This window comes from Klebsiella sp. R445 (assembly GCF_051131755.1).
GTDB classification, from domain to species: domain Bacteria; phylum Pseudomonadota; class Gammaproteobacteria; order Enterobacterales; family Enterobacteriaceae; genus Klebsiella; species Klebsiella lignicola.
The window spans coordinates 1,718,331-2,641,076 of the sequence record NZ_CP180446.1; the positions used below are offsets into that span (position 1 = coordinate 1,718,331).

A 922,746-nucleotide genomic window follows, 5' to 3' on the forward strand; every position below is an offset into this window, starting at 1 on the left:
GTCAAAGCCCTGGCCCGACGCCTGGGCCTGCCAGTGGTGGCCATCCCGACCATCGCCGCCACCTGCGCCGCCTGGACCCCGCTGTCGGTGTGGTACAACGATGCCGGCCAGGCGCTGCAGTTTGAAATCTTCGACGATGCCAACTTCCTGGTACTGGTGGAACCGGAGATTATCCTCAATGCCCCAGCGGAATATCTGCTGGCAGGCATCGGCGATACCCTGGCGAAATGGTACGAAGCGGTGGTCCTCGCACCGAAACCAGACACCCTTCCGCTGACCGTACGCCTTGGGATTAACGCTGCGCTGGCGATCCGCGACGTGCTGCTGGAAAACAGCGAAACCGCCCTGGCGGACCAGCAGCGCGGCGAACTGTCGCAGGCGTTTCGCGATGTGACCGATGCCATCATTGCCGGAGGCGGAATGGTCGGCGGTTTAGGCGAGCGTTATACCCGCGTTGCCGCCGCGCACGCGGTGCATAACGGCCTGACGGTACTGCCGCAGACCGAGAAGTTCCTCCATGGCACCAAAGTCGCCTACGGCATTCTGGTGCAGAGCGCCCTGCTGGATCAGGACGAGGTTCTGGCTCAGTTGGTGAATGCTTACCGTCGCTTCAACCTGCCCACCACCCTGGCGGAGCTGGACGTGGATATCCACAACCGGGATGAGCTGGACAAGGTGATTGCGCATACCCTGCGCCCGGTGGAGTCGATTCACTTCCTGCCGGTAGCGCTCACCGCACAGCGGCTGGCAGCGGCCTTTGAGAAAGTAGAAAACTTCCGCAGACAGGTACATTGACGCCGCGCGAACTCGCTCTATACCTAATGATGGTTCTCCCACTCATTGTACGAGGTCATCATGCAGATCGATTTAACGGGTAAAAAGGCGTTGGTCACCGGAGCCAGTCGCGGCATCGGTCGTGCGATTGCGTTATCACTGGCACAGGCGGGTGCCGATGTGGTGATTACTTATGAGAAATCTGCCGGGAAAGCACAGGAAGTCGCCGACGAGATCGTCGCCCTTGGCCGCCAGGGCGCGGCGATTCAGGCCGACAGCGCCAACGCCCAGGCGATTCAGCAGGCCGTCGCCCAGACGGTTGCCACCCTTGGCGGGCTGGATATTCTGGTGAACAACGCCGGGATCGCCCGCGGTGGCCCGCTGGAGTCGCTGTCTCTGGAAGATATCGATGCGCTGATCAACGTCAATATCCGTGGCGTCGTCGTCGCGACTCAGGCGGCACTGCCGCATCTGCCCGACGGTGGTCGGATTATTAACATTGGCAGCTGCCTCGCTAACCGCGTGGCCTCACCGGGAATTGCCGTCTACGCCATGACCAAGTCCGCCCTTAATTCGCTGACCCGCGGCCTCGCCCGTGACCTCGGCCCGCGTGGCATTACCGTTAACCTCGTACACCCTGGCCCAACCGACAGCGATATGAACCCCGCCCACGGTGAACAGGCTGAGTCACAGCGTCAGATGATTGCGTTAGGGAAGTATGGACAGGCGGACGATGTCGCCGCCGCGGTGACATTTCTGGCCAGCCCGGCCGCCGGGCAAATTTCCGGCACCGGTCTGGATGTCGATGGGGGGCTTAATGCCTGACGCCTGAGAAGACGGCGAAAAGCCTAATGGAATAGGCTCTTAGCAACACTTCGCCCCCCCTTTGCCACCGTATCGGGCATCCTGGCGCTCGCGGAAAAACTCTTCATAGGTCATCGGCGTCTGCTCAGGATGGGTCTGGCGAATATGCTCGACATAATTATCGTAATCGGGCACGCCAATCATCATTTTCGCCGCCTGACCCAGGTACTTCCCGGCTTTTGAAAGCGTATCAAACATAGTGGTCTCTCTTAACGGCCCCTTTCCGCGAACGGAAAGGGGCAACATCTTAATGTGCGCTCTTGGTCTGAGTGGCCAGCGTTTGCGCATCGGCAGGCAATGGCTCGTACGGCGTCTCTTTCGCCGTCGGTTTGTTCTCTTTCAACGCCGCCAGCGCGGTTTTGATCGAGAACAGCGCCAGCACCACCACGACCACCATAAAGAAGATGGTGAGGCCGGCGTCCAGACGGTTGTTAAACACCAGCTGTGCCAGCTGCGATTCGGTGTACTGCGGCGGAATATTGCCGCTGTCGATCATCGCCTGGAACTTATTGGCAATCGCCAGGAAGCCCACTTTGGTATCGGTGCTAAACGACTTCTGCCAGCCGGCGGTCAGGGTACAAATCAACAGCCAGCTCGTCGGCAGCAGCGCCACCCACGCATAGCGCTCGCGCTTCATCTTAAACAGTACCACTGCGCACAGCATCAACGCCATCCCCGCCAGCATCTGGTTGGCGATACCAAACAGCGGCCACAGGGTGTTAATGCCGCCCAACGGGTCAACCACCCCTTGATGCAGGAAGTAGCCCCAGGCCAGCACACACAGCCCGGTCGCCAGCAGGTTCGCCGGCAGCGAGTTGGTTTTCTTCAGCCCCGGGCTTATGACCCCCAGCAAGTCCTGCAGCATAAAGCGCGCCGCACGCGTCCCGGCATCGACCGCGGTCAGGATAAACAGCGCTTCGAACAGAATCGCGAAGTGATACCAGAAGGCGACATCCATCAACCCGCCCAGCGAGCCGTGCAGGATGTAGGCCATCCCCACCGCCAGCGTCGGTGCACCACCGGCACGCGATATAATCGACTGCTCACCCACCTCGCTGGCTATCTGGCGCAGCGTATCCGGGGTAATGCTAAAGCCCCAGCTGCTGACAACCTGTGCAGCAGACGCCACCACATCGGTGGTCCCCGCTGGTGCCAGCACCGCCATCGGACTGTTCATGGCGAAGTAAACGCCCGGGTCGATAATACAAGCCGCCACCAGCGCCATGATGGCGACGAAGGATTCCATCAGCATACCGCCGTAGCCGATAAAGCAGGCCTGGCCTTCGTTGGCCAGCATTTTCGGCGTGGTGCCGGAGGAGATAAGGGCGTGGAAGCCGGATACCGCGCCGCAGGCGATGGTGATAAACAAGAACGGGAACATGCTGCCGGACCACACCGGACCGGTGCCATCAATAAATTTGGTGAGGGCAGGCATGGTCAGGGTCGGGCGCATGATCAGAATCCCGATCGCCAGCCCGACAATGGTGCCGATTTTCAGGAAGGTAGAGAGGTAATCGCGCGGAGCCAGCAGCAGCCATACCGGAAGCACGGCAGCAATAAAGCCGTAGCCCACCAGAATCCAGGTCAGCTGGACGCCGGTGTAATCAAACCACGGAGCCCAGGTCGGGCTTTCCGCAACCCATCCGCCGGAGACAATCGCGAACACCAGCATCACCAGGCCAATCACCGACACTTCGCCAATGCGTCCTGGACGCAGGTAGCGAATGTAGACTCCCATAAAAATCGCCAGCGGAATGGTGAAGGCGACGGTATAGGTGCCCCACGGACTGTGGGTCAGCGCTTTAACGACGATCATCGCCAGTACCGCGAGGATAATCACCATGATCATGAAGCAGGCCACCAGCGCCAGTACCCCGGCGGTCGGTCCCATCTCTTCTTTCACCAGTTCCCCAAGGGAACGGCCGTCACGTCGGGTGGAGACAAACAGTACCATAAAGTCCTGTACCGCACCGGCCAGCACTACCCCGGCGAGGATCCAGATCATCCCCGGCAGGTAGCCCATCTGCGCCGCCAGCACCGGCCCCACCAGCGGCCCGGCCCCGGCAATCGCCGCAAAATGGTGACCGAACAGCACTTTCTTATCGGTCGGGACATAGTCGAGACCGTCGTTATGCCGCACCGCAGGCGTCATGCGCGTGGGGTCAACCACCAGCACGTTTTTGGCGATGTAGAGGCCATAGAAGCGATAGGCAATCAGATAAATGCAGACAGCTGCGACGACAATCCATAGCGCATTGATCTGTTCGCCTCGGTTTAAGGCTATGTAGCCAAGAGCAAAGGCTCCAACAACGGAGAGCAATGCCCAGAAGAAATATTTCCCTGAATTATTCATCGTAGCGTTCCACCGGTAGAGTAATCAGAATGTTACATTTTGTTTCTAGAACACAACCCGGAGTTTAACAACGTTGAAGCCATACAGTTGTCGTGCAGAGACAAGGATTTATCTCACATTGCTAGCGAGATCACTTCTGGCAGGAAAATGAATGTAAACGGGAGAGGATAATCTGCAACTGCATCATGGTTGATTCCCAGAGGCGGCGCTCAACGCGCCTTGTCCGGGGAATCAACCCAGTACGGCGGTGCCCAATCGGCAGGTACAGCAGCGGCGGCCGCGTTCGTCGAACACCGCAATTTCCCAGCTCTGGCTCTGCCGCCCGAGATGCAGCGGACGGCACTCGCCGCGCACGCGACCGCTGGATACCGCCCGATGGTGAGTGGCATTCAGCTCGGTGCCGACCACGCACTGACCCTCTTCGGTCATCAGCCAGCCGGCCATTGACCCGAGCGTCTCCGCCAGCGCGGCGGACGCTCCGCCGTGCAGCAGACCAAACGGCTGATGGGTGCGGGCATCCACCGGCATCTCCGCCTCAATCAACCCCTCTTCCAGGCGGGTATAGATAATCCCCAGATGCGCCACCATCGTATTTTCACTGGTCGCATTCAGCGCCTCCAGCGTCAGCTGACGTTTCCAGGCCATTTATGCCCCCAACGTCGAGCCGCCATCGACCACGATATCCTGCAACGTGATATGGCTGGCGTGAGCGGAAGCAAGGAACAGGATGGTGCTGGCAATCTCCTGCGGACGGGCAATTTTGCCCAGCGGGATCCCGAGCTTAAACTGCTCACCAAACCCGCGAATACGGCTCTGCTCGGCATCATCGCTGACCCACAGCGTGCGCTGCATATCGGTGTCGGTGGAGCCCGGAGAGACCAGATTACAGCGGACGCCGGATCCCGCCAGCTCCAGGCCGACGGTCAGCGCCAGGCTTTTCAACGCCGCCTTTGAGGCGCCATAGGCGCTCATCCCGATGCGCGGCGTATGCGCCGCATCGGAAGCTACGGTAACAATCGCCCCGCCCTGCTGACGACGGAACTGCGCCATCGTCTGCTGGAACAGGTTAAAGGCGCCGCCGACGTTGACCGCAAAGGTCTGCTGCCACGCTTCCTGGCTCAGCTCGTCGGTAGCCCCCATGCGTAAAATGCCCGCCGCATTGACCAGCACATCGAGCCGGGCGATCCCCGCCAGCAGCCGTCCGCACACCTCAGCCACCTGTTGCGCATTCGCGACATCCAGCGTCTGGGTGGCAAACGGATAGTCCTGCCCCTCAAAAGCAAGGTCAAAGCCGGTGACGTTAGCCCCTGCCTCGGTGAACGCCAGCGCCGTGGCGTAACCGATGCCTTTACCGGCGCCGGTCACCCATACGGTCTGTCCCTGAAAATCCAGCGCGGCCATTATTTCACCTCACGGCTGAGCAGCGCCCACCAGGCATCAAGGGTCGGTTTTTTCGCCAGCATCACGAAGTCGATGTCGCCGTGCACTTTACGCCAGCGCGCCGCCAGCGCCATCATGCGTACCGAATCCAGCCCGTAGTCGATCAGGTTTTCATCGTCCATCGGTTCATCGGACTCATCCAGCAACGGCAGAATCAGCGCTCGCAGCGCCGCTTTCGACGTCGGCAGCGGCAGCAGCTCTTCGGTCATCAGCACCCGACCGCAGCGACCGGCCACATATTTCAGCGACATCAGGTGTTCTTCACGGCTAAAGTCAGCCAGCGCATCGGCAACGAAGAACGGCTTGATATCCCGCATAAAGGCGTCGGTGGCGGTAGTCATACAGCCGATATGGGCATAGACGCCGGTAATGATCAGTTGATCGCGGCCGCTCTCTTTTAAGATTGCCTCCAGCGGAGAACGATGAAACGCACTGTAGCGCCACTTCACCAGCACGGTGTCGTCTTCATCCGGCGCCAGCGCCGCAATCACCTGCTGCTGCTCCGGTGAACGGGTCAGGCCCGGTCCCCACATATCATTGAGCAACGCGCGATCTTCATCGCTCTGGTCTTTCGGCTGGGCGGTGTAGAAAACCGGAATATCGTTCTGTTTGCAGAAGTCACGCAAGGCGGCAATATTGGCGACCACTTTCGCCATCATGGCGCTGTCTTCGCCCCAGAAGTTGAGGAAATACTCCTGCATATCGTGGATCAGCAGCGCAGCTCGGGACGGCTCAAAGCGCCAGTCCACTTTGTTTGCCGGGATATCGTTCGCTTCCGGCAATGCGTAAGCCTGTAATTTAGGGATGGCCATTCTGTCTTCTCCTTCAGCCCGGCTTGCGTTCGGCCAGCTGCTGACGTAATTGTTTTTTATCGACTTTGCCCACCGGCGTCAGCGGCAGCGCATCTACGCACTCTACGCGATCCGGAAGTTTAAATTCTGCGACCCCCTGCTCACGCAGGAAGCGGCGCACCGCCACCGCACGCAACGGGGATTTGACCACCAGCCAGGCGCAGCTCTTCTCGCCCAGCAGGTTATCTTTCATGCTGACCAGCGCGGCATGGATCACCTCCGGGTGGCGCAGCAGCAGGTTTTCCACCTCTTCTGCCGCGATCTTTTCGCCGCCGCGGTTGATCTGATCTTTTTCACGTCCCTGCACGGTGATGTACCCGTCCTCGTCGATCGAGATCAGATCCCCGGAGCAGTAAAAACCGTCCGCATCAAAGGCATCGGCATTGTGCTGCGGGCTTTTGTAATACCCGCGGAAGGTGTACGGACCGCGGGTCATCAGACGGCCCACTTCACCGCGCGGCAGCGGGTTACCCTCGGCATCCGCCACCCAGACTTCATCGTCCGGGCACATCGGGCAGCCCTGGGTATTGATGATGCGCTCCTGGCTGTCGTTGAGACGGGTGTAGTTCACCAGCCCTTCCGCCATGCCGAAAACCTGCTGCAGCAGGCAACCAATCTCTGTCTGGATCCGCGCCGCCAGCGTCGCCGACAGGCGCGCGCCACCAACCTGCAGCAGCTCCAGCGAACGCAGTTGTTGGTTGCCGGCCCCTTCGCGGATCGCCTGTAACCACAGGCTAACCGCCGGTGGCACCAGCGATGCCACGTTGATCTGGTGCTGTTCAATCAGCGGGAAACACAGCGTGGCGCTGGGATCGTTGGCCAGGATCACCTGACCACCGGCGAGAAACACCCCGAGGGAACCCGGCGAGCTCATCGCGTAGTTATGGGCGGCGGGCAGCGCATTCAGGTAGCGCGTCCCGGCGCTGATGCCGCAAATTTCGTTGCTGCGGCGGATGCTGTAGTCGTAGTCGTTATGGGTGCGCGGGATAAGCTTGGGCGTGCCGGTGCTGCCGCCGGAGAGCTGGAAAAAGGCCACTTCATCGGCAGGCGTGGGGTTGGCAATAAAGTTATCCGCCGGCTGGGCGATCGCCGCCGCCAGATCGTATTCGCCGCGATCGTTACGCAGCAGTACCACCCGCACCGATGCATGTTGATCCACAAAACCGTTCAGAAACTGGTCGTCGGCAAACAGCGCATGTTCACGATCGGCAATCAGCAGCGCCGGCTCGATCTGGCTGGCGTAGGCATTGAGTTCGCTGCGTTGATGGCTGAACAGCGCATTCACCGGGGCTACCCCGATGCGCAGCAGCGCAAACAACGTAATGTAGAACTCGGCGACGTTGCCGAGCTGTACCAGCGCGGTTTCCCCACGTTTCAGCCCCATGCGCTGGAGCGATGAGGCCAGGTTATCCACCTGTTGATTAAACTGGCGATAGCTGTGGCGGACGTCACCGTCGATAATCGCGATAGCGTCGTTATTGGCGTGGCGGGTAATCAAATTGGTGAGCGGCAGGTCCTGCCAGTAACCTTTTTCGCGATAGCGGGCGGCAAAGCTCTCCGGCCAGCGGGTAAATTCAATCATCATCGCCTCTTAATTCAAGCCGAACACGTTCAGCATGGTCGTCAGTTTGACGCCGGTTTCGCGCCACTCACCCAGCGGGGAAGAGGCCGGGACAATCCCTGCGCCAGCGAACAGACGCAGCGTGCGCTGGTGCAGACGGGCGCAGCGAATCGTCACCACCCACTCGCCGTTACCTTCGTCATCACACCAGCCGACGATGCCGCCAAACAGCTGACGGTCAAACGGTTCCAGTTCACCAATCAGGCGTTTCGCCACCAGGTGCGGGAAACCGCTGAGGGCCGGGGTCGGGTGTAACAGACAGGCCAGCGACATCGCGTTTTCCTGGGTCAGCGCCGTGCCTTCAATCGGCGTCGCCAGATGCCACAGGGTCGGCGTATTAACCAGCTGTGGCGAGTCAGGCAGCGACAGCTCGCGACAGCGCGGTGCCAGCACCGATTTCATCGCCTGGGTCACCAGCTCGTGCTCATGGCGATCTTTTCCTGACGCCAGCAGTTTGTTGCCGGCTTCGCGATCCAGCACATCATCCGGCTGACGACGGGCCGAACCGGCCAGCGGCAGGGAGCTGAAATGCTCGCCTTCTTTACGCAACAGCAGCTCCGGGCTGGCACCCAGCAGCACACCGCCATCCGATAATGGCACGTGGAAGTTAAAACTGGCAGGGTTTTGCGCGATCAGGCGCTCAAGCAGCGCGCTGCTGTCAACGCGATCGCGGGTGGTGATATCAATCAGGCGCGAGAGGACGACCTTGTCGACTTCCGGCGTGGCGGTCAGCGCGGCAGCGCGTTCGACCATCGCCATAAAGGTATCCTGCTGCGGAATTTCCCGGCGTTCTACCACATCCATCGGAGCCTGAACCGACGCGTAGCGTGCAGACTGCTGCTTTGCGGTACGCGAGAAGTTTTCCCAACGCTCGGGGATAAACAGCTCAGACGGTTGATGGGTATCAAACGGAATGGCGCCGACCATCACCGGTTTACGGATCCCGGCGGCCTTCGCCTCCCTGAACGCAGTCGCCATCTTCTGCTGGAAAGTGCCGTCGAGCGACGCGCCATCCGCAGCAGAATGGTTAAAACGGCTAAAACATCCCGCAGTACTAAAACTGCGGTACGGCGACATAAAGAAGAAGCTTTCCGCTGACAGGGTCATTTTTTGTTCCCGCACATCCTCAGCCAGTGACGTTTCCATATCATCCTCCAAAAACGATAAAGATATTACGAATAATTATCATTTATATTTTGGTTGGCTAACCTAAAAGGTATTGCCTGGCATGTCAACCATACAAACAGCATGTTGTGCTACTTAGACTTGCATCCGCACGGTACAAAGTTGAAAATGAGACGCATTTATTTCAACCTAATCAGGATGCGAATTCGTGAATTTGTCCACTTTTTGCCGCCGTACCTTGCTGGCCTGCGGGCTGACCATTTTAGGAATGTCCTCAGTGCTGGCTGCCGACTGGCCACGCCAGATAACCGATAGCCACGGCGTGCATACGCTGGAAAGTAAACCTCTGCGGATCGTCTCCACCAGCGTGACCCTCACCGGCTCCCTGCTGGCCATCGATGCGCCGGTTGTCGCCAGCGGCGCCACCACGCCAAACAACCGCGTAGCTGACGACCAGGGCTTCCTGCGCCAGTGGAGCAGCGTCGCCAAAGCGCGCAAGCTGACGCGTCTGTATATCGGCGAGCCCAGTGCCGAAGCGGTGGCGTCACAGATGCCGGACCTGATCCTGATTAGCGCCACCGGCGGTGATTCTGCGCTGGCGCTGTATGACCAGCTGTCGACCATCGCCCCGACGCTTATCATTAACTACGACGATAAAAGCTGGCAGGCGCTGCTGACCGACCTCGGACACATCACCGGCCAGGAGAAGCAGGCCGCCGAGCGTATTGCTGAATTTGATAAGCAACTCGCCGCCCTGAAGCAACAGATGAAACTGCCGCCGCAGCCGGTAAGCGCGTTGGTTTATACCGCCGCGGCCCATACTGCCAACCTGTGGACACCGGCATCCGCCCAGGGCCAGATGCTTGAACAACTGGGCTTCACCCTCGCCACCCTGCCTGAGGGGCTGCATGCCAGTCAGAGCCAGGGGAAACGCCACGACATCGTACAGTTAGGCGGTGAGAATTTAGCGGCGGGCCTCAACGGCCAGAGCCTGTTCCTGTTTGCCGGTGACGAGAAAGATGCCGGGGCGATTTACAGCAACCCGCTGCTGGCGCACCTGCCGGCGGTAGAGAACAAGCGCGTTTATCCGCTCGGTATCGAAACCTTCCGTCTCGATTACTACAGCGCCATGCTGGTGCTGCAGCGTCTCTCTTCTCTGTTCGGCTAACGTCCCTTCCCGGCTGACGCAACGCGTAGCCGGGATATTTCCATCGACTTAACTTTCGCTGACCGCTTCCGGGCGCTGGAACCGACGCAGTTCGTTCAGCAGTCCCATCAATATCACGCCGACAATCACTAACGCCCAACCGCTGGCGCTCGCCGAGGCCATCGGAGTCATCATCACCCCCAGCCCACCCAGCAAGGCTGCGCCAATGGCGTCGCCGGTGACGTTCTGCGCGGTCCACAGGCCGTTAATGCGCCCGAGCATCGCTTCCGGCGTCTGGGTCTGAATCAGGGTGTACTGCAGCAGCGAACTGATGGCGCTCAGCCAACCGAACAGCGCCAGACACAACGCCCCCAGCGCCCAGACCGGCATCACGCTGAACAGCGCAATCGCAACGAATGAGCCGACCGTGGTCATCAGCATCAGCGCGCCCGGCCGGGCGGTTTGTGCCAGTTGGCCGCTGGTCAGCGCCCCAAGCGCAGCCCCCAGCGGGATCGCCGCATACAGAAAACCAATCTGCGAGGCTGACATCTGCCAGCCGTCGGCCAGCGCCGGATACAGCACCCGCACCGCGCTGGCCATTGTCAGCAGGCCACCGAGCAGTGCAATCCCGCCGATCAGCGGACTATTGAAGAGGAATTTCAGCCCCGCCAGCAGCGACTTCAGCGGATGCTCTCGCGGCTGCGGCGGCGGTGGCAGCAGCGGCAGGCGCAGCAGGGTCAAGGTGGTAATAAAGGTGCCTGCCGCCGCGAGGCCATAGTTCCAGGCCACGCCGCCGGTAGCCAGCAGCAGACCGCCGATCATCGGCGAAATAACCGAGCCCAGGCGTACCGTCAGCATGGTGATCGCCCCGGCCTGCATCAGGTTTTCACGCCCGACCAGAGCCGGTGTGGCCGCCAGCAGCGCCGTGACCCCGAGCGAAGCAAAGAAACCGTCCCAGATGCCCAGCAGATAAATCGTAATCAACGATGGTTCCGGCAACAGCGCGTTGAGACACAGCCCGACAAACCCGATGCCGCAGGTACCACGCGCCAGCAGAATCAACCGCTTACGCTCGTAGCGATCCGCCAGTACTCCGCCCACCATCAGACCGACAAACATCGAGCAGCCGGTCAACGTGACCGACAGCCCTACCTGCCATGTCGAGTGGGTCATCATCTGGATTTGTACCGGGATCGCCACACCCAGAAGGCCCAGCGATAAGATTGAGATAAAACGGGCAATAAAGACGGCGCGAAACGCCGGGTGGGTCTTCAGCAGGCTGAGGTTCAGCAGCCGGGATTGTCGGTTCATTACAGCGCCTTGTTATTATTTTCCATCTACGCGCGATCCTTCAGGCTGCGTCTTTGTGGCTGCACTTTTTTAACCCGGTCATACGGTTAGCGTTACTTCCAGGCAGGTGTGCGTGTAGCGCCGCGATGCATTCTGATTGATTTTGCGTAAACCCAAAATTATTCGAGTTGCTTGTAGGCGGCAAGGCCGTAAATCCCCAGGAGCTTACTCAAGTAAGTGACTGGGGTGAACGGGTGCAGCCAACACCTAAGCAACTTGAAGTATGCCGGGTATATACCATTCTTGTGGGCGATCATGCTAACATAACTGAATAGAATCGATAACGATAATTACTATCATTATCATATCAGGGATGTGAATTATGTCGTTTCCTGTGACCAGGGTGCGCGCCGTTGCCGTGCCTGGTCTGTTACTCGTCTTAGCCGTGGCTATCGCCCTCAGTCTGCTCGTCGGGGCCAAACCGCTTCCATTGCACGTCGTTGTGGATGCCCTTTCGGGTACCTGCCGCACCGCCGACTGCACCATCGTACTCGATGCCCGACTGCCACGAACCCTGGCGGGGCTGCTGGCAGGCGCCGCGCTGGGCCTGGCGGGTTCGCTGATGCAAACCCTGACCCGTAACCCGTTGGCCGACCCCGGCATACTCGGCGTCAACTCGGGCGCCAGCTTTGCCATCGTGCTGGGGGCGGCGCTGTTTGGTATCCACTCTCCGCAGGAACAGCTGCTGATGTCGTTTTGCGGCGCGTTTGGTGCATCGCTGCTGGTGGCTTTTACCGGCAGTCAGGGAGGCGGCCAGCTCAGCCCGGTGCGCCTGACGCTGGCCGGTGTGGCGCTGGCGGCCGTGCTGGAAGGACTCTCCAACGGCATTGCCTTACTCAACCCTGAAGTTTATGACCAGCTGCGCTTCTGGCAGGCCGGCTCGCTGGATATCCGCACCCTGCAAACGCTGAAAATCGTCCTGCTCCCGGTGCTGATCGCCGCCGCCGTCACCCTGCTGTTAAGCCGGGCACTGAACAGCCTGAGCCTTGGCAACGATACCGCCACCGCGCTCGGCAGCCGGGTCGCTCGCACCCAGTTTATCGGCCTGCTGGCCATTACCGTGCTATGCGGCAGCGCCACCGCGGTGGTTGGCCCCATCGCCTTTATCGGCCTGATGATGCCGCACATGTCACGCTGGCTGGTGGGCGCGGACCATCGCTGGTCGCTGCCGGTAACCTTACTGGCCACCCCTGCCCTGCTGCTGTTTGCCGATGTCCTCGGCCGTCTGCTGGTCCCCGGTGAACTCCGGGTATCGGTGGTCAGCGCCTTTATCGGTGCGCCGGTGCTGATCTGGCTGGTACGCCGTCAGTCGCGTGGAGGTGCAATGTGAAAACGCCTTCCCGCCGTCTGCTGCTCAGCTGCCTGATTCTGCTGGCCGCCAGCCTGATAGTCTCGCTTTTGGGACTCGGTAGCGGTCTGGTGCCGCTCAGCGTCAATCAGGTGGTTTCTGCCTTACTGGGCGACGCACCGCGCAATATCACCATGGTAGTGACCGAATGGCGCCTGCCGCGGGTGCTGATGGCGCTGCTTATCGGCGCGGCCCTTGGCGTCAGCGGCGCTATTTTTCAGTCACTGATGCGCAACCCCCTTGGCAGCCCGGATGTGATGGGATTCAATACCGGCGCCTGGAGCGGCGTGCTGGTGGCGATGGTGATGTTCGGCCAGAACCTGACGGCTATCGCGCTGGCGGCGATGGTTGGCGGCGTTCTGACGGCGCTGGTGGTCTGGCTGCTGGCGTGGCGCAACGGCATTGAAACATTTCGTCTGATTATTATCGGTATCGGCGTGCGCGCGATGCTGGTTGCCTTCAACACCTGGCTGCTGCTGCGCGCCTCGCTGGAAACCGCCCTCTCCGCCGGGCTGTGGAATGCCGGTTCCCTCAATGGCCTGACCTGGGGCAAAACCTGGCCTTCCGCGCCGCTGATTGTGCTGATGCTGGTATGTGCCGCGCTGCTCGTCCGCCGCATACGCCTGCTGGAGATGGGCGATGATACCGCCTGCGCGCTCGGCGTAAGGGTTGAACGTTCCCGTCTGCTGATGATGTTGGTAGGGGTGGTGCTCACCGCCGCCGCCACCGCGCTGGCCGGGCCAATTTCGTTTATCGCTCTGGTGGCGCCGCATATCGCCCGCCGTCTGAGCGGCACCGCACGTTGGGGATTAACCCAATCAGCGCTCTGCGGTGCGCTACTGCTGGCGCTGGCGGATTACAGCGCCCAGCGTCTGTTTATGCCCTATCAATTACCGGTGGGCGTCGTGACCGTCAGTCTCGGCGGCATTTATCTCATCGCGCTGTTAATTCAGGAGTCCCGCAAAAAATGACCGCTGAAACGACCCGTTTGCGTGGCGACCAGCTCACCCTGGCGTACGGCAAAAAAATCATCGCCGAATCGCTGAACGTTACCATTCCTGACGGCCATTTCACCGCGATTATTGGCCCCAACGGTTGCGGTAAATCCACGCTGCTGCGGACCCTGAGCCGCCTGATGACCCCGGTCAGCGGCCACGTTTATCTCGATGGCGAGCAGATCCAGCGCTACGCCAGTAAAGAGGTGGCGAAACGCATCGGCCTGCTGGCGCAGAACGCCACTACGCCTGGCGATATTTCGGTGCAGGAACTGGTCGCCCGCGGTCGCTATCCTCATCAGCCGATGTTTACCCGCTGGCGTAAAGAGGATGATGACGCGGTCAACAACGCGATGAAGGCCACCGGCATCACCGACCTGGCGCAACAGAGCGTCGATACCTTGTCCGGGGGGCAGCGGCAGCGGGCATGGATTGCGATGGTGCTGGCGCAGGAAACCGCCATTATGCTGCTTGATGAGCCCACCACCTGGCTGGACATCAGCCATCAGATCGATCTGCTGGAGCTGTTGAGCGAGCTGAATCGCGAGAAGGGATATACCCTGGCGGCAGTGCTGCACGACCTCAACCAGGCCTGCCGTTACGCGACCCATTTAATTGCGCTACGCGACGGCAAAATCGTCGCCGAGGGCGCACCGAAAGAGATTGTCACCGCCGAGCTGATCGAACAGATTTACGGCCTGCGCTGCACGATCATCGACGACCCGGTCGCCCACACCCCGCTGGTCGTACCGCTGGGACGCCGTTAAGCAAACGTCCCCGGTTGCGCTGCGCTTACCGGGGCTACGGTTCAGTGATGGCATGTGGATACGGTAGCCCGGATAAGGCGCTGGCGCCGCTATCCGGGAACCAGGTCAGGATTACCCCAGAATCTCCCGCACTACCGGGCCAATCGATTCGAAGGCCTGCGGCGAGATAATCTCCACGTGGGCGCAGTTCTGGCTAAAGACCTCCAGCTCTCCCACCCAGGGACCCCACACCACCTGTGGATCCATCCCTTCCTGACGGGTTTTCTCCGCCACAAACAGCGTGGCCTTGCCGTCGAATTTCGCGCTGTGCGCGGTGGTCAGCAGACGTACCGCATCGGCATAGTTGCCCTCGATCACGCTGAACAGCTCACCGGAGGCCTGCCCTTGCTGAGCAGCAAGGAAGGCCTCGCGCTCGCGATCGATCTCCGCCAGCACTTCCGGGTCCAGACCGTTGGCCTCTTTCTCCGCCCAGTTCTGCGTCTCCGGCGGCCAGGTATCCAGCAGACCAAGGAAGGCCACCGCTTCGCCACGCTGGCGTAAACGGGCGGCGATGCCCTGCGCCAGCGTTCCCCCAAGGGAATAGCCGAAGAGGTAATATGGCCCGCGCGGCTGCTGCGCCAGCAACGTTTGCAAATGCTGCTCGCACACCTCATCCAGGCAGGCGGCGCGCATCATTGGCCCTTCCGGTCGCGGCGACTGAATGCCGGTAATCGACCAACGCGGACTGAGATAGCGGGCCAGCACGCTGAACTGCCAGGCAAAGCCCGACGCCGGATGGAAACAGAACAATGTTGGCCCGTCGCTCACCCGCAGCGGCAGAATCGCATCAAAGCCCAGGCGCTGGGCCTGTTCATCGCTGAGATCGGAGGCCAGCAGCGCGCTCAGTTTTCCTACCGTCGACGCCACCATCACCTGCCCCGGAGTGACCTGACGATCCAGTTCACGGCCGAGCTGCGCCGCCAGGCGCATTGCCAGCAGCGAATGGCCACCAAGAGCAAAGAAGTCGGCGTCAATATCGTTGACCTCGCAGCCCAGCAATTGGCTGAACGCCTGGGCAACCGTGGTTTCAACTCCCGGCTCCGGCGGACGACCTCGCTGTTCGTTGCCGAGCGTCGGCAGCGGCAGCGCTTTGCGATCCAGCTTGCCGTTGGCGCTCAGCGGCAGTTCCGCCAGCTGAATCAACACCACCGGCACCATATGCGGCGGCAGTTGCTCGGCCAGACGCGCTTTCAGCCCCGCGGTATCCAACGGCAGCCCGGACTCGGATACCAGGTATCCCACCAGTTGACGGGCATCGCCCCCGGTTGCTGCCGCCTGGTTGAGGACGCAGGCATTCGCCACCGCCTGGGCAACATCCGGTAGCGCAGACATCACCCGATCGATTTCACCCAGCTCAATACGCTGACCGCGAATTTTCAGCTGATCGTCGCTGCGCCCGAGATACTCCACCGCGCCGTTCTCCAGCCAGCGCGCCACGTCGCCGGTCCGGTACATCCGCTCACCGGCGGCATACGGGTCAGCAATAAAGCGCGAGGCGGTGAGATCCGGACGGCCCAGATATCCCTGCGCCAGCTGAATGCCGGTCAGGTATAAATCTGCTGCCACGCCCGGCGGAACCGGACGCATGCTGGCATCAAGAATGCGCAGCCCGGTGTTCCACACCGGCCAGCCAATAGGAACGCTGTTGCCGGTCACCGCCGCCAGCTCCGCGCCACAGGCCGGATACCAGCTCACATCCACCGCCGCTTCCGTCGGGCCATACAGATTGTGTAACGGAGCACCGGTCAACGCTTCCCACTCGCGGCACAGCCCGGTCGGCAGCGCTTCGCCGCTGCAGAAGACGCGCTTGAGCGTACGGCAGGTCGCGACGTTTTCGCCATCCAGAGAGGCCACAAACGCGGCCAGCATCGACGGTACGAAGTGGGTCGTGGTCACGCCGTAGCGAGCAAAGAACTGCTGCATCGCCAGCGGATCGCGGTGCGCTTCCGGCTCCGCCATCACCAGCCGCGCACCGGTAATAAACGGCCACCAGAACTCCCAGACCGACACATCGAAGCTGCATGGCGTCTTTTGTGCCACCACATCGTCGGCGCTAAGCGGGTAGTGATTCTGCATCCACAGCAAGCGGTTGACGATCGCGGTTTGCCCCACCATCACCCCTTTCGGGCGCCCGGTGGAACCGGAGGTAAAGATGATATACGCGGTGTGATCGGCCTGTGACAGTCCCAGCGGCGCGGCATCGCCCACCGGCAGCGGCTGCTGATAGCACAGACTTTCAAGGCCCGGAATATCGCTAAAGCGCGCCAGCTGATCCTCAGAGGTAATCAGCAGGGTCGGACGCGCGTCCTCCAGCATCATACGCAGACGGTCGTCCGGATAGCCGGTATCCAGCGGTAGCCAGGCCGCACCGGCTTCAACGATACCGTGCAGCGCGAGGGTCAGGAACACCGATCGCGGCAGCGCTACCGCCACGCTATCGCCCGGTTTCACACCGCGTTCACGCAGCAATTGAGCCAGCGCCACCACCTGCTGGCGCATTTCGCGGTAGCTGAACTGCCAGCGGGCATCCGCCAGCGCCGGGGCATCCGGGGTTTTCTCCGCCTGTGCCGCGACCAGCGCGCTCAGCGTGGTCACCGGAAGCGCGACGCCGGTATTATTGACCTGCGCCAACTGTTCCGTTTCGTCGTGTGACAGCATATTGGATTCGCCGCAGCGCAGCGTCGGATCGGCGGCAAACTGGGCCAGCAGCGCAGACAGGCGCGCCACGTGGTTGCGCAGCGTCGTTTCGTCATAGCGAGCTTTATTGGCCAGCACTTCCAGCGACAAGCCACCGGACTCATCCGGGAACAGCGCCAGTTCGAGATCGTTGACCGGGCCGGTCGCCAAGGTGTGGGTCACTGCCTCAACACCATCAATATCCAGAATGTAATCAAAGACTTTAACGTTCAGCACCGGGCCAAACAGCGGTTCATCACCGGCGGCTTTGCCGCTATCACGGACTATCTGTTCAGCGTCGTAGCGCTGGTGACGACGCATTTTTTTCAACTGTGCGGAGAGGCGCAGCGCCAGATCGGCGAGAGTTTCCTGAGCGTCGATATGCACCGCCAGCGGCAGCACATTAAGCACCGGGCCGCTGGCGGTCAGCGCCGCGGATCCCATACGCCGCATAAAGATAAACCCGGCGGCATAATCCATCCGGCTGCATAAGCGACCGAGCCACAGGGTCGTCAGCGCCAGCGCCAGATCGGCACGCTGGCACTGCGGCAGGCTGGTCGCCAGGCGGCTGAACAGACCGGCGTCAACATCCAGTTTTAAGCGCCAGATGTCGGTGCTGGTCGCGCGTCCAGCCAACGGTGCAGCCGAGAGCGAGGCCGGGGACGGCAGCGCTTTTCGCTGCGCCATCCAGAACTGTTTATCCCGCTGCCAGGCATCGCTGCCGTAGTATTGCTGGTACTCTTCCACCACCTCGGCGAAAGGCGTAAAGGGAGATGAAGGAGTCTCTTCTCCACGCTGCCAGGCACGGTAAATCGCGGCGATCTGGCGGGTAATAGCTGGGAAACTGAAGCCATCCACCAGTAAATGGTGATAACGCTGATACCAGTACCAGCAATCATCCGCCACCCGCATCAGCTGGTGACAAACCAGGGGATTGCCGCCATCGACCCGCAGATTCTGTCCAAGGTCGGCCTGCATTAGCGCCAGCGCGGCGGCATGGGGATCGTGCGCATCGCGCAGATCGTGAGAGTCAGGTTCAGCAAAAGTGCGGCGCTCATCGACCCATTGCCAGGCTTCGCCGTTATCTTCGCAAAACCGCATGCTGAGGGTATCGGCCTGCGCCAGACCGCTGACGATAGCGCGTCCCAGCAGCGCCGGGTCAAGGTTGCCGCGCAGTTCAACATAGTGGGCCACGCTCCATGCGCCGGGCAGCGTAGAGAGCCGCTCCGCCATCCAGATCCCGGACTGTGCCGCCACCAGCGGTAAACGAGTGGTCATCTTCGACTCCTTAGCGTGCATGGTGTGCGGGGGTGAGGGTTGTCCAGTTCTCGGCAAGCCAGGTGTGGCATGCCTCTGAGGGCTGCGGTGGGCACACCACCGTCCAGCCTTGCGGCAGGGCGCAGTGGTGCGGCCACAGGCTGTACTGCTGCTGTTCGTTGCGCAGAATATAAAACTGCCCTTGCGGATTATCGAAGGGGTTGCTGAATTGCATACCAAACTCCTGTCTCTACTCGCCATCCTTCACGGTACTTTGGCGCAGGCTGCCGCCATCGCGTCATCGCAATGATGTTGAGTCTGAAGCGCGCTTTGTCAGTGGTCGCGGCTCAACGGCTGCCATAGCTGGATTAATCCCGCCGTCAGCCCGCCACGCCAGCAAAGCGCATCGTGCCCGCCGTCAACCTGACGCCAGAAAATCGTCTGCTGTGTGTGTTGTAATTGCGATAAAAGCGCCTGGTTGGCGCGAAAAATCAGCGGCTCACGCTCACCGGCTTCCAGCCAGATCCGCAGCCCCTGCGGGTGAAGTTGCCCCTGGCTCAGGCGCTCAATCAGCAGGCCCGTTCCGGCGCCGCCGCGATGTGGCCACCAGTAGGATCCCGACTGGCTCAGAACGCAGCCAAATCGTTCCGGCCAGTACAGCGCGGCAAACATCGCCGCCAGGCCGCCAAAGCTCTGCCCGGCGACCACGGTACGATCGGCGCGATCGCTGAAGGGGGCGATGTGACGCACCTGGGGTAATAACTCTTCCTGTAGCGCCAGCCAGAAATCCGCATTACAGGGCAGTTCCCGGCCACGATGTTCGTTATCAATAACATCAATCAGCAGGTAGACCGCCGGTGGCAGTTTTGCTTCGTGTGTCAGCCCTGCCAGCGCCGGCCAGACCGGCATACTTTCGGCCCAGAACTGGCCATCCAGCAGCACCGCCAGCGGTCGTTCTTCGGGCGCGTCATCGCCGGTGGTGTAAATCCATATCCGCCGGGTGTTGCCCAGCCTGGCGCTGCACCATTCAATGCAAACCGGCGCAGACGCAGGAGTGTTGCGCGGCGACCAGCCGGGTTGTTCCGGCGCCTGCGGTAGCTCCAGCGCCGACACCGCGTGGCCGCGCCCGCCCTTCCAGCTTTGGGGGTTTAACGGGTCGGCAATCGCCCGCGGCAGCAGTTTGCGCCAGCCTTCGCGCAGCAGCATACGGTCCGGGCTGCCGGCGTTGAAAATCTCAGGGGCGAAGTCGTCTTCACGGTCGGAGGGAATAAAGCAGTAGCTGCCGCGCCAGGTCGGCGACAGGGTCGTTTGCCAGCGCCAGGCATCGGTGCCAGGCACACGCGTTAGGGTTTGCGGTACGGCATTCTGGTGATGGTCGGTCACGCCGGTGATGTAAATCCACACTCGCCGGGTCGAGGAAGTCTCTTCGCCACCCGCCGGATCCCGCCACCAGAATGTCACTAAACAGCGGTCATCACAGGCCTCGGACTGCGGTCCGGAGAGCGTCTGCCACCATTCATCACTTCCTGTTATTAACATCCCGTTATTAACCCTATGTTTATCGTGATTTTTCTCAACAAACGTAATTTTTATTGATAATATTATTGATAACTATTTGCATTTGCAATAGCGTATTACCGCCCTTTGGGAGAGTCACTTCTAATTACACAGGTCAGCGAAGGTCATTTGGTTAGCGACGGAATGCCTGGGCCCTCAACTGACGACATTTTTTGCTGCCTCCCCTCCCGGTGGGATGGGACTTCAGGGGAAGGCGGTAACGAAAAGCAGGACGTAAAATGAATAACAAAATCAAATCATTGACCTTACTGGTCAACCTGGGAATTTACGGTGCGGCCTTCCCGCTGTGCGCAGAAGAGACCCTCGATAGCCAAAAAACGGCCTCCGAAGAAACCATGGTGGTGACTGCCGCCGAACAAAACCTGCAGGCGCCTGGCGTCTCGACCATCACCGCCGACGAAATTCGTAAACGTCCACCGGCCCGCGATGTTTCAGAAATCATTCGTACCATGCCGGGCGTCAACCTGACCGGTAACTCCACCAGCGGCCAACGCGGTAATAACCGTCAGATTGATATTCGCGGCATGGGCCCGGAAAACACCCTGATTCTGATTGATGGCAAACCGGTCACCAGCCGTAACTCCGTGCGCCTGGGCTGGCGCGGCGAGCGCGACACCCGCGGCGACACCAGTTGGGTTCCGCCAGAAATGATCGAGCGCATCGAGGTCATTCGTGGCCCGGCCGCCGCCCGCTACGGTAACGGTGCGGCAGGTGGCGTGGTCAACATCATCACCAAAAAAGGCGGCGATGAGTGGCACGGTTCATGGAACACCTACATGAACGCCCCGGAGCATAAAGACGAAGGCTCCACCAAGCGTACCAACTTCAGCCTCAGCGGCCCGCTGGGCGGCGATTTCAGCTTCCGCCTGTTAGGCAACCTGGACAAAACTCAGGCTGATGCCTGGGACATCAACCAGGGCCATCAGTCCGAGCGTACCGGCATATACTCCGATACTCTGCCCGCCGGGCGCGAAGGGGTTAAAAACAAGAATATCGATGGTGTCGTGCGCTGGGATTTCGCGCCGATGCAATCCCTGGAGTTCGAAGCGGGCTACAGCCGCCAGGGCAACCTCTACTCCGGTGATACGCAGAACACCAACTCCAACGACCTGGTGAAAGAGAACTACGGTAAAGAGACCAACCGTATCTACCGTAACACCTACTCGGTGACCTGGAACGGTGCCTGGGATAACGGTATTACCACCAGCAACTGGGCGCAGTACGAACATACCCGCAACTCACGTAAAGGTGAAGGTCTGGCCGGGGGAACCGAGGGGATCTTCAGCAGCAATCAGTTCTCTAATATCGACCTGTCCGACGTGATGCTGCACAGCGAAATCAGCATTCCGTTCGATCTGTGGGTCAATCAGAACCTGACGCTGGGTACCGAATGGAACCAGCAGCGCATGAAGGATAAGGCGTCAAACACCCAAACCTTTATGGGCGGGACAATCCCAGGCTACGACAGCACCGGTCGTAGCCCGTACTCGAAAGCCGAGATCTTCTCCCTGTTTGCTGAAGACAACATCGAGTTGACCGACACCACCATATTGACGCCAGCGCTGCGTTTCGATCATCACAGCATTGTCGGCAATAACTGGAGTCCTTCTCTGAACCTGTCCCAGGGGCTTTGGGATGATTTCACGCTGAAAATGGGCATCGCCCGCGCCTACAAAGCGCCGAGCCTGTATCAGACCAACCCGAACTACATTCTCTACAGCCGCGGTCAGGGTTGCTACGCGAGCCAGGCCGGTTGCTACCTGCAGGGTAATGAAGACCTGAAAGCAGAAACCAGCATCAACAAAGAAGTTGGCCTCGAGTTTAAACGCGATGGCTGGCTGGCGGGCGTCACCTGGTTCCGCAACGACTACCGTGACAAGATTGAAGCGGGCTATTCGCCGGTTTACACCAACGGTAGCGGCACCGATCTCTACAAATGGGAAAACGTCCCGAAAGCGGTTGTTGAAGGTCTGGAAGGTACGTTGAACGTACCGGTCACGGAAGCGGTGAACTGGACCAACAACATCACCTATATGCTGCAGAGTAAGAACAAAACCACCGGCGATCGTCTGTCGATTATTCCGGAATATACGCTGAACTCCACCCTGAGCTGGCAGATTCAGGAAGACGTTTCCGTGCAGTCGACCTTCACCTGGTACGGCAAGCAGCAGCCGAAGAAATATAACTACAAAGGTCAGCCGGTCACCGGCAGCGAGAAAAACGAGGTTAGCCCGTATAGCATCCTCGGTCTGAGCGCGACCTGGGACGTCACCAAATACGTCAGCCTGACCGGCGGCGTGGATAACGTCTTCGACAAGCGTCACTGGCGTGCCGGTAATGCCCAGACCACCGGCGGCGCGACTGGCTATATGTATGGCGCAGGGGCTGAGACCTTCAACGAACCGGGTCGTACCTGGTACATGAGCGTTAATACCCACTTCTGATTGTCCGCCTGATCTCCCCCGCCCTCTTCTCATAGAGGGCGGAGGGAGGAATCTGTTAACATCCCTCGATGCAAATCCAACACGCGATCATTCAGCTTGCCGGCCACTCGCTTATGCGGGTTGATTTCGATCCGGCGACGTTTCAGGCCACCGATCTCCTGTGGCTCCCTCACCATGGCCAGCTCGCTAACGGCGCGCGTAAACGGCAAACCGAGCATCTTGCCGGCCGTATCGCCGCGGCTTACGCCCTGCGGGAAGTGGGCGTAAAAGCGATCCCCGGCATTGGCGAGCAGCGCCAGCCGCTGTGGCCCGCGCCGTGGTACGGCAGCATCAGCCACTGCGAACATAGCGCCCTGGCGGTGGTCTCTGACCGTCCGGTCGGCGTAGATATCGAGCGGCTGTTCTCGCTGTCTCTGGCGTCGGAACTGGAAAGCAGCATTATCAACCCGGCGGAGCGCGCGGTGCTAAACGCGAGCGGACTGCCCTTTGAACTGGCCCTGACGCTGGCGTTTTCGGCAAAGGAGAGCGGGTTTAAGGCGTGGTCATCCCATAGCCAGAAGTTTGCCGACTTTCAGGCCGCGCAGGTTATCTCCCTGGATGCCACGACGCTACGTTTACAGCTACAGGCGAGTATTTTCCCGTCTCTTGGGAATATCATTATTTCCGTCAGCTGGTTGCAAATTGATCAACGCCTCATAACCTGCACCTTCTCCCCCGACGAAGCGTGATCCTTTTCTCCTTTTAAAAAATTACCTGCGCAAAGCATAGACAGCTTCTCGAGTCAGACTTATCGTTATCTCGAATAATAAATCATTATTGAATAAATATTCAATGTGGAGAAAAAGATGAAATCTACCTTTGTTAAGTCTGTCCTGTTCGCATCGACCTTAGCGGCTTGCAGCTCACTGTATGCTGCCGATAATGGCCTGATCGCGATCATCACCCCTTCGCACGATAATCCGTTCTTTAAAGCGGAAGCCGACGGCGCCGCGGCAAAGGCCAAAGAGCTTGGCTACAGCACGCTCATTGCCTCCCACGATGATGACGTCAACAAACAGAACCAGTTGATAGAGACCGCTATCGCCCGTAAGGCCAAGGCGATAATCCTTGATAACGCCGGTGCGGATGCCACGGTTGGCCCGCTTGAGAAAGCCAAAGCCGCTGGAGTACCGGCGTTCTTAATCGATCGTGAAATCAACAAAACCGGCATCGCCGTGGCGCAGATCGTGTCGAATAACTACCAGGGAGCACAGCTCGGCGCGGAGAAATTCGCAAAACTGTTGGGGGGCAAAGGGAAATATGTTGAGCTGCTTGGCCGCCAGTCAGACACCAACGCCAGCGTTCGCTCTCAGGGTTACCACGATGTGCTGGACGACTACAGCGATATGAAAATGGTCGCCCAGCAGACTGCTAACTGGAGCCAGACCGAAGCCTTCACCCGAATGGAAGCCATTCTCCAGACGAACCCGGACATCGTGGGCGTGATTTCGGGCAACGATACCATGGCGCTCGGTGCAGAAGCCGCACTGAAAGCTGCCGGGAAAAAAGATGTCATCGTGGTCGGCTTCGACGGCAGTGACTACACCCGCGACTCCATCATCAATAAAGGCAACATCAAAGCCACCGTACTGCAACCCGGCTGGAAGCAAGCGCAAATGGCCGTTGAGCAGGCGGACTTTTTCCTGAAAAACGGCAAAGCCCAAAAAGAGGAAAAACAGCTGATGGATTGCATCCTGATTGATGATTCCAATGCCAACAAGCTCAGCATGTTTAACCTCAGCAATTAAGTCGGAGACGTTATGTTCTTAAAACAATGGGGGGGCGTACTAACCGGGTGCGCCGCCCTGTTGCTAACGGCCTGCACGGTGGTAGATCTGGATGAAAACGGCAAGCCAATATTGCCTGCCGACCCCAATGCGAAGCACAGCTTCGATAATCAGACGCCACAGCAGATCGCGCAACAAACCTGGCAAACCCGAGTGATTGATCCAGCCTCCCGACACGCGCTTAATGCGGCGACGCTGGGAAACCATTTAACATCATCAGCAAATTCTCAGGAGAGCGTTTTTGTCCATCTCGTGACGCCGATTGTGAAGCTCGACGACAGTAACCCGCGTGAACAAAACATCACCGTCAGTATTAATGGTCAGCCCCTCACCATTCAGACCGGTCCGGTGATGAAAGGTAACGCTATCCGCGATGCCAGCGGCTTTAAGTTTGAAGATTTCACCAATCAAGTGCAATTTGCGCAACTTTCGCGCGCCTATAACCGGGAAGCGGCGAAGCAGTTACCGAAAATCGACGCCAGTTGGGTGGGCAAACCGGTCAGCGTACGTTTTGCCGTCACGTTGAATCACGGTACTCCTCAGGATGCCGCCGCGCTGGAACTGAAACAGGAGGCACAGCCATGAGCACCCCTGCCACTGATGACATTATTCTGCGCGCCCGCGGGATATCAATGTTGTTCCCGGGCACCGTGGCGCTGGACAGCGTCGACTACAACGTCTGGCGAGGTAAGGTCAACGTCATTATTGGGGAGAATGGCGCAGGCAAGTCGACGTTAATGAAAATCCTGGCCGGCGTTCAGCAACCGAGTCTGGGAGAGATGCAGCTTAACGGCCAGCCGGTACGTTTCGCCAGCACCCGTGAGGCCGCGGCTCACGGTATCGGGATGGTTCATCAAGAATTGAACCTGTTTGAAAACCTCAGCGTCGCCGAGAATATTTTTCTCGGCCGTGAGCTGCAAAATGGCCTTGCGCCAATTAACGAAGCTGAACAGGAGAAGCGAGCGGAAGCGTTATTACAACGTCTGGACCAGCCGATCTCTGCGCGCGAACTGGTCGGCAATCTCAAGGTAGGCCAGCAGCAGTTAATCGAAATCGCCAAGGCGCTGGCGGAAGATGCGGATATTTTGATCCTCGATGAACCCACATCGGCCCTCAGCAAAACCGAAGTAGAAATTCTGTTTCGCGTCATACGTGAACTCACCCGCCAGGGAGTTTCGATCATTTACATCTCGCACCGTCTGGAAGAGCTGATGGCAATTGGTGACGTCATCACCATCCTGCGTGACGGCAAGTTCCAGTCGGAAGCCAAAGTGGCGGATATCGACGTGCCATGGATCGTTCGGGAAATGCTGGGCAGCGACCCTGTCAGTAACTTCCTGGCACCCGATCGCACTTTCGGAGCGCCGTTATTAGAGGCGGAGAACATTACCTGCGTCAATGCCGCCGGGAACACGGTGGTCAACGATGTCAGCTTTAAAGTTCACGCCGGAGAAATCGTCGGAATTTACGGTTTGATGGGTGCCGGACGTACCGAACTGTTTGAATGCATGCTGGGCACCGAGCGCAACTATTTCGGCAAACTCTGGCTCGACAGTAAGCCCGTGCCGCAGCGCTTAACCCCTGCGGACCGGATCCGGATGGGCATGAGCCTGGTGCCTGAAGATCGTAAACGCACCGGCATCTTTCCCATCTCCTCCGTTGCCAATAACCTGACCATCGCCAGTTTGTGGCGACGCCTGCGGCGCGGTCTCACTATCGCAGACAAAGAAGAGGAAGCCGTTGTTGCCAGCACCATTGGCAATTTGTCGATTAAAGTCTCCTCCCCAGCAGTGGAGATCCAGGCTCTGAGCGGAGGGAACCAACAGAAAGTGGTGATTGGCCGTTCGCTGTTAACCAATCCAAAGGTGCTGTTCCTCGATGAACCGACTCGCGGTATTGATATTGGCGCTAAAGCGGACGTTTTTCGCATGATGGTGCAGCTATCTGAACAAGGTATCGCGGTGGTTTTCTCAACATCGGATCTCAAAGAAATTATGGCGGTCTCCGACCGTATCCTGGTGATGTCCGGCGGCAAACTGACCGCCGACATTACCCGCGATCGGGCCGAAGAATCCGCGCTGGTCTCAGCAAGTGCTCAGGGGTTTTAATATGAAAACAACACAATCGGTGGCCCTGTCGCCGCGTGGTGGGACATCACTTTCTCGCGAAAACATCCTGCTACTGTTATTGAAATTACGTACTTTTATTGCCTTGTTTTTAATTGTGGGCTTTTTCACGATGACGGTTCCGGGCTTTTTATCGGCCGGCAGCATGGTGATCATGATTAAGCATATTGCTATCAATGCCTTTCTGGCGCTTGGTATTACCTTTGTCATTATTACCGCCGGGATCGATCTGTCGATTGGCGCCACCCTCGGTCTGTGCGGCATGATCGCCGGCTGGCTTATCACGAAAGGGATTGTGCTGCCGATGTTTGGCATCGCCATCTTCCCCAGCGTCTGGGTCATCGTGCCCATTGTTTTGCTTATTGGTGCGCTTATCGGTTCCGTTAATGGCTGGATAATTACCCGCTATAATGTGGCGCCCTTTATTTGCACGCTGGGCACGATGTACGTATTGCGCGGCACGGCAATGCTTACCTCGGACGGGCAAACCTTCCCTGGACTTGCCGGGAATCCACAGCTTGGCAATACCGGTTTTGATGAAATTGGCGCTGGAACGCTATTTGGTATTCCATGGGCCATCTGGATGATGATCGTGCTGGCGCTGATTATTGCCTATATCGCCCGTCGCTTGCCCTTTGGCCGACACGTTTACGCGATAGGCGATAATGAACGCGCGGCTGAACTCTCCGGCGTGAAGGTCAAACAGGTTAAAATCCTGGTCTATACCCTTTCCGGTCTGTGCGCCGCAATTGCCGGCATTGTCGTCTCTGCCCAATTATTAGCCAGCCACCCGGCTAACGGTACCGCGTTTGAAATGAACGCGATTGCCGCGGTTGTCCTTGGCGGGACCTCCCTCGCCGGTGGACGCGGAACGATTCTGGGCACGCTTATTGGCGCCTTTGTTATCGGCTTTCTCGCCGACGGGCTGGTAATGATGGGGGTCAGTGAATTCTGGCAGATGGTCATTAAAGGCATCGTGATTATTGTGGCGGTGATTATCGATCAGATGCAAAACCGGATGCAGCAAAAGGCAGCGGTGGTCGCGCAAAAAACGGCAATAGAAGGAAAATAGAAGGAAAGTGACCCCGACGGGGCTATTGTTCGACAGATTCAGGTCAGTTTTTCTCTGGCCTGAATCTGCGAAAGGGTCGTAATGGCACAGCTACGATGATTTAATCAAGCGGCGAGCGGTCGAGAAATCGGTAATCAGCACATCGATATAGTTCCCTTTCAGTGCGCCGTGAATCGCATTACTCTTTTCCGCCCCGCCAGCCAGGGCAATCACATGCTGACAGGCGCGAATTTGCTCCAGCTCCATTCCTATCACCGGATCTTCTTCATGACTTAATACTGGTTGACCGGCGGCATCATAATAATGAAGGCATATATCCCCTACTGCCCCGCGCTTTGCCAGCAGCTTCAACATCTCTTCGTTATAGTAGTTACCCGAGTTTTTCAGCAGCTGTGATGGTTCAAGTTCACCGATCCCCACGATAGCCACATCAACCTGGGCAAATTTATCCACCACCACGGCCACGTCAGGACTGTTTACCAGCCGGGCGCGTTCTTCCACCGAGTGTTCAATACTTTGCGAGGGCAACAACCACGCCGGGCAGCCAAGATGGGCCGCCAACTGTTGCGTCAAAATGGTCGCCTGAACGTTGCCGTTTGGCCCGACACCACCTAACAGCTGTATAACGCCCGCCGCTCGAATGCTTTGCGGATGCATCTCATCCACCATGCAACGAATAGTGCTGCTCCAGGAAGAGATCCCCACCAGGTCTTCCGGACGCAGGCGGGTTTCAACATAGTGCGCCGCCGCGCTACCAATCGCATGTTTGATTTGCGCGTTACTCGCCCCTTCCCCCACATCCACAACTATCGCCTGACGAATGCCAAATCGTTGTTCTATCTCTTTTTCCAGCTCAACGAAAATATTGGTCGGCTGGACAACGGTGATTTTCACCAGTCCTTCTTTCTGACAACGCGTCAATGCTCTTGAGACGAAAGATTGCGACAGATGCAGCAACGACGCTATCTCTGACTGCTTTTTGTTTTCGCTATAGTAAAGCGTGGCAATCTTCACCAGTAAGCGTTGTTCATCCTGCTTCGACATGGCATTCCCCTTAATTTCATCCTCGTATTTTTATGCATCATTGAATAGATAACAAGCCTGCCGCTGTTTTGCGTCGCCGCCAAATGTGATCGTTTTCTCTTTTCTTAGAAAATTGCCGGGATAAGCCATAGACAAACCTTTTGACAGGGCATATCTTACATTCATGAATATTAAATCAGTCTTGAATATATATTCATTGCGCTAAAAGTACAGCGAATTTCATCGGCCACCAGGTTCAATCTAAGCCATCGCACGCTTTTTACGCCCTGACTGAATATTTATTCACAATGGAATCAACATTCACGAGGTGTTCTATGAATCCGTTTTCACTCTCCATCGAGGGTTTAGAAAAGAAAGCACGGTCGATTCGTCGCCGTATCATTGTATTGAATGCTGAGAGCCCCGCAGGCGGGCACACGGGCGCAGACCTGTCACAGGTTGAACTGCTAACCGCCCTCTACTTCCGCATCCTTAATTGCTCTGCGGAACAGAAAAACAGCGACGAGAGAGATATCTATATTCAGTCCAAAGGACACGCTGTGGGCGGGTATTACTGTGTGCTGGCTGAAGCCGGGTATATTCCCACGGACTGGCTTGCTACCTATCAACATGCCGACTCACATCTGCCTGGTCACCCCGTACGCCACAAAACACCGGGCGTTGAATTAAACACCGGTGCGCTGGGACATGGACTCCCCGTTGCCGTTGGCATTGCGCTGGCGGCAAAACGAGATAATAGCCAGCGCCGGGTCTTCGTCGTCACCGGGGATGGTGAGCTAGCCGAGGGCAGTAACTGGGAGGCGGCGCTGGTTGCGGCGCACTACCAGTTAGATAACCTTTTTATTATCAATGATAAAAACAACCTGCAGCTGGCCGGTCCCACCAAAGACATTCTGAATACCGATCCGCTGGATGAAAAATGGCGCGCCTTTGGTATGGAAGTCACCCAATGCAATGGCAACGATATGACCGACGTTGTCGCCACCCTGGAAGCCTTACAGCCTAACGGTAAACCCCACGTCATCATTGCTAATACCACGAAAGGGGCTGGCGTCTCTTTTATTCAGGGACGCCCTGAATGGCACCATCGGGTACCGAAAGGTGAAGAAATCGAACTGGCGCTGGAGGAGTTGAAAGATGAGTAATAGCGAACATCTCGCCACTGTGATGGTGAATGCCTTTATTGATGCTGTTGAACGCGGCATAGACCTGGTGCCGGTGGTTGCCGATTCAACCTCGACCGCCAAAATATCACCCTTTATCAATAAATACCCGGGCCGCCTGGTGAACGTCGGCATCGCCGAACAAACGCTGGTAGGCACTGCCGCAGGCCTGGCACTCGGCGGAAAAATTGCCGTAACCTGCAATGCCGCACCGTTTTTGATCTCACGCGCGAATGAGCAAATCAAAGTCGACGTTTGCTATAACAATACCAATGTTAAATTGTTTGGCCTCAATGCCGGCGCCAGTTACGGCCCGCTGGCCAGTACCCACCATAGTATCGATGATATCTCAGTGCTCCGCGGCTTTGGCAATATCGAAATTTATGCCCCTTCCTGCCCGATTGAGTGCCGGCAGATTATCGACTATGCCCTGGCCCATGTAGGCCCGGTCTACATCCGCCTTGACGGCAAGGCACTGCCTGAACTTCATGATCAGAATTATCGATTTGTGCCAGGTAAGATTGATGTGCTGCGTCATGGCCGCGACGTGGCGTTGGTCGCGATGGGATCCACCGTGCATGAAATTGTCACCGCGGCCACACAACTGGCAGAAAACGGTATTGATGCCACGGTTATCAATGTACCGTCTATTCGCCCTTGTGATATCGGCCTGCTGCTGGAGATCCTCAAACCGCATCGCGCCGTGGTCAGCGTCGAAGAACATAATATTAACGGCGGCGTCGGCAGCCTGGTCGCCGAAGTCCTTGCGGAAGCGGGATGTGCTATTCCTTTACATCGACTGGGGATCCCAGATGGCGAATATGCGATCGCCGCAGATCGCGCAGCCACACGTGCACACCATGAAATTGATGCCGCGGGCATTGTAAAACATGCCACCGCCCTGCTTCAGGCGCAGCTAAAAAAATAACAAGACCGAACATCTTACTGGAGAACACGCAATGTCCCGAATCCCACAAAAACTGACCATGGGCATTATTATTGGTAACCGTGGTTTTTTCCCGAGTTATCTGGTTGCAGAGGCTCGCGCTCAGGCGATAGCGCTGTTTGAGCGTCTCGGTATTAACACCATTCTGCTCAATGACACACAAACGGAGTTAGGCGGTGTTGAAACGCGTCAGGATGCTAAAATCTGCGCAGAACTGTTCCGTACGCACCGCGAGAACATTCACGGAGTAGTGGTACTTCTGCCCAACTTTGGTGATGAAAAAGCGATCGCAGAAACACTGCGCCTTTCTGGGCTGAACGTTCCGGTACTGGTGCAGGCCGAAGAGGATAATCTTGATAAAATGGGGCTGGCGACGCGTCGCGACAGTTTCTGCGGCAAAATATCCCTGTGCAACAACCTGCGGCAATACGGCATCCCCTTTACGCTGACAACTCAGCACGTCTGCGCCTTAAGCGGCGAAGTATTTGAAAAAGACCTGAAACGTTTCGAACAAATATGCCGGGTTGTCAGCAGCATGCGCGGCGTTCGCGTCGGCGCTATCGGCGCACGTCCCGCAGGGTTCAATACGGTTCGCTACAGCGAAAAGCTGCTCGAGCGTCTGGGGATTGCCGTTGAAACGCTGGATCTTTCAGAAGTATTTACCCGTATTAAACAGCTGCGCGATGACGATATTCGGGTTGATGAAAAGCGCCGGCTGTTGCTCGACAATGCCGATGCCAGCGGTATTCCCGCAGATAAACTGGTTACCATGGCGAAACTGTTCGTGGTGATCAGCGAATGGGTTCTCGCTAACGATATCGATACCACCGCGATTCAGTGCTGGACCTCCTTGCAGGAAAATCTAGGCATCAACGTCTGCTCAATCATGAGCGTCATGTCCGGGCAGTTGATGCCCAGCGCCTGCGAGGTTGACGTGATGGGCGCACTGTCGATGTATGCGCTGGCCAGCACTAACCTGAATCCCGCGTCTATCGCCGACTGGAATAACAACTTCGGCGACGATCGCGATAAGTGCGTCCTGTTTCACTGCGGTAACTTCGCCGCCTCCAGCCTGGAATCCCCACACATGGGCACGGCCGATATCATCGGCACTACCGTCGGCAAAGAAAATACCTGCGGCGCTGTACACGGCCGCCTGAAGAGCGGTCCGCTGACCTACTTCCGCCTGAGCACCGATGACCTGACCGGTGAAATTAAAGCCTATGTTGGAGAAGGTCGCTCTGTGGATGACCCGCTGGATACCGTGGGTTGCCGGGCAGTAATTGAGGTCCCGCAATTAGAAAACCTGCTGGCGTGGATCTGTCGTCAGGGTTTTGAACACCATGTTGCGATGAACCACTCCGCCAGCGCCGGCATTTTGCATGAAGCCTTTACGCGCTACCTCGGCGTTAACACCTATCTTCATCAGTGAGGCAACCGTGGCCAGGAAAGAGATTATTATTGCCCTCGATGAGGGCACCACGAATGCAAAAGCGGTGGCGATCGACAGCCAAGGGAAAGTGCTGGCTTCTTTTTCCAGAACCCTGACCATCGCCACGCCTCAGGAGGGCTGGGTGGAGCAATCTGCGGAACTGCTGATTGAGGCATCCATTGACGTTGTATCGCAGGCGATCGCCGCAGTAGGTGCTGAGCATGTCGCGGCATTAGCCATCAGTAACCAACGTGAAACCGTCGTAGGATGGTATCGGGAGAGCGGACAAGCGCTGCACGCGGCGCTCAGCTGGCAGTGTTCACGGACAGCTGCCTTCTGCCAGTCCTTACGACAGCAAGGAAAAGAGGCGCAGATAAAAGCGATAACTGGTCTGCCCATCGCCCCTCTTTTTTCCGCCTCGAAAATGCGCTGGCTGCTCGAGTCGGTTCCGGACGGCGTTGCCCAGGCACAACGGGGCGAAATTTGTCTGGGGACGGTCGACAGCTGGCTGCTATGGCATTTAACCGGCGGTGAGGCTTTCTGTTGTGATTATTCCAATGCCTCACGCACGCAGCTCTTTAATCTGCACACCGCAGAGTGGGATGACGAGATGATGTCGATTTTCGCCATCCCGCGCCAGGCTCTGCCTGCTATTCGCCCTTCCAGCGGGCTCTTCGGTTATACCCGAGGGTGTAATGGCATTCCCGATGGTATTCCGCTGCTCGCCATGATCGGCGACTCGCACGCCGCGCTGTTTGCTCACGGCCTGGGAGCAGCAGGCGGAGTGAAAGCAACCTATGGTACCGGAACGTCGGTGATGGCCCCGGTGAATTCAGCCCAGGGCAGCGTCAGCACACTGGCTACCACCGTTGCCTGGCATGATGGTGAACAGCTCGTTTATGGTCTGGAAGGCAATATCCCCCACACCGGCGATGCCGTGGCCTGGATGGTAGAAAGCACCGGTTTGGATCTGTTAGAACCGCAGGAATTAACCCGGCAATTAACACAGCTCCCGGCTTCCGTTGATTCGACCCTGGGTGTCTATTTTGTGCCAGCTCTCACCGGGCTGGGAGCCCCCTGGTGGGATGAAAATGCGCGAGGGATGATTCGCGGCCTCAGTCGGGGCGTCAAGCGAGCCCACCTGGTGCGTGCCGCGCTGGAGTCGATTGCCTATCAGATCGCCGATGTGACCACGGCAATGCATCAGCATCATGACTTTGCCTTAACGGCGTTGATGGTTGATGGCGGCCCCACTAAAAATGACTGGCTAATGCAGTATCAGGCCGATCTGTTGGGTTGCCCCGTGATGCGCAGTGATGTGGCGGAACTCTCCGCGATGGGGGCTGCGCTGCTGGCTCGTAAAGCGTTGCTGCAGGTCCCCACGCAAGTGCTGCGCGCTTACTTACCGGAACACCTGAGCTTTCAACCCGATATGATTCGCCACAAGCGGTTGCTCATACGCTGGACAGAGTGGCAATCGGCGGTAGCGTTGACCCGTCCACAACTCGTTTCATAAAAAAGGTGCCAGAAGGTTCCATATCCAGCCTGCGGATAGGCGGGGATTACTCCCCGCATACCGGCAACTTCTTCGTTTCGTAAGCGAGAACGGCCTTAAACTCCATATGACGCTCTTTGATACTTAACTCGCACAGCGAGTCGCGTACCATTAACGTCAATCTCCGTGCTGTCAGACATAACACCATGATTGCCACCAGGGCACCCGCCGCCATCATACGCTTCCCTGCGCATACCACTGTCTATTTAACCAGCGAAAATCATTTTTAAGAAAACGTTCAGACGGTCTACATTCCCGGGAAGGTCACGCTGTTGCCCGGCGCTTCGCGATGCAGGTGGATAAAGTTCAGATGGCGCTCGTACTGATCGAGAATATCGGTGATCACCTGCTCCTTGCTGTAGTCCATCAGGTCATTGCCCTGGCTCCCTTCCAGCAGGAAGGTCTCCAGACGATAGTAGGTCGACTTGCCGCTACGCGCCCGATAGGTAAAGCCGGGAATGGAATACTGCTGCGGCCAGATCTGATAAACAAAGTTCTGCTCATCGCCCATATGAACCAGCAGATCGAGGTGGCCCAGGAGGTCCCCCTCTTTCGGCGGCAGGCTTTTCAGTTCGACGTAAGCGCCGCGCAACTTAAGTTCCTGCGCCACCTCTTCCATCGCCGGGAAACAGACCGTCTCCATCATCTGGCGGGTATAGCGCGTACCGGGGTAGTTCATCAGACGCGACAGGCGCTTCTTCCAGCTCAGACGATCCTGCACGCCCAGCGGACGTGGGGCAGTATCACGATTGGCACTCTCGCGGCGATAATCTTCCACCTTCAGTGACTTATACAACCCCGCCATCACGAAAAAGATCACGAAACTAAACGGCAGTCCCATAATCACCGTGGCGTTCTGCAGGGCGGAAATACCGTTGGTCATCAGCATCCCGAGGGTCAGTAAACCAATCACCACTGACCAGAAAATCCGTAACCAGTTAGGCGCATCGCTGTTGATATCCTTCAGCTTCGAGGTGAAATTGCCCAGTACCAACGCCCCGGAATCGGCGGAGGTGACATAAAACAACAGGCCGGTGATCGTCGCGACCGAAGCGCTAAAAGTAAACGCCGGATACTGTGCCAGCAGGTTATAGAAGCCGCGCTCCGGATGCGCGACTGCCTCCGCGGCAAAGGCCGCATTGCCGTGGATGATTTCATACAGCGCGCTGTTGCCGAACACCGACAGCCACAGCAGCGTAAAGGTGAACGGAATAATCAGCGTCCCCAACACGAACTGACGGATGGTGCGCCCGCGCGAAATACGCGCCAGGAACAGCCCGACAAACGGCGACCACGCCACCCACCACGCCCAGAAGAACAGGGTCCAGTTGTTCATCCACTCTACCGGGCGGTCGAAGGCGAAACTGTTAAGCGTCATGCCCATAAAGCGATTCACATAGTCGCCGACGTTAAGCACCAGCGCATTGAGCAGAAACTCGGTATCACCCATAAACAGGATGAACAGAATCAGCCCTAGCGCCAGCATCACATTCAGCTCGGAAAGAATACGAATGCCTTTATCGACCCCGGAGGTTACAGAAATGGTGGCGATAATCACCGACAGCACAATAAGCGCCGCTTTCGCCCCCAGCGAATCCGGAATATCGAACAGCACGTTGAGGCCGTAGTTGAGCTGCACAACGCCAATCCCAAGAGTGGTGGCGATACCAAAAATCGTCCCGATCACCGCGGCGATATCCACGCTGTGACCAATAGGACCATTAATCTTGTTGCCGAAGATCGGATAGAGCGCAGAGCGGATGGTGAGCGGCAAATTATAACGATAGCTAAAGTATCCCAGCGCCATCCCCATCAGGGCATACATCGACCAGCCGGTCAGCCCGTAGTGAAACAGCGTCCACACCATCGCCTGGCGCGCCGCCTCCATGGTCTGCCCCGCCCCTTCCGGCGGCTGCATATACTGGGTCACCGGCTCGGCGACAGAGAAGAACATCAGGTCGATGCCGATCCCGGCGGCAAACAGCATTGCCGCCCAGCTCAGCACGCTAAACTCCGGTTTCGAGTGCTCCGGTCCGAGCTTCACCGACCCGAAGCGCGAGCAGGCAATGCACACCACAAACACGATATACAGCGTCGCGGCCAGTAGATAATACCAGCCAAAAGTCTTTGAAACCCAGTTCAGGGTACGGCCAATCCAGGCCGCGGAAAAATCGCTGAAGAAGAGAGTCATCAGGGAAAACAACAAAATCAGTCCCGCGGAAGTATAAAAAACCACCGGATTGACTTTGTCCTTTTCTCTGCTCGGCGAAAGGTCTGTCATCCATTCTCCTTACTGTTTTTGCAACTATTAAAATCAAAATCCGCAACAATTAAGACACACTTTATATTGAACGTCCAATCAAAAACCGCTTTAATATATAAACAAAGCTGATGAATAGAGTCTGAAATATGCCCAAACTGGGGATGCAACCGATACGGCAGCGGCAGCTGATTGACGCCACGCTGGCCGCCATTAATGAAGTGGGAATGCACGATGCCACCATCGCGCAGATTGCCCGACGGGCTGGGGTATCCACCGGCATCATCAGCCACTATTTCAAGGATAAGAACGGGCTGCTGGAAGCGACGATGCGTGATATCACCGGCCAGCTGCGCGAGGCAGTACTGAGCCGCCTGCACGCCCTGCCCGCAGCCTCCCCGCAGGAGCGGTTGCGCGCCATCGTGGCGGGCAACTTCGATGACAGCCAGATAAGCAACGCGGCGATGAAAGCCTGGCTCGCCTTTTGGGCCAGCAGCATGCATCAACCGATGCTCTATCGCCTGCAGCAGGTCTGCAGCCGGCGCCTGCTGTCGAACATTGTCTACGAGTTCCAGCGCGCCCTGCCGCGCGAAGCGGCGCAGGAGGCCGGTTACGGTCTTGCCGCGCTGATCGACGGGCTGTGGCTACGCGCGGCGCTAAGCGGTAATCCGCTGGATAAAGCCCGCGCTGAAACGCTCGCCGAACACTTCATCAGCCAGTATTTGCCACCGACTTCTCACTAACGGAGGACCCATGTCCCGAATGGCCGAACAACAGCTTTATATCCACGGTGGTTATGTTTCCGCCACCAGCGGTAAAACCTTCGAGACCATCAACCCCGCCAGCGGGGAAGTTCTGGCGATCGTCCAGGCCGCCGGTCGCGAAGACGTCGACCGGGCGGTAAAAAGCGCCCAGAAAGGGCAAAAAATATGGGCGGCAATGAGCGCCATGGAACGCTCGCGCATTCTGCGCAACGCAGTCGATATTCTGCGCCAGCGCAATGACGAACTGGCGCGTCTGGAGACCCTCGACACCGGCAAACCGCTGAGCGAAACCGCCGCCGTTGATATCGCCACCGGCGCTGACGTGCTGGAGTACTACGCGGGCCTGATCCCGGCGCTGGAAGGCAGCCAGATCCCGCTGCGCGAGAGTTCCTTCGTCTATACCCGCCGGGAACCGCTGGGCGTGGTCGCCGGGATCGGCGCCTGGAACTACCCGATCCAGATAGCCTTATGGAAATCGGCTCCGGCGCTGGCCGCCGGTAACGCGATGATCTTTAAACCGAGCGAAGTCACCCCGCTCAGCGCCCTGAAGCTGGCGGAAATCTACCGTGAAGCGGGCCTGCCGGAAGGCGTGTTTAACGTACTGCCGGGGATCGGCGCCGAAACCGGGCAGTATCTCACCGAGCACCCGGATATCGCCAAAATCTCCTTTACCGGCGGCATCGCCAGCGGCAAAAAAGTGATGGCCAACTCCGCCGCCTCCTCTCTGAAGGAAGTGACCATGGAGCTGGGCGGCAAATCGCCGCTGATCGTCTGCGAAGACGCCAGCCTCGACCTCGCCGCCGACATCGCAATGATGGCCAACTTCTACAGCTCAGGCCAGGTCTGCACCAACGGCACCCGCGTGTTTATTCCGACGCGCTTTAAAGCGGCATTTGAAGAGAAAATCCTCGCCCGCGTGGCGCGTATTCGCCCCGGCGATCTGTTTGAGGAAAGCACCAACTTCGGGCCGCTGGTGAGTTTCCCGCACCGCGAAAACGTGCTGCGCTACATCAAGAGCGGCAAACAGCAAGGCGCCCGTCTGCTATGCGGCGGCGATGTCCTGAAAGGGGCCGCGTTCGACCACGGCGCGTGGGTCGCCCCGACGGTATTTACCGACTGTCACGATCGGATGACCATCGTGCGCGAAGAGATCTTCGGCCCGGTGATGTCGATTCTGACCTACGACGACGAAGCCGAAGTGATTCTCCGCGCCAACGCCACCGAATACGGCCTCGCCGCCGGTGTCGTCACCCCGGATCTCAACCGCGCCCACCGCATCATCCACCAGCTGGAAGCGGGTATTTGCTGGATCAACAGCTGGGGCGAATCCCCGGCGGAGATGCCGGTCGGCGGCTACAAGCACTCCGGCATTGGCCGCGAAAACGGCGTGCAGACCCTGCAGAACTACACCCAGGTAAAATCCATCCAGGTTGAGATGGGTCAGTTTCAATCCATATTTTAACCAGGAGGTCATTTTTGCAATTTGACTACATCATTATTGGTGCCGGTTCCGCCGGCAACGTACTGGCGACACGACTGACGGAAGATCCTGACACCACCGTCCTGCTGCTGGAAGCAGGCGGCCCGGATTATCGTTTCGACTTCCGCACCCAGATGCCCGCCGCGCTGGCCTTTCCGTTACAGGGCCGGCGTTATAACTGGGCCTACGAGACCGAACCTGAACCGCATATGAACAACCGCCGCATGGAGTGCGGACGCGGAAAAGGCCTCGGCGGATCCTCGTTGATTAACGGCATGTGCTATATCCGTGGCAACGCCATGGACCTCGACAACTGGGCCACCGCGCCGGGGCTGGCCCAGTGGAGCTACCTCGACTGCCTGCCCTACTACCGCAAAGCGGAAACCCGCGATATCGGCGCCAACGAATATCACGGCGGCGATGGCCCGGTGAGCGTCGCCACACCAAAGCAAGACAACAATCCGCTGTTCCATGCAATGGTGGAAGCCGGCGTGCAGGCCGGTTATCCGCGAACCGAGGACCTTAACGGCTATCAGCAGGAGGGCTTTGGCCCGATGGATCGCACCGTGACGCCGCAGGGGCGTCGCGCCAGCACCGCTCGCGGCTATCTCGACCAGGCCCGCGAACGTCCCAATCTGACCATCCGCACCCACGCGCTGACCGATCATATTATTTTCGCCGGCAAGCGCGCCGTTGGCGTCGAGTGGCTGGAGGGCGACAGCACCGCGCCATCAAAAGCCACCGCCAATAAAGAAGTGCTGCTCTGCGCGGGCGCCATCGCCTCACCGCAGATCCTGCAACGCTCCGGTGTCGGTAACCCGGAACTGCTGCGTCAGTTCGATATTCCGCTGGTTCACGCCCTGCCCGGCGTCGGTGAAAACCTGCAAGATCATCTGGAGATGTATCTCCAGTACGAATGCAAAGAGCCGGTGTCGCTCTACCCGGCGCTACAGTGGTGGAATCAGCCGAAAATCGGCGCCGAGTGGCTGTTCGCTGGCACCGGTGTCGGCGCCAGTAACCAGTTTGAAGCAGGCGGGTTTATTCGCAGCCGGGAGGAATTTGCCTGGCCGAACATTCAGTACCACTTCCTGCCGGTAGCGATTAACTACAACGGCTCCAACGCGGTGAAGGAGCATGGCTTCCAGTGCCACGTGGGGTCCATGCGCTCCCCAAGCCGCGGCCACGTTCGGCTCAAATCGCGCGACCCGCATGCTCATCCGGCCATTCTGTTTAACTATATGTCCAGCGAACAGGACTGGCAGGAGTTCCGCGACGCGATTCGCATTACCCGCGACATCATGAATCAGCCGGCGCTGGATAAATATCGCGGTAGGGAGATAAGCCCGGGCCTGGACTGTCAGAGCGATGCTGAACTGGATGAGTTCGTGCGCAACCACGCGGAGACCGCCTTCCACCCCTGCGGCACCTGTAAAATGGGCTACGACGAGATGGCGGTGGTCGATGGTGAAGGCCGGGTGCACGGGCTGGAAGGCCTGCGGGTGGTCGACGCCTCGATCATGCCGCAGATTATTACCGGCAATCTTAACGCCACCACCATCATGATTGGCGAAAAAATGGCCGACGCCATTCGCGGCCGTCAGCCGCTGCCGAAAAGCACGGCGGCCTATTATGTCGCTAATGGCGCGCCGGTTCGACGCTGAGCATGGCGACGGTGTCGACGTCACGTTGAACGCTGCTAAACCGTGCTGATATGCATGCCGGGCGCCTTGCCCGGCAATGCCAGAAAATAACGCGCAGTCGCCACACGCTTCCAACCGTTTTAGCTGTCGCCCACTGACCGTACTGATTCATTTCCGGCATGACCTTACCCCATTGATTGGTAACCAAATAGTTATATCAAGTTGCAATGTGCCCGGAAACCACGCCGCCGTTTTTTTCGTTTATAACTCAAGCGTATTGGTTATTCTTTTTCCGCATAAGCTTATCGGTATTTTGACTTTACGACGACAGTGAAGCGGCCTAACGTAGCGAAGCATAAATAATCAAAACAACATTTTTCAGGGATTGCTCATGACCAAAAAACTGCTGCCTTTACTGGTGCTGACCGCGCTCTCCGCTGGCGTCCATGCCGCTACACCGCCAACTACCCTGGTCGTTGCCCAGGGACTCGACGATATTGTCAGCCTCGACCCGGCGGAAGCCAATGAGCTGTCCAGTATTCAGACGGTGCCGAGCCTGTATCAGCGCCTGGTTCAACCGGACCGCGACAACCCTGAAAAAATCACCCCGATTCTGGCGGAAAGCTGGCAGGCAGATCCGGCCGCCAAAACGCTGACCATCAAGCTCAAGCCCGACGCTAAATTTGCCTCCGGCAACCCGCTACGCCCGGAAGATATTATTTTCTCTTACACTCGTGCGGTCACACTGAATAAGTCCCCGGCCTTTATCCTCAACGTGCTCGGCTGGCAGCCGGACAACATCGCCAGCCAGCTGAAAAAGGTGGATGACCACACGCTGGAGCTGCACTGGACCGCCGACGTCAGCCCGGCGGTTGCGCTGAATATCCTCTCCACACCGATCGCCTCCATCGTCGATGAAAAGCTGGTGGCCCCGAACGTCAAAGATAACGACTTCGGCAACAGCTGGCTGAAAATGCACTCCGCGGGCAGCGGCGCGTTCAAAATGCGCGTCTATCAACCGCATCAGGCTATCGTGCTGGAAGCCAACGACAGCTCGCCGACCGGTGCACCGAAGCTGAAAAACGTGATTATTAAGAACGTCCCTGACCCGGCGTCTCGCCGCCTGCTGATTCAACAGGGCGATGCCGACGTTGCCCGCGATCTCGGGGCCGATCAGATAGCGGCTCTGCAGGGCAAACCGGGCGTCACGGTGCTGAGCATTCCGTCCGCCGAGCAGAACTACCTGGCGTTCAACACCGGCAACAGCGCCAACCCGCTGCTGAAAAACCCGGCCTTGTGGGAAGCGGCACGCTGGCTGGTGGATTACGACGGCATCACCAAAGATCTGCTCAAGGGCCAGTATTTCGTCCATCAGAGCTTCCTGCCGGTCGGTCTGCCGGGCGCGCTGGACAACAATCCGTTTAAATTTGACCCTGAGAAAGCCAAAGCGATCCTCGCCAAAGCCGGGATCAAAGATGCCCACTTCACCCTTGATGTTGAAAACAAACCACCGTTCATCACCATCGCCCAGTCGATGCAGGCCAGCTTTGCCCAGGGCGGCGTGAAGATCGATCTGCTGCCGGCCGCCGGTAGCCAGGTGTATGCCCGGGTACGAGCGAAGCAGCACCAGGCGGCGATTCGTCTGTGGATCCCTGACTACTTCGACGCCCACTCCAACGCCAGCGCCTTCGCATGGAATGACGGTAAATCCAGCACCGTCGCCGGCCTGAACGGCTGGCAGATCCCCCAGCTGAACAAAGAGACCCAGGCCGCGGTCGCCGAAGCGGATCCGGCAAAACGACTCGATCTGTATAAAAAAATGCAGGAAGAGCTGCAGCGCAGTTCGCCTTACGTCTTCGTTGATCAAGGGAAAACCCAGATCGTGGTCCGCGATAACGTCAAAGGTTATCAGCAAGGTCTGAACGCCGACATGGTCTGGTATGACCGGGTAACCAAGTAACCCAGGCAGCCCGGACAGGCGCGACGCTGACCGGGCTACAACAGATCGCACCAGCTGATAACACTGCATTTTTTACCGACGGAATAACCATGTCTGCTGTTTTACCTACCAGAGCAGAGCGGCGCAGCGCGCGCCCTCTGCTCGCGCTGTTTCAGGGGCTGTTCACCCTGGCGCTGACCCTGCTCGGTCTGCTGCTGGTGACCTTTGCGCTCTCGGCGCTGTCGCCGGTTGACCGGGTGCTGCAAATCGTTGGCGATCATGCCAGCCAGTCCACCTACGATCAGGTTCGCCACCAGCTCGGACTCGACCGCGCCCTGCCGGTGCAGTTCTGGCATTACCTGGTCAACCTGGCCCACGGCGATCTGGGCATTGCCAGCTCCACCGGCCAGCCGGTGCTGCAGGATCTGCTCGCCACCTTTCCCGCCACCCTCGAACTGGCCACGCTGGCGCTAATCGTCGGCGCGCTGCTTGGAGTTATCTCCGGCGTGCTGTGCGCGCGCTACGTGGGGTCGCCGTGGGATCTGGCGGTTCGCACCTTTACCCTGATCGGCAACTCGGTGCCCATTTTCTGGCTCGGCCTGCTGATGCTGGCGCTGTTCTACGCCAGGCTGCAATGGACGCCAGGCCCCGGACGACTGGACGATATTTATCAATATACCGTCGAGCCCCGGACCGGCTTCGTGCTGATCGACACCTGGCTCTCCGGCGATAAAGCCGCGTTCAAAAACGCCATCGGCCACCTGCTGCTGCCGGTGCTGCTGCTGGGATACTATTCGCTGGCCAGCATTACCCGCCTGACCCGTTCCGCCTGCCTTAGCGAGATGAACAAAGAGTACATCCTGCTGGCCCGCGCCAAAGGGGCCAGCGAGATGACGATTCTGCTGCGCCACGTGCTGCCCAACATCCGTGGCACCCTGCTGACGGTGATCGCGCTGGCCTGGACCTCGATGCTTGAAGGGGCGGTCCTGACCGAAACCGTCTTCTCCTGGCCGGGAATTGGCCGCTACCTGACCACCGCGCTGTTTGCCGGCGATACCACCGCCATCATGGGCGGCACCTTGCTGATTGGCGCCAGTTTTGTCTTCATTAATAACCTCACCGACCTGCTGGTCCGGTTGACCGACCCGAGGGTGCGCTGATGCCGGCCTATCTGTTTTTGCGTCGCCTGCGTCGCTCCCCCGCTGCCTTTTGCGGGCTGGCGATTATCACGTTGCTGCTGCTGGTGGCGCTATTCGCCCCCTGGCTGGCGCCGCTCGACCCCAACTGGCAGGATGCTGCCGCGCGGTTACAGGGGCCAGGTGCGCAGCACTGGCTAGGCACCGACAGCTATGGCCGCGACCTGCTGTCACGTCTGATTTACGGCGCGCGCCCGGCGTTGGGGCTGGTGGCGCTGGTCACCCTTATCACCCTGCCCGTCGGTCTGCTGGTGGGGATTTTATCCGGCTATTACGGCGGCTGGCTGGAGCGGATTCTGATGCGCTTCACCGACGTGGTGATGTCAATGCCGCGTCTGATCCTCGCCTTTGCCTTTGTCGCCATGCTCGGGCCGGGACTGGTTAACGGCGCGCTAGCGCTGGCCCTCACCACATGGCCGGCCTATGCCCGTCAGGCACGCAGCGAAATTCAACGCCTGCGCCACAGTGATTATCTGGCCGCCGCCGAAATGATGGGGATCCGCGGCTGGCGTTTGCTGGTCGGCCATATTCTGCCGCTGTGCCTGCCTTCGGCTATCGTGCGGCTGGCGCTGGACCTGGCGGGGATTATTCTTGCTGCCGCCGGGCTGGGCTTCCTTGGCCTCGGCGCGCGTCCGCCGATGGCGGAATGGGGGGCGATGATTGCCGACGGCATGCAGGTCATTTTCGATCAGTGGTGGATTGCCGCCGCCCCTGGCGCGGTGATCCTGATTGCCAGCCTCGCATTTAACCTGCTGGGCGATGGCCTGCGCGATGTTCTGGAGCCACAACATGACTGATACCCGACTCTCCGTTCGCGGGCTGTGCATCGACTACCCTGCCGCCCGGGTGGTGAATAACGTCAATTTTAGCCTCGGCAACGAGCGGCTGGCGCTGGTAGGGGAGTCCGGCTCGGGAAAATCCATGACCGCCCGCGCCCTGATGGGGCTGGTACGCAAGCCGGGGGTAGTCAGCGCCGAGACGCTGAACGTGCTGGGACACGACCTTCTGACCCTCAATGACCGCGGCTGGCGGGCGCTGCGCGGCAACGATATCGCCATGATTTTGCAGGACCCACGCTATGCGCTGAACCCGGTGCAAAGCATTCAGGCGCAACTGGAAGAAGCGTTAACGCTGCATCAGCGCCTGAGCCGCCGCGCCCGGCTGGAGGCGGTAAAAGCCGCCGTAAATGCCGTTGGCCTCGATCTCCCGGTGCTTAGCCGCTATCCCGGCGAACTCTCCGGTGGGATGGGCCAGCGGGTGATGATCGCCATCGCGCTGCTTAACAACCCGAAAGTGCTGATTGCCGACGAACCCACCTCGGCGCTCGACTCCCGACTGCGTAATCAGATACTCGAACTTCTGGTGGAACAGTGCGAACAGCGGCAAATGGCAATGCTGTTAATAAGCCACGACCTGCCGCTGGTGGCGGAACATTGCCAGCGGGTGCTGGTGATGTATCAGGGCATGCAGGTGGATGAGATGCCGGCGCGGGAACTGCCTCAGGCGACCCATCCTTATACCCGCACGCTCTGGACCTGCCGCCCCGATGCCGGCACCTATGGCCAGATGTTGCCGACGCTCGACAGAACCCTGAATTTTACGGAGGCGGCACATGGCAGTCGTTAATCTCGATGCATTGCAGGTCAATTTTGCCGATAAAACGGCAGTTTCCGCCGCCAGCTTCAGCGTTGAGGCGGGGGAAACCTTCAGCCTGATCGGCGCCTCCGGCTGCGGGAAATCGACCATTTTACGGGTGCTCGCCGGTCTTCAGCGCGAGTGGCATGGCCGGGTCGAGCTCTTCGATAAGGCCATCACCCCCGGCGTGCGTTTTCAGGGGGCATTGCGGCGCAACGTGCAGATGGTATTTCAGGATCCCTACGCGTCGTTGCATCCCAATCATACGCTGTGGCGCACCCTGGCAGAGCCGCTGAAAATTCATGGTATCGACGAGATTACGCAACGGGTGACCACCGCACTGGAACAGGTAGGGCTGCCGGCGGATGCCGTCCAACGCTATCCGCATCAGCTCTCCGGCGGCCAGCGTCAGCGCGTGGCGATTGCCCGCGCCCTGCTGCTGCGCCCGCAGATCCTGCTGCTGGATGAGCCAACCTCGGCGCTGGATATGTCGGTGCAGGCGGAAATCCTGAATCTGCTGAACCGCTTGAAACAGGAGCACGGAATGACCTATCTGCTGGTCAGCCACGATGCCGATGTGATTGCCCATATGTCAGACCGGGCAGCCTTTATGGCGCAAGGGGTGATTCAGCGCTTCTTCGATCGTGAAGCGCTGGCGAACGGTGAACATCGGATGGGGTAAGGTTTTCCCGGGTAAGGCGTTGACGCCGCTACCCGGGAATCGTACTGCGCGGAAGTTACTTCGCCAGGCTGGCAAAGCGGGTGAAGACGCTGTCGAAAATCGCCAGCCCTTTCGCCACCTGTTCGGCGCTGATGGTGCATGGCGGCACCACATGGATACGGTTTTCCACCACAAACGCCAGCAGACCGGCCTCGGTTAACGCGCCTTTAATCGCCGCCATATCTGCGGCGGTTAACGCCGTTTTCTGCTCACGATTGCTGACCAGTTCCAGCGCCTGGAACAGGCCACGGCCGCGCACGTTACCGATAATCGCGTGTTTCTCCGCCAGCGCTTCCAGCCCCGGACGCAGCACCTCATTGCCGATGGTCGCCGCGTTCTCCACCACTTTCTCTTCTTTCATCGCGTCAATGGTGGCGACAATCGCCGCCATCGCCAGCGGATGGCCGGAATAGGTCAGCCCCCCGGCAAAGAAATGGTCGTCAAAGTAGCGGGCGATAGGCTCGCTGATCAACACCCCGCCCGCCGGTACATACCCGGCGTTCACCCCTTTAGCGAAGGTCACCAGATCCGGCACGATGCCGTCCTGTTCGAAGGCAAACCAGCTACCGGTACGCCCAAACCCGGCCATCACCTCATCAAGGATCAGCACGATGCCAAACTCATCGGCCAGTGCCCGCACGCCTTGCATATAACCGTCAGGCGGCACCAGGATCCCGGCGGTTCCCGGAATCGACTCCAGCAGAATAGCAGCAATGGCGGTCGGGCCTTCACACTCGATCATTCTGCGCAGATGGGCCAGCGCGCGCTGACACTCTTCCTCTTCCGTCAGCGCGTTAAATTCGCTGCGATAGAGGTACGGGTTAAAGAAGTGCACGTGTCCGCGTGAATATTCGTTCGGTACGCGACGCCAGTCGCCGGTGGCGGCAATCGCGCTACCGGTATTGCCGTGGTAGGAGCGGTAGGCCGACAGCACTTTATCGCGCCCGGTGTACAGCCGCGCCATCCGGATGGCGTTCTCGTTTGCGTCCGCCCCGGCGTTGGTGAAAAACACCTTACTGAAGCCTTCCGGCGCCAGCTCGACGATGCGTTTGGCCGCTTCGCCACGCGCCAGGTTGGCGGTGGCCGGCGCAATGGTCACCAGTTCATCCATCTGCGCTTTCATGGCCGCCAGCACACGAGGATGCTGATAGCCGATGTTGACGTTGACCAGTTGGCTGCTGAAATCAAGGTAGATATTGCCTTCGTAGTCCCACAGTTCACAGCCTTTAGCCCCGGCAATCACCAGCGGATTGACATTGCCCTGTATCGACCACGAATGAAAGACATAAGCGCGATCCAGTTGGCGTACTTCATCGTTGCTTACCGTAACATCGTTCTGTAATGCCAGCTTCATACCCTGCCCTCTCTCATGTCGTTGTTGTTGGATTCATCATTGGCTGCACAGCGGGAAAACGGATAGAGCCAGTGCGAGGAAAATGATGTGACACCGTGTCACATCGCCATAGCGCGACTGGCTCTGTGCCCGTCAGAAAGGCTTTTTTATAGTGGGACGACAACCTGCACAGGAGCATGAAATGACAACGAGCAAAGTGGTGTTTATTACCGGGGCAACCTCGGGATTTGGGGAAGCGGCAGCACAGATCTTTGCCGAGGCGGGCTGGTCATTGGTTCTCAGCGGGCGTCGTTTCGAGCGGCTGAAGACATTACAGGATAAACTCGCCGCGCAAGTCCCGGTGCATATTATCGAACTCGACGTCCGCGACAGCGACGCGGTGGCGGCAGCGGTGGCGGCTCTTCCCGCTGAATTTGCCGATGTGACCACGCTGATCAATAACGCCGGGCTGGCGCTGTCGCCGCTGCCGGCGCAGAAGGTCGATCTGGAAGACTGGAAAACGATGATCGATACCAATGTCACCGGGTTGGTGAACGTCACTCACGCGCTGCTGCCAACGCTGATTAACCACGGCGCCGGTGCCAGCATCATTAATATCGGCTCTATCGCTGGCCAGTGGCCCTATCCGGGCAGCCACGTATATGGTGCCAGCAAAGCCTTTGTGAAGCAGTTTAGCTATAACCTGCGCTGCGACCTGCTCGGGACCGGCGTGCGCGTCACCGACCTGGCTCCGGGCATTGCCGAGACAGAATTTACCCTGGTGCGCACCAAAGGCGACCAGGCGGCGTCGGATAATCTGTATCGCGGCACCACCCCGCTGAGCGCGATGGATATTGCCGAACAGATGTTTTACATCGCCACCCTGCCGGACCATATGAATATCAACCGTGTTGAAGTGATGCCGGTACGTCAGGCCTGGCAGCCGTTCGCCATTGACCGCGATTAATACCGGTTCTACACATAAAAACGCCGCCTCCAGGGCGGCATTCTTATTACCGGCTGCTTTGCAAAAACTGTCTGACGCGTTCGGACTCCGGGTTGGTGAAAAACTTCTCCGGGGGCGCTTTCTCAATCAACAATCCTTTTTCAAGAAACACCACTTCATCTGAAACCTGACGAGCAAAATCCATTTCGTGAGTCACCACCACCATGGTGTATCCCTCTGCCGCCAGCGCCTTCATCACCCCCAGCACCTCATTGACCAACTCGGGGTCCAGCGCCGACGTCGGCTCATCAAACAGGATCACCTCCGGCGACATCGCCAGCGAACGGGCAATCGCCACCCGCTGTTTCTGTCCGCCGGACAGGGTAATCGGCCAGGCATCGGCTTTGTGCGCCATCCCCACCTTTTCCAGCTGCTGCAGGGCGATGGCATTGGCCTCATCGCGCTTCATGCCTTTGACACGAAGCAGCGCTTCGCTGACATTCTGCTGCACGCTCAGGTGCGGCCACAGGTTAAAGCTCTGAAACACCATCCCCACCCGCTCGCGAATCTTTGACAGCTGGCGGTGGGACATGGCCTTACCATTTTGTTCGTCAATCCCCAGACGCTGGCCGCCGATGTGGATCTCGCCGCGATCCGGCTGCTCCAGCCAGTTCATACAGCGCAGAAGCGTCGATTTACCGGAGCCAGACGAGCCTAAAATACTCACCACCGACCCTTTTTCAACCGTCAGGTTGATATCGCGCAGCACCTCAATATTATCAAACTGCTTGGAGACGTTTTTAATACTCACAGCCGTTGTATCAGGCATGACTCATTCCTCTTTTGGCTCCCAGAGCGCTCAGTCGTTTTATCAACAGCTCCAGCACAATGCTGACGGCCCAGTACAACGCAATGGCGACAATAAACGCGTTAAACGGGATGAAATAGGTCGCCTGGACGCTGTTGGCCGCGGCGGTAATCTCCTGAACGGTGATAATGCTCAAAAAAGCAGTATCCTTCAGGCAAATAATCAGCTGGTTCCCCAGTAGCGGTAATGCCGATGAGACGATATTCGGCAAAATAATTCGCCGGAAAATTTGATAACGCGAAAAACCCTGGGCGACGGCGGCTTCGATATAGCCCCCGGAAAAGACCCGGCGCTGGCTGCGCAATATTTCAAAGAAATAGGCGCCGTGGTAAATAATTAACGCAATCAGTCCGGCGGTCCATGCTTCCATACTGATCCCGACTTCCGGCAATCCGTAATAGAGCAAATAGGCCAGAATCAGAAAAGGAATAGCCCGCATTAAGCTGACAAAGCCAACAATTAACCGGTTCAGGGTCTTTTTCTGATATTCGGTTAAATAGCACAAGACGATTCCGGCGATAAATCCAACGACGGCCGCCGTAATAAAAAGCTCAAGGGTGGCGAGTAATCCCGCAATAAAGCTGTCGCGCACTGACCAGATAACGGCCCACTGATTCATAGATCCTCCTGTAATTATCGCGCCAGGCGTTTAGCTTTGCGTTCCGCGATGCTTTGCAATTTCAGCAGCGTACCGATAAGCACGACGTACAGCAGACCCGCCGCAAGGATCGGCGACAAGGGTTCGTAAGTGACGGATGAAATTCGGTTGGTCACGCGGGTCAAATCGACCACGCCGATCACCGCGATCGCCGGGCTGCCTTTGATCAGGAACGACATTTCGTTGACCAGTGCCGGCAGGCTCTCGATCCACATCTGTGGCAGCATGATGTAGCGGAAATAGGTCCAGCGCCCCATCCCCACGGACTCTGCCGCTTCGCGCTGTTCACGAGGGAAAGTGCGGAAAGCGTTACGCCAGATTTCCGCGTTAAATGCCGATGTGTTGAGGGTCAGCGCGACGATAGCCGCCATGTTTTTGTCGAGGTTGATCCCCACGGTAGGCAGCGAGAGAAACAGAAACAGTACCAGCGTCACCAGCGGCGTGGCGCGGGCCAGGCTGATATACACTACCAGCAGTTGATCGATAACCGGCAGGCGTAACATCCGCACCAGCGCAATCAGCAAGCCAATCACCACCCCAAAAGTAATCGCAATAGCCGAGATCCAGAGGGTCGTCCATGCGCCTTCAATCAGTAACTGCCAGGAAATTGCATCCATAGAGCCCTCCTTCGCATTAACACGCGGCGGTTGCCCGCCGCCATTTGTCAGAAACCAGCCAGCTTATGGAACTGTTCCGGGTTGGTAATCGGCTCTGTCGGGAGGTCATCGTAGGTTTCGCCAAACCATTTTTTCTGCAGCTCGGCGAGCTTGCCGGTCTCACGCATATGGTTCATAAATTTGGTCATATAGGCCAACAGCTGCGGTGAGTTTTTCGGAATCGGCCACGCCATATAGCCAGGACCAGACACCGGTAGCCCCTTGGCGAAGACCTTCGGTTTGGCTTTTGCGAGGTCGTTAACCGAAATGACCACGTTAATCACGTAATCGAGGCGCTTATTAGCCAGGTCGGCGTAGGCTTCCGGGTAGGAAGGGTATTCCACCACAGGGCCCAGCTTGCCGCCGCCTTTCTCGAGCATCGCTTTCAGCTCCGGCAAACGCGCCAGCAGCGCACTGCCCGCCTGAACCCCCACTTTTTTACCGCTGAGGTCGGCAATGGTATTCAGTGAATTATCACCGGCACGTTTAACAAAATAGTGCTGAGCGGACGCCCACGGCGGGGTGAAATCAAACACTTTCAGACGGTCGTCGGTAATCACCGCCCCGGTTAACGCCATATCGTACTGGCCGGTTGATACCGCCGCTAATAATCCGGTCCACGGTAAAATACTTTGCTCAACATGGAATTTTGCATATTTGCGCAATTCATCTAGCATATCTTTGTTGAAGCCATCGGCCTGGCCGTTATTCATAAAGTTAAAAGGCGCGTAATCATCTTCCGTCGCGACTTTCAGGGTGCCGGACTTTTCAATTTCCGGAAGATCTGCGGCGACTGCGTGATAAGAAAAGGCCATTGCCATTACGGCGCCAAGACACATTGAACCTAATGATTTTTTCATCAATCCACCCCTAAATTAATTCGCCAGACGTGTTCATTCCCGAACATGAAAAGGTTTTGCAAAATATGTGCCGATGGACGTTCCGGTCCGCGGCTGATGAATACATTTTTAATGTAGAGACGGTTTTAAATTTCTCGATAGAGCCAGATTCATTACGGGGATGTGTCAGTCAATTTCAGGGTGGTATGGAATTTGCTCCAGTTCCTGTAGCACGCGTTTGCGTAAGGAGCTGAGCATGATCCGACACCTGTTACACGTTGATTTCGACCCGCACCGCGGTTTGCAGGAGCAGGTGCGCGAGACGCTGATTAACGCCATTCTGGGCGGGATTTTTTCCGCCGATACCCCGCTCCCTTCCTGCCGCCAGTTGGCCAGCCAGCTGCGGGTCTCGCGCAATACCACCGCGCTGGTGTTTGAAAGTCTGGTGAACGAGGGCTATCTGATCAGCCGCCCGCGCAGCGGGTATTATCTGCATCCGGATTACCAGCATTCCCCTGCCGCGACCATGGATACTGCACCGCCACGCGAGAGTTCTGCACCACGATGGGGCACACGACTGCAGATCACCCCCAGCCAGCAGGAGTCGATTCTCAAACCGGCGGGCTGGATGAACTACCGCTATCCGTTTATCTACGGGCAGCCGGACACCCGCCAGTTCCCGTTGGCTACCTGGCGTTCGGCGGCCAACTGGCTGCACGGCGGCGTGCGCGACCCGGCATGGGTGGTGGACCATATCGACCAGGATGTGCCGATGCTGATTGAGCAGATCCGCACCCGGGTGTTGCCGAAGCGCGGGATTGTGGCGGCGCCGGATGAGATCCTGATTACCCTCGGTTCGCAAAATGCGCTGTACCTGCTGACCCGCCTGCTAATGTCAGCGAAGACCCGCGTGGGCGTGGAGAATCCCTGTTTTCGCGAGGCCATCAACACCTTCCTGCTCGCCGATACCGATATTGTGCCGCACCCGGTGGATGAACAAGGCATTGTTCTTAACGATGCCCCTTGCGATTACTACTACGTTACCCCCGGCCACCAGGTGCCGACCGGAGTAGCGATGAGCAAGGCGCGACGCAGCCAGCTGCTGGAGCATGCCGCCCGCCACGACGCGGTGATTATTGAGGATGATTACGACTCGGAAAGTAACTTTATGCTCAACCCGCTGCCGGCGCTGAAGGCCAGCGACCGCAGCGGCAGAGTGGTATACGTCAGCAGCCTGTCAAAAGCGCTGTCGCCGGGCCTGCGGCTGGGCTTTATGGTCGCCGACCCGGACCTGATTGACGAAGCCCGGGCGTTACGCCGGCTGGTGTATCGTCATCCGCCGACCAATATTCAGTATCAGATGGCCCATTTCCTCGCCCAGGGCCACTACGAAACCCATCTGCGACGCTACCATTACGACTCCGCCCAGCGCTGGGATCGCCTGCATAATGCCCTGCAACACTACATGCCGGAGTGCCGGATTATTGCCGGCAGCGAACATGCCAATGCCTTCTGGCTGGCGACCCCGGAGCAGATCAACACCCAGCAGTTGACCTGGCGCGCCGCCCACGCAGGCGTGCTGATTGAGCCCGGCGCGCGGCATTTTCTTAGCGATGCGCCACCGGGTAACTTCTTCCGCATGGGATTCCACGCCATTAACCCCGATGCCATCGAGCAAGGGGTCGACGTGCTGCGCGGGCAGCTGGCGCAGATGGGTTAGCGCAGCGCCACCGGGGTGTGGTGTCAGGCGTCGCTTATACCGCTTTCGCGTACTGCAGCATCACCTGCAGCAGCACGTTCGCCCCGGCGGTAACATGCTCCGGTGAGGCATACTCGATTTCGTTGTGGCTGATACCGTCCTTACAGGGGATAAAAATCATCCCGGTGGGCGCCAGATAGCTCATATACACCGCATCATGCCCGGCCCCGGAGACAATTTCCCGTGCCGGATACCCCAGACGCTGCGCGGCCCCGGCAATCGCCGCCTGACACTCAGGGTGGAACGGTGCCGCCGGATAATGGCTCACCTCTTTCAGCGCTACCGTCAGCCCGCTCTCCTGCTCGACGTGGTCGATAAACGCCCGCAGCTGGCAATCCATCTCATCTACCAGCGCATCGCTGAGATTGCGCATATCAATAGAAAATGTCACCTCACCCGGCACCACGTTGCGGCTATTCGGATGAACCTGCACCATCCCCACCGTGCCGCGCCCCTCGGTGCTACGCCCGGCAATCGCCACCACTTCCTGCATAATGCGGGTTGCCACCTGCAACGCATCCTGGCGCAGACGCATCGGCGTTGGCCCGGCGTGGGAGGCCTGGCCGGTCACCACGCAGTCGTACCAGCGGATCCCCAGCACGCCCTGCACGATGCCGATAGTTTTCTCTTCATCTTCCAGAATCGGCCCCTGTTCGATATGCGCTTCGAAGTAGGCACCAATCGGATGATCCCCCGGCGTCTCGCTGCCGATATAGCCGATCCGCGCCAGCTCCTCGCCGACGGTTTTACCTTCTGCATCCTTCGCGGCGTAGATCGTCTCCAGCGGGAAGACACCAGCAAACACTCCGGAGCCCATCATCACCGGCACAAAGCGTGAGCCCTCTTCGTTGGTCCAGAACACCACTTCAATCGGCACTTCGGTTTCCATCTGCAGATCGTTCAGGGTGCGTACCACCTCCAGCGCCGCCAGCACGCCGTAGTTGCCATCAAATTTACCGCCGGTCGGCTGGGTATCAATGTGGCTGCCGGACACCACCGGCGGCAGCTCTGGGTTACGCCCTTCCCGGCGCATAAACACGTTACCGATTTTATCCACGGTAACGCTCATCCCGGCCGCTTGCGCCCAGCCAATCACCAGATCCCGCCCCTGACGATCGAGGTCGGTCAGGGTCAGGCGACAGCAGCCGCCCTTCGGCGTGGCGCCGATTTCCGCCAGCGTCATCAGGGAATCCCACAGACGTTCGCCATTAATACGGCAGGCGGCGGTCTCGGTTACGGGAGTAAAAAGGACATCACTGCTCATATTGGTCTCCTTGCATCAATGCGCTGGCCAGCGCGACCAGCAGACGATCGCTGCCGCGCGGCCCTAAAAGTGAGATACCCAGCGGCAGACCGCCCACCTGGGCGACCGGCAACGTCACCTGCGGCCGTCGGGTCATCACCGAAATTAACAGCAGATCGTGAGAAAGGCGGCGTACCGCTTCGATCTCTTCCGCCTGCGCCGTCAGCAGCGGCGCCCCATCGGGAACGGTCGGCATCACCAGCACCGCATCACCGAGCTGTTGATCCCACCAGGCGCTAAAACGCTCGCGCTGCTGGCAGGCAGCTTCAAACTGGGCGGGGGTCACCGCTTTGCCCCAGAAGAAGCGTTCGCGCACGTCCGGCCCCAGCTGCAGGCCATAACGCTCAATGGTCTCGCCCTGCGACTGCCACGCCTCGTAGCCCTGAATCTGGCGAAAGGCGAGATAGATCTCGTCCACGTCCGGCAGCGGCGCGCTCAGCGCGGTGACCGGCCCGAACTCACGGCTGATTCGTTGGCGCACCGGCTGCAGCGCCTGCAGGCTGCGCAGCGGCAAACGGGAAAACAGGCCATCGTGGCTTGCCAGTTGCACGTTCTCGATATCCGCAGACGCCTCGCCCAGCAGACAATCCGCCACGGCGGAGAAAACCGTGGCTGAACGGGCAAAGAAACCGCAGGTATCCATGGTGGCGCACAGCGGCTGGCAGCCGTCGAGGGAGAGACGACCGTGGGTAGGGCGCAGGCCGTACAATCCGCAGTAGCTAGCCGGCGTGCGCACCGAGCCGCCGGTATCGGTGCCGAGAGCAAAATCGCAGGCGTCATTCGACACCGCCGACGCCGACCCCGACGACGAGCCGCCGGGAATATGGTTCGGCGCGGCACCGTTGCGCGGCGTGCCGTAATGCACGTTGTGCCCGCTCATGGAGTACGCCAGCTCGCTGGTGTGGGTTTTACCGATAAAGCGCGCGCCGTTGTCCAGCAACGTCTGCACCACCGGCGCGGTGCGGTTTTTCATTCCCGACAGCGCCAGCAGATGCGGATTGCCGCCGCCGGTCGGGTAGCCCGCCACATCGAACAAATCTTTGACCGCAAAGGTCATCCCGCTCAGCGGCCCGCTTAACGCATGGGCCACCGGATGCGCCGGATAGGGCATAAAGGCGCGAAGATCATCCTGCATAGTGGTTTCCTCTGTGCTTCAGGCGTACAGCGCCCGGTGTTCAACGGACGGACTGAGCGCCCGCCAGCGATGGCAGCTCACCACGTGGCGCGGCCCGACTTGATCGGTGGCGGGCTGGCTCTGGGTACAGGCCGGCTGCGCGTACGGGCAGCGTTCAGCAAAGGCGCAACCGGGCGGCAGGTGTGAGAGATCCGGCGGCGCGCCGGGAATACAATGCAGCTTATCGCCCTTCTTCAGCCCCTCTTTCGGCCGGCTGCCCAGCAGCACCTGGGTATAGGGGTGGCGAGGACGATATAAAATGTCCTCTATCGACGCCTCCTCGACGATGCGCCCGGCATACATCACCGCCACCCGGTCGGCGATCTCCACCGCCGCGCCGATATCGTGAGTCACAAAAATAATCGACAGATCGCGCTGCTTTTGCTGCTCGCGCAGCAGGATCAGGATCTGGATTTGCACCGTGGCATCCAGCGCGGTGGTCGGCTCATCCGCCAGCAGCAGTTGCGGATTACAGGAGAGCGCGAGGGCAATCATCGCCCGCTGGCGCATCCCGCCGGACATCTCGTGCGGATAGGCATCCAGCCGCCGCTCCGGGCTGGGGATGCGCACCTGACGCAACGCCTCCAGCGCCCGCTCCCGCGCCGCCTGACGCGACAGCCCTTCGTGACGGCGAAGGCCTTCAACAATCTGCTGCCCGACGGTGTAGACCGGGTCGAACGCCAGCAGCGGCTCCTGGAAAATCATCGCACAGCGCGCGCCACGGTAGCGTCGCAGCTGCGAGGCACTCATGGTCAGCACCTCCTCCTCCCCGACTTTCAGGGTGCCGGAAAGGACGCTGCTTTTCGGCGGATGCAGGCGCATCAGGGCGCGTAGGGTGACGCTTTTCCCGGACCCGGATTCGCCAATCAGCGCCATCACTTCACCTTTTTGCACATCGAAAGAGACGCCGTTGACCGCGTTGACCGTCTGACCGTCGCGGCGAAACTCGACCCGCAGATCGCGGATGTGGACATAAGCATCATGCGACATGGTTCACCTCCTGGATGGCGATGTTCTGGTGCCAGGGCGAGGCGGGTTGCGCCATCAGGCAGGCGCTTTGATGCCCCTCGCTAATGTTTTCAAGCTTCGGCTTCATCTGCGAGCACACCGCTCTGGCATGCGGACAGCGGGTATGGAAGCGACAGCCGGAGGGTGGGGAAATCGGGCTCGGCGGATCGCCGTTCAATGGCGAGTTCAGAGTGCGCTGCTGCGGGTCCATCGACGGCATCGAGCTTAATAAAGCGCGGGTATAGGGGTGGGCCGAGGCGGTGAACAGCTGTTCCGCGGGGCCAATCTCCACCACTTCACCGAGATACATCACCAGGATGCGGTCCGACAGCCAGCGCACCACGTGCAGGTCGTGGCTGATAAACACATAGGTCAGCTCAAGGGTGCGCTTCAGCTCCTGCAGCAGTTGCAGCACCTGGGCTTCCACCGATTTATCCAGCGCCGAGACCGCTTCATCGAGGATCACCAGTCGGGGTTTCATCGCCAGCGCGCGGGCGATATTCACGCGCTGACGCTGGCCGCCGGAGAGCGCATGGGGATAACGGTGAGCAAAGCGCCCCGGTTCAAGACCGACATGCGCCAGCAGATAGCGGGCATATTCGCTGGCCTCTTTGGCGCTGATGCCATGCACCCTCTGGCCGAAGGCAATGCTCTCTTCCATAGTCATGCGCGGATTCAGCGAGGCGTAGCTATCCTGGAACACCATCTGCACCTGACGGCGATACGCTTTCATCGGCAGGCGCGATGAGCCGACCTCCAGACCATCAAAGATCAGCTCGCCGCTGTCCTGTTTCAGGAGCTGCATCAGCAGGCGCGCGGTGGTCGATTTACCGCAGCCCGACTCCCCTACCACGCCGAGGGTTTCGCCTTTGAGCACCGTAAAACTGACGTCGTCCACCGCCTGCACCACGTCGCGGCCTTTGCCGCCGCCGGCGGGAAAGTGCTTGAGCAGATTATTGACCTTCAGCAGCGGCTGGGCCGGCCCGCCGAGGTCGGTATTGATAAAGGGTTGCATCGCTTACTCCTTAATCGCCATTGCCGCACGCAGGCGGTCCGCGAGGATATTGAACGAAATGGAGGTAATAAAGATCATCAGGCCAGGCAGCGCCGCCACCCACGGTTGGGTGTAGATAGCCGTGCGCAGGGTGTTCAGCATCAATCCCCACTCCGGCTCCGGCGGGCGCACCCCGAGGCCGAGAAACGACAGCCCGGAGGCGAGGATCATGCACACCGAAATCAGCCCGGTGGAGAAGACAAAAATCGGCCCCAGTACGTTGCCCAGCACCTGAACGCGAATGATGGTGAAGGCGCTGGCGCCGGTGGCCCGGGCGGCCTCGATATAGTCCATATGCCGCACCTGAGCGGTGACGCTCTCGGCGATGCGCGCCACCTGCGGGACAAACACCAGCGTCAGCGACAGCAGCGCGTTACCGATGCCCGCCCCCAGCGCGCCGGAGAGCGCTATCGCCAGCAGCACCGAAGGGAAAGCGTAGAAGACGTCGACGGTACGCATAATCAGAGTGTTGGTTTTGCCGCCCGCATAGCCGGCGATAATGCCGATTGCCCCACCGATAAAGAAGGCGAAGACCACCGGCACAATGCCCATAAACAGCGACAGACGGGTGCCAAGGATCAGCCGCGACAGCATATCGCGCCCGAGTTCGTCAGACCCCAGCGGGAAACCGTCGGTGCCTATCGGCTTGAGGCGTAAAAACATCGATGTCTGATACGGATCTTTTACGATCAGCCACGGGCCAAACAGCGCCAGCGCCAACAGGATAAGGATAATGGCCCCGACGAAGACGCCGCCGGGGTCGCGCAGTAAACGGCGCATCACGCCGCGCCAGTAGCCTTGTCTGGCGGGGGCAACGGGCGTCACGGCCATGCTTTTTGGGGTCACAGTATCCACCATCGTCAGCTCCTCTTAATACGCGGGTCGAGGCTGGTTTGCAGCATATCCACCAACAGGTTGAGCACCACGAAGAACAGCGCCAGCACCCAGATGGTGCCCTGCAACAGCGGCAGGTCGCGCTGGAAAATGGCGGTATTGAGCAGCAGGCCGGTGCCGGGCCAGGAGAAGACCGTTTCCACCAGAATCGAGCCGCCCATCAGATAGCCCACCTGCAACCCCATTACCGCCAACGCGGTTGGTGCGGCATTTTTCACCACGTGCAGGAAGATCCGCGACTCGTTAAGCCCGCGGGCGCGCAGGCCGACGATAAACTCCTGGCTGAGAATGTCCGCCACCTGCGAACGCACGGTGCGGGCAATAATCCCGGTGGGGATCACCGACAGCGTGATCGCCGGCAGCAACATAAACTGCAGGTGCTCCCAGTTCCACTGCCAGCCCACTTCGCCAATCGGCCCGCCGCCGGTCGCCGGAAGCAGCGCGAACTTAACGCTAAAGACGATGACCAGCAGCATCCCCAGCCAGTAGTGCGGCACGCTGACGCCAAACACCGACAGCACCGAAGCCAGACGGTCAATAATGCTGTTCCGGAAGTAACCGGCGACAAAGCCAAACAAGCTGCCCAGCACAAAGCCGATCACTGTCGCCAGCAGCGCCAGGCGCAGCGAGTAGCCGACGGCGGTCATCACTTCGCCGATCACCGGCCTTCCGGTCGCCACCGACATCCCCAGGTCGCCGTGCAGCGCCCGCCACAGCCAGTGGACAAACTGCAGCGGCAGCGGTTTATCAAAGCCGTAGGCCTGCATTAAGGTCTGACGCAGGGCTTCGGACGCATCCGGCGGCATCACCGAGACCAGCGGATCCCCCGGCGCTATCTGCACCAGCATAAAACAGATCACCGCCACCCCAAGCATGGTGGGAATGGCCAGCAGGATGCGATATAGCAGCGTATTGATCATCGGTAGCTCCCGTTACGATTACTCTTTCTTGCTCACCAGACTGAGGTCGATAAACCAGCTTTGCGGCTGGACTACGCCGGTGACCGCCGGAGATATCGCCCGCGGCCCAACGTCGTGGGCGACGAACAGGAACGGCACCTGATCGACCAGCGCGGCGTGCAGTTCACCGGCGGCTTTGTCCATCTCCGCCGGGGTAAAGGCGTGCTTCACTGCGGTGGCCAGTTTTTCGGTTTCCGGAGTGGAGAAATAGCCCCAGTTGGTGGCGACCGGCGGGAAGGCTTTGGCGGTGGAGAAGCGGATCAGGCCAAAGTAGGGATCGTTGACCGCGGCGCTGACGTTGATCGCATCGATCCCTTTCGCCGAGGGATCTTTCGCCCCGAGACGCCAGTTGGTGAACAAGGTGTTCCACTCGTTTACTTTGATATCGACGTTAAAGAAGCAGCTTTTCAGGCTCTGCTGGATGTATTCGTTCATCGGTAGCGGCTGCATCTGCCCGGAGCCGGAGGCCGAGGTCGCCACCGTAACATGCAGCGGTTTGCTGGCGTTGAATCCGGCTTCGGTCATCAGTTTGCGGGCGGTTTCCGGGTCATATTTGATCTGGAAGGTCGGCTTGCCATGCCACGGGCTGTCGGCTTCATAAACGCCGGTGGCTTCGGTCATGTAACCGCCAAGGTAGCTTTTCAGCTCGGCGCGATTCAGGCACAGGTTGGCGGCCTTGCGCACCCGAATATCTTTCCACGGGGAGCCCTCTTCGAAGGAGAACTGCCACGGCCACAGGTGCGGCTGGGTATTGGCGTAGATTTTAAAGCCCTGGGCTTTAATCTGGTCCACCGCATCCGGGGCCGGGGCTTCGATCCAGTCAACCTGTTTAGAGAGCAGCGCCGCGGTGCGGGCGTTGGCCTCCGGCAGCGGGATCAGCACCACTTTATCCACTCTTGGGATACGATCTTTATTCCAGTAGTCGGGGTTTTTATCGAGGATCAGCTGCTGGCGGGGAACCAGTTTTTCCATTTTGAACGGACCGCTGCCTACCGCATGGGCGGCAAATTCGGTCCAGGCCAGCTTGCTGCGCGCGGCGGTATCGCCGGTGCTGGCCGGTACCGCGTCATACTGTTTCTGCCAGGCGGTGGGCGAGACGATAAACAGGTTGGTGATGTTGTACGGCAGCAGCGCATCCGGTTCCGAGGTAGTCAGCGCGACGGTGTGGTCATCAATTTTTTCCGCGCCGGTGAGGGTCGGCATGCGCGACAGCGTATTACCAATCTGGCCCGGGGCATATTGCGGTGCGGCTTTGTTCAGCACTTTATCAACGTTCCAGACGATAGCATCGGGGTTGACCTCAGTGCCATCATGAAACTTGACGCCCGGGCGCAGGGTAAAGATCCAGCGGCTCTGATTTTGCGGGTCAACGTGCCACTCCGTCGCCAGGCCGGGTACCAGGCCACTTGGCTTCTCACCTTGTGACAGATCCCACTCCACGAGAGCATCGTACAGCGGAATTCCGGTAAAGCGGTTCCCTTCAAAACCCTGATCGGGCTGACCGAGGGTCAGGGGAATATCGGCCGCGGTCATGGCGATCCGCAGCGTCGAGGCGTGGGCAGGTAACGCGGCAAGCAGCGCCAGCGCCCCGCTGACCGCGACGGCGAGACGGCATTTGCGTAAGCATAATTTTTTCATCAGCATCACATTGTCCCTGTTAAATAAATATTCGTTATTTAACAGGCAAGATGCATACCAGTTCTGATTTGCCGTGAAATAAGTGGAAAACAAGGGATAAAATAAGGATGACTTATATTATCCCAATGATTTTATTTGAAAAATAAACCTGACTTATCTTTTTGCACCGCCAGCGGGAATTCTGTTGCAGAATTGCACCAGCCGATTTTCCGACACCCGATATCATCACGGTGCGTGACTTTATATAAAATAAATTCATAATTTTTATCCTGTTATTAATTCAGGACTGGATATACTGCCGGCTATTGCCGATCTTAAGGACCCGATGACCGTGCGCTTCTCTGCCCTTCTGCCGTTACTGCTAGTCTCTCTGCCCGCCGTTGCCAGCGGGAAATGCACCCTCACCGACCCCGCGCTGACGCTACAAAGCTATACCGTTAATCCGCAACGCGAGCGCATCGTGATGTACTGGAAAAAAGCGGATGGCGAGGCCTTTGGCTCACTGCGCGCGTTGCTGGCGGATAGCCCTCAGGCCGATCGTATCCAGATGGCGATGAACGGCGGTATTTACGATAAGGCCTACGCGCCGCTGGGGCTGTATATCGAAAAAGGGGTGCAGAAGGTTCCGCTGAACCGCGCCTCCGGCGGCGGTAACTTTTTTATCCGTCCCGGCGGGGTGTTTTATCTTCAGGGGCAAAAAGCGGGGATCGCCAGCCTCGATAAATTTAACCCCTCTCCTGCCATTAGCTACGCCGTGCAGTCCGGCCCGATGTTAATAGAAAACGGCAAGATCAACTGGCGGCTGAAGCCTTCCGCCAGTTCCCGCAAGCTGCGCAACGGCGTCGGAATTAACCGCAAGGGCGAAGTGGTGTTTATGCTGAGCGAGCGCGAAACCAATTTCTATGATTTCGCCTGCTATGCGCAGTCAACCCTCAACGTGCGCCAGATGCTCTATCTCGACGGCACCATCTCAAAGATGTACCAGAAAGGCGGCAGCATCCCGTGGCAGTACCACCCGTTCGTCACCCTGATCGCGGTAGAACGCAAATAACCGAAACGCCCTATCGCCAGACCGTAGTCCGGCCCAACGCAGTGCAGTTAACGGTCAGCAAAACTGGCGCATAAAAAAGCGGGCCCATGCGCCCGCCTCTGATTTCTGACGAACCCCACGTTTTTCATGGGGTTCTGCTTTTGTCGCGACCGGACACTCTCGTGACGCGGACTACATCCGCCGATGGCCCCACTCGCGCAGGCGCTGGAACAGCACGAACAGCGACGGGATAAACACGATGCCAATCACCGTTGCCACCAGCATGCCGCTGAAAACGGTGGTGCCGATAATGCGTCGGCTCTGGGCCCCGGCGCCGGAGGCGAGCATCATCGGGACAATCCCGATGATAAACGAAACCGCCGTCATCAACACCGCGCGAAAACGCCGGGTGGCCCCTTCGCGGGCGGCGTCGACCACCGACATCCCCTCCTCTCGCCTGGCCCGCGCAAACTCAACGATCAGAATCGCATTTTTGGCGGCAAGGGCGATGAGCAATATCAGCCCTATCTGCACGTATACATCGTTGGCGTACCCTGCCAGCCACAACCACAGCAGCGCCCCGCCGATGGCAAACAGCACCGACAGCATTACGCTGGCCGGCAGCGTCCAGCTCTCATACTGCGCAACGAGGAACAGCCACGCCATCGCCACCGCCGCCAGCACGATCCACACCGCCTGGTTCCCGGTTTGCTGCTCCTGCCACGAGATCCCGCTCCACGCGTAGTCATACCCCTGAGGCAGATGGGCCTGTAAAATCTGCTCCATCGCGTTCATCGCCGTGCGGCTGCTGACGCCCTCGCTCGCCGAACCGCTGACGGATACCGACGGGAACTGGTTATATTGCTGGATAAACGGCGCGCCCACGGTCGGCGTGATCGTCACCAGATTGCTCAGTCGAATACGCTCGCCGCTGTTGCTGCGCACAAACAGCTCGCCGATCTGCGACGCGCGCTCGCGCCACTGCATCTCGTTTTGTATCACCACATGGTACACCCGGTTGTTAATACTGAAATCGCCGACGCGGGTACCGCCAAACGCCGTTTGCAGGCTGTTGAAGACCCGCGATACCGGCACATCCAGCCGCGCCGCCTGGTCGCGGTCGACGTTGAGCATCAACTGCGGCACGTTGCTGCTCCAGGTGGTGAACACCCGGTTCAGCTGCGGGTGCTGGTTCGCTTTCTGCAGCACCTGACGGGTCACCTGCTCCAGCTCCGCCGGAGACTGCCCGTCCTGGGCCAGAATACGTAAATTAAAGCCGGATGCGGTCCCCAGCCCCGGCAGCGTCGGCGGCGCAAAGGTCATGATCGTCGCTTCCGGCAGCCCCAGCAGCTGGCCCTGCAGCTTGTCCATCACCGTCTCCAGCGGCGGCCGCCGATCCCACGCTTTCAGCATCACCGAAATAAACCCGCCATTAGACGCGCTGGTGCCGTTAAGGATATTAAAGCCCGAAACCTGAATCACATCCTCGACCGCCGGGTTCGCCAGCAACAGCTCGCGCGCCTGGGTCATCACCGCTTCCGTGCGCTCCAGCGACGCGGCTTCCGGCAACTGCACGCTGGCGAAGAAGTAACCCTGATCCTCTTGCGGCAAAAATCCCTTCGGCATATGCATAAAGCTGAACACCACCACCGCGGCAGCTGATGCCGTCGCCATCAGCGCCAGCCACGGACGACGATTCATTCGCCCGATCAGCGCGCCATAACCATCGCGAACCTTATCAAGACCACGATTAAACCCGCGCCAGAACGCCGCCGGCTGAGCGGGTCGCGGGCGCAACAGCAGCGCACACAGCGCCGGCGTCAGGGTCAACGCCACCACGCTCGATACCGTTACCGCCGTCGACAGGGTGACGGCAAATTGCCGGTACAGTTCGCCGACAATGCCCGGCAGCAGCGCCACCGGCACAAACACCGCCAGCAGAACCAGGGTGGTGGCAATCACCGGCCCGGCGATCTGCCGCAGCGCCTGCGCCGTCGCTTCCTGACGGCCAAGCCCTTCCGCCATCTTCGTCTCTACGCTTTCGACCACCACAATGGCGTCATCCACCACCATGGTCAGAGCCAGAATAATGGCGAATAAGCTCAGAGTATTAGCGCTGTAGCCCAGCAGATAAAGCACGGCAAAACTGCCAATCAGCGACACCGGGATCGCCAGGGTGACGATCAGTGTGGCCCGCCAGCTCTGCAGGAACAGCGAGACCACCACCACGACCGCCATCAGGGTCAGGACCAGCGAGACGCCGATCTCTTTGATCGTCGCCGCCACAAAGCGGGTGGTATCGAACTTCACCTCCCAGGTCATATCGGCCGGGAAACGGCTGTGCAGGCGGGTCAGCTCGGCGCGGACCGCCGCCGCCACCTGCAGGGCGTTCGCCGTCGGCGTCGGGTAGATGCCAAGATAGGCAGAGTCTTTGCCGTTCAGCTGCGCCCCGGAGCTGTAGCTGCGCGCCCCCAGTTCGATGGTCGCCACGTCGCTAAGGCGCACCAGCTGTCCCAGTTCACCGCTGCGGATAATAATCTGGCTAAAGCTTTGCGCATCGTTCAGTCGCCCGATGCCGTTGATGGTCAGCGTTTGTTGCTGACCGTTGAACACCGGCGGCGTCCCGACCTGGCCGGCGGCCCCCTGCACGTTCTGCTCACGCAGCACCTGGGCGATATCATCGGTAGTCACGTTGAGGGCGTTCATGCGGTCCGGCCGCAGCCAGATCCGCATGCTGTAGTCGCGGGCGCCGAACATCTGCACTTCGCCGACGCCGGGCAGACGGGCCAGCGCTTCCCGCACCTGAGTGCTGGCATAGTTGCTGACGAACAGCGGCGATAGCGTTTCCAGCGGTGAATAGAGACTGACGCCCATCAGCAGGTTACTCGCCCGCTTACGCACCTGCACCCCGTTCTGCTGCGCTTCGGCAGGCAGCTGTGCCAGCGCCTGGGAGACGCGGTTTTGCACGTCAATGGCCGCCAGATCGGCATCGGTACCGGCCGCAAAGGTCAGGCTCAGGCTGTAGTTACCCTCATCGGAACTGGTGGATTCCATATACAGCATATGGTCCACGCCGTTGAGCTGGGTTTCCAGCGGCGTGGCGATAGCCTCCGCCACATCCGCCGCGCTGGCGCCAGGCCAGCTGGCGCTAACATTCACCACCGGCGGCGTAATTTGCGGATATTGCTCAACCGGAATCACCTTCAGCGCCACCGCACCAACAAACGTCATCAGCAGCGCGATCACCATCGCAAAACGAGGACGGCGGATAAAAAACGTTAGCATCCTTTCACCTTCCCTAATTCAATAGCTTAACGTTGGCGCCGTCACGCAGGCGCTGAGCGCCTTCCGTCACCACCCGCTCGCCGGCATTCAACCCGTTAGTAACGACAAACTGCTGTCCCTGCTGTCCGTCGAGCGTTAACCGACGCTGGGCGACTGTGCCGTTATCCACCACCACCCAGCTAAAGAACCCCTGAGCATCCTGCTGGACGGCCGCCACCGGCACCATCAAACTCTCCTGCGGCTGACGCGGGCTGAAAATCACCGACACGCTGCCGCCCGGCAGCAGGCGATGTTGCGGATTTGCGAATTCCGCCCGCAGCACCACGCTGGCGGTACGGCTGTCGATCCGGTTATCAACGGAGGTCAGCACTCCCTCCTCACGCGTCCCCTCGGGAGCGATCTGCGCGACCCACGCCTGCTTCATCGCGCTGATATCGGCGTGCTGCCCGGCCTTGCTGTAAAACGCAGCCTCATCCAGGGCGAAAGAGACGCGAACCGGGTCAAGCTGCACGATATCGACCAGCGTGCCGCTGCCCGGTCCCACCAGGCTGCCAACGTGAAAGCGGCTGTGGCCGATGCGCCCGCTCACCGGGGAGTCGATTCGGGTGTAATCGAGGGTGATTTGCTGCGTCGTCACGCGGGCTTTGGCCTGCTCAACGGCGGCAGCGGCAACATCGCGCTGCATCCGGGCGTTATCGACATCGTTACGGCTAATGGAGTGGTTATTTTTCAGTTGCTGATAGCGGCCTAGCAGCTGCTGGGCCTGACGTAATGACGCCTGGGCGCTTTTCAGCTCGGCGTTGGCCAGCGCCAGCGCGGCGCGCGGCTGGGCGTCATCAAGGGTAAACAACCGGTCGCCCTGTTTGACATACTGCCCGTCCTGGAAGTGGCGCTGCACAATACAGCCTTCGGTACGCGCGCGAATGTCCACGTCATGAATGGCTTCGATACGGCCGGGGATCTGGTGCTCAGCCGCATATGACTGGCGTTCGACAGCGGTCACGCGGACCGGGGTTGCGGGGGCTGCGGCCGCCGTTAAGGCGTAACCGGCCAGGCCAACGGTCACCAGGACCAGGCGCATGATGTTTCTCATTGCGATTCCTTGCGGATGGTGCAGCGCCCTCCCCGGATGGCGAGGGCGCTGGCATGTCAGACGGTTTTACGTAACGGGCGGGTCAGGCGCTTCTCAACTTCCACCACCAGGAACATCCCCAGGCCAATGACCAGGGTGATCAGCCAGTAGCGCAGCGGCAGCGACTCGGTGCCAAACATCGTCTGCATAAACGGCAGGTAGATAATCGCCAGCTGCAGGAGCAGCAGCACGCCGCTGACCATCCAGATCCCTTTGTTGCGCAGGAGGCCAACATTCAGCGAGAAGCTGTCGCTGCTGCGGCAGTTAATCATGTACAGCCACTGGGCGGTGACCAGCATCTGCAGCAGCACGGTACGGATAAACTCCGGGCTATGGCCGCGCGGCGCAATCCAGGCCTCAAGAATAAAGGCGGCAACGGCAATCATGGTGCCGACGAAGGCCACGCGCCAGACGGCGAAGGCATCCATCACGTGCTGACCGGTTTTACGCGGCGGGCGACGCATCACGTTGCGCTCCGCGGCTTCAAAGGCCAGGCCGAAGGAGAGCGTGGCGGAGGTCGCCATGTTCATCCACAAAATCAATACCGGCGTCAGCGGAATGATGTTCCCCGCCAGCAGGGCAATGATAATCAGCAGCCCCTGCGCCAGGTTGGTGGGCATGATAAACAGGATCGTTTTCTTCAGGTTGTCGTAGACCCGACGCCCCTCTTTGACCGAACTGGCGATGGTGGCGAAGTTATCGTCCGTCAACACCATGTCGGCGGCCTCTTTGGTCACTTCGGTCCCTTTGATGCCCATCGCGATACCGACGTCGGCCTGGCGCAGCGCCGGGGCATCGTTGACGCCATCACCGGTCATCCCGACCACTTCGCCGCTCTCCTGCAGCGCTTTCACCAACCGCAGTTTATGCTCCGGGCTGGTGCGGGCAAAAATGTCGTACGCCACCGCCGCTTTTGCCAGCTCGCTGTCATCCATATGCTCCAGCTGATAGCCGGTCATCGCCTGGCTGCTGTTGGTGATCCCCAGCATCTGGCCAATGCTCATCGCCGTCTGCGGGTGATCGCCGGTGATCATTTTCACGCGGATCCCGGCGGTCTGGCAGGCGTGGATAGCATCAATGGCCTCCGGGCGCGGCGGATCCATCATCCCGGCAATACCGAGGAATACCAGCCCCTCGCGCAGGTCGTCATGGGTAAGCGTGGTGCTGCCAGCGACTGCCGGTTTGCACGCGGCAGCAACCATGCGCAGCCCCTGGCTGGCGAAACGAGAAATCTCATTCTCCCAGTACTGCAGCTCGAACGGGGCGACACCCTGCCTGGTCATCTGCTGGCGGCACATCGCAAAGATAACGTCCGGCGCGCCGGTGATTAACACCCGCTCTTCCTGGTCGATTTTCTGGTGCGTCGCCATGTACTTGTACTGTGAGTCGAACGGAATTTTCGCCACCAGCTGCGTCGCCACCGCCGGCAGTTTTGCCTTCGCCGCCAGTACTTTTAATGCCCCTTCGGTAGGCCCACCGGTGATCCCCCACATGCCGCGCGCATCCTGCATCAGCTGGCTGTCGTTGCACAGGTCGATGGTGCGCAGATAGGTATCCAGTACGCTACCCGCTTTAATCTGCACCGGCTCGTCGCTGCCCTCGAGATAGATATTGCCCTGCGGCTCGTAGCTGTTCCCTTCCACGCGATAGCAGCAGTCGGCGGTGATAATCGCTTTCACCGTCATTTCGTTCATCGTCAGGGTGCCGGTTTTATCCGAGCAGACCACGGTCATCGCCCCCAGGGTTTCGACCGTCGGCAGCTTACGGATAATGGCGTGTTTACGCGCCATCGCCTGAACGCCCAGCGAGAGGATAATGGAGATAATGGCCGGCAGCCCTTCCGGTACGGCGGCCACCGCGAGGCTAATCAGCGACAGCAGCAGCTCGCCCATCGGGATATCGCGCAGCGCCAGGCTGAAGACAAACAGGGCGGCCATCATCGCGAGAATAATGACGAAAATCGCTTTACCCAGCTTATCCATCTGCACCAGCAGCGGCGTGCGGTGCTTCTCGATCCCCGCCATCATCTGGTTGATGTGCCCAAGCTCGGTATCTGACCCGGTCTCGGTCACGACCCCCACGCCACCGCCGGCGCTGATGGTAGTGCCAGAAAAGAGCATGTTGGTACGGTCGCCGAGCGGCAGCTCCCCTTGCAGCGCGGCGGTGATTTTATCCACCACCGTCGATTCGCCGGTGAGGATCGCTTCTTCCACCCGCAGGTTATGGGTTTCGATAAGACGCATATCCGCCGGCACGCGGTCGCCCGCCCGCAGAATGACGATATCGCCCGGCACCAGCTCGCGAGTCGGCAGGGTTTCGTGCTTGCCGTTACGCTGCACCCGCGCGTTGCTCGACAGCATGTTGCGAATGCCCTGCAGCGATTTTTCGGCGTTGCTCTCCTGAACGTGGCCAATCAGCGCATTGATCACCGTGACCCCGAGGATCACCAGGGTATCTACCCAGTGCCCCATCGCGGCCGTGAGCACGGCGGCGGCCAGCAGGACAAAGATCAGGACGTCGTTAAAGTGGGCGAGGAAACGCAGCCAGGCCGGCTTGCTTTTCTTTTCAGGTAAGGCGTTAGGGCCAAAAGATTTCAGGCGCTCAGCCGCGTCGGCGCCAGACAGGCCCTCAGCGCGGCTTTTTGTCTGGATCAGCACCTCGTCAACGCTCTGCTGGTACGCCTGCCGAGGCGTACCATCACCGGCGGGTGTTGTATTATTAGAGTCCATCATTTTGGTCAAAATAAGTTTTCCTTTTAAATTCCGTCATTCGGAAAGCCTGAAATCATTTCTGGCCAATGAATAAATACATCGGAAGCGGACACGAACAAACGTGATTTAGTGCAATATTTAAACTCACGCAAAATTAAAAAACTATGATAAGTTAATTCTTCATAGCAAATATCGCAGAGTAATACTAAACCCTAGTCAAACGAGGTTAATATGTTTGGAATCTACCGCGGACGCCGCCTGGTACTGTACATCCTGCTAGCCATCATTATTGCTACCCTGGTGGGATATAGTACCTATACTTTTGTAAAACTGATGACCGGATAATGACGTTAACTGACATTTCAATGCTATTAATTTAATTACAAATAACACTCAAGTTATTAACGAAGGGGTGAGAATAAATAATATAAGAGCTACAACGAATGACGTTAAATAATAACGAGGGAAAGTATATTGCGTTAACCGTTTTTTTCCCGGACAATATGTTTTTTAACTGATGATTAACAAAACAATGAAGCATCCGCTCGAAACGCTACTGTCTGCCGCCGGTATTTTATTGCTGGCCCTGCTCTCATGTTTACTGCTGCCAGCCCCCTCACTCGGGCTGACGCTGGCGCAAAAGCTGGTCGATACCTTCCATCTGATGGATCTCAACCAGTTTTATACCCTGCTTTTTTGCCTGTGGTTCCTGGTGCTGGGTACGATCGAGTATGTGGTGTTACGTTGGATCTGGCGTCGCTGGTTTTCTCTGGATCGCTAGGCCGGTAAAATCACGCATCCCGGCCACCAGCGCTTCGCACCAGGCCGCATAGTCATGGCCACTGGATGACGGATGGAAGCTGACCCGATAGCCTTTTTCACGCAGTGCCTGCTCAAACGCGAGGGTATGACTGAAGACCCCGCCGTCAGGCCCTGAGGTCTCAAACCGCCCTGCCTGCAGCCAGAAGCGCACCGGGTAGCGCGGCGACTGCTGATACTGCCGGGTTAACCAGCAGGCCTCTTCATCTTTTGGTGCCCACCAGTAAGACCCCGACAGGCTCAGGACATTGGCAAACTGGCGCGGATAGCGCAGCGCCACCCACGACGCCGCCAGCCCGCCGTAGCTGGAGCCAGCCACCACGGTTTTTTGCCGCATCAGGTTCAGCCCCTGCTGACGTAGCCAGGGCAGCAGTTCATGGGCCATAAAGTCGGCAAAGAAGGGATTCGGCTGCAGCTCCTTCATCCGTCGCGCCTGATCGAGGCTATCGATAAACACCACGTTCACCGGCGGCAGCATATGGTGGGCAATCAGATTGTCCAGCACGTTGGCAAAGCGGTATTCATCCTGATAGGTTTTGCCGTCTAGTAGCAGCAGCGTCCAGCGGGCGGGCTGCGGTAGACGTGGCCGATAGATCCGCACTTCCCGGGTGTTTTGCAGAAAATCACTGCGCAGGTGGTGGCGAGTCAGGGTGCCGTAGCGCAGCGGTTGCGCCATCCGCCGTGGAGTACAGTAGCGTGTAGGATCCAGCGCCAGCAAAGAATGGCGGCCCCAGCGATCGCTGGCATGGTTGACGGTGTGTGGATTGAGCGGATCGGCCTGAGCGCTGATCACAATCGCTCGCCGTAGTTCATCCCCTTCCCCGTCAACCCGCGGCACATCCGGCGCCAGCTGATACTGCATCAGCGTATCGGCCGGGACAACATAGCTGCGAAACCAGACGTCAGAACCGCCAAGCCGGAATAACGGGTCGTGCTCCCCCGCCGGCGATCCCAGCAGGAAGACATTGTTCTGCGCCCCGCGCCACAGGAAAGTGACCCGCTTGTGTCCCGCATCTACCGGCTCCACCATCGGCGTGCCTTCAAGCTCACGCTCCTGCCAGAAAGCCGCCGTTGCACCGCCCGCCGCCAGGGTCTGCTTCAGCGCCTGCAAACGCGGGCTGATGGGATCCTGGGTCTGGCTTTTGCTCAGCGCGGTGGTCTCTTTCATCCGCCAGCAAAAACGCCAGCTGGCCCCTTCCTGACCGTGGAAAACCAACGCCGAAGGGCGATTCACCGGCAGAGAAAACAGCAGCTGCTGTTCGCCGTCCGGCGGCCCGTCGGTCAGCAGCGTACGCAGACGTCGGTTATTTTCATCCAGCAACCGGGCGTCGGTCACACCGTAAATCGTCGCCGTCACGTAATTCTCACCCAACATCGGCAGGTCAAAACAGACCTCACCGCTGGCATCGAATTTTCCCTGTAACTCCCCCTGCAGAGAGGGGGACTCGCCGTCGATTGCCGCCGCAGGCTGTGCACTCCCTCCTACCTGCAGACCACTCCATGCCATCTTCATCGCCCGGTTTACTCTTGTCAGAATTTACCAGCAACGCTAATGCAAATGGTAATGATTTGCAATAACACATCAAGTGATGGCGAGTCCGTTGGCGCTCCACCGGTTACCCGGCGGCGGTCAGTTAGTGGGCGCTGTTGTGGTTATCTTTGCGGTAGGCACCCGGCGGCTGATGAAACGTGCGGGTGAAAATGCGGGTGAATGTCTGCTGCGAGTCAAAGCCGTATTTCAGGCAGATATCATAAACCCGCTGATCGGTGTCACGCAGGTCACGCGCCGCCATCCGCAGTTTACGTTCGCGGATATAGCGCCCCAGACTCTCCCCTTTGTACTGTAAAAAGAGACGTTGCAGATGCCATTTCGAATAACCGGAGTGGCGAGCAATATCGTCAATACGCAGCGGTTGATGCAGATTGTCATCGATCCAGCCGACAATAGTTTCAATGACTTGAGCTGAAATAGTCATCAGTTCTCTCCCCCGTTGAAGCACACTGGCAATTACTGCCACCAGCGATGAAATGATTGTGTGTTATCGGCAACCCAAACCGGCTCGCCCTGCATCGGCGTTAACAGCCGCCATGGTCGGTCTTTGCTCGCCGCAGCCAGCTTGATGTACGGGTCGTCCCAGCTGTGTTTTGCCAGCACGAAGCGCCCGGCATGCCCCGGTAATACCGCGCGGGCGCGCAGATCGTCGGCGGCCTGCGCCGTTTCGTCAGGCATCATATGAATGTATTTCCAGTCCAGGTCGTACTGACCGTTCTCCAGAATCGCCAGATCCACGGCGCCAAACTGTTCACCGATGGCTTTAAAGTGCGGGCCGTAGCCGCTGTCGCCGCTGTAGTAAATCTTCTGCTGCGGGGTGACGAACATAAAGCTGGCCCACAGGGTCTGATTGCGTTTCAGCCCGCGCCCGGAGAAATGACGCGCTGGCAGCACATGGACCGTCAGTTCATCACTGACCGGCACCGCTTCGTTCCAGTCAGCCTCGCTGATTTTCGCACCGTCCATGCCCCAGTAACGCAGATGCGAGCCGACGCCAAGCGGCGTCACCACGCGGTTGATTTTCGGCATCAGCGCTTTGATGGTGGCGTAGTCGAGATGATCATAGTGATCGTGGGAGATAATCAGCAGGTCGATCTCCGGCATGTTCTCTGCCTGCCAGGGATAGTCCCCGGAGAAGGCTTTATTGAGAAAGGAGAACGGCGCGGCGTAGCTGCTAAAGACCGGGTCGATCAGGATCCGTTTTCCGGCCAGTTGCAGATACCATGAAGAGTGGCCGAGCCACACCATCACATCCTGCCCTACCGGCAGGCTGGCAAGATCGGTCTTCACCAGCGGCAGCGGCTGTGCCGGGCGCGCATTTTCACGTTTAACGACCAGAAATTCCCACCACGCGGCCAGCATATTTTTCTGTCCGGTAAAGCCTGGCGTGGGCAGCTGATTATGGAACTGGTTGTCACGATAGTTCGGCGACTGTTCCACCAGGCTGAGCTGAGCCCCCTGCGGCGCACGACCAAACCCGGCATTTAACACAAACGGCAAAGCGGTTGCTGAGGCTAATAACATGATGGCGACCACGCTTAGAGTGACACGGTTCATAACCTGACCAGATGAAACCCTCTATCCTGAGGGTTGTGTGATAACACTTGATTATGAGTGAGTAAGCACTCATTATTAAGAAAGCAGCGAAAGTCGTCAAGACGATTTTCAAATTTTGACATACACCGTTGCAGTGCCATGTCCAGGCATGCTTAGATCGGGGTTTCATCACATGTGAGGTAAATTGTAGTGGCTCGTCCTAAGAGTGAAGATAAAAAGCAAGCGTTACTGGAGGCCGCAACCGCCGCCTTTGCCCAGTCGGGCATCGCCGCCTCAACCTCCGCCATTGCCCGCAGCGCCGGGGTGGCCGAGGGAACGCTGTTCCGCTACTTTGCCACCAAGGATGAGTTGCTCAACGAACTGTACCTCACCATCAAGAGCGGCTTAGTCCAGTCGATGATTGGCAAGCTGACGCCAAACGAAAAGCGGCCGAAAGAGAACGCCCGCAACATCTGGAACAGCTATATCGACTGGAGTATCCGTCATCCGATGGAGCACAAAGCGATCCGCCGGATGTCGCTGAGCGAGCGCATCACCGACGAAACCCGGACCCAGGTCAAAGAGATGTTTCCTGAACTCAACGAGATGTGCCAGACCTCCATCAAACCGGTTTTTCAGAGCGAAACCTTCAGCGCCTTTGGCGATGCGTTGTTCCTTTCGCTGGCGGAAACCACCATCGAATTTGTCAGCCATGACGTGAAACGGGCGCCTGAAATTATCGCCCTCGGGTTTGAAACCATGTGGCTGGCCCTCCACGTGAAAGAACAGTAATGGATAATACTTCGCTGCACGCCTGCGCCCATCGTCTGGCCCTGGCCTACCCGTTTACCGAGCACTGCTGGCCGTTTGGCCCGGAGTACGACGTCTTTAAAGTTGGCGGGCGCATTTTTATGATCACCGTGACCCTGCGCGGTCGTGCGCTGGTCAATCTGAAAGCCGAGCCGCAAAAATCCCTGCTCAATCAACAGATTTACCGCAGCATTGAGCCGGGTTACCACATGAATAAAAAGCACTGGATCACGGTCGTGCCCGGCGAGGATATCAGCGAGGATCTGCTGGCTGAACTGGTTGATGATTCCTGGCATCAGGTGGTGAACAAGCTGGCAAAACGAGATCAGAAACGGCTGCGCCCGGAGCGATTTTCAGGCTAACACGATAAGTGTTATCGCATTTTTGTCTCTTATCATTCCCTCGCCTTCGCTGTACTCTTCTGTCACTAACCGCTCCGTCAGGGACGGGTTAACTTGAGCATGAAATAGTGAGGAAGAGTTATGGATATCATCTCCGTTGCCTTAAAGCGCCACTCCACAAAAGCCTTTGATGCCTCGAAAAAACTGACTGAGGCGGAAGCCAGCAGCCTGAAAACCCTGCTGCAATTCAGCCCGTCGAGCACCAACTCTCAGCCGTGGCACTTTATTGTCGCCAGCACCGACGAAGGGAAAGCGCGGGTCGCGAAAGCCGCCAGCGGCACCTACGTCTTCAACGAACGCAAAATCCTCGATGCCTCTCACGTGGTGGTGTTCTGTGCGAAGACCGCAATGGACGACGCCTGGCTGACCCGCGTGGTTGACCAGGAAGAGGCCGACGGCCGTTTCGCCAGCCCGGAAGCCAAAGCCGCGAACCATAAAGGCCGCGTGTTCTTTGCCGATATGCACCGCAAAGAGCTGCAGGACGACAATCACTGGATGGCGAAACAGGTTTACCTTAACGTCGGTAACTTCCTGCTCGGCGTGGCGGCCCTGGGGCTGGACGCGGTGCCGGTAGAGGGCTTCGATGCCGCAATCCTCGATGCCGAATTTGGCTTAACCGAACAAGGTTTCACCAGCGTGGTCATCGTCCCGGTGGGCCACCACAGCGTCGAAGATTTCAACGCCGCGCTGCCGAAATCGCGCCTGCCGCAGGCGACGACCATCACCGAGATTTAACCCTCTCGCGCACGCCGCTCGCCGGCGTGCCAGATTTTTTCTGCATACCGACCCAGCATCGCCAGCGACACCGCCAGGATCAGGAAGAACACCACTTTGTGCATGCTCTCCCAGAAATACTCGAAAAAGCGGGTGTAGAGATTAATGCCGAGGAACGTCAGGCCAAATCCGCGCAGCATCGCGTCCTCGGTTTTCAGACTGATGTAGATACAGATCCCCGCCGCCATGCCAAATAACAGCGCCCACGGCAGCCGCTGCGCCTGAGAAATGCTGTACCAGCGGTCGGGGTCGTGATAGCCGAAAATCGACAGGATCCACAGGGCGATAAACAGCCAGGTCAGCCCCATCGCTTTACTGACAGTCAGCAGCCGACGCTGCTGCAGCCAATGGCGTAACAGCCAGCACAGCGCCAGCATCACGCCGGAAAACAGCACAAAGCGCAGCGGGTAGCTCATGCCTAACCAGTAAGCGCCCCACCCCGACACGTAGCCGGTTTCCGCGCCAAACCAGTTACCCAGCGCCAGCAGAAAAAACAGCCACACCAGCCCGGAGCGGGCCGCGATACCAATGGCGCCATAAATGGCGCAGCCCACCAGAAACAGCGGCGCGATGTGGCCGCTGCCGTTATCCAGCCGCTCGCCGAGTTGCCAAATCGCCACCGCGGTAAAGACCACGCCGACAAACAGAATCGCCTCGGTGCTGTAGTGCCAGTGCTGCTCCTGCCGCTGGCGACGAAAGCCCCACAGGTAGCAGCCGAGCGCAATTACCGCCGGCAGCACGATGCGCGCCAGCGCCGAGTCGCGGAACATCACGGCCAGCCACGCCAGCAGTTCGTTGTCGGCAAACAGACTGCCCAGCGCAATCAACAGGCAGGCCAGCGCCGTCCAGAAGGCATAGCGGCTCAGGCGCTGCCAGTCAAAAGGCGTCACCTGCAACGAGCCCGCCAGCCGCTGGTGTTCTGCCTCGCTCAACGTCCCCGCGGCCTGCCACTCATCCAGCGCCCGGGCAATCACCCGATGTTGTTTTCTGGTTACGTTCATCTGCGTTCCCTGTGGTTTTCAGTAGAGAGCATCCTGCTTATCCAGCCATGCCAGCGCCTGTTCGCCCGACTCGTCCATCGGCAGATAAACCAGCAACCGTGCGCCATTACGCGGGGCGGAATACCAGTACATCTGCTGCAGACTGAAACGCCCAAGCTGCGGATGGTTGAAGTGTTTGACCTGATTCTCCACGCCGCGGACCTCATAACGTTGGTGCCACAGCGCTTCGAACTCGGCGGAGGCGGCGAAGAAGCGCGCCAGTTTATTTTCCCACAGCGGATCGCCCCGATGTTCGGCCATCGCTGCGCGGAAATAGGAGACAAAAGTCGGCAGCACATCGCGGTTTTCGATGCGGCGGCGCCAGGTGTCGTTGGTCAGATAGAGATAAATACAGTTGCGGTCTTCTTCGGCAAGCTGAGCGAAATCAATCCCCATCAGGCGGCAAAAGCTGTCGTTCCACGCGACGATATCGAAGTTGGGTTTCTGGATGCTCGCCGGCTGCGGCATCAGGCTGTCAATCAGCCGGCGGGTCCCCGGGCCGATGGCATCGCAGACCACGGCCGACGGCGCCTCCGGTGGCGTCAGTCCGGCCAGCACGAACAGGTGGCGGGTTTCCAGCGGGCTGCACTGCAGGGCGTTCGCCACCCCCACCAGCACCGCTTCCGACGGGTTCACCTCGCGCCCCTGCTCCAGCCAGGTGTACCAGGTGACGCCGACATCCGCCAGCATCGCCACTTCCTCACGACGCAGGCCCGGCGTGCGCCGCCGTCCGACCCGCGGCAGGCCAAGCCGCTGCGGATCCAGACTCTCGCGGCGGGCGCGCAGAAATGCCCCCAGCTGCTTACGGCTGTCATCGGGGGCGATCGACAGTGCTTCCCGTTGCGGCATTCCCGTCATATTTCCTCCAGCATGGTAGTACCAATACCAGTATAGACAGGAACTGGTACCCGTTTAATTTATCGGTAATGCTACGACCATCCGCTGAATGACGCAATGGAGCGATCCGATGAATTCGTCTGCTGTTTCACCCGGCCGTGCCGGTTTACTACTGCTGTTAACCGGTCAGATGCTGCCGCTGATCGATACCTCAATTACTAACGTGGCGCTGGATTCGATTACCCACTCCCTCGATGCCAGCGCCACCCAACTGGAACTGATTGTGGCGCTGTATGGCGTCTCGTTTGCGGTGTGCCTGGCGATGGGCAGCAAGTTGGGGGATAACTACGGCCGCCGCCGGTTGTTTATATGGGGCGTGGTGCTGTTTGGCCTCGCCTCCCTGCTGTGCGGCATGGCGGGCTCCATCGGCGAACTGCTGGCGGCCCGCACGCTGCAGGGCGCAGGGGCGGCGCTGATCGTGCCGCAGATTCTCGCCACCCTGCACGTTACCCTGAAAGGGACCGCCCATGCCCGCGCCATCAGCCTGTACGGCGGGATCGGCGGGATTGCCTTTATCGTCGGGCAGATGGGCGGCGGCTGGCTGGTATCGGCGGATATCGCCGGGCTGGGCTGGCGTAACGCCTTCTTTATTAATGTCCCAATCTGCCTGCTGGTGCTGGCATTTAGTCAGCGCTATGTGCCGGAAACCCGGCGCGAGGCCCACTCCGCCATTGACTGGCAGGGGACGTTCAGCCTGGCGCTGATCCTGTGCTGCCTGCTGTTTCCGATGGCGCTGGGCCCGGAGCTGCACTGGCCCTGGACGTTACAGCTGATGCTGCTGGCGGTGCTGCCGCTGCTGGCCTGGATGCGGATGAGCGCGCTGCGTAAACAGCAACGCGGCGAGCAGGCACTGCTGCCTCCGCGCCTGCTGAAGCTCACCAGCATCCGCTTCGGGATGGCGATAGCTCTGCTGTTCTTCAGCGCCTGGTCCGGCTTTATGTTCTGCATGGCGCTGACCATGCAGTCCGGGCTGGGGATGTCCCCGTGGCAGTCGGGCAACAGCTTTATCGCCCTTGGGGTCGCCTATTTTGTCTCGGCGCTGTACGCGCCGAAGCTGATTGCGCGCTACAGCATGGGGCGCATTCTGCTGACCGGGCTGGGGATACAGATAGCCGGCCTGTTGCTGCTGATCGCCACCGTTCAACACTTCGGCCTGCACACCGCCGCGCTGGCAATGGTGCCGTCGACCGCGCTTATCGGCTACGGCCAGGCGCTGATCGTTAATAGCTTCTATCGTATCGGGATGCGTGACATCAGCGCCTGCGATGCCGGTGCTGGCAGCGCCATTCTGAGCACCCTCCAGCAGGCTACGCTGGGGTTAGGCCCGGCGATCCTCGGCTCGCTGTTTTTAACCCTCGCCCAGCGCAGCGGCGGTAACTATCCCCAGGCGCTGATCGACTTCCTGGCCGTCGAGGTAGTGATGATGCTGATATTAGGCGCCATTGCCCTGCGATTACGCCATCATCTGAGCGTTCACCCGGTGACGGCGGCCTCGTAAACCCGGCGCATCACGTCTGATTTGCATAATATACATCCAGCGGTCATCATACCCGCTGGATGTACAGGAGACGTTATGCAGGAATTAATATCGCAAATTGCCGCATTAGGCATCAAAATCACCGCAACTACTTCACTCGTCATTATCTTCGGCATTATTTTACTGACGGCGATCGTCGTTCATTTAATTCTGCACAAAGTGGTGCTGCGCGCCTTCGAAAAACGCGCACAGGCCAGTAGCCATTTGTGGCTGCAAATCATCACTCAGAACAAACTGTTTCACCGCCTCGCCTTTACCCTGCAAGGGATTATCGTCAACGTTCAGGCAGTACTGTGGCTACAAAAAGGCAGTGAAGCTGCCGATATCGTCACCACCGCCGCCCAGCTGTGGGTGATGATCTATGCCCTGCTCTCTTTCTTTTCGCTGCTCGATGTGGTGTTCAATTTATCGCAGAAGTTCGCCACCGCTTCGCAGCTTCCGCTCAAAGGGATCTTCCAGGGGATTAAGCTGGTCAGCGCCATCATCATCGGCATTCTGGTGATTTCGCTGCTGATTGGCCAGTCGCCGGCGATTCTGATCAGTGGCCTGGGCGCCATGGCCGCGGTACTGATGCTGGTCTTTAAAGACCCGATCCTCGGCCTGGTAGCCGGGATTCAGCTCTCCGCCAACGACATGCTAAAACTCGGCGACTGGCTGGAAATGCCGAAATACGGTGCCGATGGCGCGGTAATTGATATTGGCCTGACCACCGTGAAGGTGCGTAACTGGGATAACACCATTACCACCATCCCTACCTGGTCGATGGTTTCAGACTCCTTTAAAAACTGGAGCGGTATGTCCGCCTCGGGCGGTCGACGCATTAAGCGCAGCCTGAATATCGATACCACCAGTATCCATTTCCTTGATGAACAGGAGCAGCAGCGCTTAATTCAGGCAAAACTGCTTAAGCCCTACATGGATTCGCGCCATCAGGAAATCAGCGAGTGGAATCAGCAGCACGCCGCCGACAATTCGGTGCTGAATCTACGTAAGATGACCAATATCGGTACTTTTCGCGCCTATTTGCAGGAATATCTCCGCAATCACCCGCGGCTGCGCAAAGATATGACGATGATGGTCCGCCAGCTGGCGCCGGACGCCGATGGCCTGCCAATTGAAATTTACTGCTTCACCAGTACGGTAGTGTGGGCTGAGTATGAAGAAATTCAGGCCGATATTTTCGACCACATCTTCGCCGTGGTTGACGAGTTTGGCCTGCGGATCCACCAGTCGCCGACCGGCAACGATATCCGCTCGTTAGTGGCGGTAGGCAGGGGCTAACGATCAGGTACTGGCGCGGTTAATGACGCGCCAGTCCATCATCACCCGCTCGGCAGCGGCATCAGGATTATCGATTTTCTTCAGCAGCAGCGTCACCGCCTCGCGGCCAATCTCGCGGGACGGCTGTTCAACGGTGGTCAGCTGCGGCGAGACCATCTCCGCCAGTTCAGTGCCATCAAACCCCATCACGGCAATATCTTCCGGCACCCGCAGACCGGCCTGGGCAATCGCGCGTAACGCCCCCGCCGCCAGCGAATCCGCCACCGCAAACACCGCATCCGGCAACTCTTTCGCGGCCAGCAGCGTCTCCATGGCGGCTTTACCCGCGGCGGCGCTGAGATCGCTGGCATAGGCCACCTGTTGATAGCCCATCCCCCGGACATGCAGGACGTTTTTGTACCCACGCTCGCGCAGACGGGCATAGCGGTAGCTCAGGTCGTGGTTTATCAGGGCAATGCGCTGACGCCCGCTCTCCGCCAGGCGTGAGACCGCCCCTTGCGCGGCGTCAATGTCGTTGATACCGACGCAGGAAATCGTGCCGCTATCGGCGTATTCGGCGCACTGCACCCACGGCGCCTCGCCGATCATCATCGTCAGCTCCGGCAGGCTGGCAAGGGCGTTCATGGTAATAATACCGTCAACCACTTTGCCCGACAGCAGCCTCAGCCCCGAAGTGGAACGCGCCAGATCGGAACCCGAATTACACAGCAGGATGCGGTAGCCGTGCTTTTCCGCTTCTTCTTCAATCCCCTTCACCACTTCCGCGCAGAAAGGGTTGGCGATATTCGACACCATCACCAGAATCATGTAGCTACGCGCCGTGCGCAGCTGGCGCGCCAGCAGGTTCGGCTGATAGTTGCTCTCTTTTATCGCCTGCAACACGCGTTCACGGTTCTTCGGTTTAACGGTATCACTGTTATTCAGCACCCGCGAGACGGTGGCCACCGACACCCCCGCCAGGCGAGCAATCTTCTGAATTGACATAACGGCTGCATTTCCTGCGATAAAAGTTATTGTGCGAAGGCTATCATAAATACGCCGTCGATGGAGGCGTGGCGGGAGAAATCACGATGTTCACCGCGACCTGTCACCAGCCGTTACGGGGAAAACAACAAATAATCGGGGCTATTTTCCGGGCGCGGTCAGCGCGATGATAGCGTCGTAAACCTGAGCGCCGGGGATGGTGCTGTTTTGCCGCCTGGCCTGACATAATAAATACGTTAAGGATGATGCCACCATGAAGATTAAAATCACGCTTCTCGCTATCGGCTGTTCACTCATTGCGCTCACCGGCTGTACCTCGTCTAAATCCTCACCGGAGCGTCACGCCTACTATTTCATTGCCCACCGTTCCGATTTTGTCGGCGGCAATTACGCCGTGAACCGCCAGGAGAACTATCGCCTGAATCTCCCGACCTTCACCGAAGCGTATCAGCGCGGTCAGAAGGATCGGAGCAGCGGCGTCAGCGAAAGCGCGGCCCGCAGCAACGCCGAGGCGATCAAACAGCAAATCGCCAAGGGGAGCCAGACGCAGCACGCCTTTAACGGCAACAGCAGCGATAAATGGGAACATCAGATGGAAAATAAAGACGCCGTGCTGTTCGGCAACGAACTGTCCGGCGCCTATCTGGATGGTTATCTCGGGGTGAAATAACGCCCGCTGCGCCACCCTGGTGGCGCAGCGTTTGCCTGCTATCGTGCGACGCGAACCCAGCGCTGCTGCTGGTGACTTTGCAGAATGGCATCAATGATGTACATCACATCCGCCCCCTCATAGAACGAGGCGAAGCGTCGCTGCTCTGCCTCCGGCATCTTGCCGGCACGCACCGCCTGATAAAAGCTCAGCATCATATTTTTAAAGGCATCCGGCCAGCCCTCGATATGCCCGCCGGGAAAATGGGCGCTGGCGGCGACATCGCGCTGCATCAGTCCGGGATCGTCGCTGAGCAGCTGGTTTGGCTGCGCGCGCCGCCCAATCCACAAGCGCTGCGGGACCTCCTGATCCCACGCCAGCGAGCACTGGCTGCCGTTTAATTCCACCGCCAGGCGGTTCTTGCGTCCCGCGCTGACCTGCGACACGGTAAAGCAGCCTTTACTGCCGTCCTCAAAGCGAAACAGCACCGACCCCATATCTTCGGTATCCACCTGCCGCGCTTCATACTGCTGATCTTCCCCCGGCTGGCTGAAGGTTGCCTCGCCCGAAACCGCCGCCTGGCGCGTCGGCCAGACGATGGAGAGATCCGCCATCACCTCGGTGATGCGTTTCCCGGTCATGAACTGTACCGTGTCGCACCAGTGGGAGCCGATATCCGCCACCGCCCGCGAGGCGCCGCCCAGCGCCGATTCCACCCGCCAGTTGTAGTCGGTTTGCCACAGCATCCAGTCCTGCAAATAGCTGCCGTGCGCTGAAAACAGCCGCCCGACCTGCCCGTCGCGCACCATGCTGGCGGCCTGCTGGACCATGGCAAACTGGCGGTAGACAAAGCTCACGCCGTGCACCACGCCGGCGCTTTCCGCCAGCGACACCAGCTCACGCGCCTCCTCCGGCAGCATACACAGCGGCTTTTCCGAGAACAGATGCAGCCCGGCGCGCAGCACCTGACGGTTAATCTCCGCGTGCAGATGGTTCGGCGTACAGTTATGCACCACCTGCAATCCCGGATGCGCCAGCAGCGCCTCAACCTGCCCGTAAGCGTGAGCGACATTGAGCTGCCGCGCTTTGTGCTGCGCCTGAGCCAGGTCGCTGTCACACAGCGCCACGACCTCGATATCCCCCACCCGGCGCAGCGCCTCGATATGTGCCGGGCCGATAAACCCGGTGCCAATAATGCCGACCTGAATCATCCTTGCGCCTCCTTGCCGTTGGCAAAATCATCAAACGCCCGCCCGGAGACCGGAATGATGTGGCGGCGGATAAACTCGCTGCCCTCACGCGCCCCGGCTTCAGCGTCCTTCAGACAGCATTCCCACTCCAGTACCGCCCAGCCGTCGAAGTCGTACTCGGTGAGCTTGCTGAAAATACCTTTGAAATCAATCTGCCCGTCGCCCGGCGAGCGGAAGCGCCCGGCCCGCTGCAGCCAGTTCTGGTAGCCGCCGTAAACCCCACTGCGCCCGTCGCGGCGGAACTCGGCATCTTTGACGTGAAAAGCTTTGATCCGCTCATGATAGATGTCGATGTAGGCCAGGTAGTCCATCTGCTGCAGATGTAAATGGCTGGGATCGTAGAGCATATTGCAGCGCGGATGATTATCCACCCGCTGCAGGAAGCGCTCAAAGGTCACCCCGTCGTGCAGGTCCTCACCAGGATGGATCTCGTAGCACAGATCGACCCCCTGCTCATCGAAGCTATCGAGCAGCGGCCGCCAGCGGCACGCCAGTTCATCAAAGGCCTCATCAATCAGCGTCGGGTTGTGCGGCGGCCAGGGATAAAACTGCGGCCACGCCAGCGCGCCGGAGAATGTGGCGTGGGCCTGCAAGCCTAAGCGCCCCGAGGCGATAGCCGCCTGGCGCACCTTCTCCACCGCCCACTGCTGGCGCGCCTGGGGCTGACCGCGCAGCGCCGCCGGTGCGAATGCGTCAAACGCCGCGTAATAGGCCGGATGGACCGCCACCAGTTGCCCTTCCAGATGCGTGGACAGCTCGCTGATGGTCAGGCCATGCTCCGCCAGCCGCCCGCGAATATCATCGCAGTAGGTCTGGCTCGCCGCCGCCTGCTCGACATCAAAAATCGCCGGATGATTACACGGGATCTGCAGCGCCTGATAACCCAACCCGGCGGCCCAGGCCGCGATCCCGTCCAGGGTGTTAAACGGCGCCTGCGGCCCGATAAACTGTGCCAGGAAAATCCCCGGTCCCTTGATCGTTTTCATACCACCTCCTTAAAATCAGTGCTGCTCTTTCTCGTTGTACTGGAAAGAGAAAAGGAAAATCAGTGCAATAACCGCAGCCGCCACCGCCGGGATCCACCAGAAGGTGACCCACGCCTGCGGCACGGTCTGCCCGGCCACCAGCTGGTTATACAGTGCGCCGGAAATTTGTGAGCCCAGCAGCATGCCGATGCCGTAGGTAAACATGACGATCATGCTTTGCGCCTGGCCCTTGACCTTGTCCCCCGCCACGCGGTCGGTATAGATAAAGCCGACGACAAAGAAGAAGTCATAGCACACGCCGTGCAGCAGGATGCCGAGATAGAGCAGGAAGCGCCCCTCTTCACTCACGCCGAGAGCAAAGAAAGCGTAACGGACAAACCACGCCACCATCCCGACCAGCAGCATGTACTTCACTCCCAGACGGCGGAACAACAGCGGGATCACCAGCATAAAGGCGATTTCCGACATCTGACCAAACGACATCGCGGTGCTGACATCCGCCACGCCCGCATCCGCCAGATAAGAAGCGGTATAGGCGTAGTAGGTCCCCAGCGGAATAGAGATCAGCGTGGCGCAGAGCGAAAAGATAAAGAAGTGGCGCGTCTTCAGCAGCGCGAAAGCATCGGCGCACAACAGATCGCGAAATTTCACCGGGATACCTTTGGCCGGTGCTGGCGTATGCGGCAGCGTCAGGCTATAGACCGCTAGCACCACCGAACACAGCGCCGCCAGATTAAAGATAGCGGTGGTGTCAGAAATCCCGGTGACCCCGATACAGATCCCGGCAATGATCCAGCCGATGGTGCCGAAGACGCGCACCACCGGGAAGGTCTTATCGACGTTGCTCAGGCTGTGGAAGGCGATATTATTGGTCAGCGCCAGCGTTGGCATATAGCACAGCGTATAGCCAAACAGCAGGCCGATCAGCAGCGCGCCATTTTGTGCCACCAGCGCCTGTGGGACGAACCACAGGATCACCGCGCCCGCCAGGTGCATCACCGCCATCACCTTCTGCGAAGCAAAAAAGCGGTCGACCAGCATCCCCAGCACAAACGGCGACAGGATCGAGGCAATCGGCCCGGCAGAAAACGCATCGCCAATCAGCAACGCCATATCGTAGCGGGTCATCACCAGCCCCATAGTCACCGACCAGCTTCCCCAGATAAAGAACTGCATAAACATCATTAGCGACAGACGCGGCACCAGAAACCGGTGCTGCACGCAGGCACTTTCACGACCTTCACTTGTGGATACCATGTTCACACCCTCAAAAAGTAATCGATTACAAAACATCTCGAGATAGAAAGTAATCGATTACAAAAAGAAGATCCTTAGCGATATACGTTAAGCGCGAAGACGATCACAATAATAAGCAGAGTGCCCCGACGGATGCCGGGGCAAGAGATATTACGCCGGACGGCGCAGCAGCTTGAAGACCACAAACAGGAACAGGATCCAGACCGGCAGCAGAATAGCCGACAGGCGCATGCCGTCGAGGGTGCACATCAGCACCAGGATCAATGCCAGGAAAGCAATGCACAGATAGTTGCCACCCGGCGCCAGCAGCGCTTTGAACTTCGACTCGCGGCCTTTACGTCGCTGCGCGGCGCGGAATTTCAGGTGCGCCATGCAGATCATGATCCAGTTCAGCAGCAGCGTCGCCACCACCAGTGCCATCAGCAGACCCAGCGCTTTTTGCGGCAGCAGGTAGTTCAGCAGCACCACCAGCGAGGTGATCACCCCGGAAAGGATCAGCGAATTGACCGGCACGCCGCGCTTGCTGACGCGAGCGAGAAGCTTCGGCGCGTTGCCCTGCACCGACAGGCCGAACAGCATCCGGCTGTTGGAGTAAACGCCGCTGTTATAGACCGACAGCGATGCCACCAGGATGACAAAGTTCAGCGCAGAAGCCACCACGTTGCTGTCAAGATTGTGGAAAATCATTACAAACGGGCTGCTGTCGGATTTGATCTCGACCCACGGGTAGAGCGCCAGCAGGACCACCAGCGAACCGATATAAAACAGCAGAATACGGTACACCACCTGGTTGACCGCCTTCGGAATGCTCTTTTCCGGATTCTGCGCTTCCGCCGCGGTAATACCGATCAGCTCCAGGCCGCCGAAGGAGAACATAATCACCGCCAGCGACATCACCAGGCCATGCCAGCCGGTGGCAAAGAAACCGCCGTGACGCCACAGGTTATCAAAGCCGGCTTTACTGCCGCCGTGGCCGCCAAACAGCATCCACAGGCCAAAACCGATCATGCCGATAATCGCCAGCACTTTGATCAACGCAAACCAAAACTCCGCCTCGCCATACAGGCGGACGTTCACGAGGTTAACGGCGTTGATAATCACGAAGAAGGCCGCGGCCCAGACCCAGGTGGGGACATCGGGAAGCCAGTACTGCATATAGATGCCGGCGGCGGTCAGCTCCGCCATGCCCACCAGCACGAACATCACCCAGTAGTTCCAGCCGGAGAGGAAACCAGCAAACGGGCCCCAGTATTTATAGGCAAAGTGGGCGAAGGATCCGGATACCGGCTCTTCCACCACCATTTCGCCAAGCTGGCGCATGATCAAAAATGCCACGATCCCGGCGACCGCATAGCCAATTAACACCGCTGGACCGGCCATCTGAATCGCCGGACCAATCCCAAGGAACAAACCGGTACCGATGGCACCGCCCAGAGCAATTAACTGAATATGTCGGTTCTGTAAACCGCGATGAAGCGCCGGGCCGCTATCTGCTGCGGTATCTGGCTGCGTTGACGCGTCTTTCACGTCGATCACCTGTTAGTTTCTATGAAGGGGCACCTTTTTACACTTCTGCTGGCCCTACTTCAAGTTACAGATGCGCTGGCTTCGTTCGTTGATGACTCGATAGCGAGGAGCGGGCAGACCTGTCCGCTCCTGCATGGTGACTTAGAAATCGTAGCCTACCGACACTTTGAACGTCCGTGGTTCGCCGCGGAACAGATAGGTTCCGCTGTCATCCGCACCGGACCAGTAGTTCTCATCTGTCACGTTATCCACGCCCGCCCGCACCGTCATCTGGTTCTGATTCTCGTTCAGCGCCAGGCGATAGCGCACGCCGAGATCGAGGGTGGTGAAACTATCGATCTTCTTGGTGTTCGCCTGATCGGCGTACTGCGATCCGGAATGGTTGAGGCGGGCTGTTGCGGTCAGGCCATCGATAGGCTTGATGTCGTACTCTGCGCCCAGCACCGCATAGAATCCCGGTACGCCAATCGCGGTTTTACCATCGTTGATGCCATCTTTGGTTTTCGACAGCTCGGCTGCCAGCCAGGTGGCGCTGGCATTCAGGCGCAGGCCATACATCGGTTCGCCGAAGACGTTAAATTCAACGCCGCGGTTACGCTGCTCGCCGTTAAGGCCATAGTGTTTCTGGCTATCAAGAAATGCTGAGGGCATTTTAATCTCAAACAGCGCCAGCGAGCCGCCAATTCGGCCAAAATCAGCCTTCACGCCGACTTCATTTTGTTTGGAGTGAATGATGCCGATGCTTTCACCATAGTTGGTCGCGGAGGTCGGGGCATTACTTCCCGGCTGCAACGCTTCGGTGTGGTTAGCGTATAAAGAGATAACCTCCCACGGCTTGTAGACCACCCCATAGGTTGGCATCCAGCGGCTATCGTCATACGCATCGCTTTGCAAACCGGTGGTTTTGTCGTAGTTACGCACCACCACTTTTTGATGACGTGCGCCAACGGTAAACAGGAGCGTATCGTCCAGTACGCCCAGCGTATCGCTCAGTAACCAGCCCTGCGTACGGGTACGACCGCTGGTGAGCGGATCGTAATAGTCACCACCGAAAGATGAGTTCGCGGGAGGGGCAACCTGCTGGGTATCGTAGATATTTACCTGCGGGTTATCCGCGGCTTTCGACATGCGCCACGCCGTTTTATCGTTCTGGGTTTTCGCCGAATAGCCGACATTCACTTTGTGCGAGACAAAACCGGTAGCAAACTCACCGCGTATTCCGGCCATACCGCTGGCGGTATCAATGTAGCGGTTGGTATCCAGGCGTCCCGCGGTGGCGTTACCCTCGCGATCGATCAACTTAGACGCGCTGTATAAACCAATCTCATGGGCATGCTGAGCGCCCAGCGACGCATAGGCCGTCCATTTATCGACAATGTCGTACTCCATTCTCAGCATACCAAACTCATTTTCGATATCGCTGTAGGCCCAGTCTTGCGTGTAGTTGTGGGTATTACCCGGGAGGCGCGGGATAAAATCGACAGCAGAAATGTTGATTCCCATCGGACCGCCATGGAACGTTTTCTTCTGATAACCAAAATCAAAAGAGCTACGTAAACGTTCGCCGCGATAATCGAGACCAATGGAGGCCAGGGTGGTTCTGCGCTTGTCATTCTCGACCGCCGCCTCACCTTCGCGATGCACCAGGTTTACCCGTGCGCCAAACTGGTTATCGTCGCCAAAGCGGCGCCCTAAATCCAGCGAACCACCAACCTGAGAATCAGAGGTGTAATCCACACCTACGTGAGCCGTCGGGGTATCTTCCGCCCGCTTAGGCTCGAGGTTAATCATCCCCCCAACGCCTGAACTGGCGGCGCCGTTAAGCAGAGAGTTCGCCCCCTTAAAAATTTCTACCCGCTCAAGCATGGCGGTATCCACCACCTGACGCGGTACCACGCCAGCCAGCCCGCTGAGGGTCATATCATCGCCATCGAATTTGAGGCCGCGAATACGGTAGGTTTCAGCGTAGTTACCATAGCCCTGTACCGGCTGGACCCCGGCATCGTTACTCACCACGTCGGTAATGGTGTGCGCCTGCTGGTCCTGAATCAGCTTAGAGGTATAGCCGATGATGCTAAACGGCACGTCCATCGCGTTTTGTTCACCCAGCATCCCAAGACGACCGCCGTTCGCTACCTGTCCATCGAGATAAGCCGGCACCACCAGATCGCCGCCAGATTTAAAATCACTGTCGGGTACCGCCTGGACGACCATCGTTTCTTCTGTTTTCTTGCGCTCGGCGTCGTTTTCCGCCGCCGTGGCAGAATGGGCGATCGCGCCAATGGTTAACGCCAGCAGCGTTTTCCGTAGCGGGAAAGCCGGGTAGTGAGAGGTATGCATAATTTGTCCCATCGGTGAGGAAAGTAAAACAAAGGGCCCGCCGCCGGGCCCGAATTTCTTATTTCGCGTTCAGGTCGATACGGACAACGCTGTCCGGACCTTTGGTCGAATGATCTTTGTTAAACGGCTGTTTGACGGTGACAAACAATGTCTGGCCGTCGGCGGAGAGCAGCAGGCTGTTCGGGTTCGCCGGGATCGCCCAGCTGTGCTTCAGCGCATAGCTGGTGCCATCGAGGCTGATAACCTTGCCGGATTCGCGCTGGGAGATATAAATCTCATTGCGTATTGGGTTGAACTGCACCGCCAGCGAGTCGCCCACGTCCAGTTGCTTAATCACTTTGCCGCTATGAATGTCCAGCACCAGAGTGGTTTTGGCTTTTGAGTTGTCGGTGACGAACAAGCGGCCGGTCTTACTGTCTTCGGCAAGGTTCAGCAACAACGCTGGCTTATCGCCGAGCGGTTTCCAGCGCTGCTCAACGCGGTTATTGCGTGGATTGATCACCAGAATTTCACCGCTGCCGTTGGCGGCATACAGACGTCCGGTTTGCGCAGAATAGTGCAGGCCCGTCATCCATTTTCCGGTGTTTTTAATCCGCGTTTTCAGCTTCAGCGTGGTGGCATCCACCACCCAGATTTGCGCCGGATCGGCAACGGCGCCGACATACAGGGTGTTATCCAGCAGCAGGATCTGGCGCGCGCCGTACGGCAGGTCTTTGTCATTGCGCTCGCTGAACAGCAGGCGTTTTTTCACTTTGCCGGTGGCGGTGTCGATGGCGCTGATGCCGCCATCCAGCGAGTTCGTGACGAACAGCGTGCTACCGTCTGGCGTTATCTGTACCGCAAAGTTTTTCAGGTCGGTGTAGCTCAGGCCGATCGTCTTCAGGGTTTTCGGGTCGAGCTTATACACCGCCCCGCCCTGCACATCTTTAAACCCTTCTGCGCTGGCAACGTACAGGGCATCGCCCTTCGGGCTGAGCGCCATTTCGTACAGCCCCTCCGCCAGCTCGCGTTTCAACGGCTGTGCGACGGTGGTGGTGGTTTTCTCTACCGCAGGCGGGGTGACAGGGGCGGAGCGGTTGGCAACGCAGCCGCTTAAGACAGCAGAAATCGCCAGAGCTAATACCGGTATGGTGTATTTCATTGTGGAGATCCTTAACAAAATCAATGAGCCAGTGGTAGCTCCGCGCCGATATTATGATTTTCCGGCCTGACGAGAGTGAGCCCCACCCTGTGCCTTCGCTGTTTCCCTGTGAGCAAGTCACTGGCGCAGGTCAGTCCATGCTTAGCCTGCAAACAAAAAGAAGAATGAGAACTATACGCATTATCTTTTTGTGCGCAAGCCGAATTATGTCGCCAGAACGGCGGAGGAGAAAAGCAACAGGCCGCGCAATTTAGATTGCGCGGCCTGAAGATCATCGGGGTAATGCCAGCAGATAGCTTAGTAGCGCACCATCACCGATTTCAGTTCGGTGTAATCATCGATAAACGCGCTACCGAATTCACGCCCTGTTCCCGACCCTTTCATGCCGCCGAACGGCACCGCCGGGTCGAGAAAGGTGTGCATGTTCACCCAGACGATCCCGGCGTTAATCGCCTCAGAGTAGCGCAGCGCTTTGCGGATATTATCCGACCAGACGCTGGCGGCGAGGCCAAACGGCGAGGCGTTGATGCGGGACAGCGCATCCGCTTCGCTCTGGTAACCGATAAAACTACACACCGGGCCGAACGTCTCTTCCTGCATCAGGGTGCTGTTTTCGCTACGCACCTTCACCGCCGTCGGCAGGACGAAATAGCCCTCGCCGGGCAGCGCTTCGCCGCCGCAGACGATGGTGTCACCCTCTTGCCGCGCCGTCTCAATCAGCTGCAGGACTTTCTCAAACTGCTGCCGGTTGGCCAGCGGCCCCATTGGCGTTTGCTCGTCCAGCGGCGAGCCGGGACGCAGTGCTGCAAGCCGCTGTTTCAGCAGCTCAAGAACCGCATCCAGCTTGCCTTCCGGCAGATAAAACCGCTCGGCGGCGGCGCAGATTTGCCCCTGGTTGAGATAGCCCGCTTCGATAATGCCGTCGGCCATCGCCTCGGGGGTGAGATCGTCGAGGAACAAGGCGGCATTTTTGCCCCCCAGCTCCAGAGTGACACGTTTCCCGGCCCCGGCCGCCGACTGCTGGACCTTACCGCCGGTGACCACCGAACCGGTAAAACTGACCTTCGCACAGGTCGGGTGGGTAATCAGCCGCTGGGCGATATCCCCCCCGGCGCCGTTAACCACGTTGATCACACCGTCGGGGATCCCCGCCGCTTTGGCCAACTCCGCCACCCGTAGCAGGGTCAGCGGCGTATATTCGCTCGGTTTCAGCACGATGGTGCAGCCGCACACCAGCGCCGCCGCCAGCTTCCAGATAGCGATCATGATCGAAAAATTCCACGGCACGATCCCCACCACCACGCCCAGCGGCTGGCGACGGGTAAACGCCGTGTACTTCTCACCGGCCATCGACGGAAGCGACACATCCAGGGTTTCCCCCGTGACTTTCCCGGCCCAGCCGGCAAAGTAGCGCAGGAACGCCACCGATTGATCCAGTTCGAGCATCCGCGCCAGGGAGATGGTTTTCCCGGAGCACAGGCTCTCCAGCTGCGCCAGCTCCTCGCGATGCGCTGCCAGCTGGTCCGCCAGTTTCAGCAGCAGCGTGCCGCGCTGTAGCGCCGGCGTCTCACGCCAGGTGGCAAACGCCTGACTGGCGCTCGCCATCGCCTGCGCCGCCTGATCCGCATTCGCGGATGTCACGTTCGCTATCGCTTTACCGGTGGCGGGATTGACGACGGCCAGCGTCGGTCCGTTACCCGGCAAGGCTTCCCCGGCAATAAACTGGCCGTGGGGTTGGCGTAAAAACGCGGTTACTTCAGCAAGCAAGGTTACGTCGCTCATCGGTGGCACCCGTGGTTTCAGAAAATGTCCCCCATCCCACCACGTCCGGTTCGCGCAGCCTATCGTTCTAAAGAACGTCATTCTTTCGAACGATATTCAGCCCCCCGCCGCCATGCTGTGATGGGTGCCTTAGCCAGGCGAGACAGGGTAACGCTATGAATATCAAAATCGATGCGCTGAACTACTATGGCGCCACCAAAAAATACCAGCTGCATTTTCCGGCGCTGCAGGACGATATCGAAGCCGACGTGGTGATCATTGGCGGCGGCTTTTCCGGGATCAACACCGCGCTGGAGCTGGCGGAACAGGGCATCACCAACGTGGTGGTGCTGGAGGCCCGCCATTTAGGCTACGGCGGTACCGGGCGCAACGGTGGCCAGGTGATGGCCGGTATTGGTCACGACATTGAAGCAGTGAAAAAACACGTGGGGAAAGAGGGGCTGGAGACGCTGTTTAAAATCTCTAACCTTGGTGCGGGGATCATTCGCGAGCGCATTCAAAAATACAATATCGACGCCGACTTCGTCCCCGGCTACGGCTATCTGGCCTACAACCAGCGTCAGTTGAAGACGCTGCGCCAGTGGGAGAAAGAGTTCAAGGCCGCCACCCCGGATGAAGATATCGCCCTCTATACCGGCAGCGACGTGCAGCAGGTGGTCGGCTCCGATGTGTACTGCGGTGCGCTCAAGCACATGGGCGGCGGGCAGATCCACTCGCTGAATATGCTGCTGGGATCGGCGCAGGCGGCGCACTCGCTGGGGGTGAAAATTTTCGAATCCTCGCCGGTGGTTGAAGTGGATTACGGTAAAACGGTCCGCGTCCGCACGGCGATGGGCAGCGTCAAGGCCGCCAAACTGCTGTGGGCCTGCGACAGCTTCCTCAACAATATGGAACCGGAGATCTACAACAAGACCCTGGTGACCTACTCCTATCAGGTGTCGACCGAGCCGCTGTCCGATGCGCTGATTGAACGCATCAGCCCGCTGCGCGGCGCCTTCAGCGATATTCGCCCAGTGATCAACTACTACCGCATTACCCGGGAAAACCGCCTGCTGTTTGGCAGCGCCACCCGTTATCTTGAGTATACCCCCAACGATTTTGCCGCCTGGAACCGCACCCTGCTGGCGGAGGTCTTCCCGTATCTGAAGGATGTCAAAATCGACTTCGCCTGGGGCGGCCCGATGGCCTGCAGCGCCAACCTGTTCCCGCAGATAGGCACCCTGCGCGAGCACAATAACGTCTTCTACGTTCAGGGTTACTCCGGCTTCGGCGTCACCCCCTCGCACATCGTGTGCAAAATTCTCGCCGAGGGCATCAATGGCGGCTCCGATCGCTACCGCCTGATGAGCAGCATTCCCCACGCGACAATCCACGGTCGTGACAGCCTGCGCACGCTGCTGGTCACCGCCGGAAAACTTATGCATCAAACCGCCGGTTATTGGAAAGGCCGGAGTTAACCAGGAGAACATCATGCACGCATTTAAACTCGATCAACCTGTTCCCGAACTGCAGCCTATCGGCAGCGTCAGCCTGCTGGGCGCGACGCCGACCGCTGGCGATCCGCAGGTAGCGGGCGCTATGATTTACGGTGAACCGCAGGACCCCTTTACCTGCGGTCTGTTTTCCTCCACCCAGGGGAGCTTTACCATGACCTATCCGTTTACCGAACACGCTACCGTCCTCGAAGGCGAAGTTGAGCTGACCGTCGCTGGCGGCCAGCCGCAGCGCTTCGTGGCGGGCGACAGCTGGTTTGTCAAACAGGGCACCGAAGTGGAGTGGAAGATCCTGACGCCGCGTTTCGTTAAGCACTACCTGGCCAACGTCGAAAGCCGCTAACGCCCCCCGCCACTCCCCGGCGCACGGCGGCGGGGAGTGGCGCCTGCTCTACATCACAGAATCAAGCGCCGTTCTCCACCTTCAGGACGATATTCATTGAGCCGGATGCCAACCTAAATTATGACTATCCGGAATGGCGCTTCGCTTTGCGCCGCTCCCTGCCCTTCCCTATTTTGTGCAGAGGTTGACTATGTTCAGTAAAAGACTCGCCAGCCATCTCGAACGCGGCGTCGTCGGCTTTCCCACTACCCTCGCCAGCTCCGTCGGGCTGATTATGGCCAGCCCGGTGATCCTCACCGTAACCAGCGGTTTTGGCATGGGTGGCGACACCTTCGCCCTGGCGGTGCTGCTGGCGTTTATCATGATGCAGGCACAGGTCACCACCTTTGCCGAGGCGGCCACGCTGATCCCCACTACCGGTTCGGTCTATGACTATATCGCCTGTGGGATGGGACGTTTTTTTGCGATCACCGGCGCACTGTGCGCCTATCTGATCGTCCATATTTTTGCCGGAACCGCAGAAACCATTCTCGCCGGGGTGATGGCGCTGGTGAACTTCGAATCCATCAGCAGCCAGATGGCGGTGCACCAGAACACCTGGATGGTGGGCGTCGGGATGGTGGTGGTGTTCGGCCTGCTGAACGCCATTGGCGTGGAGATCTTCGGCAAGGTGGAAGTGGTGCTGACCTTCGGGATGTGGAGCACCCTGACCATCTTCGGCCTGTGCGGTATTTTTATGGCGCCGGTGACCCACCTTTCCGGCTGGTTCGGGACGCCGCTGAACGTCAGCGACCTCTCCGGCCTGTTCGGCTATATCGGCATGGCGATGTTTATGTTCGTCGGCTGCGAGCTGGTCACACCGATGGCCCCGGAAATTAAACAGGCCCACCGCACCATTCCGCGCGCCATGGCGCTCGGTCTGTTCGGCGTCGCCAGCTGCATGTTTATCTACGGCGCGGCCATTAACCGTCAGGTCGAAAACGTGGTGCTGGATGCGGCGACCAACGTCCATCTGCTGGATACGCCGATGGCGATCCCGGCCTTTGCCGAGCGGGTGATGGGCCATGCGGGCCAGTACTGGCTCGGCGTCGGGCTGCTGCTGGCGGGCTGCGCCACCATCAATACCCTGATGGCCGCCGTGCCGCGCATTATCTACGGGATGGCGCTGGACGGCGCCCTGCCCCGCTTCCTCACCTGGCTGCACCCGCGCTTTAAGACGCCGGTCATCGCCATTGCCATCGGCGTGGCGATCCCTTGCCTGCACGCCTGGTATCTGAACGGCGATATTGACCGGATCGTTCCGCTGATCCTCGCCGCCGTTTGCGCCTGGGGCGTGGCTTATCTGCTGGTGACCCTGTCGGTGGTGCTGCTGCGTATCCGCCGCCCGGACCTGCCGCGGGCCTATCGCTCACCGTGGTTTCCGCTGCCGCAGATTATCTCCAGCGTCGGGATTATTATCGCCATCATCAACATCACCCCGCCGGGCATGGACAGCCGCGACGTGCTGGTGCCGTTCGGCATCATGCTCGGGCTGACCGCCGCCTACGCGTTGTTCTGGACGGTGTGCGTTCAGCGGGTCAATCCGTTCCGTCCGGTACCCGTCGAAGAGGTGGTGGAGCGCGCCATCGGCAACTACGAGAAACAAAACCATGGGGAGATGACACCCGATGTCCTCCGTCCCCTCGTTTAGCACGCCGTTAATGAATGCAGTCCAGCGCGATCTCGCCGGCTGGCCCGGCGAAAAGCTCAGCGAGCGCAGCGCGGTACTGCACCTTAACGCCAGCACCGATGTCACCGTCAGCGTTCGCCAAAAACGGCTGTTTATGGCGAGCATTCACAGTTGCGAATTTGTCGTTGAGGGGCCGCTCTCCCGGCCCGCTCAGGGGAAGATCCGCGCCCATCAATCCGGCTGGCTGAAACGCCAGCCGGTCACCTTTCGCGGCAGCAAAACCGCCGCTGAACTCGCCCGCTATCTCAACGGTTTTCCCCGCTTGCAGCAGACGCTCAGCGAACTGGACTATCGCCGCTTCACCTTTACCCTCGACGACCAGCGCTGGCGCTGCTGCATTGAGCCGTGGGCCGCCAGTGAAGTGGTCTGCAAAATGCCGCCCCTGCGCCGCTATCTGCGTCTCGAAAAACAGCAGCGCATGCTGCTGTTGAGCGTCATGAGCATGATGAATCAGGCGGTCAATCAGTGGATGCAGCAGACGGTAACAACAGAAGGGCATTCGCAGGAGAACGCTTCTCCGCGTTGATTGCGGAGAAGCGTGGGGCCGTTAGTTCAGGCCAAACTGACGCGCCAGGGTATCAAGCGCCTGGCGCTGGAAAGCGCTAAATGCTTCACGCGGTTGTTGCTGTTGAATAAATTCCAGCAACGGATCCTCCACCGCGGTTCTCACGCCGCTCAACGCTTCCATCACCGCCAGCCCGCAGAACGGTACGTAGGATTCGGCGTAGCCCCCTTCATGCACCATCACCAGCTTACCGCCGCACAGCCGATCTGCCGCAGCCTGCACCTGTTCGGTCATCGCGCGGAAGCTATCACTGTGCAACTGCATCCGCGCCAGCGGGTCCATGGCGTTCGCATCGTAACCGCAGGCCACGATAATCAGCTCCGGTTCAAAGCGGGTCAGCGCCGGGATCACGATGGTCTCCAGCGCATAGCGCCAGCTGTCGTCTCCCGCGCCGGCCATCAGCGGAATATTGATGTTATAGCCTTCGCCCGCGCCGGTGCCGCGGTCGTCTTCCCCGGCATAGCCCGGCGGGAAGCAACCGTCCTGGTGCAGCGAAATAGTCAGAACATCGTCACGTTGCAGATAGATATGCTGCGTCCCGTTGCCGTGGTGGACATCCCAGTCGAGGATCGCCACTTTGCCCAGGCCGTGCAACGCCTTCGCCCGCTCGACGGCAATGGGAATATTGGCGAGGAAACAGAAGCCCATCGACTGGTCAGGCAGGCAGTGGTGTCCCGGCGGCCGCGACAGCGCGTAGGCGTTATCCAGTTCACCGCGCAATACCGCCTCGACCGCAGCGCTGGCCAGCCCGGCAGACAGCGAGGCTATCTCGTAGCTGCCCGGCCCCAGCGGCGCCTCTTTCCCCAGCATGCCACCGCCGTTATCGCTGATCGCCTTAAAACGCTCAAGATAATGGACCGGATGAATGCGCTGCAGATCCTCCTCGCTCGCAGCCGCCGCGCTGTAAAGCTGCAGCTGGGCGGTCAGACCCGACACATCCATCAGGTTTTTCATTCGCCGTTTAGTCTCCGGCGACTCGGCATGGCCGCCCCCTGCTGGCGGCTGTACCCAGCCCCCGACCGGTAAGGTCACCGCATGCAGGCCGGTGCTGTGCCAGAAACAACGCTCATCAAAGAAGAAACCGGTTTTTCTTTTCACTCTATCCTCCTGTTAGATCACGCTTTCCGGCGGGCGATGCCGCCAGAATCAATCCTGCCGAGAGCAAGGCGCAGCCGCCTGCTGCGGCCAGCAGCGCGTCGGCGCTGGAAAAATGTTGCAGCAGCGTCCCGGCCAGCGCCGGACCGGCGGCCATACCGCCGCCAATCACCAGATTGATGCTGTTCATCAAGCGGCCGCTGTTATCCAGCCCGGCGACGCGGGCGAGAATAAACGGCAGGACAAAGGTCCAGGTGAATTTGAACAGCACCGCCGCCAGCGCGAAGCGCAGCAGCAGCGGGTGGCTGATAAGCAGAACAATGCTGAGGATCAGCAGTCCGTAGCCCAGCCAGACCGCCATGCGGTCCGGGCGCTGCGTGCCACGTAAGGCCGCACCACCGGCGCCAAGAATGCCGAACACCGTCGCCACCGCCAGGACCAGGCCAATCTGCGACGCCGTCAGCCCTGCCGCGCTCCCGATGGTGCCGATAAAGGTCCATACCGCGCTGAGGCTGATATAAAAGGTCAGGACCGCCAGCACCGCGAGAAGCTTACGCAGCGGCGCGACGGCGGGCTGCCGACGGGAAGTCGACATCGGCTGAAAGCGCGGTGGAAATGCCGATACCAGCGGCAGACAGCAGAGCATGATGGTGGCGAGGATCAGATACACCACCTTCAGGCCGAAACTGGCAAACAGACCGGGGAGGATCAACAGTCCCACAATTCCCAGCAGCAGCTGGCCCAGCACCCAGAAGGCATACACCCGCGAAGGATTGGCGGTGCCCGCCGCACAGCTGATGCACAGGATCATCAGCGTGCCGCCGGCCAGCGAAGCGATAAAACGGGCCAGCAGCAGCGTTTCATAGTGGCTCACCGCCGCCGAGGCCAGGTTCGCCAGCAGAAACACCACCCCGGCCGCCAGCGCCACGCGGCGCCAGTTGAGGCGGCTCATCCACCACCATGCCGGCAGGGTCGCCAGGCTCATCGCCCCCAGCTCAGCCGAGAACAGATAGCCGATGTGCCCGGGGGACAGTCGCCACTCGCTGGCTAACTGAGCGGCCACCGCCGGAGCGGTCATCAGGATCCCCGGCGCAATCGCGGCAAAAATCACGATGGCGCACAGCAGGCGAACGGTAAACACCAGGCCGGTGGGCCGGGATAAGCTGTTTTCAGTAACAGGTGTACTCGACATCGTGATGCGTGCTCCAGTCAAAAAAACCGCCCCCCGGACAATAGCCCAGGGAGTGATACCGTCTGGCATCAGGAAAATGCCGCCATTGACGGCGGCGCGCGGGATGCGATGAGTCAGATTACAGATGCAGCGTGCGCTGAGCGGATGGCATCCAGGTTCGGGAAACGAGCTCGGTACGATTGACCACGTCGGTCTTGGCGAAAATATTGCGTAAGTGGGTTTTCACGGTGGAGAGCGAAATATCCATCTGGCGGGCGATCAGCTTATTGCTGGCCCCTTCGCGCACCATGCCGACCACTTCACGCTCTTTGGCTGTCAGCATCGCCGGCAGGTCATCTTCCTGCTCGAGACAGTCGTGAATAGCCAGCTCCACCAGCGGCAGTACCGCCTGGGCGCGCAGGCGCTCTTCGCTGGAGAACGGCGCGTCGCGCATTAAGGAGATGCCGGCAATAATGCGTCGGTCGCGGCGGATAAAGACTTCCGTCATGTCGCGGACGTTATTCGGCAGCATAAACTCGTGGTAATAGTGACGGTGGCGGTCGCACACCCCCGGCGTCATCGCCGCCATGGTAATCGCCTGGTGGCTAAAGCGGGACGGCAGCAGTGGGTCCAGCGGCTGAAAACATTCCAGATATTGTTGATGCGTATTGGCCGAAATATTATGCAAAATATAGTCTTCGGGTTTTAAACGCTGATTAACCCGATAAAAAACCGCCGATGACAGTGGAATTAACTGTGAAATAGTCTGTAAACAACGGGCAATTATCGCATCATTACGACTGGCTTTTAATAAAGCAGACATGATTCCCCTCCCGTCGAGGTGAAAGTGCGTTAAACGCGGATGAATACCAGATAGATGAAGCATACATTTCACATTTAAGTAACACAATCATTAACATGTTAACAGTGTGATATGGGTTACAAAAAATTATTCAACACCTTGTTAATTAAAGAGTTAATAATCCACATGCCGTGTTGTTATCGACATTACATTAAAACATAAACAAAAGTTATTAACTTAATGGCCGCTCGCCGCGTCAGGATTTTGCTCCTGCCATTTTTTTATCAGTAACTCGTCCTTTAGAACGAGTGATTTTTTTAAGCGCTACTCTATACCTAATAAATATTTTTCTTATCCGCTGCTTAACCATTCCCGGAAGCGCAGCTTTGTGCTGCCCAAATAATAGCGTTCGCCGGAAAAATAAATACGGAGCCATCGATGCTGAATATCGCCGCGCTACGCCAGCAGCAAATTCCGCTGGTCATTGAACCCCGGGCAACGGTGCCCTTTCATATTCTGATCAAACCGATTGGCCCGGCCTGCAATCTCGCCTGTCGCTACTGTTACTACCCGCAGGGCGACACCCCGGTGCAAAAAATGGACGATGCAATGCTGGCGTCGTTTATTCGCCGCTATATTGCCGCCCAGCCCCCCGGCGCGCGGGAGATCAATTTTGTCTGGCAAGGCGGCGAGCCGCTGCTGGCCGGGCTGAGCTTTTATAAAAAAGCGCTGGCGCTACAGCAGCAGTATGCCCCGCCGGGAGTGACGATCAGCAACAGCCTGCAAACCAACGCGACGCTAATCAACGATGCGTGGTGCCGCCTGTTTCATGAGCATCGTTTTACGATTGGCGTCAGCCTCGAAGGTAGCGAAGCGCTGCAAAACCAGCACCGCCCGGATAAGCGCGGCCAGGCCAGCTATCCGGCGGCGCTGCGCGGCATCGCCCTGCTGCATCAGCATCAGGTGGAATTCAATTTACTGGTGGTGGTGCATGACGCGATGACCCGCCATGCGGCCGCTATTTACGACCACGTTGTCAGCCTGGGCGCCCGCTATCTGCAATTTCAGCCGCTGATGAGCGAAGGCGACGCCCTGCAGCAGGGCTATCAGCTAAGCGCCGACAACTGGGGACGCTTTATGGTGGCGGTCTGGCATCAGTGGCGCAAACGTTGCGATATGGGGCGGGTGTTCGTGATGAATATCGAGCAAGCGTGGGGGCAATATTTCACCCATACCAGCGCCACCTGCGTCCACGCGGCCCGCTGCGGCAGCAATCTGGTGATGGAGCCAGACGGTCAGCTGTACGCCTGCGACCATCTGATTAACGACCGTCATCACCTTGGCGCGCTCAGCGAACAGACGCTGGCCCAGGCGGTCGATAGCGCCACGCACCTGCCCTTCGGACGCGAAAAAAGCCGCCGCCGGGAGTGTCAGAGCTGCCCGGTGAATATGGTCTGCCAGGGCGGCTGCCCCGCCCACCTCAACGACGCCGGTTACAACCGGCTGTGCGCCGGCTACTTCCGCTTTTTTAACGAAATCCTCGCCCCGTTGCGCCCGTATTCCCGGGACATGAACGGCCTGCGGGCCTGGCGAACCGCCTTTGTCGACAGCCAGCAGTCGGCTGGCTAACCGATACCCCTCCCGTGTCGCGCCGTCTGCTTAGCGGGTGCGCCACCTTCCGAGCCAGTACAGGAGAATACGCAGTGAATAAAACAGCAGTGGCCGCCACCCTGGGCATGATCCTCTCCGGAGCAGCGCACAGTGCGCAAACCGAACGCCCCAACGTGATCGTCATTATCGCCGACGACATGGGCTATTCCGATATCAGCCCCTTTGGTGGCGAAATCCCGACGCCCAACCTGCAGGCGATGGCCGAACAGGGCGTGCGCATGAGCCAGTATTACACCTCGCCGATGTCCGCCCCGGCGCGTTCGATGTTGTTAACCGGCAATACCAATCAGCAGGCGGGTATGGGCGGCATGTGGTGGTACGACAGCACCATCGGTAAAGAGGGCTACGAGCTGCGCCTCACCGACCGCGTCACCACCATGGCAGAACGCTTTAAAGATGCCGGCTATAACACCCTGATGGCCGGGAAATGGCACCTCGGTTTCGTGCCCGGCGCCACGCCGAAAGATCGCGGGTTTAGCCACTCGTTCGCCTTTATGGGCGGCGGCACCAGCCATTTTAACGACGCGGTACCGCTGGGTACGGTCGAGGCGTTCCACACCTACTACACCCGCGACGGCCAGCGCGTTTCGCTCCCCGACAACTTTTACTCCAGCGAAGCCTACGCCAGCCAGATGAATGCGTGGATCAAACAGACGCCGTCGGAACAGCCGGTGTTCGCCTGGCTGGCCTTTACCGCGCCCCATGACCCGCTGCAGGCACCGGACGAGTGGATCGCACGTTTTAAAGGCCAGTATGAGCAGGGCTACGCCGAGGTCTATCGCCAGCGCATTGCCCGCCTGAAGGCGCTGGGGATCCTCCATAACGACACCCCGCTTCCTGGCCTCGATCTCGATAAAGAGTGGGAGGCGCTGACCCCGGATCAGCAAAAATACACCGCCAAAGTGATGCAGGTATACGCGGCGATGATCGCTAATATGGACGCGCAGATAGGCTCGGTAATGGCGACGCTAAAGCAGACCGGGCGTGATAAAAACACCGTGCTGCTCTTTTTAACCGATAACGGCGCCAACCCGGCGGAAGGCTTTTACTACGAATCAGAACCGTCGTTCTGGAAGCAGTTCGACAACAGCTACCAGAATATCGGGCGCAAAGGCTCGTTCGTCTCCTACGGCCCGCACTGGGCCAACGTCAGCAACGCCCCTTACGCCCGCTACCACAAAACCACCAGCGGCCAGGGAGGGATCAACACCGACTTTATGATCTCCGCTCCCGGAATTGTGCGTAACGGAAAGATCGACACCTCCACCATGGCGGTGTACGACGTCGCCCCGACCTTATATGAGTTCGCCGGTATCGATGCCACTAAACCGCTGGCGAAGAAGCCGGTGCTGCCGATGGTCGGCGTCAGCTTTAAGCGCTATCTGACCGGAGAAACCCAGCAGCCGCCACGCTCCTCTTACGGCGTCGAACTGCATAACCAGGCTGCCTGGGTTGACGGCGACTGGAAGCTGAGGCGGCTGGTGAAAACCTTCCCGCAGGCCGGCGATGCACCATGGGGGCTGTTCAATCTTAAGCTCGACCCGCTGGAGACCCACGATGTCGCGGCGCAATATCCGCAGCGGGTGCAGGCGATGAGCGATGCCTATGCGGCGTTTGCCAAACGCACCATGGTGGTCCACGCCGACGGCAAGCTGATTGACTACGCCGGTATTGACAGCAAAACCGGCCGCTACCTCGCCGTCGATCCCCAGACCATGGAGTCTGTTCCAGCCCCGCAGGCAATTCCTGTGAGCCAGGGCAACTGATCGACCCCGGCTCTCGTTCTTCCGGACGATAGCCGGGATCTGGCCCCCTTTTTAAGGTAGGAAAAACGCAGGTAACGGGAGAAACAGAATGGCTAAAGTGGTGGTGATCACCGGCGGTGGAACCGGCATCGGCGCCGCCTGTGCGCGGCAGATGGCGGCGGCGGGCGATACGGTCATTATTATCGGACGTCGCCTCGCCCCTCTGCAGGCGCTGGCGCAGGAGACCGGCGCGCTGGCGCTGACCGGCGATGCCGCCAGCGGTAGCGACTGGCAGCACCATCTGCTGCCGGCCATCCTCGCGCAAGCGGGCGGTATCGACATCTTGCTGTGCTGCGCCGGCGGAATGGGCAACAGCGCGGCGGCGCAAACCAGCGACCAGCAGTGGCGTCAGGCGCTGGAGAGCAATCTCGACAGCGCTTTCGCCAGCGTCCGCGCCTGCCTGCCGTCGCTGATAGCTCGTCGTGGCAACGTGCTATTTGTCGCCTCAATCGCCTCTCTCGCCGCCGGTCCCGAGGCCTGCGGCTACGTTACCGCCAAACACGCGCTGATCGGTCTGATGCGTTCAGTCGCCCGGGATTATGGCCCGCAGGGCGTACGTGCCAACGCCATCTGCCCCGGCTGGGTTACTACGCCGATGGCCGACGAGGAGATGCAGCCGCTGATGGCCGCCCAGAGCATCAGCCTTGAGCAGGCCTATCGCCAGGTGTGCCGCGATGTGCCGCTGCGCCGTCCCGCCAGCGCCCAGGAGATCGCCCTCGCCTGTCAGTTTCTGTGCTCCCCGCAGGCATCGATCATCAGCGGCGCCACCCTGGTTGCCGACGGCGGCGCCAGCGCGGTGGATGTCCCGACCCTGGCGTTCTCTTCCCCTTAGTCAATAAGCAAAAAGGAACTCACATGACCGCAGAAGCCGTATTTATTCAGGTCGGCGCCCTGGCCGATGGTTTTGCCCCGCACGGCAACCTGTTGCCCGTCGCCACGTTAGCCAGCGGGGAATCCCTGACCTTTTATCTGCCGGACGGAACCCGCCATCAGCTGCAGATTGCCGATGCACACAACCTTATCTGGAACGGGCATCCGGTTGCCGGGCGCATCACCGCCCTACGCCCCGACGTACTGTTTATCGACTTTCTCGATCCCGTTCGGCAGAACGCCAGCATCAGCGCGGTGTGCAATCTTACGCAGCACAACGCCACCCTGGTTTACGGCGCGCTGCCCACCGAGCAGGCTGCTCGCCTGGATGCCTTCAGCCGCGTCGAGCAGGGTCTACCGCTGACGGCGGTTGAGGTGAGCTTCCATTTTGCCCGCCTGAACCACGAGCCGGGGCCGCTGCCGGCGTTCACCGGGGCGCTGGTGGGGATGCGCAATCAGTACACCTACAGCCCGACCGAGCGCTATGAACATATTTATCTCAATGATAATTTCTATGCCTGGCAGTGTCTGGATGGGGTGGAAAAGGGGCTGGCGGATGTCGACCGCTGTCATTATGTGCAGGTGGCAGACGATCTGACGCTGTTCGTCTGGCGGGAAAAAATCATCCCGACGTTAGGGGTGATCCTGATCGATCTTCAGCAAATGCGCACCGACGGCAAGATCCTCGGCTATCAGGGCAGCGATTTTTCCGCGCTGAGTAATTTCCCGGTCGGGGCCAGCGCGGAGATCCTCAATGTCACGACTCATCGGCCATAACCGGCGATAACGGGATTCAGGTTGAAAGTCCGGAGCCGGCTGGCTCCGGTGTCGTAGGTCAGGCGCTGGCAATTTCCAGACGCGCCAGCTGCGCGGCGTTGAGCGTCAGCTGTGCCGCACGGGCAAAGCTTTCCACCTGAGCCACGCTGGTCGCGCTGGCGATCGGCGCACTCACCCCTTCACGATGCATCAGCCATGCCAGCGCCACTTCGGCGGGTTTCGCCTTGTGCTGAGCGGCCACCTCGTCCAGCGTATCGAGAATGCGCATACCGCGCGGGTTGAGATATTTGCCGATGCTGCCGCCGCGCTGACTTTGCGTCAGATCGGACTGCTGGCGGTATTTACCGGTTAAGAAGCCGGAGGCCAGGCTGTAATAGGTGACGACGCCAATATCGCGCGTGGTGCACAGGTCACACAGGGCCCCTTCAAACGCCGAACGGTGATAAAGGTTGTACTCCGGTTGCAGCACCTGCCAGGCCGGCAGCCCCTCTTTGCGTGCCACTTCCAGCGCGGCGGAAAGCTGCAGCGCATCGAGATTGGACGCGCCGGTAGCGCGGATTTTCCCGCTCTGCTGCAGGGACTGGAACGCCTCTAACGTCTCCGCAAGCGGGGTTTCCGGGTCCGGCCAGTGAGCAAAATAGAGGTCGATATAATCGGTATTCAGACGACGCAGCGATGCTTCCACAGCCTGTTGGATCCAGGCTTTCTTCAACCCTTTTTGCCCCGGAAGCCCTAAATCAGCCCCCACTTTGCTGAAGATTTTCACCTTATCGCGCATGCCGGGACGCGCCTGCAGCCAGCGGCCGATAATGGTTTCTGATTCGCCGCCCTGATTGCCATCCACCCAGCGGGAGTAGACATCGGCGGTATCAATGGCGTCAAAGCCGTGATCAACGAAAGCATCAAGAATGGCAAAACTGGTTTTCTCATCGCAGGTCCAACCAAAAACGTTGCCGCCAAAGACCAGCGGGGCAATGGAAAATCCGGTTTTGCCCAAGGGACGTGTATTCATGCCGTTCACTCCTTATCGCTTATATTCTGCATCCTTCGGTACACCGCAAGGGCTGGAAAGGACAATCATGGGATAGTAAGAAAAGGAATCTTGAGGCGGGCTAATCCGTGCCCGCCAGACGCATAACCACATTATGTTCCGGAATAGACGTCAAAGCTAAAATATTTACCCGACAGTTTTTTGTAGGTCCCGTCGGCCAGAATGGTGGCAATAGCGCCGTTAATTTCCTGACGCAGGGCGTCGTCTTCTTTGCGCAGGCCAATCGCCGCGCCGGCGCCGAACAGCGTATTATCCTGCAAGCTTCCGCCGACGAAGGCGAAATCTTTGCCCTGAGGCTGCTGCAGGAAGCTATAGTCCGCCATCATCCCGGACAGCACCGCGCCGTCGATACGCCCGGATTCCAGATCCCGCACCACACTGTCAGCCCCCTGATAGGCCACGATATTGATGCCCGCCGGGCGCCAGTGCTGGTTGACGTAGGTTTCCTGCGCCGACCCTTGCTCCACGCCGATGGTTTTGCCTTTCAGCTGCTCTGGCGTGTTGCCCGTCAGGGTGTTTTTACGCGCCACGAGGAATACCGGGCCGTTATACAACTTGTCGGTAAAGCCAATCTGTTCTTTACGCTTTTCGGTCATATACATCCCGGAGAGAATGGCGTCGAATTTGCGCGCCTTCAGGGCCGGGATAATGCCGTCGAAATTGCTTTCGACCCACACGCATTTCGCCTTGAGCTGCGCGCAGATAGCGTTGCCTAAATCAATATCGAACCCCGCCAGCTTGCCCTGCGGGTCTTTCCATTCAAAGGGCGCGAAAGTGGGATCGACGCCAAAGCGAATTTCCTTTTGCCCTGCGGCCAGCACCGATGTTGAGGCCATCAGCGCAACCCACAGCAGAAGAGATTTTTTCATTTTTTATCAGCTCCAGAGATCAACGGCAGTGTGTTTCAACTAACCGGGCGAAGAATGACGCGCCGGTGGTAATAATGTCATCGTTAAAGTCATAGCCAGGGTTATGCACCATGCAGCTCCCTTTGCCGCCCTTCTCACCGTTGCCCAGCAGGAAGTAGCAGCCGGGACGCGCCTGCAGCATAAAGGCAAAATCCTCGCTGGCGTTCATCGGCGCCACCGAAGGCAGCACCTGCCCGGGGCCAAAGACCTCCAGCGCCAGCGATTTGGCGAACGCCGTCTCCGCGTCGCTATTGGTCAGCACCGGATAAGAGTCGTAGACCGCAACCTCGCTGGTTGCGCCATAGCTTTTGGCGGTAAATTCGGCTATCTCATGGATGCGTTTAATCAGCAGATCGCGCACTTCCGGCTTCATCGCGCGCACGGTCAGCTCCATCACTGCGCTTTCCGGGATGACGTTGGAGGCAATACCGGCCTGGAAGGTCCCGACGGTGACGACCGCAGTTTCCCCCGGCGGCACATTGCGAGCAACAATGCTTTGCAGCGACATCACCAGCGCCGAGCCGGCTACAATCGGGTCGATGGCACGTTCCGGATGAGCGCCGTGACCGCCGTAGCCGTGAATGGTTATCTTCACCGTATCCGCCGAGGCCATAAAGTTACCGGCGTAGAAGCCCAGCTTGCCGACCGGCAGCCCCGGCATATTGTGCAGCGCGAAAACGCTATCGCAGGGGAAGCGTTCAAACAGACCGTCTTTAATCATCAGGTCTGCCCCACCGATGGCCTCTTCCGCCGGCTGGAAAATCAGGTGCACGGTGCCGTTAAACTGGCAGGCTGGTGACGCAATATACTTCGCTGCCGCCAGCAGGATAGTGGTATGACCGTCATGGCCGCAGGCGTGCATTTTTCCAGGGACGGTACTGGCCCACGGCAGATCGGTGGTTTCAAAGATCGGCAGCGCGTCCATGTCGGCGCGCAGACCAATCGTGCGCCCCGGCTGGCCTTTTGTTAATGAGCCCACCACTCCGGTTTTACCCAATTCACGAGTAACCGCGTAGCCCCATTCCGCCAGTTTTTCCGCCACCAGCTCGCTGGTATTAAACTCCTCCAGACTTAATTCCGGATGGGCGTGTAAATAATGACGGATCGCAATCATTTCATCTTCAGCGGCTTTAATTTCTGGAATCACAAAATCGGTCATGCCGGTCTCCGGGAAAAAGGAATACATATCCTGAATAAATCAGGCTTAAGCGAGAAAGTCGGAAGCAGTAGCGTCAACGAACAGGTTCAGACAATTAACTTATCTGGATAACTATTTAATGCAAGTAGGATTTCTGATTTCTGCAGCCGACCTCATCGCATTTACTCATGATTATTCAGCATCTTATCTTTCAACCCTGCCAAAAAATGAAGTCGCCAGGACACCGCCAATCAACGTGGAATATCCACGACGCAAATCACGCAATATTCAGTTAAACAGACCAGAATTAAGGTCAAATTTAAATATAAACTTTTAATACTTGGATTATTAACGCGTTTTTACTCTACGATCCACGGTCTTAAATCAGCGTGTCATTAGCAGGGATGAGCTCAGGCAGCGTCATGGTTGCAGGACGCACAGACGCACTCGCCACCTGGCGTTATGCAGGCCCCGTGAGCGAGTGAGAGATAATGACAGCGCTTTATGAATGACCTGCCGAATACAGTAGAACTTAACAATGAAATATCAGGCTCTTATCATTGCGTCAGCGCTGGCGATGGCCGGCTGTAGCGCACAGGGCGACACTGCCAGTCAGCAGCGCGCCAGTATCCAGAAAATACGTAGTGAAACGCTGAGTAAACTCTATACGCTGCACCCGGAAGCGCGCAGCGATATTCAGCACTCCGACGGCTATGCGGTATTTTCCAGCAACAGCAGCAAAATTTTAGTCTTCGGATTTGGTAGCGGCTATGGCGTGGTGAATAATACCCACACCGGCAAAGATACCTATATGAAAATGGCGCAGGGCGGCGCGGGTCTGGGCGTAGGCGTGAAGCAGCAGCGGACCGTGCTGGTATTCCATGATAAAGAGGCGTTGAATCACTTTATCACCCAGGGTTACGTAGTTGGTGCCGATGCTAACGCGGCCGCCAAATATGACGATAAAGGCGTAGCCCCGGTTGCCGCATCGGCCAACGGCATCGCGAAAGACACCGCTTCGCTGCCGTCGAAGGTGAATGTGTACGAAATCACCGAGAAAGGCTTAGCCGCCCAGGCGATGCTCAATGGCTATAAATACTGGCCAGATGACGAACTAAATAAGTAATCATCGGTATGGTCAGCGCAAGAGGTTGTCACGCAGCCTCTTGCGCCGCCCTGGGGGATGGGGTGAAATACCGGCTTGCTGAGCGCTTAGTGCGACAATAACCCGTTCACCAGAATCGAGGTGATGATGCCGCTTGCCGCCGCAATCAGCACATAGTTACCGTCGATATAGGACCAATGCTGGCCCTGCGGGGGTGCTGGCAGACCGCGATCGTTCCAGTCATTCACCCGATAATCATTGCCGCGGTAATGTTCCGGAGCCGGCTGTCCTTTACGGAAATCATGGCCATTCCACGCAAAGTGGTCTTGCTCATGGCGATCCTGGTGCGACTTACTTTGTCCACGATTATCGGCGTGCTGGTCGCGATCCGGTCCACGATTGTCGCTGCCGCGATCGCGGTTGTCGCCATGCCCCTGCGGACCATTGCTACTTTGGCCCTGCGGGCGATTAGCATCCGGGCCACCACGATTGTCGCCCTTCTGCCACTCTTGCTGTTGGCCAGGTTTGTAGTTGTCATTCGGGCCATCGGCATAGGCCAGCGAACTGAATGCACAAGCTAACATGACGGCCAGAGAAATCATCTTTTTCATAGTACACCTCCTGATATGGCTTTATTTTTACCGCCAGAATGTGGAGGAATAGTGAGTATCAGAATATCCAGGAGGATTCCTGGAAGATCTGAATCACCTGAATATAGCCGCCGCGGCGTGCCGGAAAAACTATCATCAATAACAAAGGCCGCTTTCGCGGCCTTGATCGGGGATATTGTCAGTGCTGGTTAGTGACGTTGATTATTCAGTGACTTTATTTTTTAAGTCTTCAGCGCCCTTTTTGGTATTGTCCCAGCCTTTTTCGGTGGCGGCTTTGGTTTTATTCCAGCCTTTTTCCGTGCCTTCTTTGGTTTTATCCCAGCCCTTTTCCGTCCCTTCCTTGGTCTTATTCCAGGTTTTTTGAGCGCCTTCGCTCACCTGGCTGCCGACGCTATCGCTTTTGCCTTGCGCCGCATGTTCGGATTTCAGCTTCAGCTCATCGCCCTCGTTCTGGGCCTGATGCAGTTTTTCCTTGGCAGTGTTCGCCTGCTCATGAGCCGCCGCGACGGTATCATCAGTTGCGTGTGTTGTCGCAGCAAAAACCGGGGCTGCTACCAGAATCGCAGATAACGCAATCATTGCTTTTTTCATCATATCCTCTCTAACGTTCTTAATGTTATGAGTCACCTACAGAATGGCATAACATTCCGGTCATGACTTTAGGGATAGTTCTTAAAACTATTTCTGGCCGCATTCACCCGTTTTCAGGCTAAATACTTTGATATTCCGGTACGGGCGTATACCTTCCAGTAAGTTTGTAACATTCCATTAAAATCCATTGTCATATACCTGCCGTTTATTTTCATACGCGAATAATTATCAAAATCATTCTATTATAAATTCGCAACGGTACTCATTTATGGCAATGAAATCAGTAAGATCGCTCATATTATTCACCGCACTCATCGGCACCCCCTTGTTGAGCTATGCCAGCCAGTATCCGCTTACGGTCACCGACCTCGACGGCAGAACTATTACCCTCCAGCATGAACCGCAGCGCATTATTTTGCAGGACGGACGGGATCTGATGGCGCTGGCGCTGCTGGACCGCGATAACCCGTTTAAACGGGTGGTGGCGTGGAATAATCTCGCTAAAAAACAGGATATTGCCACCTGGGAGATGCTCAAGCAGAAGTGGCCGCAGTCGGCCGCCATTCTGGATATGGGGTTCAGCGACAAAGGCAATGTCGACCTGGAAAGCGTGCTCTCCCGCCAGCCGGACCTGATGATTGCCCAGCTGCGCGCGAAGCCGGCGCTGACGGAAAGCGGCATCATCAGCAAGCTGGCGGCGCTGAATATACCGGTGCTGTTTGTCGATTATGAGATCAACCCGGCCAGGGACACCGCGCCCAGTATTGACCTGTTAGGACAGGTCCTCAACCGCGAAAGCAACGCCAAAGCCTATACCGACTACTACCGCCAGCATCTGCAGGCCATTGTGCAGAAAACGGCGGCTATCACCCCGAAAGCGACGGTGTTTGTCGAAGCGCTAGCCGGCAATAGCGATGCCTGCTGCTTCACCCACGGGCATAGCGGCTGGGGCGGTCTGGTCGAGGCGGTGGGCGCCAACAATATTGGCTCGCAGGTGCTGCCCGGCGCCTCCGGCTTTGTGTCGCTGGAAAAAATTATCAGCATGAAGCCTGACGCTTACATCATGACCGGCTCAAAACGCGGCAACAGCCAGGTACTGCCACTGGGTTATCAGGTCAGCCCGCAGGCGGTCAATGCCCAGGCTCAGACCCTGCTGTCACGTACCGGCGTCAGCAATATCCCGGCGGTAAAAGCCCAGCACGCTTACGGGGTTTACCATCATTTCTACAACCACCCGTGGAATATCGTCGGGATGGAGTATCTGGCAAAAGATATCTATCCGCAGCCCTTTAGTACTCTCGATCCGAATACGACCTACCACTACATCGTGCGCCATTTCACCACGCTGCCCGATCTGCCGTTCGTCTTTTCCTGGAAACAAGGTGAGTAACCCCGCATGAGTTCAACCACCGAACCCGGCATCCGCACGGCGACCACCGATGCGGATGACGTCATGACGCACTATCGCCGTATCCTGCGCCGCCGCTTCGGCCTGATGCTGGTGCTGCTGCTGTTGATTGTCGCTTCCCTGTTGCTCGATTTCGTCCTCGGGCCGTCCGGCATATCGCTGCATACCCTGTGGCAAACCCTGACCGCTCCCGGCAGCACCGGCGCCGGAACCCAGGTGATTGTCTGGGATATCCGCCTGCCATACGCGCTGATGGCGGTGGTGGTTGGCCTCGCGCTGGGGCTGGCGGGGGCCGAGATGCAGACCATCCTCAATAATCCCCTCGCCAGCCCTTTCACCCTCGGGGTCTCCTCGGCGGCGGCATTTGGCGCGGCGCTGGCTATCGTGCTGGGGATCGGCATTCCCGGCATCCCCGCCCAGTGGTTTGTTTCGGCCAACGCCTTTATCTTTGCCCTGCTGGCGGCGCTGCTGCTGGATGGCATCACCCGCTGGACCCAGGTCGCTACCTCGGGTGTGATTCTGTTTGGTATCGCGCTGGTCTTTACCTTCAATGCGCTGGTATCGATGCTGCAGTTTGTCGCCAATGAAGATACCCTCCAGGGCCTGGTGTTCTGGACCATGGGCAGCATCGATCGCGCCTCGTGGCAAAAGGTCGGGATTTTGCTGGCGGTGCTGGCGGTGGTGATGCCCCTGTCGATGCTCAACGCCTGGAAACTGACCGCGCTGCGCCTCGGTGAAGACCGGGCCATCAGCTTTGGTATTCACGTCCGTCGCCTGCGGCTGACCACGCTGCTGCGCATCAGTATTCTGTCGGCGCTGTCGGTGGCCTTCGTCGGGCCGATTGGCTTTATCGGGCTGGTGGCCCCGCATATCGCGCGTCTGATGTTTGGCGAGGACCATCGGTTTTATCTCCCCGCCAGCGCCTGCATCGGGGCGCTGGTGCTCTCGTTGGCGTCGGTGGCCTCAAAAAATCTGCTCCCCGGCGCTATTATTCCGGTCGGCATCGTAACCTCGCTGGTCGGCGTCCCCTTCTTCCTGAGCATTATTTTGCGCCATCGGGGGAACGTATGAGCCAGCACGCTCCAGAACCAACCGGACTAACTATCGGCCATTTCAACGCCGGTTATCCAAAACGCCAGGTGATACGTGACCTCACGGTTCCCCACCTGCCGCGCGGCAAAATCACTGCCCTGCTCGGCCCTAACGGTAGCGGTAAATCGACCCTGATGCGGGCCATTGCGGGTCTAGGCCCCTCCACGGGAGACCTGTCGCTGGCGGGGGAAAACCTGCTGACGCTGCCGTTCACCCGGCGAGCGGAAAAAGTGGTCTATCTGCCGCAAACCCTGCCGGCCGGGGTACATCTGCATGTACTGGAGTCGATTATCGTCGCCCAGCGTGCGGCCGGCGGCCTTCGACAAGCGGATAACCCGGCAGAAGTGATGTCCCTGCTGCACCTGCTGGGCATTGAGCACCTGGCGCTCAGCTATCTCGATCAGCTTTCCGGCGGGCAAAAACAGCTCGTCGGCCTGGCGCAGTCGCTGATCCGCCAGCCGGCGTTACTGCTGCTCGATGAGCCCCTGAGCGCATTGGATTTAAATTACCAGTTTCATGTGATGGACCTGGTACGCAAGGAGACCCGCCGTCGGCATATCACCACCCTGGTGGTGGTGCACGATATTAATATTGCCCTGCGGCATGCCGATCATGTGGTAATGTTAAAAGAGGGTCGACTGCTGGCCGACGGCCCACCGTCGCAGGTGATTACGCCGGAGATTTTAGCGGCGGTGTACGGCGTTCGCGGCCGCGTGGAACCCTGTTCGCAGGGGATCATGCAGGTGATTATTGACGGTCTGGCAACCCCGGCGGGATAAGCAAACGGTCCGGGTTTTGCCGCCCGGGCCGTTCGTCATCTACCGATTAATGGTCGAGATAGAGATAGTTTTCCCAGCTCTTCATACGGATCAGGATCTTTCTGATCAGCAGCAGTTCTTTCATATGGTCAGAGTAGACCGCCGCTTCAACCGTCGCCCCTTGCGGTAGCTTGTAGTTTTTGAAGCGATCGTCGGTGACTTTCATCACCACCAACGCACGCCCCTGAGTGTTTAGCGCCGCGCTCGTCAGCAGTTTCCCCTGCCCCTGGAACTGGCTTTCACCGATTGCCGGCAGCACAGCATCCACTTCGCCCTGGAAGACTGTCCCTGGGATCGCCGGGAACATTAACTCAGCCGTTTCGCCTTTTTCCAGACGCTGCAGCGAGTTCTGACGGAAGGCGGCAACGTACAGCCGGTCTGCAGGTGCCACCATCGGTACAAACGTCATCACCGGCGCCAACCCCAGCGCGGTCGACATGGTGCCAGGACGCAGGCCAACGGTGCTGACATAGCCGTCAGAAGGTGCGCGCACCACGGTGTTGTCGAGTTTAAACTGGGCCTTGCGCAACTGCGCCAGCAGCGAGGCAACGGTAGTATTTTCGCCCTTCACTACCGAGTTCAAATCGTTCTTCGCCCGCACCACTTCAGCCTGTGCGGCTTTAACGCTGGCTTCATCGGCTTTCCAGGTCTGAAGACGGGTATCCACCATCTGATCGGAAAAGGCGCCTTTGTTGTGCCCTTGCTGATAACGCGCATATTCGCGCTGCGCCTGGTCCCGTTCGGCCACCGCTTTATTCAGGTTGGCCTGCGCGCTGTTCAGTGCAGAATTCAGCGACAGGGCGTTCTGGCTGGCCTGTTTAACCTGCGCTTCAAGATCATCGACCTTCGACTGATACGGCGTCGGGTCGATGGTAAACAGGATGTCATCTTTATGCAGCATCTGATTAGGCTTCACCGGCACCGTTAATACGCGACCGCGCACCTGCGAAACAATCGGGACGGTACGAAAAACCTGATTCCCCACTTCGGTAAACGGCGCGTTATAGTTCATGCCAAAAATTACGCCGCCAATCAGTATCACGCCGCCCAATACCGCGGTCGGCACCGTCCATTTATTTAACGGAATGTGGAATATTTTAAATATCGCAATACACAGCGCGGCATAGGTCAGGAGCATTAACGTTTCCATTATTTTGCCTCCTTCTCTTTCAGCAGCGTTAATTCCTGCTGTACCCCGTCAAGACGGGCCAGTACCGTTTCTAAACGCTGATGCAGATCGTCCTGGTTATCTGCGATTCTTTTCATGCCCCAGCCCCGGTCATCGCGCCACAGTGTGGCCCAAATCCACAGCAGCGGCCACAGCACGTGCAAAGTGAATAAGCTCACCCACCCGGCGTAATGGATCGCATCTTGATGCGGATGGTTTCTTTTTTTCGCAATTTCATAAGGGATATCGTGAATAACAATTACCCCGTAAAACAGGATCAGGACTACCGCAACCAGGATAGCCAATGCTACATAATCCAGGGTCATAGAATAACTCCAGAGAAAATTCAAACATAAATGGAAAACTGAATTAAGGCGTAGTGATACCAGGAAATAATTAATTGTTATTTCCGACTCAGTTATTAATCAGAATTTGTCAGGAATTTTTCGGTCAATGGAAATAAGCTGCCCTTTTTTCACCGTAATATATCCCCCGGTTTTCAACGCCGCTAGCACCTGATAGACATAGCTACGTGAAAGGTTCGTTCGTTTAATAATAAACGCGGACAAGCTTTCGCGCTTTCCGGTATCAATTTCGCTGCGGTACAAATAGCGTGACAACATCGATTTGATGGTCTGAAACCCAGACAGATTGCCTCTTTCATTGCTGGCATCCAGCGCGAAGACGCCCATATAAACCAGAATTGAGACCAGCTCTTTCATATACTGCGGCGACGAGTGGAAAAAAATACGTTCAAAGTCGCTGACCGTCACTTGAGTAAAACGACATTTTTCCAGGCACTGATAGACTAATGTGACCGCAGGGCAATAGCACTCCAGCAACCCCAGCGGCATATTTTCGAAAACAATCCCCAGCAGGTTTTGCTCATCGTCAACGGCGAGGGTCACTTGCCCTTCCAGCACAAAGTAGATAAACCCCTCAGCAGGCTGGAAACGCTCACCAGCGGCCAGCTCCACATATTCACCACAGGCGATAACCTCAGGCAAGTGGGTCGTGAGTTCCAGCGTCTGGTAAAAAGAGTGGATATTGCCAAAACGACTCGTCATCTTTTCGTGCGCTCTCCTTTACCACTTTACCAACCGGCAGCGGGCAAATCATTGCTGTAGAAAATATACAGAAGAACCTCAGGCAGTAAAAGTCCACAGCTGGAGTTCTGCCGCTATCGTCTTGTTTTATCGCCTCCAGAGGCTCGTTTCTTGTCCTGCCTCGCACTTTATCAGCCCCGGCATTCCGATCGCTGGCGGGCTATGCTTTAATTAGCTAAACCGTTTTAATTAAGTTTAGCAGGAAGGTGGAATAAACATGAAAACGAACGTATGGGTACTGGGCGACGCCGTGGTGGATCTGCTGCCGGAATCGGAAGGTCGCCTGCTGCAATGTCCCGGCGGCGCACCGGCTAACGTGGCGGTCGGGATCGCCCGACTCGGTGGTCACAGCGGGTTTATCGGTCGCGTTGGCAACGACCCTTTTGGCCGCTTTATGCGTCAGACTCTGCAACAGGAGCAGGTCAACGTCAGCCATATGCGGCTCGACGAGCACCACCGTACCTCCACCGTGGTGGTCGAGCTTGACCCCCGCGGCGAGCGAAGCTTCACCTTTATGGTCCGCCCCAGCGCCGACCTGTTCCTGCAGCCCGACGACCTGCCGACCTTTGCCGCCAACGAGTGGCTGCACGTCTGCTCTATCGCCCTCAGCGCCGAACCCAGCCGCAGCACCACCTTCGCGGCGATGGCGCAGATCAAACAGGCCGGCGGACGGGTCAGTTTTGACCCCAATATCCGCCCGGACCTGTGGCAGGACCCGGCACAGCTGCACACCTGTCTCGACCGCGCCCTAAGCCTGGCGAATGTGGTGAAGCTTTCCGAAGAGGAGCTGGAATTGATCAGCGGCAGCCCTGATTTAGCCCAGGGCGTCGAGATTCTGAGCCAGCGCTATCAGCCCGATTTGCTACTGGTCACCCAGGGAAAAGCCGGCGTGCTGGCGGTGTTCCAGCAGAAGCTGGTGCACTTCAGCGCTAAGCCGGTGGTCAGCGTCGATACCACCGGAGCAGGAGATGCGTTTGTCGCCGGGCTGCTCGCCAGCCTTGCCGCCCATGGGATGCCACAGACGCTTGAGGCGCTGGAACCCACCATCGCCCTCGCGCAGACCTGCGGGGCGCTCGCCACCACCGCCAAAGGGGCGATGACCGCCCTGCCTTATCAGCACGATCTTCAGCGCCAGTTTTGATCCCTCCGGGCCGCCCATCGCGGCCCACTTTGTTGCATCCATCACAATTATTAAACCGGTTTAGCAAATTATGTTCACAGCGCGCAATTATCGCGTTTAACATAGCGCCTAAACCGGTTTAGCAAAAACATACAATCTTCATTTTCACTTTTGGGATGCGACCAGAATGTTCAGAAAAAGCACACTCGCAGTTCTTATCGCTTTGCTAACCGGCGCCGGCTCAGCCCATGCGCAGACCGATCTCAGCAGCATCGAAGCGCGTTTAATCGCGCTGGAAAAACGGTTGCAGGATGCAGAAAACCGCGCTCAAACGGCGGAAAACCGCGCCGAGTCGGCAGAGAAAAAAGTCCAGCAGTTAACCACGCAACAACAACAAACCCAGGACACCACCCAGGAGGTCGCGCAGCGCACCGCGAAGCTGGAGAAAAAATCTGCCGAGACCAGCGGCTTTGAGTTCCATGGCTATGCCCGTTCCGGGGTGATCATGAACGACTCCGGCGCCAGCACCCAGTCCGGGGCCTACATGACGCCAGCTGGGGAAACCGGCGGGGCCATCGGCCGTCTGGGCAACCAGGCCGACACCTACGTTGAAATGAATCTCGAGCATAAACAGACTCTGGAGAGCGGCGCGACGACCCGCTTCAAAGTGATGGTGGCCGACGGACAAACTACCTACAACGACTGGACCGCCAGCACCAGCGATCTCAACGTTCGTCAAGCGTTTGTCGAACTCGGCAACCTGCCCACCTTCGAAGGCCCGTTCAAAGGATCCACCCTGTGGGCCGGGAAACGCTTCGACCGCGACAACTTCGATATTCACTGGATCGATTCCGACGTGGTCTTCCTCGCCGGGACCGGCGGCGGGATTTATGACGTGAAGTGGAACGACATCCTGCGCAGCAACCTCTCTCTGTACGGGCGCAATTTCGGCGATATCGATGAGGCCAGTAACAGCGTCCAGAACTACATCGTCACCATGAACAACTTTGCCGGGCCGGTGCAGATGATGGTCAGCGGCTTGCGGGCGAAAGACAATGACGATCGTAAAGATACCAACGGCAATCTGGTGAAAGGGGACGCAGCAAATACCGGGGTGCATGCGGTGCTCGGTTTGCACAACGACAGTTTCTACGGCCTGCGTGACGGGACCAGCAAAACCGCCCTGCTCTACGGGCATGGGCTGGGGGCTGAGGTCAAAAGCATCGGTTCCGACGGTGCCCTGCGTCCGGGAGCCAATACCTGGCGCTTCGCCAGCTACGGCACCACGCCGCTCAGCAAAAACTGGGCTATCGCTCCGGCAATCCTCGCCCAGAGCAGTAAGGACCGCTACGTCGACGGCGATAGCTACCAGTGGGCCACCGTCAACATGCGCCTGATTCAGGAGATCAACCCGAACTTCGCCCTCGCTTACGAAGGCACCTATCAGTACATGGATCTCAAACCAGAAGGCTATAACGATCGCAATGCGGTGAACGGCAGCTTCTATAAACTCACCTTCGCCCCGACCTTCAAGGTCGGTAACATCGGTGACTTCTTCACCCGCCCGGAGATCCGTTTCTACACCTCGTGGATGGACTGGAGCAAAAAACTGGATAATTACGCCAGCGACGACTCGCTGGGCAGCAGCGGCTTTAAATCCGGCGGCGAATGGTCGTTCGGTATGCAGATGGAAACCTGGTTCTGATAAACCACGCCTGACACCAGAGCAACCCGGGGCAGCGAGCACCATGCGCCGCCCCGGAACAATAATGACGCAGACACTGCGCCCCCGTGAATACGGAAACAATAGCTAATACATTCAGAGGGTACTATGGATTTTGAACACATTTCCCGCTCGCTGCTTCCCCTGTTGGGAGGTAAGGAAAACATCGCCAGCGCCGCGCACTGCGCCACGCGCCTGCGTCTGGTGCTGGTCGATGACTCGCTCGCCGATCAGCAGGCCATCGGTAAAATCGAAGGGGTAAAAGGCTGTTTTCGTAACGCCGGACAGATGCAGATTATTTTCGGCACCGGGGTGGTGAATAAAGTCTACGCCGCCTTTATCCAGGTGGCAGGGGTTGGCGAATCCAGCAAATCGGAAGCCGCCGACATGGCAGCGAAAAAACTGAATCCGTTCCAGCGCATCGCCCGCCTGCTGTCGAATATCTTCGTGCCGATCATTCCGGCGATCGTCGCCTCCGGCCTGCTGATGGGCCTGCTGGGGATGGTCAAAACCTACGGCTGGGTCGACCCGAGCAACGCAATCTACATTATTCTCGATATGTGCAGCTCGGCGGCGTTTATTATTCTGCCGATATTGATTGGCTTTACCGCCGCCCGGGAGTTTGGCGGTAACCCCTATCTGGGGGCGACGCTCGGCGGCATTCTGACCCACCCGGCGCTGACCAACGCCTGGGGCGTCGCGGCGGGTTTCCACAGCATGAACTTTTTTGGTCTGGAAGTGGCGATGATCGGCTACCAAGGGACGGTATTCCCGGTGCTGCTGGCGGTGTGGTTTATGAGCATCGTCGAGAAGCAACTGCGCCGGGTGATCCCTGACGCGCTGGATCTCATCCTCACGCCGTTCCTGACGGTGATCATTTCAGGCTTTATCGCCCTGCTGATTATCGGCCCGGCCGGACGCGCGCTGGGTGACGGCATTTCATTTATTCTCAGCACGCTGATTACCCATGCCGGCTGGCTGGCTGGGCTGCTGTTTGGCGGCCTCTATTCGGTTATCGTGATTACCGGGATCCACCACAGCTTCCACGCCATCGAGGCCGGGCTGCTGGGCAATCCCGCCATCGGCGTGAACTTCCTGCTGCCGATTTGGGCCATGGCTAACGTCGCTCAGGGTGGCGCCTGCCTGGCGGTGTGGTTTAAAACCAAAGATGCCAAAATCAAAGCCATTACCCTGCCGTCGGCATTTTCGGCGATGCTGGGGATCACCGAGGCGGCGATTTTCGGGATTAACCTGCGCTTTGTGAAGCCGTTTATCGCCGCGTTAATCGGCGGCGCGGCGGGCGGTGCCTGGGTGGTATCCATGCATGTCTATATGACGGCGGTGGGCCTGACGGCGATCCCCGGCATGGCGATCGTGCAGGCCAGTTCGCTGCTGAACTACATTATTGGGATGGTTATCGCCTTCGGCGTTGCCTTTACCGTCTCTCTGCTGCTGAAATACAAAACGGACGCTGAATAATGTCACTTCCCTCACGGCTGCCTGCGATTTTGCAGGCCGTTATGCAAGGCCAGCCGCGTGCGCTGGCCGACGAGCACTATCCTCGCTGGCACCATGCGCCGGTGACCGGGCTGATGAACGATCCCAACGGTTTTGTGACCTTCAACGGTCGCTACCACCTGTTTTATCAGTGGAACCCGCTCGCCTGCGATCACACCTTTAAGTGTTGGGCGCACTGGAGCTCCACCGACCTGCTGCAGTGGCAACATGAACCTATCGCCCTGATGCCCGACGAAGAGTATGACCGTAACGGCTGCTACTCCGGCAGCGCGGTGGATAACAACGGGACGCTGACCCTGTGCTACACCGGCAACGTTAAATTCAGCGACGGCAGCCGGACCGCCTGGCAGTGCCTGGCGACGGAAAATGCCGACGGCACCTTCAGCAAACTTGGCCCGGTGCTGCCGCTGCCGGAGGGCTACACCGGGCACGTGCGCGACCCGAAAGTGTGGCAGCACGAGGGCCGCTGGTACATGGTGCTGGGCGCTCAGGATCGGCAAAAGCACGGCAAAGTGCTGCTGTTCAGCTCCCCCGACCTGCACCAGTGGACTCACGAAGGCGAAATCGCGGGCTACGGGATCAACCATCTCACCGACGCGGGCTATATGTGGGAATGCCCGGACCTGTTTCCCCTCGGCGACCAGCAGATCCTGATTTGCTGCCCGCAGGGCGTCACCCGCGAGGCGGAGCGTTTTCTCAATAGCTACCCGGCGGTGTGGATGGCCGGCGATTTCGATTATGCCAGCGCCCGCTTCAGCCACGGTAAACTGCACGAGCTGGATGCCGGATTCGAATTTTATGCCCCGCAAACCATGCAGACCCCCGATGGCCGTCGGGTACTGGTCGGCTGGATGGGGGTACCGGATGGCGAAGAGATGCACCAGCCAACGCTGACCAACGGCTGGATCCATCAGATGACCTGCCTGCGCGAGCTGGAGTGGCACAACAGCACGCTGTATCAACGCCCGCTGCGCGAACTGACCGCCCTACGCGGTGAGGCCCACGGCTGGCAGCCGCAGCCTCTGCCGCTGGGACCGATGGAAATCGAACTGGCAACCGCCGGCGACGCGGCGTTCAGCATCGATTTCGGCGGCGCGTTAACGCTGGAACGCGATGCCCACGGCATTAGTCTCGCGCGACGCAGCCTCGTCAGCGACGAGATGCTCTATCGCTACTGGCGCGGCGATATTCAGACGCTGCGCATTTTCATCGACCGTTCAAGCGTGGAAATCTTTATTAATGACGGTGCGGGGGTGATGAGCAGTCGCTTCTTCCCACGCTATCCAGGGGAAGTGGTGTTCAGCGGTGCGACGCCGGCGACATTCTGCTACTGGTCGCTGAGGTCATGCATGGTAGTATAAGCGTTTTACTTTCAGGCGCATGCTGTCGTGATGAAAACCAAACGCGTTACTATTAAAGATATCGCCGAGCTGGCGGGTGTCTCAAAGGCGACCGCCAGCCTGGTGCTGAACGGTCGCGGTAAAGAGCTCCGCGTGGCGCAGGAAACCCGCGACCGCGTGCTGGCGATCGCCCGCGAACAACATTACCAGCCCAGTATTCACGCCCGCTCGCTGCGGGATAACCGTAGCCATACCATCGGCCTGGTGGTCCCTGAAATCACCAACTACGGGTTTGCCGTCTTCTCCCACGAACTGGAAATGCTGTGCCGCGAGGCCGGCGTTCAGCTGCTAATCTCTTGCACCGATGAAAATCCGGCTCAGGAGAGCATGGTGGTCAACAACATGATTGCCCGCCAGGTTGACGGACTGATTGTCGCCTCGTGCATGCACAACGATGCCGATTACCTCAAGCTCAGCGAGCAGCTGCCGGTGGTGCTGTTCGACCGCTGCCCCAGCGAGAGCACGCTGCCGCTGGTGATGACCGACTCCGTCAGCCCGACGGCGGAACTGATTTCCCGCATTGCGCCGCAGCATCACGACGAGTTCTGGTTCCTCGGCGGACAGCCGCGGCTGTCGCCATCGCGCGATCGTCTGGCCGGTTTTACCCAAGGGCTGGCGAACGCCGGGGTAGAGCTACGCCCCGAGTGGGTGATTAACGGCAACTATCATCCGAGCTCCGGCTACGAGATGTTTGCCGCGCTCTGCGCGCGTCTTGGACGACCGCCAAAGGCGCTGTTCACTGCGGCCTGCGGCCTGCTGGAAGGGGTGCTGCGCTATATGAGTCAGCACCATTTACTGGATTCCGGGATCCATCTGGCGAGCTTCGACGACCACTATCTGTACGATTCGCTGTCGCTGCGTATCGATACCGTGCAGCAGGATAACCGCCAGTTGGCCTGGCACTGCTACGATCTGATAAGCCAGCTGATTGAGGGCAATACGCCCGAGCCGCTACAGCGCTACCTGCCGGCGACGCTGCAAATTCGTCATCGTTGATTTACCCGCGCGATGTGAGTGATGGCATTGAAAAAACGTCAGATGACTCTTTAGCAGATAATTGACTTTGCCGCGTTAAACTGACGCGGCATCGATATAGGCGTCCGTCGAAGAAGAGATATAGAACAAATTCATGCATCAAGGCCGGTGATCCGCACCAGGTGGACGGTGAGCCACAGCAGCTCGTTCCCGCCGAGGGTCATATCGAGCTGGGCCTTGACGTAATCGCGGATCAGCAGCGCGCAGCGGTAGGCTTCCGGGTACTCTTTAATCACCTGCACCAGCAGGAAACTGTCCCGCGCGCCGTCCAGTTCCCCCTCCTGTAAACGCTGCAGGAAGAACTGCATATGGACCAGAAAGCGCGAGTAGTTAATCGATTCGGTGTCTATCTCCTGCTTAAAGTGGTACTGCACGAGATTAAAAATATCCTTCAGCATTTTCACCGACTGCATGGTCTGCGCCACGTCATCGCCCTCGCTCTGCCCGTTGACCAGATGAAAAGCGATATTGCCAGCTTCTTCTTCCGGCAGTTCAATGGCGTACTGCTGGCGAATAATCGTCACCGCTTCGCTGGCGACGCGGAACTGCTGCGGGTAAAAGCGCCGGACTTCCGGCAGCAGGCGGTTTTGAATGGCTATCCCTTTGCGGCTGCGCTCGATGGCAAACGTCAGATGGTCGGCGAGAGTAAAGAAAATCTGCTCGCGGACCTTGTTGGCCAGCTGCATATTGGCGCGGGAGAGAATCATCGCCGCCATTTCGATCACCTCATCCGGGATCGCCGACAGCGCCTCCAGATAACCGCTGCGCGTGCCCAGCGTCTGGGTCACGAACAGCTTCTCGATCTTCTCGGCCGCTATCTCATCTCCCGGTCGGCTGTTAAAGCCAATGCCTTTCCCCATGACGATAACCTCCCGGTTATCGTCGTCGGCAGAGAGCACAAGGCTGTTATTGAGCACCTTCTGAACAATCATGGTTGAGACTCGTGGTGGTTGCCGTTTTGCCTGATGACATCCTTATACCACCAGAAGCTGCGCTTGCGGATCCTTTGCAGGCTCTTCAGCGACTCCTCGCCGCGGTCGACATAAATAAACCCGTAGCGCTTGGCATAGCCCTGGTGCGTACTGACCACGTCAATCGCCGCCCACGGGCAGTAGCCCATCAGCTCGACGCCGTCAGCAATCGCCAGACGCATTTGCTCGATATGCGCCGCAAGGAAAGCGATACGGTAATCATCATTCACCGTCCCGTCGTGCTCCAGCTTATCCGGCGCCCCCATACCGTTTTCGCTGATCAGAATCGGCAGGCCGTAGCGCTCACAGACTTTGCGCAGCGTCAGGCGCAGGCCGACCGGGTCCACCACCCAGCCGTATGGCGTTTTATCGACCCACGGATTTTCCGCCGGACGATACACCCCGGTTTCCCCCAGCATAATTTGCTGATCGCCAGCGCGGGGCGCAACATCATTGCCGTCTCCCCGGCTGGCCACGATAGTAGCCGTCGAGTAGTAGTTGATGGCGATAAAATCAGGGCGCCCCTGCTGTAAAATCAAAGCATCTTCCGGCAACATTTCCGGCGCGAGGCCGCGATCCTCGAGATAGGCCCACGCCAGGGCGTTGTAGCGCCCGTGCACCGCAACATCGAGAAAGCTCCAGCAGCGCAGCGTTTCCCAGTTATGCGCGGCGATGGCATCTTCCGGTTTACAGCTACCGGCGTACATCGAGGTGGTATTGATCGCCGGACCGATGCGCAGCCCAGGAAACTCACGGTGGCACAGGGCAAAGATCTGCGCCTGGGCCAGCATCATATGGTGGTTATGCTGATACAGCGCCTTTTTGTCCGGCAGCGCCCGATCGGCTGGCACGCCAATCGCCCCAGGGTGGAGGATCATGGTGTTCTGTTCGTTGATCGTCAGCCACAGCGGTACTTTATCGGCAAACTCGTTGAACAGCAGCCGGGCATAGCGGACAAATGCTTCGCCGGTCTCGCGGCGCATCCAGCCTCCTTTAAGCTCCAGCGCCCACGGCAGATCAAAGTGGTACAACGTGACGATCGGCGTGATCTGGTGGCGGACCAGCGCATCGATCAGACGGTGGTAAAACGCCAGCCCAGCGGGATTAACCGGGCCGTCGCCGTCGGGGATCACCCGCGACCAGGCCACCGAAAAGCGGTAGGCCTTCAGCCCCATCTGCGCCATCAGAGCAACATCCTCCTCCACGCGATGGTAGTGGTCGCTGGCGATACGAAAGTCCGCCGTGCCCGGCGGGTGGCTGAGCATATCGACAACTGACGGTCCCTTACCGTCTTCGTTCCACGCCCCCTCGACCTGATAGGCCGATGTCGAAGCTCCCCACAAAAAACCGTCCGGGAATCGGGCCTGCTGTTGATAGATCATGCCTGAGCCTCCTTCGCGGATTGCACCATCAGCGACTCGCCATAATTCACCTGTGCGGCGGCAGTGATGCTGAGCTGGCAATGTTCGTCGCCATTGACCACCACCACCGGGGTAATCACATCGTATCCGGCACGCTCGATGGCGGCGATATCAAAGCGGATCAGCTCCTGCCCGGCTTCCACCACATCCCCAACTTTCAGCGAGGAGCTGAAGTGTTGACCATTGAGGTTAACGGTATCAATCCCGATATGCACCAGTAGTTCAAGTCCACTTTCGCTTTGTAAACCAACCGCATGGCATGACGGCAGGAACATCATCACCTTAGCGTTAAACGGCGCTTTCAGGCATCCCTCCTGCGGGCGAATCGCGACCCCTTGCCCCAGCAAACCGCTGGCAAAAACGTCATCATTCACCTCGCTTAACGGCACGACCTGACCACGCAGCGGGCTGAGCACCTCGCTGTCGCCATCGCTTTTGGGGCTGACGACAGTCGGCGGCGTTGGCTCAGCCGCATCTTGCTCCTCAGGCGCATCTTTAAAGGCGATAAACCAGGTCAGGGTAAAGGTCACCACAATGGAGATCGCGCAGGTTACCAGCGCATGGACGATGTTCATCGGGTTTTCACCGATAAACGCCGGCAGCGCCGCCAGGCCAGGCGAGACAAAGGCGTAGCGCACCAGCCCGCTAAAGCCCGCGTACATCCCGGCGCAGCCACCGCCAATCATCGCGGCAATCATCACGCGGCGGAACTTGAGCAGCACCCCGTACAGCGCCGGTTCGGTGATCCCCAGCAGCGCGGTAAAGCCTGATGACGAGGCCAGCTGGCGCAGGTTGCTATTTTTGGTTTTCAGCGCCACACACAGCGTCGCGGCGCCCATTGCCACGTTCGACGCCAGCATCCCCGGGCCGTTAATCATTTCGAAGCCATTTTTGCTGAGCTGCCCGGTGGCAATCGGCGTCATCGCCCAGGCGGTGCCGGTAATAATCAGGAAGGGTTGCAGGGTGCCCATCAGCATCGGGATTAACCAGCTGGCGTGGCGGTCGATAGCGCCTGCTCCGGCGGCCACCAGATCGTTAAGCAAAATGCCCGCCGGCCCCACCACCACCAGCGCCAGCGGCGCGGTGATCAACAGGATCAGCATCGGCTTAATGAAAAACTTGATAATCGAAGGCGACACTTTTTCGGCAAAACGCTCCACCCACGACATCAGCCACACCGTCAGGATGATCGGCAGCACCGACCCGGCGTAATCGGAAAGCAGTACGTTGATGCCGACAAAATCGACCGCTTTACCGGCCGCCAGCATCTGGCCGATGCCCGGATGCAGCAGCACGCCGGCGAGGGTCATCGCCAGAATCGGGTTGCATTCAAACTTCAGCGACGCCCCATAGGCCAGCAGCACCGGCAGGAAGAAGAAGGCGGCGTCGGCAATAATATTCAGCAGCTGATAGGTCGAGCTGGCTTCGCTGATCGCTCCCGTCAGTTTGAGGATCGCCAGCAGCGCTTTGATCATCCCCGCGCCGGTAATCGCCGGGATAACCGGGGTAAAGGTGGTGGAAATGACGCTGATAATGCGTGCGACGATACCGGCCGGTTTGGCATTTTTATCGCCGCCTGCTGGGTTTTTCTTCTCCGGCAGCGCTTTATTGAGCAGGCGGTACACCTGCTGCACTTCATTGCCGATGACAATCTGGAACTGGCCGCCCTTCTCCACCACGCTGATAACGCCGGGAATTGTACCAATCTGCGCATCGTTGACCTGCGCGCGGTCGTTGAACTCCATGCGCAGCCGGGTTGCGCAGTGGGTGAGCATACGGATATTTTCCGCACCGCCCACCGCGTGGAGGATTTTTTCTGCTGTTTCGTTATAGTTCATAGTGTTCCCTGGTGTTGGGGCAAAAAAAAAGACCAAAACAGAGACGCTCCCCAATGGACGGGAGAGCATTCCTATTTTGGTCTTGCCTGCTTTCGCAGTAGCACGCCATCATAAAAATGGGTTATTTCGGCGGATTATCTAAGCGGCCTTTGCCGATTTCAATGGCGACCGAACAAAAGTGTGAACTGGATTAAGTAAATTCTTAAGTCAATATCAACCCAGAGCCTGGTGGCGTAACCAGCTCTGCAAGAGTTTCGCGTTCGCCGTCATATCGCTGTCCTGGCGTACGCAAAGGTAGTAATCCCGGCCATCCTCGATGGTGGCGTCGATGATTTTCACCAGCTCGCCGCTGTTCAGGTAGGGCGCGATCAGCGGTTCGCGCATCAGGGCGCAGCCGAGGCCCGCCTGAACGCCTGCCAGGGTCAGCAGGCCATCTTCAAACAGCGGCCCCGTCGAGCGCGGCGGGCGTTTTACCCCCTGCTGAACAAACCACTGGTTCCACGTCGTGCGCTCCTCGTCATGGAGCAACGGCATCTGCAGCAGCTGTTCCGGCGTATCGATATGCCCGTGCAGGCGGATAAACGCCCGGCTGCATACCGGCACCATTCTGCCAGATATCAACTTTTCGCTCTGATATCCGGTCCACTGCCCGTCGCCAAAACGAATCGACATGTCCGATGCGTCGCTCAGATAGTTACGATGGTTGGCATACACCACGTTGATTTCGGTATGGGGGTTGGCGTGGACAAAAGACGGCAGGCGAGGAATAAACCAGCCCATCCCGAACAGTGGGATCAGGCTGATCGTAACCTGCTGAGTTTGCACCTGATCCACCAGATGCTCGGTGGCCTGGCGCAGCACATTAAACGCCGCGCGGATCGAGCGGTAATACTCCCGCCCCTGCTGGCTCAGGGTCAGTCGCCGGCCCTGCCTTTCGGTCAGCGAAATTTGCAGGTACTCCTCCAGCACTTTCAGCTGATGGCTCACCGCCGAGGGTGAAATAGCCAGCTCCCGAGCGGCCTGCGTCACGCTGCCCAAACGGGCGATAGCCTCAAACGCGCGCACCGCCCGCAGCGGCGGATCGTTGGTCAACGTGCTTTCGGTGGTGAGTTCCGGCCCCGCCAATGATTCTGTTTTTTTCATATGTTGATTTTCTTAGTGCAGTCCACGTTTTTGCCATTCATTTAATATGATTAAAAATCATAAAGATATAAATAATCACAAACTTCATAAGAAAGAATATATCCGTATTTTACAATTTAATTCATTTATTAGATGGTAGCCGTAATTTGAGCACATTGTCGGGTTATCCAGTTGGACACTCTCATACAACAACTTATAAACGGGGTCATGCTCGGCAGCATCTACGCCCTGATCGCCCTCGGCTATACCATGGTGTATGGCATTCTGCGCATTATTAACTTCGCCCATGGCGATATCCTGATGGTCGGCGCGTTAACCACACTTTCCGGGATGAATGCGTTGAATGCCCATTTCCCCGGTCTGTCGCCGCTGGCGCAACTGCTGCTGGCGTTGATGCTGGCAATGATCGTCTGCGGCCTGCTGGCAATGGCGGTGGAGCGCTTTGCCTACCGTCGCCTGCGCAACGCTCCGCGCCTGGCGCCGCTGATCTCCGGGATCGGCGTTTCGGTACTGCTGCAAACCGTGGCAATGATCGTCTGGTCCCGTAACCCGCTAATGTTCCCGCAGATCCTGCCGATGGACCCGATCGCCGTGACCCACGGCAGCGCCGGGCATCCGCCGGCGATCGTCACCGTGACCGGCATCGTCACCGTCGCGCTGGCGTTGGCGGTGATGCTCGGCCTGTGGCTGCTGGTGGAATTTACTCGCCTGGGCCGCGGCATGCGCGCGGTGGCGGAAAACCCGCGTATTGCCACGCTGATGGGCGTTAACCCCAACGCCATTATTGCCCTGACCTTTGCCATTGGCGGCGCGTTTGCGGCCCTGGCCGGAGTCATGATGGCCAGCAACTACGGCAACGCCAGCTTCTCGATGGGCTTTCTGCCCGGTATTAAAGCGTTTACCGCCGCGGTACTCGGCGGCATCGGCAACATTCGCGGAGCCATGGTCGGCGGCCTGCTGCTGGGCCTGATCGAATCCCTGGGCGCCGGTTATCTCGGCGACCTGACCAACGGCGTCTTCGGCAGCAACTATCAGGATATCTTCGCCTTTATGGTTCTGATTCTGGTGCTGGTCTTCCGCCCGGCCGGTTTACTCGGCGAACGCGTCGCGCATCGGGCTTAGGAGAGAACAATGACAACAGCACAACTCGATACCCCTATCGTCTCCCGCCGCTTCTGGTCCGGCATGACCCTGTTCATCTGCGCGCTGCTGGTCGCCCCCATCGTCGCCAGTCAGCTCGGCGGAAATTACTGGGTGCGGGTCATCGACTTCGCCCTGCTGTACATCATGCTGGCGCTGGGGCTGAACATCGTGGTCGGCTACACCGGCCTGCTGGATATGGGCTTTATCGCCTTTTACGCCGTCGGCGCCTATCTGGCAGCGCTGCTGGCGTCGCCGCATCTGCTGGAAGTGTTCCCAGTCTTAAATCAGTGGTTCCCGGACGGCCTGCACACCTCGTGGCTGGTGATTATTCCGCTCGCCGCGCTGGTGGCGGCGGGCTGCGGTATCGTGCTCGGCGCGCCAACGCTGAAGCTGCGCGGCGACTACCTGGCGATCGTCACCCTCGGGTTCGGCGAAATTATCCGCATCCTGATGCGCAACCTCGATCGCCCGGTCAACATAACCAACGGCGCCAAAGGTATTTCCGGTGTCGATACGCTGAATCTGTTTGGCCTGAAGTTTAGCGGCGTCTATCACTGGTTCGGTGTTAAAGTCCCGGCGCTGTGGCTGTGGTACTACCTGCTGATGCTGGTCATCGTAGCGATTATTTTTGTCTGTCTGCGCCTGCAGCACTCGCGTATCGGCCGCGCCTGGCACGCCATTCGGGAAGACGAAGACGTCGCCCGCGCGATGGGCATTAATCTGCGCAACTACAAGCTGCTGGCCTTCGCCATCGGTGCCTCTTTCGGTGGCGTCGCCGGGGCGTTGTTCGGCGCATTTCAGGGCTTTGTTTCGCCGGAATCCTTCACCCTGCAAGAATCAATTGCGGTGCTGGCGATGGTGGTGCTGGGCGGGATGGGCCACATTCCTGGGGTGATCCTCGGCGCAGTGCTGCTCACTGCGCTACCGGAGCTGCTGCGTAGCCAGGCCGCCCCGCTACAGCAGGCGCTGTTTGGCGAGGTGCTGATCGACCCGGAAATTCTGCGCCAGCTATTTTATGGCCTGGCGCTGGTGCTGGTGATGTTGTTACGCCCGCAGGGCATCTGGCCCGCGCGCCATCAAGGAGCCAAAGCATGAGCTTGTTAAGCGTGCGCCATATGTCCAAGCGCTTCGGCGGCCTGACGGCGGTCGATAACGTGTCGCTGACGATCGATGACGGCGAAATCTACGGCCTGATTGGCCCTAACGGCGCGGGCAAAACCACCTGCTTTAACCTGATTACCGGGCTGTACCCGGCGGACAGCGGCGAGTTTGCCATCGCCGGAGAGCCCTATTCGCCGAAAAATATCGAGAAGGTCACCGCAGCCGGTATCGCCCGTACCTTTCAGAATGTGCGACTGTTCAACGAGATGTCGGTGCTGGAAAACGTGATGGTGGGCCGCCACGTGCGTACCCGCAATGGTCTATGGGCCGCCCTCTCTCGCCATAAACGCGCCCGTGCCGAAGAGGCGCAGACCCGCGAGCTGGCGTGGCACTGGCTGGAGTATACCGGCATCGCACAGTTCGCCCACTACCGCGCCTGCGACCTTGCCTATGGCCACCAGCGGCGGCTGGAAATTGCCCGTGCGCTGGCTACCGAACCGCGTCTGCTGGCGCTGGATGAACCCGCCGCCGGCATGAACGCCGCCGAGAAGATGGCGCTTGGCGAACTGCTGCTACGGATTCGCAACGACGGCAAAACGCTGCTGATGATTGAGCATGACGTCAAGCTGGTAATGGGGATCTGCGATCGCCTGATGGTGCTGGATTACGGCAAAACCTTAACCAGTGGCACGCCGGATACCGTCCGCCGCGATCCGGCAGTTATCGCCGCCTGGCTGGGAGGCAATGCTCATGTCTGATTTATTAACCGTTAACCAACTTGCCGTCCATTACGGCGGTATTCAGGCGGTACGCGATGTCTCCTTTAGCGTTAAAGAAGGTGAGCAAACCACGCTTATCGGCGCCAACGGCGCGGGCAAAAGCTCAACCGTTCGCGCCATTACCGGGCTGGAACCCTTTAGCGGCGACATCCTGTTTAACGGCAAGCCGATACGCCAGCGCCGGGCCGACGCCCTGCTGCGCGAAGGGCTGGTGATGGTGCCGGAAGGTCGCGGCATCTTCGCCCGCATGACGGTGCTGGAAAACCTGCAAATGGGCGCCTGGCTACGTCGCGATAGCGCGGCGGTCCGCCAGGAAATGAGTGATATTTTCGCCGCTTTTCCGCGCCTTGCCGAACGTCAGCATCAGCTGGCCGGGCTGCTTTCCGGCGGTGAACAACAGCTGCTGGCGCTCAACCGCGCCCTGCTCAGCCAGCCGCGTCTGCTGATCCTCGATGAACCGTCGATGGGTCTGGCGCCGTTGATGGTAGAGAACATTTTCCGGGTGATTGCCACCCTGCGCCAGCGTGGCGTAGCCCTGCTGCTGATTGAGCAGAACGCCCGTCTGGCGCTGGAGGCAACCGACAGCGCCTGGGTCATGGACAGCGGCAGCATCGTCGAGCGCGGTCCGTCGCAGACGCTGCTGGCCGACGACCGGATCGCACAGATTTATTTGGGCGAAATGCCCGCTTAACACACCAACCAGCCTCAGGGAAAAACAATGAAAACAGCAACAATCAGTGCGCTCAGCGCCGCTATTCTGCTCAGTGGTTTTGCCTCATCCGCCGCGTGGGCGCAGGCACAAGAAACCGTGATTATCGGCCTGGCAGGCCCGCTGACCGGCCCTTCCGCGCGTATTGGCAAGGACCTGGAAAACGGCGCGCAGCTCGCCATTGACGATATCAACAAGCAGCACCCGACCATCGGCGGCAAGGCGGTGACCTTCAAGCTGCAATCGGAAGACGATCAGTCCGACCCGCGTACCGCCGTTGCCGTCGCCCAGCGCCTGGTCGACAGCGGCGTCGCCGGCGTGGTCGGCCACTGGAACACCGGCACCAGCATTCCCGCCGCGCGCGTCTATCATGATGCCGGGATTGCCCAGGTGGCGCCGGTTGCGACCGGGCACGCCTATACCAAACAGGGCTTTGACACCAGCTTCCGCGTGATGGGCCACGACGATGACGGCGGTCAGTTTGCCGGACAGTACGCGGTACAAACCCTGAAGGCCAAACGCATTGCGGTTATCGACGACCGTACCGCCTTCGGTCAGGGGCTGGCGGATGAGTTTATTAAGTCGCTGGAAGCGCAGGGGATCAACATCGTTGACCGTCAGTATGTCGATGATAAAACCATCGACTTCAGCGCCGTCCTGACTGCGATCCGCAGCAAAAACGCCGACCTGATTTTCTTCGGCGGCGTCGATAGCCAGGCCGCTCCGCTGGCGCGCCGCATCAAACAGCTGGGCATGAACGCCACCCTGATGGGCGCAGGGGGTTTCGTCAGCCAGACCTTCCTCCAGTTGGCGCAGAAAGAAGGCGACGGCGTGGTCGCGCTGGAGCCGGGACTGCCGGTCGATCAGATGCCAGGCGGCAAAGCCTTTGAGCAGGCTTACCAGTCGCGCTATCACACCCATATCGAACTGCACGCGCCGTTCGCCTACGACGCCACCCGCGTGCTGGTCGCAGCCATGGAAAAAGCCGACTCCGTCGACCCGGCCGACTACCTGCCCGCGCTGCGCGCCATTAGCTATTCCGGCGTCACCGGACAAATCGCCTTTGATAAAGAGGGCAACCTGAAAGCGCCAAGTTTTACCGTTTACAAAGTCGTCGACGGTAAATGGCAGCCGCAAACCGTACTCGGTGGCGCAAAAACGCAGTAACGCAGTGAGGCAATGTGATGAGTGATAATAATGAGCTGGGCATTCTCGCCCGCCGCAAAATTGAAGCAGAAATAATCAAGCCGATTTACGACATTCTGGTGCGCGAGATAGGTAAAGCGCGCGCCCAGGCGGTCATCGGTGAAGCCATTGAAAACGCCGCCATTGAGGCGGGAAAAACCTTTGCCAGCCAGGAGCCTGACGGCGCGGATATCCAGAGCTTTGTCGCCCTGCAATATCTATGGGAGAAAGACAACGCCCTGGAAGTCAAAGTGCTGGACGCCGACGACCAGCAGTATAACTACAACGTCAACCGCTGCCGTTACGCCGAAATGTATCACGAGATGGGGCTGGGAGAGATTGGTCACCTGCTCTCCTGCGCCCGCGATGACAAATTTATCGTCGGCTACGCGCCGGAGGTGGAGCTGACCCGCACCACCACCATTATGCAGGGCGGAAAATGCTGCGACTTCCGCTATCGCGTGAAAAAGGACAAACCATGATAACCGTCAACGGCGAGCGTCTGTGGTCAACGCTTAACGAGATGGCGAGGATCGGCGCCACCCCGGCCGGCGGCGTGACCCGGCTGACCCTCAGCGACGAAGATCGCCGGGCGCGCGACCTGCTGCGTGATTGGGCCCGGGAGGCCGGTTTTCCCTGCGAAGTCGATAGCATGGGCAATATGTTTATGCGCCGCGCCGGTAAAAATCCGCAGTTGGCCCCGGTGTTGACCGGTTCGCACGTCGATTCCCAACCGCTCGGCGGCCGCTATGATGGCATTTACGGCGTGCTGGCCGGGCTGGAGGCGCTGCGCACGCTCAACGAGCACGGCGTTGAAACCGAACGCGATATCCTGCTGGTCAACTGGACCAACGAGGAAGGGGCGCGCTTTGCACCGGCGATGCTCGCCTCCGGGGTCTGGGCCGGGCAGTTCAGCGAAGCTTACGCGCTGGCCCGCGAAGACCGCGACGGCATCAGCGTCGGTGCGGCGCTGGAGGCTATCGGCTATCGCGGTGAACGCCCGACCGCCGCCTTCCCGCTGCACGCCTGCTATGAAGTGCATATCGAACAGGGACCGATCCTGGAACAGGAAGGCATTGATATCGGCCTCGTCCACGCGGCGATGGGTCAACGCTGGTTCAACGTCTCGCTGAAAGGCTTTTCCGCCCACGCCGGAACCACGCCGATGGGCAGCCGCCGCGATGCCCTGACCGCCTTCGCCGAACTGGCGCTGGCGGTTGAGCAAATCGGCATCGCCCACAACCCCGACGGGCGGGCGACTATCGGCATGGCGCAGGTGATACCGGGATCGCGCAACGTGGTGCCGGGGCGCGTGGAATGCAGCGTCGAGTTTCGCCATCCGCAAACCCCGGCGCTGGAAGCCATGGAGCGCGAGCTGCATCGTGCCGCTGAAGCGCTGGCAGCGCGAGGCGTGGCGGCAAACGTTGAGCGGATTTTCGATTATGCCCCCATTGCCTTTGATGCCGGGTGCCTCGCCCGGAGCGAACAGGCGGTCGCGGCGCTCGGCTACAGCGCCAGACCGATGGTCTCCGGCGCCGGTCACGATACCTGCTATATCAGCAAGGTCGCGCCCGCCAGCATGATTTTTATCCCCTGTGAGAAGGGAGTGAGCCATAACGAAGCGGAGAACATTCAGCCCGCCTGGGCAGAAAAAGGGGCCAACGTGCTGCTGCACAGCCTGGTGTTCGCCGCGTCATAAAAGTCACCATCCAGTCTCTTTATCGTCATGGCGCCACGCGGTGCCATGACGCCACTCCGTTACACCACGACGCTCGGCCCTGAGCTCAGGGAGCGGCCACCTCAAGCATAACCAAATCAAAACAATAAGTTATATTGTTTAACCCGATGGTCTAAAACACATTTATTTCTGTATTTTCTGCTAAGATCAGGCAATAGATAACATATAGTAGAGTCACTGAGCGCCCATAGCGCCACCGCTCGCCGTGGTGATTTCGTGTAACCGCGCTCAATTTGTTCTTTTTTACTGCTGACGCTTCGGGTATGTGTGAAAACAAAAAAGAAATCCACAACGTCGTCCAATATCCTGCGCTATATCTGGGGCTCCGCGCTGGCGACCATTTTTTTAACCACCATAACGTCCTTCTGGCTACTTTCCGGCTCATGGTCGATGTGGAAAAGCGCCCATAACAACGTCATTCAGTTTGATGTTTTTTACCGCGTGCTGCAGGTCTCCAACGACCTCGCCGCCGAGCGTGCCTTTGTCAACGAGCTGGTGCTTAGCCCGGCGGCAGAAAAAGAACAACGCTGGCAGGCGCTTATCGAACACCGAAAAATCACCGACCGCGACCTGCAGACGATCCCAAAAGACCTGCTGTCACCGGCCCTGATGGCCGATATGGTGCAGCAGCTGGAACATTCCCGTCGCCTTGCCAGCACTTTCCGTACCCAGGTACTGAGCGATCCGGATACCGCCAACCACACCATTCTCGACATGGTGGTGGCCACCGATTTCTACCATAGAGCGTTGTTTGAGCGGACCTCTGAATTTCTGCTGCTGGAACCCAGCGCCCTCGGCCCAATCCTGCGCGCCCAGGCGCTAGGGGAATTGCGTGACGCTACCGGCCGACTCGGTTCACAGGTGCTGATCCCACTCGCCACGGACACCCCAATCCCTCAGACCAACCGGGAAGCGCTGATCCGTGGTATCGAGAGAATCAATACCGCCTGGTGGATCCTGCAAACCCAGGGCGATGAATCCACCTATCTGCCGCATTTCCAGAGTAAGCTGGATAGCACGCGCCGCGCCTTCGAAAACGAGGGTATTGCCTTAATTAATCAGCTAAAAACTGAGAGTGATAATGGTATGCCCTACAGCGTGGATGCCGAAGGTTTTGCCACCCGCTACCACGCCAGCCTCAGCGCCTTCGATAACTTGCTCGATACCTATATGACCGGCGTGAAGGATCACTACACCGCCACCGAGCACCAGGCATTGCGGAGTTTCCTGCTGCGACTGGTGGTGCTTGGGCTGATCTATGCCCTGACCATCGCGATGATTTTCTACATTCGCTCCCGGGTATTACGACCGATTCTGCGCTTAAACGATATCGCCGCGGCGCTGATTGCTGGTAAACAGCTGCATGTACAGATCGATGACGACACCGCCGAAGAGGTGCAGGAACTGTTTTCCTCGCTGGGCACTTTAGGGGAGAAACTGCATGAAGATGCCCTGCTCAGCCGGAAGTATCAGCGCGAGTCGGAAGAAGACCCGCTGACCCACCTGTATAATCGCCGGGCCTTTACCACCCAGGCCAATGCCCGCATCAGCCAGTCCAGCAAGGCGCTTCCGGCGTGGTTAATCATGCTGGACGTCGACCGCTTTAAGTCGATTAACGACAACTGGGGACACCCGATGGGTGATGAAGTGCTGGTGGCTCTCGCCAATACCTTGCAGAAGTGCAGCCGCCCGGAGGACGTGGTGGGCCGCCTGGGGGGAGAAGAGTTTGCGGTGCTGCTGCTAGCCAAAACCGCGGATGAGGTTGCCCGCTACGCCAGCACCATTCAGCAGGAGATCCGCAAGCTGACGTTCCATACCACCGGGAATCACACCTTTAAAGTCACCGCCAGTTTCGGGGTCTCCCGGGGCTGGCAGTGCCCGCTGACCGAGCTGCTGTCGCAGGCCGACAACGAGTTGTATAAAGCCAAAAACAGCGGCCGCGACCGGATTTGTGGCCTCCCCTGAGTACCGCCTGAACCACAGAACCCGGCATCACGCCAGGTTCTGTGGCCCGCTCGATCAATGCTTCTTGCGGTTACGGCGCATATCGATCGTCACCGCGGCGACGATAATAATCCCTTTGATAATATCCTGAACGTAAGCATCCACGCCGACAAAGGTGAAGCCGCTTTTGATTAAGCCGAGGATCATCGCGCCAATCAGGGTGCCGGTAATCCGCCCGACTCCGCCCATCAGGCTACTGCCGCCGATCACCGCTGCGGCAATGGCGTCCAGTTCATAGGACATCCCCATGCTCGACTGGCCGCTGCTGACGCGCGCCGCCAGCACCACCCCGGCAAGACCAGACAGCGCCCCGGCGATGGTATAGACGATCACCAGATACTTATTCACGTTGATGCCGGATACTTTTGCCGAGGTCATGTTGCCGCCGATGGCGTACACATATTTACCGTAGCGGGTGTGCTTCAGCGCGATGTGAAACAGGGCGGCAATCACGAAGAAGATAATCACCGGCATCGCGCCCTGACCAATCGAGGTAAAGCTGTCGGACAGGAAGCTAATCGGGTTTCCCTGGGTGTAGTACTGCGCCAGACCACGTGCAGAAACCATCATCCCGAGGGTGGCAATAAACGGCGGAATACCGGTGCGGGTGACCAGAAAACCGTTGGTTAGCCCGCACAGCAGCCCGACGCCAATCCCGGCGCAAATCGGGATCACCGCCGGCAGATTCACCAGCGCGGGAAACATCGGCGACAGGCTATCCGAAGTCTGCGCCAGGCTGGCCGCCACCACGGCCGCAAGGGCAATCACCGACCCGGAAGAAAGGTCTATCCCGGTGGTAATGATGACCTGAGTCACCCCGACGGCGATAATCCCGATAATCGCCACCTGCAGAACAATCAGAATCAGTCGGTTAGTGTTCATCAGGAAAGACTGGTCCCGGACAAACCAGCCGGCGATTTCAAAGGTCAGGGCAATCGCCACCATGACGATAAATATTCCGGTATCTTTCGGCAGTTTATGGCGCAAATTCCCCAGAAAAGAGGGACGCTCAGTTGCCGGTGCTGCGGTCAATTTCATATTGCTCATTCTCTACGCCTCAATGGGATGCCAACGACAAAATGGTTTCCTGATCGGCCTCGTCTTTATTGAGGATGCCGGTGATCCGCCCTTCGTGCATGACCATCACGCGGTCACTCATGCCAAGAATTTCCGGGAGTTCTGAAGAGACCATAATGACGGCGACACCGCGGTTCGCCAGCTCGCTAATCAAATGATAAATTTCAGCTTTTGCCCCCACGTCAATGCCGCGGGTCGGTTCATCGAGTATTAATATTTTCGGCTGTGCTAACAGCCAGCGGGCAATTAAGACCTTCTGTTGGTTGCCGCCGCTGAGGTTATTAATGATCTGATCCATGGTCGGGGTTTTAATATTCAGGCGACGGACCTGTTCCATGCAGTCTTCCGCCATCTTCATATGTTTGACGAACCCGCTCTTGCCAACATATTCCGGCATATTGACGATGCTCATGTTCTCCATCACCGAGAGCACCAGGAACAGCCCGGATTTTTTGCGGTCTTCGGTCAGCAGCGCCATCCCTTTTTCGATCGCCACGGAAGGCGAGCTAATCGTGACCGGCAGGCCATCAATCAGCACGTCGCCGCTGTCAAAGTGGGTCATACCAAACAGGCTTTCCATCACCTCGCTGCGCCCGGCACCGACCAGCCCCGCCACGCCGAGGATCTCCCCCCGCCGGACGCTGAAGTTAATGTCATCGAAATACCCTTTGCGCGACAGATGCCGAACCGTCAGGACATCCTCGCCAATGGTGTTGTTGAATTTCGGGAACAGCTGGGTTAATTCGCGGCCCACCATCTGGGTAATCAACGACTGGCGGGTAAATTCCGCCGTCTGTTTGCTGCTGACCCAGGCGCCGTCGCGAAAGACGCTAATTTCATCGGTGATGGTGAAAATCTCGTCCATCTTATGGCTGATGTAGATAATGGCTTTGCCCTGCTCGCGTAAATCACGAATGATCGTGAACAGGTGGGCCACTTCCCCTTCGGTAAGCGCCGATGTCGGTTCATCCATAATCACGATATCGGCATTCCACGACACCGCTTTGGCAATCTCCACCATCTGCTGGGCGGCAATGCTCAGGTCGCCCACCAGCGCGTCGGCGGAGAGGCGGATATTCAGTTTATTGAGCAGCGCCTGGGTCTGGCGGGTCAGCTGGCGGTGGTCGACAAAGCCGTATTTCATCGGCTCCCGGCCCAGCCAGATATTTTCCGCCACCGTCATATGCGGCACCAGATTCAGCTCCTGGTGGATCATCGAGATCCCCGAGCGCAGCGCATCCATCGTATCCTGAAACTGCACCGGCTCGCCTTTCACCCGAATCGCGCCTTTATCGGGACGGTAGATCCCAATCAGGCACTTCATCAACGTGGATTTTCCAGCACCATTCTCCCCCATCAGCGCGTGCACCGTTCCCGGGCGCACGCGTAATGAGACATTGTCGAGCGCCTTCACGCCGGGAAAGAACTTGCTGATACCTTCGGCTTCAAGTGCAAAAGCGTTCATACTTCACCCTCCGTACCGCCGTTCCCGGCCTGATTATTTTTGGTTACGGCTGACGAAGTCAGACATATTCTCTTTGGTAATCAGCTGGTAAGGCACATCGATGATTTTTTCGACTTTCTCGCCGTTGGCCAGTTTCACCGCCGCATCCACCGCGCCTTCGCCCTGCCCTTTCGCGTCCTGGAAAATGGTGGCGATCATCTTGCCGTTTTTGAGCATCTGTAACGCGTCTGGGGTGCCGTCGACGCCAGCAATCAGGATGTGGTTCGGGTTACTGCCCAGCGCCTGCAGGGCACCGATCGCCATCTCATCATTGTTGGAAGCGATGGCCTGAATATCTTCCCCGCTGGTCATCCAGTTACTCACCACGTCTACGGCATCGTTGCGCATAAATTTGGCGGTCTGTTTCTGGACGATTTTAATATCCGGGTATTTCGCGACCACCTCTTCCACCCCTTTGGTGCGGTCGCGGGTAGATTCGTTAGCCAGATCTCCCAGCAGAATCGCCACGTTGCCTTTACCGTTCATCGCTTTCGCCAGCGCTTCCATTTGCAGACGACCGGCCAGCACTGAATCGGAGCCGACGTAGGCCATTTTGTCGGTCAGCGGCACCTGTGGACGACGGTTAACGAACACCAGCGGAATACCGGCTTTAGTGGCCTGGTCGATTATCGGTTTCACCGCGTTGGTATCGACCGGGTTGACGATGATCGCGTCAACGCCCTGGCCAATGAAGTTCTGCACCTGCTGAAGCTGCTGCGCGACATCGCCCTTGGCATCTTCAACCTGCGATTTCACGCCCTCTTTTTGCATCTCTTTCTGCATCGCGGTACGCAGAATAGTCAGGAAGTTATCATCGAAAAGCGCCATCGAGACGCCTACGGAAAGATCTTTGGCCATCACGGCGGCGGGCAACATACAGATTAACAAAGAGGCAACAATCGTTTTCTTGATGTTCATAGTTGATCCTTGGGGTTCGGTGATATGCCGGTGCATTGAGATAAAATGAAAAATTCATTTCGTCATGTTGCTTTCTGATGCCGATCGACGCCAGGAACAGAGGGACAAACTCTGAGAGCCCTGTTTTTGTTCATGTTTACGATTACTGCTAAATTCAGTTGATTTTTAATGAATTATTAAAACAGCAGTTCATTAACCATGCGATTTGTCGACAGCCTCAATTCAGTTGTTTTGTTTCATTAACACCAAATATGAAACTTTTATAATTAAATAACTGAAATGAAAATTTTAAAACCGTCTGATAACAGAACTTTGACAGGTATCTAACATTGCTGCATAAACGAGCAAAAAATGAGAGGCAGGTTACAGATTGCGCATAAGTCAGCGCCCGGAAGGTGGCATTTAAGCAAACAAGATTTCTCATATGAACTACATGGTGAATTGAAACGTCAGGCACTATTTTCATCCCACCGTGAGGGTGAGATTCCAAAGCCGGCGCAGAGGCAGTCCCGCTGGGACCAGGGAGTGGCCTACGGCGGTTAACTTTGCGCAGGATGGTAGGATTATGCGTGGGGGATATTCAGAAACGCCCCTCGCCATGCGTGCGCAAGGGGCGCGATCTTTCAGAGCAGTTTATTTCTGCGGACGCATCGCCGGGAACAGGATCACGTCGCGGATGGTGTGGCTGTTGGTGAACAGCATCACCATCCGGTCGATACCAATCCCCAGACCAGCGGTCGGCGGCAGACCATACTCCAGCGCCGTCACGTAGTCTTCGTCGTAGAACATCGCTTCGTCGTCACCAGCCGCTTTCGCGTTGACCTGCTCCTGGAAACGCTGCGCCTGGTCTTCTGCATCGTTCAGCTCGCTAAAGCCGTTACCGATCTCACGTCCGCCGATGAAGAACTCAAAGCGGTCGGTGATTTCCGGATTAACGTCATTGCGACGCGCCAGCGGAGAAACTTCCGCCGGATATTCGGTAATAAAGGTCGGTTGAATCAGGTGCGCTTCCGCCACTTCGTCAAAGATTTCGGTGACGATACGGCCCAGGCCCCAGCTCTTCTCAACGTTAATACCGATGGATTCGGCGATGGCTTTCGCCGCGTCGAAGTTATCCAGATCCGCCATTTCGGTTTCCGGGCGGTATTTCTTGATAGCTTCACGCATGGTCAGTTTTTCAAACGGCTTGCCGAAATCGAAGGTCTGATCGCCATAAGGCACCTGCGTTTTACCCAACACGGTTTGTGCCAGAGTACGGAACAGCGATTCGGTCAGCTCAATCAGATCTTTATAGTCCGCATACGCCATATAGAGTTCCATCATGGTGAACTCTGGATTGTGGCGAACGGAGATCCCTTCGTTACGGAAGTTACGGTTGATTTCGAACACCCGCTCAAAGCCACCAACCACCAGGCGTTTCAGGTACAGTTCCGGCGCGATACGCAGGTACATGTCCATATCCAGGGCGTTGTGATGAGTGATGAACGGACGGGCAGAAGCACCGCCGGGGATCACCTGCATCATCGGGGTTTCGACTTCCATAAAGCCGCGGGCGACCATGAACTGGCGCATCGTCGCAAGAATTTGCGAACGGACTTTAAAGGTATGACGCGATTCGTCGTTGGCGATCAGATCCAGGTAGCGCTGACGGTAGCGAACTTCCTGATCCTGGAGGCCGTGGAATTTGTCCGGCAGCGGGCGCAGGGCTTTGGTCAGCAGACGCAGTTCGGTGCAGTGAATCGAGAGTTCGCCGGTCTGGGTTTTAAACAGCTTACCGCGGGCGGCGATGATGTCGCCAAGGTCCCACTTTTTAAACTGGTCGTTGTAGATACCTTCCGACAGATCGTCGCGCGCCACGTACAGCTGGATGCGGCCACCGACGTCCTGCAAGGTAACAAAGGAGGCTTTCCCCATGATACGGCGCGTCATCATACGACCGGCTACCGAGACTTCAATATCCAACGAGGTGAGCGCGTCGTTATCCTTGCCATCGAATTCAGCGTGCAGTTGGTCAGACGTATGGTCACGACGAAAATCGTTCGGGAACGGGATACCCTGCTCACGCAGCGCAGCCAGCTTTTCACGGCGGGTTTTCAGTTCATTATTAAGGTCAATTGCCTCATCGGCACTTTGTGCTTGTTGTTCAGACATGTTGGTTCCTCATAACCCTGCTTTCAATCTTTCTTCGATAAATTGAACCAGACCACTATCCGGCGCAGCCTGGTGCGTGCGGGTCTCTGCACCAGTACGCCGCCGATCTCTGACGTCACCGCCAAAGAGCGAACGATAGAATATTTACGATCCTGGCTTTACTTAAGGCTGATATCACTCAGCAATTACAGAATTAAAGCTTTTTCATTCACTGGCTCGCCATATATCCAGAATATCCTCCCCCTAACAGATGAATGATGCAAGACGCAGATCGGCCTGCGCCTCGCAGCGACATGACCGGGCTACAGGCTTGCGCCATCGGTAACCCGGCGTTTACCCACGCTGCACACCGCGCCGAAGGCCAGAATGACAATCACCGCCACACACCCCAGCGTCCACTCCCCGATTTGCGAGAAGAAATGCTGCCAGGCGGTAATCGCCGTCTCGCTGAGCTGGGATTCGGTGGTCTGTTGCGCCACGATCCCCGCCAGCCAGTTGGCCACCGCTCCGGTCGCCAGCATATAAATCCCGGTCAGCACGCCGGTCACCCCCGGCATATTCAGGCGGGTGATCTGCGCCATCGCCACCGGGTCGATAAACAGCTCGGCAAAGCCCATCAGCGCCAGCCCGGTGACCATCAGCCCCATTGAAGCCTGACCATCGGCGGCACCGTGGCGGGCGTTGAGGGCCAGCACCATAAATCCACAGCCCATCAGCACCAGACCAAAAGCAAACTTCAGCCAGACGCGAAACGCCGAGCGGGTGCTACCTTCCGGGCGCATCAGCCAAGCCAGCACCACCCCTGCGGCCATCACCGCCACCGCATTCACCGACTGGAACAGCGCCGTCGGCACTTCAATATTCAACAGATGACGATCGACAAAACGATCGATAAACAGGCTGATCGAACTCCCCCCCTGCTGCGCCAGAACCCAGAACAGGGTGCCGGTCAGCATCAGCAGAACGATTTGCCACAGCGCGCGGCGGTGTTCCGGGGAGGAGATCATAATCCGCGCCACCATCTGGGCGGCAAACACGCAGACGATCGCCAGCAGATAGCCAGACCAGTTGTTTTCCAGCAGCAACGTGAAGAAAACCGGCGCGACGCACAGCATCACCACCAGCCAGCCCCAGGTCGGCAGCACAAATTTCACCGCGCACAGCGCCTGTTTATCGACGCCGCGGGTGTGGCTGAAATGCCGATGGCCGCTCAGGAAAATCAGCAGCCCGATAAACATGCCGATCCCCGCCAGCGCAAAGCCGATGTGCCAGCCGTACCATTGCGCCGTCAGGCCGCAGGCAATCGGCGCCGCGATGGAGCCGACATTCCCCGCCGCGTACAACAGTGAAAAACCACCGTCGCGTCGACGATCGTCGGTGGCGTACATCTCGCCAAGCAGGCAACTGATGTTGGATTTGAACAGACCATAGCCGCAGATAATGATCGCCAGCGCGAGGTACAGGCTCCAGGTGGCATCGGATTCGACGCCCAGCACCACATGGCCGAGCGTCATCAAGAGCGCACCGGCAATGACTGCCGTGCGATTGCCGAGCAGGCGGTCGGCAAGCCAGCCGCCGAGAATGGGGGTCACGTAAACCAGAGAAGCGTAAGCACTGAACAGACTGATGGCGTGGCTGTCATCAAAGCCAAGTTGATGGGTGAGATAGAGGATGAGTAAGGCACGCATGCCGTAAAAGCTGAAGTATTCCCAGATTTGGATCGCTACGATGTAATAGATCGCGCGCGGTTGTGAGGGTGTTTTCATGAGGTCTCCTGCAGCGTGAAAAAAGGGAAGTGGCAAGCCACTTCCCCTGGAGCTTCAATTACTTATTGTTTTCTTCTTGCAGCACTTTAACGGTGTAACGACCATCCGCCTGACGATAGGCACCGTGGATGTCGGTTTCGAAACCCGGGTAGTGGGCGCCGATTTCGCACAGCATCTGCAGGAATTCCAGTACCGGACGGCTCTCTTCGGTGATCATTTCACCTGGCATCACCAGCGGAACTCCCGGAGGATACGGCAGGATCATGTTGGCATTGACACGGCCAACCATCTCTTCGAGATACACTTCTTCAGTTTTACCGTGCAGCTCTTTCTGGAACGCAGCGTACGGTGTTACCACCATGGCCGGCAGCACTTCGAATGCGCGGAACATCAGGTCCGGCAGGTTGTGGTGCGCGATCAGTTTGTGAATGTTCTGCGCCAGTTCCTGAACACGCATGTTTTCATAGAACTCTGGATCTTCACGATACAGTGACGGCAGCATGTTTTTCACACGCAGGTTCAGGTCGAACGCACGTTTGAAGTCGGTCAGAGCACGCAGCAGGCTCAGTGCTTTGGTTTTGTCGATACCGATGCTGAACAGGAACAGCAGGTTGTACGGACCGGTTTTCTCAACCACGATGCCGTGTTCGTCGAGGTATTTCGCCACAATGCTGGCCGGAATACCGAACTCGCCCATGGTGCCGTCTTTCATCATCCCCGGAGTCAGCAAAGTGACTTTGATCGGGTCGAGGTACATGTGTTCGTTATCGATGTTTTTGAAACCATGCCATGCGCTATCGGAGCGCAGCGGCCAGCATTCCGGGCCATCGATATGTTCCGGCTGCCAGACATCGAAGAACCAGCCTTCAGACTCGCCTTTCAGACGTTTGATCTCTTTACGGAACTTGATAGAACGTTCGATAGAGCCATCAATCAGACGTTTACCGGCGTTGCCTTTCATCATTGCGGCTGCGGTTTCTGTTGACGCCACCACACCGTAATGCGGAGAAGTGGTGGTGTGCATCATATAGGCTTCGTTGAAGGTCTCTTCGTTGACATCACCTTTTACGTGAATCATCGAAGCTTGAGAGAATGCCGCCAGCAGTTTGTGCGTGGACTGGGTTTCGTAAATCACTTTCCCTTCAACACGGCCACCGCTCATCCCGCATTTCCCGGCATAGATTGGCGAGAAGTTGGTGTAAGGCACCCAGGCGGAGTCAAAGTGGATGGATTTCACATCCAGCGTTTTCTTGATGAAGTCAGTGTTGTACAGCAGACCATCATAGGTGGAGTTAGTGATAACGGCGTGTACCGGCCAGGTAGCGTTCGGCGTCTCTTTCACGCGTTTGGCGATAGTCGCGTGCTGGAATTCGCTCTGCGGAATACCGCCGAGGATGCCGTAAGCGTTACGGGTCGGACGGAAGTAAATCGGCGTAATATCGCTCATCATCATCAGATGAGTCAGCGATTTGTGGCAGTTACGGTCAATCAGCACGGTGCTGCCGGCCGGTGCGGAGTACATACCGACGATTTTGTTCGCGGTTGAGGTACCGTTGGTCACCATGTAGCTGCGTTCTGCGTTGAAGACACGCGCAATATACTCTTCCGCTTCTTTGTGCGGGCCGCTGTGATCCAGCAGTGAACCCAGTTCAGAGACTGAAATCGAGATATCGGACTTCATGGTGTTAGAACCAAAGAAGTCATAGAAGATGCTGCCTACCGGGCTTTTCTGGAAGGCGGTACCGCCCATATGGCCAGGGGTACAGAAGGTATATTTGCCTTCACGTACATATTTGAACAGCGCTTTGGTCAGCGGCGGCAGAATAGTGTCGATGTACTCATCGGTATTCTGTTTGATTTTATCAGCGATATCATCGGCGGCGCCCAGTGCATATTCGAAGAAGCGCACCTGCATACGCAGATCGTTAAGGCTGACGTCCAGGGTAGAGTAGGTATTGGCGAAAGCATACAGCGGCATATATTCATTCAGTTTGCTGATTTCTTCGCACAGTTCGAGATTGTACTTATCCCAGTCGAAGATCACGCCGCACAGGCGGGCGTTATTTTCGATCAGCTTCAGTAAATCTTCGCGGTCGTTCGGATAGACAATACGGAAGTCCAGGCGTTCAAGGGCGCGATGCAGTTCACGGATAGGCTCTTCTTTAAAGTAGACGCCCATGTGATTCATGATTGCGATAACGTTCATAGTCGAATCTCCAGATATGGAGAGCCCCTCCCGTCACGAGATGACAGGTGCAGGAAGGAGCTCCAGGAAAAGGGGTTACTGATTAATGTGCGCTGGCGGCAGAGCTGTCAGTGTTGTCATTTTCGTGCTGACGCTGGTGCATTTTGCGACCGTAGAACATCAGGATGATCAGGCTGACGATAAAGGTACCGGCCAGTTCGAAGGAGCTTGCACCCATCAGGGCGATGAAGCAGAACGCACAGCCCAGTACGGAACAGATCAGGCTGACAAGGTTGCGAATGTTGATGCCTTCGAAGCGAATCAGGTCAACGCAGGAGTAGAAGTAAGGCAGCATGGTCAGCAGTACGGCGATACCGGTCAGCTCACCGAACAGGTCAGAGGCTTTACCACCGCTGGAGTTCATCAGGGTGATCAGCACCATCAGCGCAGTCATTTTCACCGCGGCCAGCAGCAGGCCTTTTTTCGGGATACCGTTGTTATCAACTTCGCCATACACTTTCGGGAAGTTACCGTCGTTAGCGGCACGTACACCGGCCTGGCCCACCAGCATCATCCAGGAACCAAGAGAAGTCAGACAAGCAAAGGCGGTGAAAGCGGAAACCACCGGAGCAGCCCAGCCACCGAGAATAGTCGAAGCACTGATAGCGAACGGCGCACCGGAAGCTGCCATTTGAGCTGCAGGGTACATACCGGCGATAACCTGAGTTGCTGCGATATAAACCACACCAGCCATCGCGGTGCCGAGCATGGTTGCCAGCGGAACGGTACGTTTCGGGTTTTTCACCATACCGGTACTAACGGCCGCGGATTCAACACCCACGAAGGCCCACAGGCAGAGCAGAATACTTTTGATAACCGCGTGGCTGTCTGGGGTGCTGGATGTGTTCCAGTTCGCCTGATAGGTAACCGCATCAAACCAGTGCCAGCCGATAACCGCAGTCATCACCACCGGAATTAATACCAGCACCAGACCGATAGTGGTCAGACGGCTGACCCAGGTACCGCCGAGCATATTCACGAAGGTAAATATCCAGACGATCGCAATACACGCGATACCGGCTGGAATCGGGTTATTCAGAATCGGGAAGAAGGTCGAAAGATAAGAGACGGCGGTAATACCGATTGCCAGGTTACCAATCCAGTTAGCATGATAATAAAGGACACCGGTCTGGAAACCGAACGCGGGAGATATTTCCCCGGCATATGCAATTGGGCCACCCTGCTGTGGGTTTTTGGTTGCCAGTCGGGCATATACATAAGCCAGCGACATTGCTCCAATAATAGAAATAACCCAACCCCAGATAGCAATACCACCGATGCTGGCAAGGTTCGCAGGTAATAGTGCAATACCGCTCCCCATCATATTACCAGCGACCACGCCGGTACAGGCAAATAGCCCTATCTTCTTGGCAGAACTCATGTTTGCTTTTCTCCTAAGTTTATTTTGGAGGTACAGATCATGATATAGAACCTTTAATTGACCCGACCAACTGCCAACCAGATTAAGGATTCATAGGTAAAAAGTCCTAAAGATAAAGTGAAATAACTACAAACATCAGACAAATGATATTTTGACATTTTTATGGCAACATATCAGGATGACATGCTGATATCATAAAAATATAAACATTGATTAAAAACAATGAGTTAGATGGAAATCTCGATGTTGAAATTGTGTTATTGGCGGGGGTTTTATTGCTCAATGGATATAACAACTCAAGCTCTCATAAGAAACATAAATTTAACCTCATCATACTCATAATATTGAACATGATGAGGCTTTACTTAGAATTTATCCCATTAGACTATTTTATTTGCCATTTTGGTCCTGGGCAGTGTTCACAATCCTCACATATTTCGTGTACGCTTCGGTTGTTCCGCGCTGTCCGTGTTCAAACTGGCTGCAACAATATACGCCTTCTGGGATATGTTCCTATTCTGCAGAGAGGAAGTTATCGAGATACGGCACGACGCGGGTCACTGAGGTCTGGAATACCGCATTTTCAATCCAGTACAGTGTGTTTTCACCAGGACGTAAATTAAACGCGGTCAGATAGGCATCAGCTGCTTCCCGGTTCTCTCCTTTCATTTCGTAGACTTTGCCTAACAGCACGTAATTCACCCACGACATTTCCAGATCGATCCCGGTATTAATGGCTTCATACGCCTCGTCGACTTTACCCTGACCTAAGAGATCCACCGTTTTAATTTGATAAAATACCGCCATGTTTTTTATCCCTGGCATCTCGCCGACCCGCGAGATTTCAGCATACAGCGCGTTGAGCTGTTCTTTATTCAACGGTTGCTGTGAATGGCGTAAAACATCAACCAGCGTTTTTTCGGCATAGGCATAACAAAACTCCGGTGAGTCTTTGGTCACACCATCAAGCAGCGCGCTGGCCTTACCTAATGAATCGACATCGCCGTTCATTAATAGCTGATGTGACTCGTAGAACTGAGTCAGCGCCGTACTGTGCGATGGCTGATATTGCTTCAGCATCGCCTGCATGCGATCCGACCAGGGCTGCTTAAGCGCTTCCGACAGGCTGCTCAACAGATCGTTTTGAATCGCCAGCTGGTTATCGCTGGTGATGAAATAACGCTTGTCCATCATCATCGAGCCGTCGGCGTTATCGACCATCTGCACGGACATAAAACACTGCTGCGCGCGATAGTGGCGCTGGTTCACGAACTCAATGGTCAACGATTTACCCGAACTGCTGGGTTCGTTGATGTTGTAGTCGGTTTTGTCATGCACCATAAACGTCGAGAAGGTGTTGAGCGAGGTCGCCACCAGGCTGCCTAACCCCACCGCATAGGCGTGCTGCGACGCCCAGTTAGTACAGGAGCCACCTTTCAGCAGATGAATATCGATATCACGCGGGTTCAGCAGCAGGCGGGCTTTGTTCACCGGCGGTCGCGACTCCATCGTCGACAGCGCGACCAATGCCACGCAGGTCCCGAGAGCCAGCAGGAACAGGATCCAGACGCCAAAGGTGGTGATGCGTCGGCGTTTTTCTGACTTAACCGGCATCGGCTGACTGTGCAGCCCCTCGTCAGAGAGTACTGGCGTAGCAGGCTCGCCCGCCACCGTCGCCGTGGCGGCGGCTGTGGCCGTCGGTGGAGCAGGCATCGCCGGAGAGATAACCGGCGCGGGGGCTTCCCCTTCTTCCGTACACCAGATCACCGGTACCGTGAGCTTATAGCCGCGCTTGGGTACCGTCGCAATATATTCGGGGCTACTGTCATCCCCATCTTTCAGCGACTTACGGAGCTCAGAAATGCTTTGTGTCACGACGTGGCTGGTAACTACGTTACGTGTCCAGACATTATCAATGAGCTCGTCCCTGCTGAGAACTTCATCAGGATGGCGAGCAAAAAAGACCAAAAGATCGATTAAACGCGGTTCAAGAGTAAGCTGACGCCCCTTCCGGCTAATTTGGTTATCGGAGGGGGTAACCAGCCATTCTCCCACGCGAACAACAGGTTGTTGCATAAAAAAGCGCCCAAAACGAAGAGGGAAAGCCGCGATGATAGCACATTTCCCCTACCTAATAATGATAGGGGTCATTACCTTGAACGCGTTATATCAATCTACAATTATTTAACTTATCCAGTTTTTATACCCAGACATCGCAATCAATAACCGATTAACTCCTGTTTCCATTATCAAGAAACCATTCAGAATTACCGATCGATACCGCCGTGGAAGTGCCGTTATGGCACCAGAAGGCGCGGTTATCGATATTGTTCCACCACGCGCTCCAGCGCGCCAATGTCCGGGCTGGATAACAGCGGTTGAAGCTGCAGTAACGTCTCTTCGGGTAATTCATAGAGCCGGAGCTTCAACAGTCGCGCGATATCCGCTTCAGGAAAACGCCGCTTAATCTCGCAGGCCGGGTTGCCCCCCACCACCGTGTAAGGCGGGACATCTTTGGTCACCACCGCTCCCGCGGCCACCACCGCCCCTTCGCCAATCGTGATGCCCGGCATAATCATCGCCCGCATGCCAATCCAGCAGCCATCTTTCAGCACGGTATCGCCGCGAGGCTGATAGGCCTCTTTGACGGTAGCCGTAAACGGATAGAAGCTGATCCAGTCGAGCCGGTGGGTACTGTTGCCGCCCATCAGAATAACCGCTTCCGCGGCGATGCAGACAAAATTGCCGATAATGAGCTTATCGATGTGGCCTAGCGGCCCCCACTCCTCGCTGGCACTACCGTCATGCAGATGACGCACGACGCAACGCTCAAAGCCCCGATCCCAGAAATCGCTGTAGTAACTATGGGTGCCGTGAATAATTATATTCGGGTTCTTGACCGTCTTGTGCAGGCGTTCGGTTATCGCCCAGTGTTTGTCCGCCATCGTGGCATTCCTTCTTGCTTTTTATATGATGACTGCGTGCAGGTGAATCATCATAAGCTAAAAGATTCGACGCCGGAACAACCACTTAATAGCGTGAAGGGACACCATCAGGGCAGGTTTTAAAACGCCTATGGCGCCATATATATTGCTCTGGCGCCATCAGGATGCACTGTTCAATAATTTTATTCATCCAGCTGGCCGTGCTTTCTGCGCTCTCAAGCAGCGGGGTTGATTCCGGCGTCAACGAGATCAATTCATAACCACCACCATTAGGTTTGCGGCGCGGAACAAAAGGGACGATCGCCACTTTCGACATTTTAGCCAGAATCCAGGTCCCGGTCGTGGTAGCCGCCTGCTCGACGCAAAAAATGGCGCAAACACGCTGCTTTCCGGGCCATAGTCATGGTCCGGCGAGTACCACAGGATCGCCCCCTCACGGAGGCGAACGGCGAATTTACTGCACCCGATCGGCATCGGGCGTCGGCAGGCTCGTCAGGACCGTCCGCGAACGGTGGCTATAGAGATAGATCCCGATCAGCAGCACGGTAAACGGAATGCCGAACCACAGCGTCATGCGGAAGAAATCAGTGAACGCCGTGGAGATCAGCAGCGCCAGCATCAGACAGGCTCCCAGCAGCGGAGTCCAGGGATAGCCCCACAGCCGAAACTTCAACGCCGTTTGCCGGTGCTGACGACGGAAGAACAGATGGGTGATAAAGATCATCAGCCAGGTGAAACAGGCGCCATAGACTGAAATGGACATCATGGCGGCGAACGCCTGCTGCGGATAGAGCACGCTCAGCACGATGGAGATCATGATCCCGACGCACGAAATAGCCAGCGCGTTCACCGGGATCCCACGCGCGCTGATCCGCCCAAAACCTGCCGGTGCCTGGCGGGCCCGCGACAATGAGAACATCATGCGGGTGGTGATATACAGCTGACTGTTCATCGCCGAGAGCGCCGCAATCAGGACAATAAAGTTAAAAATACCGCCGGCATACGGCAGATGAATCACGTTCATCGCCACCAGGAAGGGGCTTTCGCTAGTGCCGGACTGACGCCACGGCACAATCGCCAGCATCAGCGCGATCGACAGCATATAGAAGATAAACAGGCGCAGGATGGTCCCTTTAAACGCCGACTTCACCGCCACTACCGGGTTTTTAGCCTCACCAGCCGCCACGGCGATCATTTCGATACTGAGATAGCTGAAGATAGCGACGATGGTCGCAAACCACATGCCGCTTACCCCGAACGGCATAAATCCACCGCTGGCGGTAAAATTGTGCAGGCCGTAGGTCGGGTTAGCCGAGAAAGCGAGGATCCCAAGGCCAATCAGGATAAACGCCACGATCGCCAGCACCTTGACCGTCGAGAGCGCATACTCCACCTGACCGAACCATTTCACACCGATGACATTAATCACAATAACCACGGTGGAGAACAGCAGCACCCACGGCCAGACTGGCGTATCCGGGAACCAGAACTGCATATACATCCCGATCGCGGTCACTTCGGTCCCCACCGCCAGCACCACGCAGGACCAGTAGGAGTAACGCACCAGAAATCCGCACAGCGGGCTCAGGTAAAACTCGGCATAGTCACCGAAGGAGCCTGGGGTCGGATGTTCTGAGGTCATTTCCGCCAGACAGCCCATCAGCAGCAGCGCAATCACGCCGCCAATCAGGTAGCTCAACAGCACTGACGGCCCGGCCATCTGAATCGCATAGGCGCTGCCGAGAAACAGCCCGGTGCCAATCGCGCCGCCAATCGCCAGCATCGACATCTGCCCGGCGGTCAGCTGCTTCTGCAGCCCGTCCTGGCGCTGCGCAATCTCATCAAAACGCTTACGATCTTTCATCGGTTCCTGCCTTAGCGACGGGCGGTGGTGACATCGAGGATCGCGGCGGTGACGTAATCAATATTGTCACCATTAAGGCCGGGCAGACACATCCGCCCCGGGGCCACCAGATAAATGGAATAGCGCTCGCGCAGTTCGCTGACCTGGCGTTCGTTGAGGCCGGTATAGCTGAACATGCCTCGCTGATCGCGGATGCGCCGGTAGTCCAGCGCAGAGACCCCCTGCTCCAGCCCGGCGGACAGACGCTGGCGCATCTGCTGGATCCGCTCGCGCATGGTGGTGAGCTCCGCCTGCCACTGCTGGCACAGTTGCGTATCGGCTAATATCGTTTCAACAATGCGGCTACCGTGGGTCGGTGGGCAGGAGTAGCTTCGGCGGATCAGGGTTTTGAGCGCCCCCTGCACATTTGCAGCTTCGCTGGCGCTGGCGCAGCGAACCGTCAGTCCCCCGACTCGCTGGCCGTACAGAGCAATGTTTTTCGAAAACGAGTTGGCAACGATAAAATCAAGATCGCTCTCCAGCGCCAGCCTCAGCGCATAGCAGTCCTCCTCCAGCCCGGCGCCAAAACCCTGATAGGCGATATCGAAGAATGGCAACAGCCGCTGCGTCTGCATCATAGTCAGCAGGGTCTGCCACTGGCCTGGGCTCAGGTCGGTACCGGTCGGGTTATGGCAGCACGGATGTAACAGCACCGCCGTCCCGGCGGGCAGCGTCTGCAAGACCGCCATCATCTCGGCAAAGCGCAATTCACCGCTCTGGTTGTCGAAATAGGGGTAATGGTTAACCTGAAGCCCCGCGCCGGAAAAAATGGCCTGATGGTTGGCCCAGGTCGGGTCGGAAACCCAAATCTCTTTCCGCTGTAAAAAATGCACGAGCAGGTCTGCCGCCAGCTTCAATGCCCCCGAACCGCCTACGGTTTGTACCGTCGCCAACGCGTGCTGCGCTGCGGTTGGCCCCAACAACAACGTCTGGATCTGGCTGGCAAAACGCGCACTGCCTTCAATCGGCGGGTAACCGTGTGGCTGCTGCAAAGCAAGCAGTCGCTGCTCTGCCTGCTGAACGGCCCCCATCAGCGGAATCGCCCCGCGCTCGTCGTAATATAAGCCAATGCCTAAATTCACTTTTCGCGGATGGCGGTCCTGCAAATACGCTTCCATCAGCGACATAATAGGATCGGGAGTCGATGGTTTAATTTCTGAGAACATAGTTATCCTTAGCCATAATAAATTATGGCCAGCAGGTGAATATTTATTGTTGTTTTCAGGCCGTCGCGCTGACGGTGATCTCTATTTTCATGCCGGGCACCACTAATTTATCCACAATAACCGTAGAACGGTTCGGATAAGGTGCATTGAAATAATGCCGGTAAATATCATCCAGTATTGCCACATCATTTACATCGGTAAGATAAATAATGACCTGTAATACATTATCGCTATGACTCCCGGCCGCCTGAAGCGTGCGGGCGAGATTATCAAAGGTCAATGTGATCTGTTTTTCCGCCGCGCCGGTTTCGATGGTGCCATCGGTGCGGACCGGGCCGTGTGCAGTAAAAAGCATCCCGCCACCGCGCGTCGCCCAGGAAAAGGGTTGGCCGATATCCGGCAGATCGGTCTGAATTACGTCTCGCATAAAGGCTTCCTTTGTTCGCAAAGTACGCTTAAAAGTGCGCCATCAGTGGCAAACAGCGTATCAAGGATGGAGTAGTGATTGGCATTCTCTATCACCATTTTCCCGATCGACCTCCCCTGTTGGCACAGTTGTTGGGCATAGTATTCACTCTGTGCTATCAGCTCTGGTCGCTCACGACTCCCGTAAAACAACGTCAACGGCGCGGCCTGTGCCGGCACATGGCGCAGAGGGCTAAGCTCGCGCACTTCCTGCGCCGTCAGCTGTAATTGGTGATTCACCGCGGTGGTCAGCAGCGGCTCGAGTTCAAAAATTCCGCTGATCGCCAGCACCGCCTCCACGCCCGGATGTGCCTGCCAGCAGGCCGCCAGATGCCCACCGGCAGAGTGACCGCTGAGATACACCGGTCCAGCTACGCCCGGCTGGCGAACAATGACATCCAGTGCCGCGCCAATCTGATAGTGGATCGTCGTCAACGTGGCCTGCGGCGCTAACGAATATTCCACCAGCATCACATCGAAACCCAGCGCCAGCGGGCCGGCGGTAATAAAGGCAAAATCTTCTTTATTACAGGATTGCCAGTAGCCGCCGTGAATAAATACAATGGTTCCCGCTTTCTTTTCCGGGGAAATAAACCAGTCAATACGCTCCCGAGCCTTTTCACCATAAGAAAAAGTCATGATATTTTCGCAACGTTGATAAGCCAACTGACTCCGCCGCTGAAAGTCAGCCAGTATTTCTGCTTCATTATCTACGGTGGTGCTGTTGTCATAACTTCCGACGCTGAGTTTCATATATTAAACTTTGTTTATTATTTAAGATGTGGCTTAACTATTAGCAATGAGAAAATTTATTGTCAAGCGTGGTTAAAGTAGAATGCGTGAAGGTTAATAGAATTTAATTTTTCGCCTGAATAAGTTTTACCAGTGAAACTTTTCCCGGGTGATTAGGCCATTGAGAGGGGCTGATGAGAAGTCACCATTCACTTTTCGCCACCGACGTCTTGCTGTTGACCTCCTCACGCCATCGTACTGTGACCGAGTCAACGTCCTGAGACACCGCTGAGGGTGTCCCGATTGTACAAACACCGGGAAACGTCCATACTCAACAGCTTAAATGAGCCATTATTTTGATATTAATTTGGCCGTAGTAATGTCGGGTCTTAAAATATATAGAATGGGATGCAGACCAATGAAATATAAATTAGTTAAGCAACTTGTCCATGATGATGTCTTAAGAAACAGTTTTATTAACTTAGCCATCAAGACCTTTGAGCTCTCTTTTAAGTCATGGTACAAGCAAGGCTACTGGACTGAATCCTATATTCCTTATGCTTTCGTCGATAATAATAATAAAGTCATTGCCAATGCCTCCGCCAATATCATTGACCTGCAGTGGCAAGGCCAGCCCAAGCGCTATATTCAGATTGGCACCGTCATGACCGCCATCGACCATCGGGAAAAAGGATTAGCCAGCCAGTTAATTAAACAGATTCTGGCGGACTGGCAGGATCGCGTCGACGGGATTTTTCTGTTTGCCAACTCCACCACCGTTGATTTTTATCCAAGATTTGGGTTTGAGCGCACGGATGAATACCAGTACACCCTGCCGGTTATGCCGACCGCCGGGGATTTTCGCAAGCTCGATATGGATAACGTGGGCGATGTTGAACTTCTTAAATCTTACTACCAGAAATCCAATCCGTTTTCTCAACTCACCGCACACAATAACTTCGGGTTGTTGATGTTTTATTGTTCAGCGTTTATGAAACACTGCATCTATTACTCGGAAAAAAATAAAGCCGTGGCGATAGCGATGCAGAGCGAACATGCGCTGCTGTGCTTTGATATTTTCTGTGACAGTTCGAGTTCGATGTCCACCATCGTGAATGAGCTGGCCTCGGATCAGACCCGGCAGGTTATTTTAGGTTTTACCCCGAAGGAGGACCGGGCGGGTGAATATGACAAGATAGAGATCGATGATTTTCTGTTCATCTATTCAGCAAAAGAGAATATTTTCAAAGACCGTAAACTGATGTTCCCCACCCTCGCGCACGCCTGAGCGCCATTCATGCTGCCCGGGCGGCGTGAACGACCGGGAGTCAATCCGTCAGGGCGTGACCACGAATAATGCTTTACAACGTGGGCACATCAGGGCGGCACCGTTTTTAACCTTGCTGAGCGGATGCCGTGATTTATGTCGGCATTCCGGACATCTTACCGTCGTCCCTGCAGAGGAACGAAAACGCTTCACTGCGTTATCAAAGAATGACATAGACCTTACCCGCTGATTGAGTGTGGTTTATCATAGCACTAGCTGATTAAAAAACACACAACACATACTGTCGATGGCGCAGCGAATCAGGGAGAAAAAATCAGGAGATGGTGAGGATGGCGGAAATAAGACGCGCACCATCTCCGATCGAAAGGCGTTTTTGCGGGGTCATACCATACGCCAGTCGCACAACGGCGACCGTTATATTTTCAATATCAATGCATTATATCAGTGCCGATACAAGGTGCCGTCACTGTGTCCAGATCCAATCCGGCCTGCTTCAATTAAAATTTCATCGATAACGTCTTCAAGGCATGCTGAGCCATGGTTCTCACAAATCCGATGAACCTGGGTCAATATTTCCTCCTGGGACATCTCTCCGCGCAGCGCCGACATCAGCATCACCGATGCCCAGCGCCGAACTTCCGGGTGCGTAATCATGCGATTTACCTCCGACCGACCACCTACCACTATAAATTATAGGCGCTATGATGCCGTTCATCACCGCGATGCACGATATTTCCCTTGCAGCCCTGGCGCCGGTGACGACCTGCCTCACCGGCGCCAGCCCAGTGGCAAATGCGTATCGACGCTACTTTTGCGCGCGGCGCGAGACGTAGTCCCGGGGCGCTTCCCCGGTGTAAATCTGCCGCGGACGGTAGATATTCAGCGGCGCTTCGTACATTTCGTTCCAGTGCGCGACCCAGCCCAGAGTACGCCCGACGGCGGTAATGACTACAAACATCGAAGAAGGCAGCCCCATCGCTTTGAGGATCACCGCGGTGTAGAAATCGACGCTCGGCGACAGGCCGTTCTCAATAAAGTACGGATCGTTCAGCGCCACCTCTTCAAGGGCCATCGCCACCTGCAGCAACTGATCGGACATTCCCAGCTCTGCCAGCACCCGATGGCAGGTTTCACGCAGGATCGCGGCCCGCGGATCGAGATGTTTGTAGCGTGAATTACCAAAGCCCAGCCGACGGAAGGCCTGTGGGTCCCGTTTCGCTTTGCTCATGAACGCCGGCACCTGGTCCACGCTCTCGATAGCGTCCAGCATCTGCATGCTCGCCTCGTTGGCACCACCGTGCATCGGCCCCCACATGGAGGCCAGACCGGCTGCCACACAGGCAAACAGGTTAGCCCCGGAGGAGCCCGCCGCCCGCACCGTGGTGGTGGAAGCACACTGCCCGTGATCGGCATGGAGGACCAGAATCTGGTTCATCGCCTGCTCAATCACCGGATTCACAACGTATTTTTCCGCCGGGATCGCAAACAGCATATGCAGGAAATTCCCGGCGTACGCCAGGTCGTTCCTCGGGTAGACCGCAGGCTGTTCGATGGAAAACTTATAGCTCATTGCCGCGATGGTCGGCATTTTGGACAGCAAGCGGGTGGCAGCCAGCCCGCGATGGTCCGGATTTTCGACGTCCAGCACGTCATGGTAGAACGCCGCCAGCGCCCCCACCATGGCGCACATCAGCGCCATCGGATGGGCATCGCGGCGAAATCCGCTGCACATTTTCGACATCTGTTCGTGGACCAGCGTATGACGGGTGATTTTCTCCCGGAAGGCTTGATAGATCGCCTCATCCGGCGCCTCCCCTTGCAGCATAATACAGGCGACCTCAAGGAAGTCGCACTGCCGGGCCAGCTGATCGACCGGGTAACCCCGGTGCAGCAGGACGCTGTTTTCGGTATCAATATAGGAAATAGCCGACTCACACCCGGCGGTATTGCTAAAGCCGGGGTCGAAGCTGCACATTCCTGACGATGCGAGCGCCCGGGCATCGAGACCGATCTGACCCAGCGTTCCGGACACCGTATTCAGGGGGATGGACTGCTGCCCATCCAAAGAAAGTGTTACTGGCGTAGTCCCCATCTTTTCAATTCCCCCTCTGCAGCATATCGTGAGCACCCTGAAGCCATTCTTCAGGCCGAATTTCCAACATAGCCAGAGTGCTGCGGCTATTCTTTGATATAAACGGTTAAAAGCGTGATAAAAAGCGGGTTTTAGCCAATCAACATGATCATCACTGAGTAAGGATCGCCGTGTTAGCCGATACGCTTATTTTTATCGTCGCCGCCATTCATATCTACATCCTGATTCTGGAGATGTTTTTATGGCAGAGCAAAACGGGCCGCAAGGCCTTTAACCTCAGCGCCGACTTTGCCCGCGATACCCGGGTGATGGCCGCCAACCAGGGGCTGTACAACGGTTTTTTAGCCGCCGGATTGCTGTGGGGATTGTGGGGCGCAGAGCAGGGTCTGGAGTTTAAGGTTTTCTTTCTGATCTGCGTGATTGTCGCCGGGATCTTCGGTGCCGCGACCGCCAGTCGGAAAATACTGTATGTGCAGGCGCTGCCTGCGGTGGCAGCGCTGATTGCTCTGTACGTTCGCTAGCTGGTGCATAATCGGCGTACTAAAGAATGCCTAATTCAATCAATGCCGCGAGAGCAAGCAGGATGAACAGAATAACGGAAATGGGTGTGTTCATATATTGCCTCCCTGGCACGACCATTCTTATTTTTATCATGAGCACGACTTTTCCGTAATTCATTGAGATATCTCACAAGAATCAAGATTTAAGCTTATCGTTTTACGGAAAACAGCGGTCAGGTGGGCAACAGCTAACACAAGGAGAGTAAACAGTACGATTTATGGATGATAACTGCCGCGAACAGCCAGAGAAAAACCGCCCGCAGGCGGTTTAATAACCAGAAGGTGAGCCTATTTTGCGTAGCCTAAAAACTGCCCCTCTTTCATCACCGCCACTTTTCCGGTCGTATAGGCAATGATGGTGTACAGCCCCTGGGAATAGGTCGTCGCTTTTGCATTCACCTCATCCGGCGCGGCAGGCTTGCCATCCACCGTCAGGATGCCCGTCGCGTCACGCTTAATCGTCATTCCGTCATAGTGCTTTGTAAATGCGACAGATTTTTTGGCTGCCTGCGCTTTCTGTGGATACATGGCCTGAGCATTTTCTAAGGCCTGTTTTTCCGCCGCGCTCATGATGGCAGCCTGGCGATTCTGTTCTGCGATATAGCACGCATCCCGGCTGACCCCCTTCGCCTCACAATTTGCCATCCGGGAGGCTTCACTTGAGCAGCCGGCCAGCGCCGACACCATTGATGCAATAACGATTAACTTTTTCATGCAACCCTCATTAACGTGTTTTCAGTTGTGGACGTCGGCTCTGATGGCCTGTTAATCCGCGAGCGAATATCCGCGATCTGAATAAGGCAGACGTTGATGTACGTCATGCCACAGAGGGGGTTTCATTAAGATTTTTCTGCAACATCGATGGTCGTTATCAGGTTGGTTGTTGAGGGATGGAGGGGCAGGTCAGCAGACACTGTATATTTAAATTAATCATTGCTGAGGTATAGCACTTGAGTACGTCTCAGGTGTTACAGTCTTTGTCTCTTACGTACAATCTGACTTTCTGCGGAACATAAGAGAATAATCCTGTTAATTAACCCAACGGGATGCAATCCCTTCTGTGAAAAAAACTTATGCGCAAAAATCTGGATATGTCAGTGTATATCATTATGTTTTTTGTCTGTGCTGTATGGGGAACTCAGCAGGTCGCGATAAAGATAGCCGGGCAATATGTCTCTCCGGTGCTTCAGCTTTCAATCAGATCGGGTCTGTCTGCATTAATAATCTTCCTGCTTTTTAACCGCCGTAACGGAATTTCTAAAAAACTCATGTCTCCAGGTGTAGCCGCTGCGGGGATTTGCGTCGGACTTCTGTTTGCCCTGGAGTTTTTACTGGTTGCACTGAGCATATCCAGAACGACTACCGGGCATATCACCCTTTTCCTTTACACGGCACCGTTATTTACTGCCGTCGGGCTGCATTTCCTCCTCCGGGAAGAAAGGATGACGCGCCTGCAGTGGCTGGGGATAATGGTTGCCTTTACCGGCATTTCCGTTGCCGTGAAGTTTACCTTTTCCGCAGATGCTGCAATTATCGGTGATGTATGTGCCCTGGCGGCAGGTTTGGCATGGGGTATATCCAGCATCGTTATTCGCCTCTCTACACTGTCAACGCTGCCATCTTCCTGCACGCTGTTTTATCAGTTGGCGACGACAAGCGTGATACTCGCACTTGTCGCGTATTGCCGGGACGAGACGCTTTTTATTCTGAACAAGACATCGCTGCTCAGTCTGTTATTTCAGACACTTGTCGTTGCGGTTATCAGCTACCTGACCTGGTTCACCTTATTACGCTTCTATAAGGTTTCCTCACTGGGTACACTCATCCTGATGACCCCCTTAATGGGGATTGCTGCGGGTGCGGTATTTCTCGGTGAAAAGCTGCAACCGAATTTCATCTTCGGTTCGGCTCTTATTCTGGCCGGCCTGTTATTAACCCGTCTGGGACAAAACACGTCCCGTTTACGGAAGGCGAGTTTCGATAAGAAGGAAAGCCATTGTGAGTCATAAGCCTGCGAAACCCGAACCTGAGGCTCCTTCCTTCGGGGTTCATCATCAGACAGAGTCATACGACTTTATTGATGCCATTGATCGTCTGCCTGTCGGCGTTAACACGGCCCGACCTGAGCTCAGTATTGGCATTCTGCTCTGGCCGGAATTTCCGTTACTGGCGCTGGCTGGACTGATTGATTCGCTGCGTCATGCTGCTGATTTTGGCGATAACAGCCAGAAAACCCGCTGCTCCTGGTTCATCATGAGTCCTGAACCGACAAAGCCGGTCCTGTCGAGTTCAGGTACATCGATACAACCGGATGGTGGCTTTCGTCGACCCGAGGATTTTACCTTTATTGCAGTAATAGGTGGGCTGTTGCGCAGTTTGGGGACGGGGCATCCGGCTTTCCGGGATTATCTCCACCGTGCCGCAAACGCCAGCGTGCCGGTAATCGGTATCTGTACGGGCAGCTTTATTCTTGCTGAAGAGGGATTACTGGATTATCGAAAAGCAGCCATTCATCCATACCATATTCAGGATTTTCGAAAACGGCATCCTGCAGTTTATGCTGAAACGGGCCATGACTTTATTGACGAAGGTGCGGTGCTGACCTGCTCGGGAGGCATCTCGACGATCAGTCTGGCGACAGAACTGATCCGCCGCCATTGTGGCCCGGACCGGGCAACAAAAGCCATTCATCAGATGTCCGTTCCAAATAAAATTGATGATACGGCTATTTCTGTGGCCAGAGCGATTGGTTTTACCAAAGTCAGCGATCCGCGTTTGCGCAGCGCTGTTTTCCTGATAGAACAGTCGCTGCTAAAACAAATATCGACAGTATGGCTTGCCACTCAGGTGCATCTTAGCGCACGGCAACTTACCCGCCTGTTCCATGATGAATTTGGTAAATCCCCGCAGGAATTTATTCGCGCCACTCGCCTGAAATACAGCAGCTGGTTATTAAAAAACTCGACGGAAAGTATCACCGAAATCGCGTTAAGAACCGGTTTCAGCGACTGCGCTCATTTTATTCGTAATTTTCAGAAGGAATATGGTTGTACACCAGGTCACTGGCGCTCCCGATGATTTTAAAATAACCATGACGTTGGTTATGAAATTTTAAATATGGAATACTGGCACCCACTCGTTTTTCAGACTTCTGAAGAAGCGTTCCATCGGGCTGTTGTCCCAACAGTTTCTACATCGGCCCATACTCTGCCTGATTCGGCAACGCCAAATTAACTGCCGGAACTGCCTGCTGGTATAGTGGCTACCCTGGTCACTGCGGAACATCACTCCAGCTGGTTTACAGCACCAGAGAAATTGAAAATCACTTTATTATTCATAGCAATAGAATATAGGGATGCTCACAAAACTGATTATATGTGATTTTTTATTTACCCGGTGAACATTGAACATCAAAACAGCCCCTTCGTTGATAAAGAAAGAAGGAAAATGTTTTTGCAGAACGTCATCAGGTGTATTGTCTGCTGGTATTTTGCTTATTTCTCGACTCACTGCTTTGTATCGGCCATTTGCGGCAGTGTAATCAAAGTGAATATTTCTACTTACAATAAAATGAGTGTTCCCATCTGTTATTTTCCCGTTAAACATAATTGTGCCGTTAGATTTATCAAATAAAAAATGATAAAAGGCACTTACAACAAAATCATTATGATAAAGAGTGTGCTTTGCACGGCAGTTAATATTTTCTTCGGCTTTTGCAGTACACGAAAGCATCATCGACATAATTAAAAAAAATGAAATCCTTCTCATTCCGGAACTCCTACAAATGTTATAGAATCACACTCTTTACTATATTTTACTGGGCAAAAAAATATATTTATTCTCGGCGCCGCGGAGAGATAAGATATATAGTAATAGCCACTACCATTGCATGCGTATCCTTTTCCCTTCATAAACGAGGTCGCTTTTTCATTATTTCTATTTTCTTTGTTGAAAAAGAAACACTCGGGATACCCATCTATCGTGTGATAGTCATCTGGCATTATATTTGTGTCAGAAGACATATAAAAAAAACCTATAAAAAAAATGATCAAGCATAAAGAAAAAGCGTAGATCCACCAACCTCTGAAAGGACTGAATGTCGTTACATCGAGAGTTTCAGGCCTTTTAATATTTTCTTCTGCAATAACCTGTGGCAACAACGTCAGCTCCTGGCTGTCATCTGAAATGACAATACCGACGGAAGCATTAATTCTCATGCCACATTGGCGAATCGTTACAATTAAATTTTTACCATAACCTATATCTTTAAGGCTTTTTCTTAAGTTGACAAAACACTGATAATATGTTGCCTGGGAGACTATTTTCGCCGATTCTTCACCACTCCATCCCATTTCGATTAACTCTTTCGTAGAAACAACTCTTTCTTGATTTTCTATTAAAAATAAAAAACATCTTGAGGAAGGTCCATGCAATGTAGCAGAACGACCATTCTTGAGGGAGTGTATTGTCTTCTGGTCCGGAAAAAAAACAATCTCTTTATCTATTGTGTACTTTTTCATAATTAATATCTTCATTAAAAATTACAGAGGTATATAGATAACCTGCAAAGATAATTTTCTGTATTCGACTTTATATATTTATTATCGATCATGAAAATGCACTAAAAAAGCTTACAACTCTAATGTTGTATAGATAATAATCAGTTAATAAAGTGCATTCAGGATACACCTTAAAGGTACAACAGATAATCAACAGAAATCAACGCCACGCAATCTATAAAAATCAATGATAGAAATCGTAACGATCAACTGATTAAAATTTTATAAATCTCATGAACATTTACTAACAAATGAAATGCAACCTCGCATGATTAATAACAATGCAGTTAAAAACACAATAACTTTATGAATGAAAATTCAATAAAATGGTAAATCGCATAACATTGGTGATTTTTTGCACAACACCTTGAGATAGAAATTTATGTTCTGTAAGTTTGCTACTCGTTCTTATGTCATTTCATACAACTTGTTACTTATGAAATGTTTGAATTAATTACAACTAATTTTAATAAAGTTCGACAAAACAATCGATTAATAACAACAAAAGCACATCAAAACACTCTATAAAACAGTGAGATACGAGCAAATTCAAAAGTGTTTTTTAATAAATGAGAGTTGTTGATAGCAATTTCTATTTCGCGAGATTGGTGATGGGCGGATGAATTATGTCGTTGCGTTACATGTGAATTGATGTCCAAACTGTGTCCGATGGTTATAACTGAGCTGTGGCGATACGGCCTGATTGATATTTTCCTGCACCTACTCCCGCGTCAACGATTAATCAGGGCCGTTTTTTCCTGCACGCCACCGGCGTCATCAAGATAACGAAATTTAATCTGGCCTGTCGTGTTGCCCTGTGGCCCGGCGCTGAGGCGATAGCGACGTGAACTGAACGGGCTAATCATCATATCGGGTTGCTTTTCCACTGCGAACTGACTGCCGCCCACGACCAGGGTCGCTGATGTCAACGACACATGGAGCGGCCCGGGGTTCTGACACTCGATATATGTACCGTCTGACTCTGCCCGTAGCCGAAAAACCAGCTTATCTGCCACTTTGCTGAGCGAAGTGGTGATACCCGCAGGCCGGAAGAAGAGCTTTAACTGCGTGTTCATCGCCAGCGTAACCCTCGTATGGTCATTTTGCTGGTGAGAGGTCGGCGGAATTTCATACAAATTTAGCCAGAACAGCGTTTCTCGATCGGCGGGGAGAGGATCTTTGTTATAAACAATTTTTATCCCCTGAGTTCTTCCTGACGGCAGACGAAAAACAGCGGGCAGCACCACAAAAGGGGCACCTGCGGTCTCAGGATCGCCGTCGCCCTTATCTACCCAGCTCTGGACAATAACCGGGTATGTGTTGGTGTTGACCAGCATCAGCGTCTTTTCACGCTGCGGTGCCTCATAAATTACCCGAGTGGAGGCTGGCATAATCCCGGCGGCGGCGGGAAGAGCGCTTAAGAGTGTCAGCAGGGTGATAAAAAAGAGCCTCATTGCATTTTCACCAGCACGTAGGCGGTGGCATGGACTTTACCCGGCGTGGCTGACTGTCCGTCCAGTTTCTTCAGCGTGGCGATAAAAGAATAGGTGTAATAAGTGTAGCCATTGACGGAGGTTCCTTCGGATGAGGCGCCCTTCATCACCGGATACCATCCCGCGGCGTTCCCGGCGGGAGTGAGCGACACCATTCCGGGCTGGCCTATCAGGGTCATTGGGGTGCCTGGATCATCGCTGTAGGACAGGAATATCCCCACCCCTTTGGCCATATCCGGCGCAGAATAGTTATCCGACAGCAGGGCGGTGACACCACCGTTCGCATTGACCAGCCCCAGGGACTGTGCGGCGCTGTAGGCGCCTTCCGATACCTGGAATCCCAGTGCTGTCTGGGTATCGGCCGTGCCGGAGGTAGCTAAATCGCTGCACTCCACCCTGACGGTAAAGCTGGCGCTGCTGCCCCTTCCAGCGTCCAGTTCCGCAATGGAGGCGGTAGGAAGCATCACCACCGGGGTGGCATGGCGGGCGACGCAGGTTGGGTTACCATAGAGCCGGTTTGCTGTACGCATTCCATATCCGAAGCCGTTATCAGACCCCCAGAACAGAAAGCGTGTTGCACTGTCTTCGCCTGGTTTATCACGCCCGAAAGCGAAGCTCACGGAATCCTCGCCGGATAGCTGAATATAGGAATTAGGTTGAATACAGCTGTAAAGACTCCCTGTCGTACTAGGATAAACAAGGCCTCCTCCATCAATGTTGTTATTGCCACAATAATAAGAATTACCAGTGGTCCCTGGTAATGAACTAATCCGGTAAAGTGATGCCTCCAGAGGGGGAATATCCTGGAGGCGGATCTGTACTTTACCGTTCTCAGTGGTTGCATAGCTGGTCACAGGAACTTTCTGCCAGTAGCGGGTTAATGTCACGCCAGCCATCGCCTGCTTCAGACCAACATAAGCAAAATAGGTGGCATAGACGTCGGTTAATCCGTCAGGCCCGCCGATATCATAATAACCGCCAACTCTGTCGTCTCCGTTGGTCGCCACCAGGAAATAAATACCGGGTAAGTCCGTGGCATCGCACTCCCACAACACAGAACTTCCGGTTGCACCACCGGTTGTATAGTTTGTCGGCGGAACCACGACGGTAGCGATATGCGAACCCGGAGGTAAAAAATAGGCATCCGTCAGGTTAATTTTACCAAATGGAATAAGAGCGGTATAACCATCTTCAGTCTGTGAGACTCCTGTCCTTGTGCAACTGGCAAAAACGGACAGTGATAATCCAGATAAGGTCAGGATAAGACCTGCTCTGAAAAACAGTGAAAGATATAATTTAAGACGCGTCATGTTTCTTTATCTCATGCAGGCTGAGGTCAGCCGGATTAAATGCTGGTCAGCGGGAAGATGGGAAATATCAAAGGGCAGCAGACAGCGGTCATCCGGGCCTTCTCCCCATTGCACGATGAACCTCCCGCTGCTGTGTTCGCTGCGGACATAAATCTGCCCGCCCTGCCCGACCATGCCGACAATTCCGCCATTTTCCTCACGCACGTCGGCCCCTGCCGGCAGCGGCTGCCCGTTCTGCAACGTGGATTTTATCAGCAGCGCTTTCCCGGCACGGGTGCGGAACGTCACCTTCACGCCCGCACCGGCTACCGGCGCCACGCTGTGTTCGCTGTCGATAAGCTCGGTGTCTTCAGTCATACCGGCGGGATCCAGCGTGATGCGGTTAAAGCGATACGGCGTCATGGACGGTAGCAGAGCATAGCCCTGGCTGTTGATGGTGATTTGCTGTGAGCTGAACAGTCCGGCGCCTTCGGCTCCCTTAGCTTCGATCAGCGCGAAGGTATCGCTCAGGTATGGACCGGCGGTGATCCCGCCCGAATGGACGGCCAGTCCTCCCTGAATATTGGCGGAGGCCTGCCAGTAAGCATCCCCTTTTGAGGCATTCAGTCCCAGGGTGGTGACCGACATGCGTTTTTGCAGGTTTCCACCGATGACCGTCTGATGGCTCTTCTGATCATAGCTGGCGTTCAGGCTGTAGCTGGCGGTCTGTTTTTCATCCACCATACCGGACACCGAGCTCTGGTACTGGCTGCCTTCGCCGGAAGAGTGGGTCAGGGATGACATCAGCACGGGGCTGCGAGGGCTCTGACTGCCCAGCGGGATGGAGAACGACAGCGAGGTCATCGTCTGCATGGTGCCAGCCGCATCACGATAGCCCCCGAGGTTTTGCCGTGCGAGGGAGAGATTCATGCTGATCCCCGCGCTGAAACTGTTGCTGTAGCCGAGCTGCAGTTGGGTGTCCCGGCTGCGGCCGTTGCGGTAATCCTGTGAAGAGCCGGACAGATAAAGGCTTCCGTATTGTTCCATGCTCTGGTTGAGCGAGAGATCAAAACGCGACTGTTGCTGATAGCTGCCGGACTGCCAGGTATATCCGTGGCTGGCGGCATCGCGGACGCCGAGCACATCGCTGAGATCCCGATAGCCTGCAGTCGAGTAGCGGTATGCCGCCAGAGAAAGGGTAGTGCCGGTCATCTGAAAGGTTTTACTCCACGACAGATGCGTCATCCAGCCCTGGGTATTATCACCATCCGGAAGGCTTGCCTGTGACCAGGTCAAATCAATCCCTAGTGCGCCGGGAAACCCGCCATACACGCCACCCAACATCGCGGCCTGATAGCCGTCCGCCAGGCGTATCCCGGCGTTGGCAGTAATGGAATTACTCATTCCCTGCTGCCAGACCAGATCGGCAAACGGGGAGTCTTCTCCGCTGTCGCGGGTTTTCCCCACGGCAAAATTATACCGGTAGCTTCCGGCGCGCATGGATTCCGGAACGGCGGCAAAGGGCACGCTGAAGCGGGTCACTTCCCCGTTCGCTTCCGTGACTGTTACATCAAGATCGCCGCTGTAGCTGGTCGGGTACAGATCGCTGATTTCAAATGCGCCGGGGGAGACGGTTGTCTGATATATTTCCCGACCGTTTTGGCTGACGGAGACTCTGGCGTTGGTGGTGGCGATACCGCGGACCACCGGCGCATAGCCGCGCAGGGAGTCTGGTTTCATCCGGTCGTCGGTGGCAAGGCTGATGCCATTAAAAGGGAGCCCGGAGAAAAACTGGCCGCTGGTAATGAGTTCCCCGAGCTGCAGCTGGCTACCGAACGCGGGAAGGGGGCGCTGGATATAGCTGCGGATGATGTTCCAGTCGCCGCCGGAATGGGTATCCTGATGGTAGTTTGACAACTGGCGGAACTGCCATTTTCCAAGATTAACGCCGCCGTTCAAAGAGGCCCAGATGGAATCCCGGTCGCTGATATCATTTCCGGAATAGGACACATGATAATAGTTACCGATATAGTTCAGGAAACCCAAAGAGTTGCCCGGCTCCAGCGCATCGGGTGGCACATAGCCTCGGGGGAGCGTCAGGAGCTGGTCCTGCGGGACCGACAGCTCAAGACGCAGCCGGGCTACGTCCATTTCGCTGCTGCCGCCGCTGACGAGCGATGTGAACAGCAGGCATCCTTCCGTTTGTTTCAGCGCAGCCTGCTGCGTTTCACTGACCTTTATTTTTGTGGCCAGCACCAGGGCCGCGGACAGGCAGGGCTGAACGCCGCCTTCCGGGGTCTCCTTGAAAAGAATATCGTGGCGCTCAACGGAGTGGCCGTTCAGGTAGACATCCGCCTGATAGCGACCGGGGAGAATGGCGCCAGCCCGGGACAACCGCGCGATAGCGGACTGACTGAAGCGGCTGCCACGAAAGAGCGCCGGGTCAAAACCGTATTCACCCGCGGCGGCCGGTGGGGCAGACGCGGCGGCGCTGTCCGTTGCCCACGCAACAGGGGTGGTGGTGATTGTAAGAATGAACGCTACCAGCTTTTTCATGACCAGAGTCCTGACGTGAACCACGTATTTTTTGTTATTTTTCGGGCTTATAACGGACGCTCTGTCCTGATATCCACCCCGTAGTCATTGACCAGAGACAGGATTAATGCGTGGCCCTGGATGCGGGCGATAGAGGCCGGAAGCGGCCATTTTGCGCTGGCTCCCGGGGAGAGCATCACCGAATCAGCCAGGGGAAGCGTCCTGCTGTTGAGTGATAATGAAGCCGAGCGGATCACGGCATAATAGCCGGTCGGGTTACTGACCATAAGATGTTTGCCCTGCTGGCTGAACGTGAGCCGTGCGGCAACCTCGGCCGGTGTGCCGGACAGCGCCTGCGGTCGATAGAATATTTTCACTTTACTGGTAACAGCGAGGATCAGCTGGTTCGCGCCACTTTTATCGGTATTGACCGCCGGGAGTTGGCTGAAACTTAGCAGGGACATCTGCTCTTTATCATCCGACGCGTTGCTGCCGGTATAAATCAAGCGCACGGACTGTGCCTTACCCGGTTCGATGCGGAATATATTCGGAAGGGCAATAAACGCATCGCTGTTTTTATTATCTGGCGTATTGTCCTCAACATTAAGCTGCACAAGATAAGGGTGCTGCCCCTGGTTACTAAAATGAAGGGTCTTTTCTTTTAAAGGTGCCGGATAGATTATCCGGGTGCCGGTCAGCACGACGCTTGCTTGCGTTAGCTGGCTAATAAAAAATAAAGCAGTGAAAAGAGAAAATAAAAATATGCGCATCGGTAAACCTCAGACTCAGTCCGGTACTTCCCCGCTATTCACGGGAATATTCTGGCTGCTGGAGGCAGCCAGAAAGAAGATCACGCAGGAAATAACAATTAGAAATAAGACAGCGTGTATTCAGCTACTGCGGTAATCTTACCCGGCGCGGCACCTGCGGCATCGGTGACATAATAACGCGCGCCGAAGTCATGGCTGGCAGAGGTGTCCCCGGCTGCCACGGACAGGCCAGGAACAGATGTCGGACCATTCAGCATCACCGGGGCTCCGCCGGTTCCTGCGTCCATGAGCTGGATACCAAAACCGACGGCTGCGTTCGCGGTAGCGCGGTTCCCCAGTACGCCGGTTGAAGTATCCACATCGTAGCCGAGGAATTTAACGCTGATTGGCAGCGCGTTATCCGCGTCAACCTTACAGCCGCTAACGGAGACGGTGAAAGGGGTCTGGCCCGCAGACTGCCCGGTCGCCAGCGTGGCGCCGAATTCCGTCATTGCTACGGTTGGCAGCATGACCACAGAATTCGTCTGGCCGTTGATGCTGACAATACAGGTCTGGTCCGTGACTTCACCTTCAAACGTGACGGTCGGTGTAGCGAATGCCGCGAAAGGTAAAGAGGAAACCACCAGAGCGGCCAGAATTTTTTTTGATGTAAACATAGTTACTACCCTTTTATTGTATTCCATGTCTGAATATCTTTTCAGTACGCGGAATGATTTATTGTCCAAAGTTATTGTTTAACGGTATGCCAGCAGTAATTTTCCTGTAAAACCTCCATCCTGTTTTTAGCGAATGTAATTTTTAATAAAATATCTTTATCAGCGAGAAATAATAAAAAACTCTTATTGTAGAGCTGAGTGATGGTTTGTGATGTTTTATAAATCCATTTTTATGTGTGGAATTATCCTCGACTGTTAACTGGTCAATTCAATAATATCCTGACAAAGAATTGTCGCTAAGGCGTTGCTTTTTGTCAGTCCATATTTCTCACACATATTTTTCTTAAATGAATAAATAGTTTTCTCGGCTATATTGTATTCTTTCGCGATGCAATTTGGTGCTACTCCTCTGCTTAGTTTCCCGAATAATTCCCGGCATCTGTCCGTCTGGGGGGCATGATTTATTTCGGTTTGTAACGCTTTCCTGATTACGGTGATGAATTCGTCCGGTTTAATACGTTTGGCCAGAAGCAGCGGGAAACTATCGCGCGGGGAAATCTTGATGCAGGAATCGAGAATGATAACCATACGGGATACACAGCTATGGGTCTTTCTCATTAATCTCATTAGCTGGCGACGCAGAGAGTGAGAGCTGACAATAAGCACCACAACATCGTTTATGGATGGACTAAAACAACGTATTTCATCAGCATTGTTTGCTGAGATAAAATTCATTCCAGGGGTTACGCCCCCTATGAAGTCAGGTAAACCAGAAAGATAAAACATATCATCTGATATAAAATAATAATTAACCATTGCTGCGTTTCCTTTTTAACTGACTGCTATGGCAACTATGACAAAAATCACAAACGACTGCTTTAGCGATAATTAGTTAGTGTACGCAGCAGATGTATCCTAGGTTATGGTAAATTTTATTGGTGAAAAATATTTTTTTATCAAAGTGAATTAAAAGAAAACAAAAGTTCCTGATAAACAGTACGTTGAGGTACCGATCAAATGGTGGGAGGATGAGGTTTATGGTGTGAATCGCGGATTTATGTTAATTAAATGTTTGTGCATTGTTTTGCTTATGTAAGCATGACTAATGATAATTAGAAGGTGGTTTGAAATATGACTTCGGGAATTACATAAGTATCCCGTCAAAATGGATTATTCGCTTTTAGACGTCTTCCGATATAGTGATGATATCTTCTGATGAGATCGCCAGGTGAACAACATGATTCACCGAATGCTGGAGTCTCACCGTCATCACTGAAGGGACGGACTCGGACGTGATCTTAATAGCAGGCCAGTTACTTCAATCCAGAGGCCTTTGAACAGACCTCATCTTGAAGACAGAAAATACCTACGGTTGTAGAGTCAATACAAAATGTACTCTGAAGCATCTGTTAAACCCGTGGAAGTTCATTTATCAACCCATTAAACCTGTAAATAATACAATCATCGAAATATGAACCTAAACATTATCAAAAACTTGTACCTGCTTTATATTATCTGTGGCAGCTCAATGCATGTAAATCGGGAAACCTAAAGCTTCATACCTCGAGCAAACAACTCACGGATAAGTTAAGGTAAACGACATCATTCCGTTAGCCTTCCCTGCAGTTACGTGATCACCGGTCTGGTAATAACGTGCTTTCAATGGAACTGAAAATGCACCATCGGTAGAAATTGAACCTAAATCGATATCTGAACCTAATGGCATCGGCTGATCATTTCGCAACAGTTGGATACCTACTCCAGTAGCCGCATCAGCGCCGCCTGCAACGTTCACCACACCTTTATCTGCATCGAATATATCTCCCTCCATTTTTATTTTTACTTTTACACCAGCATCACAATTCATTGGTAGGTTAAAGCTTTTTGTACTGCTTTCTCCCGGGGTTGAGTGCTTGCCATTAAATTTATTTTTTGGTACTTCCTTCATATCGACAGGAATGTAAGTGGTATTCAACGAGCAGGCCGCAGTGGTGATATTAAATGCATTAATGCTGACGACAGCTTCCGGCTCCGTCAAAATAACTAAGTTATTGAGCTGAACGAAAGCACCAACCGGACCTGCAGCCACTGTGCCCGAACCCGTTACGGTGGAAATTTTAAAATAAGCAATTAGCATGTTCCCCACCAACTGTTTTGCGACCATGCCCGTAGTACTCTCACAAAGTTTTAGTGTATCCACTTGACCACGTATAGTATTACTGCCGGAAATGGAACCTGTCCCTCCCGCGCACTGTGACGTTATTCCACTGATGGAATAACCCACCCCAGGCACGTTGGTTTTATAAATCCTACGACCATTAAGCATGGAATCGAAAGTGCCATATGCCTTGATGCCAAAAGTTTGATTTGCAATTATACCGTCTTCATGATCAACACAGCTGTATGCGGTGACCGGCGAGGTGACAATTTGGGTACCAATGAGCGAACCGACGGGAAGGTCACGTCCAATTGTTACGTTCTGCGGTGACACTATGGTTGAAGGTTGCACCGTAGTGCATTCCCATGCCTTTGCGCCGCCTGCAATCATCCACAGCGACAGCAATATTAATAGCTTGTACATTATTTACTCCTTATTAACTGGACGAGGCAGTTAATACTTATGAATTTTCAAAATCTATTCCGCCCATAAAGGCGTAGTTCAGATACATAATGTTAACCCCTCGCTTTTCTAAGCTCTTAGTAAAATTGCGCTCAGAAGATTGCGCCGCAGGCATTTTTATATATAAAAATTATTGTTGATAGTCTACTTTAGCGCATACAGTTAAACTGGTAGCTTTAATGACATAGCAATACAAAAAATAAAATCTCTATTCCCACACCAGCCCTGTAAAATAGAGTTACGTCCACTTATAGGCAGCCACCATCAAATACATTAATCACACAACAAATAATTACCACATTAATAGCCTTTACAACCAAAACAAGAATACATAGAGCTATTTTTCAAGAAATCTATTATCACCTTATTCAAATAAAAATAACACCAGAGTGTCCTTATATTTTTGTCAGAGCGTGCCTTCATCTGTAGGACCTGACCATATCATGACAATAGCATTCTTACGATTTTATAGAATAATTCATATAGTAGTGCGACAGGAAATAATAATAAAAAATCAATGGTTATGTGTTACATGCCCCTCGCCAACAAATTCTGCGGGTACAGGTTCTGATGGGTATCATGATCATACGTTGATTCTGAAGTCTACTAACAGAGCATGCGCGGCAAATTGACTCAATTTTTGATGAAGATGTCCCAAATATGTCCCACAAGGAAAAATCATCAGCTGGAGGAAGTGTGTAAGCGGTTGTTTTTTAATGGTACGCCCTACAGGGCTCGAACCTGTGACCTACGGCTTAGAAGGCCGTTGCTCTATCCAACTGAGCTAAGGGCGCATTAAAATGCGGGGGTTTCGTGGAGTGAAACCGCCTGGAATTATACGGTCAACGCTCGGTGAGTCAATGCCTTTTGCCATCATACTGCCGTGATAACGCTAACTTGCCTGGATATACTGCAAAATTTGGTCAAAGTTCAGCCAACGCCGATTTTCAGCACTTCTTCACCATTTTCGACAATAAACCGCCAAAACAGCCATTTATCGGCCAAATACCCCTGATAAAAAGAGTGTCTTTAGCCTTCTGTTCTGTCAAAGAGGGATAAAATCTTAAACGAGGACTGACAGCGGGGCTGGCTTCTGACAAAATATCCGCATCCCCCTTTCGTTACGATACAGATGGAATCCTCTCTCTGATGGCAGCAAAAATTATTGACGGTAAAACGATTGCGCAGCAGGTACGCTCTGAGGTTGCGGAAAAAGTGAAGGCTCGCACTGCGGCCGGAAAACGTGCCCCAGGGTTAGCCGTCGTGCTGGTCGGCAGCAACCCGGCATCGCAGATTTATGTCGGTAGCAAGCGCAAAGCGTGTGAAGAAGTGGGTTTTATCTCCCGCTCATACGATCTCCCGGAAACCACCAGCGAGGCGGAATTACTGGAGCTTATTGATACCCTGAATGCCGACAACACCATCGACGGTATTCTGGTCCAGCTGCCGCTGCCTGCGGGCATCGACAACGTCAAAGTGCTGGAGCGCATTGCCCCGGACAAAGACGTCGACGGTTTCCACCCCTACAACGTCGGTCGTCTGTGCCAGCGCGCCCCGCGCCTGCGCCCGTGCACACCACGTGGCATCGTCACCCTGCTTGAGCGTTACAACATCGACACCTACGGCCTGAACGCCGTGGTTATCGGGGCGTCAAACATCGTGGGCCGTCCGATGAGCATGGAGCTGCTGCTGGCGGGCTGCACCACCACCGTCACCCACCGTTTTACCAAAAACCTGCGCCAGCACGTCGAAAATGCCGACCTGCTGATCGTCGCCGTTGGTAAGCCAGGCTTTATTCCGGGTGAGTGGATCAAAGAAGGCGCTATCGTTGTTGACGTCGGTATCAACCGTCTGGAAAGCGGCAAAGTGGTCGGGGACGTGGTCTTCGAAGACGCCGCAGAGCGCGCCTCTTACATTACGCCAGTACCTGGCGGCGTCGGCCCGATGACCGTTGCAACACTCATCCAGAACACGCTGCAGGCGTGCGAAGAATATCACGACATACAGGAGGCCTGAGATGGCAAACTTTTCTCTGGGCAAACACCCACACGTTGAACTGTGCGATTTACTGAAGCTGGAAGGCTGGAGTGAAAGCGGCGCGCAGGCAAAAATTTCCATTGCCGAGGGTCTGGTGAAAGTAGATGGTGCGGTAGAAACCCGTAAACGCTGCAAAATCGTCGCCGGCCAGACGGTGAGTTTTGCAGGCCAGAGCGTGACCGTAACCGCCTGAGCCTGAAAAATAAAAATGCCCGGCTTGCCGGGCATTTTTTTAGCGCTTACTTACGGCGCCAGGTAGTACCCTGTGGGCCATCTTCCAGCACGATCCCCATCTCGTTCAGACGGTCACGCGCCGCATCCGCCGCCGCCCAGTCTTTCGCTTTACGCGCATCCAGACGCTGCTGGATCAGCCGTTCGATTTCCGCCACTTCACCGTCGTCAGCCTGCGCGCCGCTTTGCAGGAACAGATCCGGCTCCTGCTCCAGCAGGCCCAGTACGCCGGAGAGCTTGCGCATATGTGCGGCCAGGGCATTCGCCGCCGCAGTATCTTCCGTCTTCAGACGGTTCACTTCACGCGCCATATCAAACAGCACTGAGTAGGCTTCCGGGGTGTTGAAATCGTCGTCCATCGCCTCGATAAAGCGCGCTTCAAAGGCTTCGCCGCCGCTGGCTGCGACCGACGGGTCGGTTCCACGTAGCGCGGTGTACAGACGCTCCAGCGCCGAACGTGCCTGCTTGAGGTTCTCTTCGCTGTAGTTCAGTTGGCTACGATAGTGGCCGGACATCAGGAAGTAGCGAATGGTCTCAGCGTCGTAATACTTCAGCACATCACGCACGGTGAAGAAGTTACCCAGCGATTTCGACATCTTCTCGCGGTCAACCATCACCATCCCGGAGTGCATCCAGTAGTTAACGTACTCGCCGTCATGCGCGCAGGTCGACTGGGCGATTTCGTTCTCGTGGTGCGGGAACATCAGATCCGAACCGCCACCGTGGATATCAAAATGGTTGCCCAGCTGCTTGCAGTTCATCGCTGAACATTCGATGTGCCAGCCCGGACGACCGTTGCCCCACGGGGAAGGCCAGCTCGGCTCGCCCTCTTTCGACATTTTCCACAGGACAAAGTCCATCGGGTTGCGCTTCACATCAACCACATCAACGCGGGCACCGGCCTGCAGCTGGTCGAGGTCCTGGCGTGACAGCTGGCCGTAGTTCGGATCGGTCGGGACCGAGAACATCACGTCGCCGTTGTCCGCCACGTAGGCATGATCACGGGCAATCAACTGCTCGGTGATCTCAATGATCTCGGGAATATGATGAGTGGCGCGCGGTTCAAGATCCGGGCGCAGAATATTGAGCGCATCGAAATCCTTGTGCATTTCAGCAATCATGCGATCGACCAGCGCCACAAAGCTTTCGCCATTCTCATTAGCGCGCTTAATGATTTTGTCGTCGATATCGGTAATGTTACGCACGTACTTCAGCTGATAGCCAAGAAAACGCAAATAACGCGCCACGACGTCAAAAGAGACGAAAGTACGGCCATGACCAATATGACAGAGATCGTAAACGGTAATTCCACACACGTACATGCCCACTTCCCCGGCATGGATAGGTTTAAACTCTTCTTTTTGGCGCGTCAGTGTATTAAAAATTTTTAACATCGAAGATTCCGTGTAGACGTGTGTGGATATAAGTCGCGTATTCTAACCTTAATTCAACCCTGAAGCAGCACACAATGCAAGGTGATCGAACCCTGCGGTTATGCTATAACAGCCCCCTATGTCATGCCCAATTACGGGCTTAAGCACCACAATCACCGGAACAGGATGCAAAAATGGTTACTTTCCACACTAATCATGGCGATATCGTAATCAAGACCTTTGACGACAAAGCGCCGGAAACAGTTAAAAACTTCCTGGACTACTGCCGCGAAGGTTTCTACAACAACACCATTTTCCACCGTGTTATCAACGGTTTCATGATTCAGGGCGGCGGCTTTGAGCCGGGCATGGAGCAGAAAAACACCAAGTCCCCGATCCAGAACGAAGCTAACAACGGTCTGAAAAACACCCGTGGTACTCTGGCAATGGCCCGTACTCAGGCGCCGCACTCCGCTACCGCACAGTTCTTTATCAACGTGGCTGATAACGACTTCCTGAACTTCTCTGGTGAAAACCTGCAGGGTTGGGGCTACTGCGTATTTGCCGAAGTAGTTGAAGGCATGGACGTAGTCGACAAAATCAAAGCGGTTGCGACCGGTCGCAGCGGCATGCATCAGGATGTGCCGAAAGAAGATGTTGTGATCAAAAGCGTCACCGTTAGCGAGTAATTCGTGGCGACACTTTTTATTGCGGATTTGCATCTGCAAACAGAAGAACCGGCGATCACCGCCGGTTTTCTACGCTTTTTAGCCGGTGAAGCCCGCAAGGCGGATGCGCTGTATATTCTTGGCGATCTGTTTGAAGCCTGGATCGGCGATGACGACCCCAACCCGCTGCATCAGGAGATCGCTGAAGCGATCAATGCTTTAACCCAGTCCGGGGTGCCCTGCTACTTTATTCACGGCAATCGCGATTTTCTCGTCGGCCAGCGCTTCGCTCGCGCCTGCGGCATGACGCTGCTGGATGAAGAAGAGGTGCTTGACCTCTACGGTCGTCAGGTCCTGATTATGCATGGCGACACCTTGTGCACTGACGATGCCGGCTACCTGGAGTTTCGTGCCAAAGTGCATACGCCGTGGATCCAGCGCCTGTTTCTGGCCCTGCCGCTGTTTATCCGCCGCCGTATCGCTGCCAGAATGCGCGCCGACAGCAAAGCCGCCAACAGCAGCAAATCGCTGGAGATAATGGACGTTAACCCGCAGGCCGTGGTCGATACCCTGCAGCGCCATCGGGTACAGTGGTTGATTCACGGGCATACTCACCGCCCGGCGATCCATACGTTAGATGCCAACGGCCAGCCGGCGTTTCGCGTTGTCCTCGGCGCCTGGCACAGCGAAGGCTCGATGGTCAAAGTCACCAAAGACGACGTCGAACTGATCCCGTTCCCGTTTTAATTCCCGCCGCATTTTCACCACTTCTCAGGTGACGCAACCGTTTTCCTTACCGAAAGATCATGTTATTCTCTGTGGCCTCTAAAGCAGTGTGAAGCACACCCACAGGAGTTTTAAGACGCATGTCTTCCCGCAATAATTCGGCGCGTATCGCCATCGTGATGGGGTCCAAAAGCGACTGGGCTACCATGCAGTTTACCGCAGAAATCCTTGATGCCCTGAACGTTCCGTACCATGTTGAAGTGGTCTCCGCACACCGGACGCCCGATAAACTGTTCAGCTTCGCCGAAGGCGCGGAAAGCAACGGCTATCAGGTGATTATTGCCGGAGCGGGCGGCGCGGCGCATCTGCCGGGCATGATTGCGGCGAAAACCCTGGTGCCGGTATTAGGCGTCCCGGTACAGAGCGCGGCGTTAAGCGGCGTCGACAGCCTCTACTCTATTGTTCAGATGCCGCGCGGGATCCCGGTCGGTACCCTTGCTATCGGCAAAGCCGGTGCTGCTAATGCCGCCCTGCTGGCCGCGCAGATTCTGGCACAGCACGACGCGGAGCTGCATCAGCGCCTGAGCGCCTGGCGCCGGGCCCAGACCGATGAAGTCCTCGAAAACCCGGACCCGCGGGGTGCGGCATGAAGCAGGTTTGCATCCTCGGCAACGGTCAGTTAGGGCGCATGCTGCGCCAGGCCGGTGAGCCGCTGGGTATCGCCGTCTGGCCGGTCGGCCTCGAAGCCGACCCTGAAGCGGTGCCGTTTCAGCAGAGCGTGATCACCGCTGAAATCGAACGCTGGCCGGAAACGGCGCTGACCCGCGAGCTGGCACGCCATCCGGCGTTTGTTAACCGTGACGTCTTCCCGATCATCGCCGACCGTCTGACGCAAAAACAGCTGTTTGATAAGCTGGGGCTCGCCACCGCGCCGTGGCAGCTGCTGGCGGATAAAAATGAATGGCCGGCGGTATTTGCGCGTCTTGGCGAACTGGCGATTGTAAAACGTCGCGTCGGCGGTTACGACGGACGTGGGCAATGGCGCCTGCGTGCAGACGACATCGCGCAGCTGCCGGACGAAAACTACGGTGAATGCATCGTTGAACAGGGCATCAACTTTTCTGGCGAAGTGTCGCTGGTGGGCGCCCGCGCTCACGATGGCAGCACGGTGTTCTACCCGCTGACCCGCAACCTGCATCAGGATGGCATTTTGCGCACCAGCGTGGCCTTCCCGCAGGCGAATGCCCGCCAGCAGGACCAGGCGGAAAGCATGCTCACCGCCATCATGAACGAACTGAACTACGTGGGCGTGATGGCGATGGAGTGCTTTGTCACCGCCGAAGGCCTGCTGATTAACGAGCTGGCGCCGCGCGTGCACAACAGCGGCCACTGGACGCAGAACGGCGCGTCTATCAGCCAGTTCGAGCTGCATCTGCGGGCCATTACCGACCTGCCGCTGCCGCCGCCGGTAGTGAACAGTCCTTCAGTGATGATCAACCTGATCGGGACCGATCTGAACTACGACTGGCTGAAGCTGCCGCTGGTACATCTGCACTGGTACGACAAAGAGGTGCGTCCGGGCCGCAAAGTCGGGCACCTGAACCTGACCGACAGCGACACCGATCGCCTGAGCGCCACCCTGGAAGCCCTGAAACCGATCCTGCCACCGGAGTATGCGAGCGGTATCTTCTGGGCACAGTCTCAGCTCACCTCGCTTTCCTGAGCCGTTCGGGCGGCTAATGCAGGCTACGCCTCTGCCGCCCGGATGATAACGGCTATTTGCCGGGGAATTGATCTTCACCCTTCCCCGGCATGCCGTCTGGCGCGTAGAATCCCCTCCTTGCTTTAAAAATGCTTTCAGTTTTGACTTCAAAAGGATGACCCATGAAAAATGGGACGGATTACCGCGCCATTCTCACGGCGGATACGCCACTCATTGACGTCCGCGCTCCGGTAGAATTCCAGCAAAGCGCGCTGCCTGCGGCGCTTAACCTGCCGCTGATGAACGACGAAGAACGCGCCGCCGTCGGCACCTGCTATAAACGTCAGGGGGCGGATGCTGCGCTGGCGCTGGGCCATCAGTTGGTTCACGGCGAGATTAGGAAAAGCCGCCTCGCCGCCTGGCGTGAAGCCTGCTTGCGTTATCCGCAAGGCTATCTGTGCTGCGCCCGCGGCGGCCAGCGCTCGCACATCGTGCAGCAGTGGTTACGCGAAGCCGGGATTGACTACCCGCTGATTGTCGGCGGCTACAAAGCGCTGCGCCAGGCTGCGATCCAGTCCACTGAAGAGCTGGTCCAGCGCCCGATCGTGTTGATCGGCGGCTGCACCGGCAACGGCAAGACCCAGTTGGTTTGCTCCCGGCCCGACGGCATCGACCTCGAAGGCCTGGCCCATCATCGCGGTTCATCCTTCGGCCGCACCCTGCGCGAGCAGTACGCTCAGGCCACCTTTGAAAATCACCTGGCCGTCGAGATGCTGAAAAAGGCCGAACAGCATCGTCGGTGGGTGCTGGAAGACGAAGGCCATATGATTGGTGCCAACCATCTGCCGGAGTGTATGCGTAACCGGATGGCACAATCGCCGCTGGCGGTGGTGGAAGACCCGTTTGATATCCGCCTGGAGCGCCTGCGGGAAGAGTATTTTGACCGTATGCACCGTGACTTTATGGCGGCATATGGTGAGGAGCAAGGCTGGCAGGAATACTGTGAATATCTGCATCACGGTCTGTTTGCCATTCGCCGCCGCCTGGGGCTGCAGCGTTTTGCCCAGCTTACCGCCCTGCTCGACGGGGCGCTGGCGGAGCAGTTACGCAGCGCCAGCACCGACGCCCATTTTGCCTGGCTGGTTCCGCTGCTGAACGAGTATTACGATCCGATGTATCGCTATCAGCTGAGTAAAAAAGCGAGCAACATTATCTTCCGCGGCAGCTGGCACGAGGTCGCCGCCTGGCTGGATAATTAGTATGAACCTGCATCCCGGCTGAGCGCAGCGCCAGCCGGGATAGAGGGCGACTTAGAAGTCGTAGCGCAGACGCACCAGGTTCATATCCCCCAGGTTGTCGGTGCTGGACGTAAAGACGTGTTCGTAATCGACGCGGAAGCCATAATCCAGCTGGACGCTGATCCCCAGACCGTTATCAATGCGCTGATAGTTGCGGCCGTTGACGTATTCCAGGCGGTCACCCATAAAGTACGGCTGAATGGTTTTCACCGCGTACTGACCAATCGGGATGGTATAACCGGCGAAATACTCAATCCCCCAGGCATCCCCGGCGAAATAATCATAAACGTCAGTTTTCTTGGTAGTCATAAAGTTCTGATACCAGCCGCCGCCGAAGGAGAAGGTCCAGTTATCCGGTTTCCAGCTCAGCGCGGTACCAAGGATATTCTGGTCATAGGTTTGGTTGTCCGAGGTTGACGGGTCACGCATCTCGGCGCGAGTGTAGTTCCACGCGGTACCCCAGGTCAGATCCTTGGTGATGTGATAATCCACGCCCACCGAACCGCCGCCTTTACGTTTATAGCGCAGGCCATTTCCCGGCAGATACTCATTATCTTCAAACAGATAAGAGGCGTAGAGATCGACATCGCCCGCGCTTTTCTTGTACTTCAGCATATTGCGCGAACGGTAGGAGCCATCGTAATCGCCGTTGATCCCGTTACCCGGTGCCTGGGCCACCATGTCGTAATCCCAGATATCGGTTTTCGCCCCGACCACATCGTAATAAATACTGTTTTGCTGGCCGTAGGTTAAGGTCCCCCAGGTATCGCTTTTCAGCCCGGTATAGAGCATACGGCGTGAGGTGTCATTGGCGCCTTCCGCGTAGTGGTTATCCCAGTCAAACAGCGCCGGAATATTCACCCCCAACTCGTAATAGCTGATCCAGCTAATATCATCAAACAGATAGTAGTCAGCAGCGAAGCGAAAACGTGTCCCGCCATCAAAGCCGTTTCGCTTATAGGATCCCTTGTCACCGTCGCCAGACATCATGTTGAACTGCGGGCGAATACTGCCGCCGACGGTAAAGTTCAGGCGGCTCAGCGGATCGCCGGCCTGCGGGTCCTGCTTCAGCAGCGTAATTTCGGCCTGGGATGCAAAAGAAGTTAACGCCAGTGTTGCGCCGATCGTTATCGCCAGCGTTTTTATTTTATGTGCCATGCTTTTTCCTTGAGTAATAAGCAACCTTATAGTTTCAAGCTGAATATTAACCGCGAATTGGCATGACGTGTTGTCGGGTTTTTAATGTTTAGTGCTGTTAAAAATCAGTGAGTTATCATTTTGTGCCCTTAAAAAAAATGCGCCAGCATTTCTGCCGGCGCATCATCAAACTGTCACGAAATTAGTGGCTGAACTGGCGGAACAACGCCTTGCCTTTTAACAGGCGCAAGCCCAGCCAGCCGCCGCACAGCGAGAGCAGGAGGGCCCCGCACAGAGGGAGCATTACCCACAGCCGCCAGTCAGGCGTCCACGGGAAATCAAACACCTTCGTTTGCAGCATCGCCAGAGCTACCTCTGCGCCGATGGCGGCGACAATTCCGGAGACCACCCCCAGCAACGCGAACTCCGCCCATAAGGTGGTTCGCAGCAGTTTTTTTCCGGCCCCCAACGTTCGCCAGACCACCAGCTCCTGATAGCGCTGGCGCAGGCCCACCTGTACCTGTGCCAGCAGCAACAGAATGCCGCAGGCGGTAACCAGCACCACCATCACCTCCAGCGCCCGGCTGACCTGAGTCAGTACCTGGCCTACCTGACGCAGAATAGCGCCAATATCCAGCAGGCTGACTGTCGGAAATTCGCGGTTAAGCTGGGTCAACAGCGTCGTGCCGTTATCCCAACGGAAGCTGGTCAGCCAGCTCTGCGGCTGACCGTCAAGCGCCGCGGGCGGGAAAATGAAGAAGAAGTTTGGCCGCAGGCTCTCCCAGTCCACCTTCCGCACGCTGGTTACCCTGGCGCTGAAATCCTGGGTATCGCCGGTGAAGGTCACGCTGTCGCCAAGCTTCACGCCCAGCCGCTGCGCCAGCCCCTCTTCAATCGACACTTCCCCGGCTTTTGGCGGCCAGGTGCCGGCCACCAGCGGGTTATGGTCCGGCCGCTCGCTGCGCCAGGTGAGATTCAGCTCGCGGTTCAGCGCTTCGTCTTTATTGCCCTCTGCCGACTGACCGTTAATCTGCGTCAGGCGGGCGCGTACAATCGGATAAAACTCGGTGGCCGTCACATGATGCCCGGCAAGGAACGTTTTCACCGGGTCGACCTGCTCCGGTGCGATATTAATCAGGAAGTAGTTAGGGCTTTCCGGCGGCAGCTGCTGCTGCCAGCGATCCAGCAGATCGCCGCGCAGCACCAGCAGCAGCGCTAATAACATAAACGACAGCGAGAACGCCGCCAGCTGGCTCAGGGTCGACCACGGCTGGCGCAGCAGACGGTTCACCGCCAGGCGTAACGGCAGCGCCTTCAGCGTCACCCGCTTCAGCAGCCACAGCAGCCCCCAGCCCAGCAGGCCGCACAGCAGCGCCAGTACCACCGCCCCCGCCAGAACCGCCCACAGCAGCGGACTGCCGCCCATTAACCACGCCAGCAGGATCACCACAATCACGCAGACCAACGGAATATAGCGCTTCAGCGGCCAGACGTTGGCGACCACATCCTGGCGCAATACCCGCAGTGGCAGGGTGGCCAGCAGCAGCCGATACGGGCGCAGTCCCACCAGCAGCGAAATCACCACCATCGCGCCGATGGCCCACAGCCACGGCCAGCCGCTGGCTGGCGGCAGTGCGGCCGGCAGTACCGGTTTTAGCATCACCAGCAATATTTGCTCCAGCCCTACCCCCAACGCACCGCCGGTAATCACCGCCAGCGCCAGCAGCATCAGCCACTGGCCGACGATCAGCTTACGCAGCTGCGCTCGCCCGGCGCCAAGGGTTTTGAGGATCGCCACCAGGTCGTAACGGCTGCGACAGTAGTGGCTCATGGCCACCGCCACCGCCGCAATCGCCAGCAGCAACGTCAGCAGTGCCGATAGCAGTAAAAACTGCTGCGAGCGCTCCAGCGATTTGCCTAAGGCGCTGTCATCCTGTTCGAGGCCAATCCAGCGATGCTCCGGCCCCAGTTTTGGCAGCAGCCACTGTTCGTAAGCCGCCAGCTGCGGCGCGGTCCCGGCAAACTTATAGCGCCACGAGACGCGGCTGCCGGGCTGCACGGCCCCGGTTTTCGCCACGTCGGCGGTATTCATCATCAGCCGGGGCGCCATCTGGAAGGGATTAAACCCGGCATCCGGCTCCTGAATGACCTCGCCGACAATCTGCAGCGTAGCGTCACCCACATCGATGGTATCGCCGGTTTTGAGATTCAGCAGCGCCATCAGACGCGGCGCCAGCAGCACGCTGCCAGCCTGCGGTTTCAGGCCCGCCGGCTGGGTATCCAGTTTGCCGTAAAGCGGATAGGTATCGTCCACCGCCTTCACATCTGCCAGTTGCGGCGTGTTGCCGGCAAAGGTCATGGTGGCGAAATTGAGCTGCTCGCCGACGGTCAGGCCGAGCCGACGCGCCTCATCAATCCATGCGGCGGGCACTTCACGTGAACTGCGTAGCGTGCGGTCCCCGGCCATAAATTCCCTGCTTTGCTGGCTGAGCCCCTTTTCCATCCGATCGCTGATCGACCCCAGCGCCAACACGCAGGCCACCGCCAGGCTTAACGCCAGCCAGACGATCAGCAGCGAGGGCGAGCGCCATTCGCGCCAGAACCAGCGGGCAATCATGCTTCCTCCTGTAACTGGCCATCCACCAGTCGCAAGCGTCGATCGCAGCGGGCCGCCAGCAGCGGATCGTGGGTCACCAGGATAAGCGTGGTGCCGTGTTCGCGATTGAGGGAAAACAGCAGATCGGCAATTTTGTCGCCGGTGTGTCGGTCAAGGTTCCCGGTCGGTTCATCGGCAAACAGCAGGGCCGGACGACCGTTAAAGGCACGGGCCAGGGCGACCCGCTGCTGCTCGCCGCCGGAGAGCTGCGCCGGAAGATGGTGAAGGCGTTTGCCCAGTCCCAACTGCTCCAGCAACGCCTGGGCACTGCCCCGGCTCTGGTTATCGGTCTCACCGCGCAGCAGTGCCGGCAGTTCGACGTTTTCGAGGGCGTTAAGGGTTGGGATCAGCATAAACGATTGGAAGACAAAGCCGACATGCTTCGCGCGCAGGCGCGCCCTCGCCTCTTCATCCATAGTATGCAGCGGCTGCCCCAGCAAGGAGACTTCGCCACTGCTGCCGTCGTCCAGCCCGGCAAGAATGGCCAGCAGCGTCGATTTACCGGAACCCGACTCGCCGATCAGAGCGATGGTCTGCGCCGGTTTGACAACCAGCTCAACTCCGGTAAGGATGGAAAGCTGATGCTCTCCCTGACCGACGGACTTCTTAAGATGATGAACTTCAAGTATGTTTTCCGCTGGCATTTGCCTTTCCTGTTTTTGATTTTTTTTGTCTGCCGCGCCACGGCGGCAGAGAAGCTATTAGTGCTTGGCGATAGTCTTAGCGCAGGCTATCGGATGGCGGCCACGGCCGCATGGCCTGCGTTACTCAATGACAAGTGGCAGGACAAAACGCCGGTGATCAACGCCAGCATCAGCGGCGACACGTCGCAGCAAGGGCTGGCAAGACTGCCCGCGCTGCTCAAACAGCATCAACCACGCTGGGTGCTGGTCGAACTGGGCGGCAACGACGGATTGCGCGGTTTCCCGCCGCAGCAAACCGAGCAAACTTTGCGTACCGTTATCCAGGATATCAAAGCCGCCAACGCCCGGCCGCTTCTGATGCAAATTCGCCTGCCCGCGAACTATGGCCGTCGGTATAATGAAGCCTTTGGCGCTATCTATCCGGCCCTGGCCAAAGAGTTTGATATTCCTCTGCTGCCCTTTTTTATGGAGGAGGTCTATCTGAAACCACAATGGATGCAGGATGACGGGATCCACCCTAATCGTGATGCCCAGCCTTTTATTGCCGACTGGATGGCAACCCGGTTGGCTCCCTTAGTTAATCATGACTCCTGATCCTCAGGCGTCGCTTGCAGGTAAAGTTATGCAAAAATCGGTTTTAGTTACCGGCTGTTCCAGCGGTATTGGTCTTGAAAGTGCGCTCGATTTAAAACGTCAGGGCTTTAACGTGCTGGCCGCCTGCCGCAAAGCGGAGGACGTGGCGCGCATGCAGACCCTCGGGCTGACCGGTGTGCTGCTGGACCTCGACGATCCCCAGAGCGTGGAGCGCGCCGCCGGAGAGGTCATCACCCTGACCAACAACCGCCTGTACGGCCTGTTTAACAACGCCGGATACGGGGTGTATGGCCCGCTCGCCACCATCAGCCGTCAGCAGATGGAAGCGCAGTTTTCCGCCAACTTTTTTGGCGCCCATCAGCTGACGATGCTGCTGCTGCCGACCATGGAACCACACGGCGAGGGGCGCATTGTCATGACCTCCTCGGTGATGGGGATCATCTCCAGCCCCGGTCGCGGCGCCTACGCGGCCAGCAAATATGCGCTGGAAGCCTGGTCCGATGCGCTGCGCATGGAGCTGCGCTACAGCGGCATTAAGGTCAGCCTGATAGAGCCTGGTCCCATCAGCACCCGTTTTACCACTAACGTTAACCAGACCCAACGCGACAAGCCGGTGGAAAATCCGGGTATCGCCGCACGCTTTACCCTCGGCCCGGAAGCGGTAGTGGAAAAAGTGCGCCATGCTTTCACCAGCGAGAGACCAAAATTGCGCTACCCGGTCACCATGGTGACCCACGCGGTGACGCTGCTTAAGCGTCTGCTGCCCACGCGGATGATGGACAAAATTATTCAGGGCTGAGTTGAAGCTCCGGCTGCCGCCCCCATGTATACCCAAAATCGACTAAAGAGATGCGCTCATGTCAGTACAGAATGTTATCAATATTACCGAAGCTAACCTGCACCAGACGCTGGAACAATCCACGACTGCGCCAGTACTGTTTTATTTCTGGTCAGCACGCAGCCAGCACTGCGAGCAGCTGACGCCGGTTCTGGAAGGACTGGCCGCGCAATATAACGGTCAGTTTACCCTGGCGAAGGTGGACTGCGACGCCGAGCAGATGCTCGCCTCACAGTTTGGCCTGCGCTCCATCCCGACGGTTTACCTGTTCCAGAACGGCCAGCCGGTTGACGGCTTCGAAGGCCCGCAGCCGGAATCGGCCATTCGCGCGCTGCTGGATAAAGTCCTGCCGCGTGAAGAAGAACTCAAAGCCCAGCAGGCGCTGGCGCTGATGCAGGAAGAGAAATATCTGGAAGCGCTGCCGCTGTTGAAAGACGCGTGGCAGCTGTCAAATCAGGATAGCCAGATTGGCCTGCTGCTGGCGGAAACGCTGATCGAGCTACAGCGTTCTGACGAAGCCGAAGCGGTACTGAAAACCGTGCCGATGCAGGATCAGGACACCCGTTTCCAGGGGCTGGTCGCACAGATTGAACTGCTGAAACAGGCCGCAGACACCCCGGAAATTCAGCAGCTGCAACAGCTGGTTGAACAGAATCCCGATGATGCGTCCCTGGCGGCCCAGCTGGCACTGCAGCTGCATCAGGTCGGTCGTAACGACGAAGCGCTGGCGCTGCTGTTCAGCCATCTGCAGAAAGATTTGGACGCCGGTGACGGCCAGGTTCGTAAAATGCTGCAGGAGATCCTTGCCGCGCTGGGTACCGGCGATGCGTTAGCTGCGAAGTACCGCCGTCAGCTCTATTCCCTGCTGTACTAACCGTCACGCCCCGCACTTCTCTCCGGCGGCGCTGCGCACCTGACCGGGCTACGGATCTTACCCTGTAGCCCGGACAGGTGCGCAGCACCGCCTCCGGGGCAGCAACTTATGCGCTTTTTTTCAACTGCGTCACCATCAGCTGATGGCGAGCGTTGAAGAACTTCCGGTAGGTCAGATACCCGGCGATAATCGTCGACAGACTGGCGGTCGACAGCAGCATAAACGTCACCATAATCTGATATTTAATCGCCTTCACCGGGTCGATCCCGGCAAAAATCAACCCTGACATCATGCCGGGCAAACTCACCAGCCCAACCGTTTTGGCCGAATCTATCGTCGGTATCAACGAGGCGCGAATGCTGTCGCGAATTAGCCCTGCCGCCGCCATTTTCGGCGTGGCACCAAGACTGAGCTTCTCCTGAATTTGCTGCTGCTCGCTGCTAAAGCGCTGGCCCATATTGTTGTAACACAGCCCAACCGCCACCATCGCGTTGCCGGCCACCATGCCGGCGATGGGGATCACCTGCATCGGCACAAACGTAATCGACCCCGAAAAGACCAGCACCGCCAGCGTCAGCCCGGCGCCGGTGGTAATCGCAATAAATGACGATATAAAGGCCTTATCAATATATTTGCTGCGCTTTTGCGCATTCCACGCCGCGTTAAAGCAAATAAACAGCACCATTAACAACGTCAGCAGTACGTGGTTAACATTAAAAATATATTTCAGAACGTAGCCGACAATAATCAGCTGGACCACCGCCCGGCACACGCTCCAGATAATATCTTTTTCCAGCGCCAGCTTTTCCCGATAGCTCACGATAATAGCGATCAGCACCAGAACCATCGAAAGCGCCAGCGACTCATTGGTAATATTATGCCCGTTCATGGCTCACCTCCTGAACATTACCCGCCGCCGGCTGCAAGGTTATCACTTCATCAGCATGGGCAATTTCATTGCTATCGTGGGTGACCCACAGCACCGCCATATTTTTTTCCTTCACATAACCATGAATAATATCGTTGACGTTGCTTTTATTGTTTTCATCCAGCGCGCTGGTCACCTCATCCAGCAGTAAAATCTGCGGTAGAAACTGCAGATTACGGATTAACGACACGCGCTGTTTTTCACCGCCGGAAAGCTCGTGGATCGATTTCTCCAGCGTATTCGCCGCCAGATCGAAGCGCTGTAAATCAGCGATCAGCGCTGCAGGGTCTGGCTGTTGCTGACGGATCTGCCAGGGGAATATCAGATTGTCATACACCGAGTCGCCAAACAGCGCCGGGGTCTGAGCGCAATAAGAGACCTGCTGGCGGTAAGTTTCCGGGGAGAGCGTCGTAATATCCCGGTCCTTAAAAAAAAGGTGTCCCGACGTTGGGCTAAGTAACGACGCGATAATTTTTAGCAACGTACTTTTTCCACAGCCGGAAGGTCCGGTGATCAGCGTAAATTCACCCGCCCGAAGCTGGAGATTGATATTATTCAGGATGATCGTCTCATCGCTGCGAAAACCCACGTTTTCAAGACGCAAAATAGCGTTATTGTCCGTCATGATTGATCCACTTAAGTTTGCAAAACTCAGGTAGTTTACTCCACTTTTCTTTCACCAGGATGAGGAGAAAGATATACTCAGTTTAAACATGCGCTTTTTTCCCGGCGCATCATCAGGCTATAAAACAGGAGGTTTTTGATGCTGATTTTTATCCCAGTCCTCATTTTTGTCGCACTGGTTATTGTGAGCGCCGGTGTAAAAATTGTCCCGCAGGGCTACCAGTGGACCGTCGAGCGTTTCGGCCGCTATACCATGACGCTACAGCCAGGCTTGAGTCTGGTGGTGCCGTTTATGGACCGCATCGGCCGTAAAATTAATATGATGGAACAGGTGCTGGATATTCCCTCGCAGGAGGTCATTTCCCGCGATAACGCTAACGTCACTATCGATGCCGTCTGTTTTATTCAGGTTATTGACGCGCCAAAAGCGGCCTATGAGGTCAGTAATTTGCAGCTCGCCATCATCAACCTGGCGATGACCAACATTCGTACGGTCCTCGGTTCGATGGAGCTCGACGAAATGCTCTCCCAGCGCGACAGCATCAACACCCGCCTGCTGCATATTGTCGATGAAGCCACCAACCCGTGGGGCGTGAAGATTACCCGCGTCGAAATTCGCGACGTGCGCCCACCGGCGGAGCTTATCTCCTCGATGAACGCCCAGATGAAGGCCGAGCGAACTAAACGTGCCTACATTCTTGAAGCCGAAGGGATACGCCAGGCAGAAATCCTCAAAGCCGAAGGGGAAAAGCAGTCGCAGATCCTCAAGGCGGAAGGTGAACGCCAGTCGGCCTTCTTGCAGGCCGAGGCCCGCGAACGTTCCGCCGAAGCGGAAGCCCGCGCGACGCAGATGGTCTCATCAGCGATTGCCTCCGGGGATATTCAGGCCATTAACTACTTCGTTGCCCAGAAATATACCGATGCGCTGCAGAAAATTGGTTCCGCCAATAACAGCAAAGTGGTGATGATGCCGCTTGATGCCAGCAGCCTGATGGGTTCAATTGCCGGGATCAGTGAACTGATCAAAGAAGGGTCCGGCGAACGGAAAAAATCATGATTGCGCTCATTATTGCCCACCCGCATCTGTTCTGGCTGAGCCTCGGCGGGCTGCTGCTGGCGGCGGAAATGCTGGGTGGCAACGGCTATCTGCTGTGGAGCGGCGTCGCTGGCGTGATCACCGGTTTGTTGACCTGGATGTTACCTTTCGGCTGGGAGTGGCAAGGGACGCTGTTTGCCACCCTGACGATGCTGGCAGCCTGGCTGTGGTCGCACTGGCTGCGCAGGCAGGTGGCGCGACAGAAACCTGCCGACGCGCAGCTCAATCAGCGAGGAAATCAGCTGATTGGCCGCACCTTTATGCTGGAGAATGCTTTGGTGAACGGTCGCGGTCATGTTCGCATCGGCGACAGCTCATGGCCAGTGATCGCCGATGAAGACCTTGTCGCCGGCAGCCGCATTGAGGTGCTGGCCGTCGAAGGGATTACGCTGCGGATCCGCGCCGTGACGCCTCGCGGCTAAGCCTGAGCCTTGCGATGGCAGCAGCCGGAAAGATTGTCAATAATCGGGCAATCCGCGCTGTCATCGCCGGGGCAGGATTCCGCCAGCGCCAGCAGGTGGCTGCGCATACTTTGCAATTCGCTGATGTGCCGCTCGATATCGGCTACTTTCTCCAGCGTCCGTCGTTTGACGTCGGCACTATGCCGCGACGGATCGTTAAACAGAAAGATCAGTTCACGACACTCCTCAAGATTAAACCCAACCTGCCGTGCCTGGCGCAGTAAGGTCAGTTCATCCAGATGCCGCTGGTTGTAGCTACGATAGCCGTTATCGCTGCGCAGCGGCGGCGTGACCAGCCCCTTCTCTTCATAAAAGCGGATCGCTTTACTGGTTAAGCCGGTTTTTTTTGCCACATCGCTGATATTCACATGTCCTCCACCAGTTGGCAGCCTACAGAGCATCATTATACCCCACTTCCCTTTATCGCCCACCACGCAACGTCTCAGAAAACCGCCTCCTTTCTGAGTAGCGCATCCGGAGCATCATTTTTTGTAACAATCGCTTGTTATAAGTGATCGTTTTCGCAATTCTGACTCTTTTATCTTTTAATTCTACGCGGGTAGAATTATTAATTTATGAGAAAAATACAATATCTACGCGAGTAGAATGCAAAAAGTTAAACCTGTGACTTTTGTCGACAGCTTACTTCAAGGAGTTCTTATGAACACACATTCATCCTCTGTTCCCCTGACTGACAGCCAGCAGGCTGCCCAAGAGCGTCTGGAAACACCCGAAGGGCGCCAGGAATTCTGGCGAGCGACATTTTCCTGCTGGTTAGGCACGACAATGGAATATGCCGATTTTGCCCTCTACGGACTTGCCGCTGGCATTATCTTTGGCGATGTATTTTTCCCACAGGCCACCCCTGTCATGGCGCTTCTCTCCAGCTTTGCCGCTTATTCCGTTGGTTTTATTGCTCGTCCTATCGGCGCGCTTCTGTTTGGCTGGATAGGCGACCGGCACGGTCGTAAAATTGTCATGGTGATCACCATCGGCTTGATGGGATTATCAACTATGTTAATCGGCTTAATTCCCAGTTATGCGCAAATTGGCGTATGGGCACCAGCATGCCTGGTTATTCTGCGATTCTCTCAAGGGTTAGGGGCCGGAGCAGAACTTTCTGGCGGCACCGTGATGCTTGGTGAATACGCCCCCGTGAAGCGCCGCGGGCTGGTCTCTTCCATTATTGCTCTCGGTTCCAACAGCGGCACCTTACTGGCTTCTCTGGTCTGGCTCATCGTATTACAGATGGACAAAGATGCTTTGCTCAGTTGGGGATGGCGCATTCCTTTCCTCTGTAGCATTCTCATCGCCGCGACGGCGCTGTTCATTCGCCGCCATATGCGTGAAACGCCGGTCTTTGAACGCCAAAAAGAGCTTCTCAGAGCTGAACGTGAAAAATCGCTGCTCCTCGGCCAGGAAATGAAACAGCACGACACTCGTAGCTTCTGGCGGCGTACCCGTGCGTTCTGGACGATGGTCGGCTTACGCATCGGCGAAAATGGCCCTTCCTACCTCGCTCAGGGCTTTATCATTGGCTATGTCGCAAAGGTTCTGATGGTTGATAAATCGGTCCCAACGGTGGCGGTATTTATCGCGTCTATTCTGGGGTTCGCCATTATTCCGTTGGCGGGTTGGCTTTCCGATCGCTTCGGCAGACGCATCATCTATCGTTGGTTTTGTTTATTACTGATCCTTTACGCATTTCCGGCCTTTATGCTCCTCGACTCCCGTGAGCCGTGGATTGTTATCCCCACCATAATTACCGGTATGGGACTCGCTTCGTTGGGTATTTTCGGTGTCCAGGCGGCCTGGGGCGTTGAGCTTTTTGGCGTAACTAACCGCTATACCAAAATGGCCTTCGCCAAAGAGTTGGGCTCGATTATGTCGGGCGGTACCGCGCCGCTGGTGGCCTCGGCGCTACTCTCGTTCTACGGGCACTGGTGGCCTATTGCAGTCTACTTCTCATTGATGGCCACCATTGGTCTGGTGACCACCTTTTTCGCCCCAGAGACGCGCGGACGGGATCTCAATTTACCCGAGGACGCAATTTGAGCGCAGAGAACGGTGGGTGTGCGCTCTTTACCGAAGATTTTTGGGTTACAACACCTTATGCTGTGCGGAAAAGAGAATGCTCTGAACTCAACCAGGTAGGTGCCTCGTGACCCAATCACATTCACAACGCGTAACACGTTCCGATGTCGCAAAAGAGGCGGGAACATCTGTCGCTGTCGTGAGTTACGTTATTAATAACGGCCCACGTCCCGTCGCTGAAGCAACCCGACAGCGCGTATTGCAGGCGATTAAGAAAACCGGTTACCGACCCAATGGTATCGCCCGCGCTCTGGCTTCGGGGAGCACGCAAACCTATGGGCTTGTGGCTCCGGACATCTCAAACCCATTTATTGCCTCCATGGCGCACGCCCTGCAGCGCGAAGCGTTTGCTGACGGAAAAGTTCTCCTGCTGGGGGATGCTGGCGACAACAGTGGGCGTGAGCGTGAACTGATCAACAATATGCTCAATCGCCAGGTCGACGGTCTGATTTATACCAGCGTTGACCGGCATCCGTATATTGAGTTGATTGAGCAAAGCGGCACACCCTGCGTAATGTTAGATCGCGTCGATGCTGGATTAAACGTCAGCGTTATTCAGGTGGATGAACAGCTGGCGGCCTGGCAGGTGACGAAACATCTTATCGATCACGGCTACCGCGATATCGGCATTATCTGCGGCCCGCGTGAAATGCTCAACACCCAGGATCGTATTCGGGGATGGCAGTTAGCGCTGGAAGAATCGTCGCTCGCAGTCACTCCGGCCTGGATTTTTTCGACCAACTATACGCGGGCTGGAGGCTATGAAGCGACAAAGCGTATGTTGCAGGGTAATCCTCCGCGTGCATTGTTCGCCACTAATGAGCAGCAGGCACTCGGCTGCTTACGCGCGCTGGCAGAGCATGGGCTGCGTGTTCCCCAAGATGTAGCGCTGGTCTGTTTTAATGCAACACAAGAATCGGCTTACAACGTCCCTTCTTTAACAGCCGTCCGCCAGCCCGTCGACAAAATGGCTCGGGCGGCGGTCAACATGCTGAAAAATTGGGATGGCAAGGTTCGCCGAGTTGAATTTGAGTTTTATTTACAAGTGGGAGAGTCGTGTGGCTGCCAGGGAAATGAAGTACAACCTGAGACAAGTTGAAAATGAATCCATGCGCGTGATTATCGACTGCGACCCGGGAAACGGTGTTCCGGGCGCCAATATCGATGACGGTCTGGCACTGGCGCTGGCGATTGCCGCACCGCAAATTACTCTGGAAATGATCACCATTGTGGCAGGTAATACACCGGTAGAAACCGGCTACGCCGTCGCCAGAGACCTCGTCAAACAGTTAGATATCTCCGTTTCGGTCTACCGCGGCGCCGCCCGAGCCCTTAGAGAAGACCCGCACCCCTGGCGCGAAAAACTCGACCATGGTGTGGATCGCTCTGGCTTACGCCAGCTATGGTCAGACGTCCCCGCGCCACCAACGTGCCAAGCCGTGCGGCCTCTGGCGCCTCAAGCCATTGGCGAGCTAATCTACAATTATCCCGGTGAGATAACACTGATTGCCACCGGGCCACTCACTAATGTGGCAATGGCGCTGCAACTCTATCCCGAAATCGTTCATAAGGTTAAAAACATCGTGATCATGGGAGGGGTGTTCAACGTTACGGGCTATATAAAGGACACAAATTTTGGTTTGGATCCTGAGGCGGCACACTGCGTCCTCACCAGCGGTGCACCTGTCACACTGGTGCCGATGGATGTCACCACGAAAACACAAATGCTTCATAGCGATCTGGACCGTCTGACAGCGGTAAAAAACGTACTTAGCCGCTACCTGGCCCAGACCATTCGCCCGTGGATCACCTACTCAATGCAAACCCGGAACCTGCCCGGTTGTTGGATCCATGATGTTTTAACCGTTGCCTGGTTACTTGATCCGACAATGGCGACGACGACAGAAGATTACCTCGATGTCTCTCTGGAAGGCATCACTCGCGGTATGACCTGCCGCTATGGGCGTGATGGTCTGCGCCTGGATGTAGGTATCCCCGAGCCGCAAGGCACGACAATACGCATTCTCGAAAGTATCGATAACAACCATCTTCTGGCGCTGCTCGAACACTATATTCACCGTTACAACACCTAGCATTCCGGCACTGGCCAGAGGAATGTCATGCGCTTCGCGGACAGGTTTTTGTGGAGGAAAATTGAATACGTTAGCGGTCATCTTATCCGGTGGGGGAGAATCTATTTTCATTACGCTATGCAAAATTGGTGTGGCTTTTATTCTCGGTGGAATCATCGGCCAGGAGAGAGAATCAAAAGGTAAACCGGTTGGCTTTAAAACCTGCGTGATTATTTCCGTAGCCAGTTGCGTTCTGACGATCGTCTCGATCCAATCAGCAGAGTATTACGCTGAGATCTCTGTCAATATCCGGAGCGATCCTATGCGACTAGCGGCACAGATCATCAGCGGCGTCGGATTTCTCGGCGCGGGCGTGATCCTCCACCGACATGATGATGCGATATCCGGGCTGACGACAGCGGCAATAGTATGGGCTTCCGCAGGAGTAGGCATTACCAGCGGCGCGGGTTTTTATCTTCATGCCCTTCTCGCCACGGGATTATTCCTGTTGGCAATCAAGCTCAGTTATTTCGTCATCTTTTTACAAACTAAAAACCAGTCACCCGGTAAAGTAAAAATCCGTATTATTCTTGATGAAAAATCCGGCTTAAAAACGCTAATAGAGAGTATTACGCAGCAAAAAAATATTATCGAAGCCATCACGATTCGTGATTTAAAAAAAGGAAAAATAGAGGTCAACCTCAAAGTAATAATTAGAAGAAAAATGACCTTACCCGAACTGTACAGCAACCTTTCCTCTCTAGACCATGTCTGCGCGATTGCGCTGGAACACTAAAAACGTCCCCCCAAATAAACACCTTGACCTTCCCCTTGCTGGAAGGTTTAACCTTCATAATACTCGATGAAAGGGTTGGTTCGGTCAGTCATTGACCGGGTAATTATACAGGAGATTTAGTATGTCTAACACTATCGACCTGACGCTCGACGGCCTCAGCTGCGGTCATTGCGTCAAACGCGTTAAAGAGAGCCTGGAGCAACGTCCTGACGTTGAACAGGCAGAGGTGACCATCACCGAAGCGCACATTACCGGCAGCGCCAGCGCAGAGGCGTTAATCGACACCATTCAGAAAGCCGGATACGGCGCGGAGCTCAGCCACCCAAAGGCTAAACCGCTGGCGGAATCGATAACCCCGTCGGAAGCACTGACAGCGGCCTCTTCTGAGCTTCCGGTAGCCCATGATGAAGATGACAGTCAACAGTTGCTGATCAACGGCATGAGCTGCGCCAGCTGCGTCTCCCGGGTACAAAACGCGCTTGCCGCGGTGCCGGGCGTGGTACAGGCACGGGTAAACCTCGCGGAACGCACTGCGCTGATTATGGGCAGCGCGTCCGCTACCGAATTAGTCAAGGCGGTGGAGAAGGCCGGCTACGGCGCAGAAGCGATCGAAGATGACCTGGAACGCCGCGAACGGCAGCATGAAACCGCCATCGCCACCATGAAGCGCTTCCGCTGGCAGGCGATAGTCGCCCTGCTGGTCGGTGTCCCGGTGATGGTCTGGGGGATGATCGGCGACAACATGATGGTCTCCGACGATAACCGTTCCCTGTGGCTGGTTATCGGCCTGGTCACCCTGGCGGTGATGGTCTTTGCCGGCGGGCACTTCTATCGCAGCGCGTGGAAAAGCCTGAGAAACGGCACCGCCACCATGGATACGCTGGTGGCGCTGGGGACCGGCGTCGCCTGGCTCTACTCGATGAGCGTCAACCTGTGGCCGCAGTGGTTCCCGATGGAAGCGCGCCATCTCTATTATGAAGCCAGCGCGATGATCATCGGTTTGATTAACCTTGGCCATATGCTGGAGGCCCGCGCCCGACAGCGCTCCTCCAAAGCGCTGGAAAAACTGCTCGACCTGACGCCACCTTCGGCACGGGTTATCACCGAAGAAGGCGAAAAAAGCGTACCGCTGGCTGACGTGCAGCCGGGGATGACCCTGCGCCTGACCACCGGCGACCGGGTCCCGGTGGATGGCGTGATAAGTCAGGGCGAAGCCTGGCTTGACGAAGCAATGCTGACCGGCGAGCCGATCCCCCAGCAGAAAGCCGACGGCGATACGCTGCATGCCGGTACGGTTGTTCAGGACGGGAGCGTGCTCTTTACCGCCAGCGCCGTCGGTAGCCAGACCACCCTCGCCCGTATTATTCGCATGGTGCGTCAGGCTCAAAGCAGCAAGCCGGAAATCGGCCAGTTGGCGGATAAAATCTCTGCCGTGTTTGTGCCGGCAGTGGTGGCGATAGCACTGTTCAGCGCGGCCATCTGGTACTTCTTCGGACCGGCGCCGCAAATTGTCTACACCCTGGTAATTGCTACCACGGTACTGATTATCGCCTGTCCTTGTGCGCTGGGCCTGGCGACACCGATGTCGATTATCTCCGGGGTCGGTCGCGCCGCTGAGTATGGCGTACTGGTCCGCGACGCCGATGCCCTCCAGCGCGCCAGTCAGCTGGATACTATCGTGTTTGATAAAACCGGTACCCTCACCGAAGGTAAACCGCAGGTGGTGGCGGTGAAAACCTTTGCCGACATTGATGAGACCACCGCACTGCGCCTGGCGGCGGCGTTGGAGCAAGGTTCCAGCCACCCGCTGGCACGGGCGATTCTGGATAAAGCGGCCGACAGCCAGCTGCCGATCGTCAATAACTTCCGGACCCTGCGCGGGCTGGGGGTCAGCGGCGAGGCGGAAGATCGCACGCTGCTCCTCGGTAACCAGGCGCTGCTCAATGAACAGAACATTGCCACCGCCGAGGTGGAGCACGAGATAACCACTCAGGCCTCGCAAGGGACCACGCCGGTACTGCTGGCGGTTGATGGCCAGGTTGCTGCGCTGTTCGCCATTCGTGACCCGCTGCGTAGCGATAGCGTCGCCGCGCTGGCTCGCCTGCATCGCCAGGGCTACCGTCTGGTAATGCTGACCGGGGACAACCCGACAACCGCCAACGCCATCGCCAAAGAGGCCGGCATTGACGAGGTCATTGCCGGCGTGCTGCCGGATGGTAAAGCCGATGCGATCAAGCGTCTGCAAAGTCAGGGACACCAGGTGGCGATGGTGGGCGACGGTATCAACGATGCCCCGGCACTGGCCCAGGCTGACGTCGGAATTGCGATGGGTGGCGGGAGCGATGTGGCCATTGAGACCGCGGCGATTACCCTGATGCGTCATAGTCTGAACGGCGTCGCCGATGCGCTGGCCATTTCGAAAGCCACGCTGCGCAACATGAAGCAGAACCTGCTGGGGGCATTCGTCTATAACTCGCTGGGCATTCCGATTGCCGCCGGGATTTTATGGCCGCTGACCGGCACCCTGCTCAACCCGGTAGTGGCGGGCGCAGCCATGGCGCTGTCGTCCATTACCGTGGTCAGCAACGCCAACCGCCTGCTGCGCTTTAAACCGAAAGACTAGATGTTATAACCCATACGCGCTAGCATGAAGGCTTCACACTACGGAGCGCGTATGGGCCTGTTAAACCGAATAAAAATGCTGTGGCGAGCCGCCGTCGGCTCGTCTTATTCCTGGCCTGCTTTGGATATCACCCTTCCCGGAAAGCGTTATCTGCATCTGGTTGGCAGTATCCATATGGGCACCCGCGACATGTCCCCTCCCCCTGCCAGACTGCTGAAAAAAATTCGCCAGGCCGACGCGCTCATCGTCGAGGCGGATATTTCCGGCAACGAAACGCCCTTCAGCGACCTTCCCGTCTGTCCTCCCCTTGCGGAGCGTTTAACTGCGGAACAGATCGTTGAGCTGGAGGCCCGTGCGGCGGAAATGGGGCTTTCGACGGCGCTGTTTGACAGCCAGCCGTTATGGCAGGTCGCCATGGTCCTGCAGGCAACGCAGGCTCAGAAGCTGGGACTGCGCCCGGATTACGGTATTGATTACCAGTTGCTGATGGCGGCGCGCGAGCATCGTGTGCGAGTGATGGAGCTTGAAGGCACCGACAGCCAGATTGCGCTGTTGCGCGACCTGTCGGATGGCGGGCTGGCTCTGCTGGACGACACCCTGACCCATTGGCACACTAACGCCCGTCTTCTGCAGGTGATGATCGGCTGGTGGCTGGAACAACCGCCGGCCAAAGGCGCAACCGTTTTGCCGACCACCTTCAGCCAGTCGCTGTACGATGTGCTGATGCACCAGCGCAACCTGGCGTGGCGCGAGACGCTGCTGGCGCTGCCGCCGGGGCGCTATGTCGTCGCCGTTGGCGCGCTGCATTTATACGGGGAAGGAAATCTGCCTGAGATGCTGACGTAAAAAAATGGCCAATATTTCTATTGGCCCGTCAAAGAGGAATTTCATCATTATTATTATCCCGGAATTTACATTCCGGATCGTTCGATTGTCGCTCAAAGTAACCATCACTGCCAATACTATTGCGCAAGATAGTACTATTTTTTACACATTCGACAGGCGTATCCTGAGCGCACCTGAGATCGGTTGGTAAGAAGGACAGATATGACTCCCGCCGTTAAGTTACTCGAAAAAAACAAGATTGCGTTTAAGATTCATAGCTACGATCACGACCCCAATGAAACCAACTTTGGTGACGAGGTGGTGCGCAAACTGGGGCTGAATGCGGACCAGGTGTATAAGACGCTGCTGGTCGCGGTGAACGGGGATATGAAGCATCTGGCCGTGGCGGTGACGCCGGTGGCCGGGCAGCTGGATTTAAAAAAGGTGGCCAAAGCCCTGGGCGCGAAGAAAGTGGATATGGCAGACCCGATGGTCGCCCAGCGCGTCACCGGTTACCTGGTGGGCGGTATCAGCCCGCTTGGGCAGAAAAAGCGCCTGCCAACGGTGATCGATGCGCCCGCCCAGGAGTTTGCCACCATTTATATTTCCGGCGGCAAACGCGGGCTGGATATTGAGCTGGCGGCCAGCGATCTGGCGAAGACCCTTGAGGCCACCTTCGCCGATATCGCCCGTCGCGATTAATCTTGCACCCGCGCAGAATCCCGGAGGCAGCGTAGCGCCACCGGGGAGTGCCTCGGGCGTTACTGCCAGCTCACCTCACCTTGCGGCTCATAAGCTGCCGCGTCCAGCGGTGAGTTCTTCTGAATATACTCTTTCAGAACTTCGGCATCGATAAACCCGGTATTGACGTAGCCGGGTTTGGTATCAATGTGCGGATAGCCATCACCGCCGGTCCCGTTGAAGCTCAACGTCGCCATGCGGTAGGTCTTCGCCGGATCGACCGGTTCACCTTTGATTTTCAAATCATTGAGTTTGCCGTCTTTCGCCACGAAGCTGACGTTAGCGAACTGCGGATAAGCACCGGAATCCGGCTTCATCTGCGCCACCGCCGTCAGATACTGCGTCACTTCCTGGCCGTTCATATCGACATACACCAGCACGTTGCCAAACGGCTGCACCTTCATCACATCTTTATAGGTGATGTCGCCGGCCTCGATGGAATCACGGATACCGCCGCCGCTCATTACGGCGAAATCGGCATTGCTGCGCGCCATTTGTGCCGCCAGCAGCAGATGTCCCATATTGGTCTGCACAAAACGAACCTTGCTGCGATCGCCCTCAAGATGCCCGTTGACGCTGCCGATTTTCACCTGAAGCTGCGCTTTTCCCTTATTCTGGAACGGCGTCAGCAGTGACAGCATCTGCGGGTTCTCGACAATTTGCGGCGTATAGAGCACGCGTTCGCTCTGGCCGTTATCGTAGGTGACCTTCTTCTTCAGGTTGACCGGGATCAGCTGATAGTGCACCAGCTTCATTTCGCCGTTGCGGAACTCAAAATCCGCGCGGCCTACGTATTTGCCCCACTCATGGGCCTGAACGATCCAGATACCGTTCTGCTTGTCCGGCGCGCACGGCGTTCCAGGTACATAATCGACCTGCTTTTTATTCTCCGACGCCATACAGACCGGATCCTGCGAATGGCCGCCGACGATCATCGCCAGCGATCCCGCCGGCAGGCTACGGGCCATTTCGACATCGCCCGGGGCGTTCGAACCGTGATTCCCGTTGTCATAATGGCCCATATGGGTGGTTGCCAGGATCACATCCGGTTTTTCAGTCTGCTGCAGTTCCTGGATAACCAGTTTGGCCTCATCCGCCGGCTTGCGGAATTCGATATCGGTGAAATACTCCGGGTTACCGATTTTCGCCGTATCATCGGTAGTCAGGCCAATGACCGCAATTTTCAGCCCGCCGCGCTTAAACAGCGCCCAGGGCTTGAACAGCCGCTCGCCGGTGCTTTTCTGGTAGATGTTGGCAGAAAGGAACGGGAATTTAGACCACTTTTCCTGCTGGCGCAGCACGCTGAGCGGATTATCGAACTCATGGTTCCCCACCGCCATCGCGTCATAGCCAATCAGGTTCATGCCGCGAAAATCCGGCTCGGCGTCCTGCAGATCCGACTCTGGTACGCCGGTATTAATATCACCGCCGGATAACAACAGAACGCTGCCACCCTCAGCCGCAACCTCTTTGCGAATACCGTCCACCAGCGTTTTTTGCGCGGCCAGACCATATTCCCCGTAGTCACTACGCCAGAAGTGGCCATGGTGATCGTTGGTATGCAGGATGGTGATGTTATAGGTTTTATCCTGCTCGTAAGCCTGTGCAGACATGCTCCCCAGCGACAGCGCGGCGAGTAACCCCAGCGCCATGCTCCGTTTTAAAAAATGCATCTCTCTCTCCCTGACTCAATATACAAGTGCTGAAAGTATAGCGAGTTACATCACCTGACAAATATGTTTTCCGAATTGAGACTTCCTTCAAACCTTAGGGGCAGGTATGTTAGTCAGATAATAATTACACCTGCATCCACAATAACACTCTCTAAGTGAACCTATGGCGACGAATCAAACAATCCAACCCTTATCCGGCCCCGCTGCTGCGCCGCAAAAAGCACGCACGTCATTTGGCATCCTGGGGGCTATCAGCCTTTCCCATCTGCTTAACGATATGATCCAGTCGCTGATTCTGGCGCTTTACCCGCTGCTACAGTCGGAGTTTTCCCTGACCTTCGTGCAGATCGGCATGATCACCCTGACCTTCCAGCTGGCCTCTTCGCTGCTGCAGCCTGTGGTCGGCTACTGGACCGATAAACACTCGATGCCGTGGTCGCTGCCCATCGGTATGTGCTTCACGCTCTGCGGCCTGGTGCTTCTGGCGCTGGCGGGAAGTTTCGGGATGGTGCTGCTCGCTGCCGCGCTGGTGGGTATCGGCTCGTCGGTGTTCCACCCGGAGTCGTCGCGCGTGGCACGCATGGCCTCCGGTGGCCGTCACGGTCTGGCCCAGTCGCTGTTCCAGGTGGGCGGTAACTTCGGGAGTTCTCTGGGTCCGTTGCTGGCAGCGGTGATTATCGCCCCTTACGGCAAAGGCAACGTCGCCTGGTTTGTTCTGGCCGCGCTGCTGGCTATCGTGGTGCTGCTGCAAGTCAGCCGCTGGTATGCCGCGCAGCACCGAATGAATAAAGGAAAACCTAAGACCATCGTCGCCAGCCCGCTGCCAAGGAATAAGGTGATTCTGGCGGTCGGGATCCTGCTGATGCTGATTTTCTCGAAATATTTCTATATGGCGAGCATTAGCAGCTATTACACCTTTTATCTGATGCATAAATTCGGATTATCGATCCAGAACGCCCAGATTCACCTGTTTATTTTCCTGTTTGCCGTCGCGGCAGGCACGGTGATTGGCGGGCCTGTTGGCGATAAAATTGGGCGTAAATATGTTATTTGGGGCTCTATCCTCGGCGTCGCGCCCTTTACCCTTATTTTGCCGTATGCCACGCTGGAATGGACCGGGATTTTAACCATGATTATTGGTTTTGTCCTCGCGTCGGCGTTTTCCGCCATTTTAGTGTACGCCCAGGAGCTGATGCCGGGGCGTATCGGCATGGTTTCTGGTCTGTTTTTCGGTTTTGCCTTTGGGATGGGTGGCCTTGGCGCCGCGGTACTGGGGCTGTTAGCGGACCATACCAGTATTGAACTGGTCTATAAAATCTGCGCTTTCTTGCCACTTATCGGCATATTGACGATATTCCTCCCTGACAACCGCCATAAATCTTAAATATCCGGCGGCTAAAGTGAAACTTTGGCCGCCAACATCCCTGATACCATCAGCACTTCTACGTATTATCTGCCGTCGTTTTCCCGTCTGTGCTTTTTTTCGTTCTAATTCCCTTTTTCTGCATAATTCAATAATTATTCATAAACAAAACAGTCAAAACTGTCATAAACTATTACTCGGTTTTTTAGGTTTATACGCAAAATCATTCGGGTTAGTTCAAAGCGAACGCAGAGGCGCCTGATGGATGCAGTGCCTGAAAATGGACTGGCTCACCACATACAAGGAGACGGAATGCACCACGCAACACCGCTTATCACCACCATTGTCGGCGGGCTGGTCCTCGCTTTTATATTCGGCATGATTGCCAATAAGTTACGTATTTCTCCACTGGTGGGATATCTGTTAGCAGGTGTGTTATCCGGTCCCTTTACTCCTGGCTTCGTTGCCGATACCAAGCTAGCGCCGGAACTGGCCGAGCTGGGCGTCATCTTGTTGATGTTTGGCGTCGGGCTGCACTTCTCCTTAAAGGATTTGATGGCGGTAAAGTCCATCGCCATTCCCGGCGCTATTGCCCAGATAGCCGTGGCAACGCTGTTGGGTATGGCGCTATCAGCCGTGCTGGGCTGGTCGTTGATGACCGGCATCGTGTTTGGCCTGTGTCTTTCTACCGCCAGTACCGTGGTGCTGCTGCGCGCGTTGGAAGAACGGCAACTGATTGACAGTCAACGAGGGCAAATCGCCATCGGCTGGCTGATCGTCGAAGATTTAGTGATGGTGCTGACCCTCGTTCTGCTGCCCGCCGTCGCCGGGATGGCAGAAAAAGGTGACGTCGGCCTGGCCTCGCTGGCCGTCGATATGAGTATCACCATCGGGAAAGTGATCGCCTTTATCGCCATTATGATGCTGGTGGGCCGTCGTCTGGTGCCGTGGATTATGTCCCGCAGCGCCGCCACCGGCTCCCGCGAGCTATTTACTCTGTCCGTGCTGGCCCTGGCGCTCGGCATCGCCTTCGGAGCGGTTGAGTTGTTCGACGTCTCCTTCGCGCTCGGTGCCTTCTTCGCCGGCATGGTGCTGAATGAATCCGAACTCAGCCACCGCGCCGCGCACGATACGCTGCCGCTGCGTGATGCCTTTGCGGTCCTGTTCTTTGTCTCCGTTGGCATGTTGTTCGACCCGATGATCCTGCTGGAACAGCCGCTGGCGGTACTGGCAACGCTGGCGATCATTATCTTCGGTAAGTCTGTCGCTGCCTTTTTCCTCGTGCGGATGTTCGGCCACTCGCCGCGCACCGCGCTGACTATCGCCGCCAGCCTTGCGCAAATCGGTGAGTTCGCCTTTATTCTGGCCGGGCTTGGTATGGCGCTGGATCTGCTGCCGCAGGCCGGGCAAAATCTGGTGCTGGCCGGGGCGATTATCTCGATCATGCTCAACCCGGTGCTGTTCACCCTGCTGGAAAAATACCTCGATAAAACCGAAACCCTCGACGAGCAAACCCTCGAAGAAGTCCTCGAAGAAGAGAAACAAATTCCGGTCGATATATGCAACCACGCGCTGCTGGTCGGCTTCGGGCGCGTCGGGAGTCTGCTGGGTGAAAAACTGATGGCGCAGGGGATCCCGCTGGTGGTGATCGAAACCTCCCGCACCCGGGTGGACGAACTGCGCGCACGAGGCATCCGTGCCGTACTGGGCAATGCCGCCAATGAAGAAATCATGAATCTGGCGCATCTGGATTGCGCCCGCTGGCTGCTGCTGACCATTCCTAACGGCTATGAGGCCGGAGAGATCGTCGCCTCAGCGCGAGAGAAATGCCCGAACATCGAAATTATTGCCCGCGCCCATTACGATGATGAAGTGGACTATATTACCGAACGTGGGGCGAATAAGGTGGTCATGGGCGAGCGAGAAATCGCCCGCGCGATGCTGCTGCTGCTGGAAACGCCACCGGCAGGTGAAGTGGTCACCGGATAACGGTTCTTTACGGCGTCTTAACAGGCCTCTCCAGAACGGAGAGGCGCTTGCGGAAAGGATGTCGGTTCCTGTGGCTCCCCTCCAGCCCGGCGAGGGGACAACGCACTTAACGTTCCCAGTATGCCTCTTCCAGACTATCTTCCCGTTCCGGCAGGCCACGGCTTAAGCGCGGCGAATGCTGGTTTAAGACCTGATAGCTCACCCGGTTAGCATATTTGCACACCTGCGCCAGCGACGAGTAGGTCAGCCATTTGCACTTGTGCTTGCTGGAGTTCGGGACGTTGTTACGGTGATAGTTGTTAGCCGTAATGTCATGCAGCAGCGCCGCCAGCGCGCCGTCACCCGCGCCGTTGGTATTCATGATTTTCTCAGGGCCGCCCATGTAGGGCGCAATATGTGAGTAGATCCGCAGCGGGTTCTCACAATCCTGATGGCGCATGGCGCGACTGAATTCAAACTGGTTAAATTCGGCAATCGCCCCTGGCAGCAGCGGATGTTGGGTTTTACGCCGGGCGTCCTCTTCGGTGAAACCAGCCATATACAGGCCCGCAGGTCCCGCGGTGCACAGCACCAGATCCACCCACTCCAGCGCCTTATCGGAGGCCAGCAGCGGATCGGACAGGCCGGTTAACGCTTGCGCCTCTTCTTCATTCATCGCCAAAATCGAGACGTGCTCCGTCAGGAACTGTTGCCACCATTCCGGGTTGTCAGCAATCACATACTTGGTGCCCAGCGTCAACACCACCGGGACGTCATGCTTTTTGGCATATTCGATGGCTTTCATCGTGGCATCCGGCATCGGCTCACCCGGCTTGCAGCGCACCAGATAAGAGGTCAGCACCAGCGCTGAGGCGCCAGCAATCACCGCTTCCGGGACACTTTCCGGACGCAGCTTATTCATGTGGCCCGGGCTGATCGCAAAGGTGCGTTCGCCGGCATCGCTAATCAGGGTAAAACAGCGGCCAATCGCCCCGTCCACTCCTTGCAGGTAGTTCAGATCGGTACGGCTGGAGGTGTTGCACAGATAGCGGTAGGCGTAGCCGCCGATTTCGATATTGCTGCACATGACGCCCAGCAGCACCGAGCGATCATCCGCCAGCACGGAATAGTTGTGCATGGTATTGCCGATCGTCCCACCGGCAAACTGATGGGTAATCAGGTTATCGCGGAGCAGTTCCTGATACAGCGCTTCGGCGACGTCATCTTCAATCACCAGAGAGTGGCCGGCACTCAGGCCATAGCGCTGGATAAACGCCTCATCGACTTTCGCTTCGATATCGACCAGCGTTTGGTCGATACCCACCACCCAGGCGATGTTAGATTCATTTTCCGGCTGAATTTGTTGTAACAGCGGATCGCGCGCATTAACGGGAAAATAGTGTTTGGATTTGCGTTTACCGGGAAATTTCATAGTGGTGATTTAGTGGCTGTGGACAAGCGGGGAATAATAGCATATTCCCCGCGCCACGCACGATCAGCGATACGCCGCCGTCAGGTCCACCATCATTTCGATATGCGCGTCATTATCATTGAGCGCCGGAATGTATTCATATTTCTGTCCGCCAGCTTCCAGGAAAATCTCCTGATTCTGTACCGCAATCTCCTCCAGCGTTTCGAGGCAGTCGGCAGAAAAGCCCGGACAGATAACCTGAATGTGTTTGACCCCCTTCTCGCCCAACATTTTTAAAGTCTCGTCGGTGTAAGGCGTCAGCCACGGTTCTCGGCCAAAGCGCGACTGGAAGGTCATCATTGCGCGGTCCGGTGAAAGACCCAGCGCCGACACCAGTTCACGCGTGGTATCGCGACAGCGCTGCGGGTAGTCATCCCCTTCATGGGCAAAGCGCTGGGGGATCCCGTGATAGGAGAGCAGCAGCACATCGGGCTCGCCATGCACCGCGAACGAGGCACGAACGCTTTCCGCCAGCGCCTTGATGTAGCTGGTGTCATCGGCGTAATCACGAATAAACGACACGCCCGGAATCGCACGCTTTTTGGCCAGAATGCGCGCCAGTTCATCCCACACCGCCGCCACGGTGGAACAGGAGTATTGCGGATACATCGGCAGCACCACGATATGGTTCACGCCCTGTGCCAGCAGTTCATCTACCGCGCTTTCCAGCGCAGGAGAGCCGTAGCTCATACCTAAAGCCACCGGCGTGTCGGGTAAACGTGCGGCCAGCGCCTGCTGCTGCCGGCGGCTGTAGACCAGCAGCGGAGAGCCTTCTTCCATCCATACCGATTGATAAAGTTTTGCGACCCGCAGTCCACGTAGCGGCAGGATCACGCCACGCAGTAACGGCCACCACAGCAGACGGGGCGTATCCACCACGCGCGTGTCGCTGAGAAACTGTCGCAGGTAGCGCTTCACCGCATCGGGCGTGGGCGCATCGGGAGTGCCTAAGTTGGCTAACAAGATACCTGTTTTCGTCTGCTGCATTACCGCCTCTTAACCATTTGAATCGCTGACAATTGTAGCTGAAATGGCGCTAAACGGAACCAATCATAGAAAAAGGTAGAATGAGAGGTGTTCTCATCCCGACGTGGCAGGATGAGAACCAACGGGATTAACCGAGGATTTTTTCCAGTTCTACGCGTACTTCAGCAACCGCTTTGGTGCCGTCTACTTTCGCGTATTGGGTGTTGCCCGCTTCAGCTTCTTTCTGATAATAACCGATCAGCGGAGCCGTCATCTGATGGTATTCCACCAGGCGCTTACGTACGGTCTCTTCCTGGTCATCTTTACGCGTGCTCAGGTCTTCACCGGTCACGTCGTCTTTGCCTTCCACCTTCGGCGGATTGAATTTGATGTGGTAAACGCGGCCAGAAGCTGCGTGTACGCGACGACCGATGATACGATCGACGATCAGCTCGTCCGGTACGTCAAACTCCAGTACGAAATCAACCGCGATACCCGCTTCTTTCATGGCGTCAGCCTGCGGAATAGTGCGCGGGAAACCGTCCAGCAGGAAGCCGTTACGGCAATCTTCCTGAGTGATGCGCTCTTTCACCAACGCGATAACCAGTTCGTCGGTCACCAGCTTGCCTGCGTCCATGATGTCTTTCGCCTGTTTACCCAGCTCAGAGCCAGATTTCACAGCGGCGCGCAGCATGTCACCGGTAGAGATTTGCGGAATACCGTATTTCTCCATGATGAACTGAGCCTGAGTTCCTTTACCCGCGCCCGGAGCGCCAAGCAGAATAATACGCATTACGAAAATCCCCTCAAAAGTCGATTCAATTTTTCAAAAACGATAAACCATACCACCAGAACGCAGATGGCTCAAGGAAGGCAGAGCGGCTGAAACGGTTAATGGAGGGTTTATTTTGCCTGAAAGGCAGATTTTAGACGATCAGAGAAGAGGCCCTCAGCGGCCCGCGTCTCTGATGAGTCGGGGCCGCTGAGGGCAAACAGCAGGGAGATTACGATGCCAGCAGCTGATTCATCCGGCGAATAAACTGGTTCGGATCTTCCAGCGTACCGCGCTCCGCCAGCAGGGCCTGATCGAGCAGCAGCTCAACCCACTCGCTGAACCGGGCATCTTCCTGAGTATCCGCCGCGCGTTTCACTAGCGGGTGCGCCGGGTTCAGTTCGAAGATGTACTTCACTTCCGGCGCGGACTGGCCCGCAGCGGCGAACAGCTTCGCCATCTGGGTGCTCATTTCGTCCGCGTCAGTGGTGACGATAGCCGGGGTATCGGTCAGACGGTGCGTCAAACGGACCTCTTTCACACGCTCGCCCAGCAGGGTTTTCACACGGTCAACAAACGGCTCCAGCGCCTTTTCTGCCTCTTTGGTGCTTTCATCCACCTCATCGGCCAGTTTTTCCAGCGACTCGTCGGTTTTCGCCACTGACTGGAAGGCTTTGCCATCGAACTCGGTCAGATAGCTCATCATCCACTCGTCGATGCGCTCAGACAGCAGTAGGACCTCGATCCCTTTCTTACGCAGCAGTTCCAGGTGCGGGCTGCTCTTCGCTGCCGCATAGCTGTCGGCAGTGATGTAGTAAATCTTCTCCTGCCCTTCTTTCATGCGGGAGACATACTCTTCCAGCGACACGGTCTGGGCGGAGGAGTCGGTATGGGTAGAGGCAAAACGCAGCAGCTTCGCGATAGTCTGCTGGTTTGCATTGTCTTCCGCCGGGCCTTCTTTCAATGCCAGACCAAACTGCTGCCAGAAGGTCTGATATTTTTCGGCGTCGTCTTTCGCCAGTTTCTCCAGCATCTGCAGCACACGCTTGGTCAGTGCGGTACGCAGGTTGCGGGTGACGCTGCTGTCCTGCAGGATTTCACGCGAGACGTTGAGCGGCAGATCGTTGGAGTCCACAAGGCCACGGACAAAGCGCAGGTAGTTCGGCATAAACTGCTCGGCTTCATCCATGATGAAGACGCGCTGCACGTACAGCTTCAGACCGTGTTTATGATCGCGGTTCCACATATCCCACGGTGCCTGGGAAGGGATATACAGCAGGCTGGTGTACTCCTGCTTGCCTTCCACACGGTTGTGGCTCCAGGTCAGCGGGTCGCTGTAGTCATGGGCAATGTGCTTATAGAATTCGTTGTATTCGTCGTCTTTAATTTCAGACTTATTACGGGTCCACAGCGCCTGGGCTTTGTTGATTTTCTCCCAGGAGATCACGGTTTCGCCGTCAACCTCTTCACGCTTTTCGATCTCTACCGGCAGCGCAATATGGTCGGAGTATTTGCTGATAATCGAACGTACGCGCCAGTCGTTAAGGAAATCATCTTCGCCTTCACGCAGGTGCAGGGTGATTTCGGTACCGCGATCGGCTTTGGTGATATCGGCCACGGTGTAGTCACCTTCACCGGCTGACTCCCAGAACACGCCGTTTTCTGCGCTATCGCCCGCCGCACGGGTGCGCACGGTGACTTTATCCGCCACGATAAACGCCGAGTAGAAGCCGACGCCAAACTGACCAATCAGCTGGCTGTCTTTGGCCTGGTCGGAGCCCATTGATTCGAGGAACGATTTGGTCCCGGATTTGGCAATGGTCCCGAGGTGGTCGATAACCTCTTCACGGTTCATCCCGATACCGTTGTCGGCGATGGTCAGGGTGCGGTTGTCTTTATCAAACGAAACGCGCACGCGCAGTTCACCGTCACCTTCGTACAGGTCGGGCTGGGACAGCGCGCGGAAGCGCAGCTTGTCTGCCGCATCGGAGGCGTTGGAAATCAGTTCACGCAGGAAAATTTCTTTATTGGAATAAAGAGAATGGATCATCAGGTGCAGAAGCTGTTTTACCTCTGACTGAAAACCACGAGTTTCTTGTCCTTTCATCTAAATCAACCTCAACAATGCCATTGTTAATGGTAAAAAAACCGATGAAGGGGAGATGGGGACGGGAGGGGAAATTTTCAAGCGGAGGCCCCGAAAAGCGCCTCCGTTTGGTTAAAAACGAATCTTATGCCGCCCGGCCAGGGAGTGGGACAGCGTGGTGCCGTCGACCATTTCCAGCTCGCCGCCGACGGGAACGCCATGGGCAATGCGGCTGGCTTCTACGCCATACTGCGCGCAGAGTTCGGCGATATAATTGGCGGTCGCTTCACCTTCCACCGTGGGATTGGTGGCGAGGATCACTTCCTGCATCGATTCGTCACGCAGGCGCTGCTCCAGGCGATCGAGCCCAATGTCATCCGGTCCAATCCCGTCAAGTGGTGACAGGTGGCCCATCAGGACAAAATAGCGGCCCGAAAACTGCCCGGTCTGCTCAATCGCGTAGATATCCGCGGGGCTTTCTACCACGCAGATCTGCCCGTTTTCACGGCGGCGCGGGTTGCTGCAAATATTGCACACTTCCTGCTCGGTGAAAGTACGGCAATCGGCACAGTGGCCGATTTCCGACATTGCACGCGTTAACGACTGCGCCAGACGCATCCCGCCGCTACGATCGCGCTGAAGCAGCGTGAACGCCATGCGCTGCGCTGACTTCGGGCCAACGCCCGGCAGACAGCGCAATGCTTCCATAAGCTGAGTTAACAGCGGGCTGGTTTGCATCAGAATGGCATCTTAAAGCCAGGCGGCAGCTGCATACCGGAGGAGACGGAGGCCATCTTCTCTTTCTGGGTCTCTTCAATGCGGCGTGCCGCATCGTTGAACGCCGCAGCCACGAGGTCTTCCAGCATGTCTTTGTCGTCTTCCAGCAGGCTCGGGTCGATTTCCACGCGACGGCAGTTGTGTGCGCCGTTGATGGTCACTTTAACCAGACCGGCACCGGATTCACCGGTGACTTCCAGTTGCGCGATCTCTTCCTGCATTTTCTGCATTTTGTCTTGCATCTGCTGGGCCTGTTTCATCAGGTTACCCAGGCCGCCTTTTCCACCAAACATAGGCTTCTCTCTCAGTAAGTCATCGTTAAGGATGCTGACCGCAAGTTAAACTTGCAATCAAATGGGGCGAATACTCTCTTCATCCAGGTCCGCATCGAAGAACCGACGCAGCGTCTGAATGTTGTTATCCGCAATAATGGCTTCGCGCGCTTGCGCGAGCTTCTCTTCATAAATTGCCTGCCGCCACTCCAGCGGCGTGCGCATCGCAGGATTATCGTCTTCTACGATAGTCAGTTCAACCGGTGAACCGTACAATATGCCAAGCGCTTCGGCCAGCTTTTGCTGCGCACCAGCGGAATTCAGATGCCGCTGGCTCGGACGCAGATGCAGGCAGATTCGCGGCCCCTCCTGCTCTTTCCAGGAATTTAGCGCTACCTGCTCCACCAGCTTCGGTACGGCAAGCTGATGGACCTCTGCCGCCCAGCTATCGCGCTCGACGGCTTCCAGCGCCAACCTGGCCGCCAGCTCCGGCGTTTTTTCATGCTCCAGCGCTTTCTTCAGCGCTTTCGGCGTCGCCACCTCTTCTTTCACGGTTTCGACGACGGTGGTCGATTTCCAGCGATAGGCTTCTTTCTTAGCCGGTGCTTTTTCCTGGGCCGCCGCGACGGCAGGACGCGCCTGTACGCGCTCGGTAATCGAACTTAAGCGCTCCAGCGCAGCGTTATTCACCGGCCGCGCGCGGGATGCGGCTGCCGGTTCACTCTTTTTTGGTGTGGGTGCTCCCTGACCACGCTGCAGCTGGCTACGGGCCGCCAGCACCTGGCTGGTGGTTTGCGGCAAATTCTGCGGCGGTTGCGACTGCCCGACGGGGGCTGACGGCGCTGCTGCCTGAACCGGTGCAGCCGGTATCGCTGGCGCGGGTTTTACCTCGGGTTCTGGCAGCGGCGTGCGCGGATGAAACGCCAGCGCACGCAGTAACGTCATTTCAACACCCATGCGTCGGTCTGGCGCATAGGGCAGCTCTTTACGGCCAATTAACAGCGTCTGATAGTATAGCTGGACATCAGCAGGCGGCACGGTGCGCGCGAGTTCGCGCATGCGCAGTTCAATGGCGGCCATGTCCGCACCCAGCGCCGAAGGCGACAGCTGAACCATCGCAATGCGGTGCAGCAGGCTCTGCATTTCAACCAGTAAGGCTTCCCACTCAACACCGCGGGAAGCGGCATCGTTGACGCCCGCCATCACGCGTTCGCCATCGGCAGCCACCAGCGCTTCAATCAGCGACAGCGCCTGATCGTCGTCGAGCGTACCCAGCATGGTACTGACCGACTCCGCCGTCAGGCGGCCATCACCGCTGGCAATCGCCTGGTCGGTGAGACTTAACGCGTCGCGCAGGCTGCCATCCGCCGCACGCGACAGCAGCTGCAGCGCGCGGGATTCAAAGGCAATCTGTTCTTCACCGAGAATATGTTCAAGCTGATGGCGGATCTGTTCGACATCCAGCGCCTTCAGATGGAACTGCAGGCAGCGCGACAGGATCGTCACCGGCAGCTTCTGCGGATCGGTGGTCGCTAGCAGGAATTTGACGTGCGCCGGCGGCTCTTCCAGCGTTTTTAACAACGCGTTGAAGCTATGGCGCGACAGCATATGGACTTCGTCGATCAGATAGACCTTAAAGCGGCCACGGGCCGGCGCGTACTGGACGTTATCCAGCAGGTCGCGGGTATCTTCGACTTTGGTTCGAGAGGCGGCATCGATCTCAATCAGATCGACAAAGCGCCCCTGCTCTATTTCCCGGCAGTTATCGCAAACGCCGCACGGCGTGGCGGTAATACCGGTTTCGCAGTTTAGTCCTTTCGCAAGCAGGCGGGCGATCGAGGTTTTCCCTACGCCACGGGTGCCGGAAAAGAGATAAGCGTGATGAATGCGCCCTAACGATAAGCCATTCGCCAGTGCGGTCAGCACATGTTCCTGGCCGACGACGTCAGCAAAGGTTTGTGGGCGCCATTTACGGGCTAAGACCTGATAACTCATGGGCTGGCTCTGAAACGCTGGAAGGTGAAATCACGAGGGGGTCATGCTATCACAGCCCCGCCCGATCGGCGAGGCTATGTATCTGGAAATGCTTAGTGGCCCGGGAAAGGAACCAGGCTATAGCAATTGATGCCCAGCTTTTCCAGACGCTGCTCACCGCCCAGATCGAACAGATTGATAATGAAGGCTGCATCATGCACTTCGCCACCCAGACGACGGATCAGCTTCACCGTCGCGTCAATGGTGCCGCCGGTTGCCAACAGATCGTCGACCACCAGCACTTTATCACCGGCTTTGATCGCATCAACATGGATTTCCAGCTGATCGGTGCCGTATTCCAGCTCGTAGCTTTCGGCAATGGTTTCACGTGGCAGCTTACGGGGTTTACGTACCGGCACAAAGCCCACACCCAACGCCAGCGCAACCGGGGCGCCAAACAGGAAACCACGCGCTTCGGTCCCAACCACCTTGGTAATTCCCGCGTCTTTATAACGCTCGGCCAGAAGTTCAATGCTGAGCGCATAGGCTTTCGGGTCTTCCAGTAAGCTGGTGACATCACGGAAAAGGATGCCAGGCTTCGGGTAGTCCTGGATGCTTTGGATGCTGTTCTTCAGATATTCAAGCTGCTGTGCAGTTGCGGTCATAAGTTTATGCCTGATTAAAACAGTGTTACTCACGGGCGTGCAAAATGGGCCAAAGAAACATTTGTTCAACCTTTGACCAGGCATGCCCGCGCTCGAAAACGCCAGAATTTACTGTCTGTCAGCGACAATTGCAACCTTCATTATTGTGCATCAGTGCTTTTGTTGCTTTGCATCAACCACCGGAATGCGCCACATAAATATCAGCAGGCAGGTCAGTATTACCAGCAGCAAGATGCGCACCCATGTAAGCTTAACCAGCCACAGCGAAAGGGCAAAGGTCAGCAGGATCATGACTATCGCCCGCGGCTTGGCGCCAGGCGGCATCGCGCGGTACTGCTGCCAGTGGCGAAGATAGCCGCCAAACCAGGAACGATACAGCAGCCAGTGGTGAAAACGCGGTGATGAACGGGCAAAACACCAGGCCGCCAGCAGAATAAACGGCGTGGTTGGCAACAAAGGCAAAAAGATGCCCAGCGTCCCCAGGGCTACCGCCAGCCAGCCAATGATGATTAAAATAATACGTGGCATAATGCGAATCGTTATCAAGCAGAGATGGCTACTGTAGCACAGTTGTTTATCGCGGTAGGGAGGAGTTCATTGAAAACAACCCGGCTTTTACAAACGCTGGAAAATCAGCTGGCCCAGCTGGCGGTACAGCTTGCACCGCTGGCGCAGCATGCGACGCTCAGCGCCCGCTTCGACCGGCAGTTGTTTCGCACCCGCAGTACATTGATGCAGTCTTGTCTTGAAGAAGCGCAGCAACATTTTGCTGAGCTGCGCCAGGCGGTGGAAAACCAGCAATTGCCGCAGGTGAGCTGGCTGGCGGAACGGCTGGTCGCGCAAATCGCCGCCCTGAACCGGGAGGCGGCCACCTGGTCTCTGCGTCAATGGGATAGCGCTTCCCCCGGACTGCAGCGCTGGCAGCGGCGGCGGTTGCAGCATCAGGAGTATGAACGTCGGCTGCTGGCGATGAGAAACGATCGCCAGCGTCAACTGGCACAAGCGACAACGCTTGAGGATCAGCAACGGCTGGCCAAAGAGGTGGACGCCTATGCCGGACGCCTGGCGCGCTGTCGCGATGCACTTGAAAAAATAGAAGCCGTACTGGCACGTATAACGCGCTAACAGAAGGAAACGCAATGTCCCTGGAAACCGCTCCGGATGAGGTCAAACTGGCCGTTGATTTGATTATGCTGCTCGAAGAGAACCAGGTCCCGGCACGGACGGTGCTGGGTGCGCTGGAGATAATCAAACGTGATTATGAGAAAAAACTAAACCAGCCAGACACCCAGCCCAGCGAATGAAGCGACGCTAACTCACACCGTTAATCAACAGGGGCGGTACCCTGGCCGCCCCTGTTGATCGTCAATCTACCGCACTTTAACCGATAGCCGGTGACGGATCGTCGCCTTTGACTTCCCGCTTCAGCTCGGTCACTTCATCACCTTTTTCATTACGCAGATGCACTTCCAGCTGGTTGAAGGCGATATTAATGTCGTTCTCACGGCACAGGCGGTCAATCGCCCGGTTCAGCTCATCCACCGTGTAGCTACGGTCGCGCAGTTCACGCACGTATAAACGCAGCTCATGATCCAGCGTGCTCGCGCCAAACGTGGTGAAGAATACCGATGGCGCCGGCTCCTGCATCACTTTCGGGTGTTCGTGCGCCGCCTGCAACAAGACCTCTTTCACCTTATCGAGATCGGAGCCATACGCCACTCCAAGGCGGATCACCACACGCGTCACGGTGTCGGACAGCGACCAGTTGATCAGGCGCTCGGTCACAAACGCTTTGTTCGGGATGATCACCTCTTTACGATCGAAGTCGGTAATGGTGGTGGCGCGAATACGGATCTTGCTGACGGTACCGGAGAAAGTACCGATCGTCACCGTATCGCCGATGCGCACCGGGCGTTCGAAGAGGATGATCAGGCCGGAAACGAAGTTCCCGAAGATCTCCTGCAGGCCGAAGCCCAAACCAACGGAGAGTGCCGCCGCCAGCCATTGCAATTTATCCCAGGAAACCCCCAGCGCGCCGAACACCGTCATCGCACTGATGGCGATGATCGCGTAGTTCATAATCGAGGTGATCGCATAGGAGGTCCCCTGGCGCATATTCAGCCGCGAGAGGATCAGGACTTCCAGCAGACCAGGCAAGTTGCGGATCAGCGCCCAGGCCACCATCGACGCGACAATAGCAAACAGCAGACTGCCCATCGTCACGCTACGCACCACGCTGGCGCCCGCTTCGGTGCCGCTGTAGTGCCACAGCGTAATGCTATCGAGATAGGCAAACACGGTAATCAGATCGGACCAAATCGCCCAGAACACCACGCCAAACAAGGCGACCATGACCAGCATGGTAATACGCAGCGTTTGTTGGTTGACCTGCTCCAGGGCAATCGTTGGCTCTTCCTGCGGCTCAGCCCCTTCGGCCCCCTCTTTCACCAGGTGCTGACGACGGGCCAGCGCACGACGCCAGGCGATACGTCGCGCGGCAACGCTCAGGCCACGCAGCACGGTCTGGTACAGCAGGTTCCACAGCATCACCAGATAGACGGTTTCGATCCAGCGGCCCGCAAGACGCAAGGTGGTATAGAAGTAGCCCGTTGCCGTCAGCACCATCAATGCAATTGGCACAATAGAGAGCACGGTGACGGTGAGCAGACGCAGGCTGTGTGATTCTTTATCGCGCCAGCTATCACGGCACATTGGCCACACCAGCACCGCAATCAGCAGCAGGTTCATCAGGATAACGAACTGTCCCAGAACGTCATCCATCAGGTTCAGCGGCGACAGCTCAGACATCACCGACCAGAAATTCAGCGGCAATAGCGCCAGGCTCACACGGACAATCTGACGACGCCAGTGGCTGGTCAACTGGGCAGGCATATTGAAGTGGCTGACCGCCACGCCATCTTTTTCCAGTACTTTCCAGCACAGGCCGAACACCAGCCAGAACAGGGCCAGCTTTTTACTGTAGGCCCACAGCAGTTCGCTGATATTCAGCTGCATGGTCAGCAAAATCAGACCCACAGCCAGAATCAGCAGCACCACCGGCAAGGCACGAATCAGATCGATCAGAATCGCTTTCGGCGTATGGAGCTGCGTATCGTTACGCAGCTGTCCGACCTGCGACGCCAGCTTAGCCTGGTAGTTACGCAGCCACTGCAGGCGCCAGCGAATCACCCCGGCAATCAGCAACAATGGCAGACCGGCGAGGAAAGCAACAAACACCGCAGGCCAGGCTTTCTCCCAGTTTACGGTGATTTTCATCGCCTTAAACTGCCCTTTCAGCGCCTCCGGGAAGGATTTAATCCAGTCCCAGTCCATCGGTTTATTGCTGTTCACCCAGAAAATCTGCTGGGTGAGGATCGCTTTGAGGTTGCTCGAGACGCTCATTAGCTGCTGCTGGTTGATCTGCAGGTTAATCGCCATCATCAGCTGGTTACCGAGCTGCTTATTAAACTGATCGAGCAGCTCACGACGCATATCCACGACATCCAGCAGCGCATCGTGCACCTCTGGCGTCACATCAGCGCTATGCCCCTCTTCCAGTTTGGCCACGAAGTTGTCGCTCTGGAACAACGCATCACGCTGTTGGTTGACCTCGAATTGCTCCAGACGCAGGTCGGCAATCCGGTTGGTCATATCGCTCAGCTCTTCTGCCGACGGCAGCGTCTGCTGCTGCTGGTAGAGAATACGGGACAGCAGCAGGCTCCCCTTAAGGACGGAAATCTGCTCTTTGATATCGCGTTCAGATTGCAGCGCCCGGTCGAGCCAGTTTTTGACCTGAATGTTGCGCTGCACAAGCTGGTTGCCGTTTTCCGTCGCCGAGATCAGCTTCTGGCTGAGCTGGTGGTTGATCTCCAGCTCCTGCTTGACCAGCGGGTTGGCCTGAATACGTGCGGTCTCATCGGGAGTTACCGCTTCCTGAGCCGTTTTTTCGGTTAGCGTCAGGCGTTTGCTGTTGACCGCCTCCTGCAACAGCTGCAGCTGATGCTCCAGACGGTTGCTGTTGGCGCTGACGTAGTCACGTTGTTTTTGCAGGGTATCCTGCAGGACCGTGTTCCCTTCGAGGCTCTTGCGCTGCTGATCGATCTGCGCATTCAGCAACGCCTGCTGCGCCAGGAGTAATCCCTGCTGGCTCGGGCGCAACGCCTCTTCGCCAACGGTGGTGCCATTCAGCCGGTTACGTATTTGCTGGAGCTGCTGGGACGCCGAATACATGGCGTTTTGCACACGTTCCGGCTGCGTTTGCAGGGAGACCAGCTGGCTGTTGTAGGTTGCCAGGTCGTTCTGTGCGGTCTGGAGATCGTCCAGAGACTGGGTGACCCGCGATTCAAGCTGACGCAAAGAGAGCGTGCTGAGCGTTTTGCGCGTGGCCTCATCGTCAGGCACATCGCTGAGGGCGTTGAGGTTATCAACCGCCTGACGCATCTTCGCCGGCGCCTGTTCTACCTGCTGGCGCAGTTGGGTGGTTTCGGCCTTTATCCGCTCGATTTTATCGAGTGCTTCAAGCGTTTGAACCAGGTCTTGCTGAATTAACTTATCCTGTGGAGTCAGTTCTTTTTGTTTATTCAGGGTATTAAGTTGATTCTGAACATCAGATCGGTCGGGAACATCAGCTGCCTGGGCCTGATTAATGCTAAGGCAGCTAACAAATAACAACAGTAGAATGACAAACGCGGAAGTGGCATTACGCCTACGAATAGTATGCAGCATAGTGTTAGCACGAGTGGTTGCAAAAGCCGGAGAATACCGGGGATCGTTACAGCGCGCAGAATAGCACTTCTGCCAGCGCGCGAATAGCAGTCAGCAGCAGCAAAAAACCACCTTTTTTGTCCTGTCAGCTCAGTTAATTCTTAATTTCCGCTGGCTCCCGGAGAGAAGGACAGAGCTGATACATTTCTAGAAGAATAGAAACATAGTTACGGGCTTCTTTTTTGAGATCGAAAGAATCTGGCGCAAAAAGCCAGTTTTCCATCAGTCCGGAGAGATAGCTGCGCATTAAAACGGCGGCCTGACGGGTGAGCAGGTTGGCGGGCAGCAGTTTGGCGGCAATACATTCACGGAGTGTATGTTCTATGCGATCGTAGCTTTCGAGACATAAGCTGCGTTGTGCGTTTTGCACTACCGCCATCTCACCGACGAATTCGCACTTATGGAATATAATTTCCATCATCAGTCGTCTACGCTCTTCTGTCACCGTAGCTTCAAGGATATAAACTAAGATCTCACGGACAACTGAGAGTGGATCGCTGGGGAATTTTGCCCGATACTCAACTTCAAGATCGCTAATACTTGCGTCCGACAGCACCCAGATTTCGTTAAATAAATCTGATTTATTCTTAAAATGCCAGTAGATAGCCCCCCTCGTCACCCCGGCAGCTTTTGCAATTGCTGCTAACGAGGTAGATGATACGCCTTGCTGCGAAAACAAACGCAAAGCCACATCCAGTATGTGTTGCCGGGTTTCAAGTGCCTGTTGTTTGGTTTTTCGTGCCATAGGTTAATGAGTTTACAGAGGTTACGTTTACATACATTTGTGAATGTATGTACCATAGCATGACCATAATAGAAACACAGTAGTGGGTTTGTGGTCGTTTGAGCCACTGAACAATTTGAAATTGGACACTCGAGGTTTACATATGAACAAAAACAGAGGGTTAACGCCTCTGGCGGTCGTTCTGATGCTCTCAGGCAGCTTAGCGCTAACAGGATGTGACGACAAACCGGCTCAGCAAGGGGCTCAGCATATGCCGGAAGTCGGTGTAGTGACGCTCAAATCCGCACCTCTGCAAATCACCACTGAGCTACCGGGCCGTACCAGCGCCTACCGTATTGCAGAAGTCCGCCCTCAGGTAAGTGGCATTATTCTGAAACGTAACTTTACGGAAGGTGGCGACATCAAGGCCGGCGAGTCTCTCTATCAGATCGACCCCGCGACCTATCAGGCCAGCTATGAAAGTGCGAAAGGCGATTTAGCCAAAGCACAAGCGGCGGCCAATATCGCTCAGTTGACGGTTAAACGTTATCAGAAACTGCTTGGTACCAAGTACATCAGTCAACAAGACTATGATACTGCGGTCGCCGATGCTCAGCAGAACAATGCTGCCGTTGTCGCCGCGAAAGCTGCGGTAGAAACTGCACGTATTAACCTGGCTTATACCAAAGTCACGTCGCCGATCAGCGGCCGCATTGGCAAATCTGCGGTCACCGAAGGTGCGCTGGTGCAGAACGGTCAAACCACCGCCCTGTCCACCGTTCAGCAGCTGGATCCGATCTACGTTGACGTAACCCAGTCGAGCAACGATTTCCTGCGTCTGCGACAAGAGCTGGCAAATGGCACGCTGAAACAAGAAAACGGCAAAGCCAAAGTCGAGTTGGTGACCAGCGACGGGATTGAGTACCCGCAAGCCGGTACGCTTGAGTTCTCCGATGTCACCGTTGACCAGACAACCGGTTCAATCACTTTACGTGCTGTCTTCCCGAACCCGGACCACACGCTGTTACCAGGTATGTTCGTGCGCGCTCGTCTGCAGGAAGGCACCAACCCGGATGCGCTGCTGGTTCCGCAGCAGGGTGTCACCCGTACACCACGTGGCGATGCCAGCGTGATGGTGGTGGGTGAAGGCGATAAAGTGGAAACCCGCCAGGTCAATGCCACGCAGGCAATCGGCGATAAATGGCTGGTGACCAGCGGCGTGAAATCCGGCGATCGCGTGATCGTCACCGGGCTGCAAAAAGTAAAACCAGGCGTGCAGGTAAAAGCGCAGGAAGTGACCTCTGACGATAAACAGCAAGTTGCCAGTAACGCGCAGTCAGAACAAACCAAGTCTTAACTTAAACAGGAGACGTTAAGACATGCCTAATTTCTTTATCGATCGCCCCATATTCGCATGGGTGATCGCCATTATCATCATGCTAGCGGGTGGTCTTGCGATCATGAAGCTGCCAGTTGCGCAATATCCAACGATTGCGCCACCGGCCGTTTCGATCAGCGCAACCTACCCTGGCGCTGATGCGAAAACGGTGCAGGACACCGTGACACAGGTTATCGAACAGAACATGAACGGTATCGATAACCTGATGTACATGTCCTCCAACAGTGACTCAACCGGTACGGTACAGATTACCCTGACCTTCCAGTCAGGTACTGATGCAGATATCGCGCAGGTACAGGTGCAGAACAAACTGCAGCTCGCCATGCCGCTGCTGCCGCAGGAAGTACAGCAACAGGGCGTGAGCGTGGAGAAATCCTCCAGTAGCTTCCTGATGGTTGTCGGCGTTATCAACACCAACGGCACCATGACGCAGGAGGATATTTCCGACTACGTGGGCGCCAACATGAAAGATGCGATCAGCCGTACGTCTGGTGTGGGTGACGTTCAGCTGTTTGGTTCCCAGTACGCGATGCGTATCTGGATGGATCCGAACAAACTGAACAACTTCCAGCTGACGCCGGTCGATGTGATCAGCGCAATTAAAGCGCAGAACGCCCAGGTTGCAGCCGGTCAGTTAGGCGGTACGCCGCCGGTGAAAGGCCAGCAGCTGAACGCCTCGATCATCGCGCAGACCCGTCTGAAATCCGCTGACGAATTCAGCAATATTCTGCTGAAAGTGAACCAGGATGGTTCTCAGGTTCGTCTTCGTGATGTCGCCAAGGTTGAACTGGGTGGTGAGAACTACGATATCGTCGCGAAGTTTAACAACCAGCCGGCTTCCGGTCTGGGTATTAAACTGGCGACCGGCGCGAACGCGCTGGATACGGCGAATGCCATTCGTGCCGAACTGGCGAAAATGGAACCGTACTTCCCTTCAGGCCTGAAAATTGTATACCCGTATGACACCACGCCGTTCGTGAAAATCTCTATTCACGAAGTGGTGAAAACGCTGGTGGAAGCGATCATCCTGGTATTCCTGGTGATGTATCTGTTCCTGCAGAACTTCCGCGCGACGTTGATTCCAACCATCGCAGTACCGGTAGTATTGCTGGGGACGTTCGCCATCCTCGCCATCTTCGGCTTCTCGATAAACACCCTGACCATGTTTGGTATGGTGCTGGCGATCGGTCTGCTCGTCGATGACGCCATCGTGGTGGTCGAAAACGTCGAGCGTGTCATGGCGGAAGAAGGCCTGCCGCCGAAGGAAGCAACCCGTAAATCTATGGGCCAGATCCAGGGCGCACTGGTGGGTATCGCCATGGTGCTGTCGGCGGTATTTATCCCGATGGCCTTCTTCGGTGGTTCAACGGGGGCGATTTACCGTCAGTTCTCCATCACTATCGTATCAGCGATGGCGCTGTCGGTACTGGTCGCATTGATCCTGACCCCGGCGCTGTGCGCCACGATGTTAAAACCTATCGCCAAAGGCGGTCACGGCGAGCACAAAGGCTTCTTTGGCTGGTTTAACCGCATGTTCGATAAGAGCACGCACCACTACACCGATAGCGTAGGTAACATTCTGCGCAGTACCGGTCGTTACCTGGTGCTGTATCTGATCATCGTCGTCGGAATGGCGTGGCTGTTCGTTCGTCTGCCAAGCTCGTTCTTACCAGATGAAGATCAGGGCGTATTCCTGAGCATGGCGCAGCTTCCGGCTGGCGCAACGCAGGAACGTACGCAGAAAGTGCTCGACGAGATGACGGACTACTATCTCACCAAAGAGAAAGACAACGTTGAGTCGGTGTTTGCCGTTAACGGCTTCGGCTTCGCCGGTCGTGGTCAGAACACCGGTATTGCGTTCGTCTCGCTGAAAGACTGGAGCGAACGTCCTGGTGAAGAGAACAAGGTTGAAGCGATTACCGGTCGTGCAATGGCCCGTTTCTCGCAGATTAAAGATGCGATGGTCTTCGCCTTTAACCTGCCGGCTATCGTGGAACTGGGTACCGCAACCGGCTTCGACTTCCAGCTGATCGACCAGGGTGGTTTGGGCCATGAAAAACTGACCCAGGCACGTAACCAGTTGTTTGGTGAAGTAGCGAAGCACCCTGACCTGCTGGTCGGCGTGCGTCCAAACGGTCTGGAAGATACACCGCAGTTCAAGGTGGATATCGACCAGGAGAAAGCGCAGGCGCTGGGCGTATCTATCAGTGACATCAATACCACGCTGGGCGCAGCCTGGGGCGGTAGCTATGTCAACGACTTTATCGACCGCGGTCGCGTGAAGAAAGTGTACGTCATGTCTGAAGCGAAATACCGTATGCTGCCGGAAGATATTGGCAACTGGTACGTCCGCGGTAGCGACGGGCAGATGGTGCCGTTCTCGGCCTTCTCGACGTCACACTGGGAGTACGGTTCTCCGCGTCTGGAACGCTATAACGGTCTGCCATCGATGGAAATCCTTGGTCAGGCGGCACCGGGCAGAAGTACCGGTGAAGCGATGACCATGATGGAAGAGCTGGCCAGCAAACTGCCTTCGGGTATTGGCTATGACTGGACCGGTATGTCCTACCAGGAACGTCTGTCCGGTAACCAGGCACCAGCGCTGTATGCCATTTCACTTATCGTGGTATTCCTCTGTCTGGCAGCGCTGTATGAAAGCTGGTCGATACCGTTCTCGGTCATGCTGGTTGTGCCACTGGGGGTCATCGGCGCCCTGCTGGCGGCAACGTTCCGTGGCCTGACAAACGACGTTTACTTCCAGGTGGGCCTGCTGACAACCATTGGCTTGTCGGCGAAGAACGCGATACTTATCGTCGAATTCGCCAAAGATCTGATGGATAAAGAAGGCAAAGGTCTGATTGAGGCGACGCTGGAAGCGGTACGTATGCGTCTGCGTCCTATCCTGATGACTTCACTGGCATTTATCCTCGGGGTTATGCCGCTGGTTATCAGTTCTGGTGCAGGCTCCGGTGCACAGAACGCCGTAGGTACTGGCGTAATGGGCGGGATGGTGACCGCGACGGTACTGGCAATCTTCTTTGTTCCAGTGTTCTTCGTGGTGGTTCGCCGCCGCTTCAGTAAGAAAACGGAAGACATTGAGCACAGCCATCCGGTTGAGCATCATTAATCTCCCATGACTAAGGGCCGCATATGCGGCCCTTTTTTTATGTACTTCAGACCACTTCCCAACGCCTTGAGTCAGCGAGATCGTCGTCTTATATTAAAGGGCACACATTGCCACGGTTTATTTTACATTCTGATATACAATTTCTTGTGATAAGCTCTGCTTTATTCCACTCGGATTATTCTTTTACTGGCTTATCAGTGATAAGAATATTCTTAACTCTGAATTCGTTGCAGAGCGTTTTGTAACCGCAGGAAATCATTAGTTAAATCAATGACCCATAAGCCTTGTTACCCGCAACTGACCCCTGGCCGGATGCTGTAATAATAAATTCGGATATTTTTAAGATAAATTAACCGCGATAATTGTAATTTTTCGTAATAGCACGGTGAAATCTTTTTAAGAGTGGATTATAGTTAAAACAACAGGATTACAATGTATGTGTCAGGTCTGTTAGTCGTGTTCATCCCACAACGGTGCTTGCTGGTCGTCGTTTAAACCACTCATAAGGGGATGCGTTATGGACGAATACTCGCCAAAAAGACATGATATCGCGCAACTTCGATTTCTTTGCGAAACCCTGTATCATGACTGCCTTGCAAACCTGGAAGAGATCAACCACGGCTGGGTGAATGACCCGACGTCGGCTGTCAATCTTCAGCTTAATGAATTGATCGAACACATCGCCACGTTCGCGCTTAATTATAAAATTAAGTACGCTGAGGATAATAAACTGATTGCTCAGCTGGACGAATACCTGGACGACACGTTTATGTTGTTCAGTAGTTATGGCATTAACACGGGCGATCTCCAGAAATGGCGTAAATCGGGGAATCGGTTATTCCGTTGTTTCGTGAGTGCCAGCCGGGAGAACCCGGCAAGTCTTTCTTGTTAGTATTATTACAATCTAAAGGTGATTTTATGTCTGGTGAACCATTAACCAAAACAGACTATTTGATGCGCTTACGTCGCTGTCAGACAATTGATACGCTGGAACGCGTAATTGAAAAAAACAAATATGAACTTTCCGATAACGAACTGGCTGTATTTTACTCAGCGGCCGATCATCGTCTTGCGGAATTGACCATGAATAAACTTTACGACAAAATCCCAACATCTGTGTGGAAATTCATTCGTTAATTCATTTTACGTATCAATACGCAGGTTAATTGAGTTGCTCCTCTTACGCAGGACCTAATTGTGATATCTCTCGCATAAGTCATTAACAATGCTTATGAAACCGGTCTCTTTTTTTATATTATGGTGCCCATTTCATTAAGGAAAGCACCATGAGTGAAGAAAAACGTAAAATGATCGCTGGCGAGCTGTATCAGCCAGGAGACGCAACGTTACGAGCCGATCGCCTGCACGCCAGGCAATTACTGCATCGCTACAACCATTCGGCACCCGATGAACGTGAATGGCGGGCAACATGCCTTACCGAGCTATTTGGCAGGGATCATGACGCCTATATTGAACCCAGTTTCCGCTGTGATTATGGTTACAATATATTCCTCGGCACCAATTTTTACGCCAACTTTGACTGCGTGATGCTCGACGTTTGCCCGATTCATATCGGTAATAATTGCATGTTGGCACCCGGCGTCCATATCTATACCGCCACGCATCCACTGGATCCGGTCGAACGCAACAGCGGTAAAGAGTACGGCAAACCCGTGACGATTGGCCATAATGTCTGGGTTGGCGGTCGGGCGGTGATTAATCCCGGCGTGACGATTGGCGACAACGCGGTTATCGCTTCCGGTGCCGTAGTGGTGAAAGATGTTCCGGCTTACGCCGTCGTCGGCGGCAACCCGGCGCAAATCATTAAGATGCTGACACCGCAAAAATCGTAACTGTTATGCTTTTCTGCAACTGATCTGTTACTTTCCCGAGAGATTGCTGCAACATAAAATAGCCTTCAGGCTAGCGCGTTATGAAGCAGAACCGGGGAGCAAAATGACAGAAATACAGCAACTGCTGACAAACACCATTGATGAACTCAATGCGCAAGAGAAGCGTGACAACCGTCCACGCTTTAGTATCAGTTTTATCCGCAACCATCCGTGGCTGTTCGTCGCGATGTACGCCGCTTTCCTCGCAACCTTCGTGGTCATGTGGCGTTCAGAAACGCTCGTAGATTCCGTCTGGTTGCTGGTTGTGCTGTTTGTCCTGCTCAACGGTTTCTTCTTTTTCGACGTCTACCCGCGCTATCGCTACGAAGATATCGATGTCCTGGATTTTCGCGTTTGCTACAACGGCGAGTGGTACAACACGCGTTACGTTCCGCAGCAGCTGATTGAGCGTATTCTGCAATCGCCTCGCGTGGCCGGCGAGCAGAAAAGCCAGCTCGAGAAAATGGTCGCCACCAAAGGGGAGCTGTCGTTTTACGATGTCTTCAGCCTGACCCGCGTCGGGACTGCACAATAAGACGATTTAACGTCCGTATCGCCGGGCCAAAGTGCGAAGCGGAGGTATTACCGTACCCCAGCACCAACCCGCTTCGCGCCTGCGCGGCATTAAGGTAAAACCGGCTTAACGCCGCCGGAGCCTGCTGATACTGCCGCGCCCTCTCGACTATCGCGCCATCGTCGATCCCGTCGATGGCCACCGTCAAATGCAGACCGCCCTCCCCGCCCAGAATCTCACAAGGTTGAGTAAGCTCCGTCTCAAGAGCCTCCCGCAACTGCAGCTGTCGCCCACGATACAACCGACGCATCGCCGCCAGATGACGGGCGTAATGTCCCTCTTCGATAAATAGCGCCAGCGCACGCTGTTCGGCGCGGTGGCCGCCGCGCAGCAGCGACCCTACAATCCCCTGCGCCGCTTCCGCCAGCGCAGGAGGCATCACCACAAAACCAATACGTAGCGCCGGGAACAACGTTTTGCTGAAGGTACCGAGATAGACCACCGGCGCCTGCTTTAGCATGCCTGACATCGCCTGAATCGGCTCACCGCTGTAGCGAAACTCACTATCGTAATCATCTTCAATGATCCAGGCATCGTGCTGCCGGGCATAGTCCAGCAGCGCCAGACGCCGTCGCGCGCTCATCACCGCCCCACAGGGATACTGGTGTGAGGGTGAGGTGAAAATCAGGCGCGGGGTCGTACTGTCGTTAACATCCGGGCACATCCCTTCGCTATCGACCGGCATCCCTTTGATATGCAGCCCGGCCTTCAGAAAGACGCTCTTCGCCCCTGGATAACCCGGTTCTTCGACCCACGCGGTATCGCCCGCGACGCTCAGCAGATGCGTACAAATGTTCACTCCTTCCAGAGCGCCTTCGGTGATTACCACCTGCCGGACATCGCAGCGGATCCCTCGTGACAGCGCCAGATGGCGCACAATCGCCTCCCGCAATGCAGGATCGCCCGCTGCATCGCCATACCCCAGCAGCGCATAGCCCTCTTCCCGCAGCACCCGGTCGAGCAGCCGTCGCCAGACCGGCAAGGGGAAATAGTTTATCGCCGGCGTACCGGGGGTAAACGCCAGCACGGGTGAATCCCGGCGGGTCCCCGCAGGCAACGCCAGCAGCCTCTCCGGCAACGCAATGGCAGAGGGTGGACCTTCGCTCTCACCCGCAGTGAGCTGTCTCGCCACCCAGGTGCCCTGGCGACTTCGTGACAGATACCCCTCCATTGCCAGCTGATCCAGCGCTGCGTTGATGGTATTACGCGACAGAGTGAGCCGTTCGGCAATAGTCCGCGAGCCGGGTAGACGACTTCCCCCCACCAGTACGCCCTGCAGGATAGCTTCGCGCAACGTGCGATACAGCGTGCGCTGGAGGGTTTCGTGGCTCCGGTGGTTTAAGGAATGTTCCAGCAGGGTGAAAAAGGCATCGTCAGGGATATTCATAGCGGCTCCTCGTGGCACCATCAAAACATACTCTGATGGCTCTTTTTATGGAACCAGTAAAACCGTAGTCTCACCCTACTCATCCAGACAAGGAAACCCCATGAATCAGCAAAACGCGTTCGGTCAACCCGTTGGCGAAGCCCTGCCCGACTGGCAACCGCGCCCTCACCCGGAGCGCCTCGTTCTGCAAGGCCGCACCTGCCGCCTTGAACCGCTGACTACCGCGCACGCCGGCGCACTCTTTGCCGCACACCAACTGGCTCCGGATACCCGCAGCTGGACCTGGCTGCTGCGCGAGCCGGACAACAGCGTGGAGGAATATAGCGCCTGGGTTGCCAGCGTGGAGCATCTCAGCGATCCCATGCATTTCGCGGTGATCGATCGGCAGACCAACCAGCCGGTTGGCTCACTGGCGCTGATGCGTATCGATGCGAATCATGGCGTGGTTGAAGTTGGACACGTGCATTTCTCACCGCTGCTCAGCCGGACGGTCATGGCAACGGAAGCCCACTGGCTCCTGATGCGCTACGCGTTCGATACGCTCGGCTATCGTCGCTATGAGTGGAAATGCAATAGTCTGAACGCCCCGTCATGCCGGGCGGCACAGCGGTTAGGTTTTCATTTTGAGGGGCGTTTTCGTCAGGCACTGGTGATAAAGGGCCACAACCGCGATACCGACTGGTTCTCGATTATCGACGGCGAGTGGCCGCAGGTGGATAAGGCGATGCAACGGTGGCTGGCCAGCGAGAACTTTAGCGCCGATGGCCAGCAGCGTCATACGCTGGAGAGTTTCCGCGCGCCGGCAGATTAACGTCGCTTCTTGCGCCCCTGTACGGCTTTAAAGCGCGGGTTGCTCTTACAAATCACGTACAACCGCCCTTTGCGCTTCACAATCTGGCAGTCCGGGTGGCGCTGTTTGGCGCTACGCAGCGAGTTGAGTACCTGCATCGTTAGTTCCTTTTCGCATCAATAAAACCGCCGAAACGCTGGCGGAAACGCGCCGTACTGCCTTCGTTGTTGAAGGCTTTCTGTTTACCGGTGTAATACGGGTGCGATTTTGACGACACGTCCAGGGTGACATAGGGATAGGTCACCCCCTCCAGTTCAATCACACGCTCGGTCTTAATCGTCGATCCCACTTTAAAATATTCATTCACGCTGGTGTCGTGGAACACCACGGTCCGGTAATGCGGGTGGATATTAGCTTTCATGTTAACCCCAATAGATATGTTATAACATAACAATAAGGTTACGCCGCACCAACGCAAAGATCAACCCTGATAAAGCTATGGGATATCCAGACAAATACAGAAAGGCAGAACCAGAGAACAGAAAAACAGGCGGCGTGAGCCGCCCGTAATGGATTACGGATTGAGCTGATGGGCAAGCGCGCGCAGCTGTTCGGCGATCGCCTGCAGGTTTTTCCCCTGATCGGTTTTCGGCCCGGTGGAGTGACGCACCACCAGTCTGGCTGGCAAAATCGACGAGGTATGCGATGTATCACTATCCCCGCTATCGAGAAGGCGGCGCACCGCCTCTTTGCCTTGCAAATCGAGGTCCAGGGACACCGTCGTCAGCGCCGGGTAGAAGAAGGAGCTTTCGTAGGTGTCATCGTAGCCAATCACCGATTTTTCACCGGGGATCGGCACCTGATGCTGATGGAACGCGCTCAGCACGCCCAGCGCCATCTGGTCATTTCCCACCAGTACCGCGGTGAATTTTGGCGTCTCACGCAGCATCTGCAACGCCCCGGCATAACCGCTCTGGGCATCCCAGTTACCGCGAATCACCGTGACCGGCTGCAAACCATATCCTTCCAGGGTCTCCATCCAGCTTTTCAGGCGCAGCGTTGCCGATACGGAGCTCTCCGGGCCTGCCAACAACGCAATATCCCGATGCCCCATCTCAAACAGATATTTGACGCTCGCACGGGTGCCATCAGCCGGGTTAAACGAAACGTTGAACACCGAACTGTAGGGATCGACATCCAGGAAAAGACAGACGATATCATCGTTGTCAGCCGCGATTTTCTGGGCCTCTTCGGTCTCCAGAGGCACGTTGATAATGACCTTATCAACCAGTTGAGACTTCAGCTCATTGATGGATTCCTGGATACTTTGATTGACGCTCTCATCAATCATTGAAATCAGAACCTGGTAACCTTCAACATTCGCATAGCGTTTTACCGCTGCGGCAACCTGTGAAGGGGCGTGCAGGGAGAGTGAAATCGTCACCAGCCCCACCGTTCGACTCTGTTTTCCCACCAGCTGTTGTGCGAGGCGGTTCGGGACATACCTTAGCAACTCAATGGATTTCTCCACCTTGTGGCGCGTGGCTTCAGATACATTGGCAGATTTATTGAGCACCCTGGACACGGTCTGATAAGAGACGCCCGCATGACGAGCAACGTCTTCTAAGGTTGCGCTTTTAGACTTCATGGTCCGGTTCCTTATGTTGTTATCCCTGGATTGTAACAGGGGCCATTTGAAAAAACGCTCTCCTCAACATTCCATTGCGATAATTCGACGCAAAAAGTATTACGCTCACAATACAATAAATTGTGAATACTCTCACCAACCGTAACAATTTGCGCCATTTTATTTGCAGTTTATCACACAATCGCGATCGTTCATTTGCCTTGATTTACATTTAGGCATTTCATGACAGCATTAATGTGAACGTAATACAAAACAATAAGAGGATTGACATGAACACTACGCTGCGCGCCCTTTCTGTTGCGTTAGCTGCTGCACTGGTTTCTCCCTCGGTGCTGGCCGCTTCCGCCTCTGTTCCTGGCATTGATTTTCATGGTTATCTGCGAGCCGGAGTTGGGGTCTCCGGTGACGGTAGCCAGGCCGAATGGCAAAAGAATAAAATTGGCCGTCTGGGTAACGAATCCGATACCTATGGCGAGCTGGAGTTGGGTTCAGAGGTGTATAAAAAGGATGATGTCAGCTTCTATCTCGACAGCATGGTCAGCATGGTCTCTGACGGGTCTAACGATAACGAATCGACCCTCAACGACGATGCGGAATTTGGCCTGCGCCAGCTAAACCTGCAGATCAAAGGCCTGATCCCAGGGGATCCTAATGCGGTCATCTGGGGCGGTAAACGCTACTACCAACGTCACGATCTGCACATCATTGATACCAAATACTGGAACATCTCCGGCTCCGGCGCCGGTATCGAAAACTACACCGTAGGCCCGGGCGCCGTTTCTCTGGCCTGGATCCGCGGTGACGCCAACGATGTCGATTATCGCGTCGACGGCGACAACGACGTCAATATTAACTATATCGACCTGCGCTATGCAGGCTGGAAACCGTGGTCCGGCTCATGGACGGAGTTCGGTATCGACTACGCTATGCCGAACACCACCAAGAAACAGGATAGCTACGGCGGGCTGTATGACGCTGATAACGGCGTGATGCTGACCGGTGAAATCAGCCAGGATATGCTGGGTGGCTACAACAAACTGGTGCTGCAGTACGCTAACAAAGGGTTGGCGCAGAATATGGTCTCCCAGGGCGGCGGTTGGTATGACATGTGGAACGAGGTCAACGATGCCACCGGCTATCGCGTCATCAACACCGGCCTGATCCCTATCACCGAAAAATTCTCGATTAACCATGTGCTGACCTGGGGCTCTGCCGACGATATCACCGACTACACCGATAAAACGCGCTTATTCTCGCTCGTGGCGCGCGGCCAGTATCAGTTCACAGACTATGTGCGCCTGATTGGCGAAGTGGGCGGTTTCTACCAGAAAGACAGCTACAAGAACAATACCTCCTACAAACAAGCCGGCGAGAAATACACGATTGCGCTGGGCCTGGCCGATGGTCCGGACTTTATGTCACGCCCGGAATTACGTATTTTCGCGTCGTATCTTAATGATTCCGAGAACGGTAAACCGTTTGAAGATCAAACTGCCAGCAATACATGGAACTTCGGGGTCCAGGTCGAAGCCTGGTGGTAATCGTTATATTATTTTCTGTACCAGTATTATCTCCACTGTAAGGTCGTAATTACCCTCCGGTAATGATTATTGCCATTGCTATTGCCCGGAATAATGTAATTTGTAGTATGACGGGAATATTGCTTTTCTTTTTGGGATAACTCAGCGTTTGAGTTATCCCTTTTTATTTATTTGCGGCTGGTAAAATGCTCATCCAGTAATTGACGCAGAGCATCAGATTGCTTGCCAAAAATAGCATGAACCTGTTGCCCGAGAATAATCACCCCTAAGGCGCCCTGCTGCTGTAAAGCCTGAGAATCCACGGTTGCCAGGTTATTCACCGTGACCCGCAAACGGGTAATACAGGCATCGACATTCACGATATTCGCTTCTCCGCCGAAGGCCTGAATTAACCCCTGTATTTGCTGTTTCTCGGCGTCATTCAACGGCACCGGTTGACGAGGCGGGGAGAAGTAGTGCAGAAAAGATTTTAAGCTCACCATAGTTCACTCCTGATTAAGTACAGGTAAAAAAAAACCTGCTCCTGGGAGCAGGTTCGGAGAAAGCGTCATTACGCTTTACGACTGAGGACACGGCAATCCCAGGGGGTTAAGGTCAGCGGCGCAGTGATATCGGCGCCGGTCAGACTGTCCTGGTAACCCTGAGGCAGAGTAACGTTGTGCTGCTGCGCGCTATAGTTTTGCAGGAACACGTAGGTCGTTTCGCCATCGGTACGCGCCGTCGCCACTACCGCCGGCGGAAGCTCGCTGTCGACGGCCCGCGGTAGCGCCAGCTCTTTACTGATGGTGGCAAAGAAATCACGCTGGAAGGCCAGATCGTTACGCGATGCCACATGCCAGGCTTTGCCTTTACCGAAGTGGTTCACGGTGACCGCCGGGCGTCCCGCGTAGAAATCATCCCGGTAGGTCGCCAGCGGCTGTGCGCTTTCAGCATGAATCAGTTCGCACAGATGCCGTACCTGATATGGCCCTTGCAGGCCCCCTTCGTTACCGGCCAGACCCTGCACCAGGTTACGCTCGCCATCGTTCAGGCAGTCAATCTCTTCCGCCCAAATGCCCAGCAGGTTGCGCAGAGGCCCCGGGAAACCGCCAAGATGGCAAAGGTCAGATTCATTCACCACTCCCGTCCAGTAGGTGGTCACCAGATGCCCGCCGTTAGCGACAAACGCCTCGGCCCGTTCAGCAAAGCCATCGCGAACCATATACAGCATCGGCGCAATCACCAGCTGATAGGCGCTGAGATCGCCATCCGCATCAATGACATCGACCGCGATCCCCTGTTCCCAGAAAGGCCGGTAGTGTTCATTGACGGTATTTTCATACTCCATCCCGAGATTGCGCGGCCCCTGAGCATCATCCAGCGCCCAGCGGTTTTGCTGGTCGAAAACGATCGCCACTTTCGCTTCGGTACGGCAGCCCACCACACCGGGTAAGCGGCTGAGCATCTCGCCCAGCTTGCTGACCTCGCGGCCGATGCGGGTGTCCAGGTGACCAACGTGGTCAATGACCGCACCGTGGAATTTCTCCACCGAACCGCGGCTCTTGCGCCACTGGAAGTACTGCACCGAATCGGCCCCGTGCGCCACCGCCTGCATGGAGGAGAGGATATGCATCCCCGGTTTTTTCAGCTTGCTGGTCGGCTGCCAGTTGGTGGCACCGGGCGTTGACTCCATCAGGACGAACGGCTTGCCGCCTTTCAGGCTGCGCATCATGTCGTGATACATCGCGGTATAGCAGGCCAGCGCGGTTTCATCTTTATCGCGATGCCACATCGGGTAGCTATCCCAGGAGATGAAGTCCAGCGCCTGCGCCAGCTGCCAGTAGTCGTAATCGTAGAAATACTCCATGAAGTTGGTGGTCACCGGCAGCCCGGCGTTCGCCGCCTTCAGCGGGGCAATTTCATGGCGGCAGAAATCGGTGACCTGCGCCGTGTTAAAGCGACGCCAGTCGAGATTCAGCCCGTGAATAGAGACTTCCCCCTGCGGCGCCGGAGATTCAATCTGCGACCAGTCGCTGTAGGTGTGGCTCCAGAAGGTGCTCCACCACGCATGGTTAAGGTTATCGAGCGTCTGATAACGTTCTTTCAGCCAGTCGCGAAAGCGCGCCTGACAGCGGTCACAATGACATTCGCCACCATATTCATTGGAGATATGCCATCCGAGAACGGCCGGATGCTGTGAATAGCGCTCTGCCAGCAGGCTATTGATTTTAAAAATCTTATCCCGATATACCGGCGAGGTCATGCAGTGGTTATGCCGTCCCCCATGCAGCGCCGGTACGCGGTCGCGTCCCACCCGCAGCACCTGCGGATAGGCTTGCGACATCCACGCCGGACGGGCGCCGCTCGGCGTCGCCAGAAACACGTGGATCCCGGCGGCATACAGCTTATCCAGAATGCTGTCCAGCCAGCCAAATTCAAATACGCCTTCCTGAGGCTCAAGTTTGGCCCAGCTGAAAATCCCCACCGACATGACATTACAATTAGCCTGCTGCATCATGGCAATATCTTGCTCGATAATATCGGGATAATTCTCCCACTGCTCTGGGTTATAGTCAGCACCATGTAATAGCGCATTGACCTTTGGGCTCAAAGGCGAAAACTTATTCATAATAAATATCCTGAAATGTCAAACTTTACGATTAATTAAAGACTTTCGCCGATGGCAAAACTTTTCCCTGGCAATCAAACAGCGCCTGGTTTTCCCGGGCATTTCCCTGTTTCCATTCATCATGGATATATTTCATGCCCGCCGGCGTGGCCCAGGTATTTCCCGGAACGGCAATCCAGGTTGGCTCCCAATAAAAAATACCTTTCCCGCGTTGTTCAGGAACATCGATAACGGCCTGCATCAGGTCGTGAATATAATTATATTGTCCCTGAATAGTCGCCGGATAACCGCCATCTTTTTCTTCTTTCGCCTGGAAACTATTTTCTGCGTTATCGCAATTATCCAGGGTATAGGCGTAGGCCGCTTCCACGACAATCACATCTTTGTTATAGCGCTTGCTGATGTCATCCATATTCGCTTTCAGCGCGCTAATCGGACCGTTCCAGTAGGTGTACATCGACAGGCCAATAATGTCGTAAGGCACATTGCGCTTGCTGATTTCATCGAACCACCAGCGGAAGGTATCGTTCTTGGTGCCTTCCGCCAGATGCAGCATGATTTTCACCTGCTCACCCTGCTTGAGGTTCTCTTTCAGCCCGTCGATTGCCGCATTCAGCAACCCTGCCAGGCGGTCAAATTCGCCACCGCCCTGGCCCCAGCTTTTGCCTTCTGGCCACAGCATGCCGCCGTTGATCTCATTTCCGATTTGCACCATATCCGGCAGGACGCCTTCCTGCTTAAAGCGGGCGATGGTGTCGCGGGTATAGTCGTGGATTGCCGTTTTCAGCTGCGGGTAATCCATTTTCTCCCAGGCTTTGGGTTTGTACTGTTTACCCGGATCGGTCCAGAAATCGCTGTAGTGGAAGTCCAACAGCAGCTTCATGCCCTGCGCTTTAGCCCGTTTTGCCAGCGCCAGGGTTGCCGCCAGATCGTTATCACCACCGCCGTAGCCCTGGCCCTGAGCATCTTTGGGATCGACCCACAGGCGCAGGCGCACATAGTTCACGCCATCGGCTTTCAGGATGGCGATGGGATCCTGCAGCTGGTTGTTGTGGTTATAAAATTTTGCCCCGTGCTTTTCGGCATCCAGCAGCGTGGAGATATCCGCGCCTTTGATAAAGTCGGCGGGCATCTTATTAAATGCGCGCGTTTGCAGCGCTTCCGCAGCCAGCACAGCGGGGGAAAAACTGCATGCCAGACAAACAGCAAGCACAGCGGGTGTTAATCTTTTCATGGGGTTATCCTTTTGTACTGCCAGCGGTCAGGCCGGAAACAAAGTATTTTTGTAATGCCAGATAGAGAATCGCCACCGGAACGGCAATCAACACCGCCCCTGCGGCATAGGTGGTGTAACTGGCGCCCATTTTCTGCGCGACCAGGTTATAAAGACCGATCGGCAACGTGTATTTGTCCGGGGTACGCAAGATGGTGCTCGACAAAATAAAGTCGCCCAGCGGACCGGTGAAGGAGAACAGCGCCACCACCGCGAGGATCGGTTTTGACAGCGGCATGATGATCTCAAAGAAGATACGGAAGCTGCTGGCACCGTCCATGCGCGCCGACTCATCCAGATCTTTCGGGATCGCATCGAGGTAGCCCTTCATCAGCCAGGTATTCATCGGGATCATGCCGCCCACGTAGATCAGCACCAGCGCCAGATGGCTGTTAATCAGCCCCAGCAGCTGCGAGAGCACAAAGATTGCAATCAGCGCAGAGAACTGCGGGATCATCTGCAGCAACAGAAACAACATCAGCCCGTTCTGCCGCCCTTTAAAGCGAAAGCGCGAGAAAGCGTAGGCGGTAAAACTGACGCTGATTAAGGTGAGCACCATGGTCATGAAGCTGATTTTCATCGAGTTCCAGTACCAGGTCAGGTAGTTCACATTACCGTTGAACAGGTCGGCATAGTGCTGGAATGACAGATTCTCGGGAATAATCGAGGTGCTGAGCAGGCTGTTGCCGGCATTCAGCGACGCCCCGACCGTCCAGATAAGCGGATAAATAATCACCACCGAGACCAGAATAACAATCAGCCAGGTGAGTGACAGGCGGATCCACTTTTCGCGTTTAATACTGGGTGATTTAGCCATGTGACTTCCCTTACGCCATGTCGTCGTTTTTGAAGGATTTGGTGGCGCGGAACTGCCACAACGCCAGGCCGACGACAAAAATCGACAGCAGAATAGTAATGGTTGCCGCAATGGCATATTGCGAAGAGGACATCGTCAGCTTGTAGATCCACGACACCAGAATATCCGTCCCGCCGGCGTTCGAACCCGCCACCGCTGGCCCACCGTTGTTGAACAAATAGATAATGTTGAAGTTGTTAAAGTTGAAGGTGTACTGGGTGATGATGATCGGCGCAATCGAGTACAGCACCAGCGGCAAAGTAATAGTCCGCAGACGCGTCCAGGCGCTGGCGCCGTCCATGGTTGCGGCTTCATACAGATCGTCAGGGATCGCCTGCAACACGCCGGTGGTCATGGCGAACACGAACGGGAAACCTAACCAGGTTTGCATCATGATCAGCGCCGTTTTGGTCCAGAACGGATCGGTAAGCCACGCCTTCGGCCCGATGCCAAAGAACGACAGAATCGCGTTGTTAATCACCCCAAACGAGTCGTTGAACATCCCTGCGAACACCAGAATGGTGACAAAGCCCGGGACTGCCCACGGCAGGATAAAAATGGTACGAATCATCGGCTTAAAACGCAGGTCTTTCTGGTTCACGAGGATCGCCAGCAGCACGCCGACGGTACACTGCAGGGTCGTCGCCAGCAGCGTCCACACCACCGTCCACTGCAGGACGTCAAAGAAGGTCGAGCGCCAGATAGAGAGCGTGAAAATATTCACGAAGTTCTTAAAGCCAACCCAGTCCACCAGCTTCGCCGGCGGCGTGTGGTACAGGTTGTAGTTCGTAAAGGCGATAGCAAAACCAAACAGAATCGGGAAAATGACGACGAACACCAGCAGAATAAAGCCGGGGCTAATCATCAGATAAGGGAAGCCGGCGTTTAACAGCATCTGGTACTGTTTGCGGACGCTGTTCAGGGCCACGCCTTCATCGCGCTTTTTGCCGTTCACCCAGGCATCGCGCAGCGAAAGGTAATAAACCAGCAGACCGAAAGCGACGATCAGCACGCTGATGATCCCTTCCGCCAGCAGGAAAATAGAGTTATCCCTCGGCACTTCTTCGCCTAAGGTATACAGCCCCCACAGACCTTCCTGCAGGAAGTCATAAAAAATTCCCATGAAACTGCTCAGCAGCACCAGGAAGACAAGCCCCTTCAGCCACTGGCGGTGATAAAACTGGCCAAAACCCGGTACGATAGCCAGCAGCAGACTGCACCACGCATGGCGCCCTGCACCGCGTGCTTCGGCAATATTTTCGCTGGGATTGATAATCACACACCACTCCTTCTGAAAACGGGAGGAGCGCCCCCCGTTTCTTTACCTCTAAGCCCTGATGTTCCGGAAAACAGGCTCGCGCCTGTCACCGGTAAATGACCAACATCGCGATTACTGGTTGCTGGCCTGCATCGCCTCGATCTGCATCTTGATCTGTTTTTCGGCGTTATCGAGCGCCGCTTTCGGATCCTGTTTTCCGGTCAGGCTCAGCTCCAGCGCCGCATTTGCCGGCCCCCACACTTCGCCCATTTCCGGAATGCCCGGCATCGCCGTGGCGCGCGCGGACTGCACCGCGACCGCACTGGCTTTCTCGTCATTCTTGATCAGCGGATCGTCAATCATCGCTTTCAGGGCCGGGATCTCGCCGGTCGCCACATAGCGCGCCTTCACGTACTGAGGCTGGTTGATAAATTCGATAAACTGCTGCGCCAGCGCTTTGTCTTTGCTCCAGGTCGATACCACATAACCTTTCACACCGAGGAACGAGCTCATCGGTTTGCCATCGGGCAGCATCGGCAGCGGCGCGACGCCGTAGTTAATCCCGGCTGCTTCATACGGCTGGAAGGCCCACGGTCCGTTGATGACCGCCGCGGCTTTCTTCTCGGTGAATAAGGAATCGATGGCGTTCAGCCCGTTATCGCCGAGGATCCCGGCCGGGAAGACTTTTTCGCTATAGAATTTTTTCAGGAAGGTGACGGCTTCAACCGCGCCTGGTTTATTCAGGCCGACGTCCTGCGGATTAAACCCGCCCTTGTCGTTTTTACCGAAGATATAGCCACCCATCGGGCCAATGGCGCCCCAGCTGTAATAGATCTGATCGAACTTCGCCAGCAGGCCATATTTGTTCTGCGCCCGCTGGGTTTTCGAATAGTCGAACCACGCCTGCAGGCTGTCCAACGGCTTGTCGATCAGGTCTTTGTTGTAAATCAGCACCAGGGTTTCCACCGCTTTCGGCACGCCATACAACACGTTATCCATCCGGAAGGCGTTAATCGAAGCCGGGGTAAAGACCTCCTGTTTATCTGCCGCCAGAGTCAGCGGCGACAACAGCCCCTGCACCACCGCGCCGCCCAACTGGTCGTTAGGGATAACCAGGACGTCAGGACCAATACCGGCAGGGCCATCAAGGCGCAGCTTTTCCAGCTGCTGCGCATAAGGCATCTCCTGCAGATTGACCTTAACGTCGAACTGTTTTTCAAAATCGCTTACCGCGGCTTTAATGCCGTCGGATTTTTTAATGTCTTCCCAGACGTTGAGTTGTCCGGCGGCGTGAGCCTGCAGGCTGATGAGCTGTCCGGCGGCCAGCGTAGTGAGGATAAGCGCAGCAAGAGTGTTCTTTTTCATTATCAACCTCATGTGAAGGTATAACAATTTATTGGTTTTTATTCGAAATTGCCACTTATCAACATTCCTGAATCTGTTCACAAATGGCGGTTTACAGCGACATAATCAGATTTTCATGATTTGTTATACGCTACGCTTTGAGTGCGAACAAAACCACCTAAAGCTACCAGTTGTGTGATCATGATTGCAGAAATGAAACATCGGTGTAGGGCACGAAAATACTGGAAGTTATAGTCATCACATGATTTCAGCGCTGTTGAGCATAGTTCAGTCAGATTGTTACACGTACTACAATCATTACTGCAACCCTACTCCCAACGGCACATAACGACTACTAACCCCGGGGAATGTTGATGTCCAATATACGACTGAGGAATGTCACCAAACGGTTTGGTGAAACCGTGACGCTGCACCAGGTCAATCTTGATATCGAAGACGGTGAATTTGCTGTCTTTGTCGGGCCGTCAGGCTGCGGAAAATCGACCCTGCTGCGCATGATCGCCGGGCTGGAAGATGTCAGCGATGGTGAAGTGTTGATTGGCGATGAAGTCATGAACGACGTGGTGCCTGCCCACCGCGGTGTGGCCATGGTCTTCCAGTCCTATGCTCTCTACCCGCACATGACCGTGGCTGAAAACATGGGCTATGGCCTGAAGGTCAATAAAGTCCCTAAAGATGAGATCCGTCGTCAGGTCGAAATGGTCGCCAAAACGCTGCAGTTAACCCACCTGCTGGATCGCAAACCCAAACAGCTCTCAGGCGGCCAGCGCCAGCGCGTGGCGATCGGCCGCGCCATCGTGCGCAACCCGCGGGTCTTCATGTTTGATGAACCGCTCTCTAACCTCGATGCCGAACTGCGCGTCGAAATGCGCCTGCACATTGCCAAACTGCACCATGAACTGAAAACCACGATGGTGTATGTCACTCACGATCAGGTTGAAGCTATGACCCTGGCCGATAAAATCGTGGTGATGAACTACGGGAAAGTCGAGCAGATGGGCTCGCCGATGTCGCTGTACTACAACCCGGTCAATAAGTTTGTCGCGGGATTTATCGGCTCGCCCAAGATGAACTTCTTGCCCGCCACCGTAACCGCGTGGCAGCCGGGACAACTCACCGTACAAATGGCACAGCAGCACAGCCTGACGCTGAATATCACCACTTCACCGTTACAAGCAGGCGATGCGGTGACGCTGGGGATCCGCCCGGAACACCTGTCAACCGACGTGCACAGCGGCACGGTGGTGGAGTTTCAATGCGAAGTGGTGGAACGTCTGGGGAATAACACCTATCTGTTCGGCCAGTGTTACGGCCATGACAACGTCAAAATTCTGCTGCCCGGCGACGTCCATTTCCGCCCATGGCAGAAAATCGACGTTGCGTTCGACGACCGCTTCTGTATGGTCTTTGATGAAAGCAATCAGCGCATCAGTGCTGATATCACGGCCCCGGATGCGCATTAACAACATCTGGTTGTCATGAACCGCTTTTACACTGATGTCGGGTGCTGGTAGCCATTGCTGCCAGCATGCCAGCCACAGCCCTCGTTATACTCCGTGTCGCTCATTGCCTCGAACGCTGCGGATCATCCACTGTTTGCCCGATATCATCGTCATAAATGATTCGGGCATTTTTTAAATGTAATATTAATTACCTCTCGCCTGCTAGCTTTGCCAAGTATCGGATATACTCAACAAACCCCCAATAATATAAGGATATGCCCATGACGACCCGGAATCTGGTGAGTCTGGTTACCGGGGTGTTGATCGTCGCCATTATTTTGCCTATCGCCTTAAGTATCTGGCTGGCAACCAATCAGGCAAAAACGCTGTTTTATTCCGAGCTGGATAACTACTCTTCACGGGTGCTGACCCGCATCCAGCAGGTCGCTAATCAGGCCAGAGAAGCGTTACAGGAAGCCAACGACTACAGCGGACCCCGCTGCAGCCCGCAACATCTGCTCACCATGCGCCGGATTGCCTATACCCACCGCTATGTGCGGGAAATTCTGTGGCTTAAAGACTCAATTCCACAATGCTCTTCCCTTGAAGATTACAGCCTGCCCGCTATTTTCCCGGCGCCCGACCACGTGACCGCCGATGGCTATCACGCCTGGCTCACCTCGGTGAGCGATCTTGGCCTGAAACATAAGATGACGGCACTCGGCAGCAAAAATCATATCGTGATGATCGACCCGGCGTCGTTTATCGATATCATTCCCCTGGGCCAGGATAATATTAATGCAGTGCTGTTTGGCCTGGTGAATAAGCAGGTGGTGACCAGCAGCAACACGCCTTCACCGGCAGCCTGGGAGAAAATCCAGCGGCTGGAGAGCAAAACGCTCACCATCGACAATACCGTCTATCGCCTGCACCCCATTCCTGAACTGGGACTGGCTATCGCCACCTGGTCATCGACGCTGCCGCTGCAGGAAAAATTTCGCCATCAGCTGATGCTGTGGTTGCCTATCGGCCTGTTTATCAGCCTGATCGCCGCCTATTTGCTGCTGCGCCTGCTGCGGACCCTGCGCTCGCCGCGCTATGGCATGCTGGATGCGCTTCACTCCAATGCTATTCTGGTCCATTACCAGCCGATCGTCGCACTGAAAGATGGCAAAATCATCGGAGCCGAAGCGCTGGCCCGCTGGCAGCAGCCCGACGGCAGCTTTTTGTCGCCGGACATTTTTATCCCCCTTGCCGAACAGACCGGGCTGATCACCCACTTAACAGAAGATATCGTCCGCAAGATTTTTACCGACCTGGGGCCATGGCTGCATAATCAGCCGGACCTGCACATCTCAATCAACCTCTCGGTGGATGATTTGCGCTCCCCAAGGTTGCCCAAACTGATGCAGCAGCAGCTTGAACAATGGAAAATTGCCCCAGCGCAAATTACCCTTGAGCTGACGGAACGCGGTTTCATCGATCCCGCCACCACCCTGCCGGTGATCGCCCGCTATCGCCAACTGGGGCACAGCGTGTCGATCGATGATTTTGGCACCGGGTATTCCAGCCTGAGCTACCTGCAAAAACTGGATGTCGATACGCTGAAAATTGATAAATCCTTCGTCGACGCCCTCGAGTACAAACCGCTCACGCCGCATATTATCAAGATGGCGAAGGCCCTGAATCTGGTGACCATTGCCGAAGGCGTAGAGACCCAAAGCCAGCGAGACTGGCTATGCGAGCACGATGTTCTCTATGCTCAGGGCTGGTTGTACAGCCCGGCCTTACCGAAGGATGAGTTTATCCAGTGGGCGGAAAATAACCTCAAAATGTATCGAACCCCCTGAGGTCATTACCTTTCCCGACAGTGGCCTCGTATCAAGAGGCCACTTCGCCACGACTGACCGCTGGTTCTGGCCGTACTGGCTGACGGAACCACGGCAGACACAGCTGGATCAGCGGGCCGATCGTTAAGGCATACAGCACGGTTCCGACCCCGAAAGTCCCGCCCAGCGCCCAGCCAATCACCAGCACCGACACTTCAATCGCCGTGCGGATCCCACGTAAAGACCAGCCGGTACGGGCATGTAAACCGGTCATCAGTCCGTCGCGAGGTCCGGGACCAAAACCGGCACCAATATACATCCCGGTCGCCAGGGCATTCATGACGATAGCGCCCACCAGCATCAGGCTGCGCATCACCAGCGAATCCAGCGGCGGCAGAACGGCGAGCGTTGCGTTGGCCGCCAGGCCCAGCACGATGACATTGCTGATGGTCCCCAGCCCCGGCATCTGGCGCAACGGGATCCATAGCAGCAGCACCGCGGCGCCGGTCAGAATCATCACCGTGCCAAAATCGAGACCAAACTGCTTGCCGACGCCAAGGTGAAACACATCCCACGGATCAGCACCGAGATTGGCATGAACAAACAACGCGGTCGACACGCCGTACAGGACCAGACCAACATAAAGCTGCACTAATCGACGTAACATTTTTTACCTCTGGATGATTGCGGACGGTTCCATCATCGATAAAAATGGATTGATAATTAATGGCCAGTTTTAGAAAAGTGGATCGCTATGGTTTCTCGTCGCTTTGGTACGCAATCTCTGGTTCGTCTGCTGGGCCACTGGCAGGCGCCTGCGGGTCGAACGCCGCTCTGGCGCCAGTTGGCGGAGGCCCTGCGCCTGCTGATCCTCGATGGTCGCTTGACCCTCGAAACTCGCCTGCCCGGTGAACGCGAGCTGGCCAGCGCCCTGAACGTCAGCCGCACCACCGTTGCCAGCGCGCTCGGCCAGCTGCGTGAAGAGGGCTATCTTTACAGCCGCCAGGGCAGCGGTTCACGCATCGCGCTGCCGGAACGTGCTGGCGCTGCGGAAGATGTCGCCTTCCGCCCGTCATCGATAAATCTGGCAACCGCCGCCCTGAGTGCCGGGCCGGAGATCCACCAGGCTTACCAGCAGGCGTTAACCGTGATGCCGCAGCACCTCGGGAATACCGGTTACGATCAGCATGGATTACAGGTCTTACGTGAGGCCATCGCCCACCGCTACGGCGAACGAGGGCTGCCCACCCGCAGCGATGAGGTGATGATCGTCAACGGCGCGCTGAGCGCTTTTGCGCTGGTTTTACGGCTGCTGACCGGGCCAGGCGACCGGGTTGTGGTCGACGCACCGACCTATCCCATGGCCATCAGCGCCATTCAGGGCGCCTCCTGCCGACCGGTTGGCGTCGCTCTGCCGCAGCAGGGCTGGGACTGCGACGGCCTGGCGGCGACCATCGCCCAAACCGCCCCGCGCCTGGCCTGGCTAATGCCTGATTTTCACAATCCCACCGGCCGCTGCATGGACAGCGCCACCCGTCAGCGGGTCGCCGATATCGCGGCGCAAACGCGCACCACGTTGGTGGTCGACGAGACGATGGTCGATTTGTGGTACAACGCCCCGCCGCCGCCTCCGCTGGCGACCTTCAACCCCGATGCGCCAGTGATTACCATTGGTTCTGCAGGAAAAAGTTTCTGGGGGGGATTACGTATTGGCTGGATCCGCGCCTCTTCGCGAACCATCGCCTCGTTAATGCAGGCCCGTGATTCGCTCGATCTCGGTACGCCGCTGCTTGAACAACTGGCCTGTCGCTGGTTACTGGACCATGAGAAGGCGTTGCTGCCCGCGCGCCGGGAGATGCTCGCCGCACGCCGCGATATGTGCAGCGCGCTGATGACAGAGTTCTTCCCGCACTGGCGCTTTTCATCACCGGAAGGCGGGCTTTCGTTTTGGGTAGAATTACCGGGGATGCTGGCGACGCAGTTCTCGGCCAGGGCAGAAAGTCATGGGATCCATATTGGTACCGGCACGCGTTTCGGTCTGGCGGGCGCCTTCGATCGCTATTTGCGTTTGCCCTTCACCCTGGCGGATGAGGAGTTGCGCAGTGCTTTTACGACGCTACAGCCATTGTGGGCGGGAATTTCACAACAGAATGAAAATATAAGAACGCGGAAAATAATATAATAAAATATCGACGGGCTGGCATCAGCCCGTCAAAAAGTCATCATCCATGACGCATTTGAGATGTTTTTTATACCCAAAATAATTCGCGTTGCTTGTAGGCGGCAAAACTGTAAATCCCCATGGAGCTTACTCAGGTAAGTGACTGGGGTAAACGGGTGCAGCCAACACCCAGGCAACTTGAAGGATGAAGGGTTTTATAAATTGCACTTCATCATGTCAGGACTATATGTCAGCCCGATGACACCGATGAATGAATGTCATTAATGCTGGCGTGGAATAGGAAAACTTTTTAACGAGATAATAAACCCATCTTCATCTTTCTTAATTTTTGCTCCGGTGTCACACCAGTCGGAGGCAATGCGAAAAAACTCATCACTACCGATATTCCAGTTGAGGCGAACATGCTTAACATACCCGGAACGTAACATGTCACAGGCTTCGCTGTAGTTGCTGGCTGTAGAGAGTTGTTGTTTCATTTTTTCTTCTTCAGAATTTTTCTTAACGCTTTGATTTCTTTAGGGGTTAATGGAGAAGTTTCTTCTTCGGTATGCTGACTATCAATATCTTCTTCCGAAACCCCCGCCTCGTCTGCCGAATCTGCTGTTTGGAAAGCCAGCAGCAGCAGTTTCTCCGTTGCAGTACCCAGGTTCTCGTTATTTACTTCCGCGTAATGACGCAGCTTTTCTTTTAACTCTGCATCAATTTTTACGTTTAATACAACTGTGGTCATCGCCATGCTTCCCGTGCAAAAAAATTTACAATAATTAATACACGAAGTTAACAAACCGATCCAGAGATATATTTCAGACTTGTTACCTGGTAGTAATTAGCGTAATTAATTTGCCCGTTATTTGTGACATGAAAATGACATTAATATTTCAATAATATTGCATTAATATGACATATATCTTTAAAGAATAAAAATCAGTGGCGTTTAGAAGTAATAGTGAGCGGTAATGGCACAACGGCCGCGGGGACATCAGGAGGACAAAAGCGTTGCAGGCCTCTGCACGCCAGCATCTTGCGACAAAAAAGGGGCGCAGGCCGGGCGTAGTTGTGGCGTTCGGGTATCATTGAATGAAAATGAAAAAAAATAGCGGGGATCCCCAGAATTGGGTGGGGGCCCTGTCAGCTACATCCCGGCACACACGTCGTCTGCTCTGGCTGCTTCCTTCCGGATCTGACCTGGTAAACAGAGTAGCGTTGCGGGAGAACCAACAGGGCCCCCATTGAGAGCGTTGTTATCCAACGCGCTGGCGCATTATCCCTACTGAACCGGTGAATTGCAAGCTAACGCCGACCGGATGCTGGTTTATTGTGCAATGCCCGTCCCTGTACAGCCACTCTGCCAGCGATTATCCTGACCCTTTCCCGGTAACAGGACCAACAATGGATTCTCACGATACATTTCCCCGACGGGTCTGGCAGATTGTGGCCTCCATTCCGGAAGGCTACGTCGCCACCTACGGCGATATTGCCCGACTGGCAGGCTCACCACGCGCCGCGCGTCAGGTGGGCGGCGTGCTCAAACGGCTGCCCGAAGGCTCAGCGCTTCCCTGGCACCGGGTCGTCAATCGCCACGGCGATATTTCGCTTACCGGCCCGGATTTGCAGCGCCAGCGCCAGGCGCTGCTGGCGGAAGGCGTGCAGGTATCCGGCAGCGGCCATATTGACCTGCAACACTATCGCTGGGTTTACTGAAGACAAAAAAATGCCCCTGAACAGGGGCGTGTGTAGAGGTTACTGTGCGGTCGTTGAACTGGTGTCGTTGGCAACCGGAACGGCGGTATGTTGCACCGGAACCAGCAGCAGGTCGGCGCGATTCCCCCCCTGAGTCACCACCGTCTGTACGGTATCGGTGATAAACATCAGTTGACCATTCACCGTAATTGCCGAACTCAACAAAATACGCGCATTCGGCTTAATATCCGCCTGGTTATACGGCAGGACAAAATTATACGGCGGCTGTTTACCTTCGGTACGTACCGCTTTCTGCGCCAGGACCTGTGCCGGGGCATCGGCCAGAGAAGCATCAGCCAGCGTGACCGTCAGTACCGCATCCGGCGGTAGTGCCACTTTTTGCCGGATAGAGATGGTGCCTGAAACATTAGGCTGCTGCTGAGAAGCGTTCAGCGAGGCAATGCCATAAGGATCGGGGGCAGCAGCTGCATTGGTCGTCGAGGCGCTGTGATTATTCGCGCAGGCGGTCAGTGTAGCGGCAACAGCTAAAGCACTAAACATATAGGCAAATTTCATTATGTTCTCCTTTTCATCCCTTTATCTACAGGAGTATGTCCGGCCGACTGGCGAGCAGGAACATTTGTATCATGGATAAGTGTGGCACAGATCTCAGTTATCTTCCTGCAAATGACCCTTTATTCAGATTATTGAACCCATCGGACTACTTGCGATTCCAGGTTATACTTGCCCTCAATACGCGCTGCGCGATGCAGTTATCACTGATTGAGGATAAATATGAGTCAGGCATTAACCAATCTGCTGGCATTGTTGAATCTGGAAAAAATTGAAGAAGGGTTGTTCCGCGGGCAGAGTGAAGATCTGGGGTTACGTCAGGTGTTTGGCGGCCAGGTCGTCGGTCAGGCGCTGTACGCCGCCAAAGAAACCGTGCCTGCCGAGCGCTTGATCCACTCGTTTCATAGCTATTTTCTGCGCCCTGGCGATAGCCAGAAACCGATTATTTATGACGTCGAAGTCCTGCGCGACGGCAACAGCTTCAGCGCCCGCCGGGTGGCGGCAATTCAGAACGGTAAGCCGATTTTCTATATGACCGCCTCTTTCCAGGCGCCAGAGCCGGGCTACGAACACCAGAAATCCATGCCGGCCGCCCCGTCGCCGGAGGGACTGCCGTCCGAAACGGATATCGCCCGCAAGCTGGCCCACCTGCTGCCGCCACAGGCCAAAGATAAGTTCCTCAGCGATAAACCGCTGGAGATCCGCCCGGTAGAGTTTCATAACCCGCTGAAGGGCCACGTGGCAGAGCCAACCCGCCAGGTATGGTTCCGTGCCAACGGCGCGGTGCCGGAGGACATCCGTATCCACCAGTATCTGCTGGGCTACGCTTCAGACTTTAATTTCCTGCCGGTGGCCCTGCAGCCGCACGGTGTCGGCTTCCTTGAGCCGGGCATGCAGGTCGCTACGATCGACCACTCCATGTGGTTCCATCGCCCGTTCAATATCAACGAATGGCTGCTATACAGCGTAGAGAGCACCTCAGCCTCCAGCGCCCGCGGCTTTGTGCGCGGCGAGTTTTATACCCAGGATGGCACCCTGGTGGCGTCAACGGTGCAGGAAGGGGTCATGCGCAATCGTAATGCGTGATCATAAAAAAAGCCTCCCATCGGGAGGCTTTGCTACTACAGGAGACAACTCAAATTATCAGGCGTTGTACGCGTTCTCGCCATGGCTGTTGACGTCCAGCCCTTCACGTTCCTGCTCTTCCGGTACACGCAGACCCACGGTCATGTCAGCCACTTTGTAGCCGATGTAGGCCACAATACCGGACCACACGATGGTGATAGCGATACTTTCCAGCTGAACCAGCAGCTGATGGCCCATGGTGACGCCTTCTGCGTAACCCACGCCGCCCAAAGAGGTGGCAGCAAAGATACCGGTCAGAATACAGCCCACGATGCCGCACACGCCATGCACGCCAAAGACGTCGCAAGGGTCATCGACACGTAACCAGCGTTTCAGCACGGTAACGCCCCACAGACCTGCAAGACCAGAAGCGATACCCACAATCAGTGCGCCGCCGACGCCGATGTAACCACATGCCGGCGTGACACCAACCAGACCCGCGATAGCACCGGAACACGCGCCCAGCAGGGACGGTTTACCACGCGTAACCCATTCGCCGAAGGTCCAGGCCAGAATCGCGCCAGCGGTCGCAACCACGGTGTTGACGAAGGCCAGGGCGGCAATTTCGTTTGCCGAGCTTGCAGAACCGGCGTTAAAGCCAAACCAGCCGACGTAGAGGATTGCCGTACCGGTGAAGACCATTGGCAGGTTATGTGGTTTAAACGCTTCTTTGCCGAAGCCAACGCGTTTGCCCATCATATAAGCACCGACCAGCCCAGCAACCGCGGCGTTGATATGCACGACGGTACCGCCGGCGAAATCCAGTGCACCATGCGTTGCCAACAGACCACCACCCCAGACCATATGCGCAATCGGCACATAGGAGAGGGTCATCCACACCACCACGAAAATCAGCACCGCGGAGAAGCGAATACGCTCAGCCAGCGCGCCGACAATCAGGCCAACGGTGATACAGGCAAAGGAGCCCTGGAACGCCACGTGAATGTACTGATAGAAAGAGCCCATCAGCGCTTTCAGTTCGATATTTTTCAGCATCACCCAGTCAAAGCTGCCGAAGAAGCTGCCGCCGGTCCCAAAGGCCAGCGTATAGCCATAAACCACCCATAACACGCACACCAGCGCAAAGGTAACGATCACCTGCGTCAGCATTGAGAGCACGTTCTTGCCGCGAATCAGGCCGCCGTAAAACAGCGCGATGCCCGGAATTGTCATAAACAGCACCAGCGCGGTGCAAATCATCATGAAGGCGTTGTCGGCTTTATCTGCCACTGCCGGTGCGGCCATCGCCAGCCCCGGAAGAAGTGCCAGCGCACCCAGACCCGTTTTCATTGTCGCTATTTTCATTTTCTCGATCCCCATCACTGTGTGGTCTGGTCGTTACAGTGCCGCTTCGTCGGCTTCGCCGGTGCGGATGCGAATAACGCGTTGCAGTTCAGCGACAAAAATTTTGCCATCGCCAATTTTTCCGGTGTAGGCCGCTTTACTAATGACATCAACGACCTCATCAAGCTGATCGTCGGCAATCGCGACGTCAATCTTCACTTTTGGCAGAAAATTGACGCTATATTCGGCACCACGGTACAGCTCGGCATGACCCTTTTGACGGCCAAACCCTTTTACCTCAGTGACCGTAAGGCCCTGAATGCCGATGGAAGATAACGCTTCACGCACATCTTCCAGTTTGAATGGTTTGATTACCACGGTAACCAGCTTCATAAGTCCCCTCCGCTCAGAATTCGTAATGGCAGCAGCTAACACACAGGGAATAAAGCAAGGGCTATGCCAGAAATGAAAAAGGACCGCATAGCGGCCCTTTTCACAACGAAAAGACGAGAATGGAGGAAGAATGCCTCAGAAAAGCATCCGTTTCGGCCAAAAATGCACCACAACAGTGCATGGTAAGTTGCATTTTTGCACCACATTTATTCGCCACAAAACCACTGCCTGTTTATGGTGCATCAGGCGGTCAGCGACTCTTCCTGGGCGCTGGCGGCCAGCTCTTCACCGGCCAGCTGCAGCTGATACATCTGCCAGTAGCGCCCTTTTGCCGCCAACAGTTGCTGATGATTGCCACGCTCAACGGCCTGTCCGCGATGGAGCACCAGAATGGTATCGGCCTCCACGATCGTTGACAGGCGATGCGCGATCACCACCAGGGTGGTGTGCTGGCGAACTTTTGCCAGCGCCTGCTGAATCGCCTGCTCGGTACCGGAATCGATATTTGCCGTCGCCTCATCGAGAATCAGTATCTGCGGCGTATCCACCAGCACTCGCGCCAGCGCCAGCAGCTGCTTTTGCCCCACGGAGAGATTATTCCCCTGCTCGCCCAGCTGGGTGTAGATCCCGCCGTCCATGCTACGCGCCAGCTCCGCCAGCTGCACCGACTCCAGCGCCTCCCAGACCTGCGCCTCGCTGATATCGCGCCCCAGGGTGACGTTGGCATAAAAGGTATCGGCCAGCACCACCGGATCCTGCTGCACCATCGCCACGCCCTGGCGCAAGGCGCTGTGGCTTAACGACGCGAGCGGACGTCCGTCGATGCGGATTTCCCCTCGGGTCAGCGGGTAGTAGCCCATCATCAGGCTGGCCAGGGTGCTTTTTCCACTGCCGGTATGGCCCACCAGCGCCACAAAACCGCGGGAAGGGATCTCAAGATTAATCTCTTTCAGCACCAGCCGATCGCCACGGTAGGCAAACGACAGATCCTCGATTGATACCCTGCCGCTGCGCAGCGGGGCATTATCCTGCCCCCACGCCTGGCGCGGGCGATCCATCAGTTCGAACACTCGTTCACCGGCCACAACCGCCTGCTGGAGCATCGACTGCTGCGTCGTCAGCTCGATCAGCGGCTCATTCAGGCGCCCAAGGTAGCTGATAAAGGCATACAGCACCCCGACTTCAATCGTGCCGACGGAACTGAAGCCAAACAGCATCAGCAGCCCGCAGAGCACCAGGGTTGAGAACAGGCTCAACAGCGGGCGCAGGAGGAAACCGTCAAGGCGCAGCGTCTGCATCCGCGCCAGATAGTGAGCGTGGCTGGCTTCACGCATCCGTTCGCCGAACCGCGCCTGCTGGCGGAACTGCTGGATGACGCCCATACCGTTAATCACTTCATTAAAGCCATCGTTGATATCCGCCAGCCATGCGCGAACCCGGCGCACGATAGGCGTGCTGTAGCGTTGATAAATCAGCATGACAATCAACACCGCCGGGAAGATAGCCAGCGCCACCAGCGCCATGCGCCAGTCAAGGCTAAACATCGCCACCAGCATCGCGCCAATCAGCGCGGCGCTGCGCAGCACGGTTGCCACCACGGTCACATAGAGGTCGCGAATCACTTCGGTGTCATTGGTCACTCGGGAGATCAGTTGCCCCACCGGCTGGGTATCAAATTCGCTGAGCGGTTGGCGCAGCGCAGCATCCATCACATCGCTTCGTAGCTGCTGCACCACGCCGACGGCGGCACGGTTAAACAGCAGCGACTGGTTATAATGCAGGGTGGCCGCGAGGATCTGTAATCCAAGGTAGGCCACCGCCAGACCGCAAACCAGCTTCAGCGGCAGCGCGTTCTTCGCCACCATATTATCGATAAAGTAGCTGATCAGCAGCGGACCGCTGACCTCGGCCGCGGCGGCAATCCACATCATCACCACCGCAATAATCAGCGGTTTACGCCACGGAGAACCGTAGGCCAGCAGGCGTTTTAAGGTGGGCCAGAGTTCGGCAAAACTACGCATCGGTGGCCTCCTCATGTTCCTGTGGCGCATCGTCCAGCGCCGCTTCCAGCTGCTGATAACGATACATATCGCGGTACCAGCCGGGTTGAGCCGCCAGTCCGTCATGGCGACCGCGCTGGACGATATGTCCGTGCTGCATCACCAGGATTTCGCTGGCTTCCGTTAAGGCTGACAGGCGATGGGCGCTGATGATCACCGTGCGCCCTTCCCCCCACTGTCGTAGGTTATGCAGGATCTGGTGTTCCGTCCGGCCGTCCACCGCCGACAGCGCATCATCCAGAATGAGGATCTCCGCCTCCAGCAGCAGCGCGCGGGCAATTGAAATACGCTGTTTCTGCCCACCGGAGAGCATCACGCCGCGTTCGCCCACTTCCGTTTCATATCCCTGAGGCAGACGCAAAATATCGTCGTGTACGCTGGCTAACCGCGCCGCACGTTCTATTTGCTCCGGCGTCGCATCAGGCCTGCCGAGCGCGATGTTATTAGCGACGGTATCGGAAAACAGAAACGGCGTCTGGTTAACGACCGCCAGCCGGGCGCGCCAGCTATCGAGCTGCAGCCGGGTCAGGGGAATATCATGAAAACGAATATCCCCCTGGGTGACATCAAAGTGACGTTGGATCAGCGCCAGGATGGTGCTTTTTCCCGAGCCGGTTGGCCCGCAGATGCCCAGCATCTGCCCTGGCTGGAGCACAAAGTTCACCTTTTCCAGTGAAGCTTTATGCGCCTGCGGATAGATAAACTCGCGCACCGCAACATTCAATACGCCGCGGCCTTCAGGCACCTGTTCGCTGCCATCGTTGACGGTCGGCGCCTCTTCGAGCATCGTGCGGATCCGGCTATAGGCCGCGCTACCGCGCTCGACGATGTTAAACATCCACGCCAGCGCCAGCATCGGCCAGATCATCAGCCCGAGATACATCACAAAGCTGGTTAACTGACCGAGCGTCATGCTGCCCTGCATCACCATCCAGCTCCCTCCGCCGATCGCCAGCAGATTCGCGGTGCCAATGGCGATGTAAATCGTCGGGTCGAAACGCGCATCAATGCGCGCCACGCGCATATTTTTCTTTCCGGTATCCGCGGCGTCGGCAGAGAACTGCGCCGACTGGCGGTCTTCAAGACCAAAGGCTTTGATCATGCGGATACTGGTCAGGCTTTCCTGGGTTCGGTCGTTCAGACTGGAGAACGCCGCCTGGGCAACGCGGAAACGTTCATGCAGCGCATCGCCGTTGCGCTTAATCACCAGCGCCATCACCGGCATCGGCAGCAGCGCCAGCAGCGTGAGCTGCCAGCTGATCTGCGTCGACATCACGATGAACACCGCGCAGCCCATCACCAGCGAGTCGACCAGGGTCAACACCCCCTCACCCGCGGCAAAGACCACCCGGTCAACGTCGTTGGTCGCTCGCGCGATCAGATCCCCGGTACGGTGGCGCAGGTAAAAGGCGGGATGCTGGCGGCTGAGCTGGCGATAAAAATCTTCCCGCAGCTCCACCGCCAGTTGATAGGACGCACCGAACAGCAGTACGCGCCAGACGTAGCGCAGCAGATAGACCATCACCGCGATCAGCACTAACGAGCCGATCCACAGCCAGATCGTCCCGGCGCTAAAATGTTGTCTGGTGACGCCATCGACTACGATCCCCACCACTTTCGGCGGGATCAGTTGTAAAATGGCGATAATGATCAGCAAGGCAATGGCACCGAGATAGCGGCGCCACTCCCGGCGGAAGTACCAGCTGAGTTGGGCAAATAATCGCAAGCAGTAGAATCCTGAGTGTGTCAATCGTCGCGGCAAACGCCGCTAATCAATAGGTAAGGCCGTAGTGTATTTTATCTGTTCCATCGCGAAACTCGAAGTGACATCAGACAACCCCGGCACGCTGTTCACCAGCCGTTTATAAAAATCATCGTAGCGTTTCATGTCCGCCACCTGCACTCGCAGCAGGTAATCGTACTCTCCCGCCATGCGCCAGAAACCCAGGACTTCCGCCATCTGGGTGACTTCACTGACGAAGCGACAGTACCAGTCGCTGCTGTGGTGCTGAGTTTTAATCAACACAAATGCCGTCAGACCAAGGCCAAGTTTTTCAGCATCCAGCAGCGCGACACGCCCCCGCAGGATACCCTCATCTTCCAGGCGCTTCAGCCGTTTCCAGCAGGGAGTGGTGGTCAGATTAACGGCATCGGCCAGCGCCTGCAAAGAGAGGGTGCAGTCTGTTTGCAGCAGAGAAAGCAGCTTACGGTCAATTTTATCTAACATTTGGCGTCCCAGGAGAAAACTTTACTCCTTATAGTGTAATCGAAAGGCTAAATAGCAACAATTTTTCCTCACACTTCCGCTAAGCTGGGCACAATATGACAAACTGGAAATAACGATGAATAGCGCCTGGGTAAAACACGCCATTAGTGAAATTAACGCCGATTATCAGCGTTCCGCCGACACGCACCTTATTCGCCTGGCGCTGCCCGGGTTCCCAGGTATCCAGATCTATCTGAAGGATGAGAGCACCCATCCTACCGGCAGCCTGAAGCACCGCCTGGCCCGCTCACTGTTCCTGTACGGCCTGTGCAATGGCTGGATTAAGGAAGGAACCACGATCATTGAAGCCTCTTCCGGCTCAACCGCCGTGTCGGAAGCCTATTTTGCCCGTCTGCTGGGCCTGCCGTTTATCGCCGTGATGCCGTCCTGCACGGCGAAACGCAAAATCGAACAGATTGAGTTTTACGGCGGCCGCTGCCATTTCGTCGAGAGCGCGTGTGAAATCTATGCCGCCTCCGAGATGCTGGCCCGCGAACTGAACGGCCATTATATGGATCAGTTTACCTTCGCCGAGCGCGCGACGGACTGGCGCGGCAACAACAATATCGCTGACAGTATTTTCCGTCAGATGACCCATGAGCCACATCCGCAGCCCTCTTACATCGTGATGAGCGCTGGTACCGGGGGAACCTCCGCCACCATTGGCCGCTATATCCGCAGTCAGGGATATGGCACGCAGTTACTGGTCGTTGACCCACAAAATTCGGTATTCCTCGATTACTGGCAGAGCCGTGATAGCGCGCTGCGCAGCACCGTCGGGAGTAAAATTGAGGGGATTGGTCGCCCACGGGTCGAGCCGTCATTTATTCCGGATGTGGTCGATGACATGCTGCGGGTGCCGGACGCGGCCAGCGTCGCCACCGCTTTGTGGCTGGAAACGCTGCTGGGCCGGAAAGTCGGCGCCTCTACCGGGACCAATATGTGGGGCGTGCTCGAGCTTGCCGTGCAGATGCGTGCTGAAGGACGCAGTGGCTCCATTGTCACCCTGCTGTGCGACAGCGGCGAGCGCTATCTCGAAAGCTATTACAACCCGCAGTGGGTGGCGAGCCATATTGGTGACATCGCGCCGTGGCAGGCAAAAATTGCGGCGATGGTGAACGGACAATAAAAAAAGCCAGACACCGAGGTGTCTGGCTGCTGGAAGGGTCTATTTATTCGGGGGAATAAGGAAGATCAGGATTATCCAGCCAATGCGTTAAAAAATGAGAGACCGCCTCGTGGCGACAGTCCCCGATTACCGGTAGATGCGGCAGCTCGGCTTTGAGCTGCGGCATCGCGTTGCCCATAATCACACCGCGCCCGACGCTTCCCAGCATCTCGCGGTCGTTCATGGCATCGCCGAACGCCATACAATCCTGCATCGACACGCCAAGATGCTGGCCAAGCACCGCCAGCGCAGCGCCTTTATTGCAGCCATTCGGCAGCACTTCCAGACAATCGAACGCCGAGAAACAGATATGCGCGCGTTCGCCGAGCGCTTCAGCCAGCTGAAGCTGGAGGCGCTGGAGATCGTCGTGATCGCCGCAGAAGCACACCTTGGTGACAGTATTGCCCGGCATCCGCTTCGGGTCAGCAATCTGATAGCGGAAACCGCTAAAAATATGTGCTTTCAGCAGCTCGGGCATCTCCTGCCCGGTAAACCAGCCCTGGTCATTAAAGACGTGCATGCTGGCTGCGGTGTCCCAGTGACGGTGGAGCACCGCCTCCGCGACATCCGGGGTCAGATCGCTCCGGTGCAGCTCTTCGCCGTTCAGGGTATGGATCCGCGTACCGTTGCCGGTAATTAAATAAGCATCCAGCGCAAACTCACCGATAACATGGCGCATTTCCAGCGCATGGCGTCCCGTGGCAAAGGTCAGGGTGATATCACGCTCACGCAGGCGTCTGAGCGTCGCGAGCGTGGTCGTTCCCAGACGATGGTCCGGCATCAACAGCGTGCCGTCCATATCAAATGCAGCGAGTCTTGCCATGTTCTGCTCCCCAGAGCGTGATGAGTTTTGCTTGAGTTCCAGTATTGCCTGAGATATACGGAAGTAATAGTGAATAGATAGATTATATTGTTCCGGATTTATCACTGACCGCAGCGGCCGCTTAAAGGATAAAGTGTGATGAGATTATTAAATCGTCTGAACCAGTACCAGCGCCTCTGGCAGCCCTCGTCCGGCGCGCCACAGCAGGTGACCGTCGGCGAACTATCCGCCCGTTGCTTTTGCAGCGAGCGCCATATTCGGACGCTGCTTCGTCAGGCCCAGCAGGCTGGCTGGCTGAGCTGGCAGTCGAGCGCCGGGCGCGGGAAGCGCGGCACCCTGACATTCCATCGTTCACCGGAAACCTTACGTAACGAGATGATGGAGCTGGCCCTGAACAACGGGCAGCAGAAAAACGCGCTGGAGCTGGCTCAGCTGGCGACGGGCGAGCTTAAGGCACTGCTCTCACCGTTTCTTGGCGGCCAGTGGCAGAACAATACGCCGACCCTGCGTATTCCCTACTATCGCCCGCTCGATCCGCTCCAGCCGGGGTTTTTACCCGGTCGCGCGGAGCAGCATCTGGCCGGCCAGATTTTCTCTGGCCTGACGCGCTTTGATGCACAAAGCCGTTCCCCGGTCGGGGATTTGGCCCATCACTGGCAGATTTCGGCTGACGGCCTGCGCTGGCAGTTCTTTATTCGCTCAACGCTGTTCTGGCATAACGGTGATTCGCTGGAGACCGCGCAGATCCAGCAGCGTTTACTGATGTTGCTCAACTTGCCGGCCCTGCGCACGCTGTTTGCCAGCATTAAGCAGATTGATGTGACCCATACGCAGTGCCTGACGATCACCTTGTTTCGCCCGGATTTTTGGCTGCCGTTTCGCCTCGCCAGCTATTGTAGCGTACTGGCCCACCCCGACGATCCGACGGTCGGTAGCGGTCCGTTCCGCCTGACACTGTTTAGCCCTGAGCTGGTTCGGCTGGAAAATCATCCGCGTTATCATCTGAACCATCCGCTGATCCAGACGGTGGAGTACTGGATCACGCCCCAGCTGTTTGAACAAAATCTGGGCACCAGCTGTCGCCACCCGGTGCAAATTACGATTGGCGATCCGGATGAGCTTACGAATCTGCGCCAGGTCAGCAACAGCATCAGCCTCGGTTTTTGTTATCTGGCGCTGCATCAGAGCCCCCGGCTCAGCAACGCCCAGGCACAGCGTCTGGTGTCGTTGATCCATCGTTCTTCACTGCTGGAAACCCTTCCTCTCGACGAAGATCTGATCACCCCCAGCAACGAGGTACTTCCCGGCTGGACGATCCCTCAGGGACCGGAGAATCATGATATCCAGCTCCCCAAGCGGCTGACGCTGCTGTACCACCTGCCCGTCGAACTGCATACAATGGCAGAACAGCTTCGCCTACGGCTTGCCGCGCTTGGCTGCGAACTGACTCTCATTTTTCACGACGCGAAAAACTGGCAGGGTTGCCAGGATCTGCCGCAGGCGGATCTCATTATGGGCGATCGCCTGATCGGCGAATCACCGGAATACACCCTGGAACAGTGGCTCCGCTGTGATGCAATGTGGCCCAATGTGTTGACCGGGGCGCAATATGCCCATTTACAGGCGACCCTCGACGCCGTTCAGGCCCAGCCAGAAGAGCGCAGCCGTAACGACGCATTACGCAACGTCTTCAACGGGCTGATGGACGACGCCATTATGACGCCATTGTTCAATTACAATTACCGTATCAGCGCCCCGCCGGGGGTGAACGGCCTGGAGCTTAATGCCCGCGGCTGGTTCGATTTCACCAGCGCCTGGCTACCGGCATCTGCGCCGTGATGGAGCTGGTCGCCGCGCCCCTCAAGCGCTACCATATCGCTTTCACTTTGATTGTCAGGAATTGCTATGAAACGCGCCGTAGTTGTCTTCAGTGGAGGACAAGACTCAACGACCTGCCTGGTGCAGGCTCTGAAACAGTATGATGAAGTGCACTGCGTCACTTTTGATTATGGCCAACGCCACCGCGCGGAAATCGACGTAGCTCGTGAGCTGGCACTGAAACTGGGCGCCGTGGCTCATAAGGTGCTGGACGTCACGCTGCTCAACGAGCTAGCCGTCAGCAGCCTGACCCGCGATAGCATCCCGGTACCGGACTATGAGCCGAATGCCGACGGTATCCCGAATACCTTCGTGCCTGGTCGCAATATCCTGTTTTTAACGCTGACGGCAATTTACGCCTATCAGGTTAAGGCTGAAGCGATCATCACCGGCGTCTGTGAGACCGATTTTTCCGGCTACCCGGACTGCCGCGACGATTTCGTCAAGGCGCTCCATCATGCGGTCAGCCTTGGCATGGCAAAAGATATCCGCTTCGAAACGCCGCTGATGTGGCTGAATAAGGCTGAAACCTGGGCCCTGGCTGATTACTGGGGTCAACTGGAACTGGTGCGCAACGAAACCCTGACCTGCTACAACGGGATTAAAGGCGATGGCTGCGGGCAATGTGCCGCCTGTAACCTGCGCGCCAACGGTCTGAAGCAGTACCAGGACGATAAAACCGCGGTAATGGCACTGATGAAGCAGAAAACCGGGCTACAGTAATCGGTTATTTCCCGGGGGTAGCGCGATGCGCCTGCCCGGGCTACCGGCTCGCAGGCAGCTGAGGGCGCGGAGCCCGGACAGGTGCGCAGCACCACCTCCGGGACATACTAGTCAGCAAGACTCAAGCTGCTCCAACTTCTCGCGCAACTCGCCGTCCAGCGGCAGGGCCTTTTGTGTTTTTAAATCAATGCAGACAAAGGTGATCACCGCGTCGGCCACCACTTCGCCCTCAGGATTCAGGGTAACCACCTGATTTAAGGTGCCGCTTTTACCATTAAGCTGTTGCAGATGGCTGGTCACGGTTAATACATCCCCCAGCACCGCCGGGCGACGATAGTTAATATTGATATTCACCACCACAAAGGCGATGTTGCGGGCGGTCATCCAGTGGAACGCGGCGCTGTTTTCCAGGCCATCCCAACGCGCCTCTTCCAGAAACTCAAGGTAGCGAGCGTTATTGACGTGCTGATAAACATCCAGGTGATATCCACGAACTTTGATTTGTGTCTGCATAGCGCAAATGCCTTAGTCTTATTGTCATATTGAGGTCAGAGGTCACACCACTTTCGTGACCTCTTTAGTCTGGCAAAGATTTGCGGCTGTGCAAGCCCGGAACGGAAAATTACAGCATCAGATGCGCCAGATTTCGCTCTACCAGAGAGTGCCCCATTCCGGGCACCTGCTTGAGATCGTCCACCGTTTTAAATGGCCCGAACTCTTCGCGATAGCTGACAATCGCCTGGGCTTTCTTCAGACCGACGCCGTTCATCGCCTGCATTAGCTCTTCCGCGCTGGCGCTGTTGATGCTGACCCGGGCCTCCCCCGCCGCAGCTTTTAACACCGCCGGTGCTTTTGTCTGTGGCGACGGCACGCTCTCGTGCTTGACCGCTGCCGACGCTTTATCGCTGGTCGATGCCGCCAGCACCATCTGGCTTCCCGCCGCCCAAAGTAACACGGTTGCGGCCATCATCGTTTTAACACCTTGTTTCATGCTGTGATCTCCTTGTGTGTAGACAGCACGGACACCATAGCGAGGGAGAAAAAAGCGTGCAAAAGCCGATCGACAGAAATGGAAAAGGCCGCGAAAGCGGCCTTTGAGGATTACATCACGTTACTGATTTTTGCGAAGCGTCACGAGATTACTGCTGCTGGTCGATGGTATCGCCGAGCTTAATTTTCGCTGTCTTACGCAAGTTGCTCATCAGCGCTTCGAAAGCAATCTGAGCGTTGTTCTGGGTGATACCCTGAACCATCGCGGCTTTCTGCGCTTCCGGCATATCGCCCGGTTTAACCTCGTCCAGCGCCAGCAGGACCACGTTACCTTTCATATCGCTACCAATACCGTAGCTCGGTTTACCCGGCTGCGGCAGCGGCAGTGCAAACGCCGCCTGGCTTAATGGATCCTGACCGGTACGTGCCAGCGTCTGTGCGGAACCGAAGCTTAAACCAGCGGCTTTCAACGCCTCGTCACCTTTGCCGTCTTTCAGCGCGGTCAGCAGTTTGTCTGCATCCAGTTTCGCCTGCTGTTCAGCTTTGGTGTGTTTCACGATGTCGGTAACCTGCGCTTTCACTTCCGCCAGCGGTTTGACCGCTTCCGCTTTATGCTCGCTGATGCGCAGAACAAATGCGCGATCGCCGTCCACGGTGATGATATCGGAGTTGCTGCCCGGTGAACCGTTCTCGCCCACCAGACCACCGTTGAAGATAGCATCGGAGACCGGTTTAAAGTTCAGCTCTTCCGGCAGATTGTCACGACCAAACCAGCCGGTTTCGCTTACTTTGACGCCCGCAGCCTGCGCCGCGCCTGCCAGAGATTCGTTATCGTTGCTGGCCGCGTCGCTCACTTTCTGCTGCAGCGCGTAGTAGGCATCCAGCGCTTTTTCCTGTTTCACTTTCGCCGCGATATCATCACGAACGTCAGCCAGTGGTTTGACTTTTGCTGGCTGCATATCGTCAAGACGCACAACCAGGAAACCAACAGAAGATTTGATCACGCCGGACAGCTGGCCTTTCTCTTTCAGGCCGGCATTTTTCAGCTCAGGAACCGTCGCAGCATCTTCCATCCAACCCATGTCACCGCCGTTACGGGCAGAGATAATATCGGTGGATTTTTCTTTCGCCAGCGTGGCGAAATCAGCCCCTTTCTTCAGCTCGTCAACCACGGCCTGTGCATCGGCTTCAGTTTTGGTCTGAATCACGCTGTAGCGGTTACGCTGCGGCTGCGTGAACTGGTCCTGATGCTGGTCATACCAGGATTGAATATCCTGGTCAGAAACGTTTTCCTGCATGCTAGCGGCATCCATTTTGATGTAGCTAACACGGAACTGCTCTGGCGCCATGAAACGCGCCTGATTCTGCTGGTAGTATGCATCAACTTCCGCATCGGTCACGGTCTGTTTCGCCGCCAGCGCGTTCACATCAATGGTAGCTTCACGCACCACACGCTGCTGCGAAACCAACGCCGCCAGCTCATCGGACTCACCGGTCAACATAAAGTCGGTGCCGGCAATGGCGTTAACCAGCTGCTGCGTGGTCAGCTGGTTACGCAGCGCCTGTGCATACTGGTCGGTAGTCATCCCCATCTGGCCCACGATGCTGCCAAAGCGTTCGTTACTAAATTTACCGTCCGTCTGGAAAGCCTGGGTCTGGAAGATCGCCTGTTTGACCTGGGCGTCGCTGACGCTCAGATTCAGTTCGCGGGCATACTGATCCAGCAGGGACTCATCAATCAGACGGTTCAGCACCTGCTGACGCATGGTTTTCATGTAGTTTTCATTGGCCGCCAGTTCAGAAAACTGATCGCCAAGCTGCTGCTGCATACGATTACGCTCGCTGGCAACGGCATTCTCAAACTGTGAACGACCAATCTCCTGGTCATTAACTTTCGCGGCATAGTTGCTGCTGCCGCCAATCAGGTAACCACTTACCCCGGTCAATATGAACGAGACAATGATGATACCGAAAATAATCTTGAGCACGACGCTGTTCGCGGCCGTGCGTAGGTTGTCCATCATGGTGTAACAACGCTCCGCTGTAGATGACTTTAGCTCGCGCAGCATAGCACGTGATGGCTGCCGCGCGTGAGGACCTATTTTGACAAGAAAATGGGGTGATTGTCAGCCCACAAGTGCGCATAAACACACATAAAGTCGAGTTCTGGACAAAGAAAAAAGGCACATCTCACGATGCGCCCTTGTATTTCGTCACCTTCCCTGACGGGAACTTGATCAGTTTACTGCGTCTTTCAGCGCTTTACCGGCACGGAAGCCCGGTACTTTAGCTGCGGCGATAGTAATTTCTTTACCGGTTTGCGGGTTGCGGCCAGTACGGGCAGCACGCTCTTTGACCGCGAAAGTACCAAATCCAACCAGCGCAACATCATCCCCAGCTTGCAGAGATTCAGTAACAGAAGCAATTAAAGCATCTAACGCACGTCCGGCTGCAGCTTTAGAAATGTCCGCACCCGCAGCAATTTTGTCAATCAGTTGAGATTTATTCACTGTTCTCTTCCTCTCTTTATAATTTATATCGCACCAGAATCCTTCGTGGTGCGACCGCGCAGCAGTTATATCAGGACTGTCATGCCCTTACAACAGAGTTGTAGATGACCCCCTGCCAGCGATCTAAGTTAGCTACACAAAAAAAGGCTGGCAAGTACGATTTTACTCACCAGCCCCACTTTTCTTAACGCTCTTTGCGCGATATCACTATTTTGCCGTGACAACCTGCATGCCAAACGGCTCATTCTGCAACGCAAGTGTCAGAACTTCTTCGATTCGTTTCACCGGGTGAATGTCTAAATCGGCAATAATGTTGTCAGGAATTTCTTCCAGATCGCGTTTATTTTCATCAGGAATCAGAACAGTCTTAATGCCACCGCGATGCGCTGCCAGCAGTTTTTCCTTCAGACCACCGATCGGCAGCACCTGGCCACGCAGGGTAATTTCCCCGGTCATCGCAACATCGGCACGTACCGGATTCCCGGTCAGGCAGGAAACCAACGCGGTGCACATAGCAATACCAGCACTCGGACCATCCTTCGGCGTCGCCCCTTCAGGAACGTGGACGTGAATGTCGCGTTTTTCGTAGAAATCCGAGTTAATACCCAGTTTATCCGCACGAGAACGCACTACCGTCAACGCCGCCTGAATGGACTCCTGCATCACTTCACCCAACGAACCGGTGTAGGTCAGCTTGCCTTTACCCGGTACGCAGGCGGTTTCAATGGTCAGCAGATCGCCGCCCACTTCCGTCCACGCCAGACCGGTGACCTGGCCAACACGATTTTCGCTATCCGCACGACCGTAGTCGTAGCGCTGCACGCCGAGGAAATCATGCAGGTTATCGCCATTAATCGTGATGTGCTTCAGGGTCTTATCCAGCAGCAGCTGTTTAACCGCCTTACGGCACAGTTTGGAGATTTCACGCTCCAGCCCACGCACGCCAGCTTCACGGGTGTAGTAACGAATAATCCCGACGATCGCGCTGTCCTCAACGGTCAGCTCGCCTTTTTTCAGCGCGTTACGCTCAATCTGTTTTGACAACAGGTGGCGTTTGGCAATGTTCAGTTTTTCATCTTCGGTGTAACCAGACAGACGAATCACTTCCATACGATCCAGCAGCGGTGCTGGAATGTTCATGGAGTTAGAGGTCGCCACAAACATCACATCGCTGAGGTCGTAGTCCACTTCCAGATAATGGTCGTTAAAGGCCACGTTTTGTTCTGGATCCAACACCTCCAGCAGCGCCGAAGCCGGATCGCCACGCATGTCGGAAGACATTTTATCGATCTCATCAAGCAGGAACAGCGGGTTTTTAACGCCCACTTTCGCCATTTTCTGGATCAATTTACCCGGCATGGAGCCAATGTAGGTACGACGATGGCCGCGGATTTCCGCTTCATCGCGCACGCCACCCAGCGCCATACGCACGTACTTACGTCCGGTGGCCTTGGCGATGGATTGGCCCAGCGAGGTTTTACCCACCCCCGGCGGCCCTACCAGGCACAGAATCGGCCCTTTGAGCTTGTTCACACGGCTCTGCACTGCAAGATACTCAAGGATACGATCCTTCACGCGCTCAAGGCCGTAATGGTCGGTATCGAGGACTTCCTGAGCCTGGCGCAGATCTTTTTTGACTTTGCTGCGCGCATTCCACGGCACCTGCACCATCCAGTCGATATAGCCACGCACGACGGTCGCTTCCGCCGACATCGGTGACATCATCTTCAGCTTTTGCAGTTCCGCTTCGGTTTTTTCTTTTGCCTCTTTCGGCATTTTCGCCGCGTCGATCTTGCGCTTCAGCGCTTCGTTCTCGTCCGGGGCATCGTCCATCTCACCGAGCTCTTTCTGGATGGCCTTCATCTGCTCATTCAGATAATACTCACGCTGAGATTTCTCCATCTGCTTTTTCACACGGTTGCGAATACGCTTCTCAACCTGCAGCAGATCGATTTCCGATTCCATCATCGCCATCAGATATTCCAGACGTTCGTTGATGTCGGACATCTCGAGGACGGACTGCTTATCGGCCAGCTTCAGCGGCATGTGGGCAGCGATGGTGTCGGCCAGACGTGCGGGATCGTCGATGCTATTGAGCGACGTCAGCACTTCTGGCGGGATTTTTTTGTTCAGCTTGATGTAGCCTTCAAACTGACCGATCGCGGTGCGCACCAGCACTTCCTGCTCGCGCTCTTCGATCGCTGGCGATTCGAGGTACTCCGCTTTCGCTGAGAAATGCTCGCCGTCGTCAGATAACGCAGAAATACGCGCGCGCTGCAGGCCTTCAACCAGCACTTTGACGGTGCCATCAGGCAGCTTCAACATCTGTAAAATTGACGCCACGGTCCCGACGGTGAAAAGATCATTTACACCCGGCTCATCCGTCGAAGCTTCTTTCTGCGCAACCAGCATGATTTTTTTATCATGGTCCATAGCCGCTTCAAGACAACGGATAGATTTTTCCCGCCCTACAAACAGGGGTATGACCATGTGCGGATAAACCACCACATCGCGCAACGGCAATACGGGGATTTCAATGCGTTCAGAACGCTCAGGATTCATAGAGCTCTCTCTTAGTTTAAAGTCCGCCAGGTAGTCAGCGGCACGACCTTCCATCGCGACGCTGTTAATATGTAAACCAGTATATGGGGATGTAATCCATACATTCAACGGCAGGAATGCAGGAAAAATAAAAGGGGAGATAAAATCCCCCCTTTTTGGTTAACTGCTTGAGCAATTTGGCGAATTATTCACCAGATGCTTGCTGTGCTTCCGGTTTACCGTAGATCAGCATCGGCTTGCTTTGGCCATCAATCACCGACGCGTCAATCACCACTTTTTCGACGTCGTCCATCGACGGCAGATCGTACATAGTATCCAGCAGTGCGGCTTCAACGATTGAACGCAAACCACGGGCGCCGGTTTTACGCGCCATCGCTTTTTTAGCGATCGCATCCAGCGCTTCATCACGGAACTCCAGCTCCGCACCTTCCAGATTGAACAACGCCTGATACTGTTTGGTCAGAGCATTTTTCGGCTCTTTCAGGATCTGGATCAGCGCGTCTTCGCTCAGCTCGTTCAGGGTAGCCACCACCGGCAGACGACCGATGAACTCCGGAATCAGACCAAATTTGATCAGATCTTCCGGCTCAACCTGGGACAGCAGCTCGCCTTCGCTGGCCTTGTCGGATTTTGCCTTCACCGTCGCGCCGAAACCAATACCAGAGCCGGTTTCAACACGGTGGGAGATGACTTTATCCAGACCGGCAAACGCCCCGCCGCAGATAAACAGAATCTTGGAGGTATCAACCTGCAAGAATTCCTGCTGCGGATGCTTACGGCCACCCTGCGGCGGCACAGCGGCCACGGTACCTTCGATCAGCTTCAGCAGCGCCTGCTGCACGCCTTCCCCTGATACATCACGGGTGATCGACGGGTTATCGGATTTACGAGAAATCTTGTCGATTTCATCGATATACACGATGCCGCGCTGTGCTTTCTGCACGTCGTAGTCGCATTTCTGCAACAGTTTCTGAATGATGTTTTCAACGTCTTCACCCACGTAACCGGCTTCGGTCAGGGTGGTGGCGTCCGCCATGGTAAACGGCACATCCAGCAGGCGCGCCAGCGTTTCGGCCAGCAGCGTTTTACCGGAACCGGTCGGCCCGATCAGCAGGATGTTACTTTTACCCAGCTCAACGCCGTTGCTGGTGTCACCATTGCGCAGACGTTTGTAGTGGTTATAGACCGCGACGGCCAGCACCTTTTTCGCCGGTTCCTGACCGATAACATAATCGTCCAGATGGTGGCGAATTTCGTGCGGCGTCGGCAGCGCACTGCGCTCGCGATGCGGCGCAACTTCTTTAATCTCTTCGCGAATGATGTCGTTACATAAATCAACGCATTCGTCGCAGATATACACGGATGGCCCGGCGATCAGCTTACGCACTTCATGCTGGCTTTTGCCGCAAAAAGAGCAATACAACAGTTTGCCCGAACCATCTTTGCGTTTATCTGTCATGAGTCCAAACCTCTTATTAAGTTCTTTGTGCCGCACACGACGACGCAAATGCCATTCTCAGGCGCAAGCCGCTGATCAGCGTTGTGCCGCCTTACTCCAGACAAGTATAGCGGCACCCTCACGCCAGGGGCATCAATTACGATGGGTCAAAATGGAATCGACCAGGCCGTATTCCACCGCTTCAGAGGCGGAAAGGAAACGATCACGCTCGGTGTCGGTCTCAATCTGCTCCAGGGATTTACCCGTATGGTGCGCCATCAGTTCATTCATCCGACCCTTCACTTTCAGGATCTCGCGGGCGTGAATTTCGATATCCGTCGCCTGACCCTGATAGCCGCCCAGCGGCTGGTGGATCATCACGCGAGAGTTCGGCAGGCAGAAACGCTTGCCTTTTGCCCCTGCGGTTAACAGGAACGCGCCCATTGAACAGGCCTGGCCCATACAAATGGTGCTCACGTCAGGCTTGATGAACTGCATAGTGTCGTAAATCGACATCCCGGCAGTGATCACCCCGCCCGGAGAGTTAATGTATAAATAAATGTCTTTTTCCGGGTTTTCTGCTTCCAGAAAAAGCATCTGCGCCACGATCAGGTTCGCCATGTGGTCTTCCACCTGGCCGGTCAGAAAGATGACGCGTTCCTTGAGCAGACGGGAATAGATATCAAAAGAACGTTCACCGCGCGAGGTCTGTTCAATGACCATCGGCACCAGGGCCATATGGGGTGCAAAGTTATCTCGTTCGCCACTGTATGACATTTCCGTCTCCTGGATTAAATTTGAATAAACCTGCCGCACTGATTGTAACCTTATGGACGGATTATCAGCCAGAGCCTTCTACCCGTCATCGCTCAAATTAGCTGGATATTAGACGAATGCCGGCAACCTGAACAAATCTGAGAAATCACGTGTCGTCATTATGCATGATTTCACGTAGGCAGTTCCGTCTCCTCGAAATGGGGACGATGCAATCATAATTCAAGCATAACAAGCTTTTGTCGTAACGCTATCATTGATATCGCGTTTTCGCACTCATACTGAGGCTATCGTTGCGATAAAAAAAACCCGCCGCCTCTCGGCAACGGGTTTTACCTGAACCTTAAACCTGGTAGGCGGAATTACGCCTGCTGGTTCATCAGTTCGTTGAAAGTGGTGGCTTTTTCAGACACTTTCGCTTTTGCCAGAACGGCTTCAACAGCCTGCTCTTCCAGCGCAACGTTATGCATGTTGTCCATCAGTTCGTTGTTTTTGCTGTAGAACTCAACAACTTCTTTCGGATCTTCATAAGCGGAAGCCATCTCTTCGATCAGACCTTTAACGCGATCTTCGTCAGCTTTCAGCTCGTTGGTACGAATCACTTCGCCCAGCAGCAGGCCAACAACAACGCGGCGTTTAGCCTGCTCTTCGAACAGTTCGCGCGGCAGTTCCAGCGCCTGGTTCTCGTTGCCACCGAAACGCTGAGCAGCCTGACGACGCAGAACGTCGATTTCGCTGTCGATCAGTGCGGCCGGGACATCGATGTCGTTAGCCTTGACCAGACCTTCGATAGCCTGAGACTTAACGCGGTTACGCACGGCGCCTTTCAGCTCGCGATCCATGTTTTTACGCACTTCAGCGCGCAGACCTTCTACGGAACCATCTTCAACGCCGAAACGTTTGATGAATTCAGCAGTCAGTTCCGGCAGTTCACGTTCTTCAACTTTTTTCAGGTTGATGACGAATTTAGCTGCTTTACCTTTCAGGTTTTCTGCGTGGTATTCTTCCGGGAAGGTCACGTCGATAGTGAACTCTTCGCCAGCTTTGTGACCTTTGATACCGTCTTCAAAGCCCGGGATCATACGACCCTGGCCCATTGCCAGTACGAAGTCAGTCGCTTTGCCGCCTTCGAACTCTTCGCCGTCAACAGAACCGGTGAAGTCAACGGTGACGCGATCTTCTGCATCAACAGCACCGTCTTTGTCTTTCCAGTTAGCCTGCTGCTTACGCAGAGTATCCAGCATGGTGTCAACGTCAGCTTCGGTTACTTCAACAACCGGTTTTTCAACTTCGATTGCTTCCAGACCCTGCAGCTCAACTTCCGGGTAAACTTCGAATTCTACCGCGTAGGTGAAGTCTTCACCCAGCTTGTATTCGCCTGGAACGTAGTTCGGCGCACCGGCCGGATTGATTTTCTCTTTGATGATAGCGTCAACGAAATGACGGCTCATCAGGTCACCCAGCACGTCCTGGCGAACGGATGCGCCATAACGCTGAGCAACAACATTCATCGGCACTTTCCCTTTACGGAAGCCGTCAATGCGAACTTTTTTCGCCACGTTGACCAGCTCGCTTTTGACAGCATTCTCGATGCTGTCAGCGGCGATAGTAATCGTTACACGGCGCCCAAGGCCCTGAGTGGTTTCAACTGAAACTTGCATCTTGTTACCTCAAAAAAATCACAGTGCTCGGTCAACTCTGGAAGCGCGTGTCAGTGGCTTCGCAGAACCGGGATGCCCTCTTCAAATCAGAAACACATTCCCTGTCGTCAGAATCATCCCGAAGACATTCATAATATAAGACGCGGCATTATAGCGGCATCACTTTTGTGAGTCGAGAACGGTTGTCGCCCACTGCTGCGGCATTTTTCACATTTCCCGCGCAAATTTGCCTGAAAAAGTACCCACTGAGCACATTTTCAGGCAAAACAAAACGGCCCGTAGGCCGTTTTTGGATAAATCTTCACGCAACATACTGGAAAAGCTCCGGCAGTTGCAAATGCGATTTCTAGGCGATGCTTCCTGCTCCGCGACAAGGAGGAGACGCAAAGATAGTGTCCTGAAGCCCTTCCCACTCTTTAATCGTATAGGTGTGCAACGCCAGCGCGTGCACGGTGCTTGACAGTTCCTCGGTCAACGTACCGTAAATCATCCGGTGACGATTAAGGAAACGCTCGCCGGTAAAACGATCGCTAACCAACACCACTTTAAAATGACTTTCAGAACCCGCAGGCACATTGTGGCGATAGCTTTCATCCACGACTTCGAGATACACCGGGTCGAACGCTGCTCTAAGTTTTGCTTCGATCTGCTCACGTATCATCATGAATTTTCTCCTCCGACAACGCTGAGATGCCGCCATTCCTTTTAAATGTTAGCCGCTTTTACCGCTTCCATTAGGGGAAAACAACAAAAAATTAGCATTCTTCTTATATTTTCATTCAAAAGTATTTAGTTTACTCACTGTTGACGCCAGAACGCCCGCCAGGATCGCGATAAAAATGGCTAAAGGTCATAAAACAGGCAACACGATGAAATTACATGCGTTGCCACTTCCCCTCGCCGTTGGCAATGTTATGATGGCGGGAATCTTTCTCAATTACCCGACATAACTTGAGCTACAGCAACAGCCGCTAACGCCCCTGTAGAATCAAATATGACGAGTAAAACCACCCCCTGCGTTGAGACCCTGAACATGTTTAAGAAAATTCTTTTTCCTTTGGTCGCGCTGTTTATGCTGGCAGGATGCGCTACGCCACCGACCACCATCGATGTATCGCCGAAAATGAGCCTGCCGCAGCAGGATCCGAGCCTGATGGGCGTAACCGTCAGCATTAACGGCGCTGACCAGCGTCCGGACCAGGCGCTGGCAAAAGTCACGCGCAATAACCAGCAGGTCACTCTGACCGCCTCCCGCGATCTGCGTTTCCTGCTGCAGGAAGTGCTTGAAAAACAAATGACCGCTCGCGGTTATATGATTGGGCCAAACGGTGCCGTCGACCTGCAGATCATCGTCAACAAACTGTATGCCGATGTCTCCCAGGGTAACGTGCGTTACAACATCGCCACCAAGGCCGATATTGCGATTATCGCCACCGCCGCTAACGGCACTAAGATGACCAAAAATTATCGTGCCAGCTATTCTGTTGAAGGCGCCTTCCAGGCCTCTAACCAGAACATTGCGAATGCTGTCAACAGCGTCCTGACCGATACCATCGCCGATATGGCGCAGGACACCAGCATTCACGATTTCATCAAGCAAAACGCACGTTAATCTGTTGGTAAACCCGGCCTCGCGCCGGGTTTACGCTATAAGCCATGTCTAATCATTATTTACGCATTTTTCAGCAGCCGAAATCAGCTATCCTGCTGATTCTTGGTTTTGCTTCTGGTTTACCGCTTGCTTTGACCTCAGGCACGCTTCAGGCGTGGATGACGGTTGAAAATATCGATCTGAAAACCATCGGTTTCTTCTCTCTTGTCGGCCAGGCTTACGTCTTTAAGTTTCTCTGGTCGCCCTTAATGGACCGCTACACGCCGCCGTTTCTTGGCCGGCGCCGCGGCTGGCTCCTGACCACACAATGCCTGCTGTTGATTGCCATTGCGGCGATGGGATTCCTTGAGCCCGCCACTCAGTTGCGCTGGATGGCGGCCCTGGCAGTGGTTATCGCCTTCTGTTCTGCGTCCCAGGATATTGTCTTCGACGCCTGGAAAACCGATGTCCTTCCGGCAGAAGAGCGTGGTACCGGCGCCGCGATTAGCGTACTGGGCTATCGCTTAGGGATGCTGGTTTCTGGCGGACTGGCGCTGTGGCTGGCCGATCGCTGGCTGGGCTGGCAGGGCATGTACTGGCTGATGGCCGCGCTGCTGATCCCCTGCATTATTGCCACGTTGCTGGCACCGGAGCCGAGCGACGTCATTCCGGTCCCAAGGAGCCTCGAGCAGGCCGTCGCGGAACCGTTGCGTGATTTCTTCGGGCGCAACAACGCCTGGCTGATTCTGCTGCTGATCGTCCTTTATAAGCTCGGCGACGCTTTCGCCATGAGTCTGACCACGACCTTCCTGATCCGCGGCGTCGGTTTCGATGCCGGCGAAGTCGGGATGGTAAATAAAACGCTGGGGCTGTTCGCCACAATCGTCGGCGCGCTGTACGGCGGCGTATTGATGCAACGCCTCACCCTGTTTCGCGCCCTGCTCATTTTCGGGATCCTACAGGGCGTGTCGAATGCCGGTTACTGGCTGCTGTCGATAACGGATAAGCATCTGTATTCGATGGCGACGGCGGTCTTTTTCGAAAACCTGTGTGGCGGTATGGGAACGGCGGCGTTTGTCGCGCTATTAATGACGCTGTGCAATAAGTCATTTTCTGCCACCCAGTTTGCCCTCTTGTCGGCGCTGTCAGCGGTCGGGCGCGTCTATGTTGGCCCGATTGCCGGCTGGTTTGTCGAAGCCCACGGCTGGCCAACGTTTTATCTGTTCTCAGTATTTGCTGCGGTGCCCGGTATCCTGCTGCTGCTACTGTGTCGCAGCACCCTGGAACATACCCAACGCACCGGAACCTTCCTGCCACGCACGGAATACGCGCAGACCTACAGGCTGGCGCTGCTGATCCTCGCTCTGGGAACGCTGATGCTGGGGATATGGCTGCTGCTACTAGTGCTGAATGCGCTGGATTTCACCGCATTTTCCTTCCTGCCAGGCATGCTGGAAGTGGCGGCGCTGACTGCCGTCGGCGGCATCCTGCTCGGCAGCCTTCTCGATTATCTGGCATTGCGCAAGACCGCGCTGGTTTAATGTACAGGTCAGCCTAATAAACCGTTGTAGTTACTCAACGTAATTATAACGGTTTATTAACGATCTTATATTTTCCATTTTTCATTTGTTGTTTTGTGCGCTTAACATTTTCGGAAATTATTGACAAATTTTATTCGAAACATTAAATAATTTAACCGATTCAGCAAAAGTGGTTTAATATTTACGTTGCACAATGTCTTTTATTTGATAATTAATTGTTAAGCATTTGTTCTATTTTGCTGGTAGTTATACTCATTCACCTATAAACCCCTCCATTTTTATCGCTTTCTTCATAGATCCTCCGTATATCGGGCTTTGCAAGCGATGTCGTCATACTCAGTTACATATGTGACAAAGCAAGCAGAACCCACTAACACGGAACTGACACTGCTCCAATCATGTTTACAGTAATGCAACCTTCCCGTAAAATGCCCGTACACTTTAAGCGCCACCAGATTCCGTGGAATTGAGGTCGTTCAATGAGACTTAGGAAATACAATAAAAGTTTGGGATGGATGTCATTAATCGCAGGTACTGTATTACTCAGTGGTTGTGATTCTGCGCTCCTTGACCCAAAAGGACAGATTGGACTGGAGCAACGTTCTTTGATACTGACGGCCTTTGGCCTGATGATGATTGTCGTTATTCCCGCCGTCTTAATGGCAGTAGGATTTGCCTGGAAGTATCGTGCGAGCAATAAAGATGCGAAGTATAGCCCGAACTGGTCACACTCCAACAAAGTTGAAGCGGTGGTCTGGACGGTTCCTATTCTGATTATCCTGTTCCTGGCCGTTCTGACCTGGAAAACCACGCACGCACTTGAGCCAAGCAAACCGCTTGCTCACGAAGAGAAACCGATCGTCATCGAAGTCGTTTCGATGGACTGGAAATGGTTCTTTATTTATCCGGAACAGGGTATTGCTACCGTCAACGAAATCGCCTTCCCGGCGAACGTACCGGTACACTTTAAAGTGACCTCCAACTCCGTGATGAACTCGTTCTTTATCCCACGTTTAGGCAGCCAGATTTACGCAATGGCCGGGATGCAGACTCAGCTGCACCTGATCGCGAACGAAGCTGGTACTTATGACGGTATCTCCGCAAGCTATAGCGGCCCGGGCTTCTCAGGTATGAAGTTCAAAGCTATCGCCACGCCGGATCGTGCAACCTTCGATCAGTGGGTAGCGAAAGCAAAACAGTCATCGAACGCAATGGATTCCATGGCGACCTTCGACAAACTGGCTGCGCCTAGCGAATACAACAAAGTGGAATACTTCTCTGACGTGAAACCTGATTTGTTCAAAGATGTTGTTAACAAATTTATGTCTCACGGTAAGAGCATGGAGATGTCCCACCCGGAAGGCGAGCACGCTGCGCACGAAGGAATGGAAGGCATGGACATGAGCCACGCGGAAACCGCTCACTAAGGGGCCGAGGAAGAAAACGATGTTCGGAAAACTTACACTGGATGCAGTGCCCTACCATGAACCCATTATTGTGGTTACGGTGGCTGCGATTATCATCGGGGGACTGGCGCTTCTGGCGGCAATCACTTACTTCGGTAAGTGGTCCTACCTTTGGAATGAGTGGCTGACTTCGGTTGACCACAAACGACTTGGTATCATGTATGTCATCGTAGCAATCGTAATGTTGCTGCGTGGCTTTGCTGACGCCGTTATGATGCGTAGCCAGCAGGTGCTGGCCTCGGCCGGGGAAGCAGGATTCCTGCCGCCTCACCACTACGACCAGATCTTTACCGCCCACGGCGTTATCATGATCTTCTTCGTAGCGATGCCGTTTGTTATCGGTCTGATGAACCTCGTGGTTCCGCTGCAGATCGGTGCGCGCGACGTAGCCTTCCCGTTCCTCAACAACCTGAGCTTCTGGTTCACCGTTGTCGGTGTGATTCTGGTTAACCTGTCTCTGGGCGTCGGTGAGTTCGCGCAGACCGGTTGGCTGGCCTATCCGCCGCTGTCGGGAATTGAGTACAGCCCGGGTGTCGGGGTCGATTACTGGATTTGGGCGCTTCAGCTCTCCGGTATTGGTACTACGCTGACCGGTATTAACTTCTTCGTGACGATCATCAAGATGCGTGCCCCTGGCATGACCATGTTCAAGATGCCGGTATTTACCTGGGCATCTCTGTGCGCCAACATCCTGATTATCGCCTCCTTCCCAATTCTGACCGTCACCATCGCGCTGCTGACCCTGGATCGCTATCTGGGCACCCATTTCTTTACCAACGATATGGGTGGCAACATGATGATGTACATCAACCTGATTTGGGCCTGGGGCCATCCGGAAGTGTATATCCTGGTTCTGCCGGTATTCGGTGTCTTCTCCGAAATCGCTGCAACCTTCTCGCGTAAACGCCTGTTTGGCTACACCTCGCTGGTGTGGGCAACCGTGTGTATTACCGTACTGTCGTTCATCGTCTGGCTGCACCACTTCTTCACCATGGGTGCTGGCGCAAACGTAAACGCCTTCTTCGGTATTACCACGATGATTATCGCCATCCCGACCGGGGTGAAGATCTTCAACTGGCTGTTCACCATGTATCAGGGTCGTATCGTCTTCAACTCCGCAATGCTGTGGACGATTGGCTTTATCGTGACCTTCTCTGTAGGTGGTATGACCGGCGTACTGCTGGCGGTACCGGGCGCGGACTTCGTTCTGCACAACAGCCTGTTCCTGATTGCCCACTTCCATAACGTTATTATCGGTGGTGTGGTATTTGGTTGCTTCGCTGGCCTGACCTACTGGTGGCCAAAAGCCTTCGGCTATACCCTGAACGAAACCTGGGGTAAACGCGCGTTCTGGCTGTGGATCATCGGCTTCTTCGTCGCATTTATGCCGCTGTACGTGCTGGGCTTCATGGGTATGACCCGTCGCCTGAGCCAGCAGATTGACCCGCAGTTCCACCCGATGCTGGTTGTTGCAGCGTGCGGTGCAGCGCTGATTGCCTGCGGTATCCTGTGCCAGCTGATTCAGTTCTACGTTTCTATCCGCGACCGCGATCAGAACCGTGACCTGACCGGTGACCCATGGGGCGGCCGTACGCTGGAGTGGGCAACCTCTTCTCCTCCGCCGTTCTACAACTTCGCCATTGTTCCGCAGATTCACGAGCGCGATGCGTTCTGGGAAATGAAAGAAAAAGGCGAAGCGTATAAGAAACCAGCAGGCTATGAAGAAATTCACATGCCGAAAAACAGTGGCGCGGGCATCGTTATTGCCGCCTTCGCAACGGTGTTTGGTTTCGCAATGATCTGGCACATCTGGTGGATGGCGATTGCAAGCTTCGTCGGTATCCTGGTGACCTGGATTATTAAGAGCTTTGACGAGGACGTGGATTACTACGTGCCGGTTGCAGTAGTCGAGAAACTGGAAAATCAGCATTTCGACGAGATTAACAAAGCAGGGCTGAAAAATGGCAACTGATACTCTTGCGCATAACGCCCACGCGCACGAACACGGGCACCATGATACAGGACCGATGAAAGTCTTCGGTTTCTGGATCTACCTGATGAGCGACTGCATTATCTTCGCCACGCTGTTTGCTACCTATGCCGTTCTGGTGAACGGCACGGCGGGCGGACCGACCGGCAAAGATATTTTCGAACTGCCGTTCGTTCTGGTTGAAACCGCGCTGCTGCTGTTCAGCTCCATCACCTACGGCATGGCGGCTATCGCCATGTACAAAAACAACAAGAGCCAGGTTGTTTCCTGGCTGGCGCTGACCTTCCTCTTCGGGGCAGGGTTCATCGCGATGGAAATCTATGAATTCCATCACCTGATTGTTGAAGGTATGGGCCCGGATCGTAGCGGCTTCCTGTCAGCGTTCTTCGCGCTGGTCGGTACCCACGGTCTGCACGTGACTTCCGGTCTGATCTGGATGGCAGTTCTGATGGTACAGGTCTCTCGTCGTGGCCTGACCAGCACTAACCGCACCCGTATCATGTGCCTGAGTCTGTTCTGGCACTTCCTGGACGTAGTGTGGATCTGCGTGTTCTCGGTTGTTTATCTGATGGGGGCAATGTAATGAGTCATTCTAGCGATCATAACGGCGCTTCTCACGGCAGCGTAAAGAGCTACATGACAGGCTTCGTCCTGTCGATCATTCTGACGGTGATCCCGTTTGCGATGGTTATGAGTGGCTCCGCATCGCATGCGGCTATTCTGGGGACCATCCTGGTCACTGCTGTTGTGCAGATTGTCGTACACCTGGTGTACTTCCTGCACATGAACAGCAAGTCTGACGAGGGTTGGAACCTGACCGCATTTATCTTCACCGTAATCATCATTGCAATCGTAGTGGTAGGCTCCATCTGGATTATGTGGAACCTGAACTACAACATGATGATGCACTAAGAGCGGCGAGTATGTTTAAGCAATACCTGCAAGTCACGAAACCTGGCATCATTTTTGGCAACCTGATCTCCGTGATCGGCGGTTTCCTTTTGGCCTCCAAAGGCCACATCGACTATCCGCTGTTTGCATGGACACTCCTTGGAGTGTCCCTGGTGGTCGCCTCGGGTTGTGTATTCAACAACTACATCGACCGTGACATCGATCGTAAGATGGAACGGACGAAAAACCGGGTGCTGGTCAAAGGGTTGATCTCGCCACCAGTTTCGCTGGTATACGCCACCTTGCTGGGTATTGCTGGCTTTATGCTCCTGTGGTTCGGCGCTAACCCACTGGCCTGCTGGCTGGGGGTGATGGGGTTCGTGGTTTATGTCGGCGTCTACAGCCTGTACATGAAACGCCACTCCGTTTACGGCACGCTGATTGGCTCACTCTCCGGCGCAGCGCCGCCGGTGATTGGCTACTGTGCGGTCACCGGTAATTTTGACAGTGGAGCGGCGATTCTGCTGGCGATCTTCAGCCTGTGGCAGATGCCTCACTCTTACGCCATCGCGATTTTCCGCTTCAAGGATTATCAGGCGGCGAATATTCCGGTCCTGCCGGTAGTGAAAGGCATCTCCGTGGCGAAAAACCACATCACGCTGTACATCGTGGCTTTTGCTGTCGCCACGCTGATGCTCTCTCTGGGCGGTTACGCCGGGTATAAATACCTGGTCGTGGCAGCCGCGGTGAGCGTCTGGTGGCTGGGCATGGCCCTGCGCGGTTACAAGGTAGCGGATGATAAAGTCTGGGCGCGTAAGCTGTTCGTCTTTTCCATCGTCGCCATTACCGCCCTGTCGGTCATGATGTCCGTGGACTTTATGGTGCCGGATTCACACAGTCTGCTGGCCTACGTCAGATAAGATTGCAGCTCTCTGATAAACCCCGCTCCGGCGGGGTTTTTTATTGCCGTCGGTTTAGCCCACCAGCATCGCCTGCGCGCTGTAAAGCAAATCGAGATGGTCACGACACAGCGCCTCAAGAGAAGTCCGTGACTGATGCGAAGTCAGACTCAGCGCTCCCCAGTAGGTCCCTTCCCTGTCGGATAACGGCACCGCCAGCACCAGCATGCCAATCTCAAACTCCTGCTCGATGGTCGCATAGCCCTGACGCCGCACCGCCGCAATTCGCTCCATCAGCATCGGCACATCCGTCACCGTATAGGGCGTGCGCTGTTCGCGTTTGATGCGCTGCAGAATCGCTTCGCACTCCCCTTCCGGCAGCGAAGCCAGCCACAGTCGTCCCCCAGCGGTACAGAATATCGGCACCCGCTCCCCTAACCGCACCGAGGTCGAGTTAAACGGGGTATGTTTGCTGCGCGCAATATACACCAGCTCATCTTCGTCAATCACCCCCACCGAGGCGTGCTCCTCCGTCCGGCTGGCGATGTACTCCACGATCGGTCGCACCATCCGCGGAAACTGGGCCGAATCTACATAGGCCTGGCCCAGACGCAGCGCTTTCGGCGTCAGCCAGTAGTAACGGCCATCGGTCTGCAGATAGCGCTCGTGGAGCAAGGTCAGCAAAAAACGCCGGGCGGCGCTCTGGGTCAGACCGCTCATTTTCGCCGCCTGAGGCACGCTCAACCGGGGGAAATCTTTCGAAAAAAGCTGGATCAGCGCCAGTCCTTTTTGCAGGCCGACGATCAAATCGCGTGGATGTATGGTGTTTTGCATATTGGCTCACATTTCTGCAACATTAACATCGATTCACTGCGATTATCGCAGTGGTGGTGCGATTAACAACCAATACGTCCGAATTCTGCGTTGTCGCTCTCAGGTTCCACTGAAATACTTTCACAACATTCATTTAACAAATGAGGTTTGAAATGGTCAGTGGATTCACGCAGGTCGTCGCCGTTATCGGCCATCCGATTACCCAGGTAAAATCGCCGGAAAACTTCAACCGCTATTTCGCTGACCAGAAAATGGACAGCGTGATGATCCCGGTGGATATCGCTCCCGAAGCGGTGGCTGACTATTTGCAGGCGCTGCGCGGCTGGCAAAACATGAGCGGCGTGCTGGTCACCGTGCCGCACAAACAGCGCGCCGCCGTGCTGGTTGATGAGCTCACGCCCCGCGCCCGCCACCTCAACGCGGTCAATGTGATCCGCAAGCTGGCGGATGGCCGTCTGCAGGGCGATATGCTGGACGGCGTTGGCTTCGCCCTTGCCGCTGACGCCCACGGTTTTCAGGCCGCGGGCAAAAGCGCGCTGCTTTCCGGCTGCGGCGGCGTTGGAAGCGCCATCGCATGGGGGCTGTGCGAATCCGGCATCCGCCAGCTGGCGCTGCACGACCAGAACCCGGCCACCTTGCAGCTGCTGCATAACCGCCTCGCCACCCACTTCCCCGGGGTCCTCCTCACTCCCCTGCCCGACACCCTGAGCGGCATTGATTTGCTGGTGAACGGTTCTCCGGCGGGAATGGCCAATTTCGATCCGCTGCCGCTACCACAGCCCCTGCTGGAGACGCTCGACGCAACAACCCACGTCGCCGACGTCGTCACCGCCCCGGTGATGACGCCCCTGTTAACCTTTGCCGAGGCCCGCGGCTGCGTAGTTCAGACCGGGCCAGAAATGGCGCTGGCGCAGATGCAGTTGATGGGGCAGTTCATCGGCGCGATCCCGCAGGCGCAAGGAGCCGCGGCATGAACAACTGGGACGTGATCGTCATCGGCAGTGGTGCCGGCGGGTTTGCTGCCGCCGTCACCGCCTGCTGCCAGGGGCTGTCGGTACTGATGCTGGAAAAAGCGCCGCAGTTTGGTGGCACCTCGGCAATATCCGGCGGCGCGGTGTGGATCAACGATACCGACCAGGCGCGGGTGCAGGGGAAAAGCGGCAGCGGCGAGGAGATCAAAACCTATCTGAAGACTATTATCGGGGAACAGCACTACCGCCCGGAGATCGTCGAGGCGTTTGTCGCTTCCGGCCGCGAGGCGCTGGCCTATCTCGAACAACAGGGCGCCGTAAAGTACAGCCTGCGCCCGCTCTCGCCGGACTATTACCCTGACGAACCCGGCGCGGTCGATACCGGACGCGCGCTGGAGGTCGTCGAGTATGATGGTCGCCTGCTCGGCGAGCGTTTTCGCGATCTGCGCGCGCCGCCGCCGGGCATGCTGCTGTTTGGCGGCATGATGGTGAACCGTGTTGATATTCAGCATTTCCTCGATATGCGCCGTTCGCTGCGCTCGTTATCGCACTGCACGAAACTGCTGCTGCGCTACGGTCGCGACCGCCTCAAGCACCATCGCGGCACCCGCCTGGCAATGGGCAACGCGCTGATTGCCCGCATGGCAACCGTGGCGTTGCGCAAAGGCATGACGCTGCGCCTGAACGTCAACGTGCTGTCGCTGGTGGAGCAAAACGGTGCCGTCACCGGCGTCACCGTTGAGCACAACGGGCTGCAGGAGACGCTGCTGGCTCGTCGTGGCGTGGTGCTGGCCGCCGGTGGCTTTGCCGCCGGGCAGCTGGCGGCGCAATACCGCCCGCATACCCGCGAGCACTACTCCATGTCTCCCGCTGCCAACGACGGGGCCGCATTGCGTCTCGCCAGCACGGTCAACGCGCGGGAAGGCGCCGACCTCCCCTCGAACTTTTTCTGGGCGCCGGTCTCGGTGCTGCGTCACGCCGACGGTCGCGAAGAACGCTTCCCGCACCTGGTCACCGACCGGGCCAAGCCAGGCGTCATCGCCGTTAACCAGCGCGGGGAACGCTTCGTCAATGAATCGAACTCTTATCACCACTTTGCCAGCGCCATGCAAAGCCATCCCGACAACGCCCCGTGCTTCCTGATTGGCGATGCGCAGGCGATGAAACGTTATGGGCTGGGCCTGGCGCGCCCGGCACCGGTCAACAACGACGCGCTGATCAAAGCCGGTTACCTGCATAAAGCGGACTCGCTTGGCCTGCTGGCGCAGCAGTTGGGGGTCGACGCACAAGCCCTGGTTGATACGGTGGCCCGTTACAACCGCGACGCCGCCCAGGGCCAGGACCCGCAATTTGCCAAAGGCGGCAACAGCTATAACCGGGCGATGGGCGATCCGGGGCATCAACCCAACGCCTGTAACGCGCCGCTGGTAAGCGCCCCGTTCTATGCCATCACCCTGTACACCGGCGATCTGGGCACCTCACGCGGCCTGGTCACCACCGAAAATGCCCAGGTCGTCAATCATCACAACCAGCCGATCCCCGGCCTCTATGCCGTCGGCAACGATATGGATTCCATGATGGCGGGAACCTATCCCGGCCCCGGTATCACCCTCGGCCCGGCCCTGACCTTCGGCTACCTTTCAGCCAGCCATATGGCACACCACACCGCATCATCAACAGGAGAACATCATGATCTATGAAAAACGCACCTACACCATCAACCCGTTAAAAATGGCCGACTGGCTGGCGCTGTACAAAAGCGATGCCTACGCCGTACAAACCGAGCACCTGGGCACGCTGATCGGCTTTTTCTTCACCGAAATTGGTGTGGTCAATCAGGTGGTACACATCTGGGCTTACGAGAGCCTCGACGATCGTCTGGTTCGCCGCGGGCGCATGGCGCAGGACGAGCGCTGGCTGACCTTCTCGCGCAAAAACCGTGAACTGGCGGCCGTTGAGCGGCTGGAGTCGGTGCTGCTGCGCCCCGTTGATTTTTCACCACTGCAATAAGGGGCCGGAGATGAGCGGGCATAAAAAGGTGGATGTGCTGGTGGTCGGCTCCGGTGCCGCGGGGCTTGCAGCCGCGGTAACCGCCGCCCTCAACGGCGCCAGCGTGCTGCTGGCAGAAAAGGAGTCGGTGATTGGCGGCACCAGCGCCTGGTCTGGCGGCTGGCTGTGGATCCCGCAGAATCCGCTGGCCCGCGAAGAGGGCATTCACGAGGATGACGACGTGCCGTTGACCTATTTGCAGCATGAAATGGGCGGACAACCCGCCGATGCCCGCCTGCTCAACTTCCTGCGGTATGGCCCGGAGATGATTGATTTCTTCCGCCGCCATACCGCGGTGCAGTTTCTCTCGGGCAGCAAAATGCCCGACTTTCACACCTCGCCGGGCTACGCCCAGGGCGGACGCTCGGTGACCGCGCAACCCTACGACGGGCGCCTGCTGGGCGACTGGCTGCATCGTCTGCGCCCGCCACTGGAAACCATCAGTCTCGCCGGCATGGGCATCGCCGGCGGCGCCGATATGGCGCACTTTTTTAACGCCACCCGCTCACCGCGATCGGCGTTGTATGCCGCCCGGCGTCTGCTGCGCCACGGCTGGCAACGGCTGCGCACCGGACGCGGGCAGCATCTTGTTAACGGCAACGCGCTGATGGCGCGTCTGCTACGCTCGGCCCTCGATGCCGGGATCACCATGATGTTGAATGCCCCGGTGGTGCGGCTGCTGACCAGCGCCGACGGTGTCAACGGCGCGGTGCTTCGTACTGATGACGGTGAGATGACGGTTCACGCCAGCAAGGTGATCCTTGCCTGCGGCGGGTTCCCTCACGATCGCCAGCGTCTGGCGCAACATGTGCCGCACGCCGCGGACGGCTATGGCCACTTCTCCGCCGCCCCACCGGGCAATCAGGGCGAGGGGATTCGCCTCGGGGAGTCGGTCGGCGGTCAGTTCGACACCACGCTGCAGCACGCAATGGCCTGGGCACCGGTCTCCCGGGTAACCCTTGCCAGCGGCCTGCAGCTGGTCTTCCCGCATCTGGTCGAACGGGCGAAGCCGGGGTTTATCGCCGTCCTGCCCGACGGCACGCGCTTCACCAACGAAGCCGACTCTTATCATGACTTTATCGCCGCGCTGCTGGCCGCCACCCCAGCGGGTGAACAGCCAAACGCGTGGCTTATCGCCGACAGCCGGGCCCTGCGCCGTTACGGTCTGGGCCATGCGCGGCCGTTTCCCTTTTCACCGGAGGCATGGCTGCGCACGGGCTATCTCCGCACGGCGGATACGCTGGCCGGGCTGGCGGAACAATGCGCCATCGATGCCGGGCAGCTGGCCGCCACGGTGGCCCGCTTTAATACTTTCGCCGCCCAAGGCGAAGATCCGGAGTTTCAACGCGGCGCCTCGGCCTACAACCAGGCGCAGGGCGATGCCAGCCATCCACATCATCCTACGCTCGGGCCGCTGACCCAGGCCCCGTATTATGCCGTGCGTATTCTGCCCGGTTCACTGGGCTCGTTTAGCGGGCTGAAAACCGATGAACAGGCACGGGTTCTCGATGCGCAGCAGCAACCGATTTCAGGCCTGTATGCCATTGGCAACGATATGTCGAGCGTGATGCAGGGTTACTACCCCAGCGGCGGTATCACCCTCGGCCCGGCGATGACCTTTGGCTATCTGGTCGGTAAAAACTGGCAGCAAACACAATAAAAACAACGCAATAAATAACATCTTACCAGGGACGGCAGTACACATAACAACAATCACCTGTAACTGTACCGGAGCCTTTTATGAACATGCGTACCCTGTCACTCGCCGCCCTCACCGTGCTCGACGTTCCGCCCCCGGAACAGGTGCGGATCGCGGCAAAAACCGGTTTTACCCACGTCGGCCTGCGCCTGCTTCCCGCCACGCCGACCGATCCTGACTACGATATGCTCGGCGACACCGCCACCGTGCGCAACACCCTGGCGGCGTTAATGGAGACCGGTATCCAGGTGTCGGACGTTGAAATCCTGCGTCTGACTCACGACTTTGCGATCGACGCGCGGTTGAACTGTTTTCTCGAAACCGCCGCGCGGCTGGGAGCCCGCCAGGTACTGGTGGCCGGCAACGACGATAACCTGACACGCAGTGCGCAGAACCTTGCCGCGCTCGCAGAAGCGGGCCAGGCCTACGGGTTAACCATGAATCTGGAACCGATGCCGTGGACCCGCTTGCGCACCCTCGCCGACGCCCAACGGCTGATTGCCGCCAGCGGGCGTTCGGACATCGGCATTCTGGTTGATGCTATCCATTTCTGGCGCGCCGGAGAGTCGCTTTCCAGCCTCGCCACCCTGCCGCCGTCATGCCTCAACTACATGCAACTGTGCGATGCCCCGGCGCAGATCCCCGATAACGAACAGGAGCTGATCCGCCAGGCGCGATCCGCGCGCAACGTTCCCGGAGAAGGTGGGCTGGATCTGCACGGCCTGATGTCCGCGCTACCGACCACGCTGCCGGTATCGCTGGAAGTTCCGTTAAGCGGTGACCAGGGCGCCCTGCCGGCCCTCACCCGCGCACAGTTACTGTTCAACGCCGCGCAGGCTTACCTGCGTCCCTGCGCATAAGGAAAAGCAGATGACTCAGACTCAACGCCTGGATGTCAGAGAGTTAATCAACCGCAATCCGCTCAGCCGCTTTCAGAAACTGGTGGTTTTCTTAGGCTTCTGCGTGATTGCCCTCGATGGTTTTGATATTGCAATCATGGGGTTTATCGCTCCGACGCTGAAGCATGAATGGGGCGTTAGCAACTATGAACTCGGGTTTGTCATTAGCGCCGCGCTGATTGGCCTGGCGTTGGGGGCCATACTGTCCGGGCCGCTCGCCGACTGGCTGGGGCGCAAAAAAATCATCATCAACAGCGTCTTTTTCTTCGGCTTCTGGACCATTGCTACCGCCTTTTCTCACAACATCGAACAGATGATTTTCTTCCGGTTTATGACCGGGCTGGGGCTGGGCGCGGCGATGCCCAATATCGGCACCCTGGTGTCGGAATATGCCCCCGAGCGCCAGCGATCCTTTCTGATTACGGTGATTTTTTGCGGGTTTACCTTCGGCGCTGCCGCAGGCGGGTTTTCCGCCTCGTGGCTGATCCCGCAATTTGGTTGGCATTCGCTGATGGCGCTCGGCGGGATCCTGCCGCTGCTGTTTGCGCCGGTGCTGATCTGGCTGCTGCCGGAGTCGGTGCGTTTTCTGGTGGTCAAAGGTGCGCCCGCGGCGCGTATCCGCAAGATCCTGCAGCAGCTCTATCCGGGGCAGATCGCCGATGATGCCGAATTCACCCTCCCGACCCAGCCCGTTCATGGCAACGCCATGCGTCTTGTCCTCTCCCGCCAGTATCGCCTCGGTTCCATGATGCTGTGGCTGGTCTATTTTATGGGGCTGTTTCTGGTCTATATCCTCGGCAGCTGGCTGCCGACGCTGGTAAAAGAGGTTGGGCTCACCGTCAGCCAGGCGGCCATCATGACCGCCATTTATCAGGCCGGCGGCACCGTCGGTTCCCTGTTTGCCGGATGGCTGATGGATCGCATTAACCCGCATCGGGCGCTGGGGCTGATTTATGCCATCGGTGGCCTGTTTACCATGGCGATGGGCTATGCCGCAGCCAGCTTTACGCTGCTGTGCCTGCTGGCCTTCGTCAGCGGGGCCTGCCTCAACGGCGCCAATACCGGCATGAATGCGCTCTCCGCCCGCTACTATCCGACCCAGGCCCGCGCCACCGGCTCCAGTTGGATGCACGGCGTTGGCCGGATCGGCGCGATCCTCAGCGCCTTTGCCGGCGCGGAAATGATGGCGCTAAATCTCAGCTTCGAAAGTGTGTTCTTGATTCTCGGGATCCCGGCGACGTTAACCGTGATTGGGCTACTCATCAAAGGGCTGTTTGCCACCGATGCCGATGCGCAACCCGCCTCCCCTTCTTCTCCCTCAATAAGGAGCTTGTCGTGAGCAAAATGGGTCTTGCCGTTATCGGCGTGGGCGCCATCGGACGCAAACATATCGCGGTGATCCGCAACAATCCGCAGGTGGAGCTTGTGGCCCTCGCCGACCCTTCGCCGCAGGCACAGGCGCTGGCGCAGTCTCTGGACGTGCCGTGGTATGACAGCGTGGAAACTATGCTGGAGACCGCGCGCCCTCAGGGGGTTATTAATGCCACTCCCAACAAGCTGCATGTCCCCTGCGCCCTCGCCTGTATTGAACGTGGGATCCCGGTGCTGGTTGAAAAGCCGGTCGCCGACTCTCCGGAAGGCGCCAGAGCGCTGGTCGATGCCGCCGCGCGCCATCAGGTTCCGACACTGGTAGGCCATCACCGGCGGCATAATGCGCTTATCGCCGCCGCCAAGGCTCTGATTGACAGCGGTCAGTTGGGCCGCATCGTCAGCGTCTCTGCGCACTGGATTTTGCAAAAGCCGGACGACTATTTTGATGTCGCCTGGCGACGCGAACCCGGCGCCGGGCCGCTGCTGGTCAACCTGGTGCACGATATTGACCTGATGCGCTATCTGTTTGGCGAAATCGAGCAGGTGCAGGCCTTTACGTCCCACGCCGTGCGGCAGTTCGCCAATGAAGACAGCGCGGTGGTTAACCTGCGTTTCAGCAGCGGGGCGCTGGGTAGCGCGGTACTCACCGACTGCGGCGTCGGCCCCTGGAGCTGGGAGATGAACTCCGGGGAAAATGCTATCTACGCCCACACCCCGGAAAACTGCTATCTGATCTCCGGCACCCTCGGCGCGCTGGCGATCCCGCAGATGCAGTGGTGGCGCTACGGCGAAGCGCGCGGCTGGCTGCATCCGCTGCAGAGCGACCGGCTCAGCGTCGAGCCTATCGATCCGTTCGAACTGCAGTTGCGCCACTTTATCCGGGTAATCGCCGGCGAGGAGCAACCGCTGATCGATGCCGCCGACGCGCTCAGGTCGCTGGAGGTAATTGCCGCCATCCAGCAAGCAGCAGGCAAAACGGCCTGATCCGATGCAGGTACAGCCGCCCGCTGTACCTGCTTTTTTCATTTGCTGATAACAGGGAAAAAAAGAAAATAAATTTCAATATTATTTAAAATGAAAATATCATGCCTTATCGATTCACCTCACAGTTTCCCCACTCTTCTGCTGTACTCTTGCCGGCCTCATTAATAACACCATGGTTAATACGCTAATTTTCTGCGCCATTAATGGCGTTCAACCGCTTTCCTGTAAATATTAAACGTTATTTATGATCTTTATCATTTTTAGATCCTCATCTCACAAATAAAAATTTAATTTCATATAATAGACAAATGAAATAAATATTTTCATTTATTGCTAACCATTCTTCAGGATGAGGTTGTGTCGGTGGCGCCGGCGCAGAGGTCCTTACGTGTTCCCCGACTAAGGAATAGACTATGAGTGAACAACAGCTCCTTCTCTCTCCCACAGCAACGCGTGGCGATAAACTGACCTGGACCACCCGAATCGCCTATGGCGGTGGCGATACCGCCTGCAACGTCGTGTTTGGCATGATCGGCACGGTGTTAACGCTGTTCTATACCGATTACGTCGGGATCAGCATCGCGACGGTCGGCCTGGTGATGCTGATATCACGTCTGTTTGATGGCGTCTCGGATGTGATCATGGGCCTGGTGGTGGAGCGCACTAATTCAAAATGGGGCAAATCCCGCCCCTGGCTGCTGTGGATGAGCGTTCCCTACGCCCTGTCGGCGATCCTGCTGTTCACCGTGCCACAGACTACCGCGACGCTGCAGTTCATCTATCTGCTGGTGGCCTATAACTTCTGCACCACCATTTGCTACACCGCGATCAACCTCCCTTACGGCAGCCTCTCGGCCATGATGACCCGTACTTCATGGGAGAGGGATTTACTTAGTATCACCCGCATGTCGATGTCCCCCTTCGGGCGCATCCTCGCCGTGGCCTGTACGTTGCCGCTGGTGAAATATTTCGGCGATGACCAGGCCGCATGGATCAAAACCATGGCGATTTGGGCGTTTCTGGCGCTGTTGCTGCTGCTGTTTTGTTTCTATCAGTGTGAAGAGAAAGTGGTGATTAAGGCACGGGAAAAACAGGGGAAAGTGCCGGTCAAAACCCAGCTCAGCGCCCTGTTCCGTAACCAGTACTTCTGGGCCAGCGCGATTCTGTGGACCGCCCAGAGCGTCTACTACACCGTGGTGGGGATCGCCATGCCCTACTACTGCCGCTATGTGCTCGGGGACGACACCTTCTACAGTTCCATTTTCGTGGCCGAAACCGCCTGTATCATTGTTTTCACCTTTCTCAGCTCTATCCCCATCCGCAAATACGGTAAACGCAACGTGGCCCTGTGCGGGATTGTGCTGGCGACGCTGGGTCAGGTGATGTTTATGTATAGCTCCGGCGACTACCACGCCACCCTGGCAAACGCCATTATTCGAGGCATCGGCTTCGCGCCGCTGAACGCCGTACTCTTTGGCTTCTGTGGCGACGCCGTCGAATTCGGCCAGTGGAAGACCCGGGTCAGACAAGAGGGGATGATTTTCTCCGCCGGCTCGGTTGGGACCAAGCTTGGCGCCGGGATCGCGGCGGCGGTGATCTCCGGCCTGCTCAGCATGGCGGGCTACGTCAGCTCCAGCAGCGGTGCAGGCGTTCAGCCGCAAACGGCGATCGATATGATCAACCATGTTTACGTCTACGGCTCATTCTTCCTGTGGATCATCGTCATTATTACCCTGCTGTTTTACCGCCTGGACCGACAGTATCCGCAGATCATGGACGAGCTAAAACGGCGCGAGGCGCGCGGCGAGATGTAACCCGGTAGTGAGCACCAACCATCGCGCGACTCACGGCCAAAACCGGTCCGTGGGTCGCCTTTATCTGTTATCGGCTGTTTGTAGTTTTTATATGTCGTTTCTATACAGGAGATCACCATGTTAAACGGCACCAAACCCCTGTCTCGCTCCCTGCGTTGGGGCATGGTCGGCGGCGGATCCACCAGCCAGATTGGCTACAGCCACCGCTCTGCCGCGCTGCGCGATAATGTCTTCACTCTGCTGGCCGGCGCATTTGATATTGATGCTGAACGCGGGCGCCAGTTTGGCGAGCAGCTCGGGGTGATGCCGGAACGCTGCTACGCCGATTACCAGACGCTGTTTCGCGAAGAAGCTCTGCGCCCTGACGGGATTGAGGTCGTCTCGGTGACCACGCCGAACAATACCCATTTCGCCATCACCAAAGCTGCTCTGGAGGCAGGGCTGCACGTGGTGTGTGAAAAACCGCTGTGCTTTACCGCCGCCGAAGCTCAGGAGCTGCTGGCCTTAAGCAAAAAGCACAATAAAATCGTCGGCGTCACCTACGGCTACGCCGGTTATCAGATGATTCAGCAGGCGCGGCAGATGATTGCGGACGGCCTGCTCGGGCAGATCCGCATTATCACAATGCAGTTTGCCCACGGATTCCATAATGAAGCCGTCGAACTGCAGGCAGAGTCGACCCGCTGGCGCGTGACCCCGAAGTATGCCGGCCCGAGCTATGTGCTGGGCGACCTCGCCACCCATCCGCTGTTTGTCGCCGAAACCATGGTGCCTCATCTCAACATTCGCCGTCTGATGTGTTCCCGCCAGAGCTTCGTGAAATCCCGGGCGCCGCTGGAAGATAACGCCTTCGTGCTGATGGAATATGACAACGGCGCCGTCGGATCCATGTGGACCAGCGCGGTTAACAGCGGAGCGATGCACTCGCAAAAGGTGCGGGTTGTCGGTGAAAAAGCCAGTATCGAATGGTGGGACGAACGCCCTAACCAGCTGAGCTATGAAGTACAGGGCGAACCGGCGCGGGTTCTTGAGCGCGGCATGAATTATCTCAGTCCCGCAGCGCTGGCAGAGGACCGCATTGGCGGTGGCCATCCCGAGGGGCTGTTTGAGGCCTGGGCAAACCTCTATCGCCGCTATGCGCTGGCCATTGATGCCATGGACCGCAACGATCGCGCCTTCCTGGAAAACTTCTGGTATCCGGACGTTGAGTCGGGCCTGCACGGAGTGTACTGGGTTGAACAGTGCGTCAAATCCGCCGACGCGGGCAGCCAGTGGGTTGACTTTAATTTACAATAAGTGCTACCGGCCAGTGGGGCTTCCCCACTGGTTTCGTTATTTTCCCCACGCTTACCTCACCCTGCAACAGAGTCGTAATATCTGTTAAACAAACATTTATTTACGCTTCTGGCCGCCACCACTACACTAGTCGCAGTTTTTAGATTGAGGTGGTAATGAACGATAACAAAATGACGCCAGGTGAACTGCGCGCAACCTGGGGTCTGGGAACCGTATTCTCGCTGCGTATGCTCGGCATGTTTATGGTTCTGCCGGTTCTGACCACCTACGGTATGGCTTTACAAGGCGCCAGCGAGGCGTTAATTGGCCTGGCCATTGGCATCTATGGTCTGGCACAGGCGGTGTTTCAAATCCCGTTCGGCCTGCTTTCCGACCGTATTGGCCGTAAACCACTGATTGTCGGTGGGCTGCTTATCTTCGTGATCGGCAGCATTATCGCGGCCCTCAGCGACTCTATCTGGGGCATTATCCTCGGGCGCGCGTTGCAAGGGTCCGGCGCGATTGCCGCCGCGGTGATGGCGCTCCTCTCCGATTTAACCCGCGAACAGAATCGTACCAAGGCGATGGCCTTTATCGGCGTCAGCTTCGGCGTCACCTTTGCGCTAGCCATGGTGCTGGGACCGATTATCACCCACCAGCTGGGTCTGCACGCCCTGTTCTGGATGATCGCCATCCTCGCCAGCATCGGTATTCTGCTGACGCTATGGGTCGTCCCCAACAGCCATAATCATGTCCTGAACCGTGAGTCCGGGATGGTGAAAGGCTGCTTCAGTAAAGTGCTTGCCGAACCCAAACTCCTGAAGCTTAACTTCGGCATCATGTGTCTGCACATCATGCTGATGTCGACGTTTGTCGCCCTACCGGGACAGCTGGAGGCCGCCGGTTTCCCTGCCGCCGAGCACTGGAAAATTTACCTGGTCACCATGCTGGTGTCGTTTGTCTCAGTGGTGCCGTTTATCATCTATGCCGAAGTGAAGCGCAAGATGAAGCATGTCTTCGTGTTCTGCGTCGCGATTCTGCTGGTGGCGGAAATCGTGCTGTGGGGCGCCGGGGGTTATTTCTGGGAGCTGGTGGCCGGCGTTCAGCTGTTCTTCCTGGCCTTTAACCTGCTGGAAGCGTTGCTCCCATCGCTTATCAGCAAAGAGTCTCCGGCGGGCTACAAAGGGACCGCTATGGGGATCTATTCGACCAGCCAGTTCCTCGGGGTGGCAATTGGCGGCTCGCTGGGCGGCTGGGTCGATGGCTATTTTGATTCACAAACCGTGTTCCTGCTCGGCGCGCTGCTGGCGATGCTGTGGCTGTTGGTAGCCGGGACGATGAGCGAACCGCCGTATGTCAGCAGTCTGCGGGTCGAAATCCCTGATGATGTGGCGGCCGATGCAACGCTGCAGGAGCGGCTGCTGGCGAAAGATGGCGTGAAGCAGGCGCTGGTTATCGCCGATGAACGCTCGGTGTATATCAAGATCGACAGCAAGGTGACCAACCGCTTCGAGATTGAGCAAGCCATCAAAGGGGCGTAAAAAAAGCGGGGAATTCCCCGCTTTTTTACTGGCTGGCGTTCGGCGAAAAGCACTCGCGCCAGCGTGGCAAAAATCCCGACTTAGTCGCGGAAGTTTTTGAACTGGAACGGCTGACCCAGATCGCCACCGCGCACCAGCGCCATCACGGCCTGCAGGTCGTCACGCGCCTTACCGGTCACGCGAATCTCTTCACCCTGAATCTGCGCCTGCACCTTCAGCTTGCTGTCTTTGATGAGCTTAACGATTTTTTTCTGCATCGCGCTCTCAATACCCTGCTTCAGTTTGGCATCAACAAACCAGGTTTTACCGCTGTGCACGAACTCGTCAGGCACTTCGATAGAGCTGCCTTCAATACCACGTTTTAACAGCTTCGCGCGCAGAATATCCAACAGCTGGTTAATCTGGAAATCAGATTCACTGAGGACCTTGATGGTCTCGTTTTTTTCGTTCAGCTCAAAGCTCGCTTCAACGTTACGAAAATCAAAACGCGACTCAACTTCACGGGTCGCATTCTCTACGGCGTTTCGAACTTCCTGAAGATCGACTTCAGAGACAATATCGAAAGATGGCATCTTTTCCTCTCCTTCTGTTGCTTTTGCGTTGCATAATACCCGCAACGCGGCATAACTCAACTGCTTATCCCGCAAGCATAGCCGATGATGTCATACTAAACCTGTGCCAGGCTGCAGCCGGAAGGGCAACGAGTATATACTTTAGCTATGAATGCCTGAGGACGTCGCAGGTGAGGAGGAATAATGAAAGTAACCGTACTTGGATGCGGTGCACTGGGGCAACTGTGGCTTACCGCGTTGTACAAACACGCAAACGAAGTCCAGGGCTGGTTACGCGTCCCACAACCCTTCTGTAGCGTCAACCTGATCGAGACTGACGGCTCCATCTTTAATGAATCGCTCACCGCTAACGATCCCGACTTTCTCGCCAGTAGCGACCTGCTGGTGGTCACATTAAAGGCCTGGCAGGTCTCCACTGCGGTAAAAAACCTGGCCTCTATCCTGCCCGTTTCGTCGCCAATTCTGCTTATCCATAACGGCATGGGCACGATCGATGAGCTAAAAGGCGTGCAGCAGCCGCTGCTGCTGGCCTCTACCACCCAGGCCGCACGCCGCGATGGTAACGTGATTGTTCACGTCGCCAACGGCACCACCCATATTGGCCCGGCAAAGCCCTACCCGGAGGATTACAGCTATCTTGCCGACGTCCTGCAAAACGTTCTGCCGGATGTCGCATGGCACAATAATATTCTGCCGGCGACGTGGAGCAAGCTGGCGGTCAACTGTGTCATTAACCCGCTGACTGCCTTAAAAGAATGCCGGAACGGCGATTTACGCCACTATCCCGGGGAAGTCGAGGTGATTTGTCGCGAGGTGGCGGCGGTCATGGAACGCGAAGGTATTCATACTTCACCGGAAAACCTGTTATTTTATGTCCATCAGGTCATTGAAAGTACGGCAGAAAATATCTCTTCGATGCTGCAGGATATTCGCGTGCAGCGTCATACGGAAATCGACTATATCACCGGTTTTTTGCTAAAGCGCGCTCGCGCCCACGGGCTTGCCGTACCGGAAAATGCCCGCTTGTTTGAACTGGTAAAGCGTAAGGAGAATGAATATGAGCGCGTCGGCACTGATTTGCCTCGCCCCTGGTAGCGAAGAGACAGAAGCGGTCACCACCATCGATTTACTGGTCCGTGGCGGCGTGCAGGTAACCACCGCCAGCGTCGCCAGCGATGGCAGCCTGACCGTGGTCTGCTCGCGTGGCGTGAAACTGCTGGCCGATGCCCCACTGGTGGAAGTAGCGGATGGCGATTACGACATTATCGTCCTGCCGGGCGGCATTAAAGGCGCGGAATATTTCCGCGACAGCCCACTGCTGGTGGAGACGGTCAGGCAGTTTCATCTCTCCGGGCGCATCGTTGCTGCCATCTGCGCCGCTGCCGCCACCGTGCTGGTGCCGCATAACCTTTTCCCGATCGGCAATATGACGGGCTTTCCGGCGTTAAAGGATCGCATTCCGTCGGATCAGTGGCAGGATAAGCGTGTCGTCTGGGACCCACGGGTCAACCTGCTCACCAGCCAGGGGCCGGGAACCTCGATTGATTTTGCGCTCAAAATGATCGATTTGCTGGTCGGGCGTGAAACGGCCTATGAGGTCGCATCACAGCTGGTGATGGCGGCGGGGATTTATAACTTCTACGAAGCCTGACAGGCCTGGGATTTCCCCGCTGGCGTTGCGCTTCGCGGGGTTACTGCCACCAACACGGCTTGAGTCGCCCGGATAAGGCAGACAATGCCGCTATCCGGGATGACCGTCGCTCGTCGTGGTTACGGGCGATACACCTTCACATTCTCAAAGCCCTGCTCGCGCAGATACAGCGCCTGCAGACGGCTCATCACACCGCGTTCGCACCACAGCAGGTAGGTTTTGCTCTGATCCAGATCGCCGAATTTAGTGCTCAGCTTGTAGAACGGTAATGACACCACGTCTACGCCGTCGAGCTTCAGCGGTTTGTCATCCTGCTCGTCAATAGAGCGGATATCCAGAATCGCGTCGTTCGGGCCAAAGCCGGTCACGGTTTCGACTTCCACCACTTCCTGCTGGGTCTGCTGGGCGATATCACGGATATCGACGTTATTCGCTTCCTCAACCACTTTATCGAGGATGCTGAAGTCGAAGTTTTCTTCTTCCGCTTCAATCTTCGCCTTCACCGCCTTCACGGTCGGGCTCTTCGAAATCACGCCGCAGTATTCCGGCATAGTGCGGGCAAAATCTTCAGTACCGATTTCCCGCGCCAGGTTGATGATGTGCTCTTTATCGTGCGAGATCAGCGGACGCAGAATCAGCGTGTCGGAGACGTTGTCGATCAACCGCAGGTTGGTCAGGGTCTGGCTGGAAACCTGGCCCAGCGCTTCACCGGTCACCAGAGCCTGTACGCCGTAACGTTCAGCCACTTTCGATGCCGCGCGAACCATCATGCGCTTGAGCACCACGCCCATCTGGCCATCGTCAACTTTTTCGAGGATCTCACCGACCACCGGTTCAAAGTTAATCGCCACGAAGCGGACGCGGTGAGAGCTGCCGAAGCGGTTCCACAGATAGTGGGCCACCTGGCGAACACCGATTTCATGGGCTGCACCGCCCAGATTAAAGAAGCAGTAGTGCACGCGACAGCCGCGACGCATCAGCATATAGCTGGAAACGCCGGAATCGAAACCGCCGGAAATCAGCGACAGCACATCTTCCTGAGTCCCGATAGGGAAACCGCCGATGCCTTCGTAACGCCCTTTCACCAGCAGCAGACGATCGTTTTCAATTTCCAGATTGACCGTGATATCCGGGTTAGTCAGCTTCACGCGCGCGGTTTCGATGTGCTGATTCAGGCCACCGCCGACGTAGCGTTCCACTTCGATAGAGGTAAACTCATGCTTACCGCGACGTTTTACGCGCACGCAGAAGGTTTTACCTTCCAGCGCTTCGCGCCACAGCGGCAGCGTTTGCTCGAAAATATCGTGCAGCGACGTGAACGGCACGTCTTCGACTTCCAGAATATGATGGATACCGGGGATTCGGGTCAGCGCATCGCGGATGATCGGCCGCTGATTTTCGTCTTTCGCGCGAACTTCGATATGATCCCAATGACGGACAACGGCCAGCGTCTCATCATAGTTTTTGAGAACGTTACGAATGTTCCCGGTTAAGATTTTAATGAAGCGCAATCTCACGGATTGGCTTTTGATGGTGATTTCCGGGAACAATTTAATGATAAACTTCATAGCGACAATAGTTCGTTGGCAAGCCCGACGGGCTTTAAGCAAAAGATGTACTGCAGCGCACCGTAGTGCCTGCATCCAGGGAGCGCAGTATATCACTATTGCGGGTTTTACAGAAAATCATTCGGGGCAGGCTGTCGCTACAGGCACGCGACGAGCCTGCCGGCAGCGGTTGCGCACGCTTTCGGGAACAAATCCGCGAAAGGACGACGTCTGTATTTGCTTAACCACGTGACTTCGTTACCATATTGGTGTCGCGACATAACAAGAGTCTACATTCACTATGCCAAAGAAAAATGAGGCCCCGGCCAGCTTTGAAACCGCCCTGGGCGAGCTGGAACAGATTGTTAATCGTCTGGAAAGCGGCGCGCTCCCGTTAGAAGAAGCGCTCAGCGAGTTTGAGCGTGGCGTACAGCTGGCGCGCCAGGGCCAGGCCCGGCTGCAGCAGGCCGAGCAGCGTGTACAGATTCTGCTGGCCGACAGCGAAGAGAGCCCACTCACGCCTTTTACGCCGGACGCCGAATAAATGGACTTTTCGCAACAGCTCCAGGCCTGCGTTGAGCAGGCTAACGACGCGCTGCGTCGTTTCCTTGCGCCACTGCCTTTTCAGAACACTCCACTGGTTGAAGCCATGCAGTATGGCGCATTATTAGGCGGTAAACGCCTGCGCCCGTTCCTCGTCTATGCCACCGGTGATATGTTCGGCGTCAGCCGCACAACGCTGGATGCCCCGGCCGCCGCCGTTGAATGCATCCACGCTTATTCTCTGATGCATGACGATCTCCCGGCGATGGACGATGACGATCTGCGCCGCGGTTTGCCGACCTGTCACGTTAAATTTGGCGAAGCGAACGCAATTCTTGCCGGTGATGCGCTACAAACGCTGGCATTTTCTATACTGAGTGATGCGCCGATGCCTGAAGTACCGGACCGCGATCGTCTGGCAATGGTGTCAGCGCTGGCCCACGCCAGCGGTGTTGCGGGCATGTGCGGCGGACAGGCGCTGGATCTCGAAGCCGAAGGTCATCAGGTTGATCTGCAGGCGCTGGAGCGTATTCATCGCCACAAAACCGGAGCCCTTATTTGCGCCGCGGTGCGGATGGGAGCGCTGAGCGCGGGCGAACGTGGTCGTGCGGCCCTGCCGGCCCTTGAACGCTTTGCGCAAAATATCGGTCTCGCCTTCCAGGTCCAGGATGACATTCTTGACGTGGTAGGGGATACTGCGACGCTTGGCAAACGCCAGGGTGCCGACCAGCAGTTAGGTAAAAGCACTTATCCCGCGCTTCTGGGGCTCGAGCAAGCTCGCACCAAAGCGCATGACCTGATTGAAGATGCCCGTCAGTCGCTCAATGAACTGGCCGCACAATCTCTGGATACGACGGCACTGGAAGCGCTCGCGAATTACATAATTCAGCGTGATAAATAAACAATAAGAGTCTCTGATGAGTTTTGATATTGCCAAATACCCGACCCTGGCGCTGGTGGATTCCACCCAGGAGTTGCGTTTGTTGCCGAAAGATAGCCTGCCGAAACTGTGCGACGAACTGCGGCGTTACCTGCTGGACAGCGTCAGCCGTTCCAGCGGGCATTTTGCCTCCGGCCTCGGCACGGTCGAACTGACCGTGGCGCTTCACTACGTCTATAACACGCCGTTTGACCGCCTGATCTGGGACGTTGGTCACCAGGCTTACCCGCATAAAATCCTGACCGGTCGCCGCGATAAAATCGGCACCATTCGTCAGAAAGGGGGTCTGCATCCGTTCCCGTGGCGTGGCGAAAGCGAATATGACGTGCTGAGCGTCGGTCACTCATCAACCTCTATTTCTGCCGGCATCGGGGTGGCGATTGCCGCCGCGAAAGAAGACAAACAGCGACGCGCGGTCTGCGTCATCGGCGACGGCGCCATTACCGCGGGCATGGCGTTTGAGGCCATGAACCACGCGGGCGATATCAAACCCGATCTGCTGGTCGTACTCAACGATAACGAAATGTCGATCTCCGAGAATGTCGGCGCGCTGAATAATCACCTGGCGCAGCTGCTGTCGGGGAAACTGTACTCATCGCTGCGCGAAGGCGGGAAGAAAGTCTTCTCCGGCGTGCCGCCGATTAAAGAGCTGCTCAAGCGCACCGAAGAACATCTCAAAGGGATGGTGGTGCCCGGGACGCTGTTTGAAGAGCTGGGCTTTAACTACATCGGCCCGGTTGACGGTCACGATGTGCTGGGGCTGGTCACCACGCTGAAAAATATGCGCGACCTGAAAGGGCCGCAGTTCCTGCATATTATGACCAAAAAAGGTCGCGGCTATGAGCCGGCGGAAAAAGACCCGATTACCTTCCACGCGGTGCCTAAATTCGACCACACCAGCGGCGTCCTGCCGAAAAGCAGCGGCGGCCTGCCCTCTTATTCGAAAATTTTCGGCGACTGGCTGTGCGAAACGGCGGCGAAAGACGCCAGGCTGATGGCCGTCACCCCGGCGATGCGCGAAGGCTCGGGAATGGTCGAGTTTTCCAAAAAATTCCCTGACCAGTATTTCGATGTGGCGATTGCCGAACAGCACGCGGTCACCTTCGCCGCGGGTCTGGCGATCGGCGACTATAAGCCGGTAGTGGCCATCTACTCCACCTTCCTGCAGCGAGCTTACGATCAGCTGATTCACGACGTCGCTATCCAGAAGCTGCCGGTACTGTTTGCCATCGACCGTGCGGGTATCGTCGGTGCCGATGGACAAACGCATCAGGGCGCGTTCGATCTCTCCTTCCTGCGCTGTATCCCGGAGATGGTGATCATGACGCCTAGCGACGAGAACGAGTGCCGCCAGATGCTCTACACCGGCTATCACTACAACGCTGGCCCGAGCGCAGTCCGCTACCCACGCGGTACCGGCACCGGGGCGACGCTGGAACCGCTGGCCTCGCTGCCAATCGGCAAAGGCGTGGAGAAACGCCGCGGTGAAAAAATCGCGATCCTCAACTTCGGCACCCTGCTACCGGAAGCCACTCAGGCGGCGGAGACGCTCAACGCGACGCTGGTCGATATGCGCTTTGTGAAGCCCCTTGATGATGCGCTGGTTTTGCAGCTGGCCACGGAGCACGACGTGCTGGTGACCCTCGAAGAGAACGCCATTATGGGCGGCGCAGGCAGCGGTGTGAATGAGCTGCTGATGGCGCATCGTCGCGCGGTTCCGGTGTTAAATATCGGCCTGCCGGACTTCTTCATCCCGCAGGGAACGCAGGAAGAAGTGCGTGCCGACCTCGGTCTTGATGCTGCCGGTATCACCGCGAAAATCACGGACTGGCTGGCCTGATCCCTCCCCCACTAACGGCGCCTGCTATGCTTAAAGGATATCTTTTTGCTGATAGCAGGAGCCGTTCATGCAATACATCACGCCAGTAGCAACCCAACTCAAGGTATCCCGACTGTGCCTCGGCTGTATGACCTTTGGTGAACCGGATCGCGGCAATCACGCCTGGACCTTACCCGAAGAGAGCAGCCGCCCGCTGATTCAGCATGCGCTGGAGAACGGCATTAACTTTTTCGATACCGCCAACAGCTACTCTGACGGCAGCAGCGAAGAGATCGTCGGCCGCGCGCTGCGTGATTTTGCCCGTCGCGATGAGGTTGTGGTCGCCACTAAAGTCTATTACCCGGTGGGCGACCTGCCGGAAGGCCTCTCCCGCGGACAGATCTTGCGCTCAATTGACGACAGCCTGAAACGTCTGGGGATGGAGTATGTCGACCTGCTGCAAATCCATCGCTGGGACTACACCACGCCGATTGAAGAGACGCTGGAGGCGCTGAATGACGTGGTCAAAGCAGGGAAAGCCCGTTACATCGGCGCCTCGTCGATGCACGCCCGCCAGTTTGCCCAGGCGCTGCAGTTACAGGAGCAACATGGCTGGACGCGCTTCGTCACCATGCAGGACCACTACAACCTGATCTATCGCGAAGAAGAAAACGAAATGCTGCCGCTGTGTCAGCGCGCTGGCGTGTCGGTGATTCCCTGGAGCCCGCTGGCACGCGGTCGCCTGACGCGTCCGTGGGGAGAGACCACCGCGCGTCTGGTTTCTGATGAGGTGGGTAAATCGCTCTACAGCGCCGCGGATGACAACGATGCGTTGATTGCGCAGAATCTTGCTGAGGTGGCGGAGGATCTTGGTGTGAATCGCGCACAGGTCGCGCTGGCGTGGCTATTGAGCAAGCCCGGCGTTGCCGCCCCGATCATTGGGGCATCGCGGCAAGAGCAGCTCGATGAACTGCTTAGCGCAGTGGATATCACGCTCACGCCCGAGCAGGTCGACAAGCTGGAAGAACCCTATCAACCACACCCGATTGTCGGCTTTAAATAAGCCAGTGCCCCGGCGCGCAGCACGCCGCCGGGGAGATAGCCTTACAGGATACCGATCGGCCAGTGGTGTCCCACCAGATACAGCACCCCAGCGGAGATCACGCCGGCGACGATATCATCGACCATGATCCCCATTCCGCCGTGGATATTGCGATCGAACCAGCGGATTGGCCACGGTTTCCACATATCGAAGATACGGAAGATCACGAACCCGGCGGCCACCCATTGCCAGTCGAGGGTCGGCAGCGCCATCAGGGTGATCCACATCCCGACAAACTCGTCCCAGACGATGCTGCCGTGGTCGTGGGTCCCCATGTCTTTCGCCGTGCGATGGCAGATATAGACCCCGATACAGATGCTCATCATCACCACCAGCGAATAGAGCTGCCAGGGAAGAAATGTCATCAGATACCAGAACGGGATCGCCGCCAGCGAGCCCATGGTGCCCGGCACGATGGGGCTTAATCCACTGCCGAAGCCGGTGGCCAGCAAATGCCAGGGATTGCCCATATTGAGGCGGCTTTTTGCGACATCTTTGCTACGCGCCAAAGTGATCGTACCCCTTTAAATCCAGCTGCACCGGTTTGCCAGCTTGCAGCAGCTGCAGGCCGTCCGCTTCCGCGCAAATCTGCCCAATGCAGGTAAAACGCGCCCCCAGCTGGCCGATGGCGACGTCCAGCGCGCCGCGGTTCAGTTCAGGTACGGTAAAGCACAGCTCGTAATCTTCCCCGCCAGCCAGCGCCCAGCGCAAGGCCTGCTCTGGTGCCACCTGACGCAGCATCGCATCGGAGAGCGGCATCGCATCGAGATCGATCCGCGCCCCGCAGCCGCTGGCTTTCAGGATATGACCAAGATCGGAGATCAGCCCGTCGGAAAGATCGATTGCCGAACTGGCGAGATCGCGTAGCGCCTGACCCTGCAATATACGCGGCATCGGACGTAAATGGCGCGCCAGCAGGTAGTCGGCATCGGCCGCAGACTCGACGTTCAGTCGCTCCTGCAATATCGCCAGCCCGGCTGCACTGTCCCCGGGAGTGCCGGTGACGTAAATCCAGTCTCCGGGTTTTGCCCCGGCGCGTTTCAGAGCGCGTCCCGGCGGGACAAAGCCGTGAATACCCAGGGTCATCGACAGCGGACCACGGGTGGTGTCCCCGCCAATCAGCTGCATATCGTAATAGTTGAGCTGCATGAACAGGCTGTCGCTGAACGATTCCAGCCACGCTTCATCCACGTCGGGTAAGGTCAGCGCCAGCGTCAGCCATGCGGGTTCAGCACCCATGGCCGCGAGGTCGCTCAGATTGACCGCCAGCGCCTTGTAGGCAAGGTCGGCAGGGTCGATATCAGGTAAGAAATGGTTTCCCGCCACCAGCGTGTCGGTGCTGATTGCCAGCGTTTTTTTCTCGGGGATATTCAGGAGAGCGCAGTCATCGCCGATGCCGGTCTCCACATCGAGACGCCTGCTTTTTACGCGATCAAAATAACGGGCAATCAGGGAGAATTCGCCGCATGCCATACGTTATGCCTCAGCAAAAGAAAAGAATAAGAACCTGTTCCAGCCGACGAGTTTAGTTGCCGGCTGAAGCAGGTTCTGTGGACGGTTTCTCGGGGAGAATCCCCGATCACACCGGCCTGGGGTTTACTTTTTGTTGGGACGAATTGCCGGGGCTGCTTTGTCCAGCACGCCGTTAACAAACTTATGGCTGTCTTCAGCGCCAAAAGTTTTCGCCAGTTCGATAGCTTCGTTAATCGCCACTTTGTACGGGACATCGTCACGTTTTGACAGCTCGAACAGGGCGATACGCAGTACCGCTTTTTCCACCTGGCCCAGCTCTTCAAGCAGGCGGGACAGGTACGGCTTCATCAGGCCGTCGAGGTATGCGCTGTTAGTCGCCACTCCGGACAGCAGTTCACGGAAATACAGAACGTCGACACCTTTGACATCCTGTTCCGCCAGGAACTGGTATTCGACATCAGCGATGTCGTTCTGGGACAACTGCCAGGAGTAAAGCGCCTGGACAGCACACTCACGGGCGCGGCGACGAGCAGCAGGTTTCACGGAATTCCCCTTACAAAAAAATCAGGCCTTGATGGCTTTCAATACGTTAATCATTTCCAGCGCGGTCAGCGCAGCTTCTGCGCCTTTGTTACCTGCTTTGGTACCAGCGCGTTCGATGGCTTGTTCAATACTTTCAGTGGTCAGAACACCAAATGCTACCGGGATTTCGCTCTCCTGCGCGACATGCGCGAGGCCGTTGCTTGCTCCGCCAGCCACATATTCAAAGTGCGCGGTACCACCACGAATCACCGTACCCAGAGCAATCACTGCGTCATATTTACCGGTTTTCGCCAGTGCGCCAGCCGCCAGTGGCAGCTCATACGCGCCTGGAACCCAAACAACGGTAATGTTTTCATCTTTTACCTGACCGATGCGCTTCAGGGCGTCAATTGCACCTTCCAGCAGGCTGTCATTGATAAAGTTGTTGAAACGCGCAATGGTGATGGCGACGCGAGCGTCCGGGGTAGCAACGTTAGCTTCAATAATGTTCATACTCTTCCTTCGGGTTCATATGGCCCCGCAAGGGGGGCGGATTCTATCATAATAATTTATACACTTCATCCTTCAAACTGCCTCGCGGTCGCTGGCAGAGGAATGAAGTTGCGTCGCAACACGCCTGCCCTGAATCAGGCATTCACTAAATGCAGGCACACATCCGGGCCGACATGACGTATCTCATTGAATTTGAAATGGGGGGCATCCTGTAGTTTCTCAAGCCCCGGTAGCGCACATAATCCACGCGCCGCATTGCCTAACAGTTTAGGCGCAATATAAACGATAAGCTCGTCCACCACACCTGCCTGTAATAGCGCCCCGGCGAGGGTCGGGCCGGCTTCCACCCAGATACTGTTCACCTGCTGCTTGCCCAACTGCATCATCAACAGCACCAGATCGAGATGGCCGTTGTACTCCGGCACCTGCAGCGTGCGCACGTTTTCCGGCCACGCGCGATCGTCGGCCTGAGTGCGGGCAAACAGCGTTTCGCCCGGCTGCTGCACGATGCGGTGCTGCGGGGTCACGCGGTTATGGCTGTCGATAACGATACGCAGCGGCTGACGCAGATTGTCCTGCGGGTACAGCGCCTGAGTGTCGGAGTCCAGCGATTCCCAACGCACGGTCATTGCCGGGTCGTCTGCCAGCACGGTGGCGCTGCTGGTCAGAATGGCGTGGCTCTGCGCGCGCAGACGCTGTACATCGCGGCGCGCCTGCGGCGAGGTGATCCACTGGCTTTCACCGCTGGCCATGGCGGTTCGGCCATCCAGCGAAGCGCCCAGTTTGAGCTGCACATACGGGAAACCGGTGCGCATGCGCTTCAGGAAGCCTTTATTCAGCGCTTCGGCCTCGTTCATCATCAGGCCATGGCTGACGTCGATACCTTCCTGCTGCAAACGGTACAGGCCACGCCCCGCTACCTGCGGGTTTGGATCCTGCATGGCGGCCACGACGCGGGTCACGCCAGCGGCGATCAGCGCCTCACAGCACGGCGGCGTGCGGCCATGATGGCTGCACGGTTCCAGCGTCACGTAGGCGGTAGCGCCTCGGGCTTGTTCACCGGCCATTCGCAGCGCATGTACTTCCGCATGTGGCTCACCAGCCCGGTAGTGAAAACCTTCGCCGACGATTTCGCCGTTTTTAACGATCACACAGCCGACGTTAGGATTGGGATGGGTGGTAAAACGCCCGCGCTGCGCCAGCTTCAGTGCGCGCGCCATGTACATTTCGTCATGCATGACTTAATCCTGTAAGCGGGCGATCTCTTCGCCAAATTCTTTGATGTCTTCAAAGCTACGATAGACCGAAGCAAAGCGGATGTAGGCGACTTTATCGAGCTTTTTCAGCTGTTCCATCACCAGGTTGCCGATCATCTTGCTGGGCACTTCGCGTTCACCGGTGCCGCGCAGGTGCGTTTTGATGTGGTTAAGCGCCATTTCTACGTCGTCGGCGCTGACCGGGCGTTTTTCCAACGCTTTCAGCATTCCGCTGCGCAGCTTATCCTCATTGAAAGGTTCCCGCACCTCGTCGCTCTTGACCACCCGCGGCATCACCAGCTCTGCCACTTCAAACGTCGTAAAACGTTCGTTACAAACCAGGCACTGCCGACGACGACGCACAGAGGAGCCCTCTCCCACGAGGCGGGAGTCGATCACTTTGGTATCTACGGCGAAACAGAATGGGCAATGCATGGCGCGTCCTGATATGAAGTTAAACTGATGGATAGTTTACCGCGAAGTGACCCGACTACAAAGAAAGAGCTTTTGAGACAAAGGATCTATGGTTGGTTATCAGAGACGATCTACCATGAGTTATCCCCTTTTGACGGAATCCCCTACTATGACAAGACGTTATTTAAAGCTGGCGATACTGACGACGTTGTTCACACTCAGCGCCTGCGCGCAGCAAAGTGAAGTCCGGCAGATGAATCAAAGCGTGAGCACGCTGAGCAAAGAGATGACTCAGCTGAATCAGCAAACGGTGAAAATTACCCAGCAAAATTCCCTGAATGCGAAATCCAGCAGCGGCGTCTATCTTCTGCCTGGCGCCAAAACCCCGGCGCGTCTGGAGAGCCAGATCGGCACGTTACGCATGTCGCTGCGGGATATTGCTGCCGATGGTGACGGCACCCGTCTGACCTTGCGCATTCAGGGTGAATCTAACGATCCGCTTCCGGCATTTAGCGCCACCGTCGCTTCCGGGCAGATCACCGGCACCACCCAGAGCTATCAGGAAGTCAACGTCCAGGAGCAACTGATCAGCGCCCCAGCCAGCATTCTGGCCCCCAGCGATGTGGATATTCCGCTGCGCCTGAACGGTATTCCCCCGGAACAGCTCGGTTTCCTGCGTATTCACGACATTCAGCCCGCCACTCCGCAATAACCTCTGCCAAAACCTCTGCCAACGGGTGTCTTCGACACCCGATTTCACCGCCATAAATCCATTTACAAATTTTGCGAACAGTTCAGTGAAAATTGACGCCATTGATGAATTTCAGTGGCATTTTGTCAGGAAATGCATAGAATCGTGAACGCAATCGATTACGTGTGTTTACTTTATGTGAAACAACACATATTTTTGTGAGCAATGATTTCTATAATAGACGCCACAGAAATACGAAATATTTAGAAACGCTTCGGCAACGTTCTTAACGCCTTTTGGCTTAATTTAAACAGTGGCATCATTATGAAAAAAACATTACTGGCAGCAAGCGCGGTCCTGGCGCTCTCCGCATCTTTCACTGCTGGCGCGGCAGAAAACGACAAACCTCAGTACCTGTCTGATTGGTGGCACCAGAGTGTGAACGTGGTGGGCAGCTATCACACCCGTTTTGGACCGCAGATCCGTAACGATACCTACCTGGAATACGAAGCGTTCGCCAAAAAAGACTGGTTTGATTTCTACGGTTATATCGATGCACCGGTATTCTTTGGTGGTAACAGCACCGCAAAAGGTATCTGGAACAACGGTTCCCCGCTGTTTATGGAAATCGAACCGCGTTTCTCTATCGACAAGCTGACCAACACCGACCTCAGCTTCGGCCCGTTCAAAGAGTGGTATTTCGCCAACAACTACATCTACGATATGGGTCGTAACGATTCCCAGGAGCAGAGCACCTGGTATATGGGTCTGGGTACCGATATCGATACCGGCCTGCCGATGAGCCTGTCCCTGAACGTTTATGCGAAATATCAGTGGCAGAACTACGGTGCTTCCAACGAAAACGAGTGGGATGGCTACCGTTTCAAAGTGAAATACTTTGTTCCGCTGACCGACCTGTGGGGCGGTTCCCTGAGCTACATCGGCTTCACCAACTTTGACTGGGGTTCCGATCTGGGCGATGACAACTTCTACGACATGAACGGCAAGCACGCGCGCACCAGCAACTCCATCGCGTCCAGCCACATCCTGGCGCTGAACTATGCGCACTGGCACTACTCGGTAGTTGCTCGTTACTGGCACAACGGTGGTCAGTGGGCGGATGACGCGAAGCTGAACTTCGGCGACGGCGACTTCAATGTTCGCTCTACCGGCTGGGGTGGTTACTTCGTTGTCGGTTACAACTTCTAATCGCTGCTGATTTTCCCCGGCGGCAACGCCGGGGATTGCATAGCCTTAGCGCTCCTCGCACTTCACCTTACGCAAGAAATCACTCAATGAGCGGTCAGCCCGTTCGCTAAAATGGCGCCCGGTCGCCACAATATTCAGGCATCGGTCGAGGCGAAAGCAGCGATAATCGGCGCGCAATTCGCACCAGCTCACCAGCAGCCAGCGTTCCCCCCAGAAAAACAGCCCCAGCGGCAGCACTTCACGCTGTGATACCGTTCCGGCTTCATCCCGATAGTGCAGATCAAGCACCTGCTGACCCGAGACCGCCCGATGCACCAGATCAAACTGCTCTTTGGTGTAGCCCTGCGAACCAAAGTCCGGGGCGAACAGGCGCGATTGCTCTGCCTGGCGTCGGCTCTCCGCCGGCAGTATGGCCAGCACTTTTTCCTGCGCCGATTCCAGCGCCTGGGACATCGAGACGCCGCCCCAGGTTTGCAGCAGCCGAATCGCCGCGACCAACGCCTCCGACTCCTGGGTCGTCAGCATCAGCGGCGGCAGATCGTAGCCTGCCAGCAGTCGATAGCCGCTGCCGGCCTCTCCCTCAACCGGGACGCCTGAGAGCGACAGGTCGCGAATATCGCGGTAAATCGTGCGTTCCGATACGCCGAGCCGCTCGGCCAGAAGCCCGGCGGTGGTTAATCTTCTCCCCCGCAGGATCTGGACGATTTGAAAAAGACGGTCGGCGCGTCGGCTCATAAGCGTTATCTCATTTATGCTGGTTGATGCAGGCCAATCCGGTTGCCTTCACTGTCGATAAACAGGGCAATCGTCCCGATGTCGTCCGCCAGCTGCAGCGGACCAAAAACGCAGCGCCCTCCCGCAGAGCTCACCCGGTCGAGCGTCGCCGTCAGATTGTCTGTATGCAGATAGATAATGCAGCCCTGATCGGCGGGTTTAACACCGTCAAACTTTGCCAGCGCGCCGCCGGGAGCCGGATCCTGATAAGGGAATACGGCCAGTTGAGCGCAATCCATATTTTCCCGCTTCAGCGTTACCTGCATCACCGGTTCGTAAAACGCCACGGCACGATCCATGTCGGCGACCGGAATTTCAAACCAGTTAATTACGTTGTTCATACATCCTCCTGTCCATTGTGTAGGTTCAAGAGGAGTGTATGCCAGGCCTCCTGACAGCATACTGTCAGGAGTGTTTAACGACTTTCTACACCACCAACGTTCTACAGCGGCGAGGCGGTACACACCAGCGCGCGGGTGTGATCCAGCAGCCACGGGCGCAAATAGCCGACGGTATTGGAAAATGGCAGCACTTCTTCCGGCAGGTCTATCCCTAACTGCTGGCGGATCCAGGCGCGCCGGGTGACAATTCGCTGCCACAGCTGCGGCCAATCCTGCGCCAGTGCGTCGCGCAGCGCCTTATCGGCCACCGCCACGGTGTCTTCGATGCTGGCGCCGGCATAGCCCGCCCGTGAGGGAATAATATCGATTTGCAGCAGCATACCGCTGCGGATGCAGGCGTTGGAATCAGGCCCGATAGGTGAGCACAGCCACTCTTCGTCCGCCACCAGATGCCCAGGGTTCAGATGCCAGTGATATTCCGCCTTTGGCAGTACACTCTCGATCAGCGCGTACATCTCGCCGCCGCGCATCCCGATACGTAAATTCTCCAGCCAGCAGACCACCGCCTTGAAATAGGGCTTCGCCACCACCTCAAGATAGTCCTCCACCTCCGGCGCCAGCTCGGCGGCATCGCTCACCACGTAGGCGGCGCGGCTGCTTAACCCACCTTTGTAACTGGTGGTCAGCGAGAATTTATCGCCACACTGGATAGTCTTATCGCCTGGATAGAGGTTGGCATGGGCGAAGCGATCGCCGGTGGCGGTAATCATCACCACGGTGTTGGGCTGCCCTTGCGCCGCCAGCAGCGCGCCGATCTGCTTTTCGGTTTTACCGGGGGCAATGGCATTAAGCGCGGTCAGAACCGCCGTCGATGCGAGGTTCGCGCCATATTCATAATGGGCCAGTTCATTGGCGTTATTGACCGTTCTTACCCCGCTGTCCGGGGCGATAAAAATACCCGTGGCATTGCGCAGGAGCGCCTGCGGCCCTGCGGCCTGGCGAATGGCGTCGACGATAAACGCAGGCAGGTCGAACATCTGCGCCCGGTCGTCGGCATCGCCGGTAAACAGCTTCCAGCCCGCCAGCCCCAGCGTTTTCCCCGCCACGATCCCCGCATCCTGCAGCAGTTGCGGCAGGCTTTTTTCCGTGGTCATCGGCTGGTTCGGCAATGAGAACCACGGAGCGTGGATCACCCGGTTCTCCAGCCGGGCAAAAGCCGCCAGCTTGAGGTTTTCGTTACCCAGCACCAGCACCGCCTCCCCCTCGCGATGTAGCACCAGCAGCGCCTCTTCAAACCGCGGGATAAACCCGGTGAGATACTCAAAGTTGCCGCCGTGCTCTTTATCGGCATAGATGACCAGGGTGTCATACCCGTCGCGGGCCATCTGCGCAAGCACGTTGGCTTTGCGCTGACGCAAGGTGTCATCGCTGAGAGTGACGGAAGGCAGGTCGTGCCAGAGGGTTGGCGGGGCGACAGTGGAAAGGGCTATCGTGGCCATGGGCGTATCTCCATCTCATTAAACACAATGCAAGGAGAGTAGCGAAATTCGGAGACCCTGTAATAAAAAAATCCCAGCCTTGCGACCGGGATTGCGTTCTCAGAACCGTTCTGACTTACGGCAGAATGGACGGCTGATCCGCACCTTCTTTCTCGACTTTCTGCTGCAGCATATGCTCGCGCTTCATGCCCAGCTTCAGCGCCAGTGCCGACGCCACGTAGATAGAAGAAGCTGTACCGATGGAGACACCGATCAGCATGGTCAGCGAGAAGCCTTCCAGTACCGGGCCGCCAAAGAGGAACAGCATCAGGATAACCATCAAGGTGGTCCCTGAGGTGATCAAGGTACGATGCAGCGTCTGCGTCAACGACACGTTAAAGATCTCATACGGCGTACCGCGGCGGATCTTACGGAAGTTTTCACGGATACGGTCCGATACCACGATGCTGTCGTTCAGCGAGTAGCCGATAACCGACATCAGTGACGCGACGATGGTCAGATCGATCTCGATATGGAACAGCGACAGGATGCCCATCGTAATGACCACATCGTGCGCCAGGGCGATAACAACCCCGGCAGCAAGACGCCACTCAAAGCGGAAACCAACATAGACCAGGATACAGATCAAGGCGGCCAGCAGCGCCATTGCGCCGCTTTGTGCCAGGTCTGCCCCGACGCTCGGCCCCACGAATTCAATTCGTTTGACGGTTGCGTTCTGACTGGTCGATTCGTTAATCACATTAACGACCTTGCTGCCCAGCTCCTGGCTGACGTTGGTATCATGTACCGGCGGCATACGTACCATGATGTCACGGCTGCTACCGAAGTTCTGCAGCTGCGGCTCTTCGAAGCCCGCCTTCTGCAGCGCCAGACGCATCTGGTCCATATCGGCAGGTTTTTCGAGGGTAATTTCAATCACCGTACCACCGGTGAAATCCAGACCCCAGTTAAACCCGCGCACGCCCATCACGACAATGGCGGCAATCAGCAGAAAACCGGAGATGCCGAAAGCCCAGTAGTCCCAGCGCATAAAGTCATAGACTTTACGGCCGTGGTTCAATTGTTCAACAGTATATTCCTGTGCCACAACGCACTCCTCAGATAGACAGCTTTTTAACGCGCTTGCCGCCGTACAGCAGGTTCACGATGGCACGGGTGCCGACGATAGCGGTAAACATCGAGGTTGCAACACCGATACCGGTCGTAATCGCAAACCCTTTAATTGCACCGGTACCGACCGCGTACAGGATGATAACTTTGATCAAGGTCGTAATGTTCGCATCGAAGATAGAGCTGAATGCGCCCTTATAACCTTCGTCAATCGCCTGCTGAACAGAACGTCCGTTGCTCAACTCTTCTTTAATACGCTCGTTAATCAGTACGTTAGCATCGACCGCTACCGCAAGGGTTAGTACGATACCCGCAATCCCCGGCATACTCAGCGTTGCCCCTGGGAGCAGGGACATGATACCGACGATCAGCACCAGGTTAGCCACCAGTGCGGAGGTCGCGATCAGACCGAATTTCTTGTAGAAGAAAATCATGAACAGGATAGAGACCACCAGACCGGCCAGACATGCTTCCAGACCCTGTTTGATGTTCTGCATACCCAGTGTTGGGCCGATGGTACGTTCTTCAACGATCTGAATCGGCGCAATCAACGCACCGGCACGCAGCAGCAGAGACAGCTGACGCGCTTCGTTCGGGTTGCTGATACCGGTAATACGGAAGCTGTTGCCCAGGCGGGACTGGATGTTGGCGATGTTAATCACCTCTTCCTGCTTCACCAGAACCGCACGACCGTTAGCATCTTTCTTACCGCTGTCTTTGTACTCCACAAACAGGGTCGCCATCGGCTTACCGATGTTGTCCTTGGTGAAGTTAGACATGATGTTGCCACCAGCGCTATCCAGCGAGATGTTAACCTGCGGCTGATTGTACTCATCCATGCTGGAAGTGGAGTCGGTGATATGGTCACCGGTCAGAATCACACGCTTGTACAGCACAACCGGCCGACCTTCACGGGTGTCTTTCACTTCGGAGTCACCAGGGACGCGGCCTGAAGCGGCAGCAGCACTGTCGACGTTGCTGTTAACCAGACGGAATTCCAGGGTCGCGGTCGCGCCAAGAATTTCTTTCGCACGCGCGGTATCCTGAATACCCGGCAGTTCAACCACGATACGGTCGGCGCCCTGACGCTGTACCAGCGGCTCGGCAACACCCAGTTGGTTTACACGGTTACGCAGAATGTTGATGTTCTGCTGCACGGCATATTCGCGAGCTTCTTTCAGGCGTTCATCGGTCATCACGGCTTTCAGGCCGGTAGTGCCCTGAGTGGAGATAACCAGATCGCGGTGACGCGGGCTCAACCAGGAGATAGCCTGGTCGCGTGCTGCGCTATCGCGAAACGCAATGCTCAGACCAAAATTGTCTTCCTTACGCACGGTGGAGTAAGGGATGCCTTTTTCACGCAGTTCGCTGCGCAGGCTGTCGATATTTTGTTCCTGCAGTTTACCCAGCGCGGTGTCCATATCCACTTCCATCAGGAAGTGCACGCCGCCACGCAGGTCAAGACCCAGCTTCATTGGCTCGGCATGAATAGCCGCCAGCCAGCGAGGGGTCGCCGGTGCAAGGTTCAGTGCCACGACGTATTTATCACCCAATACGCCCATCAGCACTTCACGTGCACGTAACTGGACGTCGGTGGTGTCGAAGCGCGCAAGAATAGTGCCCTCTTCCAGCGCCACAGACTTAGCGGTAATTTTTTCTTCTTGTAACGATTTCTGGACCTGGATCAGCGTTTGCTCACTGGCGGCGACACCGCGCACGCCAGTGATTTGAACGGCCGGATCCTCACCATACAGGTTGGGGAGTGCATACATCAGGCCGACGATAATAACGACGACCAGCATGATGTACTTCCACAAAGGATAACGGTTTAACACGGCAGTTCCCTTAGGGAAAAGTGGATTACAGTGCTTTCATAGTGCCTTTCGGCAGAACGGCAGCTACGAAGTCACGTTTGATAACCACTTCGGTGGTATCGTTCAGCGCGATAGCAATGTATCCGCTTTCCGCAACTTTAGTGACGCGACCGACCAGACCACCATTCGTCAGCACTTCATCGCCTTTCGCGATGGAGCTCATCAGGTTTTTATGTTCCTTGGTACGCTTCTGCTGTGGGCGCAGGATCATGAAGTAGAAAATCAGACCAAACACCACCAGCATCAGGATCAGAGACATCGGGCTACCCTGCGCCGCGCCACCGGTTGCTGCTACCGCATCAGAAATAAAAAAGCTCATTCAAATTCCCTCATTATTAAAATTAATCAACGTTCACAGGAGGAACAGGTCGTCCCTGACGTTGGTAAAAATCGGTCACGAAGCTCTCTAATTTACCCTCTTCAATAGCCTTACGTAAACCAGCCATTAAGCGCTGATAGTAGCGAAGGTTATGAATGGTATTGAGGCGCGCGCCCAATATTTCGTTGCAACGATCAAGATGATGCAAGTAAGCGCGTGAATAATTGCGACATGTATAGCAATCACACTCCGCATCCAGCGGCGCAGTGTCGCTTTTGTGCTTCGCATTACGAATCTTCACCACGCCGTCGGTAACAAACAGATGGCCGTTACGCGCGTTACGCGTCGGCATCACGCAGTCGAACATATCGATACCGCGGCGTACCCCTTCAACCAGATCTTCGGGCTTCCCGACGCCCATCAGATAGCGTGGTTTGTCGGTCGGAATCTGCGGGCAAACGTGCTCCAGAATACGGTGCATGTCTGCTTTCGGCTCGCCGACAGCCAGGCCGCCGACAGCGTAGCCATCAAAGCCGATGTCTACCAGACCTTTAATGGATATATCGCGTAAATCTTCGTAAACGCTTCCCTGAATAATGCCGAACAGCGCATTTTTGTTGCCCAGGCTATCGAAACGGTCACGGCTACGCTGCGCCCAGCGCAGAGACATTTCCATCGAACGTTTAGCATAGTCCCAGTCCGCCGGGTACGGCGTACATTCGTCGAAGATCATCACGATATCGGAGCCGAGATCGTATTGAATCTCCATCGATTTTTCCGGGTCGAGGAAAATCGGATCGCCGTTAATCGGGTTACGGAAGTGGACGCCCTGCTCGGTGATCTTACGAATATCGCCGAGGCTGAAGACCTGGAAACCGCCGGAATCGGTCAGGATTGGCCCTTTCCACTGCATGAAATCATGCAGATCGCCGTGCAGCTTCATGATTTCCTGGCCCGGACGCAGCCACAGGTGGAACGTGTTGCCGAGGATAATTTGTGCGCCGGTGGCTTCAACTTCTTCCGGCGTCATCCCTTTGACGGTGCCGTAAGTCCCAACGGGCATAAAGGCTGGCGTTTCAACTACGCCACGATCAAATACCAGGCGGCCGCGGCGAGCGCGTCCGTCGGTCGTATCCAGTTCAAATTTCATTTTCACTCCTGCGTCAGAAAAACAGTCTGACGTTAAACACTCATGTCGCGGAGGTTATTCCCCGACACGCTCAAAAATAGCCTGCGGATTGTACGTGATAAACATCGCGTCACCGTAGCTAAAAAAGCGATATTTTTGTTCTACCGCAGCCTTGTAGGCATTCATAGTATGCTGGTAACCGGCAAAGGCCGAAACCAACATAATCAGAGTCGATTCAGGGAGATGGAAGTTGGTCACCAGCGCATCAACCGCTTTATATTGATATCCCTGATAGATAAAGATCTGCGTATCACCGAAGAAAGGTTCAATCAGGTCGTTTTTCGCCGCCTGTGCCGCGCTCTCCAGCGAGCGCACGGAGGTCGTGCCCACCGCGATAACGCGATTACCGCGTGCTTTCGCTGCCAGCACCGCGTCGACCACCTCTTGCGGCACTTCGGCATACTCGGAGTGCATAATATGGTCTTCGATGGTATCCACGCGCACCGGCTGGAAGGTTCCGGCGCCGACGTGCAGCGTCACAAACGCCATTTCGATACCTTTGGCACGCAGCTTATCCAACATCGCATCGTCAAAGTGCAGGCCAGCGGTCGGTGCGGCCACTGCCCCTGGTTTGGTGCTATAGACGGTTTGATACAGCTCGCGGTCGGCGTCTTCGTCCGGGCGGTCGATATACGGCGGCAGCGGCATATGGCCGATGCTGTTCAGGATATCCAGTACCGGGCGCTCGTCGTTAAACTCGACTTCAAACAGCGCATCGTGACGCGCCACCATGGTGGCATGAATGCTTTCATCGTCGCCCAGCAGCAGCTCCGCTCCCGGCTTCGGCGCTTTAGAGGCGCGAATATGGGCCAGAATGCGTTTGTCGTCGAGCATCCGCTCAACCAGGACTTCAATCTTGCCGCCGCTGACTTTACGGCCAAACAGGCGCGCCGGGATCACCCGGGTATTGTTGAACACCAGCAGATCGCCTGGGTTCAGCTTGTCGAGGAGATCGGTGAAGATGCCATGCGTCAGCGCGCCCGTCGGTCCGTCTAACGACAGCAGGCGACAGCTACTGCGCTCCGGCTGTGGGTAGTGGGCAATCAGGGATTCGGGTAGTTCAAAGGAAAAATCAGTAACGCGCATGACGGTGGCTCGGCCTAAATAAAGAGGCGGGTAGTCTAGTGCCGGGGCGTGTTCCCTGCAACCTTTACCCCTCAGGAGAGATGTAATACTCTACGTCATTGATGAGGCGAGTCACGTTGAAGCCAACGCACCTGCAACCTGAAGAATAACGAGTATTATGAATTTTCTCGCACACCTGCATTTAGCTCATCTCGCCAACAGTTCACTTCCCGGCAACCTTCTGGCTGATTTCGTTCGCGGCAACCCGCAGGCGGACTACCCGGCCGATATCGTCGACGGCATCTTTATGCATCGCCGCATCGATGTCATGACCGACAATCTGGCAGAGGTCAAAGCGGCGCGAGAGTGGTTCCGTCCCGAAACGCGCCGTGTCGCGCCGATTACGCTGGACGTCATGTGGGACCATTTTCTGTCGCACCACTGGGCGCAAATTTCGCCCGACTTTCCGCTCAGTGAATTTGTGCGCTATGCCGAGGAGCAGGTAACGCCGGTGTTGCCCGATTCTCCGCCGCGCTTCGTCAATCTCAATGACTATTTATGGTCGGAACGCTGGCTGGAACGCTATAAAGACATGGACTTTATTCAGCGCGTCCTCAACGGTATGGCCAGCCGTCGGCCCCGTCTTGATGCCCTGCGCGACTCCTGGCAGGACCTGGATACCCACTACGAAAAGCTGGAGCAGCAGTTTTGGCAGTTTTATCCGCGCATGATGGCCCAGGCGACCCGCCGGGAACTGTAACGAGCACGATAAAAGATTGCGCTTTCTCACAGAAAAGCTATTCTGAACCTCGTTTTCTGATACATATTGATAGGCTGAACCTATCTCATTGATTGTCAGCGTCACGTTGAGTTCGCACAAGCCAGTCCCTATACTTGCCCCCGTTGCGTACCAATTAACCTTACTATTAACAGGAGAATCATATGGTTCTGGTCACTCGTCAGGCTCCGGATTTTACCGCAGCAGCAGTTTTAGGTAACGGCGAAATCGTTGAGAAATTCAACTTCAAACAGCACACCAACGGTAAAGCGACCGTACTGTTCTTCTGGCCGATGGACTTCACCTTCGTATGCCCGTCAGAGCTGATCGCTTTTGACAAACGTTACGAAGAGTTCCAGAAACGCGGCGTTGAAGTCGTTGGCGTCTCCTTCGACTCCGAATTCGTTCACAACGCATGGCGTAACACCCCGGTTGACCAGGGCGGTATTGGCCCGGTTAAATACGCGATGGTTGCTGACATCAAACGTGAAATCCAGAAAGCTTACGGTATCGAGCATCCGGACGAAGGCGTTGCACTGCGTGGTTCCTTCCTGATCGACGCAAACGGCGTTGTTCGTCACCAGGTGGTTAACGACCTGCCGCTGGGCCGTAACATCGACGAAATGCTGCGCATGGTTGACGCGCTGCAGTTCCACGAAGAGCACGGTGAAGTTTGCCCGGCACAGTGGGAAAAAGGAAAAGAAGGTATGGCTGCATCTCCGGAAGGCGTTGCAAAATACCTGACCGAGAACGTCTCCAGCCTGTAATCGGCTCGCGTTTAAAAAAAGGCTCGCATCTGCGAGCCTTTTTTGATCCCGCGGCCTGGGACACCCGCCGCGGGTTATCCGCAAATCAAAACGCGAAGCAGGAACAGCCCAGCACGCCCCAGAATGCCCGATCGTCGGAGACCGGGATCGACGACTTGCGGGCGATATCATGCTGGTGACCATGCACGCCACAGCTGCCGCAGCACTGGTGCATCTGCACGATTGCTCCGATTTTCGCCGCCGCAGGCGGTGCGGAACGATAGTGGCCCGGTACCTTAACCACTGGCGACCAGTCCGGCACCACCGGAATCGGCGGCGGCGCTAGCGGCGAGAAGTGTCCGGCAGCGTAAACCACTTTGCCGTCGACAACCGTCAGCACCGACTCGATGCCTTTGATTTCCTCTTCCGGCACGCTGAAATAGTCTTTTGACAGCACCACCAGGTCCGCCAGTTGGCCGTTCTCAATGCGCCCTTTTTTACCCTGCTCGCTGGAGAACCAGGCGCTGCCCGCCGTCCACAATTCCAGCGCCACGTCGCGCGGCAGACGGTTACTCTCGTCATACATCGTCATGCCGCCCACGGTGCGCCCGGAGACCAGCCAGTAGAGCGCAGTCCACGGGTTGTAACTCGCCACCCGCGTCGCATCTGTTCCCAGCCCAACCGGCACCTCCAGTTCCAGCATTTTCGCCACCGGCGGGGTATGTTTCACCGCATCTTTACCATAGCGGTCGACAAAATATTCCCCCTGGAATGCCATCCTGTGTTGTACCGCGATCCCGCCGCCCAGCGCCTTCACGCGTTCAATATTCCGCTCGGTGATGGTTTCGGCATGGTCGAAGAACCAGTGCAGACCGTTAAACGGAATATCGCGGTTTACCTTCTCGAAAACGTTGAGCATCCGGCTGATCGACTCATCGTAGGTGGCATGCAGGCGGAACGGCCAGCGATGCTCCACCAGATGACGTACCACACGTTCCAGTTCGTCTTCCATCCCTTCAGGCAGATCCGGACGCGGCTGCAGGAAATCTTCAAAGTCCGCCGCCGAGAACACCAGCATTTCGCCGGCGCCGTTAGCGCGGAAGAAGTCGGTCCCCTGTCCCGGTTTCAGCATATCGGTCCAGCGCTCGAAATCGCCCAGCTCTTGTTTAGGGCGCTGGGTAAACAGGTTATAGGCAATGCGCACGGTCATCTGATCTTGCGCATGCAGCTGTTCAATAATTTGATAGTCTTCCGGGTAGTTCTGGAAACCGCCCCCGGCGTCAATGGCGCTGGTCAGGCCAAGCCGGTTCAGCTCGCGCATAAACTGGCGCGTCGAGTTAACCTGCATCTCCAGCGGCAGCTTCGGTCCTTTGGCTAGCGTGGCGTACAGGATCATGGCGTTCGGTTTGGCGATCAGCATCCCGGTGGGGTTGCCACGGCTGTCGCGCACGATTTCCCCCCCGGCCGGATCCGGCGTCTCTTTGGTATAGCCCACCGCCTTCAGAGCAGCGCGGTTCAGCAGCGCGCGATCGTAGAGGTGCAGCACAAAGACCGGGGTATCCGGCGCCGCCTCGTTTAACTCTTCGAGGGTCGGCATCCGCCGTTCGGCAAACTGGAACTCGCTCCAGCCGCCGACCACGCGAACCCACTGCGGTGACGGCGTGCGATCGGCCTGATCTTTGAGCATCCGCAGTGCATCCGCCAGTGACGGAACGCCTTCCCAACGCAGCTCAAGGTTATAGTTCAGCCCGCCGCGGATCAGATGCAGGTGGGAATCGTTGAGACCCGGGATCACCGTATGGCCCTGCAGATCGACGATCTGCGTCCCTTCAGCAGCAAAGCTCATGATCCGATCTCGGCTGCCGGTGGCCAGGATCTTGCCGTCGGCGATGGCGATTGCCTCGGTCAACGGGTTGTTTTGATCGAGAGTATGGATGCGACCATTTGTCAGGATCAGTGTGGCAGTTTGCGACATAACGCTCTCCTCCAGGCGTCTGGCTCAGTTTTTCTTTAACCAGCCAGCAAACAGACGGGTCACGATGGGCATCCAGAACCAGACCACCAGCGCGACCACACAGGCATCATTTATTAAATGCAGCAACAAGCTCCCCCGCATCGAGGGAAGCAACATCCCGGTCAGCCAGGGCACCAGATTAGTACTGGGGAAAATCACCAGCAGCGTGATCAGGAACTGCTTCCAGCGCAGCGGCTGGCGCACGTTGGTGACGGGTGGGGTAAACCAGAACGCCGGTTCGGTACGGATTTCCGTGCGATCGCCTTCATTGAGCAGCGGCGCGATTTCCGCCACCAGCTCGTGACGTGTTGATGACTGCGTCCAGGCGTAGAGATGTTCGATGGTGTCAAAACGAATAATGACGCTCCAGAGATTCTGCCCGGGAGTCGGACGAATCACGTTAGCGCCAAGATGGCCTGGAAACTCCGCCGCGATGGGCATAATTTTACCGAGCCACTGTTCATAGCGTTCCCCATGCTCGGGGTCGAGCATATGGCTTATCACCAGGGTCACCGATTTCTGCTGCGTCATTACCGGGCTCCTTGCTGCAGGCGAATCGCGGATGGCCCCGCCATTCGCCGTGAATGACAATACACAAAATCATTCATGCTGCGTCGAAGCGGGCAAACGAAGCCAACCAGCGGGCAGCATGAAGGAGGACGCGTATTTAGGCTTTACGTTCCGGTGCGCCGTGCACCATGGTATAGGCATAATCCACGCCCATGCCGTAAGCACCGCTGTGTTCGCGAACCAGATCCATCACCGCATCGTAGGTCTCTTTGCGTGACCAGTCGCGCTGGTACTCAAGCAGAACCTGCTGCCAGGTCACCGGTACTGCGCCAGCCTGCACCATCCGATCGATAGAGCGCTCATGGGCATCCACGGAGGTCCCGCCGGAGGTGTCGGTGACCACGTAAACTTCGAAGCCTTCTTCCAGCGCCATCAGCGCCGGGAAGGTCAGGCACACTTCGGTCCACAGCGCGGAGATAATCAATTTCTTGCGACCCGTCGCTTTCACTGCTTTAACAAAAGCGGCATCTTCCCAGGAGTTCATCGATGTACGTTCAATCGGTTTAACCTGCGGATGGACTGCCAGTAATTCCGGCCAGATATAGCCACTGAAACTTTTGGTTTCCACGGAGGTATAAATCACCGGGACATTAAAAATCTTGCCGGCTTTGGCCAGGGCAACGGTATTATTTTTAAGTGTCTGACGGTCAATATTGGCAACACCAAAAGACATCTGCGGTTGATGGTCAATAAAGATAAGGGCGGAGTTGGTTGGGTCGATCAGTTCCCGAATAGACATGAATACCTTCTTAATCAATTAGTTGAAGAGATATTGCAAACACTGTTGTGGGTCGGATCGTGACGGATAAAGCATGCTGAGTATAGTCAGTAATTTCTAACGAGTTATTAAAGAAATTCACTGTACCATTTCGAAAATAAGAAAGTATGAAACAACAATGTTAATGAATGACAATCGCGATATTTATCAAAAAATTACGCGAAAGGATTCTAAATTATTCACTGGCATTGAATGTCGGGTTCGGTAAAACTGAGTCACCTTATTTTTTCCGGTAACTCACTGATGCGCTTAAACCTTGATGTGCTGCTCATTCTCGATGCTTTAGAAACCCATGGCTCGTTCGCCACCGCCGCAGAATCACTCCATAAAACCCCAGCGGCCCTGAGCTATATGATCCAAAAGCTGGAAAGCGATCTGGATATCACCCTGCTGGATCGCAGCGGTCACCGGGCAAAATTTACCGATACCGGAAGAATGGTGCTGGAGAAGGGACGGCTGTTGATCAATGCCGCGAAAGATCTGGAAAAACAGGCCAAACAGCTGAGTGCCGGCTGGGAACGGGATCTGGCGATCGCCCTCGATGCCTCTTTCCCCTTTGAACGCCTGCTGCCGTTGATCGACGCCTTTTACGCGCAAAATCAGCAGACACGGCTCAACTTTACCCACCATACGCTAGCCGGATCCTGGGAAGAGCTGACGCGCAACGGCGCCGATATAATCCTCGGCGCCATTAACGAACCGCCGACTTCAGCCGAATGGTCATGGAAAATGGCCGGTACGCTGGACAACGTCTTTGTCGTTGCCGCCAACCATCCGCTGGCCTCCACCACGCAGCCGCTCAGCAACAAACAACTCAGCCTGCATCGGGCGGTGGTGATTAGCGACAGCGCCCGCTATTGCCAGCCGCTGAACAGCAACCTGCTCACCGAGCAGCTTCAGATTCGCGTCGACGATTTCGCCAGTAAAGTGGCGCTGCTGCGGGCCGGCGTGGGCTGCGGCTTTCTGCCCCGCCATATCGCTCAGCCGTGGCTGGAGAGTGGCGAGCTGCTTGAGAAATCCGTCATCTCCTGCCGCGAAAAAGACCTGGCCTATATTGCCTGGCGCAGCGATAACGACGGACTGGCCCAACGCTGGTGGCGCGAGGCCCTTCTCCACGAATCGTTCCTGAGTCAGCTTTACGCCTGACGGCTGAACCACACGCTGGCAGAGATCGCAGGTAGTGCCAGCACCCCGTCGTGCAGCGCACCATCACCCTCTTTCAGCAGCCACTCCTCGACGTTCAGAAGCGGCGAATCCTCGACCACCACCTCGCAGGCCTCGCCCCGGTTGATGGCAATCAGCACCCGCTGCTGCTTGTAGACGCGGGCAAACACCACCACGTTCTCCTCGGCATAAACCACCTGGCAGCCGCCGTAGCGCAACGCCTGGCTGGCTTTACGCAGCTTCGCTACCCGCTTATACAGCCCCAGCAGCGCGGTATCCTGCAGCGCCGGGTCCCACGGGAAGGGTTTGCGGCAGAACGGATCGTTATTGCCGTCGACGCCCACTTCGTCGCCGTAGTAAATGCACGGTACCCCCGGCCAGCAGAACAGCCACACGACCGCCAGCGGCAGGCGAGCAACATCTTTCCCCAGCAGTGACTTAAATCGCGCGGTATCGTGGCTATCCAACTGGTTAAACATCCGCAGCTGCTGCTGATGCGACAGCCCGGCGCGATAGTTCTCCATCCAGGCAATGCAGGTTTGCGCATCGATTTTTTGCGGATCGTACGAGATATCGGTATTGGCAAGGAAGCCCCACAGCGGGAAGGTAAACCCGCGATAGTTCATCGCCGCATCTTCGGCATCGGCCTGCAACCACTGGCGAGCATCACCAAAATGTTCACCAAAAACAAAAGCCTCTGGCTGCTCCTGCTTTGCCGCCTGGGTAATGCCGGCGATATGTTTCAGGTTATTCCGCGCGCCGCCGCCTTCTCCCAGCATATGCACCACGTCCAGCCGCCAGCCGTCCATGCTCCACGGCGCTTTCAGCCAGTGGCGCACAATGCTGTCTTCCCCGGCATAGATTTCATTCACCAGGCTCTCGGAGCGGTAGTCCAGCTTAGGCAGGCTGGCGTAGCCCAGCCAGTTATGCGCTTCGCCTTCCTCAGAGATCGTAAACCAGTCACGCCACGGCGAATCCGCATGATGGCAGGCGCCGCCGCTCCCGCGCTGATGGCGGTCGAACCAGCCGTGGGAATCCCCGGAATGGTTAAACACGCCGTCGAGGATCAGGCGCATCCCTTCCCGTTGCGTATTGTGGCGCAGACGCAGTAGCGCGGCATCGCCGCCAAACTGCGGGTCGACGCGACGATAATCTTCGGTATCGTATTTATGCACGCTCGGCGCAACAAACACCGGGTTCAGATACAGCGCGGTAACGCCAAGCTGCTTGAGATACGGCAGCTTCTCACTGATGCCATCAAGATCGCCGCCATAAAACGTTGACCCACCCGCCTCACCGGTGAGCGGTTCATCCCACGCTTTCTGCACGATATCGTGCCCGGCGGCGTGGTGGTGATAGACCTGATCCTGCTCCGCTTCCCGCGGCTCGCTGCGGGCAAAACGGTCCGGGAAGATTTGATAAAACACCTGATCGGCGACCCACTGCGGGCCGCTGTCCGGCAGGTCAACGGCAAACTGCTCCAGCCGCGCCGGCGGGAAAGACTGCAATCCCTGCGGGGTGAACCAGCGCTGACGATCCGCCCACAACAGTTTAAAGCTATAGCGTCGACGCGGCTGCCCGCTGGCAAGATTGATCTCGCCTCGCCACGCGACTACGCCCGGATGCGGTTCTTGCCGCAGCCGGTGCATAGGCAGCGACAGCTCCTCATTATCTTCTTCTGCGCGCAGCGTGACCCGCTGCGGCAGGTCATCGCCGCTCAACCATAAAGTGATAAAGAGTCGTTCCTGTTGCTCTTTGATAAAGGGAGCTACAGGCAGGTGCCATGCCTTCAACATCGTCGTTCCTCTTTGTTCAGAATAGGCACACCTTGCCATAGCGCACAGGCGTATGACTCATCATCGCAGGAATTATTAGGGGAGGATAATGGGGGCGGAGAGTGTGCCTGCCGGACAGCATCTGGCTATCCGGCAGGCGAAGGACGAGCTTATTGTGCCTGTGCCAGGCGGCGGTCGCGGCGGGTTTTGAACGTCCAGCCCACCAGCAGCAGCGCAATCCACGCAAAACCAACGTACAGCGAGATGCGGGTTTCCGGGTGATAGCCAATCAGCGCAATGATAAACACCAGGAACACCAGCCCTACGGCCGTGGTGGTGACGCCGCCAGGGACTTTAAACTTCAGCGCTTTCGCCTCTTCAGGCGGCAGGCGACGGCGGAAGGCAATCTGCGACAGCAGGATCATAATCCACACCCAGACGGTCGCGAAGGTCGCCAGCGACGCAATCACCAGGAAGACGTTTTCCGGCATGATGTAGTTCAGATAAACCGCAAACAGCAGCGCCACGGTCATCACCAGCACCGTCACCCACGGGATACCGCGGCGTGAGGTTTTCGCGAAAAACTTCGGCGCGCTGCCCTGCTCCGCCATCCCGTGCAGCATCCGGCCAACGCCGAAGACATCGCTGTTAATCGCCGACAGCGAGGCGGTCAGAACCACGAAGTTGAGGATGCTGGCAGCAAAGGCAATGCCCATATGCTGGAAGGTCAGCACGAACGGGCTGCCGTTGGTCCCGACCTGGTTCCACGGGTAAATGGACATGATCACAAACAGCGTGCCCACATAGAACACCAGAATACGCATCGGCACGGAGTTAATCGCCCGCGGGATGGATTTCTCCGGGTCTTTGGCTTCACCGGCAGTAATACCGATGATCTCAATCCCGCCGTAGGCGAACATCACCATCTGCAGCGACATCACCATTCCCAGCCAGCCGTTGCTGAAGAAGCCGCCGTTGCTCCACAGATTATGGATGCCGGTGGGCTGTCCCCCGTTACCAATACCCCAGATAATGATGCCGAAACCGGCAATAATCATGATGATGATGGTGGCAACTTTAAAGAACGAGAACCAGAACTCCAGCTCGCCGAACACCTTGACGCTCATCAGGTTAACCGCGCAGATGATCAGCACCACGCTCAGCACCCAAATCCAGTGCGGCACCGTCGGGAACCACACTCCCATATAGATGCCGAAAGCCGTCACGTCGGCAATCGCCACGATCAGGATTTCAAAACAATAGGTCCAGCCGGTGATATAGCCCGCCAGCGGGCCAAGATAGTCCTGCGCATAGCGTGAAAATGAGCTGGCGGCCGGGTTATGCACCGACATCTCACCGAGGGCGCGCATGATGATATACGCCGCTACGCCACCGATAATATAGGCCAGCAGCACGCTCGGGCCGGCCATTTTAATGGCATCCGCCGAACCGTAGAACAGGCCGGTACCAATGGCCGAACCCAGTGCCATAAAGCGAATATGCCGGGTACTTAGCCCGCGCTTAAGTTTGTTGTTACTTTCCATCGTATTCCATGCCGTTTTTCTCTTCGGGCCTTCGCGGGGGCAAAAACCAAAAGGGGATGACTTAAAAAACAAAAAACCACGGGACCCGAAGTCCCGTGGCTTAACACTGCTTAAAAACGCCGGTTAGTGTGCGCTGGAAGTCACCTGACGCCCAACCGTACGGTCCCAGATAACTGCCAGAACCACCATCACCGCGGTTGGCATTAACCAGGCCAGGCCCTGTTCCGCCATCGGCAGACGTGCGGTCCAGGCCGGCAGCATATCCGCAATCGCCGACGATTTAATGCCGTCAATGATACCAAACATCAGGCTGATAAACATGGCCGGCGCAATAACGCGGGTCGAATTATGCCACCAGTTGCGGGTAAAGCTTAATACCACAAGTGCGATACACGGCGGATAGATGGCCGTCAGCACCGGAATCGAAATCTGAATCAGATGGCTCAGACCGAGGTTGGAGATCGCCATCGAGAACAGGCCGAGGATAAACACCAGCGTGCGATAGGATAATGGCAGATACTGCGCGAAAAACTCGGCACAGGCGCAGGTCAGGCCAACCGCAGTGACCAGACAGGCGATAAAAATCAGCGCCGCCAGCATGAAGCTGCCCGCCCCACCAAAGGTGTGCTGGACGTAAGCATGGAGGATCGCCGCGCCGTTAGCGGACTGATCCACCAGGGTCGCGCTATCGGAACCGAGACGGAACAGCGCCAGATACAGCAGCGTCAGGCCAACACCGGCCATTAATCCGGCCCACACGGTGTAACGGGTCAGCAGGCGCGCTTCGCTGACGCCACGAGAACGCGCGGCGTTAACAATCACGATACCGAAGACCATCGCGCCAAGGGTATCCATCGTCAGATAGCCGTTGACGAAACCGTTGGAGAATGAGGCGGTACGATACGCTTCCATCGCGTCGCTGATCGGGCCTGCCGGCCAGACAATCGCCGCCACGGAAAGAATAATCAGGGCAACGATTTTCAGCGGGGCCAGGAAGTTGCCCACCGTATCGAGCAGCTTGCCCGGATACAGCGAAACCAGAATCACCAGCGCAAAATAGATCACGCTATAAATCAGCAGCGGCAGCGGGCCGTCGCCGGTCAGTGGCGCAATGCCGACTTCAAAGGAGACCGTGGCGGTACGCGGCGTCGCGAACAGTGGGCCAACGGCCAGATAGCACACGACCGCCAGCAGAATACCGGCGACTTTGCCGATCGGCGTGCTCAGGCTTTCAACACCACCGCCGACTTTTGCCAGCGCCACGACCGTAAGCACCGGAAGACCCACCGCCGTAATCAGGAAGCCAATTGCTGCGGTCCAGACGTGTTCGCCAGCCTGTAAACCGACCATCGGAGGGAAGATAATGTTGCCGGCGCCAACAAACAACGCGAAGGTCATAAAGCCCAACGCAATGATGTCGCGTGATTTTAACTGATGGGTCATAAATTCATTACTGCCTGTGGATGTGGTGTTATTAACAAACGGAAATACCGTGCTTTTCCCTGGGGGATGATACAGCGGCGATTGCCGGCAAACTCAGCGAGATATGCTCCCGAAGCGGCGTGGGAAAGAATTGTTTTTTGAATTACCACGCAAAAACAGTCTGTCTGCGACTGTATGGGGGGCAATTTAAACGCTTATAACGTTTTAATGCAAGGAGGGATCGTGAAAGCAGATGATTATGCTAACTCTATATTCTCAACCAAAACTATTCACCATATTGAGAGAAAACCCATGGCTAATCATGCGAACAAAAAAGCAGCAGGCGTTCATTAATTACGCGGCGAAAAAGTGACTGCAAATGAAAATGACCAGCCGGAGCTGGTCATTGGCAAGTAATGCTGACAGACAGGCGGTCAGGCGCTTTTTTTGGCAATTAAACGTTCCGGGAGCAGGAAGCTAAACCGCGTCCCCTTGCCCAGGGTACTCTCAATTTCCAGTCGGCTGTCGTGATGATTAACCGCATGTTTGACGATAGCCAGCCCCAGGCCACTGCCGCCGGTCTGGCGCGAACGGGCTTTATCAACGCGATAAAACCGCTCGGTCAGGCGCGGAATATGCTCCGGCGCAATACCGGGGCCGTTATCCTCGACGCTAAACAGCGCGCCATGCGGTGCCCGCAGCCAACTGACGGAGATCTCCGTCCCGGCAGGGGTATGGTTAATGGCGTTATACACCAGGTTGGATATCGCGCTGCGCAGCTGCTCTTCATTGCCGAGCACCTGCAGGCTGTCATCCACCGTGAAATGCAGGGTGTGCTTCTGCTGGCTAAGGGTCTGCGCTTCGCGCTCCACCACCCGCAGCATCATCGGCACGTCAATTTTGTCATTCATCGCCAGGGTTGGTGCGGCTTCAATGCGCGACAGGGTTAACAGCTGTTTGACCAGTCCTTCCATGCGCTGAGTTTGCTCGCGCATGGTATGCAGCGCTTTCTCGCGCGTCATCCCTTCCAGCACCTGCTCCTGCATCATCTCCAGATAGCCCTGCAGCACCGTCAACGGCGTGCGCAGCTCATGGCTGACGTTAGCAAAAAAGTTGCGCCGCGCACCTTCGAGCTGGTGCATCTGCGTGACGTCGCGTGCCACCATCAGCCACTGTTTGTCGCTGTAGGGCATCACGCGGATCTCCAGATGGCGAGCCGTATTGAGCACCAGATTGAGAGGTTTGGAGAAGTCCCTGTTTTTGAGGTAGTTAGCAAATTCAGGGTAACGCAGAAGGTTGAGAATGTTTTGTCCGCTGTCGTCCGGCCAGCGCAGATTCAGGATCTGCTGCGCCAGACCATTACACCAGAAGATGGCGCCCTCCTCCGTCGTCAGCACCACCGCATCGGGCAATGACTCCGCCCCGCTACGAAAGCGTTTGATCAGACTGCCCAGCTCGCGTCGGCGCTTTTTATTACGCATCTGCATCTGGTGGAGGCCATACAGCAGCGGCTCCCAGCTGCCGCTACCCGGCGGCGGCGTCATGCTGCGGTCAACCCACAGCCACCATGACAGGCGCATAAGGTTCCAGAAATGCCATATCAGCAGGCCGGTCACCGCCGCCAGCAAAAACCACGGCAGATGACCAAAAATCGCCCCAAGGATCAGGGCCGGTATACAACATAAGAAAAGCTCAAGCGCCAGCCTTTTCCATGACAGCCGTTCCAGCACGGTTCACACTCCTGTCGATATTCAGAAACGAGCGGAGAAACGATACCCCGTGCCGCGAACCGTTTGTACCATCCGGTCATGGCCGCTAAGTTCCAGCGCTTTACGTAGACGACGAATGTGCACATCCACCGTTCGGTCTTCTACATACACGTTCGTACCCCAGACGTGATTCAGCAGCTGTTCGCGGCTGTACACGCGTTCCGGGTGGGTCATAAAGAAATGTAATAATTTAAATTCCGTTGGCCCCATGTCCAGCGGACTTTCACCGGTCATCACGCGATGCGAGGAAGGATCCAGGCTAAGGCCTTGCATTTCAATTACTTCTTCTACCGCCATCGGCGAAATTCGACGCATCACCGCTTTGATACGCGCCACCAGCTCTTTCGGTGAGAAAGGCTTGGTAATGTAATCGTCGGCCCCGGTTTCCAGGCCACGAACGCGGTCTTCTTCTTCGCCGCGTGCGGTCAGCATCACCACCGGAATATCCCGGGTCATCGCTTCGCGCTTCAGCTGTTTAATAAACTGCAGACCCGACCCGCCCGGTAGCATCCAGTCAAGGAGAATCAAATCAGGCCAGGGTTCATTGAGTTGATTCACCGCACTGTCATAATCTTCCGCCTCGACGGGCTGAAAGCCGTTTTGCTCCAGAACAAAGCAGACCATTTCGCGGATCGGTGCTTCATCTTCAACGACCAGAATTCTTCTCGCCATTATTTACCCTGTGTTTTTTAGCCATCAGTATAGAGTGCGGCGTCATTATGCGTCAGTTTTGTGACAGATTTATGAAAAAAATGACCGTCTGATGATCGGAGATTTCGAATGATGACAAGGAGTAACCGACAATCCGATTGCTGCTCGGGGAGGCAAGCTGAAGGATGAAGGGTATAATGCGCTCATGCTTTTTCGTCAGGAAAAAATCATTATGCGCATCATTCATACCTCTGACTGGCACCTGGGTCAGAATTTTTACAGTAAAAGCCGTGCCGTCGAACATTCGGCCTTTCTCGACTGGCTGCTGTCCAACGCCCAACAGCACGAGGTCGATGCCATCATTGTCGCCGGTGATATTTTTGATACCGGATCGCCCCCCAGCTACGCCCGCGAACTGTATAACCATTTTGTGGTGCAGCTTCAGCAGGCCGGCTGTCAGTTGGTAGTGCTGGCCGGCAACCATGACTCGGTCGCGACCCTGAATGAATCCCGCGACATCCTGGCCTTTTTGAAAACCACGGTGGTGGCCAATGCAGGCCATGCTCCCTTTATCCTGCCCCTGCGTGACGGCACCCCCGGGGCTGTTTTTTGCCCGGTGCCGTTCCTGCGCCCGCGCGAGCTGGTCACCAGCCAGGCGGGACACTCCAGCGGCGAGAAGCAACAACAGCTGTTAAGCGCTATCAGCGACTATTATCAACAGCAGTATCAGCAGGCCTGCGACCTGCGCGGCGACCGCCCGCTGCCGATTATTGCCAGCGGTCACCTGACCACCGTCGGCGCCAGTAAAAGTGATGCGGTACGCGATATCTATATCGGGACCCTGGAGGCGTTTCCTGCCAGCCATTTCCCGCCGGTTGATTATATTGCGCTCGGCCATATTCACCGGGCGCAGCTGGTCGGCGGCAACGAGCATATTCGCTACAGTGGCTCACCGATCTCCCTCAGCTTCGACGAAACGGGGAAAAGTAAAAGCGTCAATCTGGTGACCTTTACCGACGGCCATCTGACAGACGTGAGCCCGCTGACGGTACCGGTGACCCAGCCGCTGGCGGTCCTGAAAGGCGATTTCGCCAGCATCAGCGAACAGCTCACCCAGTGGCGGGACGCCCCAGCGGACCCCGTCACATGGCTGGATATTGAAATCACCAGCGACGAATATCTACATGATATTCAACGTAAAATTCAGGCCCAGACCGACGACCTGCCGGTGGAAGTGCTGCTGGTTCGCCGCAGCCGCGCCCAGCGCGAACGGATCCTCGCCGGAGAACGCCGCGAAACGCTCAGTGAATTACGCGTGGAAGAAGTGTTTGAACGCCGTCTGGCGCAGGAAACGCTGGAAGAGACGCAGCAGCAGCGCCTGAAGCAGCTGTTTAACGAAACGCTGTATAGCCTGCACGGTGAGGAGCACCTGTGAAAATTCTGAGCTTGCGCCTGAAGAATATCAACTCGCTGAAAGGCGAATGGAAAATCGACTTTACCGCTGAACCGTTCGCCAGCAACGGGTTGTTCGCTATCACCGGGCCGACCGGCGCCGGGAAAACCACCCTGCTGGACGCTATCTGCCTCGCGCTGTATCACGAAACCCCGCGCCTGAGCAGCGTCTCGCAATCGCAAAACGATCTGATGACCCGCGACACCGCCGAGTGCCTGGCGGAGGTGGAATTCGAGGTCAAAGGGACGGCCTACCGCGCTTTCTGGAGCCAGAACCGCGCCCGTAACCAGCCGGAAGGCAATCTGCAGGCCCCGCGCGTCGAGCTGGCCCGCTGCGACGATGGCCAGATCCTCGCCGACAAAGTCAAAGATAAGCTCGAGCTCACTGCCTCGCTCACCGGGCTGGATTATGGCCGTTTTACCCGCTCAATGCTGCTTTCTCAGGGGCAGTTCGCTGCCTTCCTCAACGCCAAACCTAAAGAGCGCGCGGAACTCCTGGAGGAACTGACCGGTACCGAAATCTACGGTCAGATCTCGGCCCAGGTGTTCGACAAGCATAAGCTTGCCCGCAGCGAGCTGGATAAACTGCAGGCGCAGGCCTCCGGCGTGCTGCTTCTGAGCACCGAACAGCAGCAGGCGCTGCAACAAAGTTTGCAAGCACTTACTGATGATGAAAATCAACAACTTAGCGAACAAACCCGCCTGCAAACTACCTTGCAGTGGCTGCTTCGCCAGCAGGAGCTGAGCGCGGAAGCCACCCAGGCCCAGCGTCAGCTACAGGAAGCGCAGCAGGCGCTGGAGCAGGCCCAGCCGCAGCTTTCCGCCTTGCTCAAATCCCAGCCGGCAGAACAGCTGCGCCCGCTGTGGAACCGCGAACAAGAGCAGACCAACGCGCTGGCGCACACCCGCCGTCAGGTGGAAGAAGTAAATACTCGCTTACATGGCCAGCTGCGGCTACGGGCGGGGATTCGCCTTGCCGCGAGTCAACAGCTGAGTCAGTTGCAGACCGCCCAGCACGCCCTCACGACCTGGCTGCAGGAACACGACCGCTACCGCCAGTGGGGAAATGCGCTGGCAGGCTGGCGGGAGGCGTTCGCACAGCAGGCCCGCGATGAACAGCAGCACGCTCAACTGCAGCAACGGCTGGCCGAAACCGATCGCACCCTGGCCGGGCTGCCCCCGACCACCCTGACGCTGGATTCCGGAGCGGTCAGCGCCAGTCTGGCACAGCACGCCGCCGCCCGCCCGCTACGCCAGCAGCTCTCTACGCTGCATAGCCGCCTGCTGCCGCTGCGCCAGCGCCAGCAGCAGTTGCAAACCGCCGGGCAGGCCCGCCAGCAGGAACAGGAAAAGCTGGAAACGGCGCTGGCCCAGCGCCGTCTGGCCTACAAAGAGAAAAACCAGCAGTTCAGCGATGTGAAGGCCATCTGCGAACTGGAAGCCCGTATTGCTGGCCTGGAAGAAGAACGCGCGCGCCTGCAGCCCGGCGCACCGTGCCCGCTCTGCGGATCCAGCGAGCATCCTGCCGTCGCGGAATACCGGGCGCTGGAGCCAGGCGTTAACCAGGCCCGCCGGGACAGCCTCGAGCGCGAGGTAAAACAGCTGGCTGAAGAAGGCGCCCAGCTGCGCGGTCAGCTGGAGGCATTGCTAAAACAACAGGTTAACGAGAAAGATGAGCTGGAATCCCTTCTCCAGCAGGAGCAAGCACTTACATCACAGTGGCAGAGCACCGTCAGCGCATTGCACTGTGAACTGCAGCCACAGGACGATATTCCCGGCTGGTTGGCGGCGCAGGAGGAGCATGAACAGCAGTTGTATCAGCATCAGCAGCGGCTGGCCTGCCAGGCGCAACAGCAGGCCTTCCAGCAGCAGTTGCAGCAGAGCCAACAGAGTCAGGAACAGCGCCGGGCGCAGCTGACAGCGGAACTGGCGCCTTTCGCACTCGATCTTCCTCAGGCCGATCGGGCGACGGGCTGGCTGGCGCAGCGGGAACAAGAGACCCGCGGCTGGCAGGAAAAACAGAACCAATCCGTCGCCCTTCAGGAGCAGCTTCAGCAGCTGACCCCCCTACTGGAAACCCTACCGGAGTCCGGCGAGGCCGCAGAACCGGCAGCGCTCACCGGCTGGCGCCAGGTCCATGACGATTGCCTGGCCCTGCAAAGCCAGTGGCAAACCCTGTGCCAGCAGGAGAGCCAGCAGCAGCAGGCGCTACTGGAGACGCTGAACCAGTTGGCCGCCGCATTAGCCAGCAGCCCGTTTGCCGACCGTCAGGCCTTCCTTGACGCCCTGCTCGACGCCGACACGCGCCAGCATCTGGAGCAGCGTAAGCAGGCGCTGGAAAGCGCCTTACAGCAGGCCAGCGCGCTGGCCCTGCGCGCCCGCGACGCACTGAATCAGCATCAACAACAACCGCCGGCAGAGGTCGACATCACCCAACCGCTGGAGCCGGTACAGGCTCGCCTGCAACAGCTGGCGCCGCTGCTGCGGGAGAATAGCGCGCGTCAGGGAGAAATTCGCCAGCAGCTGAAACAGAACACCGAGAATCAACAGCGCCAGCAGGCACTGCATCAGGAGATCGCGCTCGCCACCCAGCAGCTGGAAGACTGGGGATGGCTGAATACGCTGATCGGTTCAAAAGAGGGCGATAAATTCCGTAAATTCGCCCAGGGCTTAACCCTGGATAACCTGGTGTGGCTGGCGAACCACCAGCTTAATCGTCTGCACGGGCGCTATCAGTTACAGCGTAAGGCCAGCGAAGCGCTGGAGCTGGAGGTTGTGGATACCTGGCAGGCGGACGCCGTTCGCGACACCCGCACCCTTTCCGGCGGCGAAAGCTTCCTGGTCAGCCTCGCGCTGGCGCTGGCGCTCTCCGACCTGGTCAGCCACAAAACGCGGATTGACTCGCTGTTCCTCGATGAAGGGTTCGGCACCCTCGACAGCGAAACCCTCGATACCGCACTGGATGCGCTGGATGCCCTCAACGCCAGCGGAAAAATCATTGGCGTGATAAGCCACGTCGAAGCCATGAAGGAGCGGATCCCGGTGCAGATCAAGGTGAAGAAAATCAATGGACTGGGCTACAGCCGACTGGAAAAGGCCTTTGCCGTAGAGTAACGGCCTGGCGCCCTTCCCCGGCCCTGCAGTTGGCCGGGGAAGTCGCCTGTCATTCGCGGGCTACAGCGGCCACAGCCACGCCGCACCGCGCACACCGCTGGAATCCCCGTGCAGCGCTTTGCGAATTGGCGTTTCGCATTCGCCGCCGAACACCCACGGTTTCACTAACTCAGGCACCGTCTGATAGAGGCGCTCGACGTTGCTCATTCCGCCGCCCAGCACGATCACATCCGGGTCGATAATATTGACGATATGGGCCAGCGACTTCGCCAGCCGCGTCTCGTAGCGCGTCAGCGCCAGCCCGGCCAGCGGATCCTGCTCACTCACCCGCTGCATTATCGCACTGCCCGCCAGCGTCTGACCGCTCAGACGCTGATAATCGGTGGCAAAACCGGTGCCGGAGATAAAGGTTTCAATGCACCCTTGTTTACCACAGTAGCACGGCACCTCGGCGCGATAACGCAGTTCATCTTCGTCCATCCACGGCAGCGGGTTATGGCCCCACTCCCCTGCGGTACCGTTGCCGCCGATGTGGGAACGGCCATTGATCGCCACTCCCGCGCCGCAGCCGGTCCCGATAATCACCGCAAACACGGTCTGCGCCCCGGCGGCGGCACCGTCCACCGCTTCCGAGACCGCCAGGCAGTTGGCATCATTGGCCAGCCGCACTTCGCGGTTCAGCCGCTGGCTCAGATCGCGGTCAAACGGCTGACCGTTGAGCCACGTCGAGTTGGCGTTTTTCACCACTCCGGTATAGGGCGAAATCGATCCGGGGATCCCGATGCCGACGCTACCGCGCTCCCCGGTAGCCTGCTCCGCCATCTCCACCAGCGCGGCGATATTCTCAATGGTCTGACGATAATCCTCCCGCGGCGTGGGCAGGCGGTGGCGAAATAGCTGCTCTCCCCGGTCACTCAGGGCAATGACTTCTGTTTTTGTACCACCCAGATCAATACCAATACGCACTGTAGGCTCCTCTCCCCGATTAACAATGCAAGCATAGCGACAATTCGCTATCATGCCCGCTGGATTTAACGACAACGCCGTGGAAATTATCATGCTGTGGTTCAAAAATTTAATGGTTTACCGTCTCAGCCGCGACATTTCATTGCAGGCCGAAGAGATGGAAAAACAGCTGGCCGAGCTGACATTTACCCCTTGTGGTAGCCAGGATATGGCGAAAACCGGCTGGGTATCGCCGATGGGATCGCACAGCGACGCGCTGACACATACGAACAACGGACAGATCCTGATCTGCGCGCGCAAAGAAGAGAAGATCCTGCCATCGCCGGTGATCAAACAGGCGCTGGAAGCCAAGATCCTCAAGCTGGAAGCCGATCAGGGCCGTAAGCTGAAAAAAACGGAAAAAGATTCGCTGAAAGACGAAGTGCTGCATTCTCTGCTGCCCCGCGCTTTTAGCCGCTTCAGCCAGACCATGATGTGGATCGATACCGTCAACGGGCTGATCATGGTGGATTGTGCCAGCGCGAAGAAAGCAGAAGATACGCTGGCGCTGCTGCGTAAAACGTTAGGATCGCTGCCGGTGGTTCCGCTGACGCTGGAAAACCCGATCGAGCTGACGCTGACGGAATGGGTCCGTTCCGGTACCGTTGCACAAGGTTTCCAGCTGCTGGACGAAGCCGAACTGAAAGCGATGCTGGAAGATGGCGGCGTGATCCGCGCCAAGAAGCAGGATCTGGTCAGCGACGAGATCGCGGTGCACATTGAAGCCGGGAAAGTGGTGACCAAACTGGCGCTCGACTGGCAGCAGCGGATCCAGTTCCTGATGTGTGACGATGCGTCGATCAAGCGTCTGAAATTCTGCGACGAGCTGCGCGATCAGAATGAAGATATCGACCGGGAAGATTTTGCCCAGCGCTTCGATGCTGACTTTATTCTGATGACCGGCGAGCTGGCGGCCTTGATTCAAAATCTGGTGGAAGGTCTGGGTGGCGAAGCGCAGCGCTAATCAGCCCTGAGCGAACCCAAAAGATCGGCTAAAACACCTTCCTGCTGCGGCAGGAAGGTGAGTCATTACAGATAGCGGCACAGATAAGAGGTTGCTTCAGCCACCTGCAGATGGAACTCGCTGTTGCCCGGAACATTGAATACTTCACCCGCAGAATAGACTTTCCACTCGGTTTCCCCTGGAAGCAGCACATTCAGCGCACCGCTCACCACCGTCATCTCTTCCGGCTGTGCGGTTCCAAAGGTATATTCCCCTTCCGCCATCACCCCGACGCTGGCGCGACCGACGCTGCTGCTGGTGAAGCCAATTGATTTCACTTTTCCGTCGAAGTATTCATTACTTTGAAGCATAAACAAGCCCTTATGATCTTTTGTTGAAGCCTCAATATAGGGGGCGCTCCTTGCCCCTGTCACGCAAAATTACGTGCGCGCAGCATGTTAAATTAATAGTTCTGCCGCCAGTCGCGAAACCAGCACATTTGACAGCAAAACCGGGACATTCAGCGCTTTTTGCAATACGTCCCGATGATGCTGATGATAGCCCAGACAGTCCAGCACCAGTACATCGGCCCCCTGCTCCAGCAATTCCCGTCCGGCCATCAGCAAATCGCTATCGCTGCCGCCGATCGGGTTGGCTAGGGCGTAGTAAGGTGCGTTCTCCAGCGCCAGCCACTTTTGCTGCTGCATGGGCAACACGTCCTCGACGGGCACAATCACCCCGACCTGATGGCCCTCAACGATCGATGCCACCAGCGGCGGAATAATCCGCTGCGGTTCCAGTAAAATGGCGTTGCGTGCCGTCAGGCCACTGAGCATTTCTGAACTCAAAAACAAAATAACGTCATATTCTTGCCGGTCGAGCATGGCGATCACATGCTTTAAATCCCGCTCGACCTTCTGACGCGAAACCTCCGCCAGCTGGTTATCATTCAACAGCGTCAGCAGACACTCGTCGCCGGAATCCACGGCGTAATCTTCCATCACGTCTTCACGTGTCATTTTGCCTAACAGGCTAATATGTGTGATCTGATCTTCCCTGATATGTTCGGTTAATAGCGGCAGAACTTCTCCTACCGGAACCACGCCAACGCTTAAAATTGCCATCGTTGTACTCATATCACGTACCTTTTCACCACCACTGCTTCAGCACAGGCTTACCGCAAACCACATCCGCCCCCTTGTTGGCTAAAAATCAACCGTTCAGAAGCGTAGCAGCTTACTGCCCATGCGGAGTGTAAAGATTGGGACGCCTTCAGCGCGTTGCTGAAAAATCCGCGTCTTAGGTATTCATTAACCCTGCTGATGAATGAAAAATGTGACAGATGCCCGGTATTCCTACTGTCAGAAAGGATGCCGGGTCTGGAGATAACCAAACAGAGGGAAGCGCTGTCGCCACAGCGGCGGTCTGTGGCTCGAAATGGCTTATTGCTCGCGTGCCGCCTCGGCGCACGGAGTCTGCGGGAGAGCAGAGAGCGGGTGCAGCGTCGCCAGAATTTGCCTGACGACCTCATCCGGCGCCGCGGTGGCATCGATAATATGGTGCGCGGTTGCGCAGTACAGCGCTTCTCGTTGCGCCAGTACTTCGCCGACTTCATCACGCACCGGCTTGCCGGTCAGCGTAGGCCGCTGTTCCACTTTGGGGTACGCTTCCAGCCTGTCGATCAGCGCCGATACCGAGGCCTGGAGATAAATCACCACGCCGTTTTCGCGCATAAACTGCCGGTTAACTTCAGCCAGAACAATACCGCCACCGGTCGCCACCACCGTTTGTGGCCGGGTGACCGCTTTCAGCGCCTCGGACTCCAGCTCACGAAAACGCGCCCAGCCTTCTTGTTCAACGATAGCCGCGACCGTACGCTGTTCACGCTCCTGCAGCGCATGATCGGTATCGGTAAACGGGTAATTACACGCCCGCGCCAGCGCATGGCCGACCGTCGTTTTACCGCAGCCACGTGGCCCGATGAGAAAGATTGGCAGTGTCATTACCGAAGACCCCCTGGTTCCGCGTTTTGGCGGGAAAATGAATGCGAAAAGTCAGCCATGATACCTGCAAAATCGCCCAACCATAACCGTAAAATAAACGTTACGTTAAAATAACACACTCCCCTCAGCGCTTATGGCGAAAGGATTTGACGTGTAAACCTATCATTGCATTATGTGTTATTCCATATTTACTTGCTGTTGCGGATTATTTTTCCACCGTTAGCTGGCGTAAACGGTAACACATTTATGCACAGCTTTACGCAACAACATATTTACAGCATGGGTCATTCGGACGCACTCTGACGCTAAACGACCAGTATGACAGAGGAAAGTACCATGCAATCTGAAGAGCAACGCCTTATCGATGGACTGTTTTCCCGCCTCAAAGAGGCCGGGGCACAGAGCGCAGCGCGCGATGCCAGCGCCGAGGAGCGGATTGCGCAACACCTGAAAGAGCAGCCTGCCGCCCCCTATTACATGGCGCAAACCATCCTGATTCAGGAAGCAGCGATTAAGCAGCTCAATGACCGTATCCAGGCGCTGGAAAGCCAGGTGAACCAGCTACAGGCGGCCAAACCGAGCAGCGGCGGCTTCCTCGCCGGCCTGTTTGGCGGTAGCCAGAGCCGCGTGGCGGACCCGATTCCCGGAGCGGAACAGTACGGTCGCCCGCAGGCGCAATATGCCCCGCAGACGCCACAGCAAAACGTCGCCGCGCAGGCGGCACGTAGCGGCGGTGGTGGCTTTATGGCCGGGGCGCTACAAACGGCAGCGGGTGTGGCCGGCGGCGTAGTGTTGGGTAACATGCTGACCAATATGTTCAGCGGCTCCCATCCGCAGGAGATCGTCAATATTATCGAAGAGAACTCGCAGCCCGATCTCAGCCAGACCCAGGACGCGGCCGATCCGTTCCGCCAGGAGGATAATCAGTTCCTCGCGGATAACAACACCTACGACGATGATTTCGACGCCGGTTTCGGCAACGACAACGATTTCAGCGGCGATGACGACAGCTGGGTTTAACCCTGATCGCGTTTCGTCTCTAACAACCACTTCTCCAGCGCGGCGGCAAATTGCTGCCGATCGCGCTGCGATAAACTATCCGGGCCGCCGGTTTGCACGCCGCTGGCCCGCATGGTTTCCATAAAATCACGCATCGTCAGACGCTCACGAATCGTCGCTTCACTGTAGCGCTCACCGCGCGGATTCAGCGCCGCGCCCCCTTTGGCCAGCACTTCAGCCGCTAGCGGAATATCCGCAGTAATCACCAGGTCACCCGGTTCACACAGCCGAACGATTTCGTTATCGGCCACATCAAATCCCTGCGGCACGCGCATCGTGCGGATCACCCGAGATGGCGGCACCCGTAGCGTCTGGTTAGCGACCAGCGTCATCGGGGTTTGTGTACGCTCCGCCGCGCGGAACAATATTTCTTTAATGACGTTCGGACACGCGTCCGCATCAACCCAAATAGCCATGTCGGCTCCTGTCGATGAAAAGTGAGTGATCATTGTCACCTGCTTTTGTCTCCCAGAAAAGCGCCAGAGTGATAAGCTAGATAGCTAACGATGAACTAAGCAAAGAGGAACGGTGATGGAGAAGAAAATTGGCTTTATCGGCTGCGGGAATATGGGTAAAGCCATTCTGGGCGGTTTGATCGCAAGCGGGCAGGTACAGCCGGGGCAAATTTGGGTCTATACCCCATCGCCGGACAAAGTGGCCGCCCTGCACGATCAGTACGGCATCAATGCCGCTCAGAGTGCCCAGGAAGTGGCCCAGGTAGCAGATATTGTCTTCGGTGCGGTCAAACCGGGGATCATGATTAAAGTGCTGAGCGAGGTTGCCTCAAGCCTCAATAAAGACTCGCTGATTATCTCTATTGCCGCCGGTGTGACGCTCGATCAGCTGGCACGAGCGCTGGGTCACGACCGCAAAATCGTCCGCGCCATGCCTAACACGCCGTCGCTGGTCAACGCCGGGATGACCTCCGTCACCCCTAATGCGCTGGTCACCAGCGAAGAGATCGCCGAAGCGCTGACGATTTTCCGCTGCTTTGGTCAGGCAGAAATTATTGCCGAACCGATGATCCACCCGGTGGTAGGGGTCAGCGGCTCTGCGCCAGCCTACGTCTTTATGTTTATCGAAGCGATGGCGGATGCCGCTGTCCTCGGCGGTATGCCGCGCGCCCAGGCGTACAAATTCGCCGCTCAGGCGGTGATGGGCTCGGCCAAAATGGTGCTCGAAAGCGGAGAACATCCGGGGACGCTGAAAGATATGGTCTGCTCGCCTGGCGGTACCACCATCGAAGCGGTGCGGGTACTGGAAGAGAAAGGATTCCGTTCTGCGGTGATCGAAGCGATGGTCAAATGCATGGAAAAATCAGAAAAACTGAGCCGTTCCTGATCCCTGTCGCAATATCGGGTGAGGCCTGGCCTCACCCGTTTGCGTACGATTATTGCTGTCTCAGCCGCATCAGACCTGTTTTTTCAGGCAGGCGCTCATAAACTTATTACGATCGTCCCCTTTCAGAGACTGCTGGGTTGCCTGCGAGTTGCACTCGCCCATTTTTTGCTGCTGAGGCGTCAACGCTTTACCGTCCTTCGCCGGCGCGTCTTTCTTAAGACACTGGCTCATAAACGTTTTACGCTCATCACCCTTCAACGCTTTCGATGAGGCCTCTTTGTTACAGACCGTCATTTTTTGCTGCTGGGGCGTTTGCGTTTTTTCCGCGGCACTCACCGCTGTTACAAAGATCAAACCAAAAAGTAGGGTTACAAGAAATGTTATTTTCATTACACCATCCTTCTGTCAGTCAATCTCTGTAAGTCTGGTCGCTGATGGCAAAAATACCAGCCGATAACGACAATTCGCTACCGGCATGGGGTTATTTCAGGCCCAGCGCGTCCTTCATGGTGTAGAACAGATCGGTCTGATCGGTTAAACCCACCACGTTTGCCGCATGAGGACCATAGGCGGCGATGCGCAGCTGCGTGCCGGTATGTTCCATCGAGGCTTCTTCAGAGTTGCCGTAGCTCATGACCATTACCGCACCGTCTTTGGTGGTTAAGGCCTGGGTCAGGCCCGGTGCTTTGGTATCTGCCGGGATAATCTGGCTGGCGTGGGCATGGTCAGCGGTGACGATGACCAACGTATTGCCCTCTTTTTTGGCAAACTCCAGCGCTTTTTGTACCGCTTCGTCCAGGTCAACGGTTTCGCCGATCTGGCCGCACGGATTCGCCGCATGGTCCTGTTTGTCGATAGAGGCGCCTTCCACCTGCAGGAAGAATCCTTTCTCGTTAGTGCTCAGCAGATCGATTGCTTTTTCAGTCATCTGCGCCAGCGTCGGGACGGAGGCATCGCGTTTGTCGTTCGGAGTACAGGTCACCGCAGGCTTATCGATATTACCGTGGAAGGAGGCTTTCGGCCCTTCCCAACGTACCGGCATGTTGCCATCCGAGAACAGCCCTAGCAGCGGTTTGTCCTGGTTTGCTTCACGCACGGCGGCCAGAGAACTGGCGTCGGTGACCATCTGATAGCCGCGGGCGACGGCCTGGTCGTGCAACGTTTTGCCCTGCCATTCGCCGGCGGTTGCCGTTTCTGCGAAGGTTTTGGCCCCGCCGCCTAAGGTGACATCAGCGCGGGCGTTGAGCAGCTGTTCAGTGATTGAGCCTTTCCCGCCTTTCTCCAGCGCGTTGCTGGCGCATTTTTCACTGGTCACGCTCGGGCCGTAGCATTTCCGCGAGGTGACATGGGCGACCAGCGCGGCTGGCGTGGCGTCCTGCAATTCTGCGGTGGAGACGTTACCGGTCGCCAGGCCAGCGGCTTTGGCCATTTCGAGGATCGTCGGGTGATCTTTTTCATGGATATCAACCCCCAGCGCGCCATTGTAGCTTTTCACGCCGGTGGTCCAGGCGGTAGCGGATGCCGCAGAGTCAGTCACGTAATCCGGTTTGCCGGTTTTCTTGTCCAGCGAATAGTGGGTGTACTGGCCGGTTAACGGCAGGGCATCAATCCCTTTAAAGAAGCCGCCCGCACCTTCGGCATAGTTGCGCGCGGCGGTAATTTCTGAATCGCCCATACCGTCGCCAATCAGCAGAATAATATTTTTCGCCGGCCGGTTGATTAACGAGGCCTGCAGTGCGGCGGTCTGATCGCCGCTTAAACGACGTGCGCCGCCGGGCGTGGTGATATCACCCTGAGCGGCACGATTTTCCAGAACCGGGGCTGCAGTTGTTTCTGCATGAATAGCCGTGGAGCCTAGCAGAGGTAACAGGGCAATAAATATCACACTTAATTTCACGTTGGTCTTCTCCATGTAAAAATACTCAAAAATCAAAACGAAGAAGACTTTATAAAAGTGATGTGACAGTAAAATGACGGCATCCGTGTCCGCTCAAAAGAACTAGCTACGCGGATGCCGCAACAGCTTTTTTAGATATTGCTGCAACCGCTGAGCATCGCGATCGTCCACCAGCGGGCCGGGGCTGGCCTGGGCGATAGCGTCCTCAATATCATTAATTAATGCCTGCTGCTGGTCCTGTGCCATATGGCGCAGTAACGCCGTCACGACAACTTCAAGCGCCTCAACCTGCACCGTCAGTTCCTTTGCCTCTTCTTCCTTTTGAGCCAGATTCACCAGTAGTTCGGCAATGAGATTCTTCACAGCACGGTATCCTTATGCGAGTTCCATTATTCGCTAGTTATGTCATACATCCGCTGTTGGATACCAGTATTATTTTTTAAAAATGATTCCTCATCCCGTACAATAATAAGCGAAACGTTTTGCTCTTTCAGTGAAGCACCAGGAATAAACGCAATTCCCGAGAAATACGTTTCATAAAAAAATTTCAATAGATAATAATAAAAAAATATATTGCGATTTCGTTGGTAATTATAACGTATCGCCATAATAAATCTGATAAGCCATATTCACGCTAGCTGCCGCGTCTTTACCGGCAAGCCGGGCAATGAGTATTTCACTCGCCGTTTTACCAATGTCATAACGCGGAGTAATGACGCTGGCAATTTTTTGCAGGCGCGCGCGACCAATTTCCAGCCCGTGAAAACCGGCAATCGCTATCTTCTCAGGGACGGCAATGCCCTGCGCCTGGCACTCCAGCAGCACGCCGACCGCCAGATCGTCATTGGTACAAAAAATAGCGTCAATATCCGGGTGCGAGCGCTGCATTTGCAGGAACATCTGGCGACCCAGCGCCACCGACGAGATGCTGCGCGGCGTGATGTGAAATGCCTTCAGACCATAGGCCGCCACGGCGCGTTCGGTGCCGCGAAAACGGCTCACATCGCGAGGGTCGTCCATCGAACCAAAAAAGGCGATTTGTCGTTTACCGCTGTCGAGGAACGCGTTGGTCATATCCCAGCCGGCCTTCTCGTTATCGAACCCGACCTGAATATCGAGGGGCTGCCCGCCGATATCCATCAGCTCCGCCACCGGGATCCCGCTGGCGCGGACATACTGAACCATGCGATCGCTGTGCTGCGTCCCGGTCAGAATCAGCCCGTCAATGTTGTAAGAGAGCAAATTGAGCACTTCGCGTTCTTCGCGCTGTGGGTCATAACCGTAGTTGGCAATCAGGGTCTGATACTGGTGGGCGGACGTGATGGATTCAATCCCGGCGAGGACATCGGCGAAAATCTGATTACGGAAGGAAGGGATCAGCACGCCTATCGTTTTACTGCGCGCATTGAGCAAAATTTCCGGCGCCCGGTTAGGGATATAGTTGTGCTCTTCCATGATCTTCGCAATCAGCTCGCGGCTGCGCTGCGACACCTGGCCCGGGTCACGTAAATAACGGCTGACCGTCATTTTATTCAGTCCGGCCAGGTTGGCGATATCCTGCAATGTCATCCGGTTGTTTTTCATCGGGTTCTCTGCGACAAACGACTCATATGCTCGCAGAGAACCTTACCACAGGCGCTTCGTTTCTGTTAACCCGCAAGCTTATTTGTGGTCATTAACGCCAGCGTGCGATCGTCATTGGCCCGCACGTTGTACATCAGCACCACCGAGGCCAGCAGCGCGATAGCCATAAAAGTATATGACGCGCCGGGCCCGCCCATCACGCCATTCAGGTAGCCCACCAGCCAGGCCCCCAGGAAAGCGCCCAGCGCGCCGAAGCTGTTGATAAGCCCCATAGATACCCCGGAGACGTTGCGTGGCAGCAACTCGGGGATAAGCGCGAAGAACGGTCCGTATGGGGCATACATGCAGGCGGCAGCTATCACCAACAAGGCGTAGGAGAACCAGAATGCGTGGTCGCCGATAAGCCAGGAGCCGAAGAAGGCCAACGCGGCAATCAACAACAGCGGCCAGATGAACAGTTTACGGTTCTGGAATTTATCTGATAGCCAGGAAACCGTCAGCATCAGGCAAATAGCCGCCAGGTACGGCACCGCGGCCAGCCAGCCTACCGCGACGATATCCATCTGCGCCGCATTTTTCAGAATTGACGGCATCCACATCATGAAGCCGTACACCCCGATGCTCCACAGGGCATGGACGGCACACAGCATGATCACATTACGTGAACGCAGTGCCTCGCCATAGTTACGTACCGGCTTGATCGCGCTCTGCTCGCGGTCCATCGCTTCCTGCAGCACCTGCTTCTCCTCGGCATTCAGCCAGGAGACTTCCTCGGGCTTATCCCTGACCAGAATCCACCAGCACACGGCCCACAGCACCGCCGGAATGCCCTCAATAATAAACATTTCACGCCAGCCCCAGGCCTGAATCAGGTAGCCGGAGACGATGGACATCCACAGTACCGTCACCGGATTGCCGAGAATCAGGAAGGTATTGGCCCGTGAGCGCTCGGTTTTGGTAAACCAGTTGCTGATATAAATCAGCATCGCCGGCATAACCGCCGCTTCCACCACTCCGAGAATAAAGCGAATAGCCATTAACATAGGAATATTGCTGACGAAACCGGTGGCCGTGGCGCAGCAGCCCCATAATATCAGACTGACAAATATCATTTTCCGCACGCTGCGTTTTACGGCATATATCGCACCGGGCACCTGAAAAAAGAAATAGCCCAGGAAAAATAATGCACCAATCAGCGATGCAGTCCCTTTGGTAATACCTAAATCATTTTCGATGCCTGCCGCGGCGGCAAAACCATAATTCGCGCGGTCGAGATAGGCCAGACTATAGGTAATAAATATAATCGGCATTAAATACCACCAGCGGCGCGCTGGTAATTTGGCGAGCATTTGCATATGCCATCCTCAGATTAACGATGTAATCAAACGGGTTTAATTATTTTATGTTTTACCGTATATCGGGCAGCCAGGACCGGACAGCCCGATATACGACAACGCGGTTACACGGCGGCGAGCATCCCGCCATCAACAAACAGCAGATGGCCATTAACAAAATTTGCCGCCGGGGAGGCCAGATACACCGCAGCGCCAATTAACTCTTCCGGTTTCCCCCAGCGGGCCGCCGGGGTTCGTTGATATAACCAGGCAGAAAATTCCGGGTCATTCACTAATGCGCTGGTCATTTCCGTCGCAAAATAGCCAGGGGCGATGCCATTAACCTGAATATTATATTCCGCCAGCTCCACGCACATGCCCCGGGTGAGCATTTTGACCGCCCCTTTCGATGCGGCATACGGCGTAATGGTCTTACGCCCTAATTCACTCTGCATGGAGCAAATATTAATAATTTTACCGGACCAGCGCGCCATCATATATTTTGCCACCTGCTGCGAGACCAGAAATACGCCTTTCTGGTTGACCTCAATCACCTGATCCCACTCCTCTTCCGGAAATTCGCTAAACGGATGGCGGCGTTGGATCCCGGCGTTATTGATCAAAATATCAATCGGCCCGATCTCTGCTTCGATGTGAGTGATGGCTCGTTCGACTTCGGCGCGGCGGGTGACATCAAAGGCCACTCCCGTTGCACGGTATCCGAAAGCGGCCAGCGCCTCAGCCGCGCAATCCGCTTTCTCCTGAGTACGGTCATTGATAATTACCTCCGCCCCGTACTCGGCCAACCCTCTGGCCAGCAGGTTACCAATGCCCCTGGCAGAGCCGGTGATCAGGGCGCGCTTGCCGGATAAATCGAATAGATTTTTCATAGAAATGTCTTTTTCTGTAACTGTTATGCGTAACTGTATACGCGTAACAGTAGAAAATTAAAGCATGGTGGAAGGGAAAATGATCAATTTGTGATCAGCGCAGCATTTGCGGGAGGGAAGGGTCTCGCCACGGCATTTACGCTCCTGCGCAAACGCCGTGGGAAACAGTATTACGCGGCGGAACGGCGGCTGCGGCGCAGCATCACGGCCAGTTGCCAGAGGTTAATCAGCACGATAATGGCGGTAGCAATAAACACCCAGCGGAAACCGGCCATCGCCGAGACCGAGGCGCCAATCAGCGGGCCGACGACGTTGCCGAGGTACATAAACGACTGGTTATAGCCGAAGATGCGCCCGGTGACGTTATCGCTGCAGTATTTCAGCAGTAGGGTCTGTACCGCAGGCAGCATCGCGCCATCGGCAAAGCCCAGTAAAAAGCGCAAAACGCCTAACTGCAGCGGTGTGGTGACAAACGACATGGCGAAGAACATCACTACCGCGCAGGCCAGCGTCGCCAGTAAAATTCGGGATGTACCGATTCGATCGCCAAGTTTGCCCAGACGCGGCGCGGATATCAGCGCGGATACCCCCGGCACTGCGGCAATCATCCCGGCAAGAAAGGCGATATTGTTGCTGTCCGGCGCCATCGATTTAATAAACAGCGCCAGAATAGGCCCGATGGAGCCATTGCAGAGCTGGATCACCAGGGTGGTGAAGAACAGACTAATGACCAGCCCAGGGTACGGCAGCGAGGCAAACACTTCCCGGCCGCTTAAGCGGTCAGCCTTGCTGGTTTGCGGACGAACCCCTTCTTTAATCAGGAATAAGGTGACGAGGAAGCTCACCGTCAGCAGGATCGCGGTGATGAAAAATACCGCCCGCAGGCCAACGTGGTCGGCCAGAAAACCGCCGAGCAACGGCCCGCCGATCACGCCGCTGATTTGCGCGGTAGAGAGCGTACTGAGCGCCCAGCCGCTACGCTCGCGCGGCACCTGGGAAGCCACCAGCGCCATGGCATTTGGGATATAGCCAGAGGTCAGCCCCATTATCGCGCGCAGAATAAACAGCTGCCAGACGTTGGTCGCAAAGGCCTGGAGCAGAATCGCAATCGCCATGCCGAGGGAGGCGCGCAGCAGCATCAGCTTGCGCCCTTTTCGATCCGCCAGGCTGCCCCACATAGGGGAGACAATCGCCGACACGAGGAAGGTGACGCTGAACGTCAACCCCGACCACATCGACAGCGCCTCGTGCGAAGTCACGCCGAGCTGAGAAACATAGAGCGGCAAAAAGGGGAGAATTTGACTGATCGCCAGACCGGTAAAGAAACAACCGAACCAGACGGAGATGAGATTGACCTTCCAGGATTCCATAACTACACGTATTCATTAATTTTTTGCGAATTATTATCTAGCTTAGCAATTTCCTTGCAATGAAGTATTACCAGAGATGCGCTCACGATGAGTTTAGTGCTTTATCGTTCAATACATTATTTCGTCGGGAAAAATCAGCACCAACCGGCCAACCCTCAGCGTGTTGTGCTGATGCTGACTCGCCAACCGGGCCGGGAGCAGATTCAGCGCGCAGCTTTTAACCCCCTGCTTTCAGAGAAGAAGATTCTGGCAGCCATGCCGTCATTTCACATGCTATGTTATGTGCTTTGATGTTATCTGGATGGAAGTTGAAATGGCTAAGATGAGGGTTGGGATCGTTTTTGGCGGTAAGTCGGCAGAGCATGAAGTGTCGCTGCAGTCAGCGAAGAATATCGTGGAAGCGATTGATAAAACGCGCTTTGACGTGGTTCTGCTCGGCATTGATAAGCAGGGACTCTGGCATATCAATGACGCCGGTAACTACCTGTTAAACCCGCAGGATCCTGCCCGTATCGCGCTACGTCCTTCAGACGTCACGCTGGCGCAAATCCCTGGCCGTGAGGCGCAGCAACTGATCAATGCCGACAGCGGGCAGCCGCTGGCCGCCATCGACGTCATTTTCCCTATCGTTCACGGCACCCTCGGAGAAGACGGCTCGCTGCAGGGCATGCTGCGCATGGCCAATCTGCCGTTCGTCGGTTCCGATGTGCTCGGCTCCGCGGCCTGTATGGATAAAGACGTGACCAAGCGTCTGCTGCGCGACGCCGGGCTGTCGATTGCCCCGTTCATCACCTTAACCCGCGCCAACCGCCAGCAGTTCAGCTTCGCGCAAGTGCAGGAAAAACTGGGCCTGCCGCTGTTTGTCAAACCGGCGAACCAGGGTTCATCGGTTGGTGTCAGCAAGGTGAACACCGAAGCGCAATATCAGCAGGCGGTAGATTTAGCCTTTGAATTCGACCACAAAGTGGTGGTTGAACAAGGAATTAAAGGGCGTGAAATTGAGTGTGCGGTACTGGGCAACGACTATCCGCAGGCCAGTACCTGCGGCGAAATCGTCCTCAACAGCGAGTTCTACGCCTACGACACCAAGTACATTGACGATCAGGGGGCCAAAGTGGTGGTTCCTGCGGCGATCTCCAGCGAGATCAACGATAAGATCCGTGAAATTGCCGTACGTGCCTATCAGACGTTGGGCTGCAGCGGCATGGCGCGCGTCGACGTCTTCCTGACCCCGGACGATGAAGTCATCATCAACGAAATCAACACCCTGCCAGGGTTTACCAATATCAGCATGTATCCGAAGCTGTGGCAGGCCAGCGGGCTGGACTACACCAGCCTGATCAGCCGCCTGATTGAACTGGCGCTGGAGCGCCATGCGGCAGACCGCGCGCTGAAAACATCGATGAACTAATGTGCTTCCCGGGTAGCGGCGCGTGACGCCCTACCCGGCCTGTCCGGCCCCTGGGTCAGGCCTCTTCGGTCTGGCGACGACGAATAATCTTCCCCGCGATCCAGAAGCTAATCACCCAGGTCACCAGCCCGACGGCATAGGATTGCCAGCCTTGCGTCTCAAACCCCACCAGCCCTACCACGCCGTTCAGAATAAAAATTAGCCCCAGCGCGAACGCATAGTAATGCCAGTCACGGCGGATTTTTTCAGTGAGTTTCATAACCACTCCGACAACAAAAAACGCATCTTCGCACAGCCGGAATCCGCGGTCTGTAGCGGCGCAGAGAATTATCAAACATTGGGATACCGCTCTACTTTTCGCTGCCTGGTCTACGGCAGGCGGCGGGTAAAAAAACAGGATTATTCCTGGCCGGAAATTAGCAGCAATCTGATACTGCCTCTGCGCGCCTGCTGCCAGAATCATCGACATGCCGTTATGTAAAGCCAGCAGGTCAGTGAGGTTCGGAGGGTTAAATGGCTGAATTCGCCTTTTCAAAATCTATTTTTAGCGGCAAAAAAAGAGGTGTCATCACCAGCAGCAATATCGCCTACACCCTGTTTGTCCTGCTCTGCTTCTGGGCTGGCGCGCAAATGCTAAGCATGCTGGTGCACGCCCCGGGTGTTTTTGAGCACCTGATGCAAATCCAGGATAACAACGCACCGCGCATCCAGATGGGCCTGGCGGTGGGGACATTGTTTGGTCTGATCCCGTTCCTGCTCGGCTGTATGCTGATTGGGGTTTTGGGGCTTATCCTGCGCTGGAGCAACAACCGCTAGCGGCGCGCCATACAGTTGGCGCGTCGTTCATCTACCCGTTTGGCAAACCAGGCCGTCGTCAGATTGCGCGTAATTTTCGGGCTCTCAAGCTGGATCCCCGGCAGTATCTCGCGCGGCAGCGCCTTGCCGGCTTTCTTATCCGCCAGACGGAAAACCTGCTGATAGAGATCGGTTTTTTCAAACGCCAGGCTGTCGCCCTTTTTCAACTGACGGTGGATATCGTCATCGCTCATCTTCAGCGACCCGGCTAAGCGGCGTACCGCCAGCTCCGTCGTCCCTGCCTGATCACTATCATAACGAATGAGATCGCCGTCCAGAGCCAGCTTCACGCCGGTCGCCTTACTGACCGCATTCTGGAACGCGGCATTCCGACTGGCGTACCAGCCGGCGTTGAAATCGGCAAAGCGGTATAGCGGTACGCTGTAGTTCGCCGGGTAGTTGAGCAGATGATAGGTTCCGAACCACAGGCCACCGCGCAAGCTGAACACCTCCTGACGCACGGTGCCGTCGATTTTCCACGGATAACCATCGGCATGCTCCTGGGCGAAGGCAATGCTCACCTGCATCGGGCCGCCGGTGTGTACCGGGTTGAGTGAGCCAAACAGTTTCTGCCCCATCGGCACCATGCCGATAAAATCATCAAATACGGCGCTCAACTGCTTTTCCGTTTTTACGCTGTCCAGCCGCTCGCTGTAGCTCTTGCCGTTGGGCGAAGGAATTTTCAGGGCGGTATGCACGAGGAACACGGGGATGTGCAGTTTCTCAGCCCGGCGGTCGATCTCCTGCCAGGCAATTTTATTGAGTCCTGGCACTACCGGATCCGATTGATAGTTGGATTCCTGCTGGGCGACAGCCAGCACCGAGCAGACGTTCTCCTCCGTCGGTGCCAGCTTCTGGCTCTCAAAGGCTTTGGCTATCGCCTGAGCCCACTGCTCCCTGTCTTTGACGCTGGCGGGCATTTTTTGCCGCACCACCGTCGCCACATCAACGGGCTTTTCGCCCTCTTTGAGCACCGGCGCCTGCTGGCTGGTACAGGCGCTGAGGATCCCCCCGGCTAACAGCGTCAGCGCGCATGAAACACGACGTGGTACCACGGTGGCCCTGCACTTTCCTTGTCTACGCATCATCCTTCAGTCTGCCTCTGTCATGGGGGTTTCGGGGTTAACTCAACGTCTGGGTCACTGGTTGCAGATCTTTGCCGTCGAGTTCGCGTTCAAAGCTGCGCAGACGTTTGTAGATGGACATCAGTTCCACCAGCGTGGTCCACGAGCTAATCAGATACTGGAACGAACCACGAACCTGACCGAAAACGTTGGTGATCTGCGTCATCAGACCCAGCGTAATGGTACCGGCAACAATCGACGGAAACAGCAAGAACAAACCGAAAACGTTATCCACCTGCAGATACAGAATCCGCGCTATGTTGAAGTACATGTAGTGGAAATAGAGGCGGAAATAGTTGCGACGCACGGCGCTAAACAGCTCCCGCACCGTCGGCGGCGTGGCACGCGCGGCATCATCTTCCCCGTACACCAGCTCTTTACGGTACGCCGCTTCGACGCGCTGGTTTTTAAATTCCAGCCCCGGCAGCTTGATCCCGACCACCGCCAGCAAGCCGGTCCCCATCAGGGACCAGACGATCGCCGCAATCACCAGGCCATAGGGCAGATGGCCGACAATTGGCAGATCCGGCACGTGTTCGGACAGGGTTACCAGCACCGGCAGGAAGGCAATCAGGGTCATGACGGCGTTGATAAAGCTGACGCCCATATCTTCAAGAGTGGAGGCAAAGCGCATGGTATCTTCCTGCACACGCTGGGCGGCACCTTCGATATGACGCAGATGGTGCCAGTGCGCCATATAGTGTTCGTTCATCGCCGTACGCCAGCGGAAGACATAGTGGCTGACGAAGAAGTTGTTCATCACCCCAATAATCACCGCAATAATGGCGATCCCGAGGAACACGCCAATTTCCTGATAAAACTGGTTAATACTGACCTTATGCGGCGTTGCCAGCGCGGTCTGGATAAGATCGTAGAACGGCGCATACCAGGCGTTAATCGCCACCCCGACTTCCACCAGGAACCAGGTAACAAAAATAATCAGCGAGGTCCCGAGAATCGACCAGTATTGCCAGCGATGCGGGCTATAAATAAACCAGAACAGGGCAAAAATACCCACGCAGAGAGCATAGTAAGCGTAGAAGACCAGATAGTTCAGCGACCAGAAACGCGCGGCACTGATGGCAACGTTCTGCGAGGCTCCGGTTATACGCAGCAGCCAGTCACCTCCTCCAGCCTGCCAGAAGATCACGGCAATCAGCGACCAGACAAGAACTGAGAGAAAAAACGGCCCCGGTTTGGGGAAAAAAGATTTAAACATCATGTACTCCTGCTAACTGCTTTATCATTCTGGCTATGCTGTGTACCACGAGTATGCCTGCTGCATAGCGGCGGCAGCCGTGGAAAGTGGTTGGGTGATGAGACCGAAAATCAGCGGCTTAGTTCGTCCGCCATTCTGTCAGAATTGTTTCTACGGGTTTCACATGTAAAGGATTGCCGGGTACGGTTAAGGTACGCCAGACATCGTTGTAGTGGTCGATGAGTATTTTAGCCGGCGCAGCGGAACGATTGGCGGTGGTGTGCGCATCTTCGGCAACGGTGATGGCATAGCCGCGACTGGCACCGTTTTTGATGGTGGTATCGACGCAATAATCGGTCGCGCAGCCGCAAATCACAAACTGCTGGATCCCCTGCTCGCGCAAGACCTGTTCAAGCTGGGTGTTATAGAAGGCATCGCAGGCTGTTTTGGTGACATGAATGGCGTCTGCCGGGTGTTCCAACTCCGCCAGCAGCGCAAACCCGTCACTGCCCTCCTCCAGACCGCCGTCCTCAGCATGCTGAATGAAAATAACGCGATCTGCGGCGCGTATCAGATGATTAATCTGGGTGACGCAACGTTCACGCTCAATGCGCGGCGTCGCAAAAACACCATTTTGCATATCGACTACCATTACCACCCGTTGAGCCGCCATTTTCTCTCTCATGATCTGATAAATCAAAGACTCATCATACGCGTCCGCCGGGCAATGCGAATATCCGAAATCATAAAAAAATCCTTTTTACCCACGGTTACGTTTTTCCGCGAAATATTGTCGTTATTGCACATCGCTCCGCCTCACTTCGTAGTATAAATACGTTCTATATTTCTACTCATCATTATGGATACCACTGTTGAAACGTAGTCTGCTTGTTTTTGCTGCACTTTGCGCGGCGTCGTGGACCTCGGTCCAGGCAGCTCAACCGATCGTTGACCCTGAATTTGCTGCCGATGTTGTCGATCGTTACGCCAACCATATCTATTACGGCAGCGGTGCCACCGGTATGGCGCTGGTGGTTATCGACGGTAATCAGCGTGTTTTCCGCAGTTTTGGCGAAACGCGCCCGGGCAACAATGAGCACCCGCAGCTGGACTCGGTGATCCGTATTGCGTCGCTAAGTAAACTGATGACCAGCGAAATGCTGGTGAAAATGCTCGATCAGGGCGTCGTAAAGCTTAACGACCCGCTCAGCAAATATGCGCCGCCGGGCGCCCGGGTTCCGACCTACCAGGGAACCCCGATTACGCTGGTGAACCTGGCAACCCATACCAGCGCCCTACCGCGTGAACAGCCGGGCGGCGCGGCACATCGTCCGGTCTTCGTCTGGCCAACCCGCGATCAGCGCTGGTCATGGCTGTCAACGGCATCGCTGAAAGCGGCACCTGGCACCCAGGCGGCTTACTCGAATCTGGCGTTTGATCTGCTGGCCGACGCCCTCGCCACCGCGTCTGGTAAACCCTATCCGCAGCTGTTTGAAGAGCAGATCACCCGTCCGTTGGGCATGAAAGACACCACCTTTACGCCGTCACCGGACCAGTGCGGCCGCCTGATGGTTGCCGAGAAAGGCGCCAGCCCGTGTAACAATACCCTGGCGGCGATCGGCAGCGGCGGCGTGTACTCGACACCAGGCGACATGATGCGCTGGATGCAGCAGTTCTTGTCTTCTGATTTTTATACCCGCGGGCGCCAGGCCGATCGTATGCAAACGCTGATTTATCAACGCAGTCAGCTCACCCGCGTTATCGGGATGGACGTGCCGGGCAAAGCCGATGCGCTGGGTCTCGGTTGGGTTTATATGAAACCTAAGAATGGTCAGCCCGGCATTATTCAGAAAACCGGCGGCGGTGGCGGGTTTATTACCTATATGGCGATGAATCCCCAGGCAAACATCGGTGCGTTTGTGGTGGTTACCCGTTCATCGTTGACCCGCTTTAGCAATATGAGCAACGGCATCAACGACCTGGTCAGCGAGTTAAGCGGCGGACAGCCGGCTCCGGTGCCGGAATCCTGATCAGTACTCCGAAGGCAAATGGTTAATGCTAACCAGCTTGCCTTTCTTCATTTCGATGTAGCCGCCCTTACGTAGGGCGGCTAGCACTTCCGCCACCACCGAGCGCGAGATACAGGTTTTTTGTTGGATATAATTCATAACACCAATCCGAGAGCGTAATTGCTCGTCCCAGTCGTTCATCGACAGCAGCATGGCGCGAATTTGTTCGTAGGAATTATTACCGATGAGTTGCAGGTCACGACGTTCCATAATGCGGCTATGCCATACCAGCCAGCAAAATGCGTCACGCCACAAATTATTCTGTTCAATGAGTGTCATTGCCTGTGAGGACGGCAGGCTGTATCCGGTACATCCCCCCTCAGTCACTAATGTATATTTCACCTCATTTTTCATTACCCCTTCCGCCAGACCAATAATAAAAGGGGCCTGAGCGATGCCAACGAGTATGCTTTCGTCTCTGCGCAGGGAAACCGCGCCAGATAAAATCACTATCGTATTGTCGCAATGTATATCATTCGAGAATATAACCTGCTTTTCACCATAAAGTTCGAAATGGGTGCCAGAGGTTGAAAAACACCGATTCAACCGGTCAAATTCATTGAGTGGTTTATTCAACGATAACATTACGCACTCCTGACAATAATACGCCCGTCAAATAATTGACGGGCGTATTTTAGATTAACTTACTTTCGATAGTTATATCATTGCAAACCAGCTTACCAGGTGTATTTAACCCCGACATTGGCTGCCCAGTCTTGATCAACATCGCCGCCGCCGAGGTAATTCACATCCGTGTAGGCGCTGAAATTACGGGTAAAGCTGAACTGAGTACCCAGCCCAACACGTACCGCAGAACCTTCGGTGCCGTTATTGATGGAATCGCCGTTGACTTTGGTGTGGTTATCCGCGTCGTCATACACGTAGGCCAGTCTGAAGTAAGGCGTCAGCGCCTGGTCATCGCTGTAAGCGAAGGTATAACCGGCATCAATACCCAGTTCGTAACGCAGGCTATCGTAAGACTGATCGCCAACTTTCATGCCATTGCTCAGACGATAATCGTCACCAGACTGGAACAGGCCCGAGATGCTGCCGTACGGGGTCACATAACCTGCATCACCCAGTTTCGCATCGTAACCCAGTTTCAGACCGAAGCCCCAGGCATCAGAAGAGGTGCTGCCATCAACATACTGGCCGTTGCTCATATTGGCAGACAGGTCATTGTTGAAGTGAGAGTAGTTCAAAGAACCGTCAACAAAAACGTTGTTGGCAAAGCGCGCAGACGAGTAGAGGTAAGCCGTCTGGCTGTCCTGCTCAACCTTACCGGTACGATCGTTCAGGTCGCCTTTGGCAAAGCCTGCTGCCGCCCCGACAATCCACTGGGCATAGTTACCATCAATTTTGCTATCCAGACCCAGCATGACGCCGCTGACATCCTGATCGTAGTTGATGGTGCCGTTGCTGCCGTCAAAGTTACCGCCGAAGTAGCTACCCCAGGCGCCGCCGTTATCCGCCAGACCGTGACGAGAATGAGTCAGACGTGTCGCTACGGTATCCTGCTGCAGGTTCCAGATATTGGTGTTAGCAGACGGGATGCTCAGCGCCATGTTCGCGTAATCGGTCAGTGACCGCTGCGCCATCACGACGGTGTTGCCCACCTGCTTAGCCTCATAGGTATAGGCGCCGAGATCGACTTTGTTCGCCGCAGAGAAGGTAGCGGTGCTGTTTTTGTCGTTAACATAGACCAGTTCTTTGCCTTTGTAATCGGCGACAGAACCGGTACCCGTTGCGTTATCAATACGAACTTTATAGTTGCCGCTCGCCGCCGCCACTTTATCGCCCGCGTTATCCACTTCAGACTGATCGGAAGTGGTGTCGGCATCACCATTGCCGTTAATGGTCAGGTGACCATCAGAGTTCATGGCGATGATACCGTAACCGTAGTTGGACTTAGTGGTATCACGAGTACGATCGTTCGTGAGGTCGGTATTCAGTACGAAACGGTTGCTGTTGACATTGAACACGCCAGCATGGACTTTGCCTTTTGCATCCGTCGAGCTGGTCAGGTTCAGCGTATCGGCCTGCAGCGCGTACGCGGTGCTCTTGCCCACATCCAGAATACCATCGTTAGTGATATTGACGGTGTTGGCATACAACGCGGCATCACCCACGCCCCAGCCAGAAGCAACATCGTCGGCAATCATTACGGTACTGTTGTTGATAGTCAATTCGTTGGTCGCGACATGACCATCTTCCTTGATCGTCAGCGCAGAACCACCGGTCAGAGAGATGGTGTCAGAAATCAGGGCGGAATCGGCGACGTTCACCAGAGAACCGCTGTTGATATTCAACGTATCAATCAGAGAGGTTTTGGTGGTATCCCAGCGTGAGCCGTTGTTCAGCGTCACATTGAACAGGCCGCTCTGGTAGACTTCGTTGCCAACAACGTGGTCGCCTTCGTTATAGGCCGAGTTGCTGTTGTCGATACCATAGGTTGACCATGGCCACAGGCTATTCGCTGTGATATCAAGCAGCGTTGCCGTTGCTTCGGTGCCGATGTCAAAGCTGTCGTAAACGCCATCGCCATCAGAATCGACCTGATGCGCAGAGATCGCAGCCCCTACCCACTTACTGCCGTTATTCAGCGTGACATCCATGCGATCGGTACCATCCCAACCGTTAGTGTCTACCGCAGAATCAGTATCACGATAGCTGTCAGCGCCATTCGGGAAGAAATTCTCATCAAAGTTGCTGGAGAATAAAACATCCCCCATTAAGGTGGAGTTGCTGAGGTTAACGGTCGTCTGCATTGCGTTATCAGCATACGGATTGGCAATGGCAGAGATCGCGACATCATCGGCATTAAAGACGCCATTTCCGGTAGAACCGCTGTAATCGCTGGCGTTAGTGGTGTTACCAAACCAGCCAGAGGTCCCTTCGTCTGACCATGAGCCAGAAGTCACGGTGGAGTTTGCAACATTGATCGTGTTGTTAAACACTTCGCTGCTGTTGACGCCCGTGCTGACGGTGTTGTCGTGAATATCTTCCCACTCATAACCCTGAGTCAGCGAGATCCCTGCTACGTGGGAGTTATTTTTAATGACCAGGTCAACTTCCTGATCCAGAGTAATTGCGGTCCCCAGATCGTAAATGTCGACAACATGAGTATCTACAGAACCATCAGCATGTGTACCGTTATAGGTATAATGCTCATAGTTATCATCAATGGTTGAGTTATCAACGGTCAGCGCCAGACGGTCATAAACATAACCCGTAGCATCACGATTGGTACAGTTGGTCGTCATGCACTCAGAGGTTATCATCCCGTGAATGGTACTGTCTTTAATGGTCAGGCTATTGCTGTTCGGGTTGGTAGAAAGGCCGTCATCCAGATAATAGGTAGAAATCACGCCATTAATGACAGATTTATTAATTACTGGATAAATATCACCATTATAAATGCTATTCGTCGCATAGTTATTCCAGCCGACGTAGCCTTTATAGTAAACGTCATCCGTATAGGTGGCGTCGTTATGGTGGCTAAAGGTTGTGTAGTTGGTTCCAGATAGATTAGTAAAAGCACTCGCCTGAGAGGTGATTGCCAATGTGCAGGCAAATGCTAATTGTGAAACTGCAAATTTATTTTTCCAAAGGTGCATTTGTCATCCCTCCTCAGGGACGTAATATAGTTGATCCATCAATTATCAATGCATAGAAGAATATTACTCTTCGCGAGAGCGATTATGCTGCGTCCTCAACGAAAGGTTCAATTATTCTTTAGACAAAGTCCGAATCCGGACAATAAATTCACAAACACACGCTCAGAGGATACAAATTAAAACCATTAATTTCAATTAATTAACCAGAGAACAATATACACATTCAATAAACAGATACATTCAATAGAAAGTAAAACAACAGCAAATAAATAATCAGTTATATATAAAAACGTCAAAATCAATAAACTATTAAAATACAAACCGGATAAACACATAGGCTGTAAATATAATAATCGTGATATGAATTACAGTCTGACGTGCGCTATTCGGCTCATCGTTCGCCCCTGACAGAGCCGGGTTTAAGCCACTTTCGTAAAACGTTGGCGCCCTGATTCAGGTATACTAGGGCCTTTCATTTCACAAAATCAGGCAAACCATGACAGATTTAATCACTCGCCCCCGCCGTTTGCGTCAATCTGCTTCGCTGCGCGCTATGTTTGAAGAGACAACACTGAGTTTGAACGACCTGGTGTTGCCGATCTTTGTTGAAGAAGAAATCGACGATTACAAAGCCATCGAAGCGATGCCCGGCGTGATGCGTATTCCAGAAAAGTACCTGGCCCGCGAAATTGAACGCATCGCTAACGCCGGTATCCGCTCGGTCATGACCTTCGGTATTTCCCACCATACCGATGCAACCGGCAGCGATGCCTGGAATGAGAACGGCCTGGTAGCGCGTATGTCCCGCATCAGTAAGGACGCGGTACCAGAGATGATCGTGATGTCCGATACCTGCTTCTGCGAATACACCTCACACGGTCACTGCGGCGTATTGTGCGACCACGGCGTTGACAACGATGCCACCCTGGAGAACCTGGGTAAACAGGCGGTAGTTGCCGCAGCCGCTGGCGCCGATTTTATTGCGCCATCCGCCGCCATGGACGGTCAGGTGCAGGCCATTCGCCACGCGCTGGACGTCGCCGGTTTCACCAATACCGCCATCATGTCCTACTCCACCAAGTTTGCGTCATCGTTCTACGGCCCGTTCCGTGAAGCAGCCGGTACCGCGCTGAAAGGCGATCGTAAAACCTATCAGATGAGCCCGATGAACCGCCGCGAAGCGATTCGTGAATCCCTGCTGGACGAAGCCCAGGGCGCAGATTGTCTGATGGTCAAACCGGCGGGCGCGTACCTGGATATCCTGCGTGATATTCGTGAACGCAGTGACCTGCCGATCGGCGCGTACCAGGTCAGCGGCGAATACGCGATGATCAAGTTTGCCGCGCAGGCCGGCGCTATCGATGAAGAAAAAGTGGTGCTGGAAAGCCTTGGTGCGATTAAACGTGCCGGTGCAGATCTGATCTTCAGCTATTTCGCCCTCGATCTGGCCGAAAAGAAAATCCTGCGTTAATTTCCTGTCATTCCCCCCGGTGGCGCAACGTGCCGCCTCCGGGGCAACCTCCTTACACCAGCATCGTTGTGGAAAATCATTCGCATTTTTCACATGCAGCCATCGCGCGGCAGTGGCCTGGCGAGCAGAAACCACGCAATGAGGCCCAATCCAAATCTTCACTCAACTGTAATCTGAGCGACACTTGCACCTTCTACTGTCTGGGCAGGACGGAGGAGGAAGCGCTATGTTTAGTCTCGACAATGTACTCGACGACCTGTGGCCTCAGGCGAGGCCTGCCCCCTGGCAAAAAAAACTACTCAAAAAATTACTGCATGAAGACGAGTTTCAACAATTTGCCGCTCGCCATCGCCACCTGAAAGGACTTGATACGGTCGAACAGGTGCTCGAACATCTCAATATCCGCTGCGCCATCCCGGCACACGATCTGGAACAAATCCCCGAACACGGCCCGCTGGTGATCGTCTCAAACCACCCCACTGGCACGCTTGATGGCCTCGCACTACTCTATGCCGTCTCCCGCGTGCGCCGCGATGTCAAAGTCGTCACCAACCGCCTGTTAAGCCATCTTGAGCCGCTCAGCTCGCTGTTTATTCCCGTCGACAACATCAACGGGCGAACCGCCAAAGCCGCCTTGCAGCAGATGGATCACCAGCTCCAGAACGGCGGCGTGCTGATCTTTTTCCCGGCGGGCGAAGTTTCACGCCTGACGCGTCGGGGCATTCGCGATAAAAAATGGCACCCCGGCTTTATCAAGCTGGCCACCAAATATCGCGTCCCGCTGCTTCCGGTCTCGATCCGCGCCCATAACAGCGCGCTGTTTTACGCCAGCACGCTGCTCTCCGACAACCTGCCGATGTTGCTGCTGATGCAGCAGATGTTCCGTCGCCGCAACAGCAGCCTGCCGATCGCCATCGGCCAACAAATTGCCTGGTCTTCCTGGTATCAGCCGCAGGCCTCACCCCGCGAACTGGCAGATCGCTGCTATCGCCACGTTGAACGGCTGGGCAAAGGCCTGCCAGGCGTGTTTAAAACCGAAAGCGCAATTGCCCGACCAGAAGACCGCGCGTTGCTCAAGCGCGAGCTCAGCCAGGCCGAATGCCTGGGGCGCACGGCAGACGGCAAAATGATCTATCTGTGGCAGCGTCAGGAGCAAGAGGATGCGCCACTGCTACGCGAGCTGGGCCGCCTGCGAGAAATTGCCTTTCGTGCGGTCGGTGAAGGCAGCGGCAAACGACGCGACGTCGACGGGTATGACGATGATTATCTGCATCTGATTTTGTGGGATGAAGAAGACCTGGAGATCGTCGGTGCCTACCGGTTTATGCCTACCGACCAGCAGCGGGAAAAGCGCGGGCTGGAAGGGATCTACAGCTACAGCCTGTTTCATTACGATGCGAGGATGGAGGACATCCTCACTCATGGTATCGAGCTGGGGCGCAGCTTTATCCAGCCGCGTTATTGGGGACGCCGCGGGCTTGATTACCTGTGGTCTGGGATCGGGGCCTATCTGGCGCGCTACCCGCACTACCGGTATCTGTTTGGCCCGGTCTCTATTTCCGGCGGTCTGCCGCCTGCGGCACGCGATCTGCTGGTGGCCTTCTATCGCCTGTGGTTCCCGGCCATGCATCCGTTGGCGGAGTCACGTCGCCCTTATCCCGCCTCGCTGCCCGACGTGCTGGCGCAGTTTGGCGGCGAAGATTATAACGAGGATCTGACGAGGCTGAAGTCGCTGTTAGGCAATCTCGGCTGCGCCATTCCGCCGCTGTATAAACAGTATTCCGAGGTCTGCGAACCGGGCGGCGTGCAGTTTATCGATTTCGGCAGCGACCCGGATTTCAACAACTGCGTCGATGGTCTGGTGCTGGTGGATTTGAGCTATCTGAAAGCGAATCGCTATCAGCGCTATATTGGCGCGCATCTGGACTCGCAAAAGTCGGCGTAACGGCACAATTCCCGGTCAGCGCAGCGCCACCGGGAATTGTGCCAGACGCCTGTCCGGGCAACAGGATCATGCTGAACTCGTAGCCCGGTAATAGGGTTTGTCACCAAGGATGGTCGCCCGGTGCATGATGCGCCGCTGCGGCAGATAGTCGGCATTGGCGTAGTGTTGCGTTACCCGGTTATCCCAGATGGCCACATCGTCAGGCTGCCAGCGCCAGCGCACCTGAAATTCCGGCTTCGTAATGTGGGCAAACAGGAAGCTTAACAGCGCCTCGCTCTCTTTTTCCGTCACGTCGACAATGCGGGTGGTGAACCCTTCGTTCACGAACAGCGCCTGCTTGCTGGTCACCGGATGGGTGCGCACCACCGGGTGCAGCAGCGGCGGGTTCTTGCTCACCGCCTCCAGCCAGCGCTGATGCTCCGCCTCGGTGTTGCGGTATTTATACTCCTGGAACGATTTACGGAAATCATGCTCCGCCCGCAGCCCGCTGAGCAGCTGACGAAAAGGCGCCGAAAGCGCCTCATAGGCCGCCACACCACTGGTCCACAGCGTATCGCCCCCGGTCACCGGCAGCTCCTTCGCCGCCAGAATCGCCCCGGCAGGCGGCGTCTCAATAAACGTCACATCGGTGTGCCAGTTATCGTTATCCGGCGGATTATCGTCATGGGTATCGAGCACAATGATCTCATCGACTCCTGGCGCATGCGGATACACCGGATGAATATGCAGATCGCCAAAGCGCAACGCCAGGTCGCGCTGCTGCTGCGGGGTGATGTGCTGCCCGCGCAGGAACACCACCTGGTGACGCAGTACCGCATGATACAGCTGCTCAAACTGGTTATCGTTCAGCGGGCGAGTCAGATCGGCACCGGTAATTTGCGCACCAATGTACGGCCCCAGCGGGGTAATGCTCAGACGTTCACTCATTGTATTTCTCCATGCCAGGGCGTCAGTCGGCGCTGCAATGCGCGCAGTCCCAGTTCTAACAGAAACGCGATAATCGCAATCACCGCAATGCCGGCCAGCACCACATCGGTCGCGAGGAATTCACCGGCGGATTGCACCATAAAACCTAAACCGCGGGTGGCGGCAATCAGCTCCGCGGCCACCAGCGTTGACCAGCCCACCCCCAGCCCGATACGCAACCCGGTCAGGATTTCCGGCAACGCGCCGGGCAGGATCACCAGCCACAGCACCTGCGCCCGGCTGGCGCCTAAGGATTGCGCCGCGCGAATGCGAACCGGCTGGGCGCTTTTCACGCCCGCCAGCGTCGCCATCACCACCGGGGCGAAAATCGCGAGATAGATCAGTAATATTTTTGGCGTTTCGCCGATCCCAAACCAGATGATCACCAGCGGCAGCCACGCCAGCGGCGGCACCGGACGATACAGTTCAATTAAAGGATCGAGGATCCCGCGCACCGTCGGATTCAGCCCCATCGCGATCCCCACCGGAACGCCAACGATCGTCGCCGCCGCGAGGGCGATCACGATCCGCGTCAGGCTTGCCGCCAGATGCTGCCACAGCGTGGCATCCATAAAGCCTTGCGGCCCGGCAATCACCAGCAGCTTACGAAATACTTGCTCCGGCGGCGGAAGAAACAGCGGGCTAATCAGCCCAATGGCGGTCACGGCCCACCAGGCCGCCAGCAGCACCGCTAGAGTCGAGAAGCTCAACGTCAGCTGACGGGAGAGCGGACAGCGCCACTTCAACGTCCGCGGACGCGGTTTGTCATTGATCACGACGCTCATGAGAAGGCCTCCCGTTGTTCAAATACCCGGCTCAGGACGTATTCACGCTGTTCGATAAACAGCGGGTCGGATTTGATGCTGCGGCAGGACTCCCCGGCAACAAAACGGCGACCAAAATTGAGCGGCAAACGCTCCAGCACCCGCCCCGGCCCCGGCGACAGCAGCACCAGTTCGGTAGCCATAAATACCGCTTCTTCGATATCGTGGGTGATCAGCAGCACCTGTTTTCCGGTCTCATGCCACAGGCTGAGCAGCAAGGTTTGCATCTGCTCACGGGTGAAAGCGTCCAGCGCGCCAAACGGCTCATCAAGCAGCAGCAACTGCGGGTTTGCCGCCAGCGCTCTGGCAATGCCGACCCGCTGACGCTGGCCGCCGGAGAGTTGCCAGATAAAACGTTTCCCCGCCCCTTCCAGTCCGACTTTTTTCAGCATCCGCGCTGCCGTTTCCCGGCGCACGGCTTTGTCGACGCCCGCCAGCTGCAGCCCGAGGGCGACGTTATCCTGCACGTTACGCCATGGCAGCAGCCCTTCATGTTGAAACACCACGCCGCGTTCGGCGCCCGGTCCGTCAACCCGTTTTCCTTCGAGGGTGATGCTGCCGTGCTGATAAGGCACAAATCCGGCAATCAGGTTCAGCAGCGTGGTTTTGCCACAGCCGGATGGCCCGAGGACCACCAGCAGTTCGCCGCTGTCCAGCGTCAGGTTGATATCTGCCAGCGCCGGTTTACCCGCGTAGTCGGCAGAGAGGTGCGAGATTTGCAGCATCAAAGCCTCCTGTTACTTCACAAAACGGTCGGTGACAAACTGGCGGTAGTCGCTGCCGGCCGCCGGCACCTTGCCCTGCTCTTTGAGGAACTTCGCCGTATCGACAATCGCCTCGTTCACCGGACCATTCAGCGCCTGCGCCTGTTGGGCGGCGGTCAGGTAGGTATTGCCTTTCACCAGCCCCGGGACATCGGCATCCGGCACGCCGCTCAGGCGCGACAGTTTGCTGATGTTATCCGGCTGCTTCAGCCACTGCTCTGGATTGGCGATGTACGCTTGCTGGGCCTCGATCGCGCTCTTCGCAAAGGCTTTCACGATGTCCGGGTGCTGCTCGGCAAAATCTTTGCGTACCACCCAGACGTCCAGCGTTGGCGCGCCCCACTCGCCCACCTGCGACGAATCGGTCAACACGGTGCCCTCTTTTTCCAGCTCGTTCACCGCCGGCGCCCAGACGTAGGCACCGTCAATATCGCCACGCTGCCAGGCGGCAATAATCGCCGGCGGCTGCAGGTTGATAATCTGCACCTGGCCCGGCTTAATGCCCCAGTGTTTCAGCGCCGACAGCAGGCTGTAGTGGGTGGTAGAGATAAACGGCACCGCGATACGTTTGCCGATCAGATCTTCGGGTTTGGTGATGCTCTTTTTCACCACCAGCGCTTCGGAGTTGCCGAGCTTCGACGCCAGCAGGAACACTTCAATCGGCACCTGCTGGCTGGCGGCTACCGCCAGCGGACTGGAACCGAGGTTACCGATTTGCACATCGCCGGAGGCCAGCGCGCGGACGATGCTCGACCCGCTATCGAATTTGCGCCAGTCGACGGTTGCGCCACTGGTTTTCGCAAAGGTGTTATCCGCCTGCGCGACTTTCGCCGGTTCAGCAGAGGTCTGATAGGCCACGGTGACGTTGACCGCCTGGGCCTGGAATGCCGCGAGAGCCAGGGCGGTAATAAGTGTGATGCGCGATGTTAGTGCCATAGTGTCTGCTGTCCTCATCTCCCGTCATACTTCGAGCCGCATGTGCGTTGGCTGCACCCGTCCATCCCTGTCACATAGTTATCTATGCTCCAGGTATGCCCAGGTTTGCCGCCTTCCTGCGACTCGAAATATTTAGGGACGTGTATGTTATGGGTGCAGTATTTCCGGCCTGATGTGTTTGATGAAGTAATTAAAAATTCTTGTTAAGAACAAAGCGTTTTTAGAAAAAAAGCGGCAATGCTTATATCGCCAATGGATTTCAAGATGCCGACAGGCGGCAAACAGTCAGCCTGAAGGATGACGTGTATGACGATTTTGTTACATTCATTGCATAACTGCGCCTGGATGATTGCCAGCGCAGCGGCGGCAGGCATCATAGGCGCCATGATCTGCTAAGAGAGAAAAAACATGATTCGAGTGGTGCTGGTTGACGATCATGTGGTGGTGCGCTCCGGCTTTGCGCAATTGCTCAGCCTCGAAGAGGGCCTTGATGTTGCGGGCCAGTACAGCTGTGCGGCGCAGGCATGGCCAGCCCTGCTGCGCGATGATATCAACGTGGCGGTGATCGATATCGCCATGCCGGACGAAAACGGCTTGAGCCTGCTGAAACGCCTGCGCGCCCAGAAACCCGACTTCCGCGCCATCATCCTGAGTATCTACGACACCCCGACCTTTGTGCAGAGCGCGTTGGATGCCGGCGCCAGCGGCTATTTAACCAAGCGCTGCGGGCCGGAAGAGCTGGTGCAAGCGGTGCGCTCCGTCGGGCTGGGCGGCCACTATCTGTGCGCCGATGCGCTGCGGGCGTTGCGCGGCGGACAACAGCCGTCGCCGGTGCTGGACATCCTCACGCCACGTGAACGCGAAGTGTTTGATCTGCTGGTGAAAGGCGATAGCGTCAAGGAGATAGCCTACCGCCTCGAGCTTAGCCATAAAACCGTGCACGTGCATCGCGCGAACGTACTGGGCAAGCTGCAGTGCCAAAGCACGATAGATCTGGTCCATTTCGCTCTCGATCACCAGCTGCTGACCGGCCATTAATGTCGCGCAATCTCCGCTATTGGGTGATCTCGCTGTTCATCGTGCTGGCCTGGGGAAGCGGCTGGCTGATGCTGTGGACGCTGGGATTCTATTTGACCCACAACGGCCAACAGGCGGCGCTGTTCCTGCCGCACGGGGTCTATCTGGCGCTGCTGATCCTCCTCTCCCGCCGCTACTGGCCGGCCCTGATGCTGCCGCCCGTGGCGATGCTGTTGTGGCTGCACAGCGAACAGTTGCTGAGCGGCTATGCCATGCTGGCCAGCCCGTTGATGAATCTGCTACCCGCTCGCCTCGCCCAGACCTTCTGGCACCGTTTTCCCCTGTACTGGCAGCGGCTGACGCTGCTGCTGGCCACGGTGACCGCCGCGGCGTTACTCAACACTGCCCTGCTGTCGCCGCTGGTGGAAAGCCCGGCGATGCTGCTCGGGCTGGCCGCGTTTACCGGCGGCGTGCTGCTGACGCCGTTCGTCTACCTGATCTTTGAATTTTTACGCCAGCAGCACCGCTACCACCTGCTGGGGCTGGATACCAGCAATCCACCGCTCCGCACCTCGCTGATTATCTGGTGCAGCCTGTTCTTTATCATCGGCATCGGCACCCAGATGGTGTTGTCGCCGGAAATTGAGCGACTGTTGCTGATCGTGGTGTTTCTCCCCAATGTGGTGATGGCCTGGAAGTTTGGCTGGCAGGGCGGCGTGCTCTCCGGCCTGCTGGGCAGCATGATGATCACCATCGCCCGCCAGGTTGGCGTCGGGTTCAGCAATCTGGTTGAACTGGAGATTTTTCTGGCAACCCAGGCGCTGCTCGGTATCGGGCTGGGCATCGCCATCAGCCGCCAGCAGCACCTGGCGCAGAATCTGCACCACTACCGCCAGCGGCTGGAAGACGAACTGGCCGCACGGCGGGCGCTGACCGAAAAGCTGATCCACACCGAAGAGGACACCCGCAAAAGCCTGGCGCGTGAGTTGCACGATGAGATCGGGCAGAACATTACCGCCATTCAGATTCAGTCCCAGCTGGTTAAGCGCTCGCAGGATCCGGCCCAGGCCCAGGCGGCTGCCAGCCAGATAAACGATCTCGCCCGGCGGATCCATCACTCCACGCGCCAGCTGCTGCGTCAGTTGCGCCCGCCGGCCCTTGACGAGCTGTCGTTCAGGGAGGCGCTGCTGCACCTGCTCAACGACTGCGCGTTTGCCGAACGTGGCATCCGCTGTCAGTTTGACTACCGACTGACCGCCACGCCGGACAGCGAAACGCTGCGCTTTACCCTCTACCGGCTGCTGCAGGAACTGCTGAATAACATCTGCAAACATGCCGCCGCCAGCGAGGTGACGATTAGCCTGCTTCAGCAGGGCGGGACGTTACGCCTGGAAGTGAAGGATAACGGCGTCGGTATCAGCCCTGACAAAATAGCCGGGTTTGGCATTCAGGGGATGCGCGAACGCGTCAGCGCCCTCGGCGGAGCGCTGACCCTGGAATCGCAGCACGGCACGCGGGTAATTGTTAACCTGCCCACAAATTTGCAACAAAGCGGCGCCTGACCAGGAAAAAGTCTTAGCGACTCCGGACTTTATCTCATCCCCTTTCGTCGTCCCTTTCTTATAGTCAGCCCAACGGAGGCGGCCATGCACTCAGGCACAACACGCGAGATCAACCAACGCTATCGGGCGCTACGCCCACGGCTGCTGATGTGCATGGTCATCGGGTATGCGGCGTTTTATCTGACGCGCAAAAGCGTCAACTACGTGCTTCCGGCGTTACAAACGGATCTCGGTCTGGATAAAGGCGATATCGGCCTGCTGGGGTCGCTGTTTTATCTGACCTACGGGCTGTCGAAATTTACCGCCGGACTGTGGCACGACAGCCACGGGCAGCGCTGGTTTATGGGCATTGGGCTGTTCGCCACCGGCCTGATGAACGTGGTGTTTGCCTTCGGCGAATCGCTGACGCTGCTGCTGGCGGTCTGGACGCTGAACGGTTTTTTCCAGGGCTGGGGCTGGCCGCCCTGCGCCCGGCTGCTGACCCACTGGTATTCGCGCAATGAACGCGGCTTCTGGTGGGGGTGCTGGAATATGTCGATCAACATCGGCGGGGCGATTATCCCGCTGATTAGCGCCTTCGCCGCCCACTGGTGGGGCTGGCAGGCGGCGATGCTGGCCCCCGGTACCATCGGCATGGCCGCTGGCCTGTGGCTGATGCTCCAGTTCAAAGGCACACCGCAGGAAGAGGGATTGCCGTCGGTCGGCAACTGGCGTAACGACCCGTTAGAACTGCGTCAGGAGCAGCAAAGTCCGCCAATGGGGCTGTGGGAAATGTGGCGCACCACGATGCTCAACAACCCGATGCTCTGGCTGCTGGGCGTCTCGTATGTGCTGGTCTATTTGATCCGCATCGCGCTCAACGACTGGGGCAACATCTGGCTGACGGAGAGCCACGGCGTCAACCTGCTCAGCGCCAATGCCACGGTGATGCTGTTCGAAGCCGGCGGTTTGCTCGGCGCGCTGTTTGCCGGATGGGGTTCGGATCTGTTGTTCAGCGGCCAGCGGGCACCGATGATTTTACTGTTTACGCTAGGGCTGATGGTGTCCGTCGCCGCCCTGTGGCTCGCCCCGGTGCATCACTACGCCCTGCTGGCGATCTGTTTCTTCACCGTGGGCTTCTTCGTTTTTGGCCCGCAAATGCTGATTGGCCTCGCGGCGGTGGAAGCCGGACACAAAGCGGCGGCGGGTTCGATCAGCGGTTTTCTCGGCCTGTTCGCCTATCTGGGCGCGGCGCTGGCAGGTTGGCCGCTGTCACTGGTTATTGAACGCTACGGCTGGCCCGGGATGTTCAGTTCGCTCTCGGTCGCGGCGGTACTTATGGGGCTATTGCTGATGCCGCTGCTGATGGCGGGCATGACCCCCGCTTCTGGTCAAAGGATAAAACAATGAAAAAAACTCTGGTCACTACCCTGATAGCTTCCGGCATTGCGCTGGCCACCCTGAGCGGCGCGGCACATGCCAAAGGCCGCCTGGTGGTCTACTGCAGCGCCACCAACGAAATGTGTGAAGCTGAAACCAAAGCCTTCGGTGAAAAATATGACGTGAAAACGTCATTCATCCGCAACGGCTCCGGCAGTACCCTGGCGAAGGTCGATGCCGAGAAGAAAAACCCGCAGGCGGACGTCTGGTACGGCGGCACCCTTGACCCGCAGTCTCAGGCCGGTGAAATGGGTCTGCTGCAACCCTATAAATCGCCTAATCTCGCGCAGGTAATGGAACAGTTTCGCGATCCGGCGAAGCTGAAAGGCAACTACTCCTCGGCGGTGTACGTCGGTATTCTCGGCTTCGGCGTCAACACCGAGCGCCTGAAAGAGAAAAACCTGCCGGTACCGAAATGCTGGAAGGATCTGACCAAGCCGGAATACAAAGGCGAGATTCAGATTGCCGATCCGCAAAGCTCCGGCACCGCCTACACCGCGCTGGCGACCTTCGCCCAGCTGTGGGGGGAAGATCAGGCCTTTGATTACCTGAAGCAGCTCAACGCCAACGTCTCTCAGTACACCAAATCCGGTATTGCCCCGGCGCGCAACGCCGCCCGCGGCGAAACGGCTATCGGCATCGGCTTCCTGCACGACTACTCGCTGGAAAAAGAACAGGGCGCCCCGCTGGAGCTGATTGCCCCGTGCGAAGGCACCGGCTATGAAATTGGCGGCATCAGCATTCTGAAAGGCGCGCGCAACCTCGACAACGCCAAACTGTTTGTTGACTGGGTGCTGTCGAAAGAGGCCCAGGAGCTGGCATGGAAGAAAGGCAAGTCCTATCAGATCCTGACCAACACCAGCGCCGAAACCTCGCCAAACTCACTGAAGCTCGATGACCTGAAGCTTATCAACTACGACATGGATAAATACGGTTCTACCGATGTTCGTAAAGCGTTGATCAATAAGTGGGTTAGCGAAGTGAAGATGGGTAAATAAACCCGCATTGCGTTCATTTGCCGGGTGATGCATCAGCGCCTTACCCGGCCAACCTTACCGGAACCGCTATGTCACACACACTTGCACTCCATCCCGTGAAAAAACGGGATGCGATATTCCTTTGGGTTTTGCTGGGCTGGCTGGCGTTTGCCCTGCTGCCGAGCTGGAGCCTGGATTACGGTCTGCTGGAATCCACGAGCGATGAAATTCTCGCGGCCTACGGCTGGTCACAGTTCACGGTCAGCTGGCTGTGGTATCTGCTGCCGAGCCTGCTGCTGATCCGTCCGTTCCATGAGGCCAGGCGCGAGCAGCGCAGCCGTCACTACCTCGATGCCGGCTGGGCGCTGTTGTGCATGGCGTTTATCGTCATCAGCGCCACCGTTGCCGGGCGTGGCCTGGGTTATGCCACCATCGTCCTGTTTGTCGCGCTGGGCGCCATTATGACCACGGCCCTGACGCGCCTCGAATGGCTGGGCGGCGATCGCTTCGTGATTGGCTCTCTGGTCACCATCGTGGCGTTAATTGGCGTGTTTATCGTCTGGCCAAGCATCGCTATTTTCATCCCGATGTTCACCAACGAGGCGGGCGAGTTTGCCCCGCTGGCGTTTATGGCCGTGCTGTCGCAGGCGCACATTGTCCAGGTGATCCTCAACTCCATCGCCCTGTCGATGGCGGTCGGCGTCGGCTGCACCTTCTTTGGCCTGGTGCTGGCTATTTACACCACCCGCATCGCCCAGCGGAGCGCCATTATTGGCCGCATCTTCTCGATTCTGCCGATCGTCACCCCGCCGTTCGTCGTCGGCCTTGGCGTTACGCTGATGATGGGCCGCTCCGGCTACGTCACCGAGTTTATGGTCGAGTGGTTCGGCCTGACCAACACCAACTGGCTGTACGGCTTTACTGGCATCTGGCTGGCACAGGTGCTGGCCTTCACCCCCATGGCCTTTATGATCCTCGACGGGGCGATCAAAACCATTCATCCCTCGCTGGAAGAAGCGTCGTACACCCTGCGCGCCAGCCGCTGGCAAACCTTTAACGGTGTGTTTGTCCCGCTGCTAAAACCGGCGCTGGCGAATGCCTTCCTGATCGTGATTGTCCAGTCGCTAGCCGACTTCAGTAACCCGCTGGTGCTCGGCGGTAACTTCGACGTGCTGGCCACCCAGATCTACTTCTACATCACCGGCTCGCAGCTCGATTATCAGGCCGCCAGCACCCTGGGCGCCTTCCTGCTGCTGTTCTCGCTGCTGGTGTTCTGCATCCAGTATATGTGGATTGGTAAGCGCTCATACGTCACGGTATCGGGTAAGTCCTACCGGGGCGACGTTCAGCCTCTGCCGGTCACCCTGGTATGGAGCGTGATCGCTATTCTGGCGGTGTGGATCGCCTTTAACGCCCTGCTCTACGGCAGCATTTTCTACGGCAGCTTTACCGTCAACTGGGGAGTGGATTACACCCTGACGCTGGATAACTTTATCAAGCTGTTCGGCCAGGGAATGAGCGACGGAGCATGGCCTTCCCTGCTCGACACCCTGCTGTATGCCGGGATCGCCGCACCGATCACCGCCGCCTTCGGCCTGCTGATCGCCTGGATCGTGGTGCGCCAGCAGTTCAAAGGCAAAAAGACCATCGAATTCACCACCATGCTGTGTTTCGCGGTACCGGGCACCGTGGCGGGCGTCTCCTACATTCTCGCCTTTAACAGCGCCCCGGTGTACCTCACCGGCACCGCGGCCATCGTGATTATCTCGATGGTGATGCGTAACGTGCCGGTCGGGATCCGCGCCGGGATCGCCGGATTAGGCCAGATCGATAAATCGCTGGATGAAGCCTCCCTCAGCCTGCGCGCCGGGAGCTTACGCACCATCACCCACATTCTGCTGCCGCTGTTGCGCCCGGCAATCCTCTCGGCGCTGATCTACAGCTTTGTGCGCGCCATTACTACCGTCAGCGCCATCGTGTTCCTCGTCACGCCGGATACCCGCGTGGCAACGGCCTACATCCTCAACCGGGTGGAAGACGGCGAATACGGGGTGGCGATCGCCTACGGTTCGATTCTGATCGTGGTCATGCTGACCATTATTTTCATCTTTGACTGGCTGATCGGGGAAGCACGCATCTCCCGCTCAAAAGCCAAAAACCAGGCGTAATGGAGCGCACTATGAGCCAGAAAAATTTCGTTGAACTGCGCAACGTCACCAAGCGATTCGGCAGCAACATGGTCATCGACAATATCAATCTGACGATCCCCCAGGGGCAAATGGTGACCCTGCTCGGCCCTTCCGGCTGCGGGAAAACCACCATATTGCGTCTGGTGGCCGGGCTGGAAAAACCCAGTGAAGGGCAGATTTTCATTGATGGCGAAGACGTGACCCATCGCTCGATTCAGCAGCGCGATATCTGTATGGTCTTTCAGTCCTACGCCCTGTTCCCGCATATGTCGCTGGGGGAGAACGTCGGCTATGGCCTGAAAATGCTGGGCGTATCGCGCAGCGAAGTAAAAACCCGCGTCAAAGAGGCGCTGGCGATGGTGGATCTGGAGGGATTCGAAGACCGCTATGTCGATCAGATCTCCGGCGGTCAGCAGCAGCGTGTGGCGCTGGCGCGAGCGCTGATCCTCAAGCCGAAAGTGCTGCTATTTGATGAGCCGCTGAGCAACCTCGACGCCAACCTGCGCCGCAGCATGCGCGACAAGATCCGCGAGCTGCAAAAGCAGTTTGATATCACCTCGCTGTACGTGACCCACGATCAGAGCGAAGCCTTTGCGGTCTCCGATACCGTGCTGGTGATGAACAAGGGGCATATCATGCAGATGGGTTCGCCGCAGGATCTCTACCGCCAGCCGGCATCGCGCTTTATGGCGAGCTTTATGGGGGACGCCAACCTGTTCCCGGCCACCTTCCAGCAGGACGCGGTCGATATCTACGGCTACCGTCTGCCGCGACCGGGGCATTTTGCCACCCAGGGTGCGGGTACCGTCGGCGTGCGTCCGGAAGCCATTACGTTGAGCGATCGCGGTGAGGAGAGCCAGCGCTGCGTGATCCGCCACGTGGCGTATATGGGGCCGCAGTATGAAGTGACGGTGGAGTGGCACGGGCAGGAGATCTTATTGCAGGTCAACGCCACCCGTCTGCAACCGGACGTCGGCGAACACTATTACCTTGAAATCCACCCCTACGGGATGTTTGTCTTAGCCGATGCGGCGTGATGCATCCCGGCTGACGCCTTACCCGGCCTACAACGCGTAGCAGCAGCAGGCCGGGTAAGTCGACGCAACCTCAGCGCCGTGCGTGGAGCTCAGCAATATCCTTCGGCGTGGTCCGGCAGCAGCCGCCAATCAGCTTCGCCCCCGCCGCCAGCCATTGCGGCAGATGATCGTGCAGCGTGGCGCAGCTTTCGCCATGATGATGCCAGGTTTTACTCTGCGCGTCGTAATGCTCGCCGGAGTTCGGGTACACCACCAGCGGCAGCGGAGTCAGACTCTGCAGATGCGCCAGAGCTGCGGTGGTGTTTTCCAGCGCGATGCAGTTAATCCCCACCGCCACCACCTGCGGGTAGCCCTGCAGCAGAGTTATCACCTCGCGCAGCGGCGTTCCGTCACTCAGATGTTCGCTGTCACGCAGGGTAAACGAGAACCAGGCCCGCGCGCTTGGGTAGCCGCTCAGCAACTCCGCCAGCGCCGCGATCTCAGCAAAGGATGGCAGGGTTTCGCAGGCCAGCAGATCGGCCCCGGCATCCAGCAGCGCCTCAATGCGTGGGCGATGGAAATCCTGAAACACTTCGCGGCTGCGCACATAGTCGCCGCGATACTCAGAGCCGTCCGCCAGGAACGCGCCGTATGGCCCGACGGAACCGGCCACCAGCAGCGTGCCTGCCTGCGGATTCTCCGCCAGATAAGCCTCCCGCGCCTTGCGCGCCAGCTCAACGCTGCGGCTAATCAACGCTTTCGACTGCGCCTCATCCAGCCCGCGGGCGGCAAACCCGACCGGCGTCGCCTGATAGCTGGCGGTAATTGCCACCTGCGCCCCGGCGCGGAAGTAATCGAGATGCACATCGCGGATCAGCTGCGGGTTTTCCAGCAGCACTTTTGCCGACCACAGGCTGTCGGCCAGATTGCAGCCGCGTGCTTCCAGCTCCGTTGCCATCGCGCCATCTAGCAGGACAAAGGGCTGGCTGGCAAGAATGGTGGTTAACGGATTATTCTGCGACATGTTGAGGCTCCTGGGTCAATTTCCGTGAACGGGTCAGATAGTAGGCACCATAGCACAGCGCCACGAACGGGATCCCGCACCACAGCGCAATTCTCTGGCTGGGGTCAAACGCCAGGCCAACGCAGGCCACCAGGCACAAAATAAAGCCCAGCACCGGCACCAGCGGATACCACGGCGCACGATAGTGCAGGTCGCTCAGCGCTTTTCCCTGCTGCAGATGACGACGGCGGAACATAAAGTGCGAGGCGCAAATGCTCAGCCATACCGCCACCACCGCGAAGCCGGAAATCGCCGACAGCGCCACAAACACCGTATCCGGCGCCACGACGCTGGAAAACAGCGCCAGCACGCCGCCCAGCATGCTGACCGACAATGCAGTCAACGGGACTCCGTTTTTATTCACTTTGGCAAAGCACGCCGGCAGCGTTTTCTCATTCGACAGCGACCACAGCATCCGCCCGGAGGCATACAGCCCGGAGTTCGCTGCCGAAAGAATTGCCGTCAGGATCACGAAGTTAAAAATATCCGCAGCATACGGAATCCCGACTTTTTCAAACACCAGCACGAACGGGCTTTTTTCCACCCCGGCCTGCTGCATCGGGATCAGCGCCGCCAGCACAAAGACGGTGCCGATAAAAAAGATAATCAGCCGGGCGATGGTGGTGCGAATCGCCACCGGGATCACTTTATGCGGGTTTTCCGTCTCTCCCGCCGCGATGCCAATCAGCTCGGTACCGGAGAACGCAAAATTCACCGCCACCATGGTCATCAGGATCGGTAGTCCGCCGTGCGGGAACCAGCCTTCGGCAGTAATGTTATGCAGACCGGGAGCCGGTGAGCCATCCTGCATCGGAATAATGCCGAAGATCGCGGCGCCGCCGAGAATAATGAACGCGATAATCGTGATCACTTTCACCAGCGAGAACCAGAACTCTCCTTCGGCAAAAAAGCGGGTAGAAATCACGTTGAGGCCAAAGATAATCACGCAGAACAGCACGCACCAGATCCACACCGGGATCTGCGGGAACCAGTACTGCATACAAAATCCGGCGGCGGTAAAGCTGGAACCGAGCGCCACCGTCCAGGTAAGCCAGTACAGCCACGCCACGGTATACCCGGTGGCCGGGCCAAGATAGCGTGAGGCGTAGACGTGAAACGCGCCGGTCTCCGGCATCGCCACCGACAGTTCGCCCAGACACTGCATCACCAGCCATACCACCAGCGCACCAATCAGATAGGCCAGCAGCGTACCTGCCGCGCCGGTGGTGGAGATGATATAGCCGGTATTGAAAAATAACCCTGTGCCAATAACGCCCCCCAATGACAGCATGATCAGGTGGCGGGTCTTCATGGTGCGCTTTAATTGCCCACCTTGTTGTTGTGTTGTTTGCATATTACCTTCTAAACGTATGGACATCTAAACATCCAAAGAGGATTTGTTATACCCTGCCCCACGCCAAATTGCAAAACCCCCCGCACATTCTCGCCGCCAGCGCGGTTTTTTGATGGGCATACGCCAGAAAAAAACGCCCAACATTCGGGCAAATTAACGACAAAGCGTAAATCGTGATCGCCGCACGGCCAATAATAAAATGCGAGTGCTAATTTTATAAAACACAAAACCAAAAAAAGGACGTATTCATGAAACGCCGTACTCTTCCTCTGTTGGCTGCCGTGACCGCGGTGGGCATCCTGCCGGTTGTCCCCACGCAGGCGGCAAGCCAGGTGACCTTTCCCGATAAAGTCTGCGATATCACCCGCTACGGCGCGGAGGGCCACCGTCTGCAGATTGCGCTCAATACCGAGGCCATCCAAAAAGCGATTGATGACTGCGCCGCCGCAGGCGGAGGAACCGTGCTGGTCCCCAAGGGCAACTATCTGACTAACCCTTTGTTTCTGAAAAGTCATATTCAGCTCAAGCTGGAAAAAGACGCTACTCTGGTAGCGTCGACGGAGGTCGCGGCCTATCGCGGCGATGACAAAACGAAATATGCCGAAGCGGAAAATGGCTGGCTGCCGTTTATCAGCATCGCCGATGCGCAAAACGTCGCGATCGTCGGCGAAGGTACCATCGACGGTCAGGGCGCAGTGTGGTGGGAACGCTGGCGGGAAAATATCCGCGCCACCGGCAAGAAAGGCGGTACCGACCGACCGCGGCTGATTTACATCACCCGCGCGAACAATGTGCTGATCGACGGCGTGACCCTGACTCATTCGCCGAGCTTCCACGTGGTGACCCGCTACGCCCACGATGTCGACATCAACGGCACGCGCATTCTCTCGCCCTGGCATGCGCCGAATACCGATGCCATCGACCCGATTGATAGCCAGAACATCCGCATTACCAATAACTACATCGACTGCAACGACGACCATATCGCCATCAAAGCGGAAAAAGCCGACCCGCGCTTCCCTGATGGCGTGGTGAGTAATATCTACATCGCCAACAACACCCTGAAACAGGGGCGCGGGATCTCCATCGGCAGCGAAAGCTCTGGCGGGGTCAATAACGTCGTGGTGGAAAATAATACCTTTGACGGCTCGATGTATGGCATCCGCATTAAGAGCCCGCGCGGCAAAGGCGGCGAGGTGAAGAACATCGTTTACCGCAATACCAAAATGCATAACGTCGAGGTCCCGCTGGTGTTCTCCGCGTACTACAAAGCGGCGCCAATTGTGCAGGCGGAAGTCGACAAACAGCTACAGGCGGGCGGTTTTACCCTCGGCGAACAGATCTATCCGCCGGACAGCGATCCAAAACAGCCGTTCGACCAGTATAAAACGCCGCACTTTAGCAATATCACCGTCGAAAATTTAACCTCGACCGGCACCAGCAAAGCCGCGGCCTATATCATCGGGACGCCGGAAGCCCCGCTCAGCGGCTTCCATTTTACCAACGTCAATATTGAAGCGGAGAACGGCATCCGGGTGCGTAACGCCGAACTGGAGACCAAAGGCCTTACCCTGAAGGTGAAAACCGGCCCGGCAATCCGCAAAGATGCTGGCGCGATCGTCAGCGAATAACCCCAGGTACCCACCGCCTTAAGCGCATCAGGCGGTCTGCACCATAACGGTTGTCAATCGTCGTGCAGGCCGCCTCTTTTTTGCGCATCGCCTCACGCCAGAGCGCGAAAGTCCATGCCGGAAAGATGGCATTCTCTTTGCAACGCCATACCCTAAATAATTCGAGTTGCAGGACAAGAGGCGAAGCCGAATTGAACAGCGCTTGCGCTGGCCCCGAAGGGGTGAGGCCCAGGGATGGGCCGAGTATTGCCAACGCTCATGCAACTTGAAGTATGACGGGTATAAGACTCTCTTCATCTGGCGAGGCAGTGAATATGACAGGGCAAACGACAACATTAAAAAGAACGCTCGGCAGTTTCCGTTTATGGGGGATAGCGGTCGGGCTGGTGATCTCCGGCGAATATTTTGGCTGGAGCTACGGCTGGTCCCAGGCCGGGACAATGGGCTTTATGATTGTGGCGCTGGCGATTGCCGCCATGTACTGCGCCTTTATCTTTAGTTTTACCGAACTGACCACCGCCATTCCGCACGCCGGGGGGCCGTTTGCCTACGCCTACCGCGCCTTTGGCCCCACCGGCGGCTTTATCGCCGGGTTTGCCACCCTGATTGAATTCGTCTTTGCGCCCCCGGCCATCGCCATGGCGATCGGCGCCTATCTTAACGTCCAGTTTCCGGCGTTGGATCCCAAATGGGTGGCCTGCGGCGCTTACGTGGTCTTTATGACGCTGAATATCCTGGGCGTCGGGATTGCGGCCACCTTCGAGCTGATTGTTACCCTGCTGGCGATTTTCGAGCTGCTGGTGTTTATGGGAGTGGTCGCACCGGGCTTCTCATGGAGCAACTTTACTGCCAACGGCTGGGCGGGAGCGGAAAGCTTCAGCGGCCTGGCGCTGCCGGGAATGTTTGCCGCGATTCCGTTTGCCATCTGGTTCTTTCTGGCCATTGAGGGCGCATCGATGGCGGCCGAAGAAGCCAAAGACCCACAGCGCACCATTCCACGCGCCCTCGGCGGCGGCATTCTGACCCTGACCGTCCTGGCTATCGGGGTGATGGTGTTTGCCGGCGGCGTCGGCGACTGGCGTACCCTCGCCAATATCAACGACCCGCTGCCTCAGGCGATGAAAATGGTGGTCGGCAGCAGCAGCGGCTGGCTGCATATGCTGGTGTGGCTGGGACTGTTTGGCCTGGTGGCGTCGTTCCACGGCATCATTATGGGCTACTCGCGCCAGATCTACTCCCTGGCGCGGGCCGGCTACCTGCCCGCCCGTCTCGCCACCCTCAACCGCCGTACCCGCACCCCGTATCTGGCGATCCTTGCCGGGGGCGTGGTCGGTATCGCGGCGATTTTCTCCGACTCGCTGATCACCATTAGCGGCATGCCGCTGACCGCCTGCATCGTCACGATGTCGGTATTTGGCGCTATTGTTATGTATATCACCTCGATGGCGGCGCTGTTTAAGCTGCGCCGCAGCGAGCCGAACCTGATTCGTCCGTTCCGCGCGCCGCTCTACCCGTGGGCCCCGGCCTTCGCTCTGGCGATGGCGGTGCTCTGCCTGGTCGCGATGGTCTGGTACAACCCGCTGCTGGCGCTGATTTTCGCGGCCATGATGCTGGGGGGCTATCTGTGGTTTCGCAAAACCGCCTCAGCCCGTGAACGCGCCCCGTTGGATCCGCAGCTGCGCATCGTTTCGTAAGGAGTCGGCATGTATAAAACCACGCTATCGGGCCAGGTATGGCGCTTTGATAGTCTGAAAACGCTGATGGCTAAGGCCTCGCCAGCCCGTTCCGGCGACGCCCTCGCGGGCGTGATCGCCGATAGCGCCGAAGAACGGATGGCGGCGAAAATTGCGCTGGCGGACGTCCCGCTGACGGAGATTCTGGCTAATCCCCTCATTCCGTATGAGCAGGACGAGGTGACCCGGCTGATTATCGACACCCACGACAGCGCGGCGTTTGCCGCCATTAGCCACCTGACTGTGGGGGATTTTCGCGACTGGCTGCTGGATGACGCCACCGATACCGCCACTCTGCAACAGGTGGCCCGGGCGATCACCCCGGAAATGGCGGCGGCGGTCAGCAAACTGATGCGCAATCAGGACCTGATCCTCGCGGCCAGCAAGTGTCGGGTCATCACCCACTTTCGCAATACCATCGGCCTGCCGGGGCACCTTAGCGTGCGCCTGCAGCCCAATCATCCAACGGATGACATGAAAGGGATCGCCGCCAGCATGCTTGACGGCCTGCTGTACGGCGCGGGGGATGCGGTTATCGGCATCAACCCTGCCAGCGACAGCCTGCCGGTTCTGGCGCAGCTCAACCATATGCTCGACGATATTATCCAGCGCTTCGCCATCCCGACCCAGTCCTGCATTCTGACCCACGTCACCAACACCCTGCAGCTGATTGAGCGCGGGGCGCCGGTGGACCTGGTGTTTCAGTCGGTGGCGGGCACCGAGGCGGCCAACAGCGGTTTTGGTATCAACCTGGCACTGCTGCAGGAGGCGCGCGAGGCCGCCCTGAGCCTCAATCGAGGTACGCTGGGCAACCACGTGATGTATTTCGAAACCGGACAGGGCAGCGCGCTGTCCGCCAACGCACATCATGGCGTCGATCAGCAGACCTGCGAAGCCCGCGCCTACGCCGTGGCCCGCCATTTCGAGCCGCTGCTGGTCAATACGGTGGTGGGATTTATTGGCCCGGAGTATCTCTACGACGGTAAGCAGATTATCCGCGCCGGTCTGGAAGACCATTTCTGCGGGAAGCTAATGGGGCTGCCGATCGGCTGCGATGTCTGCTACACCAACCATGCGGAAGCGGATCAGGACGATATGGACACCCTGCTGACCCTGCTGTGCAACGCCGGGCTGACCTTTCTCATCGGCGTGCCGGGCGCCGACGATATCATGCTCAACTACCAGAGCACCTCGTTTCACGATGCGCTGTACGCCCGCCGACTGCTGGGGTTAAAGCACGCCCCTGAATTTGCCGCCTGGCTGGCGAAAATGCAGATTATCGACCCGGACGGTACGCTGCGCCTGACCGATGCCCGCCATCCGCTGCTCTCCGTCATGCCGCAAGGAGCACCAGTATGAACAGACCCGATGCCTGGAACCCGCTGCGCGAATTTACCGATGCACGGATTGCCCTGGGGCGCAGCGGCGCCAGCCTGCCCACCCGTGAAGTGCTCAACTTCGGCCTTGCCCATGCCAGAGCCCGCGATGCGATTCACCGGCCATTTGAAAGCGAGCAGCTGGAACCATCGCTGGCGGAGATGGGGCTGTCATCGTTGACGGTGCACAGCGCCGCCAGCGATCGCCATATTTACCTTAATCGCCCCGACCTCGGACGGCGGTTGAGTGACGCCAGCCGCGCCGATCTGGCCGCTAGCGGCACCCGTCCGGCAGACCTGCTGCTGGTGATTGGCGACGGGCTGTCGTCGTATGCCGTGCACCGTCAGGCGTTGCCGCTGATTCGCGCCCTGCTGCCCTATCTGCAGACGCTGGGCATCAGCCTGGCACCGGTGGTGCTGGCCCATCAGTCGCGGGTGGCGCTGGGCGATGATATCGGTGAAACATTGCGGGCCAGAGCGGTGGCGATATTGATTGGCGAGCGCCCGGGACTCTCGTCTCCGGATAGCCTCGGGGTCTATCTGACCTGGCAACCGCATCGTCAGCGGCTGGAGTCAGAGCGCAACTGTATTTCGAATATTCGCCCGGACGGGCTGAGGTATGAAGCCGCCGCCTTTAAGCTGGCGTGGCTGCTGGAGCAGGCGTTTTTACGTCGTCTGACCGGCGTGCATCTCAAAGATGAGAGCGACAATCCGGCGCTGCATGGCAAGGTCAAACCGTTGGGGATTAGCAAAAATTAAAGCTGCTGGCGGCTGCGGATACTGTCCCGTTTACCGCAACCGCCAGTAGCCTCGCGCTACACAAAGCACACCTCATTCCAGTAGGCTTCACGCGTCCTGCGTCGCTCAGTATGTTTTATCATGACGGAACCACCTTGTTTCAACATTCGCGATATCCACGCCGTACAGGCTGGCGACCGGTAATATTGCCTCCATCATGCGTTGGGTATCCTGCTGCCCGGCTTCACCGTTAGATAAAAACGCCAGCCAGCCCGTGATCCGTTGCCATAGTGCCACTTTCATTTTTCCTCCGTCGGGACGCAATGTGTCTGACGTTATTTCAACCACAGATGACGCCGGGCGGGAAATATCAATTCCGGGTTACCAATCCCAAAAGATGCAAATTACCCGCGTTCCCGTCGCCCGGAAGCTGGTACAGAGCTGGCGCAGAGATACCCATAACTTCCTTATGTGTATTTCGATATAAATAAGCATTTTTTCTTCTTTGCCCGGCCCGGTGAATCTGTGGGAGCGTAATAGCCACAACATAAAAACAGGGATTCAGGGGAATAAATTATGCGCATGGCAAAAACAACACTCGCGTTAGCACTGGGGATTCTGGGGTTAACGACGCAGGCCCAGGCGGACCAGCTGGCCGATATCAAGGCCGCAGGCGTGGTCAAAGTCGCCACTTTTGATGCTAACCCACCGTTCGGCTCGGTTGATCCAAAAACCCACCAGTTGGTGGGCTATGACGTCGATTTTGCCAAGGCGCTGGCAACATCGCTGGGGGTAAAACTGGAGCTGGTCGCCACTAACCCGGCCAACCGTATTCCGCTGCTGCAGTCCGGCAAGGCTGACCTGATCGTCGCCGATATCACCATCACCCCGGAGCGCGCTCAGGTGATTGATTTCTCGACACCTTACTTTGTTACCGGCCAGCAGTTCCTCGTGCCGGTCAAAGCGGCAGACCAGCTCGACAGCTACAGCAAAGCGCGGATTGGCGCGGTAAAAGGCACCACCGGCGAACAGGCTCTGCACCAACGCTTCCCGCAGTCGCGGGTGCTTTCCTATGACGATATTCCGCTGGCGCTGACCGCGCTGCGCAACGGCAACGTCCAGGCCATTACCCAGGACAGCACCATTCTGGCCGGTTTGCTGGCAGAGGCGCCGGACAAAGCCAGCTTTAAAATCATCCCCGACCTGCTGAGCAAAGAGGAGATTGGTGTGGGGGTTAAAAAAGGCGAACCTGCGCTGTTGAAGGCGGTCAACGACGAGCTGGTGAAGCTGGAGCAATCCGGCCAGGCGGCAAAAATCTATGATGTCTGGTTTGGTCCTGCCACTAAAACCCCACAGCCGCGCGCGTTTACCATAGAAGCGAAATAATATGTTATCGGGTCTGTTTTCACGCTCCGCGGCTTCGTCCGCGGATTTTTCGCATTTGCAGCGCGCCAGTATCGAATTTCGCCAGGCGGCCAAACGCTACGGCGACCATCAGGTTCTCAACGGGATCGACCTGCAGATTGAACCGGGGGAAGTGGTGGCAATCCTTGGCCCGTCGGGATCGGGGAAATCAACGCTGATCCGCCTGATCAACCAGCTCGAATCCCTCAGCGACGGTGAGATCCTGATCGACGGGAAACCCACCCGCCAGCTGACGAACAGCGCCCTGCGCCAGCTACGCAGCCGCGTGGGCTTTGTGTTTCAGCAGTTCAATCTCTATGCCCATCTGACGGCGCAGGACAATATCACCCTCGCGCTGGAGCGCGTCCACGGCTGGCAAAAAAACGCCGCCCGCGGGCGGGCGCTGGAGCTGCTGCAACAGGTCGGGCTGGAAGATAAGGCGCAGCACATGCCCTCTCAGCTCTCCGGCGGCCAGCAGCAGCGGGTGGCCATCGCCCGGGCGCTCGCCTCCTCGCCGCAAATCATCTTCTTCGATGAACCAACCTCGGCGCTCGATCCGGAAATGATTGGCGAAGTGTTGCTGGTCATGAAGCAGCTGGCCCATAGCGGCATCACCATGGTGGTGGTGACCCACGAGATGCAATTCGCCCGCGATATTGCCGACCGGGTGGTGTTTATCGACGGCGGCGATATTCTCGAAGTGGCCCCCCCGGCGGACTTTTTCGCCCGGCCCCAGCACGCCCGCACCCGGCGCTTTCTGCAAAAGGTACTGGATCCGCTGCACCAGGAGAGCCTCGAATGACCCCGCTACTCGACTGGCACGGCGTGCTGAGCGGGCAGCCGCTACAGTGGATTATTTCCGGCTTTCTCACCACCCTGTGGGTCAGCGTCGCCGGTATCCTGCTGGCGACCGCGCTGGCGATTGTGCTGCTGGCCCTGCGCTTAGGCGGCGGGCGAACCGGGCGCGGTCTGGTAGCCTGCTGGGTTTCGCTGTTTCGCAACACCCCGCTGCTGGTGCAGCTGCTGTTCTGGTATTTCGCCGCCTGGAACCTGTTGCCGCTGGCGGTGCGGGATTTTATTAATGCCGACCACGCCTGGTCCATACTGCCGGGCAACGTCTGGTGGCTGACGCCGGAGTTTCTCTGCTCTATGTGGGGACTGGGGGTGTTTACCTCGGCGTTTCTGGTGGAAGAGATCGCCTCCGGACTGCGTGCCGTCAGCCACGGCCAGCGCGAAGCGGCCCTCGCGCAGGGCTTTACGCCGTGGGGCGAGCTGCGTCATATCCTGCTACCGCAGGGGCTGACCAACGCCTGGCAGCCGATCGTCGGCCAGTATCTGAACCTGATGAAGCTCTCATCGCTTGCCAGCGGCATCGGCTTTGCCGAGCTGACCTACCAGGTGCGGCAAATTGAGAGCTATAACGCTCACGCGCTGGAGGCCTTCGCCGTCGGCACGGCGCTGTATCTGGCGCTCGGGGTGCTCATGGGGATGGTGCTGACGCGTCTCGGTCCGGGCAAAACGCCGCTCAGGAGCCTGTCGCATGAACGCTAATCTGGCGGTGATCGCCGATAACCTCGATTACCTGCTGTGGGGACGACTGGCGGAAGGCATTCCCGGTGGCGTCGCCCTGACGCTGATGATGGCGATTGGCGCGGCGGCGCTGGCGTTGCCCCTCGGCATTGTGCTGGCCGGGGCCGCCTGGCGTTACGGCGGCGTGGTGCGTCGGGTGCTGTTTCTGTGGGCCGAGCTGATCCGCGGTATTCCGCTTATTTTCGTCATTTTCTGGCTGTGGTATCTGCTGCCGATGCTCACCGGGAGCGACCTGCCCGGCGCGGTGACGGTGACCCTGGCGCTGGCATGGTTTACTGCCGCATCGGTGATGCATTCGGTGCTGGCAGGCCTGCAGTCGTTACCCGCCGGGCAACCTGAAGCCGCCCGCAGTCAGGGGTTTTCTGCCGGGCAAACGCTACGCTTTGTCCTGCTGCCCCAGGCGCTACGCAATGTGCAGCCGTCGCTGGTGGGTATTTTTATTAACCTGCTGAAAGACACTTCGCTGGCGTTTATCGTTAACGTCCCGGAGCTGACCACCGTCGCCGGTCAGGTCAACAACCGGGTGCAGATTTACCCGCTGGCGATTTTTGTCTTCACCGGTGTGGTCTACTACCTGCTGTGCTGCGGCCTGAGCCTGCTGGCCAACCACCGCTTGAGCCGGCGTCACCCCCGCGGCCAGGCCGCCTGACAAGGCCGTCTGACGGGCCCCGGCATCCTGCGCCAGGGCCCGTTTTTTCCTGCCGGTTTCGCCGTCCGCGCTCACGCAATAACCGCGCCGTTCACCATTCTTTCGTCTTACCGTCATATAACGATCACATAAAACACCATTAATAGTGCCCAGTTTAATGACGAACCTGGACACTGTGATGAATAGTTCTCTAGCCATGGTCACCGACACCGATTATCCGCCAGCGGGTCAACCCGACAGCGCCCGGCAGCGGAAAGTCTTAAGCGTGCGCAACCTGAATAAGTCATACAGCGCACAGCAAACCGTGCTGGCTGACATCAGTTTCGATCTCCATGCCGGTGAACTGGTAGGCGTGATCGGCCGCTCGGGCGCCGGGAAATCCACCCTGCTGCATGTGCTGAACGGCACCCACAGCGCCACCGGCGGCGAGATCCTCAGCTACCCGGAAGTGGGCATTCCCCACGATGTGGCGAAGCTGACGGGCCGGGCGTTAAACGCCTGGCGCAGCAAATGCGGCATGATTTTCCAGGACTTTTGTCTGGTGCCGCGCCTCGACGTGCTGACCAACGTGCTGCTGGGCCGCCTGAGCCAGACCTCAACGCTGAAATCCCTGTTTAAGATCTTCCCTGACGCCGACCGGGCGCGCGCCATTTCGCTGCTGGAGTGGATGAACATGCTACCCCACGCGCTACAGCGTGCAGAAAATCTCTCCGGCGGCCAGATGCAACGCGTCGCCATCTGCCGCGCGCTGATGCAGAACCCTGGCATTTTACTGGCCGACGAGCCGGTTGCCTCTCTCGATCCTAAAAATACGCAGCGCATCATGAATGTCCTGCGCGAAATCAGCGAACAGGGCATCAGCGTGATGGTGAACCTGCATTCGGTGGAGCTGGTGAAAGAGTATTGCACGCGCGTTATTGGCGTCGCGAAGGGCAACATTATTTTTGACGACCATCCTTCACGGCTGACGCAGGACATTCTGCATCAGCTGTACGGGGATGAAATTAGCCAATTGCATTAATTGCCACTCACACGGACAACATAATGAAACAACACATCACTGGTGCATTTCGTTTATCCGCAGCGGTTGCGGGAATAATGATGGCGTGGCAGGCAGGTGCTGCGGAACAGCCAAAAGAATTAAATCTGGGGATCCTCGGGGGCCAGAACGCCACCCAGCAAATTGGTGATAACCAGTGCGTCAAACAGTTCCTCGATAAAGAGCTGAACGTCGATACCAAATTACGTAACTCTTCCGACTATTCCGGCGTTATCCAGGGTCTGCTGGGCGGTAAAGTGGACGTGGTGCTGAGCATGTCACCTTCGTCCTACGCTTCGGTGTATATCAATAACCCGAAAGCGGTCGATATTGTCGGGATCGCCGTGGATGATAAAGATCAGTCCCGCGGCTACCACTCGGTGGTGATCGTTAAAGCCGACAGCCCGTACAAAACGCTAGACGATCTGAAAGGCAAGGCGTTTGGTTTCGCCGACCCGGACTCCACTTCCGGCTTTTTGATCCCCAACCACGCCTTTAAACAGAAATTCGGCGGCACGTCGGATGATAAATACAAAAACTTCTTCTCCAGCGTCACCTTCTCCGGCGGCCACGAGCAGGACATTCTCGGGGTTCTGAACGGCCAGTTCGCGGGCGCGGTCACCTGGACCTCAATGGTCGGCGACTACAACAGCGGCTACAGCGTTGGTGCCTTTAACCGACTGATTCGTATGGATCATCCCGATCTGATGAAGCAGATCCGCATCATCTGGCAATCGCCGCTGATCCCTAACGGCCCGATCCTGGTGAGCAATGCGCTACCGGCTGATTTCAAAGCCAAAGTCATTACCGCGATCAAAAAACTGGATACCGAAGACCACGCCTGCTTTATCAAAGCCATGGGCGGTACCCAGCATATCGGCCCGGGTAGCATGGCTGATTTCCAGCAGATTATCGATATGAAACGCGAGCTGGTAAGCGCGCGTTAATCCCGCCCCAACGCCGCCTCCGCGATCACCCGCGTGAGGCGGCGGCATGCTGAAGACCCATCGACGTATGAATATATCGAACACCGAATTTGAACGCTATTACCAGCAGGTACGGACGCGGCAAAAGCGCGACACCTTCGGCTGGTCCCTGCTGTTACTGGTGCTCTATTTCGCCGCCGGCAGCGCCGCTGAATTTAATCTCTTCACCATCTGGCATTCGCTGCCGAATTTTCTCGATTACATGTATGAGACGCTGCCGACGCTCCATTTCAGCACGCTGTTTGCCGACTCCCACACCAAAGGCTCGCTGGCCTACTGGGGCTACCGGCTGCCAATTCAGCTGCCGCTGATCTGGGAGACCTTACAGCTGTCGCTGGCCTCGACGCTGGTCGCAGTAGCCATCGCCACTCTGCTGGCGTTTCTCGCCGCCAACAACGCCTGGTCACCGCCGCCGGTGCGCTTTGCCATCCGCGTGGTGGTGGCCTTTTTACGCACCATGCCGGAGCTGGCGTGGGCGGTGATTTTCGTGATGGCCTTCGGCATTGGCGCGATCCCCGGCTTTCTGGCGCTGATGCTGCACACCGTCGGCAGCCTGACCAAGTTGTTTTACGAAGCGGTGGAAAGCGCCCAGGACAAACCGGTGCGCGGCCTGCTGGCGTGCGGCGCCTCGCCGATACAGCGGATCCGTTTTGCATTGTGGCCACAGGTCAAACCGATCTTTCTCTCTTACGGTTTTATGCGCCTGGAGATTAACTTCCGCTCGTCCACCATTCTTGGGCTAGTGGGCGCCGGCGGGATCGGCCAGGAGCTGATGACCAATATCAAACTGGATCGTTACGATCAGGTCAGCATCACGTTGCTGCTGATTATCATCGTGGTGTCGCTGCTGGATATGCTGTCCGGCCGCCTGCGACAGTGGGTTCTTGAGGGCAAAAAATGAGTCAATGGCAAAACCAACCGGATGTGGCCGCCAGTCGTCGGCAGCATCGGCAGTTATATCGGGCCCAGGGGCGCTATTTGCGTTTCGTCGGGTTGTTGACGCTGGCGAGCGTGTTCTATTACGTCTGGTTCTTTATGCAGTTCGGCATCAGCAGCGAGCAGCTAACCACCGGGCTGCAGCAAATCAGCCGCTATCTGCTGCGGATGTTTGTCTGGCATGACTTCTGGAACTGGCCCTTCCGCTACTACTTCACGCAGATCGGCATCACGCTGGCGATTGTCTTCGTCGGCACTCTGACCGCTACGGTGATTGCGCTGCTGCTCTCTTTCCTCGCGGCGCGCAACATTATGCGCGGGCTTATCCCTGGGTTTATCGCCCTGCTGATGCGTCGTCTGTTTGACGTTCTGCGCGGTATTGATATGGCCATCTGGGGGCTGATTTTCGTGCGCGCCGTAGGGCTTGGGCCGCTGGCCGGGGTGCTGGCGATTATCATGCAGGATACCGGTCTGCTTGGACGGCTGTACGCCGAAGGGCATGAAGCGGTCGACCGTTCGCCCGGGCGCGGGCTGACCGCCGTGGGCGCCAACGGCTTGCAGAAACATCGCTTCGGCATTTTTACCCAGTCGTTCCCAACGTTTCTGGCGCTGAGCCTGTATCAGATTGAGTCGAATACCCGCTCCGCCGCGGTGTTAGGTTTCGTCGGCGCCGGCGGCATCGGCCTGATCTATGCGGAAAATATGCGCCTGTGGAACTGGGACGTGGTGATGTTTATCACCCTGTTGTTGGTCGCGGTGGTGATGGCGATGGATACCCTCTCCGCGTGGCTGCGCCGCCGGTATATTGGCGGCAGCGTGGTGCCATTATTTAAAGCTGATTAGCTTTTCCCGGAGGCGGCGCAATGCGCCGCCTCCAGGATAAATCACAGCCGCCACGCCAACACCGGCCAGCGGTGTGTTGCATTCGCCGCCGTGAGCTGGGGGCAGGGATTGACCAGCCGGACATGGTCGGCATGCAGGCACAGCGGCAGGTCGTTAATCGAATCGGTGTAGAAAGTCACCTCACCCGAATATTCTGGATGGGCCTGTTGCCACGCCGCCAGTCGCACCACCTTCCCCTGCTGATAGCTCGGCGTGCCGGCAATCACGCCGCTGTAGCCGCCGTCGGCCATCTCCACATCGATACCCAGCGCCTGCTCAATCCCCAATGCCTTCGCCACCGCGTTAACCAGCAGGCTGACCGAAGCCGAAATCACCAGCATCTGTTCGCCCTGCGCGCGCAGGGTTTGCAGAAGATCCCACGCCTGCGGATAGACCCGCGGCACAATCTCTTCATGCACGCAGCGGGCCACCAGCGCGTCGACCTCCGCCTGCGGCACGCCGCTCAGCGGCGCCTGCAGCAACGCGACATAGTCGGCGATATTCATCTCGCCGCGATCGTAGTCGTCCATCAGCAAGGTTTCCCGCGCCAGATACGCCGGATCGCTCACCCAACCCTCCCGTACCAGGAAGCGGCTCCAGACCGTGCTGCTGTCGCCCTTAATCAAGGTATTATCCAAGTCGAAAATCGTCAGATTGTTGGACATGTTGCTCTTTCCCTACTCAGCAAAAATTGGCTCGCCAGAGCATGCTTAACGAAGATGACAGGAGAATGACTCGCCTGCGTGTAGGGCAAAGGGTAGCAAACAAGCGGCAAAACGGTCAGATTTGCCAGGCGCAGACAGACTTACAGCACCGCGCTTTGTAACCAGTTCACCAGACTGTCCACGGATGGGTCCGCCGGGGCCCGCGCCGTCGGCTTGCCGGATTTCAGCACCAGCAGCGCAGGTAACCCGCGAACCCCGAGCTGCTGCGCCAGCGCCTGGTGGCGATCGGCATCGAGATAACGTGTCTCCAGCGGCGCAATCTGGTCGGCGAGCGTCTCATGGCTCAGCCGTTGCCACAGCTTACGGCAGTGGACGCAGCGCTCGGCCCCGACAAACAATAGAATCGGACGCTCGCCAGCCAGTTCGCTTTGCGTGCTCACCGGCACAAAGCGGCTTTCGGCGACGCGGAACAGTTTCGGGCTGCGATGCAGGGTATCGTTGTCGGTTGCCACGCACAGCGCATCGGCGCTTTTGCTGTAAGGCTGCACGCCAGCAACGCGCACCACGCTCTGGGCAGGACCCGCCGCCGCCGCACCGGGCTGCCGCAGGGTGCGCACATCCACCGCCGCGATCGCCGTTTCTGCCGGCGATGCCAGCTGCGGGATCCAGTGATACGGGATCCGGTAGGCGCGGTAAACCATATTGTTATTTAACGTTTTTCCCCAGAACGGCGAGATATATTCCCAGACGATCTCATGGTCACGGGTGACTTCAAAAACGCGTCCGTTGGACCCTTCGTTGATCAAGGTATTGCCATTTTCGAGGCGCTGCATGTTGCTGATATAAGGGCTATAGAAGCGGTACGAATCGGTCGGCTGCGGTAGATCCGCCTCATACGGCGAATAACGCCATTCAATATCGAGCGTCACCGGGTTGATCTCAAGGATCCGCGAATAGTCGCGCCACGCATTTTTCACGCCGTCCGCCGAGGCCGGATTGGGGGCACCGTATCCGGCCCAACCGCCGTTATCGAAGATCAAAATATTGCCAGCGCCCGGTAAGCCTTGAGGGATCATATGCGCATGGTGCTGCCCGATAATCCAGCCCAGATGTTTCAGCTCCGGCTTGCTGTAGTCCGGCCCCAGCTGCCAGACAATCCGCCCGCTCTGTTTGTCGATGATGGCAATGATATTGGATTCCCGCGCATCCCAGATGATGTTGTCGGGATGGAAACGCGCATCGCCGTCGTCATACCATTTGTTGGGCCCCAGCGCCGACATCGAGTTAATGTGCATCCAGTCGCCCATACCGCCGCCGCTGGCGCGCATATTGGGGTTATTGCGTAGCGCCGTCCGCGCCGCCTCGTCAAAGCCCAGCTCGTGAAAATGATCGCTGCATCGCCATTCCCACACCACGTTGCCCTGCCAGTCGACTTCGATGATGGTGTCATCCAGCAGCAGCTTGTCGGAAATCTCCTCGTTGACCAGGTTAGTATGGGCAAGAATTAAGGTATTGCCGTCCTCCACCTGTGGCTCCAGCCCCGGTGCGTAATAGCCCACCGGGTTCCCCGCCCGTTGATAATCATGGTGCGCGCGCGCCATCCAGCGCGGCGGATGCCCAGGGTCGTTGACCTGCTCATAGCGCTCGAATCGCCAGGTGATATTGCCTTCCCAGTCCACCTGAATCAGATCGAGCATATCCTGCATGCCGTAGCGGGGATCGCGCTCGCCGCTGTGGCCAAGGATCGCGCCGCCGGGCAGGATTTTATTCGGAAAACCATGTAGCTCGGGCCATTCACGGACCACGTTGCCGTTCATATCCACCAGCACCGCGCCATGTTCGGTCGCCTGGAAAACGGTATAGCCGCTCCACGCCCGCTGCGGATCGTAAAGCGTGGCCCCGGTCGGGTAGACAGAAGGATGTCCCATGTTGTCACTCCTTAAATAGTTAAATCAGGCAGTAGTAATCAATGTACGAATCTGGCGGCAGGCGGCGGCGAATCCCGCCTCATCGCGCTGACGAGGATGCGGTAGCGCCAGCGTCACCACTTCACGAATCCGCCCCGGGCGCGGCGAGAGCACCACCACCCGGTCGGCCAGCACCACGGCCTCTTCCACATCGTGAGTCACCAGCAACGTGGTGGTCCCCGCCTGCCGGTGAATGCGCAGCAGCTCCTGCTGCAGGGTGTGGCGCGTCAGGGCATCCAGCGCGCCGAAGGGTTCATCAAGCATCAGAATTTGCGGACGTGCGATCAGCCCGCGGGCAATCGCGACCCGTTGAGCCATCCCACCGGAAAGCTGTGCCGGTAGCGCATCGGCGAACTCAGTCAGTTGAACGCGCGCCAGCATCTCCAGCGCGCGCTGGCGCTTCTCCGCCCGGCTCAGCGGTTCATCCGCCAGGCCAAGCATCACGTTGTCGATAACCTTCAGCCAGGGAAACAACCGCGGCTCCTGAAACACGATGCCGCGATCTTTTCCTGGCCCGACAACCGGCTGGCCGTTCACGCAGATCTCCCCCTGCGTGACCGGCTCAAGGCCAATCAGCATCCGCAGCAGCGTCGACTTGCCGCAGCCGCTGCTGCCGACCAGAGCCACCAGCTCGCCGGCGGCAATATCGAGGCTAAAATTGTGTAGCGCCGTGACCTGTTGCCAGGATTTACGCACGTGGTGAAAAGAGACCAAAGTCGATGCGATCATCATTGCTCCTGTTGGCGCCAGCGGGTGGCGCGAAATTCCAGTAAACGTCCGGCTTTATCCAGCGCCGCCCCGGTAAGGCCAATCAGCACCATCCCGCAGAGAATGGTCGGCATATCAAGCAGCTGCTGCGCATTGATCATCAGGCTGCCGATGCCGGTCCCGGAGGACATGAAATATTCCGCACCGATATTGCCAAGCCAGGCGTAGATCAAGGCCAGGCGCAGGCCGGCAAAGATCCCTGGCGCGGCTCCCGGCAGAATCAGCTGCCGCAAGCGGGTCAGCGTGCCAAAACGCAGTACCCTGGCCACATCGTCGAGCTGCGGATCGCGCTGGCCGACGGCCTGTAACGTACTGAAGAACATTGGAAAGAAAGCCGCCAGCGCGATGAACACGATTTTGCCGCCGTTGTCGTTGCCGACCCATGCCGTCAGCAGCGGCAGCCAGGCAAACAGCGCGATATGACGCAGGACGTTCAGCGTCGGGGTGAATATCTGCCCGGCGCGCGGACGCAGGGCCAGCAGCAATCCGCACAGCAGCCCGGCAACAATACCCAGCGCACCGCCGGAACATGCCCGCCCCAGGCTCGCCATCATCGCCGCGGTCAGTTCACCGCTGAGCGTGCCTTCAAGCGCGCGCTGCGCCACCGACAGCGGCGATGAGAATAAGGTGGTGTCGATCCAGCCCCACTGGCTGGCCAGTTGCCACAATGCCAGCAGCATTAACGGCAGTTGAAACGCCTGCCAGCTGGCCTGCGGTTTCCAGGCCAGACGCCCGGTCGCAGGCTGCGGCCAGAACACCAGCCGGGTGTAGAGACGGTTGGTCGCCCACTCCATCAGCAAGCCGCTGAGGCCCACCACCGCAATGGTGACGAAGACAATATCCAGCTGAAACAGCTGACGGCCCCAGACCATCAGGTAGCCGATGCCCTCGGAAGAGGCCAGCAGTTCAACCACAATCAACGAAACCCAGGCCTGGGAAAGCGCCAGCCGCAGGCCGGTGAACCAGCCCGGCAGGCTCGCGGGGATCACCAGCCAACGCAGGCGCTGCCAGCGGGAGAAGTTCATCACCTGCGCCGCTTCCCCCAACGTTAACGGCACGCTGGTTACCGCCTGCTGGGTGTTGATGGTCATCGGCACGATGGTGGTTTTGACGATAACCGCCAGCTTCAGGCCGTTATCGATGCCAAACAGCACCATAAACAGCGGGATCCAACCGAGAGTCGGGATCTGCGCCAGCGCATAAAACAACGGCTCAATACGCCGGGCGGCGGCCGGTACCAGGCCAAACAGCGCCCCCAGCAGGGTGCCCGCCATCACCCCCAGCAGCAGCCCACTCGCCAGGTGCTGAAGGCTGACGCCCCATTGGCCAATCAGATCGCTCCCCAGCAGCGACAGCGCGGTATCAGCCACCACTGCCGGGGCCGGCAGTATTTGTTCCGGCATCCAGTGCCCGGCGGCGGCGAGGTACCACAGCCCCAACACCAGCGCGGGCAGCAGCCAGGGCCAACCGTTCAGCCTGAAGGTGGGCCAGAAAAATCTGCGTCTTTTCATGAGAATCAGCGACATAACGGTCCACGTGTTGTGAAATCATGTGGCTATAAAAACGTGCTTTACTGCCCATCGCCATTGCGTTTGTTGAATAATCCCGATGCAGAAAATGCATCTCGGCCTGGCGACCACGCGGGCCGTGATTTAGCTTTTTTTTACCTTTGCTCTGCCAATAAAAGCATTTAACAGCAGGCGGTTAGCCTCTTTAGGGTGAGAAAAAAACTCGGGAGTCACCCTTTATGATGAAAGCATTTTTTATCCGTATCGCCGTCGCGTTGGCCGCCGTCATCGCCCTCGTCGCCAGCGTGCAGGCCGACAGCCTGCGCACCATTCGTATCGGCGTGCCGGACCAGAGCGCCGGCAGCAAACCGTTTATTGAAGGCCCGGTTGGCATGGCGTATATCCGCCATCAGCTGGAAGCGGTGTTTAAACCGCAGGGCATAGAGGTGCAGTGGCAGTTTTTTAAAGGGGCAGGTCCGGCGGTGAATGAAGCGCTGGCAAACCGCCAGCTCGATTTTGTCTATCTCGGCGACCTGGCGGCGATTATCGGCAAGGCTAATGGCCTCCCGACGCGCCTGCTGCTGGGCAGCCGGGGGTCTGATTCTTACCTCGCGGCGACCGCGGCATCGGGAATTAAGCAGCTGGCGGATCTGCAAGGTAAGCGCGTGGCGGTCTATCGCGGGACGGCGGACCAGCTGGCCTTCGACCGGGCGCTGCAAACCGTCGGGCTGAGCGAACGCAGTATGCAGGTCATCAACCTTGACTGGAGCGCCGGAAAAGCCGCGCTAGCGGCTGGCCGTGTTGATGCGGTATGGGGCGGCGTTTCCCTGCTGGCACTGCGTGGCGATAAGATTAAGGTGGTGGTGAAAAGCGGTGATTCAGGCCGCCAGAACACGACCCAGGCGGGTTTCCTTGGCACCCAGGCGTTTATCCAGGCCTGGCCGCAGGCCACCCAGCAAATTATTGACGTGCTGGTGAAAAATGCCGCCGAAATCAGCAACCCGGCCAATCGCGAGGCCTGGTCGGCGGAGATGGCGCAGCAGAGCCAGATCCCACAGGCGTTGTTCCTTGAAGATCTGCGCCCCGAGGATCTCAACTTCACCACCTCGCCGCGGATCGATCCTTTCCTCACCGACAGCTTCAGCAGCAGCGTCGAGCAGGCCAAATCGGGCCGATTGATCCGCAACAGCGTTGAGGTCAGCCAGTGGGTAGACGGCCAGTTTGTCGAACAGGCCCTGAAGGTACAGCAGTTGGAAAATCACTGGCCGCAGTACGATGCGAAAGGCCAGGCGGCACACGCCGGCTAAGCCCCCTCTTCCTGCGCCAGCAGCGCGATCTGATGCTGGCGGTCGGTGTGCAGGATAATATCGATCAGCGCATCGACCAGCGGTAAGCGGGCGGCGTGCACCGGAGAGATAATGGCAAACCGGGTCTGCATCAGCCGCCACTCTTCCGGAAGGTCGCTGAGCTCCAGCCTCACCAGGCGATGGCTGTGCTGGCACAGGGCAAAGCCATCTTCACTGGCAAAGCTGATAGCCTGAGTCGCCGCCAGCGTCGACAGCAGCGCATAGATGTGATCGCACTGGATCGTCGGTGTGAAATCCTGCTGCTGGCTGAGGGTCGCCAGCACTTTCCTGACGCCCGGCGGCAGGTACGGCGCGGCAAAGGGGTAGCGCAGCATCTCCTGAATGGAGACCGCCCCCCGGCGGGCCAGCGGATGATCGGCATGGCAGACGAAGAAACAACGTTGCGGGCTAAGCGGTTGAACCCGCAGTTGCGGATCCAGCTCGGCGTGCCAGCTATCGGCCACCACGAAAGGATACTGCTGGGTGGTCAGCGCGTGATGCAGGGCAAACCAGTTGTCGACCTGAAACCGCACTCTCGCCTGTGGCAGCCGACGATGAAACGCGCCGATGGCCGCCGGGATCAGGCGCGCCGCGGGGGCCGGCCCGCAGCCGAACGCCACTTCGCCATTCTGGTCGTCATCGGCTTCACACAGCAGGCTGCTGAGCTCAACGTTCAGCTCCTGGAAACGCCGAGCGTAAGGCAGTAGCTTTTGTCCGTGCAGCGTCAACGTTGGCAGTTTACTTTGCCGATCGAATAACGGATGGCCGACGCTCTGCTCCAGCGCCTGAATGCTGCGACTGAATGCTGATTGCGACAGGCATACCGCCTCTGCGGCACGGTGAAAGCTGCCATATTCAACCAACGCCACAAAGTTGCGCAGTTGGCGAAAATCCAGATGCATAAGTTGGCCTCAAAAGTTCCCTGAACGAACAAAGTACTGGACGCCAGCCCCGCCGCGCAATGGCGGGATGATGAGGATCTTTCACCTGCCTCACCGCCGGGAGATAAAGTTAAATAAGATGAGTCTTATTATTTTTCACTAAATATGATTTCAGCGTGAAATTGTTTATTAATAAACAACGCCACGGATCGCTCCCGGATATTTAATCAGCATGTTAAAAAACAGGAATGCGGTGGTTTTCCATACGTAATGTTTCGTAAATTTTTCACTAACCCTTTCTGGCGATATGGAGAATACGTTATAAAAGACGACGGTCGATCCCCTGACATGAAAATAATGATATGAAGCCTAAACTGTCCCTTGTTTTATTATTTATTCCTTTTTTGATTTTGGCAGGATGTTCATCGTCATCTAAAAAACCACCTAAAACCGCAGCCCACCATCACTATGAGCCGATCGATAGCGGATCGGACGATCTGATCCCGGTCGTCGCGGCCCTGCACGATCAAATGCACACCTGGGACGGCACACCGTATGAATGGGGCGGCACGGCCAAAAGCGGCGTCGACTGTTCGGGCTTCGTCTGGCGCACGCTCAAAGATCGTTTCAATTTGCCGATGGAGCGCGTGACCACCGGCGATCTGCTGCATATGGGCGTTCGCGTAAGCCGCCAGCAGCTGCGTCCTGGGGACCTGGTGTTCTTCCGGATCCACGGCGGGATGCACGTCGGGTTCTACGATACGGAACACAATTTCCTGCACGCCTCAAGCAGCCAGGGGGTAATGCGTTCCTCATTAGATAACCCGTACTGGAACTCGGTATTCTATCAGGCGCGCCGCCTGCCGAAGGAGTATAACGCGCAGATCACCATGAATAGCGATCCGCAGCATCTGGCAAAAAATCATTAATTTCCCGCCATAAAAAGAACCGCAGCCATCAGGCTGCGGTTTGTATTTCTGCCTCACTCATCCCTGCGGGAGAGCGTCTCATCAGAACTGGTAAGTCATCCCCAGCGCCACGATGTCGTCATCGTTGATGCCGAGCTTATTATCGCTGTTCAGCTGGTTGATTTTATAATCAACAAAGGCGTTCATGTTTTTGTTGAAGTAATAGGTCAGGCCGACATCGATATAGTTGACCAGGTCTTCGTTGCCGATACCTTCGATATCTTTGCCTTTCGACAGGACATAACCCAGGGACGGACGCAGACCGAAGTCGAACTGATACTGAGCCACTACTTCAAAGTTCTGCGCTTTGTTAGCGAAGCCGCCGGTAATTGGCGTCATCTTGCGGGTTTCAGAATACATGGTCGCCAGGTAGATATTGTTGGCGTCATATTTCAGGCCGGTAGCCCAGGCTTCGGCTTTGGAGCCTACGCCACGTGCCAGCAGGTTCTGGTCGTTGGTACGGTCAGAGCTGGTGTAGGCCGCGCTGACGGCGAAATCACTGCCACCAAAGTCATAGCTTAATGAGGTGCCGAAACCGTCACCGTTCTGTTTCTTGGCATCACGATCTTCGTTTTTACCCTGATATTGCAGAGTCAGATCCAGACCGTCGATCACCCCGAAGAAGTCGGTATTGCGGTACGTTGCCAGGCCGCTGGAACGTTTGGTCATAAAGTTATCGGTCTGTGCGGAAGAGTCGCCGCCGAATTCCGGGAACATATCGGTCCAGGCTTCAACATCGTACAGGGCACCGAGGTTACGACCGTAATCGAAAGAGCCGTAGTTTTTCAGTTTCACACCGGCAAACGCCAGGCGGGTTTTCTGAGTGGAGTCGCTTTCTGTTTTGTTGCCGGAGAATTCAGATTCCCAGCGACCGTAGCCAGTCAGCTGATCGTTGATCTGGGTTTCACCTTTAATACCGAAACGCACATAGGTCTGGTCGCCGTCTTTGCTGTCATAGTCGCTGAGATAGTGCATCGCTTTGACCTTGCCGTAGACGTCCAGTTTGTTGCCGTCTTTATTATAAACTTCTGCTGCTTGTGTAGCGGAAGAGGCGACAAGACCCATCATCATTAATGCCAGTGTGCTCTTTTTCATTATTCAATCCTGGTGATTTATTTATACGCGCTAATCAATTCCGGGCGAAGGCCCCCGTGAAAACAGGAGGTTTTTTAACGCTCAGATATTAAAAATTTATGACAATGTGGAACTTTTTATAAAAAAGAGTATTTAGATGTTTCTGTCATAAATTCGTCACGCGGCATCGCCACAATGCCCGATCTCGCGCAATAAAGTGGTTCGCCCGACACGGCAAGTGTTGGCAAGCGGCGTGAGTCCTGTTAAAACATCAGCTCGATATCGATATTCCTTTTGAACGGCAGAGAATCATGAGTGATAGCCAGACGCTGGTGGTAAAACTGGGCACCAGTGTTTTAACAGGCGGATCCCGTCGCCTGAACCGCGCCCATATCGTCGAATTAGTGCGCCAGTGCGCGCAGCTGCACGCAATGGGCCACCGTATTGTCATCGTGACCTCCGGGGCCATTGCCGCCGGACGTGAGCATCTCGGCTACCCGGAACTGCCTGCGACCATTGCGTCAAAACAGCTTCTGGCGGCGGTAGGACAAAGCCGTCTGATCCAGCTGTGGGAACAGCTGTTTTCTATTTACGGTATTCACGTCGGCCAGATGCTGCTGACCCGCGCCGATATGGAAGACCGCGAGCGCTTTCTCAACGCCCGCGATACCTTGCGCGCGCTGCTGGATAACAACATTGTGCCGGTCATTAATGAGAATGACGCCGTGGCCACCGCTGAAATTAAAGTCGGCGACAATGACAATCTTTCCGCACTGGCGGCGATTCTGGCCGGTGCCGACAAACTGCTGCTGCTGACTGACCAGCCGGGACTGTTCACCGCAGACCCGCGCAACAACCCGCAGGCAGAACTTATCAAAGACGTTTACGGCATTGATGACGCGCTGCGCGCCATTGCTGGCGATAGCGTTTCCGGTCTGGGAACCGGCGGAATGGGCACCAAACTGCAGGCCGCCGATGTCGCCTGCCGCGCGGGTATCGACACCATTATTGCTGCCGGCAACCGCCCTGGCGTGATTGCCGATGTCATGGAAAGCCTGTCAGTCGGGACCCGTTTCCATGCGCAGGAATCACCGTTGGAGAACCGCAAACGCTGGATCTTTGGCGCCCCGCCGGCGGGTGAAATTACCGTCGATGCTGGTGCGACGTTGGCCATTCTGGAAAGAGGCAGTTCCCTGCTGCCGAAAGGGATCAAAATCGTGACCGGCAACTTCTCCCGTGGCGAGGTTATCCGCATTCGTAATAGCGAAGGTCGTGATATCGCCCACGGCGTCAGCCGTTACAACAGCGATGCGCTGCGCATGATTGCCGGGCAACACTCGCAGCAGATTGATGCCATTCTGGGCTATGAATACGGTCCGGTGGCGGTCCATCGTGACGATATGATCATCCGTTAAGGAGCTTCAAATGCTGGAACAAATGGGCATTGCTGCCAAAGCGGCCTCATACAAACTCGCGCAGCTTTCCAGTCGCGAAAAGAATCAGGTTCTGGAAAAAATTGCCGATTATCTTGAGGCGCAGACCGACGAGATCCTGCGCGCGAACGCGCAAGATCTGGCGGAAGCTCGCGCTAATGGTTTGAGCGACGCCCTGCTCGACCGTCTGGCGCTCAACCCGGTACGGTTAAGCGGAATTGCCAGCGATGTACGCCAGGTCTGCAATCTGGCGGATCCGGTTGGCCAGGTCATCGACGGCGGTCTGCTGGATAGCGGGCTGCGGATCGAACGTCGTCGCGTCCCGTTGGGGGTGGTTGGTGTCATTTATGAAGCGCGTCCAAACGTCACCGTTGATGTCGCCTCCCTGTGCCTGAAAACCGGTAACGCGGCGATTCTGCGCGGTGGAAAAGAGACGTGGCGAACCAATGCCGCAACGGTGAAAGTGATTCAGCAGGCCCTGCAGGAGTGCGGATTACCGGCGGCGACCATCCAGGCCATTGAGAGCCCGGATCGGGCGCTGGTGGGTGAGATGCTGAAGATGGATAAGTATATCGACATGCTGATCCCGCGCGGCGGCGCTGGCCTGCACAAACTGTGCCGCGAGCAGTCGACGATTCCGGTGATCACCGGCGGCATCGGCGTGTGTCATATCTATATTGATGATTCTTCCGACATCACCGAGGCGCTGAAAATTATCGTCAACGCCAAAGTTCAACGCCCGAGCGCCTGTAACTCTGCCGAAACGCTGCTGGTGCATCAGGATATCGCCGGGCGCTTCCTGCCGGCCCTCAGCCAACAGATGGCGGAGAACGGTGTGACGCTGCATGCCGACGCCCTGTCGCTGCCGGTGCTGCAGGCTGGTCCGGCAAGCGTCGAGCCGGTGAAAGCGGCGCAGTACGACGACGAGTATCTGTCGCTGGATCTGAACGTGAAAGTGGTTGCCGGCCTGGATGAAGCCATCGAGCACATCCGCGCGCATGGCACCCAGCATTCGGATGCCATCCTGACCCGTACCCTGAGCAACGCCAACCGTTTTATCAACGAAGTGGACTCCTCAGCGGTATATATCAACGCCTCTACCCGCTTCACCGACGGCGGCCAGTTTGGTCTCGGCGCGGAAGTGGCGGTCAGCACGCAGAAGCTGCACGCCCGTGGCCCGATGGGCCTGGAAGCGTTAACGACCTATAAATGGATCGGTTTCGGCGACGATACGATTCGTGCTTAATGCTAAGCGGGTGATGCAAAAGTAGCCGTTTGATTCATAAGGCCATTGACGCGTCACCCACTTAGTTTTAACCTTTTACCCCGTGATTCGCCTGGCGATCACGTCCCTCTCAGGGCCGATATAGCTCAGTTGGTAGAGCAGCGCATTCGTAATGCGAAGGTCGTAGGTTCGACTCCTATTATCGGCACCATCACTTCAAAATCCTATTAATCCGAGTAAATCCAGTGATAAATACTGCTTTCTACTGCCTAATATAGGATCTTTTTCTCAGTGATTCTTTCAGTAGCAGTTGCCGCTGTGGTTAATAGTGGCAATTGGGATGTTAACTCATAGCGGCGTGTCGTTTCCAGGCTCAAACACGTACAAAGTGTGAACAGTCGCATCGTTCAGCCAACAACTTGAAGCCGATGACGTTGCCAGCGTCTCTAATCCTCTCCCAGAACCCTTGTCAATGTGGCTCGCGCTTCGTGCGGCGCTCCATGATGCAACACGTCGAGATGACGTTGCAGCGAATAAACAGGCGTAATGTTGGGAAGACTAACCGGATCGGGAAAGAATCCGGCTCTGCCACGGTTTCAGCCACCGGATCACAACGGCTACCTGATAAGAAGCCATGACAAGGCATCATTATTCCCGCGAGGGGATCACATATGGCTCGTTCTTCCCTGTGAAGGGAAAAGAGCTAACTGCGGATGTCGCTACGCTCCGCCTTTCCTTATGTGCCCAACACGGCACGTAATGGTCACCTATTGGGTGTCGAACCCGTTTTCAGTGACATTTTGCAGGTTTACTTATCAGTGCGCTTTTTTATAGCCTGCCTTTGTGGCCCAACTGCGGGCCGAACTGGAGGCAATCATGGCGAAGAATTCAGCAGCAACCAAACGCAACAACCGTAAAATCCACGCTCGTAAGTTCCTGGCGACCCCAGAGGGGCAAGCCTGGCTTGAACGGAAGAAGGCCGAAGAGGCGGAATTGAAAATGGTCGCAGAGGCCAGAAAATTTATCTGATAGCAGCCAACCACAAAGGGCCGACTCGCCCTGCCCATGCGTTAACTTCTTCCGCAAAAACCGGCGCTGCTATGCTGGCCCAATACTGCGCTAAATGATTGCTATTATCTGAAATTGCCAGTAGAGATATTAATACGGCTTATAGCTGTCTACTTGAAAAACTTCTTTCTTTTCGGTTTTAGGATCGACTTCAATGATTGCTCTCGAATTCGAATCAACTAAGAGTTTAATTACGACAAACAGGTCTTTTGTGCAGCTAAAACCGTCAACCTTGTAAGCATCTCCCCAGTTGTCTATACCTTTGTGAGATTTATCAAACTTGCATTTAATTTTTTTACCGAGCTGTGAGTATGTCGCTTGACCTGCATAGTAGGTCAAAGACCTGGCACCTTCTTTCGTTACAACTTTATAGCCGTCAGCAAAAGCGAGACCGGGGAGAAGGCATAGGACAAATAACGTTATTTTTTTCATTATCAGACACCCGTCATTTCTTCTCACAGTTCCGCATCTTGTAGAAAAATCCCGTATTTGCATCTTCCACAATGAACCTGTCGCCGAACGTTGGGCGGCGAATAAAGGTTATCCCGCCTTTTTCAGCTTTCTGTTTCAACCCGTCATCTATGCTTTCCAGATCTGGGGAATATAACTGATCACCGTTAGGCATTTGAACGATGAAGTCGTTTCCGTTATCCAGAACTGTTGCGGCTTTCGAGAGAATTTTGGTGGCTGTGTCCAGGCTGGAGATACGAATGTCACAAATGTATTTTCCAGGCCCTTGATCTTCTTCTGCAAGTGCAGGCAATGAGCATAATGAAAGCGCAATAAGGATGAGTATTTTTTTCATGAATGGCCCAGAAGTGTTAACGAAAGTAACATTTTACAGTGGCGACGTGTAAGAGCAAAGAACGTTTTATCAATGAGTGATGGTCAGGCTTCTGATTTACTTTGGTTCTACGAATGTATCGAATATCTTTAAGCACGGATTGTCTTGTCTTCACCAGAGACACCCGGCACCGCAATCTCAATGATGACCCCAAGAGCATCTGAACATTTTTGGACTATGCTGTCGCATTTTTTTCGGATATAACTTATTGACATAAAATTACAATAACTACATCCACAATGGGGTTTCTATCATGACAGCGATTCTTTTTATCGTAGCTTTAGTTTTGGCATGGCCTACAGCAGGCTTGTCTATTGTTGCATACATTGCATATCTGGTTTTCCGTGGATACGTTCAGGCAAGATCAAGGATGCATGGTGCAAATCAGCTTCGATCAGCACGGGATATTAGTGAGGGGAAAGGGCGTTTGCCATCATGGATGGGAAATCGAGATAAAATTTCTGAGTTCATCTATGGTGTTGAGCAATTAGCTTTGCGAGATGGCGTGCCGATAGTCCTTTCTTCGCAAATTATGTTACACGACGATGTACAGAAAAATCTGATGCATTATGCAGGAGCTATGGAGGCACGGGGGGCGACATTTACGGAACAGCAAATGGCTGTAGCCGAAAAGGTAGTTGATATCTACAACAGAGCAGGTTAACCGTTATAGCGAGCCTTGAGCACCTCCCGCGCTGTCTCCGTCAATTCCTATTCTACGGCTTCCTTGGTCTTGTCCTGGGTGATGCGTAATATCGAGGTACGTCATGTTGACCGCCGGGCTGCTGTGGTTCAGCATCCGGGATATTATCCCAAACCAACCCCCGCCCGATGAGAAAGATCACCAATAAAGTTAGCGCCGTGGGCTGGAATGGCGGGAAATATCTACGGCACACCCGGAGGTCTGCTTGACGCATGAGCATGCCCCCGGCGGAGGGAATCTAAAGTAGCCTGTCCTTTATGGTGTCTCGTCGGAAAATATCTCTGGCCCAAGCTATCTCTGGCTCTACGTATCAACTGAGCTGTCTGGCAAGGGGTTACCCCCCCTCGGACTTGTCAGCCATCTTTGGGAAATATCGTACTGGCCTGACCCTCGAGTTCCTCCCCGGTTCGCTGGCACTGCAACACCCTACATCTTCCTGCTCGATCCCTGCCAGAAGAAAGCATGGAACAGGGAGACAGCAGCCCGGTTCCTGATCGTGTAATGCTGATTTCTCGGCTATCGTTTGAGTACACTCTATCGATAGTGCCTTGTGATAGGGTTCATCGTTCATTTATCAATCAATCCTACCCTTTGTTGGCTATCATTTAGGTGTTGACCAACCTATATGATAGATCTATCATTTAGGTCACTTAAAGATGGTAGAGGAGATGATAATGGCTACTTTTGGTTACGTGCGTGTCAGTACCCAGGATCAAAACATAGCTCGCCAGATGTCGGCGCTTGACGGGTTGGTTGAACCAGACAACATCCTGATTGAAAAAATATCTGGCAAGGACACCAACCGCCCACAATTACAACGGCTGTTGAACGATAAACTCCGCTCTGGGGATACGCTTGTCATCAAAAGCATTGACCGCCTCGCCCGTAACACGAAAGACCTTCTGGAGATTGTGGACACTCTGATTAACAAGGGCGTTACTGTCCGGTTTATTGATAACGCGATGACGTTTGATAATACCCCGGCGAGTCGCCTGATCCTCACCATGATGGGGGCTGTTGCTGAGTTCGAACGTGGTGTTATTCGCCAGCGTCAGGCAGAAGGGATCGAGATTGCAAAAGGGGCTGGCAAGTTCAGAGGTCGCCAGGCCAAACAGTCATTGCACGACAAGGTACGCACTCTGATCGAGACTGGCGAGCACACAAACGAGAAGATTGCAGACCTAGCCGGATGCGGCGTTGCAACCGTCTATCGCATCAAGAAAAGCATGACCGACTGAATTTAGCACCGCTCCTTATCGTCCCACTGACCTCGCCATGTGCGGGGTTTTTTGTTGTCTGAAACCGACCATACCACATCGGCATCACTACATCGGCAGCAACCGCTGCGACCGCACTGACCAACAAGAAGGACATCGACCATGAGGGCGGTCATGGATCTGCATCCCACAACATGACGCCATCGGTTGACCATATGGCCCAGCTCCCGGCCCTGGTCTTGACCTCATTCCACAACGTGTACGGCATGTTGCTATCTTGCCCTCGTATGCCGTCATATACAGCCCCAGCAGAGCTGCTACGGCCCTTTCCCACTACGAGTGAATCACGATGGCCGTGATTGCTGCGCCTCTCATACTGGCTCCCATGTGCCTGAAAATCGGGCTGAAAGTGAAGAGATTCTCACCTTCACGGCGTAGTGATTTTTTTTATTGGTGAAATGGAGCGTCGTGAGTGAATCCGGTTTAGCACCGCCTTGAAGGGGCGAGCCTGTACCACGCATCGTCATTTTTAACGAACCCGCACCAGCCGTGGCGCTCAGGCCTGATCATTATGTCTTCCACACCATCGCGGAGGTCGTGACTTGACCACATCCGCGCGAGGGAAGTAGCCCAGACTGGGCGAAATAGAGCGTATTTATCGGCTATTTAATGGCATTTATTTTGAGAAATGATCGCCGGGTGACGGCAGGCGTAACCCAGGTGATTTTCACTGTGGTTGGTAGGTGATTTTCATCGTGGGTGCCCAAGTGATTTTCACTGTGGTTGGTAGGTGATTTTCACCCACTATAATAATAAAACAAGAATACCTACATAAGAATACGGATAAAAGACCTTAAAGATCTTTATAGGGGATCTGGCTTGCGCCTTTTGTTTGTTGTCTCTGTTCAGTCGCTCCGCTCCACGCTTCGCGATATGAATTGCCCATGCGGTGACTTGTTATCCTGTTCTGACCGAACAGGCCAGCCACCTTTTGGGCAGCAAGGGCGACAGCCCGCGCAGTAATTTGGACACATTGTCACGAGGAGTGTAACCCGCAGAGTCAATGGGGGCGGCGAGAGTATGGGCCGGGGCATAATAAGCAAACATCATTAAGCAAATACCATGCCAATCCGCCACAGGCTTCACAGGAAGCCCGTAGAGCGATTTAAATGCTGTTGGTAATTCCGATGTACTACATCAACGCTATAACGCGATACAGGACGTTTCAGTGCGCTTGCGTCTGATGACTGGTTTCCGAGTTATCACGCAATTTACAAATCTATTATTGACTTCTTTAAAAATACAAAAGTACAAGATTGCAATTTATAACTTATGATGATAAAATCTATAATAATGAGGCGGCGTGAACAGAATCAACCGCCCTGAAAATGAACCCTACGGAGGAATAAATTGAAGAAAGCAAAAATCGACTTCGGTGTGGAAACAGCCGAAACCATTTTCAACGCGATCATTCACGGTGAGACCACGCAAACGGCCCTCTACGGATTTATGAACCGTGTCGGAACCAACAAGCGGAACACGACGAAAGCGCTTGAGATGCTCAGAGAGCACAAATTACGCCTGAAACGGAATGCCCGTGCCGCCAGGACTATCCGCAGCACCTTGAAACCATACAGCGCTGAACTGGCAAAAGGGCGTGACGTGATCGAAATCATCCAGCCCGTGCTCACCGCGTGGCGACTGTTCTACGCGAAGCAGGGCATCGGCCTGATGAATGATCAGGTGCTGCTGTTGAAAATGGTTGAGGCGGCGGGCGAGTTGGAGAAGCTGACGGGCGAACCAGTCCCGGATATGGCAACGACGGGGTGAGACATGAAAATTCACCTCGATGATGAGACATTAGAAATCCTCCGCCAATACGTCGCTGAGCGTAACGTTCCCATCGCGGGCCTAATCTCGACGATGTGCCGGAATATGGCGAAACAGCTCCAGGAGCGCGAAGAGGAACGAGAGATGAGGGGAGATAAACCGATATGGCATTGAGCATCAAACTACCTGAACACGTTTACGCCGGGCTGTTAGCCGAGGCTAAACGCAGAGGAACAACGGTTCCCGCGCTAACGCGTGAGGTGTTGGCGGCGGCTGCGAACCTGTTCGACAACGGCGGCACAATTCATCAATTAGTATGGAATCAACTGACTATACCCGACACGGGGAAACATGGAGAAAACAACAATGAGAGCAAAAACTGATTACGTAAAACTGGAGTATCAGATCCTCGATCTGGTTGAGTACAACGGGCTAAAAATTTCTGGGAATATGAAGATCCTGCTCTCCCTTATCTACAGCTATGAAAAGAAGAGCCGGACTTATTACGAATCAATAACCACACTGGGTAAGCGGGTAGGTTTAGAGCCGCAGGCGGCCCGTAGTCTTGTATCTAAACTCTGCGATGCTGGAATGATTTCCTATGAAGAGCGCAAGGGGAGTTCCCATATTTTCCACTCAAAACCGCTCAACCAGGAATTGATGACTCTCATCGGTGATGAAAAGCCGAAGAAGAGCAGCAAGGCGACAAATAAAAAATCCGAGGAGAAGCAGGAAAATGGTAATGGTCATGAACAAGCCGAAACACCGCAGGCAGAACAGGCAGCAGCCACTGCTACACCATCCGCAGACGAACCCGCTGATCAGAATCCTGACCTGGCCGTTATCAGTGCCCCGTCTATTGCTGGACAGCGCGATAGCGTGGCATCTAACGATGACAATGACAACAGCAGTGATGATCGCACCGCTGGTAATAATGCGGTGAAGCAGCAGGAGCAGCAGGAATACGACGATGATCCGCCGTTTCCACCAAAGAAACCAGCGTCAAATGATGCCCCGGAAGGATTCGCACCGCCCGGTGAACTTGCGGACGGTGATCAGGTTGAGGGCGAACCACTGGGACATGATGAGATCTGCGAAAAAGCCGGGGCTGGCTGACAGCACCATGATGTGAGATACCGACTGATTGATCTGACGAGGAATAATGACGAATGATGATCGCAACGGCGTAAGCGCCGAACCAGAAAAGATTGACCCAGAAGAACAAGCAAGTAACGACCTTCCCGATTTACCCGCACAAGAATTACCTGACCCAGAGTTGCCGGATTTGACTCGGCTGTATAAGCGGCGTTGCAGGGATGGCGACGTTATGCAGAAGTGCAAGCACATGTTGATCGCGGGATACTCTCCAGGACGAGTGGCATTACTGCTGCGTCTGCCGCTGGAAAAGGTTAAAGAACTCCACCAGGCGAGTTACAACCCGCGATGTAGGCGCTTTGCGAACCCGAACAACGGGAAATTAATAATAACGATGTGGCACGAGGGCTCAACGCTCGTGGAGGTCTGCCAAACGCTGGGATTGCCGTTGTTCACTGTGGTGATGTCACTTCGTCAGAATGGCGTTACCAATGCCTCAATGGCTCCACGGATGCCAGAGTACGATGATCCGCTGTATGTTGAATATCGGCAGGTTGTTGCCCGAAAAGCTGCGAGCAAATCGCGGCCTATTCAGATAAACCCTGTTCGCCGCGTTAGTCCAGCGTCACGAGGTGACGTTAGCGAAGCTAACTCGCAAAGGGGCTGCATAAGAAAAGCCAACAGACCACAACAGTGAGCCAGACCGCGACGGCCTGACCTTGAACCTCATAGACATTTTACCCCACCTGCCCATCATCTGGCTGGCGTTTCGCTGCGTCCGGGATGGGCTGGTTATCCTATTAAGGAATAAAAACAAAAATGAAAAAATTACTCAAAACAGTTCGCGATTCCATAGCCGCAGCCATGAACGGGCGCACCATCGAACAGATGGAAACCGAACAGCGGCAGGACGCTGTAAAAGCCGCCGTTGATGAATATCTGGCTCGCCATCCCGATTGGAAGCTGTCAACGAAGCCAGCGCCAAAAGCTGCGCCAGTGACCAATTTCAAGCAGAAAACCGCAAGGATCAAAAAAGCCCTCGGTGCTGGAGCTGGCAAATTCATACCTCACGTTGTGGATGAGGCGGCTCTCGAACGTGCTCGCATCAAATGCCGGGAGATAGTCGCCGCCAATCCGGCAGCATACTCATACATTATCGAATCCACACCGATTAAAAGGGTGAATGATTGAAGGCAGAATTGCCGTTACTGAATGGGTTACAGACTGATTTTACGTGAAATTTGTTGATAATGATTATCATTCGTGGTAAAATACTAACATAGGGTGATTAATGGATTCGAAAGAGTCTACTGCGAACTACAGCCAATTGAACGTAATTTAATCTCCTCTCAGGCGCTGGCTCCTTGATACCTCGCACGGGCCATCCTTGCTTCCCAGCGCCGCTTATTCATTCAGCCGGGTTTTACTCTGCTGAAAAACGGAATAATTCTGAGCGTGATTAGCCTTGCGTTCGGGGTTTGCCAGCGGTGTAACAACCGTACTACGTCCCTCTCCTCAGGGGGCCATCTTGTCATGATGCAAACTGGCATTGAGCGCGTCACGTTTGGGACTCCTTGCCCTTCAATGGACGTGCCGCCGCTCACCCTTTCCCAGATCAGAAAAACAAAAGATGTACATTCTCCTTGTCCTCCGGGGCGGTTGATACCGCCTTACTTTTTTCTGATGCAGCGGCATGAACTACCGTTAACCAAAGGTTAACCCGGCATTACCGGGCTGAACTGACCCAGTAAAGAGATGCCGTCCAATGGGACGGCATTTTTTCACCTGCACACCGTCAATAATGACGATATGGCCCAGAAGCCAACAACCGAACACCAACTTTATGGAGTGATCTTTATGAAAATGGGCGAATCCCAACGCACCTTTAATGATGTCGTGACCTACCAGGCCGACGCTAATTTTGCAGTGAAAACAATCAACATCCCAAACCTGGCCGTCGAAGTGCAGCCCGGTTCGGTCATTAAGGCCGATGGCACCGCATTTACCTCCGGCAACGATGCATTACTGGTTCTGAGCCATCATCGCGCTGGTACAGATGCAAACATCATCGTTGCTGACCGTGGCGTCTACATCCGCCCGGAAACCGTCATCGCCGTTATGGGCGCGACTGTAGGCGCTGCTGCAATTGCTGCTCTTACTACATCCGGCAACATCCGCGTAGCTCAGGCTGACGCTCAATAATTTTACCGATAAGGACATCACAACATGGCTCTTACAAAAGATTTTTCATACGTCGATTACAGTTCGACATTTGCTAACGTTCCGGCTCGCAACCGTATCTTAACCAACCTGAACATTTTCCAGCGTGACGTTACTGACCAGTTTAAAACCAGTCTGGACATCCTGAATGCTCAGGCTGACACCATCGCCCCAGCAGCGAACCGCTTTTCCAGCGAATGGGGAAGCACACCGAAGCCAAAAGCAGCTAACCATCTGATCGAGCTTCCTCTGTTCCCTACGCAGGATGTGATCACTGCTGCTGATGTGCAGCCATTCCGTAAAATCGGATCGCCGCTACAGGCCAGCGTGCTGGATGCTGTAACTGCTAAAAGCCTGGCTCACTATGAACGCTTCGCTGCGACTCGTGAACGCATGTTTGCTGAAAGCCTGTTCCGTCATCGTGTCACCGATATGCAGTACACCGCCGACGGACCAACCTTGGATTGGTCCGAAGAGTTCGGGTATGACCAGAGCACCGGGACCATCTACACGGGGGTTGCTGCTGATCCGTTAGAATCCCTGTCCGAAGAGGTCAGTGCCATGAAACGCCGCATGGGTGGTCTTACTTCCCTGCTGAAAGGCATCTACCTGTTCGCGGGTTCCAACCTGTTCAAGAAGCTGCGTTTTAATCCATCGGTTCGCCAGCTTGTGCAGTACGGTGTCCTTGATCCTGATGGTCTGGTATTCAATAAAGAGATCAACCCGGCATTCAGCTATTACGTCTTGGATAACGTGACCGTGGTCGAGATGTCCGATACCGATTTCTACGGCATCGGGGCAGATCAAGGTTTCATGGTTCCGGTCTTCGAGAAGCCGTTAAGTGCTGATCAGGCATCACCATTTACCAATTTGGTAGGCCCGACAAGCCGCAACCTGGAACTCGCCTTTGCTGACGTGGTGGACTTCCGCATCTATAGCAGCACCGATGCGTATAAGAACATTACGCTATCAAGTGAGTTCAGCCTGTTGCCGATTTGCTACCGCCCGGATCTGGTAACTGCCATCACTAACGATGCTTCGTAATCAGGCAAGGTAACAGCCCAACGGGATAAAACCCCAGGGGCTAACGGTTTTGGGGCGGTGATTGCCGCCCTCCGCTATTATGGAGAGGTAAAAATATGCAATTGAAGATTCTGGGCGTTGGAAACTCGCCGCTGCTGTCGATCAAGGTTAAGACGCTGGACGATGCCAACTTGCTGAACGTGTCAGCGCTCGCCAGAAAGTTGGGTGTACACCGCAGCACCTTTTTATCACGCGTGGCGACACATGGTCTTGAAGCCGCGATCTTGTACTACACCACTGAACAGAAATTGAAAAATGTGAGCTAATGCCGGACGGGAAACCGCCCGGTTTTTTTTTATTTCGTATGGCAACCGAACTGTTTAACCAGAACCTGTTTCACTATCTCGTAGGCATCCTGTGTGAGCAACTCTTGCCGCGTATGCTGTTTCATATATTCATCTACTGAAAATAAAAAAAGTGGGAGCTGATCTTCGTTTGCTGGGCAGATCGAACCAGCGCGAATTAACCCATCAGCAACACCGCCGATGAATCCAACATAAAACCCGTTATTCATAGCATCATTAGGTGTTATATGCTTTTGTACTTCTTTAGGATCTCTGTTGTACTTTTCATTTTGAGTTACCACCTCGGCTCTGGATTCACTCCACAAAGAAAGTTGGAAACCTGAAAACGTTTTTGCCAATGACGGTTGTGAAATACATAGCAACGCTGAAAAACATATAGTCCGAAAAAACATAAGCCATCCTTAATTTAATACTATGATAATGTTTGACTTATTCTGCGGTTACTTGATATTTCCCGCCGTTGTCGTTTATTTTATATTCATAAACGTCATCACAAAATACGGTTATTGAACCACCGAATGCTGCTGCGTGAGTGCTATTTACTTTATCGCAACTAAAGCCTCTTGATTGTATGACTGCTTGCGCTTCACTCCGTAGTTCTTTGGTGTCCTCGAAGTTTTGATAGGTATTTTCTGTCGGTTTGCTGTCTTCCTTAAAATATGTCATGTAGGTTGCAAAACCCACGGCGAAAATAAATATGAAGCAACCAGATGGAGAAGTGTATGGTTTTTTGACTCCACAATGTGGGCATGTCTTCGCCGATGACGATACATTACCACCGCATTCACGACACTTTTTCAAAGCCATGTGTAGTTCCTAAATTCAAAGGTATTGATTTATTATGATTTTTCGAAGATAACAGTTCAGATTATCCTGGTATATTTAGAAAATTCAACTACAAAAAATGGGCATACACATAATCATGGCTTACCTCCCTCCAAATAGCAGACCTTCTCAACGTAGACTGCTAACTCTTCAACACTGGCCCCTTGGCTGTAGGTGCGGAATGATTCAGTTTTTCCTCTCTCGTGACCCACAATCAAAGCGATCCTGTCTTCGGGGACGCAGCCGCGATCAAGTTGGCTAATGAACATCCCTCGCAAGCTGTGAAAGACCTTCCGTTCCGTCCCTTCCTCGCCCAAAGCCTTACGTTTAGCCCGTGTAAAACGCTGTGTATGCCACGTTGAGCGCTTGCCGTCAGCACGTTCAGTTATGCTGGCATGGTAGAACAGGAAGCCGCTGTGATTGTTCTGGATAAGCTGTTTAACGAGAGTCCGTAACTTGCTATGAATGGGAACCAGTCGGGCCGCATTGCGCGTCTTGCCCTCTGTCACCTCGAAACACCAAACCCCCTCTACCGTCTTGATATTGTCTATCTGTAGTGAACAGATTTCATTAAGCCGCATCCCTGTATACATCCCCACCAACGCGACGTCCTTCATCTCCTGATCAAGCAAATCCACAACCTGCGCCAGTTCATCACCGCTGAATGGTTCGTAACTCTCGCGATCATGTCGCACGTCCAGCTTATGGGCTGTGAAGACGTTCTCCTTTGGCGCATCGTGGTAGCGGTTTTGGGCCAGCGCCACCAGTTGCGACAAGCAGCCCAAATAATTTGCCAGTGTCTGTGTTGCCCGTTCAAGTTTTGCGTTGTCGAGCCAGTCAGTCACCATCGTTCTGTTGATCTCGTGCAGGCGGAAATCCTTGCACCTGAAATGCGCCGTGAACACCTCCACGGCCTTGATGTACTTGCTCAGTGTAGACAGCTTGCGCCTGTCACTGTGTTGGACAATGAATTCATCCCGCAGTTGGACAAGAGAAGGACAGACACGAGCGGTAGCAAAGTTGATCCCCTCATTCTGGTTGACGTATTGGTCAACCTGGCGTAGTTCGTTCAGGACGCGATCAACACAATTTCCCTGTGGCTTTGGTTTCAGTCGATCACGGATGGTGAAAAACTCATACATTATCCGGTCACGAATGACTCGGGCTTCCCGAATATCTGTCGTGCCAGTTGAACGCATGAACGCTGTTCGATTCCCAAACAAGGAACGCATATAAAGCGGCAAAGATACTTTGACCGCATAACACGATGATCTTTCTCTGACTAAGTACGCATTCGGCTTGTATTTCATGTTCACCCCGATCTAAGATTCAGGGGCAACTACTACTGGTTGTGTTAGTACCGATTATCAGTGACAGCGCATTCGATTCGAAGAATCAATGACTTGTGCAGCCAGTCATTGGAATAGAAGGTCGTAGGTTCGACTCCTATTATCGGCACTCAAACAACAAAATTCATTAAAAACAACAAGTTAAATAGCACCTATCTCTCAAGTTACGATCTTCTTTTAAGGGATTCTATGACCAACAGTTGCCGCTATGGTTAAGGTGGCTATTCAGGGATGCTAGCACGTAGCGGCCTGTAGTTGTAAAGCTCGAACAGGTACAAAGCGTGAACAGTCCACACGAACCGCTATTAACTCGAAGCCAATGACGCAGCCAGCGTCTCTAAACCATCCCGAAGCAGATTGATCACACATATTTAAGCCCGATGTGTGGCCCTATCAGCCACGTAAACAGGTGAATTGTGGTAATGCCCCGGTAGCTACAGATCCGGCTCTGCCAGTGTTTCGCTCACGCTCCGAAAGGTACACGAGCACCCTGATAAGGTGTGATCCCTCTGACAATCTGATGAAGTTGCTACGCTCCGCTTGTTGCTTGTACCACTAACGGGGCTTTATGGTTGCCATTGCCTGAAATCTGATAAATTGCACAAACATCATGTGATCACTAACCCACATCTAAACAAATAGTTTAGAATATAATGGCTTGGGGTGATGAATCGAGACAAGGACTACAAAATGGGGATTCCTTTTCCTTTTTTTTATAAATTTTCAGCATTAAATATAAACTCGTTATCAGCTTTAGCTGAAGGAAAAGCCTGGTTTTCAAGATTGGCTGATTTTAATGATCCTTTCGAAGGTCAGTTTCTTATTAAGCGCCCAAATATAGAACTTGATAAGGAACAATTGTTTCAGCACATGGGTAATACATTACCTAAAAATGTTCTTTCAGAACCTGTTTCAGAAATAATTAGGAAGAATTATGAACAGTCTCCGGAATTTTTTAAAAAAACTATAGATGAGGCTATATCTACTACATATAATAGATTTCACAATACTTTTCAGAATATCTGTGCATTTTGTTTAGCAAGTGATCTACCAAATGTAGATGCATCACATGTTAGTAATGTTATGATGTGGTCTCATTATGCCGATGGTATGAAGGGATTCTGTATAAAATTTAAGCCAGAGTTTTTGTTATCATCTTTAAGAGAATTGAATGAGGCAACTTTTAATATTGCTCAAGTTCACTATCAAGATGAAATGTATAACGTAGAATTTTTTGATTTAGTTGATCTTTCAAAAAATGTTTATACCCAAGCCATACATACTAAACATACTGGTTGGGAATATGAATACGAGTGTAGAATAATTACTGAAAATCCAGGGTTATATAAATATTCTCATGATGCGATAGATTCCATATTCATTGGAAGTAAAATGCCACTGCCTCATCAGAAAATATTGATAGATATTTGCTCTGCAAATATTCCAAATGTTGATATTTTTAGTGTTAGGACGCATGCATCAGGTTACGCTGTAGAATTAGGAAAATATCATAAAGTTTCAAAATGAGCCCTGATGCTACTGTAAGATCCATGCCCGTAAATTTCTGGTAACTCCAGAGGGCAAAGCCAAGATTGCAAAGAAGCAGGAAGAAGAAGCAAAGATCAAATTAGCCAGGGCTGCTAATACGATGCTCTGATCTGTTTATCACCCTCATTTTGTTTCGCATAATCAGACTTTTCCCGGAAAGAATCATTCCCCTGTTCGGTTGCGTGGGTGTACGATAAGCGAGAAAATCATTATAAATTGTAGGGTTAACGATGGATACAGTAGAAGAACTAAACGGAACGTACTTCTATGCGGGAAAATCGAATCTTACCGCCTCTGAACTATTTTTCATGATTTTCTGTGAAACAACAGCCGATCATTTTGGGATAGATGATGTTGTGGCTGTGGTCGCCCTTTACAGTGGTGTCAATAACCAGAAAACTCGAACGAAACCCAAAGGCGCAAAAGAAGGTACTTCACGAGTATCAAAAACAATGCGGAAGTTTTTCAAGACCGCAAAATTTCCTTACGGGATAAAGTTGCCAACTTGGGTTGGTGGTTATACGCCTTGGACGGCAGAGCGGCGAATGGTTGCGAAAGTGAGTACCTTTGTAGGGCGAACTATTCCCCTTGTCGGTGAAGTTATTTTATTGGCTGATGTGTCACAGATCACCTACTGCGCTATACGTGACTATAACCGCATAGCACGGGGTAACGATAAGTTATGGTAGATGAGATTGAGCAACGTGTATTTGCGTTGGCAAGACGCTACAACGGCGTTTATTTGTTTAATAACGACAAAAAGCAAAAACTGCTAACACTGGAAACTGACTTAGATACCGATATGCAGTTGGATGTTGGTGAAGCCGAAGATTTGATGGATGAATTTTTCAAAGAATTTCAGGTGGAACGAGGCAACTTTAAGATTGAAACATACTACCCTGACGAGCCTTTTTCATGGAATCCGTTCAAGAAATTTCCCCTGCTCCCCGTTCCAGATTTCACTATTGGTATGCTGATCGAGTCAGCTAAAGCCGGGAAATGGTTATATGACTAATTGCAAGGAGCGTTAAAAATGGCTGTACCTGTTCACCTAATTTTAAAAGATGATGGCGGATCGCAGATTATGGGATCTTGTGATGTTCACGGAAGGGATGGAAGCATAGAACTACGCAGCCTACAGCACAGCGTAATTACACCCACTGATCCGCTTACTGGTAAAGTCACTGGTAGCCGTCAACACTGCTCATTCAATTTCACCAAAGAAATTGACAGTTCATCGCCGTATCTGTTTAAAGCCGTTGCAACAGGCCAGACGCTGAAAAGTGCGGAGTTCAATTTCTATCGCATTAACTACAGTGGACAAGAGGAAATTTATTACACGATCACTTTGGAAAACGTGAAAGTGGTTAGCCATAGCCCACTGATGCACGACACTCGCAACGTAACAAGCACAGGACACATGGAAGATGTTTCCTTGAGTTATGAGAAAATCACCCATCTTTATAAAGACGGTAACATTCTTCACTCTGATGCGTGGAACGAGAAGAAACAAGCCTAACAGTATAAAGAAGGGGACATGTGGAATGATCCCTAAAGAGGGGCCAGTACCAACGGGTAAATACTGGATTGTTGACCGTCCTCAAGGTGGACTCAAGTCACAGTTAAACGCAGGGGTGGGAGACATTTACAACCATTTCGCCAGCGGCGCTACATTCAAACATTCCGAATGGTTTGCATTATGGCATGACGATTGGGGGATCGACGATTACACATGGATTGAGAGCGTTAAGCGTGGCAACTTCCGTTTGCATCCAGGCGTATTATCTGAAGGTTGTATTACTCTTCCGTATGACTCTGATTTTGCCATATTACGTAATGCCCTACTTCGGACGCAAAAGGTAAATGTTCCCTGCATGAGGAAACTAAAGGCATACGGTACGATTGAGGTGATCGCCAATGGCAAAACATGCCCTTAGTTTGTTCATCAAGATAGTGCTGTTCGCTGTTGTTATGCTGAGCGTTGCTAAGGTGGTTCCGTATGACGGGGTGATTAGTTCTATTACGGGGCTTTTTGATTTCCAGAATGCTGACAAGTTTACCCGATTTGTTTTGGGTGAGCCGGATTTAGAAGTTTGGGAATCGTTAGGCGACTATTTCAGCATCCTGATCAACACATTAATCAGCGTACCGGGCATGAGCGCTATTATCACGGCGTACAGTGTCGTGACATATAAAGTTAGTCCTGCAGGTGTCCCCAGAGAGTGGGCCAGTTCTACATTGCGGCGGTTCGCTAAAATCTTCGTATTTACCTTCCTGTTTTGGGCGCTGTTCCGCTTGCTGCCTTACCAGTCCATATTCCCCGATCAACGTATTCGAATTTCACTATGGCGGCGATTGTGGGCTTTCAGTTGCTCTTAACGATTGTTTGCTACTGGTTCATTACGAAGAAAATCACAACCAAATAGGAGTTTGTAAAATGCCTATTCCGGCTTACATGTGGCTTAAAGACGATGGCGGAAAGAGCTGTGGCTGACCTGTAGCGCATGCCTCTCGCTGGCCCCGTAGCGTGCTTGCAGGTCCCGGACCATTCGCGCAGACGCGCCAGCGTCAGCTCTTTTTTGCCAGCACGTCCTGCAGCATGGTCTTGTCGAGGCTCAGATCGGCAACCAGCTTCTTCAGCCTGAGATTCTCTTCCTCAAGCTGCCGCATGTACTTCAGTTCTGAAGGAGAAATTCCGCCGTATTTCTTGCGCCACGTATAGAATGTGGCATCAGAAATACCCAGCTTACGACAGACCTCAGGCACCGGCGCCACCTCCGTTCAGGGAGTGTAGATGATGCCGGAATTCTGTTTCTGAATGGCGCAGGATTTCGGGTCAGGGTCAGTCAGATCGGGCCTCATCAAAATTTAGCCGGCGATACCCACTAAACCATGAAAGCCCATGTATAGCCCAACAAGTCCGATTAGGATACTTGAGAAATAAGGCGCTCTTTTAGCAATAGTATTAAACCCACTCCAGCGTTTTGCGACCTGACGAACACTGACTGCGGCTCCAACACCGACAGTCACTAAGGTCAAAGCAAGGCCAATGCTGAAACAGACGACCAAAGTGGCACCGAGAGTTAATGCTTTAAGTTGAATGCAGATGAGCAACACGGTAATCGCCGCAGGACAGGGGATTAACCCACCCGTGAGGCCAAATAACAAAATCTGCCAGTTTGTAACCTCCTTCCCGGTAAAACGGTGCTTGATATCATTAGCATGAGCCAGTTCATGTGCATCCTGATACTCTTTAGAATTAACATCCAGGCCTTCCATACCCGAATGATCATGACCATGCTCATGAAACGCCATGTCGTAATCATGGACATGACCACGATGGCCTAGCGACAAGCGAACATCAAAGCTGTGCGGTTCAGGGATAGCCAATGCCGACTCTAAATACTCTCCTTTATCTGCAAAATCAAAAAACTGCGAGAACGTCCCTTCCCCCCGGTTTGTTACCAGAGAAACATCGTTAGCCTCCCATTTTCTGCCACTAAGCGTTCGTAAGCGCCAGCGTGGAGGCTGTCCTTCTTCGAAAATGGATAGTTCTACGCTGCCGTGTCCGGTCTCAATAATTCGCGAGTCATCATGATGATGTTCCTCGCCCTGCTGCATCTCTTCCAGCCAACTTCTTTCCCCTCGCCAGGTACGCCAGAACATCCAGAATGCAGTGCCAAGGATGATCACGGCAGACGCTAACTGTAACCACGGTTCGGCTGATTCTGCGGTGAATTTGTTACTGACATACATGCCGCCAAAAGCAATCAGCCACACGATGGCGGTGTGGGAAAGCGTTGCCGCCAACCCAAGCATTACGGCCTGACGAACCGTGCCTTTAATCGCAATGATAAAAGCGGCCATCATTGTTTTTGAATGCCCGGGCTCCAGGCCATGAAGAGCACCTAATAAAATGGCGCTGGGAATAAAGAACCACGCATTGCCTTGTTGCAATAGTGATGTGAATTCGTTCATGAGAATAGTTCTTAGTTGCGGATTGACGCCTTGATTCTACTCCCCCCCAGTATCAAATACTACCCCCCAGTAGATCTTTAACTTTATACTCATCAGATATCATTCTGAGGAGGGGGCCACCGTGTCGCATACAATCCGCGATAAACAAAAACTTCAAGCACGCGCGAGTAAGATTCAGGGTCAGGTAGTGGCACTGAAAAAGATGCTTGATGAGCCGCATGAATGTGCTGCTGTTCTCCAGCAAATCGCCGCGATACGGGGTGCAGTGAATGGCTTAATGCGGGAAGTGATTAAAGGTCATCTGACTGAACACATCGTTCATGAAAGTGATGAAGCAAAACGAGAGGACGACCTTGATGTCGTGCTAAAGGTACTGGACTCCTACATCAAATAACGCTCAATCCACCGGCTCGAAAACCTGGTCAGATCGTTCATAAAACTGAATCATCAAGCGAGCTCTGCTCTCCTTGCTGGCCGCAAGAGAGCGGAAGCATCACAGCGTGCTGGCAGGTCTTGCGAATGTAGATGCAGGGCGAGTGGTGAATCCTTCAAATATGGTGGATTTCGCTAACCGTCTAAAAAAGCCTGATAATTGGATATTTACTAGACACTTAACGCTCAGGACGATCTGGAACGTATCGGCCATTTAGCTCTGATACCGATTCACATGTCGGTAACGCGAGGGCGGCAGGCGATAATGCCGTGAAAATACCCGGGTGAAGGTCTGCTGCGAATCAAAACCATATTTGCAGGCAATATTGATAATCGCCTCATCGGTTTCCACTAAATCCTTTGCCGCCAGATTCAGTTTCTGCTCCCGGATATATTTCCCCAGGCTTACGTTCATTACCTGAAAAAAAACACGCTGAAGATGCCATTTAGAATATCCTGCACGGGCGGCAACATCTTCGATCTTCAGCGGTTGATGTATATTCCGGTCGATCCAGTCAGTAATGTCTTCGATGATATCTTCTGTTTTAAACATAAATGAGTACTCACGTTAGAGAAACAACGATATCAGCTGAAGACGCCGTGAATCTGTTATTTGTAGATTTCGGCAACACCATGCAGACGATTATTACCGGTTGCCGACAGAATTTTATACGCGCTGGCGCCTTGCTTATCGGCCTTCTGAGATAAAGCATCGGACAACTCATCCAGCGTCAGCGCATTGCTGGCGGAGACAACGCCGATTTTCTCTTTACCGGCAGCGTCATTCACCAGTTGGGCCGCGTTGGCGACATTAAACAGGCCTGAACTGATAAGTACTGCGGAAATTAAGATCGCTTTCATAGCGGATACCTCGTTAAATAAAAAAGTGAAAGGGGATACATTCCGCCACGTTGAAATTAAACGTCTCTGCGTCATTATTTATATCCTTGAAAACAGTATACGGATCTCGCCTGTCGGAGACCTGACGAGACCCTGACATCTTTGTCAGGAAAGAGATTTCACTTCATCGTATTGATTCAGAAAAGAATTTAGCTCACTGACAATCCCAGCTGGCTCCTCAGTAAGCGGCATATTGTCGATATCCAGAATAGCGTCAATATCTTTCGGCCGATCCGCCTGAAGCGCGGCAAACAGCGGGTTGAGATCCCGTTGCCCCTCCCCTTTCTCTGCCACCAGCTCAAAGGTTTTGTTTTTCGCTACATCACTGGTGAGTGCACAAACCAGCACCTGCGCAATTTGCGCCCGCGCAATCACGCCATCATCCGGCGTACCGGCATGGCGACGGTCGCCCTGCAGCATCACAAGCTGGTGCTCATCATCCTTGTTGTAATCAAACCAGCCCGGCCGGACGATGGTATACGGATGACCGCTGGCCCGGACCAGACGTTCGGCGCGTCGTTTCCAGTCATGGACTTCGGTACGCTGATTCCAGTTGCTGAGCCGCTCAGTGACCCCAATGGTCGACATCAGAGCGATCCGCACCTGGGTTCCCTCCAGCAGGCGCAGGATATTCCGCACGCCGCCGTAATCAATCGCCCTGGCGCCGATACGTCCCTGGCCGTCAGAGCCGAGGGTGAAAATCACCGCATCAATCTCTTTCACCGCTTCCGCCAGCGTCTCAGGCAGAGCCACGTCGCCGTAGCACACCTCGGTCTGGCGAGGTAACACCCGCACTTTCTGCCGGTTTCTGACCAATGCTCTGGGCTGATGGCCCATGGCGATGGCGGTCTCTACGACCGGGAGGCCGACGCTACCGGTCGCGCCTGCAATTAGAATTTTCATGGAACACCTTCTGTATTCAGTAACCAAAATGACGTTAAAAACAGGATACCGCTTGCCATTGTTCTCAGTAACCGGGCTAAAATAATTGCGTCTATGAACGGTCTTCATGAGTGCGGCCTGCAGCTGACCAGGCTCAATAAGGAAATCGCCGATGCTTAAAGAGAACTTCAACGAACTACAAATCTTCCTGGCGGTGGCGAGGGAGCGGAGTTTCACCCGCGCGGCCGGCAAACTCGGCGTCTCACAATCCGCGCTCAGCCATGCCATCAAGGCGCTGGAAGCGCGTTTAAACCTACGTCTGCTGACCCGAACCACCCGCAGCGTCTCCCCTACGGAGGCCGGTGAGCGCATCATTGCCAGCCTGGAGCCGCGTCTCGCCGAGCTTGAACAAGAGTTGGAGATGCTGATCCAGCTGAACGGCAAGGCATCAGGCAATATCCGTCTGTCAGCGGGTGAACACGCCGTTCGCAGCCTGGTGTGGCCGAAGCTGAAACCGTTCCTGCGGGAATACCCGGAAATCAATGTCGAGCTGGTGGTGGATAACGGCTTCGTGGATATTGTGGATGGCCGTTTCGACGCCGGTGTGCGGCTGGGGGAAAGCGTCGATAAAGACATGATTGCCGTCAGAATTGGCCCGGATATGCGTATGGCGGTGGTGGCTTCCCCCGACTATTTTGCTGCCAACGGTACCCCGGAAACGCCCCATGATCTGCAGCATCACCGCTGTATCAATATGCGCCTGCCTACCGCCGGTGGTCTGTATCACTGGGAGTTCGAGCGCGAGGGTAAACCGCTGCGCGTGCGGGTTGAGGGACAACTGACTTTTAACCTGCTGTCAGAAAGGATTGATGCGGCTCAGTCCGGCTTTGGCATCGCCTGCGTGCCGGAAGATGTGATTGCGGAGTCGGTCCGTTGCGGAGCGTTGGTTCAGGTGCTGGAGGCATGGTGCCCTGCTTTCCCCGGCTATTACCTCTACTACCCCAGCCGAAAGCAGCATCCGCCGGCGTTTGCGCTGATGATTGATGCGCTGCGCTTTAGCGAGTCACGATGACGAATAACGGGCCGATGGTTACCCGCCAGCCCGTTGTGACTACCGCCCCACCCGCGCCTGAAGCTCTGCGGGATAGCGCTCACCGACAATCTTCACCGTATCGAGCGCCTGGGTAATCTGCTGCAAATCCGCCGGCGCAAGGACAACATCTGCCGCCCCCAGGTTCTCCTCCAGACGATGCAGTTTGGTGGTCCCGGGGATCGGCACTATCCACGGTTTTTGCGTCAGCAGCCATGCCAGCGCGATTTGCGCCGACGTCACGCCTTTCTCTGCGGCCAGCTCGCCGAGCAACGCAATCAGCCGTTCGTTCGCGGCGATTGCCTCAGCGGCAAAACGCGGCACTTTACTGCGGAAATCATCGGCCCCGAAGGTCGCTCCTGGCTTAATAGCGCCGGTCAGGAAGCCCTTTCCTAGCGGGCTGAAGGGAACAAAGCCGATCCCCAGCTCTTCCAGCAGCGGTAAAATCGCCTGCTCAGGCTCGCGCCACCACATCGAATATTCACTTTGCAGCGCGGCAACCGGCTGGACGGCGTGCGCCCGGCGAATGGTCTCCACCCCGGCCTCTGACAGGCCAAAGTGCTTAACCTTCCCTTCCGCGATCAGCATTTTTACGGTGCCGGCGACATCCTCGATCGGCACATCCGGATCAACCCGGTGCTGATAGAGCAGATCGATGACATCCGTTTTAAGGCGGCGTAGCGAGCCCTCGACCGCCGCGCGAATATGTTCCGGACGGCTGTTGAGGATCTGTTGCTTGTTGTCATCGCCGAAGGTAAAACCGAATTTGGTGGCGATCACCACCTGGTCGCGAAACGGTTTCAGGGCTTCGCCGACCACCTCTTCGTTCAGATACGGCCCGTAGACTTCCGCGGTATCGAAAAAGGTCACGCCGCGCGCCACAGCGGCACGGATCAGTTCAATCGACTGACGGGTATCCGTCGCCGGGCCGTAGCCATGGCTGAGGCCCATGCACCCCAAACCCAGAGCCGAGACTTCAAGACCTGATTGACCAAGAAAGCGTTTTTGCATGTGCCAGGTTCCTCTGTTATTGGGTTTAGACGTCGAGTTTGCGGCCGGTCAGCCACTCCACCATCGCCGGATCGCGATGCGAGAAGAAGGCGCTGGTAGCGGTATCCAGAGCGGTAATATGCACCATGTCTTCCGGGCTCAGCTCAAAATCGAGGATATTGATATTCTCTTCCATCCGCGCTTTGCGCACGGACTTCGCCAGCGAGACAATGCCGCGCTGGTAGATCCAACGTAAAACGACCTGACCGACGCTTTTGCCATATTTTTCCCCGATCGCCGTCAGTACCGGATGCTGGAACAGGCCATTTCTCCCTTCGGCAAAAGGCGCCCATGCTTCAGGCTGAATACCACGGCTCTGCATCCACGGCGCCGCCTGCAGCTGCTGGTGGAACGGGTTAACTTCAATTTGGTTGACCGCCGGCACCACCTGATTAAAGGCCATCAGGTCCGCGAGCCTGTCCGGGTGAAAATTACTCACGCCAATGGCGCGGATTTTTCCGGCTTGCTGCAGCTCTTCCATCGCCCGCCATGCCCCGTGCACGTCGCCGTAAGGCTGGTGAATCAGGTACAGGTCAACATAATCCAGCTGCAGGCGGTTCAGCGAGCGTTCAAACTGCGCCTTCGCCCCTGCATAACTGGTGTCCTGCAGCCACAGTTTGGTGGTGACAAAAAGTTCATCACGCGCAATGCGGCTCTGCCTGAGCGCGTTCCCCACCTGGGTTTCATTTTGATAAGAGGCGGCGGTATCAATCAGGCGATAGCCGGTATCAAGGGCATCCAGCACGGCACGCTCGCACTCTGCGGCATCCGTCATCTGGAAGACACCAAAGCCCAGCAGGGGCATCTCAATACCGTTATTCAGTTTTACCGTTTGCATGACGTTATCCTTCAGCTGTTGTGTGATAGAAGCATAACGCAGAGTGATTTATTCAATTAGATAGCGGAATGAACTAGGGTTTATTAGATACATTCATTAATCCGACAGGAGTCTGCCGCCCGATCGCTGACGGATTCAGGCCGCGCATCTGGTGTGGAGAACACCAGGATAATTCTCGCCTTTTGGTTAAAAAAACAACCTTTAACGTGCTTAATCTGAATTAAGCTAAAAGCAAATCAGCATCGTTGTGAGTTAAAATTCTTTCTGCTAGTGTCGATAAATATAACTTATCAAATAGTATTTATTATGGTGGAAATCATGACAAGGAATAACCTGTTAGCGTTGGTTTGTATTTCCGTGGGTGTATTACAGGGTTGTGCTAATATAAAAAAAACAGACAATGCGTTAATCAGCACGCCTGCCACGCAAAAAGAACAACCGGCCCAATTACCCTCCCTGCAGCAGTGTATCCAGGATGCCGATGCATTGGTTAAGTTAGATAAGAAATTCCAGAAAGACTCCAGTGAGCTGTATGGTTTAATTAACGATGCGAAATTCTATGCTTCGGTCTCAGGACAAACGTCGGCCAGCGTGAAATCAACCATCACCCCGTTGTTTGAATACAAGATCAACGATAAATGTAATAGCATTTCGCAGAAGCTAATAAAAGAGTTTGAAAACCGGGCTAAAAAAGCCGATCTCAATGACGGGATCGCCAGATGATCCACCGTCCGGGGATACTGAAAACATACCAGCGTCGCCCGCTGACGCTCGCTGTTGTGCTCTCAACCCTTTTTGTTTTACCCCCTGCGCATTCTGCGGGGGAAGACTTCCTCGATAATATTTCGAAACTCGAGATCCAGCATCCGCCGCCCTCAGATAGCAGGGCGGCAGAATCGTCCACGAGCCAGCAGCGCCCGGATGGCGGCAGTACTACCAGCAAACAGGCCCCTCAGAAGCCAGCGGCCGTCAGAAAAGCCGCCAGCCAGAACAATAAAGCAGATAATACGATTGCGGCCCTGCGCAAGCAGAATGCGGAGCTGAATGCCGCGGTCAAAGCGGCAGAGAAAACGCGTGACGAGACCACCCGCACGCTGACGGCGCAGATCGCCGCGCTGGAAGCCCGAAGCACGGCGCCTGACGTTGACCAGAGCGCAAGCCTGAATGCACTGAGCAAAAAAAATGCGCAGCTAACGGCCGCCGCCGAAGCCACGCAGAAAAAACACGAGACTGCAGTTGCCGCATTAACCGATAAAAATAAGACGTTACAGTCAGCCCTCGACCGACTGGCGGTAAAAGACGACAAGCTCAACCTTGCAGATAAAAACAATAAAAACGCTTATGCTTTAGGGGTTTTCTATCTGACCCAGGCCTTATCGGCAATGGAAAAAATGACCGACAACGGGATGAAGCTCGCCCCAGCGGCATTGGTCTCCGGATTTAACGATGCTTACCAGCAAAAACTGAAAATAAAAGAGAGTGAGATTGAAAAAACCGTTAACGCCCTCAACGACCAGATGTCGGCAAAGTTTGTTGATATCGACAATAAAATCATGGCGAAAATAAAGAATAAAAAATACGAAATTTTGCCGAACGGCGTCTATTTTGTGGTGGATAAGAAAGGAAAAGAGAAATATAAGCTCGACGAATCGCTGTCCATGAATATTCTGGAGAAGAAACTGGACGGCACGCCGATATTGAACACCATGAACTCCAGCATGATGTATGACAAACAGACCGATCCGCTGATGGATAAAATCCTGTCGTCCGGCTTTAAAGGCGGCACGGTCACACTGTATGGTCAGGCGGGTTCCCTGTATAACCCGCCGCCGGAGGCGATTAGCCCCACCACGTTAATATCGATCACCTTCGAGCTGCTGCCATAACAGCTCAACACTTCAGCCGGTTGTCAGGCAGAGGTATGCCGGACAATAGCGTCGGCCGGCTCCGGCACCGCGGCGATATTCGAATAGGGCACGCGGTTTCGCGAGGCGTCTGGGTTCGGCAACATCGCAAAGGTGATCCCAAAGGTATTGATGCCCCCTTCGCTGCGGGCAAACACATCCCCGTGATGCATAATCGCTACCGCCCGCACGATAGACAGCCCAAGGCCGTGATGGGTATCGCTTTTCGCCCGTGAAGAATCCACCCGGTAAAAACGCTCAAACAGGCGATGCAAATGCCCGGGCGCAATCTGTTCGCCGGGGTTCGACACCGCCACGCAGGCCTGATTGTCCTGTTCGCTGAGCCTGACAGTTACCGTACCGTGCGGCGGCGAATGTCGGGCGCTGTTCTCCAGCAAATTCGCCAGCGAACGGTGGAACAGGCGGCGGTCTATATGGACAATGGCCTCGCCTTCAACCTCCAGCGAAAGCTGCTTTTCAGCAAATGAAGGCTCGACATACTCTGCGGTTTTCAGGGTCTCTTCACGCAGAGAGACGCGGGTCAGTTGCGAGGCATGTTCCCCCGCATGAGCGTGCGACAAAAACAGCATGTCGTTGACGATGGAGGCCATGCGCTCAAGCTCCTCCAGGTTGGATCCCAGCAGCTCTTCCAGCTCTTCAGGCGAACGCCGCCGCGACAGCCCCAGCTGGGTCTGACCGATCAGATTGGTCAGCGGCGTACGTAATTCATGGGCCACATCGGCATTAAAACTTTCGAGCTGCCGCCAGGCAATTTCCTGGCGCTCAAGCACGCCATTAAAGGATGAGGCCAGCGGCTGGAGCTCTACCGGTAATGTTTCGGTATCCAGGCGTTGACCATGGTCTCCCGGCACCAGATGCCGCGCCTGATGGCTTAACGCGCCCACCGGTCGCAGGCCAATTCGGCAAGCTGCATAGCCCAGCCCGGCGACAATCAGCACCCCCAACACGGTAATGATCAGCAACGTCTGGGTAAAAGCATTGAGCGTGCCCATATAAGGCGTGGAATCGATAGCGACGACGTAGCGCAGAGCGGGCCGTTCGCCATTGGCAGGAATGGTTTTCACCAGCAGGAACAGCGAACAGGCGTTATCCGTCGCCCCGGGAACGGTGTTGAAGCCCTCTTTCAGCGACGCCCACTGCACCCCAACCGGCGGTGTGCCGCCTACGCTAAAACTGGGATTATCGCTGACAATCCAGTAGCGCACCCGCTCACCTTCAGAACTGGCAAGCACGGTAAATTTATTGGCCAGCGTCGACCAGCCGTCCGCCGACGTTCGCGCGGTGATCCACGGGCTCATCAGAGACTCGCGAAAATGCAGCTCGTTATGCATCTGTCGTCGTAAAGAGTCGTGCAGCGAACTTCTCAGCAAAATGCCGATGGCCGCAACAATCAGTAAGGCGGATAACGCAAACATCAACGCCATATGGACGGAGATAGAACGCCTGGACATGCTTAACTCCTGTGTTAACTCTGTGGTTCTGCCCTGACTTCAAGGACATACCCCATGCCGCGAACGGTATGCAGCAGCTTGACGTCGAACGGCGCATCGACCTTGGCGCGCAGCCGCTTGATGGCCACTTCCACCACGTTGGCATCGCTGTCGAAATTCATATCCCAGACCTGCTCGGCAATCATCATTTTGGATAAAATCTCGCCCTGATGGCGCGCCAGCAGGCTCAGCAAAGTGAACTCCTTCGCCGTCAGCTCCAGCCGGGCTCCGGCACGAAATACCCGGCGGGCCAGCAGGTCGAGCTGCAAATCGTGAATGTGCAGCTGCGTAATATCGGCGCCATCTGTGGCACGCCGGCGTACCAGCGCCTGAATGCGGGCCACCAGCTCAATCAGCGAAAACGGTTTGGGGAGATAATCATCCGCTCCCAGCCGCAGCCCTTTAACCCGCTCGTCGACAGCGCCGCGGGCGGAAAGCATCAGTACCGGCGTCTGTTTACTGGCCCGAATGCCTTCCAGCACCCGATAGCCGTCCATGCCGGGCAGCATGACGTCGAGGATGATCGCGTCATAATCAAATTCTAGTGCGTAATGCAGACCTTCCACGCCATCCGCGGAGACATCAACCGTAAAGCCTGACTCACCCAGCGCGCGATTGAGGTAACTCGATGTTTTTTCTTCATCTTCAACTAATAATAAGCGCATCTTATTCCCTCTCGTTGAGTCCAGCCCGAGAACACAAGCAATGTTAACGTTTCACACCCGTCATCTGGCTGACATTTTTCTGACATTCCTGTCAGGAATGTGTTTCTGAATTATAGTAACCCGGAGATAACGGCGGATAATCCCCGGAACCGGGATAAGGACTATGAGCAGGATTCATAAATACCGTTAATGCCTGGCTCGGGGGCGATCGCGATCGCATTGACAGCGCTAGCTGTAACGTTACACTAAACTGTTATTATTGATGATCCCCCGTAAAGAAAGCGATGTTGGATGAGGTTTGCAGAGGTCATATAAAAAGGCCGCAGACGATCGTTAGTCCGCCACTCACCCATTGCTACAAAGGAGATGTATGGCAAACATTCGCGATGTCGCTAAACACGCAGGCGTGTCCGTCAGTACCGTATCCAACGTGCTCAATGGTCGCACCGATCAGATGCGCGAGGAGACCCTGACGCGCATTCAGCAAAGTATGCAAACCCTGAATTACTTCCCCAATCGTGTCGCCCAGCAGTTGAAAACGGGCCAGGCCAAAATGATCGGGCTGCTGGTTCCCTCCATCGTTAACCCCAGCTTCGCCTCGCTGGTGCGGGAGGTTGATCTGGCGGCCAAACAGCGGCTCTATCGCGTACTGATCGGCAACACTTACCGCCAGATTGAAGAGGAAGAAGCCTTTCTGGAAGACATGTTCGCCCACGGCGTGCGCGGAATTATTGTCGCCGCCGGCGACATTGAGAAACCGCACTTCGTTCGCGCAGCCGCGCAGGGAATGGTCATGGTCAACTACGACGGTCGAATGCCGGCAAACGCCGGTTCCGGCGGCTTGGCGCTCGATAGCGTCTCCATGGATAACGTCGAAGCCGGTCGTTTAGCGACTGAGCATCTGATTGCCCGTGGTTGCCGGCATCTGATCTTCGCCACCGCCGCCGGTATGACCCCCAGCCGCGCCCATAAAATCGAAGGTTTTCTCAGTGCAGTACAGCGGCATGGGATATTTCGTGAAGGGATGATTATCGAAGAGCAGACGATAGCAGCCTACGGTGATACGGAAATGACCGAACTCGGCCGCTCGCTGGCGCAAAAGATCTGCCGCCTGTCGCCCTGTCCTGACGGCATAGTGGCGATCAATGACGCGCTCGGTATTGGACTGATGGCCGGCCTGCATGAAGCCGGAGTGAATGTACCGGGGCAGATCTCCATTATCGGCATCGACAACATCCCGCTCTCGGGGCTGGTTTATCCCGGATTGAGTTCAGTGATGCCTCCGCTGGGTGACATGGCGGAGGTCATGGTGAAACGGCTGATTGAGCGAACCGAAAACCCGTCGCTTGCGCCGCAGGAGTTTCTGTTTACTCCTTCGCTGGTGTGCCGTCAGTCGGTACGCGATGCTGCCGAAGGCTAAAGCCGGGCCGGTGGTGGGAGATCCGTCCCGCCATCACAACAGCGTCGGACCGACGGTGAGCAGAATATTGGCAAAGCGGCGGGTCTCGCCGGAGGCGATCACCAGCAGGGTATCCGACGATTTTGCCAGGGCGTAAAACGCATCGCGGGCCACATATTCCGGTTCGGTCATTGCAGAAAGCAGGCTATGGTATTCGCTGGCAATCGTATTATCAAAATCATCCGGGCTGGACATCAGCCGCGCTTTTTCAACATTAATGTAGCCGAGTATTTTTTGTAAAATCACCACGCTGCCAATTAACCCTGGAGAAAAATTAAGATAAATAATCCGCGCCCGTGGTGATGAATTGGTTAACAATGAATAATTCGCATCAGCAATAAGAATATTGGCTTTATGGCCACACAGGGCCAGTGCCTGAAGTAGCTCCGGGTGAATAATGTCTGACTTGATCATCAATTGGTGTCCTTAGTTCATAGCCTATCCTTGCAGGATCTTCGGCGGGATATTCCCGCCCCTCGAAGTTATGCCCGGTAAATACCACCGTTAATATCAAGCGTGGCGCCGGAAATAAAACCATCGTATTCGGAGGCGAGGAAACAGATCGCCCGCGAAACATCTTCCGGCGTGCCGGCTCTTCCCAATGGGATCTCTTCGACAGTACGGTCAGCCGAGGCCTGGGTGGTATGCTGGTTATGAAAACGTGTGCCCAGAATCAGCCCTGGCGCCACGGCATTGACCCGAATGCCAAACTCACCCAGTTCGGCGGCAAGCGAGCGCGTCCACGTCAGCACCGCCCCTTTGGTCATGGAGTACACCAGCGAGCCGGAGTGCCCGCCGGAACGCCCGGCTAACGAGGCCAGATTCACGATACTCGCGCCATCCGTTGCCTCTTTTAGCCACGGCAACGCCTGTTGCGTCACATTGAGCATCGTGGTCATGTTGACATCAATCACCGTGCGCCAGAACTGCGGGTCAATCTCCCCGAGCCATTTGCGGGCAATAATTCCGCCGACGTTATTCACCAGGATATCAATCCCGCCTAAAAATTCCGCCGCCTCGGCAACGCACCGTGCCGCATCTTCTTCCCTGGTTAAATCCGCGTAGCCGCAGGTCGCCTTTCCTCCGCGCTGCTGTGCAAGGGCGATTAATTCTCTGGGACCTTCTTCGCCACTGAAATAATGAATATAGATATCACACCCGGCTTCAATCAGCCTTTTTGCGGTCTCTTTACCAATACCTTGCTCAGCACCGGTAATAAATACTTTTTTTCCTGTTAATGATCCCATTGCCTTCTCCTTTCATTAAAAAATAAATCGCCACCAGCACATAACATTTATCACCGGCAAGAACTAAGCCTGTCGATATCCCCGCCGGCGAGCGTGTTAAATATCAGAGCCTGAGCGATACGATGTTGACCAGGCACCCCGCCAATATGCCAGAGTGCCTTTTCAAAGGTGTTTAAATACGGCGACACCCTGAATGACTTATGTCTAAATTAATACCCGGCCAGTCCCGGTAACCATGTTGTTAACGGGGGTACCATGGCCACGATAATAATTCCGATGAATACCACCGCCAGATATTTCGCCATTGGCCGAATAACGTGTTTCATCTCCACGCCGCATATCGCGCAGGTGGTATAAAGCCCGAGCCCGATAGGCGGGGAAAAGAGGCCGAACCCCATTGCCATTATCATAATGATGCCGAAATGCAGCGGGCTGAAGCCCAGCTGTACGGCGATCGGCACCAGAATCGGCGCAAAGATAATCAGCGCGGGAGCTCCTTCCAGAACCGCACCAAAAATCACCAGAATGACGATGGTTAACAGCAGGAACAGCCACGCGCCCTGCTCAACCCCGATACTGACCAGTAATTCGGCTATTTGCTGAGGGATCATCTGTATCGTCAGCGCATAGGAAAGGCTGGTCGCGCAGGCGACGATAAACAGCAGTACGCCGGACATGGCTGCGATATCGACGAACATTTTCACCGTGGCTTTGAACGTCAGTTCCCGAAAGGCGAGACGACCGACGACGATGGCGTAAATCACCGCAAAGGCTGAAATTTCTGTCGATGTGGCAATCCCCATCATCACGCCGCGGCCAATCATAAAGATCATCACCAGCCCAACGGCGGCGCCAAGATAGAGTTGCGTGCGTGGGCGTAACACCGGGTACGCTTCACTGACGTTAATTTTGCCGCCAAAGCGGTTGGCTGCGATCATCAGCAGCACCAGCAAGCAGGCGGCGGGCACCAGGCCGGCGATAAATAGCGCGCCGATAGAGATGTTCGCCACAAAACCCATCACGATCAGGTTCACGCAGGGAGGGATCGTTTCGGCCATCACCGCCGAGGCGGCGAACACCCCCGCGGCCTCTTCACCGTCCTGCTTAGCCCGACGTACCGCCGGCATCAGCACGCCACCAACCGCCGCCACATCCGCCAGCTTAGAGCCGGAGATCCCGGAAAAGAAGGCCATCGACAGCACGGTCGTCATGTTCAGCCCACCACGAAAGCGCCCCATCCCGCGAACGATAAGTTCAACGAGGCGCGTCGACATCCCGTTAATCTCCATGGCGGCGCCGGCAAGCAGGAAGAACGGAATCGCCAGCAGGACAAAGTGGTCCACTCCCGCGGCAACCTGCTGGGAGAAAAAGACAAATGGTAATGACGGATCGCAGATGAAGAACACCATGGCAGACAGGCCGAGGGTAAACGCAATCGGCACCCCCGCCAGAATACCGAGCACAAAGCAGATGAGCATCAGCCCCGCTGCGGCGCTGGCGGGATCGGCCATCAGCGAGAGTTTCATATAGCCGATGGCGGCGAGAACCACGATGCCCAGGCCGCTGAACAACACAATCCGTATGGACTCACGCAGGGCAAGCTCCAGCGCCGCCACCATCATCACCAGCGAGCCTATCAATACCGGAATGACGTAGATGGTCTGCGGCAGCCCCGTCTCAGTGGTTTGCAGCCGCGCAGCCTGCACCAGGTCATAGCTGGAAATGACCAAGCCGACCGCGACCAGAAACAGGATCCAGCGGCTGGCATGGACGACGTAGGGACGTACCCGTTCCGGCAGGTAGCGCAGGAACAGGTCGACCCCAATATGACCGCCTTTCGCCGTCGACGTGGCGACCCCGAAAAACACCAGCGCAATCATCAACGCACGGGCCACTTCTTCAGCCCAGTGAATGGGCGAGTGCAGCGCATAGCGCCAGATAACGGATGCAAACACCACCAGCACATTGATAAACAGTACCAGCGCCCCGGCCCAGGCGGTCAGGGTGGTTAAAAACCGGCTCAGTTTGCCCAACAGCGCAAGGGCAACGCACTCATCCTTTGCTTTAATAGAGATATCAGCCATGTTGAGTCCTCTCCACAAGGTTGCTAACCTCACCGCCTGCCTCAGCCGTCACACCGCCGGGCAAGCGGTGCCGATCATGATGGGTCTTTTGCCGCCGCGGTAATTTCATCAACGATGGGCTTCATATCCGGGTACTGGTTGAGGAACGTCTGCCACACGGGCTGCACCTGCTGATAGAAGTACTGGCGATCGGTTTCGCGGAAGGTCACCCCTTTCGCTTCGAGATTCTTGATGGCTTCCTGCTCTTTTTTACCGGCCTGCTGGCGCTCGTAGTCCGTCGCCTCTTTTGCCGCCGCCAGCACCTCCGCGCGCAGCTCCTGCGGGATTTGCTCAAAACTCTTTTTATTCATGGCAATCATCAGCGGATTGTAGCTATGGCGGGTCAGGGTGCCGTTTTTGACGATTTCATAATATTTGCTGGCATAAATCGTCGGAGCATCATGCTCCACGCCGTCAATCACCCCCATTTGCAAACTGGAATAGACTTCGCCTCCCGGCATCGGGATCGCCACCGCTCCCATATGATTCAGCGTGGCGATGAAATTAGGTACCGGCAGGACGCGAATTTTGAGATTTTTTAAATCCTCAGGCTTTTCAATCACCTTTTTGGTATAGATGTTGCGGGCGCCCAGGTTAAAGCCATAACCGAGCACCATCACGTTGGCTTTCTCCATCATGAGTGCCGAGAGTTTGTCCCCCGCTTTGCCATCCAGCGCTTGCCCGACCTGGTTGTAGTCTTTAAATAAATACCCGAGATCCAGCACGCCCATTTCAGGCACCAGCGTGGCCCAAATAGAGGTACCGGAAATCATCATATTAATCGCCCCGATACGCACCTGCTGAGTGGCGTCCGCCTCTTTCCCCAGCATGCCGTTAGCAAAATAGTTGAGCTTAATTTGCCCTTTCAATTTCGCATTATTGTTAAGGTTTTCCTGAAAGCGGCTGAACCAAATGTAATGCGCTGAGGATTCATCCGCCGGAAGCGAAGAGTAAACGCGGAAGTTGAGCGCCGCGTGGGCCAGGGTACTCACCGTACTCCCGACAAGCAGGGCCGAGCTTAAACAAGCCAATGCAAAAATACGTCTGGCCGAACAAAACTGTTTCATTTTCATCATTGTTATCCTTTCACAAACCGTAGGGGTGTCTGTTGCACCTTTGGGCCTCGCTAAATCGCCAGGGTCTTCAGTCATAACCGGAATAAAAATTTCTTCTGTAACGTTTTAGTGTAACGTTACAGAACGTATCGACCCTGCCAGATAAAAGCAAGTTGCTTACCGGCTTGTGTGTGCACAACATGTAAAATTTGTGGCGGGCATCGCGAATTTTGCTGCAGGCTTTGCAGCGCTAAAATCTGGCCACCGCTGTTTAGTCACTGTTTAGAGCCTGTCCCAATAGAGGTCATTGTTGCAGCCAGTTTGGTCACGGACTGCGCGGAACCACCGGAGCGTACAGGCAGTACGTGAGGATGGTGAGCACGGCCCAGGGCCAAATGGCAAATAAAATAGCCTGGCCGTCCCTTCGGCTCAGGCGTCTACACTTAACAGAGAAGGGAGTGACAGACGACCCCACTCCCTTTCCCCGTTAAACGCACTGAAACAGGACATCATCATGCAATTGAATGACCAGGATTTGTTTCGCCAACAGGCCTTTATCAATGGAGAGTGGCGAGATGCCACTAGCGGCGATGTGATTACCGTAACGAACCCCGCCAATGGCGAAACGTTGGGTTCAGTCCCGAAAATGGCGACCGAAGAGACCCGCGACGCCATCCTTGCCGCCAGTCGCGCCCTTCCCGCCTGGCGCCAGCTCACCGCCAAAGAGCGCGCGACGATCCTGCGCCGCTGGTTCGATTTAATCATGGCGAATCAGGACGATCTGGCACGCCTGATGACGCTGGAGCAGGGTAAACCGCTGGCGGAAGCCAAAGGCGAAATTGCTTATGCCGCCTCCTTTATCGAATGGTTTGCCGAAGAGGGCAAACGGATCTACGGCGATACCATTCCCGGCCATCAGGCGGATAAACGCCTGATCGTCATCAAGCAGCCGATCGGCGTGACCGCCGCAATTACCCCCTGGAATTTCCCGGCAGCGATGATCACCCGCAAGGCCGGTCCGGCGCTGGCGGCCGGCTGTACGATGGTGCTCAAACCCGCCAGCCAGACCCCCTTCTCCGCGCTGGCGCTGGCCGAACTGGCGACCCGCGCCGGGATCCCGGACGGGGTGTTCAATGTGGTGACCGGCTCCGCCAGCGCCATCGGCAACGAGCTGACCGGCAACCCGCTGGTACGTAAACTGACGTTTACCGGCTCCACCGACATCGGCCGCCAACTTATGGCGCAGTGCGCCCAGGACATTAAAAAAGTCTCGCTCGAGCTGGGCGGCAACGCGCCGTTTATCGTGTTTGATGATGCCGATCTGGATAAGGCGGTCGAAGGCGCAATGGCCTCCAAGTTCCGCAACGCCGGGCAGACCTGCGTCTGCGCCAATCGCCTGTACGTGCAGGATGGGGTGTATGAGCAATTTGCCGAGAAGCTACAGCAGGCGGTGAACAAGCTGCAGCCCGGCGACGGCCTGCAGGACGGGGTGACGACCGGGCCGCTGATCGATGAGAAAGCGGTGGCCAAGGTGCAGGAACATATCGCCGATGCCGTTGCAAAAGGCGCCCGGATTATCACCGGTGGCAACGTGCACGCGCTGGGCGGTAACTTTTTCCAGCCAACCATTCTGGCCGATGTTCCCGACAGTGCAAAAGTAGCAAAAGAGGAGACCTTCGGCCCGCTGGCGCCGTTGTTCCGCTTCAAAGACGAAGCGGAAGTGATCCATCAGGCCAACGATACCGAATTTGGCCTTGCCGCCTATTTCTATGCCCGCGATCTGAGCCGCGTCTTCCGCGTTGGCGAGGCGCTGGAATACGGGATCGTCGGTATCAATACCGGTCTTATTTCCAACGAAGTGGCCCCCTTTGGCGGTGTCAAAGCCTCCGGCCTCGGGCGTGAAGGCTCGAAATACGGCATTGAGGACTATTTAGAAATCAAATATATGTGTATTAGCCTGTAAATTAACCTGGCTTAACGACCTCTCTGAAGCCCAAAACGTGTTATTTGCCATCACGCTTTGGGCCTTTTTATGTAGCCAGAATCGCTCAACAAGGGATAGTTACAGGCTAAATCCGGTTGTAAATAATATCCATTCACCAGTAACCATAAAAATATCACGCCTATTTTCAGCAACACCATATATGCCGAAACCAACAGTCCCCATGAATACTGATGCAATAATCTGCACAATAACCAGGTGATTATTAGCAGACAATAACTTTCACCACAAAATGACAATAAAACATTACCGCTTATAATTTACAGTCATGGAAATACTCATTCACATTAAATTCACAGTATTTAATTATTACATCACATTAAATTTAAATTATCATCTATTCGACATGATAAAAACTATACGCTATAATCATGATTGCTCATTGTTCATAACAAATGCGAATGATTATCGGGCATCATGCACAATTTTAGGGCATATATTATTTTGTTTAATTAACTCTATTAAACGAGAGAAAAATGGCAGATAGCAAGATTAAAATTTACAATGCTCGATATAGCAAGTTGATGAAGCTTCTGGATTTTTTCACTGTCAACATTCTGGTATTCATCTACTTAAAGTACTTTCACGTCGAACAATCGACGGCGTCAGTTCTGCTTGGCATTATCTACTCGCTAATATTTATTCGTGGCAATGAATATTTTCATCTTTACACCAACCAGTTCAGAGAGCGTTTATTCACCAAATCCCTCTGCCTGTTTTTTAGCTTATGCATAAGCAGCATCCTGTCTTTTTCTTTTTTCACGCTCGCCGAGAATTTGTTCAATAAACACTCGATACCCAATATCCTTCTGCTGGTTGAAGGCGTGATTCAATGCTCACTCATTATCTTTGCATTCGTCCTGGTTATCAGGTTAATTATCCGGCGCTTTATTAACCGAAAGAAAATCAAAGTTGCGATCCTCGGGATCACCCCTGCCGGGTTAGCCATCGAACATGCGCTGTTAAATGAGTTCACCAAAAACGGGATTGAAATCAGCTATTTTGAAGACCGAAATAATCAGCGCGATAGCCGATTCATCAACATTGAGCAGAAAGGCAATTCACGCGATTTACTCGCGCTCGCCAAAGCTGACGAGATTGATGAAATCTACATCGCGCTGCCGATGGTTGCGCAACAGCGTATCCGGGAGTTCCTTAACCAGTTTTCTGACACCACCGTGGATGTATTTCTGGTCCCTGATCTGTTCTCATACAGCTCGCATATTTCCCAGCTCCGGATGTTCGGGAATATCCAGACCATCAGTATCTTCACCTCACCATTTGATGGTGAAGGTGCGCTGCTAAAGCGTATTGAAGATATCATTCTCGGGGCATTCTTTACCCTGATCAGCTTGCCAGCCATGTTGCTTGTCGCCATCGGTGTCAAACTCACGTCGCCAGGCCCTGTGTTATTTAAGCAAAACCGCTACGGCCTGAATGGTAAGCAGATTCAGGTCTGGAAGTTCAGAACTATGCGGGTAATGGAAAACAGTGAAGTGGTCAAACAGGCCACCAGAGGCGATCCGCGCATTACTCGCTTTGGGGCATTTTTACGTCGCACCTCACTCGATGAACTGCCCCAGTTTATCAATGTGCTGCAGGGACAAATGTCGATTGTTGGCCCTCGCCCCCACGCCGTGGCACATAATGAAGAGTATCGAGGTCTGGTCGATAACTATATGATTCGCCATAAAGTGAAACCTGGCATTACGGGTCTGGCGCAGATTCATGGCTTCCGCGGCGAAACCGACACTTTAGATAAGATGGAAAGTCGTATTCACTACGACCTCGAATATATTCAGTCATGGTCGTTATTTCTGGATCTCAAAATTATTTTCCTGACCTTCTTCCGCGGGTTTGTGGGTAAAAATGCGTTTTAGACTCCCCCTTCTGGCCGGTCTTCTGTATATACCCTGCGTATATGCTGACCTGCAGGCAAAACCACATACGGGAGTGGCCGGCATCGATTTCGAAAGCCAGGTGGGCTATGACGTGGGTTACAACGACAACGTGACCTGGCAGCGGGCAAGTGACAATAAAATTGCCTCGGGTTATCAAAATATTAAGCCCATCTTTAAAGCGATTGGGCAGCGTTATGAAGATCGCTATCTGCTGATGTACTCCGGTGACTATCGTAACTACACCAGCGATAGTGCAGATAACCGCAGCAACCACTTCTTCATGTTCAATGGCAACTGGCGCTATGGCAGGATGCACGGACTGTCGCTAGACCTGAATGAGACTCTGGGCCACGAAGAACGCGGTCTGGATACGACGCTGGGCTTTTTGCCAGAGCAGTTTAAAGAGTTTGGCATTAACAAACCGCTAAGTACTCGCTTTTTCAACAGCGAACTGCGCTACAGCTACGGTGCCCCTGAGGGGCGCGGCAAGGCGGAACTGGCGTTACTCTATAAGCAATTGCGCTTTCGCGATCTTTCGAACGTGCAGGCTGCCGATGCGGACTTTTATTACTATATGCGCGATCAGGAATGGCATGAGAACAGCCTGGTTGCCGAGATTTTTGATCAGAAAGCAAAGACGCTTCGCTATCGCTACAGCTTCATTACCAACCAACGCCGCTATGAGCTAAATCCGTTAAAAGATACCAATGAATACTATCTGTTGGTCGGGATGAAAAACCGCCTTTCCGGTAAAACTGAGATTAATGGCAACGTAGCCTGGTTGTACAAAGATTTCATCCATAACCCTGATTCTCAGGGATTTAATGGACTAAACTGGGACATTAACGCTGACTGGAAACCTCTCGAACAGATAAAACTCAATCTACACAGTTCACAGCGCATAAAGGACCCTTCTGACTCAGGCGGCTACATCCTGGTCTCAAATTTCGGTCTGGGTTATGAGCATCACTGGCTGGTGGATCGTTTTTCAACCCTGGTCGATTATTCCTACATTACCGAAGACTATAAACATCAATCAAATGGGCGAAAAGACCAGTCAAACCTTCTGTCGCTGACCTTTAATTATGATTATCGTCCATCCATCAATTTTAAGCTGAAGCTGCAATGGAACACGATGCACTCCAATAAAGATACGGACGTTTTTTATATTGGCCCGGACTACGATCACGCAGTCGAACGCACCCTCGGCTACAACGACTCGGCTATTATTTTTATGACACAGGTACAGATATGATCCTTACAAGCAGGAAACTGGCAATGATTCCTCTGCTGGCATGGTTGCTGACAGGCTGCTCGACACCGCCACAAACGGTCAGAAACCCGCCTGATGCCGTCTATCATTTGGATCAAGGTGATGAAGTGAACATTACCGTATCAGGTGAACAGGATCTGACCATGCGCGTGAAAATCGATAACAGCGGCAATATCGAATATCCCTATATTGGCTCCCTGACGCTAAAAGGGAAAACCCCCGAACAGGTCAGTAAAGAAATTGCCGACAAACTGCGCGGCAGCTATCTGCAGGCCCCGATGGTGACCGTCAGCATTGCCGAATACCGTAAGATTTACCTGCTCGGTGAAGTCAAAAAACCCGACGGTTACGCCTGGGAGCCCGGCTTAACCGCCGAAAAAGCCATTGCCCTAGCCGGCGGTTTCACCGACCGCGCCGATCGCCATGACATCCGAATTCGCCAGGTACGCAGCGGTAAGCTGCTGGAGAATGTCGCCGCCGACTCCGCCATTCAGGCCGGAGATACCATTATTATTGGAATGAGCTTCTTCTGATATGGCAATTTCATTGGTAGAAAATGGGAAGAAGAAAGAAGGTGTTATCGACTTTACACCCTATTTCAACAAAATTAAGCACCGGCTTATCTGGTGCCTGCTGGTGACCATTCTCGCAGGCGTCGCAGCATTTATCCTGACGCGCTTTATGTCGTCCAGCTATACGGCGACAGCAACAGTGCTGTTTAAAGCCCAGGCCCAGGATGTGTCACCGCTCCCGCGACTGGAAAACTACGATTCCACCCGCAGCGATTACTACGAAACAAAGTACGCCTTAATGAAGTCGCGGGTTGTGCTTGAATCCGCCGTCAAAACGCTGAAGCTCGATCAGGATGCCGAGTTTAACGGAGGTAACAACCTCGATGAGGCGACGAGAGTCAACAATGCGATTCGCGCATTGCAAAAAGAGATCACGATTTCTGGCGTAAGAACCACCCAGTTAGTCGCGGTTTCGATGGAAGCGAAATCGCCAGAGAAAGCAGCCGTCATCGCCAACGGCGTGGCTCAGGCCTTCATCGACTACAGTCTGCAACTGAAGCAAAAAACCTTGCTTCAGGCCCAGGGCTGGAACGAAAAAATGATGGATGACCTGAAAAACAAGATGGCGCAGCAAAAAGCGGACATCGATAATTACCTGAAAAATAACGGATTATTAACCTTTCGCAGCATGGATGGTTATGAAACCGAGCAACTCGGCATCACCATTAATCATCTTGCCGATGCCACTCAGCGTCGCCTGAAGGCCCAAACAATCTGGGACAAAGTGCGTCGTCAGCAGGGTAAACCGCCGGAAGAGATCATTTCGCTGCCGGATATCTCCGGTCATCCACAGATTCAGGATTTGCGCATTGCCTTGACCCAAACGCGCCGTAACTTATCGGAAGCGGCTAAGCACTATGGTCCGAATCATCCCAAATATCGCCAGGCGCAGGCACAGCTACAGACCGTCAACAGCCAGATAGGTCAGGTACTGGGTGAACTGTTAAACGGTTTGCGCCAGCAATACCAGATTGCCCTGGATGATGAGCAGCACTACCAGCAGATGCTTAACGCGCAAAAAGACAACTTCCAGGAACTGGCCGCTAAACGCGATAAATACAACACTATGACGACGGAGCTGAATAAAACCGAAGAGTTGTATAAGTCTTTGTATCAGCGAGCCAATGAGCAAAAACTGTCCGAGCAGTTTTCCGTTCCGGACGAGGTTATCTACGACGCGGCCGTACCGCCTGAAATCCCGTCGAAACCTAATCGTGGATTGTTAATCGTGATGGTCGCTATGATGGCACTGGCCCTGTACGTCATGTACCTGATCATCAGCACCGCCCTCGATAAAAGGGTCAACAACATCAGTGAACTGAAAAGCAAAGCCGCCCTGGATGCCAGTGGTGAATTCCCGCTATTGCCCCATCAGGAGAGCGCAAAAAACACGTTCCAGAACGTGCTGTATGCCGACATGCTCCACAGCCTGCGCCTGGCGTTACTGAATAAAACGGCGCTCCCGAGCAGCATTTTGCTTACCGCGGTGCGCTCACAATCCGGTAATAGCCTGATGGCAGAGCTGCTGGCCTGGTCTGCCAGTAGAGCCGGTAAAACTCTGCTTATCGATCTGGATTATCTCACCAGTTCCGGGTTATCCAGCCGATGGCCTCAACATAAAGCCGGATTTAGCCAATACCTCAACGGACAGTGTTCTGTCGAACAGGCGGTCATTGGCTTAGGCGAGAATCTGGACCTGATGCCCCGCGGTGAGCTTAGTGATTCATCGTTGTTATTGCTGACGTCAGAGCGGCTACCTGCCCTCCTGAAGTCACTGCAGCAAAAATACCCGATGATCATCATCGATACGCCATCCCTCAGCCAGGCACAGGACAGCCTGCTGCTGGCACCGCATGTTGATATTGCGTTGCTTGTGGTTAAAGCCGCAGAGCAGGCCGGACAGATTCGTGATGCTGATAGCCGACTGCGTGCGGCTGGCGATCTTCGCGTGACCAGCATCCTCAACCAGGTGACGGAAGAGAATCTGAAGACTCAGGAAGGCCAACGCCTGACTGAACGTGATATGCGCGAACTCATTTCACCGAAATAGAGCTTATGAATTTAATTAAAAGCATCTCATCAATCGCCAGCTCTTCGGTCCTGTCCCAGCTGATAGGCGCTTTTTCCGTATGGCTGATTTCCCATCGCTACGGTATGGCGGAAGTGGGTCACTACGCGATGATTTATAGCAATGTACTGATTGGCGCACAGGTCTGTACCTTTGCGTCACAGCTGCTGATCCCCCGCCAGGAAGATCATGAGCTAGGTCAGAACGTGGTGTTTTGCCTGCTGCAAAGCCTGGTGATGGCGGTGCCGTGGGCGGTGATTACTGGGCTGATTTTTGACCTGAATATTGCCTTTCTCTACCTGATGACCCTGGGCTATGCGCTGGTATTAATAGCCGAGAACCTCTCGCTGCGTGGCGGTAACTATCAGTTTCTGACCTTTCAGCGTATCGCGGTTTCGCTGGTAGTGGCGATTGCCCTGCTGGTCATGCCCAATACCGTGCTGTTCTATCTGGCATGGATGATCGGCATTCTGCTGCTGCTCGGCGCCTGTCTGCTGCGTTTATTTAACTTCAGAACGCTGACGCTGGCGCATTTCTCCCCGACGATGAATGGCCGTTTTCTTCGCGAGCACTGGCAGCATATCAGCCGGGTGGGCAGCGCAGAAGTTCTGGCGATGGCCAGCAATAACCTGCCCACCATGCTGATTAACGTCTGGTTTTCGCCGCTGGTTGCTGGCTATTTTTCGGTGGTCAGCCGCTTCTGCCTGTCACCGGTGATGATCATTGGCAATGCGGTACGCAACTCCATTTTTTCAAAATGGTCAATGGACTTCCGCAATAATACCTTTAACTATCAAGAGTATAAAAAAGTACGTTTGCTGTTAATTGCCGCAGCGATGGTGTGTATCCTCGGGATCTGGATATTCTACCCGCTGGTTATGCGTCTGGGCTTCAGTCAGGAATGGCTCGACTCCATTCCAACCTCACGCTATATGCTGCCCTATCTGTTTGCGGCGCTGGCCGTCAGCCCCTTGACCGTCATTGAGCTGATTTTTGGCTCAAAGCGCTACTTCCTGCGGATCCAACTGGAGCAGTTGCTGATTATTGGCGTTGCCTTTGTGGCGATGCCCAAAATGGGTGTGAGCTATGAAATTTCGCTGCTGACCTTTTCGGTGCTCACCAGCGTACGCTACCTGTTTATCCTGCTGAAAATGAATACCAGGGCGAAGAAGCTCTCCCTGCAGGAGCAGAACGCATGCAATTGAATACCGGCCGCTATCTGGAAGCGTTTGCCCTGACGACTATCGTCTTCTGCGGCACCGTTCAGTATTTCACCGGTATTGCGGCCGTGCTGTGGCTGCCCTTTTTTATGGTGCTGATCATGGTAATACTGCTGATGATGCAGAGCCATCCGCAGCCCCTGACGTTAAGCACACGTGAAAAGGTAGTTCTCGCGCTCTATCTGACGTTTATTTTCCTGAGCCTCGCGTCGACCGTGCTGCAGTCCGGTATCGTGACCACTATTGTGGGCTTTAAGAACGAACTGGCCCTGTCGCTGGTAATGTTCTGCATGTTGCTCGGCATGTTCCGCGAATCACAGCTACACCGGTTAACCCAACTCTTCTACTGGCTGTTTTACGTCCAGTTCCCGATTGCTATCTATCAGGTGCTGTTTGTGGTGCCAAAACGCGTCGCCATACGCGGCGAAGATGAAAAGTGGGATTCGGTTGTGGGCACCTTCGGTGGCGATCCGATGGGTGGAGGGAATACCGCCGCCATGGGGATGTTCTGCCTGCTGATCATGCTGTTAAAGGTGTCAGAATTTAAACACGGCATCTGCTCGTTTAAATCCATGGTCATTCATATCGTGCTTGCTTTTGTGCTCTGCGTGATTGGTGAAGTGAAATTCGTCATTCTGCTCTCTCCTTTCCTGCTGGCGCTCCTGTGGATCATGCCTGGCTATGTCAGCGGCGTCAGTAAAGTCAGCCTACGCTCGCTGTTGATTATTGCCGTGGGAATGGTGGTGTTGATTTTTGCCGCGATCACGATTCTGGCCGCCAACTATTCTTCAGCATTTGGCGGCGACCCGACAAAAAGCGCGCTGTCGGTGTTTATCGACTCCCTCGGCTATATTTTTGACACAAACTACATTATGGACACCGGCGAACTTGGGCGCTTTACGACCCTGTTTTTCTGGATGCAGCACAACGAGTTGTTTGGTCCCGGTGGAATGCTGTTCGGCTATGGTCTGAATGCCACCAACAGCGGCAGTACCGTCTCTCCTGGCTATATTGGCGCCTGGTTCCATTTAATTCTCGACTCCACGGCATTAAGCATGCTGCTTTGGGAAGTCGGGATCATTGGCGTCGTACTATTTATTGCCATGATATCGTCGATTCTTATCTCGATGCGGCCAAAAGAGACATTTTCTCGCAGTGAGTTGAAGCGGGAAGATATACAACTGCTTAGTTCAGCCCCGGCATTTTATGTCTTTGTCATCGGATGTTTGCTCAGTCTCCCCTATAGCCAGATCCTGATGATTATTCCCATGCTACAGTTTTTATTATGGCTGGCCCTTGGGGCTCTGATTGTCATCCACCGCTCTGTCCGTTTGAATTCCGGTACCTAATATGAATAAAACTCCTTCGATTACCGTTAGCATTAAGACCCTGAATGAAGCTCAGGGAATTGAAAAAACGATCGACAGTGTGCGTAAGCAATTACAACCCTATCCTCACCAGATTATCGTCGCGGATAGTCTCTCCAGCGATAACACCCGTGAACTGGCGGTCGCCAAAGACGCGATGGTCGTGTGCCTGGATAACGCCAAAGACCGCTGCTGCGGGATAGGCCACCAGTTGGGCTGGCTCTACAGCGAAGGGGATTATCTGCTGCTGCTGGATGGTGACATGGAACTGGAACCTGGTTTCCTTGATACGGCAGTCGCTTTCCTTGAAGCGCATCCGGAATATGCCGGGGTGGCGGGCAGCGTTGAGATGGATGATGCCTCCAACTACGAATTTAAATCCCGCAAACAGCGTCTACATCTTATCTATCCGCAGGGTGATACCGATCATCTGGGCGGTGGCGGACTTTATCGTCGCGCGGCGATAGAAAAAATTGGCTATCTGACAAACCTCAATCTGCACGGCTATGAAGAGGCGGAATTAGGCATTCGTTTACAGTCTGCAGGTTATAAGCTGCATCGCCTTGCTGCCCCCTATTTCAGCCATGCTTCTTACACCATGCCAACCTTCAAAATGCTCACCTATCGCTGGAAAAATGGCTTTTTATGGGCGCCGGGTGAACTCCTGCGCAATTGCTGGGGCAAGGCACATTTCCCAGCGGCCTTCCGGATTGTCAGAAACGAACTGATATTTACCCTGTATCTCCTGTTTTTATTCGTCTGCCTTCTGTCATTGAATCTCAAACTGATCGCTATCGCGATCCTGCCTCTACTGGCATTTACTGCCCTGAAAGCGATTAAAAATAAATCATTGCGAGATGGCGTACAGAGCGTCATCAACTTATCGCTCTTTTCCGCAGGCCTGCTGCGTGGCGTAATTAATTCGGTCAAAGACCCGATGAAACGACCCGCGGTGACCGTGACTAATCCAAAGCATATCAAGACAGAAAATGAAAATATTATTCGTTAATAAGTTCTTCTTTATTAAAGGAGGAGCGGAAACCGTTTACTTTCAGGAGCGGGATGCCATGCTGCAATCTGGTTTTCAGGTTGTGGATTTCAGCATGCAGCACCCCGAGAACAAGCCTTCGCCCTGGGAGCAATTTTTCGTACATAACGTAGATTATCATCGCAGTCACGGTCTGCTGGGTAAGATAAAAGCCGGCGTCGACTTTATTTATAATTCTGAAGCATGTGAAAAGCTCAATACCTTGTTGCTGCAGGAGCAACCGGACATTGTCCACTTCCACAATATCTATCATCAGCTCACGCCCGCGCTAATTGGCGTCGCCAAACGCTTTGGCTGTAAAACCGTACTCACCGCGCATGATTATAAAATCGTCTGTCCGTCCTACACCATGCTGCGTGACGGACACGTCTGCGATGACTGTATTACCGGTTCGGTGATGAATGCCTTCCGCCATCGCTGCCAGCAGGGTGACACCGGCAAAAGCCTGTTGCTCTCTCTGGAAGCCTACTGGCAGAAGTTTGCCAAAAACTACTCCATGCTCGATTCCATCGTCGCGCCTAGTGAATTTATGCGCCAGACCCTGCTGCGTAAGTTACCTCACGCCCGAATTGACGTCATCGTGAATGGCATTGATGCCAGCACGACAACGCCAGGAGATACCGCAGGGGATTATTTTCTCTATATTGGCCGTTTGAGTCGTGAAAAAGGGGTCGCCACCCTGGCGCAGGCGCAGTTGAAAATGCAGCAAACCATGCCGCTTAAAATAATCGGTGATGGCCCATTAAATGATGATCTGCGTTCGCGCTTCAGCGGGCCGGAATTCCTCGGCTATATGCGCCATGGCGAGGCCCTCAACGATCTGATACGCGGCGCCCGGGCGGTGATTGTCCCGTCGGAATATTATGAAAACTGTTCGATGTCGGTGCTGGAAGCCATGGCGTTTGGCCGCCCTGTCGTCGGCGGTAACATTGGCGGTATTCCAGAGCAGATCCGCGATGGAGTTGACGGTTATCTCTTTGAACCCGGAAATGCCGATGCGCTGGCGCAGATCATGGACTCACTGGCAGCAAACCCGCAACAGGCCCGCGAAATGGGGGTCAATGCTCGCCAGCGCTTACAGGATAAGTACGATCTTGCCCACCATATGCAGGTGCTACGGGAACTCTACCAGCAGCTCGCGGGAGAACAACAATGAAGACCAACGTCACGGTTCTTGGCACGCGCGGCATTCCTGATGTTCAGGGGGGCGTAGAAACACATTGCCAGAATTTATATCCGGAAATCTATCAGCAAAATCATGCTGATATCTGTGTCATCGCACGCTCGCCGTACGTTAGCTATCGTCGTAGCGAGTACAAAGGCGTCCGCCTGAAAAGCCTGTGGGCGCCAAAGAGCCGTAAATTCGAAGCGATTGTTCACTCAACGCTGGCCGCTTTCAGCACCCTGTTTGATGGCTCAAACGTGGTCCATGTTCATGCCGTTGGCCCAGGATTAGTGGTTCCGCTCCTGCGTTTGCTGGGCAAGCGCGTTGTATTTACCCACCATGGTCCGGATTACGATCGCCAGAAATGGGGGAAAATGGCGAAAGAGATGCTGCGTCTCGGTGAGAAGTGGGCCGTCAAATATGCCAACGAAGTCATCGTTATCTCGGAAGTGATCAACAATCTGATCAAGACCAACCATGGTCGCACCGACGCCAACGTCATTTATAACGGCGTGCGTCAGTTGCCACTTCCACCGCAGGAGGCGATGGAGGCGACGCTGGATAAGTACGGCCTGAAAGCGGGTCAGTACATTGTCGCGGTGGCCCGTTTTGTTGAGGAGAAAGGCCTCCATGATCTGATCGCCGCCTATACAGCCGCGCAATGTCAGGTTTCGCTTGTGCTTATCGGTGATGCTGACCATCCCGATGAGTACAGCCAGCGGTTAAAGCAACAGGCGGCCGGCCAGCCCAATGTCATCATGACCGGTTTTATCAGCGGTGAGCCGCTTCAGACATTATTTTCACAAGCCGGGCTGTTCGTTCTGCCTTCATACCATGAAGGTTTGCCGATTGCCCTGCTGGAAGCCATGTCATGGTCCCTGCCGGTGGTGGTCAGCGACATTCCTGCCAATATGGAGATTGGCCTGCCGTCAGATATCTATTTCCCGGTAGGAAACGTTGCCGCACTGGCGCAAAAACTACAGGCCTGGCATGGCCCAGGAGCCGTTGACTACAGCCAACTGATGCCGAAGTATCGCTGGCCAGAAATTGCCGCTGAAACCGCCAAAGTTTATCAGCGCCTAACCGATAAGGCTTGATAGTGCCGAAACCTACATCAGAACGGGTCGTCGATCGTTTCTATTCCTCGCTCGATGCGGAAGTAGAAGCTTCGCTAACCCCGGAACAAAAACGTGGAATAGAGCAGGCGCTGGTCCGGGCGACGCTCGCCTCACGACATCGGATTGATTTTCGGCGGAGCTTTCCTTTCTTTCACCGCCGCTACTTTGTGGTTTTCTTGTTTGGGCGGGATCTGCGTCAGCATTCACGGGACGGAGCGCTCGGCCGCTTTTTCTCAACGCTGGCGATTATGGTCGCCCTGCTGTTATGCATTTTATCCGTACTGCTGGCGCTCTACATGTTCAAGTCCGCACTTGGGATTGACGTCTTCAAGAACTTCCATGTCGGTATCTGGACATGGTTTGTTAACCTTCATGACAAAGTGAACTAACGATGGCTGCTGCTTATTTCCGCGCGATGCCGGTCCTGGCGACACTCCTGGTCACCAGCTTAGCACCCTCATTTTCTGCATGGGCAGAACGTATCGTCATCACCCCGCCCGCCTTCGACGGGATCTTAACCAACCCAGGCATGGGCGTGGCCAGTTTTCACGATGGTTACGGGCAGAAACCGACGCCGGAGGAGTACCCTGACACCGGCATTGAATACGACCGTTTCTACTGGAACGAACTGGAACCTCAGGAAGGCGTTTATCAGTTTGACGCTATCGAACACGCGTTCTCCGTCGCGCAACACCATCAGCCGGCAATGAACGTTGGCCTGCGCGTCATGGTACTGGATGAACCGCAGTCGGGTTCGAAAATCCCGGACTGGCTGATAGCAAAAGGCATAAAAGGTCAATGGGTCGAAAACGGTAAAACCTTTGTGCCGGATCTGAGCGATCCTGTTTTTATCGCCTACGCCAAAAAGCTGCTAAACGCCATGGGCGCTCGCTACGATGGCAATCCGGAACTGGCGTATATCGATATTGGTATCGTGGGCTCCTGGGGTGAATGGCATAACTCCAATTTTGGCGATGTGCAGCCTTTGATGGAGAAATACACCCCGGCGCAGCTCAATCGCTATGTCGATATGCACTTCACCAGCTTTCCCAAAACGCCCAAAATTATGCTCATCAGCGGCGGGGAATCCCTGGCCTACGCCAGCCAAAAGGGTGCCGGATGGCGTGCTGACTGCTGGGGGGACTGGCATAACTTTACCCCGGACTGGAGCCATATGCACGACGATTACCCCGCGCGCCTGGCTGCCGCGCAGGCTGCTTTCACTGGGTTTAACACCCGCTGGCACCATGCGCCGGTCAGTCTTGAAATTTGTGGCTATATGAGCGAATGGCAAAGCGTGCAGCACTACACCCGTGAGCAGGTTCAGGCAACGTTTGACTGGGCTATAGCGCAGCATGCCAGTACGCTGAACCTGAAATCGCGCCTGGTTCCCGCTGAATACCGCGATATCCTCGATCGCGCTTTGTTGCGCATTGGCTATCGCTATCGCGTCAGCCAGATCCAGCTTGAAAATTCCGTGCAGTCAGACCAGCCGCTTATCGTGGCTGCCACCTGGCACAATGATGGGGTGGCACCGGTTTATCTGCCCTGGCTGATGCAATGGCGGATCGTTAATGCCCGTGGTGATGTCGTTGCCCGGAAAACCACTCAGGATGATGTTCGTCAGTGGCTACCCGGCAGCCATCAGAGCCATTTCTCTTTTGACATGCCCACCGCCATTCCCGTTGGGAAATATCAGTTGGAGGTTGCCTTAACTAACCGTCAGGGCACGCCACGCATTCGCCTCGCAAATGAAGGCCGAAAAGCGGATGGTTGGTATCCAATGGCTTCATTTAACATTAAGGAATAATTATGTTTGAATCCATCCGGCAGGTACGTCAGGAAATCAAGCACACCGGCGGTATGAAAGCCAAAATAGCCATTCTGCTTTATCGTCTGGCGACGCTCTATCGCAGCCGTAATCCACTCTACAAACTGTGCGCCATCCCTTTTATCATCCTGAACAAAACCATCAACGAATGTCTGTTTTGTGTCGAAATCCCCTGGCAAACGCGTATCGGCTATGGATTAAAGCTTTTTCATCCCCACTGCATCGTCATTAACCGGGGTACGGTAATCGGCAACAACTGCATTCTGCGTCAGGGGGTCACAATCGGGAGCGTTACCGATAGCCATGGCGAGGAAGGCGCCAGCCCGCAAATTGGCGATAATGTGGAGTTTGGTGCACATGCCGTCGTGATCGGTGCCGTCACGCTGGGCGATAATGTGAAAGTGGGGGCCGGCACGGTGGTCACCAAAGATCTGACGGACGGCATGATTGCCGTTGGTCAGCCACCCCGCATCATCAACATGGGCTAAATCATCACCTGCTACGCAGGCTACGGGAATAAAAAAATCCACGCTACATAGCGTGGATTTTTTTCATGGAACCGTTAGCGCGTCAGGCACGGAGTCTGAGGGGCTCGCTCACGTCGTCGGCGGCTTCCAGCTTCAGGCTGAATGTCACCAGTAATGCTTTAGCCCGGTCGTGAAAATCAAGCAGCGTCTTCTCAAGCTTCTCTTTAACTTCAGGATCGTCGATCGCCTCCGGGCGCCAGACCCCTTCTTTATCAAACAAGCCAAACTGATAGCTGTAGGTGAAGCGCGATGCCTGTGCTTCCATCTCCATCCACCATCCCCAGAACTCGCGTTTCTCCGGCGCCGGTTTTACATTGACGCAGACTGCCAGGCAATCGAAAAAGAAGCGGTTGTCTTCACACTGCCCTTCGCGAATATAAGGGCCAAGAGCCGTGAATTTCTTCATCAGCTTACTCTTCAGGTGTCCACTTGGTAACGTCATTGCGATCTCCTTTAGTGATGCAACTGTTTTACCAAATCAATAAAATTTAGCAATATATTAACTAAATCTATCACTGATCCACCGGGCGATCTGCTGCAGAGCGCGATCGAAATTGTGATAAACGGGCTTGAATGGAATCTCAAGCAGTTTGCCATCGGCCGAAGACGACGTAATTAAACGCGATTCCTCTTCCGGGCTGAACGGATCGTTTTTCCAGAAGCCGGACAGCATCGGGGTCGGACAGCGGCGCCCAAGCAGTCCCTGGGTTTTTAGCGAATAGCGGTTCAGCTCCACGCGCAACGCCTCATCAGACGCATCGTGCATTCCCAGCCGCGACGCCAGAACGTCCAGATACATTTCCGGCACCCGCCCCTGACGCAGCGGATCCACCAGCAGGCTGTGCACCACCGGGCCAAGGCAGGCCACCGCCTTCAAACGCTGGGGTTCCAGATAGCCCAGGCGGACGGCGACGTTGGCGCCAAAACGAAAACCAAACGCCGCCACCCGGGTATGATCGACCCATGGCACGTTCGGCAGATACTTCAGCACATGCTGATGCAGCAGGCTGGTGTCCTGGGTCAGTTTCCATTTTGACGAGAAGCCAATCGAAGGCATATCCAGCGTCAGCATGGCGATGCCCAGTGGCGCAAAATACTTCTCATACAGGCTGTAGTAGTCGGTCTGAAGCGCATCCAGCCCACCGCACATCAGAACCACCGGATACGGCCCCTCACCTTTCGGCATATGCAGGAAGCCGGTCACCGGCGCGCCGCCGGGCACAGGAAACTCCAGCTCACGCATCTCACCCGGCAGACGAAGCACCGCCTCTTCATAAGCGCGATTGGCCAGTGCCTGGGCCTGCTCGGCCAGTTCATCACCTTTAATATGCGGATAGGCAGCAATACTGTAGAGGTTCGACGCATGAAGCCAGTGGCGCCCGCTGAGGAGCGGATCGGCCTCCTGACTGGCGGCCTGCTGCCAAATCATCGCCTGCTTCGCCCACTCGAAGATCCAGTTCCCGCCGCGGTAGCCGACGACGGTATCGTAAAGGTCGGGATCGGTACGCTCGGCATCGCTCATCACAATGCGCGCCTGCACGTCGAGGATCTCCTGAGGAGTGACGCCGCGCCAGACCCACATCAGGCGGTTGATCAGACGATACCAGTGATCAACGTTGGTACCGTCGAGTGCGGACTGGATCGGTTGCTGCGAGCCCGAGGCAAACCGGCGCACCAGCGTAGAGGTTTCTGGATGTTTGAATCGAGGTTTAAACAGCGTTTCACTAAGGTTAGGTTGTGACATGTGCAGTCTCCATCGTGTTGCCACTCTGGTCATTGTAACCTGCATACGGCGAAAAAAAACCACGCCCGGCATAACCGGGCGTGGTAATTAGCATTTCGGTTGGAAATTAACGACCAGAGATCGGCGGTACGAACACCACGCCCATATCCCACGGTTGTTCAATCCAGGTATCCTGGGGAATATCAACAACATAATCATCAACCAGCGGACGACCAGCCGGTTTAGCGAAAATGGTGACAAAGTGAGCTTTTGGATACATTTCGCGAATGGCGACAGCGGTACCACCGGTGTCAACCAGGTCATCAATAACGATGAAGCCTTCACCATCACCCTCAGCGCGTTTCAGAACGGTCAGTTCGCGCTGGTTGTCGTGGTCGTAGCTGGAGATGCAAACGGTATCAACATGACGAATACCCAGTTCACGCGCCAGTAATGCGCCTGGCACCAGACCACCACGGCTGACGGCAATAATCCCTTTCCATTGTTCAGAAGGCATCAGACGATTGGCCAGTTTGCGGGCGTGAATCTGTAACATGTCCCAGGTGACGACGTATTTTTCGCTCATGTGAAGTGTCCCAGCCTGTGTAATACGGCTTAAATGATGTTCGAGGGGGAAAATGGTTGCGCGAGATTATAGAGATCTGACGCGCTAAAAACCAGTGTTAAGCGGCATTCGCGACGCTTTTTGCGCGTTTTACACTACCAGTCGCCGTGGAAAGTGGTATTCTCAACCCCACTGCGCAAGCCTGCGCTTGTTGTACTTTTTATTGCTAACCCTCGACCTGTAAAAGATTTTTGCAGGCGATCGTAAGGAGACTCATCGTGTCTGAATTGTCTCAATTATCCCCGCAACCGCTATGGGATATTTTTGCCAAAATCTGCTCCATTCCCCATCCGTCCTATCACGAAGAACAACTCGCTGAACACATCATGGGCTGGGCAAAAGAAAAAGGCTTACACGCAGAACGCGATCAGGTTGGCAACATTCTGATTCGTAAGGCTGCCACTGCCGGTATGGAAAACCGTAAACCGGTGGTCCTGCAGGCGCACCTCGATATGGTGCCGCAGAAAAACAACGATACCGTTCACGACTTCACCAAAGATCCTATCCAACCATACATCGACGGCGAGTGGGTCAAAGCACGCGGCACCACCCTGGGCGCGGATAACGGCATCGGTATGGCATCCGCGCTGGCGGTACTGGCTGATGACAGCGTGGTCCACGGCCCGCTGGAAGTGCTGCTGACTATGACCGAAGAAGCTGGCATGGACGGCGCGTTCGGGCTGCAGGCTAACTGGCTGCAGGCAGACATCCTGATCAATACCGACTCTGAAGAAGAGGGCGAAATCTATATGGGTTGCGCCGGCGGTATCGACTTTACGTCGAACCTGGCCCTGACCCGTGAAGCGATTCCGGCAGGCTTCCAGAGCTTCAAGCTGACCTTAAAAGGGCTGAAAGGCGGCCACTCCGGTGGTGAAATTCACGTCGGTCTGGGCAATGCCAACAAGCTGCTGGCCCGCTTCCTCGCCGGTCATGCGCAAGAACTGGACCTGCGCCTGGTGGATTTCAACGGTGGTACGCTGCGTAACGCCATTCCGCGCGAAGCATTCGCCACCCTCGCCGTGGCGGCTGACCAGGTGCAGCACCTGACCGCGCTGGTGAATACCTACCAGGATATCCTGAAAAATGAACTGGCGGCGAAAGAGAAGAACCTGGTGCTGCTGCTGGATGCGGTCACCAACGATAAAGCCGCGCTGACGGCGGCGTCCCGTGATGGCTTTGTCCGTCTGCTGAACGCCACGCCAAACGGCGTGATCCGTAATTCCGACGTGGCCAAAGGGGTGGTAGAAACCTCTCTGAACGTCGGCGTTGTGACCATGACCGACAACAACGTTGAGATCCACTGCCTGATCCGCTCGCTGATCGACAGCGGCAAAGACTATGTCGTCAGCATGCTGGATTCACTGGGTAAACTGGCCGGTGCCAAAACCCAGGCGAAAGGTGCCTACCCTGGCTGGCAGCCGGATGCTAACTCACCGGTGATGCATCTGGTGCGTGAAACCTACCAGCGCTTGTTTAACAAAACCCCGAACATCCAGATTATCCACGCGGGGCTGGAATGCGGTCTGTTCAAAAAACCGTACCCGGAAATGGATATGGTCTCTATCGGGCCAACCATTACCGGTCCGCACTCCCCGGATGAACAGGTGCATATCGAAAGCGTGGGCCAGTACTGGACGCTGCTGACGGAACTGCTGAAAGCGATTCCGGCAAAATAAGTTTTATCTGCGTCAACCTCGCCCGGATGAACGCTTATCCGGGCGACCTCACCTTCTTCATTCTGTAATTGATCAACGTCTCACCGCGCACGTCCACGTGCTGCTGTTCCACCACCCTGAATCCATGATGCTCAAAAAACGGTTTGGCCGTGATGCTCGACTCCACCGTCAGCGTACCGGACGGGATCTGCGCAGAGAGTGTCTCGAGCAGCCGGTTGGCAATGCCCTGACGGCTATGAGCCGGGGAAACGAACAGTAAATCGATATAGTGGTCCACGGCGGTAATAAACCCCACCGGCTGCTGGTCAAGTAGCGCCACCCACACCTGAGATTGCGCCATTTTTTGCCGCCAGCGCGCCTCATCCACCTGCGCCCAGGCGGCAATCTGCGGTGGGGAATAATCCTCGCTGGCGGTCTGTTGAATCGCCCGTAGAAAAAGGGAGCACAGTGCCGCAAAGTCGTTTTCCTGATACAGCCTGATCGTCAGCATTGTTATAATCCTAATACCAGCTGTCGCTCGAGCTGCGGGTCGAGTAACGTGACGTGTAACCCCACCAACCTGACCCCGCGGCCGCCCCGCCGCTCATGCCAGGCTTTATGGGCCGTTGAAATTAGATCGGCTTTGTTCAGCCGCGGCCAGACATGCTCCTGGGTGGTCAGTTGAAAATCATTAAACTTCAGCTTCACTCCCTGACGGGCGATCAGCAGGTCCGGTTTGACCTTCACCAGCCGCCGTTCCAGCTCCTGGTAGAGGTTTTCGATGATCGCTTCGCAATCGGCCCACTCATGGATGTCCTCAATCAGGGTACGCTCAACGCCCACCGATTTACGCTGCCGGGTATTGTTGATCTCGCGCTCGTCGATCCCCTGACTGCGCTCCCACAGAATACGACCAAGTTTGCCAAAGCGCTGGAGCAGCATTGCAAGGTCGCTTTTCTGGACATCTTCACAGGTACGCAACCCCATGCCTTCCAGCTTCGCCGCCGAGACCTTCCCCACTCCGGGGATCTTCGCCAGCGGCAGCGTGCGCACAAATTCTGCGACCTGATGCGGCGCAATCACAAACTGGCCGTTGGGCTTATTCATATCGGAGGCAATCTTGGCTAAAAATTTGACCGGCGCGATCCCGGCGGAGGCGGTCAGCTGGAGTTCGTCGAAAATGCTCCGGCGGATCTCTTCGGCCATCAGCGTGGCCGATCCCTGACAGTGAAGGCTGTCACTGACGTCGAGATAGGCTTCATCCAACGACAGCGGTTCAATCAGCGAGGTGTAGCGTGAGAATATTTCGCGAATATGCGATGACGCGGCCTTGTAGGCATCAAAGCGGCCGGGGAGCAGCGTCAGATGCGGGCACAGTTTGAGGGCCATCGCGGTGGGCATGGCGCTACGCACGCCAAATTTACGCGCCGGATAGTTAGCCGTACTGATAACGCCGCGCTGTACCCGGCTGCCGCCGATGGCGATCGGGATATCCCGTAGCGCCGGGTTGTCACGCATCTCGACCGCCGCAAAGAAGCAGTCCATATCGACATGAATGATTTTACGCATAGTGAGCCCCCACTTACCACTGGACAAGTATACAGCACAAATGAGGTAAATGAGAAGTGTACGAGGATCGCTCTGACATAAAGAAAATGCCCGGCATCGCTATGCGCTGCCGGGCATCAGGGGAGCAAGAGACGCTCAGAGGATACGGTTTTGCTGGCGTTGCGCCTCGCGGGCCAGGCGTTTTTTACGCGCATCGCACGGCTCAGGGCAATCACACACCTTTTCGATTCCCAGCGCAGTGATACCGCCACAGCTACCCTGGATGCTTTTACGCTTGATCAGATACCCCAGAGACATTCCGAGGATCACCAGCGCGAAAATCACAAAGGTTGCCACAAACACCGTCAACATCATCAACCTCCAAAGTCATCCAGCATGATGTTTTCATCCTCAACGCCAAGATCTTTCAGCATCTTGATCACCGCGGCATTCATCACCGGCGGCCCGCACATATAGAACTCGCAGTCTTCCGGGGCCGGGTGATCGCGCAGGTAGTTTTCATACAGCACATTGTGAATAAAGCCGGTATGGCCGTTCCAGTTGTCTTCCGGCAGCGGGTCTGACAGAGCAACGTGGAAGGTGAAGTTCGGATTCTCACGGGCCAGCTGTTCAAACTCGTCGTCGTAGAACATTTCACGCAGCGAACGCGCACCGTACCAGAAGCTGATTTTACGCTTACTGTGCAGCCGTTTCAGCTGGTCGAAAATATGCGAACGCATCGGCGCCATACCCGCACCACCGCCGATAAAGACCATTTCAGCGTCGGTGTCTTTGGCAAAGAACTCGCCAAACGGCCCGGAAATCGTCACCTTATCACCGGCTTTCAGCGACCAGATATACGAAGACATAATCCCCGGCGGGGCGTCCGGAACCTTCGGCGGCGGCGTGGCGATACGCACGTTAAGCATAATAATGCCTTTCTCATCCGGGTAGTTCGCCATTGAATAGGCGCGCAGCGTCGGCTCTTTGACGTCGGAAACGTAGCGGAACAGGTTGAATTTATCCCAGTCAGAACGGTACTCGTCCGGCACATCGAAGTCCGCGTAGGCCACTTTGTGCGACGGGCACTCAATCTGGATATAGCCCCCGGCGCGGAACGGAACGGCTTCGCCATCCGGCACCCGCAGCTTGAGCTCCTTAATGAAAGTTGCTTTGTTATCATTCGAGATAACTTCACACTCCCATTTTTTCACCCCGAAGATCTCTTCCGGGAGCTCGATCTTCATGTTTTGTTTTACCGCGACCTGGCAGGCCAGACGACAGCCCTCTTTCGCCTCACGCTTGGTAATGTGGGACAGTTCGGTAGGCAGGATATCGCCGCCGCCCTCTTTTATCGTGACCCGACACTGGCCACAGGAACCACCGCCGCCGCAGGCTGAAGAGACGAAGATGCCGTTGCTGGACAGCGTGTTCAGCAGCTTATCGCCCGCCGGGGTACGGATCTGTTTGTCCGCTTCATTGTTAATTTCAATGACCACATCACCAGCGTTGACCAGCTTCGATCGTGCCACCAGGATCAGCCCCGACAGCACCAGCACGATCATCGTGAACATCACTACGCCAAGAATAATTTCCATACTTTCCGCCCTTATAGCTGCACACCGGAGAATGACATAAAGCCCAGCGCCATCAGACCCGTGGTAATAAAGGTGATCCCTAACCCGCGCAGACCGGCGGGCACATTTGCGTACTTCATTTTTTCACGAATGCCCGCCATCGCGACAATGGCCAGCATCCAGCCGATGCCGGAACCGAAGCCGTAGACGATGGATTCAGGGAAGTTGTAGTCACGCTGCACCATAAAGGAGACGCCGCCGAAGATGGCGCAGTTCACGGCGATCAGCGGTAAGAAGATCCCCAGCGCGTTGTACAACGCCGGGAAATACTTATCGAGGATCATCTCCAGAATTTGCACCAGCGCGGCGATAACGCCGATGAAGGTGATAAAGTTCAGGAAGCTGAGATCGACACCGTCCGCCAGCGCGCCGTCGCGCAGCACCAGGTTGTAGACCAGATTGTTGATCGGTACCGCCAGCCCCAGCACCACCGTGACGGCAACGCCCAGGCCAAACGCCGTAGAGACCTTTTTCGACACCGCAAGGAAGGTACACATCCCGAGGAAGAAGGCCAACGCCATATTCTCAACAAACACGGCGCGAACAAACAGGCTAATGTAATGAGCCATAATCGGTTACTCCTTTTCCTGCTGTTCAGGCTTCCAGCTACGCAGCGCCCAGATCAGCAGACCGATAATGAAAAACGCGCTCGGCGCCAGCAAAAACAGCCCGTTTGGCTGATACCAGCCCCCGTTCTGTACCGTTTCCAGCACGGTGATACCAAACAGCTTGCCGCTGCCGATAAGCTCGCGCAGGAAGCCAACAATCATCAGGATCGCGCCATAACCGAGGCCGTTGCCGATACCGTCCATAAAGCTGGCCATCGGTGGCGACTTCATGGCATAGGCTTCCGCACGCCCCATCACGATACAGTTGGTGATGATCAGCCCGACAAACACCGACAGCTGTTTGGAGATCTCATAGGCAAATGCGCGCAGCAGCTGATCGACCACGATAACCAGCGAGGCAATAATGGCCATCTGCACAATGATGCGCACGCTGTTGGGAATATGGTGACGGATCATGGAGATAAACATGCTGGAGAACGCCGTTACCAGCGTCACCGCGATGGTCATTACAAATGCGGTCTCAAGCTTAGTGGTCACCGCCAGTGCGGAACAGACGCCCAGCACCTGCAATGCAATCGGGTTATTCGCGACGAGCGGCCCGACCAGCACCCGCTTCATCTCTTTCATTTCGCCCTGTTCAGCCATTATTCAGCCCCCCCTCACGAACTTTTTTCAGGAACGGGCCAAAACCCATTTCGCCCATCCAGAAATCAAAGCTATGCTGCACGCCATTTGAGGTCAACGTCGCACCGGACAGCCCGTCAACGGCGTGAATATCACCCGCTCGCGCTCCACCTTTCACCACTTTCAGCGCAGGGTGACCGTTGTCATCCAGCGCCTGCTTGCCGACGAACTGCTGGCGCCAGTTCGGGTTTTCGACTTCGCCCCCGAGCCCCGGCGTTTCGCCCTGATCGTAATAAGTGATGCCTTTAACCGTACGGCCATCGGTGTCCATCGCAACGAAAGCGTACATCATCGACCACAGACCGTTGCCGTAGACCGGGAGCACCACTTCCTGAACCTGCTGCTTTTCATCGCGTACCAGGTAAATTTCCGCCAGATTGCTGCGGCGCTTAATCCCAGCCGGATCCTGGCTGGCATCAAGTGCGATACTTTGTTCCGGGTCTTTCAGCGCCTGCGACTGATTGAATTTACCCGGGTCCTGATCCAGCAGCTCGCCGGTGGTTAAATTCACCAACCGCGGGGAGATACGGGCGGCAAAGACGGCGGCCACCTCATCCGGGGTCATGTCAGGTTTCATCAACCCGGAGACCGCCAGAATGTTGCGTTGTTTATCCAGCGCGCGCTGCTCCTGCTGACGCGATTTCAGGCCAACCGCAGAGCCGGCGACCACGATAGAGCAGACCAGGCAAAGCACCAGCACCACCAGCAGCGTTTTGCCGATGCTATCGTTACTTTTTTTCTCAGCCACGCGATTTCCTCCGCTTAATATTGGCCTGCACCACCAGGTAATCAAACAGCGGCGCAAAGAGGTTGGCGAAGAGGATCGCCAGCATCATCCCTTCCGGATAGGCCGGGTTGACCACGCGGATCAGCACACACATCACGCCGATCAGCAGGCCATAGCTCCATTTCCCTTTATCGGTAAATGACGCCGACACCGGGTCTGTCGCCATAAACATCATGCCGAAGGCGAAACCGCCCAGCACCAGGTGCCAGTACCACGGCATGGAAAACATCGGATTCGTGGACGAACCAATGAAATTGAACAGCGTAGCCGTGGCGATCATGCCAATCATGACCCCGGCGACAATGCGCCAGGAGGCGATGCGCCCGAAAATAATAATTGCCCCGCCGATCAGGATCATCAGCGTCGACACTTCACCGATAGAGCCGGGAATATTGCCCAGGAAGGCATCCATCCAGCTAACGGGTTGGCCGCTGGTGACATTCACTAATGCCTCACCGCCGCCGCTCGCCCACTGGGACAGCGGCGTCGCACCGGAGAAGCCATCCGCCGCGGTCCACACCAGGTCACCGGAGATTTGCGCCGGATAGGCGAAGAACAGGAACGCACGTCCCGCCAGCGCCGGGTTGAGGAAGTTACGCCCGGTACCGCCGAAAATCTCCTTGGCGATGACAACACCGAAGGTAATCCCCAGCGCCGCTTGCCACAGTGGCAAGGTTGGCGGAACAATCAGGGCGAACAGAATCGAGGTGACGAAGAAGCCTTCGTTGATCTCGTGCTTACGCACGATAGCAAACAGCACTTCCCAGAACCCACCGACCAGGAATACCGTGATATAGACCGGGAAGAAGAACACCGCGCCCAGAGCCATCATGCTGAGCCAGCCCGCGTCTGCGCTGAAGCTTACCCCCAGCCACTGGGCCACGCTATAGTGCCAGTTGCCGGCGATAACCTGCTGCAGCTGTTCCGCGCCGTACAGTTTGTCCAGCGCCGGAATGGTTTGCAGACCGACGTTGTACATCCCCCAGAACATGGCCGGGAACACCGCAAACCAGACCAGAATCATCATGCGCTTGAGGTCGATGGCATCACGGACGTGCGCCGCGCCTCGGGTCACCTGACCCGGGGTATAGAACAGCGTCGCCGTCGCTTCGAACAGCGGGTAGTATTTTTCCAGCTTACCGCCATGTGTAAAGTGCGGCTCAATTTTGTCGATCAGTTGCTTTAAGCCCATCACTTATCCTTCCTGCTCAATCTGGGTTAACACGCTTCGCAGCGCCGGGCCATATTCATACTTGCCGGGGCAGACGTAAGTGCACAATGCCAGATCTTCTTCATCCAGCTCCAGGCAGCCCAACGCCTGCGCACTGTCGGTATCACCCGCCAGCAGGTCACGCAGCAATATGGTGGGCAGAATATCCAGCGGCATTACTCGCTCATAGTTGCCAATTGGCACCATGGAGCGCTCGCCACCGTTGGTATCGGTCGAGAAGTTGAACAGCTTGTGCTTGAGGAAATGGCCAAGCGTGGTGCGGGTAATCGAGAATTTGTCTTTGCCTGGCATCACCCAGCCAAACAGCTCTTTTTCTCGGCCCTCTTTGACCACGCTCACCTGCAGATGGAAGCGTCCAAGGAACGCATGCGGCCCCTGTGCGCGGGTCCCGCTCAGAACAGAGCCTGAAATAACACGGTTCTCGCCGTCGAGCAGCTCCCCTGCCAGCAGTTCATCAAGGCTCACGCCGCTGCAGGTTTTTATCAGCCGCGGCTCTTTGACCTGCGGGCCACCAAGCGCAATCACCCGCTCGCTGGAGAGCTCCCCTTCAAGGAACAGCCGACCGATGGCAATCGCATCCTGATAATTCAGGTGCCAGACCTGCTTTGTCAGGCTGACTGGCTCAAGGAAATGGATATGGGTGCCCGCCAGCCCCGCCGGATGCGGCCCGGCGAACTGGTTAAAGGTCACCAGCCCCGAGCAGTGGCCGCCAAGCTTGCCGCCGCTGGCCTGGCAAACATGCACTTTGCCGTCCGTCAGGCTCGCCAGCAGGGTGAGGCCGGCGTCGAAGGCTTCGCGCTGGGCGAAAATAATCGGTTGAGGATCGGCGGCCAGCGGGTTGGTATCGATGGCGGTAACAAATATCGCCGCCGGAACGCTGTTCGGTGCCGGGGTTTTACTGAACGGACGCGTCCGCAGCGCAGTCCACATCCCGGAAGTCAGCAGCTGTTGCTGCACCGTTTCCCGCGACAGCCCGGCAAGATCGTCAGGCGCATAACGGGGGAACTGAACAGCATCGTCGCCGTCAACATCGATCACAATGGATTGCAGAACCCGGCGCTCGCCGCGATGGATGGCGCTAATCACGCCAGCAGCTGGCGCGGTAAAGCAGACTCCGGGATTCTTTTTGTCCTCGAACAGCGTCTGCCCTTTTTGCACCCGGTCACCTTCACGGACAGCTAATGAGGGGCGCATGCCGACATACTCTTCACCCAACAGCGCGACGCGTTTAACCGCAACCTGAGAAGTTATCTGCTGTGATGGCATGCCAGCTATGGGCAAAGTCAGCCCTTTCGTGATTTTAATCATATCGTTAGCAGGTATCCGTAACCTAAACCCCGGTATCAGACCGAGGCCAGCAACATTGATGGGAAATCAGAGAAATAAGGAGACGCGTGGTCCTGGCGATTCACAAGACGGGAGAGAAGCATCCTTTCTTACCCTGATCATTAAGCGGGGGAAGTGTAACATTTCATACGTACCTGCTGTAGATAAACTGTGGCAGCGTAGCTACAAAATGAGACCTGTTGCGCAAAGTTCTGACTGCGCTTTCATCCGGGATTAGTTATAAAGGGGAACTAAATTGTAAAAGCAGCAACGCTGCGCTTGCGAAAAACTGCCGTGATGCTAATGTGAGCGCTCTAAATCCAGACAAGTCTGATTTCGGGTCTCTCTTGCCGTCCTGGCAATATTGTTTTTGGTTTATCAAGGAACATGCAGTATGCGCAAAATCGCATTGTTTATTGCGATGCTTCTGTTGCCGTGCGTTTCATTTGCTGGGTTACTCAGTAATGGTGGCTCGACGACGCCGGTTAGCAAAGAATATAAGCAACAATTGATGGGCTCCCCGGTTTACATCGAGATCTTCAAAGAAGAGCGCATGCTCGATCTTTACGTCAAAATGGGTGAAACCTACCAACTCCTCGACAGCTACCGAATCTGTAACTATTCCGGTGGTCTTGGGCCGAAGCAGCGTCAGGGTGATTTCAAAAGTCCTGAGGGTTTTTACAACATCACACGCGGCCAGCTCAAACCGGATAGCCGGTTCTATAAAGCGATTAATATCGGCTTCCCGAACGCTTACGATCGCGCGCATGGTTATGAAGGCAAGTACCTGATGATTCACGGTGCCTGTGTATCGGTGGGTTGCTATGCCATGACCGATGACGGTATTGATGAGATTTTCCAGTTTGTCACCGGCGCATTAGTGTTTGGCCAGTCAAACGTCCAGGTCAGTATTTATCCTTTCCGCATGACCAACGCCAATATGGAACGCCATAAATACTCTTACTTTGCAGATTTCTGGAAACAGCTGAAGCCAGGCTACGACTATTTCCAGCAAACCCGCAAACCACCGGTTATCTCGGTGATGGATGGCCGTTACGTGGTGAGCAAACCGCTTAGCCATGAAGTTATCCAGCCGCAGCTGGCATCAAACTACACGATCCCCCAGGCAAAATAACGCCCACTCGCCTGGCATGATTTTATTCCAGGTCTCATTGCCGGTCAGTGGCTGAGTCGCGATAACAGAGACCACATCGTTCGGTGTGGTCTCTCGCTGAAAATCGATTTCCACATCCTGATCCAGCAGCGTGGCCACACCAAACGGCGCGCGTCGCGTAATCCAGTACAGGTTCGTTGAGCAGAACGCCATCACGTATCGCCCATCCGACAGCAGCATATTGAATACGCCTTTTTCCCGCAGCGTTCCCGCCAGCGTAGCGATGTAACCGAACGCTTCAACCATGTCATCCGGCGTCCCCGAATAACGCTCCGTGAGGCAGTGCAGCAACCAGCAAAACGCTTTTTCGCTGTCGGTTTCCCCCACCGGCTGAAGGTTGCCCGTTTCCAGGGATTCATAACCTTCTAACTGGCCGTTATGTGCATAGGTCCAGTTGCGACCCCACAGTTCTCGGGTAAAGGGATGGGTATTTTCCAGCGCGACAATACCGCGGTTTGCCTGGCGAATATGGGCAATCACCGAGCATGATTTGATGGGATAGTCTTGTACCAGCTTCGCGATGGGCGACTGGAAGCTTGGCTGAGGATCTTTGAATGTACGACAGCCTTTACCTTCATAGAAGGTGATACCCCAGCCATCTTTATGCGGGCCGGTTCCGCCACCGCGCTGAACCAGCCCGGTAAAGCTAAAACAAATATCTGTGGGCACATTCGCGCTCATCCCGAGCAATTCGCACATACATCACCTCATACCACGCAGCTTACACACAAAAGGGCGGGTTCTTTCCATCTGGATGCGGCCAGGCTTGTTGCCCGCTAGCGGCCAACAGCACTGCCCACAAGAGCATGGCGAACCCACTCGCCTTTTAAGCTTTAACCATCTCTTTTTCGATCAGCATGATCAGAATATGGATCACTTTGATGTGAATTTCCTGAATGCGATCGGCATAACCAAAATGCGGCACGCGGATTTCAACATCGGCTGACCCTGCCATTTTGCCACCGTCTTTACCGGTCAGGGTGATGACTTTCATCCCCTGCGCACGGGCGGCTTCAATAGCCTTGATGACGTTGCCGGAGTTACCGGAAGTGGAGATCCCCAGCAGTACATCGCCGGAGCGACCCACGGACTCGACGTAGCGGGAGAAAACGTACTCATAGCCAAAATCGTTACTGACGCAGGACAGGTGGCTGACGTCTGAAATCGCAATCGCCGGGTAGCCAGGGCGATTCTCACGATAGCGCCCGGTCAGTTCTTCCGCAAAGTGCATCGCATCGCAGTGGGAACCGCCGTTACCGCAGGAAAGGACTTTACCGCCGGCCTTAAAGCTATCTGCCAGCAGTACCGCTGCACGCTGAATCGCGTGGATATTAGCGTCATCCTGCAGAAAGTTAGCCAGCGTTTCCGCTGCTTCGTTCAGTTCGTTACGAATAAGATCCTGGTACATGAGGATAATCCTTCAGTATGAGTGGAATAACCCTGGCAGTGTACCGGATAGCCGGCTAGGCGAGAAGCAGCAGGCAGCGTAATCCACCGTGCTTTTGATTTTACGTGCCGCTTTTACGAACAACAATGTGAGCGAGGTTGTAATTATTTTGTAAACACATTGCTAAAGAGAATCACATCCACTACAACCATATCATCACAAGTGGTCAGACCTCCTACAAGACAGAGGCATTTCTCTATGATGATTTTGAGTATTGTTGCAACCGTTGTTCTGCTCGGTGCGCTGTTCTACCACCGGGTCAATCTCCTGCTGAGCAGTGCGATTTTGCTTGCCTGGACCGCAGCGCTCAGCGTTGCCGGCCTGTGGAATATCTGGCTGCTGTTGCCGCTGGCGATTATTCTGCTGCCGTTTAACTTTGCGCCAATGCGCAAATCACTGTTCTCGGCGCCGGCATTCCGGGCGTTCCGCAAGGTCATGCCGCCGATGTCACGGACCGAGAAAGAAGCCATCGATGCCGGGACCACCTGGTGGGAAGGCGACCTGTTCCGCGGTACGCCGGACTGGCAGAAGCTGCACAACTATCCGCAGCCGCGTCTGACCGCTGAAGAGCAAGCGTTCATCGACGGTCCGGTCGAAGAAGCCTGCCGCATGGCAAACGACTTCGAAATCACCCACGAGCTGGCCGACTTACCGCCGGAGCTGTGGGCCTATCTGAAAGAGCATCGCTTCTTTGCGATGATCATTAAAAAAGAGTACGGCGGCCTGGAGTTCTCCGCTTACGCTCAGTCTCGCGTGCTGCAAAAGCTCTCCGGCGTTTCCGGCATTCTGGCGATTACCGTCGGCGTACCGAACTCCTTAGGGCCGGGCGAACTGCTGCAACATTACGGCACCGACGAGCAGAAAAACCACTATCTGCCGCGTCTGGCACGTGGTCAGGAAATTCCGTGCTTTGCCCTCACCAGCCCGGAAGCGGGTTCTGATGCGGGCGCCATCCCGGATACCGGCGTGGTCTGCATGGGCGAATGGCACGGCGAGCAGGTGCTGGGTATGCGCCTGAGCTGGAACAAACGCTACATCACCCTCGCGCCTATCGCCACCGTGCTGGGGCTGGCGTTTAAACTTTCTGACCCGGACCGCCTGCTCGGCGGCGAAGAGGAGCTGGGCATCACCTGCGCCCTGATCCCTACCACTACGCCAGGCGTTGAAATTGGCCGTCGCCACTTCCCGCTGAACGTCCCGTTCCAGAACGGTCCGACTCAGGGTAAAGACATTTTCGTCCCTATCGATTACATCATCGGCGGCCCGACCATGGCCGGTCAGGGCTGGCGGATGCTGGTAGAATGTCTGTCCGTAGGACGCGGCATCACCCTGCCGTCGAATGCTACCGGCGGGCTGAAATCCGTCGCCATGGCGACCGGGGCCTATGCCCACATTCGTCGTCAGTTCAAAATTTCCATCGGTAAAATGGAAGGTATTGAAGAGCCTCTGGCACGTATCGCCGGTAACGCCTACGTCATGGATGCCGCCGCGTCCCTGATCACCTACGGCATTATGCTCGGCGAAAAACCGGCGGTGCTGTCGGCTATCGTGAAGTATCACTGTACCCACCGTGGACAGCGCTCGATCATCGACGCGATGGATATCACCGGCGGGAAAGGCATCATGCTCGGCGAAGGTAACTTCCTGGCCCGTGCCTATCAGGGGGCGCCGATCGCCATCACCGTGGAAGGGGCCAACATTCTGACCCGCAGCATGATGATCTTCGGCCAGGGGGCGATTCGTTGCCATCCATATGTGCTGGATGAAATGGCCGCCGCGCAGAACAATGACGTGACGGCTTTCGACAAGCTGCTGTTTAAGCACATCGGCCATGTCGGTAGCAATAAAGTCCGTAGTTTCTGGCTGGGGCTGACCCGCGGGCGCACCAGCAGCACCCCGACTCGCGATACCACGCGTCGTTACTACCAGCACATGAACCGTCTGAGCGCCAACCTGGCGCTGCTGTCCGACGTCTCCATGGCGGTACTTGGCGGCAGTCTGAAGCGTCGCGAACGTATTTCTGCCCGTCTGGGTGATGTTTTGAGCCAGCTCTATCTCGCCTCGGCGGTGCTGAAACGCTATGACGATGAAGGGCGCAATGAAGCCGATCTCCCGCTGGTTCATTGGGGCGTTCAGGATGCACTGTATCAGGCAGAACAAGCCATTGATGAACTGCTGAAAAACTTCCCGAATCGTCTGGTGGCCGGTGCCCTGCGCCTCGCTATCTTCCCGACCGGTCGCCACTATCAGGCCCCGTCCGATAAGCTGGACCATAAGGTGGCAAAAATTCTGCAGGAACCGAGCGCCACCCGTTCTCGCATCGGTCGTGGCCAGTACCTGACGCCGGACGAGGACAACCCGGTTGGTCTGCTGGAAGCCGCGCTGCTGGATGTAATGGCCGCCGATCCGATTCATCAGCGTATCTGTAAAGAGCTGGGCAAAAACCTGCCGTTTACGCGCCTCGATGAACTGGCCCGCAACGCGCTGGCCAAAGGGTTAATCGATCAGGATGAAGCCAACACGCTGACCCGTGCGGAAACCAGCCGTCTGCGCAGCATTAACGTTGACGATTTCGCCCCTGAGGAGTTAGCCACCAGGCCGGTAAAGCAGCAACAGAAGTTCCGTAAGACTGAAGCAGCATAAAATAAGACACTAACCACATCACGAGCACCACCAGGGCGGGGGATTTCCCCCGCCTTTTTTCATTTTTTTAACAAAAAATTCCGCAAGATATCGCGAGACTGATATGGTGTTAAAATTACCCTGATGCCCTAATGATGATGGAGTTCACCACTGTGCCTGGCCTGAAAATTACGTTGTTACAACAACCGTTGGTATGGATGGATGGTCCAGCCAACCTGCGCCATTTCGACCGTCAGCTGGAAGAGATTACCGGACGTGACATCATTGTTTTACCGGAAATGTTCACCACCGGATTTGCCATGGAGGCAGCAAAGCAGTCGATGCCGCAACACGAGGTGGTTGACTGGATGCAGGCCAAAGCGGTGCAAACCAACGCCCTGATTGCCGGTAGCGCCGCCCTGCAAACCGAACGTGGCCCGGTAAACCGTTTCCTGCTGGTAACCCCTGACGGCACCCTCCACTTCTATGATAAACGTCACCTGTTCCGCATGGCCGAAGAGCATCATCATTATGAGGCGGGCAACGAGCGGGTGGTGTTTGAATGGCGCGGCTGGCGGATTCTGCCGCTGATCTGTTATGACCTGCGTTTCCCGATATGGTCGCGTAACCATAACGACTATGATTTAGCGCTCTACGTTGCCAACTGGCCAGCCCCGCGCTCGCTGCACTGGCAGTCCCTGCTGGTGGCTCGTGCCATCGAGAATCAGGCCTACGTTGCAGGCTGCAACCGCGTCGGCACGGATGGCAATGGTCACCACTACCGTGGTGATAGCCGTATTATCAGCCCGCAGGGTGAAATTCTGGCCACCGCAGATCCCCATCAGGCCACCCGCCTGGATGCCGAACTGTCACTGACGGCGCTGAAAGAGTATCGCGAGAAATTTCCTGCCTGGCAGGACGCGGATCCGTTTACCCTGAACTGATCCCCCGCATCCCCCCGCTGGCCGGGGGGAAACCGCCATATCACCACTCCCCTGCCCGGCATTTTTCTTCCCCGTCGTCAAAAATAACGGGGGCGACCAACACCTATGCAGCTTGAAGTATGACGGGTATAAATAATATTTTTCTGGACGGATTATTTCTGTTCTACACTCATTAAGTGGATAAAATTCAACAAGAACGTGCCCCATTTTTTCATAACTTTCAGTTTTTTTTAAAATGATTCCATCTCCGTCCTGGTCCGGTTTTCCCCCTGGCCGGCTCGGTTGCGCGCGCATGCTCAGCGAGAAAAAACCATTATGGAAAATAATAATCTGCTTATTGTTGAAAAAAGACTGGTTGCCCGTTTTATGGATATGTTCATCCGCTTTGGACTTATCCTGGCGTTAGCCTCCTTCTGCTATACCGTATTTTCACCGTTTATTAATATGATGCTGTGGGCGGTGATCCTGGCGGTCACGCTCTATCCGCTGCACCAGTATTTTGCCGCGAAGCTGGGCGGGAAACAGGGCTGGGCCTCGACGCTCATTGTGCTGCTCGGCATTGTGCTGATCGTCGCGCCAACGGTGCTGATGATTAGCTCCCTCGTCGAGAGCGCCAGCACGATGATCGATAAACTTAGCGGTCAATCCTTCGCCGTTCCGCCACCACCTGAAAAAGTCGCCACCATACCTATCGTCGGGGAAAAAATAAGTACGCTGTGGTTGAAAGCCTCCAGCGATCTGCCGGGGCTGATTAGCAACTACCGCACCCAAATCGGCGACGTCGCCAAAGGCATCCTCAGCGTGCTTGCCAGCATGGGCGGAGGCATCCTGGGCTTTATTCTCTCGTTTATCGTGGCCGGTATCATCATGGCGTGGGGCGCTGCCGGTGCGAACAGTGCCAGGCGCATTGCCATCCGCCTGACGGATGAGAGAAAGGGCCAGTCATTAGTGAAATTGTGCTCCAGCACCATTCGCGCGGTGGCCCAGGGCGTCATCGGCGTCGCGCTGATCCAGGCGCTGCTGGTGGGCGTGCTGATGATCGTGGCGGGCATTCCGGCGGTGGGGATCTTCTTTGTGCTGGCGCTGATCCTCGGGATCGCCCAGATTCCGGTGATTCTGGTGACGGCACCGGCCATCGCTCTGATGTGGAGCTTCGGCGATCACGGCACCGTCATGGATATCGTCTATACCGTTTTGCTGATTATTGCCGGGATGGCCGATAACGTGCTTAAGCCTCTGATGCTCGGGCGCGGCGTGGATGCCCCGATGCCAGTGGTGCTGCTTGGCGCCTTAGGGGGAATGGCCGCCAGCGGTATTCTCGGGATGTTTATTGGCGCGACCTTGCTCTCTCTTGGCTACCGTATCTTCATGTCCTGGGTCGACGACGGGCAGATTGCCGATAGCCAGACCGTCGTCATACCGGACGACAAAGATGCCCCGTGACGGCCATGCCAGGCGCCTCCTGTTAACCGGAGGCGCCTGCTTTCTCATCAGCGCATGCACGACGCTGGGGCCCGACTATCATCCGCCGAAAACACCGGAGCTGACGCAATGGCAACCGGCGACGCAGCGGGTCACCTCCCGCTCAACCTACGCCGATTACGCCCAGTGGTGGACTCAGCTCAACGATCCAACCCTGACAGCGCTGATCAACGAGGCCTTGCGCAAAAACCCGGATGTGAAAATCGCTGGTTTGCGCCTGCTTGAATCCCGGGCGCAGCTGGGTATCGCAGAGAGTTTACTGGGACCGCAGGCGACGATCGCCAGCGGCGATCTGCTTCGCACCGGGCAGCAGCGCTCAGGCGATTACCGCTCGGGAAGTCGCTACAGCGCCGGCGTTAACCTCGGGTGGGAAATTGACTTCTGGGGCAAGTTTCAGCGCGGCGTCGAGTCCGCTGACGCCAGCTATTTTGCCACCCTCGCACAATACGACGATATTCAGGTGCTGATGGCCGCCCAGGTGGCACAGTGGTACGTCAATATCCGCATGCTGGAAGCCCGGCTGCAAATCACCCGCAGCAACGCGAAGATCCAGCAGCGCAGTCTGCAGATCACCGAACGGTTATTCCTCAGCGGCAACAGCGCTGAACTGGACGTCCAGCAGGCAAAAACGCAATACCTCTCGACGCTCTCTACCCTTCCCCAGTTGGAAACCGCTCTGGCGCAAAGCCAGAATGCCCTGGGCGCGCTACTGGCACGTAAACCGGGCCCGCTGCCTGAGATGGCAACCCGGACCGGCGAGATCCCGCAGGGAGAACTCTCTTTAGTCTCCGAAATTCCGGCCGATCTGCTGCGTCGTCGCCCCGATGTCAGGGCCGCGGAGCGTCAGCTGGCTGCCCAGTCGGCGCTGATCGGCGTCGCGGAAAGCGAGCTCTACCCGTCGATTTCACTGATCGGCAGCGTCGGGATCGGCGGGCAAACGCAGGCCAATAGCACGCTGAGCTGGGCGGTCGGGCCGACCTTCAGTTGGAATCTGCTGGATCGCGGCAGGCTCGGCAATCAGGTGCTGGTGCAGGATGCCCGCTTTCTTCAGCTTCACGAACGCTATCGCGATACCGTCTTTCAGGCCGCCCGCGAGGTCGATGATGCGGCCATTGCCTACGCCAATGATAAAGATGAGATCGCCTTGCTGATCCAGACGGGGAGCGCCGCCAGCCGCTCTCTGGCGATTGCCAACACGCAATACCGTGAGGGAATGGCCGATTTTCAGCGCGTGCTCGATTCGCAGCGCGCGCTGTTCAACCAACAAGAACGCCTGGTCAGTAGCCGCGGCGCGGCGATGCGTGACCTGATCGCTCTGTATAAAGCGCTGGGCGGCGGATGGGAAAAAGGGCGAGAGCGCCCACTCGTCGATGCCGAAACTGAATCGCACCTGCGCCAGCGTGAAAACTGGTTGCCGCTGCTGGATACCCCGCTTCCTTCCGCCACCGCCCCTACAGAAGGTTTTTCGCCATGAACACCTCATCCTCTTCAGCAGGCCGGGCCAGCCGTCGCACGGCTATCAGCCTGGTTATCCTGATTGTGTTGCTCTTGTGCGGATATTTAGTCACCGACAGGCTGACGCCCTATACCTCCCAGGCCAGGGTCCAGGCCTTCGTGATCCCGGTGGCGGCAGAAGTCACCGGGCAGATCAAGAAGGTTTATGTTCGGGACAATCAGCGGGTTAGCGCAGGTGAGCCGTTATTTGAAATTGACCCTGAGCCCTATGATATCGCCCTGGCGAGGGCGCGCTCGGACTACACCACGGTGCTCAGTTCGGTGAAAGCCGGTAACCAAAGCGTCGTGGCGGCAGAGGCCGGTCTGCAGGCCGCCACCACCGCTTATCAGAATGCTGCCAAAGACGCCGAGCGCCAGGAGCGGCTCTACCGCGAAGACCCCGGCACCATTTCCGTACGCCGTCTCGAAATTGCCCAGGCCACCCGGGAGACCGCGCGCAGCCAGATGGCTGCCGCCGCTGCCGACGTACGCCGGGCCATCGAAGCCGCTGGCGCTGCCGGAGATGATAACTCGCAGCTGTTAAGCGCCGTCGCAACGGTGCGTAAAGCCGAGCTGGACCGTAAAAAAAGCACCGTGCTCGCCGGCAGCGGCGGGTTGATTACCGATTTACGCAGCGAAGTCGGCCAGTTTGTGGGAGCCGGCGCCCCGGTAATGACGCTGATCGCCATCAATGATGTCTGGATCAACGCCGACATGACCGAAAATAATCTCGGACACATCCGGCCCGGCAACGAGGTGGCTATTCTGCTCGACAGCATGCCAGGGCAGCTTTTCAAAGGGGAGATCGTCAGCATCGGCTATGGCGTCAATGCCTCACAAACCCAACCGCCTGGCGTGCTCCCCACGGTGGAGAACAACCGCGACTGGCTCCGCCAGGCGCAACGCTTTCCGGTCAAGATTGCTTTTGTCAGCAATGATATGCCCCCGTCCACCAGCCTGCGAGTCGGCGGGCAGGCCGATATTGTGGTGTACACCAGCACCAGCTGGCTGCTCAACGCTCTGGGCTCGCTTTATATCCGCCTAATGAGCCTGTTCTCCTGGCTCTATTAAGGTGAATCATGCATAACGCAGACCACGCAGTACTGAGGATTGGCGGAGGTACCGCAGTGGCGGCGCTGGTCTGCTTCGCCAGCGCGCTACCTATGCCGCACCTCGGCTGTATCATGGCCTGGATTATGCTGTGCCAGGGGAAACCATTGCCGCTGAAAAAGGGCATCGTCATCGGCTGTGCGCTGATCGTCACCATGGTGGGCGGCGTTCTGATGGTGCCACTACTCACCTATTATGCCTTGCCCGCCGTCCTGCTCACGGCGCTGCTGCTGTATCAGCTTATGGTCATAGGGTTGAGCGGCAAGGCCACGCTGTCGATGCTGCTGGTGGTGGCGGTCGCAATCATTCCTGTCGCCGGGCTGGTCGATCAGGCACTGGCGATCGGTCTGGCGCAGATGCTGGGGATCGGCTTTATCACCGGGACGCTGGTTAATGGCCTGGCGGTGTCGCTATTCCCTCCGCTGCCACAGCCTGATTCGGCTCCGCCCGCCCCGGCATCCCCGGCGGTCAGCGCAGTTCACGCCAGAGCATTACGTGCGGTGATAATTGTGCTGCCGGTGTGGCTGCTGGCATTGAGTCACCCGACGTTTTATATCCCGGCGGTGATGAAAACCGTCATGCTGGCACAGCAGGCGACGACGCTTGAGACAAAGGCATCGGGAAAAGAACTGGTGCTGTCAACGCTACTGGGGGCACTACTCGCGCTGGGGTTATGGTTCGGCCTTAGCCTCTGGCCATCGCTGCTGATGCTGGTCCTCTGGCTGGGGCTGGCAAGTCTGTGGGTCGCTCGCCGTCTGGTACGCCTGGCCGTGAGCCGCTTTCCTCCCTCTTTCTGGAGTAACGTCTGGATAACCGCGTTGATCCTCTTCGGCCCGGCGATCCAGGATAGCGCCTCCGGCAAGGATGTCTGGACCGCCGCCGCCATGCGTTGTGCACTATATATCATCATCGCGCTGTATGGCTGGGCCTGTATCGCCCTCCTGGAACGCTGGCGTCCTCTGCCCTCCCCTTCAACAGCACCGCATCCTGGAGAGTAATATGTTGCTTCCGCTGCTGACGGGCATGCCCGTCATTCTGTGTAATATGCTTCTGCAATCGCTGGTTTCCGTGTGGTGTATCCGCTTTTATCTCAAGCGGTTTCAGCGCAAAGAGGGGTTATTTGCCGGGGTACTGGCGCTCTTTGGGACGATCATCATTATTTTGATGGGCAATCTGCTGCAAATTTTGCTGTGGGGAGTCTTGTTTGTCTGGCTGGGCGAGTTTCCGACGCTGCTGGAGGCGGTGTATCACTCCGGCGTTAATTTTGCGACGCTGGGGTACGGCGATGTGGTCATGAGTGTCAGATGGAAACTGCTGGGCCCGCTGGAGGCGGTCAACGGCGCGCTGATGATCGGTCTGTCCGGCGCCTGTATGCTGGCGGTGATGCAGCATCACATTCGTAAGCAGTTGAAATATATGAAATGAGATTGATGAATTCAGATACCAGGGACTGAAACGACGAAAGCCTGAATCATTGCTGATTCAGGCTTTCTGAATAGTGGCGGAACGGACGGGACTCGAACCCGCGACCCCCTGCGTGACAGGCAGGTATTCTAACCGACTGAACTACCGCTCCACTTACTGTTCCCTTGGGAACGAGGCGAATATTACGGATTCCCCGTAATCTCGTCAACGCTTTTTCTACACTTTTGAATCGGTTGCTGCAAAAATCGCCCGACAGATGATTTTTACAGCATTTTCTTGCGCATCAGGCACGCCACAGGCAGCTTCCGCCTTTCTTCTGCACCAGATCGAGTCGGGATTCGTGGTTCACGATCTCGTCATCAGTGGCATAAACGACGCGCAATTTACTGGCCGCACGGACAACCCGCTGTATGCCCATTTCACCGGCCTGCTGCTGTCCCTCGCCTTCCATTGAAAATGCCATGGTCGTCTGACCACCGGTCATCATCAGATACACGTCGGCCAGGATCTGGGCATCGAGTAATGCCCCGTGCAGCGTTCGCTTGCTGTTGTCTATTTCATAGCGGGAGCATAACGCGTCAAGGCTGTTACGCTTGCCGGGGAACATTTTCCGCGCCAGCGCGAGGCTATCGGTGACTTTGCAGAAGGTGTTTGTTTTCGCAATACCGCGATTCAGCTTGCTGAATTCATAATCCATAAAGCCGATATCAAACGATGCGTTATGGATGACCAGCTCCGCGCCGCGGATATAGTCCATAAACTCGTCGGCCACATCCGCAAACAGCGGTTTATCCATCAGGAATTCGTCGGCGATCCCGTGGACGCCGAAGGCTTCCGGATCCACCAGCCGGTCCGGCTTCAGATAAACATGGAAATTGTTCCCGGTGAGGCGGCGGTTAATCACCTCCACCGCACCGATCTCAATGATCTTGTGTCCCTCGTAGTGCGCACCGATCTGGTTCATACCAGTGGTTTCAGTATCGAGAACAATCTGTCGTGTAATTGCAGTGCTCATATCGGTCATTTATGTCAGACTTGCCGTTTATCTATCGATATCAATTACAGGAAGTCTACCAGAGATGCTTAAACAGGTAGAAATTTTCACCGATGGTTCATGCCTGGGAAATCCAGGACCTGGCGGTTATGGTGCGATTTTACGCTATCGCGGCAAGGAAAAAATTTTTAGTCAGGGCTATCACCTCACCACCAATAACCGGATGGAGATGATGGCGGCGATTGTCGCGCTCGAAGCGCTGAAAGAGCAGTGCGAAGTCATCCTCAGTACCGACAGCCAGTACGTGCGCCAGGGAATTACCCAGTGGATCCATAACTGGAAAAAACGCGGCTGGAAAACCGCCGACAAAAAACCGGTCAAGAATGTCGATCTGTGGAAACGCCTGGATACCGCGCTCGGCCAGCATCAAATCCGCTGGGAATGGGTCAAAGGCCACGCCGGACACCCGGAAAATGAGCGCTGTGATGAGCTGGCGCGGGCAGCCGCATCCAGCCCAACCCAGAGCGATGTTGGCTACCAGCCGGAGAGCTAATTCTGCCCGTTACGCCACTGCCGCGTGGCGCCGACCGTCTGGCGCAGTTGGGTTTTTGCCTTCCCTGATTTCATCGGGTTTAAGGTCAACGGGATGGTACGTTTACGGGCAATAATGAGCTGCAAACAGCCAAGCGCCGGCAGGTGCGCGCTGAGCAGCTTGCCGCCGTGCCGGGACCAGGGCAGAACCTGATAGCGACCATAGTGCAGCACTTCAAAATTCAGCAACGCCAGCCAGTCCAGCTGGCGGGTTAGCGTGAACATCCTGCTGTTATAAGGCGTGGCTTTACGTAATACCGGCATCACCTTGCGCAACCCCATCAGGCTCACGGGGTTAAAACCGGTCAAAATCATCCAGCCATCATCAATCAGCACCCGGTCAGCTTCGCGCAACAGTCGGTGCGGATCGTTGCACCACGGCAGCGTGTGCGCCAGCAGGCAGGCATCCACCGACTTTTCAGCAAAGGGCAGATGGAGCGGATCGGCCTGCACCTGCATCGGGTTACCCTGCAGGGAGACATTAACCTGATGAGAGATCGCGCAGGATTCCGTGTTGATTTCAGCGCTCAGATTGCCAATCTTAAGTAAATGAAAGCCATATAATTTAGCCAGCCACGGTTTCATCTGCCGTTCCAGCGATTCGCGATAGTACTCGCCCCAGGGCATACTCGACCAATGCTCTGGCGCTGTGACAGTCTGAGGTATCCTTGCCGGCTTCATCGCCACCTTCCGCTTCGCTTTGAGAGGTAATTAATGAATCTTATCAGCATTCCCGCATTTCAGGACAACTACATCTGGGTTCTTAGTGAGGATAGCGGCCGTTGCCTGATCGTCGACCCCGGCGACGCGGTACCGGTGCTGGCCGCCATCGCGGAAAATAACTGGCAGCCGGAAGCCATTTTGCTGACCCACCACCATCACGATCATGTTGGCGGCGTCAAACAGCTGCGCGATGCCTTCCCAGGGATAGTGGTTTACGGACCGGCAGAAACCCTGGATAAAGGAACAACCCGGCTGGTGAATGATGGCGATCGGCTGACTATCCTGGGCCACGAATTTTCTATTTTTTCCACGCCAGGTCACACTTTAGGACACGTCTGTTTCTACAGTGAACCTTATCTGTTTTGTGGCGACACTTTGTTTTCAGGCGGTTGCGGCAGGCTCTTTGAAGGAACGCCAGAGCAAATGTATCAATCACTTACGATAATAAACTCACTTCCAGAAGAGACACTGATTTGTTGCGCGCATGAGTATACTTTAGCAAACATGAAGTTTGCATTGAGTGTCCTGCCACATGATGTGGACATAAATGATTACTATCATAAAGTTAATGAGTTACGTGCAAAAAAACAAAAAACACTCCCCGTTACTCTGAAAAATGAGCGACGTATAAATGTATTTTTACGTACAGATGATGATGATTTAATTAAAGAAATTTCAAAAGAAACAAATTTGCAACACTCTGTACAGAGATTTGCATGGTTAAGGTCAAAGAAAGATAACTTCTGATATTTAACGCTTGTCATTCGTAGCCTTCGCCGTTATTCTTGCTCGTCTTTTAAGCAACTATTGACCACACACATGAAGGCACGAGCGATATTACTCGCCTCTGTCCTGCTTGTAGGTTGCCAGGCCAATCGGGATGGTAACGTACAACAGCACGCACAGAGCCTTTCTGCGGCTAGTCAAGGGGAAGCAGGTAAGTTCACAAGTCAAGCGCGCTGGTTAGATGATGGAACCTTCTACGCGCAAGACCAGGATCTGTGGACTTCGATAGGCGACGAGCTAAAGATGGGAATTCCGGAAAATCCCCGGATTCGCGAACAGAAACAGAAGTATTTACGTAATAAGAGCTATCTCCACGATGTAACTTTACGGGCAGAGCCGTATATGTACTGGATAGCCGGGCAAGTTAAGAAACGTAACATGCCAATGGAACTGGTATTACTACCCATAGTGGAGAGCGCTTTTGACCCGCACGCAACGTCTGGCGCCAATGCCGCAGGCATCTGGCAGATCATTCCGAGCACCGGGCGCAATTATGGTTTGAAACAGACCCGCAGCTATGATGCGCGTCGTGATGTTGTCGCTTCTACTACGGCGGCACTGAACATGATGCAGCGTCTGAACAAGATGTTCGATGGTGACTGGCTATTAACCGTCGCGGCGTACAACAGCGGTGAAGGTCGGGTTCTGAAAGCAATGAAGTCGAACCGTTCGCGTGGTAAACCCACCGATTTCTGGTCGCTTCCATTGCCGCGAGAAACCAAGGTGTACGTACCAAAAATGCTGGCTTTGAGCGATATTCTCAAAAACAGCAAGCGTTATGGCGTGAAGCTGCCGACGGCAGACGAAAGCCGTGCGTTGGCACGTGTTCGCCTCGACAGTCCGGTTGATATTAGCCAGCTGGCAGATATGGCGGGTATGCCTGTCGGTAAGCTGAAAACGTTCAACGCGGGTGTCAAAGGTTCAACGCTGGGCGCAAGCGGGCCAAAGTACGTTATGGTGCCGCAGAAGCACGCCGAACAGCTGCGTGAATCTCTGGCATCAGGTGATATTGCCGCCGTACAGCCCACAGAGCTTGCGGACAACACGTCGTTGACCAGTCGGAGCTATAAAGTCCGTTCAGGCGATACCATGTCCGGGATTGCATCTCGTCTTGGTGTCTCGACGAAAGATCTGCAGCAGTGGAACAACCTACGCGGTTCTGGGCTGAAAGTTGGTCAGAATCTGGTGGTTGGCGCGGGCAGCAGTGCTGAACGTCTTGCCAGCAACAGCGATAGCATCACCTATCGCGTACGCAAAGGTGATTCGTTGTCGAGCATTGCAAAACGTCACGGCGTGAATACACGCGATCTGATGCGCTGGAATAACGGCACTGACGATCTGAAGCCTGGCGATCAGCTGACGCTGTTTGTGAAAAACAGCAACCGGCCTGATTCCTGATACGGCTGATTGAAAAAAAAGGCACCGGATCCCGGTGCCTTTTTTGTTTTATACCGCTTTATGCGCCTCAAACATGATCGTATCGCTGGTAAATGAGCCATCTTCCTGCAACTCGAAATAGGCTTTTACCTCTGCGGACGCACTCTCCTGATATAAACGAATCGCGTCCACCAGCGGCACCGGCGTGCGCATACGCGCCACCCATGACGTGAACTCCAGCGGCAAACGGTCGGTCAGCAGGTGATTGGTCACCAACCCGGCATCATTGGTCAGCGCCAGCCACTCCCCGCTGGAATAGTTACGCACGTGAGAGGTATCGCGCAGCGCTTCAACGGTTTGCAGCCACACGTCACGCACCGGATGGCCAGGCGACATGACGTCCATCATAATCACCACCCCGCCAGGCTTCAGGACGCGTTTTACCTCGCGCAGCGCCTGACCAACGTCATGCCAGTGGTGCGCAGAATAACGGCTTATCACCACCTCAAAGCTGGCATCCGCAAACGGCAGCGCTTCGGCATAGCCTTGCTGCGTCACGACATTCGACAACCCTTTATCCTGAGCGGCCTGGGTGACCACCTCCAGCATCTGGCTGGATAAATCATACGCCGTGACTTTGGCTACCTGTCCCGCGGCGGCAAAGCTGGCATGCCCGGCACCACATCCCATATCCAGCACATGGGCGTGGGGGAAATCAGCCAGCCGTTCGGCCAGGCGTTGCAGATCGCGTCCGGATGCATGGACGGCGCTGGTCAGGTACGCACTGGCCTGTGAACCAAACTGCTGTTCGACGTTGTCATGATGAGAGCGTGTTGTCATGGTGTTGTCCTTCGGTTGTTTGAATAATAAAGGCGGACGACTGGTGGTGCAGGTCCGCCCCATGGCAGACCTGACGTACCTCTATTAATCAGGTTTGCCGGGACTGAATTCGACTAGTAGTGGGTTGTGGTCTGAGGCACGGGTCACCAGCACGGAAGCATCGTGCACGCTTAACCCACGGTAGAACACAAAATCGAGCGGACGACCAAACGCGCGGCGGCGCTGATCGTCAGGGAAACGGACTTCGCGCAGTGACATTTCGCGCGCAAAGCGATAGAGCGCGTTCATTCGCGGACGGCTCCAGGCATTAAAATCACCGGCCATAATTACCGGTCCACTGTGGTGGGCAATCTGATCGCCAATGGGCAGCAGCTGCTTGCTGTAGACATCGACGCCCAGGCTGAAGTTAACCGCGTGAATATTGACGACCATCAGCAAACGCATGTCCGGCAGCGGATAAACGGTGACTAACGCAGATTTCGCCAGACGCAGAATCGGCTCGCGCTCGCGCAAAGGGCAGCAATAAACCGGATGAGCCGAAGCCAGCGTCATCACGCCGGAGGGATGCTGCGGCAGGACCAAAGCAGGTACCTGATCGGCAGCCAGATAATTCGTCGTGGCGAACCGCACCATTTCAGGGGTGGTTTGCGCTTCCTGTAACAGCACCAGATGAGCGTCTTTGCCGAAGTTATTAAGAACGGACTTCCACTCTGCGCGCTGCTGCTTGAAGATATTCCACACCAGCACGCGGATTTTTTCATCGGTGCTTAACGGCACGCCGCCAGGGAATGCCGGAGTCACGCCAGCGAACGACCCCGGAGGCAAAATTCTCTCCGCGGGCTGTCCGGCGACGTAGCGCATGGCATAAGTATTCTTTCGCAATTTAGGCATCAAACCTCAATAACAGGGAACCAGCCTGACTGCGGCTGGCTCTTCTGTTATAGGGACTTTCGCGGGCACTTTCAATGCAATTCGCGAGAAACCTTTACTCTTCGACCGTCGCAACCTTTACCGGCTGGGACTTATCCAGGCGCCCACTCAGGGCAACCAGCAGCAGCGCAGCAAGTACTATCACCGCACCAATCCACGGAGTCTCGGCCAGGCCATAACGTTCGACGGTTTGCCCACCAATGAGCGAGCCTAAGGCGATGCCGATGTTAAACGCCGCAATATTAAGGCCGGAGGCAACGTCAACCGCCGCTGGGGTATATTGCTCCGCTTTCTGCACTACATACACCTGCAGCCCCGGCACATTGCCGAAAGCAAAAATGCCCATCACCAGCACCGTTGCCAACGCCGCGTACTGAATGCTGGCGGTAAACTGAAATACCAGCAGCAGAACCACCAGCGCGGCAAAGATAAGCTTCAGCGCCGCCACGGCCCCATGTTTATCGGCCAGTTTACCGCCCCAGACGTTACCAATCGCCACAGAGATACCGTAGCCGAGCAGAATCCAGCTCACCGTCGACGGGCTAAATCCAGCCAGTTCCTGCATCATCGGGGCGAGGAAAGTAAACGCCGTGAAGACGCCACCATACCCCAATGCCGTAATGGCATAGATCATCAGCAAACGCGGTTGGGTCAGGACTTTAAGCTGATCGCGCAGGCTTGCGCTGGCGCGGGCAGGGATGGTATTCGGCACCAGAATAAGGCTGCTCACCAGCGCAATAAGGCCGAGGATCGAGACCGCCAGGAAGGTTTCTCGCCAGCCAAAATGCTGGCCGATAAAGGTCCCGACCGGCACCCCGGTAACCAGCGCGACGGTTAAGCCGCCAAACATAATGGCGATGGCCGATGCGGCTTTCTCTTTCGGCACCAGGCTAGTGGCGATCGTGGAGCCAATGGAGAAGAATACGCCATGCGCCAGGCCGGTCAACAGACGGGCAAAGACCAGTGTTTCATAACCAGGCGCTTGCCAGGCCAGCAGATTACCGGCGGTAAACAACACCATCAGCGCCAGCAGCAGTTGCTTGCGCGGCATACGCCCGGTCAGTGCGGTCAGCACCGGGGCACCAATCGCCACACCCAGGGCGTAAATAGAAACCAGCAGGCCGGCAGAAGGCAGCGAGATCGCCAGTTGTTGTGCAATGGTGGGAACCAGGCCCACAATCACAAATTCGGTGGTGCCAATAGCAAAGGCACCGATAGTTAAAGCAAGTAGCGCCAGTGGCATAATTCACTCCGTATCATCAGGATTAAGATGACACGCAGTATGCGACGATGTTTAAATAACAAAAACCATCAAAATCTCAATAGATTTTTGTCACAGGTGCAACAATGCGAGCCACATCAGAAGAGATCGCCATCTTTATCGCCGTCGTTGAAAGCGGCAGCTTTAGCCGGGCGGCAGAGCAGCTGGGTCACGCCAATTCCGCCGTCAGCCGGGCGGTCAAAAAGTTGGAATCGAAACTTGGCGTCAGCCTGCTAAACCGGACGACTCGCCAGCTTAGCCTCACCGAGGAAGGAGAGCGCTACTTCCGCCGCATGCAGGTGGTTCTGCAAGAAATGGCGGCAGCAGAGAACGAGCTTCTGGAGACCAGAACAACGCCGAGAGGCTTGTTGCGTGTCGATGCCGCCACGCCAGTCATGCTGCATTTTCTGATGCCCCTGATTAAGCCTTTTCGTGAGCGCTACCCGGAGATAACGCTGGCTCTGGTGTCGTCGGAAACCTTCATTAACCTGATTGAGCGTAAAGTTGACGTGGCGATCCGCGCCGGTACCTTGACGGACTCCAGCCTTAGGGCGCGTCCGCTGTTTAGCAGCTACCGGAAAATTATCGCCTCGCCGGACTATCTCGCGCGTCACGGCAGCCCACAGCAGGTTGCTGACCTGAAGGATCATCAGTGTCTGGGCTTCACCGATCCTGTATCGCTGAATACCTGGCCCGTATCCTGCTGCGACGGTCAGCTGCTGGAAGTCAACTGTGACATCGCATCAAACAGCGGGGAAACCATTAAGCAGCTATGCCTGGCGGGAAATGGCATTGCCTGCCTGTCGGACTATATGGTGAACGCGGAAATTGCGAGCGGGGAGTTTGTTGAACTGCTGGCGGAGCATCGGCTACCGGTGGAAATGCCTTTCAGCGCGGTCTATTACAGTGACAGAGCCGTCAGCACGCGCATCAGAGCCTTTATCGACTTTCTGAGCGAGCATGCAAAACAGCTCCCGTAGGAGCTGTAATCACGTTGCATTCAGTGGTTGTGCGCGGTCTTAACGATCAGTCCCACACGGGCGCAAGGCTTTCCGGGCTCACCAGCCGATCGTTGCACTCCAGCCCCGCGATCGCCTGACGATCGTCCTCATCCAGATGCAGATCCTGCGCGAGCAGATTACTGGCCAGATTTTCACGCTTCGTCGATGAAGGTATAACGGCGTAGCCCTCCCCCATTGCCCAGGAGAGAATGACCTGTGCCGGGGTCGCATTGTGTTTGGCTGCAATCGCGTTAATCATCTCATCTTGCAGCGCATGACCATATGCCAGCGTCATGTACGACGTGACATGAATGCCGTGTGCTGCTGCCCACTCCACCACTTTGCGGTTTTGCAGATACGGGGAGAGTTCTATCTGATTGGTCGCGATATGTTCCGCGCCAACGGCCGCTATCGCGCGCTCCATCAGCGGGATCGTAAAGTTGGAGATACCGATCTGGCGAGTCAGGCCAAGCGTTTTCGCTTCCAGCAGGGCTGGCATAAACTCTTCGACGGCCACCGCATCATTCGGTGACGGCCAGTGGATCAGGGTCAGATCGACATAATCGGTCCGCAGCTTTTGCAGGCTCTCTCTAAGGCTGGCAATAAGCTGATCTTTGCCGAGGTTTTCAATCCAGATTTTGGTGGTGATAAACAGCTCACCGCGGGCAACACCACTTTCTTCAATAGCCTGACCGACAGCCGCTTCATTTTCATAAATCTGCGCCGTATCGATCGCACGATATCCCAGTTCCAGAGCCGTTTTAACCGACGCAATAACAACCTCATCTTTAAGACGGAAGGTTCCAAGACCCAATGCAGGGATAGTCATAAATGTCCTCGTTTTTTCTATATGCAGGCGAATTGAGGCCATTATGTTCAGGATAATGTCGCAGAAAAAGATCGTTAAAAGCAGAAGTTTTTTGCAAATACAGCAAAAGTCAGGTGATTTTAGAAACAACGAACCCGGGAAAATATACCAGCTATAAATAATTGATTAGATGAATTAGATGAATTAGATGAATTAGATGACCATAAATAATCCATCAGATTGAAAATAAACAATATTTTACACACCAAATTTTATCTAAAAAAAACATCTAAACCTGATTAAAGGCAAGGATAAATAAAATGAAGCTGAAAACATCTCTGTTTAAACACCTGATCGCCTTTTTCCTGTTTATTGGGCTTCTGGTTATCTTCCCGTCGTTGATCCTGTTTTTACCTGAAGCACTGATGTAAGCGGGGGGCGAATTTCAGACGAAAAAAAGCCGTATCGCTTTACAGCGATACGGCTTCTAAATAAGTGGCGGAACGGACGGGACTCGAACCCGCGACCCCCTGCGTGACAGGCAGGTATTCTAACCGACTGAACTACCGCTCCACCGAATTTCTTTACAACAACCGGTTTATTGCCCCGGTTTCACTGCTAATTTGATGCCTGGCAGTTCCCTACTCTCACATGGGGAGACCCCACACTACCATCGGCGCTACGGCGTTTCACTTCTGAGTTCGGCATGGGGTCAGGTGGGACCACCGCGCTATTGCCGCCAGGCAAATTCTGTTACCAGGATGCTAAAAAGCACCCCAGTTAATCTGTATCAGGCTGAAAATCTTCTCTCGTCCACCAAAACAGCTTTGGCGTTGTAAGGTTAAGCCTCACGGTTCATTAGTATCGGTTAGCTCAACGTATCGCTACGCTTACACACCCGACCTATCAACGTCGTAGTCTTCAACGTTCCTTCAGGACTCTCAAGGAGTCAGGGAGAACTCATCTCGGGGCAAGTTTCGTGCTTAGATGCTTTCAGCACTTATCTTTTCCGCATTTAGCTACCGGGCAATGCCATTGGCATGACAACCCGAACACCAGTGATGCGTCCACTCCGGTCCTCTCGTACTAGGAGCAGCCCCCCTCAATTCTCCAGCGCCCACGGCAGATAGGGACCGAACTGTCTCACGACGTTCTAAACCCAGCTCGCGTACCACTTTAAACGGCGAACAGCCGTACCCTTGGGACCTACTTCAGCCCCAGGATGTGATGAGCCGACATCGAGGTGCCAAACACCGCCGTCGATATGAACTCTTGGGCGGTATCAGCCTGTTATCCCCGGAGTACCTTTTATCCGTTGAGCGATGGCCCTTCCATTCAGAACCACCGGATCACTATGACCTGCTTTCGCACCTGCTCGCGCCGTCACGCTCGCAGTCAAGCTAGCTTATGCCATTGCACTAACCTCCTGATGTCCGACCAGGATTAGCTAACCTTCGTGCTCCTCCGTTACTCTTTGGGAGGAGACCGCCCCAGTCAAACTACCCACCAGACACTGTCCGCAACCCGGATCACGGGTCTACGTTAGAACATCAAACATTAAAGGGTGGTATTTCAAGGTTGGCTCCATGCAGACTGGCGTCCACACTTCAAAGCCTCCCACCTATCCTACACATCAAGGCTCAATGTTCAGTGTCAAGCTATAGTAAAGGTTCACGGGGTCTTTCCGTCTTGCCGCGGGTACACTGCATCTTCACAGCGAGTTCAATTTCACTGAGTCTCGGGTGGAGACAGCCTGGCCATCATTACGCCATTCGTGCAGGTCGGAACTTACCCGACAAGGAATTTCGCTACCTTAGGACCGTTATAGTTACGGCCGCCGTTTACCGGGGCTTCGATCAAGAGCTTCTCCTTACGGATAACCCCATCAATTAACCTTCCGGCACCGGGCAGGCGTCACACCGTATACGTCCACTTTCGTGTTTGCACAGTGCTGTGTTTTTAATAAACAGTTGCAGCCAGCTGGTATCTTCGACTGATTTCAGCTCCACGAGCAAGTCGCTTCACTTACCATCAGCGTGCCTTCTCCCGAAGTTACGGCACCATTTTGCCTAGTTCCTTCACCCGAGTTCTCTCAAGCGCCTTGGTATTCTCTACCTGACCACCTGTGTCGGTTTGGGGTACGATTTGATGTTACCTGATGCTTAGAGGCTTTTCCTGGAAGCAGGGCATTTGTTACTTCAGCACCGTAGTGCCTCGTCATCACACCTCAGCGTTAACAAGAGTCCGGATTTACCTAAACTCTCCGCCTACATGCTTAAACCGGGACAACCGTCGCCCGGCTAACATAGCCTTCTCCGTCCCCCCTTCGCAGTAACACCGAGTACAGGAATATTAACCTGTTTCCCATCGACTACGCCTTTCGGCCTCGCCTTAGGGGTCGACTCACCCTGCCCCGATTAACGTTGGACAGGAACCCTTGGTCTTCCGGCGAGCGGGCTTTTCACCCGCTTTATCGTTACTTATGTCAGCATTCGCACTTCTGATACCTCCAGCAACCCTCACAGGCCACCTTCAACGGCTTACAGAACGCTCCCCTACCCAACAACACATAGTGTCGCTGCCGCAGCTTCGGTGCATGGTTTAGCCCCGTTACATCTTCCGCGCAGGCCGACTCGACCAGTGAGCTATTACGCTTTCTTTAAATGATGGCTGCTTCTAAGCCAACATCCTGGCTGTCTGTGCCTTCCCACATCGTTTCCCACTTAACCATGACTTTGGGACCTTAGCTGGCGGTCTGGGTTGTTTCCCTCTTCACGACGGACGTTAGCACCCGCCGTGTGTCTCCCGTGATAACATTCTTCGGTATTCGTAGTTTGCATCGGGTTGGTAAGTCGGGATGACCCCCTAGCCGAAACAGTGCTCTACCCCCGAAGATGAATTCACGAGGCGCTACCTAAATAGCTTTCGGGGAGAACCAGCTATCTCCCGGTTTGATTGGCCTTTCACCCCCAGCCACAAGTCATCCGCTAATTTTTCAACATTAGTCGGTTCGGTCCTCCAGTTAGTGTTACCCAACCTTCAACCTGCCCATGGCTAGATCACCGGGTTTCGGGTCTATACCCTGCAACTTAACGCCCAGTTAAGACTCGGTTTCCCTGCGGCTCCCCTATACGGTTAACCTTGCTACAGAATATAAGTCGCTGACCCATTATACAAAAGGTACGCAGTCACCTGACAAATCAGGCTCCCACTGCTTGTACGTACACGGTTTCAGGTTCTTTTTCACTCCCCTCGCCGGGGTTCTTTTCGCCTTTCCCTCACGGTACTGGTTCACTATCGGTCAGTCAGGAGTATTTAGCCTTGGAGGATGGTCCCCCCATATTCAGACAGGATACCACGTGTCCCGCCCTACTCTTCGAGTTCACAACGTGTGCATTTTAGTGTACGGGGCTATCACCCTGTACCGCCGGACTTTCCAGACCGTTCCACTAACACACGCGCTGATTCAGACTCTGGGCTCCTCCCCGTTCGCTCGCCGCTACTGGGGGAATCTCGGTTGATTTCTTTTCCTCGGGGTACTTAGATGTTTCAGTTCCCCCGGTTCGCTTCGTTAAGCTATGTATTCACTTAACGATAGTGTGACGGATCACACTGGGTTTCCCCATTCGGAAATCGCCGGTTATAACGGTTCATATCACCTTACCGACGCTTATCGCAGATTAGCACGTCCTTCATCGCCTCTGACTGCCAGGGCATCCACCGTGTACGCTTAGTCGCTTAACCTCACAACCCGAAGCTGTTTCGTAAAACAGTCCGTATTGCGAAAATTTGAGAGACTCGAACACACCGCTTTTCCTTTCTTATTACGGAGAAAGGAAACAGTGTGTCGTTTCAATTTTCAGCTTGATCCAGATTTTTAAAGAGCAAATATCTCAAACGTGATTCCGGAGAACCAGTTTTGAGATATTGAGGTCGGCGACTTTCACTCACAAACCAGCAAGTGGCGTCCCCTAGGGGATTCGAACCCCTGTTACCGCCGTGAAAGGGCGGTGTCCTGGGCCTCTAGACGAAGGGGACACTGAAGTCTCAATCGCAAGACGCCTTGCTATTTACTTTTCATCAGACAATCTGTGTGGACACTACAAAGGCAGGTTCTTTCAGGTAAGGAGGTGATCCAACCGCAGGTTCCCCTACGGTTACCTTGTTACGACTTCACCCCAGTCATGAATCACAAAGTGGTAAGCGCCCTCCCGAAGGTTAAGCTACCTACTTCTTTTGCAACCCACTCCCATGGTGTGACGGGCGGTGTGTACAAGGCCCGGGAACGTATTCACCGTAGCATTCTGATCTACGATTACTAGCGATTCCGACTTCATGGAGTCGAGTTGCAGACTCCAATCCGGACTACGACATACTTTATGAGGTCCGCTTGCTCTCGCGAGGTCGCTTCTCTTTGTATATGCCATTGTAGCACGTGTGTAGCCCTACTCGTAAGGGCCATGATGACTTGACGTCATCCCCACCTTCCTCCAGTTTATCACTGGCAGTCTCCTTTGAGTTCCCGACCGAATCGCTGGCAACAAAGGATAAGGGTTGCGCTCGTTGCGGGACTTAACCCAACATTTCACAACACGAGCTGACGACAGCCATGCAGCACCTGTCTCACGGTTCCCGAAGGCACTAAAGCATCTCTGCTAAATTCCGTGGATGTCAAGAGTAGGTAAGGTTCTTCGCGTTGCATCGAATTAAACCACATGCTCCACCGCTTGTGCGGGCCCCCGTCAATTCATTTGAGTTTTAACCTTGCGGCCGTACTCCCCAGGCGGTCGACTTAACGCGTTAGCTCCGGAAGCCACTCCTCAAGGGAACAACCTCCAAGTCGACATCGTTTACAGCGTGGACTACCAGGGTATCTAATCCTGTTTGCTCCCCACGCTTTCGCACCTGAGCGTCAGTCTTTGTCCAGGGGGCCGCCTTCGCCACCGGTATTCCTCCAGATCTCTACGCATTTCACCGCTACACCTGGAATTCTACCCCCTCTACAAGACTCAAGCCTGCCAGTTTCAAATGCAGTTCCCAGGTTGAGCCCGGGGATTTCACATCTGACTTAACAGACCGCCTGCGTGCGCTTTACGCCCAGTAATTCCGATTAACGCTTGCACCCTCCGTATTACCGCGGCTGCTGGCACGGAGTTAGCCGGTGCTTCTTCTGCGAGTAACGTCAATCACTAAGGTTATTAACCTTAATGCCTTCCTCCTCGCTGAAAGTACTTTACAACCCGAAGGCCTTCTTCATACACGCGGCATGGCTGCATCAGGCTTGCGCCCATTGTGCAATATTCCCCACTGCTGCCTCCCGTAGGAGTCTGGACCGTGTCTCAGTTCCAGTGTGGCTGGTCATCCTCTCAGACCAGCTAGGGATCGTCGCCTAGGTGAGCCATTACCCCACCTACTAGCTAATCCCATCTGGGCACATCTGATGGCATGAGGCCCGAAGGTCCCCCACTTTGGTCTTGCGACGTTATGCGGTATTAGCTACCGTTTCCAGTAGTTATCCCCCTCCATCAGGCAGTTTCCCAGACATTACTCACCCGTCCGCCGCTCGTCACCCGAGAGCAAGCTCTCTGTGCTACCGCTCGACTTGCATGTGTTAGGCCTGCCGCCAGCGTTCAATCTGAGCCATGATCAAACTCTTCAATTTAAGTTTGATGCTCGTGAATTAAACTTCGTAATGAATTACGTATGTTCACTCAGAGACTTGGTATTCATTTTTCGTCCGAGGACGTTAAGAATCCATGTCACTTTGAGTGCCCACACAGATTGTCTGATAAATTGTTAAAGAGCAGTGCGACGGCGCTTAGCGCTCTGTCGCGAGGTGGCGTATATTACGCTTTCCTCTTTCAGAGTCAACCTCATTTTTCAGAAGTTTTTCTCTTTCAACCCGGCGGCTTGTTTGCCGTTGTTCCGTGTCGATGGAGGCGCATTATAGGGAGCCAGCCGGGAATGACAAGCGGAAAAATGCATTTTTATTTCAACCGCTCATCTTTTATACGTAACGCTTATTTTTGCTGCTTTTTGATAGCTTCAGGCAGGTCTGCCAGGCTATTCAGTACCCAATCAGCGGCATTTTCCGCTTCTGGCGTGACGGGCTTGCCGGTACGAACCAGCACTTTAGTCCCTATAGAAGCAGCAACTGCTGCCTGCATATCTTCAATTTTATCGCCAACCATATAAGAAGCGGCCATATCGATATGAAGGTAGTCACGCGCAGAGACGAACATCCCCGGGTGCGGCTTACGGCAATCACAGGTCTGGCGATACTCTTCCACCGTCCCCTGCGGGTGATGCGGACAATAATAGATACCGTCCAGGTCAACACCACGATCGGCCAGTGACCAGTCCATCCATTCCGTCAGCGTTTCAAACTGCGCTTCCGTAAACTTTCCGCGCGCGATGCCGGATTGATTGGTGACCACCACCAGGGCGAACCCCATCTCCTTTAATTGACGCATCGCATCAATGACGCCATCGATAAACTCAAAGTTGTCGATTTCGTGGACATAGCCATGATCGACATTAATTGTGCCGTCACGGTCGAGAAAAATTGCGGGTACTGACTTTGCCACCGTAATGCTCCTGATAAAGGCTAGTCTGATTAGTATCGCATGTTTCGCTATGCAAGAAAGTGCTCATTATTCAGCAGCCGGATTGATTTAGACGTCTGGATGCCTTAACATCCATTTCATTGACAGGCATCGCCTGGACACGGCAGAAGAAAATGCCACGGCACACGGCTAAACGATAATAAATAACTGATGATTAAACTTTCGAATATCACCAAAGTGTTCCAGCAAGGGAATCGCACCATACAGGCGCTGAACGATGTCAGCCTGCATGTCCCTGCCGGACAAATTTATGGCGTTATCGGCGCATCTGGTGCTGGTAAAAGTACGCTCATTCGCTGCGTTAACCTGCTTGAACGCCCGACAGAAGGTAGTGTTCAGGTTGGCGGCCAGGAACTGACTGCGCTTTCTGAAAAAGAACTGACCCGCGCACGTCGCCAGATTGGCATGATTTTCCAGCACTTTAACCTGCTGGCTTCCCGTACCGTTTTTGGCAACGTCGCGCTGCCGCTGGAGCTGGACAACACCCCGCAGGCAGAGATTAAACGCCGCGTGACCGAACTGTTGGATCTCGTCGGCCTTGCCGATAAACATGACAGCTACCCGGCCAACCTCTCTGGCGGGCAGAAACAACGTGTCGCGATTGCACGCGCCCTGGCAAGCAACCCGAAGGTGCTGCTGTGTGACGAAGCCACCAGCGCTCTGGATCCGGCAACCACACGTTCCATCCTTGAACTGTTGAAAGATATCAACCGTCGTCTTGGCCTGACGATTCTGCTGATCACCCACGAGATGGACGTCGTCAAACGCATCTGCGATTGCGTCGCGGTCATCAGCAACGGTCAGCTGATCGAGCAGGATACGGTGAGTGAGGTCTTCTCTCATCCGAAGACCCCGCTGGCACAGCAGTTTATTCAGTCCACGCTGCATCTGGACATTCCGGACGATTATCAGGCCCGCCTGAAGCCAACCGCGCAACCGGATAGCGTACCGATGCTGCGCATGGAGTTTACCGGCCATTCTGTTGATGCCCCGTTGCTCTCTGAAACCGCCCGTCGCTTTAATGTGAATAACAACATTATTAGCGCGCAGATGGATTACGCCGGCGGCGTGAAGTTCGGCATTATGCTGACCGAGATGCACGGCACGCAGGAAGATACCCAGGCCGCTATCGCCTGGTTGCAGGAACACCATGTAAAAGTAGAGGTACTAGGCTATGTCTGAGGCAATGATTTGGCTGCTGTTGCGCGGCGTATGGGAAACGCTGGCCATGACGTTTGTCTCCGGCTTCTTCGGTTTTGTCCTCGGCCTGCCTGTCGGCGTGCTGCTGTACGTGACCCGTCCAGGACAGATTGCTGCCAACGCGAAGCTTTACCGGACGCTCTCCGCGCTGGTTAACATCTTCCGTTCTATTCCTTTCATTATCTTGCTGGTGTGGATGATTCCATTCACCCGCGTGATTGTCGGTACCTCCATCGGCCTGCAGGCGGCGATTGTTCCGCTGACGGTTGGCGCCGCGCCGTTTATCGCCCGTATGGTGGAAAACGCGCTGCTGGAAATTCCGACCGGGTTGATTGAAGCTTCCCGCGCAATGGGCGCAACACCGATGCAGATCGTCCGCAAGGTGCTGCTGCCAGAAGCGCTGCCGGGGCTGGTGAACGCCGCCACCATCACCCTGATTACCCTGGTAGGTTATTCCGCCATGGGCGGTGCGGTGGGTGCCGGTGGTCTTGGGCAGATTGGCTATCAGTACGGCTACATCGGCTACAACGCAACGGTAATGAATACGGTACTGGTATTACTGGTTATTCTGGTTTATTTAATCCAATTCTCTGGCGATCGTATCGTCCGGGCTGTGACTCACAAATAACACACAACACACCATCATTCGGGCCGTCTCCGGGCGGTCTGATGACTTGTGTACACAAAGACTCTTACAGAAAGGAAATAACATGGCCTTTAATTTCAAAACCTTTGCGGCGGTCGGCGCGTTAATCGGTTCTCTGGCTCTGGTGGGTTGTGGTCAGGACGAGAAAGACCCGAACCATATTAAAGTCGGCGTCATTGTGGGTGCAGAGCAGCAGGTTGCTGAAGTTGCCCAGAAAGTGGCGAAAGAGAAATACGGTCTCGACGTAGAGCTGGTGACCTTTAACGATTACGTTCTGCCGAACGAAGCGCTGAGCAAAGGCGACATCGACGTCAACGCCTTCCAGCATAAACCGTACCTCGATCAGCAAATTAAAGACCGTGGCTACAAGCTGGTTGCCGTCGGTAACTCCTTTGTCTACCCGATCGCCGGTTACTCTAAGAAAATCAAATCTCTGGACGAACTGCAGCCGGGCTCCCAGATTGCGATTCCTAACGACCCGACCAACCTCGGCCGCTCCCTGCTGCTGCTGCAGCAAGTGGGCCTGATCAAACTGAAAGAAGGCGTTGGCTTGCTGCCGACCTCTCTGGATATCGTTGAAAACCCGAAAAACCTGAAGATTGTTGAGCTGGAAGCGCCACAGCTGCCGCGCTCTCTGGATGATGCGCAGATCTCTCTGGCGGTGATCAACACCACCTACGCCAGCCAGATCGGCCTGACTCCGGCGAAAGATGGTATCTTCGTTGAAGATAAAGACTCCCCGTACGTGAATCTGATTGTTGCTCGCGAAGACAACAAAGATGCCGAAAATGTGAAGAAATTTGTTCAGGCATACCAGAGCGATGAAGTTTACGAAGCGGCGAACAAAATCTTTAACGGCGGTGCTGTGAAAGGCTGGTAATCTTTTTTCACCGTAATATCATTCAGGACGGGCTTTATGCCCGTCTTGTCATTTATGCAAGCGCCTGATTCAATAGCGCCCTGTTTGATTATTTTTTGAGGAATTCCTATGCGTGCTTTACCGGTCTGTTTGTTAGCGCTCATGTTAAGCGGCTGTTCAATGCTAAGCAGATCTCCCGTCGAACCTGTACAAAGCACCGCAACGGCACCCGCTAAAACGGAAACGGCAAAACCGAAAGCACCGCGTCCGGCGCCGGTAAGAATCTATACCGATGCATCCGCACTGGTCGGCAAGCCTTTCCGCGATCTGGGTGAAGTGACTGGCGAATCATGCCAGGCAAGCAACCAGGATTCGCCGCCAAATATCCCGACCGCCCGCAAGCGTCTGCAAATTAACGCCGCTAAAATGAAAGCTAACGCGGTCCTTCTGCACAGCTGTGAAGTCACCAGCGGTACACCGGGATGCTATCGTCAGGCCGTTTGTCTGGGTTCCGCGCTTAACGTTTCGGCACAATGAGTGCTTTCCAGTTCGCGCAGATAGGCGTGATTCGTTCGCCCTATAAAGAAAAGTTTGCCGTGCCGCGCCAGCCAGGCCTGGTCAAAAATGGTGGTGGCGAACTGCATTTGCTGCCGCCCTATAATCAGGCGGACGCCGTACGCGGTCTGGAAGACTTTAGCCATCTGTGGGTGCTGTTTGTCTTCCATCAAACAATGGAAGGTGGCTGGCGCCCTACCGTGCGCCCTCCCCGTCTCGGCGGGAATGCGCGGATGGGCGTGTTTGCCACGCGCTCAACGTTCCGCCCGAATCCCATCGGGATGTCGCTGGTCGAACTCAAAGGCATCCGCTGCCAGAAAGAGCAGGTCATCCTGCAGCTCGGGAGCCTGGACCTGGTGGATGGCACCCCGGTGGTGGATATCAAACCCTATCTGCCGTTTGCCGAAGCGCTGCCGGATGCCAGCGCCAGCTATGCCCAGCAGGCACCGCTGGCGGAAATGACAGTAAGCTTTACGCCTGAACTGGACACGCAGCTTTTCGCACTGGAAAAGCGCTATCCACACCTGAAAGCGTTTATCTGTGAGGTGCTGGCGCAGGATCCGCGTCCTGCCTATCGTAAAGAGGAAGAAGCAGGAAAAACCTATGCCGTCTGGCTGCTTGATTTCAACGTCCGCTGGCGTGTTATCCCGTCAGGTTTTGAAGTCTTTGCCCTTGAACCACGGTAATTTTATTTTCCTCTCTTTTGGCATCTTTGCCACACTGGTAAACTAAACCACTTTTTTGTTTCAGGCTGGTCCCCAGCCTGTTCCGATCGTCCAAATGGAACCGTAACAACATGCGTACTAGCCAATACCTGCTCTCCACTCAAAAGGAGACACCTGCCGACGCCGAAGTCATCAGCCATCAGTTGATGCTGCGCGCCGGGATGATCCGTAAGCTGGCCTCCGGGTTGTACACCTGGCTGCCGACCGGCGTGCGCGTCCTGAAAAAAGTCGAAAACATCGTGCGTGAAGAGATGAACAACGCCGGTGCAATCGAGGTGTTAATGCCGGTAGTTCAGCCCTCTGAACTGTGGCAAGAGAGTGGTCGTTGGGAACAGTACGGCCCGGAACTGCTGCGTATTGCTGACCGGGGCGACCGTCCGTTTGTCCTTGGTCCGACGCATGAAGAAGTGATCACTGACCTGATCCGTAACGAGCTGAACTCGTACAAGCAGCTGCCGCTGAACTTCTTCCAGATTCAGACCAAGTTCCGTGACGAAGTCCGCCCACGTTTCGGCGTGATGCGTTCCCGTGAATTCCTGATGAAAGATGCTTACTCTTTCCATACCTCTCAGGAATCTCTGCAGGAAACCTACGACGCGATGTACGCCGCATACAGCAAAATCTTCAGCCGTATGGGCCTGGATTTCCGCGCGGTACAGGCTGACACCGGTTCTATCGGCGGTAGCGCATCTCACGAATTCCAGGTGCTGGCACAGAGCGGCGAAGATGACGTGATCTTCTCCGACAGCTCTGATTTCGCCGCTAACATCGAGTTCGCAGAAGCTGTCGCGCCAAAAGCGCCGCGCGCCGCTGCCACCCAGGAGATGACCCTGGTCGATACGCCGAATGCGAAAACCATCGCCGAGCTGGTTGAACAGTTCAATCTGCCGATTGAAAAAACCGTCAAAACGCTGCTGGTTAAAGCAGTTGAAGGCGGCAGCTACCCGCTGGTTGCGCTGCTGGTTCGCGGTGACCACGAGCTAAACGAAGTCAAAGCTGAAAAACTGCCGCAGGTTGCCAGCCCGCTGACCTTCGCTACCGAAGAAGAGATCCGCGCCATCGTTAAAGCCGGCCCTGGTTCTCTGGGTCCGGTGAATATGCCGATTCCCGTGGTTATCGACCGTACCGTTGCCGTCATGAGCGATTTCGCTGCCGGCGCCAATATCGATGGTAAACACTACTTTGGCATCAACTGGGATCGCGATGTCGCCACGCCGGAAGTCGCAGACATCCGTAACGTCGTCGCAGGCGATCCGAGCCCGGATGGTCAGGGCACGCTGCTGATTAAACGCGGTATCGAAGTCGGTCACATCTTCCAACTGGGGACCAAGTACTCCCAGGCCATGAACGCCTCCGTACAGGGCGAAGATGGCCGTAACCAGGTCCTGACCATGGGTTGCTACGGTATTGGGGTGACGCGTGTTGTTGCGGCAGCCATTGAGCAGAACTTTGACGATCGCGGTATCATCTGGCCTGACGCTATTGCACCGTTCCAGGTTGCGATCCTGCCGATGAACATGCACAAGTCTTACCGTGTGCAGGAGCTGGCTGAGAAACTGTATGCCGAACTGCGCGCGCAGGGCATTGAAGTGCTGATGGACGACCGTAAAGAGCGTCCGGGCGTCATGTTTGCTGATATGGAGCTGATTGGTATTCCGCATACCATCGTGCTCGGCGATCGTAACCTCGACAACGACGATATCGAATATAAATATCGCCGTAATGGCGAGAAGCAGCTGATTAAAACCGGTGACATCGTGGACTATCTGGTTCGCGCCATCAAAGGCTAATCCCGCTGATGAATGTAAAAGGCCCCGCAGATGCGGGGCCTTTTTTATATCCGTGGTACCGGTATTACAGCCATGGCCGGTTACTGATTACAGTCTTTACCCGGGATAAATTTAATATCTTTATCCGCCTTCAGGGTTTTCACCATTTCTCCGCTGTCAGGATTGGCTTCCAGGGTAAAGTGCCCGTCCACCACCAGCAATACCGGACGCGTTTGTGTGCCGCGAGCCGCCGCATAATCACGTTCCAGCTGCGCATTGTTCGCCACCGAGATCCGTTTCCCGGTAGCACAGTCAGTGAAGGTCGCCGCATCCGCCATATAGAAATACATGCCGCGCATCGTCATCGGTGTGGTCGGCAGGCTGGCTTTGACTGATGTCAGGGTATAGTTCAGCGTCGACTCAATCGGATTGCCTTCACGATCGAGCATATCCAGCGAGTCTCCCTTCGCACGGTAATAGGATTTCTCGCCTTTGCTGTCGGTCAGTACCAGCTTATCCGCAGTCCGCGCCCAGGTGCCGTATGAGGCAAATGATGACGGCTCACGGCTGACCCCTTGATAGCGTTCGTTCATCACCCAGCTACCATCTTTTTCCAGGAACAACGTGGTTTCGATGCCTTCACAATCAGCGCAGGGCAAAACACCGCGCCAGCTTTGCTGCATCGGCTTCAGCTCTTCCATCGGTGCGGGCTGCAGCATCTCGACATCCGAACGATGGTTACAGCCAAATAGCGCAAAGAGTGAACAGGCTGCGGCCACTGAGAGTACGATTTTCTTCACTGTTAATTCCTTATAATCCATTCCACCGGTTCGCCATAGCGCTTACTGACGAACTTTCCCACGCAGTGCTTTGACTGAGGATTTTTGCGCCTTCGAGGCAAGGCGTCGCTCTTTTGACGCCCGGGTCGGCCGGGTCTCACGGCGGCTTTTTTGCACTACGGTTAATTCTTTAATTAACGCAACCAGGCGAGACAGTGCCGCTTCGCGATTCATTTCCTGACTGCGGTATTCCTGAGCCTTAATAATAACCACACCGTCGGCAGAAATTAAGTGGTGACTGGCGGCCAGCAGGCGCTCTTTATAATACTCAGGCAGGCTTGAAGCTTTAATGTCAAACCGCAGATGGATGGCGGTTGACGCCTTATTGACGTGCTGACCGCCCGCGCCCTGCGCGCGGATCCCCGACAGGGTCACCTCTTCGTCGGGAATAGCAACGCTGCGGCTAATCGTAATCATGCTGGCGGTTGCCACGCCGTTAAATTAATTTCCAGATTATTCTTAGCGTCCGATAACCAGATACTGCCGTCCTGGATCGTGGCCTGTAATACCATCGAACGATCGGCAAATGCGCTGAGCTGGGCCAGTTGGGCATCATCCAGATACCATACCGTCAGCTTACTGAACTGCGCCATTTTGCTCTTATTTTGCTGCCACCAGATTTCCGCCGCCCGGCTATTGTAGGTAAACAACACCACTTCCTGCGAACGCGAACAGGCTTTTTTAATCCGCCGCTCATCCGGTAAACCAAGTTCAATCCACAGGTCAACGCCGAGATGATCGTTGAGCAACCATAGCTCCGCCTCATCATCAGACGACAAACCGCGGGTAAACTGCAGACGCTCGTCGGCGTATTTGATCCACGCCAGCAGGCGTAACATCATGCGCTCCTGGGTTTCCGACGGATGCTGTGCCAGCGTCAGGCTGGCATCCAGAAACTGGTTGCGATCCAGATCGGCGACGTTCACCGTTGCCTTATAAATTGTCGCTTTCAGCGCCATGAATAAACTCCCGAAAAAAATGGCGTACATTGTAGCGAAACTAATGACAAAAGGCTGCCGACAATCCGCGGTCCCCTTTTCATCCTGCTGATATTGCTTAAATGACTATGGTATAGTCACCTTGCTAAACAGAGTGTATCTTCGTAGGCTTAAACTTGCATCCCACGGTTGAGTCAGCATACTGACAGGAGGGAATGTGGAGCAATATTGTGAGTTAATACGCAAGCGATATGCGGAAATAGCCAGCGGAGACCTGGGGTATATCCCGAATGCGCTGGGTTGCGTGTTGAAAGTATTGAATGAAATTGCGGCGGATGAGGCCCTTTCGGAGTCAGTCAGGGAAAAGGCCGCGTATGCGGCAGCAAACTTACTGGTGAGCGATTATGTCAATGAATGATACTTATCAACCCATCAACTGTGATGATTATGACAATCTCGAGCTTGCCTGCCAGCACCATCTGGTGCTTGTTCTGACGCTCAAAGACGGCGAGCAGCTGCAGGCTAAGGCCACCGATCTTATCTCGCGCAAAAATATCGAGTATCTGGTGGTGGAGCTGAGCGGGAATGCTCGTGAGCTACGTCTGGATAAAATCGCCAGCTTCAGCCACCCGGAAATCGGTACCGTGGTGGTGAGTGAGTCCTGAATAAAAACGGGTGGCTCAGCCGCCCGTTTTCCTCCACATCAGTTGCATCCCCTCGCCTTCCCCCACTTCCCCTTCACGGGTGACAAACAATGCGTCTGCCGCAGCAATCAGCGTATCGCCGTAAAACAGCAGCGGCGTGGTATCGCGACGCCAGGGGGCAACACCCAACTCCTGCCAGATTTTCTTCAGCTTGCGGCCACCGTGACGACCAACAATATGCAGATGGCCGCTGGCACGAAAGCGCACCGTCACCACCTCTTCCGGACGTGGCCTACGCAATGGTCCGCCGCCTGGCAATGCCAGTTCGCCCATGCCTTCCGGCAGCGCTAATGGCTGACGGTAATCGGGCCACGGCACGATGAGATCGGCCTGACCCGGCAGGTATCTCACCCACCACAGACGCTGTTGATAGCGGCGCACGCAAAAGTCCCCAAGCCGCAGGCAGGGAAACGCATCTTCGCGCGCCAGGGCCACTTCACGCCAGATACGCTCCGGAACCTCGCGGGAGGGCATCGGCGCGTGCTGTCCTGCCAGCCAACGCCGCAGCAGCGCCGCGCGCCGTGGCGCGCTCATGGCGGCCAGAGGGTCGATAGCCAGCGAGCCGTCAGCGGCCACCAGCCTGGCCAGATCTTCGGCCAGCAGTTCATCCAGCAGCTGTTCCTGCTCGCCGCACAGCCCGGCGCTGCGGGCAACCGCCTCGCTAAAGTGAGGCCAACGGGCGTTTAGCTGCGGGACCACCCGCAGACGAAGAAAGTTACGATCGTAGACATCGTCCTGATTGCTCTCATCCTCAATCCACTGGAGCTGATGGCTTAGCGCCCACTGCAGCAGCGCCTCGCGGCGGCTGTTCAGCAGCGGACGCAGCAGCCGGGTATCGGCAAATTCAGAGGATGCCGCCATCGCTGCCAGCCCGGTCGGACCGCTGCCTCGTTTGAGCGCCAGCAGGAAGGTTTCACACTGGTCGTCGAGATGCTGAGCCGTAACCAGCACCTCGCCCGGCAGCAACGCCGCCCGGAAAGCCTGATAACGCGCCTGTCGGGCATGCGCCTCCACGCCGAGTCCCTCATCCGCCAGAGTCACACGCTCAACCAGCAGCGGCACTTGCCACTGCTGGCAAACCTGCTGGCAGTGCGCCACCCAGCTATCGGCATTGGCGCTCAGGCCATGGTGGATATGGATAGCCCGCAACTGCAGCGTCGGGTCCCGCTCACGCCAGCAGACCAACTGATGTAAAAGTACCGTCGAATCCAGGCCGCCGCTGAAGGCGACTAAAAACTGGCGGTACGGTTGAAGGCGTTGCGCAATATCGGGCGTCATCATCATGATAGTGCTGGCTGGGGAGAGATAGTCCGGCACGTTACCGGGCAGGACTATCTCTGACAAGGGTTACTGTTGATAAATCTCGAGCGGCAGGCCGTCGGGATCGCTAAAAAAGGTAAAGCGCTTGCCGGTAAAGGGATCGATACGCACCGCTTCACAGGCCACGCCGTGTGCCTCCAGATGGACAACCGCCGCATCGATGTCATCCACGCTAAACGCCAGATGACGCAGGCCACAGGCTTCCGGGCGGCTGGGTCGGGCCGGCGGGAACGGGAAAGAGAACAGCTCAATCACATATTCGCCGTTCAACGCCAGATCGCCCTTCCAGGAATCACGCGCTTCGCGGTAGAACTCGCTCTGCAACGTAAAACCCAGGATGTCGCAGTAGAAGGCTTTGCTCTGCGCATAGTTGGTGGCGATGATGGCAATATGGTGAACCCGTTTTAAACCCAGCATGTCTACTCCTTCTGTTATTGCAGACCAGGTTACTCGCGCCGCTCATCGCGGCGCAAGCCGTTAGTCATTTTTTAAGACTCGTACCCGGTATACGCCATCCTCGTCACGCTTCGCCCCGTGGATATCGGTTTCAAAGCCGGGATAATGGCGGCCAATCGAGCAGAGCATCAGCAAGAAATCGAGTACCGTCCGGCTTTCTTCGGTAATCATCTCGCCGGGCATCAGCAACGGCACGCCCGGCGGATACGGCAGGATCATATTTGCCGAGATCCGCCCGACCAGATTTTCCAGCTCAATGGTTTCCACTTCACCTTTAATTTGCCGCTGCCAGGCCTTATTCGGCGTCATCTTCATTTCCGGCAGAACATCAAAGGCGCTGAGCATCAATTGCGGCAGCTGGTGCTGACGGATCAGACGGTGGATCCCCTGCGCCAGATCCTGAATCCGCATATTGCGGTAGAAGTCAGGATCTTCTGCGTAGAGATCCGGCAGCATGTTCTTCACCCGCAGGTTAAGATCGTAGGCGCGCTTAAACTCGGTCAGGCCGCGTAGCAGCCCCATTGCCCGGGTTTTATCGATGCCGATACTGAACAGAAACAGCAGGTTATAGGGGCCGGTTTTCTCCACCACCACGCCGCGCTCATCAAGGAATTTCGCCACCAGCGCGGCAGGAATACCTTCATCATCCATCTTGCCCTGTTCGTCCATACCCGGCGTCAGGATCGTCACCTTCACCGGGTCGAGGAACATATGCTCGTCGTCGGCATCGCTAAAACCGTGCCAGCTCTCACCACTTGCCACCGGCCAGCATTGCGCCTGTTCAATATCTTCCGGCTGCCAGATATCGAAGAACCAGCCGTCAGACTCTTCGCGCAGGCGCTGAACCTCTTTGCGGAAGTCGAGCGCCCGCTCGATCGAACGCTGGATCAAGCGTTTACCGGAGTTGCCACGCAGCATCGCCGCCGCGGTTTCTATCGAGGCAACAATGGGATAGCTCGGTGACGTTGAGGTATGCATCATAAAGGCTTCATTAAAGGTATCTTCGTCGTAGCTACCTTTGATGTGAATAAGCGAGGCCTGCGACAGCGCTGCCAGCATTTTGTGCGTGGATTGCGTTTCGAAGATCACCTTGCCGGGAATGCGATCGCCGCTCATTCCGCTCTTCCCCTGGTAGATCGGGTGGAAGTGGGTATAGGGCACCCAGGCGGAATCAAAATGGATCGACGGTACATCAAGCGTCTCTTTGATCCAGGTGGTGTTATAGAGCAAGCCGTCATAGGTGGAGTTGGTGATCACCGCATGCACCGGCCACGCTGCGCCCCCCGTCCCGTTGACCTTTTGCTGAATGCTGTCGCGGGTAAATTCGCGTTTCGGTATCCCACCGAGAATGCCCAGCGCATTGCGGGTCGGTTTCAGCCACAGCGGAACAACGTCGCTCATCATCAGCAGATGCGCCAGTGACTTATGGCAGTTACGGTCGATAAGCAGCGTGCTGCCAGCCGGCGCTGAGTACATGCCAACAATCTTGTTCGAGGTCGAGGTCCCGTTGGTCACCATGTAGCTCTGTTCCGCGCCAAAAGCACGAGCGATATACTCTTCCGCTTCCAGATGCGGTCCGGTGTGATCCAGCAACGATCCCAGCTCGGTCACCGATATAGAGACATCCGCTTTGAGCGTATTGCCGCCGAAGAAGTCATAAAACAGGCAGCCAACCGGGCTTTTCTGGTATGCGCTTCCCCCCATATGCCCTGGCGTACAGAAGGTATATTTCCCCTCCTCCACATAATTGAACAGCGCTTTGGTAAACGGCGGCGTGATGTTATCCAGATATTCGCGGGTGTACTGGGCGATGCGGGTGGCTATCTCTTGTGCCAGACCCAGCGCATATTCGAAGAACCACAGCGTCATGCGCAGATCCTGGCTGCTGACGTCCATCGTCGAGTGCGCGTTGATAAAGGCATAAAGCGGGAGGTATTCGTTCAGTTGATTGATATCGCTGCACAGATCGACGTTGTACTCATCCCAGTCAAAGATGACTCCGCAGATCCGAGGATTATGTTCAATAAACTGCAGCAGGTCGGCGCTGTTTTGCGGCCAGATGGTCTGAAAGCCTTGCCGTTGCAGGGCAGCTTCCAGCTCTTTGATCGGTTCGTCTTTGTGGTAGACGCCGTGTGGCCCCATGATGGCGATGATATTCACGCTTTCCTCCTGGAATTAACCTAAGTCAGGCATCATATCAATCGCGCTGGCGTATCGCACATAAAAAAGGGGCCGGAAAATCCGACCCCTGATAGCTTAAGCCTGGTGATGATCAGGCGTAACCGTAGCTCATCAGACGCTGGTAGCGACGGTTTAACAGCTCTTCTTCGCTCAGCGTATCGAGATCCGCCAGATCGGCCAGCAGCTGCGCCTTCAGGCTTGCCGCGATGACTTCCGGGTTACGATGCGCGCCACCCAGAGGTTCCGGAATAATGGAGTCGATAAGCTTCAGCTCTTTCAGACGCGGGGCCACGATCCCCATCGCTTCGGCAGCCAGCGGGGCTTTATCGGCGCTTTTCCACAGAATGGAGGCGCAGCCTTCAGGTGAAATAACCGAGTAGGTGCTGTACTGCAGCATGTTGACCTTGTCGCCAACGCCGATCGCCAGTGCGCCACCGGAGCCACCTTCACCAATAACGGTACAGATGACCGGCACGCTCAGACGTGACATTTCGCGCAGGTTACGGGCAATCGCTTCAGACTGGCCGCGCTCTTCTGCCCCGACGCCCGGGTAAGCCCCTGGGGTGTCGATAAAGGTGATGATCGGCATTTTAAAACGCTCGGCCATCTCCATCAGACGCAGTGCTTTACGGTAGCCTTCCGGTGCCGGCATCCCGAAGTTGCGACGAATTTTTTCTTTCGTTTCGCGCCCTTTCTGATGGCCGATGATCATCACCGGACGCCCGTCCAGACGCGCAATACCACCGACAATAGCTTTGTCGTCAGCGTAAGCACGGTCACCAGCCAGCTCGTCAAACTCGTCGAAAGCCAGGCGGACATAATCCAGGGTGTACGGGCGACGTGGATGGCGAGCCAGTTGAGCAACCTGCCATGCACCAAGATCGGCGAAGATTTTGCGCGTCAGTTCTACGCTTTTCTCACGCAGACGATGCACTTCTTCGTCGATGTTAATATCGAGTTTCTCATCCTGACGGCTTACGGCAGTCAGGGAATCGATTTTCGCTTCCAGCTCTGCAATCGGCTGTTCAAAATCAAGGAAATTCAGACTCATAGTATTCCTGTATTAGTCAAACTCCAGTTCCACCTGCTCCGAGCCGATAAGGCCACGCAGATCGTTGAGTAAACGATCGCTCGGAGAGACGCGCCATGTTGCGCCAAAACGCAACCGCGCGCGTGCATCCGCCCTCTGATAATAGAGGTGTACTGGAATAGTTCCCGAACGGTGGGGTTCCAGAGACTGACGGAGTCGGTTTAAAAGCTGGTCATCAATTTGCCTGTCCGTCAGCGAGATAGCAAGCCCGCGAGCATATTTTTCCCGGGCTTCGTCAATGTCCATCACTTCACGGGCGGTCATTTTAAGCCCCCCGCTGAAGTCATCAAAGCTGACCTGTCCGCTGACGATAAGTATGCGGTCTTTTTCCAGCAATTGCTGATATTTATCCAGCGCGTCGGTGAATAACATCACCTCCAGACGCCCGGAACGGTCATCCAACGTACAGATACCGATACGATTACCACGCTTGGTGACCATTACCCGCGCGGCAATCACGAGCCCCGCCGCCGTGGTCACTTTACCACGATCGGTCGGATGCATGTCTTTGAGTCTCACGCCACCCACGTAGCGCTCAATCTCTTTCAAATACTGGTTGATGGGGTGTCCCGTCAGATACAGACCGAGCGTTTCCCTTTCACCATCCAGCACCACCTGCTCCGGCCACGGCTGGCAGTTGGCATAAGACTGCTCGATCTGTTCTGGCTCTTCTGCCAGCACCCCGAACATATCTGCCTGGCCAATCGCCTCGGCTTTCGCATGTTGATCGGCGGCCTTGAGCGCATCACTCAGCGAATTCATTAACGCTGCACGATGCGGACCGAGGCGGTCAAATGCCCCGGACATAATCAGTTTTTCCAGGATCCGACGGTTCAGTTTTTTGATGTCGGTACGGGCGCACAGGTCGAAAAGCTCGCGGAAATAGCCGCCCTCGTTACGCGCTTCAATAATCGCTTCAATGGGGCCTTCGCCGACGCCTTTAATCGCGCCGATGCCGTAGACTATCTCACCGTCGTCATTGACATGGAAATGGTACAGCCCGGAGTTAATGTCCGGCGGCAGGATTTTCAGCCCCATGCGCCAGCATTCATCCACCAGCCCGACCACTTTCTCGGTGTTATCCATATCAGCGGTCATTACCGCCGCCATAAATTCCGCCGGATAGTGCGCCTTTAACCACAGCGTCTGGTAAGAAACCAGCGCGTAGGCAGCCGAGTGCGATTTGTTAAACCCATAACCGGCAAATTTCTCTACCAGGTCGAAGATTTTCATCGCCAGCTCGCCGTCGACGCCGTTTTTCTTCGCCCCATCCTCGAAGGTCCCGCGCTGCTTGGCCATCTCTTCGGGTTTTTTCTTACCCATCGCACGACGTAGCATATCCGCGCCGCCCAGCGTGTAGCCGGAAAGCTCCTGGGCTATCTGCATGACCTGTTCCTGATACAAGATAATGCCATAGGTTGGCTCAAGTACCGGTTTCAGGCATTCGTGTTGCCACTGTACGTCAGGGTAAGAGATCTCCTCGCGGCCATGCTTACGGTCGATAAAGTTATCTACCATCCCCGATTGCAGGGGGCCGGGACGGAACAGCGCCACCAGGGCGATCATATCTTCAAAACAGTCAGGCTGCAGACGCTTGATCAGGTCTTTCATGCCGCGCGATTCAAGCTGGAATACCGCGGTGGTTTCCGAACGCTGCAGCATATCGAAGCTTTTCTTGTCATCCAGCGGGATCGCTGCAATATCCAGCGGCGCTTCGCCTTGTTTCTCCCGCCGCTTGTTGATCATCTCCAGTGCCCAGTTGATGATGGTCAACGTACGCAGGCCGAGGAAGTCGAACTTGACCAGCCCGGCGTATTCCACGTCGTTTTTGTCAAACTGGGTGACCGGATGCAGCCCGGCTTCATCGCAATACAGCGGGGCGAAATCGGTAATTTTGGTCGGCGCGATAACCACGCCCCCGGCATGTTTACCGGCGTTACGCGTGACGCCTTCCAGTTTGCGCGCCATGTCGATCAGCGCTTTAACTTCTTCGTCAGCTTCGTAGATTTCCGGCAGCTGCGGCTCGGCTTCAAAAGCTTTCGCCAGCGTCATGCCCGGATCTGGCGGCACCAGTTTTGAAATACGGTCTACAAACCCGTACGGGTGGCCAAGCACGCGCCCCACGTCACGGATAACCGCTTTCGCCGCCATCGTACCGAAGGTGATGATCTGCGATACCGCGTCGCGGCCGTACATGTCCGCCACGTGCTCGATAACCTGGTCGCGTTTCTCCATGCAGAAGTCGACGTCAAAGTCGGGCATCGAGACACGTTCCGGGTTGAGGAAACGTTCGAACAGCAGATCGAATTCCAGCGGGTCGAGATCGGTGATTTTTAAGGCGTAAGCAACTAATGAACCGGCACCAGAACCACGGCCTGGCCCGACCGGAACGCCGTTATCCTTCGACCACTGGATAAACTCCATGACGATCAGGAAGTAGCCGGGGAAGCCCATCTGGTTAATCACCTGGAGCTCAATGTCCAGACGCTCATCATAGGCAGGACGCTTCTCAGCGCGAACAGCCGGATCCGGGAACAGGAATTCCAGACGCTCTTCCAGACCTTCTTTCGATTTCAGGACCAGAAAATCTTCCGTCGTCATCTCCCCGGTCGGGAACTGCGGCAGGAAGTATTCGCCTAAACGCACGGTCACGTTGCAGCGCTTGGCTATTTCGACGGTATTTTCCAGCGCCTCGGGAATATCGGAGAACAACTCGCACATTTCGTCTTCGCTGCGCATATATTGCTGCGGCGAATAGTTACGTGGGCGTTTCGGATCATCGAGGGTAAAGCCGTCATGGATCGCAACGCGGATCTCATGGGCATCGAAGTCGCCGGTTTCCAGAAAGCGGACATCATTGGTGGCAACAACCGGCAACCCGCGCGCTTCGGCGAGCTGCACTGCGGCATGTAGATAGGCTTCTTCATCGGCACGGCCGGTGCGAATCAGCTCCAGATAGTAGCGATCCGGAAAATGTTCTTCGTAGAAAGCGACGCACTGTTCGACCAACGGCATGTTGCCACGCATCAGGCTGATGCCGACGTCACCTTTGCGGGCGCCGGAAAGCAGAATCAGCCCTTCCTGGTGTTCAATCAGCCAGTCGCGATCGATACAGGGCCCCAGCGCGCCGTAGCCGCGCTGATAGGCACGGGAAATCAGCAGCGTCAGGTTTTGATAACCGGTATTATTGGCCGCCAGAACCGTTAATTCGGTGAGCTCATCACCCATCAGCTCGCTCTGGACGTGAAAATCTGCCCCGACGATCGGTTTCAGCCCTGCGCCATGTCCCGCGCCGTAGAACTTCACCAGACCACACAGGTTAGTAAAATCGGTGATCGCCAGCGCAGGCATACCCAGTGAGGCCGCCTTTTTTACCAGCGGCCCGGTTTTTGCCAGCCCATCGATCATGGAATAGTCGCTATGCACCCGTAGGTGGACGAAACGTGGTTCAGACATCTTCAGATTCCGGTTTACTTATTTCTCGACACAAGAATCAGGACGCAAGGCCCAGCGCGCGTTTTACCGGGCCAAAACTACGCCGATGGTGTTCGGTTGCGCCATGTTCGATCAGTTTTTCCAGATGGAAAGCGGTAGGATAGCCTTTATGCTGTGCAAAGCCATACTGCGGAAATTCGAGATCCAGAGCGGTCATTTCCGCATCGCGCACGACTTTAGCCAGAATAGACGCTGCACTGATTTCTGCCACCCGGCTATCGCCTTTGACTACCGCCTGAGCAGGCACAGGCAGCGACGGGCAGCGGTTGCCATCAATCAGCACAAACTCCGGCACCACAGTCAGGCCAGCAACGGCACGCTGCATTGCCAGCATCGTCGCATGGAGAATATTCAGCTCATCAATTTCATGGGGTTCCGCGCGTCCCAGACTCCAGCACAGCGCCTTTTCTTTGATTTCGTCGAACAGCGCCAGTCGACGCTTTTCGCTTAATTTTTTCGAGTCGTTGAGGCCCACAATCGGCTTTTCCGGGTCAAGGATCACCGCGGCGGTGACCACCGCGCCAACCAGCGGCCCACGGCCTACTTCGTCAACGCCGGCCACCAGGTGGGTATGCGGGTAAACAAACTCAATCATTTTGCTAACTCCAGTACTGCGTCCGCTGCCTGCTCATCCGCATTGCAACGAATCTGTTGATGCAGCGCCCGGAAGGTGTCGTGCATATCATGGCTGGTCTTGCCATCAGCCAGCAATGGCCGCAGCGCATCGGCAAGCAACTGCGGCTGGCACTCGTCCTGCAGCAGCTCTTTCACCAGTTCCCGCCCGGCCAACAGATTCGGTAGGGAGACATAGTCGGTTTTCACCAGCCGTTTCGCCAGCCAGAAGGTAAATGGCTTCATGCGATAGCCCACTACCATCGGGCACTTCGCCAGCATGCACTCCAGCGCCGCGGTGCCGGAGGCCAGCAGAGCCGCGTCGCTGGCAATCATCGCATCGCGCGCCTGCCCATCCAGCAGATGGACCGTGAGCTCCGGGGCCGTTTCCGCTTTAATGCGTTCAAACTGCTCCCGGCGTTTCGCATTCACCAGCGGCACCAGTACCTGCAGGTCAGGGTAATCCTGACGTAAAATTTGCGCGGTTTTCAGGAAGTCAGCGCTGAGCATTTCGACTTCAGCACCCCGGCTTCCCGGTAGCAGCGCAAGGCAGTGGACATCCCGGGCAATACCTAAACGCTGACGGGCGGCGTCTTTGTCCGGATCCAGCGGCATCGCATCGGCCATCGTGTGGCCGATAAACTGGCAGGGAACGTTAAACCGGTCATAAAACGCTTTTTCGAAAGGCAGAAATGCCAGCACCAGATCGGTCGATCTGCCAATTTTGAAAACACGTTTTTGTCGCCATGCCCACACCGACGGGCTGACGTAATGAATCGTTCTGATACCCTGTTTTTTCAGGTTACCCTCAAGGGTAATGTTAAAATCAGGGGCATCAATCCCAACGAATACATCGGGCTGCAGCTCGGTAAATCGTCGGGTCAGATCGGCACGAATATGCAGCAGGCGGCGCAGTCGTCCGAGCACTTCAACAATGCCCATCACGGCCAGCTCTTCCATTTCGTACCAGGCTTCACAACCTTCGGCCTGCATAAGCGGTCCCGCCACGCCAACAAAGCGAGCATCGGGGATACGTGCTTTGAGCGCGCGGATCAGACCTGCACCAAGAATGTCGCCGGAGGTTTCTCCGGCGACAAGGGCAATCGTCAGGGGACGCTGTACAGACATTAACGAATCAGGCCGCGTGTAGAACGGGCGAAGAAATCGAAAAATGGCTGTACTTCAGGATGCTGAACGGCCAGTTCGGCGATTTCCGGTTTGACTTCGTCCAGCGTTTTGCCGCTGCGATACAGCAGTTTATAGGCGTTACGAATCGCGGTAATCGCTTCGCGGCTAAAGCCACGGCGCTTCAGGCCTTCAATATTGACGCCATATGGCGTCGCGTGGTTGCCCTGAGCAATCACGAACGGCGGTACGTCCTGTGCGACGCCGGAGCAGCCGCCAACCATGACGTGCGCGCCGATGATGCAGAACTGATGCACTGCGGTCATGCCACCGATGATAACGAAATCATCCAGTGAAACATGCCCGGCCAGCGTGGCGTTATTCGCCAGAATACAGCGGTCGCCGACAGTGCAATCGTGTGCAACGTGCGCGTTGATCATCAGCAGGTTATCGCTGCCCACCTTCGTTAATCCACCGCCCTGTACTGTACCGCGATGAATGGTGACGCTTTCGCGAATGCGGTTGCGATCGCCAATTTCCACTCGAGTCGGTTCACCAGCGTATTTCAAATCCTGGTTAACTTCACCGATGGAAGCGAACTGATAGATCTCGTTATCACGGCCAATTTTGGTGTGGCCATTAACAACAACATGAGACTTCAGTACGGTGCCTTCGCCGATTTCGACGTGAGCACCAACAATACAAAACGGGCCAATGTGAGCGTTTGCACCAATAATGGCGCCCTCTTCTACAATGGCAGTAGGATGAATAAAGGCGGTTTTATCAATCACGTATCAGGCCTCCCGGCTACGCGCACACATCATCGTTGCTTCGCAAACCACTTTACCGTCAACCAGCGCCACACCTTTGAAACGCGTCAGGCCACGGCGGGTTTTCTCGAAAGTGACTTCCATAATCATCTGATCGCCAGGTACTACCGGACGTTTGAAACGCGCTTCATCGATCCCTGCGAAGTAATACAGTTCGCCAGGTTCGAGTTTACCCACGCTTTTAAATGCCAGAATACCCGTGGCCTGCGCCATCGCTTCCAGAATTAACACGCCAGGTAAAATCGGCTTACCAGGGAAGTGCCCCTGGAAAAACGGCTCGTTAACAGAAACATTTTTTACTGCGCGCAGAAAACGGCCTTCTTCAAAATCCAGCACACGGTCTACCAGCAGAAACGGGTAACGGTGAGGCAGAAGTTCCAGAATCTCTTCAATATGCAGAGTATGAGTTTCAGTAGTCAAAATACTCTTCCTGTCTAAATATACTAAAAGGCAATAATAACACGGCCTGCTGCAATCTTATGAATGCAACAGGCCGAAAATTTTTACACGCCACCTCTTAAGCCACATCGTTGTCAGCCGTAGCAGCCACCCCGATGTTGCTTGCATGATGTTGTGTGGTAACAGAGACGTTAATCTTGCTGATTAACCTTCCGTTCAATTGATTTGAGGCGTTTGCTTATCTCGTCAATGTTCATCACCAACGCTGCGGTTTTACGCCAGACTTTGTTCGGCTGCAGCGGAATACCTGATGAATAGACGCCTGGCTCGGTAATAGGACGCATCACCATACCCATTCCGGTGACGGTGACTTTATCGCAGATTTCCATATGCCCGTTAATAACGCTCGCGCCGCCAATCATGCAGTAACGGCCAATTTTCAGGCTGCCTGCCATGATCACACCGCCAGCAACGGCCGTATTGTCACCAATCACAACGTTATGGGCAATCTGGCACTGATTATCAATAATCACACCATTACCGATGACGGTATCATCCAGCGCACCACGGTCAATGGTCGTACAGGCACCAATCTCCACTCGGTCGCCAATAATCACGCGACCTAACTGTGGGATCTTCACCCAGTTACCACGATCGTTGGCATAGCCGAAGCCATCTGCGCCAATCACCGTACTGGACTGGATCAGGCAATTCTCACCGATCTCAATCTCATGGTAAACGCTCACGTTGGCCCACAAACGGGAGCCCGCGCCAATTTTGGTCTTTTTACCGACGAAGCACCCGGCACCAATCACGACGTTATCGCCAAGCTCAACATCAGATTCGATAACGGCATTCGGGCCGATGGCAACGTTCTTACCTAGCTTCGCCGTGCTATCAATCACCGCACTGGGTGCGATATTCTGCGCCGGCTGCGGCGTAGTATCCAGAATTTGAGCCATGCGCGCGTAAGTCAGGTAGGGGTTACGCACTACCAGCGCGGCGCCTTGGGCAAAGGGTAAATCGTCCTGCGTCATCACGACGGCAGAAGCCTGGCATGCGGCCAGGTGTTCACGGTATTTAGGATTAACCATGAACGTAATATGGCCTGCTTTGGCAGTCTGCATGGACGCAACACCGGTGATGACGATATCGCCATCACCGTGTAATTCTGCATCCAACTGCTGCGCAAGATCAGCCAGTCGAATTGAAGGCATTACTTATTTAACCTGTTTCAGCACATCAGCGGTGATGTCTTTCACATCGCTGCTGTTGTATGCAACGGCATTAGAATCAACAACCAGGTCGATGCTCTGGCTGCTCGCTACGCTTTTCACAGCGGTCTGGATACGGTTAACCAGTTTGCCACGTTCTTCGTTGGAACGACGTGAACGATCCTGCTCAAAAGACTGTGCTTTTTGAGAGAAAGTCTGGCGCTGAGCCATAACGTCTTTTTCCAGCTTGGTACGGTCGGCACCCGGCTTCATAGACTGCAGACGCTGCATTTTGGACTGCAGGTCGCCTTCCATACGCTGCAGCTCGCTTGCGCGGCCTTTGAACTCATTTTCCAGCGTATTAGAAACACCCGTTTTCTGAGCTACCTGTTGGAACAGGCTGTTCATGTTAACCATTGCAATTTTATCTGCCGCCTGCGCGGAAGTTACCATTGCTAAACCCAGACCTGCAGCTAATAACCACTTTTTCACAATTAACTCCTTACCATCCCATGAGTACCCAGGGGTACCGTTATTTGCGTGGCCAGGCGATAACCGCGGTTATCGCCTAAAGTCAGCGCTATACTGCACTTACATTCCTTTGCTGCCGACAATTACCAGGTTTTACCAATGTTAAACTGGAACTGCTCGGCCTTGTCTCCATCGTACTTTTTGAACGGTTGGGCGTAGGAGAAGACCAACGGCCCCAACGGCGACATCCACTGTACCGCAATACCGGCGGACATACGGATGTTGCTCGGGTCACCGTAATCCGGATAACCCGCATAAGCGCTTGAATCCCAGTGTGTATCCCACACGGTACCCATATCCCAGAAGAACGAGGTACGGACCGAGTTAGCATATTTATCACTGATAAACGGTGTCGGGGTGATCAGCTCAAGACTGGCCACGGCCATGGCGTTACCGCCCACCGCATCATCCGATTTACACGGCGCAGATTCAGTGCTCTTACAGTTGCTGTCATAGTTGTCATCGTCATCATGACGATTGCTGGCCGGGAAATATACCGCTTTCGGGCCAATGGTGTTCGACTGGAACCCACGTACGGTGCTTGAACCACCGGCGTAGAAGTTCTCGTAGAACGGCATTTCTTTACCGCCAATACCGTCGCCATAACCGAAGCGAGTACGTCCCAGAACAACCCACTTGTGGTCGTTATCGATCGGCACGTAGGTCGCGGTATCCAGCGTGGCTTTGTAGTATTCGTTATCAGAACCTGGAATGGTTACTTTACCATTCAGGTTGACTCGCGAACCTTCCGTCGGGAAGAAGCCACGGTCGAGTTTGTTATAGGTCCACCCGTAGTTGAAGGTGAAGTCGTTCGCGCTGAATGAGTTGTTATCATCCGTCGTGCCCGGGTTCTGACCCATTGAGTTCAGGTAACGCCACATCGACACCTGCGGTTGCATGTTGGACAAGGAGTTATGGACATAACCCAGGCCTGCACGCAGGGTGTTGTATTCGTTAACCGGGAAGCCCAGCGTGATGTCTGTACCATAGCTTTTGTTGGTATAGTCAGACAGGTCCGCATCGTTCGCGTCGAAGTCGTTATAGAAGATACGACCACCGAGACTCACGCCATCCACGGTGAAATACGGGTTGGTTACCGACAGTTCAGTATAGGTCTGATAATCGTTTTTGGTGCCGTTAATTCCAACGGAATAGCCGGTACCTAACCAGTTGTCCTGCTGAACGCCAGCCTGGAAGCTTACGCCACTTTCCGTACCGTAACCGATACCGAAGTTGAAGCTACCGGTGTTACGTTCTTTGACCTTATAGACAACATCAACCTGATCCGGGCTACCTGGTACGCGCTGCGTATCGGTATCTACCGTTTCAAAGTAGCCTAAGCGATTCAGACGATCTTTACCCTGATCGACCATATCGCTACCCAGCCAGGCCCCTTCCATCTGACGCATTTCGCGACGCAGAACGGAGTCTTTTGAGGTGTCGTTGCCTTCGAAGCGAATTTTACGCACGTAGTAGCGGTTGCCCGCGTCAACATTGACGTGCAGCTTCACGGTCTTATCGGTGTCGTTGATTTCCGGCTGAGACTGTACGCGCGGATAGGCGTAACCGTAGCGACCGAGGAGTTTCTTAATATCATTCTCCATTTTGGTCACTTTGGCGCCGTTATACAGCTCGCCCGGCTCCACCTTGGTCAAGGCTTCGATTTCCGCCGAATGGCCTGCCAGATCGCCCGTCACCTGCACACCAGAAAGCTTGTACTGCTCGCCTTCTGTAATGTTGACGGTGATGTAGATGCCTTTTTTATCTGGCGTCAGGCTCACCTGCGTGGAATCGATGTTGAAACGTGCGTAACCGCGATCCAGGTAGTAGCTGCGCAGAGTTTCGAGATCCCCTGCCAGTTTCTGTTTCTGGTATTTACGGTCGCCGACCACGTTCCACCACGGTACTTCATCACGCAGTTGGAATGTTGAGATCAGTTCATCGGTGCTGAATGCATGGTTACCGACAATGTTAATCTGCTGGATTTTCGCCGAAACGCCTTCCTGGAACACCAGTTTCAGGTCGACACGGTTACGTGGCAGCGGCGTGACGACAGCTTTTACGCTGGCGCTGTATTTACCGACGCTGTAGTAGAAATCTTCCAGCCCTTTCTCGATATCAGCAAGCGTCGTGCGGTCAAGAGATTCCCCGACACGAACACCGGATGCCTCAAGATTTTGCTTGAGCATGTCATCCTTCACCGACTTGTTACCGGAGAAAGTGATGCTGGCAATCGTTGGGCGCTCTTTCACCTGCACCAACAGGGTATCACCATCGCGCAGGACGCGGACGTCCTCAAAGTTGCCAGTGGCAAACAGAGCACGGATGGTGTTACTGATATCATCATCGGTTACCGTATCGCCAGGACGCACTGGCATACTGAGGAGGGCCGCACCAACAGCGACACGCTGCAAGCCTTCGAAATGAATGTCCTTCACCACGAACCCTTCAGCACCGTATACGGTTGCGCTGCTAAACAGCAGCGACGCTATGAGCAACTTTTTCATCGCCATCGTTATTATGCGTTCTTCCTAACAAACTCTCTTACAACCGAGAGAAATCATTGAAAAGTGCAAGCCCCATTAACAACACCAGCAGTATTGAGCCAATGCGATAACTAAAGTCTTGAACTCGCTCGGATACCGGCCCGCCCTTCAGCTTTTCAATTGCCAAAAACAGCAGGTGCCCCCCGTCCAGGACGGGAAGCGGAAACAGATTGATTATCCCGAGGTTCACGCTAATCAGCGCGAGGAACATCAGATAATAAATCAACCCAAACTCCGCTGACATTCCAGCCCCCTGGGCGATAGAAATCGGCCCGCTGAGGTTGTTCAGTTTGACATCACCGGTTATCAATTTACCCAACATCCTGACCGTCAACGACATCAGTTGCCAGGTTTTATCCGTGGCTTCAGCAATGGCCGCAAACGGCCCATACTGACGCACTGTCTTATATTCATCGGGCAGCGGAATGACCTTTGGTACCACTCCTGCGAACCCTTCAGCCTTACCTTTTGCGGACTTCGTATCAGGCGTCAGCGTAACAGATAAGGGTGCCCCCTGTCGCTCAATGTCCAACACCAGCGCCTTGCCTGGGTTGTCACGCACCAGATTAACAAACGTCATCCACTGCGTTAACGGCTGGCCATCGACTTTAACGATCCTGTCGCCCGCTTGCAAACCAGCCTTCTTCGCAGCCGAATTTGCCTGTACTTCAGCCAGTACCGTATCAATCTGCGCGCTACGAGGCTGAATACCTAACGACGCTACCGGATCTTGTTTATCCGGCTCGAAAGCCCAGTGCCGCAGATCGAGGATTTTATCCTGACGCTGGCTGCTGCCGAAAGGGGCGACCGAAACTATTGTTTGCTCATCGCCAATCTTCGTCACCAGTGCCATACGCACGGCATCCCAATCAGGCGTTTCGATGCCATCTATCGCTTTAAGTTCCGTTCCTTTTGCAATTTGTGCGTGTGCAGCAATCGAATCGGGTACTATTTCTCCAACGACAGGGCGAACGCCGGGGACGCCGATGATGAAGACCAGCCAGTAGGCAAAGATGGCAAAAATGAAGTTGGCGATAGGCCCGGCGGCGATTACTGCCGCCCGCTGACCCACGGTTTTGTTGTTAAACGCGTAGTGGCGCATCTCTGGCGCCACCGGCTCGACGCGTTCGTCGAGCATCTTGACGTAGCCACCGAGTGGGATAAGCGCAATGACGAATTCCGTCCCCTGCTTGTCGCTGCGTCGCCATAACGCTTTACCAAAGCCAATGGAGAAGCGTTCAACGCGGATGCCACAGCGACGAGCCACCCAGAAATGACCAAACTCATGCACGGTAATCAATACGCCCAGCGCAATGATAAAAGCAGCCAAATTCCAGAGTACGCTTAGCATAAAACCTTCCGTCAAATCGTCCTGAAGACCAACAATAGCAGACAGGCGAACACCGGTACCGCCGCCGTCAGGCTGTCGATACGATCCAGTATTCCACCGTGTCCGGGAATCAGATGGCCGCTATCCTTAATGCCGGCCTCTCGCTTAAACATACTCTCTGTCAGGTCACCCAATACTGATGCCAGCGCGGCGACCACAGAACAAATCAGCAGTACCGTTGGGGTTACATCGAGATTTGCCCACAGACCGTAGGCCCAGGAGATCACCGCGGCGGTCACCAGGCCACCGAAGAAGCCCTGCCAGGTTTTTCCCGGAGAGACCTTAGGTGCCAGCTTGTGCTTACCGAACAGCTTGCCAAACATATAGGCACCGGAATCAGCACCCCAGACAAGAATCATCACGTACAGCAGCCACAGTGCGCCGCTGTAGTGGTTATCGGCATAGTGCCATGCGCGTAACGTCAGCATGCCCCAGAAAAAGGGAACGATGGTCAGAATGCCAAAGATCAGGCGCAGAACTTTAGAGTTCCGCCAGAACGCGGCAGATGCCGGGTAAGAGAGCACCAGCAGCAGCGCCACAATCCACCAGCCAAACGATGCCCACAGCGATCCCTCAACCAAAGGCTGATGAACGTCATAGTGGTATTCTGGCATCAGGAAAAGCATCAACGCTAACAGCAGGCCGCAAAGCAGCGCCAGCCAGATGCGTTGTGAGGTAGAAGTGAAACCGCTAAATTGTCCCCACTCCCAGGCAGCGAGCATGCAGACAACCAGCGTGACAATAGCAAAACCCGCCGGCGGCAACAGAAAAAGCGCCGCAATTACCGCAGGAATTAAGACCAAAGCCGATATCAGGCGATACTTCAGCAAAAGTGACCCCCATCAGGCATGATTGCCACCCGGCTCAGTGCCGCCGAAACGACGCTCTCGATTAACAAAGGCATGGAGTGCACCTTCAAAGTCCTGTTCAGCAAAATCGGGCCAAAGAACATCGGTAAAGTAAAGTTCGGCATAGGCAATTTGCCAAATCAAAAAATTACTGATGCGATGCTCTCCCCCGGTCCTAATAACTAAATCTACAGGTGCCAGCTCATGCATACAGACCTGCTGACTCAGCATGTCTTCGGTGATCTGTACGGGCTGAAGTAACCCTTTCTGTACCTGTTCAGCCAGTTGGCGGACACCCTGAGTAATATCCCAGCGCCCACCATAATTCGCTGCAATATTCAGCGTTAAGCCCGTGTTGTTTTCCGTCAACGCTTCCGCTTTGCGGATACGCTCCTGTAGACGGGAATTAAAACGCGTTGTGTCGCCGATGATCCGCAATCGGACGTTGTGCCGGTGCAGACTTTTGACTTCGCTATCCAGTGCCCAGACAAACAGTTCCATCAATGCAGTAACTTCCTGCGCGGGGCGGTTCCAGTTCTCACTGCTGAATGCGTATAGCGTTAACGCTTCAATACCATTGTTCGCCGCGAAAGAAACGGCACGACGAACCGATTTCGCCCCGGCTTTATGGCCGAATGCGCGAATTTTTCCTTGTTGCTTAGCCCAGCGACCGTTGCCATCCATAATAATGGCGACATGGCGGCAGCCATGAGCAAGCGACCCTTCGCTGACAGTGTGATTAGCAGACAACATATATGCGTTTTAAGTCCATAATAAGGATTAGCCAAGCCACTAAACGCAAGCAACAGGTCAGCGCTGTATACGCATTTTTATCCAGTGCCGAAGCTGCAGCTAATCGCAGAGAACAACCAAAAGCTTTACGCAAAAAAGCCGTGTTTTTCCACGGCCACCGCAATCTATTACATCAATATGTAACGATTGGGTGGCGCAGACTATATCACTGAAGCCCAGCGCCCACAAATATCACAGCGTGTCGCTGAGGTTCAGACCCGCGTTATCAGACGTTTAATCTGTTGCTGTGCGGTCACCCTGGCATGGGCGTCGATAGCCAGTACTTCCTCAATGCTTTGAGGCTCATCCAGCGCCAGTTGATCCAGCACGCCCTGGTTGATCGCGGCAATGTCGGTGAAGCGAATCTCTTGCGCCAGGAAGGCAGCGACGGAGATTTCGTTTGCCGCATTCAGCGCCGTGGTTGCCGCCTGACCATGCTCAAATGCATCTATCGCCAGTTTCAGACAGGGGTAACGTCCATAATCCGGCGCGGAAAAGCTCAGGTGACTCAACTGACAGAAATCTAACGCCGGCACACCGGAATTGAGGCGCTCTGGCCACCCCATCGTATGGGCGATAGGCGTGCGCATATCTGGTTCTCCAAGCTGCGCAATAACGCTACCGTCAAGATAACGCACCATAGAATGGATCACGGATTGCGGGTGGATCAGTACTTCCATCTGCCGGGCCGAGGCGTTGAACAACCAGCGGGCTTCGATATATTCCAGCCCCTTGTTCATCATGGTGGCGGAATCCACGGAAATTTTGCGTCCCATTGACCAGTTAGGATGGCGGCAGGCCTGATCCGGCGTCATTGCAGCCAGCTCGGCTATTGCCGTCTCCCGGAAAGGACCACCCGAACCGGTCAGCAGAATCGACGAAACGCCATTCTGCGTTAAATCAGCGTATCCAAGATTATGTTGAACAGTTACCGGCATACTCTGAAAAATAGCGTTATGTTCGCTATCAACGGGCAACAAACGCGCGCCGGACTGCTGCACCGCATCCATAAACAGACGCCCGCAGGTCACCAGCGATTCTTTATTTGCCAGCAGCACCGTTTTACCGGCACGAATTGCCGCCAGCGTCGGCACCAGCCCGGCGGCGCCTACGATCGCTGCCATCACCTGATCGACATGGTCCATCGCCGCAACGTCAGCGGCAGCCTGCTGGCCGCTCAATACTTCAGTCTGGCTGCCGCTTTCACGCAGCCGAATGCGCAACGTATCCGCGCTTTGCGCATCGTCCATGACCGCGTAGCCAGGGGAGAATTCCAGACATTGTTCAACCATGCGGTCGACATTTTTCCCCGCGACCAGCGCGGCGACGGAAAAGCGATCGGGGTTATGGCGCACCACATCCAGCGTGCTGCATCCAATTGAACCGGTCGAACCGAGAACGGTTAATTGCTTCATGAGATGTCCAGAAGAATTGAGACAGGATAAAAAGAAAAACGCCGCCAGCAAGCCCTTGCGCATCAGTAACATGGGAACGGTTTTGCACAAGATCGGCTTTAACAAGCGTCAAAGGCAACCCGTTTAACACAATCCATGCAACTGCGCGTTCGGTCTTCTGTACGGCGTTTCAGACTTGACGACCGCAGCCCATCAGCAGTGATGCGCGGCGGTCGCTTCAGCAGAGAATCAGAACTGCATCAGTTCCGCTTCTTTATCTGCCAGCGCCGCATCAACTTTCTTAATGGCGGCGTCAGTCATTTTCTGCACGTCGTCCTGAGAACGGCGATCGTCATCTTCGCTGATCTCTTTGTCTTTCAGCAGCGCTTTTACTTTGTCGTTGGCATCACGACGAACGTTACGTACTGACACGCGAGCCTGCTCGGCTTCGGCGCGTACGATCTTCGTCAGATCTTTACGACGTTCTTCCGTCAGCGGCGGCAGCGGAACGCGAATGTCGGTACCCGCAGAGCTTGGGTTCAGGCCGAGGTCGGAAGCCATGATGGCTTTCTCAACGGCCGGGCTCATAGAGCGGTCGAACACGTTGATTTTCAGAGTACGTGAGTCTTCTACCGTTACGCTTGCCAGCTGACGCAGCGGCGTCGGCGTGCCGTAGTATTCCACGACGATGCCATCCAGCAGGCTGGGAGAAGCACGACCCGTGCGTATTTTGCTGATTTGGGTTTTGAACGCTTCGACGCATTTTTCCATGCGTACTTCAGCATCTTTTCTGATATCGCTAATCACGTTACGAATCCTTGAAAACTTGTCTCAGACAGACCAGACGGTCGCTCACCGCAAAAGTGAGCTAAGTATAGTCAGGTTTAATGCAAATCACCGGGCAATGCGCCCGCGAAAGTAAAGCGGAATATTACCCGGATTTGGCGCTGACGGGAATTATTCCGTAATCAAAGTGCCTTCTTTTTCGCCCATCACCACGCGACGCAGTGCGCCAGGTTTATTCATGTTGAAGACGCGAATCGGCAATTTGTGGTCACGCGCCAGGGTAAAGGCGGCCAGATCCATAACTTTCAGTTCTTTATCAAGCACTTCGCTGTAGCTCAGTTGCTCGTACATCGTTGCGGTCGGATCTTTGGCCGGGTCAGCGGTAAATACGCCGTCAACTTTGGTGGCTTTCAGCACCACATCGGCTTCAATTTCAATACCGCGCAGGCAGGCTGCAGAGTCGGTAGTGAAGAACGGGTTACCGGTACCCGCAGCCAGGATAACAACGCGGTTGTTACGCAGCAGGCTGATCGCTTCCGCCCAGCTGTAGTTATCACACACGCCATTCAGCGGAATCGCTGACATCAGGCGAGCGTTCACATAGGCGCGATGGAGAGAATCTCGCATTGCAAGGCCGTTCATCACCGTTGCCAGCATGCCCATGTGGTCGCCCACAACGCGGTTCATACCCGCTTTCGCCAGACCAGCACCACGGAACAGGTTACCACCACCAATCACGACGCCGACCTGAATACCCAGTTCAACCAGTTCTTTGATTTCCTGAGCCATACGGTCAAGTATGCTTGCATCAATACCGAAGCCTTCCGAACCCTGCAGAGCTTCGCCACTTAACTTAAGCAGAATACGTTTGTAGACAGGTTTTGCATTGGTAGCCATGTTTCTTTCCTGAGACGGTAACAAGTGAGATGAGTTAATTCTGGCGACATTGTATGTCGCTTTTCAGCACAGCCACTATAAGCATTGCGCTGAATTTACAAAACGGGCACAAAAAGAAGCCGCCCTCAGGCGGCTCCTTGTGAAAATTAAGACTGCTTGGACATCGCAGCAACTTCTGCTGCAAAGTCGGTCTCAACTTTCTCAATGCCTTCGCCCACTTCAAAGCGGATGAAGCCAGTTACGTCAGCGTTGTGCTCTTTCAGCAGCTGAGCAACAGATTTGCTCGGGTCCATTACGAACGGCTGGCCAGTCAGAGAAACTTCGCCGGTGAATTTCTTCATGCGGCCTTCAACCATTTTCTCTGCGATTTCTTTCGGCTTACCAGACTGCATCGCGATGTCCAGCTGAACCTGGTACTCTTTCTCAACGACTTCAGCAGAAACGTCTTCCGGCTTAACGAATTCAGGCTTGCTTGCAGCGATGTGCATTGCCAGCTGTTTAACCAGCTCCTGATCGGCGCCTTTAGCAGCAACCAGAACACCGATACGTGCACCGTGCTGGTATGAACCCAGAACGTCGCCTTCCAGAGCAGAAACGCGACGAATGTTAATGTTCTCACCGATTTTAGCAACCAGCGCAACACGTTCTTCTTCGAACTGTGCTTTCAGAACGTCAACATCAGTGATTTTGCCAGCAACAGCTGCATCCAGAACTTTGTTAGCAAATGCCTGGAAACCACCATCTTTAGCAACGAAGTCAGTCTGGCAGTTAACTTCCAGAATGATGCCGTAGGTGCCATCGATTTTAGTGATGATCACGCCGTCAGCAGCAACGTTGCCTGCTTTCTTCGCCGCTTTGATCGCGCCGGATTTACGCATGTTTTCGATTGCCAGCTCGATGTCGCCGTTAGCTTCAGTCAGCGCTTTTTTGCAATCCATCATGCCTGCGCCAGTACGTTCGCGCAGCTCTTTTACCAGGGATGCGGTAATTTCAGCCATTCTTTAATCCTCGGGAGAGATGACCTGCCCGGTTCGCAGAACCAGACAGGTTTAAAAGTGAAAAAGGGGCCAAATATAGGCCCCTATTTATACACGGTACTAAATAAGGGATAGACCTTATTATTCAGCTTCTACGAAGCTTTCTTCAGCCTGAGAAGCCAGATCCTGAGAACGACCTTCACGCACGGTAGTCGCTACAGCACCCAGGTACAGGCTTACTGCGCGGATTGCGTCGTCGTTACCCGGGATAACGAAGTCTACGCCGTCCGGATCGGAGTTAGTATCAACGATAGCAAATACCGGGATACCCAGGTTGTTTGCTTCTTTGATAGCGATGTGTTCGTGGTCTGCATCGATAACAAACAGTGCGTCCGGCAGGCCGCCCATGTCTTTGATACCGCCCAGGCTGTTTTCCAGCTTGTCCAGCTCACGAGTACGCATCAGCGCTTCTTTCTTGGTCAGCTTCTCGAAAGTACCGTCCTGGGACTGAGTTTCCAGGTCTTTCAGACGTTTGATGGACTGACGAACGGTTTTCCAGTTAGTCAGCATGCCGCCCAACCAGCGATGGTTCACGAAGAACTGGTCGCAGCTGTTAGCAGCTTCTTTTACCGCTTCGCTTGCAGCGCGTTTAGTACCGACGAAAAGGATTTTACCTTTACGTGCAGAGATTTTGTTCAGTTCAGCCAGAGCTTCGTTGAACATCGGTACAGTTTTCTCAAGGTTGATGATGTGAACTTTGTTACGCGCGCCGAAGATGAAAGGCTTCATTTTCGGGTTCCAGTAACGGGTCTGGTGACCAAAGTGAACACCAGCCTTGAGCATGTCGCGCATGGAAACAGTTGCCATGTTTAAAACCTCTATAGATAAAGTTGGGGTTATGCCTCCACGTATCCCATATTACCGACCCCAAAGGGCACCCCGGAATATGTGCCGATACGTGTGTGTTATTTACACAAAATGAGATTTGTCGCTTCAGTCCATCCTGTGTAGTTCGAATGGAACGGAAGTCCGGCGCGCTTTATACCACAAAACCCGACCGGACACCAACTCTTGTTGACGTCACGTGCTGTTAATGATTCTCAATTTGGCACCAGGTCGCCCGGACTGTTAACATTGACAGGACTTACTCTATTATTGTCGAAAAAATCGGCGCAGCTGGACAGAATCCACCATGGCTATATCTATTAAAACACCTGAAGACATCGAAAAAATGCGCGTGGCCGGCCGCCTGGCCGCTGAAGTGCTGGAAATGATCGAACCTTACGTGAAACCGGGCGTCAGCACCGGCGAACTGGACCGTATCTGTAACGATTATATCGTCAACAACCAGCAAGCAATCTCAGCCTGCCTCGGCTACCACGGCTACCCGAAATCCGTGTGCATCTCTATTAATGAGGTCGTTTGTCACGGCATCCCTGATGACGAAAAACTGCTGAAAGACGGCGACATCGTCAACATTGATGTGACGGTGATTAAGGATGAATTCCACGGCGATACCTCGAAGATGTTTATCGTCGGCAAACCGACTATCCTCGGCGAGCGCCTGTGCCGCATCACCCAGGAAAGCCTGTATCTGGCCCTGAAGATGGTCAAGCCGGGAATCAACCTGCGCGCAATTGGCGCCGCTATCCAGAAATTCGTTGAAGCCGAAGGTTTCTCGGTCGTACGCGAATACTGCGGTCACGGCATCGGCCGCGGCTTCCATGAAGAGCCGCAGGTGCTGCACTACGACTCCCCGGAAACCAACGTGGTGCTCAAACCTGGCATGACCTTCACCATCGAGCCAATGGTCAACGCCGGCAAAAAAGAGATCCGCAGCATGAAAGACGGCTGGACGGTGAAAACCAAAGACCGGAGCTTGTCTGCGCAGTACGAGCATACTATTGTGGTGACAGAGAACGGCTGTGAGATTCTGACATTACGCAAGGATGACACCATCCCGGCGATAATCTCACACGACGCATAACGAAAAGCCGGCGCCCGCCGGCTTTTTTATGACAGGCGTCCGGCCGTCACCCTTCGGGCCGCCGCAGGCGACGTTAAAAATCGCTCCCGGCGTTTATTATGACGGGCGTCCTGCCCGTCACCCTTCGGGCCGCCGCAAGCGACGTTAAAAATCGCTCCCGGCGTTTATTATGACGGGCGTCCTGCCCGTCACCCTTCGGGCCGCCGCAAGCGACGTTAAAAATCGCTCCCGGCGATTTTTTATGGGCGATAGTTTTTTCATATGGTGACGCAATGAGCAACCCTTTACCTGACACTGTCTCCCCTCCCCTTTCCGGTCAGCCGGCGAATCCCGGCAGTTGGCCACAGGCGGATTTACACTGTGCCGCCATCAAGGCACACCTTGATAGCTTCCAGCGCTGGCTGGGCGCAGCGTTTGATAGCGGCATCGCCGCCGAACAGCTGATCGAAGCGCGGACCGAATTTATCGATCAGTTGCTTCAGCGGCTGTGGGTTGATTACGGCTTTGGCCCGGTCAACGACCTGGCGCTGGTAGCGGTTGGCGGATACGGTCGTGGCGAACTGCATCCGCTCTCCGACGTCGACCTTCTGATCCTCAGCCGCAAAAAACTCGCCGATGACCAGGCGCAGAAAGTGGGTGAACTGCTGACGCTGCTGTGGGACATCAAGCTGGAGGTCGGTCACAGCGTCCGTACGCTGGAAGAGTGTCTTCTCGAAGGGCTATCCGACCTCAGCGTCGCCACCAACCTGATTGAATCACGCCTGCTGATCGGCGACGTCGCCCTGTTCCTGGAACTCCAGAAACATATCTTCAGCGATGGCTTCTGGCCTTCAGAGAAGTTCTTTGCCGCCAAGGTCGAAGAGCAGCAGATCCGCCACCAGCGTTATCATGGCACCAGCTATAACCTCGAGCCGGATGTGAAAAGCAGCCCCGGCGGGCTGCGCGATATTCACACCCTGCAGTGGGTTGCCCGTCGCCACTTTGGCGCCACCTCGCTGGATGAAATGGTCGGTTTCGGCTTTATCACTGAAGCGGAGCGCAACGAGCTTAACGAATGCCTGCACCAGCTCTGGCGGATCCGGTTTGCTCTGCACCTGGAGCTCACCCGCTACGACAACCGTCTGCTGTTTGACCGCCAGCTCAGCGTGGCCCGTCGTCTGCGCTACGAAGGCGAGGGAAACCAGCCGATCGAGTACATGATGAAGGATTTCTTCCGCGTCACCCGACGGGTCGGCGAGCTGAATCACATGTTGCTCCAGCTGTTCGATGAAGCCATCCTCGCCCTCACGGAAGATGAAAAGCCGCGGCCTATTGATGATGATTTCCAGTTGCGCGGCACGCTCATCGATCTGCGCGACGATACGTTGTTTATCCGTGAACCGCAGGCCATCCTGCGCATGTTCTATATTATGGTGCGAAACAGCAACATCACCGGGATCTACTCCACGACCCTGCGCCATCTGCGCCACGCCCGACGCCACCTGACCCAGCCTCTGTGCTATATCCCGGAAGCGCGCAGCATTTTCCTCAGTATGTTGCGCCATCAGGGCGCGGTCAGCCGCGGGCTGTTGCCGATGCACCGCCACAGCGTGCTGTGGGCCTACATGCCGCAGTGGTCGCATATTGTCGGCCAGATGCAGTTTGACCTGTTCCATGCCTATACCGTCGATGAGCATACGATCCGCGTGCTGCTGAAGCTGGAAAGCTTCGCCAAAGAAGAGACCCGCAGTCGTCACCCGCTGTGCGTCGAGCTGTGGCCTCGCCTGACCCACCCGGAACTGATTCTGATTGCGGCGCTGTTCCATGACATTGCCAAAGGCCGGGGGGGCGATCACTCGGTGCTCGGCGCGCAGGACGTGCTGAAATTTGCCGAGCTGCACGGGCTCAACTCCAGAGAGACCCAACTGGTCGCCTGGCTGGTGCGCCATCATCTTCTGATGTCGGTCACCGCGCAGCGCCGCGATATTCAGGATCCCGAAGTCATCAAGCAGTTCGCCGAAGAGGTGCAGACGGAAAACCGCCTGCGCTACCTGGTGTGCCTGACCGTCGCCGATATCTGTGCAACCAACGAAACCCTGTGGAACAGCTGGAAACAGAGCCTGCTGCGCGAGCTTTACTTCGCGACGGAAAAACAGCTACGTCGGGGTATGCAAAGCACGCCGGATATGCGCGAACGGGTTCGCCACCATCAACTACAGGCGCTGGCGCTCCTGCGGATGGAAAACATTAACGAAGAGGCGCTGCATCAAATCTGGAACCGCTGTCGCGCCAACTACTTCGTTCGCCATACGCCAAACCAGCTCGCCTGGCACGCCCGCAATTTGCTCAAGCACGATCTCAGTAAACCGATGATCCTGCTCAGCTCGCAGGCAACCCGCGGCGGGACAGAGATCTTTATCTGGAGCCCGGACCGGCCTTATCTTTTCGCCGCCGTCTGTGGCGAACTGGATCGCCGCAACCTGAGCGTCCATGATGCGCAGGTCTTTACCACCCGTGACGGGATGGCGATGGACACCTTTATCGTCCTGGAACCGGACGGTAGCCCGCTTTCTGCCGATCGCCATGAGATGATTCGGCTTGGCCTCGAGCAGACCATCACCCAACGCAGCTGGCAGCCACCGGCGCCACGCCGACAGGCTGCAAAACTGCGTCATTTCTCCGTGGCCACCGAAGTCAATTTCTTACCAACGCACACCGACAGAAAATCGTTCCTTGAACTGATTGCCCTCGATCAGCCCGGACTGCTGGCGCGCGTCGGTCAGGTGTTCGCTGACCTCAATATTTCACTCCATGGGGCCAGAATTACGACAATTGGTGAGCGAGTAGAAGATTTATTTATAATCGCGACGGCAGACCGGCGTGGGCTTAATAATGAGCTACAACAAGAAGTACAACAACGGTTGACAGAGGCCCTCAATCCAAACGATAAAGGGTGACGAACTTTTAATGTGTAAAGAGAAAGAGTAAACAATGCAGCAATTACAGAATGTTATTGAGTCCGCCTTTGAGCGTCGCGCCGACATCACGCCGGCAAATGTGGATACCGTAACCCGCGAAGCGGTTAACCAGGTGATTTCTCTGCTTGATTCCGGCGCGCTGCGTGTCGCTGAAAAGATCGATGGCCAGTGGGTCACCCATCAATGGCTGAAGAAAGCGGTTCTGCTCTCTTTCCGTATTAACGATAACCAGGTTATCGACGGTGCGGAAAGCCGCTACTTCGATAAAGTACCGATGAAATTCGCTGACTACGACGAAGCGCGTTTCCAGAAAGAAGGTTTCCGCGTGGTACCACCGGCCGCGGTACGTCAGGGTGCATTCATTGCCCGCAACACCGTTCTGATGCCGTCCTACGTTAACATCGGCGCCTACGTTGATGAAGGCTCCATGGTTGATACCTGGGCGACGGTCGGTTCCTGCGCGCAAATTGGTAAAAACGTTCACCTGTCCGGCGGCGTCGGCATCGGTGGTGTTCTGGAGCCGCTGCAGGCTAACCCGACCATCATCGAAGATAACTGCTTCATCGGCGCACGCTCTGAAGTGGTTGAAGGCGTCATCGTCGAAGAAGGCTCCGTTATCTCCATGGGCGTATACCTGGGCCAGAGCACCAAAATTTACGACCGCGAAACCGGCGAAGTGTTCTACGGTCGCGTTCCGGCGGGTTCCGTAGTGGTTTCCGGCAACCTGCCGTCGAAAGATGGCAAATACAGCCTGTACTGCGCGGTGATTGTGAAGAAAGTCGATGCGAAGACCCGCGGTAAGGTCGGCATCAACGAACTGCTGCGTACCATCGACTAAGCAAGTCGTTTAAAAAGCGGGGGCAACCCCGCTTTTTTTGTATCTGCCGCTGGCGAAAAGACATTTTATCGTTAATTATTCAAAGGTTATGTTTAATTCAAGGATACCGCTATGTACGACAATCTGAAAAGTTTGGGCATTACCAATCCTGATGAAATCGATCGTTACAGCCTCCGGCAAGAAGCCAACAACGACATTCTGAAAATCTATTTTCAGAAGGACAAAGGCGAATTCTTCGCTAAAAGCGTTAAGTTTAAATACCCGCGTCAGCGTAAAACCGTAGTCGCCGATGGCGTCGGCCAGGGGTATAAAGAAGTCCAGGAAATCAGCCCGAACCTGCGCTATGTGATTGATGAGCTGGACCAGATCTGCCAGCGCGATCGCACCGAAGTCGATCTTAAACGCAAGATCCTCGACGATCTACGTCATCTGGAAAGCGTCGTTACCCATAAGATCAGCGAAATTGAAGCCGATCTGGAAAAACTGACCCGCAACAAATAACGCCCTTTCTCTCCCCGGCCGGTCATGCCCGCCGGGGCAATTCCAACGACAGCCGGGCAGATTATTGTCTAGCGCTGCTCATCCAGCTGCAGCGAAATATACAGCAGCAGACGGTCGTCGAAGTTTCCCAAATCCAGTCCGGTCAACTCCGAAATACGGTTCAGCCGATATTCCAGGGTATTGCGATGAATAAATAGCGCCTTTGAGGTAGCCAGCGGCTGCACGTTATGGCGAAACCACGCCTGCAGCGTCCGACGCAGTAAGCCGTTATTATCCATCGCCTTCAGCCGGACCAGCGGACGGGCCAGCTCATTGGCCTGCCAGCCACCGCGCAGACTATCGAGCAACACCGGCAGCATCAGATCCTGGTAAAAATAGCTGCGGCTTTCAGGCATCCGCTGCTTGCCGACCATCATGGTGGTGCGGGCGGTACGGTACGACCGGGCAATACTCCCGGGGCCGGTGAAAAAGTTACCCAGCGCAACGCGAAACCGCAGCTGCCCGTTCTCTTTCATCCTGGCGATAAGCTGCTCAACCCGCTTGCCATGCTCGTCAGCGTCCCAGCGGCCAAAAGCATTGAGCGCCGGCTTGAGAACGACCATCTCCGTCAAAGAGACGATAGCGACCAGATTGTTACGATCGGGGGTGGTCAACGCGGTCTGGAGCTGCTGCAGTTCGGCCATAGCGCTGTCGACGCCGAGCTGGCCGCTGTCCACTTCAATCATCGCGACAACCCGCGGCTGGTTCAGATCGATCCCTAAACGCTGGGCCCACTCCGTTAGCGCCGGTGTATTCTCTTCCGCCTGAATCAGGTTCATCACCAGTTCTTCACGCAGACGACTATCCTGCGCCAGCAGGTGCATCAGCCGTGACTGCTCGAGCATCATCTCGGCGGTCATGCACACCAGCTCGCCATACTTACGCAGCGTTTCGGGTTCGCCGGTCAGGCCAATAACGCCGACAATCTCCCCTTCCAGGCGCAAAGGCAGGTTAATCCCCTGACGGACGCCGTGCAGATGGCGGGCAACCGCATCATCGATATCCACCACTCGGCCCTGAGAGAGCACCAGCAGCGCGCCTTCGTGCAATTCCCCAATTCGCTCACGATCGCCGCTGCCGATAATCCGCCCACGGGCATCCATTACGTTGATATTGGTATCAATGATGCGCATCGTGCGTGCCACAATATCCTGCGCCATTTTGGTATCAAGATGCCAGCCAGCCATGTAACCCTCCCGTAAGCAGGGCACCAGCATAAAAGAGTTCAGTGTGCGTCGCATTGTGCATATGCATAAAGCAGGACGGAGAAGTGTGGAGTTGCGGGTGGGGTCACAGAATGAAAACGCAGGGTAAATCCGGGCAAAAAAAAGCCCCTTCCCTCAACGAGGAGAAGGGGCCGATTTCACGGTGAGCGATTACTGCATCAGCAGATAAATCGTCGCGTCGCCACGTTGGATATTCAGCGCCAGCACCGAAGGTTTGGCATCGAAGATTTTGCGCAGGTCTGCAATATTTTTCACCGGCTGCTGGTTAGCGCCGACGATAATGTCACCTTTCTTGAGGCCAATTTGTGCCGCCGGAGTCCCCGCCTTCACGTTATTGACCGTCACACCTTTATCCTGACCTTTGTTGCTCATCTCCGCACCTTCAATACCGTTGAAGATGCTGCTGGAGTCAACCTGAGTCTGGTTGCTCTGCTGCAGCTCGACGGTGACGTTCACCGGCTTGCCATCGCGTACCAGGCCCAGCTGGACTTTGCTACCAATCGGCATCGTACCGACCTGAGCACGCAGCGCGGCAAAGCTGCTGATCGGTTTACCGTTCAGCGAGGTAATCACATCACCCGCTTTAATGCCGGCTTTCGCTGCCGCAGACCCTGGCATTACCTGGCTGACGAACGCCCCGCGCTGGGCGTCAACTTTCATCGCTTTCGCCAGTTCAGAGTTCAGCTCGGTGCCCATGATACCCAGCTCACCGCGTTTCACCTGGCCATACTTGACCATCTGTTCGGTCAGGTTTTTCACCATGTTGCTCGGGATGGCAAAACCGATACCGATGTTGCCGCCATCCGGCGCCAGGATCGCGGTGTTAATGCCGATCAGCTCGCCGTTCAGGTTAACCAGCGCCCCACCGGAGTTACCACGGTTGATGGCGGCATCAGTCTGGATAAAGTTTTCGTAGTTTTCGACGTTAAGTCCGCTACGACCCAGTGCAGAAACGATACCCGATGTCACCGTTTCACCGAGGCCAAACGGGTTACCGATCGCGACGGTGTAATCACCCACGCGCAGCGCATCGGAGTCCGCCAGCTTGATCGCCGTCAGCTCTTTCGGATCCTGAATCTGGATCAGCGCGATATCGGAACGCGGATCTTTACCAACGACTTTCGCATCAAACTTACGGCCATCACTCAGCTGTACCTTGATGGTGGTGGCGTTGTCGACAACGTGGTTGTTGGTCACGACGTAGCCTTTCGCTGCGTCGATAATAACCCCGGAACCTAACGCCATAAATTTCTGCTGCTGACCACCGTCACCCTGCGCTCCGCCGCCCTGTGCGCCACCCTGACAGAATGGTGAGCTCTGGAACGGCGAACCATCCTGGCAGAACGGCGAGTTATCGCCGAAGAACTGCTGGAAGTTACGCGGCATCCGCGGGGTATTTACCGTCGTGCTGCCCTCAACATTAATGCTCACAACTGACGGCATTACCTTTTCCAGCATAGGCGCCAGACTCGGCATCTGCTGCGCGTTGGGGGCTGAAGAGGACGTTTCTGCCGCGCTCGCAGAGAGCGGGGATAACGCCAGACCTAAACTCAGAGCCAGTGCACTCATTGCTAACGTGGTTTTTTTCATCATGTCTCAATCTCGATTTTGGATAACGCAATTGCTATGTAAGTGACTATCAGAGTCATTTTATCGCGCTAAGTTCCGGAATTAAGCTTCGGCAAAAAGTAAAAATTTATTGTCCGTCTTTACAAAACTTGTACCTATTCTACCGCCATTAAGCGACGATATTCATCCCACGCATACAAGTCCGTCATGCCGCTGATATAGTCCTGAATCAGCCGGCAGCGATAATAATATTCCATTATCGGAAACGCCTCATCATCGCGAGAAATCTTATTCACCGCCTCAACATAGGCCAGCCGATGACGTGTCGAAAGTTTCTGGAACAAGCGCGAAGCAATGGGGAAAATTCTTACCCGCTCTTTTTCCACTAATAAACTAAAGTCTTCCAGTGACAAATTGAGTAACGGTGCATAGATATCCAGAAGACCGCTAATAACACGATAACCCTGTAATTCCAGCTGTTCGACATCCTGATGACTAAATACATGTTTTATCGCGACGTTTTTATATAATTCCAGCAGTTGACTACAGTCGCTATCATCTTCAAGCAGCGCATGATTAAAATCACCGGTAAAGATCTTCGGCAAATTATCGATAAACCGCCGCGCCGCATACGGCACCAGTTTATTCAACGTATTGACCCGCAAATACATAAAGAACTGATCTTCAGTGCTCCGACTGAGGGAATTCGAGCGCGATTTCTCCCACGCATTTTCGACCACCTGCGAAAACAGCGAACCTTTTTCATGCTGGCCCCAGGCATCGTACAACAGCTGATAAAGCTGCTCGACGCTGAAAATTCGTTTTTCTACCGCATCTTCGAGATCGGCCACACAATATGAAATATCGTCCGCGGCCTCCATAATCCATGTCAATGGAAAACGATTGTAAGGCGCCAGATCAAGTTCTTTACGTAACCGCGCAATATAGCCCTCTTCGGCTAAATAATAACCAGGTTTTTTCATTAAATAACTGTGGCTGTCGGGCAGTTCACCGCGCCACCAGGCCGGGCGCGTGTACTTTAAAATGCAGCCAACCTGCGCCCAGGTCAGATTCATACGCATCAGCGTATGGACCAAACGAATACCCTGGGCGTTTCCCTCAAACCAGCACAGATCCTGGCGAACCTTGCTCCGCAGCGTATTCAGCTGCGTCTGCCCCGCCTGCAAACGCAGCGCTTCAACCGTGCAACGATCCTGCGCTAACGGTTCTCCCGCCGCGTCATCGGGCACAAGCCGCTGTCCGAACCAGTCATTAATTGCCGCCTCGCCAAAATGGCCAAACGGCGGGTTGCCGATGTCGTGCATGAGACAGGCCATCTCGACGACGCTCTCAAACGGCCCGGTCAGCTCATCCAGCCCGTAGCTTTCCAGCAGGTGCTGCTCTTTCAGCCGACTAAGGATCTCTTTGGCGATATAGCGGCCAACCTGCTGAACTTCAAGGGAGTGGGTTAAACGAGTGCGCACCGCCGCATTACGTTCCAGCGGAAAAACCTGCGTTTTTTGCTGCAGACGGCGGATCGCCGGCGAGTTAATAATCCGCCCGCGGTCGCTTTCGAAAATGCGCAGAATTTCACGTTCCGTTTCGACGCCCTGTGGTGAGCGGTAGCGCCGACGCCAGTTAATCTTGTTGCGAAAATCAATTTTTGCCATGGCCTCTCCCGCGCGAGCAATAACGTTTCCTTCTGAGTGCATGATAGACTATGCAACTAAACCTGACACATCGCGAGTAAATCTATGAAAATCGGCATTATTGGCGCTATGGAAGAAGAAGTTACCCTTCTGCGCGACAAAATCGAAAACCGCCAGACCCTGACGCTGGGCGGCAGCGAAATCTACACCGGTCAACTGAACGGCACCGATGTTGCCCTGTTAAAATCAGGAATTGGCAAAGTGGCGGCCGCCATGGGTGCCGCACTGCTGCTGGAGATTTGTAAGCCGGACGTAATCATCAACACCGGTTCTGCTGGCGGCCTCGCGCCAACGCTAAAAGTGGGCGATATCGTCATCTCCGACGAAACCCGCTACCACGATGCCGACGTCACCGCATTTGGCTATGAATATGGCCAGCTGCCGGGCTGCCCGGCCGGCTTCAAAGCCGACGATAAGCTCATCACCGCCGCGCAAACCTGCATCGAAGCATTGAATCTTAACGCGGTACGCGGCCTGATCGTCAGCGGCGACGCCTTCATTAACGGTTCCGTCGGGCTGGCGAAAATTCGTCATAACTTCCCGCAGGCCGTCGCGGTCGAGATGGAAGCCACCGCCATTGCGCATGTCTGCCATAACTTCGGCGTACCCTTTGTGGTCGTGCGTGCCATTTCCGATGTCGCCGACCAGCAGTCCCATCTGAGCTTCGATGAGTTCCTGGCCGTCGCCGCGAAACAGTCCACCCTAATGGTGGAAAAGCTGGTGCAGAATCTGGCACGTGGCTAAGTCGCTCACCCTGGCGCTTAGCGCCCTGCTGTTGCTTATCCCGGCGTGGCTCCTCGCCGCGCCGCGGGTCATCACGCTATCACCGTCCAATACCGAGCTGGCCTTTGCTGCCGGGATCACCCCGGTTGCCGTCAGCAGCTATTCCGATTATCCGCCGCAGGCCAGCGCTATCGAACAGGTCGCCAGCTGGCAGGGAATGAATCTGGAACGGATCGTCGCGCTGAAACCCGATCTGGTTCTCGCCTGGCGCGGTGGCAACGCGGAGCGGCAGGTGAATCAACTGCAGGCGTTAGGCATCAAAGTGCTGTGGGTCAATACCTCGACGATCGAAGAGATAATCGTGACGATCCGCCAGCTGGCGCAGTGGAGCCCGCAGCCGGAAAAAGCCCGTGAAGCCGCCCGGCAAATGCAGGACGACTACGAGGCCCTCAAAACGCGCTACGCCAACACGCCGAAGAAGCGCGTCTTCATGCAGTTTGGCTCCAACCCGCTGTTTACCAGCAGCCGGGGCTCCATTCAGGATCAGGTCCTGACCCTCTGCGGTGGTGAGAATATTTTCGCCTCCAGTACCGTCCCCTGGCCACAGGTCAGTCGCGAACAGGTTCTGGCAAGGCAGCCCCAGGCGATTGTCATCGCCGGTGACGACAGCCGTCTCCCCGACGTAGAGCGTTACTGGCATAATCAGTTAAAAATTACCCCAATTGCCGTGCATGGCGACTGGTTTGAACGCGCAAGCCCGCGTATTATCCTCGCCGCTAAACAGCTCTGCACTGCGCTCGAACAGGTCAAATAGCACCGTTTACGCAGTACAACAGCGTCATCCCGGCAGCGTTACGCCTTATCGGTTCGGTAGGCGGACGCCGCCGGATTCACCATGATGAATAAAATAGCCTAAGGAACCGGGCGCGAAACGAGAACTGACGATGCTTGTCTATTGGCTGGATATTATTGGCACCGCCGTATTTGCAATCTCGGGCGTACTGCTGGCAGGTAAACTCCGTATGGACCCTTTTGGCGTACTGGTGCTTGGCGTGGTGACCGCCGTGGGTGGCGGAACGATTCGTGATATGGCCCTCGCCAACGGCCCGGTATTCTGGGTCAAAGACCCCACCGACCTGGTGGTCGCTATGGTCACCAGCATGATGACTATTTTGCTGGTCCGTCAGCCTCGCCGCCTGCCGAAATGGATCCTACCGGTGCATGATGCCGTTGGCCTGGCGGTATTTGTGGGCATTGGCGTGAATAAAGCCTTTCTGGCGCATAGCGGACCGCTGGTGGCGATCTGTATGGGTGTCGTGACCGGCGTGGGCGGCGGGATCATTCGCGACGTGCTGGCTCGCGAAATTCCCTTGATTCTACGTACGGAAATCTACGCCACGGCCTGCATTGCTGGTGGGATCGTTCACGCTATAGCTTATGATACGTTTCATGTTCCGCTGGAAAACGCGGCGATGATGGGGATGGGCGTCACGCTGATCATTCGCCTTGCGGCTATCCGCTGGCACCTGAAGCTGCCGACATTTGCTCTCGACGAGAACGGACGATAAACGCGAACTTTCTCCCCCGGCAGCAACCTGTGCCGGGGCGAGAATCAGACGCCGGGATCAGACGCCGGGATCAGACGCTGAATGAAGACCCGCAGCCGCAGGTGCTCTTCGCATTCGGGTTGGTCACGATAAACCGCGAACCTTCCAGACCTTCAGTGTAATCGACGGCGCCGCCGACCAGATACTGCAGGCTCATCGGATCGACCACCAGGCCAACGCCCTGTTTTTCAATGGTCATATCACCTTCGTTAACCTGATCGTCAAAGGTGAAGCCGTACTGGAAACCACTGCAACCGCCACCGGTGATATAAACACGCAGTTTCAGGTTCGGGTTGTCTTCATCGGCAATCAGGAATTTTACTTTTTTGGCTGCGGCTTCAGTAAACTCCAGCGGCAACGCGATGTCATCACTCATTTTATGCTCCCATTGATACTTCTGGTCGGTTAAAGAATAACCCGACCTTTTGAGCCATTATCTAATACCCTGGTAAATCGTTCAAGTATTCTCCCCGGCAACCTGCTGCGCTTTCGCCGCTTGCTCCGCAGCCTGCTTTGCCAGAGTTCGTTCAAGGATAGTGGAATACAAAGGCTTACCACCAAGGAATTGCGCCAGTAGTGTTGCGCCAAGACAGGTAATAATCATTGGCAAAATGAGCTGATAGTTATCCGTCATCTCCAGCACCAGCACGATGCCGGTCAGCGGCGCACGAATGGAAGCCGCCAGCAGCGCGCCCATACCGGCAATCGCAAAGGTGCCGGCATCCAGATGATAGGCCGGCAGCAGCGGCGTAACCGCCATACCGAAGGCCGTTCCCAGCAGAGTTCCCAACGCCAGCATCGGCGCAAAAATACCGCCAGGAGCGCCGGAGGAGAAGCAGAGTAACGTGGTAATCACACGGGCAACAAAGATAAATAACAGCAGTCCAACGGAGAAATTACCCGCCGCGGCGATAGGAATCAGGTTAAATCCGCCTCCCGACGCCGCCGGCTGAATCAGCCCGAGCACGCCACACAGTCCACCGATAGCCCCACCGATCAGCACCCACTTTTTCGTGTCGCCGCCATGGAAACGCTGGAACATATCCTGGGTACTCAACACCAGACGGTTAAACAGCGGCCCGATGCAGCCAAAAATCATCCCCAGAATCAGGTACAGCCACAGGGTATTGACCGGCGCATCACTCAGCTTGCCGACTTCGATGAGCGCCGACTCGCCATTAAACACCCGAAATACGATGCTCGACATAATCACGCCGGTAAAGACGGCTTTAATCGAAATCAGGTTATAGCGGAACTGCGGGCGCATCTCTTCAATAATGAACAGGATCCCCGCCAGCGGCGCGTTAAAGGCGGCGGACAAACCTGCCGCAGCCCCGGTTGCCAGCAGCGTATGGCGAGCTTCGGGACTGCGCATGCGGAAGATATCCAGCACCATTCGCCCGACGTTACCGCCCAGCTGCACCGTCGGCCCTTCGCGACCCAGAACCATCCCGGCGCCCAGGGTCCCCATGCCGCCGATAAATTTAACCGGCAGCACGCGCCACCAGCGGACCGGACGCAGCTCTTCCAGCGCCCCTTCGATCTCCGGGATCCCGGAGCCTCCCGCTTCCGGCGCGAAACGCCGCACCAGGAAATAGCCGACCATGGCCAACAGCGCCGAAAAAATAAAGGCCAGCGGCCAAATCAGGAACCAGCGATCGGCAACCTGCACCAGGGTACCGATACGCATGTTCTGCACCCAGGTGACGCTCTTTTCAAACGCGACCCCCACCAGCCCTGCCAGGGTTCCGACCACCGCGGCCATCAATAATACGGCCAGCGGCGTTTTGTCACGCTGAACTAATCGACGGACCATATCGCCACGACGCAAGCGCACGATTTGTTTTGCTTCAAAAGTTGAGGCTGCTAGTTTCATACTCTTATCGTCAATAGTCATACAAATACGAGGTGGATATTTTAGCCTTCCGCACGTCCCGCGTCGCGGAAAAATTTCATCGGCTGCGCTTTGTTTCAATTGGGCAAAACTTTCATAACTATCCTGGAATAACTTAGAATAACCAGCAAAACATTTATCACGAACCAGGATCATCGCAATGAGCAAATCTGAAACACTCTATAGCGCCGCACGTGAACTCATCCCCGGCGGCGTTAACTCGCCGGTACGCGCCTTTAGCGGCGTTGGTGGCACCCCGCTGTTTATCGAACGCGCTGACGGCGCCAGACTGTATGATGTCGATGGTAAAGCTTATATCGATTATGTCGGTTCCTGGGGACCAATGGTGCTGGGCCACAACCATCCGGCGATTCGCAACGCGGTAATTGAAGCGGCAGAACGCGGTCTGAGCTTCGGCGCCCCGACCGAGATGGAAGTCAAAATGGCGGAGCTGGTGACGGAACTGGTCCCGACCATGGATATGGTGCGTATGGTGAACTCCGGCACCGAAGCGACAATGAGCGCCATTCGCCTGGCCCGCGGTTTTACCGGCCGCGATAAGATCATCAAATTTGAAGGCTGCTACCACGGCCACGCCGACTGCCTGCTGGTTAAAGCGGGATCTGGCGCCCTGACGCTGGGTCAGCCGAACTCTCCGGGCGTACCGGCCGATTTCGCCAAACATACCCTGACCTGCACCTACAACGATCTGGCATCCGTGCGTGCAGCGTTCGAGCAGTATCCGCAAGAGATCGCCTGCATTATCGTGGAGCCGGTTGCCGGTAACATGAACTGCATCCCGCCGCTGCCTGAGTTCCTGCCTGGTCTGCGCGCGCTGTGCGATGAATTTGGCGCGCTGTTGATTATCGATGAAGTGATGACCGGTTTCCGCGTCGCGCTGGCGGGAGCGCAGTCGCACTATAACGTGGTGCCGGACCTGACCTGCCTGGGCAAAATCATCGGTGGCGGCATGCCGGTCGGCGCATTTGGCGGCCGTCGCGATGTTATGGATGCCCTGGCCCCGACCGGTCCGGTTTATCAGGCCGGGACCCTCTCCGGTAACCCAATTGCCATGGCCGCCGGCTTTGCCTGCTTAAGCGAAGTGGCACAGCCGGGCGTTCACGAAACGCTGACGGATTTGACCAACCAGCTGGCTCAGGGACTGCTGGATGCGGCTCGCGACGCGGGTATTCCGCTGGTGGTCAATAACGTAGGCGGGATGTTCGGCATCTTCTTCACCGATGCCGAAACGGTCACCAGCTATCAGGATGTGCTGAAATGCGACGTTGAGCGCTTTAAGCGTTTCTTCCATCTGATGCTGGAAGAAGGGGTCTATCTGGCGCCATCGGCGTTTGAAGCGGGCTTTATGTCCGTGGCTCACAGCGTCGAAGATATCAACGATACCATCGCCGCCGCACGCCGCGCCTTCGCGCAGCTGTAATGGCGTTTTCCCCGGCGCACGGAACCCGGCGCCGGGGAATATCTTAGCGGCTCTGCTTTCTCAGCAAATAGATAAAGTACGGCGCACCGATAAAGGTCGACAGCAGACCGGCCGGGATCTGATACGGGAACATCATCATCCGCCCGCACCAGTCGGCAAAGACCAGCAGCAGACCCCCAATCAATCCGGACACCACCATCTGCGGCATCGTGCGGCGGAATCCCATCATGCGCGCAATATGCGGCGCCATAAGGCCGACAAAACTCAACGGGCCAATCGTCAGCGTAGCGGTTGCCGTCAGGCACGCGGCCAGCATCAGCAGGCCAATGCGTGACGGGGTCAGCGCCATGCCCACCGCACGCGCCGCTTCACCGCCTAACGGTAGAATGGTCATCCAGCGTCGGCACAGCGGCGCCAGCGCCAGCAACACGACCATCGCGATACCGCTGCGCAGTACCATCTCCGGCGTAGCGCTGTAAGTCGACCCGGAGATCCACGTCAGGATCTGCGCCATCCGCGGATCGCCGCTGGCCTGTAGCATCATCAACAGCATGGTGAAGGCGGTGCTGAGCGCCATCCCCGCCAGCAGCATCCGGTGCGGCGAGAAGCCACCGCGTCCGGCGGCAATCAGGATCACCAGCAGCGTCACCGCCGCCCCCAGGCTCCCGGCGGGCAGCAGCCAGCCAAACGCGTTGCCAGGGACAAAAAACAGCATCATGACAATCCCGAACGCCGCGCCGGAGCTGATCCCCAGCACTTCCGGACTTGCCATCGGGTTGCCGGTCAGGCGCTGGATAATACAGCCGGCAACCGCCAGCATCACCCCGGCGAACAGCGCGGCAAACACCCGCGGCCAGCGCCACGGCATCAGCTGATCCAGCAGCGAACCGCTCGCCCAGTGCCAGCTCTGCGCATCCCGGCCAAATGTCAGGGCAACGACGATCGCCAGCAGCAGAATCACCAGGCCACCGAGAGCAAACCACTGCACGTTTTGCCGTTCGACCAGCGCCTTGTCGCCGACATTCATCACCGGCGCGCTGATGCTGCGCAGGCGTGGCAGCAGCCACAGCAGCAACGGCGCACCGATCAGCGCCGTCACCGAACCGGTTGAGACTTCCATCCACACCCGGGTCAGCCACAGAATGAGCTGGTCCGACAGCCACAGAATGAGGGCGCCAATCAGCGCCGCCAGCAGCAGACGCGACAGCAGGCGACGGGCGCCGAGCATTTTCGCCAGCAGCGGCGCAAACAGGCCGATAAAGCCGATAATCCCCACCGCGTTCACCAGCAAGGCGCTGATAACAATCGCCAGCGTCAGCGTCGCCAGACGCGCCAGCGACAGTGCCAGCCCGAGGTTACGCGCCACGCCATCATCCAGCCCCATCAGCGTCAGCGGGCGCAGCAGCAACAGGGTTAAGACGGCGCCGCCGAGCAATTGCGGCCACAGCCGTTGCACCACGCTCCAGTCGGTTTGCGTCAGCGTACCGGTGCTCCACAGGAACATACTCTGCAGCTGATCGTGATGGAAGATGACCATCAGTTGATTCAGCGCTCCGCAGTAAAGGCTGACCACCAGGCCGGCAAGAATCAGGGTCACCGGCGAAAGCCGCTTGCCCCAGGAGACACCGAACACCAGCGCCCCGACCAGGCAGGCCCCGGCCAGCGCGGCAAACTGCGACGCCAGTACGCCGGGGATCGCCCAGAGCGTCGTCACCGTCATCCCCAACTGGGCGCCGGTGGCCACCCCAAGAGTGGTCGGTTCCGCCAGCGGGTTGCGCAGCACCTGCTGGAACAATACGCCGACCAGCCCCAGCCCGGCGCCAACCAGCAGCGATACCGCCAGCCTCGGCAGCAGGCTGTAGTGGAACAGCATCTGGGCAATATTATCGATATCCGGCTGGCGTAACGCCTGCCACCACTGGCTTTGCGGCAACGCGGCATGAAGATTGAACAGGCTGAGGCTGAAAGCCGCAACCACCAGCACCGCCAGCAGCAGCGCCGTCAGAGGAGAAATTCGCGATCTCACGCCGCGCCTCCCTGGGCATCCGCCAGCACGCGGGCGAAATGCATCGCCGACAGCGTCGCGCCATAGAACCAGACCGCCGGTACGCGCTGGAAACGTCCTTCGCGGACAAACGGCATCGCCCGCCACAGCGGCGTAGCCATCAGTTGCGCCATCTCGGCCTGATTACCATGGTCAAAGCAGATCACGTCCGCCTCTTTGTAAGCCGCCAGCCGATCGATCCCGACGCTGACGCTCCCCCAGAAGGTGGTCTCGCCGCGCCAGGCATTTTTGATGTCAAAACGATCGAGTACTTCCTGGAACAGGCAGTTGTGCCCGAAAACCAGCACGTGGCGAGGATCAAGCAAGGTGATCATCAGCAGCGGGCGATCGCCGCGCTGAGCAAACCGGGGACGCAGGCTCTCCATCAGCGCATCGAATTCCGCCAGGTGGCGTTTCGCCGCCTGCTGTCGGCCAATCAGATCGGCCATCTCGTTGAGGGATTGCTGGGCCATCAGCAGCGGGCGTTTACCGTCGCTGAAGGTGAAGCCTTGCCCCGGAGCGATACGCGCCAGCTTCTCCGCCGACGGCCCGTAGCCTGCCGACCAGAAGATAAACGACGGCTTCATCTGCGTCAGCAGCTCAAGGTTCGGCTCCGTACGCAGACCAACATCGATCACCGAAGCCGGTAACGCGGGCTCGTTCACCCACAGGTTATAGTTCGGAATATCGGCCACGCCGTAGGGCGTCACGCCGAGCGCCAGCAGCAGCTCTACCGGCAGCCACTCCAGCGCCACTATGCGCTGCGGGTCGATAGCCGCAGCCTGCGCGTGCCGCATCTGCCACAGCAGGGGCGACAGGGCCATCGCCGTCAACAGCCGACGACGCGTGAGGAAATGGGTCTTATCCATCAATACACAAAACTTACCGGCGCGTTACCCGCCGGATGCGGCAGAATGCCCATAGGGATACCGTAGATTTGCTCCAGCGTTTCGCTACGCATCAGCTCCGCCGGCGTGCCCTGGGCAATCATCTCACCACCGCGTAAGGCGACCAGATAATCGCAATACCGGGCGGCCATATTAATATCATGCAAAACCGCAATCACCGTTAAGCCGCGCTGCTGGCTCAGACGGTGCACCAGCGCGAGCACATCAACCTGATGGGCGATATCCAACGCTGAGGTAGGTTCATCCAGCAACAAACAACGGCTGTCCTGGGCCACCAGCATGGCAATCCACGCACGTTGGCGTTCGCCTCCGGAGAGGCTGTCCACCAGCCGGTGCGCCAGCGGTTTGAGACCTACCAGCGCAATCGCTTCTTCCACTTTCTCCCGATCGGCGCTGCCGAAACGCCCCAACGCGCCGTGCCACGGATAGCGACCAATAGCCACCAGCTCACGTACCGTCATCCCTTCTGCCGGCGGCAGTTGCTGCGGTAAGTAGGCGACTTTGCGGGCAAAGGCTTTGCTGCTCCAGCTATCCAGCGGTTGCCCGTCCAGCAGCACATCTCCTTCCGAAGGTGGCTGATGGCGACCCAGCATTTTCAGCAGTGTGGATTTGCCGGATCCGTTATGGCCAATCAGGCCCGTCACTTTTCCAGCCGGGAACGTTAAGGAGAGAGGATGCAGCAGCGTACGGCCTGGTACGCGAAAGGTGACGCGGTTCAGTGAGAACGTGGTATCGGTGTGCGGAGTCTGTTCCTGCATAGCGGCGACCTGGTGAAAGGCGCGGCGAACCGCGCCCATTAAGTGATTAGAAACGGAAGGTTGCCGTCGCTACTACCTGACGCTCTGCGCCCCAGAAACACCCATAGGTGTTGAAGCAGCTAGCGACATACTCACGATCAAATAAGTTATTTACATGGAGAGCCACATTGGAACCCGCCATGCCAACCCGAGCCAGATCGTAACGAACCAACGCATCAACAACCGTATAGCTGCCGACTTTGAAAGAATTAGACGGATCGCCATAACTGGATCCAGTGAAGCGACCACCAGTACCTAACGTCAGACCAGATAAAGGCCCCTCAAAGAAGGTATAATCGCCCCACAATGACGCCATATGTTTAGGAACCTGAGCTGGCGTGTTGCCTTTATAGTTGGTGTCCGTGGTGTATTCTGCATCGGTGTAAGTATACGAACCGACCACGTTGACGCTAGCAGAAAGCGCGGCTTTTGCTTCCACCTCCACGCCTCGTGAACGAATTTCGCCACCTTCCACTGAGAAGAACGAGCCAGCAGGGTCAGCCATCAGATTGTTGGTTTTAGTCAGCTGATAGACCGCACCTGTAATAACGATTGGACGATCGTTCGGTACATACTTAACACCAGCTTCGTATTGTTTGCCTTTTGAAGGAGCAAAAATATTGCCATCTGCGCCTGTCTGAGAAGCAGGTTCGAAAGATTCACTATAGCTGAAATAAGGCGTCACTCCGTTATCAAACAGATAGTTAACACCTCCTCGCCAAGTAAACTCTTTATCATTTCGGGAATCTTCAGTAGCAGAAACACGATTCAGCGAGTCCTGTTTCGCCCAGTCGTAACGACCACCCAAAGTAACCAAAACTTTATCCCACTGTATTTGATCCTGAACGTAAAGGCCTGTTTGCTTTTGTTTGTTCAGCACCTGATATGCACCTGACGGACCCGGATGTGAACCAAAATCAAAATCACTACGGTCAAGGTTGTAAATATCAGATGGTGGTACTGAGCCTGCATAGCCAAACCAAGAGTCGATGTCATTACGCATACGCATAAAATCAACACCAGTCAGGAGTGTGTGATCTACCGACCCAGTCTCAAACTTACTTTGCAGTTGAGTATCAACAGTGAAATTCTGAAGCTTCTCATTATCAATGACATACTGACGGGTTAAATAGTGTCCCCATTCAGATGGCGCGATGCTAGCGCAAGGACTAGAACTCGGATTGCTAGAATAAAGCGGGTCAGAGCACATGCCATATCCATAGACACTATTCTGCGAAACTTTATTTTGGGCGTAACGAAGATTCTGACGTACAGTGAAAGTGTCATTAAATTCGTGATCAAAACTGTAGCCAACCATTTTCTCGTTACGAGAGTAGGTATTGTTATCAGCACCTTCGTTGAAATCGGTAGAGAGACGCTTACCGTTCGGTAAAGTCGTCACCGTTCCCTCTTTCGGTAACCATCCGTAGTAACCGGTCTCGGGTTCATTTTGGAAGTAAGACAAGAACGTGAAGTTAGTTTTATCATCCGGGCGCCAGCTGAAAGATGGTGCAATAGCGTAACGCTGCTCCTCTGCCCCTTTCTGTTGGGCATTGGCTGAACGAGCCAGGCCGGTTAATCGATAAGAATAAACCCCGTCATCATCAATCGCGTCACTGAAGTCAAAACCCGTCTGGAACAAGCTATCAGTGCCCATTTTGAACTGGATTTCTTTCAGTGGCTCCGTAGTAGGACGCTTACTGACCATGTTCAGCAAGCCACCTGGATTACTCTTTCCATAGAGAACTGACACCGGACCACGCATAACTTCAGCACGCTCCAGCATATAGGGGTCGATCACTGCATCATTATAGAAATTGCCCTGCATCTTCAGACCATTCAGATAGTTATTCTGACTTTGGCCGTCTGCAGCAAAGCCGCGAATGATCAGATAGTCGTAAGTATTGGAAGCTCCACGAGTACCTACAGCAACTCCAGGCGTATAGCTCAGTGCTTCTTTAACCGATTTCGGCTGATGCAGTGCCATTTCCTCGGCAGTCACCACAGAAATAGACTGTGGAACCTTTTGAATAGGGGTATCTGTTTTGGTTGCAGTCGCGGATTGTCTGGCTGCAATAGTTGCCGCCGGCCCCCAGGCGCTCTCCTGCGGGGCAGCAGTTGCGGTTACAGTAATCGTTTCTTCTTTATTCGGTTCAACCGCTGCCTGTGCGTAGACAGACATGCCGCTAACCGCCGTGGCTACTACGACTGCGATTTTACGCAGCGAGTGATTTGGCTGAGCAGTTTTTGGACGCGCCATTGGTATATCTCTGATGAAAGTGAATGATAACGTAAACGAGAATTATTATTATGACCAATGCAATAATAGGCGAAACGCCGAATGCAAGGCAAGCAATATGGCCGCTCTGAATACCGAAGGATGAAATAATAACCAGGCAGTTATTGTGGGGTTAAGTGACTGTTAACTAATGTGCGGAAATAAAAAAGCCCTCTGATACTTTCGCATCAGAGGGCCTGGTCAGGCGGACAATCAGTTGCTGCCGAACATGTCCTTAATCCAGCCCGCTACACCATCGCTCTTTTCCTGCTTCGGCGGCTGCTGTTGCTGTTGCTGCTGTGTTGCCGGCTGCTGCTGTTGCTGCTGTCCGGACTGATTAAACGGATTGTTCTGCTGCTGTTGCTCCAGCTGCTGCTGTTGCATCTGCTCGCCCTGGCGGCACAGCGCATCCGGCGTAGTGGTCCAGACCGGAAGCGAACGGACCCCACCGCTGCACAGGAAGTTACCGCTGCTATCGACACCCATATCAACCACATCTTCCGGCGCCGTCAGCGTCAACGGCGTCGGCGTCTGATTGGCCAGATAGCGCTGGTAAATCGACATTGCGCCGCTGGCACCGTACAGCTTGGTCGGTTGGTTGTTATCGCGTCCCACCCAGGTAATCGTCACCTGACTTCCGTCGATGCCGGCAAACCAGGTATCGACGTTATTGTTGGTGGTCCCGGTTTTCCCTGCCAGATGCAGGCCAGGATACTTCGCGCCAAGTTGACGACCGGTCCCACGCTGGACAACCTGCTGCATGGTCCACAGCGTCATGTACGCCGCCTGAGCCGGAACCGCGCGTTCTGCCTGCGGATAGCTCTGGTACAGTACGGTGCCGTCTTCCGCGATGACCGAACGCAGCGCTGAAAGCGTCGCGCGGTTACCGCCGCTGGCGATCGTCTGGAACGCCTGGGCAACTTCGATTGGCGTCAGGTTCAGCGCCCCCAGAATCATCGCCGGTACCGGGTTAAGCTGCTCTTTCGGTACCCCCAGTTTGACCCAGGTATCGGTGATCGCCGGTAAGCCCAGCGCCATCCCCAGATTCACGGTCGGGACGTTCATCGAGCGCGTCAGCGCGTCCACCAGCATCACCTGGCCGCTGAAGCGACGATCGTCGTTCTGCGGAGACCAGGTCTGGCCGTTTGGCAGACGAATGGTAATTGGCGCATCAGCAATCGAAGTGTTCAGACGATACTGATTCGGCTGGCTTAATGCCGTCAGATAGGTCGCCGGCTTCGCCAGAGAACCGATCGAACGACGCGCCTGCATCGCACGGTTATAGCCGGCAAACTGCGGCTCCGCACCGCCGACCATCGCCCGGACTTCACCGGTAAAGCGGTCAACCACCACCATCGCGGTTTCAAGATCCGGCAGCTTACGCTGCTTTTTCAATGCCGGAATACCGTCGATCGCCGCTTTTTCTGCCGCATCCTGCGCCACCGAGTCAAAGGTGGTAAAGATCTTCACGCCGGAGAGATCTTTCACTTTATCGCCCAGTTTCGCCTGCAGCTCCTGGCGCACCATCTGCATAAAGGCCGGCTGCGGAGAGATCACCCCGCCACGCGGCTGCACGCCCAACGGACGAGCGCTCAGCATGTCATACAGTTCCTGGTCGATAACATTCTGCTGCTGCAGTAATCGCAGGACCAGATTGCGTCGTTCCAGCGCCAGCTTCGGATTACGCCACGGGTTGTAAATCGACGCCCCTTTCACCATCCCTACCAGCAGCGCCTGCTGATCGAGGCTCAGCTCTTCGACCGGACGGCCAAAGTAGTAGAGGCTCGCCAGTGGGAAACCGCGGATTTCGTTGTCGCCGCTCTGACCGAGGTAGACCTCGTTCATATACAGTTCAAGGATCCGGTCCTTGCTGTAACGGGCATCGACGATCAGCGCCATGTAGGCTTCGTTGGCCTTACGCCAGTACGAACGTTCGCTGGAGAGGAACAGGTTTTTCACCAACTGCTGGGTCAGGGTACTTGCCCCCTGCACCGTCCGTCCTGCGGTCAGGTTCGCCAGCACCGCACGACCGATCGAGTACAGGCTAATCCCGTCATGCTCATAGAAATGACGGTCTTCGGTCGCCAGCAGCGTATCCACCAGCAGGTCAGGGAAGCCGCTGCGCTTCACGAACAGGCGCTGTTCGCCGTTGGCCGACTGCAGCATGGTGATCAGACGCGGATCGAGACGGAAGAAACCGAACTGGCGGTTGTTCTCCATATTCTCGATTTTTTCCAGGCGATCGCCATCAAAGGTCAGACGCGCGCGCACCTGCCCTTCTTTACTGTCAGGGAAATCAAACGGACGGCGGATCATCTCAATGCTGTTGGCCTGCACGGTATATTCACCCGGGCGGGTCATGGCACTGACCTGACGATACTGCGTTGCATTCAGCAGACGCACCATCTCGTTTTTGCTGACCTGCATATCCGGTTCGAGGTTAACCATCCGGCCATACACTGCAGCCGGAAGCTCCCAGACTTTACCGTCGATGCGGCTACGGATTTTCTGATCGAGATAGACGCCATAAGCCGCGACCAGTACCGCCACGACGATACCCAGCTTGAACAACAACCACAGCCAGGTATGTTTGCGGCGAGGCTTGTTACCTTTGCCTTTTGCTTTCTTTGGCATTGGCTCTTCGTCCTCATAATCATCATCGTAATCGTCGTCATAGTCCTCATCCCGAACCCGACGACGAGTCACTTTTTGTTTTGCCGGACGCGGGGCTTTACCCTTACGTCCGATAGGCTCGCGGTCATCTCCCGCCATGCTTTTTCTCCGCAACTTTCAGGCGTAAAAGCCTGATTCTCAATGCTTCCTCTTGAGAGAGGAAGAAGATATCTCTCAAATTCACGCCCGGGGGTGCTTACACCTGCAGGCGACCAGCTCAGTATCACAGCGTGGTCATGATGTAAGCTTAAGCCTTAATTTCATTATTCATAAAATAAATCATCATGTTACGCACAACGCCTGATAAAAATTTAGGGCCATAGCACGAATAGTCCAGGCCACACAGGATAGCACTAAACCGGAGCTGGCTTAACCAGCATTTTACGCCCTCATAGCGTGACAAAATCGAAAATATTATGTTTTTTAATAACATAAAAATATTACAGGCAGTACATCATCGCGGCATACCGTCCGGACGCTGCCGGTCGCTAACAACGGCGCCGCCGTTAAATATTATATTCAGATAGTCGCCGGTAATATTCGGCCAGAAGTAAAGCGAAACTTTAAGCCATTCAGGGATAAAAATGAGAGCGCCTTAACAAATATATATAATAATATTTCCTGATGACAGCCTGGAAATATTTGTTAAACTGTCAGCCAGTTAACCTGACCTGTTTAATATATTATGCGAACTTCCATTATATTTCCGCTTCTGATGATTAGCGCGCTGGCAGGTTGCCAGCAGAACCGTTCGTCTACGCTTAGTCCCACCATCAGCAATGAAGCCCAGCTAGAGCAGCTCTCCTCGGTGGCGGCCGGTGCGCGCTATCTGAAAAACAAATGCAGTCGAAGCGATCTCCCGGCGGATGAAACTATTGATCGCGCCGCGTGGAATGTCGGTAAAAAAAGGGGATGGGATAATATTGATTACGCCACGCTTAGCCAGCGCAGCACGCAAATGTACCAACAACTCCAGCAGGACAGTACGCCGGAAACCACTAAGTGCAACCAATTTAATCGTCAGCTCGCACCGTTTATTACCAGCTTACGTCAGCAATAAAATGCCGAAATAAGTAAATTGTTTTTTATTTCGCGCCGATTTATTCCCCTTGCGGACTCTCTTCAATAATGCCTCCTGGCCAGTCGTCCAGCGCCGCCAGGGTAAACGTTTTGCCATTAAAGCTGAACAGCGTGACATCCTGCTGAATCTGCTCGATCACCAGGTTTGGCAGCGGCGACTCCCCCTCTTTCCAGGATTGACCATTTAACACGATACTGCGCTTCTCCGCTGATGAGGCGTAGACATGTGCGCTGTAGCGTAGCGCCGGCAGATTATCATCCTCAACGATGCGCTCCGTCTGCGGTTGTGGTGGCGTTTTCTCAGGTGACGGAGCCGGCTGCGGCTGGCGCGCTTTCGGCGCAGGATGTGTCATCGGAACCAGCGCTGCATGCGCCACCGGCACCATCAATGCTGGCGCCACGGCGGTATTGCGCCACTGCTCACCCGCAAACCAGCCGAGGGCAATCAGCAGCACCGCATAGACCGGCACGGTCAAGTACGGCACCTGCACCATACGCCCGACCACCAGCGGCGGTTCCTCCGCCTCGGGCGCCAGTAACGCAGGCAAACGGCAGGTTTTCTCATCAGGCACGACCACAGGTTCTCCTTATCGCTGAAACGATAGCCCGGCAACGAACGCCGGGCTATCTGGCGCAGTTTGCAACACGTTGCAACCCGCCCTGAGTTACTGCGTTACTTACTGCTCACCGGCAGGCCAGTCCCCTGGGCATCGCCCTGCGGTTTTTCCAGAACCACTACGGACCAGGCAGGCAGCGTAATCGCGCCATTGGCCGCAATCTCCACGCCGCTCGCCAGCGAAGCGTCACCGGCCGTCTGTTGAATGGCGCTCAGTTGCAGATTCTCACCGGCAAAGTCATCGAGAGTCCGGCTTTCAGGTGCGGCATTAATCGCCACCACCAGGCCATCAACCCGACTATCAAGGCTCGTCCCTGCCTGCACGCCATCGTCGATTGTCATGATTAGCAGACCGGCCAGTTGTTCAGGTCCGGTGTTGCGAAAATCAACGCGCTTCATCACCGCGCTTCCGTCACCTAAGGTAAACAGCGGGGAGGATTTACGCAGCTGAGCCAGCTCCTGATAGAAAGCAGTCATCTGCTGCAGCTCCGCCTCGCCCGGCGTGGTGACCATCTCTTTCACGCGAGAGATCAGATCGTAGTTATCACCATCGTCGCTGCTGCGCGGCATCCCGACGTTAAAGTTATTGTCCTGCATCGCGTAATCCACGCGGTTAAACCAATCGCCGGAGTCATAGGAATCGCGGGTAAAGGATTTCGAACGCAGCAGTTCCGAACCCTGCTGATCGAAAGCAATCCCCTGACCCAGCATCACCGTCGCCAGCGATACCGCCTGCATCCGCACCCGGGTATTCAGATCCGCCTGCTGCGCGGCTTTGTAGGTGATCATATCCCACAGGGTTTGGTTATCGTGCTTGGAGACATAGTTAACCACTTCAGTCGGGTCAGCCGCATAGCCGCCAGGCGCACCGTTGTAGTCAATCTCGCTGCCTTTTTTCACCGCACCGTCTTTATCGATCAGGATAAAGTCGGCGAGGTTGCCGGCCATGCCCAGGCGGGTCAGATCCGCCAGGTGGCGCGCATCGTCTTCACTCTGCTGGGTCAGCTCGTTAGGCAGGATCCCGGCACCGCTGCCGATGCCCTGGTTCTGACGCAGCGCATCGCCGGAGTCAAACGGACCACCGCCACGCACCGCGTCACGCAGGCGGTCGGAGAAGGTACCGATGCCGGTTCCTTTCAGGTTGATTTGCGACGCGATATCAAAGCGGTCGCCCTGGCTTGAATCCCAGCCTTCACCGAAGAAGTAGATATCCGGATTTAACGCTTTCACGCGATCCCACGCCGACAGAATCTGCGCTTTCGGGTGGTAGCCCATTAAATCGAAACGGAAGGCGTCGATCTTATAGTCGGTGGTCCATACCGCCAGAGAATCGGCGATCAGCTTGGCAAACATGCGGTGCTCCGGTGCAGAATCCGAGCAGCAGGTCGCTGACTCAACGCTACCGGTGGTTTCGTTCAGACGCTGATAGTACCAGGGGACAATTTTATCCAGCACCGATGTGCGGTCAGTTGGCCCCGCTGCATTGGTATGGTTATACACGACGTCCATAATGACGTTCATCCCCAGATCCTGCTTGATCGCCTGAATCATGGTGCGGAACTCTTTAATGCGCGTGGTTCCTTCCGGGTTGGTCGCATACGATCCTTCCGGCACCGTATAGTGGAACGGATCGTAACCCCAGTTATAGGAGTCCGTCTGCGCCACCAGCGTATTCAGAGCCTGCACCTGCGGATTGTCCTGACTGTCGTTCTGCTTCAGCTGGTTGAGCACCTCTTCAACGGTGGAACCACTTGAGCAATAGCCAGCAAATTCGCTGCTCTTCACCGCGCTGTTAACCTCGCACAGATGGCTGAACGGTTGCTGAATATCGGCGACTTTATCGCTGAACTCGTTAACCGTCGCCAGATCGAAGACCGGCAGCAGCTCCACGTGGGTCACCCCTGCGCTGGAGAGCTTTTTCAGATGCTGCACCATATTGCTGTCCTGCGCGGTGAGCGCGAGATATTTCCCGCGCAGCTCGGACGGCACGGTCTGATCCCAGGCAGAAAGATCGCGAATATGCGATTCATGGATCGTCATTTTGGCGAGGTCGGCCTTGGTTTTCTGGGCATGAGGCATCGCCAGGCTATCCCAGCCTTCCGGCTTGAGATCGCTGTCGTTAAGGTCAACGACCTGGCTGTATTCCGAGTTCGTCGACAGGCTATGGGAGTACGGGTCGGTGACTTCGTACTGCTCAACCTGCCGCGACTGCGGATGGTAGACCGTCAGCGCATAGCGGTAGAACACCCCTTTCAGGTCGCTGCCGCCCTGCCACGCCCAGGAGCCGGAGGCGCTGTCGCGGGTCATCGGATGGCTGGCCAGCACTTTTTTGTCGGCACTGTAGATAACCAGATCGACCTGCTGCGCGGTCGGCGCCCACAGGCGGAAATTGACCCCGCCACTCTCAATCTGCGCACCGTAGCTCAGCGCTTCGGCTGCCGACGCATAGGTATCATCCAGCACGCCTGCCGTTTGTACCTGGGTGGCAGAGATCAGTACCCCATCTTCCTCCGCGGCAATCGCCACGGTTTCGCCTTGCAGCAGCTCATCGGTTTTGGCGTCATCCGGCAGCTTAAACGCCGCATAGCCGGAAAGCTGCGGGAAGCGCATGCTGACCTGCTGGCTGATGGTGGTTGGCGTCAGCTTCAGGTAGCTGTCGGTAAATTTCCCTTCGCTATTCGCCGCCACTTTGCTGCTGTGGCTGTAGTACAAACGCACGATGGGTTTATCTTCACCCGCCGGCCACAACAGCGTCGTTTTATCGACCCAGTGGGCTTCGGCAAGCGCCACGCCGAAGGCCGCGCGGAACGCCTCGGCGCGGGAGTCGTAGAGCGTGCCGCTGCCGGCAATGACCGAGACCGTACGATCGGTAAAGTCACCAAACGAGACCTGCAGATCGCTGTCGATCAGTTTGTTAGTGCCATCCCGGACGATAACGTTGATGCAACCGCTCTCTTTATTCAGTGGAATAACCCAGTACGGGCCGTATTTATCGCTACCGGCCGGGGTGGTGCTGACGTCATTCCAGTCGGCGACTGGCGAGCTTAACGCGTCGCAGGTTTCATTATTCCAGAGATAGAGGTTCTTACTGCTGTAATCCACCGTGCCCGTTCCGGTGATACCCGCGATATCGACCAGGTGGATGACCGCCTGGTTCGCCGTCGCCGTGGCGGCTTCGCCAGGCACCGCCACATCGGGTAAACGGACAACGACATCCTGATTATCAGGATTGCCAGGGTTATCAGGTGAGCCAGAGGAAGAAGATGAAGAACTATTATCGCAGCCGCTAAGTAAAATCAACGAGCCAAGGAATAGGGCATTACAGGTATATCTGAGCATTCGATAGTCCCTAATATGCTTAATAATTTATGGAGGGTAAGAAAGATGTTTATCTGTGAAGCGCCGCAATTAGATATTTTTGTTTTCTCCGGTTCAATCATCCATTAACAATTAATGGGGGGGCGTAGGCGGCCGGGGGAGTAGAAATAAAAAGGGAATGACGACCCGGATCGCAAAACTCATTATGATTCGCGACGACCCGTTCGGTTTCTCGAAATACCAGCTCGCAATATAAAAAAATCACCCACCAATACAGGTAGGGAGACCGTACTGCCTCGAGGGAAATTAAATGAGCGACAAAATAAAAAGATATATTTCTGTGATGCGGTTAACAATAATAAATAAAAAAAATATTCCTCACACCTCATCAATCGTCATGCTCATCATTTTATTACTGACTGCCCAACAGCTGGCTAAATTAAGCTGGCGGACGATCGTCCCGGCCCCCGCTCCCGATATTGAGATTAACGACACTGCCGAACCTGCGGCAATTCTCCCGGCAGCCAAAACGGAATTACCGCGCTTCACGCTGTTTGGCCGCGCGGAGCAAACATCGCCGTCCTCTTCCGCTGACGGCAGCCTCGAACAGGCCCCGCTCTCCGCGCTTAAGTTGCGGATCACCGGCCTGCTCACCAGCAGCGATGCATCACGCTCAATCGCGATCATGGCTAAAGGGAATCAACAGGTTAGCCTGATGACTGGCGACAGTACACCGGGCAATGAAGCGCGGATTATCGCGATTCTGGCCGACCGTATTATTGTGAACTACCGTGGGCGGAATGAAGCGATTTTATTGAATGACGACGCCACGGAAAAAGCGGCGACGCCCTCCGCTACTCCGCAAACGCCACGTCTCAGCCAGATTCGCCAGCAGCCACAGAGTATTCTTAATTATCTCAATATTTCTGCGGTCATGGTCAATGAACAACTCAGCGGATATCGGCTCAACCCGGGTAAAGACCCCACGCTTTTCCGTGAATCAGGTTTACATGAAAACGATCTGGCGGTGGCTTTAAACGGTCTTGATCTCCGCGACAAACAACAAGCTCAGCAGGCATTAAAACAGCTTCCGGAGCTCAATGAAATAACGCTTACCGTCGAACGTGAAGGCCAGCGACAAGATATCTATTTAGCTTTGAGGGATGAATAATTGGCAAACGCAACGATTTTCCGCCTGATGTTCATCACCCTGATGATATTCAGCTCGCTGTTATTCAGACCGGCCGGGGCTGAAGAATTTTCCGCCAGTTTTAAAGGAACGGATATTCAGGAATTTATTAATACGGTGAGTAAAAACCTGAATAAAACGGTGATCATTGACCCCAGCGTACGCGGGACAATTACCGTCCGCAGCTACGATATGCTCAATGAAGAACAATATTATCAGTTTTTCCTTAGCGTACTGGATGTCTATGGTTTCGCCGTTATCAATATGAATAACGGCGTGCTGAAAGTGGTCCGCTCAAAAGATGCCAAAACCGCAGCAGTACCGGTAGCCAGCGATGCCGCCCCCGGTGAAGGGGATGAAGTCGTGACCCGGGTTGTGCCGTTGACCAACGTCGCCGCCCGCGATCTGGCGCCGCTGCTGCGCCAGCTCAACGATAACGCCGGTGCCGGTAGCGTGGTCCACTACGAACCGTCTAACGTCCTGCTGATGACCGGACGGGCCGCGGTGATCAAGCGCCTGTTAACCATCGTAGAGCGCGTTGATAATGCCGGCGATCGCAGCGTGGTGACGGTCCCGCTGTCGTGGGCCTCGGCGGCCGACGTCGTCAAACTGGTCAACGAGCTGAACAAAGACACCAGCAAATCCGCCCTTCCCGGCTCGATGGTGGCAAACGTGGTCGCCGACGAACGCACCAACGCCGTGCTGGTCAGCGGCGAGCCGAACTCCCGTCAACGCATCATCGCCATGATTAAGCAACTCGACCGCCAGCAGGCGGTGCAGGGAAATACCAAAGTTATCTATCTTAAGTACGCCAAAGCGGCCGATCTGGTGGAAGTATTAACCGGGATCAGCAGCACGATACAAAGCGAAAAGCAGAGCGCCAAACCGGTGGCCGCGCTCGATAAAAATATCATTATCAAAGCCCACAGCCAGACCAACGCCCTGATTGTCACCGCCGCACCGGACGTCATGAACGACCTTGAGCGGGTTATCACCCAGCTGGATATTCGCCGCCCGCAGGTGCTGGTTGAGGCGATCATTGCCGAAGTTCAGGACGCCGACGGCCTCAATCTGGGAGTCCAGTGGGGCAACAAAAATGCCGGCATGACCCAGTTCACCAACAGCGGTCTGCCCATTTCGACGGTGGTCGCCGGGGCCAATCAATACAACCAGGACGGCACCCTCACCAGCTCGCTGTCCAGCGCCTTAAGCTCGTTTAACGGCATCGCCGCTGGGTTCTATCAGGGGAACTGGGCCATGCTGCTGACCGCGCTCTCCAGCAGCACCAAAAACGATATTCTCGCCACCCCCAGCATCGTCACTCTCGACAACATGGAAGCGACCTTTAACGTCGGCCAGGAAGTGCCGGTGCTCAGTGGCTCGCAAACCACCTCCGGGGATAACATCTTCAACACCGTGGAACGTAAAACCGTCGGCATCAAGCTGAAGGTCAAACCGCAGATCAACGAAGGCGACTCGGTACTGCTGGAGATCGAGCAAGAAGTGTCCAGCGTCGCCGACTCCTCCTCCAGCACCAGCTCGGATTTGGGAGCCACCTTCAACACCCGTACGGTCAACAATGCGGTGCTGGTGGGCAGCGGCGAAACCGTGGTCGTCGGCGGGCTGCTGGATAAGAGCGTCACCGACACCGCCGATAAGGTGCCTCTGCTCGGCGATATTCCGGTAATTGGCGCCCTGTTCCGCTCCAGCAACAAGAAAGTCTCCAAGCGTAACCTGATGCTGTTTATCCGCCCGACGATCATTCGCGATCGGGATAGCTACCGTCGGGCCTCGTCCGGCCAGTACGAGGCCTTTAACGAAGCCCAGACCAAACAGCGCGGCAAAGAGAACAACGAGGCCCTGCTGAACGAAGAGCGGCTACAGATTTACCCCCGCCAGGATACCGTGGCGTTCCGCCAGATCAGCGCCGCCATTGATGCCTTCAACCTTGGAGGTACCCCATGATGCCGGTAACCGAGCCTCGCCCGCTGCTGCCATTCGCCTATGCCCGCACCCACAATATCGTGCTGTTGAACGATGGCGTCTCGTGCCTGGCCCACTGTCTGAGCAGCACCTCCGCGCAGGCATTGCTGGAGGCCCGGCGGGTGGCCGACGGCCCGATTACCGTCGTGCGCCTCACCAGCGAAGCGTTTGAAAAGCTGCTGGTGCTCAGCTACCAGCGTGACTCGGCGGAAGCCCGGCGCATGATGGCCGATATCGGCAATGAGCTGGATCTCTACACCCTGGCAGAAGAGCTGCCGGATAGCGATGACCTGCTGGACAGCGACGACGACGCGCCAATCATCCGCCTGATTAACGCCATGCTGACCGAGGCCATCAAAGAAAAAGCTTCAGATATTCATATCGAAACCTATGAACGTCACCTGCAAATTCGCTTTCGCGTGGATGGCGTGCTGCGTGAGATCCTGCGCCCGCAGCGGCGCCTCGCCGCGCTGCTGATCTCACGCATAAAAGTCATGGCCAGCCTCGATATCGCGGAAAAACGCATTCCTCAGGATGGACGAATGGCGCTACGCATCGGCGGGCGGGCGATCGATGTTCGCGTCTCAACGCTGCCTTCCAGCTATGGCGAACGCGTGGTATTGCGTCTGCTGGACAAAAACAGCGTCAACCTCGACCTGCTCACCCTCGGGATGCCGCCGGCGCTGCTACAGCAGGTCGACGATCTGATGGCCCGTCCGCACGGCATCATTCTGGTCACCGGCCCGACCGGCTCAGGCAAGAGCACCACGCTGTACGCTGCCCTCAGCCGGCTTGACACCCGTGAGCGCAATATCATGACCATTGAAGACCCGGTCGAATATGAACTGGAGGGCATTGGCCAGACTCAGGTGAATGCCAAAGTGGAGATGACCTTTGCCCGCGGTCTGCGGGCGATCTTACGTCAGGATCCAGACGTAGTGCTGGTCGGTGAAATCCGCGATGGCGAGACGGCACAAATTGCCGTCCAGGCCTCGCTGACCGGGCACCTGGTGCTTTCCACCCTCCATACCAACAGCGCGCTGGGGGCCATTTCGCGCCTGCAGGATATGGGGGTGGAGCCATTTTTACTCTCGACCTCGCTGCTGGCGGTGATGTCGCAACGGCTGGTGCGCCAGCTCTGCCCGCACTGTCGCCAGCCGCAGCCGGCCAATGCTCAGACCGCCAGCCAGATGGCAATCCCCCCGGGAACCCCGCTGTGGCGGGCGGTGGGCTGCGCGGAATGCAGTTTCACCGGCTATCGCGGCCGTACAGGGATCCACGAACTGCTGCGGGTTGACGACCGCGTACGCAGGGCGATCCACCGGGGAGAAAACGAAGTCACGCTGATCCAGCAGCTGGGCGAAGACTACACCACGCTGCGGGATGCCGGGCGCGCGAAGGCGCTGGCCGGTATCACCAGTTGGGAAGAGGTGCTCAGAGTGACCGAACAGCGAACAACGGAAGCAGACTAAGATGGCTATTTTCCGCTATCAGGCGCTCGATACGCGTGGCAAAACCCAGCGCGGGGTACAGCAGGCCGATTCCGCCCGTCATGCACGTCAGTTACTGCGCGATAAAGGCTGGTTGCCCCTGGAGATCGACGCCGTCGAACGCGCCTCGCCAGGCGCCGCCCACTCGCTGTTAACACGGCGCACCAGCGCCAGCGATCTGGCTTTGCTGACCCGTCAACTGGCCACCCTGGTGGCAGCGGCCATTCCGTTAGAGAAAGCGCTGGATGCCGTGGCCCAGCAGTGTGAAAAAGCACACCTCAAAACCCTGATGGCAGGCGTACGCAGCAAGGTCCTGGAAGGCCATTCGCTGGCCGAGGCCATGCGCGGTTATCCGGGATGTTTTGATCGACTGTACTGCGCCATGGTGGCCGCAGGCGAAACCTCCGGCCACCTCGACGGTGTCCTCAACCGTCTGGCGGACTATACCGAACAGCGCCAGCAGCTGCGCGCCCGCCTGCTGCTGGCGATGATCTACCCCATTGTCCTGACGCTGGTCGCCGTCAGCGTCATCGCTATTTTACTCTCTACGGTGGTGCCCAAAGTCGTCGACCAGTTCATCCATCTGAAGCAGGCGCTGCCGTTCTCTACCCGATTGCTCATGGCTCTCAGCGATATCGTCCGTACCGCCGGCCCCTGGCTGCTGCTGGCCCTGCTCGCCGGCGGCCTGCTGTTGCATTACCTCTTACGCCAGCCGGCGCGTCGCCTGCTGTGGCACAAACAGCTGCTGCGCCTGCCACTGACAGGCCGGGTGGCACGCAGCATCAACAGCGCCCGCTACGCCCGGACCTTAAGCATTCTGAATGCCAGCGCCGTTCCGCTGCTGCTGGCAATGCGCATCAGCGCGGAAGTGCTGAGCAACGCCTGGGCGCGCCGCCAGCTGGAGGCGGCCACCGAAGCGGTCCGCGAAGGTATCAGCCTGCATCGCGCCCTCGAAATGACCACCCTCTTCCCGCCCATGATGCGGTACATGGTCGCCAGCGGCGAGCAGAGCGGAGAACTCGACGGCATGCTGGCACGTGCCGCTGACAACCAGGACCGTGAGCTGAGCGCACAGATACAGATGGCGCTCAGCCTGTTTGAACCTTTGCTGGTGGTGGTGATGGCCGGAATGGTGTTGTTCATCGTTCTGGCGATCCTGCAACCGATCCTGCAGCTCAACACCCTTATGAGTATGTAATTGTCTTAATGGAGAAAAATATGCAACGGCAGCGCGGCTTCACGTTACTCGAAATTATGGTGGTGATTGTCATCCTCGGCATTCTTGCCAGCCTGGTGGTGCCCAACTTAATGGGCAACAAAGAAAAAGCGGACCGCCAGAAGGTGGTCAGCGATCTGGTGGCGCTGGAGGGAGCGCTGGATATGTACAAGCTGGATAACAGCCGCTACCCCAACAGCGAACAGGGGCTGCAGGCGCTGGTCAGCCGCCCCACCGGCGAGCCGCAGGCGCGCAACTACCCGGAAGGGGGATACATCCGCCGCCTGCCTCAGGATCCGTGGGGCAACGACTATCAGTTGCTCAGCCCGGGCCAGCACGGTCAGATCGATGTCTTTAGCGTCGGCCCTGACGGCGTACCGGATACCAATGACGATATCGGCAACTGGACTATCGGGAAAAAATAGTGCGACAGCGCGGCTTCACGTTACTGGAAATGATGCTCATTTTGCTATTGATGGGCGTCAGCGCAAGCATGGTGCTGCTGGCCTTTCCGACGGTGCGCGACGACAACGCGACGCAGACCCTCGAGCGCTTTCAGACTCAGCTGCGCGTTATCCGCGAACGCGGGCTGCAGACCGGGCAGTTCTTTGGCATCTCGGTTCACCCTGACCGCTGGCAGTTTATGTTGCTGCAACCGCAGGATGAGCGTGAGCCGGAGAACACCTCGGATAACCGCTGGGCCGGTTATCACTGGCAGCCGCTGCCATCCGACCGCGTCGCGACCGCCGGCCAGGTCGCTGCGGGAAAACTCACCCTGGTCTTCCCACATGATGCCCAATGGACCCCGGGGGAGCAGCCCGATATCCTGCTGTTTCCCGGTGGCGAAGTGACACCGTTCCAGCTCCTGCTCGACGGGACGGCGGGAATTGCCGTCGATGCCCGCGGCACCGTCCAACCGGCACAACAGGACGACACCCCATGAAATCACAAGCCGGGATGACGCTCCTCGAAGTTATGGTGGCATTGGTGGTCTTCGCCCTCGCCGGACTGTCCGTGATGCAGGCCACGCTCCAGCAAACCCGCCACCTGGGACGAATGGAAGAGAAAACCCTCGCCAGCTGGCTTGCGGATAACCAGCTGGTACAGCTGAAACTGGAAAACCACTGGCCGGCGCTGCGAGACTCAGAAACCACGGTACAGGCGGCGGGCAGCAGCTGGCATATCCGCTGGAAAGGGGTGGAAACGGAGCTTCCGCAGCTGCGGGCGCTGGATGTGGAAGTCCGTCACGATAAGCGTGATAAAACGCCGATCGCCTCCCTGCGCACCTACGTGACTCAGCCATGATCGGACGCAAGATGCACGGCTTCACCCTCGTGGAAATGCTGCTGGCGCTGGCGATACTGGCAGCGCTGAGCGTGGCGGCAATGGCGGTGCTGCAAAACGTTATCCGCGCGGATATCCTGACTCGCGACAGGACACAGCAGATGCAGGCACTGCAGCACACCTTCGGCCAGATGTCCTCCGACATCAACCAAATCATTGCACGTCGAAACCGCGAGAGCAGCAGCCTCTTTTTTGCCGGACGTTACCAGCTCAGCAGTGATGACTGGGCGATAAGCTTCAGCCGCAACGGCTGGCCGAACCCGCTGGGAATGCTGCCGCGCTCAGAGATCCAGAACGTCAGCTATCGTCTACGTCAGCAGCGCCTTGAGCGCCTGAGCTATGACCAGCAGGATCCGCTGACCGGTGCGCAACCGACGGTGGAGGTTGTTCAGGAGGGCGTCCAGGCATTCCGCCTGCGCTTTTACACCAGCGGCCGCTGGCAAGAACGCTGGGACAACACCCAAAGCCTGCCCCAAGGGCTCGAAGTGACCCTGACGCTGGACGGCTATGGCGACATCACCCGTCTGTTCCTGATAACCCAGAGTTCCAGCCAATGAATCACCGTCAGCGCGGGGTCGCGCTCCTGATGGTACTGCTGATTCTGGCCCTGATGATGGTGCTGGCGAGCGCCATCACCGAGCGAACGGCGCAACTCTATCAGCAGACCGCCACCACCCTCGATAACCTGCAGGCGAAATGGTACGCGCTTGGCGCTGAAACCATGGCGGCCGCCCTGCTACAACGCGACGCGCTGGACTCCCCCAATCAAACGCATCTCGGGCAAAACTGGGCCCAGGAAGGACGGCGTTTCACGGTCGATGGCGGCGAGATCGGCGCCACGATCCGCGACGGTCAGGCCTGCTTCAACCTGAACGCGATCAACCAGCACAACGCTGAGGAGAGCGAAGATACGCCCTGGCCGGCAGCGACCTTTATCCGCCTGCTGGAGAATCTCGGCGAAGAGCCGCTGCACGCACGCCAGCTCACCGCCGCGCTTGGTGACTGGGTCGACAGCGATCGCGAGCCACGGCTTAACGGCGGCGAAGACGAGGTGTATATGGTGGGAACACCGGGATACCTTGCCGCTAACCAGAAGATACAGGACGTCAGCGAGCTGCGCCTGCTCAACGGGATGGACGCGGAGCTATATCAACGCCTGCTTCCCTACGTGTGCGCCCTGCCGGACGACGCGCTGCAGATCAACATCAATACCCTCAGACCCGGTCAGGCACGGCTGCTGATGGCGCTGTTTCCCAGCGGCGTGAATCTTCAGCAGGCGCAGCAGATGTTGCAGGATCGCCCGCAGAGCGGCTGGAACAGCGTCGCTGCCTTCCTGGCTCTGCCAGCCTTACAGCAAAGCGATACTGCCGCCGCCCGCCCCTGGCTGGCGGTTCGCAGCGAGCGCTTTGTCGCCGCCTTTACCGTGGCGATGGGCAGCACCCAGTATCAACAACGTAGCGTCCTGCAAAAAGAAGGCCGCACGTTCCGCATTACCCAGCGGCAATATGGACGCTATAGGATGGCCGATGAATCACGATAAAATAGCGCACCGCGCGATGCTCATTGTACGTCTTGCCGCACCCGACGCGCCCGTTGCCTGGCGGCTGGTCTGCCCGGACGACCCGCAGCAGGAGACCGCTGGCGAATGGTCCGCCTCCGGCGATGACGCCACGCTCCCCAGGCTGGCGGAACGCGTTCCCGCCTGGGTACTGATACCGGCCAGCGACTGCGCCTTCCATGACCTCACGCTTCCGCCGGGGCTGCGCAAACCACCGCTGCAGGTATTGCCGTTTTTGCTGGAAGAGCAGCTGGCCACCGACGTCGAAGAGACCCACTTCGCCCTGCTCCATCGCCAGCGGGAGCGCTGTTCGGTGGTGGCGATTGCGCGGCAGAAAATGGCTGACTGGCTGGCCCGCTGCGATAATCTGGGGTTGACGCTACTGGCTCTGACGCCGGATGTATTGACCCTGCCTTACCACCCCGACCGCTGGAGCGCGGTCCGGAGCGATGGCCAATGGCTGGTTCGCCAGGATGCCTGGTGCGCAATGGCGGCGGAAGATAGCTGGCTTGCGGAACTGCTTGCCTGTTGGGAAAACCTGCCGCCGATCGACTGCTTCTCTCCGCCCCCCGCGGCCTCCGCCCCGTGGCACCCGCTCGCGCCGCAGGATCTACTCGCGCTGGCGGCGGCGAACCCGGCAGCCCGCAGCATCTGCCTGCGTCAGGGCCGTTTTGCCCCACAGCGTCGCTGGCAGCCTGCCGCTCAACGCTGGCGCCCGGCCCTGTTCGCCACCGTGGCGCTGACGCTGCTGTGGAGCACCAACGCGGTACTCGATCACCTGTCCCTTAGCCGCCAGGCGGATGCCGCCCGGGAGGCCAGCCTGGCGTTCTATCGCCACTGGTTCAGCCACGATAAAAACATCATCAACCCACGGTTGCAGATGCAGCAGCACCTGCGCCAGCTGGAGACCACCACCACGGCATCCCCGCTGATTAACCATATCCGCACCCTGCAGAATGTTGTCTCTGACACTCCAGGGATCCAACTGCGGACACTGAGCTGGGACGCCACCCGCAACATGCTACAGCTCGATGTTTCCGCAGTTTCTGCGCGGGCGCTGGAGCAGTTCACCGCCCGCGCGCAGACGGGATTTCGCGTGCGCACGGGGGAGATGAAGCCCCGCCCCGATGGCATTGACGGGCGCCTGACGCTGGAGGGCCACGATGGTTGATGTTCGAGCATTATGGCAACAGCGTACCCGCCGGGAACAGGGGTTGTTGATCGGCATGGGCGTGCTGTTGCTTGCGGGAACGATCTGGTCTGCCATCTGGCAGCCCTGGCTCAACCGGGAAGCGCAGTGGCAACAAACGCTCGCCAAAGAGCAGGCCAGCCTGCGCTGGATGCAGCAGCAAACACCGCGACTCCAGCAGCTCGCCCGCCAACAACCAGCCGCTCCGGCCACGGCGACCAGGGAAGAGCTCTCCGCCATCGTCATGCGGGAGGCCTCTCGTCAGGCGCTGACGATCGTCCGGCTACAGCCGCAGGGTGCACGGGTCAACGTGACGCTCCAGCCCTGCACCTTTCAGGCGCTGCTCGCCTGGCTGGATCTCATCTCCCACCAGGGGATACTCGCCCCGACCCTGGCGGTCAGCGCCGATCCCGCCCGGCCCGGCTGGGTGACGGTCAATACCCTGATACTGGAGCGTCAGCATGAGCAATAAAATCATGTTCGGCCTGCTGTTTTCGGCGCTCTATCTGGTGTGGCTGCTGGTGAGCGCACCGGCCTGGCTTATGACCTTCGTACTGCCAGATGAGGTCAACAGCAGCGGGCTTTCCGGCACCTTGTGGCAAGGTGAAGCCCGGCAGTTGAGCTGGCGCGGTATGCGCCTCAATCATCTCAGTTGGGCACTGACCTTCTCTTCCGGCCTGCCAGGCTGGCGGGTCACCTTTCACGATCCCGATGGATTACGCGGCCAGGTCTCGCTGTCTCCCCTGTCGGCGCTGAGAGTGCAAAACGCGCATCTCACGATGCCGGCCAGCCTCGCCAGACGCTGGCTGACGCCGACGCTGCCGGTGGAGGCCAGCGGGCTGATTACCCTGCACCTGCCGGAAGGCCGCTTTAACCGCGCCGGCTGTCAGCAGGTCTCCGGAGGCCGCGCGCAGTGGCAGCAGGCGCAATTACGCTCCCCGGCAGGTTCACTGGAACTGGTCAAGGTGAGCGGCACATTTCGCTGCACGCCCGCCGGCGCGCTGGCGCTGACCCTCAGCCAGGACTCGCATCAGCTCAGCCTCAGCGGGCAAGGTACCCTGAGTCCCGACGGACGCTACGCCTTTCACGGCCAGCTTCAGACACGCCAGTCAACCCCAGCACTGCTCGCCCTGCTGATGAACCAAAATCAGCGCAAGGATGAGCAGGGACGCATTCCCTGGCAGCTGCAGGGAAAATGGTAACCCCCAGGAGACATCATGACGCTATTGAGTGCATTTTCGCTGCAGTTTCCCCTGGTATGGGGCGTATTTTTGTTTATTTTCGGCCTGACGTTCGGCAGCTTTTTTAACGTGGTGATTCATCGTTTACCGCTGATGATGCAGCAAGAAGACAACCCGCGATTCAACCTCTGCGTGCCCGCCTCGTTCTGCCCGCAGTGCCGGCGTCCCCTTCTCTGGCGGGATAACATTCCCCTGCTGAGCTATCTCGCGCTGAAGGGGCATTCGCGCTGCTGCCAGCAGCCGATTTCTCGCCGTTATCCGCTGACGGAGCTGGCCAGCGGGCTGCTCTTTATGCTGGCGGGCAGTCTGCTGACGCCGGGATTACCGCTACTGGGGGGGCTGATCCTGCTCTCCACGCTGCTGGTGCTGGCAATTATTGACGGGAAGACGCAGCTTCTGCCGGATCGCCTGACGCTGCCGCTGCTGTGGGCCGGCCTGCTCTTCAATCTTCACGGGACCTTTGTTCCGCTTGCCGATGCGGTGATCGGCGCCATGGCGGGCTATTTATCGCTGTGGGCGGTGTACTGGCTGTTTCGCCTGCTGACCAGCAAGGAGGCGCTGGGTTACGGGGATTTTAAGCTGCTGGCCGCACTCGGCGCGTGGTCTGGCTGGGAGCTTCTGCCGCAGACGCTGCTGTGCGCATCTGCCAGCGGTCTGATCTGGACCTTACTGCAACGCCGAATCACGCTTCAGTCGCTGGATCAGCCGCTGGCCTTCGGCCCCTGGCTGGCGCTGGCCGGTAGCGGGCTGTTCCTGTGGAATCAGACGCTGTAACCGCTACGGCAATAATCGGCAATGCTCCCGGCTGGCGCGATACTTAGCCGGGCTACACCGGGCTACGAATATTTTTTGGTGCGCCGGGTCGGTGCCGTATTGGCCGGATCGTCAGGCCAGACGTGTTTGGGGTAACGCCCTTTCATCTCTTTTTGCACTTCTCGGTAGGTTCCCTGCCAGAAGGCGCCGAGGTCGCGGGTGATTTGCAGCGGTCGCTGAGCGGGGGACAGCAGCTCCAGCACCAGCGCCACCCGGCCCTGGGCGATGGTCGGGGTCGTGGCTTCGCCAAACATCTCCTGCATGCGCACCGCCAGCGCCGGCGGGTTTTCCTCATGATAACGAATGGCGATCCGGCTGCCGGTGGGCACGGTGTAATGCGTTGGCAGTTCGCTCTCCAGCTTCTGACGCAGCGACCAGGGTAGCCAGTTTTGCAGCGCCTGCCGCACATCCAGCGCTTTCAGCGCCCGCAACGAATGAACACCGCTCATCTGGGGCAGCAACCACGCTTCAAGCGACGCCAGCAGCGATGCATCGTCCACCGCGGGCCACGCCTCCTCGGGCAACCATTGCGCCGCGCAGTGCAGGCGCAGGCGCAATTGCTCCGCTTCCGGGGTCCAGTGCAGTACGCTCAGGCCTTTCTCCCGGATACCGTTGAGCATCGCCTGATGCAGCTCCTCTTCCGAGGGTTTCGCCAGCGGCTGCGTTTTCATCACCAGCTGTCCAATGCAGGTGCGCCGCCAGGCCTTCAGAGTACCTTGCGCCTCGTCCCATTCGACGGTATCAGACTGCTGCACCAGCCCAGAGCATTGCGTCATCAGCACGTTAATATCCAGCGGTAACGCCAGCAGAATACGTGCATCCGGCGCGCTGCTGCCCTGCAACAGCAGCGGGGCAATCAGCCACTCGTGGCGCCCCAGCGCGTCGTCAGCATCCAGCATCGCCCCCATACCATTGGCGAGCTGATAACGGCCTTCCTGACCGCGACGACGGGCGATACGGTCGGCAAACGCCGGGGCCAGCAGCGCCGCCAGGCGCTGAGCATCAGGATGCCCGCCACGGCTGGCGAGCCGTTTTAGTAATTGCTGCGCGCGCTGCTGCCAGTTTGGCTGCTGGCGGGCAAACGCCGCCCCGAGATCGCTGCTTGCGCCGCGCGGTGGTTCCTCGAGGATCGCCACCAGCTTCGCCGCGGTTGCCGCATCGTCAGGATCGTTCGCCGCCGTGAGGATCGCCGCCAGCCGCGGATCGTTGCCTATGCGAGCCATTTTTCGACCGAGCGTAGATAACCCTTCCCCTTCCAGCGCCGACAGCGTCGTCAGCAGACGCCGGGCCGCCGCCAGGTTGGCCGCCGGAGGCAGATCGAGCCAGCTGAGCTGTACGGGATCGCGACATCCCCACTGTAGAAGCTCCATCAGCAGTGACGACAGATCGCTGTGCAGGATTTCCGCCTCGCTCTGTGCCGCGGCCCGCTCCGCCTGCTCTTTGCCGATTAAATGCAGGCAAATCCCCGGCTCCAGACGCCCGGCGCGACCGGCGCGCTGGGTCATCGATGCCTGACTAATACGCTGGGTCACCAGCCGGGTTAACCCGGTTCGGGCGTCAAAGCGGGCGACCCGCTCCTGAGCGCTGTCCACCACCAGGCGAATCCCCTCAATGGTTAAACTGGTTTCGGCGATATTGGTCGCCAGCACCACCTTACGCTGGCCTGGTGCTGCAGGCAGAATCGCTTTGCGCTGTTCACTCAGCGGCAGCGCGCCGTACAGCGGGCAGAGAACCACGTCGTCGGCCACCCGCTCGGCCAGCTGCGTCTGCACCCGCTGGATTTCCCCCACTCCCGGGAGAAACAGCAGCATCGACCCCTGTTCCTGACGCAGTAACTCGGCGGCCGCGATCGCCACCGCCTCATCAAAACGCTGATGCGCCGCAAGGGCCTGAAAACGTTTTTCCACCGGGAACGCCCGCCCTTCAGAGCTGATGGTCGGCGCCTCGGGTAACAGCTGCTGCAGACGATCGTTATCCAGCGTCGCGGACATAATCAGCAGCTTCAGATCGTCGCGCAGCCCCTGCTGGACATCCAGCAGCAGGGCCAGCGCCAGGTCCGCCTGCAGGCTACGTTCGTGAAATTCATCGAGGATCACCAACCCGACGCCGCTCAGTTCTGGATCGTGCTGGATCATCCGCGTCAGGATCCCTTCGGTGACCACCTCCAGACGCGTATCCGGCCCGACGCAGGTTTCCGCTCGCATCCGGTAGCCGACGGTCGCGCCGGGTTTCTCATCCAGCAGCTCCGCCAGGCGTTGGGCGACGTTGCGAGCGGCTAAGCGTCGGGGCTCCAGCAGGATAATACGCCCCTCAATCTGACCCGAGGCAAGAATTTGCAGCGGCAGCCATGTTGATTTACCGGCACCGGTTGGCGCATTAAGCAGCACCTGCGGCGCCTGCTGCAGTGCAATAAGAAGTTCAGGAAGGACGGCGGCAACCGGCAATGGGGACACGAAAGGCTCCGGAGGTTAACATTTGAGGGCAAGCATTGTAGCATCCTGATAATTCATAACCGAGTCTCTATCATGTCCGAGCCGAAAAGGCTGTTTTTCGCCCTTGAACTGCCCGAAGAGGTCCAGCGGCACATCGTGCAGTGGCGCGCCGCGCACTTTGCGGAAGATGCCGGACGGCCGGTCGCGGCCAACAATTTGCATCTGACGCTGGCGTTTCTGGGAGAGGTCAGCGCGGAGAAACAGCGCGCGCTGGCGGCGATGGCCGGGCGGATCCAGCAGCCGGGCTTTACGCTTACCCTCGACGATGCCGGGCAATGGCTGCGCTCCCGGGTCGTCTGGCTTGGCCCTCGTCGGCCAGCCCGCGGCCTGCTGCAGCTGGCGGACATGCTGCGCGCCCAGGCGGCCCGCAGCGGCTGCTACCAAAGCCCGCAACCGTTCCACCCGCATATCACCCTGCTGCGCGACGCCCGCCATGCGGTAGCGATCCCGCCGCCGGGCTTTGCGTGGACCTTTGCCGCCAGTGAGTTCGTTCTCTATGAGTCCAGTTTTGCACGCGGACGTACCCGCTATACCGCCCTGGAACGTTATCCCTTCAACAAGGAAAGCTGATGCAGTTCACTCCTCCGTTACAGTCCGCCACCCTGATTAAACGTTACAAGCGATTTCTGGCGGATGTGGTGACCCCCGAAGGTCAGGAGCTCACCCTCCACTGTCCGAACACCGGTGCCATGACCGGCTGCGCGGCCCCCGGCGATACCGTCTGGTATTCGACGTCAGATAATCCCAAACGCAAATACGCCCATACCTGGGAACTCACGCAAACCCAGCAGGGGGCAATAATTTGTGTTAATACACTACGCGCGAATATACTGGCGAAAGAGGCCATCCTGGCCGGGAACATTCCGGAGCTTTCTGGATATAACATATTGAAAAGTGAAGTGAAATACGGTGAAGAGAACAGCCGTATTGATATTATGTTACAGGCAGAAGCGCGACAAAACTGCTATATTGAAGTGAAATCGGTTACGTTGGCGGATAAAGAAAGCGGTTATTTCCCCGACGCGGTCACCGAACGCGGTCAAAAGCACCTGCGGGAGCTCATGAGCGTGGCGGCGGCAGGCGACCGGGCAGTCATTTTGTTCGCCGTACTCCATTCGGCGATTGACCGTTTCTCACCCGCGCATCACATTGATGCCAGATACGCACAGCTGTTGATTGAAGCGCAAACAAAGGGGGTGGAAATTCTCGTTTATAAGGCGGAACTTTCTACCGAGATGATGACTCTGAATAAGCCGATTACCGTGGTGTTAACCCCCGGTAAATAAACGGCTAAATAATGTCCGGGTCGCGAGCGCAAATACGCTTTTCTTCACAGGGTTGTCAAGTGTAACGTTTACATAATTGCTATCCGGAAAAGCATCTGCTATTTATAGCGGCCTGATTTTTCCCCCAACATGGGGATCGATAGTGCGTGTTAAGGAGAAGCAACATGCAAGAAGGGCAAAACCGTAAAACATCGTCCCTGAGTATTCTCGCCATCGCTGGGGTGGAGCCGTATCAAGAGAAGCCAGGCGAAGAGTATATGAACGAAGCCCAGCTGGCGCACTTCAAGCGTATTCTTGAAGCATGGCGTAATCAACTCAGGGATGAAGTGGATCGCACCGTATCGCACATGCAGGATGAAGCTGCAAACTTCCCGGACCCGGTAGACCGTGCCGCACAGGAAGAAGAGTTCAGCCTGGAACTGCGTAACCGCGACCGCGAACGTAAACTGATCAAAAAGATCGAAAAAACGCTGAAGAAAGTCGAAGACGAAGATTTTGGCTTCTGCGAATCCTGTGGCGTTGAGATTGGTATTCGCCGTCTGGAAGCGCGCCCGACCGCTGACTTGTGCATCGACTGCAAAACGCTGGCGGAAATTCGCGAAAAACAGATGGCTGGCTAATCCGCTTCGCTATCGTATCTCCGGCGGGAGTCTCTCCCGCCTACATGCTTTAATAGCCACCCCATGAATGACTCACACTATATTGGCCGCTTTGCCCCCTCACCGTCCGGCGAACTTCACTTCGGCTCTTTGATTGCCGCCCTCGGCAGCTATCTCCAGGCCCGTGCCCAACGCGGAATCTGGCGCGTGCGTATTGAAGATATCGATCCGCCACGTGAGGTCCCCGGTGCCGCCAGTACCATCCTGCATCAGTTAGAACACTACGGTCTGCACTGGGACGGCGACGTGCTGTGGCAGTCGCAGCGTCATGAAGCCTACCGCGAACGCCTTGCCTGGCTGCACGAGCAGGGGTTGTGCTATTACTGCACCTGTACGCGAGCGCGCATCCACGAGGTTGGCGGCGTTTATGATGGCCACTGCCGGGATTTACAGCTCGGGCCGCAAAATGCCGCCCTGCGTTTACGCCAGACGCGACCGGTCCTCGACTTTTACGACCAGCTGCGCGGGACCCTCGTCGCCGATGAAGCGCTGGCGCGCGAAGATTTTATTATCCATCGCCGCGATGGCCTGTTCGCCTATAATCTTGCGGTAGTGGTGGACGATCATTTCCAGGGGGTCAGCGAAATCGTACGCGGGGCCGATCTTATCGAACCGACGGTACGGCAGATTTCCCTGTATCACCACTTTGGCTGGCAGGCCCCGGACTACGTGCATCTGCCGCTGGCCCTGAATGCCGAGGGGAGTAAACTCTCCAAACAAAATCACGCCCCGGCGTTGCCGGCAGGCGATCCGCGCCCGGAAATAATGCGGGCGTTAATGTTTCTGAATCAGGATATTGAGCAGGAATGGCGAGCGCTAAGTATTGAGGATTTACTCAAGCTTGCGGTGGCGAACTGGAACCCGAAAAAAATCCAGCATTCTCAAATGCCTCTTGCTGAGCTATGATTAGCCGCTATTTTTCTCGTCGCCTTTCAAGTTGCTCCTGCGTTGGCTGCACTTGTTCACCCCAATCACATAGTTATCTATGTTGCTGGGACTCACAAGTTTGCCACCTTCCTGCAACCCGAAATGCCTAGAGTAATATTTTGATCTGAAGTCCGTCTGACACTACGAGGTGCAACATTTTTACCCGAGTCGCTAATTTTTGCCGCAAGGTGCTAAGCCGTGAGGAGCGCGAGGCAGAAGCCGCCGTTGAACAAACGCATATGACGGTTATCCCGCGTGAACAGCATGCAATTTCCCGCAAAGATATCAGTGATAATGCCCTCAAGGTGCTCTATCGACTGAACAAGGCGGGCTACGAAGCCTATCTCGTCGGCGGTGGCGTACGTGACCTTCTGTTAGGCAAAAAACCAAAAGATTTTGACGTCACCACCAGCGCAACGCCGGATCAGGTTCGCAAACTGTTCCGCAACTGCCGCCTGGTAGGCCGTCGCTTCCGCCTGGCACACGTGATGTTCGGGCCGGAAATCATTGAAGTCGCCACCTTCCGCGGCCACCATGAAGGCCACACCACCGATCGTGTGACTTCACAGCGCGGCCAGAACGGCATGCTGCTGCGTGACAACATCTTCGGCTCCATTGAGGAAGATGCCCAGCGTCGCGACTTCACCATCAACAGCCTGTATTACAGCGTGGCCGATTTTACCGTGCGCGACTACGTCGGCGGCATGAAAGATCTGCAAGACGGTGTGATTCGCCTGATTGGCGATCCGGAAACCCGCTATCGCGAAGACCCGGTCCGTATGCTGCGCGCGGTGCGCTTTGCCGCCAAGCTCAACATGAGCATTAGCGCCGATACCGCAGAGCCAATACCGCGTCTTGCCGCGCTGCTTCACGATGTGCCTCCGGCGCGTCTGTTCGAAGAAGTGCTGAAGCTGCTGCAGGCTGGCTACGGTTATGACACCTACATGCTGTTGCGTGAATATAACCTGTTCCAGCCGCTGTTCCCGACCATCACCCGCTACTTCACCGAGCGCGGCGATAGTCCGATGGAACACATCATTTCCCAGGTGCTGAAGAATACCGATAACCGCATCCATAACGACATGCGCGTTAACCCGGCGTTCCTGTTCGCCGTGATGTTCTGGTATCCGTTGCTGGAAATGGCGCAGAAAATTACCCAGGAAAGCGGTCTGGCTTACAACGATGCCTTCGCGCTGGCAATGAACGATGTGCTGGATGAAGCCTGCCGTACGCTGGCGATTCCGAAGCGGATCACCACGCTGGTGCGCGACATCTGGCAGCTGCAGCTGCGCATGTCCCGTCGCCAGGGCAAACGCGCCTGGAAGCTGATGGAGCATCCGAAATTCCGCGCGGCCTACGATCTGCTTGAGCTGCGTGCCGGCGCTGAAAAGAATAACGAACTTCAGCGTCTGACCAAATGGTGGGGCGAGTTCCAGGTGGCTGCACCACCAGATCAAAAAGATATGCTGAACGATCTTGATGACGAGCCGGCACCGCGCCGTCGCCATCGTCGTCCACGCAAGCGCGCACCGCGCCAGGGCAACGCGTGACCCGCGTCTACATCGCCATCGGCAGCAATCTGGCCTCTCCTCTGGAGCAGGTAAATGCTGCCGTTGCGGCCCTTGCGGCGATTCCCGACAGCCGGGTGATTGCCACCTCTTCTTTTTACCGCACCCCGCCGCTGGGGCCGCAGGATCAGCCTGATTACCTCAATGCCGCCGTCGCGCTGGAGACAGAACTCCAGGCAGAAGCCTTGCTGGATCATACTCAGCGCATTGAGCTGCAGCAGGGGCGCGAGCGCAAAGCCGAACGCTGGGGCCCGCGCACGCTGGACCTCGATATCATGCTGTTCGGCGATGCGGTCATCAACACCGAACGCCTGACGGTGCCGCATTACGACATGAAAAACCGTGGCTTTATGCTGTGGCCGCTGTTTGAAATAGCCCCGATGCTCCGTTTCCCGGACGGCACCGCCCTGCGTCAGGTGCTGGAAAATCTCGCTGCTGACAAGCCGGCTATCTGGTCACCCCCCTCTTCCCAGGCTTAACCATTCAGGCTATCGGGGTAATCGGTTGCCTAAAACCATTGCCCCCTTCAATGCGACTGTTAGAATGCCGGTTAAAATGACTTTCATCATCAGGAAACGTTATGAAACCGACCACTATCGCCCTGCTGCAGAAATGCAAACAGGAGAAGCAGCGCTTCGCCACCATCACCGCCTATGACTACAGTTTTGCGAAGCTGTTTGCCGATGAAGGGATCAACGTGATGCTGGTAGGCGACTCGCTGGGTATGACGGTACAAGGGCACGACTCGACTTTACCGGTGACCGTGGAAGACATTGCCTATCACACCCAGGCGGTCCGTCGTGGCGCGCCACACTGCCTGCTGCTCGCTGACCTGCCGTTTATGGCCTATGCCACGCCGGAACAGACCTTTGCCAACGCCGCTCTGGTGATGCGTGCCGGGGCCAACATGGTCAAACTGGAAGGCGGCGCATGGCTGGCGGATACCGTGAAAATGCTGGCACAACGCGCGGTCCCGGTCTGTGGTCATCTGGGCCTGACGCCGCAGTCGGTCAACATCTTTGGCGGCTATAAGGTGCAGGGTCGCGGCGATGCGGCGCAGTCGCTGTTTGAAGACGCGCTGGCCTTAGAAGCGGCCGGTGCGCAGCTGCTGGTTCTTGAGTGCGTCCCGGTGGCGCTGGCGCAGCGGATCACCGAAGCCTTAACGATACCGGTAATCGGTATTGGCGCAGGCAACGTGACCGACGGGCAGATCCTCGTCATGCATGACGCCTTCGGCATTACCGGCGGCCATATCCCGAAATTTGCGAAAAATTTCCTCGCTGAAGCGGGCGACATGCGCGCCGCCGTGCGGCAGTATATTGCCGAAGTGGAGTCCGGCGTCTATCCGGGCGAAGAACACAGTTTCCATTAAGGAGTCTTGTTGTGTTGATTATTGAATCTCTGCCGCTGCTGCGCCAGCATATCCGCCGCTTACGTCAGGAAGGCAAGCGTATCGCACTGGTGCCTACCATGGGCAATCTCCATGACGGCCATATGCAGCTGGTGGATAAAGCGAAAGCCAGCGCGGATGTCGTGGTGGTCAGTATTTTCGTCAACCCGATGCAGTTTGACCGCCCCGAGGATCTGCAGCGCTACCCGCGTACGCTGCAGGATGATTGCGAAAAGCTGAACAAGCGTAAGGTGGATTTCGTTTTCGCCCCGGCAGTCGCAGAGATCTATCCCAACGGTACCGAAAGCCAGACCTATGTCGATGTTCCCGGCCTGTCGACCATGCTGGAAGGCGCCAGCCGTCCGGGCCACTTCCGTGGTGTATCGACCATCGTCAGCAAACTGTTTAACCTGATTCAGCCGGACATCGCCTGCTTCGGCGAGAAGGATTTCCAGCAGCTGGCGCTAATTCGTAAAATGGTGGCCGATATGGGCTACGACATCGACATCATCGGTGTACCGATTATTCGCGCCAAAGATGGTTTAGCGCTGAGCTCACGCAACGGCTACCTCACCGCGGAACAGCGTAAGATTGCGCCGGGTCTGTACAAGGTACTGAGCACCGTGGCCGACAAACTTGCCGCCGGCGACCGTAACCTCGATGAAATCATCACCCTTGCCGGGCAGGAGCTGAACGAGAAAGGCTTCCGCGCTGATGATATCCAGATCCGCGATGCGGATACGCTACTGGAGCTGACGGAGACCAGCAAAAATGCGGTGATCCTGATGGCGGCGTGGCTGGGCCAGGCGCGGTTGATCGATAACCACATCGTGGCGCTGAGCCAGTAGACAAGGGTTAAAAATCTGGCAATATTGCCGGGCATTTACGCCAGGCGGGTGTTAAATCCGCTTCGTATCGTTAAGGTATAACCCCTGACGCATCCAGACGACCAGCGCACGCTGATGCACCACGGGAATAAAGGTAGATATCATGATTCGTAATATGCTGCAGGGTAAACTCCACCGCGTTAAAGTCACGCAGGCCGACCTGCACTATGAAGGTTCTTGCGCCATTGACCAGGATTTTCTCGATGCTTCCGGTATTCTTGAGAACGAAGCGATCCACATCTGGAACGTGACCAATGGCAACCGTTTCTCCACCTACGCCATTGCGGCAGAACGTGGCTCCAGAATCATCTCGGTGAACGGCGCCGCCGCGCACTGCGCAAGCGTTGGAGATATTCTGATCATCGCCAGCTTCGTCACCATGCCTGATGAAGAAGCTCGCCGCTGGCAGCCGAAAGTAGCCTATTTCGAAGGCGACAACGAAATGAAGCGCCAGGCCAAAGCCATTCCGGTTCAGGTTGCCTGAACCCTCTCCAGGCCCCGGTTCAACGGGGCTTCGGGTTATCCCTGCGGCTGGTTGCTGATCAGCCGCGACATCGTCTCCAGCGAATCCGTACGCAAGATATAGAGCCTTTTCAGTAAGAATGGGTTATCCCCCGGCTTAATTTTCCCTCTCACCGTAGTGACCGCCATATGAAAGCCGGCATCGTTTGCCGCCTGGATCGCCGTCGCGTTGTAGCCACCGAAAGGATATGAGAGGTAAAGCACGTGCGGATTAAATTGCGACAGCGCGCGCCGGGAATGTTCAAAATCGAACAGGATATTGTGATAGCTGCGGCTCAGCAGAATGGGATGGCGCTGGGCATCAACCCGGTGCAGGAAATGGGTGTGCGACTGAATATCAAAGACGTCCTGAATCTGGCGCAGCTCGGAAATGCTCATAAACTGCAGTGATTTCGGGTCCCATTTTTGCGGATGGCGCTTGATACGTGACGAGATAATAAATGCCGTCGCGTGGAAGCCGTATTGTTTCAGAATCGGGTAGGCGTAGCGGTTCACCGACTTCAGACCATCATCAAAGGTAATCACCACCGCACGGGCTGGCAGATTGATTTTGTTCCGCAGGTAGCCTTCCAACTGATACATATTCAACGTGGTGTAGCCCCGGTCGCGCAGCCAGGTCATCTGGTTGCTAAAGGCGCGGACCGAGGTCGTGGTAGAGGTATGGCGAAAACGGCTGTTCTCTTCGTCCCGCAGAATATGGTGATAGGTCAGTACCGGAATACCGTGATCCTCCTGGGCATCCAGGCTGCTGATCCACGCCAGACGGTTGCCGATGCGGATCTGAAACCAGGTCTGGTTCAGACGGTCCTTCAGCTTACCGATCACCGGGTAACGGACATTATTTGCCAGCGTGCCGAACGGCGCGCTCCCGGCGGACGGCGCATCGTAGACCGGGGTATCTTTCCAGGTCAGCAGATTCTGGTTACTCAGCGGTTTATGTAGATCGCCGAGGTTATCCTCCACCCGCTGCTTACCCTGCACAGGCTCGAGATGGCCTTTATCAATAAAGCCGGTGCCGAAGCCGAAGTTAAATTCATAATAATCGGCCGCCGTCGGCACCACCGCGATAATTTGCCCGCCGCGAATATTGCCGACGCTCACCACATCATTGCCGACCTGCGCCCAGATAATCGCATCTTCGGTGGTTTGCATATAATGTGCAGGAGAACCCTGCTGGCTTAACAGGCTGGCGGAGGCGCTGACCGACGTCAGCAACAAGAACAGAGCAAAAATGCGGGCAAACATGCATGGCGGGCCGGTGAAGAAATCAGCCGCCATTGTAACAAAAGCGGCATCAATACCAACGCTTAATTCCCGAAGGCGTCATGCAGCAGACGAAAAGGTGGATTTTTTTGCTGTTGGTGCCAGAGGCTGCTGACCACCGGCCCTCCGCTGCTCACGATAGTCTCGCGAAAGGCTTCGCTGCTCAGGGTAGTACGCAGAAGATACATTCGCTCCAACAATGAATAGCTGATGCCGGAGATCACTTCGCAGTGGGTATGTTTGTGGCTCATCAGCGCGGCGACGCGATAGGGAGCCTCACCGGTTTTATCGGTCAGGAAAATCACGCCGTCGCCGCTGTCCGTAGCGTGCAACGCATCGCACATCATCCGGCTCAGCATGTTGCTGCTCAAATTACGCCAATAATTAACCGCCCGGCATTGCGCCAGCGGCCCAAACTTTTTTTCCAGACGATCCAGCCATTCCTGTGCTTTCTCGTCATGGCAGGTAATCACCCAACCTAGCATCGACAGTCCCCTTACTTAGCAGGGAAATACTGTAGCAAAGGGAATAAAGCAGATGAGTGATGGCCGTCAAGATTAGCGGATAGCGCCTCACCTAATCACAGCGTGAAGCGCTATTGAGGAGAGACGGCTAGCTACGCAGGCCGCGTCCGCGCTGGATCAGATACCAGCACAGCACATAAAACGCGATGATAAAGACCACCAGCACGCCAAAGGTGGTGATCAGCGGCACATCGTTGATCCCCAGGAAACCGTAGCGGAACCCGCTGATCATGTAGACAATCGGGTTCAGGTGCGACAGCGCCTGCCAGAATGGCGGCAGCAGGGTCAGGGAATAGAACACCCCGCCAAGATAGGTCAGCGGCGTCAGCACGAAGGTCGGGATCAGGCTGATATCGTCAAAGGTCTTGGCAAACACGGCGTTCAGCAAACCCGCCAGCGAGAACAGCACCGCGGTCAACACCAGCGTCAGCCCCACAAACAGCCACGAGTGGACCTGGAACGGTACGAAGAACAGCGATATCGCCGTCACCAGAATCCCCACGCACAGCCCACGGGCAACGCCACCACCCACGTAGCCGGCAATGACCACGTGCGTTGGCACCGGCGCCACCAGCAGCTCTTCAATGTTGCGCTGGAACTTTGCGCTGAAGAAGGAGGAAGCCACGTTGGCATAGGCGTTGGTGATCACCGCCATCATGATCAGACCCGGTACGATAAACTGCATATAGGTGAAGCCATGCATTTCGCCGATCCGTGAGCCAATCAGGTTGCCAAAAATGACAAAATAGAGGGTCATGGTGATCACCGGCGGCACCAGCGTCTGGATCCAGATGCGCATAAAGCGGTGAATTTCTTTGGTCCAGATGCTTTTCAGCGCGACCCAGTAAAGCTGCATCATGCTGATTCTCCTTTCCGGTCATGCACCAGCGTGACAAACAGCTCTTCCAGACGGTTGGCTTTGTTACGCATACTTAATACCTGAATGCCCTGAGCGCTCAGCTGGGCAAAGACGCTGTTGATCCCCTGCTCACGCAGCACTTCCACTTCCAGGGTTGACGTATCCACCAGGCGATACTGGTAGCCTTCCAGCGTCGGCAGCGGGCTTTTCGGCGCCAGGTCGAGGATAAAGGTTTCTGATTTCAGCTTGGACAACAGCGCCTTCATCGAGGTGTTTTCCACCAGCTCACCGCGCTGAATAATCCCGATATTGCGGCACAGCATCTCCGCCTCTTCCAGGTAGTGGGTGGTAAGGATAATGGTGGTGCCTTTATCATTCAGATCCTTGAGGAACCCCCACATCGAGCGGCGAAGCTCAATATCCACGCCGGCGGTCGGTTCATCGAGAATCAACAGTTTCGGTTCATGCATCAGCGCACGGGCAATCATCAGACGGCGCTTCATCCCACCAGACAGCATCCGCGCACGTTCGTTGCGTTTTTCCCACAGATCGAGCTGTTTGAGATACTTTTCGCTTCTCAGTAGTGCGTCTTTACGCTCAACACCGTAGTAACCGGCCTGGTTAACGACGATCTGCTGGACGGTTTCAAAAGGGTTGAAGTTAAACTCCTGCGGCACCAGCCCGAGCTGGCGCTTGGCATTCACCACGTCCTTTTGCAGGTCGTAGCCAAACACGTTGACCTGACCGGAAGTTTTATTCACCAACGAGCTGATGATGCCGATAGTGGTCGATTTCCCTGCGCCATTTGGACCAAGAAGCGCATAAAAATCCCCCGCCTCCACCTGCAGATCGATCCCCCGAAGCGCCTGAACCCCGCCGGGGTAGGTCTTGGTGAGCTGTTTTAGTTCAAGAGCAATGGTCATTAAATTTCTCTTCTCGCGTGATGACACGCGATGGGTTGTTTTAAAAAAAGTAAGGTTAACCTATATTAGCCCAACGCACTTACTTGGTTACAGGCTGTGAACGTCCATGAATGATATAGATACACTCATCAGCAATAATGCACTATGGTCAAAAATGCTGGTGGAAGAAGACCCTGGTTTTTTCGCAAAATTGTCACAAGCGCAGAAGCCACGCTTTCTGTGGATTGGATGTTCTGACAGTCGCGTTCCCGCTGAACGGTTAACCGGCCTCGAGCCTGGCGAACTGTTCGTCCATCGTAACGTCGCCAATCTGGTGATTCATACCGACCTGAACTGTCTGTCCGTGGTGCAGTATGCTGTCGACGTGCTGGAAGTCGAGCATATCATTATCTGCGGCCACTACGGCTGCGGTGGCGTACAGTCGGCGATTGATAACACCGAGTTAGGGCTGATCGATAACTGGCTGCTGCATATCCGCGATATCTGGTTCAAGCACAGTTCGCTGCTGGGTGAAATGCCGGAAGACCGTCGGCTGGATACATTATGTGAGCTGAACGTGATGGAGCAGGTCTATAACCTGGGGCATTCGACCATTATGCAGTCGGCATGGAAGCGCGGTCAGAAAGTGACAATCCACGGCTGGGCTTACGGTATTCACGACGGGCTGTTACGCGATCTTGATGTTACCGCCGTCAGCCGTGAAACCCTCGAGCAGCGTTATCGACATGGGATTTCCAACCTCAAAATCAAACACGTCAACCACAAGTAACCTGCCTGCTTTTAGCCCCCGGCGCCGATCGTCACGTCACGCCGGGAAACCCCGGCGATGCGTCATGCCAGCGACCGGGATCAGGTAAGCGATTATTCGTCCAGCAGCACCACTTTGCCGACATACGGCAGATGACGATAGCGCTGAGCATAGTCAATACCGTAGCCCACCACGAACTCATCCGGAATCGCAAAACCAACGAACTCAACCGGGACATTCACTTCACGGCGGCTTGGTTTATCCAGCAAGGTGCAAATCGCCAGTGATTTCGGCTCGCGCAGGCTGAGAATTTCGCGCACTTTCGAGAGCGTGTTACCGGAGTCGATGATGTCTTCGACAATCAGTACATCTTTACCACGAATGTCTTCATCCAGGTCTTTCAGGATTTTCACATCACGGGTGGTCGACATGCCGCTGCCGTAGCTGGAGGCGGTCATAAAATCGACTTCGTGCGGGACCTGAACTTCACGGCACAGGTCGGCCATAAACATAAATGAGCCGCGCAGCAGTCCCACCAGCACCATTTCACTGCCGCTGTCTTTATAGCATTCGTTGATTTGACGACCCAGTTCGGCAATACGCGCTTTGATCTCGGCTTCCGGGATCATCACTTCTACAGTATGTTTCATAAAACTAACCATTTGATTCTTAAGATAAATCATCAAAGCCGCTGCGAGCGCACCGACGTTGACCGGCAAGCTATGCAGTATACCAGTAAAAAGAAATATTCGATGCAGGGAATAATAAAGCCAATTTTGTGATTCCGATCACACTTGTTAAATCCTATAATTAATTGCACTTAAAAAATTAACAAACAACCGAGTCTCTTTCTATGGCAGAAACAAAATCTAAACAATCACGATTACTCGTGACACTGACGGCGCTCTTTGCTGCATTCTGTGGCCTGTATCTTCTCATTGGTGGAGTCTGGCTGGCAGCGATTGGCGGTTCCTGGTACTACCCCATCGCCGGCCTGGTGATGCTGGCCGTTACCGTGAAACTCCTGCGCGGTAAGCGTTCAGCACTTTGGCTGTATGCCGCACTGCTGCTCGCCACCATGCTCTGGGGCGTCTGGGAAGTCGGCTTTGACTTCTGGGCGCTGACACCTCGTAGCGATATTCTGGTGTTCTTCGGCATCTGGCTGATTCTGCCTTTTGTCTGGCGTCGTTTGCCGTTCCCGTCTGGCGGGGCGGTTGCCGGTCTGGTTGTCGCTCTGCTGATCAGCGGCGGTATCCTGACCTGGGCGGCGTTCAATGATCCGCAGGAAGTGAACGGTACTCTGAGTGCCGACGCCACCCCTGCCGCACCGATTTCCGCCGTGGCCGATAGCGACTGGCCGGCATACGGTCGTAATCAGGAAGGCCAGCGTTTCTCACCGCTGAAGCAGATCAACGCCGATAACGTGAAAAACCTGAAGGAAGCCTGGGTATTCCGCACCGGCGACCTGAAGCAGCCGAACGATCCGGGCGAAATCACCAACGAAGTGACGCCGATTAAAGTGGGCAACATGCTGTACCTGTGTACTGCTCACCAGCGTCTGTTCGCGCTTGATGCCGCCACCGGTAAAGAAAAATGGCACTTTGATCCGCAGCTGAATTCCGACCCGTCGTTCCAGCACGTGACCTGCCGTGGCGTTTCTTACCACGAAGCAAAAGCAGACAGCGCGCCGGCTGACGTCGTCGCCAACTGCCCGCGCCGTATCATTCTGCCGGTCAACGATGGTCGTCTGTTCGCCATTAACGCCGACAACGGTCAGCTGTGCGAATCCTTTGCCAACAAAGGGGTCCTCAACCTGCAGACCAATATGCCGGTGACCACACCGGGGATGTACGAACCAACATCTCCGCCGATCGTGACCGACACCACCATTATCATTGCCGGTGCGGTGACCGATAACTTCTCAACCCGCGAGCCGTCAGGCGTCATTCGTGGCTTCGATGTCAACACCGGTAAGCTGATGTGGGTGTTCGATCCGGGTGCGAAAGATCCGAACGCTATTCCGGATGATGAACATCACTTTACGCTGAACTCGCCGAACTCGTGGGCCCCGGCGGCCTATGATGCGAAGCTGGATCTGGTGTACCTGCCGATGGGCGTCACCACTCCGGATATCTGGGGCGGCAACCGTACGCCGGAACAGGAACGCTACGCCAGCTCTATCGTGGCGCTGAATGCGACAACCGGTAAACTGGCCTGGAGCTATCAGACCGTTCACCACGACCTGTGGGACATGGATATGCCGTCCCAGCCGACGCTGGCGGATATCGACGTTAACGGCAAAACCGTTCCGGTGATCTACGCGCCAGCGAAGACCGGTAATATTTTCGTCCTCGACCGTCGTAATGGCGAGCTGGTCGTCCCGGCGCCGGAAAAACCGGTTCCGCAGGGTGCCGCGAAAGGTGATTACGTCTCGAAAACGCAGCCGTTCTCCGACCTGAGCTTCCGTCCGAAGAAAGATCTGACCGGTGCGGATATGTGGGGCGCCACCATGTTCGACCAACTGGTGTGCCGCGTGATCTTCCACCAGCTGCGTTATGAAGGCATCTTCACTCCGCCGTCTGAACAGGGCACTCTGGTGTTCCCGGGTAACCTGGGGATGTTTGAATGGGGTGGTATTTCCGTCGATCCAAACCGTCAGGTGGCGATTGCTAACCCGATGGCGCTGCCGTTCGTCTCAAAACTGATCCCACGCGGCCCAGGCAACCCGATGGAACCGCCAAAAGACGCCAAAGGCTCGGGTACTGAATCCGGCATCCAGCCGCAGTACGGCGTGCCGTTCGGCGTCACCCTCAACGCCTTCTTGTCGCCGTTTGGCCTGCCGTGCAAACAGCCGGCGTGGGGTTATATCTCAGCGCTGGATCTGAAAACCAACGAAGTGGTGTGGAAAAAACGTATCGGTACCCCGCAGGACAGCCTGCCGTTCCCGATGCCTGTCCAGCTGCCGTTTAACCTCGGCATGCCAATGCTGGGCGGCCCGATCTCCACCGCCGGCAACGTGCTGTTTATTGGCGCCACCGCCGACAACTACCTGCGCGCATACAACATGAGCAACGGTGAGAAACTGTGGCAGGCCCGCCTGCCGGCTGGCGGCCAGGCAACGCCGATGACCTATGAAGTGAATGGCAAGCAGTATGTTGTCATCTCCGCCGGCGGTCACGGCTCGTTCGGTACGAAGATGGGCGACTATATTGTCGCTTATGCACTGCCTGACGATGCGAAATAAGCACTGACGTCAAACGCAAAAGGCCCGGATTATCCGGGCCTTTTTTATTGTGCCGATCGGCGCCGTCTCTGTTTCACTAGGGTCCGATTCGCGGCTCTACACTGTAAACCCGAGCATCATCCCGGTGTCTTCATGTTCCAGCAGGTGGCAGTGCGCCATATAGGCATGCTCTTTCGGCGCATCATGGTCGAACTTCACTAACACTTCACTGACCCCACCTTCCACCCGCACGGTATCTTTCCAGCCCGAACGGTGAGCGGCAGGCGCAGCGCCATTTTCCGACAGAATGCGGAACTGGGTGCCGTGAATATGGAACGGGTGCAACATCATGTCGCCTTTGCCTGAAATAACCCAGCGTTCATATTGCCCTTTGGTCGCGGCAAACATCGGCGTATTCATATCAAACGCTTTGCCATTAATCCGGTTGGCATTATGGAAATCAAAGCCCTTAGCGCCATGGTTCATCTGCCCCATATTGCCATGCTTCATGTTCCCCATATCACCATGATTCATCTGTCCCATGTTGCCCATTTTGCCGTGATCCATCATGCCGCCATGGTCCATGCCGGCCATCGCCTGGTCGCCATATTTTTGCATCAGCGCCTGCATGCCCATCATGTCGAGCATCGGGTCCATCGACAGCTGCAGCGTGCGTTGGGTCAGCCCTTCCAGCGACGGTAGCGCGGGCATGCTGACCAGTGAATCCGGAAGCGTACCGGATGCCTGAACCGTCAATGGCTGAATGCGCAATACCGGCTGTGGCTTATCGAACGGCGTAATCGCCATCCCCATCTGACTCACCGGCAACGTGATCAGATCGAACGCTTTGCCGTCGCGGGTATCTACCAGCACTTCAAAACGCTCGCCCATTAACACCGGCAGTTCATTCACCTTTACCGGTTCGGCAAGCAGGCCGCCATCGCTGGCGACAACGTACATCGGTCGGTTGTCACTAGTGGAGAAATTGAGCGAGCGGGCATTACAACCGTTAAGCAGGCGCAGACGCAGCCAGCCGCGCGGTGCAGCATGTTCCGGGTAGAGCGCTCCGTTCGTCAGCAGCGTATCGCCAAACCAGCCCACGGCAGCGCTCATGATGTCGAGCTGATAATCGATCTCGCCGGCCACGGTAAAGCGCTTGTCCTGGACGATCACCGGCACATCATCGATCCCCCACTGCTTCGGCAGCAACAGTCGTTCGCTTTCTTCATCAGATATCAGCACCAGTCCCGCCAGCCCCATGGCAACCTGATGGCCGGTTTTGCCATGCTGATGCGGGTGGAACCAACAGGTCGCGGCCCGCTGGCTGGGAGTAAAACTCACGCTGCGGGAGGCGCCCGCTGCAATAATCCCCTGCGGTCCGCCGTCGACCTCCCCGGGAACTTCCAGGCCATGCCAGTGCACGGTGGTCTCTTCCGCCAGACGGTTATGAATATCGACGGTCACCGCCTCACCTTTTTTCAGTTTCAGCGCCGGACCCAGCAGATTTCCGTTATAACCCCAGGTGGTCGCCTGATGGGGACCAAACTGCGTCTTTCCGGCCTGGATTGTTAAGGTGATGCGATTTCGTGCGTCGGCGGTCAAAATATTGGGTACCGGCAGAGCCGGCCGGCTGGCGGCAAACACCGAGCGACTCCAGAGCGGAAGCGCGCTCAATACGCCGGCTGCAGCGGTTAATTTGATAAATTCACGACGTTGCATTTTCACATCCTTTTATTCTGCTGGTGAACATTTGAGCTTAAACCTTCCACCAACGGGAAGGTCAAGCAGAACAGTAAGAATAAAGCTCTGCGCACTGTAACGAAGTATGCTAACGTTGAGCGTCCGTGATGCAATGGTAAAAAAAATGAAGACGCTTTTCAGAACGGTAGTGCTCGGCAGCCTGCTTACTCTTTCCAGCAATAGCTATGCGTTAAGCGAGTCCGAAGCGGAAGATATGGCTGATTTAACGGCGGTATTTGTCTTTCTGAAAAACGACTGCGGATACCAGAACCTTCCCAATACCCAAATCCGTCGGGCGCTGGTGTTTTTTGCCCAGCAAAACCAGTGGGATCTGAGCAACTACGACAGCTTCAACATGAAAGCGCTCGGTGAAGACAGCTACCGCGATCTCAGCGGCATCAAAATCTCCACAACGAAAAAATGCAAAGCCCTGGCCCGTGACTCATTAAGCCTGCTGGCTTATGTGAAATAAATTAACCATGGAGTCTGTCGTCATGCAGGCACGAGCGCAGACGCCAGGGCCATATTGTCATTTTTGTTTTACGTTCCCCAGCAGAATTAATCGTTTGATGTTTGGTAAAACCCCAACATATATAACCAACATGAATGCCTGCTGTTATAAAATCAACTAATGCAAACATCTAATAATGAATTAATCATTCTTTTCCAATTAACACCCAAGCCTTTAATTTCATACAAATAAATCGCCCACCGCCAGAATAATTAATCACCTGAATTATAAAAAGCCACGGCCAATTAAAAACAAACAATCCATTAAAACAATGGATTATTAACACATCCACACCTAACACCTGAACAATCCAAAAATAAAAACAACCCCATGAACTTACAATACACCTAAAAAACAATCGGACTTTATTGCAATCTCATTTTTAGCACGTTAATATTCCGCGATAATAATTTCTATCAACACCTATTTATCAGTGGAATATAACCTTGAACATATCTCAACTAATTCGTATAGCACCTCTGACCATCATTTTATTGGTTGGTTGTAATACAAACCCATCCCGACAATCCGCTAGAGTGATAACACCCTCATCAGAGGCAGCATTAAACCAATCACAAGCCCAACAGAAACCCGTTGAACTTGCACAAGAGCGAATTGATTCCTGCCGCGAAGCATTGGAATCACTAAAAGAAGTTAATCCCAAGCAAGGGGAATTACTTGGGAATAACTTTACCGCTTTAATCGATGCAGCATCACAATATAATTCCGTGCGCGGTAAGGTTGCAGAACCGACCAGGCAAGGGATTGACTCGATGTATCAGTTCAAGTCAATCAAACTGTGTGCTGACATTGAAAAAGAGCTAATAGACAGCCTTGTCAAACGTGGTGAAAACATTCCCTTATGAACCGACTAACAGCCATCAATCTCAAAGTGATAGCGCTGGCGATAACTCCCGTGCTGGCATCATTTTTAGTGCCTAATGCCTATGCAGAAAAAGATGTCACAACCGGAGTCGTTCCCCGCTCAGACAATGACAATTCGGGGCCCGCCTTTCTTATTTTTGCTAAGCAGCAGCAGGAAAAGGGAAAAAATTCAGCTGACAGATCGATTGAACATAAAAGCAGTGAAACCAACAGCAATACTACAAGAACCACTAATAATACAGCCACACAGAAAACAAAAAACACTTCACAGCAGAATGCAGTCATTGCTCAGAAAGATAAAATAATACGTCAACTCAAGAAGCAACTTGCCGCCAGGTCATCTGAGATGATACCTGTCGCTGATAATCAAAAAGAGTTTACTGATAAAATTAAGAAATTGCAGGGAGAATTAGAGACTGCGCTGGCAGAAAAGCAGCAACTAATAATAAAAGAAAGCACAGCGGTCAATGATAAGAAACAGAGGAATGTTAAGCTTGATGCCACTGAAAATAAAATTCAGAAACAGTCTATAGCCCTGGCTGCTGTTGAGGCGGAAAAACAAAAGCTTGAAGCTCTGCTGGCCAAAACCGAAGCTGAAAAACAGACGCAGATTAAGAAATTCACATCCCTGACATCAGATCAGCAAGCTCTGACGCTAAAACTCACGACTGAGGCGCAAGAAAAACAGCTCCTCGCCGAGAAAATCACGAACGCCACGGCACAAACACAAACGCTCACCGAAAAACTTAACGCTGCAACAGCAGCTCAGCAGACACTAACTGCACAGCTCAGCACTGCGACAGCGGAAAAAAAAGAGTTGATGGCTAAGCTAACGACCGCAGAGTTAGGATCGCAGGCCCTCACGGCAAAACTTGATGCGTTTATTATTAATAAAAAACAGTTGGCGCAAGAGGATGAAGCCTTCCGGCTTCAGGTCGATAAAGATAAAGCACTCCTGCAAGCCAAAATCAATGAGCTTGACCAGTTAAAGGCTGCGCAGGCAAATACCAAACCGGATAAAAAATCTGCGGGAATAGATCTTACGCAAAAGTCGCAGCAACAAGCTTACGCTATGGGTGTCTCTATGGGTGATGGTGCCCTGGAAATACTGACTATGCGCAATACCCAGGGCATGAAAATCAATCAAGATGTGGTACTGCAAGGTTTCGCTGATTCTTTCTCTGGAAAGTTTGCTCTTGATGAAAGCACACGTAAAACAGCGCTGATTGATGCGACAAAAGAAGTCTCTTTGATTCAATATAAGATAGAAAAACAAAACATTATCGATGGAAAAGCCTATCAGCAGAAGTTTGCTAAACAAAAAGGGGTCAAGTTTAAAAACGGCATCTACAGCCGCGTTGATTATGCAGGTAAGGGCAAGATTCTCGGCAGTGATATCGTCACGGTAACAATCAAGGAAGCACTTATCGATGGAACCATCATTCAAGACATGGAAGCAGAGAAAAAAGTCTGGTCACAGGTATTAAATGCCTATCCACCATCGCTCCTCGAACCCATGAAGCGTCTGGAAAACCATGGCACTGTTACCATCGTGCTCCCTCCCGATGTCGCTTACGGTAGTGAAGGCGTTCCGCCCAAAATCCCGCCCGGTGCCACGATGGTCTATACGGTCAGAATAGTTGATGTCACTGCCGAAAAACCACCAGCCAACAAGCCATGACCCCGACGCCTCCTGATTATGGAGGCGTTTTGCGTAGGGTACTCCCCCGACTTACACTGCTGAAATACCAACCGTGCATCCTCATCTATAGTTGGCTATGATGTTGCGCTTATTTATACAGGCGTAACGGGTGTTAACAACGGAGGATCAGCCAGTGGCCGATAGCAATCTGTGGCATGAAACGCTGCACGACCATTTTGGTCAGTACTTTGCAGTTGATAAGGTGCTGTACCACGAAAAAACCGATCACCAGGATTTGATCATTTTTGAGAACGCCGCCTTTGGCCGCGTGATGGCGCTGGACGGCGTGGTACAAACCACCGAACGCGATGAGTTTATCTATCACGAAATGATGACCCATGTGCCCCTGATGGCCCACGGCCAGGCAAAACATGTGCTCATCATCGGCGGTGGTGACGGTGCCATGCTGCGTGAAGTGTCTCGCCACAGCACCATCGAAACCATCACCATGGTGGAAATTGACGCCGGTGTGGTCTCGTTCTGCCGCCAGTACCTGCCTAATCACAGCGCAGGCGCCTACGACGATCCACGGTTTACGCTGGTTATTGACGATGGCGTCAATTTTGTTAACCAGACGACGCAAACGTTTGACGTAATCATCTCCGACTGTACCGACCCCATCGGTCCCGGTGAAAGCCTGTTCACCTCCGCCTTTTACGAAGGCTGTAAGCGTTGCCTCAACCCTGGCGGCATTTTTGTTGCCCAGAACGGCGTCTGCTTCCTGCAGCAGGATGAAGCCCTCGATAGTCACCGCAAGCTCAGCAACTACTTCAGCGATGTCAGCTTCTATCAGGCAGCCATCCCGACCTACTATGGCGGCATTATGACCTTCGCCTGGGCAACGGATAACGACGCCCTGCGCCACCTGTCCAATGAGATTATCCAGGCGCGTTTCCACAAAACGAATCTGAAATGTCGTTACTACAATCCGGCGATTCATAAGGCGGCCTTCGCCCTGCCGCAATATCTGCTGGATACGCTGGCTGCCAGCGAACTTAAGTAAGGGGGTGAACGAAATTGAAAAAACTGAAGCTGCATGGCTTTAACAACCTCACCAAGAGCCTGAGTTTTTGCATCTACGATATCTGCTATGCCAAAACGGCAGAGGAGCGCGATGGTTACATTGCCTATATCGATGAACTCTATAACGCCAACCGCCTGACCGAAATATTGTCAGAGACCTGCTCGATTATCGGCGCCAACATTCTGAACATCGCGCGTCAGGATTATGAACCTCAGGGTGCAAGCGTCACCATTCTGGTCAGTGAAGAGCCCATTGACCCACAGCTTATCGATCAGACCGAGCACCCGGGTCCGCTGCCAAGCGCCGTGGTTGCCCATCTCGATAAAAGTCATATCTGCGTGCATACCTACCCGGAAAGTCACCCGGAAGGCGGGCTATGTACCTTCCGCGCCGATATTGAAGTGTCGACCTGCGGGGTGATCTCGCCGCTTAACGCGCTGAATTATCTGATTCATCAACTGGAATCTGACATCGTCACTATTGATTATCGCGTTCGCGGTTTTACCAGAGATATCAATGGAATGAAGCACTTCATCGATCATGAAATCAATTCAATTCAGAATTTCATGTCCGACGATATGAAAGCGCTGTATGACATGGTGGATGTTAACGTCTATCAGGAAAACATCTTCCACACCAAGATGCTGCTGAAAGAGTTCGATCTAAAGCACTACATGTTCCACACCCGGCCAGAAGACCTGACCGAGGAAGAGCGCAAGACCATTACCAGCCTGCTGTGGAAAGAGATGCGCGAAATCTACTACGCCAGAAATATCCCGAGTATCTGAGCTGATGACAGCGCTCGCGGGCGCTGTTACTCCGGCTGAACCAGTTTGAGAGGCACCTGCTGCCCTTTTAGCACGCTTTGTACTGACTGCGGCAGATTGACGTCCGTCACTACCTCGCTAAAGTCAGCCAGTGGCGCTACGGTAAATAGCGAATGTGCGCCGTATTTGCTGCTGTCTGCCAGCAGCACCTTGCGCTGGGCATTGGCAATGATTTCCTGCTTCAGTCCGGCCTTCTCTTCCGTCGGCGTTGTGACACCGGTTTCCGCGCTCCATGAGTTACAGCTCATAAACGCGATATCAGGGAAAACGCTGCGCAACATTTTGCGGCCATACTCACCGATACAAGACTGGCTGCTGTCGTCGATTCGACCACCTACAATGGTCACTTCGATTTGCCTGAATTCAGATAAAAACAGGGCGATATGCAAATCCACGGTAATCACCCGCAGTGGCAAATGCGTCAGGCACTTCGCCAGTTCGAGCATGGTGGTCCCGGCATCCAGCACCACTGCATCACCGGGATGCACCAAAGAAGCGGCATAGCGAGCGATCGCCCTTTTTTCGCCGGGCGATCGTAACTGCTTTTCATTCGTAGTCGGCTGCACCGGCTCAAAGCGACGTAGCGCAACGCCGCCATGGCTGCGGCTGATAACGCCCTGCTCATCCAGCTTTATTAGGTCACGTCGGATCGTTGCCGCAGACGCATCTACCGCCTCAACCAGTTGCTCTACCGTAACCAGCGTATGGCTTTTCAGATACGCGACGATTTTATCCAGACGGTGTTGTCCTTTCATAACAGGGAATTACGCCAGTTGCATTGCCAGTTTTATCGATATAGCCATGCTCTCAGATTTTGCTTTTCCCGTCCAGGCGATATCAAAAGCAGTCCCGTGATCGGCTGAGGTGCGGATAAACGGCAGGCCGGCCGTGATATTAACACCGTCATAGAATCCCAACAATTTCAAAGGGATATGTCCCTGGTCGTGATACATAGCGACCACCATATCGTACTGCCCTTCATAAGCCTGCAGAAATACGGTATCGGGCGGACAGGGTCCGAACACCGCGACCCCTTTGGCCTTCGCATGTGCAATCGCCGGCGCCAGGAAACGCCCCTCTTCGTCACCAAACAGACCGTTTTCTCCGGCATGGGGGTTCACCCCGGCAACGGCAATTCTCGGCTGCTGGTAACCAACGCGTTTCAGGAAGGTATCCGCAATGTCAATGACCGTCTCGACACGCGGCGTATTCAGCGTATCAAGGAATTTACGCAGCGCAATATGGGTAGAGACATGGATGACTTTCAGCTTTTCCGTAAATAACACCATCGCGTAGTCGCGCGTCTCTGTCAGCGTAGCCAGCAGTTCGGTGTGTCCCGGATAATGGTGCCCGGCGAGATGCAGCGCCTCTTTATTTAACGGCGCGGTCGCTATCGCGTGGACATCGCCCTTCAGCGCCAGCATCGTCGCCCGCTTCACACAACGATAAGCCAGATCTCCCGCCTGCGCTTGCACCTTGCCGATTTCAAGCGACTGCGGATCGGCCAGAGGTTCATCAATCACATGGATCACGCCAGGCGCAAAGCGAGCCGCCGCCACGTCGTCGATAATGCGGAATTTAACGCCCTCTGCCAGACCTTTCTCCTGCAATCGCTTCAGCGTCTGGAAACAGCCTACCACCACTACCGGTGCGCCATTTAACCGATCTTCGCTGAGCGCCTTAACGATAATTTCCGGCCCAATCCCTGCCGGATCTCCCATTGTAATTGCCACAGTCTTAATGCCCACAGTACATCTCCTCAATAAAATAAAGCGCATCGCACAACGTACGATCGGAGCCAAATCCCCCAGCCTTGGTGATCACCGGCAGATCGTCGATATCACTGTTAATAAACGTGCCGCAGGGAATACAGGGGGCGACTTCGCTCTGGATCCGATAACCTTCAGCGCCCAGTGCGCTGGCAACGGCAGTGGCCATATCCCCTCCCGTCAAAAACAGGCCACCGATACGTGCCTGCTCAAGGATCTTTAACGTTATCTCCCCTACATGCAGGCTTAGCGTTTCGCCCAGTTGCTGACGGCTCATGCCGGTAGTGGCGCACAGAGCATCAATACCCTGTCGGTCTTCCATCCGGCGACTGGTGCGCAGGATCGTATGCAACTGTCGGCTCAGGAGCGCGCAGGCTTGTTCCACTACCGCAGCTATCTCCTGGGCGCAGAAGGGCGACACCAGGCGAGAGACATCAATGTCCACGATCTCTGCTCGCCCCTGGCTGAGCGCATAGTCAACCTGTCGGCGCGTCGCTTCACTCATCGATCCCGCTACCACCAGCACGGGCAGTGCCAGCTTATCCTGTTTGAACATCCAGCCAGGCAGCGCATTCGCCAGCCCGGCCGCCCCCACCATCAGCGGTATCTGGGTTTGTTCACAGAGCGCATGCGCAATCAGCGTCAAATCCCGATCTTCCAGGGTATCGACCACAACCATGCACTCGCCTTGTGCGGCCCATGCCTCCAACAGCGCACTGAGCCGCCCGCGACGGAGCTCCTCCAGATGGACTTCATGAACAGGGATCTGACTTTGCAACGCGATCAGCTCGGCAATGCGAGAAGAGATAATCGGCGTTTTGGGGTCGCTGGCAAATTCGGTATCCACAAGCGGGATACCGTTAACCAGGCACTGGCCTTCCCGCGTCGTGCGCCCGGCAGCAGGGATCGCGGCGGCAATGACCGCGAGACGTCTGCGACTGGCTTTCATTGCCGCAGCCACTTCGGCCCCCACGTTGCCCCGAAAAGTAGAATCAATCTTTTTGTACACCAGCGGTGCGTCTGGCGTATCACACCAGGGAGCCAGCGCCGTCTGAACCATGTCAACGGCTTGTGGGGCCGGCAAAGCCCGGCTTTCAGTGTTAATAACCAGCACATCGGCACGGCGGGAAGGCTTCTGGGCCGCACTTAGCATCACTTCCGTCCGCGCGCCTTTTTTCGCCAGCTGGACCCCGGTATCGTTGGATCCGGTAAAATCATCGGCGATAACGATCATTTTCATGCGTTTTTTTCCTCCGCCAGCTGACGTGCCTGCCTTTTTGCCACCCAGGAAGTCAGGAGTGGCGTCAGGATCGCGGTAGTGATCACCGAGGCCGCAATCAGCGGTGCTGCCGCTGCGGCAACGGATGCCAGTGACGGGTCGGCCTGAGCTATCGCCAACGGTGTGGCCACCGCATTTCCGGCGGTACTAGACGCGGCGGCGCCAGCAATACCGCTTCCGCCCACCAGCCTGTCAGCACGAATGTTAAAAAACCCGCCAATAAAGGTCGTCAGAACGCCGAGGAGGATGCCTGCCAGCCCGCCCTGGAGCAGCATCTCAAGATTGATCCCGGCCCCCAGCGCGAAGGCAAAAAACGGGATGAGCAGAGGCCCGCCTTTGGTCAAAAAATCACGCATATTGGCGTCAAGATTGCCGAGGATCATCCCGACAACAAGCGGAATAAGTACCGCAACCAGCGCCATCAGAGGAATGTTGGCCATGCCGGCCGCCCCCAGCGCGATCATGGTGAAGAAAGGACCGTCGTTCAGCGACAGAATGGAAATAGCCCCAACATCGCGTTCATTGCCAAATTCTCCCACCAGCGCCGCGTAGAGCCCGCCGTTGGAATTGCTCATAGCCGCAATAATCGCTACGCCGCTTAGGCCAAAGATCCCCTCGGCGCCAAAAAGATGCTCAACACCCAGTCCCAACGCAATCGCGATAAGCAGCTTTGTGAGCGTGATGGTCCCGCCCTGTAGCAACGCCTGAGGGGCGGCTTTGACGCTGATGCCCGCCCCCATGCACAGCAAAAATGCGCCAATCAGCGGTGCCGCACCATTCTTAAATAAGGCGGTGGTAAATCCGCCCACTTCCAGCGCCTGAGGAGCAAACGTATTGATGATCGCCCCAATAACCAGTGGCACAACCATCATGCCGCCAGGTACTCGTTCTATTGTTTTCTTGATGTTCATGTCGTGCCGCCTGTCATCAATGTGATTAAATAAAATCATATTGATTATATTTAATCAATAACAAACCACAACAGACCGCGATCACAGATTTAATATGATTATAAAAAATCAAATAATCATCAATTGCAAAAAAAAACCGGGAGACAGGCTCCCGGCGTGAACACATGAAGGGCGGCTAGGCTTTGCCGATAAACTCGCGGTACGCCGTCACCACCTGAAGAAAATCCTCAACACCGCACAGGGAGAAGCTTTCTTCGTCGTAATAGCTCATCCCTTCTTCGATCTCATCGCCCGCAATATCCAGCTGATTGGCGCGGATCATCACCTCTTCGCCATCCAGCCATAACGTGTATTCATGACCGGCACGCTGCCAGGAACGCTCGCTGCCTTTTACGGTGCGCGCTGCCTGTTCCACTTCGTCCAGCAGGGCCAGGTTTTCTTTCACTTCTTCATTAAACCAGTGCCCAACGACCTCGTGGCCCATCGACATTCGCACCTTTACCACTCCGGTAATATCGCGCAGAAATTCGTAATCCATAGTCTCTTCCTCTGCAAGGGCAATGCGTCACCGCTACATTGTACCCATAGGGTAATTATCGCAGTACCAGGGCAGAAAAAAAGTGGAGCAGACTGGGCTACAGCAAATAAAAGCGCCGCAGTCTGTTAAGCGGTCGTCTTATCATCAACTGCCGAGCATGATTCCACCATCGATCGCCAGATGCTGGCCGGTTATAAAGGTATTTTGCAGTAAGAACAGATAGGCGCCGGCTAGCTCATCAAGGGTCGCGGTACGCCCCAACGGGATCGACCCGGCAAAACGCAGCCGGGTTTCTTCCAGCTGTTCGGCAGGCATATCGCGCCAGAACGGCGTGATGGTCCAGGTCGGCGAGACGGCGTTAACCCGCACGCGCGGAGCCAGCTCTACCGCCAGCCCCTCAACCAGCGCATTAATGCCAAGGTTGCCGACGTAGCTGGCACAGGCATCCTGGGCACGCCCACCGGTGCCGGAAGTGAAGATCAGGCTGCCGCCAGTATTCAGTTTCTCCGCCGCCAGCTGGCCAATTTTCACATTGGTGAAGAATTTCGACTCCATTACATGGCGAATCGTGGACAGTGATGCAGACAGAAAACCGCCGCCCATCACATCGCCAACCATCGAAATGAGGTGATCGATGTTTGGCAACGCGGCAAACAATACCTCCAGCGCCTGATGATCGTGCGCATCCACGACATACGTCTCAACCGTCGCTCCCGCCGAGGTCAGACTCATTTTCGCCTCGGCAAGACGTCCCGCATGACGCCCAATCACGATCAAATTAGCCCCGGCCTCAGCCGCAAGCTGCGCAACCCGAAAACCTATCCCCGAGCTGCCGCCGATAATAGCCACAGTCTGATGTTGTAACGAAACCATATATCTCTCCTTCCTGTCTGGGAATTCAGGACCTGTCGGTACATTGAGATGTTCTGACACGGCGTGATACAGGAGAGGTTAAGGAATCGCCTGGCGGCAGTAATAGACATTTGATGCGCTTAAAGCAATACGTAACGCAGCAACAAAAAAGCCACCCCGAAGAGTGGCTTTGAGCAGCAAGATTCGCTTACACCGCGGTCTGGAAAATCACGCCGTCAGCTTTCTCGGTGTACTCTTCCAGCTGGTTGAAGTTCAGATAGCGATAGGTATCTGCCGCGGTCTTATCCACCTGGGCGACGAAGGTCTGATACTCTTCCGGCGTCGGCAGCTTGCCGAGCAGAGAAGCGACCGCCGCCAGCTCAGCAGAAGCCAGATAGACGTTAGCGCCGGTACCTAAACGGTTCGGGAAGTTACGGGTTGAGGTGGATACCACCGTCGCACCGTCAGCAACACGCGCCTGGTTACCCATACACAGGGAACAGCCAGGGATTTCGATACGCGCACCGCTCTTACCAAACACACTGTAGTAACCTTCTTCAGTCAGTTGCGCCGCATCCATACGGGTTGGCGGAGCCACCCACAGACGGGTCGGCAGCTGGCCTTTATGGCTATCAAGCAGTTTACCTGCCGCGCGGAAGTGACCGATGTTGGTCATGCAGGAACCGATAAACACTTCATCGATTTTTTCACCCTGCACGTCGGACAGCAGACGAGCATCGTCAGGATCGTTCGGTGCACAAAGGATCGGCTCTTTGATGTCAGCCAGATCGATTTCGATCACCGCAGCATATTCAGCATCAGCATCCGCTTCCATCAGTTGCGGATCCGCCAGCCATTTCTCCATGCCCTGGATACGACGTTCCAGTGTACGACGGTCGCCATAACCACCGGCAATCATCCACTTCAGCAGCACGATGTTGGAGTTCAGGTACTCAACAATCGGCTCCTGGTTCAGCTTGATGGTACAGCCAGCTGCAGAACGCTCTGCGGAAGCATCGGTCAGCTCAAACGCCTGCTCAACTTTCAGATCCGGCAGACCTTCGATTTCCAGAATGCGGCCAGAGAAGATGTTTTTCTTACCTTTCTTCTCAACGGTCAGCAGGCCCTGATTAATCGCATACAGCGGGATCGCATGGACCAGATCGCGCAGGGTGATCCCCGGCTGCATCTTGCCTTTAAAGCGCACCAGTACCGATTCCGGCATATCCAGCGGCATCACGCCGGTCGCAGCGGCAAACGCCACCAGGCCAGAACCCGCCGGGAAGGAGATACCAATCGGGAAACGGGTATGGGAGTCACCACCGGTACCAACGGTATCCGGCAGCAGCATACGGTTCAGCCAGGAGTGGATAACCCCATCGCCCGGACGCAGAGAAACACCGCCGCGGTTCATGATGAAGTCTGGCAGCGTGTGGTGCGTGGTCACGTCAACCGGCTTCGGATAGGCTGCGGTGTGGCAGAAGGACTGCATCACCAGATCGGCAGAGAAGCCAAGGCACGCCAGGTCTTTCAGTTCGTCACGGGTCATTGGACCGGTGGTGTCCTGAGAACCAACGGAGGTCATCTTCGGCTCGCAGTATGCGCCAGGGCGAATACCGGCAACGCCGCATGCGCGACCGACCATTTTCTGGGCCAGCGAGTAACCACGGCTGCTTTCAGCAACATCTTTCGCATGACGGAAGACATCGCTGTGCGGCAGACCCAGGGCTTCACGTGCACGAGTCGTCAGGCCACGGCCGATAATCAGCGGAATACGGCCACCGGCGCGGACTTCGTCGATCAGCACATCAGTTTTCAGCTCAAAGGTCGCCAGCAGCGCATCGGTGTCGTGGTTACGGACTTCGCCTTTGAACGGGTAAACGTCGATAACGTCGCCCATGTTCAGGTCATTGACGTCGACTTCAATCGGCAGTGCGCCGGCATCTTCCATGGTGTTGAAGAAGATCGGGGCGATTTTACCGCCCAGCACCAGGCCGCCGCCGCGCTTGTTAGGCACGTTCGGGATATCGTCGCCCATAAACCACAGCACCGAGTTGGTCGCGGATTTACGGGAAGAACCGGTACCGACGACGTCACCGACGTAGGCCAGCGGGAAACCTTTCTGCTGAAGCGCTTCAATTTGCTTAATCGGGCCAACTGAACCCGGCTGATCCGGCTCGATACCTTCGCGGGCGTTTTTCAGCATCGCCAGGGCGTGCAGCGGGATATCCGGACGAGACCAGGCATCTGGCGCCGGCGAGAGGTCATCGGTGTTGGTTTCACCGGTCACCTTGAAAACGGTAACGGTAATTTTTTCAGCCAGCTTTGGTCGGCTCAGGAACCACTCGGCGTCGGCCCAGGCTTGCATCACCTGCTTCGCGTGCTCATTACCGGCTTTTGCCTTCTCTTCTACATCGTAGAAGTTATCAAACATCAGCAACGTATGCGTGAGCGCTTTTGCAGCAATCGGTGCCAGTGCGGCATCGTCCAGTGCATCGATCAGCGGGTGAATGTTGTAACCGCCCTGCATGGTGCCCAGCAGTTCAACGGCTTTTTCAGGAGTGACCAGTGGGGAGGTCGCTTCGCCTTTGGCGATCGCGGCAAGGAATCCGGCTTTAACATAGGCGGCTTCGTCGACGCCCGGTGGTACACGGTTAATTAACAGGTCTAACAGGAATTCTTCTTCACCCGCAGGCGGGTTCTTCAGCAGTTCTACCAGCGCGGCCATTTGGGTAGCATCTAAGGGTTTTGCAACAATCCCAATGGCTGCACGCTCAGCTACGTGCTTACGGTATTCTTCTAGCACGACGGTTCTCCTCGCTCTCATTGTAAAATGCGGTAGGCGATTCTCTTCACGCTCCTGTGAGACAGCAGTTTGTAGGGTAAATGCCCGATACCGCGTCGGCAGCATAGCAGGATTTTGGCGAGGTGTTAATCTGTTTACAAAAAAGCAACATTAAAATTTAGCTGAATCGTTAAGGGCAGGATTTTACAGGCTTTCCCCCCATTTCCCGGTATATAAATTTAATTCTGTGCAAGTTAGCTGACCAAAAACCCAACAAACGTCAAAAATCCAAAAGAGAGCGACTTATACTCCGGCAGGAGCGCTATTTTCGGCGATACTCAGTGGAGACAGGCCAATTTTTGTGCCGGGAGCTAACATGATACGACCTTTTAAACCCCACGTGATTGTACTGGTTTGTAGTGCAGGGATTTTAGCCGCCTCTGGCACCCTGTATGTCAAAAGTCGCGCACCACAAACCATTACCGAAGCGCCTGCAACGACTCAGCCCGCTCCTGCTGCCACCCCTGCCACACCTCAGCCGCCGGCGCCAACGACCGCTCCGCCAGTGACCACCGCCTATACTCAGGCGCAGATTGATCAATGGGTGGCCCCTGTCGCCCTCTATCCTGACAATCTGCTGTCACAAGTGCTGATGGCATCGACCTACCCCAGCAACGTGATGCAGGCCGTACAGTGGTCTCAGGATAATCCCTCAATGCAGGGCGACGCCGCGGTACAGGCAGTGGCAAGCCAACCCTGGGATCCGAGCGTAAAATCGCTGGTCGCTTTCCCGGCACTGCTGGCGTTAATGGGCGAAAACCCGCCGTGGGTCGAGAACCTCGGCAATGCGTTTTTAGCCCAGCCGCATGATGTGATGGATTCGGTGCAGCGGTTACGTAATATCGCGCAGCAGACCGGGACCCTGAAATCCTCGCCGCAGCAAAAAGTCACTACCACCGCCGTACCGGCCCCTGCGGCAACCGCCACGTCGACATCGACGACCGCTACAAGCACCAGCGCTGCACCAGCGCCGACTCAGGTCATTAAAATCGAATCAACCGACCCCAACGTGGTGTATGTCCCTACCTATAACCCCTCAACGGTTTACGGAACCTGGCCCAACACCGCCTATCCGCCGGTCTATTTGCCGCCGCCTCCCGGGGAGCAGTTTACCAACAGTTTTGTGAATGGCCTCGGCTATAGCCTTGGCGTTGCCACAACCTGGGCGCTGTTCAGCAGTATCGACTGGGATGATGACGACGACTACCACGGTCATGGCTATGACCACGGTGGTTATTCGCATAATGGCGATAACATCAATATTAACGTCAATAATTTCAACCGTATCACCGGCGAACATCTGACGGGCGACCGGACTAACTGGCAGCATAACCCGGCATATCGCGGCAATATTCCTTACCCGAACAACAATGTCGCCCAGCGCTTCCATCAGACCAATGTGGCCGGCGGGTTGAGTGCCACCCAGCACGTGGCGGGCGATCGTGATGCCCAGCGTCAGGCGGCAAAAACGCAGCTCCAGCAGCATAACGGCACCGTTGCTAATGGCCGCATCGCCCACAATACGTCGCGTGATGCCCAGCGCAAAGCCGCCGCAACGCAGCTCAACCAGGTGACACAGCGTAACAACTATCGCGGCTACGATAAGACGCAAACGGCGGCGATCAAAAACCGCCAGAGTAGTGGGCAGCAGCAACAGCGACGGGAAGCCGCCAAAACCCAGCTTCAGCATCCTACTGAGCACCAGCAACAGCGCCGTGCGCAAGTCAAATCCGCCACACCGGAGCAACGTCAGCAAAAGGCAAGCAACCTGCGGTCCAACGCGTTAAGCGGCAATGAAAGCCGGTCGCCATCCTGGCAATCACAGCATGCTCGCGGGCAGCAAAGCCGCATCGCCTCGAACCAGAACCGGCCGCAACGCAGCGCCGTTCGGGAGAATCGGGCTGAACATCATGAACGTCGTCGCTGAGGATATGCAGATGAAAAAACAGTTAAAGATGGCTCTGCTGGCGCTGGCATTGTCACCCATGATGGCCGCGGCCCAGCAGCAGTTTTCCACCCCGGAGCTGGCGGCGAATGCCCTGGCTCAGGCAATCAATGACAATAACCCTGCGGCCTTCAGTGAACTGCTCGGCGATAACTGGCAGCAGTTTTTACCACCGGATGGTATCGATCCTGATGCGGTGGCCCGCTTCCAGCGCGACTGGAAGATAAGTCACCAGATCGTTCAGCAAAGCGATACCGCCTGGCTGGATGTTGGCCGTGAAGCATGGCGTTTGCCGATTCCAATGGTGAAAAACAACGAAGGCTGGCATTTCGACATCGCCGCCGCGCAGGATGAAATACTAACCCGGGCCATTGGCCGTAACGAACTGTCGGCTATCCAGGCGATGCATGCCTACGTCGATGCCCAGCAAGATTACTACCAGCTAAACCACCGTTGGGCGCAGAAAATTATCAGCAGCGATGGCAAAAAAGATGGCCTGTACTGGCCTGCTGCTCCGGGAGAAGCTCCCAGCCCGTTAGGCCCGGCCTTTAGCCCCGCCGAGCCAGGTGAAGGCTATCATGGTTATCATTTCCGTATTATTCACGGCAGCGACGATCAGGCCGCGGCCCTGCTGGCCTGGCCCATCGAATGGGGGGAAACGGGTGTGATGAGTTTTATGGTCGATCAGGACGATCGCGTATATCAGGCCAATCTTGGGGAGGAAACGGCAACCTTAGCCCAGGCCATCACCCGTTTTGCGCCGGATGCCAAATGGCAGGCTATCACGCAATAAAAATGCCCGGCGCAGTCATCTGCCGCCGGGCATCCTGAGAGTCTGAGCGCAGTTTAGCCCTGGTGCGGCATCAGCTGCGGATAGCCGTTGAATGCCGGCTTCGCGCTGCTCAATGCAGCTTCATCCTGATGAATGCTGCCAGAGTTCGCTGCCCATACCCCTTCTGAGGTTTTGCTGATCAGCTGATGCTGTACATTCAGGTTCTGCCCCATCGCGGCAATATGATTGCTTTCGGTCCCGCCGCTGTTGGCAGCCCAGGGAATGGAAAGGTCAGCAGCACCGGCGATACCCGAAGCCAGCGTAGCGGCTAACAGCGTCGTGGTTAAAAAGAGTTTCATTACACACCTCACTAATAATTAACTACCTATAAGTTTACGTGGTAATTATTTTCAAAGTATTTATAAGATGTGCCGATTTGTTTACGCAGACACAGTTCTAAACATCAGGCATAAAAAAAGCGGCTCTCAGAGCCGCTTATGTCCTGCTGCGAAAAGAAAACTTACTTCTTCTTCGCTTTCGCGTTCGGCAGGTCGGTGATGCTACCTTCGAAGACTTCCGCCGCCAGGCCAACGGACTCGTGCAGAGTCGGGTGCGCGTGGATAGTCAGGGCGATGTCTTCAGCGTCACAGCCCATTTCGATAGCCAGACCGATTTCACCCAGCAGCTCGCCGCCGTTGGTGCCGACAATCGCGCCGCCGATAACACGGTGGGACTCTTTGTCGAAGATCAGTTTGGTCATACCGTCTGCGCAATCAGAAGCGATAGCACGGCCAGAGGCTGCCCACGGGAAGGTGGCAGTTTCGTAGCTGATGCCTTTTTCTTTCGCTTCTTTCTCGGTCAGGCCAACCCAGGCAACTTCTGGCTCGGTGTAGGCGATTGACGGGATTACTTTCGGGTCGAAGTAGTGCTTCAGGCCGGAGATAACTTCAGCGGCAACGTGACCTTCATGAACACCTTTGTGCGCCAGCATCGGCTGACCCACGATATCGCCGATAGCGAAGATGTGCGGCACGTTGGTACGCAACTGCTTGTCAACACGGATAAAGCCGCGCTCGTCAACTTCAACGCCCGCTTTACCTGCATCGAGGTTTTTACCGTTCGGTACGCGACCGATAGCCACCAGCACTGCGTCATAACGCTGTGCTTCTGCCGGCGCTTTTTTGCCTTCCATGGAAACATAGATGCCGTCTTCTTTCGCTTCTACGGCAGTCACTTTAGTTTCCAGCATCAGGTTGAATTTCTTGCTGATGCGTTTGGTGAAGACTTTCACGACGTCTTTGTCGGCAGCCGGGATAACCTGGTCGAACATTTCAACCACGTCAATCTCTGAACCCAGCGCATGGTACACGGTACCCATTTCCAGACCGATAATACCGCCACCCATGACCAGCAGGCGTTTTGGTACGCTTTTCAGCTCCAGCGCATCGGTGGAGTCCCACACGCGCGGATCTTCATGCGGAATGAACGGCAGTTCGATCGGACGGGAACCCGCCGCGATGATGGCGTTGTCGAAGTTGATTACGGTTTTACCGTTCTCGCCTTCCACTTCCAGGGTGTTAGCCCCGGTGAATTTACCCAGACCGTTGACCACTTTCACTTTACGGCCTTTAGCCATGCCAGCCAGACCACCGGTCAGCTGAGTGATCACTTTCTCTTTCCAGGTGCGGATCTTGTCGATGTCAGTTTTCGGCTCACCGAAAACAATGCCGTGTTCGGCCAGCGCTTTCGCTTCTTCGATAACTTTCGCAACGTGCAGCAGTGCTTTAGAAGGGATACAGCCGACGTTCAGGCAGACACCGCCGAGAGTGCTGTAACGTTCTACGATGACGGTCTCCAGACCTAAATCAGCGCAACGGAAGGCAGCAGAATAACCTGCAGGACCTGCCCCAAGTACCACGACCTGAGTTTTAATTTCAGTACTCATCATGACCTCTGTAGTTTATATCCGGCGGGTCTGACGCTATTGTTATACACTTCATCCTTCAAGCCGCCTCTGCGTTGGCTGCGCTCGCTCACCCCGGTTACGTACCGCTTGTACGTTCCAGGGATTCACTCCCTTGCCGCCTTGACGCAACTCGAATTATTTTGTGTAAATTACGCCCATGTCCACCGGGTCGTTCTATCCGCCTGCATTTTACAAAATTGTTAACAATTTTGAAACAACAAACGGCAAACGATTTTGTCCTTTGTTGCTGGTAACCCCGAAACAATGACCAGATTACCAGAAAAAAGCCGGCCGTCAGGCCGGCTTTTCGCTTACATCACCAGGCGGCGAATATCACTCAACGTATTGTTGATGATAGTGATAAAGCGCGCACCATCAGCACCATCGATTACGCGGTGGTCGAAGGACAGAGAGATAGGCATCATCAGACGCGGCACAAACTCTTTACCGTTCCACACCGGCTCCATCGCGGACTTGGAAACACCGAGGATAGCTACTTCCGGCGCGTTAACAATCGGCGCAAAGTGGGTCGTACCCAGGCCACCGATGCTGGAGATGGTGAAGCAACCGCCCTGCATTTCGCCAGCGGTCAGCTTACCGTCACGCGCTTTCTTAGAAATCACCGTCAGTTCACGAGACAGCTCGGTAATGCTCTTCTTGTTCACATCTTTAAAGACCGGAACAACCAGACCATTCGGCGTATCAACCGCAACACCAATGTTGATGTATTTCTTCAGCGTCAGACGCTGTGCATCTTCGGACAGAGAGCTGTTGAAGCGCGGCATCTGCTCAAGCGCAGCAGCTACGGCTTTCATGATGAACACTACCGGTGTGAATTTCACATCCAGTTTACGTTTCTCAGCTTCAGCATTCTGCTGCTTACGGAACGCTTCCAGATCGGTAATGTCGGTTTTGTCGAAGTGGGTAACATGCGGGATCATCACCCAGTTACGGCTCAGGTTAGCACCCGAGATTTTCTGGATACGACCCAGTTCCACTTCTTCAACTTCACCAAACTTGCTGAAGTCAACTTTCGGCCACGGCAGCATGCCCGGGATACCACCGCCAGCGGCGGCTGCAGCCGGAGCGGCTTCTGCGCGTTTAACTGCGTCTTTTACGTAAGCCTGAACGTCTTCGCGCAGGATACGGCCTTTACGACCGGAACCTTTCACTTTCGCCAGGTTCACACCGAATTCGCGCGCCAGGCGGCGAATCAGCGGAGTCGCATGAACGTAAGCGTCGTTTTCAGCGAACTCAGATTTGCCTTCCGCTTTCGCTACCGGAGCCGCTGCTTTTGCAGCCGGTGCCGGTGCGGCAGCCGCAGGAGCTGGTGCAGCAGCAGCCGGAGCCGCAGCAGGCGCAGCGCCTTCCACTTCGAAGACCATGATCAGAGAACCGGTGGAGACTTTGTCGCCGGTGCTGATTTTAATTTCTTTCACGGTACCCGCAAACGGTGCCGGGACTTCCATAGAGGCTTTGTCGCCTTCTACGGTGATCAGTGACTGCTCAGCAGCAACTTTATCGCCCACTTTCACCATCACTTCAGTGACTTCAACTTCATCGCCACCGATGTCCGGTACGTTGACGTCTTTCGCGCCGCTGGCTGCTGGTGCCGCCGCCGCTGCCGGAGCAGCTGCCTGTGCTGGTGCAGCAGCAGGTGCAGCACCCGCCACTTCGAAGACCATGATCAGAGAACCGGTGGACACTTTGTCGCCAGTGTTGATTTTGATCTCTTTCACCACACCCGCGAACGGAGCCGGGACTTCCATAGAAGCTTTGTCGCCTTCTACGGTAATCAGGGACTGTTCAGCCGCAACGGTGTCGCCAACTTTAACCATGATCTCAGTGACTTCAACTTCGTCGCCGCCGATATCAGGTACATGAACGTCTTTCGCCGCAGCCGTTGCAGGTGCTGCTGCCGCTTCTTTCTTCTCTTCCTGCGCAGGTGCAGCTGCTGCTGCACCCTCGGCGGAATCGAAAATCATAATCAGTTTACCGGTCTCGGTTTTGTCGCCGACAGAGACTTTGATCTCTTTCACGACGCCAGCCTGCGGAGACGGGACTTCCATAGAGGCTTTGTCGCCTTCTACAGTGATCAGCGACTGTTCAGCTTCAACTTTGTCGCCAACTTTGACCAGGATTTCGGTGATTTCAACTTCATCTGCCCCGATATCCGGTACGTTGATTTCGATAGCCATTATTCTTTTACCTCTTACGCCAGACGCGGGTTAACTTTTTCTGCATCGATGTTGAATTTAGTGATGGCATCCGCAACCACTTTCTTATCGATTTCACCACGTTTAGCCAGTTCGCCCAGCGCCGCTACAACCACATAGGAAGCATCAACTTCGAAGTGGTGACGCAGGTTCTCACGGCTGTCAGAGCGACCGAAGCCATCAGTACCCAGTACACGGTAATCATCAGCCGGTACGTAAGTACGGACCTGCTCGGCGAACAGTTTCATATAGTCAGTAGATGCCACAGCCGGAGCGTCGTTCATCACCTGAGCGATGTACGGTACACGCGGAGTTTCCAGCGGGTGCAGCATATTCCAACGTTCGCAATCCTGGCCATCACGCGCCAGTTCAGTGAAGGAGGTGACGGAGTAAACGTCAGAACCTACACCGTAGTCTTTCGCCAGGATCTGTGCTGCTTCACGAACGTGACGCAGGATAGAACCGGAGCCCAGCAGCTGAACTTTACCTTTGCTACCGTCGACGGTTTCGAGTTTGTAGATACCTTTACGGATACCGTCCTCGGCACCTGCTGGCATGGCCGGCATGTGGTAGTTTTCGTTCAGCGTGGTGATGTAGTAGTAAACGTTCTCTTGTTTCTCACCGTACATACGCTCCAGACCGTCGTGCATGATCACAGCGACTTCGTACGCGTAAGACGGATCGTAAGAGATACAGTTCGGGATAGTCAGAGACTGAATATGGCTGTGACCATCTTCGTGCTGCAGACCTTCACCGTTCAGCGTTGTACGACCGGAAGTACCACCGACCAGGAAGCCGCGAGCCTGTTGGTCGCCAGCCTGCCAGCACAGGTCACCGATACGCTGGAAACCGAACATGGAGTAGTAGATGTAGAACGGGATCATCGGCAGGTTGTTGGTGCTGTAAGACGTTGCCGCCGCCAGCCAGGATGCGCCTGCGCCCAGTTCGTTGATGCCTTCCTGCAGGATCTGACCTTTTTCGTCTTCTTTGTAGTAAGCAACCTGCTCACGGTCCTGCGGGGTGTACTGCTGGCCGTTCGGGCTGTAGATACCAATCTGACGGAACAGACCTTCCATACCGAAAGTACGCGCTTCATCGGCGATGATCGGCACCAGGCGGTCTTTGATGGATTTGTTCTTCAGCATCACGTTCAGGGCACGAACGAAGGCGATCGTTGTAGAGATCTCTTTGTTCTGCTCTTCCAGCAGCGGTGCGAAATCTTCCAGAGTCGGCATCTCGAGCTTCTCAGAGAAGTTCGGCTGACGGCTCGGCAGATAGCCGTGCAGTTTCTGACGCTGCGCGTGCAGGTAGGTGTGCTCTTCAGAACCTTCCGGGAAGGTTACGTACGGCAGTTTTTCGATATCAGCATCGGCAACCGGTACATTGAAACGATCGCGGACGTAGCGTACGCCGTCCATGTTCATTTTCTTCACCTGGTGAGCGATGTTTTTACCTTCAGCGGTATCGCCCATGCCATAGCCTTTAATGGTATGAGCCAGGATAACGGTCGCTTTGCCTTTGGTATCCTGCGCTTTTTTCAGTGCAGCGAAGACTTTCTTCGGATCGTGACCACCACGGTTCAGGGCCCAGATCTGCTCGTCAGTCCAGTCAGCAACCAGTGCGGCAGTTTCCGGATATTTACCGAAGAAGTGCTCACGCACGTAGGCGCCGTCTTTGGATTTGAAGGTCTGGTAGTCGCCATCAACGGTTTCGTTCATCAGCTGAATCAGCTTACCGCTGGTGTCTTTACGCAGCAGTTCGTCCCAACGGCCGCCCCAGATAACCTTGATGACGTTCCAGCCAGCACCGCTGAAGATACCGTCCAGTTCGTTAATGATTTTGCCGTTACCGGTGACCGGGCCGTCCAGACGCTGCAGGTTGCAGTTGATGACGAAGACCAGGTTGTCCAGTTTTTCACGGGTCGCGATGGTGATGGCGCCTTTAGATTCCGGCTCATCCATCTCACCGTCGCCCAGGAAGGCATAAACGGTTTGTTTAGAGGTGTCTTTCAGACCACGGTGTTCCAGATACTTCAGGAACTTAGCCTGATAGATCGCACCGATCGGACCCAGACCCATAGATACGGTCGGGAACTGCCAGAACTCTGGCATCAGTTTCGGGTGCGGATAAGAGGACAGACCGTTGCCGTGAACTTCCTGACGGAAGTTGTTCATCTGCTCTTCAGTCAGACGACCTTCAAGGAAGGCACGTGCGTATACGCCCGGAGAGATGTGTCCCTGGAAGTACACCAGGTCGCCGCCGTCCTGCTCGTTACGCGCACGGAAGAAGTGGTTGAAGCACACTTCGTAGAAAGTCGCGGAGGACTGGAAGGACGCCATGTGGCCGCCCAGCTCGAGATCTTTTTTCGATGCGCGCAGAACGGTCATAATGGCGTTCCAACGAATCGCAGAACGAATTCGACGTTCCAGATCCAGATTCCCCGGGTATTCCGGTTCATCTTCAACGGCAATAGTGTTGACGTAACTGCCTGTAGATGTGCCAGCAGCAACCTTCACCCCGCCTTTGCGGGCTTCAGAAAGGAGTTGGTCAATCAGATACTGAGCGCGCTCAACACCTTCTTCACGGATGACCGATTCGATCGCCTGTAGCCAGTCGCGAGTTTCGATCGGATCCACGTCATTTGGTAAACGTTCTGACATGGGGGTTATTCCTTATCTATCTAATCGTTGATTAATCTGGAACCTGTCCCATTGCGCTCTTTGTTCTTCATACTTCCGGCTGTCTCTTTGTTGGCTGCGCTTCTTCATCCCTGTCACATAGTTCACTGTGCTCCTGAGAATCGACGCGCTTGCCGCCGCGATACATCCAAAATTATTTGAACAACTAAAAGTGCAATAAGACAGGTTCTGCGTTTAGTTGCCGCGCTCTAAAAATGGCGCTTAAGAACCGGAGTTCTCATCTTTCCGTTGCTGTAAACGGCGCAGTGAGCGTTCTCGACGACTCTCCTCACGGCTACGATCCAGCAAAATTTCTTCAATGAACGCCAGGTGACGATGCGACGCTTCACGCGCCTGCTCCGGCTCCCCGGCGATTATCGCCTCGAAAATCCGAGTGCGATGATTGCTGACCTGCGGGAGCATTTCCCGACGGGCGTACAACAATTCAAAGTTCTGACGAACGTTTTGCGCCAGCATCGGCTCCATGCAGCGTAGCAAATGGAGGAGCACGACATTGTGTGCGGCTTCGGTGACAGCAATTTGATACTGGACGACGGCGTCTGATTCGGCGTCAAGATCGCCAGATTGCTGAGCCCGCTCAATCGCCTGGTGCAGTTCGCGAATACGCTCACGGTCAGCCTCATTGCTGCGCAGTGCCGCGTAATAAGCCGCGATGCCTTCCAGTGCGTGACGGGTTTCAAGCAGATCAAATTGGGATTCAGGGTGATCGGACAGTAGCTCTACCAGCGGATCGCTGAAGCTCTGCCACAGGCTGCTTTGAACAAAAGTTCCACCGCCCTGGCGACGAAGCAACAAGCCCTTGGCTTCGAGGCGTTGAATCGCCTCACGCAGCGAGGGACGGGAAACGTCAAACTGTTTTGCCAGTTCGCGTTCAGGCGGGAGTTTTTCACCGGGACGCAGCGTCCCTTCAAGGATTAAAAACTCAAGCTGCTGCTCTATCACATCAGATAGTTTTGGTTGGCGGATTTTGCTGTAGGCCATATTCCCTGTCTCTGCCATTAGCCCGTAGTCAATTGGTCTTACCAATTCGCAGTTCGTAGCGCTAAAGTAACAAAGTATTCACCTTCTGTCCATACAGGTTTTGATTGAAATCAGGAAACCACGCACATTTTAACAACCTTACAGAAATAACATTTCAGAATTGTAACTTCACACAAATGATGTATTTACCCACCTCGAGGTAGAATTAACGTTTATGAAACGAAATACTAGTCTATCTGAACCGATTCAACTCTGAAAAAACCGATATTGTATTCACATAAAGTGAATACAATATCACATTCAATGCAACTCCCCTGCCGCAGCGCCATTTACAAATGGTTTCTTTTTGTTCGCTTCGTCATCATCCCTTCATAAAGCAGGTGCATTCACCCGCGCTTACCACTATTCTCCAGGATACGAAAGGCCTTTAGGCGATTTCATGCTGCGCCTTGCGTAAAGAAATCAATACGAAAACGGAACTTCATAATTACACACCACAACAATATGACAGCCAAATCCATCGGGACTGCACTGACTAAAACTCCCTTGAATATAGATAGCTATGCTATTTGGCAGGGACAGACAACGCAGCAGTAACCTGAAGGACGACGCGTATAAACATAATAACCACACACGAGGTTTCATGATGGAAGGTCAACAGCATGGCGATCGGCTGAAGCGCGGCCTGAAAAACCGCCATATACAGCTTATTGCCCTGGGCGGTGCTATCGGTACCGGCCTGTTTCTGGGCAGTGCATCGGTGATTCAATCTGCAGGCCCCGGGATCATTCTGGGCTATGCAATTGCTGGTTTTATCGCCTTCCTGATCATGCGTCAGTTAGGCGAAATGGTCGTCGAAGAGCCGGTAGCCGGTTCATTCAGCCATTTTGCGTACAAATACTGGGGCGGGTTTGCTGGCTTTGCCTCCGGCTGGAACTACTGGGTGCTGTACGTTCTGGTGGCGATGGCGGAACTGACTGCCGTTGGGAAATACATCCAGTTCTGGTGGCCTGAGATCCCAACCTGGGTCTCCGCTGCGGTGTTCTTTGTTGCCATCAACGCGATTAACCTGACCAACGTGAAAGTGTTCGGGGAGATGGAGTTCTGGTTCGCCATTATTAAAGTTGTCGCGGTTGTTGCCATGATCCTCTTCGGCGGCTGGCTGCTGTTCAGCGGCAACGGCGGCCCGCAGGCAACCGTGAGCAACCTGTGGGATCAAGGCGGCTTCCTGCCGCATGGTTTCACCGGGCTGGTGATGATGATGGCGATAATCATGTTCTCGTTTGGTGGTCTGGAGCTGGTCGGCATCACGGCTGCCGAAGCCGATAACCCTGAGCAGAGCATTCCAAAAGCCACAAACCAGGTCATTTACCGCATCCTGATTTTCTATGTGGGTTCCCTGGCCGTCCTGCTGTCACTGTTGCCGTGGACGCGTGTCACCGCAGATACCAGCCCGTTTGTCCTGATCTTCCACGAGCTGGGCGATACCTTTGTCGCCAACGCGCTGAACGTGGTTGTTCTGACCGCCGCGCTTTCGGTATACAACAGCTGCGTCTACTGCAACAGCCGTATGCTGTTTGGCCTGGCTCAGCAGGGTAACGCACCAAAAGCACTGATGAACGTCGACAAACGTGGCGTACCGGTCAACACCATCATCGTGTCGGCGGTGGTGACTGCACTGTGCGTGCTGATTAACTACTTCGCACCGGAGTCGGCGTTTGGCCTGCTGATGGCGCTGGTGGTCTCCGCCCTGGTTATCAACTGGGCAATGATCAGCCTGGCACACATGAAGTTCCGTCGTGCCAAGCAGCAGCAGGGCGTCGTTTCACGCTTCCCTGCCCTGTTCTACCCGGTGGGTAACTGGATCTGCCTGCTGTTCATGCTGGCGGTACTGGTGATTATGCTGATGACCCCGGGAATGGCGATTTCCGTTTACCTGATCCCGGTCTGGATTGCGATTCTGGGCGTCGGCTACCTGTTTAAACAGAAAAGTGCCAGCGCGGTAAAAGCACAATAATACATCTCTCAACGCTGTGTCCGCCCTGAACGGACGGGCACAGCGCATTGTTAGCTGGTTCACACTTCCCTCTCCATAGCATGTTTATCCATATCATTGACCTAATACTGCAACGCATTTATTCGTTACTCAGCAAATAATTCTCTCCATATCGTAATGGGGAGATCGCCAGATGGCAGGCAATAAACTTTCAGTCAGAGAAAAGATTGGCTACGGGATGGGTGATGCCGGATGTAATATCATTTTCGGCGCCATCATGTTGTTTGTTAACTACTTTTATACGGATATCTTTGGACTGACGCCGGCGCTGGTCGGTGTGTTGCTACTCTCAGTGCGCGTGATCGATGCGGTAACGGACCCGATTATGGGCGCCATGGCCGACCGCACCCGCAGTAAATATGGCCGCTTCCGTCCCTGGCTGCTGTGGATAGCCTTCCCCTATGCGCTGTTTAGCGTGCTGATGTTCACCACGCCGGAATGGACCTATAACAGCAAAGTTATCTATGCCTTCGTCACCTACTTCCTGCTCTCCCTGACCTATACAGCGATCAACATTCCCTACTGCTCATTGGGGAGCGTCATTACCAATGATCCGCAGGAACGCGTCGCCTGCCAGTCGTACCGCTTCGTGATGGTCGGCGTTGCCACCCTGCTGCTGTCGCTGACGCTGCTGCCAATGGCTGACTGGTTCGGCGGGGCTGATAAAGCCAAAGGCTACCAGATGGCGATGACCGTGCTGGCGCTGATCGGGATGTGCATGTTCTTGTTCTGCTTCGCCACCGTACGCGAACGCGTGCAGCCGGCGGTACAGACCAACGATGAACTGAAAAAAGACCTTAAAGACGTGTGGAAAAATGATCAGTGGGTCCGCATCCTGCTGTTGACGCTGTGCAACGTTTGCCCGGGCTTCATCCGCATGGCGGCCACCATGTACTACGTGACCTGGGTTATGCAGCAAAGCACCCACTTCGCGACCCTGTTTATCAGCCTTGGCGTGGTCGGGATGATGATCGGCAGCATGCTGGCAAAAGTACTGACCGACCGCTGGTGCAAGCTGCAGGTGTTCTTCTGGACCAATATCGTGCTGGCAGTCTTCTCCTGTGCCTTCTACTTCTTCGACCCGCATGCCACCATGATGATTATGGTGCTCTACTTCCTGCTCAATATCCTGCATCAGATCCCATCGCCGCTGCACTGGTCGCTGATGGCCGACGTGGATGATTACGGCGAGTGGAAAACCGGCAAACGCATCACCGGTATCAGCTTCTCTGGTAACCTCTTCTTCCTTAAAGTCGGGCTGGCGGTCGCGGGAGCCATGGTCGGCTTCCTGCTCTCCTGGTACGGCTACGACGCGGGCGCCAAAGAACAGAGCGCCTCAGCGGTTAACGGCATTGTGCTGCTGTTCAGCGTGATCCCCGGCATCGGCTATCTGATCACCGCCGGCGTGGTGCGCATGCTGAAGGTCAATCGCGAATTTATGCGTCAAATCCAGTCGGACCTGGAAAAACGCCGCACCAACTACAGCGAACTCAATACCTGGCAGGATCACAAAACCAGTGAACACGTAAGGAAAGCTTGATGAACAACTGGCCCAACCCGTTTATTGAACAGCGCGCAGACCCGTATATTCTGCGCCATCAGGACCACTACTATTTTATCGCCTCAGTGCCGGAATATGACCGGCTGGAGATCCGCCGCGCCGCCACTCTGGAAGGCCTGCGCCAGGCGACGCCGGTAGTGGTCTGGCGCAAACCGGAAAGCGGCCCGATGAGTCAGCTGATCTGGGCGCCGGAGCTGCATGAAATTAACGGTAAATGGTACATCTATTATGCCGCCACCCACACTCACGATCTGGATGAACTAGGGATGTTCCAGCACCGGATGTTCGTCCTTGAATGTGCCGACAGCGATCCGCTGAGCGGCCAGTGGGTGGAAAAAGGTCAAGTGCACACGCCGTTCGACACCTTCGCCCTCGACGCCACCACTTTCCAGCATCAGGGTAAGCAGTGGTATTTGTGGGCGCAGAAAGCCCCGCATATTGCCGGTAACTCCAACCTGTATCTGGCGGAACTGGAAAATCCCTGGACGCTGAAAGGTGAGCCGGTCATGCTGAGCAAACCGGAATTTGACTGGGAATGCCGCGGTTTTAAGGTCAATGAGGGCCCGGCGGTGCTGGTGCACGGCGACAGGCTGTTTATCAGCTATTCCGCCAGCGCCACCGATGAGAACTACTGTATGGGGCTGCTGTGGATAGACCTGCAGGCCGACCCGCTGCGCCCGGAAAACTGGCATAAATCACCGGAGCCGGTATTTCGTACCAGCTATGAGAACCGTCAGTACGGTCCCGGTCACAATGGCTTTACGCAAACCCCGGAAGGGGAAGATGTGCTGGTTTATCACGCCCGGAACTACACCGAAATTGAAGGCGACCCGCTGTACGACCCTAATCGCCATACCCGGCTGAAGCTGGTGCGCTGGCAAGAAAACGGGATGCCAGACTTCGGCATCCCGGCTGCGGACACAGAGTAAAATACCCCCCTGTCCGGATACGGGCAGGGTTTAAATCAAGGTGCCGTAAATGGTCAGCAGCGCCATGATGACGACCACCACCAGCGAGGTTTTCTTGGCCATTGAAACCGCGGCTTTTGGCGTCTCGACCTTATCGACATGCGGCTCGCGTGCCAGAGAAAACTGCGCCAGACGAGTCAACACCTGATACTGCGATGAATGGCGATCGCCCAACGAGGCGAACCAGGCCGGCAACGCTCTTTCCCCATGCCCCACCAGCGCATACACCACCCCGACCAGACGCACCGGCAACCAGTCCACCACGTGTAAAATCGCATCAATCCCCGACTGCTGGCGATGGCGAGGCGTTTGATAGCGCGCCAGCCACGTCTGCCAGGCACGCAGCACGCAGTACCCAATCAGCGTGACAGGCCCCCAACTGCCGCCCACCACAAACCAGAACAGCGGCGCCAGGTAGTAACGGTAATTGATCCACAGCAGCGCATTTTGCAGTTCGCTGAGAAATTCGCGGTTATCGCAGCCGGGCGGCACACCGTGAATCAGTGTCAGCTCGCTGGCCATCGCATCACAGGCACGGCTATCGTTGCGGGATGCCGCTTTAAGATACGCATGATAATGCAGCCGTACCCGACCGGCGCCAATGCACAGCAGCCCCAGCAGGATCCAAAAAATCAGCAATGGCACGTTAAACAGCACCCCGTGCAGCAGGCGCTGAATGATAAACACCGCCGCCATCGCGACCACCGTCATCAGCAGAGTAGCGGCAAACGAAAAATGCTTCACGCGACGAAACAGCACTTCCAGTCGGTGATCGAGCTGCCAGTGTTCACCCAGCTTAAACAGACGTTCAGCGATGAGAACCAACAGCGTAGTAAACAACGTCATGGCATCTCCTTTTCTGACGAAGCGGTCAGCAGACCGCGGAATTTTGCCCAGTCAAAAGCCGGACCGGGATCCGTTTTCCGTACCGGCGCAATATCGCTATGGCCGGTGATATTGTCGGCGATGGCCGGATACAGCGCGATCAGCTGCCGCGTCACGGCCACCAGCTGCTGGTACTGTGCATCGGTATAGGCCAGCGTGTCTGTCCCTTCCAGCTCAATACCAATAGAAAAGTCATTGCAGCGTTCTCGCCCCTGATACAGGGAGACACCCGCGTGCCACGCCCGCTTATCGAAAGGAACATACTGCACGATTTCGCCATCACGGCGAATCAGACAATGTGCGGAAACGCGCAGGTGCGCAATCTCGGCAAAGAAAGGATGGGCGTTGGGATCGAGAGTGCCACTGAACAGCGCGTCAATCCACGGGCCACCAAACTCCCCGGGGGGCAGGCTAATATTATGCACCACCAATAAAGAAGGGGCTTCATCATCCGGACGGCAATCATGGTGCGGCGAAGGAACCCGACGCGCCTCCATCAGCCATCCCCCATTCAACTGCATGTGACCTCTCCTTTCACTCGCTGGTGCTCCCGGGCCTCCACTGGCCAAAGGATGCTGATTATCATACACAAAATCGTTCACCCTGCCGCACAACATCTCTGCATATTCAACGTCTACGCCGGGGAAAACTGGCGAGCCAGGCGGCAGGAACCACCAAGTGTGTGTGGTGTCGAATCGCGGTTCAGGTTAGCATGTTTCCCATTGCTGAATCTTATCTATCTGGAGCTTTATCATGTCGCCTCGTCGCTACAATCCCGACCGCCGCCGTGACGCGCTGCTGGAACGCATTAACCTCGATATCCCGGACGCTGTCGCCCAATCTCTGCGGGAAGACCTCGGTGGCGAGGTGAATGCCAACAACGATATTAGCGCCCAATTATTGCCGGAAGGCACACGCTCGCACGCGGTCATTATTACGCGCGAAGATGGTGTATTTTGCGGTAAACGCTGGGTGGAAGAGGTCTTCATCCAACTGGCCGGCGACGATGTCAGCATCACCTGGCACGTCGCGGATGGCGATATGATTAAAGCCGATCAGCCGCTGTTTGAACTGGACGGCCCGTCTCGCGTTCTGCTGACCGGGGAACGTACCGCGCTGAACTTCGTGCAGACGCTGTCCGGCGTCGCCAGCGAAGTGCACCGCTATGTCGATCTGCTGGCGGGTACCAAAACCCAGCTGCTCGATACGCGTAAAACCCTGCCTGGCCTGCGCACCGCGCTGAAATACGCCGTATTGTGCGGCGGCGGCGCCAACCATCGCCTGGGATTGTCCGACGCCTTCCTGATCAAAGAAAACCACATCATCGCCTCCGGCTCGGTACGCCAGGCGGTGGAAAAAGCCTTCTGGCTGCATCCGGACGTGCCGGTCGAAGTGGAAGTGGAATCTCTGGATGAGCTGGATGAAGCGCTGAAAGCAGGTGCGGATATCATTATGCTCGACAACTTCACCACCGACCTGATGCGTGAAGCCGTGCAGCGGACCCAGGGCCAGGCCGCGCTGGAAGTCTCCGGCAACGTGACCTTCGATACTATCCGCGAATTTGCCGAAACCGGTGTGGATTACATCTCTGTCGGCGCCCTCACCAAGCACGTGCGCGCGCTCGATCTCTCCATGCGTTTTCGTTGATTGACGTCCCCGGTGCCCGTCCGGCACCGGGGTTATCATTTGCGAAGCCGCTAGCATTTCTCACCCGCCATCTGTGTAACAACACCAGAAAGCCTGGAACCTCGTTTCCCACCCTATTATTTGCCATTCGCCGCCGTCGCCGAAGACCGTCACTGTACTCCTGACAACACAAGGAGCACTTATGGACAGACAACGCGGATTTACCCTGATCGAACTGATGGTGGTTATCGGGATCATCGCTATTTTAAGCGCCATCGGTATTCCGGCTTACCAGAATTATCTGCGTAAAGCCGCCCTGACCGACATGCTACAAACGTTCGTACCCTACCGCACGGCCATTGAATTATGCGCCCTCGAACACGGCGGCCTCACTACCTGCGATGCAGGCAGTCAGGGCATACCGTCTCCCGCCACTACGCGCTACGTCGCCACCATGAGCGTCGCCAAAGGCATCGCCACCCTCGACGGGCAAGAGAGCCTCACGGGTCTGAGCGTGACCCTGACGCCTGGCTGGGACAATGCTAACGGCATCACCGGCTGGCAACGTGTATGCAATGTTGCCAGCAACAGTTCGCTCAAGCAGGCCTGTGAAGATGTCTTTCGCATAAACTGAGGCCATCACGATGAAAACTGAACAATTGGTCACCCTCTGCCAGCGCTATCATGCCCTGCTGCTCAACAGCGATGAGCACACCATCATCATCGCGGTGGTCGATAACCCGGCGCCAGAACTCATGGAAGCCCTGCGCTTCGCCACCCAGAAGCGCATCGATATCGAATGCTGGAGCCAGGATCAGATGAACAAGCGGCTGAAGACCGATCAACCTTTGCTACCCGCCAGCAACGATATGACGTCAGGCGTTATCAAACAGGTCAATCAGATCCTTGAGCAGGCCTTACACCAGCGCGCCTCCGATATTCATATTGAACCCGAGGAAAATCATCTACGTATTCGCCTGCGAATCGATGGAGTCCTGCACCCGCTGCCATTGCTATCGCCTGAGCTTACCGCCCCAATGACCGCGCGGCTTAAGGTGCTCGGTAATCTGGATATCGCCGAGCACCGCCTGCCGCAGGACGGTCAGTTCACGCTGGTATTTGCTGGCCGCTCGGTCTCGTTTCGCATCGCCACCCTACCCTGTCGTCACGGAGAGAAAATCGTGCTGCGCCTGTTACATCAAGTTGAACAAGCGCTCGACATTGACGCCCTGGGGTTGGCTCCAGAACAGCTCAGGGTCTTTCGCTCCGCGCTGGAGCAGCCGCAGGGCCTGATGCTGGTCACCGGCCCTACCGGCAGCGGTAAAACCGTGACGCTCTACAGCGCGCTGCAGGCCCGCAATCAGGATGCCGTCAATATATGCAGCGTCGAGGATCCGCTGGAGATCCCGATCGCCGGCATGAACCAGACGCAGATTAACCCCCGCGCCGGACTTAACTTCCAGAACGTGCTGCGGGCGCTGTTGCGTCAGGATCCGGACATTGTGATGGTCGGGGAAATTCGCGATGCCGAAACTGCGGAAATTGCCATTAAAGCCGCGCAGACCGGGCATCTGGTGCTGTCGACGCTGCACACCAACTCCACCAGCGAAACCCTGATCCGCTTGCAACAAATGGGCGTTGCCAGTTGGATGATCTCTTCCGCGCTCTCGCTGGTCGTGGCGCAACGTCTGGTACGCAAGCTGTGCGTGCATTGCCGATGTGAAACCGGCCAGGGTGCCGAAGTTCCGCGCACGCTGTGGCCGCGTCCGCTCCCTCGCTGGCGGGCCGTGGGCTGCCAGCACTGCTATCACGGCTACTATGGCCGCCAGGCGCTATTTGAACTGCTGCCGGTGAACAATGCGCTGCGTCAGGCGATTGCCCGCGGTCTTAACACCATGGAAATTGAGTCTCTGGCGCGCGAAGCGGGAATGATGACGCTGTTTGAAAGCGGCTGCGAGGCGGTGGAACAAGGGTTGACCAGCCTTGAAGAGGTTATCCGCGTACTGGGGATCCCCCATGACAACTAACCGCCTCTGGCGCTGGCAAGGGGTAGATGCGCAAGGCGAACGTTGTCAGGGGACGCAGTGGAGCCAAAGTCGGCTGGACATCTGTCAGACGCTGACCCATGAATGTATCATTCCACTGGCGGTTCGCCGCTGCGCGGTTAAAAACGCACTCTGGCACCCACGCTATAGCGGTCAGGTTGTGCGCCAGCTCGCCGCCCTGTTGCAAGCCGGGCTTCCGCTGGCAGAAGGCCTTGTTCTGCTGGCGCAACAGCAATCCAACGCCCAGTGGCAGGCGCTGCTCTACGCCCTGGCTCGGGAGCTGGCGCAGGGTACTTCGCTTTCTGCGGCGCTGGAAAAGTGGCCTCAGGCTTTCTCGCCGCTCTACCTGGCGATGATCCGCACCGGGGAGCTCACCGGTAAACTCGACTTCTGCTGCCTGCAGCTGGCGCGTCAGCAACAGGAGCAGCAGCAACTGGCAGAGAAAGTGAAAAAAGCGGTGCGCTATCCCATCATCATTCTGGGCCTGGCCCTGCTGGTGGTGATGGCGATGCTCTGTTTTGTTCTGCCAGAGTTCGCCGCTATCTATCAAACCTTCAATACGCCGCTGCCGTTATTGACGCAGCTAGTGATCCACGCCAGTGAAGGGCTGATCCGCCACTGGCCCTGGCTGATTTTGCCGATCGTCTTGCCCATCGCCTTCAATCGGCTCTCCCAGCGCCGGCCACAGTGGCTACTGCAGCGGCAGAAAATGCTGCATGCTCTGCCAGTGGTGGGAAAGCTTATCCGCGGGCAATTGCTGAGCCAGATCTTCACCGTTCTTGCCCTCACCCAACGCGCCGGCATCAGTTTTCTGCAAGGTCTGGAAAGTGTCGAGGATACGCTAGCCTGCCCGTTATGGCGTCAGCGGATCCAGCAGGTGCATCAGCATATTACGCAGGGCGTCCCCATCTGGCAGGCCCTCGATCGCAGCGGTGGTTTTACCTCATTGTGCTTACAGCTGATCCGCACCGGAGAAGCATCCGGATCGCTGGATACCATGCTGGACAATCTCGCCCGACACCATAGTGAACAGACGCATTATCAGGCTGAAAACCTGGCGACGTTGCTGGAGCCCATGCTGTTGTTGATAACCGGAGTCATTGTGGGTGTGCTGGTGGTGGCGATGTATCTACCCATTTTTCATCTGGGTGACGCAATTAGCGGTATGGCGGGATAAATGCTGGCGCGAAGCGCCAGCATCTGGCATTACAGGCTGTTGAACACGCGGTTCTCTTGTTCCTGTACGCGAATAAAGGTGGTGCGTTTGGTCAGCTCTTTCAGACGTGAGGCGCCCACATAGGTGCAGGCAGAGCGCAGGCCGCCGAGGATATCGCGTGCGGTATTCTCAACCGGGCCACGCAGAAGCAGCTTAACGGTTTTGCCTTCCGCTGCGCGGTACTGCGCAACGCCGCCAACGTGGCGGGTCATCGCGGACTCAGAGCTCATGCCGTAGAACAGCATGAATTTCTCGCCGTTTTCTTCAACCACTTTGCCGCCGCTCTCTTCATGACCAGCCAGCATGCCACCGAGCATGACAAAATCGGCGCCGCCGCCAAAGGCTTTTGCTACGTCACCCGGCGTTGTACAACCGCCATCGCTGACGATCTGCCCGCCGAGACCATGCGCCGCATCGGCACATTCAATCACGGCAGAAAGCTGCGGATAACCCACGCCGGTCTTCACACGAGTGGTACATACGGAACCCGGGCCGATACCGACTTTCACGATGTCTGCGCCAGAGAGAATCAGCTCTTCGCACATTTCGCCGGTAACGACGTTACCCGCGCAGATGGTTTTCTGCGGCCAGGCTTCACGCGCTTTAGCAACGAACTGCACAAAATGCTCAGAGTAGCCATTCGCCACATCGATGCAGACGAAGTTCAGCTGTGGATTTTGAGCGAGGATCTGTTTGGTTTTTTCGAAATCAACATCAGAAGTCCCGGTGGACACCATGACGTATTTCAGTACATCCGCAGAAGATGACTGCACAAAACTCTGCCACTCTTCAACGGTATAATGTTTGTGAACCGCGGTCAGAATGCCGAAAGATGCCAGCGCTTTCGCCATGCCAAACGTCCCGACGGTGTCCATGTTAGCGGCAATGATCGGCACGCCGGACCATGACTGGCCAGAATGTTTAAATGTGAATTCACGTTCCAGCTCAACATCAGAACGGCTTTTGAGGGTAGAGCGTTTTGGGCGGATAAGAACGTCTTTAAAACCAAGCTTCAGATCTTCTTCAATACGCATGTGCGAATTCCTGGGGTTAATTGCATTATTGTGAGAGCACAACTCCAGTGACGTTATCATACGCACGAATCATGGCTGCGCAAGACTGCGATTTTCACTTTTTTTACGCTACAATCGTATAAATTTACCTGGTGAATAGTGAATAACGCGATAGCGCGCACCAACGTGGGATGCGTTAAATTTAACCAGTTGATTTATATATACAAAATAAACCATTATAGGTTGTAACCCTGTCTGTTGGCTTGTGCCATCATGATGGGATTTCGCTCGTAAGAGCATCGGGGCGTGTACGACCGGCGCCACTGGAATGTAATGAGTTCATTGGTCAGATCGGGATACGGAGTGTATGAGGTATACGGTAGCGTTAACGGGCGGTATTGGCAGCGGTAAGAGTACCGTGGCCGATGCATTTTCTCACCTTGGGGTTAACGTTATTGATGCTGACATTATTGCCCGTCAGGTGGTCGAACCCGGAACTCCGGCACTGCAGGCTATCGCCGCTCATTTTGGCTCAGGGATGCTCCATGATGACGGCACGCTGAACCGCCGCGCGTTACGTGAAAAAATCTTCGCCCACCCCGACGATAAAACCTGGCTTAACGCGCTTCTGCATCCGCTGATTCAGCAGGAAACACGCCGACAGATGCAGGCAGCGACCTCCCCCTACATTCTCTGGGTTGTCCCTTTACTGGTTGAAAACCACCTGGCCGCGAAGGCCGATCGCGTGTTGGTCGTTGATGTCCCGAAAGAGACGCAGATCGAACGGACGATCTCGCGTGACCGGGTCAGCCGTGAACATGCAGAACATATTCTTGCCGCCCAGGCGACGCGCGAACAGCGTCTCGCCGTTGCGGATGATGTCATTGAAAACACAGGCACTCCGGATGCCATCGCATCGGATGTTGCCCGCCTGCACGACCGGTATCTACTCCTGGCATCGCAGGCCGCCTCACAGGAAAAATCGTAATGCACACCCCTGTTCTGTTTGAACATCCACTGAACGAGAAAATGCGTACCTGGCTGCGCATCGAATTTTTAACGCAGCAGCTGTCCGTTCACTCAATGTTAGCCACCTATGCTGATGCGCTGCATTTTTTCCGCAACGCGGGCGATCTTTTAGATGTTCTGGAACGCGGTGAAGTCCGAACGGACATGCTGAAAGAGCTCGAACGCCAGCAGCGTAAACTGCAGTCCTGGGCTGAAGTTCCCGGCGTCGATCAAGAGCGCATCGGCGCCTTGCGTCAGCAGCTCAAACAGTGCGGCAGCGTCCTGATCTCCGCGCCGCGCATCGGTCAGTTTCTTCGCGAAGACCGGCTGATTGCCCTGGTACGGCAGCGGCTAAGCATTCCTGGTGGCTGCTGTAGCTTCGACCTTCCGACGTTGCATATCTGGCTGCATATGCCTCAAGCGCATCGTGACGAACAGGTCGAAAAATGGTTAGCCAGCCTCGAACCTCTGACGCAATCGCTGGTGCTCATCCTTGATCTGATCCGCAACTCTGCCCCGTTCCGCAAGCAAACCAGCCTTAACGGTTTTTATCAGGACAACGGCGAAGATGCCGACCTGCTGCGCTTGCGTCTGGATATTGCCAGCCAGCTCTACCCACAAATTTCCGGCCATAAGAGCCGCTTTGCTATTCGCTTCCTGCCGCTGGATAGCGAGCTTGGCGTGGTACCTGAGCGTTTTGATTTTGAACTGGCGTGTTGTTAAGGAGTAAAAATGTCAGAAGAGACGATAGTCAACTGCCCTACCTGCGGTAAGACCGTAGCCTGGAATGAACAAAGCCCGTTTCGGCCATTTTGCTCTAAGCGCTGTCAGCTGATCGATCTCGGCGAGTGGGCGGCGGAAGAAAAACGGATCCCCAGCGCTGGCGATCTGTCCGACAGCGATGACTGGAGCGAAGAGCAGCAGCAATAATCGCGCTAGCCCGGCCATATGTGAAGAGGCCGGGCAACGGTGTTTACGATGCCGCCTGCACTAATTTGGTGATCACCGGTTCGTTCGCCGGCGGGAATGCCTCTGCGACTAACGCCCGCTGCGCAATCCAGCGCCCTGGCTGACCCTCTTTCCCCCACGGTTCCCCCGACCAGGCCTCAACCAGCCAGAACCACAGCGTAATATGGCGATCCGGGAACTGGTACTCCAGGGTATCAAACAGACGGGAAGACGCTATCGTAATCCCGACTTCTTCCTGAAGCTCACGCACCAGCGCTTGTTCCGGGGTTTCTCCGGCTTCAATTTTGCCACCGGGAAACTCAAGTTTATTGGCCATATGGGCATCTGATGCCCGCTGGGTAATAAAGATTTCGCCCTGCTGATTACGAATAATGCCGACGGAAATTTGCAGTTTTTTCATTGTCTTCATTCCATAAAAAAGGCGCAGATATCTGCGCCTTTATTTTTTACTCTCTGAGATTAGCTCAGACGGCCGTGGCACTGTTTATATTTTTTACCAGAACCGCACGGGCAAGGATCGTTGCGGCCCACTTTACGGTCGCCGGTTTCCTCGGCCAGTGCAGCGGCGGCGGCAGTGTCGTCATCCTGATGGCTGAGCTGCTGCATCTGCGCCAGACGTTCAGCTTCTTCACGACGCTGCTGCTCCATCGCTTCCACTTCTTCCGGCATGCGAACCTGAACTTTGCTCAGGGTGCTGATCACTTCATACTTCAGGGATTCCAGCATCGCTGCGAACATGGAGAAGGATTCGCGCTTATATTCCTGCTTCGGATCTTTCTGCGCATAGCCACGCAGATGGATACCCTGACGCAGGTAGTCCATTGCCGCCAGGTGCTCTTTCCACAGGGAGTCGAGGGTCTGGAGCATGACACCTTTCTCGAAATGACGCATCATTTCGGTGCCAACCACTTCTTCCTTACGCTGATAGGTTTCAACCGCGCTCTGCAGAATACGCTCACGCAGCGTCTCTTCATGCAGCTCCGGCTCTTTATCCAGCCACTCTTTCAGCGGCAGCTCAAGGTCGAAGTCGTTTTTCAGACGTTCCTGCAGGCCTTCAACATCCCACATTTCTTCCAGAGACTGCGGCGGGATATGGGCATCGATGGTCACTTTGAAAACGTCTTCACGGATGCTGTTAATGGTTTCACTAACATCGGACACGTCCAGCAGTTCGTTACGCTGGCTATAGATGGCGCGACGCTGATCGTTCGCCACATCATCATATTCCAGCAGCTGCTTACGAATATCAAAGTTGCGGCTTTCCACTTTACGTTGGGCGTTAGCGATGGCTTTGGTGACCCACGGGTGCTCAATCGCTTCGCCCGGTTTCATCCCCAGCTTACGCATCATGCCGGAAACACGGTCGGAGGCGAAGATACGCATCAGGGCATCTTCCATCGACAGGTAGAAGCGGGAAGAACCGGCATCACCCTGACGACCAGAACGGCCACGCAGCTGGTTATCGATACGACGCGATTCATGACGCTCGGTACCGATAATGTGCAGACCACCTGCAGCCAGTACGGCATCGTGACGAATCTGCCAGTCGGCTTTAATTTGCTCGATTTGTTCAGGCGTCGGATCTTCCAGCGCTGCCACTTCGGCCTGCCAGCTACCACCGAGCATAATATCGGTACCACGACCGGCCATGTTGGTCGCGATGGTCACCGCTGATGGATAGCCCGCCTGCGCAACGATATCCGCTTCGCTGGCGTGGAACTTAGCGTTCAGTACGTTGTGTTTGATACCGGCTTTCGTCAGTTCATTTGAAACCACTTCTGATTTCTCAATCGAAATGGTACCCACCAGTACCGGCTGGCCAGCAGCAGTACGCTCTTTAATATCTTCGATGATCGCCTGGATTTTTTCCGCTTCGGTCATATAGACCAGATCCGCCATATCTTTACGGATCATCGGACGGTTGGTCGGCACGACCACGGTATCCAGTTTGTAGATAGAGCTGAATTCAAAGGCTTCGGTATCCGCGGTACCGGTCATCCCTGCCAGCTTCTCGTACAGACGGAAGTAGTTCTGGAAAGTGATGGAGGCCAGAGTCTGGTTCTCATTCTGGATATCCACACCCTCTTTCGCTTCAACGGCCTGATGCAGACCATCAGACCAGCGGCGACCCTGCATCGTACGACCGGTATGCTCATCGACAATAATGACTTCGCCATCTTTAACGATGTAGTCAACGTCGCGGGTGAACAGCACGTGGGCGCGCAGCGCAGCCGTTACGTGGTGCATCAACATAATATTGGACGGTGAATACAGCGATTCGCCTTCGTCCATAATGCCTTCCTGCACCAGCAGTTCTTCAATCAGCACCAGACCACGTTCGGTCAGGTTAACCTGACGCGCTTTCTCATCGACAGAGAAGTGGCCTTCACCGGTAAAGGTGTCAGAGTCTTCTTTTTCCTGACGCACCAGGTGCGGGATGATCTTGTTAACGCGTTTGTACATTTCTGAGCTGTCTTCCGCCGGACCAGAAATGATCAGCGGAGTACGCGCTTCATCAATGAGGATGGAGTCCACCTCATCCACCAGCGCATAGTGCAGCTTACGCTGTACGCGTTCTTCAGGGCTAAACGCCATGTTGTCACGCAGGTAGTCAAAGCCGTATTCGTTGTTGGTACCGTAGGTGATATCCGCACCGTACGCTTCACGTTTGGCAGGCGCAGGCAGACCGGACATGTTGATACCGACGGTCATCCCGAGGAACTCGAACAGCGGACGGTTGTTTTCAGCATCACGCTGTGCCAGGTAGTCGTTGACGGTAACCACGTGGACGCCTTTACCTGACAGTGCGTTCAGATACGCCGGCAGGGTTGCGGTCAGAGTTTTACCTTCACCGGTACGCATTTCCGCGATGCAGCGCTCGTTCAGCACCATACCGCCCAGCAGCTGGACGTCGAAGTGACGCATCCCGAACACACGTTTACTGGCTTCACGTACTACCGCAAAGGCCTCAGGGATCAGGCTCTCAACGCTTTCACCTTTCTCAAGACGAGCTCGGAATTCGACAGTTTTACCTTTCAGCTCGTCATCAGAGAGCTTTTCCATTGCCGGTTCCATGGCGTTGATCACGCCAACGGTTTTGCGCATACGGCGCAGGGTACGATCGTTACGACTACCGAAAACTTTAGTTAATAATTTGATTAGCATAATAAAATCTCAAACGCCCCGCATCGCGGAGTCACAAAAAAGAATAATCCGTTTTTCGTTTAGCTGAGACGTTGAGGCCCTGCGCGGATCCCGGCGACCTGGCTAATCCAGGCTGAGATACTAAAGGCAGAATGGGACGGGTTGTAGGCCAGAAGACGAACCGCAACCGGCGGCTTGCTCTCCTGCGTCAGCAGTGCGCTGAGCGTGTCGAGTAAAGCCAGGTGCTGCGCCTGTAATGGCGAAGATTCTTCCGCAACCGGCAGCGCCTGCGGTGCCATGGCAAATGACAGATGGCGAATGACCGTGCGTATTGCATGCTGATGCCAGTAATCGACGGTGAAATTAGGTCGACGACTGGCTTCCAGCAGCGCCAGCTGGGAGAAATTAACTTTCGTTGGATTATGGTTACTGGCCGTTGCTTTCGCCGGTGACGTGGTTTCGTGGCTATTGCTAAGCGCAGGCAAGCCGAGACTAGCCGCGACCATCCCCAACAGGAGATGCGGCCAGAAATATCGTCTGCCAAACTGTCGCCAGCGCGTCAGCAATCCACTCACGTACGTTACCTTTAGTTGTAGCAACCCCAGGAAAAAATTTTGCGCCCAAATACTACCATTAATACGGCGCTACGGCAGCATGAATGACAGATCTGGCAAGTCAAAAGCGCTCAATAAAACAGCGAACGAACAATGAACAGCGCAGGAGAATTACAGCAGCCATGGGAGGGGAAGGCTAAAAAAGAAAAAAGACTGGTCCCCTGGCCGGAGAGGGTACCAGGTTACCAGTCGATTTTACTGAATGGTCAGGCTTATGCCATAACCATTGACGGTGCACGGAACGCCAGCGGCAGTTCTGCTTCGTCTTCGAAAGTCACATATTCCCAGGCTTCCTGTTTTGCCAGGACGGCCTGCAGCAATTTGTTATTCAATGCGTGACCTGATTTAAACGCCGTGAATGCACCGATGATATTGTGACCACACATAAACAGGTCACCAATCGCATCCAGCATTTTGTGGCGGACAAACTCATCTTCGAAGCGCAAACCGTCTTCGTTCAATACGCGATAATCGTCAACAACGATGGCACAATCGAAGCTGCCGCCCAGGCACAGGCCGCGGGACTGCAGATATTCGATATCACGCATAAAACCAAAAGTACGAGCGCGACTAATCTGGCGCATAAATGCATCAGCAGAGAAGTTCATCGCGTAGCGCTGGTTGCTTGCATCAATCGCCGGATGGTTAAAGTCGATGGTAAAGTCCAACGAAAAACCATTGTACGGTTTGAATTCAGCCCATTTGTCGCCATCTTCAACACGCACGGTGTCTTTGATGCGGACAAATTTCTTCGCACAGTTCAGTTCATCGATGCCGGCATCCAGCAACAGATAAACGAACGGCGCAGCACTACCATCCATAATTGGAATTTCCGGCGCATCGACTTCAATCACAATGTTGTCAATGCCCAGGCCAGCCAGTGCGGCATTCAGGTGCTCGACTGTTGAAATCCGCACGTCATGCTCGTTCACCAGGCAAGTACAGAGCATGGTATCCCGCACAGATTTGGCATCAGCCGGAAAATCAACCGGTGGATTCAAGTCGGTGCGACGATAGATGACCCCGGTATTTGCCGGCGCAGGGCGTAACGTCAGGGTGACTTTCTTGCCGGTATGCAAACCGACGCCAGTCGCCTGAACGATACGTTTAAGAGTCCTTTGTTTGATCATCGTATAATCTCGCCAAGTTACCTATCCAACCGAAGTATATTATACATTCGGGAGGGCAGTTTAGCACAAAGAGCGCTGATGCCCAACTTCCAGCCAATTCTTAATCGGCTTGCTTACGCAGGAAAGCTGGAATATCCAGATAATCCGGCTCTTTCGCAGTTTGCGGCGTGTTGTCGTTCACCACTTTTGCGACCGGTTTCTGCTCTTGAGTTAATGGTGCCATACCGTGCTGCTGGTAGCGATCCATCACCGGCTGCTGAACCTGTTTGTTGGTCACCAGGGTGATTTCCGGACGTTTGTCCATGCCGATACCGGTAGCAACGACGGTCACACGCAGTTCGTCGTTCATGTCCGGGTCAAGAGAAGTACCGATAACCACGGTCGCGTTATCCGATGCGAAAGCACGGATCGTGTTACCCACGGTTTCGAACTCATCCAGACGCAGGTCGAAGCCCGCGGTGATGTTGACCAGAACGCCGCGCGCGCCGGACAGATCGATATCTTCCAGCAGCGGAGAAGAGATCGCCATTTCAGCGGCTTCTTCCGCACGGTCTTCACCGCTTGCGACGCCAGAACCCATCATCGCATAACCCATCTCTGACATCACCGTGCGCACATCCGCAAAGTCGACGTTCATCAGACCCGGGCGGGTGATCAGCTCGGCGATACCCTGTACTGCACCTTTCAACACGTCGTTTGCCGCGCCGAAAGCATCCAGCAGAGAAATACCACGACCGAGCACTTTCAGCAGCTTGTCGTTCGGAATGGTGATCAGAGAGTCCACATGCTTGGACAGCTCAGTGATCCCCTGTTCGGCGAACGCCATGCGTTTTTTGCCTTCAAAGTTAAACGGCTTAGTGACGACCGCAACGGTCAGGATACCCAGATCCTTCGCCACTTCAGCCACAACAGGTGCTGCACCGGTGCCGGTACCACCGCCCATACCTGCGGCGATAAACACCATGTCTGCACCATCAAGAGCAGCGCGTAACGCTTCACGGTCTTCGTCAGCCGCATTACGGCCCACTTCCGGGTTAGCGCCGGCACCCAGACCTTTGGTAATACCGCTACCGATCTGGATAGTCTGGCCAACAGCCGTTTTACGCAGTGCCTGCGCGTCGGTGTTCACCGCGAAGAATTCAACACCTTCGATGCGCTCGCGCACCATGTGCTCAACGGCATTGCCACCGCCGCCACCGACGCCGATGACTTTAATCACCGCGTCGTTGGTCAGTTCCATAGGTTCAAACATAGTTTCTCTCCGTTTTGTGCCTGTCGCCTGAGAACGCTAATTTTCTGCGTTCTCTGAAAAAATTAAAACTCTTTTCGCAGCCAGCTATTAAGTCGCTTAATCCACGAGCCAACTGATGCAGTTACGCGTTTTTCTACTTCTGCTTCACCACTAAGATGAGATTCCTTCCCGTAGTGCAGCAACCCAACCGCCGTCGAATAATACGGCTCCTGGGCATAATCCGTTAATCCGGTAATATTCAGCGGCGCACCAATACGCACCTGCGTATGGAACACCCGCTGAGCACAGGCAGCAAGACCTTCAATTTGCGCCGCGCCGCCCGTTAATACAATCCCCGCCGCCAGATGGTGTTTAACCCCTTGCTGGCGAAGCTGCTCCTGCAGCTGCAGGATCTCTTCGTTAACCAGATTGAGCAGCTCGGTATAGCGCGGCTCAATAACCTCTGCCAGCGTCTGACGCTGCAGGCTGCGCGGTGGACGCCCACCGACGCTCGGCACTTCGACGTTTTCGTCTTTGCCGACAATAGAACCCAGCGCGCAACCGTGGCGAACTTTAATCGCTTCGGCATCGCTCGGCGGCGTACCAAAGGCGTAGGCGATATCGCTGGTCACCACATTGCCCGCGTACGGGATCACTTTGGTATGACGCAGCGCACCGCCGGTATACACGGCGATATCCATTGTACCACCGCCGATGTCCACCACGCAGACACCCAGCTCACGTTCATCTTCCGTCAGAACGGAATAACTGGCCGCTAAACCGGCGAAAATGAGTTGGTCTACTTTCAGACCACAACGTTCAACCGCTTTAACAATATTTTTTGCCATATCGTTATGGCAGGTAATCAGATGGACTTTCGCCTGCATACGCACGCCGGACAGACCCACCGGATTTTTAATCCCTTCCTGATAATCGATGGCATATTCCTGCGGAATGACGTGCAGAACACGATGCTCATCGCGTACGCGGACTGATTTCGCGGTATGCACCACGTTTTCAACATCGTCCTGCGTCACTTCTTCTTCTGAGATCGGCACCATGCCGATCTCATTTTGACAGCTAATATGTTTACCTGAAAGCGCCAGATACACTGACGAAATCTGGCAATCCGCCATCAGTTCGGCCTGGTCAATGGCGCGCTGTACGCATTTCACCACGGATTCCAGGTCGTTCACTCCGCCTTTATCCATACCACGCGAAGGACAACTGCCCACGCCAATGATATTGACCACGCCATCGGGCAGAACTTCCCCTACTAAAGCGGCAACCTTTGCGGTGCCAATCTCCAGCCCAACTACCAGTTTTCTGTCCGTCGCCTTGATCATTGTTGTTCTGCCTGTGCCTGATTCTGTTGTTGGTTAGTTTCCTCTACGGGAGCAGGTACCCAGCCCACTGCCGCACCCGAGTCATAACGCAAATCAACATAGCTAATCCGTTTGCCGTCGGTCTGCGCTTGTTGCTGAAGAACCGGGTAGAGTTCCATAAAGCGCTGAAGTCGTTTCATGGTGTCGCCGCGGCCAAGGTTGAGCTTAATATCGTTATTCAGCGTCAACTGCCAGGAGCGACGTGCGGTCATCGCCGCGACTTTCAACGTGAATTTATCCTTTGCCAGTACCTGCCCCATGTCGCGATACCCTTGCAACACTTCGTTCTCACTGCCTTCCGGGCCATACAACATCGGTAAATTCTGCTTATTGGTACGATCCGCTGGTACGCTGAAGGAGTTTCCTTCGACGTCCACCATATGTTGATCATTCCAACGCGCAATCGGCACATATTCAACCAGATGAATCTTCAATTCGTCCGGCCACTGCTTTCTAACGCTCGCCTGCTTAATCCACGGCAGGCGCTCGATCTGACTCTGGATGATGTTGACATCCTGGGTCATAAAGGTTCCCGGCGAACCTAACGCCAGAATCGCCTGACGAATATCATCATTGCGCGTGTAGTGACGTTCACCGGTGACCACCATTCTGGACAGCGGTAAACGCTGTGCATCTTCCATCCAGCCCAGAACCATCCACCCGCTGACCAATACGGTACTTAGCACCGCTAGCAGGAAGACAATCCCGGCCAGACGAGTTCCATTACTCCGGCGCAAAGAAGCGTTATCTTCTTCTTCCTGGTTTCGCGTATTCAGCGCAGCCTGCGACATATCACCCCGCCAGGTCCAAAATGCGAACAACAAGTTGCGAGAAGCTCATTCCTGCCTGACGAGCCGCCATCGGCACCAGGCTATGGCTGGTCATGCCAGGGGAAGTATTCGCTTCCAGCAAATAAAACTGGCCATCGCTGTCCAGCATCACGTCAATGCGTCCCCAACCTTTACAGCCGAGAACATTCCAGGCTTTAAGTACCAGAGCCTGAATTTCTGACTCGCGGACGAGATCCTCACAACCAGGGCAGAAATATTGCGTCTCATCAGAGAGATACTTCGCCTCATAATCATAGAAGGTTCCAGCCACCTGGATACGAATTGACGGTAAAATTTCTTCACCGACGATAGCGACGGTAAATTCGGGGCCACTCAGCCATTTTTCTATCAGAACGTCTTCATCATGCTGAAAAGCCAGCGTCAATGCACTCTGTAATGCACAACTTTCGCTCACTTTCGACATACCGACGCTTGAACCTTCACAAGCCGGTTTAACAATCAATGGCAACCCAAGGGCTGCAATCTGTGCTTCCGTCTCGGTAGTCAGGCCTTTTTCGAACTGCGTGCGCGTCAACGCCACCCACGGTGCAACGGGTAAACCCGCGCCCTGCCACAACAATTTGCTGCGAACTTTGTCCATGGAGATGGCCGATGCCATCACGCCGCTACCGGTATAAGGCAACTGAATCAGCTCCAGCAGCCCTTGCAACGTACCATCTTCGCCACCGCGGCCATGCAGCGCAATAAACGCTTTCTTAAACCCCATCTGTTTCAGCTGGGTCACATCAACATCACGAGGGTCAACCGGATGCGCATCCACGCCTGCTTCACGCAGGCCTGCAAGCACCGCGATGCCCGAATTCAGTGAAACATCACGCTCGGCAGAGGTGCCGCCAAAAAGAACCGCGATTTTATCAGCCACGGTGCTCCTCCTCCGTTTTTTGCGGCACGAGTTTGATTTCAGCCAGGTGACGTGCGATTTTTCCTATGTTTCCTGCGCCCTGCACCAGGATCAGGTCATTCCCGGTCAACACCGACGCCAGCATTTCAGCTGCCTGTGCCGGATCGGAGAGCAGAATCGGGTCAACTTTACCGCGACCGCGAATAGTACGGCACAGCGAGCGGCTGTCGGCTCCCGGAATCGGCGCTTCGCCAGCGGAATAGACATCCAGCATCAGCAGCGCATCAACCTGAGTCAGCACGTTGGCGAAATCATCGTAGAGATCGCGGGTACGCGTGAAACGGTGCGGCTGGAATAACATCACCAGATTTTTATCCGGCCAGCCCGCGCGTGCGGCTTTAATCGTGGCATCCACTTCCGTTGGGTGATGACCGTAGTCATCGATTAACATCGCGCTACCGCTTTTCCCGTTGACGGCGGCCAACGGATATTCGCCGAGAAAATCAAAGCGACGACCGGTTCCCTGGAAGCTTTCCAGCGCCCGCAGGATCGCACTGTCTTCAATCCCCTCTTCCGTCGCCACGGCGACCGCGGCGGCGGCGTTCAGCGCGTTATGGCGACCCGGCGCATTCAGCGTCACCTGCAGCGGCTCTTTATCCTGGCGAACCAGGCGGAAATGTCCCTGGGCGCCAATCTGACGGTACTCTTCGACACGCACGTCGGCATCGTCGCTGAAACCGTAGGTGGTAATCTGCCGACCCACACGCGGGAGCAGTTCACGAATCACCGGATCGTCCACACACATCACCGCACGCCCGTAGAACGGCAGGTTGTGCAGGAAATTAATAAAGGTCTGCTTCAGATTCTCAAAGTCGCCATGGTAGGTGTCCATGTGGTCGGCTTCGATGTTGGTCACGATAGCGACCATCGGCTGCAGGTGCAGGAACGACGCATCGCTCTCATCTGCTTCCGCAATCAGGTAACGACTGTGGCCGAGGCGGGCGTGAACCCCCGCCGCTTTCACCAACCCACCGTTGACGAAGGTTGGGTCAAGGCCCGCTTCCGCATAAATGCTGGAAACCATCGCCGTCGTGGTGGTTTTGCCGTGCGTACCGGCAATAGCAATACCGTGGCGAAAACGCATCAGCTCCGCCAGCATCTCTGCACGGCGAATGACCGGGATACGTGCTTCATGTGCCGCGACAATTTCCGGGTTTTCCGCGGAAATGGCGCTGGACACTACCACCACACTCGCATCGCGCACGTTTTCCGGGCGATGGTTGAAATAGATCGTGGCGCCAAGTTGCGTCAGCTGTTGCGTCACCGGATTCGGCGCCAGGTCGGAGCCGCTAATCTGGTAGCCTTCGTTAGCCAGAACTTCGGCAATACCGCCCATACCGGCACCACCAATGCCAACAAAGTGAATGTGCCGGACGCGACGCATCTCGGGCACTATGGAACGCAGTTTAGCCAGATCTTGTGTATTCATTCTTTACGCCATCTACATCTTTATACGGACGGTGAGATTCACCGTGATTAGCGCGCCAGTGCTACAGCGCTCACTTCTTCTGCTACCCGTTCGGTAGCATCCGGAATCGAGGCTCTACGCGCTCGTTCCGCCATATCCAGCAGCGTTTCCCGATCCCAGCCAGCCAGGGTCTGCGCTACGGCATCGACGGTGAACTGAGGTTGTTCGAGAATTTTCGCTGCGCCCGCTTTCTCCAACGGCAGTGCATTCCAGTACTGCTGACGATCCTTGTGCTGAAACGGCACAAATAACGCCGGTAAACCTGCTGCGGCAATTTCACTCACCGTCAGCGCACCGGAACGACACACAACAACATCGGCCCAGGCATACGCTGCGGCCATGTCATCAATAAATTCAGTCACTTTATGTTGTGGCTGCCCGGCATCGGCATAGGCCTGCTGTACCGTCTGCTGAGCACCTTTGCCACTTTGGTGCCAGATGGTCACCGCGCCTTCCAGTTTCCCTGCCACCTGCGGCATGGTCTGGTTCAGGACGCGCGCGCCCTGAGAACCGCCCACTACTAACACGCGCGTTGGGCCCTGACGCCCGACCAGGCGCTGCTCGGGTAACGGCAGAGCCAGCACATCGGTCCGCACCGGGTTGCCAACAACATCGGCATGCGGGAATGCGCCAGGGAACGCCTGCAGCACTTTCTTTGCAATCTTCGCCAACCATTTATTGGTCAGACCGGCAATACCATTTTGTTCATGCAGCACTACCGGGATACCCAGCGACCACGCTGCCAGACCGCCCGGGCCAGAAACGTATCCGCCCATGCCTAACACCACATCCGGCTGGAACCGTTTCATGATTTCTCGCGCCTGACGCCAGGCATGGAAGATACGGACCGGTGCCTGCAGCTGCGCCTTGAGCCCTTTGCCGCGCAGGCCAGAAATCTGGATGAAATCAATATCAATGCCATGCTTCGGCACTAAATCCGCTTCCATACGATCGGCAGTACCCAGCCAGCGAACCTGCCAGCCCTGGTCCATTAAATGGTGCGCGACCGCCAGCCCCGGGAACACGTGCCCACCGGTACCGCCCGCCATCACCATTAGCCGCTTTTCCTGACCGCTCATCGAACACCCCGTGTAAACGCCTGGGCTTTTTCCAGACGGGTTTCATAATCAATTCGCAACAGCAACATGATGGCCGTTGACATAATCAGCAAACTGGAACCGCCGTAACTGATCAGCGGCAACGTCAGACCTTTGGTTGGCAGCATACCTGCCGCGGCCCCGACGTTAACCAGCGCCTGAAAGCTGAACCAGATACCAATGGCGCATGCCAGGAAACCGGAGAAGCGATGGTTGATCTCCAGCGCTTTACGCCCAATAGACATGGCGCGAAAGGCGACGAAGAATACCATTAATAGGGCCAGTACCACACCGATATAACCGAGTTCTTCGCCGATAATGGCGAAGATGAAATCGGTATGTGCTTCCGGTAAATACTCCAGTTTCTGTACCGAGTTACCTAAGCCCTGCCCCCACATTTCACCGCGACCGAACGCCATCAGCGACTGGGTTAACTGGTAACCGCTGCCGAACGGGTCTTCCCACGGGTTCCAGAAGGAGGTCACGCGGCGAATACGATAGGGCTCAGCGAGGATCAGCAGCACCACCGCCGAGATCCCCATGCCGATAATGGCGATGAACTGCCACAGCTTCGCGCCACCAAGAAACAGCATTGCCAGGGTGGTCACGAACAGCACGACCACGGTACCGAGGTCCGGCTGCGCCAGCAGCAGAATCGCGAGGACGAAAATCACGCCCATCGGCTTTAAGAAGCCGCGAAGGTTATTACGGACCTCATCCCCTTTACGCACCAGATAGTTGGCGATGTAGCAGAACAGCGAGAGCTTGGTAAATTCCGCCGGCTGAATACGCAGTGGACCGAAGGCAATCCAGCGCGAGGCGCCGTTTACCGAACTACCGACCACCAGTACGATCAGCAGCATCACGATAGAGGCGATGAGCATGGCGGTACTGTGCCGCTGCCAGAACTCCATCGGCAGACGCAGGGTTACCATCGCCAGCCCGAGCGCCAGCAGAATATATAATCCGTCACGCTTGGCGAACAAAAAAGGATCGTTGGCCAGGCGCTGTCCAACCGGCATCGACGCCGACGTCACCATAATAAAACCGACAGCTGCCAGGCCGAAAGTCAGCCACAACAGCATGCGGTCATACATCACCAGGCTATCGTTATCTTTCTGACGCGAGCCCATCACCCAGCCTTTCAGCGCGGCGAACAGCCAGGAGAAGATAAACATCCCCGGCAGGCGCGGCAGTCTCCACTGAGGCATTCTCAGGCGCGGGAGGGATAAACGCATCAGCCTAACTCCTTAGCCAGACGGGAAAAAACATCGCCACGTTGTTCAAAGCTCTTGAACTGATCGAGGCTGGCACATGCCGGGGATAACAGCACCATATCGCCCGATTTCAGCAGCGGCGCAATCTGGCGCATCGCCTCTTCCATCGTTGCGGTCTGGGTTGCCACGTCCGGGCGCAGCGCCGCCAGCTGTTCGCCATCGCGACCGAAGCAGTACAGACGGATATGATCTCCCGTCAGATAGCGCGTCAGCGGCGTGAAATCGGCAGATTTACCGTCGCCGCCCAGCAGCAGGTACAGCGTACCGTCGAGATGCAGCCCGTTCAGTGCCGCTTCGGTGCTGCCCACATTGGTCGCTTTGGAATCGTTAATCCAGCGAACGCCGTTGTGATCCAGCACCAGTTGGAAACGGTGCGCCAGGCCGGTAAAGGTGGTCAGCGCCTTGAGGCTGCTGGCACGCGGCAGGCCGGCGGCATCCGCCAGCGCCAGTGCCGCCAGCGCGTTGCTGTAGTTGTGCTGGCCGGTGATGTGCATCTCTTTCACGTTAAGCACCTTTTCACCTTTAACCCGCAGCCAGGTTTCGCCCTGCTGACGGTTAAGGTGATAGTCACCGACATCCACACCAAAGCTAACGCAGCGCTCATCGGCGCCACGAACCGGCATCGTCAGCCGGTCATCGGCATTCACGATGCAGGTCTTCGCATTTTCATACACCCGCAGTTTGGCAGCGCGATACTGCTGCAAACCCAGCGGATAGCGGTCCATGTGATCCTCGGTAACGTTGAGGATTGTCGCGGCAACCGCCCGCAGACTGGAGGTGGTTTCCAGCTGGAAGCTGGAGAGTTCCAGAACATACAGCTCGCGATCCGCATCCAGCAGCATCAGGGCCGGCAGACCAATATTGCCGCCAACGCCGACGTTCACGCCGGCCGCTTTCGCCATTTCGCCCACCAGGGTCGTCACGGTGCTTTTACCGTTGGAGCCGGTAATGGCAACGATCGGCGCCTGCGCTTCACGACAGAACAGTTCGATATCGCCGACGATTTCCACGCCAGCATCCGCCGCTTCGCTCAACGCAGGATGCGCCAGCGCGATACCAGGGCTTGCCACTATCAGGTCCGCCGCCAGCAGCCAGTCACGGTTCAGCCCGCCGACGTAACGTTCAACCGCTTCAGGCAGCTTGTCGAGGCCTGACGGCGTGGCGCGAGTATCCATCACCCGCGGCGTCACGCCGCGCGCCATGAAGAAGTCCACGCAAGATAGCCCAGTCATGCCCAGGCCAATAATGACGACTTTTTTACCCTGATAATCTGCCATGATTAACGTACCTTCAGCGTCGCCAGGCCAATCAGCACCAGCATCAGCGAAATAATCCAGAAGCGCACGATCACTCGCGGCTCCGGCCAGCCTTTCAGTTCATAGTGGTGATGAATCGGCGCCATACGGAAGATGCGCTGACCGCGCAGCTTAAAGGAGCCGACCTGCAGAATGACCGACAGGGTCTCGACCACGAACACACCACCCATAATTACCAGCAGGAACTCCTGGCGCAGCAGCACGGCGATAATACCCAGCGCGCCGCCCAGTGCCAGCGATCCGACATCGCCCATAAAGACCTGTGCCGGGTAGGTGTTAAACCATAAGAAGCCCAGCCCTGCGCCGACAATCGCCGTACAGACGATAACCAGTTCACCAGCATGTCGTAGATACGGAATGTGCAGGTAGTTGGCAAAGTTCATGTTACCCGTTGCCCATGCCACCAGCGCAAAGCCCGCGGCGACGAATACGGTTGGCATAATTGCCAGGCCATCAAGGCCATCGGTCAGGTTGACCGCGTTACCGGTGCCGACAATCACGAAGTAGGCCAGCAGGATGTAGAGGATCCCCAGCTGCGGCATGATGTCTTTAAAGAACGGCACAACCAGCTGAGTCGCTGGCGTATCTTTCCCGGCCATGTACAGCGCGAACGAGACGCCCAGCGCGATTACCGACATCCAGAAATACTTCCAGCGAGCGATCAGCCCTTTGGTATCTTTGCGCACCACTTTGCGGTAGTCATCGACGAAACCGATAATGCCGTAGCCAATCAATACCGTCAGAACGCACCACACATACGGGTTGGAGGGGTAGGCCCACAGCAGCACCGAAACCACAATCGCGGTGAGGATCATAATCCCCCCCATGGTCGGGGTACCGCGTTTACTGAAGTGAGATTCCGGACCGTCGTTACGTACGACCTGGCCGAAAGAGAGTTTTTGCAGACGGGCGATCATGCGCGGGCCCATCCACAACGAGATGAACAGCGCGGTCAGCAGGCTGACGATGGCGCGAAACGTCAGATAGGAAAAGACGTTAAAGCCGGAATAATATTTGACCAGATGTTCGGCCACCCATACTAACATGTTCCATTCTCCTGTAATGCGCGTACTACCTCTTCCATGGCGGCACTACGTGAACCCTTCACTAAAATGGTGATGATCTTGTGTTCTGACGTCAGTTCGCGCAGACGCGCCACCAGCGATGCTTTATCGCTAAGGTGTTCACCTGTGCCACTGGCGCGACTAATTTCTGCGCTCAACACGCCGGTGCTGAGGACACGGTCAATCCCTGCCGCTTTCGCCGCCTCGCCGACCTGGCGATGACAAGCTTCGCTTTCTGCACCCAGTTCAGCCATATCGCCAACCACCAGGACGCGGTAACCCGGCATCTCGGAGAGCACCTGCACCGCGGCGGTCATCGAACCGACGTTGGCGTTATAGGAGTCATCGAGCAGCAGTTGGGTTTCGGTGAGCGCAATCGGGAACAGACGCCCCGGCACCGCTTTCAGCTGCGCCAGACCGGCTTTCACCACGCTGAGATCGGCGCCCACCGCCATCGCCAGCGAAGTTGCTGCCAGCGCATTAGCGATATTGTGCCGACCCGGCAACGGCAGCAGGACATCTACGCTCCCCACCGGGGTTTGCAGGGTAAATTCTGTGCCGTGGCTGGTGATATGGATATTGGTGGCGGTAAAGTCGCTCTGCGCCGCGTCAGGCGAGAAGCGCCAGACTTTGCGTGCGCCGATAACCGTTTGCCAGTTCAGCCAGTCGTTATTGTCCGCATTGAGGATCGCGATGCCGTTTTCAGGCAGACCGGTAAAGATTTCGCCTTTCGCTTTTGCCACTCCGGCCAGCGAACCGAAACCTTCGAGGTGAGCGGCGGCCAGGTTGTTGACCAGTGCGGCTTCCGGACGCGTCAGGCTGACGGTCCAGGCAATTTCGCCCTGATGATTAGCGCCTAATTCGATCACCGCATAATCATGTTCTTTGGTCAGACGCAGCAGCGTCATCGGCACACCGATGTCGTTATTCAGGTTACCGGCGGTATACAGGGTATTACCGCACTGGCTCAGGATCGCCGCGGTCATCTCTTTCACCGACGTTTTCCCGGAGGAACCGGTCAGCGCCACGACGCGTGCCGGCACCTGCTGGCGAACCCATGCAGCCAGTTCGCCAAAGGCCGGGCGAGTATCGTTCACAACAACCTGCGGTAAATCACATGCCAGGCGGCGGCTCACCAGTAGCGCACCCGCGCCGGCCTGCTTCGCCTGCTCCGCAAAGTCGTGAGCATCGAAACGCTCGCCCTTCAGCGCCACAAACAGGCAGCCGTTGGTGATCTTGTGGGTGTCCGAGGTCACTTCATCGATGGCCAGATCGCCACCGTGCAATTCGCCGTGCGTGATGTCGGCGAGTTGGCTTAACGTAAAGCGAATCATGCTACCGCTCCCAGCAGACGGGCCACGGTGACGCGATCGGAGTAGTCAAGGCGACGATTGCCAACAATCTGGTAGTCCTCATGGCCTTTCCCGGCCACCAGGACCACATCACCCTCTTGTGCCTGCATCACGGCGTTGGTCACCGCTTCAGCCCGACCCTCTTTCACCTTCGCGTGCCCGGCATCAAGCATCCCGGCGAGAATATCGCTGATGATCGCCTGAGGCTCTTCGGTACGCGGGTTGTCATCGGTCACGACGACAATGTCGGCAAACTCTTCGGCAATGGCTCCCATCAGAGGACGCTTGCCTTTGTCACGATCGCCGCCGCAGCCAAAGACGCACCACAGCTTACCGTTACAGTGCAAACGCGCCGCCTGCAGCGCTTTTTCCAGCGCATCCGGGGTATGGGCATAATCCACAACGACGGTCGGTTTGCCCGGCGCGCTGAACACTTCCATACGCCCACAGACCGGCTGCAGACGAGATGCCGAGTTCAGCAGTTCGTCCAGCGGATAACCCAGCGCCAGCAGCGTTGCCAGCGCCAGCAGCAGGTTACTGACGTTAAAGGCGCCCATCAGGCGGCTCTCTATTTCGCCCTTGCCCCAGCTGGAATCAAACTGAATTGTCGCTCCGCTGTCGTGATAGTTCACCGCCGTCGCCTTCAGCCAGCGGCCGTGGCAGTTCGGGTTAATATGATCTTCCATCGACACCGCAACCGCGTCCGGCAGCTTCGCCAGCCAGCGGCGGCCTACTTCATCGTCCGCGTTGACAATCGCCTGACCGCAGTGGTGCGTGGAGTAAAGCAGCCATTTTGCCGCTTCGTAATGTTCCATATCACCGTGATAATCGAGGTGATCGCGGCTCAGGTTAGTAAAGACCGAGGCGGCAAACTGCAGCGCCGCTACGCGATGCTGCACCAGACCGTGGGAAGAGACTTCCATGGCGGCAAACGTTGCCCCCTGCCCTGCGAGGCCGGAAAGCACATGCTGCACATCGACCGCAGAACCAGTGGTGTTTTCCGTCGGAATGACTTTATCCAGAAGGCCGTTACCGACCGTTCCCATCACCGCGCTGGTATCGCCAAGCAGTTTGGCCCACTGCGCCAGCAGTTGAGTGGTGGTGGTTTTACCGTTGGTTCCGGTGACGCCTACCAGACGCAATTGCGCCGAAGGCTGATGGTAAAAACGCCCGGCCAACGCCGATAAGCGCTCATTGAGTTGGCTAAGATAAATAACCGGCACGCCGTGCATCTCACGGATTTCGCCGTCTTCAGCCTCATCTTTGGCCTCAGCAATAATGGCAGCAACACCTTGCGCTATCGCCTGCGGGATATAACGACGCCCGTCCGCCTGATGACCCAAAACCGCGATAAAGAGATCGCCGGAAGCAGCCACCCGGCTGTCCAGCGTCATTTCTCGCAGAATTCGCTCCGGCGCATTTGGCACCCACGGAGCGAGAAGGTCGCGCAAATTACGATCTGCCACCTGTTCCCTCGCCTTGATTAATCACAAATTCACTTTTTTCGCCCGTTGCCAACGCGTCCGGCTCGATGTTCATGGTGCGCAGAACGCCGCCCATGATGGCACCAAAGACCGGCGCGGAAACGGCGCCGCCGTAGTATTTACCCGCTTGCGGATCGTTGATCACCACCACCAACGCAAAGCGTGGGTGGCTGGCGGGCGCAACGCCTGCGGTGTAAGCAATATATTTGTTGATATAGCGGCCATCCGGCCCCACTTTTTTCGCGGTACCGGTTTTGATGGCAATGCGGTAACCTTTGATCGCCGCCTTCACGCCGCCACCACCAGGCAGCGCCACGCTTTCCATCATGTGCACAACAGTACGAACGAGAGGTTCCGGGAACACACGCTCACCGGGAACCGGCGGATCAACTTTGGTGATCGACAGAGGGCGATAGATGCCATAGCTGCCAATCGTTGCGTAGACTCGCGCTAACTGTAACGGCGTTACCATTAGCCCGTAGCCGAAAGAAAAGGTGGCCCTCTCTATGTCAGACCACCGTTGTTTTTGAGGGTATAAGCCACTGCGTTCTCCGACCAACCCCAAATTGGTCGCTTTTCCGAGCCCAAAACGTGAGTAAGTATCTACTAACGCTGAGGACGGCATCGCTAACGCCAGCTTGGAAACACCGACGTTACTCGACTTCTGTAGTACCCCGGTCAGGGTCAATTCACTGTAGCGCGCCACGTCTTTAATCTCGTGGCCGTTAATTCGGTAGGGAATGGTATTCAGTACGGTATTTTCGTTCACAATCCCGCGCTGCAACGCGGTCATCACCACCATCGGCTTGACCGTAGAACCCGGTTCAAACACGTCGGTAATGGCGCGGTTACGCATGATGTCTTTGGCGGTACCGGAGAAATTGTTCGGGTTATATGACGGGCTGTTGGCCATCGCCAGCACTTCACCGGTACTGACATCCACCAGCACGGCGCTTCCCGACTCCGCTTTGTTAAACGCCACGGCATTGTTCAGTTCGCGGTAGACCAGCGCCTGCAGACGCTCATCGATGCTTAACGCCAGGTTATGCGCCGCCTGGCTGTCGGTTGAAGAGATATCTTCAATGACGCGGCCATAGCGGTCTTTGCGCACGATACGCTCGCCAGGCTGGCCGGTAAGCCATTTGTCAAAGCTCTTCTCAACGCCTTCAATCCCCTGGCTATCCACGTTAGTGAAGCCAATGAGGTGAGCGGTAACTTCACCTGACGGGTAGTAACGGCGCGACTCTTCGCGCATATGGATGCCCGGTAGCTTGAGCTTCTTGATGTAATCCGCCATATCCGGGTTAACCTGACGCGCCAGGTAGATAAAGCGCATCCGCGGATTGGTATTAATACGTGATGCCAGCTGATCCAGCGGCATGTTTAACGCATCAGCCAGCGCTTTCCAGCGATTATCAATGCTGACGCCACCCGCTTCGTGCAGCTCTTTCGGGTCGGCCCAGATGGCCTTCACCGGCACGCTCACCGCCAGCGGACGACCGGAGCGGTCAGTAATCAAGCCACGCGCGGTAGAAACCTCCTGCACGCGTAGAGAACGCATGTCACCCTGACGAACCAGCATATCCGGGCTGATCACCTGGAGCCAGGCCACGCGGCCAAGCAGGAAAGTCAGAGCCAGCAGAATACAGCCGCACAGCAACGCAAAACGCCAACTGATAAAGTTGGCCTGTTCTTCCTGACGTTTTGGTTTTAGCGTTTTCGGCGCTGCTTTCATGCGTCGCAATAATCCTTATTTTTGTACAACGATATTTTCTTGTGATGGATCGACGTGTTGCATCTGCAACTTCTCCGTCGCGATCCGCTCAACCCGACTGTGATCGCCGAGCGCGTTCTCTTCGAGGATCAGGTTTCGCCATTCAATATCCAGCGCGTCACGTTCCAGAACTAACTGCTCGCGCTGCGCGGTTAACAGACGGGTATGGTGCGCCGTCGTCACCACGGTAATCGCCGTAATGATGATGCAAATGAACAGACAGAGTGGCAGCTTCCCATACCGCAGAAGATCGTCTCCGATGACGCCAGGCAAGGCATGACGCTCGTTGCTTCCTAACGATCCTTTAACTTTGCTTAAGGCTTCTGTCACTCTGCCGATCATGCGTTCGTCCTCTCTGCAATACGCAGAACTGAACTACGGGCCCGTGGATTCTCTGCCACCTCTTCTTCGCCCGGCATCAACTTGCCTAGTGCTCGTAACTCACGGCCGCCCAGTTTTTTGAGCTGCTCTTCGGTCATCGGTAACCCTGCCGGAACCTGCGGACCGCGGCTTTGTTCACGCATAAAGCGTTTCACAATACGGTCTTCCAGCGAGTGGAAACTAATGATCGACAGCCGCCCGCCTGGGGCCAGCACGCTGAGCGAGCTTTTTAGCGCCTGCTCTATCTCCTCCAGTTCACTGTTCACCCAAATGCGCACCGCCTGGAAGGTACGGGTCGCGGGATGTTTGAATTTGTCCTTCACCGGCGTTGCCGCCGTTACCACTTCCGCCAGCTCTTTGGTGCGGGTCATGGGTTCGATGCGGTTACGCTCAACGATGGCACGGGCAATTCGCTTACCAAAACGCTCTTCGCCAAAGGTTTTGATCACCCAGGCGATGTCGGCTTCGTCGGCAGTCTGCAGCCATTCAGCGGCTGACTGACCGCGCGTCGGATCCATGCGCATATCCAGCGGTCCATCGCGCATAAACGAGAAGCCGCGTTCTGCATCATCAAGTTGCGGTGAAGAGACGCCAAGATCGAGAAGAATCCCGTCGATCTTGCCAGTTAGTCCGCGCTCACTTACATAGTCAGCCAGCGCAGAGAAAGGTCCATGTACGATGGAAAAGCGGGGATCATCAATGGTCTTCGCCACCGCGATAGCCTGCGGATCGCGATCGATAGCCAGCAGTCGTCCTTCCGCCCCCAGTTGGGAAAGGATCAGACGCGAGTGTCCGCCGCGACCAAAGGTCCCATCAATGTAGATACCATCAGGACGAATATTCAGGCCATTAACGGCTTCATCCAGCAGTACCGTAGTGTGTTTAAAATTTTCCATCATCTTATAGAGACAAATCCTGCAGTCGCTCCGATAGCTCCCCGGTAGCGGACTGCTCAGCGTCGATATCTTCCTTGACCCGTTGATACCAGGTCGTTTCATCCCACAGTTCAAACTTATTGAACTGTCCGACCAGCATCACTTCTTTTGTCAGCCCGGCATGTTGCCGTAACACCGGAGCAATCAACAGACGCCCGGCATTATCCATCTGACATTCGCTGGCATGACCCAACAGCAGACGCTGTACGCGTCGCTCAACGGGATTCATGCTCGATAAACGCGACAATTTTTGCTCGATGATTTCCCATTCAGGCAAGGGGTAAAGCAGCAGGCACGGGTGATGAATGTCAATGGTACACACCAGTTGACCGGAAGCGTCTTCGATCAGCCCGTCGCGGTATCGCGTCGGTACGGCCAGACGGCCTTTGCTGTCGAGATTGACTAACGTTGCCCCACGGAACATGCCAGCCTCACCCCTTTTCGCCACTTTAACCCACAAATTCCCACCAGAAGGAGTTTACGGAGCGGAGGAAAAGCTTGTCAAGCCAGCATGAATACCAACGGAGCTCAAAAACCCATTATTTGCAGCCGATATTAGGCCTGATGAAATAATCATCAACAAACGAGGCAAATTAACGTTATGAATACGTGTAAGAAAACAACCAACAAATTCGTAACAGTAAAAAGCAACAAAATATCTTCGGCGGGAAAATATAAAGTGTCAGTTTGCGACGCGAGCGGCATTTTAGGCCATTATGATGTCCGTTAACAATGCCTGTTGCTCTCGGAGAGGTGCGCTTGCTGCGGGTGCAGAGCGAAACGAGTCTGATTACGGCGTGAAATGATTGTTAATCCAGCGATTAATTTAATGAATGTAACAAAATAATACAAATAAAGGCCAATTTATTTTTTTTATAGCCAGCAGATGCCAGAAATCCCCAACTCCAGAATAAAACAAAATAATGCGTAAAGAAGTTTAGGGATTTGTCTGAAAGCGATTTCATTTTACTGTTTCAGGGTAAAGCTGTACGGATTATCGCCAGACGGTTCTTCGTCTGGCGAGCAATGCGTCAATTATCCTTACTTTTATTATAAGAATAATCCTGGATGCGGATGTCTTAACGACGATTCAGGCTGCCACGACGATACAGATTACGGCGAATACGGCTTAATCCCGGTTTCGGCTTACGCGGTTCATCAAGGCTGGCGAGGACGATCTCCAGCACGCGTTCGGCGACATCGCGATGGCGCTGGGCCACGGCCAGTACCGGACACTGCAGGAAATCCAGCAGTTCATTATCGCCAAAGGTCGCAATTGCCAGTTCCGATGGCAGCTTGCCTTCGCGACGTAGAGTCACATCCATCACCCCCTGCAGCAGCGGGAACGACGTCGTAAACAGCGCTTCCGGCATCGGGTGTGTCTCGAGCCATTTTTCGAACAATTGTGCCGCCGCTTCGCGTTCAAAGCTGTTGGCGTACAGATACTGGACTTCACGCGGGTCGTCATTCCACGCGGTGCGGAAACCTTGCTCACGCAGGAAGCTCACCGACAGCTCCGGTAAGGCACCGAGATACAGAACGCTTTCGCCCGGGAACTTACGCAGTTCAGCGGCAAGCATTTCCGCATCATCCTGATCGGCACCCACCACGCTGGTGAAGTGTTCACGATCGAGCGCGCGGTCCAGGGCGACAATCGGGAAGGGATCGTTCGCCCAGCGCTGATAGAACGGATGCTCTGGCGGAAGTGACGTCGAAACGATAATCGCATCCACCTGGCGCTGTAGCAGATGCTCGATACAGCGCATTTCGTTGTCAGGCTGATCTTCCGAGCAGGCAATCAACAGCTGATAGCCACGCTGACGTGCCTGACGCTCCAGGTAGTTAGCAATGCGGGTATAGCTGGTATTTTCCAGATCGGGAATAACCAGGCCAATAGAACGCGTGCGTCCTGCACGTAAGCCAGCAGCAACCGCATTTGGGTGATAGTTGTGTTCACGAACAACGGCCATTACTTTTTCGACCGTTTTGTCGCTCACGCGGTACTGCTTCGCTTTACCGTTAATCACATAGCTAGCGGTGGTTCGCGAGACACCGGCCAGCCGGGCGATTTCATCCAGTTTCACAATTGCCCCTTGGGTAATAAGTACGGAACATAACCTTTCTTCAGCTATGGATTCATTTTGATAACATCTAAACGCAGAATAGTTAGCGCGGCAACCGGTTTTGTCTACAGTTCCTACCGATTTCGCAAAAAAATAACCCGACAAATTGTGTCGGGCTATTTTTACGTCAGTTTCAGGGACTCAGCGCATTATTTTGTCGCCGCGCGACAACCCGACGACACCCGATCGTGCCACTTCGACGATTCGTGCCACGTCACGCAATGAAGCGAGGAAGGCATCCAGTTTATCGCTGGTGCCCACCAGCTGAACGGTATAAATCGACGGGGTCACATCGATTATCTGCCCACGGAAAATCTCCGTATTGCGCTTCACCTCTTCCCGGCCAAAACCGCTCGCCTGCACCTTCACCAGCATGATTTCACGCTCAACGTGCGAGTTCTGCCCGAGTTCGCTGACGCGCAGCACATCCACCAGCTTATGCAGCTGCTTTTCAATCTGCTCGATCGCTTTCTCGTCGCCGACGGTCTGAATGGTCATTCTGGAGAGTGTTGGATCGTCTGTCGGCGCCACCGTCAGGCTTTCAATGTTGTATCCGCGCTGCGCAAAGAGGCCGATGACGCGCGACAAGGCGCCCGATTCGTTTTCCAGTAATACAGATAATATCCGGCGCATAATCAGGTTCTCTCCGTTTTGCTCAACCACATCTCATCCATGCCGCCGCCGCGGATATGCATGGGATACACATGCTCGCTGCCATCGACCATCACATCCACGAAGACCAGACGGTTATTACGCACCTGCTCCAGCGCCTCGGCCAGCTTAGACTCCAGCTCTTGCGGTTCGCTGATTCGGATCCCTACATGACCATAGGCTTCTGCAACCCGGACGAAATCCGGTAGCGATTCCATATAGGATTGTGAATGTCGGCCGGAATAGATCATATCCTGCCACTGTTTCACCATCCCGAGATAGCGGTTGTTGAGGTTCAGCACCAGCACCGGCAGCTCGTACTGCAGCGCGGTAGACAGCTCCTGAATATTCATCTGGATGCTGCCATCACCGGTCACGCAAACCACGGTCTCCGCCGGCAGAGCCATCTTCACGCCGAGCGCGGCGGGTAAGCCAAAGCCCATCGTTCCGAGGCCGCCGGAGTTAATCCAACGTCGTGGTTTGTCGAATGGATAATAAAGCGCGGCGAACATCTGATGCTGGCCCACATCGGACGCCACATACGCATCGCCATTGGTCAGGCGCCAGATGGTCTCGATCACCGCCTGCGGTTTGATCTTGTCACTTTGCGTGTCGTATTGCAGACAGTGACGCGCGCGCCACTGCTCGATCTGCTGCCACCAGTCGCGGATCTCATCCAGCGGCTGCTGCGCCTCTTCCTGCTCCAGCAGTTCGAGCATTTGTTCCAGCACCAGACGGGCATCGCCGACGATCGGGACATCAGCCGGCACCGTTTTAGAGATCGAAGTCGGATCGATATCAATATGCAACACCGTGGCATTCGGGCAGTACTTCGCCAGATTGTTGGTGGTGCGATCGTCAAAACGCACGCCGACGGCGAAAATCACATCGGAATGATGCATCGTCATATTGGCTTCGTAGGTACCGTGCATCCCCAGCATGCCTAACGCCTGCGGATGGGTCGCCGGGAAAGCACCGAGGCCCATCAGCGACGAGGCCACCGGCAGGTTCAGTTTTTCCACCAGGGTACGCAGCTGCGGCTCGCATTGGGCGTTAATCGCCCCACCGCCGACATAGACAACCGGATGCTTCGCCGCAACCAGCGTCTGCAGGGCACGCTTAATTTGCCCTTTGTGACCGCTGGTGGTCGGGTTATAGGAACGCATGCTGACGCTGTCCGGCCACGCGTACGGCAGTTTGTTTGCCGGGTTGAGGATATCTTTTGGTAAATCCACCACCACCGGACCCGGACGGCCGCTGGCCGCCAGCCAGAACGCTTTTTTCAGCACCCCGGGAATGTCTTCCGTCTGCTTAACCAGGAAGCTGTGTTTCACAACCGGTCGGGAGATACCGACCATGTCACACTCCTGGAAGGCATCATAGCCAATCAGCGAGGTCGCCACCTGCCCGGAGAGGATCACCAGCGGGACGGAATCCATGTATGCCGTTGCAATGCCGGTAATGGCGTTGGTCGCGCCCGGGCCTGACGTCACAAGGACGACGCCCACTTCACCGGTCGCACGAGCAAGGCCGTCCGCCATATGCACCGCCGCCTGCTCGTGGCGAACCAGAATATGGTCGATACCGCCAAGGGTATGCAACGCATCATAGATATCGAGGACCGCGCCCCCGGGGTAACCGAATACTTGCTTGACGCCCTGATCGACAAGCGATTGGACGACCATCTCGGCTCCTGACAACATCTCCATGGTTTGCCTCCAGGCTTATTGTTTTTAACGACAGCAGAAGTCAATTTCCGCGCGTTCGCACAAGGCCGGGAATCGTCGCCCGGCATTGAGGTGAATGGACTGCGTGTCATTACCATAACTGCTCGCCAACGGGCAGGCAATTAGCCACCTCAGAGGCGCACAGGCCATCAAAAGCATAAAAGATAACAATTTGATATGAATCGTGGTTAAAAGCTTCGTAAACCAGAAACGTGCGTGGGCATTACTCGGATAAATAGTCTGTTGGCAGAAAATCATCCATTTTTCACCTGGCATTCGGCAGACCCGCCGACGGTAAACAGAATAATATTCTGCATATTGGGGAATTATTCACACAAAGCGAGAGCGGGCGCTCTCGTTTGCATCATAAAACGATTAGCGCTGACAAATACCCACCAGCAACTCTTCCATCCACTGGTGTCCTTTATCCTTTCCGGCCGCATCATGCCAGGAAAGATAACAGGTGCGGCTATTTACCTTCAGCGGCAACGGCAGAAGTTGCAGCCCCAGTTTATCGGCGTACTCATTTGCCAGCCAGCGCGGTGCAATCGCGACCATATTCGTTTGCGACACCACATTTAATACGCTGACCATCGCATTACCCTGATAGGCGATACGTGCCTGATTATTGATGGAGCTATACCATGGCAGACTAAATGAAGCGAAGCGATCCAGGGCAACAACCGCATGCTCTTCTTGATAAATATCCGTTTCGGAGAGCGGACCTGAAATTCGCGGATGTTTATCGCTGGCGACTAATACCATTTCATCTTTAAATAATGGTACACAGGAAAACTCCGGGCGACGAAATTCTTCATAACCGATAACAAATTCAATTTCCTGATAACGTAAATGATGCTCTGTATCTTTATTAAGTGAAGCCTTAAAAATTAAATGAATATTCGGTGCCACTGCGCTTACTTTATTGAAAATAATTGAAGTCAAATAGTTATCCAGAGGACTACAGACGCAGAGCGTAAATACACGTTCGCTGCTGACCGGTTCAAAACCAGATCCCGGCAGTTCATTCTGTACCAGCTGCAACGCCTGACGTACTGAGCCGAACAGCTGGAATGCGCGTGCCGTCGGTTGAATCCCCCGCCCATAGCGAACAAACAACTCATCGTTAAACATCACCTTCAGACGCGCGACAGCGTTACTCACTGCGGGCTGCGACATGCCGAGCGATTGTGCAGCACGGGTAATATTTTGCTCCTGCATGACGGCATCAAAAACCGTCAACAGATTAAGATCGACGGTTCTGAGTTGTGGCTTGACGACTTCCCCCTCAGGGGCGGATTTAGGTTGAGCAGTTTCAATTATCATATCCAGGTCCACCATTACGCGAAATTCCCTTTTCAAAAAACATGGCTAGTAGTATTGAAAATATCATTTACCATACATATGTCATTTGCAAAAGGGTACGGATGCATTTTAGGAATATATCAAACGTTATAAGTAAGCGCGGTTAACCTGAACGGCCATTATCTTAAAATCCAGCACCGCCATATCCATATCGATCACTTTATAATATTAAGCGCATCCATAACTGACGGAGATAAACAACACCACCATCCGTTAACTATAATTTATAGCGCCATTAAATCATGCAGCGAAACCCTGTCTGAAATTAACACTCCATTATCATTGATGAGGTTTTATCACCCATGAGATAATATTCAATAAACGAATAACTCCATAGCATTCATTAAGATATTTCATTCAAAAACCATCAGGCACTATGTGTGGAATGAGAATAACTTTCGCCAACAACTTTGAATTTTCTTATCCGTCGCGCTGATAGAAAAACGATCGTCGGTAAAAATGACTCATCACCAGCACAATTAGCTATTCATTCCCGGCGGCGAAAAGCGCTTTTTCTTGTCCAAGGGTTGACATCAAAAGACGTATCCAGTAACTCTAAGAGCATAACGATTTCATCTGGAGCATGACGCAATGATTCGCACTACTCGTTTCATCAGCCTACTACTACTAAACGCATCCACTATGCGCGGTAGGCTGTTGGGCGACGTTCAGCGTTAAGTCATCTTCCAGCAAGACTATAAAACCCGCGCCATTGCGCGGGTTTTTTTATGCTCGTCAGCAAGGCGCCCAGGACACCGATTAAGGATCTAAACCATGAGCCAGCAAGTCATTATTTTCGATACGACCTTACGTGACGGTGAGCAAGCGTTACAGGCCAGCCTGAGCGTTAAAGAGAAGCTGCAGATTGCCTTAGCCCTCGAGCGTATGGGCGTTGATGTGATGGAAGTCGGTTTCCCGGTTTCCTCACCTGGCGACTTCGAATCCGTACAAACTATCGCGCGCACCATCAAAAACAGCCGCGTTTGTGCCCTGGCGCGCTGTGTAGAGAAAGACATTGATGTTGCCGCCGAATCCTTAAAGGTCGCGGAAGCGTTTCGTATTCACACCTTTATTGCCACCTCGCCGATGCATATCGCCACCAAGTTGCGCAGCACCCTGGATGAGGTCATTGAGCGCGCGGTCTATATGATCAAACGCGCACGCAATTACACCGACGATGTCGAGTTCTCCTGTGAAGATGCGGGCCGTACGCCAATTGCCGACCTCGCACGTGTGGTCGAAGCCGCCATTAACGCCGGCGCGACGACAATCAACATCCCGGACACCGTCGGTTACACCATGCCGTTCGAGTTCTCCAACATCATCACCGGCCTGTACGACCACGTGCCGAATATCGACAAAGCCATTATCTCTGTTCACACCCATGACGATTTAGGTCTGGCCGTCGGCAACGCCATCGCCGCCGTCCACGCCGGTGCGCGTCAGGTCGAAGGTGCCATGAACGGCATCGGCGAGCGTGCAGGCAACTGCTCGCTGGAAGAGGTGATCATGGCGATTAAAGTACGTAAAGACATCATGGATGTCCGTACCCGCATTAATCACAACGAGATCTGGCGTACCAGCCAGACCGTCAGCCAGATTTGCAACATGCCGATTCCGGCTAACAAAGCCATCGTCGGCACCGGCGCCTTCGCGCACTCCTCCGGCATCCACCAGGATGGCGTGCTGAAGAACCGCGAAAACTACGAAATCATGACCCCGGAATCCATCGGCCTGAATCAGGTGCAGTTGAACCTGACCTCCCGCTCCGGCCGTGCGGCGGTCAAACACCGCATGGAAGAGATGGGCTACAAAGACAGCGACTACAACATGGATCACCTGTATGACGCGTTCCTGAAGCTGGCGGACAAAAAAGGTCAGGTCTTCGACTACGACCTGGAAGCGCTGGCCTTCATTAACAAGCAGCAGGAAGAGCCAGAACATTTCCGCATGGACTACTTCAGCGTCCAGTCCGGCTCCAATGCTATCGCTACCGCCTCAGTCAAGCTGGTTTGCGGTGATGAAGTGAAAGCCGAAGCCGCCAACGGCAACGGCCCGGTCGACGCCGTGTATCAGGCCATCAACCGCGTCACCGGCTATGACATCGAACTGGTTAAATATGGCTTAAGCGCCAAAGGCCACGGTAAAGATGCGCTGGGCCAGGTCGACATCGTGGTGAACTACAACGGTCGTCGCTTCCATGGCGTCGGTCTGGCGACCGATATCGTTGAATCCTCCGCGAAGGCGATGATTCACGTTCTGAACAACATCTGGCGCGCCGCTGAAGTCGAAAAAGAATTGCAACGCAAAGCTCAAAATAACGAGAACAAGAAGGAAACTGTGTAATGTCGAAGAATTACCATATTGCTGTGTTGCCAGGTGATGGCATTGGCCCGGAAGTCATGAACCAGGCGATGAAAGTACTGGAAGCTGTCCGTACCCGTTTTGATATGCGCATTACCACCAGCCAATATGATGTCGGTGGCGCCGCCATCGACCGTCAGGGTTCCCCGCTGCCACAGGCTACGGTGGAAGGCTGCGAGCAGGCCGATGCGATTCTGTTCGGTTCCGTCGGCGGCCCGAAATGGGAACACCTGCCGCCAGACGGCCAGCCGGAGCGCGGTGCGCTGCTGCCTCTGCGTAAACACTTCAAACTGTTCAGCAACCTGCGTCCGGCGAAGCTGTACCAGGGGCTGGAAGAGTTTTGCCCGCTGCGCGCGGATATCGCCGCTAATGGCTTCGACATTCTGTGCGTCCGCGAACTGACCGGCGGCATCTACTTCGGCCAGCCAAAAGGTCGCGAAGGCAGCGGTCAGCACGAAAAAGCGTTTGATACCGAAGTCTATCATCGCTTCGAAATCGAACGGATTGCGCACATCGCTTTCCAGTCCGCGCGTAAACGTCGTCATAAAGTCACTTCTATCGATAAAGCCAACGTGCTGCAGTCATCTATTCTGTGGCGCGAAGTGGTCAGCGAGATTGCAAAATCCTACCCGGACGTTGAGCTGTCGCACATGTACATCGACAACGCCACCATGCAGTTGATTAAAGATCCGTCCCAGTTCGACGTGCTGCTGTGCTCCAACCTGTTCGGCGACATTCTGTCTGACGAATGCGCGATGATCACCGGCTCGATGGGCATGCTGCCCTCTGCCAGCCTCAACGAACAAGGTTTTGGTCTGTACGAACCAGCTGGCGGCTCCGCTCCGGATATCGCTGGCAAAAACATCGCCAACCCGATCGCACAGATCCTCTCCCTGGCGCTGCTGCTGCGCTATAGCCTGGATGCCGAAGCCGCAGCAACCGCTATCGAAAACGCGATTAACCGCGCATTAGAAGAAGGTGTACGCACCGGCGATCTGGCTCGCGGCACGGCGGCCGTTGGTACCGATGAAATGGGCGATATCATTGCCCGCTATGTCGCTGAAGGGGTGTAATCATGGCGAAGACCTTATACGAAAAGTTGTTTGATGCTCACGTGGTTTATGAAGCACAAAACGAAACCCCGCTGCTGTACATCGACCGTCATCTGGTGCACGAAGTGACCTCCCCACAGGCCTTCGACGGCCTGCGCGCGCACAACCGCCCGGTACGTCAGCCGGGTAAAACCTTCGCCACCATGGACCACAACGTCTCCACCCAGACCAAAGACATCAATGCGTCCGGTGAAATGGCACGAATTCAGATGCAGGAACTGATCAAGAACTGCAAAGAGTTCGGCGTGGAGCTGTATGACCTGAACCACCCATATCAGGGTATCGTCCACGTGATGGGCCCGGAGCAAGGGGTTACCCTGCCGGGGATGACCATCGTCTGCGGCGACTCCCATACCGCGACCCACGGCGCATTTGGCGCGCTGGCGTTCGGTATCGGCACCTCGGAAGTTGAGCACGTGCTGGCGACGCAGACCCTGAAACAGGGCCGTGCCAAAACCATGAAAATTGCCGTTAACGGTAAAGCGGCGCCGGGCATCACCGCCAAAGATATCGTGCTGGCGATCATCGGTAAAACCGGCAGCGCCGGCGGTACCGGTCACGTCGTGGAGTTCTGCGGTGAAGCCATTCGCGATCTGAGCATGGAAGGTCGTATGACCCTGTGCAATATGGCGATTGAGATGGGTGCCAAAGCAGGCCTGGTCGCGCCGGACGCAACCACCTTTAACTACGTCAAAGGCCGTCTGCATGCACCGAAAGGCGAGGATTTTGACGCTGCAGTGAAATACTGGGAAACCCTGAAAACCGATGCTGACGCCACATTTGATACCGTGGTAACCCTGCAGGCTGAAGAGATTGCCCCGCAGGTGACCTGGGGAACCAACCCAGGCCAGGTGATTTCCGTCACCGATATGATCCCCGACCCGGCTTCTTTCGCCGATCCGGTCGAACGCGCCAGTGCGGAAAAAGCGTTGGCCTATATGGGCCTGAAGCCGGGTATCCCGTTAACCGATGTGGCTATCGATAAAGTATTTATCGGCTCCTGCACCAACTCACGTATTGAAGATTTACGCGCCGCGGCAGAGATCGCCAAAGGGCGCAAAGTCGCGCCGGGCGTGCAGGCATTAGTGGTTCCAGGCTCTGGCCCGGTAAAAGCTCAGGCGGAAGCCGAAGGGCTGGATAAGATTTTCATCGACGCCGGCTTTGAATGGCGCCTGCCGGGCTGCTCCATGTGCCTGGCGATGAACAACGACCGCCTGAACCCGGGCGAGCGCTGCGCATCGACCAGCAACCGTAACTTTGAAGGCCGTCAGGGCCGCGGTGGACGTACCCACTTAGTCAGCCCGGCAATGGCCGCCGCCGCCGCCGTTACCGGTCACTTCGCCGACATCCGCGACATCAAATAAGGAAACCATCATGGCAGAGAAATTTACCCAACATACGGGCCTGGTGGTTCCGCTGGATGCCGCAAACGTCGATACCGATGCGATCATTCCCAAGCAGTTCCTGCAGAAAGTCACGCGTACCGGCTTTGGCGCACACCTGTTCAATGACTGGCGTTTTCTCGACGACCAGGGGCAGCAGCCTAACCCGGAATTTGTCCTGAACTTTCCGCAGTATAAAGGTGCCTCGATTCTGCTGGCGCGGGAAAACTTCGGCTGCGGCTCATCCCGTGAGCATGCGCCCTGGGCATTGACGGACTACGGCTTTAAAGTGGTTATCGCTCCCAGCTTCGCCGACATCTTTTACGGCAACAGCTTCAACAACCAGCTGCTGCCGGTCAAGCTGAGCGACGAGCAGGTCGATGAACTGTTTGCATTGGTGCAGGCCAACCCTGGCATTAGCTTTGAGGTCGACCTGGAGTCCGAAGTGGTGAAAGCCGGTGATAAATCCTACCGCTTTAGCATCGACACCTTCCGCCGCCACTGCATGCTCAACGGTCTCGATAGTATCGGCCTGACGCTGCAGCACGAAGCGGCAATTTCAGCCTACGAGAACAAACTGCCGGCCTTCATGAACTAACCACGCCGCTGATTACCCTGCCCGGTCCCATGACCGGGCATTTTTTTACCGTTGGATCCTACAATGACAAAAGCGATAACCATAAAAAACATCACCTTTCAGGAAGGGACGACGCTGATTTGCGTTCCGCTGCTCGGTAAAACCCTCGACGAGCTGAAAACGCAAGCCCATACCCTGGCAGACGCCGGCGCCGATCTTATCGAATGGCGCGTCGATCACTTTACCGGCGTCCGCGACGACGAACAGATCCGCCTGGCGCTGACGGAGATCCGCCAGCAACTCGCGACGATCCCGCTGCTGTTCACCTTTCGCAGTCACAAAGAGGGCGGCGAAACGGAACTCGATGATGACGCCTACTTTGCACTCAACCGTCTGGCCGTCGCCAGCGGGCTGGTCGATCTGATTGATATTGAGCTTTTCAATGAGGAAACGCAGATTCGGGCGCTGGTCGCGGAGGCCCATGCTGCCGGGGTGAAAGTGATCATGAGCAATCATGATTTCCAGAAAACGCCGCCGCAGAATGAGATAGTCGACCGGCTGTGCCGGATGCAGGAACTGGGCGCCGATTTGCCCAAAATCGCGGTCATGCCGCAGTCGCCGCAGGACGTTCTGACGCTCCTCGGCGCGACGCTGATCATGAAAGAACAGCACGCCACCCGCCCGTTAATCACCATGTCTATGGGGAAAATGGGCGGTGTGAGCCGGGTTACCGGGCGTCTGTTCGGATCGGCGATGACCTTCGGCAGCGTAGGCCAGGCCTCCGCGCCAGGGCAGATTGCCGTCGGCAAGCTGCGGGAGCTGATGGATATTCTTTCCTGAGCCTCATACCTGAGTATCGTTCCTGATCGAGATGCCGCATCGCCGTAGTCCACGATGCGGCATCAGGACTAGATATCTTTGACTTTGCTGGTCAGGAACAGCGTGAGCACCGAAATCACCGCAATGGCCCAGTAGACGCTGGCGTGACCGTAGCTTTGCGACAGCGCCCCTTGCAGCACGCCCGCCAGAATCACCCCGGTCGAAATACTGTTGGTAAACAGCGTGGTCGCCGCGCCCGCTCGTCCCGGCATCAGGTCCTGAAACCACAGCATGCCGATCCCGGCAACAATCCCGATGAATATGGCATTGAACAGCTGCAGCGCCAGCAGCGCGGTACGATGGTGAAACAGGATCAGGCCGATATAGAACAGCACGCCGGCCGCCACCGCCACCACCATCATTTTGCGTTTACCCCAGCGCTTCACATAGTAGCCCGCCAGAATCATCGCCGGGATTTCCAGCCCGGCCGCCGTCCCCATCAGGATCCCTGCGAGACTGTCCGGCAAACCGAGATCGCTGCTGATCCACAGCGGCATATCGATGATATACATGGTGTTGCAGGTCCACATCAGCGTCGAGGCGATAAACAGCATACGCACGTTTTTATCCTGCCATCCTCCCGCCGGTAGCGCCGCGCCGTCCGCTTCCGAAGGCTGCTCCACCCGCGCCACCGAGGGCAGCTTCACGGCGATCAGTGCCAGACTGATCACGAAAATGCCAGCAGCAATCGAGAACATGGTGGTAAAGCCGTAATTCAGCGCCAGCATAAAGGCCAGCGGCGGCCCGATAACCCACGCCAGCGACAGCTGAGCACGCATCACCGAGCTGAACATCACCACTTCCCGCGCCGAGCTGTCGGCATATTCCCGCGCCAGGGCAAACAGCTGCGGCATCGCGGCATTGGCGATCGACGCCAGCATCACGCCGCAGGTGATCAGGGTTAAGTAGTGGCGATTGAAGGCAAACAACAGGGCGTTCCCCACCGCCATCAGGCAGCAGAACATGATCAGCCGACGTCGATCGCCCTGGCTGTCAGATCGTTTTGCCAGCGCCAGGCTTACCGCAATTCCCGCAATGGCGTTAACGGTATAAAACAGGCCAACCCAAAAAGGTTGTGCGCCCACTTCGCGGCTGAGGAACAGGCTAAGGGTGGGAGCCTGAAGCGCGCCCGCAATGCCCATCATAAACGCGACCAGCATAAAAGCCGCGTAGACGCCGTTCAGCCGCCGTCCCATCGTCATTAACCACAGCATGTCATGTCCTTAAAGCACGCGAAGAAACGAAAAAAGCCAGCAGAAGCAATCTGCTGGCAGGTGATTTTATACTCTATCTATTTCAAGTGACAGACAGGCGACCAAAACGTTTTGGCTTCAGTCACGTGACCTGAGTTTGAAAGCGGACAGGTATACACCAATACTCAGTCACACATGATATCGGCAAGGCCATGATCAGAGGTCTGTGACGTAACTCCCCACTGCATCAGCTCGCCAAGAATCTTCTGCTGTCTCCCTGCCATCAAGCGGGCCAGCCATGACGCATCCTGCGTCGCAGAAAAGTAGCGTTGGTAGAACTGTTTCGCGGTAGACCCCATCATATTCACCTCCTCGCTTCATCGAAGTGGATTATTGGCCTAATATAGGGATTAATAAATTGCTGACTTTTCATCAGGAGTTCCCCTTTTATGTCTTCTGCTCGTTTGCAACAACAGTTCATCCGCCTCTGGCAGTGCTGCGAAGGCCAATCGCAGGAGACGACGCTTAACGAACTGGCGGAGATGCTGTGCTGTTCTCGCCGCCATATGCGCACGCTGCTGAACATGATGGAAGCCCGCGGCTGGCTAACCTGGGAGGCGGAAGCCGGGCGCGGTAAACGTTCCAGGCTGACCTTCCTCTATACCGGTCTGGCATTGCAGCAGCAGCGGGCAGAAGATCTGCTGGAGCAGGATCGGATCGATCAGCTGGTTCAACTGGTGGGTGATAAAGCCGCCGTGCGCCAGATGCTGGTGTCGCATCTTGGCCGCAGCTTTCGTCAGGGGCGGCATATTCTCAGGGTGCTCTACTACCGGCCGATGAAAAACCTGCTCCCCGGCAGCGCGCTGCGCCGCTCAGAAAACCATATAGCCCGGCAGATCTTCAGCGCGCTGACCCGGGTAAATGAGGAAAACGGGGAACTGGAAGCCGATATTGCCCACCACTGGCAGCAGATTTCGCCGACCCACTGGCGGTTCTTTCTCCGCCCCGGCATTCATTTTCACCACGGCAGAGAGCTGGAGATGGAGGATGTGATTGCCTCCTTACAGCGCAGCAACACCCTGCCGCTGTATGCGCATATCGAACGTATTGTCTCCCCCACCGCCTGGACTCTGGACATTCACCTGACGCAACCGGACCGCTGGCTACCGTGGCTGTTGGGCCAGGTTTCGGCGGTGGTTCTGCCGCGGGAATGGCAATCGATGGACAATTTCGCCAGTATGCCGGTCGGCACCGGGCCTTACGCGGTGGTACGCAACAATCAAAACCAGCTGAAGATCCACGCCTTCGATGACTATTTTGGCTACCGGGCGCTGATCGATGAAGTCAACGTCTGGGTGCTGCCGGAAATTAGCGAAGAACCCAACGGCGGCTTAACGCTGCAGGGCACCACCCAAAGTGAAAAGGCGGTGGAGAGCCGCCTTGAAGAAGGGTGTTACTACCTGCTGTTTGATGCCCGCAGCCCGCTTGGCGACAACAGCGCGGTACGTCAGTGGCTCAGCTACCTGTTCCAGCCCGCCACGCTGCTCTACCATGCCGGTGAACATTACCAGGGTAACTGGTTCCCGGCCTACGGCCTGCTGCCCCGCTGGCACCACGCCCGCAGCCACGCCTGTGAAAAACCGGCGGGGTTGGAATCCGTCACTCTGACCTATTATCGCGATCACGTCGAACACCGGGTGATGGGCGGGATCATGGCGGAGCTGCTGGCGGAGCATCAGGTAAAACTTGAGATTCAGGAGCTGGAGTACGAGGAGTGGCACCGCGGCGAGGTGGTCAGCGATATCTGGCTGAACAGCGCCAACTTTACCCTGCCGATCGATTTTTCACTCTTTGCCTTGCTGTACGAAGTCCCGCTGATTCGCCACTGCATCCCCATCGACTGGGAGCAGGAAACCCGGCGCTGGCACGCCGGCGAATTAAACCCGGCCACCTGGAGCCAGCAGTTGCTGGCCAATCAAACCGTCGTTCCGCTGATCCACCACTGGCTGATGATCCAGGGCCAGCGCAGCATGCGCGGCGTGCGCATGAACACCCTCGGCTGGTTTGATTTCAAATCCGCATGGTTTGCCCCGCCGGAGCCGTAATGCTTTCAGTCAACTAACAAAATCATTACACTATTCGCCGTTCTCAACGGGGTGCTATTAAACATACACGCGATCGTTCGGACTACCTCAAAAGCGGCAAGCCACTGAACAGGCTAGCTAACGCAGAGGCAGCGCGCTCGATGAAGTGTATAGGCTGAGAAAATACCCGTCGAACCTGATCCGGATAACGCCGGCGAAGGGATTTGGGGCCGACTCAAAATCCTTTGCCACCCTTTTTTATGAGGTGCAAAGTGTTGAAAAAATTACTCCCGCTGCTGGTACTGGTCGCCGCGCCCACGCTGGCGAAGCCTGTCCTTACCGTTTATACCTATGACTCTTTTTCCGCCGACTGGGGCCCTGGCCCGGTGGTGAAAAAGGCGTTTGAAGCCGACTGCAACTGCGAGCTGAAGTTCGTGGCGCTGGAAGATGGCGTGTCGTTGCTTAACCGTCTGCGGATGGAGGGCAAAAACAGCAAAGCCGATGTAGTGCTCGGGCTGGATAACAATCTGCTGGAAGCGGCGGCGCAGAGCAAATTGTTCGCCAAAAGCCAGGTGCCGGTCAGCGCGGTCACCGTGCCTGGCGGCTGGGATAACGACACCTTCGTGCCGTTCGATTATGGCTACTTCGCATTCGTCTACGATAAAAACAAGCTCCAGAACCCGCCTAAAAGCCTGAAAGAGCTGGTTGAAAGCGATCGGAAATGGCGGGTGATCTATGAAGATCCGCGGACCAGTACGCCGGGCCTGGGGCTGCTGCTGTGGATGCAGAAAGTCTATGGCGATAAGGCCCCGGAAGCCTGGCAGAAACTGGCAGCGAAAACGGTCACCGTCACCAAAGGCTGGAGCGAGGCCTACGGTCTGTTCCTGAAAGGGGAAAGCGACCTGGTGCTCAGCTATACCACCTCGCCGGCCTATCACATTATCGAAGAGAAAAAAGACCAGTACGCGGCCGCCGGTTTTACCGAAGGTCACTATCTGCAGGTTGAAGTCGCCGCGCGCACCGCCGCCAGCAAACAACCCGAACTGGCTGAAAAATTCCTCAAGTTTATGGTGTCACCGGCCTTCCAGAACGCGATCCCTACCGGCAACTGGATGTATCCGGTTACCCAGGTTGCGCTACCCGCAGGCTTTGACGCCCTGCAAAAACCGCAAACCACCCTGCAATTTACCCCGCAGCAGGTCGCCGCAGAACGTCAGAACTGGATTAATGCATGGCAACGCGCCGTCAGCCACTAAGTCTTAGCTGGCTGGTACCGGGCCTGACGGCCAGCGCATTGCTGGTCGTCGTGGCGCTGTCGGCGTTTCTGGCGCTCTGGAGCAGCGCGCCGGAGGCCGCCTGGTCTTCGGTATTGAACGATAGCTACCTGTGGCACGTTATCCGCTTCTCCTTCTGGCAGGCGTTTCTCTCGGCGCTCCTCTCCGTCGTGCCGGCGGTGTTTCTCGCCCGCGCGCTCTACCGCCGACGTTTTCCCGGTCGAACGCTGTTGCTGCGCCTGTGCGCAATGACGCTGATTCTGCCGGTACTGGTGGCGGTCTTCGGTATTCTTAGCGTGTACGGTCGTCAGGGCTGGTTGGCGGCGCTGTTTAACGTCGTCGGCTGGCAGTGGGATTTCTCACCCTACGGGTTACAGGGCATTCTTCTGGCGCACGTCTTCTTCAATATGCCGATGGCCACCCGCCTGCTGTTGCAGGCGCTGGAGAATATCCCCGGAGAGCAGCGCCAGATAGCCGCCCAGTTGGGAATGCGCGGCTATCACTTTTTCCGCCTGGTGGAATGGCCGTGGCTCCGGCGGCAAATTCCGCCCGTTGCGGCGCTGATTTTTATGCTGTGCTTCGCCAGTTTCGCCACCGTGCTGTCCCTCGGCGGCGGCCCGCGGGCCACCACCATTGAGCTGGCGATCTACCAGGCGCTGAGCTTTGATTACGATCCGGCCCGCGCCGCGATGCTGGCGCTGATCCAGATGATCTGCTGCCTCGGGCTGGTACTGCTTGCCCAGCGCTTGAGCAAAGCAGTCGCCATCGGCGTGAGCCATGTTCATGGCTGGCGCGATCCGGACGATCGCCTGCACAGCCGCCTCAGTGACGCGGTGTTAATTGCTATCGCGCTCCTGCTACTGCTTCCCCCGCTGCTGGCGGTTGTCGTCGATGGCCTGAATAGCAACCTGTTCAGCGTGCTGGCCCGCCCGGCGTTGTGGCAGGCATTCTGGACCTCGCTGCGCATCGCGCTGTGCGCCGGAGTGCTCAGCGTTATTCTGACGATGATGCTGCTGTGGAGCAGTCGTGAACTGCGTCTGCGTAACCAGTCGCTGGCGGGGCAAACGCTGGAGCTTAGCGGCATGCTGATCCTCGCCATGCCGGGCATCGTGCTGGCAACCGGCTTCTTTTTACTGCTCAACAACAGTATCGGTCTGCCTGAATCCGCTGACGGAATCGTGATCTGTACCAACGCGCTGATGGCCATTCCCTACGCCCTGAAGGTGCTGGAAAACCCGATGCGCGATATCGCCGTACGCTACGGCCAGCTGTGCCACTCTCTCGGCATGAGTTGTTTCACCCGCCTGCGGGTGGTCGAACTGCGCGCCTTAAAACGCCCGCTGGCCCAGGCGCTGGCCTTTGCCTGCGTGCTGTCGATCGGCGATTTTGGCGCCGTCGCGCTGTTCGGGAACGACACTTTCCGCACGCTGCCGTTCTATCTGTACCAGCAGATTGGCGCCTATCGCAGCCAGGATGGCGCGGTGACCGCCCTGCTGCTGCTGGTGCTGTGCTTTGTCCTCTTTACTGTGATTGAGAAACTTCCGGGGCGTGATGTTAAAACTGAATGATGTAACCTGGCTCTACCAGCATCTGCCGATGCGGTTCACGCTCTCCGTTGAGCGAGGTGAACGCATCGCCGTGCTCGGCCCCAGCGGCGCGGGGAAAAGTACGCTGTTGAATCTGATCGCTGGCTTTTTGCCACCGGCAAGCGGCACGATCCTCATCGACGGCCAGCCGCATACCGATACGCCGCCGGCCCGGCGCCCGGTGTCGATGTTATTCCAGGAAAACAATCTCTTTCACCATCTCACCGTCCGCCAGAATATTGGCCTCGGAATGCATCCGGGACTGAAGCTCACCGCCGTGCAGACTGCCAGCCTGCAGGCCATCGCCGGACAAATGGGGATTGATGCACTGCTGGACAGACTGCCAGGGGAACTCTCCGGCGGCCAGCGTCAGCGCGCCGCGCTGGCACGCTGTCTGGTTCGGGAACAGCCGGTGTTGTTGCTGGATGAGCCGTTTTCCGCCCTAGACCCGGCGCTGCGTCAGGAGATGCTGGCGCTGGTCAGCGACGTGTGCCAGCAGCAGCAGTTAACCCTGCTGATGGTGTCGCACAGCGTCGAGGACGCCGCGCGCATCGCCCCACGATCGCTGGTGGTAGCTGACGGGCGTATCGCCTGGGACGGCGACACCGACACCTTACTTCGCGGGAACAGCAGCGCCTCTCACCTGTTAGGGATCAGCGCGCGATAACCTTGTGCAGAATATCGAGGTAGACCGGCATCAGCGGATGGCGAATCACTACGGTTAACGCCACGCCGGCCAGTACCACCGTCAGGGGAGTCAGCCAAAGCAAGCGCGGGCGAGGCAGGAAGCGCGTCAGACGATCGCGCGTTTTCGCGCTCCGCCATAGCCGCCAGCACAGCCAGCCCGCCAGCCACGCCAGTAGCGCGGCCAGCAGCAACAACCACTTGAAGCTGGCGCTGTGTTCATCTGCAGGAATATCAATCGCCGCACCGGCCAGAATCCCCGGCATAAAGTACAGCGGCGGCCAGAGCAGACAGCCAATAATATTCGGCGGGATAAACTTCATGACCGGGAGGTCGAGCATGCCGGCAACCATTGGTACCAGCGGTCGCGTCGGGCCGACGAAGCGGCCGATCAGAATGGTTACCATGCTGTGCTGATGTAGCGCGTGCTCGGTTTTATCCAGCAGCGCTTTGTTTTTCTTCATAAACGACCAGCGGTGCAGCGGTTTCTTAAACCGCCAGCCGAGCCAGAAGGAGATCCAGTCACCGAGCAAACAGCCGACTATCCCCGCCAGCCATGCCTGCCAGAAGTTGACTTCACCGCTACCGATGAGCGCCCCAAGACCGGCCATCATCACCGTTCCCGGCAATATCAGCCCCACCAGCGCCAACGACTCCAGAAAGGCGACCAGCATCACGGCTATCAAGGAATAGACCGTGGATTGGGTGATAAAATGTTCCAGCAATGCTTGCATAATGTGCCCGGTTTCAAAACGAAGCACGGATTTTCCAGAGCCGTCGTGCATTCGTCAAGCCATCAATTGTCCAAATAGTTTACTGGTTGTGACAATTTTCCGGCGCAACATTTCATTTTATTTACGTTTTATTCACACCCCGCGCGGAATTCACTCGGACTGGCGCCGGTACATTTTTTAAACACCCGCGAGAAATAGAGCTGATCTTCGAAACCGACATTGCGCCCCACCGTGGCGATCGGCATACGGGTGGTGCTGAGCAGCAGCTTCGCCTGGCTGATGCGCTGATCTTCCCGCCACCCCAGCACGCTGATGCCCAGCTGCTGGCGGAACAGGTGCGACAGCCGCGAAGGCGACAGACAAACGTGTTGGGCAACGCTGGCGATGTCGAAATGGCTGTCTGCCAGATGATCGCTGATGTACTGGCAGGCATCGCGCACGCGGTTGTCCAGCGGCGGATGCAGCGACTCGTTGATGGCCTCCATGCGCCGCAGCAACAGCTGCTCCAGCAGATTGATCGCCAGCAGCTCCGAATAACGTCCGGCCCCTTGCCCCGCCTCAACAATTTGACCAAACAGCTCGCAAAAACGCGTCTGCCACGGCTCATCGGGACGGAAAAAACCGGTATGAGCGAAGATCGTCGGCCAGTTCAGCCATTCATGCCAGTAGGCGCGTGGGCGAAAGTAGACCCACTGGTGATACCACTCCCGGGCGTCAGGATGGCGCCCGTAATGATGAATCTCCCCCGGCGGAAACAGCAGAATATCCCCTGGCCGGCAGACAAACTGCTGGTCGTGATTGTTGATCACCCCTTCACCGCGAATGGTCAGGTTGAGGATATAGCCCTTCATTCCCAACGGGCGATCGATAAAGAAATCCAGATAGCCATCGGCATCAATCGGCGTTAGCCCCGTCACCAGATGGGCGTTGAAAGAGTAGCCCGGCAATAGCGGATCGTTTTGTGTTTCAGCCATAAGATCGGCTCTCCTGGATATCACATGGAAACCAATTGTCCATATTCAACATTGTACTGCTAACCCGTTGCTCCGTACTGGGACGGCGGTTGAAATTTAGAGCAAAACCCGCCACCTCACAGCAAAAACCGATGATAGCGCACATTTAAAGCACTTTCACCGGGTAACAGGTGTGTCTATATGGACGGCAGGAAAGTCCACATTGAATATTTGCACGGCGTCACACTTTGCGATGCTATAGCAAAATAGTCCATAAGATTAGCGAATACGGCCTGACGGTTTTGGCCATGAATATCTACTGTTTCACCATTAATGGTTTTCTGCATGGAGTAACAGCATGGCAATTGCGATTGGCCTCGATTTTGGTAGTGATTCAGTACGCGCCCTGGCGGTGGAATGTGCCACCGGCGCCGAACTCGCTACCAGCGTAGAATGGTACCCGCGCTGGCAGGAGGGTCTGTTCTGCGACGGCCCGAATAACCAGTTCCGCCATCATCCGCGCGACTACATTGAGTCGATGGAATCCGCACTGAAAAGTGTGCTGGCGTTATTAAGCGCCGAACAGCGTGCCAGCGTGGTTGGCATCGGCGTCGACAGCACCGGTTCCACACCGGCACCGATCGATGCTGACGGTCAGGTACTGGCGCTGCGCGAAGAGTTTGCCGATAACCCGAACGCCATGTTCGTGCTGTGGAAAGACCACACCTCGGTTGAAGAGGCTGAAGCCATTACTCGCCTGTGTCACCAGCCGGGCAAAGAGGATTACTCCCGCTATATCGGCGGGATCTACTCCAGCGAATGGTTCTGGGCAAAAATACTCCACGTAACCCGTCAGGACAGCGCCGTCGCGCAGGCCGCGGTGTCGTGGGTAGAGCTGTGCGACTGGGTTCCGGCCCTGCTTTCCGGCACCACCCGTCCGCAGGATCTGCGTCGCGGCCGCTGCAGCGCCGGGCACAAATCTCTGTGGCATGAGAGCTGGGGTGGCCTGCCGCCAGCCAGCTTCTTCGATGAACTCGATCCGATTATCAACCAGAACCTGGCGTGGCCGATGTTCAGCGACACCTGGACCGCCGATGTGCCGGTCGGCTCGCTGTGCGCTGAATGGGCCGAACGTCTTGGCCTGCCGGAAACGGTGATCCTCTCCGGCGGTGCATTTGACTGCCACATGGGCGCCGTCGGCGCCGGCGCGCAGCCAAACGCGCTGGTCAAAGTGATCGGCACCTCCACCTGCGACATCCTGATCGCCGACAAACAGAGCGTTGGCAACCGCACGGTAAAAGGGATCTGCGGCCAGGTTGATGGCAGCGTGGTACCTGATTTTATCGGGATGGAAGCCGGGCAATCTGCCTTCGGGGATATCTACGCCTGGTTTGGCCGTATTCTCGGCTGGCCGCTGGAACAGTTAGCGCAACAACATCCGGAACTGAAAGCACAGATTAGCGCTCAGCAGAAACAGCTGCTGCCGGCGCTGACCGAAGCCTGGGCGAAAAACCCGTCCCTCGAACATCTGCCGGTGGTTCTCGACTGGTTCAACGGCCGCCGTACCCCCAACGCTAACCAGCGCCTGAAAGGGGTGATTACCGATCTCAACCTCGCCACCGATGCACCAGCCTTGTTTGGCGGTCTGGTGGCGGCCACCGCCTTCGGGGCGCGCGCCATTATGGAGTGCTTCACCGAGCAGGGCATCCCGGTCAACAACGTGATGGCGCTGGGCGGCATCGCCCGCAAAAACCAGGTGATCATGCAGGCCTGCTGCGACGTGCTCAACCGCCCGCTGCAGATCGTCGCTTCCGATCAGTGCTGCGCGCTCGGCGCGGCAATCTTCGCCGCCGTTGCCGCGGGGGTGTATGAGGATATCCCGACAGCCCAACACCATATGGCAAGCCAGGTCGAAAGCACCCTGCAGCCGCGCCCTCAGCAGGCACAACGCTTTGAACAACTTTATCAGCGCTACCAGCAGTGGTCGGTCAGCGCCGAACAACAGTATCTCCCTTCGGCTGTGAAGGCGGAAAAAGCCCCGCATTCTCAGGCAGCCCTCACCCATTAAGGACACGACAATGACAATTTTTGATAACTACGAAGTATGGTTCGTGATTGGCAGCCAGCATCTGTATGGCCCGGAAGCCCTGCGTCAGGTGACCAAACATGCCGAACATGTGGTGAACAGCCTGAACGCCGAAGCAAAACTGCCGTGCAAGCTGGTGTTAAAGCCGCTTGGCACCACGCCAGATGAGATTACCCATATCTGCCGCGATGCCAACTACGATGACAAATGCGCAGGTATGGTGGTGTGGCTGCATACCTTCTCACCGGCCAAAATGTGGATTAACGGCCTGACTATCCTGAATAAACCGCTGCTGCAGTTCCACACCCAGTACAACGCTTCCCTGCCGTGGGATAGCATCGATATGGACTTTATGAACCTCAACCAGACCGCGCACGGCGGCCGTGAGTTTGGCTTCATCGGCGCACGTATGCGTCAGCAGCACAGCGTTGTGACCGGCCACTGGCAGGATCAGGGCGCGCATCAGCGTATTGGTTCCTGGATGCGCCAGGCGGTATCGAAGCAGGATACCCGCCATCTGAAAGTGTGCCGCTTCGGCGACAACATGCGTGAAGTGGCGGTTACCGACGGTGACAAAGTGGCCGCACAGATCAAATTCGGCTTCTCGGTCAACACCTGGGCGGTGGGCGATCTGGTGCAGGTGGTCAACAGCATCAGCGACGGCGACATCAGCGCGCTGGTTGACGAGTATGAAAGCAGCTACCGCCTGACCCCGGCTGCACAGATTCACGGTGATAAGCGCCAGAACGTGCTGGATGCCGCCCGCATTGAGCTGGGGATGAAGCGCTTCCTTGAGCAGGGTGGTTTCCACGCCTTCACCACCACCTTTGAAGATTTGCACGGCCTGAAACAGCTTCCGGGTCTCGCCGTACAGCGTCTGATGCAGCAGGGCTATGGCTTCGCTGGCGAAGGCGACTGGAAAACCGCCGCCCTGCTTCGCATCATGAAGGTGATGTCAACCGGTCTGCAGGGCGGCACCTCCTTTATGGAAGATTACACCTACCACTTCGACAACGGTAACGACCTGGTGCTGGGTTCGCACATGCTGGAAGTCTGCCCGACCATCGCCACCCCGGAGAAACCGATCCTCGACGTCCAGCCGCTGGGCATCGGTGGCAAGGCCGATCCGGCCCGCCTGATCTTTAACACCCAGACCGGCCCGGCGCTGGTGGCAAGCCTGGTGGATCTGGGCGATCGCTTCCGCCTGCTGGTGAATACCGTGGAAACCGTGCCAACGCCGCACGAGCTGCCGAAACTGCCGGTTGCCAACGCCCTGTGGAAAGCCCAGCCGGATCTGCGCACCGCGTCAGAAGCCTGGATCATTGCCGGTGGCGCGCACCATACCGTCTTCAGCCATGCGCTGACTCTCGACGATATGCGCCAGTTCGCCGAGCTGCAGGATATCGAGCTGACGGTGATCGACGAAGAAACGCGTCTGCCGTCCTTTAAAGATGCCCTGCGCTGGAACGAAGTTTATTACGGTTCAAAACGCTAAGCGTGCCTCCCCTCTTCCTGCCCGCCGGGAAGAGGGGAAATCCGTACTCTCCTGTTATTCGGAGCACACAATGTTAGAAGATCTGAAACGTCAGGTGCTGGAAGCCAACCTGGCGCTGCCAAAGCACAATCTGGTGACCCTAACCTGGGGCAACGTCAGCGCCGTCGACCGCGAGCGCGGCGTGTTGGTGATTAAGCCATCGGGCGTCGACTATAGCGTGATGCAGGCTGACGATATGGTGGTAGTGAGTCTGGAAACCGGCGAAGTCGTTGAAGGGAAAAAGAAACCCTCCTCGGATACGCCGACCCATCGCCTGCTTTATCAGGCATTCCCGACGCTGGGCGGCATCGTCCATACCCATTCGCGTCACGCCACCATCTGGGCGCAGGCCGGGCAGTCGATTCCGGCTACCGGCACCACCCATGCCGATTACTTTTATGGTGCGGTGCCCTGCACGCGGCTGATGACCGACGACGAGATCAACGGCGAGTATGAGTGGGAAACCGGCGCGGTGATCGTTGAAACCTTCCGCGAACAAGGTATTGACCCGGCCCAGATGCCCGGCGTGCTGGTGCATTCCCACGGCCCGTTTGCATGGGGCAAAAACGCTGAAGATGCGGTGCATAATGCCATCGTGCTGGAAGAGATTGCCTACATGGGCATTTTCTGCCGCCAGCTGGCGCCACAGTTACCGGATATGCAGCAGACGCTGCTGGATAAACACTACCTGCGCAAGCACGGGGCAAAAGCCTATTACGGGCAGTAATGCTGCTGCCCTTTCCGGTGGCGCTGCGCTGACCGGGCTACGGTATCGTGCACGCTGATAGCCCGGACAGGTGCGCAAGCACCGCCTCCGGGATAAACCCCATACCTGTATAAAACCCCAGCACAATCGATTGAACCAGGCTATAATCAGGCCTGGTTTTTATTGATGAGAGCACGGCGTGACCCAGCCACGAGAAGGTTTTTTACTGACCCGTCACTGGCGGGATACCCCGCAGGGCACCGTGCTGTCTTTCTGGCTCGCCACCGATGATGGGCCGCTTGAGGTCACCCTGCCGCCGCAGGAATCCGTGGCGTTTATTCCCGAAGCCCAACGCCCGCTGGTCGAACGCCTGCTGCAGGGCGAAAACGGACTGCGCCTTGCCCCGCTCAGCTTAAAAGACTTTCATCGCCAGCCGGTGTTCGGCCTCTATTGCCGCGCGCATCGCCAGTTGATGCGTCTCGAGAAAAAGCTGCGGGAAAACGGCGTCACGGTTTACGAAGCCGATATCCGTCCGCCGGAACGCTATCTGATGGAGCGCTTTATCACCGCGCCGGTGTGGGTGGAAGGCGACACCGCGGGCCGGCAGGTAGTCAACGCCCGCATGAAGCCCAGCCCGCACTACCGTCCCCCGCTGAAATGGGTGTCGCTGGATATCGAAACCAGCCGTCACGGCGAGCTGTACTGCATCGGGCTGGAGGGTTGCGGCCAGCGGGTGGTCTACATGCTCGGGCCTGAGCCAACGCCCTCGCCCGCCGTCGATTTCCAGCTGGAGTATGTCGCCAGCCGCCCGCAACTGCTGGAAAAGCTTAACGCCTGGTTTGCCACACATGACCCGGACGTACTGATCGGCTGGAACGTCATCCAGTTCGATCTGCGGGTCCTGCAAAAACATGCCGAACGCTACCGTATTCCGTTAATGCTTGGTCGCGGCAATAGCGAACTGGAGTGGCGCGAACACGGGTTTAAAAATGGCGTCTTCTTCGCCCAGGCTAACGGCCGGCTGATCGTTGACGGCATCGAGGCGCTGAAATCCGCCTTCTGGAACTTCTCCTCTTTTGCCCTGGAAACGGTGGCCCGTGAACTGCTGGGCGAAGGAAAAGCCATCGATAACCCGTGGGATCGGATGGACGAAATCGACCGTCGTTTTCACGAAGACAAACCGGCGCTGGCGGCCTACAACCTGCAGGACTGCGAGCTGGTGACGCGAGTCTTCCACAAAACCGAGATCATGCCCTTTCTGCTGGAACGCGCCACGGTCAACGGCCTGCCTGCCGACCGTCACGGCGGCTCCGTGGCGGCCTTCAGCCATCTCTATTTTCCACGCATGCACCGGCTGGGCTATGTCGCCCCGAACCTCGGCGAAGTGCCGCCGCAGGCCAGCCCCGGCGGTTACGTTATGGATTCGCGCCCCGGCCTCTATGATTCAGTGCTGGTGCTCGACTACAAAAGCCTCTACCCGTCGATTATTCGTTCCTTCCTGATCGACCCGGTGGGACTGATTGAAGGGATGGCCCATCCGGAACCCGAGCACAGCACCGAGGGGTTTCTCGGCGCACGCTTCTCCCGACAGAAACACTGCCTGCCGGGGATTGTCGGGCAAATCTGGCATGGCCGCGACGACGCCAAACGCCAGCACAATAAACCGTTGTCCCAGGCGCTGAAGATCATCATGAACGCCTTCTACGGCGTCCTGGGCACCAGCGCCTGCCGCTTTTTCGATCCGCGCCTGGCCTCCTCGATTACCATGCGAGGGCACGCGATTATGCGCCAGACCAAAGCGCTGATTGAGTCGCAGGGTTATGACGTGATCTATGGCGATACCGACTCCACCTTTGTCTGGCTTAAACGCCCGCATAGCGAAGAAGAGGCGGCAAAAATCGGCCGGTCGCTGGTCGCTTTCGTTAACGACTGGTGGGCCACAGAGCTGGATAAAGAGCAGCTCACCAGCACCCTCGAACTGGAGTTTGAAACCCACTTCTGCCGTTTTTTAATGCCGACCATTCGCGGCGCCGATACCGGCAGCAAAAAACGCTACGCCGGCATGATTCAGGAGGGCGACGCACAGCGGATGGTGTTCAAAGGACTGGAGACGGTGCGCACCGACTGGACGCCGCTGGCGCAGCAGTTCCAGCAGGAGCTGTATCTGCGCATTTTCCGCCACCAGCCGTATCGGGATTACATCCTGGAGACCATTGATAAGTTGATGAGCGGTGAGCTCGACGATCGCCTGATTTACCGAAAACGCCTGCGTCGCCCGCTGGCGGAGTATCAGCGCAACGTTCCGCCGCACGTGCGCGCGGCGAGGTTGGCTGACGAGGAAAACGTGCGGCTGGGCAGGCCGCAGCAGTACCAACAGCGCGGCAGCATAAAATATGTCTGGACCACCGGCGGACCCGAACCGCTGGACTACCAGCGCTCGCCGCTCGATTATGAGCACTATTTGTCAAAGCAACTTCAGCCGGTCGCGGAAGGAATTCTTCCCTTTGTCGACGATGATTTTGCTACAATAATAACAGGGCAACTGGGGCTATTTTGATTTCTTCGCCCCCCTGCAATTTCCAGCCGACAGTTCTGCAAATTGAAGGGCGACGAGGACGTGACGAACGACCTGCCATCCAGTAATATAGCGCCCTTTCCATTCCTGGACCCAATCTTGATCACTCTCTGACTTATCCGGAGATGATCAACTATTGCCTGCAATTTAAGAACACAAGAGCTGAACATATATGCCTTTTACACTTGGTCAACGCTGGATTAGCGACACAGAGAGCGAACTGGGATTAGGGACGGTAGTAGCGCTGGATGCGCGTATGGTAACCCTTCTTTTCCCCGCCATCGGCGAAAACCGTCTGTACGCGCGCAATGATTCCCCCATCACCCGCGTGATGTTTAACCCGGGTGATACCATCACCAGCCACGAAGGCTGGCAGCTCCAGGTTGACGAAGTAAATGAAGAGAACGGTCTGCTGGCCTATACCGGCACGCGTCTCGACACCGAAGAAGCCAATGTCACACTGCGTGAAGTGCTGCTCGACAGCAAACTGGTCTTCAGCAAACCGCAGGACCGCCTGTTTGCCGGGCAGATCGACCGCATGGACCGTTTTGCGCTGCGCTATCGCGCCCGCAAATACCAGAGCGAACAGTACCGGATGCCGTGGAGCGGCCTGCGCGGCCAGCGCACCAGCCTGATCCCGCACCAGCTGCATATCGCCCATGATGTCGGCCGTCGTCACGCGCCGCGCGTGCTGCTGGCGGATGAAGTGGGTCTGGGTAAAACCATTGAAGCCGGGATGATCCTCCATCAGCAACTGCTCGCCGGCGCCGCCGAACGCGTGCTGATTATTGTCCCGGAAACCCTGCAGCACCAGTGGCTGGTGGAAATGCTGCGCCGCTTCAACCTGCGCTTCTCCCTGTTTGACGATGAGCGTTATGCCGAAGCCCAGCACGACGCCTACAACCCGTTCGAAACCGAACAGCTGGTTATCTGCTCGCTGGACTTCGTGCGCCGCAGCAAACAGCGTCTTGAGCACCTGTGTGATGCGGAATGGGATCTGATGGTCGTCGATGAAGCACACCATCTGGTGTGGAGCGAAGACGCACCGAGCCGTGAATATCAGGCCATTGAACAACTGGCCGAACGCGTGCCGGGCGTGCTGCTGCTGACCGCGACGCCGGAACAGCTGGGGATGGAAAGCCACTTCGCCCGTCTGCGTCTGCTGGACCCGAACCGCTTCCACGATTTCGAGCAGTTCGTAGAAGAACAACAAAATTACCGTCCGGTAGCCGATGCCGTGGCCCTGCTGCTGGCAGGCAATAAGCTGAGCGATAACGAGCTCAACACCCTTGGCGATCTGATCGGCGAGCAGGACATCGAACCGCTGCTGCAGGCTGCCAACAGCGACCGCGATGATGCCCAGGCCGCGCGCCAGGAGCTGGTCTCCATGCTGATGGACCGTCACGGCACCAGCCGTGTTCTGTTCCGCAACACCCGTAACGGTGTGAAAGGTTTCCCGAAACGCGAGCTGCATACCATTCGCCTGCCGCTGCCGACCCAGTACCAAACGGCGATTAAAGTCTCTGGCATTATGGGCGCCCGTAAAAGCGCCGAAGAACGCGCCCGCGACATGCTCTATCCTGAGCAGATTTATCAAGAATTTGAAGGCGATACCGGCACCTGGTGGAACTTCGATCCGCGCGTTGAGTGGCTGATGGGCTACCTGACCAGCCACCGCTCTCAGAAAGTGCTGGTGATCTGCGCCAAAGCCACCACCGCACTGCAGCTGGAGCAGGTCCTGCGCGAGCGTGAAGGCATCCGTGCGGCGGTGTTCCATGAAGGCATGTCGATCATCGAACGTGACCGCGCCGCCGCCTGGTTCGCCGAAGAAGATACCGGCGCCCAGGTGCTGCTGTGTTCTGAAATTGGCTCCGAAGGCCGTAACTTCCAGTTTGCCAGCAACCTGGTGATGTTCGACCTGCCATTCAATCCGGACCTGCTGGAGCAGCGTATTGGCCGTCTCGACCGTATCGGTCAGGCCCACGATATTCAGATCCACGTGCCGTACCTCGAACGCACCGCGCAATCCGTGCTGGTTCGCTGGTATCACGAAGGGCTGGATGCCTTCGAGCATACCTGCCCTACCGGCCGTACCGTCTATGACAACGTGCATAACGAACTGATTAACTATCTTGCCGCGCCAGAAACCACCGAAGGCTTCGATGAGCTCATCAAATCCTGCCGCCAGCAGCACGATGCGCTGAAAGCACAGCTTGAGCAGGGTCGCGACCGTCTGCTGGAGATCCACTCCAACGGCGGTGAACAGGCCCAACAACTGACCGAAAGCATTGAAGAGCAGGATGACGATACCAACCTGATCGCCTTCGCCATGAACCTGTTTGATATTGTCGGTATCAACCAGGACGATCGCGGCGAAAACCTGATTGTCCTGACGCCGTCCGACCATATGCTGGTCCCGGACTTCCCGGGTCTGCCAGAAGATGGCTGCACCATCACCTTCGAACGTGATGTCGCCCTGTCACGCGAAGACGCCCAGTTCGTGACCTGGGAGCACCCGCTGATCATCAACGGTCTGGACCTGATCCTCTCCGGCGATACCGGCAGCAGCACCATCTCCCTGTTGAAGAACAAGGCGCTACCGGTAGGCACCCTGCTGCTGGAGCTGATCTACGTGGTGGAAGCCCAGGCGCCGAAGCAGCTGCAGCTCAAGCGCTTCCTGCCGGCCACGCCGGTGCGTATGCTGCTGGATAAAAACGGCAATAACCTCGCCGGCCAGGTGGAGTTTGAGAGCTTCAACCGCCAGCTGAGCGCCGTGAACCGTCATACCGGCAGCAAGCTGGTCAACGCGGTGCAGCAGGACGTCCATGCGATCCTCCAGCTCGGCGAAGCGCAGGTGGCCAAAGCGGCACAGGCGCTGATTGACACCGCCCGCAATGAAGCCAATGACAAACTGTCGGCCGAGTTGTCTCGTCTGGAAGCCCTGAAAGCCGTTAACCCGAACATTCGTGACGACGAGCTTTCCGCCATCGAGAGCAACCGTCAACAGGTTATGGATGCCCTGGCGCAGGCAGGCTGGCGTCTCGACGCATTGCGTTTAATTGTGGTCACCCACCAGTAACGGAACACGACGATGTCGATGACGATGCCGATGGAAAACTACCATCCGCCCCAGGATCCCTGGCTGGTTATCCTCTATCAGGATGAACACATCATGGTGGTCAACAAGCCGAGCGGCTTGTTGTCCGTCCCGGGGAGGCTGGAAGAGCATAAAGACAGCGTGATGACGCGCGTCCAGCGCGACTTCCCGCAGGCCGAGTCGGTCCACCGGCTGGATATGGCGACCAGCGGAGTGATCGTCGTGGCGCTGACCAAAGCGGCAGAACGCGAGCTGAAACGCCAGTTTCGCGAGCGTGAGCCGAAGAAGCAGTACGTCGCTCGCGTGTGGGGACACCCGCAGCCAGCAGAAGGCATGGTGGATTTACCGCTGATCTGTGACTGGCCGAACCGACCGAAGCAGAAAGTCTGCTTTGAAACCGGCAAAGCGGCGCAGACCGAATATGAAGTGCTGGAGTATGCCGACGATAACAGCGCCCGCGTACGTCTGAAGCCGATTACCGGACGATCGCATCAGTTGCGTGTGCATATGCTGGCGCTGGGCCACCCGATTCTTGGCGATCGCTTTTATGCAACGCCAGAAGCGCTGGCTATGGCGCCACGGTTGCTGCTGCATGCTGAAACGCTGAGCATCACCCATCCGGCTTTCGGCAACGCAATGACCTTCCGCGCCCCCGTCGACTTCTGATCGTCGCGATCTGTCCCGGGTTGTGCCGCCAGCGGCCTACCCGGGCATTTCTGTCAACGATACGACAAATTACAACAACGTGTTAATCGCGGGCAAACCACGCATCAATCATCCGATCGACATGGGCCACAAGCTGTTCAGTCTCATGGCGACGGCTACGGGCACAGGCGTGCGCCGGTTCGTCGCACAGCAGGCACTGACGCAGATTTTCGCCCATTGACTGACGGGCAACCAGGCCTTCTTTCGGGCAGATAACATCGATATCCCACAAACGGCCCAGTGGGTGAGTCTGCTCCAGTTCGCTGCAAAAGGCTTTGATTTCACTGGCCGGATGCGCCACGCACCACAGGGCTTCTGGCCCGGTCGGCAGCCACAGCACCTGACGGTCCAGCGTTTGCCAGCGGTGTTTCCACAGCATTTGATCGCAAGCCTGCAACGCCACGCCCATCATATTGCGATAGCGAATGCTGTCTTTCACTGCCCCCGGGGTCACCAGGGTCAGCGAAATCACCGGCTGTTGATAATGGGCGATCCAGTCGGTCTGACGAGCCGCACGCTGCTCTTTCGCCGCCAGCAGCGCTTCCATGCTTACGCCCTCACGGGCGAGAGTATCCACTGACATTTGTTCCTCTCCTCACTTAAAAAATGACAGCGGTCAGGCTGCCGTCGCAATAGCGAATTACGGCGCTGATTGTATCGCTAAACCGACAGAATTTAGGATACAGGACAAAGAAATTTTCTTCGTCCTGTGGTCGAAAATTGCAGATTATCCTGTTAGCGCAGAGCTAAATCATGCGAGGAAGTGACTGAGGAATAGCAGACCCAGCGAAACATTAATCGCACCACCGATACGGGTGGCGATTTGGGCGAACGGCATCAGGTTCATGCGGTTGCCGGAAGTCAGGATCGCCACGTCGCCGGTGCCGCCCTGACCACTCTGACAGCAGGAGACAATCGCCACATCGATCGGGTGCATGCCAATCTTTTTACCGACAAAAAAGCCGGTCGCCACCAGCGCCGAAACGGTGCTGACAATCACCAGCAAGTTGTCGATGGTGAAGGCGTTCACCAGCTCCTGCCACGGGGTGATCGCCACGCCGACGGCAAACAGAATCGGGTAGGTCACCGCCGTACGGAAGAATTTGTAGACCATCTGCGACCCTTCCTGCAGCCGCGGAGAGACGCCGTTGACCAGCTTAAGCAGAACCGCCAGAAACAGCATTCCCACCGGAGCCGGCAGCCCTATCATTTTCTGCCCGAGCATGCCGAGCATATACAGCAGCACCGCCAGCAGCGCGCCCGAAGCCAGGGTCGTCACATCGGTCTTCGCATCGACATCCTGGGTTTCGCGATGCGTTTCGTTACTGCGGTTTGGCATCAGTTGGCCTTCACCGGTCAGATGTGGGAAACGTTTACCCAACTGATTCAGGCCACCGGAGATCACAATCGCCGTCAGGCTGCCCAGCATCACCATCGGTAATACCCGGCCTAGCGCGACGCCCTGATCCATATGCATCAGCGCGGCATAGCCAATGGAGAGCGGAATCGCCCCTTCCCCGACGCCACCGGCCATAATCGGCAGGACAATAAAGAAGAACACCTGGAACGGCTCCAGCCCGAGCGCAGTACCGACGCCTACGCCAACCAACATGCCGACGATCTCGCCGCACACCATCGGAAAGAAGATGCGCAGGAAGCCCTGAATCAGGGTGGTCCGGTTCATGCTCATGATGCTGCCGACGATAATGCAGCAAATATAGAGATAAAGGATGTTGGTGGATTTGTAGAATTTGGTGGTGGACTCCACCACCACATCCGGCAGCAGACCGTAGTGGACCAGCGCCGAAGGGATAAAGGTGGCGCAGATTGCTGCCGCCCCTAGTTTCCCGAGGATCGGCAGGCGTTTGCCAAATTCACCGCAGGCAAAACCGAAAAACGCCAGCGTCGCGACCATCACCACAATATCACTCGGCAGCTTGCCGTTAAGGCAGTCGAGGGCAATCAATCCCCCGGCCAGCAGGAAAAGCGGTAGCGGGATAATCCCGACTTTCATGGTGTCCATCACGTGCCACCAGCGCTGTTTCAGCGTCGCTTTTGGCGTATTGATGGGGTCGAGGGTCGCAGAGAATGCATTGTCTGTGGTGCTCATAGGTTTTGGCCCTTTCGTTATTATTCATTTTCAGAGTAGGGAGCCTGAAGCAGAGTTAATGTGAGGCGCGGCGGATTAGAAATGAAGTTTTAATGGTCACTATGGTTTTTATGGTTTCTATTCATCGACGTGATATCTATCTGATTTATTAGCGTGGTTTTTATGATTTTTATTCTCTCATGCTGGCGACATGATCAGGCGAGCGCACACCAGACGCCCCGCCACTGCTGCCGTCGCGAGATCGGGCTGCTGTCTTGCTGGTCAGCGCCGTGGGTTAAAGGGGATCGCGCGCCATCTTGATAAATATCCGCCGGTAGATAATTCTGGTGGTTCATCCAGATAAAAAGGCCCGCGCGTTTCCCGCACCATTCCTGTCGTTACCGGGAAAGAGGTTACCGTGCCGATACCACAAAGACGCGGTACAACACTTATGAAGGTTTCCTTTCAGTTTAAGCTGTTCATTTCGCTGGTGGCGTTCTTCTCCGTCCTGTTCGCCCTGCTGGGAGCCTATTACTACGTTGATGCCAGTCACCAGCTGTATCAGGAGATGAGCGCCCGCGCCAGAATACAGGCCGAAGAGATTGCCCTGATGCCGGAGCTTCGTCGCCAGGTTAGCCGCGACGATCCCCAGGCGCTGACCTCGTTTATGCACGACATCGCCGCCCATAGCGATGCCAGCTTTATCGTGGTTGGCGATGCACGCGGCGTGCATCTGTTCCACTCCGTTCACCCGGAGTGGGTTGGCACCCGGCTGGTCGGCGGCGATAATCAGGCGGTTCTGGCGGGCGAGAGCACCACCACCATCCGTAAAGGCGGGCTCGGCGTGTCGCTGCGCAGCAAGGCGCCCATCGTCAATGAGGCCGGCCAGGTGGTGGGGATTGTCTCGGTGGGCTACCTGACCAGCTATCTCGACAGCATCACTCTGGCCAAAGTTATCAATATCTTTATCGCGGCGATCCTGCTGCTGATCGCCCTGTTTATTTTTTCCTGGTACTTTACCCGCAGCATTAAAAAGCAGATTTTTTCGCTGGAGCCGCGGGAGATCGGCCTGCTGGTGCGGCAGCAGAAGGCGATGATGGAGTCGATCTACGAAGGGGTAATCGTCATCGATCATCACCGGCGTATTGAAGTCATCAACCATGCGGCGCGTAGCCTGCTGGGGTTGAGTCAGCCTGCCCACCTGCTGCGCGGCAGATCCATCGACAGCGTGATCGTGCCGCAGCCCTTTTTCGCCAGCGGCGACATGCTGGAGAACGACACTCACGATGAGCTGTGCCGCTTCAATCAGTTGACCGTCCTCGCCAGCCGGGTACGCATCATGCTGGAAAATTCACTGCAGGGTTGGGTGATCACCTTCCGTGACCGGGATGAAATCAACTCTCTCAGCGCCCAACTGAGCCAGGTCAAACGCTACGTGGATAACCTGCGCATCATGCGCCACGAGCAGTTGAACCGCATGACGACGCTCTCCGGCCTGCTGCATATGGGCCATTATGACGATGCGATCCGCTATATTCAGGCACAATCCGAACATGCGCAGGAGCTGCTGGACTTTATCTCTTCGCGCTTCGCATCGCCGACGCTCTGCGGTCTGCTGCTGGGGAAAGCCGCCCGGGCGCGGGAGAAAGGAGTAGAGCTTAGTTTCGACCCGGCCTGTCATATCGATCGCCCCCTGCCGTCCTTAATGGAGTCAGAGCTGATTTCGATTATTGGCAACCTGCTGGACAACGCTATTGAAGCCACGCAACGTGCCGAGCTGCCGCACGAGCCGGTTGAAGTGCTGATCCAGCTAAACGCCCGGGAGCTGATGATTGAAGTGGCCGACCGTGGTATCGGTATTCACCCGGCGATCCGCGATCGTATCTTTGAACGCGGCATCACCACCAAAACCCGTGGCGATCACGGCATCGGCCTGTATCTTATCGAACATTATGTCACCCAGGCGGGCGGCACCATTGAGGTCGCAGACAACGCACCGCGAGGGGCGATCTTTACGCTGTTTATCCCCGCAGACGCTCCCGCCCATCCGCAACAAGAGGCCCACTATGCATCATGACCTGGTCGATGTGTTAATCATCGAAGATGAGAGTGAACTGGCACGGCTGCATGCCGAGCTGATTCAAAAACATCCGCGGATGCGGCTGATCGGCATAGCGGCATCCCTCAGCCAGGCGCGGCAGATGCTCAACGCCCAACTTCCCCAGTTGGTGCTGCTCGATAACTATTTGCCCGACGGTAAAGGCGTCACCTTGATGACCGACCCGATTCTGGCGGACGCCACCTGCTCGGTGATTTTTATTACCGCCGCCAGCGACATGGAAACCTGTAGCCAGGCAATTCGTAACGGCGCCTTCGATTACATCCTTAAGCCGGTGTCGTGGAAGCGCCTGAGCCAGTCGCTGGAGCGCTTCGTGCAGTTTTACGATCAGCAGCGCGAGTGGAAAATCGTCGACCAGCAAAACGTCGATTCCCTCTATCAGCTGCAGGCGAAGAACTACCGTACCGACAGCGGCAGCAAAGGGATCGAGGAGAAGACTCTGGCGCTGGTGCAGAGCCTGTTCAATGACCGGGAAGCACACAGTTTTTCCGTGGATGAGGTGGTGAACGATGCCGGCTTAAGTAAAACGACCGCCCGTCGCTATCTGGAGCACTGCGTGGAGATCGGTTTTCTGGAAGTGGATATGCTGTACGGTAAAATTGGCCACCCGCGACGCATGTACCGCCGCGTCGCCAGCGCCTCATAAGGCCTCTCCCGGTAGTAAGAGAGGCCCCAGGCGCTGACAGGCCCAGGGCTGGTGCTTAAAAACCGCGTTGTTCTTTGATCAGTTCCCAAGCTTTTTGAATATCCTGCGCTTTCTGCTTTGCCATCTCCATCATTTCTGGCGGTAACCCCTTCGCCACCAGCTTATCCGGATGGTGCTCGTTCATGAGCTTGCGATAAGCACGTTTCACGGTGGCAGCATCATCGGTGGGCTTCACGCCCAGCACGTTGCAGGCGTCTTCCAGCGTTGGTCCACGCTGCGCCTGCTGCCAGCCAGCGTTGCCGCCGCCCTGACCGTAACTACCCTGCTGAGAACCCCCGCCGCCAAACTGCGCGCCGCCCTGCATCATGCGCAGGAACTGCTCGAACTGCGCGCGCGAGATCCCGAGTTCTTCGGCAATGACGAACAGCACGTCACGTTCATTAGGATGTAACTCACCGTCGGCGAAAGCGGTCTGCAGCTGAATTTCCAGAAACATCCGAATCAAATCAAAGCGGCCGAAACAGACGCTACGCAGCTGGCGCATTTTTTCGCGCAGCGGATAATCGTCTGATTTACCTACCCGAAACGCATGCTGTGCCGCGGTACGCGACTCTCCATGCAGGTTCATACGATCCATCAGGACATTGGCAACATGAATATCGGCTTCGGTGACGCGGCCTTTGGATTTGGTCAGATGCCCCATCACCTCAAAGGTAGTGGCAAAGAACAGCGCCTGGCGCTCTTGCTGGTTGGCGAACACATTGATTCTACGGCTCCGTGCGCGGTCAAAGATATGCCCGACCAATAGCCCCAGCACCACGCCCCAAAAGCCTGCGCCCATCATTAACGCGACTGCAACCCCAATTATTTTACCCAAATACTGCATAGACTCCCCAATATTTACGCCGCCAGTTAAGCTATATAAGACCGCACGTTACAAAGCACTGACGCTTAGGTCAATTGTGGGACATAGCCTATATTTTGCTTTATCATACTCGTCATTCTACACGGTGCCTAACGCTCGGGATCCAAACCGGCAGGATTAACACTAGCGCGATGAAGATGAGTACGTTAGGCTCTGACCGTTTGCAAGCCGCTGCCATAAGATGACGGAACAACAAAAACAACGTATGAAAAAACGTATTCCCAGCCTCCTGGCCACCATGATCGCCAGCGCCTTGTACAGCCAGCAAGGCCTCGCCGCCGATCTCGCGACGCAATGTATGCTTGGCGTGCCAAGCTACGATCGTCCTTTGGTTGAAGGAAAAACCAACGAGCTACCGGTGACGATCGATGCCGAGCATGCGAAGGGTAATTATCCGGACAACGCGGTATTTACCGGCAATGTCGATATCAACCAGGGCAATAGCCGTCTCCAGGCAGATGAGGTTCAGCTTCATCAGCAGCAGGCTGCGGGCCAGCCGCAACCGGTACGTACGGTTGATGCACTCGGCAATGTGCACTATGACGATAATCAGGTCATTCTGAAAGGCCCCAAAGGCTGGTCAAACCTGAATACCAAAGATACCAATATCTGGAAAGGCGATTACCAGATGGTCGGCCGTCAGGGCCGCGGCACCGCAGACCTGATGAAACAGCGCGGTGAGAACCGCTACACCATTCTGGAAAACGGCAGCTTTACCTCCTGTCTGCCAGGTTCGAATACCTGGAGCGTCGTCGGGAGTGAAGTTATTCATGACCGCGAAGAGCAGGTTGCGGAAATCTGGAACGCGCGCTTTAAAATCGGCTCAGTGCCGGTGTTTTACAGCCCCTACCTGCAGCTGCCGGTAGGCGACAAGCGCCGTTCTGGCTTCCTGATCCCGAACGCTAAATACAGCACCAAGAATGGCGTGGAGTTTTCACTCCCCTATTACTGGAACATTGCGCCTAACTTCGATGCAACGCTGACGCCGCACTACATGAGCAAGCGTGGCGGCGTGATGTGGGAAAACGAATTCCGCTATCTGACCAAAGCAGGCACGGGTCTGTTCGAATTTGACTACCTGCCTTCCGATAAAATCTACCAGGATGACCACTCCAGCGACAGCAACAGTCGCCGTTGGTTGTTCTACTGGAACCACTCGGGTGTAATCGATCAGGTATGGCGCCTGAACGCTGACTACACCAAAGTAAGCGATGCGGACTACTTTAACGACTTCAGCTCTAAATACGGTTCCAGTACCGACGGCTACGCCACGCAGAAATTCAGCGCCGGCTACGTCGTTCAAAACTTTGACGCCACCGTGTCGACCAAACAGTTCCAGGTCTTTAACCGCGAATCGAGCAACTCCTACGCGGCGCAGCCGCAGCTCGACGTTAACTACTACCAGAACGATGTTGGTCCGTTTGACACCCACCTGTATGGACAGGCGGTGCACTTCCTCAACACCAACAGCAACATGCCGGAAGCCACCCGCGTTCACTTTGAACCGACGATCGGCTTACCGCTGTCGAACGGCTGGGGCAGTATCAATACCGAAGCCAAGCTGCTGGCGACCCACTACCAGCAAAGCAACCTCGATAACTACAACGCCGCCAATGGCACGGACTATAAAGAGTCCGTCAACCGTGTGATGCCGCAGTTTAAAATCGACGGTAAAATGGTCTTCGAGCGCGACATGCAGGAGGGTTTCACCCAAACGCTGGAACCGCGCATGCAGTATCTGTATATCCCGTATCGTGACCAGAGCCAGATCGGTACCTACGACTCCACGCTGCTGCAATCAGACTATACCGGCCTGTTCCGCGACCGTACCTACAGCGGCCTGGATCGCATTGCTTCAGCGAACCAGCTCACCACCGGCGTCACCTCTCGCGTATATGATTCAGCCGCCGTTGAACGTTTTAATATTTCCGTTGGTCAAATCTATTATTTCACCGAGTCCCGGACCGGTGATGACAACGTCAACTGGGAGAATGACGACACAACGGGTTCACTGGTATGGGCCGGAGATACCTACTGGCGTATCTCCGATAACTGGGGTTTACGCGGAGGTATTCAGTACGATACGCGTCTGGATAACGTCGCTACCGGTAACGGCACAGTGGAATACCGTCGCGATGAAAACCGCTTAGTACAGCTCAACTATCGTTACGCCAGCCCGGAATACATTCAGGCAACGCTGCCGTCGTATTCCACCGCTGAGCAGTACAAAAATGGTATTTCTCAGGTGGGCATGACTGCCAGCTGGCCGATTGTCGATCGCTGGTCTGTCGTCGGTGCATACTACTTTGACACCAATACCAAAAAGAGCGTCGACCAGATGTTAGGGGTCCAGTATAACTCCTGCTGCTACGCGATTCGCCTTGGCTACGAACGTAAGATCAACGGCTGGGATTCGAACGGTAACGGCGAGAGCAAATACGACAACACCTTTGGCATCAACATTGAGCTACGTGGCCTGAGCTCCAACTACGGTCTCGGCACCCAGCAGATGCTGCGTTCGAACATTTTACCGTACCAGAACTCCCTGTGATGTGGCTGGTTTAAAACGTAATCCGCACTTGCGGTTAATTGAAATGGAAAAAGTATGAAGAACTGGAAAACGCTGCTTCTCGGTATCGCCATGATCGCGAATACCAGTTTCGCTGCCCCACAGGTTGTCGATAAAGTAGCGGCTGTCGTCAATAATGGCGTTGTTCTTGAAAGCGACGTCGATGGCTTGATGCAATCGGTTAAGCTGAATGCTGGGCAGGCCGGTCAACAGCTGCCGGATGACGCAACCCTGCGTCATCAGATCCTCGAACGTCTGATCATGGACCAGATTGTTCTGCAGATGGGCCAGAAAATGGGCGTGAAAGTCACTGACGATCAGGTCGATCAGGCTATTGCCAACATCGCAAAACAGAACAACATGTCGCTGGATCAGATGCGTAGCCGCCTGGCTTACGAAGGTCTGAACTACAACACTTACCGCAATCAGATCCGTAAAGAGATGCTGATTTCGGAAGTGCGCAACAACGAAGTTCGTCGCCGTATCACCGTGCTGCCGCAGGAAGTTGAATCCCTGGCGAAGCAGATTGGCGATCAGAACGATGCCAGCACTGAACTGAACCTGAGCCACATCATGATTCCGCTGTCGGAAAACCCATCTTCTGACGACGTGGCTGCCGCTCAGCAGCAGGCCAACTCCATCGTCGAGCAGGCACGCAGCGGCGCCGATTTCGGTAAACTTGCTATCACCTACTCTGCTGACCAGCAGGCGCTGAAAGGCGGCCAGATGGGCTGGGGTCGTATTCAGGAGCTGCCGGGGATCTTCGCCCAGGCACTGAGCACCGCGAAGAAAGGCGATATTATCGGCCCGATTCGTTCTGGTGTCGGTTTCCACATCCTGAAAGTCAACGATATGCGCGGTGGCAGTAAAAGCATCTCCGTCACCGAAGTTCACGCTCGCCACATCCTGCTGAAGCCGTCGCCGATCATGAACGACGACCAGGCACGGGCGAAGCTGGAGCAGATCGCGGCAGACATTAAGAGCGGGAAAACCACCTTTGCGAAAGCGGCGAAAGATTTCTCTGAAGATCCAGGTTCTGCCAACCAGGGCGGCGATCTGGGCTGGGCTACGCCAGATATCTTCGACCCGGCGTTCCGCGACGCTCTGATGCGCCTGAATAAAGGCCAGACCAGCGCACCGGTTCACTCCTCCTTCGGCTGGCACCTGATTGAACTGATGGACAGTCGTCAGGTCGACCGTACCGACGCCGCGCAGAAAGACCGCGCCTACCGGATGCTGATGAACCGTAAATTCTCGGAAGAAGCAGCGACCTGGATGCAGGAACAACGCGCCAGCGCTTACGTCAAGGTTCTGAACAACTAATACCACGGCCTCAATACACCCCGGCAGCATTCGGGATGTATTGAGGCGGCAATGCCAGCGGCTCCCGCTGGCATTGCCAAAAAAGACGTCCTGAAGGATGAAGTGTATGAATCGAGTTGTTATCACCCCCGGCGAGCCCGCCGGAATTGGCCCCGACCTTGTGGTGCAGCTTGCACAGCGCGACTGGCCGGTAGAGCTGGTGGTTTGCGCCGATGGCGCACTGTTATCTGACCGGGCCCGACAGCTCGGTCTTCCTTTATCTCTTCTGCCCTACGACGCTTCCCTTCCCGCTACAGCGCAACGCGCTGGCACCCTGACGCACCTTCCCGTCACGTTAAACGCCCCAGTGGAGCCAGGTGTACTGAACATCTCTAACGGGCACTATGTGGTGGAGACGCTGGCTCGCGCCTGCGACGGCTGCCTGAACGGTGAATTTGCGGCGTTGATTACCGGGCCGGTGCATAAGGGAAACATCAACGACGCGGGGATCGCCTTCACCGGGCACACCGAGTTCTTTGAAGAGCGTTCGCACGCCAGCAAAGTCGTGATGATGCTGGCAACGGAAGAGCTGCGTGTCGCCCTGGCGACCACTCACCTGCCGCTGAAGGCCATCAGCGAGGCAATCACGCCGGATTTACTGCGTGAGGTGATTACCATCCTGGACCACGATCTGCGCCATAAATTTGGTATCGCCCGGCCGCACGTGCTGGTCTGCGGGCTTAACCCGCACGCCGGCGAAGGCGGACACATGGGGACCGAAGAGATCGATACCATTATTCCGGTACTGGAAGAAATGCGCGCCAGGGGCATGAATCTGAGCGGTCCGCTCCCGGCAGACACCCTTTTTCAGCCTAAATATCTCGACCATGCCGATGCGGTACTCGCGATGTACCACGATCAGGGCCTTCCCGTGCTAAAATACCAGGGCTTTGGCCGTGGCGTGAACATTACGCTCGGTTTACCTTTTATTCGAACCTCCGTTGACCACGGTACCGCGCTTGAACTGGCGGGCCAGGGAAAAGCGGATGTCGGCAGTTTTATCACGGCGCTTAATCTCGCCATCAAAATGATTGTTAATACGCAATGAATAATCGAGTCCATCAGGGCCACTTAGCTCGTAAACGCTTCGGGCAAAACTTTCTCAACGATCAGTTCGTGATCGACAGCATTGTCTCGGCCATTAACCCTCAGAAAGGGCAGGCTATTGTCGAAATCGGTCCGGGTCTCGCCGCACTGACCGAGCCGGTCGGTGAACGCCTTGACGCGCTCACGGTTATCGAGCTCGACCGCGATCTGGCCGCACGTCTGCAAACGCATCCCTTCCTGGGACCGAAGCTGACGATTTATCAGCAAGATGCCATGACCATGAATTTCGGCGAGCTGTCGCAGACCATGGGTCAGCCGCTGCGCGTGTTTGGCAACCTGCCGTACAACATCTCGACGCCGCTGATGTTCCATCTGTTCAGCTATACTGATGCCATTGCCGACATGCACTTTATGCTGCAAAAAGAGGTCGTCAATCGCCTGGTTGCCGGACCGAACAGCAAGGCATATGGTCGTCTGAGCGTCATGGCGCAGTACTACTGCCAGATTATCCCGGTACTCGAAGTACCGCCGAGCGCCTTTACACCACCGCCTAAAGTGGACTCCGCCGTTGTGCGCCTGGTGCCTTATCGCACGCTGCCGCATCCGGTGAAAGAGGTGCGTGTACTGAGCCGAATTACTACCGAAGCGTTCAATCAGCGTCGGAAAACGATTCGCAACAGTCTCGGCAACCTGTTCAGCGTTGACGTGCTGACCGAGTTGGGCATCGACCCGGCAAAACGTGCAGAGAATATTTCCGTGGCGCAGTACTGTCAGTTAGCCAACTGGTTATCCGACAACGCGCCCACCAAGGAGAGCTAACCATGATCAATTCGCCTCGTGTTTGCGTACAGGTGCAAAGCGTCTATATCGAATCGCAGTCTTCCCCGGAAGAGGAGCGCTACGTCTTCGCTTATACCGTCACTATTCGCAATCTGGGGCGGACTCAGGTTCAGCTTCTTGGCCGCTACTGGCTTATCACCAACGGCCACGGTCGTGAGACTGAAGTTCAGGGTGAAGGGGTTGTCGGCGAACAGCCGCATATTCCCGCAGGCGGTGAATTTCAATATACCAGCGGGGCCGTCATTGAAACGCCGCTGGGCACCATGCAGGGACATTACGATATGATCGATGTGAACGGCGAGCCGTTCTCGATCGACATCCCTGTTTTCCGTCTCGCAGTACCAACGCTCATTCACTAAAACAATGTCTACATATCTTATTGGCGACGTTCACGGTTGCTACGATGAACTGATCGCGTTATTAAAGCAGGTGGCCTTTACCCCAGGGAACGATACGCTGTGGCTCACGGGCGATCTCGTCGCGCGCGGCCCGGGTTCGCTTGAGGTCTTACGCTACGTCAAATCTCTGGGCGATAGCGCTCGTCTGGTGCTGGGTAATCACGACCTGCATCTGCTGGCCGTTTTCGCCGGGATCAGCCGCAACAAACCAAAAGATCGCCTGAAATCACTGCTTGAAGCACCGGATGCCGACGACCTGCTTAACTGGTTACGTCGTCAGCCGCTGATGCAAATCGATGAACAGAAAAAGCTGGTGATGGCCCATGCCGGCATCACACCGCAGTGGGATCTGGAAACGGCAAAAGAGTGCGCGCGCGATGTTGAAGCCGTCCTCTCCAGCGACTCCTATCCGTTCTTCCTCGACGCGATGTATGGCGATATGCCGAATAACTGGAGCAACGAACTGAGCGGCCTTGCCCGCCTGCGCTTTATCTCCAACGCCTTTACCCGCATGCGTTACTGCTTCCCGAATGGTCAGCTGGATATGTATGCCAAAGAGGCACCGGAAGACGCTCCCGCGCCATTAAAGCCGTGGTTTGCGATCCCGGGTCCGGTCGCCAATGAATACAGTATTGCTTTTGGACATTGGGCTTCGCTGGAAGGCCGCGGTACGCCTGAGGGGATTTATGCCCTTGATACGGGCTGCTGCTGGGGTGGGGATCTCACCTGCCTGCGCTGGGAAGACAAGCAGTACTTTACTCAGCCATCAAACCGGCAGAAAGATCAGACTGAAGGCGACGCGATCGCGTCTTAAGTTGAGCGTCCCGGATGACCGCCAACAACGGGCGCTATCCGGGCAACGCTTTAGCGCGATAAAACCTCCCCGGCGCGCATAACGCCACCGGGGAAAGCCTTAACGGCGCTCGAGGATCTCGAAGCAGTAGCTGTGTGAATTCTGCGCGTCGGCATCATGGAATTCGCTGAATACCGATTCCCACTGATCCGGATCGTAGTCAGGGAAATGCGTATCGCCTTCCACTTCTGCATCGATGTGGGTCAGATACAGCTTGTGCGCTTTCGGCAGGAACTGCTCGTACACGCGACCACCACCGATCACCATCATCTCGTCAACATCGCCGCAGGCGGCAATCGCTTCATCTACCGATTTCACCCACTGCACACGATCGTCGGTGCCCGACTGGCTGCTGATAACGATATTTTTCCGTCCTGGTAACGGACGACCGATAGACTCCCAGGTCAGGCGACCCATCACTACCGGCTTGTTTAACGTATTACGTTTAAACCAGGCGAGATCGGCAGGCAGGTTCCATGGCATGGCGTTTTCCATACCGATGACGCGATCTACCGCTAACGCCGCAATCAGACTGATCATTGAAAATTTCCCGAATGCAAAAAATTGCCGCCACTATACGGAAAGCGTAATACTTCGTCGACTGCGTGGAGAGTAAAGAATAAGAAAATTTTTAGATTTGCTGGCGAGCCCACGTAAGCCACGTGAACCGCCAGCTGCGGATTTAAATTGAAAACAAAATGTTAACTGTAAACCAAACGTAACAGCGAGTTTTCACCTCAGGATGCCGGCTTATTTTCGGGTTCATCGGCGATATCGCCGGTATGTCTGCCCTCTTCGGTTCCCTGCCAGCCGTGGCGCTGCACCAATGACAAATGGTTACGATCCTCGTTGATAATCCCGGTCAACATGTCGCTGGTTCGCTTGAACACCGCCACGCGAGACGCCGCATCGTTTTCCGCCATCTCGACCATCTCTTCCACCATTTTCTGGTTGAAGCGACGGAACAGATCGGCGCGCTCACGCGCTTCATAGGCACCCAGTCCCAGCGCCTCCAGCGCCGTGCGCCCGGATTTCAGCGCCGCTTCGAAGGTTTCACGCTCCGGAGCATCTACGCCGGCCTGGCGCAGCTGGATGTAGTGATCGACATCGCGGGCGCGGGAGATAATCTGCAGATGCGGGAAGTGCTCTTTCGCCAGCTCCACCAGCTGCAGGCTGGCCTGCGGATCGTCGATCGCATTAATCAGCACCTCGGCTTTTGCCGCCCCTGCCGATTCCAGCAGATCCGCGCGGGTGGCATCACCATAGAACACTTTCATATCAAACTTACGCAGCGTTTCCACGTGGTCCGGATCGTGATCGAGGATCACCATCTTCACCCCGCCGGAAAGCAGCACACGCCCGGCGATCTGCCCGTAACGACCAAAGCCGGCGATAATCACCCGCGGCTGCTCTTCATCAATTTCATCGGCTTCACGCTCCTGGCCGCTGGAGGATTTCTCCAGCCGGGTCAGCAGCACCAGCAGAATCGGCGTGGCCGCCATCGACAACGCCACCGCTAAGGTCAGCGCCTTCGCCCACTCACTGTCCAGCACGTCCGCCAGCTGCGCCGCGCCAAAGACCACAAAGGCAAACTCACTCCCCTGCCCCAGCAGCACCGCAAACCAGCGGCGCTGCGCGCGCGGTACACCAAGCGGTTTAGCGATCAGCCACAGCATCACGCCTTTAATGACCAGGAAACCGACCAGTAAAATCAGGATCCGCAGCGGATGGCTCATCAGAGTGCCGAAATCAATCGACATCCCGACGCCGATGAAAAACAGCCCCAGCAGCAGGCCCTTAAACGGCTCGATATCGCTTTCCAGCGCATGACGATACTCCGAGCTTGCCAGCAGCACCCCGGCGAGGAACGCCCCCATCGCCATCGACAGCCCTACTTCTTCCAGCAACAGGCCAAAGCCGAACACCAGGAACAGGGCCACGGCACTGAACACTTCACGCAGGCCCGAGCGGGCCACGAAACGCAGCACCGGACGGGTGACATAGCGCCCCAGCGCCACCACCAGCACCAACGCCCCCGCGACTTTGAGCGCGGACAACGCGAAAGCGCCGAGGGTGGTGGAACCGCCGCTGGCGGCCAGCAGCGGGATCATCGCTACCAGCGGGATCGCCGCGATATCCTGAAACAGCAGAACGGCAAACGCGCTGCGTCCCATCTGCGAGACCGTCAGGTTACGTTCGTTCATCGCCTGCATGGCGATAGCCGTCGACGACAGCGCCAGCGTCATGCCAATCAGCTCGGCGACCTGCCAGCGCATCCCCAGCAGCATGCAAAACAGGCCAATCAGTGCCCCGCACACCACCATCTGCAACGCGCCGCCGCCAAACACCGACGCCCGTAGTTTCCACAGGCGCTGCGGGTCAAGCTCCAGGCCGATGACAAACAGCATCAGGACCACGCCAATTTCGGCAAAATGCAGAATCGCCTCGGCGTCCGTCACCAGCCGCAGGCCCCACGGCCCAATAATGCACCCGGCGATCAGATAGCCCAGCACCGACCCCAGACCAAGGCGCACGGCAATCGGCACAATCAGGGCGGCAGACCCCAGATAAATCAGCGCCTGTATCAGCGTATGGCTATCCATGGTGTGCCTCCTGCCATTCAATTAAGCGTTGTCGATAGCGGCGCGCCTGCGCCTGAAGGGTTTCATCGTCACAGATAAACGTACAGTGCATGGCGAACGGCGGCAGCCATTTCATGCCGCAGTACAGCCCGGTGGCCTGTAGCGGCTGGGACAGCACGTCAAAACCAGGAAATGCGCCGATATCGAAGTGGCTCTCGCCGCCGCCGGTGGTCACCGCCCACATCAGCGATTTTCCATGCAGCGCAATGCCGTTGTGACCGTAGGCCCAACCGTGCGACAGCACCTTATCCATCCACAGCTTCATGAGCGGCGGAACGCTGTACCACTGCATCGGATGCTGCCAGATAATCAGATCGGCTTTCGCCAGCGCCGCCTGTTCGGCGGCGATGTCGATGTTAAAGTCGGGGTAAAGTTGGTAGAGGGAGCGTATTTCTACGCCATCCAGCGTCCTTGCCTGCTCCAGCATCCGCTTATTCGCATGCGAGTGATGCGGATAGGGATGAGCATAAATTATCAGAATCATTGATTAGCCTGCGTTAACTCTCGTTGTAATCTGCAAGAGTGTAGTCAGTTAATCGAAGCGCTTACAATCATAACCTGATTTTATGTCTGCGGACTGCCGGCCTTATGTGGCTGCGGACTGCCGGTAACCTCGGGTTCGCTAACGTTGAGATCGCAGCGTTTCGGCAGCAGGAAGGTCATGGTCCCGGCAATGATTAGCGATCCAGCCAGGGCGCAAACCGCCACGTTCTGGCCATACAGGTAGATCATTACCCCCACCAGATACGGGCCACAGAAGCCGCCGAGGTTACCCAGGCCATTAATCACCCCGCGAGCGCTACCGGCCACTTCCGCAGAGGCGATCCGCCCCGGCATCGACCAGAACGGACTGGTGGCTGATTTGAGGAAAAAGCCGCAAATCACCAGCGCGATATAGGCCGCCACCACGTGCTCACGCAGCAATACCGAGGCCACCAGCGCCGCCGCAAAGCTGTAAAGCGAGAAGCGCACCCACAGACGACGTTTGCCGCTGCGATCGCTGAACAACGAGATGACATAGATCCCGGCAAGCGTCGCCACAAACGGCAATACCGCAAGGAGACCCACGCTGGCCATACTGCCGCCGGTCAGTCCTTTGAGGATCGTCGGCAGCCACAAGGTGTAGCCATAATCACCGGTCTGATAGAAGAAGTTGAGGATCACCAGTTTCATCAGTCCGCCGTTGCGGAAAACATCTTTGACCGGCGCCTTGCTGACCGGATCTTCCGCCAGTTTTGCCGCCCGCTCGGCGGCCAGCGTAGTGACCAGGTAGTGACGCTCTTTCTCCGGCAGCCAGCGGGCCTCTTCCGGGCGGTCGCTGATCATGAACCACCAGACCGCCAGTACTACCACCGACAGCAGACCTTCGATAATAAACAGCCAGCGCCAGTCGAGCGCGGCGATGATCGCCCCGGATACCGGCGCGGTCAACATGCCGCCCAGCGGGGCGAACATCATCACGAAGGCGTTGGCACGCCCCAACTCTTTTTCCGGGAACCAGTTGCTGACCATCGTCAACACCACCGGTAACATGCCGCCCTCGGACACGCCGAGAATAAAACGCAGCACCAGCAGTTGATATTCATGGGTCACGAAGCCGGTGGCTACCGAAACGACCGCCCAGGCCATCAGCGACCAGGCAATAAAACGCTTACCGCTACCGTTTACCGCAATTCGCCCACCGGGTATTTGCAAAAATAAATAACCAATAAAAAAGATGCCGCTGGCAACACCGGCCATCTGGCTGGTAATACCTAAGTCCTCTTCCATTCCACCGGGTAATGCGAAACTAATATTAACCCGGTCCATAAACGAAATAATACAGGCGATCAACACCGGCGTAATAATACGCCACCAGCGGGTGCTGGGAATTTTATCATTCATATTTCGCGCTCTCTATGCAGAGGTTATTGTTGTCATTGAATACGAGCTGGGTACAGAAATAAGAGAGAGAAATTAATTAATCGCGTTCGGCAATGGCGCGTCGGCGAAATAAGCCGCCACGTTGGCAAAAACTACCTCACTCATTTTCTGTCGGGTTTCATGGGTCGCGCTGGCGACGTGCGGTTGCAGCACCACATTATCTAGCGCAATCAGCGCCGCCGGCACATGCGGTTCGTCTTCAAACACATCGAGAGCCGCCCCAGCGATAACACCGTTTTGTAACGCCTGTATCAACGCCTTCTCATCCACCAGCGAGCCGCGGGCGATGTTGATCAGCCACGCCTGTTTCGGCATGACGTTAAACACTGAATAATCGATCAGCCCGCGATTGGCTTCGCCGCCGGAGGCCGCAATCACCAGGAAATCGCTCTCGTGGGCCAGGGTATGCAGATCGGCACACCACTGATAATCCAGACCCGGCACCGGTTTGCGGTCGGTGTAAAGCACCTGCATGTCGAAGCCGCGGGCGCGACGGGCAATCGCCTGGCCGATATTGCCCATCCCCAGCAGGCCAATGCGCTTACCGCTGACCTGAGTCGCCAGCGGCATCCCGCCCTTCTCCCAGCGCCCTTCCCGGACAAAGCGATCGCCCTGACACAGATTGCGGGAGGCGGCCAGCAGCAGCCCCATCGCCAGATCCGCCACGTCATTGGTCAGTACGCCGGAGGTGATGGAGATCTTAATCTGCCGGGTACGAGCATATTCCACATCAACGGCATCGGTACCGACGCCGAAAATGGCAATCAGGCCAACGTGCGGCAGCAGCTCAAGGACGCTGTTCTGTACGCCAATGTCCCCACGGGTGACAACCGCGGCAATGTTCTCGCCTTGCTCACGCAGAAAACCTATCGGATCGTCCTGCTCGTACAGACGCAGCAGCGGGAAATGGGCCGCCAGCTGCTCCTGCAGTGCATCAATAACGGGGGCCACTAAAAGGACGGCGCGGGTAAGAGTACTCTTCATCAGATCACCTGTTTGACGGTTCGTTACAACGGTAGCCACTATCAAACGGGTTTTTAGCGGGGCGTTTTGCGATCTGCATCACGCTGAATCGTGTTAAAAATTGCTGTTACCCTCTACGTGATCGCTAAGACAAAACCGACGTATCACGCTGTGACGCGGGGCATGGCGTTAACGGTTTGCTAACACCGTGGCGTCGCGCGACAGGCGGGATTAAATCGTTTCGCCCAGCGACAGGCGGTAGTGCAGGTCTACTTTCTCAATGGTCGGCAGTCCTTTGATTTTTTTGATTAAAATCTCAGTAGCGACCTTACCCATCTCAAAGCGCGGAGTCAGCACGCTGGCCAGCCGCGGGGTGATAATCTGGCCGATCTCCAGGCCATGAAAACCGGCGATCGCCAGCTCCTGCGGGACATTGATACCCGATGCGAGGCACTCCTGTAACACGCCCACCGCCAGGTCATCATTGGTACAGAGGATCCCGTCCATGGTGGCATACATCTGCCGCGCCAGATTCATCATGCCGGTTCCTATCGACACCGACGACACCTTATTCGGCGCAATACGCCCTGTCGCCAGCCCGGCATTCTCCATCGCCTGGCAATAGCCGGCGTAGCGTTGCTCGTCGCGCACGTCAGACATCGAGCCGAAATAGATAATGTGCCGCTTGCCGCTCGCCAGCAGCATCGTGGTCATGTCAAAACCGGCTTTGAAGTTATCGAACCCGACGTTGATGCGCCCGGGATTCTCCGCCAGCCCCATCACTTCGGCGATAGGAATTTTGGCGGCGTTGAGGTACTTATCCGCCCGCAGGGTGTGAACCGACTCGGTCAGCAGCAGGCCTTTGACATGAAACGCCAGCACCGCCGCGATCTGTTCTTCTTCGCGCTGGCGATCGTAATCGTAGTTGACCACCAGCGTCTGGTAGCCGTGCGCCGCGGTCACCGATTCGATCCCCGCCAGCAGGTCGGCGAAGATTTGGTTATGAAAAGAGGGAATTAATACGCCAATGCGCGGAACGACGACGCTGGTCATCGCCGGAATATCGGGATCGGGCTCATAACCGATTTCCGCAATCACGCTGGCGATACGTTCTGCGGTCTCCGGTTTGACTTTGTCCGGCGTACGTAAATAGCGGCTGACGGTCATCTTGGTTACGCCAGCCAGCGCTGCAATATCATTGAGCGTAATGCGTTGTACTTTCATCTATCGACCCGTCAAATACATCCAATGCATCAGGCCATTATGCCTGCCGTTCAGGAAAAAGAGAATCACACCATTCTGCGCTTAACCCCTTGAGCCATGGCAATTTCCACCCGACATCACGTTTAGCGTAACCCCTTTTCGTAACACCATTTTGAGTGATCTCCATCACAGATTTACCCGGCAAAAATCCGTGAGATAGAGCACAGGTTGTTGCGGGTCATGTTTTGCCATCAGCGGCATTAACACGCACCACATCATTTATATTCAGCCGTTAATCAGGATATCAAGATGAAAGATCTTTTCAGCTTACAAGGCAAACGTATTTTAATTACTGGCGCAGGACAAGGGATTGGTTTTGTCATGGCGCAAGGCCTTGCACGATATGGCGCAGAAATTATTGTCAACGATATTTCGGCGTCTCGTGCGGATGATGCGGTCATGAAATTACGTGATGAGGGTGCCATTGCCCACTCCGCGGTATTTAATGTTACCGATGCCGAGGCGGTTGAAAATGCAATTGCGAAAATTGAAACCGAAATTGGTGCGATTGACGTGTTATTTAATAACGCGGGTATTCAGCGCCGCCATCCTTTTACCGAATTTCCGGTGCAGGAATGGCATGACGTTATTTCCGTCAACCAGACCGCGGTATTCCTGGTCTCCCAGGCGGTAGCCAAACGTATGGTCAGCCGTCGGCGCGGCAAAATCGTCAATATCTGCTCCATGCAGAGCGAACTGGGCCGCGACACGATTACCCCGTACGCCGCCGCCAAAGGCGCGGTGAAGATGTTGACTCGCGGCATGTGCGTCGAGCTGGCGCGCGATAACATCCAGGTCAACGGTATTGCCCCGGGCTATTTTAAAACCGCCATGACCCAGGCCCTGGTGGACGATCGGGCCTTTACCGACTGGTTGTGTAAACGTACGCCTGCCGCACGCTGGGGCGATCCGCAAGAGCTGATTGGCGCCGCCGTGTTTCTCTCCTCCAAAGCATCCGATTTCGTCAATGGACATCTGTTATTCGTCGACGGCGGCATGCTGGTTGCCGTCTGATTAAGGAGCGCATTATGGCAGGGCAATGCATTATTTTGATGGGCGTGTCGGGCACCGGGAAGACCACCGTGGGTCAGGCGCTGGCCCAGGCGCTTGGCGCCAAGTTTATCGACGGTGACGATCTTCATCCCCGGCAGAACATCGTCAAAATGGCCGCCAGTCAGCCGCTGGATGACAACGATCGCCAGCCGTGGCTGGAGCGCATTGGCGATGTGATTTTCAGCCTTGGACAGAAGAACGAATCCGGCGTGCTGGTGTGCTCGGCGCTGAAAAAGCGCTACCGCGACCAGCTGCGCGAGGGTAACCCCCATTTACGCTTCCTGTGGCTGACCGGCGACTACGACTGCATTTTGCAACGGATGCAGGCGCGTAAGGGCCACTTTATGCCGGAAGCCCTGCTGCGCAGCCAGTTTGCCGCGCTGGAAACCCCGGATGCCAGCGAAGGCGATATCGTCGCGGTGGATATCGCCCCCGATGTCGCGAGCATTGTGGCGCACTCCATCACATTACTTAACCCGCAACCCACGCAGGGAGTCCCGGCATGATTATCGATACCTTAAGCGCCGCCGCTAAAAATAGTTTTTACCCGCCGGTTATCCGCAAAGCGCTGCAGGCGGTACTGCAGCAGGAGCCGCACGCTCTGCCACCGGGGAAATATACCGTCGATGGCGATAATCTGTTTTTTACCGTTGTTGAAGGCAGCACGAAACCGCTGGCGGAACAGCGCCCGGAGTACCATCGTCAGTACATCGATATTCATATTGTGCTGCAAGGTGAGGAGATTATCGGGGCCGGAAACAAAGGCCTGGAGATTGTGCCGGACGGACCGTTTAAGGACGCCCATGATATTGGCTTTTGTGAGGAGATCAGCAGCGAAACGCTGATTCATCTGCATCCTGAAGAGCTGGCCGTCCTGTTTCCCGGGGAACTGCATCGACCAATGAGCGCCATGGATGCCGGCGCACCGCTACGCAAAATTATCGTCAAAATTGACCACGCGCTGCTTTAATCAGTCAGCCATCGGCCCCGCCGCGTTCCATGCGGGGCCACATGAATTTGTCTCTTAGTTATCCAGTTCGTCCATCGACTTAACCTGATCGCGATTAATCTGCTCGGTACGACCGGTCTCCGCATTTTTGTAGGACACCATGCCGGTATCATCATCCACCTGCGGTTTACCATCGGTCACAATGGTTTTGCCATCGGTAGTTTTCAGCGACTGATTGGATGAACACCCGGCTACGGTAAACAGTGCAGCAGCAGCGAAAACCACAGCGGTGAGGGGTTTATTGTATTTCATCGTGTTTCTCTCCCGTTATTCAGTCAAATTAATTATTTCCTAACCACTTCAGGCTAGCTGACCAAACCGGGAGAGAACACCAGAACTCTCCGAAGTGGTGTTTTCACGCGGATGTTCTTGTTTTTGTTCTAAGCCGATCGCAAGGCAAAAAAAAGCGCCCCCGGGGTCGACCACCGGAGGCGCTTTTTACGGGCAGATTACATTATTTCTTAATCTGCGCGTGCATTTCCTGCACCGAGGTGACCTTCTCGATAGCGTTGGCGTTCAGCGCCATTGCCGTCGCGAAACCGCCGTTCAGGGTCGTGTCGTAATGAACTTTGTACTGCAGGGCGCTGCGGCGAATCAGCTTGGAGTCTTCAATCGCCTGACGACCTTCAGTGGTGTTGATGATGTAGGTGTATTCGCCATTCTTGATACGGTCCTGAATGTGCGGACGACCTTCATGCACCTTGTTCACCAGACGCGGGTTGATACCGGCTTCCCCCAGCACAATCGCGGTGCCGTGGGTGGCATCCAGTTCGAAACCAAACTTCAGCAGTTTCGCCGCCAGGTCAACCACACGCTCTTTGTCGCCTTCGCGAACGGAGAGCAGCGCGCGTCCCTGTTTTTTCATGGTTGAGCTGCTGCCCAGCTGCGCTTTCGCGAACGCTTCCGCGAAGGTACGCCCTACGCCCATCACTTCCCCGGTAGAGCGCATTTCTGGCCCTAACAGCGGGTCAACGCCCGGGAATTTGTTGAACGGCAGCACCACTTCTTTCACCGAGTAATACGGCGGGATAATCTCTTTGGTCACGCCCTGCTGTGCCAGGGTCTGGCCAGCCATCACGCGCGCCGCCACTTTGGCCAGCGGAACACCGGTGGCTTTCGAGACGAACGGGACGGTACGTGCCGCACGCGGGTTGACTTCAATCAGGTAGACTTCGTTGTTCTTCACTGCGAACTGGACGTTCATCAGGCCGCGAACCTGCAGCTCGAAGGCCAGCTTCTGTACCTGCTCGCGCATCACATCCTGAATTTCCTGGCTCAGGGTGTAGGCCGGCAGAGAACATGCGGAGTCACCGGAGTGTACGCCTGCCTGTTCGATGTGCTCCATGATGCCGCCAATCAGCACCATTTCGCCGTCGCAGATTGCGTCAACGTCAACTTCTACCGCGTCGTCAAGGAAGCGGTCCAGCAGCACCGGCGCGTCGTTAGAAACGCTGACCGCGGTCTGGAAGTAGCGACGCAGGTCGGCTTCGTCGTAGACGATTTCCATTGCCCGGCCACCGAGGACGTAGGACGGACGTACCACCAGTGGGTAGCCAATCTCTTTTGCCTTCTCAACGGCCATCTCGATGGCGGTAACGGTGGCGTTAGCCGGCTGCTTCAGTTTCAGACGGTCAACCGCCTGCTGGAAACGCTCGCGGTCTTCTGCACGGTCAATCGCATCCGGGCTGGTGCCGATAACCGGTACGCCAGCGGCTTCCAGCGCACGGGCCAGTTTCAGCGGAGTCTGGCCGCCGTACTGCACGATGACGCCTTTCGGCTTCTCGATGCGCACGATTTCCAGCACGTCTTCCAGGGTGACCGGCTCAAAGTACAGACGATCAGAGGTGTCGTAGTCGGTCGACACGGTTTCCGGGTTACAGTTGACCATAATGGTCTCGTAACCGTCTTCACGCAGCGCCAGCGAGGCGTGTACGCAGCAGTAGTCAAACTCGATACCCTGACCGATACGGTTCGGGCCGCCGCCGAGGACCATGATTTTATCGCGGTCAACGGACGGGTTCGCTTCACACTCTTCGTCGTAGGTGGAGTACATGTAGGCGGTGTCAGTCGCAAATTCCGCCGCGCAGGTATCCACACGCTTGTAGACCGGGTGCAGGTTGTACTGGTCACGCAGCTTGCGGATTTCGCCTTCACGAACGCCCGCCAGTTTTGCCAGACGCGCGTCGGCAAAGCCTTTGCGCTTAAGCTGGTGCAGGAAGTCAGCGGTCAGGCCGGTGATACCGAGTTCGGTCACTTTCTCTTCCAGACGTACCAGCTCTTCAATTTGTACCAGGAACCAACGGTCGATGTTGGTCAGGTTGAAGACGCCGTCCACGGACAGCCCGGCACGGAATGCATCGGCGATGTACCAGATACGCTCGGCGCCAGCGTCTTTCAGCTCGCGGCGGATTTTGGTCAGCGCTTCCGGATCGTCGAGGCTCACTTTCGGGTCGAAACCGGTGGCGCCCACTTCGAGGCCGCGCAGCGCTTTCTGCAGAGATTCCTGCTGGGTGCGGCCAATCGCCATCACTTCACCCACGGATTTCATCTGCGTGGTCAGACGGTCGTTCGCGCCAACAAATTTTTCAAAGTTGAAGCGTGGAATTTTGGTGACGACGTAGTCAATGGACGGTTCGAACGATGCCGGGGTACGACCGCCGGTGATGTCGTTCATCAGCTCATCCAGGGTGTAACCGACCGCCAGTTTCGCCGCCACTTTGGCAATCGGGAAGCCGGTGGCTTTCGATGCCAGTGCGGAGGAACGTGATACGCGCGGGTTCATTTCGATAACAATCAGTCGACCGTCTTTCGGGTTCACCGAGAACTGAACGTTAGAACCGCCGGTTTCCACGCCGATTTCACGCAGTACCGCCATCGAGGCGTTACGCATCACCTGATACTCTTTGTCGGTCAGGGTTTGCGCCGGTGCCACGGTGATGGAGTCACCGGTGTGAATGCCCATGGCGTCGAAGTTTTCGATGGAACAGACGATGATGCAGTTGTCGTTCTTATCGCGCACCACTTCCATTTCGTACTCTTTCCAGCCGATCAGCGATTCATCAATCAGCAGCTCGTTGGTCGGAGAGAGATCCAGACCGCGGGTACAAATTTCTTCGAACTCTTCGCGGTTGTAGGCAATACCGCCACCGGTGCCGCCCATGGTGAAGCTCGGACGAATGATGCACGGGTAGCCCACATCGGCAGCAACGGCCAGCGCTTCTTCCATCGTGTGTGCAATACCGGAACGCGCGGTATCAAGGCCGATTTTCTTCATCGCCACATCAAAGCGACGACGGTCTTCTGCTTTATCAATCGCATCGGCGGTGGCGCCGATCATGGTCACGCCGAACTCTTCCAGCACGCCCTGACGTTCCAGCTCCAGCGCGCAGTTCAGCGCCGTCTGGCCGCCCATGGTCGGCAGAACCGCGTCCGGACGCTCTTTTTCGATGATTTTGCGTACCACTTCCCAGTGAATCGGCTCAATGTAGGTGGCATCGGCCATTTCCGGGTCGGTCATGATGGTGGCCGGGTTAGAGTTCACCAGGATGACGCGGTAACCCTCTTCACGCAGGGCTTTACAAGCCTGAGCGCCAGAGTAGTCAAATTCACAAGCCTGGCCGATAACGATCGGGCCAGCGCCAAGAATCAGGATGCTTTTTATGTCTGTACGTTTTGGCATGGCTTTTTTCTCCTGATTATTTCGCGGACTGGCGGTACTGCTCAATTAACTCGATAAAATGGTCGAACAACGGCGCGGCATCATGCGGGCCAGGGCTCGCTTCCGGGTGTCCCTGGAAGCTGAAAGCCGGTTTGTCAGTACGGTGGATGCCCTGCAGTGTGCCGTCGAACAGTGACTTGTGGGTCACACGCAGGTTAGCCGGCATGGACGCTTCGTCGACCGCAAAACCGTGGTTCTGCGCGGTAATCATCACCACGTCGTTATCGATATCTTTGACCGGGTGGTTGCCGCCGTGGTGGCCGAACTTCATCTTCACGGTCTTCGCTCCGCTCGCCAGTGCCAGCAGCTGATGGCCGAGGCAGATGCCGAATACCGGAACATCGGTTTCGAGGAATTTCTCAATCGCGTCGATGGCGTAATCGCACGGCGCCGGGTCACCAGGACCGTTGGACAGGAAGATCCCGTCCGGATTCATCTTCAGCACCTCTTCCGCAGAGGTTTGTGCCGGCACGACGGTCAGACGGCAGCCGCGGTCTACCAGCATGCGCAGAATGTTGCGTTTGGCACCGAAATCGTAGGCCACAACGTGGAACGGCAGTTCGCTTTCCGCTTTCGCTTCCGGCAGGTCGCCCGCCAGCGTCCAGCTTCCTTGCGTCCAGCTGTAGGTTTCTGAAGTGGTGACTTCTTTTGCCAGGTCCATGCCGTTCAGGCCCGGGAACGCTTTGGCTTTTTCCAGCGCCAGCTGTGCATCCAGGTTATCCCCTACGATGATGCAGCCGTTCTGTGCGCCCTTTTCGCGCAGCAAACGGGTCAGCTTACGGGTATCGATATCGGCAATCGCCACGATGTTATGGCGCTTCAGGTAAGAAGAGAGGTCTTCGGTATTGCGGAAGTTGCTGGCAATCAGCGGCAGGTCGCGAATAATCAGACCTTGTGCATGTACCTGGGAAGATTCTTCATCGGCGGCGTTGGTGCCGACATTACCGATATGAGGATAAGTAAGAGTGACAATTTGGCGGGAATAGGAGGGATCAGTGAGGATTTCTTGATAACCGGTCATTGAAGTATTGAAAACGACTTCCCCAACCGCCGTGCCCGTTGCCCCGATGGCCCGACCGTGAAACTGGGTTCCGTCTTCCAGAACCAATAGCGCTGACTTAATCAAAACACCCTCCAGAGAATATTCACTCACTTTATTTGCATATTAATGCATAGCGATAGCACGAATCAATGCAAATTTGCTTACCTATGGATTTCTGGCAAACGGCGGCATTCTGGATAGATGTCGGGAAAAAGTCAACTTAAAGCCGATATTTTTAATCTATTTTTACGTCACTGGGCACTTCACACCGCTTTAGCAGGCAAAAAGATCAACTAACTATGCTAAGAAAACGCTTGCGGACCAGGAAGATTGAAAAAATGCGGGCCTGAGCATGAAAAAGTAGACCAGATGGTCAAAATTTACAATAACACAACAGAAATAGGAGAGATAAAGCAGAATTATAAAAGCTTGAGATAAAAACACTAATGAAATAATTAAAAATAAAAAGGGCAATAAAATATTGCCCTTTGCAATCAATCACATATTGAATGCAACAACCACATCACGATGGGTAATAAATCTTATAAACTGTTTAATTCCAGGACGTCACGCATATCAAAAAGCCCGGTTTTCTTGTCTTTCAGCCACAGTGCGGAACGAACGGCGCCATTGGCAAAGGTCATCCGGCTGGAGGCTTTATGGCTGATTTCAATGCGCTCGCCGATATCGGCGAACATCGCCGTATGTTCCCCGACGATGTCACCCGCGCGCACGGTGGCAAACCCGATGGTGCCCGCTACGCGCTCGCCGGTATAGCCTTCACGGCTGTAGACCGCACAATCCTTCAGATCTTTGTTCAGGGCACCGGCAATCGCCTCGCCCATCGCCAGCGCAGTGCCTGACGGTGCATCGACCTTGTGGCGGTGGTGAGCTTCGATAATTTCGATATCAGTATAGTCACCCATGACCTTCGCCGCTTTTTCCAACAGCTTCAGCATGACGTTAACGCCGACGCTGAAATTAGCTGCGAAAACAATGGCAATATCCTGCGCGGCATCGCGAATAGCTTGTTTGCCCGCATCATCAAAACCCGTTGTACCAATCACCATCCCTTTCGCGTGCTCGCGGCAAAATGCCAGGTGGTTTAAGGTGCCTTCCGGGCGGGTAAAATCGATCAGCACGTCAAAATCATCGTTGACTGCCGTCAGGCTGCTTTGCACCGTGACGCCCATGTGGCCTGCGCCTGCCAGTTCGCCAGCATCGCTGCCGAGCAGGGAGGAACCTTCGCGCTCCAGCGCCGCGCCCAGCGCCACGCCGTCCATCTGCTGTACCGCTTGAATCAACTGGCGTCCCATCCGGCCGCCCGCGCCCGCGATGGCCACGCGGATTTGTGCATCATGCATAGCTATTCTCTTTTGTTAACTTTACGTAAATAGTTTTCAGAGTAACCAGCCCAACGATGGGCCGCTACTCAAAAACACCGATAATTAGAAATTTATGACAAACCGCGATCGATATCAGTAAAAACTATATGTTTTTCATCATTAGAAGGAGAGATATCGTAGCGTTAAAGCACCGCTAACAGCCTGAGATCTCTGACTCTTTGCGCATAAATCCGCACGATTCACGGATCACCAGCGCGGGGGGCAGAATAATCCGTTTTGGCGGCTCGTTATTGCCCTGAATACGGCTATACAATAGCTCACCGGCTTTCCGACCAATCTCTTTTGCTGCCACCGAAACGGTTGTCAGGGCAGGCTGAACCAGGGCCGCCTCGGTAATATCATCAAACCCCACCAGCGCAAAATCCCGACCCGGTTCACGCCCGGTTTTGCGTAGCGCCTGCATCACACCAAGAGCCACAATATCCTGATAACAGACTGCGGCCGTTATCTCCGGATAGCGGGTCAGGAGCGCCTCGGCGACTTTTGCCCCATCAATCTGGCTGGCCTTAGCCGTGACAATCCACTCAGGATTAGGGGATATTCCGTTTTCCAGTAGCGTACTGGTGAAGCCACCAATACGTTGCGCCCGAGTACCTGAACTCAAGCTGCCACCGATAAAAGCAATCTTTCGATGCCCCATTTTCAACAAGTGAGCGGTAGCCATTTGCGTGCCAAGAAAGTTATCGGTGCCGACAAAATCAAAATCCGGATCGCTGAGCGGACGTACCACCATAATGGCGGGAATATTGCGCCTTTTCAGGGCATCAAAAAATGAGGTCGGGGTTTCCCGCGCCGCGCACAACACCATACCGCAGGCGTTGTTTCGCATGAGTGAGTCAACAAACTTCTGTTGCCGCTCGCCTGACTCTTCACTGTTTGCCAGGAACAGCAGCAGGTCGTGCCGCTCCATTTCATGACTTAACCCCGCCGTCATCTCACCATAAAACGGGTTGGTAATATCATGCAGTAACAGTCCGACCTGATTGCTACTGCGATTACGCAGGTTAGCGGCAGTCTGGTTGTAGACATACCCGGAATCATCCAGAGCTTTCAGCACCCGTTCACGCGTAGCTTGTGAAATCCGTCCTCGATTACGCAGCACCATCGAAACGGTAGCCGTAGACACCCCTGCCCTTTCGGCCACCTGTGCCAGCGTTACTGTCGTCATCATGCCTCCTGTTCGTTCATTAAAGGTTAATCGAATAACCTAAAAAATGCATTATTCCCTGTGAGCACACTCACATTAAGACGCATTTTAGCCCGCTGGTTGTGGATTATGGCGGGTTAATCGCGTTAACCATACTGTCAAAACAAGGTTAATCGATTAATCTTTATTTAGCCAATATGGAGAAAAATAATGCAAACGACCTATGATAAATTCCCTGATATAGCCATTCAGGGCTATGACGACCAGGCCTGGCAGGGTTGGGCCTCCATCAATACCGCACTTAACGCCAGAGCATCAACATCCTCCAGAACCGTGCTGGTTGTGGACTGCTACCCAGGTGTGCGGATTGAGGAGTTGGAACAGCGTCTGTTGCCATCACTCAACGCTGCATTGACACTGAACGTCGAATCCGCCCGCCGCGATGAGCAAGCGTTACACGATCTCCTGGCGCGCAATCTTACCGATGACCGCGTCTTCGGCGTGCTGTCCTGCCATCACCTTGATGAGTTTTTTAATGTCGAAAAACTGCATCAGTTACGCCGCCAGGTTGACGCAGTAACGGAAGGCGTCATTGTGATCTATGGTCCTGGCGCCACGCTCGTTCACCCAGGAGACCTGCTGGTCTACGCTGATATGCCACGTTGGGAAATCCAACAACGAATGCGCCATGATGGCCTGGGAAACTGGGGGGCCGATAACCAGGACGAAGATATTCTCCGCCGCTATAAACGCGCCTTCTTTATTGAATGGCGCGTCTTCGACCGCCATAAAACGCCGTTGCTCAAACGTACCGATTACCTGCTCGACACCACACAAAAAGATGCACCGACGCTAGTCAGCGGTGAAGCGCTGCGCGCTGGACTACAGCACACTACCGCCCGCCCGTTTCGGGTCGTCCCTTTCTTCGACCCTGGTGTCTGGGGCGGTCAGTGGATGAAACAACAATTCGATCTCGATCCCTCCGCGCCCAATTACGCATGGTGTTTTGATTGCGTGCCCGAGGAAAACAGCCTGTTACTGCGTTTTGGTCAGGTGCGGATCGAGATCCCCTCACAAAACCTGGTGTTACTCCACCCGCGTGCGCTGCTTGGCGAGAAGGTCCACGCCCGGTTTGGCGCTGAGTTTCCTATTCGCTTCGATTTTCTGGATACCATCGGCGGTCAGAACCTCAGTTTCCAGGTTCATCCGGTTACCGAGTACATCCAACAACAGTTCGGGATGCACTACACCCAGGATGAGAGCTATTACATCCTAGAAGCCGAGCCGGGAGCCGTAGTCTATTTGGGAACGCGAACGGGAATCAAACCGCAGGAGATGCTCGACGATCTACAGGCAGCCGGTCGTGGCGAAAAAGCGTTTGACGATCGGCGCTTCGTTAACCAAATCCCGGCGCGTAAGCACGATCACTTCCTTATTCCTGCCGGTACGGTTCACTGTTCCGGAAGCGGCACAATGGTGCTTGAAATCAGCGCAACACCCTATATCTTCACCTTCAAACTCTGGGACTGGGGGCGTTTAGGTTTAGACGGATTACCGCGCCCGGTGCATCTGGAGCATGGCGAACAGGTCATCGACTGGCAACGCGATACGCAGTGGGTCAACGACAACCTGGTTAACCGCATTGAACCTATCACCGAAGGAGAAGGCTGGCGAGAGGAGCGGACGGGCATGCACGAACGTGAGTTTATCGAAACCCGTCGCCATTGGTTTACCGCGCCGGTAACGCACCATACCAAGGGTGGCGTTAACGTATTGAACCTGATCGAAGGGGCTGAAGCTCTCGTCGACAGCCCTGACGGTGCCTTTGAGCCCTTTATCGTCCACTACGCCGAGACGTTTATCATACCCGCCGCAGTAGGTGAGTATCGCATCTCTCCATCGGGGAAAGGCGCAGGACAGCAACTTGCCACCATCAAAGCCTGGGTAAGGGGATAAGCAGATGATCAACATCATTGTTGCCAGCCACGGTCCTCTTGCCAACGCCCTGCTAGCCAGCGGGCGGATGGTTTATGGCGAATTACCGCATGTCTCTACCGTCACGCTCGACGAGCAGGCGGGCATCGAAGGCTTTAAGCAGGACTTCGCCCGCACGCTGGATGAAGCCGGTCAGCATGCCGACGGCGTACTGGTGCTATGCGATATGCAAAGCGGTACGCCATGGAACGTCGCCTGCCTGCACGCATTTTCTCCCCAGACAACGCCTCCTGTCGCCGTACTGGCCGGGGTTAATTTCCCGATGCTGCTGCAGAGTGAAGACATTATCCACCTCACGGATGTTCACGCCGCTGCCTTACAGCTATTGGCGTTAACCGTACCCACCCTGATTAAAGCCACCCCGGTTTTAGCCATTCAGCCCGATGATTTTTAGAGGAAAACGCTTATGAGTATCTCTTTTGTACGTATTGACGACCGGGTGATCCATGGGCAGCTCGTGACGCGCTGGGCCAAAGAGCTGCCCTGCGACGGTATCGTGGCAATTGACGACGCTGTCGCGGCCGATCCGCTACTTTCATCGGTGATGAAAGGCGCCGTGCAGGACATCAAAGTCTGGCTGTTCGACACCGCTACAGCCATCGAAAAACTGCCAAAAGTCATTGCCAGTGAGAAACGCTATTTCGTGATCGGCAAATCCCCGGTCACTTTACAGCGCCTGGAGGCGGCAGGGATCAGCCTGAAGAATGCCAATGGCAAAATCAACGTTGGCCCAATGAGCGCCCGCGCGGATACCACCACCATTGGACCAAATCAGTCGGTGAATGCCGCTGAGGTCGCCGCCTTTGACTGGCTGGTACAGCACGGGCATCACGTTGAATTCCGTCTGGTTCCGGATGCCAGCTACTACAGCTGGCAGGACGCACGCCAGAAGCTGAAATAAGGAGCGGATGATGATTATCGAAGCTACGTTGATTGGCATTCTTTGTTATCTGGGGGCCCTCAGCAGTCCCTGGCTTTTAGGTCTGACCGGCGGCTGGTATCTGATAACCCGACCGCTGGTGTCCGGTATGCTGGTTGGGCTGATTCTGGGCGACCTGAAGACCGGGATCATGATAGGCGTTGCGGTCCAGGCGGTTTATATCGCGATGGTGACGCCGGGCGGTTCAATGCCCGCGGACCTCAACTTCGTCGCCTATCCGGCAATTGCGTTAGGTATTCTGTCAGGTAAAGGGCCGGAGGTAGCGGTCGCTCTGGCTGCCACTATCGGTATCGCCGGCACGATTTTGTTCAATGCGATGATGGTACTGAACTCCTTCTGGAATCACCGGGCCGACGTGGCGCTGGAGCGAGGAGACGAACGCGGTATTTACCTCAACAGCGCCATCTGGCCCCAGGTCACGAACTTTGTTTTGCGCTTCGTGCCTACGTTTATTGCCGTCTATTTCGGCGCACAGTACATCAGCGGCTTTATGGACAGTTTGCCAAAAATCATTCTGTCGACGATGAACGTCCTGGGCGGCATCCTGCCTGCGGTGGGGATCGCAATCCTGCTTAAGCAGATCATCAAAAACTACACCATGCTGATCTATTTTCTCGTCGGTTTCGTCTGCATCGTCTTTTTAAAACTCAATATGATCGCACTGGTGATCGTGGGTTCGTTGCTGGCGCTTATCCATTACAACTACAAACCGGAGCCGCAACAAAACGCAGGCACTGCACCGGTCGTCGATGATGAGGATGAATTCTGATGGAAGAACGTACCCTGACCCGGAAGGATCTGCGCCGCTGCTGGCGAGCGTGGATGATGCACAACCTCTCGTCCATGAGCTTTGAGCGCCTGGAATCTTTCGGCTTCTGCCTGAGCATGCTGCCGGTGGCGAAAAAACTTTACCCGGATACCGCTGAGCGTACCGAAATGCTGCGCCGCCACGCTTCGTTCTATAACACTGAACCGCAAATCGGCGCGATTGTTAACGGTATGGTGCTGGGACTGGAGGAGAAAAAGGCTAACGGTGATCCCATCGACGGTGAAACGATCAATACCCTGAAAGTCGGTCTGATGGGGCCGATCGCCGGGATCGGCGACTCGATGATCCCAGGCATGCTAATCCCCATATTATTGAGTATTGGTATGGCGCTTGCGGCCGGCGGCAGTATTCTTGGGCCGCTATTTTATACCATCGCCTGGCTGGCTATTATTCTACCGGGCTCGTGGTTCCTGTTTTTGAAAGGTTACAAAATGGGCTCCGGCTCGGTAGAAATGCTGGTCAGCAGCAAATCGGCCCGCCTGCGCGAAGCCTTGTCGCTACTGGGGGTTTTCGTGATGGGCGGCGTGGCGGCAAGCTACGTAAAGCTCGGCACCGGACTAGAGTTTATTACGAAAGATGGCGTTAATATCCACGTCCAGCAAATGCTGGATGGTATTTTCCCGCAATTACTGCCTCTTGTCGTGGTGCTGGGGACCTGGTATTTGATGGCCAAACGCGGCGTTTCGCCAGTGAAGGCCATGATCATGCTGCTGGTGCTGGCTGCGGCAGGCGTCGCCAGCGGTTTCTTTGCCGGTTAACATGCCTGAATAAAGCTGACCGGGGCATTACGCCCCGGTTTTCTTATGGATGGAAGTTGTGCCACAGCTCCGCCGTTTTATCCGGGCGGGAGATAAACTGAAAGCGCGCAGGGTCGTCGATAAACTGCTGATAAATCGGATCGGAAGTTAGCCCAAATTCAGTGTACTGTCGGGGAGTGATCGCCTGTAATCGTCCTGCAACGTAATATGGATTGTGCTGCCAGACCACGTGCTTATCTTGCAATAACGGGTACCATGCCAGCCCCTTACGCGCTCGAACCGCCTGATACTCAAAACCATATTCACGGTCGCACCAGGCACCGAAAGTGAGTGGAACATCCGGGTTAGCCGATATCGTGGCGTGCCCCCATCCTGGTGGCACCAGCACTTTTTCTCCTGGGTTAGCAATCACGGCAAAGCAACGACCGGGGTCGTCCTCTACGTACTCCTGCATATAGATAATTGCGCTCCCTTGCCAGATCTCATAGAGCTCTGGCGGCGACCAACCACTGTGCTGGCTAATACGATGGATATGCCCCTGGCTACGAATCGGCTCATCTCCTAAACGTCCGGCGGCATAGGTCACTACGCCAAACAGCAGCATTCGTTTTTGTAGCTCTTCGCGATCCTGCATCCGCGCAACGTCCATGGCGATAGCATAGACATCTTGCGGTCCGTCGCAATGCGGGTCGCGCAGCGAAGCACGGATTTGTTCGAGGTGACGGATCTCCGGCATCGGACCAGTCACATCCTCACCATAGCTGAAACCCAGCGGCTGATGATGAATCGTCATATCCAGACCATAATCACTGACAGAATTAGCCATTCTGCACCTCCTTTGCCTGGATCTGTTGATGTTCCTCGATAATCCGCAACGCGAAGCCGTTTACCAGCGATGCATAGTCATGGCCTGCCACGCCGGGCCAGACGGCCAACGCAGAGAGCGTATCCTCACCGGTATTAATCAACCGGTGGGCGGTAAATCCGGGAATAATATGCACGGACCCAACAGAAACCTTTTCGAGCCGCGCCTGTCCTTGCTCATTTTGCAGCAACAGCAAACCGTTACCACGCAGGCCAAAGTAAACTTCGCCTTGCTCACGGCGGGCGTGGTAATGCCCACGGGTCATAAAATACTCGTTGCCAACTTTCCCCGGATACAGATGGGTAACGCCGGTATACAGAGCCCCTTCGTCTGAAGAGGTATCAAATATTTCTACATCATAAACAACCCGCTCTCCCGTCATGGCCTGATGAGCCTGCTCATCGGCAAAAATTCCGGCAAGATCGATAATGCGCGTTGACTTACGTAATAACGGACCATTGGAAAGTGCTCCACTGGCCCAGGCCACCTGCGGTGGCTGGATAAAAGAAGGATTCATGTTTGTCTCCGGCCCAAGGAGAACAGCAGAATCAGATTAGCAGATTAATCGATTAACCTTGAATGTATCATGCGAATTTGCCGTCGGTATCACAGATACCCACGGCAACATTGTCGCTATTCCAGCGTGTAGTTAACAATCATTTGCCCTTTTTTCATTTTCACCTGCAGTATCGTCACCTTGCCGAGCTCAGCCAGGCTGGCGACGTGCGTGCCGCCGCAGGGATAGCTCAGCATGTCGCCGAACCCGACCTTGCGCAGGCCATCAGCAAACGACATCTGACGCGGTAAATTCTCTGCCTGCCAGGCTTCAACCTGCGCCAGCAGCGCGCTGGCTTCGGGCAGCGACGCCTGTGCGCCAGCATTGAAGGTGATCCGCCCTTCGCCAGGCCAGTGATGAGCCTTAATGGGCTGCCAGCCAAAGCGTTCACCGGCCTGACCAATCAGATGCCCGGCAGAATGTAACCGGGCGTGCAGGTGCCTTTCTTCAGCATTCACCCGCATGGTGACTTCCTCCAGGGGCAGCGGCTGCGAAACAATATGCACAATGCTATCGCCGCGTGCGCTAACGCTCTCCACGGGAATATCGCCGATCCAGCCGCGATCGGCCGGTTGCCCGCCGCCCTGCGGGTGAAACAGGGTTTGATCCAGGGTGATGGCGTAGCGACCATCGGCTTCGGGCAGGCAGCCCAGTATCCGTGCGCGTCCTTCGGTCGCATCGCTGGTGTAATAAAGACGTTCAGTCATGGTTGTCCTCCTCTCTGTCAGGACAGTATATTGATATTACACATGACGATAATCCCGTCATCCATCAATGGACCTTTGCCTGATGAGCACAAATGAATCTTAATTTACTGCCCGACCTTGCCCTGTTTGTGCAGATTGTCGACCACGGCAGCTTCTCCGCCGTCGCCCGGCTGAACGGGGTAACGCCATCGGCGATCAGCCGCAGCGTCTCGCGTCTTGAACATGAGATGGGTTGCAAACTGCTGCAGCGCAGTACGCGTAAATTACGCCTGAGCGATGCCGGGGAATCGGTCTATAGCCACACGCTGGATATGCTGACGTCGGCCCGCCAGGCGATGGACTCCGCCAGCAGCACCCAGGAGGTAGCGCAGGGAAAACTCACGCTCAGCGTGCCTAAAGCCGTCGGTCGCTTCGTGATTCATCCGCTGATGACCGAGTTTCTCGATCGCTATCCGGAAGTGGATGTCTGCCTGCGGCTCGAAGACCGCTATCTGGATTTGATTGATGATGGTATCGATCTGGCGCTGCGCATTACCCATACGCCTTCTCCGGGGCTGCATGGCAAGCCGTTAATGCCGGTGACGCACATTATCTGCGCCACTCCGGGCTACTTACGCCAGCACGGCACGCCGCAGACGCCGGCTGACCTGCGTAACCATAGCTGTATCAGCCTCGGCGAAACCCCGGCCGACTCACGCTGGAAATTCCGTCAGGCGGGCAAAACGGACACCATTCAGACTCACGGACGCTACGCCGCCAACCATACCGCGGTACGTCTTGACGCGGTGAAGCAACATCTGGGGATCGGCAGCCTGCCGCTGTTTACCGCCCGCGAGGCGCTGGAGCGCGGGGAGATCGTGCAGGTTCTGGCGCAATGGGAGTTTATCAGCAGCTATAGCGGCCAGCTGTGGCTGCTGTGGTCGGGCAATAAGCACATGCCTGCCAGAATGCGGGCCATGATCGATTACCTGAGCGAGAAGATTTACCGTCGCTAGCTAGCGCCGCTTACGGTGCCAGAGACAGCACCTCCGCGGCCCAGCGCTGGAAACCGGCGACATCAAGATCCAGTGCCACTTGCGCGTTCGCTGGCTGTCCCAGGCGTCCTTCGATGTCGACAACGGTGGTGCCAGCGGTCCAGGTTCCTTGCGTTTCCACCGCCACAAAACACGGTTTGAGCGTAAACAGCTCCGGGCGAACCAACCACGCAATGGCGCACAGGTCATGCATACGCAGGCCGCTGCTCATGCTGCCGCTGCGATAGTGGCTGAATAATGCATGGAGCATTTTCCCGGTCTTGTTCAACGCCGGCAACGTCGCCAGATAGTCGGGCGCCAGTAGCGCCTGGTTCGTCACGTCCAGGCCGCACATGACGATCTCCAGACCGCTGCGGAACACCTGGGCTGCCGCCTCCGGGTCAATGGCAATATTAAACTCCGCGTTGGGCGTGAAGTTACCGCGCCCGGCGGACCCGCCCATGAGCACCAGCCGGCGAATGTTAAAGCGGCATTCCGGGTACTGCGTCAGCAACAGCGCAATATTGGTCAGCGGGCCAATCGCCACCAGCGTGATCGGCTCCGGGGCATGCATCAGCGCATCGCGAATCGCCTGGAAAGCCGGTTTCGGCAGCGGCTGGCAATCGTGCTCGACAAAATCATACCCTTCCATGCCGGATTCGCCGTGTACCGAGGCCGCGTCGCGTAGCGGACGTACCAACGGCATTGACGCTCCCTGGGCAAGCGGCACATCGGCCCCCCAGAAATGCAGCAGCTGCAGCGCATTGCGGGTGGTTTTTTCCACCGACACGTTGCCCGCGACCGTGGTCATCAATTGCAGATCCAGCTCGGGGGCAAACAACGCTGCGGCTATTGCCGCCGCATCGTCGATGCCGGGATCGGTATCAAGAATGATCGGTAAGCGCATGGTTTCTCCAAAAAAAATGCCAGACATTGAGTCTGGCATCTTCTCACAACAGGGGACCAAAGAACTTATTCTACTTCACGGACGTCAACCCGCAGCTCTTTCGGTACTTCGAAAACAATGTTCTCTTCACGGCCTTCCAGAGGCACCGCTTCACCGCCGCCCAGCTCCTGGAGGCGCGAAATCACATTCTGCACCAGAATATCCGGTGCCGATGCGCCCGCGGTCACGCCCACGCATGTGGCCACTTTGACCCACGCTTCCTGAATATCGGTGGCGTCGTCAATCAGATAGGCGGCTTTCCCCATCCGCTGAGCCAGCTCCGCGAGACGGTTCGAGTTAGAGGAGTTTTTCGACCCCACCACCAGCACCACATCTGCCTGTTCAGCCAGCGCGCGGACCGCTTCCTGACGGTTGGTGGTGGCGTAGCAAATATCATCTTTACGCGGCCCGACGATCTTCGGGAAGCGTTCACGCAGGGCATCAATGACCTCAGAGGTATCATCGACCGAGAGCGTAGTCTGGGTCATAAACGACAGTTTGGCGTCATTTTTCACGTCCAGCGTCCAGACATCATCCGGCGACTCTACCAGGTACATTCCCCCTTGCGGGTTGCTGTACTGGCCCATCGTCCCTTCGACTTCCGGGTGACCGGCATGGCCAATCAGGATCGACTCTTCACCACGACGGCTGGCACGGGCGACTTCCATATGCACTTTGGTCACCAGCGGGCAGGTCGCGTCAAAGACCGTCAGGTCACGGCTTTTGGCTTCGTTGCGTACCGCCTGAGACACGCCGTGTGCGGAGAAAATCAGGATCGCGCCGTCCGGCACTTCGCTAATCTGCTCGATGAAAATAGCGCCGCGCTGCCGCAGGCTATCGACCACATAGCGGTTATGCACCACTTCATGACGCACATAAATCGGCGCGCCATAGAGGGTCAGCGCGTTTTCGACAATGCTGATAGCGCGGTCAACGCCGGCGCAAAAGCCGCGCGGGTTAGCCAACAGGATCTGCATTTTACTCCTCCAGCGCCGGATCGATTTCCAGCACTTCAATATCAAAATGGACGGTGCGCCCGGCCAGCGGGTGGTTAAAATCAACGGTGATCGAATCGCCGTTCACTTCACGGATCACGCCAGGCATTTCGCTGCCATCCATTGCGGTAAAGAGCATAATTGCGCCGATTTCCGGCTCGCCCGCGTCGATAAATTCACGACGTGAGAAGTACTGGATAAGATCCGGGCTTGGCACGCCAAATGCGGCATCCGGCTCCAGGGAAAAGGTGGTTTTATCCCCCGCTTTAAGCCCCAGAAGATGCTGCTCCAGGCCTTCAGAAAGGGACCCGTCGCCGAGGCGAAACAGCGCAGGTTTACCGTTATTACGCGTAGACTCCGCGGTGGAACCGTCATCCAGTTTCAGCGTGAAGTGCACCAGCACCGCGCTGTTGCTCTGTACAGAGTTAGACATGCAGGTTTGCTCTAAGTTTTTATTTGTATTCACCCCGCCACGCCGAATGGCGAGCTGGCAGGGCAAACTTATCATGAAGGCCGGGTCAGCGCGAACGCGACCCGGCAGGGATCATCAGGCGGTTTTTTTGGCAGCGCCTGGTAAAAAACCTTCCAGCACAATCAGCGCCGCGCCGATGCAAATCGCGGTATCGGCCAGATTGAACGTGGCGAAGTGCCAGTCTCCGACATAAAAATCAATCATATCGACGACAAAGCCGTGCCACAGTCTGTCGAACAGATTCCCCAGCGCGCCACCAATAATCAGCGCGTAGGCAATGTTGTTCAGCTTTTGTGTGGCCTTTGAGCGGTACATCAATACCGCCAGAATCACGCAGATACCGATGGCGATACCGGCGAAGAACCAGCGCTGCCAGCCCCCGCTATCGGCCAGGAAGCTAAAAGCCGCACCATAGTTACGCGCATAATGCAGATTAAGCGATGGGAACAGCGATACCGTATCCCCCAGAGCGAAGTTCTGGAGGATCAGGAATTTGCTGCCCAGATCGATAATCAGCACGGCTACGACGACCCAAAGCCAGCGTAGCCCCGTTGAACAGACAGATTTACTCATCAGGCAAACTTACGTTGTTCGCCGTCACCGGCGACGTTGCTGACACAGCGACCGCAGATTTCTGCGTGTTCCGCTACCTTGCCGATATCACTGGTGTAATGCCAGCAACGCGGGCATTTTTCGCCCTCGGCTTTGCTCAACACGACTTTCAGGCCTTTCAGCAGTTCACTCTGCCAGGCGTCCGCCGGAGCCTGGGCATCTTCGACAACTTTCGCCCCGGAGGTCAACAGGACAAATCGTAATTCCTCGCCCAGCGCGTTCAGCTTCGCCGCCAGTCCGGCATCGGCATACAGCGTTACCGCTGCTTCCAGAGAACCGCCTACCAGCTTGTCAGCACGCGCCTGTTCGATAACTTTGTTGACTTCGCCACGCACCTGCAGCAGCTCGTCCCAGAAGCCGTCGTTCATCACTTCGTTGTCGGCCAGGCCGAACAGACCTTCATACCATTCACCGGTGAAGACGTATTTCTCGCGGGAACCTGGCAGGTAACCCCAGATTTCGTCGGCGGTGAAGGACATGATCGGCGCCATCCAGCGAACCAGCGCTTCCACGATATGGAACAGCGCGGTCTGGCAGCTGCGGCGCGCCACGCTATCCGCTTTCGCGGTGTACTGGCGGTCCTTGATGATGTCGAGATAGAACGAACCCATTTCGATGGAGCAGAAGCGCATCAGGCGCTGCACCACTTCGTGGAAATCGTAAGATTCATAGGCTTTCAGGATGTCTTCCTGTGCCGCTTGCGCGCAGCCTACCGCCCAGCGATCGAGCACCACCATCTCTTCCGGTTTCACCATGTCTTTTACCGGGTCGAAACCGTTAAGGTTCGCCAGCAGGAAGCGCGCGGTGTTACGGATACGACGATAGCTGTCAGCAGCACGTTTGAGGATCTCATCGGAGACCGCCATCTCGCCGGTGTAGTCGGTGGAAGCCACCCACAGGCGCAGAATGTCAGCACCCAGTTTGTTCATCACATCCTGCGGCGAAACGGTGTTGCCGATGGATTTGGACATTTTACGGCCCTGGCCATCAACGGTGAAGCCGTGGGTCAGTACCTGACGGTAAGGCGCTTTACCTTTCATCGCCGTGGAGATCATCAGCGAGGACATGAACCAGCCACGATGCTGGTCAGAACCTTCCAGATACATATCGGCGGCATGACCGGAGAACTCCGGACGCACGTCAACGACGGAGGAGTGGGTAGACCCGGAGTCGAACCACACGTCCAGGGTATCCGGCACTTTCTCGTAGCTATCGGCGTCGGTGCCAAGGATGTCGCGCGCGTCGAGATCCCACCAGGCCTGAATGCCGTCGGTTTCTACGCGTTTAGCGACTTCTTCCATCAGCTCCAGCGTGCGCGGATGCAGCTCCTGAGTCTCTTTGTGTACAAACAGGGACATCGGTACGCCCCAGGTACGCTGACGAGAGATACACCAGTCAGGACGGTTAGCAACCATTGATTCAATACGCGCCTGGCCCCAGTCCGGGATCCACTGCACGCCTTTGATCTCTTTCAGCGACTGCGCACGCAGGCCTTTCTGATCCATGCTGACGAACCACTGCGGTGTCGCACGGAAGATGATCGGCGACTTGTGGCGCCAGCAGCATGGGTAGCTGTGCTGCATTTTTTCAACATGCAGCAGCGCACCGCTTTCACGCAGCATCTCAACGATGATGTCGTTAGCTTTAAAGACGTTAATGCCGTCCAGCGCCGGGTAAGTTCCCGCCAGGTAAGCACCATCCGGTCCTACCGGGTTGGCGATTTCCAGACCGTACTTCTGGCTGATGGTGTAGTCATCCGGACCGTGGCCGCCGGCGGTATGCACCGCACCGGTACCCGCATCCAGAGTCACGTGATCGCCGAGGATCGCCGGCACGTCAAAGCCGAGGAACGGATGCTTAAAGCGCATCAGTTCGAGTTGATCGCCCTGCACCGTTGCCAGGATAGTGTAATCCGCGATGTCCGCGCGTTTCATAACGCTTTCAACCAAGTCCTTCGCCACAATCAGCGCCTGACCGTCAACCTGCACCAGCGCATAGTCGAATTCCGCAGACAGGGAGATTGCGCGGTTTGCCGGCAGGGTCCACGGGGTTGTGGTCCAGATAACCAGGGAAACCGGACCGTTGACGTCGGCAACGCCGAATTTCGCCAGCACTGCCGCTTTGTCTACCGCGTTGAAAGCCACGTCGATAGACGGAGAAGTTTTGTCGTAGTATTCCACTTCCGCTTCCGCCAGCGCGGAACGGCAGTCTACGCACCAGTGCACCGGCTTCGCGCCTTTGTGCAGGTGGCCGTTGCCGATGATTTTACCCAGCGCACGGATGATGTTGGCTTCTGTTTTGAAGTCCATAGTCAGGTACGGACGCGACCAGTCACCCAGTACACCCAGGCGAATAAAGTCTTTACGCTGCCCGTCAACCTGCGTCGCCGCGTATTCACGGCACTTGGCGCGGAATTCCGCGGCGGTGAATTTCTCACCCGGCTTGCCGTATTCCTGCTCGACTTTCAGTTCGATCGGCAGACCGTGGCAGTCCCAACCCGGAACGTATGGGGAATCATAGCCCGTCAGACCTTTGGACTTAACGATAATGTCTTTGAGAATCTTGTTAACCGAGTGACCAATATGAATGCTGCCATTCGCATATGGAGGGCCATCATGCAGAATGAAGGTTTTTTTGCCTTTTTTCGCTGCACGGATGATGCCGTACAGGTCATCATCGGTCCAACGCGCCAGCATTCCCGGTTCGCGCTTGGCGAGATCGCCACGCATCGGGAACCCTGTTTCCGGCAAATTCAGGGTCGATTTATAGTCACTCATCAGATTCTCGGTTCCGTATTTCGGTTTGATAAACACCAACAGGCTTATGCCTGCCTGGCCAGCCCAAAGAACTCGCGGGCCGTTAACTCATCACGTGCAATTTGCGCCTTTAGCTCATCAAGCGACGCAAATCGCTGCTCGTTGCGTATTTTCTTACGCAGTATTACATCTATATGGCGACCATAGAGGTCCATTACAACGTCCAGAAGATGCACTTCCAGCTGCTGGCGCACGCCGGCAACCGTTGGACGGGTGCCAATATTGGCGACGCCCACTAGCGGTTTGTCGCCTAAGCCTGTTACTTCAACCGCATAGACCCCTTTCACCGGGGAAACCTGACGGCGCAGCGGTAGGTTCGCCGTCGGAAAGCCAATGGTGCGTCCCAGCTCATCGCCGTGAACCACTCGCCCGGATATAGCAAAAGGATGTCCCAGCAGGGTTTCAGCCTGTTCGAGGTCGTCATCCGCCAGCGCCTGACGCACCGCGGTGCTGCTGATACGCACACCGCCTTCACAGAAGGTTTGGGTACTGGTTACGTCAAAGCCGTATTCTGTTCCTGCTTTTTGTAATAGCAAGAAATCCCCCTGGCGACCAGCGCCAAAGCGGAAATCATCGCCGACCGCAAGGAACTGCACGCCCAAACGGCGCACCAGCAGTTCACTGATAAAATCCTGGGCGGTCAGCGCGGCAAAGCGTCGGTCAAAACGCACGCACAGCACATAGTCAACGCCGCTCTCAGCCAGATAGCTCAGTTTTTCCCGTAGCCGCGTTAAACGCGCGGGTGCCTTGTCGGCTGCGAACAGCTCCAGCGGCTGTGGTTCGAAAATCATCACCACCACCGGTAAACCACGCTGGCGGCCCTCTGCGCGCAAACGCTGCAGCAACGCCTGATGCCCGCGGTGCACACCGTCAAAATTACCAATGGTCAGCACGCACCCGTGCGGCGCCTGACTGAGATTATGTATGCCGCGTATCAGCTTCATGTCTGGCTCAAAACAGTGAAAATCGTCCGAGTATACCTTGTACAACTGACGACGTTAACCAGCGATTGCACCTCTTCACCGAAAGATCCCGGTAATTCATCAACTCAGCGTAGGAATGCGGCAAAAACTCACCGGGGTCATCGATTTTTATGGTGGAAAGGCTGTATTCGCCAGCAACAAGCTGGTAGAATCTTGCGCCATCACTACGTAATAAAGCGTTGTTGTTTTAAGCGGCGCTTATTTGCACAAATCCATTGACAAAAGAAGGCTAAACGGGCATTCTCCTCGGCCTTTGAATTGTCCATATAGAACACATTTGGGAGTTGGACCTTGGCTAATATCAAATCAGCTAAGAAGCGCGCCGTTCAGTCTGAAAAGGCCCGCAAGCACAACGCTAGCCGTCGCTCTATGATGCGTACTTTCATCAAGAAAGTATACGCAGCTATTGAAGCTGGCGACAAAGCTACTGCACTGAAAGCATTTAACGAAATGCAACCGATCGTGGACCGTCAGGCTGCTAAAGGTCTGATCCACAAAAACAAAGCTGCGCGTCATAAAGCAAACCTGACCGCTCAGATCAACAAACTGGCTTAATCGCCCGTCTGTTATAGCTTTGAAAAAAACCCGCGAAAGCGGGTTTTTTTATGCCTGTTATCTGCGCCCAACAATGCCGCCCGCGCAATACTTTACGGCTGCGGTACGGTGAAGAGCGACGAGTAGTCGCGATTGCATATACGCTGCACCGCTGGATGCTGAATCATCCTCTCGGCAAAAATGGCGTGATACTCCTCCATCACATTATCCATCCGGCCGATCTCAATAATTGACTCATCCTGATAGAAATCGTGGGCGTAGAGCGTCGGCGCGACGAAAATCGCGTTGTGTGCTGCCCCAAATGCCTTCATCAGTGCCGCATCATCAAACTCGCCGAGGATCTCAACCTTCAGTCCCTGCGAATTGAACCAGTTGAGAAGCTTGCGACCGAGCATCGAGCGACGACCAGGGATCAGCAAGCGGCGCTCCTCAAGACAGGCGGGGAACGGTTTCTCTGGCGGTGGATTCATGCACCAGAAGCTCACGCTGCACTCGCCGATACGCACCGAAAACAGCCCTTCCTGTTGGGTAGAGTCGATAGGGCAGTCAGAGATAATCATATCCAGCTTGTGCTGGCTGAGCTGCTCCAGCAGCATTTCGTGGGTCGACTCAAAACAGCGTAAATGAATCTGCTCATCCTCAACCACAGCCGCATCCAGCACGCCGCTCACCAGACGCTTCGACAAAGCATCGGCGACGCCAACGTCGAACAGCAGGTTAGACTCTTTGCGGTAATTCACAATATCGAGCATTTCCTGGCTGAGGGTAAACATCCGGTCCGCGTAGCGGAACACCAGCTCGCCCAGCTCACTCGGCTCCAGCCCTCTGCCCTTACGCTTAAACAGCTTCCCCTGTAAACGCTCTTCAAGCGCTTTGATTTGCCCGGTGATGGTTTGCGGCGTCAGGAACAGAGCCTCCGCCGCGCCAACAACGGAGCCTTCCTTATAAACGTGCCAGAAGTAATACAGATGGTTGTAGTTAATATGCGACATGTTTCGCTCCCTGATAATGCCAGGGAGAGCCACCACAGGCTCTCCCTCAAATGTTAGACAGCAGCCGTATTCGCGACGCGCTGGCGCAGGATCATGTACCCGGTAACCGCCGAGAGGACGGAACCAATCAGGATACCCAGCTTAGCCCAATTGATGAGTCCAGGATCGACGTTACCGAAGGCCAGGCTGGCGATGAAAATCGACATGGTGAAGCCGATGCCGCACAGGATCCCGACCGCCACGATTTGTTTGCAGGTGGTGCCTTGTGGCAATGAAGCCCACTTTAATTTCAGCGCCAGCCAGCAGAACAGACTGATACCCAGCGGCTTACCAATAAACAGCCCGGCAATAATGCCCATCGGCAGCAGCGAGGTCAGCCCTTCAATCGTCACACCTTGCAGCGAGACCCCGGCGTTCGCAAAGGCAAACAGCGGCAGAATCAGATACGCCACCCACGGGTGCAGCACGTGCTCAAGCTGCTTCGCTGGTGACTTGCCGCCCTGCTCTTTCAGCGGGATCATAAAGCCGACAATCACCCCGGCTAACGTCGCGTGAACGCCGGATTTCAACACCGCGGTCCATAGCACAGCGCCCACCAGAATATAGATACCTGTGCGCCGCACGCCGCACAGATTCAGGGCTGCCAGCACGATAATGGCTCCCGCCGCAACGACCAGCGACAACACGGAAAGATCGTTGGTATAAAACAGGGCGATGATAATGATGGCCCCTAAATCGTCGATGATCGCCAGCGCCATCAGGAAGATTTTCAGCGCCGGTGGCACACGACTGCCGAGAAGTGCCAGCACGCCTAAGGCAAACGCGATATCGGTCGCCGCCGGAATAGCCCAACCCTCACGAGTGATCGGATCCTGGGCGTTAAACGCCAGGTACACCAGCGCAGGAACCACCATGCCACCCAGCGCGGCCACCACAGGGAAAATGGCCTGACGACGGCTGGCCAGCGCGCCCTGCATCATCTCGCGCTTCACTTCCAGACCAATCAGCAGGAAGAAAATCGCCATCAGCGCGTCGTTAATCCACAGCAGCATGTTCTTGTTGATTTCTAATGCGCCAACACGCAACTGCACGGGAGTGTCTAAAAAGGAGTGATACAGGCCGGTGGTGGCGCTGGTATTAGCCAGCAGCATTGCCAGCACGGCCGCACAAATAAGGATAATGCCCCCTGAAGCATCGCTACTGAAAAAACGCTGCAGATGTTTCACTTTTACTCTCTCTATTAAGGCTAATTCATCGATTAAACTATTCTAGTCGCCATAACACTTCGAAAAAATAAGATTATTGTTGCTGAATAGATCGGTTTTAACGATCTAATCGTAGCACATCATCAAAGCGCAACACGGAAATCGGGCATCACTCAGGTAGCGTGAGTCAGAAACAAAAAAAGCCACTTAACGATGAAGTGGCTTTTTTAAATAACAGCAGCTTAGCGGGTCAGGTCGTCGAAGAATTTCTTCACGCCATCAAAGAAATTTTTGGAGCGCGGGCTATTTTTCTCGCCCGTTGGTCCGCCAAAACTTTCCTGCAGGTCCTTCAGCAGCTGTTTCTGCTTATCGTTCAGCCCGACTGGTGTTTCAACCACCACGCGGCACAGCAGGTCGCCCTGAGCACCACCGCGCACGGATTTCACACCTTTACCGCGCATGCGGAACAGTTTGCCGGTCTGCGTTTCGCCAGGCACTTTGAGATTCACCCGGCCATCCAGCGTCGGGACTTCAATCTCGCCGCCGAGGGCTGCCATGGTGAAGTTAATCGGCACTTCGCAGTACAGGTTATTGCCTTCACGCTCAAAGATGGCGTGCTGCTTAACCTGGACCTGAACGTACAGATCGCCCGCCGGTGCACCGTGCTCGCCCGCTTCGCCTTCACCTGACAGACGAATACGATCGCCGGTATCCACGCCCGCCGGGATTTTGACCGACAGGGTTTTGGTTTTCTCAACGCGACCGTGACCGTGACATTTGTTGCACGGATCTTTAATCAGCGTACCGCGACCCTGACAGTGCGGACAGGTCTGCTGAACGGCGAAGAAGCCCTGACGCATCTGCACCTGGCCCTGACCATGACAGGTCGGACAGGTCTGCGGTTTGCTGCCAGATTTCGCGCCGCTGCCGTGGCAGACGTCGCACTCTTCCAGCGTCGGGATACGAATCTCTTTGGTCACGCCGCGAACGGCTTCTTCCAGCGTAAGATCCATGTTGTAACGCAGGTCAGCGCCACGCGCCGCACGCTGACGACCACGACCGCCGCCGAAAATATCGCCGAACACGTCGCCAAAGATATCGCTGAAGTCGGCACCGCCGCCAAAACCACCGCCGCCACCGCCCATGCCACCTTGTTCAAAGGCGGCGTGGCCGTATTGATCGTAGGCCGCACGCTTCTGGTCATCAGTCAGGATTTCATACGCTTCTTTGATTTCTTTGAATTTCGCTTCGGCTTCTTTATCACCCTGGTTACGGTCCGGGTGGTATTTCATCGCCAGGCGCTTATAGGCCTTTTTGATTTCACGCTCTTCCGCTGTTTTGGAAACGCCTAAAATCTCGTAATAATCTTGCTTTGCCATTGGTGTTTTTCAGCCCCTTAACATGCGTGCACGGGCGGAGAGGAAACCTCTTCGCCCGTGCCAGTGTTTTACCCGTTCAAAGGGCGATTATTTTTTGTCTTTCACTTCTTCAAACTCGGCGTCAACGACATCGTCGTCTTTCGCGTTGCTTTCGGAAGCTTCAGCACCGCCAGCCTGCTGCTGAGCGTGTTGCTGTTGAGCAATTTCCATCAGCTTCTGAGAAGCCTGTGCCAGCGCCTGCATTTTCGCTTCGATATCGGCTTTATCTTCACCTTTCAGGGAAGCTTCCAGCGCGGTCAATGCAGATTCGATCGCAGTTTTGTCGTCAGCCGGCAGTTTGTCGCCTGCTTCTTCAACCTGCTTACGGGTGCTGTGCAGCAGATGGTCGCCCTGGTTGCGGGTCTGAACCAGTTCTTCGAACTTACGGTCAGATTCAGCATTCGCTTCCGCATCGCGAACCATTTTTGCAATCTCTTCTTCGTTCAGGCCAGAAGAAGCTTTGATGGTGATTTTCTGCTCTTTACCGCTATTTTTGTCTTTCGCAGACACGTGCAGGATACCATCAGCATCGATGTCGAAGGTGACTTCGATCTGCGGCATACCACGCGGTGCCGGGTTAATACCATCCAGGTTGAACTGACCCAGTGATTTGTTATCAGAGGCGCGTTTACGCTCACCCTGAATCACATGGATAGTTACCGCAGACTGGTTGTCTTCTGCAGTAGAGAACACCTGGCTGTGTTTAGTCGGGATAGTGGTGTTCTTGTTGATCAGCGCCGTCATCACGCCGCCCATGGTTTCGATACCCAGCGACAGCGGGGTAACGTCGAGCAGCAGAACGTCTTTCACTTCACCGGTCAGTACACCACCCTGAACCGCAGCACCGATCGCCACTGCTTCATCCGGGTTAACGTCTTTACGCGGCTCTTTACCAAAGAATTCAGCAACTTTCTTCTGAACCATTGGCATACGAGTCTGACCACCGACCAGGATAACGTCCTGGATATCGGAAACGGACAGGCCCGCATCCTGCAGAGCAACTTTCAGCGGCTCGATGGAACGGTTCACCAGGTCTTCGACCAGGGATTCCAGTTTCGCACGAGTCACTTTGATGTTCATGTGTTTCGGACCGGTGGCATCTGCAGTGATGTACGGCAGGTTCACGTCGGTCTGCTGTGCGGAAGACAGCTCGATTTTCGCTTTTTCTGCCGCTTCTTTCAGACGCTGCATTGCCAGCGGGTCGTTACGCAGGTCGATGCCCTGATCTTTCTTAAACTCGTCAACGAGATAGTTGATCATACGGCTGTCGAAGTCTTCACCACCCAGGTGGGTATCACCGTTGGTCGCCAGAACTTCGAAGGTTTTTTCGCCGTCAACTTCGTCGATTTCGATAATAGAGATATCGAAAGTACCACCACCGAGGTCGTAAACCGCGATAGTACGGTTGCCGACTTCTTTATCCAGACCGTAGGCCAGTGCAGCGGCGGTCGGTTCGTTGATGATACGTTTTACTTCCAGACCTGCGATACGACCGGCGTCTTTCGTTGCCTGACGCTGAGCATCGTTGAAGTAAGCAGGTACGGTGATAACAGCTTCAGTTACCGGCTCACCCAAGTAATCTTCCGCGGTTTTCTTCATTTTTTTCAGCACTTCAGCAGAGATCTGCGGCGGTGCCATTTTCTGACCTTTCACATCAATCCATGCGTCGCCGTTTTCGGCGCCGATGATTTTGTACGGCATGATGGATTCGTCACGCTGAACTTCTTCGTCCTGGAAGCGGCGACCAATCAGGCGTTTAATCGCAAACAGGGTGTTTTGCGGGTTAGTCACTGCCTGACGTTTAGCCGGCTGACCTACCAGGATTTCGCCGTCCTGAGTGTAAGCAATGATAGAAGGCGTGGTGCGGTCGCCCTCGGCGTTCTCCAGCACACGAGCAGTAGTACCATCCATAATCGCGACACAAGAGTTGGTTGTCCCCAGGTCGATACCAATAATTTTACCCATCTAAACGTCTCCACTAAAAATTCGATCAACATGTGGTTGTGAACCTGTAATAAGGGCGAAACCTACGGTTTCAACTGCCCGGTCATGATTTTTTTCAGGTTCATTCACTGCGGTTGACTACAAGATGGGGTCGCCTGCCGCTTCATCAAGGGGGGAGATTAAAAATTTTTTATCTTTCTCTCATTAAGTGGGACACAGGAATTCAGGATATCGACGTAAATAGCGAGTGGAAAACGCCGACGATAACCCCGTCAGACGGCGATCGAGCCAGACAACTGGCGATGAATCTTCCGCATTTTCCGGTACCTGCGTAAATTGGCGAAAAATACCTCGCCAGATCATAGACAGTTATCCCGCGCCTCATTATTATGCCGCGCCCCGCCACCGAGTCGCGGGGTAATGCTTCCCTTTCTAATCATTATTTTGAGGAATTATGGGCAACACTAAGTTGGCTAATCCGGCACCGCTGGGCCTTATGGGTTTCGGCATGACCACTATTCTGCTTAACCTGGCAAATAGCGGCCTGTTCGCGTTTGATGTAGCTATCCTGGCGATGGGCATTTTTTACGGCGGCATTGCGCAGATTTTCGCAGGCCTGCTGGAATTTAAAAAAGGTAATACCTTTGGTTTAACGGCTTTTACTTCCTACGGCGCCTTCTGGCTGACGTTGGTTGCCATTCTCCTGATGCCGAAAATGGGCCTGGCAGAAGCGCCGAATGCGCACTTCCTGGGCATGTATCTCGGACTGTGGGGCGTCTTTACCCTGTTTATGTTCTTCGGCACGCTGAAAGCTGCACGTATGCTGCAGTTCGTGTTCCTGAGCCTGACCGTACTGTTTGCACTGCTGGCAATCGGTCACCTGGCTGATAACGAAGGCATCGTAAAAATCGCGGGCTGGATTGGTTTAGTCTGCGGCGGTAGCGCCATTTATCTGGCGATGGGTGAAGTCCTGAACGAGCAGTTTGGTCGTACCGTACTGCCTATCGGCGCGCCTCACTGATAGCACATACCCTCGTCCCGGCGGGACGAGGGTTGTCATGCGTTAAGGCAGATGCGGCACTTCACCGCCTTTTGCCGCCACATCACGATATTTTTCCTGACGCAGCCAGATCCCCAATCCTAATCCCATCAGCGACAGCGCCAGTACGTACCAGGCAGGAGCCATCGGCGACACCCCCATTAACATGGTGACCGCAATCGGCGTCAGGCCGCCAAAGATCGCGTAAGAGACGTTATAAGAGAAGGAGATACCGGTAAAACGCACTTCTGCCGGGAAGGCCCGCACCATTACGTAAGGCACCGCTCCCACTACGCCAACACACAATCCTACCGTGCCGTACAGCAGGAACAGCTGCTCCGGGCTGTCGCCTGAGAGGTGATAGAACGCCCAGCTGGAAGCCGCCAGTAACAGGCTACCAACAATGAACGTGCGGCTGGCACCGAAACGATCTGCCGCCAGCCCCGCCAGCAAGCAGCCGAAGCACAGCATAATCGTCGCAATGCTGTTAGCCTGCAGGGTAATCGCCGGCGCATAGCCGTAATGTTTTTGCAGCCACACCGGTGACATCAGAATCACCACCACGATGCCGGCGGATAACAGCCAGGTCAGCAGCATGGAGACCACCACCGCTTGCTGATGCTTCAGCACCACCGATTTAACCGGCAATTCCTGCGCTAACGCTTTACGCTGCTGCATCTCGAGGAAGATCGGCGTCTCCTGCAGCCAGCGGCGTAAATACATCGCCACCAGGCCAAACACGCCGCCTAGCAGGAAAGGAATACGCCAGCCGCCATCGTGAACGCCCTGTGGCGTCAGGCTGGTATTGATGAGGGTAGCCACCACCGAGCCCAGCAGAATACCGACCGTCAGACCGGCGGTCAGGGTCCCGCAGGCGATGCCAATCCGTTTTTCCGGGACGTGTTCGGCAACAAACACCCAGGCGCCAGGAACTTCGCCGCCAATGGCCGCCCCTTGCAGCAGGCGCATCAGCAACAGCAGTAACGGTGCCGCAAGCCCGATCGACGCATAGGTCGGCAGCAGGCCAATCGCCAGCGTCGGCAACGCCATCAGCAGAATGCTCAGGGTGAACATTTTTTTGCGCCCGACCAGGTCGCCAAAGTGGGCCATGATAATGCCGCCTAACGGGCGAGCCAGATAGCCGGCGGCAAAGATGCCGAACGTCTGAACCTGGCGCAGCCATTCCGGAATATCTGCGGGGAAGAACAGCTCGCCAACGACGGCGGCGAAGAAGACAAAGATAATGAAGTCATAAAACTCCAGCGCGCCACCCAATGCAGCCAGCGTCAGCGTTTTATAATCCTGTCGATTCAGGGGTCGGGTATGTTGTGACATAACGAGCAATTCATCCAGAGGTGTGTAGAGTTATCACGCAACGTGTAAAGTAAAAAACACTATATCGTAAATAAAACGGCACACCACCGACATTGCAGGTTATGTCAGGAAAGCATTAAATTCAGGATAAAGTTTCGCGCCTTGCACTTTTTGGGCGAAAAGCCGCTACGACATCGCCGTCTGTCTCGACATAAGGCCCTTCAAGCAACTGTACACAATAAGGTACACTTGCGAAAACCCCATGCACCAGCACCTTGCCCTCGGCATCTTTGACGCCTTCAAGGGTTTCCTGAATGGCTTTCGGCTGGCCAGGCAGATTCAGAATCAGCGCCTGCTTGCGGATCACGCCCACCTGACGAGAAAGGATCGCCGTTGGCACAAAGTGTAGGCTAACCTGGCGCATTTGTTCGCCAAAACCAGGCATAACGCGATCGGCAATGGCCAGCGTCGCATCCGGCGTGACGTCGCGTCTGGCAGGACCGGTCCCGCCGGTGGTTAACACCAGATGGCAGCCCATCTCGTCCACCAGCTCGCACAGCGTCTGTTCGATAATCACCTGCTCATCAGGGATTAAGCGGGTCTCCAGCTCAAAGGGGGTCGTCAGCGCACGCGCCAGCCACTCTTCAAGTGCCGGGATGCCTTTATCCTGATAGACGCCGCTGGAGGCGCGATCGGAGATGGAAACTAAGCCGATTCGTAAGGTATTCATCGTTATTCCGTTCAAACTGTGCAATTAGACGGAATGATACACGCTGGAGGGAAATACAGACAGGGTTCAAAAGAAGTAGCGTGACCGGGAGCCCGGTCACGCCGCAATGATTACAGCAGGTCGCCGATCATTTTTTCCAGTTTTTCCTGGTCGATCGCAAACTTACGGATACCTTCCGCCAGTTTGTCTACCGCCATCGGATCCTGGTTGTGCTGCCACAGGAACTGGGATTCAGTGATGCGTTCCGGGCGTGCTTTCACTTCGCCGCTGAACGTCAGTTTGCGCTCGATAGCACCTTCGCTTTCTGCCAGCTCTTTCAGCAGAGCTGGTGCGATGGTCAGGCGGTCGCAACCAGCCAGCTCAAGGATTTCGCCGACGTTACGGAAGCTTGCACCCATCACCACGGTTTCATAACCGTGCTGCTTGTAGTATTCGTAGATTTCACTGACGGACACCACGCCCGGATCTTCAGCCGGCGCGTACTCTTTCTTATCCGTGTTTGCTTTGTACCAGTCGAGGATACGGCCAACGAACGGAGAGATCAGGAATACACCTGCTTCCGCACAAGCGCGAGCCTGAGCGAAGGAGAACAGCAGAGTCAGGTTACAGTTGATGCCTTCTTTTTCCAGCTGCTCGGCGGCACAGATGCCCTGCCAGGTAGAAGCCAGTTTAATCAGAATGCGATCGTTACCGATGCCGGCGTCGTTGTACAGCTTAATGATGCGTTTCGCTTTGGCAATAGAAGCCTGCGTGTCATAGGAGAGACGCGCATCAACTTCAGTCGAAATACGGCCTGGAATCAGCTTAAGAATTTCGAGACCAATGTTCACCGCCAGCTTATCGGAAGCATCGATAATCTGCTGCGCGCGATCGCTGCTCTGGCTACGAGCCCATACGACAGCGTCATCAATCAGCTTACGGTACTCAGGAATCTGAGCCGCGCCGAGAATCAAAGAAGGGTTAGTTGTGGCATCCTGAGGCTGATACAGCTTCATTGCCGCAATATCTCCGGTATCAGCTACGACAGTGGTGTACTGACGCAGAGAGGTCAATTTATCCGTCATGATAGTGTTTCTCTTAAACAGCAGTTAAGGGGATGTAACCGGTCTGCCAAGATGATAACACGCTGCATCTTCAGCGCAACAGCGGACCATGCAAGAGCGCAGAGTGTGATAAACTGGATAAATTAATTCTCTGAATGCTAAGGGATTGTCACTAAAATGGTAACGCTTACATTAGCGGGCCTGCATGGACAAGAGGATAATTGATGCCTGACTTTTTCTCTTTTATCAACGAAATACTCTGGGGCTCGGTACTGATTTATCTGTTACTGGGCGCCGGCATTTGGTTTACCTGGCAAACGAAGTACGTGCAGTTTCGCTATGTTCGCCAGTTTGGGAAAAGTCTAAAAAAGAGCCTCCTGCCGCAGCCAGATGGACTGACCGCTTTTCAGGCCCTGTGTACCAGCCTCGCCGCCCGCGTCGGCAGCGGTAACCTCGTCGGCGTGGCGCTGGCTATCTCAGCTGGCGGGCCCGGTGCCATCTTCTGGATGTGGGTTTCCGCCCTACTCGGCATGGCCAGCAGCTTTGCCGAATGCTCTCTCGCCCAGCTCTATAAAGAGCGCGATGCGCAGGGGCAATTCCGCGGAGGCCCGGCCTGGTATATGTCCCGGGGCCTGGGAATGCGCTGGATGGGGGTGATGTTCTCTAGCCTGCTGCTGCTGGCCTATGCCGTTATTTTTAATACCGTGCAGGCCAACTCAGTCGCCCATGCCATGTCCTATGCCTTCGGCCTGCCTTCCCTGCTGACCGGCGGGGCGCTCGCCGTCCTGACGCTGCTGGTGATTATGCGCGGTTTACGGGGCGTGGCGCGGCTGATGCAGTGGATTGTGCCGCTAATGGCCCTGCTGTGGGTTTCCGCCAGCCTGCTCATTGGCCTGTGGCATATCACGGCGCTGCCGGCGATTTTCGACACCATTTTCCGCTGCGCATTCGGCTGGCAGGAAGCCGCCGCCGGCGCGGTGGGCTACACCATCAGCCAGGCGCTCACCAGCGGTTTTCAACGTGGTATGTTCTCGAACGAAGCCGGGATGGGCTCGACCCCTAACGCCGCGGCAACCGCCGCTTCATGGCCACCGCATCCGGCGGCACAGGGGATCGTGCAGATGATCGGCGTCTTCATCGATACGATTGTCATCTGTACCGCCAGCGCGGTGATTATCATGCTGGCCCCGCCGTCAGAGGTGGAAAATAGCACCCACGGTATCCAGGCAATACAGCACGCCATGACCGGCATTGTCGGCAGCGGCGGTGCGGGTTTTGTGGCAATCATCGTCCTGTTTTTCGCCTTCAGTTCGATCGTGGCGAACTATATTTACGCCGAAAACAATCTTATCTTTCTGCGCCTAAACCGCCCATGCCATATCTGGGCGCTGCGAATAGTCACCATACTGATGGTGCTCATCGGCACGCTGGTGGGTTTACCGGTGGTCTGGCAGCTGGCGGATACCATCATGGCGCTGATGGCCATCACCAACCTGACCGCCATTTTACTGCTTTCACCCACGGTGCGGATCCTCGCCGGCGACTATCTCCGACAGCGACGGCTAGGCGTGCAGCCGACCTTTGACGCCACGCGATACCCGGAAATCAATCAGCAGCTGGCGCCCGGCACCTGGAATGACCTGCCGCATGAATAATGCGGCAATCGCAGCTATCGATCCCTCCGTGACCTTTTTTTGTTAAAGTCACGGATAAAACACCTGCAAGGACTGGATATGCTGATTCTTATTTCACCGGCAAAAACGCTCGATTACCAAAGTCCGCTGGCGACATCGCGCTACACGCAGCCTGAACTGTTGGAATATTCCCAGCAGCTGATCGGTATCGCGCGCCAGCTCTCTGCACCGCAGATCGGCAAGCTGATGAGTATCAGCGATAAGCTGGCGGACCTGAACGCCACCCGTTTTCACGACTGGCACCCGGACTTTACGCCGAAAAATGCCCGCCAGGCGATTCTGGCCTTTAAAGGTGACGTCTACACGGGGCTGCAGGCGGAAACCCTCAGCGAAGCCGATTTTGATTTCGCCCAGCAGCATTTGCGCATGCTTTCCGGTCTGTATGGCGTGCTGCGCCCGCTGGATCTGATGCAGCCCTACCGCCTGGAAATGGGGATAAAACTGGAGAACGCCAAAGGCAAAGATCTCTACCAGTTCTGGGGGGACGTGATTACCAATACGCTGAACCAGGCGCTGCAAGCCCAGGGCGATGACATCGTGATTAACCTGGCCTCTGACGAATACTTCAGGTCGGTCAAAACAAAACAGCTGCAGGGCACGTTGATTAAGCCGGTGTTCCTCGATGAGAAAAACGGCAAGTTTAAGGTGATCAGCTTCTACGCCAAGAAGGCCCGCGGTTTAATGAGCCGCTATATCATAGAGAACCGCCTGAGCCATCCGGAGCAGCTTACCCGCTTCGACAGCGAAGGTTACTATTATGATGCCGACGCTTCCGGTGCCGGTGAAATGGTCTTTAAGCGCCACGAGCGTTAATCCCCTCCCCGGCCACCAAATGGCAGACCGGGGAGAGCACGTTAGTGATGATGCCAGTCGCGATCCGGGCCGCGCCCGCGATCGTGGTCATCATGGCGATCGCGGTCATGGCGACGATCGTCATGCGGGCGCCAGTGGTTATCGCGCCAGTCGTAATGACGGCCCCACCATTCGTGGTCGCGCCAGTGGCCGCCATCCCAGTAATTCCCGTGATTGTCGCGATCGCCGATTTGCAGTTTAATGGCCGGCACCAGCGTAATTTCCGATGCGTGAACCACAGCAGGAGCCACCAGCGACATCGAAAGCGCAAGGATCACAGACTTCAGTGTAGACATAGGTTTCCCCTTTCTTAACAGTCCCCTCGATGGGGCGATAACAAAAGATTAACCTCGCGCAACACCGCACGTTATTCTCCGCAATCCTAATCTTTGCGCGCCGGCATTTAATGGTCATTCATCCATTTTTTCTGCCACTTATCTGCATAATCCCTCCTTTTTCGCTCATAAAAAAACCGGGCGCTGAGGCCCGGTTTGCGAACATCGCACAGCGATAATCGCCGTTATGCTTTGCCCATCATCAGCTGACGCAGCGCGGCGAAATCGGCCGGCAGATTATGCGACAGCAGCGGCAGGTCGGCACGATCGGCCAGCGCTTTCGGCAGCGGCAGCGTCTCCTGCAGGATCTCTTCCACGCTCTCTTTAAACTTAGCCGGATGCGCGGTGCCGAGGAACAGACCGTATTCACCCGGTTGCAGTTGGTCACGCAGTGCACGCCAGGCAATCGCCGCGTGCGGTTCCGAGGTGTAGCCAATGGCTTGCAGCTCGCGCATTGACGATTTCGTGATTTCATCGTCCACCGCCGCGTAACCCAGTTCATTGAGACGCCAGACTTTACGGCGGAACAGCTCTTCCACGCGCGGCCAGTTGTTAGGCTGGCTGACGTCCATAGCGTTGGACAGCGTCGCCTGGGTTGCTTTTGGCGCCCACTGACCGTCCTGCAGGAAGCGTGGCACGGTGTCATTGGCGTTGGTCGCCGCGATAAAGCGTTTGATCGGCAGACCCAATGACTTCGCCAGCAGGCCGGCAGTCAGGTCACCAAAGTTACCGCTCGGCACCGAAATCACCAGCTGGTTGCGCGCTTCCTGCGGCAGCTGGGCCACCGCTTCAAAGTAGTAGCAAATTTGCGCCAGCAAACGGCTGATGTTAATGGAGTTCGCCGAATTTAAGCCGAGAGCCAGCTTCAGCTCTTCGTCGTCGAAGGCCTGCTTCACCAGCGCCTGGCAGGCATCAAAGTCGCCATCGATGGCCACGGTTTCGATATTACCGCCCAGGGTGCAGAACAGTTTTTCCTGCAGCGGGCTGATTTTGCCGCGCGGATAGAGAATCACGACCTTCACATTCGGCAGACCGTAAAACGCGTGCGCAACCGCAGCACCGGTATCACCTGAAGTTGCCGTCAGGATGGTAACCGGTTTGTCGCCGGCGATTTGGGTCAGCATCTGTGCCATAAAGCGGCCGCCGAAATCCTTAAACGCCAGGGTCGGGCCGTGGAACAGCTCCAGACAGCCGATATCATCCTGCACCTTGCTCACCGGTGCCGGGAAGGTGAATGCCGCCGCGATACGCGCTTTCAGCACATCCTGCGGGATCTCATCGCCAATAAACGCCGAGAGAATTTTGGCGCTGCGGGAGACCAAATCCATCTCCAGCATGTCGTCGATGTCAGTCAGGCTAAATTCCGGCAGATCGTGCGGGAAGAACAGCCCCTGTTGCTTGCCAAGCCCCTGCGTGATGGCCTGCGCAAAGCTGACCTGTTCGTTATGATCTTTTAAGTTATAGAGTTTCATTGGTTTCCCACTACGCGTGCGCCCGCCGTGTCCAGCCGGCAAATATGAACGAAGCCTTCCTGATTCTGCAGATAATGTGTCGCCAGCCAGTCGGCAACGCGTTGCGCGGTTTCTGGCTTATCGCACAGCGCAAACAGCGTTGGGCCTGAACCAGAAATGCCGCACGCCTGCGCGCCGATCTCCATCGCCGCCTGTCGCGCTTCGCTGAAGCCCGGCAGCAGTTTGGTACGATACGGTTCGGCAATCACATCTTTCATCAATTTCGCTGCCAGCTGCGGCTGGCGGGTATAGCAGGCATGAATAAAGCCCGCCAGGTGACGACCGTGGGCGATACAGTCCTGGCGACGATACTGCGCCGGGAGTATTGCCCGCGCTTCCGCCGTCGAGACTTTGATCCCCGGATAAGCCAGCACCCACAACCATTCGTCAAAACCGGGAACCTGCTGGCTGATGATGCCATTCTCTTCAATCATCAGCTGCATACCGCCCAGGTAGCACGGTGCGACGTTGTCATAGTGGATACTGCCGGAAATACGCCCTTCCATCTCGCCCATCAGCGCCAGCATGCGCGTCTCATTCAGCGGCTTACCGCAGAATTCATTCATCGCCACCAGCGCGGCAACGACGGAACAAGCGCTGGAGCCAAGGCCAGAGCCGATCGGCATGTTTTTTTCCAGCACCATCGAAACCGGGACGTTTTTACCGATCTCCTGGCAGAAGCGCTCCCAGCACTGGTAAACAATATTCTCCTGCGGTGCAGTAGGCAGTTTGCTGGCAAAGCGGCCAACGTTTTGCAGACTAAAATGTTCTGCCGCCTCAACCGAGACGTTATCCCCCAGCAGCGTACCATCGACTGGCGTCACCGCCGCGCCCAGCACATCAAACCCGACGCTCATATTGGCACTGGAAGCCGGGGCATATACTTTGACCATCTTAAACTCCTAACTTCCATGACAGGGTGCGCAGCAGATCGGCAAACACACCGGCCGCCGTAACATCGTTACCCGCACCATAACCGCGCAGCACCAGCGGCAGCGGCTGATAATAGTGGCTGTAAAAGGCCAGGGCGTTCTCACCGTTTTTCACTTTAAACAGCGGGTCGTTCCCGTCAACTGCAGCAATTTTCACCCGACAGGTACCATCCTCTTCGATGTTACCGACGTAACGCAACACTTTACCTTCATCGCGCGCTTTGCCGACGCGAGAGGCAAACTCGTCATCGAGCGAAGGCAGACGCGCCATAAAGCTCTCGACGTCACCGCTGGCATCAAATTGCGCGGGCAGCACCGGCTCGATAACGATATCCGACAGCTCCAGCTCGCGACCGGTCTCACGGGCCAGGATCAGCAGCTTGCGGGCAACGTCGACGCCAGAGAGATCGTCACGCGGATCGGGTTCGGTATAGCCCATCTCACGCGCCAGCCCCGTCGCTTCAGAGAGATTCATCCCCTCATCGAGCTTACCGAAGATAAACGACAGCGAACCGGAAAGAATGCCGGAAAAGTGCAGCAGTTCATCGCCAGCGTTCAGCAGGTTCTGTAGGTTTTCAATGACCGGCAGACCCGCGCCCACGTTTGTATCGTAGAGGAATTTACGGCGTGAGCTACTGGCAGCATGACGCAACTGGTGATAGTAATCCAGCGAGGACGTGTTGGCCTTTTTGTTCGGCGTGACGACGTGGAAACCTTCACGCAGGAAGTCGGCGTATTGATCGGCAACCGCCTGGCTGGAGGTACAATCGACAATCACCGGGTTCAGCAGGTGATACTCTTTGACCAGACGAATCAAGCGGCCCAGATTCAGCGACTCTTTCGCTTCAGCAAGTTCCGCACGCCAGTTTTCGAGGTTCAGGCCATGCACATTGGTCAGCAAGGCCTGTGAATTGGCCACGCCGCAAACGCGCAGGTCGATATGTTTGTTTTTCAGCCAACCCTGCTGGCGCTTGATTTGCTCAATCAGCGCCCCGCCGACGCCGCCGACGCCGATAACAAAGACCTCAATCACCTGATCGGTGTTAAATAGCATCTGGTGGGTCACGCGCACCCCAGTGGTGGCATCGTCATTGCTGACCACCACGGAAATAGAGCGCTCAGACGACCCCTGGGCAATGGCCACGATATTGATATTTGCGCGAGCCAGCGCCGCGAAGAACTTTGCGGAGATCCCGCGCAGCGTGCGCATACCGTCACCCACAACGGAGATGATCGCCAGACGATCCATGATCGACAGCGGCTCCAGCTGCCCCTCTTTCAGCTCCAGATAGAACTCATCTTCCATCACTCGCTTGGCGCGGGCGCAGTCGCTCTGCGGTACGCAGAAGCTGATGCTGTATTCCGAAGAGGACTGAGTAATCAGAACCACGGAGATCCCGGCGCGGGACATCGTTGCGAAGACGCGGGCGGCCATGCCGACCATGCCTTTCATCCCCGGACCGGAGACGTTGAACATCGCCATATTGTTGAGGTTGGAGATGCCTTTCACAGGCAGGCCGTCTTCATCAAGGCTGGCACCAATCAGCGTGCCCGGCGCCTGCGGATTGCCGGTGTTTTTGATAAGGCACGGGATCTGGAACTGAGCGATAGGGGCAATGGTACGCGGGTGCAGCACTTTCGCGCCGAAGTAGGACAGCTCCATCGCTTCCTGATAGGACATCGACTTCAGCAGACGGGCGTCGGGAACCTGACGCGGGTCACAGGTATAGACCCCATCAACATCGGTCCAGATTTCGCAGCAGTCAGCGCGCAGGCAGGCGGCCAGCACGGCGGCAGAGTAGTCAGAGCCATTACGCCCCAGCACCACCAGTTCGCCTTTCTCATTGCCGGCGGTAAACCCGGCCATCAGCACCATGTGGTCAGCGGGGATCTGGCTGGCGGTAATGCGACGGGTAGATTCCGCGATATCGACGGTCGATTCGAGGTAATGACCGACAGCCAGCAGTTTTTCGACAGGGTTGATCACGGTAACTTTGTGACCACGCGCTTCCAGCAGGCCCGCCATCACGGCGATCGATAACTTCTCACCGCGGCAAATCAGCGCGGCATTGACGCTATCCGGGCACTGCCCGAGTAAGCTGATCCCGTGCAGAACATGTTTAATCTGAGCAAATTCCTGGGCAACAAACGCTTTCAGCTGTGCCAGCGGAAACCCCGGTTGCGCGTCCGCGAGGCCCTGCAGCAGTTCGGCAAAAATGCGTTCAGCGTCAGCGATATTGGTGAGCGCATCCTGACCGCCGATGGTTTTTTCAATCATCGCGACCAGATGGTTGGTAATCTTCGCCGGGGCAGACAGGACGGTCGCTACCTGCCCCTGCCTGGCATTGCTCTCCAGAATATCGGCAACTCGCAGAAAACGTTCTGCATTTGCCACTGATGTACCGCCGAACTTCAACACGCGCATGGTTGTTACCCCTAGATTTTTTGTCGAAAAAAAAGCCCGCACTGTTCAGGTGCGGGCTTTTTTCTTTGTTTCCTTTACGCGTCAGCCCGCACCGTTACCTGTGGTAATGGTGATGGTGATAATGGTTGTCATCATGCTGATGCGTTTCATGGATGTTGTGTGCTCTGTCATTGTTATCTGTCTGTGTCCTGCCTATATTGGTTAAAGTATCTGCCGGTCTAAGTCAACGAATTTCTACATTTCACCCTTTCAGACACATCCGGGCAATGCGCCACAACGGCCGGATAAAACATCCTGATCCGCCAACTTTCACCGTTACGGATCGGCATGTATCACCATAATTAAAACTTATAACAGAGATTTATTCTGGAAGGTTTTTTTCAATATCGTGCAGTAATCGGTGCAACATTGCCGTATCTCGCTGCTGCAAAAGCCCGATCCGCTGCTGCAACCAGTCGGTCAGTTTAACGTCCTCAGCAACACCCAGCCGGGTCAATAATTCGAGCGTCCGCAGACGTAATGCCTGGAGCTGATTATCATCGACGCTGGCAGAAACAGCTGACACCTGCTGCAGCAAAGTGGTCAGTTGATAGCAGTAGACCATCACCGATTGCCCTAAGTTAAGCGAAGGATAGTCCGCCACCATCGGCACCCCGGTCAGCACATCCGCCAACGCCAGTTCATCGTTGGTCAGCCCGGAATCCTCCCGGCCGAATACCAGCGCCGCGTGGTTCATCCACTGCGCCTTTTCCTCCATCAACGGCAGCAGCTGCTGCGGCGTGGCGTAGTAATGGAATCGCGCCCGGCTGCGTGCCGTCGTGGCGACGGTAAAGTCGACATCATGCAATGCCTGTTCAAGCGTTGGATAGACCTTGATGTTATCGAGAATATCGCCGGAGCCATGTGCCACCCAACGTGCCGCAGGTTGCAAATGGGCTTCGCTGTCGACAATACGCATGTCGCTAAAGCCCATCGTTTTCATCGCGCGTGCCGCCGCGCCGACATTTTCTGCCCTGGCCGGGGCCACCAATATGATAGATATGCGCATTGTGGTCTCTTCTACTCTCATACGTCGCGTAAATGAAAATCATCCCATTTTACGCGTCGAAAATTTACAAAATTGCAACAAAAATCACTAAAATTGCCGTTGATTACCGTTAAAAAAGCCTAAACTATTTCCATCAAACCACGAGCCGAGGTATGTTAACAGAACGCATTTATCCATATGTTTGCCAATGATATTTCCCGTGGCGCCTTCGGACGAGCATTAGATTCGACAAATTTATTAATTTACCAGCGTAACCATTTGAGTCGTGTAAAATTTGTGGCTATAAATAGCATTTCAACACGATGATTTCACAACACTGTTAACGTGCTACAATTGAATTTGATATATGTCAACGAAGCGTAGTTTTATTGGGTGTTCAGCCTCTCTTAGCCTGTTATATTGCTGTTAAAATGGTTAGGATAACAGCCGTTTTTGACACCGTCGGGTCCAGAGGGAAAGTACCCACGACCAAGCTAATGATGTTGTTGACGTTGATGGAAAGTGCATCAAGAACGCAATTACGTACTTTAGTCATGTTACGCCGGACATGTTAATTTGCGACATGTACCAGGCAGGTCAGGGACTTTGGTACTTCCTGTTTCGATTTAGTTGGCAATTTAGGTAGCAAACATGCAGACCCCGCACATTCTTATCGTTGAAGACGAGTTGGTAACACGCAACACGTTAAAAAGTATTTTCGAAGCAGAAGGTTACGATGTGTTCGAAGCCACCGATGGCGCGGAAATGCATCAGATCCTGTCTGAAAATGATATCAACCTGGTGATCATGGACATTAACCTGCCAGGTAAAAATGGTCTCCTGCTGGCGCGTGAACTGCGTGAACAGGCTGACGTCGCACTGATGTTCCTTACCGGTCGCGACAACGAAGTTGATAAGATTCTCGGCCTCGAAATCGGCGCAGATGACTATATCACTAAACCGTTTAACCCTCGTGAACTGACGATTCGCGCACGCAACCTTCTCTCCCGCACCATGAACCTGGGCACAGTGAGCGAAGAACGTCGCAGCGTAGAAAGCTACAAGTTCAACGGATGGGAACTGGATATCAACAGCCGTTCGCTGGTCAGCCCGCAGGGCGAGCAGTACAAGCTGCCGCGCAGTGAGTTCCGCGCGATGCTGCATTTCTGCGAAAACCCAGGAAAAATTCAGTCTCGTGCTGAACTGCTGAAGAAAATGACCGGTCGTGAGCTTAAGCCACATGACCGTACCGTCGACGTGACCATCCGTCGTATTCGTAAGCATTTTGAATCTATTCCGGATACGCCGGAAATCATCGCCACCATTCACGGCGAAGGTTACCGTTTCTGTGGCGATCTGCAGGAATAAGACGGTCTTTTAGAAACACGGCGCTTCGGCGTCGTTTTCTATATTATTGAATATGATAACTTTAGTTATCATTATGATACTGTTCTCTTTTTTCACCGTTTTCCCGCCTGAATCCTAAAATCCCGCTTACTCGATCCATCCTGCATGTTTTACCGTTGACCTGCGTCGCATTCCACCCCTCTTCCCCCTGACTGGCTAACCGATGGCTGGTTCCTCCCGCGGCCCTGGCTATTCACCTGTGCATCGGTATGGCCTATGGGTTTTCAGTATTCTGGCTACCGATGTCTACTTTGATCGGAAAGACATGTGCTCCGGAGTCCTCAGTCTGGCAGCAGCCAGACGCCTCCGCGCTCACCAGAGTCGCCGCCGTGGCCGCGGGTTTTACCGGTCTGCTGAGCTTGTTTAATATCGGAGGGCGCTTCTTCTGGGCCTCGATTTCAGACTATCTGGGAAGGAAAAAGACGTTCACGCTGTTCTTTGTGCCTGGCGCTATCTTGTATCTATTGACCATATTCGCGGCCTACCTCGCCGACCAGTTCGGCACACAAATGGTTGGGGCTATTCATGGTCGCCTGGTGACTCAGCGGACGACCCGGTGGTTTCTGGCAAACTTCGCAGAAAGCCGAGAAGACCCGCTGATTGACCTTATACTGACGCTAACCATCGCCGGCGGTTCGCTGGCGGCAGCGCTGTACATCACGCGCCACTGGCGTCAATGAGCCTCAACGCCCCATGGCATGATCGGCACGGCGCTGATGGCATTTTTCGGCGAACCGTCGACCACTTTATCCGAATAGCTCATGTAGACCAGCGCATGACGTTTGCTGTCGTAAAAACGGACCACCTGCAGTTTTTTAAACACCAGAGAAGTACGTTTCTGGAATACCACACTCCCCTCGGATTTGCCGTTTTTGATTTTGTCGTTCAGTTCAATTGGGCCAACCTGCTGGCAAGAAATTGCCGCATCAGAGGTATCTTCCGCCAGTCCGAGACCGCCCTTAATCCCGCCGGTCTTCGCACGGCTGATATAGCACGTCACGTTCTGAACATCGGGATCGTCAAATGCTTCTACGACGATCTTATGGTCAGGACCAAAAAATTTGAATACGGTATCCACGGAGCCAATTTGTTCCGCATGAACAACCTGAGACCCCGCCAGTAACAGCAGCCCCGCAACTAACTTCTTGTATTTCATATTGTTACCATTGTATTAAAATTTCACTAAATAACGATCGTCGACTTAGCAGAAAATATTTAAAGATCACAGCGTTACAAATAAAAGTATAATTCTCACCGATAAATCGCATTTATAAGCAAAAAAAACACTGAATGCTAAAAGATCAAAAAATGCTATTATCCGCTACCTTAGTAGAAGGCACCTGAGTTTATGGATGAGGACATTTTATGGATCAAGCAGGGATTATTCGCGATCTCCTTAGCTGGCTGGAAGGTCACCTCGATCAGCCACTTTCACTGGATAATGTGGCAGCCAAGGCGGGTTATTCCAAGTGGCATTTGCAAAGAATGTTTAAGGACGTGACCGGCCATGCCATCGGTGCCTATATCCGCGCTCGTCGTTTATCAAAATCCGCGGTCGCCCTGCGCCTGACTGCTCGCCCTATTCTCGACATCGCGCTACAGTATCGCTTTGATTCACAACAAACATTCACCCGTGCGTTTAAAAAGCAATTTTCTTTAACGCCTGCGCTGTATCGTCGCTCGCCGGACTGGAGCTCTTACGGGATGCGCCCGCCGCTGCGTCTGGGCGAGTTCACCATGCCGAAACATGAATTCGTCACGCTGAGCAATACGCCGCTGCTGGGCGTAACCCAGAGTTACACCTGCAAGCTGGAGGAGATCTCCGACTTCCGCAGCCAGATGCGCGTGCAGTTCTGGAGCGATTTCCTCGGCAATGCGCCGTCGATTCCGCCGACGCTATACGGTCTGCATGAACCGCGCCCGAGCCTTGAGAAAGACGACGAGCAGGAGGTTTTCTATACCACGGCGCTGACGCCGGAGATGGCCAACGGTCACCTGCAAAACTCCCATCCGATCATGCTGGAAGGCGGCGAGTATGTGATGTTCACCTACGAAGGTTTAGGCACCGGATTACAGGATTTCATCCTGACGGTTTATGGCACCTGCATGCCAATGCTGAATCTGACCCGTCGCAAAGGTCTGGATATCGAGCGCTTTTTCCCTGAGGATGACAGCCGGGACCAGGAAACGCCGATTCAACTGCGTTGTGAATACCTGATCCCGATTCGTCGTTAACGCTGCAGTTCATCCATGGCGGGGGCGTCAAGATGCGAAATATCTCCCGCCGTCTCCACCACCCAGCCGGGCGCCAGCCACAGGCTCTCCTGATAATCCACACGCGAAATAGAGCAGTTACGCAGACGTAAACGACGCTCTGCATGTGCCGGCAGTCCGAGGATCGTACTCACCAGGCAGCCCAGCGCAATACCGTGGCTAACCAGCAGCGGACGGCTTCCGGCAGGCAGCTCCAGACAGGCGGCCAGTGCCGCGTGCATACGCTCGCTCAGCTCCTGCATAGATTCGCCCTGCGGAATGCGACCATCCGGGGTTCCGTCAACCAGACGACGGCGCCATGCCTCTTCTTCCACGCTCAGTGAATCGATATGGCGCTTCTCAAGCACCCCCATATCCAGTTCACGCAGTCGCGAATCCAGGACAACATCACAACCGCAGGCTTCTGCGATAATTTCTGCTGTCCGGCGCGTACGCCCCAAATCACTGGCAATGATATGCGTGATGTTCAGCGTTCTGGCGCGCTCGCCGACCTGCCAGGCCTGTCGCTCACCGTGGGGGGTTAACGGGCTGTCTGACTGGCCCTGAATGCGCCTTTCGGCGTTCCACTGCGTTTCGCCATGGCGAACAAGGTGTACCTGTAACATGCTATTTTTCCGTTCTGTGCTCTTCACAATTTCGGCTGCAGGTCTCTCACGCTGCAACGAAAACGATTTGGAGTATACCCGTCATACTTCAAGCAACATATGTGTTGGCTGCATCCGGGCCCCCGGTCACTTAGCGGTGTAAGCTCCTGGGAATTTGCGGCCTTACCGCCTTTATGCAACTTGAATTATTTAGGGTATATACTACGACGACGTAAATTTATTCTGAGTCGTTTGATTATGCACCATGTTGTCTCAGCTACCACTAATCCCGCCAAAATTCGCGCAATTCAACAGGCTTTTAACGAGATCTTCGGCGAAGGATCCTGCCACATTGAGTCCGTCTCCGTCGAGAGCGGCGTACCCGAACAGCCCTTTGGCAATGAGGAAACGCGCGCTGGCGCACGAAACAGGGTCGCCAATGCCCGTATAGCGCAGCCGAATGCTGACTACTGGGTGGCGATTGAAGCAGGGATCGACGATGGCAGCACGTTCAGTTGGGTCGTTATTGAGGATCGTCATCAGCGCGGGGAGGCGCGATCGGCAACGTTGCCATTGCCCGCGGTTATTCTGGAAAAAGTGCGCGCTGGCGAAGCACTAGGACCGGTGATGTCGCAGCAAACCGGCATTGATGAGATTGGCCGTAAAGAAGGGGCTATCGGCGTCTTTACCGCGGGTAAACTCACCCGCAGCAGCGTCTATCACCAGGCGGTGGTGCTGGCGCTCAGCCCGTTCCATAACCTTATTTACCGCTAGCGTTCAGCAGCGCCTGCTCCAGCCACTGTCGCAGCTCGGGTGGAGCCGATTTTAAGCTGTTGGAACCGCGTGTAATGGTGGCAATCCCGGCGCCAAGTTCGCTTTTCAGCTCCCGCTGGCTCATTTCTCCACGCAGCAGCTCTTCAATGATGCGCACGCGAGTGCCCAGCGCTTCACGCTCGTCCGGGGTCAGCATCAACTGCAGTAAAGGCAGATGCAGATCGTCGCTGTAGGCCTGCTGAAGCAGAGCAACGAAGCGCAGCCATTCCTGATGACGCTGTTCGGCCACAGCCGTTGAATAAGGGGATTGTTGGGTCATGTTACGCCGCCTTGTTGGAACAGGCGGCCATGGCCGCCTGTCGGTGTACTCACTAACGAGTACAAAGCATAACATACTCCGCTCAATACTCTATGGATTTCGCGCCATCCACCGGCGACTGGCCGGGGGCATGACGCGAAACCTCAGCGTATCAGTAGCGTTGCTTCCACTCCGCGTCGCTCAGCATCGGGGCCGTTTGCCCCATAAAGTAACGGTAGTAGGCATCGTAGGACAGGACGTTCTTCACGTAGCCACGGGTTTCCGAGAACGGAATACTCTCGACAAATGCCACCGCATCAATGCGCCCGGCGCTGTTGCCCTGCCAGGTGCGTACTCTCCCTGGACCGGCGTTGTAGGCCGCGGAAGCGTAGATACGGTTATTCCCGAACTGCTTGTAAACATATTGCAGATAGCTGGTACCAATATTGATATTGGTTTCCGGATCCAACAGCTGCGACGGGCTGCTGTAGCCAGGGATGTTGAACATACTGACCGTATGGGTCGCCGTTCCCGGCATGATTTGCATCAGGCCGCTGGCACCAACCGGGGAACGGACTTTCGGATTCCACGCGCTCTCCTGGCGAGCGATCGCCATCGCATAGCTTTGGGGAATATCTTTGCCGCTGACATAGCGAGAGAACAGATCGTTGTAGGCCAACGGGAAGCGCTCTTCCAGCTGATCCCACAGCTTCCCGGCGATCGTCGCCTGAACACTGAGATCCCACCAGTGCTGATTGAACGCGTAGCGCGCCAGCTGTGCCTGCTGATCTTTGGTCCGGCTGGTCACCAGGTTCGCCCACTCGCTACGCGCGGTGTTGTCCATATTCCAGTACATCAGCTCACGTACCCGGGCCATTTCCGGTCCGGATGTCAGCGCGGAGTCGAGATTCGCCGGGGCTTTATCGATGCGGAAGGTGAAGTCCTCTCCCAGACGCTGGGCGGCAATCATCGGGTAGAAACCACGCTGCTGCATCAATGAATGGAGGATCGCTTTGGCCTCGTCGTCGCGCCCGCGCTCCATCAGCAGATCCGCCTGCCAGTAACGCCACTCATCTTTCTCTTTCGCTTCCATCGGCAAGCGGGCCAGCCAGGTGTTTAATCCATGACGATCCCCGGCCCCTAGCGCCATTCGCACCCGACGCTCCACCAGCGAAGTGGACTGCGAACGCATAATGGCATCATCGCGCCAGATAGCCTGCTCTTCGGTGACATCATTGCCCATCAGACGCCAGGCGACGATATCCCGCAGCTCCTGGGTTTGATCGTCATTAAGCTGCTGCGCCTGTACCAACGACGGGATCATCAGGCGGGCGTTTTCCGCATCCTGACGGGCCACGCTGGCAAAGGCCACCGCTGCCATCTGGCGGGTGAAGTCCGTCGCCCCGGTGATGCGGGCAAAGGTCATCACCGTATTGGGATCGTTTGCCAACGCAACAACCGCGGAGGAAATGGTCTGGTATTCCGGCGGCATCTGCTGCGCCAGCACCCTCACCAGGGCGGTATTGCCGGCCTTCATGGCCAGACGGATACGCTCGAGATACGCCAGCGGATCCTGCTTCCCGGAGGAACGCCAGGCGCTAAACAGCGCGTCACAGGCGTTAGGCTGGCTTTTACCGGTCAGCCACAGCGTTTTTGCGCCATCCCAGGCTTCCTGTGTCTGCCCGACGCTCAGCTTCGCGTAGTAGTAATTACACTGCGCTTCGGTGCTGGTTGGTTTATCAGGACTGAATGCCAGCAGGCCGTTCCAGTCGGCGCGGCGTGCCAGTTCATTGACGAAGCGTGATTTCAGCGAGCGAGCCGGCGGCAGCGTCGGGTTCGCCTCAATAAAGTTTTTCACCACCAGCGTCGGCTGGTTCATCAAATCGTCCGTTATCTGCCGGTATTGCAGATAGGGGTATAGCGGATAGCTCGCCAGCGTAGGCATCAGCTGTTCGACAACGGACATCTGCCGGCTGTCCCACGCCTGTTTAATTTGAGCATAGCGGTTGCGCTGTTCATCCAGTGAATCCGCATGCACCAGTTGACTGAACGTCAGCAGACTGATGCTGGCCGCCAGAAGACGCCATGCCATTGTTTTGGCTTTTTCCACAAGCTCTTCCCCTATTTAAGTACATCTGTTTACATCAGAGCAGCATCGTGCCGCGTGTAAAATATCCCAGTGTCGCATATAGATATGCTAACCAGACAACGCCAAACGTGCCACGTCCTGGACATTTTTTTACGCTTCTGTGAATCCTATCGCCTCTCTGGGATTACCGTGCGAAAAAGGCTACACTTCGCCTTTGAAAACTATTCACTACTCTACTCAACATCATTCTGACTGCATCAGGGCGGCAACACAGGAATTCTCAGGGAGCATAGCTAACTATGTGACCGGCGTTTCAGATGTCGCCAACACCGAGGCAGCCTGAAGGATAACGAGTATATAAAAGAGGCGAAGTCCAACGTGGCTCAATTCGTTTATACCATGCATCGTGTCGGCAAAGTGGTTCCGCCGAAACGTCATATTTTGAAAAATATCTCTCTGAGCTTCTTCCCTGGCGCGAAGATCGGTGTTCTCGGTCTGAACGGCGCAGGTAAGTCTACCCTGCTACGCATTATGGCCGGCATCGATACCGATATCGAAGGTGAAGCCCGCCCGCAGCCTGGCCTGAAAATTGGCTATCTGCCGCAGGAGCCGCAGCTGAACCCGGAGCAAACCGTTCGTGAGTCCGTGGAAGAAGCGGTCGCCGAAGTGGTTAACGCGCTGAAAGGGCTGGATGAGGTGTACGCGAAGTATGCTGAGCCAGATGCCGATTTCGATAAACTCGCCGCACAACAGGGCAAGTTTGAAGAGATCATTCAGGCTCACGATGGCCATAACCTGAACGTTCAGCTGGAGCGTGCGGCCGATGCCCTGCGTCTGCCGGACTGGGATGCGAAAATCGCTACCCTGTCAGGTGGTGAACGCCGCCGCGTGGCGCTGTGCCGCCTGCTGCTGGAAAAGCCAGACATGCTGCTGCTCGACGAACCAACCAACCACCTGGATGCTGAATCCGTGGCCTGGCTGGAACGCTTCCTGCACGACTTCGAAGGAACCGTTGTGGCGATTACCCACGACCGTTACTTCCTCGACAACGTCGCCGGCTGGATCCTCGAGCTGGACCGCGGCGAAGGCATTCCATGGGAAGGCAACTACTCATCCTGGCTGGAGCAGAAAGATCAGCGTCTGGCTCAGGAAGCGTCTCAGGAAGCGGCCCGCCGTAAATCCATTGAGAAAGAGCTGGAGTGGGTACGCCAGGGCGCAAAAGGCCGTCAGTCGAAGGGCAAAGCCCGTCTGGCGCGCTTTGAAGAGCTTAACAACGTGGAATACCAGAAGCGTAACGAAACCAACGAACTGTTTATTCCGCCAGGAGCCCGTCTGGGGGATAAAGTCGTTGAAGTCAGCAACCTGCGTAAGTCTTACGGCGACCGCGTGCTGATTGACGATCTGACCTTCTCGGTACCGAAGGGCGCGATTGTCGGGATTATCGGGCCGAACGGCGCCGGTAAATCCACGCTGTTCCGCATGATGTCCGGTCAGGAACAGCCTGATGCCGGTGCTATCACCCTCGGTGAAACCGTGAAGCTGGCGTCCGTCGATCAGTTCCGTGATGCGATGGATAACAGCAAAACCGTGTGGGAAGAAGTCTCCGGTGGTCTGGATATCATGAAGATTGGCAACACCGAGATGCCAAGCCGCGCCTACGTCGGTCGCTTTAACTTTAAGGGCGTCGATCAGGGTAAACGCGTAGGCGAACTCTCCGGTGGTGAGCGCGGTCGTCTGCATCTCGCGAAGCTGCTGCAGGTTGGCGGCAACGTGCTGCTGCTCGATGAACCGACCAACGACCTGGATATCGAAACCCTGCGCGCGTTAGAAAACGCCCTGCTGGAATTCCCGGGCTGTGCCATGGTTATCTCGCACGACCGTTGGTTCCTCGACCGTATCGCAACCCACATTCTGGATTACCAGGATGAAGGTAAAGTCGAGTTCTTCGAAGGTAACTTTACCGAGTACGAAGAGTACAAGAAACGCACTCTCGGCGCCGATGCGCTGGAGCCAAAGCGAATCAAGTACAAGCGTATCGCGAAGTAATAAAAACGGGTGGCAAATGCCACCCGTTTTTTTCATCCCGGAAAAGCGGCTCACGTCGCCCCGTCCCGGGCGCTAGCATTAGCGCCTTATCCGGGCTACATGGCGAGCGGTTCACCCATTAGCTGCTTCACCAGATCGACACAGCACAGGAAGCGTGCATCGTAGTCCGACTCCTTGACATGCACGAAGTCGATCTCATTCTCTTTAAGCAACGATATCAACAGCGTCTGGAACTCTTTGCGATCCACCGAACTCCCCAGGCTACGCAGGCCATCGGCCACCCACGGGGTGTTGTTCTCCAGCAGAATCACCAGGTCGAAGCGGTACTCGTCAATCAGCGCCTGAACAAAGGGATGCTCGCGCCCTTCATACTTCAGACAAAACGCCTGAGTGCTGACAAAATCCGTATCGATAAATGCCACTTTATTGGCATATTTTACTGCAAAATCAATATACTGCGCATGACCCAGTGCAATTTTGTCATAGTCAGAATACTGTAGAGCCATCTCATCGCCGCCAAGATGCGAAAACACATAGTCGCGGCCATACTCCCAGGCGCTGGTAGTATTGAAGATGTTGGCGAGCTTGTTCACCAGCGTCGATTTCCCGCTCGATTCGCCACCGAGGATCGCCACCGTACGCACAAAGAACGGCTTCACTTCCGTCGGGATATATTCCCAATAGCGGAAGGGGTTTTCACGAATCTGCCCGCCGCTGATGCTCATAAAGGTACGTTTCGGATCGATCAAGACGGTTTCAATTCCCAGATGCTCGAGATACTGCGCCGCATCGCCCTCCTCCGAGGTATAGATCCAGTTGGGTTCAATCCCTTTTTCATCCATAAAGGTGCGGATCCCATGGCTCCAGACGTCCCAGCCGTGCGGATAAGGCTCCATTCCCTCTTCATTGAAGGCATGGATACGAATGTTTTTTTGATATTTAAAGGTCTGCAGCAGCCAGCGCAGTCGGTCAGGCACGGTCGGCTGCTGCGACATCGCGCTCTTTTCAAACAGCTCGCGGTCACGGGGATCGTCGTAGCCCATGATGATATGCAGCTCATCCACCTGGCTACAGGCGCGCTGGATAAGATAGATATGCCCGGTATGCAGCGGATAAAATTTGCCAAACACCACGCCTACGCTCTTTTGCCGGCGCGGGAATTCAAGCCCCAGAAAACGGTGCAGCGCTTCCAGCTTCTGCGCGCTGGGGCTTTTGATCTTGGCATTCAGCAATTGGCTCAAATAGCCTTTGGTCATTCCGCTGGCTTCCGCAACCTGCTGCAGTGTACAGCCCTTCTGCTTTATGGCGGTTTTGAGATAGTCGAACGATGACACAAGAGCCTCCTGCTTTAGCAAAAATAAAGAAAATACCCGGGGCAACGGGTATTTAATTATAAGTCGTCAAACACACTTAGTGCGTCTGAAAGCTTTTTCACACCAAAGATTTGCATCCCTTCTGGTGCTTTTTTCGGCACGTTGGCTGCCGGAACAATGGCGCGGCGAAAACCGTGTTTTGCCGCTTCGGAAATCCGCTCCTGGCCGCTCGGCACCGGACGGATCTCACCTGATAACCCCACTTCACCGAAGACCACCAGATCCTGCGGCAACGGGCGATCGCGCAGGCTGGAGACCATCGCCAGCAGCAAGGCCAGGTCGGCGCTGGTTTCTGCCACTTTCACCCCGCCGACGACGTTAACAAACACGTCCTGGTCGGCCATCTGCAGGCCGCCGTGGCGATGCAGTACCGCCAGCAAAATCGCCAGACGATTCTGCTCCAGCCCCACCGCCACGCGCCGCGGGTTTGACATCATCGAGTGATCGACCAGCGCCTGGATCTCCACCAGCAGCGGACGGGTGCCTTCCCAAACTACCATCACCGAGCTGCCGGAAGTGACTTCATCGCCCCGGCTAAGGAAAATCGCCGACGGGTTGCTGATTTCACGCAGCCCCTGTTCGGTCATCGCGAAGACGCCTAGCTCATTCACCGCGCCAAAACGGTTTTTATGGCTGCGTAAGGTACGAAAGCGTGAGTCGGCGTCGCCATCCAGCAGCACCGAACAGTCGATACAGTGCTCCAGCACCTTCGGCCCTGCCAGCGAGCCGTCTTTGGTCACATGGCCAACCATGATAATCGCCACGTCGCGGGTTTTGGCGAACCGGGTCAGATAGGCGGCGGTTTCACGCACCTGAGCGACGCTGCCCGGCGACGACTGCACGTCAGCCATATGCATCACCTGGATCGAGTCGATCACCATCAGCTGCGGCTTTTCGTCATCGGCTATCTGACAGATTTGCTCGATGCTGGTTTCCGAGAGCATGTTGAGATTGGCCGTCGGCAGCCCCAGACGGTGCGCACGCATCGCCACCTGCTGCAGCGACTCTTCCCCGGTGACATACAGCGTCTTCATATTTTCGGACAGCCGGCACAGCGTCTGCAGCAGCAGCGTTGATTTACCGGCGCCGGGGCTGCCGCCAATCAGAATTGCGCTACCGGGCACTACGCCGCCGCCCAGAACGCGGTCGAACTCTTTAAAGCCGGTGGAGAAACGCGGGAGCGCCTCAAGGCTGATCTCCGACAGTTTTTGCACTTTCGACACGCCGGCATTCCCGGCGTAGCCCGTCAGACGCTCGTTTCTCGCCACCTGCGGCGAAGCGGCAATGCGCATCTCGGTGATGGTATTCCAGGCCTGGCAGGCGCTGCACTGCCCCTGCCAGCGCGGGTAATCCGCACCACATTCATTACAGACAAATGCGCGTTTTGGAGCTTTCGCCACGTGTTACCTCTTACTTTTGATTCATGCTACCAGAGAGGATACAGAAGACCCCCATCAGATCGGCGTGACGAATGGTCACTTCCGACTGTTCGTTCACTTTTGGCTTGGCATGATAGGCGATCCCCAGACCCGCCGCCTTGATCATCGGCAGATCGTTGGCGCCATCGCCAATTGCCACGGTTTGCGTAGGCTGGATTTCATATTTTTCCGCCAGCTTCTTCAGAGTCGCGGCTTTGTATTTCGCATCGACGATATCGCCGATGACGTTGCCGGTCAGCTTGCCGTCCATGATCTCCAGTTCGTTGGCGACCACGGTATCAAGATGCAGCTTATCGCGCAGGTATTCGGCAAAGAAGGTGAAGCCGCCGGAGGCAATCGCCACCTTCCAGCCCAGCGTTTCGAGCTTCAGCACCAGCTGGGTCAGGCCCGGCATCAGCGGCAGCGACTCACGGACCTGCAGCAGAATACCGGCATCGGCATCTTTCAGCGTCGCTACGCGCTGGCGCAGGCTGGCGGTGAAGTCCAGCTCGCCGCGCATCGCGCGCTCGGTCACTTCCGACACCAGTTCGCCGGTGCCGGCCAGCTTAGCGATTTCGTCGATACACTCGATCTGAATCGCCGTTGAGTCCATGTCCATCACCAGCAGCCCCGGAGTGCGCAGATGAGGAATTTTGCCTAAGGGCGCGACATCCAGCCCCGCATCGTGGGCCAGCCGGGTTGCCCGCTGCGTCAGGGAGCCCGCCAGACGAATCACCTGATAGTCGTCGACCGCCCAGGAAGCCACAATCACCAACGCCGCCCCCAGTTCACGCTGCCAGTCCGTCAGACGGCGTTTATCCAGGCCACGTCCGTACAGCAGCCAGCCGCTACGACCGGCGTGATAATCCAGCGGCATGACCTCATCACCGCTCAGCGAAAGCGGTAATCCAGGCCACAGGGAAACATCTTCGGGCAGATCGCACCAGGTCAAACTGTTTGGCATTACGGCTCCACATTTCTTTATTCAAGCCAGGAAAATAACGCATGAGGCTACCTTGTAACCAACGCTTCTGGCAACATTAAGCTGTAAATATTAAAGGTGGAATATGGTACGCGCAAAACTGAAATTCCGACTGCATCGCGCGGTCATTGTTCTTATCTGTCTCGCGCTGCTCGTTGCTCTGATGCAGGGTGCGTCGTGGTTCAGCCAGAACAGCCAAAAGCAACGTAATCCACAGTTAGAAGAACTGGCTCGCACCCTTGCGCAGCAGGTTACTCTGAATCTGGCCCCGATGATGCGTAGCGAAACGCCTGATGAAAAGCGCATCGGCCAACTGCTGGAGCAGCTCACTCGCCAGAGCCGGATCCTCGATGCTGGGGTCTATGACGATCAGGGCGATCTGGTTGCCCGCTCGGGCGAAGGGGTTAATGTCCGCGACCGGCTGGCGCTGGATGGCAAAAAAGCGGGCGGCTACTTCAATCAGCAAATCGTGGAGCCAATTGAAGGTAAAAACGGTCCGCTCGGCTACCTGCGCCTGACATTGGACACCCATACCTTAGCGACCGAGGCAAAACAGGTGGATAATACCACCAACATTTTACGCCTGATGCTCCTGCTATCGCTGGCTATCGGCGTGGTGCTGACCCGAACCCTGCTACAGGGTAAACGCACCCGCTGGCAACAATCCCCCTTCCTGCTGACCGCGAATAAACCGGTGCAGGATGAAGACAAAGATGAATCAGAATAAGGAAATCGCTGATGTCGACGCTCCGCTTGCTGCTCTCAGACTCCACCGATCCGTGGTTTAACCTCGCGGTCGAGGAGTGCATCTTCCGCCAGATGCCCGCCACTCAACGGGTGTTGTTCCTGTGGCGCAACGCCGACACGGTGGTGATTGGGCGGGCACAAAACCCGTGGAAAGAGTGCAACACCCGTCGTATGGAAGAGGATAACGTGCGCCTGGCCCGTCGCAGCAGCGGTGGCGGTGCGGTATTCCACGACCTGGGCAATACCTGCTTTACCTTTATGGCTGGCAAACCGGAATACGACAAAACCGTCTCCACCCGGATTGTGCTGGCCGCGCTTAACGCGTTGGGCGTTACAGCTGAAGCGTCCGGGCGCAACGACCTGGTGGTGAAAACGGCCGAAGGCGATCGCAAAGTTTCCGGCTCCGCCTACCGCGAAACCATTGACCGCGGCTTTCACCACGGCACGCTGCTGTTGAATGCCGATTTGAGCCGTCTGGCAAATTACCTCAATCCGGACAAGAAAAAGCTCCAGGCGAAAGGCATTACCTCGGTTCGCGGCCGGGTGGCAAACCTGGTCGAGCTGCTGCCGGGCGTCACCCACCAGCAGGTATGTACCGCGATTGAAGAGGCCTTTTTCGATCACTACGGCGAACGCGTCGCCGCCGAAGTCATTTCACCGGATAAGACCCCGGATCTGCCGAATTTTGCCGACACCTTCGCGCGCCAGAGCAGCTGGGCATGGAATTTTGGCCAGGCACCGGCCTTTTCCCACCTGCTGGATGAGCGCTTTAGCTGGGGCGGCGTCGAGCTGCATTTCGACGTTGAGAAGGGGCATATCACCCGAGCTCAGGTCTTTACCGATAGCCTGAATCCGGCACCGCTGGAGGCGCTGGCTGAGCAATTACAAGGCTGCGCATATCGGGCCGAGGTATTACAACAGACCTGCGAGACGTTGCGGGAAACCTTCCCGGAGCAGGAAAAAGAGCTGAGTGAGCTGTCCACATGGATCGCGAGGGCGGTGCGGTAGTACTGGCAGGTGACGTTCCCGCGACAGCGCCAGGCGCGCCGCGGGAAACAGCGTCCCTCTCCCACGGAGAGGGACGGGATACGATTACTCTTGATCGCCCAGCAGAACGGATTCCAGCGCGATTTTGATCATATCGTTGAAGGTGGTCTGACGCTCGGCAGCAGTGGTCTGCTCGTGGGTACGGATATGATCGGAAACGGTACAGATGGTCAGCGCTTTCGCACCGAACTCTGCCGCCACGCCGTAGATCCCGGCGGCTTCCATTTCCACACCCAGGATGCCGTATTTTTCCATCACGTCGAACATTGACGGATCCGGCGTGTAGAACAGGTCGGCGGAGAAAATGTTACCCACGCGCGCGTCTACGCCCAGTGCTTTCGCCGCATCAACAGCGTTGCGCACCATGCCGAAATCAGCAATTGCAGCAAAGTCATGGTCTTTAAAGCGCAGGCGGTTGACTTTAGAGTCGGTGCACGCGCCCATCCCGATAACAACATCACGCAGTTTCACATCAGCACGTACCGCGCCGCAGGAACCCACACGAATAATCTTCTTCACGCCGAAATCGGTGATCAGCTCTTTGGTGTAGATGGAGCAGGATGGGATACCCATACCGTGACCCATGACGGAGATTTTGCGGCCCTTGTAAGTACCGGTGAAGCCCAGCATGCCGCGCACGTTGTTCACTTCACGCACGTCTTCAAGGAAAGTTTCCGCGATGTGCTTCGCACGCAGCGGATCGCCCGGCATCAGCACGACGTCAGCGAAATCACCCATCTCGGCGTTAATATGTGGAGTTGCCATCTTCAGTTCCTTTTAATTTGAATTTTTGTGCCCGGTGGCGCTGCCGCCACCCGGCAATGACCTCAGAACATGGCTTTGCCATATTCCATGTCAGAAGTACCAAAGTATTTTGCCAGGGTCTGACCGATATCCGCGAAGGTTTCGCGGTGGCCCAGGGAACCGGCTTTAACTTTCGGGCCGTACACCAGCACCGGAATATGTTCGCGGGTGTGGTCGGTACCCTGCCAGCTCGGGTCGCAGCCATGGTCGGCGGTCAGGATCAGCAGATCGTCCTCGCCCACCAGCGCCATCAGCTCAGGCAGACGGCGGTCGAAGAGTTCCAGACCCGCAGCATAACCGGCGATATCGCGACGGTGGCCCCAGGAAGAGTCGAAATCAACAAAGTTGGTGAAGACGATAGTCTTATCACCGGCTTCTTTCATCTCGGTGATGGTGGCGTCAAACAGCGCATCCAGGCCCGTCGCTTTCACTTTTTTAGTGATCCCGCAGTTGGCGTAGATATCGGCAATTTTCCCGACCGACACCACGTGGCCGTCTTTCTCGTCCACCAGTTTCTGCAGGACCGTCGCCGCCGGTGGTTCCACCGCCAGGTCATGACGGTTACCGGTACGCTGGAAGTTACCGGCTTTGTCGCCGATAAACGGACGCGCAATAACGCGGCCGATGTTGTAACCGCCTTCGGTCAGCTCTTCACGGGCAATTTCGCACAGCTCATACAGCTTATCGAGGCCGTAGGTCTCTTCATGGCAGGCGATCTGGAACACCGAGTCAGCAGAAGTATAGAAAATCGGCTTGCCGGTTTTCATATGCTCTTCGCCCAGTTGATCGAGAATCACGGTACCCGAGGAGTGGCAGTTACCGAGGTAGCCCGGCAGATTGGCACGCTTAACCAGCTTGTCCAGCAGCTCCTGCGGAAAGCTGTTTTCGTGATCGGAGAAGTAGCCCCAGTCAAACAGTACCGGCACACCGGCGATTTCCCAGTGGCCTGACGGAGTATCTTTACCGGATGAGAGCTCGTGGGCCCAGCCGTACGCGCCGATGACTTCGGCGTTGCCGTCCATACCCGCGGCAATTTTACCGGTAGAGCCTTCATGGGCTTTCACCAGACCCAGACGGGTCAGGTTTGGCAGATTCAGCGGGCCTTGACGGCCATGGTCTGCTTCCCCTTTCGCACACGCCTCAGCGATATGTCCCAGGGTGTCTGCGCCGACGTCGCCAAAGCGAGCGGCATCTTCAGTCGCACCGATGCCGAAAGAGTCCAGCACCATAATAAATGCACGTTTCATATTATTCTCCGTACCTTTTGCGCTGCAAAAAAGCGATCAGATCAGTATACCGCTATTCGGTGATTCGGCGATAGACCGTCGGGGTTTCTTTCGGTGCCGTATCGTCTAGTTTAATTGCCGCTTTTACGGCTTTGGCAGCTTCCTGCCAGCTGCTTTCGTCTTTCGCGTGGATCACCGCCAGCGGTCGCTGTCCGTCGATGCTGTCGCCCAGACGAGCCATATCGGTAAAGCCGACGCTGTAGTCAATCAGGTCAGACGCCTGACGACGACCGCCGCCCATCGAGACCACGGCCATTCCCAGCGCACGGGTGTCCATTTCGGCCACAAACCCTTCACCATCGGCGTAGACCGCTTTGCTCAGCATCGCGGTTGGCAGGTATTTCGCATAGTTTTCAACGAAATCGTTCGGCCCTTTCTGGGCGGCAACCATACGGCCAAAGACCTCTGCCGCCTTGCCGTTGTCCAGCACCGCCTGCAGTTTCGCCCGCGCGTCGGCGTCATCCTGGGCCAGCTTGCCGGAGATCAGCATTTCGACGCACAGCGCCATGGTCACATCAAACAGCCGCGGATTACGGTATTCACCGGTCAGGAACTGTACCGCTTCGCGAACTTCGACCGCGTTGCCAGCGCTGGATGCCAACACCTGATTCATATCGGTCAGCAGCGCGGTGGTGCGCACGCCTGCGCCGTTGGAGACGCCAACGATCGCTTCGGCAAGCGCCGCCGAGAGTTCATAGGTCGGCATAAACGCACCGCTGCCGACTTTCACATCCATCACCAGCGCATCCAGGCCTTCCGCCAGTTTCTTCGCCAGAATAGAGGCGGTGATGAGCGGGATAGAATCCACCGTCGCGGTAATATCGCGGGTGGCATAAAAACGTTTGTCGGCCGGCGCCAGCGAGCTGGTCTGCCCAATAATCGCAACGCCAACGTCTTTAATAATGTCGCGGAAACGCGCGTCATCCGGGAAGATATCGAAGCCAGGAATGGCTTCCAGTTTGTCGAGCGTGCCCCCGGTATGGCCCAGACCACGCCCGGAAATCATCGGCACATAGCCGCCGCACGCCGCCACCATCGGGCCCAGCATCAGTGATGTTACGTCACCAACGCCGCCGGTGGAGTGTTTATCCACAATCGGGCCGTTCAGGTTCAGGCTTTTCCAGTCGAGGACGGTTCCGGAGTCCCGCATCGCCATGGTCAGCGAGACGCGTTCCGGCATGCTCATATCATGGAAGAAAATGGTCATCGCCAGGGCGGCAATCTGCCCTTCCGACACGGTGTTATCACGAATGCCGTTGATAAAGAAACGGATTTCTTCATCGCTCAGCGCGTGACCATCGCGTTTTTTACGAATAATTTCTTGTGCGAGAAACACGGTACCCCCCGAGGAATCAGGTTAAGTGCGGCGGAAAACCCGCCGCGAAAGGAGAATTAATATGCGCTTGCGCTCTTACCATCGCCGTGGCCCAGCGCTTTCAACAGGCTGGCCAACAGGCTGGATGCGCCAAAACGGTAGTGGCGAGAATCAGCCCAGTCTGCACCAAACAGTTCGTCGGCAATCGCCAGGAACTGTTGTGCGTCTTCGGCGCTGCGCACACCGCCCGCAGGTTTAAAACCAACGGTTTTCTGAACGCCCATATCGCGGATCACTTCCAGCATGATGCGTGCGCTTTCCGGCGTGGCGTTAACCGGCACTTTACCGGTAGAGGTTTTGATGAAATCCGCACCCGCTTTGATAGAAATTTCAGAGGCTTTACGGATTAACGCTTCTTCTTTCAGCTCACCGGTTTCGATGATCACTTTCAGCAGTACGTTCGCCGCTGCACAAGCGTCTTTACAGGCTTTAACCAGATCGAAACCGATCTGCTCGTTACCGGCGATCAGCGCACGATACGGGAAGACCACGTCAACTTCGTCCGCGCCGTAGGCGATAGCCGCGCGGGTTTCTGCCAGCGCGATATCGATATCATCGTTACCGTGCGGGAAGTTGGTTACCGTCGCAATGCGGATGTCCGGGGTACCCTGCTCGTTCAGCGTTTTACGGGCAATAGGGATAAAGCGCGGATAAATACAGATAGCGGCAGTATTTCCTACCGGCGTTTTCGCCTGATGGCACAGCGCGATCACCTTTTCATTGGTGTCATCGTCATTCAGCGTAGTCAGGTCCATCAGTTTCAACGCGCGCAGGCTGCTTGCAGATAAATCGGTCATTTCATACTCCGAGGGCGTAGTGCCGTTCAATGGTTTGTTCACCTTGCGAGTCTGTTACTATTGTAACATCGCCTCGCGGTTACACTTCGACATCCATCACAGTTAATGAAAACTCATTGCGAATTTGCATTACTTTAATGTGACATTCATCACTTAAACAAGCGCAGCATCTCTCCTGCGAGCGACAGGTTTTCTTTAAGTCTGCTTTAAGCATAACCAGAATTCCTCATCGCGTGATGATGTTATTATAATAACATAAAGATGTGAGAGATCTCGACCACAACCAACATTCATCGCATAATAAATCGCCATAAACAGACTTAGGTATTGAAAGTAATCGATTTTATTTCACGGCCAGAAGTGATGGAATTATCACACAGAGAAGAGGAACCGGCGGCACATTGCCGCCGGTATGGCTACCGGCACGATGCCGGTAACCTCACTACAGGGCGAGGAACACCCCGGCGATGGTGGCGCTCATCAGATTGGAGAGCGTACCTGCGGCCACGGCACGCAAGCCAAGCTGTGCGATCTCCTGACGACGGTTCGGCGCCATGCCGCCCAGCCCGCCGATCAAAATCGCGATAGACGACAGGTTGGCAAACCCGCACAGCGCAAAGGAGATGATGGCTTTGGTCTGGGCCGAAATCACCTGCAGGCCCGCCGCCGCAACATCGGCATCGGCTTTCAGGTACTCGCCAAAGTTCATATAGGCCACAAACTCGTTAATAATCAGCTTCTGACCGATAAAGGAACCGGCGACATTGGCCTCATGCCATGGCACGCCAATCACCCACGCCAGCGGTGAGAAGACCCAGCCGAGGATCATCTGCAGCGACAGATCCGGATGATTAAACCAGCCGCCGACGCCCGACAGGATACCGTTAAGCAGCGCAATCAGCGCGATGAAAGCCAGCAACATGGCGCCGACGTTCAGGGCTAACTGCATGCCGGAGGCCGCGCCGGATGCTGCCGCATCCAGTACGTTTGCCGGGGCGTCCGGATCCGCAACGTTTTTATCGCGGGAAGGTCGGTCGTCTGGGGTCTCGGTTTCCGGCACGATAATTTTGGCAAACAGCAAGCCACCCGGCGCCGCCATAAAGGAGGCGGCAATCAGATACTCGAGCGGCACGCCCATCTGGGCATAGCCGGCCAGCACCGAACCGGCCACCGACGCCAGACCACCGCACATCACCGCAAAGAGTTCAGAGCGGGTCATGGTCGCGATATAGGGACGCACCACCAGCGGCGCTTCTGTCTGCCCGACGAAGATATTCGCCGTCGCGGACAGGGATTCCGTACGCGAGGTTTTTAAAACCGCACGCAGCGAGCCACCAAGGATGCGGATAACAAACTGCATAATGCCCAGATAGTAGAGCACGGCAATCAGCGAGGAGAAAAAGACGATAACCGGCAGGACGCGCAGCGCGAAGACAAACCCGCCGCCGCCAAAGACTTCAAACATCTTGTCGGAGACCAGACCGCCGAAGATAAAGCCGATACCTTCATTGCCATAGGCAATCACGTTGGCGACGCCTTCGGACATCGCCAGCAGCACCTTGCGCCCGGCAGGAACATAGAGCACTAACGCCCCGATCCCCACCTGAATCATCCAGGCGCCAAAGACGGTGCGCAGGTTAATCGCTTTTCGGTTATTGGAGAGGAGCACGGCAATAGCTAACAGCACTACCATGCCGATAAGTCCCATGATGATTTGCATACAGAGTCCCTGTGTATTGATAGTTCAGCACTAAAAACAGGATTATAACGGCATGAAACTATCTTTCTTGCCTTAACTCTCAGTTTTAAAGCAAAACAATGAGATAAAAAGGCAAGAATGAGACTCGCATCACCAAAAGGGATTTACGCCAGGGTAAACAGCGCGGTGGTATTGTCGAGCAAGGCCTGCGCGATGACCTCTGGCGGCTCGCGGCGGAGCTCGCACAGGACGGTAAACACCCGTGCCGCCTGTTCAGGGCGGTTAGGCTCCCCCTGAAAACCATTGAGCGGCATATCCGGGGCATCCGTTTCCAGCAGCAGCGCCGACAGCGGCAGCCGCGCCATCACCTCCCGGGTCTTACTGGCACGCGGATAGGTAATGGTCCCTCCGACACCGATTTTGTAGCCGGACTGCACGAAACGTTCCGCCTGCTGCAGGCTGCCCGCAAACCCGTGGACCACTCCGGTCCGCGGCAGAGCGTGTTTTTTCAGCAGCATCGCCAGCTTATCGTGGGTGCGACGGGAATGAAGGATCACCGGCAGATCGTAACGCTTCGCCAGCCGCAGTTGCGCCTCAAGGATCTGCACCTGGCGGTCAAACTGCGGGTCTTCACGATACAGATCGAGGCCGATTTCCCCCACCGCCACCAATTTGTGGTGACGCGCTTGCAGGCAGTTTTCGAGCTGTTCAAGGCTCTGCGCATCGTGCCGTTCAATGACGATGGGATGCAGCCCAACGGCGGCATACAGCGCCGTATGCTGCTCCGCCAGCGCCAGCACGCGATGGAAATGGTCCGCCTCAATGGCCGGAACGATAATCCGCGTGACCCCTGCTTGCGCCGCCCTGGCAATGCTGTCGGTTTCATTCCCGCTAAAGGGGGGAAAATCAAAATGACAATGGGTATCAACAAACTGCAGCGTCATGCCAGGTCCTCGTTATCGAAGCGGGCATCATTGGCCTGCCCGGTGGCGATAAAAGTAGCCGGCTGCGGATCGTTGGCCACCGCGGCTGGCGGCACAACCACCGCCGTCGGCTGGGTGACACGTGGCAGATGACGCACCAGTGGCGGGCTGTCGGCAAGCAGTTTGCCCACCGTCGCCAGAAAATAGCGGCCGCACTGGCGCCCGGTCTTGTAGTCATCCCGCAGCGCCGGTAACCGGCTGCCCAATGCCATGCTTTTTAGCGGTTTGGGCGGGAAGATTTCGAGGATCCGCAGCTTACCCGGCGGCGTCTCGATAAACTGTTGGGTGGCGCGGTAGGTCGCCTCATGATGCTGCACCAGATTCACCAACGGCTGCAGGCTACTTTCCCCCAACCAGCGTTCCATTCGTTTAAACCATTGCGGGGTGTAGTACATCTGCGAGGGAACCGTGCGGATCACCACAATGGTTTGCGCCCCGCGACGGGCGGCTTCCTGAACGGGAATAGGATCGCTGACGCCGCCATCCAGATAGCTGATGCCGTCCAGGGTGACGCCGCTACGGTAAAAACCGGGAATCGCGCTCGAGGCGCGGATCAGATCGAGCCAGGTGGTCTGCGTCGGGGAGAAGTAGCTGGCCGTGTAATCATCGCCACGACAGGCACACAGCCACAGTTCCTTGCCCTGGGCGAACCGCTCCAGCGCGTAATCCATCGCCAGCGGCATTTTCTGTGCCGTCACCTCCAGCAGCCAGTCGAGGTCAATCAGGTTGCCGCCACGAACAAAACGCATCGGATCGAAAAACTCACGGGCGGTGGTATAGCGCGTGATCACCTTGCGGGCATAGCCCTGCTGGTTGCAGATATAGGCCGACAGGTTCTGCGCTCCGGCGGAGGTCCCCAGCATTATATCGAAGGGGTTAAACCCGGCGCGCATGAACTCATCCAGCACCCCGGCGGTAAAAATACCCCGCTGACCGCCACCCTCACACACCAGGCCAAGTTTGCCCGGTCGAAACGGTTCTACGGATAACGGCGTGATATTGCCAAGCGTTACGGGAATTCGATGCCCCACCCTGCTTTCCTGTTCTGTTTATTCTAAAAGCGCAAAAATGATCCACTACGCTACAAGCCGCCAGCGCGACAACCTGCCTGGCCTGCGATCATCGCCAGGAGTTCTGCAATTATTACCCCCCAGAAAGCACGAAAGCCAGTCCTGAGGACTGGCTTTATGTAAAACGCTATGTCATGCAACGGCGTTTCGCCGGTTATGCGGCAGGGAAAACACGCTTGCTATGGACGCTTGCGCCCGGTAAACAGGCTGATCAGGAACAGAATAATACCGACGACGAAGACGATTTTCGCCGCCCAGGCTGCTGTACCTGCCAGGCTACCAAATCCTAACGCTGCGGCAATCAGTGCGATGACCAGAAAAATAATGCCCCATCGAAACATAGTCTACTCCTTACCATAGTGAGTAACGGTTGCATTGCCACACGCTGAAGACGCGCGGGTATCAACCCTGTCGTGCTCTTTTTATTCAACGGCTGCTCGCCATACTTCATATTACGGCCATCAAAGCGGTATCCGTTTTTCCGGGTTAATCGCGCCAAGGCGCCCCCGGAAATATTCCCGTGTACCGCTCGTCCGTAATGCAGAACCTGGAGATAAAAATGGCTATAACATTATTAAGTGAATGGTTTATTTAACGCTGAGATTATTTTCGACGCTTTTCACGCCGGAAATGGCTTTCGCAATATCCGCTGCGCGATCCGCCTGCTGGCGAGTTTCTACGCTGCCGGATAACTGCACCACGCCGTCACTGGTTTCCACCGTGATGTTTCGCGATGGCACCATGTCATCCGCCAACAGTTTCGCTTTGATTTGACTGGTGATAGCGGTGTCGCCGGCATACCCTTTCAGGCTAGCGGACTGCTCTTCACTGACGCTCAGCTTGTCGGTAACAGTAGTAACGCCTTTGACGTTTTTCGCCACGCTCAGCGCCTGCTCCTTCTGGGCAGTGCTGTCTACTGAGCCGCTTAAGGTCACCACTTTATTCTCCGTTTTCACGGAGATACCGGCACTGCTAATACTTTTATCGTCAATCAGCGCCGCTTTTACCCGGGCGGTGATGGTGCTGTCATCCATAAAGTCGCCGACTTTATTCAGTGAGCTGTCAACCGCCTGACCGGCGCTGTTAGCTACCGATTTTGCACTGTCTGTCGTTGAGTTTTCTGCATATGCCGAGACACTTATCATGGCTGAGCCTAAGAAGAGAGCCGCCAGCGCTCCGGCATTCTTTAGTCTTGTCATCATCATGTCCTCGTTATTTCTATATGGGTAAAGCTAAATAAGTAGCGTATTAAGCCAGAATCTTAAAAATTACTTATTAAATATAGTAGAAGGTGATGAGGGAGGCGGAAAATATGCACAAAAAATCACGGCAAGGCGGATCTTTAAGAACTTTCTATAACGCAAACCGGGGAAAATTAACGAGAAAAAATAGCGTGGAGCGCGGCGAACACCGCGCTCCGGGAGGGATTAGTGCTCGCGGGTTTTACGGAACAGAACTTCAGGATAACGTTCCTGAGTCAGATTCAGGTTCACCATGGTTGGGGCGATATAGGTCAGGTTATCACCGCCATCCAGGGCCAGCTGAATTTCGTTTTTACGCTTAAATTCCTCAAATTTCTTCACGTCGGTGGATTCCACCCAACGCGCGGTCGCCACGTTTACGGACTCGTAAATCGCTTCGACGTTGTACTCGCTTTTCAGTCGGGCCACGACCACATCAAACTGCAGCACGCCCACCGCGCCAACGATCAGGTCGTTATTGGCAATCGGACGGAAGACCTGCACCGCGCCCTCTTCTGAAAGCTGTACCAGCCCTTTCAGCAGCTGTTTCTGCTTCAACGGATCCTTCAGACGAATACGACGGAACAGTTCCGGCGCGAAGTTCGGGATACCGGTGAACTTCATCGTTTCGCCCTGGGTAAAGGTATCGCCGATCTGAATGGTGCCGTGGTTGTGCAAGCCGATGATATCGCCAGGCCAGGCTTCTTCCACGTGCGAACGGTCGCCCGCCATAAAGGTCAGCGCGTCGGAAATCACCACGTCTTTACCGGTACGCACCTGGCGCAACTTCATGCCTTTTTCATACTTCCCGGAGACCACGCGCATAAAGGCCACGCGGTCACGGTGTTTCGGGTCCATGTTGGCCTGGATCTTAAAGACGAAGCCGGTAAATTTCTCTTCTTCTGCCGTCACAACACGGGTGTCGGTTTTACGCGGCATCGGCGCTGGCGCCCACTCCACCAGACCGTCCAGCATGTGATCTACACCGAAGTTGCCCAGAGCGGTACCAAAGAAGACCGGCGTAATTTCACCGGCAAGGAACAGCTCTTTATCAAATTCGTTTGACGCACCCTGCACCAGCTCCAGCTCGTCGCGCAGCTGCTGTGCCAGATCCTCTCCCACCGCCGTATCGAGTTCCGGGTTATTCAGCCCTTTGACGATCCGCACTTCCTGGATGGTGTGGCCTTTACCGGTCTGATAGAGGTAGGTTTCATCTTTATACAGATGGTAGACGCCCTTAAACAGCTTACCGCAGCCAATCGGCCAGGTGATCGGCGCGCAGGCAATCCGCAGCTCGTTCTCAACTTCGTCCAGCAGCTCCATCGGGTCGCGGATGTCACGGTCGAGTTTGTTCATAAACGTCAGAATCGGCGTGTCGCGCAGACGGGTAACTTCCATCAGCTTACGGGTACGATCTTCAACGCCTTTTGCCGCATCGATAACCATCAGACAGCAGTCCACTGCCGTCAGGGTACGGTAGGTATCTTCGGAGAAGTCTTCGTGGCCCGGGGTGTCCAGCAAGTTCACCAGACTGTCGTGATACGGGAACTGCATCACCGAGGTGGTAATCGAGATACCACGCTGCTTTTCCATCTCCATCCAGTCTGATTTTGCATGCTGGCTGGAGCCGCGGCCTTTTACCGTACCGGCGGTCTGAATCGCCTGTCCGAACAGCAGCACTTTCTCAGTAATGGTCGTTTTACCGGCATCCGGGTGAGAAATAATGGCAAAAGTGCGGCGTTTAGCCACCTCTTGCAAATAAGGAGACAACGTCATAATTCAATCTTCTTAGTAAACGCGGCCAACGGGCCACGCATGTGGAATACAAAATTGCGGCTATTTTACCCATCAACGGGGGGGAGGCAATCAGTGTTTACACAGGAGCTGCTCCAGTTCGCTTAACGAGGTTACCGTCCAGTCAGGCTGGAGGTCCGCAGGCAATTCGCGCTGATGAGCATTCAGCCAGCAGGTCGCCAGGCCGGCGTTGACGCCGCCGCGAATATCCGACTCTGCCGTATCCCCCACCATCAGCACGTGAGAACGATCGGGATTGCCCGCCTGCGCTAGCGCGTAGTCAAAAATACGCGCATCGGGCTTAGCTACGCCGACTTCTTCAGAAATAACCAGTAAATCAAAGTGATGACCTAAACCGGTACGTTCCAGGCGGATTTGCTGCAACGACGTAAATCCGTTGGTGATGATGCCCATTTTCACCTTGCCGTGCAGCGCGTTCAGCAGCGATACCGCCCCTGGCAGCGGCGAGCAGATCTCGGCCATCGCATTCATAAAGGCGTCGTTGAGCTCACCCGGCGGCACGCTGAGGCGCTCGGCCCAGTTATCAAAACGCTGATGCTGTAGCTGGGATGCGGTGATAGCTCCGTTTTGATAATCCACCCACAGCGGCTTATTCACGGCCTGGTAGTCCTGAAAATCTTCGGCGCTAAACGTCACGCAATAGTCGAGAAACATCCGCTGTAAACCACTGAAAGCGTCAAACGTAAACAGCGTTTCGTCGGCATCAAAGAAAATCCAGTCCCACTTCATCGTATCACCCTGTCATTACTCGCCCGCAGGCCATTACATACTGATTGGCAGCGCCATAATGATCGCATCCTCACGCCCGTCGGCCGTGGGGTAATAGTTGCGACGAATGGTTGCCTCGTTAAAACCGATATCCTCGTACAGCGCAATGGCGGCCGCGTTGGAGGCCCGGACTTCGAGCCATAACGTCACGACGCCACGCTGTTCGACCTCATCAATAACCCGCTCCAGCAACGCGCGCCCAAGGCCACGTCGCTGGAAAGCCGGATCGACGGCAATGTTAAACAGCGTCGCCTCGTCCAGCACAATTTGCGTAATCGCGAAGGCGGCCATCTCGCCATCAACCGTCAGTTGAAGATTGAGATAGCGCTCACCCTGGTTACTGGCAAAGGTTTGTTCACTCCACGGAAAAGCGTGGGCGCGTTGTTCTATTTGCCAGGCACGGGGCAAATCAGCCGTGTTGAGGGTAGAAATCGTGTTCATGTGCGCAGATTTGTTGCCAGAGCGCCATTCGGGCAGGCACGCTGGTCTGGAGTTCATCAAAAGCAGGCGTGGCGACCTGTGCGCCCGCCAGCAGCAACGGCGTATCGGTGCCCAGCCGCCAGCTGTTGCAGCGACTATCCTGCGGCAGCATAGCGACGCGATCGGGGGCAAGTTGCAGCACCTGATCCGGCGTCAGCGCCAGGGCCCGTAAAATATCGCTGATTAACGGTTCCGTTAATGACGGCATTGGGTCTGCCACCATCACCAACCGAATATGCCCGGGAAGCGAGATAGCGATTTCGCCCTGCAACGCCCCGGGGCGACGCAGCGACCACTGGGTAATACCCAGCTGCTGTAATTGCCAGTCTCGTCGGGAAGTCATAGCGAAACACTCCTGTTAATCAAGCGCGCAATATAGCAAATTCGTCGTATCTGCGCCAACAAACAACGTACATCGCGCACGCCAACAAAGAGGCAGCGTTAAGGATAACGTGTATAATCGGCGCCAGTCTTAATGAAGGAGTGTTTCATGTCTGCTTTTACCCCGGCAAGTGAAGTCTTGCTGCGCCACAGTGATGATTTCGAACCCGCACGCGTTCTGTTTGCCGGTGACCTGCAGGATGACCTGCCAGCACGTCTGGACACCGCAGCCAGCCGTGCCCACACCCAACAATTTCACCACTGGCAGGTCCTGAATGGTCAGATGGGAGATAACGCCCGCTTTAGCCTGGTCGCGCAAGCCGAAGACGCGGCCGATTGCGATACGCTGATTTACTACTGGCCGAAAAACAAGCCCGAAGCACAGTTCCAGCTTATGAACCTGCTTTCACTGCTGCCGGTAGGTACCGATGTTTTCGTGGTCGGAGAAAACCGCAGCGGCGTTCGCAGTGCCGAACAGATGCTGGCCGAATACGTCCCCTTGACCAAAATCGACAGCGCGCGCCGCTGCGGGCTGTATCACGGGCGTCTGGAAAAGCAGCCGGCCTTCGATCCAGAGCAGTACTGGGGTGAATACCCGCTGGAAAACCTGACGATCAAAACCCTGCCTGCCGTATTCAGCCGTGACGGGCTGGATATCGGCAGCCAGCTGCTGCTCTCCACCCTGACGCCGCATACCAAAGGAAAAGTGCTCGATGTCGGCTGCGGCGCGGGTGTCCTGGCAACCGTGCTGGCCAGCCATTCCCCGAAAGTGCGCCTGACGCTCTGTGACGCCAGCGCGCCAGCGGTCGAAGCCAGCCGTGCAACCCTTGCCGCCAACGGCATTGAGGGCGAAGTCTTCGCCAGTAACGTGTTCTCGGAAGTGAACGGTCGTTTCGACATGATCATCTCCAACCCACCGTTCCATGATGGCCTGCAAACCAGCCAGGAAGCGGCACAAGCGCTAATTCGCGGGGCGGTACGTCATCTGAGCAGCGGCGGCGAACTGCGTATTGTTGCCAACGCCTTCCTGCCGTATCCGGATGTGCTGGATGAGATCTTCGGCTTCCATGAAGTCATTGCCCAGACCGGCCGCTTTAAGGTTTACCGTACCGTCATGACTCGTCAGGCGAAAAAGTAGTTCCTTGCACACATCGGCGGCTGGGTCACCATGCCGCCGTCACTTCCCGCCCCGCTCGGCCATTTTTGCAACAATCAATCCGCGCTACACAATTAACTATTGACGAATAGTTGAAAACCACTAGAATGCGCCTCCGTGGTAACGATACTTTCTGAGTATCGATGGTATGCGACGGTGGCGGAATTGGTAGACGCGCTAGCTTCAGGTGTTAGTGTCCTTACGGACGTGGGGGTTCAAGTCCCCCCCCTCGCACCATATACCACATAGATATCGCTCGCACTGTGCGAAGGTGGCGGAATTGGTAGACGCGCTAGCTTCAGGTGTTAGTGTCCTTAGGATGTGGGGGTTCGAGTCCCCCCCCTCGCACCAACGAGGCGATATCAACAATTAAGAATACTGTGCGAAGGTGGCGGAATTGGTAGACGCGCTAGCTTCAGGTGTTAGTGTCCTTAGGATGTGGGGGTTCGAGTCCCCCCCCTCGCACCACTATTCTTAACCTTCCAGAATTATCCCATCAGCTTTAAATTCAACGTCATCAGCATTATCCCGCTGATCAACGCGACACAAGATGGCAGCAAGATAAAGTGGCGCAATTGACGGTGCCAGATCATCAATGCCGACAATAATAACCCGACCGTCACCAGCCCACGCCAGGCATCTGCCGACAGATCGGCAAATCCCAGAACAGCAATCAGTACGCCAGGAAGCAGCACTCCCCATCCACTGCCTAAAGTTCGCTGTAACATGCCCCACCCCAAGACGATAATGATAACTAATATCATATGATAATATTTATCATTTGTCATGTTATGACATTCAGGATGCACGGTTCTTTACGTTCGCGCTAATGACAGACATTCATGAAGGTGATAAATTATACGGGCAACAGCAATACATTAAATCATCTGATAATTTAACAAAAACCTTACTCTGTATATCGTTTTTTAACGTTCTTTCTTTGCAGCCATCATGTTGAAATTTATGGCTAATAGCGACACGTTCAATATGACTGCACAATCCTGGAAAAAGCATTACGAAAAAAAATATCAATATTCCTTACGGCTATTTTTGCTGTTGAATTTCATTTCTGCGCTTTTTGCGTTGGCTAGCCCGTTGTTTACCAGCACGCGATCCACACTGCCCTGCACCCTGATAGTGCTGTTCAGCAGTGCCTTAATGCTTTGGCACTGGAAGTACTCACAACGCAAAATTAATATTTCTTTTATTTCTCTGATATTTGGTGTGTTGTGGGCATGGCACGTCGCAGATAAAGCCCTGGTACAAGCGCCACCGCAATTTAACTTTTTGGTTATTGCCTTATTAAGTATATTGTTTATTGGCACTATCGCCTTTCCCAATAATATCATTGCGTTTACGCTACACACTTTACCTACGTTTATCGTTAGTCTGTTTTTTGCCGAAACCGCACAATGGCCGCGGATGTTATACTGTTTTGCCCTCCCCATCGCCGGTATTACGCTACAGAATATGATTCAAAAACGTAGCGATACTTTTACCCAGGGACTGATGGATAAACTGCTGCAAGAACGTAACACGCTGAACGATCTCAGTATGTTGGATCCTCTCACCGGCTTATATAACCGGCGTGGCTTACAAAATCGACTGGATGCCATGCTGGCAGCAAACGACATGCGCCATCACGTGCTGCTGCTGGATATCGACCACTTTAAGGCCTATAACGACCACTACGGGCATATGATGGGCGATCAGGCGCTGATTCAGGTCTCCGCAGCCATCCGCAATGCCGTGCGCTCACGTGACATCGTAGCCCGGTTTGGCGGAGAGGAATTTATGGTCCTGCTGACCAACAGCACCGCAGAAACCGCCTCGCTGGCCGCGGAGCGCATTCGCCAGCAGGTCTATGATTTAAAAATTCCCCACATGTTCAATGAAAGCGTCGCCACCAACGTCACCATAAGCATCGGCATGACCCCGTTGATTGATACGGACATCGATGGCGCGCTGAAAAGAGCCGATACCGCGCTGTACGAAGCGAAAAGCCTCGGACGCAACATTATTCTCGCCAGCTGATTCCCGCGCTGCGCCGGTACACACGGCGCAGACAAACCGCTTGCCATCATCCAGACAACTAACTAGTATCACTAATCATTATCATTTAGATTAATATCTGGCAATCTGATGGCTTACCGTTCCCTTTCATTCAGCAATGAGATCATCTGGCAGGCGCCGTTCCGCCAGGCTGAATGCGCATTGGCGAATGCCATTCGGGAAAAAATCACCACCCTACGCCCCCATTTGCTGGATTTTCTTCGCCTGGACGAGGAAGCGCCGCATCACGCGCTAACGCTGGCCGAGTGGTCAGCCCCCAGCGCGCTCAGCTCGCTGCTGGCGACCTGGTCCGATCATATCTATCGTCATCAACCGACAATTCCGCGCGAGCAGAAGCCTCTGCTGTCGCTGTGGGCGCAGTGGTATATCGGTTTGCTGGTGCCGCCGCTGATGCTGGCGCTGCTTACCGAAAAGACCGCTATCAGCCTGATGCCGGAACACTTCCGCGTGGAGTTTCACGAAACCGGCCGGGCCGCCTGCTTCTGGATTGACGTGCATGCCGAGCCGGCCACCAGAATAGATTCCCCGCAGGCCCGCATGGAAATGCTGATCGTCCGCGCTCTGCACCCGGTGGTGCAGGCCCTGGAAGCGACCGGCAATATCAATGGCAAGCTTATCTGGAGCAATACCGGCTATCTGATTAACTGGTATCTCGGTGAGATGAAAGCGCTGTTGGGAGATGAGCAGGTTGCCGCCCTTCGCCAGCACTGTTTCTTTGAAAAGCAGTTTTCTGACGGCCAGGACAACCCGCTATGGCGGACGGTAATCTTACGCGAAGGGTTACTGGTGCGGCGTACCTGCTGCCAACGTAACCGCCTGCCAGACGTTCAGCAGTGCGGAGACTGCACGCTAAAATAATCCCGATGCAGCGGGCGGCGACAATGCCGCCCGCTAACTTTATTACGCGGTCTGTTGGCTCTCTTGCGCCACGCGTTCCGCTTCTTCAGCTTCCTGCGCTAACAGCTGTTTCTCGTACACCTTAAAGAACGGGAAGTAGATAATCGCCGAGACGCAGGCCAGGACTATCACCAGTATCGCCGCCCGGAAATCCCATCCCAGCGCCCACGCGCCGCCAATCGGTGCCGGCGCGGTCCATGGAACTACTGAAATTACCCGTCCAATCAGATCCAGCTTCATTGCCGCCCAGGCCAGCACGGCGTTCACCATCGGCGCCAGCAGGAACGGAATAAAGAACACCGGGTTCATGACGATAGGCGTCCCGAAGATAACCGGCTCGTTAATGTTAAACAGGCTGGGTACCACGCTCAGACGGCCGATAGATCGCAGGTGCGCCGAACGACTGCGCAGGTAACAGAAGACCAGGCCCATGGTGGCACCAGACCCCCCGATGACAATGAAGAATGTCCAGAACGCCTCCATAAAGATATGCGGAAGCGGTGCACCTTGCGCCAGCGCCTGCTGGTTCATCCCGAGGTTTGTTAACCAGAACATCTGCAGCATGCCAGAAACAATGGCCGCACCGTGGATCCCGGCGAACCACAGCAGGTGGCCAATCAGTACCGCCAGTAAAATTGCCGGCAATGAATCCGCTGCCGACACCAGCGGTTTAAAGATAGCCATGATGGCCTGCGGGATCAGCATGTCAAAGTGATGCTGAATAAACAGGCTCAGCGGATACAGGGTCAGTACCACCACCAGCACCGGAATCAACAGGTCGAAAGAGTTTTTGATCATCGGCGGCACCTGATCCGGCAGGCGAATACCGATATTGTGTGCCTTCAGGAAGCGCATCATTTCAACGCAGTAGACCGCCACCAGGATCGCCGTAAAGATCCCCGTACCGCCAAGGCTATCCACCGGCAGGTTACCGTTGGTTTTTGGCGCCGCCACCAGCAGGAATGCCATGATTGACAGCATGCTGCACATGAAAGGATCGAGCTGATTAGATTTTTCATAGTGCTTGCCGAGGTTATAGGAGATGGCAGCACAAATGTAGATAGACATAATGCCCATCGTCATATCGAACGGCGTCAGAATACGCCCTTCAAACTCTTTCGCTAAATCCAGCCAGGCACGAGCAAATCCCCAGGTGGTATCTGGCGAAAACGGCGGATAAGCAAACACCAGCAGGAACGAGCCGACAATCATAAACGGCATCGCCGAGATGAAGCCGTCACGAATCGCCATCACGTGACGCTGCGATGAGATCCGCCCGGCAACAGGGCTAATATAATTTTCTACAAAGCGAAATATCAGATTAAACGCAGCATGGTTAGCAGACATAGCAGCCCTCCTGACAGGCTTTAGACACAGGCCCAACAACGATTATCCTGCCGTGGCGATGAAATATGTTCTGTGAACGGCTCCCCACTGCGGCCATCTCATTGGCTATACTGTTCAGATCAGCACGATTCATACACGGCTCTTTTGTTATAAGTGATACAGGGTAGTTACCCGCTCAGTATTCATCCGTGTGAGAATAACAGCAACCGGTTACAGTAACCGGTTGCGGTGATTGTGAAGAAGATCCAGAAATTGGAATAATTCCGGATTACCCATCGACAATATTTACACTCCGCCAGGCTTGTGACAGATTGGCACGGACATGAATCAGGAGATCCCCATGAGTCTGCAGTCCGTGCGGCAGTTTTTTGCCAGCCATGCCCCCGATATCGAAATCATCGAACTCAATCAAAGTACGGCAACCGTCGCACTCGCGGCCGCGGCACATCGCGTTAAGCCTGGCCAAATTGCGAAGACCCTATCTTTAAAAGTGAAAGAGCAGGTGATCCTGGTGGTCGCGAGCGGTGACGCCCGGCTGGATAACAAGAAGCTGAAGGAAGCGTTCGGCGCGAAAGCACGGATGCTCAGCAGTGATGAAGTGGTCACGCTTACCGGGCATCCGGTAGGCGGCGTATGCCCTTTCGGGCTGGAAAACCCGCTGGTGATCTATTGCGATATTTCGCTGAAGCAGTACCCGGAAGTGTTACCGGCGGCCGGCGCCATTCATAGTGCGGTCCGCATTTCTCCTGACAGAATGGCTCAGTTGACGGATGCCACCTGGGTTGACGTCTGCCAGTAGCGTTTTGCGGTCCGACTACGCGACAATAGCATGCGCGTTGGTAACGCTTTCTGGCGAGAGATGAACCAGAATATCACCGGCGCTCAGCAGAGCCAGATCGGAACTGATGCCCAACTTGATCATCGCGTTGCACTTATGGGCGCGAATGGTTTTGATGTTGCGACCTAACTGCAGCGCTATCTCCAGCAGAGAATAGCCATAGGTCATATAGCAGAGAATGCTATGCTCGGTTGGGCTGAAGATTTGACACACGGCAATCTGGCTATTGAGCGGCTGATCCACCGGTTGAGCGGGTTGAGGAAGCAGCAGAAATAACTCTTGCTGCAACACCTCACGACAGGTCGCTTTATTGATAATCCCGTGCAGACAGGAAGGCGTCAGCTTTTTGATTAGGCCAGCCTCCCCACTGTCATTCGCCAAAATAATTCTCCGGACTTCAGGATGAGAATAAGCGACATCACGCAGATACAGCAGACTATCAACCCGAAGCCAGCGTTGCCCGGAAAGTGAAAAAATAACCGCGGTAATATCCCGAATACGCAAAGTACGCCTTAATGAGTGAACATTTTTAAAAAAATGAACACAATAATTTCCGGTACCGTACTCATTCAGGATATGCCGAAGTCCTATTGCCGTCATCGCACAGGGTTCGACCACGGCAATGCAGCGTGTGGTGTTCGGTTGTCCCATTTCGGCTACTCTCCCAAAGCTGAGTATACATTCAGCTCTTTTATTCCTTGTGCGCTATTAATCCAGGCATACATTTGCGCATTGCTGCGCAAAGACAAACGACGCATTGCGCTATTCTTTTGTGCGCTGATGGTCTTATTGCTTTTCTTCAGCAACGAAGCAATTTGATTAATTCCCCAGCCTTTTGCCAGCAGTCGTAGTACTTTACGCTCCGAAAACGTCAGAGCGTTCACCGCCGTACAACTGACAGGAACATCGCTCACACCGACGTCGCTCCGCCGCTGATGTATCCCTGGCTCAGCATCGGCCCTCACACAAATCTCCTCTCCAGTGCAGAGCACTTCACCCAGTCGACTCACCGGTTCACTGTCGGCGATGAATGTGCTTGCTGGACCTGCCAGCAATGTCTGAGCATGAGAGTGACAGGAACGGCCAACCATATAGACCCAACGAATATCTTTGAAACGAGCCATTAAAGAATAATAGTGCTGACATATTTCATGCGGTAGCTCAATTTCACCGGATAAATCGACAACGACCAACGTTACCCGGGACACTGGAAATTGCATGAGCATCTCCAGCGAATGGCAATAGCTGAAGATGTAATTAGGGAGGTATTCGCTAGTGATGGTTTGCAACCCAGATTGCATCACCGGTATTTTGCTGATGATAATGCCGTACTTACCCGGTACTGGTAACATAAACCCTCCATATTTGGTAGAAGATTCACGCTGGCATAAAACAGATGGGCGCCTGGCAGCCATAATTTATTTACCAGGTGAATTCTTTATCACCCCTGGTGAACGTCGGCCTTACGCTCAGGTGCATCCTTAACTGTGGGGAACTAAAAATATATCATTGGCCTTAACAACAAATTACACTATCACAAATAGCCAGCAATCATAAATTAGAAAAAATAAAAAATGTCATTAGCAATAATTAATTCAGATGCGCGTATCTGATTTTATTTAATTTCACTCCTGAATGTTTTTGGTGAGACGCCGCTATAGCGACGGAAAAAACGAGAAAAATAAGTCACGTCAGTAAACCCTAAATAATCAGAAAGTTGTGTGACCGTCATCGTGGTATATTGCAGATTACGCCGCGCTTCCAGCATCAATCGCTGGTGCAAAACGCTCAGCGCGCTACAGCCATGAAATTCACGGCATAAATAATTAAGGTGGGTCGCCGATAGCCCGACCAGCCGGGCATACTCCGCCAGCGGCAGATGTTCGCGATAATGGCTTTCAATAAGACGAGAAAAATGGCGCATAACGCTGCGCTTTCGTTCCGCTTTCCCTTCCGCGACCGGCGTCGGCAGGCACTGCCGGTTCAGCCACACCAGCAGCGTACCCAGCAGAGAATGCAGCATCATTTCCCGGGCGTCCCGCTCTTCGCAATACTCTTCACGTAACGCGGTAAACAGCGCGCGCACGTGCCCGCGGGATTGTTTAACAGGGATACATTGCGGCTGACTGAGAACGTCAAGCTGGCGGCCAAACTGGCTTTCAAGCCGGCTGAGTAACGGCAGCGCCAGCGATAACACATAGCCCTGAGTGCCTGGCGAAAAACGAAATCCATGAACGCACAGTGCAGGCACGACCTGAATACAGGCGTCGGTCATCACCGTTATCCTCCCTTCGATTTCGATTTCAGCCCGGCCCTTATGTAGGTACAGCAACTGCACCATCCCGGCATGCTGATGCATCCGGATATGCCACTCATACAGGCTGCTGCGCTGCAAAATCGACTCACAGTGCAGCAGGTCGGGCGTAGGCCAGTCGCGCTCTTCGCCATACAAGGTAAAAACGGGAACGCTATTCGCAACCTGCATGGCAACTCCTGCTGTCTTCAACGCTATGCCACGCGCTCCATCGGCAGACCAACATAGTTTTCCGCAATGGTGGTCAGCCCGGCGCGCGAGCCCAGATAGTAACGGCGATCTGCCGCCTGCATTTTTTTATCGAACTCGCTCTGCTGCGGGAAGTCATGCAGCAGACGGGTCATAAACCAGCTGAATCGCTCACCCTTCCACACCCGATCGAGGGCAAAACGAGAATAGCTCTCCAGCAGGTCGGCACGGCCACGATGGTAATATTCGCGCAGGATCCGCCACAGATAATTGACATCTGAGGCGGCCAGATTCAGCCCTTTAGCCCCGGTGGGCGGTACGATATGGGCCGCATCCCCGACCAGGAACAGCCGCCCGTATTGCATCGGCTCGACCACATAGCTGCGCAGCGGGGCAATGCTCTTCTCAAGTGAGTGACCAGTCACTAACTTGCCAGCCAGCTCGTCCGGCAGGCGACGTTTCAGCTCGCCCCAGAAACGTTCGTCCGACCACGCGTCCACCTTGTCGCTCAGCGGTACCTGCAAATAGTAGCGGCTGCGTGTTAGTGAGCGCTGACTACAAAGCACAAACCCGCGCTCATGGTGCGCATAAATCAGCTCCGGGTTCACCGGCGGCGTATCCGCCAGCAGCCCCAGCCAGCCAAACGGCCAGACGCTTTCGTACTCTTTAAGGATCTCGCGCGGAATGCTCTGGCGCGACACACCGTGAAAACCATCGCAACCGGCGATAAAATCACACTCGAGCCGGCAGGTCTCTCCGCCGCTGACATACGAGATCGACGGCCGCTCGCTCTTCGCATCTTCAATCACCACGTCGCTGACGCCATAAATAATCGGCGCCCCACTGTCAGCACGCGCCGCCATTAAATCCCGGGTCACTTCGGTCTGGCCGTAGACCATCACGCTTTTTCCCCCGGTCAACTCGCTCAGGGCAACCGGCACCCGCTGCCCCTCAAACAAAAACTCCACCCCATGATGCACCAGGCCTTCCGCATCCATTCGCTGTGATACACCAGCTTCGCGCAGTAATTCGACGGTCCCGCTTTCGAGGATCCCCGCGCGGATACGCCCCAGCACGTACTCCGGTGTTTGCCGCTCGAGGATAACCGTACGGATGCCGGCAAGATGCAGCAATTGACCCAACAGCAGCCCGGAGGGGCCAGCGCCAATAATCGCGACTTGTGTTTTCATAGGGTTGTCTCACTTTCAGATGGTTAATTATTTGTTTGTTTTTTGTTTAATAAAAGTTCCTTACTGCATTTTTGATAACTCAGACGTGAAAAAGAAGGCCATAATTCGTTCAAAAATTGCACTTTCCAACAGTTTTGCGAAAGTGTGGCAGCGCTCAAATTTCATTTCGTCCCCCCGTGGCGTCTTTTTGCACATTGTTTGATCCCGTCCCCCCCAGATACCACGGGAGTCCAGGTTAAAGTATCGACAAACACTTTGGGATTGGACGTGGGAACAGCGGGTACTTATGCAAGCAGATCGGGCAGTTCAGCGCGCTATTACGCGGTTGTGTATTCAGTGTGGGCTTTTCTTATTGCAGCACGGCGCCGAGAGCGCCCTGGTGGAGGAACTCTCAACCCGCCTGGGACGGGCGCTGGGTATGGACAGCGTCGAAAGCGCCATCTCCTCGAATGCCATTGTGCTCACGACGATTAAAGATGGCGAGTGTCTGACCTCCACACGTAAGAACGTCGATCGCGGCATCAATATGCATGTGGTGACGGAAGTGCAACATATTGTGATTATGGCCGAGCATAAGCTGCTGGATTATAAAGACGTAGAGAAGCGCTTTGCGCAGATCAAACCGCTACGCTACCCGCGCTGGCTGGTGGTGCTGATGGTTGGCTTATCCTGCGCCTGCTTCTGCAAGTTAAATAAAGGCGGCTGGGACGGCGCATTGATCACTTTCTGCGCCAGTACCGTCGCGATGTATATTCGCCAGCTCCTGACCCACCGTTCGATGCACCCGCAGATTAACTTCTGCATCACGGCGTTTGTCGCCACCACCATTTCCGGGCTGATGCTGCACCTGCCGGCGTTTACCGCCACCTCAACGGTCGCAATGGCCGCCAGCGTCCTACTACTGGTTCCCGGTTTTCCCTTAATCAACGCCGTGGCGGATATGTTTAAAGGGCACATCAATACCGGCCTGGCGCGCTGGGCGATTGCCAGCCTGTTGACGCTGGCCACCTGTATCGGCGTCGTGATGGCGATGACCATGTGGGGGCTGCGAGGATGGGTATAATGACGTATATTTTTGCACTGCTGCAGGATATGGCGTTATCGGCTATTCCGGCGGCCGGCTTTGCGATGGTGTTTAACGTCCCGCAGCGCGCACTGCGCTGGTGTGCACTGCTCGGCGCCATCGGCCACAGCTCGCGCATGGTGATGATGGATGTCGGGTTCAATATTGAGTGGGCGACGTTTCTCGCCGCGCTGCTGGTTGGCAGCATCGGTATTCAATGGTCCCGCTGGTACCTGGCGCATCCGAAGATTTTCACCGTGGCCGCGGTGATCCCGATGTTCCCCGGCATCTCGGCCTACACCGCGATGATCTCGGCGGTAAAAATCAGCCACTTTGGCTACTCCGATGAGCTGATGATCATGCTGCTGAGCAATTTCCTGAAGGCCTCTTCTATTGTCGGCGCCCTCTCCATTGGCCTTTCTATCCCGGGCCTCTGGTTGTACCGTAAGCGCCCGCGGGTATAGCACAGAGATTTGGCTGAACCCTGTGCTACTATAGCCAATAGATTTCGATGTGTTTTACTGCGGCGCCGGAAGGCATTCCGACAGGCTTACTGGACTAAGCGATGCCGTCCACCGGGCGCCGCCGGTCAAAAACGACTGGAAAGACAATCGGTTTAGCCCCCTCTATATGTTGTTCAGAGTTGAGATAGCGTTATGTCTTCGCGAATGTTAACCACCGATTTTAGCGGCCTGGATGATTTCATCCAGGACCCTGCGGCCGTACTCGCAAAATCGGCCAGCGGCGCCGTCGCCGTTTTTGCCAACAATGCCCCGGCGTTCTACGCGCTGACGCCGGAACGTCTGGCTCAGTTGCTTGAGCTGGAAGCCAGGCTGGCACGTCCCGGCAGCGATGTGGCGCTGGATACGCAGTTTTTTGATGAGCCAGCCGCCGCGCCAACCGCCATTCCCATGGGGAAATTCGCCATGTATGCCGACTGGCAGCCGGATGCCGATTTTCAGCGCCTCGCCGCGCTCTGGGGCATCGCCCTCAGCCAGCCGGTGACCCCGGAAGAACTGGCGGCTTTTGTCGCTTACTGGCAAGCAGAAGGCAAAGTCTTTCATCATGTGCAATGGCAACAGAAGCTGGCGCGCAGCGTCCAAATCGGCCGGGCCAGCAACGGCGGCCAGCCGCGACGCGATGTGAATACGGTCAGTGAACCGGATAGCCATATTCCACGAGGTTTCAGAGGATGAGCATGAAAAACGTTGGCGACCTGATGAAGCGTCTGCAAAAAATGATGCCGGCCCATGTCGAACCGGCGTTTAAAACCGGCGAAGAGCTGCTGGCCTGGCAAAAGGAGCAGGGCAAGCTGCGTTCTGAAGCGCTGGAGCGTGAAAACCGTGCCATGAAGATGCAGCGCACGTTTAACCGTTCCGGCATCCGGCCGCTGCATCAGAACTGTTCCTTTGAGAACTACCGGGTAGAGTGCGAAGGCCAGATGAACGCCCTGTCCAGGGCGCGTCAGTACGTTGAAGAGTTCGATGGCAATATCGCCAGCTTTATCTTTTCCGGCAAGCCCGGCACCGGTAAGAACCACCTTGCCGCCGCCATTTGTAATGAGCTGCTGCTGCGCGGGAAGTCGGTGTTAATCATTACCGTCGCCGATATTATGTCAGCAATGAAAGACACTTTCGGCAACCGGGAAGTCAGCGAAGAGCAGCTGCTGAGCGATCTGAGCAAGGTCGATCTGCTGGTCATCGATGAGATCGGGATGCAGACAGAATCGCGCTACGAGAAGGTTATCATTAATCAGATCGTCGACCGCCGCTCGTCGTCAAAACGCCCGACCGGCATGCTCACCAACAGCAATATGGAAGAGATGAACAAGCTGCTCGGCGAACGCGTCATGGACCGCATGCGTCTCGGCAATAGCCTGTGGGTGATTTTCAACTGGGACAGCTATCGTCATCGTGTTACCGGTAAAGAGTATTAAGATATTTCCGAACCCGGGCGGGGTTATACTACAGGGATGCTTAAGTAACTATGACGAGTACACTCATGAAAACTGCTCATTTTTTGTTCCGCACCACCTTGATTGCCGGTGTTTTTCTTAGCGCCGGCGTCCACGCTGCCTCCTGGCAGGATTCCCTTTCCAGCGCGGCCAGCCAGCTAAGCAGCCAGGGCGACTCTCAGCAAAGTGGCGGCATGTCGGTCTCTTCCCTGACCAGCCTGCTGAGCAACGGCAACCAGTCCCTGACCTCCAGCAGCATGAACAATGCCGCCGGGATTATGTCCTATTGTGCGAAGCAGAAACTGTCTTCGGTGACCAACACCGAAAACGTCAAAAACCAGGTGCTGGATAAACTGGGCCTCAGCACTCCGGAAAAACAGAAAGAGGACACCAGCTACCTTGACGGTCTGCAGGGGCTTCTGAGCAGCAACAGCGGCCAGAAACTGGATCTCAACAGTCTCGGCAGCAGCTCGATGGCTGAGAAAGTGAAAACCAAAGCCTGCGATCTGGTCTTAAAACAGGGTGTTAGCTTCCTCTCCTGATCCCCACCTCAGAGGCCGCGTTTAACGCCTTAGGGCCGACAACGCGGCCGCAGTCACGATTTTCACCCTTTTTCGTTCCGCCTCCCCTGCAACACAGGATGAGTCATTATCCTGGAATGACCATTTCTAAACCAATTCTGAACCACAGCACACTTTCATGACTCTACAATTGCAGCGATATGGCACTGCAATTACAGTGTACCGTGGAAAGTGATCTCTCCTGCCGGTTTTCAACAGGTACCATTTAGAGGGTGTACGTACTGTGTCAGAGTTGTTATCCATCGCCTTGTTTCTCACTTCGGTGGTGATCTATGCCTTAAAAGCGGGTCGCAATACCTGGTGGTTTGCCGCCACATTGACGGTATTGGGTCTGTTTGTGGTGCTCAACATCACCCTCTACGCCAGCGACTATTTCACCGGCGATGGGATAAATGACGCGGTCCTCTATACCCTGACCAACAGCCTGACCGGCGCGGGCGTCAGCAAATATATTCTTCCCGGCGTCGGGCTTGTCGCGGCGCTGGTCGCCGTCTTCAGCGCGTTAGGCTGGGTGCTGCGCCGCCGTCGTCATCATCCGCACCACTTTGGTTACAGCCTGCTGGCGCTGGTGCTGGCGCTGGCCTCCGTTGATGCCAGCCCGGCATTCCGCCAGATCAGCGAACTGGTTAAATCCCAGTCCCGCGATGGCGATCCCGACTTTGCCGCCTATTACAAAGAGCCGGCGAAAAGCATTGCCGATCCGAAGCTAAACCTGGTCTACATCTACGGGGAAAGCCTCGAACGCACCTATTTCGATAACGACGCATTCCCTGACCTGACGCCGGAGCTGGGCAAACTCAAAAACGAAGGCCTCGACTTCAGCAACACCACCCAGCTTCCGGGTACCGATTACACCATCGCCGGCATGGTGGCCTCGCAGTGCGGCATTCCGCTGTTTGCGCCGTTTGAAGGCAACGCGTCGGCTTCGGTCTCCAGCTTCTTCCCGCAAAATATCTGCCTCGGCGATATTCTGAAAAACTCCGGCTATGAAAACTATTTCGTGCAGGGCGCGAACCTGCGCTTTGCCGGCAAAGACGTGTTTCTGAAATCACACGGTTTCGACCATCTCTACGGCGCCGAAGAGCTAAAAACCACGGTGGCAGACCCGACCTATCGCAATGACTGGGGCTTCTACGATGACACCGTTCTCGACGAAACCTGGAAAAAATTCGAACAGCTTTCCCAGTCCGGCAAACGCTTCTCGCTCTTTGCGCTAACGGTCGATACCCACCACCCTGATGGCTTTATCTCCCGCACCTGCCAGCGTAAAAGCTATGAAATGGGCGGAAAAAAGAACCTCTCCTTTAGCGCCGTCGCCTGTAGCCAGGAGCATATCGCCGCGCTGATCGAGAAGATCAAAGCCTCACCGTATTTCAAAAACACGGTGATCGTGGTCTCTTCCGACCACCTGGCAATGAAAAACTCCGCCTGGGACTATCTCAACAAGCAGGACCGCAGCAACCTGTTCTTTATTCTGCGTGGCGACCAGCCGCAGCAGGATACGCTGGCCGTTAAGCGCAACACCATGGACAACGGCGCCACGGTGCTGGACATCCTCGGCGGCGATAACTTTATCGGCCTGGGCCGCAGCAGCCTCTCCGGGCAGTCGCTGTCCGGCATCTTCATGAATATGAAAGAGAAAGTGCTGGCGTGGAAGCCGGATGTCATCCGCCTGTGGAACTTCCCGAAAGAGATGAAAAACTTCACCGTCGATGCTCAGAAGAGCATGATCTCGTTCTCCGGCAGCCACTTCCGCCTGCCGCTGCTGCTACGGGTGTCCGACAAACGCGTCGAGCCGCTGCCTGAGAGCGAATATTCCGCACCGCTGCGCTTCCAGCTGGCTGATTTCGCCCCGCGCGATAATTTCGTTTGGGTCGACCGCTGCTACAAAATGGGCCAGCTGTGGTCGCCAGAGCTGGCGCTCTCAACCGACTGGTGCGTTTCGCAGGGCCAGCTCGGCGGCGAGCAGACCGTGCAGCACGTCGATAAACCTCAGTGGCAGGGCAAAACGGCCTTCAAAGATACCGTGATCGATATGCAGCGCTATAACGGCAACGTCGATACGCTGAAGATTGTCGATAACGATATTCGCTACAAAGCAGACAGCTTTGTCTTTAACGTTGCCGGCGCCCCGGAAGAGGTCAAACAGTTCAGCGGCATCTCTCGCCCGGAATCGTGGGGCCGCTGGTCCAACGCCCAACTGGGCAGCGAAGTGAAAATTGAATTTAAGCAGCCGTTACCGGAAAAATTCGATCTGGTGATCACCGCTAAGGCCTACGGGCCGAACGCCAATAAACCGATCCCGGTGCGCGTCGGCAACAGCGAACAGACCCTGACCCTGGCTAACGATGTCTCCACCACCACGCTGCATTTCGACAACCCGTCGCGCAGCGATACGCTGATTATCGTGCCACCGGACCCGCAATCCACTAACGAAGGCAATATCCTCGGCCATTCGCCGCGTCAGTTGGGGATTGGCATGGTGGATATCAAAGTGGTGAAAAGCGACGGTTAAGCTCGGTGCCGGTTACCGCACTCACGACGCTGCCGGCGATCATGCACGCAGCGTCACGCACATTTCATACTGCTTCAGCGTCAACGTCGCATATCCCGCGGCGTTGAACAGCGGCGTAAAAGATTCCGGGATGGTCACCGTAGTGCTCATTCCCGGATATTGTCGCGCCAGGGTGGTGAGCATCTCCCGCCCTAACCCACGGCCTCGCGCTGCGGGCTCGACCCACAAAAACTGCAGCTGCGGTTTGTGGTTCAGGGTCGCCAGCACCGCAAAAGCCTGTTGATGTAACGTCAGCGTCCGACACGGCAGCGTGGCGAAGGTTAGCGGATCCATCAGCCACGGCAGCCGACCGTTGACCTCGACCCCGGCTTTGCGGATCAGCGCCAGGCCATCACACACCGCCAGCCCCGCCGCGCTCTCATTCTGCGGCTGGGTACTGACAAAGCCGCATAGCCCGTGGCGCACCGTAAACCCCAACGCCTGGTACAGCGCCACCGCAGCCAGGTTATCGCGGATCACCTCCAGCCACATCCGCCGCACGCCCTGCTCCCGCAGCGAAGCCATCAGCGGCGTCATCAACTGGCGACCCAGTCCTTTTCCACGATACGCGGGCCGCACCGCAAATGCTGCGAGTCTGGCCTCATCGCCACGCCGGGAAATCACCGCCATCGCCGCAGGCACATCGCCATCCAGCCAGACGAAGGAATCCAGCAGGCTCATGCCTTCGGCGCTAAAACGCTGCACAAACACCTCCACCGACAGAGTGACGGGGACCAGATAATCCTCAAAACAATCGCTGAGAATGGCTGCCAGCCGGTCGATACTGAACCGGGTGGCAGGAACGGCGATGAGCTCCATACATTGCTCCCGAAGGCTGTGATGCTGAACCGATGAAAGCCAATACTATAATCGCCAGGACTGGCGGCGAAAAGACGGCTCCCGGATAGCGGCTGACGCCTTATCCGGGCTACAGTATTGTGCGGTATGTAGCCCGGTAAGCGTAGCGCCGCCGGGGAATCCGGGCCGCGCGACTACGCGCTCAATGCGGCAATTTCATCAAACAACGAACGGTTAATGGTCACCCCGGATTGTTCGCTCTCCTCACGACAGAGATAGCGGCGTTCGCCGGGTAACCTGGCGCCTTGTGCCTGCATGTTGGTAAACAGCGTCTGCGCCCGGGCCAGGTGTGCATCGGCCTCCGCCCCAAGAAAACGTTGCGGATCCAGCGCCAGAATCAGCTCCCCGCCGTAGGGCAGACCGCCCGCACCGTTATCCCAGGCCAGCGACTCCGCGCTGGTCATATCGCCAATCAGCGGCCCGGCCAACAGTTCCACCATCGCCGCCAGCGCCGAGCCTTTATAGCCACCGAAGGTCAGCATCGCCCCGGACAGGACTTCCCCGGCATCCGTGGTTGGCTGGCCCTGGCTGTCGATTCCCCACCCTTCCGGCAGCGATTTTCCGGCACGCTGATGCAGTTGGATCTCACCGCGTGCCGCCACGCTGGTCGCCATATCAAAAATAAACGGCGGCGCCTCGCCCCGCGGCCAGCCAAAGGCGATAGGATTGGTGCCAAACAGCGGCAAAGTACCGCCGGCTGGCGCCACCCAGGCATGGCCCGGCGTACAGGCAAGCCCGACCAGGCCGGCCTCGGTTAAGGGTTCGATATCGGCAAACAGCGCCGAAAAATGCACGCAGCGGTTGATCGCCAGCGCGGCAATCCCGCTGTGACGCGCCTTCTCCACCAGCAGCGGCAGCGCCCGCTCAAACGCCAGCAGCGAAAAGGCACCGCCGGCATCGACCCGAACAATCCCCGGCGCCCGGTCGTCGATCAGCGGTTCGGCATCGGGAGACACCTTGCCTTTACGCAAGGTGGCAATAATCCCCAGCAGCCGCCACAGGCCGTGGGAAGCGCAGCCATCGCGCTCCCCGCCGGTCACGTTGCGCGCCACAGCCGCCGCATGTTCCTCACTGAATCCATTGCTGCTCAGCGCCCGCATTGCCAGCGCATAAGCTTCGGGTAACGAAAGGGTTACCGTTTCCATGACCTTCTCCTCTACTCTTCTTCGTCTCCGCTAAAGTTAGCCTGGGGAAGACAACTGCGCGCGCCCCAGTAATAAATGCCCAGCGACATTACCGCCACTATCACCGTATCCCAGGGATGGGGCAACGCATTAATCCCGCCAAAGCTGCCGGCCCAGGAAAAGAGCATAATCAGCGCGTAGAAGACAATCAGCCACAGCGAAGACTTCACCTGCTGCGCCAGGCTGACGGTATGTACCGGCACTTTACTTTTGCACAGGATGTAGACCACAAACATGACGATCTGCAGCCCCAGCAGCCAGGAGAGCGTGTTCCAGCCGGACCAGTAGACGATCAGCGCCGAGATCATAAACGACACCGGGCCAATGATAGCGAACGCCCGCACGCGGAACGGACGCGGCAGATCCGGCGCATTGCGACGCAGCCCGGCAGCGGTGACCGGCGCAATCGCATAGCTCAGCACCAGCGCCGCCGACACCACGCTAATCAGCTGCTCCCAGGAAGGGAACGGCAGCGTCCAGAAAATCGACAGGCCAAAGGTCAGCCACAACGCCGGACGCGGGATCCCGGACTCCTTATCAATATAGGTAAAGGCTTTAAAAAAGGTCCCGGCTTTCGCCCAGCCGTAGATAACGCGCGGCGTAGCGTTCATATAGATATTGCCCGTGCCGCTCGGCGAGATAATCGCATCGCTGATGACCATAAAAGCCAGCCAGCCCATCCCCAACGTAATCGCGATATCACGATACGGCAGCGAGAACTGCTTGCTCACCTCCGCCCAGCCGCCGCTTAACATCTCCGTCGGAATACTGCCGAGAAATGCCAGCTGTAGCAGCACGTAGATAATGGTCGACAGCACCACCGACAGAATCAGCGCCACCGGGATGGTGCGCTGCGGGTTCTGCACCTCGCTGGCGACGGAAATAATCGGCGTCAGTCCCAGATAGGCAAAAATGATCCCCCCGGCGCTGATCGCCGCTTCCACACCGGACATGCCGAACGGGGCAATCCCCTGAGCATGCAGGTTTTCCGGCTTAAAGAAGGTAAAGAGTGTGATGACCACCAGTAGCGGAACGAGGAACTTCAGCACGCTGATAAAGTTGTTCGAACGGGCGAAGGTTTTGACGCTGTAGTAGTTCAGACTGAAGAAAAAGCACAGCAGCAGAAACTGCACCACCCAGCCCAGCAGGGTTGGCGAGCTGGAACCCGGTTGCGTCAGCGCCGGGAACCAGGCCGCGGCATACTGACGGGCGGCGACGATCTCGATCGAAATCAGGCTTGAAAAGGCGATCAGCGTAATGAAACCCAGCAGATAGCCCATCAGCTCGCCGTGGGAAAAGACCGGATAACGGATAATCCCCCCGGCACGCGGCAGCGCCGCCCCCAGTTCGCAGTAGACAATCCCCAGCAGCAGCACCGCCACGCCGCCAATCACCCATGAGGCGATCCCGGCCGGTCCGGCGATCGACGCCACGTGGCTGGCGGCAAATAACCATCCGGAACCAAAAATCGCCCCCAGGCCAATAAACGTCAGATCGGTTAACGTCAGCTGCTTTTTAAACTTACCCGACTCAGCCACGCGGGTTTGACTGTTATGCGTAGAGTGAATAGTCATCGTGATGCCCTTGCGTCAACATGAAGGGGAAATGGCTTCCCGGGTCCACTGGCCGTTCACCAGGCGCAGCAGGTTCAAAGGGTTAGCATCCTGCAAGGCCGGTGGCAGCAACGCGGCGGGGGCGTTCTGCAAGCAAACCGGTCGGAGAAAACGCTCTATCGCCCGGGTCCCTACCGAGGTGCCACGCGCATCGGTGGTCGCCGGCCAGGGGCCGCCGTGTACCATCGCATCGCACACTTCCACACCAGTGGGATAGCCGTTAAACAGCACCCGCCCGGCTTTTTCACTGAGCAGCGGCAACAGCCGCCCCGCCAGCAGGCGATCGTCCGCATCCGCATGCAACGTGGCGGTCAGCTGCCCCTGCAGCGCGTTGACCACGGCCATCAGTTGGGCCTCATCCGCCACTTCCACCAGCACGGAGAGCGGGCCAAACACTTCGCGATGCAGCAGACTATCCGGCTCCAGCAACTGCTCCGCCGTCGCCAGATACAGCAGCGCCTGTGCCTGTTGAGCACCGGCCGCTATCCCACTAGCCAGCCGCTGTACGCCCGGACAGGCATCGAGGGCATCCACCCCGGCGTGATAGTGCTGCAGCGTCGGCGCGTTGAGTAACACCTGGGCAGGAGCCGCCTGCACCTGCTCGCACAGCGCCGCTTTCAGCACCGTCAGCCCTTCCCCCTTGAGCGCCAGAATCAGTCCGGGCCGGGTACAAAACTGGCCGCCGCCGAGGGTAAACGACCCCACCAGCGCTTGTGCCAGCGATGTCGCCCGCGCGGCCAGCGCCTGCGGCAAAATAATCAGCGGGTTAATTGCCGACATTTCGGCAAACAAGGGGATCGGCTGAGGACGCTGCTGCGCCAGCTGGTACAGCGCTTTGCCCCCCGCCAGCGAGCCGGTGAACCCCACCGCCTGGATCGCCGGATGACGCACCAGATCGGCGCCAATATCGTGACCAAAAATCATATTGAAGACGCCGCCGGGTAAGCCGCATTTTTCAACCGCCCGGACGATGGCCTGCGCCGTCTGTTCCGCGGTAGCCATATGTCCCGGATGCGCTTTCACCACCACCGGGCAGCCGGCCGCCAGCGCCGAAGCGGTATCGCCGCCGGCGGTGGAGAAAGCCAGCGGGAAGTTGCTGGCGCCGAACACCGCCACCGGGCCTAACGCGCTCTGAAACTGCCGCAGATCCGGGCGCGGCAGGGGCTGACGTTCTGGCAGCGCGGTATCAATGCGCACCCCAAGAAAATCGCCGCGCCGCAGCACTTCGGCAAACAGCCGCAGCTGGCCGCTGGTTCGCGCCCGCTCGCCCTGTAGACGTGGCAATGGCAGCGCCGTCTCGGCGTGGGCCAGGGCAAAAAACGCCTCCCCCAGCCCGTCCAGCTCATCGGCTATGGTGTCGAGAAAATGCGCCCGCTGTTGTGGTGAAGTCGCGGAGTAGACGCTAAACGCCTGCGCCGCCGCTTCTGCCGCCAGCGCAGCCTCCTCCCGGGAGGCAGGATAAAAACGCTGGCCAGTGGTCTCGCCATCCGCCGCCCGCAGGCTCAGCAGCGTGGCTTCACCGCTGGCTATACGACGGCCGGCAATAAACTGCCGCCCCGCCGTCATCGCTGTGTCGCTCATCATCGCCCCCTGACTCACAGGCCCACATCCGGCAGCACAGGACGCGTTGCCAGCGCCTGCTCCACAATCTTCACGACCTGCTGACGGGTCTCCCCTTCCAGCGCCAGACGTGGCGGACGGGTCACCTCGCTGCCGCGGCCCAGCAGCGCTTCGCACAGCTTGATGCACTGCACCAGGTCCGGACGCGCATCGAGATGCAGCAGCGGCATAAACCAGCGATACAGCGCCATCGCTTCGTCATAGCGTTTCTGCACGGCAAGACGGAACAGCGTCTCGCCTTCGCGTGGGAAGGCATTCGACATGCCGGAAATCCACCCTTCGGCCCCCACGGCAATGCTCTCCACCACCACATCGTCGAGACCGGCAAACAGCACGAAGCGGTCGCCCACGGTATTGCGCAGGTCGATGAAGCGGCGGGTATCGCCGGAGGAGTCTTTGAAGCAGACGATGTTGTCGCAGTCGGCCAGGGTGGCGAGGATGTCCGGCGTCACGTCGTTTTTGTAAATCGGCGGGTTGTTATAAACCATAATCGGCAGGTCGGTGGCGGAGGCCACGCTGCGGAAATGGGCGGCGGTTTCATGCGGTTTTGATGAGTAGACCAGCGCCGGCATCACCATAATCCCGTCGACGCCCACCCGCTCGGCCTCTTTCGCCATCTTCTGGGCAAAGGCGGTGGTGAACTCCGCAACGCCGGCGATCACCGGGATTTTACCGCCCGCGGCATCCTTCGCCACTTCGATAATCTGCAGTTTTTCTGCGGTGGTCAGTGAGGTGTTTTCGCCGACGCTGCCGCACACCACCAGCCCGGAAACGCCGTCTCTGACCAGGTTTTTCATCACCGCATGGGTGGCGTCTAAATCGAGGGAGTAATCTTGACGAAACTGCGTGCTGACTGCCGGAAATACGCCGCTCCAGTGAATCGCTTTATTGCTCATGCTCGGTTCCTTGTCGTCATTTTGTTAAGTCGAAGTGAATGAATAGTGAATTTTCACTGACAGATTGACGTTTCATGGACCCGGCGGCTTGTCGGTTTTCTTCCAATACGATGACGAAATTAGCACAATCGCCAAATGTGTGAGCCGGCGATTACCCCGCCAGCGTCAGGCGGAAATCACGCGGCGTGGAGCCGGTCATCGCCTTAAATTGACGGCTGAACGCGCTGTGATCGGTATAGCCACACTGCAGCGCAATGTCGGTAATCGGCGTCTCTCCCGCCAGCAGTTCGGTGGCTTTTTCGAGACGAACTTTGTGGATCATCTGCCGGGGCGTGAGGTGAAAGATCCGTTTGCAGTAGCGTTCGATCTGCGCCACCGACATGCCGCTTAATACCGTCAGTTCCTCCATTGAGATCGGTCGATGATAGTGGCGGCGAATATGATCGTCGACGATCGCCAGCCGCTGCCACGCCGGATGACGGGCATGCGCTTCCTGCAGATCGTGGGAGATCCCCGCCATGCCGATCACCTGGCCGTGAATATCGCGCAGCGCCAGCTTTTGCGTCATGCACCAGCCGCGCTCGCGCCCGTTATAGAGGTGCATTTCCAGCTGGTCGCGTAGGGTCACACCCTCTCTGAGCACCCGCAGATCCTGCTCGGTATAGCCCTGCCCCAGCGCCGATGGAAAGACGTCGGCCGAGGTTTTGCCCAGCAGCGAGGTGACGCTTTTAAAACCGCAGCGGCGGGCCAGCGTCAGGTTTGCCAGCAGATAGCGCGCCTGAGCATCTTTGATAAAAAAAACCACGTTGGGGATCGCATTCAACAACGGCGCAATTAGCGCCAGCGCATTGAGCAATGCCGGCATATTTTCCGGTCGTTGACGCGCCAGCCCTTCACAAATCTGACTCAGCTCATCGACGGCCAAATCCGTCGTGTCAGCCGGAGCAGACTCCGGTGCAGCAGCAGTAACGCAGAACATAAGACTTCCTCATGGCGGGTGACGGGAGGATATTTATTCACATACCAGTAACACATCAAGCAGCAACACCGCGTTTTGCGATCCTGACTGCGGTTTCTGCTTTCCCCTTAATACGTCGCTGGCGTTCTGACGACTTTCGGTTTACCACAGCATTAAGCGAATGATTAATAATAAATAATTATGATCATATCGAGTAAGCAACCACGGTGATTATGCTAATTTCGTCATTTTCTTTGATGAAAGCGCTCAAGCAGGAGACGGAATGTTGCGCCAGCATGATGAAACATACTGTTAACTTTCGGAGCTCATCATGACTGTGCCACGCCACACTATTGAACTCAGGGCCATCGATTCTCATACCGGCGGCGAGCCGACCCGGCTGATTGTCGACGGCTTTCCGGACCTTGGCGACGGCAGCATGGCCCAGCGCCGCGAACGCTTTGCCCGCGACTTCGACCACTGGCGTCAGGCCGTTATCCTTGAGCCGCGCGGCAACGATGTGCTGGTCGGCGCGCTGCTGTGTAAACCTGTTTCGCCCGAGGCAACGGCGGGGGTCATTTTCTTTAACAACGCCGGTTTCCTGAACATGTGCGGGCATGGCACCATCGGGCTTATCGCCTCGCTGGCGTGGCTTGGGCGGATCCAGCCTGGCACGCATCTGATTGAAACGCCGGTGGGCAACGTCAGCGCCACGCTACATGAAGACGGTAGCGTATCGGTGGAAAACGTCCCGGCCCGGCGCTGGAAAAAACAGATCAGCGTCAGCACCGCGGTGGGGACCGTCACCGGCGATATCGCCTGGGGCGGCAACTGGTTTTTCCTCATCAACGATCACCCTTTCACCCTCGAACCGGCGCAGATCCCGGCCCTCACCGACTATGCGTGGGCGGTACGTGAAGGGCTGGAGGCCGCCGGGATCCGCGGCGATGATGGCGGAGAGATCGACCATATCGAACTGTTTGCCGACGACGCCGGGGCCGATAGCCGCAGCTTTGTGCTCTGTCCGGGGAAAGCCTGGGATCGCTCGCCCTGCGGCACCGGAACCAGCGCCAAGCTGGCCTGCCTGGCAGAAGACGGCAAGCTCCAGCCCGGTGAACGCTGGCACCAGGCCAGTATTATCGGCAGCCAGTTTAGCGCCCACTATGCTCGTCGCGACGGCGACATTATTCCCACGATCCGCGGTTCAGCCTGGGTGTGTGGCGATACGTGCTTGATCCTCAACCCGGACGATCCCTTCTGCTGGGGGATCGTGCCGTGAACCACTGCGATGTCATCGTGATCGGCGCCGGGATCGTCGGCGCCGCCTGCGCCTGGCAGTTGGCGAAACGCGGGCAGAGCGTGATCCTGCTTGACGATCGCCAGCCGGGAGCCACCGCGGCCGGCATGGGACATCTGGTGTGCATGGACGACGATCCCGCCGAACTGGCGCTCTCCGCCTGGTCGCTGGCGCGCTGGCGCACCCTGACTCCGCGAATGCCCGAGCGCTGTGCCTGGCGCGGCTGCGGTACCTTATGGCTGGCGGAAACAGCGCAGGAGCTGGAGATTGCCCGGGAAAAACAGCAGCGCATGGCGGAATACCAGACCGCCAGCGAAATGCAGACGCCCGCACAGTTGATGCAGCGCGAACCGCAGCTGCGAGCAGGATTGCACGGCGGGCTGTGGGTTCCCGGCGATGGCATCGTGTATGCCCCCGAAGTCGCCCGCTGGTTTATTGCCGACGCCGGAGACAACCTGACCTGCCTGACAGAAGGCGCCACAGACCTCGACGAACCGACGGTGGTGCTGAGCAGCGGAAAACGGCTGCGGGCCGCAGCGATCGTGGTCGCCTGCGGGCTAAACGCCAACGCGCTGCTGGCGGAAAACTGGCTGCTGCCCAAGAAAGGCCAGCTGGCGATCACCGACCGCTATGGCCCGTTGCTCCACCACCAGCTGGTCGAACTGGGCTACGGCGCCAGCGCCCACGGCGGTGGCACCTCGGTGGCGTTCAACGTTCAGCCGCGGCCCACCGGCCAGCTGCTGATCGGCTCGTCGCGACAGTTTGATACCACAGAACGCCAGCTCGATTTACCGCTGCTGGCGCAGATGCTCGACCGCGCCAGGCACTTCCTGCCGGCGCTGGGCGAGCTGAATATTATCCGCTGCTGGAGCGGCTTTCGCGCCGCCTCACAGGATGGCAATCCCCTGATTGGCCCGCACCCGACGCGTCGGGGAGTGTGGCTGGCGCTGGGCCATGAAGGGCTTGGCGTCACCACCGCACCTGCCAGCGCAGAGCTGCTCGCCGCCCAGCTGTTGGGCGAACGCTGCCCGCTCGCCCCGAACGCCTGGCTGCCGGAGCGCCTGCAGAAGAAGGAGGCTATCGCATGAGTGAAACGATCCCGGTGGTGATTGAAGGCGAGCGCTGTGAAGTGCCGCCAGGCATCAGCGTCGCAGCGGCGCTGGCGTTAACCGCAGATCCCACCACCCGGGTGGCCGTCGGCGGTCAGTCCCGTGCCCCTTTTTGCGGCATGGGCATTTGCCAGGAGTGCCGGGTGACCGTCAACGGGCGGCGGATGCTGGCCTGCCAGACGCTGTGCCAGCCGGAAATGATCATTGAAAGGAGTCCCCATGCACACGCTGCGTTGTGACATATTAATTCTCGGCGGCGGACCGGCAGGCCTGGCCGCCGCGCTGGCAGCCGCATCCTGCGATAAACAGGTGGTGATCCTCGACGATAACCCGCTCCCCGGTGGGCAAATCTGGCGCGATGGCCCGCAGGTCGCCCTTCCCGCCCTGGCGCGTCGCTACCGTGCGGCCATTGCCGCCGCACCCAATATCACCATGCTGAACGGAGCCCGGCTCATCGCCCGCCCGTCAGCCTGCAGCGTGCTGTTTGAAACCGCAGAGACCAGCGGGATGGTTGAGTGGCAAAAACTGATCCTCTGCTGCGGGGCGCGCGAGCTCTCGCTGCCGTTCCCCGGCTGGACCTTACCCCGCGTCACCGGCGCCGGCGGACTGCAGGCGCAAATCAAACATGGCCTGACAGTCCAGGGCCAGAAGGTGGTGATCGCCGGCAGCGGCCCGCTGCTGCTGGCGGTGGCCAACACGGTGACCAAAAGCGGCGGCGAGGTGCAGCAGATCGTCGAGCAGGCTGACCTCAGCGCGTTGTTGCGTTTTGGCGCGGGCCTGTGGCGCTGGCCGGAGAAACTCCGCCAGCTGGCGACGTTCGCCCCACGGCGCTATCTCAGCGGCGGCCAGGTGATCCGCGCTCACGGAGAGACGCAGCTGGAAGCGGTGACGCTGCGCCACCGGGGAGTTGAGCGAACGATCCCCTGCCAACGGCTGGCGATCGGCTATGGCCTGGTGCCCAATATTGAAACCGCGCTGCTCTTCGGCTGTGCGATTGCCCACGACGCCGTTGAGGTCAATTGCTGGCAGCAGACCAGCGTCGCGGAGATCTATGCCGCTGGCGAATGCACCGGCTTTGGCGGCAGCGAACTGGCGTTGATCGAAGGTGAAATTGCCGGCTATGCCTGCGCCGATGCCGGTGAGCAGGCCCAGGCAGGCTTTGCCCGCCGCGCACGCTGGCAGCGCTTTGCCGACGCGGTAAACCGCACTTTTGCCCTGCCGGACAGCCTGAAAAGCGCCGCCACGGCGGATAGCCTGCTGTGCCGCTGCGAGGATGTACGCTGCGGCGAAGTGGCCGATGCCGAAAGCTGGCAGCAGGCCAAGCTGAGCCGCCGCTGCGGCATGGGCGCCTGTCAGGGCAGAACCTGCGCGGCCTCCGCCCGCTGGCTGTACGGCTGGCCGTTACCGCAGCCGCGAGAGCCGCTCTCTCCCGCCCGAGCCGAAACGCTGATTGCGTTAGCCGGACACCGCACCGAGCGCTGACCTACTCCTCTTCGTCACCGCGCCCGGCCTGCTGACCGCCGCCGAGCGCAATAAACTCCTCCAGTAACCCGGTTAGCTGCTGCATTTTTTCCCGGGTGAACTGGGCTTCAATCTGGCGGTAAGCCTCTTCTACCTGCGCCTGCGCGCTTTCGTACAGCTTGTTGCCCGCCGGCGTCAGCGACACGTACAGCTTGCGCTGATCGTTAACCGGCTTGAGGCGCAGCACCAGGCCGTCACGCTCCATGCGGGTCAAAATACCGGTCAGGCTCGGGCGCAATATACAGGCGCGAAACGCCAGATCGTGAAAGTCCATCGACGGGTTTTCCGCGAGGATACGCACAATACGCCACTGTTGTTCGGTGAGATTATGGCGTTTGACGATCGGCCGGAAATGGCCCATCGCGGCTTCCCGCGCCTGCAACAGCGCAATGGTTAACGAATCATGCATTACATATCCCCACGGTCACACACTCAATTCTATTAATAAGTTAATAATTAGCGCCTATCCTGCCATGACGCAACCGGTTTCTGCACCTGAAAAGTACCAGTCTTCGGCGTTAAATTTGATAACAATATGATTATAAACAAATAAAATTTTCAGGTGTAAATTTATTGTTAATCAGATCACAAAACATTCACTTCTGTTTGCCAAACCATCCCACAAGGAATAAAAGATGATCATTAACATATTAATGAATGACGCTTAGCATCCGACATCCGTACCAGAGGAGTGGTGAATGAAAGGTACTATCTTCGCCGTTGCGCTCAACCATCGTAGCCAGCTCGACGCCTGGCGCGATGCGTTCCAACAGGCCCCTTACAAAACGCCGCCGAAGACCGCGGTCTGGTTTATCAAACCTCGTAATACCGTGATTGGTAGCGGCGAGGCGATCCCACATCCGCAGGGCGAAACCGTGCAGAGCGGCGCCACCGTGGCGCTGATTGTCGGCAAAACCGCGCGCCAGGTTCCCGCTTCTGAAGCCGCGGCGTTTATCGCCGGCTATGCCCTGGCCAATGACGTCAGCCTGCCGGAAGAGAGCTTCTACCGCCCGGCGATCAAAGCGAAATGCCGCGATGGTTTCTGCCCGCTCGGCGACCTGACCCCGGTACACAACGTGGACAATCTGACCATCGTCACCGAAATCAACGGCCGCGAAGCGGACAGCTGGAACACCGGCGATCTGCAGCGTAACGCCGCCGAACTGTTAAGCGCGTTGAGCGAGTTCGCCACCCTGAACCCCGGCGACGCCATTCTGATCGGCACCCCACACACCCGCGTGACGCTGCAGCCAGGCGACCGCGTGCGGATCCTCGCCGCAGGATTTCCAACGCTGGAAAACCCGGTGGTTGCAGAAGGAGAGCTGGCATGAAGCAGGCACGTATTGAATGGCAAGGCCAGCGCTACGACGTCCTGGTTGATGAACGTGAGCAGGTGCGCCTCAGCGATGGCACCCTGCCGCAGGCGGGTCAATTCCGTTGGCTGCCGCCCGCTGGCGGCACCCTGTTCGCGCTGGGTCTGAACTATGCCGATCACGCCAGTGAGCTGGAGTTTACGCCGCCGGAAGAGCCGCTGGTCTTTATCAAAGCGCCGAACACCTTTATCGGTCATCAGCAAGAATCAGTGCGCCCGGACAACGTCGAGTACATGCATTACGAAGCCGAACTGGTGGTGGTGATTGGCAAAACCGCGCGCCACGTCAGCGAGGCTGACGCCATGGACTACGTCGCCGGCTATACCGTCTGCAACGACTACGCCATCCGCGATTACCTGGAAAACTACTATCGTCCGAACCTGCGGGTGAAAAGCCGCGACACCTTAACCCCTATCGGGCCGTGGATCGTGGCGAAAGAAACGATCCCGGATCCGCATAACCTGGCCCTGCGCACCTGGGTCAACGGCGAACTGCGCCAGCAGGGCACCACGGCGGATCTGATCTTCAGCGTCCCGTTCCTGATCGCCTACCTGAGCGAATTTATGACCCTGCAACCCGGCGACATGATCGCCACCGGCACGCCGAAAGGGCTGTCCGATGTGGTGCCGGGTGACGAGGTGATCGTCGAAGTCGAAGGCGTCGGCCGTCTGGTCAATCGCATCATCAGCCAGCAGGCGTATGAGGAGAAGCTGTCATGAAAAAAATAAACCATTGGATTAACGGAAAAAATGTCGCAGGCACCGACTATTTCCATACCACCAACCCGGCGACCGGCGAGGTGCTGGCGGAAGTGGCCTCCGGCGGTGAAGCCGAAGTGAATCAGGCCGTGGCCGCCGCCAAAGAAGCGTTCCCGAAATGGGCTAACCTGCCGATGAAAGAGCGCGCGCGTCTGATGCGTCGTCTGGGGGATCTGATCGATCGCGACGTCCCGGAGATCGCGGCAATGGAAACCGCCGACACCGGCCTGCCGATCCATCAAACCAAAAACGTGTTGATCCCGCGCGCATCGCACAACTTCGAGTTTTTCGCCGAAGTGTGCCAGCAGATGAACGGCAAGACCTACCCGGTTGACGACAAGATGCTCAACTACACCCTCGTGCAGCCAGTTGGCGTGTGTGCGCTGGTGTCGCCGTGGAACGTGCCGTTTATGACCGCCACCTGGAAGGTCGCTCCGTGCCTGGCGCTGGGCAATACCGCGGTGCTGAAGATGTCCGAACTGTCGCCGCTGACCGCCGATCGTCTGGGCGAGCTGGCGCTGGAGGCGGGTATTCCGGCCGGCGTGCTTAACGTGGTGCAGGGCTACGGCGCCAGCGCTGGCGATGCGCTGGTCCGTCACCATGACATCCGTGCCGTGTCGTTTACCGGCGGCACCGCCACCGGGCGCAACATCATGAAAAACGCCGGGCTGAAAAAGTACTCAATGGAGCTGGGCGGCAAATCACCGGTGCTGATTTTTGAAGATGCCGATATCGAGCGCGCGCTGGATGCCGCGCTGTTCACCATCTTCTCGATCAACGGCGAGCGCTGCACCGCCGGCTCGCGCATTTTCATTCAGCAGAGCATCTACCCGGAGTTCGTTAAACGCTTTGCGGAACGCGCTAACCGGTTGCGGGTCGGCGATCCGACCGATCCGACGACCCAGGTCGGGGCGCTGATCAGCCAGCAGCACTGGGAGAAAGTCTCCGGCTACATCCGTCTGGGGATCGAAGAAGGCGCCACCCTGCTGGCCGGCGGCCCGGACAAACCGTCCGACCTGCCTGCCCATCTGAAAAACGGTAACTTCCTGCGCCCGACGGTACTGGCGGACGTCGATAACCGGATGCGCGTCGCGCAGGAAGAGATTTTTGGCCCGGTGGCCTGCCTGCTGCCGTTCAAAGACGAAGCGGAAGGGCTGCGCCTGGCAAACGACATTGAGTACGGTCTGGCCTCCTACATCTGGACCCAGGACATCAGCAAGGTTCTGCGCCTGGCGCGGGGTATCGAAGCCGGGATGGTGTTCGTCAACACCCAGAACGTCCGCGATCTGCGCCAGCCGTTTGGCGGCGTGAAAGCCTCCGGTACCGGTCGTGAAGGCGGCGAGTACAGCTTTGAGGTGTTCGCCGAAATGAAGAACGTCTGCATTTCCATGGGTGACCATCCGATCCCGAAATGGGGCGTGTAACCGTCATCCGTCGAGCCGCGTCAACCTTGACTGCGGCTCAAACTATTCAGGTTATGTAAGGAGAACACCGCATGGGAACATTAGCCTTAGCTGCCAAAATCACTCACGTGCCATCGATGTACCTCTCAGAACTGCCGGGGAAAAACCATGGTTGCCGTCAGGCGGCCATCGACGGTCATAAAGAAATTGGCAAGCGCTGCCGCGAAATGGGCGTCGATACCATTATCGTTTTCGATACCCACTGGCTGGTTAACAGCGCCTACCACATTAACTGCGCCGACCATTTTAAAGGCGTCTACACCAGCAACGAACTGCCGCACTTTATCCGCGACATGACCTATGACTACGACGGCAACCCGGAGCTGGGCCAGCTGATTGCCGACGAAGCGGTCAAGCTGGGCGTGCGCGCCAAAGCGCACAACATCCCCAGCCTGAAGCTGGAGTACGGCACCCTGGTGCCGATGCGCTACATGAACAGCGATAAACATTTCAAAGTGGTGTCGATCTCCGCGTTCTGCACCGTTCACGATTTTGCCGACAGCCGCAAGCTGGGCGAAGCCATCGTCAAAGCCATCGAACAGTACGACGGGACCGTTGCGGTATTCGCCAGCGGCTCGCTGTCGCACCGTTTTATCGACGACCAGCGCGCCGAAGAAGGGATGAACAGCTATACCCGCGAATTTGACCATCAGATGGATGAACGGGTGGTGAAGCTGTGGCGTGAAGGCAAGTTCAAAGAGTTTTGCACCATGCTGCCGGAGTACGCCGACTACTGCTACGGCGAAGGCAATATGCACGACACGGTGATGCTGCTTGGGGTGCTCGGCTGGGATAAATACGACGGCAAGGTGGAGTTTATTACCGACCTGTTCGCCAGCTCCGGCACCGGCCAGGTCAACGCCGTGTTCCCGCTTCCGGCCCAGGCGTAAGGAGCCTCTATGCCGCACTTTATCGCCGAATGTAGCGACAACATCCGCGAACAAGCCGATTTACCCGGCCTGTTCGCCCAGGTGAACCAGGCGCTGGCCGCCACCGGGATCTTCCCGATTGGCGGGATCCGCAGCCGCGCCCACTGGCTGGATACCTGGCAGATGGCCGACGGAAAGCACGATTACGCCTTTGTGCACATGACGTTAAAGATCGGCAGCGGGCGTAGCCTGGAGAGCCGGCAGGAAGTGGGCGAAATGCTGTTTGGGCTGATCAAAGCCCACTTCGCCGCCCTGATGGAAAGCCGCTATCTGGCGCTCTCCTTTGAGATTGAAGAGCTGCACCCGACGCTGAACTACAAACAGAACAACGTGCACGCGCTCTTCAAATAGCGCCCTAAGCCAGCCCCGGCGACGCTTCGCCGGGCTACCCGATGATGCCCATTTTCCGGTAATGCTACAGGAAGCCACTATGCTCGATAAACAGACCCGCACGCTGATCGCCCAACGGCTAAATCAGGCCGAAAAACAGCGTGAACAGATCCGCGCGATCTCTCTGGATTACCCATCGATCACCATTGAGGACGCTTACGCCGTCCAGCGCGAGTGGGTCGAGATGAAGATCGCCGAAGGCCGGGTGCTCAAAGGCCATAAGATCGGCCTGACCTCCAAAGCGATGCAGGCCAGTTCGCAAATCAGCGAACCGGACTACGGCGCGCTGCTCGACGATATGTTCTTCCACGACGGCAGCGACATTCCTACCGACCGCTTTATCGTGCCGCGCATTGAAGTTGAACTGGCTTTTGTGCTGGCGAAACCGCTGCGCGGGCCGAACTGCACGCTGTTCGACGTCTACAACGCCACCGATTACGTGATCCCGGCGCTGGAGCTGATCGACGCCCGCTGCCACAACATCGATCCTGAAACCCAGCGCCCGCGCAAAGTGTTCGACACCATCTCCGATAACGCCGCCAACGCCGGGGTGATCCTTGGCGGTCGGCCGATTAAACCCGATGAGCTGGATCTGCGCTGGATCTCCGCGCTGATGTATCGCAACGGAGTCATCGAAGAGACCGGTGTTGCCGCAGGCGTGCTGAATCACCCGGCCAATGGCGTCGCCTGGCTGGCGAATAAGCTGGCAGCCCACGACGTTCAGCTGGAAGCCGGACAGATTATCCTCGGCGGCTCGTTTACCCGTCCGGTACCGGCGCGCAAGGGCGACACCTTCCACGTCGATTACGGCAACATGGGCGCGATTAGCTGCCGCTTTGTGTAAGGGGAAAGAGATGAACAACACCTTTAAAGAGGCGCTCCAGGCCGGGCGCCCGCAAATCGGATTGTGGCTGGGGCTGTGCAGCAACTACAGCGCCGAGCTGCTGGCCGGGGCCGGATTTGACTGGCTGCTGATCGACGGCGAACACGCGCCAAACAACGTCCAGACCGTACTGACCCAGCTCCAGGCCATCGCGCCTTACCCCAGCCAACCGGTGGTACGCCCGTCGTGGAACGACCCGGTGCAAATCAAACAGCTGCTGGATGTTGGCGCGCAAACCCTGCTGGTGCCGATGGTACAAAACGCTGACGAAGCGCGGCTGGCGGTGAAAGCCACCCGCTATCCGCCGGCCGGTATTCGCGGCGTGGGCAGCGCCCTGGCGCGGGCTTCCCGCTGGAACCGTGTCCCGAACTATCTTCATCAGGCCAACGATGCCATGTGCGTGCTGGTGCAGATTGAGACCCGCGAGGCGTTAAAAAATCTGCCGCAGATCCTCGACGTGGAAGGCGTCGACGGGGTGTTTATCGGCCCGGCGGATCTCAGTGCCGATATGGGCTTCGGCGGCAACCCGCAGCACCCAGAAGTGCAGGCGGCCATTGAAAGCGCCATCGTCCAGATTCGCCAGGCTGGCAAAGCCCCGGGCATTCTGATGGCAAACGAGCAGCTGGCAAAACGCTATCTCGAGCTCGGCGCGCTGTTTGTCGCCGTTGGCGTAGATACCACCCTGCTGGCCCGCGGTGCAGAAGCGCTGGCGGCACGCTTTATCGACGCAGCAACCACCACAACCGATAACAATAAATCCGTCTATTAAACGGATAATGTGGAGCGCATTATGACAACCTCAACCCTGCAAAATAGTGAGAATAACGCCCCCGAACAACGGGTGATAAAGAAGCTGTTCCGTCGTCTCATTACGTTCCTGTTTGTGCTCTTTGTCTTCTCGTTTCTCGACCGTATCAACATCGGCTTCGCCGGCCTGACGATGGGCAAAGATCTCGGTCTGACCTCCACCATGTTCGGCCTTGCCGCCACGCTGTTTTACGTTACCTACGTGATGTGTGGGATCCCCAGCAATATGATGCTGGCGAAGGTCGGCGCTCGCCGCTGGATCGCCGGGATCATGGTGGTGTGGGGGATTGCCTCAACCTGCACGATGTTCGCCACCAACCCGCATACGCTTTATCTTCTGCGGATGCTGGTGGGCATTGCCGAGGCCGGTTTCCTGCCGGGGATCCTCGTCTATCTGACCTGGTGGTTCCCGGCCTATCACCGCGCCCGCGCTAACGCCCTGTTTATGATAGCGATGCCGGTGACCATGATGCTCGGCTCAATCCTCTCTGGCTATATTCTGGCGCTCGACGGCCTGTGGAACCTGAAGGGCTGGCAGTGGTTGTTCCTGCTGGAAGGGCTGCCGTCAGTGGTGCTTGGCATCGTCACCTGGTTCTACCTGAACGATACCCCGGATCAGGCCAGCTGGCTTGATCAGGAGGAGAAGCAGGCGCTGAAAACCATGATTGAGCGCGAGCGGGAAAGCGCCACCGTGCTGCCGACCTCGGGCCGCTCGACGCTGCGCGAAGTGCTGACGCCAGCGGTGCTGATGTACACCCTCGCCTACTTCTGCCTGACCAATACCCTGAGCGCGATTAATATCTGGACCCCGCAGATCCTGCAAAGCTTCAATACCGGCAGCAGCAACATTGTGATCGGCCTGCTGGCGGCGATCCCCCAGTTCTGTACCATCTTCGGGATGCTGTGGTGGAGCCGACGATCCGACCGGCGTAAAGAGCGCAAGATGCACACCATCCTGCCCTATCTGTTCGCCGCTGCCGGCTGGCTGTTAGCCTCTGCCACCAACCACAGCCTGGTTCAGCTCATCGGCATCATCATGGCGTCCGTCGGCTCCTTTACCGCGATGGCGATTTTCTGGACCACACCGGATCGGGTGATTAGCCTGCAATCCCGGGCGGTGGCGCTGGCGGTGATCAACGCCATCGGCAACATTGGATCCGCCGTCAGTCCGCTGTTGATCGGCATCCTGCGCGACACCACCGGTAGCTTTAGCTCCGGGCTGTGGTTTGTCGCTGGACTGCTGATCGTTGGTGCGCTGGTGCTGACCAGGATCCCGATGAGCCAGCGGGATGATGCCGCGGCGGCGGCGGGACTTGCCGCACAGAAAAGCCATTAAGGAGTACGTATGTGCCAGCCCTCAATCGCGAATATCGATATCAACAAAGATTACGATGAGAGTCTGGGGACCGAGGACGTGCACTACCAGTCGTTTGCCCGTATGGCGGCCTTTTTTGGCCGCGATATGCAGGCGCATCGGCACGATCGGTACTTTCAGATGCATTTTCTCGATACCGGGCAGATTGAGCTGCAGCTCGACGATCACCGCTACTCGGTGCAGGCGCCGCTGTTTGTCCTGACGCCGCCGTCGGTGCCGCACGCGTTTATCACCGAGTCCGACAGCGACGGGCATGTACTGACGGTGCATGAGGATCTGATCTGGCCGCTGCTGGAAGTGCTCTACCCCGGCACCCGGGAAGCCTTCGGCCTGCCGGGGATGTGCCTGTCGCTGGCCGATAAACCTGATGAGCTGACGGCGCTGGCGCATTACTGGCAGCTGATTAAACGCGAGTCGACGTCACAGCTGGCCGGGCGTGATCATACTCTGGCGCTGCTGGCGCAGGCGGTGTTCACGCTACTGCTGCGCAACGCCCGGCTCGACGATCATGCCGCCAGCGGGATGCGCGGCGAACTGAAGCTGTTTCAGCGTTTTAACCAGATGATCGACAGCCACTACCACCAGCACTGGACGGTACCGGACTATGCCAATGAGCTGCATGTCACTGAATCAAGGCTGACCGATATTTGCCGCCGCTTTGCCAACCGGCCGCCAAAGCGGCTGATCTTCGACCGCCAGCTACGCGAAGCCAAACGGCTGCTGCTGTTTTCCGACAGCGCGGTCAACGAGATCGCCTGGCAGCTCGGTTTTAAAGACCCAGCCTATTTCGCCCGCTTTTTTAACCGCCTGGTGGGCTGCTCACCGAGCGCGTACAGAACGCAAAAAGTCCCGGTATCCTAAGACCTTCCCGGAGGCGGTGCTGCGCACCTGTCCGGGCTACCACCAATGCCAACACGGGGGAAAATACGGGCCTCCAGGGTGAAAACATCGCCTGGATCACAGAACCAAACCCAGCCTGAAAAGTACCTGCCGTTGACCCAAAAGTCTCTTCACGAAACCGCGTTTAACCGCTTCAATTGAACAACAAAAACAATACATAAATTTAACATTTATCCCCCTGAAAGCGTTCGGCTACCGCCACTCTACGGCGTCCGACGCAGGACGGGAGATTCCGATGAATACTGAAGAGGCCCCTATGAAACCTGAAGATTTCCGCGCAGACGCTAAACGCCCGTTAACCGGTGAAGAGTACCTGAAAAGCCTGCAGGACGGCCGCGAAATTTATATCTACGGCGAGCGCGTCAAAGATGTCACCACGCATCCGGCATTCCGCAACGCCGCCGCCTCCGTCGGGCAGCTGTACGACGCCCTGCACAAACCGGAGCTGCAGGATTCGCTGTGCTGGAACACCGATACCGGCAGCGGCGGCTATACCCATAAATTCTTCCGCGTGGCAAAAAGCGCCAACGACCTGCGCCAGCAGCGCGACGCCATCGCCGAATGGTCCCGCCTGAGCTACGGCTGGATGGGCCGCACCCCGGATTACAAAGCCGCCTTCGGCTGTGCTCTCGGCGCTAACCCGGCGTTTTACGGCCAGTTCGAGCAGAACGCCCGCAACTGGTACACCCGCATTCAGGAAACCGGCCTGTACTTTAACCACGCGATCGTCAACCCGCCGATCGACCGCCATAAACCCGCTGACGAAGTAAAAGACGTCTACATCAAGCTGGAAAAAGAGACCGACGCCGGGATCATCGTCAGCGGCGCAAAAGTGGTTGCCACCAACTCGGCGCTGACCCACTACAACATGATCGGGTTTGGCTCTGCTCAGGTGATGGGTGAGAACCCGGACTTCGCCCTGATGTTCGTCGCCCCGATGGACGCCGAAGGCGTGAAGCTCATCTCCCGCGCCTCTTACGAGATGGTCGCCGGTGCCACCGGATCGCCATACGACTATCCGCTCTCCAGCCGTTTTGACGAAAATGACGCGATCCTGGTGATGGATAAAGTGCTGATCCCTTGGGAAAACGTGCTGATCTATCGCGACTTCGATCGCTGCCGTCGCTGGACCATGGAAGGGGGCTTTGCCCGCATGTATCCGCTGCAGGCCTGCGTGCGCCTGGCGGTCAAACTCGACTTTATCACCGCCCTGCTCAAGCGCTCTCTGGAATGTACCGGCACCATGGAATTCCGCGGCGTGCAGGCCGATCTCGGCGAAGTCGTCGCGTGGCGCAATATGTTCTGGGCGCTGAGCGACTCGATGTGTTCAGAAGCCACCCCGTGGGTAAACGGTGCCTGGCTGCCGGATCATGCGGCGCTGCAAACCTACCGCGTGATGGCGCCGATGGCCTACGCCAAGATCAAAAATATCATCGAGCGTAACGTCACCAGCGGCCTGATCTACCTGCCTTCCAGCGCCCGCGATCTGAATAATCCGCAGATCGACCAGTACCTGGCAAAATATGTCCGCGGCTCTAACGGTATGGATCACGTCGAGCGTATCAAGATCCTCAAATTGATGTGGGACGCCATCGGCAGCGAATTCGGCGGTCGTCATGAATTGTATGAAATCAACTACTCCGGGAGCCAGGACGAGATCCGCCTGCAGTGCCTGCGTCAGGCACAAAGCTCCGGCAATATGGACAAAATGATGGCCATGGTCGACCGTTGTCTGTCCGAGTACGACCAGCACGGCTGGACGGTGCCGCACCTGCACAACAACTCTGATATCAATATGTTGGATAAGCTGCTGAAGTAATTCGCAGCAGGAGGTCACAATGCAATTAGATGAACAACGCCTGCGTTTTCGCGATGCTATGTCCAGCCTGTCGGCTGCGGTCAACGTCATTACCACCGAAGGCGAAGCCGGCCGCTGCGGTATCACCGCGACGGCGGTGTGCTCGGTGACCGATACGCCGCCGTCGGTTATGGTCTGCATCAACGCCAACAGCGCCATGAACCCGGTGTTCCAGGGGAACGGCAAACTGTGTATTAACGTGCTGAACCATGAGCAGGAAGTGATGGCCCGCCACTTCGCCGGGATGACCGGCATGGCCATGGAAGAGCGCTTCAGCCTCTCCTGCTGGCAAAAAGGGGCGCTGGGACAACCGCTCCTGAAAGGATCGCTGGCCTGCCTTGAAGGTGAAATAAGCCAGGTACAGACCATCGGTAGCCACCTGGTCTATCTGGTTGAGATCAAAAACATCGTCCTGAGTCAGGAAGGCCACGGGCTGATTTACTTCAAGCGCCGTTTCCATCCGGTGATGATGGAGATGGAAGTGGCGGTCTGATTCGCTCGTTTTCTATCTGATTCACATTTCCCTCCCCTCCGCGGGGAGGGAAAAACCGCAAGAATACATGTGATCTCAATCACATATTGCCGTTCTGCTCATTTCCTGCCCAACCGCTTATCCTGCCAAGTGACCGCTCAGCCCCCCATATAACCACTCACAAACTTACCCAACTTTACGCAGCCTGCGTTCTGGCAGAATGCCCCTGACAGAGCAATCAAAACCTCCGCAAACATTACTCAACCTTAAACGGTTTCGGCCAGTTATTAATCAAAAAACCGGGTCTACTATGGACACAAAAAAACTCTTTAAACATATACCCTGGGTGATTCTTGGAATCATCGGGGCATTTTGCCTCTCGGTCGTCGCCCTGCGCCGCGGTGAACACGTCAGTGCCCTGTGGATTGTCGTGGCGTCGGTTTCCGTCTATCTGGTGGCCTATCGCTACTACAGCCTGTACATCGCCCAGAAGGTGATGAAGCTTGACCCCACGCGCGCGACGCCGGCGGTCATCAATAACGATGGACTGAACTACGTTCCCACCAACCGCTACGTGCTGTTTGGCCACCACTTTGCCGCCATTGCCGGGGCAGGTCCGCTGGTCGGCCCGGTGCTGGCAGCGCAAATGGGCTATCTGCCCGGCACCCTGTGGCTGCTGGCGGGCGTGGTGCTGGCGGGGGCGGTGCAGGACTTTATGGTGCTGTTTATCTCCTCGCGCCGTAACGGGTCATCCCTCGGGGAAATGATCAAAGAAGAGATGGGGCCGATTCCGGGTTCTATCGCCCTGTTTGGCTGCTTCCTGATTATGATCATCATCCTCGCAGTTCTGGCACTGATCGTAGTAAAAGCGCTGGCAGAGAGCCCGTGGGGCGTCTTTACCGTCTGCTCAACCGTGCCGATCGCGCTGTTTATGGGGATCTACATGCGCTTCCTGCGCCCCGGTCGCGTGGGCGAAGTGTCGGTGATTGGTATCGTGCTGCTGGTGGCCTCTATCTATTTCGGCGGCGTGATTGCCCACGACCCGTACTGGGGCCCGGCACTGACCTTTAAAGACACCACCATTACCTTCACCCTGATTGGTTATGCGTTTATCTCCGCGCTGCTGCCGGTATGGCTGATTCTGGCACCGCGTGACTACCTCGCGACCTTCCTGAAAATCGGCGTTATCGTCGGCCTGGCGCTGGGGATCGTGATCCTCAACCCGGACCTGAAAATGCCGGCAGTGACCCAGTACATCGATGGTACCGGTCCGCTGTGGAAAGGCGCCCTGTTCCCGTTCCTGTTTATCACCATCGCCTGTGGTGCGGTATCGGGCTTCCACGCGCTGATCGCATCCGGCACCACGCCGAAGCTGCTGGCGAATGAAACCGACGCCCGCTTTATCGGCTACGGTGCAATGTTGATGGAGTCCTTTGTGGCGGTGATGGCGCTGGTAGCAGCCTCTATCATTGAACCGGGCCTCTACTTTGCGATGAACACCCCGCCAGCCGGTCTGGGCATTGTGATGCCAAACCTGCACGAAATGGGTGGCGAAAATGCGGCAATGATCGCTGCGCAACTGAAAGAAGTTACCGTGCATGCGGCAGCAACCGTCAGCTCCTGGGGCTTCGTCATCACCCCTGAGCAGATCCTGCAAACGGCGAAAGATATCGGCGAACCGTCGGTACTGAACCGTGCAGGTGGCGCACCAACGCTGGCCGTCGGTATCGCCCACGTGTTCCACAAAATCATCCCGATGGCGGATATGGGCTTCTGGTACCACTTCGGTATTCTGTTTGAAGCGCTGTTTATCCTCACCGCGCTGGATGCCGGTACCCGTGCCGGTCGCTTTATGCTCCAGGATCTGCTGGGTAACTTCGTGCCGTTCCTCAAGAAAACCGACTCGCTGGTGGCCGGGATTGTCGGCACCGCCGGTTGCGTAGGCCTGTGGGGTTATCTGCTGTATCAGGGCGTTGTCGACCCGCTCGGCGGCGTCAAGAGCCTGTGGCCGCTGTTTGGTATCTCGAACCAGATGCTGGCTGCCGTGGCGCTGGTGCTGGGTACCGTGGTGCTGGTCAAAATGCAGCGTACTAAATACATCTGGGTCACCGTTATCCCGGCCGCATGGCTGCTGCTGTGCACCACCTGGGCGCTGGGTCTGAAACTGTTCAGCACCAACCCGCAGATGGAAGGCTTCTTCTTTATGGCTCAGCAGTACAAAGAGAAGATTGCCGCCGGCGGTGAACTGAGCGCGCAGCAGATTGCCAACATGAACCATATTGTAGTGAACAACTACACCAACGCCGGGTTGAGCATTCTGTTCCTGGTGGTGGTTTACAGCATCATCTTCTACGGCATCAAAACCTGGATCAACGTGCGTAACAACAAAGTGCGCACCGATAAAGAGACGCCGTACGTACCAGTACCGGAAGGTGGCGTGAAGACCTCTTCGCATCACTAACCCCTCATGCCCGGTGCAGCTGATTGCACCGGGTTTTATCTTTATATCCAATGGATTTCGGGCGGTAACAAGGCGGCAACGCAGACGCTGCCCGAAAGACAAAAGGGTATATCTGGATGGCACTATGTTTGGTAACTTGGGTCAGGCAAAAAAATACCTCGGTCAGGCGGCGAAGATGCTGATTGGCATTCCGGACTACGATAATTATGTCGAACACATGAAAGCCACCCATCCGGATAAGCCGTACATGACCTACGATGAATTCTTTCGCGAACGCCAGCAGGCCCGCTACGGCGGTGACGGCAAAGGTGGCGTGCGCTGCTGTTAAATGGAGGCAAAATGGCACCGATTGCAGTGACCCTGTTGACCGGCTTTCTTGGCGCGGGGAAAACCACCCTGCTGCGCCATATTCTCAATGCACAGCACGGGTTTAAGATTGCCGTCATTGAAAATGAATTTGGTGAAGTCGCGGTAGACGATCAGCTGATTGGCGACCGCGCCACCCAGATCAAAACCCTGACTAACGGCTGCATCTGCTGCACCCGCTCGAACGAGCTGGAAGATGCGTTGCTCGACCTGCTCGACAGCCGCGATCGCGGCGAGATTGATTTTGACCGGCTGGTGATTGAGTGCACCGGTATGGCCGACCCCGGTCCGATTATCCAGACCTTTTTCTCCCATGAGATACTGTGCGAGCGCTATCTGCTGGACGGCGTGATTGCGCTGGTGGATGCGGTCCATGCGGATCAGCAGATGAGCCAGTTCACCATTGCCCAGTCGCAAGTGGGCTATGCCGACCGTATTCTGCTGACCAAAACCGACGTCGTAGGCAACAGCGACGCCTTACGTGAACGGCTGACGCGCATCAACGCCCGGGCGCCGATATATACCGTGACCCATGGCGATATCGATCTGAGCCTGCTGTTTAATACCAGCGGCTTTATGCTGGAAGAGAACGTGGTCAATAATAAACCGCGCTTCCACTTTATGGCTGATAAACAAAACGACGTCGCCTCTATCGTGGTCGAACTGGATTACCCGGTCGATATCAGCGCAGTCTCCCGGGTGATGGAAAACCTGCTGCTCTCTTTCGCCGAACAGCTGATGCGCTATAAAGGGATGCTGTGGATTGATGGCGAGCCGAACCGCCTGCTGTTCCAGGGCGTCCAGCGCCTGTACAGCGCCGACTGGGACCGCCCCTGGGGCGACGAAACGCCACACAGTACGCTGGTGTTTATCGGCATTAATCTGCCGGAAGAAGAGATCCGCGCGGCGTTTGCCAGCTTGCGTTGATAACCGCTCGCAACCTGCGGCAGTTATCGTGGCTTCCGGGCGAATATCGCCCGGTCATCGCGGCGCTTTTTTTCATTGTGGCCGGGCCGGAAACGCTTTTTCCCCGACGGTAATAACGACATATTTTCTGCAGCCTGCTCGCAAAAATTCACCAAAACAGACCGAAGACAGCCCCGGGCAGCCGTGCTATAAACGAGCCATCCCCTCAGCACAGGAGCGTGCCGTGAGCCACACCCGTGATATTGCGCAGACCTTCTGGCGCGACGAGACACTGCCCTGGCTGGAGCTGCGCAGCACCCGGCACAGCCGTCAGGCCTATAAACGCCATCGCCATCCGCAACTGTCGCTGGGGGCCATTATCGCCGGGGAAACCTGCTGCCAGTGCGGCGGGCAAACGTATCTGCTGCGGCCGGGCGATCTGATCGTTATCCCGGCCAACGCTCCACACAGCTGTAACCCGTGCGATGGTCAGCCACGCAGCTACCATATGCTGTATCTCGACGTGACGTGGTGCCTGCAGCAACTGCCGCCTCTCCCAAGCCAGACGCAACTGCATGCGCCGCAACCGGTGCTCCGGGACCCTCAGCTTTTCGATCGCTATCAGCAGATAGTGACCCTGATGACGCAGCAGCAAACGGCAGAACTGCCCGCGCTGGTGGCGCAATTTCTCCGCTCGCTGCCGCTGCATCCCGCCGACGTGCCGCCGCTGCGCGACACCAGCTCGCAGCTTTCTCATCGCCTGGCGACTGACCCGCAGGCTCCGCCTTCGCTCGACGTCCTGGCCCACGAGTTTGACCTGCGTAAAGAGACGCTGATCCGCACCTTCAAGCAGGATACCGGCCTGACACCCGCCAGTTATATGAACATGACGCGCATCGAATTTGCCAAAGCGCGGCTGCGCGCCGGGGATGAAATAGCCGACGTCGGCTATCAGGCCGGTTTTGCCGACCAGAGCCACTTCCATAAAACCTTTGTCAGCTATACCGCCGCCACGCCGCGTCAGTACGCCGCAAGACCGATCAATATCAAACAATAAGTGATGCTTTCTCTGACGTAGGCTGACCGCTGATTTGTTCAGAGGTCGCTATGGATATGTTTACGTCGCTTTTCCCGCCCGCCTTTCCGGCGCTGGCGCTCTCCCACTTCGTTGCCCTGCTCAGCCCAGGACCCGATTTCTTTTTACTGATGGGTTACGCCCTGCGCTATCGCCTGCGCGGCAGCGTCGGCCTGTGCCTTGGTATCGCCGTTGGCAACGGGCTGTACATTGTGCTGGCGATTATCGGCTGGGGCGTGCTGCGTCAGGTTCCGCTGCTGTTTACGGTGGTTGAACTGTTGGGTGCGGTGTATCTGCTGTGGATTGGCCGCCAGTTGCTGAAAAGCGCCCCGGCCACTCTGGAGTGGCAGGCCGCGCGCGCTTCCCGTCCCTCGCCGGGTAAACAGCTGCTGCTGGGTCTGGGGTCATCGTTGCTCAATCCCAAGAACGCCCTGTTTTATCTGGCGTTAATGACTTCGTTGCTCGGTCCCGATGTCACCTTGATCCAACAGACAAGCTGCGGCATCTGGATGGTCAGCGTGGTGCTGATATGGGATCTCTTGCTGGTCTCGCTGATGGCGCTGGGGCCAATCCAGCATCGCTTATCCGGCGTGATCTGGCGCGTCGAGCGGGCCGCGGGCGCGGTACTGACAGGTTTTGGACTGTGGATTGTGTGGCAGTTTTTGCACGAGTCTGCCGTCAGGTTATATGCTTAAAGCCTATGGAAAAACTCGCTGAACTGAAACGCGCCAAACTGCTGGCGCTGTCGCTACTGCTGATTGCGGTCGCCATTTTTATCACCACGCTGCTGCTGCCACCGACGCCGTGGGTCAGCGCGCTGAAGGCTGTCTCCGAAGCGGCGATGGTCGGGGCGCTGGCCGACTGGTTTGCGGTGGTGGCGCTGTTTCGCCCAATTCCGCTGCCGTTTATCTCCCGGCATACGGCGATCATTCCCCGCAACAAAGACCGGATCGCCGATAACCTCGGCTATTTCGTGCAGGAGAAATTTCTTGATACCCCATCGCTGGTGGCGCTGATTCGCCGCTACGAGCCGGCCCTGATGCTCGGCAACTGGTTCAGCCAGCCGGCAAACGCCCGGCGGGTGGGCCACCACCTGCTACAGGTGATGAGCGGTTTTCTGGAACTGACCGACGACGCCCGCATTCAGCGCCTGCTGCGCCGGGCGGTGCATAAGGCCATCGATAAGGTCGATCTGACGCAGACCAGCGCTATGATGCTGGAGGGATTAACCCGTAATAACCGTCATCAGAAACTGCTGGACTCGCTGATTTCCCAGCTTATCGCACTGTTACAGCGCGACAGCTCGCGCGCCTTTGTGGCCCGCGGGATCGTCCGCTGGCTGGAGACCGAACACCCGCTGAAGGCCAAAATCCTGCCCACCGAATGGCTGGGCGAGCACAGCGCTGAAATGGTCACCGATGCGGTGAATACGCTACTCGACGAGGTTACCCAGGATCGCAGCCATCAGATCCGCCAGGCCTTCGATCGGGCAACGTTGAAACTGATCGACAACCTGAAAAGCGATCCGCTGATGGCGGAAAAAGCGGAGAACATGAAGGCCTGGCTGAAAAATGATGAGACCTTTAACCGCTATCTCGGCGAAGTATGGGCCGACCTGCGGGCGTGGATTAAAAACGATGTCAGCAGTGACGACTCGCGGATCCAGCAGCGGATTGCCGATGCCGGGCAGTGGTTCGGCGAGACGTTAATCCATGATGAGGCGCTGCGCGAATCGCTGAACGAACACCTTGAGCAGGCGGCCCATCGGGTTGCTCCGGAGTTCGCCACCTTCCTGACCCGTCATATCAGCGATACGGTGAAGAGCTGGGACGCACGGGATATGTCGCGGCAGATTGAACTCAATATCGGCAAAGACCTGCAGTATATCCGCATCAACGGCACCCTGGTCGGCGGCAGCATCGGCCTGGTCCTGTGGTTGCTCTCGCAGATCCCGGCGCTGTTCCTGCATTAAGCGAACAAAACGGTGGCCCCGCCGCGCTGGCAGGGCCCTGCAGTTAGCCGATGCGGGTAAAGCCAGCATCCAGATCGGCAATCAGGTCATCAACATCTTCCAGCCCGATATGTACCCTGATCAGCGTCCCGCTGAAATCAACATCCCCAGCCGGGCGAATGCTGTTCAGCTCCTCCGGCTGGTTCGCCAGAATCAGTGACTCAAATCCGCCCCAGGAGTAGGCCATATGGAACAGAGTAAAGTTATCGAGAAACGCCGCCAGCTGCTCGTCGGTCAGTCGTTTTTTCAGGATGAAAGAGAACAAACCTGAGCTGCCCGTGAAGTCGCGTTGAAAACAGGCGTGTCCGGGGCATTCGGCCAGCGCCGGGTGATTCACCCGTGCCACCTCCGGTCGCGCCGACAGCCAGCGCGCGATCTGGATGCTGCTCGTTTCATGCTGTTTAAGGCGCACCGCCAACGTGCGTAACCCACGGCTGCCGTTATAGGCGGTATCAGCATCCAGCGTCTGACCCATCAGGTAGGAGTTTTCGCGTAAACGATCCCAGCAGCGGGCGTTGGACACCGCCGTCCCCAGCATCGCATCCGAATGGCCAACGATGTATTTGGTGCCTGCCTGAATAGAGATATCAACGCCGAGATCCAACGCCCTGAACAGCACGCCTGCCGCCCAGGTGTTATCGATCATGATAACGATCTCCGAATTCACCGCGCGGATCGCTTGCACCATGCCCGGCACATCCTGTACCTCCATGGTGATCGAGCTGGGGGACTCCAGAAAGACCACTTTCGTCTCAGGGCGCAGCAGGCGAGTAATGTCAGCGCCGATCAACGGATCGTAATAGGTGGTTTCTACGTTGAATTTACTGAGGATCTTATTGCAAAAATCCTGCGTCGGTTCATAGGCCGCGCCGGTCATCAGGATATGGTCGCCGCTTTGTACAAACGCCAGAATGGCATTGGTCACCGCCGCAGCGCCACACGGATAGAGCGCGCAGCCCGCACCGCCTTCCAGTTCGCTCATTGCCTGCTGAAAAGCAAAATGGGTGTAGGTCCCGCGGCGGCCGTAAAACAACTCGCCGTTGGCACGATTGGCGGTGGCAAATTTTTTGTCTTTCACCGTCTCAAAGACCAGCGAAGAGGCGCGCTGGATAACCGGATTCACCGCACCCTGGGTGTAGCGCTTGTCGCGTCCGACGATAACTAACTGCGTGTCGAGTTTGAGTTTCTTGTTCATAACGTCTCCTGTGACATCCTTTTATCCGTGGGAAAATTTAAGCGGCAGCCGCCGTGGAATTCAGCTCAGTGTGTACCTGCTTTTTTCCGGCGAAGCGCTCCACAATTTGCGCGGCGTTCAAATCATGAATCACGTTGATCAGGGTAGCCGGGGCATCGGTGATGGTGCCGAGCACCACCAGCATCGGGATCGCTTCCATCGGCAGTCCCAGCGTGGTGACAATAAAAATTTCCCCGAGGAAGGCCCCGCCCGGCACTCCGCCGACGATAATGGCGGAGAGCACGGCAATCAGCATGGTCAGGAAGAAGGTTTCGGTGGTGAATTCCATCCCCAGCACCGAATAGATAAAGACGATCTTCAGCGCTGCAATCATCGCCACGCCGCCCTTATTGAGGTTCACCAGCAGCGGAATGGAGACATCGACGATTTCCGGATTAATGCCCATCGCTTTACCGGCGCGCAGTGTGACGGGCAGCGTCCCTAATGAGGAGCAGGTTCCGAGCGCGGTCGCAGAAGGTTCCACCGCATTGCGCCAGAACGCCTTCACCGCCGGTATGCCGCCCCCGATCCAGGAATATAAAATGGACCCGAAGATAAAATAGACCAGCGTGGCCACCATAAACAGGCCAATCGCCCGCGCAAAGGTCAGCAACAGCCCGGAATCCTGGCTGGCCATCGTCGCGGCGAAGTAGCAGCCGAGGCCGATTGGCGCGACTTTCATAATGATCGAGACAATCTTCATAATGACGGTATTGGCATCTTCCAGCAGCGAGGCGATGCGTTTACCTGCCTGCTCCGATTGCCCAATGGCGACACCGGCAATAATCGCCATCACGATCAGCGCCAGAATATTGGACTTCGAAAACAGCCCGATAAAATCGCTGGTGGTAATCATGCTGACAAAATCCATCTGTCCGCTGCCCGCCTGTACCGATTGCGAGAGATCGATAGTGACGCCCTGCGCCGGGTTGTACCATAACGCCAGCGCGACGATGCCTGCCGCCGGAATAAGCGCCATCGCGATTGAGACAATAAAGATAATCGCCATAATACGCCCCAGCCTTTTCAGGTCGGTCATACTGGCAATCGACGACATCACGCTGATACCCACCAGCGGAACAATAATCATAAATAACAGGTTGAGGAATATCTGGCCTATCGGTTGCAGTTTACCAGCTAGCCCCGGGGCGTAAATACCAGTCAGGCCGCCAATCACCAGAGCAATTAATAAAATAATAGAAGATTTGTAGGGTTCGAGTCGTGACCACATAACCGGTACCTTTAATTAAAATTATATTGATGAGATGAAATTCACAAAGTAATGACTTTCTGGGCCGCCTCCTTTTATTTTGTGATACAACTCACTTAACTTGTTATTTTTTCATTTTGCCAGCAAGTTGTTTCCTGTGATTCAATAGTCACATGTTTTATACGCGAATGTAACGGCTCATTCGTACCGTTTTTGCAAATCACTTGTGAGTAAAAGGAAAGAATGAGCAATCCTGTTTCGTTAAAGCATCTGGAGTTTTTTATCAAGATTGTCGACTGTGGAGGATTATCAGAAGCCGCCGCACAGCTTAACGTCTCCCCCTCGGCGGTCAGCAAAAGCCTCTCCGCGATGGAAGATACTCTGGGAACCACCTTAATTAAACGCACCACCCGCAGTATTACCCTGACCGATGCCGGGCAATATTTGTTTAATCGCGCCAATAAGCTATTAAAAGAGTTTGATGACACCTTAAATACCACCTCCGGCTATTATCACAGTCCGCAGGGTGAATTACGCATTACCTGTTCTATTGCCTTTGGTTACTCCCGGTTGGTCAACCTGGTGGATAAATATCGTCAGCAATATCCCGATGTGAATCTCTATATCGATTTGAATGATAATTTCGTCAATCTCAATGACACCGATTTTGACATCGCCTTACGTATTTCCACCGCCCCGCCGCAAAACTACGCCATGCGCAAACTGGTCCCTATCCGCTGGGCCTACTGCGCATCGCCAGGCTACCTTGCGAAGAAAGGCATGCCCGTACGACGCAGCGATCTGGTGAATCATGACTGCCTGGTGTACCCCGGTCTGACGCCAGTCCTGAAGGTGGCCGATGAGCAGGATCGTCTACATCAGCTGAAGCTGCACATGCCGATCCAGGCCAACAGCAGCCTGGTGCTCTTAAAATCGGTCCTGGAAGATCAGGGCGTGGGCTACCTTCCTACCTATTTGATCGGCGATCATATTCAGAAAGAAGAGGTCACGCCGCTGATCCTCGATGGCACCATCACCTGCGAAACGCATACGCTGTATGCGCTCTATTTCCCCAGCAAATACAGCAATCCTAAGGTACGATCGTTTATCGATTTTCTGGTGGCAGAACTAGGCCCGGTGCCGGCATGGGACAGTTGGATCCCGCACTAGCGCCAGCCTCCTGCGATCCGTATTTTGTGGTGACTTCAGACCCCTTTTAAGGAGCTAAAAATGGCTGACATCAACCTGACCTCCGCCGAACGCGACCTGTTACGCGAAAAGCTATGCGCCTACTGCGAAAAGAATTTTGACCTTGAACTGGAGCAGTTTGACGCCGAATTCTTTGTCGATTTTATCGCGAAAGAGCTGGGGCCGATGTTCTTTAACGCCGGCATTGAAGAGGCGATTCGCACCCATGTCGCCTACAGCGAACGCATTCAGGAAGAGATGGATTTGAAAAAAGTCTATTAGCGCCAGGGCGCCGCCTGCATCGGCCAGCGCCATAGGCGGCAACGATAACGACGAATAGCGCTGTGTATCGACCTGGCCGGCCTGAAGCTATTCGCTGAAGATAAAGCGCGTCGGGGCAAAGCAGTTGAGGATGCGGTGGACCAGAAAGACCAGCGTCAGGGTCACGATCAGCGATGTCGTCACCGAAGTGATGCGGTAGAGATCGCTGAAGATCAGATCCTGGTCCGGGTGCAGGTTCTGGCCGAACATAATCCCGATGGTGGTGATACTGGCGAAGCCCACCCCGGCGCCGACCTTTTCCATCACGTGCAGGCGGGCGCTAAAGGCCAGGCCCAGGCCAATCAGCGGCATCATCAATATCATATGGTTGCTGAAATCGTAGATAAGCAACTGCACTACCAGGATGTAAAGGCAGGAGAGCACCACCCCCACCACACGCCACACCGAACTGATCACCGCGCCGCGATAGTGCATCGGGAATAAAATCAGGATCCCGGCCATTAGCGCCGAGAGTGAATCACTGAGATCGCACATCTGGAAGACCACAAAAATCAGCGTCGCAACGGTGCCGGAGAGGAGTGATTCGTGGCGCACGCGGGCAGCATCTTTCTCGATCCGCGGCGGCGGCTTACGCGGTTCGACGTCGGGGATCAGGTAATTCATTAAGGCGCTGAGCGCCACCGCCATCACACAGGCTTCCATATTCGAGAACAGCAGCGTGTGCCAGTTGCTGCTGGTGTAGCTCATAAAGTTGAGCATGGTGCTCTGACAGACCACGCCCATCGACCCCAGCAGGAACAGCGGCCCCTGGCTCATAAAGCGAAAACGCATCACGTAGAGGCCAAAAACCACCAGCGTCATAACAATCGGCCATTGTGACAAATAGCCGACGATCAGTACCATTTCAACGCAGTTCACCGCCGCACTGAAGATAAACTGCCTGGCAACGTGCCGGTTGAATACCGGCACCAGCGACAGCAGCATCAGCGGGTAGACCACGAAGAAAACGCCGTACTGCACGTCGTAGAAGGTCGAAATGCTCAGCGATATCATCCCGGCAAAGGCGATACGCAGCGTCTGGCGGAAATCATTCGCCGTGTAGACGATATTGCCGTGCGGGGTGAAGACGCGCGCCAGCGTATTAATAGACATAATGCAGCAGGCTCACCAGATGGATCTGTACGCCAGCAAAAGTGCGGGCGAACGGCCCGTCGCTGTTGTAGAGCTGTACCGTGGCTCGCGCACCGGTCGGCAGCGCTTTCTCCAGCGGCTCATTGAGGGCCACATGAATACGCATACGCTGGGCATCACGCACCCAGCGCGTGGATTGCTCCGGCTGCGAGAGCTGGCCGTTGACCTCTTCCTGACCGGCTAAAATCCCGGCGTCGCTGCTGGTGACGTGTGCCGGAAACACCTTGCCCGGCAGGGCATCAAAGACCACGGCGGCATCGGTATCCACGGCGGTATGGCGCAGGCTTTTCTCGCGGAAATCGGCGACGATATCGGTATGGTTGCTGACCAACGCCAGCAGCGGCGTGGCGGCCGTGGCATACAGGCCCGGATTGAGCTGCAGGTTGCTCACCATCCCGTCCGTTTCCGCATGGACTTTACTCCAACCCAGGTTGAGCTGCGCCTCTTCCAGCGCGTTGCGGTATTTTTGCAGCGTCACGTTACGGCTATCGTCGCGCTCTCCGCGCTGGATCAGCAGGTTCTGAATGCTGGCATTCAGCGCGCTGACCGATTGCTCGCTGGTCTGCCAGGTGGTGCGCACCTTATCCAGATCCGATTGCGAGACGTTTTGCATGGTGCTCAGGCGCTGATAGCGGTCAAGGGTCACTTTGTCGTTTCGGGCAGTGTATTGCGCCGTGCGCAGGTTGGCACGCGCGGCGGCAATTTGCGCATCCAGCTGCTGGTTGCTCAGCTTCGCCTGTTCAAAGGCGATCTGCGCGGCCTGGACTTTGTTGATAAACGGCGTGGGATCCAGCTCATAGAGCAGATCGCCTTTTTTCACCTGGCTATTGTTGTGGACATAGACCTGGGATACGTAGCCGGAGACCCGGGGCGATACCGGCGTCACCACCCGCATCACGATTGAATCCGGCGTCAGCGGGATCCAGATATCGGCAACAATAAACCAGGCGAATATGACAAGGAAAGCGGCAATACTCACCCTTACCCAGCGGGCAAACTTTTGTTCTGGCGTCATCATAGTGTGTTAGATCTTGTTATCTTCTTCGCGGATTGTCCGCAAATTGCAGGCGATTTGATTTAATGTGGCACTGAAAGTCTCGAGGTCAGCCTCGGGAATGGTGCGGGTGACGCGGGCCTGGTAAACCTCAATCACGCGGTTCAGCGTTTCCAGCGTCGAGCGACCTTCCGCCGTGAGCGTCAGCAGACGTATGCGTTTGTCATAGGGAGAGGTTGAACGCACCAGGTAGCCCTGGTTTTCAAGCTGCGTGAGGGTGCGCATCAGCGGTGGCAGTTCAATGCCCTGCACTTCCGCCAGTTCGCTGACCGAAACGTTGCACCCCAGTTGATGCAGCTGCATCAGTACCGTCCAGCTTGACTGAGTCAGGCCGGTATCGGTGATGGCAGCGTCGATGGTCGCGCGCCACTGGCGTACTACCATCGCCATCCGCATCCCCATCGGGCGGCGGGCGAACAGTTCGTCTTCGGTCATGTTTCTTTCCTCAGTAAGCTGAGAAGAAAATAATACTTATCAGGGTAAGTATCAAGAAACAGCCGACATGACAGCATCAATTGATAAATATTGTGAATACATCCGCACCACCATCGGGGAATCCCCCGGTGGCGCTGCGCCTACCGGGGGGACAACCAGACCGCATTTTTTAATTGACCTGATCCCGTCGCAATCCTACGTCCTTCAGCTGTTCGTCGCTCATTCGCTGCAAAAGCCGCCTCGTTCTCTGCCTGATCCACCATTTTTTTATCATCCGCCCCATCAAAATGAAGCCGATAAACGGCTGTCTTGCCCGATTCTCATGAAATTCCATACTGCACCTCCTCACCTTGCCAGAGGCTTTATCTTCACGGATCCGAGGCCCGACAATACAGATGCAAAAAACACTTTTCTTTAACATACAGATTGGCTAAAACGGTATCTGCGTGGCGTTTTCTCCACCCATCTGTACTGGTTTATTTATCTGTATGGCGACAACAAGGGATACAGCATGACGCGTTACCAATATCTGGCCAATCTGCTGGCGGAACGTATAGAACAAGGTCTGTATCGCGACGGCGAAAAGCTGCCTTCGGTGCGCAATCTGAGTCAGGAGCACGGCGTCAGCATCAGTACCGTCCAGCAGGCCTACCAGACCCTGGAACAGCAGCGGCTGATCACCCCGCAGCCTCGCTCCGGCTATTTTGTCGCCCCGCGTAAGGCCCAGCCGCCGGTGCCGCCGATGTCGCGTCCGGTGCAGCGGCCGGTCGAGATCACCCAGTGGGATCAGGTGCTGACCATGCTCGACGCGCGTAACGACAAATCGATTATTCCCTTCGGCGGCGGCTCACCGGACGTCACCCAGCCCAGCCTGAAACCACTCTGGCGCGAACTCAGCCGGGTGATACAGCATAATCTCAGCGAAGTGCTCAACTATGATGAACTGGCGGGGCGTCGCGAACTGCGGGAACAGATTGCCCGCCTGATGCTCGACGGTGGTTCCGTCGTCACCGCCAACGATCTGGTAATGACCAGCGGCTGCCACAACGCCCTGTCTCTGGCTCTGCTGTCGGTGTGTCAGCCTGGTGATATCGTCGCCGTCGAGTCGCCCACCTATTACGGCACGATGCAGTTGCTACGCGGGCTGGGGATCAAAGCCATCGAGATCCCGACCGATCCGGACAGCGGGATCAGTATCGAAGCGCTGGAACTGGCGCTGGAGCAGTGGCCGATCAAAGGGGTGATCCTGGTGCCTAACTGCAATAATCCGCAGGGGTTTATCATGCCGGATGCCCGTAAACGCGCGATCCTGACCCTCGCTCAGCGCCACGATATTGTGATATTTGAGGATGATATTTACGGCGAACTGGCCACCGATTATCCACGCCCGCGTACGATCCATTCCTGGGATATCGACGGTCGGGTAATCCTCTGTAGCTCGTTTACCAAGACTATCGCACCGGGCCTACGCATCGGCTGGATCGCGCCGGGCCGCTATTACGATCGTCTGCTGCAGATGAAATACGCCGCCAGCGGTACCAACGTACCCTCCACACAGCTGGCTGCCTCCACCTTTATTCGTGAAGGACACTACCATCGCCACGTGCGGCGTATGCGCCAGATCTACCAGCGCAGCATGGAGATTTACACCTGCTGGCTGCGGGAGTATTTCCCCTGCGGGATCTGCGTCACCCGCCCGAAAGGCGGCTATATGCTGTGGGTGGAGCTGCCTGAACACGTCGATATGGTCTGCGTCGCCCAGCAGCTGTGCCGCATGAAAATCCAGGTCGCGCCGGGATCGCTGTTTTCAGCCTCAGGGAAATACCGTAACTGTCTGCGAATCAACTGCGCACTGCCGCCGGTTGAAAAGCACCGCGAGGTGATGGTCCAGTTGGGAATGGCGGTAAAAGTCGCGATGGAGCAGGAGCCAGAATAAGGCTATCGCATATTGAACCCCGGTTGCGCTGCGCTTACCGGGGCTACAGATACCCCACCGTTGGTAGTTGGTAGCCCGGACAAGGCGCGAAGCGCCGCCTCCGGGGAGTTGTGCTGACCGGGGTTACAGATGCCCCGCCGTTGGTAGTCCGGATAAGCTCCGGGGACAGGTTATTTCTTGTTAAGGTCGCGAATCATCGCTTCTCTTAAAATCGCGTTCAATCGCGTTTGATAACCTTTTCCCGGGCGTTTAAGCCACTCCATCACATCGGCATCAATGCGCACCGAGGCCTGGGTTTTTAGCGGCCGATAGAATTTACCGCGTACCGCATCTGACCACTGCTCATCATCTGAAGCGGGAATGTCGCTGTAATCAATGTCATCATCCGTTTTGTTTGCCAGCGCGTTAAGCTCAGCTTCCCGCTGGGCCGTGATCACAGCCGGATTATCGCCTTTATGTTTAGCCACGCTCATAACGATTCCTCTCTTTGCTGTCGGCCTTCCGGGCACTGATTATTCGAACAACCTCGGCACCACTTTCAAAACGGATCGAGTGCGCAACCAGGATAACGATGATCCCATGAACAAGGCCGATGGTTTGCCACCGATATTCACCGTTTTCATAACGATCCTGGCGGGTGAGATGGCGCGGATCGTCAAAAACCAACATCGCTTCCTCAAACCGGATCCCATGTTTTCTTAGATTGCTCGTTGCCTTGTTTGCATCCCATTCAAACTCTAAAGGCATAACATCCGTCCTGGTTGTATATACGAAAAAGTATATACAATTATCTGGCGATTATACTGTTCGTGTTGGAAATAACCTCACATTTACATCATGGAAAGTGTAAAGATGCCCCGCCGTTGGTAGCCCGGACAAGGCGCGAAGCGCCGCCTCCGGGGAGTGGCGCTGACCGGTTCTGCCCACGACATGCTTCCCTTCACTCGTCAAAAAACACCATGCCTTTATAGGGCTGCTCGCGACACGCTGCCAGGCGCTGGGCAAGGCTGCCGACGTGCAGCTCCAGCTTGTGACCATCGGGGTCGAGGAAGTAGTGCGATGCTCCTTCGCTGCGGTTTACCTTCCACACCGCCACGCCCGCTACCTCCAGTCGCGCGGCAAACCCGGCGAAATCGGCTTCGGCGACGCTAAACGCGTAGTGGGTGTAGTCGCTCTTTTCCGGCGGGGTCACACGCCGCTGCGGGTCCAGCGACAGACACAGCCATAGATCGCCGCAGGAGAGATAGGCGCCGTTGTCCCAACGGGCGTGCAGCTCCATCCCTAACAGCTGCTGATAAAACACGATGCTCGACGCCAGTTCGCTGACCGCCAGGGTCAGATGATTTAATCCGCTTAACATGACTTATCCTCTAATGACCTCACAATCTGCTAGCGCAGCCAGCGCATCAACCTGTCTAATCCATTCCTCTCCACCAGCATAAAGCGGAAATATGGCAGCAAAATAAACAGATATTAATAACGCCGCAGATATCACCGTGATTTATATGACGATTTGTGAGCCTCCACGCAATAACGACAATCCACGTCATCACGCTGGCCCTCATCTTGATCGCTATCAAGAATAATCATACCGTCTGGTCGGTATGATTCCGCCCATGAATACGGAAACTCAGCATCGGAAAAAAGATCCCGCGCGTCTGCATCAGCAACTGCTGGAATCGGCGGCAATGATTGCCGGCAGGGATGGCATCGCATCGCTCTCGCTGAACGCCGTCGCGCGTGAGGCCGGCGTCAGTAAAGGCGGGTTGCTGCATCACTTCCCCAACAAGCAGGCGCTGATCTTTGCCCTGTTCGCCCGCCTGCTGGCCATTATGGAAGAGGCTATTTCAGAACTGATGGCGGCAGATAATCTCTCTTATGGCCGCTTTACACGCGCTTATCTGCACTATTTGTCCGCCCCCGAGCTGACCGGAACCCACGAAAGCCGTCAGCTGATGGTGCTGTCGCTGGCGATGCCGGATGAACCGGTACTACGAAAATGCTGGCGTGACTGGATGCTGGCCCATCTGGCACAGGGCGATGCGCTGGATAACAGCCACACCGGTACCCTGGTGCGCTATGCAGCAGACGGCATCTGGCTGTCAGAGCTGACGGAGGGACCGACCATGAACGCCGATCATCGCCAGTCGCTAGTGAGCGATCTGACGAGGATGACGCTGCCGGCGTGAGTCTGTTGCGCCAGACTGATAACAACATAGCCTGATGAGACAGGCGCTGAGATCGAGGCCGCGATGCGCTACAACATCAATGCCAGTCTGATTTATGATGCAACGGACGGCACCCTCACCCTCCCGGGGAGCAATGAACCAGACAGCCAGTTGTCCATCACCGCCAGCGCGCTGCTGTACTATTTTCTGTGCCACACCGGCGTTGTCAGCCGCAATGAGGTCTTAAAAAAAGTATGGGATGACAACGGGTTAACCTCATCCAACAGCAACCTCAACCAGTATCTGAGCATGCTGCGTAAAACCTTCCGCCACTACGATATCGATAACATCATCGTCACCGTGTCGCGCGGCATGTTGCAGCTAAATCCCGAGCTCACCATCGACGTCATGGACGCCGCGCCGGCGATACCACCAGCAACGGCCATCGTCGCTGCGGAGGTGAGTCTCGCACCAGATGCGCAACCGCCCCGACAGCCCGGCGCACCGCTGGCAAAAACACAAAAAACGCCCCCGTCAGGCCATCGCCGGGGCACCTGCTGGTACCTCGCCGGCGTCTGCCTGCTGGTCATCGCCCTGCTGCTGGTGATGAGCGCTTTCGTCGGCCATTCGCCGCCCCGGCCGATTACCCTGACCCAGATGCGCCATAGCCAGTGCGAACTGCTGGCCAGTGACGAAATGCTGCGCTCCGTGTCGGGCACTGCCTACGGCGCCAATTTTGATGAGGTGCGTCAACGGCTGAAGCTGGAGTGCAAGCCCGGCGAACGCTTTGTCTTTTTCTACGGCGACAGGCTGGAAACCAACGGCCTCGGCCGGGTGTTCCTCGCCCACTGCGCCATGCATGAAGACAACCCGTTCAGCTATTGCGATAACTATTTCTACTACTCCTGGAAGCCGCAATGAAATTCGCTCCACGCTCCTTCTTCGCCTTCTCCGCCCTGGTGTTTATCGCCGCCGCCGGCGTCAGCACCTGGAAACTGCTGCCCGTAAAAAAAGAGGGCGTGATGAGCTGCTCGACCAAAGCCATCATGCGCTTCGAGAACATGGATAAAGAGAACGTTAACGGCAATATTCATTTCAATTTTGCCGCCGGTGGGAAAGGCTCAATGGTGGTGGAGGGTTATACCGACTCCGCCGCCGGCTGGCTCTATCTGCAACGCTACGTCAAATTTAACTACAGCAGCCAACGCATCTCCCCCACCGAGCGCCACTACCGCATCAGCAAGTGGGAATCCAGCGCCTCATCCATCGACGAGTCCCCGGATGTTATCTTTGCCTACTTTATGCGTGAGATGTCAGACAGCCATGACGGCCTGTTTCTCAATGCCCAGAAGCTTAACGAGAAAGCGATCCTGCTCAGCTCCATCAATTCGCCACTGTTTGTCTGCACCCTGAAATCCGGCAGCCAACTCGATTAATCCCGCTACGCAATATTGCTCGCCGCCCCGCGTCCGAAAAGCGCACTTTTTGCTTTCAGCCTCCGCGAAAAAACACGATCATAGACACACTTTAAAGAGGGTTAAATTACCCCTACTCCGCAATAAATTAGCATCCCGTTAACATTCCCCATCGCCCGCTTCTGTGAAGCAAAAACCGCCATATCCAGCGCCAAATCCCTCACGACAAATCAGCACAAACAGATAAATACAGCGTTAACAAACGCTAAATAGCAGAACAAAAAACTAAAAACAGACGTCTGGTGAATTTAAATTTCACTTATCTCCCAACGCCCTATAGTGACTTTCGAACGCCGCTACCGCGTGTTGACGCCGTTACGCGGACGGTTTTCCCGAATCACAAAACCTGTTCTGGAGGAGATCACCATGGGTGATGCATTGGGGCTTATTGAAACCAAAGGCCTGGTGGCCTGCATTGAAGCGGCGGATGCAATGTGCAAGTCCGCCAACGTCGAGTTGATTAGCTATGAAAACATCGGCTCCGGGTTGGTCACCGTCATGGTGAAGGGCGACGTCGGCGCCGTCAAAGCCGCGGTCGATTCCGGCGTGGAATCGGCGCAGCGCATCGGCGAAGTAGTGACGTCGCTGGTTATCGCCCGTCCGCATAACGACATCAACAAAATCGTCATTAAACACAAGGCTTAAGGCCGGGAGAACGCAAATGGGTGATGCATTAGGTCTGATTGAAACCAAAGGTCTGGTGGCCTGCATTGAAGCGGCAGATGCGATGTGCAAAGCCGCCAACGTCGAGCTGATTGGCTATGAAAACGTCGGCTCCGGGCTGGTCACCGCGATGGTGAAAGGCGATGTCGGCGCGGTCAAGGCGGCGGTGGATTCCGGCGTGGAGTCCGCACAGCGCATCGGGGAAGTGGTGACCTCACTGGTTATCGCCCGTCCACATAACGACATCAACAAAATCGTCGCGCATTACAAAGTCGCGGAATAACGGGAGACAACATGATGAAAGAAGCACTTGGTCTCATTGAAACCAAAGGTCTGGTGGCCTGCATTGAAGCAGCAGATGCGATGTGCAAAGCCGCCAACGTCGAGCTGATTGGCTATGAAAACGTCGGCTCCGGTCTGGTCACCGCAATGGTGAAAGGCGATGTCGGTGCCGTTAACGCCGCCGTTGACTCCGGCGTGGAAGCGGCCAAACGCATCGGCGAAGTGGTCACCTCTCGCGTCATTGCCCGCCCGCATAACGATATCGAAAAAATCGCGTCGCAGCACAAGGCATGACCTGACAGGGCGCGCCCCGTCCCCACTCTTTTCGTCTGATGAAGGATAGACTCATGATTGAACTGGATAACGATTTGCAGTCCCGCCAGAACGCGCGGGAACTGGTGCGCAGCGCCAAAAAGGCTCAGGCGATTCTGGCCACCTTTTCGCAGCAACAAATCGACGCCATCGTGAAAAACGTGGCCCAGGAAGCAGCGCACCACGCCGAAACGCTGGCGAAAATGGCCGCGGAAGAAACCGGGTTTGGCAACTGGCAGGACAAAGTGCTGAAGAACCGTTTCGCTTCGCTGCGCGTCTACGACGCCATCAAAGATATGAAGACCGTCGGCATCATTCATGACGATCAGCTTAAAAAAGTGATGGACGTGGGCGTGCCGCTGGGAGTGATTTGTGCGCTGGTCCCGTCGACCAACCCGACCTCTACCGTGATCTATAAAACGCTGATCGCCCTGAAAGCCGGTAACGCGATTATCTTCTCCCCGCATCCTGGGGCACGCCAGTGCAGCTGGAAAGCGATTGAGATCGTCGCCCGCGCCGCTGAAGCGGCAGGTGCACCGGCCGGCTGCGTCAGCGGCATTACCGAACTGACGCTGGATGCCACCTCTGAACTGATGCACAGCAAAGAGGTTTCACTGATCCTCGCCACCGGCGGTGAAGGCATGGTGCGGGCAGCCTACGCTTCCGGCACGCCGACCATCAGCGGCGGCCCGGGGAACGGCCCGGCCTTTATCGAACGTAGCGCCGATATTCACCATGCGGTGAAAGATATTATCACCAGTAAAACCTTCGATAATGGGGTGATCTGCGCCTCTGAGCAGTCGATCATCGTCGAACGCTGCATTTACGATGAAGTACATCGCGAGCTGGAAGCCCAGGGCACGTACTTCATGAATGAAGCTGAAGCGGCCAAAATGGCGGCGCTGCTGCTGCGTCCGAACGGAACCATTAACCCGAAAGTGGTCGGCAAAACCGCCCTCTATCTCAGCCAGCTTGCCGGCTTCAGCGTCCCCGCCAGCACCAAAGTGCTGATCGCCGAGCAGACCACCGTCTGCCACAAAAACCCCTACTCCCGCGAAAAGCTGTGCCCGGTACTCGGCCTGTATGTCGAAGAGGACTGGAAAGCAGCCTGCCACCGTGTGATGGAGCTGCTGACCAACGAAGGCCTCGGCCATACGCTGGTTATCCATACCCGCAACCAGGATGTGATCCGCCAGTTCTGCCTCGAAAAACCGGTGAACCGCATTTTGATCAACACCCCGGCGGCGCTGGGCGGCATCGGGGCGACCACCAATATCACCCCGGCGCTGACCCTCGGCTGCGGCGCGGTCGGCGGCGGTTCCAGCTCCGATAACGTCGGGCCGATGAACCTGATTAACATCCGCAAAGTGGGCTACGGCGTGCGATCCATCGATGAACTGCGCGCCCCAGGCAGCCGCCCGGAACCACAGCCAGCCATCATCACCCCGAGCAATAACCCGCACCACAGCATCGTCGACGACCAACGTTTCCGCGCACCGGCGGCGGTGGCCCACGATGCCCAGGCCGATGACCGCTTTGCCGTTCCCGCAACCGCCGGGGCACAAAGCGAGATTAACGAGCAAAACGTAGAGCGCGTCATCCGCCAGGTGCTGGAACGCCTTGGCAAGTAACACACTGATATAAGGCGATAAAAACGATGATTCTCGCAAAGGTAGTCGGCCATGTCGTCGCCACGCAGAAATGCGCTGAGCTACGCGGTAGCAACCTGCTGCTGATCGTCAAATTAGACGATAACCAGCAGCCAATGAAGGACCAGACCTGGGTCGCCGTCGATAGCGTCGGCGCCGGCATGCACGACATCGTCCTGGCAGAAGCGTATTTCGCGCTCAACCAGGCGCACTACAAAGCCATGTCGGTGGTTGCCATTGTCGAGAACGTGTTTCGGGACGCTTAGGAGTGAATAACCCAATGAGTGAATTTTTGCTGAAACCCCGGATCTGCTTTGGTCAGGACGCCCTGTCGGTCCTGAACGAACTGCCCGCCCGCCACGTTCTGCTGGTCACCGACCAGGCGATGATCACGTTTGGCCTCGCCGATCGCGTCACGCAGATCCTGCGCCAGCGCGGTATCGCCTTCCAGGTCTGGGACGACGTGGTTGCCGACCCGGATATTGCCACCATCGTACGTGGTATGAAGCTGATGGATGCTTGCTATCCGGACCTGGTGGTGGCGCTGGGCGGCGGATCGGTGATTGATGCGGCCAAAGCGGTTATTTTCGCCCTGGCGCAGACCCGCCCGCAGGCCGAACGCCAGCGCCCCTGCTTCGTGGCGATCCCGACCACCAGCGGTACTGGTTCTGAAGTCACGGCGTTTTCGGTGGTGAAAGCCCACAACGAAAAACTGGTGCTGGTGGACCCGACGCTGCTGCCGGATATCGCCCTGCTCGACCCGTCGCTGGTTGCCTCCGTACCGCCCGCCATCACCGCCGATACCGGAATGGACGTGCTGTGCCACGCGCTGGAAGCCTATGTTTCCCGCGCCGCCAGCGACTTTTCCGATGCGCTGGCTGAGAAAGTGGTGCAGCAGGTGTTCCGCTATCTGCCCACCTGCTGGCGGAGCGGCGACAACCTACTGGCCCGCGAAAAGATGCACAACGCCTCCTGCATGGCGGGGATGGCGTTTACCAACGCGTCGCTGGGTATCACCCACAGTCTGGCCCATGCGCTTGGCGGCATCTTCCATGTTCCTCACGGCCGCGCTAACGCCCTGTTAATGGCGGAAGTGGTGGCATGGAACGCGGATTATCAAGGGCAGTGCGACACCGACGCCGCCCACAAATATGCCCGACTGGCCCACCTGCTGGACCTGCCTGCGGCCACCACGCGTCAGGGCGTCGCCAGCCTGCTGGTGGCGATTCAGGCGCTCAAAGATGAAATGACCATGCCGACCGGCATCGGGGAGACCCGCGTTGATGCTGCCGAATTTGAACAACGACTGGCAGAGATGGTTGGCCAGGCGCTGCGCGACAGCTGTACGCCGACCAACCCACGTACGCCGGACGCCTATGCGTTAACCGGGATTTATCGCCGGGCCTGGACCGGGCACCAGAGCGGCGTCGCCGTTCAGGGCGACTGATAACAAGATTTGGAGAACCTTACCCATGGCACACTACAGCTTAACGCCGCGCGTCACCGTGCTGGCTGAACGTTTACTCTCACAAAAAAGCACCCTGTGCACCGAGCATGCCGCCACGCTGAACGCCCTGGATGGCGATATCGCGGGTATTCCCGCCGTCGTCAAACCGGCGCGCCGCTTCTATGAACTGATGCGCCAGCTGCCGGTTGGCATCAGCCCCGATGAGCTGATTGTCGGCGACCAGACCCGCAAACCGCGCGGGGCCATTTTCCACGATGAAAGCGCAGCCCACCGCCCGTCGGCATTCCGCTTCCTCAATCTCAGCAGTGAGCTGGACTCGCCGGACTACCGGCTGATTGTCGAGCAGGGCGTGCTGGCGATTAAACATCAGCTGGAAGAGAAAACCCGCAGCCTCGGCAGCGCCGTCAGCCGCAGCGGTATGGACGAAGTGAACAGCTGCCGCGCCGCTCTGTACGCCTGCGACGCGCTGCTCACCCTGGCACAAAAGCTGGCCACCAGCGCCGAAACGCTGGCCGCGACAGAAAGTAACCCCTACCGCCAGGCCGAACTGCGCGAGAGCGCGGCGATCCTGCATCAGGTGCCAGCCCACCCGGCACGCAACTTTAAAGAAGCCTGCCAGGCCTTCTATCTGTTCCAGCTGGCGCTACAGTTGGATAACGGCAGCTACGCGGTCAACCCGGAAGGCGCCGATAAAGTTCTGCTGCCGTGGTATCAACGCGACATCGCCAGCGGTCTCCTGACGCCACAGCAGGCGTATGAAATCGTGGAATGCCTGTGGTTCAAACTGGCACAGTTGAGCGACGTTCGCGCCCCCTGCACGATCGATGGCTACCCGATGTTCGATGCCCTGCTGCACGGCGCGCGCCTCGATGACGCCAACGTTATCATCAACGAACTCTCCGGTCTGTTCCTCTGCGCCCAGCGCAACCTGAGCGCCCTGAACCTGCCGGTTCGCCTGTTCAGCGGCGCCCGGAGCGTCTCATCCGTACCGTTTGCCGCCGATTGCGCCACCCCGACGGCGGAAGGGCTGACGCCGCGTATGCAGCGCCTGCGCAACCATTACCTGACGGTACGCCCGAGCGTGTCCATCTACCGCGCGCTGGCCTTTACCGAGGTGGTGAAAGCCAACCCGGGCATGCCAACGATTCTGCTGCGTGCCAAAGCCTTCCGTCATGCCTGCGAAACCGCGCCGATTCTGATTCAGGACGACGAGCTGATCGTCGGTCATCCGTGCGGAAAACCGCGTGCCGGTGCCTTCTCGCCGGATATCGCCTGGCGCTGGGTGCGTGACGAGCTCGATACCATGAGCACCCGCCCACAGGATCCGTTTGAGATCAGCGAAGAAGATAAAAAAACCATTCGCGAAGAGATCGTGCCGTTCTGGGAAGGCCGTTCGCTGGATGAGATCTGCGAAGCGCAGTACCGCGAAGCGGGCGTATGGGCGTTTAGCGGCGAGACCTTCGTCAGCGATCTCTCCTACCACCAGATCAACGGCGGCGGTGACACCTGCCCGGGCTATGACGTGCTGCTGTTCACCAAAGGGATGAACGGTATTAAAGCTGATGCCGAGGCGCATCTCGCGCAGCTAAGCATGGAGAACCCGGAAGATATCGACCGCATTTACTACTACAAAGCGGCGATTGAAACCTGCGAAGGGGTGATTAACTACTCTCACCGCATCGCCGCCCGCGCCCGTGAACTGGCCACCCTTGAGCAGAATGCTCAGCGTCGCGCCGAACTGCTGACCATTGCCGAAGTGAACCAGAACGTTCCGGCGAACCCGCCGAAAACCCTGCAGGAAGCGCTGCAAAGTATCTGGACCGTAGAATCGCTGTTCGAAATTGAAGAGAACCAGACCGGCCTGTCACTGGGGCGCGTTGACCAGTACTGCTACCCGATGTTTGAAGCCGATATTCGCGAAGGCCGCCTGACCCACGAAACCGCGCTGGAGATGATGCAGGCGTTTATTATCAAGTGCGCCGAGCTGATGTGGATGTCCAGCGAGCTGGGGGCGAAATACTTTGCCGGTTACCAGCCGTTTATCAACCTGACCGTCGGCGGTCAGAAGCGCAGCGGCGGCGATGCCTGTAACGACCTGACCTACCTGATTATGGATGCCGTGCGCTTCGTCAAGGTTTACCAGCCGTCGCTGGCCTGCCGCATCCACAACCAGTCGCCGCAAAAATATATGGAAAAAATCGTCGATGTGGTGAAAGCGGGCATGGGCTTCCCGGCCTGCCACTTTGATGATTCTCATATCAAGATGATGCTGCGCAAGGGCTTCGATTTTGAAGACGCCCGCGACTACTGTCTGATGGGCTGCGTAGAGCCGCAGAAATCCGGCCGTATCTACCAGTGGACCTCCACCGGCTACACCCAGTGGCCTATTGCCATCGAGTTCGTGCTCAACCGCGGCCGGATGGTGCTGTTTGATAGCTATCAGGGGCTGGATACCGGCGACCTGCGCGACCTGCACACCTTCGAAGAGTTTGATGCAGCAGTGAAAAAACAGATTGCCCATATCGTGCGTCTGTCCGCGATTGGCACAGTGATCAGCCAGCGCGTACACCGCGACGTGGCGCCGAAACCGCTGATGTCACTGCTGGTGGAAGGCTGCATGGAAAGTGGCAAAGACGTTGCCGCCGGTGGTGCGATGGTCAACCACGGACCAGGGCTTATCTTCTCCGGCCTGGCGACCTACGTCGACTCCCTCGCCGCCATCCGCAAGCTGGTGTTTGAAGATAAAAAATACACCCTCGAGCAGATGCGCGACGCGATGCTGGCAAACTTCGAAGGCTTTGAAGCGCTGCGCCGCGACTGCCTGAACGCGCCGAAATACGGTAACGACGACAACTACGTTGACCAGTACGCGCTGGATATCACCGAGTGGACCGAGCGCGAGTGCCGTCAGTACCAGATGCTCTACTCCACCCTCAGCCACGGCACGTTGTCCATCTCCAACAACACGCCGATTGGCGAACTGACCAACGCCACGCCGAACGGCCGCCTGGCCTGGATGCCGCTTTCCGATGGCATCAGCCCGACGCAGGGTGCGGACAAGCAAGGTCCGACCGCCATCATCAAGTCCGTGAGCAAGATGAACGTCGAGACCATGAACATCGGCATGGTGCATAACTTCAAATTCCTCAAAGGGTTGCTTGATACCCCGGAAGGACGCCATGGCCTGATCACCCTGCTGCGCACGGCGTCGATTCTCGGCAACGGCCAGATGCAGTTCAGCTATGTCGATAACGAAGTGCTGAAAAAAGCCCAGCAGGAGCCGGAAAAATATCGCGACCTGATCGTCCGCGTCGCCGGCTACAGCGCCTACTTCGTGGAGCTGTGCAAAGAGGTTCAGGACGAGATTATCAGCCGTACGGTCATCGAGAAGTTCTGATAAAGACACGGACGTTTTTGGACAAGGATGTCCTGGCTATTTTTTCTGGAGGCAAGCGTGAATAAAGAATTAACCGGGCGAATCTTCAACATTCAGAAATATTCGATCTACGACGGCGACGGGATTCGCACGCTGGTTTTTTTCAAAGGCTGCAATATCCGCTGCCCGTGGTGCGCCAACCCGGAAGGGCTGACCAGCCAGTTTCAGGTGATGTTCTCGCACGACAAATGCATTAACTGCGGTGACTGCGTCAACGTCTGCCCGGCCGGAGTCCATTACCGGGCGGAAGAAAACGGCGAAATGAAGCACTTCGTCGATCGCAATAAAGACTGTATCGGCTGTCGCAAGTGCGAAGAGATCTGCACCCAGAACGCGCTGGATATTATGGGCAAAGACGTCACCGTCAGCGAGCTGATGGAGGTCATCATGCAGGATTATGACTTCTATATCGCCTCCGGCGGCGGTGTGACCATCGGCGGCGGCGAGATGAGCCTGCAGACCGATTTTGCCGTGGCCCTGTTCAGCGAATGCAAAAAGATGATGCTCAATACCGCCGTCGAAACCCAGGGCACCACCTCGCTGGCCAATTATCAAAAGCTGGCGCCGGTCACCGACACCTTTTTATTCGACATTAAGCAAATTAACAGCGAGCACCATAAAGCGTTATTTGGCATCGGCAATGAAGGTATTCGCCGCAATCTGGAATGGCTGGTGGATTCCGGCGCCAACGTGATTGTGCGTATGCCGCTGGTGCGGGGGTATAACGACTCGTTCGATGCGATTACCGGGGCTATTGATTATGTGCAAAAGCTGGCGAAGCGCGGGAATATCCGCCGCATCGACATGCTGCCGTATCACCAACTGGGGCGCAAAAAATATGAGCGTCTGGATATGCCCTATCCCATTACCCAGGACCCGTCTTATTCACCCGAAGAGCTGAGCCAGCTGGAGACGTTCTTCACACAGTTCGATTTTGATATCCGCTTAGTCCGCCATTAACAGGAGCCGACAATGAAAAGTTTAGGCGTAATTGAAACGCGAGGGCTGGTAGCCGCCATTCAGGCTGTCGATGCCGCCTGTAAAGCTGCAGGCGTGACCTGCATTGGTTATCGCAAAGTCGGATCGGGGCTGGTCAGCGTCTGCTTCGAGGGCGAGATCAGCGCCATCCACACCGCCATTGAGCGCGGCATCGCCGTGGTTGCCGCAGACCAGGTTGTGGGTTCACTGGTCATCGCCCGCCCGGAACGCAGCGTGGTTGACGCGCTGGGGAAATTAAAAGGCCGCCCGCCGCGCCCTGCAGCACCAGCGGCAGTAAAACCCGCCATCGCAGAACCTGCCGTCGTTCCGACGTCGGCGGAAAAAAGCGAGCCGGAAATGCCGCCGTCCCAACCGGCAGCTGGCGAGGCGGAAGATAAAAGCGCCGCGATGAAGAAAGGGAAGAAGGCATGATCGACACCCTGCTACAGGAAAAAATCAGCGCCCAACTGACCCGCCTCGCGCCAGATATTCCGGTCGGGATCTCTAACCGTCACGTGCACCTGTCGCAGCAGGATGTCGAGGCCTTGTTTGGCAAGGGTTACGTGCTGACGCCGTTTAAACCGCTACGCCAGCCGGGTCAGTTTGCCGCCGAGGAGTGCGTGACCGTGGTCGGGCCCAAAGGCTCGCTGACCCGCGTGCGCGTGCTCGGGCCCACTCGCCCGGTGACCCAGCTGGAAATCTCCCGCGCCGACGCCTTCACGCTGGGAGTCCAGGCGCCGGTTCGCGAGTCCGGGCAGCTGGAGCAGGCCGGCAATGCCCTGCTGATTGGCCCGGCGGGCCACGTTGAGCTGCAGTCCCAGGTGATCTGTGCCTGGCGGCATATTCATATGTCGCCGCAGGATGCGCAGCGCCTGAACGTCAGCCATGGCCAGAAGGTCAAGGTCGGCAGCCGGGGCGAACGCCAGCTGACATTCGATGAAGTGGTGGTACGGGTGCGGGACGATTTTGTCCTCGAGCTGCATATCGATACCGAAGAAGCCAACGCCGCCGGATTGAAAAACGGCGCGCAGGTCACGCTTATTGCATAACGGGGGCCAGCCATGACCGATGAAGAGATCGACCACCTGGTGACGCGGGTTGTCCAGCGGCTACAGCCGCCGGTGCTGGTGATGGTCGGCGCGGCGGAGGGCTATCGCCCGCTCATCCACCGTCGTCTGGCGGGATGCGGGCAGCATCTGCACCTCGCGCTGGAAGACGGAATAGTGGATGCGGCGCAGTGGCAGGCAATCGGCGACGTTATCCCGTCCGGGACCTGGCAGGCGGCGCTGCCGTCGATGGCCTGGCGGGCCGTGATAGTGCCGTTTCTCGATTATCCGCTGGCGGCCGATCTGGCAAACGGCACGTTGCACAGCCCGGTTGCCCGGCGGCTGCACGACGCGCTGCTGGCCGGTCTGCCGGTGCTGGCGTTGCGCTATCACTGCGACCCGGACAGCGAGCTGAACCAGCTGTGCGGCGCGGCGAGCCAGACGCCATACGCCAGCCAGATGCACGCGACCCTGACCCGGTTGACGGCATGCGGCGTCACGTTGTGCTCGATGAATGAACTGCTGGCGACGCTGGCCGCCGGGCCGGGAACGTCTGTTCCGACGCCGGTCGGCGGGGCGCGTCGTTATCTCACTGTCACAGACATCGTCAATAATCCGGCGCTGGCCGCCGCCAGCGATGCCGTTTTAACCGATGCCGCGAGCGATTTTCTTAAAAACAGAAATAAAGAACCCTACCTTAATAAATAGATCCGGAGTTTATTATGTCTTCAAAAACAAAATGTTGGCTATGGATGCTGTTGGTTATCCTCTCGGAAACCTCGGCGACGTCCACCCTCAAGATGTTCGGTAGCAGCGAAGGCTCCACCAAAATGTTGCTGCTCGGGCTGCTGATTGTTCTGTACTGCACCTGCTACTACTCGCTGTCCCGCGCGGTCAAAGACATTCCCGTCGGCCTGGCGTACGCCACCTGGTCCGGTACCGGCATTCTGGTGGTATCGACGTTGGGGATGGCCTTTTACGGCCAGCATCCGGATACCGCGGCCATTATCGGCATGGCGATTATCGCCAGCGGTATCGTGATCATGAATCTGTTTTCAAAAATGGGCAGCGAAGAGAGCACCGACGCGCCTGCCGAGCCGGTGACGCCACTGGATAGCAAGATCGCCAACTAACTGAAAAGGAATAGCATATGTTTAATCTCGGGTTCTTATGGCTGGCGCTGTCCATCGGCTCAGAAATTACCGGTACGTCGATGATCAAAAAAACCAACGGCTTTAGCAAACTGGCACCTTCCGTACTGGTCGTCTGCGCTTACGGGCTGTGCTATTTCGCCCTCACCCGCGCAATGAGCACTATTCCGGTGGGCGTGGCGTACTCGCTGTGGTGCGGCTTCGGCATCGTCGGCGTCACCATCTGCTCGATGATCCTGTATAAGCAAAAACCGGATCTGCCGGCGATCTTCGCCATGGTGCTGATCATTTCCGGCGGCATCATCATGAACGTCTTCTCCACGATGTAATCCACAAAACATGGCCGGGCGTGGGTTTACCCCGCGCCCTTTTCGTGTCAGGATAATCGGCATGAACAGAATCGTTGTCATCTCCCGCTCATGCCGTTGGTGGCTGCCTGCATAACAGGCGGCACGATTGATGTTTTCCATTTTTTAAGCCGCCGGAAGGCGGCTTAATCATTTCTTAGCGACGTCTTTCGGCTTACAGCAGCCTTAGGAGTCTCTGATGAACACATTACCTACCATTCTTACCGGCGATCGCCCTACCGGCCAGCTGCATCTCGGCCACTATGTGGGCTCGCTGCGCCAGCGGGTCGAGCTGCAACATGACCATCAGCAGTTTATTCTCGTCGCCGACCTGCAGGGGCTAACGGACAACGGCAGCGATCCGCATAAAATCAGCCGCAACATCTGCGAGGTGCTGGCGGATTATCTGGCGGTAGGGATCGACCCACACAAAACCACGATTTGCCTGCAATCAGCGCTTCCCGCGCTGGCTGAGCTGAGCGCGCTGTATATGAATATCGTCACCGTCGCCCGCGTCGAGCGAAATCCGACGGTCAAAAACGAGATCGCGCAGAAGGGATTTTCCCGCTCGCTGCCGGTCGGTTTTCTCGCCTACCCCATCAGCCAGGCGGCGGATATTACCGCCTTTAAAGCCAGGCTGGTGCCGGTGGGCGACGATCAGCTGCCGATGATTGAGCAGACCAATGAGATCGTCCACAAAATGAATAGCCTGACGACGACGCCGGTACTGCAGCACTGCAAAGCGCTACTCAGCGATGTCAGCCGCCTGCCGGGCATTGATGGCGGCGCCAAGATGTCAAAATCACTGGGGAATACGCTGACGCTCTCTGCTACCGAAGAGGAGATCCATCGCGCGGTCAGCGCGATGTATACCGACCCACACCATCTGCGCGTCAGCGATCCAGGCCAACTCGACGGTAACGTCGTCTTTACCTATCTGGACGCCTTCCATCCCGACCACGCCTTGGTTGCCGGGATGAAAGCCCACTACCAGCGTGGCGGGCTGGGCGATCGGCAGTGCAAAAATGTGCTGGAGGAGTGCCTGCAGACGCTGCTGGCGCCGATTCGCGAACGCCGGGCAACGTTTATCGCTGATAAAGGGATGCTGCTGGAACTTCTGCGTCAGGGGAGTGAGCGGGCGCAGCACCTCACGCAGCAGACGCTGCATGAGGTCATGCGGGGATTAGGGTTGCCGGTACTGTTCTGAACAGCCGGGGCACGGCGCCTCAGTGTGATGCGTCGTGCCCGCCCTGATGCAGCTTCACGCAGTCGCGCCCGCTGCGCTTGGCGGTGTACAGCGCACTGTCGGCATCGCGCAGCAGTCGGTTGTAATCCGGGTGGCCGCTATGCACGGCGTAGCCGATGCTGACGGTGATGGCAATATGGGTCTCGGCGCCAACGTCAAACTGGAGCTGGCTGATGCTTTTTCGCAGACGTTCCAGTAGCGTAAAGGCTTCACCGGCGTTGGTTTCCACCAGAACCAGTAAAAACTCTTCGCCGCCATAGCGGAAGATATAGTCACTGGAACGAATATTATCACTGAGCAGGTCGGCAACGTGCTTGATCGCCCGGTCGCCCACCACGTGGCCCCAGTTATCGTTAATCTCTTTGAAATGGTCGATATCCACCATCGCCACCGTCATCGGCAGCCCATGCTCCATGGCGAGGGTGACCTCATGTTTGAGGACCACCGGCAGGTAACGGCGGTTTAGCAGGCTGGTCAGCGAATCCTTGCCGTTCTGCATCTGCGACAGGCTGCTAAAGATCACTTCCAGCTGGTGACCAATCTGCTGGCAATGGATATGGATGCTCTGGAGCAGGCTTTGGGTGTTTTTATACCCGGAACGATCCGGTGATGATTTCCAGTCGATAATGAAGCGATCGACCTGCTCAATGATGCCGGTGATCTCCGCCATCTGGGCATTTTTATTAAAATAGCGCACGCATTTATGGCGGAACCACAGGCCAAATTCGGACTCCGATAATAATGTGCCGTTAATTGCGGCTTTATTTTCGCTGACGATATTAAAAATAGAGCTGTTTTCCCAGCCGGAGAGCGAGGCCTGCTGTTTGCCGTACTCCATCGGGATATTATCCATCAGGCTATACAGGCGGTAGGCCTCTTCATTTTTCGTCGCCCGGTAGTGCGATAGCGTGTAGGCATGGCACATCATCTCGATGGCCATGTTAATGGCCATGACCGAATAATGGAGGGTCGCCAGCGCGGTCTGGTGGTCAATGTCGTGGCGATCGCGAATGTACTCTATCAGCCCGGCCTTGAGCTGGCGGGCTCCGCGCAGTACGGCCTCGGCGGGAATACCAATACGCGCGTGAATACTGCCGATAAAATATTGCCGTTCTGCCAGCGCCTGCAGCCCATCACGTTCACAGGTCAAAATCTCATTAACCCAGGCGGTCAGTGAACGACTTAGGCGTTCCTGCACCAGGTCATAGGTCAGATGGCGGGCAATTTCAGGATCCTGAAAAATAAAGTCATAAAATCGGGCCGCCAACGCTTCTGAGCGCTCAGAGGCAATATTTTTAAGAACAGCCTTCACATCGGGAGTCAAACCGTCATACAGCGGCAGCCATTCCTTGAAAATAACGGAGATATATTTCTTGCTTTCATCACTCATTGAATAAAGCACTCACCGATTAGGATCTATTTTAAGGCCGAAGATCATACAACAGTTCGCTCTGGTCAACCAGATTGAAAATTCAGCAGGTGAGAACGATCCTGGCGGCGATAACTATGGTTTGCGGTTCATCACGCGGCGTAGCAACCAGGTGAATCCCATCGCCATGCTAAACAGGATAAACAGCAGCGCCACCCAGCTGAGGGAAATGCGCACCAGGGCGCTGAAGGTCATCAGTGGCTGCAGGTGTACGGTAAACGACTCGCTGAGCGGCTTTCCCATCAGCAGCAGTGCGCTTTCGATGGCCCAGACACATCCCCGGCATACGACCCAAATAATCGCCGGCCAGCATAGCAGAACTAAAAAGGTGAAGCGTTCTTGCAGGTAACTTATGAGCGGGCGCAGGGGCGACCATGTTAGCAGGTTCTTCATTGGTATTCTCATCGTGCCGCTCGATACAATTCTGTCGGCCACGACACACGCTGTGTTCATCCGAGTTAACAAACTGTTAATGACACTAAAACATTTCATTTAAAATGTCCAGTGACAACCGCACAGGTCGTTAAATATGAGAAAAAATTACCGTTAATATATTTAAAATTATCATTAAATACTTTAAATAATAGTGATAATAATTTTAGATTTTTAATTTTTATATTACAGATGCATGGTAAATATTCATAATTTCGTATATTCACACAATAGAAAGGGAGTAATGAAATAATAAAGATATATATGAATGGAGGGTTAAAATATAAAATACTATCGGAATGGGGTAAGTAGCGCTCACCGACAAACAGCAGATAAACAAAAAAACCCCATGCTTTCGCATGAGGTTTTCTTGTTGATTTGATGCCTGGCAGTTCCCTACTCTCACATGGGGAGACCCCACACTACCATCGGCGCTACGGCGTTTCACTTCTGAGTTCGGCATGGGGTCAGGTGGGACCACCGCGCTATTGCCGCCAGGCAAATTCTGTTACCAGGATGCTAAAAGCACCCCAGTTAATCTGTATCAGGCTGAAAATCTTCTCTCTGCTCACCAAAACAGCTTTGGCGTTGTAAGGTTAAGCCTCACGGTTCATTAGTATCGGTTAGCTCAACGTATCGCTACGCTTACACACCCGACCTATCAACGTCGTAGTCTTCAACGTTCCTTCAGGACTCTCAAGGAGTCAGGGAGAACTCATCTCGGGGCAAGTTTCGTGCTTAGATGCTTTCAGCACTTATCTTTTCCGCATTTAGCTACCGGGCAATGCCATTGGCATGACAACCCGAACACCAGTGATGCGTCCACTCCGGTCCTCTCGTACTAGGAGCAGCCCCCCTCAATTCTCCAGCGCCCACGGCAGATAGGGACCGAACTGTCTCACGACGTTCTAAACCCAGCTCGCGTACCACTTTAAACGGCGAACAGCCGTACCCTTGGGACCTACTTCAGCCCCAGGATGTGATGAGCCGACATCGAGGTGCCAAACACCGCCGTCGATATGAACTCTTGGGCGGTATCAGCCTGTTATCCCCGGAGTACCTTTTATCCGTTGAGCGATGGCCCTTCCATTCAGAACCACCGGATCACTATGACCTGCTTTCGCACCTGCTCGCGCCGTCACGCTCGCAGTCAAGCTAGCTTATGCCATTGCACTAACCTCCTGATGTCCGACCAGGATTAGCTAACCTTCGTGCTCCTCCGTTACTCTTTGGGAGGAGACCGCCCCAGTCAAACTACCCACCAGACACTGTCCGCAACCCGGATTACGGGTCTACGTTAGAACATCAAACATTAAAGGGTGGTATTTCAAGGTTGGCTCCACGCAGACTGGCGTCCACGCTTCAAAGCCTCCCACCTATCCTACACATCAAGGCTCAATGTTCAGTGTCAAGCTATAGTAAAGGTTCACGGGGTCTTTCCGTCTTGCCGCGGGTACACTGCATCTTCACAGCGAGTTCAATTTCACTGAGTCTCGGGTGGAGACAGCCTGGCCATCATTACGCCATTCGTGCAGGTCGGAACTTACCCGACAAGGAATTTCGCTACCTTAGGACCGTTATAGTTACGGCCGCCGTTTACCGGGGCTTCGATCAAGAGCTTCTCCTTGCGGATAACCCCATCAATTAACCTTCCGGCACCGGGCAGGCGTCACACCGTATACGTCCACTTTCGTGTTTGCACAGTGCTGTGTTTTTAATAAACAGTTGCAGCCAGCTGGTATCTTCGACTGATTTCAGCTCCATGAGCAAGTCACTTCACTTACCATCAGCGTGCCTTCTCCCGAAGTTACGGCACCATTTTGCCTAGTTCCTTCACCCGAGTTCTCTCAAGCGCCTTGGTATTCTCTACCTGACCACCTGTGTCGGTTTGGGGTACGATTTGATGTTACCTGATGCTTAGAGGCTTTTCCTGGAAGCAGGGCATTTGTTACTTCAGCACCGTAGTGCCTCGTCATCACACCTCAGCGTTAACAGAAGTCCGGATTTACCTAAACTTCCCGCCTACATGCTTAAACCGGGACAACCGTCGCCCGGCTAACATAGCCTTCTCCGTCCCCCTTCGCAGTAACACCGAGTACAGGAATATTAACCTGTTTCCCATCGACTACGCCTTTCGGCCTCGCCTTAGGGGTCGACTCACCCTGCCCCGATTAACGTTGGACAGGAACCCTTGGTCTTCCGGCGAGCGGGCTTTTCACCCGCTTTATCGTTACTTATGTCAGCATTCGCACTTCTGATACCTCCAGCAACCCTCACAGGCCACCTTCAACGGCTTACAGAACGCTCCCCTACCCAACAACACATAGTGTCGCTGCCGCAGCTTCGGTGCATGGTTTAGCCCCGTTACATCTTCCGCGCAGGCCGACTCGACCAGTGAGCTATTACGCTTTCTTTAAATGATGGCTGCTTCTAAGCCAACATCCTGGCTGTCTGTGCCTTCCCACATCGTTTCCCACTTAACCATGACTTTGGGACCTTAGCTGGCGGTCTGGGTTGTTTCCCTCTTCACGACGGACGTTAGCACCCGCCGTGTGTCTCCCGTGATAACATTCTTCGGTATTCGTAGTTTGCATCGGGTTGGTAAGTCGGGATGACCCCCTAGCCGAAACAGTGCTCTACCCCCGAAGATGAGTTCACGAGGCGCTACCTAAATAGCTTTCGGGGAGAACCAGCTATCTCCCGGTTTGATTGGCCTTTCACCCCCAGCCACAAGTCATCCGCTAATTTTTCAACATTAGTCGGTTCGGTCCTCCAGTTAGTGTTACCCAACCTTCAACCTGCCCATGGCTAGATCACCGGGTTTCGGGTCTATACCCTGCAACTTAACGCCCAGTTAAGACTCGGTTTCCCTGCGGCTCCCCTATACGGTTAACCTTGCTACAGAATATAAGTCGCTGACCCATTATACAAAAGGTACGCAGTCACCTGACAAATCAGGCTCCCACTGCTTGTACGTACACGGTTTCAGGTTCTTTTTCACTCCCCTCGCCGGGGTTCTTTTCGCCTTTCCCTCACGGTACTGGTTCACTATCGGTCAGTCAGGAGTATTTAGCCTTGGAGGATGGTCCCCCATATTCAGACAGGATACCACGTGTCCCGCCCTACTCTTCGAGTTCACAACGTGTGCATTTTAGTGTACGGGGCTATCACCCTGTACCGCCGGACTTTCCAGACCGTTCCACTAACACACGCGCTGATTCAGACTCTGGGCTCCTCCCCGTTCGCTCGCCGCTACTGGGGGAATCTCGGTTGATTTCTTTTCCTCGGGGTACTTAGATGTTTCAGTTCCCCCGGTTCGCTTCGTTAAGCTATGTATTCACTTAACGATAGTGTGTCGAAACACACTGGGTTTCCCCATTCGGAAATCGCCGGTTATAACGGTTCATATCACCTTACCGACGCTTATCGCAGATTAGCACGTCCTTCATCGCCTCTGACTGCCAGGGCATCCACCGTGTACGCTTAGTCGCTTAACCTCACAACCCGAAGCTGTTTCGTAAAACAGTTCGCATTGCGAAAATTTGAGAGACTCGAACACACCGCTTTTCCTTTCTTATTACGGAGAAAGGAAACAGTGTGTCGTTTCAATTTTCAGCTTGATCCAGATTTTTAAAGAGCAAAACTTCGCAGCATACCTTTTCAGGTACACTCTGAAGTTTTCTTGTTATTCAGCAGTAAAGGATGGTGGAGCTATGCGGGATCGAACCGCAGACCTCCTGCGTGCAAGGCAGGCGCTCTCCCAGCTGAGCTATAACCCCATCGTAATACTCATCTCTCGTACCGGTAATTCAGACTGAAACAAGGCGTGGAAGGACGAAGCATACTGACGTATGCGAGTCGTTTCACAACGCAGTATCAGGATGAATTTGGTAGGCCTGAGTGGACTTGAACCACCGACCTCACCCTTATCAGGGGTGCGCTCTAACCACCTGAGCTACAAGCCTGCAGAGATGTTTTACTGCTTATTTTTCATCAGACAATCTGTGTGGACACTACAAAGGCAGGTTCTTTCAGGTAAGGAGGTGATCCAACCGCAGGTTCCCCTACGGTTACCTTGTTACGACTTCACCCCAGTCATGAATCACAAAGTGGTAAGCGCCCTCCCGAAGGTTAAGCTACCTACTTCTTTTGCAACCCACTCCCATGGTGTGACGGGCGGTGTGTACAAGGCCCGGGAACGTATTCACCGTAGCATTCTGATCTACGATTACTAGCGATTCCGACTTCATGGAGTCGAGTTGCAGACTCCAATCCGGACTACGACATACTTTATGAGGTCCGCTTGCTCTCGCGAGGTCGCTTCTCTTTGTATATGCCATTGTAGCACGTGTGTAGCCCTACTCGTAAGGGCCATGATGACTTGACGTCATCCCCACCTTCCTCCAGTTTATCACTGGCAGTCTCCTTTGAGTTCCCGGCCGGACCGCTGGCAACAAAGGATAAGGGTTGCGCTCGTTGCGGGACTTAACCCAACATTTCACAACACGAGCTGACGACAGCCATGCAGCACCTGTCTCAGAGTTCCCGAAGGCACCAAAGCATCTCTGCTAAGTTCTCTGGATGTCAAGAGTAGGTAAGGTTCTTCGCGTTGCATCGAATTAAACCACATGCTCCACCGCTTGTGCGGGCCCCCGTCAATTCATTTGAGTTTTAACCTTGCGGCCGTACTCCCCAGGCGGTCGACTTAACGCGTTAGCTCCGGAAGCCACTCCTCAAGGGAACAACCTCCAAGTCGACATCGTTTACAGCGTGGACTACCAGGGTATCTAATCCTGTTTGCTCCCCACGCTTTCGCACCTGAGCGTCAGTCTTTGTCCAGGGGGCCGCCTTCGCCACCGGTATTCCTCCAGATCTCTACGCATTTCACCGCTACACCTGGAATTCTACCCCCCTCTACAAGACTCAAGCCTGCCAGTTTCAAATGCAGTTCCCAGGTTGAGCCCGGGGATTTCACATCTGACTTAACAGACCGCCTGCGTGCGCTTTACGCCCAGTAATTCCGATTAACGCTTGCACCCTCCGTATTACCGCGGCTGCTGGCACGGAGTTAGCCGGTGCTTCTTCTGCGAGTAACGTCAATCACCAAGGTTATTAACCTTAATGCCTTCCTCCTCGCTGAAAGTACTTTACAACCCGAAGGCCTTCTTCATACACGCGGCATGGCTGCATCAGGCTTGCGCCCATTGTGCAATATTCCCCACTGCTGCCTCCCGTAGGAGTCTGGACCGTGTCTCAGTTCCAGTGTGGCTGGTCATCCTCTCAGACCAGCTAGGGATCGTCGCCTAGGTGAGCCATTACCCCACCTACTAGCTAATCCCATCTGGGCACATCTGATGGCATGAGGCCCGAAGGTCCCCCACTTTGGTCTTGCGACGTTATGCGGTATTAGCTACCGTTTCCAGTAGTTATCCCCCTCCATCAGGCAGTTTCCCAGACATTACTCACCCGTCCGCCGCTCGTCACCCGAGAGCAAGCTCTCTGTGCTACCGCTCGACTTGCATGTGTTAGGCCTGCCGCCAGCGTTCAATCTGAGCCATGATCAAACTCTTCAATTTAAGTTTGATGCTCGTGAATTAAACTTCGTAATGAATTACGTATGTTCACTCAGAGACTTGGTATTCATTTTTCGTCCGAGGACGTTAAGAATCCATGTCACTTTGAGTGCCCACACAGATTGTCTGATAAATTGTTAAAGAGCAGTGCGACGGCGCTTAGCGCTCTGTCGCGAGGTGGCGTATATTACGCTTTCCTCTTTCAGAGTCAACCTCATTTTTCAGAAGTTTTTCTCTTTCCGACCCGGCTTACTCTGTGAAGTTGTTCACATTTGCCGTGTCAGTGGGAGCGCATTATAGGGAGTTCTCTTTGGATGGCAAGCGCTAAAATACAAAAAACTTATCAAGCGCTCATTATTTAAACGAAACGGTTATTCTAGCGCTGGCCTGATAACAAAGAAACCCAGATACCACGCGGCCTGCAGACGTATTCACACTATTTCGCCTCGCAGACAAAAGAACAGGTTATCCTTGCTGCTCCCGGTTCCTCTCTCATTGCCATCCATACCCATACATATATAGCAAAGGAAAACGCCCTTCTGCGATGGTGAATTAAGCAGCGGCTTTGACGCATGACAAAGCGCCCGCCACCGACACCTTTCTATAATCAGGCCCGTTTCTTCATGACTGGTGTGAATCTATGGCTTATCAACTGAACATTAACTGGCCCGAGTTTTTAGAGAAGTACTGGCAAAAGCAGCCGGTAGTGTTAAAGCAGGCTTTCCCGAACTTCGTCGATCCGATTACCCCGGACGAGCTGGCTGGCCTGGCCATGGAGCCGGAAGTCGATAGTCGCCTGGTAAGCCTGGTCAACGATCAGTGGCAGGCCAGCAACGGGCCGTTTGAACATTTCGACGGTCTGGGCGAGACCGGCTGGTCCCTGCTGGCCCAGGCGGTGAACCACTGGCATCTGCCTGCCGCGGAACTGGTCCGCCCGTTCCGCGTTCTGCCGGACTGGCGCCTGGACGATCTGATGATCTCCTTCTCGGTCCCCGGCGGCGGCGTGGGTCCGCATATCGACCAGTATGATGTCTTTATTATTCAGGGAATGGGCAGCCGTCGCTGGCGCGTTGGGGACAAGCTGCCGATGCGCCAGTTCTGTCCGCACCCGGCGCTGCTGCATGTCGATCCTTTCCCACCGATCATCGATGAAGATCTGGAACCTGGCGATATTCTCTATATTCCACCGGGATTCCCACACGATGGCATCACCCACGAGACCGCGCTGAACTACTCGGTGGGCTTCCGTGGCCCTAATGGCCGCGACCTGATCAGCAGCTTTGCGGACTATGCGCTGGAAAACGACCTCGGCGGCGAACACTACAGCGATCCGGCCCTCACCTGTCGTGAACATCCTGGCCGGGTAGAAGAGTACGAACTCGAACGCCTGCGCACGATGATGATCGACATGATTAACCAGCCGGAAGACTTTACCCAGTGGTTCGGCCGCTTCGCGACCACGCCACGTCATGAGCTGGACGTCGCCCCGGCGGAACCGCCGTATGCTGAAGATGAAATAGTCGATGCGCTGGCCGGCGGGGAAACCCTGTGCCGCCTGAGTGGACTGCGGGTGCTGCATATCGGCGACAGCTTCTTTGTGAACAGCGAGCGTCTGGAAACAACCGATGCTCAGGCGCTGGACGCCCTGTGCCGTTACACCACCCTGAGCCAGCAAGAGCTGGGCGATGCGCTGCAGAACCCGGCCTTTGTGACGGAACTGACGCGCCTGATCAACCAGGGCTACTGGTACTTCGAAGAGTAATTCCGCCGCACCACCGCCGGATCGCCGGGAGCCCGGCTTCCGGCGGTTACAACTGCTGCGTTGGTAACGTCAGGATAAACCGCGTTGAGCGGCTGTCGGATTCCACCGCCACGCTGCCGTGATGGGCAGTCACAATAGACTTCACGATCGCCAGGCCGATCCCACTTCCCTCGCCGCTGCGCTGGCGGGACGGGTCGACGCGATAGAAGCGATCGAACAGCCGGGGCAAATGCTCGGCGGCAATCGGCTTACCGGGGTTTTCCACCACCAGCGTCACCTGCCCCTGGCGTTCATGGATATGGATCGTCACCGCCTGCTGAGCCGGGGTATAACGAATGGCGTTCGACAGCAGGTTACCAATCGCCCGGCGCAGCATCAGCGGATCGCCGGTCACCCACCCGGCGCTCCCGCTCAGACGCAGCGTCACCGCCTGCTCTTCGGCCCACGCCTCGAAGAAGTCGAACACCTTATTGACCTCATCCACCAGATTCATGGTTTTCTGCTCGGGAATCAGCTGGTTATTGTCCGCCTGCGCCAGAAACAGCATGTCGCTGACCATCCGCGACATTCGCGAGAACTCTTCCAGATTGGAGTACAGCACCTCTTCCAGCTCTTTCTGATTACGAGTCTGGCTGAGGGCGATTTCGGTTTGCGTCACCAGGTTGGTGATCGGCGTGCGGATCTCATGGGCAATGTCGGCGGAGAAGTTCGACTGGCGCGTAAAGACATCCTCAATACGTTCCAGCATATGGTTAAAAGAGAGCACCAGCCGTTCCAGTTCAACCGGGACACGACCGGGATCTAAACGCACGTCGAGATCTTTCGAGGTGATGTTCTGAATCTGCCGGCTGACCTGGCGAATGGGTTTGTGCCCCTGATAGACCACGAACAACACAATCAGGATGATAAGCAGGCTGATCACCGACGCCGCCGACACCAGCTTCGCCTTCAGCTCATTAATATAGTGCAGATGGAAATCGATCGATAAGGCCATCAGCAGGTGATACGCCGGTTTGCCATCCGCCTGCTTGCCGAGCGGCAACATAATCAGCCGCCAGGCGCGGGTCTGCAGTTGATGATTATCATGGGTCATGACCTGCGGGTGCGGGTCGGTCCACGAGATCACGCTCCCGTCCTGCAGCTGCGCCGCCAGCCCCGGAGTGCGCAGAATATGGCTCAGGTCCGGGCCATTTGGCGACTGGAACAGGATCGTGCCGTTGGCATCATCCAGACAGATAAAGACATTGGCATAGCCATCGATAACGTTTTTCAGGATTTCCAGCCGTCGCGCCTGCGCGTCGTCGCCATGATTGAGCACCGTTTCCAGGGTGGTCGCCAGCTGCTTTAAGTCGTGAACGTCGCGTTCTTCAAAGTGCGCTTTGACCGAGTTGATCATTATCCAGGTGAACGCAAAGAACGCCACCACCGTCGCCAGGCTGATAAAAAAAGTCAGCCGGGTCGCCAGCGAAAACGGCCGCTGCAGCCACTTACTCGCCATCCGGTACCTCAAGCATATAGCCGACGCCGCGCACGGTCTGGATAAGCTTCGGCTCAAAATCATTATCTATTTTGGCCCGCAGCCGCTTCACCGCCACGTCGATGGCGTTGGTGTCGCTGTCAAAATTCATATCCCAGACCTGGGAGGCAATCAGCGACCGGGGCAACACCTCCCCCTGATGACGCAGGAAGAACTCCAGCAACGTGAACTCTTTGCTGGTCAGGGTGATCCGCGCGCCGCTACGGGTTACTTTGCGGCTGGGCAGGTCGACGAATAAATCCGCCGCCTGAAACTGGTTTTCGACGATCGCCGACGCCCCGCGCCGCAGTAGGGTTCTTACCCGCGCCAGCAGTTCGGCAAACGCGAACGGCTTCACCAGATAATCATCCGCCCCCAGCTCCAGCCCCTTGACCCGGTGCTCGACGGTACCCAGCGCCGTCAGCAGCAGGACCGGCATGCTTTTCCCGGCGGCGCGCAGCATTCTGACGATATCCCAGCCGTTCACATCCGGCAGCATAATGTCGAGGATCAGCAGGTCATAATCGCCGGTCATCGCCAGGTGATAGCCGTTCAGGCCGTTATCGGCCAGATCAACGACAAAACCGGACTCCGTCAGCCCTTTGGTCAGGTACTCACCGGTTTTTTTCTCATCTTCGACGATCAAAATCTTCATGACATGCTCCTTCACGCGCCGTTTGTGCGGGTTTCCAATTCTAGTGGAGAGCGACCGGATAGCAATGAATTCTCAGGAAAATGACAGCTTTGTCATTCTCCTGTCACGCGTCGAACAGAGGCGGTTTTGTAAAGTACCAGCCATTCAATCATCGCCAAAAAATGTCCTGCCCTATGCGCACATTAAAGCTCATCACGCTCAGCGTGGTCTTTGCTCTGACCGGCTGTCTCTCGCTGGCACCAGAGTACCAGCAGCCGGCCTCGCCGGTGCCGCAGCAGTTCTCGCTCAGCCAGAACAAACTGGTCGCCGCCACTGCCCACTATCAGGATACTGGCTGGCGGACGTTTTTCGTCGACCCGCAGGTCAAATCGCTGATTGGCGAAGCGCTGCTGAACAACCGTGATTTGCGCATGGCGACGCTCAAGGTTCAGGAGGCGCGAGCGCAATATGGCGTCACCGACGCCGACCGCTACCCGCAGCTGAATAGCGCCGCCAGCACCACCTACAGCGGCAAACTCAAAGGCGATACCACCACCAACAGCGACTATCAGGCCGGGCTTAACCTCAGCTTCGATCTTGATTTCTTCGGCCGACTGAAGAACTTAAGCGAGGCGGACCGGCAAAACTATTTCGCCAGCGAAGAGGCCCGCCGGGCGGTCCATATCCTGCTGATTTCCAATGTGTCGCAAAGCTATTTCAACCAGCGCCTGGCCTGGGCTCAACTACAGGTGGCCCGGGAGACATTGCAGAACTATCAGCAGTCCTACGCCTTTGTGGAGAAACAGCTGCTGACCGGCAGCACCAATGTGCTGGCGCTGGAGCAGGCTCGCGGGGTGATCGAAAGCACCCGCGCCGATATCGCCAAACGTGAAGGCGAACTGGCGCAGGCCAACAATGCGTTACAGCTGCTGCTCGGCAGCTATCAGCATCTGCCCGATGACGCGGCCAGCAGCCTGCTTGATATCAACGGCGTGGTCTTACCGCCCGGGCTGTCGTCGCAGATCCTGTTGCAGCGCCCGGATATCTTAGAAGCCGAGCACGGTTTACGCGCCGCCAATGCCAATATTGGCGCCGCACGCGCGGCATTTTTCCCGTCGATAACCTTAACCAGTTCGTTATCCAGCAGCAGCACCGACCTATCGCGCTTATTTAACCCCGCCAGCGGGTTGTGGAATTTCGTCCCCAACATCGAGCTGCCGATTTTTAACGCCGGGCGCAATCAGTCCAACCTCGATCTTGCCGAAATCCGCCAGCAGCAGTCGGTGGTGAATTACGAACAAAAAATCCAGACCGCGTTTAAAGAGGTCGCCGACGCCCTGGCCCTGCGCCAGAGCCTGGCCGACCAAATCAGCGCCCAGCAACGCTACCTCGCCTCGCTGCAAATCACGCAGCAGCGGGCAAGAACGCTCTATCAGCACGGGGCGGTGAGCTACATCGAAGTGCTGGACGCCGAGCGTTCGCTGTTCACCACCCGGCAAACCTTGCTGGACCTCAACTACGCCCGTCAGGTCAACGAAATCACACTCTTCACCGCCCTTGGCGGCGGATGGGTGGAATAACTTTTTACTTACTCTCAGGAGCATGAATCATGAATCAGGTCACGAAAACGATCGTTTTTGGCTTTCTTTCCGCAGTGATGTTTAGCGCCCAGGCCGCTGAGCACCAGCATGGCGACATGATGAACAGCCAGCCCGCCGCGCAGCAGGCGCAGGCCATCAGCGCCACCGGCGAGGTCAAATCCATTGATATGGAAAGCAAAAAGGTCACCATCGCTCACGATGCCATCCCGGCCGTGAACTGGCCGCCGATGACTATGCGCTTCACTATTACCCCGCAAACCCAACTCAACGATATTAAAACCGGCAGCAAAGTCGCCTTTACCTTTGTGCAGCAGGGCAACCTCTCCTTATTACAGGACATCCATCTCGCGCAATAACGGCCCACGGAGATAACCACCAATAACGTTGATATGGATAAAGATATGGCATCGTTCACCCGCAAAAACAGTGCGCTAATCATCGGCAGTATGCTGATTGGCGGTCTTATCTCCGCAGGCCTGTATCGCTATTTTTCGCCCCCCGCCGTAACAGGCAGCGCGGCGGCGAGCGGCGAACACGCCGCCCGTAAAGTCTTGTTCTGGTATGACCCGATGTACCCCAACACCCGTTTTGATAAACCGGGAAAGTCGCCGTTTATGGACATGGACCTGGTGGCAAAATATGCCGATGAAGACGCGGCGTCGTCCAGCACGTCCGGTGTGCGCATCGACCCGACGCAAACCCAAAACCTGGGCTTAAAAACCGAACCCGTGCGCCGCGGGCCGCTGCATTTCTCGCAGCTGCTTCCGGCGAGCGTCAGCTTTAACGAATATCAGTTTGTCATTGTCCAGGCGCGCTCGGCGGGGTTTATCGACAAGGTTTACCCTCTGACCGTCGGCGATAAAATCCGCCAGGGCACGCCGCTGGTCGACCTGACCATCCCGGACTGGGTCGAAGCCCAGAGTGAATATTTACTGCTGCGGGAAACCGGCGGCACCGCCACCCAGGTGGAGGGGATCCTCGAGCGCCTGCGCCTCGCCGGGATGCCGGAAGAGGATATCCGTCGCCTCAAAGCGACGCGCAAAATCCAGACCCGCTTCACCCTCAAAGCACCCATCGACGGCGTGATAACCGCGTTTGATTTACGCAGCGGGATGAACATCACCAAAGATAACGTGGTGGCGAAGATTCAGGGGATGGACCCGGTGTGGATCAGCGCCGCGGTGCCGGAATCTATCGCCTGGCTGCTCAAAGACAGCTCGCAGTTTACGATCTCGGTCCCGGCGTGGCCCGATAAGACCTTCACCATCAGCAAATGGACCATTTTGCCCAGCGCCGATGCCGAGACCCGTACCCTCCAGCTGCGCCTGCAGGTGGACAACCCGGATGAAGCGCTGAAGCCGGGAATGAACGCCTGGCTCCGGCTGAGCACGCAAAGTCAGCCGATGCTGCTGATCCCTTCTAAAGCGCTGATCGATACCGGCACCGAACAACGGGTGATCACCGTCGATAGCGACGGGCGCTTCGTACCGAAACGCATCGACGTCTTCCAGCAATCCAACGGCATGACCGCGGTGCGTAGCGGCCTCAGCGAAGGCGAGAAAGTGGTCTCCAGCGGCCTGTTCCTGATTGATTCAGAAGCCAATATCTCCGGGGCGCTGGATCGCATGCGCGCGCAGACGCCTGCCGCAACACCGGCAAGTACGGCACCGGCGGCACACGTCCACTGAGGAAATGACAAATGATTGAATGGATAATCCGTCGCTCGGTGGCCAACCGCTTTCTGGTGATGATGGGCGCGCTGTTTCTCAGTATCTGGGGCACCTGGACCATCGTGCATACGCCGGTCGATGCCCTTCCGGATCTCTCCGATGTGCAGGTGATCGTCAAGACCAGCTATCCCGGTCAGGCGCCGCAGATCGTTGAAAACCAGGTCACCTGGCCGCTGACCACCACTATGCTGTCGGTGCCGGGCGCCAAAACGGTGCGCGGCTTCTCGCAGTTTGGCGACTCCTATGTGTACGTGATTTTTGAAGACGGTACCGACCCGTACTGGGCGCGCTCCCGCGTGCTGGAATATCTCAATCAGGTGCAGAGCAAGCTGCCGTCGGGCGTCAGCGCCGAGATGGGTCCCGATGCCACCGGCGTGGGCTGGATCTTTGAATACGCCCTGGTCGACCGCAGCGGTAAGCATGACCTTGCCGAACTGCGCTCGCTGCAGGACTGGTTTTTGAAGTATGAGCTGAAGACCATCCCCAACGTCTCGGAAGTGGCGTCGGTGGGCGGCGTGGTCAAAGAGTATCAGATTGTCGTCGACCCGCAGAAGCTGACCCAGTACGGCATCAGCCTGTCGATGGTGAAATCGGCGCTGGATGCCTCGAACCAGGAGGCGGGCGGCTCATCGGTCGAACTGTCGGAAGCGGAGTATATGGTGCGCGCCAGCGGCTATCTGCAGACGCTGGATGACTTTAACAACATCGTGCTGAAAACCGGCGCGAACGGCGTGCCGGTCTACCTGCGCGATGTTGCCCGCGTGCAAATTGGCCCGGAAATGCGCCGCGGTATTGCCGAACTGAACGGCGAAGGCGAAGTGGCCGGCGGCGTGGTGATCCTGCGCTCCGGCAAGAATGCCCGCGAGGTGATCGCCGCGGTGAAAGACAAGCTGGAGACGCTGAAAGGCAGCCTGCCGCCCGGCGTGGAGATCGTCACCACCTACGATCGCAGCCAGCTGATCGACCGGGCGATCGACAACCTCAGCTACAAACTGCTGGAAGAGTTTATCGTGGTGGCGCTGGTCTGCGCCCTGTTCCTGTGGCACATCCGCTCCGCCCTGGTGGCGATTATTTCTCTGCCGCTCGGCCTGTGTATCGCCTTTATCGTGATGCATTTCCAGGGACTGAACGCCAATATTATGTCGCTCGGCGGGATCGCCATTGCCGTCGGGGCGATGGTGGACGCCGCCATCGTGATGATTGAAAACGCCCATAAACGGCTGGAAGAGTGGCAGCATCACCATCCACAGCAAAAGCTCAGTAACGACACGCGCTGGAAAATCATCACCGACGCCTCGGTGGAGGTTGGCCCGGCGCTGTTTATCAGCCTGTTGATTATCACCCTGTCGTTCATCCCGATTTTCACCCTCGAAGGCCAGGAAGGGAAACTGTTTGGCCCTCTCGCCTTTACCAAAACCTGGTCCATGGCAGGCGCGGCGCTGCTGGCGATCGTGGTGATCCCGATCCTGATGGGATTCTGGATCCGCGGCACGATCCCGGCGGAAACCAGCAACCCGCTCAACCGCTTCCTGATCCGCATCTACCATCCGCTGCTGCTGAAGGTCCTGCACTGGCCGAAAACCACGCTGCTGATTGCCCTGCTGTCGATCCTCACCATTATCTGGCCGCTTAACCGCGTCGGCGGCGAATTCCTGCCACAGATTAATGAAGGTGACCTGCTGTATATGCCCTCGACGCTGCCGGGGATCTCGGCGGCGCAGGCGGCAGATATGCTGCAGAAAACCGACAAGCTGATCATGACCGTGCCAGAAGTCGCCCGGGTGTTCGGCAAGACCGGGAAAGCGGAGACCGCCACCGACTCCGCGCCGCTGGAGATGGTCGAAACCACCATTCAGCTCAAGCCGCAGGATCAGTGGCGGCCGGGAATGACCATGGAGAAGATTATCGAGGAGCTGGATAAAACCGTGCGCCTGCCGGGGCTGGCGAATCTGTGGGTGCCGCCGATCCGCAACCGCATTGATATGCTCTCCACCGGGATCAAAAGCCCGATCGGCATTAAGGTCTCCGGGACGGTACTGTCCGATATCGACGAGGTCGCCGAGCGGATCGAAGTTGTCGCCCGTACCGTGCCGGGCGTCACCTCGGCGCTGGCGGAACGCCTGGTGGGCGGACGCTATCTCAATATCGATATTCAGCGCGAAAAAGCCGCTCGCTACGGCATGACCGTCGGCGACGTCCAGCTGTTCGTCTCCTCCGCCATCGGCGGCGCCATGGTGGGCGAAACGGTCGAAGGCGTTGAACGCTATCCGATCAACATTCGCTACCCGCAGAGCTATCGCAACAGCCCGGAAGCCCTGCGCCAACTGCCGATCCTGACGCCGCTGAAGCAGCAGATCACCCTCGGTGACGTGGCCGACGTGAAGGTGGTGACTGGCCCTTCGATGCTGAAAACCGAGAACGCCCGCCCGGCAAGTTGGATCTACATCGACGCCCGCGATCGCGACATGGTCTCGGTGGTGCACGATCTGCAGCAGGCCATCGCCCAGCAGGTGAAGCTGAAGCCGGGCATCAGCGTCTCTTACTCCGGGCAGTTTGAGCTGCTCGAGCGCGCCAACCAGAAGTTAAAACTGATGGTGCCGATGACGCTGATGATCATTTTCGTGCTGCTGTACCTGGCCTTCCGCCGTTTTGGTGAAGCCTTATTGATCATCACCAGCGTGCCGTTCGCCCTCGTTGGCGGGGTCTGGTTCCTCTACGCCATGGGGTTCCACCTGTCCGTGGCGACCGGTACCGGGTTTATCGCACTGGCCGGGGTGGCGGCGGAGTTTGGCGTGGTGATGCTGATGTACCTGCGCCACGCCATTGAGGCCGACCCGACGCTGGAAAATCCGCAGACCTTCAGCGTCGAGCGGCTCGACGAGGCGCTGTATCAAGGCGCGGTGCTGCGCGTGCGGCCAAAGGCGATGACCGTGGCGGTGATTATCGCCGGTCTGCTGCCGATTTTATGGGGAACCGGCGCGGGATCGGAGGTGATGAGCCGTATCGCCGCGCCAATGATCGGCGGGATGATCACCGCCCCGCTGCTGTCGCTGTTTATCATCCCGGCGGCCTATAAGCTGATGTGGCTGTATCGCCACCGGCAGAAACCGCCCGCATCATCGTAAGCGGCGGATATCAGGAGGGCGTCAACATGGCGCCCTTTTTTTATCACGCTGATGGCTCCTTACCATTGCATGGCGGTAGCGCAGGTAGAGGTTATTCAGGATCAGCGCTGCCCCGGTAATGCAGGCGCCGATAATTTCCGGGGCCGTGGGCTCCACGCCCGACATAGCCGAAATAGAAAACGCCGTTATCGGCACCACATCCATAAACAGCACGCCATTCAGCGGCGTCAGAATTTTATTGCCGATATTCCAGCACAGGATCCCGATAAAGCCGGCAATAATCGCGGTATAAAAGACGTGAGGGATCACAAAGATAACATCGGCGAGCGCCGGTACGGACACCGCGCCGGTGAGATACAACAGCGCGTTCAGCACCAGGATGCTCGTCATACCGAGGCAGGTTGTGATGGCCGTATATTTGAGCGGCGACCAGTGGGGAAAATAGCCGGCGCCCACCGTATAAATCACCCAGCACAGCGCCCCCATAATGATCAGCGCATTAGCAATATAGCCCGAAGGGCTGCTGAACACGCTGCCATACTGCCCTTTGGTCATTACGGTAAGAACGCCAAAGAACGACAGCATAATCAGGCCGATGGAGGGCACCGGCGGCACAATCCGCCGCAGAATGCCGTTAACCACAATGCCCAGCATCGGCATGGTGGCCATCATGATCGACGCCGTCAGCGCCCCGGTCTTCCCGGCCATCTGCTGGCCAGAAAAGACCAAAAAGCCAAACCCCACAAACCCTGCCGAACCCAGCAGCCAGGCCAGCCACACCCGCTGCCCGCGCAGACTCAAGCCCGCTCGCCCCTCACGTAGACAGAGCGCGATCGCTAACGCCAGCCCGGCAAAACCGTAGCGCAGCGTGGTAAAGGTATAAGGATCAAACCGCGTCAGGGCGCTGGTCATGACGGGAAATGTCGCTCCCCAGGAGAGCGTGGCGATCAGGCAGCAGATCACGCCGGTTGAATAGCTATTTTTCATCGTGAGATATCCGGTAAACGCCCCTGCAACGCGGTTGATGTGGCGCGCAGAAACACAGGCGTACGGCAGAAGATAAATCGGGATTGCCGCAACGCGTAGCCGGCACAGCGACTGCCGTGCCGGTGCGGGTCAACCCGGAGAAAAGACTACTCCGTCGGCAATACGCCCCCTTTCGCCCAATGGGTCCGGGGGATTTCGAGGATCACCACATCCACGCTCTCGGGTTTGCACTTCAGGGTTTCCACGGCCACCCGGGTCGCTTCCCGGGCAAAATCGCGTTTTTGTTCCGGCGTACGGCCAGGTTGCAGCTCTAAACGGATAACAGGCATTTTTATTCCCTCGTAGTAACGCGCCTTATTGGCGTCGACGGATTTATCTTTGCCGATACGGGAAGCCGGATAAATGTGTGTTAGGTTAAGTGATTCAGAACCTACAGGTTGTTAATCATGGATAAACTGGCCGGCATGGAGATGTTTGTCAGAGTGGTCGAATGCGGCAGCTTTGCCGCCGCGGCCGATATCAGCGACGTATCGGCCACCATGGTCGCCAAGCAGATCAGGGCCATTGAACAACGGCTCGGCGCTCGTTTGCTGCACCGCACCACCCGTCGCCAGCAGCTTACCGAAGTCGGCCAGCTCTACTACGAGCGCTGTCGCCGGGTGCTGGCGGAGTTTTCGCTCGCCGAACACAGCGCCATGGAGCTGCAGTCAACCCCCAAAGGGCTGGTGCAGATGGTGGCTCCGGTCAGCTTCGGCAGCCAGGTGCTGGTACCGGCGTTGAGCGTCTACATGGCACAAAACCCGGAAGTAAACGTGATGCTGACGCTGGATAACCAGACCCCCAACTTGCACCGTGGGAATGTGGAATTAGGCATTCATATCGGCAAGATTAACCAGCCAGATATCGTCGCCCGGCCGTTGCGTGCCTATCAGCGGATCCTCGCCGCCTCTCCCGACTACCTTCGCCAGCACGGAACGCCGGAACACCCTGACCAGTTGGGCAATTTTAGCTGCCTGGGGATCTCCTATTGGGTACATCAGGATCGCTGGGAACTGATTGGCCCTGGCGGGGAAATGTTTAAGGCGCTGGTGACAGGGCGATTTACGTCGAACCAGGGGGACGCGCTGAGGATAGCGGCCCTCAATGGCTGCGGGATCGTGCTGCAGCCGGAGTCGATTCTGGCGGCGGATATCGCCGAGGGACGGCTGGTGCAGGTGCTGCCGCAGTGGGCCTACAAACCGACGCCGATGTACCTCATTTATCACCAGGATATCCGGCCATCAGCCAAGCTGCGCAGCGTGATTGATTTCCTGATGCAGCGCTTTGGTGCCGGCCACTAAGCCACCCGCCACGCAACGCCAACCGGGGGCCTGCAACCCCCGGCGACGAACATCAGGCGCGCCTTTTCTCCAGCGCTTCCCACAGCCCCATCAGGTAGGTTACCCCTAAGGCGCGGTCGAACAGCCCGTATCCCGGACGCCCGGTCTCTCCCCAGATAAAGCGGCCATGGTCGGGGCGAATATACCCGTCAAAACCGTTATCGTGCAGCGCCTGCATAACGCGGTACATATCCAGCGAGCCGTACTGCGAAGGGTGCGCCGATTCGTAGAAGTCTTTGTCTTTAATCAGCTTGATATTGCGCACGTGGGCAAAGTGGATCCGCTTGCGGCGCGTAAATTCAGCAAGGATTTCATAGACGTTGTTATTCGGGTCTTCGGCAATTGAGCCGGTGCACAGCGTAATCCCGTTGGCCGGAGAATCGACGGCGTCGCAAATCTTCGTCAGGTCCGCATGGTTTTTAACGACCCGCGGCAGACCGAAAATAGAATACGGCGGATCGTCCGGGTGAATCGCCATTTTCACGCCCACTTCTTCGCAGACCGGAATAATCGCCCGCAGGAAATAGAACAGGTTCTCGCGCAGTTTATCGTCATCCACTCCGTCATAGCGGGCGAAGAGCTCCTGCACTTTTGCCAGACGCTCTGGCTCCCAGCCCGGTAACGCAAAGCCGTTGGCGTTATCGAGCACCTCTTTGACTACCTCTTCCAGGCTCTTATCAATGCCGTGCTTTTCGAAGGCCATGGTGAGGGAACCGTCCGGCAGGACGTAATTCATGTCGGTTTTCATCCAGTCAAACACCGGCATGAAGTTATAGCAGATGACCTTTACCCCAAAGCCCGCCAGGTTACGGATGGTTTGCTTGTAGTTTTCGATATAGCGGTCGCGTTCGGGGGTGCCAATTTTGATATCGTCATGAATATTAACACTTTCAATCACTTCCATCGTCAGGCCCGCGTCGTGAGCCTGTTTCACCAGCGCATGAATTTTGTCGACGGGCCACACTTCGCCGGGAGCTACGTCATACAGCGCCCCCACCACCCCCTCGACACCCGGCACCTGCCGGATATATTCCAGCGGAATTTTATCTTCCTGTGGCCCAAACCAGCGCATTGTCATCTGCATTTCGTATCCACCTTTTCGTTGCGTCAGTGCATCATGTTGATGCGCATGTACCATACTAGTATTGAATAGCATATGCACTAATAGTCTGCCGATCAACCACCCAATAAAAAAAAGAGTACGTCGACGCAAGAAATCTATTTCCCGAACGCAACGCGTGAAGGCCCAGCGGAGGAATTTATTGTTTTGTCCTTGTAAAAGAAAATAATGAATTTAATTTTTAGACTTACACCAATACTGTTATTTATTAACATAAAAATAAATATCACTGCATTTAACCCAGTCCTTGCCCTGCCCATCAGGTAATAATATGCGGTAGGTCACATTTTCACCATTACATCTTGTATGGTAGTAGACTATAAATAAAAAGAGGGGTTAACCTCGTGCTCATTGAATCTCCGAAATGCACAGAACCCCGCTTAGTCGCGGAAAACCTTAGCGCAAGAAGCACCGTTCATGGAGTAGGTATGTCGCTGATAAATAATCATTTTATGATAAACAACGAGCCAGGACAGCGGTTATATTCTGACGTAGCAAAAGCATTGCCGATTATTGATTACCACTGTCATCTTGACGCCAAAGCGATTTGGGAAAATAAACCGTTTCGCGATATCACCCAGCTGTGGCTGGAAGGCGATCATTATAAATGGCGGGCGATGCGGGCCAATGGAATACCCGAACAGAAAATTACCGGTAATGCCAGCGCGGAGGAAAAATTTGCCGCCTGGGCGCAAACCGTCGAATCCAGTTTTGGTAATCCGCTGTATCACTGGACCCACCTTGAGCTGAAACACTATTTTGGCATCGACGACACCCTCAACAGCAAAAACTGGCGCGATATTATGGCGCGCTGTAATGCGCAGTTGCGTCAGAACGATTTTTTACCGCAGGCGCTGATCTGCCGCTCCAACGTCGAAGCGCTGTGCACCACCGATGGCCCGCTCGACGACCTGACCTGGCACCAGCTGCTGGCGACAAAAACCGATTTCGCCACCCGGGTTCTGCCCACCTTCCGCCCGGATGAACTGTTCGACGCCCATCCCGACCGCTTCCTGACGTTTGTCTCGCAGCTGGCGCAGAAAACACAGCAGACCATCACCTCGCTGGAGACCTTCCTCGCCGCCCTCGAGGCGCGGGTGAGCTTTTTCCACGACACCGGCTGTCGCGTGTCGGATCACGGGCCGCTGGAGATCCGTTTCCGCCCGCTCGATGCCGCCGGTCAGGCCGCGCTGTTTCAGCGTCGGCTGGCAGGCAATGTGCTGACGGAAGACGAATGCCAGGCCTGGGACAGCATGATATTTGTCGCACTGGCCAAAATGTACAAGCAGCGCGACTGGGCCATGCAGATCCACTTTGGTGCCATTCGTAACAACAACCTGCCGATGTTCAATCAGGTCGGCATCAACTGTGGCTTTGATTCCATTGGCGATCAGACCCACCTGGCCCAGAGCCTCAACGCGTTGCTCAACGCCATGGTGGAAAATAACGGCCTGCCTAAAACCATTGTTTATAACCTCAACGCCCGCGACAACGACGTGGTGGCCTCTACCATCGCCAACTTCCAGAGCGGTGAAGACGGCATGAAATCGCCGCTGCAGTTCGGCTCCGGGTGGTGGTTTAACGATACGCGACGCGGCATGGTTAACCAGCTGAACGCGCTGGCCGATCAGGGCTTGCTGGCCAACTTTATCGGCATGCTCACCGACTCCCGCAGCTTTGTCTCCTATACCCGCCATGACTATTTCCGCCGGATCCTCTGCGACCTGGTGGGCGGCTGGGTCGAACGCGGCGAAGTCCCGGACGATCGCGACATCCTCGATGCCATGATCCGCGGAATTTGCGTGGACAACGCCCGCCGTTATTTTCGTTTTTGATAGCCAGAGACAGGGATAAAGCATGACCCGTAAAAACAGAAAGGTAACCATCCCCGTCAGTATCGGCTACGGCCTGACGGACATCATGGGCGGCGGCGCATTTACCGTTATCGGCGCCTGGCTGCTGTTCTTCTACACCACGTTTGTCGGCCTGTCGCCGATTGAAGCGGCGTCGATTGTGGCCATCGCGCGGATCGTCGATGCGGTCGTTAGCCTGTTTATGGGCAGCTTCACGGACCACTTTTATAAAAACTACCTCGGTAAGAAATTCGGCCGTCGCCGCTTCTTCCTGCTGATCGGCGCCCCGCTGATGCTGGTTTACACCCTGCTGTGGCTGGACGGCATGAACTACTGGTTCTATCTCGCGGTGTATCTGGCCTTTGAGATCATCGCCGCCATGGTGCTGATCCCATGGGAGACGCTGCCTTCAGAGATGACCAAAGATTTTAATGGCCGGACCAAGCTGTCCACCTGCCGCATGTTCCTGTCGGCCTCCGGGACCTTTCTGGCGACCTTTATTCCAGGCCTGCTGATTGCCGCGCTGGGGGAAAACAACGCCGATGCGTATCTGATCAACGGCGTGGTGTTTGCCGTGATGTTTATGATCTGCGTGTTTATTTCGTGGAAAGTGACCTGGGAACGCGAACTGACGCCGGAGATGCTGGCGGAGCTGGAGAAAGAGCAGACGCCGAAGAGCGGTGCCGAAAAACTGGCTGCCTTTGGCAACCTGTTCAAGGAGTATGCCTCGACCCTGAAAGTTCGTGCATTCCGTAAGCACCTGGCGATCTATCTGTTCTCCTTCACGGCGAAAGATGTCTACAACACCGTGTTCGTCTTCTTCTGCGTTTACTGCCTGCAGGTCTCCTCTTCGCTGGCGGGTTCACTGCTGTCGATGAGTATTGTCGGGCTACCGGTGACCCTGGCGGCGGGCGTGGCAATCATTAAGTATGGCCCTTCCCGGCTGTATGTTTTCGCCTACAGCCTGATGTTGCTGTGCCTCGGCGGCTTTTTCCTGGTGTATCAGTTCCCGACCGACAACAAAGTCATGCTGCTGGTGATCCTCGCCGGCGTGTACCAGGTTGGCCGCTGCGTGCTGGAATTTACACCGTGGAATGTCTTCCCGTTTATTCCCGATATTGACGAGATGATCACCCGCCAGCGTCGTGAAGGGCTGTTTGCCGCCGTGATGACTTTCTCGCGGAAAACGACGGTCGCCATCGCCACCTTTGCCGTGGGCCTGCTGTTGCAAAGCGGCGGCTTCGTGAAAGGCAGCCTGACGCAGCCGCAGGAAGCCATCAACACCATCGCCACGCTGCTGTTTGCCGGAACCGCCGTGCTGCTGCTGATTGCGTTGTGGCAGGCGCTGACCTTCCATCTGAACAAGCGCACGCACAAGATTTTTGTCGATGAGATTGAGCGCCTGAAGGCCAACGGTCTGAAGCAGGAAGTGACGCCTGAAGCACGCCATGTGGTTGAAGACCTGACGGGTTACCGCTATGACACGCTGTGGTGCGACACGCCGCCGGAGCGGGTAAAGGCAGGAGAACCCACCACCGTTCTGAACTGACAAACGCCGTCGGCAGCAGCATCACGCCTGCTGCCGCACGGCTCAGTACCACAAGCAAAAGCCGGTGTATCACCCTCTCGCGAGCACCGGCTTTTTACTGCCCCTGGGCGTAAGCCCACTTGGGGAAACGCGAGCTACTGCACCATCTTCTGCGTTTTTTCGACGTCTTTCAGACCGCCTTCATTGATGGCGTGTTTATACCCCATCTCCTGCAGCATTTTTTCCGCTTTACCGGACTGGTTGCCGGTATTGCAGTACAGATGCAGCGTGTCGTCTTTATCTTTGGTGACTTCGCTAATGCGTGCTTCCAGCTGCTTCAGGGGAATGTTTGTCGCCCCTTCCACATGCGTTTCCTGATACTGGTCGGAGGTGCGGACATCAATCCAGTGTTCAGCGGCCCACAATGATGTGGAGGCCATGAGCAGAGCACCCGTTACGATCGTTTTTTTGACTATCTGACCCAGAGTAAACATCACGGTAGTTCTCCTTTTTTGTTTTTCCTGACATCGGCAGCCATAGTAGGTGAAACTATTCCTGCAGTTCTTTGACCTCATCTGGAAAATGACGAGAAACTGTTCAGGATACCTCGCACGGGTTGCATTTCCGACGAAATAGCCATAATTCATTCATGGATTATATGCATGTGTAAAAGCGAGTAAAAAAAGCAGGGGGAGTGGAAGCCGGGGATAAAATGGCTATGCTTAAAGATAACGTCACGTTGTAATTCATTGATTTTATTTCCAGGGAGTAGATATGGGGTTCTGGAGAATTGTATTAACGATTATTCTGCCGCCGCTCGGCGTGCTGCTAGGGAAAGGCTTTGGCTGGGCATTTATTCTGAATATTGTGCTGACCCTGCTGGGCTACATCCCCGGCCTGATTCATGCTTTCTGGGTACAAACGCGCGATTAATCCACGTTCCTGTACGGCGCAGCAGCGCCGTTTTTACTTGTTCAGTGATACCGGGCCTGCCCGCGGTTTATATTCACTTCATTTATTCTTCAAAATATATCCAGTCGCATTATCATTTTTTATTTAATTCTGAAAACAAGCCAGAAAGTTCTTATTATGTTTTGTTTTCAGCTGGATTTTATTTTTATTACTGGATAAATTCACAGGTGTTATTTGGTCGCGATATGAACGTGTTACTGCACGTCCATATCGCTCATCACAATCACTATTTATAGAGAATAGCCATTATGACTGATGTGGATTGTATTTCAGATTCGGGTGAACCAGAAGTATTGCCCAAAAATAAGCGCCAGTTAACCGTGGGTTATGTGCGTCGTTTTACCGACCACAGCCGTCTTGCAGCATTGACCATGAGCGGCAAGTGGCTGGAGGCCGCCGGGTTTACGACAGGCACTAAAGTGGATGTGCGAGTGATGGACGGCTGCATTGTGCTGACGGCAATTGAGCCCGAGCCGGAACTGGAAGCGGCGATGCGCCGGGTTGAGAAGCTGTCGGCAAGAAAGCAAAAGCAGGTTCAGGAGTTTATTGGGGTGATAGAGGGGAAAGGCGTGCGGGCGTAATCAGCATTGCTCCTGATGGGTCAGGAGCGTTTATTTTCTTGCAGCAGGCGTTGTAATGCTTGCGGTGTTAACGGCGGATGAGTTCGGTGCAGCATCGCGTGGCAATTAGGGCATACCGGAATAAGATCGGTGTTAGGGTTCAGCTGGTAATCCTGTTTGATCGCCGACAGCGGTACCAAGTGGTGAACGTGAATAAAGCCTTTGCCAATATTTCCGTATTGTTTTTCCATATCAAGGCCGCACACTTTGCACGCGCAACCATGATAGCGAATTGCGGCCTCCCGGGCGCGACGATCCCTTTCGTAGCGGTTAACCAGGACCTGAATAGCTGCCCCTTCGACAAAATCAGCCGTCGAGAGCCATTCGTCCGGGAAGACATATTCCTCAGCCGGGTCATTTTCTTCAGGACCATGAATGATCCGAAACCCTTGTTCGGTCAGCAGTCTGACGCACTTCGATTTAACCCCACCACTAAAGTCCGCCGGCGTAAATTCCACGCCCGTCATCAGAGTCGCGGCGATGCCCACGATGGCTTTTGAGGGATAGCGACGCCCTTCAAATTCCACTTCATACAACCGCGCCGGCTTGAATTGATGCGCGATACCGGCATCGTAAGCGTGGATGGCTTCGATGATACATTTGCGTGGAAGATGGTCAGGCAGCGTTTTCATAGAGTGAATTAATGTTGTCGAAAGAGGCTTTATTATACGTAAAGCCGCAAGTTACTTTCCAATACATGCATTCAAATTATGAATCAGACGAGACCGACGTTAAGTCTCAGGGCTTAGAAGCTTGAACAGGCGGTGTTTTGCGAGCATCATCGCAATTATTTAGCTCACGATCTGACGCGATGCCTTCCAGTAAACCCCTACAACACGCGATTGCCAATATCACAATCTGGCGTAAAGGCGAGCAGCGTGCACCGCATAAGCCGCTGTTGTTACTCCACGTGCTGTCTCAATATCAGCGTGGACACCCGCGGATGTTTGATTACACATCTGAGATTCGCGATCAACTGCGTAGTCTGCTAGAACGCTTTGGCCCGCAGCGTGCGCAATACCGCCCGGATATGCCTTTCTGGCGTTTAAAAGGCGACGGCTTCTGGGAACTTCACAACGCCGAGCTGTGCTCGACAACAGGAAGCGACCAGCCACCGCCTAAAGAGCTGGAATCCTGCCACGTGGCGGGAGGTTTTGACGAAGAGCATTACTCGCTACTCGCCGCGAACAACAAGCTGATTAACACCCTGGCACATCAGATCCTCGACGCCCATTTCCCAGAGAGTATTCAGGAAGAGATCGCCGACGAGATGGGTTTTAGTCTCCAGCAAATCCGTAGGGAACGCGATCCGCAGTTCCGCCAGCAGGTCCTTCGGGCCTATAACTACGAATGCGCCATCTGTGGCTTCAATATGCGCCACGATAATACTTCTATTGCGCTGGAAGCGGCCCATATCAAATGGAAGCAGCATGGCGGCCCCTGTGAAACCCCCAACGGCCTGGCGCTATGCGCCATTCACCATAAGGCGTTTGATAAAGGGTCAATTAGCCTGGATGAGCATATGCGGGTCCAGATTTCCCCAGCCGTTAACGGCAGCGGCATCGTCGGAAGACTGTTCTGGGACTTTGACGGAAAACCGATCGGCTTACCGCAAGGGAGAGACAATTACCCGAAAGAGGGTTTTGTGGAATGGCACAGGAAAGAGGTGTTTAGGGGCTAATTCAGGTGGGGAAAAGCCAGAGAAGTGGTGTTGATATAGGGTTTTATATTTTGTCATATGAATTTTTATGCCCTACTACTGATACTACAATTCCGTCAGCCACAAAATAGTGAATAATATATTCAGGTAACAAACTCATGAATTACAATGGGCTATCCTTCCTAAATAAAGGAACTGAATGCAGCACATCCCCCTGCATTTTCTGCTGCCTCAGCGCCTTATGTTTTTCAAAAACCAACAGATAGTCACGAAAATGGGAATGGGTCTCACTTCTTAATAATTCTGGCAAGAACTTTAACTGCACATCAGGAAACATCATTGGAGATGATTTTTTTATCACAGTATCTGGCGAAGGTAATAACATAAAGTGATAGCCTTCATTCATCCCAATGCTGACTCCCTTTGGGTCAAAATCGCCAAAATAGATCGCAACCTTACCTGTTTTCAACCAGCAGTGCTTCAAAGCAACAGCTCCCTTGCTATATTTCAGGTCACCACGGTAAACAATCAGAGGCGAACGAAAATCGCACCGGGAATAGTTAAAAAGATCCAGATGGTAGAAACAATCCTGATTCTCTACAACGATAAGAACATCAAACTGCGTCAGAATAATATTACGCCAATCCGTATCGACAACCTCAATCATCATCCCTGACTCGTTGACTAAGGGCTGATTAAGATAAAGCAGTACCCGATGCTGCTGAGGTCGAACTCCCGCAGTTTTAATCTCCTGATCGCTTAACTTTGCGCTCTCAATGCGGCTCTTTAAGCTAAGATCGTCACGAAAGTCCGCCTGCCGAAGACGTTGTTGAGTATTTGAAATCTTATCCAGTAACGTCGTTGTAAAATGGAACTCAGGCAGCGACAAACTATTAGCCGGGATCAAATCCAGCGCTGAACACCAATGCAAAACCTGCATCACGGTTTTACCATCGGTTTTTTTCTTCTCGTCATTTTTTGCTTTCAGGCGATGATCAAGTTTTTTCAGCCAAACGAGTGCGTTATACGGCAACGGTCCTGTTTCAGTCATTATCCCCTCACACCAATAATCACATCCGATATAATACGTAGATCATTTACCGGACTGGCCTGACGCTCATCACAACGCTGCCAGAAACGCGGTTTATCCGCTAACGGTAATGATTGAAATTCCGTGATGACTTGATAGAGCCATATCTCGTGGTCCCAGTTCAGATGACTCTCCGTCAGATAATATAGTGCGCTCACCGGCCCGGATTGTCCGGCAGCGAAAACATAAAAATCCTCAACATCCATTTTAAGCGCAACCTGACGGGCAGCGATCTCCTCATCAATGGGAGGTATTACTGAGCCCGCACTTTTTGGCACAGGAGGAGGCATGACCGATGCCCGAGGCAAAGAAAGCAATATCTCCGCCATCACCTGTCGATCCACGGTTCTGTCGAGCGAAATTGATGCATGAAGTATAAGCGGAGCCGCAATATTGAATACATCCGGCACTTCCCGGCGCTCAGGGTAGCTGGCGGGTTGATATTGTGGATGTTGATGCAGAAACGCAGCCATATTTGCCACTAACAATGTACGTGACTGTTGTTGGCGAAATTTAGCCATCAGGTCTACCAAACGCTGCTGAACGGCCAGTAATGAACTATGGTGAAGACTGACACGCAACTGTAGCTGACTCACCAATATTTTACGCAGAGAGCTATTATTTTCAGCAAACTCAATCAATTCATGGAAAACAATCAAATCCAGTCCATCCAGCAACCGACGAACCTGGTTTTGTGCCCTCTTATTCTCATTTATTTTTTCATTCAGCGTGCTGACGAAGCCAAAATTGTTATTCAGACGATGCCAGAGGCTGTCGATAGCCTCCTCAAATTGCCCACTAAGATCGTGAACGAGCTCAGTCAATCTCTGCATTTGGCGTTCTGCAATGCTGTAATCACCTTTATAATAAGCATCACGCCAGGACTGTACCTTAATGCGGATTTGTTCCAGCTTTTCTGCTACATCCGCATTAATCTGCCGTCGGCTCTCATCAGCAACCATGCTGGCGATGAGTTCGCTCACCAGCGGGCGTAACATCAGAGGCTGTTGCTCATCAGGACGCCATACAATACGCGCAGCAATTAGCTTTTTTAATGTCTGGTCGCTAAAAGCGGTTTCATCAATAAAACCATCGATGTAACCATTCATTAAGGCATGTTGATGTTTTCCCAATAATGCCAGCCGTTCGGCACCATTTTTAAACAGAGCAGATAACGGAGAAGTCTCCTGCGCCATTACAGAAGCTCCTGTTGAACGGGCGGCGTGTCTTCAACCGGCAAATGTTCTTCATCACGAATAAAGCGGATCGCGTCTATCAAATAATCAATTTTTCCTGTGGCAATAAATATCTGCTGCTCGGCGTTGGGTTGCCTGACATAGCCATGCTCTTTCAAACGCCGGAAAATTTGTTTGAGCTGAAGATCGATGGAATCACTCTTACAATTGAAAAAACGATCGCTGGAAAGCTGATGCAGACGTTGTTGCAGGCTTTGATTATCCTCTACACGCGTCATAATTTCCGACAATCTGATATAGTCGCCGGCGGTCAGCGTACTCTCCCCCCCTTGCGTCTCCTGTATGAGTTGCAACCACTCAAGCAGAGGCAGCAGAGAAGAAATGATGTCCTTAAACTGATTCATCAACTGGCTGCGGGCATCGCGATTCATCTCATAAAAGCCCGTATAATAGACCGTTTGTGTTTCATTACTGACAATTCTGTAGTTAAGAGGTCGCAAATAGTTATTAATCGCCTGCCGGGTATTCTCATCATGTAAATGACGATAAGCATCCAGGTCGTTGATACGGCAAATAAATTCCCCGGTCAGCAGCCTTTTAATTAAAAGTCCATGTTCCAGCATTAGATAGCCTCCTGTTGTATCTGCGCCAGTCGGGCAGCAAGGCGGCTCACTTTCGGCTGGATTCTTTTCAACCTGCGCTGAGTGGGCTCAAGCTGATCGGCATCAAGCAAATAACGATGCTTAAACAGCATTAACACGTCCGATTCGGCGTTTGGAAAAGCGCCGACTATCACAATATTATTATGGCCACAAGCTACAAATAATTTCTCCACATTGTGGTAGGCCAGCGTGCCGATTTCATCAATAGGCCAGTGAATAACGGCGTCTGATTTGCCTCTTAACAAACGCGTAAATGCCAGGAGATATTTGCATAAGATCAGATAGGCCATGCCGTGGCTTGACGCTTCCATAAGTTGGCGATCGTTTTTGATAACAATATCTTCCCCACCTTCATTAAGGTGAAGCTCGAGATTTAATAACGACTCCATAGTAAAACGTTCATCGGCATGCAGCAATTCAACCACATCCATAAGGGCATTTAAATAGCTTTCAGGAGGGAGCTGCTGACCAGATGAGCGCCAGTCACTATAGTTTTTAGCAAAGCGTTTTAATGGTTTCCAGAATCGTAACTGGTCGATAGTCGATAAAATGCGAACTTCTGATTTATTGATGCCCTCCAGTTGCAAATCGTCGGTAACCGCATCGCTCAAGCGCCGACTTTGATGTGAAATCCGGCGATTGATATCGCTGAAAACATCAAAGAATTTTTTCAGATCGCCACCAATATTTTCCCCCATCTCCAGCAATTGCTGCTGTTTATCTTTAAGCAGTTGCAGGAGTTTTTCGAGTATTGGCAATTGTTGGCGGGTTCGTGACGGATCGGGTAATTTATCTATCTCCGAATCCATTAACTCAAGGAAAGTAGGGTCTGCGTCCTGATTAAAGCGAGATTTAAATTCGTTGAGTTTGCTCTCTAGCGTACGGGCCACGCTGGCGTGTTGTTCCAGCATATCGCCGGTACGCGACATCCGCTCATTAATATCAGCAGTTGCGTCAAGATGAGTCGGAATAATTTCAGCCAAAGGCAGAGATGATAATCGGTCCAGTAATACTTTTAACTGACCGACAAACTCACTGGCCTGTCGTATCTGCATCTCATACTCTTTTTTCTCATTATTAAGCCTGTCTTTTTTATTCTGATACTCTGCCTGTAATTGCTGTTTTTTCTGCAACAGTTCACGATTCAGCTGAGAGAGCGCGCTTTCTTTATTCAGTTGTTCCTGGCGCAACGTCCCGTAGTCAACGTTGATAAAATGCAGCCATTCGGTTAACTCATCCCGGCGAGACTCCACTTCCTGAATCTCTTTTTTTAGCGTTTCAATGCGCTGCCGTAGTACTTTGACTTCGCGGGGATCGATCCCCTTCTTCGCTAGATTATCGTCCATAACCTGCTGGAAGATCCTAATCTGCTCTTCCATGTCAGCGTTAATTTTAATTATCTGGTGCGACAATCCTTCAATCTTCTCGTCAATAAGCTGCTGCGCACTTTGCAGGTCAATGCTTAATTGCAAGGTTTGCGTATTATGCTCTTCCGTCAGCGCACGAATATCTTGTTCTTTCTGCCGCGTTAATTCTGCATGTGCTTTTTCTAATGCACTTAAACGGGCACGTTTTTCATGCCGGCGTTGTTCCTCCAGCACATCATTCTTTGCAATTAAACGCGTTCGGGCATCGCGAGAATAGCCAACTTCCTGGTTTTGACGCTGATGTTGCCTTTCACATTCTTCCGCTTTTGATTTCAGATGGTTAACGTTATGATGGTAATCCTGAAAAATGGTTTCTGCCGTTTTCTTCGCTTCTTCAGCACGGGCTCTGATTTGCTCTGCTTTATCCAGACTGTGTCGAATTGAAGCCTCATCTTGCGCAAATTCCTGCATATCTAACACGCTTAAATCCAGTTGCAGGCCATACAGCGATTCCGACAACTCGCCAGTTTCTGGTAGCAAATCTTTACGTTCCAGCAGATTTTCATTCAGAACCTTGCCCAGATTCTGCTCCCAGTCCCCATAATGTAAACGCAGGAAATAGCGTAACGTCCCCTGTTCAGGATCCAACTGACGATGCAGTCTCTGCAGTTGTTCTTCAGCCTGATGCAGGCTAGCACGGGCATCGTGCAGCTGTTGCTCTGCACTATCTTGCTTTATACGGGCCTCAGACAACGTTGTCAGTGCATTTTGTCGCTGCTCAGCTAGTTGCGATAATCGCTCCTGAGCTTGCTCAATGCGCAGCTCAGCAAACAGGCGCTCTTCATGCTCTTGAGCGGTTAACTGGGAATGTTTAAGCTCAATGGTAACAATCATTCGATCGCCGGAAATCTTGTCAAGCTGTTCACTGTAGAGATTTTCCTGCTGTTGTTTTCGCTCTTCAAAGAGCTTCCAAAGCAACTCTTTCTGACTGTCCGATTTACTTCTGACCGCCTCTTTTTCCCGCTGGCAGTCCTGAATTTTTTGTTGGGTCAACCGTTCCTGGCTGTAAGCACTGTCTTTTAGTTTTGCTTTGTGCTGTTCAAATTCTCGGGAAAGTTCACCGACCTGCTCCCGCATAAGCAGGAATTGTTCACTTTGTACTGAAAGCGCCTCGCGCCATTGAGGCAACGCTTCCATGTGCGTCTGTAACAGGCGTATCTCTTTACGTTCATAACCGTCGTATTGATTCTGGATATAATGCAGCCATGCCTGAACCGTTTTTAGGTCGCTTTGCGTTTCGCTTAACCGATCGTTCAGTACATTACGCTGTTGATTAAAGTTATCCTCTAATTGAACGAGCTCCCCTCGGCGCTGGTGAAGCAACTGCTCTGCGTCCGCGCGTTTCTGCTTCTGAATTTGTTCATCGTTTGTTAACAAGGGGTGGAGCGTGGCTAGTTGTTCTTCTGTATCATCCAGCTTCTGCCCCAAGCGCTGAATGATCTCAAACTCCTGCTGTAATTTCTCGTAGCGCAGCGACTGGCGCATTTTTTGGATCCATTCCCGCGCAAAGCTGCTTTTTACTTTCGTTTGCGGGAGCGTCACGCCATCATCGGCAAAAATCGCCGCCAACATGGTTTTGAGCGTTTCCATCTTGCCTTCACCGGCATGAACCGCGCTCACTAATTTCTCAATATGTCTGAGCTTGTGGTTACCACTCACAAGACTAAACGATGCTGCCAAGCGGCGTAGTCTCATTGCCTCCGTCGAATTACCGCGTAATGACACGACATCATTCTGAATGATGCTACGGTACTCCGTCGTTGAACCTATTTTGGCTGAAACTGAGACGTCATCCCGGCTGCGCATCTGGGCAGACCATTCGTTATAACTCATCCCTTTCGCGCCATCTTCGGTATAACGAAGGAAAAAGTCTGGATGATAAGGTGTGCTAACAAAACGATATTCTACGCCCCCCTCACCTTTACCCGTCAAAACAACCAGACAATTGTCACCTGTTTCCCGCTGGTATTCATAAATGATATAGCTATTACTGCAGGGGAGATAAAACTCGTCGAACTTTTTCCGCGTTCTTGGTACGACTTTATTAGGCTGTTCACCGTAGAAGACTGGGATAAGACGTTGTAGAGTTGTTTTCCCAGAAGCATTGGTTCCACAAATGTTAGTATGTTGGTCCAGTTGAATTTCAACAACGCCAGGCAAGTGCGTGTGTATAAGAATGATACGAAGCAGTTGTGGCATAATACCTCCCTGAACATAAAATAACCTCTGGAGAGTATACCCAAAATTCTTTTAAACATTAGGTTATTTCGCCGTTAGGCCATGTGACTGGTTATGTGATCAGTGGTGGTTTTCGTGCTCAAGATCTTTGCTCTTTGATCTTTTTAATATCAGCGACTTCCACCCCACCATATTTCGCCTTCCAGTTGTAATAACTGGTTTCAAAAATAGCGACCTCACGATAGACATCTTTGTCGGTTCGACAGATTTCAGAACGGCAATAATCTGGTGTTCGGTGAATCGGGTTTTACGCATAGCGACCTCCTCAGAGACATAATCAGTATGTCGGAAGATCTCTAAAAGTGAATGGTTCGTTTTGCTGGGATACTTACAGGGAGCTGCGCCGCAGCAATGAAATTCTACGCCAGGCGTCAACCTATTTTGCACAAGCGGAGCTCGACTGCTACTGGAATTAATAACACCGGAAGTATCCGGAGCAGCGTAGCCACCGGGATAAGTACGAGCAAGGGGGATACGTATGAAAAAACGATGAAAGAAGGTATCAACGGGCTGTACAATTCGGAGGTGATCCACTGGCAATGCTGGACAACCCGACAGGATGTTAAGCAGGCCACGCTGAAAAGCCGTAAAATCGGTCGCGATCAACGAGCCTGCGGGATAGATTTTGTCGGCAATCTGCCAGGCCGAGGTCAGCATCACCAGAAGCCAGTTTTGCAGAAAACCGCATGATGCATCTTCAGGAATAGCAATGGGTTCCAGTTCATTTTGCACGGTCAACAGCCAGGTGCGGCGGCAATAAAAGTCTTGTTAACCAGATCAAACTCGCGGATTTCACATGCATCACCAACACTAGACAGATAGATTAGCGCTCGAGTGTAATCCGGATAGAGGATATCGGCACCGTGATAGTTCCAGCTTGCGCTCTCCTCTTCATTTAGTCGATCGATGTCCAGTACCGTTTCCCATTCAGGATTATCCGTTAACCAGGATGATTCCGTCGTTCGACGCCAGATTCCGTGCGGATACTGGTCATTCTGCCAAAAGCTATAAACCGTATCGCGATAGTGGCTAACCCAGGGAATATTCGATTGATCGTCCAGCGATTGCAAAACGGCCTTCTGCGTACGGTGAAAACGCTCATCCTGCGCAAATTTTGCGATGGTACGGTTATTTTGCTCAGCGACCCAGCGCAGAGCGTCATTGTCCTGCGGAGTTTCCAGTTAGTTGAGCAGTTCCAGGATACTTTTTTGCGTCATAGTTGTCTCTTCCTGATAGGTTCTGGCTGAGTTCGGGGCCATGAGCGGGCTTTGTTATGGAGAGATTTAAGCCTTCTCGTTTTGATTAGACTACCGCAGTAGAAAAATGAATAAAAATGTCCGGATGCCGTGGAGGAAGTTATCGTACCGGGAGAGATAAAGCAGGACCGGCCAGCCGTGATAAGCGGCCAGCTTATTGACTACGTCGCTGAGACTGACGCTAAAGGTGTTCCTCTTCATCCAGAGAGATAATCTGAATTCCGGCGTTACGATACTCCTGAACCTCATCGGGCAGGCGATCGATCACCACGGTATCAATGCGACTTGCGGCAGTAAACTGGGCAAGAGAGGTGTTATTGAGCTTGCTATAGTCACAGACAATAATCACCTGGCTGGCGTGTTCAACCATTCCGCGTTTCGTTTCTGCCAGCAGAATATCGGCAACGCAGGCGCCGTGTTTTAGCGAGAGCGAATTCGTGCCCATAAACGCTTTATCGACGTTCAGCGTATCAAGAATGGAGCGCCCGTTGATCGCCACCACGCAGTGGTATCCCTTCTTCACGATCCCGCCCAGCAGAATGGTCTGAATAGAGGGGCTGGCTTCCAACTCACGAGCAATTTGATAATCGTTGGTCACCACCGTGACGTTCTGTCGATCGCGAATGTTGCGCGCGATATGCAGAGTCGTCGTGCCCGTATCCAACACGATAATGTCGCCATCCTCCACCAGCGCCGCCGCACGTTGGCCGATCCGCTCTTTCGCGCTGAGGTTAACAATTTCGCGCGTATCAGAGGCCTGTTCGAAGCTCGCCCGCGTGCGAAGAACGGCCCCGCCATGCGTACGGGTGAGTAGCCCTTCATCTTCCAGTTGGCGGAGATCGGCGCGAATGGTGGCTCCAGATACATTAAAGACATCACACATCTCAGAAACAGCAACTTTGCGTTTTTCCCTGAGAATACTGAGCAACTTCTCCTGTCTTTCTTCTGCAAACATTCTGCCTCTCTTTTATTTACGCCATTTACCGCACGATAACAGCGCTGGCTTACCTTCAATCTGGTCCTGCGCTCAGGGCATCCAGCCGGTCATATAAGGCAGTGGATTGCCGATAGAGTGTATCAAATAGCTCCGTGCAGGATTGGTAATAGTCCCGCAGTCGGGGATCGGGCGAGATCAGTTTATCGAATTGCACCGTCTGCCGCACGCCGCTAGCAAAGTCGGCGTAAACCCCCACGCCAACTCCCGCGATAATACCGCATCCGGTGACGCCATTCTCCTGATTGCGCGTAGATAATATCGGAAGATTGTAGGCCGCAGCTTTGATTTCAAGCCATAGCTGGCCGCGCGCGCCGCCGCCGGAAGCGATCATTTGTTGCGGATATTGTCCGCACTCCTGCAGTTGACGGAGGTTGCGCCAGGAAGCAAACGCTACCCCTTCAAGCACCGCACGGAATAAATGGCCGCGACGATGCTTTCGCTGCAGGCCGAAGAACTGCGCACGCGAATTGTTTTTCTCGGCCAGACGCTCTCCCGTCAGATAGGGAAGAAATAGCAACCCTTCCGCGCCTGCCGGTACCTCCGCCGCCTCCTGCAAAAGCTGCGGGTGCGTGATCTGGTTGTCGGAAAGCGCTAGCCGCGCCCAGCGAACGGCATCACCGCCAGCATCCAGAATAGTGAACCCACCCCAGGCAGAGTTTGCCAGATGAAGGTTATTGACCAACGAATGCTGTAATGGACGCTGCGACACCACCGTTATCAGCGTCGAGGTCCCCGTGGAATCAGAGGCCATTCCTGGCTCATACACGCCTGAACCGATCAAGGAAGCCGCCATATCAGAAGTGCCGGCAACCACCGGGATCCCCATCGGCAGCCCCGTAAGGCCGGATGCAAGCGGCGTCACCTGCCCGATAACATCGCTGGATAGTTTGAGGTCCGGTAACTGATCGACCCTGAGGCCAAACATCTCGCAGGCATGCGAAGACCAGCTTAGGGTTTCGCTATCCATGAGAAAATAGCAGGATGCCTCACTATAGTCGGTCGCCAGAGCACCGCTCAGCATAAAGTTAATATAGTCTTTTGGCATCAGAACTTTAGCTAACTTCGGCCAGCTTTGCGGATGATGCTCGCGCCACCACGCAAGTTTAAAAGCGGGCCATGCCGCCGCTGGCGGGTTATTTAAATGCGTCAGCCACTTGTCCCGCCCTTCTCGCGCAACAAAGGCATCAACCTGAGGCTGGCTGCGTTTGTCATTCCACAATAGTGCCCGGTCCTCCAGCAGCTTGCCATCATCGTCCAGCAGCACCGTGCCATGCATCTGCCCGCAGGCGCCAATAACCGCAATCTGCGAAACCGTTTCAGGATAACGGTGGAGAACTTCGCGGATGCACTCACAGGCGGCCTGCCACCATAGTGAAGGGGCCTGTTCTGACCAACCCGCACGTGGCGTCGTTTGCTCATACTCCCTTTGCGCAAAGCCGATCATGGTGCCATCGACTTGCAGAATAGCCGCGCGAGTACTGCCAGTACCAACATCAATAGTGAGTATTTTATCTTTCATCACTGACTCCGGTGACGTCTTAAGGCGGGCCATCAGGCCCGCAGCCTCTCAGTTTACCTGGCATTCAACTCAGGAAAGCGTTCAGGGTATTGCTCCAGTTCCGCCAGCACTTTTGTTACCGCACCATGGCTCATACCAAAGCGGCGAACGCCAAGCTGATAGAGCGCGCGGACCGTTTCCAGATCGCGAATGCCCCCTGCGCCTTTAATATCGATTCGACCGTTAAGCTGATTGGCGATGATGCTGACTTTTTCCACCGTCGCGCCCGTCGGCGCCCAGCCGGTGGAGGTCTTAACCCACTTCATCCCGACCTCTACGGCAATATCACAAACGCGACGAATTTGCTCTTCGTTCAGATAATGCGTTTCGAGGATCACTTTCGCCGGTACGGGGGCGGCGGCTTCCACTACGCGGCGTAAATCTTCACGCACATAGTCATAATCGCCGGATAAAACTTTGCCGATGTTCACCACCATATCCACTTCGCGAGCACCATCGGCAATCAGCTGCCGTACTTCCTGAACCTTGGTGTCGGTAGCATGCCCGCCGCCGGGAAAGCCGACCGGTCCTCCAATCATGACATCTCCCATTCCCTGCTGCGGCAGTAACGTACTGAGAAAGCGTGTCCAGCAGGGCAGCACATGTACGGAAATAATGTTGTATCGAGTCGCCAGTTCGGCACAGGCGCGAACATCGGCTTCAGTACTGGTTGCCTGCACTGCGCTCAGGTCAATCAAACGTGCAAAACGACGGGTTGTTTCATTCATGATTTAATCCTGCTCTTTGTTTTTAGTTGCTTTCATTTAATGATGTTATCTCGCATAAATCCATTTAAAAACGCATCAAATGAAAATAACGTGATCAAATTAGCATTTTTTTATTTTCATTTGTTTTTAATTAAAAGACGAAAAATGAATGACGCCATCTCTGGGCGGGCAAAAACGGTCATAAACAGGCGCAAAAGCAATATTGCATTTGTTTTTGTTTGTTTTTGTTTGTGACTGGATAACAGGTGAGGCAATCGAAATATGTAGGTGATAGAGGGTTGAAATGCGCGTTCTATCACACAGCCCGACGAGAAAAATGCGGCCTTCAGCGGATATTCCCGGCGTCGCAACGCCCTGTTCGAGGGACAGGTAATCTGATTATGCACTGCAGGAGAGAGCTATGTTGCCGCTGGAACGTCATCGTTTGATTATCGAGCTGTTGGGCCAACGCGGAGTCATGCGGGTAAATGAAATTGCGCAGGCGGCTCATGTTTCCAGAGAAACGATCCGCCGCGATCTGAACGAGCTGGAGCGACAAGGGATATTAAATCGTAGTCATGGTGGGGCGCTCGTCGCGGAAAACCCGTTCCCGGCGAGCAAAACGATAACTTTCGCCCTCCCGGTAGAGGATACCCTGGGAAGCTTTCAGCAAAGAACGTTGCTGCACAGTGAAGGCAAAATGCGCATTGCCCGGAAAGCGCTGCAGTTCCTTCAACCGGGAAAGACGATTTTGCTGGACGGCAGCAGCACCAGCTGGTTTTTAGCCCGCCAGATGCCTGAGATAGCGTTAACGGTTATCACGCCGTCCATCCGGATCTTGCAAGCGCTGATGAGCAGACGCTCATTGCATCTGGTGGGGCTAGGGGGCGATTTTTCCCCGAGCGAAGAGTCGTTCTTTGGTGAAACCACCTCAAGGATGCTTCGCGAGTACGCCGTAGATACGCTTTTTTTCTCATGTCAGGGCCTGGAACGCGATAGCGGCCTGTATACGGGAACGGAAGCCCACGCCGCGCTGCTAAGACAGATGATGGTGGCAGCACGACAGGTGATTGCGCTCGTCGATGCCAGCAAGTTGGGACGTTTGGGCGTAGCGCGGCTAGGAGGATTAGGCGAACTGGACTGTTTAATCACCGAAAAGTTTGACGATCCGTTGCTGGAGAAAGAGATGACCTGGCACAACGTTGGCATACACATCGCCTGAGTGCACCGTCATGACGTGACGGTTAATACGAGCATTGTCGAAACGCTGCTTCGCGCGGTAGGACCAGACTTTGCCTGAAATCAGCCTACGACCGGAACAAAGAGGCCTTATGCGTTATTACATTTCTCCCTCTCTCATGTGTATGGACATGATGAAGCTGACGGAACAGCTGCACTTTTTAAACGACAAAGCCGACAGGCTGCATGTCGACGTGATGGATGGGCACTACGTCAAAAACCTGGCGCTATCGGCCAGTTTTGTAAAGCAAATTCGCCCTTTTACATCGCTGCCAATCGATGTGCATTTGATGGTAGAAGAACCAGTGTCGTTTATCCCGGCACTCATTAAGGCCGGGGCAGACGCCATTTCACTTCACCCGGAAACCATCTGCCGGGAAGCCTTTCGCGTCATCAATATGATTCGCCATGCGGGAAAAGAAGTTGGCATGGTACTCAATCCCGCCACGCCAATTGAGAGCGTGCAGCACTATCTGCATCTGCTCGATAAGGTCACCGTGATGACCGTCGATCCGGGCTATGCCGGTCAGCCGTTTATTCCCGAAATGACCGCAAAAATCACCCAGCTTCATCAGCTAAAAGAGACCCGTAACCTCAACTTCTTGCTGGAAGTCGACGGCTCATGCAACCGCCACACCTACCGTGAGCTGCTGGGAGCCGGGGCACAGATATTGATTATGGGCAGCAGCGGTTTATTTCGCCCGGATATGCCCCTCGCGCAGTCCTGGGAAAATATGTCCCGGGACCTGGCCGCCGCGCTGCGTTCCCCTGAGCACGTATAGAGGAGTGAATAATGTCAGAAAAAGTCTGCGTTTTTGGTTCATTCAATTTCGATATGGTCGCCAGAGTGGAGCGCTTTCCCGTACCGGGCGAATCGTTAGTCGCCTGCGGAAGTATGACCAGCGCCGGAGGAAAAGGGGCGAACCAGGCCACCGCCGCGCTAAAAGCAGGGGCCAATGTCCACTATATCGGCAAGATTGGTAATGATACGTTCGGCCATTTTGCTCGTCGCCATCTGAAAAGCATCGGTTTTAATGCCGTGACGCTATTGGTCGCGGAGTCTGTCCCCACCGGCAATGCGCTGATTTATGTTGCCTGCAACGATGCCGAAAACATGATTGCCGTCGATCCCGGTGCCAACATGACGGTGACCGATGATGAAATCGCCGCCTGTATTCCCGCCATCGGCTGCGCAGATGTGGTTCTGGTCCAGCTGGAAAATAACCTTTCCGCCATTGAACAAGTCGTTGATGCGGGCAAAAAGGCCGGTGCATTTGTGGTTCTGAATCCCGCGCCCTGGCAACCCGTTGACAAGGCTTTTCTTAGCAAAGTTGATTTGCTCACCCCGAATGCGACAGAGGCCAGGTTAATGACCGGATGTCGCGTTGACGATCTCGCAGGTGCTTCAGAAGCCGCAGATGTTCTGCATGCCCAAGGCGCCCGCAACGTCATTATTACGCTTGGCGCAAATGGCGCATTGCTGAGTGAGCAAGGCGTAAAATCCCATATCCCGTGCTTTCCTTCTCATCCCCGCGATACCACCGGCGCGGGCGATGCATTCAACGGCGCGCTGGCGGCGCGGCTTGCCTGCGGCGAGCCCTTGCATACAGCGGCGCAATTTGCCGCAGCCTATGCCGCCGTCAGCGTTGAAAAACAGGGCGCGTCATCCTTACCAGATTACGAAGAAGCCCAGGAACGTCTTTTACGTGCCACCTCTGATTATGAAATGGCATAAACCCTACGATATAAAAACCATTACGAGGATAGCTCAATGAGTACGCTAACAACGGATAAGGTCGATAAAGCGGCGGTCCAAACCGAAAAATTGGATACCAGCGCCTATTTACCGCATACCCCCTGGCTCCAGTTTTTACTGGTGTGCTGCCTGTTTGCGCTATGGGGTATGGCGGGCAACCTGAACGACATATTGATTGCCCAATTTAAAAAGGGTTTTGATTTAACGGATACTCAGACCGCGCTGGTGCAGTCGATTTTTTTCCTCGGTTACTTTTTTGTCGCCCTGCCTGCGGCGGCGCTGATTAAACGTTATTCGTATAAAGCGGCGATTATTATTGGGCTGTGCCTGTACGCCCTCGGCTGCTTCCTGTTCATTCCGGCCGCGCAGATCATGACCTATGGCGCGTTCCTCGCCTGCCTGGGGGTTATTGCCTGCGGACTCTCTTTCCTGGAAACCTCGGCGAATACCTACTCAAGCCTGCTTGGCCCCATTCAGTCCTCCACCCAGCGCATTAACTTCTCACAGATATTTAATTCCCTCGGCGTTATTTCCGGCGTGCTTATCGGCCAGGTTATGGTCTTTGGCGAACACGATCCCAGCCATGAACAGCTGCTGGCAATGCCCGCCGCCGCCGCGGACGCCGCGCGCCACCAGATGGTGGGACAGGTTGTCGGGCCTTACCTGATTATCGGTTCTGTGTTGGTGGTGCTGGCTCTGGTTTTTGTTTTTATCAAATTCCCGACATGCAAGGGCACGCAATCTCAGCAGCAGGTTCCCGCAGAAAGCATGGGACCAACGCTTAAACGCCTGTTTGCCATACCACGTTTCCGTCTTGGGGTTCTGTCGCAGTTTTTATACGTGGGTGCTCAGGTAGGCGTATGGAGCTTCACTATTCGCTTCGTGCAGCTCGTGCAGCAGGGCACCAGCGAGCACTCTGCCACCTATTGGCTGCTGGCTTCGCTGGTGATTTACGCCGTTGGAAAAGCGATTGCGACCTGGTTGATGAACCGACTGAATCCGGCATTACTGCTTGGCACCTTTGCATTAGCAGCAACAGCCCTCCTGTTGATTGCCGTATTTAGCAGCTCAATGCTGGCGGTCTACGCGCTGATTCTCGTGAGTTTCTGTATGGCGCCATGCTGGCCGACCAACTTTGGTCTGGTCATCAAAGGTATGGGGAAAGATACACAAACCGCAGGATCGATAGTCGTGATGTCAATTATCGGCGGGGCCGTTATTCCGCTGGTGATGGGGATTATTTCTGATATGAACGGCGGCAATATGCAAATCGCCTTTATCGCCCCGTTATTGTGTTTTGTTTATGTCGCTTTCTACGGTTTCTGGTGCGTGCGTAAGGGGGTATAAGATGCGCGAACTTATCAACAATATTGCCCATATCGGGTATCAGGTGAATGATTTAACGCGTTCGTTGGCCTTCTATGAACCACTAGGCTTTAAGCGCCAGCAGCGGTTTAGCAAACCCTCGCCGCAGGGCGCCATTGAGGTCGCTTTTATTGAAATGGGGGGTACGGTTCTCGAACTGTACCAACTACCCGAAGGGGTTCCTTTTGACTCGCCTCGCTGCGGTATCGATCATCTTGCACTTGAAGTCAGCGACCTGGATGCCGTTCAGAAGAGACTGGAAGCACTCGGCTATCCGCTGGATGAAGGGCCTGTTGAGGAAGAATGCGTGCGTTTCCTGCTTATTCGCGGCCCGGATGGCGAACGTCTTGAGTTCGACGCATTTAAAAAATAACGTGCTGTTATAAAATATATTTTTCTGTACAGGCATCCTTTTAGACCCAGATAAATCGGGTCTAAAAGGATCGGATTCGTCATGAAATCAGTAATGCACAGATGGCTAAAGTACTTAATGGTGTTGCCGATGATGTCTTTATCACCACCATTATCTGCCATGCATTAATTAATATTACAAGGGATAATTGAATTCAGGAGAGTCGGGGAGAAGTCAATCTGGAGCGGGCGAAGGAAATCGAACAATACAATTAAACCATTGTAAATTAAGGATTATTTATAAAGGCATGTGGTATTTAATCACTGACACCAAACGATTTGTATTATCCGCAGCCGAAAACTCAATGGCATTTGAGCTTGAGAAAGAAGAGTATCAACGGAAGCTCAAACAAGGAAATTACAGTCTTGATCCAAAAAATCATACCTACTCTCATCCCCATGAAGTGACCCTGACCCGAGATCCTGCTCCATTCAGAAACAGAATTCCGGCATGATGACTACTCCCCTGAGCGGAGGTTGTGCCGATGAAAAAGTCACGATTCACCGAAGAGCAGATTGTCTTTGCCCTGAAACAGGCCGAACTGGGTACGAGCGAAGGCCGGACTCGAACTTCAAACCTAATAGACTGATATCAATGTTGTTTATAAATAGGAATAAATAGTTATACCCGTTACTGTACCCACAAGTTAAAATCCGTACAAGAAATAGACATTGCGAGTGGGTATAAAGCCATATCAGTAGAACACCGATATGGCTGTCAAAGCAATATTCAGGCAGGCAGGAAAGTTTTCTTCAGAGACATCAATTCGCATCCGCTCAGAACAAAGTTAGATGTGGCCGCGAGTTGAACATTAAACTTACTCTTGCGATGCTAGTTCCCATGGCAAATCTCTGCGTCTATTTACTGGTTTCAGAGTACCCTCGTTTCTCAATTGTTGAGCGGCCCAACGAATGTCATATTGCCACGTATACAACATATCTCCCGAATCTCTAAGCTCAGCCTCGTAGCTGTCCCATACGTACTTTGAAACTTCACGTGGCCAAGCACTACCACCACGTTCCCGAAGACACTCGATGATCCATTTTTTCATGCTTTCCCTGGTTACCGTCATATACCCTGACCTTCACTCGTCGTTCGATATATCGCAATACTAGCATTGACAGCTTCTGGTACAAGGTGGGCAGAACCTAAGCGCTTGTAGTCTGCTATGAGCGAAGAGCAGACATATTTCCTACAGAGAATAGTCTAGCTTTAATAGACAAAATCACTGAGGAGAAGGTCATCGTTATTTGATAACTGCATTTCTATTCATCAGCGTCTGTCTCAGTTATTTATTGAAATTTTCCCTGCGTTTCAAAAGATTCTCAACTTTAATCGGCTTATCGGTCAGGCGAATTTTCATCGCTTCAAGTTTCCACAGATCTGGGTCAGAGGCTAGAACTTCTGAGGTGAAGTGCATAGTAAGCTGTTCTGGGTCAATCGCCATTGCGCCCATATCGAACAGGCTGTGTAGGTCTGCACGTAGTAATAATCCATTTTTAAAGCTGGCCCCACCTTTACGAGCATGCTGCACCAAGTGAGCCGCTTCGCAGCGGATTATACTGGCACCTGTAGCAACGCAGCGATCGTTACAGTTAGTGGCTACATCTGCACGAAACTGCGCCTGATTACGACGGCGGTGCCCATAGAAAGGCACATCTTCTTCGTGATCGCGATCTTCCACAAGCTTGCGCTTTTTGCGCTCACGGTATTTATGGGTAGCTCTGGCCGACTTCGCTTTTTGTACTTTGTCTGCAGCTAGAGATTCTGGCGTTGGGGCAGGCAGACAAAGTTGCGGCACAGGAATATCCAAAATAACGAGCGCAGGGGGGCTTTGGCCAAGCTAGTTTCGGCTTTCCAGATGTCAACTACCTCAGCGAGTTTCATACCGTGATATTTATCCGCTTGCTTCGAATACCAGTCGTGATATGCCTCTAGGTGTTCCTCTGGTACCCCGTTTCTGCGATATCCCATGGCAATATTGTTTTCCGCAATTGGCTTTTTCACCTTCGCAGACTTAATCACGGAGGTAGGTTCTATTGCGGCCATGACCTCCGGTTCGGGCTGAGCGACAGCCTCCGCGGTCAGATTTCCCCAGAGCTTAATAGCATTAACCAGCGGCTTGCCTTTAGACTGTTTGGGATTCTGCTTGTACCAGTCATGAAATGCCTGTTCGTCACCAAGGGGGACTCCTTTACTACGAAGCATAGCGAAATGAACGGCCATGCCCTCGGTCTTGTTTTTCTTCGTCTTTACGGGCACAGGCGTGGTTGCTGGAACGGTTGGAATATCATTTGAGAAGCCAGAAACTTTAACCGTGGTCTTGCCGTTGTAGACTTTCACGCTATTTCCTTCAACCAGCACCTGATTACCCTTTCTAACCTGATCATTGATGTAGTTATCAATCTGAGAGTAGTTAAGGCCAGTCTGGCGCATCAGGGCCGCACGGAAGCCACGCGTTAGCTCACTATCACGATTAGACGTACAAGGAACGTTACGCACACGCCAAGCATTTTGGTAACGACCAAACACCGAGTAACCGAACTGATCCTGAATATTGGTCCAGCCCTTTGCATTTGAGCTGCGGTAAAGCTTACCATCACACACAAAGGTAAAGGGAGACACGATCAGGTGTCCACGGACTTCGATAGGCATATTGTCTCTCTTTTACATTATCAAACTGGGCTACTACTTGAGTGCTTTGGTTAGATGTTTGGTGACCAGCGTGGGAATAATAGACCAAGGCTTTTACTGATAGTATCCAACCTATTTACCAAAATAATTTTGAGGCTGAGCAATTAAATTGTCCGAAAACGACAACTTCCGCCTCTGGCACGAAGCGGACATGTTACCTGATCTGAAGGTCCGCTGCGGGCGAGAGGCGGTCACTATGTGTAGTGCTAAGAAGCTAGCACTGTCTAACATGAATGCAGATGAAGAAACACTATAGAGATAACAGACCTATTTGAAAAAGGACTGTTATCCGTGATGTTTATTAGTGTGAAATATTTTTTTAAGAATATACAGATTCTGGTAATCCATCCAAACACTCTATAACAAAATGCCTGGCCTCTTGGTCATCTCTCACTAAGGACATAATTTTAGTTTCATAAAATGCACGATTTGGACAGTTAAGCCTGCGAATGATTTTATCTATCATACCAGTTCGCCTAATTGAATATCTTTCTATCAAGAAATTAACATCTTTTCGTTCAAGAGCATCTTCATAAATCGATAGCTCATTGTTATAAATATCTCCAGCATTAATTGACACGTTTTTATTCTCGAAGCCGCCTCTATGACTTGGCATTAATTGATTAAACATCCATCTTACTGATTTATTAACAGCAAGGCTACATAAATCCTTCTTCTTTGAAGGATCAATTAATACAGCAAGAATATCTTGCTTAATATTGTTCATAACCGAAATATCAATTTCAAAAATGTCACCGTGCTTTTTTATGAAGAACTCTATCATTACAGGATGATAGAATATTGATTCAATAGAGTGATATTTTAGTGTAAAGATAAAATCACTTTTTAAGCTATCAATTTCTTCTGTTTTCTTATTATCATTGTCAACCAATCCAAATGCATTAACCCATCCTAGCTTATCATTACCTCTAATACCTCTGACCGAAATAGCCACATCTTCACAGCCCTCCTTCGGGATTAACGAAACATCGGGAAAAATTGATTTATAAAGTCCTATATCAAGACTTGAGTTTATTCCCTCTATGAAAATAACTTTCTCTTTTGCACCGATAATATCTTTTTTTATGTGATCCGAAATTGAACCGGGATCTCTTATGAGTTCCGTTTCCCACGAAGTTGCGATTTCAGAACTATATCTACACGATTTTACCAAAAGAATCTGTGAATTATCCATATCTGAAGCAAGACCTATATCGTGTGTTGATACAATGAAAAAGCAATCAGGCCTGATTGCTATCAGTTCCGATAGCAAGGGAGATGAAACAGACCTATGTAAATGCCTTTCAGGCTCATCAATGATAAAAAGAGCGCCTGGCAATGCTGATATAACATCAGCGGATATAGTTATGGCATTTTTCTCGCCATCAGATAATTGAGATATAGAGTAAATTGATGGCGGGTTATATTTTGAGTTGACTGCCATAATATTATCTTCATCATCGTGCTCTATTGTGATAGGCATTCCTGATGATATTAAAACTGAATTAATTACTTCTTTAGGTGACACACTAACCTTGAGCGCTCCATCTATATCTCTTGCGTCTACTTTATCGGCAACATCTCTATTCCTTCTATTAATTGCCTTTTTTAATCTAATGACAGGAAGTTTGCTTTGTCTTGCATCCTCGACTTTCCAACGAGAAGTGTTTGAGTATCTTACGTTGTTTTGAAGATATTCTAAAGTAGAAGCAAACTCCGAGTTCGACATATCAATAACCGATGTGTCAAACCAAATTTGCCTATGCGCAGATATCAATACGACATTATTATAATCTCTTAGGTTTTTTAGTATGTGATATATTAGTGATGACTTGCCAGCACCATTAGCTCCAAGAATAAAAAGAACCTGTCCTTTATAGATGGGCAATAATCCATTTTCAATGTTCTCTGAAGGAATAGGAATACCAACGTAATTTTCCAAGTTTTTCTCCTAAACTAAGTAGAGCTACTATTATTTATATCTATCCATTGTATTCTAAGATTTTGGCAGTCGCCACATTACTTTTCTTAGCTCTTGTAGCTAGAATTGTCTGCTCATACTGAATCGGCATGTCTATATATTTCGATAGAACCGTGTCTTTGAACAATAACTCAGTCAGCTCGTCCGTTCTTGGCACAAAGCGGACACTAAGTATCCGTTTAAAGTCAACTTGGTAAAGACTATGCCGATAGCAGATGAGTAAGTAACATTTGCCAGATAGCGACAGGTGGCGGGCATGACTTCGCTGCACGCAGAGTTGTTGCAGGTAGAAACTTCATTGATGGCTCTCGTGAAAGAAATTAAAGTTGAGTGGGATAAACAGCGAAGTATACGTAGCCGCAACTACCAAGCGTATCAGCTTCGCAGGTGAGTCCGTTGTGGTAAAGCGTGACACAGTGCTGATGCCGTGAAGAGAGTTCCCCGCTGGTGAGCATCAGCTCCAGTTGCTTGAGTATCAACGGAAAGGCTTGATCCAGGTGCAGCGCGTAATCATCGCTGAAAGCACCGTTAAACCCGGCGCGGTCAGCGAGAAAATGCACCCGACTGCCTTCCTGTACCAGACGAGCGCCAAAACAGGGTGTAATAGCGCGTTTAAGCCCCCACTGCTGACAGGCGGGATTCTCCGGTTTGGTACCGGGGTCTGAGTGATTGTTCATTATTGTTCCTGATTAAAGGGAAGGATTAATTGAGAGTGACACTTCTAAGAATGACATAGGGACCATTGCGGTCCTGACGGCGTTCAGCAAACACGGCCAGAACACCGCGTATGTCCTGAACTTCCCGGCCAGCATAATGGCAGATACTTCCAGACCATTTATATTTGCCGGTACAGAAGCGAAACAGCCGGGAGCCTGGATGCTGTCAGTACAAAGCCATTGCCTGGCGTTTACTGATGATTTTCATATCCACCCTCGCTCCGCAAACGACACAATGCCATCTGAACCGACGACCAAATGATCAAGCGTGTTCACATCAACCAGTGCCAGGGATTCTTTAAGCCTACCGGTAATGTTGCGATCGCATTGGCTGGGCTCCGAGTCGCCGGATGGATGGTTATCGGCTAGATGTAGTTTTAGTAGATAAGCCCGCTGAAGTGAAACTTCAGGGTGGTTGGATACGCATGAAAGTACCTCCACATTATGATACGGCCCAGCGGGAAGCTGTTCTCAACCAGTGGTATCGTGGTATTTTAAAACAAAGACTGCCTAAGTTAATGGCAAAATGGCAGCAGGAAATTAAAGTTGAAGCCAGTTATGTTGGCATCAAGCGAATGAAGACCAAATGGGGTAGCTGTAACCCCCAAACCGCACGTATCTGGATCAATCTCGAATTGGTGAAAAAACCTCCTGAATGCCTTGAATTCATTGTGGTTCACGAGCTAGTTCATCTATACGAACGCAAACACAATGAGCGTTTTATCGGCCTGATAAGTATTCACTTGCCAAACTGGCGTGAATACAGAGCTAAGTTGAATAAAATGCCCTTGGCTTATAATCACTGGTCATATTAAAATCGACATATAATTTAAAAAAAATTAAATAAGGCTGGTACCTATCAGTACCAACCGAACACTTAAAAACGGATGTACGATTTCATTTCTTTTTCTAAAAAACTCAACTCTTCTTGTAATTTATTTTGCTCATCAATTAAAGAATACAGATCCATATCCTGGACTTTCTCTGTACGTTTAACATATCTAGTAATATTAAGGTTATAGTCATTAGCCTCAATCTCACTTAAACAGGCAATATGGGAAAAATTATCTAAACCTTGTCTTTCGTGGAAAACCTCTGATATTTTTTTGATATTCTCGTCTGTTATATAGTTCCGCCCTTTTGAATTTTCAAAAAGCATCGTTGAATCTATAAACAAAACGTTTGAATCCACTTTGTTCTTTCTAAATATTAAAATAACGGTTGCTATATTAGTTGAGGCAAACAAACGTTCAGGAAGGCCAATAACGGCGTCTAATAAATTTTTCTTAATTAAATTTTGTCGAATCAGAGCTTCATTTGCGCCTCGAAATAAAACGCCATGTGGGACCACAACTGCCATTCTACCTGTGTGATCCTTCATAGAAGCAATCATATGCAAGATAAATGCATAATCAGCCTTGGATTGTGGAGGCATTCCTAGAGCAAAACGACCAAACCTGTCTCTAGAGGCTTCTTCATACCCCCAATTGGACACAGAGAATGGTGGATTTGAAACTACAACATCAAATTTTTCCAATTCTCCTTTATGATCTTGAAATTGTGGATTAATAAAAACATCTCCCCATTTTATTTCACATCCGTAAACTCCATGTAAGAACATATTAATATACGAAATATTCCATGAGGATTTTAAAATTTCTTGTCCATATACCTTATAGTCCTGCAGTTTTTTACTATTCGGTATTTTCTGGATAGTGCTTAATAAAAGGGAGCCTGACCCACAGGCAGGATCATAAATCGAATCACCTTCCACGGGTAAAACCAACTCAGATAACAACGCCGAAACACCATATGGTGTATAAAAGTCACTACCCCTTGCATTTGTTTCAAATGCTATTTTTTCGAATAACACTTTGCATATTAACTCTATACTTGGTGTTCCATTATCATAATTATTGAATTGAAACCTTTCAGAATTGAGAGCATGCAATAAATCACTTAATAAAGCATCTCTATCTTTTCTCGATCCAAGTCGATCAGATGTGTAGTCTATATCATTAAATATTGATCCATCACACTTATAGAATGAATGAAAAATAACATCATCATAGAAATGCAACGCTCTATTAATTCTTTCACCAATAGATCCCTCTCTGATGTCAGAACAAATAGAATAGAAACTCATATCTTCAGGGACATTAGATAATACTTCTTTTATTCTTGAGTGTTCGTAAGCTATCCCATCCCTTTTCATTTTATAATTTAGATCAGATATATATTTAAGAAAGATCAAAGGAAGAACATAATAAAAGGAAGACGTAGTATCTAAACGCCCTCTGAAAACATTTAAAACTTCTCCAACAATTTCCTTAATATCTTTTTCATTAACTTTAATCACGATTAATCACCTTCTGTAAGTAAGTTAATGCAAACTTGCTGATATAATAAATTACCATTATCAACAATTCTTCTATGTATATCTCTTTGATTTTCCCAGTTATTTCTTATTCGAGAAATACTAATCTGACAATCTAGAGATGGCAGCTCAATTTTCATATTAGAAAGGGTTTTTAAATTAATTTTAGTAATATTAGTACCTTCACTCACCTCATTAAAATAGGCCTGTCCAAAAGATGAATTAATATACCACCTTAAATAGTCAGGTAATATACTGTTTTCTTTGCACTTTATTATTGCATTTTGATTACTCGTAATGCCCGGCAATGCTTTTGTTTTCCTAAAGATACAGGCTGAAAAAACTGGCCCCCGAAGGCGTAGAAGAATGTCCCCATTTTGAAGATAATGTTTTTCAGGGTCAACTGGAGGGGATACTCTGGCAAGAGTATCCATACGTAAAAGCCCTTCTGTATCAATATCTTTAGTTTGGATTAAATAGCATTTACCTTTATCACCAAGGTCGTTTATAGCCGTTTTAAACGGCATACCTAAACGTATGTCTGCAATTTCTCCCAATTTAACAATATCATTCATAGTTTATCCTTGGGGAGAGAACTCTCCCCTATGTTTTAGTTAGTTTTTAAGATGATTGATTGCTTGATATTCATATCACCTGAATGAACTTCCAAATCCATTTGAAATGATAAGGCAGGCACCACGTATAAGAAAATTGCTAAAGGTGCCATACGGAGTCTTTTTACAGTTGCATTTGTCAAAGTACGCTGGTATTTTTTCGTATTCATATTTTTCATTCCTCTTTGGTCATATCTTTTCCGAGAGTAATGAGAGTGAACAGTAGCGCCACTACATGAACACTCCCCTATCGCTGTAGTACGCACCGTACTACGTTGCGATAGGGTAAATATTATCATGTTTATGACGACAAGCAAGTAGTACGTAACGTACTACCAAGAAACATTGCCATTCAAGACAGTATTACTCACTTAATCACCTGATTTACCTACAATTTATTTTTACTTTTTCCCCTAAAATTAAATGGCTCTGTCGTTGCTTCCCGATTCGCATCTAAAAAATCAGCCCACCACTGCAACATTAGCCTCCTCTCCCCCAGATGCTCTGCCTTATGAATGTAAGCCGCACGCACAGTGTTACGCTCCTGGTGACTCATCTGCCGCTCTACCGCATCACTCGACCATAATCCCGACTCGATCAACGAGCTACAGGCCATCGTTCTAAAACCATGCCCACACACTTCCGTTTTCGTGTCATAGCCCATCACTCGCAAGGCCTTGTTAAGCGTATTCTCACTCATTGGCTTACGCGGATCGTGATCACCAACGAAGATCAGCTCACGGTTTCCACTCATGCTTTTGATCTTTTCCAGAATGGTGAGAGCTTGTCGAGATAAGGGTACAAGATGTGGAGTCCGCATCTTCGAACCACGCTGAGAATGCTTAACTCCCTCCAGTGGCTCACGTTCTCCCGGAATCGTCCACATGGCAGTATCAAAATCCACTTCTGACCAGCGAGCAAAACGTAGCTCGCTTGAACGGATGAAAACTAACAAAGTGAGTTCCACTGCCAACCGGGTTAAAGGCCTGCCAGAGTAGTGATCAATGCGATGAAGTAATTCAGGAATGCGATTGAGTTCTAGCGCAGCACGATGCTGTCTTTTCGCCGTAGCAACCGCACCGGCAATCTCCTGTGCGGGGTTGTAATCGATTAAGCCGCTCTGCACAGCAAAGCGCATAATCGCGGTAGTACGCTGCTGCAAACGAGCAGCGACTTCGAGACGCCCGGATGATTCCACCGCTTTGATGGGTACAAGAAGATCCCGAGTCTTAAGCTCCGTAATGTTCCGCTTACCAATGGCAGCAAAGAGATTATCTTCGAGGCTTTTCAATACACGAGCGCTATGCGATGCCGACCATTTTTTATTACTAGCGTGCCATTCTCTGGCAACCACTTCAAACGTTATTGCCTCTTGCTCCTGCTCTACCTTAACGGCTTTCTTGTTCTCACTAGGGTCGACACCGTTAGCCAACTGCTTACGGGCTTCATCACGCCGTGCCCTGGCATCAGCCAATGACACTTCAGGATATTTCCCCAGGGCCAGCATCTTCTCCTTACCGCCAAAGCAATAACGAAGCCGCCAATATTTCGAACCGTTCGGGTGAACAAGCAAAACCATACCGTCGCCGTCAGTCAGTTTATAGGCTTTTGCTTCAGGCTTAGCCGAACGAACCTTCACATCACTCAGAGCCATGATGAGTATCCTTTCAAGGGTTCTGTGTGGGTACAAACATTATCGAACCGGGATATACCCGCAGTTGTACCCACATCAGTAAGTTGATGTCGATTGAATCAGGTTGACTTAGGTTGAGTGAAAAATCGCGGAAAGCCTTGTGTGGCGCGGATTCCAGACACAAAAAAAGCCGCCCTTGAGCGACTTGATTGTATCTTTTGGTGCCGAAGGCCGGACTCGAACCGGCACGTATTTCTACGGTTGATTTTGAATCAACTGCGTCTACCGATTTCGCCACTTCGGCACTGAAGGGATACGGAAACGTTGTGGATTATACCTGTCGATGGCCGCCATGCAAGCGCCAGCGTATGTCAGCCTCGCTAAGTGTTGAAAAAAACAGCGTTTAGTCCCTCTGCTCCCCGTAGCAGCTCCCCGCAACGCCTCAGCGCCGCCATCTCCCCCGCGCCTCCTTCTGCCAAGCACTCACCCGCCCGATGCTCTACACTTTCTGTTTATCTGAGCCAGGCCAGACAACGCACACTACGCCAAACCAAGGAAACCGTCATGAGCACCATTAAAAGCTACGCCGCCAAAGAAGCGGGCGCCGACCTGTCACTATGGGAGTACGACGCGGGCGACCTGCTGCCCCAGGACGTCGAAGTGCAGGTTGAATACTGCGGGATCTGCCACTCTGACCTGTCGATGATCGACAACGAATGGGGCATGTCGAGCTATCCGCTGGTTGCCGGTCACGAAGTGATCGGCCGCGTCTCGGCGCTGGGCAGCGCGGCGCAAAATAAAGGACTGAAGATCGGCCAGAAGGTAGGGATCGGCTGGACCGCCCGCAGCTGCGGGCACTGCGACGCCTGTATCAGCGGCAACCAGATCAACTGCCTGGAAGGCTCGGTACCGACCATCATCAACCGCGGCGGCTTCGCCGATAAACTGCGCGCCGACTGGCAATGGGTGATCCCCCTGCCGGAAAGCATCGACATCGAAACCGCCGGCCCTATGCTCTGCGGCGGCATCACCGTCTTTAAACCCCTGCTGATGCACCACGTCACCGCTACCAGCCGCGTCGGCGTCATTGGTATCGGCGGCCTGGGCCACATCGCCATCAAACTGCTGCACGCCATGGGTGCGGAAGTCACCGCTTTTAGCTCGAACCCGGCGAAAGAGCAGGAAGTGCTGGCAATGGGTGCCGATCGTGTGGTCAACAGCCGAGATCCGCAAGCCTTAAAAGCGCTGGCCGGTCAGTTTGACCTGATCATCAACACCGTCGCGGTAGACCTCGAATGGCAGCCCTACTTTGAAGCGCTGGCCTACGGCGGCAACTTCCACACCGTCGGCGCGGTGATGAAACCCCTTCAGGTCCCGGCCTTTACCCTGATTGGCGGCGACCGCAGCATCTCCGGCTCGGCCACCGGTAACCCGTCTGAACTGCGCAAGTTGATGAAGTTCGCCGGGCGCAGCAAAGTCGCCCCGACTACCGAACTGTTCCCGATGTCGCAGATTAACGATGCCCTGAAGCACGTGCGCGATGGCAAAGCCCGCTATCGTGTGGTGCTGAAGGCCGACTTCTAAGCGCGATGCTCCCCCGCCGGGCGCCCCTTGCGCCCGGCATTTTGCTGCCACTTCATCAAACCGTCATCTCCCCGCCATCCCTTTGCAGTCATTCGTTCCCACAATCCGGGCTTCCACAAACGCCTGAACGAGACGTCTGCCACCATGAGAAAAACCTGGCTCCCCTGGCTGATACTGTCGCCTTCTCTGCTGTTTTTACTGCTGTTTACCTGGTTCCCGCTCGGCCGTTCGGTGTACGACAGCCTGTTCGACACCCGCATGGCCAGCGACGGCGCGCCCTTCGTCGGGCTGGATAACTTTGCCCGCCTGTTTGCCGATAACGTCTTCTGGCAATCGCTGCTCAATAACCTGCTCTACATCCTGCTGACGGTGATCCCCGGCGTCACCCTGGCCCTGCTGCTGGCGGTGGCCCTCAGCGAAAACCATCGCGTGAACCGCTGGCTGCGCACCGCCTTCTTCTTCCCGATGATCATCCCGATGGTCAGCGCCGCCGCGCTGTGGCTGTTTATCTTTATGCCCGGCCTCGGCCTGCTTGATCACTATCTGGCAAAGCTCTTCGGCCCGATGAACACCAACTGGCTGGGGCACAGCAACAGCGCGCTGCTGGCGCTGGCGCTGATTGGCGTGTGGAAATTCGCCGGCTACTACATGCTGTTTTTCCTCGCCGGGTTGCAGAGTATCCCGGCCTCCACTCGCGAAGCCGCCATCATGGAAGGGGCCACCCGCAGCCAGGTGTTCTTTAAGGTCACCCTGCCGCTGCTGCGCCCGACCCTCAGCTTCGTTATCACCACCGCGCTTATCTACTCCATCACCCAGATTGACCACGTGGCGGTGATGACCCGCGGCGGGCCGGACAACGCTACCACCGTGCTGCTCTACTACATCCAGAATCTGGCGTGGGATACCCACGACCTCGGCAAAGCCTCTGCCGCCACCTTCCTGACGTTGGCCGGGCTGTTCGCCTTCTCGCTGATCAACCTGAAACTGCTGGAGAAAGGAGCGCACTATGAGCGCTGAAGCCTCACCGCCGCTGCTGCGAGAGCAGCAGCGATCGCACCCGCTGTGGCTGCGCCTGCGTCGTTCACAGCCGTTTACCCTTAGCGTGCTAATGGCCTGTCTGGCGCTGCTGTGGGTCAGCCCGCTGCTGTGGATGCTGGCGACCGCCTTCAGCGCCACCACCTTCGGCGAAGACATGGCCTCGCTGCTGCCGCGCCCGCCGCTGACCCTCGATAACTTCCGCGACGCCTGGGCCAGCGCCGACTGGCTGAGCCTGTACGCCAACACCCTGATCTTCACCTTCGGCACCTTCATCGTGCAGCTGTTCACCATCACCACCGCCGGGTACGTCTTCGCCTGCCACGAGTTCCGCGGCAAACAGACGCTGTTCCTGCTGTTTTTGGTGCAGCTGATGATCATGCCGGTGGTGATGATGGTGCCGAACATGCTGACCCTGAAAACCTTCGGCCTGCTCAACACCCTCACCGGGGTGATGATGCCCTACTTCACCTCGGCGTTCGGCGTGTTCCTGATGCGCCAGGCGTTCCTCGCCATCCCCAAAGAGCTGGAAGAAGCCGCTCTGATGGAGGGCTGCCGTTGGTGGCAGGTGCTGTTCCGCGTGCTGCTGCCGATGTCCTGGCCGTCGGTGCTGGCCTTCGCCACCGTCAGCATTACCTACCACTGGAACGAGTATCTGTGGCCGCTGATGATGCTCAACGATCCCGATAAACAGGTGCTCACCGTGGGGCTGGTCTCCTTCGCCATGGGCGCCGAATCCGGCGGCCAGTGGGGTACCATCGGCGCCGGTACCTTGATGGTCTGTCTGCCGCTGATGCTGGCATTCATCCTTTTCCAGAAACAGTTCCTGCGAAGCTTCGGCTTCTCCGGGATCAAATAAGGAGTTATCTATGCTGTTAGCGCAAATCTCGGATACCCACTTTCGCAGCCACGGTCAGAAACTGTATGGCTTTATCGATGTAAACGCCGCCAACGCCGACGTGGTCTCCCAGCTGAACGCCCTGCCCGAGCGCCCGGACGCGGTGGTGATCAGCGGTGATATCGTCAACTGCGGCCGCCCGCAGGAGTACGAGGCGGCCCGCCAGATCCTCGGCAGCCTGAACTATCCGTTGTACCTGATCCCCGGCAACCACGACGACAAAGCGCTGTTTCTGGAATACCTGCAGCCGCTGTGCCCGCAGCTCGGCAACGATGCGCAGAACATGCATTACGCGGTGGATGATTTTGCCACCCGCCTGCTGTTTATCGACTCCAGCCGCGCCGGCACCTCCAAAGGCTGGCTGACCGACGAAACCATCAAATGGCTGGAAGCCCAGCTGTTCGACGGCGGCGACAAACCGGCCACCGTCTTTATGCACCACCCGCCGCTGCCGCTGGGCAACGCACAGATGGACCCTATCGCCTGTGAAAACGGCTACCGCCTGCTGGGGCTGGTTGAGCGCTTCCCTTCGCTGACGCGCATCTTCTGCGGCCATAACCACAGCCTGACCCTGACCCAGTACCGCCAGGCGATCATCTCCACCATCCCCGGCACCGTCCATCAGGTGCCCTATTTTCATGAAGACAGCCGCCCGTACTACGACCTGTCGCCAGCCTCGTGCCTGATGCACCGCCAGGTCGGCGAGCAGTGGGTCAGCTACCAGCACCCGCTGACCCACCACGCCGGGCCGTGGCTGTATGACGAAAACATTAGCTGCCCAACGGAAGAGCGTTAATCCTCATGCTTAGTTTGCAAAACATCAGTAAGCGCTTTGACGGCAAACCGGCGCTCGATGCCCTCTCCCTCGACATTCACGACGGCGAGTTTGTGGTGCTGGTCGGCCCCTCCGGCTGCGGCAAAAGCACGCTGCTGCGGCTGCTGGCCGGACTGGAGCCGGTGAGCGAAGGCGAGATCTGGCTGCACAACCAAAACATCACCGCCCTGTCGCCGCGCGAACGTAATTTCGCGATGATCTTCCAGAACTACGCGCTGTTTCCGCATCTGTCGGTGCAGGACAACATCACCTTCGGCATGAAGGTGCGTAAGGAAGACAAGGCCAGCTGGCAGCCGCGGGTCGACCACGTGGCGCAGATGCTGCAGCTGGAAAGCCTGCTGGACCGCAAACCGGCGAAGCTCTCCGGCGGCCAGCGTCAGCGGGTGGCGATGGCCCGCGCCATCGTGCGCAACCCGCGTCTGTTTCTGATGGACGAGCCGCTCTCCAACCTCGACGCGCGGCTGCGCAGCGAGGTGCGCGATAGCATTATGGATCTCCACCAGCAGCTGAAAACCAGCACCGTCTACGTGACCCACGACCAGACCGAAGCGATGTCGATGGCTGACCGCATCGTGGTGATGAACGGTGGCCAGGTGCAGCAGGTTGGGCCGCCGGAGCACCTCTATGCCCATCCGGCCAACCTGTTTGTCGCCGGGTTTATCGGCTCGCCAGCGATGAATCTGCTGTCGCTGCCCTGCACCGACGGCCAGGTTCAGCTCGGCGAACTGCGCCATCCGCTGCCGCCAGACTGGCGCGACGAATCCCGCGTCTGGTTGGGCATTCGTCCGGAACATATCAGCGATCGCGTGGAGGAAGGCCACCTGCGCCTGCCCGCCAGCGTGCTGCAACGAGAACTGATGGGTGCCGATTATCTGCTCCACGTCAGCACCCCTATCGGCACCCTGCGCTTTAGTCGCCGCCACCGCGGCACGGTGCCGGAGAAAGGCGACACGCTGACCCTCGGCTTCGCGCCTGCCGATATTCATCTCTTTCATGCTGATCAGCAGCACAACTTAATGAGCCTGTGAATCAGGCGTTTACTCCAGGAGATTGACCATGCTTAAAACCCTGACGGCGGTCGGGCTTTCACTTGCTCTCTGCGGCAGCGCGCTGGCGAAAGAGAAGATCGATTTCATGTTCCCGGCGCCAGTCGACGGTAAGCTGACCATGGAGATGACCCGGGTGATCAAAGCTTTCAACGACGCGCAGCAGGATGTCGAAGTGCGCGGGATCTTCACCGGCAACTACGACACCACCAAGATCAAAGCCGAGTCGGCGCAGAAAGCCGGGCAGCCGCCGGCGCTGGTGATCATGTCCGCCAACTTCACCACCGATCTGGCGCTGAAGGAGGAGATCCTGCCGATGGACGAGCTGTTTAAATATGGCGACCAGAAGGCTGGCGATTTCCTGGTGCAGGATTTCTGGCCAGCGATGCACAAGAATGCCCAGGTGATGGGCACCACCTATGCGATCCCGTTCCATAACTCGACGCCGATCCTCTATTACAACAAGACGCTGTTCGATCAGGCCGGAATCAAACAGCCGCCGCAGACCTGGGCCGAGCTGCTGGCGGATGCCAAAAAGCTGACCGACGAGAGCAAGGGCCAGTGGGGGATCATGCTGCCGTCGACCAACGACGACTACGGCGGCTGGATTTTCTCGGCGCTGGTGCGGGCCAACGGCGGTAAATATTTCAACGAAGATTACCCCGGCGAGGTGTACTACAACGCACCGACCACCATCGGGGCTCTGCGCTTCTGGCAGGATCTGATCTACAAAGACAAAGTGATGCCCTCCGGCGTGCTGAATTCAAAGCAGATCAGCGCCAGCTTCTTCTCTGGCAAAGTGGGCATGGCGATGCTGAGCACCGGCGCGCTGGGCTTTATGCGTGAGAACAGCAAGGATTTTGAACTGGGAGTGGCGATGCTGCCGGCGAAAGAGCAGCGGGCTGTACCGATCGGCGGCGCCAGCCTGGTAAGCTTTAAAGGCATTTCCGAGGAACAAAAAAAGGCGGCGTATCAGTTCTTAACCTATCTGGTTAGCCCGCAGGTGAACGGCGCCTGGAGCCGCTTTACCGGCTATTTCTCGCCGCGAAAAGCCGCCTACGATACCCCGGAAATGAAAGCCTATCTGCAGCAGGACCCGCGCGCGACGATTGCGCTGGAGCAGTTGAAATATGCCCATCCGTGGTATTCCACCTGGGAGACCGTCGCCGTGCGTAAAGCCATGGAAAACCAGCTGGCCGCAGTGGTCAACGATGCCAAAGTGACCCCGGAAGCCGCGGTACAGGCCGCCCAGAAAGAGGCCGATGCGCTGATGAAGCCCTACGTCGATAAAACCGCCCTGGCGCCACAGCAGTAATCCCGCCCTCTGAAACTCCCCGGGGGCGCCATGCTTACCGGGGATCCCGCCAGCCGTTTGATTTTTCAGCGTAAAAAGGGTACGTTTTCCACCTTCCCCCCTAGCGTGAGCGGTCGTGCATTATGCCTATTATTCAGTCTGTTGAACGTGCCTTGACGATCCTCGACCTGTTTAACGAACAGGCCACGGAGCTCAAGATCACCGACATCAGCAAACAGATGGGCCTCAGCAAAAGCACCCTGCATTCGCTACTCAAAACGCTGCAGCTGCACGGCTATATCGACCAGAACCCGGAAAATGGCAAATATCGCCTGGGCATGAAGCTGGTCGAACGCGGTAATTTTGTGGTGGGGACCATCGATATTCGTCAGAAGGCCAAAAGCTGGCTGACCGAACTGTCGCAGCACACCGGGCAGACCACCCATCTCGGCATCCTTGACGGGCGCGAAGGGGTCTATATCGAAAAAATCGAAGGCAAGCTCGCCGCCATCGCCTACTCGCGCATCGGCCGGCGTTTGCCGATCCACGCCACGGCGATCGGCAAGGTGCTGGTCGCCTGGCTCAGCGAAGCAGAACGCCAGCCCCTGCTGGAAGGCTATCAGTACACGGCATTCACCCCCGCGACCATCACCTCCCGCGAGGCCCTGCTGGCAGCGCTGGCGCAAACCCGCGCCAACGGCTATGCCCTCGATAGCGAAGAGAACGAACAGGGCGTGCGCTGCGTGGCGGTTCCGGTGTGGAACCATGAATCGCGCGTTATTGCCGCCCTGAGCCTGTCAACGCTCACCTCCCGCGTCGATGACGACGAGCTCGCTCGCTTTCGTGCCCTGCTGGAAACCGCCGGGCGCCAGCTGTCGGTCGCGCTGGGCTACCCGGCCTGAGGCGTTATCCGGCAACCGGCTCATAGCTGAAGTAGTCGAAATCGGCGTAGCACCCGTCGCCGCTGATATCCTCGCAGTGCAGGCCAACGAAGGCACCGGTAAAGAATCCGCGCCCGCCGATATAGTCATCCGACAGCTTCCAGGCGGCATAATCAACCGGCACGGTATGCCACTGCTCACCGTCAAACGAGTAGCTGTAGCGATAGACAAGATGGTCAACGTCAACCCGCAGCCAGATGCTCTGCGCCGTTTCCGGCACCGCAACCGGCTGCTCGTGCAGCGGCCATGACGGCACGTTGTGGTCCAGCTGCAGCACTTTTATCGTCCGCCCCCGGCCCTCTTCGAAATCCACAAAGCAGTAGCTCCAGTTTTTGCTGTTGTAATAACAGGTCAGGCCGGCGCTCTGCTGGAAGTTCTCCGGGGAAAATTCCATGCGCGTTTCGGCGCGGAAAGCAGCGTGCTGCCAGCGCCGGGCCACCGTCGACTGGGTAAAGGTGGAGTTAAGCGAATCGTTGCCATACAGCCGCAGAAAGCCCGAACGCGCGCTGAGCGAACCTAAAGTATCATCAAACGGGATACGCAGCGTCTGCAGGTGCGGATCGAGAGTCGGGCCACTGAAATCATCCCGCCAGTTCTCGCTGGCGACGGCGCGACTTTCGGTCATCCTTGGCCCCGGCACGGTCAGCTGCGCATGTTTGCCCCCTTCCACCGACGGCCAGCCGTCGTGCCAGGCGATACGCGCGATCCCCGTTTCACGCCCGAGCGAGCAGTAGCCACGCCCGCCGGAAGCCAGCAGCGGCACGCCGGGCAAACGCTGTGGACGGCTGGTGAGATAGGCCATGTACCATTCGCCAGTGTGGGTCTCCAGCAGCGAACCGTGGCCGCTCTTCTGTAACGGGTTTTCCGGCAGATGCCAGCTGGTCATCATCGTGCCGTCCGGGTGCAGCTCATACGGGCCGTCGATGTTTTTAGCCCGCAGCACCACCACCGCATGCTCGTAGCTGGTGCCGCCCTCGGCGACCAGCAGATAGTACCAGCCGTCTTTCTGGTACAGGTGGGCACCCTCGGTGTAACGCAGCGCCGTACCGGTAAACAGGGTTTTCCGCGTTTTCGACAGCGTCTGGCTCTGCGGGAAGAACTCCTGCATCACGATGGTACAGTGCGGATCGCTGTGGTGACGTGGCCCCCACGGGCGATAAATATAGTATTTACGCCCGTCGTTATCGTGGAACAGCGACGGATCGAAACCGCCGTTGCCCATAGCGACAGGCTCGCTCCACGGCCCTTCAATGGACGGAGCGGTGACCAGATAGTTGCGGCCGTTTTTCCACGGGGAATCCACAATTTTGACATCGGTATACAGCAGCCAGAACTGCCCATCGGCATAGCTCAGACACGGCGCCCAGATGCCGCCGGAGTCCGGGTTGCCCTTCATGTCCAGCTGCGACACACGATCCAGTGGGGTGCTGACCAGCGACCAGTTTTTCAAATCTCGCGAATGATAAATGCGCACCCCCGGAAACCACTCGAAGGTAGAGGTGGCGATGTAGTAATCCTCACCCTGGCGACACATCGACGGGTCCGGGTTAAACCCGGTCAGAATCGGATTGGTAATCGTGTACATAGTACCTCCTTCTTAGGAATTAGATGTCGCGGCGGCGCTGGCAGGAATACCCTCTTCCTGCACCGAGCGATGCTTACGTAACTGCTGACTGATGGCCTCCACGCGGGCATCGGTCAGCTTGTAGAGTGACAGCATGATGAACATGCCGACGTAGAGCACCACTGGCACCACGCAGAACAGAATTTTGATGGTGGAAAGCACCTCCACCGGCTGCACGCTGTTGCTGGCGGAGTAGTTGACGAAGGCCAGGATCCAGCCCACCACCGCGCCGCCGATCGCCAGGCCAATCTTCAGGCTAAACAGGTAGGTCGAGAACACCAGCCCGTCGAGGCGCCGCCCGCTGCGGCTCTCTTCGTAATCCACCACGTCGGAGGCCATCAACCACTGCAGCGGCGTAGTGGTGTTAAAGACGAACAGGAACACAATGTTGAGGGCGAAAATCAGCGCAATATGTTCGGCCGGCACCATGAAAATCAGCAGGCTGATCAGCGAGTAAACCACGATAATCGCTTTAAACGCCTTCACCCGGTCGAAGCGGCCTAACAGGCGCGACGAGGCCAGCGAGCCAAACATGGTGGCAATGCTGCCGTACAGCAGAAACTGCATCGCCAGTTCCGGATGGTCCATCACATACTTGACGAAATAGAGCGTCGCCCCGCCGCGTACCACGTTGGAACAGGTCGCCATCATTTTGAAGGCACACATAATGCGCCACTGGGTGTTGCCGAACAGCAGTCGGAGATCTTTCGCCACCGACGAACCTGGCTGCACCTCGAAGGTGTAGCGCTCTTTGGTGGTAAAGAAGCACACGTACAGCAGCACCACGCCGGTCAGCCCCAGCACGCACATCGCGCCAAAGTAGCCCAGTTGCTCGTCCCCTTTGCCGATGATGCCCACCAGCGGCAGCGCAATCCCGCTAATCGCCAGCGAGCCCGCCGCCGCGAGGAAGAAGCGCCACGACTGCAAGGCATGACGCTCTTTGGGATCGGCGGTAATCACCCCCGGCATCGCGCAATACGGCACGTTGACGAAGGTGTACACCAGCGTCAGCAGAATGTAGGTCACGCAGGCATAGATAATCTTGCCCTGAGCGGAAAAGTCCGGCGTGTAGAAGGTCAGCATGCAGACGATGCCAAACGGGATAGCCCCCCACAGCAGGAACGGACGGAACTGACCGTGGCGGGTACGGGTGCGGTCCACCAGCAGGCCCATCAGCGGATCGGTCACGGCATCCAGCACGCGGGAAACCAAAAACAGCGTGCCCATAATGCCTGCGGAAAGGCCAAATACATCGGTATAGAAATAGGCCAGCAGGAACATCGTGGCCTGCCAGACAAAGCCGCAGGCGGTATCGCCCAGGCCGTAGCCGATTTTATCTTTCATGGTTAATTGCATATTTATCCCCAACCCTAAAGAGTGGAATAGAGCAAACGTCAGAGTCCTGAAACAGGAATAAATTTCTGTTGCCACATCAGGAATTCACCCATCATTCGTGTGCTTATGGTTCACGTTTTCGTGTTAACAGAGTGTAAGAAGATGAGCATTTTTCCGGCAATGACCATTTTTAATTTATGAATTATGTTTTTTGGTTTTTGTGATTACCATCGTTATAAAAATGACATCACGATAAAATAGTTAAGCTTTTACTTTTAACAAGTTATGAAATAACTAAAATCCATAAAAATATTTATTTCAGACAGCACAAAGCCGCCCGCAAAATATTTCCGCAGACGACTAATGGGCGATATTTTATTTAAATGCCGAGAGCTTTTTTCCCGGCGTTAATCACCTCGATAATTTTATCGGTATCATATATGCAGCCTTTCCAGGTACCGCCGCTGACCGACTGTAACGCCGCCCATAAACGGGTATCGTCCGGTAAAAAATCATGGGCATGCAGTTCGGGATGCGCAGCGCGAGCCGCCAGTTCCAGCGCCCCTTCTTCCGGCGTAAGCCGCTTCTGCGCGGTACCGATAAAGTTGACGCTGCCGGTTAACGCCAGCCTGTCCACCGCAATCTCAATCACATCGTTATCGCGCAGCTTGCCGATAGGCCCGCCCGCCAGCGCTTCCGGGGCGACGTGACCAAAGCAGGCGCCGGTCGACACCCCGGAAAAACGGGCGTCGGTAATCAGCGACACCGTTTTTCCCCACGACACATGCTTCAGCGCCGAGGTGAGCTGGTAGGTCTCTTCCATGCCGGTGCCGGACGGGCCGCCGCCGATCACCACCATGATATCGCCCTGTTCGATCTCGCCGTTCTTAATCGCCTTGATCGCCCGCGCCTCCGACACAAACACCCGCGCCCGCCCGGTATGACGATAAACACCATCTTCGCCCACCACCGACGGGTCGATGGCCGTAGCTTTGATAACCGACCCCTCAGGCGCAATATTGCCCACCGGGAAAGCCACCGTAGAGGTCAGCCCCCGAGCCTGCGCGCGGGCCGGCGGGAGGATCACATCATCCGGGTCGACGCCATCCTGCTCGCGCAGGCACTGACGGAATTTCTCACGCCGCTCGGAGGTCTGCCACCAGTCGAGATTTTCCCCGACCGTCTGCCCGGTGACCGTCATCGCATCGAGATGCAGCAGCCCCAGATCGCGCAGATGCAGCATCACTTCCGGCACTCCACCGGCGAGGAAAGCGCGCACCGTCGGGTGGTAGTCCGGGCCGTTCGGCAGCACGCTAACCAGCCGTGGGACTTTCCGGTTGATGCGCGTCCAGTGCTCAACGTCCGGGATGGTGCAGCCCGCCGCGTGGGCGATGGCGGGAATATGCAGCAGCAGGTTGGTGGAGCCGCCAAACGCCGCGTGGATAACCATCGCGTTTTCAATCGCTTTGTCGGTCAGAATATCGCGGGTGGTGATACCGCGGTTATCCAGTTCGCTCACCGCTCTGGCCGACTGGCGGGAGATTTCCAGCCACACGTCCTGCCCTGACGGCGCCAGCGCCGAGTGCGGCAGCGCCAGCCCGAGGGCTTCCGCCACCACCTGCGAGGTGCCCGCCGTTCCTAAGAACTGGCAACCGCCCCCCGGAGAGGCGCAGGCCCGGCAGCCCAACTCGGCAGCCTCCTGCAACGACAGTTCGTGGTTGGCGTAGCGTGCGCCAATGGTTTGTACTTTCCCGGCATCTTCCCCGAAGGTTGGCGGCAGCGTCGCGCCGCCGGGAACCAGAATGGTCGGCAGATCGTGCATCGCCGCCAGGGCAATCATCGTCGCCGGCAGGCCTTTGTCGCAGGTCGCCACGCCGATCACCGCCCGGCGCGTTGGCAGCGAGCGGATCAGGCGGCGGAACACAATGGCCGCGTCGTTGCGGTACGGCAGCGAGTCGAACATGCCATGGGTGCCCTGAGAGCGGCCATCGCAGGGGTCGCTGACGAAGGCGGCGAACGGGATCCCGCCGTTGCGGGTGATCTCTTTGGCCGCGGCCTGCATTTGCAGGCCGATCTCCCAGTGCCCGGTATGGTAACCCAGCGCCACCGGGCGCCCGTCACCGGCGCGGATACCGCCCTGAGTGCCAATGATCAGCACCTCTTTTCCGGTAAGCTTGTTAGCGTCCCAGCCCATCCCGGCGTTTTGCGTCATGCCGAACAGATTACCGCTCGGCGACTCCATCAGCATTTGCGGGGTCAGCGGCAGCGCCCCCTGTGGGCCGGCGGCATGGGTGATAACCGCGTAAAAAGCATCGTCCTGCGCCGTGAATATCGTCTCAATCGCCATCTTATTTTTCCGGTTCAGCAGAGTCTGAGCTGTTGCAGCAAGGTTTTAAGCTGCCTTTTTTTAATGTCGTCCAGCGCCGAAGCTGGCGGCAGTACGTGCGTCGAGATCGGCCGTCCACACAGCACCACCGCCTCTTTAATGACATTCACGAACGGCGTATCCAGCTGGTACATCTGGGGGATCTGCAGCAGCGTCTGATGATACTGTGCCGCCTGCGCCAGGTCGCCGTCGCGGAACGCCTGCAGCAGCTTCACCGACACCTGCGGGGCAAAGTTGCCGCTGGCGGAGATGGCGCCGTCGCCGCCAAGCAGCAGGGTGTTGAACAGGTGATCGTCGTAGCCGCACAGCACCGAGAAGTGCGGATGCGCGGCTTTCACCGTCTGGATCATGCTGCGCAGATGCGCCACCGAGTCGATGGTGTCTTTGATGCCGACAATATTGCGCCGCGAGTCCGCGAGGGTTTTGACCAGCGCCGGCGTCAGATCCTGGCCGCTCAGCGCCGGGAAGTTATAGAGGATCACCGGCAGGGTGACGCTGTCGGCCACCTGCTGGAAGTAGTGGATCAGGTTCTGTTCAGAGACTTTCCAGTAGTAGGGGTTGATCACCACGATGCCGTCGGCGCCCGCCTGCTGCGCGTGCTGGCTGAGCTCAATCGTCTCCCGGGCGTTGGTGCCGCCGGTTCCGATCAGTACCGGCACCCGGCGATCCACGTGGCCGATAGCAAATGCCGCAATGGCTTTACGCTCTTCGGCGTTGAGCTGCGAGAACTCCCCGCCGCTGCCCAGAAAGAACAGGCCATCCACGCCGGCGGAGATCATATCGTCGATCAGCGCGGCGGTGCCCTGGGGATCGAACTGGCCGTCGGCGCTAAAAATGGTGGAGACAGGGGGAATGATCCCCGTGAACTGCGCGGTTTGCTGCATGAGATCTCCTTGCTTAACTATTTTGTTCTACATTATAGAACTGCGTTCTTTTATATAAGGTTCATACTATGCCGCCGACAAAGGGAAGGTAAATGGGCTGAAAGCCGGAAGTGTGCATTTTTCAAGCTGGATCACAGAATGCTGCAACGTAGATGATTTATAGCCATGAGAAACGCCCCGGAGGCGGCGCGTAGCGCCACCGGGGGAAAATCGGCTCGATCTGATTAGCGGGTATTGTGGTGATAAGCGTGAAGGGGAAAAAGCAGGCCACAACGGGGTGTGGCCTGAAAATGGATCAACGATTAGATTCCTGCGGTTTCACGAATGTACTGTCGTGCCTTCAGCGCATATTCGAACGGGTTCGCCAGCGCCGGGTCCTGCTCGGCCTCCACCACCATCCAGCCGCGGTAGCCAAAATCATCCAGCAGTTTAAATACCGGACGGAAATCGATCACCCCGTCGCCGGGCACGGTGAAGGTGCCTTTTTTCACCCCATCAAGGAATGACAGCCCTTCACGACGCACCTGCTCAATCACCGCCGGACGCACATCTTTCAGGTGTACGTGGTTGATGCGCGGCAGGTATTTTTCGAGGATCGCCAGCATCGGTGCTTCGCCACCTTCGGAATACCAGGCATGGCCGGTGTCGTACAGCAGGAATACCTTGTCATCCACCAGCGACATAAATGTGTCGATCTCTTCCGTGGTCTGAATACCGGTTCCCATATGGTGGTGCAGACAGACCTGCATCCCCTTTTCAGCGGCCAGACGCCCCAGGGTGTTGTAGCCCTCGGCAACCCGCTGCCACTCTTCTTCGCTGAAGCAAGGTTTAACCTCTCCCAGAATCGGCTTTTCCAGCCCCTGGATACTACCGCTTTGCTCGGAGCAGCCAATCACCTTCGCCCCCATCGCATGAAGGAAGTTCATGTGATTCACAAACTCGTCGATGGTCTTTTCCCGCTGCCCGTTGGCAAAAAAGGTGCTGAACCAGGCGTTGCAGATCTGGATACCGCGCAGATCGAGCATCGGCTTCAGAACCGCCGGATCGCGCGGATACTTGCTGCCCACTTCACTTCCGCTAAACCCGGCCAGTGCCATTTCACTGACCGTCTGCTGGAAGGTATTTTCACAGCCCAGCTCGGGCATATCGTCGTTAGTCCAGCCAATCGGGGCAATCGCCAGTTTCACATTATCTTTGTTCATTTCCATGCTCCTGCTGCCGCGTCTTAACGACGCAGCAATTCACGTTCGATGAGTTCACGGGTTTCCACCGCCTGGTATTTCATCTTCTCCGGGTAGCCAAACAGCGACGCGGCAACAATCGGCGGACCGCCGACCTTGAAGGTCTGTTCAGCAAAGTTCATCTCGCGCAGGGTGCGGAACAGCGCGTCAAAATCAACGTCGCCCTCGCCCACGCCAACATGTTGATGAACTGCAGCATCCACGCCCGGTGGATTGACTATATAGCGGCAGTGCCGGGTATGATTTCGGGTGTCAGCAATCAGCACGTGGGAGAGATCGTTGCCGGCATAACGCAACATTTTCTCCACCTCTCCTTTCCCTTTGTCATAAAAGAAAGTGTGCGGAACGCTGTATACGTACTTCACATTCTCGCTGCGGAACGACTTCACAATATCGACGGTTTCATTGTGCTCTTCACAGAAGTCCCACGGATGGGCCTGGATCTCCAGCCGGATGCCTTCGCGCTCAATCACAGGCAGCAGCTCATCCATCGAGCGATAGAACATCTCTTCACAGATTTCCGGCTGATTCGGATCGCCGGAAAATTCGGTGTTGATCACCTGCACGCCCATTTCCACCGCCACTTCGATCAGCCGCTTCCAGTTTTTTACCGCCGCCTGACGGCGCAGTTCGTCCGGACCGGACCAGCGGTAAACACAGATAAACGAGGAGATCTCCACGCCGTTGTCGCGCAGCGCCTGCTTATATTCGGCGATGGTTTCCCGGCTGGCGCGCGGGTGCTTGTAGAACGGGTTAATCTGCGGATGGGGCGACTGCTCAATGTACTGATAGCCCCACTCCGCGACCTGCTGGACCATACGGGTAATCCCGAGATCCCGAATCACATCAACGTCGAAAGCAATTTTCATCGTCGTTACCTGTTCAAAGACGTTCCGAAAACGAGAAAGCGATTAGCGCTGGTAGAACGCCGGGCACTCAGGCAACGCGACCGCTACCGGCCCGCTGTTCTCCTGGGCCTGCATGCAGGCATCGGCCGCCACCGAGGCCGCATAGCCGTCCCACGCCGAAGGCCCCTGCAGCTGACCGGCCTTCACGTCATTGATAAAGGCCTGCAGTTCCACGTCGTAGGCTTTAATAAAGCGGTCTTTCCAGTCGATGAGAATGGCGGTCGACAGGTTAGCGCTCTTACGCATCTGTACCGCTGACGGCTCTGGCAGACGGGCAATGCCCGTTTCACCCACCACTTCACACTGGATGTCGTAGCCGTACTGGCAGTTCACAAACACTTCAACATCGATCAGGGTGCCTTTGCGCGTTTCGAACGAGACAATCTGCGGGTCTCTCAGACGCGGGTGGGTATGGGAAGTGGAGCGCGGGAAGCGCACCTGCACCGACAGATAGTCGTCATCCAGCAACCAGCGCAGCACGTCCAACTCGTGGATCAGAGTGTTGGTGATCGCCATATCGGTGGTGTAATTCTCGCCCACTGACTGGTTACGGTGCGCGCAGCGCAGCATCAGCGGTGCGCCGATATCGCCATCATCGATGACTTTTTTCAGCGCCAGATAGCCTTCATCGTAAGGACGCATAAAGCCGACCTGTACCAGACGGCGGCCCGCTTTCATTTCAGCGTCAACGATGCGGCGGCAGCCTTCCGCGCTCATCGCCAGCGGCTTCTCACAGAAGACCGGTTTGCCGGCGGCGATCGCCGCGAGGGTATACTCTTCGTGCGTCGGGTCCCAGGAGGTCACCAGGATCGCATCGACATCGCTGGCGTTAATCACGTCATGACCGTCGGTGTAGATCTCAGCCTGTACTCCCGGCAACGCCACTGCCGCACGCGCGCTTTCTGCATTAATGTCCGACACCGCCACCACGGTGGCACCCTGTAAGACCTGGGTGCAACGACGGATATGTTCTTTACCGATGGCGCCAGCGCCGATGACACCTAATTTGAGTGACATAGTGGTTTTCTCCGTGATTCTGTAGGGTTCAAGGTAAGCGTTATAGGTTAGTAATCCCGCGCCTCGGCGCGTTTTTCATTAATCATTTCAGCCACTTTGCGAATACGTTCGGACAATGCCGTCTGGGCAATACCGACGTTCCACCAGCTGCCGTACGAGTGCACCATGGTTTTCGGCAGCACTTTAATATCAATCAGGGTACTGACCGTTTCGCGGCGCGCGGCATCCAGCGCGTGGCGCAGTTCATCCAGCGTGGTGACGCGCCAGGTTTTACAGCCGTAGCCTGCCGCGATGGTGGCGAAATCGATCGGGATCAGCCCGCCCTGTAGCTGCCCGGTCTGCGCCGAGCGATAGCGGAATTCGGTGCCGAAGCTGCCCATACCGTGACCGATCTGCAGGTTATTGATGCAGCCGTTGGCCATATTATCGAGCAGCACCACGTTGATCTTCGCCCCTTCCTGTAAGGAGGTGACCAGCTCGGAGTGCAGCATCATGAAAGAGCCGTCGCCGACCAGCGAGTAAACTTCCGTTTGCGGCTGCGCCAGCTTGACGCCGAGCGCGGCGTTCACCTCATAACCCATGCACGAGTAGCCGTACTCCACGTGATAGGTGTTGGTGGCCCGGTTGCGCCACACCCGTTGTAAATCGCCGGGCAGGCTGCCCGCCGCCGCCACAATTATGGCCTCTGCCGACAGCGTCTCATTGAGCACTCCCAGCACGCTGCTCTGGGTCAGCGTGGAATCGGTAATCTGGCGAAATTCGCGATAGACCGCCTCGCGATCGAGACGATCGTCGACTTCCGGCACAAACCCACTCTCCTGCCACTGCGCCTGATAGACGCGCTGCGTCTCTTTCAACTGGCTGCTCTGAACGCTGGCGATCTGCGCGCCCCATCCGGCCTGCCAGTCGGCGTCAGCCAGTGCGTCGTCCAGTGCGGTGAGCGCTTCACGGGCATCGGCCAGCAGCGGAATGCCGTCAAGCTTCCAGGCATCGAAGTTGCTGACGTTGACGTTCAGATAACGCACGTTGGGGTGCTGGAAAAGCCATTTTGAAGAGGTGGTGAAATCACTAAAGCGGGTGCCAATGCCGATGACTAAATCGGCCTCTTTCGCCAGCAAGTTGGCGGCCAGGCAGCCGGTCTCCCCGACGCCGCCGACGTTCAGCGGATGGGATGACACCACCGTGCCTTTTCCGGCCTGGGTTTCAGCAAACGGTATCTGGTAATGTTCGGCAAAGCGGGACAGCGCTTCACCGGCACCAGCGTATTTCACCCCGCCACCGCAGATAATCAGCGGCTTGCGGCTGGCTTTGATGACGGAGATGGCGTCTGCCAGATGTGCCGCGCTGACCGGGCGACGATCGAGCCGGTGCACGCGTCGCGCGAAAAAGGTCTCTGGGTAATCCCAGGCTTCGCCCTGGACGTCCTGCGGCAGGCACAGCGTCACCGCACCGGTTTCCGCCGGGTCGGTGAGGACCCGCATGGCGTTAATGCTGGCGCTCATCAGCTGTTCCGGGCGCGTAATGCGGTCCCAGTATTTGCTGACCGCCCGGAAGGCATCATTGGTGCTGATGCTCAGGTCGTAGCTCTGCTCGACCTGTTGCAGAACCGGGTCCGGCTGGCGGGTGGCAAAGACGTCACCGGGCAGCAGCAGCAGCGGAATCCGGTTGGCGGTTGCCGTCGCGGCGGCGGTGAGCATGTTCGCCGCACCGGGGCCAACGGACGCGGTACAGGCGATAATCTGGCGACGCAGAGACTGGCGGGCAAAACCGGTGGCGGCGTGCGCCATGCCTTGTTCGTTACGCCCCTGGAAAACCCGCATCTCACCGCTGTCTTGTTCCAGTGCCTGGCCTAACCCCAGCACATTGCCGTGACCAAAGATGGCAAAAATCCCTTTAACAAATTTATGCTCTACGCCATCCACTTCCAGATACTGGTTATCAAGGAACTTCACCAGCGCCTGCGCCATTGTCAGCCTCAGTTTGCCCATCTTGCACAATCCTTATTGTTCAGCTTTTGTCTGTGGGTTCGTCGCGTTTCCCGCGCCGCACGGTTTGCACGGTTGTTGGAATCTCGTTAACGTCCACTGGAATACTTTTGGATTATAGGCAAACATTTTTTTCATTAAATAGAAATACAGAAAAAACATTTCATTTTGCGAGAGGGATCAAACTCTCTCTTCGTTTCAGCCGTTTCACCGTCAGTCGCTCCCCCTTCAGCGGCCTTACCAGGCGGCCTGCCACGCCAATATCCTGTTAAAAATCAGATATAAAGCGGTCTCTCATCAGACCACCCATCTGCTGACGCCGTGACCACCGGCGATCCGTTGCTGAACGCGGGCTGGCGCGGCAGAGTGGTAGATCCTTCACACTTTTGGTTTTTTAATTTCGAACAAGTTTGCAAATGAAATATTTATTTCTCAAACTAAGAACAACCGTTAACTCTCAGGCTGTTTGTGGAGACCTTGTCGGTATCCCGACCCCTCCGTACAGCAGATATGCAAAAGGAAATCCTAGCTATGAATGCAGCAGTAAAGCGGCTCGACGTCATCTGTATTGGCCGGGTGGCTGTCGACCTCTATGCCCAGCAGATTGGTGCAAGGCTAGAAGATGTTGCCAGTTTCTCTAAATATCTGGGCGGGTCTTCCGGTAATGTCGCCTATGGCACCGCCATTCAGGGGTTAAAATCCGCCATGCTGGCGCGCGTAGGTGATGAGCACAATGGCCGTTTTTTGCGTGAAACGCTCAGCCGGGCCGGGGTTGATACCGAATACCTGATCACCGATAAACAGCGCCTTACCGCGCTGGTAATGCTGGGAATTAAAGACCACGAGACCTTCCCGCTCATTTTTTACCGTGATAATTGCGCCGACATGGCGCTGGCGCCTGAGGATATTCATGAGGAGTACATTGCCTCTTCCCGCGCGCTGGCGGTGACCGGCACCCATCTTTCGCACGCCAATACCCGTGCCGCCGTGCTGAAAGCGCTGGAATACGCCCGTCGCCACGGTCTGCGCACCGCGCTGGATATCGATTACCGCCCGGTGCTGTGGGGGCTGACCTCGCTGGGGGACGGTGAAACGCGTTTCATTGAATCCGATCCGGTCACCAGCCAGCTGCAGGAAGTGCTACATCTGTTCGATTTAGTGGTCGGTACAGAAGAAGAGTTTCATATTGCCGGGGGCAGTACCGATACCCTGACGGCGCTGAAAAACGTCCGCCACGCCACCAACGCCACCCTGGTGTGCAAACGCGGTCCGATGGGCTGCGTGGTGCTGGAAGGCGATATTCCCGATAGCTGGGACAGCGTGCCGCTCCAGCAGGGCGTGCGGGTTGAGGTGCTCAACGTGCTGGGCGCCGGGGATGCATTTATGTCCGGTCTGCTGCGCGGCTGGCTGAATGATGAAGGCTGGGAGCAGGCCTGCCGCTACGCAAACGCCTGCGGTGCGCTGGTGGTTTCACGCCACGGTTGCGCCCCGGCGATGCCGACTAAAGTCGAGCTGGATGACTATCTGCAACGCGCGGAGTCGGTCCCGCGTCCGGATACCGATGCGCGTCTGAACCACCTGCACCGGGTCACCAGTCGCCGTCAGGCGTGGCCGGAACTGTGTATTTTTGCCTTTGATCATCGCAAGCAGCTGGCGGATCTGGCCCGGGAAACCGGACGAGATGAGTCCTGTATTTCCCCGCTCAAACTCCTGCTGCTGTCCGCCGCAGAAGCCGCGGCGCAGGAGGCCGGACTTGACCAGCGCAGCGGGATCCTCGCTGACGGCACCTACGGTCAGCGGGCGCTGAACGCCATTACCGGTAAAGGGTGGTGGATTGGTCGTCCTATCGAACTGCCGGGATCTCGCCCGCTGCGCCTTGAACACGGCAGCATCGGGTCTCAGCTGATCGACTGGCCGTTGGAGCAGGTGGTGAAATGCCTGGTGTTCTATCACCCGGCGGACCCGGCCTCGCTGCGGGCGGAACAGGATGCGCTGCTGCTGGAAGTCTGGCAGGCCTGCAACAAGTCCGGACATGAACTGCTGCTGGAAGTGATCCTCCCGGAAAACGGCCCGGAAAAAGACGAGCGTCATTACTACACCATGTTGGAACATTTTTATCAGCTCGGTATTCAGCCGGACTGGTGGAAGTTGCCGCCGCTTTCCAGCGCCTGCTGGGAGCAGATCAGCGCGCTGATCGCCCGGGAAGACAGCTGGTGTCGTGGGATCCTGCTGCTCGGCCTGGATGCGCCGCCGGACCGCCTGCGCGCCGGTTTTGCCGAGGCTGCCAGCCATCCGATCATCAAAGGGTTTGCCGTCGGCCGCACCATCTTTGGTCAGCCTTCGCGCCGCTGGATGCAGGGTGAGCTGAGCGATGAGGCGCTGATCGACGAAGTGAAACGGAACTATCTGACGCTTATCGGCTACTGGCGCGAAGCCCGCGGCTAACGCCGATCCCACCGGCCCGCCCACTTCGGGCGGGCTTTTTGCTGTTTGTTCGTGAAATGAATCGCGTATTTCATCGCAATAAATGAAAAATTCGCTTCATTTGGTACACTGGAAGTTATATTCCTTTCATTTTATCAGAGCGCAATCTATGGCCAATAATCCGACCCAACTGACCATCCTGCAGGATGAAATTCGGCGTCGCTACGATACCTTAAGCAAACGCTTAAAGCAGGTGGCACGCTATATTCTGGATAACAGCAATAGTGTCGCGTTCGATACCGTCGCGTCCATTGCTCAGCAGGCGGATGTCCCGCCGTCAACGCTGATCCGTTTCGCTAATGCGTTCGGCTTCAGCGGCTTTAACGAAATGAAGCAGATGTTTCGCCAGCATCTGATGGAAGAGACCGCCAACTATACCGAGCGTGCTCGCCTGTTCCGTCAGACCACCAACGATGAAACCTCCCCGCCGGAAACGCCGACGGAAATCCTCAATATGTTTACCATGGTGAACACCCAGGCGCTGCAGCAGCTGGCGATGCAGACCTCCGGGGACGATCTTGAGCGGGCGGTGGCCCTGCTGGCGGAAGCCGAGAACATTTATGTGATTGGCCTGCGCCGCTCGTTTAGCGTCGCTTCCTATCTGACCTATGCGCTGCGCCACCTTGACCGTAAGGCCTTCCTGATCGACGGCCTTGGCGGGATGTTCACCGAACAACTGAGTCTGGTGGGACCGAAGGACGTTGTGATTGCCGTCAGCTTCTCGCCGTATGCCCGCGAAGTGGTTGAGCTGGTGGAGCTGGGCGCCCAGCGTAAAGCCCGGCAAATCGCCATTACCGACAGCCAGGTCAGCCCGCTCGCGGCATTCAGCGATGTCTGTTTCGTGGTGCGTGAAGCGCAGGTGGACGGTTTCCGCTCGCAGGTCGCTTCCCTGTGCCTGGCCCAGACCCTCGCCGTGTCGCTGGCGCTGAACAGCAGCAAAGAGCCTCAGGCTCAGCAGAACCTCGCCTGACCTGCCCCTCCCGGATGACGGCGCTCGCGCCTTATCCGGGTCACAGCATATACGGTTGCCCCAGGCAAAAAAGGCCGCTAAACCAGGTTTAGCGGCCTTTTTACATCCATGTTTACATCCATGTTTACATCTATGATGCGTCAGTCGTGGCGGGGATAATCGGGACTGTTAATCCACGCGTGATCCTCTTCCCAGGTGAACAGCCATTTACGTTCCGGCCCGGCCATCACGTTGAGGTAATAGCTGTCATACCCGGCGATCGCGGCGACCGGATGATAGCCGCGCGGTACCATCACCACATCGTGGTTAGACGGCGCCATGCAGGCGTCCAGGCTACGATCGTCGGTATACACCCGCTGGAATGCAAACCCCTGCGGCGGATCGAAACGGTGGTAATAGGTTTCTTCCAGCTGCGTCTCTTTACCCGGCTGCGCGGTATCGTGCTTGTGGGACGGCCACGAACTGGTGGCCCCCTCGTCGGTGTAGACTTCCACCACCAGCAGACAATCGGCCTGCGCATTATCCGGCAGGATATTGTGCACGCGGCGCTGGTTGCGGCCTTTACCACGATGCTCGACGCCGACATCCTGTGGGCGAATCACCCGCGCCGGCAGCGTCCCTTTACCCGGGGCGCTGCAGACCGCCAGCTCGAGATCGGAGTCTGCCGTCACCTCTACCTTGTCCTGCGGCGGCACATACACTGACCACGGCGGCGTGCGCTCAAACGGCGACATTCGCTGTCCCAGGTTGGGGAAATCGGCCTTCGTCGTTTTGACCGAGGCCAGCCCGGCCACCAGCACCAGGCACAGCTCGCGATCGCCGCTCTCCAGCTGGATGGTTTCCCCTTTTTTCAGCATCCACACATCAAACCCGATATAGCGCCAGCCGGCGCTTTGCGGCGTTATGTGCTGGATCTGCCCCTCTTTGCGTGATTTAGCCAGTAACGACATGGCGCTCTCCTTCGCCGATTAGCCTAACGTCGGCATGCTGAATTCAGATACGGTCTGCTGCCCTTCCGGCCAACGCACGGTGGCGGTTTTCATACGGGTGTAGAAGCGCACACCGTCAGGCCCGTGGACGTTCAGGGCGCCAAACACCGAGCGTTTCCAGCCGCCAAAGCTGTGGAACGCCATCGGTACCGGCACCGGCACGTTTACGCCGACCATCCCGGCCTGCACATCATGCACGAATTCCCGTGCGGTGTGGCCGTTGCTGGTGAAAACGGCGCTGCCGTTGCCAAATTCGTGGCTGTTCACCAGCGCCAGCGCGCTGTGGTAGTCCGCGACCCGGACAATGCCCAGCACAGGTCCGAAAATCTCTTCGCGCCAGATGGTCATTTCCGGCGTGACGTTATCGAACAGCGTCCCGCCGACATAGTAACCGTCTTCATGACCGGCCACTCGCAGCTTACGCCCGTCGACCACCAGTTTAGCCCCTTCACTGGCGCCTTTATCGATATAGCCCAGTACTTTTTTCTGATGGGTGTCGGAAACTACCGGCCCCATTTCGTTCTCGTCTTTGCCGCGCAAGCAGCCCGGCCCGACCTTCAGCGCTTCCACCAGCGGTTTCAGGCGCGCAATCAGTTTGTCTGCCGTTTCATCGCCCACCGCGACGACAACCGGCAGCGCCATGCAGCGCTCGCCCGCAGAGCCAAACGCGCCGCCCATGATGGCGTTGACCGTGGCATCCAGGTCCGCATCCGGCATCACGATGGCGTGGTTTTTCGCCGCGCCAAACGCCTGTACCCGCTTGCCGTGCGCGCTGGCGGTTTTGTAGATATATTCGGCGACGCCGGAAGAGCCAACGAAGCTCACCGCCGCAATGCGCGGATCGGTATACAGCTGTTCGGCGTCATCGTTGCTGCAGTGCACCACGTTAAAGACGCCGTCCGGCAGACCGGCCTCTTTCAGCAGTTCTGCCATGCGCACCGCTGCGGTTGGCGCCAGCGCCGGTGGCTTCAGTACGAAGCTGTTGCCGCAGGCCAGCGCCAGCGGGAACATCCACATCGGCACCATCGCCGGGAAGTTAAACGGCGTAATACCCGCCACCACGCCCAGCGGCTGCATCAGCGAATAGCTGTCGACCCCGGTGCCAACGTCCGAGGAGTACTCTCCCTTAATCAGGTGCGGGATCCCACAGGCAAACTCGACCACTTCCAGGCCGCGCGTCAGTTCACCCAACGCGTCCGACCACACTTTACCGTGCTCGCTGACGATGATCCCCGCCAGCTCTTCCGCATGTTGTTCCAGCAGCATTTTAAAGTTGAACAAAACCCGGGCGCGGCGCAGTGGCGTGGTGCGCGACCAGCTTTCAAACGCCTCACGGGCCACCTGAATGGCGTCAGAAACTTCCTGCGCGGTCGACAGCGTGACTTCGCGAACCACTTTCCCCGTCGCCGGATCGTAAACCGGCATCGTTTCATTGCTGCTGCTGGTGACGGTTTTCCCGCCAATAAAGTTTCCTGTGATCGTCATGTTCTCGCCTCATGGTGTTGGTAGGCCAACGTTGCGGCCCGTCTCCGATTTTGCAGTTATATAACCGTAGTAAAATGAAATGTATATTTCAATGATGATATGAAATGAAATTCTATTTTGGTGATGACTGTCGCATTTCCCATCCACAGGACTTCAGTTTTCAGCGGAAAGCGCGATCGATGCGCTTCAGGCAGCGCGCCAGCTGTGCCGGAGAGCCGGCGGAGGCTGAAAGCACGATTAATTGCGAAGCAGCTCAAAGAATCATCATTTCAGTTATTGATAATTTTGAAATAAATGTTTTGACTTAGAGGCAATCGAACGAACCCACCCTACCGTTTCCAGGAGAGCCACATGGCTATCGCACTGCAGCGTTTTTGTCTGAATCGTAAGATCGCCCCTTCCCTGAGCATCGAGGCGTTTTTCCGTCTGGTGAACAGCCTTGGACTGAATAAGGTCGAGCTACGGAATGATTTGCCCTCAGGCCGCGTGACCGACGATCTGAGCCATCAACAGGTGCGCGAGCTGGCCGAGCGTTACCACATTGAGATCCTGACCATCAACGCCGTTTATCCTTTCAACTGCTGCACGGAACAGGTACGCAACCTCACCGAATCCTTGCTGCAAGAGGCCCGCGCCATTGGCGCAAAATCGCTGGTGCTGTGTCCACTGAATGATGGTCGCGAGGTGTCCGCCAGCGAGACGCTGAACGCGCTGCACCAGCTATCCCCCCTGTTTGCTTTTTACGGTGTGCAGGGGCTGGTGGAGCCTCTGGGCTTCCCACAAAGCTCGCTGCGTTCCGCCGCCCAGGCGCAGGCGCTGATCCGCGACGCGCAGGTGCCGTTTAAGATGCTGATCGATACCTTTCATCACCATCTTTACCCGCAGGCGGAGGCTGAGTTTTCCCAGTTGGATGTCGCGGAAATTGGCCTGGTGCACCTCTCCGGCGTGGAGGACTCCCGCCCGCGGGAGAACCTCACCGACGATCAGCGGATCATGCTGACGGTTCACGACAGGCTGCAGACCTGCGAGCAAATCAAGCAGCTGGAAGCGCGCGGCTACCGGGGCGTGTACGCGTTCGAGCCTTTTGCGCCGGAGCTGGCCTCGTGGACCGACGCGGATATCCGTCGCGAAACGGAGCGCAGCATCGCCCTGATCCAACAGCACTGCGGCTGAGGAAAAGCGCGGCGTATTCTGCCAGAGGGGAAATTTCTCACGTCGGTTTGCGGCCAGGTTGCCTATAATCGACGCAGGATAAATGGAGGAATCGAACATGAGCTCACCCCTGCTGATTGCCCGCACGCGGGAAACACAGCTGCATCTGTTACCGGGAATGGCCAACCGTCACGGCCTGATTACCGGCGCCACCGGCACCGGTAAAACCGTCACGTTGCAAAAGCTGGCGGAATCCTTCTCAGAGATTGGCGTCCCGGTCTTTATGGCCGATGTTAAAGGCGACCTGACCGGGATTGCCGAAGCCGGCCAGGCGTCGGAGAAGCTGCAGGCGCGGCTGGAGAAAATCGGCGTCAGCGACTGGCAGCCGCACGCCAATCCGGTGGTGGTATGGGATATTTTCGGCGAGAAAGGCCACCCGGTACGGGCCACGGTGTCGGATCTCGGGCCGCTGCTGCTGGCGCGCCTGCTGAACCTCAACGAGGTCCAGTCCGGGGTGCTGAATATCATCTTCCGCATCGCCGACGATCGCGGCCTTTTGCTGCTCGATTTCAAAGATTTACGCGCCATTACCCAGTATATCGGCGATAACGCCAAAGCTTTTCAGAACCAGTACGGCAACATCAGCAGCGCCTCGGTCGGCGCCATTCAGCGCGGCTTGCTGACCCTGGAGCAGCAGGGGGCGGAACACTTTTTCGGTGAGCCAATGCTCGATATCCAGGACTGGATGCGCCTCGATGAAAATGGCAAAGGGGTGATTAATATCCTCAGCGCCGAGAAGCTATATCAGATGCCGAAGCTCTACGCCGCCAGCCTGCTATGGATGCTCTCTGAACTCTACGAGCGTCTGCCGGAAGCCGGCGATCTCGATAAGCCCAAACTGGTCTTTTTCTTCGATGAAGCGCATCTGCTGTTTAACGATACCCCGCAGGTGCTGCTGGATAAAATCGAACAGGTGATCCGCCTGATTCGCTCCAAAGCCGTGGGGGTCTACTTCGTCTCGCAGAACCCGTCAGATATTCCCGACGCGGTCCTGGGTCAGTTGGGCAACCGCGTTCAGCACGCCCTGCGCGCCTTTACGCCGAAAGATCAGAAAGCGGTGAAAACCGCGGCGCAGACCATGCGCGCCAACCCGGCCTTCAGCACCGAGCAGGCAATTCAGGAGCTGGGCACCGGCGAAGCGCTGATCTCCTTCCTCGATGAGAAAGGCAGCCCGTCGGTGGTCGAACGCGCCATGGTTATCGCCCCGTGCTCACGAATGGGTCCGGTGACCGACGACGAGCGCAACGGCCTGATTAACCACTCCGCGCTGTACGGCAAATACGAAGAAGAGATCGACCGTGAATCGGCGTTTGAAATGCTGCAAAAAGGGGTTCAGGCCACCGTGGATCAACAGGCGGCGCCCCCGGCCAAAGGCCAGACAGGCAGCGATGACGACGGTCTGCTCGGCGGGCTGAAAGATATTCTTTTCGGCACCACCGGGCCACGGGGCGGCAAGCGGGACGGCATCGTGCAGACCGCGGCGAAAAGTGCGGTGCGGCAGGTGACCAATCAGATTGTCAGAGGCATGCTGGGAAGTTTACTGGGCGGGCGAAAACGGTAGTATCGTCCCCCGCGCGATGAACGCGCGAGGGACGTCGTGCTAGCTCTTTTTCATCATCAGCCAGAGGCTGATCAGGAAGAAGCTGGCGCTTGGCAGCAGCGCGCCGATAATCGGCGGGATGCCGTAAACCAGCGTCAGCGGGCCAAAAATCTGGTCCAGCACGTAGAAGATAAAGCCAAAGCTGATCCCGGTGACCACCCGCACCCCCATTGCCACGCTACGCAGCGGGCCGAAGATAAACGACAGGGCCATCAGCATCATCACCGCCACCGACAGCGGCTGGAAGATTTTGCTCCACATATTGAGCTGATAACGCCCCGGGTCCTGGCCGCTGGACTTCAGATAGGTCACGTAGTTGTGCAGACCGCTGATCGACAGCGCGTCCGGATCCAGTGCCACCACGCCCAGCTTGTCGGGCGTCAGCTTGGTTTTCCAGGTTCCGCTAACCATCTGCGAGCCGGTGATCTGTTTCGGGTCGGTGAGGTTTGACTCATCGACCTGCGACAGGCGCCAGACTTTATTGTCGTTATCGAATTTCGCCGAGGCCGCATAGCGGACGGTCTGCAAACGACGCTGATCGTTAAACGCGTAAATACTCACGCCGCCCAGCTCATCGTTGCCTTTCACCCGCTCAATATAAACGAAGTTATGACCGTCTTTCGCCCACAGCCCCTGCTGGGTGGAGAGCAACGACCCACCGTACATCTGCTGAGCACGGTAGTTACGCGCCATCTGTTCGCCCTGCGGCGCGACCCATTCACCGATCGCCATCGTCAGCAATACCAGCGGAATCGCGGTTTTCATCACCGCCAGCGCCACCTGTAAACGGGTGAAACCGGAGGCCTGCATCACCACCAGTTCGCTACGCTGTGCCAGCATCCCGAGCCCCAACAGGGCGCCAAGCAGCGCCGCCATCGGGAAGAAAATCTGCACGTCTTTCGGTACGCTAAGAATGGTGTACAGCCCGGCACCGAGCGCGTCATAGCTGCCCTGGCCTGCCTTTTTCAGCTGATCGACAAATTTGATAATGCCCGACAGCGACACCAGCATGAACAGCGTCATCATGATGGTGTTGAAAATCGTCCTACCGATATAACGGTCGAGTACGCCAAACGCCAGCATCACGCCGCTCCTTTGTTAAAACGGGCACGGAAGCGGCGCATCGGCACCGTATCCCACAGGTTCAGCAGCACGGCCAGCGCGAAATAGAGCAGGTTGATACCCCACATCCAGATCATCGGGTCGATTTTACCTTTACCGCCGTTAGACTTAATCGAGGTTTGCAGCAGGAAGAAGACCAGGTACAGCAGCATCGCCGGCAGCATTGACAGCACCCGTCCCTGACGTGGGTTCACCACGCTCAGCGGGACCACCATCAGCGCCATAATGAACACCGTCGCCACCAGCGTGAAGCGCCAGTGCAGCTCCGCGCGGGCGCGGTCAGTATCGGTTTTCCACAGCGTCAGCATGTCCATCTGTTCAGTATCGCCTGGGTCCGAGGAGACCGCCTGATGGCCGATAATTGCCTGGTAATTTTTGAAGTCGGTGATGCGGAAGTCACGCAGCATCGCCGTGCCTTCAAAGCGGGTGCCCTGATTCATGGTCACCACCTGCGAGCCGTCTTTCTTCTGCGACAGTTCGCCGGTGTCCGCCACGACGACGGAAGGACGCGCATTGCCTTTCGGCTTCAGCTGCGCAAGGAATACATCCTGGAAGCGATTGCCGTTCACGCTTTCAATAAACAGCACCGCGCTGCCATCGCTGGCCTGCTGGAACTGGCCCTGGGCCAGCGCAGCCATGCCGGGGTTGGCTTTGGCTTCTGCCAGTACTTCGTCCTGATGGCGGGACGACCAGGGGCCGGCCCACATCACGTTAACGGCCGCCACGGCACCGGTAAACAGCGCGAGGATCATCGCCGCTTTGACCAGCACGGCCTTACTCAGGCCGCAGGCGTGCATCACCGTGATTTCACTTTCGGTATACAGTTTGCCCAGCGTCATTAGCAGCCCGAGGAACAGACTCAGGGGCAGAATAAGCTGCGCCATTTCCGGTACGCCCAGCCCTAACAGGGAGAGCACCAGATTTGTCGGGATGTCGCCATCTACCGCCGCGCCGAGGATCCTGACCAGTTTCTGGCAAAAGAAAATGAGTAGCAGGATGAACAGGATCGCCAACTGGCTTTTCAGCGTCTCACGAACCAGATATCTTATGATTATCACTATAAATACGCCCGTAAAAACCCGTCTTATTGCAGGAAAATTGCTTGTTTCATGGCTTAAACGTCATTTATTCTCTTTGGTCTTCGAAATCATCGCTAAGATTAAATGACTCATTGGTTCCGCGTATCAGGTTTTTTTTCTGACGAACCAAAGCCGTAATAACGTTAAGATTAACACGAAGTCACCGCAACAGCGGTCATGAGTTACGAAAGCTTTCAATTCTATCCGTAGCCACCGTCGTTGTCTTTAAGATTCAGGAGCGTAGTGCATGGAGTTCAGTGTAAAAAGCGGTAGCCCGGAGAAACAGCGGAGTGCCTGTATCGTAGTCGGCGTTTTTGAGCCGCGTCGCCTCTCCCCGATTGCCGAACAACTCGATAAAATCAGTGACGGTTATATCAGCGCGCTGCTGCGTCGCGGTGAACTGGAGGGTAAACCTGGCCAGACGCTGCTGCTGCACCATGTGCCCAACATTCTGTCAGAGCGCATTCTGTTGATTGGCTGTGGCAAAGAACGTGAGCTGGATGAACGTCAGTATAAACAAGTCATTCAGAAAACGATAAATACGCTGAATGATACCGGTTCGATGGAAGCGGTCTGTTTCCTGACCGAGCTGCACGTCAAAGGCCGCAACAACTACTGGAAAGTACGCCAGGCCGTTGAGACCGCCAAAGAGACGCTGTACAGCTTCGATCAGCTGAAAACCAACAAAAGCGAGCCACGTCGCCCGCTGCGTAAAATGGTCTTCAACGTTCCGACCCGTCGCGAACTGACCAGCGGCGAGCGCGCTATCCAGCACGGCCTGGCGATTGCCGCCGGCATCAAAGCGGCAAAAGATCTCGGCAATATGCCGCCGAACATCTGTAACGCAGCTTACCTGGCCTCTCAGGCTCGTCAACTGGCCGATACCTACAGTAAAAATGTCGTCACCCGCGTGATTGGCGAACAGCAGATGCGCGAGCTGGGCATGAACTCCTATCTGGCGGTCGGCAACGGTTCGCAGAACGAGTCGCTGATGTCGGTTATCGAATACAAAGGCAACCCGTCGGAAGACGCGCGGCCGATCGTACTGGTCGGCAAAGGGTTGACCTTTGACTCCGGCGGCATCTCTATCAAGCCTGCCGAAGGCATGGATGAGATGAAGTACGACATGTGCGGCGCCGCGGCGGTTTACGGCGTGATGCGTATGGTCGCTGAGCTGCAGCTGCCGCTGAACGTGATTGGGGTGCTGGCCGGCTGTGAAAACATGCCTGGCGGGCGCGCCTATCGTCCGGGCGACGTCCTGACCACCATGTCCGGCCAGACGGTTGAAGTGTTAAACACCGATGCGGAAGGCCGCCTGGTGCTGTGCGACGTGCTGACCTATGTTGAACGTTTCGAACCGGAAGCGGTAGTCGACGTGGCGACGCTGACCGGCGCCTGCGTGATTGCGCTGGGCCATCACATCACCGGCCTGATGTCGAACCACAATCCGCTGGCCCACGAGCTGATTGGCGCCTCTGAACTAGCGGGTGACCGCGCGTGGCGTCTGCCGCTGAGCGACGAGTTCCACGATCAGCTGGAGTCGAACTTCGCGGATATGGCGAATATCGGCGGGCGTCCTGGTGGTGCGATAACTGCCGGCTGCTTCCTGTCGCGCTTCGCCCGTAAGTACAACTGGGCGCACCTGGATATCGCCGGTACCGCATGGCGTTCCGGTAAAGCCAAAGGCGCCACCGGTCGTCCGGTCGCCCTGCTGTCGCAGTTCCTGCTCAACCGCGCCGGGTTTACTGGCGAAGAGTAAAATCAAGCGTACCCGGCAGGCCTTGCTTGCCGGGTTCAGTGCCCCCATTACATTCTATGCCCTCTGGATTTCGGGTTACGTCACGGCGGCAACCGCGCAAATCCCCAGGAGCATAGATAACGATGTGACTGGGGTGACTGGGATGAGCGAGGGCAGCCAACAAAGAGGCCGCCAGAAAGACAATGGGTATAGCTTATGAAGAATGCAACGTTCTATCTGCTCGACAATGATACGCAACAGGATGGCTTAAGCGCCGTTGAACAACTGGTGTGTGACGTTGCCGCAGAACGTTGGCGCAGCGGCAAACGTGTGCTGATTGCCTGCGAAGATGAACAGCAGGCCATTCGCCTCGATGAAGCGCTGTGGGCGCGTCCCCCGGAAAGCTTCGTCCCGCATAATCTGGCGGGAGAAGGCCCCAGAGGCGGCGCACCGGTGGAAATTGCCTGGCCGCAAAAGCGCAACAGCAGCCCGCGGGATATTCTGATCAGTCTGCGGGTTAATTTTGCAGATTTTGCCACCGCTTTCACAGAAGTGGTAGACTTTGTCCCTTACGAAGATTCTCTGAAACAACTGGCGCGCGAACGCTACAAAGCGTACCGCATGGCTGGTTTCAACCTGAATACGGCAACCTGGAAATAATGGAAAAGACATACAACCCACAAGATATCGAACAGCCGCTTTACGAGCACTGGGAAAAGCAGGGCTATTTCAAACCGAATGGTAATGAAAGCCAGGAAAGCTTCTGCATCATGATCCCGCCGCCGAACGTCACCGGCAGTTTGCATATGGGTCATGCTTTCCAGCAAACCATCATGGATACCATGATTCGCTACCAGCGCATGCAGGGTAAAAATACCCTGTGGCAGGCAGGTACCGACCACGCGGGTATCGCTACCCAAATGGTGGTGGAGCGTAAGATTGCTGCTGAAGAAGGTAAAACCCGCCACGATTACGGTCGCGATGCCTTTATCGATAAAATCTGGCAGTGGAAAGCCGAATCCGGCGGCACCATTACCCGTCAGATGCGCCGCCTTGGCAACTCCGTGGACTGGGAGCGCGAACGCTTCACCATGGACGAAGGCCTCTCCAATGCGGTGAAAGAAGTCTTTGTGCGCCTGTACAAAGAAGACCTGATTTACCGCGGCAAGCGTCTGGTCAACTGGGACCCGAAACTGCGCACCGCGATTTCCGACCTCGAAGTGGAAAACCGTGAGTCCAAAGGCTCAATGTGGCACATCCGCTACCCGCTGGCCGACGGCGCGAAAACCGCAGACGGCAAAGATTACCTGGTGGTGGCGACCACCCGTCCGGAAACCCTGCTGGGTGATACCGGCGTGGCCGTTAACCCGGAAGACCCGCGTTACAAAGACCTGATTGGCAAATTCATCGTGCTGCCGTTGGTTGACCGCCGCATTCCGATCGTCGGCGACGAACACGCCGATATGGAAAAAGGCACCGGCTGCGTGAAAATCACCCCGGCGCATGACTTTAACGACTACGAAGTAGGTCGTCGTCATCAGCTTCCGATGATCAACATTCTGACCTTTGACGGCGATATCCGTGAAAGCGCAGAAGTGTATGACACCAAAGGCGAAGAGTCCGACGTTTACTCGAACGCCATCCCGGCAGAGTTCCAGAAAATGGAACGCTTTGCCGCGCGTAAAGCCGTTGTTGCCGCTATCGACGCGCTGGGCCTGCTGGAAGAGATTAAACCGCACGACCTGACCGTACCGTACGGCGACCGTGGCGGCGTAGTTATCGAACCGATGCTTACCGACCAGTGGTACGTGCGTGCCGACGTGCTGGCAAAACCGGCCGTGGAAGCGGTTGAGAACGGCGACATCCAGTTCGTGCCGAAGCAGTACGAAAACATGTACTTCTCCTGGATGCGCGATATTCAGGACTGGTGTATCTCCCGTCAGCTGTGGTGGGGTCACCGTATCCCGGCGTGGTATGACAACGAAGGCAACGTCTACGTGGGCCGTACTGAAGACGAAGTGCGTCAGGAAAACAACCTGTCCGCTGACGTCGCGCTGCGCCAGGACGAAGACGTGCTCGACACCTGGTTCTCCTCCGCGCTGTGGACCTTCTCAACCCTCGGCTGGCCGGAAAACACCGATGCTCTGCGTCAGTTCCACCCAACCAGCGTGATGGTCTCTGGCTTTGACATCATCTTCTTCTGGATTGCCCGCATGATCATGATGACCATGCACTTCATCAAAGATGAAAACGGCAAGCCGCAGGTTCCGTTCCATACCGTCTACATGACCGGTCTGATTCGTGACGATGAAGGCCAGAAGATGTCCAAATCCAAGGGCAACGTCATTGACCCGCTGGATATGGTCGACGGTATCTCCCTGCCGGATCTGCTGGAAAAACGTACCGGCAACATGATGCAGCCGCAGCTGGCAGAGAAAATTGCCAAACGCACTGAGAAACAGTTCCCGAACGGTATTGAGCCGCACGGCACCGACGCCCTGCGTTTCACCCTGGCGGCGCTGGCCTCTACCGGTCGCGATATCAACTGGGACATGAAACGCCTGGAAGGTTACCGCAACTTCTGTAACAAGCTGTGGAACGCCAGCCGCTTCGTGCTGATGAACACCGAAGATCAGGATTGCGGCTTCAAAGGCGGCGACATGGTGCTGTCTCTGGCCGATCGCTGGATCCTTGCGGAATTCAACCAGACCATCAAGAACTACCGCGAGGCGCTGGACAGCTACCGCTTCGATATTGCCGCGGGCATTCTGTATGAATTCACCTGGAACCAGTTCTGTGACTGGTACCTGGAGCTGACCAAGCCGGTTATGACAGGTGGTTCAGACGCTGAACTGCGCGGCACCCGCAACACGCTGGTGACCGTACTGGAAGGTCTGCTGCGTCTGGCGCATCCGATCATTCCGTTCATCACCGAAACCATCTGGCAGCGCGTGAAGGTAATTTGCGGCGTGACCGCTGACACCATCATGCTGCAGCCGTTCCCGCAGTACGATGCGTCTCAGGTCGATGAAGCGGCGCTGACCGATACCGAATGGCTGAAGCAGGCGATCGTCGCCGTGCGTAATATCCGTGCGGAAATGAACATCGCTCCGGGTAAACCGCTGGAACTGCTGCTGCGCGGCTGTAGCGCTGACGCTCAGCGTCGCGTGACTGACAACCAGAGCTTCCTGCAGTCGATGGCGCGTCTGGAAAGCATCACCGTGCTGTCTGCCGATGATAAAGGTCCGGTTTCGGTCACTAAGATTATCGACGGCGCCGAGCTGCTGATCCCGATGGCGGGTCTCATCAACAAAGAAGATGAGCTGGCGCGTCTGGCGAAGGAAGTGGCGAAAATCGAAGGTGAAATCAGCCGCATCGAAAGCAAGCTCTCCAACGAAGGTTTCGTGGCCCGTGCCCCGGAAGCCGTTATCGCCAAAGAGCGCGAGAAACTGGAAGGCTACGCGGAAGCGAAAAGCAAACTGATTGAACAGCAGGCGGTCATCGCCGCGCTGTAATCCATCCGCTCCTTGCGCAATCCGGCAAGGGGCGTTTTTTTATCCGCGTTCCCCGCTTGCACTTCCCCCGTACAGGGTGTTATTAACAACACCATCCGCTATTTTTTTGCTATGAGTCATCGTATGAATACGATCGCGACCACCACATTGTCGCTGCGCCGCATCACCGCTGAAGATAATGCCGCTATTGCTCAGGTTATCCGCCAGGTTTCTGCGGAGTATGGGCTGACGGCAGATAAAGGCTATACGGTAGCCGATCCGAATCTGGATGAGCTGTTTGAGCTCTACAGCCAGCCGGGATCTGCCTATTGGGTGGTTGAACAGGATGGCCGGGTGGTTGGCGGTGGCGGCGTAGCGCCGCTGGCCCATAGTGAAGCGGATATCTGCGAGCTGCAGAAAATGTATTTCATGACCTCCGCCCGTGGCCAGGGGCTGGCAAAGAAACTGGCGCTGCTGGCGCTGGAACATGCCCGCGAGCAGGGGTTCAAACGCTGCTATCTGGAAACCACCGCCTTTTTGAAAGAAGCCGTCGGGTTATATGAACACCTCGGTTTCCTGCATATCGACGCGCCGCTGGGCCGTACCGGTCATGTGGACTGCGAAGTCCGGATGCTCAAAGCGCTGTAGCTTCTCAGCGCCGTGATCCTCTCCGATGGCGCTTCTGTATGACCGGGCTACGGTTCGTGCGGTTTGGTAGCCCGGACAGGTGCGGAGCACCGCCTCCGGGATTCCCCTCTCTCAGGCGCGAACCGGAATTCCGCTGTGGAAACGCAATTCGGCTTCTGGCGCGAGAATAAGTGCCGCCTCGGCTTCGCCAAGCTGGCGGATCCGCTCGCTGATATCCTCATCGGCAATCTGCTGCGCTAAATCCAGGTAATCCTGATAATGCCGCGCCTCGGAGCGCAGCAGCGACAGATAGAACTTCTGCAGATCGTCATCCAACCACGGCGCCAGTGCCGCAAAACGCTCACAGGAGCGTGCCTCGATATAGGCCCCGCAAATCAGCTTATCGATAAGCATCACCGGTTCGTGGGAACGCACCTCTCTGCGTAATCCGCGCGCGTAGTTGCTGGCGGTCATTTTGACGTACGGGATATCGTGGGCCAGCATCATCTCCCTCACCTGCCAGAAGTGATGCAGCTCCTCTTTAATCAGCAGCACCATACTGTCCACCAGCTGACGCCCCCAGGGGTCATCGGTCTGCGGCATCGTGCTTTTGTTGATCTGCTTATGCAGCGCGACGAAATCCGGCTCGGGCCCCCAGCGGTAGGTAAAGTCTTCATACGGCTTCAGGCAGGCCAGCAGTTCATCGGCCCCGCTTTTATCGGCGACATATTTACGCACCAGCAGCAGCGCGTTCTGCGCCGCTTTAAGCTCGCAGACCATGTGGTCGGTCAGCAGCAGCGGCAGGTTTTCCGGCTTACGGGCTTCATCAATCCATGCCTGCGGCGTCGGGCAGTGGAGAAAATTGAGTACAGGGGCGAGTATTTGCGGGTAGTCCATTAAAGTTCCTTGCTATACGCCAACGGCCGTCGGTCGTCACCGTATCCAACAATACACAGGATCGATCAGGTGTATTAAGGCGAAAAACCCCGACGGCATAGTCGCTATGTCGCCGGGGTTTCTGAGTATCGCCAACAGAGAAGTGCCTGAAGGATGACGTGCAGGCTTGCTTAGTGACGAACGCCGTCGTCGTCTTCATCGACGAGATCTTCGTCGTCTTCTTCGTCACCGTCTTCGCCGTTAGGGTCTTCGTAGTAGGTACCCCAACCGTCATATTCAACGCCGAATTTCTCTGCCAGGTTCAGCAGCTGCTCTACCTGGGCATCAATCAGTTCTACTTTTAACGCACTTTCGCTCAGGATATCGCAGCAGATAACCACTTCGCCTTCTTCGACTTCCAGCTCTTCCGGCTCGGTCACTTCGTAGCCCATTTTGAAAGCTTCTACTGCCACTTTCTCCAGAGTTTCAAAGTCGTCGGCGGAAAGATGGTGTTCGATGGTGTACAGCGCATCAGGGTCGCTGCCGTCTTCGAGCAGTTCTTCGATAATCAGACGCGTTTCTTCACGCTGTTCTTCCAGTAGTTCCGGGTTTGCCATGGCTCGTTCCTCATAATGTGCGACAGATACTTCTATTGTCACATACCGCCGTGATTGCCTCCACCTTTGTGCAAAAGATTTGTGAAACGGGGTTGCAAATGAATATTCATACATATAAATTGAATTTTAATTCAATAAGTGGCTTAAGCCAGCGAGGGAACCATGTCCGCGTTTTATCACAAACATTTTCTAAAGTTGCTCGATTTTACCCCTGCAGAAATCACTGCCCTACTGGCGCTGGCCGCCAGACTGAAAACAGATAAAAAAAACGGCATTGAAATCCAACACCTTGCTGGAAAAAACATCGCGCTCATCTTCGAAAAAGACTCTACCCGTACACGATGCTCTTTCGAAGTTGCCGCATTTGACCAGGGCGCCCGCGTGACCTATCTCGGGCCAAGCGGCAGCCAGATTGGCCATAAAGAATCGATTAAAGATACGGCTCGCGTGCTGGGACGGATGTATGACGGTATTCAGTATCGCGGTCATGGCCAGGAGATCGTCGAGACGCTCGCCAGCTATGCCAGCGTCCCGGTGTGGAATGGTCTGACTAACGAGTTTCACCCTACCCAGCTGCTGGCCGATTTGCTGACCATGCAGGAGCATCTGCCGGGCAAAGCCTTTAACGAAATGACGCTGGTGTATGCCGGTGATGCCCGCAACAACATGGGGAACTCCATGCTTGAAGCCGCCGCGCTGACCGGGCTGGATCTGCGCCTGGTGGCCCCGGCGGACTGCTGGCCGGACGAGAATCTGGTGGCAGAGTGTACGGCGCTGGCGCAGAAGCACGGCGGCAATATCACCCTGACCGAAGATATCGCCGCTGGCGTGAAGGGCGCGGACTTTATTTATACCGACGTCTGGGTTTCTATGGGTGAAGCCAAAGAGAAGTGGGCGGAACGCATCGCGCTGCTGCGTGCCTATCAGGTGAATAGCGAGATGATGGCGCTGACCGGCAACCCACAGGTTAAGTTCCTGCATTGTCTGCCGGCGTTCCATGACGATCAAACCACCCTGGGCCAACAGATGGCCGAAGAGTATGGCCTGCACGGCGGCATGGAAGTGACTGACGAGGTCTTTGAGTCGCCCGCCAGTATCGTCTTCGATCAGGCGGAAAACCGCATGCACACCATTAAAGCGGTGATGGTTGCAACGCTGAGTAAATAACGAAGCATATCCCCGGATGGCGGCGCGCTGCGCGTTATCCGGGCTACCAGACCGTAACGCCGTTATGCCATCCGCACCTTCACAACCACTTTACGCACTTTGGCCGGTTCGCCCGCGGCGCACAGCGGTTTGTGAACTTCGCCCGGGTAAAACACCACAAAGTCACCCTCGCTGAGAATCACGGTTTTCTCCTGCTCGCCGGCGGCGAGAAACGCAATGTCTTTCCCCTCCAGCCAGTCGGTGTCCGGCGTGCCGGCAGGCTGCGTGCTGAAGGTCATCGCCTCCTGACCACGCAGGACAATCTGGATATCCAGATAGCGCGCATGGTACTCCGCGCGGCGGGCAGCAAATGGCTCGGTGGTGTCTTCCGAGACCAGGTAAAACACGTTGTTGCCGTCAATATCGTATTTTCCCGGCAGCGTCGCCTCGGTGACGTGCGCTTTAACATGCTCAATCGCCTGACGCAGCGCGTCCGGCAGCCAGGTTTGCAAATGATGGATGTGACCAACGATCATAATATCCCCCAAAATATAAAACAGCTTTTCATTTTTAATTTTATACGCCCCTTCGCACTGCCATACCACTTCTTTTTTATGGTTTTTTGCGCTGGCGCAGGCTTCCTGAGGCAATCGTTTTCTTGTTTGTGGACTAATCACTTGATCCGAAATTTGAGCTGCATATAATGTCGGTCGATTTGCCGGGAGGAAGCATGGTCTACTGCGTACGACATTCTGTCTTACCGCGTCTGTACACAGGCGCTGGCGTAGCGTTTTTCTTTCCGTTGCTCAATAAATTCTCGAAGCCCCTTATTTAAGGGGCTTTTTTTTTGCCCAGGCGTCAGGAGATAAACATGGCTAACCCGCTATATCAAAAACATATCATTTCCATAAACGATCTCAGCCGAGAAGACCTCGAACTGGTGCTGGCGACCGCTGCAAAACTCAAAGCAAACCCACAGCCGGAACTGCTGAAGCATAAGGTTATCGCCAGCTGCTTCTTTGAAGCCTCCACCCGTACCCGCCTGTCGTTTGAAACCTCGATGCACCGCCTGGGCGCCAGCGTGGTAGGATTCTCTGACAGCAGCAACACCTCGCTGGGCAAAAAAGGGGAAACCCTGGCCGACACCATTTCGGTCATCAGCACCTATGTCGACGCCATCGTGATGCGTCATCCGCAGGAAGGGGCCTCACGGCTGGCGACCGAGTTTTCCGGCGGTATTCCGGTCCTCAACGCCGGCGATGGTGCCAACCAGCACCCGACGCAAACCCTGCTCGATCTGTTCACCATTCAGGAAACCCAGGGGCGCCTGGAAAACCTCAACGTCGCGATGGTCGGCGACCTCAAGTATGGCCGCACCGTCCACTCCCTGACCCAGGCGCTGGCGAAGTTTAACGGCAACCGCTTCTACTTTATCGCTCCGGATGCGTTAGCCATGCCGCAGTACATCCTCGATATGCTGGATGAAAAAGGGATTGCCTGGAGCGTGCATAGCGCCATTGATGAAGTGATGGAGGACGTGGATATTCTCTACATGACCCGCGTGCAGAAAGAGCGTCTCGACCCGTCCGAATACGCCAACGTGAAGGCGCAGTTTGTCCTGCGCGCCGCCGACCTCGAAGGCGCCCGCGAAAATATGAAAGTGCTGCACCCGCTGCCGCGCATTGATGAAATCACCACCGATGTTGATAAAACGCCGCACGCCTGGTACTTCCAGCAGGCCGGGAATGGCATCTTCGCCCGCCAGGCATTACTGGCACTGGTACTCAATAGCGAGCTGGCTCTGTAAGGGGAAACGACCATGACACACGATAATAAACTGCAGGTAGAAGCCATCAAACGTGGCACCGTTATCGACCACATCCCTGCGCAGGTTGGTTTTAAGCTGCTGACGCTGTTTAAGCTGACCGAAACGGATCAGCGCATCACCATCGGCCTGAACCTGCCGTCAGGCGAAATGGGCCGTAAAGACCTGGTGAAAATCGAGAATACCTTCCTGACCGAAGAGCAGGTAAACCAGCTGGCGCTGTATGCCCCGCATGCCACGGTTAACCGTATCGATGATTATGAAGTGGTAGGTAAATTACGCCCTAACCTGCCGGATCGGATTAACAATGTGCTGGTCTGCCCGAACAGCAACTGCATCAGCCACGCCGAGCCAGTCTCCTCGAGCTTCGCGGTCAAAAAACGTGAAAATGATATCGCGCTGAAGTGCAAATATTGTGAAAAAGAGTTTTCACATTATGTGGTTCTGGCCAACTAATTGAGGTTGGTATTGGCTACCCGGCTCCCTATAATGGCCGGGTTCCATACGCGCAATGCTGCAAGCTGCGTCTTTGCCGGCAGCACGGGCCATTCGCCCCCTGCCGCGTCGAGGCAACTCGCAGGATGAAGGGTATATAATGCTGTTATTAAGGAGAACTCATGTCTAAAACTATCGCGACGGAAAATGCACCAGCAGCAATCGGCCCATACGTTCAGGGTGTTGATCTGGGAAGCATGATTATCACTTCCGGCCAGATCCCCGTCGACCCGAAAACCGGTAGCGTGCCGGAAGATGTCGCCACTCAGGCGCGTCAGTCTCTGGACAACGTGAAAGCTATCGTTGAAGCCGCGGGCCTGAAAGTGGGCGATATTGTGAAAACCACCGTCTTCGTTAAAGATCTGAACGACTTTGCCACCGTGAACGCCGCGTATGAAGCGTTCTTCACCGAACATCAGGCCACCTTCCCGGCCCGTTCCTGCGTTGAAGTTGCTCGTCTGCCGAAAGACGTGAAAATCGAGATCGAAGCGATCGCTATTCGCCGCTAATCTCTGCATCACAGCCTGATGGCTTATCCGGCCTGCATTGTTTGCTCAGGCCGGATACATTCACCCCTTCTCACGCATTACATCACGCCAAACAGTTTCGGCAGGAACAGCGAGATCGCCGGAACATAGGTCACCAACAGCAGCACCAGGAACAGCACCGCATAAAACGGCAGCATCGCCTTCACCACCTGCTCTATCTTCTGCTTACTCACCGCACTGGCCACAAACAGCACCGAACCGACCGGCGGCGTGATCAGGCCAATCCCAAGGTTAACCAGCATGATCATCCCGAAGTGGACCGGGTCGATACCCAGCGCGTTGGTCACCGGCAGCAGCACCGGCGTCAGGATCAGTATCAGCGGGGCCATGTCCATCAGCGTACCCACCAACAGCAGCATAATGTTAATGCACATCAGAATGACGTACTTGTTATCCGAGATGCTGGTAAAAGCTTCGGTGATGCGCATCGGCAGCTGCATGTAGGTCATGATGGCACCAAAGGCGGCGGCAAAACCGATCAGGATCATCACGATCGTGACGGTCTTCACCGTGCGATACATCAGCTTTGGCAGCTCGGACCATTTGTAGTCACGGTAGATAAACATGGTGACAAAGAAGGCCCACAGGCAGGCGATCGCCGCCGATTCCGTGGCGGTGAAAATGCCGGAGAGGATCCCGCCCATGATAATCACTACCGTCATCAGGCCCCACAGCGTATCGACAAAGATCGTCAACGCCTGGCGAAACGGCACCCGCTCCCCTTTCGGGTAGCCGCGCTTGTGGGCAAAGCCGACGCACATCACCATCAGGGCAAAACTGAGCAACAGTCCCGGCAGGATCCCGGCGATAAACAGTGCGGCAATCGACACCGTTCCCCCGGTAGCCAGCGAGTAAATCACCGAGTTATGGCTCGGCGGCGTCAGGATCGCCTGGACCGAACCGCTGGCGGTCACCGCCGCCGCAAAGTCACGCGGGTAACCTTTTTTATCCATCTCCGGGATCATCACCGAACCGATAGAGGCAGTATCCGCCACCGATGACCCGGAAATTGCGCCAAAAAAGGTCGAGGCGACAATATTCACCAGCGACAGGCCGCCGCGGATAAACCCGACAAAAATGTAGGCAAAGTTCACCAGCCGCCGCGCAATCCCCCCTTCGGCCATGATCGCCCCGGCGAGGATAAAGAACGGGATCGCCAGCAGCGAGAACTTGTTCACACCGTTGGTCAGCTGGATCATCACCGCCTCCAGCGGGATATCAATATACCAGGCACCAACGATCGCGCTGATCCCCACGGCGTACGCGACCGGCACCCCAATC

At 55.9% G+C, this 922,746-nt stretch carries 831 protein-coding genes, 11 tRNA genes, 6 rRNA genes, 1 other RNA gene, 11 pseudogenes, 1 riboswitch and 2 other annotated features (2 of these 863 running past the window's edge); of the genes and pseudogenes, 409 read left to right on the plus strand and 451 right to left on the minus strand.

Features of this window, described 5'->3' with window-relative positions:
• Both ACMYSN_RS08050 and ACMYSN_RS08055 read left to right on the plus strand, forming a co-directional pair.
• Positions 1–795 carry the 3' portion of an iron-containing alcohol dehydrogenase gene (locus tag ACMYSN_RS08050; protein WP_462497620.1) on the plus strand. 303 nt of this gene lie to the left of the window's left edge, so the window shows 795 of its 1,098 coding nt (coding positions 304–1,098); the start codon falls outside the window, past its left edge; the stop codon is at positions 793–795.
• Between the two features lie 60 nt (positions 796–855).
• Entirely contained in the window at positions 856–1,599 is a 744-nt protein-coding gene (locus ACMYSN_RS08055) for an SDR family NAD(P)-dependent oxidoreductase (protein ID WP_123755911.1), read from the plus strand.
• A 39-nt stretch (positions 1,600–1,638) separates the two neighbouring features.
• Here the strand turns inward: ACMYSN_RS08055 and ACMYSN_RS08060 are convergent, their stop codons facing one another.
• From ACMYSN_RS08060 to entC, 7 genes are all read right to left on the minus strand, one after another.
• Positions 1,639–1,836, minus strand: coding sequence for a YbdD/YjiX family protein (locus tag ACMYSN_RS08060; RefSeq protein ID WP_032688939.1), 198 nt, complete (start codon positions 1,834–1,836; stop codon positions 1,639–1,641).
• Between the two features lie 49 nt (positions 1,837–1,885).
• The gene (gene cstA / locus ACMYSN_RS08065) at positions 1,886–3,991 is read right to left on the minus strand and encodes a carbon starvation protein A (RefSeq protein ID WP_462497621.1); all 2,106 of its coding nucleotides are present in this window, start codon (positions 3,989–3,991) and stop codon (positions 1,886–1,888) included.
• Between the two features lie 231 nt (positions 3,992–4,222).
• Positions 4,223–4,636: a hotdog family protein gene (entH, locus tag ACMYSN_RS08070; RefSeq protein WP_462497622.1), complete on the minus strand. Its 414-nt coding sequence runs from the start codon at positions 4,634–4,636 to the stop codon at positions 4,223–4,225.
• Positions 4,637–5,392: a 2,3-dihydro-2,3-dihydroxybenzoate dehydrogenase EntA gene (gene entA, locus ACMYSN_RS08075; protein ID WP_434667457.1), complete on the minus strand. Its 756-nt coding sequence runs from the start codon at positions 5,390–5,392 to the stop codon at positions 4,637–4,639.
• Entirely contained in the window at positions 5,392–6,243 is an 852-nt protein-coding gene (locus tag ACMYSN_RS08080; protein ID WP_174508367.1) for an isochorismatase, read from the minus strand. The genes entA and ACMYSN_RS08080 overlap by 1 nt, the downstream gene beginning before the upstream one ends.
• Positions 6,244–6,256: 13 nt before the next feature.
• The gene (gene entE / locus ACMYSN_RS08085; protein ID WP_462498224.1) at positions 6,257–7,864 is read right to left on the minus strand and encodes a (2,3-dihydroxybenzoyl)adenylate synthase; all 1,608 of its coding nucleotides are present in this window, start codon (positions 7,862–7,864) and stop codon (positions 6,257–6,259) included.
• Positions 7,865–7,873: 9 nt separating this feature from the next.
• A complete protein-coding gene (gene entC / locus ACMYSN_RS08090; protein ID WP_462497623.1) occupies positions 7,874–9,049 on the minus strand; it encodes an isochorismate synthase EntC in 1,176 nt (391 codons plus the stop codon).
• Positions 9,050–9,296: 247 nt separating this feature from the next.
• On the opposite strand from entC, the gene fepB reads away from it, so the two are divergent.
• Positions 9,297–10,196: a Fe2+-enterobactin ABC transporter substrate-binding protein gene (gene fepB, locus ACMYSN_RS08095; RefSeq protein WP_462498225.1), complete on the plus strand. Its 900-nt coding sequence runs from the start codon at positions 9,297–9,299 to the stop codon at positions 10,194–10,196.
• A gap of 48 nt (positions 10,197–10,244) precedes the next feature.
• Here fepB and entS read toward each other — a convergent pair whose 3' ends face one another.
• Positions 10,245–11,486 carry an MFS transporter gene (entS, locus tag ACMYSN_RS08100; RefSeq protein ID WP_462497624.1) on the minus strand — a complete coding sequence of 414 codons (1,242 nt, stop codon included), beginning with the start codon at positions 11,484–11,486 and terminating at the stop codon, positions 10,245–10,247.
• Positions 11,487–11,847: 361 nt separating this feature from the next.
• Between entS and fepD the strand changes: the two genes are divergently transcribed.
• The 3 genes from fepD to fepC are packed head-to-tail and all read left to right on the plus strand — an operon-like array spanning position 11,848 to position 14,635.
• Complete coding sequence (gene fepD, locus ACMYSN_RS08105; RefSeq protein WP_123755903.1) at positions 11,848–12,855, plus strand: Fe(3+)-siderophore ABC transporter permease; 1,008 nt, start codon at positions 11,848–11,850, stop codon at positions 12,853–12,855.
• Positions 12,852–13,844: an iron-enterobactin ABC transporter permease gene (gene fepG / locus ACMYSN_RS08110; RefSeq protein WP_462497625.1), complete on the plus strand. Its 993-nt coding sequence runs from the start codon at positions 12,852–12,854 to the stop codon at positions 13,842–13,844. The genes fepD and fepG overlap by 4 nt, the downstream gene beginning before the upstream one ends.
• The gene (fepC, locus tag ACMYSN_RS08115) at positions 13,841–14,635 is read left to right on the plus strand and encodes an iron-enterobactin ABC transporter ATP-binding protein (protein ID WP_462497626.1); all 795 of its coding nucleotides are present in this window, start codon (positions 13,841–13,843) and stop codon (positions 14,633–14,635) included. Before fepG ends, fepC begins: the two co-directional genes overlap by 4 nt.
• Positions 14,636–14,746: 111 nt before the next feature.
• On the opposite strand, the gene entF is transcribed toward fepC, so the two are convergent.
• The 3 genes from entF to fes all read right to left on the minus strand — a co-directional run bounded on the left by entF (position 14,747) and on the right by fes (position 20,146).
• Positions 14,747–18,628, minus strand: a complete 3,882-nt coding sequence (entF, locus tag ACMYSN_RS08120) for an enterobactin synthase subunit F (RefSeq protein ID WP_462497627.1) — start codon at positions 18,626–18,628, stop codon at positions 14,747–14,749.
• A gap of 10 nt (positions 18,629–18,638) precedes the next feature.
• Positions 18,639–18,842: an MbtH family protein gene (locus ACMYSN_RS08125; protein ID WP_123755899.1), complete on the minus strand. Its 204-nt coding sequence runs from the start codon at positions 18,840–18,842 to the stop codon at positions 18,639–18,641.
• Between the two features lie 98 nt (positions 18,843–18,940).
• Positions 18,941–20,146, minus strand: coding sequence for an enterochelin esterase (gene fes, locus ACMYSN_RS08130; protein WP_462497628.1), 1,206 nt, complete (start codon positions 20,144–20,146; stop codon positions 18,941–18,943).
• A 257-nt stretch (positions 20,147–20,403) separates the two neighbouring features.
• Here fes and fepA point away from each other — a divergent pair, with 257 nt between their 5' ends.
• From fepA to ACMYSN_RS08160, 6 genes are all read left to right on the plus strand, one after another.
• Complete coding sequence (gene fepA, locus ACMYSN_RS08135; protein WP_462497629.1) at positions 20,404–22,629, plus strand: TonB-dependent siderophore receptor; 2,226 nt, start codon at positions 20,404–20,406, stop codon at positions 22,627–22,629.
• 68 nt (positions 22,630–22,697) lie between these two features.
• Positions 22,698–23,357, plus strand: a complete 660-nt coding sequence (gene entD, locus ACMYSN_RS08140; RefSeq protein WP_462497630.1) for an enterobactin synthase subunit EntD — start codon at positions 22,698–22,700, stop codon at positions 23,355–23,357.
• 117 nt (positions 23,358–23,474) lie between these two features.
• Positions 23,475–24,416: a D-ribose ABC transporter substrate-binding protein gene (locus tag ACMYSN_RS08145; protein WP_049267707.1), complete on the plus strand. Its 942-nt coding sequence runs from the start codon at positions 23,475–23,477 to the stop codon at positions 24,414–24,416.
• A gap of 12 nt (positions 24,417–24,428) precedes the next feature.
• A complete protein-coding gene (locus tag ACMYSN_RS08150) occupies positions 24,429–25,040 on the plus strand; it encodes a DUF2291 family protein (RefSeq protein ID WP_462497631.1) in 612 nt (203 codons plus the stop codon).
• Positions 25,037–26,563: a sugar ABC transporter ATP-binding protein gene (locus tag ACMYSN_RS08155; protein ID WP_462497632.1), complete on the plus strand. Its 1,527-nt coding sequence runs from the start codon at positions 25,037–25,039 to the stop codon at positions 26,561–26,563. The genes ACMYSN_RS08150 and ACMYSN_RS08155 overlap by 4 nt, the downstream gene beginning before the upstream one ends.
• Position 26,564: 1 nt before the next feature.
• The gene (locus ACMYSN_RS08160) at positions 26,565–27,653 is read left to right on the plus strand and encodes an ABC transporter permease (protein WP_049267704.1); all 1,089 of its coding nucleotides are present in this window, start codon (positions 26,565–26,567) and stop codon (positions 27,651–27,653) included.
• A 90-nt stretch (positions 27,654–27,743) separates the two neighbouring features.
• Here the strand turns inward: ACMYSN_RS08160 and ACMYSN_RS08165 are convergent, their stop codons facing one another.
• Positions 27,744–28,697 carry a sugar-binding transcriptional regulator gene (locus tag ACMYSN_RS08165; RefSeq protein ID WP_049267702.1) on the minus strand — a complete coding sequence of 318 codons (954 nt, stop codon included), beginning with the start codon at positions 28,695–28,697 and terminating at the stop codon, positions 27,744–27,746.
• Positions 28,698–29,011: 314 nt separating this feature from the next.
• On the opposite strand from ACMYSN_RS08165, the gene ACMYSN_RS08170 reads away from it, so the two are divergent.
• From ACMYSN_RS08170 to ACMYSN_RS08185, 4 genes are read left to right on the plus strand one after another with little or no spacing between them, the layout of a single operon-like run.
• A complete protein-coding gene (locus ACMYSN_RS08170) occupies positions 29,012–29,842 on the plus strand; it encodes a transketolase (RefSeq protein WP_462497633.1) in 831 nt (276 codons plus the stop codon).
• On the plus strand, positions 29,835–30,788 hold the full coding sequence (locus ACMYSN_RS08175) for a transketolase family protein (RefSeq protein WP_462497634.1): 954 nt from the start codon (positions 29,835–29,837) through the stop codon (positions 30,786–30,788). Before ACMYSN_RS08170 ends, ACMYSN_RS08175 begins: the two co-directional genes overlap by 8 nt.
• Positions 30,789–30,819: 31 nt before the next feature.
• Positions 30,820–32,238: an L-fucose/L-arabinose isomerase family protein gene (locus ACMYSN_RS08180; RefSeq protein ID WP_462497635.1), complete on the plus strand. Its 1,419-nt coding sequence runs from the start codon at positions 30,820–30,822 to the stop codon at positions 32,236–32,238.
• Positions 32,189–33,754, plus strand: a complete 1,566-nt coding sequence (locus tag ACMYSN_RS08185) for an FGGY family carbohydrate kinase (RefSeq protein ID WP_462497636.1) — start codon at positions 32,189–32,191, stop codon at positions 33,752–33,754. The genes ACMYSN_RS08180 and ACMYSN_RS08185 overlap by 50 nt, the downstream gene beginning before the upstream one ends.
• 46 nt (positions 33,755–33,800) lie before the next feature.
• Here the strand turns inward: ACMYSN_RS08185 and ACMYSN_RS08190 are convergent, their stop codons facing one another.
• The gene (locus ACMYSN_RS08190; protein WP_462497637.1) at positions 33,801–33,971 is read right to left on the minus strand and encodes a type I toxin-antitoxin system Hok/Gef family toxin; all 171 of its coding nucleotides are present in this window, start codon (positions 33,969–33,971) and stop codon (positions 33,801–33,803) included.
• Positions 33,972–34,040: 69 nt separating this feature from the next.
• Positions 34,041–36,074 carry a choline transporter gene (locus ACMYSN_RS08195; protein WP_462497638.1) on the minus strand — a complete coding sequence of 678 codons (2,034 nt, stop codon included), beginning with the start codon at positions 36,072–36,074 and terminating at the stop codon, positions 34,041–34,043.
• A 128-nt stretch (positions 36,075–36,202) separates the two neighbouring features.
• Between ACMYSN_RS08195 and betI the strand changes: the two genes are divergently transcribed.
• From betI to ACMYSN_RS08235, 8 genes are all read left to right on the plus strand, one after another.
• Complete coding sequence (betI, locus tag ACMYSN_RS08200; RefSeq protein ID WP_123755884.1) at positions 36,203–36,796, plus strand: transcriptional regulator BetI; 594 nt, start codon at positions 36,203–36,205, stop codon at positions 36,794–36,796.
• A 10-nt stretch (positions 36,797–36,806) separates the two neighbouring features.
• Positions 36,807–38,279, plus strand: coding sequence for a betaine-aldehyde dehydrogenase (betB, locus tag ACMYSN_RS08205; RefSeq protein WP_462497639.1), 1,473 nt, complete (start codon positions 36,807–36,809; stop codon positions 38,277–38,279).
• A 14-nt stretch (positions 38,280–38,293) separates the two neighbouring features.
• Positions 38,294–39,958 (plus strand): choline dehydrogenase, encoded by a 1,665-nt coding sequence (gene betA / locus ACMYSN_RS08210; protein ID WP_462497640.1) that lies wholly within the window; start codon positions 38,294–38,296, stop codon positions 39,956–39,958.
• A gap of 370 nt (positions 39,959–40,328) precedes the next feature.
• Positions 40,329–41,897 (plus strand): ABC transporter substrate-binding protein, encoded by a 1,569-nt coding sequence (locus ACMYSN_RS08215; protein WP_174508350.1) that lies wholly within the window; start codon positions 40,329–40,331, stop codon positions 41,895–41,897.
• 89 nt (positions 41,898–41,986) lie between these two features.
• Positions 41,987–43,036 (plus strand): ABC transporter permease, encoded by a 1,050-nt coding sequence (locus tag ACMYSN_RS08220; protein WP_254444076.1) that lies wholly within the window; start codon positions 41,987–41,989, stop codon positions 43,034–43,036.
• Positions 43,036–43,869 carry an ABC transporter permease gene (locus tag ACMYSN_RS08225; protein WP_462497641.1) on the plus strand — a complete coding sequence of 278 codons (834 nt, stop codon included), beginning with the start codon at positions 43,036–43,038 and terminating at the stop codon, positions 43,867–43,869. Before ACMYSN_RS08220 ends, ACMYSN_RS08225 begins: the two co-directional genes overlap by 1 nt.
• The gene (locus ACMYSN_RS08230) at positions 43,862–44,698 is read left to right on the plus strand and encodes an ABC transporter ATP-binding protein (RefSeq protein WP_462497642.1); all 837 of its coding nucleotides are present in this window, start codon (positions 43,862–43,864) and stop codon (positions 44,696–44,698) included. Before ACMYSN_RS08225 ends, ACMYSN_RS08230 begins: the two co-directional genes overlap by 8 nt.
• Positions 44,685–45,389 carry an ABC transporter ATP-binding protein gene (locus ACMYSN_RS08235; RefSeq protein WP_462497643.1) on the plus strand — a complete coding sequence of 235 codons (705 nt, stop codon included), beginning with the start codon at positions 44,685–44,687 and terminating at the stop codon, positions 45,387–45,389. The genes ACMYSN_RS08230 and ACMYSN_RS08235 overlap by 14 nt, the downstream gene beginning before the upstream one ends.
• 55 nt (positions 45,390–45,444) lie before the next feature.
• On the opposite strand, the gene ACMYSN_RS08240 is transcribed toward ACMYSN_RS08235, so the two are convergent.
• Complete coding sequence (locus tag ACMYSN_RS08240; protein WP_462497644.1) at positions 45,445–46,782, minus strand: aspartate aminotransferase family protein; 1,338 nt, start codon at positions 46,780–46,782, stop codon at positions 45,445–45,447.
• A gap of 181 nt (positions 46,783–46,963) precedes the next feature.
• On the opposite strand from ACMYSN_RS08240, the gene ACMYSN_RS08245 reads away from it, so the two are divergent.
• Positions 46,964–47,728, plus strand: a complete 765-nt coding sequence (locus ACMYSN_RS08245) for a Rossmann-fold NAD(P)-binding domain-containing protein (RefSeq protein ID WP_462497645.1) — start codon at positions 46,964–46,966, stop codon at positions 47,726–47,728.
• Positions 47,729–47,774: 46 nt separating this feature from the next.
• On the opposite strand, the gene ACMYSN_RS08250 is transcribed toward ACMYSN_RS08245, so the two are convergent.
• Genes ACMYSN_RS08250 through ACMYSN_RS08265 form a run of 4 tightly spaced genes read right to left on the minus strand, consistent with a single transcriptional unit; the run spans position 47,775 to position 50,749 of the window.
• Positions 47,775–48,536, minus strand: a complete 762-nt coding sequence (locus ACMYSN_RS08250; protein WP_462497646.1) for an amino acid ABC transporter ATP-binding protein — start codon at positions 48,534–48,536, stop codon at positions 47,775–47,777.
• Positions 48,529–49,194 carry an amino acid ABC transporter permease gene (locus ACMYSN_RS08255; RefSeq protein ID WP_434585983.1) on the minus strand — a complete coding sequence of 222 codons (666 nt, stop codon included), beginning with the start codon at positions 49,192–49,194 and terminating at the stop codon, positions 48,529–48,531. The genes ACMYSN_RS08250 and ACMYSN_RS08255 overlap by 8 nt, the downstream gene beginning before the upstream one ends.
• 14 nt (positions 49,195–49,208) lie before the next feature.
• Complete coding sequence (locus ACMYSN_RS08260; protein WP_462497647.1) at positions 49,209–49,850, minus strand: amino acid ABC transporter permease; 642 nt, start codon at positions 49,848–49,850, stop codon at positions 49,209–49,211.
• A gap of 47 nt (positions 49,851–49,897) precedes the next feature.
• Positions 49,898–50,749 carry a transporter substrate-binding domain-containing protein gene (locus ACMYSN_RS08265; RefSeq protein ID WP_123755871.1) on the minus strand — a complete coding sequence of 284 codons (852 nt, stop codon included), beginning with the start codon at positions 50,747–50,749 and terminating at the stop codon, positions 49,898–49,900.
• A 235-nt stretch (positions 50,750–50,984) separates the two neighbouring features.
• Here ACMYSN_RS08265 and pdxR (ACMYSN_RS08270) point away from each other — a divergent pair, with 235 nt between their 5' ends.
• On the plus strand, positions 50,985–52,448 hold the full coding sequence (pdxR, locus tag ACMYSN_RS08270; RefSeq protein WP_462497648.1) for an aminotransferase-like domain-containing protein: 1,464 nt from the start codon (positions 50,985–50,987) through the stop codon (positions 52,446–52,448).
• Positions 52,449–52,482: 34 nt separating this feature from the next.
• Here the strand turns inward: pdxR (ACMYSN_RS08270) and ACMYSN_RS08275 are convergent, their stop codons facing one another.
• From ACMYSN_RS08275 to ACMYSN_RS08305, 7 genes are read right to left on the minus strand one after another with little or no spacing between them, the layout of a single operon-like run.
• Complete coding sequence (locus ACMYSN_RS08275) at positions 52,483–53,751, minus strand: Zn-dependent hydrolase (protein WP_462497649.1); 1,269 nt, start codon at positions 53,749–53,751, stop codon at positions 52,483–52,485.
• Entirely contained in the window at positions 53,741–54,925 is a 1,185-nt protein-coding gene (locus ACMYSN_RS08280; protein ID WP_462497650.1) for an amidase, read from the minus strand. Before ACMYSN_RS08280 ends, ACMYSN_RS08275 begins: the two co-directional genes overlap by 11 nt.
• An 18-nt stretch (positions 54,926–54,943) precedes the next feature.
• Positions 54,944–55,954, minus strand: a complete 1,011-nt coding sequence (locus tag ACMYSN_RS08285; RefSeq protein WP_462497651.1) for an ABC transporter ATP-binding protein — start codon at positions 55,952–55,954, stop codon at positions 54,944–54,946.
• Entirely contained in the window at positions 55,944–56,987 is a 1,044-nt protein-coding gene (locus tag ACMYSN_RS08290) for an ABC transporter ATP-binding protein (RefSeq protein ID WP_462497652.1), read from the minus strand. Before ACMYSN_RS08290 ends, ACMYSN_RS08285 begins: the two co-directional genes overlap by 11 nt.
• A gap of 3 nt (positions 56,988–56,990) precedes the next feature.
• Complete coding sequence (locus tag ACMYSN_RS08295) at positions 56,991–57,884, minus strand: ABC transporter permease (protein ID WP_174508341.1); 894 nt, start codon at positions 57,882–57,884, stop codon at positions 56,991–56,993.
• 2 nt (positions 57,885–57,886) lie between these two features.
• Positions 57,887–58,840 carry an ABC transporter permease gene (locus tag ACMYSN_RS08300; protein ID WP_462497653.1) on the minus strand — a complete coding sequence of 318 codons (954 nt, stop codon included), beginning with the start codon at positions 58,838–58,840 and terminating at the stop codon, positions 57,887–57,889.
• Between the two features lie 18 nt (positions 58,841–58,858).
• Entirely contained in the window at positions 58,859–60,523 is a 1,665-nt protein-coding gene (locus ACMYSN_RS08305) for an ABC transporter substrate-binding protein (protein WP_462497654.1), read from the minus strand.
• 319 nt (positions 60,524–60,842) lie between these two features.
• Here ACMYSN_RS08305 and ACMYSN_RS08310 point away from each other — a divergent pair, with 319 nt between their 5' ends.
• Positions 60,843–61,568 carry a phosphodiester glycosidase family protein gene (locus ACMYSN_RS08310; protein ID WP_462497655.1) on the plus strand — a complete coding sequence of 242 codons (726 nt, stop codon included), beginning with the start codon at positions 60,843–60,845 and terminating at the stop codon, positions 61,566–61,568.
• A 171-nt stretch (positions 61,569–61,739) separates the two neighbouring features.
• On the opposite strand, the gene ACMYSN_RS08315 is transcribed toward ACMYSN_RS08310, so the two are convergent.
• The 3 genes from ACMYSN_RS08315 to ACMYSN_RS08325 are packed head-to-tail and all read right to left on the minus strand — an operon-like array spanning position 61,740 to position 68,696.
• Positions 61,740–64,832 carry an efflux RND transporter permease subunit gene (locus ACMYSN_RS08315; RefSeq protein WP_462497656.1) on the minus strand — a complete coding sequence of 1,031 codons (3,093 nt, stop codon included), beginning with the start codon at positions 64,830–64,832 and terminating at the stop codon, positions 61,740–61,742.
• Positions 64,833–64,845: 13 nt separating this feature from the next.
• Positions 64,846–65,925, minus strand: a complete 1,080-nt coding sequence (locus ACMYSN_RS08320; RefSeq protein ID WP_462497657.1) for an efflux RND transporter periplasmic adaptor subunit — start codon at positions 65,923–65,925, stop codon at positions 64,846–64,848.
• Between the two features lie 56 nt (positions 65,926–65,981).
• A complete protein-coding gene (locus ACMYSN_RS08325; protein WP_462498226.1) occupies positions 65,982–68,696 on the minus strand; it encodes a cation-transporting P-type ATPase in 2,715 nt (904 codons plus the stop codon).
• 511 nt (positions 68,697–69,207) lie between these two features.
• Here ACMYSN_RS08325 and ACMYSN_RS08330 point away from each other — a divergent pair.
• A complete protein-coding gene (locus ACMYSN_RS08330) occupies positions 69,208–69,456 on the plus strand; it encodes a DUF1158 domain-containing protein (RefSeq protein WP_123756225.1) in 249 nt (82 codons plus the stop codon).
• On the opposite strand, the gene ACMYSN_RS08335 is transcribed toward ACMYSN_RS08330, so the two are convergent.
• The 3 genes from ACMYSN_RS08335 to ACMYSN_RS08345 form a co-directional block, all read right to left on the minus strand.
• Positions 69,415–71,007 (minus strand): alpha/beta hydrolase, encoded by a 1,593-nt coding sequence (locus ACMYSN_RS08335; RefSeq protein WP_462497658.1) that lies wholly within the window; start codon positions 71,005–71,007, stop codon positions 69,415–69,417. The two genes, ACMYSN_RS08330 and ACMYSN_RS08335, sit on opposite strands and share 42 nt — an antisense overlap.
• A 121-nt stretch (positions 71,008–71,128) precedes the next feature.
• Positions 71,129–71,470 (minus strand): RamA family antibiotic efflux transcriptional regulator, encoded by a 342-nt coding sequence (locus ACMYSN_RS08340; protein WP_123755857.1) that lies wholly within the window; start codon positions 71,468–71,470, stop codon positions 71,129–71,131.
• 32 nt (positions 71,471–71,502) lie between these two features.
• A complete protein-coding gene (locus ACMYSN_RS08345; RefSeq protein ID WP_462497659.1) occupies positions 71,503–72,603 on the minus strand; it encodes an MBL fold metallo-hydrolase in 1,101 nt (366 codons plus the stop codon).
• A 189-nt stretch (positions 72,604–72,792) separates the two neighbouring features.
• On the opposite strand from ACMYSN_RS08345, the gene ACMYSN_RS08350 reads away from it, so the two are divergent.
• The 3 genes from ACMYSN_RS08350 (at position 72,793) to nfsB (ending at position 74,528) form a co-directional block, all read left to right on the plus strand.
• On the plus strand, positions 72,793–73,374 hold the full coding sequence (locus ACMYSN_RS08350; RefSeq protein ID WP_462497660.1) for a TetR/AcrR family transcriptional regulator: 582 nt from the start codon (positions 72,793–72,795) through the stop codon (positions 73,372–73,374).
• Entirely contained in the window at positions 73,374–73,754 is a 381-nt protein-coding gene (locus ACMYSN_RS08355) for an MmcQ/YjbR family DNA-binding protein (protein WP_123755854.1), read from the plus strand. Before ACMYSN_RS08350 ends, ACMYSN_RS08355 begins: the two co-directional genes overlap by 1 nt.
• A gap of 120 nt (positions 73,755–73,874) precedes the next feature.
• Positions 73,875–74,528: an NAD(P)H-dependent oxidoreductase gene (nfsB, locus tag ACMYSN_RS08360; RefSeq protein ID WP_462497661.1), complete on the plus strand. Its 654-nt coding sequence runs from the start codon at positions 73,875–73,877 to the stop codon at positions 74,526–74,528.
• Here nfsB and ACMYSN_RS08365 read toward each other — a convergent pair.
• Entirely contained in the window at positions 74,525–75,568 is a 1,044-nt protein-coding gene (locus tag ACMYSN_RS08365; RefSeq protein ID WP_462497662.1) for a DUF2157 domain-containing protein, read from the minus strand. The genes nfsB and ACMYSN_RS08365 overlap by 4 nt on opposite strands.
• A gap of 18 nt (positions 75,569–75,586) precedes the next feature.
• Positions 75,587–76,465 carry a helix-turn-helix transcriptional regulator gene (locus ACMYSN_RS08370; protein WP_462497663.1) on the minus strand — a complete coding sequence of 293 codons (879 nt, stop codon included), beginning with the start codon at positions 76,463–76,465 and terminating at the stop codon, positions 75,587–75,589.
• Between the two features lie 109 nt (positions 76,466–76,574).
• Between ACMYSN_RS08370 and ACMYSN_RS08375 the strand changes: the two genes are divergently transcribed.
• Together ACMYSN_RS08375 and ACMYSN_RS08380 are read left to right on the plus strand one after the other, a co-directional pair.
• Entirely contained in the window at positions 76,575–78,002 is a 1,428-nt protein-coding gene (locus ACMYSN_RS08375; protein WP_462497664.1) for an MFS transporter, read from the plus strand.
• 75 nt (positions 78,003–78,077) lie between these two features.
• Complete coding sequence (locus tag ACMYSN_RS08380) at positions 78,078–79,322, plus strand: mechanosensitive ion channel family protein (RefSeq protein ID WP_462497665.1); 1,245 nt, start codon at positions 78,078–78,080, stop codon at positions 79,320–79,322.
• A gap of 3 nt (positions 79,323–79,325) precedes the next feature.
• Here the strand turns inward: ACMYSN_RS08380 and ACMYSN_RS08385 are convergent, their stop codons facing one another.
• Positions 79,326–80,306 (minus strand): LacI family DNA-binding transcriptional regulator, encoded by a 981-nt coding sequence (locus ACMYSN_RS08385; RefSeq protein WP_462497666.1) that lies wholly within the window; start codon positions 80,304–80,306, stop codon positions 79,326–79,328.
• A gap of 253 nt (positions 80,307–80,559) precedes the next feature.
• Between ACMYSN_RS08385 and ACMYSN_RS08390 the strand changes: the two genes are divergently transcribed.
• The gene (locus ACMYSN_RS08390) at positions 80,560–80,976 is read left to right on the plus strand and encodes an Exc2 family lipoprotein (RefSeq protein ID WP_462497667.1); all 417 of its coding nucleotides are present in this window, start codon (positions 80,560–80,562) and stop codon (positions 80,974–80,976) included.
• Positions 80,977–81,014: 38 nt separating this feature from the next.
• Here the strand turns inward: ACMYSN_RS08390 and ACMYSN_RS08395 are convergent, their stop codons facing one another.
• The 7 genes from ACMYSN_RS08395 to ACMYSN_RS08425 all read right to left on the minus strand — a co-directional run bounded on the left by ACMYSN_RS08395 (position 81,015) and on the right by ACMYSN_RS08425 (position 91,238).
• The gene (locus ACMYSN_RS08395) at positions 81,015–82,166 is read right to left on the minus strand and encodes a Gfo/Idh/MocA family protein (protein ID WP_462497668.1); all 1,152 of its coding nucleotides are present in this window, start codon (positions 82,164–82,166) and stop codon (positions 81,015–81,017) included.
• Complete coding sequence (locus tag ACMYSN_RS08400; RefSeq protein ID WP_462497669.1) at positions 82,163–83,191, minus strand: sugar phosphate isomerase/epimerase family protein; 1,029 nt, start codon at positions 83,189–83,191, stop codon at positions 82,163–82,165. The genes ACMYSN_RS08395 and ACMYSN_RS08400 overlap by 4 nt, the downstream gene beginning before the upstream one ends.
• A 15-nt stretch (positions 83,192–83,206) precedes the next feature.
• Positions 83,207–84,412, minus strand: a complete 1,206-nt coding sequence (locus ACMYSN_RS08405) for an MFS transporter (RefSeq protein ID WP_462498227.1) — start codon at positions 84,410–84,412, stop codon at positions 83,207–83,209.
• Positions 84,413–84,598: 186 nt separating this feature from the next.
• A complete protein-coding gene (gene pheP / locus ACMYSN_RS08410) occupies positions 84,599–85,975 on the minus strand; it encodes an APC family permease (protein ID WP_462497670.1) in 1,377 nt (458 codons plus the stop codon).
• 141 nt (positions 85,976–86,116) lie between these two features.
• Entirely contained in the window at positions 86,117–88,315 is a 2,199-nt protein-coding gene (locus tag ACMYSN_RS08415) for a TonB-dependent receptor (protein WP_462497671.1), read from the minus strand.
• 58 nt (positions 88,316–88,373) lie between these two features.
• Positions 88,374–89,456 (minus strand): YncE family protein, encoded by a 1,083-nt coding sequence (locus tag ACMYSN_RS08420; protein ID WP_462497672.1) that lies wholly within the window; start codon positions 89,454–89,456, stop codon positions 88,374–88,376.
• Between the two features lie 297 nt (positions 89,457–89,753).
• Entirely contained in the window at positions 89,754–91,238 is a 1,485-nt protein-coding gene (locus ACMYSN_RS08425) for an aldehyde dehydrogenase family protein (RefSeq protein WP_462497673.1), read from the minus strand.
• A 155-nt stretch (positions 91,239–91,393) separates the two neighbouring features.
• On the opposite strand from ACMYSN_RS08425, the gene ACMYSN_RS08430 reads away from it, so the two are divergent.
• From ACMYSN_RS08430 to ACMYSN_RS08445, 4 genes are all read left to right on the plus strand, one after another.
• Entirely contained in the window at positions 91,394–92,695 is a 1,302-nt protein-coding gene (locus ACMYSN_RS08430; RefSeq protein WP_123755838.1) for an NAD(P)/FAD-dependent oxidoreductase, read from the plus strand.
• A 13-nt stretch (positions 92,696–92,708) separates the two neighbouring features.
• A complete protein-coding gene (locus ACMYSN_RS08435) occupies positions 92,709–93,074 on the plus strand; it encodes a cupin domain-containing protein (protein WP_123755837.1) in 366 nt (121 codons plus the stop codon).
• A 190-nt stretch (positions 93,075–93,264) separates the two neighbouring features.
• Entirely contained in the window at positions 93,265–94,764 is a 1,500-nt protein-coding gene (locus tag ACMYSN_RS08440; RefSeq protein WP_462497674.1) for an APC family permease, read from the plus strand.
• Positions 94,742–95,329 carry a DUF3156 family protein gene (locus ACMYSN_RS08445; protein ID WP_462497675.1) on the plus strand — a complete coding sequence of 196 codons (588 nt, stop codon included), beginning with the start codon at positions 94,742–94,744 and terminating at the stop codon, positions 95,327–95,329. The genes ACMYSN_RS08440 and ACMYSN_RS08445 overlap by 23 nt, the downstream gene beginning before the upstream one ends.
• Before the next feature lie 21 nt (positions 95,330–95,350).
• Here ACMYSN_RS08445 and ACMYSN_RS08450 read toward each other — a convergent pair whose 3' ends face one another.
• The 3 genes from ACMYSN_RS08450 to ACMYSN_RS08460 all read right to left on the minus strand — a co-directional run bounded on the left by ACMYSN_RS08450 (position 95,351) and on the right by ACMYSN_RS08460 (position 98,457).
• A complete protein-coding gene (locus tag ACMYSN_RS08450; protein WP_462497676.1) occupies positions 95,351–96,466 on the minus strand; it encodes a class II histone deacetylase in 1,116 nt (371 codons plus the stop codon).
• 1 nt (position 96,467) lies between these two features.
• Complete coding sequence (locus tag ACMYSN_RS08455; RefSeq protein ID WP_462497677.1) at positions 96,468–97,655, minus strand: MFS transporter; 1,188 nt, start codon at positions 97,653–97,655, stop codon at positions 96,468–96,470.
• A gap of 118 nt (positions 97,656–97,773) precedes the next feature.
• The gene (locus ACMYSN_RS08460) at positions 97,774–98,457 is read right to left on the minus strand and encodes a helix-turn-helix transcriptional regulator (RefSeq protein WP_462497678.1); all 684 of its coding nucleotides are present in this window, start codon (positions 98,455–98,457) and stop codon (positions 97,774–97,776) included.
• A 417-nt stretch (positions 98,458–98,874) separates the two neighbouring features.
• On the opposite strand from ACMYSN_RS08460, the gene ACMYSN_RS08465 reads away from it, so the two are divergent.
• The 4 genes from ACMYSN_RS08465 (at position 98,875) to ACMYSN_RS08480 (ending at position 103,559) form a co-directional block, all read left to right on the plus strand.
• Positions 98,875–100,065 (plus strand): anaerobic sulfatase maturase, encoded by a 1,191-nt coding sequence (locus tag ACMYSN_RS08465; RefSeq protein ID WP_462497679.1) that lies wholly within the window; start codon positions 98,875–98,877, stop codon positions 100,063–100,065.
• Between the two features lie 74 nt (positions 100,066–100,139).
• Entirely contained in the window at positions 100,140–101,873 is a 1,734-nt protein-coding gene (locus ACMYSN_RS08470) for an arylsulfatase (protein ID WP_462497680.1), read from the plus strand.
• Positions 101,874–101,961: 88 nt separating this feature from the next.
• Positions 101,962–102,744, plus strand: a complete 783-nt coding sequence (locus ACMYSN_RS08475) for an SDR family NAD(P)-dependent oxidoreductase (protein WP_462497681.1) — start codon at positions 101,962–101,964, stop codon at positions 102,742–102,744.
• Positions 102,745–102,767: 23 nt separating this feature from the next.
• Positions 102,768–103,559 carry a MoaF C-terminal domain-containing protein gene (locus ACMYSN_RS08480; RefSeq protein ID WP_462497682.1) on the plus strand — a complete coding sequence of 264 codons (792 nt, stop codon included), beginning with the start codon at positions 102,768–102,770 and terminating at the stop codon, positions 103,557–103,559.
• A 58-nt stretch (positions 103,560–103,617) separates the two neighbouring features.
• Here ACMYSN_RS08480 and ACMYSN_RS08485 read toward each other — a convergent pair whose 3' ends face one another.
• The 3 genes from ACMYSN_RS08485 to ACMYSN_RS08495 form a co-directional block, all read right to left on the minus strand.
• Positions 103,618–104,571 carry an aldo/keto reductase gene (locus ACMYSN_RS08485; protein ID WP_462497683.1) on the minus strand — a complete coding sequence of 318 codons (954 nt, stop codon included), beginning with the start codon at positions 104,569–104,571 and terminating at the stop codon, positions 103,618–103,620.
• A 131-nt stretch (positions 104,572–104,702) separates the two neighbouring features.
• Positions 104,703–105,479 (minus strand): ABC transporter substrate-binding protein, encoded by a 777-nt coding sequence (locus ACMYSN_RS08490; RefSeq protein WP_462497684.1) that lies wholly within the window; start codon positions 105,477–105,479, stop codon positions 104,703–104,705.
• 19 nt (positions 105,480–105,498) lie between these two features.
• Complete coding sequence (locus ACMYSN_RS08495; RefSeq protein WP_462497685.1) at positions 105,499–106,677, minus strand: M20 aminoacylase family protein; 1,179 nt, start codon at positions 106,675–106,677, stop codon at positions 105,499–105,501.
• Positions 106,678–107,194: 517 nt separating this feature from the next.
• On the opposite strand from ACMYSN_RS08495, the gene ACMYSN_RS08500 reads away from it, so the two are divergent.
• Positions 107,195–107,782, plus strand: coding sequence for a lipid-binding SYLF domain-containing protein (locus ACMYSN_RS08500; protein ID WP_462497686.1), 588 nt, complete (start codon positions 107,195–107,197; stop codon positions 107,780–107,782).
• Positions 107,783–107,868: 86 nt separating this feature from the next.
• Here the strand turns inward: ACMYSN_RS08500 and ACMYSN_RS08505 are convergent, their stop codons facing one another.
• Both ACMYSN_RS08505 and ACMYSN_RS08510 read right to left on the minus strand, forming a co-directional pair.
• Entirely contained in the window at positions 107,869–108,372 is a 504-nt protein-coding gene (locus ACMYSN_RS08505; protein ID WP_462497687.1) for an RcnB family protein, read from the minus strand.
• A gap of 201 nt (positions 108,373–108,573) precedes the next feature.
• Positions 108,574–108,963 (minus strand): hypothetical protein, encoded by a 390-nt coding sequence (locus ACMYSN_RS08510; RefSeq protein ID WP_462498228.1) that lies wholly within the window; start codon positions 108,961–108,963, stop codon positions 108,574–108,576.
• 268 nt (positions 108,964–109,231) lie between these two features.
• Between ACMYSN_RS08510 and ACMYSN_RS08515 the strand changes: the two genes are divergently transcribed.
• Genes ACMYSN_RS08515 through ACMYSN_RS08525 form a run of 3 tightly spaced genes read left to right on the plus strand, consistent with a single transcriptional unit; the run spans position 109,232 to position 112,242 of the window.
• Positions 109,232–110,353 carry a TroA family protein gene (locus ACMYSN_RS08515; RefSeq protein WP_462497688.1) on the plus strand — a complete coding sequence of 374 codons (1,122 nt, stop codon included), beginning with the start codon at positions 109,232–109,234 and terminating at the stop codon, positions 110,351–110,353.
• Positions 110,354–110,359: 6 nt separating this feature from the next.
• Positions 110,360–111,442, plus strand: coding sequence for a FecCD family ABC transporter permease (locus ACMYSN_RS08520; protein WP_462497689.1), 1,083 nt, complete (start codon positions 110,360–110,362; stop codon positions 111,440–111,442).
• Entirely contained in the window at positions 111,439–112,242 is an 804-nt protein-coding gene (locus tag ACMYSN_RS08525) for an ABC transporter ATP-binding protein (RefSeq protein WP_462497690.1), read from the plus strand. Before ACMYSN_RS08520 ends, ACMYSN_RS08525 begins: the two co-directional genes overlap by 4 nt.
• A gap of 46 nt (positions 112,243–112,288) precedes the next feature.
• On the opposite strand, the gene ACMYSN_RS08530 is transcribed toward ACMYSN_RS08525, so the two are convergent.
• The 3 genes from ACMYSN_RS08530 to ACMYSN_RS08540 form a co-directional block, all read right to left on the minus strand.
• Positions 112,289–113,431 carry an HlyD family secretion protein gene (locus ACMYSN_RS08530; protein ID WP_462497691.1) on the minus strand — a complete coding sequence of 381 codons (1,143 nt, stop codon included), beginning with the start codon at positions 113,429–113,431 and terminating at the stop codon, positions 112,289–112,291.
• Positions 113,431–113,775, minus strand: a complete 345-nt coding sequence (locus ACMYSN_RS08535; RefSeq protein ID WP_462497692.1) for a DUF3302 domain-containing protein — start codon at positions 113,773–113,775, stop codon at positions 113,431–113,433. Before ACMYSN_RS08535 ends, ACMYSN_RS08530 begins: the two co-directional genes overlap by 1 nt.
• Before the next feature lie 99 nt (positions 113,776–113,874).
• Entirely contained in the window at positions 113,875–114,516 is a 642-nt protein-coding gene (locus tag ACMYSN_RS08540; protein ID WP_462497693.1) for a helix-turn-helix domain-containing protein, read from the minus strand.
• Between the two features lie 256 nt (positions 114,517–114,772).
• Here ACMYSN_RS08540 and ACMYSN_RS08545 point away from each other — a divergent pair, with 256 nt between their 5' ends.
• The 5 genes from ACMYSN_RS08545 to ACMYSN_RS08565 all read left to right on the plus strand — a co-directional run bounded on the left by ACMYSN_RS08545 (position 114,773) and on the right by ACMYSN_RS08565 (position 121,312).
• Positions 114,773–115,696: a carbohydrate kinase family protein gene (locus ACMYSN_RS08545; RefSeq protein WP_462497694.1), complete on the plus strand. Its 924-nt coding sequence runs from the start codon at positions 114,773–114,775 to the stop codon at positions 115,694–115,696.
• Positions 115,697–115,862: 166 nt separating this feature from the next.
• Positions 115,863–117,380, plus strand: coding sequence for a carbohydrate porin (locus ACMYSN_RS08550; RefSeq protein ID WP_462497695.1), 1,518 nt, complete (start codon positions 115,863–115,865; stop codon positions 117,378–117,380).
• 126 nt (positions 117,381–117,506) lie between these two features.
• A complete protein-coding gene (locus ACMYSN_RS08555; protein WP_123755813.1) occupies positions 117,507–118,877 on the plus strand; it encodes a sucrose-specific PTS transporter subunit IIBC in 1,371 nt (456 codons plus the stop codon).
• Positions 118,877–120,277, plus strand: a complete 1,401-nt coding sequence (locus tag ACMYSN_RS08560) for a sucrose-6-phosphate hydrolase (RefSeq protein WP_462497696.1) — start codon at positions 118,877–118,879, stop codon at positions 120,275–120,277. The genes ACMYSN_RS08555 and ACMYSN_RS08560 overlap by 1 nt, the downstream gene beginning before the upstream one ends.
• A gap of 30 nt (positions 120,278–120,307) precedes the next feature.
• Positions 120,308–121,312, plus strand: a complete 1,005-nt coding sequence (locus ACMYSN_RS08565) for a LacI family DNA-binding transcriptional regulator (protein WP_462498229.1) — start codon at positions 120,308–120,310, stop codon at positions 121,310–121,312.
• Positions 121,313–121,443: 131 nt separating this feature from the next.
• On the opposite strand, the gene licT is transcribed toward ACMYSN_RS08565, so the two are convergent.
• From licT to ACMYSN_RS08585, 4 genes are all read right to left on the minus strand, one after another.
• Complete coding sequence (gene licT, locus ACMYSN_RS08570; RefSeq protein WP_462497697.1) at positions 121,444–122,283, minus strand: Bg1G family transcriptional antiterminator; 840 nt, start codon at positions 122,281–122,283, stop codon at positions 121,444–121,446.
• Positions 122,280–123,704 (minus strand): glycoside hydrolase family 1 protein, encoded by a 1,425-nt coding sequence (locus tag ACMYSN_RS08575; protein WP_462497698.1) that lies wholly within the window; start codon positions 123,702–123,704, stop codon positions 122,280–122,282. Before ACMYSN_RS08575 ends, licT begins: the two co-directional genes overlap by 4 nt.
• Positions 123,701–125,581 (minus strand): PTS transporter subunit, encoded by a 1,881-nt coding sequence (locus ACMYSN_RS08580; RefSeq protein ID WP_462497699.1) that lies wholly within the window; start codon positions 125,579–125,581, stop codon positions 123,701–123,703. The genes ACMYSN_RS08575 and ACMYSN_RS08580 overlap by 4 nt, the downstream gene beginning before the upstream one ends.
• Before the next feature lie 213 nt (positions 125,582–125,794).
• On the minus strand, positions 125,795–126,724 hold the full coding sequence (locus ACMYSN_RS08585; protein WP_462497700.1) for a LysR family transcriptional regulator: 930 nt from the start codon (positions 126,722–126,724) through the stop codon (positions 125,795–125,797).
• A gap of 207 nt (positions 126,725–126,931) precedes the next feature.
• Between ACMYSN_RS08585 and ACMYSN_RS08590 the strand changes: the two genes are divergently transcribed.
• From ACMYSN_RS08590 to ACMYSN_RS08625, 8 genes are all read left to right on the plus strand, one after another.
• Positions 126,932–127,846, plus strand: a complete 915-nt coding sequence (locus ACMYSN_RS08590; RefSeq protein ID WP_462497701.1) for a branched-chain amino acid ABC transporter permease — start codon at positions 126,932–126,934, stop codon at positions 127,844–127,846.
• Between the two features lie 9 nt (positions 127,847–127,855).
• Complete coding sequence (locus tag ACMYSN_RS08595; RefSeq protein ID WP_462497702.1) at positions 127,856–128,962, plus strand: branched-chain amino acid ABC transporter permease; 1,107 nt, start codon at positions 127,856–127,858, stop codon at positions 128,960–128,962.
• Positions 128,959–129,726, plus strand: coding sequence for an ABC transporter ATP-binding protein (locus ACMYSN_RS08600; RefSeq protein ID WP_154143518.1), 768 nt, complete (start codon positions 128,959–128,961; stop codon positions 129,724–129,726). The genes ACMYSN_RS08595 and ACMYSN_RS08600 overlap by 4 nt, the downstream gene beginning before the upstream one ends.
• Positions 129,719–130,438 carry an ABC transporter ATP-binding protein gene (locus tag ACMYSN_RS08605; RefSeq protein WP_123755801.1) on the plus strand — a complete coding sequence of 240 codons (720 nt, stop codon included), beginning with the start codon at positions 129,719–129,721 and terminating at the stop codon, positions 130,436–130,438. Before ACMYSN_RS08600 ends, ACMYSN_RS08605 begins: the two co-directional genes overlap by 8 nt.
• A 27-nt stretch (positions 130,439–130,465) precedes the next feature.
• Positions 130,466–131,623: a branched-chain amino acid ABC transporter substrate-binding protein gene (locus tag ACMYSN_RS08610; RefSeq protein WP_331851585.1), complete on the plus strand. Its 1,158-nt coding sequence runs from the start codon at positions 130,466–130,468 to the stop codon at positions 131,621–131,623.
• 17 nt (positions 131,624–131,640) lie between these two features.
• Positions 131,641–132,123, plus strand: a complete 483-nt coding sequence (locus ACMYSN_RS08615) for an L-2-amino-thiazoline-4-carboxylic acid hydrolase (RefSeq protein ID WP_462497703.1) — start codon at positions 131,641–131,643, stop codon at positions 132,121–132,123.
• A complete protein-coding gene (locus ACMYSN_RS08620) occupies positions 132,120–133,340 on the plus strand; it encodes a Zn-dependent hydrolase (RefSeq protein ID WP_462497704.1) in 1,221 nt (406 codons plus the stop codon). Before ACMYSN_RS08615 ends, ACMYSN_RS08620 begins: the two co-directional genes overlap by 4 nt.
• A 306-nt stretch (positions 133,341–133,646) precedes the next feature.
• Entirely contained in the window at positions 133,647–135,344 is a 1,698-nt protein-coding gene (locus ACMYSN_RS08625; RefSeq protein WP_462497705.1) for a GGDEF domain-containing protein, read from the plus strand.
• 54 nt (positions 135,345–135,398) lie between these two features.
• Here ACMYSN_RS08625 and ACMYSN_RS08630 read toward each other — a convergent pair whose 3' ends face one another.
• The 14 genes and pseudogenes from ACMYSN_RS08630 to ACMYSN_RS08695 all read right to left on the minus strand — a co-directional run bounded on the left by ACMYSN_RS08630 (position 135,399) and on the right by ACMYSN_RS08695 (position 153,657).
• Complete coding sequence (locus ACMYSN_RS08630; RefSeq protein WP_187043053.1) at positions 135,399–136,421, minus strand: ABC transporter permease; 1,023 nt, start codon at positions 136,419–136,421, stop codon at positions 135,399–135,401.
• A 19-nt stretch (positions 136,422–136,440) separates the two neighbouring features.
• On the minus strand, positions 136,441–137,925 hold the full coding sequence (locus ACMYSN_RS08635) for a sugar ABC transporter ATP-binding protein (RefSeq protein WP_462497706.1): 1,485 nt from the start codon (positions 137,923–137,925) through the stop codon (positions 136,441–136,443).
• Between the two features lie 33 nt (positions 137,926–137,958).
• Complete coding sequence (locus tag ACMYSN_RS08640; protein WP_123755794.1) at positions 137,959–138,882, minus strand: sugar ABC transporter substrate-binding protein; 924 nt, start codon at positions 138,880–138,882, stop codon at positions 137,959–137,961.
• A gap of 633 nt (positions 138,883–139,515) precedes the next feature.
• Positions 139,516–141,033, minus strand: a complete 1,518-nt coding sequence (gene lysS, locus ACMYSN_RS08645; RefSeq protein WP_462497707.1) for a class-II aminoacyl-tRNA synthetase family protein — start codon at positions 141,031–141,033, stop codon at positions 139,516–139,518.
• Between the two features lie 302 nt (positions 141,034–141,335).
• A complete protein-coding gene (gene dtpD, locus ACMYSN_RS08650) occupies positions 141,336–142,799 on the minus strand; it encodes a dipeptide permease DtpD (RefSeq protein WP_123755791.1) in 1,464 nt (487 codons plus the stop codon).
• Between the two features lie 58 nt (positions 142,800–142,857).
• The gene (cadA, locus tag ACMYSN_RS08655; protein ID WP_174508290.1) at positions 142,858–145,005 is read right to left on the minus strand and encodes a lysine decarboxylase CadA; all 2,148 of its coding nucleotides are present in this window, start codon (positions 145,003–145,005) and stop codon (positions 142,858–142,860) included.
• Between the two features lie 82 nt (positions 145,006–145,087).
• Positions 145,088–146,425 (minus strand): cadaverine/lysine antiporter, encoded by a 1,338-nt coding sequence (gene cadB / locus ACMYSN_RS08660; RefSeq protein ID WP_462497708.1) that lies wholly within the window; start codon positions 146,423–146,425, stop codon positions 145,088–145,090.
• A 513-nt stretch (positions 146,426–146,938) separates the two neighbouring features.
• Positions 146,939–148,501, minus strand: coding sequence for a transcriptional regulator (gene cadC, locus ACMYSN_RS08665; protein ID WP_462497709.1), 1,563 nt, complete (start codon positions 148,499–148,501; stop codon positions 146,939–146,941).
• Positions 148,502–148,743: 242 nt separating this feature from the next.
• Positions 148,744–149,370, minus strand: coding sequence for a CatB-related O-acetyltransferase (locus ACMYSN_RS08670; protein WP_462497710.1), 627 nt, complete (start codon positions 149,368–149,370; stop codon positions 148,744–148,746).
• Positions 149,371–149,455: 85 nt separating this feature from the next.
• Positions 149,456–149,844: pseudogene (locus tag ACMYSN_RS08675) on the minus strand (LpxL/LpxP family acyltransferase).
• On the minus strand, positions 149,825–151,234 hold the full coding sequence (locus ACMYSN_RS08680; protein WP_462497711.1) for an amino acid permease: 1,410 nt from the start codon (positions 151,232–151,234) through the stop codon (positions 149,825–149,827). Before ACMYSN_RS08680 ends, ACMYSN_RS08675 begins: the two are co-directional and overlap by 20 nt.
• Positions 151,235–151,245: 11 nt before the next feature.
• Positions 151,246–152,439, minus strand: a complete 1,194-nt coding sequence (locus tag ACMYSN_RS08685) for an amino acid aminotransferase (RefSeq protein WP_462497712.1) — start codon at positions 152,437–152,439, stop codon at positions 151,246–151,248.
• A gap of 55 nt (positions 152,440–152,494) precedes the next feature.
• The gene (locus ACMYSN_RS08690; RefSeq protein WP_462497713.1) at positions 152,495–152,866 is read right to left on the minus strand and encodes a RidA family protein; all 372 of its coding nucleotides are present in this window, start codon (positions 152,864–152,866) and stop codon (positions 152,495–152,497) included.
• Positions 152,854–153,657 (minus strand): alpha/beta hydrolase, encoded by an 804-nt coding sequence (locus ACMYSN_RS08695; protein ID WP_462497714.1) that lies wholly within the window; start codon positions 153,655–153,657, stop codon positions 152,854–152,856. Before ACMYSN_RS08695 ends, ACMYSN_RS08690 begins: the two co-directional genes overlap by 13 nt.
• Before the next feature lie 397 nt (positions 153,658–154,054).
• Between ACMYSN_RS08695 and ACMYSN_RS08700 the strand changes: the two genes are divergently transcribed.
• Positions 154,055–154,924, plus strand: a complete 870-nt coding sequence (locus ACMYSN_RS08700) for a GNAT family N-acetyltransferase (RefSeq protein WP_462497715.1) — start codon at positions 154,055–154,057, stop codon at positions 154,922–154,924.
• A 48-nt stretch (positions 154,925–154,972) separates the two neighbouring features.
• Here the strand turns inward: ACMYSN_RS08700 and ACMYSN_RS08705 are convergent, their stop codons facing one another.
• The 3 genes from ACMYSN_RS08705 to ACMYSN_RS08715 form a co-directional block, all read right to left on the minus strand.
• The gene (locus tag ACMYSN_RS08705) at positions 154,973–155,137 is read right to left on the minus strand and encodes a YnfU family zinc-binding protein (RefSeq protein WP_462497716.1); all 165 of its coding nucleotides are present in this window, start codon (positions 155,135–155,137) and stop codon (positions 154,973–154,975) included.
• Between the two features lie 228 nt (positions 155,138–155,365).
• A complete protein-coding gene (locus tag ACMYSN_RS08710; RefSeq protein WP_123755780.1) occupies positions 155,366–155,578 on the minus strand; it encodes a hypothetical protein in 213 nt (70 codons plus the stop codon).
• Positions 155,579–155,729: 151 nt separating this feature from the next.
• Entirely contained in the window at positions 155,730–157,016 is a 1,287-nt protein-coding gene (locus ACMYSN_RS08715; protein WP_462497717.1) for a type II citrate synthase, read from the minus strand.
• Between the two features lie 170 nt (positions 157,017–157,186).
• Here ACMYSN_RS08715 and ACMYSN_RS08720 point away from each other — a divergent pair, with 170 nt between their 5' ends.
• The gene (locus ACMYSN_RS08720) at positions 157,187–157,537 is read left to right on the plus strand and encodes a DUF1304 domain-containing protein (RefSeq protein ID WP_462497718.1); all 351 of its coding nucleotides are present in this window, start codon (positions 157,187–157,189) and stop codon (positions 157,535–157,537) included.
• Between the two features lie 327 nt (positions 157,538–157,864).
• Here ACMYSN_RS08720 and ACMYSN_RS08725 read toward each other — a convergent pair whose 3' ends face one another.
• Positions 157,865–158,290: a hypothetical protein gene (locus ACMYSN_RS08725; RefSeq protein WP_462497719.1), complete on the minus strand. Its 426-nt coding sequence runs from the start codon at positions 158,288–158,290 to the stop codon at positions 157,865–157,867.
• Positions 158,291–158,649: 359 nt separating this feature from the next.
• Between ACMYSN_RS08725 and ACMYSN_RS08730 the strand changes: the two genes are divergently transcribed.
• The gene (locus tag ACMYSN_RS08730; RefSeq protein WP_462497720.1) at positions 158,650–159,585 is read left to right on the plus strand and encodes a DMT family transporter; all 936 of its coding nucleotides are present in this window, start codon (positions 158,650–158,652) and stop codon (positions 159,583–159,585) included.
• The gene (locus tag ACMYSN_RS08735) at positions 159,575–160,654 is read left to right on the plus strand and encodes a GlxA family transcriptional regulator (protein WP_462497721.1); all 1,080 of its coding nucleotides are present in this window, start codon (positions 159,575–159,577) and stop codon (positions 160,652–160,654) included. The genes ACMYSN_RS08730 and ACMYSN_RS08735 overlap by 11 nt, the downstream gene beginning before the upstream one ends.
• 48 nt (positions 160,655–160,702) lie before the next feature.
• Here the strand turns inward: ACMYSN_RS08735 and ACMYSN_RS08740 are convergent.
• From ACMYSN_RS08740 to ACMYSN_RS08790, 11 genes and pseudogenes are all read right to left on the minus strand, one after another.
• Positions 160,703–160,876, minus strand: a pseudogene (locus ACMYSN_RS08740) (IS3 family transposase); the annotation flags it as partial.
• Positions 160,877–160,906: 30 nt separating this feature from the next.
• Entirely contained in the window at positions 160,907–161,344 is a 438-nt protein-coding gene (locus ACMYSN_RS08745; RefSeq protein WP_462497722.1) for a hypothetical protein, read from the minus strand.
• Positions 161,341–162,096, minus strand: a complete 756-nt coding sequence (locus ACMYSN_RS08750) for a winged helix-turn-helix domain-containing protein (protein WP_462497723.1) — start codon at positions 162,094–162,096, stop codon at positions 161,341–161,343. Before ACMYSN_RS08750 ends, ACMYSN_RS08745 begins: the two co-directional genes overlap by 4 nt.
• A 770-nt stretch (positions 162,097–162,866) precedes the next feature.
• Entirely contained in the window at positions 162,867–163,472 is a 606-nt protein-coding gene (locus ACMYSN_RS08755) for a fimbrial biogenesis chaperone (RefSeq protein ID WP_462497724.1), read from the minus strand.
• 113 nt (positions 163,473–163,585) lie between these two features.
• The gene (locus ACMYSN_RS08760; RefSeq protein ID WP_462497725.1) at positions 163,586–164,938 is read right to left on the minus strand and encodes a fimbrial protein; all 1,353 of its coding nucleotides are present in this window, start codon (positions 164,936–164,938) and stop codon (positions 163,586–163,588) included.
• 6 nt (positions 164,939–164,944) lie between these two features.
• Entirely contained in the window at positions 164,945–167,473 is a 2,529-nt protein-coding gene (locus ACMYSN_RS08765) for a fimbria/pilus outer membrane usher protein (protein WP_462497726.1), read from the minus strand.
• 47 nt (positions 167,474–167,520) lie between these two features.
• Positions 167,521–168,222 (minus strand): fimbrial biogenesis chaperone, encoded by a 702-nt coding sequence (locus ACMYSN_RS08770; RefSeq protein WP_462497727.1) that lies wholly within the window; start codon positions 168,220–168,222, stop codon positions 167,521–167,523.
• 98 nt (positions 168,223–168,320) lie between these two features.
• Positions 168,321–168,878, minus strand: coding sequence for a fimbrial protein (locus ACMYSN_RS08775; protein WP_462497728.1), 558 nt, complete (start codon positions 168,876–168,878; stop codon positions 168,321–168,323).
• Between the two features lie 255 nt (positions 168,879–169,133).
• Positions 169,134–169,694, minus strand: a complete 561-nt coding sequence (locus tag ACMYSN_RS08780; RefSeq protein ID WP_462497729.1) for a LuxR C-terminal-related transcriptional regulator — start codon at positions 169,692–169,694, stop codon at positions 169,134–169,136.
• Positions 169,695–170,454: 760 nt separating this feature from the next.
• Entirely contained in the window at positions 170,455–171,459 is a 1,005-nt protein-coding gene (locus ACMYSN_RS08785; protein WP_462497730.1) for a fimbrial protein, read from the minus strand.
• A 756-nt stretch (positions 171,460–172,215) separates the two neighbouring features.
• Positions 172,216–172,292, minus strand: a tRNA-Arg gene (locus ACMYSN_RS08790).
• Positions 172,293–172,647: 355 nt separating this feature from the next.
• Here ACMYSN_RS08790 and folD point away from each other — a divergent pair.
• Positions 172,648–173,514: a bifunctional methylenetetrahydrofolate dehydrogenase/methenyltetrahydrofolate cyclohydrolase FolD gene (gene folD, locus ACMYSN_RS08795; protein ID WP_123755776.1), complete on the plus strand. Its 867-nt coding sequence runs from the start codon at positions 172,648–172,650 to the stop codon at positions 173,512–173,514.
• A 1-nt stretch (position 173,515) separates the two neighbouring features.
• Positions 173,516–173,728 (plus strand): Hsp15 family protein, encoded by a 213-nt coding sequence (gene ybcJ, locus ACMYSN_RS08800; protein WP_462497731.1) that lies wholly within the window; start codon positions 173,516–173,518, stop codon positions 173,726–173,728.
• A gap of 46 nt (positions 173,729–173,774) precedes the next feature.
• Here the strand turns inward: ybcJ and cysS are convergent, their stop codons facing one another.
• A complete protein-coding gene (cysS, locus tag ACMYSN_RS08805) occupies positions 173,775–175,160 on the minus strand; it encodes a cysteine--tRNA ligase (protein WP_462497732.1) in 1,386 nt (461 codons plus the stop codon).
• 173 nt (positions 175,161–175,333) lie between these two features.
• On the opposite strand from cysS, the gene ppiB reads away from it, so the two are divergent.
• From ppiB to mnmH, 5 genes are all read left to right on the plus strand, one after another.
• Positions 175,334–175,828, plus strand: coding sequence for a peptidylprolyl isomerase B (gene ppiB / locus ACMYSN_RS08810; RefSeq protein ID WP_123755773.1), 495 nt, complete (start codon positions 175,334–175,336; stop codon positions 175,826–175,828).
• Between the two features lie 3 nt (positions 175,829–175,831).
• Positions 175,832–176,554, plus strand: coding sequence for a UDP-2,3-diacylglucosamine diphosphatase (lpxH, locus tag ACMYSN_RS08815; RefSeq protein ID WP_462497733.1), 723 nt, complete (start codon positions 175,832–175,834; stop codon positions 176,552–176,554).
• A gap of 119 nt (positions 176,555–176,673) precedes the next feature.
• On the plus strand, positions 176,674–177,183 hold the full coding sequence (purE, locus tag ACMYSN_RS08820; RefSeq protein WP_462497734.1) for a 5-(carboxyamino)imidazole ribonucleotide mutase: 510 nt from the start codon (positions 176,674–176,676) through the stop codon (positions 177,181–177,183).
• The gene (gene purK / locus ACMYSN_RS08825; protein WP_154143529.1) at positions 177,180–178,256 is read left to right on the plus strand and encodes a 5-(carboxyamino)imidazole ribonucleotide synthase; all 1,077 of its coding nucleotides are present in this window, start codon (positions 177,180–177,182) and stop codon (positions 178,254–178,256) included. The genes purE and purK overlap by 4 nt, the downstream gene beginning before the upstream one ends.
• A 161-nt stretch (positions 178,257–178,417) precedes the next feature.
• The gene (mnmH, locus tag ACMYSN_RS08830) at positions 178,418–179,494 is read left to right on the plus strand and encodes a tRNA 2-selenouridine(34) synthase MnmH (protein WP_462497735.1); all 1,077 of its coding nucleotides are present in this window, start codon (positions 178,418–178,420) and stop codon (positions 179,492–179,494) included.
• Positions 179,495–179,545: 51 nt separating this feature from the next.
• On the opposite strand, the gene ACMYSN_RS08835 is transcribed toward mnmH, so the two are convergent.
• The 3 genes from ACMYSN_RS08835 to ybbA form a co-directional block, all read right to left on the minus strand.
• The gene (locus tag ACMYSN_RS08835) at positions 179,546–180,691 is read right to left on the minus strand and encodes a porin (protein ID WP_462497736.1); all 1,146 of its coding nucleotides are present in this window, start codon (positions 180,689–180,691) and stop codon (positions 179,546–179,548) included.
• 181 nt (positions 180,692–180,872) lie between these two features.
• Positions 180,873–183,287, minus strand: coding sequence for an ABC transporter permease (gene ybbP, locus ACMYSN_RS08840; protein WP_462497737.1), 2,415 nt, complete (start codon positions 183,285–183,287; stop codon positions 180,873–180,875).
• Positions 183,284–183,970: a putative ABC transporter ATP-binding protein YbbA gene (gene ybbA / locus ACMYSN_RS08845; RefSeq protein WP_123755766.1), complete on the minus strand. Its 687-nt coding sequence runs from the start codon at positions 183,968–183,970 to the stop codon at positions 183,284–183,286. Before ybbA ends, ybbP begins: the two co-directional genes overlap by 4 nt.
• Here ybbA and tesA point away from each other — a divergent pair.
• Genes tesA through ACMYSN_RS08860 form a run of 3 tightly spaced genes read left to right on the plus strand, consistent with a single transcriptional unit; the run spans position 183,941 to position 186,276 of the window.
• A complete protein-coding gene (gene tesA / locus ACMYSN_RS08850; RefSeq protein WP_187043054.1) occupies positions 183,941–184,564 on the plus strand; it encodes a multifunctional acyl-CoA thioesterase I/protease I/lysophospholipase L1 in 624 nt (207 codons plus the stop codon). The two genes, ybbA and tesA, sit on opposite strands and share 30 nt — an antisense overlap.
• Positions 184,554–185,363: an SDR family oxidoreductase gene (locus ACMYSN_RS08855; RefSeq protein WP_462497738.1), complete on the plus strand. Its 810-nt coding sequence runs from the start codon at positions 184,554–184,556 to the stop codon at positions 185,361–185,363. The genes tesA and ACMYSN_RS08855 overlap by 11 nt, the downstream gene beginning before the upstream one ends.
• Positions 185,364–185,421: 58 nt before the next feature.
• On the plus strand, positions 185,422–186,276 hold the full coding sequence (locus ACMYSN_RS08860) for a tetratricopeptide repeat protein (protein ID WP_462497739.1): 855 nt from the start codon (positions 185,422–185,424) through the stop codon (positions 186,274–186,276).
• A gap of 106 nt (positions 186,277–186,382) precedes the next feature.
• Here the strand turns inward: ACMYSN_RS08860 and fetB are convergent, their stop codons facing one another.
• A complete protein-coding gene (gene fetB / locus ACMYSN_RS08865) occupies positions 186,383–187,165 on the minus strand; it encodes an ABC transporter permease (RefSeq protein ID WP_462497740.1) in 783 nt (260 codons plus the stop codon).
• Entirely contained in the window at positions 187,152–187,829 is a 678-nt protein-coding gene (gene fetA, locus ACMYSN_RS08870) for an iron ABC transporter ATP-binding protein FetA (protein WP_462497741.1), read from the minus strand. Before fetA ends, fetB begins: the two co-directional genes overlap by 14 nt.
• Before the next feature lie 138 nt (positions 187,830–187,967).
• Here fetA and ACMYSN_RS08875 point away from each other — a divergent pair, with 138 nt between their 5' ends.
• Together ACMYSN_RS08875 and ACMYSN_RS08880 are read left to right on the plus strand one after the other, a co-directional pair.
• The gene (locus tag ACMYSN_RS08875; protein ID WP_462497742.1) at positions 187,968–188,885 is read left to right on the plus strand and encodes an SPFH domain-containing protein; all 918 of its coding nucleotides are present in this window, start codon (positions 187,968–187,970) and stop codon (positions 188,883–188,885) included.
• Entirely contained in the window at positions 188,882–189,346 is a 465-nt protein-coding gene (locus ACMYSN_RS08880) for an NfeD family protein (RefSeq protein ID WP_462497743.1), read from the plus strand. Before ACMYSN_RS08875 ends, ACMYSN_RS08880 begins: the two co-directional genes overlap by 4 nt.
• Here ACMYSN_RS08880 and cueR read toward each other — a convergent pair.
• A complete protein-coding gene (gene cueR / locus ACMYSN_RS08885; protein ID WP_462497744.1) occupies positions 189,343–189,753 on the minus strand; it encodes a Cu(I)-responsive transcriptional regulator in 411 nt (136 codons plus the stop codon). The genes ACMYSN_RS08880 and cueR overlap by 4 nt on opposite strands.
• A 292-nt stretch (positions 189,754–190,045) precedes the next feature.
• On the opposite strand from cueR, the gene ACMYSN_RS08890 reads away from it, so the two are divergent.
• The 7 genes from ACMYSN_RS08890 (at position 190,046) to ybaK (ending at position 198,497) form a co-directional block, all read left to right on the plus strand.
• The gene (locus ACMYSN_RS08890; RefSeq protein WP_462497745.1) at positions 190,046–191,440 is read left to right on the plus strand and encodes an MFS transporter; all 1,395 of its coding nucleotides are present in this window, start codon (positions 190,046–190,048) and stop codon (positions 191,438–191,440) included.
• A 106-nt stretch (positions 191,441–191,546) separates the two neighbouring features.
• Positions 191,547–192,578, plus strand: coding sequence for a LacI family DNA-binding transcriptional regulator (locus ACMYSN_RS08895; RefSeq protein ID WP_462497746.1), 1,032 nt, complete (start codon positions 191,547–191,549; stop codon positions 192,576–192,578).
• Positions 192,553–193,572: a nucleoside hydrolase gene (locus tag ACMYSN_RS08900; RefSeq protein WP_462498230.1), complete on the plus strand. Its 1,020-nt coding sequence runs from the start codon at positions 192,553–192,555 to the stop codon at positions 193,570–193,572. Before ACMYSN_RS08895 ends, ACMYSN_RS08900 begins: the two co-directional genes overlap by 26 nt.
• 61 nt (positions 193,573–193,633) lie before the next feature.
• Positions 193,634–194,347: an MgtC/SapB family protein gene (locus ACMYSN_RS08905; protein WP_462497747.1), complete on the plus strand. Its 714-nt coding sequence runs from the start codon at positions 193,634–193,636 to the stop codon at positions 194,345–194,347.
• Positions 194,348–194,468: 121 nt separating this feature from the next.
• Entirely contained in the window at positions 194,469–196,970 is a 2,502-nt protein-coding gene (copA, locus tag ACMYSN_RS08910) for a copper-exporting P-type ATPase CopA (RefSeq protein WP_462497748.1), read from the plus strand.
• A 51-nt stretch (positions 196,971–197,021) separates the two neighbouring features.
• Positions 197,022–197,816, plus strand: coding sequence for a TraB/GumN family protein (locus tag ACMYSN_RS08915; RefSeq protein ID WP_462497749.1), 795 nt, complete (start codon positions 197,022–197,024; stop codon positions 197,814–197,816).
• Between the two features lie 201 nt (positions 197,817–198,017).
• Positions 198,018–198,497 (plus strand): Cys-tRNA(Pro)/Cys-tRNA(Cys) deacylase YbaK, encoded by a 480-nt coding sequence (gene ybaK / locus ACMYSN_RS08920; protein ID WP_434586105.1) that lies wholly within the window; start codon positions 198,018–198,020, stop codon positions 198,495–198,497.
• A 59-nt stretch (positions 198,498–198,556) separates the two neighbouring features.
• Here ybaK and ushA read toward each other — a convergent pair whose 3' ends face one another.
• Positions 198,557–200,209: a bifunctional UDP-sugar hydrolase/5'-nucleotidase gene (gene ushA, locus ACMYSN_RS08925; protein ID WP_462497750.1), complete on the minus strand. Its 1,653-nt coding sequence runs from the start codon at positions 200,207–200,209 to the stop codon at positions 198,557–198,559.
• A gap of 163 nt (positions 200,210–200,372) precedes the next feature.
• Between ushA and ACMYSN_RS08930 the strand changes: the two genes are divergently transcribed.
• Complete coding sequence (locus ACMYSN_RS08930; protein WP_462497751.1) at positions 200,373–201,593, plus strand: MFS transporter; 1,221 nt, start codon at positions 200,373–200,375, stop codon at positions 201,591–201,593.
• A gap of 291 nt (positions 201,594–201,884) precedes the next feature.
• Entirely contained in the window at positions 201,885–203,561 is a 1,677-nt protein-coding gene (gene ybaL / locus ACMYSN_RS08935) for a cation:proton antiporter (protein ID WP_462497752.1), read from the plus strand.
• Between the two features lie 106 nt (positions 203,562–203,667).
• On the opposite strand, the gene ACMYSN_RS08940 is transcribed toward ybaL, so the two are convergent.
• The 9 genes from ACMYSN_RS08940 to ACMYSN_RS08980 all read right to left on the minus strand — a co-directional run bounded on the left by ACMYSN_RS08940 (position 203,668) and on the right by ACMYSN_RS08980 (position 213,051).
• Positions 203,668–204,972, minus strand: coding sequence for an inosine/guanosine kinase (locus tag ACMYSN_RS08940; protein ID WP_462497753.1), 1,305 nt, complete (start codon positions 204,970–204,972; stop codon positions 203,668–203,670).
• Positions 204,973–205,035: 63 nt separating this feature from the next.
• A complete protein-coding gene (gene hemH / locus ACMYSN_RS08945; RefSeq protein ID WP_462497754.1) occupies positions 205,036–205,998 on the minus strand; it encodes a ferrochelatase in 963 nt (320 codons plus the stop codon).
• Between the two features lie 127 nt (positions 205,999–206,125).
• Positions 206,126–206,770, minus strand: a complete 645-nt coding sequence (adk, locus tag ACMYSN_RS08950; protein ID WP_123755744.1) for an adenylate kinase — start codon at positions 206,768–206,770, stop codon at positions 206,126–206,128.
• A 211-nt stretch (positions 206,771–206,981) separates the two neighbouring features.
• A complete protein-coding gene (gene htpG / locus ACMYSN_RS08955; protein ID WP_462497755.1) occupies positions 206,982–208,856 on the minus strand; it encodes an Hsp90 family chaperone protein in 1,875 nt (624 codons plus the stop codon).
• A 111-nt stretch (positions 208,857–208,967) separates the two neighbouring features.
• On the minus strand, positions 208,968–209,573 hold the full coding sequence (gene recR / locus ACMYSN_RS08960) for a recombination mediator RecR (protein ID WP_004858810.1): 606 nt from the start codon (positions 209,571–209,573) through the stop codon (positions 208,968–208,970).
• Positions 209,573–209,905, minus strand: a complete 333-nt coding sequence (locus ACMYSN_RS08965) for a YbaB/EbfC family nucleoid-associated protein (RefSeq protein WP_004858807.1) — start codon at positions 209,903–209,905, stop codon at positions 209,573–209,575. Before ACMYSN_RS08965 ends, recR begins: the two co-directional genes overlap by 1 nt.
• Positions 209,906–209,962: 57 nt before the next feature.
• Entirely contained in the window at positions 209,963–211,879 is a 1,917-nt protein-coding gene (gene dnaX, locus ACMYSN_RS08970; protein ID WP_462497756.1) for a DNA polymerase III subunit gamma/tau, read from the minus strand.
• Positions 210,569–210,633: a sequence feature (DnaX frameshifting element), on the minus strand. (Overlaps the previous gene by 65 nt.)
• Positions 211,880–211,971: 92 nt before the next feature.
• Positions 211,972–212,523: an adenine phosphoribosyltransferase gene (apt, locus tag ACMYSN_RS08975; RefSeq protein WP_004129935.1), complete on the minus strand. Its 552-nt coding sequence runs from the start codon at positions 212,521–212,523 to the stop codon at positions 211,972–211,974.
• 150 nt (positions 212,524–212,673) lie between these two features.
• Positions 212,674–213,051 (minus strand): DUF454 family protein, encoded by a 378-nt coding sequence (locus ACMYSN_RS08980; RefSeq protein ID WP_434667085.1) that lies wholly within the window; start codon positions 213,049–213,051, stop codon positions 212,674–212,676.
• Positions 213,052–213,120: 69 nt separating this feature from the next.
• Between ACMYSN_RS08980 and priC the strand changes: the two genes are divergently transcribed.
• Positions 213,121–213,648, plus strand: a complete 528-nt coding sequence (gene priC / locus ACMYSN_RS08985; RefSeq protein ID WP_154143536.1) for a primosomal replication protein N'' — start codon at positions 213,121–213,123, stop codon at positions 213,646–213,648.
• 14 nt (positions 213,649–213,662) lie between these two features.
• Positions 213,663–213,827: a DUF2496 domain-containing protein gene (rsmS, locus tag ACMYSN_RS08990; protein ID WP_462497757.1), complete on the plus strand. Its 165-nt coding sequence runs from the start codon at positions 213,663–213,665 to the stop codon at positions 213,825–213,827.
• A 76-nt stretch (positions 213,828–213,903) separates the two neighbouring features.
• Here rsmS and mscK read toward each other — a convergent pair whose 3' ends face one another.
• Together mscK and acrR are read right to left on the minus strand one after the other, a co-directional pair.
• Complete coding sequence (mscK, locus tag ACMYSN_RS08995) at positions 213,904–217,248, minus strand: MscS family mechanosensitive channel (protein ID WP_462497758.1); 3,345 nt, start codon at positions 217,246–217,248, stop codon at positions 213,904–213,906.
• A gap of 133 nt (positions 217,249–217,381) precedes the next feature.
• A complete protein-coding gene (acrR, locus tag ACMYSN_RS09000; RefSeq protein ID WP_123755737.1) occupies positions 217,382–218,032 on the minus strand; it encodes a multidrug efflux transporter transcriptional repressor AcrR in 651 nt (216 codons plus the stop codon).
• Positions 218,033–218,174: 142 nt separating this feature from the next.
• On the opposite strand from acrR, the gene acrA reads away from it, so the two are divergent.
• The 5 genes from acrA (at position 218,175) to maa (ending at position 224,390) form a co-directional block, all read left to right on the plus strand.
• Complete coding sequence (acrA, locus tag ACMYSN_RS09005; RefSeq protein ID WP_462497759.1) at positions 218,175–219,368, plus strand: efflux RND transporter periplasmic adaptor subunit; 1,194 nt, start codon at positions 218,175–218,177, stop codon at positions 219,366–219,368.
• A 22-nt stretch (positions 219,369–219,390) separates the two neighbouring features.
• A complete protein-coding gene (acrB, locus tag ACMYSN_RS09010) occupies positions 219,391–222,537 on the plus strand; it encodes an efflux RND transporter permease subunit (protein WP_462497760.1) in 3,147 nt (1,048 codons plus the stop codon).
• Between the two features lie 517 nt (positions 222,538–223,054).
• A complete protein-coding gene (gene tomB / locus ACMYSN_RS09015) occupies positions 223,055–223,429 on the plus strand; it encodes an Hha toxicity modulator TomB (RefSeq protein ID WP_462497761.1) in 375 nt (124 codons plus the stop codon).
• Between the two features lie 26 nt (positions 223,430–223,455).
• Positions 223,456–223,674: an HHA domain-containing protein gene (locus tag ACMYSN_RS09020; protein WP_004858783.1), complete on the plus strand. Its 219-nt coding sequence runs from the start codon at positions 223,456–223,458 to the stop codon at positions 223,672–223,674.
• 149 nt (positions 223,675–223,823) lie between these two features.
• Positions 223,824–224,390 (plus strand): LbetaH domain-containing protein, encoded by a 567-nt coding sequence (gene maa, locus ACMYSN_RS09025; RefSeq protein ID WP_462497762.1) that lies wholly within the window; start codon positions 223,824–223,826, stop codon positions 224,388–224,390.
• Here the strand turns inward: maa and ACMYSN_RS09030 are convergent.
• Positions 224,362–224,460 (minus strand): annotated as a pseudogene (locus ACMYSN_RS09030) (hypothetical protein); the annotation flags it as partial. The gene maa and the pseudogene ACMYSN_RS09030 sit on opposite strands and share 29 nt — an antisense overlap.
• 33 nt (positions 224,461–224,493) lie before the next feature.
• Here ACMYSN_RS09030 and ACMYSN_RS09035 point away from each other — a divergent pair.
• Complete coding sequence (locus ACMYSN_RS09035) at positions 224,494–224,964, plus strand: YlaC family protein (RefSeq protein ID WP_462497763.1); 471 nt, start codon at positions 224,494–224,496, stop codon at positions 224,962–224,964.
• Here ACMYSN_RS09035 and pdxR (ACMYSN_RS09040) read toward each other — a convergent pair.
• The gene (pdxR, locus tag ACMYSN_RS09040) at positions 224,933–226,390 is read right to left on the minus strand and encodes an aminotransferase-like domain-containing protein (protein ID WP_462497764.1); all 1,458 of its coding nucleotides are present in this window, start codon (positions 226,388–226,390) and stop codon (positions 224,933–224,935) included. The genes ACMYSN_RS09035 and pdxR (ACMYSN_RS09040) overlap by 32 nt on opposite strands.
• Before the next feature lie 100 nt (positions 226,391–226,490).
• On the opposite strand from pdxR (ACMYSN_RS09040), the gene ACMYSN_RS09045 reads away from it, so the two are divergent.
• Positions 226,491–227,201, plus strand: coding sequence for a GNAT family N-acetyltransferase (locus tag ACMYSN_RS09045; RefSeq protein ID WP_462497765.1), 711 nt, complete (start codon positions 226,491–226,493; stop codon positions 227,199–227,201).
• Here the strand turns inward: ACMYSN_RS09045 and ykgO are convergent.
• The 3 genes from ykgO to ACMYSN_RS09060 form a co-directional block, all read right to left on the minus strand.
• Complete coding sequence (gene ykgO, locus ACMYSN_RS09050) at positions 227,198–227,338, minus strand: type B 50S ribosomal protein L36 (protein WP_003859006.1); 141 nt, start codon at positions 227,336–227,338, stop codon at positions 227,198–227,200. The two genes, ACMYSN_RS09045 and ykgO, sit on opposite strands and share 4 nt — an antisense overlap.
• 2 nt (positions 227,339–227,340) lie before the next feature.
• A complete protein-coding gene (locus ACMYSN_RS09055; RefSeq protein WP_123755730.1) occupies positions 227,341–227,601 on the minus strand; it encodes a type B 50S ribosomal protein L31 in 261 nt (86 codons plus the stop codon).
• 153 nt (positions 227,602–227,754) lie between these two features.
• Complete coding sequence (locus ACMYSN_RS09060; protein WP_462497766.1) at positions 227,755–228,828, minus strand: LacI family DNA-binding transcriptional regulator; 1,074 nt, start codon at positions 228,826–228,828, stop codon at positions 227,755–227,757.
• 269 nt (positions 228,829–229,097) lie between these two features.
• On the opposite strand from ACMYSN_RS09060, the gene ACMYSN_RS09065 reads away from it, so the two are divergent.
• Complete coding sequence (locus tag ACMYSN_RS09065; protein ID WP_123755728.1) at positions 229,098–230,369, plus strand: maltoporin; 1,272 nt, start codon at positions 229,098–229,100, stop codon at positions 230,367–230,369.
• Between the two features lie 167 nt (positions 230,370–230,536).
• Here the strand turns inward: ACMYSN_RS09065 and ACMYSN_RS09070 are convergent, their stop codons facing one another.
• The 6 genes from ACMYSN_RS09070 to ACMYSN_RS09095 all read right to left on the minus strand — a co-directional run bounded on the left by ACMYSN_RS09070 (position 230,537) and on the right by ACMYSN_RS09095 (position 237,729).
• Complete coding sequence (locus ACMYSN_RS09070; protein WP_123755727.1) at positions 230,537–230,851, minus strand: glucose PTS transporter subunit EIIB; 315 nt, start codon at positions 230,849–230,851, stop codon at positions 230,537–230,539.
• 68 nt (positions 230,852–230,919) lie between these two features.
• The gene (locus ACMYSN_RS09075) at positions 230,920–232,977 is read right to left on the minus strand and encodes a beta-galactosidase (RefSeq protein ID WP_462497767.1); all 2,058 of its coding nucleotides are present in this window, start codon (positions 232,975–232,977) and stop codon (positions 230,920–230,922) included.
• Positions 232,978–233,008: 31 nt separating this feature from the next.
• Positions 233,009–234,211, minus strand: coding sequence for a glycoside hydrolase family 53 protein (locus ACMYSN_RS09080; RefSeq protein WP_462497768.1), 1,203 nt, complete (start codon positions 234,209–234,211; stop codon positions 233,009–233,011).
• A gap of 4 nt (positions 234,212–234,215) precedes the next feature.
• Positions 234,216–235,067 carry a sugar ABC transporter permease gene (locus tag ACMYSN_RS09085; RefSeq protein WP_123755724.1) on the minus strand — a complete coding sequence of 284 codons (852 nt, stop codon included), beginning with the start codon at positions 235,065–235,067 and terminating at the stop codon, positions 234,216–234,218.
• Positions 235,068–235,077: 10 nt separating this feature from the next.
• A complete protein-coding gene (locus ACMYSN_RS09090) occupies positions 235,078–236,385 on the minus strand; it encodes a carbohydrate ABC transporter permease (protein ID WP_123755723.1) in 1,308 nt (435 codons plus the stop codon).
• Positions 236,386–236,496: 111 nt separating this feature from the next.
• Entirely contained in the window at positions 236,497–237,729 is a 1,233-nt protein-coding gene (locus tag ACMYSN_RS09095; protein WP_462497769.1) for a maltodextrin ABC transporter substrate-binding protein, read from the minus strand.
• Positions 237,730–238,082: 353 nt separating this feature from the next.
• Between ACMYSN_RS09095 and ACMYSN_RS09100 the strand changes: the two genes are divergently transcribed.
• Together ACMYSN_RS09100 and ACMYSN_RS09105 are read left to right on the plus strand one after the other, a co-directional pair.
• Complete coding sequence (locus ACMYSN_RS09100; protein WP_462497770.1) at positions 238,083–239,192, plus strand: ABC transporter ATP-binding protein; 1,110 nt, start codon at positions 238,083–238,085, stop codon at positions 239,190–239,192.
• A 260-nt stretch (positions 239,193–239,452) separates the two neighbouring features.
• Complete coding sequence (locus ACMYSN_RS09105) at positions 239,453–241,021, plus strand: EAL domain-containing protein (RefSeq protein WP_462497771.1); 1,569 nt, start codon at positions 239,453–239,455, stop codon at positions 241,019–241,021.
• A 31-nt stretch (positions 241,022–241,052) separates the two neighbouring features.
• Here ACMYSN_RS09105 and yczE read toward each other — a convergent pair whose 3' ends face one another.
• Complete coding sequence (gene yczE, locus ACMYSN_RS09110; protein ID WP_462497772.1) at positions 241,053–241,667, minus strand: YczE/YyaS/YitT family protein; 615 nt, start codon at positions 241,665–241,667, stop codon at positions 241,053–241,055.
• Positions 241,668–241,754: 87 nt separating this feature from the next.
• On the opposite strand from yczE, the gene yczR reads away from it, so the two are divergent.
• Positions 241,755–243,182 carry an aminotransferase-like domain-containing protein gene (gene yczR, locus ACMYSN_RS09115; protein ID WP_462497773.1) on the plus strand — a complete coding sequence of 476 codons (1,428 nt, stop codon included), beginning with the start codon at positions 241,755–241,757 and terminating at the stop codon, positions 243,180–243,182.
• 260 nt (positions 243,183–243,442) lie between these two features.
• Here the strand turns inward: yczR and ACMYSN_RS09120 are convergent, their stop codons facing one another.
• The 3 genes from ACMYSN_RS09120 to ffs all read right to left on the minus strand — a co-directional run bounded on the left by ACMYSN_RS09120 (position 243,443) and on the right by ffs (position 244,402).
• Complete coding sequence (locus ACMYSN_RS09120) at positions 243,443–243,658, minus strand: hypothetical protein (RefSeq protein ID WP_123755717.1); 216 nt, start codon at positions 243,656–243,658, stop codon at positions 243,443–243,445.
• Complete coding sequence (locus tag ACMYSN_RS09125) at positions 243,655–243,912, minus strand: hypothetical protein (protein ID WP_123756220.1); 258 nt, start codon at positions 243,910–243,912, stop codon at positions 243,655–243,657. The genes ACMYSN_RS09120 and ACMYSN_RS09125 overlap by 4 nt, the downstream gene beginning before the upstream one ends.
• A 393-nt stretch (positions 243,913–244,305) precedes the next feature.
• Positions 244,306–244,402, minus strand: an RNA gene (ffs, locus tag ACMYSN_RS09130) — signal recognition particle sRNA small type.
• Positions 244,403–244,571: 169 nt separating this feature from the next.
• Here ffs and ACMYSN_RS09135 point away from each other — a divergent pair.
• Entirely contained in the window at positions 244,572–244,883 is a 312-nt protein-coding gene (locus ACMYSN_RS09135) for an MGMT family protein (protein WP_462497774.1), read from the plus strand.
• Between the two features lie 39 nt (positions 244,884–244,922).
• Here ACMYSN_RS09135 and ACMYSN_RS09140 read toward each other — a convergent pair whose 3' ends face one another.
• Positions 244,923–245,438 carry a YbaY family lipoprotein gene (locus ACMYSN_RS09140; protein WP_154143540.1) on the minus strand — a complete coding sequence of 172 codons (516 nt, stop codon included), beginning with the start codon at positions 245,436–245,438 and terminating at the stop codon, positions 244,923–244,925.
• A 219-nt stretch (positions 245,439–245,657) separates the two neighbouring features.
• Here ACMYSN_RS09140 and tesB point away from each other — a divergent pair, with 219 nt between their 5' ends.
• On the plus strand, positions 245,658–246,521 hold the full coding sequence (tesB, locus tag ACMYSN_RS09145) for an acyl-CoA thioesterase II (RefSeq protein WP_462497775.1): 864 nt from the start codon (positions 245,658–245,660) through the stop codon (positions 246,519–246,521).
• A 57-nt stretch (positions 246,522–246,578) separates the two neighbouring features.
• Here the strand turns inward: tesB and amtB are convergent, their stop codons facing one another.
• The 5 genes from amtB to ACMYSN_RS09170 form a co-directional block, all read right to left on the minus strand.
• On the minus strand, positions 246,579–247,865 hold the full coding sequence (gene amtB / locus ACMYSN_RS09150; protein ID WP_462497776.1) for an ammonium transporter: 1,287 nt from the start codon (positions 247,863–247,865) through the stop codon (positions 246,579–246,581).
• A 33-nt stretch (positions 247,866–247,898) separates the two neighbouring features.
• A complete protein-coding gene (gene glnK, locus ACMYSN_RS09155; protein ID WP_004858743.1) occupies positions 247,899–248,237 on the minus strand; it encodes a P-II family nitrogen regulator in 339 nt (112 codons plus the stop codon).
• Positions 248,238–248,479: 242 nt separating this feature from the next.
• Entirely contained in the window at positions 248,480–250,258 is a 1,779-nt protein-coding gene (locus tag ACMYSN_RS09160) for a multidrug ABC transporter permease/ATP-binding protein (RefSeq protein WP_462497777.1), read from the minus strand.
• Positions 250,251–252,023 carry a multidrug ABC transporter permease/ATP-binding protein gene (locus ACMYSN_RS09165; RefSeq protein WP_462497778.1) on the minus strand — a complete coding sequence of 591 codons (1,773 nt, stop codon included), beginning with the start codon at positions 252,021–252,023 and terminating at the stop codon, positions 250,251–250,253. The genes ACMYSN_RS09160 and ACMYSN_RS09165 overlap by 8 nt, the downstream gene beginning before the upstream one ends.
• Positions 252,024–252,065: 42 nt before the next feature.
• A complete protein-coding gene (locus tag ACMYSN_RS09170) occupies positions 252,066–252,524 on the minus strand; it encodes an Lrp/AsnC family transcriptional regulator (RefSeq protein ID WP_123755709.1) in 459 nt (152 codons plus the stop codon).
• 115 nt (positions 252,525–252,639) lie between these two features.
• Between ACMYSN_RS09170 and ACMYSN_RS09175 the strand changes: the two genes are divergently transcribed.
• Positions 252,640–253,692, plus strand: coding sequence for a PLP-dependent cysteine synthase family protein (locus ACMYSN_RS09175; RefSeq protein ID WP_462497779.1), 1,053 nt, complete (start codon positions 252,640–252,642; stop codon positions 253,690–253,692).
• 43 nt (positions 253,693–253,735) lie between these two features.
• Here the strand turns inward: ACMYSN_RS09175 and cof are convergent, their stop codons facing one another.
• Entirely contained in the window at positions 253,736–254,554 is an 819-nt protein-coding gene (gene cof, locus ACMYSN_RS09180) for an HMP-PP phosphatase (protein WP_462497780.1), read from the minus strand.
• Between the two features lie 138 nt (positions 254,555–254,692).
• Between cof and ACMYSN_RS09185 the strand changes: the two genes are divergently transcribed.
• Positions 254,693–256,393 (plus strand): SgrR family transcriptional regulator, encoded by a 1,701-nt coding sequence (locus tag ACMYSN_RS09185; RefSeq protein ID WP_462497781.1) that lies wholly within the window; start codon positions 254,693–254,695, stop codon positions 256,391–256,393.
• A gap of 66 nt (positions 256,394–256,459) precedes the next feature.
• Positions 256,460–257,155, plus strand: coding sequence for a 7-cyano-7-deazaguanine synthase (gene queC / locus ACMYSN_RS09190; protein ID WP_462497782.1), 696 nt, complete (start codon positions 256,460–256,462; stop codon positions 257,153–257,155).
• Between the two features lie 111 nt (positions 257,156–257,266).
• Here the strand turns inward: queC and ACMYSN_RS09195 are convergent, their stop codons facing one another.
• The 9 genes from ACMYSN_RS09195 to bolA form a co-directional block, all read right to left on the minus strand.
• Complete coding sequence (locus ACMYSN_RS09195; protein WP_462497783.1) at positions 257,267–257,668, minus strand: hotdog family protein; 402 nt, start codon at positions 257,666–257,668, stop codon at positions 257,267–257,269.
• Between the two features lie 109 nt (positions 257,669–257,777).
• A complete protein-coding gene (locus tag ACMYSN_RS09200; RefSeq protein WP_462497784.1) occupies positions 257,778–258,146 on the minus strand; it encodes a helix-hairpin-helix domain-containing protein in 369 nt (122 codons plus the stop codon).
• 148 nt (positions 258,147–258,294) lie between these two features.
• Positions 258,295–260,169 carry a peptidylprolyl isomerase gene (gene ppiD / locus ACMYSN_RS09205; protein ID WP_462497785.1) on the minus strand — a complete coding sequence of 625 codons (1,875 nt, stop codon included), beginning with the start codon at positions 260,167–260,169 and terminating at the stop codon, positions 258,295–258,297.
• Between the two features lie 213 nt (positions 260,170–260,382).
• Positions 260,383–260,655, minus strand: coding sequence for a nucleoid-associated protein HU-beta (hupB, locus tag ACMYSN_RS09210; RefSeq protein WP_002444653.1), 273 nt, complete (start codon positions 260,653–260,655; stop codon positions 260,383–260,385).
• 207 nt (positions 260,656–260,862) lie between these two features.
• The gene (lon, locus tag ACMYSN_RS09215; protein WP_462497786.1) at positions 260,863–263,217 is read right to left on the minus strand and encodes an endopeptidase La; all 2,355 of its coding nucleotides are present in this window, start codon (positions 263,215–263,217) and stop codon (positions 260,863–260,865) included.
• Positions 263,218–263,401: 184 nt separating this feature from the next.
• On the minus strand, positions 263,402–264,676 hold the full coding sequence (gene clpX / locus ACMYSN_RS09220) for an ATP-dependent Clp protease ATP-binding subunit ClpX (protein WP_462497787.1): 1,275 nt from the start codon (positions 264,674–264,676) through the stop codon (positions 263,402–263,404).
• A 132-nt stretch (positions 264,677–264,808) separates the two neighbouring features.
• Positions 264,809–265,432, minus strand: a complete 624-nt coding sequence (clpP, locus tag ACMYSN_RS09225; protein ID WP_123755699.1) for an ATP-dependent Clp endopeptidase proteolytic subunit ClpP — start codon at positions 265,430–265,432, stop codon at positions 264,809–264,811.
• A 359-nt stretch (positions 265,433–265,791) separates the two neighbouring features.
• Positions 265,792–267,090 (minus strand): trigger factor, encoded by a 1,299-nt coding sequence (tig, locus tag ACMYSN_RS09230; RefSeq protein ID WP_462497788.1) that lies wholly within the window; start codon positions 267,088–267,090, stop codon positions 265,792–265,794.
• 346 nt (positions 267,091–267,436) lie between these two features.
• Entirely contained in the window at positions 267,437–267,754 is a 318-nt protein-coding gene (gene bolA, locus ACMYSN_RS09235) for a transcriptional regulator BolA (RefSeq protein WP_123755697.1), read from the minus strand.
• Positions 267,755–268,123: 369 nt separating this feature from the next.
• On the opposite strand from bolA, the gene ACMYSN_RS09240 reads away from it, so the two are divergent.
• From ACMYSN_RS09240 to cyoE, 7 genes are all read left to right on the plus strand, one after another.
• Positions 268,124–268,702 carry a lipoprotein gene (locus tag ACMYSN_RS09240; protein ID WP_123756219.1) on the plus strand — a complete coding sequence of 193 codons (579 nt, stop codon included), beginning with the start codon at positions 268,124–268,126 and terminating at the stop codon, positions 268,700–268,702.
• Positions 268,703–268,746: 44 nt separating this feature from the next.
• Positions 268,747–270,222 carry an MFS transporter gene (ampG, locus tag ACMYSN_RS09245; RefSeq protein WP_462497789.1) on the plus strand — a complete coding sequence of 492 codons (1,476 nt, stop codon included), beginning with the start codon at positions 268,747–268,749 and terminating at the stop codon, positions 270,220–270,222.
• Positions 270,223–270,701: 479 nt separating this feature from the next.
• Entirely contained in the window at positions 270,702–271,649 is a 948-nt protein-coding gene (cyoA, locus tag ACMYSN_RS09250) for a cytochrome o ubiquinol oxidase subunit II (RefSeq protein ID WP_123755695.1), read from the plus strand.
• A gap of 19 nt (positions 271,650–271,668) precedes the next feature.
• The gene (gene cyoB / locus ACMYSN_RS09255; protein ID WP_462497790.1) at positions 271,669–273,660 is read left to right on the plus strand and encodes a cytochrome ubiquinol oxidase subunit I; all 1,992 of its coding nucleotides are present in this window, start codon (positions 271,669–271,671) and stop codon (positions 273,658–273,660) included.
• Positions 273,650–274,261 carry a cytochrome o ubiquinol oxidase subunit III gene (locus ACMYSN_RS09260; RefSeq protein WP_110273749.1) on the plus strand — a complete coding sequence of 204 codons (612 nt, stop codon included), beginning with the start codon at positions 273,650–273,652 and terminating at the stop codon, positions 274,259–274,261. Before cyoB ends, ACMYSN_RS09260 begins: the two co-directional genes overlap by 11 nt.
• Entirely contained in the window at positions 274,261–274,590 is a 330-nt protein-coding gene (locus ACMYSN_RS09265; protein ID WP_132728431.1) for a cytochrome o ubiquinol oxidase subunit IV, read from the plus strand. Before ACMYSN_RS09260 ends, ACMYSN_RS09265 begins: the two co-directional genes overlap by 1 nt.
• A gap of 11 nt (positions 274,591–274,601) precedes the next feature.
• Positions 274,602–275,489: a heme o synthase gene (cyoE, locus tag ACMYSN_RS09270; RefSeq protein WP_123755692.1), complete on the plus strand. Its 888-nt coding sequence runs from the start codon at positions 274,602–274,604 to the stop codon at positions 275,487–275,489.
• A gap of 54 nt (positions 275,490–275,543) precedes the next feature.
• On the opposite strand, the gene ACMYSN_RS09275 is transcribed toward cyoE, so the two are convergent.
• The gene (locus tag ACMYSN_RS09275) at positions 275,544–276,302 is read right to left on the minus strand and encodes an IclR family transcriptional regulator domain-containing protein (RefSeq protein WP_123755691.1); all 759 of its coding nucleotides are present in this window, start codon (positions 276,300–276,302) and stop codon (positions 275,544–275,546) included.
• Positions 276,303–276,454: 152 nt separating this feature from the next.
• Between ACMYSN_RS09275 and ACMYSN_RS09280 the strand changes: the two genes are divergently transcribed.
• The 10 genes from ACMYSN_RS09280 (at position 276,455) to ACMYSN_RS09325 (ending at position 288,905) form a co-directional block, all read left to right on the plus strand.
• The gene (locus ACMYSN_RS09280; protein ID WP_462497791.1) at positions 276,455–277,276 is read left to right on the plus strand and encodes a shikimate dehydrogenase family protein; all 822 of its coding nucleotides are present in this window, start codon (positions 276,455–276,457) and stop codon (positions 277,274–277,276) included.
• Positions 277,273–278,973, plus strand: a complete 1,701-nt coding sequence (locus tag ACMYSN_RS09285; protein WP_462497792.1) for an FAD-dependent oxidoreductase — start codon at positions 277,273–277,275, stop codon at positions 278,971–278,973. The genes ACMYSN_RS09280 and ACMYSN_RS09285 overlap by 4 nt, the downstream gene beginning before the upstream one ends.
• Positions 278,963–279,283 carry an NIPSNAP family protein gene (locus tag ACMYSN_RS09290; protein ID WP_123755688.1) on the plus strand — a complete coding sequence of 107 codons (321 nt, stop codon included), beginning with the start codon at positions 278,963–278,965 and terminating at the stop codon, positions 279,281–279,283. Before ACMYSN_RS09285 ends, ACMYSN_RS09290 begins: the two co-directional genes overlap by 11 nt.
• A gap of 10 nt (positions 279,284–279,293) precedes the next feature.
• Positions 279,294–280,982 carry an FAD-dependent oxidoreductase gene (locus ACMYSN_RS09295; RefSeq protein ID WP_462497793.1) on the plus strand — a complete coding sequence of 563 codons (1,689 nt, stop codon included), beginning with the start codon at positions 279,294–279,296 and terminating at the stop codon, positions 280,980–280,982.
• Positions 280,983–281,062: 80 nt separating this feature from the next.
• Positions 281,063–281,881 (plus strand): sugar phosphate isomerase/epimerase family protein, encoded by an 819-nt coding sequence (locus ACMYSN_RS09300; protein WP_462497794.1) that lies wholly within the window; start codon positions 281,063–281,065, stop codon positions 281,879–281,881.
• Positions 281,882–281,891: 10 nt separating this feature from the next.
• Positions 281,892–283,259 carry an MFS transporter gene (locus tag ACMYSN_RS09305; protein WP_462497795.1) on the plus strand — a complete coding sequence of 456 codons (1,368 nt, stop codon included), beginning with the start codon at positions 281,892–281,894 and terminating at the stop codon, positions 283,257–283,259.
• Positions 283,260–283,264: 5 nt separating this feature from the next.
• Entirely contained in the window at positions 283,265–284,275 is a 1,011-nt protein-coding gene (locus ACMYSN_RS09310) for a Gfo/Idh/MocA family protein (protein WP_462498231.1), read from the plus strand.
• 413 nt (positions 284,276–284,688) lie between these two features.
• A complete protein-coding gene (locus ACMYSN_RS09315) occupies positions 284,689–286,089 on the plus strand; it encodes an MFS transporter (protein WP_462497796.1) in 1,401 nt (466 codons plus the stop codon).
• A 117-nt stretch (positions 286,090–286,206) separates the two neighbouring features.
• A complete protein-coding gene (locus ACMYSN_RS09320) occupies positions 286,207–287,385 on the plus strand; it encodes a Gfo/Idh/MocA family protein (RefSeq protein WP_462497797.1) in 1,179 nt (392 codons plus the stop codon).
• Between the two features lie 155 nt (positions 287,386–287,540).
• The gene (locus ACMYSN_RS09325) at positions 287,541–288,905 is read left to right on the plus strand and encodes an MFS transporter (RefSeq protein ID WP_462497798.1); all 1,365 of its coding nucleotides are present in this window, start codon (positions 287,541–287,543) and stop codon (positions 288,903–288,905) included.
• Between the two features lie 80 nt (positions 288,906–288,985).
• On the opposite strand, the gene ACMYSN_RS09330 is transcribed toward ACMYSN_RS09325, so the two are convergent.
• On the minus strand, positions 288,986–289,477 hold the full coding sequence (locus tag ACMYSN_RS09330; protein ID WP_123755681.1) for a YajQ family cyclic di-GMP-binding protein: 492 nt from the start codon (positions 289,475–289,477) through the stop codon (positions 288,986–288,988).
• Positions 289,478–289,660: 183 nt separating this feature from the next.
• On the opposite strand from ACMYSN_RS09330, the gene panE reads away from it, so the two are divergent.
• Both panE and yajL read left to right on the plus strand, forming a co-directional pair.
• Positions 289,661–290,572 (plus strand): 2-dehydropantoate 2-reductase, encoded by a 912-nt coding sequence (gene panE / locus ACMYSN_RS09335; RefSeq protein WP_462497799.1) that lies wholly within the window; start codon positions 289,661–289,663, stop codon positions 290,570–290,572.
• Positions 290,535–291,128, plus strand: coding sequence for a DJ-1/PfpI family protein (gene yajL, locus ACMYSN_RS09340; protein ID WP_462497800.1), 594 nt, complete (start codon positions 290,535–290,537; stop codon positions 291,126–291,128). The genes panE and yajL overlap by 38 nt, the downstream gene beginning before the upstream one ends.
• A gap of 119 nt (positions 291,129–291,247) precedes the next feature.
• Here yajL and thiI read toward each other — a convergent pair whose 3' ends face one another.
• Positions 291,248–292,696, minus strand: a complete 1,449-nt coding sequence (gene thiI, locus ACMYSN_RS09345; RefSeq protein WP_462497801.1) for a tRNA sulfurtransferase — start codon at positions 292,694–292,696, stop codon at positions 291,248–291,250.
• Between the two features lie 280 nt (positions 292,697–292,976).
• Between thiI and xseB the strand changes: the two genes are divergently transcribed.
• The 4 genes from xseB (at position 292,977) to ACMYSN_RS09365 (ending at position 297,040) form a co-directional block, all read left to right on the plus strand.
• A complete protein-coding gene (gene xseB, locus ACMYSN_RS09350) occupies positions 292,977–293,219 on the plus strand; it encodes an exodeoxyribonuclease VII small subunit (protein WP_123755677.1) in 243 nt (80 codons plus the stop codon).
• On the plus strand, positions 293,220–294,119 hold the full coding sequence (ispA, locus tag ACMYSN_RS09355; RefSeq protein ID WP_123755676.1) for a (2E,6E)-farnesyl diphosphate synthase: 900 nt from the start codon (positions 293,220–293,222) through the stop codon (positions 294,117–294,119).
• A gap of 16 nt (positions 294,120–294,135) precedes the next feature.
• Positions 294,136–295,998 (plus strand): 1-deoxy-D-xylulose-5-phosphate synthase, encoded by a 1,863-nt coding sequence (gene dxs, locus ACMYSN_RS09360; protein WP_462497802.1) that lies wholly within the window; start codon positions 294,136–294,138, stop codon positions 295,996–295,998.
• Positions 295,999–296,065: 67 nt separating this feature from the next.
• Positions 296,066–297,040, plus strand: a complete 975-nt coding sequence (locus ACMYSN_RS09365) for an aldo/keto reductase (RefSeq protein ID WP_462497803.1) — start codon at positions 296,066–296,068, stop codon at positions 297,038–297,040.
• A gap of 41 nt (positions 297,041–297,081) precedes the next feature.
• Here ACMYSN_RS09365 and pgpA read toward each other — a convergent pair whose 3' ends face one another.
• The 6 genes from pgpA to nrdR form a co-directional block, all read right to left on the minus strand.
• Positions 297,082–297,549, minus strand: coding sequence for a phosphatidylglycerophosphatase A (pgpA, locus tag ACMYSN_RS09370; RefSeq protein WP_462498232.1), 468 nt, complete (start codon positions 297,547–297,549; stop codon positions 297,082–297,084).
• Positions 297,550–297,577: 28 nt separating this feature from the next.
• On the minus strand, positions 297,578–298,552 hold the full coding sequence (gene thiL, locus ACMYSN_RS09375) for a thiamine-monophosphate kinase (protein WP_462497804.1): 975 nt from the start codon (positions 298,550–298,552) through the stop codon (positions 297,578–297,580).
• 123 nt (positions 298,553–298,675) lie between these two features.
• Positions 298,676–299,095 carry a transcription antitermination protein NusB gene (nusB, locus tag ACMYSN_RS09380; protein WP_462497805.1) on the minus strand — a complete coding sequence of 140 codons (420 nt, stop codon included), beginning with the start codon at positions 299,093–299,095 and terminating at the stop codon, positions 298,676–298,678.
• A gap of 21 nt (positions 299,096–299,116) precedes the next feature.
• A complete protein-coding gene (gene ribH, locus ACMYSN_RS09385; protein ID WP_046476205.1) occupies positions 299,117–299,587 on the minus strand; it encodes a 6,7-dimethyl-8-ribityllumazine synthase in 471 nt (156 codons plus the stop codon).
• A 134-nt stretch (positions 299,588–299,721) separates the two neighbouring features.
• Positions 299,722–300,825, minus strand: a complete 1,104-nt coding sequence (gene ribD / locus ACMYSN_RS09390; protein WP_462497806.1) for a bifunctional diaminohydroxyphosphoribosylaminopyrimidine deaminase/5-amino-6-(5-phosphoribosylamino)uracil reductase — start codon at positions 300,823–300,825, stop codon at positions 299,722–299,724.
• 3 nt (positions 300,826–300,828) lie between these two features.
• Positions 300,829–301,278 (minus strand): transcriptional regulator NrdR, encoded by a 450-nt coding sequence (gene nrdR, locus ACMYSN_RS09395; RefSeq protein WP_123755670.1) that lies wholly within the window; start codon positions 301,276–301,278, stop codon positions 300,829–300,831.
• A 148-nt stretch (positions 301,279–301,426) separates the two neighbouring features.
• On the opposite strand from nrdR, the gene ACMYSN_RS09400 reads away from it, so the two are divergent.
• Together ACMYSN_RS09400 and ACMYSN_RS09405 are read left to right on the plus strand one after the other, a co-directional pair.
• Positions 301,427–301,969 carry a SadB/YajI family lipoprotein gene (locus ACMYSN_RS09400; protein ID WP_462497807.1) on the plus strand — a complete coding sequence of 181 codons (543 nt, stop codon included), beginning with the start codon at positions 301,427–301,429 and terminating at the stop codon, positions 301,967–301,969.
• 303 nt (positions 301,970–302,272) lie between these two features.
• Positions 302,273–303,157: a nucleoside-specific channel-forming protein Tsx gene (locus ACMYSN_RS09405; protein WP_123755668.1), complete on the plus strand. Its 885-nt coding sequence runs from the start codon at positions 302,273–302,275 to the stop codon at positions 303,155–303,157.
• A 45-nt stretch (positions 303,158–303,202) separates the two neighbouring features.
• On the opposite strand, the gene ACMYSN_RS09410 is transcribed toward ACMYSN_RS09405, so the two are convergent.
• The 8 genes from ACMYSN_RS09410 to queA all read right to left on the minus strand — a co-directional run bounded on the left by ACMYSN_RS09410 (position 303,203) and on the right by queA (position 311,349).
• Complete coding sequence (locus ACMYSN_RS09410; RefSeq protein WP_462497808.1) at positions 303,203–303,892, minus strand: helix-turn-helix transcriptional regulator; 690 nt, start codon at positions 303,890–303,892, stop codon at positions 303,203–303,205.
• 14 nt (positions 303,893–303,906) lie between these two features.
• Positions 303,907–304,272, minus strand: coding sequence for a VOC family protein (locus ACMYSN_RS09415; RefSeq protein WP_123755666.1), 366 nt, complete (start codon positions 304,270–304,272; stop codon positions 303,907–303,909).
• Positions 304,273–304,373: 101 nt separating this feature from the next.
• A complete protein-coding gene (locus tag ACMYSN_RS09420; protein WP_462497809.1) occupies positions 304,374–305,771 on the minus strand; it encodes a M24 family metallopeptidase in 1,398 nt (465 codons plus the stop codon).
• A 115-nt stretch (positions 305,772–305,886) separates the two neighbouring features.
• Complete coding sequence (gene secF, locus ACMYSN_RS09425; protein ID WP_462497810.1) at positions 305,887–306,858, minus strand: protein translocase subunit SecF; 972 nt, start codon at positions 306,856–306,858, stop codon at positions 305,887–305,889.
• A 10-nt stretch (positions 306,859–306,868) separates the two neighbouring features.
• Positions 306,869–308,716: a protein translocase subunit SecD gene (gene secD / locus ACMYSN_RS09430; protein ID WP_123755663.1), complete on the minus strand. Its 1,848-nt coding sequence runs from the start codon at positions 308,714–308,716 to the stop codon at positions 306,869–306,871.
• Between the two features lie 25 nt (positions 308,717–308,741).
• Positions 308,742–309,074, minus strand: a complete 333-nt coding sequence (gene yajC, locus ACMYSN_RS09435) for a preprotein translocase subunit YajC (protein ID WP_004133958.1) — start codon at positions 309,072–309,074, stop codon at positions 308,742–308,744.
• A 22-nt stretch (positions 309,075–309,096) separates the two neighbouring features.
• Positions 309,097–310,224: a tRNA guanosine(34) transglycosylase Tgt gene (tgt, locus tag ACMYSN_RS09440; protein WP_123755662.1), complete on the minus strand. Its 1,128-nt coding sequence runs from the start codon at positions 310,222–310,224 to the stop codon at positions 309,097–309,099.
• A 54-nt stretch (positions 310,225–310,278) separates the two neighbouring features.
• The gene (gene queA, locus ACMYSN_RS09445; protein WP_123755661.1) at positions 310,279–311,349 is read right to left on the minus strand and encodes a tRNA preQ1(34) S-adenosylmethionine ribosyltransferase-isomerase QueA; all 1,071 of its coding nucleotides are present in this window, start codon (positions 311,347–311,349) and stop codon (positions 310,279–310,281) included.
• Positions 311,350–311,506: 157 nt separating this feature from the next.
• On the opposite strand from queA, the gene acpH reads away from it, so the two are divergent.
• Both acpH and ACMYSN_RS09455 read left to right on the plus strand, forming a co-directional pair.
• Positions 311,507–312,088, plus strand: coding sequence for an acyl carrier protein phosphodiesterase (gene acpH / locus ACMYSN_RS09450; protein ID WP_462497811.1), 582 nt, complete (start codon positions 311,507–311,509; stop codon positions 312,086–312,088).
• A gap of 182 nt (positions 312,089–312,270) precedes the next feature.
• On the plus strand, positions 312,271–312,873 hold the full coding sequence (locus ACMYSN_RS09455; protein ID WP_004858569.1) for a peroxiredoxin: 603 nt from the start codon (positions 312,271–312,273) through the stop codon (positions 312,871–312,873).
• An 85-nt stretch (positions 312,874–312,958) separates the two neighbouring features.
• Here ACMYSN_RS09455 and ACMYSN_RS09460 read toward each other — a convergent pair whose 3' ends face one another.
• From ACMYSN_RS09460 to ACMYSN_RS09470, 3 genes are all read right to left on the minus strand, one after another.
• Positions 312,959–314,827 (minus strand): amidohydrolase, encoded by a 1,869-nt coding sequence (locus tag ACMYSN_RS09460; RefSeq protein WP_462497812.1) that lies wholly within the window; start codon positions 314,825–314,827, stop codon positions 312,959–312,961.
• Between the two features lie 24 nt (positions 314,828–314,851).
• The gene (locus ACMYSN_RS09465; RefSeq protein ID WP_123755658.1) at positions 314,852–315,397 is read right to left on the minus strand and encodes an antibiotic biosynthesis monooxygenase; all 546 of its coding nucleotides are present in this window, start codon (positions 315,395–315,397) and stop codon (positions 314,852–314,854) included.
• A gap of 136 nt (positions 315,398–315,533) precedes the next feature.
• On the minus strand, positions 315,534–316,175 hold the full coding sequence (locus ACMYSN_RS09470) for a hydrolase (protein WP_032689277.1): 642 nt from the start codon (positions 316,173–316,175) through the stop codon (positions 315,534–315,536).
• A gap of 282 nt (positions 316,176–316,457) precedes the next feature.
• Here ACMYSN_RS09470 and ACMYSN_RS09475 point away from each other — a divergent pair, with 282 nt between their 5' ends.
• Positions 316,458–317,360, plus strand: a complete 903-nt coding sequence (locus tag ACMYSN_RS09475; protein ID WP_462497813.1) for a LysR family transcriptional regulator — start codon at positions 316,458–316,460, stop codon at positions 317,358–317,360.
• On the opposite strand, the gene malZ is transcribed toward ACMYSN_RS09475, so the two are convergent.
• The 5 genes from malZ to phoB all read right to left on the minus strand — a co-directional run bounded on the left by malZ (position 317,351) and on the right by phoB (position 324,560).
• Entirely contained in the window at positions 317,351–319,174 is a 1,824-nt protein-coding gene (gene malZ / locus ACMYSN_RS09480; RefSeq protein ID WP_462497814.1) for an alpha-glycosidase, read from the minus strand. The genes ACMYSN_RS09475 and malZ overlap by 10 nt on opposite strands.
• Positions 319,175–319,323: 149 nt before the next feature.
• Positions 319,324–320,697 carry a proline-specific permease ProY gene (proY, locus tag ACMYSN_RS09485; RefSeq protein ID WP_123755656.1) on the minus strand — a complete coding sequence of 458 codons (1,374 nt, stop codon included), beginning with the start codon at positions 320,695–320,697 and terminating at the stop codon, positions 319,324–319,326.
• Between the two features lie 123 nt (positions 320,698–320,820).
• Positions 320,821–322,140 (minus strand): branched-chain amino acid transporter carrier protein BrnQ, encoded by a 1,320-nt coding sequence (brnQ, locus tag ACMYSN_RS09490; RefSeq protein WP_123755655.1) that lies wholly within the window; start codon positions 322,138–322,140, stop codon positions 320,821–320,823.
• A 413-nt stretch (positions 322,141–322,553) separates the two neighbouring features.
• The gene (gene phoR / locus ACMYSN_RS09495; RefSeq protein ID WP_462497815.1) at positions 322,554–323,849 is read right to left on the minus strand and encodes a two-component system sensor histidine kinase PhoR; all 1,296 of its coding nucleotides are present in this window, start codon (positions 323,847–323,849) and stop codon (positions 322,554–322,556) included.
• Between the two features lie 21 nt (positions 323,850–323,870).
• Positions 323,871–324,560, minus strand: coding sequence for a phosphate response regulator transcription factor PhoB (phoB, locus tag ACMYSN_RS09500; protein ID WP_123755653.1), 690 nt, complete (start codon positions 324,558–324,560; stop codon positions 323,871–323,873).
• Between the two features lie 211 nt (positions 324,561–324,771).
• Between phoB and sbcD the strand changes: the two genes are divergently transcribed.
• Together sbcD and sbcC are read left to right on the plus strand one after the other, a co-directional pair.
• A complete protein-coding gene (sbcD, locus tag ACMYSN_RS09505) occupies positions 324,772–325,974 on the plus strand; it encodes an exonuclease SbcCD subunit D (protein ID WP_462497816.1) in 1,203 nt (400 codons plus the stop codon).
• Positions 325,971–329,105, plus strand: coding sequence for an exonuclease subunit SbcC (gene sbcC, locus ACMYSN_RS09510; protein ID WP_462497817.1), 3,135 nt, complete (start codon positions 325,971–325,973; stop codon positions 329,103–329,105). Before sbcD ends, sbcC begins: the two co-directional genes overlap by 4 nt.
• A gap of 60 nt (positions 329,106–329,165) precedes the next feature.
• Here the strand turns inward: sbcC and mak are convergent, their stop codons facing one another.
• A complete protein-coding gene (mak, locus tag ACMYSN_RS09515; RefSeq protein WP_462497818.1) occupies positions 329,166–330,071 on the minus strand; it encodes a fructokinase in 906 nt (301 codons plus the stop codon).
• A 91-nt stretch (positions 330,072–330,162) separates the two neighbouring features.
• On the opposite strand from mak, the gene rdgC reads away from it, so the two are divergent.
• Positions 330,163–331,074: a recombination-associated protein RdgC gene (rdgC, locus tag ACMYSN_RS09520; RefSeq protein WP_123756215.1), complete on the plus strand. Its 912-nt coding sequence runs from the start codon at positions 330,163–330,165 to the stop codon at positions 331,072–331,074.
• 65 nt (positions 331,075–331,139) lie between these two features.
• Here rdgC and ppnP read toward each other — a convergent pair whose 3' ends face one another.
• The 3 genes from ppnP to aroL all read right to left on the minus strand — a co-directional run bounded on the left by ppnP (position 331,140) and on the right by aroL (position 333,056).
• The gene (gene ppnP, locus ACMYSN_RS09525; RefSeq protein ID WP_123755650.1) at positions 331,140–331,424 is read right to left on the minus strand and encodes a pyrimidine/purine nucleoside phosphorylase; all 285 of its coding nucleotides are present in this window, start codon (positions 331,422–331,424) and stop codon (positions 331,140–331,142) included.
• A gap of 87 nt (positions 331,425–331,511) precedes the next feature.
• Positions 331,512–332,189 carry an AroM family protein gene (locus ACMYSN_RS09530; protein ID WP_123755649.1) on the minus strand — a complete coding sequence of 226 codons (678 nt, stop codon included), beginning with the start codon at positions 332,187–332,189 and terminating at the stop codon, positions 331,512–331,514.
• 306 nt (positions 332,190–332,495) lie between these two features.
• A complete protein-coding gene (gene aroL, locus ACMYSN_RS09535) occupies positions 332,496–333,056 on the minus strand; it encodes a shikimate kinase (protein ID WP_462497819.1) in 561 nt (186 codons plus the stop codon).
• Between the two features lie 336 nt (positions 333,057–333,392).
• Between aroL and ACMYSN_RS09540 the strand changes: the two genes are divergently transcribed.
• A complete protein-coding gene (locus ACMYSN_RS09540) occupies positions 333,393–334,076 on the plus strand; it encodes a DUF2076 domain-containing protein (RefSeq protein WP_462497820.1) in 684 nt (227 codons plus the stop codon).
• On the opposite strand, the gene ACMYSN_RS09545 is transcribed toward ACMYSN_RS09540, so the two are convergent.
• Positions 334,073–334,531 (minus strand): YaiI/YqxD family protein, encoded by a 459-nt coding sequence (locus ACMYSN_RS09545; protein ID WP_462497821.1) that lies wholly within the window; start codon positions 334,529–334,531, stop codon positions 334,073–334,075. The two genes, ACMYSN_RS09540 and ACMYSN_RS09545, sit on opposite strands and share 4 nt — an antisense overlap.
• A 115-nt stretch (positions 334,532–334,646) precedes the next feature.
• Here ACMYSN_RS09545 and proC point away from each other — a divergent pair, with 115 nt between their 5' ends.
• A complete protein-coding gene (proC, locus tag ACMYSN_RS09550; RefSeq protein WP_123755645.1) occupies positions 334,647–335,456 on the plus strand; it encodes a pyrroline-5-carboxylate reductase in 810 nt (269 codons plus the stop codon).
• Positions 335,457–335,525: 69 nt separating this feature from the next.
• Here proC and psiF read toward each other — a convergent pair whose 3' ends face one another.
• From psiF to ACMYSN_RS09585, 7 genes are all read right to left on the minus strand, one after another.
• Positions 335,526–335,846, minus strand: coding sequence for a phosphate starvation-inducible protein PsiF (psiF, locus tag ACMYSN_RS09555; protein WP_154143560.1), 321 nt, complete (start codon positions 335,844–335,846; stop codon positions 335,526–335,528).
• A gap of 91 nt (positions 335,847–335,937) precedes the next feature.
• Positions 335,938–337,368: an alkaline phosphatase gene (gene phoA / locus ACMYSN_RS09560; RefSeq protein WP_462497822.1), complete on the minus strand. Its 1,431-nt coding sequence runs from the start codon at positions 337,366–337,368 to the stop codon at positions 335,938–335,940.
• 87 nt (positions 337,369–337,455) lie between these two features.
• On the minus strand, positions 337,456–337,716 hold the full coding sequence (gene iraP / locus ACMYSN_RS09565; RefSeq protein WP_462497823.1) for an anti-adapter protein IraP: 261 nt from the start codon (positions 337,714–337,716) through the stop codon (positions 337,456–337,458).
• 228 nt (positions 337,717–337,944) lie between these two features.
• Positions 337,945–338,937: a LacI family DNA-binding transcriptional regulator gene (gene idnR / locus ACMYSN_RS09570; protein WP_462497824.1), complete on the minus strand. Its 993-nt coding sequence runs from the start codon at positions 338,935–338,937 to the stop codon at positions 337,945–337,947.
• A 65-nt stretch (positions 338,938–339,002) separates the two neighbouring features.
• Positions 339,003–340,292: an MFS transporter gene (locus ACMYSN_RS09575; protein WP_462497825.1), complete on the minus strand. Its 1,290-nt coding sequence runs from the start codon at positions 340,290–340,292 to the stop codon at positions 339,003–339,005.
• 104 nt (positions 340,293–340,396) lie between these two features.
• The gene (idnO, locus tag ACMYSN_RS09580) at positions 340,397–341,161 is read right to left on the minus strand and encodes a Rossmann-fold NAD(P)-binding domain-containing protein (protein ID WP_462497826.1); all 765 of its coding nucleotides are present in this window, start codon (positions 341,159–341,161) and stop codon (positions 340,397–340,399) included.
• Positions 341,162–341,331: 170 nt separating this feature from the next.
• Positions 341,332–342,531 carry a multidrug efflux MFS transporter gene (locus tag ACMYSN_RS09585; RefSeq protein WP_462497827.1) on the minus strand — a complete coding sequence of 400 codons (1,200 nt, stop codon included), beginning with the start codon at positions 342,529–342,531 and terminating at the stop codon, positions 341,332–341,334.
• An 87-nt stretch (positions 342,532–342,618) separates the two neighbouring features.
• On the opposite strand from ACMYSN_RS09585, the gene ACMYSN_RS09590 reads away from it, so the two are divergent.
• Together ACMYSN_RS09590 and ddlA are read left to right on the plus strand one after the other, a co-directional pair.
• A complete protein-coding gene (locus tag ACMYSN_RS09590; protein ID WP_462497828.1) occupies positions 342,619–342,822 on the plus strand; it encodes a hypothetical protein in 204 nt (67 codons plus the stop codon).
• A gap of 22 nt (positions 342,823–342,844) precedes the next feature.
• Positions 342,845–343,942: a D-alanine--D-alanine ligase family protein gene (gene ddlA / locus ACMYSN_RS09595; protein ID WP_462497829.1), complete on the plus strand. Its 1,098-nt coding sequence runs from the start codon at positions 342,845–342,847 to the stop codon at positions 343,940–343,942.
• 55 nt (positions 343,943–343,997) lie between these two features.
• On the opposite strand, the gene ACMYSN_RS09600 is transcribed toward ddlA, so the two are convergent.
• Positions 343,998–344,201 (minus strand): DUF2754 family protein, encoded by a 204-nt coding sequence (locus ACMYSN_RS09600; protein WP_123755638.1) that lies wholly within the window; start codon positions 344,199–344,201, stop codon positions 343,998–344,000.
• Positions 344,202–344,455: 254 nt separating this feature from the next.
• Between ACMYSN_RS09600 and ACMYSN_RS09605 the strand changes: the two genes are divergently transcribed.
• Positions 344,456–344,758 (plus strand): DUF2755 family protein, encoded by a 303-nt coding sequence (locus tag ACMYSN_RS09605; protein WP_462497830.1) that lies wholly within the window; start codon positions 344,456–344,458, stop codon positions 344,756–344,758.
• Here ACMYSN_RS09605 and ACMYSN_RS09610 read toward each other — a convergent pair.
• From ACMYSN_RS09610 to ACMYSN_RS09620, 3 genes are all read right to left on the minus strand, one after another.
• On the minus strand, positions 344,755–345,882 hold the full coding sequence (locus ACMYSN_RS09610; RefSeq protein WP_462498233.1) for a DUF1615 domain-containing protein: 1,128 nt from the start codon (positions 345,880–345,882) through the stop codon (positions 344,755–344,757). The genes ACMYSN_RS09605 and ACMYSN_RS09610 overlap by 4 nt on opposite strands.
• 37 nt (positions 345,883–345,919) lie before the next feature.
• On the minus strand, positions 345,920–347,140 hold the full coding sequence (sbmA, locus tag ACMYSN_RS09615) for a peptide antibiotic transporter SbmA (protein ID WP_123755635.1): 1,221 nt from the start codon (positions 347,138–347,140) through the stop codon (positions 345,920–345,922).
• A 118-nt stretch (positions 347,141–347,258) separates the two neighbouring features.
• Entirely contained in the window at positions 347,259–347,771 is a 513-nt protein-coding gene (locus tag ACMYSN_RS09620) for a cysteine hydrolase family protein (RefSeq protein ID WP_462498234.1), read from the minus strand.
• 220 nt (positions 347,772–347,991) lie between these two features.
• On the opposite strand from ACMYSN_RS09620, the gene ampH reads away from it, so the two are divergent.
• Positions 347,992–349,149 carry a D-alanyl-D-alanine-carboxypeptidase/endopeptidase AmpH gene (gene ampH / locus ACMYSN_RS09625; protein ID WP_123755633.1) on the plus strand — a complete coding sequence of 386 codons (1,158 nt, stop codon included), beginning with the start codon at positions 347,992–347,994 and terminating at the stop codon, positions 349,147–349,149.
• Here ampH and iprA read toward each other — a convergent pair whose 3' ends face one another.
• Together iprA and ehaB are read right to left on the minus strand one after the other, a co-directional pair.
• The gene (gene iprA / locus ACMYSN_RS09630; protein WP_462497831.1) at positions 349,150–349,773 is read right to left on the minus strand and encodes a hydrogen peroxide resistance inhibitor IprA; all 624 of its coding nucleotides are present in this window, start codon (positions 349,771–349,773) and stop codon (positions 349,150–349,152) included. It lies immediately after the preceding gene.
• 92 nt (positions 349,774–349,865) lie between these two features.
• Positions 349,866–352,805 (minus strand): autotransporter adhesin EhaB, encoded by a 2,940-nt coding sequence (gene ehaB / locus ACMYSN_RS09635; protein ID WP_462497832.1) that lies wholly within the window; start codon positions 352,803–352,805, stop codon positions 349,866–349,868.
• 496 nt (positions 352,806–353,301) lie between these two features.
• On the opposite strand from ehaB, the gene hemB reads away from it, so the two are divergent.
• Positions 353,302–354,276, plus strand: coding sequence for a porphobilinogen synthase (gene hemB / locus ACMYSN_RS09640; RefSeq protein ID WP_462497833.1), 975 nt, complete (start codon positions 353,302–353,304; stop codon positions 354,274–354,276).
• A gap of 226 nt (positions 354,277–354,502) precedes the next feature.
• Positions 354,503–356,221, plus strand: a complete 1,719-nt coding sequence (gene olsF / locus ACMYSN_RS09645; protein ID WP_462497834.1) for a lysophospholipid acyltransferase family protein — start codon at positions 354,503–354,505, stop codon at positions 356,219–356,221.
• A 66-nt stretch (positions 356,222–356,287) separates the two neighbouring features.
• On the opposite strand, the gene tauD is transcribed toward olsF, so the two are convergent.
• The 4 genes from tauD to tauA are packed head-to-tail and all read right to left on the minus strand — an operon-like array spanning position 356,288 to position 359,711.
• Entirely contained in the window at positions 356,288–357,148 is an 861-nt protein-coding gene (gene tauD, locus ACMYSN_RS09650; RefSeq protein ID WP_462497835.1) for a taurine dioxygenase, read from the minus strand.
• The gene (gene tauC, locus ACMYSN_RS09655; protein ID WP_462497836.1) at positions 357,145–357,972 is read right to left on the minus strand and encodes a taurine ABC transporter permease TauC; all 828 of its coding nucleotides are present in this window, start codon (positions 357,970–357,972) and stop codon (positions 357,145–357,147) included. Before tauC ends, tauD begins: the two co-directional genes overlap by 4 nt.
• The gene (gene tauB, locus ACMYSN_RS09660) at positions 357,969–358,736 is read right to left on the minus strand and encodes a taurine ABC transporter ATP-binding subunit (protein ID WP_123755627.1); all 768 of its coding nucleotides are present in this window, start codon (positions 358,734–358,736) and stop codon (positions 357,969–357,971) included. The genes tauC and tauB overlap by 4 nt, the downstream gene beginning before the upstream one ends.
• Before the next feature lie 12 nt (positions 358,737–358,748).
• Positions 358,749–359,711, minus strand: coding sequence for a taurine ABC transporter substrate-binding protein (tauA, locus tag ACMYSN_RS09665; protein ID WP_462497837.1), 963 nt, complete (start codon positions 359,709–359,711; stop codon positions 358,749–358,751).
• A gap of 408 nt (positions 359,712–360,119) precedes the next feature.
• Here tauA and ACMYSN_RS09670 point away from each other — a divergent pair, with 408 nt between their 5' ends.
• From ACMYSN_RS09670 to fbpC, 6 genes are all read left to right on the plus strand, one after another.
• Positions 360,120–360,749: a response regulator gene (locus tag ACMYSN_RS09670; protein WP_434586221.1), complete on the plus strand. Its 630-nt coding sequence runs from the start codon at positions 360,120–360,122 to the stop codon at positions 360,747–360,749.
• A complete protein-coding gene (locus ACMYSN_RS09675) occupies positions 360,749–362,290 on the plus strand; it encodes an MASE1 domain-containing sensor histidine kinase (protein WP_462497838.1) in 1,542 nt (513 codons plus the stop codon). The genes ACMYSN_RS09670 and ACMYSN_RS09675 overlap by 1 nt, the downstream gene beginning before the upstream one ends.
• A gap of 84 nt (positions 362,291–362,374) precedes the next feature.
• A complete protein-coding gene (gene uhpC, locus ACMYSN_RS09680; protein WP_462497839.1) occupies positions 362,375–363,679 on the plus strand; it encodes an MFS transporter family glucose-6-phosphate receptor UhpC in 1,305 nt (434 codons plus the stop codon).
• A complete protein-coding gene (locus tag ACMYSN_RS09685; protein ID WP_123755622.1) occupies positions 363,676–364,707 on the plus strand; it encodes an ABC transporter substrate-binding protein in 1,032 nt (343 codons plus the stop codon). Before uhpC ends, ACMYSN_RS09685 begins: the two co-directional genes overlap by 4 nt.
• A gap of 68 nt (positions 364,708–364,775) precedes the next feature.
• Entirely contained in the window at positions 364,776–366,854 is a 2,079-nt protein-coding gene (locus ACMYSN_RS09690; RefSeq protein WP_123755621.1) for an ABC transporter permease, read from the plus strand.
• An 11-nt stretch (positions 366,855–366,865) separates the two neighbouring features.
• On the plus strand, positions 366,866–367,912 hold the full coding sequence (gene fbpC, locus ACMYSN_RS09695) for a ferric ABC transporter ATP-binding protein (protein WP_462497840.1): 1,047 nt from the start codon (positions 366,866–366,868) through the stop codon (positions 367,910–367,912).
• Positions 367,913–367,982: 70 nt separating this feature from the next.
• Here the strand turns inward: fbpC and mmuM are convergent, their stop codons facing one another.
• Both mmuM and mmuP read right to left on the minus strand, forming a co-directional pair.
• The gene (gene mmuM, locus ACMYSN_RS09700; protein WP_462497841.1) at positions 367,983–368,915 is read right to left on the minus strand and encodes a homocysteine S-methyltransferase; all 933 of its coding nucleotides are present in this window, start codon (positions 368,913–368,915) and stop codon (positions 367,983–367,985) included.
• Complete coding sequence (mmuP, locus tag ACMYSN_RS09705; RefSeq protein ID WP_462497842.1) at positions 368,902–370,308, minus strand: S-methylmethionine permease; 1,407 nt, start codon at positions 370,306–370,308, stop codon at positions 368,902–368,904. Before mmuP ends, mmuM begins: the two co-directional genes overlap by 14 nt.
• 248 nt (positions 370,309–370,556) lie before the next feature.
• Here mmuP and ACMYSN_RS09710 point away from each other — a divergent pair, with 248 nt between their 5' ends.
• The 4 genes from ACMYSN_RS09710 (at position 370,557) to eutC (ending at position 375,807) form a co-directional block, all read left to right on the plus strand.
• A complete protein-coding gene (locus tag ACMYSN_RS09710; RefSeq protein ID WP_462497843.1) occupies positions 370,557–371,939 on the plus strand; it encodes a glycoside hydrolase family 28 protein in 1,383 nt (460 codons plus the stop codon).
• A 314-nt stretch (positions 371,940–372,253) separates the two neighbouring features.
• On the plus strand, positions 372,254–373,633 hold the full coding sequence (gene eat, locus ACMYSN_RS09715; RefSeq protein ID WP_123755616.1) for an ethanolamine permease: 1,380 nt from the start codon (positions 372,254–372,256) through the stop codon (positions 373,631–373,633).
• Between the two features lie 9 nt (positions 373,634–373,642).
• Positions 373,643–375,031 (plus strand): ethanolamine ammonia-lyase subunit EutB, encoded by a 1,389-nt coding sequence (locus ACMYSN_RS09720; protein WP_462497844.1) that lies wholly within the window; start codon positions 373,643–373,645, stop codon positions 375,029–375,031.
• Positions 375,028–375,807 carry an ethanolamine ammonia-lyase subunit EutC gene (eutC, locus tag ACMYSN_RS09725; RefSeq protein ID WP_462497845.1) on the plus strand — a complete coding sequence of 260 codons (780 nt, stop codon included), beginning with the start codon at positions 375,028–375,030 and terminating at the stop codon, positions 375,805–375,807. The genes ACMYSN_RS09720 and eutC overlap by 4 nt, the downstream gene beginning before the upstream one ends.
• 105 nt (positions 375,808–375,912) lie before the next feature.
• Here eutC and ACMYSN_RS09730 read toward each other — a convergent pair whose 3' ends face one another.
• Positions 375,913–376,089, minus strand: a complete 177-nt coding sequence (locus ACMYSN_RS09730) for a hypothetical protein (RefSeq protein WP_123755613.1) — start codon at positions 376,087–376,089, stop codon at positions 375,913–375,915.
• 273 nt (positions 376,090–376,362) lie between these two features.
• On the opposite strand from ACMYSN_RS09730, the gene ACMYSN_RS09735 reads away from it, so the two are divergent.
• From ACMYSN_RS09735 to phnE (ACMYSN_RS09770), 8 genes are all read left to right on the plus strand, one after another.
• Positions 376,363–377,172: an ABC transporter substrate-binding protein gene (locus ACMYSN_RS09735; protein ID WP_462497846.1), complete on the plus strand. Its 810-nt coding sequence runs from the start codon at positions 376,363–376,365 to the stop codon at positions 377,170–377,172.
• A 1-nt stretch (position 377,173) separates the two neighbouring features.
• Complete coding sequence (locus ACMYSN_RS09740; RefSeq protein ID WP_462497847.1) at positions 377,174–377,992, plus strand: amino acid ABC transporter ATP-binding protein; 819 nt, start codon at positions 377,174–377,176, stop codon at positions 377,990–377,992.
• Complete coding sequence (locus tag ACMYSN_RS09745; protein WP_462497848.1) at positions 377,989–378,741, plus strand: amino acid ABC transporter permease; 753 nt, start codon at positions 377,989–377,991, stop codon at positions 378,739–378,741. Before ACMYSN_RS09740 ends, ACMYSN_RS09745 begins: the two co-directional genes overlap by 4 nt.
• Positions 378,731–379,429 (plus strand): amino acid ABC transporter permease, encoded by a 699-nt coding sequence (locus ACMYSN_RS09750; RefSeq protein WP_462497849.1) that lies wholly within the window; start codon positions 378,731–378,733, stop codon positions 379,427–379,429. The genes ACMYSN_RS09745 and ACMYSN_RS09750 overlap by 11 nt, the downstream gene beginning before the upstream one ends.
• A 178-nt stretch (positions 379,430–379,607) precedes the next feature.
• Positions 379,608–380,450 carry a phosphonate ABC transporter ATP-binding protein gene (phnC, locus tag ACMYSN_RS09755; RefSeq protein ID WP_462497850.1) on the plus strand — a complete coding sequence of 281 codons (843 nt, stop codon included), beginning with the start codon at positions 379,608–379,610 and terminating at the stop codon, positions 380,448–380,450.
• 23 nt (positions 380,451–380,473) lie between these two features.
• The gene (gene phnD, locus ACMYSN_RS09760) at positions 380,474–381,415 is read left to right on the plus strand and encodes a substrate-binding domain-containing protein (protein WP_462497851.1); all 942 of its coding nucleotides are present in this window, start codon (positions 380,474–380,476) and stop codon (positions 381,413–381,415) included.
• Between the two features lie 67 nt (positions 381,416–381,482).
• The gene (gene phnE, locus ACMYSN_RS09765) at positions 381,483–382,355 is read left to right on the plus strand and encodes a phosphonate ABC transporter, permease protein PhnE (protein ID WP_123756212.1); all 873 of its coding nucleotides are present in this window, start codon (positions 381,483–381,485) and stop codon (positions 382,353–382,355) included.
• Positions 382,352–383,233: a PhnE/PtxC family ABC transporter permease gene (phnE, locus tag ACMYSN_RS09770; RefSeq protein ID WP_462497852.1), complete on the plus strand. Its 882-nt coding sequence runs from the start codon at positions 382,352–382,354 to the stop codon at positions 383,231–383,233. The genes phnE (ACMYSN_RS09765) and phnE (ACMYSN_RS09770) overlap by 4 nt, the downstream gene beginning before the upstream one ends.
• 41 nt (positions 383,234–383,274) lie before the next feature.
• Here phnE (ACMYSN_RS09770) and ACMYSN_RS09775 read toward each other — a convergent pair whose 3' ends face one another.
• From ACMYSN_RS09775 to ACMYSN_RS09790, 4 genes are all read right to left on the minus strand, one after another.
• Positions 383,275–383,937 carry an HAD family hydrolase gene (locus ACMYSN_RS09775; protein WP_462497853.1) on the minus strand — a complete coding sequence of 221 codons (663 nt, stop codon included), beginning with the start codon at positions 383,935–383,937 and terminating at the stop codon, positions 383,275–383,277.
• A gap of 140 nt (positions 383,938–384,077) precedes the next feature.
• The gene (locus ACMYSN_RS09780) at positions 384,078–385,865 is read right to left on the minus strand and encodes an aryl-sulfate sulfotransferase (RefSeq protein WP_462497854.1); all 1,788 of its coding nucleotides are present in this window, start codon (positions 385,863–385,865) and stop codon (positions 384,078–384,080) included.
• 24 nt (positions 385,866–385,889) lie between these two features.
• Complete coding sequence (locus tag ACMYSN_RS09785) at positions 385,890–386,633, minus strand: ABC transporter ATP-binding protein (protein ID WP_462498235.1); 744 nt, start codon at positions 386,631–386,633, stop codon at positions 385,890–385,892.
• Entirely contained in the window at positions 386,633–388,183 is a 1,551-nt protein-coding gene (locus ACMYSN_RS09790) for an ABC transporter permease (protein WP_462497855.1), read from the minus strand. Before ACMYSN_RS09790 ends, ACMYSN_RS09785 begins: the two co-directional genes overlap by 1 nt.
• A 236-nt stretch (positions 388,184–388,419) precedes the next feature.
• Here ACMYSN_RS09790 and ACMYSN_RS09795 point away from each other — a divergent pair, with 236 nt between their 5' ends.
• A complete protein-coding gene (locus tag ACMYSN_RS09795; protein ID WP_462497856.1) occupies positions 388,420–389,487 on the plus strand; it encodes a type 2 periplasmic-binding domain-containing protein in 1,068 nt (355 codons plus the stop codon).
• Here the strand turns inward: ACMYSN_RS09795 and ACMYSN_RS09800 are convergent.
• Positions 389,484–390,428: a LysR family transcriptional regulator gene (locus ACMYSN_RS09800; protein ID WP_462497857.1), complete on the minus strand. Its 945-nt coding sequence runs from the start codon at positions 390,426–390,428 to the stop codon at positions 389,484–389,486. The two genes, ACMYSN_RS09795 and ACMYSN_RS09800, sit on opposite strands and share 4 nt — an antisense overlap.
• A 341-nt stretch (positions 390,429–390,769) precedes the next feature.
• On the opposite strand from ACMYSN_RS09800, the gene ACMYSN_RS09805 reads away from it, so the two are divergent.
• Positions 390,770–391,336 (plus strand): NlpC/P60 family protein, encoded by a 567-nt coding sequence (locus ACMYSN_RS09805; RefSeq protein WP_462497858.1) that lies wholly within the window; start codon positions 390,770–390,772, stop codon positions 391,334–391,336.
• 81 nt (positions 391,337–391,417) lie between these two features.
• On the opposite strand, the gene phoE is transcribed toward ACMYSN_RS09805, so the two are convergent.
• Positions 391,418–392,470, minus strand: coding sequence for a phosphoporin PhoE (gene phoE, locus ACMYSN_RS09810; RefSeq protein ID WP_462497859.1), 1,053 nt, complete (start codon positions 392,468–392,470; stop codon positions 391,418–391,420).
• A 290-nt stretch (positions 392,471–392,760) separates the two neighbouring features.
• Here phoE and proB point away from each other — a divergent pair, with 290 nt between their 5' ends.
• The 4 genes from proB to ACMYSN_RS09830 all read left to right on the plus strand — a co-directional run bounded on the left by proB (position 392,761) and on the right by ACMYSN_RS09830 (position 396,136).
• Positions 392,761–393,864 carry a glutamate 5-kinase gene (gene proB, locus ACMYSN_RS09815; RefSeq protein ID WP_462497860.1) on the plus strand — a complete coding sequence of 368 codons (1,104 nt, stop codon included), beginning with the start codon at positions 392,761–392,763 and terminating at the stop codon, positions 393,862–393,864.
• Between the two features lie 10 nt (positions 393,865–393,874).
• Positions 393,875–395,128, plus strand: coding sequence for a glutamate-5-semialdehyde dehydrogenase (gene proA, locus ACMYSN_RS09820; protein WP_462497861.1), 1,254 nt, complete (start codon positions 393,875–393,877; stop codon positions 395,126–395,128).
• A gap of 114 nt (positions 395,129–395,242) precedes the next feature.
• Positions 395,243–395,318: transfer RNA gene (locus tag ACMYSN_RS09825), tRNA-Thr, on the plus strand.
• A 665-nt stretch (positions 395,319–395,983) separates the two neighbouring features.
• Positions 395,984–396,136 (plus strand): hypothetical protein, encoded by a 153-nt coding sequence (locus ACMYSN_RS09830; protein ID WP_191997239.1) that lies wholly within the window; start codon positions 395,984–395,986, stop codon positions 396,134–396,136.
• A 129-nt stretch (positions 396,137–396,265) separates the two neighbouring features.
• Here the strand turns inward: ACMYSN_RS09830 and ACMYSN_RS09835 are convergent, their stop codons facing one another.
• Positions 396,266–396,607, minus strand: coding sequence for a hypothetical protein (locus ACMYSN_RS09835; protein WP_462497862.1), 342 nt, complete (start codon positions 396,605–396,607; stop codon positions 396,266–396,268).
• A gap of 13 nt (positions 396,608–396,620) precedes the next feature.
• Entirely contained in the window at positions 396,621–396,980 is a 360-nt protein-coding gene (locus ACMYSN_RS09840; protein ID WP_462497863.1) for a hypothetical protein, read from the minus strand.
• Between the two features lie 292 nt (positions 396,981–397,272).
• Between ACMYSN_RS09840 and ACMYSN_RS09845 the strand changes: the two genes are divergently transcribed.
• The 10 genes from ACMYSN_RS09845 to ACMYSN_RS09890 all read left to right on the plus strand — a co-directional run bounded on the left by ACMYSN_RS09845 (position 397,273) and on the right by ACMYSN_RS09890 (position 405,433).
• Positions 397,273–397,683: a hypothetical protein gene (locus ACMYSN_RS09845; protein ID WP_462497864.1), complete on the plus strand. Its 411-nt coding sequence runs from the start codon at positions 397,273–397,275 to the stop codon at positions 397,681–397,683.
• Between the two features lie 713 nt (positions 397,684–398,396).
• Positions 398,397–398,960 carry a recombinase family protein gene (locus tag ACMYSN_RS09850; RefSeq protein WP_462497865.1) on the plus strand — a complete coding sequence of 188 codons (564 nt, stop codon included), beginning with the start codon at positions 398,397–398,399 and terminating at the stop codon, positions 398,958–398,960.
• 1,389 nt (positions 398,961–400,349) lie between these two features.
• Positions 400,350–400,769, plus strand: coding sequence for a hypothetical protein (locus ACMYSN_RS09855; RefSeq protein ID WP_211924422.1), 420 nt, complete (start codon positions 400,350–400,352; stop codon positions 400,767–400,769).
• A gap of 164 nt (positions 400,770–400,933) precedes the next feature.
• Positions 400,934–401,152, plus strand: coding sequence for a hypothetical protein (locus tag ACMYSN_RS09860; protein ID WP_211924423.1), 219 nt, complete (start codon positions 400,934–400,936; stop codon positions 401,150–401,152).
• Positions 401,121–401,885 (plus strand): hypothetical protein, encoded by a 765-nt coding sequence (locus ACMYSN_RS09865; RefSeq protein WP_462497866.1) that lies wholly within the window; start codon positions 401,121–401,123, stop codon positions 401,883–401,885. The genes ACMYSN_RS09860 and ACMYSN_RS09865 overlap by 32 nt, the downstream gene beginning before the upstream one ends.
• Before the next feature lie 46 nt (positions 401,886–401,931).
• A complete protein-coding gene (locus ACMYSN_RS09870) occupies positions 401,932–402,561 on the plus strand; it encodes a G protein-coupled receptor family protein (protein ID WP_186983986.1) in 630 nt (209 codons plus the stop codon).
• A gap of 122 nt (positions 402,562–402,683) precedes the next feature.
• Positions 402,684–403,055: a hypothetical protein gene (locus ACMYSN_RS09875; protein ID WP_462497867.1), complete on the plus strand. Its 372-nt coding sequence runs from the start codon at positions 402,684–402,686 to the stop codon at positions 403,053–403,055.
• A gap of 564 nt (positions 403,056–403,619) precedes the next feature.
• Positions 403,620–404,066 carry a hypothetical protein gene (locus ACMYSN_RS09880; RefSeq protein WP_462497868.1) on the plus strand — a complete coding sequence of 149 codons (447 nt, stop codon included), beginning with the start codon at positions 403,620–403,622 and terminating at the stop codon, positions 404,064–404,066.
• 24 nt (positions 404,067–404,090) lie between these two features.
• Positions 404,091–405,128: a major capsid protein gene (locus ACMYSN_RS09885; RefSeq protein WP_462497869.1), complete on the plus strand. Its 1,038-nt coding sequence runs from the start codon at positions 404,091–404,093 to the stop codon at positions 405,126–405,128.
• Positions 405,129–405,223: 95 nt separating this feature from the next.
• On the plus strand, positions 405,224–405,433 hold the full coding sequence (locus tag ACMYSN_RS09890) for a hypothetical protein (RefSeq protein WP_462497870.1): 210 nt from the start codon (positions 405,224–405,226) through the stop codon (positions 405,431–405,433).
• Between the two features lie 29 nt (positions 405,434–405,462).
• On the opposite strand, the gene ACMYSN_RS09895 is transcribed toward ACMYSN_RS09890, so the two are convergent.
• The 3 genes from ACMYSN_RS09895 to ACMYSN_RS09905 all read right to left on the minus strand — a co-directional run bounded on the left by ACMYSN_RS09895 (position 405,463) and on the right by ACMYSN_RS09905 (position 407,607).
• A complete protein-coding gene (locus ACMYSN_RS09895; protein WP_462497871.1) occupies positions 405,463–405,864 on the minus strand; it encodes a Rap1a family protein in 402 nt (133 codons plus the stop codon).
• Positions 405,865–405,901: 37 nt separating this feature from the next.
• A complete protein-coding gene (locus tag ACMYSN_RS09900) occupies positions 405,902–406,279 on the minus strand; it encodes a hypothetical protein (RefSeq protein WP_462497872.1) in 378 nt (125 codons plus the stop codon).
• Positions 406,280–406,392: 113 nt separating this feature from the next.
• On the minus strand, positions 406,393–407,607 hold the full coding sequence (locus ACMYSN_RS09905) for a site-specific integrase (protein WP_462497873.1): 1,215 nt from the start codon (positions 407,605–407,607) through the stop codon (positions 406,393–406,395).
• 729 nt (positions 407,608–408,336) lie between these two features.
• Here ACMYSN_RS09905 and ACMYSN_RS09910 point away from each other — a divergent pair.
• The 6 genes from ACMYSN_RS09910 (at position 408,337) to ACMYSN_RS09935 (ending at position 411,573) form a co-directional block, all read left to right on the plus strand.
• Entirely contained in the window at positions 408,337–409,173 is an 837-nt protein-coding gene (locus ACMYSN_RS09910) for a DUF2971 domain-containing protein (RefSeq protein ID WP_462497874.1), read from the plus strand.
• A 251-nt stretch (positions 409,174–409,424) separates the two neighbouring features.
• The gene (locus ACMYSN_RS09915; RefSeq protein WP_131050635.1) at positions 409,425–409,883 is read left to right on the plus strand and encodes an STM2901 family protein; all 459 of its coding nucleotides are present in this window, start codon (positions 409,425–409,427) and stop codon (positions 409,881–409,883) included.
• Positions 409,877–410,209: a DUF1493 family protein gene (locus ACMYSN_RS09920; protein WP_462497875.1), complete on the plus strand. Its 333-nt coding sequence runs from the start codon at positions 409,877–409,879 to the stop codon at positions 410,207–410,209. The genes ACMYSN_RS09915 and ACMYSN_RS09920 overlap by 7 nt, the downstream gene beginning before the upstream one ends.
• 18 nt (positions 410,210–410,227) lie before the next feature.
• Entirely contained in the window at positions 410,228–410,713 is a 486-nt protein-coding gene (locus tag ACMYSN_RS09925; RefSeq protein WP_462497876.1) for an Hcp family type VI secretion system effector, read from the plus strand.
• 25 nt (positions 410,714–410,738) lie between these two features.
• Positions 410,739–411,131, plus strand: a complete 393-nt coding sequence (locus ACMYSN_RS09930) for a DUF2778 domain-containing protein (protein ID WP_462497877.1) — start codon at positions 410,739–410,741, stop codon at positions 411,129–411,131.
• Positions 411,112–411,573: a hypothetical protein gene (locus ACMYSN_RS09935; protein ID WP_462497878.1), complete on the plus strand. Its 462-nt coding sequence runs from the start codon at positions 411,112–411,114 to the stop codon at positions 411,571–411,573. The genes ACMYSN_RS09930 and ACMYSN_RS09935 overlap by 20 nt, the downstream gene beginning before the upstream one ends.
• Positions 411,574–411,768: 195 nt before the next feature.
• On the opposite strand, the pseudogene ACMYSN_RS09940 reads toward ACMYSN_RS09935, so the two are convergent.
• Together ACMYSN_RS09940 and ACMYSN_RS09945 are read right to left on the minus strand one after the other, a co-directional pair.
• Positions 411,769–411,969, minus strand: a pseudogene (locus ACMYSN_RS09940) (transposase); the annotation flags it as partial.
• Positions 411,970–412,062: 93 nt separating this feature from the next.
• A complete protein-coding gene (locus ACMYSN_RS09945; RefSeq protein ID WP_462497879.1) occupies positions 412,063–413,172 on the minus strand; it encodes a nickel/cobalt efflux protein RcnA in 1,110 nt (369 codons plus the stop codon).
• 121 nt (positions 413,173–413,293) lie between these two features.
• Between ACMYSN_RS09945 and rcnR the strand changes: the two genes are divergently transcribed.
• Positions 413,294–413,566 carry a metal-sensitive transcriptional regulator gene (gene rcnR / locus ACMYSN_RS09950; RefSeq protein WP_462497880.1) on the plus strand — a complete coding sequence of 91 codons (273 nt, stop codon included), beginning with the start codon at positions 413,294–413,296 and terminating at the stop codon, positions 413,564–413,566.
• Between the two features lie 49 nt (positions 413,567–413,615).
• Positions 413,616–413,756: pseudogene (locus ACMYSN_RS09955) on the plus strand (transcriptional regulator); the annotation flags it as partial.
• 62 nt (positions 413,757–413,818) lie between these two features.
• Here ACMYSN_RS09955 and ACMYSN_RS09960 read toward each other — a convergent pair.
• From ACMYSN_RS09960 to ACMYSN_RS09970, 3 genes are all read right to left on the minus strand, one after another.
• Positions 413,819–414,157 (minus strand): helix-turn-helix domain-containing protein, encoded by a 339-nt coding sequence (locus ACMYSN_RS09960; protein WP_123755593.1) that lies wholly within the window; start codon positions 414,155–414,157, stop codon positions 413,819–413,821.
• Between the two features lie 56 nt (positions 414,158–414,213).
• Positions 414,214–414,465 (minus strand): YdgH/BhsA/McbA family protein, encoded by a 252-nt coding sequence (locus ACMYSN_RS09965; RefSeq protein ID WP_174508169.1) that lies wholly within the window; start codon positions 414,463–414,465, stop codon positions 414,214–414,216.
• A 144-nt stretch (positions 414,466–414,609) separates the two neighbouring features.
• Positions 414,610–415,407: an SDR family oxidoreductase gene (locus tag ACMYSN_RS09970; protein WP_462497881.1), complete on the minus strand. Its 798-nt coding sequence runs from the start codon at positions 415,405–415,407 to the stop codon at positions 414,610–414,612.
• A 151-nt stretch (positions 415,408–415,558) separates the two neighbouring features.
• Between ACMYSN_RS09970 and ACMYSN_RS09975 the strand changes: the two genes are divergently transcribed.
• Positions 415,559–416,458: a LysR family transcriptional regulator gene (locus ACMYSN_RS09975; RefSeq protein WP_462497882.1), complete on the plus strand. Its 900-nt coding sequence runs from the start codon at positions 415,559–415,561 to the stop codon at positions 416,456–416,458.
• Between the two features lie 39 nt (positions 416,459–416,497).
• On the opposite strand, the gene ACMYSN_RS09980 is transcribed toward ACMYSN_RS09975, so the two are convergent.
• Together ACMYSN_RS09980 and ACMYSN_RS09985 are read right to left on the minus strand one after the other, a co-directional pair.
• Positions 416,498–417,487: an aldo/keto reductase gene (locus ACMYSN_RS09980; RefSeq protein WP_462497883.1), complete on the minus strand. Its 990-nt coding sequence runs from the start codon at positions 417,485–417,487 to the stop codon at positions 416,498–416,500.
• Positions 417,488–417,512: 25 nt separating this feature from the next.
• On the minus strand, positions 417,513–418,364 hold the full coding sequence (locus ACMYSN_RS09985; protein ID WP_462497884.1) for an aldo/keto reductase: 852 nt from the start codon (positions 418,362–418,364) through the stop codon (positions 417,513–417,515).
• 318 nt (positions 418,365–418,682) lie between these two features.
• On the opposite strand from ACMYSN_RS09985, the gene ACMYSN_RS09990 reads away from it, so the two are divergent.
• Both ACMYSN_RS09990 and ACMYSN_RS09995 read left to right on the plus strand, forming a co-directional pair.
• Complete coding sequence (locus ACMYSN_RS09990) at positions 418,683–419,087, plus strand: hypothetical protein (RefSeq protein WP_462497885.1); 405 nt, start codon at positions 418,683–418,685, stop codon at positions 419,085–419,087.
• Positions 419,084–420,250, plus strand: a complete 1,167-nt coding sequence (locus ACMYSN_RS09995) for an FKBP-type peptidyl-prolyl cis-trans isomerase N-terminal domain-containing protein (RefSeq protein WP_462497886.1) — start codon at positions 419,084–419,086, stop codon at positions 420,248–420,250. The genes ACMYSN_RS09990 and ACMYSN_RS09995 overlap by 4 nt, the downstream gene beginning before the upstream one ends.
• A 23-nt stretch (positions 420,251–420,273) precedes the next feature.
• Here ACMYSN_RS09995 and ACMYSN_RS10000 read toward each other — a convergent pair whose 3' ends face one another.
• Entirely contained in the window at positions 420,274–421,740 is a 1,467-nt protein-coding gene (locus ACMYSN_RS10000) for a sensor histidine kinase (protein WP_462497887.1), read from the minus strand.
• Between the two features lie 14 nt (positions 421,741–421,754).
• Positions 421,755–422,444, minus strand: coding sequence for a response regulator transcription factor (locus ACMYSN_RS10005; protein WP_462497888.1), 690 nt, complete (start codon positions 422,442–422,444; stop codon positions 421,755–421,757).
• 370 nt (positions 422,445–422,814) lie between these two features.
• On the opposite strand from ACMYSN_RS10005, the gene ACMYSN_RS10010 reads away from it, so the two are divergent.
• Positions 422,815–423,864, plus strand: coding sequence for a LacI family DNA-binding transcriptional regulator (locus ACMYSN_RS10010; protein WP_462497889.1), 1,050 nt, complete (start codon positions 422,815–422,817; stop codon positions 423,862–423,864).
• A gap of 33 nt (positions 423,865–423,897) precedes the next feature.
• On the opposite strand, the gene ACMYSN_RS10015 is transcribed toward ACMYSN_RS10010, so the two are convergent.
• From ACMYSN_RS10015 to ACMYSN_RS10030, 4 genes are all read right to left on the minus strand, one after another.
• A complete protein-coding gene (locus ACMYSN_RS10015; protein ID WP_462497890.1) occupies positions 423,898–424,317 on the minus strand; it encodes an RbsD/FucU domain-containing protein in 420 nt (139 codons plus the stop codon).
• Positions 424,318–424,385: 68 nt separating this feature from the next.
• Positions 424,386–425,150, minus strand: a complete 765-nt coding sequence (locus ACMYSN_RS10020; RefSeq protein WP_123755577.1) for an SDR family NAD(P)-dependent oxidoreductase — start codon at positions 425,148–425,150, stop codon at positions 424,386–424,388.
• Between the two features lie 209 nt (positions 425,151–425,359).
• A complete protein-coding gene (locus ACMYSN_RS10025; RefSeq protein WP_462497891.1) occupies positions 425,360–427,234 on the minus strand; it encodes a TRAP transporter large permease in 1,875 nt (624 codons plus the stop codon).
• A gap of 74 nt (positions 427,235–427,308) precedes the next feature.
• A complete protein-coding gene (locus ACMYSN_RS10030) occupies positions 427,309–428,265 on the minus strand; it encodes a TRAP transporter substrate-binding protein (RefSeq protein ID WP_462497892.1) in 957 nt (318 codons plus the stop codon).
• 577 nt (positions 428,266–428,842) lie between these two features.
• On the opposite strand from ACMYSN_RS10030, the gene gabD reads away from it, so the two are divergent.
• The 13 genes from gabD to ACMYSN_RS10095 all read left to right on the plus strand — a co-directional run bounded on the left by gabD (position 428,843) and on the right by ACMYSN_RS10095 (position 444,381).
• Positions 428,843–430,291: an NAD-dependent succinate-semialdehyde dehydrogenase gene (gabD, locus tag ACMYSN_RS10035; protein ID WP_462497893.1), complete on the plus strand. Its 1,449-nt coding sequence runs from the start codon at positions 428,843–428,845 to the stop codon at positions 430,289–430,291.
• A 515-nt stretch (positions 430,292–430,806) separates the two neighbouring features.
• Positions 430,807–432,210, plus strand: a complete 1,404-nt coding sequence (locus ACMYSN_RS10040) for a sugar transferase (RefSeq protein ID WP_462497894.1) — start codon at positions 430,807–430,809, stop codon at positions 432,208–432,210.
• Positions 432,200–433,486: an outer membrane beta-barrel protein gene (locus tag ACMYSN_RS10045; RefSeq protein WP_462498236.1), complete on the plus strand. Its 1,287-nt coding sequence runs from the start codon at positions 432,200–432,202 to the stop codon at positions 433,484–433,486. Before ACMYSN_RS10040 ends, ACMYSN_RS10045 begins: the two co-directional genes overlap by 11 nt.
• Complete coding sequence (locus tag ACMYSN_RS10050; RefSeq protein ID WP_434666716.1) at positions 433,483–434,037, plus strand: polysaccharide biosynthesis/export family protein; 555 nt, start codon at positions 433,483–433,485, stop codon at positions 434,035–434,037. The genes ACMYSN_RS10045 and ACMYSN_RS10050 overlap by 4 nt, the downstream gene beginning before the upstream one ends.
• Before the next feature lies 1 nt (position 434,038).
• Entirely contained in the window at positions 434,039–436,126 is a 2,088-nt protein-coding gene (locus tag ACMYSN_RS10055) for a GumC family protein (RefSeq protein WP_462497895.1), read from the plus strand.
• A 5-nt stretch (positions 436,127–436,131) separates the two neighbouring features.
• Positions 436,132–437,349: a lipopolysaccharide biosynthesis protein gene (locus tag ACMYSN_RS10060; RefSeq protein WP_462497896.1), complete on the plus strand. Its 1,218-nt coding sequence runs from the start codon at positions 436,132–436,134 to the stop codon at positions 437,347–437,349.
• Complete coding sequence (locus ACMYSN_RS10065; RefSeq protein WP_462497897.1) at positions 437,340–438,713, plus strand: capsular biosynthesis protein; 1,374 nt, start codon at positions 437,340–437,342, stop codon at positions 438,711–438,713. The genes ACMYSN_RS10060 and ACMYSN_RS10065 overlap by 10 nt, the downstream gene beginning before the upstream one ends.
• Position 438,714: 1 nt before the next feature.
• Positions 438,715–439,740, plus strand: coding sequence for a glycosyltransferase family 2 protein (locus ACMYSN_RS10070; RefSeq protein ID WP_462497898.1), 1,026 nt, complete (start codon positions 438,715–438,717; stop codon positions 439,738–439,740).
• A complete protein-coding gene (locus ACMYSN_RS10075) occupies positions 439,721–440,935 on the plus strand; it encodes a glycosyltransferase family 4 protein (RefSeq protein ID WP_462497899.1) in 1,215 nt (404 codons plus the stop codon). The genes ACMYSN_RS10070 and ACMYSN_RS10075 overlap by 20 nt, the downstream gene beginning before the upstream one ends.
• Positions 440,932–442,041 carry a glycosyltransferase family 4 protein gene (locus ACMYSN_RS10080; RefSeq protein ID WP_462497900.1) on the plus strand — a complete coding sequence of 370 codons (1,110 nt, stop codon included), beginning with the start codon at positions 440,932–440,934 and terminating at the stop codon, positions 442,039–442,041. Before ACMYSN_RS10075 ends, ACMYSN_RS10080 begins: the two co-directional genes overlap by 4 nt.
• Positions 442,042–442,043: 2 nt before the next feature.
• On the plus strand, positions 442,044–442,451 hold the full coding sequence (locus ACMYSN_RS10085) for a hypothetical protein (RefSeq protein WP_462497901.1): 408 nt from the start codon (positions 442,044–442,046) through the stop codon (positions 442,449–442,451).
• Positions 442,452–442,477: 26 nt separating this feature from the next.
• Positions 442,478–443,872, plus strand: coding sequence for a DUF4832 domain-containing protein (locus ACMYSN_RS10090; protein ID WP_462498237.1), 1,395 nt, complete (start codon positions 442,478–442,480; stop codon positions 443,870–443,872).
• Positions 443,873–443,874: 2 nt separating this feature from the next.
• Complete coding sequence (locus ACMYSN_RS10095) at positions 443,875–444,381, plus strand: serine acetyltransferase (RefSeq protein WP_462497902.1); 507 nt, start codon at positions 443,875–443,877, stop codon at positions 444,379–444,381.
• 82 nt (positions 444,382–444,463) lie between these two features.
• Here the strand turns inward: ACMYSN_RS10095 and crl are convergent, their stop codons facing one another.
• The 3 genes from crl to gpt all read right to left on the minus strand — a co-directional run bounded on the left by crl (position 444,464) and on the right by gpt (position 446,729).
• Positions 444,464–444,862, minus strand: a complete 399-nt coding sequence (crl, locus tag ACMYSN_RS10100) for a sigma factor-binding protein Crl (RefSeq protein WP_462497903.1) — start codon at positions 444,860–444,862, stop codon at positions 444,464–444,466.
• A gap of 57 nt (positions 444,863–444,919) precedes the next feature.
• Entirely contained in the window at positions 444,920–446,164 is a 1,245-nt protein-coding gene (gene frsA / locus ACMYSN_RS10105; RefSeq protein WP_462497904.1) for an esterase FrsA, read from the minus strand.
• Positions 446,165–446,270: 106 nt separating this feature from the next.
• Positions 446,271–446,729 carry a xanthine phosphoribosyltransferase gene (gene gpt, locus ACMYSN_RS10110; protein ID WP_004858267.1) on the minus strand — a complete coding sequence of 153 codons (459 nt, stop codon included), beginning with the start codon at positions 446,727–446,729 and terminating at the stop codon, positions 446,271–446,273.
• Between the two features lie 257 nt (positions 446,730–446,986).
• Between gpt and pepD the strand changes: the two genes are divergently transcribed.
• Positions 446,987–448,444: a zinc-binding metallopeptidase family protein gene (gene pepD / locus ACMYSN_RS10115; protein ID WP_462497905.1), complete on the plus strand. Its 1,458-nt coding sequence runs from the start codon at positions 446,987–446,989 to the stop codon at positions 448,442–448,444.
• 34 nt (positions 448,445–448,478) lie between these two features.
• Here the strand turns inward: pepD and ACMYSN_RS10120 are convergent, their stop codons facing one another.
• The 9 genes from ACMYSN_RS10120 to ACMYSN_RS10160 all read right to left on the minus strand — a co-directional run bounded on the left by ACMYSN_RS10120 (position 448,479) and on the right by ACMYSN_RS10160 (position 456,187).
• Positions 448,479–448,934, minus strand: a complete 456-nt coding sequence (locus ACMYSN_RS10120) for a GNAT family protein (RefSeq protein WP_462497906.1) — start codon at positions 448,932–448,934, stop codon at positions 448,479–448,481.
• 2 nt (positions 448,935–448,936) lie between these two features.
• Positions 448,937–449,992 carry a DNA polymerase IV gene (dinB, locus tag ACMYSN_RS10125; protein ID WP_462497907.1) on the minus strand — a complete coding sequence of 352 codons (1,056 nt, stop codon included), beginning with the start codon at positions 449,990–449,992 and terminating at the stop codon, positions 448,937–448,939.
• A gap of 135 nt (positions 449,993–450,127) precedes the next feature.
• Positions 450,128–450,343: a (Na+)-NQR maturation NqrM gene (nqrM, locus tag ACMYSN_RS10130; protein ID WP_174510492.1), complete on the minus strand. Its 216-nt coding sequence runs from the start codon at positions 450,341–450,343 to the stop codon at positions 450,128–450,130.
• Between the two features lie 2 nt (positions 450,344–450,345).
• The gene (gene nqrF / locus ACMYSN_RS10135) at positions 450,346–451,569 is read right to left on the minus strand and encodes an NADH:ubiquinone reductase (Na(+)-transporting) subunit F (RefSeq protein WP_462497908.1); all 1,224 of its coding nucleotides are present in this window, start codon (positions 451,567–451,569) and stop codon (positions 450,346–450,348) included.
• Between the two features lie 11 nt (positions 451,570–451,580).
• Complete coding sequence (nqrE, locus tag ACMYSN_RS10140; RefSeq protein ID WP_123755565.1) at positions 451,581–452,177, minus strand: NADH:ubiquinone reductase (Na(+)-transporting) subunit E; 597 nt, start codon at positions 452,175–452,177, stop codon at positions 451,581–451,583.
• Positions 452,178–452,183: 6 nt separating this feature from the next.
• Complete coding sequence (locus ACMYSN_RS10145; protein WP_123755564.1) at positions 452,184–452,822, minus strand: NADH:ubiquinone reductase (Na(+)-transporting) subunit D; 639 nt, start codon at positions 452,820–452,822, stop codon at positions 452,184–452,186.
• Positions 452,815–453,609: a Na+-translocating NADH-quinone reductase subunit C gene (locus ACMYSN_RS10150; protein WP_462497909.1), complete on the minus strand. Its 795-nt coding sequence runs from the start codon at positions 453,607–453,609 to the stop codon at positions 452,815–452,817. Before ACMYSN_RS10150 ends, ACMYSN_RS10145 begins: the two co-directional genes overlap by 8 nt.
• Positions 453,602–454,840 carry a Na+-translocating NADH-quinone reductase subunit B gene (locus tag ACMYSN_RS10155; protein WP_462497910.1) on the minus strand — a complete coding sequence of 413 codons (1,239 nt, stop codon included), beginning with the start codon at positions 454,838–454,840 and terminating at the stop codon, positions 453,602–453,604. Before ACMYSN_RS10155 ends, ACMYSN_RS10150 begins: the two co-directional genes overlap by 8 nt.
• Positions 454,841–454,843: 3 nt before the next feature.
• Positions 454,844–456,187 carry an NADH:ubiquinone reductase (Na(+)-transporting) subunit A gene (locus ACMYSN_RS10160; RefSeq protein WP_462497911.1) on the minus strand — a complete coding sequence of 448 codons (1,344 nt, stop codon included), beginning with the start codon at positions 456,185–456,187 and terminating at the stop codon, positions 454,844–454,846.
• Between the two features lie 412 nt (positions 456,188–456,599).
• Here ACMYSN_RS10160 and dpaA point away from each other — a divergent pair, with 412 nt between their 5' ends.
• Positions 456,600–457,340, plus strand: a complete 741-nt coding sequence (dpaA, locus tag ACMYSN_RS10165) for a peptidoglycan meso-diaminopimelic acid protein amidase (RefSeq protein WP_462497912.1) — start codon at positions 456,600–456,602, stop codon at positions 457,338–457,340.
• Here dpaA and ACMYSN_RS10170 read toward each other — a convergent pair.
• Complete coding sequence (locus tag ACMYSN_RS10170; RefSeq protein ID WP_462497913.1) at positions 457,311–458,078, minus strand: class II glutamine amidotransferase; 768 nt, start codon at positions 458,076–458,078, stop codon at positions 457,311–457,313. The two genes, dpaA and ACMYSN_RS10170, sit on opposite strands and share 30 nt — an antisense overlap.
• Before the next feature lie 127 nt (positions 458,079–458,205).
• A complete protein-coding gene (lpcA, locus tag ACMYSN_RS10175) occupies positions 458,206–458,787 on the minus strand; it encodes a D-sedoheptulose 7-phosphate isomerase (protein ID WP_123755557.1) in 582 nt (193 codons plus the stop codon).
• A gap of 237 nt (positions 458,788–459,024) precedes the next feature.
• Here lpcA and fadE point away from each other — a divergent pair, with 237 nt between their 5' ends.
• From fadE to ACMYSN_RS10210, 7 genes are all read left to right on the plus strand, one after another.
• Positions 459,025–461,469 (plus strand): acyl-CoA dehydrogenase, encoded by a 2,445-nt coding sequence (gene fadE / locus ACMYSN_RS10180; RefSeq protein ID WP_462497914.1) that lies wholly within the window; start codon positions 459,025–459,027, stop codon positions 461,467–461,469.
• 152 nt (positions 461,470–461,621) lie between these two features.
• Positions 461,622–462,392: a nitrilase family protein gene (locus ACMYSN_RS10185; protein WP_462498238.1), complete on the plus strand. Its 771-nt coding sequence runs from the start codon at positions 461,622–461,624 to the stop codon at positions 462,390–462,392.
• A gap of 315 nt (positions 462,393–462,707) precedes the next feature.
• On the plus strand, positions 462,708–463,835 hold the full coding sequence (locus ACMYSN_RS10190) for an AI-2E family transporter (protein WP_462497915.1): 1,128 nt from the start codon (positions 462,708–462,710) through the stop codon (positions 463,833–463,835).
• Entirely contained in the window at positions 463,825–465,348 is a 1,524-nt protein-coding gene (locus ACMYSN_RS10195) for an outer membrane factor lipoprotein domain-containing protein (protein WP_462497916.1), read from the plus strand. The genes ACMYSN_RS10190 and ACMYSN_RS10195 overlap by 11 nt, the downstream gene beginning before the upstream one ends.
• Positions 465,345–466,439: an HlyD family secretion protein gene (locus ACMYSN_RS10200; protein ID WP_462497917.1), complete on the plus strand. Its 1,095-nt coding sequence runs from the start codon at positions 465,345–465,347 to the stop codon at positions 466,437–466,439. The genes ACMYSN_RS10195 and ACMYSN_RS10200 overlap by 4 nt, the downstream gene beginning before the upstream one ends.
• An 8-nt stretch (positions 466,440–466,447) precedes the next feature.
• Positions 466,448–467,476, plus strand: a complete 1,029-nt coding sequence (locus ACMYSN_RS10205) for a DUF2955 domain-containing protein (protein WP_462497918.1) — start codon at positions 466,448–466,450, stop codon at positions 467,474–467,476.
• Position 467,477: 1 nt separating this feature from the next.
• Entirely contained in the window at positions 467,478–467,903 is a 426-nt protein-coding gene (locus ACMYSN_RS10210; protein ID WP_123755551.1) for an ion channel, read from the plus strand.
• 74 nt (positions 467,904–467,977) lie between these two features.
• Here the strand turns inward: ACMYSN_RS10210 and ACMYSN_RS10215 are convergent.
• Together ACMYSN_RS10215 and dnaQ are read right to left on the minus strand one after the other, a co-directional pair.
• Positions 467,978–468,054 (minus strand) — tRNA-Asp (locus ACMYSN_RS10215).
• A 132-nt stretch (positions 468,055–468,186) separates the two neighbouring features.
• Complete coding sequence (dnaQ, locus tag ACMYSN_RS10220) at positions 468,187–468,918, minus strand: DNA polymerase III subunit epsilon (protein ID WP_195723679.1); 732 nt, start codon at positions 468,916–468,918, stop codon at positions 468,187–468,189.
• Positions 468,919–468,982: 64 nt separating this feature from the next.
• Between dnaQ and rnhA the strand changes: the two genes are divergently transcribed.
• On the plus strand, positions 468,983–469,450 hold the full coding sequence (gene rnhA / locus ACMYSN_RS10225; RefSeq protein WP_123755549.1) for a ribonuclease HI: 468 nt from the start codon (positions 468,983–468,985) through the stop codon (positions 469,448–469,450).
• On the opposite strand, the gene ACMYSN_RS10230 is transcribed toward rnhA, so the two are convergent.
• A complete protein-coding gene (locus ACMYSN_RS10230) occupies positions 469,447–470,169 on the minus strand; it encodes a class I SAM-dependent methyltransferase (RefSeq protein ID WP_123755548.1) in 723 nt (240 codons plus the stop codon). The genes rnhA and ACMYSN_RS10230 overlap by 4 nt on opposite strands.
• A gap of 33 nt (positions 470,170–470,202) precedes the next feature.
• On the opposite strand from ACMYSN_RS10230, the gene gloB reads away from it, so the two are divergent.
• Complete coding sequence (gloB, locus tag ACMYSN_RS10235) at positions 470,203–470,958, plus strand: hydroxyacylglutathione hydrolase (RefSeq protein WP_462497919.1); 756 nt, start codon at positions 470,203–470,205, stop codon at positions 470,956–470,958.
• A gap of 72 nt (positions 470,959–471,030) precedes the next feature.
• Positions 471,031–472,395 (plus strand): murein transglycosylase D, encoded by a 1,365-nt coding sequence (gene mltD, locus ACMYSN_RS10240; RefSeq protein WP_462497920.1) that lies wholly within the window; start codon positions 471,031–471,033, stop codon positions 472,393–472,395.
• Between the two features lie 48 nt (positions 472,396–472,443).
• Here the strand turns inward: mltD and ACMYSN_RS10245 are convergent, their stop codons facing one another.
• The 3 genes from ACMYSN_RS10245 to ACMYSN_RS10255 all read right to left on the minus strand — a co-directional run bounded on the left by ACMYSN_RS10245 (position 472,444) and on the right by ACMYSN_RS10255 (position 475,387).
• Positions 472,444–473,214, minus strand: a complete 771-nt coding sequence (locus tag ACMYSN_RS10245; RefSeq protein ID WP_462497921.1) for a class I SAM-dependent methyltransferase — start codon at positions 473,212–473,214, stop codon at positions 472,444–472,446.
• 84 nt (positions 473,215–473,298) lie between these two features.
• Positions 473,299–474,096: an endonuclease/exonuclease/phosphatase family protein gene (locus tag ACMYSN_RS10250; RefSeq protein ID WP_462498239.1), complete on the minus strand. Its 798-nt coding sequence runs from the start codon at positions 474,094–474,096 to the stop codon at positions 473,299–473,301.
• Positions 474,097–474,199: 103 nt separating this feature from the next.
• Positions 474,200–475,387, minus strand: coding sequence for an MFS transporter (locus ACMYSN_RS10255; RefSeq protein WP_462497922.1), 1,188 nt, complete (start codon positions 475,385–475,387; stop codon positions 474,200–474,202).
• A gap of 104 nt (positions 475,388–475,491) precedes the next feature.
• On the opposite strand from ACMYSN_RS10255, the gene yafC reads away from it, so the two are divergent.
• A complete protein-coding gene (gene yafC, locus ACMYSN_RS10260; RefSeq protein WP_462497923.1) occupies positions 475,492–476,385 on the plus strand; it encodes a DNA-binding transcriptional regulator YafC in 894 nt (297 codons plus the stop codon).
• Between the two features lie 46 nt (positions 476,386–476,431).
• Here yafC and dkgB read toward each other — a convergent pair whose 3' ends face one another.
• The 7 genes from dkgB to gmhB form a co-directional block, all read right to left on the minus strand.
• A complete protein-coding gene (gene dkgB, locus ACMYSN_RS10265) occupies positions 476,432–477,235 on the minus strand; it encodes a 2,5-didehydrogluconate reductase DkgB (protein ID WP_462497924.1) in 804 nt (267 codons plus the stop codon).
• A 475-nt stretch (positions 477,236–477,710) separates the two neighbouring features.
• Positions 477,711–477,787: transfer RNA gene (locus tag ACMYSN_RS10270), tRNA-Asp, on the minus strand.
• 55 nt (positions 477,788–477,842) lie between these two features.
• Positions 477,843–477,958, minus strand: a 5S ribosomal RNA gene (rrf, locus tag ACMYSN_RS10275).
• A gap of 93 nt (positions 477,959–478,051) precedes the next feature.
• Positions 478,052–480,958 (minus strand): 23S ribosomal RNA (locus ACMYSN_RS10280).
• Positions 480,959–481,176: 218 nt separating this feature from the next.
• Positions 481,177–481,252 (minus strand) — tRNA-Glu (locus tag ACMYSN_RS10285).
• Between the two features lie 85 nt (positions 481,253–481,337).
• Positions 481,338–482,876, minus strand: a 16S ribosomal RNA gene (locus ACMYSN_RS10290).
• The 16S, 23S and 5S rRNA genes sit together here with 2 tRNA genes alongside, the layout of an rRNA operon.
• A 358-nt stretch (positions 482,877–483,234) precedes the next feature.
• Positions 483,235–483,801 carry an HAD family hydrolase gene (gmhB, locus tag ACMYSN_RS10295; protein WP_462497925.1) on the minus strand — a complete coding sequence of 189 codons (567 nt, stop codon included), beginning with the start codon at positions 483,799–483,801 and terminating at the stop codon, positions 483,235–483,237.
• Between the two features lie 189 nt (positions 483,802–483,990).
• Between gmhB and metN the strand changes: the two genes are divergently transcribed.
• From metN to proS, 6 genes are all read left to right on the plus strand, one after another.
• Positions 483,991–485,022 (plus strand): methionine ABC transporter ATP-binding protein MetN, encoded by a 1,032-nt coding sequence (metN, locus tag ACMYSN_RS10300; protein ID WP_123757390.1) that lies wholly within the window; start codon positions 483,991–483,993, stop codon positions 485,020–485,022.
• Positions 485,015–485,668, plus strand: a complete 654-nt coding sequence (locus tag ACMYSN_RS10305) for a methionine ABC transporter permease MetI (RefSeq protein WP_041144154.1) — start codon at positions 485,015–485,017, stop codon at positions 485,666–485,668. The genes metN and ACMYSN_RS10305 overlap by 8 nt, the downstream gene beginning before the upstream one ends.
• An 82-nt stretch (positions 485,669–485,750) precedes the next feature.
• Positions 485,751–486,566 carry a methionine ABC transporter substrate-binding lipoprotein MetQ gene (metQ, locus tag ACMYSN_RS10310; RefSeq protein ID WP_123757391.1) on the plus strand — a complete coding sequence of 272 codons (816 nt, stop codon included), beginning with the start codon at positions 485,751–485,753 and terminating at the stop codon, positions 486,564–486,566.
• A gap of 108 nt (positions 486,567–486,674) precedes the next feature.
• Entirely contained in the window at positions 486,675–487,082 is a 408-nt protein-coding gene (gene rcsF, locus ACMYSN_RS10315; RefSeq protein WP_123757392.1) for an Rcs stress response system protein RcsF, read from the plus strand.
• Positions 487,079–487,786, plus strand: coding sequence for a tRNA (N6-threonylcarbamoyladenosine(37)-N6)-methyltransferase (gene tsaA, locus ACMYSN_RS10320; protein WP_462497926.1), 708 nt, complete (start codon positions 487,079–487,081; stop codon positions 487,784–487,786). The genes rcsF and tsaA overlap by 4 nt, the downstream gene beginning before the upstream one ends.
• Positions 487,787–487,896: 110 nt before the next feature.
• Positions 487,897–489,615 (plus strand): proline--tRNA ligase, encoded by a 1,719-nt coding sequence (gene proS / locus ACMYSN_RS10325; RefSeq protein ID WP_462497927.1) that lies wholly within the window; start codon positions 487,897–487,899, stop codon positions 489,613–489,615.
• An 80-nt stretch (positions 489,616–489,695) separates the two neighbouring features.
• On the opposite strand, the gene nlpE is transcribed toward proS, so the two are convergent.
• From nlpE to ACMYSN_RS10340, 3 genes are read right to left on the minus strand one after another with little or no spacing between them, the layout of a single operon-like run.
• Positions 489,696–490,394, minus strand: coding sequence for a copper resistance protein NlpE (gene nlpE, locus ACMYSN_RS10330; protein ID WP_462497928.1), 699 nt, complete (start codon positions 490,392–490,394; stop codon positions 489,696–489,698).
• Between the two features lie 42 nt (positions 490,395–490,436).
• On the minus strand, positions 490,437–490,850 hold the full coding sequence (arfB, locus tag ACMYSN_RS10335) for an alternative ribosome rescue aminoacyl-tRNA hydrolase ArfB (RefSeq protein WP_174509195.1): 414 nt from the start codon (positions 490,848–490,850) through the stop codon (positions 490,437–490,439).
• Positions 490,847–491,392, minus strand: coding sequence for a YaeQ family protein (locus ACMYSN_RS10340; RefSeq protein ID WP_123757694.1), 546 nt, complete (start codon positions 491,390–491,392; stop codon positions 490,847–490,849). Before ACMYSN_RS10340 ends, arfB begins: the two co-directional genes overlap by 4 nt.
• 196 nt (positions 491,393–491,588) lie before the next feature.
• On the opposite strand from ACMYSN_RS10340, the gene ACMYSN_RS10345 reads away from it, so the two are divergent.
• Positions 491,589–491,789, plus strand: a complete 201-nt coding sequence (locus tag ACMYSN_RS10345) for a YaeP family protein (RefSeq protein WP_123757397.1) — start codon at positions 491,589–491,591, stop codon at positions 491,787–491,789.
• Entirely contained in the window at positions 491,776–492,036 is a 261-nt protein-coding gene (gene rof / locus ACMYSN_RS10350; protein ID WP_123757398.1) for a Rho-binding antiterminator, read from the plus strand. Before ACMYSN_RS10345 ends, rof begins: the two co-directional genes overlap by 14 nt.
• 15 nt (positions 492,037–492,051) lie before the next feature.
• Here rof and tilS read toward each other — a convergent pair whose 3' ends face one another.
• The 20 genes from tilS to rpsB all read right to left on the minus strand — a co-directional run bounded on the left by tilS (position 492,052) and on the right by rpsB (position 515,825).
• Positions 492,052–493,353, minus strand: a complete 1,302-nt coding sequence (gene tilS / locus ACMYSN_RS10355) for an adenine nucleotide alpha hydrolase family protein (RefSeq protein ID WP_462498240.1) — start codon at positions 493,351–493,353, stop codon at positions 492,052–492,054.
• A 69-nt stretch (positions 493,354–493,422) separates the two neighbouring features.
• Positions 493,423–493,812 (minus strand): VOC family protein, encoded by a 390-nt coding sequence (locus ACMYSN_RS10360; protein ID WP_462497929.1) that lies wholly within the window; start codon positions 493,810–493,812, stop codon positions 493,423–493,425.
• A gap of 60 nt (positions 493,813–493,872) precedes the next feature.
• Positions 493,873–496,011, minus strand: a complete 2,139-nt coding sequence (locus ACMYSN_RS10365; RefSeq protein ID WP_462497930.1) for a lysine decarboxylase LdcC — start codon at positions 496,009–496,011, stop codon at positions 493,873–493,875.
• A gap of 112 nt (positions 496,012–496,123) precedes the next feature.
• The gene (gene accA, locus ACMYSN_RS10370; protein WP_462497931.1) at positions 496,124–497,083 is read right to left on the minus strand and encodes an acetyl-CoA carboxylase carboxyltransferase subunit alpha; all 960 of its coding nucleotides are present in this window, start codon (positions 497,081–497,083) and stop codon (positions 496,124–496,126) included.
• Between the two features lie 12 nt (positions 497,084–497,095).
• Positions 497,096–500,578: a DNA polymerase III subunit alpha gene (dnaE, locus tag ACMYSN_RS10375; protein WP_123757401.1), complete on the minus strand. Its 3,483-nt coding sequence runs from the start codon at positions 500,576–500,578 to the stop codon at positions 497,096–497,098.
• Positions 500,579–500,615: 37 nt separating this feature from the next.
• Positions 500,616–501,212 (minus strand): ribonuclease HII, encoded by a 597-nt coding sequence (rnhB, locus tag ACMYSN_RS10380; protein WP_123757402.1) that lies wholly within the window; start codon positions 501,210–501,212, stop codon positions 500,616–500,618.
• The gene (lpxB, locus tag ACMYSN_RS10385) at positions 501,209–502,357 is read right to left on the minus strand and encodes a lipid-A-disaccharide synthase (protein ID WP_462497932.1); all 1,149 of its coding nucleotides are present in this window, start codon (positions 502,355–502,357) and stop codon (positions 501,209–501,211) included. Before lpxB ends, rnhB begins: the two co-directional genes overlap by 4 nt.
• Entirely contained in the window at positions 502,357–503,145 is a 789-nt protein-coding gene (gene lpxA / locus ACMYSN_RS10390; protein WP_174509193.1) for an acyl-ACP--UDP-N-acetylglucosamine O-acyltransferase, read from the minus strand. The genes lpxB and lpxA overlap by 1 nt, the downstream gene beginning before the upstream one ends.
• A 3-nt stretch (positions 503,146–503,148) precedes the next feature.
• Complete coding sequence (fabZ, locus tag ACMYSN_RS10395) at positions 503,149–503,604, minus strand: 3-hydroxyacyl-ACP dehydratase FabZ (RefSeq protein WP_004858132.1); 456 nt, start codon at positions 503,602–503,604, stop codon at positions 503,149–503,151.
• Between the two features lie 170 nt (positions 503,605–503,774).
• Positions 503,775–504,800, minus strand: a complete 1,026-nt coding sequence (lpxD, locus tag ACMYSN_RS10400; RefSeq protein WP_154145151.1) for a UDP-3-O-(3-hydroxymyristoyl)glucosamine N-acyltransferase — start codon at positions 504,798–504,800, stop codon at positions 503,775–503,777.
• A 3-nt stretch (positions 504,801–504,803) separates the two neighbouring features.
• Complete coding sequence (gene skp, locus ACMYSN_RS10405) at positions 504,804–505,289, minus strand: molecular chaperone Skp (RefSeq protein WP_123757406.1); 486 nt, start codon at positions 505,287–505,289, stop codon at positions 504,804–504,806.
• Between the two features lie 122 nt (positions 505,290–505,411).
• Positions 505,412–507,841: an outer membrane protein assembly factor BamA gene (gene bamA / locus ACMYSN_RS10410; RefSeq protein WP_462497933.1), complete on the minus strand. Its 2,430-nt coding sequence runs from the start codon at positions 507,839–507,841 to the stop codon at positions 505,412–505,414.
• Positions 507,842–507,872: 31 nt separating this feature from the next.
• On the minus strand, positions 507,873–509,225 hold the full coding sequence (gene rseP, locus ACMYSN_RS10415; RefSeq protein WP_462497934.1) for a sigma E protease regulator RseP: 1,353 nt from the start codon (positions 509,223–509,225) through the stop codon (positions 507,873–507,875).
• 11 nt (positions 509,226–509,236) lie between these two features.
• A complete protein-coding gene (gene cdsA, locus ACMYSN_RS10420) occupies positions 509,237–510,094 on the minus strand; it encodes a phosphatidate cytidylyltransferase (RefSeq protein WP_462497935.1) in 858 nt (285 codons plus the stop codon).
• A gap of 12 nt (positions 510,095–510,106) precedes the next feature.
• Positions 510,107–510,865, minus strand: coding sequence for an undecaprenyl diphosphate synthase family protein (gene ispU, locus ACMYSN_RS10425; protein ID WP_462497936.1), 759 nt, complete (start codon positions 510,863–510,865; stop codon positions 510,107–510,109).
• 251 nt (positions 510,866–511,116) lie between these two features.
• Entirely contained in the window at positions 511,117–512,319 is a 1,203-nt protein-coding gene (gene ispC, locus ACMYSN_RS10430; protein WP_462497937.1) for a 1-deoxy-D-xylulose-5-phosphate reductoisomerase, read from the minus strand.
• Between the two features lie 228 nt (positions 512,320–512,547).
• Entirely contained in the window at positions 512,548–513,105 is a 558-nt protein-coding gene (gene frr / locus ACMYSN_RS10435; protein ID WP_004858114.1) for a ribosome recycling factor, read from the minus strand.
• 150 nt (positions 513,106–513,255) lie between these two features.
• Positions 513,256–513,981 (minus strand): UMP kinase, encoded by a 726-nt coding sequence (pyrH, locus tag ACMYSN_RS10440; RefSeq protein ID WP_123757412.1) that lies wholly within the window; start codon positions 513,979–513,981, stop codon positions 513,256–513,258.
• A 146-nt stretch (positions 513,982–514,127) separates the two neighbouring features.
• On the minus strand, positions 514,128–514,979 hold the full coding sequence (tsf, locus tag ACMYSN_RS10445; protein ID WP_123757413.1) for a translation elongation factor Ts: 852 nt from the start codon (positions 514,977–514,979) through the stop codon (positions 514,128–514,130).
• Between the two features lie 120 nt (positions 514,980–515,099).
• Complete coding sequence (gene rpsB, locus ACMYSN_RS10450; protein WP_100682499.1) at positions 515,100–515,825, minus strand: 30S ribosomal protein S2; 726 nt, start codon at positions 515,823–515,825, stop codon at positions 515,100–515,102.
• Between the two features lie 325 nt (positions 515,826–516,150).
• Here rpsB and map point away from each other — a divergent pair, with 325 nt between their 5' ends.
• The 4 genes from map (at position 516,151) to ACMYSN_RS10470 (ending at position 521,241) form a co-directional block, all read left to right on the plus strand.
• Positions 516,151–516,945 carry a type I methionyl aminopeptidase gene (map, locus tag ACMYSN_RS10455; RefSeq protein ID WP_123757414.1) on the plus strand — a complete coding sequence of 265 codons (795 nt, stop codon included), beginning with the start codon at positions 516,151–516,153 and terminating at the stop codon, positions 516,943–516,945.
• Between the two features lie 272 nt (positions 516,946–517,217).
• Positions 517,218–519,881 (plus strand): bifunctional uridylyltransferase/uridylyl-removing protein GlnD, encoded by a 2,664-nt coding sequence (gene glnD / locus ACMYSN_RS10460; RefSeq protein WP_462497938.1) that lies wholly within the window; start codon positions 517,218–517,220, stop codon positions 519,879–519,881.
• 34 nt (positions 519,882–519,915) lie between these two features.
• Entirely contained in the window at positions 519,916–520,740 is an 825-nt protein-coding gene (gene dapD / locus ACMYSN_RS10465; RefSeq protein WP_004872026.1) for a 2,3,4,5-tetrahydropyridine-2,6-dicarboxylate N-succinyltransferase, read from the plus strand.
• A 111-nt stretch (positions 520,741–520,851) separates the two neighbouring features.
• Positions 520,852–521,241 carry a DUF3461 family protein gene (locus tag ACMYSN_RS10470; RefSeq protein WP_004858100.1) on the plus strand — a complete coding sequence of 130 codons (390 nt, stop codon included), beginning with the start codon at positions 520,852–520,854 and terminating at the stop codon, positions 521,239–521,241.
• Positions 521,242–521,309: 68 nt separating this feature from the next.
• On the opposite strand, the gene cdaR is transcribed toward ACMYSN_RS10470, so the two are convergent.
• The 3 genes from cdaR to dgt form a co-directional block, all read right to left on the minus strand.
• Positions 521,310–522,467, minus strand: coding sequence for a CdaR family transcriptional regulator (gene cdaR, locus ACMYSN_RS10475; RefSeq protein WP_462497939.1), 1,158 nt, complete (start codon positions 522,465–522,467; stop codon positions 521,310–521,312).
• A gap of 189 nt (positions 522,468–522,656) precedes the next feature.
• Positions 522,657–524,096, minus strand: coding sequence for a serine endoprotease DegP (gene degP / locus ACMYSN_RS10480; RefSeq protein ID WP_123757417.1), 1,440 nt, complete (start codon positions 524,094–524,096; stop codon positions 522,657–522,659).
• A 134-nt stretch (positions 524,097–524,230) separates the two neighbouring features.
• Positions 524,231–525,745: a deoxyguanosinetriphosphate triphosphohydrolase gene (gene dgt, locus ACMYSN_RS10485; protein ID WP_462497940.1), complete on the minus strand. Its 1,515-nt coding sequence runs from the start codon at positions 525,743–525,745 to the stop codon at positions 524,231–524,233.
• Positions 525,746–525,829: 84 nt separating this feature from the next.
• Here dgt and mtnN point away from each other — a divergent pair, with 84 nt between their 5' ends.
• The 3 genes from mtnN to ACMYSN_RS10500 all read left to right on the plus strand — a co-directional run bounded on the left by mtnN (position 525,830) and on the right by ACMYSN_RS10500 (position 528,075).
• On the plus strand, positions 525,830–526,528 hold the full coding sequence (gene mtnN / locus ACMYSN_RS10490; protein WP_462497941.1) for a 5'-methylthioadenosine/S-adenosylhomocysteine nucleosidase: 699 nt from the start codon (positions 525,830–525,832) through the stop codon (positions 526,526–526,528).
• The gene (btuF, locus tag ACMYSN_RS10495; protein WP_462497942.1) at positions 526,521–527,321 is read left to right on the plus strand and encodes a cobalamin-binding protein; all 801 of its coding nucleotides are present in this window, start codon (positions 526,521–526,523) and stop codon (positions 527,319–527,321) included. The genes mtnN and btuF overlap by 8 nt, the downstream gene beginning before the upstream one ends.
• A 130-nt stretch (positions 527,322–527,451) precedes the next feature.
• The gene (locus ACMYSN_RS10500) at positions 527,452–528,075 is read left to right on the plus strand and encodes a TRIC cation channel family protein (protein WP_462497943.1); all 624 of its coding nucleotides are present in this window, start codon (positions 527,452–527,454) and stop codon (positions 528,073–528,075) included.
• A 70-nt stretch (positions 528,076–528,145) separates the two neighbouring features.
• On the opposite strand, the gene erpA is transcribed toward ACMYSN_RS10500, so the two are convergent.
• Together erpA and clcA are read right to left on the minus strand one after the other, a co-directional pair.
• Positions 528,146–528,490 (minus strand): iron-sulfur cluster insertion protein ErpA, encoded by a 345-nt coding sequence (gene erpA, locus ACMYSN_RS10505; RefSeq protein ID WP_123757422.1) that lies wholly within the window; start codon positions 528,488–528,490, stop codon positions 528,146–528,148.
• An 81-nt stretch (positions 528,491–528,571) separates the two neighbouring features.
• Entirely contained in the window at positions 528,572–529,990 is a 1,419-nt protein-coding gene (gene clcA / locus ACMYSN_RS10510; protein ID WP_462497944.1) for a ClC family H(+)/Cl(-) exchange transporter, read from the minus strand.
• A 178-nt stretch (positions 529,991–530,168) separates the two neighbouring features.
• On the opposite strand from clcA, the gene hemL reads away from it, so the two are divergent.
• A complete protein-coding gene (gene hemL, locus ACMYSN_RS10515; RefSeq protein ID WP_462497945.1) occupies positions 530,169–531,449 on the plus strand; it encodes a glutamate-1-semialdehyde 2,1-aminomutase in 1,281 nt (426 codons plus the stop codon).
• Positions 531,450–531,492: 43 nt separating this feature from the next.
• On the opposite strand, the gene fhuB is transcribed toward hemL, so the two are convergent.
• From fhuB to mrcB, 5 genes are all read right to left on the minus strand, one after another.
• Complete coding sequence (gene fhuB / locus ACMYSN_RS10520) at positions 531,493–533,475, minus strand: iron ABC transporter permease (protein WP_462497946.1); 1,983 nt, start codon at positions 533,473–533,475, stop codon at positions 531,493–531,495.
• Positions 533,472–534,362 carry a Fe(3+)-hydroxamate ABC transporter substrate-binding protein FhuD gene (gene fhuD / locus ACMYSN_RS10525; RefSeq protein ID WP_462497947.1) on the minus strand — a complete coding sequence of 297 codons (891 nt, stop codon included), beginning with the start codon at positions 534,360–534,362 and terminating at the stop codon, positions 533,472–533,474. Before fhuD ends, fhuB begins: the two co-directional genes overlap by 4 nt.
• Positions 534,362–535,159: a Fe3+-hydroxamate ABC transporter ATP-binding protein FhuC gene (fhuC, locus tag ACMYSN_RS10530; RefSeq protein ID WP_123757697.1), complete on the minus strand. Its 798-nt coding sequence runs from the start codon at positions 535,157–535,159 to the stop codon at positions 534,362–534,364. The genes fhuD and fhuC overlap by 1 nt, the downstream gene beginning before the upstream one ends.
• Positions 535,160–535,205: 46 nt before the next feature.
• Positions 535,206–537,458: a ferrichrome porin FhuA gene (fhuA, locus tag ACMYSN_RS10535; RefSeq protein ID WP_462497948.1), complete on the minus strand. Its 2,253-nt coding sequence runs from the start codon at positions 537,456–537,458 to the stop codon at positions 535,206–535,208.
• Positions 537,459–537,689: 231 nt separating this feature from the next.
• A complete protein-coding gene (gene mrcB / locus ACMYSN_RS10540; RefSeq protein WP_462497949.1) occupies positions 537,690–540,248 on the minus strand; it encodes a penicillin-binding protein 1B in 2,559 nt (852 codons plus the stop codon).
• 586 nt (positions 540,249–540,834) lie between these two features.
• Here mrcB and gspS point away from each other — a divergent pair.
• Positions 540,835–541,209 carry a type II secretion system pilot lipoprotein GspS gene (gspS, locus tag ACMYSN_RS10545; protein WP_462497950.1) on the plus strand — a complete coding sequence of 125 codons (375 nt, stop codon included), beginning with the start codon at positions 540,835–540,837 and terminating at the stop codon, positions 541,207–541,209.
• Positions 541,210–541,249: 40 nt separating this feature from the next.
• On the opposite strand, the gene gspB is transcribed toward gspS, so the two are convergent.
• Positions 541,250–541,723, minus strand: coding sequence for a type II secretion system assembly factor GspB (gene gspB, locus ACMYSN_RS10550; protein WP_462498241.1), 474 nt, complete (start codon positions 541,721–541,723; stop codon positions 541,250–541,252).
• A 179-nt stretch (positions 541,724–541,902) separates the two neighbouring features.
• Complete coding sequence (gene pulA, locus ACMYSN_RS10555) at positions 541,903–545,184, minus strand: pullulanase-type alpha-1,6-glucosidase (RefSeq protein WP_462497951.1); 3,282 nt, start codon at positions 545,182–545,184, stop codon at positions 541,903–541,905.
• 289 nt (positions 545,185–545,473) lie between these two features.
• Here pulA and gspC point away from each other — a divergent pair, with 289 nt between their 5' ends.
• From gspC to ACMYSN_RS10620, 13 genes are read left to right on the plus strand one after another with little or no spacing between them, the layout of a single operon-like run.
• Complete coding sequence (gspC, locus tag ACMYSN_RS10560) at positions 545,474–546,334, plus strand: type II secretion system protein GspC (protein ID WP_462497952.1); 861 nt, start codon at positions 545,474–545,476, stop codon at positions 546,332–546,334.
• Positions 546,335–546,361: 27 nt separating this feature from the next.
• The gene (gene pulD, locus ACMYSN_RS10565; protein WP_462498242.1) at positions 546,362–548,317 is read left to right on the plus strand and encodes a type II secretion system protein D; all 1,956 of its coding nucleotides are present in this window, start codon (positions 546,362–546,364) and stop codon (positions 548,315–548,317) included.
• Positions 548,314–549,807, plus strand: coding sequence for a GspE/PulE family protein (gspE, locus tag ACMYSN_RS10570; protein WP_462497953.1), 1,494 nt, complete (start codon positions 548,314–548,316; stop codon positions 549,805–549,807). The genes pulD and gspE (ACMYSN_RS10570) overlap by 4 nt, the downstream gene beginning before the upstream one ends.
• 1 nt (position 549,808) lies before the next feature.
• Positions 549,809–551,023 (plus strand): type II secretion system protein GspF, encoded by a 1,215-nt coding sequence (gspF, locus tag ACMYSN_RS10575; protein ID WP_462497954.1) that lies wholly within the window; start codon positions 549,809–549,811, stop codon positions 551,021–551,023.
• 20 nt (positions 551,024–551,043) lie between these two features.
• Complete coding sequence (gene gspG, locus ACMYSN_RS10580) at positions 551,044–551,466, plus strand: type II secretion system protein GspG (protein ID WP_462497955.1); 423 nt, start codon at positions 551,044–551,046, stop codon at positions 551,464–551,466.
• Entirely contained in the window at positions 551,466–551,984 is a 519-nt protein-coding gene (gene gspH, locus ACMYSN_RS10585) for a type II secretion system minor pseudopilin GspH (RefSeq protein ID WP_462497956.1), read from the plus strand. The genes gspG and gspH overlap by 1 nt, the downstream gene beginning before the upstream one ends.
• Positions 551,981–552,346 (plus strand): type II secretion system minor pseudopilin GspI, encoded by a 366-nt coding sequence (gene gspI, locus ACMYSN_RS10590; protein WP_462497957.1) that lies wholly within the window; start codon positions 551,981–551,983, stop codon positions 552,344–552,346. Before gspH ends, gspI begins: the two co-directional genes overlap by 4 nt.
• Before the next feature lie 11 nt (positions 552,347–552,357).
• A complete protein-coding gene (gene gspJ / locus ACMYSN_RS10595; RefSeq protein ID WP_462498243.1) occupies positions 552,358–552,942 on the plus strand; it encodes a type II secretion system minor pseudopilin GspJ in 585 nt (194 codons plus the stop codon).
• Positions 552,939–553,925 carry a type II secretion system minor pseudopilin gene (gspK, locus tag ACMYSN_RS10600; RefSeq protein WP_462497958.1) on the plus strand — a complete coding sequence of 329 codons (987 nt, stop codon included), beginning with the start codon at positions 552,939–552,941 and terminating at the stop codon, positions 553,923–553,925. Before gspJ ends, gspK begins: the two co-directional genes overlap by 4 nt.
• A complete protein-coding gene (gspL, locus tag ACMYSN_RS10605) occupies positions 553,912–555,114 on the plus strand; it encodes a type II secretion system protein L (protein ID WP_462497959.1) in 1,203 nt (400 codons plus the stop codon). The genes gspK and gspL overlap by 14 nt, the downstream gene beginning before the upstream one ends.
• Complete coding sequence (gene gspM / locus ACMYSN_RS10610; protein WP_462497960.1) at positions 555,107–555,604, plus strand: type II secretion system protein GspM; 498 nt, start codon at positions 555,107–555,109, stop codon at positions 555,602–555,604. The genes gspL and gspM overlap by 8 nt, the downstream gene beginning before the upstream one ends.
• Entirely contained in the window at positions 555,594–556,334 is a 741-nt protein-coding gene (locus ACMYSN_RS10615; RefSeq protein ID WP_462497961.1) for a type II secretion system protein N, read from the plus strand. Before gspM ends, ACMYSN_RS10615 begins: the two co-directional genes overlap by 11 nt.
• A gap of 15 nt (positions 556,335–556,349) precedes the next feature.
• A complete protein-coding gene (locus ACMYSN_RS10620; RefSeq protein WP_462497962.1) occupies positions 556,350–557,147 on the plus strand; it encodes a prepilin peptidase in 798 nt (265 codons plus the stop codon).
• A 62-nt stretch (positions 557,148–557,209) separates the two neighbouring features.
• Here ACMYSN_RS10620 and hrpB read toward each other — a convergent pair whose 3' ends face one another.
• Positions 557,210–559,639: an ATP-dependent RNA helicase gene (hrpB, locus tag ACMYSN_RS10625; protein WP_462497963.1), complete on the minus strand. Its 2,430-nt coding sequence runs from the start codon at positions 559,637–559,639 to the stop codon at positions 557,210–557,212.
• A 72-nt stretch (positions 559,640–559,711) separates the two neighbouring features.
• Between hrpB and thpR the strand changes: the two genes are divergently transcribed.
• The 9 genes from thpR (at position 559,712) to panD (ending at position 566,879) form a co-directional block, all read left to right on the plus strand.
• On the plus strand, positions 559,712–560,248 hold the full coding sequence (gene thpR, locus ACMYSN_RS10630) for a 2'-5' RNA ligase family protein (RefSeq protein ID WP_462497964.1): 537 nt from the start codon (positions 559,712–559,714) through the stop codon (positions 560,246–560,248).
• Complete coding sequence (sfsA, locus tag ACMYSN_RS10635) at positions 560,248–560,964, plus strand: DNA/RNA nuclease SfsA (RefSeq protein WP_174509168.1); 717 nt, start codon at positions 560,248–560,250, stop codon at positions 560,962–560,964. The genes thpR and sfsA overlap by 1 nt, the downstream gene beginning before the upstream one ends.
• Before the next feature lie 164 nt (positions 560,965–561,128).
• Entirely contained in the window at positions 561,129–561,584 is a 456-nt protein-coding gene (dksA, locus tag ACMYSN_RS10640; protein ID WP_004858018.1) for an RNA polymerase-binding protein DksA, read from the plus strand.
• Between the two features lie 63 nt (positions 561,585–561,647).
• Positions 561,648–562,529, plus strand: coding sequence for a glutamyl-Q tRNA(Asp) synthetase (gene gluQRS / locus ACMYSN_RS10645; protein WP_462497965.1), 882 nt, complete (start codon positions 561,648–561,650; stop codon positions 562,527–562,529).
• A gap of 176 nt (positions 562,530–562,705) precedes the next feature.
• Entirely contained in the window at positions 562,706–564,100 is a 1,395-nt protein-coding gene (gene pcnB, locus ACMYSN_RS10650) for a polynucleotide adenylyltransferase PcnB (RefSeq protein ID WP_123757447.1), read from the plus strand.
• Positions 564,097–564,597, plus strand: a complete 501-nt coding sequence (gene folK, locus ACMYSN_RS10655) for a 2-amino-4-hydroxy-6-hydroxymethyldihydropteridine diphosphokinase (RefSeq protein WP_462497966.1) — start codon at positions 564,097–564,099, stop codon at positions 564,595–564,597. Before pcnB ends, folK begins: the two co-directional genes overlap by 4 nt.
• A gap of 101 nt (positions 564,598–564,698) precedes the next feature.
• Entirely contained in the window at positions 564,699–565,490 is a 792-nt protein-coding gene (panB, locus tag ACMYSN_RS10660) for a 3-methyl-2-oxobutanoate hydroxymethyltransferase (RefSeq protein WP_123757449.1), read from the plus strand.
• Between the two features lie 11 nt (positions 565,491–565,501).
• Complete coding sequence (panC, locus tag ACMYSN_RS10665) at positions 565,502–566,356, plus strand: pantoate--beta-alanine ligase (RefSeq protein WP_123757450.1); 855 nt, start codon at positions 565,502–565,504, stop codon at positions 566,354–566,356.
• 142 nt (positions 566,357–566,498) lie between these two features.
• Positions 566,499–566,879 (plus strand): aspartate 1-decarboxylase, encoded by a 381-nt coding sequence (gene panD, locus ACMYSN_RS10670; protein WP_004858002.1) that lies wholly within the window; start codon positions 566,499–566,501, stop codon positions 566,877–566,879.
• Between the two features lie 35 nt (positions 566,880–566,914).
• Here panD and ACMYSN_RS10675 read toward each other — a convergent pair whose 3' ends face one another.
• The 4 genes from ACMYSN_RS10675 to ACMYSN_RS10690 form a co-directional block, all read right to left on the minus strand.
• Complete coding sequence (locus ACMYSN_RS10675) at positions 566,915–568,162, minus strand: polysaccharide deacetylase family protein (protein ID WP_462497967.1); 1,248 nt, start codon at positions 568,160–568,162, stop codon at positions 566,915–566,917.
• A gap of 62 nt (positions 568,163–568,224) precedes the next feature.
• Positions 568,225–568,665 carry a PTS sugar transporter subunit IIA gene (locus tag ACMYSN_RS10680; RefSeq protein ID WP_462497968.1) on the minus strand — a complete coding sequence of 147 codons (441 nt, stop codon included), beginning with the start codon at positions 568,663–568,665 and terminating at the stop codon, positions 568,225–568,227.
• Between the two features lie 127 nt (positions 568,666–568,792).
• Entirely contained in the window at positions 568,793–569,563 is a 771-nt protein-coding gene (locus ACMYSN_RS10685) for an ABC transporter permease (RefSeq protein ID WP_123757452.1), read from the minus strand.
• On the minus strand, positions 569,560–570,486 hold the full coding sequence (locus ACMYSN_RS10690) for an ABC transporter ATP-binding protein (RefSeq protein ID WP_123757453.1): 927 nt from the start codon (positions 570,484–570,486) through the stop codon (positions 569,560–569,562). Before ACMYSN_RS10690 ends, ACMYSN_RS10685 begins: the two co-directional genes overlap by 4 nt.
• A gap of 106 nt (positions 570,487–570,592) precedes the next feature.
• Between ACMYSN_RS10690 and can the strand changes: the two genes are divergently transcribed.
• Positions 570,593–571,255 (plus strand): carbonate dehydratase, encoded by a 663-nt coding sequence (gene can / locus ACMYSN_RS10695; RefSeq protein WP_123757454.1) that lies wholly within the window; start codon positions 570,593–570,595, stop codon positions 571,253–571,255.
• 92 nt (positions 571,256–571,347) lie between these two features.
• Here can and hpt read toward each other — a convergent pair whose 3' ends face one another.
• On the minus strand, positions 571,348–571,884 hold the full coding sequence (hpt, locus tag ACMYSN_RS10700; protein WP_015585135.1) for a hypoxanthine phosphoribosyltransferase: 537 nt from the start codon (positions 571,882–571,884) through the stop codon (positions 571,348–571,350).
• Positions 571,885–572,087: 203 nt separating this feature from the next.
• On the opposite strand from hpt, the gene ACMYSN_RS10705 reads away from it, so the two are divergent.
• Positions 572,088–574,478 (plus strand): glucose/quinate/shikimate family membrane-bound PQQ-dependent dehydrogenase, encoded by a 2,391-nt coding sequence (locus ACMYSN_RS10705; RefSeq protein ID WP_462497969.1) that lies wholly within the window; start codon positions 572,088–572,090, stop codon positions 574,476–574,478.
• Positions 574,479–574,574: 96 nt separating this feature from the next.
• Here the strand turns inward: ACMYSN_RS10705 and cueO are convergent, their stop codons facing one another.
• Positions 574,575–576,176, minus strand: coding sequence for a multicopper oxidase CueO (gene cueO / locus ACMYSN_RS10710; protein ID WP_462497970.1), 1,602 nt, complete (start codon positions 576,174–576,176; stop codon positions 574,575–574,577).
• Between the two features lie 145 nt (positions 576,177–576,321).
• Here cueO and ACMYSN_RS10715 point away from each other — a divergent pair, with 145 nt between their 5' ends.
• The 5 genes from ACMYSN_RS10715 (at position 576,322) to speD (ending at position 581,107) form a co-directional block, all read left to right on the plus strand.
• On the plus strand, positions 576,322–576,669 hold the full coding sequence (locus ACMYSN_RS10715; RefSeq protein ID WP_123757459.1) for a YacC family pilotin-like protein: 348 nt from the start codon (positions 576,322–576,324) through the stop codon (positions 576,667–576,669).
• A gap of 485 nt (positions 576,670–577,154) precedes the next feature.
• Positions 577,155–577,574 (plus strand): hypothetical protein, encoded by a 420-nt coding sequence (locus tag ACMYSN_RS10720; protein WP_462497971.1) that lies wholly within the window; start codon positions 577,155–577,157, stop codon positions 577,572–577,574.
• A complete protein-coding gene (locus tag ACMYSN_RS10725; protein WP_462497972.1) occupies positions 577,571–579,274 on the plus strand; it encodes an FKBP-type peptidyl-prolyl cis-trans isomerase N-terminal domain-containing protein in 1,704 nt (567 codons plus the stop codon). The genes ACMYSN_RS10720 and ACMYSN_RS10725 overlap by 4 nt, the downstream gene beginning before the upstream one ends.
• A 154-nt stretch (positions 579,275–579,428) precedes the next feature.
• A complete protein-coding gene (gene speE, locus ACMYSN_RS10730) occupies positions 579,429–580,298 on the plus strand; it encodes a spermidine synthase (RefSeq protein WP_462497973.1) in 870 nt (289 codons plus the stop codon).
• A gap of 14 nt (positions 580,299–580,312) precedes the next feature.
• Positions 580,313–581,107: an S-adenosylmethionine decarboxylase gene (gene speD, locus ACMYSN_RS10735; RefSeq protein ID WP_462497974.1), complete on the plus strand. Its 795-nt coding sequence runs from the start codon at positions 580,313–580,315 to the stop codon at positions 581,105–581,107.
• 26 nt (positions 581,108–581,133) lie between these two features.
• Here speD and ACMYSN_RS10740 read toward each other — a convergent pair whose 3' ends face one another.
• The 7 genes from ACMYSN_RS10740 to acnB form a co-directional block, all read right to left on the minus strand.
• Positions 581,134–581,901, minus strand: a complete 768-nt coding sequence (locus ACMYSN_RS10740; RefSeq protein WP_462497975.1) for a DeoR/GlpR family DNA-binding transcription regulator — start codon at positions 581,899–581,901, stop codon at positions 581,134–581,136.
• Positions 581,902–581,910: 9 nt separating this feature from the next.
• Complete coding sequence (locus ACMYSN_RS10745) at positions 581,911–582,894, minus strand: D-threonate 4-phosphate dehydrogenase (protein ID WP_462497976.1); 984 nt, start codon at positions 582,892–582,894, stop codon at positions 581,911–581,913.
• Positions 582,884–584,155 carry a four-carbon acid sugar kinase family protein gene (gene dtnK / locus ACMYSN_RS10750; protein ID WP_462497977.1) on the minus strand — a complete coding sequence of 424 codons (1,272 nt, stop codon included), beginning with the start codon at positions 584,153–584,155 and terminating at the stop codon, positions 582,884–582,886. The genes ACMYSN_RS10745 and dtnK overlap by 11 nt, the downstream gene beginning before the upstream one ends.
• Positions 584,152–585,105, minus strand: coding sequence for a 2-keto-3-deoxygluconate permease 1 (locus tag ACMYSN_RS10755; RefSeq protein WP_123757466.1), 954 nt, complete (start codon positions 585,103–585,105; stop codon positions 584,152–584,154). The genes dtnK and ACMYSN_RS10755 overlap by 4 nt, the downstream gene beginning before the upstream one ends.
• Positions 585,106–585,280: 175 nt before the next feature.
• Positions 585,281–585,643 carry a protein YacL gene (yacL, locus tag ACMYSN_RS10760; protein WP_434586344.1) on the minus strand — a complete coding sequence of 121 codons (363 nt, stop codon included), beginning with the start codon at positions 585,641–585,643 and terminating at the stop codon, positions 585,281–585,283.
• 144 nt (positions 585,644–585,787) lie between these two features.
• Positions 585,788–586,516 carry an SDR family oxidoreductase gene (locus ACMYSN_RS10765; protein WP_462497978.1) on the minus strand — a complete coding sequence of 243 codons (729 nt, stop codon included), beginning with the start codon at positions 586,514–586,516 and terminating at the stop codon, positions 585,788–585,790.
• A 187-nt stretch (positions 586,517–586,703) separates the two neighbouring features.
• A complete protein-coding gene (gene acnB / locus ACMYSN_RS10770) occupies positions 586,704–589,301 on the minus strand; it encodes a bifunctional aconitate hydratase 2/2-methylisocitrate dehydratase (RefSeq protein ID WP_462497979.1) in 2,598 nt (865 codons plus the stop codon).
• Between the two features lie 355 nt (positions 589,302–589,656).
• On the opposite strand from acnB, the gene ACMYSN_RS10775 reads away from it, so the two are divergent.
• Both ACMYSN_RS10775 and ACMYSN_RS10780 read left to right on the plus strand, forming a co-directional pair.
• A complete protein-coding gene (locus tag ACMYSN_RS10775; RefSeq protein ID WP_462497980.1) occupies positions 589,657–591,267 on the plus strand; it encodes a DUF3300 domain-containing protein in 1,611 nt (536 codons plus the stop codon).
• A 10-nt stretch (positions 591,268–591,277) separates the two neighbouring features.
• Positions 591,278–592,078 (plus strand): DUF2950 family protein, encoded by an 801-nt coding sequence (locus tag ACMYSN_RS10780; RefSeq protein ID WP_462497981.1) that lies wholly within the window; start codon positions 591,278–591,280, stop codon positions 592,076–592,078.
• 53 nt (positions 592,079–592,131) lie between these two features.
• Here ACMYSN_RS10780 and ACMYSN_RS10785 read toward each other — a convergent pair whose 3' ends face one another.
• The 5 genes from ACMYSN_RS10785 to pdhR all read right to left on the minus strand — a co-directional run bounded on the left by ACMYSN_RS10785 (position 592,132) and on the right by pdhR (position 599,919).
• Positions 592,132–592,416, minus strand: coding sequence for a hypothetical protein (locus tag ACMYSN_RS10785; RefSeq protein ID WP_174509154.1), 285 nt, complete (start codon positions 592,414–592,416; stop codon positions 592,132–592,134).
• A gap of 161 nt (positions 592,417–592,577) precedes the next feature.
• The gene (lpdA, locus tag ACMYSN_RS10790) at positions 592,578–594,002 is read right to left on the minus strand and encodes a dihydrolipoyl dehydrogenase (protein WP_123757472.1); all 1,425 of its coding nucleotides are present in this window, start codon (positions 594,000–594,002) and stop codon (positions 592,578–592,580) included.
• A 332-nt stretch (positions 594,003–594,334) separates the two neighbouring features.
• Positions 594,335–596,221: a dihydrolipoyllysine-residue acetyltransferase gene (aceF, locus tag ACMYSN_RS10795; RefSeq protein ID WP_462497982.1), complete on the minus strand. Its 1,887-nt coding sequence runs from the start codon at positions 596,219–596,221 to the stop codon at positions 594,335–594,337.
• A gap of 14 nt (positions 596,222–596,235) precedes the next feature.
• Positions 596,236–598,899, minus strand: coding sequence for a pyruvate dehydrogenase (acetyl-transferring), homodimeric type (aceE, locus tag ACMYSN_RS10800; RefSeq protein WP_462497983.1), 2,664 nt, complete (start codon positions 598,897–598,899; stop codon positions 596,236–596,238).
• Positions 598,900–599,139: 240 nt separating this feature from the next.
• Positions 599,140–599,919, minus strand: a complete 780-nt coding sequence (gene pdhR / locus ACMYSN_RS10805; RefSeq protein ID WP_123757476.1) for a pyruvate dehydrogenase complex transcriptional repressor PdhR — start codon at positions 599,917–599,919, stop codon at positions 599,140–599,142.
• Between the two features lie 643 nt (positions 599,920–600,562).
• Here pdhR and aroP point away from each other — a divergent pair.
• The 3 genes from aroP (at position 600,563) to ACMYSN_RS10820 (ending at position 604,465) form a co-directional block, all read left to right on the plus strand.
• A complete protein-coding gene (gene aroP / locus ACMYSN_RS10810; protein WP_462497984.1) occupies positions 600,563–601,936 on the plus strand; it encodes an aromatic amino acid transporter AroP in 1,374 nt (457 codons plus the stop codon).
• A gap of 172 nt (positions 601,937–602,108) precedes the next feature.
• On the plus strand, positions 602,109–603,515 hold the full coding sequence (locus ACMYSN_RS10815; RefSeq protein WP_462497985.1) for an MFS transporter: 1,407 nt from the start codon (positions 602,109–602,111) through the stop codon (positions 603,513–603,515).
• Positions 603,515–604,465 (plus strand): glycoside hydrolase family 43 protein, encoded by a 951-nt coding sequence (locus ACMYSN_RS10820; protein ID WP_462497986.1) that lies wholly within the window; start codon positions 603,515–603,517, stop codon positions 604,463–604,465. Before ACMYSN_RS10815 ends, ACMYSN_RS10820 begins: the two co-directional genes overlap by 1 nt.
• 30 nt (positions 604,466–604,495) lie before the next feature.
• On the opposite strand, the gene ampE is transcribed toward ACMYSN_RS10820, so the two are convergent.
• Together ampE and ampD are read right to left on the minus strand one after the other, a co-directional pair.
• Positions 604,496–605,350 (minus strand): beta-lactamase regulator AmpE, encoded by an 855-nt coding sequence (gene ampE / locus ACMYSN_RS10825; protein WP_123757480.1) that lies wholly within the window; start codon positions 605,348–605,350, stop codon positions 604,496–604,498.
• Entirely contained in the window at positions 605,347–605,910 is a 564-nt protein-coding gene (gene ampD / locus ACMYSN_RS10830; RefSeq protein ID WP_123757481.1) for a 1,6-anhydro-N-acetylmuramyl-L-alanine amidase AmpD, read from the minus strand. The genes ampE and ampD overlap by 4 nt, the downstream gene beginning before the upstream one ends.
• A gap of 232 nt (positions 605,911–606,142) precedes the next feature.
• Here ampD and nadC point away from each other — a divergent pair, with 232 nt between their 5' ends.
• The 4 genes from nadC to hofC all read left to right on the plus strand — a co-directional run bounded on the left by nadC (position 606,143) and on the right by hofC (position 610,237).
• On the plus strand, positions 606,143–607,036 hold the full coding sequence (gene nadC, locus ACMYSN_RS10835) for a nicotinate-nucleotide diphosphorylase (protein ID WP_462497987.1): 894 nt from the start codon (positions 606,143–606,145) through the stop codon (positions 607,034–607,036).
• A 181-nt stretch (positions 607,037–607,217) separates the two neighbouring features.
• Positions 607,218–607,649 (plus strand): prepilin peptidase-dependent protein, encoded by a 432-nt coding sequence (gene ppdD / locus ACMYSN_RS10840; RefSeq protein WP_462497988.1) that lies wholly within the window; start codon positions 607,218–607,220, stop codon positions 607,647–607,649.
• A 10-nt stretch (positions 607,650–607,659) separates the two neighbouring features.
• Positions 607,660–609,042 (plus strand): GspE/PulE family protein, encoded by a 1,383-nt coding sequence (gene gspE / locus ACMYSN_RS10845; RefSeq protein ID WP_462497989.1) that lies wholly within the window; start codon positions 607,660–607,662, stop codon positions 609,040–609,042.
• Entirely contained in the window at positions 609,032–610,237 is a 1,206-nt protein-coding gene (gene hofC / locus ACMYSN_RS10850) for a protein transport protein HofC (protein ID WP_462497990.1), read from the plus strand. Before gspE (ACMYSN_RS10845) ends, hofC begins: the two co-directional genes overlap by 11 nt.
• A gap of 29 nt (positions 610,238–610,266) precedes the next feature.
• Here hofC and ACMYSN_RS10855 read toward each other — a convergent pair whose 3' ends face one another.
• The gene (locus ACMYSN_RS10855; RefSeq protein WP_462497991.1) at positions 610,267–611,310 is read right to left on the minus strand and encodes a guanosine monophosphate reductase; all 1,044 of its coding nucleotides are present in this window, start codon (positions 611,308–611,310) and stop codon (positions 610,267–610,269) included.
• Between the two features lie 346 nt (positions 611,311–611,656).
• Here ACMYSN_RS10855 and coaE point away from each other — a divergent pair, with 346 nt between their 5' ends.
• From coaE to yacG, 3 genes are read left to right on the plus strand one after another with little or no spacing between them, the layout of a single operon-like run.
• Positions 611,657–612,277 (plus strand): dephospho-CoA kinase, encoded by a 621-nt coding sequence (gene coaE, locus ACMYSN_RS10860; protein ID WP_462497992.1) that lies wholly within the window; start codon positions 611,657–611,659, stop codon positions 612,275–612,277.
• The gene (gene zapD, locus ACMYSN_RS10865; protein ID WP_462497993.1) at positions 612,277–613,020 is read left to right on the plus strand and encodes a cell division protein ZapD; all 744 of its coding nucleotides are present in this window, start codon (positions 612,277–612,279) and stop codon (positions 613,018–613,020) included. Before coaE ends, zapD begins: the two co-directional genes overlap by 1 nt.
• Positions 613,021–613,029: 9 nt before the next feature.
• The gene (yacG, locus tag ACMYSN_RS10870) at positions 613,030–613,227 is read left to right on the plus strand and encodes a DNA gyrase inhibitor YacG (RefSeq protein ID WP_123757489.1); all 198 of its coding nucleotides are present in this window, start codon (positions 613,030–613,032) and stop codon (positions 613,225–613,227) included.
• A gap of 43 nt (positions 613,228–613,270) precedes the next feature.
• Here yacG and mutT read toward each other — a convergent pair whose 3' ends face one another.
• The 23 genes from mutT to leuO form a co-directional block, all read right to left on the minus strand.
• Positions 613,271–613,666 carry a (deoxy)nucleoside triphosphate pyrophosphohydrolase gene (gene mutT / locus ACMYSN_RS10875; protein ID WP_462497994.1) on the minus strand — a complete coding sequence of 132 codons (396 nt, stop codon included), beginning with the start codon at positions 613,664–613,666 and terminating at the stop codon, positions 613,271–613,273.
• 59 nt (positions 613,667–613,725) lie between these two features.
• Positions 613,726–616,431: a preprotein translocase subunit SecA gene (gene secA, locus ACMYSN_RS10880; RefSeq protein ID WP_462497995.1), complete on the minus strand. Its 2,706-nt coding sequence runs from the start codon at positions 616,429–616,431 to the stop codon at positions 613,726–613,728.
• Positions 616,432–616,490: 59 nt separating this feature from the next.
• Entirely contained in the window at positions 616,491–616,985 is a 495-nt protein-coding gene (secM, locus tag ACMYSN_RS10885; RefSeq protein WP_462497996.1) for a secA regulator SecM, read from the minus strand.
• A 251-nt stretch (positions 616,986–617,236) separates the two neighbouring features.
• Complete coding sequence (gene lpxC / locus ACMYSN_RS10890) at positions 617,237–618,154, minus strand: UDP-3-O-acyl-N-acetylglucosamine deacetylase (RefSeq protein ID WP_123757493.1); 918 nt, start codon at positions 618,152–618,154, stop codon at positions 617,237–617,239.
• A 100-nt stretch (positions 618,155–618,254) separates the two neighbouring features.
• On the minus strand, positions 618,255–619,406 hold the full coding sequence (ftsZ, locus tag ACMYSN_RS10895) for a cell division protein FtsZ (RefSeq protein ID WP_004857884.1): 1,152 nt from the start codon (positions 619,404–619,406) through the stop codon (positions 618,255–618,257).
• Positions 619,407–619,468: 62 nt separating this feature from the next.
• Complete coding sequence (gene ftsA / locus ACMYSN_RS10900; protein WP_123757494.1) at positions 619,469–620,731, minus strand: cell division protein FtsA; 1,263 nt, start codon at positions 620,729–620,731, stop codon at positions 619,469–619,471.
• Positions 620,728–621,561, minus strand: a complete 834-nt coding sequence (gene ftsQ, locus ACMYSN_RS10905) for a cell division protein FtsQ (protein ID WP_123757495.1) — start codon at positions 621,559–621,561, stop codon at positions 620,728–620,730. The genes ftsA and ftsQ overlap by 4 nt, the downstream gene beginning before the upstream one ends.
• Position 621,562: 1 nt before the next feature.
• On the minus strand, positions 621,563–622,483 hold the full coding sequence (locus tag ACMYSN_RS10910) for a D-alanine--D-alanine ligase (protein WP_462497997.1): 921 nt from the start codon (positions 622,481–622,483) through the stop codon (positions 621,563–621,565).
• The gene (gene murC, locus ACMYSN_RS10915; RefSeq protein ID WP_154144512.1) at positions 622,476–623,951 is read right to left on the minus strand and encodes a UDP-N-acetylmuramate--L-alanine ligase; all 1,476 of its coding nucleotides are present in this window, start codon (positions 623,949–623,951) and stop codon (positions 622,476–622,478) included. Before murC ends, ACMYSN_RS10910 begins: the two co-directional genes overlap by 8 nt.
• A gap of 47 nt (positions 623,952–623,998) precedes the next feature.
• Positions 623,999–625,069 (minus strand): UDP-N-acetylglucosamine--N-acetylmuramyl-(pentapeptide) pyrophosphoryl-undecaprenol N-acetylglucosamine transferase, encoded by a 1,071-nt coding sequence (murG, locus tag ACMYSN_RS10920; RefSeq protein WP_462497998.1) that lies wholly within the window; start codon positions 625,067–625,069, stop codon positions 623,999–624,001.
• Entirely contained in the window at positions 625,066–626,325 is a 1,260-nt protein-coding gene (gene ftsW, locus ACMYSN_RS10925; RefSeq protein WP_123757499.1) for a cell division protein FtsW, read from the minus strand. The genes murG and ftsW overlap by 4 nt, the downstream gene beginning before the upstream one ends.
• A complete protein-coding gene (gene murD, locus ACMYSN_RS10930) occupies positions 626,325–627,641 on the minus strand; it encodes a Mur ligase family protein (RefSeq protein ID WP_462497999.1) in 1,317 nt (438 codons plus the stop codon). Before murD ends, ftsW begins: the two co-directional genes overlap by 1 nt.
• A gap of 2 nt (positions 627,642–627,643) precedes the next feature.
• A complete protein-coding gene (gene mraY, locus ACMYSN_RS10935; protein WP_462498000.1) occupies positions 627,644–628,726 on the minus strand; it encodes a phospho-N-acetylmuramoyl-pentapeptide-transferase in 1,083 nt (360 codons plus the stop codon).
• Complete coding sequence (gene murF, locus ACMYSN_RS10940; protein WP_462498001.1) at positions 628,720–630,078, minus strand: UDP-N-acetylmuramoyl-tripeptide--D-alanyl-D-alanine ligase; 1,359 nt, start codon at positions 630,076–630,078, stop codon at positions 628,720–628,722. Before murF ends, mraY begins: the two co-directional genes overlap by 7 nt.
• Complete coding sequence (gene murE / locus ACMYSN_RS10945; RefSeq protein ID WP_174509140.1) at positions 630,075–631,562, minus strand: UDP-N-acetylmuramoyl-L-alanyl-D-glutamate--2,6-diaminopimelate ligase; 1,488 nt, start codon at positions 631,560–631,562, stop codon at positions 630,075–630,077. Before murE ends, murF begins: the two co-directional genes overlap by 4 nt.
• Complete coding sequence (locus ACMYSN_RS10950; RefSeq protein ID WP_123757504.1) at positions 631,549–633,315, minus strand: peptidoglycan glycosyltransferase FtsI; 1,767 nt, start codon at positions 633,313–633,315, stop codon at positions 631,549–631,551. The genes murE and ACMYSN_RS10950 overlap by 14 nt, the downstream gene beginning before the upstream one ends.
• A 15-nt stretch (positions 633,316–633,330) precedes the next feature.
• The gene (gene ftsL, locus ACMYSN_RS10955; RefSeq protein ID WP_123757505.1) at positions 633,331–633,696 is read right to left on the minus strand and encodes a cell division protein FtsL; all 366 of its coding nucleotides are present in this window, start codon (positions 633,694–633,696) and stop codon (positions 633,331–633,333) included.
• Positions 633,693–634,634 (minus strand): 16S rRNA (cytosine(1402)-N(4))-methyltransferase RsmH, encoded by a 942-nt coding sequence (rsmH, locus tag ACMYSN_RS10960; RefSeq protein WP_004857852.1) that lies wholly within the window; start codon positions 634,632–634,634, stop codon positions 633,693–633,695. The genes ftsL and rsmH overlap by 4 nt, the downstream gene beginning before the upstream one ends.
• A gap of 1 nt (position 634,635) precedes the next feature.
• On the minus strand, positions 634,636–635,094 hold the full coding sequence (gene mraZ / locus ACMYSN_RS10965) for a division/cell wall cluster transcriptional repressor MraZ (protein WP_123757506.1): 459 nt from the start codon (positions 635,092–635,094) through the stop codon (positions 634,636–634,638).
• A 655-nt stretch (positions 635,095–635,749) separates the two neighbouring features.
• Positions 635,750–636,754, minus strand: a complete 1,005-nt coding sequence (gene cra / locus ACMYSN_RS10970) for a catabolite repressor/activator (protein ID WP_123757507.1) — start codon at positions 636,752–636,754, stop codon at positions 635,750–635,752.
• A gap of 180 nt (positions 636,755–636,934) precedes the next feature.
• Positions 636,935–637,426 (minus strand): acetolactate synthase small subunit, encoded by a 492-nt coding sequence (ilvN, locus tag ACMYSN_RS10975; protein WP_123757508.1) that lies wholly within the window; start codon positions 637,424–637,426, stop codon positions 636,935–636,937.
• 2 nt (positions 637,427–637,428) lie between these two features.
• On the minus strand, positions 637,429–639,153 hold the full coding sequence (ilvI, locus tag ACMYSN_RS10980; protein ID WP_123757509.1) for an acetolactate synthase 3 large subunit: 1,725 nt from the start codon (positions 639,151–639,153) through the stop codon (positions 637,429–637,431).
• Between the two features lie 393 nt (positions 639,154–639,546).
• Positions 639,547–640,512: a LysR family transcriptional regulator gene (leuO, locus tag ACMYSN_RS10985; protein ID WP_462498002.1), complete on the minus strand. Its 966-nt coding sequence runs from the start codon at positions 640,510–640,512 to the stop codon at positions 639,547–639,549.
• Between the two features lie 615 nt (positions 640,513–641,127).
• Between leuO and leuL the strand changes: the two genes are divergently transcribed.
• The 6 genes from leuL to aroD all read left to right on the plus strand — a co-directional run bounded on the left by leuL (position 641,128) and on the right by aroD (position 646,811).
• Complete coding sequence (gene leuL / locus ACMYSN_RS10990) at positions 641,128–641,214, plus strand: leu operon leader peptide (protein ID WP_123757511.1); 87 nt, start codon at positions 641,128–641,130, stop codon at positions 641,212–641,214.
• 96 nt (positions 641,215–641,310) lie between these two features.
• Positions 641,311–642,882 (plus strand): 2-isopropylmalate synthase, encoded by a 1,572-nt coding sequence (leuA, locus tag ACMYSN_RS10995; RefSeq protein ID WP_123757512.1) that lies wholly within the window; start codon positions 641,311–641,313, stop codon positions 642,880–642,882.
• The gene (gene leuB / locus ACMYSN_RS11000; RefSeq protein WP_123757513.1) at positions 642,882–643,973 is read left to right on the plus strand and encodes a 3-isopropylmalate dehydrogenase; all 1,092 of its coding nucleotides are present in this window, start codon (positions 642,882–642,884) and stop codon (positions 643,971–643,973) included. Before leuA ends, leuB begins: the two co-directional genes overlap by 1 nt.
• Before the next feature lie 2 nt (positions 643,974–643,975).
• On the plus strand, positions 643,976–645,376 hold the full coding sequence (gene leuC / locus ACMYSN_RS11005; RefSeq protein WP_462498003.1) for a 3-isopropylmalate dehydratase large subunit: 1,401 nt from the start codon (positions 643,976–643,978) through the stop codon (positions 645,374–645,376).
• Between the two features lie 10 nt (positions 645,377–645,386).
• On the plus strand, positions 645,387–645,992 hold the full coding sequence (gene leuD, locus ACMYSN_RS11010) for a 3-isopropylmalate dehydratase small subunit (RefSeq protein ID WP_462498004.1): 606 nt from the start codon (positions 645,387–645,389) through the stop codon (positions 645,990–645,992).
• 63 nt (positions 645,993–646,055) lie between these two features.
• Positions 646,056–646,811 carry a type I 3-dehydroquinate dehydratase gene (gene aroD / locus ACMYSN_RS11015; protein ID WP_462498005.1) on the plus strand — a complete coding sequence of 252 codons (756 nt, stop codon included), beginning with the start codon at positions 646,056–646,058 and terminating at the stop codon, positions 646,809–646,811.
• 68 nt (positions 646,812–646,879) lie between these two features.
• Here the strand turns inward: aroD and ACMYSN_RS11020 are convergent, their stop codons facing one another.
• Together ACMYSN_RS11020 and sgrT are read right to left on the minus strand one after the other, a co-directional pair.
• Entirely contained in the window at positions 646,880–648,064 is a 1,185-nt protein-coding gene (locus ACMYSN_RS11020) for a sugar efflux transporter (RefSeq protein WP_462498006.1), read from the minus strand.
• A 164-nt stretch (positions 648,065–648,228) separates the two neighbouring features.
• Positions 648,229–648,405: a glucose uptake inhibitor SgrT gene (gene sgrT, locus ACMYSN_RS11025; protein ID WP_123757518.1), complete on the minus strand. Its 177-nt coding sequence runs from the start codon at positions 648,403–648,405 to the stop codon at positions 648,229–648,231.
• A gap of 87 nt (positions 648,406–648,492) precedes the next feature.
• Between sgrT and sgrR the strand changes: the two genes are divergently transcribed.
• The 4 genes from sgrR to thiQ all read left to right on the plus strand — a co-directional run bounded on the left by sgrR (position 648,493) and on the right by thiQ (position 653,654).
• On the plus strand, positions 648,493–650,148 hold the full coding sequence (sgrR, locus tag ACMYSN_RS11030) for an HTH-type transcriptional regulator SgrR (protein ID WP_462498007.1): 1,656 nt from the start codon (positions 648,493–648,495) through the stop codon (positions 650,146–650,148).
• A 37-nt stretch (positions 650,149–650,185) separates the two neighbouring features.
• Positions 650,186–650,368, plus strand: a riboswitch (TPP riboswitch).
• Between the two features lie 31 nt (positions 650,369–650,399).
• Entirely contained in the window at positions 650,400–651,383 is a 984-nt protein-coding gene (gene thiB, locus ACMYSN_RS11035) for a type 2 periplasmic-binding domain-containing protein (protein ID WP_462498008.1), read from the plus strand.
• On the plus strand, positions 651,359–652,969 hold the full coding sequence (gene thiP / locus ACMYSN_RS11040; protein ID WP_462498009.1) for a thiamine/thiamine pyrophosphate ABC transporter permease ThiP: 1,611 nt from the start codon (positions 651,359–651,361) through the stop codon (positions 652,967–652,969). The genes thiB and thiP overlap by 25 nt, the downstream gene beginning before the upstream one ends.
• Entirely contained in the window at positions 652,953–653,654 is a 702-nt protein-coding gene (thiQ, locus tag ACMYSN_RS11045) for a thiamine ABC transporter ATP-binding protein ThiQ (RefSeq protein WP_462498010.1), read from the plus strand. The genes thiP and thiQ overlap by 17 nt, the downstream gene beginning before the upstream one ends.
• Here the strand turns inward: thiQ and ACMYSN_RS11050 are convergent.
• Together ACMYSN_RS11050 and araC are read right to left on the minus strand one after the other, a co-directional pair.
• A complete protein-coding gene (locus ACMYSN_RS11050; protein ID WP_462498011.1) occupies positions 653,641–654,405 on the minus strand; it encodes a DedA family protein in 765 nt (254 codons plus the stop codon). The genes thiQ and ACMYSN_RS11050 overlap by 14 nt on opposite strands.
• Positions 654,406–654,533: 128 nt before the next feature.
• Positions 654,534–655,379, minus strand: coding sequence for an arabinose operon transcriptional regulator AraC (gene araC, locus ACMYSN_RS11055; RefSeq protein ID WP_123757523.1), 846 nt, complete (start codon positions 655,377–655,379; stop codon positions 654,534–654,536).
• 337 nt (positions 655,380–655,716) lie between these two features.
• Between araC and araB the strand changes: the two genes are divergently transcribed.
• From araB to rluA, 6 genes are all read left to right on the plus strand, one after another.
• Positions 655,717–657,426 carry a ribulokinase gene (gene araB / locus ACMYSN_RS11060; RefSeq protein ID WP_462498012.1) on the plus strand — a complete coding sequence of 570 codons (1,710 nt, stop codon included), beginning with the start codon at positions 655,717–655,719 and terminating at the stop codon, positions 657,424–657,426.
• A 10-nt stretch (positions 657,427–657,436) separates the two neighbouring features.
• Entirely contained in the window at positions 657,437–658,939 is a 1,503-nt protein-coding gene (gene araA / locus ACMYSN_RS11065; RefSeq protein ID WP_462498013.1) for an L-arabinose isomerase, read from the plus strand.
• A 70-nt stretch (positions 658,940–659,009) separates the two neighbouring features.
• Entirely contained in the window at positions 659,010–659,705 is a 696-nt protein-coding gene (gene araD, locus ACMYSN_RS11070; protein ID WP_123757526.1) for an L-ribulose-5-phosphate 4-epimerase, read from the plus strand.
• 178 nt (positions 659,706–659,883) lie between these two features.
• Positions 659,884–662,241, plus strand: coding sequence for a DNA polymerase II (polB, locus tag ACMYSN_RS11075; RefSeq protein WP_462498014.1), 2,358 nt, complete (start codon positions 659,884–659,886; stop codon positions 662,239–662,241).
• 190 nt (positions 662,242–662,431) lie between these two features.
• On the plus strand, positions 662,432–665,338 hold the full coding sequence (gene rapA, locus ACMYSN_RS11080; RefSeq protein WP_462498015.1) for an RNA polymerase-associated protein RapA: 2,907 nt from the start codon (positions 662,432–662,434) through the stop codon (positions 665,336–665,338).
• Positions 665,339–665,362: 24 nt separating this feature from the next.
• Positions 665,363–666,022 carry an RNA pseudouridine synthase gene (rluA, locus tag ACMYSN_RS11085; RefSeq protein ID WP_462498244.1) on the plus strand — a complete coding sequence of 220 codons (660 nt, stop codon included), beginning with the start codon at positions 665,363–665,365 and terminating at the stop codon, positions 666,020–666,022.
• An 82-nt stretch (positions 666,023–666,104) separates the two neighbouring features.
• Here the strand turns inward: rluA and citX are convergent, their stop codons facing one another.
• Complete coding sequence (gene citX, locus ACMYSN_RS11090) at positions 666,105–666,644, minus strand: citrate lyase holo-[acyl-carrier protein] synthase (RefSeq protein WP_462498016.1); 540 nt, start codon at positions 666,642–666,644, stop codon at positions 666,105–666,107.
• 168 nt (positions 666,645–666,812) lie between these two features.
• Entirely contained in the window at positions 666,813–668,171 is a 1,359-nt protein-coding gene (locus ACMYSN_RS11095; RefSeq protein ID WP_462498017.1) for a 2-hydroxycarboxylate transporter family protein, read from the minus strand.
• 430 nt (positions 668,172–668,601) lie between these two features.
• Between ACMYSN_RS11095 and ACMYSN_RS11100 the strand changes: the two genes are divergently transcribed.
• Positions 668,602–670,227, plus strand: a complete 1,626-nt coding sequence (locus ACMYSN_RS11100; RefSeq protein ID WP_462498018.1) for a sensor histidine kinase — start codon at positions 668,602–668,604, stop codon at positions 670,225–670,227.
• Positions 670,217–670,915, plus strand: a complete 699-nt coding sequence (locus ACMYSN_RS11105) for a response regulator (protein ID WP_123757532.1) — start codon at positions 670,217–670,219, stop codon at positions 670,913–670,915. The genes ACMYSN_RS11100 and ACMYSN_RS11105 overlap by 11 nt, the downstream gene beginning before the upstream one ends.
• Before the next feature lie 55 nt (positions 670,916–670,970).
• On the opposite strand, the gene djlA is transcribed toward ACMYSN_RS11105, so the two are convergent.
• A complete protein-coding gene (gene djlA / locus ACMYSN_RS11110) occupies positions 670,971–671,801 on the minus strand; it encodes a co-chaperone DjlA (RefSeq protein WP_174509122.1) in 831 nt (276 codons plus the stop codon).
• Between the two features lie 244 nt (positions 671,802–672,045).
• Between djlA and lptD the strand changes: the two genes are divergently transcribed.
• The 6 genes from lptD to apaH all read left to right on the plus strand — a co-directional run bounded on the left by lptD (position 672,046) and on the right by apaH (position 678,870).
• On the plus strand, positions 672,046–674,391 hold the full coding sequence (gene lptD / locus ACMYSN_RS11115; RefSeq protein WP_462498019.1) for an LPS-assembly protein LptD: 2,346 nt from the start codon (positions 672,046–672,048) through the stop codon (positions 674,389–674,391).
• A gap of 54 nt (positions 674,392–674,445) precedes the next feature.
• Positions 674,446–675,732 carry a peptidylprolyl isomerase SurA gene (gene surA / locus ACMYSN_RS11120; RefSeq protein ID WP_434666380.1) on the plus strand — a complete coding sequence of 429 codons (1,287 nt, stop codon included), beginning with the start codon at positions 674,446–674,448 and terminating at the stop codon, positions 675,730–675,732.
• A gap of 106 nt (positions 675,733–675,838) precedes the next feature.
• Positions 675,839–676,819, plus strand: a complete 981-nt coding sequence (pdxA, locus tag ACMYSN_RS11125; protein ID WP_462498020.1) for a 4-hydroxythreonine-4-phosphate dehydrogenase PdxA — start codon at positions 675,839–675,841, stop codon at positions 676,817–676,819.
• Positions 676,816–677,637 (plus strand): 16S rRNA (adenine(1518)-N(6)/adenine(1519)-N(6))-dimethyltransferase RsmA, encoded by an 822-nt coding sequence (gene rsmA, locus ACMYSN_RS11130; RefSeq protein ID WP_123757537.1) that lies wholly within the window; start codon positions 676,816–676,818, stop codon positions 677,635–677,637. The genes pdxA and rsmA overlap by 4 nt, the downstream gene beginning before the upstream one ends.
• A 2-nt stretch (positions 677,638–677,639) precedes the next feature.
• On the plus strand, positions 677,640–678,017 hold the full coding sequence (gene apaG, locus ACMYSN_RS11135) for a Co(2+)/Mg(2+) efflux protein ApaG (RefSeq protein ID WP_462498021.1): 378 nt from the start codon (positions 677,640–677,642) through the stop codon (positions 678,015–678,017).
• A 4-nt stretch (positions 678,018–678,021) separates the two neighbouring features.
• Positions 678,022–678,870 (plus strand): diadenosine tetraphosphatase, encoded by an 849-nt coding sequence (gene apaH / locus ACMYSN_RS11140; RefSeq protein ID WP_462498022.1) that lies wholly within the window; start codon positions 678,022–678,024, stop codon positions 678,868–678,870.
• A gap of 99 nt (positions 678,871–678,969) precedes the next feature.
• On the opposite strand, the gene folA is transcribed toward apaH, so the two are convergent.
• The 6 genes from folA to ACMYSN_RS11170 form a co-directional block, all read right to left on the minus strand.
• Complete coding sequence (folA, locus tag ACMYSN_RS11145; RefSeq protein ID WP_462498023.1) at positions 678,970–679,449, minus strand: dihydrofolate reductase; 480 nt, start codon at positions 679,447–679,449, stop codon at positions 678,970–678,972.
• A gap of 197 nt (positions 679,450–679,646) precedes the next feature.
• On the minus strand, positions 679,647–681,512 hold the full coding sequence (kefC, locus tag ACMYSN_RS11150; RefSeq protein WP_462498024.1) for a glutathione-regulated potassium-efflux system protein: 1,866 nt from the start codon (positions 681,510–681,512) through the stop codon (positions 679,647–679,649).
• The gene (gene kefF / locus ACMYSN_RS11155) at positions 681,505–682,035 is read right to left on the minus strand and encodes a glutathione-regulated potassium-efflux system oxidoreductase KefF (RefSeq protein WP_123757543.1); all 531 of its coding nucleotides are present in this window, start codon (positions 682,033–682,035) and stop codon (positions 681,505–681,507) included. Before kefF ends, kefC begins: the two co-directional genes overlap by 8 nt.
• Before the next feature lie 80 nt (positions 682,036–682,115).
• Positions 682,116–683,435, minus strand: a complete 1,320-nt coding sequence (locus ACMYSN_RS11160; protein ID WP_462498025.1) for an MFS transporter — start codon at positions 683,433–683,435, stop codon at positions 682,116–682,118.
• A gap of 72 nt (positions 683,436–683,507) precedes the next feature.
• On the minus strand, positions 683,508–684,458 hold the full coding sequence (locus ACMYSN_RS11165) for a 2-hydroxyacid dehydrogenase (RefSeq protein WP_123757545.1): 951 nt from the start codon (positions 684,456–684,458) through the stop codon (positions 683,508–683,510).
• A gap of 210 nt (positions 684,459–684,668) precedes the next feature.
• The gene (locus tag ACMYSN_RS11170; RefSeq protein WP_462498026.1) at positions 684,669–685,661 is read right to left on the minus strand and encodes a LacI family DNA-binding transcriptional regulator; all 993 of its coding nucleotides are present in this window, start codon (positions 685,659–685,661) and stop codon (positions 684,669–684,671) included.
• 288 nt (positions 685,662–685,949) lie between these two features.
• On the opposite strand from ACMYSN_RS11170, the gene idnO (ACMYSN_RS11175) reads away from it, so the two are divergent.
• The 3 genes from idnO (ACMYSN_RS11175) to ACMYSN_RS11185 are packed head-to-tail and all read left to right on the plus strand — an operon-like array spanning position 685,950 to position 687,723.
• Positions 685,950–686,714 carry a gluconate 5-dehydrogenase gene (idnO, locus tag ACMYSN_RS11175; RefSeq protein WP_462498027.1) on the plus strand — a complete coding sequence of 255 codons (765 nt, stop codon included), beginning with the start codon at positions 685,950–685,952 and terminating at the stop codon, positions 686,712–686,714.
• 14 nt (positions 686,715–686,728) lie between these two features.
• Entirely contained in the window at positions 686,729–687,259 is a 531-nt protein-coding gene (locus ACMYSN_RS11180; protein ID WP_254444107.1) for a gluconokinase, read from the plus strand.
• A complete protein-coding gene (locus tag ACMYSN_RS11185; RefSeq protein ID WP_462498028.1) occupies positions 687,256–687,723 on the plus strand; it encodes a NanQ anomerase/TabA/YiaL family protein in 468 nt (155 codons plus the stop codon). Before ACMYSN_RS11180 ends, ACMYSN_RS11185 begins: the two co-directional genes overlap by 4 nt.
• 54 nt (positions 687,724–687,777) lie before the next feature.
• Here the strand turns inward: ACMYSN_RS11185 and ACMYSN_RS11190 are convergent, their stop codons facing one another.
• The 5 genes from ACMYSN_RS11190 to ACMYSN_RS11210 all read right to left on the minus strand — a co-directional run bounded on the left by ACMYSN_RS11190 (position 687,778) and on the right by ACMYSN_RS11210 (position 695,096).
• Entirely contained in the window at positions 687,778–688,014 is a 237-nt protein-coding gene (locus ACMYSN_RS11190) for a YgdI/YgdR family lipoprotein (protein WP_462498029.1), read from the minus strand.
• A 202-nt stretch (positions 688,015–688,216) separates the two neighbouring features.
• On the minus strand, positions 688,217–691,441 hold the full coding sequence (gene carB, locus ACMYSN_RS11195) for a carbamoyl-phosphate synthase large subunit (protein WP_154144485.1): 3,225 nt from the start codon (positions 691,439–691,441) through the stop codon (positions 688,217–688,219).
• Positions 691,442–691,457: 16 nt separating this feature from the next.
• On the minus strand, positions 691,458–692,606 hold the full coding sequence (carA, locus tag ACMYSN_RS11200; protein WP_123757557.1) for a glutamine-hydrolyzing carbamoyl-phosphate synthase small subunit: 1,149 nt from the start codon (positions 692,604–692,606) through the stop codon (positions 691,458–691,460).
• Positions 692,607–693,064: 458 nt separating this feature from the next.
• A complete protein-coding gene (gene dapB / locus ACMYSN_RS11205; RefSeq protein ID WP_462498030.1) occupies positions 693,065–693,886 on the minus strand; it encodes a 4-hydroxy-tetrahydrodipicolinate reductase in 822 nt (273 codons plus the stop codon).
• Between the two features lie 175 nt (positions 693,887–694,061).
• On the minus strand, positions 694,062–695,096 hold the full coding sequence (locus tag ACMYSN_RS11210; protein WP_462498245.1) for a LacI family DNA-binding transcriptional regulator: 1,035 nt from the start codon (positions 695,094–695,096) through the stop codon (positions 694,062–694,064).
• A gap of 189 nt (positions 695,097–695,285) precedes the next feature.
• Here ACMYSN_RS11210 and ACMYSN_RS11215 point away from each other — a divergent pair, with 189 nt between their 5' ends.
• The 5 genes from ACMYSN_RS11215 to ACMYSN_RS11235 are packed head-to-tail and all read left to right on the plus strand — an operon-like array spanning position 695,286 to position 699,597.
• Entirely contained in the window at positions 695,286–697,031 is a 1,746-nt protein-coding gene (locus tag ACMYSN_RS11215) for a class I mannose-6-phosphate isomerase (RefSeq protein WP_462498031.1), read from the plus strand.
• Positions 697,032–697,035: 4 nt separating this feature from the next.
• Positions 697,036–697,464 (plus strand): PTS sugar transporter subunit IIA, encoded by a 429-nt coding sequence (locus ACMYSN_RS11220; RefSeq protein WP_462498032.1) that lies wholly within the window; start codon positions 697,036–697,038, stop codon positions 697,462–697,464.
• A gap of 12 nt (positions 697,465–697,476) precedes the next feature.
• Complete coding sequence (locus ACMYSN_RS11225) at positions 697,477–697,971, plus strand: PTS system mannose/fructose/N-acetylgalactosamine-transporter subunit IIB (RefSeq protein ID WP_123757562.1); 495 nt, start codon at positions 697,477–697,479, stop codon at positions 697,969–697,971.
• 10 nt (positions 697,972–697,981) lie between these two features.
• Positions 697,982–698,779 (plus strand): PTS mannose/fructose/sorbose/N-acetylgalactosamine transporter subunit IIC, encoded by a 798-nt coding sequence (locus ACMYSN_RS11230; protein WP_462498246.1) that lies wholly within the window; start codon positions 697,982–697,984, stop codon positions 698,777–698,779.
• Positions 698,779–699,597, plus strand: coding sequence for a PTS system mannose/fructose/sorbose family transporter subunit IID (locus ACMYSN_RS11235; protein ID WP_462498033.1), 819 nt, complete (start codon positions 698,779–698,781; stop codon positions 699,595–699,597). Before ACMYSN_RS11230 ends, ACMYSN_RS11235 begins: the two co-directional genes overlap by 1 nt.
• A 43-nt stretch (positions 699,598–699,640) precedes the next feature.
• Here ACMYSN_RS11235 and ACMYSN_RS11240 read toward each other — a convergent pair whose 3' ends face one another.
• The 3 genes from ACMYSN_RS11240 to ACMYSN_RS11250 form a co-directional block, all read right to left on the minus strand.
• Positions 699,641–700,423 (minus strand): cupin domain-containing protein, encoded by a 783-nt coding sequence (locus tag ACMYSN_RS11240; protein WP_462498034.1) that lies wholly within the window; start codon positions 700,421–700,423, stop codon positions 699,641–699,643.
• Positions 700,416–700,979, minus strand: coding sequence for a cupin domain-containing protein (locus ACMYSN_RS11245; protein ID WP_462498035.1), 564 nt, complete (start codon positions 700,977–700,979; stop codon positions 700,416–700,418). The genes ACMYSN_RS11240 and ACMYSN_RS11245 overlap by 8 nt, the downstream gene beginning before the upstream one ends.
• Positions 700,980–701,095: 116 nt before the next feature.
• Entirely contained in the window at positions 701,096–701,725 is a 630-nt protein-coding gene (locus ACMYSN_RS11250) for an alanyl-tRNA editing protein (RefSeq protein WP_462498036.1), read from the minus strand.
• 92 nt (positions 701,726–701,817) lie between these two features.
• Between ACMYSN_RS11250 and ACMYSN_RS11255 the strand changes: the two genes are divergently transcribed.
• Positions 701,818–702,720: a LysR family transcriptional regulator gene (locus tag ACMYSN_RS11255; protein WP_462498037.1), complete on the plus strand. Its 903-nt coding sequence runs from the start codon at positions 701,818–701,820 to the stop codon at positions 702,718–702,720.
• Positions 702,721–702,730: 10 nt separating this feature from the next.
• Here ACMYSN_RS11255 and rihC read toward each other — a convergent pair whose 3' ends face one another.
• The 6 genes from rihC to ribF form a co-directional block, all read right to left on the minus strand.
• The gene (rihC, locus tag ACMYSN_RS11260) at positions 702,731–703,645 is read right to left on the minus strand and encodes a ribonucleoside hydrolase RihC (RefSeq protein ID WP_462498038.1); all 915 of its coding nucleotides are present in this window, start codon (positions 703,643–703,645) and stop codon (positions 702,731–702,733) included.
• Positions 703,646–703,710: 65 nt separating this feature from the next.
• Positions 703,711–704,661 carry a 4-hydroxy-3-methylbut-2-enyl diphosphate reductase gene (ispH, locus tag ACMYSN_RS11265; protein WP_462498039.1) on the minus strand — a complete coding sequence of 317 codons (951 nt, stop codon included), beginning with the start codon at positions 704,659–704,661 and terminating at the stop codon, positions 703,711–703,713.
• A gap of 1 nt (position 704,662) precedes the next feature.
• Positions 704,663–705,112 (minus strand): FKBP-type peptidyl-prolyl cis-trans isomerase, encoded by a 450-nt coding sequence (fkpB, locus tag ACMYSN_RS11270; protein ID WP_123757570.1) that lies wholly within the window; start codon positions 705,110–705,112, stop codon positions 704,663–704,665.
• Positions 705,113–705,226: 114 nt separating this feature from the next.
• On the minus strand, positions 705,227–705,724 hold the full coding sequence (lspA, locus tag ACMYSN_RS11275) for a signal peptidase II (protein ID WP_123757571.1): 498 nt from the start codon (positions 705,722–705,724) through the stop codon (positions 705,227–705,229).
• On the minus strand, positions 705,724–708,540 hold the full coding sequence (gene ileS / locus ACMYSN_RS11280) for an isoleucine--tRNA ligase (protein WP_462498040.1): 2,817 nt from the start codon (positions 708,538–708,540) through the stop codon (positions 705,724–705,726). Before ileS ends, lspA begins: the two co-directional genes overlap by 1 nt.
• A 44-nt stretch (positions 708,541–708,584) precedes the next feature.
• Positions 708,585–709,523 (minus strand): bifunctional riboflavin kinase/FAD synthetase, encoded by a 939-nt coding sequence (gene ribF, locus ACMYSN_RS11285; protein WP_123757572.1) that lies wholly within the window; start codon positions 709,521–709,523, stop codon positions 708,585–708,587.
• 330 nt (positions 709,524–709,853) lie between these two features.
• On the opposite strand from ribF, the gene rpsT reads away from it, so the two are divergent.
• Complete coding sequence (rpsT, locus tag ACMYSN_RS11290) at positions 709,854–710,117, plus strand: 30S ribosomal protein S20 (protein WP_003018940.1); 264 nt, start codon at positions 709,854–709,856, stop codon at positions 710,115–710,117.
• Positions 710,118–710,209: 92 nt separating this feature from the next.
• Here the strand turns inward: rpsT and nhaR are convergent, their stop codons facing one another.
• The 4 genes from nhaR to dnaK form a co-directional block, all read right to left on the minus strand.
• Positions 710,210–711,109, minus strand: a complete 900-nt coding sequence (nhaR, locus tag ACMYSN_RS11295; protein ID WP_123757573.1) for a transcriptional activator NhaR — start codon at positions 711,107–711,109, stop codon at positions 710,210–710,212.
• A gap of 53 nt (positions 711,110–711,162) precedes the next feature.
• Positions 711,163–712,335, minus strand: coding sequence for a Na+/H+ antiporter NhaA (nhaA, locus tag ACMYSN_RS11300; protein WP_462498041.1), 1,173 nt, complete (start codon positions 712,333–712,335; stop codon positions 711,163–711,165).
• A gap of 221 nt (positions 712,336–712,556) precedes the next feature.
• Complete coding sequence (gene dnaJ, locus ACMYSN_RS11305) at positions 712,557–713,693, minus strand: molecular chaperone DnaJ (protein ID WP_123757575.1); 1,137 nt, start codon at positions 713,691–713,693, stop codon at positions 712,557–712,559.
• 87 nt (positions 713,694–713,780) lie between these two features.
• A complete protein-coding gene (dnaK, locus tag ACMYSN_RS11310) occupies positions 713,781–715,697 on the minus strand; it encodes a molecular chaperone DnaK (RefSeq protein ID WP_123757576.1) in 1,917 nt (638 codons plus the stop codon).
• A 433-nt stretch (positions 715,698–716,130) separates the two neighbouring features.
• Here dnaK and satP point away from each other — a divergent pair, with 433 nt between their 5' ends.
• Positions 716,131–716,697 (plus strand): acetate uptake transporter, encoded by a 567-nt coding sequence (gene satP / locus ACMYSN_RS11315; protein ID WP_045860029.1) that lies wholly within the window; start codon positions 716,131–716,133, stop codon positions 716,695–716,697.
• 42 nt (positions 716,698–716,739) lie between these two features.
• Here the strand turns inward: satP and ACMYSN_RS11320 are convergent, their stop codons facing one another.
• The 3 genes from ACMYSN_RS11320 to tal form a co-directional block, all read right to left on the minus strand.
• Positions 716,740–718,050, minus strand: coding sequence for an MFS transporter (locus tag ACMYSN_RS11320; RefSeq protein WP_123757577.1), 1,311 nt, complete (start codon positions 718,048–718,050; stop codon positions 716,740–716,742).
• Between the two features lie 121 nt (positions 718,051–718,171).
• Positions 718,172–718,759: a molybdopterin adenylyltransferase gene (gene mog, locus ACMYSN_RS11325; RefSeq protein WP_123757578.1), complete on the minus strand. Its 588-nt coding sequence runs from the start codon at positions 718,757–718,759 to the stop codon at positions 718,172–718,174.
• A 110-nt stretch (positions 718,760–718,869) separates the two neighbouring features.
• Positions 718,870–719,823: a transaldolase gene (gene tal, locus ACMYSN_RS11330; protein WP_123757579.1), complete on the minus strand. Its 954-nt coding sequence runs from the start codon at positions 719,821–719,823 to the stop codon at positions 718,870–718,872.
• Between the two features lie 203 nt (positions 719,824–720,026).
• Between tal and ACMYSN_RS11335 the strand changes: the two genes are divergently transcribed.
• Both ACMYSN_RS11335 and yaaA read left to right on the plus strand, forming a co-directional pair.
• On the plus strand, positions 720,027–721,457 hold the full coding sequence (locus ACMYSN_RS11335; RefSeq protein ID WP_462498042.1) for an alanine/glycine:cation symporter family protein: 1,431 nt from the start codon (positions 720,027–720,029) through the stop codon (positions 721,455–721,457).
• Positions 721,458–721,535: 78 nt separating this feature from the next.
• Positions 721,536–722,309: a YaaA family protein gene (gene yaaA, locus ACMYSN_RS11340; RefSeq protein WP_462498043.1), complete on the plus strand. Its 774-nt coding sequence runs from the start codon at positions 721,536–721,538 to the stop codon at positions 722,307–722,309.
• A gap of 41 nt (positions 722,310–722,350) precedes the next feature.
• Here yaaA and ACMYSN_RS11345 read toward each other — a convergent pair whose 3' ends face one another.
• From ACMYSN_RS11345 to yjjY, 7 genes are all read right to left on the minus strand, one after another.
• Complete coding sequence (locus ACMYSN_RS11345) at positions 722,351–722,644, minus strand: DUF2502 domain-containing protein (protein WP_123757582.1); 294 nt, start codon at positions 722,642–722,644, stop codon at positions 722,351–722,353.
• Positions 722,645–722,868: 224 nt separating this feature from the next.
• Entirely contained in the window at positions 722,869–724,155 is a 1,287-nt protein-coding gene (gene thrC, locus ACMYSN_RS11350) for a PALP domain-containing protein (protein ID WP_462498044.1), read from the minus strand.
• Positions 724,152–725,087, minus strand: coding sequence for a homoserine kinase (gene thrB / locus ACMYSN_RS11355; RefSeq protein ID WP_123757584.1), 936 nt, complete (start codon positions 725,085–725,087; stop codon positions 724,152–724,154). Before thrB ends, thrC begins: the two co-directional genes overlap by 4 nt.
• Position 725,088: 1 nt before the next feature.
• A complete protein-coding gene (gene thrA / locus ACMYSN_RS11360) occupies positions 725,089–727,551 on the minus strand; it encodes a bifunctional aspartate kinase/homoserine dehydrogenase I (protein ID WP_462498045.1) in 2,463 nt (820 codons plus the stop codon).
• Positions 727,552–727,576: 25 nt separating this feature from the next.
• Positions 727,577–727,694 (minus strand) — a sequence feature (Thr leader region).
• Positions 727,633–727,701 (minus strand): thr operon leader peptide, encoded by a 69-nt coding sequence (thrL, locus tag ACMYSN_RS11365; RefSeq protein ID WP_071824685.1) that lies wholly within the window; start codon positions 727,699–727,701, stop codon positions 727,633–727,635. (Overlaps the previous feature by 62 nt.)
• Positions 727,702–727,912: 211 nt before the next feature.
• Positions 727,913–728,599: an RNA methyltransferase gene (locus ACMYSN_RS11370; RefSeq protein ID WP_462498046.1), complete on the minus strand. Its 687-nt coding sequence runs from the start codon at positions 728,597–728,599 to the stop codon at positions 727,913–727,915.
• A gap of 394 nt (positions 728,600–728,993) precedes the next feature.
• Positions 728,994–729,134, minus strand: a complete 141-nt coding sequence (gene yjjY, locus ACMYSN_RS11375; RefSeq protein ID WP_049268126.1) for a YjjY family protein — start codon at positions 729,132–729,134, stop codon at positions 728,994–728,996.
• Positions 729,135–729,229: 95 nt separating this feature from the next.
• Between yjjY and arcA the strand changes: the two genes are divergently transcribed.
• Both arcA and ACMYSN_RS11385 read left to right on the plus strand, forming a co-directional pair.
• The gene (gene arcA, locus ACMYSN_RS11380) at positions 729,230–729,946 is read left to right on the plus strand and encodes a two-component system response regulator ArcA (protein WP_123757587.1); all 717 of its coding nucleotides are present in this window, start codon (positions 729,230–729,232) and stop codon (positions 729,944–729,946) included.
• Between the two features lie 281 nt (positions 729,947–730,227).
• Positions 730,228–730,665: an MFS transporter gene (locus ACMYSN_RS11385; protein ID WP_462498047.1), complete on the plus strand. Its 438-nt coding sequence runs from the start codon at positions 730,228–730,230 to the stop codon at positions 730,663–730,665.
• Here the strand turns inward: ACMYSN_RS11385 and creA are convergent.
• Positions 730,659–731,141, minus strand: a complete 483-nt coding sequence (creA, locus tag ACMYSN_RS11390) for a protein CreA (protein WP_123757590.1) — start codon at positions 731,139–731,141, stop codon at positions 730,659–730,661. The genes ACMYSN_RS11385 and creA overlap by 7 nt on opposite strands.
• A 209-nt stretch (positions 731,142–731,350) precedes the next feature.
• On the opposite strand from creA, the gene robA reads away from it, so the two are divergent.
• Complete coding sequence (robA, locus tag ACMYSN_RS11395) at positions 731,351–732,220, plus strand: MDR efflux pump AcrAB transcriptional activator RobA (protein WP_462498048.1); 870 nt, start codon at positions 731,351–731,353, stop codon at positions 732,218–732,220.
• Here robA and gpmB read toward each other — a convergent pair.
• Positions 732,217–732,864, minus strand: coding sequence for a 2,3-diphosphoglycerate-dependent phosphoglycerate mutase GpmB (gene gpmB / locus ACMYSN_RS11400; protein ID WP_462498049.1), 648 nt, complete (start codon positions 732,862–732,864; stop codon positions 732,217–732,219). The genes robA and gpmB overlap by 4 nt on opposite strands.
• A 237-nt stretch (positions 732,865–733,101) precedes the next feature.
• Here gpmB and yjjX point away from each other — a divergent pair, with 237 nt between their 5' ends.
• Positions 733,102–733,617 carry a non-canonical purine NTP phosphatase gene (gene yjjX, locus ACMYSN_RS11405; protein ID WP_462498050.1) on the plus strand — a complete coding sequence of 172 codons (516 nt, stop codon included), beginning with the start codon at positions 733,102–733,104 and terminating at the stop codon, positions 733,615–733,617.
• Here the strand turns inward: yjjX and trpR are convergent.
• The gene (trpR, locus tag ACMYSN_RS11410) at positions 733,604–733,936 is read right to left on the minus strand and encodes a trp operon repressor (protein ID WP_123757594.1); all 333 of its coding nucleotides are present in this window, start codon (positions 733,934–733,936) and stop codon (positions 733,604–733,606) included. The two genes, yjjX and trpR, sit on opposite strands and share 14 nt — an antisense overlap.
• Before the next feature lie 151 nt (positions 733,937–734,087).
• Positions 734,088–736,025 (minus strand): murein transglycosylase, encoded by a 1,938-nt coding sequence (gene sltY, locus ACMYSN_RS11415; RefSeq protein ID WP_462498051.1) that lies wholly within the window; start codon positions 736,023–736,025, stop codon positions 734,088–734,090.
• Positions 736,026–736,382: 357 nt separating this feature from the next.
• Here sltY and ettA point away from each other — a divergent pair, with 357 nt between their 5' ends.
• Positions 736,383–738,050: an energy-dependent translational throttle protein EttA gene (gene ettA, locus ACMYSN_RS11420; RefSeq protein WP_123757596.1), complete on the plus strand. Its 1,668-nt coding sequence runs from the start codon at positions 736,383–736,385 to the stop codon at positions 738,048–738,050.
• Positions 738,051–738,145: 95 nt separating this feature from the next.
• Here the strand turns inward: ettA and nadR are convergent, their stop codons facing one another.
• The 3 genes from nadR to serB are packed head-to-tail and all read right to left on the minus strand — an operon-like array spanning position 738,146 to position 741,805.
• Positions 738,146–739,384, minus strand: a complete 1,239-nt coding sequence (gene nadR, locus ACMYSN_RS11425; RefSeq protein ID WP_462498052.1) for a multifunctional transcriptional regulator/nicotinamide-nucleotide adenylyltransferase/ribosylnicotinamide kinase NadR — start codon at positions 739,382–739,384, stop codon at positions 738,146–738,148.
• A 56-nt stretch (positions 739,385–739,440) separates the two neighbouring features.
• Positions 739,441–740,823 (minus strand): DNA repair protein RadA, encoded by a 1,383-nt coding sequence (radA, locus tag ACMYSN_RS11430; RefSeq protein ID WP_123757598.1) that lies wholly within the window; start codon positions 740,821–740,823, stop codon positions 739,441–739,443.
• A 10-nt stretch (positions 740,824–740,833) separates the two neighbouring features.
• Positions 740,834–741,805: a phosphoserine phosphatase gene (serB, locus tag ACMYSN_RS11435; RefSeq protein WP_123757599.1), complete on the minus strand. Its 972-nt coding sequence runs from the start codon at positions 741,803–741,805 to the stop codon at positions 740,834–740,836.
• A gap of 103 nt (positions 741,806–741,908) precedes the next feature.
• Here serB and ACMYSN_RS11440 point away from each other — a divergent pair, with 103 nt between their 5' ends.
• Positions 741,909–742,550 carry a YtjB family periplasmic protein gene (locus tag ACMYSN_RS11440; RefSeq protein ID WP_123757600.1) on the plus strand — a complete coding sequence of 214 codons (642 nt, stop codon included), beginning with the start codon at positions 741,909–741,911 and terminating at the stop codon, positions 742,548–742,550.
• A gap of 11 nt (positions 742,551–742,561) precedes the next feature.
• Entirely contained in the window at positions 742,562–743,578 is a 1,017-nt protein-coding gene (lplA, locus tag ACMYSN_RS11445; RefSeq protein ID WP_462498053.1) for a lipoate--protein ligase A, read from the plus strand.
• A gap of 84 nt (positions 743,579–743,662) precedes the next feature.
• Here the strand turns inward: lplA and deoD are convergent, their stop codons facing one another.
• From deoD to ACMYSN_RS11510, 13 genes are all read right to left on the minus strand, one after another.
• Positions 743,663–744,382 carry a purine-nucleoside phosphorylase gene (gene deoD / locus ACMYSN_RS11450; RefSeq protein WP_041143950.1) on the minus strand — a complete coding sequence of 240 codons (720 nt, stop codon included), beginning with the start codon at positions 744,380–744,382 and terminating at the stop codon, positions 743,663–743,665.
• Between the two features lie 62 nt (positions 744,383–744,444).
• Complete coding sequence (gene deoB / locus ACMYSN_RS11455) at positions 744,445–745,668, minus strand: phosphopentomutase (RefSeq protein ID WP_123757602.1); 1,224 nt, start codon at positions 745,666–745,668, stop codon at positions 744,445–744,447.
• Positions 745,669–745,720: 52 nt separating this feature from the next.
• The gene (gene deoA, locus ACMYSN_RS11460) at positions 745,721–747,043 is read right to left on the minus strand and encodes a thymidine phosphorylase (RefSeq protein ID WP_434666292.1); all 1,323 of its coding nucleotides are present in this window, start codon (positions 747,041–747,043) and stop codon (positions 745,721–745,723) included.
• Positions 747,044–747,099: 56 nt separating this feature from the next.
• A complete protein-coding gene (gene deoC / locus ACMYSN_RS11465) occupies positions 747,100–747,879 on the minus strand; it encodes a deoxyribose-phosphate aldolase (RefSeq protein WP_123757604.1) in 780 nt (259 codons plus the stop codon).
• 442 nt (positions 747,880–748,321) lie between these two features.
• Positions 748,322–749,599: a NupC/NupG family nucleoside CNT transporter gene (locus tag ACMYSN_RS11470; RefSeq protein WP_123757605.1), complete on the minus strand. Its 1,278-nt coding sequence runs from the start codon at positions 749,597–749,599 to the stop codon at positions 748,322–748,324.
• 143 nt (positions 749,600–749,742) lie between these two features.
• Positions 749,743–750,522: an amidohydrolase family protein gene (locus ACMYSN_RS11475; RefSeq protein ID WP_462498054.1), complete on the minus strand. Its 780-nt coding sequence runs from the start codon at positions 750,520–750,522 to the stop codon at positions 749,743–749,745.
• Positions 750,519–751,592, minus strand: a complete 1,074-nt coding sequence (locus tag ACMYSN_RS11480; RefSeq protein WP_462498055.1) for a patatin-like phospholipase family protein — start codon at positions 751,590–751,592, stop codon at positions 750,519–750,521. Before ACMYSN_RS11480 ends, ACMYSN_RS11475 begins: the two co-directional genes overlap by 4 nt.
• Positions 751,593–751,810: 218 nt before the next feature.
• Positions 751,811–751,972 carry a DUF1328 domain-containing protein gene (locus ACMYSN_RS11485; RefSeq protein WP_123757608.1) on the minus strand — a complete coding sequence of 54 codons (162 nt, stop codon included), beginning with the start codon at positions 751,970–751,972 and terminating at the stop codon, positions 751,811–751,813.
• Between the two features lie 246 nt (positions 751,973–752,218).
• Positions 752,219–752,830 carry a molecular chaperone OsmY gene (osmY, locus tag ACMYSN_RS11490; RefSeq protein WP_462498247.1) on the minus strand — a complete coding sequence of 204 codons (612 nt, stop codon included), beginning with the start codon at positions 752,828–752,830 and terminating at the stop codon, positions 752,219–752,221.
• 228 nt (positions 752,831–753,058) lie between these two features.
• A complete protein-coding gene (prfC, locus tag ACMYSN_RS11495) occupies positions 753,059–754,648 on the minus strand; it encodes a peptide chain release factor 3 (protein ID WP_154144460.1) in 1,590 nt (529 codons plus the stop codon).
• A gap of 90 nt (positions 754,649–754,738) precedes the next feature.
• Positions 754,739–755,416 (minus strand): pyrimidine 5'-nucleotidase, encoded by a 678-nt coding sequence (gene yjjG, locus ACMYSN_RS11500; protein WP_462498056.1) that lies wholly within the window; start codon positions 755,414–755,416, stop codon positions 754,739–754,741.
• A 33-nt stretch (positions 755,417–755,449) separates the two neighbouring features.
• Positions 755,450–755,896 (minus strand): ribosomal protein S18-alanine N-acetyltransferase, encoded by a 447-nt coding sequence (gene rimI / locus ACMYSN_RS11505; RefSeq protein WP_154144458.1) that lies wholly within the window; start codon positions 755,894–755,896, stop codon positions 755,450–755,452.
• Complete coding sequence (locus tag ACMYSN_RS11510) at positions 755,865–756,278, minus strand: DNA polymerase III subunit psi (RefSeq protein ID WP_462498057.1); 414 nt, start codon at positions 756,276–756,278, stop codon at positions 755,865–755,867. The genes rimI and ACMYSN_RS11510 overlap by 32 nt, the downstream gene beginning before the upstream one ends.
• Positions 756,279–756,425: 147 nt before the next feature.
• Between ACMYSN_RS11510 and rsmC the strand changes: the two genes are divergently transcribed.
• The 4 genes from rsmC to ACMYSN_RS11530 all read left to right on the plus strand — a co-directional run bounded on the left by rsmC (position 756,426) and on the right by ACMYSN_RS11530 (position 757,940).
• A complete protein-coding gene (rsmC, locus tag ACMYSN_RS11515) occupies positions 756,426–757,454 on the plus strand; it encodes a 16S rRNA methyltransferase (protein ID WP_462498058.1) in 1,029 nt (342 codons plus the stop codon).
• Positions 757,455–757,622: 168 nt separating this feature from the next.
• Positions 757,623–757,709, plus strand: a tRNA-Leu gene (locus tag ACMYSN_RS11520).
• A 28-nt stretch (positions 757,710–757,737) separates the two neighbouring features.
• Positions 757,738–757,823: transfer RNA gene (locus ACMYSN_RS11525), tRNA-Leu, on the plus strand.
• Between the two features lie 31 nt (positions 757,824–757,854).
• A tRNA-Leu gene (locus ACMYSN_RS11530) sits at positions 757,855–757,940 on the plus strand.
• Positions 757,941–757,960: 20 nt separating this feature from the next.
• Here ACMYSN_RS11530 and ACMYSN_RS11535 read toward each other — a convergent pair.
• On the minus strand, positions 757,961–758,200 hold the full coding sequence (locus tag ACMYSN_RS11535; RefSeq protein ID WP_434586444.1) for a DUF1435 domain-containing protein: 240 nt from the start codon (positions 758,198–758,200) through the stop codon (positions 757,961–757,963).
• A 259-nt stretch (positions 758,201–758,459) separates the two neighbouring features.
• Here ACMYSN_RS11535 and ACMYSN_RS11540 point away from each other — a divergent pair, with 259 nt between their 5' ends.
• Positions 758,460–759,506 carry a GGDEF domain-containing protein gene (locus ACMYSN_RS11540; RefSeq protein WP_462498248.1) on the plus strand — a complete coding sequence of 349 codons (1,047 nt, stop codon included), beginning with the start codon at positions 758,460–758,462 and terminating at the stop codon, positions 759,504–759,506.
• 108 nt (positions 759,507–759,614) lie between these two features.
• Positions 759,615–760,403 carry a siderophore-iron reductase FhuF gene (gene fhuF, locus ACMYSN_RS11545; protein ID WP_462498059.1) on the plus strand — a complete coding sequence of 263 codons (789 nt, stop codon included), beginning with the start codon at positions 759,615–759,617 and terminating at the stop codon, positions 760,401–760,403.
• Between the two features lie 42 nt (positions 760,404–760,445).
• Here fhuF and ACMYSN_RS11550 read toward each other — a convergent pair whose 3' ends face one another.
• A complete protein-coding gene (locus ACMYSN_RS11550) occupies positions 760,446–761,789 on the minus strand; it encodes a PTS sugar transporter subunit IIC (protein WP_462498060.1) in 1,344 nt (447 codons plus the stop codon).
• 340 nt (positions 761,790–762,129) lie between these two features.
• On the opposite strand from ACMYSN_RS11550, the gene ACMYSN_RS11555 reads away from it, so the two are divergent.
• On the plus strand, positions 762,130–762,588 hold the full coding sequence (locus ACMYSN_RS11555) for a YbaK/EbsC family protein (RefSeq protein ID WP_462498061.1): 459 nt from the start codon (positions 762,130–762,132) through the stop codon (positions 762,586–762,588).
• Between the two features lie 15 nt (positions 762,589–762,603).
• On the opposite strand, the gene bglJ is transcribed toward ACMYSN_RS11555, so the two are convergent.
• The 4 genes from bglJ to pobA form a co-directional block, all read right to left on the minus strand.
• Positions 762,604–763,278 carry a DNA-binding transcriptional activator BglJ gene (gene bglJ, locus ACMYSN_RS11560; RefSeq protein WP_462498062.1) on the minus strand — a complete coding sequence of 225 codons (675 nt, stop codon included), beginning with the start codon at positions 763,276–763,278 and terminating at the stop codon, positions 762,604–762,606.
• A 5-nt stretch (positions 763,279–763,283) separates the two neighbouring features.
• A complete protein-coding gene (locus ACMYSN_RS11565) occupies positions 763,284–763,979 on the minus strand; it encodes a LuxR C-terminal-related transcriptional regulator (RefSeq protein ID WP_462498063.1) in 696 nt (231 codons plus the stop codon).
• A gap of 263 nt (positions 763,980–764,242) precedes the next feature.
• The gene (locus tag ACMYSN_RS11570; RefSeq protein ID WP_462498064.1) at positions 764,243–765,112 is read right to left on the minus strand and encodes a helix-turn-helix domain-containing protein; all 870 of its coding nucleotides are present in this window, start codon (positions 765,110–765,112) and stop codon (positions 764,243–764,245) included.
• Positions 765,113–765,135: 23 nt separating this feature from the next.
• Positions 765,136–766,320 (minus strand): 4-hydroxybenzoate 3-monooxygenase, encoded by a 1,185-nt coding sequence (gene pobA, locus ACMYSN_RS11575; RefSeq protein ID WP_462498065.1) that lies wholly within the window; start codon positions 766,318–766,320, stop codon positions 765,136–765,138.
• 286 nt (positions 766,321–766,606) lie between these two features.
• Between pobA and ACMYSN_RS11580 the strand changes: the two genes are divergently transcribed.
• The 6 genes from ACMYSN_RS11580 to opgB all read left to right on the plus strand — a co-directional run bounded on the left by ACMYSN_RS11580 (position 766,607) and on the right by opgB (position 772,433).
• Positions 766,607–767,383 carry a threonine/serine exporter family protein gene (locus tag ACMYSN_RS11580; protein WP_123757623.1) on the plus strand — a complete coding sequence of 259 codons (777 nt, stop codon included), beginning with the start codon at positions 766,607–766,609 and terminating at the stop codon, positions 767,381–767,383.
• The gene (locus ACMYSN_RS11585) at positions 767,374–767,847 is read left to right on the plus strand and encodes a threonine/serine exporter (RefSeq protein ID WP_123757624.1); all 474 of its coding nucleotides are present in this window, start codon (positions 767,374–767,376) and stop codon (positions 767,845–767,847) included. The genes ACMYSN_RS11580 and ACMYSN_RS11585 overlap by 10 nt, the downstream gene beginning before the upstream one ends.
• A 192-nt stretch (positions 767,848–768,039) precedes the next feature.
• On the plus strand, positions 768,040–768,579 hold the full coding sequence (gene dnaT, locus ACMYSN_RS11590; RefSeq protein WP_462498066.1) for a primosomal protein 1: 540 nt from the start codon (positions 768,040–768,042) through the stop codon (positions 768,577–768,579).
• A 2-nt stretch (positions 768,580–768,581) separates the two neighbouring features.
• Entirely contained in the window at positions 768,582–769,319 is a 738-nt protein-coding gene (dnaC, locus tag ACMYSN_RS11595) for a DNA replication protein DnaC (RefSeq protein ID WP_123757626.1), read from the plus strand.
• A gap of 65 nt (positions 769,320–769,384) precedes the next feature.
• On the plus strand, positions 769,385–769,879 hold the full coding sequence (locus tag ACMYSN_RS11600) for a YjjA family protein (protein WP_462498067.1): 495 nt from the start codon (positions 769,385–769,387) through the stop codon (positions 769,877–769,879).
• A gap of 262 nt (positions 769,880–770,141) precedes the next feature.
• Complete coding sequence (gene opgB, locus ACMYSN_RS11605) at positions 770,142–772,433, plus strand: phosphoglycerol transferase I (protein WP_462498068.1); 2,292 nt, start codon at positions 770,142–770,144, stop codon at positions 772,431–772,433.
• Between the two features lie 39 nt (positions 772,434–772,472).
• On the opposite strand, the gene ACMYSN_RS11610 is transcribed toward opgB, so the two are convergent.
• The 6 genes from ACMYSN_RS11610 to ACMYSN_RS11635 all read right to left on the minus strand — a co-directional run bounded on the left by ACMYSN_RS11610 (position 772,473) and on the right by ACMYSN_RS11635 (position 779,622).
• A complete protein-coding gene (locus ACMYSN_RS11610) occupies positions 772,473–773,291 on the minus strand; it encodes a GNAT family N-acetyltransferase (protein WP_462498069.1) in 819 nt (272 codons plus the stop codon).
• Positions 773,292–773,464: 173 nt separating this feature from the next.
• Positions 773,465–774,475 carry an Ldh family oxidoreductase gene (locus tag ACMYSN_RS11615; protein ID WP_462498070.1) on the minus strand — a complete coding sequence of 337 codons (1,011 nt, stop codon included), beginning with the start codon at positions 774,473–774,475 and terminating at the stop codon, positions 773,465–773,467.
• 11 nt (positions 774,476–774,486) lie between these two features.
• A complete protein-coding gene (locus ACMYSN_RS11620; protein ID WP_123757638.1) occupies positions 774,487–776,088 on the minus strand; it encodes an APC family permease in 1,602 nt (533 codons plus the stop codon).
• Between the two features lie 15 nt (positions 776,089–776,103).
• Positions 776,104–777,708, minus strand: a complete 1,605-nt coding sequence (locus ACMYSN_RS11625) for an aldehyde dehydrogenase (NADP(+)) (RefSeq protein ID WP_462498249.1) — start codon at positions 777,706–777,708, stop codon at positions 776,104–776,106.
• A 14-nt stretch (positions 777,709–777,722) separates the two neighbouring features.
• Positions 777,723–778,643 carry a dihydrodipicolinate synthase family protein gene (locus ACMYSN_RS11630; RefSeq protein ID WP_434586467.1) on the minus strand — a complete coding sequence of 307 codons (921 nt, stop codon included), beginning with the start codon at positions 778,641–778,643 and terminating at the stop codon, positions 777,723–777,725.
• Positions 778,644–778,794: 151 nt separating this feature from the next.
• Positions 778,795–779,622: a helix-turn-helix domain-containing protein gene (locus ACMYSN_RS11635; protein ID WP_462498071.1), complete on the minus strand. Its 828-nt coding sequence runs from the start codon at positions 779,620–779,622 to the stop codon at positions 778,795–778,797.
• Positions 779,623–779,932: 310 nt separating this feature from the next.
• On the opposite strand from ACMYSN_RS11635, the gene ACMYSN_RS11640 reads away from it, so the two are divergent.
• The 4 genes from ACMYSN_RS11640 to ACMYSN_RS11655 are packed head-to-tail and all read left to right on the plus strand — an operon-like array spanning position 779,933 to position 783,489.
• On the plus strand, positions 779,933–780,880 hold the full coding sequence (locus ACMYSN_RS11640; RefSeq protein ID WP_462498072.1) for a proline racemase family protein: 948 nt from the start codon (positions 779,933–779,935) through the stop codon (positions 780,878–780,880).
• Positions 780,877–781,986 (plus strand): NAD(P)/FAD-dependent oxidoreductase, encoded by a 1,110-nt coding sequence (locus ACMYSN_RS11645; RefSeq protein ID WP_462498073.1) that lies wholly within the window; start codon positions 780,877–780,879, stop codon positions 781,984–781,986. The genes ACMYSN_RS11640 and ACMYSN_RS11645 overlap by 4 nt, the downstream gene beginning before the upstream one ends.
• A complete protein-coding gene (locus tag ACMYSN_RS11650; RefSeq protein ID WP_462498074.1) occupies positions 781,983–782,246 on the plus strand; it encodes a 2Fe-2S iron-sulfur cluster-binding family protein in 264 nt (87 codons plus the stop codon). The genes ACMYSN_RS11645 and ACMYSN_RS11650 overlap by 4 nt, the downstream gene beginning before the upstream one ends.
• Positions 782,227–783,489 (plus strand): FAD-dependent oxidoreductase, encoded by a 1,263-nt coding sequence (locus ACMYSN_RS11655; protein ID WP_462498075.1) that lies wholly within the window; start codon positions 782,227–782,229, stop codon positions 783,487–783,489. Before ACMYSN_RS11650 ends, ACMYSN_RS11655 begins: the two co-directional genes overlap by 20 nt.
• A gap of 1 nt (position 783,490) precedes the next feature.
• Here the strand turns inward: ACMYSN_RS11655 and hpaR are convergent, their stop codons facing one another.
• Positions 783,491–783,937, minus strand: a complete 447-nt coding sequence (gene hpaR, locus ACMYSN_RS11660; RefSeq protein ID WP_123757646.1) for a homoprotocatechuate degradation operon regulator HpaR — start codon at positions 783,935–783,937, stop codon at positions 783,491–783,493.
• A gap of 289 nt (positions 783,938–784,226) precedes the next feature.
• On the opposite strand from hpaR, the gene ACMYSN_RS11665 reads away from it, so the two are divergent.
• The 17 genes and pseudogenes from ACMYSN_RS11665 (at position 784,227) to ACMYSN_RS11745 (ending at position 801,516) form a co-directional block, all read left to right on the plus strand.
• Positions 784,227–784,859: a fumarylacetoacetate hydrolase family protein gene (locus ACMYSN_RS11665; RefSeq protein ID WP_462498076.1), complete on the plus strand. Its 633-nt coding sequence runs from the start codon at positions 784,227–784,229 to the stop codon at positions 784,857–784,859.
• Entirely contained in the window at positions 784,856–785,620 is a 765-nt protein-coding gene (locus tag ACMYSN_RS11670) for a fumarylacetoacetate hydrolase family protein (protein WP_462498077.1), read from the plus strand. The genes ACMYSN_RS11665 and ACMYSN_RS11670 overlap by 4 nt, the downstream gene beginning before the upstream one ends.
• On the plus strand, positions 785,617–787,083 hold the full coding sequence (gene hpaE, locus ACMYSN_RS11675; protein WP_462498078.1) for an aldehyde dehydrogenase: 1,467 nt from the start codon (positions 785,617–785,619) through the stop codon (positions 787,081–787,083). The genes ACMYSN_RS11670 and hpaE overlap by 4 nt, the downstream gene beginning before the upstream one ends.
• Before the next feature lie 71 nt (positions 787,084–787,154).
• Positions 787,155–788,012 carry a 3,4-dihydroxyphenylacetate 2,3-dioxygenase gene (hpaD, locus tag ACMYSN_RS11680; RefSeq protein ID WP_123757650.1) on the plus strand — a complete coding sequence of 286 codons (858 nt, stop codon included), beginning with the start codon at positions 787,155–787,157 and terminating at the stop codon, positions 788,010–788,012.
• 9 nt (positions 788,013–788,021) lie between these two features.
• Positions 788,022–788,402: a 5-carboxymethyl-2-hydroxymuconate Delta-isomerase gene (locus ACMYSN_RS11685; RefSeq protein WP_123757651.1), complete on the plus strand. Its 381-nt coding sequence runs from the start codon at positions 788,022–788,024 to the stop codon at positions 788,400–788,402.
• 79 nt (positions 788,403–788,481) lie between these two features.
• A complete protein-coding gene (gene hpaH, locus ACMYSN_RS11690) occupies positions 788,482–789,285 on the plus strand; it encodes a 2-oxo-hept-4-ene-1,7-dioate hydratase (protein WP_123757652.1) in 804 nt (267 codons plus the stop codon).
• Positions 789,286–789,295: 10 nt separating this feature from the next.
• A complete protein-coding gene (hpaI, locus tag ACMYSN_RS11695; RefSeq protein WP_462498079.1) occupies positions 789,296–790,093 on the plus strand; it encodes an HpcH/HpaI aldolase/citrate lyase family protein in 798 nt (265 codons plus the stop codon).
• A 21-nt stretch (positions 790,094–790,114) separates the two neighbouring features.
• Complete coding sequence (gene hpaX / locus ACMYSN_RS11700; protein WP_462498080.1) at positions 790,115–791,467, plus strand: 4-hydroxyphenylacetate permease; 1,353 nt, start codon at positions 790,115–790,117, stop codon at positions 791,465–791,467.
• Between the two features lie 9 nt (positions 791,468–791,476).
• Entirely contained in the window at positions 791,477–792,367 is an 891-nt protein-coding gene (gene hpaA, locus ACMYSN_RS11705) for a 4-hydroxyphenylacetate catabolism regulatory protein HpaA (protein ID WP_462498081.1), read from the plus strand.
• Positions 792,368–792,662: 295 nt separating this feature from the next.
• A complete protein-coding gene (gene hpaB / locus ACMYSN_RS11710) occupies positions 792,663–794,225 on the plus strand; it encodes a 4-hydroxyphenylacetate 3-monooxygenase, oxygenase component (RefSeq protein WP_174509066.1) in 1,563 nt (520 codons plus the stop codon).
• Between the two features lie 19 nt (positions 794,226–794,244).
• Positions 794,245–794,757 (plus strand): PNPOx family protein, encoded by a 513-nt coding sequence (locus tag ACMYSN_RS11715; RefSeq protein ID WP_462498082.1) that lies wholly within the window; start codon positions 794,245–794,247, stop codon positions 794,755–794,757.
• Between the two features lie 289 nt (positions 794,758–795,046).
• Complete coding sequence (locus tag ACMYSN_RS11720) at positions 795,047–797,197, plus strand: carbon starvation CstA family protein (RefSeq protein ID WP_123757658.1); 2,151 nt, start codon at positions 795,047–795,049, stop codon at positions 797,195–797,197.
• Between the two features lie 124 nt (positions 797,198–797,321).
• Entirely contained in the window at positions 797,322–797,525 is a 204-nt protein-coding gene (locus ACMYSN_RS11725) for a YbdD/YjiX family protein (RefSeq protein ID WP_123757659.1), read from the plus strand.
• An 11-nt stretch (positions 797,526–797,536) separates the two neighbouring features.
• Positions 797,537–798,490, plus strand: a complete 954-nt coding sequence (gene yjiA, locus ACMYSN_RS11730) for a GTP-binding protein (protein ID WP_462498083.1) — start codon at positions 797,537–797,539, stop codon at positions 798,488–798,490.
• 223 nt (positions 798,491–798,713) lie between these two features.
• A pseudogene (locus ACMYSN_RS11735) lies at positions 798,714–799,530 on the plus strand (AraC family transcriptional regulator).
• Between the two features lie 46 nt (positions 799,531–799,576).
• On the plus strand, positions 799,577–800,239 hold the full coding sequence (locus tag ACMYSN_RS11740; protein WP_462498084.1) for a LysE family translocator: 663 nt from the start codon (positions 799,577–799,579) through the stop codon (positions 800,237–800,239).
• Positions 800,240–800,244: 5 nt separating this feature from the next.
• Positions 800,245–801,516, plus strand: coding sequence for a DUF445 domain-containing protein (locus ACMYSN_RS11745; RefSeq protein WP_462498085.1), 1,272 nt, complete (start codon positions 800,245–800,247; stop codon positions 801,514–801,516).
• Between the two features lie 43 nt (positions 801,517–801,559).
• Here the strand turns inward: ACMYSN_RS11745 and metC are convergent, their stop codons facing one another.
• The gene (metC, locus tag ACMYSN_RS11750) at positions 801,560–802,750 is read right to left on the minus strand and encodes a PLP-dependent aminotransferase family protein (RefSeq protein ID WP_462498086.1); all 1,191 of its coding nucleotides are present in this window, start codon (positions 802,748–802,750) and stop codon (positions 801,560–801,562) included.
• Between the two features lie 37 nt (positions 802,751–802,787).
• Positions 802,788–804,020: a dicarboxylate/amino acid:cation symporter gene (locus tag ACMYSN_RS11755; RefSeq protein WP_462498087.1), complete on the minus strand. Its 1,233-nt coding sequence runs from the start codon at positions 804,018–804,020 to the stop codon at positions 802,788–802,790.
• A 222-nt stretch (positions 804,021–804,242) separates the two neighbouring features.
• Here ACMYSN_RS11755 and ACMYSN_RS11760 point away from each other — a divergent pair, with 222 nt between their 5' ends.
• Both ACMYSN_RS11760 and ACMYSN_RS11765 read left to right on the plus strand, forming a co-directional pair.
• Complete coding sequence (locus tag ACMYSN_RS11760; RefSeq protein WP_462498088.1) at positions 804,243–805,169, plus strand: LysR family transcriptional regulator; 927 nt, start codon at positions 804,243–804,245, stop codon at positions 805,167–805,169.
• A gap of 60 nt (positions 805,170–805,229) precedes the next feature.
• A complete protein-coding gene (locus ACMYSN_RS11765) occupies positions 805,230–805,469 on the plus strand; it encodes a DUF2164 domain-containing protein (protein WP_462498089.1) in 240 nt (79 codons plus the stop codon).
• Positions 805,470–805,556: 87 nt separating this feature from the next.
• Here ACMYSN_RS11765 and ACMYSN_RS11770 read toward each other — a convergent pair whose 3' ends face one another.
• From ACMYSN_RS11770 to ACMYSN_RS11785, 4 genes are all read right to left on the minus strand, one after another.
• Complete coding sequence (locus ACMYSN_RS11770) at positions 805,557–806,621, minus strand: DUF2955 domain-containing protein (RefSeq protein WP_462498090.1); 1,065 nt, start codon at positions 806,619–806,621, stop codon at positions 805,557–805,559.
• On the minus strand, positions 806,611–807,678 hold the full coding sequence (locus tag ACMYSN_RS11775; RefSeq protein ID WP_462498091.1) for an HlyD family secretion protein: 1,068 nt from the start codon (positions 807,676–807,678) through the stop codon (positions 806,611–806,613). Before ACMYSN_RS11775 ends, ACMYSN_RS11770 begins: the two co-directional genes overlap by 11 nt.
• Positions 807,679–807,684: 6 nt before the next feature.
• On the minus strand, positions 807,685–808,149 hold the full coding sequence (locus ACMYSN_RS11780) for a MarR family winged helix-turn-helix transcriptional regulator (RefSeq protein WP_123757673.1): 465 nt from the start codon (positions 808,147–808,149) through the stop codon (positions 807,685–807,687).
• A 169-nt stretch (positions 808,150–808,318) separates the two neighbouring features.
• A complete protein-coding gene (locus tag ACMYSN_RS11785; RefSeq protein ID WP_462498092.1) occupies positions 808,319–808,483 on the minus strand; it encodes a YjiS-like domain-containing protein in 165 nt (54 codons plus the stop codon).
• Positions 808,484–808,660: 177 nt separating this feature from the next.
• Here ACMYSN_RS11785 and ACMYSN_RS11790 point away from each other — a divergent pair, with 177 nt between their 5' ends.
• On the plus strand, positions 808,661–810,085 hold the full coding sequence (locus ACMYSN_RS11790) for an aminotransferase-like domain-containing protein (RefSeq protein WP_462498093.1): 1,425 nt from the start codon (positions 808,661–808,663) through the stop codon (positions 810,083–810,085).
• Between the two features lie 170 nt (positions 810,086–810,255).
• Here ACMYSN_RS11790 and ACMYSN_RS11795 read toward each other — a convergent pair whose 3' ends face one another.
• The 3 genes from ACMYSN_RS11795 to ACMYSN_RS11805 all read right to left on the minus strand — a co-directional run bounded on the left by ACMYSN_RS11795 (position 810,256) and on the right by ACMYSN_RS11805 (position 811,445).
• The gene (locus tag ACMYSN_RS11795) at positions 810,256–810,558 is read right to left on the minus strand and encodes a BrnA antitoxin family protein (RefSeq protein ID WP_462498094.1); all 303 of its coding nucleotides are present in this window, start codon (positions 810,556–810,558) and stop codon (positions 810,256–810,258) included.
• Complete coding sequence (locus tag ACMYSN_RS11800; RefSeq protein WP_462498095.1) at positions 810,545–810,832, minus strand: BrnT family toxin; 288 nt, start codon at positions 810,830–810,832, stop codon at positions 810,545–810,547. Before ACMYSN_RS11800 ends, ACMYSN_RS11795 begins: the two co-directional genes overlap by 14 nt.
• A gap of 193 nt (positions 810,833–811,025) precedes the next feature.
• On the minus strand, positions 811,026–811,445 hold the full coding sequence (locus tag ACMYSN_RS11805) for a fosfomycin resistance glutathione transferase (RefSeq protein WP_462498096.1): 420 nt from the start codon (positions 811,443–811,445) through the stop codon (positions 811,026–811,028).
• Between the two features lie 244 nt (positions 811,446–811,689).
• On the opposite strand from ACMYSN_RS11805, the gene ACMYSN_RS11810 reads away from it, so the two are divergent.
• The 17 genes from ACMYSN_RS11810 to trpS all read left to right on the plus strand — a co-directional run bounded on the left by ACMYSN_RS11810 (position 811,690) and on the right by trpS (position 826,267).
• Positions 811,690–812,274, plus strand: a complete 585-nt coding sequence (locus ACMYSN_RS11810; RefSeq protein WP_123757679.1) for a TetR/AcrR family transcriptional regulator — start codon at positions 811,690–811,692, stop codon at positions 812,272–812,274.
• A 63-nt stretch (positions 812,275–812,337) separates the two neighbouring features.
• Positions 812,338–813,174: a winged helix-turn-helix domain-containing protein gene (locus ACMYSN_RS11815; RefSeq protein ID WP_462498097.1), complete on the plus strand. Its 837-nt coding sequence runs from the start codon at positions 812,338–812,340 to the stop codon at positions 813,172–813,174.
• Positions 813,171–813,689 carry a FidL-like protein gene (locus ACMYSN_RS11820; RefSeq protein ID WP_462498098.1) on the plus strand — a complete coding sequence of 173 codons (519 nt, stop codon included), beginning with the start codon at positions 813,171–813,173 and terminating at the stop codon, positions 813,687–813,689. The genes ACMYSN_RS11815 and ACMYSN_RS11820 overlap by 4 nt, the downstream gene beginning before the upstream one ends.
• Positions 813,690–814,094: 405 nt before the next feature.
• Entirely contained in the window at positions 814,095–814,373 is a 279-nt protein-coding gene (locus tag ACMYSN_RS11825; RefSeq protein ID WP_010634659.1) for a BMC domain-containing protein, read from the plus strand.
• Positions 814,374–814,389: 16 nt separating this feature from the next.
• Positions 814,390–814,674, plus strand: coding sequence for a BMC domain-containing protein (locus tag ACMYSN_RS11830; RefSeq protein WP_041143877.1), 285 nt, complete (start codon positions 814,390–814,392; stop codon positions 814,672–814,674).
• Positions 814,675–814,688: 14 nt separating this feature from the next.
• Positions 814,689–814,967 carry a BMC domain-containing protein gene (locus tag ACMYSN_RS11835; RefSeq protein WP_015585230.1) on the plus strand — a complete coding sequence of 93 codons (279 nt, stop codon included), beginning with the start codon at positions 814,689–814,691 and terminating at the stop codon, positions 814,965–814,967.
• Between the two features lie 53 nt (positions 814,968–815,020).
• Positions 815,021–816,616 (plus strand): aldehyde dehydrogenase family protein, encoded by a 1,596-nt coding sequence (locus ACMYSN_RS11840; protein ID WP_462498099.1) that lies wholly within the window; start codon positions 815,021–815,023, stop codon positions 816,614–816,616.
• A gap of 26 nt (positions 816,617–816,642) precedes the next feature.
• Positions 816,643–816,900: a EutN/CcmL family microcompartment protein gene (locus ACMYSN_RS11845; RefSeq protein WP_123757683.1), complete on the plus strand. Its 258-nt coding sequence runs from the start codon at positions 816,643–816,645 to the stop codon at positions 816,898–816,900.
• Positions 816,901–816,914: 14 nt separating this feature from the next.
• Entirely contained in the window at positions 816,915–818,081 is a 1,167-nt protein-coding gene (locus ACMYSN_RS11850; protein ID WP_462498100.1) for a 1-propanol dehydrogenase PduQ, read from the plus strand.
• A gap of 25 nt (positions 818,082–818,106) precedes the next feature.
• Positions 818,107–821,499: a choline trimethylamine-lyase gene (gene cutC, locus ACMYSN_RS11855; protein ID WP_462498101.1), complete on the plus strand. Its 3,393-nt coding sequence runs from the start codon at positions 818,107–818,109 to the stop codon at positions 821,497–821,499.
• A 27-nt stretch (positions 821,500–821,526) separates the two neighbouring features.
• Positions 821,527–822,498 carry a choline TMA-lyase-activating enzyme gene (gene cutD, locus ACMYSN_RS11860; RefSeq protein WP_462498102.1) on the plus strand — a complete coding sequence of 324 codons (972 nt, stop codon included), beginning with the start codon at positions 821,527–821,529 and terminating at the stop codon, positions 822,496–822,498.
• Between the two features lie 12 nt (positions 822,499–822,510).
• Positions 822,511–822,948, plus strand: a complete 438-nt coding sequence (locus ACMYSN_RS11865) for a BMC domain-containing protein (protein WP_462498103.1) — start codon at positions 822,511–822,513, stop codon at positions 822,946–822,948.
• Positions 822,945–823,565 (plus strand): phosphate propanoyltransferase, encoded by a 621-nt coding sequence (locus ACMYSN_RS11870; RefSeq protein WP_462498104.1) that lies wholly within the window; start codon positions 822,945–822,947, stop codon positions 823,563–823,565. The genes ACMYSN_RS11865 and ACMYSN_RS11870 overlap by 4 nt, the downstream gene beginning before the upstream one ends.
• 12 nt (positions 823,566–823,577) lie before the next feature.
• The gene (locus ACMYSN_RS11875; protein ID WP_462498105.1) at positions 823,578–824,270 is read left to right on the plus strand and encodes a hypothetical protein; all 693 of its coding nucleotides are present in this window, start codon (positions 823,578–823,580) and stop codon (positions 824,268–824,270) included.
• A gap of 14 nt (positions 824,271–824,284) precedes the next feature.
• Positions 824,285–824,695, plus strand: coding sequence for a DMT family transporter (locus ACMYSN_RS11880; protein ID WP_123757690.1), 411 nt, complete (start codon positions 824,285–824,287; stop codon positions 824,693–824,695).
• 17 nt (positions 824,696–824,712) lie between these two features.
• On the plus strand, positions 824,713–825,042 hold the full coding sequence (locus ACMYSN_RS11885) for a DMT family transporter (protein WP_041143869.1): 330 nt from the start codon (positions 824,713–824,715) through the stop codon (positions 825,040–825,042).
• Positions 825,043–825,259: 217 nt separating this feature from the next.
• On the plus strand, positions 825,260–826,267 hold the full coding sequence (gene trpS, locus ACMYSN_RS11890) for a tryptophan--tRNA ligase (protein WP_462498106.1): 1,008 nt from the start codon (positions 825,260–825,262) through the stop codon (positions 826,265–826,267).
• A 19-nt stretch (positions 826,268–826,286) separates the two neighbouring features.
• Here the strand turns inward: trpS and ACMYSN_RS11895 are convergent, their stop codons facing one another.
• The 7 genes from ACMYSN_RS11895 to ACMYSN_RS11925 form a co-directional block, all read right to left on the minus strand.
• Complete coding sequence (locus ACMYSN_RS11895; RefSeq protein WP_462498107.1) at positions 826,287–827,696, minus strand: GGDEF domain-containing protein; 1,410 nt, start codon at positions 827,694–827,696, stop codon at positions 826,287–826,289.
• 114 nt (positions 827,697–827,810) lie between these two features.
• A complete protein-coding gene (locus ACMYSN_RS11900; protein ID WP_462498108.1) occupies positions 827,811–828,128 on the minus strand; it encodes a hypothetical protein in 318 nt (105 codons plus the stop codon).
• Between the two features lie 422 nt (positions 828,129–828,550).
• A 5S ribosomal RNA gene (rrf, locus tag ACMYSN_RS11905) occupies positions 828,551–828,666 on the minus strand.
• A 93-nt stretch (positions 828,667–828,759) separates the two neighbouring features.
• Positions 828,760–831,664, minus strand: a 23S ribosomal RNA gene (locus ACMYSN_RS11910).
• A 206-nt stretch (positions 831,665–831,870) separates the two neighbouring features.
• Positions 831,871–831,946 (minus strand) — tRNA-Ala (locus tag ACMYSN_RS11915).
• Positions 831,947–832,055: 109 nt separating this feature from the next.
• A tRNA-Ile gene (locus ACMYSN_RS11920) sits at positions 832,056–832,132 on the minus strand.
• A gap of 71 nt (positions 832,133–832,203) precedes the next feature.
• Positions 832,204–833,743, minus strand: a 16S ribosomal RNA gene (locus ACMYSN_RS11925).
• A 637-nt stretch (positions 833,744–834,380) separates the two neighbouring features.
• Between ACMYSN_RS11925 and ACMYSN_RS11930 the strand changes: the two genes are divergently transcribed.
• Entirely contained in the window at positions 834,381–835,502 is a 1,122-nt protein-coding gene (locus ACMYSN_RS11930; RefSeq protein WP_462498109.1) for a ribosomal protein uL16 3-hydroxylase, read from the plus strand.
• Positions 835,503–835,548: 46 nt separating this feature from the next.
• Here the strand turns inward: ACMYSN_RS11930 and ACMYSN_RS11935 are convergent, their stop codons facing one another.
• Together ACMYSN_RS11935 and ACMYSN_RS11940 are read right to left on the minus strand one after the other, a co-directional pair.
• Complete coding sequence (locus tag ACMYSN_RS11935) at positions 835,549–837,000, minus strand: Cu(+)/Ag(+) sensor histidine kinase (RefSeq protein WP_462498110.1); 1,452 nt, start codon at positions 836,998–837,000, stop codon at positions 835,549–835,551.
• On the minus strand, positions 836,990–837,673 hold the full coding sequence (locus ACMYSN_RS11940) for a copper/silver response regulator transcription factor (protein WP_123757962.1): 684 nt from the start codon (positions 837,671–837,673) through the stop codon (positions 836,990–836,992). The genes ACMYSN_RS11935 and ACMYSN_RS11940 overlap by 11 nt, the downstream gene beginning before the upstream one ends.
• Before the next feature lie 173 nt (positions 837,674–837,846).
• On the opposite strand from ACMYSN_RS11940, the gene ACMYSN_RS11945 reads away from it, so the two are divergent.
• Genes ACMYSN_RS11945 through ACMYSN_RS11960 form a run of 4 tightly spaced genes read left to right on the plus strand, consistent with a single transcriptional unit; the run spans position 837,847 to position 844,108 of the window.
• Positions 837,847–839,232: an efflux transporter outer membrane subunit gene (locus tag ACMYSN_RS11945; protein WP_462498111.1), complete on the plus strand. Its 1,386-nt coding sequence runs from the start codon at positions 837,847–837,849 to the stop codon at positions 839,230–839,232.
• 29 nt (positions 839,233–839,261) lie between these two features.
• On the plus strand, positions 839,262–839,609 hold the full coding sequence (cusF, locus tag ACMYSN_RS11950) for a cation efflux system protein CusF (RefSeq protein ID WP_123757960.1): 348 nt from the start codon (positions 839,262–839,264) through the stop codon (positions 839,607–839,609).
• A gap of 45 nt (positions 839,610–839,654) precedes the next feature.
• Positions 839,655–840,941, plus strand: coding sequence for an efflux RND transporter periplasmic adaptor subunit (locus ACMYSN_RS11955; RefSeq protein ID WP_462498112.1), 1,287 nt, complete (start codon positions 839,655–839,657; stop codon positions 840,939–840,941).
• A gap of 11 nt (positions 840,942–840,952) precedes the next feature.
• Positions 840,953–844,108 carry a CusA/CzcA family heavy metal efflux RND transporter gene (locus ACMYSN_RS11960; RefSeq protein WP_462498113.1) on the plus strand — a complete coding sequence of 1,052 codons (3,156 nt, stop codon included), beginning with the start codon at positions 840,953–840,955 and terminating at the stop codon, positions 844,106–844,108.
• A gap of 21 nt (positions 844,109–844,129) precedes the next feature.
• Here ACMYSN_RS11960 and ACMYSN_RS11965 read toward each other — a convergent pair whose 3' ends face one another.
• Positions 844,130–845,095, minus strand: a complete 966-nt coding sequence (locus tag ACMYSN_RS11965; RefSeq protein WP_462498114.1) for a DMT family transporter — start codon at positions 845,093–845,095, stop codon at positions 844,130–844,132.
• 146 nt (positions 845,096–845,241) lie between these two features.
• Positions 845,242–845,424 (minus strand): 4-oxalocrotonate tautomerase, encoded by a 183-nt coding sequence (locus tag ACMYSN_RS11970; RefSeq protein WP_434586537.1) that lies wholly within the window; start codon positions 845,422–845,424, stop codon positions 845,242–845,244.
• A 117-nt stretch (positions 845,425–845,541) separates the two neighbouring features.
• On the opposite strand from ACMYSN_RS11970, the gene ACMYSN_RS11975 reads away from it, so the two are divergent.
• Complete coding sequence (locus ACMYSN_RS11975; RefSeq protein ID WP_462498115.1) at positions 845,542–846,435, plus strand: LysR family transcriptional regulator; 894 nt, start codon at positions 845,542–845,544, stop codon at positions 846,433–846,435.
• Positions 846,436–846,487: 52 nt separating this feature from the next.
• Here ACMYSN_RS11975 and uxuA read toward each other — a convergent pair whose 3' ends face one another.
• Positions 846,488–847,558, minus strand: coding sequence for a mannonate dehydratase (gene uxuA / locus ACMYSN_RS11980; RefSeq protein WP_462498116.1), 1,071 nt, complete (start codon positions 847,556–847,558; stop codon positions 846,488–846,490).
• Between the two features lie 464 nt (positions 847,559–848,022).
• On the opposite strand from uxuA, the gene uxaC reads away from it, so the two are divergent.
• Together uxaC and ACMYSN_RS11990 are read left to right on the plus strand one after the other, a co-directional pair.
• The gene (gene uxaC, locus ACMYSN_RS11985) at positions 848,023–849,429 is read left to right on the plus strand and encodes a glucuronate isomerase (RefSeq protein WP_462498117.1); all 1,407 of its coding nucleotides are present in this window, start codon (positions 848,023–848,025) and stop codon (positions 849,427–849,429) included.
• Between the two features lie 22 nt (positions 849,430–849,451).
• A complete protein-coding gene (locus ACMYSN_RS11990; RefSeq protein ID WP_462498118.1) occupies positions 849,452–850,996 on the plus strand; it encodes an MFS transporter in 1,545 nt (514 codons plus the stop codon).
• A gap of 134 nt (positions 850,997–851,130) precedes the next feature.
• On the opposite strand, the gene pspE is transcribed toward ACMYSN_RS11990, so the two are convergent.
• Positions 851,131–851,469, minus strand: coding sequence for a rhodanese-like domain-containing protein (pspE, locus tag ACMYSN_RS11995; RefSeq protein ID WP_462498250.1), 339 nt, complete (start codon positions 851,467–851,469; stop codon positions 851,131–851,133).
• Between the two features lie 280 nt (positions 851,470–851,749).
• Here pspE and ACMYSN_RS12000 point away from each other — a divergent pair, with 280 nt between their 5' ends.
• Positions 851,750–851,908, plus strand: a complete 159-nt coding sequence (locus tag ACMYSN_RS12000; RefSeq protein WP_015585265.1) for a YqaE/Pmp3 family membrane protein — start codon at positions 851,750–851,752, stop codon at positions 851,906–851,908.
• A gap of 287 nt (positions 851,909–852,195) precedes the next feature.
• Positions 852,196–852,528 carry a SymE family type I addiction module toxin gene (symE, locus tag ACMYSN_RS12005; RefSeq protein WP_462498119.1) on the plus strand — a complete coding sequence of 111 codons (333 nt, stop codon included), beginning with the start codon at positions 852,196–852,198 and terminating at the stop codon, positions 852,526–852,528.
• A 20-nt stretch (positions 852,529–852,548) separates the two neighbouring features.
• Here the strand turns inward: symE and ACMYSN_RS12010 are convergent, their stop codons facing one another.
• The gene (locus tag ACMYSN_RS12010; RefSeq protein ID WP_462498120.1) at positions 852,549–853,199 is read right to left on the minus strand and encodes an HNH endonuclease; all 651 of its coding nucleotides are present in this window, start codon (positions 853,197–853,199) and stop codon (positions 852,549–852,551) included.
• 179 nt (positions 853,200–853,378) lie between these two features.
• Between ACMYSN_RS12010 and ACMYSN_RS12015 the strand changes: the two genes are divergently transcribed.
• Positions 853,379–854,248 carry an HNH endonuclease gene (locus ACMYSN_RS12015; RefSeq protein ID WP_462498121.1) on the plus strand — a complete coding sequence of 290 codons (870 nt, stop codon included), beginning with the start codon at positions 853,379–853,381 and terminating at the stop codon, positions 854,246–854,248.
• A 142-nt stretch (positions 854,249–854,390) separates the two neighbouring features.
• Here the strand turns inward: ACMYSN_RS12015 and ACMYSN_RS12020 are convergent, their stop codons facing one another.
• From ACMYSN_RS12020 to ACMYSN_RS12040, 5 genes and pseudogenes are all read right to left on the minus strand, one after another.
• Positions 854,391–855,278 carry a DUF7281 domain-containing protein gene (locus tag ACMYSN_RS12020; protein ID WP_462498122.1) on the minus strand — a complete coding sequence of 296 codons (888 nt, stop codon included), beginning with the start codon at positions 855,276–855,278 and terminating at the stop codon, positions 854,391–854,393.
• Complete coding sequence (locus ACMYSN_RS12025) at positions 855,278–856,513, minus strand: hypothetical protein (RefSeq protein ID WP_462498123.1); 1,236 nt, start codon at positions 856,511–856,513, stop codon at positions 855,278–855,280. Before ACMYSN_RS12025 ends, ACMYSN_RS12020 begins: the two co-directional genes overlap by 1 nt.
• Positions 856,513–857,136 carry a condensin complex protein MksE gene (locus ACMYSN_RS12030; RefSeq protein WP_462498124.1) on the minus strand — a complete coding sequence of 208 codons (624 nt, stop codon included), beginning with the start codon at positions 857,134–857,136 and terminating at the stop codon, positions 856,513–856,515. Before ACMYSN_RS12030 ends, ACMYSN_RS12025 begins: the two co-directional genes overlap by 1 nt.
• Positions 857,136–860,801 (minus strand): ATP-binding protein, encoded by a 3,666-nt coding sequence (locus tag ACMYSN_RS12035; protein WP_462498125.1) that lies wholly within the window; start codon positions 860,799–860,801, stop codon positions 857,136–857,138. Before ACMYSN_RS12035 ends, ACMYSN_RS12030 begins: the two co-directional genes overlap by 1 nt.
• Positions 860,802–860,931: 130 nt before the next feature.
• Positions 860,932–861,095: pseudogene (locus tag ACMYSN_RS12040) on the minus strand (transposase); the annotation flags it as partial.
• A gap of 234 nt (positions 861,096–861,329) precedes the next feature.
• Here ACMYSN_RS12040 and ACMYSN_RS12045 point away from each other — a divergent pair.
• Complete coding sequence (locus ACMYSN_RS12045; protein WP_462498126.1) at positions 861,330–861,530, plus strand: hypothetical protein; 201 nt, start codon at positions 861,330–861,332, stop codon at positions 861,528–861,530.
• A gap of 44 nt (positions 861,531–861,574) precedes the next feature.
• Here the strand turns inward: ACMYSN_RS12045 and ACMYSN_RS12050 are convergent, their stop codons facing one another.
• From ACMYSN_RS12050 to deoC (ACMYSN_RS12065), 4 genes are all read right to left on the minus strand, one after another.
• Entirely contained in the window at positions 861,575–862,021 is a 447-nt protein-coding gene (locus tag ACMYSN_RS12050) for a hypothetical protein (protein WP_462498251.1), read from the minus strand.
• A 256-nt stretch (positions 862,022–862,277) separates the two neighbouring features.
• Positions 862,278–863,051, minus strand: coding sequence for a DeoR/GlpR family DNA-binding transcription regulator (locus ACMYSN_RS12055; RefSeq protein WP_462498127.1), 774 nt, complete (start codon positions 863,049–863,051; stop codon positions 862,278–862,280).
• A gap of 55 nt (positions 863,052–863,106) precedes the next feature.
• Positions 863,107–864,612 carry a xylulokinase gene (locus ACMYSN_RS12060; protein ID WP_462498128.1) on the minus strand — a complete coding sequence of 502 codons (1,506 nt, stop codon included), beginning with the start codon at positions 864,610–864,612 and terminating at the stop codon, positions 863,107–863,109.
• A gap of 53 nt (positions 864,613–864,665) precedes the next feature.
• A complete protein-coding gene (gene deoC, locus ACMYSN_RS12065; RefSeq protein ID WP_462498129.1) occupies positions 864,666–865,379 on the minus strand; it encodes a 2-deoxyribose-5-phosphate aldolase in 714 nt (237 codons plus the stop codon).
• 400 nt (positions 865,380–865,779) lie between these two features.
• Here deoC (ACMYSN_RS12065) and ACMYSN_RS12070 point away from each other — a divergent pair, with 400 nt between their 5' ends.
• The 6 genes from ACMYSN_RS12070 (at position 865,780) to ACMYSN_RS12095 (ending at position 870,584) form a co-directional block, all read left to right on the plus strand.
• A complete protein-coding gene (locus ACMYSN_RS12070) occupies positions 865,780–866,580 on the plus strand; it encodes a DeoR/GlpR family DNA-binding transcription regulator (RefSeq protein WP_462498130.1) in 801 nt (266 codons plus the stop codon).
• Between the two features lie 109 nt (positions 866,581–866,689).
• The gene (gene alsE, locus ACMYSN_RS12075; protein ID WP_462498131.1) at positions 866,690–867,379 is read left to right on the plus strand and encodes a ribulose-phosphate 3-epimerase; all 690 of its coding nucleotides are present in this window, start codon (positions 866,690–866,692) and stop codon (positions 867,377–867,379) included.
• 11 nt (positions 867,380–867,390) lie between these two features.
• Positions 867,391–868,332 carry a ribokinase gene (locus tag ACMYSN_RS12080; RefSeq protein WP_462498132.1) on the plus strand — a complete coding sequence of 314 codons (942 nt, stop codon included), beginning with the start codon at positions 867,391–867,393 and terminating at the stop codon, positions 868,330–868,332.
• 36 nt (positions 868,333–868,368) lie between these two features.
• Positions 868,369–869,700: a sugar MFS transporter gene (gene fucP / locus ACMYSN_RS12085; protein ID WP_462498133.1), complete on the plus strand. Its 1,332-nt coding sequence runs from the start codon at positions 868,369–868,371 to the stop codon at positions 869,698–869,700.
• 1 nt (position 869,701) lies between these two features.
• Entirely contained in the window at positions 869,702–870,091 is a 390-nt protein-coding gene (locus tag ACMYSN_RS12090) for a VOC family protein (protein WP_462498134.1), read from the plus strand.
• A 286-nt stretch (positions 870,092–870,377) separates the two neighbouring features.
• Positions 870,378–870,584 (plus strand): hypothetical protein, encoded by a 207-nt coding sequence (locus ACMYSN_RS12095; RefSeq protein WP_462498135.1) that lies wholly within the window; start codon positions 870,378–870,380, stop codon positions 870,582–870,584.
• An 834-nt stretch (positions 870,585–871,418) separates the two neighbouring features.
• Here the strand turns inward: ACMYSN_RS12095 and ACMYSN_RS12100 are convergent.
• The 7 genes and pseudogenes from ACMYSN_RS12100 to ACMYSN_RS12130 all read right to left on the minus strand — a co-directional run.
• Positions 871,419–871,931 (minus strand): HNH endonuclease, encoded by a 513-nt coding sequence (locus tag ACMYSN_RS12100; protein WP_462498136.1) that lies wholly within the window; start codon positions 871,929–871,931, stop codon positions 871,419–871,421.
• On the minus strand, positions 871,889–872,785 hold the full coding sequence (locus ACMYSN_RS12105; protein WP_462498137.1) for a hypothetical protein: 897 nt from the start codon (positions 872,783–872,785) through the stop codon (positions 871,889–871,891). Before ACMYSN_RS12105 ends, ACMYSN_RS12100 begins: the two co-directional genes overlap by 43 nt.
• 358 nt (positions 872,786–873,143) lie before the next feature.
• Positions 873,144–874,766: an AAA family ATPase gene (locus ACMYSN_RS12110; protein ID WP_462498138.1), complete on the minus strand. Its 1,623-nt coding sequence runs from the start codon at positions 874,764–874,766 to the stop codon at positions 873,144–873,146.
• Between the two features lie 248 nt (positions 874,767–875,014).
• Positions 875,015–875,104: pseudogene (locus ACMYSN_RS12115) on the minus strand (TA system toxin CbtA family protein); the annotation flags it as partial.
• Positions 875,105–875,125: 21 nt separating this feature from the next.
• A complete protein-coding gene (locus ACMYSN_RS12120) occupies positions 875,126–875,482 on the minus strand; it encodes a type IV toxin-antitoxin system YeeU family antitoxin (RefSeq protein WP_462498139.1) in 357 nt (118 codons plus the stop codon).
• A 25-nt stretch (positions 875,483–875,507) separates the two neighbouring features.
• Positions 875,508–875,729: pseudogene (locus ACMYSN_RS12125) on the minus strand (DUF987 domain-containing protein).
• Positions 875,726–875,992: pseudogene (locus ACMYSN_RS12130) on the minus strand (JAB domain-containing protein); the annotation flags it as partial. The pseudogenes ACMYSN_RS12130 and ACMYSN_RS12125, both read right to left, overlap by 4 nt.
• On the opposite strand from ACMYSN_RS12130, the pseudogene ACMYSN_RS12135 reads away from it, so the two are divergent.
• A pseudogene (locus ACMYSN_RS12135) lies at positions 875,878–876,336 on the plus strand (SprT-like domain-containing protein); the annotation flags it as partial. The pseudogenes ACMYSN_RS12130 and ACMYSN_RS12135 sit on opposite strands and share 115 nt — an antisense overlap.
• 62 nt (positions 876,337–876,398) lie before the next feature.
• On the opposite strand, the gene ACMYSN_RS12140 reads toward ACMYSN_RS12135, so the two are convergent.
• The 5 genes from ACMYSN_RS12140 to ACMYSN_RS12160 all read right to left on the minus strand — a co-directional run bounded on the left by ACMYSN_RS12140 (position 876,399) and on the right by ACMYSN_RS12160 (position 880,449).
• Positions 876,399–877,880, minus strand: coding sequence for an N-6 DNA methylase (locus ACMYSN_RS12140; protein WP_462498140.1), 1,482 nt, complete (start codon positions 877,878–877,880; stop codon positions 876,399–876,401).
• A 2-nt stretch (positions 877,881–877,882) separates the two neighbouring features.
• On the minus strand, positions 877,883–878,473 hold the full coding sequence (locus tag ACMYSN_RS12145; RefSeq protein WP_462498141.1) for a restriction endonuclease subunit S: 591 nt from the start codon (positions 878,471–878,473) through the stop codon (positions 877,883–877,885).
• Positions 878,474–878,508: 35 nt separating this feature from the next.
• Positions 878,509–878,682 (minus strand): hypothetical protein, encoded by a 174-nt coding sequence (locus ACMYSN_RS12150; protein ID WP_320189616.1) that lies wholly within the window; start codon positions 878,680–878,682, stop codon positions 878,509–878,511.
• 218 nt (positions 878,683–878,900) lie between these two features.
• Positions 878,901–880,166 carry a tyrosine-type recombinase/integrase gene (locus tag ACMYSN_RS12155; protein WP_462498142.1) on the minus strand — a complete coding sequence of 422 codons (1,266 nt, stop codon included), beginning with the start codon at positions 880,164–880,166 and terminating at the stop codon, positions 878,901–878,903.
• Positions 880,167–880,364: 198 nt separating this feature from the next.
• Positions 880,365–880,449 (minus strand) — tRNA-Leu (locus tag ACMYSN_RS12160).
• 260 nt (positions 880,450–880,709) lie between these two features.
• On the opposite strand from ACMYSN_RS12160, the gene ahr reads away from it, so the two are divergent.
• From ahr to ACMYSN_RS12195, 7 genes are all read left to right on the plus strand, one after another.
• Entirely contained in the window at positions 880,710–881,729 is a 1,020-nt protein-coding gene (gene ahr / locus ACMYSN_RS12165; protein WP_462498143.1) for an NAD(P)-dependent alcohol dehydrogenase, read from the plus strand.
• A gap of 144 nt (positions 881,730–881,873) precedes the next feature.
• Positions 881,874–882,746, plus strand: coding sequence for a carbohydrate ABC transporter permease (locus tag ACMYSN_RS12170; RefSeq protein ID WP_123757941.1), 873 nt, complete (start codon positions 881,874–881,876; stop codon positions 882,744–882,746).
• Complete coding sequence (locus ACMYSN_RS12175) at positions 882,736–883,623, plus strand: carbohydrate ABC transporter permease (RefSeq protein WP_462498144.1); 888 nt, start codon at positions 882,736–882,738, stop codon at positions 883,621–883,623. The genes ACMYSN_RS12170 and ACMYSN_RS12175 overlap by 11 nt, the downstream gene beginning before the upstream one ends.
• Positions 883,624–883,633: 10 nt before the next feature.
• On the plus strand, positions 883,634–884,458 hold the full coding sequence (locus tag ACMYSN_RS12180) for a phosphodiesterase (RefSeq protein WP_462498145.1): 825 nt from the start codon (positions 883,634–883,636) through the stop codon (positions 884,456–884,458).
• 5 nt (positions 884,459–884,463) lie between these two features.
• Positions 884,464–885,525: an ABC transporter ATP-binding protein gene (locus ACMYSN_RS12185; protein ID WP_462498146.1), complete on the plus strand. Its 1,062-nt coding sequence runs from the start codon at positions 884,464–884,466 to the stop codon at positions 885,523–885,525.
• A 28-nt stretch (positions 885,526–885,553) separates the two neighbouring features.
• Entirely contained in the window at positions 885,554–886,858 is a 1,305-nt protein-coding gene (locus tag ACMYSN_RS12190) for an ABC transporter substrate-binding protein (RefSeq protein ID WP_462498147.1), read from the plus strand.
• Positions 886,859–886,980: 122 nt separating this feature from the next.
• Positions 886,981–887,739, plus strand: a complete 759-nt coding sequence (locus ACMYSN_RS12195) for an IclR family transcriptional regulator (RefSeq protein WP_462498148.1) — start codon at positions 886,981–886,983, stop codon at positions 887,737–887,739.
• Positions 887,740–887,743: 4 nt separating this feature from the next.
• On the opposite strand, the gene ACMYSN_RS12200 is transcribed toward ACMYSN_RS12195, so the two are convergent.
• The 8 genes from ACMYSN_RS12200 to iolD form a co-directional block, all read right to left on the minus strand.
• Complete coding sequence (locus tag ACMYSN_RS12200; RefSeq protein WP_462498149.1) at positions 887,744–889,363, minus strand: glycoside hydrolase family 43 protein; 1,620 nt, start codon at positions 889,361–889,363, stop codon at positions 887,744–887,746.
• Positions 889,364–889,375: 12 nt separating this feature from the next.
• Complete coding sequence (locus tag ACMYSN_RS12205; RefSeq protein WP_462498150.1) at positions 889,376–890,758, minus strand: MFS transporter; 1,383 nt, start codon at positions 890,756–890,758, stop codon at positions 889,376–889,378.
• Positions 890,759–891,116: 358 nt separating this feature from the next.
• A complete protein-coding gene (locus tag ACMYSN_RS12210) occupies positions 891,117–893,084 on the minus strand; it encodes an IlvD/Edd family dehydratase (protein WP_462498151.1) in 1,968 nt (655 codons plus the stop codon).
• A 14-nt stretch (positions 893,085–893,098) separates the two neighbouring features.
• On the minus strand, positions 893,099–894,007 hold the full coding sequence (locus tag ACMYSN_RS12215; RefSeq protein ID WP_462498152.1) for a dihydrodipicolinate synthase family protein: 909 nt from the start codon (positions 894,005–894,007) through the stop codon (positions 893,099–893,101).
• 302 nt (positions 894,008–894,309) lie between these two features.
• Entirely contained in the window at positions 894,310–895,209 is a 900-nt protein-coding gene (iolE, locus tag ACMYSN_RS12220; RefSeq protein WP_462498153.1) for an IolE/MocC family protein, read from the minus strand.
• Positions 895,210–895,232: 23 nt separating this feature from the next.
• Positions 895,233–896,117, minus strand: coding sequence for a sugar phosphate isomerase/epimerase family protein (locus ACMYSN_RS12225; protein ID WP_462498154.1), 885 nt, complete (start codon positions 896,115–896,117; stop codon positions 895,233–895,235).
• Between the two features lie 42 nt (positions 896,118–896,159).
• Positions 896,160–897,173: a Gfo/Idh/MocA family protein gene (gene iolG / locus ACMYSN_RS12230; RefSeq protein ID WP_462498155.1), complete on the minus strand. Its 1,014-nt coding sequence runs from the start codon at positions 897,171–897,173 to the stop codon at positions 896,160–896,162.
• A gap of 47 nt (positions 897,174–897,220) precedes the next feature.
• Positions 897,221–899,161, minus strand: a complete 1,941-nt coding sequence (iolD, locus tag ACMYSN_RS12235) for a 3D-(3,5/4)-trihydroxycyclohexane-1,2-dione acylhydrolase (decyclizing) (protein WP_462498156.1) — start codon at positions 899,159–899,161, stop codon at positions 897,221–897,223.
• A 528-nt stretch (positions 899,162–899,689) separates the two neighbouring features.
• On the opposite strand from iolD, the gene ACMYSN_RS12240 reads away from it, so the two are divergent.
• Together ACMYSN_RS12240 and ACMYSN_RS12245 are read left to right on the plus strand one after the other, a co-directional pair.
• Complete coding sequence (locus tag ACMYSN_RS12240) at positions 899,690–901,603, plus strand: 5-dehydro-2-deoxygluconokinase (protein ID WP_462498157.1); 1,914 nt, start codon at positions 899,690–899,692, stop codon at positions 901,601–901,603.
• Positions 901,604–901,751: 148 nt separating this feature from the next.
• The gene (locus tag ACMYSN_RS12245; protein WP_123757926.1) at positions 901,752–902,612 is read left to right on the plus strand and encodes a MurR/RpiR family transcriptional regulator; all 861 of its coding nucleotides are present in this window, start codon (positions 901,752–901,754) and stop codon (positions 902,610–902,612) included.
• A gap of 140 nt (positions 902,613–902,752) precedes the next feature.
• Here ACMYSN_RS12245 and iolB read toward each other — a convergent pair whose 3' ends face one another.
• Positions 902,753–903,562, minus strand: a complete 810-nt coding sequence (iolB, locus tag ACMYSN_RS12250; RefSeq protein ID WP_123757925.1) for a 5-deoxy-glucuronate isomerase — start codon at positions 903,560–903,562, stop codon at positions 902,753–902,755.
• Between the two features lie 18 nt (positions 903,563–903,580).
• Complete coding sequence (locus ACMYSN_RS12255; RefSeq protein WP_123757924.1) at positions 903,581–905,086, minus strand: CoA-acylating methylmalonate-semialdehyde dehydrogenase; 1,506 nt, start codon at positions 905,084–905,086, stop codon at positions 903,581–903,583.
• A gap of 351 nt (positions 905,087–905,437) precedes the next feature.
• On the opposite strand from ACMYSN_RS12255, the gene ACMYSN_RS12260 reads away from it, so the two are divergent.
• Both ACMYSN_RS12260 and ACMYSN_RS12265 read left to right on the plus strand, forming a co-directional pair.
• Positions 905,438–906,259 carry a TIM barrel protein gene (locus ACMYSN_RS12260; protein WP_462498158.1) on the plus strand — a complete coding sequence of 274 codons (822 nt, stop codon included), beginning with the start codon at positions 905,438–905,440 and terminating at the stop codon, positions 906,257–906,259.
• Positions 906,260–906,356: 97 nt separating this feature from the next.
• Positions 906,357–907,859, plus strand: coding sequence for a helicase HerA-like C-terminal domain-containing protein (locus ACMYSN_RS12265; RefSeq protein WP_462498159.1), 1,503 nt, complete (start codon positions 906,357–906,359; stop codon positions 907,857–907,859).
• Between the two features lie 39 nt (positions 907,860–907,898).
• On the opposite strand, the gene lptG is transcribed toward ACMYSN_RS12265, so the two are convergent.
• Both lptG and lptF read right to left on the minus strand, forming a co-directional pair.
• Positions 907,899–908,981 carry an LPS export ABC transporter permease LptG gene (gene lptG, locus ACMYSN_RS12270; protein WP_462498252.1) on the minus strand — a complete coding sequence of 361 codons (1,083 nt, stop codon included), beginning with the start codon at positions 908,979–908,981 and terminating at the stop codon, positions 907,899–907,901.
• Positions 908,981–910,078 (minus strand): LPS export ABC transporter permease LptF, encoded by a 1,098-nt coding sequence (lptF, locus tag ACMYSN_RS12275; RefSeq protein ID WP_462498160.1) that lies wholly within the window; start codon positions 910,076–910,078, stop codon positions 908,981–908,983. The genes lptG and lptF overlap by 1 nt, the downstream gene beginning before the upstream one ends.
• A gap of 268 nt (positions 910,079–910,346) precedes the next feature.
• On the opposite strand from lptF, the gene pepA reads away from it, so the two are divergent.
• The 4 genes from pepA to ACMYSN_RS12295 all read left to right on the plus strand — a co-directional run bounded on the left by pepA (position 910,347) and on the right by ACMYSN_RS12295 (position 915,979).
• Positions 910,347–911,858 (plus strand): leucyl aminopeptidase, encoded by a 1,512-nt coding sequence (pepA, locus tag ACMYSN_RS12280; RefSeq protein WP_123757919.1) that lies wholly within the window; start codon positions 910,347–910,349, stop codon positions 911,856–911,858.
• Between the two features lie 195 nt (positions 911,859–912,053).
• Entirely contained in the window at positions 912,054–912,497 is a 444-nt protein-coding gene (holC, locus tag ACMYSN_RS12285) for a DNA polymerase III subunit chi (RefSeq protein ID WP_123757918.1), read from the plus strand.
• The gene (locus ACMYSN_RS12290) at positions 912,497–915,352 is read left to right on the plus strand and encodes a valine--tRNA ligase (protein ID WP_462498161.1); all 2,856 of its coding nucleotides are present in this window, start codon (positions 912,497–912,499) and stop codon (positions 915,350–915,352) included. Before holC ends, ACMYSN_RS12290 begins: the two co-directional genes overlap by 1 nt.
• Before the next feature lie 123 nt (positions 915,353–915,475).
• Positions 915,476–915,979, plus strand: a complete 504-nt coding sequence (locus ACMYSN_RS12295) for a GNAT family N-acetyltransferase (protein WP_123757983.1) — start codon at positions 915,476–915,478, stop codon at positions 915,977–915,979.
• Positions 915,980–916,090: 111 nt separating this feature from the next.
• Here the strand turns inward: ACMYSN_RS12295 and miaE are convergent, their stop codons facing one another.
• Positions 916,091–916,855 carry a ferritin family protein gene (miaE, locus tag ACMYSN_RS12300; RefSeq protein ID WP_462498162.1) on the minus strand — a complete coding sequence of 255 codons (765 nt, stop codon included), beginning with the start codon at positions 916,853–916,855 and terminating at the stop codon, positions 916,091–916,093.
• A 170-nt stretch (positions 916,856–917,025) separates the two neighbouring features.
• On the minus strand, positions 917,026–917,451 hold the full coding sequence (rraB, locus tag ACMYSN_RS12305; protein WP_123757915.1) for a ribonuclease E inhibitor RraB: 426 nt from the start codon (positions 917,449–917,451) through the stop codon (positions 917,026–917,028).
• Positions 917,452–917,613: 162 nt separating this feature from the next.
• On the opposite strand from rraB, the gene argF reads away from it, so the two are divergent.
• Positions 917,614–918,618, plus strand: a complete 1,005-nt coding sequence (gene argF / locus ACMYSN_RS12310; RefSeq protein WP_462498163.1) for an ornithine carbamoyltransferase — start codon at positions 917,614–917,616, stop codon at positions 918,616–918,618.
• Between the two features lie 62 nt (positions 918,619–918,680).
• Here argF and ACMYSN_RS12315 read toward each other — a convergent pair whose 3' ends face one another.
• Entirely contained in the window at positions 918,681–919,133 is a 453-nt protein-coding gene (locus ACMYSN_RS12315; RefSeq protein ID WP_462498164.1) for a NanQ anomerase/TabA/YiaL family protein, read from the minus strand.
• Positions 919,134–919,327: 194 nt separating this feature from the next.
• Here ACMYSN_RS12315 and ACMYSN_RS12320 point away from each other — a divergent pair, with 194 nt between their 5' ends.
• From ACMYSN_RS12320 to ridA, 5 genes are all read left to right on the plus strand, one after another.
• Positions 919,328–919,432 carry a pyrBI operon leader peptide gene (locus ACMYSN_RS12320; protein ID WP_462498165.1) on the plus strand — a complete coding sequence of 35 codons (105 nt, stop codon included), beginning with the start codon at positions 919,328–919,330 and terminating at the stop codon, positions 919,430–919,432.
• The gene (locus tag ACMYSN_RS12325; protein WP_112150686.1) at positions 919,407–919,466 is read left to right on the plus strand and encodes a pyrBI operon leader peptide; all 60 of its coding nucleotides are present in this window, start codon (positions 919,407–919,409) and stop codon (positions 919,464–919,466) included. Before ACMYSN_RS12320 ends, ACMYSN_RS12325 begins: the two co-directional genes overlap by 26 nt.
• Positions 919,467–919,468: 2 nt before the next feature.
• Entirely contained in the window at positions 919,469–920,404 is a 936-nt protein-coding gene (gene pyrB / locus ACMYSN_RS12330) for an aspartate carbamoyltransferase (protein WP_174509856.1), read from the plus strand.
• 12 nt (positions 920,405–920,416) lie between these two features.
• Positions 920,417–920,878 carry an aspartate carbamoyltransferase regulatory subunit gene (pyrI, locus tag ACMYSN_RS12335; protein ID WP_123757911.1) on the plus strand — a complete coding sequence of 154 codons (462 nt, stop codon included), beginning with the start codon at positions 920,417–920,419 and terminating at the stop codon, positions 920,876–920,878.
• A gap of 161 nt (positions 920,879–921,039) precedes the next feature.
• Entirely contained in the window at positions 921,040–921,426 is a 387-nt protein-coding gene (gene ridA / locus ACMYSN_RS12340) for a RidA family protein (RefSeq protein ID WP_462498166.1), read from the plus strand.
• Between the two features lie 77 nt (positions 921,427–921,503).
• Here the strand turns inward: ridA and ACMYSN_RS12345 are convergent, their stop codons facing one another.
• Positions 921,504–922,746: the 3' portion of a TRAP transporter large permease gene (locus ACMYSN_RS12345; RefSeq protein ID WP_123757909.1), read on the minus strand. The gene runs 44 nt beyond the window's last position; only the last 1,243 of its 1,287 coding nucleotides appear in the window; its start codon lies beyond the right edge, outside the window; its stop codon occupies positions 921,504–921,506.

What these genes read in the sequence shown, in the direction of transcription:
- folA (WP_462498023.1), bottom strand. Translation starts at nt 679,449, where the DNA reads ATGATCAGTCTGATTGCGGCGTTAGCGGTAGATCGCGTCATCGGTATG.
- ilvI (WP_123757509.1), bottom strand. Translation starts at nt 639,153, where the DNA reads ATGGAGATGTTGTCAGGAGCCGAGATGGTCGTCCAATCGCTTGTCGAT.
- hpt (WP_015585135.1), bottom strand. Translation starts at nt 571,884, where the DNA reads ATGAAACATACTGTAGAAGTGATGATCCCGGAAGCCGAGATCAAAGCG.
- ACMYSN_RS11780 (WP_123757673.1), bottom strand. Translation starts at nt 808,149, where the DNA reads ATGACCGAAGACGAACTGTTCGCCCGCCGCCCGATGGGGATGCGGATG.
- ACMYSN_RS10060 (WP_462497896.1), top strand. Translation starts at nt 436,132, where the DNA reads ATGAATTTAATTAAAAGCATCTCATCAATCGCCAGCTCTTCGGTCCTG.
- ACMYSN_RS11570 (WP_462498064.1), bottom strand. Translation starts at nt 765,112, where the DNA reads ATGCAGGTTGCGAATAGCGTTCCCGTTTTTACCTTGTATGGCGAAGAG.
- ACMYSN_RS09035 (WP_462497763.1), top strand. Translation starts at nt 224,494, where the DNA reads ATGACAGAAATACAGCAACTGCTGACAAACACCATTGATGAACTCAAT.
- ACMYSN_RS08125 (WP_123755899.1), bottom strand. Translation starts at nt 18,842, where the DNA reads ATGCAATTCAGCAACCCCTTCGATAATCCGCAAGGGCAGTTTTATATT.
- tsf (WP_123757413.1), bottom strand. Translation starts at nt 514,979, where the DNA reads ATGGCTGAAATTACCGCATCCCTGGTAAAAGAGCTGCGCGAACGTACT.
- tal (WP_123757579.1), bottom strand. Translation starts at nt 719,823, where the DNA reads ATGACGGATAAATTGACCTCTCTGCGTCAGTACACCACTGTCGTAGCT.
- iprA (WP_462497831.1), bottom strand. Translation starts at nt 349,773, where the DNA reads ATGTTATCGTTGAATAAACCACTCAATGAATTTGACCGGTTGAATCGG.
- ACMYSN_RS08430 (WP_123755838.1), top strand. Translation starts at nt 91,394, where the DNA reads ATGAATATCAAAATCGATGCGCTGAACTACTATGGCGCCACCAAAAAA.
- tesB (WP_462497775.1), top strand. Translation starts at nt 245,658, where the DNA reads ATGAGTCAGGCATTAACCAATCTGCTGGCATTGTTGAATCTGGAAAAA.
- ACMYSN_RS09470 (WP_032689277.1), bottom strand. Translation starts at nt 316,175, where the DNA reads ATGTCTATTCGGGAACTGATCGACCCAACCAACTCCGCCCTTATCTTT.
- ACMYSN_RS09465 (WP_123755658.1), bottom strand. Translation starts at nt 315,397, where the DNA reads ATGACGCAGCAGAAATCGGTGACCCTGGTGATAAGCCATATGCTCGAC.
- ftsW (WP_123757499.1), bottom strand. Translation starts at nt 626,325, where the DNA reads ATGCGTTTATCCCTCCCGCGCCTGAGAATGCCTCAGTGGAGACTGCCG.
- ACMYSN_RS11210 (WP_462498245.1), bottom strand. Translation starts at nt 695,096, where the DNA reads ATGACGACAGTAACGCTGGCACAGGTGGCCGAAAGGGCAGGGGTGTCT.
- olsF (WP_462497834.1), top strand. Translation starts at nt 354,503, where the DNA reads ATGTTTAGTCTCGACAATGTACTCGACGACCTGTGGCCTCAGGCGAGG.
- ACMYSN_RS08190 (WP_462497637.1), bottom strand. Translation starts at nt 33,971, where the DNA reads ATGATGGCGGCGGGTGCCCTGGTGGCAATCATGGTGTTATGTCTGACA.
- ACMYSN_RS08255 (WP_434585983.1), bottom strand. Translation starts at nt 49,194, where the DNA reads ATGAATCAGTGGGCCGTTATCTGGTCAGTGCGCGACAGCTTTATTGCG.
- zapD (WP_462497993.1), top strand. Translation starts at nt 612,277, where the DNA reads ATGCACACCCCTGTTCTGTTTGAACATCCACTGAACGAGAAAATGCGT.
- yacG (WP_123757489.1), top strand. Translation starts at nt 613,030, where the DNA reads ATGTCAGAAGAGACGATAGTCAACTGCCCTACCTGCGGTAAGACCGTA.
- ACMYSN_RS08455 (WP_462497677.1), bottom strand. Translation starts at nt 97,655, where the DNA reads ATGTCGAGTACACCTGTTACTGAAAACAGCTTATCCCGGCCCACCGGC.
- phnE (WP_123756212.1), top strand. Translation starts at nt 381,483, where the DNA reads ATGAATATATCGAACACCGAATTTGAACGCTATTACCAGCAGGTACGG.
- ACMYSN_RS08380 (WP_462497665.1), top strand. Translation starts at nt 78,078, where the DNA reads ATGCAGGAATTAATATCGCAAATTGCCGCATTAGGCATCAAAATCACC.
- ACMYSN_RS09575 (WP_462497825.1), bottom strand. Translation starts at nt 340,292, where the DNA reads ATGCAAATGCTCGCCAAATTACCAGCGCGCCGCTGGTGGTATTTAATG.
- betB (WP_462497639.1), top strand. Translation starts at nt 36,807, where the DNA reads ATGTCCCGAATGGCCGAACAACAGCTTTATATCCACGGTGGTTATGTT.
- ACMYSN_RS09795 (WP_462497856.1), top strand. Translation starts at nt 388,420, where the DNA reads ATGATGAAAGCATTTTTTATCCGTATCGCCGTCGCGTTGGCCGCCGTC.
- ACMYSN_RS11945 (WP_462498111.1), top strand. Translation starts at nt 837,847, where the DNA reads ATGCGCACATTAAAGCTCATCACGCTCAGCGTGGTCTTTGCTCTGACC.
- ACMYSN_RS09120 (WP_123755717.1), bottom strand. Translation starts at nt 243,658, where the DNA reads ATGAAACAACAACTCTCTACAGCCAGCAACTACAGCGAAGCCTGTGAC.
- ACMYSN_RS08345 (WP_462497659.1), bottom strand. Translation starts at nt 72,603, where the DNA reads ATGAACCGTGTCACTCTAAGCGTGGTCGCCATCATGTTATTAGCCTCA.
- ACMYSN_RS12060 (WP_462498128.1), bottom strand. Translation starts at nt 864,612, where the DNA reads ATGAAAGATAAAATACTCACTATTGATGTTGGTACTGGCAGTACTCGC.
- ACMYSN_RS08915 (WP_462497749.1), top strand. Translation starts at nt 197,022, where the DNA reads ATGGGCCTGTTAAACCGAATAAAAATGCTGTGGCGAGCCGCCGTCGGC.
- ACMYSN_RS08560 (WP_462497696.1), top strand. Translation starts at nt 118,877, where the DNA reads ATGTCACTTCCCTCACGGCTGCCTGCGATTTTGCAGGCCGTTATGCAA.
- cyoA (WP_123755695.1), top strand. Translation starts at nt 270,702, where the DNA reads ATGAGACTTAGGAAATACAATAAAAGTTTGGGATGGATGTCATTAATC.
- ACMYSN_RS08300 (WP_462497653.1), bottom strand. Translation starts at nt 58,840, where the DNA reads ATGATCAATACGCTGCTATATCGCATCCTGCTGGCCATTCCCACCATG.
- ACMYSN_RS08520 (WP_462497689.1), top strand. Translation starts at nt 110,360, where the DNA reads ATGAGTTCAACCACCGAACCCGGCATCCGCACGGCGACCACCGATGCG.
- ACMYSN_RS10620 (WP_462497962.1), top strand. Translation starts at nt 556,350, where the DNA reads ATGACGCTATTGAGTGCATTTTCGCTGCAGTTTCCCCTGGTATGGGGC.
- ACMYSN_RS08230 (WP_462497642.1), top strand. Translation starts at nt 43,862, where the DNA reads ATGACTGATACCCGACTCTCCGTTCGCGGGCTGTGCATCGACTACCCT.
- ybcJ (WP_462497731.1), top strand. Translation starts at nt 173,516, where the DNA reads ATGGCAAACTTTTCTCTGGGCAAACACCCACACGTTGAACTGTGCGAT.
- ACMYSN_RS11220 (WP_462498032.1), top strand. Translation starts at nt 697,036, where the DNA reads ATGATCAACATCATTGTTGCCAGCCACGGTCCTCTTGCCAACGCCCTG.
- erpA (WP_123757422.1), bottom strand. Translation starts at nt 528,490, where the DNA reads ATGAGTGATGACATCGCGTTGCCGCTGGAGTTTACTGAAGCCGCAGCC.
- ACMYSN_RS09830 (WP_191997239.1), top strand. Translation starts at nt 395,984, where the DNA reads ATGGCGAAGAATTCAGCAGCAACCAAACGCAACAACCGTAAAATCCAC.
- ACMYSN_RS11565 (WP_462498063.1), bottom strand. Translation starts at nt 763,979, where the DNA reads ATGTTACCAGTACCGGGTAAGTACGGCATTATCATCAGCAAAATACCG.
- acrA (WP_462497759.1), top strand. Translation starts at nt 218,175, where the DNA reads ATGAACAAAAACAGAGGGTTAACGCCTCTGGCGGTCGTTCTGATGCTC.
- malZ (WP_462497814.1), bottom strand. Translation starts at nt 319,174, where the DNA reads ATGTTGAAGGCATGGCACCTGCCTGTAGCTCCCTTTATCAAAGAGCAA.
- pyrB (WP_174509856.1), top strand. Translation starts at nt 919,469, where the DNA reads ATGGCTAACCCGCTATATCAAAAACATATCATTTCCATAAACGATCTC.
- ACMYSN_RS09980 (WP_462497883.1), bottom strand. Translation starts at nt 417,487, where the DNA reads ATGCAAAAACGCTTTCTTGGTCAATCAGGTCTTGAAGTCTCGGCTCTG.
- ACMYSN_RS11095 (WP_462498017.1), bottom strand. Translation starts at nt 668,171, where the DNA reads ATGAGCACCACAGACAATGCATTCTCTGCGACCCTCGACCCCATCAAT.
- ACMYSN_RS10615 (WP_462497961.1), top strand. Translation starts at nt 555,594, where the DNA reads ATGAGCAATAAAATCATGTTCGGCCTGCTGTTTTCGGCGCTCTATCTG.
- ACMYSN_RS08475 (WP_462497681.1), top strand. Translation starts at nt 101,962, where the DNA reads ATGGCTAAAGTGGTGGTGATCACCGGCGGTGGAACCGGCATCGGCGCC.
- ACMYSN_RS12030 (WP_462498124.1), bottom strand. Translation starts at nt 857,136, where the DNA reads ATGCTGGAACATGGACTTTTAATTAAAAGGCTGCTGACCGGGGAATTT.
- idnO (WP_462497826.1), bottom strand. Translation starts at nt 341,161, where the DNA reads ATGAAAAATCTATTCGATTTATCCGGCAAGCGCGCCCTGATCACCGGC.
- clpP (WP_123755699.1), bottom strand. Translation starts at nt 265,432, where the DNA reads ATGTCATACAGTGGCGAACGAGATAACTTTGCACCCCATATGGCCCTG.
- gspG (WP_462497955.1), top strand. Translation starts at nt 551,044, where the DNA reads ATGCAACGGCAGCGCGGCTTCACGTTACTCGAAATTATGGTGGTGATT.
- pgpA (WP_462498232.1), bottom strand. Translation starts at nt 297,549, where the DNA reads ATGGGCAATCCCTGGCATTTGCTGGCCACCGGCTTCGGCAGTGGATTA.
- ACMYSN_RS11485 (WP_123757608.1), bottom strand. Translation starts at nt 751,972, where the DNA reads ATGTTTCGATGGGGCATTATTTTTCTGGTCATCGCACTGATTGCCGCA.
- ACMYSN_RS09600 (WP_123755638.1), bottom strand. Translation starts at nt 344,201, where the DNA reads ATGAAACTCACTGAAAAAATCCGCCGTGACTGGCATTACTATGCGTTC.
- ACMYSN_RS09280 (WP_462497791.1), top strand. Translation starts at nt 276,455, where the DNA reads ATGGTCAGTGGATTCACGCAGGTCGTCGCCGTTATCGGCCATCCGATT.
- ACMYSN_RS11650 (WP_462498074.1), top strand. Translation starts at nt 781,983, where the DNA reads ATGAGTGAAACGATCCCGGTGGTGATTGAAGGCGAGCGCTGTGAAGTG.
- nadC (WP_462497987.1), top strand. Translation starts at nt 606,143, where the DNA reads ATGTCGCCTCGTCGCTACAATCCCGACCGCCGCCGTGACGCGCTGCTG.
- ACMYSN_RS08755 (WP_462497724.1), bottom strand. Translation starts at nt 163,472, where the DNA reads ATGCTGGTCAACACCAACACATACCCGGTTATTGTCCAGAGCTGGGTA.
- yjjY (WP_049268126.1), bottom strand. Translation starts at nt 729,134, where the DNA reads ATGACTAAAGTACGTAATTGCGTTCTTGATGCACTTTCCATCAACGTC.
- ACMYSN_RS12170 (WP_123757941.1), top strand. Translation starts at nt 881,874, where the DNA reads ATGAGAAAAACCTGGCTCCCCTGGCTGATACTGTCGCCTTCTCTGCTG.
- aroP (WP_462497984.1), top strand. Translation starts at nt 600,563, where the DNA reads ATGATGGAAGGTCAACAGCATGGCGATCGGCTGAAGCGCGGCCTGAAA.
- dpaA (WP_462497912.1), top strand. Translation starts at nt 456,600, where the DNA reads ATGCGCAAAATCGCATTGTTTATTGCGATGCTTCTGTTGCCGTGCGTT.
- mnmH (WP_462497735.1), top strand. Translation starts at nt 178,418, where the DNA reads ATGAAAAATGGGACGGATTACCGCGCCATTCTCACGGCGGATACGCCA.
- ACMYSN_RS08235 (WP_462497643.1), top strand. Translation starts at nt 44,685, where the DNA reads ATGGCAGTCGTTAATCTCGATGCATTGCAGGTCAATTTTGCCGATAAA.
- ACMYSN_RS08765 (WP_462497726.1), bottom strand. Translation starts at nt 167,473, where the DNA reads ATGAAAAAGCTGGTAGCGTTCATTCTTACAATCACCACCACCCCTGTT.
- ACMYSN_RS09175 (WP_462497779.1), top strand. Translation starts at nt 252,640, where the DNA reads ATGAATAGCGCCTGGGTAAAACACGCCATTAGTGAAATTAACGCCGAT.
- cutD (WP_462498102.1), top strand. Translation starts at nt 821,527, where the DNA reads ATGTCCTGGCTATTTTTTCTGGAGGCAAGCGTGAATAAAGAATTAACC.
- ACMYSN_RS09200 (WP_462497784.1), bottom strand. Translation starts at nt 258,146, where the DNA reads ATGAAACAAGGTGTTAAAACGATGATGGCCGCAACCGTGTTACTTTGG.
- hemB (WP_462497833.1), top strand. Translation starts at nt 353,302, where the DNA reads ATGACAGATTTAATCACTCGCCCCCGCCGTTTGCGTCAATCTGCTTCG.
- tesA (WP_187043054.1), top strand. Translation starts at nt 183,941, where the DNA reads ATGAACTTCAAGTATGTTTTCCGCTGGCATTTGCCTTTCCTGTTTTTG.
- ACMYSN_RS11240 (WP_462498034.1), bottom strand. Translation starts at nt 700,423, where the DNA reads ATGGCTAATTCTGTCAGTGATTATGGTCTGGATATGACGATTCATCAT.
- gpt (WP_004858267.1), bottom strand. Translation starts at nt 446,729, where the DNA reads ATGAGCGAAAAATACGTCGTCACCTGGGACATGTTACAGATTCACGCC.
- ACMYSN_RS08265 (WP_123755871.1), bottom strand. Translation starts at nt 50,749, where the DNA reads ATGAAAAAATCATTAGGTTCAATGTGTCTTGGCGCCGTAATGGCAATG.
- trpS (WP_462498106.1), top strand. Translation starts at nt 825,260, where the DNA reads ATGAACACATTACCTACCATTCTTACCGGCGATCGCCCTACCGGCCAG.
- ACMYSN_RS08150 (WP_462497631.1), top strand. Translation starts at nt 24,429, where the DNA reads ATGTTCTTAAAACAATGGGGGGGCGTACTAACCGGGTGCGCCGCCCTG.
- ACMYSN_RS11165 (WP_123757545.1), bottom strand. Translation starts at nt 684,458, where the DNA reads ATGAAGAGTACTCTTACCCGCGCCGTCCTTTTAGTGGCCCCCGTTATT.
- ACMYSN_RS11795 (WP_462498094.1), bottom strand. Translation starts at nt 810,558, where the DNA reads ATGAGCGTGGCTAAACATAAAGGCGATAATCCGGCTGTGATCACGGCC.
- ACMYSN_RS12315 (WP_462498164.1), bottom strand. Translation starts at nt 919,133, where the DNA reads ATGATCGTTGGTCACATCCATCATTTGCAAACCTGGCTGCCGGACGCG.
- ACMYSN_RS11900 (WP_462498108.1), bottom strand. Translation starts at nt 828,128, where the DNA reads ATGAAGAACCTGCTAACATGGTCGCCCCTGCGCCCGCTCATAAGTTAC.
- cysS (WP_462497732.1), bottom strand. Translation starts at nt 175,160, where the DNA reads ATGTTAAAAATTTTTAATACACTGACGCGCCAAAAAGAAGAGTTTAAA.
- ACMYSN_RS08185 (WP_462497636.1), top strand. Translation starts at nt 32,189, where the DNA reads ATGAAGCCTTTACGCGCTACCTCGGCGTTAACACCTATCTTCATCAGT.
- purK (WP_154143529.1), top strand. Translation starts at nt 177,180, where the DNA reads ATGAAGCAGGTTTGCATCCTCGGCAACGGTCAGTTAGGGCGCATGCTG.
- dinB (WP_462497907.1), bottom strand. Translation starts at nt 449,992, where the DNA reads ATGCGTAAAATCATTCATGTCGATATGGACTGCTTCTTTGCGGCGGTC.
- alsE (WP_462498131.1), top strand. Translation starts at nt 866,690, where the DNA reads ATGCGTTATTACATTTCTCCCTCTCTCATGTGTATGGACATGATGAAG.
- ACMYSN_RS12145 (WP_462498141.1), bottom strand. Translation starts at nt 878,473, where the DNA reads ATGAATGATATTGTTAAATTGGGAGAAATTGCAGACATACGTTTAGGT.
- ACMYSN_RS10780 (WP_462497981.1), top strand. Translation starts at nt 591,278, where the DNA reads ATGAAAAAACAGTTAAAGATGGCTCTGCTGGCGCTGGCATTGTCACCC.
- serB (WP_123757599.1), bottom strand. Translation starts at nt 741,805, where the DNA reads ATGCCAAACAGTTTGACCTGGTGCGATCTGCCCGAAGATGTTTCCCTG.
- cadB (WP_462497708.1), bottom strand. Translation starts at nt 146,425, where the DNA reads ATGAGTTCTGCCAAGAAGATAGGGCTATTTGCCTGTACCGGCGTGGTC.
- lpxC (WP_123757493.1), bottom strand. Translation starts at nt 618,154, where the DNA reads ATGATCAAACAAAGGACTCTTAAACGTATCGTTCAGGCGACTGGCGTC.
- ACMYSN_RS08545 (WP_462497694.1), top strand. Translation starts at nt 114,773, where the DNA reads ATGAAAACGAACGTATGGGTACTGGGCGACGCCGTGGTGGATCTGCTG.
- ACMYSN_RS10685 (WP_123757452.1), bottom strand. Translation starts at nt 569,563, where the DNA reads ATGATGCAGCTTTACTGGGTCGCGCTGAAAAGCATCTGGACCAAAGAA.
- ACMYSN_RS09925 (WP_462497876.1), top strand. Translation starts at nt 410,228, where the DNA reads ATGGCTGTACCTGTTCACCTAATTTTAAAAGATGATGGCGGATCGCAG.
- proY (WP_123755656.1), bottom strand. Translation starts at nt 320,697, where the DNA reads ATGGAAAGTAACAACAAACTTAAGCGCGGGCTAAGTACCCGGCATATT.
- ACMYSN_RS10095 (WP_462497902.1), top strand. Translation starts at nt 443,875, where the DNA reads ATGTTTGAATCCATCCGGCAGGTACGTCAGGAAATCAAGCACACCGGC.
- entA (WP_434667457.1), bottom strand. Translation starts at nt 5,392, where the DNA reads ATGGCCGCGCTGGATTTTCAGGGACAGACCGTATGGGTGACCGGCGCC.
- ACMYSN_RS08785 (WP_462497730.1), bottom strand. Translation starts at nt 171,459, where the DNA reads ATGTACAAGCTATTAATATTGCTGTCGCTGTGGATGATTGCAGGCGGC.
- psiF (WP_154143560.1), bottom strand. Translation starts at nt 335,846, where the DNA reads ATGAAAATAACATTTCTTGTAACCCTACTTTTTGGTTTGATCTTTGTA.
- lplA (WP_462498053.1), top strand. Translation starts at nt 742,562, where the DNA reads ATGTCGACGCTCCGCTTGCTGCTCTCAGACTCCACCGATCCGTGGTTT.
- ACMYSN_RS08440 (WP_462497674.1), top strand. Translation starts at nt 93,265, where the DNA reads ATGTTCAGTAAAAGACTCGCCAGCCATCTCGAACGCGGCGTCGTCGGC.
- ACMYSN_RS09890 (WP_462497870.1), top strand. Translation starts at nt 405,224, where the DNA reads ATGCAATTGAAGATTCTGGGCGTTGGAAACTCGCCGCTGCTGTCGATC.
- ACMYSN_RS11840 (WP_462498099.1), top strand. Translation starts at nt 815,021, where the DNA reads ATGATTGAACTGGATAACGATTTGCAGTCCCGCCAGAACGCGCGGGAA.
- ACMYSN_RS11585 (WP_123757624.1), top strand. Translation starts at nt 767,374, where the DNA reads ATGGGTATAATGACGTATATTTTTGCACTGCTGCAGGATATGGCGTTA.
- ACMYSN_RS09620 (WP_462498234.1), bottom strand. Translation starts at nt 347,771, where the DNA reads ATGGTAGTCGATATGCAAAATGGTGTTTTTGCGACGCCGCGCATTGAG.
- ACMYSN_RS11775 (WP_462498091.1), bottom strand. Translation starts at nt 807,678, where the DNA reads ATGATGACGCCAGAACAAAAGTTTGCCCGCTGGGTAAGGGTGAGTATT.
- rimI (WP_154144458.1), bottom strand. Translation starts at nt 755,896, where the DNA reads ATGAACACGATTTCTACCCTCAACACGGCTGATTTGCCCCGTGCCTGG.
- ACMYSN_RS09995 (WP_462497886.1), top strand. Translation starts at nt 419,084, where the DNA reads ATGATCCACCGTCCGGGGATACTGAAAACATACCAGCGTCGCCCGCTG.
- panE (WP_462497799.1), top strand. Translation starts at nt 289,661, where the DNA reads ATGAAAGTAACCGTACTTGGATGCGGTGCACTGGGGCAACTGTGGCTT.
- ACMYSN_RS08890 (WP_462497745.1), top strand. Translation starts at nt 190,046, where the DNA reads ATGAACACACATTCATCCTCTGTTCCCCTGACTGACAGCCAGCAGGCT.
- ACMYSN_RS11190 (WP_462498029.1), bottom strand. Translation starts at nt 688,014, where the DNA reads ATGAAATACAATAAACCCCTCACCGCTGTGGTTTTCGCTGCTGCTGCA.
- thrB (WP_123757584.1), bottom strand. Translation starts at nt 725,087, where the DNA reads ATGGTCAAAGTATATGCCCCGGCTTCCAGTGCCAATATGAGCGTCGGG.
- eutC (WP_462497845.1), top strand. Translation starts at nt 375,028, where the DNA reads ATGAACAGACCCGATGCCTGGAACCCGCTGCGCGAATTTACCGATGCA.
- ACMYSN_RS10470 (WP_004858100.1), top strand. Translation starts at nt 520,852, where the DNA reads ATGTACGACAATCTGAAAAGTTTGGGCATTACCAATCCTGATGAAATC.
- ACMYSN_RS10205 (WP_462497918.1), top strand. Translation starts at nt 466,448, where the DNA reads ATGCATAACGCAGACCACGCAGTACTGAGGATTGGCGGAGGTACCGCA.
- ACMYSN_RS11885 (WP_041143869.1), top strand. Translation starts at nt 824,713, where the DNA reads ATGTTTAATCTCGGGTTCTTATGGCTGGCGCTGTCCATCGGCTCAGAA.
- yczR (WP_462497773.1), top strand. Translation starts at nt 241,755, where the DNA reads ATGGTTTCTCGTCGCTTTGGTACGCAATCTCTGGTTCGTCTGCTGGGC.
- nqrM (WP_174510492.1), bottom strand. Translation starts at nt 450,343, where the DNA reads ATGTTGACGGTGTTTGTGGCAACCTTTGTGATTTTCGCGCTGGTGATC.
- ACMYSN_RS11050 (WP_462498011.1), bottom strand. Translation starts at nt 654,405, where the DNA reads ATGCAAGCATTGCTGGAACATTTTATCACCCAATCCACGGTCTATTCC.
- mrcB (WP_462497949.1), bottom strand. Translation starts at nt 540,248, where the DNA reads ATGGCGGGAGATGACCGCGAGCCTATCGGACGTAAGGGTAAAGCCCCG.
- lspA (WP_123757571.1), bottom strand. Translation starts at nt 705,724, where the DNA reads ATGAGTAAATCTGTCTGTTCAACGGGGCTACGCTGGCTTTGGGTCGTC.
- nqrF (WP_462497908.1), bottom strand. Translation starts at nt 451,569, where the DNA reads ATGGAAATTATTCTTGGCGTAGTGATGTTCACGATGATCGTGCTGGTG.
- ACMYSN_RS08715 (WP_462497717.1), bottom strand. Translation starts at nt 157,016, where the DNA reads ATGGGGACTACGCCAGTAACACTTTCTTTGGATGGGCAGCAGTCCATC.
- ACMYSN_RS11845 (WP_123757683.1), top strand. Translation starts at nt 816,643, where the DNA reads ATGATTCTCGCAAAGGTAGTCGGCCATGTCGTCGCCACGCAGAAATGC.
- leuD (WP_462498004.1), top strand. Translation starts at nt 645,387, where the DNA reads ATGGCAGAGAAATTTACCCAACATACGGGCCTGGTGGTTCCGCTGGAT.
- gspS (WP_462497950.1), top strand. Translation starts at nt 540,835, where the DNA reads ATGCGAACTTCCATTATATTTCCGCTTCTGATGATTAGCGCGCTGGCA.
- ACMYSN_RS08370 (WP_462497663.1), bottom strand. Translation starts at nt 76,465, where the DNA reads ATGACGGGAATGCCGCAACGGGAAGCACTGTCGATCGCCCCCGATGAC.
- ybbP (WP_462497737.1), bottom strand. Translation starts at nt 183,287, where the DNA reads ATGATTGCCCGCTGGTTCTGGCGCGAATGGCGCTCGCCCTCGCTGCTG.
- ACMYSN_RS10775 (WP_462497980.1), top strand. Translation starts at nt 589,657, where the DNA reads ATGATACGACCTTTTAAACCCCACGTGATTGTACTGGTTTGTAGTGCA.
- ACMYSN_RS08260 (WP_462497647.1), bottom strand. Translation starts at nt 49,850, where the DNA reads ATGGATGCAATTTCCTGGCAGTTACTGATTGAAGGCGCATGGACGACC.
- panB (WP_123757449.1), top strand. Translation starts at nt 564,699, where the DNA reads ATGAAACCGACCACTATCGCCCTGCTGCAGAAATGCAAACAGGAGAAG.
- ACMYSN_RS09300 (WP_462497794.1), top strand. Translation starts at nt 281,063, where the DNA reads ATGAACATGCGTACCCTGTCACTCGCCGCCCTCACCGTGCTCGACGTT.
- aroL (WP_462497819.1), bottom strand. Translation starts at nt 333,056, where the DNA reads ATGACACTGCCAATCTTTCTCATCGGGCCACGTGGCTGCGGTAAAACG.
- ACMYSN_RS12200 (WP_462498149.1), bottom strand. Translation starts at nt 889,363, where the DNA reads ATGTACACGATTACCAATCCGATTCTGACCGGGTTTAACCCGGACCCG.
- cof (WP_462497780.1), bottom strand. Translation starts at nt 254,554, where the DNA reads ATGGCAAGACTCGCTGCATTTGATATGGACGGCACGCTGTTGATGCCG.
- metN (WP_123757390.1), top strand. Translation starts at nt 483,991, where the DNA reads ATGATTAAACTTTCGAATATCACCAAAGTGTTCCAGCAAGGGAATCGC.
- fepB (WP_462498225.1), top strand. Translation starts at nt 9,297, where the DNA reads ATGTCCTCAGTGCTGGCTGCCGACTGGCCACGCCAGATAACCGATAGC.
- ileS (WP_462498040.1), bottom strand. Translation starts at nt 708,540, where the DNA reads ATGAGTGACTATAAATCGACCCTGAATTTGCCGGAAACAGGGTTCCCG.
- tig (WP_462497788.1), bottom strand. Translation starts at nt 267,090, where the DNA reads ATGCAAGTTTCAGTTGAAACCACTCAGGGCCTTGGGCGCCGTGTAACG.
- ACMYSN_RS09900 (WP_462497872.1), bottom strand. Translation starts at nt 406,279, where the DNA reads ATGGCTTTGAAAAAGTGTCGTGAATGCGGTGGTAATGTATCGTCATCG.
- rraB (WP_123757915.1), bottom strand. Translation starts at nt 917,451, where the DNA reads ATGGCAAACCCGGAACTACTGGAAGAACAGCGTGAAGAAACGCGTCTG.
- ACMYSN_RS11740 (WP_462498084.1), top strand. Translation starts at nt 799,577, where the DNA reads ATGGATATGTTTACGTCGCTTTTCCCGCCCGCCTTTCCGGCGCTGGCG.
- ppiD (WP_462497785.1), bottom strand. Translation starts at nt 260,169, where the DNA reads ATGATGGACAACCTACGCACGGCCGCGAACAGCGTCGTGCTCAAGATT.
- ACMYSN_RS10305 (WP_041144154.1), top strand. Translation starts at nt 485,015, where the DNA reads ATGTCTGAGGCAATGATTTGGCTGCTGTTGCGCGGCGTATGGGAAACG.
- ehaB (WP_462497832.1), bottom strand. Translation starts at nt 352,805, where the DNA reads ATGCACCTTTGGAAAAATAAATTTGCAGTTTCACAATTAGCATTTGCC.
- ACMYSN_RS09920 (WP_462497875.1), top strand. Translation starts at nt 409,877, where the DNA reads ATGGTAGATGAGATTGAGCAACGTGTATTTGCGTTGGCAAGACGCTAC.
- yjiA (WP_462498083.1), top strand. Translation starts at nt 797,537, where the DNA reads ATGGCACCGATTGCAGTGACCCTGTTGACCGGCTTTCTTGGCGCGGGG.
- yacL (WP_434586344.1), bottom strand. Translation starts at nt 585,643, where the DNA reads ATGGATTACGAATTTCTGCGCGATATTACCGGAGTGGTAAAGGTGCGA.
- ACMYSN_RS10815 (WP_462497985.1), top strand. Translation starts at nt 602,109, where the DNA reads ATGGCAGGCAATAAACTTTCAGTCAGAGAAAAGATTGGCTACGGGATG.
- satP (WP_045860029.1), top strand. Translation starts at nt 716,131, where the DNA reads ATGGGCAACACTAAGTTGGCTAATCCGGCACCGCTGGGCCTTATGGGT.
- ACMYSN_RS09675 (WP_462497838.1), top strand. Translation starts at nt 360,749, where the DNA reads ATGTCGCGCAATCTCCGCTATTGGGTGATCTCGCTGTTCATCGTGCTG.
- ACMYSN_RS11790 (WP_462498093.1), top strand. Translation starts at nt 808,661, where the DNA reads ATGACGCGTTACCAATATCTGGCCAATCTGCTGGCGGAACGTATAGAA.
- kefC (WP_462498024.1), bottom strand. Translation starts at nt 681,512, where the DNA reads ATGGATAGCCATACGCTGATACAGGCGCTGATTTATCTGGGGTCTGCC.
- mmuP (WP_462497842.1), bottom strand. Translation starts at nt 370,308, where the DNA reads ATGCAAACAACACAACAACAAGGTGGGCAATTAAAGCGCACCATGAAG.
- rluA (WP_462498244.1), top strand. Translation starts at nt 665,363, where the DNA reads ATGCCGATGGAAAACTACCATCCGCCCCAGGATCCCTGGCTGGTTATC.
- ampD (WP_123757481.1), bottom strand. Translation starts at nt 605,910, where the DNA reads ATGCAGTTGAATGGGGGATGGCTGATGGAGGCGCGTCGGGTTCCTTCG.
- ACMYSN_RS11670 (WP_462498077.1), top strand. Translation starts at nt 784,856, where the DNA reads ATGAAGCAGGCACGTATTGAATGGCAAGGCCAGCGCTACGACGTCCTG.
- ybaL (WP_462497752.1), top strand. Translation starts at nt 201,885, where the DNA reads ATGCACCACGCAACACCGCTTATCACCACCATTGTCGGCGGGCTGGTC.
- ACMYSN_RS08695 (WP_462497714.1), bottom strand. Translation starts at nt 153,657, where the DNA reads ATGAAACTCAGCGTCGGAAGTTATGACAACAGCACCACCGTAGATAAT.
- ACMYSN_RS08940 (WP_462497753.1), bottom strand. Translation starts at nt 204,972, where the DNA reads ATGAAATTTCCCGGTAAACGCAAATCCAAACACTATTTTCCCGTTAAT.
- proS (WP_462497927.1), top strand. Translation starts at nt 487,897, where the DNA reads ATGCGTACTAGCCAATACCTGCTCTCCACTCAAAAGGAGACACCTGCC.
- eat (WP_123755616.1), top strand. Translation starts at nt 372,254, where the DNA reads ATGACAGGGCAAACGACAACATTAAAAAGAACGCTCGGCAGTTTCCGT.
- ACMYSN_RS08375 (WP_462497664.1), top strand. Translation starts at nt 76,575, where the DNA reads ATGAATTCGTCTGCTGTTTCACCCGGCCGTGCCGGTTTACTACTGCTG.
- mog (WP_123757578.1), bottom strand. Translation starts at nt 718,759, where the DNA reads ATGAATACCTTACGAATCGGCTTAGTTTCCATCTCCGATCGCGCCTCC.
- ACMYSN_RS08290 (WP_462497652.1), bottom strand. Translation starts at nt 56,987, where the DNA reads ATGCAACCCTTTATCAATACCGACCTCGGCGGGCCGGCCCAGCCGCTG.
- ACMYSN_RS10360 (WP_462497929.1), bottom strand. Translation starts at nt 493,812, where the DNA reads ATGCTGGGTTTAAAACGGGTTCACCATATTGCCATCATCGCCACCAAC.
- dxs (WP_462497802.1), top strand. Translation starts at nt 294,136, where the DNA reads ATGAGTTTTGATATTGCCAAATACCCGACCCTGGCGCTGGTGGATTCC.
- ACMYSN_RS09095 (WP_462497769.1), bottom strand. Translation starts at nt 237,729, where the DNA reads ATGAAAAAGAACACTCTTGCTGCGCTTATCCTCACTACGCTGGCCGCC.
- ACMYSN_RS12120 (WP_462498139.1), bottom strand. Translation starts at nt 875,482, where the DNA reads ATGAACAATCACTCAGACCCCGGTACCAAACCGGAGAATCCCGCCTGT.
- hpaX (WP_462498080.1), top strand. Translation starts at nt 790,115, where the DNA reads ATGACAACCTCAACCCTGCAAAATAGTGAGAATAACGCCCCCGAACAA.
- ACMYSN_RS09085 (WP_123755724.1), bottom strand. Translation starts at nt 235,067, where the DNA reads ATGGCTAAATCACCCAGTATTAAACGCGAAAAGTGGATCCGCCTGTCA.
- rnhA (WP_123755549.1), top strand. Translation starts at nt 468,983, where the DNA reads ATGCTTAAACAGGTAGAAATTTTCACCGATGGTTCATGCCTGGGAAAT.
- ACMYSN_RS11540 (WP_462498248.1), top strand. Translation starts at nt 758,460, where the DNA reads ATGACTGCACAATCCTGGAAAAAGCATTACGAAAAAAAATATCAATAT.
- gspC (WP_462497952.1), top strand. Translation starts at nt 545,474, where the DNA reads ATGAGCGACAAAATAAAAAGATATATTTCTGTGATGCGGTTAACAATA.
- ACMYSN_RS10255 (WP_462497922.1), bottom strand. Translation starts at nt 475,387, where the DNA reads ATGCCACTGGCGCTACTTGCTTTAACTATCGGTGCCTTTGCTATTGGC.
- ACMYSN_RS09020 (WP_004858783.1), top strand. Translation starts at nt 223,456, where the DNA reads ATGTCTGGTGAACCATTAACCAAAACAGACTATTTGATGCGCTTACGT.
- ACMYSN_RS09835 (WP_462497862.1), bottom strand. Translation starts at nt 396,607, where the DNA reads ATGAAAAAAATAACGTTATTTGTCCTATGCCTTCTCCCCGGTCTCGCT.
- ACMYSN_RS11870 (WP_462498104.1), top strand. Translation starts at nt 822,945, where the DNA reads ATGATCGACACCCTGCTACAGGAAAAAATCAGCGCCCAACTGACCCGC.
- ddlA (WP_462497829.1), top strand. Translation starts at nt 342,845, where the DNA reads ATGGCTAAGATGAGGGTTGGGATCGTTTTTGGCGGTAAGTCGGCAGAG.
- ACMYSN_RS10145 (WP_123755564.1), bottom strand. Translation starts at nt 452,822, where the DNA reads ATGGCTGAACAGGGCGAAATGAAAGAGATGAAGCGGGTGCTGGTCGGG.
- araA (WP_462498013.1), top strand. Translation starts at nt 657,437, where the DNA reads ATGACAATTTTTGATAACTACGAAGTATGGTTCGTGATTGGCAGCCAG.
- ACMYSN_RS11215 (WP_462498031.1), top strand. Translation starts at nt 695,286, where the DNA reads ATGCAAACGACCTATGATAAATTCCCTGATATAGCCATTCAGGGCTAT.
- ACMYSN_RS10160 (WP_462497911.1), bottom strand. Translation starts at nt 456,187, where the DNA reads ATGATTAAAATCACGAAAGGGCTGACTTTGCCCATAGCTGGCATGCCA.
- mtnN (WP_462497941.1), top strand. Translation starts at nt 525,830, where the DNA reads ATGAAAATCGGCATTATTGGCGCTATGGAAGAAGAAGTTACCCTTCTG.
- ACMYSN_RS12185 (WP_462498146.1), top strand. Translation starts at nt 884,464, where the DNA reads ATGCTTAGTTTGCAAAACATCAGTAAGCGCTTTGACGGCAAACCGGCG.
- yajL (WP_462497800.1), top strand. Translation starts at nt 290,535, where the DNA reads ATGAGCGCGTCGGCACTGATTTGCCTCGCCCCTGGTAGCGAAGAGACA.
- dnaT (WP_462498066.1), top strand. Translation starts at nt 768,040, where the DNA reads ATGTCTTCGCGAATGTTAACCACCGATTTTAGCGGCCTGGATGATTTC.
- ACMYSN_RS09060 (WP_462497766.1), bottom strand. Translation starts at nt 228,828, where the DNA reads ATGAAGTCTAAAAGCGCAACCTTAGAAGACGTTGCTCGTCATGCGGGC.
- ACMYSN_RS09850 (WP_462497865.1), top strand. Translation starts at nt 398,397, where the DNA reads ATGGCTACTTTTGGTTACGTGCGTGTCAGTACCCAGGATCAAAACATA.
- ACMYSN_RS08155 (WP_462497632.1), top strand. Translation starts at nt 25,037, where the DNA reads ATGAGCACCCCTGCCACTGATGACATTATTCTGCGCGCCCGCGGGATA.
- ACMYSN_RS11830 (WP_041143877.1), top strand. Translation starts at nt 814,390, where the DNA reads ATGGGTGATGCATTAGGTCTGATTGAAACCAAAGGTCTGGTGGCCTGC.
- ACMYSN_RS08320 (WP_462497657.1), bottom strand. Translation starts at nt 65,925, where the DNA reads ATGAGAAACATCATGCGCCTGGTCCTGGTGACCGTTGGCCTGGCCGGT.
- ACMYSN_RS10005 (WP_462497888.1), bottom strand. Translation starts at nt 422,444, where the DNA reads ATGCGCTTATTATTAGTTGAAGATGAAGAAAAAACATCGAGTTACCTC.
- yjjX (WP_462498050.1), top strand. Translation starts at nt 733,102, where the DNA reads ATGCACCATGTTGTCTCAGCTACCACTAATCCCGCCAAAATTCGCGCA.
- tauB (WP_123755627.1), bottom strand. Translation starts at nt 358,736, where the DNA reads ATGCTGCAAATCTCGCACCTCTCTGCCGACTACGCGGGTAAACCGGCG.
- ACMYSN_RS11935 (WP_462498110.1), bottom strand. Translation starts at nt 837,000, where the DNA reads ATGGCGAGTAAGTGGCTGCAGCGGCCGTTTTCGCTGGCGACCCGGCTG.
- ACMYSN_RS08460 (WP_462497678.1), bottom strand. Translation starts at nt 98,457, where the DNA reads ATGTCTGCTTTATTAAAAGCCAGTCGTAATGATGCGATAATTGCCCGT.
- ACMYSN_RS10190 (WP_462497915.1), top strand. Translation starts at nt 462,708, where the DNA reads ATGGAAAATAATAATCTGCTTATTGTTGAAAAAAGACTGGTTGCCCGT.
- ACMYSN_RS10015 (WP_462497890.1), bottom strand. Translation starts at nt 424,317, where the DNA reads ATGATCAAGTCAGACATTATTCACCCGGAGCTACTTCAGGCACTGGCC.
- ACMYSN_RS09610 (WP_462498233.1), bottom strand. Translation starts at nt 345,882, where the DNA reads ATGCGTAGACAAGGAAAGTGCAGGGCCACCGTGGTACCACGTCGTGTT.
- bamA (WP_462497933.1), bottom strand. Translation starts at nt 507,841, where the DNA reads ATGGCGATGAAAAAGTTGCTCATAGCGTCGCTGCTGTTTAGCAGCGCA.
- sgrR (WP_462498007.1), top strand. Translation starts at nt 648,493, where the DNA reads ATGTCTTCTGCTCGTTTGCAACAACAGTTCATCCGCCTCTGGCAGTGC.
- ACMYSN_RS09330 (WP_123755681.1), bottom strand. Translation starts at nt 289,477, where the DNA reads ATGCCATCTTTCGATATTGTCTCTGAAGTCGATCTTCAGGAAGTTCGA.
- leuO (WP_462498002.1), bottom strand. Translation starts at nt 640,512, where the DNA reads ATGGTGGACCTGGATATGATAATTGAAACTGCTCAACCTAAATCCGCC.
- ACMYSN_RS09310 (WP_462498231.1), top strand. Translation starts at nt 283,265, where the DNA reads ATGGGTCTTGCCGTTATCGGCGTGGGCGCCATCGGACGCAAACATATC.
- ACMYSN_RS11440 (WP_123757600.1), top strand. Translation starts at nt 741,909, where the DNA reads ATGGTACGCGCAAAACTGAAATTCCGACTGCATCGCGCGGTCATTGTT.
- ACMYSN_RS10010 (WP_462497889.1), top strand. Translation starts at nt 422,815, where the DNA reads ATGGCAAACATTCGCGATGTCGCTAAACACGCAGGCGTGTCCGTCAGT.
- pulD (WP_462498242.1), top strand. Translation starts at nt 546,362, where the DNA reads ATGTTCATCACCCTGATGATATTCAGCTCGCTGTTATTCAGACCGGCC.
- ACMYSN_RS11625 (WP_462498249.1), bottom strand. Translation starts at nt 777,708, where the DNA reads ATGAGCGACACAGCGATGACGGCGGGGCGGCAGTTTATTGCCGGCCGT.
- cstA (WP_462497621.1), bottom strand. Translation starts at nt 3,991, where the DNA reads ATGAATAATTCAGGGAAATATTTCTTCTGGGCATTGCTCTCCGTTGTT.
- murG (WP_462497998.1), bottom strand. Translation starts at nt 625,069, where the DNA reads ATGAGCGGTCAGGAAAAGCGGCTAATGGTGATGGCGGGCGGTACCGGT.
- ACMYSN_RS08605 (WP_123755801.1), top strand. Translation starts at nt 129,719, where the DNA reads ATGTCTGATTTATTAACCGTTAACCAACTTGCCGTCCATTACGGCGGT.
- fhuD (WP_462497947.1), bottom strand. Translation starts at nt 534,362, where the DNA reads ATGGATAAGACCCATTTCCTCACGCGTCGTCGGCTGTTGACGGCGATG.
- hpaD (WP_123757650.1), top strand. Translation starts at nt 787,155, where the DNA reads ATGGGAACATTAGCCTTAGCTGCCAAAATCACTCACGTGCCATCGATG.
- rseP (WP_462497934.1), bottom strand. Translation starts at nt 509,225, where the DNA reads ATGCTAAGCGTACTCTGGAATTTGGCTGCTTTTATCATTGCGCTGGGC.
- ACMYSN_RS08250 (WP_462497646.1), bottom strand. Translation starts at nt 48,536, where the DNA reads ATGCCTGATACAACGGCTGTGAGTATTAAAAACGTCTCCAAGCAGTTT.
- dksA (WP_004858018.1), top strand. Translation starts at nt 561,129, where the DNA reads ATGCAAGAAGGGCAAAACCGTAAAACATCGTCCCTGAGTATTCTCGCC.
- ACMYSN_RS08670 (WP_462497710.1), bottom strand. Translation starts at nt 149,370, where the DNA reads ATGGCGGACAAACACTGGGCGATAACCGAACGCCTGCACAAGACGGTC.
- lpdA (WP_123757472.1), bottom strand. Translation starts at nt 594,002, where the DNA reads ATGAGTACTGAAATTAAAACTCAGGTCGTGGTACTTGGGGCAGGTCCT.
- ACMYSN_RS09750 (WP_462497849.1), top strand. Translation starts at nt 378,731, where the DNA reads ATGAACGCTAATCTGGCGGTGATCGCCGATAACCTCGATTACCTGCTG.
- ACMYSN_RS08710 (WP_123755780.1), bottom strand. Translation starts at nt 155,578, where the DNA reads ATGATTACGCACCCGGAAGTTCGGCGCTGGGCATCGGTGATGCTGATG.
- rcsF (WP_123757392.1), top strand. Translation starts at nt 486,675, where the DNA reads ATGCGTGCTTTACCGGTCTGTTTGTTAGCGCTCATGTTAAGCGGCTGT.
- yjjG (WP_462498056.1), bottom strand. Translation starts at nt 755,416, where the DNA reads ATGAAGTGGGACTGGATTTTCTTTGATGCCGACGAAACGCTGTTTACG.
- ACMYSN_RS11105 (WP_123757532.1), top strand. Translation starts at nt 670,217, where the DNA reads ATGCATCATGACCTGGTCGATGTGTTAATCATCGAAGATGAGAGTGAA.
- ACMYSN_RS08780 (WP_462497729.1), bottom strand. Translation starts at nt 169,694, where the DNA reads ATGGTTAATTATTATTTTATATCAGATGATATGTTTTATCTTTCTGGT.
- mltD (WP_462497920.1), top strand. Translation starts at nt 471,031, where the DNA reads ATGAAGGCACGAGCGATATTACTCGCCTCTGTCCTGCTTGTAGGTTGC.
- ACMYSN_RS08385 (WP_462497666.1), bottom strand. Translation starts at nt 80,306, where the DNA reads ATGTCAATTCAGAAGATTGCTCGCCTGGCGGGGGTGTCGGTGGCCACC.
- ACMYSN_RS11785 (WP_462498092.1), bottom strand. Translation starts at nt 808,483, where the DNA reads ATGGAATTTCATGAGAATCGGGCAAGACAGCCGTTTATCGGCTTCATT.
- ACMYSN_RS12025 (WP_462498123.1), bottom strand. Translation starts at nt 856,513, where the DNA reads ATGGCGCAGGAGACTTCTCCGTTATCTGCTCTGTTTAAAAATGGTGCC.
- rnhB (WP_123757402.1), bottom strand. Translation starts at nt 501,212, where the DNA reads ATGATTGAGTTTGTTTACCCGCATACCCACCTGGTGGCCGGCGTTGAC.
- ppdD (WP_462497988.1), top strand. Translation starts at nt 607,218, where the DNA reads ATGGACAGACAACGCGGATTTACCCTGATCGAACTGATGGTGGTTATC.
- ACMYSN_RS08395 (WP_462497668.1), bottom strand. Translation starts at nt 82,166, where the DNA reads ATGATTCAGGTCGGCATTATTGGCACCGGGTTTATCGGCCCGGCACAT.
- ACMYSN_RS11630 (WP_434586467.1), bottom strand. Translation starts at nt 778,643, where the DNA reads ATGAGCAATAAAGCGATTCACTGGAGCGGCGTATTTCCGGCAGTCAGC.
- iolB (WP_123757925.1), bottom strand. Translation starts at nt 903,562, where the DNA reads ATGTCGTTACTGGCTAAATCACGCAAAGAGGGGCAGATCCAGCACATA.
- ACMYSN_RS09975 (WP_462497882.1), top strand. Translation starts at nt 415,559, where the DNA reads ATGCTTAAAGAGAACTTCAACGAACTACAAATCTTCCTGGCGGTGGCG.
- ACMYSN_RS08555 (WP_123755813.1), top strand. Translation starts at nt 117,507, where the DNA reads ATGGATTTTGAACACATTTCCCGCTCGCTGCTTCCCCTGTTGGGAGGT.
- cdaR (WP_462497939.1), bottom strand. Translation starts at nt 522,467, where the DNA reads ATGGCTGGCTGGCATCTTGATACCAAAATGGCGCAGGATATTGTGGCA.
- ACMYSN_RS11385 (WP_462498047.1), top strand. Translation starts at nt 730,228, where the DNA reads ATGTCTACTTTGATCGGAAAGACATGTGCTCCGGAGTCCTCAGTCTGG.
- miaE (WP_462498162.1), bottom strand. Translation starts at nt 916,855, where the DNA reads ATGGACTACCCGCAAATACTCGCCCCTGTACTCAATTTTCTCCACTGC.
- ACMYSN_RS10120 (WP_462497906.1), bottom strand. Translation starts at nt 448,934, where the DNA reads ATGCTGACGATCAGGCTGTATCAGGAAAACGACTTTGCGGCACTGTGC.
- glnD (WP_462497938.1), top strand. Translation starts at nt 517,218, where the DNA reads ATGAGCAACCCTTTACCTGACACTGTCTCCCCTCCCCTTTCCGGTCAG.
- ACMYSN_RS11510 (WP_462498057.1), bottom strand. Translation starts at nt 756,278, where the DNA reads ATGACTTCCCGACGAGACTGGCAATTACAGCAGCTGGGTATTACCCAG.
- ACMYSN_RS10855 (WP_462497991.1), bottom strand. Translation starts at nt 611,310, where the DNA reads ATGCGTATTGAAGAAGATCTGAAGCTTGGTTTTAAAGACGTTCTTATC.
- ACMYSN_RS10765 (WP_462497978.1), bottom strand. Translation starts at nt 586,516, where the DNA reads ATGGTTTCGTTACAACATCAGACTGTGGCTATTATCGGCGGCAGCTCG.
- ACMYSN_RS10725 (WP_462497972.1), top strand. Translation starts at nt 577,571, where the DNA reads ATGAACCGACTAACAGCCATCAATCTCAAAGTGATAGCGCTGGCGATA.
- ACMYSN_RS08600 (WP_154143518.1), top strand. Translation starts at nt 128,959, where the DNA reads ATGAGCTTGTTAAGCGTGCGCCATATGTCCAAGCGCTTCGGCGGCCTG.
- kefF (WP_123757543.1), bottom strand. Translation starts at nt 682,035, where the DNA reads ATGATTCTGATAATTTATGCTCATCCCTATCCGCATCACTCGCATGCG.
- ACMYSN_RS11235 (WP_462498033.1), top strand. Translation starts at nt 698,779, where the DNA reads ATGGAAGAACGTACCCTGACCCGGAAGGATCTGCGCCGCTGCTGGCGA.
- ACMYSN_RS08750 (WP_462497723.1), bottom strand. Translation starts at nt 162,096, where the DNA reads ATGAAAAAGTACACAATAGATAAAGAGATTGTTTTTTTTCCGGACCAG.
- ACMYSN_RS09290 (WP_123755688.1), top strand. Translation starts at nt 278,963, where the DNA reads ATGATCTATGAAAAACGCACCTACACCATCAACCCGTTAAAAATGGCC.
- ACMYSN_RS10755 (WP_123757466.1), bottom strand. Translation starts at nt 585,105, where the DNA reads ATGAACATCAAGAAAACAATAGAACGAGTACCTGGCGGCATGATGGTT.
- hpaB (WP_174509066.1), top strand. Translation starts at nt 792,663, where the DNA reads ATGAAACCTGAAGATTTCCGCGCAGACGCTAAACGCCCGTTAACCGGT.
- osmY (WP_462498247.1), bottom strand. Translation starts at nt 752,830, where the DNA reads ATGACAAGACTAAAGAATGCCGGAGCGCTGGCGGCTCTCTTCTTAGGC.
- arfB (WP_174509195.1), bottom strand. Translation starts at nt 490,850, where the DNA reads ATGATTACGATTAGCCGCAGCGTTGCTATTCCCGACGAAGAGGTGACC.
- uxaC (WP_462498117.1), top strand. Translation starts at nt 848,023, where the DNA reads ATGTCGCTGATAAATAATCATTTTATGATAAACAACGAGCCAGGACAG.
- ACMYSN_RS11815 (WP_462498097.1), top strand. Translation starts at nt 812,338, where the DNA reads ATGCGCTACAACATCAATGCCAGTCTGATTTATGATGCAACGGACGGC.
- pdxA (WP_462498020.1), top strand. Translation starts at nt 675,839, where the DNA reads ATGAATCGAGTTGTTATCACCCCCGGCGAGCCCGCCGGAATTGGCCCC.
- ACMYSN_RS09880 (WP_462497868.1), top strand. Translation starts at nt 403,620, where the DNA reads ATGCCGTCCAATGGGACGGCATTTTTTCACCTGCACACCGTCAATAAT.
- metC (WP_462498086.1), bottom strand. Translation starts at nt 802,750, where the DNA reads ATGAACAAGAAACTCAAACTCGACACGCAGTTAGTTATCGTCGGACGC.
- ACMYSN_RS12240 (WP_462498157.1), top strand. Translation starts at nt 899,690, where the DNA reads ATGAATGCAGCAGTAAAGCGGCTCGACGTCATCTGTATTGGCCGGGTG.
- dgt (WP_462497940.1), bottom strand. Translation starts at nt 525,745, where the DNA reads ATGGCAAAAATTGATTTTCGCAACAAGATTAACTGGCGTCGGCGCTAC.
- proC (WP_123755645.1), top strand. Translation starts at nt 334,647, where the DNA reads ATGGAGAAGAAAATTGGCTTTATCGGCTGCGGGAATATGGGTAAAGCC.
- ACMYSN_RS11835 (WP_015585230.1), top strand. Translation starts at nt 814,689, where the DNA reads ATGAAAGAAGCACTTGGTCTCATTGAAACCAAAGGTCTGGTGGCCTGC.
- ACMYSN_RS08585 (WP_462497700.1), bottom strand. Translation starts at nt 126,724, where the DNA reads ATGAAAAAAACAGAATCATTGGCGGGGCCGGAACTCACCACCGAAAGC.
- ACMYSN_RS08445 (WP_462497675.1), top strand. Translation starts at nt 94,742, where the DNA reads ATGTCCTCCGTCCCCTCGTTTAGCACGCCGTTAATGAATGCAGTCCAG.
- idnR (WP_462497824.1), bottom strand. Translation starts at nt 338,937, where the DNA reads ATGAAAAACAACCGGATGACATTGCAGGATATCGCCAACCTGGCCGGA.
- ACMYSN_RS09545 (WP_462497821.1), bottom strand. Translation starts at nt 334,531, where the DNA reads ATGGCTATTTGGGTTGATGCGGACGCGTGTCCGAACGTCATTAAAGAA.
- ACMYSN_RS09970 (WP_462497881.1), bottom strand. Translation starts at nt 415,407, where the DNA reads ATGAAAATTCTAATTGCAGGCGCGACCGGTAGCGTCGGCCTCCCGGTC.
- ACMYSN_RS12195 (WP_462498148.1), top strand. Translation starts at nt 886,981, where the DNA reads ATGCCTATTATTCAGTCTGTTGAACGTGCCTTGACGATCCTCGACCTG.
- ACMYSN_RS10000 (WP_462497887.1), bottom strand. Translation starts at nt 421,740, where the DNA reads ATGTCCAGGCGTTCTATCTCCGTCCATATGGCGTTGATGTTTGCGTTA.
- ACMYSN_RS10690 (WP_123757453.1), bottom strand. Translation starts at nt 570,486, where the DNA reads ATGACCATTGCTCTTGAACTAAAACAGCTCACCAAGACCTACCCCGGC.
- apaG (WP_462498021.1), top strand. Translation starts at nt 677,640, where the DNA reads ATGATCAATTCGCCTCGTGTTTGCGTACAGGTGCAAAGCGTCTATATC.
- ACMYSN_RS08610 (WP_331851585.1), top strand. Translation starts at nt 130,466, where the DNA reads ATGAAAACAGCAACAATCAGTGCGCTCAGCGCCGCTATTCTGCTCAGT.
- ACMYSN_RS08400 (WP_462497669.1), bottom strand. Translation starts at nt 83,191, where the DNA reads ATGAAAACGATCAAGGGACCGGGGATTTTCCTGGCACAGTTTATCGGG.
- nfsB (WP_462497661.1), top strand. Translation starts at nt 73,875, where the DNA reads ATGGATATCATCTCCGTTGCCTTAAAGCGCCACTCCACAAAAGCCTTT.
- rihC (WP_462498038.1), bottom strand. Translation starts at nt 703,645, where the DNA reads ATGCGCTTACCGATCATTCTTGATACCGATCCCGGCATCGACGATGCG.
- thrC (WP_462498044.1), bottom strand. Translation starts at nt 724,155, where the DNA reads ATGAAACTCTATAACTTAAAAGATCATAACGAACAGGTCAGCTTTGCG.
- ACMYSN_RS11345 (WP_123757582.1), bottom strand. Translation starts at nt 722,644, where the DNA reads ATGTCTACACTGAAGTCTGTGATCCTTGCGCTTTCGATGTCGCTGGTG.
- ACMYSN_RS09960 (WP_123755593.1), bottom strand. Translation starts at nt 414,157, where the DNA reads ATGTTTAAAACAGAAGATATCATCGAAGACATTACTGACTGGATCGAC.
- ACMYSN_RS09410 (WP_462497808.1), bottom strand. Translation starts at nt 303,892, where the DNA reads ATGAGCCGACGCGCCGACCGTCTTTTTCAAATCGTCCAGATCCTGCGG.
- uxuA (WP_462498116.1), bottom strand. Translation starts at nt 847,558, where the DNA reads ATGCAGATGACAATGCGCTGGTTTGGGCCACAGGAAGATAAAATTCCG.
- ACMYSN_RS08770 (WP_462497727.1), bottom strand. Translation starts at nt 168,222, where the DNA reads ATGCGCATATTTTTATTTTCTCTTTTCACTGCTTTATTTTTTATTAGC.
- ACMYSN_RS11865 (WP_462498103.1), top strand. Translation starts at nt 822,511, where the DNA reads ATGAAAAGTTTAGGCGTAATTGAAACGCGAGGGCTGGTAGCCGCCATT.
- ACMYSN_RS08165 (WP_049267702.1), bottom strand. Translation starts at nt 28,697, where the DNA reads ATGTCGAAGCAGGATGAACAACGCTTACTGGTGAAGATTGCCACGCTT.
- ACMYSN_RS12010 (WP_462498120.1), bottom strand. Translation starts at nt 853,199, where the DNA reads ATGAAAACGCTGCCTGACCATCTTCCACGCAAATGTATCATCGAAGCC.
- ftsL (WP_123757505.1), bottom strand. Translation starts at nt 633,696, where the DNA reads ATGATCGGCAGAGTGACAGAAGCCTTAAGCAAAGTTAAAGGATCGTTA.
- recR (WP_004858810.1), bottom strand. Translation starts at nt 209,573, where the DNA reads ATGCAAACCAGCCCGCTGTTAACTCAGCTTATGGAAGCATTGCGCTGT.
- ACMYSN_RS09740 (WP_462497847.1), top strand. Translation starts at nt 377,174, where the DNA reads ATGTTATCGGGTCTGTTTTCACGCTCCGCGGCTTCGTCCGCGGATTTT.
- ACMYSN_RS08550 (WP_462497695.1), top strand. Translation starts at nt 115,863, where the DNA reads ATGTTCAGAAAAAGCACACTCGCAGTTCTTATCGCTTTGCTAACCGGC.
- thrA (WP_462498045.1), bottom strand. Translation starts at nt 727,551, where the DNA reads ATGCGCGTGTTGAAGTTCGGCGGTACATCAGTGGCAAATGCAGAACGT.
- ACMYSN_RS09805 (WP_462497858.1), top strand. Translation starts at nt 390,770, where the DNA reads ATGAAGCCTAAACTGTCCCTTGTTTTATTATTTATTCCTTTTTTGATT.
- acrR (WP_123755737.1), bottom strand. Translation starts at nt 218,032, where the DNA reads ATGGCACGAAAAACCAAACAACAGGCACTTGAAACCCGGCAACACATA.
- ACMYSN_RS08080 (WP_174508367.1), bottom strand. Translation starts at nt 6,243, where the DNA reads ATGGCCATCCCTAAATTACAGGCTTACGCATTGCCGGAAGCGAACGAT.
- ACMYSN_RS11100 (WP_462498018.1), top strand. Translation starts at nt 668,602, where the DNA reads ATGAAGGTTTCCTTTCAGTTTAAGCTGTTCATTTCGCTGGTGGCGTTC.
- entE (WP_462498224.1), bottom strand. Translation starts at nt 7,864, where the DNA reads ATGATTGAATTTACCCGCTGGCCGGAGAGCTTTGCCGCCCGCTATCGC.
- hpaE (WP_462498078.1), top strand. Translation starts at nt 785,617, where the DNA reads ATGAAAAAAATAAACCATTGGATTAACGGAAAAAATGTCGCAGGCACC.
- ACMYSN_RS12090 (WP_462498134.1), top strand. Translation starts at nt 869,702, where the DNA reads ATGCGCGAACTTATCAACAATATTGCCCATATCGGGTATCAGGTGAAT.
- dnaE (WP_123757401.1), bottom strand. Translation starts at nt 500,578, where the DNA reads ATGTCTGAACCACGTTTCGTCCACCTACGGGTGCATAGCGACTATTCC.
- ACMYSN_RS09865 (WP_462497866.1), top strand. Translation starts at nt 401,121, where the DNA reads ATGGAGAAAACAACAATGAGAGCAAAAACTGATTACGTAAAACTGGAG.
- deoC (WP_123757604.1), bottom strand. Translation starts at nt 747,879, where the DNA reads ATGACCGATTTATCTGCAAGCAGCCTGCGCGCGTTGAAACTGATGGAC.
- ACMYSN_RS08580 (WP_462497699.1), bottom strand. Translation starts at nt 125,581, where the DNA reads ATGAACTATAACGAAACAGCAGAAAAAATCCTCCACGCGGTGGGCGGT.
- ACMYSN_RS10340 (WP_123757694.1), bottom strand. Translation starts at nt 491,392, where the DNA reads ATGGCGCTGAAAGCGACAATTTATAAGGCAACGGTGAACGTCGCCGAT.
- tomB (WP_462497761.1), top strand. Translation starts at nt 223,055, where the DNA reads ATGGACGAATACTCGCCAAAAAGACATGATATCGCGCAACTTCGATTT.
- ilvN (WP_123757508.1), bottom strand. Translation starts at nt 637,426, where the DNA reads ATGCGCCGGATATTATCTGTATTACTGGAAAACGAATCGGGCGCCTTG.
- ACMYSN_RS11475 (WP_462498054.1), bottom strand. Translation starts at nt 750,522, where the DNA reads ATGACGCTGCAGTTTGTTGATACCCATTGTCATTTTGATTTTCCCCCC.
- rpsB (WP_100682499.1), bottom strand. Translation starts at nt 515,825, where the DNA reads ATGGCAACTGTTTCCATGCGCGACATGCTCAAGGCTGGTGTTCACTTT.
- thpR (WP_462497964.1), top strand. Translation starts at nt 559,712, where the DNA reads ATGTCCGAGCCGAAAAGGCTGTTTTTCGCCCTTGAACTGCCCGAAGAG.
- ACMYSN_RS08640 (WP_123755794.1), bottom strand. Translation starts at nt 138,882, where the DNA reads ATGAACATCAAGAAAACGATTGTTGCCTCTTTGTTAATCTGTATGTTG.
- ACMYSN_RS08215 (WP_174508350.1), top strand. Translation starts at nt 40,329, where the DNA reads ATGACCAAAAAACTGCTGCCTTTACTGGTGCTGACCGCGCTCTCCGCT.
- ACMYSN_RS12020 (WP_462498122.1), bottom strand. Translation starts at nt 855,278, where the DNA reads ATGACTGAAACAGGACCGTTGCCGTATAACGCACTCGTTTGGCTGAAA.
- gpmB (WP_462498049.1), bottom strand. Translation starts at nt 732,864, where the DNA reads ATGTTACAGGTACACCTTGTTCGCCATGGCGAAACGCAGTGGAACGCC.
- cyoB (WP_462497790.1), top strand. Translation starts at nt 271,669, where the DNA reads ATGTTCGGAAAACTTACACTGGATGCAGTGCCCTACCATGAACCCATT.
- fhuF (WP_462498059.1), top strand. Translation starts at nt 759,615, where the DNA reads ATGGCTTACCGTTCCCTTTCATTCAGCAATGAGATCATCTGGCAGGCG.
- ACMYSN_RS08415 (WP_462497671.1), bottom strand. Translation starts at nt 88,315, where the DNA reads ATGCATACCTCTCACTACCCGGCTTTCCCGCTACGGAAAACGCTGCTG.
- ACMYSN_RS12225 (WP_462498154.1), bottom strand. Translation starts at nt 896,117, where the DNA reads ATGAAAATTGCTTTCGACGTTGATGTGATTCGGGATCTCGGGATTACC.
- ACMYSN_RS10785 (WP_174509154.1), bottom strand. Translation starts at nt 592,416, where the DNA reads ATGAAACTCTTTTTAACCACGACGCTGTTAGCCGCTACGCTGGCTTCG.
- pdhR (WP_123757476.1), bottom strand. Translation starts at nt 599,919, where the DNA reads ATGGCCTACAGCAAAATCCGCCAACCAAAACTATCTGATGTGATAGAG.
- dnaK (WP_123757576.1), bottom strand. Translation starts at nt 715,697, where the DNA reads ATGGGTAAAATTATTGGTATCGACCTGGGGACAACCAACTCTTGTGTC.
- murD (WP_462497999.1), bottom strand. Translation starts at nt 627,641, where the DNA reads ATGGCAGATTATCAGGGTAAAAAAGTCGTCATTATTGGCCTGGGCATG.
- yajC (WP_004133958.1), bottom strand. Translation starts at nt 309,074, where the DNA reads ATGAGCTTTTTTATTTCTGATGCGGTAGCAGCAACCGGTGGCGCGGCG.
- nhaR (WP_123757573.1), bottom strand. Translation starts at nt 711,109, where the DNA reads ATGTCGCATATTAACTACAACCATCTGTATTACTTCTGGCACGTTTAT.
- ACMYSN_RS09195 (WP_462497783.1), bottom strand. Translation starts at nt 257,668, where the DNA reads ATGCAGACACAAATCAAAGTTCGTGGATATCACCTGGATGTTTATCAG.
- queC (WP_462497782.1), top strand. Translation starts at nt 256,460, where the DNA reads ATGAAACGCGCCGTAGTTGTCTTCAGTGGAGGACAAGACTCAACGACC.
- ACMYSN_RS11635 (WP_462498071.1), bottom strand. Translation starts at nt 779,622, where the DNA reads ATGTTCTGCGTTACTGCTGCTGCACCGGAGTCTGCTCCGGCTGACACG.
- ACMYSN_RS12045 (WP_462498126.1), top strand. Translation starts at nt 861,330, where the DNA reads ATGAAAGAAGGTATCAACGGGCTGTACAATTCGGAGGTGATCCACTGG.
- aceF (WP_462497982.1), bottom strand. Translation starts at nt 596,221, where the DNA reads ATGGCTATCGAAATCAACGTACCGGATATCGGGGCAGATGAAGTTGAA.
- sbmA (WP_123755635.1), bottom strand. Translation starts at nt 347,140, where the DNA reads ATGTTTAAATCTTTTTTCCCCAAACCGGGGCCGTTTTTTCTCTCAGTT.
- ACMYSN_RS10055 (WP_462497895.1), top strand. Translation starts at nt 434,039, where the DNA reads ATGGCAATTTCATTGGTAGAAAATGGGAAGAAGAAAGAAGGTGTTATC.
- fkpB (WP_123757570.1), bottom strand. Translation starts at nt 705,112, where the DNA reads ATGTCTAACTCTGTACAGAGCAACAGCGCGGTGCTGGTGCACTTCACG.
- ACMYSN_RS11720 (WP_123757658.1), top strand. Translation starts at nt 795,047, where the DNA reads ATGGACACAAAAAAACTCTTTAAACATATACCCTGGGTGATTCTTGGA.
- fbpC (WP_462497840.1), top strand. Translation starts at nt 366,866, where the DNA reads ATGAGCCAGAAAAATTTCGTTGAACTGCGCAACGTCACCAAGCGATTC.
- lpcA (WP_123755557.1), bottom strand. Translation starts at nt 458,787, where the DNA reads ATGTACCAGGATCTTATTCGTAACGAACTGAACGAAGCAGCGGAAACG.
- fetB (WP_462497740.1), bottom strand. Translation starts at nt 187,165, where the DNA reads ATGAACGGGCATAATATTACCAATGAGTCGCTGGCGCTTTCGATGGTT.
- ACMYSN_RS12215 (WP_462498152.1), bottom strand. Translation starts at nt 894,007, where the DNA reads ATGCAGCAAACCGCGCAGTTCACGGGGATCATTCCCCCTGTCTCCACC.
- ACMYSN_RS11255 (WP_462498037.1), top strand. Translation starts at nt 701,818, where the DNA reads ATGAATCTTAATTTACTGCCCGACCTTGCCCTGTTTGTGCAGATTGTC.
- mscK (WP_462497758.1), bottom strand. Translation starts at nt 217,248, where the DNA reads ATGCTGCATACTATTCGTAGGCGTAATGCCACTTCCGCGTTTGTCATT.
- clcA (WP_462497944.1), bottom strand. Translation starts at nt 529,990, where the DNA reads ATGAAACTAGCAGCCTCAACTTTTGAAGCAAAACAAATCGTGCGCTTG.
- aceE (WP_462497983.1), bottom strand. Translation starts at nt 598,899, where the DNA reads ATGTCAGAACGTTTACCAAATGACGTGGATCCGATCGAAACTCGCGAC.
- ACMYSN_RS09605 (WP_462497830.1), top strand. Translation starts at nt 344,456, where the DNA reads ATGGCTGAATTCGCCTTTTCAAAATCTATTTTTAGCGGCAAAAAAAGA.
- ACMYSN_RS10045 (WP_462498236.1), top strand. Translation starts at nt 432,200, where the DNA reads ATGCGTTTTAGACTCCCCCTTCTGGCCGGTCTTCTGTATATACCCTGC.
- ACMYSN_RS08930 (WP_462497751.1), top strand. Translation starts at nt 200,373, where the DNA reads ATGGCGACGAATCAAACAATCCAACCCTTATCCGGCCCCGCTGCTGCG.
- ACMYSN_RS12290 (WP_462498161.1), top strand. Translation starts at nt 912,497, where the DNA reads ATGGAAAAGACATACAACCCACAAGATATCGAACAGCCGCTTTACGAG.
- pobA (WP_462498065.1), bottom strand. Translation starts at nt 766,320, where the DNA reads ATGAAAACACAAGTCGCGATTATTGGCGCTGGCCCCTCCGGGCTGCTG.
- ACMYSN_RS10170 (WP_462497913.1), bottom strand. Translation starts at nt 458,078, where the DNA reads ATGTGCGAATTGCTCGGGATGAGCGCGAATGTGCCCACAGATATTTGT.
- ACMYSN_RS10715 (WP_123757459.1), top strand. Translation starts at nt 576,322, where the DNA reads ATGAAGACGCTTTTCAGAACGGTAGTGCTCGGCAGCCTGCTTACTCTT.
- rsmA (WP_123757537.1), top strand. Translation starts at nt 676,816, where the DNA reads ATGAATAATCGAGTCCATCAGGGCCACTTAGCTCGTAAACGCTTCGGG.
- hofC (WP_462497990.1), top strand. Translation starts at nt 609,032, where the DNA reads ATGACAACTAACCGCCTCTGGCGCTGGCAAGGGGTAGATGCGCAAGGC.
- ACMYSN_RS08615 (WP_462497703.1), top strand. Translation starts at nt 131,641, where the DNA reads ATGAGTGATAATAATGAGCTGGGCATTCTCGCCCGCCGCAAAATTGAA.
- ACMYSN_RS08285 (WP_462497651.1), bottom strand. Translation starts at nt 55,954, where the DNA reads ATGTCGCATGATGCTTATGTCCACATCCGCGATCTGCGGGTCGAGTTT.
- ACMYSN_RS09105 (WP_462497771.1), top strand. Translation starts at nt 239,453, where the DNA reads ATGACGACCCGGAATCTGGTGAGTCTGGTTACCGGGGTGTTGATCGTC.
- ACMYSN_RS12150 (WP_320189616.1), bottom strand. Translation starts at nt 878,682, where the DNA reads ATGAATACGAAAAAATACCAGCGTACTTTGACAAATGCAACTGTAAAA.
- idnO (WP_462498027.1), top strand. Translation starts at nt 685,950, where the DNA reads ATGAAAGATCTTTTCAGCTTACAAGGCAAACGTATTTTAATTACTGGC.
- cutC (WP_462498101.1), top strand. Translation starts at nt 818,107, where the DNA reads ATGGCACACTACAGCTTAACGCCGCGCGTCACCGTGCTGGCTGAACGT.
- lptG (WP_462498252.1), bottom strand. Translation starts at nt 908,981, where the DNA reads ATGCTGGCGTTTGGCGTACTCGACCGTTATATCGGTAGGACGATTTTC.
- robA (WP_462498048.1), top strand. Translation starts at nt 731,351, where the DNA reads ATGGATCAAGCAGGGATTATTCGCGATCTCCTTAGCTGGCTGGAAGGT.
- ACMYSN_RS09460 (WP_462497812.1), bottom strand. Translation starts at nt 314,827, where the DNA reads ATGTCGCAAACTGCCACACTGATCCTGACAAATGGTCGCATCCATACT.
- cueO (WP_462497970.1), bottom strand. Translation starts at nt 576,176, where the DNA reads ATGCAACGTCGTGAATTTATCAAATTAACCGCTGCAGCCGGCGTATTG.
- ACMYSN_RS12080 (WP_462498132.1), top strand. Translation starts at nt 867,391, where the DNA reads ATGTCAGAAAAAGTCTGCGTTTTTGGTTCATTCAATTTCGATATGGTC.
- ACMYSN_RS12245 (WP_123757926.1), top strand. Translation starts at nt 901,752, where the DNA reads ATGGCCAATAATCCGACCCAACTGACCATCCTGCAGGATGAAATTCGG.
- ACMYSN_RS09045 (WP_462497765.1), top strand. Translation starts at nt 226,491, where the DNA reads ATGAATCAGCAAAACGCGTTCGGTCAACCCGTTGGCGAAGCCCTGCCC.
- pdxR (WP_462497648.1), top strand. Translation starts at nt 50,985, where the DNA reads ATGATCCGACACCTGTTACACGTTGATTTCGACCCGCACCGCGGTTTG.
- ACMYSN_RS08180 (WP_462497635.1), top strand. Translation starts at nt 30,820, where the DNA reads ATGTCCCGAATCCCACAAAAACTGACCATGGGCATTATTATTGGTAAC.
- gspE (WP_462497989.1), top strand. Translation starts at nt 607,660, where the DNA reads ATGAAAACTGAACAATTGGTCACCCTCTGCCAGCGCTATCATGCCCTG.
- ACMYSN_RS11745 (WP_462498085.1), top strand. Translation starts at nt 800,245, where the DNA reads ATGGAAAAACTCGCTGAACTGAAACGCGCCAAACTGCTGGCGCTGTCG.
- ACMYSN_RS11230 (WP_462498246.1), top strand. Translation starts at nt 697,982, where the DNA reads ATGATTATCGAAGCTACGTTGATTGGCATTCTTTGTTATCTGGGGGCC.
- ACMYSN_RS09775 (WP_462497853.1), bottom strand. Translation starts at nt 383,937, where the DNA reads ATGTCCAACAATCTGACGATTTTCGACTTGGATAATACCTTGATTAAG.
- ACMYSN_RS12190 (WP_462498147.1), top strand. Translation starts at nt 885,554, where the DNA reads ATGCTTAAAACCCTGACGGCGGTCGGGCTTTCACTTGCTCTCTGCGGC.
- ACMYSN_RS09320 (WP_462497797.1), top strand. Translation starts at nt 286,207, where the DNA reads ATGTTAAACGGCACCAAACCCCTGTCTCGCTCCCTGCGTTGGGGCATG.
- ACMYSN_RS09055 (WP_123755730.1), bottom strand. Translation starts at nt 227,601, where the DNA reads ATGAAAGCTAATATCCACCCGCATTACCGGACCGTGGTGTTCCACGAC.
- ACMYSN_RS12265 (WP_462498159.1), top strand. Translation starts at nt 906,357, where the DNA reads ATGAGCTCACCCCTGCTGATTGCCCGCACGCGGGAAACACAGCTGCAT.
- pepA (WP_123757919.1), top strand. Translation starts at nt 910,347, where the DNA reads ATGGAGTTCAGTGTAAAAAGCGGTAGCCCGGAGAAACAGCGGAGTGCC.
- ACMYSN_RS09540 (WP_462497820.1), top strand. Translation starts at nt 333,393, where the DNA reads ATGCAATCTGAAGAGCAACGCCTTATCGATGGACTGTTTTCCCGCCTC.
- ACMYSN_RS08565 (WP_462498229.1), top strand. Translation starts at nt 120,308, where the DNA reads ATGAAAACCAAACGCGTTACTATTAAAGATATCGCCGAGCTGGCGGGT.
- ACMYSN_RS09285 (WP_462497792.1), top strand. Translation starts at nt 277,273, where the DNA reads ATGAACAACTGGGACGTGATCGTCATCGGCAGTGGTGCCGGCGGGTTT.
- ACMYSN_RS09400 (WP_462497807.1), top strand. Translation starts at nt 301,427, where the DNA reads ATGACAAGACGTTATTTAAAGCTGGCGATACTGACGACGTTGTTCACA.
- lysS (WP_462497707.1), bottom strand. Translation starts at nt 141,033, where the DNA reads ATGTCTGAACAACAAGCACAAAGTGCCGATGAGGCAATTGACCTTAAT.
- rof (WP_123757398.1), top strand. Translation starts at nt 491,776, where the DNA reads ATGTCAATGAATGATACTTATCAACCCATCAACTGTGATGATTATGAC.
- trpR (WP_123757594.1), bottom strand. Translation starts at nt 733,936, where the DNA reads ATGACCCAACAATCCCCTTATTCAACGGCTGTGGCCGAACAGCGTCAT.
- hemL (WP_462497945.1), top strand. Translation starts at nt 530,169, where the DNA reads ATGAGCAAATCTGAAACACTCTATAGCGCCGCACGTGAACTCATCCCC.
- ACMYSN_RS09780 (WP_462497854.1), bottom strand. Translation starts at nt 385,865, where the DNA reads ATGGGACATCCTTCTGTCTACCCGACCGGGGCCACGCTTTACGATCCG.
- clpX (WP_462497787.1), bottom strand. Translation starts at nt 264,676, where the DNA reads ATGACAGATAAACGCAAAGATGGTTCGGGCAAACTGTTGTATTGCTCT.
- ppiB (WP_123755773.1), top strand. Translation starts at nt 175,334, where the DNA reads ATGGTTACTTTCCACACTAATCATGGCGATATCGTAATCAAGACCTTT.
- gspB (WP_462498241.1), bottom strand. Translation starts at nt 541,723, where the DNA reads ATGGTGCAGGTGCCGTACTTGACCGTGCCGGTCTATGCGGTGCTGCTG.
- rdgC (WP_123756215.1), top strand. Translation starts at nt 330,163, where the DNA reads ATGCTGTGGTTCAAAAATTTAATGGTTTACCGTCTCAGCCGCGACATT.
- ACMYSN_RS11715 (WP_462498082.1), top strand. Translation starts at nt 794,245, where the DNA reads ATGCAATTAGATGAACAACGCCTGCGTTTTCGCGATGCTATGTCCAGC.
- dapB (WP_462498030.1), bottom strand. Translation starts at nt 693,886, where the DNA reads ATGCATGATGCACAAATCCGCGTGGCCATCGCGGGCGCGGGCGGCCGG.
- ACMYSN_RS08170 (WP_462497633.1), top strand. Translation starts at nt 29,012, where the DNA reads ATGAATCCGTTTTCACTCTCCATCGAGGGTTTAGAAAAGAAAGCACGG.
- ACMYSN_RS12035 (WP_462498125.1), bottom strand. Translation starts at nt 860,801, where the DNA reads ATGCCACAACTGCTTCGTATCATTCTTATACACACGCACTTGCCTGGC.
- ACMYSN_RS09860 (WP_211924423.1), top strand. Translation starts at nt 400,934, where the DNA reads ATGGCATTGAGCATCAAACTACCTGAACACGTTTACGCCGGGCTGTTA.
- hpaH (WP_123757652.1), top strand. Translation starts at nt 788,482, where the DNA reads ATGCTCGATAAACAGACCCGCACGCTGATCGCCCAACGGCTAAATCAG.
- ACMYSN_RS11805 (WP_462498096.1), bottom strand. Translation starts at nt 811,445, where the DNA reads ATGTTAAGCGGATTAAATCATCTGACCCTGGCGGTCAGCGAACTGGCG.
- ACMYSN_RS08490 (WP_462497684.1), bottom strand. Translation starts at nt 105,479, where the DNA reads ATGAAAAAATCTCTTCTGCTGTGGGTTGCGCTGATGGCCTCAACATCG.
- ACMYSN_RS08240 (WP_462497644.1), bottom strand. Translation starts at nt 46,782, where the DNA reads ATGAAGCTGGCATTACAGAACGATGTTACGGTAAGCAACGATGAAGTA.
- tauD (WP_462497835.1), bottom strand. Translation starts at nt 357,148, where the DNA reads ATGAGTGAACGTCTGAGCATTACCCCGCTGGGGCCGTACATTGGTGCG.
- rsmS (WP_462497757.1), top strand. Translation starts at nt 213,663, where the DNA reads ATGTCCCTGGAAACCGCTCCGGATGAGGTCAAACTGGCCGTTGATTTG.
- ACMYSN_RS10230 (WP_123755548.1), bottom strand. Translation starts at nt 470,169, where the DNA reads ATGAAGCCGGCAAGGATACCTCAGACTGTCACAGCGCCAGAGCATTGG.
- cadA (WP_174508290.1), bottom strand. Translation starts at nt 145,005, where the DNA reads ATGAACGTTATCGCAATCATGAATCACATGGGCGTCTACTTTAAAGAA.
- ACMYSN_RS08965 (WP_004858807.1), bottom strand. Translation starts at nt 209,905, where the DNA reads ATGTTTGGTGGAAAAGGCGGCCTGGGTAACCTGATGAAACAGGCCCAG.
- mmuM (WP_462497841.1), bottom strand. Translation starts at nt 368,915, where the DNA reads ATGTCGCAGAATAATCCGTTAACCACCATTCTTGCCAGCCAGCCCTTT.
- ACMYSN_RS08745 (WP_462497722.1), bottom strand. Translation starts at nt 161,344, where the DNA reads ATGAGAAGGATTTCATTTTTTTTAATTATGTCGATGATGCTTTCGTGT.
- crl (WP_462497903.1), bottom strand. Translation starts at nt 444,862, where the DNA reads ATGACGTTACCAAGTGGACACCTGAAGAGTAAGCTGATGAAGAAATTC.
- ACMYSN_RS08435 (WP_123755837.1), top strand. Translation starts at nt 92,709, where the DNA reads ATGCACGCATTTAAACTCGATCAACCTGTTCCCGAACTGCAGCCTATC.
- ACMYSN_RS11810 (WP_123757679.1), top strand. Translation starts at nt 811,690, where the DNA reads ATGATTCCGCCCATGAATACGGAAACTCAGCATCGGAAAAAAGATCCC.
- hpaI (WP_462498079.1), top strand. Translation starts at nt 789,296, where the DNA reads ATGAACAACACCTTTAAAGAGGCGCTCCAGGCCGGGCGCCCGCAAATC.
- ACMYSN_RS08330 (WP_123756225.1), top strand. Translation starts at nt 69,208, where the DNA reads ATGAAGCATCCGCTCGAAACGCTACTGTCTGCCGCCGGTATTTTATTG.
- ACMYSN_RS08295 (WP_174508341.1), bottom strand. Translation starts at nt 57,884, where the DNA reads ATGGTGGATACTGTGACCCCAAAAAGCATGGCCGTGACGCCCGTTGCC.
- ACMYSN_RS11600 (WP_462498067.1), top strand. Translation starts at nt 769,385, where the DNA reads ATGAAAACTGCTCATTTTTTGTTCCGCACCACCTTGATTGCCGGTGTT.
- ACMYSN_RS09915 (WP_131050635.1), top strand. Translation starts at nt 409,425, where the DNA reads ATGGATACAGTAGAAGAACTAAACGGAACGTACTTCTATGCGGGAAAA.
- copA (WP_462497748.1), top strand. Translation starts at nt 194,469, where the DNA reads ATGTCTAACACTATCGACCTGACGCTCGACGGCCTCAGCTGCGGTCAT.
- fhuC (WP_123757697.1), bottom strand. Translation starts at nt 535,159, where the DNA reads ATGCAGGAACAGACTCCGCACACCGATACCACGTTCTCACTGAACCGC.
- dtnK (WP_462497977.1), bottom strand. Translation starts at nt 584,155, where the DNA reads ATGAAAATGATCGTTATCGCCGATGATTTTACCGGATCCAACGATACC.
- brnQ (WP_123755655.1), bottom strand. Translation starts at nt 322,140, where the DNA reads ATGACCCATCAGTTAAAATCACGCGACATCATTGCGTTGGGCTTTATG.
- iolG (WP_462498155.1), bottom strand. Translation starts at nt 897,173, where the DNA reads ATGTCACTCAAATTAGGTGTCATCGGCGCTGGCGCCATCGGTAAAGAA.
- ACMYSN_RS11535 (WP_434586444.1), bottom strand. Translation starts at nt 758,200, where the DNA reads ATGTTACAGCGAACTTTAGGCAGTGGATGGGGAGTGCTGCTTCCTGGC.
- fucP (WP_462498133.1), top strand. Translation starts at nt 868,369, where the DNA reads ATGAGTACGCTAACAACGGATAAGGTCGATAAAGCGGCGGTCCAAACC.
- ACMYSN_RS09690 (WP_123755621.1), top strand. Translation starts at nt 364,776, where the DNA reads ATGTCACACACACTTGCACTCCATCCCGTGAAAAAACGGGATGCGATA.
- ACMYSN_RS08635 (WP_462497706.1), bottom strand. Translation starts at nt 137,925, where the DNA reads ATGAACGCTTTTGCACTTGAAGCCGAAGGTATCAGCAAGTTCTTTCCC.
- thiL (WP_462497804.1), bottom strand. Translation starts at nt 298,552, where the DNA reads ATGGCATGCGGCGAATTCTCCCTGATTGCCCGTTATTTTGATCGCGTA.
- ACMYSN_RS10245 (WP_462497921.1), bottom strand. Translation starts at nt 473,214, where the DNA reads ATGACAACACGCTCTCATCATGACAACGTCGAACAGCAGTTTGGTTCA.
- arcA (WP_123757587.1), top strand. Translation starts at nt 729,230, where the DNA reads ATGCAGACCCCGCACATTCTTATCGTTGAAGACGAGTTGGTAACACGC.
- ACMYSN_RS11665 (WP_462498076.1), top strand. Translation starts at nt 784,227, where the DNA reads ATGAAAGGTACTATCTTCGCCGTTGCGCTCAACCATCGTAGCCAGCTC.
- ACMYSN_RS10080 (WP_462497900.1), top strand. Translation starts at nt 440,932, where the DNA reads ATGAAGACCAACGTCACGGTTCTTGGCACGCGCGGCATTCCTGATGTT.
- ACMYSN_RS08980 (WP_434667085.1), bottom strand. Translation starts at nt 213,051, where the DNA reads ATGCCACGTATTATTTTAATCATCATTGGCTGGCTGGCGGTAGCCCTG.
- map (WP_123757414.1), top strand. Translation starts at nt 516,151, where the DNA reads ATGGCTATATCTATTAAAACACCTGAAGACATCGAAAAAATGCGCGTG.
- acpH (WP_462497811.1), top strand. Translation starts at nt 311,507, where the DNA reads ATGAATTTTCTCGCACACCTGCATTTAGCTCATCTCGCCAACAGTTCA.
- entC (WP_462497623.1), bottom strand. Translation starts at nt 9,049, where the DNA reads ATGGAAACGTCACTGGCTGAGGATGTGCGGGAACAAAAAATGACCCTG.
- ACMYSN_RS08225 (WP_462497641.1), top strand. Translation starts at nt 43,036, where the DNA reads ATGCCGGCCTATCTGTTTTTGCGTCGCCTGCGTCGCTCCCCCGCTGCC.
- ACMYSN_RS11685 (WP_123757651.1), top strand. Translation starts at nt 788,022, where the DNA reads ATGCCGCACTTTATCGCCGAATGTAGCGACAACATCCGCGAACAAGCC.
- ACMYSN_RS09870 (WP_186983986.1), top strand. Translation starts at nt 401,932, where the DNA reads ATGACGAATGATGATCGCAACGGCGTAAGCGCCGAACCAGAAAAGATT.
- ACMYSN_RS09475 (WP_462497813.1), top strand. Translation starts at nt 316,458, where the DNA reads ATGCGCTTAAACCTTGATGTGCTGCTCATTCTCGATGCTTTAGAAACC.
- lpxD (WP_154145151.1), bottom strand. Translation starts at nt 504,800, where the DNA reads ATGCCTTCAATTCGACTGGCTGATCTTGCGCAGCAGTTGGATGCAGAA.
- ACMYSN_RS09845 (WP_462497864.1), top strand. Translation starts at nt 397,273, where the DNA reads ATGACAGCGATTCTTTTTATCGTAGCTTTAGTTTTGGCATGGCCTACA.
- ACMYSN_RS09990 (WP_462497885.1), top strand. Translation starts at nt 418,683, where the DNA reads ATGACAAGGAATAACCTGTTAGCGTTGGTTTGTATTTCCGTGGGTGTA.
- ribF (WP_123757572.1), bottom strand. Translation starts at nt 709,523, where the DNA reads ATGAAGCTGATACGCGGCATACATAATCTCAGTCAGGCGCCGCACGGG.
- phnC (WP_462497850.1), top strand. Translation starts at nt 379,608, where the DNA reads ATGAATAGTTCTCTAGCCATGGTCACCGACACCGATTATCCGCCAGCG.
- ACMYSN_RS10195 (WP_462497916.1), top strand. Translation starts at nt 463,825, where the DNA reads ATGCCCCGTGACGGCCATGCCAGGCGCCTCCTGTTAACCGGAGGCGCC.
- ACMYSN_RS08220 (WP_254444076.1), top strand. Translation starts at nt 41,987, where the DNA reads ATGTCTGCTGTTTTACCTACCAGAGCAGAGCGGCGCAGCGCGCGCCCT.
- sgrT (WP_123757518.1), bottom strand. Translation starts at nt 648,405, where the DNA reads ATGATGGGGTCTACCGCGAAACAGTTCTACCAACGCTACTTTTCTGCG.
- ACMYSN_RS11820 (WP_462498098.1), top strand. Translation starts at nt 813,171, where the DNA reads ATGAAATTCGCTCCACGCTCCTTCTTCGCCTTCTCCGCCCTGGTGTTT.
- ACMYSN_RS09075 (WP_462497767.1), bottom strand. Translation starts at nt 232,977, where the DNA reads ATGAATAAGTTTTCGCCTTTGAGCCCAAAGGTCAATGCGCTATTACAT.
- ampE (WP_123757480.1), bottom strand. Translation starts at nt 605,350, where the DNA reads ATGACGTTGTTTACTACGCTGTTGGTTCTCATCGCTGAACGTCTGTTT.
- ACMYSN_RS12095 (WP_462498135.1), top strand. Translation starts at nt 870,378, where the DNA reads ATGTGGTATTTAATCACTGACACCAAACGATTTGTATTATCCGCAGCC.
- ACMYSN_RS08505 (WP_462497687.1), bottom strand. Translation starts at nt 108,372, where the DNA reads ATGAAAAAGATGATTTCTCTGGCCGTCATGTTAGCTTGTGCATTCAGT.
- ACMYSN_RS09910 (WP_462497874.1), top strand. Translation starts at nt 408,337, where the DNA reads ATGGGGATTCCTTTTCCTTTTTTTTATAAATTTTCAGCATTAAATATA.
- ACMYSN_RS11185 (WP_462498028.1), top strand. Translation starts at nt 687,256, where the DNA reads ATGATTATCGATACCTTAAGCGCCGCCGCTAAAAATAGTTTTTACCCG.
- ACMYSN_RS08590 (WP_462497701.1), top strand. Translation starts at nt 126,932, where the DNA reads ATGCTCGGCAGCATCTACGCCCTGATCGCCCTCGGCTATACCATGGTG.
- tauA (WP_462497837.1), bottom strand. Translation starts at nt 359,711, where the DNA reads ATGGCACTAACATCGCGCATCACACTTATTACCGCCCTGGCTCTCGCG.
- ykgO (WP_003859006.1), bottom strand. Translation starts at nt 227,338, where the DNA reads ATGCAGGTACTCAACTCGCTGCGTAGCGCCAAACAGCGCCACCCGGAC.
- ACMYSN_RS11225 (WP_123757562.1), top strand. Translation starts at nt 697,477, where the DNA reads ATGAGTATCTCTTTTGTACGTATTGACGACCGGGTGATCCATGGGCAG.
- ACMYSN_RS10705 (WP_462497969.1), top strand. Translation starts at nt 572,088, where the DNA reads ATGGCAGAAACAAAATCTAAACAATCACGATTACTCGTGACACTGACG.
- ACMYSN_RS09295 (WP_462497793.1), top strand. Translation starts at nt 279,294, where the DNA reads ATGAGCGGGCATAAAAAGGTGGATGTGCTGGTGGTCGGCTCCGGTGCC.
- ACMYSN_RS09265 (WP_132728431.1), top strand. Translation starts at nt 274,261, where the DNA reads ATGAGTCATTCTAGCGATCATAACGGCGCTTCTCACGGCAGCGTAAAG.
- ACMYSN_RS09305 (WP_462497795.1), top strand. Translation starts at nt 281,892, where the DNA reads ATGACTCAGACTCAACGCCTGGATGTCAGAGAGTTAATCAACCGCAAT.
- leuB (WP_123757513.1), top strand. Translation starts at nt 642,882, where the DNA reads ATGTCGAAGAATTACCATATTGCTGTGTTGCCAGGTGATGGCATTGGC.
- gspK (WP_462497958.1), top strand. Translation starts at nt 552,939, where the DNA reads ATGAATCACCGTCAGCGCGGGGTCGCGCTCCTGATGGTACTGCTGATT.
- ACMYSN_RS09325 (WP_462497798.1), top strand. Translation starts at nt 287,541, where the DNA reads ATGAACGATAACAAAATGACGCCAGGTGAACTGCGCGCAACCTGGGGT.
- murC (WP_154144512.1), bottom strand. Translation starts at nt 623,951, where the DNA reads ATGAATACACAAGATCTGGCTAAACTGCGTTCCATAGTGCCCGAGATG.
- phoA (WP_462497822.1), bottom strand. Translation starts at nt 337,368, where the DNA reads ATGGAGAAGACCAACGTGAAATTAAGTGTGATATTTATTGCCCTGTTA.
- ACMYSN_RS08195 (WP_462497638.1), bottom strand. Translation starts at nt 36,074, where the DNA reads ATGACAGACCTTTCGCCGAGCAGAGAAAAGGACAAAGTCAATCCGGTG.
- ribD (WP_462497806.1), bottom strand. Translation starts at nt 300,825, where the DNA reads ATGCATGACGAAATGTACATGGCGCGCGCACTGAAGCTGGCGCAGCGC.
- ACMYSN_RS11930 (WP_462498109.1), top strand. Translation starts at nt 834,381, where the DNA reads ATGGCTTATCAACTGAACATTAACTGGCCCGAGTTTTTAGAGAAGTAC.
- ACMYSN_RS09840 (WP_462497863.1), bottom strand. Translation starts at nt 396,980, where the DNA reads ATGAAAAAAATACTCATCCTTATTGCGCTTTCATTATGCTCATTGCCT.
- ACMYSN_RS08540 (WP_462497693.1), bottom strand. Translation starts at nt 114,516, where the DNA reads ATGACGAGTCGTTTTGGCAATATCCACTCTTTTTACCAGACGCTGGAA.
- cyoE (WP_123755692.1), top strand. Translation starts at nt 274,602, where the DNA reads ATGTTTAAGCAATACCTGCAAGTCACGAAACCTGGCATCATTTTTGGC.
- murF (WP_462498001.1), bottom strand. Translation starts at nt 630,078, where the DNA reads ATGATTCGCTTTACGTTAAGCCAACTCGCCGACATCACGCACGGCGAA.
- ACMYSN_RS11760 (WP_462498088.1), top strand. Translation starts at nt 804,243, where the DNA reads ATGAGCAATCCTGTTTCGTTAAAGCATCTGGAGTTTTTTATCAAGATT.
- ACMYSN_RS08325 (WP_462498226.1), bottom strand. Translation starts at nt 68,696, where the DNA reads ATGATGGACTCTAATAATACAACACCCGCCGGTGATGGTACGCCTCGG.
- ACMYSN_RS12320 (WP_462498165.1), top strand. Translation starts at nt 919,328, where the DNA reads ATGGTCTACTGCGTACGACATTCTGTCTTACCGCGTCTGTACACAGGC.
- ACMYSN_RS09685 (WP_123755622.1), top strand. Translation starts at nt 363,676, where the DNA reads ATGAAAAAAACTCTGGTCACTACCCTGATAGCTTCCGGCATTGCGCTG.
- ACMYSN_RS10020 (WP_123755577.1), bottom strand. Translation starts at nt 425,150, where the DNA reads ATGGGATCATTAACAGGAAAAAAAGTATTTATTACCGGTGCTGAGCAA.
- ACMYSN_RS09185 (WP_462497781.1), top strand. Translation starts at nt 254,693, where the DNA reads ATGAGATTATTAAATCGTCTGAACCAGTACCAGCGCCTCTGGCAGCCC.
- ACMYSN_RS09140 (WP_154143540.1), bottom strand. Translation starts at nt 245,438, where the DNA reads ATGAAATTTGCCTATATGTTTAGTGCTTTAGCTGTTGCCGCTACACTG.
- rsmC (WP_462498058.1), top strand. Translation starts at nt 756,426, where the DNA reads ATGTCTGCTTTTACCCCGGCAAGTGAAGTCTTGCTGCGCCACAGTGAT.
- ACMYSN_RS12155 (WP_462498142.1), bottom strand. Translation starts at nt 880,166, where the DNA reads ATGGCTCTGAGTGATGTGAAGGTTCGTTCGGCTAAGCCTGAAGCAAAA.
- ACMYSN_RS08595 (WP_462497702.1), top strand. Translation starts at nt 127,856, where the DNA reads ATGACAACAGCACAACTCGATACCCCTATCGTCTCCCGCCGCTTCTGG.
- pulA (WP_462497951.1), bottom strand. Translation starts at nt 545,184, where the DNA reads ATGCTCAGATATACCTGTAATGCCCTATTCCTTGGCTCGTTGATTTTA.
- ACMYSN_RS08420 (WP_462497672.1), bottom strand. Translation starts at nt 89,456, where the DNA reads ATGAAATACACCATACCGGTATTAGCTCTGGCGATTTCTGCTGTCTTA.
- ACMYSN_RS11825 (WP_010634659.1), top strand. Translation starts at nt 814,095, where the DNA reads ATGGGTGATGCATTGGGGCTTATTGAAACCAAAGGCCTGGTGGCCTGC.
- phoB (WP_123755653.1), bottom strand. Translation starts at nt 324,560, where the DNA reads ATGGCGAGAAGAATTCTGGTCGTTGAAGATGAAGCACCGATCCGCGAA.
- ACMYSN_RS11245 (WP_462498035.1), bottom strand. Translation starts at nt 700,979, where the DNA reads ATGAATCCTTCTTTTATCCAGCCACCGCAGGTGGCCTGGGCCAGTGGA.
- tauC (WP_462497836.1), bottom strand. Translation starts at nt 357,972, where the DNA reads ATGAGCGTCGTGATCAATGACAAACCGCGTCCGCGGACGTTGAAGTGG.
- prfC (WP_154144460.1), bottom strand. Translation starts at nt 754,648, where the DNA reads ATGACGTTGTCTCCTTATTTGCAAGAGGTGGCTAAACGCCGCACTTTT.
- ACMYSN_RS08760 (WP_462497725.1), bottom strand. Translation starts at nt 164,938, where the DNA reads ATGACGCGTCTTAAATTATATCTTTCACTGTTTTTCAGAGCAGGTCTT.
- ACMYSN_RS11170 (WP_462498026.1), bottom strand. Translation starts at nt 685,661, where the DNA reads ATGAAAGTACAACGCATTACGCTCAATGATATTGCAGCGCTGGCTGGC.
- ACMYSN_RS11770 (WP_462498090.1), bottom strand. Translation starts at nt 806,621, where the DNA reads ATGTCTATTAATACGCTGGCGCGCGTCTTCACCCCGCACGGCAATATC.
- ACMYSN_RS08775 (WP_462497728.1), bottom strand. Translation starts at nt 168,878, where the DNA reads ATGTTTACATCAAAAAAAATTCTGGCCGCTCTGGTGGTTTCCTCTTTA.
- araD (WP_123757526.1), top strand. Translation starts at nt 659,010, where the DNA reads ATGTTAGAAGATCTGAAACGTCAGGTGCTGGAAGCCAACCTGGCGCTG.
- ACMYSN_RS12070 (WP_462498130.1), top strand. Translation starts at nt 865,780, where the DNA reads ATGTTGCCGCTGGAACGTCATCGTTTGATTATCGAGCTGTTGGGCCAA.
- dkgB (WP_462497924.1), bottom strand. Translation starts at nt 477,235, where the DNA reads ATGACTATCCCTGCATTGGGTCTTGGAACCTTCCGTCTTAAAGATGAG.
- gspI (WP_462497957.1), top strand. Translation starts at nt 551,981, where the DNA reads ATGAAATCACAAGCCGGGATGACGCTCCTCGAAGTTATGGTGGCATTG.
- lptD (WP_462498019.1), top strand. Translation starts at nt 672,046, where the DNA reads ATGAAAAAACGTATTCCCAGCCTCCTGGCCACCATGATCGCCAGCGCC.
- ACMYSN_RS08465 (WP_462497679.1), top strand. Translation starts at nt 98,875, where the DNA reads ATGCTGAATATCGCCGCGCTACGCCAGCAGCAAATTCCGCTGGTCATT.
- phnE (WP_462497852.1), top strand. Translation starts at nt 382,352, where the DNA reads ATGAGTCAATGGCAAAACCAACCGGATGTGGCCGCCAGTCGTCGGCAG.
- symE (WP_462498119.1), top strand. Translation starts at nt 852,196, where the DNA reads ATGACTGATGTGGATTGTATTTCAGATTCGGGTGAACCAGAAGTATTG.
- deoB (WP_123757602.1), bottom strand. Translation starts at nt 745,668, where the DNA reads ATGAAACGTGCATTTATTATGGTGCTGGACTCTTTCGGCATCGGTGCG.
- ACMYSN_RS09730 (WP_123755613.1), bottom strand. Translation starts at nt 376,089, where the DNA reads ATGAAAGTGGCACTATGGCAACGGATCACGGGCTGGCTGGCGTTTTTA.
- tilS (WP_462498240.1), bottom strand. Translation starts at nt 493,353, where the DNA reads ATGACGCCCGATATTGCGCAACGCCTTCAACCGTACCGCCAGTTTTTA.
- ACMYSN_RS10040 (WP_462497894.1), top strand. Translation starts at nt 430,807, where the DNA reads ATGGCAGATAGCAAGATTAAAATTTACAATGCTCGATATAGCAAGTTG.
- xseB (WP_123755677.1), top strand. Translation starts at nt 292,977, where the DNA reads ATGCCAAAGAAAAATGAGGCCCCGGCCAGCTTTGAAACCGCCCTGGGC.
- ACMYSN_RS09790 (WP_462497855.1), bottom strand. Translation starts at nt 388,183, where the DNA reads ATGAAAAGACGCAGATTTTTCTGGCCCACCTTCAGGCTGAACGGTTGG.
- nqrE (WP_123755565.1), bottom strand. Translation starts at nt 452,177, where the DNA reads ATGGCTCATTACATTAGCCTGTTTGTTCGCGCCGTGTTTGTTGAGAAT.
- gluQRS (WP_462497965.1), top strand. Translation starts at nt 561,648, where the DNA reads ATGAATGACTCACACTATATTGGCCGCTTTGCCCCCTCACCGTCCGGC.
- thiQ (WP_462498010.1), top strand. Translation starts at nt 652,953, where the DNA reads ATGTTAAAACTGAATGATGTAACCTGGCTCTACCAGCATCTGCCGATG.
- ACMYSN_RS09710 (WP_462497843.1), top strand. Translation starts at nt 370,557, where the DNA reads ATGAAACGCCGTACTCTTCCTCTGTTGGCTGCCGTGACCGCGGTGGGC.
- apaH (WP_462498022.1), top strand. Translation starts at nt 678,022, where the DNA reads ATGTCTACATATCTTATTGGCGACGTTCACGGTTGCTACGATGAACTG.
- acrB (WP_462497760.1), top strand. Translation starts at nt 219,391, where the DNA reads ATGCCTAATTTCTTTATCGATCGCCCCATATTCGCATGGGTGATCGCC.
- gspM (WP_462497960.1), top strand. Translation starts at nt 555,107, where the DNA reads ATGGTTGATGTTCGAGCATTATGGCAACAGCGTACCCGCCGGGAACAG.
- ACMYSN_RS08510 (WP_462498228.1), bottom strand. Translation starts at nt 108,963, where the DNA reads ATGAAAAAAGCAATGATTGCGTTATCTGCGATTCTGGTAGCAGCCCCG.
- ACMYSN_RS11850 (WP_462498100.1), top strand. Translation starts at nt 816,915, where the DNA reads ATGAGTGAATTTTTGCTGAAACCCCGGATCTGCTTTGGTCAGGACGCC.
- ACMYSN_RS10070 (WP_462497898.1), top strand. Translation starts at nt 438,715, where the DNA reads ATGAATAAAACTCCTTCGATTACCGTTAGCATTAAGACCCTGAATGAA.
- ACMYSN_RS08275 (WP_462497649.1), bottom strand. Translation starts at nt 53,751, where the DNA reads ATGAGCAGTGATGTCCTTTTTACTCCCGTAACCGAGACCGCCGCCTGC.
- ACMYSN_RS09070 (WP_123755727.1), bottom strand. Translation starts at nt 230,851, where the DNA reads ATGGTGAGCTTAAAATCTTTTCTGCACTACTTCTCCCCGCCTCGTCAA.
- ACMYSN_RS12210 (WP_462498151.1), bottom strand. Translation starts at nt 893,084, where the DNA reads ATGGCGATTGAGACGATATTCACGGCGCAGGACGATGCTTTTTACGCG.
- aroD (WP_462498005.1), top strand. Translation starts at nt 646,056, where the DNA reads ATGACAAAAGCGATAACCATAAAAAACATCACCTTTCAGGAAGGGACG.
- ACMYSN_RS08175 (WP_462497634.1), top strand. Translation starts at nt 29,835, where the DNA reads ATGAGTAATAGCGAACATCTCGCCACTGTGATGGTGAATGCCTTTATT.
- frsA (WP_462497904.1), bottom strand. Translation starts at nt 446,164, where the DNA reads ATGTCACAACCTAACCTTAGTGAAACGCTGTTTAAACCTCGATTCAAA.
- ACMYSN_RS09905 (WP_462497873.1), bottom strand. Translation starts at nt 407,607, where the DNA reads ATGAAATACAAGCCGAATGCGTACTTAGTCAGAGAAAGATCATCGTGT.
- creA (WP_123757590.1), bottom strand. Translation starts at nt 731,141, where the DNA reads ATGAAATACAAGAAGTTAGTTGCGGGGCTGCTGTTACTGGCGGGGTCT.
- ACMYSN_RS09670 (WP_434586221.1), top strand. Translation starts at nt 360,120, where the DNA reads ATGATTCGAGTGGTGCTGGTTGACGATCATGTGGTGGTGCGCTCCGGC.
- dnaQ (WP_195723679.1), bottom strand. Translation starts at nt 468,918, where the DNA reads ATGAGCACTGCAATTACACGACAGATTGTTCTCGATACTGAAACCACT.
- ACMYSN_RS08515 (WP_462497688.1), top strand. Translation starts at nt 109,232, where the DNA reads ATGGCAATGAAATCAGTAAGATCGCTCATATTATTCACCGCACTCATC.
- ACMYSN_RS08575 (WP_462497698.1), bottom strand. Translation starts at nt 123,704, where the DNA reads ATGATCTATCAACAGCAGGCCCGATTCCCGGACGGTTTTTTGTGGGGA.
- rsmH (WP_004857852.1), bottom strand. Translation starts at nt 634,634, where the DNA reads ATGATGGAAAATTTTAAACACACTACGGTACTGCTGGATGAAGCCGTT.
- ACMYSN_RS09315 (WP_462497796.1), top strand. Translation starts at nt 284,689, where the DNA reads ATGAGTGAACAACAGCTCCTTCTCTCTCCCACAGCAACGCGTGGCGAT.
- fetA (WP_462497741.1), bottom strand. Translation starts at nt 187,829, where the DNA reads ATGACGGACAATAACGCTATTTTGCGTCTTGAAAACGTGGGTTTTCGC.
- lpxB (WP_462497932.1), bottom strand. Translation starts at nt 502,357, where the DNA reads ATGTCTGTACAGCGTCCCCTGACGATTGCCCTTGTCGCCGGAGAAACC.
- ACMYSN_RS11875 (WP_462498105.1), top strand. Translation starts at nt 823,578, where the DNA reads ATGACCGATGAAGAGATCGACCACCTGGTGACGCGGGTTGTCCAGCGG.
- ACMYSN_RS11555 (WP_462498061.1), top strand. Translation starts at nt 762,130, where the DNA reads ATGAGTCTGCAGTCCGTGCGGCAGTTTTTTGCCAGCCATGCCCCCGAT.
- ACMYSN_RS12205 (WP_462498150.1), bottom strand. Translation starts at nt 890,758, where the DNA reads ATGCAATTAACCATGAAAGATAAAATCGGCTACGGCCTGGGCGATACC.
- proB (WP_462497860.1), top strand. Translation starts at nt 392,761, where the DNA reads ATGAGTGATAGCCAGACGCTGGTGGTAAAACTGGGCACCAGTGTTTTA.
- sfsA (WP_174509168.1), top strand. Translation starts at nt 560,248, where the DNA reads ATGCAGTTCACTCCTCCGTTACAGTCCGCCACCCTGATTAAACGTTAC.
- deoC (WP_462498129.1), bottom strand. Translation starts at nt 865,379, where the DNA reads ATGAATGAAACAACCCGTCGTTTTGCACGTTTGATTGACCTGAGCGCA.
- ACMYSN_RS11640 (WP_462498072.1), top strand. Translation starts at nt 779,933, where the DNA reads ATGACTGTGCCACGCCACACTATTGAACTCAGGGCCATCGATTCTCAT.
- ACMYSN_RS10065 (WP_462497897.1), top strand. Translation starts at nt 437,340, where the DNA reads ATGCAATTGAATACCGGCCGCTATCTGGAAGCGTTTGCCCTGACGACT.
- dtpD (WP_123755791.1), bottom strand. Translation starts at nt 142,799, where the DNA reads ATGAAAACACCCTCACAACCGCGCGCGATCTATTACATCGTAGCGATC.
- ftsZ (WP_004857884.1), bottom strand. Translation starts at nt 619,406, where the DNA reads ATGTTTGAACCTATGGAACTGACCAACGACGCGGTGATTAAAGTCATC.
- entF (WP_462497627.1), bottom strand. Translation starts at nt 18,628, where the DNA reads ATGACCACTCGTTTACCGCTGGTGGCGGCACAGTCCGGGATCTGGATG.
- ACMYSN_RS08485 (WP_462497683.1), bottom strand. Translation starts at nt 104,571, where the DNA reads ATGAATACACGTCCCTTGGGCAAAACCGGATTTTCCATTGCCCCGCTG.
- ACMYSN_RS11990 (WP_462498118.1), top strand. Translation starts at nt 849,452, where the DNA reads ATGACCCGTAAAAACAGAAAGGTAACCATCCCCGTCAGTATCGGCTAC.
- ACMYSN_RS11975 (WP_462498115.1), top strand. Translation starts at nt 845,542, where the DNA reads ATGGATAAACTGGCCGGCATGGAGATGTTTGTCAGAGTGGTCGAATGC.
- ACMYSN_RS09985 (WP_462497884.1), bottom strand. Translation starts at nt 418,364, where the DNA reads ATGCAAACGGTAAAACTGAATAACGGTATTGAGATGCCCCTGCTGGGC.
- holC (WP_123757918.1), top strand. Translation starts at nt 912,054, where the DNA reads ATGAAGAATGCAACGTTCTATCTGCTCGACAATGATACGCAACAGGAT.
- panD (WP_004858002.1), top strand. Translation starts at nt 566,499, where the DNA reads ATGATTCGTAATATGCTGCAGGGTAAACTCCACCGCGTTAAAGTCACG.
- tgt (WP_123755662.1), bottom strand. Translation starts at nt 310,224, where the DNA reads ATGAAATTTGAACTGGATACGACCGACGGACGCGCTCGCCGCGGCCGC.
- ispU (WP_462497936.1), bottom strand. Translation starts at nt 510,865, where the DNA reads ATGTTGTCTGCTAATCACACTGTCAGCGAAGGGTCGCTTGCTCATGGC.
- ACMYSN_RS10200 (WP_462497917.1), top strand. Translation starts at nt 465,345, where the DNA reads ATGAACACCTCATCCTCTTCAGCAGGCCGGGCCAGCCGTCGCACGGCT.
- ACMYSN_RS12295 (WP_123757983.1), top strand. Translation starts at nt 915,476, where the DNA reads ATGAATACGATCGCGACCACCACATTGTCGCTGCGCCGCATCACCGCT.
- ftsA (WP_123757494.1), bottom strand. Translation starts at nt 620,731, where the DNA reads ATGATCAAGGCGACGGACAGAAAACTGGTAGTTGGGCTGGAGATTGGC.
- ACMYSN_RS10155 (WP_462497910.1), bottom strand. Translation starts at nt 454,840, where the DNA reads ATGGGCTTAAAGCAACTGATCGACAAAATTGAGCCGCACTTTACACAT.
- ACMYSN_RS11020 (WP_462498006.1), bottom strand. Translation starts at nt 648,064, where the DNA reads ATGCTGTGGTTAATGACGATGGGACGGCGGCTGAACGGCGTCTACGCG.
- ACMYSN_RS09415 (WP_123755666.1), bottom strand. Translation starts at nt 304,272, where the DNA reads ATGAACAACGTAATTAACTGGTTTGAAATTCCGGTCGCCGACATGGAT.
- ACMYSN_RS09965 (WP_174508169.1), bottom strand. Translation starts at nt 414,465, where the DNA reads ATGAAAGCGATCTTAATTTCCGCAGTACTTATCAGTTCAGGCCTGTTT.
- ampG (WP_462497789.1), top strand. Translation starts at nt 268,747, where the DNA reads ATGTCTAATCATTATTTACGCATTTTTCAGCAGCCGAAATCAGCTATC.
- htpG (WP_462497755.1), bottom strand. Translation starts at nt 208,856, where the DNA reads ATGAAAGGACAAGAAACTCGTGGTTTTCAGTCAGAGGTAAAACAGCTT.
- ACMYSN_RS10075 (WP_462497899.1), top strand. Translation starts at nt 439,721, where the DNA reads ATGAAAATATTATTCGTTAATAAGTTCTTCTTTATTAAAGGAGGAGCG.
- ACMYSN_RS09885 (WP_462497869.1), top strand. Translation starts at nt 404,091, where the DNA reads ATGGCTCTTACAAAAGATTTTTCATACGTCGATTACAGTTCGACATTT.
- ACMYSN_RS12180 (WP_462498145.1), top strand. Translation starts at nt 883,634, where the DNA reads ATGCTGTTAGCGCAAATCTCGGATACCCACTTTCGCAGCCACGGTCAG.
- ACMYSN_RS08900 (WP_462498230.1), top strand. Translation starts at nt 192,553, where the DNA reads ATGAAGTACAACCTGAGACAAGTTGAAAATGAATCCATGCGCGTGATT.
- entH (WP_462497622.1), bottom strand. Translation starts at nt 4,636, where the DNA reads ATGGCCTGGAAACGTCAGCTGACGCTGGAGGCGCTGAATGCGACCAGT.
- ACMYSN_RS09800 (WP_462497857.1), bottom strand. Translation starts at nt 390,428, where the DNA reads ATGCATCTGGATTTTCGCCAACTGCGCAACTTTGTGGCGTTGGTTGAA.
- pspE (WP_462498250.1), bottom strand. Translation starts at nt 851,469, where the DNA reads ATGTTTACTCTGGGTCAGATAGTCAAAAAAACGATCGTAACGGGTGCT.
- ACMYSN_RS11550 (WP_462498060.1), bottom strand. Translation starts at nt 761,789, where the DNA reads ATGTCTGCTAACCATGCTGCGTTTAATCTGATATTTCGCTTTGTAGAA.
- can (WP_123757454.1), top strand. Translation starts at nt 570,593, where the DNA reads ATGAATGATATAGATACACTCATCAGCAATAATGCACTATGGTCAAAA.
- ACMYSN_RS08305 (WP_462497654.1), bottom strand. Translation starts at nt 60,523, where the DNA reads ATGCTGATGAAAAAATTATGCTTACGCAAATGCCGTCTCGCCGTCGCG.
- ACMYSN_RS10675 (WP_462497967.1), bottom strand. Translation starts at nt 568,162, where the DNA reads ATGTTTGCCCGCATTTTTGCTCTGTTCTTGTTGCTGACGTCGGTCAGC.
- ACMYSN_RS08630 (WP_187043053.1), bottom strand. Translation starts at nt 136,421, where the DNA reads ATGAAATTGACCGCAGCACCGGCAACTGAGCGTCCCTCTTTTCTGGGG.
- djlA (WP_174509122.1), bottom strand. Translation starts at nt 671,801, where the DNA reads ATGCAGTATTTGGGTAAAATAATTGGGGTTGCAGTCGCGTTAATGATG.
- hpaR (WP_123757646.1), bottom strand. Translation starts at nt 783,937, where the DNA reads ATGCATGATTCGTTAACCATTGCGCTGTTGCAGGCGCGGGAAGCCGCG.
- ACMYSN_RS08880 (WP_462497743.1), top strand. Translation starts at nt 188,882, where the DNA reads ATGATTGCGCTCATTATTGCCCACCCGCATCTGTTCTGGCTGAGCCTC.
- ACMYSN_RS10090 (WP_462498237.1), top strand. Translation starts at nt 442,478, where the DNA reads ATGCCGGTCCTGGCGACACTCCTGGTCACCAGCTTAGCACCCTCATTT.
- gspL (WP_462497959.1), top strand. Translation starts at nt 553,912, where the DNA reads ATGAATCACGATAAAATAGCGCACCGCGCGATGCTCATTGTACGTCTT.
- fepA (WP_462497629.1), top strand. Translation starts at nt 20,404, where the DNA reads ATGAATAACAAAATCAAATCATTGACCTTACTGGTCAACCTGGGAATT.
- yafC (WP_462497923.1), top strand. Translation starts at nt 475,492, where the DNA reads ATGCGAGCCACATCAGAAGAGATCGCCATCTTTATCGCCGTCGTTGAA.
- ridA (WP_462498166.1), top strand. Translation starts at nt 921,040, where the DNA reads ATGTCTAAAACTATCGCGACGGAAAATGCACCAGCAGCAATCGGCCCA.
- dapD (WP_004872026.1), top strand. Translation starts at nt 519,916, where the DNA reads ATGCAGCAATTACAGAATGTTATTGAGTCCGCCTTTGAGCGTCGCGCC.
- ACMYSN_RS08690 (WP_462497713.1), bottom strand. Translation starts at nt 152,866, where the DNA reads ATGCGAGACGTAATTCAGACCGATCTGCCGGATATCGGCCAACCCTTT.
- ACMYSN_RS11250 (WP_462498036.1), bottom strand. Translation starts at nt 701,725, where the DNA reads ATGACTGAACGTCTTTATTACACCAGCGATGCGACCGAAGGACGCGCA.
- thiI (WP_462497801.1), bottom strand. Translation starts at nt 292,696, where the DNA reads ATGAAGTTTATCATTAAATTGTTCCCGGAAATCACCATCAAAAGCCAA.
- ACMYSN_RS11895 (WP_462498107.1), bottom strand. Translation starts at nt 827,696, where the DNA reads ATGAGTGATGAAAGCAAGAAATATATCTCCGTTATTTTCAAGGAATGG.
- ACMYSN_RS08160 (WP_049267704.1), top strand. Translation starts at nt 26,565, where the DNA reads ATGAAAACAACACAATCGGTGGCCCTGTCGCCGCGTGGTGGGACATCA.
- bolA (WP_123755697.1), bottom strand. Translation starts at nt 267,754, where the DNA reads ATGATGATACGTGAGCAGATCGAAGCAAAACTTAGAGCAGCGTTCGAC.
- ACMYSN_RS08315 (WP_462497656.1), bottom strand. Translation starts at nt 64,832, where the DNA reads ATGCTAACGTTTTTTATCCGCCGTCCTCGTTTTGCGATGGTGATCGCG.
- amtB (WP_462497776.1), bottom strand. Translation starts at nt 247,865, where the DNA reads ATGAAAATAGCGACAATGAAAACGGGTCTGGGTGCGCTGGCACTTCTT.
- ACMYSN_RS09735 (WP_462497846.1), top strand. Translation starts at nt 376,363, where the DNA reads ATGCGCATGGCAAAAACAACACTCGCGTTAGCACTGGGGATTCTGGGG.
- maa (WP_462497762.1), top strand. Translation starts at nt 223,824, where the DNA reads ATGAGTGAAGAAAAACGTAAAATGATCGCTGGCGAGCTGTATCAGCCA.
- gspE (WP_462497953.1), top strand. Translation starts at nt 548,314, where the DNA reads ATGATGCCGGTAACCGAGCCTCGCCCGCTGCTGCCATTCGCCTATGCC.
- ACMYSN_RS09930 (WP_462497877.1), top strand. Translation starts at nt 410,739, where the DNA reads ATGATCCCTAAAGAGGGGCCAGTACCAACGGGTAAATACTGGATTGTT.
- ACMYSN_RS08725 (WP_462497719.1), bottom strand. Translation starts at nt 158,290, where the DNA reads ATGAAAAAGTTAATCGTTATTGCATCAATGGTGTCGGCGCTGGCCGGC.
- ACMYSN_RS09125 (WP_123756220.1), bottom strand. Translation starts at nt 243,912, where the DNA reads ATGACCACAGTTGTATTAAACGTAAAAATTGATGCAGAGTTAAAAGAA.
- ACMYSN_RS11610 (WP_462498069.1), bottom strand. Translation starts at nt 773,291, where the DNA reads ATGGAGCTCATCGCCGTTCCTGCCACCCGGTTCAGTATCGACCGGCTG.
- leuL (WP_123757511.1), top strand. Translation starts at nt 641,128, where the DNA reads ATGATTCGCACTACTCGTTTCATCAGCCTACTACTACTAAACGCATCC.
- dnaJ (WP_123757575.1), bottom strand. Translation starts at nt 713,693, where the DNA reads ATGGCAAAGCAAGATTATTACGAGATTTTAGGCGTTTCCAAAACAGCG.
- thiP (WP_462498009.1), top strand. Translation starts at nt 651,359, where the DNA reads ATGGCAACGCGCCGTCAGCCACTAAGTCTTAGCTGGCTGGTACCGGGC.
- ACMYSN_RS11335 (WP_462498042.1), top strand. Translation starts at nt 720,027, where the DNA reads ATGCCTGACTTTTTCTCTTTTATCAACGAAATACTCTGGGGCTCGGTA.
- ACMYSN_RS11615 (WP_462498070.1), bottom strand. Translation starts at nt 774,475, where the DNA reads ATGGAAACGGTAACCCTTTCGTTACCCGAAGCTTATGCGCTGGCAATG.
- ACMYSN_RS08530 (WP_462497691.1), bottom strand. Translation starts at nt 113,431, where the DNA reads ATGGAAACGTTAATGCTCCTGACCTATGCCGCGCTGTGTATTGCGATA.
- ACMYSN_RS09875 (WP_462497867.1), top strand. Translation starts at nt 402,684, where the DNA reads ATGAAAAAATTACTCAAAACAGTTCGCGATTCCATAGCCGCAGCCATG.
- ACMYSN_RS09590 (WP_462497828.1), top strand. Translation starts at nt 342,619, where the DNA reads ATGAGTTTAGTGCTTTATCGTTCAATACATTATTTCGTCGGGAAAAAT.
- ACMYSN_RS08525 (WP_462497690.1), top strand. Translation starts at nt 111,439, where the DNA reads ATGAGCCAGCACGCTCCAGAACCAACCGGACTAACTATCGGCCATTTC.
- iolE (WP_462498153.1), bottom strand. Translation starts at nt 895,209, where the DNA reads ATGAACAAAGATAATGTGAAACTGGCGATTGCCCCGATTGGCTGGACT.
- ACMYSN_RS11725 (WP_123757659.1), top strand. Translation starts at nt 797,322, where the DNA reads ATGTTTGGTAACTTGGGTCAGGCAAAAAAATACCTCGGTCAGGCGGCG.
- ppnP (WP_123755650.1), bottom strand. Translation starts at nt 331,424, where the DNA reads ATGCTTCAAAGTAATGAATACTTCGACGGAAAAGTGAAATCAATTGGC.
- accA (WP_462497931.1), bottom strand. Translation starts at nt 497,083, where the DNA reads ATGAGTCTGAATTTCCTTGATTTTGAACAGCCGATTGCAGAGCTGGAA.
- ACMYSN_RS08245 (WP_462497645.1), top strand. Translation starts at nt 46,964, where the DNA reads ATGACAACGAGCAAAGTGGTGTTTATTACCGGGGCAACCTCGGGATTT.
- pyrI (WP_123757911.1), top strand. Translation starts at nt 920,417, where the DNA reads ATGACACACGATAATAAACTGCAGGTAGAAGCCATCAAACGTGGCACC.
- ACMYSN_RS11970 (WP_434586537.1), bottom strand. Translation starts at nt 845,424, where the DNA reads ATGCCTGTTATCCGTTTAGAGCTGCAACCTGGCCGTACGCCGGAACAA.
- ACMYSN_RS09080 (WP_462497768.1), bottom strand. Translation starts at nt 234,211, where the DNA reads ATGAAAAGATTAACACCCGCTGTGCTTGCTGTTTGTCTGGCATGCAGT.
- pyrH (WP_123757412.1), bottom strand. Translation starts at nt 513,981, where the DNA reads ATGGCTACCAATGCAAAACCTGTCTACAAACGTATTCTGCTTAAGTTA.
- ACMYSN_RS11370 (WP_462498046.1), bottom strand. Translation starts at nt 728,599, where the DNA reads ATGCGCATATCTATCATATTGGTGGCCCCGGCCAGGGCAGAAAATGTC.
- ACMYSN_RS10680 (WP_462497968.1), bottom strand. Translation starts at nt 568,665, where the DNA reads ATGCTAGGTTGGGTGATTACCTGCCATGACGAGAAAGCACAGGAATGG.
- apt (WP_004129935.1), bottom strand. Translation starts at nt 212,523, where the DNA reads ATGACCGCAACTGCACAGCAGCTTGAATATCTGAAGAACAGCATCCAA.
- ACMYSN_RS09170 (WP_123755709.1), bottom strand. Translation starts at nt 252,524, where the DNA reads ATGTTAGATAAAATTGACCGTAAGCTGCTTTCTCTGCTGCAAACAGAC.
- ACMYSN_RS09785 (WP_462498235.1), bottom strand. Translation starts at nt 386,633, where the DNA reads ATGATCGCATCGACTTTGGTCTCTTTTCACCACGTGCGTAAATCCTGG.
- ACMYSN_RS12175 (WP_462498144.1), top strand. Translation starts at nt 882,736, where the DNA reads ATGAGCGCTGAAGCCTCACCGCCGCTGCTGCGAGAGCAGCAGCGATCG.
- ACMYSN_RS09935 (WP_462497878.1), top strand. Translation starts at nt 411,112, where the DNA reads ATGGCAAAACATGCCCTTAGTTTGTTCATCAAGATAGTGCTGTTCGCT.
- pdxR (WP_462497764.1), bottom strand. Translation starts at nt 226,390, where the DNA reads ATGAATATCCCTGACGATGCCTTTTTCACCCTGCTGGAACATTCCTTA.
- ACMYSN_RS08355 (WP_123755854.1), top strand. Translation starts at nt 73,374, where the DNA reads ATGGATAATACTTCGCTGCACGCCTGCGCCCATCGTCTGGCCCTGGCC.
- bglJ (WP_462498062.1), bottom strand. Translation starts at nt 763,278, where the DNA reads ATGGGACAACCGAACACCACACGCTGCATTGCCGTGGTCGAACCCTGT.
- ACMYSN_RS08390 (WP_462497667.1), top strand. Translation starts at nt 80,560, where the DNA reads ATGAAGATTAAAATCACGCTTCTCGCTATCGGCTGTTCACTCATTGCG.
- ACMYSN_RS08495 (WP_462497685.1), bottom strand. Translation starts at nt 106,677, where the DNA reads ATGACCGATTTTGTGATTCCAGAAATTAAAGCCGCTGAAGATGAAATG.
- ACMYSN_RS09455 (WP_004858569.1), top strand. Translation starts at nt 312,271, where the DNA reads ATGGTTCTGGTCACTCGTCAGGCTCCGGATTTTACCGCAGCAGCAGTT.
- fadE (WP_462497914.1), top strand. Translation starts at nt 459,025, where the DNA reads ATGATGATTTTGAGTATTGTTGCAACCGTTGTTCTGCTCGGTGCGCTG.
- phnD (WP_462497851.1), top strand. Translation starts at nt 380,474, where the DNA reads ATGAAACAACACATCACTGGTGCATTTCGTTTATCCGCAGCGGTTGCG.
- nrdR (WP_123755670.1), bottom strand. Translation starts at nt 301,278, where the DNA reads ATGCATTGCCCATTCTGTTTCGCCGTAGATACCAAAGTGATCGACTCC.
- ACMYSN_RS08500 (WP_462497686.1), top strand. Translation starts at nt 107,195, where the DNA reads ATGAAATATCAGGCTCTTATCATTGCGTCAGCGCTGGCGATGGCCGGC.
- ACMYSN_RS10820 (WP_462497986.1), top strand. Translation starts at nt 603,515, where the DNA reads ATGAACAACTGGCCCAACCCGTTTATTGAACAGCGCGCAGACCCGTAT.
- ACMYSN_RS08145 (WP_049267707.1), top strand. Translation starts at nt 23,475, where the DNA reads ATGAAATCTACCTTTGTTAAGTCTGTCCTGTTCGCATCGACCTTAGCG.
- ACMYSN_RS11755 (WP_462498087.1), bottom strand. Translation starts at nt 804,020, where the DNA reads ATGTGGTCACGACTCGAACCCTACAAATCTTCTATTATTTTATTAATT.
- ftsQ (WP_123757495.1), bottom strand. Translation starts at nt 621,561, where the DNA reads ATGTCGCAGGCTGCGCTGAATACGCGAAACCAGGAAGAAGAAGATAAC.
- coaE (WP_462497992.1), top strand. Translation starts at nt 611,657, where the DNA reads ATGAGGTATACGGTAGCGTTAACGGGCGGTATTGGCAGCGGTAAGAGT.
- ACMYSN_RS08335 (WP_462497658.1), bottom strand. Translation starts at nt 71,007, where the DNA reads ATGAAGATGGCATGGAGTGGTCTGCAGGTAGGAGGGAGTGCACAGCCT.
- hemH (WP_462497754.1), bottom strand. Translation starts at nt 205,998, where the DNA reads ATGCAGCAGACGAAAACAGGTATCTTGTTAGCCAACTTAGGCACTCCC.
- uhpC (WP_462497839.1), top strand. Translation starts at nt 362,375, where the DNA reads ATGCACTCAGGCACAACACGCGAGATCAACCAACGCTATCGGGCGCTA.
- ispC (WP_462497937.1), bottom strand. Translation starts at nt 512,319, where the DNA reads ATGAAGCAATTAACCGTTCTCGGTTCGACCGGTTCAATTGGATGCAGC.
- ribH (WP_046476205.1), bottom strand. Translation starts at nt 299,587, where the DNA reads ATGAACATTATTGAAGCTAACGTTGCTACCCCGGACGCTCGCGTCGCC.
- ACMYSN_RS09160 (WP_462497777.1), bottom strand. Translation starts at nt 250,258, where the DNA reads ATGCGTAGTTTTGCCGAACTCTGGCCCACCTTAAAACGCCTGCTGGCC.
- dnaX (WP_462497756.1), bottom strand. Translation starts at nt 211,879, where the DNA reads ATGAGTTATCAGGTCTTAGCCCGTAAATGGCGCCCACAAACCTTTGCT.
- cusF (WP_123757960.1), top strand. Translation starts at nt 839,262, where the DNA reads ATGAATCAGGTCACGAAAACGATCGTTTTTGGCTTTCTTTCCGCAGTG.
- yaaA (WP_462498043.1), top strand. Translation starts at nt 721,536, where the DNA reads ATGCTGATTCTTATTTCACCGGCAAAAACGCTCGATTACCAAAGTCCG.
- ACMYSN_RS12015 (WP_462498121.1), top strand. Translation starts at nt 853,379, where the DNA reads ATGCCTTCCAGTAAACCCCTACAACACGCGATTGCCAATATCACAATC.
- ACMYSN_RS11765 (WP_462498089.1), top strand. Translation starts at nt 805,230, where the DNA reads ATGGCTGACATCAACCTGACCTCCGCCGAACGCGACCTGTTACGCGAA.
- ybbA (WP_123755766.1), bottom strand. Translation starts at nt 183,970, where the DNA reads ATGCCAGCGGAAAACATACTTGAAGTTCATCATCTTAAGAAGTCCGTC.
- phoE (WP_462497859.1), bottom strand. Translation starts at nt 392,470, where the DNA reads ATGAAAAAGAGCACACTGGCATTAATGATGATGGGTCTTGTCGCCTCT.
- ACMYSN_RS09260 (WP_110273749.1), top strand. Translation starts at nt 273,650, where the DNA reads ATGGCAACTGATACTCTTGCGCATAACGCCCACGCGCACGAACACGGG.
- ACMYSN_RS09530 (WP_123755649.1), bottom strand. Translation starts at nt 332,189, where the DNA reads ATGAGTACAACGATGGCAATTTTAAGCGTTGGCGTGGTTCCGGTAGGA.
- metQ (WP_123757391.1), top strand. Translation starts at nt 485,751, where the DNA reads ATGGCCTTTAATTTCAAAACCTTTGCGGCGGTCGGCGCGTTAATCGGT.
- ACMYSN_RS09275 (WP_123755691.1), bottom strand. Translation starts at nt 276,302, where the DNA reads ATGCAAAACACCATACATCCACGCGATTTGATCGTCGGCCTGCAAAAA.
- ACMYSN_RS08535 (WP_462497692.1), bottom strand. Translation starts at nt 113,775, where the DNA reads ATGACCCTGGATTATGTAGCATTGGCTATCCTGGTTGCGGTAGTCCTG.
- ACMYSN_RS11960 (WP_462498113.1), top strand. Translation starts at nt 840,953, where the DNA reads ATGATTGAATGGATAATCCGTCGCTCGGTGGCCAACCGCTTTCTGGTG.
- ACMYSN_RS08730 (WP_462497720.1), top strand. Translation starts at nt 158,650, where the DNA reads ATGCGCAAAAATCTGGATATGTCAGTGTATATCATTATGTTTTTTGTC.
- carB (WP_154144485.1), bottom strand. Translation starts at nt 691,441, where the DNA reads ATGCCAAAACGTACAGACATAAAAAGCATCCTGATTCTTGGCGCTGGC.
- entD (WP_462497630.1), top strand. Translation starts at nt 22,698, where the DNA reads ATGCAAATCCAACACGCGATCATTCAGCTTGCCGGCCACTCGCTTATG.
- ACMYSN_RS09405 (WP_123755668.1), top strand. Translation starts at nt 302,273, where the DNA reads ATGAAAAAAACATTACTGGCAGCAAGCGCGGTCCTGGCGCTCTCCGCA.
- secA (WP_462497995.1), bottom strand. Translation starts at nt 616,431, where the DNA reads ATGCTAATCAAATTATTAACTAAAGTTTTCGGTAGTCGTAACGATCGT.
- iolD (WP_462498156.1), bottom strand. Translation starts at nt 899,161, where the DNA reads ATGGGCAAACTGAGGCTGACAATGGCGCAGGCGCTGGTGAAGTTCCTT.
- ACMYSN_RS11940 (WP_123757962.1), bottom strand. Translation starts at nt 837,673, where the DNA reads ATGAAGATTTTGATCGTCGAAGATGAGAAAAAAACCGGTGAGTACCTG.
- licT (WP_462497697.1), bottom strand. Translation starts at nt 122,283, where the DNA reads ATGATTGTTCAGAAGGTGCTCAATAACAGCCTTGTGCTCTCTGCCGAC.
- ACMYSN_RS10050 (WP_434666716.1), top strand. Translation starts at nt 433,483, where the DNA reads ATGATCCTTACAAGCAGGAAACTGGCAATGATTCCTCTGCTGGCATGG.
- ACMYSN_RS09135 (WP_462497774.1), top strand. Translation starts at nt 244,572, where the DNA reads ATGGATTCTCACGATACATTTCCCCGACGGGTCTGGCAGATTGTGGCC.
- ACMYSN_RS09065 (WP_123755728.1), top strand. Translation starts at nt 229,098, where the DNA reads ATGAACACTACGCTGCGCGCCCTTTCTGTTGCGTTAGCTGCTGCACTG.
- degP (WP_123757417.1), bottom strand. Translation starts at nt 524,096, where the DNA reads ATGAAAAAAACCACGTTAGCAATGAGTGCACTGGCTCTGAGTTTAGGT.
- mutT (WP_462497994.1), bottom strand. Translation starts at nt 613,666, where the DNA reads ATGAAAAAACTGCAAATTTCCGTCGGCATTATTCGTAATCAGCAGGGC.
- ACMYSN_RS11580 (WP_123757623.1), top strand. Translation starts at nt 766,607, where the DNA reads ATGCAAGCAGATCGGGCAGTTCAGCGCGCTATTACGCGGTTGTGTATT.
- ispA (WP_123755676.1), top strand. Translation starts at nt 293,220, where the DNA reads ATGGACTTTTCGCAACAGCTCCAGGCCTGCGTTGAGCAGGCTAACGAC.
- ACMYSN_RS12055 (WP_462498127.1), bottom strand. Translation starts at nt 863,051, where the DNA reads ATGTTTGCAGAAGAAAGACAGGAGAAGTTGCTCAGTATTCTCAGGGAA.
- ACMYSN_RS08340 (WP_123755857.1), bottom strand. Translation starts at nt 71,470, where the DNA reads ATGACTATTTCAGCTCAAGTCATTGAAACTATTGTCGGCTGGATCGAT.
- ACMYSN_RS11180 (WP_254444107.1), top strand. Translation starts at nt 686,729, where the DNA reads ATGGCAGGGCAATGCATTATTTTGATGGGCGTGTCGGGCACCGGGAAG.
- ACMYSN_RS08280 (WP_462497650.1), bottom strand. Translation starts at nt 54,925, where the DNA reads ATGCAGGATGATCTTCGCGCCTTTATGCCCTATCCGGCGCATCCGGTG.
- ACMYSN_RS10740 (WP_462497975.1), bottom strand. Translation starts at nt 581,901, where the DNA reads ATGAAAGGACAACACCGTCTGGATAAAATCGTCGCGTATCTGAAAAGC.
- ACMYSN_RS12000 (WP_015585265.1), top strand. Translation starts at nt 851,750, where the DNA reads ATGGGGTTCTGGAGAATTGTATTAACGATTATTCTGCCGCCGCTCGGC.
- ACMYSN_RS08425 (WP_462497673.1), bottom strand. Translation starts at nt 91,238, where the DNA reads ATGAGCGACGTAACCTTGCTTGCTGAAGTAACCGCGTTTTTACGCCAA.
- leuA (WP_123757512.1), top strand. Translation starts at nt 641,311, where the DNA reads ATGAGCCAGCAAGTCATTATTTTCGATACGACCTTACGTGACGGTGAG.
- proA (WP_462497861.1), top strand. Translation starts at nt 393,875, where the DNA reads ATGCTGGAACAAATGGGCATTGCTGCCAAAGCGGCCTCATACAAACTC.
- araB (WP_462498012.1), top strand. Translation starts at nt 655,717, where the DNA reads ATGGCAATTGCGATTGGCCTCGATTTTGGTAGTGATTCAGTACGCGCC.
- surA (WP_434666380.1), top strand. Translation starts at nt 674,446, where the DNA reads ATGAAGAACTGGAAAACGCTGCTTCTCGGTATCGCCATGATCGCGAAT.
- folD (WP_123755776.1), top strand. Translation starts at nt 172,648, where the DNA reads ATGGCAGCAAAAATTATTGACGGTAAAACGATTGCGCAGCAGGTACGC.
- ACMYSN_RS08705 (WP_462497716.1), bottom strand. Translation starts at nt 155,137, where the DNA reads ATGTCATTCTTTGATAACGCAGTGAAGCGTTTTCGTTCCTCTGCAGGG.
- ACMYSN_RS09895 (WP_462497871.1), bottom strand. Translation starts at nt 405,864, where the DNA reads ATGTTTTTTCGGACTATATGTTTTTCAGCGTTGCTATGTATTTCACAA.
- mraZ (WP_123757506.1), bottom strand. Translation starts at nt 635,094, where the DNA reads ATGTTCCGTGGGGCAACGTTAGTCAATCTCGACAGCAAAGGCCGTCTG.
- ACMYSN_RS12105 (WP_462498137.1), bottom strand. Translation starts at nt 872,785, where the DNA reads ATGCCTATCGAAGTCCGTGGACACCTGATCGTGTCTCCCTTTACCTTT.
- ACMYSN_RS11800 (WP_462498095.1), bottom strand. Translation starts at nt 810,832, where the DNA reads ATGCCTTTAGAGTTTGAATGGGATGCAAACAAGGCAACGAGCAATCTA.
- mraY (WP_462498000.1), bottom strand. Translation starts at nt 628,726, where the DNA reads ATGTTAGTATGGGTGGCCGAACATCTGGTCAAATATTATTCCGGCTTT.
- ACMYSN_RS08365 (WP_462497662.1), bottom strand. Translation starts at nt 75,568, where the DNA reads ATGAACGTAACCAGAAAACAACATCGGGTGATTGCCCGGGCGCTGGAT.
- ACMYSN_RS09945 (WP_462497879.1), bottom strand. Translation starts at nt 413,172, where the DNA reads ATGAACGAATTCACATCACTATTGCAACAAGGCAATGCGTGGTTCTTT.
- gloB (WP_462497919.1), top strand. Translation starts at nt 470,203, where the DNA reads ATGAATCTTATCAGCATTCCCGCATTTCAGGACAACTACATCTGGGTT.
- glnK (WP_004858743.1), bottom strand. Translation starts at nt 248,237, where the DNA reads ATGAAGCTGGTTACCGTGGTAATCAAACCATTCAAACTGGAAGATGTG.
- ACMYSN_RS08860 (WP_462497739.1), top strand. Translation starts at nt 185,422, where the DNA reads ATGTCAGTACAGAATGTTATCAATATTACCGAAGCTAACCTGCACCAG.
- fhuA (WP_462497948.1), bottom strand. Translation starts at nt 537,458, where the DNA reads ATGGCGCGTCCAAAAACTGCTCAGCCAAATCACTCGCTGCGTAAAATC.
- ACMYSN_RS08700 (WP_462497715.1), top strand. Translation starts at nt 154,055, where the DNA reads ATGAAATATAAATTAGTTAAGCAACTTGTCCATGATGATGTCTTAAGA.
- ACMYSN_RS09100 (WP_462497770.1), top strand. Translation starts at nt 238,083, where the DNA reads ATGTCCAATATACGACTGAGGAATGTCACCAAACGGTTTGGTGAAACC.
- cadC (WP_462497709.1), bottom strand. Translation starts at nt 148,501, where the DNA reads ATGCAACAACCTGTTGTTCGCGTGGGAGAATGGCTGGTTACCCCCTCC.
- lon (WP_462497786.1), bottom strand. Translation starts at nt 263,217, where the DNA reads ATGAATCCTGAGCGTTCTGAACGCATTGAAATCCCCGTATTGCCGTTG.
- ACMYSN_RS10500 (WP_462497943.1), top strand. Translation starts at nt 527,452, where the DNA reads ATGCTTGTCTATTGGCTGGATATTATTGGCACCGCCGTATTTGCAATC.
- fepD (WP_123755903.1), top strand. Translation starts at nt 11,848, where the DNA reads ATGTCGTTTCCTGTGACCAGGGTGCGCGCCGTTGCCGTGCCTGGTCTG.
- gspJ (WP_462498243.1), top strand. Translation starts at nt 552,358, where the DNA reads ATGCACGGCTTCACCCTCGTGGAAATGCTGCTGGCGCTGGCGATACTG.
- dnaC (WP_123757626.1), top strand. Translation starts at nt 768,582, where the DNA reads ATGAAAAACGTTGGCGACCTGATGAAGCGTCTGCAAAAAATGATGCCG.
- yczE (WP_462497772.1), bottom strand. Translation starts at nt 241,667, where the DNA reads ATGTTACGTCGATTAGTGCAGCTTTATGTTGGTCTGGTCCTGTACGGC.
- ACMYSN_RS10950 (WP_123757504.1), bottom strand. Translation starts at nt 633,315, where the DNA reads ATGAAAGCAGCGCCGAAAACGCTAAAACCAAAACGTCAGGAAGAACAG.
- fepC (WP_462497626.1), top strand. Translation starts at nt 13,841, where the DNA reads ATGACCGCTGAAACGACCCGTTTGCGTGGCGACCAGCTCACCCTGGCG.
- ACMYSN_RS11320 (WP_123757577.1), bottom strand. Translation starts at nt 718,050, where the DNA reads ATGTCACAACATACCCGACCCCTGAATCGACAGGATTATAAAACGCTG.
- gabD (WP_462497893.1), top strand. Translation starts at nt 428,843, where the DNA reads ATGCAATTGAATGACCAGGATTTGTTTCGCCAACAGGCCTTTATCAAT.
- ACMYSN_RS11470 (WP_123757605.1), bottom strand. Translation starts at nt 749,599, where the DNA reads ATGCAAATCATCATGGGACTTATCGGCATGGTAGTGCTGTTAGCTATT.
- ACMYSN_RS11965 (WP_462498114.1), bottom strand. Translation starts at nt 845,095, where the DNA reads ATGAAAAATAGCTATTCAACCGGCGTGATCTGCTGCCTGATCGCCACG.
- ACMYSN_RS12255 (WP_123757924.1), bottom strand. Translation starts at nt 905,086, where the DNA reads ATGACGATCACAGGAAACTTTATTGGCGGGAAAACCGTCACCAGCAGC.
- ACMYSN_RS09365 (WP_462497803.1), top strand. Translation starts at nt 296,066, where the DNA reads ATGCAATACATCACGCCAGTAGCAACCCAACTCAAGGTATCCCGACTG.
- araC (WP_123757523.1), bottom strand. Translation starts at nt 655,379, where the DNA reads ATGGCTGAAACACAAAACGATCCGCTATTGCCGGGCTACTCTTTCAAC.
- gspF (WP_462497954.1), top strand. Translation starts at nt 549,809, where the DNA reads ATGGCTATTTTCCGCTATCAGGCGCTCGATACGCGTGGCAAAACCCAG.
- ACMYSN_RS11955 (WP_462498112.1), top strand. Translation starts at nt 839,655, where the DNA reads ATGGCATCGTTCACCCGCAAAAACAGTGCGCTAATCATCGGCAGTATG.
- ACMYSN_RS09745 (WP_462497848.1), top strand. Translation starts at nt 377,989, where the DNA reads ATGACCCCGCTACTCGACTGGCACGGCGTGCTGAGCGGGCAGCCGCTA.
- ACMYSN_RS09585 (WP_462497827.1), bottom strand. Translation starts at nt 342,531, where the DNA reads ATGGAATCCTGGAAGGTCAATCTCATCTCCGTCTGGTTCGGTTGTTTC.
- ACMYSN_RS11655 (WP_462498075.1), top strand. Translation starts at nt 782,227, where the DNA reads ATGCACACGCTGCGTTGTGACATATTAATTCTCGGCGGCGGACCGGCA.
- ACMYSN_RS08855 (WP_462497738.1), top strand. Translation starts at nt 184,554, where the DNA reads ATGACTCCTGATCCTCAGGCGTCGCTTGCAGGTAAAGTTATGCAAAAA.
- ACMYSN_RS08620 (WP_462497704.1), top strand. Translation starts at nt 132,120, where the DNA reads ATGATAACCGTCAACGGCGAGCGTCTGTGGTCAACGCTTAACGAGATG.
- purE (WP_462497734.1), top strand. Translation starts at nt 176,674, where the DNA reads ATGTCTTCCCGCAATAATTCGGCGCGTATCGCCATCGTGATGGGGTCC.
- ACMYSN_RS08680 (WP_462497711.1), bottom strand. Translation starts at nt 151,234, where the DNA reads ATGAAAGATCGTAAGCGTTTTGATGAGATTGCGCAGCGCCAGGACGGG.
- queA (WP_123755661.1), bottom strand. Translation starts at nt 311,349, where the DNA reads ATGCGCGTTACTGATTTTTCCTTTGAACTACCCGAATCCCTGATTGCC.
- argF (WP_462498163.1), top strand. Translation starts at nt 917,614, where the DNA reads ATGTCCGCGTTTTATCACAAACATTTTCTAAAGTTGCTCGATTTTACC.
- ACMYSN_RS11620 (WP_123757638.1), bottom strand. Translation starts at nt 776,088, where the DNA reads ATGACTATTCACTCTACGCATAACAGTCAAACCCGCGTGGCTGAGTCG.
- ACMYSN_RS09720 (WP_462497844.1), top strand. Translation starts at nt 373,643, where the DNA reads ATGTATAAAACCACGCTATCGGGCCAGGTATGGCGCTTTGATAGTCTG.
- ACMYSN_RS08060 (WP_032688939.1), bottom strand. Translation starts at nt 1,836, where the DNA reads ATGTTTGATACGCTTTCAAAAGCCGGGAAGTACCTGGGTCAGGCGGCG.
- ybaK (WP_434586105.1), top strand. Translation starts at nt 198,018, where the DNA reads ATGACTCCCGCCGTTAAGTTACTCGAAAAAAACAAGATTGCGTTTAAG.
- ahr (WP_462498143.1), top strand. Translation starts at nt 880,710, where the DNA reads ATGAGCACCATTAAAAGCTACGCCGCCAAAGAAGCGGGCGCCGACCTG.
- ispH (WP_462498039.1), bottom strand. Translation starts at nt 704,661, where the DNA reads ATGCAGATCCTGTTGGCTAACCCGCGCGGCTTTTGCGCCGGCGTTGAC.
- ushA (WP_462497750.1), bottom strand. Translation starts at nt 200,209, where the DNA reads ATGCATTTTTTAAAACGGAGCATGGCGCTGGGGTTACTCGCCGCGCTG.
- ACMYSN_RS09240 (WP_123756219.1), top strand. Translation starts at nt 268,124, where the DNA reads ATGTTTAAGAAAATTCTTTTTCCTTTGGTCGCGCTGTTTATGCTGGCA.
- leuC (WP_462498003.1), top strand. Translation starts at nt 643,976, where the DNA reads ATGGCGAAGACCTTATACGAAAAGTTGTTTGATGCTCACGTGGTTTAT.
- ACMYSN_RS08685 (WP_462497712.1), bottom strand. Translation starts at nt 152,439, where the DNA reads ATGTTCTCAGAAATTAAACCATCGACTCCCGATCCTATTATGTCGCTG.
- tsaA (WP_462497926.1), top strand. Translation starts at nt 487,079, where the DNA reads ATGAGTGCTTTCCAGTTCGCGCAGATAGGCGTGATTCGTTCGCCCTAT.
- ACMYSN_RS11880 (WP_123757690.1), top strand. Translation starts at nt 824,285, where the DNA reads ATGTCTTCAAAAACAAAATGTTGGCTATGGATGCTGTTGGTTATCCTC.
- ACMYSN_RS08055 (WP_123755911.1), top strand. Translation starts at nt 856, where the DNA reads ATGCAGATCGATTTAACGGGTAAAAAGGCGTTGGTCACCGGAGCCAGT.
- ACMYSN_RS12260 (WP_462498158.1), top strand. Translation starts at nt 905,438, where the DNA reads ATGGCTATCGCACTGCAGCGTTTTTGTCTGAATCGTAAGATCGCCCCT.
- ACMYSN_RS09420 (WP_462497809.1), bottom strand. Translation starts at nt 305,771, where the DNA reads ATGGCCACGATAGCCCTTTCCACTGTCGCCCCGCCAACCCTCTGGCAC.
- hpaA (WP_462498081.1), top strand. Translation starts at nt 791,477, where the DNA reads ATGTGCCAGCCCTCAATCGCGAATATCGATATCAACAAAGATTACGAT.
- citX (WP_462498016.1), bottom strand. Translation starts at nt 666,644, where the DNA reads ATGTCAGTGGATACTCTCGCCCGTGAGGGCGTAAGCATGGAAGCGCTG.
- ACMYSN_RS11160 (WP_462498025.1), bottom strand. Translation starts at nt 683,435, where the DNA reads ATGAATGATAAAATTCCCAGCACCCGCTGGTGGCGTATTATTACGCCG.
- ACMYSN_RS10210 (WP_123755551.1), top strand. Translation starts at nt 467,478, where the DNA reads ATGTTGCTTCCGCTGCTGACGGGCATGCCCGTCATTCTGTGTAATATG.
- rapA (WP_462498015.1), top strand. Translation starts at nt 662,432, where the DNA reads ATGCCTTTTACACTTGGTCAACGCTGGATTAGCGACACAGAGAGCGAA.
- sbcD (WP_462497816.1), top strand. Translation starts at nt 324,772, where the DNA reads ATGCGCATCATTCATACCTCTGACTGGCACCTGGGTCAGAATTTTTAC.
- ACMYSN_RS08835 (WP_462497736.1), bottom strand. Translation starts at nt 180,691, where the DNA reads ATGGCACATAAAATAAAAACGCTGGCGATAACGATCGGCGCAACACTG.
- entS (WP_462497624.1), bottom strand. Translation starts at nt 11,486, where the DNA reads ATGAACCGACAATCCCGGCTGCTGAACCTCAGCCTGCTGAAGACCCAC.
- ACMYSN_RS10025 (WP_462497891.1), bottom strand. Translation starts at nt 427,234, where the DNA reads ATGGCTGATATCTCTATTAAAGCAAAGGATGAGTGCGTTGCCCTTGCG.
- ACMYSN_RS08310 (WP_462497655.1), top strand. Translation starts at nt 60,843, where the DNA reads ATGACCGTGCGCTTCTCTGCCCTTCTGCCGTTACTGCTAGTCTCTCTG.
- ACMYSN_RS08875 (WP_462497742.1), top strand. Translation starts at nt 187,968, where the DNA reads ATGCTGATTTTTATCCCAGTCCTCATTTTTGTCGCACTGGTTATTGTG.
- betI (WP_123755884.1), top strand. Translation starts at nt 36,203, where the DNA reads ATGCCCAAACTGGGGATGCAACCGATACGGCAGCGGCAGCTGATTGAC.
- deoD (WP_041143950.1), bottom strand. Translation starts at nt 744,382, where the DNA reads ATGGCAACTCCACATATTAACGCCGAGATGGGTGATTTCGCTGACGTC.
- ACMYSN_RS08480 (WP_462497682.1), top strand. Translation starts at nt 102,768, where the DNA reads ATGACCGCAGAAGCCGTATTTATTCAGGTCGGCGCCCTGGCCGATGGT.
- adk (WP_123755744.1), bottom strand. Translation starts at nt 206,770, where the DNA reads ATGCGTATTATTCTGCTTGGCGCTCCGGGCGCGGGTAAAGGAACTCAG.
- fes (WP_462497628.1), bottom strand. Translation starts at nt 20,146, where the DNA reads ATGTTAATAACAGGAAGTGATGAATGGTGGCAGACGCTCTCCGGACCG.